At 64.0% G+C, this 887,856-nt stretch carries 843 protein-coding genes, 9 tRNA genes, 22 pseudogenes and 4 riboswitches (2 of these 878 cut by a window edge); of the genes and pseudogenes, 525 read left to right on the top strand and 349 right to left on the bottom strand.

Translation table 11 applies throughout. From position 1 onward, the window contains the following. The 8 genes from ACVMB1_RS20085 to ACVMB1_RS20050 form a co-directional block, all read left to right on the top strand. Positions 1–237, top strand: partial view of an MFS transporter gene (locus tag ACVMB1_RS20085; protein WP_456849107.1) — the 3' end only. The gene continues 1,047 nt to the left of window position 1, outside the view; the window shows 237 of its 1,284 coding nt (coding positions 1,048–1,284); its start codon lies off the left edge, out of view; the stop codon is at positions 235–237. A gap of 128 nt (positions 238–365) precedes the next feature. Further along, positions 366–1,559 carry a pyridoxal-phosphate-dependent aminotransferase family protein gene (locus ACVMB1_RS20080; protein ID WP_456849104.1) on the top strand — a complete coding sequence of 398 codons (1,194 nt, stop codon included), beginning with the start codon at positions 366–368 and terminating at the stop codon, positions 1,557–1,559. A 48-nt stretch (positions 1,560–1,607) separates the two neighbouring features. Further along, positions 1,608–2,405 (top strand): enoyl-CoA hydratase/isomerase family protein, encoded by a 798-nt coding sequence (locus tag ACVMB1_RS20075; protein ID WP_168858734.1) that lies wholly within the window; start codon positions 1,608–1,610, stop codon positions 2,403–2,405. 431 nt (positions 2,406–2,836) lie between these two features. Then, entirely contained in the window at positions 2,837–3,814 is a 978-nt protein-coding gene (locus ACVMB1_RS20070; protein ID WP_370144256.1) for a Bug family tripartite tricarboxylate transporter substrate binding protein, read from the top strand. 259 nt (positions 3,815–4,073) lie between these two features. Continuing rightward, positions 4,074–4,949, top strand: a complete 876-nt coding sequence (locus ACVMB1_RS20065; RefSeq protein ID WP_456849102.1) for an S-methyl-5'-thioadenosine phosphorylase — start codon at positions 4,074–4,076, stop codon at positions 4,947–4,949. A 41-nt stretch (positions 4,950–4,990) separates the two neighbouring features. Further along, the gene (gene mtnA / locus ACVMB1_RS20060) at positions 4,991–6,091 is read left to right on the top strand and encodes an S-methyl-5-thioribose-1-phosphate isomerase (RefSeq protein WP_456849100.1); all 1,101 of its coding nucleotides are present in this window, start codon (positions 4,991–4,993) and stop codon (positions 6,089–6,091) included. Positions 6,092–6,167: 76 nt separating this feature from the next. After that, entirely contained in the window at positions 6,168–6,710 is a 543-nt protein-coding gene (locus ACVMB1_RS20055; protein ID WP_456849098.1) for a tripartite tricarboxylate transporter TctB family protein, read from the top strand. Between the two features lie 16 nt (positions 6,711–6,726). Continuing rightward, a complete protein-coding gene (locus ACVMB1_RS20050) occupies positions 6,727–8,238 on the top strand; it encodes a tripartite tricarboxylate transporter permease (RefSeq protein WP_038380818.1) in 1,512 nt (503 codons plus the stop codon). 57 nt (positions 8,239–8,295) lie between these two features. Here ACVMB1_RS20050 and ACVMB1_RS20045 read toward each other — a convergent pair whose 3' ends face one another. Continuing rightward, positions 8,296–9,489, bottom strand: coding sequence for a CaiB/BaiF CoA transferase family protein (locus ACVMB1_RS20045; protein WP_456849096.1), 1,194 nt, complete (start codon positions 9,487–9,489; stop codon positions 8,296–8,298). A gap of 296 nt (positions 9,490–9,785) precedes the next feature. On the opposite strand from ACVMB1_RS20045, the gene ACVMB1_RS20040 reads away from it, so the two are divergent. From ACVMB1_RS20040 to ACVMB1_RS20015, 6 genes are all read left to right on the top strand, one after another. Continuing rightward, positions 9,786–11,339: a lipopolysaccharide biosynthesis protein gene (locus ACVMB1_RS20040; RefSeq protein ID WP_456849094.1), complete on the top strand. Its 1,554-nt coding sequence runs from the start codon at positions 9,786–9,788 to the stop codon at positions 11,337–11,339. Between the two features lie 2 nt (positions 11,340–11,341). After that, entirely contained in the window at positions 11,342–13,180 is a 1,839-nt protein-coding gene (gene asnB, locus ACVMB1_RS20035) for an asparagine synthase (glutamine-hydrolyzing) (RefSeq protein WP_456849092.1), read from the top strand. A gap of 3 nt (positions 13,181–13,183) precedes the next feature. Further along, positions 13,184–14,278, top strand: coding sequence for a glycosyltransferase family protein (locus ACVMB1_RS20030; RefSeq protein WP_456849090.1), 1,095 nt, complete (start codon positions 13,184–13,186; stop codon positions 14,276–14,278). Positions 14,279–14,500: 222 nt separating this feature from the next. Then, on the top strand, positions 14,501–15,070 hold the full coding sequence (locus tag ACVMB1_RS20025) for an acyltransferase (RefSeq protein WP_456849088.1): 570 nt from the start codon (positions 14,501–14,503) through the stop codon (positions 15,068–15,070). After that, positions 15,060–15,911 (top strand): class I SAM-dependent methyltransferase, encoded by an 852-nt coding sequence (locus ACVMB1_RS20020; protein WP_456849086.1) that lies wholly within the window; start codon positions 15,060–15,062, stop codon positions 15,909–15,911. The genes ACVMB1_RS20025 and ACVMB1_RS20020 overlap by 11 nt, the downstream gene beginning before the upstream one ends. 3 nt (positions 15,912–15,914) lie before the next feature. Continuing rightward, positions 15,915–16,844 (top strand): NAD-dependent epimerase/dehydratase family protein, encoded by a 930-nt coding sequence (locus ACVMB1_RS20015; protein ID WP_456849084.1) that lies wholly within the window; start codon positions 15,915–15,917, stop codon positions 16,842–16,844. Here the strand turns inward: ACVMB1_RS20015 and ACVMB1_RS20010 are convergent. Beyond that, positions 16,811–17,284, bottom strand: a complete 474-nt coding sequence (locus tag ACVMB1_RS20010) for a hypothetical protein (RefSeq protein ID WP_456849082.1) — start codon at positions 17,282–17,284, stop codon at positions 16,811–16,813. The two genes, ACVMB1_RS20015 and ACVMB1_RS20010, sit on opposite strands and share 34 nt — an antisense overlap. Between ACVMB1_RS20010 and ACVMB1_RS20005 the strand changes: the two genes are divergently transcribed. Further along, on the top strand, positions 17,279–18,019 hold the full coding sequence (locus tag ACVMB1_RS20005; protein ID WP_456849080.1) for a glycosyltransferase: 741 nt from the start codon (positions 17,279–17,281) through the stop codon (positions 18,017–18,019). The two genes, ACVMB1_RS20010 and ACVMB1_RS20005, sit on opposite strands and share 6 nt — an antisense overlap. A 235-nt stretch (positions 18,020–18,254) precedes the next feature. Here the strand turns inward: ACVMB1_RS20005 and ACVMB1_RS20000 are convergent, their stop codons facing one another. Continuing rightward, positions 18,255–19,511 (bottom strand): hypothetical protein, encoded by a 1,257-nt coding sequence (locus tag ACVMB1_RS20000; RefSeq protein ID WP_456849078.1) that lies wholly within the window; start codon positions 19,509–19,511, stop codon positions 18,255–18,257. Positions 19,512–19,905: 394 nt separating this feature from the next. Between ACVMB1_RS20000 and ACVMB1_RS19995 the strand changes: the two genes are divergently transcribed. Genes ACVMB1_RS19995 through ACVMB1_RS19985 form a run of 3 tightly spaced genes read left to right on the top strand, consistent with a single transcriptional unit; the run spans position 19,906 to position 22,547 of the window. Next, on the top strand, positions 19,906–20,967 hold the full coding sequence (locus tag ACVMB1_RS19995) for a Gfo/Idh/MocA family protein (RefSeq protein WP_456849076.1): 1,062 nt from the start codon (positions 19,906–19,908) through the stop codon (positions 20,965–20,967). Beyond that, positions 20,964–21,431 carry an acyltransferase gene (locus ACVMB1_RS19990; protein WP_456849074.1) on the top strand — a complete coding sequence of 156 codons (468 nt, stop codon included), beginning with the start codon at positions 20,964–20,966 and terminating at the stop codon, positions 21,429–21,431. The genes ACVMB1_RS19995 and ACVMB1_RS19990 overlap by 4 nt, the downstream gene beginning before the upstream one ends. 18 nt (positions 21,432–21,449) lie before the next feature. Then, positions 21,450–22,547 carry a DegT/DnrJ/EryC1/StrS family aminotransferase gene (locus tag ACVMB1_RS19985; RefSeq protein WP_456849072.1) on the top strand — a complete coding sequence of 366 codons (1,098 nt, stop codon included), beginning with the start codon at positions 21,450–21,452 and terminating at the stop codon, positions 22,545–22,547. A gap of 35 nt (positions 22,548–22,582) precedes the next feature. Here ACVMB1_RS19985 and ACVMB1_RS19980 read toward each other — a convergent pair whose 3' ends face one another. Then, positions 22,583–23,113, bottom strand: coding sequence for an HAD-IIIA family hydrolase (locus tag ACVMB1_RS19980; protein ID WP_456849070.1), 531 nt, complete (start codon positions 23,111–23,113; stop codon positions 22,583–22,585). Between the two features lie 370 nt (positions 23,114–23,483). On the opposite strand from ACVMB1_RS19980, the gene ACVMB1_RS19975 reads away from it, so the two are divergent. Then, the gene (locus tag ACVMB1_RS19975; protein ID WP_456849068.1) at positions 23,484–24,794 is read left to right on the top strand and encodes a hypothetical protein; all 1,311 of its coding nucleotides are present in this window, start codon (positions 23,484–23,486) and stop codon (positions 24,792–24,794) included. A 271-nt stretch (positions 24,795–25,065) separates the two neighbouring features. Further along, entirely contained in the window at positions 25,066–25,998 is a 933-nt protein-coding gene (locus ACVMB1_RS19970) for a glycosyltransferase family 2 protein (RefSeq protein WP_456849066.1), read from the top strand. A 162-nt stretch (positions 25,999–26,160) separates the two neighbouring features. On the opposite strand, the gene ACVMB1_RS19965 is transcribed toward ACVMB1_RS19970, so the two are convergent. Next, positions 26,161–27,723: an NF038122 family metalloprotease gene (locus tag ACVMB1_RS19965; RefSeq protein ID WP_456849064.1), complete on the bottom strand. Its 1,563-nt coding sequence runs from the start codon at positions 27,721–27,723 to the stop codon at positions 26,161–26,163. A gap of 671 nt (positions 27,724–28,394) precedes the next feature. Here ACVMB1_RS19965 and ACVMB1_RS19960 point away from each other — a divergent pair. Together ACVMB1_RS19960 and ACVMB1_RS19955 are read left to right on the top strand one after the other, a co-directional pair. Further along, positions 28,395–30,422, top strand: a complete 2,028-nt coding sequence (locus tag ACVMB1_RS19960) for a hypothetical protein (protein ID WP_456849062.1) — start codon at positions 28,395–28,397, stop codon at positions 30,420–30,422. Between the two features lie 182 nt (positions 30,423–30,604). Beyond that, positions 30,605–32,500, top strand: a complete 1,896-nt coding sequence (locus tag ACVMB1_RS19955) for a M10 family metallopeptidase (protein WP_456849060.1) — start codon at positions 30,605–30,607, stop codon at positions 32,498–32,500. Positions 32,501–32,869: 369 nt separating this feature from the next. Here ACVMB1_RS19955 and ACVMB1_RS19950 read toward each other — a convergent pair whose 3' ends face one another. Continuing rightward, positions 32,870–33,343, bottom strand: a complete 474-nt coding sequence (locus ACVMB1_RS19950) for a methyltransferase domain-containing protein (protein ID WP_456849058.1) — start codon at positions 33,341–33,343, stop codon at positions 32,870–32,872. A gap of 755 nt (positions 33,344–34,098) precedes the next feature. Between ACVMB1_RS19950 and rfbC the strand changes: the two genes are divergently transcribed. The 5 genes from rfbC to tnpB (ACVMB1_RS19925) all read left to right on the top strand — a co-directional run bounded on the left by rfbC (position 34,099) and on the right by tnpB (ACVMB1_RS19925) (position 37,581). Then, the gene (gene rfbC, locus ACVMB1_RS19945; RefSeq protein WP_456849056.1) at positions 34,099–34,665 is read left to right on the top strand and encodes a dTDP-4-dehydrorhamnose 3,5-epimerase; all 567 of its coding nucleotides are present in this window, start codon (positions 34,099–34,101) and stop codon (positions 34,663–34,665) included. Positions 34,666–34,675: 10 nt separating this feature from the next. Then, the gene (gene rfbB, locus ACVMB1_RS19940) at positions 34,676–35,719 is read left to right on the top strand and encodes a dTDP-glucose 4,6-dehydratase (protein ID WP_456849054.1); all 1,044 of its coding nucleotides are present in this window, start codon (positions 34,676–34,678) and stop codon (positions 35,717–35,719) included. Between the two features lie 175 nt (positions 35,720–35,894). Further along, entirely contained in the window at positions 35,895–36,827 is a 933-nt protein-coding gene (locus ACVMB1_RS19935; RefSeq protein WP_456849052.1) for a glycosyltransferase family 2 protein, read from the top strand. A 206-nt stretch (positions 36,828–37,033) separates the two neighbouring features. Continuing rightward, on the top strand, positions 37,034–37,384 hold the full coding sequence (locus ACVMB1_RS19930; RefSeq protein ID WP_229163435.1) for a transposase: 351 nt from the start codon (positions 37,034–37,036) through the stop codon (positions 37,382–37,384). After that, a complete protein-coding gene (gene tnpB / locus ACVMB1_RS19925) occupies positions 37,381–37,581 on the top strand; it encodes an IS66 family insertion sequence element accessory protein TnpB (RefSeq protein WP_456849050.1) in 201 nt (66 codons plus the stop codon). The genes ACVMB1_RS19930 and tnpB (ACVMB1_RS19925) overlap by 4 nt, the downstream gene beginning before the upstream one ends. A 97-nt stretch (positions 37,582–37,678) precedes the next feature. Here the strand turns inward: tnpB (ACVMB1_RS19925) and ACVMB1_RS19920 are convergent, their stop codons facing one another. Next, positions 37,679–37,972, bottom strand: a complete 294-nt coding sequence (locus ACVMB1_RS19920) for a DUF5372 family protein (protein WP_253636055.1) — start codon at positions 37,970–37,972, stop codon at positions 37,679–37,681. On the opposite strand from ACVMB1_RS19920, the gene tnpB (ACVMB1_RS19915) reads away from it, so the two are divergent. Both tnpB (ACVMB1_RS19915) and tnpC (ACVMB1_RS19910) read left to right on the top strand, forming a co-directional pair. After that, positions 37,963–38,178 carry an IS66 family insertion sequence element accessory protein TnpB gene (gene tnpB / locus ACVMB1_RS19915; protein WP_456848988.1) on the top strand — a complete coding sequence of 72 codons (216 nt, stop codon included), beginning with the start codon at positions 37,963–37,965 and terminating at the stop codon, positions 38,176–38,178. The genes ACVMB1_RS19920 and tnpB (ACVMB1_RS19915) overlap by 10 nt on opposite strands. A 74-nt stretch (positions 38,179–38,252) precedes the next feature. After that, a complete protein-coding gene (gene tnpC / locus ACVMB1_RS19910; protein WP_456848986.1) occupies positions 38,253–39,833 on the top strand; it encodes an IS66 family transposase in 1,581 nt (526 codons plus the stop codon). A 260-nt stretch (positions 39,834–40,093) separates the two neighbouring features. Here tnpC (ACVMB1_RS19910) and ACVMB1_RS19905 read toward each other — a convergent pair whose 3' ends face one another. Then, positions 40,094–40,345, bottom strand: a complete 252-nt coding sequence (locus tag ACVMB1_RS19905) for a hypothetical protein (RefSeq protein ID WP_456849048.1) — start codon at positions 40,343–40,345, stop codon at positions 40,094–40,096. Beyond that, positions 40,227–40,493: pseudogene (locus ACVMB1_RS19900) on the bottom strand (hypothetical protein); the annotation flags it as partial. The pseudogene ACVMB1_RS19900 and the gene ACVMB1_RS19905, both read right to left, overlap by 119 nt. 280 nt (positions 40,494–40,773) lie before the next feature. On the opposite strand from ACVMB1_RS19900, the gene rfbA reads away from it, so the two are divergent. The 11 genes from rfbA to ACVMB1_RS19845 all read left to right on the top strand — a co-directional run bounded on the left by rfbA (position 40,774) and on the right by ACVMB1_RS19845 (position 55,700). Further along, positions 40,774–41,655 (top strand): glucose-1-phosphate thymidylyltransferase RfbA, encoded by an 882-nt coding sequence (gene rfbA, locus ACVMB1_RS19895; protein WP_456849046.1) that lies wholly within the window; start codon positions 40,774–40,776, stop codon positions 41,653–41,655. A 167-nt stretch (positions 41,656–41,822) separates the two neighbouring features. Continuing rightward, positions 41,823–42,719 carry a dTDP-4-dehydrorhamnose reductase gene (rfbD, locus tag ACVMB1_RS19890; protein WP_456849044.1) on the top strand — a complete coding sequence of 299 codons (897 nt, stop codon included), beginning with the start codon at positions 41,823–41,825 and terminating at the stop codon, positions 42,717–42,719. A gap of 14 nt (positions 42,720–42,733) precedes the next feature. Further along, positions 42,734–45,328 carry a glycoside hydrolase family 99-like domain-containing protein gene (locus tag ACVMB1_RS19885; RefSeq protein WP_456849042.1) on the top strand — a complete coding sequence of 865 codons (2,595 nt, stop codon included), beginning with the start codon at positions 42,734–42,736 and terminating at the stop codon, positions 45,326–45,328. Positions 45,329–45,571: 243 nt separating this feature from the next. After that, entirely contained in the window at positions 45,572–46,378 is an 807-nt protein-coding gene (locus ACVMB1_RS19880; RefSeq protein WP_456849040.1) for an ABC transporter permease, read from the top strand. Then, the gene (locus tag ACVMB1_RS19875; RefSeq protein WP_456849038.1) at positions 46,368–47,606 is read left to right on the top strand and encodes an ABC transporter ATP-binding protein; all 1,239 of its coding nucleotides are present in this window, start codon (positions 46,368–46,370) and stop codon (positions 47,604–47,606) included. The genes ACVMB1_RS19880 and ACVMB1_RS19875 overlap by 11 nt, the downstream gene beginning before the upstream one ends. Next, positions 47,599–48,318 (top strand): methyltransferase domain-containing protein, encoded by a 720-nt coding sequence (locus ACVMB1_RS19870; RefSeq protein ID WP_456849036.1) that lies wholly within the window; start codon positions 47,599–47,601, stop codon positions 48,316–48,318. Before ACVMB1_RS19875 ends, ACVMB1_RS19870 begins: the two co-directional genes overlap by 8 nt. Then, on the top strand, positions 48,233–50,287 hold the full coding sequence (locus ACVMB1_RS19865; RefSeq protein WP_456849034.1) for a class I SAM-dependent methyltransferase: 2,055 nt from the start codon (positions 48,233–48,235) through the stop codon (positions 50,285–50,287). Before ACVMB1_RS19870 ends, ACVMB1_RS19865 begins: the two co-directional genes overlap by 86 nt. Positions 50,288–50,729: 442 nt before the next feature. Beyond that, positions 50,730–51,971: a hypothetical protein gene (locus ACVMB1_RS19860; RefSeq protein ID WP_456849032.1), complete on the top strand. Its 1,242-nt coding sequence runs from the start codon at positions 50,730–50,732 to the stop codon at positions 51,969–51,971. 15 nt (positions 51,972–51,986) lie between these two features. Beyond that, positions 51,987–52,745, top strand: a complete 759-nt coding sequence (locus ACVMB1_RS19855) for a glycosyltransferase family 2 protein (protein ID WP_456849030.1) — start codon at positions 51,987–51,989, stop codon at positions 52,743–52,745. Positions 52,746–53,130: 385 nt separating this feature from the next. Next, complete coding sequence (locus ACVMB1_RS19850) at positions 53,131–54,060, top strand: NAD-dependent epimerase/dehydratase family protein (RefSeq protein ID WP_456849028.1); 930 nt, start codon at positions 53,131–53,133, stop codon at positions 54,058–54,060. Beyond that, positions 53,985–55,700 carry a glycosyltransferase family 4 protein gene (locus tag ACVMB1_RS19845; protein ID WP_456849026.1) on the top strand — a complete coding sequence of 572 codons (1,716 nt, stop codon included), beginning with the start codon at positions 53,985–53,987 and terminating at the stop codon, positions 55,698–55,700. The genes ACVMB1_RS19850 and ACVMB1_RS19845 overlap by 76 nt, the downstream gene beginning before the upstream one ends. Before the next feature lie 330 nt (positions 55,701–56,030). Here the strand turns inward: ACVMB1_RS19845 and ACVMB1_RS19840 are convergent. The 7 genes and pseudogenes from ACVMB1_RS19840 to tnpA (ACVMB1_RS19810) form a co-directional block, all read right to left on the bottom strand. Beyond that, positions 56,031–56,567, bottom strand: a pseudogene (locus tag ACVMB1_RS19840) (IS66 family transposase); the annotation flags it as partial. Positions 56,568–56,648: 81 nt separating this feature from the next. Further along, positions 56,649–58,220 carry an IS66 family transposase gene (gene tnpC, locus ACVMB1_RS19835; protein WP_310885563.1) on the bottom strand — a complete coding sequence of 524 codons (1,572 nt, stop codon included), beginning with the start codon at positions 58,218–58,220 and terminating at the stop codon, positions 56,649–56,651. A 52-nt stretch (positions 58,221–58,272) separates the two neighbouring features. Further along, positions 58,273–58,626, bottom strand: a complete 354-nt coding sequence (gene tnpB / locus ACVMB1_RS19830; RefSeq protein WP_076834308.1) for an IS66 family insertion sequence element accessory protein TnpB — start codon at positions 58,624–58,626, stop codon at positions 58,273–58,275. Beyond that, positions 58,607–59,080 (bottom strand): IS66-like element accessory protein TnpA, encoded by a 474-nt coding sequence (gene tnpA, locus ACVMB1_RS19825; RefSeq protein ID WP_253625971.1) that lies wholly within the window; start codon positions 59,078–59,080, stop codon positions 58,607–58,609. The genes tnpB (ACVMB1_RS19830) and tnpA (ACVMB1_RS19825) overlap by 20 nt, the downstream gene beginning before the upstream one ends. A 64-nt stretch (positions 59,081–59,144) precedes the next feature. Next, positions 59,145–60,200: pseudogene (tnpC, locus tag ACVMB1_RS19820) on the bottom strand (IS66 family transposase); the annotation flags it as partial. A 52-nt stretch (positions 60,201–60,252) separates the two neighbouring features. Next, the gene (gene tnpB, locus ACVMB1_RS19815; protein WP_076834308.1) at positions 60,253–60,606 is read right to left on the bottom strand and encodes an IS66 family insertion sequence element accessory protein TnpB; all 354 of its coding nucleotides are present in this window, start codon (positions 60,604–60,606) and stop codon (positions 60,253–60,255) included. After that, the gene (gene tnpA, locus ACVMB1_RS19810; RefSeq protein ID WP_076834346.1) at positions 60,587–61,060 is read right to left on the bottom strand and encodes an IS66-like element accessory protein TnpA; all 474 of its coding nucleotides are present in this window, start codon (positions 61,058–61,060) and stop codon (positions 60,587–60,589) included. Before tnpA (ACVMB1_RS19810) ends, tnpB (ACVMB1_RS19815) begins: the two co-directional genes overlap by 20 nt. Before the next feature lie 258 nt (positions 61,061–61,318). Between tnpA (ACVMB1_RS19810) and tnpA (ACVMB1_RS19805) the strand changes: the two genes are divergently transcribed. From tnpA (ACVMB1_RS19805) to ACVMB1_RS19795, 3 genes and pseudogenes are all read left to right on the top strand, one after another. Continuing rightward, positions 61,319–61,747: an IS66-like element accessory protein TnpA gene (gene tnpA / locus ACVMB1_RS19805; protein WP_456849024.1), complete on the top strand. Its 429-nt coding sequence runs from the start codon at positions 61,319–61,321 to the stop codon at positions 61,745–61,747. Beyond that, the gene (gene tnpB / locus ACVMB1_RS19800) at positions 61,744–61,968 is read left to right on the top strand and encodes an IS66 family insertion sequence element accessory protein TnpB (protein WP_456849022.1); all 225 of its coding nucleotides are present in this window, start codon (positions 61,744–61,746) and stop codon (positions 61,966–61,968) included. Before tnpA (ACVMB1_RS19805) ends, tnpB (ACVMB1_RS19800) begins: the two co-directional genes overlap by 4 nt. A 159-nt stretch (positions 61,969–62,127) precedes the next feature. Further along, positions 62,128–62,331: pseudogene (locus ACVMB1_RS19795) on the top strand (IS66 family transposase); the annotation flags it as partial. Positions 62,332–62,436: 105 nt separating this feature from the next. Here ACVMB1_RS19795 and ACVMB1_RS19790 read toward each other — a convergent pair. From ACVMB1_RS19790 to ACVMB1_RS19765, 6 genes and pseudogenes are all read right to left on the bottom strand, one after another. After that, a complete protein-coding gene (locus tag ACVMB1_RS19790; RefSeq protein ID WP_456849020.1) occupies positions 62,437–63,027 on the bottom strand; it encodes a UPF0149 family protein in 591 nt (196 codons plus the stop codon). Between the two features lie 29 nt (positions 63,028–63,056). Continuing rightward, positions 63,057–64,619: an IS66 family transposase gene (gene tnpC / locus ACVMB1_RS19785; protein WP_456849018.1), complete on the bottom strand. Its 1,563-nt coding sequence runs from the start codon at positions 64,617–64,619 to the stop codon at positions 63,057–63,059. 50 nt (positions 64,620–64,669) lie between these two features. Then, a complete protein-coding gene (gene tnpB / locus ACVMB1_RS19780) occupies positions 64,670–65,023 on the bottom strand; it encodes an IS66 family insertion sequence element accessory protein TnpB (RefSeq protein ID WP_069279868.1) in 354 nt (117 codons plus the stop codon). Beyond that, entirely contained in the window at positions 65,020–65,481 is a 462-nt protein-coding gene (gene tnpA / locus ACVMB1_RS19775) for an IS66-like element accessory protein TnpA (protein ID WP_456849016.1), read from the bottom strand. Before tnpA (ACVMB1_RS19775) ends, tnpB (ACVMB1_RS19780) begins: the two co-directional genes overlap by 4 nt. A gap of 223 nt (positions 65,482–65,704) precedes the next feature. After that, positions 65,705–66,173: pseudogene (locus ACVMB1_RS19770) on the bottom strand (IS630 family transposase); the annotation flags it as partial. A gap of 3 nt (positions 66,174–66,176) precedes the next feature. Beyond that, positions 66,177–66,230: pseudogene (locus ACVMB1_RS19765) on the bottom strand (hypothetical protein); the annotation flags it as partial. A 487-nt stretch (positions 66,231–66,717) separates the two neighbouring features. Here ACVMB1_RS19765 and ACVMB1_RS19760 point away from each other — a divergent pair. Together ACVMB1_RS19760 and ACVMB1_RS19755 are read left to right on the top strand one after the other, a co-directional pair. Continuing rightward, complete coding sequence (locus ACVMB1_RS19760; RefSeq protein ID WP_456849014.1) at positions 66,718–68,886, top strand: acyltransferase family protein; 2,169 nt, start codon at positions 66,718–66,720, stop codon at positions 68,884–68,886. 807 nt (positions 68,887–69,693) lie between these two features. After that, the gene (locus tag ACVMB1_RS19755) at positions 69,694–69,903 is read left to right on the top strand and encodes a hypothetical protein (protein WP_456849012.1); all 210 of its coding nucleotides are present in this window, start codon (positions 69,694–69,696) and stop codon (positions 69,901–69,903) included. A gap of 178 nt (positions 69,904–70,081) precedes the next feature. Here ACVMB1_RS19755 and ACVMB1_RS19750 read toward each other — a convergent pair whose 3' ends face one another. Beyond that, positions 70,082–71,110, bottom strand: a complete 1,029-nt coding sequence (locus ACVMB1_RS19750; RefSeq protein WP_456849010.1) for an acyltransferase family protein — start codon at positions 71,108–71,110, stop codon at positions 70,082–70,084. Positions 71,111–71,365: 255 nt separating this feature from the next. Here ACVMB1_RS19750 and istA (ACVMB1_RS19745) point away from each other — a divergent pair, with 255 nt between their 5' ends. Beyond that, entirely contained in the window at positions 71,366–72,916 is a 1,551-nt protein-coding gene (gene istA / locus ACVMB1_RS19745) for an IS21 family transposase (RefSeq protein WP_253603713.1), read from the top strand. Positions 72,917–72,933: 17 nt separating this feature from the next. Continuing rightward, entirely contained in the window at positions 72,934–73,710 is a 777-nt protein-coding gene (gene istB, locus ACVMB1_RS19740) for an IS21-like element helper ATPase IstB (protein ID WP_253609770.1), read from the top strand. Positions 73,711–74,066: 356 nt separating this feature from the next. Here the strand turns inward: istB (ACVMB1_RS19740) and ACVMB1_RS19735 are convergent, their stop codons facing one another. The 6 genes from ACVMB1_RS19735 to ACVMB1_RS19710 all read right to left on the bottom strand — a co-directional run bounded on the left by ACVMB1_RS19735 (position 74,067) and on the right by ACVMB1_RS19710 (position 79,912). Then, positions 74,067–74,537: a hypothetical protein gene (locus ACVMB1_RS19735; RefSeq protein WP_456849008.1), complete on the bottom strand. Its 471-nt coding sequence runs from the start codon at positions 74,535–74,537 to the stop codon at positions 74,067–74,069. Between the two features lie 183 nt (positions 74,538–74,720). Further along, the gene (locus ACVMB1_RS19730) at positions 74,721–75,323 is read right to left on the bottom strand and encodes a plasmid pRiA4b ORF-3 family protein (protein ID WP_253589677.1); all 603 of its coding nucleotides are present in this window, start codon (positions 75,321–75,323) and stop codon (positions 74,721–74,723) included. After that, positions 75,320–76,885 carry an IS66 family transposase gene (gene tnpC / locus ACVMB1_RS19725; protein ID WP_456849006.1) on the bottom strand — a complete coding sequence of 522 codons (1,566 nt, stop codon included), beginning with the start codon at positions 76,883–76,885 and terminating at the stop codon, positions 75,320–75,322. The genes ACVMB1_RS19730 and tnpC (ACVMB1_RS19725) overlap by 4 nt, the downstream gene beginning before the upstream one ends. A 51-nt stretch (positions 76,886–76,936) precedes the next feature. Further along, positions 76,937–77,290: an IS66 family insertion sequence element accessory protein TnpB gene (gene tnpB / locus ACVMB1_RS19720; protein WP_011931031.1), complete on the bottom strand. Its 354-nt coding sequence runs from the start codon at positions 77,288–77,290 to the stop codon at positions 76,937–76,939. Continuing rightward, on the bottom strand, positions 77,284–77,706 hold the full coding sequence (gene tnpA / locus ACVMB1_RS19715) for an IS66-like element accessory protein TnpA (RefSeq protein WP_247280258.1): 423 nt from the start codon (positions 77,704–77,706) through the stop codon (positions 77,284–77,286). The genes tnpB (ACVMB1_RS19720) and tnpA (ACVMB1_RS19715) overlap by 7 nt, the downstream gene beginning before the upstream one ends. Before the next feature lie 262 nt (positions 77,707–77,968). After that, on the bottom strand, positions 77,969–79,912 hold the full coding sequence (locus ACVMB1_RS19710) for a hypothetical protein (RefSeq protein ID WP_456849004.1): 1,944 nt from the start codon (positions 79,910–79,912) through the stop codon (positions 77,969–77,971). Between the two features lie 315 nt (positions 79,913–80,227). On the opposite strand from ACVMB1_RS19710, the gene ACVMB1_RS19705 reads away from it, so the two are divergent. From ACVMB1_RS19705 to ACVMB1_RS19695, 3 genes are read left to right on the top strand one after another with little or no spacing between them, the layout of a single operon-like run. Next, positions 80,228–80,620, top strand: coding sequence for a hypothetical protein (locus ACVMB1_RS19705; RefSeq protein WP_456849002.1), 393 nt, complete (start codon positions 80,228–80,230; stop codon positions 80,618–80,620). Further along, a complete protein-coding gene (locus ACVMB1_RS19700) occupies positions 80,584–82,326 on the top strand; it encodes a hypothetical protein (RefSeq protein WP_456849000.1) in 1,743 nt (580 codons plus the stop codon). The genes ACVMB1_RS19705 and ACVMB1_RS19700 overlap by 37 nt, the downstream gene beginning before the upstream one ends. Before the next feature lie 24 nt (positions 82,327–82,350). Then, positions 82,351–82,557: a hypothetical protein gene (locus ACVMB1_RS19695; protein ID WP_456848998.1), complete on the top strand. Its 207-nt coding sequence runs from the start codon at positions 82,351–82,353 to the stop codon at positions 82,555–82,557. Here ACVMB1_RS19695 and ACVMB1_RS19690 read toward each other — a convergent pair. Next, positions 82,539–83,756 carry an SIR2 family NAD-dependent protein deacylase gene (locus ACVMB1_RS19690; RefSeq protein WP_456848996.1) on the bottom strand — a complete coding sequence of 406 codons (1,218 nt, stop codon included), beginning with the start codon at positions 83,754–83,756 and terminating at the stop codon, positions 82,539–82,541. The two genes, ACVMB1_RS19695 and ACVMB1_RS19690, sit on opposite strands and share 19 nt — an antisense overlap. 158 nt (positions 83,757–83,914) lie before the next feature. On the opposite strand from ACVMB1_RS19690, the gene ACVMB1_RS19685 reads away from it, so the two are divergent. Next, complete coding sequence (locus tag ACVMB1_RS19685; RefSeq protein ID WP_229163435.1) at positions 83,915–84,265, top strand: transposase; 351 nt, start codon at positions 83,915–83,917, stop codon at positions 84,263–84,265. Beyond that, positions 84,262–84,507, top strand: a complete 246-nt coding sequence (gene tnpB, locus ACVMB1_RS19680; RefSeq protein ID WP_456848994.1) for an IS66 family insertion sequence element accessory protein TnpB — start codon at positions 84,262–84,264, stop codon at positions 84,505–84,507. Before ACVMB1_RS19685 ends, tnpB (ACVMB1_RS19680) begins: the two co-directional genes overlap by 4 nt. Here the strand turns inward: tnpB (ACVMB1_RS19680) and ACVMB1_RS19675 are convergent. The 3 genes from ACVMB1_RS19675 to ACVMB1_RS19665 form a co-directional block, all read right to left on the bottom strand. Beyond that, positions 84,469–86,586, bottom strand: coding sequence for a recombinase family protein (locus ACVMB1_RS19675; protein WP_456848992.1), 2,118 nt, complete (start codon positions 86,584–86,586; stop codon positions 84,469–84,471). The genes tnpB (ACVMB1_RS19680) and ACVMB1_RS19675 overlap by 39 nt on opposite strands. A gap of 284 nt (positions 86,587–86,870) precedes the next feature. Further along, positions 86,871–87,332, bottom strand: a complete 462-nt coding sequence (locus tag ACVMB1_RS19670) for a helix-turn-helix domain-containing protein (protein WP_456848990.1) — start codon at positions 87,330–87,332, stop codon at positions 86,871–86,873. Positions 87,333–87,483: 151 nt separating this feature from the next. After that, entirely contained in the window at positions 87,484–87,777 is a 294-nt protein-coding gene (locus ACVMB1_RS19665; protein ID WP_253636055.1) for a DUF5372 family protein, read from the bottom strand. On the opposite strand from ACVMB1_RS19665, the gene tnpB (ACVMB1_RS19660) reads away from it, so the two are divergent. Beyond that, positions 87,768–87,983, top strand: coding sequence for an IS66 family insertion sequence element accessory protein TnpB (gene tnpB, locus ACVMB1_RS19660; RefSeq protein ID WP_456848988.1), 216 nt, complete (start codon positions 87,768–87,770; stop codon positions 87,981–87,983). The two genes, ACVMB1_RS19665 and tnpB (ACVMB1_RS19660), sit on opposite strands and share 10 nt — an antisense overlap. A 74-nt stretch (positions 87,984–88,057) precedes the next feature. Beyond that, positions 88,058–89,638, top strand: a complete 1,581-nt coding sequence (gene tnpC / locus ACVMB1_RS19655; protein WP_456848986.1) for an IS66 family transposase — start codon at positions 88,058–88,060, stop codon at positions 89,636–89,638. A 540-nt stretch (positions 89,639–90,178) separates the two neighbouring features. Here the strand turns inward: tnpC (ACVMB1_RS19655) and ACVMB1_RS19650 are convergent. From ACVMB1_RS19650 to ACVMB1_RS19640, 3 genes are all read right to left on the bottom strand, one after another. Then, complete coding sequence (locus ACVMB1_RS19650; protein WP_456848984.1) at positions 90,179–90,595, bottom strand: hypothetical protein; 417 nt, start codon at positions 90,593–90,595, stop codon at positions 90,179–90,181. Beyond that, positions 90,543–90,953, bottom strand: coding sequence for a hypothetical protein (locus ACVMB1_RS19645; protein ID WP_456848982.1), 411 nt, complete (start codon positions 90,951–90,953; stop codon positions 90,543–90,545). The genes ACVMB1_RS19650 and ACVMB1_RS19645 overlap by 53 nt, the downstream gene beginning before the upstream one ends. Positions 90,954–91,432: 479 nt before the next feature. After that, positions 91,433–92,617, bottom strand: a complete 1,185-nt coding sequence (locus ACVMB1_RS19640; RefSeq protein ID WP_456848980.1) for a hypothetical protein — start codon at positions 92,615–92,617, stop codon at positions 91,433–91,435. A gap of 167 nt (positions 92,618–92,784) precedes the next feature. Here ACVMB1_RS19640 and ACVMB1_RS19635 point away from each other — a divergent pair, with 167 nt between their 5' ends. Both ACVMB1_RS19635 and ACVMB1_RS19630 read left to right on the top strand, forming a co-directional pair. Next, positions 92,785–93,216 (top strand): hypothetical protein, encoded by a 432-nt coding sequence (locus ACVMB1_RS19635; RefSeq protein ID WP_456848978.1) that lies wholly within the window; start codon positions 92,785–92,787, stop codon positions 93,214–93,216. Between the two features lie 489 nt (positions 93,217–93,705). Further along, positions 93,706–95,133: a hypothetical protein gene (locus ACVMB1_RS19630; RefSeq protein ID WP_456848976.1), complete on the top strand. Its 1,428-nt coding sequence runs from the start codon at positions 93,706–93,708 to the stop codon at positions 95,131–95,133. 885 nt (positions 95,134–96,018) lie between these two features. On the opposite strand, the gene ACVMB1_RS19625 is transcribed toward ACVMB1_RS19630, so the two are convergent. Beyond that, entirely contained in the window at positions 96,019–96,195 is a 177-nt protein-coding gene (locus ACVMB1_RS19625) for a hypothetical protein (protein WP_456848974.1), read from the bottom strand. A gap of 693 nt (positions 96,196–96,888) precedes the next feature. Between ACVMB1_RS19625 and ACVMB1_RS19620 the strand changes: the two genes are divergently transcribed. Together ACVMB1_RS19620 and ACVMB1_RS19615 are read left to right on the top strand one after the other, a co-directional pair. Then, the gene (locus ACVMB1_RS19620; protein WP_456848972.1) at positions 96,889–97,197 is read left to right on the top strand and encodes a hypothetical protein; all 309 of its coding nucleotides are present in this window, start codon (positions 96,889–96,891) and stop codon (positions 97,195–97,197) included. Between the two features lie 519 nt (positions 97,198–97,716). After that, positions 97,717–97,902, top strand: a complete 186-nt coding sequence (locus tag ACVMB1_RS19615; RefSeq protein WP_456848970.1) for a helix-turn-helix transcriptional regulator — start codon at positions 97,717–97,719, stop codon at positions 97,900–97,902. Between the two features lie 416 nt (positions 97,903–98,318). Here ACVMB1_RS19615 and ACVMB1_RS19610 read toward each other — a convergent pair whose 3' ends face one another. After that, the gene (locus tag ACVMB1_RS19610) at positions 98,319–99,542 is read right to left on the bottom strand and encodes a phenylacetate--CoA ligase family protein (RefSeq protein WP_456848968.1); all 1,224 of its coding nucleotides are present in this window, start codon (positions 99,540–99,542) and stop codon (positions 98,319–98,321) included. A 95-nt stretch (positions 99,543–99,637) separates the two neighbouring features. Here ACVMB1_RS19610 and ACVMB1_RS19605 point away from each other — a divergent pair, with 95 nt between their 5' ends. Next, entirely contained in the window at positions 99,638–100,789 is a 1,152-nt protein-coding gene (locus ACVMB1_RS19605) for an AGE family epimerase/isomerase (RefSeq protein ID WP_456848966.1), read from the top strand. Positions 100,790–100,853: 64 nt separating this feature from the next. On the opposite strand, the gene ACVMB1_RS19600 is transcribed toward ACVMB1_RS19605, so the two are convergent. From ACVMB1_RS19600 to ACVMB1_RS19575, 6 genes are all read right to left on the bottom strand, one after another. After that, positions 100,854–101,693, bottom strand: a complete 840-nt coding sequence (locus ACVMB1_RS19600) for an ABC transporter ATP-binding protein (protein WP_038380790.1) — start codon at positions 101,691–101,693, stop codon at positions 100,854–100,856. Positions 101,694–101,859: 166 nt separating this feature from the next. Next, positions 101,860–103,143 (bottom strand): ABC transporter substrate-binding protein, encoded by a 1,284-nt coding sequence (locus ACVMB1_RS19595; protein ID WP_411781785.1) that lies wholly within the window; start codon positions 103,141–103,143, stop codon positions 101,860–101,862. A gap of 60 nt (positions 103,144–103,203) precedes the next feature. Beyond that, the gene (locus tag ACVMB1_RS19590; RefSeq protein WP_057020451.1) at positions 103,204–104,277 is read right to left on the bottom strand and encodes a branched-chain amino acid ABC transporter permease; all 1,074 of its coding nucleotides are present in this window, start codon (positions 104,275–104,277) and stop codon (positions 103,204–103,206) included. A 3-nt stretch (positions 104,278–104,280) separates the two neighbouring features. Continuing rightward, positions 104,281–105,174: a branched-chain amino acid ABC transporter permease gene (locus tag ACVMB1_RS19585; RefSeq protein WP_456848964.1), complete on the bottom strand. Its 894-nt coding sequence runs from the start codon at positions 105,172–105,174 to the stop codon at positions 104,281–104,283. 217 nt (positions 105,175–105,391) lie between these two features. Then, positions 105,392–107,320: an AMP-binding protein gene (locus ACVMB1_RS19580; protein WP_456848962.1), complete on the bottom strand. Its 1,929-nt coding sequence runs from the start codon at positions 107,318–107,320 to the stop codon at positions 105,392–105,394. Then, positions 107,317–108,138, bottom strand: a complete 822-nt coding sequence (locus ACVMB1_RS19575) for an ABC transporter ATP-binding protein (protein ID WP_016847995.1) — start codon at positions 108,136–108,138, stop codon at positions 107,317–107,319. Before ACVMB1_RS19575 ends, ACVMB1_RS19580 begins: the two co-directional genes overlap by 4 nt. A 399-nt stretch (positions 108,139–108,537) precedes the next feature. On the opposite strand from ACVMB1_RS19575, the gene ACVMB1_RS19570 reads away from it, so the two are divergent. From ACVMB1_RS19570 to ACVMB1_RS19555, 4 genes are all read left to right on the top strand, one after another. Beyond that, positions 108,538–109,212, top strand: a complete 675-nt coding sequence (locus ACVMB1_RS19570; protein WP_028343069.1) for a Crp/Fnr family transcriptional regulator — start codon at positions 108,538–108,540, stop codon at positions 109,210–109,212. 140 nt (positions 109,213–109,352) lie between these two features. Beyond that, complete coding sequence (gene gmd / locus ACVMB1_RS19565) at positions 109,353–110,453, top strand: GDP-mannose 4,6-dehydratase (RefSeq protein ID WP_038380771.1); 1,101 nt, start codon at positions 109,353–109,355, stop codon at positions 110,451–110,453. Continuing rightward, positions 110,434–111,378: a GDP-L-fucose synthase gene (gene fcl, locus ACVMB1_RS19560; RefSeq protein ID WP_456848960.1), complete on the top strand. Its 945-nt coding sequence runs from the start codon at positions 110,434–110,436 to the stop codon at positions 111,376–111,378. The genes gmd and fcl overlap by 20 nt, the downstream gene beginning before the upstream one ends. Before the next feature lie 117 nt (positions 111,379–111,495). Then, positions 111,496–112,473: a tripartite tricarboxylate transporter substrate binding protein gene (locus ACVMB1_RS19555; protein WP_038380769.1), complete on the top strand. Its 978-nt coding sequence runs from the start codon at positions 111,496–111,498 to the stop codon at positions 112,471–112,473. A gap of 97 nt (positions 112,474–112,570) precedes the next feature. On the opposite strand, the gene ACVMB1_RS19550 is transcribed toward ACVMB1_RS19555, so the two are convergent. Then, positions 112,571–113,416 (bottom strand): uroporphyrinogen-III synthase, encoded by an 846-nt coding sequence (locus ACVMB1_RS19550; RefSeq protein WP_018272657.1) that lies wholly within the window; start codon positions 113,414–113,416, stop codon positions 112,571–112,573. Positions 113,417–113,551: 135 nt separating this feature from the next. Here ACVMB1_RS19550 and purU point away from each other — a divergent pair, with 135 nt between their 5' ends. Continuing rightward, positions 113,552–114,415, top strand: coding sequence for a formyltetrahydrofolate deformylase (purU, locus tag ACVMB1_RS19545; RefSeq protein WP_057016734.1), 864 nt, complete (start codon positions 113,552–113,554; stop codon positions 114,413–114,415). A 56-nt stretch (positions 114,416–114,471) separates the two neighbouring features. Here the strand turns inward: purU and ACVMB1_RS19540 are convergent, their stop codons facing one another. Further along, entirely contained in the window at positions 114,472–114,672 is a 201-nt protein-coding gene (locus ACVMB1_RS19540; RefSeq protein ID WP_375166674.1) for a hypothetical protein, read from the bottom strand. A 456-nt stretch (positions 114,673–115,128) separates the two neighbouring features. Here ACVMB1_RS19540 and ACVMB1_RS19535 point away from each other — a divergent pair, with 456 nt between their 5' ends. From ACVMB1_RS19535 to ACVMB1_RS19510, 6 genes are all read left to right on the top strand, one after another. After that, positions 115,129–116,310, top strand: a complete 1,182-nt coding sequence (locus ACVMB1_RS19535) for an ABC transporter substrate-binding protein (protein WP_456848957.1) — start codon at positions 115,129–115,131, stop codon at positions 116,308–116,310. A 209-nt stretch (positions 116,311–116,519) separates the two neighbouring features. Then, positions 116,520–117,389 carry a branched-chain amino acid ABC transporter permease gene (locus tag ACVMB1_RS19530; RefSeq protein ID WP_456848955.1) on the top strand — a complete coding sequence of 290 codons (870 nt, stop codon included), beginning with the start codon at positions 116,520–116,522 and terminating at the stop codon, positions 117,387–117,389. A 7-nt stretch (positions 117,390–117,396) separates the two neighbouring features. After that, positions 117,397–118,428 (top strand): branched-chain amino acid ABC transporter permease, encoded by a 1,032-nt coding sequence (locus ACVMB1_RS19525; RefSeq protein ID WP_456848953.1) that lies wholly within the window; start codon positions 117,397–117,399, stop codon positions 118,426–118,428. Continuing rightward, a complete protein-coding gene (locus ACVMB1_RS19520) occupies positions 118,425–119,177 on the top strand; it encodes an ABC transporter ATP-binding protein (RefSeq protein WP_456848951.1) in 753 nt (250 codons plus the stop codon). Before ACVMB1_RS19525 ends, ACVMB1_RS19520 begins: the two co-directional genes overlap by 4 nt. After that, a complete protein-coding gene (locus ACVMB1_RS19515) occupies positions 119,170–119,886 on the top strand; it encodes an ABC transporter ATP-binding protein (RefSeq protein WP_456848949.1) in 717 nt (238 codons plus the stop codon). Before ACVMB1_RS19520 ends, ACVMB1_RS19515 begins: the two co-directional genes overlap by 8 nt. Positions 119,887–119,917: 31 nt before the next feature. Then, on the top strand, positions 119,918–121,036 hold the full coding sequence (locus tag ACVMB1_RS19510; RefSeq protein ID WP_456848947.1) for a cobalamin-independent methionine synthase II family protein: 1,119 nt from the start codon (positions 119,918–119,920) through the stop codon (positions 121,034–121,036). Between the two features lie 129 nt (positions 121,037–121,165). On the opposite strand, the gene ACVMB1_RS19505 is transcribed toward ACVMB1_RS19510, so the two are convergent. Continuing rightward, complete coding sequence (locus ACVMB1_RS19505; protein ID WP_456848945.1) at positions 121,166–122,899, bottom strand: caspase family protein; 1,734 nt, start codon at positions 122,897–122,899, stop codon at positions 121,166–121,168. A gap of 197 nt (positions 122,900–123,096) precedes the next feature. Here ACVMB1_RS19505 and ACVMB1_RS19500 point away from each other — a divergent pair, with 197 nt between their 5' ends. The 3 genes from ACVMB1_RS19500 (at position 123,097) to ahcY (ending at position 127,263) form a co-directional block, all read left to right on the top strand. Next, entirely contained in the window at positions 123,097–124,452 is a 1,356-nt protein-coding gene (locus tag ACVMB1_RS19500; protein ID WP_016843649.1) for a hypothetical protein, read from the top strand. Positions 124,453–124,512: 60 nt separating this feature from the next. Further along, positions 124,513–125,709 (top strand): methionine adenosyltransferase, encoded by a 1,197-nt coding sequence (gene metK, locus ACVMB1_RS19495; RefSeq protein WP_057016728.1) that lies wholly within the window; start codon positions 124,513–124,515, stop codon positions 125,707–125,709. 126 nt (positions 125,710–125,835) lie between these two features. Next, entirely contained in the window at positions 125,836–127,263 is a 1,428-nt protein-coding gene (ahcY, locus tag ACVMB1_RS19490; protein WP_456848943.1) for an adenosylhomocysteinase, read from the top strand. A 269-nt stretch (positions 127,264–127,532) separates the two neighbouring features. Here the strand turns inward: ahcY and ACVMB1_RS19485 are convergent, their stop codons facing one another. Continuing rightward, complete coding sequence (locus ACVMB1_RS19485) at positions 127,533–128,327, bottom strand: IclR family transcriptional regulator (RefSeq protein ID WP_456848941.1); 795 nt, start codon at positions 128,325–128,327, stop codon at positions 127,533–127,535. A 192-nt stretch (positions 128,328–128,519) separates the two neighbouring features. On the opposite strand from ACVMB1_RS19485, the gene ACVMB1_RS19480 reads away from it, so the two are divergent. Then, positions 128,520–129,356, top strand: a complete 837-nt coding sequence (locus ACVMB1_RS19480) for an IS5 family transposase (protein WP_456848939.1) — start codon at positions 128,520–128,522, stop codon at positions 129,354–129,356. A gap of 144 nt (positions 129,357–129,500) precedes the next feature. Here ACVMB1_RS19480 and ACVMB1_RS19475 read toward each other — a convergent pair whose 3' ends face one another. Beyond that, positions 129,501–131,222 carry an FAD-dependent oxidoreductase gene (locus ACVMB1_RS19475; RefSeq protein ID WP_456848937.1) on the bottom strand — a complete coding sequence of 574 codons (1,722 nt, stop codon included), beginning with the start codon at positions 131,220–131,222 and terminating at the stop codon, positions 129,501–129,503. A 10-nt stretch (positions 131,223–131,232) separates the two neighbouring features. Then, on the bottom strand, positions 131,233–132,435 hold the full coding sequence (locus ACVMB1_RS19470) for an ABC transporter substrate-binding protein (protein WP_456848935.1): 1,203 nt from the start codon (positions 132,433–132,435) through the stop codon (positions 131,233–131,235). A gap of 353 nt (positions 132,436–132,788) precedes the next feature. On the opposite strand from ACVMB1_RS19470, the gene ACVMB1_RS19465 reads away from it, so the two are divergent. Continuing rightward, entirely contained in the window at positions 132,789–133,718 is a 930-nt protein-coding gene (locus ACVMB1_RS19465; RefSeq protein ID WP_456848933.1) for an aspartyl/asparaginyl beta-hydroxylase domain-containing protein, read from the top strand. A gap of 90 nt (positions 133,719–133,808) precedes the next feature. Here the strand turns inward: ACVMB1_RS19465 and ACVMB1_RS19460 are convergent, their stop codons facing one another. Next, entirely contained in the window at positions 133,809–133,964 is a 156-nt protein-coding gene (locus tag ACVMB1_RS19460) for a hypothetical protein (protein WP_016843659.1), read from the bottom strand. 325 nt (positions 133,965–134,289) lie between these two features. Here ACVMB1_RS19460 and ACVMB1_RS19455 point away from each other — a divergent pair, with 325 nt between their 5' ends. From ACVMB1_RS19455 to ACVMB1_RS19440, 4 genes are all read left to right on the top strand, one after another. After that, positions 134,290–135,987, top strand: coding sequence for an NAD-dependent malic enzyme (locus ACVMB1_RS19455; protein WP_456848931.1), 1,698 nt, complete (start codon positions 134,290–134,292; stop codon positions 135,985–135,987). Positions 135,988–136,235: 248 nt separating this feature from the next. Continuing rightward, positions 136,236–137,918: a gamma-glutamyltransferase gene (gene ggt / locus ACVMB1_RS19450; RefSeq protein ID WP_456848929.1), complete on the top strand. Its 1,683-nt coding sequence runs from the start codon at positions 136,236–136,238 to the stop codon at positions 137,916–137,918. Positions 137,919–138,206: 288 nt separating this feature from the next. After that, the gene (locus tag ACVMB1_RS19445) at positions 138,207–139,553 is read left to right on the top strand and encodes an MFS transporter (RefSeq protein WP_016842171.1); all 1,347 of its coding nucleotides are present in this window, start codon (positions 138,207–138,209) and stop codon (positions 139,551–139,553) included. A 21-nt stretch (positions 139,554–139,574) separates the two neighbouring features. After that, entirely contained in the window at positions 139,575–139,949 is a 375-nt protein-coding gene (locus ACVMB1_RS19440) for an SPW repeat protein (protein WP_229191981.1), read from the top strand. Between the two features lie 85 nt (positions 139,950–140,034). On the opposite strand, the gene ACVMB1_RS19435 is transcribed toward ACVMB1_RS19440, so the two are convergent. Continuing rightward, positions 140,035–140,307 (bottom strand): hypothetical protein, encoded by a 273-nt coding sequence (locus tag ACVMB1_RS19435; protein ID WP_283070194.1) that lies wholly within the window; start codon positions 140,305–140,307, stop codon positions 140,035–140,037. 209 nt (positions 140,308–140,516) lie between these two features. Between ACVMB1_RS19435 and ACVMB1_RS19430 the strand changes: the two genes are divergently transcribed. Continuing rightward, positions 140,517–140,741: a hypothetical protein gene (locus ACVMB1_RS19430; protein WP_456848927.1), complete on the top strand. Its 225-nt coding sequence runs from the start codon at positions 140,517–140,519 to the stop codon at positions 140,739–140,741. A gap of 67 nt (positions 140,742–140,808) precedes the next feature. Here the strand turns inward: ACVMB1_RS19430 and ACVMB1_RS19425 are convergent. Then, positions 140,809–141,511: pseudogene (locus ACVMB1_RS19425) on the bottom strand (fumarylacetoacetate hydrolase family protein). A 153-nt stretch (positions 141,512–141,664) separates the two neighbouring features. On the opposite strand from ACVMB1_RS19425, the gene ACVMB1_RS19420 reads away from it, so the two are divergent. After that, positions 141,665–142,843 (top strand): dipeptidase, encoded by a 1,179-nt coding sequence (locus tag ACVMB1_RS19420; protein WP_456848925.1) that lies wholly within the window; start codon positions 141,665–141,667, stop codon positions 142,841–142,843. 6 nt (positions 142,844–142,849) lie between these two features. Here the strand turns inward: ACVMB1_RS19420 and ACVMB1_RS19415 are convergent, their stop codons facing one another. After that, positions 142,850–144,661, bottom strand: coding sequence for an ABC transporter ATP-binding protein (locus ACVMB1_RS19415; protein ID WP_456848923.1), 1,812 nt, complete (start codon positions 144,659–144,661; stop codon positions 142,850–142,852). Between the two features lie 109 nt (positions 144,662–144,770). Next, a complete protein-coding gene (gene galE / locus ACVMB1_RS19410; RefSeq protein ID WP_456848921.1) occupies positions 144,771–145,784 on the bottom strand; it encodes a UDP-glucose 4-epimerase GalE in 1,014 nt (337 codons plus the stop codon). Positions 145,785–145,916: 132 nt separating this feature from the next. On the opposite strand from galE, the gene ACVMB1_RS19405 reads away from it, so the two are divergent. Next, entirely contained in the window at positions 145,917–146,963 is a 1,047-nt protein-coding gene (locus tag ACVMB1_RS19405; RefSeq protein WP_456848919.1) for a glycosyltransferase family 4 protein, read from the top strand. On the opposite strand, the gene waaF is transcribed toward ACVMB1_RS19405, so the two are convergent. Beyond that, a complete protein-coding gene (gene waaF, locus ACVMB1_RS19400; protein ID WP_456848917.1) occupies positions 146,945–148,009 on the bottom strand; it encodes a lipopolysaccharide heptosyltransferase II in 1,065 nt (354 codons plus the stop codon). The genes ACVMB1_RS19405 and waaF overlap by 19 nt on opposite strands. A gap of 135 nt (positions 148,010–148,144) precedes the next feature. On the opposite strand from waaF, the gene rfaD reads away from it, so the two are divergent. The 6 genes from rfaD (at position 148,145) to ACVMB1_RS19370 (ending at position 156,104) form a co-directional block, all read left to right on the top strand. After that, positions 148,145–149,125: an ADP-glyceromanno-heptose 6-epimerase gene (gene rfaD, locus ACVMB1_RS19395; RefSeq protein WP_225644507.1), complete on the top strand. Its 981-nt coding sequence runs from the start codon at positions 148,145–148,147 to the stop codon at positions 149,123–149,125. A gap of 18 nt (positions 149,126–149,143) precedes the next feature. After that, a complete protein-coding gene (gene rfaE1, locus ACVMB1_RS19390; protein ID WP_456848915.1) occupies positions 149,144–150,616 on the top strand; it encodes a D-glycero-beta-D-manno-heptose-7-phosphate kinase in 1,473 nt (490 codons plus the stop codon). 8 nt (positions 150,617–150,624) lie between these two features. Continuing rightward, a complete protein-coding gene (locus ACVMB1_RS19385; RefSeq protein ID WP_456848913.1) occupies positions 150,625–151,905 on the top strand; it encodes an O-antigen ligase family protein in 1,281 nt (426 codons plus the stop codon). Between the two features lie 84 nt (positions 151,906–151,989). Further along, positions 151,990–153,903 (top strand): SDR family NAD(P)-dependent oxidoreductase, encoded by a 1,914-nt coding sequence (locus tag ACVMB1_RS19380; protein ID WP_456848911.1) that lies wholly within the window; start codon positions 151,990–151,992, stop codon positions 153,901–153,903. 48 nt (positions 153,904–153,951) lie between these two features. Beyond that, on the top strand, positions 153,952–155,166 hold the full coding sequence (locus ACVMB1_RS19375) for a glycosyltransferase family 4 protein (RefSeq protein WP_456848909.1): 1,215 nt from the start codon (positions 153,952–153,954) through the stop codon (positions 155,164–155,166). Continuing rightward, entirely contained in the window at positions 155,163–156,104 is a 942-nt protein-coding gene (locus tag ACVMB1_RS19370) for an NAD-dependent epimerase/dehydratase family protein (RefSeq protein ID WP_456848907.1), read from the top strand. The genes ACVMB1_RS19375 and ACVMB1_RS19370 overlap by 4 nt, the downstream gene beginning before the upstream one ends. A 5-nt stretch (positions 156,105–156,109) precedes the next feature. Here ACVMB1_RS19370 and ACVMB1_RS19365 read toward each other — a convergent pair whose 3' ends face one another. Both ACVMB1_RS19365 and ACVMB1_RS19360 read right to left on the bottom strand, forming a co-directional pair. Further along, complete coding sequence (locus ACVMB1_RS19365) at positions 156,110–157,120, bottom strand: glycosyl transferase (protein WP_456848905.1); 1,011 nt, start codon at positions 157,118–157,120, stop codon at positions 156,110–156,112. A gap of 10 nt (positions 157,121–157,130) precedes the next feature. After that, the gene (locus ACVMB1_RS19360; RefSeq protein ID WP_456848903.1) at positions 157,131–158,159 is read right to left on the bottom strand and encodes a lysylphosphatidylglycerol synthase transmembrane domain-containing protein; all 1,029 of its coding nucleotides are present in this window, start codon (positions 158,157–158,159) and stop codon (positions 157,131–157,133) included. A gap of 352 nt (positions 158,160–158,511) precedes the next feature. Here ACVMB1_RS19360 and ACVMB1_RS19355 point away from each other — a divergent pair, with 352 nt between their 5' ends. From ACVMB1_RS19355 to ACVMB1_RS19330, 6 genes are all read left to right on the top strand, one after another. Then, entirely contained in the window at positions 158,512–159,924 is a 1,413-nt protein-coding gene (locus ACVMB1_RS19355) for a mannose-1-phosphate guanylyltransferase/mannose-6-phosphate isomerase (protein ID WP_456848901.1), read from the top strand. A 250-nt stretch (positions 159,925–160,174) separates the two neighbouring features. Beyond that, positions 160,175–161,191 carry a Gfo/Idh/MocA family oxidoreductase gene (locus ACVMB1_RS19350; RefSeq protein WP_456848899.1) on the top strand — a complete coding sequence of 339 codons (1,017 nt, stop codon included), beginning with the start codon at positions 160,175–160,177 and terminating at the stop codon, positions 161,189–161,191. Between the two features lie 30 nt (positions 161,192–161,221). Next, positions 161,222–162,373: a DegT/DnrJ/EryC1/StrS family aminotransferase gene (locus ACVMB1_RS19345; protein ID WP_253623656.1), complete on the top strand. Its 1,152-nt coding sequence runs from the start codon at positions 161,222–161,224 to the stop codon at positions 162,371–162,373. 43 nt (positions 162,374–162,416) lie between these two features. Beyond that, positions 162,417–163,946, top strand: a complete 1,530-nt coding sequence (gene murJ, locus ACVMB1_RS19340) for a murein biosynthesis integral membrane protein MurJ (RefSeq protein WP_456848896.1) — start codon at positions 162,417–162,419, stop codon at positions 163,944–163,946. A 128-nt stretch (positions 163,947–164,074) separates the two neighbouring features. After that, positions 164,075–166,384: a xanthine dehydrogenase family protein molybdopterin-binding subunit gene (locus ACVMB1_RS19335; protein ID WP_253623658.1), complete on the top strand. Its 2,310-nt coding sequence runs from the start codon at positions 164,075–164,077 to the stop codon at positions 166,382–166,384. 103 nt (positions 166,385–166,487) lie between these two features. After that, positions 166,488–166,934, top strand: coding sequence for a c-type cytochrome (locus ACVMB1_RS19330; protein ID WP_141340701.1), 447 nt, complete (start codon positions 166,488–166,490; stop codon positions 166,932–166,934). A 106-nt stretch (positions 166,935–167,040) separates the two neighbouring features. Here ACVMB1_RS19330 and ACVMB1_RS19325 read toward each other — a convergent pair whose 3' ends face one another. Continuing rightward, complete coding sequence (locus ACVMB1_RS19325) at positions 167,041–167,463, bottom strand: CHRD domain-containing protein (RefSeq protein WP_456848894.1); 423 nt, start codon at positions 167,461–167,463, stop codon at positions 167,041–167,043. A 165-nt stretch (positions 167,464–167,628) separates the two neighbouring features. Here ACVMB1_RS19325 and ACVMB1_RS19320 point away from each other — a divergent pair, with 165 nt between their 5' ends. After that, the gene (locus ACVMB1_RS19320) at positions 167,629–168,558 is read left to right on the top strand and encodes a c-type cytochrome (RefSeq protein WP_456848892.1); all 930 of its coding nucleotides are present in this window, start codon (positions 167,629–167,631) and stop codon (positions 168,556–168,558) included. A gap of 121 nt (positions 168,559–168,679) precedes the next feature. Here ACVMB1_RS19320 and ACVMB1_RS19315 read toward each other — a convergent pair whose 3' ends face one another. Beyond that, a complete protein-coding gene (locus ACVMB1_RS19315; protein ID WP_016845986.1) occupies positions 168,680–168,925 on the bottom strand; it encodes an Lrp/AsnC ligand binding domain-containing protein in 246 nt (81 codons plus the stop codon). Between the two features lie 195 nt (positions 168,926–169,120). On the opposite strand from ACVMB1_RS19315, the gene thiD reads away from it, so the two are divergent. The 4 genes and pseudogenes from thiD (at position 169,121) to ACVMB1_RS19295 (ending at position 173,167) form a co-directional block, all read left to right on the top strand. Then, positions 169,121–169,918 (top strand): bifunctional hydroxymethylpyrimidine kinase/phosphomethylpyrimidine kinase, encoded by a 798-nt coding sequence (gene thiD / locus ACVMB1_RS19310; protein ID WP_456848890.1) that lies wholly within the window; start codon positions 169,121–169,123, stop codon positions 169,916–169,918. 304 nt (positions 169,919–170,222) lie between these two features. After that, positions 170,223–171,035 carry a UDP-2,3-diacylglucosamine diphosphatase gene (locus ACVMB1_RS19305; RefSeq protein WP_026193024.1) on the top strand — a complete coding sequence of 271 codons (813 nt, stop codon included), beginning with the start codon at positions 170,223–170,225 and terminating at the stop codon, positions 171,033–171,035. Next, positions 171,032–172,121: pseudogene (locus ACVMB1_RS19300) on the top strand (glycosyltransferase family 4 protein). Before ACVMB1_RS19305 ends, ACVMB1_RS19300 begins: the two are co-directional and overlap by 4 nt. Positions 172,122–172,177: 56 nt before the next feature. Beyond that, positions 172,178–173,167, top strand: coding sequence for a threonine/serine dehydratase (locus ACVMB1_RS19295; RefSeq protein WP_057016696.1), 990 nt, complete (start codon positions 172,178–172,180; stop codon positions 173,165–173,167). 137 nt (positions 173,168–173,304) lie between these two features. Here ACVMB1_RS19295 and ACVMB1_RS19290 read toward each other — a convergent pair whose 3' ends face one another. Next, positions 173,305–174,597 carry a hypothetical protein gene (locus ACVMB1_RS19290; protein WP_456848888.1) on the bottom strand — a complete coding sequence of 431 codons (1,293 nt, stop codon included), beginning with the start codon at positions 174,595–174,597 and terminating at the stop codon, positions 173,305–173,307. A 75-nt stretch (positions 174,598–174,672) separates the two neighbouring features. On the opposite strand from ACVMB1_RS19290, the gene ACVMB1_RS19285 reads away from it, so the two are divergent. Next, positions 174,673–175,845 (top strand): MFS transporter, encoded by a 1,173-nt coding sequence (locus ACVMB1_RS19285; protein ID WP_456848886.1) that lies wholly within the window; start codon positions 174,673–174,675, stop codon positions 175,843–175,845. Here the strand turns inward: ACVMB1_RS19285 and dgcA are convergent. Continuing rightward, positions 175,842–176,843, bottom strand: coding sequence for an N-acetyl-D-Glu racemase DgcA (gene dgcA / locus ACVMB1_RS19280; RefSeq protein WP_456848884.1), 1,002 nt, complete (start codon positions 176,841–176,843; stop codon positions 175,842–175,844). The genes ACVMB1_RS19285 and dgcA overlap by 4 nt on opposite strands. 141 nt (positions 176,844–176,984) lie before the next feature. On the opposite strand from dgcA, the gene ACVMB1_RS19275 reads away from it, so the two are divergent. The 3 genes from ACVMB1_RS19275 to ACVMB1_RS19265 all read left to right on the top strand — a co-directional run bounded on the left by ACVMB1_RS19275 (position 176,985) and on the right by ACVMB1_RS19265 (position 179,880). Continuing rightward, on the top strand, positions 176,985–178,118 hold the full coding sequence (locus ACVMB1_RS19275) for an MlaE family ABC transporter permease (protein ID WP_076825726.1): 1,134 nt from the start codon (positions 176,985–176,987) through the stop codon (positions 178,116–178,118). Positions 178,119–178,120: 2 nt separating this feature from the next. Next, on the top strand, positions 178,121–178,891 hold the full coding sequence (locus ACVMB1_RS19270) for an ABC transporter ATP-binding protein (RefSeq protein WP_076825724.1): 771 nt from the start codon (positions 178,121–178,123) through the stop codon (positions 178,889–178,891). Positions 178,892–179,010: 119 nt separating this feature from the next. Continuing rightward, positions 179,011–179,880 carry an MlaD family protein gene (locus tag ACVMB1_RS19265; RefSeq protein WP_028341638.1) on the top strand — a complete coding sequence of 290 codons (870 nt, stop codon included), beginning with the start codon at positions 179,011–179,013 and terminating at the stop codon, positions 179,878–179,880. 221 nt (positions 179,881–180,101) lie between these two features. On the opposite strand, the gene ACVMB1_RS19260 is transcribed toward ACVMB1_RS19265, so the two are convergent. After that, positions 180,102–186,119 carry an apolipoprotein A-IV repeat region-like domain-containing protein gene (locus ACVMB1_RS19260; RefSeq protein ID WP_456848882.1) on the bottom strand — a complete coding sequence of 2,006 codons (6,018 nt, stop codon included), beginning with the start codon at positions 186,117–186,119 and terminating at the stop codon, positions 180,102–180,104. 381 nt (positions 186,120–186,500) lie between these two features. Here ACVMB1_RS19260 and ACVMB1_RS19255 point away from each other — a divergent pair, with 381 nt between their 5' ends. Both ACVMB1_RS19255 and ACVMB1_RS19250 read left to right on the top strand, forming a co-directional pair. After that, positions 186,501–186,878 carry an Hpt domain-containing protein gene (locus ACVMB1_RS19255; protein WP_456848880.1) on the top strand — a complete coding sequence of 126 codons (378 nt, stop codon included), beginning with the start codon at positions 186,501–186,503 and terminating at the stop codon, positions 186,876–186,878. Between the two features lie 161 nt (positions 186,879–187,039). Continuing rightward, complete coding sequence (locus ACVMB1_RS19250) at positions 187,040–187,360, top strand: 2Fe-2S iron-sulfur cluster-binding protein (protein ID WP_016841525.1); 321 nt, start codon at positions 187,040–187,042, stop codon at positions 187,358–187,360. 6 nt (positions 187,361–187,366) lie between these two features. On the opposite strand, the gene ACVMB1_RS19245 is transcribed toward ACVMB1_RS19250, so the two are convergent. Then, complete coding sequence (locus ACVMB1_RS19245) at positions 187,367–187,828, bottom strand: acyl-CoA thioesterase (protein WP_076825837.1); 462 nt, start codon at positions 187,826–187,828, stop codon at positions 187,367–187,369. A gap of 164 nt (positions 187,829–187,992) precedes the next feature. Here ACVMB1_RS19245 and ACVMB1_RS19240 point away from each other — a divergent pair, with 164 nt between their 5' ends. Both ACVMB1_RS19240 and ACVMB1_RS19235 read left to right on the top strand, forming a co-directional pair. Further along, the gene (locus tag ACVMB1_RS19240; protein WP_057016688.1) at positions 187,993–189,021 is read left to right on the top strand and encodes an NAD(P)/FAD-dependent oxidoreductase; all 1,029 of its coding nucleotides are present in this window, start codon (positions 187,993–187,995) and stop codon (positions 189,019–189,021) included. A gap of 138 nt (positions 189,022–189,159) precedes the next feature. Then, positions 189,160–189,726, top strand: a complete 567-nt coding sequence (locus tag ACVMB1_RS19235) for a DUF2147 domain-containing protein (protein ID WP_057016746.1) — start codon at positions 189,160–189,162, stop codon at positions 189,724–189,726. 166 nt (positions 189,727–189,892) lie between these two features. Here ACVMB1_RS19235 and ACVMB1_RS19230 read toward each other — a convergent pair whose 3' ends face one another. Both ACVMB1_RS19230 and ACVMB1_RS19225 read right to left on the bottom strand, forming a co-directional pair. Next, positions 189,893–191,860 carry a hypothetical protein gene (locus ACVMB1_RS19230; RefSeq protein ID WP_375166471.1) on the bottom strand — a complete coding sequence of 656 codons (1,968 nt, stop codon included), beginning with the start codon at positions 191,858–191,860 and terminating at the stop codon, positions 189,893–189,895. A 102-nt stretch (positions 191,861–191,962) separates the two neighbouring features. Continuing rightward, the gene (locus ACVMB1_RS19225; protein WP_028337716.1) at positions 191,963–193,039 is read right to left on the bottom strand and encodes a lysylphosphatidylglycerol synthase transmembrane domain-containing protein; all 1,077 of its coding nucleotides are present in this window, start codon (positions 193,037–193,039) and stop codon (positions 191,963–191,965) included. Positions 193,040–193,655: 616 nt separating this feature from the next. Between ACVMB1_RS19225 and ACVMB1_RS19220 the strand changes: the two genes are divergently transcribed. Continuing rightward, on the top strand, positions 193,656–195,044 hold the full coding sequence (locus tag ACVMB1_RS19220; RefSeq protein WP_456849911.1) for an MFS transporter: 1,389 nt from the start codon (positions 193,656–193,658) through the stop codon (positions 195,042–195,044). A gap of 147 nt (positions 195,045–195,191) precedes the next feature. Next, positions 195,192–197,594 carry an EAL domain-containing protein gene (locus ACVMB1_RS19215; protein ID WP_168855014.1) on the top strand — a complete coding sequence of 801 codons (2,403 nt, stop codon included), beginning with the start codon at positions 195,192–195,194 and terminating at the stop codon, positions 197,592–197,594. 14 nt (positions 197,595–197,608) lie between these two features. Here ACVMB1_RS19215 and ACVMB1_RS19210 read toward each other — a convergent pair whose 3' ends face one another. Then, positions 197,609–198,043, bottom strand: a complete 435-nt coding sequence (locus ACVMB1_RS19210; RefSeq protein ID WP_168855013.1) for a hypothetical protein — start codon at positions 198,041–198,043, stop codon at positions 197,609–197,611. Between the two features lie 44 nt (positions 198,044–198,087). Here ACVMB1_RS19210 and ACVMB1_RS19205 point away from each other — a divergent pair, with 44 nt between their 5' ends. Together ACVMB1_RS19205 and ACVMB1_RS19200 are read left to right on the top strand one after the other, a co-directional pair. Beyond that, a complete protein-coding gene (locus ACVMB1_RS19205) occupies positions 198,088–198,735 on the top strand; it encodes a hypothetical protein (RefSeq protein WP_057016685.1) in 648 nt (215 codons plus the stop codon). An 86-nt stretch (positions 198,736–198,821) separates the two neighbouring features. Next, on the top strand, positions 198,822–199,178 hold the full coding sequence (locus ACVMB1_RS19200; RefSeq protein WP_253589849.1) for a hypothetical protein: 357 nt from the start codon (positions 198,822–198,824) through the stop codon (positions 199,176–199,178). A 90-nt stretch (positions 199,179–199,268) separates the two neighbouring features. Here ACVMB1_RS19200 and ACVMB1_RS19195 read toward each other — a convergent pair whose 3' ends face one another. Then, positions 199,269–200,612: an aminotransferase-like domain-containing protein gene (locus tag ACVMB1_RS19195; RefSeq protein WP_168855011.1), complete on the bottom strand. Its 1,344-nt coding sequence runs from the start codon at positions 200,610–200,612 to the stop codon at positions 199,269–199,271. A gap of 257 nt (positions 200,613–200,869) precedes the next feature. Between ACVMB1_RS19195 and ACVMB1_RS19190 the strand changes: the two genes are divergently transcribed. Continuing rightward, a complete protein-coding gene (locus ACVMB1_RS19190) occupies positions 200,870–201,031 on the top strand; it encodes a DUF1127 domain-containing protein (RefSeq protein ID WP_080583391.1) in 162 nt (53 codons plus the stop codon). Between the two features lie 294 nt (positions 201,032–201,325). After that, complete coding sequence (locus ACVMB1_RS19185) at positions 201,326–203,866, top strand: sensor domain-containing protein (RefSeq protein ID WP_456848877.1); 2,541 nt, start codon at positions 201,326–201,328, stop codon at positions 203,864–203,866. Between the two features lie 236 nt (positions 203,867–204,102). Here ACVMB1_RS19185 and ACVMB1_RS19180 read toward each other — a convergent pair whose 3' ends face one another. Next, positions 204,103–206,529 (bottom strand): arylsulfatase, encoded by a 2,427-nt coding sequence (locus tag ACVMB1_RS19180; RefSeq protein ID WP_456848875.1) that lies wholly within the window; start codon positions 206,527–206,529, stop codon positions 204,103–204,105. A 303-nt stretch (positions 206,530–206,832) separates the two neighbouring features. Here ACVMB1_RS19180 and ACVMB1_RS19175 point away from each other — a divergent pair. Beyond that, positions 206,833–206,931: pseudogene (locus ACVMB1_RS19175) on the top strand (IS5/IS1182 family transposase); the annotation flags it as partial. Positions 206,932–207,024: 93 nt separating this feature from the next. Here ACVMB1_RS19175 and ACVMB1_RS19170 read toward each other — a convergent pair. Together ACVMB1_RS19170 and ACVMB1_RS19165 are read right to left on the bottom strand one after the other, a co-directional pair. Beyond that, entirely contained in the window at positions 207,025–208,698 is a 1,674-nt protein-coding gene (locus ACVMB1_RS19170; RefSeq protein WP_456848873.1) for an arylsulfatase, read from the bottom strand. 25 nt (positions 208,699–208,723) lie between these two features. Then, a pseudogene (locus ACVMB1_RS19165) lies at positions 208,724–209,676 on the bottom strand (formylglycine-generating enzyme family protein). Between the two features lie 401 nt (positions 209,677–210,077). Between ACVMB1_RS19165 and ACVMB1_RS19160 the strand changes: the two are divergent. Then, a complete protein-coding gene (locus tag ACVMB1_RS19160; RefSeq protein ID WP_456848871.1) occupies positions 210,078–211,169 on the top strand; it encodes a SphA family protein in 1,092 nt (363 codons plus the stop codon). Here ACVMB1_RS19160 and ACVMB1_RS19155 read toward each other — a convergent pair. The 5 genes from ACVMB1_RS19155 to ACVMB1_RS19135 are packed head-to-tail and all read right to left on the bottom strand — an operon-like array spanning position 211,115 to position 215,895. After that, positions 211,115–211,444 carry a hypothetical protein gene (locus ACVMB1_RS19155; RefSeq protein WP_199805218.1) on the bottom strand — a complete coding sequence of 110 codons (330 nt, stop codon included), beginning with the start codon at positions 211,442–211,444 and terminating at the stop codon, positions 211,115–211,117. The two genes, ACVMB1_RS19160 and ACVMB1_RS19155, sit on opposite strands and share 55 nt — an antisense overlap. Continuing rightward, complete coding sequence (locus ACVMB1_RS19150; RefSeq protein WP_141340719.1) at positions 211,445–211,993, bottom strand: hypothetical protein; 549 nt, start codon at positions 211,991–211,993, stop codon at positions 211,445–211,447. It lies immediately after the preceding gene. 25 nt (positions 211,994–212,018) lie between these two features. After that, entirely contained in the window at positions 212,019–213,947 is a 1,929-nt protein-coding gene (locus tag ACVMB1_RS19145; protein ID WP_456848869.1) for a DUF3604 domain-containing protein, read from the bottom strand. Beyond that, entirely contained in the window at positions 213,944–214,954 is a 1,011-nt protein-coding gene (locus ACVMB1_RS19140) for a HupE/UreJ family protein (protein ID WP_076825829.1), read from the bottom strand. The genes ACVMB1_RS19145 and ACVMB1_RS19140 overlap by 4 nt, the downstream gene beginning before the upstream one ends. A 56-nt stretch (positions 214,955–215,010) precedes the next feature. Then, on the bottom strand, positions 215,011–215,895 hold the full coding sequence (locus ACVMB1_RS19135) for a peptidyl-prolyl cis-trans isomerase (RefSeq protein ID WP_076825693.1): 885 nt from the start codon (positions 215,893–215,895) through the stop codon (positions 215,011–215,013). Positions 215,896–216,172: 277 nt separating this feature from the next. Here ACVMB1_RS19135 and ACVMB1_RS19130 point away from each other — a divergent pair. Then, positions 216,173–216,476, top strand: a pseudogene (locus ACVMB1_RS19130) (transposase); the annotation flags it as partial. Between the two features lie 366 nt (positions 216,477–216,842). Here the strand turns inward: ACVMB1_RS19130 and ACVMB1_RS19125 are convergent. Both ACVMB1_RS19125 and ACVMB1_RS19120 read right to left on the bottom strand, forming a co-directional pair. After that, positions 216,843–217,268: a universal stress protein gene (locus ACVMB1_RS19125; RefSeq protein ID WP_076825691.1), complete on the bottom strand. Its 426-nt coding sequence runs from the start codon at positions 217,266–217,268 to the stop codon at positions 216,843–216,845. A 156-nt stretch (positions 217,269–217,424) separates the two neighbouring features. After that, positions 217,425–217,967: a SixA phosphatase family protein gene (locus ACVMB1_RS19120; RefSeq protein WP_076825689.1), complete on the bottom strand. Its 543-nt coding sequence runs from the start codon at positions 217,965–217,967 to the stop codon at positions 217,425–217,427. A gap of 95 nt (positions 217,968–218,062) precedes the next feature. Here ACVMB1_RS19120 and ACVMB1_RS19115 point away from each other — a divergent pair, with 95 nt between their 5' ends. The 6 genes from ACVMB1_RS19115 (at position 218,063) to ltrA (ACVMB1_RS19090) (ending at position 228,488) form a co-directional block, all read left to right on the top strand. Further along, positions 218,063–219,559, top strand: coding sequence for an NAD(P)/FAD-dependent oxidoreductase (locus ACVMB1_RS19115; RefSeq protein WP_253623680.1), 1,497 nt, complete (start codon positions 218,063–218,065; stop codon positions 219,557–219,559). 76 nt (positions 219,560–219,635) lie between these two features. Beyond that, positions 219,636–220,136, top strand: coding sequence for a peptide-methionine (R)-S-oxide reductase MsrB (msrB, locus tag ACVMB1_RS19110; RefSeq protein ID WP_141340720.1), 501 nt, complete (start codon positions 219,636–219,638; stop codon positions 220,134–220,136). Between the two features lie 183 nt (positions 220,137–220,319). Continuing rightward, on the top strand, positions 220,320–222,152 hold the full coding sequence (locus ACVMB1_RS19105) for a flagellar hook-basal body complex protein (protein WP_141340721.1): 1,833 nt from the start codon (positions 220,320–220,322) through the stop codon (positions 222,150–222,152). Positions 222,153–222,198: 46 nt separating this feature from the next. Continuing rightward, positions 222,199–224,076: a flagellar hook-associated protein FlgK gene (gene flgK, locus ACVMB1_RS19100; protein ID WP_168855002.1), complete on the top strand. Its 1,878-nt coding sequence runs from the start codon at positions 222,199–222,201 to the stop codon at positions 224,074–224,076. 7 nt (positions 224,077–224,083) lie between these two features. Then, positions 224,084–225,967 carry a flagellar protein gene (locus ACVMB1_RS19095; RefSeq protein ID WP_076825681.1) on the top strand — a complete coding sequence of 628 codons (1,884 nt, stop codon included), beginning with the start codon at positions 224,084–224,086 and terminating at the stop codon, positions 225,965–225,967. A 1,171-nt stretch (positions 225,968–227,138) separates the two neighbouring features. Next, on the top strand, positions 227,139–228,488 hold the full coding sequence (ltrA, locus tag ACVMB1_RS19090; protein WP_069280038.1) for a group II intron reverse transcriptase/maturase: 1,350 nt from the start codon (positions 227,139–227,141) through the stop codon (positions 228,486–228,488). Positions 228,489–228,687: 199 nt separating this feature from the next. On the opposite strand, the gene flbT is transcribed toward ltrA (ACVMB1_RS19090), so the two are convergent. Both flbT and ACVMB1_RS19080 read right to left on the bottom strand, forming a co-directional pair. Continuing rightward, positions 228,688–229,119: a flagellar biosynthesis repressor FlbT gene (gene flbT / locus ACVMB1_RS19085; protein WP_028337700.1), complete on the bottom strand. Its 432-nt coding sequence runs from the start codon at positions 229,117–229,119 to the stop codon at positions 228,688–228,690. A gap of 227 nt (positions 229,120–229,346) precedes the next feature. Then, positions 229,347–229,499 (bottom strand): hypothetical protein, encoded by a 153-nt coding sequence (locus ACVMB1_RS19080; protein ID WP_159109478.1) that lies wholly within the window; start codon positions 229,497–229,499, stop codon positions 229,347–229,349. Between ACVMB1_RS19080 and ACVMB1_RS19075 the strand changes: the two genes are divergently transcribed. The 3 genes from ACVMB1_RS19075 (at position 229,486) to ACVMB1_RS19065 (ending at position 231,622) form a co-directional block, all read left to right on the top strand. After that, positions 229,486–230,655 (top strand): flagellin N-terminal helical domain-containing protein, encoded by a 1,170-nt coding sequence (locus ACVMB1_RS19075; RefSeq protein ID WP_253623681.1) that lies wholly within the window; start codon positions 229,486–229,488, stop codon positions 230,653–230,655. The two genes, ACVMB1_RS19080 and ACVMB1_RS19075, sit on opposite strands and share 14 nt — an antisense overlap. A 207-nt stretch (positions 230,656–230,862) precedes the next feature. After that, positions 230,863–231,228 (top strand): flagellar biosynthesis regulator FlaF, encoded by a 366-nt coding sequence (flaF, locus tag ACVMB1_RS19070; RefSeq protein ID WP_137480135.1) that lies wholly within the window; start codon positions 230,863–230,865, stop codon positions 231,226–231,228. A 28-nt stretch (positions 231,229–231,256) separates the two neighbouring features. After that, complete coding sequence (locus ACVMB1_RS19065; protein WP_016846761.1) at positions 231,257–231,622, top strand: hypothetical protein; 366 nt, start codon at positions 231,257–231,259, stop codon at positions 231,620–231,622. Positions 231,623–231,640: 18 nt separating this feature from the next. Here the strand turns inward: ACVMB1_RS19065 and ACVMB1_RS19060 are convergent, their stop codons facing one another. The 4 genes from ACVMB1_RS19060 to ACVMB1_RS19045 all read right to left on the bottom strand — a co-directional run bounded on the left by ACVMB1_RS19060 (position 231,641) and on the right by ACVMB1_RS19045 (position 234,191). Then, positions 231,641–232,027, bottom strand: coding sequence for a hypothetical protein (locus tag ACVMB1_RS19060; RefSeq protein WP_456816286.1), 387 nt, complete (start codon positions 232,025–232,027; stop codon positions 231,641–231,643). A gap of 160 nt (positions 232,028–232,187) precedes the next feature. Next, a complete protein-coding gene (locus tag ACVMB1_RS19055) occupies positions 232,188–232,691 on the bottom strand; it encodes a hypothetical protein (protein WP_456816285.1) in 504 nt (167 codons plus the stop codon). A gap of 19 nt (positions 232,692–232,710) precedes the next feature. Beyond that, a complete protein-coding gene (gene flgJ / locus ACVMB1_RS19050) occupies positions 232,711–233,067 on the bottom strand; it encodes a flagellar assembly peptidoglycan hydrolase FlgJ (RefSeq protein ID WP_028337696.1) in 357 nt (118 codons plus the stop codon). Beyond that, entirely contained in the window at positions 233,067–234,191 is a 1,125-nt protein-coding gene (locus tag ACVMB1_RS19045) for a flagellar basal body P-ring protein FlgI (RefSeq protein WP_038385504.1), read from the bottom strand. Before ACVMB1_RS19045 ends, flgJ begins: the two co-directional genes overlap by 1 nt. Positions 234,192–234,459: 268 nt before the next feature. Between ACVMB1_RS19045 and ACVMB1_RS19040 the strand changes: the two genes are divergently transcribed. Continuing rightward, complete coding sequence (locus tag ACVMB1_RS19040; protein ID WP_057016669.1) at positions 234,460–234,873, top strand: flagellar assembly protein FliX; 414 nt, start codon at positions 234,460–234,462, stop codon at positions 234,871–234,873. Between the two features lie 51 nt (positions 234,874–234,924). On the opposite strand, the gene ACVMB1_RS19035 is transcribed toward ACVMB1_RS19040, so the two are convergent. Further along, positions 234,925–235,311: a winged helix-turn-helix transcriptional regulator gene (locus ACVMB1_RS19035; protein WP_028337693.1), complete on the bottom strand. Its 387-nt coding sequence runs from the start codon at positions 235,309–235,311 to the stop codon at positions 234,925–234,927. Positions 235,312–235,415: 104 nt separating this feature from the next. Between ACVMB1_RS19035 and ACVMB1_RS19030 the strand changes: the two genes are divergently transcribed. The 3 genes from ACVMB1_RS19030 to ACVMB1_RS19020 all read left to right on the top strand — a co-directional run bounded on the left by ACVMB1_RS19030 (position 235,416) and on the right by ACVMB1_RS19020 (position 237,648). Further along, positions 235,416–236,027 (top strand): NAD(P)-dependent oxidoreductase, encoded by a 612-nt coding sequence (locus ACVMB1_RS19030; protein WP_456816284.1) that lies wholly within the window; start codon positions 235,416–235,418, stop codon positions 236,025–236,027. 210 nt (positions 236,028–236,237) lie between these two features. Then, positions 236,238–236,603, top strand: coding sequence for an RNA polymerase-binding protein DksA (dksA, locus tag ACVMB1_RS19025; protein ID WP_170991616.1), 366 nt, complete (start codon positions 236,238–236,240; stop codon positions 236,601–236,603). Positions 236,604–236,841: 238 nt separating this feature from the next. Then, positions 236,842–237,648: a phytanoyl-CoA dioxygenase gene (locus tag ACVMB1_RS19020; protein ID WP_456816283.1), complete on the top strand. Its 807-nt coding sequence runs from the start codon at positions 236,842–236,844 to the stop codon at positions 237,646–237,648. Positions 237,649–237,678: 30 nt separating this feature from the next. On the opposite strand, the gene ACVMB1_RS19015 is transcribed toward ACVMB1_RS19020, so the two are convergent. Continuing rightward, on the bottom strand, positions 237,679–238,107 hold the full coding sequence (locus tag ACVMB1_RS19015; protein WP_156436155.1) for a winged helix-turn-helix transcriptional regulator: 429 nt from the start codon (positions 238,105–238,107) through the stop codon (positions 237,679–237,681). A gap of 98 nt (positions 238,108–238,205) precedes the next feature. Here ACVMB1_RS19015 and ACVMB1_RS19010 point away from each other — a divergent pair, with 98 nt between their 5' ends. Beyond that, positions 238,206–239,234, top strand: coding sequence for an SDR family oxidoreductase (locus ACVMB1_RS19010; RefSeq protein ID WP_456848867.1), 1,029 nt, complete (start codon positions 238,206–238,208; stop codon positions 239,232–239,234). 108 nt (positions 239,235–239,342) lie between these two features. Next, on the top strand, positions 239,343–240,128 hold the full coding sequence (locus tag ACVMB1_RS19005; protein ID WP_253589860.1) for a fumarylacetoacetate hydrolase family protein: 786 nt from the start codon (positions 239,343–239,345) through the stop codon (positions 240,126–240,128). A gap of 122 nt (positions 240,129–240,250) precedes the next feature. On the opposite strand, the gene ACVMB1_RS19000 is transcribed toward ACVMB1_RS19005, so the two are convergent. Continuing rightward, positions 240,251–241,003, bottom strand: a complete 753-nt coding sequence (locus tag ACVMB1_RS19000; RefSeq protein WP_076825668.1) for a carbonic anhydrase — start codon at positions 241,001–241,003, stop codon at positions 240,251–240,253. Between the two features lie 781 nt (positions 241,004–241,784). On the opposite strand from ACVMB1_RS19000, the gene ACVMB1_RS18995 reads away from it, so the two are divergent. From ACVMB1_RS18995 to ACVMB1_RS18975, 5 genes are all read left to right on the top strand, one after another. Beyond that, positions 241,785–242,108, top strand: coding sequence for an ArsR/SmtB family transcription factor (locus ACVMB1_RS18995; protein WP_016846748.1), 324 nt, complete (start codon positions 241,785–241,787; stop codon positions 242,106–242,108). Beyond that, positions 242,105–242,536, top strand: coding sequence for an SRPBCC family protein (locus tag ACVMB1_RS18990; protein WP_456848865.1), 432 nt, complete (start codon positions 242,105–242,107; stop codon positions 242,534–242,536). Before ACVMB1_RS18995 ends, ACVMB1_RS18990 begins: the two co-directional genes overlap by 4 nt. 201 nt (positions 242,537–242,737) lie before the next feature. Continuing rightward, complete coding sequence (locus tag ACVMB1_RS18985) at positions 242,738–242,971, top strand: hypothetical protein (RefSeq protein ID WP_456848863.1); 234 nt, start codon at positions 242,738–242,740, stop codon at positions 242,969–242,971. Between the two features lie 46 nt (positions 242,972–243,017). Next, a complete protein-coding gene (locus tag ACVMB1_RS18980; RefSeq protein ID WP_076825664.1) occupies positions 243,018–243,449 on the top strand; it encodes a DUF1801 domain-containing protein in 432 nt (143 codons plus the stop codon). Positions 243,450–243,483: 34 nt separating this feature from the next. After that, on the top strand, positions 243,484–243,981 hold the full coding sequence (locus tag ACVMB1_RS18975; protein WP_076825662.1) for a GNAT family N-acetyltransferase: 498 nt from the start codon (positions 243,484–243,486) through the stop codon (positions 243,979–243,981). A 26-nt stretch (positions 243,982–244,007) separates the two neighbouring features. On the opposite strand, the gene ACVMB1_RS18970 is transcribed toward ACVMB1_RS18975, so the two are convergent. The 7 genes from ACVMB1_RS18970 to flgF form a co-directional block, all read right to left on the bottom strand. Then, entirely contained in the window at positions 244,008–244,328 is a 321-nt protein-coding gene (locus ACVMB1_RS18970) for a hypothetical protein (RefSeq protein WP_076825660.1), read from the bottom strand. Between the two features lie 251 nt (positions 244,329–244,579). Continuing rightward, positions 244,580–244,873, bottom strand: coding sequence for a hypothetical protein (locus ACVMB1_RS18965; RefSeq protein WP_028337177.1), 294 nt, complete (start codon positions 244,871–244,873; stop codon positions 244,580–244,582). A gap of 96 nt (positions 244,874–244,969) precedes the next feature. Next, a complete protein-coding gene (locus ACVMB1_RS18960; protein WP_371852101.1) occupies positions 244,970–245,302 on the bottom strand; it encodes a hypothetical protein in 333 nt (110 codons plus the stop codon). A 429-nt stretch (positions 245,303–245,731) separates the two neighbouring features. Next, positions 245,732–246,484: a flagellar basal body L-ring protein FlgH gene (gene flgH / locus ACVMB1_RS18955; RefSeq protein ID WP_028337175.1), complete on the bottom strand. Its 753-nt coding sequence runs from the start codon at positions 246,482–246,484 to the stop codon at positions 245,732–245,734. A gap of 5 nt (positions 246,485–246,489) precedes the next feature. Next, the gene (gene flgA, locus ACVMB1_RS18950) at positions 246,490–247,545 is read right to left on the bottom strand and encodes a flagellar basal body P-ring formation chaperone FlgA (RefSeq protein WP_456848861.1); all 1,056 of its coding nucleotides are present in this window, start codon (positions 247,543–247,545) and stop codon (positions 246,490–246,492) included. A gap of 2 nt (positions 247,546–247,547) precedes the next feature. Then, positions 247,548–248,336 (bottom strand): flagellar basal-body rod protein FlgG, encoded by a 789-nt coding sequence (gene flgG, locus ACVMB1_RS18945; protein WP_456848859.1) that lies wholly within the window; start codon positions 248,334–248,336, stop codon positions 247,548–247,550. A 16-nt stretch (positions 248,337–248,352) separates the two neighbouring features. Further along, positions 248,353–249,117, bottom strand: a complete 765-nt coding sequence (flgF, locus tag ACVMB1_RS18940) for a flagellar basal-body rod protein FlgF (RefSeq protein WP_057018627.1) — start codon at positions 249,115–249,117, stop codon at positions 248,353–248,355. Between the two features lie 382 nt (positions 249,118–249,499). Here flgF and fliL point away from each other — a divergent pair, with 382 nt between their 5' ends. Genes fliL through ACVMB1_RS18920 form a run of 4 tightly spaced genes read left to right on the top strand, consistent with a single transcriptional unit; the run spans position 249,500 to position 252,478 of the window. Further along, positions 249,500–249,988, top strand: coding sequence for a flagellar basal body-associated protein FliL (gene fliL / locus ACVMB1_RS18935; protein WP_057018626.1), 489 nt, complete (start codon positions 249,500–249,502; stop codon positions 249,986–249,988). Positions 249,989–250,005: 17 nt separating this feature from the next. Further along, on the top strand, positions 250,006–251,208 hold the full coding sequence (gene fliM, locus ACVMB1_RS18930; RefSeq protein ID WP_168854986.1) for a flagellar motor switch protein FliM: 1,203 nt from the start codon (positions 250,006–250,008) through the stop codon (positions 251,206–251,208). Beyond that, a complete protein-coding gene (locus ACVMB1_RS18925) occupies positions 251,205–251,669 on the top strand; it encodes a DUF6468 domain-containing protein (RefSeq protein WP_253623688.1) in 465 nt (154 codons plus the stop codon). Before fliM ends, ACVMB1_RS18925 begins: the two co-directional genes overlap by 4 nt. Continuing rightward, complete coding sequence (locus ACVMB1_RS18920; protein ID WP_253623689.1) at positions 251,666–252,478, top strand: MotE family protein; 813 nt, start codon at positions 251,666–251,668, stop codon at positions 252,476–252,478. The genes ACVMB1_RS18925 and ACVMB1_RS18920 overlap by 4 nt, the downstream gene beginning before the upstream one ends. Positions 252,479–252,518: 40 nt before the next feature. Here ACVMB1_RS18920 and ACVMB1_RS18915 read toward each other — a convergent pair whose 3' ends face one another. Then, complete coding sequence (locus ACVMB1_RS18915) at positions 252,519–253,724, bottom strand: glycosyltransferase family 87 protein (protein WP_076825653.1); 1,206 nt, start codon at positions 253,722–253,724, stop codon at positions 252,519–252,521. A 409-nt stretch (positions 253,725–254,133) separates the two neighbouring features. Here ACVMB1_RS18915 and ACVMB1_RS18910 point away from each other — a divergent pair, with 409 nt between their 5' ends. Together ACVMB1_RS18910 and ACVMB1_RS18905 are read left to right on the top strand one after the other, a co-directional pair. Further along, complete coding sequence (locus ACVMB1_RS18910; protein WP_253623691.1) at positions 254,134–255,351, top strand: glycosyltransferase family 87 protein; 1,218 nt, start codon at positions 254,134–254,136, stop codon at positions 255,349–255,351. A 382-nt stretch (positions 255,352–255,733) separates the two neighbouring features. Beyond that, the gene (locus ACVMB1_RS18905; RefSeq protein ID WP_253589864.1) at positions 255,734–256,576 is read left to right on the top strand and encodes a c-type cytochrome; all 843 of its coding nucleotides are present in this window, start codon (positions 255,734–255,736) and stop codon (positions 256,574–256,576) included. A 99-nt stretch (positions 256,577–256,675) separates the two neighbouring features. Here ACVMB1_RS18905 and ACVMB1_RS18900 read toward each other — a convergent pair whose 3' ends face one another. Next, positions 256,676–256,966, bottom strand: coding sequence for an addiction module antidote protein (locus ACVMB1_RS18900; protein WP_028339801.1), 291 nt, complete (start codon positions 256,964–256,966; stop codon positions 256,676–256,678). 1 nt (position 256,967) lies between these two features. After that, complete coding sequence (locus ACVMB1_RS18895) at positions 256,968–257,258, bottom strand: type II toxin-antitoxin system RelE/ParE family toxin (RefSeq protein WP_253589865.1); 291 nt, start codon at positions 257,256–257,258, stop codon at positions 256,968–256,970. A 186-nt stretch (positions 257,259–257,444) separates the two neighbouring features. Between ACVMB1_RS18895 and ACVMB1_RS18890 the strand changes: the two genes are divergently transcribed. Further along, complete coding sequence (locus tag ACVMB1_RS18890; protein WP_253623692.1) at positions 257,445–261,272, top strand: tetratricopeptide repeat protein; 3,828 nt, start codon at positions 257,445–257,447, stop codon at positions 261,270–261,272. Positions 261,273–261,284: 12 nt separating this feature from the next. On the opposite strand, the gene ACVMB1_RS18885 is transcribed toward ACVMB1_RS18890, so the two are convergent. Beyond that, on the bottom strand, positions 261,285–262,094 hold the full coding sequence (locus ACVMB1_RS18885; RefSeq protein ID WP_375166475.1) for a glyoxalase superfamily protein: 810 nt from the start codon (positions 262,092–262,094) through the stop codon (positions 261,285–261,287). Positions 262,095–262,394: 300 nt separating this feature from the next. Here ACVMB1_RS18885 and ACVMB1_RS18880 point away from each other — a divergent pair, with 300 nt between their 5' ends. The 5 genes from ACVMB1_RS18880 (at position 262,395) to ACVMB1_RS18860 (ending at position 266,057) form a co-directional block, all read left to right on the top strand. After that, positions 262,395–262,631, top strand: a complete 237-nt coding sequence (locus ACVMB1_RS18880) for a hypothetical protein (protein WP_057018325.1) — start codon at positions 262,395–262,397, stop codon at positions 262,629–262,631. 25 nt (positions 262,632–262,656) lie between these two features. Then, positions 262,657–263,622, top strand: coding sequence for a LysR family transcriptional regulator (locus ACVMB1_RS18875; RefSeq protein ID WP_057018326.1), 966 nt, complete (start codon positions 262,657–262,659; stop codon positions 263,620–263,622). Positions 263,623–263,709: 87 nt separating this feature from the next. Further along, positions 263,710–264,420: an SDR family NAD(P)-dependent oxidoreductase gene (locus tag ACVMB1_RS18870; RefSeq protein ID WP_168854981.1), complete on the top strand. Its 711-nt coding sequence runs from the start codon at positions 263,710–263,712 to the stop codon at positions 264,418–264,420. A 22-nt stretch (positions 264,421–264,442) separates the two neighbouring features. Next, a complete protein-coding gene (locus ACVMB1_RS18865; protein ID WP_038385470.1) occupies positions 264,443–264,694 on the top strand; it encodes a tautomerase family protein in 252 nt (83 codons plus the stop codon). Positions 264,695–264,815: 121 nt separating this feature from the next. After that, positions 264,816–266,057 carry a YbfB/YjiJ family MFS transporter gene (locus ACVMB1_RS18860; RefSeq protein WP_253623694.1) on the top strand — a complete coding sequence of 414 codons (1,242 nt, stop codon included), beginning with the start codon at positions 264,816–264,818 and terminating at the stop codon, positions 266,055–266,057. Here ACVMB1_RS18860 and ACVMB1_RS18855 read toward each other — a convergent pair. From ACVMB1_RS18855 to ACVMB1_RS18840, 4 genes are all read right to left on the bottom strand, one after another. Beyond that, the gene (locus tag ACVMB1_RS18855; protein WP_456814614.1) at positions 266,054–267,205 is read right to left on the bottom strand and encodes an aminotransferase class V-fold PLP-dependent enzyme; all 1,152 of its coding nucleotides are present in this window, start codon (positions 267,203–267,205) and stop codon (positions 266,054–266,056) included. The genes ACVMB1_RS18860 and ACVMB1_RS18855 overlap by 4 nt on opposite strands. Positions 267,206–267,260: 55 nt before the next feature. Further along, positions 267,261–268,148 (bottom strand): hypothetical protein, encoded by an 888-nt coding sequence (locus tag ACVMB1_RS18850; protein ID WP_057018330.1) that lies wholly within the window; start codon positions 268,146–268,148, stop codon positions 267,261–267,263. 87 nt (positions 268,149–268,235) lie between these two features. Beyond that, positions 268,236–268,988, bottom strand: a complete 753-nt coding sequence (fliP, locus tag ACVMB1_RS18845; protein WP_063709685.1) for a flagellar type III secretion system pore protein FliP — start codon at positions 268,986–268,988, stop codon at positions 268,236–268,238. Then, the gene (locus tag ACVMB1_RS18840; RefSeq protein WP_253589872.1) at positions 268,985–269,929 is read right to left on the bottom strand and encodes a flagellar biosynthetic protein FliO; all 945 of its coding nucleotides are present in this window, start codon (positions 269,927–269,929) and stop codon (positions 268,985–268,987) included. The genes fliP and ACVMB1_RS18840 overlap by 4 nt, the downstream gene beginning before the upstream one ends. 359 nt (positions 269,930–270,288) lie before the next feature. Here ACVMB1_RS18840 and flgB point away from each other — a divergent pair, with 359 nt between their 5' ends. The 9 genes from flgB (at position 270,289) to ACVMB1_RS18795 (ending at position 278,531) form a co-directional block, all read left to right on the top strand. Then, a complete protein-coding gene (gene flgB, locus ACVMB1_RS18835; RefSeq protein WP_456848857.1) occupies positions 270,289–270,699 on the top strand; it encodes a flagellar basal body rod protein FlgB in 411 nt (136 codons plus the stop codon). A gap of 39 nt (positions 270,700–270,738) precedes the next feature. Beyond that, positions 270,739–271,164, top strand: a complete 426-nt coding sequence (gene flgC, locus ACVMB1_RS18830) for a flagellar basal body rod protein FlgC (RefSeq protein ID WP_018272466.1) — start codon at positions 270,739–270,741, stop codon at positions 271,162–271,164. 26 nt (positions 271,165–271,190) lie between these two features. Further along, a complete protein-coding gene (gene fliE, locus ACVMB1_RS18825; protein WP_057018333.1) occupies positions 271,191–271,502 on the top strand; it encodes a flagellar hook-basal body complex protein FliE in 312 nt (103 codons plus the stop codon). A 145-nt stretch (positions 271,503–271,647) separates the two neighbouring features. Beyond that, on the top strand, positions 271,648–271,911 hold the full coding sequence (fliQ, locus tag ACVMB1_RS18820; RefSeq protein ID WP_016844766.1) for a flagellar biosynthesis protein FliQ: 264 nt from the start codon (positions 271,648–271,650) through the stop codon (positions 271,909–271,911). Positions 271,912–271,929: 18 nt separating this feature from the next. Further along, positions 271,930–272,700 (top strand): flagellar biosynthetic protein FliR, encoded by a 771-nt coding sequence (fliR, locus tag ACVMB1_RS18815; protein WP_016844767.1) that lies wholly within the window; start codon positions 271,930–271,932, stop codon positions 272,698–272,700. A gap of 10 nt (positions 272,701–272,710) precedes the next feature. Continuing rightward, positions 272,711–273,784 carry a flagellar biosynthesis protein FlhB gene (gene flhB / locus ACVMB1_RS18810; RefSeq protein ID WP_057018335.1) on the top strand — a complete coding sequence of 358 codons (1,074 nt, stop codon included), beginning with the start codon at positions 272,711–272,713 and terminating at the stop codon, positions 273,782–273,784. A 142-nt stretch (positions 273,785–273,926) separates the two neighbouring features. Continuing rightward, positions 273,927–276,497 (top strand): cell cycle histidine kinase CckA, encoded by a 2,571-nt coding sequence (gene cckA, locus ACVMB1_RS18805; RefSeq protein WP_253641020.1) that lies wholly within the window; start codon positions 273,927–273,929, stop codon positions 276,495–276,497. A 242-nt stretch (positions 276,498–276,739) separates the two neighbouring features. Beyond that, complete coding sequence (locus tag ACVMB1_RS18800; RefSeq protein ID WP_456834971.1) at positions 276,740–277,702, top strand: Tim44 domain-containing protein; 963 nt, start codon at positions 276,740–276,742, stop codon at positions 277,700–277,702. 151 nt (positions 277,703–277,853) lie between these two features. Then, positions 277,854–278,531, top strand: coding sequence for a lectin (locus tag ACVMB1_RS18795; protein WP_456848855.1), 678 nt, complete (start codon positions 277,854–277,856; stop codon positions 278,529–278,531). Positions 278,532–278,650: 119 nt separating this feature from the next. Here the strand turns inward: ACVMB1_RS18795 and ACVMB1_RS18790 are convergent, their stop codons facing one another. Further along, positions 278,651–279,058 carry a DUF3606 domain-containing protein gene (locus ACVMB1_RS18790; RefSeq protein ID WP_076825623.1) on the bottom strand — a complete coding sequence of 136 codons (408 nt, stop codon included), beginning with the start codon at positions 279,056–279,058 and terminating at the stop codon, positions 278,651–278,653. A gap of 153 nt (positions 279,059–279,211) precedes the next feature. On the opposite strand from ACVMB1_RS18790, the gene ACVMB1_RS18785 reads away from it, so the two are divergent. Next, positions 279,212–279,919 (top strand): glutathione S-transferase, encoded by a 708-nt coding sequence (locus tag ACVMB1_RS18785; RefSeq protein WP_253589874.1) that lies wholly within the window; start codon positions 279,212–279,214, stop codon positions 279,917–279,919. Between the two features lie 101 nt (positions 279,920–280,020). Here the strand turns inward: ACVMB1_RS18785 and ACVMB1_RS18780 are convergent, their stop codons facing one another. Together ACVMB1_RS18780 and ACVMB1_RS18775 are read right to left on the bottom strand one after the other, a co-directional pair. Continuing rightward, a complete protein-coding gene (locus ACVMB1_RS18780; protein WP_076825621.1) occupies positions 280,021–280,377 on the bottom strand; it encodes a GFA family protein in 357 nt (118 codons plus the stop codon). Between the two features lie 9 nt (positions 280,378–280,386). After that, positions 280,387–281,061: a methyltransferase family protein gene (locus ACVMB1_RS18775; protein ID WP_057018340.1), complete on the bottom strand. Its 675-nt coding sequence runs from the start codon at positions 281,059–281,061 to the stop codon at positions 280,387–280,389. Between the two features lie 146 nt (positions 281,062–281,207). Here ACVMB1_RS18775 and ACVMB1_RS18770 point away from each other — a divergent pair, with 146 nt between their 5' ends. Together ACVMB1_RS18770 and ACVMB1_RS18765 are read left to right on the top strand one after the other, a co-directional pair. Further along, positions 281,208–281,534 carry an ArsR/SmtB family transcription factor gene (locus ACVMB1_RS18770; protein WP_028339820.1) on the top strand — a complete coding sequence of 109 codons (327 nt, stop codon included), beginning with the start codon at positions 281,208–281,210 and terminating at the stop codon, positions 281,532–281,534. Continuing rightward, on the top strand, positions 281,534–281,974 hold the full coding sequence (locus ACVMB1_RS18765; RefSeq protein WP_456848853.1) for an SRPBCC family protein: 441 nt from the start codon (positions 281,534–281,536) through the stop codon (positions 281,972–281,974). Before ACVMB1_RS18770 ends, ACVMB1_RS18765 begins: the two co-directional genes overlap by 1 nt. Here ACVMB1_RS18765 and ACVMB1_RS18760 read toward each other — a convergent pair whose 3' ends face one another. Both ACVMB1_RS18760 and ACVMB1_RS18755 read right to left on the bottom strand, forming a co-directional pair. Next, on the bottom strand, positions 281,975–282,430 hold the full coding sequence (locus ACVMB1_RS18760; RefSeq protein WP_371852106.1) for a hypothetical protein: 456 nt from the start codon (positions 282,428–282,430) through the stop codon (positions 281,975–281,977). Between the two features lie 109 nt (positions 282,431–282,539). Next, complete coding sequence (locus tag ACVMB1_RS18755) at positions 282,540–282,857, bottom strand: Kazal-type serine protease inhibitor family protein (RefSeq protein WP_076825613.1); 318 nt, start codon at positions 282,855–282,857, stop codon at positions 282,540–282,542. Between the two features lie 231 nt (positions 282,858–283,088). Here ACVMB1_RS18755 and ACVMB1_RS18750 point away from each other — a divergent pair, with 231 nt between their 5' ends. Both ACVMB1_RS18750 and ACVMB1_RS18745 read left to right on the top strand, forming a co-directional pair. Beyond that, positions 283,089–284,744: a fumarate hydratase gene (locus tag ACVMB1_RS18750; RefSeq protein WP_456848851.1), complete on the top strand. Its 1,656-nt coding sequence runs from the start codon at positions 283,089–283,091 to the stop codon at positions 284,742–284,744. Between the two features lie 9 nt (positions 284,745–284,753). Further along, positions 284,754–285,425, top strand: a complete 672-nt coding sequence (locus ACVMB1_RS18745) for a DUF429 domain-containing protein (protein WP_456848849.1) — start codon at positions 284,754–284,756, stop codon at positions 285,423–285,425. 27 nt (positions 285,426–285,452) lie between these two features. On the opposite strand, the pseudogene ACVMB1_RS18740 reads toward ACVMB1_RS18745, so the two are convergent. The 6 genes and pseudogenes from ACVMB1_RS18740 to ACVMB1_RS18715 all read right to left on the bottom strand — a co-directional run bounded on the left by ACVMB1_RS18740 (position 285,453) and on the right by ACVMB1_RS18715 (position 290,736). Further along, positions 285,453–286,449 (bottom strand): annotated as a pseudogene (locus ACVMB1_RS18740) (IS630 family transposase). A 77-nt stretch (positions 286,450–286,526) separates the two neighbouring features. Continuing rightward, positions 286,527–287,471 carry an SH3 domain-containing protein gene (locus ACVMB1_RS18735; protein ID WP_456848847.1) on the bottom strand — a complete coding sequence of 315 codons (945 nt, stop codon included), beginning with the start codon at positions 287,469–287,471 and terminating at the stop codon, positions 286,527–286,529. A gap of 19 nt (positions 287,472–287,490) precedes the next feature. After that, entirely contained in the window at positions 287,491–287,787 is a 297-nt protein-coding gene (locus ACVMB1_RS18730) for a hypothetical protein (RefSeq protein WP_028337138.1), read from the bottom strand. A 118-nt stretch (positions 287,788–287,905) separates the two neighbouring features. After that, positions 287,906–288,460, bottom strand: coding sequence for an inner membrane-spanning protein YciB (locus ACVMB1_RS18725; RefSeq protein ID WP_316397371.1), 555 nt, complete (start codon positions 288,458–288,460; stop codon positions 287,906–287,908). A gap of 54 nt (positions 288,461–288,514) precedes the next feature. Further along, positions 288,515–289,090 carry a hypothetical protein gene (locus tag ACVMB1_RS18720; RefSeq protein ID WP_253625983.1) on the bottom strand — a complete coding sequence of 192 codons (576 nt, stop codon included), beginning with the start codon at positions 289,088–289,090 and terminating at the stop codon, positions 288,515–288,517. Between the two features lie 242 nt (positions 289,091–289,332). After that, complete coding sequence (locus tag ACVMB1_RS18715; protein ID WP_456848844.1) at positions 289,333–290,736, bottom strand: carotenoid oxygenase family protein; 1,404 nt, start codon at positions 290,734–290,736, stop codon at positions 289,333–289,335. A 112-nt stretch (positions 290,737–290,848) separates the two neighbouring features. On the opposite strand from ACVMB1_RS18715, the gene ACVMB1_RS18710 reads away from it, so the two are divergent. Then, a complete protein-coding gene (locus ACVMB1_RS18710; RefSeq protein WP_456848842.1) occupies positions 290,849–291,574 on the top strand; it encodes a TetR/AcrR family transcriptional regulator in 726 nt (241 codons plus the stop codon). A gap of 178 nt (positions 291,575–291,752) precedes the next feature. Here ACVMB1_RS18710 and ACVMB1_RS18705 read toward each other — a convergent pair whose 3' ends face one another. After that, the gene (locus ACVMB1_RS18705; RefSeq protein WP_229190930.1) at positions 291,753–292,325 is read right to left on the bottom strand and encodes a hypothetical protein; all 573 of its coding nucleotides are present in this window, start codon (positions 292,323–292,325) and stop codon (positions 291,753–291,755) included. A 194-nt stretch (positions 292,326–292,519) separates the two neighbouring features. On the opposite strand from ACVMB1_RS18705, the gene ACVMB1_RS18700 reads away from it, so the two are divergent. Next, positions 292,520–293,191: an SET domain-containing protein gene (locus tag ACVMB1_RS18700; RefSeq protein ID WP_456848840.1), complete on the top strand. Its 672-nt coding sequence runs from the start codon at positions 292,520–292,522 to the stop codon at positions 293,189–293,191. A 19-nt stretch (positions 293,192–293,210) separates the two neighbouring features. Here ACVMB1_RS18700 and ACVMB1_RS18695 read toward each other — a convergent pair whose 3' ends face one another. After that, positions 293,211–293,501: a DUF6522 family protein gene (locus ACVMB1_RS18695; RefSeq protein ID WP_456848838.1), complete on the bottom strand. Its 291-nt coding sequence runs from the start codon at positions 293,499–293,501 to the stop codon at positions 293,211–293,213. Then, positions 293,498–293,932, bottom strand: coding sequence for an RrF2 family transcriptional regulator (locus ACVMB1_RS18690; RefSeq protein ID WP_057018350.1), 435 nt, complete (start codon positions 293,930–293,932; stop codon positions 293,498–293,500). Before ACVMB1_RS18690 ends, ACVMB1_RS18695 begins: the two co-directional genes overlap by 4 nt. Before the next feature lie 83 nt (positions 293,933–294,015). Between ACVMB1_RS18690 and ACVMB1_RS18685 the strand changes: the two genes are divergently transcribed. After that, positions 294,016–294,477 (top strand): group III truncated hemoglobin, encoded by a 462-nt coding sequence (locus ACVMB1_RS18685; protein ID WP_456848836.1) that lies wholly within the window; start codon positions 294,016–294,018, stop codon positions 294,475–294,477. After that, positions 294,474–294,632 carry a hypothetical protein gene (locus tag ACVMB1_RS18680; protein WP_016844794.1) on the top strand — a complete coding sequence of 53 codons (159 nt, stop codon included), beginning with the start codon at positions 294,474–294,476 and terminating at the stop codon, positions 294,630–294,632. The genes ACVMB1_RS18685 and ACVMB1_RS18680 overlap by 4 nt, the downstream gene beginning before the upstream one ends. Before the next feature lie 55 nt (positions 294,633–294,687). Here ACVMB1_RS18680 and ACVMB1_RS18675 read toward each other — a convergent pair whose 3' ends face one another. Further along, positions 294,688–295,086: a hypothetical protein gene (locus ACVMB1_RS18675; protein ID WP_253623708.1), complete on the bottom strand. Its 399-nt coding sequence runs from the start codon at positions 295,084–295,086 to the stop codon at positions 294,688–294,690. 32 nt (positions 295,087–295,118) lie between these two features. Continuing rightward, positions 295,119–295,343, bottom strand: a complete 225-nt coding sequence (locus ACVMB1_RS18670) for a hypothetical protein (protein ID WP_168854963.1) — start codon at positions 295,341–295,343, stop codon at positions 295,119–295,121. Positions 295,344–295,437: 94 nt separating this feature from the next. Between ACVMB1_RS18670 and ACVMB1_RS18665 the strand changes: the two genes are divergently transcribed. The 3 genes from ACVMB1_RS18665 to ACVMB1_RS18655 all read left to right on the top strand — a co-directional run bounded on the left by ACVMB1_RS18665 (position 295,438) and on the right by ACVMB1_RS18655 (position 297,715). Continuing rightward, positions 295,438–296,262: a helix-turn-helix domain-containing protein gene (locus ACVMB1_RS18665; RefSeq protein WP_038385984.1), complete on the top strand. Its 825-nt coding sequence runs from the start codon at positions 295,438–295,440 to the stop codon at positions 296,260–296,262. A gap of 62 nt (positions 296,263–296,324) precedes the next feature. Continuing rightward, positions 296,325–296,990 (top strand): DsbA family oxidoreductase, encoded by a 666-nt coding sequence (locus tag ACVMB1_RS18660; RefSeq protein ID WP_456848833.1) that lies wholly within the window; start codon positions 296,325–296,327, stop codon positions 296,988–296,990. 86 nt (positions 296,991–297,076) lie between these two features. Beyond that, positions 297,077–297,715 (top strand): NIPSNAP family protein, encoded by a 639-nt coding sequence (locus ACVMB1_RS18655; RefSeq protein ID WP_168854961.1) that lies wholly within the window; start codon positions 297,077–297,079, stop codon positions 297,713–297,715. A gap of 278 nt (positions 297,716–297,993) precedes the next feature. On the opposite strand, the gene ACVMB1_RS18650 is transcribed toward ACVMB1_RS18655, so the two are convergent. Further along, a complete protein-coding gene (locus ACVMB1_RS18650; protein WP_456848831.1) occupies positions 297,994–299,178 on the bottom strand; it encodes a GNAT family N-acetyltransferase in 1,185 nt (394 codons plus the stop codon). 172 nt (positions 299,179–299,350) lie between these two features. Next, a complete protein-coding gene (locus tag ACVMB1_RS18645; RefSeq protein ID WP_456848829.1) occupies positions 299,351–299,803 on the bottom strand; it encodes a hypothetical protein in 453 nt (150 codons plus the stop codon). A 159-nt stretch (positions 299,804–299,962) separates the two neighbouring features. On the opposite strand from ACVMB1_RS18645, the gene ACVMB1_RS18640 reads away from it, so the two are divergent. From ACVMB1_RS18640 to ACVMB1_RS18630, 3 genes are all read left to right on the top strand, one after another. Beyond that, positions 299,963–300,190 (top strand): hypothetical protein, encoded by a 228-nt coding sequence (locus ACVMB1_RS18640; protein WP_016848541.1) that lies wholly within the window; start codon positions 299,963–299,965, stop codon positions 300,188–300,190. 129 nt (positions 300,191–300,319) lie between these two features. Beyond that, entirely contained in the window at positions 300,320–301,768 is a 1,449-nt protein-coding gene (locus ACVMB1_RS18635) for a caspase family protein (RefSeq protein ID WP_456848827.1), read from the top strand. A 71-nt stretch (positions 301,769–301,839) separates the two neighbouring features. Continuing rightward, positions 301,840–303,864 (top strand): pyrroloquinoline quinone-dependent dehydrogenase, encoded by a 2,025-nt coding sequence (locus tag ACVMB1_RS18630; RefSeq protein ID WP_456848826.1) that lies wholly within the window; start codon positions 301,840–301,842, stop codon positions 303,862–303,864. Between the two features lie 110 nt (positions 303,865–303,974). Here ACVMB1_RS18630 and ACVMB1_RS18625 read toward each other — a convergent pair whose 3' ends face one another. After that, positions 303,975–306,821, bottom strand: coding sequence for a hypothetical protein (locus tag ACVMB1_RS18625; RefSeq protein WP_456848824.1), 2,847 nt, complete (start codon positions 306,819–306,821; stop codon positions 303,975–303,977). 1,186 nt (positions 306,822–308,007) lie between these two features. Here ACVMB1_RS18625 and ACVMB1_RS18620 point away from each other — a divergent pair. Next, complete coding sequence (locus ACVMB1_RS18620) at positions 308,008–308,301, top strand: HdeA/HdeB family chaperone (protein WP_456848822.1); 294 nt, start codon at positions 308,008–308,010, stop codon at positions 308,299–308,301. A 379-nt stretch (positions 308,302–308,680) separates the two neighbouring features. Here the strand turns inward: ACVMB1_RS18620 and ACVMB1_RS18615 are convergent, their stop codons facing one another. The 3 genes from ACVMB1_RS18615 to ACVMB1_RS18605 are packed head-to-tail and all read right to left on the bottom strand — an operon-like array spanning position 308,681 to position 310,971. Continuing rightward, positions 308,681–309,145 (bottom strand): PaaI family thioesterase, encoded by a 465-nt coding sequence (locus ACVMB1_RS18615; RefSeq protein WP_225164349.1) that lies wholly within the window; start codon positions 309,143–309,145, stop codon positions 308,681–308,683. 33 nt (positions 309,146–309,178) lie between these two features. After that, positions 309,179–310,654, bottom strand: a complete 1,476-nt coding sequence (locus ACVMB1_RS18610; protein WP_456848820.1) for an amidase — start codon at positions 310,652–310,654, stop codon at positions 309,179–309,181. Next, entirely contained in the window at positions 310,651–310,971 is a 321-nt protein-coding gene (locus ACVMB1_RS18605; RefSeq protein WP_456848818.1) for a hypothetical protein, read from the bottom strand. Before ACVMB1_RS18605 ends, ACVMB1_RS18610 begins: the two co-directional genes overlap by 4 nt. Positions 310,972–311,163: 192 nt before the next feature. Between ACVMB1_RS18605 and ACVMB1_RS18600 the strand changes: the two genes are divergently transcribed. Further along, positions 311,164–311,466, top strand: a complete 303-nt coding sequence (locus ACVMB1_RS18600; RefSeq protein ID WP_456848816.1) for a hypothetical protein — start codon at positions 311,164–311,166, stop codon at positions 311,464–311,466. Between the two features lie 99 nt (positions 311,467–311,565). Further along, positions 311,566–311,796: a hypothetical protein gene (locus ACVMB1_RS18595; protein ID WP_016848527.1), complete on the top strand. Its 231-nt coding sequence runs from the start codon at positions 311,566–311,568 to the stop codon at positions 311,794–311,796. A 110-nt stretch (positions 311,797–311,906) separates the two neighbouring features. Here ACVMB1_RS18595 and ACVMB1_RS18590 read toward each other — a convergent pair whose 3' ends face one another. Further along, entirely contained in the window at positions 311,907–312,110 is a 204-nt protein-coding gene (locus ACVMB1_RS18590) for a hypothetical protein (protein ID WP_438072645.1), read from the bottom strand. 652 nt (positions 312,111–312,762) lie between these two features. On the opposite strand from ACVMB1_RS18590, the gene istA (ACVMB1_RS18585) reads away from it, so the two are divergent. Both istA (ACVMB1_RS18585) and istB (ACVMB1_RS18580) read left to right on the top strand, forming a co-directional pair. Next, the gene (istA, locus tag ACVMB1_RS18585) at positions 312,763–314,070 is read left to right on the top strand and encodes an IS21 family transposase (protein ID WP_253587187.1); all 1,308 of its coding nucleotides are present in this window, start codon (positions 312,763–312,765) and stop codon (positions 314,068–314,070) included. After that, entirely contained in the window at positions 314,070–314,930 is an 861-nt protein-coding gene (istB, locus tag ACVMB1_RS18580; protein WP_141343233.1) for an IS21-like element helper ATPase IstB, read from the top strand. The genes istA (ACVMB1_RS18585) and istB (ACVMB1_RS18580) overlap by 1 nt, the downstream gene beginning before the upstream one ends. Before the next feature lie 523 nt (positions 314,931–315,453). Here istB (ACVMB1_RS18580) and ACVMB1_RS18575 read toward each other — a convergent pair. The 4 genes from ACVMB1_RS18575 to ACVMB1_RS18560 form a co-directional block, all read right to left on the bottom strand. Then, positions 315,454–315,693, bottom strand: a complete 240-nt coding sequence (locus ACVMB1_RS18575) for a hypothetical protein (protein ID WP_456848814.1) — start codon at positions 315,691–315,693, stop codon at positions 315,454–315,456. A 375-nt stretch (positions 315,694–316,068) separates the two neighbouring features. Then, positions 316,069–316,845, bottom strand: coding sequence for an IS21-like element helper ATPase IstB (istB, locus tag ACVMB1_RS18570; RefSeq protein WP_253609770.1), 777 nt, complete (start codon positions 316,843–316,845; stop codon positions 316,069–316,071). A 17-nt stretch (positions 316,846–316,862) separates the two neighbouring features. Further along, on the bottom strand, positions 316,863–318,413 hold the full coding sequence (gene istA, locus ACVMB1_RS18565) for an IS21 family transposase (protein ID WP_253603713.1): 1,551 nt from the start codon (positions 318,411–318,413) through the stop codon (positions 316,863–316,865). A gap of 608 nt (positions 318,414–319,021) precedes the next feature. Continuing rightward, positions 319,022–319,258, bottom strand: a complete 237-nt coding sequence (locus ACVMB1_RS18560; protein WP_063790118.1) for a hypothetical protein — start codon at positions 319,256–319,258, stop codon at positions 319,022–319,024. A 431-nt stretch (positions 319,259–319,689) separates the two neighbouring features. Between ACVMB1_RS18560 and recA the strand changes: the two genes are divergently transcribed. Both recA and ACVMB1_RS18550 read left to right on the top strand, forming a co-directional pair. After that, positions 319,690–320,778: a recombinase RecA gene (gene recA / locus ACVMB1_RS18555; RefSeq protein ID WP_028337774.1), complete on the top strand. Its 1,089-nt coding sequence runs from the start codon at positions 319,690–319,692 to the stop codon at positions 320,776–320,778. A 144-nt stretch (positions 320,779–320,922) separates the two neighbouring features. Next, positions 320,923–321,909, top strand: coding sequence for a hypothetical protein (locus tag ACVMB1_RS18550; protein WP_456848812.1), 987 nt, complete (start codon positions 320,923–320,925; stop codon positions 321,907–321,909). 33 nt (positions 321,910–321,942) lie between these two features. Here the strand turns inward: ACVMB1_RS18550 and ACVMB1_RS18545 are convergent, their stop codons facing one another. From ACVMB1_RS18545 to gcvT, 4 genes are all read right to left on the bottom strand, one after another. Beyond that, the gene (locus tag ACVMB1_RS18545; protein WP_076828403.1) at positions 321,943–322,374 is read right to left on the bottom strand and encodes an acyl-CoA thioesterase; all 432 of its coding nucleotides are present in this window, start codon (positions 322,372–322,374) and stop codon (positions 321,943–321,945) included. 177 nt (positions 322,375–322,551) lie between these two features. Beyond that, complete coding sequence (gene gcvP, locus ACVMB1_RS18540; RefSeq protein WP_456848810.1) at positions 322,552–325,425, bottom strand: aminomethyl-transferring glycine dehydrogenase; 2,874 nt, start codon at positions 325,423–325,425, stop codon at positions 322,552–322,554. Between the two features lie 23 nt (positions 325,426–325,448). Continuing rightward, on the bottom strand, positions 325,449–325,814 hold the full coding sequence (gene gcvH, locus ACVMB1_RS18535) for a glycine cleavage system protein GcvH (RefSeq protein WP_057018368.1): 366 nt from the start codon (positions 325,812–325,814) through the stop codon (positions 325,449–325,451). Positions 325,815–325,833: 19 nt separating this feature from the next. Continuing rightward, positions 325,834–326,979 (bottom strand): glycine cleavage system aminomethyltransferase GcvT, encoded by a 1,146-nt coding sequence (gene gcvT / locus ACVMB1_RS18530; RefSeq protein WP_168854950.1) that lies wholly within the window; start codon positions 326,977–326,979, stop codon positions 325,834–325,836. Between the two features lie 141 nt (positions 326,980–327,120). Then, a riboswitch (glycine riboswitch) is annotated at positions 327,121–327,209 on the bottom strand. 202 nt (positions 327,210–327,411) lie between these two features. Here gcvT and alaS point away from each other — a divergent pair. Then, positions 327,412–330,099: an alanine--tRNA ligase gene (alaS, locus tag ACVMB1_RS18525; protein ID WP_456848808.1), complete on the top strand. Its 2,688-nt coding sequence runs from the start codon at positions 327,412–327,414 to the stop codon at positions 330,097–330,099. Positions 330,100–330,110: 11 nt separating this feature from the next. Beyond that, on the top strand, positions 330,111–331,361 hold the full coding sequence (locus tag ACVMB1_RS18520; RefSeq protein WP_456849909.1) for a cyclic nucleotide-gated ion channel: 1,251 nt from the start codon (positions 330,111–330,113) through the stop codon (positions 331,359–331,361). A 97-nt stretch (positions 331,362–331,458) separates the two neighbouring features. Here ACVMB1_RS18520 and ACVMB1_RS18515 read toward each other — a convergent pair whose 3' ends face one another. The 3 genes from ACVMB1_RS18515 to ACVMB1_RS18505 all read right to left on the bottom strand — a co-directional run bounded on the left by ACVMB1_RS18515 (position 331,459) and on the right by ACVMB1_RS18505 (position 335,165). Further along, positions 331,459–331,965: a DUF3455 domain-containing protein gene (locus tag ACVMB1_RS18515; protein ID WP_082653880.1), complete on the bottom strand. Its 507-nt coding sequence runs from the start codon at positions 331,963–331,965 to the stop codon at positions 331,459–331,461. A gap of 30 nt (positions 331,966–331,995) precedes the next feature. Next, positions 331,996–333,210, bottom strand: a complete 1,215-nt coding sequence (locus ACVMB1_RS18510) for an NADP-dependent isocitrate dehydrogenase (protein ID WP_016848511.1) — start codon at positions 333,208–333,210, stop codon at positions 331,996–331,998. A 227-nt stretch (positions 333,211–333,437) separates the two neighbouring features. Next, positions 333,438–335,165: an alpha/beta hydrolase family protein gene (locus ACVMB1_RS18505; RefSeq protein ID WP_456848806.1), complete on the bottom strand. Its 1,728-nt coding sequence runs from the start codon at positions 335,163–335,165 to the stop codon at positions 333,438–333,440. Positions 335,166–335,480: 315 nt separating this feature from the next. Here ACVMB1_RS18505 and ACVMB1_RS18500 point away from each other — a divergent pair, with 315 nt between their 5' ends. After that, entirely contained in the window at positions 335,481–336,680 is a 1,200-nt protein-coding gene (locus tag ACVMB1_RS18500; RefSeq protein WP_456848804.1) for a TrmJ/YjtD family RNA methyltransferase, read from the top strand. A 338-nt stretch (positions 336,681–337,018) separates the two neighbouring features. Here ACVMB1_RS18500 and ACVMB1_RS18495 read toward each other — a convergent pair whose 3' ends face one another. From ACVMB1_RS18495 to ACVMB1_RS18485, 3 genes are all read right to left on the bottom strand, one after another. Then, entirely contained in the window at positions 337,019–337,864 is an 846-nt protein-coding gene (locus ACVMB1_RS18495) for a class I SAM-dependent methyltransferase (RefSeq protein ID WP_456848802.1), read from the bottom strand. A 188-nt stretch (positions 337,865–338,052) separates the two neighbouring features. Beyond that, positions 338,053–338,289, bottom strand: coding sequence for a hypothetical protein (locus ACVMB1_RS18490; RefSeq protein WP_253589896.1), 237 nt, complete (start codon positions 338,287–338,289; stop codon positions 338,053–338,055). A 178-nt stretch (positions 338,290–338,467) separates the two neighbouring features. Next, positions 338,468–339,160 carry a glutathione S-transferase C-terminal domain-containing protein gene (locus ACVMB1_RS18485; RefSeq protein WP_456848800.1) on the bottom strand — a complete coding sequence of 231 codons (693 nt, stop codon included), beginning with the start codon at positions 339,158–339,160 and terminating at the stop codon, positions 338,468–338,470. Between the two features lie 190 nt (positions 339,161–339,350). On the opposite strand from ACVMB1_RS18485, the gene ACVMB1_RS18480 reads away from it, so the two are divergent. Beyond that, complete coding sequence (locus tag ACVMB1_RS18480; protein ID WP_456814606.1) at positions 339,351–339,797, top strand: YybH family protein; 447 nt, start codon at positions 339,351–339,353, stop codon at positions 339,795–339,797. A 99-nt stretch (positions 339,798–339,896) separates the two neighbouring features. Here ACVMB1_RS18480 and ACVMB1_RS18475 read toward each other — a convergent pair whose 3' ends face one another. After that, positions 339,897–341,135 (bottom strand): ABC transporter substrate-binding protein, encoded by a 1,239-nt coding sequence (locus tag ACVMB1_RS18475; protein ID WP_141340025.1) that lies wholly within the window; start codon positions 341,133–341,135, stop codon positions 339,897–339,899. Between the two features lie 245 nt (positions 341,136–341,380). Here ACVMB1_RS18475 and ACVMB1_RS18470 point away from each other — a divergent pair, with 245 nt between their 5' ends. Beyond that, complete coding sequence (locus ACVMB1_RS18470) at positions 341,381–342,109, top strand: SDR family oxidoreductase (protein ID WP_456848798.1); 729 nt, start codon at positions 341,381–341,383, stop codon at positions 342,107–342,109. Between the two features lie 16 nt (positions 342,110–342,125). Here ACVMB1_RS18470 and ACVMB1_RS18465 read toward each other — a convergent pair whose 3' ends face one another. After that, positions 342,126–343,343, bottom strand: coding sequence for a GGDEF domain-containing protein (locus ACVMB1_RS18465; protein ID WP_229190910.1), 1,218 nt, complete (start codon positions 343,341–343,343; stop codon positions 342,126–342,128). Between the two features lie 159 nt (positions 343,344–343,502). Beyond that, positions 343,503–344,168, bottom strand: coding sequence for a TetR/AcrR family transcriptional regulator (locus ACVMB1_RS18460; protein WP_168854940.1), 666 nt, complete (start codon positions 344,166–344,168; stop codon positions 343,503–343,505). A gap of 255 nt (positions 344,169–344,423) precedes the next feature. On the opposite strand from ACVMB1_RS18460, the gene ACVMB1_RS18455 reads away from it, so the two are divergent. The 7 genes from ACVMB1_RS18455 to cynS all read left to right on the top strand — a co-directional run bounded on the left by ACVMB1_RS18455 (position 344,424) and on the right by cynS (position 351,270). Beyond that, a complete protein-coding gene (locus ACVMB1_RS18455; protein ID WP_225647260.1) occupies positions 344,424–344,966 on the top strand; it encodes an OsmC family protein in 543 nt (180 codons plus the stop codon). 36 nt (positions 344,967–345,002) lie between these two features. Next, positions 345,003–346,154 carry an acyl-CoA dehydrogenase family protein gene (locus tag ACVMB1_RS18450; protein WP_057018378.1) on the top strand — a complete coding sequence of 384 codons (1,152 nt, stop codon included), beginning with the start codon at positions 345,003–345,005 and terminating at the stop codon, positions 346,152–346,154. Positions 346,155–346,279: 125 nt separating this feature from the next. Next, the gene (locus ACVMB1_RS18445) at positions 346,280–347,158 is read left to right on the top strand and encodes a sulfurtransferase (protein WP_456848795.1); all 879 of its coding nucleotides are present in this window, start codon (positions 346,280–346,282) and stop codon (positions 347,156–347,158) included. Between the two features lie 106 nt (positions 347,159–347,264). After that, the gene (locus tag ACVMB1_RS18440) at positions 347,265–348,656 is read left to right on the top strand and encodes a CmpA/NrtA family ABC transporter substrate-binding protein (protein ID WP_253589902.1); all 1,392 of its coding nucleotides are present in this window, start codon (positions 347,265–347,267) and stop codon (positions 348,654–348,656) included. A 160-nt stretch (positions 348,657–348,816) separates the two neighbouring features. Then, positions 348,817–349,656 carry a nitrate ABC transporter permease gene (ntrB, locus tag ACVMB1_RS18435; RefSeq protein WP_253589903.1) on the top strand — a complete coding sequence of 280 codons (840 nt, stop codon included), beginning with the start codon at positions 348,817–348,819 and terminating at the stop codon, positions 349,654–349,656. A gap of 196 nt (positions 349,657–349,852) precedes the next feature. After that, positions 349,853–350,764, top strand: a complete 912-nt coding sequence (locus tag ACVMB1_RS18430) for an ABC transporter ATP-binding protein (RefSeq protein WP_456848793.1) — start codon at positions 349,853–349,855, stop codon at positions 350,762–350,764. A gap of 17 nt (positions 350,765–350,781) precedes the next feature. Next, positions 350,782–351,270, top strand: a complete 489-nt coding sequence (gene cynS / locus ACVMB1_RS18425) for a cyanase (protein ID WP_050387665.1) — start codon at positions 350,782–350,784, stop codon at positions 351,268–351,270. Between the two features lie 67 nt (positions 351,271–351,337). Here cynS and purB read toward each other — a convergent pair whose 3' ends face one another. The 3 genes from purB to ACVMB1_RS18410 form a co-directional block, all read right to left on the bottom strand. After that, on the bottom strand, positions 351,338–352,768 hold the full coding sequence (gene purB, locus ACVMB1_RS18420; RefSeq protein ID WP_082653881.1) for an adenylosuccinate lyase: 1,431 nt from the start codon (positions 352,766–352,768) through the stop codon (positions 351,338–351,340). Positions 352,769–352,934: 166 nt separating this feature from the next. Then, positions 352,935–353,825: a hypothetical protein gene (locus ACVMB1_RS18415; protein ID WP_253589904.1), complete on the bottom strand. Its 891-nt coding sequence runs from the start codon at positions 353,823–353,825 to the stop codon at positions 352,935–352,937. A gap of 315 nt (positions 353,826–354,140) precedes the next feature. After that, positions 354,141–354,968: an isocitrate lyase/PEP mutase family protein gene (locus ACVMB1_RS18410; RefSeq protein WP_253589905.1), complete on the bottom strand. Its 828-nt coding sequence runs from the start codon at positions 354,966–354,968 to the stop codon at positions 354,141–354,143. 112 nt (positions 354,969–355,080) lie between these two features. On the opposite strand from ACVMB1_RS18410, the gene ACVMB1_RS18405 reads away from it, so the two are divergent. Continuing rightward, on the top strand, positions 355,081–356,025 hold the full coding sequence (locus ACVMB1_RS18405) for a LysR family transcriptional regulator (RefSeq protein ID WP_253623731.1): 945 nt from the start codon (positions 355,081–355,083) through the stop codon (positions 356,023–356,025). A 29-nt stretch (positions 356,026–356,054) separates the two neighbouring features. Here ACVMB1_RS18405 and ACVMB1_RS18400 read toward each other — a convergent pair whose 3' ends face one another. Further along, entirely contained in the window at positions 356,055–356,378 is a 324-nt protein-coding gene (locus ACVMB1_RS18400) for a DUF1476 domain-containing protein (protein WP_168854931.1), read from the bottom strand. Positions 356,379–356,727: 349 nt separating this feature from the next. On the opposite strand from ACVMB1_RS18400, the gene purC reads away from it, so the two are divergent. The 7 genes from purC to ACVMB1_RS18365 all read left to right on the top strand — a co-directional run bounded on the left by purC (position 356,728) and on the right by ACVMB1_RS18365 (position 362,324). After that, positions 356,728–357,495: a phosphoribosylaminoimidazolesuccinocarboxamide synthase gene (gene purC, locus ACVMB1_RS18395; RefSeq protein WP_016843454.1), complete on the top strand. Its 768-nt coding sequence runs from the start codon at positions 356,728–356,730 to the stop codon at positions 357,493–357,495. A gap of 15 nt (positions 357,496–357,510) precedes the next feature. Further along, positions 357,511–357,753, top strand: coding sequence for a phosphoribosylformylglycinamidine synthase subunit PurS (gene purS, locus ACVMB1_RS18390; RefSeq protein WP_057018386.1), 243 nt, complete (start codon positions 357,511–357,513; stop codon positions 357,751–357,753). Positions 357,754–357,764: 11 nt separating this feature from the next. Then, positions 357,765–358,019 (top strand): hypothetical protein, encoded by a 255-nt coding sequence (locus ACVMB1_RS18385; protein WP_057018387.1) that lies wholly within the window; start codon positions 357,765–357,767, stop codon positions 358,017–358,019. Further along, complete coding sequence (gene purQ / locus ACVMB1_RS18380) at positions 358,016–358,717, top strand: phosphoribosylformylglycinamidine synthase subunit PurQ (RefSeq protein WP_057018388.1); 702 nt, start codon at positions 358,016–358,018, stop codon at positions 358,715–358,717. Before ACVMB1_RS18385 ends, purQ begins: the two co-directional genes overlap by 4 nt. Positions 358,718–358,780: 63 nt before the next feature. Beyond that, positions 358,781–359,740, top strand: a complete 960-nt coding sequence (locus tag ACVMB1_RS18375) for a tripartite tricarboxylate transporter substrate binding protein BugD (protein ID WP_168855089.1) — start codon at positions 358,781–358,783, stop codon at positions 359,738–359,740. A gap of 130 nt (positions 359,741–359,870) precedes the next feature. Continuing rightward, complete coding sequence (locus ACVMB1_RS18370) at positions 359,871–361,475, top strand: ABC transporter substrate-binding protein (protein WP_253623732.1); 1,605 nt, start codon at positions 359,871–359,873, stop codon at positions 361,473–361,475. A gap of 264 nt (positions 361,476–361,739) precedes the next feature. Further along, positions 361,740–362,324, top strand: a complete 585-nt coding sequence (locus tag ACVMB1_RS18365; RefSeq protein ID WP_253623733.1) for an invasion associated locus B family protein — start codon at positions 361,740–361,742, stop codon at positions 362,322–362,324. A gap of 42 nt (positions 362,325–362,366) precedes the next feature. On the opposite strand, the gene ACVMB1_RS18360 is transcribed toward ACVMB1_RS18365, so the two are convergent. Further along, positions 362,367–363,344: a DMT family transporter gene (locus ACVMB1_RS18360; RefSeq protein WP_253607941.1), complete on the bottom strand. Its 978-nt coding sequence runs from the start codon at positions 363,342–363,344 to the stop codon at positions 362,367–362,369. 225 nt (positions 363,345–363,569) lie between these two features. On the opposite strand from ACVMB1_RS18360, the gene pstS reads away from it, so the two are divergent. Further along, the gene (gene pstS / locus ACVMB1_RS18355) at positions 363,570–364,631 is read left to right on the top strand and encodes a phosphate ABC transporter substrate-binding protein PstS (RefSeq protein WP_456848790.1); all 1,062 of its coding nucleotides are present in this window, start codon (positions 363,570–363,572) and stop codon (positions 364,629–364,631) included. Between the two features lie 14 nt (positions 364,632–364,645). Here pstS and ACVMB1_RS18350 read toward each other — a convergent pair whose 3' ends face one another. The 3 genes from ACVMB1_RS18350 to ACVMB1_RS18340 form a co-directional block, all read right to left on the bottom strand. Beyond that, on the bottom strand, positions 364,646–365,656 hold the full coding sequence (locus ACVMB1_RS18350) for a methyltransferase (protein ID WP_168854929.1): 1,011 nt from the start codon (positions 365,654–365,656) through the stop codon (positions 364,646–364,648). 248 nt (positions 365,657–365,904) lie between these two features. After that, positions 365,905–368,139, bottom strand: coding sequence for an alkaline phosphatase family protein (locus ACVMB1_RS18345; RefSeq protein WP_456848788.1), 2,235 nt, complete (start codon positions 368,137–368,139; stop codon positions 365,905–365,907). Between the two features lie 250 nt (positions 368,140–368,389). Continuing rightward, positions 368,390–368,869: a PaaI family thioesterase gene (locus tag ACVMB1_RS18340; protein WP_057018395.1), complete on the bottom strand. Its 480-nt coding sequence runs from the start codon at positions 368,867–368,869 to the stop codon at positions 368,390–368,392. A gap of 173 nt (positions 368,870–369,042) precedes the next feature. Between ACVMB1_RS18340 and purL the strand changes: the two genes are divergently transcribed. After that, on the top strand, positions 369,043–371,274 hold the full coding sequence (purL, locus tag ACVMB1_RS18335) for a phosphoribosylformylglycinamidine synthase subunit PurL (protein ID WP_168854928.1): 2,232 nt from the start codon (positions 369,043–369,045) through the stop codon (positions 371,272–371,274). 97 nt (positions 371,275–371,371) lie between these two features. Here the strand turns inward: purL and ACVMB1_RS18330 are convergent, their stop codons facing one another. Together ACVMB1_RS18330 and soxR are read right to left on the bottom strand one after the other, a co-directional pair. Next, positions 371,372–371,632 (bottom strand): GlsB/YeaQ/YmgE family stress response membrane protein, encoded by a 261-nt coding sequence (locus ACVMB1_RS18330; protein WP_016843463.1) that lies wholly within the window; start codon positions 371,630–371,632, stop codon positions 371,372–371,374. A 107-nt stretch (positions 371,633–371,739) separates the two neighbouring features. Next, positions 371,740–372,216: a redox-sensitive transcriptional activator SoxR gene (gene soxR / locus ACVMB1_RS18325; protein ID WP_057018397.1), complete on the bottom strand. Its 477-nt coding sequence runs from the start codon at positions 372,214–372,216 to the stop codon at positions 371,740–371,742. Between the two features lie 131 nt (positions 372,217–372,347). On the opposite strand from soxR, the gene ACVMB1_RS18320 reads away from it, so the two are divergent. Both ACVMB1_RS18320 and ACVMB1_RS18315 read left to right on the top strand, forming a co-directional pair. After that, positions 372,348–373,463, top strand: coding sequence for an efflux RND transporter periplasmic adaptor subunit (locus tag ACVMB1_RS18320; protein WP_456827732.1), 1,116 nt, complete (start codon positions 372,348–372,350; stop codon positions 373,461–373,463). A gap of 33 nt (positions 373,464–373,496) precedes the next feature. Continuing rightward, positions 373,497–376,577: an efflux RND transporter permease subunit gene (locus ACVMB1_RS18315; protein WP_456827731.1), complete on the top strand. Its 3,081-nt coding sequence runs from the start codon at positions 373,497–373,499 to the stop codon at positions 376,575–376,577. Between the two features lie 100 nt (positions 376,578–376,677). Here the strand turns inward: ACVMB1_RS18315 and ACVMB1_RS18310 are convergent, their stop codons facing one another. After that, positions 376,678–377,862: an acyltransferase family protein gene (locus tag ACVMB1_RS18310; RefSeq protein ID WP_057018399.1), complete on the bottom strand. Its 1,185-nt coding sequence runs from the start codon at positions 377,860–377,862 to the stop codon at positions 376,678–376,680. A 187-nt stretch (positions 377,863–378,049) separates the two neighbouring features. On the opposite strand from ACVMB1_RS18310, the gene ACVMB1_RS18305 reads away from it, so the two are divergent. After that, a complete protein-coding gene (locus tag ACVMB1_RS18305; RefSeq protein ID WP_024582607.1) occupies positions 378,050–378,223 on the top strand; it encodes a DUF1328 domain-containing protein in 174 nt (57 codons plus the stop codon). A 123-nt stretch (positions 378,224–378,346) separates the two neighbouring features. Here the strand turns inward: ACVMB1_RS18305 and ACVMB1_RS18300 are convergent, their stop codons facing one another. After that, positions 378,347–378,706, bottom strand: a complete 360-nt coding sequence (locus ACVMB1_RS18300) for a DUF427 domain-containing protein (RefSeq protein WP_057018401.1) — start codon at positions 378,704–378,706, stop codon at positions 378,347–378,349. Between the two features lie 187 nt (positions 378,707–378,893). On the opposite strand from ACVMB1_RS18300, the gene ACVMB1_RS18295 reads away from it, so the two are divergent. Both ACVMB1_RS18295 and ACVMB1_RS18290 read left to right on the top strand, forming a co-directional pair. Beyond that, positions 378,894–379,130 carry a BolA family protein gene (locus tag ACVMB1_RS18295; protein WP_016843470.1) on the top strand — a complete coding sequence of 79 codons (237 nt, stop codon included), beginning with the start codon at positions 378,894–378,896 and terminating at the stop codon, positions 379,128–379,130. A 33-nt stretch (positions 379,131–379,163) separates the two neighbouring features. After that, positions 379,164–380,345 carry a low temperature requirement protein A gene (locus ACVMB1_RS18290; protein ID WP_456827730.1) on the top strand — a complete coding sequence of 394 codons (1,182 nt, stop codon included), beginning with the start codon at positions 379,164–379,166 and terminating at the stop codon, positions 380,343–380,345. A 9-nt stretch (positions 380,346–380,354) separates the two neighbouring features. Here the strand turns inward: ACVMB1_RS18290 and ACVMB1_RS18285 are convergent, their stop codons facing one another. From ACVMB1_RS18285 to egtB, 3 genes are read right to left on the bottom strand one after another with little or no spacing between them, the layout of a single operon-like run. Then, positions 380,355–380,753: a DUF4345 domain-containing protein gene (locus ACVMB1_RS18285; RefSeq protein WP_456827729.1), complete on the bottom strand. Its 399-nt coding sequence runs from the start codon at positions 380,751–380,753 to the stop codon at positions 380,355–380,357. Between the two features lie 24 nt (positions 380,754–380,777). Beyond that, a complete protein-coding gene (gene egtD / locus ACVMB1_RS18280; protein ID WP_057018404.1) occupies positions 380,778–381,746 on the bottom strand; it encodes an L-histidine N(alpha)-methyltransferase in 969 nt (322 codons plus the stop codon). 53 nt (positions 381,747–381,799) lie between these two features. Beyond that, positions 381,800–383,053: an ergothioneine biosynthesis protein EgtB gene (gene egtB / locus ACVMB1_RS18275; RefSeq protein WP_057018405.1), complete on the bottom strand. Its 1,254-nt coding sequence runs from the start codon at positions 383,051–383,053 to the stop codon at positions 381,800–381,802. A gap of 292 nt (positions 383,054–383,345) precedes the next feature. On the opposite strand from egtB, the gene grxD reads away from it, so the two are divergent. The 4 genes from grxD (at position 383,346) to ACVMB1_RS18255 (ending at position 386,925) form a co-directional block, all read left to right on the top strand. Next, positions 383,346–383,678, top strand: coding sequence for a Grx4 family monothiol glutaredoxin (gene grxD, locus ACVMB1_RS18270; RefSeq protein ID WP_016843475.1), 333 nt, complete (start codon positions 383,346–383,348; stop codon positions 383,676–383,678). After that, positions 383,675–384,226 (top strand): O-acetyl-ADP-ribose deacetylase, encoded by a 552-nt coding sequence (locus ACVMB1_RS18265; protein ID WP_456828455.1) that lies wholly within the window; start codon positions 383,675–383,677, stop codon positions 384,224–384,226. Before grxD ends, ACVMB1_RS18265 begins: the two co-directional genes overlap by 4 nt. 49 nt (positions 384,227–384,275) lie before the next feature. Beyond that, positions 384,276–385,559, top strand: a complete 1,284-nt coding sequence (locus ACVMB1_RS18260) for a serine hydrolase domain-containing protein (RefSeq protein WP_456848786.1) — start codon at positions 384,276–384,278, stop codon at positions 385,557–385,559. 103 nt (positions 385,560–385,662) lie between these two features. After that, complete coding sequence (locus ACVMB1_RS18255) at positions 385,663–386,925, top strand: serine hydrolase domain-containing protein (protein WP_253641022.1); 1,263 nt, start codon at positions 385,663–385,665, stop codon at positions 386,923–386,925. Between the two features lie 51 nt (positions 386,926–386,976). On the opposite strand, the gene ACVMB1_RS18250 is transcribed toward ACVMB1_RS18255, so the two are convergent. The 8 genes and pseudogenes from ACVMB1_RS18250 to murI all read right to left on the bottom strand — a co-directional run bounded on the left by ACVMB1_RS18250 (position 386,977) and on the right by murI (position 392,808). Then, the gene (locus ACVMB1_RS18250; protein WP_076828474.1) at positions 386,977–388,044 is read right to left on the bottom strand and encodes a threonine aldolase family protein; all 1,068 of its coding nucleotides are present in this window, start codon (positions 388,042–388,044) and stop codon (positions 386,977–386,979) included. A 39-nt stretch (positions 388,045–388,083) separates the two neighbouring features. After that, positions 388,084–388,362 (bottom strand): type II toxin-antitoxin system RelE/ParE family toxin, encoded by a 279-nt coding sequence (locus ACVMB1_RS18245; RefSeq protein ID WP_456814592.1) that lies wholly within the window; start codon positions 388,360–388,362, stop codon positions 388,084–388,086. Further along, positions 388,359–388,586, bottom strand: a complete 228-nt coding sequence (locus tag ACVMB1_RS18240) for a hypothetical protein (protein WP_076828477.1) — start codon at positions 388,584–388,586, stop codon at positions 388,359–388,361. The genes ACVMB1_RS18245 and ACVMB1_RS18240 overlap by 4 nt, the downstream gene beginning before the upstream one ends. A 119-nt stretch (positions 388,587–388,705) precedes the next feature. Then, a complete protein-coding gene (gene rpsD, locus ACVMB1_RS18235; RefSeq protein WP_076828559.1) occupies positions 388,706–389,323 on the bottom strand; it encodes a 30S ribosomal protein S4 in 618 nt (205 codons plus the stop codon). A gap of 269 nt (positions 389,324–389,592) precedes the next feature. Continuing rightward, positions 389,593–390,378, bottom strand: a complete 786-nt coding sequence (locus ACVMB1_RS18230) for an acyltransferase (RefSeq protein WP_076828479.1) — start codon at positions 390,376–390,378, stop codon at positions 389,593–389,595. A 117-nt stretch (positions 390,379–390,495) separates the two neighbouring features. Beyond that, a pseudogene (locus tag ACVMB1_RS18225) lies at positions 390,496–390,884 on the bottom strand (cupin domain-containing protein). A gap of 290 nt (positions 390,885–391,174) precedes the next feature. Then, positions 391,175–391,951: an HpcH/HpaI aldolase family protein gene (locus ACVMB1_RS18220; protein WP_076828481.1), complete on the bottom strand. Its 777-nt coding sequence runs from the start codon at positions 391,949–391,951 to the stop codon at positions 391,175–391,177. 59 nt (positions 391,952–392,010) lie between these two features. Then, a complete protein-coding gene (murI, locus tag ACVMB1_RS18215; RefSeq protein WP_076828483.1) occupies positions 392,011–392,808 on the bottom strand; it encodes a glutamate racemase in 798 nt (265 codons plus the stop codon). A 184-nt stretch (positions 392,809–392,992) separates the two neighbouring features. On the opposite strand from murI, the gene ACVMB1_RS18210 reads away from it, so the two are divergent. Together ACVMB1_RS18210 and ACVMB1_RS18205 are read left to right on the top strand one after the other, a co-directional pair. Next, the gene (locus ACVMB1_RS18210; RefSeq protein WP_076828485.1) at positions 392,993–393,565 is read left to right on the top strand and encodes a cytochrome b; all 573 of its coding nucleotides are present in this window, start codon (positions 392,993–392,995) and stop codon (positions 393,563–393,565) included. Continuing rightward, positions 393,562–394,602: an agmatine deiminase family protein gene (locus ACVMB1_RS18205; RefSeq protein ID WP_456814589.1), complete on the top strand. Its 1,041-nt coding sequence runs from the start codon at positions 393,562–393,564 to the stop codon at positions 394,600–394,602. The genes ACVMB1_RS18210 and ACVMB1_RS18205 overlap by 4 nt, the downstream gene beginning before the upstream one ends. A gap of 55 nt (positions 394,603–394,657) precedes the next feature. On the opposite strand, the gene ACVMB1_RS18200 is transcribed toward ACVMB1_RS18205, so the two are convergent. The 3 genes from ACVMB1_RS18200 to ACVMB1_RS18190 form a co-directional block, all read right to left on the bottom strand. Next, on the bottom strand, positions 394,658–395,830 hold the full coding sequence (locus tag ACVMB1_RS18200; protein ID WP_076828489.1) for a M20 aminoacylase family protein: 1,173 nt from the start codon (positions 395,828–395,830) through the stop codon (positions 394,658–394,660). Positions 395,831–395,998: 168 nt separating this feature from the next. Then, positions 395,999–396,667: a response regulator gene (locus ACVMB1_RS18195; RefSeq protein ID WP_076828491.1), complete on the bottom strand. Its 669-nt coding sequence runs from the start codon at positions 396,665–396,667 to the stop codon at positions 395,999–396,001. 1 nt (position 396,668) lies between these two features. Beyond that, entirely contained in the window at positions 396,669–398,039 is a 1,371-nt protein-coding gene (locus ACVMB1_RS18190; RefSeq protein ID WP_456848784.1) for a histidine kinase, read from the bottom strand. Positions 398,040–398,283: 244 nt separating this feature from the next. On the opposite strand from ACVMB1_RS18190, the gene ACVMB1_RS18185 reads away from it, so the two are divergent. From ACVMB1_RS18185 to ACVMB1_RS18155, 7 genes are all read left to right on the top strand, one after another. Continuing rightward, entirely contained in the window at positions 398,284–399,066 is a 783-nt protein-coding gene (locus ACVMB1_RS18185; protein ID WP_253607960.1) for a MotA/TolQ/ExbB proton channel family protein, read from the top strand. Beyond that, positions 399,063–399,752, top strand: a complete 690-nt coding sequence (locus ACVMB1_RS18180) for a hypothetical protein (RefSeq protein WP_076828495.1) — start codon at positions 399,063–399,065, stop codon at positions 399,750–399,752. Before ACVMB1_RS18185 ends, ACVMB1_RS18180 begins: the two co-directional genes overlap by 4 nt. Continuing rightward, positions 399,745–400,353, top strand: a complete 609-nt coding sequence (locus ACVMB1_RS18175; RefSeq protein WP_076828497.1) for a hypothetical protein — start codon at positions 399,745–399,747, stop codon at positions 400,351–400,353. Before ACVMB1_RS18180 ends, ACVMB1_RS18175 begins: the two co-directional genes overlap by 8 nt. Before the next feature lie 617 nt (positions 400,354–400,970). Continuing rightward, positions 400,971–401,105, top strand: coding sequence for a hypothetical protein (locus tag ACVMB1_RS18170; protein ID WP_016843141.1), 135 nt, complete (start codon positions 400,971–400,973; stop codon positions 401,103–401,105). Further along, complete coding sequence (locus tag ACVMB1_RS18165; RefSeq protein ID WP_076828498.1) at positions 401,102–401,695, top strand: TetR family transcriptional regulator; 594 nt, start codon at positions 401,102–401,104, stop codon at positions 401,693–401,695. Before ACVMB1_RS18170 ends, ACVMB1_RS18165 begins: the two co-directional genes overlap by 4 nt. A gap of 107 nt (positions 401,696–401,802) precedes the next feature. After that, positions 401,803–402,543, top strand: a complete 741-nt coding sequence (locus ACVMB1_RS18160) for a metallophosphoesterase family protein (RefSeq protein ID WP_076828500.1) — start codon at positions 401,803–401,805, stop codon at positions 402,541–402,543. A 5-nt stretch (positions 402,544–402,548) separates the two neighbouring features. Continuing rightward, positions 402,549–404,027, top strand: coding sequence for a serine/threonine protein kinase (locus ACVMB1_RS18155; RefSeq protein ID WP_456848782.1), 1,479 nt, complete (start codon positions 402,549–402,551; stop codon positions 404,025–404,027). Positions 404,028–404,040: 13 nt separating this feature from the next. Here the strand turns inward: ACVMB1_RS18155 and rpe are convergent, their stop codons facing one another. Beyond that, positions 404,041–404,742 carry a ribulose-phosphate 3-epimerase gene (gene rpe, locus ACVMB1_RS18150; RefSeq protein WP_076828504.1) on the bottom strand — a complete coding sequence of 234 codons (702 nt, stop codon included), beginning with the start codon at positions 404,740–404,742 and terminating at the stop codon, positions 404,041–404,043. A gap of 253 nt (positions 404,743–404,995) precedes the next feature. On the opposite strand from rpe, the gene ACVMB1_RS18145 reads away from it, so the two are divergent. Beyond that, on the top strand, positions 404,996–405,787 hold the full coding sequence (locus tag ACVMB1_RS18145; RefSeq protein ID WP_076828506.1) for an EF-hand domain-containing protein: 792 nt from the start codon (positions 404,996–404,998) through the stop codon (positions 405,785–405,787). Positions 405,788–405,945: 158 nt separating this feature from the next. Here ACVMB1_RS18145 and ACVMB1_RS18140 read toward each other — a convergent pair whose 3' ends face one another. The 6 genes from ACVMB1_RS18140 to ACVMB1_RS18115 form a co-directional block, all read right to left on the bottom strand. Beyond that, on the bottom strand, positions 405,946–406,941 hold the full coding sequence (locus ACVMB1_RS18140) for a P1 family peptidase (protein ID WP_076828508.1): 996 nt from the start codon (positions 406,939–406,941) through the stop codon (positions 405,946–405,948). Positions 406,942–407,118: 177 nt separating this feature from the next. Next, a complete protein-coding gene (locus ACVMB1_RS18135; protein ID WP_028339917.1) occupies positions 407,119–408,237 on the bottom strand; it encodes a branched-chain amino acid ABC transporter substrate-binding protein in 1,119 nt (372 codons plus the stop codon). 166 nt (positions 408,238–408,403) lie between these two features. Then, entirely contained in the window at positions 408,404–409,153 is a 750-nt protein-coding gene (locus ACVMB1_RS18130; RefSeq protein WP_018272406.1) for an ABC transporter ATP-binding protein, read from the bottom strand. Further along, positions 409,150–409,983, bottom strand: coding sequence for an ABC transporter ATP-binding protein (locus ACVMB1_RS18125; protein WP_028336791.1), 834 nt, complete (start codon positions 409,981–409,983; stop codon positions 409,150–409,152). Before ACVMB1_RS18125 ends, ACVMB1_RS18130 begins: the two co-directional genes overlap by 4 nt. Continuing rightward, entirely contained in the window at positions 409,980–411,305 is a 1,326-nt protein-coding gene (livM, locus tag ACVMB1_RS18120) for a high-affinity branched-chain amino acid ABC transporter permease LivM (RefSeq protein WP_057018422.1), read from the bottom strand. Before livM ends, ACVMB1_RS18125 begins: the two co-directional genes overlap by 4 nt. A 10-nt stretch (positions 411,306–411,315) precedes the next feature. Beyond that, complete coding sequence (locus ACVMB1_RS18115) at positions 411,316–412,233, bottom strand: ABC transporter permease subunit (protein ID WP_076828509.1); 918 nt, start codon at positions 412,231–412,233, stop codon at positions 411,316–411,318. 368 nt (positions 412,234–412,601) lie between these two features. On the opposite strand from ACVMB1_RS18115, the gene ACVMB1_RS18110 reads away from it, so the two are divergent. Then, the gene (locus tag ACVMB1_RS18110) at positions 412,602–412,748 is read left to right on the top strand and encodes a hypothetical protein (RefSeq protein WP_168858023.1); all 147 of its coding nucleotides are present in this window, start codon (positions 412,602–412,604) and stop codon (positions 412,746–412,748) included. Positions 412,749–412,767: 19 nt separating this feature from the next. Here the strand turns inward: ACVMB1_RS18110 and ACVMB1_RS18105 are convergent, their stop codons facing one another. Together ACVMB1_RS18105 and ACVMB1_RS18100 are read right to left on the bottom strand one after the other, a co-directional pair. Next, positions 412,768–413,352, bottom strand: coding sequence for a hypothetical protein (locus ACVMB1_RS18105; RefSeq protein WP_456848780.1), 585 nt, complete (start codon positions 413,350–413,352; stop codon positions 412,768–412,770). Between the two features lie 260 nt (positions 413,353–413,612). Beyond that, the gene (locus ACVMB1_RS18100) at positions 413,613–413,792 is read right to left on the bottom strand and encodes a hypothetical protein (protein WP_143270940.1); all 180 of its coding nucleotides are present in this window, start codon (positions 413,790–413,792) and stop codon (positions 413,613–413,615) included. On the opposite strand from ACVMB1_RS18100, the gene ACVMB1_RS18095 reads away from it, so the two are divergent. Further along, positions 413,782–414,309 (top strand): hypothetical protein, encoded by a 528-nt coding sequence (locus tag ACVMB1_RS18095; RefSeq protein WP_076828512.1) that lies wholly within the window; start codon positions 413,782–413,784, stop codon positions 414,307–414,309. The two genes, ACVMB1_RS18100 and ACVMB1_RS18095, sit on opposite strands and share 11 nt — an antisense overlap. On the opposite strand, the gene ACVMB1_RS18090 is transcribed toward ACVMB1_RS18095, so the two are convergent. From ACVMB1_RS18090 to ACVMB1_RS18080, 3 genes are all read right to left on the bottom strand, one after another. After that, a complete protein-coding gene (locus ACVMB1_RS18090) occupies positions 414,289–414,681 on the bottom strand; it encodes a carboxymuconolactone decarboxylase family protein (RefSeq protein WP_028339924.1) in 393 nt (130 codons plus the stop codon). The genes ACVMB1_RS18095 and ACVMB1_RS18090 overlap by 21 nt on opposite strands. A 253-nt stretch (positions 414,682–414,934) precedes the next feature. Beyond that, positions 414,935–415,717, bottom strand: a complete 783-nt coding sequence (gene pcaD / locus ACVMB1_RS18085) for a 3-oxoadipate enol-lactonase (protein WP_076828562.1) — start codon at positions 415,715–415,717, stop codon at positions 414,935–414,937. 83 nt (positions 415,718–415,800) lie between these two features. Beyond that, positions 415,801–417,156 (bottom strand): 3-carboxy-cis,cis-muconate cycloisomerase, encoded by a 1,356-nt coding sequence (locus ACVMB1_RS18080; protein WP_253639482.1) that lies wholly within the window; start codon positions 417,154–417,156, stop codon positions 415,801–415,803. A 210-nt stretch (positions 417,157–417,366) separates the two neighbouring features. On the opposite strand from ACVMB1_RS18080, the gene ACVMB1_RS18075 reads away from it, so the two are divergent. The 9 genes from ACVMB1_RS18075 (at position 417,367) to ACVMB1_RS18035 (ending at position 424,846) form a co-directional block, all read left to right on the top strand. Next, positions 417,367–417,813, top strand: a complete 447-nt coding sequence (locus ACVMB1_RS18075) for an SRPBCC family protein (protein ID WP_016840413.1) — start codon at positions 417,367–417,369, stop codon at positions 417,811–417,813. 155 nt (positions 417,814–417,968) lie between these two features. After that, the gene (locus ACVMB1_RS18070) at positions 417,969–418,454 is read left to right on the top strand and encodes a (2Fe-2S)-binding protein (protein ID WP_028336799.1); all 486 of its coding nucleotides are present in this window, start codon (positions 417,969–417,971) and stop codon (positions 418,452–418,454) included. A gap of 36 nt (positions 418,455–418,490) precedes the next feature. Continuing rightward, positions 418,491–419,297 (top strand): FAD binding domain-containing protein, encoded by an 807-nt coding sequence (locus ACVMB1_RS18065; RefSeq protein WP_050383296.1) that lies wholly within the window; start codon positions 418,491–418,493, stop codon positions 419,295–419,297. Positions 419,298–419,345: 48 nt separating this feature from the next. Then, positions 419,346–420,251, top strand: a complete 906-nt coding sequence (locus tag ACVMB1_RS18060) for an AAA family ATPase (RefSeq protein ID WP_076828515.1) — start codon at positions 419,346–419,348, stop codon at positions 420,249–420,251. Between the two features lie 105 nt (positions 420,252–420,356). Continuing rightward, entirely contained in the window at positions 420,357–421,559 is a 1,203-nt protein-coding gene (locus tag ACVMB1_RS18055; protein WP_076828517.1) for a vWA domain-containing protein, read from the top strand. Positions 421,560–421,588: 29 nt separating this feature from the next. Continuing rightward, on the top strand, positions 421,589–421,912 hold the full coding sequence (locus tag ACVMB1_RS18050; RefSeq protein ID WP_018272401.1) for an XdhC family protein: 324 nt from the start codon (positions 421,589–421,591) through the stop codon (positions 421,910–421,912). A gap of 2 nt (positions 421,913–421,914) precedes the next feature. Beyond that, a complete protein-coding gene (locus ACVMB1_RS18045; protein ID WP_456848778.1) occupies positions 421,915–422,616 on the top strand; it encodes an XdhC family protein in 702 nt (233 codons plus the stop codon). Further along, positions 422,613–424,217 carry an NTP transferase domain-containing protein gene (locus tag ACVMB1_RS18040; RefSeq protein ID WP_076828520.1) on the top strand — a complete coding sequence of 535 codons (1,605 nt, stop codon included), beginning with the start codon at positions 422,613–422,615 and terminating at the stop codon, positions 424,215–424,217. The genes ACVMB1_RS18045 and ACVMB1_RS18040 overlap by 4 nt, the downstream gene beginning before the upstream one ends. Positions 424,218–424,495: 278 nt before the next feature. Further along, on the top strand, positions 424,496–424,846 hold the full coding sequence (locus ACVMB1_RS18035; protein ID WP_371852140.1) for a DUF4189 domain-containing protein: 351 nt from the start codon (positions 424,496–424,498) through the stop codon (positions 424,844–424,846). Between the two features lie 45 nt (positions 424,847–424,891). Here the strand turns inward: ACVMB1_RS18035 and ACVMB1_RS18030 are convergent, their stop codons facing one another. Then, positions 424,892–426,109, bottom strand: coding sequence for an NAD(P)/FAD-dependent oxidoreductase (locus ACVMB1_RS18030; RefSeq protein ID WP_076828522.1), 1,218 nt, complete (start codon positions 426,107–426,109; stop codon positions 424,892–424,894). 310 nt (positions 426,110–426,419) lie between these two features. On the opposite strand from ACVMB1_RS18030, the gene ACVMB1_RS18025 reads away from it, so the two are divergent. Beyond that, positions 426,420–426,830 (top strand): DUF2000 family protein, encoded by a 411-nt coding sequence (locus ACVMB1_RS18025; protein ID WP_076828524.1) that lies wholly within the window; start codon positions 426,420–426,422, stop codon positions 426,828–426,830. A gap of 28 nt (positions 426,831–426,858) precedes the next feature. Here the strand turns inward: ACVMB1_RS18025 and ACVMB1_RS18020 are convergent, their stop codons facing one another. Then, positions 426,859–427,647 carry a bestrophin-like domain gene (locus tag ACVMB1_RS18020; protein WP_076828526.1) on the bottom strand — a complete coding sequence of 263 codons (789 nt, stop codon included), beginning with the start codon at positions 427,645–427,647 and terminating at the stop codon, positions 426,859–426,861. A 351-nt stretch (positions 427,648–427,998) separates the two neighbouring features. On the opposite strand from ACVMB1_RS18020, the gene ACVMB1_RS18015 reads away from it, so the two are divergent. From ACVMB1_RS18015 to ACVMB1_RS17990, 6 genes are all read left to right on the top strand, one after another. Then, positions 427,999–428,733: a TetR/AcrR family transcriptional regulator gene (locus tag ACVMB1_RS18015; RefSeq protein ID WP_076828528.1), complete on the top strand. Its 735-nt coding sequence runs from the start codon at positions 427,999–428,001 to the stop codon at positions 428,731–428,733. Beyond that, entirely contained in the window at positions 428,730–429,515 is a 786-nt protein-coding gene (locus ACVMB1_RS18010; protein WP_038388292.1) for an HlyD family secretion protein, read from the top strand. Before ACVMB1_RS18015 ends, ACVMB1_RS18010 begins: the two co-directional genes overlap by 4 nt. After that, entirely contained in the window at positions 429,512–430,471 is a 960-nt protein-coding gene (locus ACVMB1_RS18005) for an ABC transporter ATP-binding protein (protein ID WP_076828530.1), read from the top strand. The genes ACVMB1_RS18010 and ACVMB1_RS18005 overlap by 4 nt, the downstream gene beginning before the upstream one ends. Before the next feature lie 18 nt (positions 430,472–430,489). Continuing rightward, positions 430,490–431,656, top strand: coding sequence for an ABC transporter permease (locus tag ACVMB1_RS18000; protein ID WP_456848776.1), 1,167 nt, complete (start codon positions 430,490–430,492; stop codon positions 431,654–431,656). A gap of 112 nt (positions 431,657–431,768) precedes the next feature. Continuing rightward, positions 431,769–433,082 (top strand): adenylate/guanylate cyclase domain-containing protein, encoded by a 1,314-nt coding sequence (locus ACVMB1_RS17995; RefSeq protein ID WP_076828564.1) that lies wholly within the window; start codon positions 431,769–431,771, stop codon positions 433,080–433,082. Positions 433,083–433,246: 164 nt separating this feature from the next. Next, positions 433,247–434,164 carry a PhzF family phenazine biosynthesis protein gene (locus ACVMB1_RS17990; protein ID WP_076828533.1) on the top strand — a complete coding sequence of 306 codons (918 nt, stop codon included), beginning with the start codon at positions 433,247–433,249 and terminating at the stop codon, positions 434,162–434,164. On the opposite strand, the gene ACVMB1_RS17985 is transcribed toward ACVMB1_RS17990, so the two are convergent. Both ACVMB1_RS17985 and ACVMB1_RS17980 read right to left on the bottom strand, forming a co-directional pair. Beyond that, on the bottom strand, positions 434,161–434,622 hold the full coding sequence (locus ACVMB1_RS17985; RefSeq protein ID WP_057018441.1) for a DUF488 domain-containing protein: 462 nt from the start codon (positions 434,620–434,622) through the stop codon (positions 434,161–434,163). The two genes, ACVMB1_RS17990 and ACVMB1_RS17985, sit on opposite strands and share 4 nt — an antisense overlap. A gap of 10 nt (positions 434,623–434,632) precedes the next feature. Next, a complete protein-coding gene (locus tag ACVMB1_RS17980) occupies positions 434,633–435,466 on the bottom strand; it encodes a DUF72 domain-containing protein (protein WP_076828565.1) in 834 nt (277 codons plus the stop codon). A gap of 139 nt (positions 435,467–435,605) precedes the next feature. On the opposite strand from ACVMB1_RS17980, the gene ACVMB1_RS17975 reads away from it, so the two are divergent. The 7 genes from ACVMB1_RS17975 to ACVMB1_RS17945 all read left to right on the top strand — a co-directional run bounded on the left by ACVMB1_RS17975 (position 435,606) and on the right by ACVMB1_RS17945 (position 443,099). Next, complete coding sequence (locus tag ACVMB1_RS17975; RefSeq protein WP_028339943.1) at positions 435,606–435,977, top strand: hypothetical protein; 372 nt, start codon at positions 435,606–435,608, stop codon at positions 435,975–435,977. Positions 435,978–436,044: 67 nt separating this feature from the next. Next, positions 436,045–436,251, top strand: a complete 207-nt coding sequence (locus tag ACVMB1_RS17970; protein WP_057018442.1) for a hypothetical protein — start codon at positions 436,045–436,047, stop codon at positions 436,249–436,251. Between the two features lie 248 nt (positions 436,252–436,499). Further along, on the top strand, positions 436,500–437,633 hold the full coding sequence (locus ACVMB1_RS17965; RefSeq protein WP_076828534.1) for a glycosyltransferase: 1,134 nt from the start codon (positions 436,500–436,502) through the stop codon (positions 437,631–437,633). Between the two features lie 7 nt (positions 437,634–437,640). Beyond that, a complete protein-coding gene (locus tag ACVMB1_RS17960) occupies positions 437,641–439,143 on the top strand; it encodes a glycosyltransferase family 39 protein (protein ID WP_076828536.1) in 1,503 nt (500 codons plus the stop codon). 78 nt (positions 439,144–439,221) lie between these two features. Continuing rightward, complete coding sequence (locus tag ACVMB1_RS17955) at positions 439,222–439,917, top strand: DUF899 family protein (protein ID WP_076828538.1); 696 nt, start codon at positions 439,222–439,224, stop codon at positions 439,915–439,917. Positions 439,918–440,247: 330 nt separating this feature from the next. Further along, the gene (locus ACVMB1_RS17950) at positions 440,248–441,480 is read left to right on the top strand and encodes a tlde1 domain-containing protein (RefSeq protein ID WP_256520316.1); all 1,233 of its coding nucleotides are present in this window, start codon (positions 440,248–440,250) and stop codon (positions 441,478–441,480) included. Positions 441,481–441,602: 122 nt separating this feature from the next. Continuing rightward, the gene (locus ACVMB1_RS17945) at positions 441,603–443,099 is read left to right on the top strand and encodes an AMP nucleosidase (RefSeq protein ID WP_076828540.1); all 1,497 of its coding nucleotides are present in this window, start codon (positions 441,603–441,605) and stop codon (positions 443,097–443,099) included. Positions 443,100–443,122: 23 nt separating this feature from the next. On the opposite strand, the gene ACVMB1_RS17940 is transcribed toward ACVMB1_RS17945, so the two are convergent. Further along, on the bottom strand, positions 443,123–443,716 hold the full coding sequence (locus ACVMB1_RS17940; RefSeq protein WP_028336826.1) for a cysteine hydrolase family protein: 594 nt from the start codon (positions 443,714–443,716) through the stop codon (positions 443,123–443,125). A 123-nt stretch (positions 443,717–443,839) separates the two neighbouring features. Between ACVMB1_RS17940 and ACVMB1_RS17935 the strand changes: the two genes are divergently transcribed. From ACVMB1_RS17935 to ACVMB1_RS17910, 6 genes are all read left to right on the top strand, one after another. Then, positions 443,840–444,679 carry a LysR family transcriptional regulator gene (locus tag ACVMB1_RS17935; protein ID WP_456816260.1) on the top strand — a complete coding sequence of 280 codons (840 nt, stop codon included), beginning with the start codon at positions 443,840–443,842 and terminating at the stop codon, positions 444,677–444,679. 204 nt (positions 444,680–444,883) lie between these two features. Continuing rightward, positions 444,884–444,955 (top strand) — tRNA-Phe (locus ACVMB1_RS17930). Between the two features lie 2 nt (positions 444,956–444,957). Continuing rightward, positions 444,958–445,024, top strand: a tRNA-Ile gene (locus ACVMB1_RS17925). 338 nt (positions 445,025–445,362) lie between these two features. Then, on the top strand, positions 445,363–446,514 hold the full coding sequence (locus ACVMB1_RS17920; protein WP_076828543.1) for a slipin family protein: 1,152 nt from the start codon (positions 445,363–445,365) through the stop codon (positions 446,512–446,514). 225 nt (positions 446,515–446,739) lie between these two features. Next, positions 446,740–450,102 carry an adenylate/guanylate cyclase domain-containing protein gene (locus tag ACVMB1_RS17915; protein ID WP_076828545.1) on the top strand — a complete coding sequence of 1,121 codons (3,363 nt, stop codon included), beginning with the start codon at positions 446,740–446,742 and terminating at the stop codon, positions 450,100–450,102. Between the two features lie 334 nt (positions 450,103–450,436). Further along, entirely contained in the window at positions 450,437–451,174 is a 738-nt protein-coding gene (locus ACVMB1_RS17910; RefSeq protein WP_083715044.1) for a Crp/Fnr family transcriptional regulator, read from the top strand. An 18-nt stretch (positions 451,175–451,192) separates the two neighbouring features. Here the strand turns inward: ACVMB1_RS17910 and ACVMB1_RS17905 are convergent, their stop codons facing one another. Together ACVMB1_RS17905 and ACVMB1_RS17900 are read right to left on the bottom strand one after the other, a co-directional pair. Then, entirely contained in the window at positions 451,193–451,390 is a 198-nt protein-coding gene (locus tag ACVMB1_RS17905) for a hypothetical protein (RefSeq protein WP_057018449.1), read from the bottom strand. 39 nt (positions 451,391–451,429) lie between these two features. Further along, positions 451,430–451,645, bottom strand: a complete 216-nt coding sequence (locus ACVMB1_RS17900; protein WP_028352345.1) for a hypothetical protein — start codon at positions 451,643–451,645, stop codon at positions 451,430–451,432. Positions 451,646–453,394: 1,749 nt separating this feature from the next. Between ACVMB1_RS17900 and ltrA (ACVMB1_RS17895) the strand changes: the two genes are divergently transcribed. Beyond that, positions 453,395–454,744 carry a group II intron reverse transcriptase/maturase gene (gene ltrA, locus ACVMB1_RS17895; RefSeq protein WP_069280038.1) on the top strand — a complete coding sequence of 450 codons (1,350 nt, stop codon included), beginning with the start codon at positions 453,395–453,397 and terminating at the stop codon, positions 454,742–454,744. Positions 454,745–454,942: 198 nt separating this feature from the next. On the opposite strand, the gene groL is transcribed toward ltrA (ACVMB1_RS17895), so the two are convergent. Both groL and groES read right to left on the bottom strand, forming a co-directional pair. Further along, entirely contained in the window at positions 454,943–456,583 is a 1,641-nt protein-coding gene (groL, locus tag ACVMB1_RS17890) for a chaperonin GroEL (protein ID WP_076830236.1), read from the bottom strand. Between the two features lie 45 nt (positions 456,584–456,628). Further along, positions 456,629–456,943, bottom strand: a complete 315-nt coding sequence (gene groES / locus ACVMB1_RS17885; protein ID WP_021077770.1) for a co-chaperone GroES — start codon at positions 456,941–456,943, stop codon at positions 456,629–456,631. Between the two features lie 395 nt (positions 456,944–457,338). Between groES and ACVMB1_RS17880 the strand changes: the two genes are divergently transcribed. After that, on the top strand, positions 457,339–457,629 hold the full coding sequence (locus tag ACVMB1_RS17880) for an usg protein (RefSeq protein ID WP_026192965.1): 291 nt from the start codon (positions 457,339–457,341) through the stop codon (positions 457,627–457,629). 100 nt (positions 457,630–457,729) lie between these two features. Further along, the gene (locus ACVMB1_RS17875; protein ID WP_076830233.1) at positions 457,730–458,296 is read left to right on the top strand and encodes a cupin domain-containing protein; all 567 of its coding nucleotides are present in this window, start codon (positions 457,730–457,732) and stop codon (positions 458,294–458,296) included. A gap of 310 nt (positions 458,297–458,606) precedes the next feature. Here the strand turns inward: ACVMB1_RS17875 and ACVMB1_RS17870 are convergent, their stop codons facing one another. Further along, complete coding sequence (locus ACVMB1_RS17870) at positions 458,607–459,569, bottom strand: HWE histidine kinase domain-containing protein (RefSeq protein WP_244558904.1); 963 nt, start codon at positions 459,567–459,569, stop codon at positions 458,607–458,609. A 390-nt stretch (positions 459,570–459,959) separates the two neighbouring features. Here ACVMB1_RS17870 and ACVMB1_RS17865 point away from each other — a divergent pair, with 390 nt between their 5' ends. Together ACVMB1_RS17865 and ACVMB1_RS17860 are read left to right on the top strand one after the other, a co-directional pair. Next, positions 459,960–460,349, top strand: coding sequence for a response regulator (locus ACVMB1_RS17865; RefSeq protein WP_076830227.1), 390 nt, complete (start codon positions 459,960–459,962; stop codon positions 460,347–460,349). Between the two features lie 5 nt (positions 460,350–460,354). Continuing rightward, positions 460,355–460,765 carry a response regulator gene (locus ACVMB1_RS17860; protein WP_076830224.1) on the top strand — a complete coding sequence of 137 codons (411 nt, stop codon included), beginning with the start codon at positions 460,355–460,357 and terminating at the stop codon, positions 460,763–460,765. A gap of 49 nt (positions 460,766–460,814) precedes the next feature. On the opposite strand, the gene ACVMB1_RS17855 is transcribed toward ACVMB1_RS17860, so the two are convergent. Continuing rightward, positions 460,815–461,126: a hypothetical protein gene (locus ACVMB1_RS17855; protein ID WP_076830221.1), complete on the bottom strand. Its 312-nt coding sequence runs from the start codon at positions 461,124–461,126 to the stop codon at positions 460,815–460,817. A 342-nt stretch (positions 461,127–461,468) separates the two neighbouring features. On the opposite strand from ACVMB1_RS17855, the gene ACVMB1_RS17850 reads away from it, so the two are divergent. After that, a complete protein-coding gene (locus ACVMB1_RS17850; RefSeq protein ID WP_076830218.1) occupies positions 461,469–461,699 on the top strand; it encodes an MGMT family protein in 231 nt (76 codons plus the stop codon). A gap of 95 nt (positions 461,700–461,794) precedes the next feature. Here ACVMB1_RS17850 and ACVMB1_RS17845 read toward each other — a convergent pair whose 3' ends face one another. Next, complete coding sequence (locus ACVMB1_RS17845; protein WP_253623741.1) at positions 461,795–463,051, bottom strand: NupC/NupG family nucleoside CNT transporter; 1,257 nt, start codon at positions 463,049–463,051, stop codon at positions 461,795–461,797. 116 nt (positions 463,052–463,167) lie between these two features. Between ACVMB1_RS17845 and ACVMB1_RS17840 the strand changes: the two genes are divergently transcribed. Then, complete coding sequence (locus ACVMB1_RS17840; protein ID WP_253623742.1) at positions 463,168–464,391, top strand: MFS transporter; 1,224 nt, start codon at positions 463,168–463,170, stop codon at positions 464,389–464,391. A 365-nt stretch (positions 464,392–464,756) separates the two neighbouring features. Here ACVMB1_RS17840 and ACVMB1_RS17835 read toward each other — a convergent pair whose 3' ends face one another. Together ACVMB1_RS17835 and ACVMB1_RS17830 are read right to left on the bottom strand one after the other, a co-directional pair. Beyond that, on the bottom strand, positions 464,757–465,518 hold the full coding sequence (locus tag ACVMB1_RS17835) for an SDR family oxidoreductase (RefSeq protein WP_016846385.1): 762 nt from the start codon (positions 465,516–465,518) through the stop codon (positions 464,757–464,759). 12 nt (positions 465,519–465,530) lie between these two features. Then, positions 465,531–466,292 carry a hypothetical protein gene (locus ACVMB1_RS17830; RefSeq protein ID WP_057019101.1) on the bottom strand — a complete coding sequence of 254 codons (762 nt, stop codon included), beginning with the start codon at positions 466,290–466,292 and terminating at the stop codon, positions 465,531–465,533. Between the two features lie 300 nt (positions 466,293–466,592). On the opposite strand from ACVMB1_RS17830, the gene ACVMB1_RS17825 reads away from it, so the two are divergent. Further along, the gene (locus ACVMB1_RS17825) at positions 466,593–468,203 is read left to right on the top strand and encodes an ABC transporter substrate-binding protein (RefSeq protein WP_076830213.1); all 1,611 of its coding nucleotides are present in this window, start codon (positions 466,593–466,595) and stop codon (positions 468,201–468,203) included. 188 nt (positions 468,204–468,391) lie between these two features. On the opposite strand, the gene ACVMB1_RS17820 is transcribed toward ACVMB1_RS17825, so the two are convergent. Next, positions 468,392–468,685 (bottom strand): GYD domain-containing protein, encoded by a 294-nt coding sequence (locus ACVMB1_RS17820; protein WP_026192964.1) that lies wholly within the window; start codon positions 468,683–468,685, stop codon positions 468,392–468,394. A 352-nt stretch (positions 468,686–469,037) separates the two neighbouring features. Then, positions 469,038–469,256, bottom strand: coding sequence for a hypothetical protein (locus ACVMB1_RS17815; RefSeq protein ID WP_057019099.1), 219 nt, complete (start codon positions 469,254–469,256; stop codon positions 469,038–469,040). Between the two features lie 170 nt (positions 469,257–469,426). Between ACVMB1_RS17815 and pdhA the strand changes: the two genes are divergently transcribed. From pdhA to ACVMB1_RS17800, 3 genes are read left to right on the top strand one after another with little or no spacing between them, the layout of a single operon-like run. Further along, positions 469,427–470,524, top strand: a complete 1,098-nt coding sequence (pdhA, locus tag ACVMB1_RS17810) for a pyruvate dehydrogenase (acetyl-transferring) E1 component subunit alpha (RefSeq protein WP_194295386.1) — start codon at positions 469,427–469,429, stop codon at positions 470,522–470,524. Next, the gene (locus ACVMB1_RS17805; protein WP_057019116.1) at positions 470,517–471,497 is read left to right on the top strand and encodes an alpha-ketoacid dehydrogenase subunit beta; all 981 of its coding nucleotides are present in this window, start codon (positions 470,517–470,519) and stop codon (positions 471,495–471,497) included. The genes pdhA and ACVMB1_RS17805 overlap by 8 nt, the downstream gene beginning before the upstream one ends. Positions 471,498–471,517: 20 nt before the next feature. Beyond that, positions 471,518–472,615, top strand: coding sequence for a dihydrolipoamide acetyltransferase family protein (locus ACVMB1_RS17800; protein ID WP_076830210.1), 1,098 nt, complete (start codon positions 471,518–471,520; stop codon positions 472,613–472,615). A gap of 30 nt (positions 472,616–472,645) precedes the next feature. On the opposite strand, the pseudogene ACVMB1_RS17795 reads toward ACVMB1_RS17800, so the two are convergent. The 4 genes and pseudogenes from ACVMB1_RS17795 to ACVMB1_RS17780 all read right to left on the bottom strand — a co-directional run bounded on the left by ACVMB1_RS17795 (position 472,646) and on the right by ACVMB1_RS17780 (position 476,662). Beyond that, positions 472,646–473,072, bottom strand: a pseudogene (locus ACVMB1_RS17795) (carboxymuconolactone decarboxylase family protein). A 184-nt stretch (positions 473,073–473,256) separates the two neighbouring features. After that, positions 473,257–474,099, bottom strand: a complete 843-nt coding sequence (locus tag ACVMB1_RS17790; RefSeq protein ID WP_456848774.1) for a transglutaminase family protein — start codon at positions 474,097–474,099, stop codon at positions 473,257–473,259. Between the two features lie 191 nt (positions 474,100–474,290). Continuing rightward, positions 474,291–475,235 carry an alpha-E domain-containing protein gene (locus ACVMB1_RS17785; protein ID WP_016846373.1) on the bottom strand — a complete coding sequence of 315 codons (945 nt, stop codon included), beginning with the start codon at positions 475,233–475,235 and terminating at the stop codon, positions 474,291–474,293. An 8-nt stretch (positions 475,236–475,243) separates the two neighbouring features. Beyond that, positions 475,244–476,662, bottom strand: coding sequence for a circularly permuted type 2 ATP-grasp protein (locus ACVMB1_RS17780; RefSeq protein ID WP_076830254.1), 1,419 nt, complete (start codon positions 476,660–476,662; stop codon positions 475,244–475,246). 225 nt (positions 476,663–476,887) lie between these two features. Here ACVMB1_RS17780 and ACVMB1_RS17775 point away from each other — a divergent pair, with 225 nt between their 5' ends. From ACVMB1_RS17775 to ACVMB1_RS17765, 3 genes are all read left to right on the top strand, one after another. Further along, positions 476,888–477,640, top strand: coding sequence for a competence/damage-inducible protein A (locus ACVMB1_RS17775; RefSeq protein WP_076830204.1), 753 nt, complete (start codon positions 476,888–476,890; stop codon positions 477,638–477,640). 6 nt (positions 477,641–477,646) lie between these two features. After that, positions 477,647–478,174: a xanthine phosphoribosyltransferase gene (gene gpt, locus ACVMB1_RS17770; RefSeq protein WP_076830201.1), complete on the top strand. Its 528-nt coding sequence runs from the start codon at positions 477,647–477,649 to the stop codon at positions 478,172–478,174. 153 nt (positions 478,175–478,327) lie between these two features. Then, complete coding sequence (locus ACVMB1_RS17765; protein WP_076830198.1) at positions 478,328–478,951, top strand: hypothetical protein; 624 nt, start codon at positions 478,328–478,330, stop codon at positions 478,949–478,951. A 16-nt stretch (positions 478,952–478,967) separates the two neighbouring features. On the opposite strand, the gene ACVMB1_RS17760 is transcribed toward ACVMB1_RS17765, so the two are convergent. Next, on the bottom strand, positions 478,968–479,990 hold the full coding sequence (locus ACVMB1_RS17760) for a methionine synthase (RefSeq protein ID WP_076830195.1): 1,023 nt from the start codon (positions 479,988–479,990) through the stop codon (positions 478,968–478,970). Positions 479,991–480,089: 99 nt separating this feature from the next. Here ACVMB1_RS17760 and ACVMB1_RS17755 point away from each other — a divergent pair, with 99 nt between their 5' ends. The 4 genes from ACVMB1_RS17755 (at position 480,090) to ACVMB1_RS17740 (ending at position 483,583) form a co-directional block, all read left to right on the top strand. Beyond that, the gene (locus ACVMB1_RS17755) at positions 480,090–480,794 is read left to right on the top strand and encodes a glutathione binding-like protein (protein WP_076830192.1); all 705 of its coding nucleotides are present in this window, start codon (positions 480,090–480,092) and stop codon (positions 480,792–480,794) included. Positions 480,795–480,892: 98 nt separating this feature from the next. After that, on the top strand, positions 480,893–481,504 hold the full coding sequence (locus tag ACVMB1_RS17750) for a 2-hydroxychromene-2-carboxylate isomerase (RefSeq protein WP_076830190.1): 612 nt from the start codon (positions 480,893–480,895) through the stop codon (positions 481,502–481,504). Next, positions 481,504–482,481 carry an NADPH:quinone oxidoreductase family protein gene (locus ACVMB1_RS17745; RefSeq protein WP_076830187.1) on the top strand — a complete coding sequence of 326 codons (978 nt, stop codon included), beginning with the start codon at positions 481,504–481,506 and terminating at the stop codon, positions 482,479–482,481. Before ACVMB1_RS17750 ends, ACVMB1_RS17745 begins: the two co-directional genes overlap by 1 nt. A 175-nt stretch (positions 482,482–482,656) precedes the next feature. Continuing rightward, positions 482,657–483,583 carry a ketopantoate reductase family protein gene (locus ACVMB1_RS17740; protein WP_076830185.1) on the top strand — a complete coding sequence of 309 codons (927 nt, stop codon included), beginning with the start codon at positions 482,657–482,659 and terminating at the stop codon, positions 483,581–483,583. Here the strand turns inward: ACVMB1_RS17740 and ACVMB1_RS17735 are convergent. The 10 genes from ACVMB1_RS17735 to ACVMB1_RS17690 form a co-directional block, all read right to left on the bottom strand. Further along, positions 483,580–484,266 carry an alpha/beta fold hydrolase gene (locus ACVMB1_RS17735; RefSeq protein WP_076830182.1) on the bottom strand — a complete coding sequence of 229 codons (687 nt, stop codon included), beginning with the start codon at positions 484,264–484,266 and terminating at the stop codon, positions 483,580–483,582. The genes ACVMB1_RS17740 and ACVMB1_RS17735 overlap by 4 nt on opposite strands. Continuing rightward, positions 484,263–485,153 (bottom strand): crotonase/enoyl-CoA hydratase family protein, encoded by an 891-nt coding sequence (locus tag ACVMB1_RS17730; RefSeq protein WP_076830179.1) that lies wholly within the window; start codon positions 485,151–485,153, stop codon positions 484,263–484,265. Before ACVMB1_RS17730 ends, ACVMB1_RS17735 begins: the two co-directional genes overlap by 4 nt. Before the next feature lie 141 nt (positions 485,154–485,294). Then, complete coding sequence (locus ACVMB1_RS17725) at positions 485,295–486,713, bottom strand: amidase (protein WP_076830177.1); 1,419 nt, start codon at positions 486,711–486,713, stop codon at positions 485,295–485,297. Further along, positions 486,706–487,878, bottom strand: a complete 1,173-nt coding sequence (locus ACVMB1_RS17720) for a M20 aminoacylase family protein (RefSeq protein WP_076830174.1) — start codon at positions 487,876–487,878, stop codon at positions 486,706–486,708. Before ACVMB1_RS17720 ends, ACVMB1_RS17725 begins: the two co-directional genes overlap by 8 nt. 6 nt (positions 487,879–487,884) lie before the next feature. Further along, the gene (locus ACVMB1_RS17715; RefSeq protein ID WP_076830171.1) at positions 487,885–489,405 is read right to left on the bottom strand and encodes a M81 family metallopeptidase; all 1,521 of its coding nucleotides are present in this window, start codon (positions 489,403–489,405) and stop codon (positions 487,885–487,887) included. Between the two features lie 222 nt (positions 489,406–489,627). Further along, positions 489,628–491,277, bottom strand: coding sequence for an ABC transporter ATP-binding protein (locus ACVMB1_RS17710; protein ID WP_076830168.1), 1,650 nt, complete (start codon positions 491,275–491,277; stop codon positions 489,628–489,630). A 141-nt stretch (positions 491,278–491,418) separates the two neighbouring features. After that, the gene (locus ACVMB1_RS17705; protein ID WP_057019082.1) at positions 491,419–492,306 is read right to left on the bottom strand and encodes an ABC transporter permease; all 888 of its coding nucleotides are present in this window, start codon (positions 492,304–492,306) and stop codon (positions 491,419–491,421) included. Between the two features lie 3 nt (positions 492,307–492,309). Further along, complete coding sequence (locus ACVMB1_RS17700) at positions 492,310–493,251, bottom strand: ABC transporter permease (RefSeq protein WP_028336105.1); 942 nt, start codon at positions 493,249–493,251, stop codon at positions 492,310–492,312. Between the two features lie 160 nt (positions 493,252–493,411). Next, positions 493,412–494,770, bottom strand: coding sequence for a D-amino acid dehydrogenase (locus tag ACVMB1_RS17695; protein WP_076830165.1), 1,359 nt, complete (start codon positions 494,768–494,770; stop codon positions 493,412–493,414). A gap of 65 nt (positions 494,771–494,835) precedes the next feature. After that, a riboswitch (glycine riboswitch) is annotated at positions 494,836–494,950 on the bottom strand. Between the two features lie 3 nt (positions 494,951–494,953). Next, positions 494,954–495,060: riboswitch (glycine riboswitch) on the bottom strand. Positions 495,061–495,152: 92 nt separating this feature from the next. Further along, positions 495,153–496,283, bottom strand: coding sequence for a M20/M25/M40 family metallo-hydrolase (locus tag ACVMB1_RS17690; protein ID WP_026192961.1), 1,131 nt, complete (start codon positions 496,281–496,283; stop codon positions 495,153–495,155). Positions 496,284–496,548: 265 nt separating this feature from the next. Between ACVMB1_RS17690 and ACVMB1_RS17685 the strand changes: the two genes are divergently transcribed. Further along, the gene (locus tag ACVMB1_RS17685; protein WP_026192960.1) at positions 496,549–498,168 is read left to right on the top strand and encodes an ABC transporter substrate-binding protein; all 1,620 of its coding nucleotides are present in this window, start codon (positions 496,549–496,551) and stop codon (positions 498,166–498,168) included. Positions 498,169–498,238: 70 nt separating this feature from the next. On the opposite strand, the gene ACVMB1_RS17680 is transcribed toward ACVMB1_RS17685, so the two are convergent. The 3 genes from ACVMB1_RS17680 to ACVMB1_RS17670 all read right to left on the bottom strand — a co-directional run bounded on the left by ACVMB1_RS17680 (position 498,239) and on the right by ACVMB1_RS17670 (position 499,004). After that, positions 498,239–498,382: a hypothetical protein gene (locus ACVMB1_RS17680; RefSeq protein WP_253641282.1), complete on the bottom strand. Its 144-nt coding sequence runs from the start codon at positions 498,380–498,382 to the stop codon at positions 498,239–498,241. 63 nt (positions 498,383–498,445) lie between these two features. Beyond that, on the bottom strand, positions 498,446–498,748 hold the full coding sequence (locus ACVMB1_RS17675) for a hypothetical protein (RefSeq protein WP_076830163.1): 303 nt from the start codon (positions 498,746–498,748) through the stop codon (positions 498,446–498,448). 169 nt (positions 498,749–498,917) lie between these two features. Then, positions 498,918–499,004, bottom strand: a tRNA-Leu gene (locus ACVMB1_RS17670). 224 nt (positions 499,005–499,228) lie between these two features. Between ACVMB1_RS17670 and ACVMB1_RS17665 the strand changes: the two genes are divergently transcribed. Beyond that, on the top strand, positions 499,229–499,663 hold the full coding sequence (locus ACVMB1_RS17665) for a hypothetical protein (RefSeq protein WP_057019078.1): 435 nt from the start codon (positions 499,229–499,231) through the stop codon (positions 499,661–499,663). A gap of 39 nt (positions 499,664–499,702) precedes the next feature. On the opposite strand, the gene ACVMB1_RS17660 is transcribed toward ACVMB1_RS17665, so the two are convergent. Both ACVMB1_RS17660 and ACVMB1_RS17655 read right to left on the bottom strand, forming a co-directional pair. Continuing rightward, on the bottom strand, positions 499,703–500,905 hold the full coding sequence (locus ACVMB1_RS17660) for an FAD-dependent monooxygenase (protein WP_076830160.1): 1,203 nt from the start codon (positions 500,903–500,905) through the stop codon (positions 499,703–499,705). A 7-nt stretch (positions 500,906–500,912) separates the two neighbouring features. Beyond that, a complete protein-coding gene (locus ACVMB1_RS17655; RefSeq protein WP_018272338.1) occupies positions 500,913–501,158 on the bottom strand; it encodes a zinc-finger domain-containing protein in 246 nt (81 codons plus the stop codon). A gap of 234 nt (positions 501,159–501,392) precedes the next feature. Between ACVMB1_RS17655 and ACVMB1_RS17650 the strand changes: the two genes are divergently transcribed. After that, entirely contained in the window at positions 501,393–502,526 is a 1,134-nt protein-coding gene (locus ACVMB1_RS17650; RefSeq protein WP_076830158.1) for a hypothetical protein, read from the top strand. Between the two features lie 57 nt (positions 502,527–502,583). Next, a complete protein-coding gene (locus ACVMB1_RS17645) occupies positions 502,584–503,336 on the top strand; it encodes an alpha/beta fold hydrolase (protein ID WP_076830251.1) in 753 nt (250 codons plus the stop codon). 3 nt (positions 503,337–503,339) lie between these two features. On the opposite strand, the pseudogene ACVMB1_RS17640 reads toward ACVMB1_RS17645, so the two are convergent. Beyond that, positions 503,340–504,716: pseudogene (locus ACVMB1_RS17640) on the bottom strand (hypothetical protein); the annotation flags it as partial. A 196-nt stretch (positions 504,717–504,912) separates the two neighbouring features. Here ACVMB1_RS17640 and cysE point away from each other — a divergent pair. Together cysE and ACVMB1_RS17630 are read left to right on the top strand one after the other, a co-directional pair. Next, positions 504,913–505,740, top strand: a complete 828-nt coding sequence (cysE, locus tag ACVMB1_RS17635; protein ID WP_076830155.1) for a serine O-acetyltransferase — start codon at positions 504,913–504,915, stop codon at positions 505,738–505,740. Positions 505,741–505,890: 150 nt separating this feature from the next. Further along, positions 505,891–506,103, top strand: a complete 213-nt coding sequence (locus ACVMB1_RS17630) for a DUF3126 family protein (RefSeq protein ID WP_021077729.1) — start codon at positions 505,891–505,893, stop codon at positions 506,101–506,103. Positions 506,104–506,221: 118 nt separating this feature from the next. Here the strand turns inward: ACVMB1_RS17630 and ACVMB1_RS17625 are convergent, their stop codons facing one another. Further along, on the bottom strand, positions 506,222–506,932 hold the full coding sequence (locus ACVMB1_RS17625; RefSeq protein ID WP_076830248.1) for a hypothetical protein: 711 nt from the start codon (positions 506,930–506,932) through the stop codon (positions 506,222–506,224). A 219-nt stretch (positions 506,933–507,151) separates the two neighbouring features. Here ACVMB1_RS17625 and ACVMB1_RS17620 point away from each other — a divergent pair, with 219 nt between their 5' ends. Next, positions 507,152–507,481 carry a DUF6949 family protein gene (locus ACVMB1_RS17620; RefSeq protein ID WP_076830152.1) on the top strand — a complete coding sequence of 110 codons (330 nt, stop codon included), beginning with the start codon at positions 507,152–507,154 and terminating at the stop codon, positions 507,479–507,481. Positions 507,482–507,673: 192 nt separating this feature from the next. Next, the gene (locus ACVMB1_RS17615) at positions 507,674–508,204 is read left to right on the top strand and encodes a gamma carbonic anhydrase family protein (protein WP_076830150.1); all 531 of its coding nucleotides are present in this window, start codon (positions 507,674–507,676) and stop codon (positions 508,202–508,204) included. 4 nt (positions 508,205–508,208) lie between these two features. Here ACVMB1_RS17615 and ACVMB1_RS17610 read toward each other — a convergent pair. Further along, a pseudogene (locus ACVMB1_RS17610) lies at positions 508,209–508,483 on the bottom strand (hypothetical protein). Positions 508,484–508,570: 87 nt separating this feature from the next. Here ACVMB1_RS17610 and ACVMB1_RS17605 point away from each other — a divergent pair. From ACVMB1_RS17605 to ACVMB1_RS17595, 3 genes are all read left to right on the top strand, one after another. After that, positions 508,571–508,885 carry a hypothetical protein gene (locus ACVMB1_RS17605; RefSeq protein WP_076830147.1) on the top strand — a complete coding sequence of 105 codons (315 nt, stop codon included), beginning with the start codon at positions 508,571–508,573 and terminating at the stop codon, positions 508,883–508,885. A gap of 155 nt (positions 508,886–509,040) precedes the next feature. Next, positions 509,041–509,553 (top strand): hypothetical protein, encoded by a 513-nt coding sequence (locus ACVMB1_RS17600; RefSeq protein WP_253623743.1) that lies wholly within the window; start codon positions 509,041–509,043, stop codon positions 509,551–509,553. A 371-nt stretch (positions 509,554–509,924) separates the two neighbouring features. Beyond that, positions 509,925–510,074, top strand: coding sequence for a hypothetical protein (locus ACVMB1_RS17595; RefSeq protein WP_156436402.1), 150 nt, complete (start codon positions 509,925–509,927; stop codon positions 510,072–510,074). 456 nt (positions 510,075–510,530) lie between these two features. Here ACVMB1_RS17595 and ACVMB1_RS17590 read toward each other — a convergent pair whose 3' ends face one another. The 3 genes from ACVMB1_RS17590 to ACVMB1_RS17580 form a co-directional block, all read right to left on the bottom strand. Further along, positions 510,531–511,022, bottom strand: coding sequence for a hypothetical protein (locus tag ACVMB1_RS17590; protein WP_076830140.1), 492 nt, complete (start codon positions 511,020–511,022; stop codon positions 510,531–510,533). A gap of 189 nt (positions 511,023–511,211) precedes the next feature. Beyond that, positions 511,212–511,742: a bifunctional 3-hydroxydecanoyl-ACP dehydratase/trans-2-decenoyl-ACP isomerase gene (gene fabA / locus ACVMB1_RS17585; protein WP_076830245.1), complete on the bottom strand. Its 531-nt coding sequence runs from the start codon at positions 511,740–511,742 to the stop codon at positions 511,212–511,214. 33 nt (positions 511,743–511,775) lie between these two features. Then, entirely contained in the window at positions 511,776–512,405 is a 630-nt protein-coding gene (locus tag ACVMB1_RS17580) for a TetR/AcrR family transcriptional regulator (RefSeq protein WP_076830137.1), read from the bottom strand. A gap of 99 nt (positions 512,406–512,504) precedes the next feature. On the opposite strand from ACVMB1_RS17580, the gene ACVMB1_RS17575 reads away from it, so the two are divergent. After that, complete coding sequence (locus ACVMB1_RS17575; RefSeq protein ID WP_244558903.1) at positions 512,505–512,687, top strand: hypothetical protein; 183 nt, start codon at positions 512,505–512,507, stop codon at positions 512,685–512,687. Between the two features lie 375 nt (positions 512,688–513,062). On the opposite strand, the gene ACVMB1_RS17570 is transcribed toward ACVMB1_RS17575, so the two are convergent. From ACVMB1_RS17570 to ACVMB1_RS17550, 5 genes are all read right to left on the bottom strand, one after another. After that, positions 513,063–513,677, bottom strand: coding sequence for a transglutaminase-like cysteine peptidase (locus tag ACVMB1_RS17570; protein ID WP_026192955.1), 615 nt, complete (start codon positions 513,675–513,677; stop codon positions 513,063–513,065). Between the two features lie 332 nt (positions 513,678–514,009). Beyond that, entirely contained in the window at positions 514,010–514,627 is a 618-nt protein-coding gene (locus ACVMB1_RS17565) for a PilZ domain-containing protein (RefSeq protein WP_028342942.1), read from the bottom strand. A gap of 149 nt (positions 514,628–514,776) precedes the next feature. Further along, complete coding sequence (locus ACVMB1_RS17560) at positions 514,777–516,330, bottom strand: FAD-dependent monooxygenase (protein WP_076830241.1); 1,554 nt, start codon at positions 516,328–516,330, stop codon at positions 514,777–514,779. Positions 516,331–516,604: 274 nt separating this feature from the next. Continuing rightward, positions 516,605–517,564 carry an acyl-CoA desaturase gene (locus ACVMB1_RS17555; RefSeq protein WP_076830134.1) on the bottom strand — a complete coding sequence of 320 codons (960 nt, stop codon included), beginning with the start codon at positions 517,562–517,564 and terminating at the stop codon, positions 516,605–516,607. 161 nt (positions 517,565–517,725) lie between these two features. Beyond that, positions 517,726–518,403 carry a hypothetical protein gene (locus tag ACVMB1_RS17550; protein ID WP_143271051.1) on the bottom strand — a complete coding sequence of 226 codons (678 nt, stop codon included), beginning with the start codon at positions 518,401–518,403 and terminating at the stop codon, positions 517,726–517,728. Positions 518,404–518,491: 88 nt separating this feature from the next. Here ACVMB1_RS17550 and ACVMB1_RS17545 point away from each other — a divergent pair, with 88 nt between their 5' ends. From ACVMB1_RS17545 to plsY, 4 genes are all read left to right on the top strand, one after another. Continuing rightward, positions 518,492–519,643, top strand: coding sequence for a zinc-binding dehydrogenase (locus ACVMB1_RS17545; protein ID WP_076830128.1), 1,152 nt, complete (start codon positions 518,492–518,494; stop codon positions 519,641–519,643). A 167-nt stretch (positions 519,644–519,810) separates the two neighbouring features. Next, on the top strand, positions 519,811–521,706 hold the full coding sequence (locus ACVMB1_RS17540; protein WP_253623744.1) for a patatin-like phospholipase family protein: 1,896 nt from the start codon (positions 519,811–519,813) through the stop codon (positions 521,704–521,706). 58 nt (positions 521,707–521,764) lie between these two features. After that, on the top strand, positions 521,765–522,904 hold the full coding sequence (locus ACVMB1_RS17535; protein WP_076830122.1) for an amidohydrolase/deacetylase family metallohydrolase: 1,140 nt from the start codon (positions 521,765–521,767) through the stop codon (positions 522,902–522,904). A 35-nt stretch (positions 522,905–522,939) separates the two neighbouring features. Next, on the top strand, positions 522,940–523,593 hold the full coding sequence (gene plsY, locus ACVMB1_RS17530; protein ID WP_076830239.1) for a glycerol-3-phosphate 1-O-acyltransferase PlsY: 654 nt from the start codon (positions 522,940–522,942) through the stop codon (positions 523,591–523,593). A 297-nt stretch (positions 523,594–523,890) separates the two neighbouring features. Here plsY and ACVMB1_RS17525 read toward each other — a convergent pair whose 3' ends face one another. Together ACVMB1_RS17525 and ACVMB1_RS17520 are read right to left on the bottom strand one after the other, a co-directional pair. Further along, entirely contained in the window at positions 523,891–525,084 is a 1,194-nt protein-coding gene (locus ACVMB1_RS17525; protein ID WP_456848772.1) for an aspartate kinase, read from the bottom strand. 39 nt (positions 525,085–525,123) lie between these two features. Beyond that, a complete protein-coding gene (locus ACVMB1_RS17520; RefSeq protein ID WP_456848770.1) occupies positions 525,124–526,446 on the bottom strand; it encodes a peptidase M15 in 1,323 nt (440 codons plus the stop codon). A 357-nt stretch (positions 526,447–526,803) separates the two neighbouring features. On the opposite strand from ACVMB1_RS17520, the pseudogene ACVMB1_RS17515 reads away from it, so the two are divergent. Together ACVMB1_RS17515 and ACVMB1_RS17510 are read left to right on the top strand one after the other, a co-directional pair. Then, positions 526,804–527,681, top strand: a pseudogene (locus ACVMB1_RS17515) (tyrosine-type recombinase/integrase). Positions 527,682–527,689: 8 nt separating this feature from the next. Beyond that, positions 527,690–528,886 (top strand): IS91 family transposase, encoded by a 1,197-nt coding sequence (locus ACVMB1_RS17510; protein WP_076831677.1) that lies wholly within the window; start codon positions 527,690–527,692, stop codon positions 528,884–528,886. 361 nt (positions 528,887–529,247) lie between these two features. On the opposite strand, the gene ACVMB1_RS17505 is transcribed toward ACVMB1_RS17510, so the two are convergent. Next, positions 529,248–530,651, bottom strand: a complete 1,404-nt coding sequence (locus ACVMB1_RS17505) for an alpha/beta fold hydrolase (protein WP_307720402.1) — start codon at positions 530,649–530,651, stop codon at positions 529,248–529,250. Between the two features lie 237 nt (positions 530,652–530,888). Continuing rightward, on the bottom strand, positions 530,889–531,122 hold the full coding sequence (locus tag ACVMB1_RS17500) for a DUF1127 domain-containing protein (protein WP_076831674.1): 234 nt from the start codon (positions 531,120–531,122) through the stop codon (positions 530,889–530,891). A gap of 138 nt (positions 531,123–531,260) precedes the next feature. Here ACVMB1_RS17500 and ACVMB1_RS17495 point away from each other — a divergent pair, with 138 nt between their 5' ends. Further along, on the top strand, positions 531,261–532,823 hold the full coding sequence (locus ACVMB1_RS17495) for a winged helix-turn-helix domain-containing protein (RefSeq protein WP_057017589.1): 1,563 nt from the start codon (positions 531,261–531,263) through the stop codon (positions 532,821–532,823). A gap of 665 nt (positions 532,824–533,488) precedes the next feature. Here the strand turns inward: ACVMB1_RS17495 and ACVMB1_RS17490 are convergent. Continuing rightward, a pseudogene (locus ACVMB1_RS17490) lies at positions 533,489–535,083 on the bottom strand (ABC transporter substrate-binding protein). A 332-nt stretch (positions 535,084–535,415) separates the two neighbouring features. Here ACVMB1_RS17490 and ACVMB1_RS17485 point away from each other — a divergent pair. The 5 genes from ACVMB1_RS17485 to coaA all read left to right on the top strand — a co-directional run bounded on the left by ACVMB1_RS17485 (position 535,416) and on the right by coaA (position 540,889). Beyond that, positions 535,416–535,874, top strand: coding sequence for a hypothetical protein (locus ACVMB1_RS17485; RefSeq protein WP_076831669.1), 459 nt, complete (start codon positions 535,416–535,418; stop codon positions 535,872–535,874). A 254-nt stretch (positions 535,875–536,128) separates the two neighbouring features. Next, positions 536,129–536,989, top strand: coding sequence for an FAD binding domain-containing protein (locus ACVMB1_RS17480; protein ID WP_076831740.1), 861 nt, complete (start codon positions 536,129–536,131; stop codon positions 536,987–536,989). 4 nt (positions 536,990–536,993) lie between these two features. Beyond that, the gene (locus ACVMB1_RS17475; protein ID WP_057017586.1) at positions 536,994–537,476 is read left to right on the top strand and encodes a (2Fe-2S)-binding protein; all 483 of its coding nucleotides are present in this window, start codon (positions 536,994–536,996) and stop codon (positions 537,474–537,476) included. After that, complete coding sequence (locus ACVMB1_RS17470) at positions 537,473–539,731, top strand: xanthine dehydrogenase family protein molybdopterin-binding subunit (RefSeq protein ID WP_076831666.1); 2,259 nt, start codon at positions 537,473–537,475, stop codon at positions 539,729–539,731. Before ACVMB1_RS17475 ends, ACVMB1_RS17470 begins: the two co-directional genes overlap by 4 nt. Before the next feature lie 225 nt (positions 539,732–539,956). Beyond that, a complete protein-coding gene (gene coaA, locus ACVMB1_RS17465; RefSeq protein ID WP_076831663.1) occupies positions 539,957–540,889 on the top strand; it encodes a type I pantothenate kinase in 933 nt (310 codons plus the stop codon). 119 nt (positions 540,890–541,008) lie between these two features. Here the strand turns inward: coaA and ACVMB1_RS17460 are convergent, their stop codons facing one another. Further along, a complete protein-coding gene (locus tag ACVMB1_RS17460) occupies positions 541,009–541,953 on the bottom strand; it encodes an ornithine cyclodeaminase family protein (RefSeq protein WP_076831661.1) in 945 nt (314 codons plus the stop codon). A gap of 159 nt (positions 541,954–542,112) precedes the next feature. On the opposite strand from ACVMB1_RS17460, the gene ACVMB1_RS17455 reads away from it, so the two are divergent. Both ACVMB1_RS17455 and ACVMB1_RS17450 read left to right on the top strand, forming a co-directional pair. Beyond that, positions 542,113–542,853, top strand: a complete 741-nt coding sequence (locus tag ACVMB1_RS17455) for a bestrophin-like domain (RefSeq protein ID WP_076831658.1) — start codon at positions 542,113–542,115, stop codon at positions 542,851–542,853. Between the two features lie 258 nt (positions 542,854–543,111). Further along, a complete protein-coding gene (locus tag ACVMB1_RS17450; protein ID WP_210262721.1) occupies positions 543,112–543,498 on the top strand; it encodes a COG4315 family predicted lipoprotein in 387 nt (128 codons plus the stop codon). A 132-nt stretch (positions 543,499–543,630) separates the two neighbouring features. On the opposite strand, the gene ACVMB1_RS17445 is transcribed toward ACVMB1_RS17450, so the two are convergent. Further along, entirely contained in the window at positions 543,631–544,212 is a 582-nt protein-coding gene (locus tag ACVMB1_RS17445; RefSeq protein WP_057017581.1) for an HdeD family acid-resistance protein, read from the bottom strand. 245 nt (positions 544,213–544,457) lie between these two features. Between ACVMB1_RS17445 and ACVMB1_RS17440 the strand changes: the two genes are divergently transcribed. Both ACVMB1_RS17440 and ACVMB1_RS17435 read left to right on the top strand, forming a co-directional pair. Beyond that, a complete protein-coding gene (locus tag ACVMB1_RS17440; protein WP_026192947.1) occupies positions 544,458–544,679 on the top strand; it encodes a dodecin in 222 nt (73 codons plus the stop codon). 369 nt (positions 544,680–545,048) lie between these two features. Then, positions 545,049–546,152, top strand: coding sequence for an IS4 family transposase (locus ACVMB1_RS17435; RefSeq protein ID WP_076824845.1), 1,104 nt, complete (start codon positions 545,049–545,051; stop codon positions 546,150–546,152). 220 nt (positions 546,153–546,372) lie between these two features. Here the strand turns inward: ACVMB1_RS17435 and ACVMB1_RS17430 are convergent, their stop codons facing one another. The 4 genes from ACVMB1_RS17430 to ACVMB1_RS17415 form a co-directional block, all read right to left on the bottom strand. Next, a complete protein-coding gene (locus ACVMB1_RS17430) occupies positions 546,373–546,933 on the bottom strand; it encodes a GNAT family N-acetyltransferase (RefSeq protein ID WP_076831652.1) in 561 nt (186 codons plus the stop codon). Positions 546,934–546,951: 18 nt separating this feature from the next. Next, entirely contained in the window at positions 546,952–549,309 is a 2,358-nt protein-coding gene (locus tag ACVMB1_RS17425; protein WP_076831649.1) for an Orn/Lys/Arg family decarboxylase, read from the bottom strand. Positions 549,310–549,415: 106 nt separating this feature from the next. Beyond that, complete coding sequence (locus ACVMB1_RS17420; RefSeq protein WP_456848768.1) at positions 549,416–550,567, bottom strand: DJ-1/PfpI family protein; 1,152 nt, start codon at positions 550,565–550,567, stop codon at positions 549,416–549,418. 200 nt (positions 550,568–550,767) lie between these two features. Further along, positions 550,768–551,364 (bottom strand): tetratricopeptide repeat protein, encoded by a 597-nt coding sequence (locus tag ACVMB1_RS17415; protein WP_076831644.1) that lies wholly within the window; start codon positions 551,362–551,364, stop codon positions 550,768–550,770. Positions 551,365–551,621: 257 nt separating this feature from the next. On the opposite strand from ACVMB1_RS17415, the gene ACVMB1_RS17410 reads away from it, so the two are divergent. Further along, the gene (locus ACVMB1_RS17410; protein WP_076831641.1) at positions 551,622–552,008 is read left to right on the top strand and encodes an ester cyclase; all 387 of its coding nucleotides are present in this window, start codon (positions 551,622–551,624) and stop codon (positions 552,006–552,008) included. A 28-nt stretch (positions 552,009–552,036) separates the two neighbouring features. Here ACVMB1_RS17410 and ACVMB1_RS17405 read toward each other — a convergent pair whose 3' ends face one another. Both ACVMB1_RS17405 and ACVMB1_RS17400 read right to left on the bottom strand, forming a co-directional pair. After that, complete coding sequence (locus ACVMB1_RS17405; protein ID WP_076831638.1) at positions 552,037–553,770, bottom strand: adenylate/guanylate cyclase domain-containing protein; 1,734 nt, start codon at positions 553,768–553,770, stop codon at positions 552,037–552,039. Positions 553,771–553,899: 129 nt separating this feature from the next. Continuing rightward, positions 553,900–554,454 carry a PAS domain-containing protein gene (locus ACVMB1_RS17400; RefSeq protein WP_057019672.1) on the bottom strand — a complete coding sequence of 185 codons (555 nt, stop codon included), beginning with the start codon at positions 554,452–554,454 and terminating at the stop codon, positions 553,900–553,902. A gap of 486 nt (positions 554,455–554,940) precedes the next feature. On the opposite strand from ACVMB1_RS17400, the gene ACVMB1_RS17395 reads away from it, so the two are divergent. Continuing rightward, on the top strand, positions 554,941–555,738 hold the full coding sequence (locus tag ACVMB1_RS17395) for a rhomboid family intramembrane serine protease (RefSeq protein ID WP_057019671.1): 798 nt from the start codon (positions 554,941–554,943) through the stop codon (positions 555,736–555,738). Between the two features lie 191 nt (positions 555,739–555,929). Further along, positions 555,930–556,358 (top strand): CBS domain-containing protein, encoded by a 429-nt coding sequence (locus ACVMB1_RS17390; protein ID WP_057019670.1) that lies wholly within the window; start codon positions 555,930–555,932, stop codon positions 556,356–556,358. Between the two features lie 3 nt (positions 556,359–556,361). Here ACVMB1_RS17390 and ACVMB1_RS17385 read toward each other — a convergent pair whose 3' ends face one another. Next, the gene (locus ACVMB1_RS17385; RefSeq protein WP_057019669.1) at positions 556,362–557,408 is read right to left on the bottom strand and encodes a patatin-like phospholipase family protein; all 1,047 of its coding nucleotides are present in this window, start codon (positions 557,406–557,408) and stop codon (positions 556,362–556,364) included. A gap of 278 nt (positions 557,409–557,686) precedes the next feature. Between ACVMB1_RS17385 and ACVMB1_RS17380 the strand changes: the two genes are divergently transcribed. After that, on the top strand, positions 557,687–558,763 hold the full coding sequence (locus ACVMB1_RS17380) for a hypothetical protein (protein WP_028342693.1): 1,077 nt from the start codon (positions 557,687–557,689) through the stop codon (positions 558,761–558,763). Between the two features lie 178 nt (positions 558,764–558,941). Beyond that, the gene (locus ACVMB1_RS17375) at positions 558,942–561,425 is read left to right on the top strand and encodes a putative bifunctional diguanylate cyclase/phosphodiesterase (protein ID WP_076831635.1); all 2,484 of its coding nucleotides are present in this window, start codon (positions 558,942–558,944) and stop codon (positions 561,423–561,425) included. Between the two features lie 109 nt (positions 561,426–561,534). On the opposite strand, the gene ACVMB1_RS17370 is transcribed toward ACVMB1_RS17375, so the two are convergent. Continuing rightward, positions 561,535–562,098: a nitroreductase family protein gene (locus ACVMB1_RS17370; protein ID WP_076831733.1), complete on the bottom strand. Its 564-nt coding sequence runs from the start codon at positions 562,096–562,098 to the stop codon at positions 561,535–561,537. An 84-nt stretch (positions 562,099–562,182) separates the two neighbouring features. Continuing rightward, positions 562,183–564,231 (bottom strand): threonine--tRNA ligase, encoded by a 2,049-nt coding sequence (thrS, locus tag ACVMB1_RS17365; RefSeq protein WP_076831632.1) that lies wholly within the window; start codon positions 564,229–564,231, stop codon positions 562,183–562,185. A gap of 227 nt (positions 564,232–564,458) precedes the next feature. Between thrS and ACVMB1_RS17360 the strand changes: the two genes are divergently transcribed. Both ACVMB1_RS17360 and ACVMB1_RS17355 read left to right on the top strand, forming a co-directional pair. Next, the gene (locus ACVMB1_RS17360) at positions 564,459–565,757 is read left to right on the top strand and encodes a COG3904 family protein (protein WP_076831629.1); all 1,299 of its coding nucleotides are present in this window, start codon (positions 564,459–564,461) and stop codon (positions 565,755–565,757) included. 106 nt (positions 565,758–565,863) lie between these two features. Beyond that, positions 565,864–567,000, top strand: a complete 1,137-nt coding sequence (locus ACVMB1_RS17355; RefSeq protein WP_076831626.1) for an MFS transporter — start codon at positions 565,864–565,866, stop codon at positions 566,998–567,000. A gap of 82 nt (positions 567,001–567,082) precedes the next feature. On the opposite strand, the gene ACVMB1_RS17350 is transcribed toward ACVMB1_RS17355, so the two are convergent. Further along, positions 567,083–567,250, bottom strand: a complete 168-nt coding sequence (locus ACVMB1_RS17350) for a hypothetical protein (RefSeq protein WP_016843922.1) — start codon at positions 567,248–567,250, stop codon at positions 567,083–567,085. A gap of 124 nt (positions 567,251–567,374) precedes the next feature. Then, a pseudogene (gene yidD / locus ACVMB1_RS17345) lies at positions 567,375–567,687 on the bottom strand (membrane protein insertion efficiency factor YidD). A gap of 282 nt (positions 567,688–567,969) precedes the next feature. Here yidD and ACVMB1_RS17340 point away from each other — a divergent pair. After that, complete coding sequence (locus tag ACVMB1_RS17340; RefSeq protein ID WP_076831621.1) at positions 567,970–568,893, top strand: COG3904 family protein; 924 nt, start codon at positions 567,970–567,972, stop codon at positions 568,891–568,893. 126 nt (positions 568,894–569,019) lie between these two features. On the opposite strand, the gene ACVMB1_RS17335 is transcribed toward ACVMB1_RS17340, so the two are convergent. Continuing rightward, positions 569,020–569,466 carry an iron-sulfur cluster assembly scaffold protein gene (locus ACVMB1_RS17335; RefSeq protein WP_057019663.1) on the bottom strand — a complete coding sequence of 149 codons (447 nt, stop codon included), beginning with the start codon at positions 569,464–569,466 and terminating at the stop codon, positions 569,020–569,022. A 240-nt stretch (positions 569,467–569,706) separates the two neighbouring features. Between ACVMB1_RS17335 and folE the strand changes: the two genes are divergently transcribed. From folE to ACVMB1_RS17285, 10 genes are all read left to right on the top strand, one after another. Continuing rightward, entirely contained in the window at positions 569,707–570,387 is a 681-nt protein-coding gene (gene folE, locus ACVMB1_RS17330; protein WP_016843918.1) for a GTP cyclohydrolase I FolE, read from the top strand. Between the two features lie 28 nt (positions 570,388–570,415). Next, positions 570,416–570,844, top strand: a complete 429-nt coding sequence (gene hisI, locus ACVMB1_RS17325; RefSeq protein ID WP_057019662.1) for a phosphoribosyl-AMP cyclohydrolase — start codon at positions 570,416–570,418, stop codon at positions 570,842–570,844. Between the two features lie 202 nt (positions 570,845–571,046). Then, positions 571,047–571,658 (top strand): c-type cytochrome, encoded by a 612-nt coding sequence (locus ACVMB1_RS17320; protein ID WP_082190604.1) that lies wholly within the window; start codon positions 571,047–571,049, stop codon positions 571,656–571,658. Positions 571,659–571,671: 13 nt separating this feature from the next. Further along, positions 571,672–572,922, top strand: coding sequence for a c-type cytochrome (locus ACVMB1_RS17315; protein ID WP_076831618.1), 1,251 nt, complete (start codon positions 571,672–571,674; stop codon positions 572,920–572,922). A gap of 115 nt (positions 572,923–573,037) precedes the next feature. Continuing rightward, positions 573,038–573,217, top strand: a complete 180-nt coding sequence (locus ACVMB1_RS17310) for a hypothetical protein (RefSeq protein ID WP_016843914.1) — start codon at positions 573,038–573,040, stop codon at positions 573,215–573,217. Further along, the gene (locus ACVMB1_RS17305; RefSeq protein ID WP_057019660.1) at positions 573,217–573,780 is read left to right on the top strand and encodes a cupredoxin domain-containing protein; all 564 of its coding nucleotides are present in this window, start codon (positions 573,217–573,219) and stop codon (positions 573,778–573,780) included. Before ACVMB1_RS17310 ends, ACVMB1_RS17305 begins: the two co-directional genes overlap by 1 nt. Further along, positions 573,770–575,395: a cbb3-type cytochrome c oxidase subunit I gene (locus tag ACVMB1_RS17300; RefSeq protein WP_076831616.1), complete on the top strand. Its 1,626-nt coding sequence runs from the start codon at positions 573,770–573,772 to the stop codon at positions 575,393–575,395. The genes ACVMB1_RS17305 and ACVMB1_RS17300 overlap by 11 nt, the downstream gene beginning before the upstream one ends. After that, complete coding sequence (locus ACVMB1_RS17295) at positions 575,392–576,183, top strand: c-type cytochrome (protein WP_076831613.1); 792 nt, start codon at positions 575,392–575,394, stop codon at positions 576,181–576,183. Before ACVMB1_RS17300 ends, ACVMB1_RS17295 begins: the two co-directional genes overlap by 4 nt. Positions 576,184–576,276: 93 nt before the next feature. Then, positions 576,277–577,281 (top strand): transglycosylase SLT domain-containing protein, encoded by a 1,005-nt coding sequence (locus ACVMB1_RS17290; protein ID WP_143271131.1) that lies wholly within the window; start codon positions 576,277–576,279, stop codon positions 577,279–577,281. A 163-nt stretch (positions 577,282–577,444) separates the two neighbouring features. Beyond that, complete coding sequence (locus tag ACVMB1_RS17285; protein WP_076831608.1) at positions 577,445–578,626, top strand: DUF2336 domain-containing protein; 1,182 nt, start codon at positions 577,445–577,447, stop codon at positions 578,624–578,626. Between the two features lie 68 nt (positions 578,627–578,694). On the opposite strand, the gene ACVMB1_RS17280 is transcribed toward ACVMB1_RS17285, so the two are convergent. The 3 genes from ACVMB1_RS17280 to ACVMB1_RS17270 form a co-directional block, all read right to left on the bottom strand. Next, entirely contained in the window at positions 578,695–579,273 is a 579-nt protein-coding gene (locus tag ACVMB1_RS17280; RefSeq protein ID WP_016843908.1) for an Hpt domain-containing protein, read from the bottom strand. Between the two features lie 9 nt (positions 579,274–579,282). Next, on the bottom strand, positions 579,283–579,828 hold the full coding sequence (locus tag ACVMB1_RS17275) for a response regulator (RefSeq protein ID WP_028336173.1): 546 nt from the start codon (positions 579,826–579,828) through the stop codon (positions 579,283–579,285). Between the two features lie 105 nt (positions 579,829–579,933). Continuing rightward, a complete protein-coding gene (locus ACVMB1_RS17270) occupies positions 579,934–580,713 on the bottom strand; it encodes an NAD kinase (protein ID WP_028336174.1) in 780 nt (259 codons plus the stop codon). A 163-nt stretch (positions 580,714–580,876) separates the two neighbouring features. On the opposite strand from ACVMB1_RS17270, the gene ACVMB1_RS17265 reads away from it, so the two are divergent. Further along, positions 580,877–582,493: a S10 family peptidase gene (locus ACVMB1_RS17265; RefSeq protein WP_076831605.1), complete on the top strand. Its 1,617-nt coding sequence runs from the start codon at positions 580,877–580,879 to the stop codon at positions 582,491–582,493. Positions 582,494–582,831: 338 nt separating this feature from the next. On the opposite strand, the gene ACVMB1_RS17260 is transcribed toward ACVMB1_RS17265, so the two are convergent. Both ACVMB1_RS17260 and ACVMB1_RS17255 read right to left on the bottom strand, forming a co-directional pair. Continuing rightward, positions 582,832–583,935, bottom strand: coding sequence for an IS4 family transposase (locus ACVMB1_RS17260; protein ID WP_456848766.1), 1,104 nt, complete (start codon positions 583,933–583,935; stop codon positions 582,832–582,834). Between the two features lie 185 nt (positions 583,936–584,120). Beyond that, positions 584,121–585,017: a DUF2189 domain-containing protein gene (locus tag ACVMB1_RS17255; RefSeq protein WP_026192934.1), complete on the bottom strand. Its 897-nt coding sequence runs from the start codon at positions 585,015–585,017 to the stop codon at positions 584,121–584,123. A gap of 546 nt (positions 585,018–585,563) precedes the next feature. On the opposite strand from ACVMB1_RS17255, the gene ACVMB1_RS17250 reads away from it, so the two are divergent. The 8 genes from ACVMB1_RS17250 (at position 585,564) to ACVMB1_RS17215 (ending at position 592,362) form a co-directional block, all read left to right on the top strand. Next, entirely contained in the window at positions 585,564–586,397 is an 834-nt protein-coding gene (locus tag ACVMB1_RS17250; RefSeq protein ID WP_076831602.1) for a cytochrome c oxidase subunit II, read from the top strand. A gap of 83 nt (positions 586,398–586,480) precedes the next feature. Continuing rightward, a complete protein-coding gene (gene ctaD, locus ACVMB1_RS17245; protein ID WP_057019653.1) occupies positions 586,481–588,256 on the top strand; it encodes a cytochrome c oxidase subunit I in 1,776 nt (591 codons plus the stop codon). After that, positions 588,253–588,957 (top strand): cytochrome c oxidase subunit 3, encoded by a 705-nt coding sequence (locus tag ACVMB1_RS17240; protein ID WP_076831599.1) that lies wholly within the window; start codon positions 588,253–588,255, stop codon positions 588,955–588,957. Before ctaD ends, ACVMB1_RS17240 begins: the two co-directional genes overlap by 4 nt. 14 nt (positions 588,958–588,971) lie before the next feature. Next, positions 588,972–589,694, top strand: a complete 723-nt coding sequence (locus ACVMB1_RS17235; RefSeq protein ID WP_057019651.1) for a heme-copper oxidase subunit III family protein — start codon at positions 588,972–588,974, stop codon at positions 589,692–589,694. Positions 589,695–589,702: 8 nt separating this feature from the next. Next, positions 589,703–590,110, top strand: a complete 408-nt coding sequence (locus ACVMB1_RS17230; protein WP_050384760.1) for a cytochrome C oxidase subunit IV family protein — start codon at positions 589,703–589,705, stop codon at positions 590,108–590,110. A gap of 140 nt (positions 590,111–590,250) precedes the next feature. Further along, positions 590,251–591,159 (top strand): heme o synthase, encoded by a 909-nt coding sequence (locus ACVMB1_RS17225; RefSeq protein WP_057019650.1) that lies wholly within the window; start codon positions 590,251–590,253, stop codon positions 591,157–591,159. Positions 591,160–591,609: 450 nt separating this feature from the next. After that, entirely contained in the window at positions 591,610–591,774 is a 165-nt protein-coding gene (locus tag ACVMB1_RS17220; protein ID WP_168856726.1) for a hypothetical protein, read from the top strand. Between the two features lie 150 nt (positions 591,775–591,924). Beyond that, the gene (locus ACVMB1_RS17215) at positions 591,925–592,362 is read left to right on the top strand and encodes a DUF5658 family protein (RefSeq protein ID WP_057019648.1); all 438 of its coding nucleotides are present in this window, start codon (positions 591,925–591,927) and stop codon (positions 592,360–592,362) included. A gap of 78 nt (positions 592,363–592,440) precedes the next feature. On the opposite strand, the gene ACVMB1_RS17210 is transcribed toward ACVMB1_RS17215, so the two are convergent. The 3 genes from ACVMB1_RS17210 to ACVMB1_RS17200 form a co-directional block, all read right to left on the bottom strand. Continuing rightward, entirely contained in the window at positions 592,441–592,947 is a 507-nt protein-coding gene (locus tag ACVMB1_RS17210) for a hypothetical protein (protein WP_076831596.1), read from the bottom strand. A 24-nt stretch (positions 592,948–592,971) separates the two neighbouring features. Further along, complete coding sequence (locus ACVMB1_RS17205; RefSeq protein WP_076831593.1) at positions 592,972–593,181, bottom strand: hypothetical protein; 210 nt, start codon at positions 593,179–593,181, stop codon at positions 592,972–592,974. A gap of 134 nt (positions 593,182–593,315) precedes the next feature. Continuing rightward, a complete protein-coding gene (locus ACVMB1_RS17200) occupies positions 593,316–594,197 on the bottom strand; it encodes a LysR substrate-binding domain-containing protein (RefSeq protein ID WP_076831590.1) in 882 nt (293 codons plus the stop codon). A 181-nt stretch (positions 594,198–594,378) separates the two neighbouring features. Between ACVMB1_RS17200 and ACVMB1_RS17195 the strand changes: the two genes are divergently transcribed. From ACVMB1_RS17195 to ACVMB1_RS17130, 14 genes are all read left to right on the top strand, one after another. Next, a complete protein-coding gene (locus ACVMB1_RS17195) occupies positions 594,379–594,840 on the top strand; it encodes a (2Fe-2S)-binding protein (RefSeq protein ID WP_057019645.1) in 462 nt (153 codons plus the stop codon). 3 nt (positions 594,841–594,843) lie between these two features. Beyond that, positions 594,844–597,021, top strand: coding sequence for a xanthine dehydrogenase family protein molybdopterin-binding subunit (locus tag ACVMB1_RS17190; RefSeq protein ID WP_253623746.1), 2,178 nt, complete (start codon positions 594,844–594,846; stop codon positions 597,019–597,021). An 87-nt stretch (positions 597,022–597,108) separates the two neighbouring features. Further along, positions 597,109–597,510 (top strand): hypothetical protein, encoded by a 402-nt coding sequence (locus ACVMB1_RS17185; protein WP_076831584.1) that lies wholly within the window; start codon positions 597,109–597,111, stop codon positions 597,508–597,510. A 99-nt stretch (positions 597,511–597,609) separates the two neighbouring features. Continuing rightward, positions 597,610–598,011 (top strand): FixH family protein, encoded by a 402-nt coding sequence (locus tag ACVMB1_RS17180; protein ID WP_076831581.1) that lies wholly within the window; start codon positions 597,610–597,612, stop codon positions 598,009–598,011. Between the two features lie 11 nt (positions 598,012–598,022). Continuing rightward, positions 598,023–599,465, top strand: a complete 1,443-nt coding sequence (locus ACVMB1_RS17175; protein WP_076831579.1) for an efflux RND transporter periplasmic adaptor subunit — start codon at positions 598,023–598,025, stop codon at positions 599,463–599,465. Continuing rightward, the gene (locus ACVMB1_RS17170; RefSeq protein ID WP_076831576.1) at positions 599,462–602,629 is read left to right on the top strand and encodes an efflux RND transporter permease subunit; all 3,168 of its coding nucleotides are present in this window, start codon (positions 599,462–599,464) and stop codon (positions 602,627–602,629) included. The genes ACVMB1_RS17175 and ACVMB1_RS17170 overlap by 4 nt, the downstream gene beginning before the upstream one ends. Positions 602,630–602,756: 127 nt before the next feature. After that, the gene (locus ACVMB1_RS17165) at positions 602,757–603,209 is read left to right on the top strand and encodes a hypothetical protein (RefSeq protein WP_076831574.1); all 453 of its coding nucleotides are present in this window, start codon (positions 602,757–602,759) and stop codon (positions 603,207–603,209) included. A gap of 77 nt (positions 603,210–603,286) precedes the next feature. Then, the gene (locus ACVMB1_RS17160; protein WP_076831571.1) at positions 603,287–603,598 is read left to right on the top strand and encodes a hypothetical protein; all 312 of its coding nucleotides are present in this window, start codon (positions 603,287–603,289) and stop codon (positions 603,596–603,598) included. 9 nt (positions 603,599–603,607) lie between these two features. Beyond that, positions 603,608–605,035, top strand: a complete 1,428-nt coding sequence (locus ACVMB1_RS17155; RefSeq protein WP_253623747.1) for a TolC family protein — start codon at positions 603,608–603,610, stop codon at positions 605,033–605,035. A gap of 12 nt (positions 605,036–605,047) precedes the next feature. Continuing rightward, positions 605,048–606,403: a multicopper oxidase family protein gene (locus ACVMB1_RS17150; RefSeq protein WP_057019686.1), complete on the top strand. Its 1,356-nt coding sequence runs from the start codon at positions 605,048–605,050 to the stop codon at positions 606,401–606,403. 41 nt (positions 606,404–606,444) lie between these two features. Continuing rightward, complete coding sequence (locus tag ACVMB1_RS17145) at positions 606,445–606,918, top strand: cupredoxin domain-containing protein (protein WP_057019639.1); 474 nt, start codon at positions 606,445–606,447, stop codon at positions 606,916–606,918. A 29-nt stretch (positions 606,919–606,947) separates the two neighbouring features. Next, positions 606,948–607,250, top strand: a complete 303-nt coding sequence (locus ACVMB1_RS17140; protein WP_057019685.1) for a copper-binding protein — start codon at positions 606,948–606,950, stop codon at positions 607,248–607,250. A gap of 151 nt (positions 607,251–607,401) precedes the next feature. After that, positions 607,402–608,151, top strand: coding sequence for a cation transporter (locus ACVMB1_RS17135; RefSeq protein WP_076831565.1), 750 nt, complete (start codon positions 607,402–607,404; stop codon positions 608,149–608,151). Positions 608,152–608,297: 146 nt separating this feature from the next. Next, the gene (locus ACVMB1_RS17130; protein ID WP_057019637.1) at positions 608,298–608,576 is read left to right on the top strand and encodes a hypothetical protein; all 279 of its coding nucleotides are present in this window, start codon (positions 608,298–608,300) and stop codon (positions 608,574–608,576) included. Positions 608,577–608,757: 181 nt separating this feature from the next. Here the strand turns inward: ACVMB1_RS17130 and ACVMB1_RS17125 are convergent, their stop codons facing one another. Next, positions 608,758–609,306 (bottom strand): tetratricopeptide repeat protein, encoded by a 549-nt coding sequence (locus tag ACVMB1_RS17125; protein ID WP_057019636.1) that lies wholly within the window; start codon positions 609,304–609,306, stop codon positions 608,758–608,760. Between the two features lie 283 nt (positions 609,307–609,589). On the opposite strand from ACVMB1_RS17125, the gene ACVMB1_RS17120 reads away from it, so the two are divergent. The 4 genes from ACVMB1_RS17120 (at position 609,590) to ACVMB1_RS17105 (ending at position 612,188) form a co-directional block, all read left to right on the top strand. Continuing rightward, on the top strand, positions 609,590–609,910 hold the full coding sequence (locus ACVMB1_RS17120; protein ID WP_063790156.1) for a His-rich protein BRANT: 321 nt from the start codon (positions 609,590–609,592) through the stop codon (positions 609,908–609,910). A 231-nt stretch (positions 609,911–610,141) separates the two neighbouring features. Next, on the top strand, positions 610,142–610,567 hold the full coding sequence (locus ACVMB1_RS17115; protein ID WP_076831559.1) for a hypothetical protein: 426 nt from the start codon (positions 610,142–610,144) through the stop codon (positions 610,565–610,567). A 361-nt stretch (positions 610,568–610,928) separates the two neighbouring features. After that, complete coding sequence (locus ACVMB1_RS17110; protein WP_057019633.1) at positions 610,929–611,645, top strand: outer membrane protein; 717 nt, start codon at positions 610,929–610,931, stop codon at positions 611,643–611,645. A 303-nt stretch (positions 611,646–611,948) separates the two neighbouring features. Further along, the gene (locus tag ACVMB1_RS17105) at positions 611,949–612,188 is read left to right on the top strand and encodes a DUF6719 family protein (RefSeq protein WP_057019632.1); all 240 of its coding nucleotides are present in this window, start codon (positions 611,949–611,951) and stop codon (positions 612,186–612,188) included. A gap of 65 nt (positions 612,189–612,253) precedes the next feature. Here ACVMB1_RS17105 and ACVMB1_RS17100 read toward each other — a convergent pair whose 3' ends face one another. Beyond that, complete coding sequence (locus ACVMB1_RS17100) at positions 612,254–612,505, bottom strand: hypothetical protein (protein ID WP_076831552.1); 252 nt, start codon at positions 612,503–612,505, stop codon at positions 612,254–612,256. A gap of 510 nt (positions 612,506–613,015) precedes the next feature. On the opposite strand from ACVMB1_RS17100, the gene ACVMB1_RS17095 reads away from it, so the two are divergent. From ACVMB1_RS17095 to ACVMB1_RS17085, 3 genes are all read left to right on the top strand, one after another. Further along, on the top strand, positions 613,016–613,384 hold the full coding sequence (locus tag ACVMB1_RS17095; protein WP_076831550.1) for a hypothetical protein: 369 nt from the start codon (positions 613,016–613,018) through the stop codon (positions 613,382–613,384). Further along, positions 613,381–614,229 carry an alpha/beta fold hydrolase gene (locus ACVMB1_RS17090; RefSeq protein WP_057019629.1) on the top strand — a complete coding sequence of 283 codons (849 nt, stop codon included), beginning with the start codon at positions 613,381–613,383 and terminating at the stop codon, positions 614,227–614,229. The genes ACVMB1_RS17095 and ACVMB1_RS17090 overlap by 4 nt, the downstream gene beginning before the upstream one ends. A 101-nt stretch (positions 614,230–614,330) precedes the next feature. Continuing rightward, positions 614,331–615,491: a DUF2652 domain-containing protein gene (locus ACVMB1_RS17085; protein WP_076831548.1), complete on the top strand. Its 1,161-nt coding sequence runs from the start codon at positions 614,331–614,333 to the stop codon at positions 615,489–615,491. Between the two features lie 35 nt (positions 615,492–615,526). Here ACVMB1_RS17085 and ACVMB1_RS17080 read toward each other — a convergent pair whose 3' ends face one another. The 10 genes from ACVMB1_RS17080 to ACVMB1_RS17035 form a co-directional block, all read right to left on the bottom strand. Beyond that, positions 615,527–616,060: a hypothetical protein gene (locus tag ACVMB1_RS17080; protein ID WP_076831546.1), complete on the bottom strand. Its 534-nt coding sequence runs from the start codon at positions 616,058–616,060 to the stop codon at positions 615,527–615,529. Between the two features lie 134 nt (positions 616,061–616,194). Continuing rightward, complete coding sequence (locus tag ACVMB1_RS17075; protein ID WP_244558925.1) at positions 616,195–616,515, bottom strand: hypothetical protein; 321 nt, start codon at positions 616,513–616,515, stop codon at positions 616,195–616,197. A 48-nt stretch (positions 616,516–616,563) separates the two neighbouring features. Further along, the gene (locus tag ACVMB1_RS17070) at positions 616,564–616,743 is read right to left on the bottom strand and encodes a hypothetical protein (protein ID WP_076831540.1); all 180 of its coding nucleotides are present in this window, start codon (positions 616,741–616,743) and stop codon (positions 616,564–616,566) included. Positions 616,744–616,798: 55 nt separating this feature from the next. Beyond that, positions 616,799–616,987 (bottom strand): hypothetical protein, encoded by a 189-nt coding sequence (locus tag ACVMB1_RS17065; protein WP_057019624.1) that lies wholly within the window; start codon positions 616,985–616,987, stop codon positions 616,799–616,801. Positions 616,988–617,162: 175 nt separating this feature from the next. Then, positions 617,163–617,408, bottom strand: a complete 246-nt coding sequence (locus tag ACVMB1_RS17060; protein ID WP_076831538.1) for a hypothetical protein — start codon at positions 617,406–617,408, stop codon at positions 617,163–617,165. Between the two features lie 68 nt (positions 617,409–617,476). Next, a complete protein-coding gene (locus tag ACVMB1_RS17055) occupies positions 617,477–617,710 on the bottom strand; it encodes a hypothetical protein (protein WP_143271129.1) in 234 nt (77 codons plus the stop codon). 14 nt (positions 617,711–617,724) lie between these two features. Continuing rightward, entirely contained in the window at positions 617,725–617,982 is a 258-nt protein-coding gene (locus ACVMB1_RS17050) for a hypothetical protein (protein ID WP_076831532.1), read from the bottom strand. Between the two features lie 213 nt (positions 617,983–618,195). Then, positions 618,196–618,549: a hypothetical protein gene (locus ACVMB1_RS17045; RefSeq protein WP_057019621.1), complete on the bottom strand. Its 354-nt coding sequence runs from the start codon at positions 618,547–618,549 to the stop codon at positions 618,196–618,198. A 22-nt stretch (positions 618,550–618,571) separates the two neighbouring features. Next, a tRNA-Thr gene (locus ACVMB1_RS17040) sits at positions 618,572–618,646 on the bottom strand. A gap of 162 nt (positions 618,647–618,808) precedes the next feature. Continuing rightward, positions 618,809–619,249 carry a hypothetical protein gene (locus tag ACVMB1_RS17035; RefSeq protein ID WP_057019620.1) on the bottom strand — a complete coding sequence of 147 codons (441 nt, stop codon included), beginning with the start codon at positions 619,247–619,249 and terminating at the stop codon, positions 618,809–618,811. A gap of 194 nt (positions 619,250–619,443) precedes the next feature. Between ACVMB1_RS17035 and ACVMB1_RS17030 the strand changes: the two genes are divergently transcribed. The 3 genes from ACVMB1_RS17030 (at position 619,444) to ACVMB1_RS17020 (ending at position 621,541) form a co-directional block, all read left to right on the top strand. Continuing rightward, entirely contained in the window at positions 619,444–620,184 is a 741-nt protein-coding gene (locus tag ACVMB1_RS17030) for a sulfite exporter TauE/SafE family protein (protein WP_057019619.1), read from the top strand. A gap of 365 nt (positions 620,185–620,549) precedes the next feature. Continuing rightward, complete coding sequence (locus ACVMB1_RS17025) at positions 620,550–621,023, top strand: hypothetical protein (protein ID WP_057019618.1); 474 nt, start codon at positions 620,550–620,552, stop codon at positions 621,021–621,023. A 95-nt stretch (positions 621,024–621,118) separates the two neighbouring features. Beyond that, positions 621,119–621,541 carry a hypothetical protein gene (locus ACVMB1_RS17020; RefSeq protein WP_194295396.1) on the top strand — a complete coding sequence of 141 codons (423 nt, stop codon included), beginning with the start codon at positions 621,119–621,121 and terminating at the stop codon, positions 621,539–621,541. 60 nt (positions 621,542–621,601) lie between these two features. Here ACVMB1_RS17020 and rlmB read toward each other — a convergent pair whose 3' ends face one another. Next, entirely contained in the window at positions 621,602–622,426 is an 825-nt protein-coding gene (rlmB, locus tag ACVMB1_RS17015; protein WP_076831529.1) for a 23S rRNA (guanosine(2251)-2'-O)-methyltransferase RlmB, read from the bottom strand. 308 nt (positions 622,427–622,734) lie between these two features. Here rlmB and ACVMB1_RS17010 point away from each other — a divergent pair. Beyond that, positions 622,735–622,820 (top strand) — tRNA-Tyr (locus ACVMB1_RS17010). 445 nt (positions 622,821–623,265) lie between these two features. Continuing rightward, positions 623,266–624,501, top strand: coding sequence for a glycosyltransferase family 87 protein (locus tag ACVMB1_RS17005; protein WP_253623748.1), 1,236 nt, complete (start codon positions 623,266–623,268; stop codon positions 624,499–624,501). 40 nt (positions 624,502–624,541) lie between these two features. Here ACVMB1_RS17005 and ACVMB1_RS17000 read toward each other — a convergent pair whose 3' ends face one another. Next, entirely contained in the window at positions 624,542–625,402 is an 861-nt protein-coding gene (locus ACVMB1_RS17000) for a sterol desaturase family protein (RefSeq protein ID WP_244558924.1), read from the bottom strand. Positions 625,403–625,567: 165 nt separating this feature from the next. Next, the gene (locus tag ACVMB1_RS16995; protein WP_076831524.1) at positions 625,568–626,494 is read right to left on the bottom strand and encodes a LysR family transcriptional regulator; all 927 of its coding nucleotides are present in this window, start codon (positions 626,492–626,494) and stop codon (positions 625,568–625,570) included. A 118-nt stretch (positions 626,495–626,612) separates the two neighbouring features. Here ACVMB1_RS16995 and ACVMB1_RS16990 point away from each other — a divergent pair, with 118 nt between their 5' ends. The 3 genes from ACVMB1_RS16990 (at position 626,613) to ACVMB1_RS16980 (ending at position 630,749) form a co-directional block, all read left to right on the top strand. Beyond that, a complete protein-coding gene (locus tag ACVMB1_RS16990; protein ID WP_076831521.1) occupies positions 626,613–627,959 on the top strand; it encodes an MFS transporter in 1,347 nt (448 codons plus the stop codon). A gap of 33 nt (positions 627,960–627,992) precedes the next feature. Next, on the top strand, positions 627,993–629,237 hold the full coding sequence (locus ACVMB1_RS16985; RefSeq protein WP_076831518.1) for a metal-dependent hydrolase family protein: 1,245 nt from the start codon (positions 627,993–627,995) through the stop codon (positions 629,235–629,237). A 321-nt stretch (positions 629,238–629,558) separates the two neighbouring features. Next, entirely contained in the window at positions 629,559–630,749 is a 1,191-nt protein-coding gene (locus ACVMB1_RS16980) for an adenylate/guanylate cyclase domain-containing protein (protein ID WP_076831515.1), read from the top strand. Positions 630,750–630,828: 79 nt separating this feature from the next. On the opposite strand, the gene ACVMB1_RS16975 is transcribed toward ACVMB1_RS16980, so the two are convergent. The 4 genes from ACVMB1_RS16975 to ACVMB1_RS16960 all read right to left on the bottom strand — a co-directional run bounded on the left by ACVMB1_RS16975 (position 630,829) and on the right by ACVMB1_RS16960 (position 634,229). Continuing rightward, on the bottom strand, positions 630,829–631,029 hold the full coding sequence (locus ACVMB1_RS16975) for a hypothetical protein (protein ID WP_057019610.1): 201 nt from the start codon (positions 631,027–631,029) through the stop codon (positions 630,829–630,831). Between the two features lie 338 nt (positions 631,030–631,367). Continuing rightward, complete coding sequence (locus ACVMB1_RS16970; RefSeq protein ID WP_076831512.1) at positions 631,368–632,681, bottom strand: chloride channel protein; 1,314 nt, start codon at positions 632,679–632,681, stop codon at positions 631,368–631,370. Positions 632,682–633,542: 861 nt separating this feature from the next. Further along, positions 633,543–633,692: a hypothetical protein gene (locus ACVMB1_RS16965; protein ID WP_158074226.1), complete on the bottom strand. Its 150-nt coding sequence runs from the start codon at positions 633,690–633,692 to the stop codon at positions 633,543–633,545. Positions 633,693–633,833: 141 nt separating this feature from the next. Continuing rightward, the gene (locus tag ACVMB1_RS16960; protein WP_076831509.1) at positions 633,834–634,229 is read right to left on the bottom strand and encodes an NUDIX hydrolase; all 396 of its coding nucleotides are present in this window, start codon (positions 634,227–634,229) and stop codon (positions 633,834–633,836) included. A 340-nt stretch (positions 634,230–634,569) separates the two neighbouring features. On the opposite strand from ACVMB1_RS16960, the gene ACVMB1_RS16955 reads away from it, so the two are divergent. Next, complete coding sequence (locus ACVMB1_RS16955) at positions 634,570–634,866, top strand: hypothetical protein (RefSeq protein WP_076831506.1); 297 nt, start codon at positions 634,570–634,572, stop codon at positions 634,864–634,866. A gap of 63 nt (positions 634,867–634,929) precedes the next feature. After that, positions 634,930–635,157: a hypothetical protein gene (locus ACVMB1_RS16950; protein WP_016843397.1), complete on the top strand. Its 228-nt coding sequence runs from the start codon at positions 634,930–634,932 to the stop codon at positions 635,155–635,157. A gap of 89 nt (positions 635,158–635,246) precedes the next feature. Here the strand turns inward: ACVMB1_RS16950 and ACVMB1_RS16945 are convergent, their stop codons facing one another. Continuing rightward, positions 635,247–635,477, bottom strand: coding sequence for a hypothetical protein (locus tag ACVMB1_RS16945; RefSeq protein ID WP_229189341.1), 231 nt, complete (start codon positions 635,475–635,477; stop codon positions 635,247–635,249). A 344-nt stretch (positions 635,478–635,821) separates the two neighbouring features. Between ACVMB1_RS16945 and ACVMB1_RS16940 the strand changes: the two genes are divergently transcribed. Beyond that, a complete protein-coding gene (locus ACVMB1_RS16940) occupies positions 635,822–636,619 on the top strand; it encodes a lytic murein transglycosylase (protein WP_038383190.1) in 798 nt (265 codons plus the stop codon). Positions 636,620–636,706: 87 nt separating this feature from the next. Beyond that, positions 636,707–637,114, top strand: a complete 408-nt coding sequence (locus ACVMB1_RS16935) for a hypothetical protein (RefSeq protein WP_229189340.1) — start codon at positions 636,707–636,709, stop codon at positions 637,112–637,114. Between the two features lie 73 nt (positions 637,115–637,187). Here ACVMB1_RS16935 and ACVMB1_RS16930 read toward each other — a convergent pair whose 3' ends face one another. Continuing rightward, on the bottom strand, positions 637,188–637,574 hold the full coding sequence (locus ACVMB1_RS16930; protein ID WP_229189339.1) for a YciI family protein: 387 nt from the start codon (positions 637,572–637,574) through the stop codon (positions 637,188–637,190). A gap of 491 nt (positions 637,575–638,065) precedes the next feature. Between ACVMB1_RS16930 and ACVMB1_RS16925 the strand changes: the two genes are divergently transcribed. Next, a tRNA-Gly gene (locus tag ACVMB1_RS16925) sits at positions 638,066–638,139 on the top strand. Between the two features lie 72 nt (positions 638,140–638,211). Here ACVMB1_RS16925 and ACVMB1_RS16920 read toward each other — a convergent pair. Beyond that, positions 638,212–638,496: a hypothetical protein gene (locus tag ACVMB1_RS16920; protein WP_244558921.1), complete on the bottom strand. Its 285-nt coding sequence runs from the start codon at positions 638,494–638,496 to the stop codon at positions 638,212–638,214. Between the two features lie 123 nt (positions 638,497–638,619). Between ACVMB1_RS16920 and ACVMB1_RS16915 the strand changes: the two genes are divergently transcribed. Then, complete coding sequence (locus ACVMB1_RS16915) at positions 638,620–639,555, top strand: hypothetical protein (protein WP_076831498.1); 936 nt, start codon at positions 638,620–638,622, stop codon at positions 639,553–639,555. Positions 639,556–639,572: 17 nt separating this feature from the next. Here the strand turns inward: ACVMB1_RS16915 and ACVMB1_RS16910 are convergent, their stop codons facing one another. From ACVMB1_RS16910 to ACVMB1_RS16900, 3 genes are all read right to left on the bottom strand, one after another. Beyond that, positions 639,573–640,955, bottom strand: a complete 1,383-nt coding sequence (locus tag ACVMB1_RS16910; RefSeq protein WP_057019604.1) for a hypothetical protein — start codon at positions 640,953–640,955, stop codon at positions 639,573–639,575. Between the two features lie 27 nt (positions 640,956–640,982). After that, the gene (locus tag ACVMB1_RS16905; RefSeq protein WP_244558920.1) at positions 640,983–642,104 is read right to left on the bottom strand and encodes a PIN domain-containing protein; all 1,122 of its coding nucleotides are present in this window, start codon (positions 642,102–642,104) and stop codon (positions 640,983–640,985) included. A gap of 254 nt (positions 642,105–642,358) precedes the next feature. Then, entirely contained in the window at positions 642,359–643,237 is an 879-nt protein-coding gene (locus ACVMB1_RS16900) for a hypothetical protein (RefSeq protein WP_057019602.1), read from the bottom strand. 129 nt (positions 643,238–643,366) lie between these two features. Here ACVMB1_RS16900 and ACVMB1_RS16895 point away from each other — a divergent pair, with 129 nt between their 5' ends. After that, positions 643,367–643,996 carry a hypothetical protein gene (locus ACVMB1_RS16895; protein ID WP_057019601.1) on the top strand — a complete coding sequence of 210 codons (630 nt, stop codon included), beginning with the start codon at positions 643,367–643,369 and terminating at the stop codon, positions 643,994–643,996. Positions 643,997–644,052: 56 nt separating this feature from the next. Here the strand turns inward: ACVMB1_RS16895 and ACVMB1_RS16890 are convergent, their stop codons facing one another. The 9 genes from ACVMB1_RS16890 to ACVMB1_RS16850 form a co-directional block, all read right to left on the bottom strand. After that, positions 644,053–645,639 carry a class I SAM-dependent methyltransferase gene (locus tag ACVMB1_RS16890; RefSeq protein ID WP_076831722.1) on the bottom strand — a complete coding sequence of 529 codons (1,587 nt, stop codon included), beginning with the start codon at positions 645,637–645,639 and terminating at the stop codon, positions 644,053–644,055. A gap of 5 nt (positions 645,640–645,644) precedes the next feature. Then, positions 645,645–648,281: a type VI secretion system ATPase TssH gene (gene tssH / locus ACVMB1_RS16885; protein WP_253623751.1), complete on the bottom strand. Its 2,637-nt coding sequence runs from the start codon at positions 648,279–648,281 to the stop codon at positions 645,645–645,647. Positions 648,282–648,378: 97 nt separating this feature from the next. Further along, a complete protein-coding gene (gene tssG / locus ACVMB1_RS16880; RefSeq protein ID WP_057019599.1) occupies positions 648,379–649,443 on the bottom strand; it encodes a type VI secretion system baseplate subunit TssG in 1,065 nt (354 codons plus the stop codon). Then, a complete protein-coding gene (gene tssF, locus ACVMB1_RS16875; protein ID WP_141339670.1) occupies positions 649,407–651,374 on the bottom strand; it encodes a type VI secretion system baseplate subunit TssF in 1,968 nt (655 codons plus the stop codon). Before tssF ends, tssG begins: the two co-directional genes overlap by 37 nt. Position 651,375: 1 nt before the next feature. Further along, on the bottom strand, positions 651,376–651,924 hold the full coding sequence (tssE, locus tag ACVMB1_RS16870; RefSeq protein ID WP_028339373.1) for a type VI secretion system baseplate subunit TssE: 549 nt from the start codon (positions 651,922–651,924) through the stop codon (positions 651,376–651,378). A 68-nt stretch (positions 651,925–651,992) separates the two neighbouring features. Next, positions 651,993–652,478 (bottom strand): Hcp family type VI secretion system effector, encoded by a 486-nt coding sequence (locus ACVMB1_RS16865; protein ID WP_016843423.1) that lies wholly within the window; start codon positions 652,476–652,478, stop codon positions 651,993–651,995. A gap of 52 nt (positions 652,479–652,530) precedes the next feature. Then, the gene (gene tssC, locus ACVMB1_RS16860; protein ID WP_057019596.1) at positions 652,531–654,033 is read right to left on the bottom strand and encodes a type VI secretion system contractile sheath large subunit; all 1,503 of its coding nucleotides are present in this window, start codon (positions 654,031–654,033) and stop codon (positions 652,531–652,533) included. A gap of 17 nt (positions 654,034–654,050) precedes the next feature. Beyond that, entirely contained in the window at positions 654,051–654,578 is a 528-nt protein-coding gene (gene tssB / locus ACVMB1_RS16855; protein ID WP_057019595.1) for a type VI secretion system contractile sheath small subunit, read from the bottom strand. A 129-nt stretch (positions 654,579–654,707) separates the two neighbouring features. Then, on the bottom strand, positions 654,708–656,021 hold the full coding sequence (locus tag ACVMB1_RS16850) for a type VI secretion system protein TssA (protein ID WP_253623752.1): 1,314 nt from the start codon (positions 656,019–656,021) through the stop codon (positions 654,708–654,710). Positions 656,022–656,370: 349 nt separating this feature from the next. On the opposite strand from ACVMB1_RS16850, the gene ACVMB1_RS16845 reads away from it, so the two are divergent. The 10 genes from ACVMB1_RS16845 to ACVMB1_RS16800 all read left to right on the top strand — a co-directional run bounded on the left by ACVMB1_RS16845 (position 656,371) and on the right by ACVMB1_RS16800 (position 669,987). Then, the gene (locus tag ACVMB1_RS16845; RefSeq protein WP_076831482.1) at positions 656,371–658,239 is read left to right on the top strand and encodes a type VI secretion system Vgr family protein; all 1,869 of its coding nucleotides are present in this window, start codon (positions 656,371–656,373) and stop codon (positions 658,237–658,239) included. A gap of 5 nt (positions 658,240–658,244) precedes the next feature. Further along, the gene (locus ACVMB1_RS16840) at positions 658,245–658,808 is read left to right on the top strand and encodes a DUF6931 family protein (protein WP_076831479.1); all 564 of its coding nucleotides are present in this window, start codon (positions 658,245–658,247) and stop codon (positions 658,806–658,808) included. A 12-nt stretch (positions 658,809–658,820) separates the two neighbouring features. Next, positions 658,821–660,197, top strand: a complete 1,377-nt coding sequence (gene tagH, locus ACVMB1_RS16835) for a type VI secretion system-associated FHA domain protein TagH (RefSeq protein WP_076831477.1) — start codon at positions 658,821–658,823, stop codon at positions 660,195–660,197. A 48-nt stretch (positions 660,198–660,245) separates the two neighbouring features. Then, a complete protein-coding gene (tssK, locus tag ACVMB1_RS16830; protein ID WP_076831474.1) occupies positions 660,246–661,583 on the top strand; it encodes a type VI secretion system baseplate subunit TssK in 1,338 nt (445 codons plus the stop codon). Between the two features lie 287 nt (positions 661,584–661,870). Next, a complete protein-coding gene (gene tssL / locus ACVMB1_RS16825; RefSeq protein WP_256520333.1) occupies positions 661,871–663,106 on the top strand; it encodes a type VI secretion system protein TssL, long form in 1,236 nt (411 codons plus the stop codon). A gap of 45 nt (positions 663,107–663,151) precedes the next feature. Beyond that, positions 663,152–666,703 carry a type VI secretion system membrane subunit TssM gene (tssM, locus tag ACVMB1_RS16820; RefSeq protein ID WP_076831469.1) on the top strand — a complete coding sequence of 1,184 codons (3,552 nt, stop codon included), beginning with the start codon at positions 663,152–663,154 and terminating at the stop codon, positions 666,701–666,703. Beyond that, complete coding sequence (gene tagF, locus ACVMB1_RS16815) at positions 666,700–667,401, top strand: type VI secretion system-associated protein TagF (RefSeq protein WP_057019588.1); 702 nt, start codon at positions 666,700–666,702, stop codon at positions 667,399–667,401. The genes tssM and tagF overlap by 4 nt, the downstream gene beginning before the upstream one ends. A 6-nt stretch (positions 667,402–667,407) precedes the next feature. After that, positions 667,408–668,184, top strand: a complete 777-nt coding sequence (locus ACVMB1_RS16810) for a PP2C family protein-serine/threonine phosphatase (protein ID WP_456848764.1) — start codon at positions 667,408–667,410, stop codon at positions 668,182–668,184. Continuing rightward, a complete protein-coding gene (locus ACVMB1_RS16805; RefSeq protein WP_456848762.1) occupies positions 668,181–669,476 on the top strand; it encodes a serine/threonine-protein kinase in 1,296 nt (431 codons plus the stop codon). Before ACVMB1_RS16810 ends, ACVMB1_RS16805 begins: the two co-directional genes overlap by 4 nt. 91 nt (positions 669,477–669,567) lie before the next feature. Then, the gene (locus ACVMB1_RS16800; RefSeq protein ID WP_456848760.1) at positions 669,568–669,987 is read left to right on the top strand and encodes a hypothetical protein; all 420 of its coding nucleotides are present in this window, start codon (positions 669,568–669,570) and stop codon (positions 669,985–669,987) included. A gap of 8 nt (positions 669,988–669,995) precedes the next feature. Here ACVMB1_RS16800 and ACVMB1_RS16795 read toward each other — a convergent pair whose 3' ends face one another. Beyond that, positions 669,996–670,976, bottom strand: coding sequence for a DUF4424 domain-containing protein (locus ACVMB1_RS16795; RefSeq protein ID WP_076831720.1), 981 nt, complete (start codon positions 670,974–670,976; stop codon positions 669,996–669,998). Between the two features lie 88 nt (positions 670,977–671,064). Beyond that, complete coding sequence (locus tag ACVMB1_RS16790; protein WP_244558919.1) at positions 671,065–671,436, bottom strand: hypothetical protein; 372 nt, start codon at positions 671,434–671,436, stop codon at positions 671,065–671,067. An 81-nt stretch (positions 671,437–671,517) separates the two neighbouring features. On the opposite strand from ACVMB1_RS16790, the gene ACVMB1_RS16785 reads away from it, so the two are divergent. The 3 genes from ACVMB1_RS16785 (at position 671,518) to ACVMB1_RS16775 (ending at position 675,830) form a co-directional block, all read left to right on the top strand. Further along, entirely contained in the window at positions 671,518–673,242 is a 1,725-nt protein-coding gene (locus tag ACVMB1_RS16785; RefSeq protein ID WP_076831460.1) for an NHL repeat-containing protein, read from the top strand. A 141-nt stretch (positions 673,243–673,383) separates the two neighbouring features. Next, entirely contained in the window at positions 673,384–675,162 is a 1,779-nt protein-coding gene (locus ACVMB1_RS16780; protein ID WP_076831457.1) for a caspase family protein, read from the top strand. A gap of 68 nt (positions 675,163–675,230) precedes the next feature. Continuing rightward, a complete protein-coding gene (locus ACVMB1_RS16775) occupies positions 675,231–675,830 on the top strand; it encodes a DUF4384 domain-containing protein (RefSeq protein WP_229189324.1) in 600 nt (199 codons plus the stop codon). A 198-nt stretch (positions 675,831–676,028) separates the two neighbouring features. On the opposite strand, the gene ACVMB1_RS16770 is transcribed toward ACVMB1_RS16775, so the two are convergent. Further along, the gene (locus ACVMB1_RS16770; protein ID WP_076831451.1) at positions 676,029–677,867 is read right to left on the bottom strand and encodes a caspase family protein; all 1,839 of its coding nucleotides are present in this window, start codon (positions 677,865–677,867) and stop codon (positions 676,029–676,031) included. A 620-nt stretch (positions 677,868–678,487) separates the two neighbouring features. Between ACVMB1_RS16770 and ACVMB1_RS16765 the strand changes: the two genes are divergently transcribed. The 3 genes from ACVMB1_RS16765 (at position 678,488) to ACVMB1_RS16755 (ending at position 679,860) form a co-directional block, all read left to right on the top strand. After that, positions 678,488–679,045, top strand: a complete 558-nt coding sequence (locus tag ACVMB1_RS16765) for a zinc metalloprotease (RefSeq protein WP_076831449.1) — start codon at positions 678,488–678,490, stop codon at positions 679,043–679,045. An 88-nt stretch (positions 679,046–679,133) separates the two neighbouring features. Beyond that, entirely contained in the window at positions 679,134–679,589 is a 456-nt protein-coding gene (locus tag ACVMB1_RS16760; RefSeq protein WP_076831446.1) for a cupin domain-containing protein, read from the top strand. 88 nt (positions 679,590–679,677) lie between these two features. After that, positions 679,678–679,860 carry a hypothetical protein gene (locus ACVMB1_RS16755; RefSeq protein WP_168857061.1) on the top strand — a complete coding sequence of 61 codons (183 nt, stop codon included), beginning with the start codon at positions 679,678–679,680 and terminating at the stop codon, positions 679,858–679,860. Positions 679,861–679,908: 48 nt separating this feature from the next. Here ACVMB1_RS16755 and ACVMB1_RS16750 read toward each other — a convergent pair whose 3' ends face one another. Beyond that, positions 679,909–680,904, bottom strand: coding sequence for a phosphotransferase (locus ACVMB1_RS16750; RefSeq protein ID WP_076831444.1), 996 nt, complete (start codon positions 680,902–680,904; stop codon positions 679,909–679,911). Positions 680,905–681,032: 128 nt separating this feature from the next. Here ACVMB1_RS16750 and ACVMB1_RS16745 point away from each other — a divergent pair, with 128 nt between their 5' ends. The 4 genes from ACVMB1_RS16745 (at position 681,033) to ACVMB1_RS16730 (ending at position 684,650) form a co-directional block, all read left to right on the top strand. Next, positions 681,033–681,503, top strand: a complete 471-nt coding sequence (locus ACVMB1_RS16745) for a copper chaperone PCu(A)C (protein WP_307720401.1) — start codon at positions 681,033–681,035, stop codon at positions 681,501–681,503. A gap of 135 nt (positions 681,504–681,638) precedes the next feature. After that, positions 681,639–683,411 carry a PQQ-dependent dehydrogenase, methanol/ethanol family gene (locus ACVMB1_RS16740; protein WP_233475559.1) on the top strand — a complete coding sequence of 591 codons (1,773 nt, stop codon included), beginning with the start codon at positions 681,639–681,641 and terminating at the stop codon, positions 683,409–683,411. Between the two features lie 73 nt (positions 683,412–683,484). Continuing rightward, on the top strand, positions 683,485–684,027 hold the full coding sequence (locus ACVMB1_RS16735) for a c-type cytochrome (RefSeq protein WP_076831441.1): 543 nt from the start codon (positions 683,485–683,487) through the stop codon (positions 684,025–684,027). Further along, the gene (locus tag ACVMB1_RS16730; RefSeq protein WP_076831437.1) at positions 684,024–684,650 is read left to right on the top strand and encodes a hypothetical protein; all 627 of its coding nucleotides are present in this window, start codon (positions 684,024–684,026) and stop codon (positions 684,648–684,650) included. Before ACVMB1_RS16735 ends, ACVMB1_RS16730 begins: the two co-directional genes overlap by 4 nt. Before the next feature lie 162 nt (positions 684,651–684,812). On the opposite strand, the gene ACVMB1_RS16725 is transcribed toward ACVMB1_RS16730, so the two are convergent. From ACVMB1_RS16725 to ACVMB1_RS16715, 3 genes are all read right to left on the bottom strand, one after another. Further along, a complete protein-coding gene (locus tag ACVMB1_RS16725; RefSeq protein WP_194295395.1) occupies positions 684,813–686,486 on the bottom strand; it encodes a bifunctional protein-serine/threonine kinase/phosphatase in 1,674 nt (557 codons plus the stop codon). A 63-nt stretch (positions 686,487–686,549) separates the two neighbouring features. Continuing rightward, positions 686,550–687,809 (bottom strand): MFS transporter, encoded by a 1,260-nt coding sequence (locus ACVMB1_RS16720; protein ID WP_076831717.1) that lies wholly within the window; start codon positions 687,807–687,809, stop codon positions 686,550–686,552. 114 nt (positions 687,810–687,923) lie between these two features. Further along, complete coding sequence (locus ACVMB1_RS16715) at positions 687,924–688,328, bottom strand: hypothetical protein (protein ID WP_456848757.1); 405 nt, start codon at positions 688,326–688,328, stop codon at positions 687,924–687,926. Between the two features lie 114 nt (positions 688,329–688,442). Between ACVMB1_RS16715 and nirB the strand changes: the two genes are divergently transcribed. The 4 genes from nirB (at position 688,443) to ACVMB1_RS16695 (ending at position 695,056) form a co-directional block, all read left to right on the top strand. Beyond that, entirely contained in the window at positions 688,443–690,902 is a 2,460-nt protein-coding gene (gene nirB / locus ACVMB1_RS16710) for a nitrite reductase large subunit NirB (RefSeq protein WP_076831429.1), read from the top strand. Further along, positions 690,899–691,228, top strand: a complete 330-nt coding sequence (nirD, locus tag ACVMB1_RS16705) for a nitrite reductase small subunit NirD (protein ID WP_076831426.1) — start codon at positions 690,899–690,901, stop codon at positions 691,226–691,228. The genes nirB and nirD overlap by 4 nt, the downstream gene beginning before the upstream one ends. 11 nt (positions 691,229–691,239) lie before the next feature. Beyond that, positions 691,240–693,903 carry a nitrate reductase gene (locus tag ACVMB1_RS16700; protein ID WP_076831423.1) on the top strand — a complete coding sequence of 888 codons (2,664 nt, stop codon included), beginning with the start codon at positions 691,240–691,242 and terminating at the stop codon, positions 693,901–693,903. A gap of 97 nt (positions 693,904–694,000) precedes the next feature. Then, entirely contained in the window at positions 694,001–695,056 is a 1,056-nt protein-coding gene (locus tag ACVMB1_RS16695; protein ID WP_244558918.1) for an amidohydrolase family protein, read from the top strand. On the opposite strand, the gene ACVMB1_RS16690 is transcribed toward ACVMB1_RS16695, so the two are convergent. Then, entirely contained in the window at positions 695,053–695,304 is a 252-nt protein-coding gene (locus ACVMB1_RS16690) for a hypothetical protein (RefSeq protein WP_076831419.1), read from the bottom strand. The genes ACVMB1_RS16695 and ACVMB1_RS16690 overlap by 4 nt on opposite strands. A gap of 284 nt (positions 695,305–695,588) precedes the next feature. Between ACVMB1_RS16690 and ACVMB1_RS16685 the strand changes: the two genes are divergently transcribed. Beyond that, a complete protein-coding gene (locus ACVMB1_RS16685; protein WP_076831417.1) occupies positions 695,589–696,815 on the top strand; it encodes a CaiB/BaiF CoA transferase family protein in 1,227 nt (408 codons plus the stop codon). Positions 696,816–697,061: 246 nt separating this feature from the next. After that, complete coding sequence (locus tag ACVMB1_RS16680) at positions 697,062–697,457, top strand: RidA family protein (protein WP_076831414.1); 396 nt, start codon at positions 697,062–697,064, stop codon at positions 697,455–697,457. A 29-nt stretch (positions 697,458–697,486) separates the two neighbouring features. Here the strand turns inward: ACVMB1_RS16680 and ACVMB1_RS16675 are convergent, their stop codons facing one another. Further along, positions 697,487–698,176 carry a TetR/AcrR family transcriptional regulator gene (locus tag ACVMB1_RS16675; RefSeq protein ID WP_076831411.1) on the bottom strand — a complete coding sequence of 230 codons (690 nt, stop codon included), beginning with the start codon at positions 698,174–698,176 and terminating at the stop codon, positions 697,487–697,489. Positions 698,177–698,492: 316 nt separating this feature from the next. On the opposite strand from ACVMB1_RS16675, the gene ACVMB1_RS16670 reads away from it, so the two are divergent. The 3 genes from ACVMB1_RS16670 to ACVMB1_RS16660 all read left to right on the top strand — a co-directional run bounded on the left by ACVMB1_RS16670 (position 698,493) and on the right by ACVMB1_RS16660 (position 702,210). Next, on the top strand, positions 698,493–699,725 hold the full coding sequence (locus tag ACVMB1_RS16670) for an acyl-CoA dehydrogenase family protein (RefSeq protein WP_057019565.1): 1,233 nt from the start codon (positions 698,493–698,495) through the stop codon (positions 699,723–699,725). Positions 699,726–699,860: 135 nt separating this feature from the next. After that, positions 699,861–700,919 carry a phosphotransferase family protein gene (locus tag ACVMB1_RS16665; protein WP_057019564.1) on the top strand — a complete coding sequence of 353 codons (1,059 nt, stop codon included), beginning with the start codon at positions 699,861–699,863 and terminating at the stop codon, positions 700,917–700,919. Between the two features lie 376 nt (positions 700,920–701,295). Next, the gene (locus ACVMB1_RS16660) at positions 701,296–702,210 is read left to right on the top strand and encodes a DMT family transporter (RefSeq protein WP_076831408.1); all 915 of its coding nucleotides are present in this window, start codon (positions 701,296–701,298) and stop codon (positions 702,208–702,210) included. Positions 702,211–702,242: 32 nt separating this feature from the next. Here ACVMB1_RS16660 and argE read toward each other — a convergent pair whose 3' ends face one another. Both argE and ACVMB1_RS16650 read right to left on the bottom strand, forming a co-directional pair. Next, positions 702,243–703,412: an acetylornithine deacetylase gene (argE, locus tag ACVMB1_RS16655; RefSeq protein WP_076831404.1), complete on the bottom strand. Its 1,170-nt coding sequence runs from the start codon at positions 703,410–703,412 to the stop codon at positions 702,243–702,245. A gap of 639 nt (positions 703,413–704,051) precedes the next feature. Beyond that, complete coding sequence (locus tag ACVMB1_RS16650) at positions 704,052–704,837, bottom strand: SDR family NAD(P)-dependent oxidoreductase (protein WP_038380474.1); 786 nt, start codon at positions 704,835–704,837, stop codon at positions 704,052–704,054. Between the two features lie 152 nt (positions 704,838–704,989). On the opposite strand from ACVMB1_RS16650, the gene ACVMB1_RS16645 reads away from it, so the two are divergent. Both ACVMB1_RS16645 and ACVMB1_RS16640 read left to right on the top strand, forming a co-directional pair. Continuing rightward, positions 704,990–705,697 carry a histidine phosphatase family protein gene (locus tag ACVMB1_RS16645; RefSeq protein ID WP_076831401.1) on the top strand — a complete coding sequence of 236 codons (708 nt, stop codon included), beginning with the start codon at positions 704,990–704,992 and terminating at the stop codon, positions 705,695–705,697. Between the two features lie 138 nt (positions 705,698–705,835). Next, complete coding sequence (locus ACVMB1_RS16640; RefSeq protein ID WP_026192903.1) at positions 705,836–706,603, top strand: SDR family NAD(P)-dependent oxidoreductase; 768 nt, start codon at positions 705,836–705,838, stop codon at positions 706,601–706,603. A 116-nt stretch (positions 706,604–706,719) separates the two neighbouring features. Here ACVMB1_RS16640 and ACVMB1_RS16635 read toward each other — a convergent pair whose 3' ends face one another. Continuing rightward, positions 706,720–707,943, bottom strand: a complete 1,224-nt coding sequence (locus ACVMB1_RS16635) for a serine hydrolase domain-containing protein (protein WP_057019678.1) — start codon at positions 707,941–707,943, stop codon at positions 706,720–706,722. 169 nt (positions 707,944–708,112) lie between these two features. Between ACVMB1_RS16635 and ACVMB1_RS16630 the strand changes: the two genes are divergently transcribed. Next, positions 708,113–708,188: transfer RNA gene (locus tag ACVMB1_RS16630), tRNA-Trp, on the top strand. 64 nt (positions 708,189–708,252) lie between these two features. Here ACVMB1_RS16630 and ACVMB1_RS16625 read toward each other — a convergent pair. Next, positions 708,253–709,458 (bottom strand): ABC transporter substrate-binding protein, encoded by a 1,206-nt coding sequence (locus ACVMB1_RS16625; RefSeq protein ID WP_076831398.1) that lies wholly within the window; start codon positions 709,456–709,458, stop codon positions 708,253–708,255. 183 nt (positions 709,459–709,641) lie between these two features. Between ACVMB1_RS16625 and ACVMB1_RS16620 the strand changes: the two genes are divergently transcribed. After that, complete coding sequence (locus ACVMB1_RS16620; protein WP_076831395.1) at positions 709,642–710,406, top strand: FadR/GntR family transcriptional regulator; 765 nt, start codon at positions 709,642–709,644, stop codon at positions 710,404–710,406. Positions 710,407–710,465: 59 nt separating this feature from the next. Beyond that, positions 710,466–712,079: an acyl-CoA synthetase gene (locus ACVMB1_RS16615; protein WP_076831393.1), complete on the top strand. Its 1,614-nt coding sequence runs from the start codon at positions 710,466–710,468 to the stop codon at positions 712,077–712,079. A gap of 5 nt (positions 712,080–712,084) precedes the next feature. Here the strand turns inward: ACVMB1_RS16615 and ACVMB1_RS16610 are convergent, their stop codons facing one another. Then, the gene (locus ACVMB1_RS16610; RefSeq protein ID WP_076831391.1) at positions 712,085–712,993 is read right to left on the bottom strand and encodes a DUF3313 domain-containing protein; all 909 of its coding nucleotides are present in this window, start codon (positions 712,991–712,993) and stop codon (positions 712,085–712,087) included. Between the two features lie 204 nt (positions 712,994–713,197). Here ACVMB1_RS16610 and ACVMB1_RS16605 point away from each other — a divergent pair, with 204 nt between their 5' ends. The 7 genes from ACVMB1_RS16605 (at position 713,198) to ACVMB1_RS16575 (ending at position 718,730) form a co-directional block, all read left to right on the top strand. Continuing rightward, on the top strand, positions 713,198–713,944 hold the full coding sequence (locus tag ACVMB1_RS16605; protein ID WP_057019557.1) for a response regulator: 747 nt from the start codon (positions 713,198–713,200) through the stop codon (positions 713,942–713,944). 20 nt (positions 713,945–713,964) lie between these two features. Beyond that, positions 713,965–715,278 (top strand): ATP-binding protein, encoded by a 1,314-nt coding sequence (locus ACVMB1_RS16600; RefSeq protein WP_158074225.1) that lies wholly within the window; start codon positions 713,965–713,967, stop codon positions 715,276–715,278. Between the two features lie 336 nt (positions 715,279–715,614). Then, positions 715,615–715,806 (top strand): preprotein translocase subunit SecE, encoded by a 192-nt coding sequence (gene secE / locus ACVMB1_RS16595; protein ID WP_028335448.1) that lies wholly within the window; start codon positions 715,615–715,617, stop codon positions 715,804–715,806. A gap of 20 nt (positions 715,807–715,826) precedes the next feature. Beyond that, positions 715,827–716,360, top strand: coding sequence for a transcription termination/antitermination protein NusG (nusG, locus tag ACVMB1_RS16590; protein ID WP_021081670.1), 534 nt, complete (start codon positions 715,827–715,829; stop codon positions 716,358–716,360). A gap of 130 nt (positions 716,361–716,490) precedes the next feature. Then, the gene (gene rplK, locus ACVMB1_RS16585) at positions 716,491–716,919 is read left to right on the top strand and encodes a 50S ribosomal protein L11 (protein ID WP_016840552.1); all 429 of its coding nucleotides are present in this window, start codon (positions 716,491–716,493) and stop codon (positions 716,917–716,919) included. A 6-nt stretch (positions 716,920–716,925) separates the two neighbouring features. Then, entirely contained in the window at positions 716,926–717,618 is a 693-nt protein-coding gene (gene rplA / locus ACVMB1_RS16580) for a 50S ribosomal protein L1 (protein ID WP_018272150.1), read from the top strand. Between the two features lie 155 nt (positions 717,619–717,773). Continuing rightward, positions 717,774–718,730: a 2-hydroxyacid dehydrogenase gene (locus tag ACVMB1_RS16575; protein ID WP_057019555.1), complete on the top strand. Its 957-nt coding sequence runs from the start codon at positions 717,774–717,776 to the stop codon at positions 718,728–718,730. Between the two features lie 8 nt (positions 718,731–718,738). Here the strand turns inward: ACVMB1_RS16575 and sigJ are convergent, their stop codons facing one another. Genes sigJ through ACVMB1_RS16560 form a run of 3 tightly spaced genes read right to left on the bottom strand, consistent with a single transcriptional unit; the run spans position 718,739 to position 720,549 of the window. Then, positions 718,739–719,623: an RNA polymerase sigma factor SigJ gene (sigJ, locus tag ACVMB1_RS16570; protein ID WP_076831385.1), complete on the bottom strand. Its 885-nt coding sequence runs from the start codon at positions 719,621–719,623 to the stop codon at positions 718,739–718,741. Next, positions 719,601–720,146, bottom strand: a complete 546-nt coding sequence (locus ACVMB1_RS16565) for a hypothetical protein (RefSeq protein WP_063790155.1) — start codon at positions 720,144–720,146, stop codon at positions 719,601–719,603. The genes sigJ and ACVMB1_RS16565 overlap by 23 nt, the downstream gene beginning before the upstream one ends. Beyond that, entirely contained in the window at positions 720,139–720,549 is a 411-nt protein-coding gene (locus ACVMB1_RS16560; protein WP_083715139.1) for a hypothetical protein, read from the bottom strand. The genes ACVMB1_RS16565 and ACVMB1_RS16560 overlap by 8 nt, the downstream gene beginning before the upstream one ends. Positions 720,550–721,134: 585 nt before the next feature. On the opposite strand from ACVMB1_RS16560, the gene rplJ reads away from it, so the two are divergent. The 6 genes from rplJ (at position 721,135) to ACVMB1_RS16530 (ending at position 735,477) form a co-directional block, all read left to right on the top strand. Further along, the gene (gene rplJ, locus ACVMB1_RS16555) at positions 721,135–721,653 is read left to right on the top strand and encodes a 50S ribosomal protein L10 (RefSeq protein ID WP_028335452.1); all 519 of its coding nucleotides are present in this window, start codon (positions 721,135–721,137) and stop codon (positions 721,651–721,653) included. 52 nt (positions 721,654–721,705) lie between these two features. Next, positions 721,706–722,086 (top strand): 50S ribosomal protein L7/L12, encoded by a 381-nt coding sequence (rplL, locus tag ACVMB1_RS16550; RefSeq protein WP_028335453.1) that lies wholly within the window; start codon positions 721,706–721,708, stop codon positions 722,084–722,086. Between the two features lie 441 nt (positions 722,087–722,527). Continuing rightward, the gene (rpoB, locus tag ACVMB1_RS16545; protein ID WP_057019553.1) at positions 722,528–726,646 is read left to right on the top strand and encodes a DNA-directed RNA polymerase subunit beta; all 4,119 of its coding nucleotides are present in this window, start codon (positions 722,528–722,530) and stop codon (positions 726,644–726,646) included. A gap of 127 nt (positions 726,647–726,773) precedes the next feature. Beyond that, positions 726,774–730,976 (top strand): DNA-directed RNA polymerase subunit beta', encoded by a 4,203-nt coding sequence (gene rpoC / locus ACVMB1_RS16540; protein WP_057019552.1) that lies wholly within the window; start codon positions 726,774–726,776, stop codon positions 730,974–730,976. Between the two features lie 180 nt (positions 730,977–731,156). Continuing rightward, positions 731,157–733,217, top strand: a complete 2,061-nt coding sequence (locus tag ACVMB1_RS16535; protein WP_076831382.1) for an FAD-dependent oxidoreductase — start codon at positions 731,157–731,159, stop codon at positions 733,215–733,217. 226 nt (positions 733,218–733,443) lie between these two features. Further along, on the top strand, positions 733,444–735,477 hold the full coding sequence (locus tag ACVMB1_RS16530) for an ABC transporter ATP-binding protein (protein WP_253623754.1): 2,034 nt from the start codon (positions 733,444–733,446) through the stop codon (positions 735,475–735,477). Positions 735,478–735,517: 40 nt separating this feature from the next. Here the strand turns inward: ACVMB1_RS16530 and ACVMB1_RS16525 are convergent, their stop codons facing one another. After that, the gene (locus ACVMB1_RS16525) at positions 735,518–736,729 is read right to left on the bottom strand and encodes an FAD-dependent oxidoreductase (RefSeq protein ID WP_076831377.1); all 1,212 of its coding nucleotides are present in this window, start codon (positions 736,727–736,729) and stop codon (positions 735,518–735,520) included. A gap of 700 nt (positions 736,730–737,429) precedes the next feature. Here ACVMB1_RS16525 and rpsL point away from each other — a divergent pair. The 33 genes and pseudogenes from rpsL (at position 737,430) to ACVMB1_RS16360 (ending at position 757,919) form a co-directional block, all read left to right on the top strand. Next, positions 737,430–737,801 carry a 30S ribosomal protein S12 gene (gene rpsL, locus ACVMB1_RS16520; protein WP_006611834.1) on the top strand — a complete coding sequence of 124 codons (372 nt, stop codon included), beginning with the start codon at positions 737,430–737,432 and terminating at the stop codon, positions 737,799–737,801. Between the two features lie 15 nt (positions 737,802–737,816). After that, the gene (gene rpsG, locus ACVMB1_RS16515) at positions 737,817–738,287 is read left to right on the top strand and encodes a 30S ribosomal protein S7 (RefSeq protein WP_016843741.1); all 471 of its coding nucleotides are present in this window, start codon (positions 737,817–737,819) and stop codon (positions 738,285–738,287) included. Positions 738,288–738,317: 30 nt separating this feature from the next. Beyond that, positions 738,318–740,390 carry an elongation factor G gene (fusA, locus tag ACVMB1_RS16510; protein WP_057019548.1) on the top strand — a complete coding sequence of 691 codons (2,073 nt, stop codon included), beginning with the start codon at positions 738,318–738,320 and terminating at the stop codon, positions 740,388–740,390. A 39-nt stretch (positions 740,391–740,429) separates the two neighbouring features. Then, positions 740,430–741,620 carry an elongation factor Tu gene (gene tuf / locus ACVMB1_RS16505; protein WP_018272140.1) on the top strand — a complete coding sequence of 397 codons (1,191 nt, stop codon included), beginning with the start codon at positions 740,430–740,432 and terminating at the stop codon, positions 741,618–741,620. Positions 741,621–741,706: 86 nt separating this feature from the next. Then, a complete protein-coding gene (rpsJ, locus tag ACVMB1_RS16500; protein WP_002712302.1) occupies positions 741,707–742,015 on the top strand; it encodes a 30S ribosomal protein S10 in 309 nt (102 codons plus the stop codon). 54 nt (positions 742,016–742,069) lie between these two features. Beyond that, a complete protein-coding gene (gene rplC, locus ACVMB1_RS16495) occupies positions 742,070–742,789 on the top strand; it encodes a 50S ribosomal protein L3 (RefSeq protein WP_057019547.1) in 720 nt (239 codons plus the stop codon). Between the two features lies 1 nt (position 742,790). Next, the gene (gene rplD, locus ACVMB1_RS16490; protein ID WP_016843745.1) at positions 742,791–743,411 is read left to right on the top strand and encodes a 50S ribosomal protein L4; all 621 of its coding nucleotides are present in this window, start codon (positions 742,791–742,793) and stop codon (positions 743,409–743,411) included. After that, on the top strand, positions 743,408–743,707 hold the full coding sequence (locus tag ACVMB1_RS16485; protein ID WP_028339313.1) for a 50S ribosomal protein L23: 300 nt from the start codon (positions 743,408–743,410) through the stop codon (positions 743,705–743,707). Before rplD ends, ACVMB1_RS16485 begins: the two co-directional genes overlap by 4 nt. 12 nt (positions 743,708–743,719) lie before the next feature. Further along, positions 743,720–744,553: a 50S ribosomal protein L2 gene (gene rplB, locus ACVMB1_RS16480; protein ID WP_021081655.1), complete on the top strand. Its 834-nt coding sequence runs from the start codon at positions 743,720–743,722 to the stop codon at positions 744,551–744,553. A 12-nt stretch (positions 744,554–744,565) separates the two neighbouring features. Beyond that, positions 744,566–744,844 (top strand): 30S ribosomal protein S19, encoded by a 279-nt coding sequence (gene rpsS, locus ACVMB1_RS16475; RefSeq protein ID WP_028335459.1) that lies wholly within the window; start codon positions 744,566–744,568, stop codon positions 744,842–744,844. Positions 744,845–744,854: 10 nt separating this feature from the next. After that, a complete protein-coding gene (gene rplV, locus ACVMB1_RS16470; protein ID WP_016843750.1) occupies positions 744,855–745,241 on the top strand; it encodes a 50S ribosomal protein L22 in 387 nt (128 codons plus the stop codon). A gap of 20 nt (positions 745,242–745,261) precedes the next feature. Further along, on the top strand, positions 745,262–745,963 hold the full coding sequence (rpsC, locus tag ACVMB1_RS16465; RefSeq protein WP_016843751.1) for a 30S ribosomal protein S3: 702 nt from the start codon (positions 745,262–745,264) through the stop codon (positions 745,961–745,963). A gap of 30 nt (positions 745,964–745,993) precedes the next feature. Beyond that, positions 745,994–746,407, top strand: coding sequence for a 50S ribosomal protein L16 (gene rplP / locus ACVMB1_RS16460; protein WP_016843752.1), 414 nt, complete (start codon positions 745,994–745,996; stop codon positions 746,405–746,407). 5 nt (positions 746,408–746,412) lie between these two features. Beyond that, the gene (gene rpmC, locus ACVMB1_RS16455) at positions 746,413–746,619 is read left to right on the top strand and encodes a 50S ribosomal protein L29 (protein WP_016843753.1); all 207 of its coding nucleotides are present in this window, start codon (positions 746,413–746,415) and stop codon (positions 746,617–746,619) included. A gap of 10 nt (positions 746,620–746,629) precedes the next feature. Then, positions 746,630–746,878 carry a 30S ribosomal protein S17 gene (gene rpsQ / locus ACVMB1_RS16450; RefSeq protein WP_016843754.1) on the top strand — a complete coding sequence of 83 codons (249 nt, stop codon included), beginning with the start codon at positions 746,630–746,632 and terminating at the stop codon, positions 746,876–746,878. Between the two features lie 75 nt (positions 746,879–746,953). After that, complete coding sequence (gene rplN / locus ACVMB1_RS16445; RefSeq protein WP_011473865.1) at positions 746,954–747,322, top strand: 50S ribosomal protein L14; 369 nt, start codon at positions 746,954–746,956, stop codon at positions 747,320–747,322. After that, positions 747,322–747,636, top strand: coding sequence for a 50S ribosomal protein L24 (gene rplX, locus ACVMB1_RS16440; RefSeq protein WP_016843755.1), 315 nt, complete (start codon positions 747,322–747,324; stop codon positions 747,634–747,636). The genes rplN and rplX overlap by 1 nt, the downstream gene beginning before the upstream one ends. Further along, positions 747,629–748,186, top strand: a complete 558-nt coding sequence (gene rplE / locus ACVMB1_RS16435; RefSeq protein ID WP_016843756.1) for a 50S ribosomal protein L5 — start codon at positions 747,629–747,631, stop codon at positions 748,184–748,186. Before rplX ends, rplE begins: the two co-directional genes overlap by 8 nt. Positions 748,187–748,232: 46 nt before the next feature. Continuing rightward, positions 748,233–748,538, top strand: a complete 306-nt coding sequence (gene rpsN / locus ACVMB1_RS16430; RefSeq protein ID WP_016843757.1) for a 30S ribosomal protein S14 — start codon at positions 748,233–748,235, stop codon at positions 748,536–748,538. Positions 748,539–748,553: 15 nt separating this feature from the next. After that, a complete protein-coding gene (gene rpsH / locus ACVMB1_RS16425; protein ID WP_018272133.1) occupies positions 748,554–748,952 on the top strand; it encodes a 30S ribosomal protein S8 in 399 nt (132 codons plus the stop codon). A gap of 14 nt (positions 748,953–748,966) precedes the next feature. Next, entirely contained in the window at positions 748,967–749,500 is a 534-nt protein-coding gene (gene rplF, locus ACVMB1_RS16420) for a 50S ribosomal protein L6 (RefSeq protein WP_024578581.1), read from the top strand. 11 nt (positions 749,501–749,511) lie between these two features. Next, the gene (rplR, locus tag ACVMB1_RS16415; RefSeq protein ID WP_016843760.1) at positions 749,512–749,871 is read left to right on the top strand and encodes a 50S ribosomal protein L18; all 360 of its coding nucleotides are present in this window, start codon (positions 749,512–749,514) and stop codon (positions 749,869–749,871) included. A gap of 58 nt (positions 749,872–749,929) precedes the next feature. Continuing rightward, entirely contained in the window at positions 749,930–750,505 is a 576-nt protein-coding gene (rpsE, locus tag ACVMB1_RS16410; protein ID WP_016843761.1) for a 30S ribosomal protein S5, read from the top strand. A gap of 39 nt (positions 750,506–750,544) precedes the next feature. Next, a complete protein-coding gene (rpmD, locus tag ACVMB1_RS16405; protein ID WP_028335461.1) occupies positions 750,545–750,736 on the top strand; it encodes a 50S ribosomal protein L30 in 192 nt (63 codons plus the stop codon). 21 nt (positions 750,737–750,757) lie between these two features. After that, complete coding sequence (rplO, locus tag ACVMB1_RS16400; RefSeq protein WP_028339310.1) at positions 750,758–751,243, top strand: 50S ribosomal protein L15; 486 nt, start codon at positions 750,758–750,760, stop codon at positions 751,241–751,243. Positions 751,244–751,399: 156 nt separating this feature from the next. Further along, positions 751,400–752,734, top strand: a complete 1,335-nt coding sequence (secY, locus tag ACVMB1_RS16395; protein ID WP_057019546.1) for a preprotein translocase subunit SecY — start codon at positions 751,400–751,402, stop codon at positions 752,732–752,734. Between the two features lie 71 nt (positions 752,735–752,805). Beyond that, on the top strand, positions 752,806–753,690 hold the full coding sequence (locus tag ACVMB1_RS16390) for an adenylate kinase (protein WP_076831374.1): 885 nt from the start codon (positions 752,806–752,808) through the stop codon (positions 753,688–753,690). Between the two features lie 189 nt (positions 753,691–753,879). Further along, positions 753,880–754,248: a 30S ribosomal protein S13 gene (gene rpsM, locus ACVMB1_RS16385; RefSeq protein ID WP_057019544.1), complete on the top strand. Its 369-nt coding sequence runs from the start codon at positions 753,880–753,882 to the stop codon at positions 754,246–754,248. 114 nt (positions 754,249–754,362) lie between these two features. Then, positions 754,363–754,752 carry a 30S ribosomal protein S11 gene (gene rpsK / locus ACVMB1_RS16380; RefSeq protein WP_006021048.1) on the top strand — a complete coding sequence of 130 codons (390 nt, stop codon included), beginning with the start codon at positions 754,363–754,365 and terminating at the stop codon, positions 754,750–754,752. Between the two features lie 119 nt (positions 754,753–754,871). Beyond that, the gene (locus ACVMB1_RS16375; RefSeq protein ID WP_035631062.1) at positions 754,872–755,903 is read left to right on the top strand and encodes a DNA-directed RNA polymerase subunit alpha; all 1,032 of its coding nucleotides are present in this window, start codon (positions 754,872–754,874) and stop codon (positions 755,901–755,903) included. A 210-nt stretch (positions 755,904–756,113) separates the two neighbouring features. Beyond that, on the top strand, positions 756,114–756,530 hold the full coding sequence (rplQ, locus tag ACVMB1_RS16370; RefSeq protein ID WP_016843769.1) for a 50S ribosomal protein L17: 417 nt from the start codon (positions 756,114–756,116) through the stop codon (positions 756,528–756,530). A gap of 292 nt (positions 756,531–756,822) precedes the next feature. Next, complete coding sequence (locus tag ACVMB1_RS16365) at positions 756,823–757,617, top strand: SDR family NAD(P)-dependent oxidoreductase (RefSeq protein WP_076831371.1); 795 nt, start codon at positions 756,823–756,825, stop codon at positions 757,615–757,617. A 6-nt stretch (positions 757,618–757,623) separates the two neighbouring features. Further along, positions 757,624–757,919, top strand: a pseudogene (locus tag ACVMB1_RS16360) (DUF1330 domain-containing protein). Between the two features lie 102 nt (positions 757,920–758,021). On the opposite strand, the gene ACVMB1_RS16355 reads toward ACVMB1_RS16360, so the two are convergent. From ACVMB1_RS16355 to ACVMB1_RS16345, 3 genes are all read right to left on the bottom strand, one after another. Beyond that, positions 758,022–759,149 carry a hypothetical protein gene (locus ACVMB1_RS16355; RefSeq protein WP_076831368.1) on the bottom strand — a complete coding sequence of 376 codons (1,128 nt, stop codon included), beginning with the start codon at positions 759,147–759,149 and terminating at the stop codon, positions 758,022–758,024. Positions 759,150–759,202: 53 nt separating this feature from the next. Then, positions 759,203–760,282 carry a phosphotransferase gene (locus ACVMB1_RS16350; protein WP_076831366.1) on the bottom strand — a complete coding sequence of 360 codons (1,080 nt, stop codon included), beginning with the start codon at positions 760,280–760,282 and terminating at the stop codon, positions 759,203–759,205. Between the two features lie 190 nt (positions 760,283–760,472). After that, entirely contained in the window at positions 760,473–761,486 is a 1,014-nt protein-coding gene (locus tag ACVMB1_RS16345; RefSeq protein WP_076831363.1) for a zinc-binding alcohol dehydrogenase family protein, read from the bottom strand. Positions 761,487–761,604: 118 nt separating this feature from the next. Here ACVMB1_RS16345 and ACVMB1_RS16340 point away from each other — a divergent pair, with 118 nt between their 5' ends. Then, the gene (locus ACVMB1_RS16340; protein WP_057019538.1) at positions 761,605–761,985 is read left to right on the top strand and encodes a winged helix-turn-helix transcriptional regulator; all 381 of its coding nucleotides are present in this window, start codon (positions 761,605–761,607) and stop codon (positions 761,983–761,985) included. 352 nt (positions 761,986–762,337) lie between these two features. Here ACVMB1_RS16340 and ACVMB1_RS16335 read toward each other — a convergent pair whose 3' ends face one another. Further along, the gene (locus ACVMB1_RS16335) at positions 762,338–763,936 is read right to left on the bottom strand and encodes an OprO/OprP family phosphate-selective porin (protein ID WP_057015490.1); all 1,599 of its coding nucleotides are present in this window, start codon (positions 763,934–763,936) and stop codon (positions 762,338–762,340) included. Positions 763,937–764,281: 345 nt separating this feature from the next. Between ACVMB1_RS16335 and ACVMB1_RS16330 the strand changes: the two genes are divergently transcribed. Both ACVMB1_RS16330 and ACVMB1_RS16325 read left to right on the top strand, forming a co-directional pair. After that, positions 764,282–765,640, top strand: coding sequence for a DegQ family serine endoprotease (locus tag ACVMB1_RS16330; protein WP_092090135.1), 1,359 nt, complete (start codon positions 764,282–764,284; stop codon positions 765,638–765,640). Continuing rightward, the gene (locus ACVMB1_RS16325) at positions 765,637–766,971 is read left to right on the top strand and encodes a replication-associated recombination protein A (protein ID WP_057015492.1); all 1,335 of its coding nucleotides are present in this window, start codon (positions 765,637–765,639) and stop codon (positions 766,969–766,971) included. The genes ACVMB1_RS16330 and ACVMB1_RS16325 overlap by 4 nt, the downstream gene beginning before the upstream one ends. A gap of 229 nt (positions 766,972–767,200) precedes the next feature. On the opposite strand, the gene ACVMB1_RS16320 is transcribed toward ACVMB1_RS16325, so the two are convergent. Then, positions 767,201–768,082, bottom strand: coding sequence for an alpha/beta hydrolase (locus tag ACVMB1_RS16320; RefSeq protein WP_310885845.1), 882 nt, complete (start codon positions 768,080–768,082; stop codon positions 767,201–767,203). Positions 768,083–768,285: 203 nt separating this feature from the next. On the opposite strand from ACVMB1_RS16320, the gene ACVMB1_RS16315 reads away from it, so the two are divergent. The 7 genes from ACVMB1_RS16315 to ACVMB1_RS16285 all read left to right on the top strand — a co-directional run bounded on the left by ACVMB1_RS16315 (position 768,286) and on the right by ACVMB1_RS16285 (position 777,253). Beyond that, positions 768,286–769,578 carry an RluA family pseudouridine synthase gene (locus ACVMB1_RS16315; protein ID WP_076831710.1) on the top strand — a complete coding sequence of 431 codons (1,293 nt, stop codon included), beginning with the start codon at positions 768,286–768,288 and terminating at the stop codon, positions 769,576–769,578. Between the two features lie 108 nt (positions 769,579–769,686). After that, positions 769,687–770,901, top strand: coding sequence for an amidohydrolase family protein (locus ACVMB1_RS16310; protein WP_076831358.1), 1,215 nt, complete (start codon positions 769,687–769,689; stop codon positions 770,899–770,901). A gap of 88 nt (positions 770,902–770,989) precedes the next feature. Continuing rightward, positions 770,990–771,292, top strand: coding sequence for a hypothetical protein (locus tag ACVMB1_RS16305; RefSeq protein ID WP_076831355.1), 303 nt, complete (start codon positions 770,990–770,992; stop codon positions 771,290–771,292). 783 nt (positions 771,293–772,075) lie between these two features. Next, complete coding sequence (gene glsA, locus ACVMB1_RS16300) at positions 772,076–773,074, top strand: glutaminase A (protein ID WP_253623756.1); 999 nt, start codon at positions 772,076–772,078, stop codon at positions 773,072–773,074. Between the two features lie 70 nt (positions 773,075–773,144). Then, positions 773,145–774,797, top strand: a complete 1,653-nt coding sequence (locus ACVMB1_RS16295; RefSeq protein ID WP_194295394.1) for an MFS transporter — start codon at positions 773,145–773,147, stop codon at positions 774,795–774,797. Between the two features lie 418 nt (positions 774,798–775,215). Next, positions 775,216–775,779, top strand: coding sequence for an HdeD family acid-resistance protein (locus ACVMB1_RS16290; protein ID WP_076831697.1), 564 nt, complete (start codon positions 775,216–775,218; stop codon positions 775,777–775,779). Positions 775,780–775,945: 166 nt separating this feature from the next. After that, the gene (locus tag ACVMB1_RS16285; RefSeq protein WP_244558928.1) at positions 775,946–777,253 is read left to right on the top strand and encodes a metal-dependent hydrolase family protein; all 1,308 of its coding nucleotides are present in this window, start codon (positions 775,946–775,948) and stop codon (positions 777,251–777,253) included. Between the two features lie 114 nt (positions 777,254–777,367). On the opposite strand, the gene ACVMB1_RS16280 is transcribed toward ACVMB1_RS16285, so the two are convergent. Then, the gene (locus tag ACVMB1_RS16280) at positions 777,368–777,823 is read right to left on the bottom strand and encodes a hypothetical protein (RefSeq protein ID WP_057015498.1); all 456 of its coding nucleotides are present in this window, start codon (positions 777,821–777,823) and stop codon (positions 777,368–777,370) included. 70 nt (positions 777,824–777,893) lie between these two features. Between ACVMB1_RS16280 and ACVMB1_RS16275 the strand changes: the two genes are divergently transcribed. From ACVMB1_RS16275 to ACVMB1_RS16255, 5 genes are all read left to right on the top strand, one after another. Further along, positions 777,894–778,679 carry an ATP12 family chaperone protein gene (locus tag ACVMB1_RS16275; protein WP_057015499.1) on the top strand — a complete coding sequence of 262 codons (786 nt, stop codon included), beginning with the start codon at positions 777,894–777,896 and terminating at the stop codon, positions 778,677–778,679. Positions 778,680–778,743: 64 nt separating this feature from the next. Next, entirely contained in the window at positions 778,744–780,327 is a 1,584-nt protein-coding gene (gene fliK, locus ACVMB1_RS16270; protein ID WP_076831346.1) for a flagellar hook-length control protein FliK, read from the top strand. Continuing rightward, positions 780,324–780,587, top strand: a complete 264-nt coding sequence (locus ACVMB1_RS16265; RefSeq protein WP_028335488.1) for an EscU/YscU/HrcU family type III secretion system export apparatus switch protein — start codon at positions 780,324–780,326, stop codon at positions 780,585–780,587. Before fliK ends, ACVMB1_RS16265 begins: the two co-directional genes overlap by 4 nt. A 133-nt stretch (positions 780,588–780,720) precedes the next feature. Beyond that, positions 780,721–781,533, top strand: coding sequence for a class D beta-lactamase (gene blaOXA, locus ACVMB1_RS16260; protein ID WP_076831343.1), 813 nt, complete (start codon positions 780,721–780,723; stop codon positions 781,531–781,533). 80 nt (positions 781,534–781,613) lie between these two features. Further along, positions 781,614–782,270, top strand: a complete 657-nt coding sequence (locus ACVMB1_RS16255; RefSeq protein ID WP_076831341.1) for a carboxymuconolactone decarboxylase family protein — start codon at positions 781,614–781,616, stop codon at positions 782,268–782,270. A 176-nt stretch (positions 782,271–782,446) separates the two neighbouring features. On the opposite strand, the gene ACVMB1_RS16250 is transcribed toward ACVMB1_RS16255, so the two are convergent. After that, positions 782,447–783,805 (bottom strand): aminotransferase-like domain-containing protein, encoded by a 1,359-nt coding sequence (locus tag ACVMB1_RS16250; RefSeq protein ID WP_076831695.1) that lies wholly within the window; start codon positions 783,803–783,805, stop codon positions 782,447–782,449. Between the two features lie 351 nt (positions 783,806–784,156). On the opposite strand from ACVMB1_RS16250, the gene ACVMB1_RS16245 reads away from it, so the two are divergent. Next, on the top strand, positions 784,157–785,020 hold the full coding sequence (locus ACVMB1_RS16245) for a DMT family transporter (protein WP_076831338.1): 864 nt from the start codon (positions 784,157–784,159) through the stop codon (positions 785,018–785,020). 144 nt (positions 785,021–785,164) lie between these two features. Here the strand turns inward: ACVMB1_RS16245 and ACVMB1_RS16240 are convergent, their stop codons facing one another. Next, entirely contained in the window at positions 785,165–785,581 is a 417-nt protein-coding gene (locus tag ACVMB1_RS16240; RefSeq protein ID WP_028335494.1) for a DUF4260 domain-containing protein, read from the bottom strand. Positions 785,582–785,741: 160 nt separating this feature from the next. Here ACVMB1_RS16240 and ACVMB1_RS16235 point away from each other — a divergent pair, with 160 nt between their 5' ends. Next, positions 785,742–787,274 carry an acyl-CoA carboxylase subunit beta gene (locus ACVMB1_RS16235; RefSeq protein WP_076831336.1) on the top strand — a complete coding sequence of 511 codons (1,533 nt, stop codon included), beginning with the start codon at positions 785,742–785,744 and terminating at the stop codon, positions 787,272–787,274. A 174-nt stretch (positions 787,275–787,448) separates the two neighbouring features. Here the strand turns inward: ACVMB1_RS16235 and ACVMB1_RS16230 are convergent, their stop codons facing one another. Then, on the bottom strand, positions 787,449–788,591 hold the full coding sequence (locus ACVMB1_RS16230) for a serine hydrolase domain-containing protein (RefSeq protein ID WP_456848755.1): 1,143 nt from the start codon (positions 788,589–788,591) through the stop codon (positions 787,449–787,451). 122 nt (positions 788,592–788,713) lie between these two features. On the opposite strand from ACVMB1_RS16230, the gene ACVMB1_RS16225 reads away from it, so the two are divergent. Beyond that, positions 788,714–789,061 (top strand): hypothetical protein, encoded by a 348-nt coding sequence (locus ACVMB1_RS16225; RefSeq protein WP_076831330.1) that lies wholly within the window; start codon positions 788,714–788,716, stop codon positions 789,059–789,061. A gap of 168 nt (positions 789,062–789,229) precedes the next feature. On the opposite strand, the gene ACVMB1_RS16220 is transcribed toward ACVMB1_RS16225, so the two are convergent. Next, complete coding sequence (locus ACVMB1_RS16220; protein WP_018272103.1) at positions 789,230–789,580, bottom strand: cupin domain-containing protein; 351 nt, start codon at positions 789,578–789,580, stop codon at positions 789,230–789,232. Positions 789,581–789,729: 149 nt separating this feature from the next. Then, positions 789,730–790,977: a glycerophosphodiester phosphodiesterase family protein gene (locus ACVMB1_RS16215; protein ID WP_057015960.1), complete on the bottom strand. Its 1,248-nt coding sequence runs from the start codon at positions 790,975–790,977 to the stop codon at positions 789,730–789,732. Positions 790,978–791,071: 94 nt separating this feature from the next. Here ACVMB1_RS16215 and ACVMB1_RS16210 point away from each other — a divergent pair, with 94 nt between their 5' ends. Together ACVMB1_RS16210 and ACVMB1_RS16205 are read left to right on the top strand one after the other, a co-directional pair. Continuing rightward, positions 791,072–791,389: a hypothetical protein gene (locus ACVMB1_RS16210; RefSeq protein WP_057015961.1), complete on the top strand. Its 318-nt coding sequence runs from the start codon at positions 791,072–791,074 to the stop codon at positions 791,387–791,389. Positions 791,390–791,524: 135 nt separating this feature from the next. Then, complete coding sequence (locus ACVMB1_RS16205) at positions 791,525–791,821, top strand: twin-arginine translocation signal domain-containing protein (protein ID WP_076831329.1); 297 nt, start codon at positions 791,525–791,527, stop codon at positions 791,819–791,821. A gap of 69 nt (positions 791,822–791,890) precedes the next feature. Here ACVMB1_RS16205 and ACVMB1_RS16200 read toward each other — a convergent pair whose 3' ends face one another. Beyond that, entirely contained in the window at positions 791,891–792,154 is a 264-nt protein-coding gene (locus ACVMB1_RS16200) for a GCG_CRPN prefix-to-repeats domain-containing protein (RefSeq protein WP_076831326.1), read from the bottom strand. Between ACVMB1_RS16200 and ACVMB1_RS16195 the strand changes: the two genes are divergently transcribed. Continuing rightward, entirely contained in the window at positions 792,153–792,278 is a 126-nt protein-coding gene (locus ACVMB1_RS16195) for a hypothetical protein (RefSeq protein ID WP_256520351.1), read from the top strand. The two genes, ACVMB1_RS16200 and ACVMB1_RS16195, sit on opposite strands and share 2 nt — an antisense overlap. Positions 792,279–792,457: 179 nt before the next feature. On the opposite strand, the gene ACVMB1_RS16190 is transcribed toward ACVMB1_RS16195, so the two are convergent. Beyond that, positions 792,458–793,153 carry an ArsR/SmtB family transcription factor gene (locus tag ACVMB1_RS16190; RefSeq protein ID WP_026192884.1) on the bottom strand — a complete coding sequence of 232 codons (696 nt, stop codon included), beginning with the start codon at positions 793,151–793,153 and terminating at the stop codon, positions 792,458–792,460. 117 nt (positions 793,154–793,270) lie between these two features. On the opposite strand from ACVMB1_RS16190, the gene ACVMB1_RS16185 reads away from it, so the two are divergent. Genes ACVMB1_RS16185 through ACVMB1_RS16175 form a run of 3 tightly spaced genes read left to right on the top strand, consistent with a single transcriptional unit; the run spans position 793,271 to position 794,838 of the window. After that, positions 793,271–793,579 (top strand): NIPSNAP family protein, encoded by a 309-nt coding sequence (locus ACVMB1_RS16185; RefSeq protein WP_050384507.1) that lies wholly within the window; start codon positions 793,271–793,273, stop codon positions 793,577–793,579. Between the two features lie 33 nt (positions 793,580–793,612). Beyond that, the gene (locus ACVMB1_RS16180) at positions 793,613–793,963 is read left to right on the top strand and encodes an antibiotic biosynthesis monooxygenase family protein (RefSeq protein WP_456827579.1); all 351 of its coding nucleotides are present in this window, start codon (positions 793,613–793,615) and stop codon (positions 793,961–793,963) included. A gap of 56 nt (positions 793,964–794,019) precedes the next feature. Beyond that, the gene (locus ACVMB1_RS16175; protein ID WP_456827578.1) at positions 794,020–794,838 is read left to right on the top strand and encodes an isocitrate lyase/PEP mutase family protein; all 819 of its coding nucleotides are present in this window, start codon (positions 794,020–794,022) and stop codon (positions 794,836–794,838) included. Between the two features lie 66 nt (positions 794,839–794,904). On the opposite strand, the gene ACVMB1_RS16170 is transcribed toward ACVMB1_RS16175, so the two are convergent. Further along, the gene (locus ACVMB1_RS16170; protein ID WP_057015965.1) at positions 794,905–795,345 is read right to left on the bottom strand and encodes a hypothetical protein; all 441 of its coding nucleotides are present in this window, start codon (positions 795,343–795,345) and stop codon (positions 794,905–794,907) included. 144 nt (positions 795,346–795,489) lie between these two features. Here ACVMB1_RS16170 and ACVMB1_RS16165 point away from each other — a divergent pair, with 144 nt between their 5' ends. Next, positions 795,490–796,131 carry a trimeric intracellular cation channel family protein gene (locus ACVMB1_RS16165; RefSeq protein WP_456827577.1) on the top strand — a complete coding sequence of 214 codons (642 nt, stop codon included), beginning with the start codon at positions 795,490–795,492 and terminating at the stop codon, positions 796,129–796,131. A 4-nt stretch (positions 796,132–796,135) separates the two neighbouring features. Here the strand turns inward: ACVMB1_RS16165 and ACVMB1_RS16160 are convergent, their stop codons facing one another. Then, positions 796,136–797,362: a c-type cytochrome gene (locus ACVMB1_RS16160; RefSeq protein ID WP_456827576.1), complete on the bottom strand. Its 1,227-nt coding sequence runs from the start codon at positions 797,360–797,362 to the stop codon at positions 796,136–796,138. Between the two features lie 234 nt (positions 797,363–797,596). Here ACVMB1_RS16160 and ACVMB1_RS16155 point away from each other — a divergent pair, with 234 nt between their 5' ends. The 10 genes from ACVMB1_RS16155 to ACVMB1_RS16110 all read left to right on the top strand — a co-directional run bounded on the left by ACVMB1_RS16155 (position 797,597) and on the right by ACVMB1_RS16110 (position 812,063). Continuing rightward, positions 797,597–801,088 (top strand): indolepyruvate ferredoxin oxidoreductase family protein, encoded by a 3,492-nt coding sequence (locus tag ACVMB1_RS16155; RefSeq protein WP_456848753.1) that lies wholly within the window; start codon positions 797,597–797,599, stop codon positions 801,086–801,088. Positions 801,089–801,356: 268 nt separating this feature from the next. Next, the gene (locus ACVMB1_RS16150) at positions 801,357–802,514 is read left to right on the top strand and encodes a thiolase domain-containing protein (RefSeq protein WP_076831315.1); all 1,158 of its coding nucleotides are present in this window, start codon (positions 801,357–801,359) and stop codon (positions 802,512–802,514) included. After that, a complete protein-coding gene (locus tag ACVMB1_RS16145) occupies positions 802,514–802,903 on the top strand; it encodes a Zn-ribbon domain-containing OB-fold protein (protein WP_076831312.1) in 390 nt (129 codons plus the stop codon). The genes ACVMB1_RS16150 and ACVMB1_RS16145 overlap by 1 nt, the downstream gene beginning before the upstream one ends. 209 nt (positions 802,904–803,112) lie before the next feature. Next, a complete protein-coding gene (locus ACVMB1_RS16140; protein WP_076831310.1) occupies positions 803,113–803,973 on the top strand; it encodes a MaoC family dehydratase in 861 nt (286 codons plus the stop codon). Between the two features lie 185 nt (positions 803,974–804,158). Further along, a complete protein-coding gene (locus tag ACVMB1_RS16135) occupies positions 804,159–805,040 on the top strand; it encodes an SDR family oxidoreductase (RefSeq protein WP_076831307.1) in 882 nt (293 codons plus the stop codon). 93 nt (positions 805,041–805,133) lie between these two features. After that, on the top strand, positions 805,134–806,090 hold the full coding sequence (locus tag ACVMB1_RS16130) for a dihydrodipicolinate synthase family protein (RefSeq protein ID WP_076831304.1): 957 nt from the start codon (positions 805,134–805,136) through the stop codon (positions 806,088–806,090). A gap of 2 nt (positions 806,091–806,092) precedes the next feature. Further along, positions 806,093–806,893, top strand: a complete 801-nt coding sequence (locus ACVMB1_RS16125; RefSeq protein WP_076831301.1) for an NUDIX hydrolase — start codon at positions 806,093–806,095, stop codon at positions 806,891–806,893. Between the two features lie 272 nt (positions 806,894–807,165). Then, positions 807,166–808,074, top strand: a complete 909-nt coding sequence (locus tag ACVMB1_RS16120; protein WP_076831299.1) for a DMT family transporter — start codon at positions 807,166–807,168, stop codon at positions 808,072–808,074. Positions 808,075–808,261: 187 nt separating this feature from the next. Continuing rightward, positions 808,262–809,233: a Bug family tripartite tricarboxylate transporter substrate binding protein gene (locus ACVMB1_RS16115; protein WP_076831296.1), complete on the top strand. Its 972-nt coding sequence runs from the start codon at positions 808,262–808,264 to the stop codon at positions 809,231–809,233. Between the two features lie 148 nt (positions 809,234–809,381). After that, positions 809,382–812,063, top strand: a complete 2,682-nt coding sequence (locus ACVMB1_RS16110) for a PAS domain S-box protein (RefSeq protein ID WP_076831293.1) — start codon at positions 809,382–809,384, stop codon at positions 812,061–812,063. 188 nt (positions 812,064–812,251) lie between these two features. Here the strand turns inward: ACVMB1_RS16110 and ACVMB1_RS16105 are convergent, their stop codons facing one another. Next, the gene (locus tag ACVMB1_RS16105) at positions 812,252–812,602 is read right to left on the bottom strand and encodes a GrlR family regulatory protein (RefSeq protein ID WP_057015832.1); all 351 of its coding nucleotides are present in this window, start codon (positions 812,600–812,602) and stop codon (positions 812,252–812,254) included. A gap of 316 nt (positions 812,603–812,918) precedes the next feature. On the opposite strand from ACVMB1_RS16105, the gene ACVMB1_RS16100 reads away from it, so the two are divergent. Next, a complete protein-coding gene (locus tag ACVMB1_RS16100; protein ID WP_141340965.1) occupies positions 812,919–813,269 on the top strand; it encodes a hypothetical protein in 351 nt (116 codons plus the stop codon). Between the two features lie 15 nt (positions 813,270–813,284). Here ACVMB1_RS16100 and ACVMB1_RS16095 read toward each other — a convergent pair whose 3' ends face one another. Beyond that, the gene (locus ACVMB1_RS16095; RefSeq protein WP_057015836.1) at positions 813,285–813,668 is read right to left on the bottom strand and encodes a VOC family protein; all 384 of its coding nucleotides are present in this window, start codon (positions 813,666–813,668) and stop codon (positions 813,285–813,287) included. A 159-nt stretch (positions 813,669–813,827) separates the two neighbouring features. Here ACVMB1_RS16095 and ACVMB1_RS16090 point away from each other — a divergent pair, with 159 nt between their 5' ends. Further along, positions 813,828–814,565 carry a hypothetical protein gene (locus ACVMB1_RS16090; RefSeq protein ID WP_200844628.1) on the top strand — a complete coding sequence of 246 codons (738 nt, stop codon included), beginning with the start codon at positions 813,828–813,830 and terminating at the stop codon, positions 814,563–814,565. 215 nt (positions 814,566–814,780) lie between these two features. Beyond that, positions 814,781–815,305 (top strand): hypothetical protein, encoded by a 525-nt coding sequence (locus ACVMB1_RS16085; protein ID WP_063790055.1) that lies wholly within the window; start codon positions 814,781–814,783, stop codon positions 815,303–815,305. 120 nt (positions 815,306–815,425) lie between these two features. On the opposite strand, the gene ACVMB1_RS16080 is transcribed toward ACVMB1_RS16085, so the two are convergent. Next, positions 815,426–815,836 (bottom strand): hypothetical protein, encoded by a 411-nt coding sequence (locus ACVMB1_RS16080; protein WP_028339251.1) that lies wholly within the window; start codon positions 815,834–815,836, stop codon positions 815,426–815,428. A gap of 217 nt (positions 815,837–816,053) precedes the next feature. After that, a riboswitch (ZMP/ZTP riboswitch) is annotated at positions 816,054–816,133 on the top strand. Between the two features lie 15 nt (positions 816,134–816,148). Between ACVMB1_RS16080 and ACVMB1_RS16075 the strand changes: the two genes are divergently transcribed. From ACVMB1_RS16075 to ACVMB1_RS16050, 6 genes are all read left to right on the top strand, one after another. Continuing rightward, entirely contained in the window at positions 816,149–817,012 is an 864-nt protein-coding gene (locus tag ACVMB1_RS16075; RefSeq protein WP_076831287.1) for a bifunctional 5,10-methylenetetrahydrofolate dehydrogenase/5,10-methenyltetrahydrofolate cyclohydrolase, read from the top strand. Positions 817,013–817,141: 129 nt separating this feature from the next. Then, the gene (locus ACVMB1_RS16070) at positions 817,142–817,594 is read left to right on the top strand and encodes a MaoC/PaaZ C-terminal domain-containing protein (RefSeq protein WP_076831284.1); all 453 of its coding nucleotides are present in this window, start codon (positions 817,142–817,144) and stop codon (positions 817,592–817,594) included. Positions 817,595–817,652: 58 nt separating this feature from the next. Next, on the top strand, positions 817,653–818,240 hold the full coding sequence (locus ACVMB1_RS16065; RefSeq protein WP_206601531.1) for a zinc-ribbon domain containing protein: 588 nt from the start codon (positions 817,653–817,655) through the stop codon (positions 818,238–818,240). Between the two features lie 210 nt (positions 818,241–818,450). Next, the gene (locus ACVMB1_RS16060; RefSeq protein ID WP_016846480.1) at positions 818,451–818,744 is read left to right on the top strand and encodes a hypothetical protein; all 294 of its coding nucleotides are present in this window, start codon (positions 818,451–818,453) and stop codon (positions 818,742–818,744) included. A 243-nt stretch (positions 818,745–818,987) separates the two neighbouring features. Beyond that, positions 818,988–819,359 carry an SANT/Myb-like DNA-binding domain-containing protein gene (locus ACVMB1_RS16055; protein WP_076831282.1) on the top strand — a complete coding sequence of 124 codons (372 nt, stop codon included), beginning with the start codon at positions 818,988–818,990 and terminating at the stop codon, positions 819,357–819,359. A 190-nt stretch (positions 819,360–819,549) separates the two neighbouring features. Continuing rightward, entirely contained in the window at positions 819,550–820,347 is a 798-nt protein-coding gene (locus ACVMB1_RS16050) for a class I SAM-dependent methyltransferase (protein WP_076831280.1), read from the top strand. Between the two features lie 26 nt (positions 820,348–820,373). Here ACVMB1_RS16050 and ACVMB1_RS16045 read toward each other — a convergent pair whose 3' ends face one another. After that, positions 820,374–821,519 (bottom strand): alkane 1-monooxygenase, encoded by a 1,146-nt coding sequence (locus ACVMB1_RS16045; RefSeq protein ID WP_076831278.1) that lies wholly within the window; start codon positions 821,517–821,519, stop codon positions 820,374–820,376. A gap of 161 nt (positions 821,520–821,680) precedes the next feature. On the opposite strand from ACVMB1_RS16045, the gene ACVMB1_RS16040 reads away from it, so the two are divergent. Beyond that, positions 821,681–822,691 (top strand): helix-turn-helix domain-containing protein, encoded by a 1,011-nt coding sequence (locus tag ACVMB1_RS16040; RefSeq protein WP_143271114.1) that lies wholly within the window; start codon positions 821,681–821,683, stop codon positions 822,689–822,691. A gap of 898 nt (positions 822,692–823,589) precedes the next feature. Here the strand turns inward: ACVMB1_RS16040 and ACVMB1_RS16035 are convergent. Together ACVMB1_RS16035 and ACVMB1_RS16030 are read right to left on the bottom strand one after the other, a co-directional pair. Then, positions 823,590–823,666: transfer RNA gene (locus tag ACVMB1_RS16035), tRNA-Arg, on the bottom strand. Between the two features lie 102 nt (positions 823,667–823,768). After that, complete coding sequence (locus ACVMB1_RS16030) at positions 823,769–824,041, bottom strand: hypothetical protein (RefSeq protein WP_076831273.1); 273 nt, start codon at positions 824,039–824,041, stop codon at positions 823,769–823,771. 212 nt (positions 824,042–824,253) lie between these two features. On the opposite strand from ACVMB1_RS16030, the gene ACVMB1_RS16025 reads away from it, so the two are divergent. Further along, on the top strand, positions 824,254–824,700 hold the full coding sequence (locus tag ACVMB1_RS16025; RefSeq protein ID WP_018272072.1) for a hypothetical protein: 447 nt from the start codon (positions 824,254–824,256) through the stop codon (positions 824,698–824,700). Between the two features lie 76 nt (positions 824,701–824,776). Here ACVMB1_RS16025 and ACVMB1_RS16020 read toward each other — a convergent pair whose 3' ends face one another. The 5 genes from ACVMB1_RS16020 to ACVMB1_RS16000 form a co-directional block, all read right to left on the bottom strand. Beyond that, positions 824,777–826,414, bottom strand: coding sequence for a universal stress protein (locus ACVMB1_RS16020; RefSeq protein ID WP_256521410.1), 1,638 nt, complete (start codon positions 826,412–826,414; stop codon positions 824,777–824,779). Positions 826,415–827,215: 801 nt separating this feature from the next. Next, complete coding sequence (locus ACVMB1_RS16015) at positions 827,216–827,518, bottom strand: hypothetical protein (RefSeq protein ID WP_050385697.1); 303 nt, start codon at positions 827,516–827,518, stop codon at positions 827,216–827,218. Positions 827,519–827,531: 13 nt separating this feature from the next. After that, positions 827,532–827,750 carry a hypothetical protein gene (locus ACVMB1_RS16010; RefSeq protein ID WP_076831271.1) on the bottom strand — a complete coding sequence of 73 codons (219 nt, stop codon included), beginning with the start codon at positions 827,748–827,750 and terminating at the stop codon, positions 827,532–827,534. An 85-nt stretch (positions 827,751–827,835) separates the two neighbouring features. Then, a complete protein-coding gene (locus ACVMB1_RS16005) occupies positions 827,836–828,063 on the bottom strand; it encodes a hypothetical protein (RefSeq protein WP_076831268.1) in 228 nt (75 codons plus the stop codon). A gap of 88 nt (positions 828,064–828,151) precedes the next feature. Further along, the gene (locus ACVMB1_RS16000) at positions 828,152–828,973 is read right to left on the bottom strand and encodes an AraC family transcriptional regulator (protein WP_076831265.1); all 822 of its coding nucleotides are present in this window, start codon (positions 828,971–828,973) and stop codon (positions 828,152–828,154) included. Between the two features lie 115 nt (positions 828,974–829,088). Here ACVMB1_RS16000 and ACVMB1_RS15995 point away from each other — a divergent pair, with 115 nt between their 5' ends. After that, positions 829,089–830,273: an MFS transporter gene (locus tag ACVMB1_RS15995; RefSeq protein WP_076831262.1), complete on the top strand. Its 1,185-nt coding sequence runs from the start codon at positions 829,089–829,091 to the stop codon at positions 830,271–830,273. Next, positions 830,204–830,788: a hypothetical protein gene (locus ACVMB1_RS15990; RefSeq protein ID WP_244558931.1), complete on the top strand. Its 585-nt coding sequence runs from the start codon at positions 830,204–830,206 to the stop codon at positions 830,786–830,788. The genes ACVMB1_RS15995 and ACVMB1_RS15990 overlap by 70 nt, the downstream gene beginning before the upstream one ends. Before the next feature lie 30 nt (positions 830,789–830,818). Here ACVMB1_RS15990 and ACVMB1_RS15985 read toward each other — a convergent pair whose 3' ends face one another. After that, on the bottom strand, positions 830,819–831,646 hold the full coding sequence (locus ACVMB1_RS15985; RefSeq protein WP_057015859.1) for a hypothetical protein: 828 nt from the start codon (positions 831,644–831,646) through the stop codon (positions 830,819–830,821). A 692-nt stretch (positions 831,647–832,338) separates the two neighbouring features. On the opposite strand from ACVMB1_RS15985, the gene ACVMB1_RS15980 reads away from it, so the two are divergent. Further along, a complete protein-coding gene (locus ACVMB1_RS15980) occupies positions 832,339–833,211 on the top strand; it encodes a DMT family transporter (RefSeq protein WP_050385698.1) in 873 nt (290 codons plus the stop codon). Here the strand turns inward: ACVMB1_RS15980 and ACVMB1_RS15975 are convergent. Both ACVMB1_RS15975 and ACVMB1_RS15970 read right to left on the bottom strand, forming a co-directional pair. Continuing rightward, the gene (locus tag ACVMB1_RS15975; protein WP_076831256.1) at positions 833,208–834,671 is read right to left on the bottom strand and encodes a cryptochrome/photolyase family protein; all 1,464 of its coding nucleotides are present in this window, start codon (positions 834,669–834,671) and stop codon (positions 833,208–833,210) included. The genes ACVMB1_RS15980 and ACVMB1_RS15975 overlap by 4 nt on opposite strands. A 21-nt stretch (positions 834,672–834,692) precedes the next feature. Further along, positions 834,693–835,352 carry a peroxiredoxin gene (locus ACVMB1_RS15970; protein WP_028337644.1) on the bottom strand — a complete coding sequence of 220 codons (660 nt, stop codon included), beginning with the start codon at positions 835,350–835,352 and terminating at the stop codon, positions 834,693–834,695. A gap of 388 nt (positions 835,353–835,740) precedes the next feature. Between ACVMB1_RS15970 and ACVMB1_RS15965 the strand changes: the two genes are divergently transcribed. Then, on the top strand, positions 835,741–836,322 hold the full coding sequence (locus ACVMB1_RS15965; RefSeq protein WP_057017042.1) for a hypothetical protein: 582 nt from the start codon (positions 835,741–835,743) through the stop codon (positions 836,320–836,322). A 43-nt stretch (positions 836,323–836,365) separates the two neighbouring features. Here ACVMB1_RS15965 and ACVMB1_RS15960 read toward each other — a convergent pair whose 3' ends face one another. The 5 genes and pseudogenes from ACVMB1_RS15960 to ACVMB1_RS15940 form a co-directional block, all read right to left on the bottom strand. Next, on the bottom strand, positions 836,366–838,207 hold the full coding sequence (locus ACVMB1_RS15960; RefSeq protein ID WP_076831253.1) for an alkaline phosphatase family protein: 1,842 nt from the start codon (positions 838,205–838,207) through the stop codon (positions 836,366–836,368). 139 nt (positions 838,208–838,346) lie between these two features. Beyond that, positions 838,347–841,575: pseudogene (locus tag ACVMB1_RS15955) on the bottom strand (efflux RND transporter permease subunit). Then, positions 841,568–842,788: an efflux RND transporter periplasmic adaptor subunit gene (locus tag ACVMB1_RS15950; RefSeq protein ID WP_076831689.1), complete on the bottom strand. Its 1,221-nt coding sequence runs from the start codon at positions 842,786–842,788 to the stop codon at positions 841,568–841,570. Before ACVMB1_RS15950 ends, ACVMB1_RS15955 begins: the two are co-directional and overlap by 8 nt. Positions 842,789–842,901: 113 nt before the next feature. Then, a complete protein-coding gene (locus tag ACVMB1_RS15945; protein WP_143271112.1) occupies positions 842,902–843,252 on the bottom strand; it encodes a hypothetical protein in 351 nt (116 codons plus the stop codon). Positions 843,253–843,344: 92 nt separating this feature from the next. Then, positions 843,345–843,572, bottom strand: coding sequence for a hypothetical protein (locus ACVMB1_RS15940; protein ID WP_076831245.1), 228 nt, complete (start codon positions 843,570–843,572; stop codon positions 843,345–843,347). Positions 843,573–843,671: 99 nt separating this feature from the next. Between ACVMB1_RS15940 and ACVMB1_RS15935 the strand changes: the two genes are divergently transcribed. The 4 genes from ACVMB1_RS15935 to ACVMB1_RS15920 all read left to right on the top strand — a co-directional run bounded on the left by ACVMB1_RS15935 (position 843,672) and on the right by ACVMB1_RS15920 (position 847,921). After that, positions 843,672–844,166, top strand: a complete 495-nt coding sequence (locus ACVMB1_RS15935; protein WP_057017045.1) for an ArsI/CadI family heavy metal resistance metalloenzyme — start codon at positions 843,672–843,674, stop codon at positions 844,164–844,166. Between the two features lie 124 nt (positions 844,167–844,290). Next, positions 844,291–846,993, top strand: a complete 2,703-nt coding sequence (locus ACVMB1_RS15930) for a bifunctional diguanylate cyclase/phosphodiesterase (RefSeq protein WP_076831243.1) — start codon at positions 844,291–844,293, stop codon at positions 846,991–846,993. A gap of 81 nt (positions 846,994–847,074) precedes the next feature. Beyond that, positions 847,075–847,524 carry a PPC domain-containing DNA-binding protein gene (locus ACVMB1_RS15925; RefSeq protein ID WP_057017046.1) on the top strand — a complete coding sequence of 150 codons (450 nt, stop codon included), beginning with the start codon at positions 847,075–847,077 and terminating at the stop codon, positions 847,522–847,524. Between the two features lie 100 nt (positions 847,525–847,624). Then, positions 847,625–847,921, top strand: coding sequence for a septal ring lytic transglycosylase RlpA family protein (locus tag ACVMB1_RS15920; RefSeq protein ID WP_016840471.1), 297 nt, complete (start codon positions 847,625–847,627; stop codon positions 847,919–847,921). Between the two features lie 19 nt (positions 847,922–847,940). On the opposite strand, the gene ACVMB1_RS15915 is transcribed toward ACVMB1_RS15920, so the two are convergent. Next, a complete protein-coding gene (locus tag ACVMB1_RS15915) occupies positions 847,941–850,409 on the bottom strand; it encodes a PAS domain-containing hybrid sensor histidine kinase/response regulator (protein ID WP_076831241.1) in 2,469 nt (822 codons plus the stop codon). A 174-nt stretch (positions 850,410–850,583) separates the two neighbouring features. After that, on the bottom strand, positions 850,584–851,363 hold the full coding sequence (locus tag ACVMB1_RS15910) for a thermonuclease family protein (protein ID WP_076831238.1): 780 nt from the start codon (positions 851,361–851,363) through the stop codon (positions 850,584–850,586). Between the two features lie 341 nt (positions 851,364–851,704). Here ACVMB1_RS15910 and ACVMB1_RS15905 point away from each other — a divergent pair, with 341 nt between their 5' ends. The 4 genes from ACVMB1_RS15905 (at position 851,705) to ACVMB1_RS15890 (ending at position 855,393) form a co-directional block, all read left to right on the top strand. Further along, on the top strand, positions 851,705–851,911 hold the full coding sequence (locus ACVMB1_RS15905) for a hypothetical protein (RefSeq protein ID WP_016840474.1): 207 nt from the start codon (positions 851,705–851,707) through the stop codon (positions 851,909–851,911). Between the two features lie 197 nt (positions 851,912–852,108). Then, on the top strand, positions 852,109–854,124 hold the full coding sequence (locus ACVMB1_RS15900) for an acetyl-CoA carboxylase biotin carboxylase subunit (protein ID WP_076831235.1): 2,016 nt from the start codon (positions 852,109–852,111) through the stop codon (positions 854,122–854,124). Positions 854,125–854,230: 106 nt separating this feature from the next. After that, positions 854,231–855,097 carry an isocitrate lyase/PEP mutase family protein gene (locus ACVMB1_RS15895; RefSeq protein WP_253623764.1) on the top strand — a complete coding sequence of 289 codons (867 nt, stop codon included), beginning with the start codon at positions 854,231–854,233 and terminating at the stop codon, positions 855,095–855,097. Then, positions 855,094–855,393 (top strand): acylphosphatase, encoded by a 300-nt coding sequence (locus tag ACVMB1_RS15890; RefSeq protein ID WP_057020862.1) that lies wholly within the window; start codon positions 855,094–855,096, stop codon positions 855,391–855,393. Before ACVMB1_RS15895 ends, ACVMB1_RS15890 begins: the two co-directional genes overlap by 4 nt. A 9-nt stretch (positions 855,394–855,402) precedes the next feature. On the opposite strand, the gene ACVMB1_RS15885 is transcribed toward ACVMB1_RS15890, so the two are convergent. Beyond that, a complete protein-coding gene (locus tag ACVMB1_RS15885) occupies positions 855,403–856,149 on the bottom strand; it encodes a class I SAM-dependent methyltransferase (RefSeq protein WP_456848750.1) in 747 nt (248 codons plus the stop codon). Between the two features lie 289 nt (positions 856,150–856,438). Here ACVMB1_RS15885 and ACVMB1_RS15880 point away from each other — a divergent pair, with 289 nt between their 5' ends. The 4 genes from ACVMB1_RS15880 to ACVMB1_RS15865 all read left to right on the top strand — a co-directional run bounded on the left by ACVMB1_RS15880 (position 856,439) and on the right by ACVMB1_RS15865 (position 859,557). Next, on the top strand, positions 856,439–856,996 hold the full coding sequence (locus tag ACVMB1_RS15880; RefSeq protein ID WP_057020860.1) for a GbsR/MarR family transcriptional regulator: 558 nt from the start codon (positions 856,439–856,441) through the stop codon (positions 856,994–856,996). A 26-nt stretch (positions 856,997–857,022) separates the two neighbouring features. Further along, positions 857,023–857,688: a DUF4166 domain-containing protein gene (locus tag ACVMB1_RS15875; protein WP_076831227.1), complete on the top strand. Its 666-nt coding sequence runs from the start codon at positions 857,023–857,025 to the stop codon at positions 857,686–857,688. Then, complete coding sequence (locus ACVMB1_RS15870; protein ID WP_076831225.1) at positions 857,685–859,121, top strand: TIGR01777 family oxidoreductase; 1,437 nt, start codon at positions 857,685–857,687, stop codon at positions 859,119–859,121. Before ACVMB1_RS15875 ends, ACVMB1_RS15870 begins: the two co-directional genes overlap by 4 nt. A 73-nt stretch (positions 859,122–859,194) precedes the next feature. Beyond that, positions 859,195–859,557, top strand: a complete 363-nt coding sequence (locus ACVMB1_RS15865; RefSeq protein WP_143271108.1) for a hypothetical protein — start codon at positions 859,195–859,197, stop codon at positions 859,555–859,557. 18 nt (positions 859,558–859,575) lie between these two features. Here ACVMB1_RS15865 and ACVMB1_RS15860 read toward each other — a convergent pair whose 3' ends face one another. Further along, entirely contained in the window at positions 859,576–860,433 is an 858-nt protein-coding gene (locus ACVMB1_RS15860) for a LysR family transcriptional regulator (RefSeq protein WP_057020856.1), read from the bottom strand. Positions 860,434–860,548: 115 nt separating this feature from the next. On the opposite strand from ACVMB1_RS15860, the gene ACVMB1_RS15855 reads away from it, so the two are divergent. Continuing rightward, positions 860,549–860,974: a tautomerase family protein gene (locus ACVMB1_RS15855; protein ID WP_057020855.1), complete on the top strand. Its 426-nt coding sequence runs from the start codon at positions 860,549–860,551 to the stop codon at positions 860,972–860,974. A 3-nt stretch (positions 860,975–860,977) separates the two neighbouring features. Here the strand turns inward: ACVMB1_RS15855 and lipB are convergent, their stop codons facing one another. Continuing rightward, positions 860,978–861,706 (bottom strand): lipoyl(octanoyl) transferase LipB, encoded by a 729-nt coding sequence (gene lipB / locus ACVMB1_RS15850; RefSeq protein ID WP_456848748.1) that lies wholly within the window; start codon positions 861,704–861,706, stop codon positions 860,978–860,980. A gap of 60 nt (positions 861,707–861,766) precedes the next feature. Here lipB and ACVMB1_RS15845 point away from each other — a divergent pair, with 60 nt between their 5' ends. From ACVMB1_RS15845 to ACVMB1_RS15835, 3 genes are all read left to right on the top strand, one after another. After that, positions 861,767–862,012: a FliM/FliN family flagellar motor switch protein gene (locus ACVMB1_RS15845; protein ID WP_076831216.1), complete on the top strand. Its 246-nt coding sequence runs from the start codon at positions 861,767–861,769 to the stop codon at positions 862,010–862,012. A 93-nt stretch (positions 862,013–862,105) separates the two neighbouring features. Then, positions 862,106–862,190: transfer RNA gene (locus ACVMB1_RS15840), tRNA-Leu, on the top strand. Between the two features lie 278 nt (positions 862,191–862,468). Beyond that, on the top strand, positions 862,469–862,816 hold the full coding sequence (locus ACVMB1_RS15835) for a hypothetical protein (protein WP_456848746.1): 348 nt from the start codon (positions 862,469–862,471) through the stop codon (positions 862,814–862,816). Between the two features lie 6 nt (positions 862,817–862,822). Here ACVMB1_RS15835 and ACVMB1_RS15830 read toward each other — a convergent pair whose 3' ends face one another. Together ACVMB1_RS15830 and ACVMB1_RS15825 are read right to left on the bottom strand one after the other, a co-directional pair. Next, positions 862,823–864,202: a polysaccharide deacetylase family protein gene (locus ACVMB1_RS15830; protein WP_076831210.1), complete on the bottom strand. Its 1,380-nt coding sequence runs from the start codon at positions 864,200–864,202 to the stop codon at positions 862,823–862,825. 96 nt (positions 864,203–864,298) lie between these two features. Then, on the bottom strand, positions 864,299–865,114 hold the full coding sequence (locus ACVMB1_RS15825) for a polysaccharide deacetylase family protein (RefSeq protein ID WP_057020842.1): 816 nt from the start codon (positions 865,112–865,114) through the stop codon (positions 864,299–864,301). A gap of 84 nt (positions 865,115–865,198) precedes the next feature. On the opposite strand from ACVMB1_RS15825, the gene mgtE reads away from it, so the two are divergent. Together mgtE and ACVMB1_RS15815 are read left to right on the top strand one after the other, a co-directional pair. Then, positions 865,199–866,620, top strand: coding sequence for a magnesium transporter (gene mgtE, locus ACVMB1_RS15820; protein ID WP_076831207.1), 1,422 nt, complete (start codon positions 865,199–865,201; stop codon positions 866,618–866,620). 126 nt (positions 866,621–866,746) lie between these two features. Then, positions 866,747–867,067, top strand: a complete 321-nt coding sequence (locus ACVMB1_RS15815; protein ID WP_028343385.1) for a helix-turn-helix domain-containing protein — start codon at positions 866,747–866,749, stop codon at positions 867,065–867,067. Positions 867,068–867,839: 772 nt separating this feature from the next. Here the strand turns inward: ACVMB1_RS15815 and ACVMB1_RS15810 are convergent. Then, the gene (locus ACVMB1_RS15810; RefSeq protein ID WP_076831204.1) at positions 867,840–868,367 is read right to left on the bottom strand and encodes a DUF6428 family protein; all 528 of its coding nucleotides are present in this window, start codon (positions 868,365–868,367) and stop codon (positions 867,840–867,842) included. Between the two features lie 49 nt (positions 868,368–868,416). Here ACVMB1_RS15810 and ACVMB1_RS15805 point away from each other — a divergent pair, with 49 nt between their 5' ends. From ACVMB1_RS15805 to ACVMB1_RS15790, 4 genes and pseudogenes are all read left to right on the top strand, one after another. Beyond that, complete coding sequence (locus tag ACVMB1_RS15805) at positions 868,417–868,776, top strand: ArsR/SmtB family transcription factor (RefSeq protein ID WP_076831201.1); 360 nt, start codon at positions 868,417–868,419, stop codon at positions 868,774–868,776. Beyond that, positions 868,776–869,463: pseudogene (locus tag ACVMB1_RS15800) on the top strand (aquaporin). The gene ACVMB1_RS15805 and the pseudogene ACVMB1_RS15800 overlap by 1 nt, the downstream one beginning before the upstream one ends. Further along, positions 869,460–869,882, top strand: coding sequence for an arsenate reductase (glutaredoxin) (gene arsC, locus ACVMB1_RS15795; protein WP_057020837.1), 423 nt, complete (start codon positions 869,460–869,462; stop codon positions 869,880–869,882). Before ACVMB1_RS15800 ends, arsC begins: the two are co-directional and overlap by 4 nt. After that, a complete protein-coding gene (locus tag ACVMB1_RS15790) occupies positions 869,879–871,045 on the top strand; it encodes an MFS transporter (RefSeq protein ID WP_057020836.1) in 1,167 nt (388 codons plus the stop codon). Before arsC ends, ACVMB1_RS15790 begins: the two co-directional genes overlap by 4 nt. On the opposite strand, the gene ACVMB1_RS15785 is transcribed toward ACVMB1_RS15790, so the two are convergent. After that, complete coding sequence (locus tag ACVMB1_RS15785) at positions 871,014–871,922, bottom strand: LysR substrate-binding domain-containing protein (RefSeq protein ID WP_057020835.1); 909 nt, start codon at positions 871,920–871,922, stop codon at positions 871,014–871,016. The two genes, ACVMB1_RS15790 and ACVMB1_RS15785, sit on opposite strands and share 32 nt — an antisense overlap. Before the next feature lie 80 nt (positions 871,923–872,002). Here ACVMB1_RS15785 and psrA point away from each other — a divergent pair, with 80 nt between their 5' ends. The 13 genes from psrA to ACVMB1_RS15720 all read left to right on the top strand — a co-directional run. Then, positions 872,003–873,133: an iron-containing alcohol dehydrogenase PsrA gene (psrA, locus tag ACVMB1_RS15780; RefSeq protein ID WP_076831197.1), complete on the top strand. Its 1,131-nt coding sequence runs from the start codon at positions 872,003–872,005 to the stop codon at positions 873,131–873,133. A 25-nt stretch (positions 873,134–873,158) separates the two neighbouring features. Then, a complete protein-coding gene (phnA, locus tag ACVMB1_RS15775; protein ID WP_371852169.1) occupies positions 873,159–874,406 on the top strand; it encodes a phosphonoacetate hydrolase in 1,248 nt (415 codons plus the stop codon). Positions 874,407–874,432: 26 nt separating this feature from the next. Beyond that, the gene (phnY, locus tag ACVMB1_RS15770) at positions 874,433–875,881 is read left to right on the top strand and encodes a phosphonoacetaldehyde dehydrogenase (RefSeq protein WP_076831686.1); all 1,449 of its coding nucleotides are present in this window, start codon (positions 874,433–874,435) and stop codon (positions 875,879–875,881) included. Positions 875,882–875,967: 86 nt separating this feature from the next. Next, positions 875,968–877,284 (top strand): MFS transporter, encoded by a 1,317-nt coding sequence (locus tag ACVMB1_RS15765; protein WP_076831191.1) that lies wholly within the window; start codon positions 875,968–875,970, stop codon positions 877,282–877,284. A 207-nt stretch (positions 877,285–877,491) separates the two neighbouring features. Further along, entirely contained in the window at positions 877,492–878,520 is a 1,029-nt protein-coding gene (locus ACVMB1_RS15760; RefSeq protein WP_057016162.1) for an IS110 family RNA-guided transposase, read from the top strand. A 640-nt stretch (positions 878,521–879,160) separates the two neighbouring features. After that, positions 879,161–880,465, top strand: coding sequence for an MFS transporter (locus ACVMB1_RS15755; RefSeq protein ID WP_028336433.1), 1,305 nt, complete (start codon positions 879,161–879,163; stop codon positions 880,463–880,465). 52 nt (positions 880,466–880,517) lie between these two features. Continuing rightward, positions 880,518–881,294: a maleate cis-trans isomerase family protein gene (locus tag ACVMB1_RS15750; protein WP_076834556.1), complete on the top strand. Its 777-nt coding sequence runs from the start codon at positions 880,518–880,520 to the stop codon at positions 881,292–881,294. 15 nt (positions 881,295–881,309) lie between these two features. Beyond that, a complete protein-coding gene (locus ACVMB1_RS15745) occupies positions 881,310–882,116 on the top strand; it encodes a GntR family transcriptional regulator (protein WP_307720418.1) in 807 nt (268 codons plus the stop codon). Beyond that, positions 882,113–882,877: an aspartate/glutamate racemase family protein gene (locus tag ACVMB1_RS15740; protein WP_456848744.1), complete on the top strand. Its 765-nt coding sequence runs from the start codon at positions 882,113–882,115 to the stop codon at positions 882,875–882,877. Before ACVMB1_RS15745 ends, ACVMB1_RS15740 begins: the two co-directional genes overlap by 4 nt. Continuing rightward, entirely contained in the window at positions 882,877–884,283 is a 1,407-nt protein-coding gene (gene hydA / locus ACVMB1_RS15735; protein WP_194295427.1) for a dihydropyrimidinase, read from the top strand. The genes ACVMB1_RS15740 and hydA overlap by 1 nt, the downstream gene beginning before the upstream one ends. Positions 884,284–884,329: 46 nt before the next feature. Then, a complete protein-coding gene (locus ACVMB1_RS15730; RefSeq protein WP_076834551.1) occupies positions 884,330–885,214 on the top strand; it encodes an alpha/beta fold hydrolase in 885 nt (294 codons plus the stop codon). Positions 885,215–885,688: 474 nt separating this feature from the next. Next, the gene (locus tag ACVMB1_RS15725; protein ID WP_256521415.1) at positions 885,689–887,335 is read left to right on the top strand and encodes a phospholipase C; all 1,647 of its coding nucleotides are present in this window, start codon (positions 885,689–885,691) and stop codon (positions 887,333–887,335) included. Between the two features lie 109 nt (positions 887,336–887,444). Next, positions 887,445–887,856: the start of a cytochrome-c peroxidase gene (locus ACVMB1_RS15720; protein WP_076834547.1), read on the top strand. 920 nt of this gene lie beyond the right edge of the window; 412 of the gene's 1,332 nt are visible here — the first part of the coding sequence; the start codon lies at positions 887,445–887,447; its stop codon lies beyond the right edge, outside the window.

Below are 887,856 nucleotides of genomic sequence, written 5' to 3'. Positions count from 1 at the left end.
AAATATTCCGGCACCGCCGCCGGGATCATGAACACCGGCTCGGCTTTCGCGGCCATCGTCTCGCCGCTGGTCGCCGGCTTCGTCATCGACGCCACTGGAAACTGGTACCTGCCGTTCCTGATGTCGATGGGCCTGCTGCTGGTCGGCGGCTTCTCGGCGTTTCTGATGCATCCCGAGCGGCCGTTCGAGGAGACGAACGAATCGGTGGTGCCGGGCAAGGTGGTGGCCGCCGAATGAGGCGCTGCCGGCCCGGCGGAGCGCCGTCAGATATGCATGACGGACCCCCGCCGGGCCTAGGACAAACCCGGCGAATAGTGATATGCGAGCGGCTCACCACGACCAAGACGAGACCGGGAAAGACGCTCATGACCGTGCATACTGGAAGGCATTTTCTGCAGATTCCGGGACCGACCAACGTGCCGGACCGGGTGCTGCGGGCCATGGATATGCCGACCATGGACCATCGCGGTTCCGAGTTTGCCGAGATCGGTTTCGCCGTGCTTTCTGCGATGCAGCGAGTGTTCCGCACCAAGCAGCCCGTGATCATCTACCCGTCGTCGGGGACCGGCGCCTGGGAGGCTGCGATCGTCAACACGCTGCAGCCCGGCGACAAGGTCCTGATGTGCGAGACCGGCCAGTTCGCGGTGCTGTGGCATGGCATTGCCGACAAGTTCAAGCTCGACGTCGATTTCATCTCGGGCGACTGGCGCCACGGCGCCGACCTCGAGCAGATCGAGGCCAGGCTGTCCGCCGACAAGGCGCACAAGATCAAGGCGGTCTGCGTGGTCCATAACGAGACCTCGACCGCCTGCGTTACCTATCCGCGCGACGTCCGCAAGATCCTCGACACGCTGAAGCATCCGGCACTCTTGATGGTCGACACCATCTCCGGCCTCGGCTCGCTGGAATATGAGCATGATGCCTGGGGCATCGATGTCTCCATCGCCGGCTCCCAGAAGGGCCTGATGCTGCCGCCCGGCCTCGGCTTCAACGCCGTGTCGGAGAAGGCGCTCGCCGTGGCCAAGGCCAATCCGGGCATGCGCTCCTATTGGGATTGGCAGGAAGTCATCAACATCAACAAGGCCGGCACCTGGCCCTATACGCCCGCCACCAACCTCCTGTTCGGCCTGCGCGAGGCCGTGAATATGCTGGAGGAAGAGGGCCTCGAGAACGTCTTCGCCCGCCACAAGCGCCACAGCGAGGCGACGCGCGCGGCGATCAAGGTCTGGGGCCTCGAGACACAGTGCCAGGAGCAGGGCGCACACTCGCCGGCGCTGACCGCGGTGCGGGTGCCTGACGGCCACGACGCCGACCACTTCCGCAAGGTCGTGCTGGAGAATTTTGACATGTCGCTCGGCACCGGCCTCAACAAGGTCAAGGGCAAGGTGTTCCGGATCGGCCATATCGGCCACTTCAACGATTTGATGCTGATGGGCACGCTGTCCGGCGTCGAGATGGGGCTTGATCTGGCCAAGGTGCCGCATCGCGGCGGCGGCGTGCTGGCGGCGATGGAGGTCCTGAAGGGCCACGACGCCGCGCAGTCGAAGGCTGTCGCTTAAAAAGGCTGTCGCCTGAAACCGAATCGCAAACAACAGAAAGAGCGAGACATGAACGCGCCCGTCACTTCGACCGAAGACCTGATCTACTCCGTCGAGGACGGGATCGCGCGCATCACGTTCAACCGGCCGCAGGCGCGCAATGCGCTGACCTTTGCGATGTACGAGCAGATGGCCGCGATCTGTGAGAACATCAATCAGGATCACTCCATCAAGGCGCTGATCATGACCGGCACGGGCGACAAGGCGTTCGCCTCGGGCACCGACATCTCGCAGTTCCGCGCGTTCAAGACGGCGCAGGATGCGCTCGACTATGAGGCGCGGATCGATCGTGTGTTGGGAACGCTCGAGCAGTGCCGTGTGCCTGTGATCGCGGCGATCGCCGGCGCCTGCACCGGCGGTGGCGCCGGCATCGCCGCCTGCTGCGATATCCGGATCGGCACTGAGGCGACGCGGATCGGCTTCCCGATCGCGCGCACGCTCGGCAACTGCCTCTCGATGTCCAACATCTCGCGGCTGGTGTCGCTGATCGGTCCGGCGCGGACCAAGGATCTGATCTTCAAGGCGCGCCTCGTCGAGGCGCCGGAAGCGCTGGCGCTCGGGCTGTTGAATGAAGTCGTCCCCGATGTGGAGACGTTGCAGCGCCGCGCCACCGAGACGGCGAAGCTCGTCGCGGGCCATGCGCCGATCACGCTCGAAGTGACCAAGGAAGCGGTGCGCCGCATCCGCCGCACGCTGTCGCGCGAGGAGGGCGAGGACCTGATCCTGCGCGCCTATATGAGCGAGGATTTCCGCGAGGGCATGGACGCCTTCCTCAACAAGCGCGCGCCCAACTTCAAGGGCAAGTGACAGCGGCTTCAGGTGCCGTCGCTACCACAGTTATCCATTGTTGAGCGATGCTGGAGCGACGGTTCTCGTTCACAACTTCCGCCGCGGAGTATGGGTCCCTGCTTTCGCAGGGACGACAGCGAACAAGCTGTTTGAAAGTTGAATCAAAACTCACCCCGTCATCCTGAGGTGCGAGCGGAGCGAGCCTCGAAGGATGCACGGCCCGGCTGGTGGCCGTCGATCCTTCGAGACGCGCGTTCCGCCCTCTCAGGATGACGGACTGTTGCAAAGCGGTTATGCGAAACGACGCACGCACCTCATTCCAAAGTCATAGGCCATGCGGCAGTTCGCGGCTTGAACTCACCTTCATTCTCGGCACAATGACGCGAGCCCGCCACCTCGCAGGTTTTGCCAAGCCGAACAAATGGATAGGGAAGAAACACGTGGGACAGATTGTAAAAACCACGGCTGCAATCGCGGCCCTCTTGCTGAGCACGCCGGCCTTTGCCGGCTGGGAGCCGAGCAAGCCGGTCGAAATCGTGGTCGCGGCCGGTGCCGGCGGCGCGTCAGACCAGATGGCGCGCATGATGCAGGCGGCGATCCAGAAGAACAATCTGATGAAGCAGCCGATGGTGGTGTCGCTGAAGGGCGGCGCGTCGGGTGCGGAAGCGCTGATGTACATGAAGTCCAGCGAAGGTGATCCCAACAAGGTGCTGATCGCCTATTCGCTGATCTACATGCTGCCGCTGTCGGCCAAGATTCCGTTCAACTGGCGCGACCTCACCCCGGTGTCGGTGATCGCGCTCGACCAGTTCGTGTTGTGGGATAACGCCTCCGGTCCGAAGACCGTGAAGGAGTTCATCGCTGCCGCGAAAGCGGCGAGCGCGCCGTTCAAGATGGGCGGCACGGGCTCCAAGCGCGAAGATCACGTGCTGACCGTCTTCATGGAGCAGAAGACCGGCGCGAAATTCTCGTATCTGCCGTACAAGTCCGGCGGCGAGGCCGCGACCCAGCTGGTCGGCGGCCACACCGAGTCCAACGTCAACAATCCCAGCGAGAACCTCGAAGTCTGGCGCGCCGGACAGGTTCGCGCGCTCTGCGTGTTCGACAAGGAGCGCATCTCCTACAAGACCAAGGTCACCGACACGCAATCCTGGAACGACATCCCGACCTGCAAGGAGGAGGGACTCGACGTGCAGTATCTGATGCTGCGCGCGATGTTCCTGCCGGGCAAGGTCACGCAGGAGCAGCAGGCGTTCTATGTCGACCTGTTTCAGAAGGTGACGCAGACGGCTGAATACAAGGACTACATGGAGAAGCAGGCGCTGAAGCCGATCTTCCTCACCGGCAAGGACATGGTCGAGTTCCTCGAGGATGACGACAAGCAGAATGCCTCGCTGATGAACGCGGCAGGGTTCGTCGCGAAGTAGCGGATCCGCCGTCCTTCCGGGGCGATGCGAAGCAGCGAACCTCAGATGCGCAATTGCGCATCGGGGAATCTCGAGATTCCGGGTTCACCCTTCGGGTGCCCCGGAATGACTGGGCCGGCGGCTTTCCTCTTAACTTGGAATTGCCTTGCAAGCGGCTGCGGCGCAGTGATTACTGCGCCGCAGTATGGCCGAACGTCCGGCGAGCCCGATCGGGCTGGGTCACCCCTCCGGCGCCGTTGCGGGACCGTGAGGAGCGATCATGACCAAAGCCGTGTTGGGGATCATCGGTGGATCCGGCATCTACGATCTGCCGGGCCTGGAAAATGTCCGCGAGGAGGCGATCACAAGCCCCTGGGGCGAACCGTCCGCGCCGCTCCGACGCGGCGAGATGGCGGGACTGCCGATCGTGTTCCTGCCGCGCCACGGCCATGGACACGCGCTGTCGCCGTCCGACATCAACTATCGCGCCAATATCGATGTGCTGAAGCGGGCGGGGGTCACCGACCTCGTCGCGCTGTCCGCATGCGGCTCGTTCAAGGAAGAGCTGCCGCCGGGCACGTTTGTATTGGTCGACCAGTTCGTCGATCGCACCCACAAGCGCGAGAGCTCGTTCTTCGGCAAGGGCTGCGTCGCGCATGTCTCGATGGCGCATCCGGTGTCCCCGTTGTTGGCGAGGCATCTCGCCGCCGCTGCCGAGGCCGAAGACATCGTGTTCGCCCGCGGCGGCACCTACCTCTGCATGGAGGGGCCGCAGTTCTCCTCGCTCGCCGAAAGCCTGACCTACAAGGCGCAGGGCTATTCGGTGATCGGCATGACCAACATGCCGGAAGCCAAGCTCGCCCGCGAGGCCGAGATCTGCTACGCCAGCGTGGCGATGGTCACCGATTTCGATTGCTGGCATCCGGCGCATGATGCCGTGACGGTGCAGGATATCATCCGTGTGCTGAATTCGAACGCCGAGAAGGCAAAGGCGCTGGTCGCGCGGCTGGCGCGGGATTTCCCGCGCGAGCACGAGCCGTGTCCGGTCGGTTCGGATCGGGCGCTTGATACCGCGCTGATCACGGCGCCCGCGGCCCGCGATCCGCAACTGCTGGCCAAGCTCGATGTCGTCGCCGGACGGGTGCTACGGTCGTGAAGAAGTCCTCTAGCGAGCGCGCGACGCGAAGGGCGTAAGACATGAAAGTCGATGGACGACATTTTCGCAGCATCTGGCTCGAGCCCGACGGCTGGTCCGTCGGCGCGATCGATCAGCGCCGGTTGCCGCATGAATTCATCGTCGCCAAACTTACGACTGCCGACGAGGCCGGCGAGGCGATCCGCTCGATGCTGGTCCGCGGCGCGCCGCTGATCGGCGCGACCGCAGCCTATGGCATGGCGCTCGCGATGCGCGCCGATGCCTCCGATGCGGCGCTCGAGCGCGCCGGCAGGATGTTGCTGGCGACCCGGCCGACCGCGATCAATCTGAAATGGGCCGTTGACGAGATGCAGCGCGCGCTGGCGCCGCTTGCGGCTTCGGCCCGCGCCGAGGCGGCCTATGCCCGCGCGCGCGAGATCGCCGATGAGGATGTCGAGATCAACCGCGAGATCGGCCGTCACGGGCTCGGCCTGATCGAGACGATCGCCGCGACCAAGAAGCCGGGCGAGGTGGTGAACGTCCTGACGCATTGCAACGCCGGCTGGCTTGCAACCGTGGATTGGGGAACGGCGACATCGCCGATCTACCAGGCGCACGATCGCGGCATTCCGGTCCATGTCTGGGTCGACGAGACGCGTCCGCGCAATCAGGGCGCTTCGCTCACCGCCTGGGAACTCGGTCACCACGGCGTGCCGCACACCGTGATCCCCGACAACACCGGCGGCCATCTGATGCAGCATCGCATGGTCGATCTCGCGATCGTCGGGACCGATCGCGTCGCCGCCAATGGCGACGTCTGCAACAAGATCGGCACCTATCTGAAAGCGCTCGCGGCCCACGACAACAGCGTGCCGTTCTATGTTGCGCTGCCGTCGCCGACCATCGACTTTGGTATCGATGACGGTGTCAGGCAGATTCCGATCGAGCAGCGCGCTGCCGACGAGGTGACGCACCTCACGGGACGCACGGCGGATGGCCGGATCGAGACCGTGCGCGTGGTTCCGGACGGCTCGTCGGTGGCCAATTTCGGCTTCGACGTCACGCCGGCGCGGCTGGTGACCGGATTGATCACCGAGCGCGGCGTTCTCAAGCCGGAGCGTGCTGCACTTGCGAGCGCCTTTCCCGAACGTTCCACTGTTTAACTGAAGGCTGCATTGACGGTGGTTGCATCAGCGCGCTATCCCAATCGTTGCCCTCGCAACCCAGACCGTCTCATCCATGTCCAATACCGAACTTGAGATCGTCGTCGACGATCCGACCGCACCTGAAGATAACTCGCCGGCGGTCGTCAGCACCGGCGTCATCGACGTCGTTGTGTCGCTGCTTCTGCTTGCGCTCGCCGTGGTGCTCGGCTGGGACAATTGGCGCACCGGTGCGTCGTGGGACTCGACCGGGCCGCAGCCGGGCTATTTTCCGTTCTACCTCTCGGTGATCCTCGGCGGTGCCAGCCTCTATGGCCTGGGTGCCGCCTTTGTCTCGCGCCAGGAGGCTGCCGAGACCTTTGTCAGCCGCGGCCAGCTTCGCCGGGTGATGGCGGTGTTCGTGCCGACATTGCTGTTCTGCTTCGCCACCCAATATCTCGGCCTCTACGTTGCGAGCTTTCTCCTGATCGCAGGCTTCATGCGCCTCGTCGGCAAGATCGCGCTGTGGAAGTCGCTGCTGACCGCCTTCGTCTTCACCGCCGCAATGTTCGTGACCTTCGACATCGCATTCGACGTCATCATGCCGAAGGGGCCGCTCGAAGCGGCTCTCGGCCGCTAGCGAACCGGGTCGAACCATGGAAGCTTTCGGTCTCCTGCTGCACGGCTTTGCCGTCCTTTTGACGTGGAAGACGCTGCTGTTGATGATGGTCGGCCTTGTGCTCGGCATCTTCGTCGGCGTGCTGCCCGGGCTTGGCGGCCCCAACGGCGTCGCGATCCTGCTGCCGCTGACCTTCACGATGGATCCGACGTCCGCCATCGTGATGCTGTCGTGCATCTACTGGGGCGCGCTGTTCGGCGGCGCCATCACCTCGATCCTGTTCAACATCCCGGGCGAAGCCTGGTCGGTCGCGACCACCTTCGACGGCTATCCGATGGCGCAGCAGGGCAGGGCGGCCGAAGCGCTCACCGCGGCGTTCACCTCCTCCTTCGTCGGTTCGCTGGTCGCGGTGCTGCTGATCACCTTCCTGGCGCCGATGATCTCGTCGTTTGCGCTGAGGTTCGGCCCACCGGAATTCTTCGCCGTCTATCTCCTGACCTTCTGTTCCTTCGTCGGCCTCGGCCGTGAGGCCAAGCACAAGACGGTCATCTCGATGTCGCTCGGGCTGCTGCTCGCCGGCGTCGGCATGGATACGGTGTCCGGGCAGCTGCGCATGACGTTCGGCTCCGCGGAGCTCTTGCGCGGCATCAACTTCCTCGTCGCTGTCATCGGCCTGTTCGGCATCAGCGAGATCCTGCTCACGATGGAGGAGCGCCTCGCGCTGCGCGGACACGCCGCCGGCATCAGCCTGCGTGTCGTGCTCTCGGTGTGGAAGGACCTGCCGAAATACTGGGTGACGCTGCTGCGCTCGTCGGTGATCGGCTGTTGGCTCGGCATCACGCCGGGCGGCGCGATCGCGGCCTCCTTCATGGGCTACAATCTCGCCAAGCGCTTCGCCAAGGATCAGGAGAGCTTTGGCAAGGGCCGGATCGAGGGCGTGTTCGCGCCCGAGACCGCCGCGCATGCCTCGGGCACCTCGGCGCTGTTGCCGATGCTGGCGCTCGGCATTCCCGGCTCGGGGACTGCTGCGATCCTGCTCGGCGGCTTGATGGTGTGGGGCCTCAATCCTGGCCCGCTGCTCTTCGTCGAACACAAGGATTTCGTCTGGGGCCTGATCGCTTCGATGTATCTCGGCAATGTCGTCGGCCTGGTGCTGGTGCTGACCACGGTGCCGATCTTCGCCTCGATCCTGCGCGTGCCGTTCGCGGCCGTAGCCCCGATGATCGTGGTGTCCTGCGCGATCGGCGCCTATGCGATCCAGAATGCGATGTTCGATATCTGGCTGATGCTGGGCTTCGGCGTCGTCGGCTACGTCTTCAAGAAGATCGGGATCCCGCTCGCGCCGTTCACCCTGGCATTGGTGCTCGGCAACCGCGCCGAGGATGCGTTCCGCCTCTCGATGATCGGCTCCGGCGGCGACATGAAGGTGTTCTGGTCAAACGGCCTGGTCGGAACCATCACGACACTGGCGATCGTGCTGCTGTTCTGGCCGGTGATCGACAAGGCGTTCGTCGGGCTCGGACGAATGTTGCGGCCTGCACGGGCGTAGTCGCGGTCCGGGATTCTGGCGACCTCGAACCGCTAGGGCGTTGGTGGCTTGATACCGTCAAACCACCTTGCGCTGACGGAGCTCGGCGATCTCATCCTTGCCGAAGCCGAATTCGGTCAGCAGCTCCTCGGTCTGCTCGCCGAACTCCGGCGGGCGGGCGGCCATCCTGCTCGGCGTCCGCGACAGCGTCACCGGCTGGCTGACCAGCTGGATCTGCCGGTTCTCGTCATTGGGCACGTGCTGGGCCATGCCGAGATGCTTGACCTGGGCATCCTCGAACATCTGGTCGATCGAGTAGATCGGCCCGCACGGCACCCCGGCGGCGTTCAGCTCCTGCACCCAGGTCTCGGTCGATTTCTTCTCGGTCAGCGCACCGATCCTGGCATTCAGCGCGTCGCGGTTCTTCGAGCGCGCCGGCGCGGTCGCGTAGTCGGGGTCGGTGATCAGCTCGGGCGCGCCGATCGCCTGTGCGCACCGCTCCCAGATCCGCCCACCTGTCGTGGCGATGTTGATGTAGCCGTCGGAGGTCTTGAACACGCCGGTCGGGATCGAGGTCGGATGGTTGTTGCCGGCCTGCTTGGCCACTTCCTTCTCCATCAGCCAGCGCGCCGCCTGGAAATCCAGCATGAAGATCTGGGCCTGCAGCAGCGAGGTCTGCACCCACTGGCCTTCGCCGGATACGTCGCGCTCCAGCAGCGCCGTGAGGATGCCGATCGCACAGAACAGGCCCGCGGTGAGGTCGGCGACGGGAATGCCGACCCGCATCGGTCCGCCGCCGGGCGCGCCGGTCACCGACATCAGGCCGCCCATGCCCTGGGCGATCTGATCGAAGCCCGGGCGCTTGTGATAGGGGCCGTCCTGGCCGAACCCGGAGATGCTGCCATAGACGATCCGCGGGTTGATCTTGCGGATGCTCTCGTAATCGATGCCGAGCTTGGCCTTGACGTCCGGCCGGAAGTTTTCGACCACGACATCAGCCTGTTCGGCCAGCCGCTTGAACACATCGAGCCCCTTGGGGTCCTTGAGGTTCAGCGTCATGGCGCGCTTGTTGCGATGCAGGTTCTGGAAATCGGACCCGCCGCGCGGGCCGCCCGGCTGCTCGCCGCCGCCGTCCTCCAGAAGCGCATCGATCTTGACGACATTGGCGCCCCAATCGGCGAGCTGACGCACGCAGGTCGGCCCAGACCGGACCCGGGTCAAATCCAGCACGGTGAAACGGGACAGGGCTTGGGATGCGCGGGGAAAGGGCATTGAGACACCTCTTGTTGGGCGGGCTGCCCGGGGGCTTGAGCCCATCTGCCATAGACAATTTGGCAGGCCTTTCCAACTGTTACCCGGATCACAAACGGGGTCGGAAACAACCAGCCATGGTTCCGTGAAGATCGGCTCCTGTATTTTGCGGTCCTGGCCTGGTCCCACACCTCCCCGCCGTCCGCCAACTCTCGACAATCACCGCGCCGGCTGCTAGCCCGTCGCCATGCCGAATGGGTTTTGCCCTTACGGAAGAGGCACTTGAGGCGTATCGGAGCGATGGACCGAAAGCGGGCATGGCGGTGAAAAAGGGTCCATCCCATCTGCTCGGTAACTCGGCATGGAACGCAACCGCCTTCGTTGTCGCGGTGCTGCTCAATCTCGCGATCCTGCCGTTCGTGATTTTCCGGCTCGGTCTCGCCGCGTTCGGCGTTGCGGGTCTGGTGACGGCCTGTGTCGCGCCGGCGCTGATGTTCAGCAATGCGCTCGGCCTTTCGACGGCGCGGGAACTCGCGCAAAGGCTGGAACCGTCCGACCGCGACCAGGCGCGGCGATTTTTCGCGACCGCTCTCGCGCTTGCCATCGTCCTTGGCGGCCTGATCGCGGCGTTGCTTGCCTGTGCCGGCGCGCCGCTCGCACGACTGGGATTCCACCTCGGCGGCCCGGCCGCCGACGACCTCGGGCTCGCCTTCGCATTGGCCGGCGCCGGTTGGCTGTTCCAGTGCCTGTTCGCCGTCTTCCTCTCGCTGTTCACGGCGCGTCAGGACTATCGGCGGATCGCGTCGATCAGCATCACGGGCACGGTGGTGATGACGATGTCGATGCTGCTGCTGATCCCCTACGCGCCGCGCGCCTCGACCTTCCTCGGCTGTCAGGCCTTGGGCTTTGCAACAAATCTCGTGATGGCGTTCGCCTGGTCGCGCCACGCCATCACTGACTGGCTGGCGAGGCCGGCGCTCGATCGCGGTGCGCTGCGTGCGCTGGTCAAGCTTGGCGGTTGGCAGTTCGCGGCGCAAAGCGGCGCGCTATTCGCCGGGCAGGCGGACCGCTATCTGCTCGGCGCGCTGCTGCAGCCGCAATTCGTCGGCTTCTACAGCGTCGCGCAGCGGCTGGAGGAGGCGGTCTATATCGGTGTGCTGAAGATTGGCGAGATCTTGTTCCCGTTCTTCAGCACCCTGCAGAGGGAAGATGACGATCGCAAGGTCGACCTCCTGCTGCGCTCGTCCTGGATTCTCAATGTGCTTGCCGCGAGCGCGCTGGGCGGCCTGATCCCGGTCGCAGGCGCATTGCTGCATCGATGGACCGGCGCCGAGGTGGCCGCCGAGGCCCAGCTGGTGCTGGTGGTACTCGCGATCAGCGGAATATTGGGGTCCAGCGCCAATGTGTTTGCGTTCTATCTACTGTCGCAGGGCCGCTCCAGTTCCAACGCGCTGATCTCGCTCGTCACGGGCATCTTCACGCTGGCGACCAGCGCCGTCGCGCTGCCGTATTTCGGCTGGGAGGCGGCCGGTTGGAGCTCCTGCGTCGGGATGGTCGCCCAGATGGTGATCACCGTGTTGTTGCTGCGGCGAACCTTCCGCCTTTCAGGTATGTGGTCACGGATGTTGCATTTCGTATTGATTCCGCTCGGCACGGGAGTAGCCATCGCGCTGGCGCTGCGTTCGCAGCTCGGCCACGCGTCATTCGACCACGCGCCGTCATGGTGGTATGTGGTGTCGCTCTACGGCGTGTCGGCGGCGGCGATCTTTGTCGCCGCCGTTGCCGCCTCGCAGCTCGGTCCCTATCGCGCCGTGTGCTGGCGGGATCTCCGCGTCATCAGCAGTCGCTTCCTGCCCTTCAAGGCCATCTAGACATGTGCGGCATCGCAGGCATCGTCAATCTGCGCGGCGCTCCCGTGGAGCCGGCCGACATCTCGCGGCTCACCAATTTGATCGCGCATCGCGGTCCGTTCGGCGAGGGCACCTGGTTCAATGCCAAGCGAAACGTCACCTTCGGCCATCGCCGGCTCGCCATCATTGATCCCGGTGAGGGCGGCTATCAGCCGATGGTGTCAGGCGATGGCCGCCATGTGATCGTCTACAACGGCGAGATCTACAATTTCCTCGAATTGCGCCGGGACCTCGAGGCGAAGGGCGCGGTCTTCCGCAGCCAGTCCGATACCGAAGTGATCCTTGCCGCCTGGCAGGCATGGGGCGAGGACATGCTGCTGCGCTTCAACGGCATGTGGGCGCTGGCAATCTACGACACGGCCACGGATGATTTGTTCCTGGCGCGCGATCGCTTCGGCATCAAGCCGATGCTGTATGCGTTGTCATCCGAGCGCTTCGTGTTCGCGTCCGAGCAGCGCGCACTGGCGCGGAGCGGGCTGGTCGAAACGTCGCTCGATGTCGACGTAGCGCGGCGGCTGTTGCTTGACCCGTTCGGGATCGAAGGCAGCGAGCGAACACTGTTCGCGCAACTGCGCCGCCTGCAGGGCGGCCACTGCATGTGGTTGCGCCAGGGGCGTGTGCAGGTGCGCCGCTGGTGGCGGACCGTGGACCATCTGCCGGCGGTTCCGGATACCGAGACGGAGCGCGTCGAGCGCTTTCGCGACCTGTTTCAGGATTCCGTCGCGCTGCGGATGCGCAGCGACGTTCCGATCGGGACCTGCCTGTCCGGCGGCTTCGATTCGTCCGCGGTGATCTGCGCCATGGCGACCCATGAGAAAGCCGGCATGGGGCCGCGTGACTCGACCGCCTGGCGGCACGCCTTTGTCGCGACCTTTCCCGGCGCCAGCAATGACGAGCGGCCGATGGCGGAGGAGGCGGCCGCGTGGGCCGAGGTGGCACCGAGCTTCCTCGAGATCGGGCGCTCCGACGCGCTCACCGACCTTGACCGCATCCTCGACGACAATGACGACGTCTATATCGGGCTGCCGAGCGCGCCGTGGTTGATCTATCGCGAACTCCGGCGCCAGAACGTCACCGTGTCGCTGGACGGCCACGGCGCCGACGAATTGATGGGCGCCTACCTGCAGGAGGGACAGTCGGCCGCATTCCGGATCCGGAACGCAGCAGCCGCGCTCACCTCACGATCGCAGCTGGCGCAGCGCGGCATAGACTTCTTGCGCGCGCAGATGATCAGGCGCGAGGGGCACTACTTCCTGCGTGGAGGCGCTACGGCCGCCCCTGCGCCGCTGCCGCTGGTCGCCGAGGATGACGAATTGCCTGATACATGGGGCGCGTTGAACCGGCGCCTCTACCGTATGTTCCATTCGACGACGCTGCCCACCATTCTGCGCAATTTCGACCGGCTCTCGATGGCGCACGGGATCGAGGTCCGCATGCCGTTCATGGACTGGCGGTTGGTCACCTACACGATGGCGCTGCCGGAAACGAGCAAGTCGGCAGACGGCCTGACCAAGGTGGTGGCACGGCAGGCGATGGCGAACCTGATGCCCGAAAGTATCCGCACCGCGCGCCGCAAGGTAGGCTTCAACTCGCCGATGCCGGAATGGCTGAACGGGCCATTGGCGGGTTGGACGGCAGAGCTGCTCGAGCGGAATGTTCCAGCATTCGCCGAGTTCGTCGATGAAACGCCGCTTCGAAAGGCGGTCGGCCGCTTGACGGCGTCGCAGAGCTGGGATTGGAAGAGTGTCGGCCGGATCTGGCCTTATTTGAACATGAAATGGATGTTGGCAAGGTCCGCGTAACCAATGCGTCTGTTCCAGAATAGCGGTCTCTATCCGTCCTATTTGCCGAGGCTGAACCAGCTCGCGGCAAAAGCGTCAAGTTTCGACGCGCGCCGCGACGTGTTCCTGCATGATCGGTTTGGCGCCGCGCATTTTCTCAAGCCCGTACTCGACGGCGCAGCTGAAGCCTTTTTCACGAATGGCGACGACGAAGTGCTGCAGCGCCAGTGGGCGCGTGAGCAGGGCATGAAGGAAGCGCCGACGCTCGAGGCCATTCTGCTTGCGCAGATCGAGCATCACAGAACCGAGGTGTTCTACAATCTCGATCCGGTGCGCTATCCGAGTGCGTTCGTCGCCAAGCTTCCCGGCTGTGTGAAGAAGACGCTGTGCTGGCGCGCCGCGCCTTCCGGAAATGCTGATCTCACCGCCTATGGCGCGGTGCTTGGAAACTTCCCCTCGATCCTCGAGGCGTGGCGCAGCAAGGGGTGCCGGGCGGAGCTCTTCTTTCCCGCGATCGACCCCGTCATGGAGCAGTACGGCCACGGCGAACGGCCGATCGACGTGGCGTTTGTCGGTGGATATTCGCGGCATCATAGCGCGCGGGGCAGGACGCTCGAACAGGTCGCCGCGCTGGCGGCTGATCGCAAGATCGTGTTCTGCCTCGATGCGTCGCGGCTGACACGGCTTGCTGAAAGCGCGGTCGGTCGATTGCTGCCGCTGCGCAAGCACCGGCGCCCCGACGCCATCGCGCGAATCGCAAGGTTGCCGCTATTCGGCAGGGACCTCTACGAGCTGTTCGGATTGGCGAAGATCGTGCTCAATGGCGCGATCGACATGGCCGGCAACGATCGCGGCAATATGCGCTGCTTCGAGGCGATGGGCTGCGGGTCGCTGCTCGTATCGGATGCCGGCAACTATCCGCAAGGGATGCAGGACGGCGTCACGATGCGCACCTACGACGCTCTCGAGCGGGCCGCCGAGGCGATCTCAAGCAGCCTGCAGGATTGGCCTCGATGGGCTGCGATCGCCGCCTCAGGCAGGAGCCGCGTGCAGGAGACCTACAGCAAGGCCTCGCAATGGGCGCAGTTTATCGACCTCGTCGCGCGGATTGAGCCGTGATAGACGGTGCACAGATCGACCGGAGGGTATGGGGCCGCGATGATATCTGCAAGCAACTTGATCCATCAACTCAAATGGGCCGACGAATGTACCGTGCCGCACTGTAGCGCCGAAAAAAGGAGGCGACGATGCGAGTCTGTTCGCCCAGTACAGCGGCGGGCGCAATCGGTTCAACGAGCGAGCAGCTCTGCTAACGCCATCGCCCCAGATTGAGTTGAGCTGATGAATCTCGACTATTGGCTGCAACGACTCGTGGGACGGGCAACCTGCCGTCTTGGAGCTGGTGCAAAATTGATGCGGACAGCACGCATCCGCAACATTCGTGGCGACAGCGATCGAATCGTCGTCGGAGATAGCAGTATAATCCGCGGGGAGTTGTTGACCTTCGCGCATGGTGGAGAGATCAGGATCGGCGAGTGGTGCTACGTCGGCGAAGGAACCCGAATCTGGTCAGCGGCGTCGATCGAGATCGGCAACCGCGTCCTGATCGCGCATTCGGCGAATGTTTTCGACAATCTCACGCACCCGCTGCGGGCGGCCGAGCGGCACAAACAGGTCCAGCAGATTTTCACCCGTGGACATCCGAACGATGTCTCGCTTGATGAGGGGCCGGTTAGAATTTGCGATGATGCCTGGATCGGCGCGGGTGCGATGGTCTTGCGCGGTGTGACGGTGGGCCAGGGCGCTATCGTCGCGGCCGGCGCGGTCGTGACCAGGGATGTCGCGGCGTTTTCGATCGTGGCGGGCAATCCGGCCGTAATGGTGAGGGAGCTTGGGCCCGATGAACGGTGAGCGCAAGTTTACCACCTGGGAGGACGCGGTGGTCTGGCTGCGCAATCAGCCGGATCAGCGCCAGCTTGTGCTCGACGCCTTCTACGACGATCCGCTGGCCGGCGCTGCCGAACGCTATTTCCAGAGCTCCGAGTGGCAGGCGGTCGCTTCGCTGCTGGCCAGCCGATCGGGCGCCGCGCTCGATGTCGGCGCCGGCCGCGGCATTGCGAGCTACGCGCTCGCCCGAACCGGCTTTGCCGTGACGGCGCTCGAGCCGGATCCGAGCGCAATCGTGGGAGCGGCGGCAATCCGCGATCTGGCAGGGCAGACGCAACTGCCGATCCAGGTGGTCGAAGAGTTCTCCGAGCGGCTGCCGTTCGCCGACGCGGCGTTCGATCTCGTCTTCGCCCGCGCCGTGCTGCATCACACGCGCGATCTCGAGGGAGCATGCAAGGAGATGTTTCGCGTGCTGCGGCCCGGTGGTATGCTGATCGCCGCGCGCGAGCATGTCATCAGCAAGGAGACGGACCTTCCCCAGTTCCTCGCGCAGCATCCGTTGCATCATCTCTACGGGGGCGAGCATGCCTTCCTGCTCGATCGCTATACCGGCGCGCTGACCAGTGCAGGCTTTTCCGCGATCGACACGCTGGCGCCGCTGCAAAGCCCGATCAACCTGTTTCCCTATACGCTGGAGACCCTGAAATCGGCGATCGTGACTAGGTTGACGCAAAAGGTTCCGGTGGCGCCGCTGTGGCGAACCGCGTTTGCGTCACGCCTTGTGTTCGGCTCGCTGCTGTCGATGGCCGAACGGTTCGACAATCGACCGGGCCGGCTCTACTCTTTTGTCTGTCACAAGGCCTGAGCGATGATCGTCTGGGTCACAGGCGCGAACGGGTTCATCGGCCGCCATCTCGTGCATGAGCTGGCGGGAGCGGGCCATGCGGTGCATGGCGTCGGGCATGGAGCGCTCGATGCACCGGAAGCCGGGCGGCTTGGTTTGCAGAGCTGGATCAACGGTGAAATCGACGCGGCCAATCTCAACGCGCTTGCCACAGCTCACGGGCTGCCGGCGCAGATCTTTCATCTGGCTGGGGGATCGTCGGTCGGCATCTCGATCGAGCGGCCGTTCGAGGACTTTTCGCGGACCGTGGCGAGCACCGCGCGGCTGCTCGAATGGCTGCGCGGATCCGCGCCGAACTGCGCCGTGATCGCGGCGTCAAGTGCGGCCGTCTATGGAGCCGACCATGTCGGCCCGATCGCTGAAAGCGCGATCGCAACTCCGATGTCGCCCTATGGGCAGCACAAGTTGATGATGGAGCAATTGTGCGGGAGCTACGCGCAGTCGTTTGGCATCCGCTGCACGATCGTGCGGCTGTTCTCGGTCTATGGACCCAATTTGCGCAAGCAGCTGCTTTGGGACATCTGCTCACGGCTGGCGGCCAAGGAGCAGGTGCTCACGCTTGGCGGGACGGGCAACGAAATCCGCGACTGGACCGACGTGCGTGATGTCGCAAGGCTGCTCGCAAGCGTCGCAGCACCGTCGTCGCAGGCGGCCTTCCGGGTCATCAATGGCGGGTCGGGCCGCGGGACCAGCGTTGCCGATATCGCAGCCGGTCTCATCCGGCAGTGGGGCGGCAATACCGTTGTGCGGCACTCGGGCGTAAGCCGGCCCGGCGATCCCCTGAGCCTGTTGGCCGACGATGCCGCGCTGCGCCAGATCGGGTTCGATTGGCGCATTCCGCTCGATCGGGGCCTTGCCGATTACGTGGCCTGGTTCAAAGGGCAGGCTTCGTGACGTCCCGCCCATTGCGGTTGGCGTTCAGTCACATTTCGCGACGGCTTTGGGCCGGCGGCTACAATTATCAGCGCAATCTGTTTGCGGCGCTTGCCAGGTTTCTGCCCGGCGAATTTGTCCCAGTTGTCTTCGCCGGGAATCGGGCTGAGGGGAATGAGCTCGCGGAGCTCGCCGCGATACCGGGTGTCGAGGTCGTTCGATCGGAAGCGTTCGATGGACAGCCAGGGTTGGCCGCGGCACTGGGGCTTGGTTTGGATCGCGGCGCTGCGACGGCGTTTCGAGGCGCCGGGATCGATGTCGTCGTCGAATCGGCACGTTTCTTTGGTTGGCGGCTCGCGCATCCGGCAGTGGCATGGATTCCGGATCTGCAGCACCGCTCTCTGCCGCAACTGTTTCCAACGACGGCACGCTTGCGCCGCGAGCTTGGCTTTCGCATGCAAATCGCCTCGGGCCGAACCATCATGCTGAGCAGCGAGAGTGCGCTGCGTGATTTCAAGGCCTATTATCCAGGCGCAAGAAACAAGGTCTGCGTGGTTCGCTTCGCGACCCAGCCGCCGGCCGCGTTCCTGAACACCGACCCGTCGGAGGTGATCGCGGCATATCATCTGCCGGCGAACTATTTCTACCTGCCCAATCAGTTCTATCGCCACAAGAACCACCAGCTCGTCGTCGACGCCCTGACGATCCTGAAGGGGCGGGCGATCGACGTGGTGATCTGTGCATCCGGCAGCAAGGAAGACCGGCGCGAGCCGGGCTATTATGATCTGGTCAACTCCGAGATTCAGAAGCGCGGCCTTGAAGCGCAGTTCCGCCACCTCGGTGTTATCCCGCTGCCGCATGTCTACGCGCTGCTGCGCGCTTCAACCGCGCTGATCAACCCATCGCGGTTCGAGGGCTGGAGCACGACCGTCGAGGAGGCGAAATCGTTTGGCGTTCCGATGATCCTGTCCGACATCGACGTGCATCGGGAGCAGACCGCGGGTAGCGCCCGCTATTTCGGCGTCGACGATCCGGTCGCGCTGGCCGACCACCTGATGCAGGCCGCGCAGGACGCTCACGGGCCCATCATTCGGAACGTCGTTCCGCACCAGGGCGGCAATGTCAGCGCGTTCGCAGCGAGTTTTGCGGCGGCCGTACGGCAGGCCAAGAGCTCAAGCTTGGGGCCGCTCGGCTGATTAAGGGCACGGTGTCTGGTATGCGCTTACGTCGCAAGGTCTGGGCGTTCGTGTTTCCCAGTTACAACGGAGTAAAGGCGTTTGCCGACGATCTCCTGCAATCCCCAGCGCGAGCTCTTGTCGATTGAATATCCGAGCTCCCTAGCGAGAGCGAATTCGGACTAGCCTTAAGCAGCTGTCACCGAGCCATGGCGACCAGGGTAGGTTTGCCCCGTTGGCGATCGCGACTGTTTGCCTAGCCCGTTGCCTCGAAATTGGCGCGTCGGTTTGGTTCTCGGCTCGCTTCCTCATCATCTCGAGGAGTTATGTACCACAGGAGGAACAGGATCGCGGCTCCATGTGTGAAAAGTATTGTTGAGAAGGGAACATTCAGGAAGACCTGCGGCAGGATCGCACTGGAAATCAGGATAAATGAAGGGCGGAGGCCGGCGCTCATTCGGTTTGCTAAGCCAATGGCCACGCCGCATAAAAAACTTGATACAGGCGCCAATCGATGCCCGACCGCCGCGACGCCTTCCGTGGCCAGGAACGACGCATTGAAGTTGCCAAGTTGGTACTCTTTGGCGAGCACGACGCCCAGTTGATCTTTGTATGGGCAGTCTAAAAACTTCAAAATCGAAACGTGGCAAAAAAAGGTATGAGGATGGCGCGAAAAGAAGTCGTTGTAGACGTCCATCGCGCTGGAAGGAATGGCGACCATGCGAAAGTTTACGAGTCCAAAAATAGATATGGCTGCATTTCCAATTGCAACAAAAAGTACGAGGCCGGCAACCGTCGGTACCAAGAGCGACAATACCACGACGGTACGCTCTTCGAAAAACTTGAGTAGAATCGTTACGAACCCCAGCCACGCTGGGGTAAACAGAGCGAGTTTATTGAGAGTGATTGGATAGAATAGCACTGAGAGCGCGAGACAGAGTAGCGCTTGGCCGCGATGTGATCGGGTCCAGCAACACGCAAAGGCAAAGGGAATGAGTGCGGTGGACGTCATTCCGATAAGATAGTTCATCCATCCGGGATAGGCGATTTCACGCTGAAACTTGTACATCTCTGCTAGGCCAACGATCCTAAATCCGTATGACGCACCAAGAATGACAGTCAATGCTGTGAAGACCATGATGGCTGCGGGAAGGTACCGAAATATCCTCTCGGGTATCGCGTAAATCTGGGTGAGGGGCTTGCGCATGAATAGCGCAGGGAGAATTGCCGAAAGCAAGGATGCAATGGCGGACAGACGCGCCAAGGATGTATCGTAATTGAATTCCGAGAAGTAGCTTAGCCAAACATAACCAATGATCATCGTGTACAGATAGAACGATACGAAGTAGCCGAAGCTAAACCTAGCGACAGCAAATAAGATTGAGATGAGGCTCAGGCCGGCAACGCAGGTTGCGGCCTGAACGACGTTCGATTTTCTGAACAGAATGTGAAAATCAGCGTATAAACTGGCTACGAAAATCAGCGAAACACAGCAGACAGCAGTATGGGCCAAAACGAGCGGAGTTAGCCCGAGGCGAACGTTCCATGGGGTTGCTGTAGGCGCGTGGGGGGGGGGTCGGCGCATTAGTTCGGATGTTGGTTGAACCAGGATAGTACGGCGGCATTAAGCACGAAATGACAGCGTAAATATTCCACACTTTCGAGGTTATGAAGCAAGCGGTCGAACCGGGCTATCGGCTGCAATAGCTGCGGCTTTCTACCTGGTGTCGCTCGTCCGTGGGGTTAATCGCATTAACGAGAATGTCGCGGCGAAAGCGGTTCCTGATCCTGCATCTAGCCTCCGAGATGCTTGATTCGAAAGGAGTTTTGCGAATATAGAGAGCTTGCAAGTTTTGGGCCGGCCGTGTACCTAGCCCTTTCTCTAGTACCGAGCGAAAGGCGGTTTGATGATCAGGTTTGGTCTGCTCGGTTGCGGGCGTATCGCCAAGCGTCATTCCGATCTCTTGGGCGGCAATCACATCGAAGGAGCGAGCTTGGTCGCGGTCTGCGATCCGATCCGCGCGCGTGCCGATGCGGTCGCCGGGAAGTTCGGCGTCGCGGCCCATTACGACATGGACGAATTCCTGGCGCGGAAGGACATCGATGCCGTCGCGGTGCTGACGCCGAGCGGGCTGCATCCCGCGCACGTGATCGCCTGCGCCAAAGCCGGCAAGCACACCGTGGTCGAGAAGCCCATGGCGCTGCGGCTGCAGGACGCCGACGACATGATCCGGGCCTGCGACCAAGCCGGCGTGAAGATGTTCATTGTCAAGCAGAACCGCTTCAACGTGCCGGTGGTCAAGGCACGCGAGGCGCTCGATGCCGGCCGCTTTGGCAAGCTCATCCTGGGGACGGTCCGGGTGCGCTGGTGCCGCGACCAGGCCTATTACGACCAGGACGACTGGCGCGGCACCTGGGCCTATGATGGCGGCGTGCTGACCAATCAGGCGAGCCACCATGTGGACATGCTGGAGTGGTTCTTCGGCGACGTCGTGAGCGTGCATGCGCGCGCGGCGACGGCATTGGCCAAGATCGAAACGGAGGATACGGCGGTTGCAACGCTGAAGTTCCGCAACGGCGCGCTCGGGATCATCGAGGCCACCACCGCGGCCCGCCCGACCGATCTCGAGGGCTCGCTGTCGATCCTGGGCGAAAAGGGCACCGTCGAGATTTCGGGCTTCGCGGTCAACCAGATCCGCCACTGGCGCTTTGTCGAAGAGCTGCCGTCGGACAAGGACGTCGTCGAGAAGTTCTCGGTCAACCCGCCCAACGTCTACGGCTTCGGCCATCAGGCCTATTATCACCATGTGGTCGATTGTCTGGTGAACCAGCGCGCCGCGCTGGTCGATGGGCTCGAGGGCCGCAAGAGCCTGGAGCTGATCTCGGCCCTCTACGAGTCGATCGAGACCGGCGAGGAAGTCGCGCTGCGCTTCACGCCACGGCTGAGCCGGCTGGGCGTCGTTTCGTGAACCGGCCGGACGTGCATCAGGCCAGCGTGCGCGATGTCGCGTTCGGCGAACGCGTCAAGATCGTCGCGCCCTGCAACCTCTATGGCTGCAAGCTCGGCGACGACTGCTTCGTTGGCCCCTTCACCGAAATCCAGAAGGGTGTGATCGTCGGGGCGCGCACCCGCGTGCAGTCGCATGCCTTCGTCTGCGAGCTCGTCACCATCGGCGAGGATTGTTTCGTCGGACACGGTGTGATGTTCGTCAACGACACGTTCTCCACTGGCGGCCCGGCCCGTGGACGCAAGGAGCTGTGGCGCGAGACGGTGATCGGCAACCGGGTGTCGATCGGCTCCAATGCGACGATCATGCCGGTCAGGATCGTCGACGACGTCGTCATCGGTGCCGGATCGGTGGTGACCAAGGACATCACGATATCAGGCACCTATGCCGGCAATCCGGCGCGTCGGCTGCTGACGAGCCAATAAGGTAATAGGGGAATATCGATGGCGGTGCCGTATGCCGACCTGCAACTGCAATACCAGTCCATCAAGGGCGAGATCGACGCTGCGATCGTCGGCGTAATCCGCGACAACGCCTTCATTCGCGGCAGCTATGTCGACGCCTTCGAGCGCGAATTTGCGGCGGCGGCCGAGGTCGCTCATTGCGTCTCCTGTGCCAACGGCACCGACGCGCTTTACCTTGCCATGCGGGCGCTGAAGGTGAAGCCGGGCGACGAGGTGATCACGACGGCGCATTCCTGGATCTCGACCGCGGCGATGATCACCCATGCCGGTGCCACCGTCGTCTTCTGCGACACCGATGAGGCGACGTTCACGATCGATCCGGCGGCCATCGAGGCCGCGATCACGCCGCGCACGGTCGGCATCATCCCGGTGCATCTCTATGGCCAGCCCGCGGATATGGACGCGATCATGGCGATCGCGCAGAAGCACAAGCTGTGGGTGATCGAGGATTGCGCCCAGGCCCATCTGGCGCGCTACAAGGGCCGCATGGTCGGCACGTTCGGCGAGGCCGCGACCTATTCCTTCTATCCCGGCAAGAATCTCGGCGCGATGGGCGATGCAGGTGCCGTTGTCACCAATGATGCGGTGCTCGCCGAGCAGATGGCGATGCTGGCGCGCCATGGCGGACTGGTGAAGCATCAGCACCATATCGAGGGCATCAACAGCCGGCTCGACGGCATGCAGGCCGCGATCCTCTCGGCCAAGCTGCCGCATCTTGCTGCCTGGACCGAGGCCCGACGGGCCGCCGCCGAGATCTACGACGCCGGCCTCAACCAGATCGAAGGTGTCGTGGTGCCGGAGATCGCGTCGGCGCGCAGCCATGTCTACCACCTCTACACGATCAGGCATCCGCGCCGCGACGCGCTCGCCGCGCACCTCAACGCAAATGGCGTGCAGACCGCCATCAACTATCCCACCGCGCTGCCATTGCTGCCGGCCTATGCGCGGTTCGATCACCGGCCGGAGCAATTCCTTAACGCGCATCGCGATCAAGGCCGCATTCTCTCGCTGCCGATGTTTGCCGAGATCACGCGCCAGCAGCAAGACGAGGTGATCGAGCTCATCCGGACGTTCTGATCACGATGGCGGCCTCGCGCCTGACAGGGCAGCCTTCAGTTCCCGAGCAGCAGAGGCTTCAAGAACAGCTCCAGGTTCGGACCTGAGAACTGGTATCCTTTGAGACCGGCGGCGCGAGCCGCCTCGAGATCCCTTGGCTGGTCGCCGACCAGAAAGCTTCGCTCAAGATCGACCGGAAATCGCTCCAGCAGGTCATTGATCATGCCCGGCGCGGGCTTGCGGCGCTGGCTGTCCTGCCGATACTGCTCTACGATCCCTTCCGGATGGAACGGGCAGTATTCGAAGGCGTCGATATGCGCGCCGATCTTGCCGAGCTCGGCCGCCATCCAGTCGTGGAGCTCTTGGACGTGCGCCTCCTCGTAGAGGCCTCTGGCGACACCGGACTGGTTGGTCACGACAAACGCAAAGTAGCCCATGTCGTTGGCAGCCTTCACGGCCTCGCGGGCGCCTTCGATCCAAACCAGCTTGTGGCTTTCGAAGAGAAAACCGATGTCCTTGTTTAGGACGCCGTCCCGATCGAAGAAAACGGCCGGTCTTCTTGCTCGGCCATCAAGAGAGCTGTTCATCGCGCCTGGGCGTCCGTCGATTGAAGGCGGTTTCCGCCCGCATTCAATCGCACAATGCGCCACGCCGCAATACGCTTGCAGCCTGTGAACGCGCCGCGTCGGCTGACGTCGCGGGAATCCAAATACCCGGACCGGAATGCCGCCGTCAATCGGTTGGCTCAAAGCGTTTTGCCGTCGTTTGAGCGTTGGACGAGATAGGACAAGCTTGGTACTTGTTGAGCTTCGCGGAGCGCTATCCGTCCGACGATTGTGATGCTCTCGTTCCCGTCCCGTCCCGACCCGAGATTGAAATGACGCGATCGCTGACTTAACAAGTTTGGTCCGCGCATGCTGCGTCTGAAACTGTCGCCTCTCACATGTCAGGTCCGCCTTGCTGGAAGAACCTTCGCTCCGTTTCCATCGTACTTGCATCGCCTTGCTCAGCGCACTTGTTGCGATTTGCTGCGCATCCCTGATCGCATTCGCGACCACTGCGGCGCCAATCCCGTTCGATCCCGCGGTGTTTCACGTATTTTTCGACCCTCAACGGCTAGCGATTGCAGCCGTGATCACTTTGGGATTTGCGCTAATCGGGATCAGCTTCATTCTTGCACCCCCAACAATCGGCTATTATGTAGGCATCTATCTCTACGCGATGGTTTTGAGCTTTCTCTGGCTCAATTGCTTCAGCGATCTTGACTACAACCATACGCTTGCCGGCATATCGGCCTTCGTGTCCGGTGCCCTGTTCCTGCTGCCAGCGTTGTTTTGGACGCGTCCGCTCTCGATCGACTTTCGCCTTTCCTTGGCGGCGTTTGACAAGCTGCTCGTCGTGTTGCTCTGCTTCGCATCAGTGGCCGTCTTTGCGGGAGCGCGTTACAGTTTTAGTTTTGTTGCGATCGACGAAATGGCTGCGGCCCGAGAGAATTTGGTTACGCCCAGGATACTCAACTATCTTCTCGCGATGATGATCAGCAGCCTCCTTCCGTTTGCTTTCGCGGGCCTTGTAGCACGGCGCAAGCATATGCTCGCCGCGCTCGCAATCATCTTGCAATTCTTGCTATACCCCATAACGCTCAGCAAGCTTGCGCTATTTGCGCCATTCTGGCTGATCTTTCTTCTGTTACTCATCAAGGTCTTCGAGTTTCGGCTGGCCGCGATAATATCGCTTCTGTTGCCTATGCTGGTTGCGCTTCTCGCAGTTCTCTTGATCGGAGGCAGAGCAGGGCTGCCATTCTCAATCATCAATTTTCGCATGATCGCTGTTCCGGCCATCGCGCTTGATGTCTACAATCATTTTTTTTCCAGAAACGACCTAACATATTTTTGTCAGATCTCGGTCGTCAAAGCCTTTGTAAGTTGTGCTTACGATGCGCAGCTGTCAGTCATAATGCAGCAGCACTATCGGCTCGGTAACTTCAACGCCTCGCTATTCGCTACCGAAGGTATCGCGTCCGTCGGGCCATGGCTCGCTCCGCTTGTTGTCCTGGGATGCGGATTTGTCGTTGCTATCGGAAATCGGGTATCGGCGGGCCTTCCTCCAAGATTCGTATTGCTCTCCGGAGCGATGCTTCCCCAGGTATTTCTCAATGTTCCACTCACGGTCGCATTCGTTACGCACGGCGTGGCGCTGCTCTATCTGCTATGGCTCGTTACGCCGCGCGCGCTTCTCGAAGCTGAACCTGGAGCCGCTCACTCTTAAATGGCTGCCGGCCAGTCGCGCTTAAGTCGGCGACGTATTTGTCAAGAAACAGAATGATTGGTGGACCACACGAGGTGCGGTGAGGTGGATGTCGCAGGCAGGCGCCCTGCTCGAGAGGAACCCGAATTCGACAAGATATCGCTCGCGGGAGCCGAGAGGGGAATGCTATGTTGGGGAGGATTGTAGACCACTCAATCTCCGCTCGTCTCAATCTCCAATACCGCGGCGGCTCGCCTCGGTCGTCGTTTGGAATACTGGTTATTGATGCACGATGCCGCCCGGAAATCAGAAGATCGTCATACTGCTCGCTGCGTTTAACGGCGCAGCGCACATTGAAGAGCAACTGGCGTCCTTTGCTGCCCAGTCGCACCAAGACTGGGAGCTCATTGTCTCCGATGATGGTTCAACTGATCGGACCGTGGATATCGTGCGAGAGTTTGCCCATTCGGTGTCGCAGCGAATAGATCTCGTCAAAGGACCCCAAAAAGGGTTTTGGCAAAATTTTGTTTCGTTAGCTAAACGAGCGGAGCTCTCCGGCGCGGAGTTATTCGCATTTAGCGACCAGGACGACATCTGGTTTCCCGACAAGCTCGAGAGGGCGGCCAAATGGTTTGCCACGGGCTCCTCCGATATACCGCGCCTTTATTTTACCAGAACCGAGCTTATTGACGAAGACGGCCGCCCCGCCGGGCTCTCGCCGCTGTTTCAGCGAGCGCCAAGTTTTCAAAATGCGCTGGTGCAAAACATGGGCGGCGGAAATACGATGGTCATGAACAAGGCGGCCAAACGTCTGCTTGCCCAGGCACCGGACGATGCTGCTTTGATCTCCCATGATTGGTGGGCGTACCAGGTTGTGACCGGTTCGGGGGGGATTGCGTTCTACGACCCTGTTCCAAGCCTTATGTATCGACAGCACAGAAATAACCTGATTGGGGCAAACCGAGGTTTTTGGCAACGGTATCTCCGAGCGACGGCGTTCGCGAACCGACGCATGAAACATTGGAATGAGGTAAACATCGGTACCCTGAACAAGATGCGGGACTTACTCTCGGCACCTGCCTTGTCGATCTTGGATGATTTCGCGGCAGCGCGCCGGAGCATGCTGCTGTACCGCGTCTTTCTCTTGTGGCGATCGGGGGTATATCGTCAGAACGTCCACGAAACGGTTGGACTTTATCTGGGAGCTATATTGGGGTTGATTTAGTAGGCTGTTTGAAGAACCCTCGACAGACGCTCAATCTCTCAATCCAGCCTGAATTGTCGTCGAACGCCGCGCGCGAGCCCCGACGGTGAGCCTACGCGGACGACGTGATTAACTGCGCCAGAAGTTTCCAAAAAATGCAGTGGATGACCAAGGCCGCGGATCTTAGGTCAGGTAGTGACCGGTTGCTGCATAATAGTTGACGTACGCGGTCAAAAATTGATCGTCGGTGGCGTATACTCCGATCAAGTCAGGGTGGGCTTGCTCGTATGCAGCGACGTTGAAGGTTGTCGTTCTGTGCTCTCCGGCGCCATAATTGATATAGTGTCGCGCTCCTAGGTCGTTATTGGCACCGAAGGCCAGCATCAAATCCGGATAATCAGCGATGTAGGCAAGGCCATCAAAGGTGGTTGTGCGGTGCTCCAACCAGCCATGGTCGATAAAGTGTGTGGCCCCCGCCTGCTCGTTGGCGCCAAAGGCGCCGGTCAAATCAGGGTAGGAAGCAATGTAGTCGAGTCCATCGAAAGTCGTGCCGCGATGCTCATTGAAGCCATGTTCAATGAAATGGAAAGCTCCGGCGTCGCCACTCGCTCCAAAAGCCGAGATGAGGTCGCTGTAACTGGCGATATAGTCAAGGCCGTTGAACGAGGTCGAGCGCTGTTCGCCGTGGCCGTACTGAATGAAGTGGCTCGCACCGGCGTCCTCAACCGCGGTCATCGTGCCTGCGCTGCTGAACGCGATAATCAGGTCAGGGTAGGAGGCGAGATAATCGAGACCATCGAAGCTTGCCACCCGCCTCTCGATCGGCTCTTGCTGATTGTACCAATTCTGCATCGCACTCTGATCGAGTCCGAACGCTGCAATCAGATCCGGAAAGCTCGCTTCAAAGTTCAGCAGATCAATAAAATGGTTATAACCAGAGGCCGTGGCGGCGTGATTCAGATCGTTCGCGTGGATCGTTGGCTGCTGGACGAGCTGCGGCGGGACCGCATGGAAGCCCAGGCTCTCCATCTGCAAAATGTCGATCCGCGAAAGTGATTGCACGGTACTTGGATCATAGAATTCGTTGAACGGATCGTCAGGCGTGTGCCCGCTGGCATTTAAAAAATCGCTGGGATCTGAGGTTTGTCCGTAATCCGCGAGATCAGTCTGACCGCCGTCGAGCGAAAAGTAGGAGGGAGAACTCGGGATGCCTCCGTCGAACAGACGGGTGCCGACGCCACTAAAGCGGAACAGCTCCAATATATCAGGCTGAGGGTCGTAGGTGACGCGAGACATGGCATGGGTGAGCTCGTGCAGCGCAACGCCAGTCAAGAGGCTTGTTGGTATATCGGTGGCGAACCCGGCGGCGCCGTCCAAGGTGGAGTCGTGTGGCGGCAGCAGCCCCAGAAGACGCTCTTCGGCCGACCAAACGATGACCTCATTCTGCCCCTGAATGGCTGTCCCGGCGGGTAAAGCAGCAATACCGGATTGGACCTCCGCGGATGCATTTTGCGTCAGCCAATTGAAGACTTGTGAGTAGCTTGCATAGATGCCAGCTGATGGCTCTGCCGAAGCGCTTCCTGATGGTTCCGGGCTGCCTTGGATCTCGCCATATCCAATCGAAATATTGAGCGTGATATTGTCGACAAAGGTCGCATCGAGAATGTTGGCCGCGGCATGAATCGCATCCTTGAAGCTTTGGGGAGCCGCGCTTGCATAGCGGTCAAACATCAGGTTGATCTGCATGCCTCGTCCTCCCGACACGTCCGCAGACTGGGGCGAACCGACTTAAGGAACCCTCCAGAACCCAACTCGGTGCGCATGCTGCTTACGCTTGCAGTTCGCCCGGCTGGTCGCAAGCTGCAAGTGATATCCGCCCTAGTTTTTTCCGCCATTACAAAAGATCCATGTCTACACATCCAAGTCTACAGTGCGCGAAGTCCTTTTGTGAGTAACGACAGCTGGACCGACCAATAGGCCATCATTGATGCAGCTGACTTCGTGAAACCGTGCCGACAGAGATTCGGACGGGACGGACAAAGTCTTAATCGAAGTGGGCGCTGCCGGACGCGATCGACGACTTCGAGCTTGAGCACCGACGCCGGTTCATTTCAAGCGCTTGTCGCTTGCTGCTGAGCGCTCGGTATGGAGTCGTGTTCGAGTTCCGGGCGCCCGTTCTGCCGCGGGCGAACGTTGCGCCCGCCCCGACTGCGCCGGCAGAGCAGCGCGAGCTCGTTGATCCGTCCTCACCCGACTATCGTATCGCAGCCAACGGGACGGTGGCCGGAAGCACGCGGCCGCGGCCGAAGGTCGCAGTGTAAGGTTGCCAATTGACGGGACAGGGCTGTCCAAACACTTTTAGCTATTTCAATTGCCAGTTTTCCGTAGTTGCAAATCATACTGTCTGAGAGGTCATCATGCCGACATACGTCGCTAGATATCTCGTTACCTACAACGACACGCCTCCATACGAGGCACACCCAGATTCATATGTAAATATAGCAGGATACAGCATTAAGTCGGTCGGTTGGAGCACAGCTCAGGACGGCATTCATAAGTTTGAGCTCCAAGGTTTGGTTGATATTGCAACTATACCCTCCTCGGAGATTTACGCGCACAACAGCTGGGATCCTGTTGGAACTACTTTCTACGGCTGGGCAACTAAATTCAGCATTTCGGATCCATCACAGATTCCCAGCCAATATTATAACCCGTCTTTTGGCACGACCGGCCCAGGAGGCATGTTCTCCTACACGGATGCCCAGCACAACGAGATGATGTTTGGGCCGGTGAACTACGACTTCTCGACCGATATTGCCGGCTCAGTCAGCTTGGGGTCGCTGACGGTGAGCACGAAAGATACCATGTACACGCTGGTGGAGAATGCTGCCGCGGCTGCAGGCTTTTCAGGCTTGAGTACTGCCATCAAGAACGTCGTAGCGGCCAAGAATGCGCTCGAAAAGGTTATGACCGATGGCATGCAGCTCTTGAGCGACGGCATCAAGGGCGTTGGAAATCCCTACTTCTCGCATCGAGGCTTTGACGCGCGGGTCGAGCAGTTCATGCAAGGCGCCGACGATACGTTTCAGCAAGCGTTGATAGACCAAACGCTTTTTCCTGGGAATCCAACCCTTGAACACTATGCCGACAACATACTGAACGGCATTCGTCTGGTTGGAGTCGCGGGGCAGCAAGGCACGATCCCGCTCTCAGCGGCCGTTGAACTCGTTTTGAGAGTAGAGGCTGGACCAGCCGCGCTGGAGGCTACGTTCACGGGATCAGCCACAGCAGATGTCATCATCCAGCCGGGGGGCGCTGCCACAACTATCAACGGGGGCGATGGCGACGATTTCATCGTTGCCGGTTCTGGCAATAACTGGCTGATAGGTGGCATAGGCAACGATTATCTCTTTGGCGGGCGGGGCAACGACATCCTCGTAGCCGGACCAAGCTCCACAGTTATCTTGGACGGGGGAACGGCCCTTCCGGGGGACTATTACAACGGAGGTCCTGGTACTGACGCCGCGGTCTTTTCAGCACCTCTGGCCGCCTATCATCCGACTTTGGCAGGCTTCGGAAATTCGTATATTTGGGGATCAGACGGAGGCACGTACACCAAGTCGGTTGAGCTGCTTCAGTTTGCTGACGGCGTGGTTAGCACCGTCAGCAACAGCCCGTTGGTCGATAACCTGTTCTATGATTCCAAAAACCTTGATGTGTTCCACGCGGCGGTGGACCCGACGGCGCACTATGCCAGCTCTGGCTGGCGCGAGGGACGAGATCCCAACCCGGACTTCACAACAAAGGGGTATCTCGGAGCTAATCATGACGTGAGCGCCGCTGGCATCAATCCGCTGGCACATTACGATAATTTTGGGTGGAAAGAAGGTCGCGATCCTGGCAAGAATTTCGATACGACTCTGTATCTGCAGCATAACCCGGATGTCAAAGCCGCGGGGATTGACCCGCTCATGCACTACTTGCAGTATGGGCAACAAGAGGGCAGGCAGGCTTACGCAGCGATAGGAAGCAGCATCACTCACGGCAGCTTCGACGCCGAGTACTATCTGCTTAGCAATCCTGACGTCGGCGCTTCCGGAATGGACCCCTATACCCATTATCAGAAATTCGGGTGGCACGAGGGCCGCAATCCCAACGCTTACTTCGACGTCAAGGGCTACCTCAAAGCTTATGTCGACGTCGCGGCGGCTGGATTCGACCCTCTTGCCCACTACGACAACTTTGGCTGGAAGGAAATGCGCGATCCTTCAAGCTGGTTCGACACGCAGCACTATCTGCAGGACTATAGCGACGTAGCCGCGGCGCAGATCGACCCGTTAACTCACTATCTCAAGAAAGGCGCGTATGAGGGCCGCTTTGTTTATGACGATCACACAATTGGGCATTCGACGCCTGCGACGTCCTATTTTGACTTCCACTTATGAATTATCAGAAGCGTCGGAATTGCCTATCGACTTCTGGGTCCGCGCTCGTTTCTATCCCAAAGGGTCGTTGACGCTCTCCTGATCCTTGTCCACTTTCTTGTAGCGGATCGTTCGTGGTCGACCCATCAAAAGGAGCACCCGTATGAGCCGTATGACGGATATTATCCGAGGGGCTATAAATAGTGTCGGAATATTCTTACGCTAACGACCAATCAGTGCCTTCGGCTTATCCCGGCGTCCCGAGTTACATCGACGCACTTCTGTACCAAAACACCAGCAATCTTTGGAATTTGGGCAACGGGCAGGGCGTCACCCTAACTTACAATTTTCCCAACTGGTACAATCAAGGAGTAGACCTCCCGAGCTACAGCTTCAACGCTCAGGAAATGGAATATGTACGTCACGCCTTAGCGCAGTGGAGCAACGTTGCGAATATCAATTTCGTGGAAGTGAGCGCGGGCGGCACTGCGAACATAGAGATCAGAAAAGCGCAACTTCCTTCAGGGCTTGGCGGCGAAACATATCCACCGCGCTCAGTGATGAACGGAGTTGACGTAGGCGGCAGCGTCTATCTGGACGTCAACACCAATGGCAATTTGCCCCCTTCAGCCCCCGGCACCGCAGGTTTCGAGACGATTCTGCATGAGCTGGGGCATGCTCTCGGGCTTAAGCATCCAGGGAATTACGATGCAGGTACGGGAGGTAGCTCGGGACCATATTTGCCGTCCAGCCAGGACAATACATACTACACCATTATGTCGTACAACAACTCTTGGGGTGGGTTGATTTATCCCTCTACGCCGATGCTGTACGACATTGCCGCCATTCAATACGTGTACGGCGCGAAAGCAAGCCACACCGGAGACGACACATACACAATCACCAGCGGGACGGTGATTGCTCCCGCTAACTACGCGCCAATGACCATCTGGGATACCGGCGGCGCAGATACCATCAATGCCTCCTCGGCATCTGCGTCCTGCGGAATCGATCTCAATCCAGGCTCGTTTAGTTCGATTCCCGTGGGAACACTGAGTTTAGGCGCAAGCAATATTGCAATTGCCTTCAATTGCTGGATCGAAAACGCTTCAGGCAGCAGCTATGCCGACGCCATCATCGGCAATGCTCTCGATAACGTCATCCGAGGAAATGCCGGCAACGACACAATCGATGGCGGTGGAGGATATGACACCGCGATTTTTTCCGGGCTTCGGTCAAGTTACTCCATCACACCTCTGAACGGCACTAGCTTGAAAGTGGCGGGACCCGATGGCACTGACACGCTCTCAAATGTCGAAAAACTGGTCTTCAACGACACGGCAGTTTTCTGGTATCCTGACGGCAATCCCGACTTCGATCAGGCGTTTTATTTCAATCATTATCTCGACGTTCGTCAGGCCGACATCGATCCGCTCCTTCACTTTAACCAATATGGTTGGCGCGAGGGTCGCGATCCGAACGCGTTCTTTTCAACGAATCAGTATTTGGCCGCAAATCCGGACGTGAAAGCAGGGGGAAACAACCCGCTCGATCACTATCACCAGTTCGGTTGGAAAGAAGGCCGCGATCCTTCCGCGAATTTTGATACGACCCTATATCTGCAACAAAATCCTGATGTCAAAGCAGCTGGGATTGATCCGCTGCAGCATTATCTGCAATTCGGCAAAGCAGAAGGTCGGCCTGCCTGCGTGGCAATCGGAACGGCCGTTAATGGCTTCGATACCGAATATTATCTGATGCACAATCCGGACGTTGCCGCCGCGGGTCTCAATTCGCTTCTGCACTACAATTTGTATGGCTGGAAGGAAGGGCGAAATCCAAACGCCTATTTTGACGATGCTGGATATCTCGCGCACTATGCAGATGTGAAAAACGCGGGAATCAACCCTCTACAGCATTACGAGCAATATGGTTGGAAGGAAGGTCGAGACCCTTCCGCGGCCTTCGACACGCTGCATTATCTGCAGAGCTACGGCGACGTGGCTGCTGCGCATATAGACCCTCTCGACCACTTCCTCAACCACGGCATCTATGAAGGCCGGTCGCCCTTCACCGATGGCTCGTGGCATTTGGCTTAGAAGGAGCTGCATATCAGAGTGGCCTTCCCCTGACCTAAAGCTAGCCTTAAGGTCAAATCCTCTGGCCGCCTCGCAACCAATACGGCCTTCGACGGAGCGACACCGAGCGAGAGCCCGCTCAGGATCAGGTTTCACGGCCGAGAGCCGATGTGAGGCGATTGTCGCTAATCACAATGATGAGCGCGGCTGATACTGTGGTCAGCGAAGTAGCGAAGTAGTCGCGGAAGTATTATTATCGAGCTCTAGCAGAGCCTTCCTCGGCCCATCCGCCGCTAGGATTTTGCGCACGACTCCCTAGATAGAGTGTGGAGCTAATAACCGGCTCACTGGCTCAGCGCAGTCAAACCTTTGAAGCGATAATGTTGACATTCAGGAATGCCTGCTGTCCAGCGAGTTGAGGGACGGCTTCCGCAATCCTGAGGCCGGGAAGTCATACCAAGATGATTGATCCGCAAATCCGCTTTCTGCTGAAAAAAGCGTTTCCATCGTCTCGCAGCTGAACCGCCAATAATCGAACGGATAGGCGTGCAGTGGGTAGGTATGGTGCGTTTGAACGAATACGAGTCCTCCCCGACGAAGGAGTTTTCCCATTTCAGCAGCAGCGAGCCAAGGCTTGCGAATGTGTTCAAACACGGAGCAGGCGATGATGGCATCAATGCTCGACTGGGCAAAGAATTCCGAGAGGCGTTCGGCGTCGTCATCAGCAACGATATCGACGTCCTGGCCAGCTTCAAAATCACTAGCGACGCATCTGACTGTATCTGCAACCCAGCTGCGCCGTTGTGTCGAAGGTCGAGTTCCAACCCTCTTGGTTCCTAGCTCTAAAACCGTGCCCATTTCCATTCGCCGAAGCCAGTCGCGAAACTGGTGCAGCCTAGTGTCAACCGTACTGAGCCCGGCCGCAGTCATGCGCTTGAGCGGGGAACGCTGATGCTGACGTCCAATTCTAGGGCAGAAGGCAGAAGTCCGTCGAGTCGATGAGCTGGATGAGCGACGATGCGGGCAAGGACAGGCGCCACCCTCGCAACTCGAGTGCCGCGAGCGATTACGCTGCTCGGCCAGAGCATCACGGCACCAGGCGAACAACCGCGGCGGCTGAATGCCGATCCCGCAGACGATCACCAAGACGCTCGCTCCCTGCCCAGTGCCTTTCACAACTTGCGCGTTGAGTTCGTCCGTTCGTCCGACCTGCGCCGACGAAGCTGACGCGGCCCCCCTCGAGGCGATCAGCGACCGCTTCGATCATATGGAAGGTTCAAGTTCCAGAATTAGCCGCAGGCATAGAAGCTCGCATTGGCTCACAAACTCACAAACTCAGCAGCCGATAGCCGATCGCCCACCCACTGCCCCAGACGGGGTCCTGCTTACCTCGAATCCTTGGTCGAGCAGGTGCCGATCTAGGCCAAGATCTTGTTAACACGAACGAAATTGGTTTGCTACTGTGCTGAAATGCTCCATGGTGGCCTCGCGACAGAAAATCCTTACACTCTCAACGCCATAGGTTTGACATTGACCAACTGTTCTAGTTCAGGTTAGGGGGGCGGTCGCGTAAGGTTAGCCGTGCGGCGCTAAGGCAAATTATTAAAGGGGCCTTGCACATGAATTTTGAACCCTTACAGGTTCCTGACGTAATCTTGATCACGCCTGGAAGACATGCGGACGCACGCGGCTTTTTCTCAGAAACCTACCGCGCGGATGCCTTTGGGAACCGTGGGTTGGAAGCATATCGATTTGTTCAGGATAATCATGTCTATTCGACGGAGAGTGGAGTGCTCCGCGGCTTGCATTTCCAATTGCCCCCGCGCGCCCAGGGTAAGCTCGTAAGATGCACGCGTGGCGCCATCTTCGATGTCGCCGTCGATATTAGATCGGGTTCGCCCACCTACGGACGTCACGTCGGCGTTGAGCTTTCAGCGGCCAACTGGAAGCAGCTTTGGATTCCGCCGGGCTTTGCGCACGGTTACGTCACCGTTGAAAAGCACTGTGAGGTTATCTACAAAGTCACCGACTACTATTCTCCAGAGTTTGATCGTGGCATTGCGTGGGATGATCCTGCGTTGGCTATCGACTGGCCGCTTTCCAAAACTGACATCATTCTTTCGGAGAAGGACGGGAAGCAACCGCGGCTGTCGGAAATCTCCCCCGCTTTCCACTTTGCGATTTAAGGACGATTAGATGCGTGTACTAGTGACTGGCGGTGCTGGATTCATCGGATCAGCTGTTTGCCGCCACTTCATCCTAGATCTCGGATATGAGGTCGTTGTCGTCGACAAACTGACTTACGCTGGAAACTTGGCTTCGCTTGAACCGGTTGCTTCCCATGAGTGCTATCATTTCGAGCGACATGATATCTGCGATGCAGACACGATCAACGCTATATTCGCGAAATATCGTCCCGATGCTGTTGTTCACTTGGCGGCCGAAAGTCACGTTGACCGCTCGATTTCTGGATCCGACGTGTTTGTAAAGACGAACGTGATCGGGAGCTTTATGCTTCTTGAGGCGACGCGACGGTATCTGTCGTCGCATGACAACGCCGCGTTTCGTTTCGTCCACGTCTCGACCGATGAGGTCTACGGCTCGCTGGGTAGTGAGGGACTCTTCACGGAAGAGACGCCTTACGACCCAAGCTCGCCGTACTCCGCGACGAAGGCCGCGTCGGACCATCTCGCGAAAGCTTGGCACCGCACCTATGATTTGCCCGTCATTGTATCGAATTGTTCAAATAATTATGGGCCATACCATTTTCCAGAGAAACTTATTCCGCTTATGATTCTGAATGCGCTGGATCGCAAACCTCTTCCCGTCTACGGAAACGGTCTTAATGTGCGCGATTGGCTTTATGTTGAAGATCATGCGCGGGCACTGGGGCTCATTCTGACCCATGGAAGGCCGGGCGAAACCTACAACATCGGCGGTCGCAATGAGCGCCAGAATGTCGAGGTTGTTCGTCGGGTGTGCTCTTGGATGGACCGCTTGCGACCGATTGATGGTTCACACCACGATCTCATCCAATTTGTGAAGGATCGTCCAGGCCACGACCAGCGCTATGCAATCGACGCGTCCAAACTGGAAAGCGAGTTAGGTTGGCGGGCGCAGGAGACCTTTGAGACTGGAATCGAGAAGACCATTCGCTGGTATTTAGCCAACGCAGATTGGTGGCAACCTTTGAGAGAGAAGATCTATGGCGGTGAACGGCTGGGACTTGCGCCAACATGATTGTAACACGGTTTTCATCTGACAAGAGCTGAAAGCCAGGTCATGTAGGCCGTAAGACAGGGAGCGCCCTCTGACCCATCCGGCGGGCAGCATTCGACGTTTGAAACTAGTTTGGCTAGAGCTTATTTGTGAAACGAATGCGGCGAGCAGCCGCTTGTTGTGAGGCGCGATTGCTTTGGCAGGCACATCAAGTTGTCACGTTGCCATACTGTTAGGGGCTAAGAACGGAGAGCATTTTCTAGTTGATCAGCTGCAGTCGTTTGTGAATCAGACGCATCGGAATTGGTCCCTTATAGTCTCTGACGACGGTTCGACTGACAGAACAGTTGATTTGGTTCGGGAGTTCGCGGGCCGGGTCTCTTGGTCCGTGATGGTTCGATGCGGACCACGGGCTGGATTTTGTAGGAATTTTTTATCATTGGTGCAGGACGATAGGATAGCCGGCGACTATTTCGCGTTCAGTGACCAAGATGATATTTGGTATGCCGATAAGCTTGAGCGAGCACTTACGCTGCTTCAATCCATCCCGCAGGATCGTCCCGCACTTTATTGCTCACGTACTGAACTAGTCACCGTTGGTGCGCGACATCTCGGCTACTCGCCGCGCTTCGCGAAGCGTCCTAGCTTTCAAAACGCGCTCGTGCAAAGCATCGGCGGTGGCAATACGATGGTTTTTAACAACCAAGCGCGGCGGCTTCTTAGGAAAGTCGGCGAATCAGACGCGTTTCTTCACGACTGGCTTGCTTACCAAGTAATCTCGGCTGTTGGAGGTGTGGTGATTTATGATTGTGAACCCTCATTGAAGTATCGGCAGCATCATGACAATTTGGTCGGATCAAACTTGGGATTTCGAGCGCGTGTCGAGAGGGTTAGAAGTCTGTTTCAGGGCAAGTGGGAACACTGGAACGAGCTTAATCTAACCGCACTACGACGCTTAAGGGCTGATATTACTGATCACAATCAAAAGACCATCGACGCTTTCATCGAAATGCGCCGCGCTGCATGGCTGCCTCAGCGTCTTTGGTATTTCGTCCGATCAGGAGTGTACCGCCAGACCCTTATTGGGAATCTTGGGCTATTGGTTGCGGTGATCGCAAGGAAAATATAGCGCCGCGTAATCCAGTAGAGGCTCGGCCTCGATGCGTGGCATGTGTCGGAGATTGAAGTTGTTCCGCGACGGACGTGCGCAAAACGGTAAGCGGCAAGGAGACCCCGTCTGGCGGAGGGGGTGAACGATCGGCTATCGGCTGCTAAGTTTGTGAGCCGATGTGAGCTTCTATGTCTGCGCCTAGTTCTGGAACTAGAACCTTCCATATGATCGAAGCGGTCGCCGACCGTCTTGAGGGAGCGCCGCGGCAGCTTCGCCGACGCTGGTCGGACGAGTTTAAGGCCCAAGTCGTGATGGAGGCGCTGGAGCCTGGCGCGAGCGTCTCGGCGATCGCTCGCCGGATCGGCATTCACCCGTCGCAGCTGTTCGCCTGGCGCCGTGACGCTCGGGCCGAGCGGCGGCGTTATCGCTCACGGCACCCGAGTTGCGAGGGTGTGGTGGCGCCTGTGGCAGGCGCGGTGATCGAGATTGCCATTGGCGAGGTGATCGTGCGCGCCGGCGTGGACGTCGACGAGGCGCAGTTGCAGCGGGTGATCCGGGCGGTCCGTTCGGCATGATTCCCTCCGGCGTGAAGGCGTTCCTGGCGAGCCATCCAGTCGACTTCCGCAAGGGTATCGATGGCCTTGTTGCGCTGGTGCGCGATGCCGGCTCAGATCCGTTCGACGGTGCGCTTTATGTGTTCCGCGCCAAAAGAGCCGACCGAATAAAGATCGTATGGTGGGATGGCTTCGGCGTGTGCTTCTATTTAAACTAAATGCATCGCTGTCAAGGTCGCGAAGGTAGCCTATAGCGCATTTATAACCTGTATTTGATGAAGCGATGCGGACAAAAGAGGGCTGATGCGGCATTAATCACCTTACATCTGCGGCATAATCATCCTTACGGTTTGCGCGCGATCGCAACGCTGCCCCGTCGGAAAGGCGCTTCACCAGGCTGGCCAGCTCCATCAGGTCGAAAGTACGCAAAAGTGCCCGTCCATGACCCATGACGATCTCAGCGTCCGGGCTCACAAGGTCCGTCCATTGCGGAGGAACCGACCATACGGTCGCGCCGTCGCCCTGCAGCAAGAGGCGTTCGCCATACCGGTTGTATCGTTTGCCGACGCAGAGAAGCTGCCGCCCAAACAATGGGTGGAATGGATGCATCAGCCGCACAAACTGCCGCGCTGCATCCGAAGAGTCTGCATTCTCAGTTGAGGTACAAGCGGCTTGAGAAGGCGAGGTTCTGCTGGCCGCGGATCGGGCATCATCGGGTGCAGCTGAATGCTGCGCAGTTGATGGCACTGGTGGATGGGATGGACTGGAAGCGGGTCCGGACCGCGGCGGTCAAGCCGCCGGAGATTGTTGGGTAAAAGCACTGCGGCGAAGTGAATCAGCGGCCTGAAAGGTCAAGAGAACCGGGGCAAAATGTGCTCTGGTCGGGTCAATGACGCCGCCCGATCTCAGCCTCCCGAATGACGTAGAGACGCTGAAAGCCATGGTGCTTGCCATGGCCGAGAAAGCGGCCCGCGCCGATGCTCTGGAGAGCGAAGTCGCCGATCTCAAGGCCCGCAACGCCGATGCCGATGCGCGCATCGAGCGGCTGACGCAAATCCTGAAGGCCTTCGACCGCGCCCGGTTCGGCCGACGATCGGAGAAGCTAGGCTCGGCGAACGGCGACGATGAACAGCAGGCCCTCGTCTTCGAGGAGATCGAGACCGGCATCGCCGCGATCAAGGCCCAGGTCAGCAAGGGCCGTGCGCAGGCGGATGGCAAGCGTGCACCGCGTCGGCGCAAGGGCTTTGCGCCCCATCTGGAACGGATCGAAACCGTCATTGAGCCGCAAGAGCTGGCGGAGCATGCCGGCAAGCAGAAGGTGCTGATCGGCGAGGACGTGTCGGAGCGACTGGATGTGGTGCCGGCGAAGTTCCGGGTGATCGTCACGCGCCGTCCCAGGTATGCCTTCAAGAACGCGGACGGCGTCATCCAGGCGCCGGCCCCGGCCCACATCATCGAAGGAGGCATTCCGACGGAAGCGCTTCTGGCCCACATCGCGGTCGCCAAATATGCCGATGGCCTGCCGCTCTACCGGCAGGAGGACATCTACGCCCGCGATCATGTCGAGCTCGACCGCCAGTTGATGGCGCAATGGATGGGTAAGCTCGGCTTCGAGCTCGAGATCATCTTCAGCGAGGTCAAGAAGGCCGAACGGGTCTTTGCCGACGAAACCACTTTGCCGACGCTCGCTCCGGGCTCCGGATCGACCAAGACGGCCTACTTATGGGCCTATGCCCGGGATGACCGAACCTTTGGCCGCAACGGTCCGCCGATGGTGGCTTATCGCTTCGAAGACAGCCGCGCCGGCGAATGCGCGGTCCGCCATCTCAATGGTTATCGCGGCATCCTGCAAGTGGATGGCTATGCCGCCTATAACAAGCTCGCGCGATCCGATCGCGGCAATGATGGCATCACATTGGCTGGCTGCTGGTCACACTGCAGACGCAAGTTCTACGAGCTGCATGTTGCAGGGAGCTCAGAGGTGGCAACGGCGACGGTCGAGCGGATGGCAAGGCTCTGGCAGGTCGAGAAGACCGTGCGCGGTCAAAGCCCCGACGCTCGCGTTGCCGCGCGCCGGCAAGCCTCCGCGGCGATCGTCGCAGATCTCTTCGATCTCTGGCAGCAGACCTTGCGGCGGATCTCCGGCAAATCAAAATTGGCCGAGGCGATCCGCTATGCCGTCTCGCGCCGTGCCATCTTCGAACGCTTCCTGACCGATGGCCGCATCGAGCTCGACTCCAACGTCGTCGAGCGCGCCATCCGGCCACAAACAATCACGAGAAAGAATAGCCTCTTCGCTGGCAGCGACGGCGGCGGACGAACCTGGGCGACCATCGCAACACTGCTGCAGACGGCGAAAATGAACAACGTCGATCCGTTCGCTTGGCTCGCCCTGACACTTCGGCGTATCGCCAACGGCTGGCCGAGCAGCCAAATCGACGCGCTTATGCCATGGAACCACGCCGCTTGACGGCCTTAGCTTGCCGCTTACGGCCCGGGTGATGGTGGCGACCAAACGGGCCGGTGCCGTGAGCCCAGACGGTGGTGCTCGAGACGAGTGCCGGCGACATGGGAGAGCCCCAAGCCCGGTAAGAGCGGCGCGCAGCTCGCTGTGATTGCCGTAGCCGGCGCCCATCAGCACGACGCCGCGCGGCAGGCCCGCGATGCATGGATTTGATCGAGTACAATCTCGATCTTCGACTGAAAGACGATCTGATTGGGCACGCCCTCCTAATTGCGGCGGGCGACGTCAGAGGCCCAAGCCTCCGGCAGATACAGCCGATAGGCTACCGGCAGGCTGATGATTGGCGAGCGACAGCGACAGCTGACAATTGCTTTGCTTGCCGAGCTGTCCGCAAGACTGCCGCGCCACCCCCACAGAATGCGTCCCATTTTTGGGAAAGGCCGTGTCGTCGATAGTCCAAGTTTCGTCGGTGCGGCACGCTCGATCGCAGGCAGCACCACTTCCTGCACTTTGGACATGACCTTCTCGTCCGATCACCGTCCCTCGCCGACAAAGTGGAGCAGCGATTGGTGCTGAGCCGCCGACCGCTCCCCTGCGTTCGCAGGGAAACAATAGACTCGTGCGACAATCCCAAAGCGGCCGTGCTCGATCAGCATGACCGATCACCTTAACAAGCCGCTCCACATAGGCCCAAAACCGCTCCGCGCCTCAGAATCCATTCCAGCCTCCAAAATGCTGAAAACGAATTTGCTCAGGCTAGGAGAGTCATAGCCTCTTTACCTTGGGCCTTCTGGCTCAGAAAGACCAGACGAACCCGCATTTTCTGCGCCAAGTCAATTGGACCCCAAGCAATAAAAGTGACGGAACATATTGGGAACGGGTTGCCTATGATTGATTAGTTCACTATTGAGTGACCGTCTTTGGCGCAAACTGGGTTGCAAACCGCATGAAGGGCATAATTCTAGCTGGGGGAAGCGGGACACGCTTGTATCCGCTAACCATGTCGATATCGAAGCAGCTCCTGCCCGTATACGATAAGCCGATGATTTATTACCCACTCAGCGCGCTGATGATGGCAGGAATCCGCGAGATCCTGATTATCACAACTCCGCACGACCAGCGACTCTTTAGGGAACTTCTAGGCGATGGCAGCGGCTTTGGCATCTCTATTTCTTATGCCCAACAGCCGCAACCCAACGGACTAGCCGAGGCGTTTATTATCGGTCGCGACTTTGTTGGCGCTGGCTCTGCTGCCCTCATCCTGGGAGATAATATCTTCTACGGAGCAGGCTTTGCCGACATTTGCCGGGAAGCGGTAATGCGAAAGCACGGAGCTACGGTCTTCGCTTATCACGTCGAGAATCCGCGGAGCTACGGCGTTGTGAGCTTTGATAGCGCAACCCAGAAGGCTGAGACGATTGAGGAAAAGCCCCTTAATCCGAGGTCAAGTTGGGCTGTCACCGGTCTCTATTTCTATGACAACAGCGTTCTGGACATTGCGGCTTCAATCGGCCCCTCCGCTCGCGGCGAATTGGAAATCACAGATGTCAACCGAGCCTACTTGGAACGTGGTGACCTTCATGTTTGCCGACTCGGTCGTGGCTACGCCTGGTTGGATACCGGAACGCACGACAGTCTGCATGAAGCGTCATCGTTCGTCCGAACTGTAGAGCGACGCCAGGGCATCAAGATCATGTGTCCTGAAGAAATTGGTTTCGAACTCGGTTATCTTTCGGCGGACGAGGTGTTGGCGCGAGCTGACAAATTAGGAAAAACTGAGTACGCCGCTTATCTACGGCGCCGGATCAGCGAACTTGCTGGGGGGTGATGGCATCCTTCAGATCATGGTGCGCCTTGGGGCTATGTTCTGAGATCAGATAGGACGCGATCCACTTATAGTATCGCAACAGTAAGTTGTGCTAGTCACCGTTTCGGAAAGCCTTGCGCTAACGAAGGGCCGTCTGCGCGGATACCCTTCTAGGGAAGTTGAGTCGGATGCGCATTTTGGTCATAGGACAATACGGACAGGTCGCCAGAGCGCTCGGCAAATTGGCCGGGTCCAACTTGGCTATTGAGGCGTTTGGTCGGCCGGATCTTGACATTACCGACCGGAGCTCGATTGATCGTGTGATCGGGCAGTTTGAGCCCAGTATTCTTGTCAATGCCGCTGCCTACACTGCCGTTGATAAAGCGGAAATTGAGGTTGGGTCAGCCTTTGCGATAAACCGAGATGGAGCGGGCAATGCCGCAGCAGCCACTGCGGCGGCTGAGATTCCGATTATCCAACTTTCGACCGATTACGTCTTTTCGGGCGAGGGGGAGGTACCCTACCTTGAGCAGGACCCGACGGGTCCAATCAACGTCTATGGACATTCTAAGCTGGAGGGCGAGCGCATCGTCGCCGCAACCAATGCGCGGCATGTCATTCTGCGCACATCCTGGGTGTACGCCCCTTGGGGGCAAAATTTCGTCAAGACGATGTTGCACCTCGCATCCGAGCGCGACATGGTACGCGTCGTTGCCGATCAGCATGGCGCACCGACATACGCGCCTGACATTGCGGAAGCCATTCTCACGGTAGCCCGGGTAGCGCTCGATGAGGCAAGTGGCTCCGCCTGGCGGGGTGTTTTTCACATGAGTGCGATGGGCGAGACGAGCTGGGCCGGTTTTGCTGAGGCGATATTTGCCGAATCGGCTGCGCGTGGATGCGCCTCCGCACGGGTGGAGGCTATCACGACGGCCGATTACCCGGTGCCAGCTCGACGTCCTGCGAACTCGCGGCTCGATAATTCGAAGTTCCGCGCCACATTTAATCACGTACTGCCCGACTGGCGCGACGGAGTAAGGCGGTGCGTTGCGGAGTGTGTTTCGCAGCACACGACCAAAAATTAAGCGGGATCGTTCAAATGAATTCGCATCTGCCCTTAGGAGTGCAGAAGAGTGCGAGCTACTTGGCCAAAGCGCCGATGATCGAAGCTGCTCCAGAGGTGACGGCCGTAGCCTTCTATCTTCCTCAGTTTCATCCAATTCCTGTCAACGATGCGAATTGGGGCGAGGGGTTCACGGAGTGGCGAAATGTTGCGCGAGCCCAGTGCGAATTCGCTGGACATCATCAGCCCCGAATACCGGCCAACTATGGATATTACGACCTGCGCCTTCCTCAGATTCAGGAAAGGCAGGCACGCGACGCGAAGGCGGCCGGCATTGGCGCACTTTGTTATTACTATTATTGGTTCGACGGCCAGACGCCACTTCTGACGCCTTTGCTCAATCACAGGGATAATCCTGGAATCGATCTGCCGTTCTGCCTGTGTTTTGCAAATGAAAACTGGACTAAGCGCTGGGACGGTCTCGACAATCAGATCATATACAAGCAAACCTATGGCTCGGAATTCGCTGAGAACTTCTGGCGAGACGCAGCGCCATTTTTGGCCAGCAGAAAGTATCTTCGTGATCAGCAGGGCAACCCAGTTCTTTTGGTCTATCGACCATCAATTGTTCCACAATTTGACCGGGTCGCCGAGACGTGGCGAACTCTTGCAAAAGCTGATGGCTTCCCAGGCCTCACCCTGATTGGCGGACTTGGTTTCGAACGCGACGCATCCAGAACCAAAGGTTTGGACAGCTTTTACGAGTTTCCCCCTTTGAATTCAGTCGTTAGCGAGTCGCTGGGAGGGCTCAGCAGCCAAGTGGTCGTTCACGGCCAGCTTCCTCATTCGAAGACGCGGGTCTATGACTACAGACAGCTGATAATGATGGAGCGGTTGGTGCAGTCCGGCCGTCCTGACATTCATCCTGCGGTTATGCCTTCGTGGGATAATGTCGCGCGGAGACCGTTTGACGGAAATGCTTTTTCCGAAGTGTCTCCATCAATCTTCCAGGAATGGACGAGACGGGCTGCAATCCGAGCGGCTAAAACGCCGGCCAAGCTGCTCTTCGTGAACGCATGGAATGAATGGGCGGAAGGCGCATATCTGGAGCCTGACCAGCGGTATGGCTGGGCGTTTCTGTCTTCCCTAGCCAAGGGGATCAGCGAGGCCAGTGCCTCAAGCAGAACCGAAACTGAAAAGCCCATCGCTATCTTTGTACACGTGCATTACATCGAAATTTGGAGAGAGATTGCCGCTGTCCTAGCCGACCGTATAAAATCGCCCTTTCACCTCATCGTGACGATCTCGGGACAGGATGAGTTAGCGGCGCCACAAACCGGCTATTTGCGCGAGTTCAAGACGATTAGAGTAGAGAACAGGGGGCGAGATATCCTGCCCTTCTTGACCGCACTCTCGCAATTTTCTTCTGAGTTTGATGTTGGTCTGAAGCTGCACACAAAGCGATCACCACACAGAGTAGACGGAAACACTTGGCGTCGTCTCCTCGTTGATGATCTCGTGCCATCCTCTGGTGTCGAGGAATACTTGAACTTGTTCCAAGGAGATCCGAACGTTGGACTCATTGCCCCCGATGATCACTGGGTCGCAATTCGCGACTTCGTCGGTAGCAATCTTCGTCTCATGCAGTCAGTCATGGCTGCATCTGGCAAGGATTTTTTGGAACGAGATGTCGCTAGTGGCCGATTTGTTGCAGGCAGTATGTTCTGGTTTCGACGAGAAGCATTCGCTTCCCTGGACGTGTCACGATTGGAGCCTCTCTTTGAACGTGAGGAAGCGCAACTTGATGGTACGGCGGCCCACGCTCTTGAGCGACTGTTCTCGCTTCTCGGTGAAAGACAGGGATACATTACGGTTCCCGTCCAGAGTGTCCATGCTTTGCTTAACGACTTAAAGAAATCATCTTACCCGATTGCTGATCGCCTTAGTCGTTTTTCCGATCAACGGCCAAACATCAATTCACGATCACGGATACGATTAGTCTCGGCACCGGAAGAGGGGGCAGGCGGTCTTCTCGGCGCGGCGACACGATTTGCGCGCATCAATATGGGCCTCTTGCCAAAGTTTCTTCGACCTGTTCCTCATCATGGAGCATTGCTGATTGCTCGCCGAGGGAGCGAGACTGTGTGGAATCTGGTGGGCGATGACGCGGCGCTTCATTTTGAAGGTCTTGGCAGGGGGCTGGGACCTGGCACATATCGACTGACAATTCGCGTTCCATCCGGGGTAGCTTCGCTAGCTAAGCCCTCGCTATACGTTGATAGCGGGGCTGGTTATAATGATGTTGAAAAACATCAGCTCCACGCGATCGGAGACTATACTCTCAAAGCGAACTTACAACTGCGCCGCGGTGCCATCAGCATGCGGTTCGATCCGAGCGAAGGTCCTGGATCGTTGTCAATCGCCAAGGTTCGAATTCAACGTTCGTCCGTCAGGTTGATCGCCTGCGTGAGGGTGCTAAGACGAATCCGTCAGAGAGTTCGGACTCCTCATGATGTGGTGGCGTTGATCCAGCTAGTAGCTTCGGCATATCGGCGTGGCGGTAGATCAGCTCTGAAGGCGAAGTTGTCTTATCATGCTAGGGCGGGCTCCGAGCAGGATTATTCGCGTTGAGTAACGCGGTTTGATCCTTGGCTAACGACGTTCTTGGTTATGTTTGTCGATTGATGGCGCGTCGTCGATATCTGCCACTGGCGCTCGAGGAAGCACTGGAAAGAGTACCTGCGAAAGTGTGGCGTACAAGGGGCTTTGGTTTGCGCTAGGCGGTTCTACACGCGTGGCCTCTTGTCCTTTGCGTAAAGATTGGCGCAAAGAAATGGATTGAATGACTCATGCGACTACTGGGCTTGTGGCTGAATGTCCTCTGCTGTTGACAATTTCTTGGCTCATCGTGTCCTGATTTGGCGTCTTTCAAGGCGCGAAATCGAGGCTCGCTTCCGCGGTTCATTCCTGGGACTGTTTTGGGCTGCGTCCGTGCCGCTCGTTACGCTAGGGATATATTCGCTTGTGTTCGGCTCTGTTTTCAAGGCTCGCTGGGTAAGTCCCAGGAGCGGCGACGGGTCGGAGTTCCATTTTTCGATGCTGATGTTCCTCGGGCTTATTCTATTCGGGATTGTTGCAGAGCCATTGAACAGGGCCCCTGGCCTCGTTCTCGAAAACGTCGCCTACGTGAAAAAGGTCGTCTTTCCGCTCGAGATTCTACCTGTGGTCGCTTTGCTGAGCGCACTTTTTACCGCGGCTATTTCGTTCATCATCTTTCTTGTGGTTTATCTGTTCCTCTACGGTGTTCCTCCTGCGACTATTCTGCTTGTCCCCTTCGCGCTTTTGCCATTGTTGCTGATGACAACGGGCGCTGTGTATTTTTTGTCGTCGCTTGGCGTGTTTTTGCGCGATGCACGTCATGTTTTGCCGCTCTTAACGACAGCGCTGCTGTTTCTGTCGTCAGTTTTCACTCCACCAGACGCGGTGCCGGAGAAGTTTCGTCTGCTTTTCTCTCTCAACCCGGTTACGCTCTCAGTGAATAACGCCCGAGACTTAGCATTTTGGGGTCGCCTGCCTGACCCAATCGAGTGGTTCCTCTATTTTCTGTTGTCCATCCTGGTTTGCGCGGTCGGAGCCTATTGGTTTGCGCGTACCAAGAAGGGGTTCGCTGATGTCGTCTGAAATCGTCATCGAAGCTCGCGGCTTGGGGAAAGTATACCTAGTCTACACGAAGCCTCAGGATCGCCTGAAGCAAATGATTCTGCGTTGGAAGAACTATTATCAGAAATATTGGGCCGTGCAGAACGTCGACCTCACCATTAGGCGGGGCGAGACGGTAGGTATAATCGGACGCAATGGCTCCGGCAAATCGACCCTTCTCCAGATGATCGCTGGGACTTTACAGCCCAATGCCGGAAGTCTGGCGGTCAATGGACGGGTGGCGCCGTTGCTTGAACTCGGCGCTGGCTTCAACCCGGAATTTACTGGGCGGGAGAATGTCCACCTGGCCGGATCAATCCTTGGTCTTACCTCTGATGAGGTTGAGAAGCGCTATGATGCCATCGTGAAGTTCGCAGGGATCGGCGATTTTATAAACCAGCCGGTAAAGACTTATTCGTCTGGTATGTATGCTCGCCTTGCTTTCGCTGTGGCGGCGCATGTCGACGCCGACATCCTCATCATCGACGAAATCTTGTCTGTCGGAGACATTGCATTTCAAAACAAGTGTATGGCTCGGCTAAACCTTATGCGGGAAAAGGGCGTCACTATCCTCTTCGTCTCTCATGACTTGAGCACGCTACAGATGATCTGTGATCGAGCGATATGGATGGATGGAGGAAACATCCAATTGACGGGTGATCCGGTTGCCGTTTCGCAGGAGTATCACGCCTTCGCGACTGGCGCCCTCAATGATCGATCAGCCTTCGGAGGGCGCAGTGAGGATGCGCCACCGGCGATTACATTGCAGGCCGCTTCTCATATACCGCAACACGTTACTGCGCACGGGCGTTTCGTTGAATTCAAGCTACGTTCTAATGGCCGGCATACGTTTGAAGTGCACGAAGACCTATCTCTTGACTTCGCCCTGCAAGCTCAAGAATACCTTGCTGGCGCGATCTTCGCGGTCAGCATCTACAGGAAAGACGGCGATTGGGTCATCGGACAGACTAGTGCCGATGAGCACGTTCAGGCGGGTGAGATGCAGTCGGGAGAGATTAAGCGGGTCACCCTCACATTGAAGCGCCTTGTGCTGAGTCCGGGTGATTACGTGGCCTGCGTTGCTGCGTATTCCACCGACCTTACGCTGTGTTACGCCATGACCGAATTGAACGTTATGTTCAAAGTGCGGAGCAACTTCACGACATGGGGGAAAGTTTTGCATCCAATCGAGTGGGTCGTCTATGAGTAGTGCAGTATCGGGATTGGTCAGGAGGACAGGACTAGATCTCGATGAGGCCAGTCATCATTACATCGTTCTGAGTTTCCTCCACCGTTGGATGGTAGAGGTTGCGCAGCCTGCGGTGACGGGCAGGCTGCTTGATTTTGGGTGCGGGGGGCAGCCTTACCGCGCGCTCTTGGAGCCGCGGGTCACGGAATATGTAACCGCCGACGTAACACGCTACGGCGAGAGAAAGATTGACCTTCTTGTTGTTCCGAATGAACCAGTTCCGAGCGCAAACGGGAGTTTCGATTGCGTTTTATCAAATCAGGTATTGGAGCACGTGCCGGATCCTCGGTTCTACCTTGGGGAGTGCTTCCGCCTTTTGCGCGCGCAGGGCACTCTCATTCTTACAGCCCCAATGCAGTGGCGGCACCACGAGGTTCCAAACGACTATCTTCGATTTACGCGATTTGGAATAATCAACCTCCTCGAGGAGACGGGATTTTCGCTGCTGCGGATTGATTCGACAGGCGGCGTGTTTGCCTTGGTTGGACAGATCTTGGCAAATCATTTCAGCGAGAGCAGCATCGACAGACCACGATTGTTCCGATTGATAAATCGGCTGTTCATGTGGCTCGATCGGAGATATCCCGATGGAGATGATGTCATCAATTGGATGTGCATCGCGCGAAAGCCTGCCTCGACGGTGTCAGATGGTTCAACCAGTGCAAACAACTGATCGGATTCCGCCCCTCTGTCCGATCTGTAGATACGCGCAGACGCAAATTCGTTATGAAGTTGCGGGGTATGATATATGGCGTTGTCCGGAGTGCGCGACAGATTTTGTCTATCCTGTGCCCAACGCAGCGGAGCTAACGGCTCTGTACGACCGGGAAGATTGGTTTGAGGGGGGGGAGCGCGGAGGATATTCGTCGTACGATGGGCAGACCGATCCAGCTCCGCAGTGGCTAGTGAGATTGTTGGACCGATTCAAGGGCGTTGCCGGAAGCCAACGAATCTTGGATATCGGATCTGCTTATGGAACCCATCTTGATCTCGCCTATCAAAAGGGCTGGGCGTGTTATGGAGTGGAGCCCTCAGCGCATGCGAGAAGGATCTGTCGGGAACGACATCCGCAGCTTTATGTGACCGCCACCGTCGACGACGTGCCTGCTACTACCTTCGATCTCATTCTGCTGCTTGATGTCATTGAGCATGTGGCAGATCCCTATGAAGTCTTGTTCAAGCTCTTCAGCCGGGGGGCGGTGACCCCAAACACGGTATTTGCAATTACGACGCCAAATTCTCGATCATCCTCCGCTGTCCAGGGCGGAGCCGACTGGGCTTACTGCCATCCACCGTCGCACCTTGTGTTTTACTCGGGCGCCTCGTTCGAAGTGCTCCTCAAAACACTCCGTTTCCGAGATGTTGAGGTAGTGGGCCAGCATCCCGTGAGTATGCAAGTCAGCCTACCGTTGCCGAATGACGAGCCGACAAAGCCAAATGCGGAGTTAATGCCATTTGAGGGACTCCTTGTCACTGCCAGCGGTAGCGATTTCGCAGAGTTCATGCATGAGCGATTTGTGCCCGGAACGTACAATGAGCTTACCGAGTACGAGCACTTGCCTCGCTATGAGTTGGCGAGCACATATTGCACGGGAAAGAGAGTGCTCGATTTTGGTTGCGGGACCGGTTATGGCGCTGCGCGACTGGCTCGGAACGCAACCGAAGTGATAGGTATTGATAGCTCTCCTGGTGCGATCTGCTTCGCGGCCTCTCTACACCGCGAAGGCAATCTTCAGTTCCGCGAAATGGCAGATTTTGCTGACGGTTTTCCCGACGCATCATTCGACGTCATTGTTTGCTTTGAGGTAATTGAGCATCTTTCGATAGAGGATCAGGGACGGGCCGTCGAAAGTTTCCGACGACTACTCCGCACGGATGGTACGCTTATTGTTTCTACCCCTAATCGACTAGTGACGGCGTACTACGCCCCGAATCCCTATCACCTGCATGAGATGAGCAAGGACGAGTTTCAGCAGTTGATAGCAGGTGCTTTCAAATATTGTCAGATAATAGAACAACGAATTAATGCCACGGTCGTGTTCAGTGAGCACGATCAGCTATTGGGCAAGTCAACGTTGCACTTAATGCCAAATGAAGGGGTGGGCACCGAGCCAGTAGCTTATTTGGCTATTGCGGGGCACCAACCGATAAATGTTGCAGAGCGGCAGATATTCGCGGACGCTAGCCGGGATTTCGTGAAGCGTACTGTGAGCTCCATTGGTAACCAGCTGAAAGAAACCCGAAATGAGTATCAGATCTTCTTGCTAGAGCGGCGGGTTGCCGAGTTAACGAAGGAATCGAAAGGGTGCCATCTCTCGCAGGAGGCTATTTCTCACTACCGCGGCCTATCGGTCGCCGAGGGGCCAATTCGAACACTGCTCGCTAGCGGTCTGTTCGACTTGGCGGAATATTCGAAGCGAGCGGGACTTAGCGTCGACGGAGAGGAATTGTGCGCAGCTCACTATCTCCTCGTGGGCGAGAAGGAGGGGATTGCGCCTTCACAACTATTCGATCCCACGTATTACTTCACTGAGTATCCAGACGTTCGAGAGAGCGGCATGCCGGCCGTTCTTCACTATCTCCGGTTTGGCCGTTACGAAGGTCGTTTCCCGAAGCGGCCCGACGAATCTGCAGTTTCGTAGGTCTCGACGGAATAGACATGCGTGAGTGGGAGAGCGCACATGATGAGTCTCGAAGGATCCTTTCGCATTCCGAGCCAGCAGAGTTCATTGGCGTAGATCCGTCGCGTAGGTCACTTCTATATACGAACCGAGATTTGTCCCTATCATCACATGAACCGCGAACTGCTCTTGAGCAGGACGAAGCTCCAATTCCGGCGCCATGGCATTGGGAAAGCCAGGGAGGAGACAACGATTTCCACTATTGGTCCTCAGGACATACCGGGCACCAAACCATTGTATAGAGGTCTTTATGCCATTTGCGAAATTCACGAGCTTTAAAAGCCGTCTGCGCCGAGTATTGGATCCTCCCTTTTCGGGGAACGTCAGCGGATTCGAAAAATCTTGCGCCCGCATGACTTCAAGCTCTCTGAATAGGGCGGTCCGGCCGGATGGCGGGCACGCCATGAGCTTGGAAGAGATTGTCAATCGCTGGGCACTGTTCGATTCAGAAACCTACCTGAGCTTGAACCCGGATTTACGCGAAGGGTGGCACGGATCGCCAGCGTCGCATTTTGCCCGCTACGGTATGTGGGAAGGACGAAGCTTTTCAAGTCCTTTGCACGTGGCGCGTACTCTGGCCGGCGCTGCGCTCAAAAAAGACGATCCCGAACGGGCCGAGACTGCAAGCCGTCCAGTAATTCCAAAACATGATCTGACGATCTACGTCAGTTCTTCTGGCAATTTTTTTATGCGTGAGATCGCTCATCAAACGGCGACGGGGCTAGCGCGTCTTGGCTGGAAAGTATCAGTCGCTGATGAGAACAGTCTGCGTGAGAATGATGGATCGCACTGCTTGGTTGTTGCGCCCCACGAGTTTTTTAGGCTTGGCAATGGCGTTAGTTGGAACAGTCAGGATTTTATCCAACGTTGCGTCATGCTTTCTACTGAGCAGCCTCAGACCTCGTGGTTTGGTCTATCCGTTCCTTATCTACTGAACGCTGCTGGAGTTGTAGAATTGTGTTGGCAAACACACCGGACATTTCGGGATGCTGGGGTGAACTCATACTTTCATATTCCTGGCTTTCCGTGCAATGTAGAGCCAGCCTCCTTTGCAGTTGACCTTAAGCGGACCAAGCTAATTCGCTCCCTTCCTGAGGAAGTTCTGAAATGCAGTTCTGAGAGTGATGACTTTGATCAACGACCGCTTGACGTTGCTTTTATGGGCACGGAAAGCATTTTGAGAGATGAATTCTTTTCGGGGGCGAGCGCTACGCTCGCTAGGCTGAAGAGCTTTATCCTGTATCGGCGACTCGCTGGGATTCCTACTCCCTACGGTTCGGATGCCGAGATAGTCAGCATCAATCGATACATTCTCAATCGGTCAAAGGTATTGCTTAATATTCATCGTGACGAATTTGGCTATTTCGAGATCCATCGAATGGCAATGCAAGGGATGTGGCACGGTGCACTTGTTGTAACAAATCGGTGTCTCCCTCATCCAGTATTCAAGCCAGGCGAACATTTCCTAGAGGAAACCGTTCCTCGCATTCCTAAACTACTTGAATGGTTGGTTACAACGTCTGAAGGGCAGCGTGAGGGCGAAAGAGTGCGACGCAATGCGTATTCCACTTATGTTCAAGAGCTATCTATCGATGCTCAATCGAGGAAGCTCGCCCAGTTTCTGCACCGCAGTTATTGCAGCTAGAAGAGTGAAAGTGCTATGTTTCCGATTGAGGTTGAAGAAGAGTTCAAGTACGAAAATCCGGCTCATCAAGAGCTTGGCCCAATTTGCAGCGTGGTCGTTGCTTCTTACAATTACGCTTCCTTTGTGAAGGACACGTTAGGTTCTGTCGCAGCGCAAACCTACGCTCCACTTGAGCTTATTATTGTCGATGACGCTTCGACCGATGTGTCGACTGAGGTTATCCGAGATTGGATGGAAATACACCAAACTCGCTTTAAGCGATGCCTTCTGCTGCGTCACAAGGTCAACCAAGGATTAGCCCAAACGCGAAATACCGCATTCCAAGCAGCGCAAGGCAAGCATGTCTTCGTGCTGGATTCTGACAACTTGCTTTTTTCCCGGTGCATCGCGCGCCATGTGGAGGTTATGGAAAGAACGGAAGCTGCAGTAGTTTATGCGCAATCTGAATGGTTCGATGCGGTGAGAAGAGTCGGCCCAAGTGACTTGTGGGATGCTGAACGCCTTAAGACGGGCAACTACGTTGACGCGATGGCCCTTGTCTCGCGTGCGGCCTGGGAGAGCGTGGGAGGGTACTCGCACTTCGATATGATGGGCTGGGAGGATTACGATCTCTGGTTGAAGTTCATCGAAGTTGGCTACGAAGGGGTGTTCATTCCGGAAATATTATGTCGATATCGCGTTCATGGAAATTCCATGAACCGCGTTGAATCGCTTCCAAAAAAGGCGCGAATGGAAGTTGAAATGACTCTTCGACACCCATGGCTGCGTTTATAGAGCGGCATTTGATCTGTATGTCCCTGCAAAGTCTGGTCAAGATCTTATTCCCAAAGGCTCGGAATGAAGGACGACATCATAATCGAAATCAACGCGCACTGGATGGATCGAAGGAGATGCCCCTGGCTTGAACGAGAGTACGATGTCGGCGAAAAACCGCCTCGCGGCCTCAAACTCGCAATCAACAACGTGCGCGCTATGAATTAGCGGACCTACTTTGACGGAGTGCGAAGCAGGTCCATCGCGACATTTGGTGCCGTTTCATGCTCCCGCGAGGAGCTGAACATTGACTTTGTGTTTGAGCTGACGGTGCTGCTGGAGACAGTATACTGCTCGATGTTTCAAGTGGGCGGCTGGTGAGCCGCGAGAAATCGAGGGAGGACAAATGGCGCGATATATAATCACTGGGGGAAGTGGTTTTGTCGGTCAGGCCTTGGCCAAGGCAATCCGCATGGACGGCGACGAAGTGATCATAGCAAGCCGGGGACGTCACCACGATGGTGGAGGCGAAGGCTGGATCGAGTACGATCTCAGAGACAGGGCCACCATTGCGAACCTGATTGCAGCAAGGCCGGACGGTATCTATCATCTTGCTTGGTCAACGACCCCTAGTTCAGCAGAAGCCGACGCCGCGGCCGACGTTCAAACTAACCTCGGTGGTACTGTTGAGTTGTTCCGGGAATTGGCCGAGAAATTAGACGTTCCAGTGCTTTTCCTTTCATCTGGCGGGACAGTCTATGGAGTAGCCGAACAATTGCCAATTCCAGAAACACATCCTCTGAGGCCAATCGGCTTGTACGGAATGACTAAGGCGTCCGCTGAGAACTACGCTGTTTATTTTCGCGAGAGGCATGGATTGGATATCCGGATAGCGCGCCTCGCCAATCCGTTCGGTGCCACGCAGTCGATGGCGAAACTGCAAGGTGCGGCTTCGATTTTCGCGAGGAAGATTCTGCATCAAGAGCCAATCACGATTTGGGGCGATGGGAGTGTTGTCCGCGATTACATCGATGTGGACGACGCCGTTTCAGGCATGAAAGCAATCATGAAGCTAAACGCTGCAAAGGCATTTCCTAATGCCTTGAACATCGGTTCGGGCGAGGGGACGAGCCTCAACCAGCTCATCGAGATTATTGGCAGCGCGGCGGGCGTTATTCCTCGAGTTTCGCGCGAGGCAGCGCGCGCATTCGATACCCCTGTGAACATTCTTGATATATCAACGATCAGGACTGTGACCGGATGGCATCCTCGCCACAGCACGAGCTTGGCGCTTCACAACATGATTTCGGCGCTGATGAATCCGAGCCCTACGTGATAACCCCTCCCCAGAAATTTGTGCTGTTCCTTGCTCGGTGCAAGCTATTTGGAAAGCGAATTGCCGAGTATGTGCCGGGTCTCGAAAGAGTCTCACGATGGATGTCTGGTGATGAAATCTCGACACCTATGGCTGCGATGTTTTCCGATTCCGACATAGTTAGACGCGTGCTTTTGTGTGGTCACTTCGACCATGCCTACTATGCCCAAGGGGCGGGAATAGAATTTGCCTCTGATATTGAGGCGGCTGCGCACTACGTGCGAGTTGGTGAGCGGCAAAACTGTCAGCCTAGCGGTTCATTCGACCCATTCGTCTATCGTGTCTCCTATCCGGATTTAGCTACTTGGAGTTTGCCGCTGTTGCTGCACTTCGCAGACTACGGTGCCAACGAAGGACGCGTAGCGACATTCGACGTATGCTCGGTGCTGCGTTGGGACATGGGTGAGCAGGAATACGTTGTCGACAGACCAACGCTCTTGCTGTGCGCTCATGAAGCATCAATGACTGGCGCGCCAATTCTGGCTGCCAATATAGCGAGAAGGCTGATCGGACAGACTAACGTCATCATACTTTGCCTTGGAGGTGGAGCTCTACTTTCAGAATTCCGGAAGAACTCGCATCTCGTAATTTCTCCTGAGCTCGGAGTAATTAGAGACGTGCATCCTGCGCTGATCTCTCAGCGGCTACTAGGCCCGTTAGCTGAAAAGTACGATATTAATTATCTATTGGCCAATAGCGTTGAGACAGCGTCGATTGTACATGGTGCTGATCTGAAAAACATCCCAACTGTCACGCTTATACACGAATTTGCTGAGTATATTCGGCCATTAGACCGCGTTCGCGATGTTATCGACCACTCTGCCAGAGTTGTTTTTTCATCAAAGCTTACGCGGGAATCCGCACAGACCGCATATCCGGCAGGTGATTTCGGTAGATCCCTTATTTTGGTTCAGGGCAAATGTGATGTGCCTGAGGTGGAGGGAAAGGCAGCCTCGCTCGAACTGGAGCCCTTCTTGGAGGACGTGAAGCGGCGTGAGCAATTTTTAGTTATCGGCTGCGGCTATGTTCAAATGAGAAAGGGCGTCGATCTCTTCGTAAGTAGCGCGGATAGAGTGGTGCGCGCGCTTGGTCCTGGCAAGGTGCGTTTTCTATGGGTCGGAGATGGTTATGACCCCGAGCATGATTTTCATCTTTCCATTTGGTTGCGTGACCAGATCAAACGAAGCAATTTGGATGATATCGTCACATTGATTCCAGCGCTGGGACCGGAAGATCTGGCGCAGCTCTATCGAGCGGCGAATGCAATGTTCATCAGTTCTCGTCTAGATCCATTTCCAAACGTTTCAATCGATGCAATCCATGCGGGGCTTCCTATTGTTTGCTTTGAAAAAGCGACCGGCGTAGCAGAGTTCATTGCAGGAGAGGAAGGTCTTGATCTACTGGTGGTGCCTTATTTGGATACTGATGCTGCTGCCTCGGCCCTGTGCAGAATTGCGACTGACCAATCCCTTCAAAGGGAAATTGGCAGGCGATTCGAAAATATCGCCGCCCGGGCATTTGATATGGAAACGTACGTCATTCGTCTTAGGCAAATTCTCGATGAGGCCGTGGCCGGTCACCGCAGGCCGCAGTTGACATGAAGCGCGCCGCGGGGACCACGAACTTGCTACCATTGTGCCCGCAGTACCACTCTACGAGGCGCATACGTGATGCGGGGGCGCCGATATGGTCCATCGCCTTCGACATCGTTGCGCCGTGAGAGCTTGGCGCGTTGCTCACGCATCCATGTTTCCAAATCGGCGACCAGCGGCGCGCTGAGCTCCTGGGGGACGACCCGGCGCCGTTCGGGCGTCTTGCCTTTGATGCCTCGCTCGATCTCGCACAAGGGTAAGGCGTAAGCGCGATTTTCCGCGCACGTTGTCGGCCGCGATTTGACGGATGGCCTTCGTATCGGGGCGATGCTGAGCCGTTCAGGCAGTGGCCGCTTTGGGGAAGTTGAAGGGCAACAGGTCAGCGATATCGGCGTTGTCCACGCGCTGAGGCAACTCGGTGAGCACATGGCGCAGCCATGTTAACGGCTCGACACGTGAGGCGCGGCAGGTCAGCATTAGGCTGTAGACGACGGCGCTGGCCCTGGCTCCGTCGACGGTGTCGCTGAACAGCCAGCTTTTTCGGCCGGTGGCAAAAACCCTGATGTCGCGCTCCAGAAGATTGTTGTCGATCGGCATCCTGCCATCTTCGGTGTAACGCGTCAGATAGTCCCATTGGTTCCGGGTGTAAGATACGGCGTCGCCAAGCTTGCTGTCCGGCAGGACCTTCGGGGCGATTTGATCGAGCCATTCCTTGAGGGCGTTCAGGACAGGAATGCTGTGTTGCTGGCGGAAGCGACGGATGCATTGATCCGGCGTTTCGTCTCTGTCCGGTTTCTCGTCCCGCGCCTGCCTTTCAACCCGGTAGAGCTGCTCGAAGAACCGCAGCGCCTGCTCGGGCGGCCCGCCGCCCTTCTTTCTCGGTAAGCGCGATTTTCCGCGCACGTTGTCGGCCGCGATTTGACGGATGGCCTTCGTATCGGGGCGATGCTGAGCCGTTCAGGCAGTGGCCGCTTTGGGGAAGTTGAAGGGCAACAGGTCAGCGATATCGGCGTTGTCCACGCGCTGAGGCAACTCGGTGAGCACATGGCGCAGCCATGTTAACGGCTCGACACGTGAGGCGCGGCAGGTCAGCATTAGGCTGTAGACGACGGCGCTGGCCCTGGCTCCGTCGACGGTGTCGCTGAACAGCCAGCTTTTTCGGCCGGTGGCAAAAACCCTGATGTCGCGCTCCAGAAGATTGTTGTCGATCGGCATCCTGCCATCTTCGGTGTAACGCGTCAGATAGTCCCATTGGTTCCGGGTGTAAGATACGGCGTCGCCAAGCTTGCTGTCCGGCAGGACCTTCGGGGCGATTTGATCGAGCCATTCCTTGAGGGCGTTCAGGACAGGAATGCTGTGTTGCTGGCGGAAGCGACGGATGCATTGATCCGGCGTTTCGTCTCTGTCCGGTTTCTCGTCCCGCGCCTGCCTTTCAACCCGGTAGAGCTGCTCGAAGAACCGCAGCGCCTGCTCGGGCGGCCCGCCGCCCTTCTTTCTCGCTTTGAGGGCGTCGACAAAACGCCGCCGGGAGTGGGCCATGCATCCAATGTGGGTGGCCCCTTCCAGCGTGCGCCATGCGCTATAGCCGTCACTCATCACGATGCCACGGTAATCGCCGAGGAAGGCCTGCGGGTGGATTTGGCCGCGGCCCGGCTGATAATCCAGAAGAACGATCGGCTCGCGACTGCCCTTGCCGCTGCGATAAGCCCACATGTACGATGTGCTGGTGGCCGCTTTGTCCTTCTCCTTGAGGACCTGAACCGTCGTCTCGTCGCCATGGATGAGAGGCTGCGATCTGAGCCGCAGCTTCAGGGCGTCGTAGATGCGATACAGATGCTTTTCGCTCGAGCCGATCACCCAGTGGCCCAAAGCGCCGCGGCTGACAGGAACGCCTGCGCGTTCGAAGGCCTGCGCCAAGCGGTAGAGCGGCGTGCCGTCGACATATTTGTGAACCAGCGCGAACGCCAGCGTCGAGGCCGTGGCAACGCTGCCCGGCAACGGCTGCGTCGGCATCGGCGCGGTCACGACAGGGGCGTTGATCCCGGTGCGATCGCAATGGCGGCAGGCATATTTGAAGCGCACATTCTGTAAAACCTTCGCCTTCACCTCGATATGAAGTTGCTCGGTGACAGCCTCGCCCATGCGATGCATCTGGCCACGGCAGCAAGGACACGCCTTCTGATCGTCGGGCAGGTCATACTCGACGCGCTCGCGCGGCAGGTTTGCCGGCAGCGGCCTGCGGCCGCGCTTCTTTCCCGTCGTGCTTTCGACCGATGGCAGACCCGTGTCCGGAAGTTCGGCGGTATCGTTCGTTTCGCTGCCGGCGTCATCCTCATCGGCGGCCTGCTCGGCTTCATTGAAGAGACGGTCGACGTGCTTTTCGCTGCGCGGCGCAAAACGATGCAGGCGTGCCAGCGCCAGTTCTTCCTCCAGCTTGACGACGCGCTCCGTGAGCTGACGATTCTCCGCCTCCAGCGCGGCAATGCGCGCCAACAGCACCTCGACACTCGGATTGCCGGTTCGATTCATCGGATTCTTGAATCTGAACCGTTCCGACGCGTCAACCGCTCAACTCAAGAGCTCAGCCGGCAACCTGATATTGCCGCACCGGATGACGGACCATCGCATCGATATCGATGCCGTCGAGGATCCAGTGCAACTGCTCGGTCGTAAGCCGGACGACCGCCTCCTGGCGGCGCGGCCATCGGAACTTGTCCTCGGTCAGCCGCTTCAGGACCAGCACAAAGCCGGACCGGTCGAAGAACAGCAACTTCATCCGGTCGCAACGGCGATTGCAGAACGCAAAAACCGCCGGCACAAACGGATCGAGCGCCATCGTCTCCTGAACCAGAACCGCAAGGCTGTTGATGCCAGCTCGGAAGTCGATCGGCTCACGGTGCAGATAGACCTGCAGGTCACCGCCCAGTCTGAACATGGCCCAGGGCTCCAATGATCGCCGTCAATGCATCCACATCCCCGCATTCCAGCGCGAGCTTCACGCCATTCGGCAGCGACGCGCTCACCTTGGCCGGAGAACAAAAAGCTGGAGACCCCTTGGATTCCGACCCACCCACTTCATCGCAGGTCGCCGGCAAATCCACCGCCTCCACACTGCCTTGCCGCGACAAACCCCGCTCGGCGGCCCCCTCAGGGTGAACCGGGATGAACGCCGAGGGTGACGACGACGGCGCCGACCTGGCCGCGGCGTCCTTCTTGATCCACTTCCGAAGCAGGTTCGCGTTGACCCCATGTTCGAGTGCAAGTCTCGAGACCGAAACGCCAGGCTCAAGGCAGGCCGCCACAAGACGCTCCTTCGATGTCGTCTCAAAGCGCCGGCGACCGTTCCGACCAACAAGCCTGACACGCAGTTTCTGACCATCGTCGCTCATCATGAGGTGTCCACCTATTTAAGTGGACACCTCATGCATCAGAGCACTCAAAACCAAAAGGTGCGGGGAAATTCGCGCTTACCTTTCTCGCTTTGAGGGCGTCGACAAAACGCCGCCGGGAGTGGGCCATGCATCCAATGTGGGTGGCCCCTTCCAGCGTGCGCCATGCGCTATAGCCGTCACTCATCACGATGCCACGGTAATCGCCGAGGAAGACCTGCGGGTGGATTTGGCCGCGGCCCGGCTGATAATCCAGAAGAACGATCGGCTCGTGACTATCCTTGCCGCTGCGATACGCCCACATGTACGATGTGCTGGTGGCCGCTTTGTCCTTCTCCTTGAGGACCTGAACCGTCGTCTCGTCGCCATGGATGAGAGGCTGCGATCTGAGCCGCAGCTTCAGGGCGTCATAAATGCGATGCAGATGCTTCTCGCTCGAGCCGATCACCCAGTGGCCCAAAGCGCCGCGGCTGACAGGAACGCCTGCGCGTTCGAAGGCCTGCGCCAAGCGGTAGAGCGGCGTGCCGTCGACATATTTGTGAACCAGCGCGAACGCCAGCGTCGAGGCCGTGGCAACGCTGCCCGGCAACGGCTGCGTCGGCATCGGCGCGGTCACGACAGGGGCGTTGATCCCGGTGCGATCGCAATGGCGGCAGGCATATTTGAAGCGCACATTCTGTAAAACCTTCGCCTTCACCTCGATATGAAGTTGCTCGGTGACAGCCTCGCCCATGCGATGCATCTGGCCACGGCAGCAAGGACACGCCTTCTGATCGTCGGGCAGGTCATACTCGACGCGCTCGCGCGGCAGGTTTGCCGGCAGCGGCCTGCGGCCGCGCTTCTTTCCCGTCGTGCTTTCGACCGATGGCAGACCCGTGTCCGGAAGTTCGGCGGTATCGTTCGTTTCGCTGCCGGCGTCATCCTCATCGGCGGCCTGCTCGGCTTCATTGAAGAGACGGTCGACGTGCTTTTCGCTGCGCGGCGCAAAACGATGCAGGCGTGCCAGCGCCAGTTCTTCCTCCAGCTTGACGACGCGCTCCGTGAGCTGACGATTCTCCGCCTCCAGCGCGGCAATGCGCGCCAACAGCACCTCGACACTCGGATTGCCGGTTCGATTCATCGGATTCTTGAATCTGAACCGTTCCGACGCGTCAACCGCTCAACTCAAGAGCTCAGCCGGCAACCTGATATTGCCGCACCGGATGACGGACCATCGCATCGATATCGATGCCGTCGAGGATCCAGTGCAACTGCTCGGTCGTAAGCCGGACGACCGCCTCCTGGCGGCGCGGCCATCGGAACTTGTCCTCGGTCAGCCGCTTCAGGACCAGCACAAAGCCGGACCGGTCGAAGAACAGCAACTTCATCCGGTCGCAACGGCGATTGCAGAACGCAAAAACCGCCGGCACAAACGGATCGAGCGCCATCGTCTCCTGAACCAGAACCGCAAGGCTGTTGATGCCAGCTCGGAAGTCGATCGGCTCACGGTGCAGATAGACCTGCAGGTCACCGCCCAGTCTGAACATGGCCCAGGGCTCCAATGATCGCCGTCAATGCATCCACATCCCCGCATTCCAGCGCGAGCTTCACGCCATTCGGCAGCGACGCGCTCACCTTGGCCGGAGAACAAAAAGCTGGAGACCCCTTGGATTCCGACCCACCCACTTCAGCGCAAGTCGCCGGCAAATCCACCGCCGCCACACTGCCTTGCCGCGACAAACCCCGCTCGGCGGCCCCCTCAAGGTGAACCGGGATGAACGCCGAGGGTGACGACGACGGCGCCGACCTGGCCGCGGCGTCCTTCTTGATCCACTTCCGAAGCAGGTTCGCGTTGACCCCATGTTCGAGTGCAAGTCTCGAGACCGAAACGCCAGGCTCAAGGCAGGCCGCCACAAGACGCTCCTTCGATGTCGTCTCAAAGCGCCGGCGACCGTTCCGACCAACAAGCCTGACACGCAGTTTCTGACCATCGTCGCTCATCATGAGGTGTCCACCTATTTAAGTGGACACCTCATGCATCAGAGCACTCAAAACCAAAAGGTGCGGGGAAATTCGCGCTTACGGTAAGGCCGTATGTCCGCCTCTTCCGGTGAGGTGGCTCGACCTAGAGTAAGCCTCCGAGGGGGAGACGCCTTGCGGCGGGCTGGCCTGATGGTTGAGAACTGTACTTATGGACAGCCATACGGTGCGCATCCGACGGGCGCCGTCTTGCGTGACGCGAGGTAATTCGCGAAGCGTGTGGCCTTAAGTCTAGCTTTAAGGTCATCAGGCGATGCGAGTCGAGATTTTGGCGGGCTGGAGCGGCGGCGGCGCTGGTCGCAGGACGACAAGGCGTGGATTGTCGAGGAGACGTTGGTGCCGGGCGCGAAGGTGACTGAGGTTGCGCACCGCAACGGAGTCGCGGCCAGCCTGGTGTTTACCTGGCGTCGACAAGCACGGACATTAGAGCAGGTTGTACCATCTTTTGCGCCGGTGCAGATCGTCGCTACGGAGGTGGAAGAAACGCCGAAGCTTTTGCCTGGGGGTGACGGCCGGGTGCGCTCCGTAGCGTCCGCGCGTACTGGATTGATCGAGATTGATCTTGGCAACCGGCGACGCATCCGGGTGGATGCGCACGTCGACCCGGAGGCACTGGCGCGGGTCCTCGAGGTGCTTGAGCGCCGATGATCGCCATACCGGGTAATGTATGGGTGTGGCTTGCGACCGGCCATACCGATATGCGCCGAGGCTTCCCGAGCCTTGCGCGTCTGGTTCAGGAGAGCTTGAAGCGGGATCCACACGCTGGTGATCTTTACGTTTTTAGGGGCCGCCGCGGCGACCTGATCAAGATCATTTGGCATGATGGCCAGGCCGCTTTTTGTGGCCATCGCTGGCGGACGGCGTTGTGACGATCAGCGTTGCGCAACTATCCTATCTCCTGTCCGGAATTGACTGGCGAATGCCGCAGGCAACCTGGCGTCGGCAGGCTTCCGGTTAAGCTGTGGCTTATTGACTCACGAGGGAGATCGGTCGCGAATTTTAGCGGCGAATATGATTGATTTGCCCTCGTGACAACGCCTTCCGATCCGCTTCCGGCCGACCTTGCCGCTGCGCACGCAATGATCCTTGCGCAGCGCGAACAACTGGCGCTGGCGAAGAGCAAAGTGACCGTCGGTCGATTGGAAATCGAGCGGCTGAAGCTGATGCTGGCCAAGGCACGGCGCGAACAGTTCGGGCAATCCTCCGAACGCGGCAAGCTGCTGGTCTGTCAAACGCCATCCGGAACTGCCCCCTTTGCGTCATGAAGAACTGCCCCCACCCTCGGGTTCATGATGTTGGTTGAAGGTAACCGGTATGAGCTCCCACGTCCGCGATGATTAGCGGTCGCGGGCGTAGCGGATGGGCATCCAGTGCTGGCGCAGCGCCTCGACGACGGCTGGGATATCGAGGTTGGCGTTACGGAGGAAATCCTCGGTTTTGCGACCGCTTCGTGGCGGTCCGAGCAGCGGACGGGCCTGATCGTCGCGACAATGCAGCAGGATGGGCAGCAGCAGGCCGTGATTGACGTTGTTGACGTCGAGCAACGGCGCCCACGCCGACAGTCTGAGCCGCATCGCGGCATAGAAACCCTGGCACCAGGGATGCGCATCGATGTTGCCGCTGGGGTCGCGCCGGTGCATCGGCTCGAACCGATCGGGGGCAGTCGAGAGGGTGTTGCTGATGTCGTTGTGGCGCAGCGCGACGGCGGAGATCGCGGCAAACTCCGGCGTGTCGCCATGGTTGAAAGCGTCGGCATCGATCGCGAGCAGCGGGCAGATCCAATCGAGCGGGCTCATCGACACCGGTCCGGCCACGATCGGGGCGGTATAGCCGTCGAGCATGGGAATGCTGGTGGCGGCAGGATGGCGATCGACGCGATCCTGGAGCCATCGCTCGAGCTCCGCAAGCGACATCGCGGCTGACGCCATCGACGATGCTGCCTTATGGCGACGTGGGCTCATGCCGCTGCCTGCGGTGTGTGCCGGCGCGCCGCCTTCCAGTTCCAGGCGAGCAGCTCGTGCAGCTGATGGCTCTTGGTTCGCCCAGACACGATGCGCTCCAGCACATCGGTCAGGTAGGCCTGCGGGTCGAGCTCATGGAGTTTTGCCGTGTTCACGAGGGACGCCAGGATCGCCCAGCTCTCGGCGCCGCCTTCGCTGCCGCTGAACAATGAGTTGCGTCTTCCCATCGCAATCGGGCGCATGGAACGCTCGACTGTGTTGCTGTCAACTTCGACACGGCCGTCGCGGAGAAACAGCGTCAACCCGTCCCAGTGATTGAGTGCGTAGTTGATGGCCTCCGCCAGCTTCGATTGGGAGAAGAGCTGGCCGACCGTTGCGGTCAGGCGCGTCCTGAGCGCCTCCATCAATGGAGCGGACCTGGTGCCGCGGGTGGCCAGCCGCTGCTCGGCACTGCTGCCACGGATCTCTGCTTCGATGGCATAGACCGCCTGCAGGCGCTCGATCACTTCGCGCGCGAACGGCGACTGGGTCGTCTTATACACCTCGACGAATTTGCGGCGGGCGTGGGCGAGACAAAAGGCGAGTTGGATCGCGCCGCCATGATCGCGGGCGAGCGCTTTGTAGGCGGCATAACCGTCGACCTGCAGAATGCCGGAAAAGCCCATCAACTGTCTGGCGATCTCCGCCGTGCCGCGGCCGTCGGCGAACACGTAGGCCACCGCCGGCGGCGAGGGACCGCCCCATGGCCGGTCATCCATGGCATGCGCCCAGAACTGGCAGATGCGCGGGCGATGTCGTCCGGGATCGAGCACCGGCATCGGCGTCTCGTCGCAGAACAGGCGCGGCGCGGTCTGGATCGTGCGCAGCTGAAGCGCATAGAGGCTCCTGAGCCACCAGGCCGCACGCTTCACCCAGCCGGCAAGCGTCGCCCGGTCGAGATGGACACCCTGGCCGGCCAGAATTTGCACCTGTCGGTACAGCGGCAGATACCAGGCGAACTTCGAGACTACCACGTGGCTCACGAGTGCGGTCGAAGCCATGCCGCTCTCGATCAGGCGCGGCAGCACCTTCGCCTGGATCACACCATCGGTGCAGCGGCGGCAGCCGTACTTGGGACGGACCGTCCGCAGCACCCGCAGGATCGCCGGGATGATGTCCAGCACCTCGCTGACGTCCTCGCCGATCTTGTGAAGCTGGCCCTGGCAACACGGGCATGCGGTCGCCTCCGGCTCCAGCACATGCTCGCAGCGCGGCAGGTGCTTTGGAAGCGCGCCGATGTTGCGGCGCGCCTTCTTCCGCAGTGGCTTGCCGGGCGGCTTTGCCGCAGCTGCATCGTCGTTGGCAGCTGCAGGCGGCGTGACGTCGGTCTCAAGATCGCCAAGCTCAAGCGCGAGCTGCTCGGCCACGAGCGCGGCAAGCCGCTCCGAGCGCTTCCCGAAGATCATGTCCTTGAACGTTTGCATTGCTACGCGCAGCGTCTCGTTCTCAGCGTCAAGCGCGAGCACCATCTCGGTCAGAGCTGCCGGATCGGTCGGGAGAGTGTCGGGGCGAATCGCCATGACCAGACGATACATCCGTGCGACCCATGCTCCAGTGAAATCCTCACTTCTCAGCCGACAATGGCCGGCTGCTTCACAGGCTTGGGCGACACACGCGTCCACTCGAGCCCGTCGAGTAGCATCGCAAGCTGCGTCGCACTGAGATGCACAACGCCGTCGCGGATCGGCGGCCAGGTGAAACGCCCCTGGTGCAACCACTTCGTTACCAACACCATGCCGCTGCCGTCCCACGCCAGAAGCTTCACTCTGTCCATGCGCTTGCTGCGGAACACGAAGACGTCGCCGCAATATGGGTTCGCGCGCAGTGCTTCGCTCACCAGCGCCGACAGCGTATGCACCGACTTACGAAAGTCGACCGGCTGGGCCGCCAGCACCACCTTGAGGTCTGACCGTAGAGCAATCACCGGATCCCTCGAAGCGCCGATAGCACCACCAAAAGCGTCGCCAGTTCCACCCCCGGCTCGACCCGGATGGGCGCCCCGTTCACCTCGATCTCGACCACTCCACAGACCTTGGCCGGCGGCGTGGCAATCTCCACGGGCTTCGTCTGTACCGGCGAAATACACTCGGACTTGCCAACCCTCCCGCCATCGCTCTCGGCGCCAATTTGGATAGGCACGAAGTTCTGGGCTTTGCCGGCCAGCGCCGCCGCTACCTGGCGTCGCCATACCGTGAGCAGTCCGCGAGAAACGCCATTGCGCCGCGCCACCTCGGAGATGTTCGCCCCCTCCTCAAAGCTCTCTGCCGCGATCCGGGCCTTCTCCTCGCTCGTCCACCGTCGCCGCCGGCGCTCCCCAGTGATCACCTCAACGCGGCGATAAGAGTCACCTTCCTGCCTGGCATCAAGCATGGCATTTGCCATCGCGCCACCTCCACCGATCAGCTCTTGCCAGCCGGTATCGCAGACTAGCTTCGTCACTGCGACGTGAGGCCCTCATGCCGGTTACGGTTGAAGGTTGGCTCCGCCGCTGACGGGACGGAGGGAGGCGGAGCCGACCGGAGGGCCGTCAGCGGCGGGCGGCTTGATGAGGCCGCTCTTGCGCTTGGCGCGGAGCCGGTGTTCGTTTCTTCGGTGAGGTCGACACGTCGGCGACCCAAGGTGCGCTGATCTGGTCGTGCCGCAGCGCTGCGATGAAAGTCATGGTCTTCCAGTGACCGAAAGGCGCGGATGCTTGGAGCCGCTGTCCACTCGGTCCCCAGCCGCGCAGTGGCGCCATATTGGTCTTGATCCAGGTCTCGTCGATAAAGATCAGGCGTGAAGCGTCAATCTTGCCTTGATGGGCCTTCCAGCCTGTCCGCTTACGGGCGATGTCGGGGCGATCTTGTTCGACTGGCAGGATCGTTTTTTTTGAAGCTCAGCCCTTCAGCATGCACAAACGTCCACACCGCCCGCACATCTGTCTTGATCCCGCGCGCCGCCAGTTCCTGTGTCAGCTTCCGTAAGGTGAATGGTCCCGCGAGAACGCGCTTGCGCAGCCAGTCAGCATTGGCACCGGACAGAACCGGCTTCTTGTGACCACCGATCTTGCCGGGCGAAACGCCCCCAGTCTCCCGTCTCAGATTCTTCCACTTCGTTACACAGGACGGGCTGATCTGAAGCGCCTCTGCAATCGAACGTACTGTCTCTCCTGCATCAGCTCGCGCCAGAGCCCGTTAACGAAGGTCTTCTGAATAGGGTCGCGTCATCCATGCTTTCCCCCGTTCTCCAGCACGGAGTTTGAATCAGAAATCGGTTCCGATGGGAATCCCGATTCCGGTAAAAAACAACATGCTCTAAAACTTCGGGGCAAGGTCAGCTGTGTTTCTTGCTCTGGTCCTCATACAAGCCGGAGCGAATTTCAATCTCGATTAAGTCTAGGAGAGCACAGTTGCTGAGCTCGACTCCGTAATAGTAAATCGGGAGATTTTCTTCGCGCTAGGAAAGATATTTGCCGTCTTGGCTTGACTGATGTGGATGTCTCAAAACATCACATCGTGCCGTGCTCGGCTTCATATTGGTTGGGATGTCGAACACCATCTTTAATTCTATGCAGCCCAAACTCCTGCACGGCAAGCGTTGCAGAAAATTGAGCGCTAGTCAATCTTCAAGCGCATCGCAATGCATTTTCGGATCGAATCTATTGACAACGATATAGGCTTTCCTTCTAAGATTTTTTCGTCGCTAGAAGGTCATTACAGCTTGGCCTCAATGAACATATTAATCTCTACCGCAACGGGAAAGGCTGTGGCAGTTTCGCCAAACGCTCCTTCGCACCCGAAGTACCGGCCTGATATTGATGGCCTGCGGGCTGTCGCCGTGCTGTCAGTCGTTGCGTATCACGCATTTCCCGACTGGTTGAAAGGAGGATTTGTCGGAGTTGATATCTTCTTTGTCATTTCCGGATATCTGATCTCGGCGATTATATTTGAGAATATCGATCGAGGCACTTTCAGTTTTCTCGAATTTTACTCCCGCCGGATAAGGCGAATTTTCCCTGCGCTCACTTTGGTTTTAGCGGCGTGTCTAGCATTCGGCTGGATTGCTTCGTTCCCCGATGAATACACGCAGCTTGGAAAGCATGTCGCCGGAGGCGCTGGTTTCATCTCCAACTTGGTGCTTTTGAATGAGGCGGGCTACTTCGACAACTCTGCTGAAACAAAGCCCCTCTTGCACCTTTGGAGCCTGGGCATCGAGGAGCAGTTCTACATTGCATGGCCGCTGTTGCTTTGGATTTCGCGAAAGCTAAAAACGGGGTTTATAGCGGCTACAGTCACATTAATTGCCGTGTCTTTTTACCTGAATATTTCTAAGGTCAATCAGGACACGGTGTCGACTTTTTACTCTCCACAGACGCGTTTCTGGGAGCTTTTAGCCGGTAGCCTGCTCGCTTGGTTTACGATATACATGAGAGGAAACCGTTCCGTTGCCGAGATGACTTCGATTGGCATTCAGCGAGCACCGAATATAAGCGCTCTCAGCAACGCGTTTTCTTTTCTGGGCATTGCCTTTTTGTTGAGTGGTTTTTGGATCATCAGCAGCGCTCTTAATTTTCCGGGTACCGTAGCCTTAGTTCCGGTTCTCGGCTCGGTTATGGTTATAGCCGCGGGCCAGAATGCTTTTATCAATCGCACCGTGCTTTCTAACCCCATTTTCGTGTGGTTTGGCCTAATAAGCTTTCCCCTTTACTTGTGGCATTGGCCATTGCTCTCATTTGCACGCATAGTCGAGAGCAAGGAGCCGAGCCTAGATATACGCTTCGCCGCAGTAGCGATTGCGGTTGTCCTCGCTTGGCTAACCTATGAGGTTATTGAGAAACGGGTTCGTCTTGGCGGGCACAACAGGCAGAAAGTTCTGGCGCTCTTGACGACCATGTCGGTGATTGGTTTCGTTGGCTTTGCGACGTACCGAGAAGGAGGTTTCACCTCTAGGTTTCCGAGTGTCGCAGCCCAGGACGATGGATATGCCGCGGTTGCTTCAAGCTCCATGAGGAATTGCGAGAGGCATTTTCCTGAGTGGAGACGTACCACAGATAATCCATGCCTTCTGCAGCGGGACAGCGGTAACTCAGTCGCCGTAATTGGCGATTCTCACGCAGGACAGCTCTTCCCCGGGCTGATTAAATACCTGCACCCAAGCGAAGGCATCGCCTCCTTTTCTGCCAGTTGCGCCGCACCCTATATCGACACAGCAACTGCGCAGCAAGACTTGTCTGTACGACGCGTGCGAGGAGGCGCGTACAAGCTCATCGATAAGGCATATGATTATATCATCGACGATCCCCGGATAAAAGTCGTGCTCCTTGCGCATAATCCCGTGTGCTCGTATGCCGACGCTATCGATATGGCAAATCCAAATAACACGGACTATCGATCAGTTCTAAGAGAGGGAATGAAAAGGACCTTTGCGAGACTTGTGAAGGCCGGCAAGAAGGTGATCGTGGTGTTTGATAACCCTATGATCGATTTCGATCCCAAGTTGTGCGCGCCGCGGCCCTTCCGGCTAACGAATTCCGACAACCATTGCTCGTTTCCTCGCCAGCAGCATGACGCAAATCCAGCTGTGAGTGGTTATCGTTCGCTGGTTGAAGAAGTATTGACGGATTATCCTGAGGTAAAGACCTTCAATCTGTCCGATTTGCTTTGTGATAAGCAGATTTGCTATATTTCAAAGAACGGTATGCTTTTTTATGCTGACTTCGATCACCTCAATAAGCAGGGATCAGAATACGTTGCGCGCTATCTTGTAAATTTCATCCAATCGGTGATGGCCGTCGGCTCACCGGCCTAGAAAAGTGCCGGCAACCGGCCGATGATGTCTATCTCGCGCTTGGTCGTAACATGGCTATTCCGTTTGTGCACCCGCAGCGCGGATTTTCGCGACTGAACGAAATTGTAGGTGCCGGATCAGGTGCATTTCTGATGCAGCCTGCCAACGCGCCAACTTCAGCGCCGTGGTCTCGTTCAGGTGTGCAGCGGATCACACCCGGTTCGGGGCCACAGGCTGCACGTATGGCGATCCTTGTCGGGGAGCCGGGGTTGGATATCTACGCCGCTCATCTCATTTGGGCTGGAGGATCGACGAGCGCAAATGTGGCCGTCAATACATTACCCATTGGAACGGTTTCAATGTCAGGCTCAATCGGTCCTGGGCTGGTGCAAGACCAGGAAGTGGGAGTGATCTACAGCGCAGTGCCCGGTTTACACCTTCTTGAATACACACAAGGCTCCGGATTATCGATCGGCGTTAATTATGTCCGCTCAAGATCGGGTTCGGCAAAGTTCTCTCAGAGAGTTGGATCAGCCTCGGGCACTCCGTATGGCCTGCAAAGGAAACCAGTTCTCCAAAACTTGGAGGCGGGACCGGGGTCAAACGTCGTTGTACTATTCGATGAGGTTCCGACATCACGGGTCGTCGGAGCGATCAATATCGAGATCAAGGCGACCCTTCAAAGGGGGCAGGGCTTCATAATTCACGGTTGTTGGAGCGCGGGACTAGACCCGTCAGTGAACGATGGTAAAGCAGTCCCCGGAGTTATCATCTATCTAGAAGCTTCCGGCGGTGCTTTGGTCGCGGTTAACCCATCAGGTGGTCACTATGCTGTCAGCTACAGACAACTCGGGTGTGCCGCACCGATATCAAGTTTTTGTGGATGGTTCTGGCGCGTTGGCTGTCTTTGTGGACGGAATTGATACAGCAACCTCTCACGTTGTGGCGGATAATATGAAAGGTGGGGTATTCGGATTGTTCAACGACAATGGAACGCTGCCGCTCTCAGTCGATAGTGTCTCTATTGTCTCGCACTAGCATTGGTGATGCTGTGAATCCCTTTAGAAATCTAATCGGGATCCGGATATCTGAGCGCCAACGCTGGTCGGGCTCCGTCCTTTCTCCGTCCCGGTCCCACGATCGTGGGCCGAACGCGCGCTTCGACGATCTACCTATTTTCATTAGTCGAAAGAACGGTCTGGGATGGGGGAGAACATTAAACCAACTCATCGGGCCGAAGCTGATCCCGGCGCGACATCAGCCGCCAGTGATAGGAGAAATCCTGAGGCGCAAGCTGTAGGAAACGACGCTCCATCAAGCTGTAAGATAGTGCTGCCAAGGCGATTGAAATGGGCGCTACCGTAACTACCGATGCGGTGGTGCTCCAACCTCGAAGCGTGATTAGTTGTCCCACTGGGAAGTGAAATAGGTATATGCCGTATGAAATGCGACCGATATATACAATGACGGTATTGCGCAGTGCGATGTTGAACGGGGCGCCGGCCTGAATTGCTATCAATATCCAGGCGGTGAGTGCTGCAATTGCCGGATAGCCACCGTACATCAAAATAGGACTTCGCCAATCTAACGTAACAGAGACGAGCGCAAGCGCGAGTATTGGCACGGGTGATAGGAGTTTCAGCAGCATCGAAATTCGGTCAGAGACAGGGAGGAGCGCCAGCAGGCAACCTATGAACATCTCAGAGGATCGGGTATCGAATTCGTTGTACACCCTGTACAAATCGTCGCGCCACAGGAGCACCGGCCAGGTTGCGATAGAGCAAACTAAAAGTATCGCTGCCGCCCAACGCGCCGCACTCGGTCTGACTGATAGAACCACCACCAAAACCATCGGCCAGAGCAGATAGAATTGTTCCTCAAGCGACCACGTGTGTCCAAGTATCCAGTCCTGGCCAGTCGTGAAGGCACGCAGCCAGTTCATATAGTAAAGAGCCGAAGCTGATACTGCGGGCCAGTCCGGCGGCGTGCCAGAAAATAACCACCAGGCGAGGCTGGCAAGCACGAGCGTCAACCAGAGTGCTGGCATCAGACGTAGCGCGCGTCGAACGTAGAAACGCGACAACGAGATCTCTCCAGTCTCGCGATACTCAGAGATCAATAGGGATGTGATGAGATATCCGCTCAGCACGAAGAAGATATCGACGCCGATATCCGCCCGGTAGAATTGTTCCCCCGGACGAGTGAAAAATGACGACCAGCATGACCGCGATAGCGCGCAGACCATCGAATTCCAGTACTCGCTGCAATTAATGCTTCTCCTTCGGTAGCGATTTGCTGTTCGCATTGGGGGGCAAGAAGCCGCCAATGGGCGAGGTGCGTGTTTCGGCAATTTCCGGACAGCAATTTCGGTAATTCGCGGACAGCGATTTCAGTAATTCCGGGACAGGGATTCCGCTAAATCGCGGACAGTTGCGGGAGGTTGGTTTTCGGGAGCGCCGTTCAGGCAATGTTCTCTCTCAAGCTGAGTTTGAGAGGGGCAATGCCGAGACGGAAGCAAGCGAAACGAACCACTGTGAAGGACCTACGATCGATCCTGAGGCTGACGTACGAGCAGGACCTGTCGGTTCGGGAGATCTCGGAACGGCTGCAGATCAGCAAGAGTTCGGTTGCCACCTACCTGCTGCGAGCGCGTGAAGCGGGTTTGAGCTGGCCGCTGCCGCCGATTTACGAGAGCGAGGCGGCCTTGCAGCGAGCCTTGTTCCGGCGGGTCGGGCGCCCCCCGCAGGACTTGAGCGAGCCTGAGTGGCCACGGGTGGCGCAGGAGCTCAAGCGCAAGGGCGTGACGCTGACGCTGCTGTGGCAGGAATACCGGACGGCGCATCCCGACGGCTATGGTTACACGTGGTTCTGCGAGAAGTTTGACGCCTATCGGCGCCGGGCGAACCCGACCTTCCGTCATCGCCACGCGGCGGGTGCAGTGATGCAGACCGACTATGCCGGTCCGACGGTGGAGGTGATCGATCCGCAAACCGGCGAGATCCGTCAGGCGCAGATATTTGTCGCGGTGCTCGGGGCCTCGTCGCTGACCTTCGCTATGGGGAGCTTCGGTCAGCGACTACCAGATTGGATCGAAGGCCAGACCCGAGCCTTGTCGTACTTCGGCGGAGTTCCCAAGGCGATCGTCTGCGACAATCTGAAGGCCGGGGTCGTCAAGGCGTTGTGGTTCGAGCCGACGCTCAACCAAACCTTTGCCGCCATGGCCGAGCACTACGACACGACGATTTTGCCGACCCGCAGCCGCAAGCCGCGCGACAAGGGCAAGGTTGAAGGCGCGGTGCTGATTGTTGAGCGCTGGATTCTGGCACGGCTGCGCCATCGGCGGTTCTTCAACCTGACCGATCTCAATACTGCGATCGGCGGTCTGCTGGAGGAGCTGAACCATCGGCCGATGCGCCATATCGGCAAATCCCGCCGGCAGCTGTTCGAGGAGATCGAGCGCGCTGCGTTGACGCCGCTGCCGGGCGAGCCGTTCGAATACGCCGAGTGGAAAACGGCGAAGGTCCACCCCGATTATCACGTCGAAGTCGACAAGACCTTTTACTCGGTGCCGCACCGGCTGATCGGCCGTCGGGTGGACGTCCGGCTCACCTATCGAGCCGTCGAGATCTTCCAGGATCACACGCGTGTCGCCAGCCATGTGCGCCGCTCTCAGCGCGGCGGCCATGTCACCGTGAACGAGCACATGCCCAAGGCCCATCAGCGTTATGCCAATATGACGCCGGCGAGCTTGATCAAGATGGCAGCGCGGATCGGCGTCAACACCGCCACTCTGGTCGAGCGGATGATGCGTGAGCGCCCGCATCCCGAGCAGGGTTATCGCTCCGCCATGGGGATCATCGCCCTGGCACGGCGCTACGAGCGCGATCGGCTCGAAGCGGCCTGCGAGCGGGCACTCGTCATCAACGCGATCAGCTACTCCTCGGTGAGCGCGATCCTCAAATCCGGGCTCGACCGCGCGAGCCCTGCTGCCGCACCCGTCAAAGCCACCCCCTCGCACGCCAACATCCGTGGTGGGGGCTATTATCAATGAAGGAAAGGAACATCGCGATGCTGACCCACCCGACCCTCGAGCAGATGCAGGCGCTCGGCCTTGCCGGAATGGCGGCCGCTTACCGGCAACTAGCCGAACAGGACAATGCCGCCGATCTCAGCCGGGATGAGTGGCTCGGCCTGATGCTCGATCGCGAAGCCGCCATGCGTGCCGACCGGCGCCTGACCAATCGGCTGGCCGCAGCCAAGCTGCGCTTCGTCGACGCCTGTATCGAAGACGTCGACTTCGCTTCCCGCCGCGGCCTTGACCGGCGCAACACCCTGCAGCTGGCGCAAGGCGCCTGGCTGAAAGCCCATGAGAACTTCATCATCACCGGCCTGACCGGGACTGGCAAAACCTGGTTGGCATGTGCCTTCGGACGCCAGGCGGCCAGGCTCGATCATTCCGTCCTTTATTTGCGTATGCCGCGCTTGTTCGAAGACCTCGCCATGGCCCGTCTCGATGGTCGCTTCCCGCGCCTCATCGATAAGCTTGCACGTGTCCAGTTGCTCATCCTCGACGATTGGGGCACCCACACCCTCAATGACCAGCAGCGCCTTGATCTCCTCGAAATCTTCGAAGAGCGCTACAGGCGCAAATCGACCTTGATTACCGCTCAGCTGCCCGTTGCCCAATGGCACGACATGATCGGCGAGCCAACCATCGCAGATGCTATCCTCGACCGGATCATCCACAACTCCCACCGTATCGCCCTCGAAGGCGACAGCATGCGAAGGAAAAAAGCCGCGCGCCCCTTGACCGACGTCGAAAACAGCGAAACGAATATCAACTGACTTCAACAACCAGGCAACCAAAAGCCAGCGCCGCCACGCTGTCCGCGATTTAGCGAAACTGCTGTCCGTCAGTTAGCGAAACCGCTGTCCCGTTTTTGCGAAATACGCACGAGGACCCTAGCCTCCACAACCAGGACTAAGCAAGCCTGTTTGGCCAATCCCCCTTTAGAGGCGGGGATATCTCCGCGCCAGCACGTCGAGCGGTTCGGTCCGCTCCGCCTCGGTCAGTTCCCGGGTCGCTATGATCACCTGTTCTGACCGCCGCCAATACAGCGCGAAATAGTCCGGGGCCCAGATTTCTGGCTTTGGGCCGCTCGGGCTTTGTAGCCAAACAAGTGTGTGGCGCCGGGCAATGCTCACAGCGTGAGCAACCGAAGAAGTTCGTCAGGCAGGTCTCGCCGGAGAGCCCTTGTTTGTATTGCTAGGATCGTCGAGACGCTGGCCGCGTCGGCGATCTCACCGGTGAGAGCCAACGTTATCGCGTCGCCAAACGATATCCGCCGTTGACTCAAGCTTTCTTCAGCGGCGTGTTGAGGTTTTCCGTGATGCAGCCCCCAAGCAACAAAACACGGAGCAATCTCGTTCGAGATTCCAGGCGAGGCGGTGAGATCAAATAAATGGATCCAATGATCGGCGCTGAAGCCGGTTTCTTCGAGCAACTCTAGTTTGGCACCGTCGAGCGGCGACGAGTTGAGAGGTACTCCACCTCGAACGACCTCCCAAGTAAAACGGCCGAGGACGTAACGACACTGACCTACCAAGGTGGTGTAGCCTTCAGCATCGATGGGAACGACGGTCACGCCGCAAAATTTAGTATCGATGCTCACGTAGGGGGGGGGTGCGCCCAGAGCGATGCAGGACTGTGTCTCGCTTAGCGGCGAAGTAGTCGGAGTCGAACTCTGTGATTGTTTGAAGGCGTTTCCACGGGTTAGAGGTGTCGATCAACTATCACTCCTTGGTCGCTGTATCGTAAGCGTAGCTCTGAGGCCCATTTGATTGGCGCTTGACGTCTATTTTGAGCGCGTGGTGCGCCGGCGCGGCTTCCATATGTCGGACAACGCATTGACAGCGGCCTCAAGCGCCTTCCGGTCGACGACGTTGGGATCGAACTGCTCCGGGCCCCAGAGGCGCATATGTTCGTGCTCCGGATGGGTGGGGTCGCTGATGGCGTCGAGGTATTCAGCATAGCCTGGCGCACCGCCGACATCTTCCGGAGGACAACGGCCGGCGGCCTCGAGCAAGAACGGAAGTCCCTCCGTTGTCGTGTTGTCGAACCACTTTTCAAGCTTGATCACGTGATCCCAGCTGTCGCCGAAGTCGTAGAGATAATGGATCGTCTTCGCGCCGGTCTCCTGAACGATATTAGAGAGCCGCGTCTTGCGGGCATCGATGGGCTGAGGGCCAAAATCTCCATCGGGATCAGGTATACCCCAACGTCCTTCGCCGGCCAGGAACTCGAAGAGATGGCTGTTCGTCCAGCCAAACGCCGCCTGAAGCGTCAGATGCAGCCGATCAAGGCGCAGGGTGACGGGTACGACAAGGCGACGCATCACCTCCGGCTTCACATCCTTGAGGGTCACCTTGATCCGGACCGCGGTCGTGTTCAGGCTCATGCCGCCAGCCTCGGATCGTGTGTATGCATCGTATAGGTCGACGCCCAGGGAAGCAGTTCGTCCAGTCGCGCCGCAGGCCAACCATTGACGAGCTTGGCGAGAACGTCAGCGAGCCAGTGCTCGGCACTGACGCCATTGAGCTTACAGGTCTCAATGAGCGAAGCCAGCAATGCCCAATTCTCGGCACCTTCGTCGCAACCGGCAAAAAGGGAGTTCTTGGCATTGAGCTTGATTGGCCGCATCGCTCGCTCGACCGCATTGGTGTCCATCTCGATGCGCCCGTCATCAAGGTAGAACGTTAGGCCGTCCCAATGACGCAGCGCGTAACGCAGGGCCTTCGCCGTGTCGCTCTTCTGCGCAAGGTGAGCAAGCTTGGCCTCAAACCACTGCTTCAAGGCTGTAGCCAGAGGCCGGGCATGCGCTTGTCGCCCCGCGCGGCGCTCGTCCGCAGATCGGCCGCGGAGTGCCTTCTCGACCGCGTAAAGCAGGGCGATGCGCTCAAGGGCCTCGCGGGCAACCGGAGCTGGCGCCGGCGCAGCCTCCCGCTCGATCTTCACAAACTGGCGCCGCAGATGCGACCAGCAGAAGGCGAGCGTCCCGGACAGGGCGTCCGCACGCGTCTCTCGGGTCATGGTCTTGTAAGCCCGATAGCCGTCGCAGTGGATGATGCCGCGATAGCCCTCGAGCAGCCTCAAGCCATGAACGGCCCCACGGCCCGGTGCATAGGCGTAAACCACGCCAGGTGGATCAGGTCCGGCCCAGGGCCTGTCATCGCGTGACAGCGCCCAGAAGTAGCCGGTTTTGGTCCTGCCGCGCCCTGGATCCAGCACCGGCGCCGGGGTCTCATCGACACAGAGCTTCGAAGAGGCGAGCAGAAGCTGGCGCAGACGATGCCACAAGGGCTTCAATTCCTGGGCGGCGTAGCCGACCCAAAAGGCGAGCGTGGAACGGTCGATGGCGATACCGTGGGTCGCCAGCATCTGCGCCTGACGATAGAGCGGCAAATGCCAATGATACTTGGCGTCAATTACATGCGCGACGAGACGCTCGGTGGGCAGTCCCCCCTTGATCAATCGCTCGGGCGCAGCGTGCTGGAGGACGACGCCATGACAGGCGCGGCAGGCAAGCTTGGGCCGGCGGGTGACGATCACCCTGTATTGCACCGGAACGACGTCGAGCCTCTGGCTCTCATCGTGACCAATCTCAACGAGATCGCCTTTGCAGCACGGGCAGCAGGTTGCAGCCGGCATCAGCGTTTCGACAATGCGTGGCAAATGATCCGGAAGCTGACCACGGTTGGCTCTGCGCTTGGCAGTTCTCTTCTCGCGGGCTCTGGGATTGGCGCGATCCTCAGCTGCTTCGAGAGCCGCGACGGCCTCTTCGATGTCCTCCAGAACAAGCTGTAGCTGATCAGCGTCCAGCTTTTCCGACGATCGACCGAACTGCGCATCCTTCGCAAGCTTGAGCAACCGCTCGAGCCTGGCGCAGCGATCCAGCAGAGCCGCGGCAAAGACACGCAGCTCGGCTGGATCGCTCGGCAGCTCATCAGGCAAATCACTCATTGGCCCAAGTCTGCCATGCTTCGCGCCCCGATGCAGCGAAGATTTTATGTCCTACGCAAGTGCTTTCGGCTGCGGGATTCGAGGCGCGTGCATCCGCGTCCAATCCATGCCGGCCAGAAGCGCGGACAGCTGGGCGGCATTCATCCGCATCACGCCGGCCACGATAGGAGGCCATTTGAAGCCGCTGCCATCGAGCCGCTTCCAATACATCACAAGGCCGCTGCCATCCCAGACGACAATCTTCACCCGATCGGCGCGCTTCGCACGGAACACCACCGCCACGCCCTTCATCGGGTCATGGCCCAGCGTCTCCTTCGCCAACAGCGCCAAGCCCTCCGCACCTTTTCTGAAGTCCACAGGTTGCGTCGCCACGTAAATCATGAGGCTCGCGGGCGGCGTCAGCATGAACGTGTCCGTCGAAGCGCCAAGAACACATCACTCAACACAGCAAGGCCAGGCGTCCCTCGCACCTCCACGCGTGCCCCCTGGAGTTCAACCGTCACAACGGCTGCTTCCGGCGACCCGGTGGGCTCTGCGGCCGCCGGTAGCGCCGATTCCGATACCACCGGCACGAACGACAGCGTGTCCGCCGAAGCCGGCAGCACCAACTGGCCCAAACGCGCCCGGCGCCGCCAGTCGTGCACCTGTTGGGGCCGGCACCCATGGCGACGCGCGACATCTGTGACAATCGCCCCCGGCTCAAGGCTTTCCGCGGCAATCTGTGCCTTCAAATCGTCCGGCCAGCGCTTTCGACCTGCGCCTGCGTACACTTCGATACGCGGTGACAACGGTCGTCTTATGTCGTCCGAATGGTCGTCCATTGTGAGCACCCTTGCAGAAGATGACTCTTCTAGCGGTCCTCTCAGGACTGAGTACAAAAATTCTCAAGGGCCTCAACGCCACGCTTACGCTGTATCACTCTTGGGCCGAGCTACTTCCTCTCCGCCTCGGCGCGAAGCTAGACTAGTTCGGCAGCGACATGAATCAAGCTAATGATATGGCTGATGGCCACCGTGGACCGGATTGAGTGATGCTTTGCTAGCCTCAGCCCGGCCGTTGGCGGCTTTCGCTTGGAGTTCCCGCCTAAAGCGAAACTACTGGGATCGCGTGACCGAAGATCCCATCATCATACACAAAACGATTCTCGTAAGCACCGTGTATAAGGTAATGCGTTAGAGGATCAATGTGCGCGGCTGCTATGTCTGGATAGCGTGTCTCGTAATCGTAGGTATCGAACCAGGGCGAGGGGTCCCGTCCTTCCTTCCAGCCAAAATTATCGTAATGGAACAGGGGATCAATGCCGGCCGCTGCGACGTCAGTGTAAGTGTGAAGATAACCTTTGACATCAAAGTACGCGTTAGGATTTCGCCCCTCATGCCATCCATAGTTCTCGTAATGGGCATAAGGGTCCATACCAGAAGTTGCCACGTCAGGATTGCTTAAAAGATAGTATTCTGCGTCGAAGCTGCCATGGCTGATGTTGCTTCCGATCGCGGCGTAAGCCTGCCTGCCCTCTTGTTGCCCATACTGCAAGTAGTGCATGAGCGGGTCGATCCCCGCGGCTTTGACGTCTAGATTATGCTGCAGATACAGAGTCGTATCGAAATTTGCCGCGGGATCGCGACCTTCTTTCCACCCAAAATTATCGTAGTGTGCCAAGGGATTGATGCCGACTGCTTTCACGTCCGCGTTCGCGCCCAAATAGCCATCGGTGTTAAAAAATGGGTCCGGATTTCGATGTTCCTTCCAACCAAAGTTCTGATAGTGGGTGTTTGGGTCGAACCCCGCGTGGAAAACGTCTACGTTGTGCGAGTCATAGAAAAGATTGTCCACGAGTGGATTTGAGCCATGCGCAGCTACCGTGCCGCCAGCAAACTGAATGTTCTCAATTGATTTAGTCGTGATATCGACGCCGTTTCCGGTGATCTTATCCGCGTCAACACCGGCTGACGAAGCGCTGTAGCTAGTGATGTCGTTAGCAAATACGAGGGTATCTGTACCGTTTCCTCCGTCAAAATAGTCCCCGAAAGTCAGCGCTGTGGAGCCAGGTGCACCAAAAAAGTACTCTGGTGACGCGGATCCAGCGACGAAAGTGTCGCTGCCCGATCCGGTGATGGCATAGTCGTTTCCTGATCCCGCGATCACAGTGTGTGTGCCGGGACCAGTAAGTACAAGGACATCGTTACCGGCTCCGGCATCGTAAGTGCCGGATCCTGCGGGATCAATGACGACATTGGCGCTGATCGTCCCGGTGTAGTTGAAACTGAGATGCAGAGTATCTGCCACATCGACGTTCAGGCCGAGCAAGAAGCTGGCGCTCAGTGGTAAGGTGCCATCGGTATCTACCGTTGCAGCTAATCGCAGCCCTCGTAACGTTTCGTCTGCTATCGCTTCGGCAGTCGGATTCCCTGGATAAAGCGTTAGGTTAGCAATCGCATCATTGAATGTGGCCGAGGCGCCGTTCATGAATGCCTGCGCCATCCCATCAAAGGTCTTGTAAGAAGTCGCGTCGCCCGAGTGCTTTATTCCATAGTCCAGAAGCTGCATGCCGTTTGTGACGACATTCTCAAGGGCGTTTTGCACTGCGGCGACATTCTTGATTGCGGTACTCAGCCCATTGAGTCCCAGCGCGGCGGCGGCGTTGTCGGCGATGGTGTAGACGGTGTCTTTCGTTGTGACTGTTAAGTTGCCAAAAGTTAGTCCTCCGACGACATCGGTGGATTGCGTGTAGCGAACGCCGCTCAATGAGAAACCCGTATGATCAGCGTCGGTGTAGTTGAAAAGATTTCCGGGGCCAACGCTGCCGAACGCTCCACCGCCCCCAAGTTCGGGCGGGATAACGAAACCGTCGGGCAGCTCAACAGTGACCCATTTGGAGTGCGAATCCGTCCCCCCATCCGTCGCGAAAGAGAACGAGGTGCCATAGTCCGCCGGTCTAGTTGTGATCACCGACGTGATTGTAAACTCTTCTGCTTCAAGCGTGCTGTTGAGCCCGAGGCCAAGACTGTACTTGGCGACGCTCGTCATCACCGATCCAATGCTCAAAGTCGGAGGGTTAGCCCCATAATTCGGCCAATCCGCGGGGTGAGTCTGGTGAAGTCCGACTAAGGCGATTTCGGCATATGCAAAATAGGACATCTGACGGGCCTATTACGATATGAAAAATGCACTAAAGCCTAGTGCGGGCCTGGGGATTCGCAATGAGTAACTTTTGCCGGAAGGCGTAGTTCTGACGGGGTAACCCTAGTTTCCGTCATTGCGTCATTGGATCTTCGTGCACCGGGTTTCCATCGCGGCCACGTCGATCGCTGCATTTAATCAAGAATTGGAGTAATGCCATAAATGGCTAATGACCTTGTGGTCCAGTTCGGCGCGAAGCTGGATCAATTCCAAAGCGCCATGAACCAGGCGGGTGATATTGCTGATGCGGCAGTCGCTCGCATTGAGCAGTCCTTTGCCAGCCTTAATCCGACTGCTGGCGGTTTCGCATCGCTCAGCGTTGCAGCCGCTGGCGTCACCGGACTTGTTGGCAGCCTTCTGACGGTTCTTACCCAGGTCAACAGTCAGTTGGCTGACCTGCAAAAGAACGCGGAATTTACCGGACTGATGGCCGAGCGCTTTCAGCAGATTCAGTTCGCTGCGGGGCGGGGCGGTGTCTCCAGCAAGGATTCGGTGGATGACTTGCGCAAGGTGCTTCGTTGCTGGCCGACGCCAAGGAGAATGAAAACTCTCTGACGCGGCTGCTTGAGGCGAACAACATCAAGTACAAGGACCGCAACGGCCAGGTCATCACGCTTAACCAGCTTCTGACCATAGCGGGCGGCCTCCTTAACAAGTTCGATTCCATTCCGGAGAAAACCAAGGCCGCGCAGATGCTTGGCCTTTCGGAGGGATGGGTTGAGGCGCTCCGCAACGGCAGCAAGTCGTTTGAGGAAATCGCGCAGAGCGCTGATGCCGCTGGCGCTGTTATTGATGGCGCAACTGTGGCCAAGGCCGCAGCGTTTGACCGGGCCTGGCAGCGTTCGTCTGCTCAACTTGCCGCACAGTTCAAGTCCACAGCGGCAGATATCGCTGGCTGGTTGGATGACCTGATCGATAAGGCTGGCGACCTAGCAAAGAAGGCACTTGAGGCTCAGAATATCCAGCCGGGCAGTGGGCAGGAAAAATTCAATAGATGGGCGGATACCCTGGCAATTTTTGGCAAAGACGCTGTTGGCGCAACTCAGGACGTTGACCAGCTTACGAGCTCGATTGAAAATTTGCAGGCCTCGAGCAAGCCGGAAAATCTGCAAGTTGCAGCAGGCCTCGAGGTAATCCGCGCCAAGGCCCAGCTTGCGGCCGATATGCGGAAGTCTGTTGCCGAGCAGCAGTCCAAGGCTGAATTTCCAAATGGCGTTCCGACGCCAACCTCCAGGCCAGCTGCTGCCGACAACGCCAACCCTAACGCTGCCCATCCACCAAAGCGTAAGGATGGCGAGGAGGCCGCTGACGCGTACGATCGCGCAACGGAATTCCTAAACAAGTATATCGTCACCACCAATGCGCTTGCTGAATCGCAGGGCAAGGGTGCTGCGGCGACGGAGGAAGCCAAAGCCGAGTCACAGTTGTTGAATGCTGCTCAGCTTGCCGGCATTCCGATTACGCAAAAGGTCAGGGACCAGATTCAAGACCTTGCGCAGGACGCTGGCGAGGCCGCAGATGCGTTGGCGAAGGCGAAGGTTGCATCGGATATCCAGTTCGGCGCCAAGACTGCGTTTCTCTCGCCTCAGGACCTGGCAATTGCTCAGCAACTGAAGGGGATTTACGGCAACGATATTCCGGCTGCGCTGGCCAGCAGCGAAGTGGCGGGCCTGCGGTTCAACGCCACCATTAAGGATCTGGCGAACCTCGGCCAGCAAGTGAACAGTAGTTTCCTTGTCGATTTTGAGACGCAGATCCGCAATGGCGCGTCTGCCATGGATGCGCTCAAGACTGCGGGCCTGAACGCGCTTGGAAAGATTGCCGATAAGTTGGCACAGATGGCCGTTGATAACCTTTGGTCATCGGCATTCGGTGGAAGCGGCGGCGGACTTGGCGGGCTGTTTAGTGGCCTGTTGGGCGGATCCAGCGGACCAACCGGCAGCATTACGGTTGATGCCCAATCGTTCCCAAAGTTCGCCTCCGGTACCGACTCAGCGCCAGGCGGGCTGTCGCTCGTTGGCGAGAACGGCCCTGAACTTATGAATGTGCCGCGAGGCGTCGTTCCAAACGACGTGCTGCGGAATGGCGGAGTTGGTGGGGGAATCGTAACAGTCCACGGCGGTTCGGTCTATATTCAGGGCGATGCCAGCGAAAAAACCGTTGCGCTGATCAATCAGGCGTTGGCGCGGCAGAATGCGGAGCTACCTATGCGGGTTGTCGCCGCGGTTAAGGATGCGAAGGCGCGCAGGGTTTTGGCGTGAAGGGGACGCAAGCGGAGTTGAATAATGGATATCAAAAAGCTGCGATCGGACGCTTTTATTACGGCAGGCGCATTGACGGAGGCGGTGCTCCGTCAGGAAATTGATGTGGCCGACATTATGAACTTGGTTAAACCGCCGACCAAGATCACCCGACCGGAGATGGGCGTCTGGCAAGAGCTGCTCGTCCAGAGCATTCAGCGACAGCTTCGTGGTTATAACGTCACGGTGTAAGCAGACCCAGCTTTGACCAACTTAAGTAGCGCCACAAGCTCAGGAGAGTACTTCCGCACCGTTGCTTGCGAATTGGCACCCGCCTTCACGGCGCAATGATACCGGTTGTCGGTCTCGCAGATGTTGACACCCTTGTCGGCATTGATCTTCTCAATCAGCTTGCGTGCTCCGTGCCAGCCAGAATAGCCCAATCTCCGACCAACCTGCGTCAAGACAAAAGGATGCGAAAGGTTTGTGTTGTTGGCTGGTACGATGCCAAGCAGGTTGGGCAATGTTTCGTCGGAGGTTGTTAGGCCCTCTAGCGTGTCGTAATTGACTTCGAATTGCCGCCTCGGAATGTCAGTCCGGATTAGCTTGTACATTCTAGAGGCGACTGCTCGCAGAGTGCGCACATTGATCGTTTTGATTTGGCGCTCTTGAGAGATGGCGGAGTAAATCCACGAAAACTCGTTGGATTCAATCGCTCTCACTCGATATTGTTTTGTGCCTGAGCCGACCACATACTTTTCGCGGAAAGACGATTGCTTATGAATGTCCTGATTCCACTGAACGTAGAAGATGTTTTTGATGAAGCGATCCTCTCCTCCAATAATTTCGCCGACATCCTCGATGATAGAAGTTACGTTAGGATCGCCAAACCCGTATCCTAGAATGAACACCGGATGCTCAGCTAAATACGTCAGAAGCTTGGCTGATATATATTTCTTCTTTTCGCGATAGTTCTCGTAGTCGTCGTGCGTCAGCACTAGTGTAGACGGATCATCAGTGCTGCCGTGAATCTTGAATATCTCGCCGACCATGTTGAGATTATAGCGAATGACCTTTTCGCCGACGATGGATTCATAGCCCTTGAAGAGCACTTCGAGGAAGTTGTCATAGTTGGTGGTGATTATTGCGTGTGGCGTGGTGGCCTGGAGGAGGGCAATCTCATCTGACAGAGGTAGCCGCTTGATTGCGCTCTCCTTCGGGACCTTCTTGGAAAGGATCTCGCAGGCCATGTGCTTCAAGAATTGAGCTCGGTGCACGTCAGTTTTAAAATAGTTGCTAGGGAACTTGGGCTTTCCGGACTTCCACGCCCATTCGAAAGCCCTCTCCTGCAACTCTTGGCCCAAAGGGATGGCGGCATGATCGTGTTTCTGGATGAGGTAATTAAACTCATCCTCCGGGATTCCCATCTGCGTCGCAATTTCTTGGAGCAACTCCAGCCAACCCGGTGAACCAAAATACCGCTTTGGTAGTAAGCGGCAAAGAGACCCCGTCTGGCGCGGGGGGAGAGCAATCAGCTATCGGCTGCTGAGTTTGTGAGCCAATGTGAGCTTCTATGTCTGCGCCTAGTTCTGGAACTAGAAGCTTCCATATGATCGAAGCGGTCGCCGACCGTCTTGAGGGAGCGCCGCGGCAGCTTCGCCGACGCTGGTCGGACGAGTTTAAGGCCCAAGTCGTGATGGAGGCGCTGGAGCCTGGCGCGAGCGTCTCGGCGATCGCTCGCCGGATCGGCATTCACCCGTCGCAGCTGTTCGCCTGGCGCCGTGACGCTCGGGCCGAGCGGCGGCGTTATCGCTCACGGCACCCGAGTTGCGAGGGTGTGGTGGCGCCTGTGGCAGGCGCGGTGATCGAGATTGCCATTGGCGAGGTGATCGTGCGCGCCGGCGTGGACGTCGACGAGGCGCAGTTGCAGCGGGTGATCCGGGCGGTCCGTTCGGCATGATCCCCTCCGGCGTGAAGGTGTTCCTGGCGAGCCATCCAGTCGACTTCCGCAAGGGTATCGATGGCCTTGTTGCGCTGGTGCGCGATGCCGGCTCAGATCCGTTCGACGGTGCGCTTTATGTGTTCCGCGCCAAAAGAGCCGACCGAATCAAGATCGTATGGTGGGATGGCTCCGGCGTGTGCTTCTATTTAAACTACGTGCATTCATACTACACCTCCTTCAGCTTCAGTCGAGGGTTTTAGCACCAGTGACGTCGTGAGGGCGGCGGCTCGATCGACAAGACGATTCCATCGGCTGCATTGCTTGCGGGGCAGGTTCGATGTGGGAATCTCGTATAGGCAATAGTGTGCATTGTAGGCATGCCTGGTAACGAGTCCATGTTCAGCCCACCTTGCGAGGGTCGTTTCGTGGATGTTAAGGCGCGCCGCGGCTTCCCGTTTTGTCAGCATTCCGCGATCTCGCAGTCGGTCATAGCGCGAGCGCAAGCCATAGCGATGGACGAGATATGCGACCCGCAAGGCCGTGAAGCGGGTCTCGTGGCGGCCAGGGCGCGCTGATCCACCCGGGCGATATCCTTGCTGGTTGAGAAGTTCGGCAATCTCTGAATAGATGTGTTTGTCGAGGAGCTTGTCGACCAACTCGACGATACCGGGTTGCGTCTTGACCTGCTGCGCGGAAGATTTTGGGCTCATGGTGGTGAGCGTTTGGATTTTGCCGCCCTTGAAGCGAACATGAATTTTGGTGGTTCGTTCCGCCGGCATCTTGATGAGGGTGACATCTTCGATGATGTGGGCGAGCAGCCGTTTGCGTTCACGATCCGGCGTGTCTGGATCTGCCCAAAGCTTTTTGAAGTCGACGGTCATCGCGGTCAGCCGCTCGCGAACAGCTTCATCGAGGAAGAGCTGATCCTGCTCTCGCGCGCGCTCGCGATCGTCGCGGGCTTTGGCCAGCACGCGGAGCTTGTCATTCCATTCGCCTTCGAGCGTGTCGGCGACGAGACGATTATTGGGGTCGACCAACATGAAGCGGCGCTGAGCGAGATCCGCTTCGATTTTGGCCCGTTCGATCGCCCGACAGCACAGCCGGTCTGCTTCCTCATACCTGGCTTCGATCTCCTTGCGGATGTCGAGCGTCAACTCGACGGCGGCCGGCGTCATCTGTTCGGCAATCAGCATGCCGATGGCTTTATCGATCTGAGGCCCGGCGATTGACTGGCAGTTTGGCTCGCCACGATAACCGTGAGCGCGATCACAGACGTACCAGGCATCCAGCCGTCCGCGCCGGGCAGTGTAGCGGATGCGAAAATGTTTACCGCATTGCCCGCACACCGCCCGTCCTTGCAGCAGTGCCGTCCCCTCCCGAGGAGGCGATGCGCGCGCCACTTCATATCCTCGACCGTTGGTCTTGAGAATTTTGAGATTCTCCTGGAACTGCTCCCACGTGATGTAGCCGGGATGGGCATCCGGGATACATGCCAGCCAGTCATCGTGGTCACGCCGCTGCAGAGTCTTCTTACCGTCGATGGTTCGTCGATAGCGCCGGCGTCCATAGGCGTAGGCGCCGGCATACCGCGGATTGTTCAAGACGCGTATCGCCGTTGACGCGGTCAGTGTCCGAAACACCGTGGTCTCGCTGTTGCGCAGACGCGAGGGAAACAGAAGGCCCTCCTTGCGAAAGGCCTTGACGGTCTGGCATGCGGAGCCCACGCGAGAGAACGTGTCGAAGAAATGGACGATTGTCTCCCTGATCTGAGTGTCGGGATCGAACGTCACGTTGCCGGAGTGGTCATAGATCAGCCCGGTTGGCAAGACGCAGCGGTACTCGCCGCGCCTGACCTTGTTGAGGATTCCGCCGCGCAGCCTTGCTTTGATCACATGCAACTCGGCCTCACTCATTGTGCCCTTGAGCCCGAGCAGGAGGCGGTCATTGAAGCTTGACGGATCGTAGACGCCATCCTCATCGAGGATCAGGGTGTCGGCTAGTGCGCAGATCTCCAGCAAACGCTGCCAGTCAGCATTGTTCCGCGCCAGGCGGGAGACCTCCAGGCCCATCACGATGCCGGCGTGCCCCATGCCGACGTCGCTGACCAGGCGCTGAAAGCCCTCGCGCCAGACAGCCGATGCACCGGACTCGCCCTGATCGCTGTCGATGACGATTATTTGCTCGTCGCGCCAGCCAAGGGCAATTGCGCGTCCACGAAGTGCAAATTGCCGCTTCGCGCTCTCGACGTTCTCGATGACTTGTCGCATCGAGGACTGGCGAATGTAGAGGTAGGCACCCCGTTCGAGGTGGTGAGGATGGACTTTGAGGGACTCCTTCATGGCGTTCTCCGCTCGGGTGTGCTCATCGCCATTGTCGCGAGCACGTAAACGACAGCTGTGTGCTCGTTACGCGGCACTGGTGGAGTATACGAGGCAACTGACTGTTGAACGGGGCTGCGGCGGCCAGCGTCTGCGCCCACCCCCACATGCCCCGGCGCAGAAAAAGCATGAGGCCACTGCGGGCCGTAGGCGGCAGCGCTTCGCCGAGAGCTGCCATACGCAGCACCTCATACTGGGCCGCAATGGCGGTCGAGAGGATCGAACACGCCGGTGTCGTGGGGTGTTCATCCGGCAGTTTTTTTTAATGCTCGCTCGATCGTCCTGGGATGAACCTCGATGCCGAGCTCGGCGCGGATCAAGCTCGCCAGCTCCCGAGCGCGAACCGGCTCGCCCGGGACCAGCCGCGCCTGCAGGAAGGCGAGGACCTCGCCCTGGACCTTGTGGGGGCCGCGGGGGCCCGGCTTCTTTGGGACCAGTCCCGCAATCCCGGCGGCATCGAAGCTCGCCTTCGCTTGGTAGTAGGTCGGCCTGGAGACGCCATACTCGTCGGAAGCCTCCGTCACCGAAGCGTTGTCGATCGAGACACGGCGCAGCATCTCGTACTTGACCTGCACGGCGTCGTGCGGATCGAAGAACTTGCTTCCCTGAAACTTTGGATCGCGCACCTTCTCGGGCGTCGGATTGAGCGTGCCCTCCTCGAGGAGGGCGTCGATCTTTGAGCGCTTGCTGTCGTGCTTCGCCGGCACCGTCGGCTCCGAGCGTACAAGAAGGCGTTAACGTAAATATATTTACGCCGCTAAATGCATCGCTGTCAAGGTCGCGAAGGTAGCCTATAGCGCATTTATAACCTGTATTTGATGAAGCGATGCGGACAAAAGAGGGCTGATGCGGCATTAATCACCTTACATCTGCGGCATAATCATCCTTACGGTTTGCGCGCGATCGCAACGCTGCCCCGTCGGAAAGGCGCTTCACCAGGCTGGCCAGCTCCATCAGGTCGAAAGTACGCAAAAGTGCCCGTCCATGACCCATGACGATCTCAGCGTCCGGGCTCACAAGGTCCGTCCATTGCGGAGGAACCGACCATACGGTCGCGCCGTCGCCCTGCAGCAAGAGGCGTTCGCCATACCGGTTGTATCGTTTGCCGACGCAGAGAAGCTGCCGCCCAAACAATGGGTGGAATGGATGCATCAGCCGCACAAACTGCCGCGCTGCATCCGAAGAGTCTGCATTCTCAGTTGAGGTACAAGCGGCTTGAGAAGGCGAGGTTCTGCTGGCCGCGGATCGGGCATCATCGGGTGCAGCTGAATGCTGCGCAGTTGATGGCACTGGTGGATGGGATGGACTGGAAGCGGGTCCGGACCGCGGCGGTCAAGCCGCCGGAGATTGTTGGGTAAAAGCACTGCGGCGAAGTGAATCAGCGGCCTGAAAGGTCAAGAGAACCGGGGCAAAATGTGCTCTGGTCGGGTCAATGACGCCGCCCGATCTCAGCCTCCCGAATGACGTAGAGACGCTGAAAGCCATGGTGCTTGCCATGGCCGAGAAAGCGGCCCGCGCCGATGCTCTGGAGAGCGAAGTCGCCGATCTCAAGGCCCGCAACGCCGATGCCGATGCGCGCATCGAGCGGCTGACGCAAATCCTGAAGGCCTTCGACCGCGCCCGGTTCGGCCGACGATCGGAGAAGCTAGGCTCGGCGAACGGCGACGATGAACAGCAGGCCCTCGTCTTCGAGGAGATCGAGACCGGCATCGCCGCGATCAAGGCCCAGGTCAGCAAGGGCCGTGCGCAGGCGGATGGCAAGCGTGCACCGCGTCGGCGCAAGGGCTTTGCGCCCCATCTGGAACGGATCGAAACCGTCATTGAGCCGCAAGAGCTGGCGGAGCATGCCGGCAAGCAGAAGGTGCTGATCGGCGAGGACGTGTCGGAGCGACTGGATGTGGTGCCGGCGAAGTTCCGGGTGATCGTCACGCGCCGTCCCAGGTATGCCTTCAAGAACGCGGACGGCGTCATCCAGGCGCCGGCCCCGGCCCACATCATCGAAGGAGGCATTCCGACGGAAGCGCTTCTGGCCCACATCGCGGTCGCCAAATATGCCGATGGCCTGCCGCTCTACCGGCAGGAGGACATCTACGCCCGCGATCATGTCGAGCTCGACCGCCAGTTGATGGCGCAATGGATGGGTAAGCTCGGCTTCGAGCTCGAGATCATCTTCAGCGAGGTCAAGAAGGCCGAACGGGTCTTTGCCGACGAAACCACTTTGCCGACGCTCGCTCCGGGCTCCGGATCGACCAAGACGGCCTACTTATGGGCCTATGCCCGGGATGACCGAACCTTTGGCCGCAACGGTCCGCCGATGGTGGCTTATCGCTTCGAAGACAGCCGCGCCGGCGAATGCGCGGTCCGCCATCTCAATGGTTATCGCGGCATCCTGCAAGTGGATGGCTATGCCGCTTATAACAAGCTCGCGCGATCCGATCGCGGCAATGATGGCATCACATTGGCTGGCTGCTGGTCACACTGCAGACGCAAGTTCTACGAGCTGCATGTTGCAGGGAGCTCAGAGGTGGCAACGGCGACGGTCGAGCGGATGGCAAGGCTCTGGCAGGTCGAGAAGACCGTGCGCGGTCAAAGCCCCGACGCTCGCGTTGCCGCGCGCCGGCAAGCCTCCGCGGCGATCGTCGCAGATCTCTTCGATCTCTGGCAGCAGACCTTGCGGCGGATCTCCGGCAAATCAAAATTGGCCGAGGCGATCCGCTATGCCGTCTCGCGCCGTGCCATCTTCGAACGCTTCCTGACCGATGGCCGCATCGAGCTCGACTCCAACGTCGTCGAGCGCGCCATCCGGCCACAAACAATCACGAGAAAGAATAGCCTCTTCGCTGGCAGCGACGGCGGCGGACGAACCTGGGCGACCATCGCAACACTGCTGCAGACGGCGAAAATGAACAACGTCGATCCGTTCGCTTGGCTCGCCCTGACACTTCGGCGTATCGCCAACGGCTGGCCGAGCAGCCAAATCGACGCGCTTATGCCATGGAACCACGCCGCTTGACGGCCTTAGCTTGCCGCTTACCTTTGGTATCCCTGAGCCGATGAAGAAAATCGGTTGGCACTGCATTTCGTCTAGCGTGTCGCGAATAAGGGCGCTGGTGCGCTCCACGTGTCGCAGGTATTCGGCGTTAACGGGCTTTGTGGCATCTTCGGCCATCTGATAATCCTAGGATGAAATGGCTCAATCGCTGGATGCGACGGCACTTAGTGCTTTATCGAGAGAGAACGTCTTGGTTGAGCCATCAGCAAAGCGAACACCGAGGCATCGTGTGTATCCAGCGCCGCGCTTTTCCATGATTGGGAAAAATGCAATGACCGCCGCTGGTATATCGTACTGAGTATTGGCGCATTACTTCTCGTAAAGCACCTTCAACTGCTCGAATTGGCCAATCGGTAGATCCTGACCCAGTCCACCGCTGGTGCGGAAGGAGTCGAAGTGGGCCTTAGCAAGCTTGATAGTTGAGAAGTTTAGTGGGGTGCCGAGATTTACAGCTTTTGGCATGGGTGGCTCTGCAGGAGTAATCCAATGTCGAATGCAAAACTAGCGCGTCACCCGAACGTCGCCGTAATCCTCCTCACTCGGCCGCTCGCCGTCAAAATCAGTGTGGGCGAGTAGGACGCCAATTCCGAACAGCACCATGCCGCCAATCCAGACGAGGCACGTTGCCGTCAGATAGGCGGAGGTCCCAACGCCGATATTTCCAGTGATCCCGAACATCGTGCCGGCGTTGAACACCAATCCGATAACGCCCCAGAGCCAAAAGAATACCGCGAGGACTCCTTTTGATGCGCCGTAGGTGCTTCTGAGCCGGAACGAGCGCTCCCAGCTTTCTTTGATTGAAATAGACCCATTGAAATTCCCTAAACCCGAAGGACCATCACCCCAGACAATTGATGGTATTTTTCTAGACCTGTTCTTGCCAGTCCGGTCCCAAGGTTTCGCGAGCGGGCAGGGCATTCGCCGTTGCGGGATCTCCGTCCTTAAACATCTTAATTACCAGGCCTTGATTGGGCGCGAACATCGGAGTTCCGCCGCTTGCCATGGCTACGCCGCCTCCGAGATTTTGAACGACAACTGGCGTGCTACCTGCGTATGAGGCACCGGCCTGTGCATTCATGACGATGAAGCGATCATAGCCCCTGCGGATGGTCTCGGCCGCAGCCTCTCGAACGGCAATCTTCTCAGCGCCTGCGGAACCGCAGATTGGTGCGGCGCGGGCCGTTATTTGAACAGTGTCTTGCGCCAGGAGGATTGTTGAGGCGCCGGCACAGCCGCCAAGGGCAGCGCATGGCGCCACCATCCGCAAATTACGCATTTATGAGAAAATCCCCCGAAATCAACGCCCACCATAGATCGAGTGAGCCCGGTTGAGCAACTACCCAATTCGTCGGGATTGAGGATAAGGGGAAGCCCGGCTTAACCTCGCGTCCCGGAGCGGGGTACGGTGCATGACCAGTGACAACCGGTCCAGGCACTACTTCAAGTCTGCGATGGCGATCGTCGTCGGGAGACCTTGGCATGCTGCGTTTCGCGTATCACTTGGTCATATCTTTAGTCGCCTTTACTCGGGCTATGAGCGGCGGTCCTTACGTGACCCGGAGTCGAGAAGGTCCGGCAGCGGTGCCATCCGAGCGCGTGGCTCAGACAGGCCATTTTCCGGATCGTCCTCCGTCTCTTTCGATTTCCGCCAATTGACCACGAGTCCGACCAAGCCAGCAACCACTAGCAACGCACCCGCTGCGATGAGCCAGTGGGGGAGTTGTACCTCAGAGATTAGATTGGTCACGTGCTACTTTACCTTTGGTTGTCTGAATAGACACGCTGATACCGTTCCTCCGGCGTCTTCCACGATCGCAGAAAATCAAGCGGATCTTGAGTGCCCAGGAATTTACGTGCGAGATTCAAGCGTTCCAGCACAGCACTTCTCTCGGTCTCGGGTAGGTCGGCTACGCGTTGCTCCACGCCAGTGAGGAAACGCTCAACAGTCATCGCGTTTGACCATTGCTGAATGATTTGTCCGAGATGATCTCGGCTATCTTTGACTGATTGCTGCGCGCGGCGCTTATCTTCCTCTCGGTTGTGCCTGTCTTCGTCAGCAAGCCGCTCGAGGCGAGCGATCTCCGCTTTTCGGTCGGCCTCCACTAATCTAACGGCGATCTCACTGGCGGCGTGCTCTAGTGATGTTACAATTTGCTTGAGGTCCGAGCGAAGCGTTGTGCCTTTCGTGTCCTGCCAGTTCGTCGACCATTCGACGCGGTAATAGGGGGAGTAGGCGAGCAATCGGAGCCGGCCAGAGGGCAAGTCCTGCGTCGTCGTGCGTGTGCTGCGATCGACCAAGTATGTCGGTACGGCGCAGTCGGATTCTCTGATGTATTTGCCTCCAACGTATCGGAGTTGGACCTCTTCGGACATTTCGATGACTGCCAGCCCGATAGCCACGCTACTGATGTAGACAACAGTCGGTGCAGCGGGTGACCAAAGACTGTCGAAATAACTTCGAGTCCGCCTCCCGCGAGACTCGCGCTCATCAATTGTACCTCGCGTCAGGTGCTCTCCACGCGGAGCTAGCGCCACGCGATGACCAGCAGATTCGAGAGCGCAGAAGAGATCGTTGGCAAATCTGAGCGCCTTATCGAGACTGTCCTGCGAGGTCGTTATATCGACCAAGAGCTTCTTGTAGGGTTTTAAGTAGCTGCTCTTGAACAACCCCATTACGCCGTCGTTATTGAGCGGCCTGCAGTGTTCGAAGTGCGCTTTGGCACCTCGGATCAGACTATGAGCGTGCGGGACGCGGAGTTCGGTCTGGACCGGCCGATTTTTTCCGCGCCCGGGGCTCGCCCAAAAGCTTTGCTTGGGTCTGGCGATGCCGTGTATGTTGCACATGCTAATCACGGAGCCACGAGAGACGCCCAACTCCTCCGCGACTTGAGCCAAAGGTTTGGACCAAACCAGCTCGGACAGTTCTTCTTTGGTGACCATTGCGCATTTCCGAGGATATGCCCCCGGACGAATGTTCGGATAGATCGTGCGGTGGAAGCAAGTGATGACGACAAGGACGCGAAGGCGAGTCGGCCCCGGAAGGCTCGAAATCCGGAACAAATCGGCAATTAGACAGTTCCTCCTTAACCGCAATTGGGGAACTCCTCATGACCATCGACCCGTCAACGCCAGCCGACACACAGCCGCGATCGGCGCTGCCGCTGCTCGTAGCCATTCTCGCCCTTATCATCGCTGGTGGTGCGCTTTGGATGGGCTTCAACAACGCAACAAAGTTTGCAGCTTCGCAAGAGCGGGCTGCAGCGGCTCCACCTACCGATCCTGCCATTGAACAGATGAAGCAGGCCTTGTCGTCTATCCAACAGGCAGTGCAGGGGATTCAAGCCGAACAACAAAGGCACGCCGAACGGGTCGGTGACACTCAACAGAAAACCGCAGCACAGCAAGGCGAGCAGAAGCTAATATCCGACCAACTCAGTGCGCTCACTGCGCGCGTCAATTCTCTGGAGTCGGCAAGAGCAGAAAGCCCGGCCCCGGCACCCCAAGCAACTCCTGCTCCGCAAAGACGTACCAAGCGATAGCTGGTGCAGCCGGCGGCGCCAACAAGATTACTTGGGAATATGCGACCAGTTTTGACCCTCGGGCTCGTTTCAGATCAGATCGACGCACTGTTTATGGAGGCGGCAACTCTCTAGAACCAGTAGTTGATGCCTACCAACGCTTGATAGGTGGCTGAGTCTCATCGAAGGCCTCTGCCTCGAACTGCTGGGCGCGACAGATCGTCGCGCTTGTCGGACGTGGTACAGTCTTGTCGGCGAGAACCTTGCCCGTGGGCAAGGTCACTACCCACTTTGGATTTTCCCGCGCCCGAGGCTGCACTAGTATGCTCGGTTACTGCAATATGGATGGCGGGAAGGCAGAGACCCTCCTACCGCTTTGATACGACAAAGTACTTAGATTCTAATCAAGACATCGCTCTGACCGATGTAATTCCCCGATCATTTCACGAACTTGCCTACGAGCGGCGCCCCTCCTACAAATGACGGTTTATAATTCTCTGGGGGTGAATAATGGCAACTGTTTTTATAGAGCAACCGACTGACCTCTTCTCGGCAGGAAGCGACACCGGCAATCTCGCGTTTTATGATCCGGTGAGTGGCACTGCCGAACAATACATAGCCCAGAGCTGGGTCTTGGGGACAGGTAGAACTCTCACGTTGTTTGGCACGGGATTCACGTATAATTCGTTCGGCGTGCTAACGGCTGGCATTGTCACGCGCTACGTCGAGAAAGAGAGCGCTTACGACATCACAATTTTCGACATTCAGAACATAGCTGTCTCTGTAGCCGCGTTCAGCGAAGACGTCGCCGAAAAGCTGTTCACGGGCGATGATACATTTGTGAGCACCGCCGACAACGACTTCGTGCCGTTCGGTCCCGCCATTCCGAATGTGATCAAAGGTTATGCCGGCAACGACACCGCTACGGATAATCCCGGCGCAGACGACACGTTTCTGGGCGGCGATGGTCTCGATACGTTCGTGTTTGCCAAGGCCTTCAAGGACGTCCAGTTTAATTATGGCTTGAACGCCGAAGTCGGTCCGCCAAGCGCACAGACTGCAGAGGCCCCGTATTTTCTCTACAAGAACGTCGTTGGTTATGAAATTGGACACATCTATTTTTGGGGTGACTCGAAGGACGGCGTCAAAGGCGTCGAGCGGTTCAGCTTCTCTGATGGAGTAATCGACCGTGCTGACGGTAACGGTCTCGTGGATGACCTCTTCTACAACCGCAAGTACGGCGACGTGTGGAACGCCAAAGTTGACGCCGATCAGCACTACAACAACTTCGGCTGGAAGGAGGGGCGTGATCCCAATCTACTTTTTCAAACGAACCTCTATAATGCCGCGAATCCGGATGTTAAAGCGGCCAAGATCAATCCACTTCAACACTATCATGAGTCCGGCTGGAAGGAGGGACGTGATCCCGGCCCCTGGTTTGACACCACGCTGTACCTCCTTCGTAATCCGGACGTAAAGGCGGCTGCAATCGATCCGCTTGAGCATTACTTGAACAATGGTCAGTCGGAAGGACGCGAGATCTTTCAGGCGATCGGTAGTTCAATCGTTAATGGATTCGATGCCGAATATTACCTGATGCACAATCCGGACGTCGCAGCCGCAGGCGTCGACCCGCTCCAGCACTACAACACATTTGGCTGGAAAGAAGGTCGCAACCCGAACGCCTATTTTGACGACGTTGGGTATCTCGAACACTACGACGATGTAAGGAACGCAGGCGTCAATCCGTTGCAGCATTACGAACAGTGGGGCTGGAAAGAAGGCCGCGATCCTTCGGCGTCGTTCGACACGCAGCACTATCTGCAGAGCTACAGCGACGTGGCGACCGCGCATATCAGCCCGCTCGACCATTATCTCAAAAACGGTATCTACGAAGGCCGCTCGGCCTTCGGCGACGAATCATGGCACTTGGCCTGAGAGCAAGCGGGTTTTAGACGACATCGGCGGACGATTACCCGCCATCAGGGCGGGAGTTCAGTCAGTTGCGCTATATGGGGCGACCGGGTTGCCCTAGTGAAGTGCGACGCTATCTCCTCAAGGTTCTCATCGTCATCTGTCAGGATGAGGACGCCATCAATGCCGTCCTCAATCATCCTGTTCACTGCCGTTGGCACATGGCCGAAAGGGCCAACGGTTATTTGGTGCCCTCGCTCCATTAGTGTCGTCGTGTACCAACCAGCGACATTTGCGGCAGATAGGATTGCAATCTTCATTTTGGCCGCTTGCGGAATATCAGAAATGCGTTGATAACGACCGCGATCGGAGGTCCCAACGCCGCACCTAGCGCGCCATAAGTCGTGGCCCAGAACAAAGTTGTAAACCACCCTGAGCTAGTTGAGGTACCGTAGATTACGCCGACGATCGCAAAAACTGTTCGGCGCGCTCGTCATCGCTCAATATCAGGGGCGCAAGCTGCTGGACCGCCATCGCAGACTCCGTCGCTGTTTGCCTCCATCATTGGCACAGCGACGCGAATCTACGTTTGCGAACTTGTGACTCAGGACAACAGCTTTCAAACCCCGAGCTCGACGACTTGCGAATTTAACATCCAGTGTAGCGCCGATTTGGATTGTGGAGCTAATCCAGATAGGCGATGCCGAACGCGGCCAAATCCTCCCGCCTGCCTGTGGAGGCGAGCGTCTCCAAGTAGGCTCTCGTTTTTGCAAAAGACTCCTTGTCCACATCCCGGCCATATCGGGCAACAACTTCAGCCAAAATCTTACGCAAAAGATCACCCCCGCACGCAATCCGTGCAGTGCAGCATCCGGTTGAATGGTAGTCAACTGGCGTGCAGGGAGGACGTCAACGCTTAGCCAGCCTCACGCCCGGCCCGCCATTGATCGACTGGCCATTGTCGATGAAGATGACGCCTGCTGATTCAAGGGCGTGCCTCATCTTCTCGACGCTGCTCAGGCGGGCGTCCTGACCGTCCTCAAAGCGGTTGACCGTATTCACCCCGACATCGGCTTTATCAGCCAATTTCTGGGTGCTCCATTTGAGGCCTGCGCGGGCCATTCGGCATTGTTCTGGTCTCATATGGTGAAAATATCACCAAAAGTAATTGACATCAAATCGGTGATATTATTATCGTTAATGGTGTGATTATCTCCGCTTGGAGATCCCCGATGCAGCTGGGCCCCTCAATTCTCGCCGACCCTCATCCTGGCGCATCGCAACCCTTCTGACGTGGCGCGTAGTCCGCTTCCAAGGGGGCTGCGCTAGACGACACCGCTTGTGAGATTCAAAAGGCAATTGTTGCGACGCCAGCAACGGACTGGCCCGAGTTCCGCGCGAAAGCGTGCCTGCTGATCAATGAGCTGCCTGCAAAATCCAACCACGGGCTGGCTGAGCGCGATCGCGAAAGCCTGCGCGCGGACATCGAGCGCCTCGCAACTGGCGGGGATCCGGTTGCGCCATAATGCGGTACGGGTGGTTGAATCGCCGCCAATGGATTGCTGATACCCGGCGACGAAACGCTAGCGACCAACCACTCGGCCAATTCGGTGGCCCTGGCCCAACTCCAGTCCAGCCCGACCGCCGTAGCGCCCCATCCGCAAGGATAGGCGCTCTGCGGCTAGCGGAAAGCTGGCGTAGCTTAACCTCGTCGTAAACTGCCTCCGAGGACTATCAACGGACATAATTGGCCCTCAATGCTCGCGGAAACGGCCGTGCATGTTTGTGCTGTACTTTCGTCAGTGGCGAGTTCCGTTTGCCGCATCGGCGTTGTTAGTGAGTGCTTCGCTCTGCGGCTGTGCGGCATCTACTAGTTCATTGTTGATGGATGGCCGAGCTGAAATGCCGGCGCGTGCCAAACCGAGCACCTATCTTCCGGTTGAGGATTTGCCGAAGCCGCGCAAACACCCCACAATAACGGCCGACCAGCAATCAAAGCTTCTGAATGAACTGAGCGCCGCGCGAGAACGCCAGGCCGCTGCCGCAAAAGCGCAAGGTGGGCCGATCTCGAATCCCATAAAGCCCTAAACGGCGCCGATCCCGACCATTGAAGCCCTTGACGCCTTGTGCCTAAGGGAGCCTGATACGGACCAATGAAGAAGGCGCACCAGGTCGTAGCGTGTTTGGGAGCAGTCGCTCTCCTAAGCCTTCTCGTGTGTTGTGCCGGGTCCCAGCAAGCCGCTGTCCCGCTCACCGGTGAGCCGTGGGTGGGCACGAAACCTAGGTGAGCCGCCTCCGGGGCGAAGATCCGCCGAGGATGAAATCTCACGTGCGAAAGCAGATCTGACTGCGGCGCGGGAGAGAGCGTTACGCTAGCATCTCAGGCCCTCCTATTTCCCATTCATCGCGGCGGCGATCTGTCCAGCGATCAGGTCAGCAGCGCGCTTCGTGGGATTGATTGCAACGTACGAGTATCGCGCCGTGGCGGCGGCCTGGGTGTGTCCCAGTAGGCGGCCAACGCTGTACTTTCGCGTATGCTCAAGCGGGGCACGATTCGCTAGGAGCGCGAGGTGAGTAACGCAACCCCCGTAATTGTAGGCCCGCAAGATGCTTGGTGTAAGACAAGTACTTGCGCTTGTACCGTTCAGCCGGCGCACGCTCTGCCGAGAAATGGAAGAGGGACACTTCCCTAAGGCACTGGAAATCGCGCCTCACCGAATCGCCTGGTACACGGAAGAAGTGAGGGCTTGGCAGGAAGGTTTGCGGAAAGGCTTAGATGCGGAGCAGGTGTGAGGTGGCTGGCAAGTGGCACGAGACATAGGGAACCCAAGTCTGATTACCGACGAGATGATTGTGCCTGGCGGTTCCTAGCCCCATGTGGATAGCTTTGCTTGGGTAGCGGCGTTCTCACTTATCGATTGGAAGTTTGGCGCGCTGAAATGGAATAAGGCGCTTTTGCCCTTTCGCCGGCAACACAAGTCACCGCGCACCATGCCCTGACTCAAACCGGCACAAACGTATTCGGCAATGAGGTCAATCATCGCCAGCGAGGCGCTTTGCCGTGCCCGAATCGGAACTTCCGGTTTGGGAAGGACGGTTTCCACGACGATTAGTCAGTGTTGCACGAAAAAGTCCCTACCCATCGCAACCTTAGGGCATGGGCCACATTCGTCGTATTTGCTTCTAGTCGCCGTTGGACGGTTGCGCACCTATCGCTCGTCCGCAATTACCTTGCCGTCGTTCGGCAGCGAGCCGATACCGACGAGCTCGACGGAGCCCCCCAGCTTGGTGACCGCACGCAGCGTCGCAGCAACTTTACTCAACAGGGCATCCGACGCCGAGGCACATTCGGCTCTCAGCGTCATCGCGTCGGCCTCGCCGGCGCGAGTGATGACGAGGCGCAGCCGTCCAAGATCGGGATGGCGCTTGCCGATCTCCGCGATCTGCTCGGGGCGCACGAACATTCCCTTCACCTTTGTGGTCTGGTCGGCGCGGCCCATCCAGCCCTTGATCCGCATGTTGGTGCGTCCGCACCGGCTGGCGCCGGGCAGGGCGGCGGTCAGGTCGCCGAGCGTGAGGCGAATCCAGGGATGGTGCGGATCTAGCGAGGTCACCACGATCTCGCCGACGTCACCCGGCGTAACAGGATCGCCGGTGCCGGGCTTGACGATCTCCAGGATCAGGTCCTCGTTGACCGTCATCCCCTCGCGCGCCGCCGTCTCGAACGCGATCAAGCCGAGATCGGCAGTACCGAAGGCCTGGTAGGCCTCGACGCCGCGCGACTTCATCTCCTCCTGCAATGATTTCGGAAATGCCGCGCCTGAGACCAGCGCGCGCTTGATCGAGGACACATCGCGGCCGGCGGTAGCGGCGGCGTCGAGCAGGATCTTCAGGAAGTCCGGGGTGCCGCTATAGCCAATCGGGCGATAGGCCTCGATCAGCTCGAATTGCTGCTCGGTATTGCCGGGGCCCGCCGGGATCACCGCGCAGCCGAGCGCCCGCGCGGAAGCATCGAAGATGAAGCCGCCGGGGGTGAGGTGATAGCTGAAGGTGTTCAGCACCACATCCCCCTCGCGAAAGCCCGCCGCAAACAGCGCGCGGGCGCCGCGCCAGGGGTCCGCCTGGCGGCTCTCCGGCTCGAAGATCGGCCCGGGCGAGGTGAACAGCCGGGCGAACGAGCCGGGCGTGTCGGCCACGAAGCCGCCGAACGGTGGGGCGGCCCTGTGCAGGGCCGGCAGTTCCGACTTGCGCAGCACCGGCAGCCCGGCCAGCGCCTCCCGGCTGGTGATGGAGGCGGGATCGGTGCCCCTCAACAGGTTGGCATAGGCCGGGGCCGCCATCGCCTTGTGCAGCACCTCGGGCAGCCGGGCGAACAACGCGGCCTCGCGCTCGGCCGGATCGCGTGTTTCAAGGGCGTCGTAATGGTCGGTCATGGCAGGTCCTTGAGAGGATGTGCGCGGGTTGCGTGCCGGTCCGCCCGTGCTATCAGACGGTGACCGCTGACATTGGGACGTTTCCAGGGAGCACGATGGCTGAGGCAGAGAGCGTTGCGGCGGACGGGGCCGCCGACGTCGTCGCGAGGCTGAAGCGCCGCATCGTCGACCAGGCCCTGCCGCTGTGGTCGACCGCAGGCTGGGACAGCGGCGCCGGCGGCTTTGTCGACCGGCTGCACCAGGATGGGACAGCGGACCGCGCCGCCCCGCGCCGGATCATGGTGCAGGCCCGCCAGATCTATTGCTACGCCAAGGCGGCCCAGCTCGGCTGGTATCCGGAAGGACGCGCGATCGCGCTGAAGGGGCTGGACTACCTGCTGGCCAAGGCCAAGGCGCCGGACGGTCGGCCCGGCTTCGTCTACAGCCTGACCGCGGAGGGCGGCGTGCACGATCCGCTGTGCGACACCTACGGCCACGCCTTCGTGCTGCTCGCGCTCGCGACCGCCTACGGCCTCGACCAGGACGCCCAGATCCGCGCCGAGATCGACGCGCTGCTGTCGTTCCTCGATACCCAGCTGCGCTCGCCCCATGGCGGCTTCCACGAGGGCCTGCCGCCCTCGATGCCGCGCCGGCAGAACCCGCAGATGCATCTGTTCGAGGCGATGATCGCGTGCTTCGACGCGACCCACGATTTGTCGTTCCAGAACCGCGCCGGCGATTTCTTCGCGCTGTTCCTCGCCAGCCTCTACGACAAGCAGACGCACACCCTCGGCGAATATTTCGAGGAGGACTGGTCGAAGATCCCGCCGGTCAGCGTCGAGCCTGGACACCTCGCGGAATGGGTCTGGCTGCTGAAGGGATTCGAGCGCATCACCGGCTGCCCGACCGGGCGCCCGCGCGGCGAGCTGCTGGCGTCGGCGCTGCGCTATCGCGACGCGGTAACCGGCTGCCTGGTCGACGAGGGCGACGCCGAGGGCAACATCCGCCGCCACACACGGCGGCTGTGGCCGCAAAGCGAGCTGGCAAAGGCCTGGACCGCACAGGCCGAGTCGGGCGAAGCCGGCGCGGCGGACGAGGCGCGTGCGGCGCTGGTGCTGCTCGAGCGGCACTATCTCGGCCATGCTGTGGCCGGCGGCTGGTACGACCAGTTCGACCGCGACGGCAATTCGCTGGTCGCCACGATCCCGGCGTCGTCGTTCTATCATGTGCTCTGCGCGGTCACTGAAGCCGAGCAGGTGCTCGGATAGAACCGCCTTCCTGGTCTGACGCGTTTTCTGCACACGCAACTCCGCCCGAAAACGCTCGCTATCCTCACAGCCAGCGCTTGCGCCGCTTGAAGCTCTTCAGGTTCTTGAAGCTCTTGCGCTGGTCGCCGGCGCCGCCGAGGTAGAATTCCTTGACGTCCTCGTTGTCGCGCAGCTCGTCGGCGGAGCCGTCGAGCACGACCTTGCCCTGTTCCATGATGTAGCCGTGGCTCGCGACCGAGAGCGCTGCGCGGGCATTCTGCTCGACCAGGAGGATCGTGACCCCAAGATCGCGGTTAATCTCCTTGATGATCGCGAACACTTCCTTGACGAGCAGAGGCGACAGCCCCATCGACGGCTCGTCCATCAGGATCATCTTCGGACGGGCCATCAGCGCGCGGCCGATCGCGAGCATCTGCTGCTCGCCGCCGGAGAGATAGCCGGCGAGGCCGGTGCGCTCCTTCAGGCGCGGGAAATATTTGAACACCATGTCGATGTCATCGGAAACCTCGCCGTCGCGCCGGGTGAAGGCGCCGAGCCGCAGGTTCTCCAGCGACGTCATGTCGGCGACGATGCGGCGGCCTTCCATCACCTGGAAGATGCCGCGGCGGACGATTTTGTCCGGATCGATGCCGTTGATGCGCTGGCCCTCGAACAGGATCTCGCCGCGGGTGACCTCGCCGTCCTCGGTCTTGAGCAGGCCGGAGATCGCCTTCAGCGTGGTCGACTTGCCGGCGCCGTTGGCACCGAGCAGCGCCACGATCGCGCCCTTCGGCACCTCGAGGCTGAGGCCGCGCAGCACCAGGATGACGTCGTCATAGACGACCTCGATGTTGTTGACGCTGAGCAGCGGCGGCGGCGGGACTGCCGTCGGCCCCGGGCGGGTGGCTTCGAGGGTTTCGTTCATGGCCTGTGTTACCCTTCGATGTCATTGCCGGGCATAGCCGTCGAAGGACGTCATCGCTTCCGCTCGCCTTTGACCCGGCAATCCATCGATCGGAATACGTCTTCGCTTGATGGACGCGCGGGTCGAGCCCGCGCATGACGATGTGTGGACGTGTTCGGCTGCCGCCTCACCACCCAAACCATTCCGGCTTGCGCGGCAGGTCGACGGTCTTCACCTTCTCGAGCTTGATCGTGCCCTTGCCCATCAGGTCGTTGATGTCGCCATCGGTCGCGCCCGAGACCTTCGAGCGATACAGGTCGACCTTCGTGGTCGGGCGGTGATCCTTTTCGGTCCAGGTCGAGGGATTGCAGACGCCGTCCATGCCGGCCGGCACCCAATCCTTCTTCTGGTAGAAGCCCTTGGCGACGTTCTCGCCGGTGGCGCCGCCGTTCTTGGCGGCCCAGTCGAGCGCTTCCTTCAGATAGAGCGCGCTGCAGACCGCGGCGATGTAGTGCACGGGCCGATAGACCTTGCCGGACGGGTCGGACATCTTGGAGATTTCCATCACCGTCTTCATGCCGGGGGCGTTGCCGCCCCAGCTCACCGCCGTACGGAGCGGGAAGATCACGCCGTCGGCTGCGTCGCCGGCAGTCTTGGCCGCGTTCTCGTCCATGCCCCAGACATTGCCGAGGAACTGGACGTCGACGCCGGCGGTCTTGCAGGCCTTCAGCACCGAGATGTTCGAGGCCGCCGTGTTGCCGAGATAGGCATAATTTGCACCTGAGCTCTTCAGGCTGAGACACTGCGCCGAGTAGTCGCCGGGCGACAGCGCGAACACCAGCGGCGGCAGCACCTCGAAGCCGAGCTCGGTCGCCAGCGCTTCACCGGCCGCCTTCGGTGCGTTCGGATACGGATGGTTGGCGCCCATGTGGACGAATTTCGGCTTGCCGGGCTTGCCCTTGGCCTTCCAGTCCTCCGCAGCCCAGGTCAGCATCGCGCGCATCGAGTCCGAATAGCTCGGGCCGTAGAAGAAATTGTACGGCGCGGGCTTGGCCTTGCCGCTGGTGCCTTCCGGATCGGTCAGCGCCGCGGCGTAGGAGCCGGAGATGTCCGGGATCTTGTCCTGCGCCAGGAAGCCGGTGAGGGCCTCGGTATCCGCCGTGCCCCAGCCCATGATCGCCGCGACCTTGCCGTCGGGCGCCGACCATTTCTTGTACAGCGCGATGGCGCGCGGCACCTGGTAGCCATAGTCGTTGCTGTCGACATTGAGCTGCTTGCCGCCGACGCCGCCATTCTTGTTGACCCAGGCGAAGGTGTCGGCGACGCCCTGGCCATAGGGGGTGCCGACGTCGGACGTGCCGCCCGAGAGGTCCTGCAGATGGCCGATGGCGATCTGCGCCTGTGCGGTGGCGGCCGCGCTGCTGATCAGCAGCGCAACGGAGACCGAGCTCAAAAGAGATCTAATCGTCATTTTTGCTTTCCTCCTGCTTATTCGTTGAACCGAATTTTGAGTTGCGTTCCGTGCCTTGCGTCAATGCGAGAACGGGTAGAGCTTCCAGTAAGCCTTGATCTGCCGCCAGCGATGCGCGAGGCCGTCGGGCTCGAACATCAGGAAGCCGATGATGATCAGGCCGATCGCGATCTCGCGCAGGAAGGTGATGTTGTTGTTGAGCTGCAGCGCCTTGTCGATGGCGCCGCCCTTCAGCCAGGCGCTCAGCCATTCCATCGATTCCGGCAGCAGCACCACGAAGGCCGTGCCCATCAGCGTGCCCATCACCGAGCCGGTGCCGCCGATGATGACCATCGCGAGGAACAGCACCGAGCGCTCGATGCCAAAGCCTTCCTGCGAGACCACGAGCTGATAGTGCGCGTAGAGCGCGCCGGCGATGCCGGCAAAGAAGGCGGCAAGCCCGAACGATAGCGTCCGGTACTTGGTGAGGTTGATGCCCATGATCTCGGCCGAGAGATAGTGATCGCGGATCGCGACCAGCGCGCGGCCGTCGCGGGTGCGCATCAGATTGGTGACCAGCAAATAGCTGATCACCATGTAGGCGAGCACGACGTAGAAATATTGCCGGTCGCCGCGCAGGGTGTAGCCGAAGATCGAGAACGGATTGGCGCTGGCGGGCACCGAGCCGCCCGAGAACCATTCGGCGCGCGAGAAGAAGTCGAGCAGGATGTACTGCGCGGCGAGCGTCGCGATCACGAGATAGAGTCCCTTCAGCCGCGCCGCCGGCACGCCGAAGATCAGGCCGACCAGCGCCGTGACGACGCCGGCGAGGGGGATGGCAAAGAACACCGGGATCGGCGCGTTGTTGGAGATGTAGGCCGAGGTGAACGCGCCGAACAGGAAGAACGCGGCGTGGCCGATCGAGATCTGGCCGGTGAAGCCGACCAGGACGTTGAGGCCGAGGGCCGCGATCGCGAAGATGCCGATCTGGATCGCGATCGAGAGCAGGTAGTTGGACAGCAGCATTGGCGCGAAGCAGGCCAGCACGATGCCGAGGATCGCGAAATTGCGGCTGGTCGCGGTCGGGAAGATCGTGGTGTCGGCCGCATAGCTGGTGCGGAAATCGCCCGAGGGGATGAGTGTGCTTGTCGCCATTGATCAGACCCGCTCAATATCCTTGGTGCCGAACAGGCCGTACGGCTTGATCATCAGGATGATGATCAGGACGTAGAACGGCGCGATCTCGTAGAGATTACCCCAGTGCAGGTACTGGCTGTCGACATACTGGGCGACGTTTTCCAACAGCCCGATGATGATGCCGCCGAGCACGGCGCCGCCGACCGAGTCGAGCCCGCCCAGGATCGCGGCCGGAAACACCTTGATGCCGTAGGCGGAGAGGCCGGACGACACGCCGTTGACCACCGCGACCACGACACCGGCGACCGCCGAGACGGTGGCCGAGATCGCCCACGCCATCTCGAACACGTTCTTGACGGAAATGCCGAGTGACTGCGCGACCTGCTGGTTGAAAGCGGTGGCGCGCATCGCAAGGCCATATTTGGAGGCGCGGAAGAACCAGGCCATGCCGACCATCATGGCGAGCGAGACCACGAGGCTCATGACATAGACGGTCTGGATCTGCAGCCCGAACAGGCTGACTGACTGGCTCTGGAACACGCGCGGGAACGGCTGCGGGTTGACGCCGAAGATCCACTTCAGCGCGGCCTGGAACACCGTCGACAGGCCGATCGTCACCATGATCACGGAGATGATCGGCTCACCGATCATCGGGCGCAGGATCACGACCTGGATCGCGATGCCGAAAATGAACATGAAGACCAGCGTGATCGGCATGCCGACCCAGAACGGCACCTGATACTTCGTCAGCAGCGCCCAGCACACCCAGGCGCCGACCAGCAGCAATTCGCCCTGCGCGAAGTTCACGACCTGTGTCGCCTTGTAGATCAGCACGAACGACATCGCGACCACGCCATACAGCGTGCCGACCACGAGGCCGTTGACGATCAGCTGGATCAGGAACTGGATGTTCATGGGGTGCGGTCGCTCCGGACTGCGGCGCCAGCACCCTCTCCCCTTGTGGGAGAGGGTGGCTTCGCAAAGCGAAGCCCGGCGAGGGGTTGTCTCCGCATCGGGATCGTGGAGAGGGTACCCCTCACCCAAGCGAGTTCGTGTCGACTAGCGGTGTAGCCCTCTCCCACAAGGGGAGAGGGCACATTCATGAGCACCGCGCTCTGGTCGCGCAACACAGTCATTCCGCGGCCTCCGCGAGCACGGCGCGGCCGAGGTCGACGACCTCGAGCGTGGTGCGGACGCGCTGGGTCGAGCCGTCCTGGAAGCGGATCATCGTGTCGACGGGGATGCTGGCCTTGCCGCGGTAGATCGCATCGATGATGTCGGCGTATTTCTCGTTGATCACGCCGCGGCGGACCTTTCGGGTCCGGGTCAGCTCGCCGTCATCGGCATCGAGCTCCTTGTAGAGTAGCAGGAAGCGCGAGATGCGCTGCGCCGGCGGCAGGGTGGCATTGACCGTCTCGACCTCCTTCTTGAGCAGAGCATAGACTTCGGGCCGCGAGGACAGGTCGGTGTAGGTCGTGAACGAGATCCGGTTCTTCTCCGCCCATTTCGAGATGATCGAGTAGCGGATGCAGATCATCGCCGCGAGCGCGTCGCGGCCGGCGCCGAGCACGACTGCTTCGGCGACATAGGGCGAGAACTTCAGCTTGTTCTCGATGTATTGCGGCGAGAAGCGCTCGCCGCGCGAGGTCTCGGCGAGATCCTTGATGCGGTCGATCACCACGAGCTGGCGGTTGTCGTTGTAGTAGCCGGCATCGCCCGAATGCATCCAGCCGTCCTTGATGTCGGCGACGGAGGCTTCGGGGTTCTTGTAATAGCCGTGGAACATGTTTGGGTGCCGCACCACGATCTCGCCGACGCCGTTGACGTCGGCATTGTCTATGCGGATCTCGATGTTGTCGGCCATCGGCACGCCGGTGGTGTCGGGATCGACCTTGCCCTCGGGATGCAGCGTGTAGGCGCCGAGCAGCTCGGTCTGGCCGTACAGCGTGCGCAGCGGCACGCCCATCGCCTGGAAGAACTTGAAGGTATCCGGCCCGAGCGCCGCGCCGCCGGTCGCCGCCGAGCGCAGCCGCGTGAAGCCGAGCCGGTCGCGCAGCGCGCGGAACAGCAGTTGGTCGGCGAAAACAGAACGCTTGCCCTCGGCGAGTGCCGCAAGGCCGGTCTTCATGCCGAGGTCATAGAGCCGCTGCTTGAGCGGCGAGGCGTCCATCACCCCGGCGCGGACGTCGGCCGCGATCGATTCCCAGACCCGCGGCGCGAACAGCACGAAGGTCGGCGCGATCTCGCGGAAGTCGTGCATCATGGTGTCGGGCTCTTCGACGAAGTTGACCTTCATCCGGGAGAGCAGCCCTTTGCCCAGCGCGTAGATCTGTTCCATGATCCAGGGCAGCGGCAGCACCGAAACATATTCGTCGTCCGGCCCCTTCGGATCGAAGGCGAGATAGGTCGCGCAGTGCCGCAGCACGCGTCCGGCCGAGAGCATCGCAAGCTTCGGGTTGGCCGTCGTGCCCGAGGTGGTGCAGAGGATCGCGACGTCCTCACCCTTCGTGGCGTCGACCAGCCGCTCGTAGAGCCCAGGCTCGCGCGCGGCGCGATCGCGGCCCAGCGCAACGAGCTTGCTCGCCTCCATCAATCGCGGATCGTCGTATTTGCGCATGCCGCGCGGGTCGGAATAGACGATGTGCTTGAGGTGGGGCACGCGATCGGCCAGGCCGAGCAACTTGTCGACCTGTTCCTCGTCCTCGGCGAAGACCAGCTTGGCCTCGCCATAGGTCAGGAGATAGGCGGCTTCCTCGTCCAGCACGTCGCGATAAAGACCGAGGCTCATCGCGCCAATCGCGTGGGCCGCGATCTCGGCGGCGACCCAGTCCGGCCGGTTGTCGCCGATAATGCCGATCACGTCGCCGCGGCCAAGCCCGAGCTCGACCATGCCGAGCGCGAAGTCATGGCTGCGGGTCTGGTAGTCGTTCCAGGTGAATTCGCGCCACAGCCCGAAATCCTTCTCGCGCAGCGCGATCTCGCTGCCATGCTCCTTGGCGTTGAGGCGCAGCATCTTGGGAAAGGTGTCGGCCTGCGCGGCGCGACCGGCGTAGTCCATCATGCGGCACTCTCCCGCACCGCCGGCTTGTCGTCGGGGTCGACCAGCACTTCGTCTTCCTCGCCGAGATAGGCGCGCTTGACATGGGGATCGGCGAGCACGGTGGCCGGATCGCCCTCGGCGATCTTGCGGCCGAAGTCGAGCACCATGACGCGGTGGGAGATGTCCATCACGACGCCCATGTCGTGCTCGATCATCATCACCGTCATGCCGAACTCTTCGTTGAGATCGACGATGTAGCGCGCCATGTCTTCCTTCTCTTCGAAGTTCATGCCGGCCATCGGCTCGTCGAGCAGGATCAGTTGCGGCTCGAGCGCCATCGCGCGGGCGAGCTCGACGCGCTTGCGCAGGCCGTAGGGCAGGGTGCCGGCGGTCGCCTTGCGCACCGATTGCAGATCGAGGAAGTCGATGATCTCCTCGACCTTGCGGCGGTGCTCCAGCTCCTCGCGGCGCGCGCCGGTCAGCCAGTACAGCGATCCCGTGATGAAGTTGTTCTTCAGGAGGTGATGGCGGCCGACCATGATGTTGTCGAGCACGCTCATGTGGTGGAACAGCGCGAGATTCTGGAACGTCCGGCCGATGCCGAGCCGGGGCCGCGCGTTCGGGTTGAGGCCGGTAATGTCCTGGCCGCGATAGAACAGCTGGCCTTCGGTCGGCCGGTAGCGGCCGGAGATGCAGTTGACGATCGAGGTCTTGCCGGCGCCGTTCGGGCCGATGATGGAGAACAGCTCGCCCTCGTTGACGCCGAAGCTCACTTCGGTCAGCGCGCGGACGCCGCCAAAGCGCAATGAGACTCCGCGCACCTCGAGACTATTAGCCACCCTGTTCCCTCCAGATACGGGCGCTTTGGCGCGCTCTTTATCTTCACTTCGATCTTACACTTCGATCTTACATGGGCCGCCGAAGGGAGACCACCCGACTAATGATGCCGGCGTTCGGGAGATCGCTCGACCCGATCGCCTGCGTCATGCGCGGTAACGCCGCACCCGCCTGCAAGCCCGTCCCTCGCGTCGTCCGCCTTCAGCGATCCATCAAGGAGCTGCGCGACGTTACGCGAGGTGGCTCTGAATACGAGAAAGCGATAGGTTGAATTGTCATGTGCCCGACATTTGGTCAGGAATTTTCGCTGGCATTCCAGGCCTCGGGTCCCTGGCTTCGCGCACGGCGTTGCTGCGGTGCAATATCGTTGCAGTCTCTTGGGGTAGGACGCCGTCGCTAGAATGATTGCTGCTGATTACCTGAGGCGCATCGCGGCCTGGTCGCGCGAACTGAGCGAGCAAGAAATCGAAATCGCGCGCGCCGGCATTTCCGAGAAATCCTATCGCGCCAACGAATTCATCTTCATGCGCGGCGACAACTTCCAGTACTGGACCGGCATCGTCACCGGGCTGGCGCGCATGGGCATCGTCTCGCGCGGCGGCAAGGCGGCGAGTTTCGCGGGCCTCACCGCAGGCGCGTGGTTCGGCGAGGGGACCGTGCTCAAGAATGAGCCCCGGCGCTACGATGTGGTCGCGCTGCGCGACACGCGCCTCGCGATGATGGATCGCCGGACCTTCGTCTGGCTTTTCGAGAACAGCGTCGGCTTCAACCGATTCCTGGTCGGCTCGCTCAATGAGCGGCTCGGCCAGTTCATCGCGCTGCTCGAATATGGCCGCACGCTGGACGCCACGGCACGGCTGGCGCGCTCGATCGCCTCGCTGTTCAATCCGATTCTCTATCCCGACCTGACGCTGCACCTTGAGATCACCCAGGAGGAGATCGGGGCGCTGTCGGGAATCTCCCGGCAGAATGCCAACCAGTGCCTGAAGCGGCTCGAGCGGGAAGGGCTGTTGCGGCTCGAATATGGCGGGGTGACCATCCTCAACCTCGACCGCCTGCGGCACTATGGCGAGTGACGGGTTCCGGGCGCATGGAGCCGTTTTCGCAGACCTAAAGTCCTGATTTCAAACGATTAAGCCATTAGACTTGGGGCAGGCTGGATGCTACAGACCGGCCTCGTCGGGATCGCGCGGTTTTCGCGCTCTCTGGAGATGACATGGCGGTTAAGGATTCGGCGGCTCAGGACTCAAAGCGGCGCGTTGCGCTGATCACCGGCGTTACTGGGCAGGACGGGGCGTATCTCGCCGAGTATCTGCTCGGTCTCGGCTACACCGTGCACGGGATCAAGCGGCGGTCGTCCTCGTTCAACACCGCGCGCGTCGACCATCTCTACCAGGACCCGCATGCCGGCAACGTGCCGTTCCTGATGCACTATGGCGACATGACCGATTCGACCAATCTGATCCGCCTGGTGCAGCAGATCCGGCCGACCGAGATCTACAACCTCGCCGCCCAGAGCCACGTCCAGGTCAGTTTCGAGAGCCCGGAATACACCGCCAACGCCGACGCGATCGGCGTGCTGCGCCTCTTGGAGGCGATCCGCATCCTCGGCATGGAAAAGGAAACGCGGTTCTACCAGGCCTCGACCTCGGAGCTTTACGGGCTCGTGCAGGAGGTGCCGCAGAAGGAAACCACGCCATTCTACCCGCGCTCGCCCTATGGCGTCGCCAAGCTCTACGGTTACTGGATCACGGTGAACTACCGTGAGGCCTACGGCATGTTCGCCAGCAACGGCATCCTGTTCAACCATGAGAGCCCGATCCGCGGCGAGACCTTCGTGACGCGCAAGATCACCCGCGCCGTCGCCCGCATCGAGGTCGGCCTCGAGAACAAGCTCTATCTCGGCAATCTCGACGCCAAGCGCGACTGGGGCCACGCCCGCGACTATGTCGAGGGCATGCACAGGATCCTGCAGGTCGACGAGCCCGGCGACTTCGTGCTCGCGACCGGCGAGACGCGGTCGGTCCGCGAATTCGTCGAGCTGGCGTTTGCCGAGGTCGGCCGCAGCATCGAATGGCGCGGCAAGGGCGTCGAGGAGGTCGGTGTCGACAAGGCGTCCGGCAACACCCTGGTGCAGATCGATCCAACCTATTTCCGCCCGACCGAGGTCGATCTTCTGATCGGCGACGCCAGCAAGGCGCGCGCCAAGCTCGGCTGGACGCCGAAGACGCCGTTCGCGCAGCTGGTGAAGGAAATGGTCGCCAGCGATCTCGTCGAGGCCAGGCAGGACGCGGCCAATGGCAAGCACGGCGTTTGAGCTGAAGGGCAAGACGGTCTTCGTCGCCGGCCATCGCGGCATGGTCGGCTCGGCGCTGATGCGCCGGCTGGCGCGCGAGCAGGCCGATCTCCTGACGGTGTCGCGCAGCAAGGTCGACCTGCGCGACCAAACCGCGGTCAACGCCTGGTTTGCCGCGAAGCGGCCGCAGGCCGTGTTCCTCGCCGCAGCCAAGGTCGGCGGCATCGTCGCCAACAACACGCTGCGGGCCGAATTTCTCTACGATAATCTGGCGATCTCGAGCAACGTGATCCAGGCAGCGCACGCCAATGGCTGCGAGAAGCTGATGTTCTTCGGCTCGTCCTGCATCTATCCGCGCCTGGCGCCGCAGCCGCTGCGCGAGGATTCGATGCTGACCGGCCCGCTGGAGCCAACCAACGAGCCCTATGCCATCGCCAAGATCGCCGGCATCAAGATGGCCGAGGCCTATCGCAGCCAGTACGGCGCCGATTTCATCAGCGTGATGCCGACCAATCTTTACGGCCCCGGCGACAATTATCACCCCGAATACAGCCACGTCGTCGCCGCGCTGATCCGCCGCTTCCACGAGGCCAAGGTTTCGGGCGCCGGCAACGTCGCGGTGTGGGGCACCGGCACGCCGCGCCGCGAATTCCTCTATGTCGACGATCTCGCCGACGCCTGCATCCATCTGATGAAGACCTATTCATCGCCCGAACTGGTCAATATCGGCACCGGCGAGGACATCACCATCGCCGAGTTCGCGCGCGTCGTCGCGGCCGCCGTCGGCTATCGTGGCGAGATCAGCTTCGACACATCGCGCCCGGACGGCACGCCGCGCAAGCTGCTCGACGTCGGGCGGCTGGCGAGGCTCGGCTGGCGCGCCAGCACCTCGCTCGAGGATGGCATCGCCCTCGCGTACCAGGCCTATCTGCGCGAGACGAAGTGACGCGGTAAACCTCCCGCCCTCCGACTGAGAATATCTGTCGGCTTGGCGACGCCGCGCGGCTAGGATGCGCGTGCCCAAGCGTGCCGCAAGAGCCGCCAGTGCGTCGGAGGAGACATCATGAAGGTTCTACGCCGCCAGTTCCTGCAACTTGCAGCCGCTACGGCGGCGCTTCCGCTCACATTTGGAAAAGCGATTGCCGAGGCCTATCCGGCGCGGCCGGTTCGCCTCGTGATCGGCTATACCCCCGGCGGTTCGGCGGACCTGACGGCGCGCCTGATGGGGCAGTGGCTGTCGGAAAAGCTCGGGCAATCCTTCATTGTCGAGAACCGGCCGGGCGGCGGGACCAACATCGCCACCGAGCAGGCGCTGCGCGCGGCACCCGACGGCTACACGCTGCTGCTGGTCGCGCCGGCCAATGCGATCAATGCGACACTCTACCAGAAGCTGCCCTTCGATTTCATGCGCGAGATGGAGCCGATCGCGGGCATCATTCGCTTTCCCAACGTCGTGGTGGTGCATCCCTCGCTGCCGATCAAGTCGATTCCCGAATTGATCGCCTATGCAAAGGCCAATCCCGGCAAGCTCAACATGGCGTCCTCAGGCAACGGTTCGACGATCCACATGTCGGGCGAACTGTTCAAGATGCTGACCGGCATCAACATGCAGCACGTGCCCTACCGGGGCGGAGCGCCGGCGCTCACCGATATGCTGTCCGGCGTGATGCAGGTGATGTTCGACAATCTTCCGACCTGCGCCGAGCACGTCAAATCCGGCAAGCTGCGCGGACTTGCGGTCACCAGCACGACCCGTTCGGACGTGCTTCCGGACCTGCCGCCGGTCGCCGACTTCCTGCCGGGCTACGAGGCCAGCGCCTGGTACGGCCTCGCGGCGCCGAAGAACACGCCGCCTGAAATCGTCGACAGGCTCAACAAGGCCGTCAATGAAATCCTCGCCGATCCCAAGGCCAAGGCGCGGTTTACCGAGATCGGCGCGATCATGCTGCCGGGCTCGGCTGCCGACTTCGGCAAACTAGTGGCCGACGAGACCGAGAAGTGGGGCAAGGTGGTCAAGTTCGCCGGTGCCAAAGTGGACTAAAGCGCGATGAGATTCGGTCGAATCGTCATCGCACTTTAACTTGTTGTTTAAGCATGGTCTTCCCGGAAAACCGCTTCCCACTTCTCCGGATCATGCTTTAGCTTCGCGCCGTCGCGCGCGGTGGATTTTTTGAAAGCGCCGCCGCCATCGCCGATATCAGCGGCCGCATGAAGAAGGCGTCTTCGGCCGGGTAGATGTCGGTGCGCAGGCCGTGGGATTTGAGCTCGTCCGATACCGCCGGTCCGACGGAAGCGATCGGTGTACGCTCGAACCCCTGGCGTAACCTGTCCTCGCAACCGCGCGCCCGTGCCACCTCGATGAGCCGACGGACCTGGCCGAGATTGGTCAGCGCGATCGCGTCGATGCGGCCCTGCGCCATCTCCTCGATCGCGGTGACGATGTTGGCGTCGGCGGCCTGCGCATCATAGACATAGGGCAGCACCGTATCGACCTCGGCGCCCTGTGCCTTGATCGCGCCGATCAGGGTGGCGTGATCCTTGTCCGGATAGAGCTGCAGGCCGAGCCGATGGCCGGCGAGGTCGAGCTTCGACAGCATCTCCGCGACGCCTTCCGACGTCGGCTTCTCGGTCGTCATTTGCGGCTCCAGGCCGATCTCGCGCAGCGCCCGGCCGGGCTTGGGGCCGCGGGCGAATTTGCGCGCCTTGGCGAGGCCATCGACGAACTCCCGCTCGACGCCGATCCGGCGCACGACCTTCATCAGCCGGCGCAGGCCTTCGCCGGTCATCAGCACGAGATCGTCGAGCGGCCGTTCGATAGCGCGGCGAATCCAGGCCTCGATCGGCGCCGCATCAGGCGCATCGTGGATGGTGAACATCGGGCATTGCAGCACGTCAGCGCCCTGTTCGGCGAGCAGGCGGGAAAACTGCGCCTCCTCGCGCGTCTCGAGGATCAGGATGCGGTAGCCGTTCAGCCGTTCAGCCATGATGGTCCCTAACAAACATTGTCGTCATTTGTTCGATTTGACCCCCGCGCCGGGATTGGCGCAAGGCCGCCTGCGGTGTAGACGAGGGCCGAAAATGACCGTTCCACCAATCTGCTCAAGCTTTGGTCAATTGGCATGCCCGACCATCAATTCGTTTTGACCCTGTCCTGTCCGGATCGTCCGGGGATCGTCTCGGCGGTCTCGACGTTTCTTGCCCATAACGGCCAGAACATCCTGGACGCCCAGCAGTTCGATGACGTCGAAACTGGCAAGTTCTTCATGCGCGTGGTGTTCACCGCGGCCGACCTCGCGGTCGAGCTCGCGGCGCTGCAGACCGGCTTTGCCGCGATCGCCGAACGGTTCGGCATGGAATGGCAGATGCGCGATCGCGCCAGCCGCCGCCGGGTGATGCTATTGGTGTCGAAGTCCGATCACTGCCTGGTCGACATCCTCTACCGCTGGCGCACCGGCGAGCTCGAAATGATCCCGACCGCTGTTGTCTCCAACCATCCGCGCGAGACCTACGGCTCGCTCGATTTCGGCGATATCCCGTTCCATCATCTGCCGGTGACGAAAGAGACCAAGCGGCAGCAGGAAGACGCGGTGTGGCAGCTGGCCCAGGATACCAAGACCGACCTCGTGGTGCTGGCCCGCTACATGCAGATCCTGTCGGACGAGATGTCGGCACGTCTGTCGGGCCGCTGCATCAACATCCATCATTCCTTCCTGCCGGGCTTTAAGGGCGCCAGGCCCTACCATCAGGCGCATGAGCGCGGCGTCAAGCTGATCGGCGCCACGGCGCATTACGTCACCAGCGATCTCGACGAGGGGCCGATCATCGACCAGGACGTCGAGCGTATCAGCCATCGCGACACGCCTGAGGATCTCGTGCGCAAGGGGCGCGACATCGAGCGCCGGGTGCTGGCGCGCGCGATCCGCTACCATCTCGCCGATCGCGTCATCCTCAACGGACGCAAGACCGTGGTGTTCGTGGACTGATCCGCACTTCGCTCGCCCGTACAAGGCGATGCGGGCTTTGCCGGCCGACCGTGCACTCAGCGTGCCGCGTCCTGCGGTGCCGTTGCCGGCTTGGCGTCGTCGCCGCGCTGGGCCGCAGGCATCAGCCGCTTGCGTTCCCGATCCTGCATGAACTTGTCGTATTCGGGGGTGCCCGGCCGCGGCGGCGCATCCGCCGGCAGGCCGCCGGCCCAAGATGGAATGGTATCGGCCATGCCGGCCGAGAGCTTCTGGTTCATGGAGCTGCATCCCCCGAGCGCGCCGGCCGCGAGCGCGAGGGCAGTCAGGACAGCGATGGGACGCGAGACGATTGGCATGGGAAGCAGGATACAGCCCTGGTCTTTATGGATGATGATCTCGGGCGCGACCGTTCGGCTGCAATTGTGCTTGTTTGTTGACATTGTCGCTGCGTTTGTACGGTCGTACAAATGAATCGAGCCGGCGGCGGCCTTGAATGCGCGAGACCGGCTCTCGCGGAGGCATTGAGTCTGGTGGAGCGATATTGGTATCCTGATACTTGTCTCCGCAGCCAGGCCCGATCGCGTCGCGCGCGGCACACGTCCATCGTCCGATTGACAGAGGGCACGGGGAGACGCCTTGTCGCGTTGCGGCTTGGCCGTGCATGCTTGAGTTAAAACAAGGCAAGAGCCGGGACCAAGGCTCGATGCAGAAGAACGGAAGGGGGAGGGACGTCGATGTTCAACCGTCGCAAAATGTTGCTGTGGGGCGCCGCTTCGGCCGTGCTTCCCGGGTTGTGTGCCAGCGTGCCGGCGTGGGCGGACGACGCCGTCAAGATCGGGCTGATCCTGCCGATGACCGGCGGTCAGGCATCGACCGGCAAGCAGATCGATAACGCCATCAAGCTCTACATGCAGCAGAAGGGCGACACCGTCGCCGGCAAGAAGATCGAGATCATCCTGAAGGACGACGCCGCGGTGCCGGACAACACCAAGCGGCTTGCGCAGGAACTGATCGTCAACGACAAGGTCAATTTCATCGCTGGGTTCGGCGTGACGCCCGCGGCGCTCGCCGCGGCGCCGCTGGCGACGCAGGCCAAGATCCCGGAAGTCGTGATGGCGGCCGGCACCTCCATCATCACCGAGCGTTCGCCCTATATCGTGCGTACCAGCTTCACGCTGGCGCAGTCCTCCACCATCATCGGCGACTGGGCGGTGAAGAACGGCATCAAGAAGGTCGCGACGCTGACCTCCGACTACGCGCCCGGCAACGATGCGCTGACCTTCTTCAAGCAGCACTTCACCGCAGGCGGCGGCGAGATCGTCGAAGAGGTCAAGGTCCCGCTCGCCAATCCGGACTACGCGCCGTTCCTGCAGCGCATGAAGGATTCCAAGCCCGACGCGATGTTCGTATTCGTGCCGGCCGGGCAGGGCGGCAACTTCATGAAGCAATATGCCGAGCGCGGGCTTGACAAGAGCGGCATCAGGGTGATCGGACCGGGCGACGTCATGGATGACGATCTGCTCAACAACATGGGCGATGCCGCGCTCGGCGCGGTGACGGCGCATCTCTATTCGGCGGCGCATCCGTCCGCGATGAACAAGGAGTTCGTCGCCGCCTACAAGAAGGCGTTCGGCAACCGCCCGGGCTTCATGGCGGTCAGCGGCTATGACGGCATCCATCTGATCTACGAGGCGCTGAAGAAGTCCAATGGTGCGACCGACGGCGACAAGCTGATCGAGGCGATGAAGGGCATGAAGTGGGAGAGCCCGCGCGGCCCGATCTCGATCGATCCGGAAACCCGCGACATCGTGCAGAACATCTATATCCGCAAGGTCGAGAAGGTCGACGGCGAGCTCTACAACGTCGAGTTCGCGACCTTCGAGGCCGTCAAGGATACCGGCAAGACCAAGAAATAGCATCGTCATCGGCGGCGTGCGCTCCGGCCCTCACCACGTCATGCCCGGCCAAAAGCGCGAAGGGCGTCTTCGCGCAGGTGTGCCGGGCATCCATGTCTTTCTTCCCGGCGAGCAGAAGGACGGGGATGGCCGGGACAGGCCCGGCCATGACGATGACCTTGACGTTCGAGCTGTTGTTCTTGTTGCGTCCTCACGGCTAAGCTGACTCCATGGCCTCTATCCTCACCAACCTGTTCGACGGCGTCGCCTATGGCATGCTGCTGTTCGTGCTTGCCTGCGGGCTTGCGGTGACGCTCGGGCTGATGAATTTCGTCAACCTCGCGCATGGCGCCTTCGCGATGGCCGGTGGCTATATCTGCGCCGTGCTGGTGAATAATTCCGGCTGGCCGTTCTTCGCAGTCCTGCCGCTCGCCTTTGTCGGCAGCGCGGTGATCGGCATCGCGCTGGAGCGCACGCTGTACCGCCATCTCTATAGCCGCAGCCATCTCGATCAGGTGCTGTTCTCGATCGGCCTGGTGTTCATGTCGGTGGCGGCGGTCGACTACATCATGGGATCGTCGCGGGTCTTCATCAAGCTGCCGGCGGCGCTGGAGGGCCAGATTGACCTGTTCGGCGTCGGCATCGGCCGTTACCGGCTGATGATCGTCGTGATCTGCGGCCTGCTCACGCTGGCGCTGCAACTGATCCTCGCCAAGACCCGGTTCGGCAGCCGGCTGCGCGCCGCGGTCGACGATCCGCGCGCTGCGATCGGGCTCGGCATCAACGTGCCGCAGGTGTTCGCCTTCACCTTTGCGTTCGGCTGCGGCCTGGCCGGTCTCGGCGGTGCGCTGAGTGCGGAGATCCTCGGGCTCGATCCGTATTTCCCGCTGAAGTTCATGATCTACTTCCTGATCGTCGTCACCGTCGGCGGCTCTTCCTCGATCACCGGACCGTTCCTGGCATCGCTGCTGCTCGGCATCGCCGACGTCGCCGGCAAGTATTACGTGCCGAAGCTCGGCCCCTTCGTGATCTACACTTTTATGATCGTGATCCTGCTCTGGCGTCCGAACGGCCTGTTCGGCCGTACTGCGGCACGGTGAGGCGGTCATGACGGCGCTATCAGACGTTTCCACTCACGCGATGGCCAGCGCGCGCTGGCGGGTCAGCGAGGTCGCGTTCTGGGCGCTGGCGCTCGCCTGCGCCTTCCTGTTCCCGTCGCGCTATTTGCTCATGACCGACATCGTGCGGCTCGGCCTGTTCGCGCTGTCGCTCGACCTGATCCTCGGCTACGCCGGCATCGTCTCGCTCGGCCACGCGGCCTTTTTCGGCGTCGGCGCCTATTCCGCCGGCTTGCTGGCGCTGCACGGCATCATCAACGAGCCCGTCATAGCGCTGGTCGCCGCCGGTCTGGTCGCGGCGGTGCTCGGCTTCCTGACCAGCTTCCTGGTCATCCGCGGCGTCGACCTGACGCGGTTGATGGTGACGCTCGGCATCGCGTTGCTGCTGGAAGCGCTTGCCGAGCGCTTCTCCAACATCACCGGCGGCACCGATGGGCTGCAGGGCATCGAGATGCAGCCGATCCTTGGTCTGTTCACCTTCGACATGTTCGGCAAGACCGGGTTCTTCTACTCGCTGATCGTGCTGTTCATCCTGTTCCTGCTCGCGCGAAGCGTGGTGCATTCGCCGTTCGGCCTGTCGCTGCGCGCGATCCGGAACAATCCGCTGCGCGCGGCCGCGATCGGCGTGCCGGTCAACCGCCGCCTGATCGCGGTCTATACGCTCGCCGCGTTCTATGCCGGGATCGCCGGCGCGCTGTTTACCCAGACCACGGCGCTCGCCTCGCTCGACGTGTTCTCCTTCGAGCGTTCCGCCGACCTGATGCTGGTGCTGGTGATCGGCGGCACCGGCTATCTCTATGGCGGCCTGATCGGCGCCGTCGTGTTCAAGATGCTGCAGGAGCTGTTTCAGAGCATCACCCCGCAATACTGGCTGTTCTGGATCGGCCTCGTGCTGGTCGTGATCGTGCTGGTCGGCCGCGCGCGCATCCATCGCTGGGTGCTGTTCGTGCCCAACCTGATCATCCGCCAGTTCGCCGGCCGCAAGGCCGCCGTTGCCGTGCCGGAGAACGACGCGTCATGACGATCGCGCTGGAAACACGTGGCCTCGAAAAATCCTTCGGCGCCCTTCGCGTCACCCGCGATCTCTCGCTCAAGGTGATGCAGGGGGCCCGCCACGCGCTGATCGGGCCGAACGGCGCGGGCAAGACCACCGTCATCAATCAGCTGACCGGCGTGCTGACGCCGAACAGCGGGCGCATCCTGCTCGAAGGCAGCGACATCACCGGCCTGTCCGTCCACAAGCGGGTGCTGCGCGGGCTGTCGCGCACGTTCCAGATCAACCAGCTCTATCCCGACCTGACCCCGCTCGAAACCATCGGGCTTGCGGTCTCCGAACGGATGGGCCGCGGCGGCGACTGGTGGCGGCGGATGGGAACGCGGAGCGACGTCAACACCGAGATCGCCGAGATCCTGTCGCGCTTCCATCTGCTCGACGTGATGACGGAGCTCACCTCGACCTTGCCCTATGGCAAGCAGCGCCTGCTCGAGATCGCGGTCGCGATCGCCGCCAAGCCGCGGGTGCTGCTGCTCGACGAGCCCGCGGCCGGCGTGCCCGAGAGCGAGCGCCACGATATCCTCGCGGCGGTGGCGGCATTGCCGCGCGACGTCACGGTGCTGCTGATCGAGCACGACATGGACCTCGTATTCTCCTTCGCCGACCGCATCTCGGTGCTGGTCAATGGCGGCCTGCTCACCGAGGGCGCCCCCGATGAGGTCGCGCGCGATCCGCAGGTGAGGGTGGTCTATCTCGGCGAGGCCGCCGATGCCTGACCTTCTTTCCATCCAGGGCCTGCGTGCCGGATACGGCGAGGCGGTGGTGCTGCCCGACATGTCGCTGGCGCTTGCGGAGGGCCAGGTGCTCGCGCTGCTCGGCCGCAACGGCACCGGCAAGACCACGCTGATTAATTCGATCGTCGGCGTCGTCAGGCGCCTCAGTGGCAGCGTCGCGCTCGCAGGCCGCGACATCACGGCGATGCGGCCCGACCAGCGCGCCCGCGCCGGGATCGGCTGGGTGCCGCAGGAGCGCAACATCTTCCGCTCGCTGACGGTGGAAGAGAACATGACCGCGGTGGCGCAGCCCGGGCCGTGGACGGTCGAGCGGGTATACGAGATGTTTCCGCGGCTGCAGGAGCGGCGGCGCAATTTCGGCAACCAGCTGTCCGGCGGCGAGCAGCAGATGCTGGCGATCGGCCGCGCGCTGACGCTGAATCCGAAAGTGCTGCTGCTCGACGAGCCGACCGAAGGCCTCGCGCCGATCATCGTTGAGGAATTGTTAAAGGCGATCGGAACCATCACGCGCTCAGGCGGCATCTGCTCGATCATCGTCGAGCAGAACGCGCAAAAGATTCTGGGGCTGGCCGACCGCGTTGTGATATTGGAACGCGGCACGATCGTCCACGATGCCGCAAGCAGCGCGCTGAAAGCCGATCCCTCCGTCCTCGAGCGCCACCTCGGCGTCTCCGGGGCCAAGGCACATTAGAAGGCACACTGGAAACGTCCGGGAGTTGACCATGCAGCGAACCAAGCCTCCGTTCCGCGCCGACGAGGTCGGCAGCTTGTTGCGGCCGCCGAAGATCAAGGAGGCCCGCGCCAGATCGGAGAAGGGCGAGATCTCGGCCGACGAGCTGCGCAAGGTCGAGGACATGGAGATCGAGAAGGTCGTGCACAAGCAGGCCTCGGTCGGCCTGAAGCTTGCGACCGACGGCGAGTTCCGCCGCTCCTGGTGGCACTTTGATTTCCTCAGCCATCTGACCGGTTGCGAGCTGTTCCATCCCGACATGGGCATCCAGTTCGCCGGCATGCAGACCCGGCACGATGCCATCAGGGTGATCGGCAAGCTGGATTTCTCCGATCATCACCCGATGCTCGATCACTTCCGCTTCCTGAAGAAGTACGCCGACCAGGCGCACGTCACGCCGAAGATGACAATTCCCTCGCCGGCGGTGCTGCATTTCCGCGGCGGCCGCAAGCTGATCTCGAAGGAGGTCTATCCGGACCTCGAGGAATTCTATCAGGACCTCGGCAAGACCTATCGCAAGGCGGTCAAGGCGTTCTACGACGCCGGTTGCCGCTATTTGCAATTCGACGACACCGTGTGGGCCTATCTGTGCTCGCAGGAGGAATTGCAGAAGTCGCGCGACCGCGGCGACAATCCGGACGGCCTGCAGGAGATCTACGCCCGCGTCATCAACTATGCGATCGCCGACCGTCCGTCCGACATGGTGATTACGACCCATGTCTGCCGCGGCAATTTCCGCTCGACCTGGATCTCCTCCGGCGGCTACGAGCCGGTCGCCGAGACGCTGCTCGCCGGCACCAATTACGACGGCTACTTCCTCGAATATGATTCCGACCGCGCCGGCGGCTTCGAGCCGCTGCGCTTCCTGCCCAAGGGCAACAAGGTCGTCGTGGTCGGTGTCATCACCTCGAAGTTCGGCGAGCTCGAGAAGAAGGACGACATCAAGCGGCGGCTGGAGGAGGCATCCAAATTTGCCCCGATCGAGCAGCTCGCGGTGTCGCCGCAATGCGGCTTCGCCTCGACCGAGGAAGGCAACATCCTTTCCGAGGAAGAGCAGTGGGCCAAGCTCAGGCTCGCGGTCGAGGTCGCGAACGAGGTGTGGGGGAAGTGACGCGTTAGCGTCATTCCGGGATGGTGCGCGAGCACCAGACCCGGAATCTCGAGATTCCCCGGGGCGTAATCGCACCCCCGAGGTTCGACGCTGCGCGTCGCCCCGGAGTGACGCTGTCCCGTCGCACCGTCACTGCTCCGCCAGATAGACCTCGCCGAGCAGCGAGGAGTTCGACCACGGCACCTGCTTGCCCTTGGTCGCGGCGACGACCTCGGCGCGGACCCGGGCCAGCATCTGCTGCACCTCGAGGCCGGGCGTGCCGACATGGCGCGACAGCGCCGCCGAGAACGGACTGTTGTCGCCTTCGCCGTCGAGCGCGACCTGGCCCGGCGCGGTCGCAAACGCGATCAGCGTGCCGGCGCCGAGCGTCGAGCCCGATCCGAGCGAGGCGGGCGCGGCAAGGCCGGAGCCCGCTTCGATGCCGCGGCTTGGACCTGCGGAGGCCAGCTGCGGTGCTATCGGATTGTTGCGGCAGGCATCGAGGATCAGGATGTTGGTGCGGATCTGGTCGTCGAGCCCGGCCATGATCGTGTCCATGTCGACCATCGCGTCGGTCATGCGCGCGCCCGCCCTGAACTCGATGTCGACCGGCACGAGATAGTTGCGGCCGTCGACCTGCACGCCGTGACCGGCATAGTAGACCACGGCGATCTGCGACCGCGCCGCCTCGCGCAGGAAATCGTTGATCGTCTTCTGCATCGTGTCGCGATCGAGATCGTGTCCCTCGGAGACGGTGAAGCCGATGTCGCGCAGGCTCCTGGCGATGGCGCGCGCATCGTTGGCCGGATTGGGGAGCGCCTTGACATGCGCATAGGCGCCGTTGCCGACCACCAGCGCGAGGCGTCGGCCGGTTGCTGCCGCCGGGGCCGCCGCGGCGGGCGGCGCTGGTGCCGGTGTCTTGACGGAAGCGGCCGGTGGCGCGGCCGGGCTGCTCTCGGCGGCCGGCGCTGCCGCGGTCTTGCGCGGTGCCGCGTCGGTCTCCTTGAGCAGCGCGAGCCGAACTTTCGCGGTGGCCTGGTTGGCCTTGCTGCCGGCATCGGATGCCACGCCTTCGAGCACCGAGGCGTAATCTTCCTTGGCATGCGCAGCATCACCCTTCGCTTCATAGCTGAGGCCGCGCTGGGTATAGGCCGAGATCAGCACGCTGCCGGGCGGCGTCATGACGTTGACGGGCGCCTTGGCTTTGGCGAGCCGGATCGCTTCCGTCGTGTCCGCAATCGCGCGCTCGATCTCGCCCTTGGCGCGCCAGATCACGGCGCGGCTGATCAGCGGCTGCGGCAGCGACGGGTCGATCCTGACCGCCTCGTTGATGTCGGCGAGCGCGCCGTCGAGATCGCCGAGCGCCCGCTTCGAGGCGCCGCGGTTCTGATAGGAGAAGGCCGACTTCGGACCGGCCTTGATCGCGGCGTCATAGTCGGCGATCGCCTTGGCATAGTCGCCCTTGCTGCGATAGGCGTTGCCGCGGTTGTGGAAGATGATGCCGCTCGGCGGCCCCAGGCGCAGCGCATCGTTGAAGTCGGCGATCGCGATGTCGTACTCGCCTTTGTCGAAATAGGCCGAGCCGCGCAAATTGTAGACGGCGGTGCTGGGCTTGAGGCGCAGCGCCTCGGTGGCGTCGGATATCACCTGGGCGTAGTTGCCCTTCTTGTTCCAACCGACCGCGCGCCAGAAATAGATGGTCGCGAGCTTCTCGCCGGAAAACACCTTCAGCGCGATGATCTTGGTGCAGGCGTCGATCATCTGGTCGGCCGGCGTGGTCTCGGTCGTGCAGAGCGGGCCGAGCTGGGAGCGCGCCTGGGCGAAACAGGGCGCCGACCAGAGCAAAGCGGCAAGGAGGGTGGGGATCAGGAGCAGGCGGCGCATCGGTCATCCGGGGTAAGGCCGTCATGGCGATCGACGACGGCAGGGCGGTCCAAGAGACCGGTCCAGGGGGCGGTCCATGACTGTTTGGTGATCGGGCAGTAGAGGGGGTTCAACTGGTGGGAAAATGGTGATAAGACGCTGCCAGTCATCATTTCTGCCCACTCTTGTCCCACTCGCCGCTGCCCACCCAAGGCGCCATGAAGAACGACGAAATCCTCAGCCAGATCACGGATTTCTGCCGCCGCTCCGACATGGCGGAGACGACGTTCGGCCGCCGTGCCGTCAATGACGGCAAGCTGGTGTACCGGCTGCGGGAGGGCAAGCGCATCACGATCGATACGCTCGACCGTATCAACGCCTTCATCGCGACTTCGACGCCGGGCGGCGTGGCGCCGCCGCGGGGCCTCGTGGTGCCGCCGGAAAAGCGCGATCCGCGGGGCAATTTCCGGTTTTTCGAGAACCGCCAGCGCTATTTGCTGTTCGTCCACACCTGCAGCGAGAAGCGGGTGATCGCCGACCGGGTTGCGCTGGAATTGGCCGCCATCCATCCGCGGCCGCCGGCGCTGCGGGTGTTCGATGCCGGAATGGGCGACGGCACGGTGCTGGCCCGGGTCCTGCGCGCCATGCATGGCCGCTTCCCACATATGCCGTTCTATGTCGCCGGCAAGGAACTGAGCCTGGAGGACGTCCGCCTCACCCTCGACAAGGTCCCCGACCGCCTGTTCGAGCATCCGGCCAGCGTCTTCGTGTTCACCAACATGTATTACGCCGAGGCGCCGTGGCTGACGCCCAAGAACTCCGCGGCGGCCGCCAGCATGATCTGGCACGAGGTAGCTCTGCGGGGAGCGTCGTCGGGTGAGTTCGAGGCCCAGATCGCCGAACTCGGTCCGTTTCTGGAGCAGAACTGGCGCGCCAATCTCAGCCCCGGCAATGCGATGCCGATCTATGAGCGGCCGGTGGCGCTGGTCCTGTACCGGGACGATCACCGGTTCCTGCTCGATTCCATCATTCCGCGGGCCGGCCGCACCGAAGCCAATTTCGATCTTGTGATCGCCTCGCAACCTTACCGTGCCAAATCCTCGGTGAACTTCCGCGCCAAGCGGATTATCGCGCCGCTGGCCCGCGCGCTGCGCGGCGGCGGGCGGCTGATAGGAATTCATTCCCACGGCGGCGATCCCGGGCTTGAAATGATTCAAGCGGTCTGGCCCGGAGAAAATCCTTTCGCCGTCAGCCGCCATGAGATACTGCGCGCGGTGAAATACGAGTTGGGCTCCGCCGGCCGCGAGCTGAACTTCAACGCCTACGCCGATAACCGTTCGATCTTCCGATATGATATGGAAGCGCTGCCCAATGAGGTGACCGGCTCGATCGGAACCTCGACGGCCTTTGCTGCGTGGAATGCGGCGGTGTATGTCGCGCAGATCGAAGATGAGCGGTTGACCGAAACGACCGAAAACGGACGAGCTCTCGAGGCCACACGCGAAGTTCTCCGCAAACACAACGGGCTGTGGTTCTACGACGAATCCTACGTCATCTCGCGGCGACGAGACTGACATGCCGGGGACATATTCACCAACCAACGTCGGACTTCGACTTAACAAGGGGTTTGCTTGATGCGCGCGTCTTACCTGTTCACCAGCGAGTCGGTCTCGGAAGGCCATCCGGACAAGGTCTGTGATCGTATTTCGGATGAGATCGTCGATCTGTTCTATCGCGAGGGACCGAAAGCGGGCATCGACCCGTGGCAGATCCGCGCGGCGTGCGAGACGCTCGCGACCACCAACAAGGTGGTGATCGCCGGCGAAACGCGCGGCCCGAGCTCGGTCACCAACGACCACATCGAGAGCGTGGTTCGCTCTGCAATCAAGGACATCGGTTACGAGCAGGACGGCTTCCACTGGAAGAACTGCGACATCGAGATCCTGCTGCATCCGCAGTCGGCCGACATCGCGCAGGGCGTCGACGCGCTGCAGCCGGGCGAGGTCAAGGAAGAGGGTGCCGGCGACCAGGGCATCATGTTCGGTTACGCCACCAACGAGACGCCGGACCTGATGCCGGCGCCGATCTTCTACGCCCACAAGATCCTGCGGCTGATCTCCGAAGCGCGCCACTCCGGCCGCGAGAAGGTGCTGGGTCCGGACTCCAAGAGCCAGGTCACGGTGCAGTACGAGAACGGCAAGCCGGTCGGCGTCCGCGAGATCGTGGTCTCGCACCAGCATCTGGTCGAGGACCTGTCGTCCAAGCAGATCCGCGACATCGTCGAGCCCTACGTCCGCGAGGCGCTGCCGAAGGAGTGGATCACCGACAAGACGATCTGGCACATCAATCCGACCGGCAAGTTCTTCATCGGCGGTCCCGACGGCGACTCCGGCCTGACCGGCCGCAAGATCATCGTCGACACCTATGGCGGCGCGGCTCCGCATGGCGGCGGCGCGTTCTCCGGCAAGGATCCGACCAAGGTCGACCGCTCGGCCGCCTATGCCGCGCGCTATGTCGCCAAGAACATCGTCGCGGCCGGTCTTGCCGACCGCTGCACGCTGCAGCTCGCCTATGCCATCGGCGTGGCGCGTCCGCTGTCGATCTACATCGACACCCACGGCACCGGTAAGGTGTCGGAGGATCAGCTCGAGAAGGCGGCGGCCAAGGCGATGGATCTGACGCCGCGCGGCATCCGCAGCCATCTCGATCTCAACCGCCCGATCTACGCGCGCACCTCGGCCTACGGTCATTTCGGCCGCACGCCCGACAATGAGGGCGGCTTCTCCTGGGAGAAGACCGATCTCGTCGAGCAGCTGAAGCGCGCGCTCTGATACTTGCGTCATTCCGGGGCGCTCGCGAGAGCGAGCGAACCCGGAATCCCTAATCATCACCTCGAGATTCCGGGTTCGCCTCTTCGAGGCGCCCCGTAACGACCCGTTCAACAACAGGACGCTCAAATGAACGCCCCCACGAAGCCCGGCTTCACCGACTACATCGTCAAGGACATTGCGCTCGCCGATTTCGGCCGCAAGGAGATCTCGCTGGCCGAGACCGAGATGCCCGGCCTGATGGCCACCCGCGAGGAGTTCGGCCCCAAGCAGCCGCTGAAGGGCGCGCGCATCGCGGGCTCGCTGCACATGACGATCCAGACCGCGGTCCTGATCGAGACGCTGGCCGCGCTCGGCGCCGACATCCGCTGGGTCTCCTGCAACATCTATTCGACCCAGGACCACGCCGCGGCCGCGATCGCCGCCGCCGGCATTCCGGTGTTCGCGATCAAGGGCGAGACGCTGACCGAGTACTGGGACTACACCGCGAAGCTGTTCGACTGGCACGGCGGCGGCACGCCGAACATGATCCTCGATGACGGCGGCGACGCCACCATGCTGGTGCATGCCGGCTACCGCGCCGAGCAGGGCGACACCGCCTTCCTCGACAAGCCGGGCTCCGAGGAAGAGGAGATCTTCCACGCGCTGGTCAAGCGCCTCCTGAAGGAGAAGCCGAAGGGCTGGTTCGCCGAGATCGCCAAGAACATCAAGGGCGTCTCGGAAGAGACCACCACGGGTGTGCATCGCCTCTACGAGATGGCCAACAAGGGCACGCTGCTGTTCCCGGCGATCAACGTCAACGACAGCGTCACCAAGTCGAAGTTCGACAACCTCTATGGCTGCCGCGAGTCGCTGGTCGACGGCATCCGCCGCGGCACCGACGTGATGCTGTCGGGCAAGGTTGCGATGGTCGCCGGCTTCGGCGACGTCGGAAAGGGCTCGGCCGCCTCGCTGCGCCAGGCCGGCTGCCGCGTCATGGTCTCCGAGGTCGATCCGATCTGCGCGCTGCAGGCGGCGATGGAGGGCTATGAGGTCGTGACCATGGAAGACGCGGCGCCGCGCGCCGATATCTTCGTCACCGCCACCGGCAACAAGGACATCATCACCATCGAGCACATGCGCGCGATGAAGGATCGCGCCATCGTCTGCAACATCGGTCACTTCGACAACGAGATTCAGATCGCCGCGTTGCGCAATCTGAAGTGGACCAACATCAAGCCGCAGGTCGACGAGATCGAATTCCCCGACAAGCACCGCATCATCATGCTGTCGGAAGGCCGGCTCGTGAACCTCGGCAATGCGATGGGTCACCCGTCCTTCGTGATGTCCGCCTCCTTCACCAACCAGACGCTGGCGCAGATCGAGCTGTTCGCCAACAACAAGGACAGCAAGTACGCCAAGAAGGTCTACGTGCTGCCCAAGACCCTCGACGAGAAGGTCGCCCGCCTGCACCTCGCCAAGATCGGCGTCAAGCTGACCGAGCTGCGCAAGGACCAGGCCGACTACATCGGCGTCAAGCAGGAAGGTCCGTACAAGTCGGATCACTACCGCTACTGATCCGCGCCCGCAGCGATCGATCACGTGAAGAGCCCCGGCATCGCCCGGGGCTTTTTGCTGGGGTGACGCATGCAACAGATAGGCCGCCTTCGCGGCGGAACGACGCTCTGATGTCGCCAAATACCCCGTCGTCGTCCCTGCCTGGTGCGCAATTGCGCACTAGGCAGGGACGACAGCGAGTTTGTTGCACGACTGGATCATACGTCAGCATTCTCGCGACATGATCTGTCCGAGCTTTGCTCTTCGTTCCGCCCTCTCACTTCTTGGCGTCACTCCAACGCCCGCGCCGTGCCGTGCCCCAGTTGCCGTGAGATCTCGCCCGCACAATCGCGCAGCGCAGCTGCGATTGCGCTGTCCCAGCCGGCGTCGAAGGTGCCTTCCGGCCCCATCGCGGTGATGACCAGCGCGACGTGGCCGGCGTGATCGAACACCGGCGCGGCGAAGGCGTTGACGCCGGGCAGGGGATCGCCGATCGCTCGCGCCAGCCCGCGGCTGCGGACCTCGGCGAGGATCTCGGCCGTCTTCGCGTCCGCCGGCGGACGCTTCGGATTGTAGCCGACGCCGAGGTGATCGAGGCCGCTCTCGAGCGCGGTCCTGATCGCGTTCGGCGGCATGAAGGCGGCGAAGGCGCGGCCGGTCGCGGTCTCGAGCAGCGCCACCACCGATCCGACGCGCATCGCGATATGCACCGGATGGCTCGGCTCCTCGAGCCGCACCACGGTCGCGCCGTGGGTGCCCCAGACCGACAGCGATACCGCGTGATTGATGCTGTCGGCGAGCGCTGCGATCCGCGGCGTTGCGATCCGCACTGCGGACTGCCGGCGCAGGCTGATCAGGCCGAGCTCGAGCGCCAGCGCCCCGATCTCGTAACGGCCAGTGGTCTCGTCCTGCTCGATCAGGCCGATGCGGGAAAAGCTGACGAGATAGGGATGCGCCTTGGCCGGCGGCATGCCGGCTTCGCGCGCGAGATCGCGCAGCATCATCGGTTCGCCGCTGCGGGCCAGCGCGCGGAGCAATTCTCCGCCGACCTCGATCGACTGTATGCCGCGGCTCTCTCTCGTCATGTGGCCCTATTTGGGTTCGCGCGTTCGCACTTAGCAGGAAACCTTGCCGTCCGCGAGACGTCGATCTGCGCGAGAAGTCGTTGTGAGTGACAGGTCCCCACCCGTCATCCTGAGAGCCTGACTGAAAAATGGGTGAGTGATCTCAGTGGGGTGTGATTCCATCGGATTTGCAAAGATTCGAGGGAGAGCACGATGCCCTGGACCAAGATCACTCGGGAGCAATATCGGCGGGACGATCTGCGTTATGCAAGCGATATGACCGATGCGGAGTGGGCGGTGATCAGACGCCTGTTGCCGCGAGCGAACCGGCGCGGCCGGCCGCGTAAGACGGAGCTGCGTCGTGTGATCGAAGCGATCCTCTATATCGTTTCGACCGGCTGCCAGTGGCGGGCGTTGCCGCAGGAGTTCCCGCCCTATTCGACGGTGCAGGGCTATTTTTATAGATGGCGGGATACAGGCCGGTGGCAGAGGATTGTCAGCGTGCTTGTCCGACGGGCGCGAAAAAAGCTTGGACGGACACCGAAGCCGACGGCAGCCGTGATCGACAGTCAAAGTGCGCCAACCACGCAAGCTGGCGGACCGCGCGGCTACGATGCAGGCAAGCGCATCTACGGCCGCAAGCGGCATATCGTGACGGATACCAATGGCCTCCTCCTTGGGGTTCATGTTCATCCGGCCAACGTTCAGGACTGCCATGGCGCCGTACCGCTACTGAAGAACGTGCGGAAGAACTTCCCCCGGCTGCGCCACGTCTTTGCCGACCGGATCTACCGCGGAAATCAACTCCTCGACGCGCTCTCAGACTGCGGTCCATGGACTGTCGAGATCGTCGAGCGGCCTCAAGGCGTCAAAGGCTTCCAGCTTCTGCCGAGGCGGTGGGTGGTTGAACGCACATTCGCTTGGTTCGGCAGATGCCGCCGCCTCGCCAAGGACTTCGAGGCGACGGTGGCAACCGAAGCTGCCTGGCTGCTGATTGCACACATCAGGCTCCTGACCCGCAGACTCGCGGCTGCAGCTAAGGTTGGGTGATTTATGAGTCAGACTCTGAGGAGCCCGCGAAGCGGGCGTCTCGAAGGATGCACGGCCCGGCTGGTGGCCGATCCATCCTTCGAGACTCGCTCCGCTCGCACCTCCAGCGACAAAGGCGAAGCCTTTGCGCGAGGATGACGGTACTCACAACTTGCTTCTCTCCGCCGCCGCCTCACCTGCAATGTGCTTGCCCGCGATGTAGCCGAAGGTCAGCGCGGGCCCGAGCGTGATGCCGGCGCCGGGATAGTTGCCGCCCATGATGCTCGCCATGTCGTTGCCGGCGGCATAGAGGCCGGCAATCGGCTGGCCGTCGGCGTCGAGCGCGCGGGCATTGGCATCGGTCCGGATGCCGGCATAGGTGCCGAGATCGCCGATCACCATCTTGATGGCGTAGAACGGCCCGTGCCGGATCGGCGCGATGCAGGGATTGGGTCCGTGCAGCCCATCGCCCTGGTAGCGGTTATAGGCGCGCGAGCCCTTGCCGAAGGCGGGATCGCGTCCCTCCGCCGCGGTGGTGTTGAACTCCGCGACGGTCGCCTCGAGCGCCTTGGCGTCGATGCCGGCCTGCGCGGCGAGCTCCGCCAGCGTCGCGCCGCGCTTGAGATAGCCGGTCTTCAGGTGATGGCCGAGCGGCATGGGGCGCGGTGGCACGCAGCCGAGGCCGTATTTGCGCAGCGTCTCGTGATCGCAGATGAGATGCGCCGCGATCTCCTCGCCGGGCTTCGCCGCCTTGATCATCGCCTGCACGAAGTCGTGGTAGGAATTGCCTTCATTGGCAAAGCGCCTGCCGTCGGCCATCACCGCGATCACGCCCGGCTTGGCGCGATCGATGAAATGCGGCATCACGCCTTTCGAGCCGTCCTTGCGCGTCGTGACCGAGACCGGCACCCAGGCCGCGGCATTCGGCAGCGAGTCGTCGACGCGGCCGCCGGCGGATTCCGCAAGGCGCAGGCCGTCGCCGGTGTTGCCGGTCGGGCCCGGCGAGTAGTGCTCTTTTCCGGTCGGCGCATGCGGAAACATCTTCTGCCGTCGCGCGACGTCGTGCGGGAAGCCGCCGCAGGCGAGCACCACGCCACGCTTGGCGTTGACGCGGATCGGGCGCCCTTCACGCACGACGACCGCGCCGCGCACCGCGCCGTTCTCGACGATCAATTCGCGCACCGGCGAGTTGAGCCAGAGCGGGATCTTGAGGTCGAAGGCGGATTTCGCCAGCCGTCCGGCGAGCGCGTTGCCGTTGGTCAGCGTCATGCCGCGGCCGTTGCGCATCACGTCGATGGCGTGCTTCGACAGCCGTTTGGCGACATAGGCCGCCGAGGTCAGCGACCGGGTCGCGCGCATGAAATGCACGATCTCCTTGCCGGAGCCGAGCATCATGCCGAACACGGTGAGCTCGGGCAGGGGGCTGCCGAGATCCTTGAGAGCGTCGCCGAGCTCGTGGGCGTCAAACGGCCGCGTCACCATCGAGCGGCCGCCCTGCGCGCCGCCCGGCGCTTCCGCATGATAGTCCGGGAAGGTCAGCGGCATGTCGAAGCGCACCGCGGTGCTGGTGGTGAAGAAGTCGACCGCCTTCGGCCCTTCGGTCAGGAACGCATCGACGCGGGCGGCGTCAAAACTGTTGCCGGCCTCTTGGCGCAGATAGGTTTTGGCCTGATCGGGGCTCTCCTCGATGCCCCAGGCCTTGGCCAGCGAGGTGCCGGGGATCCACAGCCAGCCGCCGGAGCGCGCGGTGGTGCCGCCGAACCGCGGCTCCTTCTCGACCACCAGGACCTTGAGGCCGTGATGGCCGGCGGTGACCGCCGCCGACAGCCCGGCGCAGCCGGAGCCGACGACCAGCGCGTCGCAATCATAAGCTTCTTCGTTGGCCACGCGATCGATCCTATTTCTTGAGCAGCGGGCACTTCGACTCGGAGACCGGACGATAGGCGTCCTCGCCCTTCGCCGTCTTGACGATGTCGAGATAGTCCCACGGTTCCTTGGATTCCGAAGGCTTCTTCACCTTCGCCAGATACATGTCGCGGATCACGCGGCCGTCCTCGCGCAGCTTGCCGCCATGCACGAAGGTGTCCTCGATCGGCAGCTCGCGCATCTTGGCCATCACCGCCTTCGGATCGTCGGTGCCGGCGGCCTGGATCGCCTTGAGATAATGCAGCACCGAGCCGTAGACGCCGGTCTGGATCATGGTCGGCATCACATTGGCGCGGGCGTAGAACTTCTTCGACCAGGCGCGCGTCTTCTCGTCCATGTTCCAGTACGACGCCGTCGTCATATAGGTGCCTTGCGCGGCGTTGAGGCCGATCGCATGCACGTCGGTGTCGAACATCAAGAGCCCGACCAGCTTCTGGCCGCCCTGCACGAGGCCGAACTCGCCGGACTGCTTGATCGAATTGTCGGTGTCCTGGCCGGCATTGGCGAACGCCACCACGTCGGCCTTCGAGCTCTGCGCCTGCAGCGCAAAGGAGGAGAAGTCGGCGGTGTTGGTCGGATGCTTGACGCTGCCGAGCACCTTGCCGCCCATCTCGTTGATGAAGCGCGTCGCGTCCTTCTCGAGCTGCTGGCCGAAGGCGTAATCCGCGGTGACGAAGAACCAGGACTTGCCGCCTTCCTTGATCACGGCCGAGGCCGTCACCTTGGACAGCGCGTAGGTGTCGTAGGCGAAATGCACCGTGTTGGGGCTGCACAGTTCGTCTGTCAGCGAGCTCGCGCCGGGACCGGACAAGAGCGCGATCTTGTTGCGCTCGCGCACCATGTTGTGCACGGCGATCGCGATGCCGGAATTCGGGATGTCGACGACCGCGTCGACCTTGCCGTTGTCGAACCAGCCGCGCACGACCTGCACGCCGACATCGGTCTTCATCTGGTGGTCGGCGGAGATGATCTCGATCGGCTTACCGAGCACGGTGGGGCCGAATTCCTCGACCGCCATCTTGGCCGCCTCGACCGAGCCCGGGCCCGAATTGTCGCGTCCCCAGCTCGACAGGTCGGTCAGCACGCCAATGCGCACGACGTCGTCGGAAACCTGGGCGTGAGCGGCCGTGGTCATCGCCGCGACAATGGCTGCCGCCAAAAACTGTCTCATCATTCCTCCCTTTGGATGTCCGCGCTCTTCGGCGGGTCGCTCAGGATTAGGAATTATCTAATAAGTTTGTCAATGACGAATTTTGTGTGTGAATGGTGTCACAAACCTGGCGCCCGTGCGGCGCGACGCTTCACATTTGGTGAGCGAACGCTTACATAGCGCATCCGGGGACGGCACCGCGGCAACGAGTCCGGCTCATTTGCCAGACCGCGCCGCAGTGCCAAGTCACGATGAAACAGGGGAATTTTCGCGGACGGCGACGCGTTTCGCCGCCCGGACTGGGCCGCCCGTCAGGGGAACGGCTCCTGCTGGGCGGGGCATGAAGAGCGTCGGCGGGCAGCGATCATAGACGGATCATGTTGAGACAGCTCTTCGCGCCGCAGCTCGTCACTCTTTACGTGCTGGTGGCCTCTACGCTCTACGTCCACTTCCGCGGCAAGCAGCGGTTGCGCTTCGCCCGCCAGCTCGGCGATCACTCGACCTACCTCGCGCCCTACAATGTGCTGATGTATGCCGGCTCCGCCGTGCCCAACACGCCGGTGATTCCGGTCGAGCAGTTTCCCGAGCTCAAGAAGCTCTCCGACAATTGGGAGACGATCCGCGACGAGGCCACGCGCCTGTTCGACGAAGGCTTCATCCGCGCCGCGGCCAAAAACAACGACTGGGGCTTCTATTCCTTCTTCAAGAGCGGCTGGAAGCGCTTCTATCTGAAATGGTACGACGACTTCCTGCCGTCGGCGCGGACGCTGTGCCCGAAGACGGTGGAGCTGCTCAACTCGATCCCGAACGTGCATGGCGCGATGTTCGCGATGCTGCCGCCGGGCGGCAAGCTCGGGGCGCACCGCGATCCCTTCGCCGGCTCGCTGCGCTATCACCTCGGACTCGTGACGCCGAACTCGAACCAGTGCCGCATCCTCGTCGACGGCGTCGAATGCGTCTGGCGCGACGGCGAGGCCTTCATGTTCGACGAAACGTTCATCCACAGCGCCGAGAACAAGACCGACGTCAACCGTATCATCCTGTTCTGCGACGTCGAGCGCCCGATGAAGTTCGGCTTCATGACGGCGATGAACCGCTGGGTCAGCCACAACATCGTCAAGGCGTCGGCGACCCAGAACGTCGACGGCGAGCATGTCGGCGCGCTGAACAAGGTGTTCGGCAAGCTCTACGAGATCCATCTCGCCAGCCGCAAGGTCAAGGAGTGGAATCGGAACGTGTATTACACGGTCAAATATTCCGCGATCGCGCTGATCCTCGGCCTGATCGTGATGTCGGCGCTGCACTGATTGCAGAGGCGTTGCCGCGTTGAAAACAAAAGCCCCGGAGCATGCTCCGGGGCTTTCTGTCTGGGACGAGAGCTGTGAGGCGGAACAGCGTCAGTCGCGCTCGAAAACCTTGGCGCCGGGGTAGATTCGCCTGGCGTAGGCGACGACCCACTCGCGGTCCTGGGTCTCCAGGAACGGAGTTCGGATCTTGCACGACCCGACGATAAGGTGCCACAGGCCGTTCAGCTTCTGAATGTTGACGATCATCTGAGTGTTCCTCGAAACCCGCGTTCCAGTCGACACCTGCTACCCGTGACAGTCTTGCGATTGACGGCTCGGAGCAGTGATCCTGATCACGCTGGAGTAGCCGCGAGTGTAAAAATCTCTCGCCATCGCTCAACTGTACGGGCGTAAGCACGGGCCATCACAAGGAATCAGGCGGGCTATACCAAGGTATGTTGGTGTCGGTCCGCAGCTGCAGCCGCAGCGTCGGGGCCGTTCAACTTTGCGCGGCGGCGCGCCTTCGCACTCCGATCCGTTACATGGGCGTGATAACGTCCGATCTGGCGTTTCGCATTGAGGGGACCTTGCCATGTCGGAGTCATCAGGAGCTTTTGCGACCACTGCGCTGAGCGGCTACGAGCTGCTGGCCGATCCGCAGCTGAACAAGGGCACGGCGTTCTCCGAGGCCGAGCGCGAGGCGTTCGACCTGCACGGCTTGCTGCCGCCCAATATCTTGACGCTGGACGAGCAAGTCTCGCGCCGCCTCGAGGCGCTCCGTGGCTTTGAGACCGACATCGAGCGCTATGCCTTTCTGCGCGAGCTGCAGGACACCAACGAGACGCTGTTCTACGCGCTCCTGGTCGGCAACCTGGAAGAGCTGTTGCCGATCGTCTACACGCCGACCGTCGGCGAGGGCTGCCAAAAATTCAGTCGGCTGTTCCGCAAGCCTCGCGGGCTGTTCCTCAGCATCCCACATCAGCACCGGATCGACCGCATTTTCGCCCATCCGCGCTTCGATCAAGTCGAGGCGATCGTGGTGACCGACGGCGAGCGCATCCTCGGCCTCGGCGACCAGGGCGCCGGCGGCATGGGCATCCCGATCGGCAAGCTCGCGCTCTATACCGGCTGCGGCGGCCTGCATCCGGCAACGACGCTGCCGATCATGCTCGACGTCGGCACCGACAATCCCGATTGCCTCGCCGATCCGCTCTATGTCGGCTGGCGCAACGAGCGCGTCCGCGGCCAGGCCTATGACGACTTCATCGAGGCGTTCGTCGCGGCGGTGGTGAAGCGCTGGCCGCGCGTCCTGCTGCAATGGGAGGACTTCGCCAAGAACAACGCGACGCGCATGCTCGAGCGCTATCGCGACCGGCTCTTGACCTTCAACGACGACATTCAGGGCACCGCGGCGGTGGCGACCGGCGCCTTGCTCTCCGCGATCAACGTCACCGGCGTGCCGCTCACCGAGCAGCGCGTCGCCGTGCTCGGCGCGGGTTCGGCCGGCTGCGGCATCGCCAGCCTGATCCGCGCCGCGATGGTCGATGCCGGCCTGTCCGAGAGCGAGGCGGCGAAGCGCTTCTTCATGGTCGACCGCGACGGGCTGCTGCTCGAGGGTATGAGCGGGCTCGCCCCGTTCCAGCTTCCGTTCGTGCAGAACAGGCAGGCGATCGCGGGCTGGCAGCTCAGCCATCCCGACAAGATCGCGCTGCTTGACGTCGTGCGCAACGCGAGGCCGACGGTGCTGATCGGCGTCTCCGGCCAGGCCGGCGCTTTCTCCGAACCGATCGTCCGCGCGATGGCCGAGTGCAACAAGCGGCCGGTGATCTTCCCGCTGTCCAATCCGACCTCGCGCGAGGAGGCGACGCCGGTCGATATCGAGGCGTGGACCGAGGGGCGGGCGCTGATCGGCGTCGGCAGCCCGTTCCCGCCGATCATGCGCGACGGCGCGCGCTTCAAGGTCGACCAGACCAACAACTCCTACATCTTCCCGGGGGTCGGCGTCGGCGCGCTCGCGGTCGGTGCCAGCCGGGTCAGCGACGGCATGTTCATGGCCGCCGCCAAGGCGCTGGCCAGCGTCTCGCCGGCGCGCGACAACCCGAAGCACAATCTGCTGCCGCCGGTCAGCGCGTTGCGTGACGTCTCGCAGACCGTGGCGCTTGCGGTCGCGCTGCAGGCGCACAAGGAGGGATTGGCGAGGGACGTTCCGATCGACCAGGTCGAGGCGCGGATTCACGCCAAGGTCTGGACGCCGCGCTACGTGCCGTACCGCCGCAGCGATCGGGCTTAGAGCTCGGCGCGGCGGCGCGGCGCGATCTTCCGCGCCGCGCGCGGGCCGCATCGATTTTGCGACCATCATGATGGGGGTGGGCCGGGCTCGACCCCGCTCGCGTCTACTCGACGGGCTTGACCGAAGTAAGAATTTTCTTCAATCTTGGTATGCCAAATGCCAGTGCGGTCTGGGATTTGGACGTCGCGGTGTCCGCAGCCCGCGATCGCACAACATCGACGCAACGAGGAAACGGGGAGGGAAGTCGAATGGCCAATCTTGGCATGTCGCGCAGGGAGTTGCTGATCGGGTCCATGCTCACGGCGGTCGCCGCGGCGGCGCCGCGACCGCTCCGGGCCCTCGCCAATACGGGCGCGCTGGCGCGATCGAAGATTGGCATGGTGACGAGTCCGCACGAACTTGCCACGCAGGCAGGGCTCGAGGTGCTGCGCAAGGGCGGCAATGCGATCGAGGCGGTCATCGCCATCGGTGCCACGCTGTGCGTGACCTATCCGCATTTCAGCGGCCTCGGCGGCGACAGCTTCATGGTGATCAGCGACCGCAAGGGAAATGTGCGGACGCTGTCCGGTGCAGGTCAGGCTGCGCTCAACCTGCCGAACTACAGCGGCTCGGTCCCGATCCGGGGGCCTGGGTCGGCGCTGACCGCGGCCACGACCGTCGACGTCTGGGACCAGGCGTTCGATTTCAGCCGCAAGTCCTGGGCCGGAAAGCAGAGCTGGGCGTCGCTGTTCGAGCGCCCGATCGAATACGCCGGCAAGGGCTTCCCGGTCACGCCGTCGCAGCGCTTCTGGCAGGACATGGAAGCGAAGAACCTGAAGGACTGGCCCGACATCCAGCGCATCTTCATGCCCGCCGGCCGGATGCCTGAAATCGGCGAGCCGCTGGTCCAGCCTGAACTCGCGAAATCGCTGGAGATGCTGGCGGCAAATGGCGGGCGCGATTTCTACGAAGGAAAGCTCGCCGCGCGCATTGCGGCCGGACTGAAGCAGATCGGCTCGCCGCTGACCGCCGACGATCTGGCACGCTGCCGCGCGCGCGACGAGACGCCGTTGCGCGTCGGCTATCGCGGCGGCGAGCTGCTCGGGCTGCGCCCGCCGACGCAGGGTCTCACGACACTCGAGATCATGGGTATCCTCGACCGCTTCGAGCTCGCGAAATATCCGGAAGGGAGCGCGGACTACTATCACCTGCTGGTCGAAGCGGTGAAGCAGGCCTTCATCGACCGCAGCCGCTACATCGGCGATCCGGAATTCGTCGACGTTCCGGTCAATCAGCTGCTCTCGGCGAGCTACCTCGACGCGCGCGCGAAGGCGATCAACCTCGAGAAGGCGATGCCGTGGCCGCACGTGTTCAAGAAGGGCGACACGGTTTATCTCGCCGCGACCGACCGGGACGGCAATTGCGTCAGCATGCTGCAAACCGTCTACTACGATTGGGGAAGCGGCATGGTGGCCGGCGACACCGGCATCATCTGGCACAACCGCGGTGCGTCGTTCAACCTCGACCCGGCGAGCCCCAACTGCCTCAAGCCGGGCAAGCGGCCGTTCCACACGCTCAATCCGGGAATCTACCTCAAGAGCGGACGGCCGCATCTGCTGTACGGCACGCAGGGAGCCGACGGGCAGCCGCAGACGCTCGCGGCGGTGCTGACCAGGCTGATCGACTACAACATGGATCCGCTTACCGCGCTGTCGCGACCGCGCTTCCTGCTCGGCAAGACGTTCTCCGATGCGCGCGACAGCCTGAAGCTGGAGAAGGATGCCGGTGAAGAGGTCTTCAAGGCGCTCGCCGGGCGAGGCCACGAAATCAGTCCGATACCAGCCCAGAGCCCGCTCGCAGGACATCCGGGTGCGATCCGGATCGACGCCGACGGAAGCATCACCGGGGCGCATGATCCACGCAGCGACGGGCGGGCGCTCGGGCTGTCATGAGACGAAGCGCGGTGGATTGACGAAGCCGCCCGGCGGCTGCCGGGCGCATCCGGCAGCCATATGCGAAGCATGGTCCGCCGGTGGGCGAGCGGTGGCGGACGACGCCCTCGACGCTTTGCGATCTGTCGCTCGCCATGGCCGACTGAAGGCCGACTAAAGTTCAAGCCTCGACGGTCCGTCCCTTGGAACTTTCCGGCGCGCCTTATCGTTTGTGCTCAAACAAACCACAGTCAATATCCGTCCGGGGGCTTGTGCGAGGGAGACACCTCCATGGCAAGATTTGGCCCAATGCTTGGTCTGACCCCCGGCCTCGACGCCAACCGGCTCACACCATCCGAACATCAGCTGCAGATGCGCCGTGCGGTGATCGCCTCCACCGTCGGGACCGCGATCGAGTGGTATGACTTCTTTCTCTACAGCACCGTCACCGGCCTGGTTTTCGCAAAACTGTTCTTTCCGCATTCCGATCCCTGGGTCGGCACGCTCGAGGCCTTCGCCATCTATGCGGTCGGCTTCGTCGCGCGGCCGATCGGGGCTGCGATCTTCGGGCACTATGGCGACCGCATCGGCCGCAAGTCGACGCTGATCGCGACGCTGCTGTTGATGGGACTGGCGACCGCGGCGGTCGCATTGGTGCCGACCTATTCCAGCATCGGCATCTGGGGTGCGGTGATCCTGACCGTGTTGCGCTTCATCCAGGGCGTCGGCGTCGGCGGCGAATGGGGCGGCTCGGTGCTGATGTCGATGGAATGGGCGCGCAACGATCGCTCCCGCGGCCTGATCGCCTCATGGCCGCAATTCGGCGTGCCCTGCGGACTGTTCCTCGCCAATCTCGCGGTGCTGGCTTTCAGCCAGATGTCGGGCGACCAGTTCCTGTCGTGGGGCTGGCGCATTCCGTTCGCGCTCAGCATCGTCCTGGTCGGTGTCGGCCTCTACATCCGGCTCGGCATTCTGGAAACGCCTGTGTTCAGCAAGCTGCTGGCCGAGCGTCAGCTCGACCGCACGCCGATGCTGACGGTGATCCGCGATCATCCGAAGGAGATCCTGCTGTCCGCCTTCGCGCGGATGTCCGAGCAGGCGCCGTTCTACATCTTCACCGCCTTCGTGTTCTCCTACGGCGTCGGAACGCTGCACGTGTCGCGTGACTTCCTGCTGACCGCGGTGCTCGCGGCCTCGGTGCTGTCGTTCGTCTCGATCCCGCTGTGCGGGCACATCTCCGATCAGATCGGCCGCAAGAACATGTACATGATCGGCGCTGCCGTGACCGGCGTGTTCGGCTTCATCTATTTCGCGATGCTTAACACCGGATCGGAAACGATCATCTTCCTTGCGATCTTCCTGTCGCTGATTCCGCACGACATGCAGTACGGCCCGCAGGCGGCCCTGATCGCAGAGAGCTTTACTGGTCGCCTGCGCTACAGCGGCGCCTCGCTAGGCTATCAGCTTGCTTCCGTGATCGCCGGCGGTCCGGCACCGCTGATCGCGACCTGGCTGTTCGGCACGTTCCATTCGGCGACCGCGATCGCGGCCTATATCGCGGCTTGCGCAATCATCACGCTGGTCGCGACCGCGATGATGACCGACTACACGGGCAGGGACATCAATGCGCCCGAGGCGCATCAGCAGCGGGTTTGAGTAGCAAGGGAGCAATCGATGATGAAGTGGCGAAAAGAATCCGCGCTCGATCTCTATAACCTCATCGCAGCGATTTTCCTGCTCGCTGCGCCGTGGCTGTTCGTGCGGGCCAATCCGACGGCGGCGATCGATCTCAGGATCAGCGGCGCGGCGATCGCGATCATGTCGCTGGCGGCGATCGTCGCGTTCTCGATCTGGGAAGAATGGATCAACCTGGTCGTCGGATGCTGGCTGATCGTCTCGCCGTGGCTGCTCGGCTTCACGCATACCCGCGCGATGCATTTTGCCATCGCCGCCGGCGCGGTGGTGGCATTCATGGCGCTGCTCGAGCTGTGGCTCGAATACGAGAAGACGCATTTCGGCCCGGCGGCGCCGCAGGCCGCCGAAAGGCAGTAGGATCCGCCGCCGGCGAGACCGAGGGGTGTGGCTCTTTGAGCATGACCTCCTCGGAAAACCGCTTCGCGCTTTTCCGGATCATGCTCTAGCAGCCGCGGCAAATCCCCTTGATCTTGCGGTCGACGATCGCGTCCTCCTGATCGATGATCTGCTGCGATGTCGATGTCGTCGCCGGAATATCGGCGGCGCGCGGCTGGCGATGGCCGACCGGCGCCGACCACGGCCTGCTCGCGGTTTCGTTTGACGCGTAGGCGCGGGGCTGCTGGACCGCCGCCTGTGCGAAGCAAGCGGTCGCCATTGCCGCGGACATAATCGCAGCCAAGCCAAGTCGTACGCCGGGTCGTTGAAGATCGATCATGAAAACCTCCATATCGTCGTCGCCGCGTTTTGCGCGCGGCCTTGATGACATTGAGTGCCCCGGTCGTTCCGGTATTCCCCGCTCCATCCGATGTGATCGGGCGCTCGCGGCGCGGTGATCGCGCGTGATGAAATAATTTCGGGGCGCTCGCGGTCCTTGATCACAGGAGCCGAGCTAGGTCGGCTTCACCCACCGTACGGAGAAATCCCATGACCAAATTGACCCTCGCGGCGCTTGCGCTGGTTGCCGCAGCCGCCTGTTCGGCGCAGGCGTCGGCCGCCGGCAACAACGCTGCGGTGCGGCGCGCCAAAGCTTCGATGACGACAACGACGGTCAGCAGCAAGACCACCGATTGCGTGCGCGCGCCGAAGGTTGGATCGTTCGCGACCGCTCCCTTCACCGAGCCGCCCTGCATGCCCGGCACGATGCGCTGATGGCGCACAGCAAAAAGCCCCGGACCTGAGGTCCGGGGCTTTGGGCCTTGCCTCGTTCCTGAGGCGGTTATTCCGGCTTGCCGATCGTCACCGCGAGCTTGCCGACGCCGTCGACACCGCATTCGAGCTTGTCGCCCACTTGCAGCTGCGAGACGCCTGCGGGCGTGCCGGTCATGATGATGTCGCCGGCGGCGAGCTTCACCTGCTGCGAGAGCTGCCAGATGATTTCAGGCACGTTCCAGATCAGCTCGGTGAGGTCGCCCTTCTGGGCTTCCTTGCCGTTGACGGTGAGCCAGATCTTGCCCGCGGTCGGGTGGCCGATCTTCGCGGCCGGCTGGATCGCCGAGCACGGCGCGGAATAGTCGAACGACTTGCCGATCTCCCAGGGCCGCTCCTTCTTGCGCGAGGCGATCTGCAGGTCGCGGCGGGTCAGGTCGATGCCGACGGCATAGCCGTAGACATGCTCGAGCGCCTTGTCGGCGGGAATGTTCAGCCCGCCGCTCTTCATCGCCACCACTAGCTCGACCTCGTGATGCAGGTCCTTGGTCAGCGGCGGATAGGGGATGATCGCGCCATCGGGCACCAGCATGTCGGCATGCTTACCGAAGAAGAACGGCGGCGCGCGCTCGTCATTGCCCATCTCCCTGATATGCTCGAGATAGTTGCGGCCAACGCACCAGATTGCGGCGGACCGGATAGGTGCCGGATTCGCCGACGACGGGAAGCGAGGGCTGCGGGGGAAGCGGAATGACGGTGGATGCGGCGTTCATGAACGGGTCCCGGAGGGTTGAAGGAGGGAGCGCGGGCGGTATTTACGCGCTTACGCCGCTCAGGGCTAGTGGCTGCGGCTGCATCCGGCGCAGAGGTGAGGCCAGCTTTCCGCCGAGCGCAGCCGCCTTTGGTCGACAAAGGCGGTGGTGTCCATGAGGAAATGGCTTTCGATCGGCCTGGCGCTGGTCGCCGTGGTCCTGATCGCCGCCGCCGTTCGCTTTTTCACGGTCGTCCCGGAGCGGATCGACCGGGCGCAGAACAGGGTCCAGCGCGTGGCGCTGGATATCACGCCCGCCGCTACGGCCCTGCAGGCGTCGCTCGACGTGGCGGACATGCATGCGGACAGCCTGCTGTGGAAGCGCGACCTGATCGCGCGATCCGATCGCGGCCATATCGACCTGCCGCGCCTGATCGAGGGACACTACGCGCTGCAGGTGTTCTCGTCGGTCACCAAGTCGCCCAAGGGCCAGAACTATGATGCCAACGGCGCCGACACCGACACCATCACGAACCTCGCCATCATCGATCTGCAGCCGCCACGGACGTGGTTCTCGTTGCTGCAGCGCTCGCTGTGGCATGCCGAGAAACTGCGGAGCTTCGCCGAACAGTCCGCCGGACGGCTGCGCCTGATCGCAACGCCGGCCGACCTCGATCGCCTGCTCGCCGACCGCAAGAGCGGCGCGACGGTGGTTGGCGGCATGCTCTCGATCGAGGGTTTGCAGGACATCGAGGGCAATATCGCCAATCTCGACGTGCTCTACGCCGCCGGATTCAGAATGGCCGGTCTCGCGCACTTCTTCGACAATGATGTCGCGGGCTCGATGCACGGCGTCGCAAAGGGCGGACTGACGCCGCTCGGCCGGCAGGTGGTGCAGCGGATGGAGGCGATGGGCATGATCGTCGACCTCGCGCATGCGAGCCACGCGGCGGTCGCCGAGGTGCTGGCGATGGCGACGCGCCCGGTGGTCTCGAGCCATGGCGGCGTTCAGGCGACCTGCAAGGTCAACCGCAACCTCACCGACGACGAAGTCCGGGGTGTCGCGCGGACCGGCGGCGTGGTCGGCATCGGTTTCTGGCAAGGCGCGGTCTGCTCGCTCGATCCGAACAACGTGGCGCGGGCGATCGCGTATGTCCGCGACCTGGTCGGGATCGACCATGTCGGCCTCGGCTCGGATTTCGACGGCTCGACCACCACGGGCTTCGATGCCAGCGAGATCGTCGCCGTGACCCAGGCGCTGATGTCGCGCGGGTTCTCGGAGGACGACATCCGCAAGGTGATGGGTGGCAATGTCCTGCGCGTGCTGCGCGCAGGCATTGCCCGGAGGGGATGACAGGCTCTAGCCGGTGGCGCTGATCGGCGCCAGCGCCAGCGGCGACGGGTCGTGGTGGTGCTGCAGGCGGAAGAACGAGGCGTAGCGGCCGCCGCGGCGCAGCAGCTCCTCGTGCCGTCCGCGCTCGACGATCTCGCCGCTCTCGACCACCAGGATCGCATCGGCATGCATGATGGTGTGCAGGCGGTGCGCAATCACGATTGTGGTGCGGCCCTGGCAGAGATGCTCGATCGCTTCTTGCACCTGCTTCTCGGACTCCGAGTCGAGCGCGGCGGTGGCCTCGTCGAGCAGGATGATCGGCGCGTTCTTGATCAGCGCGCGGGCGACCGCGATGCGCTGGCGTTGCCCGCCGGACAGCTGGGTGCCGTGCTCGCCGACCGGCGTGTCGTAGCCGAGCGGGAAGCTCATGATGAAGTCGTGCGCGCAGGCGGCCTTGGCGGCGTCGACGATCTCTTGCTCGGTGGCGCCCTGCTTGCCGAAGGCGATGTTGGCGCGGATGGTATCGCGGAACAGATAGACGTCCTGTCCGACATAAGCGGTCTGCTGCCGCAGCGACTTGCGCGATACTGACGAGATCGGCTGTCCGTCGATCAGGATGTCGCCCTCGTGCGTCTCGTAGAAACGAAGCAGCAAGGCCAGCACGGTGGATTTGCCGCCGCCGGAGGGGCCGACCAGCGCGGTCACCTTGCCAGGCTCGGCCACGAAGCTCATGCGGTTCAGCACCGGCTCGCCCGGCCGATAGGCGAAGCTGACGTCGCGCAGTTCGATCTGCGCCTCGGAGAGTTTCAGCGCAGGCTTGCCGTCATCGGACTGTTCGCTCGCCGGGCTATCGACCACCTCGAGCAGCATCCGCGCGCCGACCAGCTGGCTGTTGAGGTCGATGTTGAGCCGCGCCAGCCGCTTGGCCGGCTCGGTCGCCATCAGGAAGGCGGTCAGGAACGTGAAGAACTGGCCCGGCGTGGAACCGAGCGCCACCACGCTGTAGCCTCCATACATCAGGCAGCCGGCGACGGCGAAGCCGCCGAGCATTTCCATCAGCGGATTGGAACGGTTGGCGACGCGCGCCATCTTGTTGGCATTGCTCTCGACGGTTGCGATGTGCTCGTCGATCCGCTGCTGCATGGTGCCTTCCAGCGTGAACGCCTTCACGGTGCGGATGCCCTGCAGCGATTCCTGCATCGTCTCCATGATGTCGGCGGTGCCGGTGAACTGGTTGTAGGCGAGCCCCTTGATCCGCTTCACCAGCCTGCGCAGCATCAGCATCGCCGGCGGCACTGCCACGAGCCCGATGAACGACATCAGCGGGTCCTGCCAGACCATGACGGCGACCATGCTGATCAGCATCAGGAAGTCGCGGCCGATCGCATTGACCAGCATGTTGAGTACGTCGGTGATCGACTTGGCGCCGGCGGTCAGCCGCGCCAGGAATTCCGACGAGTGCCGTTGCGAGAAGAAGCCGATGCTCTCGCTCATCAGCTTGGCGAACAGTTGCCGCTGGTTGCTGGCGAGGATGGCGTTGGAGATCTTGTTCAGGATCACCATGTGGCCGTAGGTCGCCACGCCCTTGATGAACAGCAGCACCACCGTGATCCCGGCGAACATCGCGATGCCGGGGATGTTCTTGTCGACATAGGCCTGGTTGATCACCTGCCCGAGCACGTAGGTGGCGCCGGCCGTCGAGCCGGCAGCAACGGCCATCAGGGCGAACGCTGTCAGATAGCGCCGCCAATAGGTAATCCCTTGTTCCATGACCAGGCGGCGAATCAGGATCGCCGCGCCATAGGGATCGTCGGTGATTTTCTTCGGAAACTGGGCCATCCGCGTTCCATTGACGGCGGGCAGCGCCGGCCGTCAGGGTTGCGGGACCTACTTGCCCGCTTGGCGGGGCTTTTTCAAGCACAATAACTGCTTGATAACGGTTTGTTTTTTAGGCCGATTCCGCCTGTCGCGCGGAGCCCGCGCGCTCCCGGAACAGCTTCTCCTCCCAGGCCAGCGCGTGGCTCGCGATGGTCTCGAGATCATCGTAGCGCGGCGTCCAGTCGAGCAGCGAGCGGATCCTTGTCGTGTCGGCCACCATGGTCATGATGTCGCCGGGCCGGCGCGCGGCGTAGGCGACCGCGAAATTGCGCATCGAGACCCGGCGCACCGCCTCGATCGTCTCGAGCACGGAATAGCCGCGGCCATAACCGCAATTCATCGTCACCGATTGCCCGCCGGCGCGCAGATAGGATAGCGCCGAGCGATGCGCCTCGACGAGGTCGCTGACATGGATGAAGTCTCGGATGCAGCTGCCGTCCTGGGTCGGATAGTCGGTGCCGAACACGTCGATCTTGGCGCGCTGGCCGGTCGCGGCCTCGACCGCGATCTTGAGCAGATGGGTGGCGCCGATGGTGGCAAGGCCGACGCGGCCCTTCGGGTCGGCGCCGGCGACGTTGAAGTAGCGCAGCACGACGTAGCTCATGCCATGAGCGGATGCGACGTCGTGCAGCATGATCTCGGTCATCAGCTTCGACGAACCGTAGGGCGACAGGGGACGCGTCGGTGCGATCTCCGGCACCGGCACCTGGTCCGGATTGCCGTAAACGGCCGCGGTCGAGGAGAAGATGAAGCGGCTGACGCCGCCCTTCACCGCCGCGTTGAGCAGGCTGCGCGTCGTCATAGTGTTGTTGCGGTAGTAGCCGAGCGGATCGCGCATCGAGTCCGGCACCACGACGGAGCCCGCGAAATGGATGATGCTGTCGATGCCGTGCTGGGCGATCACGCCCTCGACGAGATTTTCGTCGCCGGCATCGCCGATGAACAGCGCCACGCCTTCGGGCAGGAACGCGGAGAAGCCGGTGGAAAGGTTGTCGATCACGACGACGCTCTCGCCGGCATCGACCAGCGCATGAACCATGTGACTTCCGATATAGCCGGCGCCGCCGGTCACGAGCACGGTCATGGATAGAGCTCTCCCGATGTTCTTTAACTGGCGATGCTAGCGGGAGTGCGGTGAAGAGGGGGTTTCGCCGCGGCCCAACTGGCCACTATGCTTAATGTTGCGTATAGGAACTGGCACGAAACGGAGACTTGAGTGCCGATCGAGAACACACCTGCCCGCGAGCTCGAGCTCATCGTGCCCAATCTGCACCGACGCTATTCGGGTGTCACCGCGGCCAACCGCATGGTCGCGCCGAAGCTCGCCAAAATGTTCCGCGCAGGCTGGCTCGGCTCGCATCGGCCCGACGGCATCGACGCGATCGGATTCGCCGATCTCCTGCGGCTGTGGCGGCGCGCATCGCCGCTGATCTGGCACGCGCGGCGCAACGACGAGATGATCGTCGGGCTCGCGCTGCGGGCGCTCGGCTGGCCGCTGAAACTGATCTTCACCTCGGCCGCGCAGCGCCACCACACCTGGCTGACGCGCTGGCTGATCCGCAACATGGATGCGATCATCGCCACCAGTCCGCTGTCGGCCTCCTACCTGAAGCGTGACGCGACAGTGGTGATGCACGGCGTCGACACCGATCGTTATGCGCCACCGGCCGATCGCGCGGCAGCCTTCGCCGAGAGCGGATTGCCGGGGCGCTATGCGATCGGCTGTTTCGGGCGGGTGCGCGCGCAGAAGGGCAGCGACGTCTTCGTCGAGGCGATGTGCAGGCTGCTGCCGCGCTATCCCGATTTCACCGCCGTCATCGTCGGCGCCGTGGTGCCGGAGCAACTCGCCTTTGCCAACGAGCTGAAGCGGAAGATCGAGGCGGCCGGGCTGCAATCGCGCATCGTCATCACCGGCGAACTGCCGATCGAGGATGTCGTGCGCTGGTACCAGCGGCTGACGATCTACGCCTTCACCTCGCGCAATGAAGGTTTTGGCCTGACCCTGATCGAGGCGATGTCGGCAGGCGCGGCGCTGGTGGCGGCGCGCGCGGGCGCGGCCGAGTTCGTCGTCGAGGACGGCGTCACCGGCGTGCTGACGCCGCCTGGCGATGCCGACGCGCTGGCGGCCGCGCTGGAGCCCTTGATGCGCGATCCGGCAGCGGCCGCGGCGATGGGGGCGCGGGCGCGGCAACGAGTTGTGGATAAGTTCAGCCTCGATGCCGAGGCGAACGCGATCGCCAAGGTCTACCGCGCGCTGACCTGAGCCAGCACGCGCTGCGCAATCTCCACGACCTCTTCGGGGGCGATGTCGCGCATGCAGCGATGATCGTTCATGGTGCAGACCGTGCGCTGGCACGGCTGGCACGACAGCTTGCTCCTGGTCTGCAGCACTGTCGCGGCGAGGCCGTTGAGGGGCGCCCAGAGATAGGGATCGGTCGGGCCGAAGATGCCCATGGTCGGCGTGCCGATTGCGGCGGCGATGTGCATCAGGCCCGAGTCGTTGGTCACAGCGACGCTGGCCGCGGCCATCGCAAGAATGCCGTTGCGCAGATCGGTGCTGGTGAGGTCGCGGACCCGCGCGCCGCCGGCTGCCGTGATCTCCTGCGCCAGCGCCTTCTCGCCGGGGCCGCCGACCACCCAGACGTCGAAGCCGCGTTCGGCGAACAGGCGCGCGGCCTCCGGATAATAGGTCCAGCGTTTCGAGGCGCCGACCGAGCCGGGGCCGAGCGCGATGGCGGGACCGCGGCCGAGGCCGTTAGCCTGCCGCCAGCGTTCGATTTCGTCCGTGGGAACCCGAAGCTGCGGCACCGGCCATTCCGGCGGGCGGGCAGTGCCGTCAGGCAGTGCCAGGATCGCGTTCTTGTCGATGAAGCGCGGCTGCTGCTTTTCACCCCATCGCATCGCGTTGATCAGGCCGAACCGCACCTCGCCAAAGAAGCCGACCCGTTCCGGGATGCCCGCCAGCGCCGGCGCGAGAGCGGCCTTCCAGGTCCGCGGCAGCACCAGCGCGGTGGCGTAGTTCCGTCGGCGAAGCTCGGCCGCGAGGGCCTGCTGCTGGGCCAGCGCCAGCCGGCTGCGCGGCAGGTCAGACACGATCCCGGCGCGAACATCGGGCATATAATCGACCAAAGGGGCGCAAAGCCTGGACGTCAGAAGGTCGATCGGCCGGTTCGGCCAACGCTTGCGGAGCACCCTGACCACGGTGTGGCCGCGCACGAAATCGCCGATCCAAACATAGGGCACCACGAGGATCGGTCTGGTATCCCCGGCATCCTGTGTTTCGATATCAGATATTGAATCAATATTCATTTCTAAATAGGCCAAGGCCGATTGGGCGCGGCCAAGTCGGTAACCGGTTCGCGATGAGAGGTAAAGCCGTCGTTGCCTGCGACGCGGGAGTGGGGCAAAGCTGACGGCTGCAAAGGAATCTGGCGGGATTTCATCATGTTTCTGGTAACCGGGGGCGCCGGTTTTATCGGATCGAACGTCGTGGCCGCGTTGAACGACGCCGGGCGCAGCGACGTCGCGGTCTGCGATCTGCTTGGGCAGGACGGCAAGTGGCGGAACCTGGCCAAGCGCCAGCTTGCCGATGTCGTTCCGCCGGCCGAGCTCGGCGACTGGCTGAAAGGGCGGCGGCTCACCGCCGTGATCCATCTCGGCGCCATTTCCGAGACTACGGCAATCGACGGCGACCTGGTGATCGAGACCAATTTCCGTCTCTCGATGCGGCTGCTCGACTGGTGCACGGCGAATGCCACGCCGTTCATCTATGCCTCCTCGGCCGCGACCTATGGCGACGGCGAACAGGGGTTTGACGACGACGCGTCGGTCGAGGCGCTGAAGCGGTTGCGGCCGATGAACCTGTACGGCTGGAGCAAGAACCTGTTCGACCTTGCGGTCGCCGAGCGCGCGGCGAAGGGCGCGCCTCTGCCGCCGCAATGGGCCGGGCTGAAATTCTTCAACGTGTTCGGCCCCAATGAATATCACAAGGGCCCGATGATGAGCGTGCTGGCGCGCCGCTTCGACGACATCAAGGCGGGCCGCGTCGTGCAGCTGTTCAAGTCTCATCGCGAGGGCATCGCCGACGGGGATCAGCGCCGCGACTTCATCTATGTCGACGATGTCGTGCGGGTGATGATGTGGCTGATCGCGACGCCGCGGGTCTCCGGGCTGTTCAATGTCGGTACCGGCAGGGCGCGCAGCTTCAAGGACCTGATCGTCTCGGCCTATGGCGCGCTCGGGCTGGAGCCGAACATCCAGTATGTCGACATGCCCGAGCAGATTCGCGGCAGCTACCAGTACTTCACCCAGAGCGTAGTCGATCGTCTCGGGCGCGCCGGATACAATGGCGGTTTCACCCGCCTGGAAGACGCAGTCGGGGCCTATGTGAAGGGCTTTCTCGACCGCGCGGATCGCTATCGCTAGAGCGGATGACGGTGACTGATGTTCGATTTTGAAGCGATCTCGCGTGCGATGTCCGGCCAGACCGTGCTGTGCGTCGGCGACCTCATGCTCGACGAGTTCGTCTACGGCGAGGTGTCGCGAATCTCGCCGGAGGCGCCGGCGCCGGTGATCGCGGTCAGGCGCAGCGAGACCAATATCGGCGGCGCCGGCAACGTCGCGCGCAACATCGCCGCGCTTGGCGGGCGCTGCATCTTCGTCGGCCTGATCGGCGAGGACGCCGCCGGCGCGGTGCTGGCCGAGGCGCTGGCGAAGGAGCCAGCTATCGAGACCGTGCTGGTGCGCGACGCCGCCCGTCCGACCACGCGCAAGGTGCGCTTCGTCTCCGAGCAATTCTCGACCCACATGCTGCGCTCCGACTGGGAGCTCGCCGCGCCGGCCGCGCCGGCCATCGAGCAGCAGCTGATCGACGCGATCCTGCCGCGGCTTACGCAAGCCGACATCGTGCTGCTGTCGGATTACGCCAAGGGCGTGCTCACCGCGCGGGTGATCCGCAATGTGATCGACGCGGCGCGCCAGGCGCAAAAGCGCGTCATCGTCGACCCCAAGAGCGCCAATCTCGCGATCTATCGCGGCGCGACCGTGCTGACGCCGAACCGCAAGGAATTCGCCGAGGCGACCCGCAGCCGCGCCGACAGTCAGGACAGCATCGCGCAGGCCGCGCCCGATGCGATGTACCTCGCGGATTGCGAGGCGATGCTGGTGACGCAAGGCGAGCGCGGCATGACGCTGGTGACGCGGGGCGGCGAGTCGATCCATGTGCCGGCGCTGCCGGTCAAGGTGCGCGACGTCTCCGGCGCCGGCGATACCGTTGCCGCGGCGCTGGCGCTGGCGCTGGCTGGCGGCGCCGACTGGGAGGGTGCGCTGCGGATCGCGAGCGCAGCGGCGGCGGTTGCGGTCGGCAAGACCGGTACCGCGATCGTCAAGTCCGCCGAATTGCGCCGAAGGATCCTGCCGCACGCTTCGCTGGCGGCCGAGGAGAAGATCGTCCCGGCCGGCGGCGACATCGATGCATGCCTCGAGGAGTGGCGCAGGCAGGATCTGCGCATCGGCTTCACCAATGGCTGCTTCGACATCCTGCACCCCGGCCACGTCAAGGTGCTGACCGCCGCGCGCGGCGCCTGTGATCGCCTCGTCGTCGGGCTGAACAGCGACGCCTCGGTGAAGCGGCTGAAGGGCGAGGGCCGTCCGGTGCAGGACGAGCGCGCCCGCGCCGAGGTGCTGGCGGCGCTGGAAGCCGTCGACCTCGTCGCGATCTTCGAGGAGGACACCCCGATCAATCTGATCACGCAGGTGCGGCCGAGCGTGCTGGTCAAGGGCGGCGACTATACCCGCGAGCAGGTGGTCGGCCACGAGATCGTCGAAGCCGCCGGCGGCGAGGTGGTGCTGGTCGAGATCCTGCCCGGCCACAGCACGACGTCGCTGGTTGCGCGGGCCCGTGAGGGCAAGGCGTGAGCGCAAGCATGGCATCCCCGGCAGGCGCCGCGGCGTGTCCGGCCTGGCGCGATCCGGCGCGCTGGCAGACCGCGACCGATGTGGTCGCGGTCCTGATCGCGCTGTCGCTGCCGTGGTCGACCTCGCTGGTCGGCATCTTCGGCGTGGTGCTGCTGATCGCGATTGCGCCGACGGTCGATCTGAAGGCGTTCTGGGCGCTGCTGAAGCGGCCGATCTGCCTGGCGCCAGTCGCGTTGTTTTGCCTCGCGCTTGTCGGCACGCTCTGGTCGGACGCGGCCTGGGGCGCGCGATTCTACGCGGTCGGGCCGACCGCAAAGCTCCTCGTGCTGCCGGTCCTGCTCTATCATTTTCAGCGCTCGGCCCGCGGGACCTGGGTGTTCGTCGCTTTCCTGGTCTCCTGCACGCTGTTGATGCTGATGTCCTGGCTGGTGCTTGCCTATCCGCACCTCGCGCTGAGGGCGCCTGCGCCGGGTGAGCAGGGAGTTTTCGTCAAGAACTACATCGACCAGAGCCAGGAATTCACCTTGTGCGCGGTCGCGCTGGCCTATCCGGTCGTGATGCTGCTGCGGGCCAAACGCATCCTGCCGGCCATGTTGCTGATTGCGATTGCGCTCAGCCTGTTCGCCAACATGGCGATGGTGGTGGTATCGCGGACTGCATTGGTGACGGTTCCGATTATGTTCGCGGTGTTTGCGCTGCTCCATCTGCGCTGGCGCAGCATCGTCCTGATCCTTTGCGCGGCCGCTGCGTTAGCCGTGGTGGCGTGGTATGGCTCGCCGCAATTGCGCTCGACGGCCGAGTCGTTCGAGCGCGACTACAAGCTCTACATGCAGCGCAACGAGCCGACCTCGGTCGGTCTGCGGCTCGAATTCTGGCGAAAGTCGCTCGGCTTCTTCGCCGAGGCCCCGGTCATCGGCCATGGCACCGGAGCGACCCGGGGCCTATTCGAGCGCGTGGCAACGGGTGGTGTGACCCAGGCCTCCGGCGAGGTGATCGGCAACCCTCACAATCAAACGTTGAACGTCGCCGTGCAGTGGGGCATTGTGGGTGTAGCGATCCTGTATGCGATGTGGCTGCTGCACCTCTTGCTGTTCCGCGGCGACGGCCTCGTCAACTGGATCGGGCTTCTCGTCGTGGTACAGAATATTTCTAGTTCGTTGTTTAATTCACACATCTTCGACTTTCATGAGGGCTGGATGTATGTGCTGGGCGTCGGAGTTGCGGGCGGCATGGCGTTGAAGGGGCAATTGCGGGCCAATATGGAACCCGAACCTCCTGTTCGCCCATGATCGCTGGCAAGGGCTCTGCAGATACGCTATCAGCCTGCCAATGTCCCATCGCGAACTCCCAGTTGCCGGCAACCCGTCCGTTAGATGACGCGCCTTTCACAATTCACCCTGCGCAATTTCCTGATTTTGGTGCATGACGCGCTCGCGACGACGTTTGCGTTGCTGGCGAGCTTCTATCTGCGTTTCGAGGGCAGCCTTCTCACCGATCGACTGCCGCATCTGCTGCTCATCCTGCCCTGGTTCGTGCTGTTCAGCGTTTTCGTCAGCTATTTCTCCAATCTGACCACGGCGAAATGGCGCTTCACCTCGCTGCCGGACGCGGTGAATATCCTGCGGGTCGCAGCCGTGTTGACGCTGGCACTGGTCGTGCTGGACTACGTCTACTTCTTCACCGGAACGAATTCGCAAAGCCCGGTGTTCCTCGGCCGGGTCACGATCATCCTGTTCTTCTTCCTCGAGGTGTTCGCGCTGAGCGCGTTGCGCCTCGGCTACCGCTATTTCCGCTATTCGCGCACGCGGCTGCATGCTCGATCCGACAATGCCGCATCGGCGCTGCTGGTCGGACGTACGGCCGATGCCGAAGTCGTGCTGCGCGGCATCGAGAATGGCGCCATCAAGCGGCTCTGGCCGGTCGGCGTGCTCTCGCCCTCGGACGCGGATCGCGGCCAGATGATCCGCAACATTCCCGTGGTCGGAGGCGTCGACGACATCGAGGCCGTGATTCGGGATTTCGAGAGCCGTCAGCGGCCGATCAAGCGCGTCGTCATGACACCCTCGGCCTTCGAGCCAGACGCGCATCCGGAGAGCGTGCTGATGCGCGCCCGGCGGCTCGGCGTGATGGTCAGTCGCCTGCCGTCGCTGGAGGGCGGCGACGCGCCGCGACTGACCAATGTCGCCGTCGAGGACCTGCTGCTGCGCCCGAGCCAGAAGATCGACTACGCGCGGCTCGAGACGCTGGTGAGGGGCAAGTCGGTCATCGTCACCGGCGGCGGCGGATCGATCGGCGCCGAAATCTGCGAACGGGTCGCGACCTTCGGCGCCGCGCGCCTCCTGGTCGTGGAGAACTCGGAGCCGGCGCTCTATGCGGTGACCGAGGCGTTGTCCGCGCGGGACTCCGGTCCCGAGATCGAGGGCCGGATCGCCGATATCCGGGATCGCGAGCGCATCACGCGGCTGATGAGCGAGTTCAAGCCCGACATCGTGTTTCATGCCGCGGCGCTCAAGCATGTGCCGATCCTGGAGCGAGACTGGAGCGAAGGGGTCAAGACCAACATCTTCGGGTCGGTGAACGTGGCCGACGCCGCGCATGCCGCGGGCGCGAGCGCGATGGTGATGATCTCGACCGACAAGGCGATCGAGCCAGTGTCGATGCTGGGCCTGACCAAGCGGTTCGCCGAGATGTATTGCCAGGCGCTGGACCATGACCTGATGACCGAGGCAAAGGGCAGGCCGCACATGCGGCTGATCTCGGTGCGGTTCGGCAATGTGCTGGCGTCCAATGGATCGGTGGTGCCGAAATTCAAGGCGCAGATCGAGGCCGGCGGACCGATCACGGTGACCCATCCGGACATGGTTCGCTACTTCATGACGATCCGCGAGGCCTGCGATCTCGTGATCACCGCAGCGACGCACGCGGTGACGCCGGCGCGGCCCGACGTCTCGGTCTATGTGCTGAACATGGGGCAACCGGTGAAGATCGTCGATCTCGCCGAGCGGATGATCCGTCTGTCGGGCCTGCAGCCCGGCGTCGACGTCGAGATCGTGTTCAGCGGCATCCGTCCCGGCGAGCGGCTGAACGAGATCCTGTTCGCAAGCCAGGAGCCGACGCTCGAGATCGGCGTTGCCGGCGTCATGGCGGCCAAGCCGAACCAGCCTCCGATGTCGACGCTGCGCAAGTGGCTCGCGGCGCTGGAGGATGCGATCGAGAGAGATGACCGTGTGACCATCCGCGCCGTCCTTCAGGACGCCGTGCCCGAGTTCGGATCGAATGCCGCCTGACCGCGCCGTTCTGCGGACGCCGAGACAGGACCGTTTCGAAAGCCATTGATGCGTAGTTCTCGAAAAGTCGTGGTCGTCAGCCAGCACTATCCGCCGGACCACAGCACGACCGCCGCGATCATGTCCGCGATCGCCGAACGGATCGCGCAGGAGTCCGAGGTGATGGTGGTCTCCGGGATGCCGGGCTCGGCGCGGGCGCCGGCGCCCGGGCGGCCCGCCGTCGTCGAGATCAGGAACTGGCTGCCGGGAAAGGCGGCGCTGATCAAGCGCGCGCTGGCCGAGGCGCTGTTCACCGGCCGGATCTTCTTTGCGCTGTTGTCGCGCCTGAAGCGGGGCGACGTTGCGCTGACGGTGACCGCTCCCTTCGCGCTGCCCTATGCGGTTGCCGCCGCGGCAAGGTTGAAGGGGGCGAAGTCGGCGCTGATCCTGCACGACCTGTTTCCCGACGTGCTCGTGATGGCCGGGCTGCTGCGGCCGTCCTCGCTGGTCGCGCGGGCGATGCGCGCGATCAACGCGCTGATGTTCCGGGGCCTGAACGCTGTCATCGTGATCGGCCGCGACGCCGAGAAGCTGCTGCTGCGCTATGGCGGAATGACACAGGACAAGATCAGGTTCATCCCGAACTGGGCCACGCTCGCGCCCGGCAACCGTCCCGTGAGCCCCGACAATCCGTTTCGCAAGGCCATCGACGCCCGCTTCGTCGTCGGGCTGTCCGGCAATCTCGGCTTCACCCACGATCCGGACATCGTCTTCCAGGCCGCGCGGCTGCTGCGTGACGAAGGCGAGATCCATTTCCTGCTCTCGGGATGGGGCATCGGCTTTGCGCGGCTCAAGGAGCTGCAGGCCACCGCGCGGCTTGCCAACGTCACGCTGGTCGACCGCGTCGCGGACAGCGAGCTCGATGCGCTGCTCTCCAGCGCGGACGTCTGGCTCATTCCCTATCGCAAGGACGTCGCCGGCGTGTCGGTGCCGAGCCGGTTCTACAATCTGCTCGCAGCCGGCCGCCCCGTCATTCTCGTCTCCGAGCCCGAGGCCGAGGCCGCGCTCACCGTCAGCGAAAACCGGCTGGGCTGGGTCGTCACGCCGGGAAGGCCCGATCAACTCGCCGATGCCATCCGCCAGGCGTCGCGATCGCAGGACGCCGAGATGGCCGAGCGCGCGGTCGCGACCGCGCGGAACTTCAGTCCCGAGCGGGCGCTCGCGAGCTACGCTGCGCTGGTCCGGGAGCTGCTATCCAATCGCGATGTGGAGCGGACGGTATGAATGATGGTCGCCGGACGGTTCTGGTCACGGGCGCCAGCGGCTTTGTCGGCCGCCACGTGGTGCCGGTATTGGCGCGCAACGGCTGGGTGGTGCGACGCGCGGTGCGAACGCCGCCGCAGGATGCGAACGACGTGACGATCGGCTCGCTCAGCCCGGTCACCGATTGGAGCGCCGCGCTCGATGGCGTGGACGCGGTGGTTCATCTTGCGGCCCGCGTTCACCAGCAGTCCGACGAACAGGCGATCGAGCTCTACCGCAACGTCAATATCGAGGGCACGCTGAATCTGGCGCGCTCCGCGGCCGCCACCGGCGTGCGCGATTTCATTTTCGTCAGCACCATCCTTGTGCATGGGCGCAGCAATTACGGGCGTCCTCCGTTTCGCGAGGACGATGTCCTGACACCGCGCGGCCTCTACGGAAACTCGAAGGCGGCCGCCGAGGTTGGCTTGAAGGAAATTGTGCCGGGCAGCGGCATGAGGGTGACCGTGATCAGGCCGCCGCTGATCTACGGCGCCGGCGCGAAGGGAAACTTCGCGTTGCTCAAGCGTGCCGTGATCAATCGCATGCCGCTACCGCTCGCGTATGTGAAGAATCGCCGCGCGTTCGTGTCGGCGGAAAACCTCGCGTCGTTCATCTTGCACCGGTTGTCGCACCCGGGAGATGATTTCGACGTGTTCCTGGTGGCTGACCGCGAGCAGGTCTCGACGCGGGAATTCGTCGAGCGGCTGGCCCGGGCGGCGGACACCTCGCCGCGTCTGTTCTGGCTGCCGGCGCCGCTGTTGAAGATGGCGCTCGGCATCAGCGGCCGCAAGGAAGCCTATGACAGCCTGTTCGCCTCGCTTGAGCTTGATCTTTCCAAGATCGCGGGCACCGGATGGCAGCAGCCGATCAGCCTCGACGAGGGGCTGCGGCGCGCGCTGCGTCAGACGGACAGCTGAGGCGATCAGAGCGGTCGCGAGAACCGCCGCAACTGCCAGGCGACGGCGAGCGCGCCGGTCAGCAGCAGCGCGATGTCTGCGGTGCGCGAATTGAGGGCGACCGATGCGAATGCGAGCAGCGCCAGCGCCGCATTCAGCGCAAACACCTCGCCGACGACGCGCCACACCGTGAATCCGTTGTCGGTCGCGCGCTGGTAGAAGTGCGCGCGATGCGCGGCCCAGAACGGCTCGCGCCGCGCCATGCGGCGAAACAGCGTGACCGTCGCATCCGTCAAATAGTACAGTGGCAGCAGCAGCGCGGCGGCGAACTGCCGATGCAGGGCGAGCTCGAGCAGGCACCAGCCGAGCAGCAGGCCGATCGGCAGGCTGCCGACATCGCCGAGGAATATCCTTGCGACCGGTCGGTTGAACGGCGCGAAGCCGAGCAGCGCGCCGCACAGCGCCGCCGCGACCAGCGCGGGAGCTGCGGGGAGATAGCCGAAGCTGCCGAGCAGGGCGATCGCCACGGTGATCGGCACAGCCTCGGCCGCGGTCATCAGGTCGAGCCCGTCCATGAAGTTGACGAGGTTCACGAACCAAAGGCCGGCGATCAGCAGCAGGCCGCGTTCGAGCCAGAGCGGGCCGGCCGGAACCAGCCTGAGACCATCAGGCGCGGAAAACACCACGGCCGCAACGGCGGCGGCCTGCAGCAGCAGCCGCGGGACGACGGGCAGCGAGCGGATGTCGTCGGCAAAACCCACCACCGCGATGAACAGGCAGGCCGCGAACACGATGAAGGGAATCGTCAGGTCCTGCGATCCGGCCAGGACGATGACGATCCCGCCCGCCAGCAGCGTCGCCGCCGTGACCGCGATGCCGGCACCCTGCGGCGTTGGAATACGGTGCGACGAGCGCGCATTCGGCTTCGCCAGCGCCACACGCAGCAGCAGCGGCCGCGTCGCCTGGATCAGGACAGCCGAGATCGACGCAGCCAGAACCGCCGCGATCAATGACAGGAGGATTTCGAAAGCGCTCATTCTGGTCCGGCTATTGCGATCCCGGGACTCGCGATTGCGATCCCGGGATTCGCGATTGCGATCCCGGGATTCGCGATTGCGATCCGGGGACTTCGATCGGTTCTGTGCCCTTGGCGGCCTTTTCCGGGCTCAGGATCCAGACCAGGCCGCCAAACACGCCAACCACGAACGATACCGCGCCGAATAACAGCGAGATGTTGACGCCTTCATTGGCGATCAATCCGGCGTAGCCGAAGGCCAGCGCCATCGTGGCCTCGCGTACGCCCCAGCCCGCGATCGAGATCGGCATCATCGTGATCAGCATCACCGGCGGCAACAATTGGAATATCTGGCCGAAGGTGACGGGCGCGGTGATCGATTTCACCACGCACCAGGCGATCACGACGGTCACCACGTGAATGGCGATCGAGAGAATTGCGACCCTCAATCCGCGCTTGCGGCTGAACAATACCCGGTTCGCGATGACCGCGCAGGCGTGGATGTGATGCGTCGCCCACCATTGCTTCAGCCAGACCCAAGGCAACACGCCGATCAGCAGGAAGCCAAATCCGGCCGCGAGTGCGGCGAGGTCGAGAAGCAGCAACGCCATCCAGCCGTGGGAATCAGAAATCAGCCGATAGCTCCAGGGCAGGGTGGCGGCGATGACGACGGCGAGGGCGATCAGCCCGATCGCGCGGTCGACGAAAATCGAATAGGTGGCTGCGCGCCAGCCCGCACCGGCGTGCGCGACGAGCCAAAGCCGGACCGCGTCGCCGCCGATCGAGGACGGCAGTGTCTGGTTGAAGAAGGTGCCGATCACATTGAAGCGCATGGCCTGGCTGGTCTCCAGCGGGGCTCCGCACTCCACGCTGATCTCCCGCCAGCGCAACACCCCGAGGAAGATCTGCAGGAACGTGATCGCGATCGCGAGGCCGAGCCAGCCCAGGCTCTCGACCTGGATACGGGCGGCAAGGTCGTACGGATTAACCTTGCGCAGCGAGAAATAGAGCAGCGCTGCCGAGATCAGGATCTTGACGGTCGAAAGCAGGATTCGGCGCATTTCCGTTCGCGCTGCCAGGTTTCAGAATGTGTCAAAAACAGCGCAAAACGCTTTCGCGCGCCCAAATTCGCCGCCTTGGTATGGTTTCCGCGCCGATCTGGCAATACCCGTACTGGTCCCTATTGCGGCAGGCGCGAAGGGGTGGCTAAAGGGGCCGGAACGGGGGACGGCCGGCCACTCACCGGGGGTTTACGTTACCGGTAAAATCCGACCAGACGCGCGGGGGCGCGTGCTACTGCTTGGATAGTGCTTTCGAGGCAACAGGGTCGCCGGCCGCGACGGCCCGGGCCGATTTGGTGTGTCGTCCGCAGGCGGATACGACAGGACTTGCACGACAGGATTTGAGGCATCGATGGATCGACGAATTATTCCCCTGATCATGTGCGGCGGCGCAGGCACGCGATTGTGGCCGGCGTCACGCGAGGTGCATCCGAAACAGTTCCTGTCGCTGTTCGGGGCCCGCTCGACCTTCCAGGAGACGCTGCTGCGAGTCTCCGACGCCGGCCTGTTCGAGCGTCCGATCGTGATCACCAACGAGGCCTATCGCTTCATGGTGCTGGAGCAGCTGGCCGAGATCGGCCGCGAGGCCGACGTGCTGCTGGAGCCGATGCGCCGCGACTCGGGGCCGGCGATTGCGGCCGGTGCGGCGTTCGCGCAGAGCCGCGACAGCGAAGCGATCGTGCTGGCGCTGGCCGCCGACCATCTTGTGCGGGACACGGCGGCCTTCGTTGCCGCCTGCCGCGGCGGATTGGTGGCTGCGGACGCCGGCCGCATCGTGACGTTCGGCGTCAAGCCGGAGCGGCCGGCCACCGAATACGGCTACATCAACCCGGGTGAGGTGGTCGCCGGCGAGGTGCGCGCGGTGGCGAAATTCGTCGAGAAGCCGGATGCCGCGACGGCGGCGGGCTATATCGATGCGGGTTATCTCTGGAACAGCGGCAACTTCATGTTCCGCGCCGGCGTGCTGCTCGACGAGTACCGCAATGTCGATGCGGACAGCGTGGCCTCGGTGGAGCAGTCGGTTGCGTCGGCGGCGCGCGATCTCGGCTTCGTCAAGCTCGATGCGCAGGCCTTCGGCGCGGCAAAGGCGATCTCGATCGATTACGCGGTCATGGAGAAGACATCGCGTGCCGCGGTGGTGCCGGTGGCGTGCGGCTGGTCCGACATCGGCTCGTGGCGCCAAGTCTGGGAGCTGTCGGACAAGGACAGCTTCGGCAACGCTGCGCGCGGCACCGCGGTGTTCGAGGACTCCCGCAATTGTAACGTCTCGACCGACCGGGCGCTGGTTGCGCTCGAAGGCGTCGACGATCTCGTCGTGGTCGCGACCCAGGACGCCGTGCTGGTGTCACGCCAGAAGGACGCCAACGGGCTGAAGCGGCTGGTCGCGAAATTGAAAGTGGCGGCGCCAGAGGTGACCGAGAATCACATCAAGGTGCATCGCCCCTGGGGCTCCTATCAGTCGGTCGACAATGGCGATCGCCACCAGGTCAAGCGCATCGTGGTCAAGCCGGGCGGACGGCTATCCCTGCAGAAGCACCATCACCGCTCCGAGCACTGGATCGTGGTGCGCGGCACCGCGCAGGTCACCGTCAACGAGCTGATCAAGACGGTGCACGAGAACGAATCGATCTACATCCCGATCGGCGCGGTGCACCGGCTGGAGAATCCGGGCAAGATCCAGCTCGAGCTGATCGAGGTGCAGACCGGCAGCTATCTCGGCGAGGACGACATTATCCGCATCGAGGATGACTATCGGCGCACCTGAGGCGAACGGGCCCGCGCTCAAGATCGAGTCGCGGGCGATGTAACTCTTTGAATCAAAACGTGTCCGGATTTCGCCGTTGGCATTCGCCACATTTGTGACGCCGTGCTATAGCGGCTGCCAACGAAGCGGGTCGTGATTTGCGCCAAAGGCGCGGATCGGACAGAGGGGCCTTGGTGCTGATTCCCTCGGAGCCGGGATGGCTCCCTGAGAAGCCGGGACAACCGCCAGAACGTTACTTGGGGTCTACGATATGAATTCAAAAGTGTCCGCGGCCGGCGCGAAAGCCGATATCGGCCGCGCATTGCGCGTCGGCGTGATCGGCGCCGGCGTGATGGGCAGCAACCATGCCCGCGTGCTGGCCGGACTGCCCGGGGTGCTGCTGATCGGCATCGTCGATCCGCTGCCGGAACATCGCACCCGCGCCATCGACCTGGTCGGCTGCCGCGCCTTCGAAAGCCTCGATCAGCTGTTCGCCGAGGGCATCGATGCGGTGACGATCGCAGCTCCCACCCATCTGCATCACGAGATCGCGCTCGCCTGCATCGCGCGCAACATTCACATCCTGGTCGAGAAGCCGGTCGCATCCACGGTCGAAGAGGGCCGCGAGATCGTCGCGGCCGCCGAGCGGGCTGGCGTCACGCTGATGGTCGGCCATGTCGAGCGTTTCAATCCGGCGGTCGCCGCAATCAAGCAAGCAATCTCGGGCGAAGACATCCTGTCGATCGGCATCACCCGGGTCGGCCCGTTTCCGCCGCGAATGTCCAATGTCGGCGTCGTGATCGATCTTGCCGTGCACGACATCGACCTGATCCGCTGGTTCACCGAGTCCGATATCGTCGAGGTGCAGCCGCAGCTCTCGAGCGCCGTCGCCGAGCGCGAGGACATCGCGCTGCTGCAGTTCCGCACCGCTTCCGGCGTGCTCGCCCACATCAACACCAACTGGCTGACGCCGTTCAAGGCGCGCAACGTGACGGTCGCAACCCGCGGCAAGTATGTGATGGGCGATCTGCTCACGCGTCAGGTCACCGAATGTTTCGGCTTCAAGCCGGACGGCAGCTATTCGATGCGTCACCTGCCGGTCGGGCATGACGAGCCGCTGCGCGCCGAACTGATCGCCTTCCTCGATGCCGTACGCGGCGACAAGCTGCCGGCGGTGTCCGGCGACGAGGGCGTGGCGAGCCTCGAGATCGCGATCCGCTGCCTGGAATCGCCCGCGCGGCCCGCCGCCTCGACGATGCGCAAGGGGCCGCGCCGCATCGCCAGCTAATTGCAACTTGAAAACACGCGCGAAAGCTTCATGAACCAACACATGCGTCCAGAGCCTGTTCCCTTCATAGACATTGCCGCGCAGCGCCAGCGGCTCGGCAAATCGGTCGATGATGCAGTCGCCCGCGTGCTCAACCATTGCCAATTCGTCAATGGCCCGGAAGTGACCGCGCTGGAGAAGGCGCTGGCGGACTATAGCGGCGCAAAGCATGTGGTGAGCTGTTCCAGCGGCACTGACGCGCTCTTGATGGTCCTGATGGCGAAGAATGTCGGGCCGGGTGACGCCGTGCTGTGCCCGTCTTTCACGTTCTGCGCGACCGGCGAAGCGGTGGCGCTCACCGGCGCGACACCCCTCTTCGTCGATGTGGACGAGACGACATTCAATATCGATATCAATTCGCTCAAGCGCGGGATCGCCACCGCGATGTCGCGTGGCCTAAAGCCGGTTGGTGTCATTCCAGTGGATTTGTTCGGCCAGAGCGCCGATCATGACGCGGTGGCTGCGGTTGCCGAAGCCGAAGGCCTGTTCGTGCTCGACGACGCCGCCCAGGGCTTTGGCGCGAGTTACAAGGGCCGCAAGCTCGGCACCTTCGGGCTCGCGACCGCGACCAGTTTCTTCCCGGCAAAGCCGCTCGGCTGTTTCGGCGATGGCGGCGCGATCTTTACCAATGACGACGAACTTGCGAACGCACTACGCAGCATCCGTGTGCACGGGCAAGGCTCGGACAAATATGACAATATCCGCCTCGGCCTCACCGGGCGGCTCGATACCATGCAGGCCGCGATCCTGCTCGAGAAGCTGAAGATTTTTGACGACGAGATCGTGGCACGCAACCAAGTGGCGGAGCGCTACGCGCGCGGACTCGGCAGTATCGTGACCGTGCCTCGCCTTGCGCCAGGTTGCACCTCGGTGTGGGCGCAATACACAATCCGCCTGCCGAAAGGGGCCGACCGCGATGCCTTTGCCTTGACGCTGAAGACCCAAGGCATTCCGACGGCGATCTACTACACGAAGTCGATGCACCAGCAGACCGCTTACCGTGATTTCCCGGTCGCCGACGGCGGCCTAGCGATCAGCGAAAGCCTCTCCGACGACGTCATCAGCCTGCCGATGCACGCCTATCTCGACGAGGCGGCCCAGGACCGCGTCATCGCGGCTGTGCGCAGCGCGCTTTCAGCCTGATAGGAAACTTTTTCAGACCGCAATCATGCGCTAGAAGCAGCGCATGCTTGGACGCATCTTCACCGTCGGCGGCTATACCCTGCTATCGCGGGTCACCGGGTTCGCGCGCGACATCATGCTCGCGGCGATCCTCGGTGCCGGGCCGATTGCCGACGCCTTCTTCGTGGCGCTGCGGCTGCCCAATCATTTCCGCGCGATCTTCGCCGAAGGCGCCTTCAACGCCGCCTTCGTGCCGGCCTATGCCCATGTCCATGGCGAGAAGGGCGAAGCGTCGGCGCGGCTGTTCGCCGACCGCATCTTCACGCTGCTGTTCGCCTCGCAGGTGATCCTGCTGGCGGTGGCGATGGCGTTCATGCCGCAGGCGATGAGCATCCTCGCGCCGGGCTTCACCGAGGACGCGGCGCAGCGCAAGCTCGCGATCGAGCTGACGCGGATCACGTTTCCCTATCTGCTGCTGATCACGCTGGTGACGCTTTATGGCGGCATGCTCAACGTGATGCATCGCTTCGCCAGCGCCGCCGCGGCGCCGATCTTCCTCAACCTCGCCATGATGATGACGCTGGCGCTCGCGGCGTTCTTCCCGAGCGCGGGCCACGCCGCGGCCTGGGGCGTCCTGATCTCGGGCTTCCTGCAATTCTTCCTGCTTGCCGGCGACTTGGCGCGCCATGGCGGCCTGCCACGGTTCGCGCCGTTGAAGCTCGACGAGGACGTTCGCGGCTTCTTCCGCGCGCTGGGACCGGCGACGCTGGGCTCGATGGGCACCCAGGTGGCGCTGTTCGCCGACACCATCATCGCGACCTTCCTGCCCGCCGGCGCGCTGTCGGCGCTGTATTATGCCGACCGCCTCAATCAATTGCCGATCGGCGTGATCGGGATCGCGATCGGCACCGTGCTGCTGCCGGAGATGTCGCGGCGCCTGAGCGCCGACGATCACGCCGGCGCGATGGCCGCGCAGCGCCGCGCCTTCGATTTCACGCTGCTGTTCTCGGTGCCGTTCGTGGCGGCGTTCCTGACGGTCGCCGATCCGATCATGCGCGCGATGTTCGCCCGCGGGGCGTTCTCCAAGGCCGATGCGGCAAGCGCCGGGGCCACGCTCGCGGCCTATGCGGTCGGGCTCATTCCCTTCGTGATGATCCGCAGCGCGGTCGCGACCTTCTACGCTCGCAAGGACACCGCAACGCCGGTGAAAGCGGCGCTGACCGGGGTCGCGGTCAACGTCGCGCTGAAGATCGCGCTGGTCGGCACGCTGGCGCAGGTCGGCCTCGCGCTCGCGACCGCGGTCGGGGCCTGGGTCAATCTGCTGCTGGTGCTGATGTTTGCCGTGCGCCGCGGCTACCTCGCGCTCGATCGCGCGCTGATCCGCTCGTTCGGCACCTTCGCGCTGTGCGGCGTGCTGCTCGCGGTCGCACTGTGGCTGACCTCGCATTTCGCTTATGTGTGGTTCGCGCCGATGCAGATCTTTCGCGACGAACTGATCCTGCTGCTGCTGATTGCGGTCGGCGTCTTCGTCTACGCCCTCCTGATCCTCATGCTGTTCGGCCGCGGCTGGCTGTTCGCGCTCCGCCGCGTATAGTTTTACCTGTCAAATCAAATGCATACGAGGCCGCTGTGTGATAGCGCCGCGCGCGGCGGAAAGCGGTTTGCGCTTCGGCGACAACCACGCCAATATGCGCAAAACACACCAAGGCAATTGGAGAGACGATGGCAGCTCCCATCAAATTCGGCGTCGGACAAAGTGTGCGGCGCAAGGAGGACGACGCTCTGATTCGCGGCAGGGGCCGCTACACCGACGACGTTGCACCGTCTCCCGCATTGCACGCGCTGATGCTGCGCTCGCCGCACGCGCACGCGACCTACACGATCGATGCCGGCAAGGCCCGCGGCATGCCCGGCGTGGCGCTGATCCTGACCGCCGCCGATGTCGCCGAACTCGGCGGCCTGCCGTGCCTGTTCAATCTCGAGACCGATCCGTTCACCGCACCGCCTTATCCGATCCTCGCCAAGGACGAGGTGCGCCATGTCGGCGACGCGGTGGCCTTTGTGGTCGCCGACACCGTCGATCATGCCCGTGACGCGATCGAGGCGATCGACGTCAAATGGACGCCGCTGCCGGCGGCGGTCGGCCTCGTCAATGCGGTGAAGAAGGACGCGCCGCAGGTCTGGCCGGACAAGCCCGGCAATGTGCTGTTCGACGTCTCGATCGGCGACAAGAAGGCCGCCGAGGACGCGTTCGCCAAGGCGCATGCGGTGGCCGAGATCACCATCGTCAATCCGCGCGTCATCACAAATTTTATGGAGACGCGCGCCGCGGTCGCCGAATACGACGCCAAGAAGGATCATCTGACGCTGACGATCGGCAGCCAGGGCAGCCACCGCCTGCGCGAGATCCTCTGCGACATGGTCCTGAAGATGCCGAAGGAGAACATGCGGGTGATCTGCCCGGATGTCGGCGGCGGCTTCGGCACCAAGCTGTTTCCCTATCGCGAATATGCGCTGATCTCGGTGGCCGCGCGCAAGCTCAAGAAGAGCATCAAATGGACGGCCGAGCGCTCCGACCATTTCATGGGCGACGCGCAGGGCCGCGACAATCTCACCACCGCGAAGATGGCGCTCGCCGAGGACGGCAAATTCCTCGGCATGGATGTCGACCTGATGGGCGACATGGGCGCCTACCTCTCGACCTTCGCGCCCTACATCCCGCATGGCGGCGCCGGCATGCTGCCGGGCCTCTATGACATCCAGGCCTTCCACTGCCGGGTCCGCACCGTGTTCACCAACACGGTGCCGGTCGATGCCTATCGTGGCGCCGGCCGCCCGGAGGCCGCCTATGTCATCGAGCGCCTGGTCGACGCCGCTGCGCGCAAGCTCGGCATGACGCCGGACGCCATCCGGCGGAAGAATTTCATTCCGCCGAAGTCGCTGCCCTACACGACCGCGACCGGCAAGGTCTACGACTCCGGCGACTTCGTCGCGCATATGAAGCGCGCGATGGAGATTGCCAACTGGAAGGAGTTTCCGAAGCGTGCCAAGGCCGCCAGGAAAGAGGGCCTGGTGCGGGGCATCGGCATGGCGAGCTATGTCGAGGTCTGCGGCACGATGGGCGAGGAGACCGCCAATGTGGCGCTCGATCCCAATGGCGATATCTCGGTCCTGATCGGCACGCAGTCGAGCGGACAGGGCCACCAAACCGCCTATGCGCAGATCGTCGCCGAGCAGTTCGGCGTGCCGCCCGAGCGCGTCCATGTGCTGCAGGGCGATACCGACAAGATCGCGACCGGCCTCGGCACCGGCGGCTCGGCATCGATTCCGTCCGGCGGCGTCAGCGTGCAGCGGGCGACGCATGATCTCGGCAACAAGCTGAAGGAGCTTGCGGCGCAGGCGCTGGAAGCCGGCGCCGGCGACCTCGAAATCGCCGACGGCCGCATCCGCATCGCCGGCACCGACCGCTCGATCAGCTTTGCCGATCTCGCCAAACGTCCCGGCGGCGATACGTCGAAGATGAATGCCAGCGCGACCTTCGCCAGCGCCGACGGCACCTATCCGAACGGCACCCATCTCGCCGAGGTCGAGATCGATCCCTCAACCGGCATCATCAAGATCGTCAGCTACGTCATCGTCGACGATTTCGGCGTCACGCTCAATCCGCTGATGCTCGCCGGCCAGGTTCACGGCGGCGCGATGCAGGGCATCGGGCAGGCGCTGATGGAGCAGGCGGTGTACAGCCCGACGGACGGTCAGCTCGTCACCGGCACGTTCATGGACTATGCGTTGCCGCGCGCCTCCGACGGGCCGTCCTTCGTGTTCGAGACCCATAACGTGCCCTGCACGACCAACCCAATGGGCGTGAAGGGCGCGGGCGAGGCCGGCGCGATCGGCTCGTGCCCGGCGGTCGTCAACGCGATCGTCGAGGGTCTGCATCGTGAGTACAAGATCGACCACATCGACATGCCCGCCACGCCGGAACGGGTCTGGATCGCGATCCGCGAGGCGCAGCGCCGCCATAATCTCTGATAAATTGTCGCAGGCGGAATGAAGATTCCGCCTGCGGTGTTTTGCAAACCAGGCCGGCCGCAGATCGCGGACCGGGACAGAGCGGAATTGAGGGGTTTTGCCGATGAAGCGGATTGTCGTCGTTGCTGCGGTGCTGGCGTTCGGTGCCGGTGCAGTCGTTGCACAGCAGGATCAAGTCAAGAAGACCCAGGCCATGATGAAGGACAATGGCAAGAATGCGGGTGCGCTGTCGGCGATCATCAAGGGCGAAAAGCCCTACGACCAGGCGACCGTCAATGCCGCGCTGGCCCAGTTCGAGGATACCGCCAAGCAGCTTCCGACGCTGTTCCCCGAGAGCATGAAAGGCGTCAAGCTGGAAGGCGATTACGCCCCTTCGCCGAAAATCTGGGAAGACAAGGCGGGCTTCGCGCAGCAGTCCGCGAGCTTCGCGAAGGTCGTCACCGATGCCAAGGGCAAGATCAAGGACGTCGATACGCTGAAGGCCGAGCTGGGCGTGATCGGCAAGCAGTGCGGCGGCTGCCACGAGACCTATCGCGTCAAGAAGGGCTGATCGCCATTCCATCAACGAAAAGGGCGGACGCTTTAGGGCGTCCGCCCTTTTTTGTGTCGGCCGTTTCTTGTTGGCGTTGCGTCGCGAACGATTACTTCGTCACTTGTTATTTGGTCACCTGGCCGCGGATCTCGCCGCCCGGATTGGCCGCGGTGTGAACGTTGACATAGTACTTGCCGGCGAGCAGATCGGCGGCTTGCGCGTCGGTCAGCGTGGCGCTGCCTTCGACCGGGCTCGACGTCGCGTTCGGGATCGCGACTGCGACACCGGAATTCTTGCCGGCCTCGGCGGGGCCGTGGAAATGCGCGGCGGTGGCCGGACCCGACAGGCCGGAATAGGTCAGCTTCCAGCTCAGCTTCTTGCTGGCGGCATCGTAGTCGATGTCGGCGGTGCCGGTGGCGGCGCTGGTATTCGGCGGCACTTCGCTCTTGCTGTCCAGCTTCGCCGTGAACTTCTCGGCAAAGGCCGGACCGGCGAAGGCGATGGCGGCGCCGAGCGTCAGCGTGGCAAGCAAGGTCTTGTTCGACATGGTTCTCTCCCCTTTGACGTCACAGGATGGTTGCAATCTTCAAACAGCAGCTTTTCGGATTTATTCCCCAAATGTTCGTGGGTTCGGCAAATTTGATGCGAGCTTGTCCGACTGGTTGCCATCATACTGGTCCATGAACTGACGCGACCAATGACGGATCGGTGAATGCTGCGACGAATTTTCCTCCTGGCGATTCTGGCCGGCGTAATCGGCTTTGGCGTGTTCTGGTGGCTGACGATCCCCGCGACCGTTGCCGCCGACGCGCTGCCTGCCTATCAGCCTGACCTGGCCAACGGCCTCACAACGTTCAATGCCGGGGGATGTTCCTCCTGCCATGCCGTGCCGAAGCAGGACGACCGCACGAGGCTCGGCGGCGGGCTCGCGATCACCTCGCCGTTCGGTACCTTCTATGCGCCGAACATCTCGCCCGACCCGAACGACGGCATCGGCCGCTGGAGCGAGGCCGATTTCGTCACCGCGGTCATGAAGGGCACCTCGCCATCGGGCGCGCACTATTTCCCGGCGTTTCCGTATCCGTCCTATCAGCACGCTAGGGTCAGCGATGTGCGCGACCTGTTCGCCTATCTGAAGACCTTGCCGCCGGTCGCCGGCAAGGTGCGCGACCACGATTTGCCGTTTCCCTTCAACATCAGGCGCAATGTCGGGGTCTGGAAATTCCTGTTCATGAACGGCAAGCCGTTCATCGCGGATGCAAGCCGCTCGGCGCATTGGTACCGCGGCGCCTATCTCGTCAACAGCTTCGGCCATTGCGCCGAGTGCCACAGCCCGCGCAATGTCCTCGGCGGCATCGTCACCGCGCAGCGCTTCGCCGGTGGTCCGAATCCGGAGGGCGAAGGCTGGGTGCCCAACATCACGCCGAGGGGGATCTCGGACTGGAGTGTGAAGGATATCGCCTATTTCCTCGAGAGCGGCCAGACGCCGGACGGCGACTCGGCCGGTGGGTCGATGGTGCGCGTGATCCGCAACACCTCGCGACTGTCGTCGTCCGACCGCGACGCGATTGCCGAGTACATCAAGTCGCTGCCGCCGGTCGAGGGACCGCCGAAGCCGGTCAAGAAGGAGAAGGAATTGTAAAGCGGGATGGGTTTGGTTGAACCGGCTCGCCGCGGTTTCGGTTCACCTCTCCCAAGGGAGAGGTGAACTTTCGACGCCGTTCAAGCTCGACCTAATCTCATCATGCTCTCGCGGGCGCGTCCTACTTCGCGCCGAACGCCTTGAAGGTGATGATCGTGAGGGTGTCCTGGATGCCCGGGATCACCTGAACCTTCTCGTTGATGAAATGGCCGATGTCGGTGTCGTGGTCGACGTAGAACTTGACCAGGAGGTCGTAGTTGCCCGCGGTGGAATAGATCTCGGACGCAATCTCAGCCTCCGCCAGTGCGTTGGCGACGGTGTAGGACTGGCCGAGCTTGCATTTGATCTGGACGAAGAAAGGAACCATCAAAGTCGTCTCCGGGGATTTCCGCGACTATAGGCCCAAAACGGGCGGCCAAGGCAAGGGGGCGAGGCAGGGGGTCAAGGTGAGGCCAACTTGCGGTAAAGTCAGGCGAACTTGCTGCCGATCGGCGGCCGGGCTAGGACAGGCCATGGTCTTGTTCGTGATGGTCTCATTCGTATCAACCGCCGGTGCTGCAAGATGACGCCTGTCGCGCTCACCATTGCCGGCTCGGACTCCTCGGGCGGGGCGGGCATCCAGGCCGACCTCAAGAGCTTTGCCGCGCTCGGGGTCTATGGCGCCTCCGCGATCACGGCGCTGACCGCGCAGAACACCACGGGGGTCAGCGGCATCCATCCGGTGCCCGCGTCATTCGTCACCGCCCAGATCGATGCGGTGTTCTCCGACCTCGAGGTCGGCGCGGTCAAGATCGGCATGGTGGCACAGGCCGACACGATCGCTGTGATCGCCGATGGGCTGAGGCGCTGGGCGCCGCGCCATGTCGTGCTCGATCCGGTGATGGTCGCAACCTCCGGTGATCGGCTGCTTGCCGCCGAGGCGGTCGATGCGCTGAAGGTCCTGCTGTTTCCGCTGGCCTCGCTGATCACGCCGAACCTGCCGGAAGCGGCGGCGCTCTTGAACGAGCCGGTTGCCTCAAGCGAGGCCGACGTCGAGCGACAAGGCAAGCGATTGCTGGCAATGGGATGTCGCGCGGTGCTGGTCAAGGGCGGCCATGGGCACGGCGCCGAGAGCATCGACTATCTGATCGACGCCGAGCACAGCATCGCGCTGGCTGCGCCGCGGATTGCGACCGCCAATACGCATGGCACCGGCTGCTCGCTGTCCTCGGCAATCGCAGCAGGGCTCGCGAGGGGCGAGAGCATGGAGACCTCCGTGCGCAACGCCAAGGCCTGGATCACGCAGGCGATCGCCGAAGCCGATCGCTTCGCCGTCGGCCACGGCCATGGGCCGGTGCATCACTTCCACAAGTACTACTGAAGCTTCGTAGCTCTGTAGCCCGGATGAAGCGCAGCGAAATCCGGGAAAGCGCCAACCGCTGAAACGGTCCCCCGGATTGCGCTGCGCTTCATCCGGGCTACGCACCGCGCGTTGTTCCATCGCGCTGTGCAGGCAACACAACGCCTCTTCCCCACAGCCGCGACCGCCGATGTCGCCAGATTGTCGCACGCTGCTGTTATCCGCAGAGAAGCGGCGTACTGCTGATTCTCGTTAACTGTTTGTGGGGCCTTGGGTCGCGGGGATCGTCATCGCCTTGTCACAGGAATCTGTTAGGTGCACAGGCATGGGAAGTGACTCCTTGAGTGAAGAAAGTCCCGAGCGGCACTTTCGCACTTTGTTTATCTCCGATGTCCATCTCGGAGCCCGCGGTTCGCAAGCCGACCGCCTCCTCGACTTCCTCCGTTCTCACGATGCCGACACGATCTACCTCGTTGGTGATATCGTCGACGGCTGGGCGCTGAAGTCGAACTGGTACTGGCCGCAGACCCATAATGATTTCGTGCAGAAGATGCTGCGCAAGGCGCGCAAGGGCGCCAAGGTGATCTACGTCCCGGGCAACCACGACGAGTTCCTGCGCAAATACTACGGCACGCATTTCGGCGGCATCGACGTGGTGGAGAACACCGTTCACACCGGCGCCGACGGCAAGCGCTACCTCGTGATCCACGGCGACATTTTCGATCTCGTGGTGCAGAACGCGCGCTGGCTCGCCCATCTCGGCGACAAGGCCTACGATTTCGCGATCCAGATGAATCGCTTCGTCAACTTCTTCCGCAAGATGTTCGGCGTGCCGTACTGGTCGCTGTCGCAATGGGCCAAGCTGAAGGTCAAGAAGGCGGTGAACTATATCGGCGCGTTCGAGGCGACGCTCGCCGGCGAGGCGCGGCGCCACGGCTGCGACGGCGTGATCTGCGGCCACATCCACTATGCGACGATTCATGACGAGCACGGCATCCGCTACATGAATTGCGGCGACTGGGTGGAGAGCTGCACCGCGCTCGCCGAGCACGAGGACGGCCATTTCGAGATCATCACCTGGACCGACCCGGTGCGCCGGATCGCGCCGGTTCCGCGAGTGACGGCACGCGCTGCATGACGCATATCTTGGTCGCGACCGATGCGTGGCATCCCCAGGTCAACGGGGTTGTCCGCACGCTGACCATGATGGCACAGGCGGCGAAATCGCTCGGCGTCGAGGTGAGCTTCCTGACGCCGGACGAGTTCCGCACCTTCGATGCCGAGCTATCGCGATCTCCGGCTGGCGCTGCCCTACCGGGCCAAGGTCGCAAGTCTGATCGAGGCGGCGAGGCCCGACAGCATCCATATCGCGACCGAGGGCCCGATCGGGCTTGCGGTGCGCCGCTATTGCCGCAAGCGCGGCCTGCCGTTCACGACGAGCTTCCATACCCGCTTCCCCGAATACGTCTCGGCGCGGACGCCTGTCCCGGAAGCCTGGGTGTGGCGCGCATTGCGCTGGTTCCACCGGCCGAGCCGGGCGGTGATGGCGGCGACCCCGGCGCTGGCGGCCGAGTTGCGTCAGCGCGGCTTCCGCAACGTGGTGCTGTGGTCGCGCGGCGTCGATACCTCACTGTTCCATCCGCGCGACGTCGATCTCTGCCTGCCGCAGCCGGTCTATCTCAGCGTCGGCCGGGTGGCGATGGAGAAGAATCTCGCGGCCTTCCTCGATCTCGATCTGCCGGGAACCAAGGTCGTGGTCGGCGACGGCCCGGCGCGGGCGGCGCTGGAGCGGAAATATCCGGACGCCGTGTTCCTCGGTGCTCGTCATGGGGAAGAATTGGCTGAGATCTACGCCGCGGCCGATGTGTTCGTTTTCCCGAGCCGTACCGATACGTTTGGTCTGGTGCTGCTTGAAGCATTGGCGAGCGGCCTGCCGGTTGCCGCTTTTCCGGTCACCGGTCCCCGCGACGTGATCGGCGCGGCGCCGGTCGGCGTGCTCGACGAAGATCTGCGCCATGCCTGCCTGGGGGCGCTCAGCATCCCGCGGCAGGCCTGCGTCGACTTTGCCGCGCTCCACACCTGGCAGGCGTCGGCCCGGGTGTTCATCGATCGCTGCATGAACGTCCGCCCCGCGCCGCCGGACGGCGAGGGGGAGGCGCTCGAATTCGGTGCCGAAGAGCACCATTTTGTGGCGCTGCCGGCGACCCAGCCGACCTCACGCTAGTCAGGTCACGCTAAAGCGTCTTGCCCGCCAGCCCGGCGCCGCGATACAAATCGCGAATGACGGACACCGTTCTCAATCCACCCGTCGCTGCCGCGGACATCGATGCCGCCGCGAGGGTGGTCGCGCCGTTCGCGGTGCGCACGCCGCTCCTGACCTTCCCGGTTCTCAACGAACGCGTCGGCAGCAAGGTTTTCCTCAAGCCCGAAATGCTGCAGCGGACCGGATCGTTCAAGTTTCGCGGCGCTTTCAACAAGCTCGCCTCGATCCCGCAGGACAAGCGGAGCGGCGGCGTCGTCGCGTTCTCCTCGGGCAACCACGCCCAGGGCGTCGCCGCGGCGGCCAAGATCCTCAACATGCAGGCGACCATCGTGATGCCCGCGGACTCGCCGATCACCAAGCGCGAGCGCACCAAATCCTATGGCGCCGAAGTCGTGCTCTACGACCGCGATCGCGACGACCGCGAGGCGATCGCCAACGGCATTGCCGGCAAGCGCGGCGCGACCTTGGTGCGCCCCTACGACGATCCCTTCGTGATCGCGGGCCAGGGCACCGCCGGCCGCGAGATCGCCGAGGACATGGCTGCGCTCGGACTGACGCCCGACATCGTGGTCGCGCCAGCTTCGGGTGGCGGATTGATCGCGGGCGTTGCGACCGCGGTGAAGGCGAAATATCCGCAGGCCCAGGTGATCGTCGCCGAGCCCGCGGGCTATGACGATCATGCCCTTTCGCTCAAGGTCGGCCATCGCGAGGCGCATGCGGTTGCGCCGCGCACCATCTGCGATGCGCTGATGGCGATGATGCCGGGCGAACTGACCTTCGCCATCAACAGCAAGCTGCTCGCGAATGGCGTCAGCGCCTCCGACGACGAGGTCGGCGCCGCCGTCGCCTTTGCCTACCGCGAGCTCAAGCTCGTGGTCGAGCCCGGCGGCGCGGTCGGACTCGCGGCGCTGCTCGCCGGGCGGATCGATGCCAAGGGCAAGAACGTCGTCATCGTGCTGTCGGGCGGCAATGTCGACGCCGACCTGTTCGCGAAACTGGTTGCCTGACACCGGGTTAGGCACAGATGCTGCCGCGGTACATGAGCTGGCTCACGTTGCGTGCGCGGTCCATGGGACATGAATGCTTCGCGCCAGTCGTCGTGCGCGGGTCAAGCCCGGCAATGACAGGATATGAACAGTCGAGGTTACGAGAAGAACGCGATCTTCTCGGCCTGGCTCATGCGTCGGATTGGCGCGAGCGGGTCGTTGGCCGCAACAGTCGGCCTTTTCAGCAGGCCGCTGGCGATGATGGTCGAGCCAAGTGAGATCTCCGCTGCGGGAGCAGGGGCAGGCTCAACGGCGGGCCGGAGAGGCGGCGGCATCACCAGAGTTTCGGCAATCGGCGCCACAGCCACCGGCTCGATCTTGACTTCGGCCCTGACCTCGACCTTCGGCGCGGGCGCCGGTGCAGGCTCGGGCTGAATGGCCGGCGCAACCATTTTGGGCTCGGCGGCCATCGCCTCAGCGACGCGCATCTCCTCGGCGGCGCGCATTTCCTCCGCGATCGCCTCTTCGTCGATCGGATCGGGCGCGCCCATCTCCATCGCGATCAGGTCGAGCACCGCGTCGTCATGGGCGTCGGCCGCCGTTTCGTCGGTGACGCGGGCGAGTTCCGCGGCTTCGGCTTCGGCCAGCGCGGCTTCAGCCTTGAGCCAGGCTTCGCTCGGCTGTGGCGTGACGGCCGTAGCGGCCTCAGTGCCGGGCGCAGCGGCGGGAATCGCGGCTTCGACGATCCGCGCCATAGCGGCCTCCTGAGGCGGCGCTGGCGGCGTAGCGGCCATATCGAGGGCTGCACCGTCGGCCACCGGTGGCGGCGCGGAGGCCGCCGCCGGCGGCTCCGCAACCGGCGCCTCGGCCACAGCAGGCTCGGCCGCAGGCGTCGCCGCCTTGTCCGGATCGAACTCGCTGAGGCGGCGGGCCAGCGCCGCGAAGGCGGCATCCAGCACGGCCTTGGCGTCGTTCATCGAGACCTCGGCGGCGCCGGCCTCGATCGCGCTGACCTGCGAATCGATGATGTCGCAGATCCGGCCGTCATTGCCGATCTCGCGCAGCCGCCAGGAGATCTCCCTGATCACCCGCACGCCCTTGCGCACCGGCGCGAGGCTCTGCTCGAAGCTGATGCCCTCGAGCGCGGCGATGGCTGAGGCCTGGGTGGCTTCGATCGCGCCGCGCAGGGCGGCCAGCGCCTGCGCCAGCTGCTCGTCCCTGATCGCCGCCGCGGCGGCTTGCCGCTGCGCGCTGAGGCTTTCCTCGATCCGCGCCACGGCATCGAGCACCATGCGGGTATCGGCATTGCGGTTGCGCTTGGCGTATTCGCCGAGGAACCAGCGGCCCCGCGAGGTCTCCATGAAGGCCGCGCTGATCGCGGCATAGTCCTCCTCGCTCGGCAGGGCCGCGCGGGCGGATATCGGCGACAGGGCGAATGCTTCTTCGGCCATCACAATCTCTCCGCGCAAATCATTGCGCGTTACGCTAACGATCACCACGATATCGCGCGAATCGCAATTGAATTGATGTCTTCCGAATCACAAATCCCCATTGCAGCAAGGATTGCATCGCGGCGATTCGCGCGCAGCCTAGCGGCATTCTATGCCACGCTGTTCGGCATGACCGGGGTTCATCTGCCGTTTTTCACGGTGTGGCTGAAGGCGGTCGGCATCGACGCCACCTGGATCGGCATCATCACCGCGGTGCCGCCGGTGACGCGCTTCACCGTGCTGCCGCTGGTCACCGCGGCGGCGGAGCGGCGCCAGATGCTGCGCGGGGCGATCATCGCCACCGGATTCGCTACGGCGTTCGGTTTTGCCGTGATCGGCACCCAGCACCAGCCGTTCGTGCTGCTGGCGATCTATGCGCTGACCTGCTGCGTCTGGACGCCAATGGTGCCGCTCACAGACGCCTATGCGCTGCGCGGCGTCAGGCAATTCGGCCTCAGCTACGGACCGCTGCGGCTCTGGGGCTCGGCCGCCTTCGCGGTCAGCGCGCTGCTGAGCGGCTTCCTGCTCCGCTATGTCGCGGAGGTCGACCTGATCTGGATCATCACGGCCGTGACGGTGCTCGGCGCGCTGGTCGGGTTGACGCTGCGGCCGCTGGGCCGCCCGGTGGCAGCCGCCACACCTGCGGCCGGCGCGCCAAAACTGCTGCGTAATCCCACCTTCCTCGCTATCATCGTCTCCTCGGCGCTGATCCAGGGCAGCCACGGCGCCTATTATATCTTCGCATCGATTGCTTGGCAGCAGGCCGGCTTCAGCGGCCTGACGATCGCGTGTCTCTGGGTGCTCGGCGTGATCGCCGAGATCGTGCTGTTTGCGGCCTCGCCGCGCTTCACGCTGCCGTCGGCTGTGCTGGTGATGATCGCGGCCGCCAGTGCCGCGGCGCGCTGGGCGATCACCGCGCAGGACCCGCCGCTTGCGGTGCTTGCAGTTGTGCAGCTCGGACATGGACTGAGCTTCGGCCTGACCCAGGTCGGCATCATGGGCCTGATGGTGCATCACGTGCCGGTTCACGTGATGGCGCGCGCGCAGGGCTATCTCACCGCCTGCGGCGGCATTGTCGCGAGCACCACGGCGATCGTCAGCGGCATGGTCTATGCGCGCTTCGGGCTCGGCGTCTACGACATGATGGCCGCGATGGCGGCCACGGGCGGGCTCGTGATGTGGCTGGCGCGCAAGCGTCTCACCGATTAGCCCCAGAGTGCGGCGTCGGGCGGATAGACCAGGCTGCCCTCGTAGCGCAGGCCGTGGTCGCGATCCTTCGCCAGTAGCAACGGGCCGTCGAGATCGACGAAGCGCGCGGCTTGCGCGATCAGCATCGCCGGCGCCATCGCGAGCGAGGTCGCGACCATGCAGCCGATCATGATCTCGAAGCCGTGCGCGCGGGCGGCGTCCGCCATCGCCAGCGCTTCGGTCAATCCGCCGGTCTTGTCGAGCTTGATGTTGACGGCGTCATAGCGGCCGCGCAGGCCGGCGAGCGAGGCGCGGTCATGCACGCTCTCGTCGGCGCAGACCGCAACCGGGCGCCGGATCCGCGCCAGCGCCGCGTCCTTGCCCGCCGGCAGCGGCTGCTCGATCAGGGTGACGCCGGCATCGGCGCAGGCAGCGAGATTGGCGGCGAGGTTGTCCTCCGTCCAGGCCTCGTTGGCGTCGACGATCAGCTCGGATCGAGGCGCCGCCTTGCGCACGGCGGCGATCCGCGCGCCGTCGCCTTCGCCGCCGAGCTTGATCTTGAGCAACTGACGATGCGCGGCCTTCGCGGTGGCTTCCGCCATCGCCTCTGATGTCCCGAGCGAGATCGTATAGGCGGTGGTGCGCGGTTCCGGTGCGGGCCGGCCGAGCAGGTTCCAGATCCGCCTACCGGCGCGTTTGGCCTCCAGGTCCGCCAGCGCGCAATCCAGCGCATTGCGGGCGGCGCCGGCAGCCATCCGGGCCTGCAAGGCGATGCGGTCCATGCCGCCGGCGAGCGGCGCCTGCAGGGCCTGGATTGCCTGCAGCGTCGCCTCGGGCGTTTCGCCATAGCGCGGGTAGGGTACGCATTCGCCGCGGCCGGTGAGGCCGCCCTGGCTCACCTCGGCCACCACGACGACAGCCTCGGTCTTGGTGCCGCGGCTGATCGTGAAGGTCCCCGCGATCGGCCAGCGCTCGATCCGACCGGTCAGGGAAATCGCTCCGGATGGGGTGGAAGTCATTTTAAAGTCTACTATTTCCTGAACCGTAGCTTGCGACGCGCAGCCAACTATGGCTGTTTAGCGACAGATTCGACAAGCCGATCCGGCAGCGCCGGAGATCAGCGTTAGCGGCAGCCAGCCGGCTTGAGGGGTGGGTTAGAGGTGAGCGGCGACCCGACACTGGAGCGGATAGCCCAAGGCGAAGGGCTGGCGTTGTGCGCGGCAGGCAACTGGACGGCCCGCTTTGCACCTGCGCTCGAGCGGATCGTCTCCGATGCGGAGAAGCTGCGCGGCAGCCGGCCGCACATCTTCATCGACGTGTCGCAGGTCGCGAGCCTCGACACCTTCGGCGCCTGGCTGATCGAGCGGCTGCGCCGCAGCCTGAGCGACGCCACCGCAGAAGCCGAGATCGCGGGCCTCTCCGCCAATTACTCCAGCCTGGTCGACGAGGTCCGCCGCGTCGGCCCCGCGCCCAGGGTCGTCAGCGACCGGCTGTCGATCTCAGGCATGCTCGAGCAGATCGGGCGCACCGTGGCCGGGATCGGCAGCACCATCATCGGCCTCGTCGACATGCTCGGCGCGGTGCTGGCGGCCGCCGGGAAGGTGCTGATCCATCCGCGCAGCTTCCGCCTGACCTCGACGGTGCATCACCTCGAGCAGGTATGCTGGCGCGCGGTGCCGATCGTGGTGCTAATCACCTTCCTGATCGGCTGCATCATCTCGCAGCAGGGCATCTTCCATTTCCGCAGGTTCGGCGCCGACATCTTCGTCGTCGACATGCTGGGCGTCTTGGTGCTGCGCGAGATCGGCGTGCTGCTGGTCGCGATCATGGTCGCGGGCCGCTCCGGCTCGGCCTATACCGCCGAGCTCGGCTCGATGAAGATGCGCGAGGAGATCGACGCGCTGCGCACCATGGGCTTCGATCCGATCGAGGTCCTGATCCTGCCGCGCATGCTGGCGCTGGTGCTGGCGCTGCCGATCCTGGCCTTCCTCGGCGCGATGGCTGCGCTCTATGGCGGCGGCCTGGTGGCCTGGCTCTATGGCGGCGTCGATCCGGAGGCCTTCCTGCTCCGCCTTCGTGATGCCATATCGATCGACCATTTCATCGTCGGCATGGTCAAGGCGCCGGTCATGGCGGCGGTGATCGGTATCGTCGCCTGCGTCGAAGGCCTGGCGGTACAGGGTTCGGCGGAGTCGCTCGGACAGCACACCACCGCATCGGTGGTGAAAGGAATCTTCTTCGTGATCGTGATGGACGGCGTGTTCGCGATCTTCTTCGCCTCGATCGGGATGTGATCATGGCGGAAGAGGACAACGACGCCATCATCCGGGTCCGCGACATCACGGTTCAATTCGGCAACACGCGGGTGCTCGACGGCCTCAACCTCGACGTCAGGCGCGGCGAGATCCTCGGCTTCGTCGGGCCCTCGGGCGCCGGCAAGTCGGTGCTGACGCGCACCATCATCGGGCTCGTGCCGAAGGTCGCCGGCCGCATCGAGGTGTTCGGCGTCGATCTCGACGCCGCGAGCACCTCGCAGCGCCGCGCCGTCGAGCGCCGCTGGGGCATCCTGTTCCAGCAGGGCGCGCTGTTCTCCTCGCTCACGGTGCGCCAGAACATCCAGTTTCCGGCGCGCGAATATCTGCGCGTCTCGCAGCGGCTGCTCGACGAGATCATGGTGGCAAAACTCGTGATGGTCGGGCTGAAGCCGGAAGTCGCCGATCGTTATCCGTCGGAATTGTCGGGCGGCATGATCAAGCGCGTCGCGCTTGCGCGCGCACTCGCGCTCGATCCAGAACTCGTGTTTCTCGACGAGCCGACCTCGGGTCTCGATCCGATCGGCGCCGGCGAGTTTGACGAGCTGGTGCGCACCCTGCAGCGCACTTTGGGGCTGACCGTTTTCATGGTAACCCACGATCTCGACAGTCTTTACACCGCGTGCGACCGTATCGCCGTTTTAGGGAACGGTAAGATCATTGCTGCAGGATCGATCGTCGACATGAAGGCGTCGCAGCATCCATGGCTGCAGCAATATTTCAACGGCAAGCGCGCCCGTGCCGTTGTGGCCTAGCCCATGATCCCGAAACCTGGAGCCGATTTTCGGACGAGATCATGCGCCAACAGGGAATTCGACGGGCTCGAGCGCAGCCGGCTGCGCGAGGGCCCAAGAGTGATTAACGCGAGTAATTGATGGAAACGCGGGCGAACTACGTCTTGATCGGGGCTTTCACGCTGGCGGTGATCGCCGCCGCATTCGGCTTCGTGCTGTGGTTCCAGAGCCTGCACACCACCAAGCAGCGCAGCCCCTTGCGGGTGATCTTCGAAGGGCCCGCGTCAGGCCTGCGCAACGGCGGCAATGTCAATTTTAACGGTATTCGGATAGGGGAAGTGGTCTCGGTGAAGCTCGACAACCCGCGGCGCGTGGTTGCGCTGGCGATGATCGAGAACAACGCACCGCTCCGCAAGGACACCCTGGTCGGTCTCGAGTTCCAGGGCCTCACCGGCGTCGCCGCGATTTCGCTCAAGGGCGGCGAGGAGGCCGCCCCGCCGGTGCCGCTGGACGAGGATGGCATCCCGGTTCTGACCGCCGACCCGAATGCGCTGCAGGACGTCACCGAGGCGATCCGCGCCACCCTGCAAAACGTCAACCGCATCGTCGCCGACAATCAGCAGTCGGTGAAGAATTCACTGAAGAATCTCGAGGTCTTCACCCAGGCCTTAGCGCGCAATTCCGAGAAGATCGACAACGTCATGCTCAAGGTCGACGGCGTGATGGGCAAGGCCGACAGCCTGATGCTTGGCCTCAATGCGATCGCGGGCGGCAACAATGGCAGCGAGCTGAACCTGATGGTGAAGTCGATCCGCGAACTCGCCGAGGATCTCGACAAGCGCTCCAATCTCCTGATCAACGACGGCCGCAGGACGCTGTCCGACATCAGCCGCGCCGTGAACAATTTCGACCGCAACCCGAGCCGGGTGATCTTCGGCGGCAGCAACAACGCCGCACCCGAGCCCGCGCCGGCTCCGGCGACCGCGCCCGGGCCGCGGCGGCGGCAATAAAGGGCGAATGGCGAACAGGTTCGCTGCCCTCTGGTCGCACAGTCATTCCGGGGCGGTCCGTAGGACCGAACCCGGAATCTCGAGATTCGGGCTCGATGCTTCGCATCGCCCCGGAATGACCCTGTCGAGTCTTCGTCGACGCGAATTTTCCAATCCCACCCAAAACAAAACGAAGGCCGTGAGGCCTCCGTTTCCATTCGCTACACGCTTACTTTGCCGGCTTACCCCAGCCGTCCCGCGGCGTGCGCGAGCAGGGTGTAGACCAGCCCGGTCTCCGAGGTCAGGTGGCTGCTCAGCTCCTGCTGGCCGCGGCCGTCGCGGGCGACTTCGTCGAGCAGGCGCTCGAACTCCGCGATGTAGCGATCGACCGTCTGCTTGAAGCCGCGGTCGGCGCGATACTTGCGGGCCACCTCATCGAAGGCCTTCTGGCCGGCCGGCGTGTAGAGGCGCTTGGAGAACGCCTTGTTCTCGCCGCGCTGGTAGCGATCCCACATCTCGGCCGCAAGCGTGCGGTCCATCAGCCGGCCGATGTCGAGCGACAGCGACTCCAGCGGATTGACGGGCTGCTGCTGCGGACGCGGGCGCTGCTGGGCGTCGCGGCTCTGCGGGGCAGGCGGCGGTGCGTCGCTGCGGTTGAGCAGGTCGGACAGCCAGCCGTCGCCGTTGTTGTCGGAGCCTGCCGGGCTGACCGACGGGGCCTCGGTGCGGCGCGAGCTCGCCATGCCGAGATCCGGCGGCGGCAGCGTCGAGGCGCTGTTGCCGTTGTCCCGCATGCGCACATCGCCGCGGCCGCCGGCGGCAGCCACCACCGGCTCCTCGTGGCGAACGCTGGCGCGGTTGGTCGAGACCACGTCGAGTCCGCGGCCGTGATGAGCGACGATGCGGTTCAGCTCGGCCAGCGCCTCGATCTGGTCGACGATCACCTTGCGCATCTGCGCGGTGTTCTCGGCGGCCTCCTGCGGCATCTCGAGCACGCCGCGGCGAAGCTCGTTGCGGGTGGCCTCGAGCTCGTTGTGCATCTCGCTCGCCATCTGCTTCATCGCCGTGACCATCGCGGAGAACTTCTCCGTCGATTCCTTGAACATCGCATCGGTCTCGGCGTTGCTCTGCTGGTAGAGGTCGTTCATGGCGTCGACGGTCTGCTGACGCTCGTTCTCGGCCGCCAGGCGCACCGCCTCGAACTGCCTGCTGATCGCAGCCGAACCGGCGCCTGCGGTCTCCGCCACCACGCGGGCGATGTCGCGGGCGCGTTCCTCGGCCGCTCCGAGCGATTCATCGAGCAGCCCGGTGAAGCGCGACAGCCGCTGGTCGAGATCGGTGGTACGAAGGTCGATGGTCGTGACCAGCGCTTCCAGCGCCGACTTGCGCTCGCTGACGGAGGCCGTCGTCGAGCGGTTGGCCTGCTCGACCACGGCAGCCGCATCGATCAGCGCCTTGCCATGGGTCTCGAACTGGCTCGACAGCGCGCCGAGATCTTCCAGCGCCTTGCCGGTCTTGCTGTTGAACACCGTCAGTTGGTCTTCCAGCGTCTGGGTTGCCACGCCGTTGCGCGAGGTGACGTCGTTCATGGCGGACACGAAGTCGGCCACGCGGGTCACCAGCGCGCGCTCCAGCGAGTTGAGGTTGTCGTGGGCGCCGGTCAACACTTCCTGCAAGAGGATGTTGCCTTCGCGCAGCCGCTCGAACAGCGCGACCGTATCGGTGCGCAGGATCTTGCTGGTCTCCTGCATCTCCGTGACGGCCGAGATCGAGACCTGGCGCGACTGGTCGATCGCCGCGCGCGAAGCCTGCTCGAGCTCCTTGAGCGACTTCGCCACCGCGCCGGTCGCCTGATCGCCGGCCGAGGTGATGTTGCGCGCGACATCGCTGCCGTGGGCCGACATCGACTGCGAGAAGGCGAGGCCGCGGGTTTCGATCGCCTTCAGCGCATCCGCGGTGGCGCGATCCATGTCGCTCGACAGCTGCGTGGTCTTGGCGGTCAGCGCCTCGACCAGCGAGCCGCGGCGGCCGTCGACCATCTGCGACAGACGCTCGGTCTGCTGCTGCACATAGGTGACGATCTCGTCGGTCTTGCCGGTCATCGCCGAGCCGAAGGCGCTGGAGGCCGACAGCACCGAACGTTCGATGTCGGCGGAGGTCGTCTTGACCTTGGTCGAGACCTCGTTGGACATGGTGATCAGCGCGGCCTGCGCGTTCTGCGCCGAGGTCTGGATGTTGTCGGTTGTCTTGGCCGTGACCGCACCCAGCGCGCGCTCGATATCGGTCGAGAGCGTGCGGATCTGGGCGGCGGCATCGGCGGAGGTCGCCGCAAACGAGCTCTGGGCCTCGCGGGCGCTGCCCAGGATGGTCTGCGCAGTCTCCGCGCTGGCCGTGGTCAGTGACCGCTCGATCTCGGCGGAGATCTCGCGGATCTGGCTTGCGGCCTCGCTGGAGGTCGCCACGAACGAGCTCTGGGCCTCGCGGGCGCTGCCGAGGATCGCCTGCGCGGTGTTGGTGCCGACCGAGGTCAGGGTGCGCTCGACATCGACGGCCAGCGACTTGACATGGTTGGCTGCTTCCGTCGACGCGGTGACGAGGGTGTTCTGCGCCTCGCGGGCGCCGGCCGTCAGCATCTCGACGGTGCCGGAGCCGGCCATCGACAGCGCACGCTGGATGTCGGCGGCAAGCGCCGACACCTTGGTCGCGGCCTCGGTCGACGCGTCGACCAGGGTGCTCTGGGCCTCACGCGCGCCTGACGTGATCGATTCCGCGGTGGCGGAGCCGGCCATCGACAGCGAACGCTCCATATCGGCCGCCAGCGAGCGGACCAGATCGGCGGCCTCGGTGGATGCGCCTGCCAGCGTGCTCTGGGCCTCGCGAGCGGAGGCGACGACGGCTTCCGCGGTGGCGGAGCCCGCCATCGACAGCGAGCGCTCGATGTCGGCCGACAGCGTGCGGGCCAGGTTGGTGGCTTCGGTCGACGCGCCTGCCAGCGTGCTCTGGGCCTCGCGGGCGGAGGCGACGACGGCTTCCGCGGTTGCGGTGCCGGCCATCGAGAGCGAGCGCTCGACGTCGCTGGCGAGCGACTTGACCTGGCCGGTGACGTCGGTCGACGTCGAGATCAGCGTGGTCTGGGCCTCGCGGGCGCCGGTCATGATTGCCTCGGCGGCGGCAGAGCCGGCGGTCGAGAGCGAGTGCTGCACGTCGGCCGCGAGCGTGCGGACCAGGTTGGCGGCTTCGGTGGATGCACCGGCAAGCGTGCTCTGGGCTTCGCGAGCGGAGGCGACGACGGCTTCCGCGGTGGCGGAGCCGGCCATCGACAGCGAACGCTCGACGTCGCTGGCGAGCGACTTGACCTGGCCGGTGACGTCGGTCGACGTCGAGATCAGCGTGGTCTGGGCCTCGCGGGCACCGGTCATGATCGCCTCGGCGGCGGCAGAGCCGGCCATCGACAGCGACTGCTCGACATCGCTGGCCAGCGACTTGACCTGGCTTGCGGCCTCGACAGAGGCGCTGACCAGCGTGGTCTGCGCGTCACGGGCGCCCGACAGCACGGAGGCTGCGGTGGCGCTGCCGGCCGCCTGCAGCGTGCGTTCGACATCCTCGGACAGTGCCTTGATCTGCGAGGCAACGTCGCCGGAGGCCGAGACCAGCGACACCTGGGCGTCGCGGGCACTGGTGAGGATCGAGTTGGCGGCGCTGGTGCCGACGGCGGTCAGCACGCTCTCAACCTCGGCCGAGCTCAGCTTGAGCTGGTTGCCGACGTCCGCGGACACGGTGAGCAGCGCCTGCTGCGCCGTGCGCGCGCCGGTCTGGATGGTTTCGCTGGTGTTGACCACGAGGTTGGTCAGCGAACGCTCGGCGTCCTCGACATGGGACTTGATGCTCGACGACAACAGCTCGGCGCGGGACATCAGGTCCTCGCTCGCCTGGCGGCCGCTGCTCTCGATGCGGCCGGCGACGGCCTCGACGCGCGAGCCCAGCAGGTCCTCGAATTGCGCGACGCGGGTGTCGATGTCGCTGGCGATGACGCCGACGCGGCTCTCGATGCCCTGCTGGATGTCGGCGAAGCGCGCCGAAATGGTGTCGGTCAGGTTCGCGCTGTGACCATTGATGGTGTCGGCGAGGCGGGTGCTGTGGCCGTTGAGGGTGTCGACCAGGCGGACGCTGTGGCCGTCGATGGTCTCGGTGACGCCGTTGATGCGATGGTCGACCGCGGCGATCGCCTGCACGGTGCCTTCGGTCAGGGTGGTGGTGAGCAGGCCAAGCCGCGAGTCGATCGACTGGATCGCCTGGGAGGCGCCGTCGGTCAGCTGGGTCGCGAGCGTGCCGAGATGGCCGTCGATGGTCTCGGTGACCGACTTGGCGCGGCTCTCGAAGGTGACCTCGAGGGACTTCATGCGGCCGTCGATCGCGTCATCGAGCGATTGCAGACGGCCGTCGAACGAGCCGATCTTGCTGGCGAGCGAACTGTCGAACGACGACAGCTTGTCGGTCAGCGAGGCGTCGAGATTGGTGACGCGGCTGCCGAGCGTGGTCTCGAACTGCAGCAGGCGCTGGTCGAGCGAGGCGGTGATCTCGCCGCTGTTGCTGGTGACACGGTGGTCGAAGGTGTCGACATAGGTCTTCAGGCTGTCGGCGATGTCCTGGGTCCGCTGGCCCATGCGCTCGACGATGTCGCCGCCGAAGGTCTTCACCGTGCGGTCGAATTCCGAGATGTGGCGGGTGATCAGCGCGCCGAGCGTGCCGGAGTCGCGGGCGAATTTCTCGGCGAGCTCGCTGCCGTGGTTCTTCACCAGGTCGTCGAACGCGCTCATCTGCAGCGACAGCGAGTCGTGCGCGGTCTCGGTCTGGCCCACCACCTTGGCGACCAGCGAATTGACGGTGACGTCGAGCGCCTCGCTTGCCTTGTCGCCGGACGTCAGGATCTGGCCGGCGAGGCGGTTGCCGGCATCGTCGATCTTGCTGACGAGGTCGTTGCTGCGCAGCTCGAGCTCGAGCAGCAGCGAGTCGGCGGAGTTCTTCAGGGAGTCGTGGACCTCTTCGGTGCGGTCGGAGATGCCGTCGACGATGACGGACGAGCGCTGCTCGAACTCGCCGGTGATGCGGTCGATGCGCTCGTTCAGCAACTCGTGAACTCGATCGGCCAGATCGACGAACTCGTCATGGACATGGCCGGTCTTGAAGTTGAGGCTGGTGGTCAGCCGTTCTGAGGCGTCCATCACCGCGCGCGTGGTCTCGGCGCTGGCCTCCTCGAGACGGTCGAGCAGGTCGCCGCCGCGCTCGCCGAGCGCGAGGATCATGTTGTCGCCGGCATGGCTCAGCGCGGTGGTGATGTGCTGGCCGCGCTCTTCCAGCGCGCCGGTGATGCTCTTGGCGACCTCGTCGACGCGCGAGGCGATCGCGTCCGAGATCAGCGCGATGTCGTGGCGCAGGTCGATCTGCACGCCGGAGATCGCGCTGCGCACCTGCTCGGCCTGGCCGACCAGGTTGTCGCGCTGGTGGGCGATGTCCTGCAGCAGCGCGCGGATGCGCACCTCGTTGTCGGAATAGGCGCGTTCCAGCGCCGCGACCTCGTTGGCAACGAGGGTCTCGAGTTCGCCGGCGCGCGCGATCGCGCGCTCGACGCCGTCGCCCATCGCCGCGACCTCGCGGCGGATCGCCTGGCCGACCGTCACCATGGAATCGGCGGCGGCGTTTTCCGGCTCGGAGAATCGCATCGCGACCTGCGCCATCGATTGCGCGATCATCTGCATGCGCTGACCGTGCGCGGCGAGGCTGGCGAGATAGTAGAACAGGAGGATCGGCACGGCGAACAGCGCGGCCAGGCCGGCGAGCACCAGGACGCCGGTGCCCTGAGCCATCGAGGCCTGCAGGGCCGGCCAGAACGCGATGGTGAGGATGACGCCGCCCAGCAGCCAGGCGCCGGAGCAGACAAAGAACAGCGTGAAGGCGTTGCGCGCGCGTCCTCCCTGCAGCGTCTGCAGCATCTGGCCGATGGTTTCGCGATCATCATTGGCGGCGCGGCGCGGCGCGCGCGGTTCTTCGATCGGCTCGAACGCCGAACGATCGGTATTACTCGGACGGGACTCGAACGATGCGGCTGAAAAATCGGCAGCGGGCGGCAGGTTCGGCGGCGCGGCGCCTTCGTTGAGGGGGCTGCGATTCTCCGCGCCCTGTTCGCTGATGTTGAGGGCTTCCTGGATGGCAGAAAGCGCGACTTCGGTGGGATCTTTGACCTTCTTGGGAGTGTTCGCCATATTCAGTCTGAGCCCTCTCACTATTTTACGCGTCGGCGAGCCTGCGATCGTCCCCACGCAAGCTCGAAGCCGGTGCCCACAAGCGGAGCGCAAGCCGGCCCCCTGGGCGGCTTGTCCGCTACATCCGCAAACATCCTATTGGGAGAGCGATGCGAATGAAATGCTTGCGATTAATACTTTCTTAATCATCGTTAACAGCTTTGCGCCATAAGGCCTTATGGGCACTCGAAATTCCGGCTGTAGAGCGCCGATTGTGTCCGGAAATTGTCCAGAATCGGGCGGTTTTGCCGATCATCCCAACAACAATCCGTTAACCAGTTTCGTGATTGGCTGGGCCAACGATCCGCCGGCGAGGGCCGGCGGAGACGACAGGGACAGGCCATGCCGCTTCACCTCGAACGGGTCGAATGGACGCAATCGCCGCCGCTGGCGCCCGGCGCCGGGCCGATCGACGTCGATCATCTTCAGCGCATGACGCTGGGTGATCCGGGCCTCGAGCGGGAAGTGCTGGCCATGTTCTCGACCCAGTCGGCCCGGATCCTCGGTGAACTGGCCGCCTTGGCGCCCGAGGCGGCGACCCATGCCCATACCCTGAAAGGATCGGCGCGGGCGATCGGCGCCTTCGGCGTCGCCGAGGCTGCTGCCCAGCTGGAGACCGCGCTGAGCGGCGGTTCCGATGCGGCCCAGCCGCTTGCCGCGCTCGGCGCCGCGATTGCCGAGGCGCGCACGGCGATCGAGTTGATCCTGGGCCGCTCCTAGGCGTCTGGCGTCTCGGCGGTCCGCCGCGACAGCTTGGGCGGCATCCCAACAGGCGGGCAGGTTTTCGGTCTCCGCGCTAGCGCTGTGCGGACCGACCCGTTATACGACTGCCCGGGACCTTTCCATCCATCGTCCGGCGCATTCCGGCAGCACGAGCAATCATGGCCAAAATCCACTTTATCGACCATTCCGGCGAGAAACGCACAGTTGACATCGAGAACGGCGCGACGGTGATGGAAGGCGCGATCCGCAACGCCATTCCCGGCATTGAAGCCGAATGCGGCGGCGCCTGCGCCTGTGCGACCTGCCATGTCTATGTCGATGAAGCCTGGCGCGAGAAGGTCGGCGCGCCGTCACCGATGGAAGAGGACATGCTGGATTTCGGTTTCGACGTGCGTCCGAATTCGCGGCTGTCCTGCCAGATCAAGGTGACCGACGATCTCGACGGATTGGTCGTGTCGACGCCGGAGCGACAGGCCTAAGATCTCTTATTCGCCGTCCGGATTCACTCCGCGACGGACCCAGCGGCGGAAGTTCTGCTTGACCTCCGCCGGCAGCGGCGTCGGCCTGCGCGTGGCCTCATCGATCATCACCGTGACCGCCTTCGCCGACGCCACGCATCTGCCTTCCGAAAACACCACCTGGTCGAAGGTGGTCGACGTGCGTCCAAACTTGACGAGACCGAGCCCGAGCTCGATCTGACCCGGCCAGTGCAGCTCGGCGCGGAAATGGATGTCGAGGCGCACCATGATCCAGCCGAGCCCCGCCGGCATCAGCCCCATGCTGCGGTCCTTCACCAGCGTGACGCGGCCGGTTTCAAAATAGCTCGCATAGACGGCGTTGTTGACGTGCCCGTTGGGGTCGAGATCGGCAAAGCGCACATTGTCGGACAGGCGGTAGGGAAAGTCTTCCAGGCGCGGCGCATCGTCAGCACGAACAGGGGCATTCACGAGGGGGATCTCCGTCGGTTTCCCGCCCATACAGCCGACTTGCGCAGGCTCGGCAAGGGGTTGCCGCGCCAGCCGCTGTCCCTATTATGCATGTCGCGATCCGGCCCACTTGGCTGGACAGGCGAAAAAGCCGTCCAGTCGATTTCAACTGAAAAGAAGCGGACATGAGCGAAGCGATCAAGACCGATGTGCTGATTATTGGCGCGGGCCCCTGCGGACTGTTCGCCGTGTTCGAACTGGGCCTGCTCGACATGAAGGTGCATCTGGTCGACATCCTCGACAAGATCGGCGGGCAGTGTGCCGAGCTCTATCCCGAGAAGCCGATCTACGACATTCCCGGAATTCCCTTCGTCACCGGTCAGGGCCTCACCGAACAGCTGCTGGAGCAGATCAAGCCGTTCAATCCGACCTTCCATCTCAACGAGATGGTGGAGAGCATCGAGAAGATCGGCGATCCCTTGTTCCGCGTGAAGACCGATGCCGGCAAGGAGTTCGAGTGCAAGGTCGTCGTGATCTCGGCCGGCGGCGGCTCGTTCCAGCCGAAGCGCCCGCCGGTGCCGGGCATCGAGGCCTATGAAGGCACGTCGGTGTTTTATGCCGTGCGCAAGATGGAGCAATTCCGAGACAAGAACATCCTGATCGTCGGCGGCGGCGACTCCGCGCTCGACTGGACGCTCAATCTGCATCCGATCGCCAAGCGCATCACGCTGCTGCACCGGCGCGACGATTTCCGCGCGGCGCCGCACAGCGTCGAGCAGATGCGTGCGCTCGTTGCCGACGGCAGGATGGATCTGAAGATCGGCCAGGTCACGGGGCTCGAAGGCGCCAACGGCCAGCTCTCGGGCGCGGCGCTCAAGGGCAACGACAATGCGGTCTCGACGATCGCCTGCGATACGATGCTGCCGTTCTTCGGACTCACCATGAAGCTCGGCCCGGTCGCGAACTGGGGCGTGGCGCTGGAGAACAATCTGGTGCCGGTCGACACCGCGGCGTTCGAGACCAACGTGTCAGGCATCTTCGCGATCGGCGACATCAACACCTATCCGGGCAAGCTCAAGCTCATTCTCTCCGGCTTCCACGAGGGTGCGCTGATGGCGCAGAAGGCGCACCGCTACGTGTATCCGGACAAGCGGCTGGTGTTCCAATACACAACCTCGTCATCGAGTCTGCAGAAGAAGCTCGGGGTGAACTGATTTCACTCGGGCAGAGACCAATGCCAGGGGCATGGGCCACTTCCTGCGCGGCTCCTGCGCGGCGCGGGCACTGGAACGCTCCGTGAAATGGCCGTAGTCTGCTTGTAGTCGAGTTGGTCGATTGATCAGGTGATGATAATGCGGAACACGCTATCCAGACTTCGGCTGATCCTCGCGATCGCCACGGCCTTTGCGCTAGCTGCTCCGCTTGCGGCCTCGGCGGCCGACCCGTCGGCTGCCGGTCTGTGGCAAAAGATCGAAGACGGCAAGCCCGAGGGCTGGTTCCTGGTGATCGAGCGCAATGGCCTGTTCGAAGGCATGATCGCAAAGATGTTCTCATCGCCCGGCGACCCGCCCAATCCGGTTTGCTCGAAATGCACCGACGATCGCAAGGACATGCCGTGGCTCGGCATTCCCCTCATCCGCGACATGAAGCGCAACGGGCTCGCCTATGAAGGTGGCAACGTGCTCGATCCGCGCAACGGCAAGGTCTACAAGGCCAAGATGACGTTGAGCGCCGATGGTCAGACGCTGACGATGCGCGGCTTTCTCGGCATCTCGCTGTTCGGCAAGGATGAGGTCTGGACCCGGCTGCCTGACACCGCGGTGGCCCAACTCGATCCCGCGATCGTCGCCAAATATCTGCCGGCGCAAGCCGCCGTGGCGAAGCCGGCGGCGCCGGTGCCCGCGACGAAGCGGCACTAAGGCGCGATGAGATTAGGTTGAATCGTCATCGCGCTTTAGTTCTTTGTTTGAGCATGATCTTTTCGGAAAACCGCTTCGCACTTTTCCGGATCATGCTTTAGCACTTCTCTCTAACGCTCCGATCTGCGCACGCTCGTGCTCCGCTCTTGCGTGGCAGCGTGAGCGTTCAGCGCTGTCCCGTCGGTGCAATCGGCATCGGCAGTGGCGCGACCGGCTCGGTAATCACCTCGGGCACAGCGGTGTTCAACTGCAGCACGGTGGCGGCCGCGGGGACCGCCGCATCGGCCATCGCCGCATGGCCTTCGGCGCTCGGATGCACCGCGCCGCCATACACCGCCGACAGGATGCCCCATGTCGCGTCGTGGATGTCGCTTGGCTGCATCGAGGACGGCAGGCCCTGCGGGTAGGTCATCGCCGTGAAGTAGCTGTCATTGGCGTCGCGGATCCAGCGCGCGCGCGGCAGGTAGGCGCGGTATTCGCCGGCGCTGCGGCCGCATTTGAGCGGCTGGTTGGCGGCGGCGACAATGTCCGACACGAAGCTGTCGCCATTGGCGGCAAAGCAGTCGCGGTCGAATTCCGGATCGGTCGACGCACGTGCGCAGAAGCCATGGCTCGCAAACGCGTCCTGATGCGCATCGACGAAGGTCATGCGGTCGGCCTGCGGATTGCGGCAGATGATGCCGGACTGGCACTGCGCGATCGCCTTGAGCTGCGGCAGGAACTCGTTCTGCACGAAGCTCGAGACCGACGCGAGGCGGTTGGGATCCGCGTTGAACGAGGGATGGATCTCGAAGCCGGCGCGGCCGCCGGGGCAGGGCGCGCCGCCATTGGCCAGCGCCGGATTGGCATAGGCCGTGTAGATCACGTGCGAGAGATCGCCGCCGACCAGCGGCTTCAGCGCATCGCGCAGCTTGGCAAAATCGGCCGGCAGGTCGCGCGCCAGCGCCGAACGGGCATCGTCGACGCTGGCCATCGAGCCGCCGCGGCTGAACAGCGTGCGCTCGGTCGGCGTGTCGACGATCACGTTGGCGACGAGGCCGGAGAAGTAGATGTCGTTGGCGCCGATCGACAGCAGCACGAGGTCGAGGGTGCGGTCGGGCTGACGGCGCTTGGCGGCGGCGAGTGCTGTGCGCAGCTCCGCGATCTGGCCGTTGACGGTGCCCGAGCAGGTGTTGGCTGTCTTCGTCGGCAGGCATTCCCGCGCCTGCTGCGAGCCGAGCAGGCCGTCGGCGATGCTGGCGCCGGTGCAGGCCAGCGGCAGATAGGTCACCGCGATGTGCGGATATTGCACGGCGAGCGCGAGCGCGGTGCGGGTCTGGTAGCTGTACAGCGACCGGTGACAGGCCGAGTTGAGCCAGAGCGCGCTCTGGCGTTGCCAGTTGGTCAGGGTGTCCGGTGCTTCGCAGGCGCGGCCGCCTTTGTAGCCGGCGCGGCTCGGCCGGTAATATTGCGCCCCGCCGAGATAGGAGCGGAAGCAGAAGCCCTCGTCGGAGAGCGCAATCGCGCGGTCGGGATTGCCCTCACCGGATGCGATGCTGTCGCCGAGGCCCGCGATCAGCAGGTCGCGCACCTCGATCTGCGTCGCCACACGCTGGTTGGCGTCCGAGCCGCTTGCGACGTCGACGGTCGCGACCGTGGTGCGGCCGTAGCGGACGCGCAGGTTGATCGGCTCGGCGCAATCGAATGTCGAGGATTGCGGCCCGTCGCCGTCGTCGAACGACCAGGCACAGGTCGCGCCGACCGGAACCGGGCCGGTGAGCCGCACGACGATCGGATGATCGATCGGCGTCAGATAGCTTTCCTTGACGTTGTCGCGCGTGCAGGGCTCGCTGACGCGGCCCTGCAGGTCGATGCAGAGCCGGTTTACGGTGTTGCGCGCCCAGCCGCGGCCGTCGCTTTGCAGTTCCAGCGTCTGTTCCGAGGCCAGCACGGTGCGGCCAAGCCCGCTTTCGACATGCAGGCGGAAGTCGCGTTCCTCGCGGAACAGGCGGAAGCGGTTGCGGACCTCCCAGGAGATCTGCAGCTGGTTGTCCTGCGCGTCCGCGGCCGATGCGAAGACCGCGGCCAGCGCGCTGCCGAGCAGCACGCTGCAGACCGTCACCCGAAACGAAAATCGAACCAAAAAGCCAATCATGGCGCGGTTTGACGCGAGCGGTACGGCGAAAATAAGAGAAGCGGCCGCGAGGATCGAAAATCCGGGGTCGAGGGCCCGCACAGGGGCCGATAACGTTGTCCGTTACCGTTTCAGCTGCCTGACCCGCTGCTGCCGGCTTTCGATCGGTTGCCGCACGGTCGCCGAAGCCGTGCAGGCTTGGCTTAGTCGTTTCCGCTCTTGCCAGGGCTGCACCACGTTGAGCCAGAGCTCGCGCATGCCCATGATCGAAATCGAAATCCCGAACGGGATCAGGAAGTAGAGGATGCGGAACACGACCAGCGTCGCCAGCAATTGTTCCTTGCTGAACTCCGGCAGCGCCACCAGCATCGCGGCATCGAACACGCCGATCGAGCCGGGGGCGTGGCTGGCGAAGCCGAGCAGCGTCGCCAGGATGAAAACGACCGCCAGCGAGACGAAGTCGATATGCGGCTCGGTCGGCATCAGCAGGTACATTGCGAGCGCGCAGAAACCGAGATCGACCACGCCGATCAGGATCTGCAGCAGCGTCAGCTTGGCCGAGGGCAGCACCACCTTCCAGCCGTTCTGGCCGAGCTCGCGGCGCTTCTCGCCGGTCAGGAGCCAGACGAAATAGGCGCCGATGCCGGCAAGGCAGCCGAGCGCGATCAGCCGGTTCATCGCCGGCGGCAGCAGGTCCATCGCCGACGCCGCCGCCGGGTGCCAGGCCATGCCGAAGCCGAGCACGAACAAATTGCCGAGCCAGAAGGTCAGGCCCGACAGAAAGCAGATCTTGGCGACGTCGATCGCGGAGAGGCCATAATCGGAATAGATCCGGAAGCGGATCGCGCCGCCGGTGAAAACCGTGGCGCCGATATTGTGGCCGATCGTGTAGCTCGTGAAGCTCGACAGCGCTGCGATGCGGTAGGGGACATGGATCTTGCCGATCGTGCGCAGCGCGAAGAAGTCGTAGAAGGTCAGCGTGCAGAACGCGCCGACCACGCAGAGCGCCGCCAGCGCGATCCGGTGCGGCGCGATGTTGGTGAGCGCGGTGAGAATGATGCCGGTATCGACGCCCTTCAGGGTGTGAACAAGCGACGTGATCGCGAACGCGATGATCAACACACTCGCGGCGATCCCGAGCCGTTTCCAGCCGATCTTTTCCTTGAAACCACGCCCGAGCGTGGTCAGCAGCCGAAGCATTCATCCTCCCGGCGGGGCGGCAAATTTCAGTGGGACCCGGTCACGGACGGCGACGGGTGACGGGCAAACGCACCGTACGCGATGACCCATAAGGCAAAACCGATGCGTTGTGCAGCCCTTGACAAGCCAACCTTCGGCCCTCGTCCAGCGTCATTGTCATATTGGCTACATATGTTCTCGCTCCGCGGAATGTGAGTCGCAGGACCGCGATGGGACCACTGCATGTTCCGCCGCTTCAGGCGGTTTCGCAGGCTTTTTTGCCGATTTTGCGGCCGTCCCGGCGTCGATGCGGGTTCATTGGCGCGAGGCGAATGGACGATATGCGTCAGCGTGGGGACGGCTGAGCCGGCTGTGACGTTTACCAAAGTGTGAAGTCGACGCGCGCATGCGCATGATGCGCCCTGCGCTCGGGCCAGTGAGCCGCGCGAGGGCGGTCCGTAGGTCTATTGAGGCAAAACGCCGCGCAAGCGGGCCGCCGTCGGATAGACGGCCAGGCACGCGATTTCACACTTCGATCCGTGGCGAAGTGTTGCGGCGAAACGAAGGCCTATGTCTCGCATTGGTTGCCGAGAGCAAGGACAAGACCATGCAACAGACATCCCTGAACGTCCGGCACATGCCGGGCCGCCGCGCAACGTCGCATCAGCAAACGAGCGGGCTCGCGGCGACGTTGACGCTCGCCGCGATGAGTCTCGGCTATGGCGTCGTGCAGCTCGACGTCACCATCGTCAACACGGCGCTCAACGCGATCGGCGCCTCGCTCGGCGGCGGCGTTGTCGAACTGCAATGGGTGGTCAGCGCCTACACGATTGCCTTTGCGGCCTTCATCCTGACCGCGGGCGCGCTCGGCGACCGGATCGGCGCCAAGCGCATCTTCATGGCCGGGTTTGCGATCTTCACCGCGGCATCGGTTGCCTGCGCGGTCGCGCCTGATGCGGCGACGCTGATCGCCGCCCGCTGCGCGCAGGGGCTGGCCGCGGCCATCCTGGTGCCGAACTCGCTGGCGCTGCTCCGCCATGCCTATGAAGACGAGAAGGCGCGGGGACGCGCGGTCGGTGTCTGGGCCGCGGGCGCGAGCCTTGCGCTGACCGCCGGCCCGTTCGTCGGCGGCGGACTGATCGCGCTGGTCGGCTGGCGCGCGATCTTTCTGGTCAACCTGCCGATCGGCCTCGCCGGCTTGTGGCTCGCCTGGCGCTTTGCCAGCGAAACCGCGCGTCATCAGCAACACCGGCTCGATCTGCCGGGGCAGGTCGCGGCGATCGCCGCGCTCGGCACGTTGGCCGGCGCGCTGATCGAAGGCGGCGCGCTCGGCTGGGGCAACCCGTTCGTGATCGCAGGCTTCGCTCTCGCCGCCGTCTTCTCCGTGCTGTTCGTCTGGCGTGAGGCGCGCGCGCCGCAGCCGATGCTGCCGCTCTCGCTGTTCCGCCACCGGATGTTTGCCCTGACCTCGCTGGTCGGCCTCCTGGTCAATGTCGCGTTCTACGGCCTGATCTTCGTGCTCAGCCTCTACTTCCAGCAGGTCAACGGGCTGTCGGCGTTCGCCACTGGCCTCGCGTTCGTGCCGATGCTCGGCGCCGTGCTGCCCGCCAACCTGATCGCACCGCATGTCGCGGAGCGGATCGGCGCGCCGGCGACAATCGCGCTCGGCGCCGCTCTCTCCGTCACCGGATGTCTTGCGATGCTGTTCATCGGCCCCGGCACCAGCTACCTCGCGATCTGCCTGCAATTGCTGGCCATGAGCGGCGGCCTCGGCCTGCTGGTGCCGCCCCTGACATCGGCGCTGCTCGGCAGTGCCGGGCCACAGCATGCCGGCATCGCGGCCGGGGTGTTGAACGCGACCCGGCAGACCGGCAGCGTGCTCGGTGTCGCGCTGTTCGGCTCGATGGTCAGCCGGTCCGCGGCCTTCATCACCGGCCTGCATGCGGCCCTCGTCATCTCCGCCGGCGTGTTGCTGGCGGCGGCTGCGCTGATCTGGATCGGCGCATGGTCAGAGGCTCGGCGCTGAGACGAACCGCAGCGAGGCATCTCCGCGTTGCCCTGACCCGATCGCCTGCATTCAAGGCTTCTTCACCATGCGTGGAACCTTGCTGCGGTGCGGTTACCGTTCCTACACAAATGCGTCTGTTCTTATAGGTCCATAAAGGGGGCCTATATGTATCGCGTTCTGACCTGTCTCACTTTGGAACATGACTGGCGGTTGGTCGTCCTCGGCGGGGTGATCTGCCTGCTCGCCAGCGCCGTCGCGATCAGCCTGTTTCACCGTGCCCGCGCTGCGCAGGGGCGGGCCCGCGAGATCTGGATCGGCCTCGATGCGGCGGTCGGCGGTTGCGGTATCTGGGCCACCCATTTCGTTGCCATGCTGGCGTACGATCCCGGCATCGAGGCCGGGTACAACATTCCCATCACGCTGCTGTCGCTGGTGCTCGCGGTTGCGATCCTGGCGGTCGGATTGGCCGTCGCCACGCTCGATGGACGCTGGCAGACGGTTGCGGCCGGTGGCGCGATCGTCGGCGCCGGTGTCGCGGCGATGCATTACACCGGCATGCTCGGGCTGGAGCTGCCCGCGCGCATCATCTGGTCGCCCGGCATCGTCGCCTCGTCGATCGCGTTCGGAAGCCTGTTCGGCGCGCTCGCGCTCGTCGTTGCCACCCGTGGCGAACGTTTCGGCACCACCGCCGCCGCGACCGGTCTTCTGACCGTCGCGATCGTCTCGCATCATTTCACTGCGATGGGCGCGGTGACGCTCGTCCCGGATCCGACCATCGTTTCCGGCGGACTTACGGTCTCGCCGCGCGTGCTCTCGTTCATGACCGCCGTTGCGGCCTTCGCGATCCTCGGCCTCTCGCTGATCGCCTCGATCCTCGACCGTCGCGCCAAGACCGAACTTCACAAGCAGAAGGTGGTGCTCGATACCGCGCTCGAGAACATGTCGCAGGGGCTGTGCATGTTCGATGCCGACGGCCGCATCATGCTGTTCAACGAGCGCTACAGCGAGATGATGGGGCGCAGTCGCATACCGCTGCAGGGACGCCTGCTGATCGATGTCCTGCAGGACCTCCATTCCATCGGCGAGTGGGACGGCGATCCCGAGGAGTTCTGCAATGCTCTCGTCGCCGAGGCAAAGGCCGGCCACAGCGCGACGCGGATCGTCAGCCGCAACGAGCGCGCGATCCGCGTCGTCGACCAGCCGATGAAGGGCGGCGGCTGGGTCGCGACCTTCGAGGACATCACCGAATGGCAGCAGGCACAGGAGCAGATTTCGCACATGGCGCGGCATGACGCGCTGACCAATTTGCCGAACCGGACGCTGTTCCGCGAGCAGCTCGAGAAGGCCTCGAGACTAGCCAAGCGCTCCGACCAGCTGGCCGTGCTCTGTCTCGATCTCGATCATTTCAAGGAAATCAACGACACGCTCGGACATCCGATCGGCGACGCGCTGCTGCGCGAAGTCGCGCGCCGGCTGGGCGAATGCGTCACCGAGCACGACACCGTGGCGCGGCTCGGCGGCGACGAATTCGCCATCGTGCAGTTCTGCAGCAATTGCGAGCCGTCCGTCGTGTCGTCGCTGGCAAGTCTCGTGGTCGAGCGGATCGCTGCGCCCTACGAGATCGGCGGCCATCAGCTCGTGATCGGCGTCAGCATCGGCATCTCGCTCGCGCCCGAAGACGGCAAGGATCCCGACGAATTGCTGCAAAAGGCCGATCTCGCGCTGTACCGCGCCAAGGCCGACGGCCGCGGCACCTATCGCTTCTTCGAGACCGGGATGGATGCGCGTGCGCAGGCGCGCCGCCTGCTGGAGCGCGACCTGCGGCTCGCGCTCGAGCATGACGAGTTCGAGGTCTACTACCAGCCGATCCGCGATGTCGCGGGCGATCGGATCGTCGCCTTCGAGGCGCTGGCGCGCTGGAACCATTCGCTGCGTGGCCTGATCGCGCCGAACAATTTCATTCCTGTCGCCGAGGAAACCGGGCTGATCGTTCCGCTTGGCGAGATCGTGTTGCGCAAGGCCTGCGCGGATGCCGCGGGCTGGCCCGAGGCCGTCGCGGTTGCCGTCAATCTCTCGCCGGTGCAGTTCAAGAACCCGAACCTGGTGTCGTCGGTGAAGGCGGCGCTGCAAGCATCGGGCCTGTCGGCGGACCGGCTTGAGCTCGAGATCACCGAATCGGTGCTGCTGCAGAACAGCGAGGCGACGCTCGCGGTGCTGCATGAGCTGCGCGGCTTCGGCGTCCGCATCTCGCTGGACGATTTCGGCACCGGCTATTCCTCGCTGAGCTATCTGCGCAGCTTCCCGTTCGACAAGATCAAGATCGACCGGTCCTTCGTCACCGACCTTGCGACACGCGAGGACTCGATGGCGATCGTGCGCGCGGTCACCGGCCTCGGCAAGAGCCTCGGCATCGTCACGACCGCCGAAGGGGTCGAGACCGATACCCAGTTCGACCTGCTGCGTCGGGAGGGCTGCACGCAGGCGCAGGGCTATCTGTTCAGCCCGCCGCGGCCGGCAGCCGACGTCGCCAAGATGTTGCGCAGGACGCCGGAACGGTCGGTCGCCTGAGTTGGAGGGCTAGCTCAGCTCTTGCGCAGGGCAAAATAGGCGCCGCAGAACGCCATCAATGCGCCGAGGCACAGGGCGGCGAGGCCAGCGAGCACGGCGGAAATGGTCGAGACCGTGCTCGGCGCCGACGCGGCCTGGCCGGCACCGGCCAGCATCAGCACGCCGACGACGATCAGGAAGTTACGCATCCGCTGCGGGATCTGGCCGGCCACCGCGCTGTGCATCAGATTGGCGGTGAAGTAGCCGCCCGAAAATCCGACGGTCGCGATCAGCCACCACGCAATCGCGGCGCCCGCCGGCATGAACTCGTGGCTGTCGGAGCGCCACAGGCCGCCGAGATCGAGCCCATAACGCGCGCCGAGCATGTGCACGGCAAGCGCCAGCAGCACGCCGGATATCATCGCGCCGCCGAGGATGAGGTAGCGCGGAAAATAGGTCGTCTCAGGCATGGCTCGCTTGTAGGATAGCCGTGACGTCCCGCGCAAGCGCGTGGATGGATTTGGACGGGTGGAACGGCGGATTGCCAACAACGTTGCAGGACCGGTCGGAGGCAGGCGAGGGCTCGCCGCTGCGCTATGCCTACAAGGCCTCATTGATCGGCTCGGCGCACCAGTTCGAGCTGACCGAGGACGGGCTGTCGTGGCGGATCGCCGGCAGGTCGGGCGTGTGGGACTATGCCGACATCTCCGCGGTGAAACTGTCCTATCGCCCGGTCTCGATGCAGCAGCAGCGGTTTCGCGCCGACATCGACAACGCCAGGGGCGGGCGGATCGCGATCCTCTCGACCACCTGGCAGACCGCGACGCTGGTGGCGCCGCAGGGACATCTCTACCGCGACTTCATCGTCGAGCTGCATCGCCGGATGCAGGCGGCGGGCAGCAGGGCCAGGCTGGTCGGAGGCCTCGGGCCGAAGACGTATACCGCCGCGCTGGCGCTGCTGGCCTGCCTTGCGGTGGCAATGATCGGATTGCTGCTGACGGCGCTGCTGACCTCGAACTGGATGGGGGCGCTGTTCCTGGTCGGCTTTGCGGCGCTGTTCACCTGGCAGGTCGGCGGTTTCGTCACGCGCAATCGGCCGCGGCGCTACAGCTTCGATCAATTGCCCGATGCGCTGCTGCCGAAGGCGGTTCGCAATCGGTGAAGCGGTTCGCGCGGCCGGACTGTAAGCGGGTTGTAAGCAACGCGCTGTAAACTCGGCGACGGATTTGCTTTTGGCTGGAGCGTCAGATGACAATCCGGACCCCATTTTTGGCTCTATGCCTTGTGCTCCTGAGCATCCCGCCGGCTCTTTCCAAGGGCAGCGTGGGCAACAAACATGATCCGCTTGATCCCAATCACGTCGACAATCTGCCGCCCGACGTGCGGCGATACGTTGCCGGAATCTGCAGGGGAACGCCGGTCGCGCAGCACGACTTTGCGACCTACTCGCCGCAAGAAAAGCGCTGGCGGATAAACCTCGAATATCTGCAGTGCGGCGTGATCGGGGAGTATCGCAAAGGCAACCAGTGCATGGATGTGGACTTCGTAGCCGAGGGCGCGCATTTTCGTCTCGTGAGAAAGACGTATGCGGCCTGTGGCTTTTGATGCCCTGGCGCTCACTGGAAATGGGCCGCTGCGAGTGCCACTCCTGTCCAATTCTGGACTGCGGCGCCGCTTCGGAGTGAACGTGCGATGTCACTCCGTCGAGTCAAAATCCTCTTCGGTCGCGCTCAGCATTCCCGCCAGTGTCCGCAGGCCGAGGTCGAGTTGCTCCATCGGCGGTGCGGCGAGTGCGAGCCGCACCGCATTGGGCGCGTGCCCCGGCGTGGCCGCAAAGGTGGTCGACGGCGTCAGCGCGATGTCGCGGCGCGCCGCGGCCGCGACCAATGTCTGCGAGCGCCAATGCGGCGGCAAGGTCAGCCAGAGATGATACGACTTCGGATTGGTCTGGATTTCGAAATCGGCCAGATGCTTGGCCGCCAGAAGCTGGCGGCGGCCGGCATCGATCCGTTTCAGCCGTGACAATTCGGCGGCGGTGCCGTCGGCCATCAGCCGCTGCCCCGCGGCGAAGGCGTAGCCCGACGCGGTCCAGCCGCCCGAGCGCACCGCGGCCATGATGCTCTCGCGCAGCCGCGGCGGCGACACGATGAAGCCGAGCGCAAGGCCCGGCGCGACCTTCTTCGACAGGCTGTCGAGCATGATGCAGCTGTCGGGCGCGAGCGCGGCGAGCGGCGCCTCATCGTCGAGGAATCCGTAGACGCCGTCCTCGATGACGATGAGGCCGAGCTTCTCCACCACGCGCAACAGCTCGGCGCGGCGCTCGGCCGGCATGGTGATGCTGAGCGGGTTCTGGATCGTGGGCTGGACGTAGATCGCGGACAGGTGCGCCTCGCGATGCGCCTTCTGCACCGCATCCGGCCGCACGCCGTGTTCGTCCATCGCGAGCGGCACCAGCGAGATGCCGAGCCGCGCCGCGATGCCCTTGACGAACGGGTAGGTCAGCGCCTCGACGCCGCAGCGTCCGCCGGGCGGCACCACGGCGGCGAGCGCGGCGGCGATGCATTGCCGGCCATTGGCGGTGAACACGATCTGGTCGGGATTTGGCGTCCAGCTTTTGCGCGCCAGAAATTCCGAGGAGATGGTGCGTGCCGCCCGCGTGCCAAAGCTGGTCGCCGGCCGCAGCGCGCCCTCGAGCACCTCGGGCCGCTCCAGTCCTTCGAGGCTCTTGGCGATCATCGTCGCCTGGTGCGGCAGCAGCGGATAGTTGAACTCAAGGTCGATGCGGGCCCCGCGCGGTTCGGTCGGGGCCGTGATGCCGCGGCGTGCCTCGCCGGACACGAAAGTGCCGCGGCCGACTTCACCGACCACCAACCCGCGCCGCAACAGCTCGGTATAGACCCGGCTCGCTGTCGAGACGGCGATGTTGCGGTCATAGGCGAAATGACGCTGCGGCGGCAGCCGGTCGCCCGCCTTCAGCGCGCCGCTGGCGATCTCGGCGGCCACCGCATCCGCCAGCTTCAGATATTCGAACCTCGACATTATTGCACCGAGAGCAATGTTTTACTTGCTCCGAGCAATGTACCGGATCATTTAAGAGGGAACAAGCCCATGATTGCACCGAGGAGTGCGCAAGCAATCCGAGGTCCCGGCGGCGCAGGCGCTGAAACAGCATTTGCGTCAACGGCGTAGCTTTGTCTATGGGCAGCGAAGGAGAGATGACAATGTCAGCGATATCCTCAGCCGCCGCAGCGCCCGCGCGGCCTAGTACATTTGGCGGATTGCTCCGATTGCTCCGAGTGTGGGGCGATGCGCTCGCGACCTATTGGGTGCGCCGCGAGGCGATCAAGACGCTGCGCCAGCTCGATGACCGGGCGTTGCGCGATATCGGACTCTCGCGCTGCCAGATCGAGACCGCCGTCACCGGCGACTTCGACCTGGAGCTGGTGCGGATCCGTTAAGATGCCGGTGCTGCGCTAATGCATGATCCGGAAAAGTGCGAAGCGGTTTTCCCTCGCGACAAACGCGGGACGCGTTTGCGCGGAGGTCATGCTCAAACAAAGAGCTAAAGCGCGATGACGATTCAACCCAATCACGTCGCGCCTTAGGGCCGGGCGCCGACTGCCGGTTGCAGAATTCACCGAAACTACACCAAAAAAGCGGAAGAGCCCCATCTCGTCACCGCCGTCGCTCCAAGGTTGTGACGCTCTATGCTAGCCTGTTAGCTGCGTACGCTAGCGTTGAGTTGGGGACCGATGGCCGCTCGCAAATTGTCGCAAGGGCAGGCCCCGACCCGGGAAGCGCGTCGCCGCTGGCATGAGGAGCGATCGCTGCGCTGTGCGATCCGGTTGGCCCGCATGGGCTACTGGGAGTCGCAGAGTGCCGCCGCGACCGATCTCTGGATATCGCCCGAGCTCGCCGCCTTCTACGAATTCGACACCGCCGACGGCTACATCCCCATCGCCACGGTGCGCGAACGCTATTTGCCTGAAAGCCGGAAGCTCCTGGAGGCGCATTACGCGGCCTGCTGGGCGGAGGGGCGGCCCTATGCGGTGCGCGCGAGACTCCGCAGTTTCGATGGCAGCCTGCTCGACTGCGTGGTGCACGGCGAGCCGGAGTTCGACGCGGACGGCCAGGTCCGACGCGTGTCCGGCATCGTCCGCGACGTCACGGAGGAGACCTCCGCGCTGCGGCGCCTGGCGGAGAGCGAGCAACGGCTGGCCGATTTCGTCAGCACCGCCTCGGACTGGTGCTGGGAGAGCGACGCCGAACATCGGCTGCTGCCCTATCCCAAATCGCTTGCCGGCAATGCGGCGTTCCAGACGGTGGCCGCTGGCAGGAAGGCGCGCTGGGAACTGACTTATGCGCCCGAGGACGGCGAGGCGATGGCGCGGCACCGGGCCGATATGGAGGCCCATCGCCCTTTTCGCGACTTCACCTATACGCTGATCGGCAAGGACGGCTCGCGCGTCAGCATCTGCACCAGCGGCAAGCCGATCTTCGGCGATGACGGCAGCTTTCTCGGCTATCGCGGCACCTCCAGCGACATCACCCAGCTCAGGGCGGCCAAGGCGCTGCTCGACCAGCGCACGCGGGCGCTGGAGGAGGCCCACCGCCTCGGCAAGATCGGCACCTGGAGCTTCCGGCTGGACAGCGGCCGTACGATCTGGGCGCCCGAGCTCTACCAGCTTCTCGGCCTGCCCGACACGTTCGAGCCGACCGATGAGAACATGGGACCCTATTTCCTGGACGGCGACGCCGACCGCTTCCGGGAGGTGCAGAAACGGGTGCTGCGCACCCGCCGTACCGAGGCCACGGATCTACGCATCCTGCACGCGGACGGCATGCCCCGCGATCTGGCTGTGATCTGCAAGGCGGAGGTTGCCCACGACAAGGTCATCGGCATCATCGGCACCGTGCAGGACGTCACCGAGCGCAAGGAAGCCGAGCGCCAGCTCGAGCAGCTCGCCTACAGCGATCCGTTGACCGGCCTTGCCAATCGCGCGCTGTTCACGCGCCAGCTCGCCGCGCTGACCGAAGGCTGCTCCCAGGGAGGCCGGACCGGTGCGCTGCTGCTCATCGACCTCGATCGCTTCAAGGAGGTCAATGATTCCCTCGGCCATGCCGCCGGTGACGAATTGCTGATCAAGGTGGCGGCTGCGTTGCGGCAGGAATTGGGGCCGCGCGCCTTCATCGCCCGGCTCGGCGGCGACGAATTCGCCGTGCTGGCGGATGGATGCGACACGTCCGACGCCGCGCTGACCGGGCTTGCCGATCGGCTCGTCGGCAAACTGTCCGGCCCCGTCGATCTCGCCGAGGGCGAGGCCTCGGTCGGCGCCACCATCGGCATTGCCCGCCTGCCGGAGCACGGCGCGACGGCGGAGACCGCCGTGCGCAACGCGGACCTCGCGCTCTACATGGCCAAGGAGGCCGGGCGCGGCCGGGCGCAACTGTTCGAGCCGGTCTATGCGCAGGCGGTCGATGAAAGGCTCGATCTCGGCCGCCATCTGCGCCACGCCGTGGAGGCCGGCGCCCTCGAGGCCCATTACCAGCCGCAGGTGGACCTGAAGACCGGCCGCGTCACCGGCTTCGAGGCGCTGCTACGCTGGGCCCATCCCGAGCGCGGGCCGATCTCGCCGGCGGAGTTCATCCCGATCGCCGAAAGCTCCGGCCTCATCGTCGACCTCGGCCTGTGGGTGCTGCGCGAGGCCTGCCGGCAGGGCCGCGCCTGGCTGGATGCCGGGCTGCCGCCGCGCTCCATCTCGGTCAATGTCTCGCCGGCGCAGATCTGGAGCGTGGATTTCGAGACCGCGGTCTCGGCCGTGCTGGCGGAGACCGGCTTTCCGGCGGAGCTGCTCTGCCTGGAGCTGACCGAAAGCCTGTTCGTGGATCATACCGAGCAACGGATCAGTCGTACGCTGACGGCGCTCTCCGGCTTGGGCGCCCGGCTGGCGCTGGACGATTTTGGCTCGGGCTATTCCTCGCTCGGCTATCTGACGCGCCTGCCTTTCGACTGCCTGAAAGTGGACCGGGCCTTCGTGGATGGCATTTCCACCGCGCAGGAGAAGCGCAAGCTGCTCGGCGGCATCATCGCCCTGTCGCACGGGCTCGGCATGACTGTCGTGGCGGAGGGCGCCGAATTGTCCGCCGAATTGGACGTGCTCGGCGGGCTCGATTGCGATTTGGTGCAGGGCTTCGTGTTTTCCCCGCCCATCGCCGCCGACAAGGCGCCGCTGGTCGCCGCCAGCATCGAGCGCGAGGTGCGCCGGATGCAGCCGCAACGGAATCGCCTCTAGGCGAACACCGCTTGCAGCATTGTTTTTGTGCGTGGCTTTGCCTCGATGGTGGCAGCTGACCAATCAGCTGGGCCGTGTACTCATAAAGCGGAGCTGGATGAGGGACGCTTGATGTCCGCTCTCACCCTGACAGCCGCGAGAAAGCGGACGTCGCCGGAGGTTCGAGAAGGGCCACGAACCGATACTTGGCCGCGAGCCAACGGGCCTCCTGACTTGCACCTCGATCTCATCGATCCCTATTCGATGGCCGATTGTGCAGCCAGTTCGGCCTCGCGTAGCGTTTTGATGTCGTTTTCGGTGTGGTTCACCGGGGCGAGGTGAATCTCCACTTTTAAGAGCTTGCCTGTATAGGGATTGGGCGACGCGTAATCATCGCTGACCGGCGATCCCGTATCCATCCCGATGTCGAAAGTTTCATCGGCCGAGAACCGGCCCAAGACGCTCTTTTCGACCCGCCCCTCTCCAACCTTCGTGTCATTGACGAAAAGCGTGACTACGCCACCCTTTCCGAGCCCACCGCCGTCGTACTTGAAGTCCACGCGAATGATTGCCGGACCCGGTGCGAGCTTCTCCGAACTAGCGACCTTGTATCGTTGCAAGGAAAACCAGTTGTATTCGTAAGTCGGCTTACCGTCCTTGATGTAGAGAGCGTAGCCGGCAACGGTGCCGCCAGCCGCGATCAACACACCATCACCGCCTGCTTGCGGAACATCGATATACGCCGCGATGCTGTGCGAGCGGTTTTTCACGTTGGGCGATGAGCTTTCGGGGATCCGCGTGGCGCCGGGGTAATAGGTAAAATCGGTGCGTCCCGCGATCAGGCTCGGACGCAAGCTTGGGTCGGCGCGCTCGATGAACCGGTCGTCCAGCGGGAGCACGTCGTATTTTGCTGCCTCGACCCAGAACAGGTCCTGCATGTCGCGCAGACGCTTGGGCTCTTGAGCCGCCAAGTCGTTGGCCTCGCTGAAATCGCTCTCAATCCGGTAAAGCTCCCACTTGTCGTTGGCGAAATCATACGAGCCGATGTTTTGCCAGGGCAGCCGTCCATGGCGGACGCACGCAACCCATCCGTCGCTGTAGATCGCACGGTTGCCGAACATCTCGAAATATTGAACGCGACGTTGCTCTTCAGCCTTCGGGTTGTCGAAGGTGTAAACCATGCTGACGCCTTCGATCGGCTTTTGGGCAACCCCGTTGACCGACGAGGGCTGCTCGATTTGAGCAGCCTCCAGGATCGTCGGAACGATGTCGATCGCGTGATGGAATTGAGTGCGAATGCCGCCTTTGTCCTTGATCCTGTTGGGCCATGAGATGACGAGCGGATTGCGCGTACCGCCGAAATGCGAGGCGACCTGCTTGCCCCATTGGAACGGTGTGTCCATGGCCCACGCCCATCCCACGGGAAAATGATTGTAGGACTTGGGACCGCCGATCTCGTCGAGATGCGCCAGGATATAGCTCGGGTCCTCCTGCTGACCGTTAACGCCGACCATCTCGTTAAAGGTGCCATTGAGGGTACCTTCCATCGAGGAGCCGTTGTCGCCAATCTCCCAAAAGATCAGCGTGTTGTCCGTTTGGCCGACTGCTTCCAGAGCATCGAGGACGCGCCCAACATGAAAGTCGGTTTGGGCCGTGTAGGCGGCGAAGGTCTCCATCAGCCGCGAGGCGATGCGCTTCTGATCAGCGGAAAGGGAATCCCAGGCAGGAATCTCCGCCGGCCGCGGGGTCAGCTTGGTGTCGGCAGGGATCACGCCCAGGCGCAATTGTCGCTGGTATGTTTCTTCCCGATATCTATCCCACCCCTGATCGAACTGCCCCTTGAACTTGTCGATCCATTCCTTCGGCACGTGATGAGGCGCGTGCGTGGCACCGGGCGCGTAATAGATGAAGAATGGCCGGTCCGGTGTCACCGACTTTTGCTTGTTGATGTGACTGATCACCTCGTCGGCGAGGGCTTCATTCAGGGTGTAATCGGCTTTCCGGCCGCTCGGGACCTCCATCTCGATTGGCGTATTGTCGCGATAGAGCGCCGGCGCCCACTGGTTCGCTTCGCCCCCCAAGAAACCGTAGAAGTGATCAAATCCCTGCCGGGTTGGCCAGCGGTCATAGGGACCCGACACACTGGTCTCCCAATCCGCAATATTGTGGTTCTTGCCGAACCAGGCTGTGCTGTAGCCATGCTGGCGCAACGGCTCTGCCACCATGGCGGCGCTGTTGGGAATCTGTCCGCTGTAGCCGGGATAGCCGTCGCCCAATTCGGTAATGTTGCCTGTTGCGGCGGAATGATGATTGCGGCCCGTGAGCAGCGCGGCCCGCGTTGGAGAACATAGCGCCGTGGTATGGAAGCGCGTGTAGCGCAATCCGGCCTTTGCGAGCCGGTCCAGGTTCGGGGTAGGGATTTGGCCGCCGAAAGTCCCCCATTGTCCGAAGCCGCAATCGTCGATCAGAACGAGCAGGACGTTCGGCGCGCCGCTTGGTGCACTAATGATCGGTATCTTGTCCGGAAACGAGTCCTTATAGGTGGTGCCGATTTTTCCCTTGAATGGCGGCCGCGGAAGCGGCAGCACTTCTTGAGCCTGCGCCGACTCGCGAAGCCAGGACCAACCGAGTGCCGACGCAAGCGCGCCCTTTGCGGTGGAAAGAAAAAGCTGACGGCGATTCATCGATGCCTCTCCTTCTGTTACCCGCTTGGGCTTTCGGACGCCTCCGCTAACGTGTGGTACGGAGAGGTGTCACCCCGCTCACCCGACGCTGTACAACCATTGGGGGATCGAAATGGAAGCGCCGCTTTGTTCCCTTGATCTAGATCAACGGAGGGCCCCTTGGTACTTCGGGCCAAAACCGGGTCTCGCGACCGCTTTGGTCAGAAGCTGAAGAACTCGATGTGAACACAATGCATCCGCTTTCGGGGGCATAGCGACCAATCGCCGTCGGTCAGCGCCTGATTGAGCCGGACTGCCGAGCCGATGCTGCCCAACAAGCCGCGCGGCGTGCGACGAGCGAATGACCGCCGCGTCCTCAATGGCATCGTGCGCAATTTCGGAATATTAGAAGAATGTCCCTGGGTTGCCCGACGTGTCAAGTCGCTTGGTCGAACGCCGGCCGAAAGGCGAGACGGTGTTGGGCGGCATGGACGCCGCCCAACACGATCATGAATCTCATTTTGCCATTGCCGTCCTGGCGGCCTCGATTTTCGCCTTCACAGCATCGAGGTTGAAGCTCGCGCCCTTCTGCATCGGCGGAAACTCGACTGCGGTCATGGCCAGCTTCTCGACCTCCTGTTGAACGAACACGAAGCGCCAGAATTCATATTTGAACCAGTCGAAGTATTGTTGCGCGCCGTATTTGGTCCCGCTATCGGGCCAGCCCGTTCGCTCGAACGGATCCAGGCGGAGGTTGATCAGGTAGGGCACGTCAACCTTGGCTTTTTCGCCCAGCCAACCCCCGGGCTGGTCGATGAAGCGATACTTGTAGTCGTCGATGCGCACGGCCCCCAGCTCGCTCTCGCCGAAGTACCAGATTTCGTGCCGGTTCGATGGCCCCTTGCCGGTGATCATGTCCATCTGATTATAGCCGTCCAGATGGCACTTGTAGGTGCGATCGCCGATCTGCTTGCCCTTCTTCAGTTCCTCGGCAATGTTCGGATTGCCGGCAGCCGCCAGCAAGGTCGGGAACCAGTCCAGGCCGGAGATGATTCCGTTCTCGACCTTGCCCGCCGGCACCTTGCCCGGCCAGCGGATCATCGCCGGCGCGCGGAAGCCGCCTTCCATGACCGTACCTTTGCTCTGCGCGAAGGGTGTCTGTCCGCCATCCGGCCAAGTGAAGACCTCGGTGCCGTTATCCGTGGTGAAGATGACAATGGTGTTGTCATCCACGCCCATGTCCTTGAGTTTTTTCATGACGAGGCCGACATCGTCGTCGAGCTGCGCCATGCCGGCTTCATGAATCGACCAGCCGTTCTTGGAGTTGCGCATCGCCTCGTACTTCGGCGACAAATGCGTGACGATGTGCATGCGGGTCGGATTGAGCCACAAGAAGAACGGCTTGTTATCGGCCTTGGCCTTTTCAATGAAACTCAACGCAAAGTCTCGAATTTCATCGTCCACGGTTTCCATCCGCTTGGGATAGAGCGTTCCGGCGTCCTCAATTCTTTGCTTGCCGACCTTGCCCCAGCGGGGATCCACGGTGGCGTCGTCCACATTGGTCGCCCACGAATGGATCATGTTGCGCGGGCCGACCTTGTTCAACAGCTCCTGCGGATAGGCAGGGTGGGCCGGATCTTCCATCGCATCGAGGTGATACAAATAACCGAAGAACTCGTCGAAGCCGTGCACGGTCGGCAGAAATTCGTTCTTGTCGCCAAGGTGGTTCTTGCCGAATTGGCCGGTGGCATAGCCCATGCCCTTGAGCGCGGTGGCAATGGTCACAGCCTCCGCCGGCAAGCCTGTGGGGGCGCCGGCCTGGCCGACCGTTGTCATGCCGGTGCGGATCGGCAGCTCGCCGGTAATGAAGTTGGCGCGGCCTGCGGTGCAGCTCGCCTCGGCGTAATAATCGGTAAACAGCATGCCTTCTGCGGCGATCTTGTCGAGGTTCGGCGTCCGGCCGGCCATCATGCCACGATGGTAAGCACCGATATTCCAGATGCCGATATCGTCCCCCATGATGACGACGATATTGGGCCGCTGGCCGCTCGGTGTCTGCTGCGCTTGGGCCAGTGCCTTTTCAACCGATGCGGCGGCGCCCAAGGCGGACGCGGCCGCCAGGCTTGTCGTCGCGAGCAATACATTGCGACGGCTCATGTCGCGCGCAGTGTTATCCTTCTCATCGCTCATCATTTACTCCCTTTCTTATGACGCATCAAAAACCAACGTGGCTCGTGGACGTATCCACCGCTTCCGCATGGCGCGCAGCCGGGCGATAGCGACGGCAGTAGTTCGGCGCGCAGAGATGCGAGCCGCCTTTGAGACCTTGCGGGGGACCTTGATCTTGGGCAGAGACGGATCGTGGCTGTCTTGCTCTCGCCCGCCGCGTGGATCCTGAGGAACGCAGCACGCCTTGGCCGCGTCGGGCGCATGCCTGGTGGACCACCAATCGGTGGTCCACTCCCAGACGTTGCCGATCATGTCATGAAGGCCGTAGCCATTCGGTGGGAACGCCATCACCGGCGAGGTGCGCGCGTGACCATCGTCGGTAAGATTCTGGTATGGAAAAACACCTTGCCAGGTATTCGCCATTGGCCTGCCGCCGGGCATCAGCTCGTCGCCCCAGGCGAACTCGGCTCCGTCGAGGCCGCCGCGCGCGGCAAACTCCCATTCGGCTTCGGTCGGCAAGTCCTTGCCAGCCCATGTCGCGTAGGCCTCGGCATCGCGATAGGCAATGTGGACCACGGGATGATCGTCGAGGCCGCTGATCGAACTGCGGGGGCCATATGGCCGGCGCCAGTTGGCGCCAAATTTGAAATTCCACCATTGCGACCAATCGCGCAAATCGACCGGACGCTTCGGTGGCGTGAAAACCAGCGAGCCTGCCTTGAGCATGTGCGGCAGTGCGCCTGGATAGTCCTTTGCGTCAGGCCGCGTCTCCGCTGACGTCACGTAGCCGGTTGCGTTGACGAACTTGCGAAAATCGCGATTGGTGACCGGCGTGCGGTCCATCCAGAAGCCGCTCGCCGAGACGCGATGGACCGGCGCCTCTTCGGCATAGTGCCTGTCTGAGCCCATGCGGAACGTGCCGCCCGGAATCCAGATCATGCCTCTTTGGCTGGGCCCATCCGACAAAGGTACGCCTGCCGCAACGCCAACGTCGTGCATGGGCTACTCGCGGTGAACGAGCTTTCAAAATTACGAGCGTCGCCTCCAAGAATCTCTCGGCAGCTTTCCAGCGCCGATTCTGCCAGGGAGGAGCGCGGCTTAACACCTTAGTCAGTCAACGTGACAATCGAACATCTGAAGCGGTGGCACGTTCGCAGCGGCACAACCTTCTCCCATTGATCTAGATCAATCGAGCCAGGTCGCCCGTTCCTTGTGGAGAGCCCTGATGACTATGCAAAAAGTGCCAGGGTTGTGACGTCATAGACACAACCTTCCAATAAACCTCCGGCTGAACTCAAGTGTGCCGAATTCGCGTGGACGAACGGCGGCGTCAGCTTATTCTTTCCGAGTTTCTACCCCGCCGGAGCAATGGTGGGATCGCGAGAGTCGGGGAATCGGCGATGCGGCGCTTTAAATCGAATTTGGGACGCAGATTTTTTTCGCAGTGGCATTTGAGTGTTGGGGCGCTTGCCGCTTTGCTGGCGCTTTCCACCCAAGCGGCTCGGGCCGATGAAAATGGCATCAGCTTTTGGATACCCGGATTTTTTGGCAGCCTCGCGGCTGTTCCCCAGCAGGCGCCGGGCTGGTCGGTGACCACGGTTTATTATCACACCTCTGTTTCCGCCGGCGGCGACGTGGCGCGGTCGCGCGAAATCACGCTTGGTCGCTTTCCCGCGAATCTGACGGCTAACGTCAACGCGAGCGTCAATGCGAATGTGAATCTTGGACTTGTCGCCGGGACCTATACCTTTGCAACGCCGGTGCTGGGCGGTCAGGCCTCTGCCAGCCTGTTGGCGACCTACGGCTCCAACTCCACGTCGCTGGCGGGATCGCTCGTTGGGACGTTGACAGGACCGGGCGGCGGCACGTTCCCCTTCTCCCGGTTTGACAGCATCGACAGCTCGCTCATTGCATTCGGCGACCTGATCCCGCAGTTTGCGCTGCGCTGGAATGCCGGTGTCAACAATTACATGACGTACGTCACCGCCGACCTTCCGGTCGGCGCCTATCAGTCGGGCCGCCTGGCGAATCTGGGGCTTGGGCACTGGGCGGTCGACGCGGGCGGCGGCTACACCTATTTCGATCCAAAGACCGGGCATGAATTTTCGACGGTGCTGGGATTCACCTACAACTTCGTCAACCCCTCCACCCAATATCAAAGCGGCGTCGACATGCACCTCGACTGGGGCGCATCGCAATTCCTGACCAAGCAGTGGCAGGTCGGCCTCGTCGGTTACCTCTATCAGCAGCTCGGCTGCGACAGCGGCTCCGGCGATCGCGTCGGCTGCTTCCGGTCGCGCGTGGCCGGTGTCGGCCCGCAGGTCGGCTACATTTTCCCGGTCGGAGACATGCAGGGATATCTGAACCTGAAGGGCTATGGCGAATTCGCCAATGAAAATCGGCCAGCAGGCTGGAACGTCTGGCTGACGTTCAATCTTCAGCCCGCGGCGCCAACGCCGCCGACATCCACAAGGCCGAGATTCACGAAATAGCAATAGCGGTGACGCTGCCACCGGTGCCGTGCTGAAGACATGCCGATTAGCGGCGGACCGGGCCAGCAAGCAATGCCTAGCGCGATAAGGGCAATACCGGTCAGTCGCCCGATCGGAATGGCAATACCAGAAAGGTCTTCACCGAACAGCAAATGTCCGACGAGTGACGGAACGATTACCAGGGCAAGGCCGGTTACTGTTTCGGTTATGGCGGCGAAAATCAACGCTTTGTTCAGCGCAGGATCAAGACTGCTGCTGGACTTGACCCAACGCATTTATGCACACCGGCAATAGAACTGCAGAAAGCGCGACACCTCGGTTTCCGTGCCGTAGAGGCGGATGAGGCCGTGTCGGTAGGCGTCGCCTACCGACAAGCGATGGTTGGCTATCTCCCGAACCACGTCCTCGCCACTGATGAGGACGAGTTCGCCGACAGGCGGTGCAGAGACATGAACTTGCGCATGCAGGTCGCCGCCCTCTGGCGTGAAGCGAGTCCATAACATCGGCTCTATCAACAGCAGCGCAAAAGCCATCGGCGCGTTCTCACCCGCCGGTATCCGCAGCTGCTCTCCCAACTGTTCGAGCGATCGCACGGTGCGGTGATAGGCCCAAAGATCGGGCGTACGCGCCGGGGGCGGAAGCCGCCGCTCGCTCACCGCCTGCGCCATTGCGCCCAGGACATGCAGCGCGTCGGGGTAGGTCCAATTCAGCATGCCGCGCGCGAGCGTGACGTCATCGTGGTAACCGCAAGCCGGGGCTTGGGACGGCGCCCAGGCAGCGCACCAGCCGAGCACGAAAACTGCGGCAATCCGGTGCTTTCGCATGAAGCCCTCCGTTTCAGCCCCGGCACTACTTCGCCGGCGTGTACCAGATGGGTGACGTAAAGGCTCGCTCGGTGACCTTCATGGCGGTGCCGGGCAACGGCGTGACGCCGTAGCGTTTCGCGTCATAGGCGGTCCAGCGCGGGGTCGGAATCTCGATCACCCGGCCGTAGTAGAAGGCCGGCCGACTTGGGTCGAATTCGTGATCTTTCCACACCGTGATGAGCTCGGGCGCGCCGATCGTGTTGGTCCACGTGGCATTCGCCACGTCTACCGTATCGCCAACTGATGGCAGCTTGCCATCGTTGCCGGGCTTGCGATCTCCCGACCAGACGACATCAAAAACCTTTTCGCTCACGCTGCCGTCCTTTTCGAGCCAGCCCTTGATGATCTGGTAGCGATCAAGGTTGGCGCCGATCGGGTCCTTCAGCGCGGCGACCAGAAACGTCGGTACCTTTCCCTGCGGCGCTGCGCGCAGGTCGCCGCCCATGGGCACGCCCTTGCTGTAGCCGACCTGGGCCGGCAGGCGATTGTCCGCGTCCTGGGGCACGAAATCCCAGCCCCCGAAGAAGCGCACGATGACGCGGGTGCCGGTGGTGGAGTAGGTCTCCTTACGTTGCATGGCATCCCAAATGGACGTGCGGGTGTTCTCATTAGCCCACACGGCGGCATAGCCGGAGGAGCCGACCTCCCAATCCATGATCTTCACGCCGGTCGTCTTGTTATCGATGAAGGTAGCGCCCATCCGGTGCGGGCTCGGCTCTTGCGGAACGGTCTTGCCGAAGAAGTTGTTCTCCTCCATCGCGGAGAGGGCGGTGTGCGCATCGCTGCCGCTGACGAGGCCGAACTTGTAGGGGTTGATGCCGAGGCGCTGCTCGAGCTTGAGGCCGTTCTTGTAGGCTGAACGTACATACTCGAACTCAAGCATTTCCTTCTTCTTGGCAACACTGCCGTCGAGGTTGCCCTTGTCCCAGATTTCGAACGCAGCGAACTCGTCGTTCGGCGACAAATACGGATGAGACTCGCCGGTGCCCTTGGTCTGTGTGGCCTCGTAGAGCCGCTCCCACTTGGCGCGTTGCTCCGCATAGTCGCGGTCGAGGGCCTTGCCGAAAGCCTCGACCACGGGGAACATCGTTCCGTTGCTCAAATTGCCGTTGTGGGCAATCGCCAGTACGCTGCCGCCGGTCTTGGCTTCGTAGCCTTGCATCCATTTCCACAGGTCGGCCGGATTGTCGCTGCCGTAGGGCGGATACACGGTGAACGGCTCGACCTGGCTCGCCTTGTCACCGTTGTCGCGGTAGATCACGTTGCGATGGAGGTTATTGCCGCCGGTATTCGAGGTCCATTCGTAGGCGATGAAGGTGGTTAAGCGGCCGGGATCGTTGAACTGTTCAGCAGCCTCGATGGTCTTCTGCCACGCGCCCCGATAGGCACGCGTTCCCGGGAAGTACATCAGGTCCTTCGGAAACGTACCGTGCGAAAACTGAACGATGATATCGATCGCGGCCTCGGCGCCCTGGCCAGACTTGATCATGTCGTACCATTTGCGACCGGTCGGGTCGGCGAGAAGATCAGGCTTACCCGCGAACAGGTCCGGGAAGAAGCCCATGTTGTCGGAATGATCTGTCACCGCAAGCCAATCAAGCGGCCGGGAAAGCTTCACCGGCTGGCCCGTGTTCGAAGTGACTTGTTCGCCGCGGGCAAAGCGATAGGCGTCCTTCGGGTCGAGCCGGGCGCCGAATGCGCCGGCATCCATCGAAAACGAAGTATGCAGGTGCGTGTCGCCAAAGAACGGTCGCGTGGGAAACTCGCGATTCACGTAAGGCGAATAGGCGGGCTTCTGCAGGGATTGTTCGAGCTGATCCTTTTCCGGCGCGCCAACGTCCTGGGCGAATGTTGGCGAGATGAAACAGGCGGCACTCAACCCGGTAACGATCTGCAACACCGTTCGTTTCATGTGTTTCCTCCCCAAAATCGATGAGCCACGTCAAATGCAGCGATACGCTCGATTACCCAAAACATGGCAAGACTCCCGATGGCATAAGACGTCGCGACGCTTGCCCAGCGGATTCTCGATCTGTGAAAACGCAGAAACCAAAAGGAGAGGCACACCGTCGCTGCGATGAACAGCAGCTGGCCGATCTCCACCCCGATGTTGAAGAACAGGAGCGCCAGCGGCACGTGTCCTTCCGGCAGCCCTACCTCGCGCAGCGCGCCGGCAAAGCCGAATCCGTGCAACAGGCCAAAAGTGAACGCGACCAACCACGGCGCTCTTGCCGCCAGGCCTTCACGCCCCTGCTGCAAATGCACGATCTCACCGGCCACAAACACGATGCTCAAGGCAATCACCGCCTCGACCGGAGCAGCCGGCACATGCACATAGCCGAGCGTCGCCAGTGCCAGCGTGATGCTGTGCGCGACCGTGAATGCGGTTACCGTCTTCACCAGCAGCCAGGTCCCGCGGGTGAGGATCAGCAGCGCCAGCACGAACAACAGGTGGTCGATACCGAACAGGATGTGCTCAACACCCAGCCTGAGATAGACGCCGGCGACCGACCAACCGGTCTGCTGCAGGGGTATCATTGCTGCCGGCTCTTGCGGAGTGAGCCGCCGCACCCAGTTGGTTCCGTCAAGGAAGACCATGCGCACCAGGGCGTCTGTCATGGTGTTTTGAAGTCCATCGATGCGCACCGTCTGTCCACGCAACGGAACGAGCGCGCGAAAGCGCCACGTTTGCACGGCGGCATCGACGGCAGCACGCCTCGTCATCGGCGTGAGGTCTTCTGCGCTGCCGGAGAAAGTCGCCGTGAGCGCCAAGCGAAGCTGCCCGCGCATCGGCGTCTTGAACAGGACGTCGAATTCACCGGGCCGCTCTTCGCGCACTTCAAGATAGGAGGGACGAACCTCATGGGCCGAACAGGGCGTCAGCCACGCAAGGCCCCAAGCCGCAAAAATCGCGATCATGGCGAGCTTGACGGAGTGGTGCGCCCAGGAGCGAAGCTTGCGTGAGCGGCGCGCTGTCACGGCTGCCTCGAGGAGGCGGCCGCGATCGGCACCATCAGCGGCTTTAAGGCGTCATCGACGACAAGACGGTATTTCTTGCGCAGTCCCGCGAGATACAGTTCCTTCGCCGTTCTCTCCTCCTCGCTTCTCCACGCCTCGACGACCTGCTCGCGCAGATCGGCAAATGGACGTAATTGGCCTTCTTGCCGGGTCGAAACGCGCACCAGGTGCTGGCCGTACCCTGATTCGATCGGGCCGCTCCAGACACCGGGCTCAAGCGAGAACACCGCCCGTGCAAAGGCGCCGCCGAAAGCCGCGGACACAGACTGCTCGGTCTCGTCGCGGAAATCAGCTTCGAGCAACAAGCGGTCGCCCAAGGCTGCCGTCGAGAGCGCGCCGTCGTCGCGTAGCCGCTGCAATGTTGAGGTGGCGTCCGACTGCGCGTTGGCGCGTTGCTGCGGGCTGAAATAGACCTGCGTGAACGAGATGCGTGCATCGCTGCGGAAGAGCTGGGCATGCCCGGCGTAGAACTGCTGCAATTCGGTATCCGATGGTTCGGCCCGGCGTGCGGTATCCTCAACAAGAAAGGTCAGTTTCTGCGCCAGGCGTCGCCGGACGATCACGTCGTTATCTTCGAGTCCCAGGGAGCGCGCCTCGCGTGCGAGCAGCAGTTCATCGGTGTAGTCCGTGACCAGCCCGCGCAGCTCTTCCGGTGTTGGCTGACGCCGCCACTGAGTGGTCCAGTTTTGTGCCAGCCACTCGATATCGCCAGCGCCGACCTGGAGGGACGGGGTTTGGCCCGCGTTCGGATCTTCCGGCGCGCGATTCATCCAGGCATAAGCGCCGAACAAGGCAGCGCCTGCGATCAAGAAATGAAGCAAAGGCTCTTTCAACAGCTTCATGGTAGACTCTGTAGCGACCAGCGTATCGCGTCAGGTAAAGGTCGCCTTCACGCCCACATCTTGATCCAGATCAATCGCCCGGCGTCGCGCCGGCGTGTCGCGGAACACAGGCGAAAGCGGGCAATGTCCGCATTGGGCTATTCTCGACGGATTCATCAGCGATTGTCGGTAGGTTGATGTCCGCCTCTGCCCGTAAGCGCCGAACGGGGGCTGAGCCAGGAGCGTTGCGTTTGGCCGGACTCCCGTGATTCAAACTCTCAAACTGTTCGCTCGAATCATGCGCTACGAACTCGCCGACTATGAATGGACTGCCATAAGGCCGATGCTACCGAACAAGCCGCGTGGCGTTCCTCGAGTGAACGATCGACGTGTCCTCAATGGCATCTTCTGGGTGCTCCGATCAGGGAGCACCCTGACGTGATCTGCCGGAGGCGTTTGACCCATACACCACTTGCTACAACCGGTTCGTCCGCTGGCGGCGGGCTGGTGTCTGGGGCCGCATCATAGAAGCGATTGCCGCCGCCCATGATGCCGCTGTCCAGATGATCGACACCTCCATTGTCCGCGTGCATCAAGAATCAAACAATGTCGTAGCGTGGCGACGCGGTACGACAGGCTTGCCGCTAACTATCTTGCCTTCGTTCAACTCGCGTCAATCAGGCTATGGCTGCGCCTTAATGAGTCCGCGCCCACTACTTTGGCAGATTGTTGATTTTGCCGCGTTTTATAGGATTCCCGAATCAATTTTTCAATGATTCATGGGTGGTCGGCTCTGGGAGGGCTGACCATGCCCGGGCGCAATTTCGGAATATTAGAAGAATGTTCCTGAGTTGCCCGACGTGTCAAGTCGCCCTGGCCGAGCGCCGGCCGCCGCCGGCTACTTTGCATGGGGTTGTTTTCGATATTTTGGCAGCGCCGCCTGCGACGGCCCCATAACTCATTCTGCTCTAGTGCCGCACCACCAGCACCGAGCATTTGGCGTAGCGCACCACGTGCCCGGCATTCGAGCCGAGGAAGTAGGTGCGCATCGCCGGCCGGTGCGAGGTCATCACGATCAGGTCGGCCTTCATGGTCGCGGCCTCTTCGAGGATCTCGTGATAGATGCCGCCCTGGCGGACCACGCCCGAGATGCGGGAGGGCGCGATGCCGGATTCGCGCGCGACGATCGCAAGCGCCTCTTCCGACGTTTCGCGTTGCTGGCTGTCGAAATCCGCCGGCACATATTCGGCGAGCATCACCGGCGTCATCGGCAGCACGTTGAGCAGACGCACCGCCCCGTTCCATGTCTGTGACAGCGTCGCGGCGGTTGCGATCGCCGGCTTCGCCAGGTCGGTATCGGCGAGGTCGATCGGAACGAGAATGGACTTGTACATCTGCGCCTCCTGTCCGCGATTGGTCTGGAGCCGTTTGGTCCCTGTGCCGGGACGCGCGCCTTCTTTTTCTTGAAGTCGGTCTGGTATCGACGCGAACCGGTCCCCCTGTCGCGCAGAGGTCAATATAGCATAGCGGCGCGGCGCTGTCCGCTTGCGTCAGCTGCGCGAGGCCTGCTTCAACAGTTTAGGGCTGACGAACAGGACGAGCTTGCCGCGCCGGAACGAGACGTCGTTCCAGTCGTCGGTCGCGAAGTCGAAGACGGCGAGCCCCGAGGTCGGCAGATTGTCGCCGAGCGCGCGCTTTGCGGCCTCGTCGCCGCTGCCGGTCAAGGTCAGCGCGAGCTCGTGCATGCCGGGGTTATGGCCGATCAGCATCAGCCGCTTCGGATCGGTGACCGAAGCCATCCGGATCGCGGTCAGCAATTGCGCCGGATCGGCGCCGTAGAGGTCCGGCACGAATTCGACTTTCGCCGCAGACCCGGCGCCCTTCAGCACCTCGCGCACGATCTCCCAGGTCTGCCTGGTGCGGACAGCCGGCGAGACCAGCGCCAGATTGGGCAGGGGTGGATGACGGGCGATCCAGCCGCCGATCTCCGCTGCGTCGCGGTGGCCGCGCTCGTCGAGACGGCGGTCTTGGTCGTGCCCCGAAGGCGCGTCGTGTTCGGTTTTGGCGTGACGCAGCAGCAGCAAACGGCGCATGGACTTCCATTCTCGATTCGGTCAGGTCGAATTAATTCTACAGGCTCATGCCCTGGACAAGGTGACAAGCGCCGCAGCGGTCCGTAAGAAACGCCATGAGCGAGAGTTCCACAAGTGCGGCGGACGGCCCCGATCAGGCGGCCTCGCCGTTCCGCGACCGTCTGGCGTTCGACCTCGACGTCGACATTTGCGTGGTCGGGGCCGGGCTGGCCGGCCTGACCGTGGCGCGTGAGGCGGCGCGGCTCGGTGCGAGCGTTGCGGTGCTCGAGGGCCGCCAGATCGGCTGGAACGCCTCCGGTCATCATCTCGGTACCGTGATGCCGGGATTCGGCCTGCCGATATCAGATGTGATCGAGCGCGTCGGCCTCGACGATGCCCGCGAACTGTGGGCGCTGTCGAAGGAGGGCGCCGACTATGTCCGCGCCACCGCTACCGAAGATTTGATCCCGGGCATCAAGCCGAGCGACGGCGCGCTGGAAGTCTCCAATGTCGATGTCGGCGAGGCGCTGATCGGCCGTCTGCAGACGCTCGGCGAGGATTTCGCGACCGAGGTCGAGGGCTGGCAGGTCGATCGCGTGCGCAGCGTGCTCAGGACCGGCCGCTATTTCCACGGCATCTATTATCCGAAGGCGTTCCAGATCGATGGCCGCAAATATGTGCACGGCCTCGCCGCGCTGGCGATGCGGGCAGGCGTGCGGATCTTCGAGGAGACGCCGGTCGTCAGCATCGATTTTTCGGGCATCCGCAAGCGCATCGTGACGCCGACGGCGCGGTTGCGGGCCAACCATATTGTCCTCGCCGGCAATATCCATCTCGGTGCGCCATTGAAGCGGCTGTCCGATACGCTGCTGCCGGTGTGGCGCTACGCGGCGTTGACCGAGCCGCTCGGGGAGCGGCTGGCGGAGTCCATCGCCTTTCCCGGCTCGGTCGTCGACAGCGACGGCATCGACCATTTCCGTGTCGTCGATGGCGATCGGCTGTTGTGGGCCAGCCCCGAAACCACCTGGAACGCACGGCCGGAGCGCCTCGGCGCCGCAGTGCAGCGTCGCGTCGCCACGGTGTTTCCGCAACTCGGCAAGGTTCCGGTCGCGGAGATGTTCGGCGGCGCGGTCGGCGTCACCGTGCACGGCATGCCGCAGATCGGCCAGTTGCGCCGGGGCCTGTGGGTGGCGAGCGGCTTCGGCCGGCAGGGACTCAACACCTCGGCGCTCGCCGGGCAGCTGATCGCGCGCAGCATCCTGTGGGGCGACGACCGCTGGCGGCTGTTTTCGCCGTTCGAGCTGGTCTGGGCCGGCGGTACCACCGGCCGCGTCGCCGGTCATTTCGTCAGCCTGTGGGCGAGGGGGGCCTCGTCCGTGGCAGGTGTTCTGGCGCGCTACCGCGAGGGTGCACGTGCGAAGGAACGCCTGCGCGAGGCGCGGCTCGCCGAGGCCAATCTCAGGGCGGGAACCCGGGGACCCGCACTCCGCCGTCCACCCCCGTCGGCTGTGCGGCCGGCGCATCCGCCCGCGCCCAGGCAGATCGAGGACGGCGAGGCGGCGTATCCGGATGCCTCGCAAGAAAGTGAGCGGATCTCCGACGGGCGGATGTAACGTCCGCCGGCGGGATTCGTATCTGTTGACGAACCTCGGGGCACGCCCCCTGAGCCGTCCGCACCGGAGATGATTGATGATCGATCGCCGCATCCTGCTTGCTTCCGTCGCCGGCCTGTTCGGCTTCGCCGCCTTCCGCTGGCTGCGCGCCTCGCCGGCGCAGGCCGCCGAGAAATTCGAGATCGAGAAGACCGACGCCGAATGGCGCGCCCAGCTGACGCCGCAGCAATACGAGATCCTGCGCAACCAGGGCACCGAGCGGCCGGGATCGAGCCCGCTGCTCAAGGAGCACCGCAAGGGCACCTTCGCCTGCGCCGGCTGCGACCTGCCGCTGTTCTCGTCCGAGACCAAGTATGAGAGCGGCACCGGCTGGCCGAGCTTCTGGAAGCCGCTGGACAATGCGGTCGGCACGACGTCGGACCGCACCTTCGGCATGGTGCGCACCGAGGTGCATTGCCGCCGCTGCGGCGGCCATCTCGGCCACGTCTTCGACGACGGCCCGAAACCGACCGGGCTGCGCTACTGCATGGACGGTTTCGCGCTGGTGTTTCACCCGGCGGCGCCATCGGCGACCTGACATTCCTTCCCGGCAATTGTTGCCGCTCCCGGCAAATGTGCCCCGGTCGAACGACCGGGGCATTTTTTTCAAGCGGATGATTTTGTTACGTTTTGTTTCGTGGCACGACCTTTGCGACATGCTCCGCCGATGCGGCCATTCCTGTGATTGCCAGCCGCCGGGAATCGAATTGGAGAACATGTCATGGGTATCTTCGGCGCTCTCACGACGGCTGTCGGTGGCTTGCGCGCAGGGTCGTACGCGCTCGAAAACATCTCCGGCAACATCGCCAACTCGCAGACCACCGCCTTCAAGCGCATCGATACCTCGTTCCTCGACCTCGTCCCGCAGACCGCGCTGACCGCGCAACTTGCCGGCGGCGTCACCGCGCAGTCCCGTTCGACCAACTCGGTGCAGGGCGACGTCCAGTCGGCATCGGTCGCGACCTTCATGGCGATCAACGGCAACGGTTTCTTCGCGGTGCAGAAGCCCGGCAGCTTCACCGACGGTGCCCCGGTGTTCGATGGTGTCGACCGCTACACCCGCCGCGGCGATTTCCAGCTCAACAAGGACGGCTATCTCGTCAACGGCGCCGGCTACTATCTCGAGGGCGTGCCGATCGACCCGACCACCGGCAACCCGGCGGGCTCATCGCCGCAGGTGCTGCAATTCAAGAACGACTTCCTGCCGGCGCAGCAGACCACCAAGATCGACTATCGCGCCAACCTCGCGTCCTATCCCTTGACCACCGCGCACGACACTTCGGTTCCCGGTTCCGAGCTGATCCGGCCGGGCGCGTTCAGCAGTGGAAACAATCCGTTGGTGCTGGGCACGCCGGCTGCGCCGTATACCGATTCCGCGATCACCGGCACCGCGCAAAACAACAAGGCGACGCCGTCGGTGGCCATTACCGCCGCGACCCTGCTTTCGGGCGCAGCCGGCACCGATTCGATCAATACCAACTTCAGCGCCGGCTCTGCGGGCCCGCCCGTCGTGCCCGCCGACACGATCACGGTCAACGGCACCGTCATCACCTTTGTGGCGTCGGGGGCGACCGGCAACCAGCTCAACGTCACCGATAGCATCGGAACGCTGCTCGCGAAGATCGACGCGATTACCGGTACCACGACGCCATCGACGATCAGCGGCGGCAAGATCACCCTGCACTCCGGCAAATTGGCCGATCTCAACGTGACGAGCTCGAACGCGACCGCCTTTGCGGCGCTCGGCTTCACCGGGTCGGCGGTTGCGGTTCGCGGCGGCGGCGGCACGGTCGGCACCGGCCAGGTTGTCGGCAACGACAACTCGACCTTCCTGAACGAATCCGTCTCGGGCGGCGCCGTCACGGCCTACGACGTGTCGGGCGCGCCGGTGAACCTGCAATTCCGCTGGGCCAAGACCGACAGCTCCTCGCTGGGCAGCGGACATACCGACACCTGGAACCTGTTCTATCAGGTCAATCCCAATGCGACCGGCACGCAGGTCTCCTGGCAGAACGTCAACGTCAACTTCACCTTCGCCTCGAACGGCCAGATGTCGCCGGCGATCTCCTCGGTGGCGCTCACCAATGCCGTCGTCAACGGCGTGTCGCTCGGCAGCCCCGTGATCAATTTCGGCTCCGGTGGCGTGACCCAGTTCGCCGACGCTAACGGCAACGTTCAGGTGAACCAGATCCAGCAGGACGGTTTCCCCGCCGGCCAGCTGCAGTCGGTCAGCGTCTCGACCAACGGCCGCATCGTCGGCAACTACACCAACGGCCGCAACATCGACCTCGCCGAAATCTCGGTGGCGACCTTCAACGGCACCAACTTCCTCAAGCGCATCGACGGCGGTGCGTTCGAGGCAACCGACGAGTCCGGCGCGGCGCTGTTCGGCAAGGCCGGCACCATCGTCGGCTCCTCGCTCGAGAGCTCGAACACCGATATCGCCGACGAATTCACCAAGCTGATCGTGACCCAGCAGGCCTATTCGGCGAACACCAAGGTGATCACCACAACCAATTCGATGGTGCAGGATCTCCTGAACGTGGTGCGCTGATCGCATCGTTGCTGCACGTGTGAAGAAGTAAAGGCGAGTACACATCATGGGTTTGAGCCAAGCCCTTTCCACCGCGATGTCGGGCCTGCGCGCCACGCAGGCCTCGCTCTCGCTCGTGTCGTCGAACGTCGCCAACGCGGAGACGCCCGGCTACGTCAGGAAGACGCTCAACCAGGTCACCGGCACCACCGGCCAGTACGGATCGAGCGTCCTCATCACCGGCGTCAACCGCCAGCTCGACGAATTCCTGCAGACCCAGCTTCGCACCGAGACGTCGGGCGCGGCCTATGCCGACGTCCGCTCGGATTTTCTGGCCAATTTGCAGGGCGTGTACGGCAATCCCGACTCCACCGGCACGATCGAGGACGCCTACAACAAGTTCCTGACCGCGCTGCAGGGGCTGTCGACCAGCCCGGAATCGCAGTCGGCCCGCATCGGCGTGATCAATGCCGCGCAATCGATGGCGCAGCAGCTCAACGCGACCTCGCAGGGAATCCAGACGCTGCGCGCCAACGCCGAGGCCGGCATCAGCGACTCCATCAACAGCGCCAACAATGCGTTGCAGCAGATTGCCCGCCTCAATGTCCAGCTGGCGGCCAATGGCGGCACGACCGATGCCTCGACCGCGGCATTGCTCGATCAGCGCGACCGCTACGTCACGCAGCTCTCGCAGCTGATGGACATCCGCACCGTCACCAACAGCCAGAACCAGGTGAGCGTGTTCACCAATTCCGGCGTGCAGCTGGTCGGCACCGAGGCCGCGACGCTCAGCTTCAACGCCCAGGGCACGATGACGCCCAACACGTTGTACAATACCGACCCGACCAAGAGCACGGTCGGCACCATCACCATCACGTTCCCGCATGGCGGCACCTATGACATGGTGTCGACCAACTCGATTCGCTCCGGCAAGATCGCCGCCTATCTCGAGTTGCGCGACAACACGCTGGCGCAGGCCCAGACACAGATCGATCAGTTCGCGGCCGCGATGTCGAGCGCGTTGTCGGACAAGACGACCGCGGGCACCGCGGCGACGGCGGGGGCGCAGTCCGGCTTCGACCTCGACCTCTCGGGGCTGCAGAACGGCAACACCATCCACGTCTCCTACAAGGACAACACCACTGGCCTCACGCATAATCTGTCGATCATTCGCGTCGACGATCCGAACGTGCTGCCGCTGAGCAATACCGCGACCGTCGATCCGAACGACGAGGTGCTGGGCATCGATTTCTCGGGCGGCATGAGCTCGGTGCTGTCGCAGCTCAACGGCGCACTCGGCGGAACCGGCCTGCAATTCTCCAATCCGTCCGGGTCGACGCTGCGCGTGCTCGACGACGGCGCCGTCAACAAGGCCGATGTGACCGCGGCGTCGGTCACGTCGACGGTTTCGTCGCTGACCTCGGGCGATCCGCACCTTCCACTGTTCACCGACAATGGCGGACTCTATACCGGCGCGATCACCGCGAACGGCTCGCAGACCACCGGCCTTGCCGCGCGCATCAGCGTCAACACCGGCCTGATCGGCGATCCCTCGCGCATGGTGGTGTACTCGACCAATCCGCAGACGCCGGCCGGCGACACCACGCGCGCCAACCTCGTTCTGAACCAGCTGTCAAACGCCTCGTACAGCTATTCGCCGCAGACCGGCCTTGGCACGTCAGGCGCGCCGTTCACCGGCACGCTGCTCAATTTTGCCAAGCAGTTCATCAGCCAGCAGGGCGAGTCGGCGACCGCCGCCAAGCAACTGGCTGACGGCCAGGACGTCGTGCTGAACACGCTGCAGACCAAGATGGACTCGACCTCCGGCGTCAACATGGACGAGGAGATGGCGCATCTGCTTTCGCTGCAGAACGCCTATTCCGCCAATGCGCGCGTGATGTCGTCGATCAAGCAGATGTACGACGCGCTGCTGCAGCTCACGTGAGGGTAACATGTCGATCGACGGCGTAAGCGGCAGAACTTCCTATATCGGCACCACGATCCTCAACCTGCGGAATCAGCTCAATGACCTGACCACGCAGCTTGCGACCGGCAAGGTATCGACGACCTATGCGGGGCAGGGGCTCGATCGCGGTTTCGCGCTCAGCCTGCGCACGCAGATCAGCGGCATCAACGCATTCTCCGATACCGCCACCAACCTCAACACGCGCCTGAGTGTCGCGAACCTCACCCTGCAGGGCCTGTCCGACGTCGGGACCCAGGTGAAGAACGCCGCGACGACGGCGACGCTGACGCTCAACGACAGCGGCCAGACCTCGGGCCAGATCACGGCGCAGGCGGCCTTCGCCAACGCGGTCGCGATGCTGAACAGCCAGTCGGGCGACCGCTATCTATTCTCCGGTCGCGCGATGGATACGCCGGCCACGGTGTCCGCCGATACCATGCTCAAGGGCACGGCAACCCAGGCCGGCCTGACGCAGCTCATCAATGAGCGCAAGCAGGCCGATCAGGGCGCCGGCATGATGGGACGCCTGAGCGTCTCGTCGCCGCCGGCGACCACGACGGTCACGAGTATCGCCGAGGACGGCTCGCCGTTCGGCCTGAAGCTCTTGTCGGTGCAGTCGTCGTTGACGGGGGGCGCGACGGTGACGCAGCCGACCGGCACGCCGAAGACCGCGTCGGTCGATCTCGGCGCCGTCAATCCGAAGGACGGCGACAAGATCAAGTTCAACTTCACGCTGCCCGACGGCACCACCGAAGCGATCGAACTCACGGCGACCACGACGAACCCGCCGCCCGCCGGTTCGTTCCTGATCGGCACCGACACCGCGGCGACGACGGCCAACCTGCAATCGACGCTGACCTCGTCGATCAAGACGTTGAGCGACACGTCGCTGGTCGCGGCGTCCGCGGTCGCAGCGTCGAACAATTTCTTCAATCCGGTCGCGACCGTCTCGGGCGCCGCGGTCAACAACCAGAACACGCCGCCGGCGCCGATCAGCGGCGCCACGGCGCTTTCGGGGGCGACGGGCACCGACTCGCTGTCGACGAGCTTTGCCGCCGGCGATACCATCACGGTGAACGGCACGCCGATCACCTTCGTGGCCTCGGGTGCCACTGGCAACCAGGTCAACGTCACCGACAGCGTGCAGACGCTGATGGCCAAGATCGACCAGATCAGCGGCACCAAGAACCCGTCGACCATCAACAACGGCGCGATCACCCTGCACGGCGCCGACGGCGAGAGCCTGTCGATCTCGAGCTCCAATACCGCCGCACTCGGCGCACTCGGCATCGCCAGCAACACCACCGCAGCGCCGGCGCCGCTCAGGGTAGGGGGACCGCCGTTCGACACCGCCACCAACCTGGTCGCGGGCACGCCCGGCAACACCGTCTACTGGTACACCGGCGAGAACGGCCCGGGGTCGGCGCGCGGCACCGCGGTCGCGCAGGTCGATCAGTCGATCACCGTGCAGTATGGCGCGCGCGCCAACGAGCAGGCCTTCCGCTATTTGCTGCAGAACGTCGCGGTGTATGCAGCCGTCACCACCAATGCCAGCAACCCGAATGCGAGCGCGCAGGTGACGGCGCTCGCGCAGCGCGTCAGCGGCAACCTCGCCCCGCAAAACGGTCAGCAGCAGATCCAGGACGTGCAGGCCGAATTCGCCGGTGCCCAGACCGCGACCAAGGCGGCCACCGATCGGCAGACCCAGCTGAAGGGGATGGCGGAAACGATGCTCGACTCGGTCGAGGGCGTCAATCAGGACGAGGTCGCGACCAAGATCCTGGCGCTGCAAACCAGCTTGCAGGCGTCGTACCAGACCACGTCGATGCTGTATCAGACGACGCTGCTGAAATATCTGCCGATCAGCTGATCACGCGCCCCTGAACTCCAGCCAGCAAAAAGGCCTCCGCGCGGAGGCCTTTTTCGTGTGTGCCGAGCATGACCGGCAGCTTGGAGGTGGAAGTCCTCTATCCAGCCTGATGACGGTGAAGGATTAGCGAAGCGCAAGGGCGTCATCGCGAGGTGGGGTCTGAAGGAAGCGTGGAGCAAAGCCGCGGCCCGATGGACAAAAACCGGATAACGAGGCCTACCCGGCCGGACGAGCGAGCACGTGATCGCGAAGTCCACGGTCATCAAGGGCCGGGGTGGTAAATCCGGCGGGCGTGCGGCGAAGGCGGTCGATCTTACCTCGGGAGATCTGCGCTGCGTCTCGGCAACGAGACTGAGGTCGTCGTAAGGCGATCTGACCGCAGTGCAGAAGTCAGCAGAGGGCATAGTAGGCGGAACGAGTTTCGCCGAAGGCCTGAACGCTGGAAGTGACGAGTAGATGCAGCGATATCGCATCGGCCATGCGACTGAATTCCGGGCAACTGGCCTCGGAACGGCGGGAAGGGGTGAAACCCTGACTGACGCTGATCAGAGGAGTCGAAGCTGGCGCGACGATTGCTGACACCCAAACTACGGCGGCAACAGAACAACTCTTGCCGCTTAATCCAGCGAACCGCCGTATACGGACCCGTATGTACGGTGGTGTGGGAGTTGCGCCTTGCAAGCGCGTTGAAGTCTGCCGTCTGAGATGACGGCCGCGGCAAAGCCTAGCGAGCAGCCGCGAACCGAGTCTTGCGTGGCGTCCGGTAACGGCCGTTGCGAAGCGTAGACAGGGAGGTTGTAGGCCGGAATGAAGTGAACGGGAAAATAGCCCCGAAATCGAACGTGATCGGAGTAGCCGACCCTGTCTCTCAAAGGGGAAGGCGGAACCGCAGGCCGCGACAACGCGAGCGGTCAGAGGTGCTCCCGGGGTTCGTACCGCCAGCATGCAATCAAAGGAAGCAGCGTGAACAAGGGAGATCCATCCGGTTCAAGCGCAAGCTTGTAAGACCTGCCAAGCCGCTGAGGTGAGAAGGGTCTGACGACCGGGTGGAAGTCAGACTGACCGATAGTACTCCGAGGACGGGAGAGCCGGCCACATGGGGAAGCGGTCAGCGGTAGTTGAATTGTTCTTGGGCGACATGGGCTCCATTCAACGGGAGTTACGGCCTTCTATGCAAAGAGAAGATCAGCTGACCATGGAAACGAAACTTGAACAAATAGCAGTGAAAGCTCGGCGCGAGACAAATCTTCGCTTCACCTCGTTGGCCCATCACATCACGCGCGACCGAGTGCAAAAGAATCTATTACAGATTCCGAAGCGCTCCGCCGCCGGGGTGGACGGACAGACGGTGGAGGCGGCGAAGGAGAGCTTCGAGGACTGGATAGGGCCAATGCTCCAATCCATCCATCGCCAGGGATATCGGGCGCCGAACATTCGGCGGGTCTATATCCCCAAGCCCGGTAAGACGGAGAAGCGCCCCCTCGGGGTTCCAACTGTCGCCGACCGGGCGCTCCAGCGCAGCACGGCTGAGGTGCTGGCCGCTATTTACGAGCAGGACTTCTTACCCTGCTCGTTCGGCGGCAGGCCGAAGCTCAGCGCCCATCATGCCTTGGCGACCCTCAATGAGGTGATCGCCGGCGGCATGATCAGCTGGGTGTTGGAGGCGGATTTGAAGAACTTCTTCGGGAGTCTCGATCATGATCGGGTCCTCCGGTTTGTCGAACATCGAGTCGGTGATCCGCGCCTGATCAGCTTGATCCGGCGCTGGTTGAAAGCGGGCATCCTGGAAGACGGAGCGGTGCACCCGAGCGAACAAGGAACGCCACAAGGCGGATCGATCAGTGTGCTTTTGAGCAACCTCTACCTTCATTACGTTCTCGACCTCTGGTTCGAACGCGTGGTGAAGGGTCGGTTGCGGGGCGAAGCCCGACTGGTGCGCTATATCGACGACTTTGTGATCTGCTTCCAATATCGATCGGACGCCACCCGCGTACAGGAGGCCTTGCGTCTTCGGTTGGGGAAGTTCGGCCTCACTCTAGAGCCGACCAAGACCAAGTTGGTCGAGTTTGGTCGGTTCGCGCAAAGACATGCGGGCAAACGCGGCAGAAACCGCCCGGAAACAATCTACTTTCTGGGGCTGACGCTCTATTGCACGCGAAACCAAAAAGGCAACTTCAAGGTTGGGATGCGCACCGAGAAATCTCGGCTAAAGCGCAGCCTTATGTCTCTGCAGGAGCTGATGCGGCAAATACGGCATTACAAGATCAGTGACCAGGCCGATGAAATCAACCTCGTCCTGCGCGGCCACTATGGCTATTACGGCGTCGCCGGAAATCTCCGGAGCCTCGTAAAAGTCTATCGGGCCGTGGAGCGTTACTGGCGCGGAATGCTGCGCAGCCGCAGCTGGGCAGGCCGACGCCTCACTTGGGACGCCTTCAACCAAATCAAAGAACGGACACCGTTGCTGAAGCCTAAGCTGCGCCTCCCTTATCGGGAGCTGCAAGCGCTTGCAGTGCTGTGAACCAACTGTCGAAGAGCGTCGGTGCGGGAAATCCGCACGCCACGTTCTGTGGGAACCGGGGGCGGGCGACCGCCTCCGGTGACCCGGTGGGAGGGGCTGCGAGGCTCCCCCCTATCCCGATTCAGGCGAGTGGGGCTAGAGCGTTTTCAAGCGACGTGGACGCCGGTTCGCGCGAAGAAACGCGTCAAAACAAGAAGCTCTACGCGCTCTTGCGTGTGTCGTCCCGTTCGGCGTTCTGCTGGTCGCGCGCGGTTTCCAGCAGCTTCTCTTCGTGTGCGATCAGCTTCTTGGATTCCTTCAGCGCGTGATAGAGGTCGCCGTTGAGGATGAAGTTGTTGACGCTTTCGATGAAGGGCCACGCGCTCGGCATCGCGGTGATGATGTCGCGCACCAGACTGAAATAGGTCGGGTGGTGCGCCATCGGGTCCGGCGACAGATACATCAGCTGCACGGCCAGATAGATCAGCTTCGCGGGCGTATCCGCGGTCTCGGGCGTCAGGATATCCTTCTCGCGCAGGATCGGGATGCGGTCGCCGTCGATCAGCAGGCGGGCGCGCTGGTCGGTGTTGGTGATCACGCAATTGCCGACGATGATGCGTTCGTTCGGTTTGAGTTCGACCTTCAGGGCCATGACCGTTCTCCTTTGCCTGCAGTCGCGCGATGTCTTCGCTGGCGGAGCGAAGTGGTTCGGCACTGCTTAGCAGCCGCCGTTGCGGGCAGGGGCCGATGCGACAGCGATCCTTTCCCATGATGGTTAATGCTTGGTGAACGAGGGGCGGGCGCTAGCGTCGTTATCTAGCCGGAATTGTCAGTCGTCTCAGTAGTTTTCGGGGCGAACCTCGCCCAATGGCGATAATTTTATTCTTCGGCCTTTGTCTCAAATACCGTGCCGGAGATTTCTTTTTCCTTCGCGGCCAGACCGCAGGATCGGCCATCCGCCCGATCAGAAAGGATTGGAGCGGCTTTTTCCTCAGTTTCACACCAGAAAGGTATGAAAATGTCCGATATCATTCTCTCCTCCTCCGTTCGCCAGAACCTCCTCTCCCTCCAGTCCACCGCCGATCTGCTCTCCACGACGCAGAACCGCCTTGCCACCGGCAAGAAGGTCAACACGGCGCTCGACAACCCGACCAACTTCTTCACCGCGCAATCGCTCGACAACCGCGCCAGCGACATCAACAACCTGCTCGATGGCATCGGCAACGGCGTGCAGGTGCTGCAGGCCGCCAACACCGGCATCACCTCGCTGCAGAAGCTGGTCGATACCGCGAAGTCGATCGCCAACCAGGTGCTGCAGAGCCCGACCGGCTACACCACCAGGTCGCAGGTCACCTCGACCGCGGCGCTCGGCGGCACGTCTGCCAACCTCGTCGACGGCACCACGATCAAGAGCGGTGACGTGCTGACGATCGCGGCTTCGGCCGGCCAACCCGCCTTCAGCTTCACCTTCGGAGCCAGCACGTCGCTGGCGCAGCTGAACACGTCGCTGGCGGCCAGCAACCTGACGGCGAGCCTCGACAGCTCCAACAAGCTTGTCATCACCACGACCAATGACGCGGCGTCCTCGACGATCGGTGCGGTGACCTTCACCAACACCGGCGGCGGCACCGCGACGTTCAGCGCGGCCGGCACGGCCCCGGTCGCCGACCAGGCCTCGCAGTCGGCGCGTGCCGCTCTGGTGACGCAGTACAACAACACCATCGCGCAGATCACGACCACGGCGCAGGACGCCTCGTTCAACGGCATCAACCTGTTGAACGGCGACAGCCTGAAGCTGACCTTCAACGAGACCGGCAAGTCGACGCTCAGCATCACCGGCGTCACCTTCAATGCCAGCGGCCTCGGACTGAAGGCGCTGACCGCCGGCACCGACTTCCTCGACAACAACTCGGCGAACAGCGTCATCTCGTCGCTGAGCTCGGCGAGCTCCGCGTTGCGCAGCGAAGCCTCGACGCTGGGTTCGAACCTGTCGATCGTGCAGATCCGTCAGGACTTCTCGAAGAACCTGATCAACGTGCTGCAGACCGGTTCGTCCAACCTGACGCTGGCCGACACCAACGAGGAAGCGGCCAACAGCCAGGCGCTGTCGACCCGCCAGTCGATCGCGGTCTCCGCGCTGGCGCTCGCCAACCAGAGCCAGCAGAGCGTGCTGCAGCTGCTCCGCTAAACGCGCCGGCAAGTGCTTCGAGAACGGCGGGGGAAACCCCGCCGTTTTCTTTTGTCTCCGGGATATTACGGTGTCTGTCCATGCCGTCAGAACGACGCATTTCGTAACGCCTGCTAACCATATTTAAAGGCGCCGGATGCATAAATATCGGGCGCTAGAATTGCGTCTTCGCGGCTCGAGAAATCCGCATCCCATCGAGGTCATTGAATGTCGAATGCAGCCCAGGCCTACGCTCGTACCTCCACGACGACGGCGTCCCCACGTGAAATCGAAGCGCAGGCGCTGTTGAAGGCCGCGCGGCAGCTGCAGGAAGTCCAGACGAACTGGAACGGTCCCGACAGGGCGCTCGATCACGCGTTGCTGTTCAACCGCCGGCTGTGGTCGATCTTTCTCAGTGCCGCGCAGGGCGACGACAATCCGCAGCCGCTCGAGATTCGCCAGAACATCGCCAATATCGGCGTGTTCGTGATGAAGCAGACCGTCGACATCCAGATGAATCCGGATCCGGCGAAACTGAAGTCGCTGATCGATATCAACTGCAATATCGCCGCCGGCCTCTCGGGTCGCGGCTGATCGATCGATTCCTCACGGAGCCCTCGGCATGGCCGACGTGTTGAGCATCCTGTCGGCCAACTACAAGGCCGCCGGCCTGACGGTCCCGTCGAAGACGCCCTATGTGGCCGTCGATCCGAACCTCTATGAGGGCAGCTGGAGCGGCAAGTACGCCAACAACAAGTCGTTCAACATCTCGGTGTCGAACGTCGATGGCTTCCGCGCCAAGGTCCACTACCAGAGCGACGGCACCAGCAAGTATCAGGACGTGCTGATCAAGGATGGCGGGTTCCGGATCGGCGATACCAAGTTCGCGCTGGTGCAGCAGGGGACGGCGTTGATCGCCAATGTCGTCACCGATCCGGCTACTGGGGCGACCTATCTCGACAAGGCCTACGCCACGCAGAAGACCTGAGCGGTCGTTGGTCCGCGCCTAGGCGCGGCGATCGGTGGCACGCACCCGCGTCGGCGCGTCCTTGCTGAGATCGAGCGCGTGGAAATAGGCGCGGCGGCGCAATACGGCTTCTTCCGGAAACTGCCTCACCACCAAATTCGTGCGATTGTCGACCACCTGATAGACCACGGCGCGCGCGTCGCGGTCGATGATGACCTGGTCGCTGACCGACGGAGCCTGATTTGAAATCGATGCGTTGACGACGTCGGGATCGATGGTGACGCGCACGCTCGGCTCCGGAGCGGTGACGCTCTGGCTCGCCGGCAGTTCAGTCTTGACCGCCTTCTGCGCCGTATCGCTCGTGGGAGAGACCATCGGCGCCGCGACCGGTGCCCCCACCGGCTTGATGTTGAAATCTGTACTCATGGCAGCCTCGTAGTGCACAGGCACTAGTTTGCTTGAGTCAAATCCCAACCCCTCACGGTCCGCAACTCTACGGGGAACCTCTCAACAGGCTGTTAGAAAACACGCTGAATGCCGCGCTGCCTGGGCGGCGTCGAATTGAGCTAAATTGTAAGCGTAGGCGTCAGAGCGTGCGGCTGACCGCGATCGGCGTCATGTTGCGGGGGCCCGGCGTGGCGCGCTGTCCGCTCGCGGTATAGGTGTTCGGAATGTTGCGGCGCTGCACCTCGGCATTGACGCCGCGCACGATGCCTTCGGAGACGGCGTGCGCCGTTGCGAGCACGGTCAAATTGACCTGCAGCATGGCGCGGAATGTCTCGTGATGACGGCGCAGTGTCGCGAGCAGCTCGGGATCGGTCTGCGACAGCATCTTCTGCATCGATTTCAGATGCTCCACCGCGAGCATGTAGCGCCGCGACAGCTCGGACTTCTGCGGCTCGAGCCGCATGCTCTCGCGGATCTTGCCGGTGCGGACGAACTCGGTCTCCTGCTCGATCACGGCAAGCAGGCCGCTCATCACTTCGGTCAGCTCGTTGGCGAGACGCGCGACGTCCGGCGGCGTCGACGTCGCGGACCGCGCGGCGGAGGCGGATGCTACTGGCCGCGGCTGCTGTGGACGCTGGTTCATCGCGCTGCTCCTTGAAACCCTAGCTCTTGTTCGCCTGCTGCAGGATCAGCGAGCGGAACACTTCGTTGGAAATGCCGACGCCGCCGGCCTTGGCGAAATTCTTCGAGTATTCGTCGGTCAGCATCGACCGCCACGCGCCGGTGCCGACAGTGTCGCCGTACGGGCCATCGCCCTTCAGGCCGGTCGTCATCTGCGAGAACATCGAATTCAGGAACATCGATTCGAAATCGGTCGCGGTCGCCTTCGCCTTGGCGGCCTGCTGCGGCGTCACCTTCTTCAGCGCGTCCTGCAGCACGGGATCGGGGCGGCCGTTGAACATCGGCATCAACGCCTTGTTCGGCATGCTGCCGGTGGTGCTGTTGATCAGGCTCGCCATCACATCACCTCGATGTCGGCTTCGATCGCGCCGGCGGCCTTGATCGCCTGCAGGATGCTGATGAGGTCGCGCGGTCCGATGCCGAGGCCATTGAGGCCATCGACCAGTTGCTGCAGCGAGACGCCGTCCTTGACCACGGCGAACTTCTTGCCGTCCTCGCTGACGCCGACGCTGGTGCGCGGCGTCACGACTGTCCGGCCGCGCGACAGCGGATTGGGCTGGCTGACCTGCGGACTCTCGGAGATCGAGACGGTGAGATTGCCCTGCGCGACGGCGACGGTGGCGACGCGAACGTCGCGGCCCATCACGATGATGCCGGAGCGCTCGTCGATCACGATCTTGGCCACCAGATCGGGATCGACCTGCAGCTGCTCGATCTCGGTCAGGAAGGCGACGACGTTGCCCTTGAACTCCGTCGGGATCGCAAGCTGCACCGTGGAGGGATCGATCGGCTCGGCGGTCTTGACGCCGAGATAGTCATTGACCGCAGCGGCGATCCGCTTGGCGGTAGTGAAGTCGGCGTTGCGCAGCGCGAGGCGCACATTGGGCAGGCGGTTGAGCGCGAATTCGATCTCGCGCTCGATGATGGCGCCGTTGGCGATCCGGCCGACGGTCGGCACGCCGCGCACGACGCTGGCGGCGGCACCTTCGGCCGCGAAGCCGGCGACCGCCACCGATCCCTGCGCCACCGCATAGACATTGCCGTCGGCGCCGAGCAGGGGGGTGACGAGCAGGGTGCCGCCCTGCAGGTTCTTGGCATCGCCGAGCGCCGAGACGGTGACGTCCATGCGCGTGCCCTGGGTGCCGAACGCCGGCAGATTGCCGGTCACCATCACCGCGGCGACGTTGCCGGTGCGGATGGTGGCGCCGCGGATGTTGACGCCCATGCGCTCGAGCATCGCCTGCAGCGATTGCTTGGTGAAGGGGATGTTGTTGAGCGTATCGCCGGTGCCGTTGAGGCCGACCACGAGGCCGTAGCCGATCAGCTGGTTCTGGCGCACGCCCTCGATATTGGCGAGATCCTTGATCCGCGACGTCGCGGCCGCCGGCATGACGGAGGCCGCCAGCGCCAGCAGCGCGGCGCAGGCCACTCCGAACAGATTTGCGATGCGGATGCCGGGCATCCCGATGCTCCCCTCGAACTGAACTCGCGGATCGCGCGACACTCCCATGACGGCGATCCGCCATTAACCATGCGAGCTGCGTGCCACTCTGCTTCGCTTGGGCAATGTGTTGATATATTTATCGAAATTGTCGGGTCGTCATTTTGCTCCGGTTCGCCAGGGAGCGCGAAACTGCCGCGCGGCGGCAGAAATTGCCGGGTCGTTTACGCGCCGTTAACCATAAAACAGCGATGCTCGGCCCATTCAGGCCTGCGGGATCATCACGACGATGCGCATCTACGGACCGAACGGCACCACGCTTGGCACGTCCACCAGCGCCACGCGGCGCACCTCGTCGAGCGGCTTCTCGCTGCCGGATGCGACGACCGCGCAGGAGGAGGTCCGCTCCACCGCGGCGCCGAAGGCCGCCGCCAGCCTCGATGCGCTGCTCGCGCTGCAGGGCGTCGAGGACCCGACCGAGCGCCGCAAGCGCTCGGTGGCCCGCGGCAAGGGCGCGCTCGACGTGCTCGATGCGCTCAAGCTCGGTCTGCTGTCCGGCAATTTCGATTCCTCCACGGTGAACCGGCTGCGCGACGCCGCGGCGAGCCTGAAGGAATCCTCCGGCGACCCCGGCCTCGATGCCGTGCTCGGCGAGATCGAACTGCGCGTCGAGGTCGAGCTCGCCAAGGCCGGGCAATACTAGGCTCCTCCCGATCAACTCACCTGTCCGACGCCGCTGGTGCCTGCAGGTGCCTCAGGCCGCCAGCGCCTTGCGCTGCGCGTCGTAGCGGCGCTGCGCGGCCAGCACGTCCTTCAGATTCCGTTCGGCCCAGTCGCGCAGCGGATCGACGGCTTCGGCGAGCGTCGATCCGAGCGGCGTGATTGAATACTCCACCGTCACCGGCACCGTTGCGATCGCCCGGCGGCGCAGCAGCCCGTCGCGCTCCAGGCTTTTCAGCACCTGCGACAGCATCTTCTGCGAGATGCCTTCGATCGCGCGTCGGAGCTGGTTGAAGCGCATCGGCTCGCTGCGCAGCAGCAGCAGGATCAGCACCGCCCATTTGTCGCCGACCCGGTCGAGGATCTGGCGCGTCGGGCAATTGGCGGCATAGGCGTCCGGCTTGAGGCTCGTGGCTTTCATCGCGGTTACTCCGGCGTGATCAGGTGAGGCGAGAGTGCCTTCTTCACACCTACATCCTTTTCGCTATCTAGTCACCATTGGAAACCATCAATCGGAGACTTGAGATGAAGATCGCCATCGCCGGCGCGTCCGGCCAGGCCGGCTCGCGCATCACCGCGGAACTCGCCCGCCGCGGCCACGCCGTCACCGCCATCGCCCGCAACCCGGAGAAGATCGCCAGCCTGCCCAATGTCACCGCCCGCAAGGGTGACGCGAACGACCAGGGCGCCTTGGCCGCGCTGTGGGCCGGCCACGATGCCGCGGTCAGTTCGATCCATTTCCTGGCCAGCGACCCCGCCAAGCTGATCGGGGCGGCCAAGGCATCCGGGGTCGGCCGCTATCTCGTGGTCGGCGGCGCCGGCAGCCTTGAGGTGGCGCCGGGCGTCCGCCTGGTGACCACCCCCAACTTTCCGCCCCAATACAAGGCCGAGGCCTCCAAGGGGGCTGAATTCCTCGACCTGCTGCGCCAGGAGAAGGACCTGAACTGGACCTTCTTGTCGCCCTCGGCGCTGTTCGTGGCCGGCGAGCGGACCGGCAAGTTCCGCCTCGGAACCGACCAGATCCTGACCGCCGCCGACGGCAAAAGCTCGATCTCCTTTGAGGATTTCGCAGTTGCACTCGCCGACGAAATCGAGCGCCCGGCCCATATCCGCCGCCGTTTCACGGTCGGCTATTGAGGGGGCAGGGCCGTCCCCGGGCAGGGCGGATAAGTTTGCCTGTGCAAGGCCTTGGGGGCGGCCCGCCTTTCGCGGTGGCAGATATTGTCTGTCACATGACGTGGCTATATAAGGCGCCGCGCGGAGGAGTTGTGTTCCCTCCGCCTGACAGGGACATGGCTGCCTTTGGAAAAGCTGAAGAACTACCGGCCGACTGAAAAAGAGCCTTTCATGAATGAGCGGCAGCGCGATTATTTCCGCGCCAAGCTGCTGGCCTGGAAGGATGAAATCCTCCGCGAATCGAAGGTCACGTTGCAGACGTTGCAGGAAGAGAACGTCAATCATCCCGACCTCGCGGACCGAGCGTCCTCGGAAACCGACCGCGCGATCGAACTTCGTGCCCGCGACCGTCAGCGCAAGCTGATCTCCAAGATCGACGCGGCGCTCCAGCGCATCGAAGACAACACCTACGGCTATTGCGAAGAGACCGGTGAACCGATCTCGCTGAAGCGGCTCGAAGCCCGCCCGATCGCAACGCTGTCGGTGGAGGCGCAGGAACGCCACGAGAAGCGCGAGAAGGTCTATCGCGACGAATAGTGGCGACGGATCGCCACGGATTGCTGCCGGCGCGTACCGGTTGTACGTTCGCGCCGCCATGATGACACGCACTCTCAGCATCGCTTCGGTGTTTTTGCTGGGCTGATCCCGCTTCCTCCTGGAAGCGCTGAGCGGCCCCACGAGCTTTCGCTCCTGGGATTCCAGTGAAACCGAATGAGCCGGTCAGGTTCCGCGCATCGCGGAGCATCGATGGCTGGCGACAGTTTGAGAGACAATCATGACCCATCGAAACGACGCGCGTGCGCTTGACGGCGCGCGGATCGAGCAATTCATCCAGCAGGGCTTTGTCCGGATCGATAGCGCCTTTCCCCGGGAACTCGCCGACCGGGGACGCGCCGTCATGTGGCGCGACCTGCCATGCAGCGAGCACGACCCTTTGACTTGGACCCAACCGGTGATCCGGTTGCCGGGGTACGGCGGTACGCCGTTTCGCGAAGCGATCAACACGCCGCTACTGCACCGGGCGTTCGATCAGATCGCCGGTCCCGGCCGCTGGCGTCCGCGCGACGACATCGGAACCTTTCCGGTGCGCTTACCGCATCCGGACGATCCCGGCGATGCTGGCTGGCACATCGACGTCAGCTTCCCCGGCGAGGATTGCGACCCGAACGAGCGCAGCGACTTCTCCGCCCGGCGGGCCAATGTCGTCTCGCGCGGCCGGGCGCTGCTGATGCTGTTCCTGTTCTCCGACGTCGGCGAGGACGACGCGCCGACCCGGATCAGGGTCGGCTCGCATTGGCCGATGGCGCGCCACCTCGCGCCGGCGGGCGAGGCCGGGCGCGCACGCATGGTGCTCGACGATGTCGGCGCCGACTGCGAGGTCGCGCTCGCGACCGGGGAGGCCGGCACGGTCTATCTGTGCCATCCGTTGCTGGTGCCTGCCGCGCAGAAGCATCGGGGCACGACACCGCGCTTCATGGCCCAGCCGTCGCTCGCTGCCGGCGAACCATACCGGCTGGAACGCGCGGATGGCGCGTATTCGCCGGTCGAGATCGCGATCCGAAAGGCGCTTGGCATGGAGTGATCGGACGCCGATCTGAAGGCGAGGCGATATTCAGGCTAACCCGGCTCCGAGTATCGCCTCGCTTGCCTCCGCCTGACGGCGCGGGCCGAACGTCTTCGACCATGCCAGCAATTCGCGGAAAGCCGGCGTCAGGCTCCAGGCCGAATCCGTCAGCTCGTATTCGACCTGCAGCGGCTTCTCGGCGAGCACCCTGCGCGCCACCAGGCCGTCGCGCTCGAGCTCGCGCAGCTGCGCAGTCAGCATGTGCTGGGTGATCGGCGCGAGCGCGCGGCGCAGCGCGCCGAACCGCACACCGCCATTCATCAGCGTGAACAGGATCTCGAGCTTCCATTTCCCCCCGAGCGCATGGATCGCGTGCTTGAATTCGATCAGCACATTGGGGTCGGTGGGGCAGCTCTCGCATTCACCGCCGTCACACATATCGCTGGTATTGTTTTCCATACCGGTCTCGAATTTCATCCTACTTGTCCAAGATCAGATAGTGACCAGATGCGGCCTGTGCAGGGCGGGCAGTGCAATGTTGGGCCCATCCGCCGAACCATGAAGAGGGCAGGGACATGAGCACGGTTTTGGTCACAGGCGGATCGGGATTCATCGGCGTGCATACGATTCTGCAGCTGCTCGCCGACGGGCATGCGGTGCGAACGACGGTGCGCAATCCGGGTCGCAGCAACGACGTGATCGCGATGCTGCGCGAGGGTGGCGCGCTGGCGCCCGACCAGGTCGGCTTCGTCACCGCCGACCTGCTGCGCGACGATGGCTGGCGCGAGGCGGCCACCGAGTGCGACTACGTGCTGCATGTCGCATCACCGCTCGGCGCCTATGTGCCCGAGGACGAGAATGAGCTGATCGTCCCGGCGCGGGAAGGCACGCTGCGGGTGTTGCGCGCCGCGCGCGACGCCGGCGTCAAGCGCGTGGTCGTGACGTCGTCGTTCGCGGCAATCGGTTACGGCCATCCGCCGCAGGCGGCGCCGTTCAACGAGACCGTATGGTCCAATCTCGATGGCGAGGGCGTGCAGGCCTATCCGAAATCCAAGACGCTGGCCGAGCGCGCCGCCTGGGATTTCGTGGCGCGCCAAGGCAATGGCCTCGAGCTTGCCGTGGTCAACCCCACCGCGGTGTTCGGCCCGGCGCTCGGTGCCGATTTCTCCGAGTCGATCGGCATCATCAAGGCGCTGCTCGACGGCGCGATGCCGGCGGTGCCGCGGATCGATTTCGGCCTCGTCGACGTCCGCGATGTCGCCGACCTGCATCTGCGCGCCATGATGTCGCCCGAGGCCAGCGGTGAGCGCTTCCTGGCGGTCGCCGGCGAGACCATGTCGATCCTCGGGGTCGCCCGGGTGCTGCGCGCAAAACGCGGCAGCAAGGCGCGGCGCGTGCCGCGGTTCCAGGCGCCGGACTGGATGATGCGGCTCGCCGCACGGCGCAACCCGATGGCCCGTGCCGCGCTGCCGCTGCTCGGCAAGGTGCGCCGCGCGACCAGCGCCAAGGCGCAGCACCTGCTCGGCTGGCGCCCGCGCGGCAATGAGGAGATGATCGTCGCGACCGCGGAGAGCCTGATCCGGCTCGGCCTCGTCAAGGCCTGACGGCAACTCCCGTGCAGCGTGCTTGCCAGACGCGTCGGCGAGTGCTGAATTGCAGCGAGCAGACGGAGGCGCCACCGCGCCGCCGAGAACACCAGGGAGGCTGCGCAGATGGATCGGGTCCTCGCGGCCGCAAAGGCGATTGCCAGCGCGCGCCGCAGCCGGGCGCCGCTCAAGGCGCTTCCGAAGGACGTGCTGCCGCGCGACGAGGCCGAAGGCTATCAGGTGCAGTACGCGTTGCACGCTCTGATGCAGCCACACGTCGGCAGCCTCGTCGGCTACAAGATCGGCTGCACCAGCGCGGTGATGCAGGAATATATCAACATCCCGCACCCCTGCGTCGGTGGCGTGTTCGAGAAGGTCGTGCATGACAGCGGCGTGCGGCTGCCGGCCGCCGAGTTCGTCCATGTCGGCGTCGAGTGCGAGATCGCGGTGCGGCTCGCCCGCAATCTCGCTCCCAGCGAGGCGCCGTTCACCGCCGAATGGGTCGCGGAAGCGATCGATGCCTACTATCCCGCGATCGAGATCGTCGACGACCGCTACGTCAAATGGGAGACATTGGGCGCGCCGACGCTGATTGCCGACGACTTCTTCGCCGCCGGTTGCGTGCTCGGGGAGGAGGTGCCGCGCATCACCGTGCCCGATCTGCGCGCGGTCGCGGGACGCGCGATCGTCAACGGCAAGGAAGAAGGCCGCGGCACCGGCGCCGACGTGCTCGGGCATCCCCACAACGCGCTCGCCTGGCTCGCCAATCATCTCGCTACCGAAGGCCGTGGCTTGCATGCCGGCCAGATCGTACTGACCGGCAGCCTGGTCAAGACGGTGTGGCTGAACGCGGGCGACACGGTCGTGATGGAGCTCGACGGCCTCGGCAAGGTGGAAGCGGCCTTTACGTGAGGTGACGTTGTGCGAGCCTGCCTCCACATAAGGACGTCGTCCCTGCGAAAGCATGCGAAAGCAGGGACGACACCGAGTGTGTTGCGCGACCTTGACCTGACTTTACTGAATTCACCTGACTTTCAAGTCGTCGGCCGATTGGCGTCCGTGACGAGCTCGACCTTGCCGTCGGTAAGCCGATAGACCGCGCCGACCACCCTGAGCTTGCCCTGATCGACCGCGGCGCTAAGGATCGGCGTCGCCGATTTCAGTTTCGCGACGTTGTCGATGACGTTCTGCCTGATGGCGTTGGCGAGCCGGTCGCCTCCCTTGCCCTCGGTCGCCTTCACCGCCGGTGCGATCGCATTGACCAGCGAGGGCAGATGGCCGGGCAGGGTGGTGTTGTCCTTCAGCGACTTGATGGCGGCGTCGACCGCCCCACAACTGTCGTGGCCGAGCACCATGAATAGCGGCACGTTGAGCACGGCCGATGCATATTCAAGGCTCGCGATGGTCTCGTCGCTGGCGAAATTGCCGGCGATGCGGCAGACGAACAGATCGCCGCGGCCGGTGTCGAAGGCGTATTCCGGTGCGATGCGGGAGTCCGCGCAACTCAGGATGCCGGCGAACGGATTCTGTCCGCCGGCCAGCGCCTCGCGCTCGTGCTTGAAATCATGCCGCCGCGAGACGCCTTCGACATAGCGGAGATTGCCCTTCACCAGCCGCTCCAGCGCCGCGTCCGGCGCCAGCACATTCTGCGGCTTCGGCGGCGATTTGGTTTCCCTGGCGGAAACCGGCGGGGCAAGGGCGAGGCTGGCGGCGGTGCAGGCCGCGGCAGCGAGGAAGCGGCGCCGGGAGGTCTGGGTGGGAGCTGCGATTTCGCAAAGCTGGCACATCAAAAATCTCCGTAAAATTATCCGGGAATAGCAATCGCGTCCGTGCAAAGGTTGTAGATCATGCGCAGTGCCACCGCAACGACACGGTTTCATGCTCGGTCCCTGCTCCCATGTGCAATTGCGCACTAGGCAGGGATGACGGTGAGGACGAGTCGCAATTCAAGATGTCAAACAGCGCGGTGTGATGACCCGCTAAAGCGAAAGCGGGTGATCCAGTATTGCAGAGACGGCTGTGCTTGATCCGAGAGGCCGCGGCGTACTGGATCGCCCGGTCCCGTCTTCGCCAAGGCTTCGACGAGGCCACGCGTCCTTGGCGCGCCGAAGCTTCAGCGGAGGCGGCGAGCCGGGTGATAACAGAGCGGATTCCACGCACACACACGATCGTCGTCCTGGCGAAAGCCAGGATCCATAACCACCGCACTTGATGATGAGCGGGATCGTGGCCCCAGCATCGCGCAACAACGCTCATTTGGGGTAATGGGTCTTGGCTTTCGCCAGGACGACATTGAATGTGTTGCGCGCGTTGTGAGTCAAACTTCCGCGTTCTCGCGACATGATTTGCCCGAGCTTTGCTCTTCGTTCCGCCCTGAGTTGCCCGACGGGCCGATCGGTGCCACCGGATAACCTGCGGGTTATGAAAGGCGCGGGCGGTCTTGTTGTGCCATCGAGCCGGAAAGCCTCAGGTGGCGCGGCCGCTGTCGAGCCGCCGAAGTTTGCGGTTGACTTATCCATAGCTGGATAGTTATATGTTAATCCATAACCAATGGGTTATTGATCGCAAATGCCAGACGCTCACGACATCCTGTTTCGAACCCTCGCAGACCCGACCCGCCGGGCCATCTTCGAGCGCCTGTGCCGCGAGGGCGAGCAGACCGTCGGCGCGCTGACGGCCCGCGCCAGGATCTCGCAGCCGGCGGTGTCGAAGCATCTCGGCGTGCTGAAGCAGGCCGGGCTGGTGCGCGACCGCCATGAAGGCAGGCAGACCCATTACAGCGCGCAACTCGGCGCGCTGGCGCCGCTGATCGACTGGACCAGCCAGATGGCGGGCTTCTGGCAGAACCGGTTCGACCACCTCGAAGATCTCCTCAAAAGGATGGACCAATGAACAAGACCACCGCTGAAACGCGTTCCGCGATCGTCGAGCGTGAATTTCCTCATCCGCCGGAAAAGCTCTGGCGCGCGCTGACCCAACCGCATCTGATGGAGGAGTGGCTGATGAAGAACGACTTCAAGCCCGAGGTCGGGCACAGCTTCAACCTGCGCGGCGAGTGGGGCGGCGTGCTGGACTGCAAGGTGCTCGCTGTGGAGCCGCATAGGACGCTGTCCTACACCTGGAATTTCGTGCATGCGGATGCCGCCTACAATCTCGAGAGCGTTGTGGTCTTCACGCTGACGCCGACGGCGACCGGCACCCATCTGCGCGTCGAGCAGTCCGGCTTCCAGCCGCATCAGAAGCAGGCCTATGGCGGCGCTCATGCCGGATGGAAGCAGTTCCTCGAGAATCTCGATCAGCTGATGGCGCAGCAAGGTTGACGGCCTCTCTCTCTCTCGTCATTGCGAGCCAACGGGTCGGCGCATAGCGCCGCCCGATGACAGGCTCGGCGAAGCAATCCATCGTGCCGCATACACGGATAGATGGATTGCTTCGTCGCTTCAGCGCAAAATTGCTCTGCAATTTTGTCGGAAGCTCCTCACAATGACGCTGGATCATTCACTCACCAACAGGAGGTCACATTGAACTGGAACAACTGGATCCGGCAATCGCACCGCTGGCTCTCGATCGCCTTCACGGTCGCCGTCATCATCAACATCGTCGCCATGGTCCTGCAGCAGCAGGCGGTCTGGATCGGCTTGGTAGCGCTGTTCCCGCTGATCTTCATGCTGCTCAGCGGCCTTTATCTGTTCGCGTTGCCATATCTGTCGCCGCGGCGTCAGCATGGGGGATCGACGTCCGCGTCCCAAGTGTGATTGCATGACGTGACGACTTGGGGCGGATGAGGCGCGAGAGACAGCAATGACGGCATCGGAACGTATCGACCGGATGATCGAGGACCTCACCGACTGGCGCGGCAAGACGCTCGCCAGCCTGCGCAAGAGCATCCTCGCCGCCGATCCTGAGATCATCGAGGAGTGGAAGTGGATGGGCAGCCCGGTGTGGTCGCGCGACGGCATCATTGCGGTCGGCAACGCCCACAAGGGCAAGGTCAAGCTGACCTTCATGTATGGCGCGCAGCTGCCCGACCCCGACAAGCTGTTCAACACCGGCTTCGAGGGCAATGCGCGGCGCGCGATCGATCTGTTCGAGGGCGACAAGATCAACGCCCCTGCGCTGAAGACGCTCATTCGTGCTGCGATCGAACTCAACCAGGCCAAATCCAGGAAATCTGCGAAGAAGCCGGCAAAGAAGGCCGCGGGTACCCGCGCGACCGCAAAGAAGAAGGCGTGAGCTGCGCCGCCATGGTGCTCGCGATCCATCCGCGATGATCAAGACCAGGCTCGCCACATTGTCCGATGCGGACGCCATCTCCGCGCTGTTGACGGCCAACAACGGGGAGCACGGTGGCATGCTGCTCGGGCAATGGCCGCGCGACGTGATCGAGACGCGCATTGCAAGCGGGCAATCGATCGTCGTCGCGACCGACGATGAGGGCAGACTGCTCGGCGCGCTCCTGACATCGGAGAAGGGATATGGCGAGGCGCCGCCGGTGCAGGCCATGCTGAAGGCCTGGCCGGGGCGGGCAGATGCGTATGTTTATGGTCCGGTGTGCGTCTCGCGGGACGCGCGCGGCCTTGGCGTGCTGGATGCGTTGTACGCGAAGCTTCAGGCGACGTTCCCCGGCCGCGAGGCAATCCTGTTCATCAGGGAAGACAACCCGCGTTCGCTCAAGGCGCATCTGCGGCTCGGCATGCGCGAGGTCGCGCGATACGACTTCGGCGGCAAGGTCTTCATTGTCCTGAGCGACAGGCCCGACGCGTGAATGCGTCGCGCTCCCGCGCAGGCAAGCTAGGCCGAGATGTCGACCGCCTGGCCGGCCTTGCCGGCGTTCTTCTGGAACGCCTGCTCGATCAGCTCCTTGATCTTCTGCTCGACCGTGGCGCGCTGATCCGGCGTCATGTTCTTGAGATCTTCTTCCGACATGCCCATGCTTTTGAGGATGTTCGCGCGCATCCGGTCCATCGGGCTCATCTGCGCATATTTCAGAAACTTCTGCTCGACGGTGTCGCCGAGCGAGCTGCCGCCGGTGGCGTCGGCGGTCAGCGGTTTCTTCAATGTGCCAGTCGTCATGCTGGCGGTGACCGATCCAAGGGCCGAGATCGACGTCATCTGCGCGCGCAGTCCCCATTGCAATGCTGCAATCGTGGAGCAAATGGCGTGCCATCCGTTGCAGCCGTGATTTCAACGGGATCGCGACGCCGCCACGCGCGCACGACGCGCCGCCGGCAGCTTCTGCCGGGCGAAGTTTGCCGGGCGCTGCCGTCAGGCTATGGTGTGCACGATCACTGGACCCGCAACCCGGTTGCGGCCGTTATGCCTTGGTATGCACGATCACCGGACCCGCAACCCGGTTGCGGCCGTTATGCCTTGGTATGCACGATCACTGGACCCGCAACCGCGGTGGCCTGGCCGACCAGCAATGGGCCGAGATTGTCATCGATCCAGGCCAGCGCGCGGCGGTTGGCCTCTTCGGCGCCGGCATGGTTGTTGAAGACGCTGATCGCGGTGACGGTATCGTCGCCGGCATAGACCACGTAATAGGCCATGAAGCCTTCAACGTCGCTGATGATCGGGATTGCGCCTTCCTTGATCCGGCGCGCGAGTTCCTCGGCGCTACCAGTCTTCGCCTTGGCGTGACGGATGGCGGCATACATGCGTTCCTCCTTCCGGCTGCATCGATCGGGCTGCGCTTCGCGCATGCGCGATCGTACGCCGGACCGGGTGGCGACGCCATCGGGATTGCGGACGGATTAGCTGAAACGCCTGCTCACGACCGTCGTGCGCCGGCCGGGGAGCTTCGGCAGCCTCGCCACATCCGCGCGCGTAGTCGTGGTCCTTGGGCCGGGGGCGGGCTCCGGCTCCTGTTGCTGCAGAAACAGCGTGGCTTCGAACAGCACGCCGGGGGCCTGCTTGGCCGTGCCCGAGCACACCGCCCGGTTGCCGTTGAACGAGCCGGTCAGCTGCGCCTCGACCTCATCACATCCGAACACGGTGGTGAACGGGCCGTCGGCATAGCGATGCGTCGTCAGCGTCGCCGTGAAGCGGTCCTGATCGAGTTGATAGGTGCCGCCATAAATGAACATGGCGTCGCCGCCCGAGATCCTGCCATTTGCAAGCTGGACTATTCCGGTGCCTTCGCCCCGCGGCGTCCGGAACCACGCCGCATATCGTCCGTCTCTTTGCATGACCGTCATACAAACAGAAAACCCTGCGTTGTCGTCTCCCTACGTTGCAAGCGCCGGGACTTCTACTGCGCGCTGCTGCGAGGGTTAACGAACCGACAAGGCGATGGCGCGACTTTCGTGAAGCGGTATCGGACTGGTGCGCGGCGATCGCGCCGGCGCACGCCACCGGTCACAAAAAGCCACGACCCTCGCCAGGGGAGCTAGCGAGGGCCGTGTTGGTACACCGCGCCGCGCCTAGGTTCGCGACGAGATGTGGGAGCTCGTAAAGGTCCTACTCAGGCATGATCCGTTTCCGAAAACCGGTTTCCACTCTTCGGGATCATGCCGTTAGAAGGGCAGCAGCACGTCGAGAACCTGCTGGCCGTAGCGCGGCTGTTGCACGTCGGTGATCTGGCCGCGGCCGCCATAGGCGATGCGGGCTTGGGCGATCTTCGAGGAATCGATCGTGTTGTCGCTCTGGATGTCCTCCGGGCGCACGATGCCGGCCACGATCAGCTCGCGGATTTCGAAATTGACGCGGATCTCCTGCTTGCCCTCGACCACGAGGTTGCCGTTCGGCAGCACTTGGGTGACGACCGCGGCGACGTTGGTCTGCAACGCTTCCTGGCGGTTCACCGAGCCCTTGCCGTCGCTGGAGGCGGTGGAGTCGGCGGTCAGGATGCGGCCGGGGAGGATCTTGTTCGGCTGCGTGATGGTCTGCGAGCCCAGGAAGTTGGTGACGCCCGAATCCTCGGAGTTGGTACGGCTGCGCTGGGTCTCGTTGGCGATCGCGGCCTTGTCGGTGAAGTTCACCGTGATGGTCAGGATGTCGCCGACGCGCGCGGCGCGCTGATCCTTGAAGAAGGCGCGGGAGCCGCTGCGCCACAGCGAGTTCGGGCTGTAGGAGGCGACCTCGGGCTTCGGCATCGGCATCTGCACCGGCTTGTAGCCGGGCTGGGTGGTCGGATTGTCGATCGACGACAGCTTCGGCTGCTCGCCGATCTGGGAGAGACGGTCGATCGACGAGCAACCGCTGGCGATCGTTCCGAGCGCGAGCAGCGCACCGGTCAGGACGAGGCGGTTGATGCGGTACTGGGACATGAACTTTACTCGGCGTTTGGTGCGACTGAACTCAGCTTGACGGAAGCGGAATTGGATTCGGTGGCGTCGGCGGTCGGCGCCGCGCGCGGGGTCGCGACCGAGATCGAGACCTCGCCGCGGCCGGTGACGACGCCGGAGACGGCACGCTTGGACTGCAGATTCATCACGCTGACGGTGTCGCCCTCGGCGCCGCCATCCATCGCCTTGCCGCGGATCGTCAGGTAGAGGCCAGCGGTGCGGTAGATCAGCGTGACGTTCTGGTCGCGGGTGACGAGATCGGGCTTCGCGAGGTCGGCGACGCGCAGCGCCTGGCCGGGGCGGAGCTGGCGGCGGACCTGCATGCCGACGGCGCTGTCGCGCACCGCCGCGTCGTTGCCGATTTCGGCCTTCGGACGGCGCTCGACGATCACGTCGGAGGCCTTCAACACGTCGCCGCGCTCGACATTGCGCGTCAGCACGGCGGCCTCGATGGTTTCGATCGCGGTTCCGGTGAAGCGCAGCTTCGACGGCGCGGCGCCGGCGTCGCTGCCGATCTCGAAGGTCAGGTCGAAACGCGTCGAGCGCGGGTCGTAGCGCACGGCGATCGGCTGCATCGCGCCGGTATTGGTGGCCTCGAGGCGGATGTCGCCGGGATCGCGGTCGAAGGTCAGCGCGATGTTGCCGGCCCTGCCGAGCCCGTGGCGGCCCTCCAGCGCGCGCGACACCTGCTGCTCGATCTCCTTGCTGTCGATGGTGCGCGCCAGCCGGGTGACGGTGATCTCCTTCAGCTCGCGGGTATCGACGCCGATCACCTGGTGCGAGCGCAACACGTTGAGCACTTGCGCGACCGGCAGCGTGCCTGTCGTGCCGAGGTCCGGCGCGCGGTAGACCGCGACGCTGCCGGCGCTGCCGGCGTTGTCGATGAGGTCGCCGACCCGCACGATGTCGTCGGCGACCGTGATGCTGGCGCGCAGCGTCGGCACCGCGATCGTCTCGCGACGGCTTTGCGCGGCGGACGGCGCCACGGTGACGGCGAGGAGCGCGGCTGCGATCAGGAGTGAGCGGGCGATCATCGACATCATCCTCAGCGGAACAGGTTGGAGGTCGACTGCATCATCTGGTCGGCGGCGGAGACCACCTTCGAGTTCATCTCATAGGCGCGCTGCGCGGCGATCAGGTCCGAGATTTCCGAGACCACCTCGACATTGGCCTGTTCGAGGTTGCTCTGCTGCATGTCGCCGTAGCCGTCGGTGTTGGCGGTGCCGTCCTGCGGCTGGCCGGAGGCCGGCGTTTCCTGGAACAGATTGTCGCCGATCGGCATCAGGCCGGCCTTGTTGATGAATCGGGTCAGGCCGATCTGGCCGATGTTGGTCGATGCGGTCTGGCCCGGCAGGGTCACCGAGACCTGGCCTTGCGCATTGATGGTGAGGCCGGACGCGTTCTGTGGGATCGTGATCGTCGGCTGCAGCAAATTGCCCTGCGCATTGACGATGCGGCCCTGATTGTCCATCTGGAACGAGCCGTCGCGGGTGTAGGTGAAGGTGCCGTCCGGCATCAGGATCTTGAAGAAGCCTTCGCCGCGGATCGCGATGTCGAGATCGTTGCCGGTCGGCGACAGCGTGCCCTGGGTCATCATGCGCGGCGTGCCGACGGTCTTGACGCCGCCGCCGAGGTCGATGCCCATCGGCATGATGGTGTTCTGGTCGGAGGCCTGCGCGCCGACCCGGCGCACATGGTCGTAGATCAGGTCCTGGAACGCGGTGCGCTGCTTCTTGTAGCCGGTGGTGCGCAGGTTCGCGATGTTGTTGGAGATCACCTGAACGCTGAGTTCCTGTGCCGCCATTCCGGTCGCAGCTGTATAAAGTGCGCGCATCGGTCAATCCCCTGGATCAGTTCGGCACGTCGGCGAGTTTCTCGATCGCCGATTTGTGCAGGTCGCTCTGCTGCTGCAGCAGCGAGGCGATTTGGGTGTAGGTCCGCGTGATCTCGATCATGCGGCTCATCTCGACGACGGAATTGACGTTCGACTTCTCGATGAAGCCCTGGCGGATCTGGGCCTTGGTGTCCGGCAGAGCCTGCGTGCCTTCGCCCGGCGCGTAGAGGTTGGAGCCTTCCTTCAGCAGGCGCTGGGCCTGCGCGAACGAGACGAGGCGCAGCTTGCCGCGGATCGAGTCGAGACGGGAGGTGCCCTCGAGCACGGTGATGTTGCCGTCGGCGGCGATCGAGACGTCGTGGTCGGTCTGCTGGAAGGTGATCGGGCCGGCGGTGCCGAGCACCTGGTAGCCCGAAGCGGTGACCAACTGGCCGCGATTGTTGATCTGCAGGCTGCCTTCGCGGGTGTAGCGCTCGCCGCCCGGCGTCTGCACCACCAGGAAGGCATTGCCGTCAATCGCGACGTCGAGCGGGTTCTTGGTCTCTTCGGTCGGGCCCTGCGCGAAATCGTGGAAGGTCGCGCGGTCCTGCACGAAGGAGACGCGGCGGTCGGAGGAGGCGAAATTGTCCTCATGCGCGTTCGAGGACAGATATTCCTGGAACAGCGACCGGTCGGCCTTGTAGCCGTTGGTGTTCATGTTCGCGATGTTGTTGGAGACGACATCCATCTGCCGTTCCAGCACCATCTGCTTCGATAGGCCGACCAGAAGCGTATTCTGCATCGGTGGTTCTCCCCTGTGAGGCGATCCGAATGCAGGTTCTCCCAAACCTTCACGCCGGACCCGTCGGTAACCATTGGGTTCTCCCAAACCCTCAGGTTACGCCGTCCTCTCAGCGAAAGCCGTGCCAACTTGGAATGGCGTGTTATTTGAACGGCTTAGGTGTTTGGCCGTGGCGCGCAAGGGGCGGCAGAAAGGTCTTGTTGACCATGTTTGCCCGGCAGTTTTTTCCTAGTGGATGGTAAATCCTAAGCTTCCGTTAACCATTATGACCCCAGTGTTGCCGGCATTGGGGCGCGTGTGCGCCGGCGGCATTTGTATCGCGTCTTCAGGCCAAGGCTGGGGCAAATCGCGTTCGCATCCTTCAGAGTGAAGCGAGCGGACGATGGCGGACGAGGAAAAGACGGACAGCGGCGAGGGCGCGGCCGCACCGAAGAAGGGCAAGCTCAAGCTGATCATTGCCGTCGTCGGCTTCCTCGTCGTGCTCGGCGCGGGCGCCGGCGGCTGGTTCTTCTTCATGCGCGGCCACGGCGAGGAGCAGCACGCCGAAGCGCCGCCGCCGAAGCCGCCGAGCTTCGTCGACGTGCCGGACATGCTGGTCAACCTGGTCGGCGCGCCCGGCGAGCGCGTGCAATATCTCAAGCTGAAGCTCGTGCTCGAGGTCAAGGAAGAGAAGCAGGTCGAGGCGATCAAGCCGGCGCTGCCGCGCGTTACCGACCTGTTCCAGACCTACATGCGCGAGCTGCGCCCGAGCGACCTCAACGGCTCGGCCGGCCTGTTCCGCCTCAAGGAAGAACTGACCAAACGCGTCAACCTCGCGCTGGCACCCAACCAGGTCAACGCGGTGCTGTTCAAGGAAGTCGTGATCCAGTGACGGGGTGGATGTAAGCCATGGCCGGCAACGACCAGATGGACCAGGACGCCATTGCGGCGCAGTGGGAAGCCTCGCTCGATTCCGAGGATCCCGCGGCGGCCGCGGCGGAAGCCGCCAAGAACGAGCTCACCGAGAACATGGCGCTGCAATGGGCCGCCATGGTCGAGGACGGCAGCCGCGACTTCGGCAGCAAGAGCACCAATGGCGAGCGCGTGCTGTCGCAGGAGGAGATCGACAATCTCCTCGGCTTCACGGTCGGCGACGTTAGCCTCGACGACCATTCCGGCATCCGCGCCATCATCGATTCCGCGATGGTGTCCTACGAGCGTCTGCCGATGCTCGAAATCGTGTTCGACCGCCTGGTGCGGTTGATGACGACCAGCTTGCGCAATTTCACCTCCGACAACGTCGAGGTCTCGCTCGACCGCATCACCTCGGTGCGCTTCGGCGACTACATGAACTCGATCCCGCTGCCGGCGGTGCTCTCGGTGTTCAAGGCGGAGGAGTGGGAGAACTTCGGGCTCGCTACCGTCGATTCCAGCCTGATCTATTCGATGATCGACGTGCTGCTCGGCGGCCGCCGCGGCCAGACCCAGCTGCGCATCGAGGGCCGGCCCTACACCACGATCGAGACCAACCTCGTCAAGCGCCTGGTCGAGGTGGTGCTGTCGGATGCCGAGCAGGCGTTCCGGCCGCTGTCGCCGGTGACCTTCACGATCGACCGGCTCGAGACCAACCCGCGCTTTGCCGCGATCAGCCGCCCGGCCAATGCCGCGATCCTGGTGCGTCTGCGCATCGACATGGAAGACCGCGGCGGCAATGTCGAATTGCTGCTGCCCTACGCCACCATCGAACCGATCCGCAACGTGCTGTTGCAGATGTTCATGGGCGAAAAATTCGGTCGCGACCCGATCTGGGAAGGCCATTTCGCCACCGAAGTGGCGCAGGCCGAGATCGCGGTCGACGCGGTGCTCTATGAAGCGGACATTCCGCTGAAGGAGCTGATGAAGCTCAAGGTCGGCGACACCCTTCCGCTGGATATCCGCTCCGACGCGCTGGTCTCGGTGCGCTGCGGCAACGTCACCCTGACGGAAGGGCGCATGGGCCGGGTCGGCGACCGTGTCGCGATCCGCGTCACCAAGAATTTGCGTAAACCCCAAACCACCTTCGCGATGTTCGAGAAGGCGGACGAGCGGACCAAGATGATGGAGGCACCATGAGTCATGTGCTTGGACTAGCAATCGAGAGTCTGGTAGCCGTGCTGCTGATGCTGACGATCGGCTATTGCTGGCTGCTCAACAAGCGGCTGCAGCGGCTGAAGGCCGACGAACATTCGCTGAAGGCGACGATCGCCGAACTGATCACCGCGACCGAGATCGCCGAGCGGGCGATCGGCGGGTTGAAGCACGCGGTGCGCGACGTCAACGAGAACCTCGGCAATCAGCTCGATGCGGCGACGCAGATGTCGGCGCTGCTGAAGAACCAGCTGGCGGAGGGTGACCACGTGGTGCGCCGCCTGTCCAAGATCGCGATGGCCGCGCGGCCGTCCGAGCCCGCGCAGGCACCGGCGCAAGCAGCCGCGCCAGTGGCGCCGGCGCCCAGGGTCTCGGCCGCGCACGCGGTTGCCGCGGCGGCTGAAGCCTTCACCGAGCGCAGGAGGGCCGGCGGTCTCGCTGCATGAAGTTGCTTCGTGACATCAGAGTGATGCCCGTGGTGCTGGTCGCGATCTTCGGCCTGATGATGCTGAAGGTCGCCGGCCTCGTGCTCGATGGCGGTTACGTGTTCGCCGACGATACGCCGCCGGCCGGCCCGGCTGGCCCATCTTGGGCGCAACAGAATTTCAACTTCCCCGGCGCCGGCAAGGCGGTGGTTGACAGCAAGATCAAGGCCGATCCCGGCGACATCACGGGATCGGTCGAGCACAAGGACGCCAAGAAGGACGAGGCGCCGAAGCCGGCCGCACCGGCCGCGGAGCCGTCCAAGCCCGATGGCGTCGTCGTCAACCTGGATGCGCCGCCGCAAGTGTCGGCATCCGAGCGCGCGATCCTGGAGCGGCTGCAGGCGCGCCGCCAGGAGCTCGAGACGCGTGCGCGCGAGGTCGAGATCCGCGAAAGCCTGCTGAAGGCCGCCGAGAAGCGCATCGAGGCCAAGGTCGAGGAGGCCAAGGCCAATGATGCCAAGACGAATGCCGATGCCGCGGCAAAGGCGGAAGCCGATGCCGCGCGCTTCAAGGGCATCGTCACCATGTACGAGAACATGAAGCCGAAGGACGCCGCGAAGGTGTTCGATCGCCTGGAAATGAATGTGCTCTACCAGATCGCCTCGCAGATCCAGCCGCGCAAGATGTCCGACATCCTCGGCCTGATGCAGCCGGAAGCCGCCGAACGGCTCACGGTCGAACTCGCCCGCCGTGCCGGCGGCGACAAGTCGGCCTCGACCGACGATCTTCCCAAGATCGAAGGCAAGATGCTCACGCCGAAGACGAATTGATGGGAGCTATCGGAAAGTCCGCCAATTGGCGGTGGCCTGGTCAGCCGTAAGCCAGATCCGACTTAACACCGGGTTGCCTGCATCGCATCCATATCATCGCGACGAGGGTCGCGCACATGAACGGACCGACGGGCACGAGCGCGACCGGGTAGGTAAACCCCGCCAGGACAAGCACGCCGAACCCGATCCGTAGTTCGGAGCGATTCGAGAGAAGCGCGCCATGTTCGGCCATGGGCGCGTTCATGAGAAAGATGATCGCGAGAGCCAGTAGCGCCGTATCGTAGATCGCGAAGTAGGGAGAGACGAGCAGGGTCGCGACGAGCAGGCACGCGGCCTTGACGGCGAAGCTGACATTGCGGCGCCATATGATCAGCGTCCACGTCGCGGCTGCCGCAGCGACCGCGACGTGCAGTGCCATGGCCGATCCATAGCCAAAACCGGCAAACCGAAGCACGCCGTAGACGCTCTGCAGTTTGTACCAAGCCAGCGTGCCGGTGAGATGGAACTGCGTCGTTGCGAAGACGGCGGCCTCACGGAACCCCTCAAAAGTGTCCCAGCCGAAGGTAAGCCCGGTAAGCAGCAAGAGCACCGGTGTCACCAAACTGGCTGTGATGAAGACGGTCCAGCGTCCAGTAGCTATCAAAACGAGGGGAAGCAGGACGCCATATTGCGGCTTGAAGATCAGCAGCGCGATCAGGAAGCCGCTGACGATCGGACGCCGGTCCAGCGTCAGCAGAATCGCGCCGAGCAGCGATGCCGCCAGCAAGGAGCTTTGGCCGACGATGAAATCGTACAGGACGGCCGGCACGCCGAATGCCAGCAGCAGTACGGCGAAGCGCGGCCGGATGGCGGAAACAACGAGCGCCCAGCACAGCAGCTTTGCGGTGCTCCAGATCCAGAACGCGGTCGGAAACGGCAATAGTGCCAGCAGTGCCGCCGCAAAGAGAAAAAACGGCGGGTAGAAAAACGGTATCGGTACTTCGTAAACGGGGAACGGAGCGTCGTTCAAGCTGGGATGTATTTGAATGATCGCTTGCCGCAACCGCGGCCAATCGTAGGCGGTGGCGGCATGGCCATCGAGGGCCATTTTCCCCGCGCTCCAAAAGCACGAAAAGTCGAGCCCGGTCGCGCCGGTACCGTCAACGACTTTCGGTAACACGCAGTACAGCGTAAAGCCCAACACAATGAGGCAGGCAATGGCCAATGCACGGTCGTATCCGCTGCGCTCCGCACGGGCGCGCACCATTCCAAATCCGTTCATGAAACTGCCAGAAACTAAGAATTGCTTGAAATGCAAGCGGTTGTATACCGCAACTGGCGGTGGCGCAAGCGAGTGGCCGATCTCCCTGCGGCGTTGGGTTAATCGCTGGAAGTTCCGCGGATGCCCGGTGGATCGAGGTTAATCCTCTCGTGCAAAGGCCGAAGCCGGCGCCGTCCGGTAGGCGCTGCAGCGCCATGTGCCGGCTGGCAGACGCGGATGTTCGCCGCCTCCGATGGTGTGGGCTCGACGAGGTCTCCGCGAAGCCAAACGCCTATCGACGCCGAGAAGTGTACGCCGGTTATGGTAGCCTTAAACGGTAGCGTTAAGTTGCAACCGATTTGTCATTCTGGAATTGAAGTCGCTATGTCTCAAGGTGGTGTTTTGGGAATTGCCAATGCTGAAAGACATGCCATGGCTCACCGCGCCGCGCGCCCGATTATACGTGAGTGGCATCGCAATTGTGCTGGTGCTGACCCTTGCGAGGTCGCTTTTGCTGTTTTACCGCGATGGCGGCTATGGCGCGAATAACTTTCTGCTCGGCTCGGACTTTTTGACCTTCTGGGCCGCGTCGCTCCAGGTGTTGGCCGGGCATCCCGCCGAGGTTTATGTGCCCGAATTGCATCTGCTCGCGGAAGCTCCATACCTGCGAGAGGGCTACGAGGCGTTCTTCTATCCGCCGACGATGCTGCTTTTGTGCGTGCCGCTCGCGCTCGCGCCGTATTTCGCCTCGCTGTTCGTGTTCATTGGTATGACGGCGGCGTCGTTCGCCGCGGTGATCTGGCGTATCTTGCGAACGCCTTGGTGCCTGGTCGCGATCCTTGCCTATGCGCCGGTCTATCTTAATGCCGTGGCGGGGCAGAACGCCTTTCTGACGGCATCGATCCTTGGGTGCGGTCTCAACATCATGGACCGGAGGCCGAAGCTCGCGGGCGCGATCCTCGGGCTGATGGTGATCAAGCCGCATTTGGCGCTGGCCGTGCCGATCGCCCTGATCGTCACAGGTCGCTGGCGCACGCTGATCTGGGCAGGCCTGTCGTCGATTTCGCTCGTCGTGCTGTCCGCGCTGCTGTTCGGCCTCGATACATGGCTCAACTTCCTCGACGTCTCTCACTCGGCCCGTCAGGCTCTGGAGAACGGCGACGTCGAGTTTTCATTGCTGCAGAGCGCGTACGCGACAGCGCGCCTGCTCGGCGCCGGCGTCAACACGGCCTTTATCATTCACGGCCTCGTGGCGCTGGGCATGACGTGTGTGCTGGTCTGGATATTGCGTCAAAAGATCAGTGCTGCGACTGAACGCTCGATCATCGTGCTCACCTGCCTTCTGATTACGCCGTTCTGCCTGTTCTACGACATGCTCATCATGGCGCTGCCGCTGGCCTGGATGCTCCGCGAGTGGTTGAAGGTCGGCTTTCCGGCCTGGTCGAAAATGGTGCTTGGCGTGACGTTTCTCGCGCCGATGGTCTTCTACCTACCTGTCCTCTATCAGCTGTCGGTCGTGAAGCCGCTGCCTTTTGGTTCTCCGGTGATCATCCTGTTCTGCTGGTTGCTGGTCCGGGAGAGCATGCAGACGCGGCAAGCGGCGCATGGCGAACGAGAGGTCGCGACGGTCTGAGTTCGGAGCACCTCACGCGGACCTCCGTAACATCGCGGGGAGTGTCCAGCGCTGGGCTGCTGGGCTTTGATCCGGCGGAGCATCCACCGCCGCGATAAATCAGTCGCGTTGCCATTGGCGCGGGAGCAAGGGCGAAGAACAACGCTGGCGGCGCCAAGGCCATTGCAACCGAGCCATCGCGGACATTGCCAAAGTGCTTGATGCGGGTCTAGCATTGGCGTGAGGAAGGCCAGCGTGACTTCGCTGTTTTGGAGCCTTCCGCGATTGCGATCGCATGGACCGCCGCTTGAGTTGATTGATTGAATGCTCTTGTGCCGGGCGCGAAGCTGCGCCCGAACAGAAATTGAATTTTTCATCACCAAGAAATTTCGAGGAAACCGATATGCGTAGCCTGTTCATGATGCTTGTCGTCATCGCCACCACCAATCTGGCATGGGCCCAATCCGAACTCGTCAAGCGGGGCGATTACCTTGTCAACGGCATTCTGGCTTGCGGCAATTGCCACACGCCCAAGGGACCGAACGGCGATGTTTTGGAGAAGGCGTTCTCGGGCGGGGGATACTGGGACGAGCCGCCGTTCACAGTGCATGCCGCCAACATCACGCAAGACAAGGAAACAGGCATCGGAAGCTGGAGCGACGCCGATATCAAGAAACTGCTGCGGACCGGGCAAACCCCAAAGGGCGTGCATACCGCGATGATCATGCCGACCAGCTTCTATCACATCCTGACGGAAAATGATCTCGACGCGGTCGTCGCATATTTGCGTACGATCACGCCGGTCCACAACAAGGTGCCCGATCCGATCTACAAGGTGCCTCAAGTCGAGAACGTTCCGCCGGGCGGCGAGAACCCATTCGCCGAACCGATGATGAGCGACAAGGTGCAGAAGGGATTCTATCTCGTCACGATCGCGCATTGCATGGCGTGCCATACGCCGATTGGACCGAGGGGACGAGAATACAAGAGCAGTCTTGGCGCGGGTGGCGTCAAATTCTCCGGGCCGTGGGGTATCTCGGTTTCACGCAACATCACGCAGAACAAGACCAATGGGATCGGCGCATGGAGTGACGACGAGATCAAGCGTGCGATCACCGACGGTGTCAGCCGCGACGGCAGCCGTCTCGGTCGACCGATGGGATACCACTACTACGCCCGGATCAGTTCAGATGACCTCGATGCCATCGTGGCGTATTTGCGCACGGTACCCGGCAGCGCGGAGTAAGGCTCGTTGCAAGGCCAATTCCTGTCCGGTCACAGCCGCGCAGCGGGCCCCTGGCTGACTCCAATTCTGCGAGGATAGCGCGCGCCGCTATCTGCGCAGCTAGGCGGCGCTCGGAACAAGCTTCAGCTTCAAACCGAGCGCTTTTGTCGCCTTGTTCAGGGTTTCAATAGTCGGATTGCCGCCGGGCCGGAATGACTTGTAGATTACTTCGCGGCTCAAGCCAGTTTCGCGCGAAAACTGCGATACGCCGCGAGCTCTGGCGATGTCGCCGATAGCTGTCGCGATGAACGAGGGATCGTCCTCTTCCAGCGCCGCTTCGAGATAGGCGATCTGCTGCTCTAGCGTCTTCAGATGATCCTTGATGTCGAACTTGGTGGTCTTGAGCGGCATCTCAAATCTCCTTCACCATCTTCTGGGCCGCCTTGACGTCCTTGCTTTGGGTTCGCTTGTCGCCACCGCAGAGCAGGAGCACGATGGTTTTGCCTCGACGCGTGAAATATACCCGGTAGCCGGGGCCGTAATCGATCCGCATCTCGCTCACGCCTTCGCCCACCGATTTCACATCGCCTGGATTTCCGAGTTCGAGACGCCGGATGCGTGCGCCGATCCGGGCGACCGCTTTTATGTCGGCTAGCGAGTTGAGCCAGTGCGCAAAAGCGTCGGTCTGAACGACCTGGATCATGTGTATTATCATACACAACGCGGTCGAGTTGTCAACTATAGTACACAGTCATTCCGTGGCAGGGGCCGGTCCGAAACAATCCGTTGACGTTAACAGCTCCTTAACGCCGCCCGATCCAAGATCGGGAAGCGTGGGCGAGGGCGCTTCGCGCTTGGTATGGCTGGGGTCCCGAGAAAACGTTTCGAGATGGCGCGAACGGCTGCCGCTGGAACATGGTCGCTAGGCCGCGCCTGGGCGCGGACCGCGCGCCTATGCCTGCTTGCCACCGCCCTTGCGCTTACAACCCTTACCTATCCGACTGCGGCGCGGGCCGAAGACGCGGTGCCAGGTGAGGCGACATTCTCTGCCGCGAACGGCTATGCCCGGCTGGTGCTGAAGCTGAAGGAGGATGTCGAATCGGAGGTCACGACCGCCGGCTCGATCATCGTGATCCGCTTCAAACGTCCGGTCGATATCCCCGTCGAGAAACTGCAGGATGCGGTGCCCGATTATGTCGGCGCCGCGCGCCGCGATCCCGACGGCTCGGCGATCCGTCTGTCGCTGGCGCGCCGCGTCTCCATCAACACCATGACCGCCGGCGAGCGCATCTTCATCGACTTCCTGCCCGACAGCTGGACCGGCCCGCCGCCGTCGCTGCCGCAGGAGGTGATCCGCGAGCTTGCCGAGCGCGCCCGCGCCGCCGAGCGCCTGCTGCGCATGCAGCGTGCCGCCGACGCCGCCAAGAAGAAGCCGCCGGTGCGGGTTCGCGCGCTGGTGCAACCCACCTTCGTCCGTTTCGTGTTCGAGGTGCCCGACGGGGTCAGTGTCTCCTCGGTGCTGAACGAGCAGAAGTTGACACTGTCCTTCAACTCGGTCCTGACCTTCGACCTTGCCGATGCCAAGGTCGCCGCCCCACCGAATGTCGCGTCGATCAGCGCGCGCGCCGACACGGACACGTCGGCAGTCGACGTGTCGCTGATGGGCGATGTCGACGTGCATTCGTTCCGCGACGAGAAGAACTACATCGTCGACGTCGCCTTCCAGCAGAACGAGCAGCAGGCGGCAAAGCCCTCGCTGAGCTCATTGTTGCCGACGCCGCGCGCCAAACCAAAAGGCGCCGCGGCGATCGCGCCGGTGACGTCGGAAAGCATCGCCCAGCAGGCCAAGATCGAGATCAAGCCTGAACAGTCCAAATCCGAGACGGCGAAGTCCGAGCCTGCCAAGTCCGAGTCTGCCAAGTCCGAACCGCCGCGCTCCGAGCCGCTCAAGCCGGAGCAAGCCACGAGCGAGCAACCGGCGGCCGCGCCCGCCAAAACGGAGCAGCCCCGATCGGAACCGTCCGATCCCGAGCTGCCGAAAATCGCGGCGGCACCTGCGGCCAACGCCGAGAACGCTGCTGCGCCGACCCCGCCGCACGACGGTGGTGCCGGCTCTGCGGCGGAACAGAACACGGCGCCCGTGACCGACGCACCACGACCGGTGCCTGCTGTCGCCGCCGCGCCGGCGATGGAAGCGCCGGAGGCGGCTGCGGCGCCATCGCCGCCCGCTGCGGAGGCCCGTGCCGGCGGCAAGCCCGCGGTCGAGGCCCAGCGCGACAGCGACGGCTTGCGCGTGACGTTCTCATTCCCCGGCGCGACGCCGGCGGCGCTGTTCCGCCGCGCCGACACGGTTTGGATGGTGTTCGACACGGCTGAGGCAATCGACGTCGATCCGGTCCGCGCCAAGGCCGGCTCGCTGATATCAGATGTCAGCCGGATCGCGCTGGAGAAAGGCCAGGCGGTGCGCTTCCGCCTCAACCGGCCGCAGATGCCGTCGCTCGAAAGCGACGACCGCTCGCGCGGCGTGAGCTGGACGCTGACCTTTGCCGACCGCGTGCAGAAACCGCCATTGCCGCTCACTGTGGTGCGCAACATCTCGGAGCCCTCGCTCGCCAATGTCAGCGTACCGCTCGCCAATCCCGGCCAGCTGCACAGACTGGTCGATCCCGATGCCGGCGATACGCTTTGGGTGGTGACCGCGCCGCCGCCGACCCGCGGCATCATCAAGCGGCAGGATTTCGTCGAGCTCTCGCTGCTGGAATCGATCCACGGCGTCGTGGTTCATCCGAACGCGGACGACGTCAAGGCCGAGGTCGGCGCCGACAAGGTGATGCTGGGCCGGCCCGGCGGCCTGACGCTGTCATCGGCCGACGTCGCCGCCGAGCGCGCGACCGCGGCGGTGAAGCCGTTGTTCGATCCGGACGAGTGGCGCAAGAACCAGTCAGACACGTTCCTCAAGCAGCTCGACGGCCTGATTGCGGCGACCGCGTCGGCCAATGCCGAGCAGCTGCCGCAGGCGCGGCTCGATCTCGCCGACTTCTACATGGCGCGCGGCATGTACCAGGAAGCCCATGGTGTCGCCAATCTGATCCTGTCCGAGAGCAAGCGCGGCAGCGAGACGGCGTCGGTGGTGATGGTGCACGCGGTCGCCAGCATCCTGATCGGCCACCCGGCGCAGGGCCTCAAGGATCTCGCCAATCCCGTGATCGGCAACGGCTACGATTCCCAATTGTGGAAGGGGCTCGCCTTCGCCCGCGAGGGCAAATGGGCCGAGGCGCGCGAGAAGTTCAAGAACGCCGAATTCGCGGTGGCGACGCTGCCGCCCGATTTGCAGCGCATCGTCACCATGGACTCGATGAAGGCCTCGCTCGAGGTCAAGGACTATGCCGGCGCCGCGCGGCGCAAGAGCGATCTCGACGTAGTCGGCGTTCCCGGCGAACTGAAGCCCGCGGTTGCGGTGCTGCGCGGCCGGCTGGCCGAGGCGCTCGGCCAGGAGAAGGATGCGCTCGACGCCTATCGCTTCGCCGCCAATTCGGCCGATCGCCAGGCTGCCGCCGAAGGCAGGTTGCTGGAGACGCTGCTCAAGCAGAAGCGCGGCGAGATCGGCCGCGACGATGTGCTGAAGGAGCTCGAGTTGCTGTCGATGCTGTGGCGCGGCGACAATATCGAGCTGAAGACGCTGTATGTGCTGTCGAAGATCTACGCCGAGACGACGCGCTATGCCGACGCCTTCGCGGTGACGCGTGCGGCGACCCGGCTGCAGCCGAATGCGCCGGAATCGCGCCAGGCGCAGGATGGCGCCTCGGCCTTGTTCGTGCAGCTCTACCTCGGCCCCAGGGGCGACGAGATGTCGCCGATCGATGCGCTCGGCACCTTCTACGAATATCGCGAACTGACGCCGATCGGCCGCCGCGGCGACGAGATGATCCGCCGTCTCGCCGACCGCCTGGTCGGCGTCGATCTGCTCGACCAGGCCGCCGACCTCCTGCAATACCAGGTCGACAAGCGGCTTGAAGGCGCGGCCCGCGCCCAGGTCGCGGCGCGCCTTGCGATGGTCTATCTGATGAACCGCAAGCCCGACCGCGCCATTGCCGCGCTGCGCTCGACGCGGATCGCGGATCTCTCCGGCGAGCTGCGCCAGCAGCGGCTGCTGCTCGAGGCGCGCGCGCAGAGCGACGTTGGCCGGCACGATCTCGCGCTCGACATCATCTCGAACATCACCGGCCGTGAGGCAATCCGGCTGCGCTCCGACATCTATTGGGCGTCGCGGCACTGGCGCGAGGCGTCCGAGCAGATCGAGCTCTATTATGGCGACCGCTGGCGCGACTTCACCCCGCTCAATCCGGGCGAGAAGGCCGATATCATCCGCGCCGTGGTCGGCTACGCGCTTGCCGAGGACGCCATCGGGCTGTCCCGGTTCCGCGAGAAATACGCGCCGCTGATGTCCGGCGATGCCGACAAGCTCGCCTTCGACTCGGCCAGCAAGCCGGTGGCGACGTCCAGCGCCGAATTCGCCCAGATCGCGCGAATGGCCGCCAGCGTCGACACGCTCGACGGCTTCATCCGCGAGATGAAGACCCGCTTCCCCGACGCCACCGCCCGCGCGCCATTGCCCGATCCGGTCGCGACCGGATCGGTGACTGACAAGCCGAAGGTCGCGCCGGTGAGCGCGCTGCCGGCGATCAAGGGCGAGCGCCGCGCCAGCGCGGCGCCGTAGCCGCGCTGGGTCTCACGGCCCGGCAGACACCCACGCGGTCGAAATGATCCCGGTGGCGTCGAGCGCGATCCGCCAATGCGAGGCGCCGTTGGCGTGCCGCACACTGTAGACATCCTCGCCCTGCGCGCCGACGCCGAGGAAGCGGGTGGCTTCGATCGCGCCGAGGTCGGCGAGGAAAGGCTGCAGGTGTGGCAATTGCTCGCGGGTCGCCGCGGCGAGCGCGGGGGCCATGTCCGCATAGTCGGACTGTCCCGATGCGACCCCCTCGATCAGGCGGCGGAGCGCGGCCTCGGTTCCTGGAGCCGGCGACTGTTTCTTCACACGCTCTGCGGTGCGATCCGCAATCTGTTTCGCGCTTGCAGCGTCAATGCGCGGCATCGGCTTGTCGCCATTTTGATGCAGGATCAGTGACGTCGCCTGACCGTCAGCCGCGATGACAAAGCTGATCTGCGCGTCGACCTCCCTGGCGAAAAACCCGGTCTGGCTCTCCGCAAAGAACGGTACGGCCCGCTGCCCGGTGAGCTGTACAGCCAAGTGGTGATCCTCGCGCATCACACTGAGGACGGCCTGCTCGCTGAGCTGGTAGAAGCCGGCATAGCGGTCGAGCACCGCGGCAGCGACTGCGATCTCTTGCCGCACGACGTCCGGCGGCGATCGCGGAGCGGAAGCCGGCACATCGGCGGATCCGCCGGCGGCCTGTATCCGTGCCGCCAGCGTGTTCCAGTCGCGCTGGCCGAACAGTTTGGCGATCAGCTCCAGGCTGTCGCTGTGGGTGAGGGGGATCGATTTGGCGCCGAGCGCTTCGCGCAGCGTCTGCGCCATGGCCTTGGCATCACGAAAGTCGCGCATGGGATCAACCTTTGCATCGACGAACGGAGAGCGTCAGGGGCTTGCGTTGCTGACCCGTTCGTGCGGGCAAAGGAAGCCTGAAACATGGCTTGATACCTTCACCGTCCCCGGGTGGGGTGCAAGCGGCGGGTGGTATCGACCCTGCCAAATGTTCGCCGGGGACGAGCATTTTGTCAATTGCAACTGGTTGTGATCGCACGCGTGCTCTCGACATCCTGCCGTCAAATCGGCAACCATGGCGTCCGTTGCGCAGCGCCGGGAGGACGTCGTTACATGAGCAAGCCGATCAAGACCGAAGCCGAACTGATCGCGATGGCGCGGGCAGAGCTGAAGGCCCATGCCGACTGCCCCGACGGCATCGACATCTCCGTGCTGCGCGACGGCGACAGCTGGGAGTTTCGCGCCAGCGCCGATGACGCCACGGTGGCGAGGCCCGGCTATCCCGAATGCGTCGCGATGCTGGTGCAGATCGGCGACCATCTCAGCAAGCAGTATGACGTGAAGGAGTAACGGCGACCGCGAAGCGGGGGGATCGATGGACCGCATCGACGCCATGAAGGTCTTCGTTGCGGCGGTCGACGAGGGCAGCCTCGCCGGTGCCGGGCGGAAACTGCGGCGCTCGCCGGCGGCGGTCAGCCGGGCGATCGCTTTCCTTGAGCATCATGTCGGCGCCGAGCTGCTACATCGCACGACGCGCTCGCTGAAGCTGAGCGATGCCGGCCAGCGCTATGCGGCCGCATGCCGTCGTATCCTCGGCGAGCTCGAGGAAGCCGATATCTCGGCGGGCGGCGAGCGGTCAGTGCCGCGCGGCACGCTGACCGTCACCGCGCCCGTCGTGGTCGGCGAGGACGTGCTGCGGCCGGTGCTCGATGCCTTCATGACGGACTACCCGGCGGTGTCGGTGCGGCTCGTGATGCTCGACCGCACCGTCAATCTGATCGACGAGGGGATCGACGTCGCGCTGCGCATCGCCCATCTCGCCGATTCCAGTTTCATCGCGATCAAGCTCGGCGAGGTACGCCGCGTGGTCGCGGCATCGCCCGGCTATCTCGCGCAGCATCCGCTGATCGCCGAGCCGGCTGATCTGGCGAAGCACCAGATCATCGCCATGACGCATTTCGGGCTCGACTCCTGGAGCTTCCCGCCGGCCGCGAAGTCGAAGATCGCGCGCGCGGTCCAGTTCATGCCGCGGCTGGTCGTCAACACCGTGCGCGCGGCGGTGGCCTCCGCCAGCGAAGGACACGGCGTCACCCGGCTGTTCTCGTATCACATCGCCGAGGAAATCCGTGACGGGCGGTTGCAGATCCTGCTCGCCGGCGACGAGCATCCGCCGCTGCCGGTGCATCTTTTGGCGCCGCAGGGTCGCTTCGACGTGCCCAAGGTGCGCGCCTTCGTCGATTTCGCGACGCCGCGGCTGAAAGGCTATTTCGAGCGGCTGTCGCGCGAGGCCAGCAGGGCTGGCGCCATTCGTTCGCGCCGCGGAAGAGTGTCTGCCGAATAGCGGGCATTCGCGCGGAAAGCGGATGTATCTAGCTTCCTCTCCATCGAAGCGGCGCTGGGTCGCTTCAGCAGCAGATGGAGAGAGAACATGGGTGCAGAGCAGAAGGTTGCCATCGTCACCGGTGCGTCGCAGGGCCTCGGCGAGGCCATCGTCAAGGGCTATCGCGACCGCAACTGGCGCGTCGTCGCCAATTCCCGCAGCATCAAGCCGTCGACCGACAGCGACGTTCTGACCGTCACAGGCGACATCGGCGATCCCGAAGTTGCCGACCGCATCGTCAAGCAGGCGCTCGGGCGCTTCGGCCGCATCGACACGCTGGTTAACAATGCCGGCATCTTCCTTGCCAAGCCGTTCACCGACTACACCGACCAGGACTACGCGCAGGTGCTCGCGACCAATCTCAACGGCTTCTTCTACATCACCCGGCGCGCCGCCAGGGAGATGGAGAAGCAGGGCTCCGGACATATCGTGCAGATCACGACCAGCCTCGTCGATCACGCCAATAGCAACGTGCCCTCGGTGCTGGCCTCGCTGACCAAGGGCGGCCTGAACGCCGCGACCAAGTCGCTCGCCATCGAATATGCCGCCAAGGGCATCCGCGTGAACGCGGTCTCTCCCGGTGTGATCAGGACACCGATGCACGCGCCGGCGACGCACGACTTCCTCGCCAAGCAGCATCCGGTAGGACGCATGGGTGAAGCCAAGGATATCGTCGACGCCGTGCTGTTCCTGGAAGGCGCGGGCTTCGTCACCGGCGAGATCCTGCATGTCGACGGCGGCCAGAGCGCCGGTCATTAACGAGCACGATCCGGAGAGTGCCATGCCTATCGTCACCATCCAGGTCACGCGTGAGGGGACGGCGCCGGGGGCGTCGTCCACCACGCCGGAGCAGAAGGCTGCATTGATCAAGGGCGCCAGCGAGCTGCTGCGCGACGTGCTTGGCAAGCCGATGGAGTCGACCTTCGTCATCATCGAAGAAGTCGATACCGATAATTGGGGCTGGGGCGGGCTGCCCGCGCTGGACTATCGCAAGAAGCTCGCTGCAGCTGCGGCGTCCAAATCTTCCCGCTGAAGGCTTCCCCCAAACCGAATGTGCATTTCTCCCAATCGGGAGAGGTGAGCCGTGATCGCTGTGAGCGATTGCTGCGATCGCAACTAATCATTTTTCATGAACGGCCGGAGGGCCTACTGCGATGTCCATGTCAGCCAATGTCGATCACCACCGGCGCCATCACGCCGAGCCGCGCCTCGATGCCGGCGAGCCGCTATGGCTGTCCGCGGCCGCGGGGCTGTGCGCCTCGCTGGTCGGGCTCGGACTGGCGCGCTTCGCCTACACGCCGTTGATCCCGGCATTGATCGCCGCAAAGTGGTTCACTCCGGCGGAAGCGGTCTATCTCGGTGCCGCCAACCTTGCCGGCTATCTCGCCGGCGCGCTGCTCGCCCGCGATCTCGGCGCGCGCATCGGCTCGGTGTGGGCGCTGCGCGGCATGATGGTGCTGGCCGCGATCACCTGCTTTGCCTGCGCGGTGCCGATCTCCTTCATCTGGTTCTTCGGTTTTCGCTTTCTCGCCGGCGTCAGCGGCGGCGTGATCATGGTGCTGGCGGCAACGGCAATCCTGCCGCATACCGCGCCCAGCAAGCGCGGCCTGATCGGCGGCGTGATCTTTGCCGGCGTTGGCCTCGGCGTCGCCGCGTCCGGAACACTGGTGCCGCTGTTGCTGCAACAGGGCGTCAAGCAGGCCTGGTACGGCCTTGGCGTCCTGTCGGCGGTGCTGACACTGGTCAGCTGGAAGGCGTGGCCCGCCGAAGCTCCCGCCGCACGTGGCGTGGTCGAACAGCCCGTCGCGTCGCATGGCCTGCGCTCGCCGCTGGTGATCGCGCTCTGCCTGGAATACGGCCTCAACGCGCTGGCGCTGGTGCCGCACATGGTGTTCCTGGTCGATTTCGTCGCCCGCGGGCTTGGGCAGGGCATCGCGGCGGGATCGCATTACTGGGTGCTGTACGGCATTGGCGCCGTGGTCGGACCGTTGCTCACGGGACACCTCGCCGATCGCGCCGGCTTCGCCGCGGCGCTCCGCGCGGCGTTCCTGATCGAGGCCGTTGCGGTTGCGCTGCCCGCCGTGACGACATCGCCTGCCGCGCTGATCGTGTCGAGCCTGATCGTCGGCGGCTTCACGCCCGGCATCGTGCCGCTGGTGATCGGCCGCATCCACGAGCTGATCCCGCATTCCGCGGCGAGCCAGCGTTCAGCCTGGGCGCAGGCCACCACGACCTTCGCGCTGTTCCAGGCGGCGGGCGCCTATGGCCTGTCGTATCTGTTCGCGCACAGCGGCGGCGACTATGCGCTGTTGTTCGTGATCGGCGCGGCCGGAGTGGTCGTCGCGCTGGCGATCGAACTGTTCGGCGTCGTCGGACTGCGGCACAAGTCCGGCTAACCGCGCAGCGCTTTGGTCAAGACCGCGACGAGGCGATCGACATCGGCCTCGTCGTTGAAAACGTGCGGCGAGATCCGCATCCGGCCGAGCCGCAGCGCGACATGGATGTTCTCGGCGGCGAGCCGCGCGATAAGTTCTTTCGGGATGCCGCCCGCCATGCCGAGGCTCAGGATGTGCGGCGCACGCACGCTGCGCGCCGGGACGTTGAGCCCGAGGTCACGCACGCCGTCCGCGATCCGCTCGTTCAGCATCGCGAGCCGCGCGCTGACGGCCGCGGCGCCCCATTCCGCCATCATCTCGATGCCGATCGAGGCCATCTCCAGCGTGATGAAATGATCGCGCTCGCCCATGTCGTAACGCGTGGCGTTGTCGACATAGGCGAGATCGCCGAAATAGACCGGATTCTCGGAGTTCACGTTGCGGCGGCCGCTGGAGGTCTGCTCCAGCGGCACGCCGTTCTGGTGGCGTTTTGCAATGTAGAGGAAGGCGCGCCCGTAGGGGCCGATCAGCCATTTGTAGGTCGGAAACATCACGGCGTCGGGGTCGAGCCTCGTCACGTCCATCGCCACGACACCCGCGCTCTGCGTCGCGTCGATCACGAACATTGCGCCGTGCTGCCGAAGCGCGGCCTGCACCTTGTCGACGTCGATCATGCCGCCGTCCGACCAGTGCACCGAGGAGATCGAGGCGAGGCCGACCGGCGGCGCGCCCGGCCGCTCGATCGTTGCAAGCAATGCCGATGTCCAGTCGCCGTCGGCGGGCTGGCGCACGGTGTCGACGACGAACCCTTGCGCCTCGGCGCGGGCGTGCCATTCGAGGACCGGCGAGGAATGGTCGTTCTCCAGCACGACGACGCGGGTGCCGCGCGGAATGCTCAGCGCCTTCGCCACCGTCGCGACGCCGTAGCTGATCGCGGGGATCAGCGCGACATCGTCAGGTGCGGCATTGATCAGGCGGGCCGCCGCGCTACGGGCGCGCTCATGCTGGCGGCCGGCGAAGCCGGGATCGATGGTCCAGGGCTGGCTTTTGCGTCCGACCGCTGTGCGGCCGGCATCGAGCGTCTTCAGCGGCAGCGGGCTGTAGGACGCCGAATTCAGGTAGCAGACCTCGCGTGGAACATCGAACAGATGGCGCTGGGAGGGAAGCATGTCGTCTCGTTTGCTGGAATTTGCGGATCATGACGTGACGCCGAAGAGCGCGCGCTCATCCGTCATACTGGTCCGGCCCCATCGCCCAAGGCGCCTGGTCATAGCCGTTGGCGAAGGTGCGGTTGGTCTGCGCCGGATTGCGATTGACCAGCGGCCGCAGAAACATCGGATGCGTGGCGCTGCGCACCTCGTGCTCGACGGTGAACAGATGTCGGCCGTCGGCCGGATCGACGATATCGCAGAAGCGGTACTGGTATTGATTGTCTTCGCGGGAGACCAGATTGCGTTCGCGCAGTCGCTGGTAGGGGCCCGAGAAGTCCGTGATGTAGATCTGGATGTGATGGCCGTCGAATTCGCCCTGCGCCGCGTCGCTCTCGCGGAATTGCAGATACTGATCCTTGCCGACTTTTGCGCGCGCGACGACGCCATCGCCGTTTACGACGCTGGCGGGGATGCCCAGGATCTCAGGATAGAACCGGCTGATCGCCTCAGCCGTGCCGCGCGGCACCTCGAACTCGACATAGGGCATGCCGAGCGCGATGCGCCCGAACCGTTTGGCGTCCGGTTCAAAGCAGCGTAGCCGGTTGCCCCAGGGGCAGATGGCCTCGACGTGATCATTGCGCTCGCGATAGCTGAACGCGGTGCCCTCGAGCTTGGGCGCGACCGCGGCGAGCCGCTGCAGCAGGGCCTGCCGCCCGGCGATCACGATGCCGGTGTGGCCGCGCAGCACCTGCTGGCGGCCGCTCGGCAGGTGAAACTGGCTGCGGCCGACATTCACCCACATGTTGCTGTCGGAGACCATCAGATAGGGATCGCGGGTCAGCCCGATGCCGGCGACGTAGAACAGCGTGGCGAGGCGCTGGTCCGGCACCTGCACGTTGACATGTTCGAGATGGATGGCGTTGCCGAGATCTTCTGCGGCGCGGTCGAATGGCTGCTGCACGGCGCGGCTCCCTGGATGCGGTGCCGCGCATGATAGTGCAACGGTGTGGCCGATCCAGCTGACGGGCCATGAATGTTTCGCAGGGCGCTACCCCCCGTAACTCTGCACCAGGCTGCCGGCGACCAAAGCCCAGCCGTCGACCAGCACGAAGAAGATCAGCTTGAACGGCAGCGAGACCACCACCGGCGGCAGCATCATCATGCCCATCGACATCAGGACCGAGGCGACCACGAGGTCGATGATCAAAAACGGCAGGAACAGCAGGAAGCCGATCTCGAAGGCACGTTTCAGCTCGGAGATCATGAAGGCCGGCACCAGGATGCGCAGCGACATCTCCTCCGGCGTCGCCGGCGGCGGCTCGCCGGAGAGGTCCATGAACAGCTTCAAATCCTTCTCGCGGACGTTCTTCTGCATGAAGCCGCGCAAGGGGACCGAGGCGCGCTGCAACGCGTCCTCAACGCCGATCTGGTTGGCGACCAGCGGCTTGATGCCGTCGTCATAGGATTTCTGCAGCACCGGCCCCATCACGAAGGCGGTGAGGAACATCGCAAGCGCGATCATCACCGAGTTCGGCGGCGCGGTGGCGGTGCCGAGCGCGGTGCGCAGCAGCGACAGCACGACCACGATGCGCGTGAACGACGTCATCATGATCAGGATCGACGGCGCGATCGACAGCACCGTCAGCAGCGCAATCAGCTGGATCGCGCGCTCGGTCACGCCGCCATTGCCGCCGCCGAGATTGATGCTGATATCCTGCGCCATCGCCGGATCAGCGAGGGATCCGGCGGCGATCAGGACAGCGATGAAAAAAACTCTACGCGGAACTGCCCCTGGCCTCACGAAGGATTCTTCGGTCGGCCGAGCAGCGAGGCCATCTCGTCCTCGAGATTTTCGAACCCGCTCTTCTGTCCGCCGGCGGGCGGGGCGGGCGGCTCGCTGCGCTGCGGGCGCGCCGGCGGCGCCTCGGGCGCAACCGGCGGCGCGACGGTCTCGCCGGCGCCGGTCGGGCGGCGCAGCGCCGCTTCGAGCCGTTGCGCCATCTCGGCGAGATTGGCGTCGGCGTTCGATGGAGGCGGCGGAGCCGGAGGCGCCTGCGTTGCAGCCGGCGGCGGTGCCTGGGGAGGCGGTGGCGGCGGCGTCACGGCGCGCTCGGTTGTGCGCAGCGGTGGCGGCGCCTTCGGCGGCTCGGCGGTGCCGCGCGGCGGACGCGGGACGACCGGCTCGGAGCGCGGCGGCAGGCGTGGCGGCATCGGATCGGGCCGCGGCTCGCCGCGTTCGGGCGTGAAGCCCGCGAGCGGATCGCTGCGACGCTCGGCGATCGGCGGCGCGGGCCGGCGCAGCTCGTCGGCGAAGGAGGGCCGTGTCTGACGCGGCGGCAGCTCCGGCTCGGGAAGGTCGAAATTGTCGGAGCGGGCGGCTTCGCTCTCGTTCCAGGCTGCATCCGGAAGCGGCGCCACGCGCGGCGGCGCGGCATCGGCTGCGACCGCGGGGCGGGTCGACATTTGATCGCGCGCGGGCATCGCGCGGACGATATTCGGCTCGACGACGATATCGGTGGGGCCGCCGATCATCAGGAGATGCTCGATGTTGTCGCGGCGGACCAGCACCAGGCGGCGCCGCCCGTCAACGGCGGCAGCGTCGATCACCGCCAGGCGCGGCATGCGCCCGCGGTTGGCGTTGGCCCCGAGGCGGTTTCCGGCGAAGCGGCGGACGAGCCATGCGGTCACGCCGATCAGCGCCAGCACGACAACGAATGCCAAGACGAATGTAATGACCTGCATATTGGAGTCCCCGGCCATCTTGGCCTTCCTCAGCTTTCGCCATCAACGGGCGCGGATTGATAGGTGCGGTTTGCGCAGCGAATCGCGCCGGAGATTCGCCTTATTTCTTAATTCCCAGCGGCTTGCAGCCCACTGTTCTATTAATAAACCAAGAATCGCTTGTCCCAAAACGACTTCTCAGCGCCCCACGCTGTCTTGGTTTGTGCTGGTTAACGCAGCATTCGTGGCGAAAATGCGCTCGCAGGCCGCAGTTGCGGCGTTCTCCACGGATCCGTCCGGCATTTTAACCACCCGTTAACCATACACCGGGCAAATTCTGCCTACCTCGGAAGAGCCCTGAGGTTAACGGAGCCGCGGCGATGGCCATGAACGATCTCCCGATCCTGTCGGCGTTGCGCACCAAGATGCAGTGGCAACAGGAGCGCCAGCGGGTGCTCGCCGAGAACATTTCCAATTCCGACACGCCGAACTTCCGGCCGCGGGACCTGGCCGAGCCGAAGTTCGACCGGGCCGGCGCCACGGTTGGCGGCGGCGTGGGGACGCTGCCGATGATGCAGACCAGCGCTACCCACATGGCGGCGTCCGGCGCGCCCGACAGCTTCGACAACGATCGCGGCAAGAGCGGGTTCCAGACCCGTCCGGCCGGCAACGCGGTCAATCTCGAGGAGCAGATGCTGAAAGTGTCGGCCAACCAGATGGACTATGCGGCCGTCACCTCGCTCTACAGCCGCAGCCTGCATCTGCTGAAGACTGCGATCGGCAAGGGCTAGAGCAAGGGTTAGCCCGCCTGACGGCGGCAGGAGGATCCCATGGCAGATGGAACAAGCGATTTCGCCCGCTCGATGAGCATCGCAACCTCAGGCCTGCGGGCGCAGGCGGGGCGCATGCGGGTGATCTCGGAAAATATCGCCAATGCCGATTCGACGGCGCAGACCGCGGGCGGCGACCCTTACCGCCGCAAGGTGCCGACCTTCTCCTCCACGCTCGATCGCACGCTCGACGCCCAGGTCGTGGCGCTGGGCCGGATCCGCCCCGACCAGTCTTCGTTCCGGGTCAAGCACGAGCCGGGCAATCCGGCGGCGGACGCCTCGGGCAACGTCAAATATCCGAACGTCAATGCGATGGTCGAAATGACCGACATGCGCGACGCCCAGCGCTCCTACGAGGCCAACCTCAACATCATCAGTGCGACGCGACGGATGATCCAGCGCACGCTCGACATCCTCAAGTCCTGACGCAACAAGAACAGGGAACGTAAATCATGGCTTCACCGACAGTCGCCGCCAACGCCTACGCCAACCTCGCCAAGATGATGGAGCGCGGCGGCGCCGAGAAGGCCGGGCAGGCCGTCGCCGGCCCATCCTTCAGTGCGCTGCTGAAGGACTCCGTCGGCAGCGTCCTGGAGGCGGGCAAGAAGTCCGACGCGCAGACCATGGCGATGACCTCGGGCAAGGCGAACGTGATGGATGTGGTGACGGCGGTCGCCGACACCGACGTTGCGGTATCGACGCTGGTCTCGGTGCGCGACCGCGTGATCCAGGCCTATGAAGACATCATGAAGATGCCGATCTGACGTCGCTTGCGACGTCATCCCGGGGCGATGCGCAGCATCGAGCCTCAGATGTGCAATTGCACATCAAAGATCTCGAGGTTCCCGGTTCGATGCGTTGCATCGCCCCGGAACGACGGTGCAAACAACTGACAGCGAGAACTCAACAATGACCGGCCCCGAAACCCTCGACGTGGCGCGCGATGCGATCTGGACCATCGTGGTGGTGTCGTCGCCCCTGATGGTGGTCGGCCTCGTGGTCGGCGTCGTGGTGTCGCTGTTCCAGGCGCTGACGCAGATCCAGGAGCAGACCCTGATTTTCGTGCCGAAGATCCTCGCGATCTTCGTCACATTGCTGCTGGCGCTGCCGTTCATGGCGGACTCGCTCAGTAGCCACATGATGCGGATTTCATCGCGAATCATCGGCGGTTGATGCACTAATGCCGCGGTCATGCGCATCGATGTCTCCCTGCTGCCGGCGCTGGCCGCGATCTTCGTGCTGGTCTTCGCGCGCGTGGGCGCGATGGTGATGCTGCTGCCCGGTTTCGGCGAGAGCAACATCCCGGCGCGGGTCAAGCTGTCGATCGCGCTGTTGCTGACGCTGATCATCCTCCCCCTGCATCGCAACGCCTATCATGTCGACCTGACGTCGATCTCCTCGCTCGGCGTCCTGATGGTGCATGAGCTCATCATCGGCATCGTGCTCGGCGCGACCGCGCGGGTGACGTTGTCGGCGCTCAACGTCGCGGGCTCCGTGATCGCGCAGCAGCTCGGCCTCGGCTTCGTCACCGCGGTCGATCCGACCCAGGGGCAGCAGGGCCAGATCATCGGCAACTTCCTCACCATCCTCGGCCTCACGCTGCTGTTTGCGACCGACAGCCACTATCTCGTCATTGCGGCGCTGAGCGAGAGCTACCGCATCTTCTCGCCGGGCGAGATCATGCCGACCGGCGATGTCGCCGCGCTTGCGACCTCGGCCTTCTCCGCCGCCTTCAAGATCGGCCTGCAGCTGTCCGCGCCGTTCCTGGTGTTCGGCCTGGTCTTCAACATCGGGCTTGGCGTGCTGGCGCGGCTGATGCCGCAGATGCAGGTCTATTTCGTCGGCGTGCCGCTCTCGATCATGGTCGGGTTCCTGATCTTCGGCGTCGTGCTCGCCGCGATGATGAACACCTATCTCGACTATTTCCTCGGCGTCATGCGCCAGCTCGCTCCGATGAACTAGGGGAGAAGCAGTGGCGGACGATACCGAAGACAAAACAGAAGACCCTACGCAAAAACGTCTCGATGAAGCCCTCGAGAAAGGTGACGTCGCCAAGAGCCAGGAGGTCAACACCTGGTTCGTGATCGCCGGCGGCACCTTGGTGCTGTCGACCTTCTCGGGTTCGATCGGCAGCGGCATCTTGATGCCGCTGCGTAACCTGATTGCCAATTCATGGATGATCCGCACCGACGGTGCCGGCCTGCTGGCGCTGACCCAGTCGCTCGGCTACGCGGTGGTCGCCGCGATCGGCGTGCCGTTCCTGTTGCTGGCGCTGGCCGCGATCGCGGGCAACATGGTGCAGCATCAGCTGGTGTGGTCGGGCGAGCAGCTGAAGCCGAAATTCTCCAAGATCTCGCCGGCTGCCGGCTTCAAGCGGCTGTTCGGCAAGCAGGCGGTGGCGAATTTCCTGAAGGGCCTGTTCAAGCTGATTGCGCTCGGCGCCGTGATGGTCGCGGTGCTGTGGCCCGACCGGATGCGGATGGAATCCTTCCTGCGGGTCGATCCGGCCGAGCTGCTGCCCGCCATCACCGGCATGACGGTGCATCTGCTGGCGGCGGTGGTGGCCATCCTCGCTGCGGTCGCGATCGCCGATTACTTCTTCCAGTACCGGACCTGGTACGAGCGTCACAAGATGTCGCTGCAGGAGATGAAGGAGGAGTTCAAGCAGTCGGAAGGCGACCCGCACGTCAAGGGCAGGATCAAGCAATTGCGGGTCCAGCGCGCCAAGAAGCGCATGATGGCCCAGGTTCCGAAGGCCTCGGTGATCATCACCAACCCGACCCACTATTCGGTGGCGCTGGCCTACGACCGCAGCATGTCGGCGCCGATCTGCGTCGCCAAGGGCGTCGACAATCTTGCCTTCAAGATCCGGGAGATCGCCAAGGAGCACGACATTCCGATCGTGGAGAACGTGGCGCTGGCCCGGGCGCTCTATGCGACGGTCGAGCTCGACCGGGAGATCCCGGTCGAGCACTATCACGCGGTTGCCGAAATCATCGGCTACGTGATGCGGCTGAGGCGCGGCCTGTCCGGCCTGCGGCAGTAAGGGGCGGAAAACCCGCTTGAAATGCGCGTAACTTGCGAAATTGCCGCCTGTTGGACTTGCGTTTTCGGGTCCGATTCAGGCACTCAGGGGCGAGGTGGCCGGCCGGTCGCCTTCGTGATGCAGACGAGCCATGTCTCTCCAGATGACCGCCGATAGCAACGATCCTTCCGTGACCGAGCCTTTCGTGGCCCACGGGCCAGCGCGGCGGAACGGCAGCATCCTGCTGGTGGTCCTGATCGCCGCCGGCATCGTCGCGGTGGCGGTCTGGCTGATGACCATCGGCCGCACCGAGGCGCAGCCCTATATTCTCGGCGTGCTGGCGCTGCTCGCCACCGTCGGCCTGTTCAACCTGTTCGCCCTTGCCGCCGGCATCATCCGCTTCTCCGACCGCGCCACCGATGATCCGGTGATGGCGCGGATCGCCGACCAGGCCCAGGAAGGGCTCGTCGTCACCGACTCCCGCGGCCACGTGGTCTATTCCAACGCCGCCTATCTCACGCTGACCGGCGCGGCCGGGCCGCAGGAGGTCCGTCCGGTCGAGCGCGTCTTCATCGGCAACCCCGACGTCTCCGAGGCCGTGTTCCGCCTTTTGAAGGCTGCGCGCGAGGGCAAGCGGCAGCAGGAGGAGGTCCGCCTCGCCGGCCACGAGGCCGGCCAGGGCCGCTGGCTGCGCCTGCGGGTACGCCCGCTCGGCGAGGGCAAGCGCGATGCGAAATATGCGGTTTGGTCGATCGCCGACGTCACCCGCGACCGCGAGCGCCAGGAAGACGTGTTCCAGGAGCTGCGGCACGCGATCGAATATCTCGATCACGCGCCATGCGGCTTCTTCTCGGTCAATCCGGCCGGCGAGATCGCCTATGTCAACGCCACGCTGGCCAACTGGCTGGACTACGATCTGGCCGAGATCGGCTCGGGCGGCCTGAAACTGACCGACATCGTCTCGGGCGACGGCGCGGCGCTGTTGACCTCGATTGCGGCGGTGCCGGGCGAGGTCAAGACCGAGGTGTTCGACATCGACCTGCGGATGCGCGGCGGCAAGACCGTGCCGGTGCGGCTCTATCACAAGCTCGCTTTCGGCTCCGACGGCGCGGCGGGCGCCTCGCGCACGCTGGTGATTAGCCGCGCCCGCGACGAGCATTCCGATCCGGAGCGCGCCGCCGAGGTGCGCTTCATGCGCTTCTTCGACCATACGCCGATGGCGATCGCGACCGTCGATCGCGGCGGCAATGTGGTCGGCGCCAATGCGCGCTATGCCAAGCTGGCGCAGGGCCTGAACGGCGACGGCGGCGCCGCCAAGTCGATCTTCCGCGCCGTCAATCCGCGCGACCGCGGCCTGCTGATCGCCGCGATCAACCAGGCGGCCGAGGGCCAGGGCGACATCGCGCCGGTCGAGGTGATGCTCGACGGGCCCAAGGAGCGCTTTGCCCAGTTCTTCGTCACCACCGTCGAGAAGGACGAGCGCGACGCCGAGACCGCGATCGTCTACATGCTCGAAACCACCGAGCGGCGCGCGCTGGAGAACCAGATCAACCAGTCGCAGAAGATGGAGATGGTCGGCCAGCTCGCCGGCGGCATCGCGCACGACTTCAACAACGTGCTATCGGCCATCATGATGGCCAACGACTTCCTGCTGAACGCGCACAAGCCGACCGACCCGTCGTTCCAGGACATCATGCAGATCAAGCAGAACGCCACCCGCGCCGCGACGCTGGTGCGGCAGCTGCTTGCATTCTCGCGCCGCCAGACGCTGCGGCCGCAGGTGCTCGATCTCGGCGATGCATTGAGCGACCTCACAATGCTGCTGCGCCGGCTGATCGGCGAGAAGGTCAAGCTCGACCTCGTGCATGGCCGCGACCTGTGGCCGGTGAAGGTCGACGTCTCGCAGTTCGAGCAGGTGGTGGTCAATCTCGCGGTCAACGCGCGCGACGCGATGCCCGACGGCGGCAAGCTGATCATCCGCACCGCCAATGTGCCGACCGAGGAAGCCGCCCAACTCGCCAACAAGGGCATGCCGGCGGCGGACTATGTGAAGATCGAGATCGCCGACACCGGCACCGGCATTCCGGCCGAGATCATCGACAAGATCTTCGAGCCGTTCTTCTCGACCAAGGAAGTCGGCAAGGGGACCGGTCTCGGCCTGTCCACGGTCTACGGCATCGTCAAGCAGACCGGCGGCTTCGTCTATGTCGATTCCGTGCCGGGCGGCGGCACCACGTTCCGGATCTATCTGCCGCGGCATCGCCAGCAGCAGGAGGTCGCACCGGAGGCCCAGGCCGGCAACGGTGCGGCCAAGGAAACCGCCGCCGTCACGGAAGCCGCCAAGCCGAAGCCGGACCTGACCGGGCAGGGCACCATCCTGCTGGTCGAGGACGAGGACGGTTTGCGCTCGCTCAATGCGCGCGGCCTGCGTTCGCGCGGCTACAGCGTGATCGAGGCGGCGAACGGCGTCGAGGCGCTGGAGGCGTTCGAGGAGAAGAACGGCGCCGTCGATCTCGTCGTCTCCGACGTCGTGATGCCGGAGATGGACGGTCCGACGCTGCTGAAGGAAATGCGCAGCCGCAACGCGGAGCTGAAGATCATCTTCGTCTCAGGCTATGCCGAGGACGCCTTCGAGAAGAGCCTGCCGGAGAACCAGCAGTTCGCGTTCCTGCCGAAACCCTTCACGTTGACGCAGCTGGTCGCCGCGGTGAAGGAAACCATGACGGCGAACTAGCCGGTTGCCGCGGCAACCGGCTTTACTTCTCGCAAGTGCGAGGCGAAATTCCGCGGTAACTGTGGTTGAAACCGGGCCTCATCCCGCGGTAGGACGCGCCGTCGCATCCACAAGGACCATAGTGTCACATCTCCGCGACCGAGGGCCGCAGCCGCGGTTCCCGTTTCCCGCTTCACTTTTAACCGTCCCTGCCCATCTTAGGGGCGTTTCCCCATGCCGGGGAATCCTTTGAGGAAACCAACATGAATTTCTCGCAACGCACGCGTGGAATTGTTCGGGCGATCGCCGTCGCGATGGCACTGGCGCTGCCCGTGATGATGACCGTTTCGGCGGCCGACGCCCGCGTTGGCGGCGGCGGCTCGCGCGGCTCGCGGACATTCTCCGCGCCGCCCTCGACCAACACGGCGCCGGGCTCGGTTGCGCCGATGAACCGCACCTTCAGCCAGCCTGGTAGCCCGAACATGGGCTCGCCGGCGGCGGCGAATTCCGGCGGCCTGTTCGGTCGCGGTGGAATGGGCCGCGGCCTGCTCGGTGGCCTGGCCGCGGGCTTCCTTGGCGCCGGCCTGTTCGGCATGCTGTTCGGCGGCGGGCTGTTCTCGGGTCTCGGCGGCCTGTCGTCGATGTTCGGCCTCTTGCTGCAGATCGGTCTGATCGTGCTCGTGGTTCGCCTTGCGATGTCGTGGTGGCAGCGCCGCAACACGCCGGCGGCCGCCTATGCCGGTGGCCCCGACGTCGGCCCCGGTCCGCAGGCGAACGCCCGCTCGGGCTTCGGCTTCGGGCTCGGCGGCGGATCGAATGCGCCGGTCGAGATCGCGCCGGGCGACTATGAGACGTTCGAACGGCTGCTCGGCGACATCCAGACCGCGTGGTCGAACGAGGACATCGCGAAGCTGCACACGCTCGCGACGCCGGAGATGGTGTCGTACTTCTCGAAGGATCTCGAGGAGAACAAGGCGCGCAACGTCACCAACAAGGTGACCAATGTGAAGCTGCTGCAGGGCGATCTGGCGGAAGCCTGGCGCGAAGGCGACAGCGAGTATGCGACGGTCGCGATGCGCTACTCGCTGGTCGACACCACGCTCGAGCGCGGCACCGGCCGTCAGGTCGGCGGCAGCACGCAGCCGGAGGAGGTCACTGAGGTCTGGACCTTCGTACGCCAGCGCGGCGGCAATTGGGAGCTTTCGGCGATCCAGCAGACCAACTGATCGGTTGCCGGAGAATGACAGATACAAGGCGCCGCGGCCTCGTCCGCGGCGCCTTTGTTTTGTGCCTTCATTCACATGTCGCGGCGCCGGAATATCCGGAGGGCCTGCGGGTTGATCTCAGCGGACCATAACAACCATCGGGAGGATTGAGATGAAGATCGTTGCGCATATCGCGGTTCCGGCCTGTCTTGCGTTCGTCGTCGTGGCCGCGCCGCCGGCGGCGGCGCAGACCGCCGACACCAGCTTCTTCCTGACCAGCAACGGCATCGGCAACGGCGGCAATCTCGGCGGGCTCGCCGGCGCCGACAATCATTGCCAGACGCTGGCGCAGGCCGCCGGCTTCGGCGCGCCGAAGACCTGGCGCGCCTATCTCTCGACCCAGGCGGCCGACGGCAAGGCAGCGGAGAATGCGCGCGATCGTATCGGCAAGGGACCGTGGAAGAATGTAAAGGGCGTCGTGGTCGCCAAGGACGTCGCCGACCTGCACAGCGCCGGCAACAATCTCACCAAGCAGACCGCCCTGTCCGAGAAGGGCGAGGTCGTCAACGGTGCCGGCGACACGCCGAACCGCCACGACGTGCTGACGGGGTCGCAAGCAGACGGTACGGCATTTGCGGCCGGCGAGGACCGCACCTGCAAGAACTGGACAAGCAGCACACAAGGCGCCGCCATGCTCGGGCACTTCGACCGCAAGGGCCTGCGCGACGACGAGCCGTCAAAATCCTGGAACACGTCGCATCCCTCGCGCGGTCCCGACGGCGGCTGCTCCCGGGCTGACCTGAAGAGCACCGGCGGCGACGGCCTGCTGTACTGCTTCGCGGCGAACTGAGAGAGCGCATCTGCTTCGTCATTGCGAGTGCAGCGACGCAATCCATCCTACCATAGGCCCGGAGCGATGGATTGCTTCGTCGCCTCGCGCCTCGCAATGACGGGATAGCACGATCGCGCTCAGCTCTTTTTGCGCTTGACGGTCTTCTTTGCGGTCTTCTTCGCGGCCTTCTTTTTCTTCGCGGTTTTTTTCTTCGCCGCGAAATAGGCTTCGACCTTCTTCGAGGAATGTCCGACCGCGGCGACCGCGGTCTTGAGCCGGGCAGGGGTCACCTTGAACTTCTTCGACCAGTAGCGGACCTCGTAGGGCTCGCTGATCGCGATCCGCGCGCGGTCGGCGGCCTTGTGGCGCTGCTCCTTGAAATGGCCTTCCACCTTCTTGGCGGAATGCCCGACCTTCTTGACCGCGGCCTTCAGCTTCGCCGGCGTCACCTTGAACTTCTTGGACCAGTACGCAACTTCGTAGGACTCGCTCAACGCGATCAGAGCGCGGTCTGCCGCGCCCCGCTTCTTCTTGCTGTCCGCCATAAGATGATCCCTCATCGAAAGATTCGACGTTGGAACCTTAGCAGCCTCTGTGCGGTTCGCACAGGCAGCGGTGCGCGATGGACGATCTGACCGCGGCGTGGCTACGATCGAGGTGAAGCGAAGCGATGCGGCGAAGTTTTCGGAGGTATGTGCATGCACTATCAGCTTTACTACTGGCCGATGATCCAGGGCCGCGGCGAATATGTCCGCCTCGCGCTCGAGGATGCGGGCGCCGGCTACACCGATGTCGCGCGCGCCAAGGGCGGCATGGGTGCCATGACGAAGATGATGGAGGCACACAAGGGCACGCCGCCCTTCGCGCCGCCGTTCCTCAAGGCCGGCAGTCTCGTGATCGGGCAGACCGCCAATATCCTGCTCTATCTCGGCGCGCGCCACGGCCTGGCGCCGAAGGCGGAGGGCGGAAAGCTCTGGGTGCACCAGCTGCAGCTGACGATCGCGGACTTCGTGCTGGAGATCCACGATACCCATCATCCGCTCGGGCCATCGCTGTATTACGAGGACCAGAAGGCGCCGGCGAAGAAACGCTCCGAGGAGTTCTGGGATTCGCGGGTGCCGAAATATCTCGGCTATTTCGAGGATCTCGTGCAGGCCAACCGAGGTGCGTTCGTCACCGGCCGCCGGCTGACCTACGCCGACCTGTCGCTGTTCCAGATCGTGGACGGCCTGCGCTACGCGTTTCCGAAGCGGATGGCGGCATTCGAGAAGAATATCCCGCGCCTGATCGCGCTGCGCGATCGCGTCGCCGAGCGGCCGAACATCCAGACGTATCTGGCCAGCGAGCGGCGGATTCCTTTCAACGAAGAGGGCATTTTCCGGCGCTACAAGGCGCTGGATTTGTGATCGCCGTCATTCCGGGGCGCGAAGCGAACCCGGAATCTCGCGCCACAATCTCTGGATTCCGGGTTCACGCTCCGCGTGCCCCGGAATGACGGCGTGGAAGGCTACCGGCTCCGCCCATCCACCGGCGTCATCGCGATCCTCGACAGATCGATGCCATCGATGCAGCTGACATTCAGCGCCACGATGTCGGTGCCGTCGGGCTTCTTGCCGCGCGCGAACACGTCGACGCCGCAATCGACGCAAAGTTGATGGCGGATCGCATGGCGGTTGAAGAGATATTCCTTGAGGTTCTCGGCGCCGGCGCGAAGCTGGAAGCTCGACGGCGGCATGAACACGAAGTGCAGGCCCTTCTTGGTGCAGATCGAGCAGTTGCAGGCCGTCACCATGGCCATATCGGTGGTGCATTCGAAGCGGACCTGTCCGCAATGGCAACCGCCGGTGTAGGTCTTCTCCGCCATGATGATCCCTCACCACAGCCCGGGCACGAGGCGGTAGCGCACCCGTGCCGTATAATCGGCGTAGCCTGACAATCCCGTCACCAGCGTGCGCTCCTCAATCCGGGTGCGGATCGCAAACATCACGAAGAACACCGGCACGAAGGCGAGGCCCCACCAGGAGCCGAGCGTCAGCGGCACGCCGATGAAGAACAGCATCACGCTCGTATACATCGGATGGCGGACCAGCGCGTAGGGACCGGTCGAGATGACGTGATGGTCGCGCTCGGTCTGCACCTTCACGACTGGCGCGGCGAACGAGTTGGTGCGGAACACCCACAGGATCGCCACGGTCGAGACAAGATACAGCACAAGGCCGAGCACGATCAGCGGCACGCCGTCATTGACGCCGCCAAAGCGCCGCTCGAGCCCCATCGCGACGAACCACAGCACGGCAACGACCAGGAACACCAGCATGAACCGCTTGTCCTCGGTGGGCTGGCCTTCACGCGCGGTGAGGCGCATGCGCTCGGCCAGCAGCCCGGGATCGACCTTGGCGAGCCAGAGCCCGCAGGCCGGGCCGATCACGGCCGAGGCGATCAGATAGACCCACGCGCCGGGCCAGTGCAGCGTACCTGCGAAGGCAAACAGCAGCACGGCCATGGTGATGACGAAGAAGGTATTCTGCAGAAGGAGCTTTGCGATCATGGGCGGCTCCGCACGATTCCAGTCGATATTATCGCACCCTTTTCCCGGCAAACATGCGACCGCAGCGATCAACTTTCGGAGCAGGCGAGACGTTCCTGCGTCGCGACCGTATTGACAATCATATAAGCAATTGCTTATATATTTTCATGCCCGCCGCCACGCAGCTGACCGATGTGTTGAAGACCCTCGCGGACCCGACGCGGCGGGCGGTGTTTGAGCGGATTGCGCGGGAAGGCGAGATCGCCGCGACCGGCCTGGTGCAGGGTTCAAAGGTGTCGCAGCCGGCGGTGTCGCAACATCTGCGCGCGCTGCGCGATGCCGGGCTGGTCGCCGAGCGCCGCGAGGGCCGGCATATCCATTATCGCATCGCGCCGAAGGGGCTCGGTCCGCTGATCGACTGGCTCGGGCATTACGAGACGTTCTGGGCCGAGCGCTTCGCAAATCTGGAACGGCTGTTGAAGGAGAGTGAGTGATGGGTGAGACGCACGCGATCACGGTCGAGAAAATGCTGCCCTACGCGGCCGAGAAGATCTGGCAAACGCTGACGACGAGCGATCGGATCGCGAAATGGCTGATGCCGAACGATTTCGTGCCGGCCGTTGGCCATCGCTTCAATTTCCACACCAAGCCGATGGGCGACTGGGACGGTGTCGTGCATTGCGAGGTGCTGGATTGCGATCCGCCGCGCCTGTTGCGCTACTCCTGGAAGGGCGGTGTTGATACCAATCCGGAATACGGCTCGAAGCTCGACACGATCGTCACCTGGACGCTGACGCCGGTCGAGGGCGGCACCCATCTGCGGATGGTGCATGACGGCTTCGTGCTGCCGGGCAACCGCTTCGCCTTCGACATGATGAGCCCGGGATGGGGCCGGGTGCTCGACGCCATCGCGCGCATCACCAGCGAAGGCTGATCACTCGTTGTTGCCGCGGCGAACCGTGATCGAGGCGTCGGTCTTGTTGCGGGTGCATTCGAGGTTGAGGCGGCGATAGCGCATCGTGATGGTGTTGCCGCGCAAGATGCCCATGCGCTTCAGGCAGCGCGAGGTGCCGGTGACGGCGTCGTCCTTCGGCACGGTGAAGATCAGCGCGGTGGCGGAGCCGACCAGGTTGAAGAACTCCGGCTTCATCTTGCGATCGGTCTTGGCGTAGAGCTCGATCGAATAATCCTTGCCGCGGCAGCCGAGCGACAATTCCTTTGCCGCCGGATGCGTGAGGTAGGTGATGTTGGCGGCGCTGAAATTGACCTTCAGTCCGTCGATCTGGCCGGCGAGCTGCTTGGCGATATCAACGCAGGGATCGGCATGCGCGGTCGCTGCGACGAAAACCGTCGCCAGCGCGATCAGCGCGGCCGGCAGAGTGGAGCGGATGCTCAAAGGCAAGCGTCGGCGCAACGATGCTGTCACGAAATACCCCCCGCGGTATGAAAGTACGCGAAGCTACATGCAGGCTCCCGCGGAGCGCGTCAATATGGCCACGTCAGGACGCGCACCTGCCGTCCTGCGCTTTGGAAGCCCCGGCGGCCCGGCGCTCGCAATCATTGCCGTAGGTCTTGCCGTCGCAGCCGCATACGGGCTTGAAGATCTTGTTGCAGATCGTCGGGCGGAACGCGCAGGTGCCGGTCTGGTCGAAGCGGCCGCAGGTCACGGGCTTGAACTGGCAGAACTGGCCGCGACCGCCGCATTGCAGTCCGGCAAGGCCGCCGCAGGGCCTGCCGAGGCGGGCGGCATCGGCGCCGGTCGGGATCGCGATCAACAAGGCCAGCGCCGCGAACCAGACGAAAAGCGCTGTCTTCATGAAGGTCTCCTGATGGCTTCCTGATGGTTTCCTTGGCCGTTCCGCGGCTTGCCGGCGTTGTGGCAACTTGGGATTACGATGGCATGAAACATAGCACGTGGATTGCCGGTCCCGCGCATGGCTGGAAGGCGGCCCGCTTCCCTTTCCTTTGTCGGAAAAAGGCTTAGAACGGCTCTACATTGCCGGCGGCCCCGCGGCCGGCACCGGCCTTTCGAAACCGACGAGCAGCTCATGAACGCCCCCTCAGCTTTTCCCGACCAGCAGAAGCCCGTTCCGCCCTACAAGCACACGCCTCTGTTCCCGCTTGGTGCCGACACCACGCCCTACAAGAAGGTGACGAGCGAGGGCGTCCGGGTCGAGAAGGTGTTGGGCAAGGAAATGCTTGTGGTGTCGCGGGAGGCGCTGCGGGCGCTTTCCGAGGCAGCCTTCGGCGACATCAACCACTATCTGCGGCCGGGCCACCTGAAGCAGCTCCGCTCGATCCTCGAGGACAAGGAAGCCAGCGACAACGACAAGTTCGTCGCCTTCGACTTCCTGAAGAATGCCAACATCGCGGCCGGAGGCGTGCTGCCGATGTGCCAGGACACCGGCACCGCGATCATCATGGGCAAGAAGGGATGCAACGTCATCACCGACGGTGACGACGAGGCCGCGCTGTCCGAAGGCGCGCGCGATGCCTATCTGCGCCGCAATCTGCGCTACTCGCAGGTAGCTCCCTTGTCGATGTATGAGGAGAAGAACACCGCCAACAACATGCCGGCGCAGTGCGAGATTTACGCCGAGGGCGATGATGCCTACAAGTTCATGTTCATGGCCAAGGGCGGCGGAAGCGCCAACAAGAGCTTCCTGTTCCAGGCGACGCCCTCGGTGCTGACCAAGGACCGGCTGCTGGCCTTCCTGAAGGAGAAGGTGCTGACGCTCGGCACCGCGGCGTGTCCCCCGTACCACCTTGCGATCGTGATCGGCGGCACCTCGGCCGAGCTCTGCATGAAGACCGTGAAGCTTGCCTCGGCCCGCTATCTCGACGCGCTGCCGACCCACGGCTCGGCCGACGGCAATGCGTTCCGCGATCTCGAGATGGAGCAGGAAATCCTCAAGATGACGCAAAGCCTGGGGGTGGGCGCGCAGTTCGGCGGCAAGTATTTCTGCCATGACGTGCGCGTGATCCGCATGCCGCGCCACGGCGCCTCGCTGCCGATCGGGCTCGGCGTCTCCTGTTCGGCGGACCGCCAGGTGCTCGGCAAGATCACCAGGGATGGCGTCTATCTCGAGGAGCTCGAGCACAACCCGGCGCAGTATCTGCCTGCGGTGGAGCGGTCGCTCGGCGGCGAGGTTGTCAAGATCGACCTCAACAAGCCGATGAAGGAGATCCTTGCGACACTGTCGCAATATCCGATCAAGACCCGCGTCTCGATGACCGGCACCATGATCGTCGCGCGCGACTCGGCGCACGCCAAGCTGCGCGAGCGGCTGGAGAAGGGCGAGCCGTTGCCGGATTATTTCAAGAACCATCCGGTCTATTACGCCGGTCCCGCCAAGACGCCCGATGGCTACGCCTCCGGTGCATTCGGCCCGACCACGGCGGGACGCATGGATTCCTTCGTCGACCAGTTCCAGGCGGCCGGCGGCTCGATGGTGATGGTTGCCAAGGGCAACCGCGCAGTCGCGGTGCGCGAGGCTTGCAAGAAGCACGGCGGCTTCTACCTCGGCTCGATCGGCGGCGCCGCGGCGAACCTCGCCGAGCACTGCATCAAGAAGGTCGAGGTGGTCGAGTATCCCGAGCTCGGCATGGAAGCGATCTGGCGCATCGAGGTGGTCGATTTCCCGGCCTTCATCATCATCGACGACAAGGGCAACGACTTCTTCAAGGAATTGAATCTCGGTTGAGGATCGGGGTTGATTGCGGTCGGCCTCGACGGGTTCTCCAAGGGCTGGGTCGCCGTCACCATCGACGGCGACCGGCGTACGATTTCCTTTCACAGCGATATTGCGCGCGCGCTTTCGCGTCCGTTCGATCGCGCCGGGATCGATATCCCGATCGGTCTGACCGATAACGGCGAGCGCGATTGCGACCTTCTCGCGCGCGTAAGATTGCGCCCGCACACCTCGCGCGTCTTCACCGGCGCGCGGCGCTGGCTGTGGCAGCAGTTTGACGATCCCGATCTCGCGAATGCGGAAGCACTGCGCCGCGGCCAGACCCGTGTGTCGCGCCAGCTCTGGCATCTCGGCAAGAAGATCATGGAGGTCGACGGGTTCGTGCGCGCGAACGCCACGCGCGATATCCGCGAGGTGCATCCCGAGCTGGTGTTCCTGCAGCTGAACGGCGGCGAGCCTCTGCCGCGCAAGAAGTCGGAGGAGGGCGATGCGCTACGCTGCAGGCTGCTGAAGCGATCAGGCTTTCGCGAGATCGATCGCTGGCTCACCGAGGTGCGCATCGGCACCGGCGCAAAGCGCGACGATGTGCTGGATGCGTGTGCAGTGGCGCTGGCTGCGCGCGAACCATGCGGAAGCGTTCCCGAAGCGCCGCCGCGAGACGCGCACGATCTGCCGATGCAGATCTGGTTCTAGTGTCCTGAACCAAAAGTTCATGGCATTTTATGCCTTGGCGGGCAGATTGTAAGCGCAGAAGCGTTCGATTGAGCCGAGAATGTCGTCAGCCGATTTGGTCCATCGGAACGGCATTGGGTCAGCGTTGTGATGGTCGATGAAGGAGGCAATCTCGGCCCGTAGCGCCGCCACACTGCGATAGATGCCGCGCCTAATCTTACGCTCGGTGATGAGTGCAAAGAAGCGTTCGACCTGATTGAGCCAGGATGAGCTGGTTGGCGTCAGGTGGACGTGCCAGCGCGGCCTCTTTGCCAGCCAGTTGCGGATCAACGGCGAACTCTTTGGCACGATGGCGTCCATAGCATTTGCCAATGACCCGGCCGGTTGCGACGTCGAGGGCGGCAAACAGCGAGGTGACGCCATGGCGTTTGTAGTCGTGACTACGGCGCGCCGGCTGGCCAGGTCGCATGGGCAGCATGGGCTGGCTGCGATCCAGCGCCTGGATTTGCGACTTCTCATCGACACACAGTACGATGGCGCGCTCGGGCGGAGCTACGTAAAGGCCGACGATGTCGCGAACCTTGGCGACGAAGTCGGGGTCGGTTGAGAGCTTGAAGGTCTCCAACCGATGCGGCTGCAAGCCGAAAGCGCGCCATATATGCTGTACTGTTGAGACTGACAGCCCGCTGGCCCGCGCCATGCTGCGCGAACTCCAGTGGGTGGCCCCGGGAGGCTGGGTCTCAAGGGTGCGAACGATCACCGCCTCGATCCGGGCATCCTCAATCGTGCGTGGCGTCCCCGATCACGGCTCGTCCCAAAGACCTTCAAGCCGATGCTCGGAGAACCGCCGCCGCCATTTGCCGACCGTGTCGGGATCGACAGCCAAACGGGCCGCCACGACCTTGCTCTGCTCGCCCTCAGCACAGGCCAGGACGATCCGAGCCCGCAGTGCCAACGCCTGAGCAGTGCTTCGACGCGACGCCAACGATGTCAACTCAGCACGTTCCACCTCATCAAGCTCCAGCGGAGCAAAGCGTCGACCCATCGCCAATCCTCCCCAAATCAGGAGAGTCCGCTATCATCGAGTCGATTTGGAGTCCGCCGAACTTTTGATTCAGGACACTAGCTGCAGTTCGTCACCTGGTTGGAGCACAGGCTGCGCCACCAGCCGCGCACGCCGTCATGGCTCTCCACCAGCGCCCAGTGCCCGCTGCAGGCGAGGATGCGTTTCGGACCATCGTCGGTATCGAACTCACCGCCGAGCTTGCGCAGCGCCGGCGTCCATTTGGCATCGACGAAGGGCGCCTGGAACAGCCCGCCCATCCGGGTGTAGCCGTTGGCGTAGCTCGCGCCGACCTTGTTGGCGGCAACCCATCCGCGTCCGGCATAAGGCTTTGGCGCGTTGCGCGGATAGCGCTTGTCATCTTCATAGGCCTTGCCCGGCGGCATCGCGCCCTCGATCAGGAACCAGCCGTCCTTGAAGCCGATGATACGAAACTCGGTGAGCCAGCCGCCCTCCGGCGTGTTCTCGGCCCCGCCCATCTTGAGATGGTAGGGTGGCGGCAGCTTGCCGAGCACGCGTGCCTTCACCGACGGCTCGGCGCGCACGTTGAGGCCCGCGAGGTCCTTGTCCTCCGACCAGGCGCCGAGGTCGCATGGCTCGGTGCCAGCGGGCAGTGCGTTTCGGTTCGCGTCAAGCTCGGCCTGGCGCGCGGCAAAGTCATTGTCCGCCCCGTCGGCGTTTCCGGCAGCGATGTCGCTCGGACCGCGCGGCTTCAGTTCGGCCGACAGCGCGCGCGTGCCGTCCTTGCTGAGCGTCACGACCATCATCTGACGGGGCGCGAAGACGCTTGCCGGCGTCTTCGGGTCGTCCGCGCTCGCGGCATAGACCGCGAGGTGGCCGGTGGTGCGGGCGGCATCCGTGCTGGAAGAGCTGCCCGCAACATATCCGGCCGGCACCAGCGCGACCGCGCTCGCGCGCCACGCCGGTTCGGCTTCGCTTGCCTGCTGCGCGGAAGCCGTCGTGGCTGATAACGCCATGACGGCAACGGATGCCAGGATGCGCATGCGTGTGCGTGTGCCGCGGTTACGCCCGCGTGCCGGTGAAGGGGAAGCTGCCCATTGGGCCGATGCCCATCTCGCCGGAGATGCCGTCGCCCGAGACCTTGCCGGTGAATTCGAGCGTCAGCGGCATCGGATTGGTGATGGAAACCTTCCAGGCGACGTCGTCGCCGTTCACGGTGCCGTCGAAGATTTCGGTGGAGTTGCCCTCGGCGCCCTGCGTGCCGGTGAGCGTGCCGCCCGAGCTTGCCAGCGACAGCGTCGCCTTGCGCTCGCCCATCGGCGTCGTCATCGTGAGATTCCAGTTTCCGTCCACCGCCATTGATGTCTCCCCTCCAGGTAAGGCGCCTTCAAGCGAAATGGCTACCGTTCGCGCGAAGAAAACGCGTGCGCGGGTATAGCCCATCTTGCCGCGCGCGCCTAGTTAGCGGCTGCGGCGATCAGGCGCGGGCGGCGGCGCGCAGCCGGCTTCCGACCAGGACGCGGAAGGCGACATACTGGATCGCGAAGGCGGCGATCTTGGCGCCGACCAGCACCACCGACACGTAGAACGCCCACAGCTTCATGTCGCCGGTCGCCGCGATCGCAATGGTGCCGGCGGCGAGAATGAACATCAGCCCGGCCCAGGCGTAGCCGGCGAGGGTGGCGTATTCCGGAATTGTCTCGGTCACGATCGGCGGCAGATAGCGCAGCATCCAGCCGCGCTTGAGCATGATCGCGCCGATCGCGATGTGGCCGATCGCGGGCTTCGCCAGCACGAAGCGCGGATCGTTGGTGAAAAGCGTCGCACCGCCGAGCACGATCACCAGCCCAAGGCTCGCCCAGGTCATGTAGCCGAGCGCCTGTCCCTTGACGCGCGCATAGACCACTTGCGCGATCGCGCCCGCGATCGCAACGCCGGTGGCGATCAGGACATTGTCGGTGGCGAAATAGACCACCAGGAAGACGATGGTGGAGAGGAAGTCGCTCGCAAGCCTGGCAAATACGCTCTTCATCGTCGTGGTTTCCGTTTCCTCGGGATGATCGTGGTGATCTTGTTATGGCAGCGTCTAGCGTGAGGGCAGCGCGCCGGCTGGCGGCGTCACGTCCTTGGCCGCGCGATAGTGCGGATACCAGTGGGTAAAGCCGACCGCGGCATTGCGCGCGGCGAAGGCGATCAAGAGGCCGGTCCACAGCGGCAGCGCCGGCACGTAAAGCACCGCAATGTTGCCGATCAGCATGAGCAGCATCGCGGCGGTCCAGGCGCCGGTGATCAGGTAGTTGGCATGGAGGAAGCCGGGCAGCTTCGCGGTCTCGGCATCGACCTGCTCCAGCGCATATTGCCGCGTGAAGGGACGGCCGATCATGATCGAGCCGAGCGACACCAGCAGGATGCCGGCATCGACCGCGATCTTCACCGCGGTGTTGCTCAGCGTCGCATCGACGAAGGTGAGGTAGGAGCCGATCGCGGCGAAGATGACGACCGAACCGACGCCGAGGATCTTGATGCTGCGGCCGCGCGCGACATCGAACGCGATGGCAGCGAGGCAGATCAGGGCGGCACTGAGCAGGCTCACCGTGGCCGAGGTCACCAGCATCAGCATGGCGAAGGCGCCGTAGGGAGCGAGGATCAGGAAGATCGTCATGGTGAGCCTCATAGGCTTATCTTTACAGTGTAAAGATACCCTAATGGTGGGCAACGGAGGCGTCAAGCGAAATCTTTACAGTGTCAAAATCGTGAGGTGACGGGAAAATCCAAGGTTTGCCAATGGTATAAAGTGGCGACCGCTCGTTTTCGGTCGGTGGCGACAAAGACGTGGATGCCCGGGACAAGCCCGGGCATGACGCGTGGAGAGGTTGGCGCACTGACGTCCGGGGTGATCGTTGGCTACTCCGCCCCAACCCAATTGCCGTGGAATCCATCCGGCACGCGGTGGCCGAGATGGACCAGCGCGGTCGGGCCCGCTTCGACATCTTGCGCGTTGAACACGGCGAGGTCGCTGCGGTTTTCGCGGGCGCGCCAGACCACCGCGAGCAGCCAGCCGTCGCCTTCCGCGGCGTCAGCGCCGCGCTCGACGAACACAGGCTCGGAGATCGTATCGCCGGCGGGCAGCAGATAGTGGCCGAGCCGCTTGCCGCGGCCGTCGACATGCACGATGCCCGACAGCGCACCGAACATCGGCAGATCGGGGTTGGCGCAGGCGTACCAGCCGTGATTGCTGGCAAATCCGGCGCGGCGATCGTCGACGCGCGGAAATTCGCCGGTGAGGTCGTCGAGATAGGTTTGCGTGAAGCGGTCGGTGTTGCCGGAGAGGTCGAAGGTCCAGCGGCAATAGCGCGCGCGGTTCTTCTGCGGATCGGTCGGCGAGCCGTCGGGATGATTGAACAGCGGCGCTTCCTCGAACTGCATCACGTCGGCGATGATGCGGTTGCCGTCTTCCCACGCGTTCATCACGTGGAAAACGTAGCAGGTCTCGGCGCGGAACCAGACGATGTCCTTCGATGCGCCACTGCGCTTCATCACGCCGACATAGGCGCCTTTCTCCGGCTCCCAGGCGTACGGCGCCTGTCCGCGCATCGCGCGCTGCATGCTGCCGGTGATCGGCAGGATCGGAAACAGCACATGATTCTCGGTGACGATGAAGTCGTGCACCATGCTGGCATAGGGCGCCTCGAAGCGTTCGAACCGCGTCACCACGCCTGACGAGCTCACCGCGCCGAACGACAGCGCCGGCGTCAGCGGGCCCGCGGCGTTGTAGCCGAAGAACACCATCTCGCCGGTCGCCGGATCGATCTTGGGATGCGCGGTGAACGGGCCTGTGATCGCGCCCTTGTAGTCGCAATAGCCGAGGCGATTGAGCGTGCCGGGCTCGATCTCGGTCGGCAGATGGCCTTCCTCCAGCGCGAGCAGGCGGCCGCCATGGAAGATGATGTTGGTGTTGGCGACGCCGCCGTCGGTCGTGGTCGTGACCGGCGCATCCGGCATCTTGCGGCCGAAGCCGCCGAACAGCGCGCGACCGGCGTCGTGCTCGGCCTGCCATTTCGGCGTACGGACCCAGCGGTTGCGGTAGCTGGCGCGGCCGTTCTCGAGATGGAAGGCGTGCAGCATGCCGTCGCCGACGAACCAGTGCGCACCCGGCGCCTCGAACTGCGGATTGGGGCCGTTGCGATAGAGCGTGCCGTTCAGCTCGCGCGGCAATTCGCCCGAGATCTTCAGAAACGGCGCGTCGGCTTCGAATGGAATCGGCGCCAGATTGGTGCGCGCAGCATTAGATGTGACCTGGTCGAGCATTCCGCATCTCCCTGCATTATGATCTTTACATCGTAAAGATGTCAGTAAGGATGACGCCGCCGATCGTCAAGCAAAATCTTTACAGTGTAAAAATTGCGACCTATAAGGCCGCATGGCAAGAATCTCCAAAGAAAACAAGGCGACTCGCCCGGCACAGGCTCCGACCCGCCGGGTTGCACGGACTGCGGCAGCTCGTCCGGTCCAACGGCGCCGCGCCAACGACACGCCGTATCATCACGGCGATCTGCATGAGGCACTGTTGAAGGCCGCCGAGCGCGTGCTCGAGCGTGATGGATTGGCGGGGCTGACATTGCGTGCGGTGGCGCGCGAGGCCGGCGTATCGCACGCCGCCCCGACCCATCATTTCGGCGATCTCACCGGTTTGCTCAGCGAACTTGCGGCGATCGGTTTTCGGCAATTCGGCCTTGCAATGGCTGCTGCGGACGCTTCGGCGGCCACGACGCCCGAGAAGGGCGTGGCGAGCGCCAAGGCTTATGTTGCCTATGCCCAGGCACATCCCGGCATGTACGGGCTGATGTTCCGCAGCGAGCGGCTTGATCACTCGCGCCCGTCGCTGCACGAGGCGTCCGAGGCTTCGTTCGCAGGGCTGACCCGCGGCGTCGGCGCCAGCCGGCACGAGCAGATTTCCAAGGAGCAGCTTACGCTGGATCAGGCGGCCGCGATCGCGTCGGCCTGGTCGCTGGTGCATGGTTTCACCATGCTGTTGCTCGACGGACGCCTCAAGACGATTTTGGATCGGTCGCCCGAGGGCACATCCGCGGAAATGCTGTTGACCGCGATGCTGCGATTGTCCGCGGGCCGCTCGGCGCGGCAATAACCAGTGCTGCCCCTGGGCTAGTGTCCCGAATCCGAAGTTCGCATCATTTGCCGCACCTTCGGAGCGAACTTCGGATTCGATAAGGACACTAGCAAACTTATGATTCTAGTGTGCTTTATGAATGCGAAGTTCGTGAAAGTGGTTGCCGCGAAATCGCACGAACTTCGCATTCAGCACACTAGCGCCTCACAAGCGATGTGGTCCGGCCGCTCTGTCCGATCGTCTTCACCGTATCCGTGGCGCATTTGAAATCGCGGGCGAAATCGTCGGCGGCCTGCCGCGCCAGCGCGTTGGCGTTGGAATTGGCCGCGACGTCGACATAGGCGACATGACAGACATCGCCCGGCGGCAGCCGGGTCACCGCAAGCATTGCCCGCGAGACCGGGCCGCCGCGCTTGTCCTGTTCGCTGTTGTCGGCGATCTGCCAGCGCTGGATGATCGCAAACGGCCTGGCGCCAACTGCACGCCATTCGACCCTATCGCCGGTCGAACTGAACGGGCCGAACCAGGCCTGCGCGGCCGGTTCCCTGGCTGCTGCCTCGCGGTTTCGGCCCACCGAGACCACTTCACGCAGGTCGCCCTCGTTGATCAGCACCACAAGCCCGGATTTTCCCGGACAGACCCTGGTGGTGCTGCCGTCCTCTTCGCTGGGCTTGCCGATCATGCGGCAGGCCTTCGGCGCGGTCGATGTGTAGCTGCTGCTGATCGTCTCGGAGCCGGCATGACCGGGATTTGCGCTGGCAGCCGCCATAAAGACTGTTGCAAAAGCAAGGTATTTCATCGGGGGAAACCTGCGATCCGGACGTTACTTTGTGTCTGACATATGCAATCTGGGGAAGGTTCAATAGACACGCGGGAAACACCTGACAGGCGCGCGGAATCGTCCTAGAAGGGCGGCTTCGCAACTTCTGTCGCGTGCACCTGCGTGCCGTAACCTCGATCGTCATGCCCACGATATCATCCAACAAGCCCTATCGCGTCGGCCGTTCCCGTACCGGTCTTGGCCTTTTCGCCACCAAGCCGATCAAGAAAGGCACCAAGATCATCCGTTATTTCGGGCCGTTGCTCGACTCGAAGAAGAAGGGTGAGGACGCGATCGAGAACAAATATCTGTTCGAGCTCACCAACCGCTGGACCATCGACGGCTCGATCCGTGAAAACGTCGCCCGCTACATCAACCATGCCTGCAGGCCGAACGCGGAATCCGACGTTCGCCCACGCAAGCGCAAGGTGTTCATCCGCGCCATCAAGGACATCGAGCCGGGCGACGAAATCAATTACGACTACGGAACCGACTATTTCAAAGCCTATCTGAAGCCGATCGGCTGCAAGTGCGATGCCTGCGAGAAGAAGCGCAAGAAGAAGCGCGCGGAGGCGAGGGCGGAGCGGGTGCGGCTGAAGGAAAGAGCCGAGCGGAAGGCACAGCGCAAGGCCGAGAAGCTCGCCGAGGAGCGGGCCAGACAGCGGAAGGCGAAGAAGGCTGCCAAAGCAATCGGCAAGCTCGCCAACGGCACGGCGCTGAACGGCAGTCACCTCAATGGCCATAGCCTGATCAACACGGCGGGCAAGAAGGCTGCCTCGTCGAAGCGCGGCACCGCTCGGGCGCTGAACGCCTGATATCCGGGACGAGGTCTCTCTAGCCGCTCGGCCGGTGCGCCGCGCGTGGCAACGGGGAATTGCCGAAATCCAGCGTCGAGCGCTGGATGATCGTGCCGTGCTCGTCGATAACGAGACGTAAACGCTTGCTCCCCGAGAAGAATGTGAGGCGATGGCGCCCCTGATCGGCGTCGAGCCCGCGCTCCGAGCGCGTCGTGATTGCGCCCGAGCGCATCCCGGCCTGCAGCAGCGGAACCGCGATGCCGAGGCCTTCGGCGACGATGTTGGCGTCGACCTCGAACGCGCCGTCCGAGAATGTGATCGTCGTCATGATGCCCTCGCGGGATGGCGGACGGGACGCGGCAGGTAGGCGCATTCGGCGAGCGTCGTTCCGTCGAGCTCGCGCATGAAGGCCTCGCGTGCCGCCGCAAGCTTCGCCTTCAGCCGGCAGCGCGGCAGCAGCAGACAATCTCCGCCATCATCCCTGAAACATTCGACCAGCGCGCTGTCGCCTTCCAGCGCACGGACAACCTGGCCGAGGGTGATGGTCTCCGCCGGCCGTGCCAGCGAAAACCCGCCACCGGCGCCGCGCTGGGTGGCAATGAAGCCGGCGTCGGCAAGGTCGCGCACCACCTTGGCAAGGTGATTGCGGGAAATGTCGAACTCGGCCGCGATCTCGCTGGTCGCAAACGACCGGTCCGGCTCGCCGGCCAGCCGCATCAGGGCGCGGAGCGCAAAATCCGTGAACGATGTCAGGCGCATGGAAGCCCTTCGAAATCAGCACTTGGCGGATCAGCTATAGCAGGCTAAATAGGCATTTGAAATACCTATTTAGGATGTAAGCCATGACAGGAGCAGAGCGCCGCGAGCAGATCACCGCCGGGATTGTCGCGCGGACCGGGATCACCGAGGCCATGATCGAGCAGCTGGTGCACGCCTTCTACGCCAAGGTCCGCAAGGAGCCGATGATCGGACCGGTGTTCGAGACCAGGATCAGCAATTGGGAGCCGCATCTGGCGCAGATGTGCGCGTTCTGGTCTTCGGTTGCGCTGATGACCGGGCGCTATCACGGCACGCCGATGGTCAAGCATATGCCGCTGCCGATCGACGCCGCGCATTTCGACCGCTGGCTCGAACTGTTCGAGGCGACCGCGGCCGAGCTGTGCCCGCCTGACGCAGCGGCGCATTTCATCGATCGCGCGCGGCGCATCGCCTCGAGCCTCGAGATGGGCGTCGCCGGCGGACAGGGCGTGATGCTGGCGGTCGGCGAGCGTTACAGGCGAAGCGAAGCAGGAGCAGTGCAATGAGGAACAGGGCGAAGGCGATTGCGCGCGCCATCGACGGCGCGTGGTTTCATCAGGATCAGGCCGATCCGTTTTCCGGCAGCAGCCTGGTGCCGATGCTGATCATCGGCCTGGCGCTGACCTTTGCCGGTATGATCGTCGCGGTCGTGCTGAGCTGACGGAAACGGCCGCCGCGTTTGCCGCGACGGCCGCTCGTCACATCCGGCATTCGAATTACGCCGCGACCGCCTCGCCGCTGCGGCGCAGCCCGACATATTGCAGCTCGGCGAACACGCCGGTGGCGATCGCCTGGGCGAGGATCACGAGGGTCCCGAAGAGGTTCGGCGACACCGCGCCCGACAGCAGCAGCGCGATGCTGGCGAGCGTCCAGGCCGCGTTGCCGACGACCACCAGCATCACCAGCGGCTTCGGCACCGAAGTGCGCGTGCCGAGCCAGCCGACCAGCGCGGTATAAGCGATCAGGAACAGCCCGGTCTCGCGCAGCAGCGCTTCCGGCAGACCGAGCAGTGATGCCAGCGCGCCGGCGTCGAGCACCATGGCTATGGCGGATACGCCGCTGAAGACGGCGTCGGCGAGCAAGGCGCGGCGCAGCAGCTGGGACGAATGGATCATGGCAGTGTCTCCTCTGGTTGGGATGGGGGTAGTCAGCGGAACAGCGACTGCAGCTGACGCCACAGCCGGAGCGGACACAGCGCCCTGCCGACCCTCATCTCGGCCGCATAGACCTGCGCGAACACGAACACGCCGGTCGCGTGCACGAGCGGCTGCGGCATGTTGAGCGAGCGCGCCAGCAGCCAGGTGGCCAGATGGACCAGCCACGGGAGCAGGACGGCGAGGGCGCGGACAAGGGATAGCATCAGCATGGTCATCTCCTGTGCCGTGGAAGATGAGCCGGCCAGCGCGCCAATTCGATTACCTCAGGCGTAATGGAACGGGCGAATTCCGCATGGTAGGTTTCGCATCATGAACGCACATGCATCCATGGCGCGGGCCGAGCCCGCAAAACCCGTCCCGATCGGCGAACACCTGCGCGAGTGGCGGCAGCGCCGTCATCTCAGCCAGCTCGACCTTGCCGTCGATGCCGAAATCTCGGCGCGGCATTTGAGCTTCGTCGAGACCGGCCGCTCGGCGCCCTCGCGCGACATGGTCCTCAAACTGGCGGAGCGCCTCGACGTGCCCCTACGCGAACGCAATGTGCTGCTGGTCGCCGCGGGTTTCGCGCCCGCATTCCCGCAACGCTCGCTGGATGATCCGGCGCTGAAATCGGCGCGCGAGGCCATCAACCTGGTGCTGAAGGCGCACGAGCCCAATCCGGCGCTGGCCTATGACCGGCACTGGAATCTGGTCTCCGCCAATCGCATGGTGGCGCCGCTGCTCGAGGGCGTGCCGCAGCGGCTGCTCGGCCAGCCCTTCAACATCCTGCGGCTTGCCTTCCACCCCGAGGGCCTCGCGCCGCGCACCGTGAACCTTGCGGAATGGGCGGCGCATCTACTGGAGCGGCTGCATCGGCAATGCGAGGCAACGGCCGATCCGGAGCTGCTCAAGCTCTACCAGGATCTGAAGTCCTATCCGATCCCGGCGCGGTCGGCCCCGATCACCACCGACAACAACGTCGCGCTCCCCTTCAAGCTCCGCCTCAATGGCGAGATCCTGAGCTTCATCTCGACCACCATGGTGTTCGGCACGCCGGTCGACATCACGCTGCAGGAACTGGCGCTGGAGACCTTCTTCCCGGCCGATGAGCTGACCGCCGAGCGGATGCGGCAGATGGCAGCCAGTATGAAATAGCGGCTTGTCTCGGGACGCTTTCGGCCTACCTTTGGGGTTCCATTTCCGCCGGGAACCCCGCCATGAGCGATCTGAAGCCGCTTCGTCTCGACATCGTCTCCGATGTCGTTTGCCCCTGGTGCTATATCGGCAAGCATCGGATCGAGGATGCGCTCAAGCTGGTGCCCGATGTGCCGGTCGAGGTGCATTGGCGGCCGTTCTTCCTCAACAACTGGGTGCCGCGCGAGGGCATCAGCCGCGAGGAATATCTCACCGCCAAGTTCGGCTCGGTCGAGGCCTACAAGGGCATTGCCGGCCGCGTGGTCGCCGCCGCCAATGAGGAGGGGCTCACCTACCATCCCGAGTTCGTCAAGCGGCAGCCCAACACGATCGACTGCCATCGCCTGATCCACTGGGCCGAGGCCAGGGGCAAGGCGGCCGAGATGAAGCAGCGGCTGATGGAGCTGTATTTCCGCGACGGCGGCGATCTCACCGACAGCAACGTGCTGGTACAGGCTGCGGCCGATGTCGGGCTCGATGCTGACGACGTGGGCAAGCGTCTTGCCACCGACGAGGATGTCGCGCTGGTCTCGGCGCAGGCCCAGGAGGCCGCCGAGAAGGGTATTTCCGGCGTGCCGACCTTCGTGTTCGCGCAGAAATACGCGGTGTCCGGCGCCCAGCCGGCCGAGCAGCTCGCCCGCGCCATCCGCCAGGTCTCGGCCGAGATCAACACAGAGGCTGCGGAGTAGTCCGCAATCCCTATCGAAAGCCCGGCTCATGCCGGGCTTTTTCGTTTGCCCACATCATCCATCGGAAACAATCAGGGGAGACCACCATGATCTATGAGCTGCGCACCTATACGGTCCGTCCAGGCGCCGTCGGCGAGATGGTGAAGGCGGCGAGCACGATCTCGCGCGATATCCGCGCCGACAATTTCGGCAAGCTGGAAGGCTACTGGATCACGGAGATCGGTCCGCTCAATCAGGTCATGCACATGTGGAGCTACGCCGATCTCAACGAGCGGACGCGGCTGCGCGCCGAGCTCGCCAAGAACCCGCGCTGGACCGGCGAGTATATTCCGGTGATCCGTCCGCTGCTGGTGCGGCAGGAGGTGCGGCTGCTCAATGCAATCATCCCGCCGGTGGCGCCGGCGACATCAGGCAACATCTACGAATTCCGCAACTATCGTGCCAAGCCGGTCGGCGGCGCCAAGCAATGGCTCGATCTGATCACCGGCGTGATGCCGGAGCGCGAGAAATACTCCAAGATCGTCGGCCTCTGGACCACCGAGGCCGGGCAGCCCAACGAAGTCTGCCACATCTGGGCCTATCCCGATCTCAACGCCCGCGCCGCCGCACGCGGCAACGCGATGAAGGATCCGGCCTGGCTGGAATTTTTGAGCAAGGGCACGCAGGTGCTCGAGGAGATGCACTCGACCATCATGCTGCCGGCACCGCACTCGCCGTTGCAGTAAGGGGAGGCGCTGGTCGCGCCGCGTTTCCCAATGATGCGCGGAGCGCAAGACAGAGAGGCCGCCGGTTGAGGCGGCCTTTTCGTTTGCCGTCAGGATGTCGCGAGCGCCGGCAAAAAGCCCCATCCGATGTTTCCATCAGATGAGGCTTTCGAAGCAAGGGCGCGCGCCGTCTGAGAACCAGCGCGCCGCAACGCTAGTCGGGCCAGCTGACACCAACCTGACGGCAGCAGTCACTTGTTTCCCGATGTGTCTGCATGCCTACGAAAGGGTAAACCGCATTATCCGGGCTTGCCGCGCCGGCTGCGGATGAAGCGGACGGCGCCGCGCGCCGCTTCGTAGGCGAGTTTGTTCAGGGTTAGCGCGGCGTGAATGGCCGGCACCAGCGGATCGTGGCGCCGCAGCGGCAGCAAGACGTCGCCGATCGCGAAGCGGCCGCGCCAGATCGGGTCGATCATGGGGTGGCCCGGTGCCGCGGTGGAATCGGCCGAATTGATCGCGGGATCGGCGCAGAGATAGCGCGTCAGCTCCAGCGTCAACTGCGTGCCGGGCGAATGTTTCGCAAAGCGCTCGTCGACGCCGATCTTGAAGAAGAAGGCGCGGTCCTGGTGACGCACCACGATGCCGCCCGCGACCGGCGTGTCGCCCGCATGCAGCGTGATGATCTCGCAGCGGCCGGCTTCGGCCATTGCCGACGTCGCGCGGCGGATGAAGGCCGCATCGCCGGCATGCTGGCTCAGCGCAGTGCCGCGCTTTCCCTTCCAGCCACCGGCTTCGAGGACAAGGAAAGTCTCGAGCGCCGTCGCAACCTCGCGCGGCGTGCGAGCGACATCCAAGCGCACCGCGCCGTGGTCGGACAGGCGATGATGCTGGCGGCGCAGCTCCTTCAGCTTCTTGGGCCCCAGCGCGTCGCGCAACAATTCGTCGGCATCGCGCGTCGCATCCAGCTGGGCGCGCTGGTAGGCGCTCACTATGCGCGGCTGCAACCCGTCTCGTGCCAGCACCGCGCGGATCGCCGCCATGGCCGGCCCCTCGAGCGACATGGTGCGCAGGATCAGCGCATGCGCGCCCGCATTGCGCGCCTGCCGCAGCATCTTGTCGACCGCTTCCTCGGCGGCGTCGCGGTTGAGCAGCGGCGTGCACAGCGTGCCATAGGGTTCGGCACCGACCAAAGCGGGCAGGGGAATCCGGTAGATCCGCCGCATCGGAACCACCGGCAACAGCCCGATCAGTTGCCCGGCATCGCCGGCGGCGCTGAGCAGCGCCGCGCCGGTGCGGCCGCGCGCGGAGGCATCGACCGCCAATTCCCAGTCTGGCTGATAGTAGCCATTGGCCTCGATCGCGCGCGCGGCAAGCGCGCGCCATGCATTGAGCGGCGCGGCCGACAGCGGCGGCAAGGTGCGATCGTCCGTGGCATCCTTGCGCGATGCACGGTGGATCATTGCCCGGTCAGCAATATCGGCCACGTCCCTGTTTCCCCACTCCGCGAAGCTGATTGGCCTTGCGTTCGTCAGGGCAACGCTAGCGGAAAGAAATGGAAAATGCCGTTGAGGCCACCGCGCAATTTGAACGGTCGTGTTAACGGACCGTTCAGCATACCCGGTGCGCAGCGGCTTGGCCGGCTCGCCGGTTCAAGCGCTAGGGTTTGGTGGTCCGTTGCGCTTCCACCGCAACGGTGCTCTCGACGGGCTCGTAAGTCTCCGTCACGCAATTGTCGTCGGCCCCGACCTGCCGGCGATCGAAGATCGAGCCTTCATTGATGAAGACGCGATAGGTCTGCGTCCCCAGCGGCTTGCCGATCACCGATGTCAGTTCGGCGCGCACGCAGGCGGTCCAGCCGGTGCCGCGCGGGTCGTGCAGCGGGGCGGAAACCCGCACATGGGTCGGCTGTGAGCCGGCCGTGAACACTGAATCCAGCTTGCCGGCGACCAGCCGTTTGACGTCCGGAGGCGTCTCGAGCGGCGCCGGCTCCGAGGCCTTGACCTTCAAGGCCTCCGGCCACACCGCGTGGCTGTCCGCCAGCCCGCAGCCACTCAATATTAAGGCGACGCCGGCCAGCAGCGCCGCCAGATGTACTTGTCCCTGTCCCATTCAGCGCATTTAATGTGCCGCCGTCAGGATTGCGCCCCCTGGTGGCGCTGAATTCGCGTGAGGCGGCGCTTTGTCGATCAACAAATGTCGAGCGACAAGTTATCGTTGGGGTAGAGGTATTACCGGATGTTGCTGCGGCGGCGGGGGAGACAGACTGACATGAAACGCTTCACGGTTGCTGCCGTCATCCTGGCGCTGCTCGCGACACCCACGCTGGCCCAGGGCCGGCGAGGGGGCGGTGGGGGCGATACGAAGACGGAGCAGAAGCCCAAGGTCGACGAGAAGGCCTACAAGGCCGCGCTCGATCGGATCCCTGAGCCCAAGGAGAAATACGACCCCTGGGGCGTCACCAAGCCGGCAGCGGATCCGGCCAAGAAGCCGAAATAGCCGGCCTCACCAGGTCTCGGCGGCCATTCGACATTCGACCGGCGTCGGTCGGCAGCACATTTGCCGCAAGGCATGAACCTTGGCCTGACGGCCTCCGACCCATCATCGATGTCATTGTCGGAGGCCGCCATGCTTCGCCGTTCGCTCCTCAGCCTGATCGTTCCGGCAGCGATCCTGCTCGGCGCCGTGCCGGCGTCGGCGGAAAACCGGCTGGCGCTGGTGATCGGGCAGTCGGCCTACAAGTCGGTGCCCGCGCTGCCGAATCCGGCCAACGACGCCAAGGCTGTGTCGCAAATGCTGACCGATGCCGGATTTGCGGTGACGGCCGCATCGGACCTGTCGCAGGACGAGATGCGCGCACGGCTCAGCGATTTCGCTAGCCAGGTGGCGGCGAAAGGCGCCGATACCGTGGCGCTGGTGTTCTATGCCGGGCATGGCCTGCAGATCGACGGCGAGAACTATCTGGTGCCGGTCGATGTCGATCCGAAGCGCGAGGCTGATATCCCGATCCAGGCGGTTCGGCTCAACGACGTCCTGAATACGCTCACCTCAGTTCCGAGTCGGATGCGCATCGTGCTGCTCGATGCCTGCCGCAACAATCCTTTCCCGGAGCTCAGCAAGACCGCGGGGCACGGGCTCGCCATCGTCGATGCCAGGGTCGGCGCGCCCGGCACGTTCGTGTCGTTCTCGACCTCGCCGGGAGCGGAAGCCGAGGACGGCAGCGGCGCCAACAGCCCCTACACTACCGCGTTGCTGGCCTCGGCCAAGGAGCCGGGCATCCCGATCGAGGACACCTTCAAGCGCGTTCGCCTCGCGGTGAACATGGCAACCGACGGTCGCCAGACGCCGTGGGACTCGTCCTCGCTCACCGACGACTTCCGTTTCATGGCGGGTGCGGCGGCATCGCCCGCAGTGACGCCGCCGCCGGCCGCGGCCAAACGCACCGTCGACGAATGGAAGCGCGAGTTGCAGGGCAAGCCGATCGAGGCCGCGAATGAACTGATGGTGGTCGATGGCTCCGACGAATCCTATGAGGCCTTCGCCGCGATCTTCGCCGGCACGCCGCGCGGCCTGCAGGCGCGCGACTGGCTCGACCGGCATCGCCGCATGCTAGCGTGGAATAACGCGATCCTCATCAACACGGCGGCGGCCTATCGCGGCTTCCTCGCGCAATATCCTGACACCGACCTGACAGCGACCGCGCGCAAGATGATCGAACGGCTGCGCTACCGTCCCGATCCGGCGCCCGCCGTCGCGCTCAGCGTGCCCGCGACCAGCGTCGCGCTGGCGGCACCGACCTGTCCCTGCAACGCGGCGCCGCCGCAACAGCCGCTGCAGCAGAGGGCCAATGCGCCGGTGAAAAAGCGTGCCGATCCCGATCCGCCGCGGCGCGCGGGCAAGCGCCCGCCGCGCGTCGTCGTTGAGGACGACGTCGTGGTGGTGCGCCGTCCGCCTCCAACCGTGGTCTACGAGCCTGCCGGACCGCCGATCGGAATCGGAGTCGGGATCGGCATCGGCGGCGGCGATGGTGGTTATCGCGGCAACTACGGCGGCGGCTATCGCCGGGGTGGATACTGACGCGACGATCGCGTAAATGCTTTCCCGCATGAGATGCGGCGCCTGGTGATCGCATCCTGGGGGAGGACGCGATGCGGTCGCTGTTTTGCCTGCTTGCCGCGCTGCTGCTGTGTGGTCAGCCGGCGCGCGCCTGGGAGTATTGGGGCGGCGACCGCGGCGGACAACGCTTCTCGCCGCTGACGCAGATCACATCGGACAATGTCGGCAAGCTGCTGCGCGGCTGGGAATTCCGCACCGGCGATCTCGATACTCGCCCGCCCGAGGTCATGAAGCGCACCAAGTTCGAGGTGACGCCGCTGTTCGTCGAGGACAGCCTGATCCTCTGCACGCCGTTCAACGAAGTGATCGCGCTCGATCCCGGCACCGGTGCGCAGAAATGGCGTTTCGATCCGAAGATCAGCATGGCGCAACGGCCGGCCAATCGCTTTGTCTGCCGCGGCGTCGCGTACTGGACGGATGATCGCGCGGCGGAAGGCGCCGCCTGCAAGTCACGCATCTTCACCGGCACCAACGACAGGCGCCTGATCGCGCTCGACGCCAGAACCGGCAAGCCTTGCGCCGATTTCGGCAACGGTGGCGAGATCAAGATCGACGTTGGCATGAAGCTGGAATGGCCGGGCGAGTTTCAGATCACGTCGGCGCCGGTGACGGGACGCGGCGTGGTCGTGGTGGGCTCCGCGATCGGCGACAACCGGCGGGTCGACGCGCCGCTCGGCGCGGTGCGCGCCTTCGATGCGCGAACCGGACAGCCGCGCTGGAGCTTCGATCCGCTCGTGCACAATGGCGTCGAGGCCGGCCACAGCAATGTCTGGGCGCCGATGTCGGTGGACGAGGAGCGCGGCCTGGTGTTCCTGCCGACGACATCGCCCAGTCCGGACTTCTGGGGCGGCAAGCGCCCCGGCAATGACGAGCACGCCAATTCCGTGGTCGCGCTGCGGATCGAGACCGGCGAACTCGCATGGACATTCCAGACCGTGCATCACGACGTCTGGGACTACGACCTGCCGGCGCAGCCGACGCTGGCGCGGATCGACACCGGCGATGGTCAGCGCGACGTCGTGATCCAGCCGACCAAGCAGGGCTTTGTGTTCGTGCTCGATCGCGACACCGGCAAGCCGGTGTGGCCGGTCGAGGAGCGCGCGGTGCCGCAGAACGGTGCCGTGGGCGAGAGGCTGTCGCCGACGCAGCCGTTCCCGACCCATGTGCCGCCGCTGCTGACGCAGCGGATGACGGCCGATGATGTCGCCGGCCTGCTGCCGGGCACCGGGAGCTCGGCTTGCGAGACGCTGCTCGCGCAATCCCGTAATGAGGGCCTTTACACGCCGCCGTCGACGCAAGGCACCGTGATCTATCCGATGACAGGCGGCGGGGTGAACTGGGGCGGCGCGGCGTTCGATCCGGTCAATCAGCTCCTCTACGCCAATGTCAGTCATGCGGCGCACATCGTCACACTGATTCCGCGCGACCAGGCCAAGGGCTTCAATCCGCCGCCGGGTCATGAATTCGGCCAGCAGGAAGGGGCGCCGTTCGCGATGTCGCGGGCGCTGGCGAAGTCGGCGGTCGGGTCGCCCTGCAACAAGCCGCCATGGGGCGAGACGGTGGCGGTCGATCTCAAGGCCGGCAAGATCCTCTGGCATTCGTCGGTCGGCACCAGCGAGGATCTCGCGCCGCTCGGCATCGCGCTCAATACCGGCACGCCGCTGGTCAACGGCGTCGCGATCACCGCGGGCGGCCTGGTGTTCACCGGCGCGATGGATGCCTATCTGCGCGCGTTCGATGCCAGGTCGGGAAAGCAGCTGTGGCTCGGCCGGCTTCCGGTGCCGGGCGTCGCCAATCCGATGACCTATCTCTGGAAGGGCGAGCAGTACGTCGTGATCGGCGCCGGCGGCCATTCCGAAGCCGGCACCTCGATCGGCGATAGCGTGGTGGCGTTTCGCCTGCCGCGTCAGGGCGAGGGGGCATCGTTGTGGACCCGCCTGATCGATCGGCCCGGCGGGCGGTTCACCGCCAAGGCTGTGGCCGCCGGTCTCGTGCTCGTCGCCCTCGTTGCGCTGTTCTGGCGCCGGCGGCGGAGCCGCCGCTCGCGATCCGCTTAGGTGCTCGCTGCCGCAGTGCGCGCCGCCAAAATATCGAAAACAACCCCATGCAAAGGTGCCGGCAGCTGCCGGCGTTCGAAAAGCAACTTGACACGTCGGGCAACTCAGGGTTACTTTTCTACTATTCCGAAATAATGCAAGCGTCGCCTCGCTCCGCTAAAGCGCGATGAATTCAGGTTGAATCGGCCTGGCGGCATTCGCTGCATCTCCTCCCGCAACCGGAGAGGGAGCGCAGGTTGTTCGCGGATGCAATTGAACCTGGGGCGTGGACCCGTAAATCCGGGACATCGCTTCCGAGACGAAATGCGGACACGCCGCGCAGACCGCGGGGATGTCACCTTGCGGACCAACTTCGCCGCCTCCGATTGGTCCGGTGTTGGGTGCAGTCCGGACTTCTCATCAGCGATCCTCGATCGCCACATTTGACCCATCTCGGACATTCGGTAGGGTTGCCGCGGGTCGGTTACAGGCTTCTCGCACGAGCGTTCGCGCGCCATCGCTCGGGGAGGCTCTGCGGCGTGGCGGCCGGTTTCCACTGCAGGGACACGACCCAGTTGTCGAAGACCGTGTTGAAGCTCCCGGACTGGTACGAGAAGTTCTCGCCCGCCGGCCAAAAGTAGCCGGCATCGGCTGCGTAGGTAAAGAGCGTCCAGGTATGGGGCTTCTTCCAGAACGCGTTGCCGCCGTCCGGGTCCCCGTCGAGGGCGCTGAAGTCGAGGAAGAGCCAGAGAGGTGCATTCTTGGTGCCGAGGTTCGTATCCGGCGAGTTGCAGCGCGTTCCAGTAGATCCCAGGTCCGGCTCCGGGATCAGCATCGTCCACGAGCTTCTGCAGCCGCCAATAGAAGCTCGCGTCGCCGGTCATAGTGGTCTCGCCGGTGAACGTGATTAGGCCAGCCTGCGGGCCTGACTGGATGATGCCGCTGATCGAGGTGGTCCCGCTGATTGTTCCGCTCCCTTGTAGCATGCCGCCGGGAGCAGGCGAATCGGTGCCGGTCGCTGCAATGGTGACCGGGCCCGAGACCGTCCCACCGTTCATGAACAGTGTGCCCGACTCGCCGACAACAACCGTGCCGGTCACCGTGCCGGCGACCTCCAGCGTCGCCGCGTAGGATACCAGCACCTCGCCGGCACCCGTTGCTGATCCACCGGTACCGCCGGCAATCAGCGTACCCCCATTGACCCTGATTAGACCGGAAAGCGTGCCGCTGCTGTCTGCACTCAGGGTCAGCGTGCCGGGACCGAAGATCGTCAGGCCCGCCGATCCCTCGATGGCGGCTGCGATCTGCGAACTACCGCCGGTAGCATTGGTGTAGATCAGGCCTTCTGCCGCGCCGAACGAAAGGCTCGCAGTAGCGATGCTGCCGCCGTTCATGATGAGGCCCGCGGCGTCGCCGCTCGCCTGGCTTCCGACCAGAATGCTCGCATCGCCGCCCGTAATCGCCCCGCCGTTCACTTCGAGCGCCGCCACCTGCGGCACACCGCCGCTCTCGACCGCCTGACTGTCGACGACCTCGTAGACGGCATCGGCCGGAACGTCGTTGATGCTGACATCCGTCGACGACACCGTCGCCGCGCTCGCGAAGCCCCCGGAGGGCGAATAGGTCAGGAACTTGCCCGAGCTGGCCGCGTCGTCGTCCTCTCCGAGAATGTAGGGAGCGACGATCCCGTTCATAATGATGGGCAGGTTTGCTCCCGTTCCTGCCACGAACACCTGTTGCGTCAGCCCAAGCTGGGCCATGCCGCCGCCCGGCACGATAACAAGCGTTCCGCCGGAGTTGCGGACAATGTTCGTCAGGGTACCGTCGTCATTGCCCCCGATTACGACGCGATAGTTGCCGCTTCCGGAAAGTTGCAAGGCGCCTCCCGTAGAGCCGATGACGAACGTCGCCAGAGATCCCGAGGCGATCTGCACATCGACCGTCGCGCCGTCCGAACGAAGCTCGAGTATTCCGCCGTTCGTCACCGTCACTCTGAAGCTGCCAAATGGTGTGCCCGATGTCCGGGTACTTGCCAGCGTCCCCGCGCCTACGGTGTTGTGTCCTATCAGCTGGTTCGTGTTGGTGAGCAGGAGCGTGCCTTCGCCGTATTTGTGCAGGCCGCCCAGCCCGGAGATCGGCGCGACGACGGTCAGCGTGCCACCGTTCGTGTTGATGACCTTAGGCTGGTTGATCGTCCAGGTGCTGGGTTCATATCCGGATGTCGAGGGCAGCGCCGACTGCGAGATCGCCCAAGCTTGCCCCTGCCAGAGCACGGCGTAGACGCCCCACCCGGTGAGCGCGTCGGTGACGACCTGGCTGTAGTCTTCGGAGGGTAGCGGCAGATTTTCCAGCGTCCATCCGCTGGGCATCTGCGCGATCTGGACGGTCTGCGGATTGCTAGACGGGAGGTTGGGTACGTTCTCGAACGAGGCGGGGAAAGCGTTGTTGATGGTGATCGTGTCGCCCGTCAGGTTCACCGTGAGCGGCGCGAGGACATGGCCGCCGTCATTTTCCATGTATTCCTTCGTCGTCTGGGAAACGGAATACCAGCCAACCGCGAAATTGGCCAAGACGATCGTCTGCGGACTCTCGGACACGTTCGGGGCCAACTGATCGGCGAGCCACGCGAGGTCCGGATTAGAAGTGCTCGCCAAATTATAGAGATCAGGCCCGATTCCGCAGGCCGACAGATAGTCGGCCATCCCGCTCGTCATGCCGTCCACGAAGCTGCCGCTCTCGCTCGACGTCCGCATCAAGCCCGCGACCACTCTTTCCAGGTTGATCGCCACGGGGTCGTCCTCGCCGTTGTAGACCACAGGAGCAACCTGCGTGAAGCCGTTTGCCGACAGCCAGTAAAGGCCCATGACCATCGACGTCGGGCCGCAATAGGCTTCACCGTCCCCGGGCAGGCTCTGCCCGAAGGGCCCGAAATCGGTCTGGATGATCGAAGGCGTGCTCTTGATGGGGTCTTTCCACATGGGGCTGATCCATTCCTGTCCGACAAGGCCACGGTACGCGCTTGAGCCGCAGGTTAATGTCCCGTTAATTGCGAGACACAACTTGTGAATACTTTAGCGAGTCGATACACTCAAAGAGTGTAGAGCGGAATCTTGAAAGTACGCAAGCTGGGTCTCCAGCTTGGCCGGCAGGGACGGCTTAGGAGTTCAAGCGCGGGCGCCGAGCGGCAGCATGTTCATCGTGGGTGGCGCATATCTGCCACCAGCGGCGATGTCCTGCGGCAGGGCATGATACCAGGTGGTGTCGCGGCCGGTCCGTGTAACGCGAACGTCTACTTCTGAGGCGTGCTGCGAATCCTGGAAGTGGCAAGTTTGAGATATGGCGACCGGCTCTGAAGATGTCCGTTCATTGGGGTAGACCGGAAGTACCCGACTGATTGCTAAAACGGCGCCTTTGACCCGAAGCGGACTATCAATGTTTGACGCGCTCGATAGCTAGCGACTGGAGAAGCGAGATGTCGCTCATTTTATGCCTACTCGCCATTGTGCTAATCGGCATTGCCGGATGGGGTTTCATGTCCGTCATGAGCGAGCTGGGAAAGTGGTATCCCCAAGAGCCGGTGGATACGATTTCCCGCAGGTTCGAGGTTGATGGCTTCGTCTGGAGCTCCCGCGCTCCGCGCGCACTGCGCCGCCGGTTTGTTGTGACACAGGCGTGCGCAATCCCTGGGTTTCTGTGCTTGGCGGCACTTGTTTGGCTGAATGAGACAAGCCCTAATGTCCGTGTCTGGGGGACGATAGCATTCTGTTCTATGTCACTTTTCCTTGCCGGCTCTCTTACCTGGAAGGTCATTCGGCGCGGAGTGTGATCGCGCCATTTTTGAACCGCAGGACTGGTATTGGGCCCTGAGCGGACATTCACCACAGCATCGCCGGTATCGGCTTTTGAGAGCGACACCGACCTCGCTATCCCCGCTCGCATACACTGGATTCTCGACTACACGCCCTGTTCTCATCACGCTTTAGCGCGGGCGCCGTCGCAAATCAGAAACACGAATTCTCAAGCCGTGCAGCGAAACGATGTGCGGGCTGATCCGCGCGATGCAGTGCTTGCGTTCGATGTAACGCATCGCTTACGAGGTCGCGGACGGAGCCGCCGGGCTTCCGGCGACCTGTTCATTTCAGATCATTGCCTATGGAGATTGCGATGAAGATCACTGCCTCGATCATGCTTGCCGCGTCGCTCGCGCTGTCGTCGGCACCGGCCAGCGCCACCGTCCTCGATCTCTCGACCATGACCTGCAAGCAGTTCGTCGAAGGCGGAGACGACACCATCAAAATGGTGCTGGTCTGGATGGACGGCTGGTACAAGGGCGACTCCGACGAGGCGGTTATCGACACCGACGTGTTCACCGAGAACGCCAAGAAGTTCGGCACCTATTGCGGAAAGAATCCGACCATCAGCATCGTCAACGCGGCGGAGGCCGTGCTCGGCAAGTAAATCTTGCAGCGTGATTGGCCTGAACCCTCATGGTGAGGAGCGCGGAACGCGTGTCTCTGTACGATGCTTCGCATCGCCAGGCGAACCGTGAGGCCGGGCTGGTAACCTCGTCCTTCGAGACTGCCTGCTGCGCAAGCTCCTCAGGATGACGGGATTGAAGGCGGGACAACATGTCCGACGTCGTCCCTGCGAAAGCAGGGACCCATAACCACAGGGTTCAATTGTTGAGGAAGGTTGTGGCCGCAGCCCTGCGCAACAATGGTCTTCGGTGGTTATGGGTCCCGGCTTTCGCCGGGACGACACTGAATGTTTGGTGCCGCTCCTCGGTCATACATTCACATCCTTCAGGATGAGATAGACCGGCCATGATGCGAGAGGCCTATCCCGGCAGCATCGCGAAGGCGCTCGACACCATCGCCACCGGTTTGTTGTCGGTGGCGGAGGATAGCGTGACGCGGCCGAAGCTCATGGTGCGGCCGAGCCGGACCACGCGGGCGTCGGCCAGCACGTCGGACGCCGTCACCGCGCGCATGAAGTGCGTGGTCTGGTCGACCGTCGTCATCGGCCGATAGCCCTTGTTGGCCGCGAGGTTGGCGAGCACCATCGCGGTGTCGGCGAACGCCATCAAGGCCTGGCCGCAGACGATGCCGCCATTGCGGCACAGTCGCTCGGAAAACGGCATGCGCAGGATGGCGCCGGGCTGCCAGTCGGCATCGCCGCCGGCAGGCGGCGCGATGTCGAACTGCTCGATCGACAGATTGAGGTCCTGGACCCATGGCGCAAAGACGTCGCCGAGCACGCGTTTCGCGTCGTCGATCCCGAATTCCCCGGCTTGCTGCTGCATGACGTCCCGTTCCTCTGTTGATCCTATATTGCTCTAGTTGCGCGTGACATGCACGCGTGGCGTCTTGCCGTCATTCCACTTGCCGTCGATCGCCCGTTCGATCTGGGCGGCGAGCTGCAGCAACAGCCCGTCACTCGCTTGCTTTCCGATCGCCTGAATGCCGAGCGGCAGGCCGTGCTCGTTGGTCGCGAGCGGCAGCGAGATCGCGGGGATGCCGCAGAGATTGGCGAGCGGCGTGAAGGCGAAGTTGCGCCAGAGATTGCCGAACCAGTCCAGCACCGACGGATTGTCGCTGATGGTGAGATATTCCGTGGTGCCGACCTTCGGCGTCGGCAGTGCCGTGATCGGCGTCAGGATGATGTCCCAGTCCTCGAAGAAGGCGCCGAAGCCGCGCGCCGTGGTGTTGAAGACGGCCTGCATGCGGGCGCGATCGGCGAATCTGAAGTCGCGGCCATGCTCCCAGATGCGGATGTTGATCGGCTCGATCAGCTCCGCCGGCGGCCGCTCCAGCCCGCGCGCGGCGAGCATGTTGCCGATCACGACGGCGAAATTGCCGATGTAGCAGGTGGTCTGCGCCGCGAAGGCTTCCCGATAGTTGATCGACGGCAATGCGTAATCGACCTGATGGCCGAGGCCTTCGAGGAAGCGGCCGACCCGTTCGAGTTCGGCTGTGATGTGCGGCGTCGCGCGATAGTCGCCCCATGTGTGCGACAGCGCGATTCTGAGCCGGCCGGGGTCGCGCGCGATCATTGCGGCATATGGCTCGGGCGAGGTCCAGAACGGCATGAACTCGCCGGGCGCAGGTCCCCGGCAGGCATCGACGAAGCCAGCCGTGTCGCGCACCGTGCGCGACTGGCAGCCCTGGATCGAGACCAGCCCGGTGAGATCGGACAGATGCGGCGCGAGCGAGAACATGCCGCGCGAGACTTTCAGGCCGATATTGCCGTTGACCCCGGCGGGAATGCGGATCGAGCCGCCGCCGTCGGTCGCATGCGCGATCGGCACCGCACCGGCGGCGACCATCGCCGCGCTGCCTGCCGACGAGCCGCAGGTGGTGTAGTCGGTGTTCCAGGGATTGCGCGTGATATAGACCGCGGGATTTTCCGCCGAGCTGCAGACCCCGAACTCCGGCGTCGTGGTGCGGCCGATCAAATTGAGGCCGGCCTTGCGCATCTTCGCCGTCAGGAAGGTATCCGCCGCGGCGCGATTGCCGCGCATCATCAGCGAGCCCATCTCCTGCAGCCGCCCCTTCAGGGTCGGGCCGAGGTCCTTCATCAGGAAGGGCAGGCCGGCGAACGGGCCGTCGAGGTCGGCGCCGTCGCGCGCCGGATCGGCGATCACATCGTCGAACAGCTCGACGACGCCGCAGAGCGCGGGATCGACCTTGGTGACGGCGCTGGCTGCCTGCGACGCCAGCTCACGGGGCGTCAGCTCGCCGGACCTGACGCGCTCCGCGAGCGCCGTCCCGTCGTGCTGCGTCCACTCGTCCCAGCTCATCGCCAAAGTCATTTGATCGATTCCTTTTCTGCTTTGTTGCGCAGTGTAATTTGCGCGGCAGCCCGGTCAAACCAGTGCGCGCCGGCAGCCCGTCCGACGCGCGCTTGCGCTCCGACGCGCACTGCACTGCGCTGCGCTGCAAGCGCCGTGCCCGGCTTGAAAATGCCCCAGTTTCGGCGCCCAGTCGCCTGCTCGCGAGTTGTGGGGGCGTACATGTTCCGCAGTTTGGTGGTGCTCGGCGGCGTGATTGCGATCGGACTTGCGCTCAGCGGTTGCACGCGCTGCGGTCCGATCTGGGACGACTGGATGCAGTCGCCGAAATCCTGCAAGTCAGACCATCTCTAGGGGCATGATCCGGAAAAGTGGAAACCGGTTTTCCGAAAAAGATCATGCTCAAACAAAGAGATGAGAACATGATGCGATTCCGCGGAAACGCATCATGTTCGGGGCCGGGGCAGGCGCGCTTGGCGACGGCTTTGTTGCGGTGATATACCGCCGACGAAAACGCAGGGAGTGTTCTTATGAGAGTTTTGAGCGCAGTTGCGGTTGCGGTGCTGGTGTCGGCGCCGGCCTATGCGCAGATGCCGAACGTCAACCTGATGCCTGAGGTCAAGACCAGGACCCAGGAGGAGAAGGAGCAGGACGCGGTCAGGGACAAGGCCTACAAGGACTCGCTCAGCAAGATTCCCGATGCCAAGGGATCGTCCGATCCCTGGGGCGTCGTGCGCAGCGATCCGCCGAAGGCGGCCGCCCATCCCGCCAAGCCGAAGACCAAGACCGGAAGCTCGGCGCAGCCGGGAAGCGCCGCGCCGCGTAGCCAGTAACGCCCGTTCGGGGCGACCTCGTCCGCCTCCCTCCGACTCGGATTCTCCCGCCGCCACCCCTATATTGGGGGTGTCGTCAATTGGTCCGGAGTTGCGGCAATGGTGTCTCGTCCGCGCGATCTCGCCAGCCGGATGGCCGAGCGGCGAAAGCCGGACGACGGCTATCTGCGCGAGACCTTCAGCCTGCCACGCGATCAGGCCCGCGTGAGGGCGCGTGACTTTCTCAAGCGCTACCCGAAGGCGGCCTATATGAGCGCCGTCGAGAGCTGGCGCGAGCTCCCCGGCGGCGACATCGAGTTCACGATGCGGCGGCTGGCCAGCGCGGATTGAAGCGTTTTCGAGCGAAGCGGGCGCCGGTTCGTGTGTTCTAATTTTAATTAGAACCGAAGCTCTGCAGGCCAGCGCGTCAGGGCACCGGGGCGTGCACGATAGACTGTGCCTCAGTCCCCATTGCTGCCGCGGGTCCGTTCCCGCCCCAGATTGTTCAGCTCGCGATCGATCCGCAGCTGCACGCGGCGGATCGCCAGAAGATCGAGCTTTGCTTCGGTCTTGCCCGTGAAGACGCGATCGCCGATCTGGAAGCGCCATTTCCAGACGCCGGCCGTCAGCTGAGTGACGCTGAACTCGATGCCCCTGTGGATCATTTGTAACGGTTCTGCGATTGAAGGGCGGTCGTCGATATTTAAACTATTAGTTGTAGTAATGATCAGCACCCGTAAAAAGATCGTATGAAAGGCCGCGCCCGTTCGGGCCGTCGTTGTGGATTCCGGAAAGGATTCGTCCGCCGGCAGCTTCGCCACGGAACGGTCGCCAGCCATGTTGCCTGCCCGGCGCCGCGCAATTCGCGTTGCTTGGAGCAGGCCAATGTTACGAACGCTGGCGGAACCCGAGTCTTCCGTCGAACGCTACGGAGTTTTTCCAGGGCTCAGGAGGGGTACGAAGGTAGTATGCAGATTGTGCCAGCCGTTATCGGACGCCGTCGCGCCTGTCACGTTAACTTGTTGATTATCAGTGGAACTTCGGGCGCAAGACGCGTCGCACGGCCGGAACTTTGTTCTTGGCCGGAGAACTACGGAATTTTAAACGGCCCCAACAGGGGGCCGCCAACCCGTCCCGGAGGCGGGTTTTCCTCCAGCAGTCGGGGGGCTACCTGTCTGGCTGGGGGCCCCCAAATAAGGGCACTGCCGGGTCAATTGTTCCAGTAAAGATTCCGCGAGAATGTCGCGCGCCATGGAAAACTGCCCCCTCGGCGTCATGAGGAATTGCCCCCTCCTCGGATAGCTGAGGAGAGAGCGAATGAACGAGGAACGAATCACTAGAGGCTCGCCGTGGAGTGATCCACGGGGGCAGGTGATGAAGACGCCGGATGACGTGGCGGAGATGTTGCGCCTAAGGGCGTGCGGATGGGGGCTGAAGCGGATTGGGCGCCAGCTGGGCTGCAGCCATCACACGGTGAAGGACTACGTGGCGGCGGGCGGGGTGAAGCCGTTCAAGTCGCCTGAGCGGCCGAAGCTGCTCGACGGCCTTGAGGGTTGGCTGCACGAGAGGTTCATTCGCCATCGCGGCAATGCTGACGTGGTTCGCCAGGATCTGTTGGCCGAGAAAGGCGTGGAGGTAAGCCGGCGAACGCTGCAACGCGCCGTGCAGCCCTATCGCCAGGCGCTGAAGGCGGAGGCGCTGGCGACGACGAGGTTCGAGACGCCTCCTGGCCGACAGCTGCAGATCGACTTCGGGGAGCGTCTGGTCGAGATCGGCAGGGTGAAGGTCAAAGCATTCGTGTTCGTGGCAACGCTCGGGCATTCGCGACGGCTGCATGTGCGTGCGTTCCGGGCGGAGAAGCAAGAGCACTGGTTCGCCGGGCTCGAGAGCGCATTTACGACCTTCGGCGGCGTGCCGGAGGAAGTGCTGATGGACAATCCACGCGCGCTCGTCGTGCGTCACGACGCGGTGAGCCGGTCGGTTCAGTTCAACGACAAACTCATCGCGTTTGCGAAGCATTGGGGCTTCCGTCCACGCGCCTGCGCGCCATATCGGGCACGCACGAAGGGCAAGACGGAGAATGGCGTCGGCTACGTGAAGAAGAACGCGATCGCGGGGCATTCCTTCGTAAGTTGGGAGGCATTCGAGGCGCATCTCGCCAAGTGGGAGCGTGAGGTGGCGAACGTGCGTATCCACGGCACGACCGGCGAGGCGCCGATGGTTCGCTTCGTACGCGACGAGGCACACCGGTTGAAACCGCTCGGCGGGCAGCCCTCGTTCGGATCATTGCGCGAACTAACCCGGGTCGTCGGCAACGATTGCGCCATCGAGATCGACACGAACAGTTACTCAGTGCCGTGGCGCCTAATTGGCGAGCGCGTGGCGGTAACGGTCGCGGCCGGCGAGGTGCGGATCCGCCATGGATTGCACCAGGTGGCGGTCCACAAGCAATCGGAGGGGCGCCGGCTGCGGATCGCCGATCCCGCCCATCTCGATGGTGTTGCCGGGCGCAATGGCGCGGTCCGCCGGCCGGAGATTGCGGCGGCGGTGCCGGGGTCGTCTCCACCGCCTTCGTTGTTGCGTCCTCTTGCCGAATATGAAGCCGTGATCGGGGGAAGCTTCTGATGACGCGCGCAAAGAAGGCAACCGAAGTACCGACTGATCCCCTTGATGCCATGCTGGCGCGATTGCAGCTCTCCGGCATCCGCGATCAGCTCGATAGCCTGCTCGACGAGGCAGCGCGCGCGAACCTGTCGGCACGTGAGACGCTGATCCTGCTGTGCGAGCGCGAGATCGCACGCAAGGATCATCGCCGCATCGACATGGCGCTGAAGCTTGCACACTTCCCGGCCGTGAAGGAGCTTGCTGGCTTCGACTTCGAGGCGCAGCCGTCGATCGATCCGAAGCAGATCCGCGACCTGGCCGCGTCACGTTGGATCGCCAACGGAGAGAACGTGCTGCTGCTCGGCCCGCCGGGCGTCGGTAAGACGCACTTGTCGATCGCGCTCGGGCGAGAGGCAATCCTGGCCGGGTATACGGTGCAGTTCACCACGGCGACGACGCTGGTCGCTGGCCTTGCCAAGGCGCATGGCGATCGGCGCCTGGACGAGAAACTACTCGCGCTGTCGAAGCCAAAGCTACTGATCGTCGACGAGCTCGGCTATCTGCCGCTGGAACCCGACGCGGCCCATCTGTTCTTCCAACTGGTCAGCCGGCGCTACGAAACTGGTGCCATGCTGATCACGTCGAACCGCAGCGTTGCCGAATGGGGCACCGTGTTCGCCGATCCGGTGGTCGCCACCGCGATCCTCGACCGGCTCCTGCACCACAGCTACGTGTTGACTATCCGCGGCGACAGCTACCGGCTCCGCGCCAAACGGAAGAGCGGCCTCATCAAGCCGCCGCCCGTCGGTGACGGCCCTCCGGTCGGCTCCGCCTCCCTCCGTCCCGTCACCGACGGAAGCAACCTTCAACCAAGATCATAACCCGATGGTGGGGGCAGTTCTTCATGACGCAAAGGGGGCAGTTCCGGATGGCGTTTGACAGCGAGAACAGATCGCGACCCGCAGGAAATTATGGGGCCAGAACATCTGAGGGCCTTCTCAGTAGTCCTACCGAGAACATCGGCTAACCCTTGGTTACGACGGGGTTAAACCCAAGCCGGGCCACTCGAAAAATCAAAGCAGGCCATTGTGGATGGAAACAGGCCGGCACCGGTCTGTTGGTGCTGTCCTAGTTGGGACACTCGCTTGGGGAAATCAGGACACTCATTCACTTATGCAAATGCCCTTCCGCGCCATGGAGGTCCTAGCTTCAGGTGGGGGTGTCCAGAATCTTTCCCTACCCCACGGGCGCTCCTCGGCCTCAGCCTCCCTGTCGGGGTGCTGGGGCCGTCTGTTTATGTAGAATCCAGTTCGGCTGGGGCCGCAACACTCGGAGCGGTCCCTGCCCAGTAGCGGCGCGGTGAGGCGGCCCCAGCGTTCGTTCCAACGCGCTGGGGCCGTTTCTTCAGGACACCTGATGCCGGCGCACTTCTCCGGCCGCCATGTTGAGAATTGGGATGTGATCGGCGGCCAGCTGTCGCTGAATGAGGCTAACAGCCCATCCCTCCGGGATTGCATCCAGCACTCGGTCAACGGCTTCTTCGCGCGAGGTCGCGGCGAGCCAGATTTGGACCTCGCCGTCATCGGTCGTCACTCGGACTAGATGAACCTCGGTCGCCAGTTGCATGAGCAATAAAAGCGGCATCGAGGGAATCGTTTCAAAAACCTTCGCTTAAGTTAAGCCGGGAACCGCAATTAGGGCGCTATCGCTGACATGCCTACTTTAATGCGGACACGAAGACCGTGGCGCAAGCTCTCTGTATGTTCAGGCTCAGTCACCACGACGGCGTCGAGTACGGCTTCATGGCGTTGGCGGCGATATCGTTCGTAGCGCTCATCGTAGGCATAGGCGCCCTGTTTATGTGATGAGCCTGTCATCTCATGGATGATCCAACCGCCTTGGCCTCAGCGTGCGTATTTCGCAAAAACGGGACAGCGGTTTCGCTAACTGACGGACAGCAGTTTCGCTAAATCGCGGACAGCGTGGCGGCGCTGGCTTTTGGTTGCCTGGTTGTTGAAGTCAGTTGATATTCGTTTCGCTGTTTTCGACGTCGGTCAAGGGGCGCGCGGCTTTTTTCCTTCGCATGCTGTCGCCTTCGAGGGCGATACGGTGGGAGTTGTGGATGATCCGGTCGAGGATAGCATCTGCGATGGTTGGCTCGCCGATCATGTCGTGCCATTGGGCAACGGGCAGCTGAGCGGTAATCAAGGTCGATTTGCGCCTGTAGCGCTCTTCGAAGATTTCGAGGAGATCAAGGCGCTGCTGGTCATTGAGGGTGTGGGTGCCCCAATCGTCGAGGATGAGCAACTGGACACGTGCAAGCTTATCGATGAGGCGCGGGAAGCGACCATCGAGACGGGCCATGGCGAGGTCTTCGAACAAGCGCGGCATACGCAAATAAAGGACGGAATGATCGAGCCTGGCCGCCTGGCGTCCGAAGGCACATGCCAACCAGGTTTTGCCAGTCCCGGTCAGGCCGGTGATGATGAAGTTCTCATGGGCTTTCAGCCAGGCGCCTTGCGCCAGCTGCAGGGTGTTGCGCCGGTCAAGGCCGCGGCGGGAAGCGAAGTCGACGTCTTCGATACAGGCGTCGACGAAGCGCAGCTTGGCTGCGGCCAGCCGATTGGTCAGGCGCCGGTCGGCACGCATGGCGGCTTCGCGATCGAGCATCAGGCCGAGCCACTCATCCCGGCTGAGATCGGCGGCATTGTCCTGTTCGGCTAGTTGCCGGTAAGCGGCCGCCATTCCGGCAAGGCCGAGCGCCTGCATCTGCTCGAGGGTCGGGTGGGTCAGCATCGCGATGTTCCTTTCCTTCATTGATAATAGCCCCCACCACGGATGTTGGCGTGCGAGGGGGTGGCTTTGACGGGTGCGGCAGCAGGGCTCGCGCGGTCGAGCCCGGATTTGAGGATCGCGCTCACCGAGGAGTAGCTGATCGCGTTGATGACGAGTGCCCGCTCGCAGGCCGCTTCGAGCCGATCGCGCTCGTAGCGCCGTGCCAGGGCGATGATCCCCATGGCGGAGCGATAACCCTGCTCGGGATGCGGGCGCTCACGCATCATCCGCTCGACCAGAGTGGCGGTGTTGACGCCGATCCGCGCTGCCATCTTGATCAAGCTCGCCGGCGTCATATTGGCATAACGCTGATGGGCCTTGGGCATGTGCTCGTTCACGGTGACATGGCCGCCGCGCTGAGAGCGGCGCACATGGCTGGCGACACGCGTGTGATCCTGGAAGATCTCGACGGCTCGATAGGTGAGCCGGACGTCCACCCGACGGCCGATCAGCCGGTGCGGCACCGAGTAAAAGGTCTTGTCGACTTCGACGTGATAATCGGGGTGGACCTTCGCCGTTTTCCACTCGGCGTATTCGAACGGCTCGCCCGGCAGCGGCGTCAACGCAGCGCGCTCGATCTCCTCGAACAGCTGCCGGCGGGATTTGCCGATATGGCGCATCGGCCGATGGTTCAGCTCCTCCAGCAGACCGCCGATCGCAGTATTGAGATCGGTCAGGTTGAAGAACCGCCGATGGCGCAGCCGTGCCAGAATCCAGCGCTCAACAATCAGCACCGCGCCTTCAACCTTGCCCTTGTCGCGCGGCTTGCGGCTGCGGGTCGGCAAAATCGTCGTGTCGTAGTGCTCGGCCATGGCGGCAAAGGTTTGGTTGAGCGTCGGCTCGAACCACAACGCCTTGACGACCCCGGCCTTCAGATTGTCGCAGACGATCGCCTTGGGAACTCCGCCGAAGTACGACAAGGCTCGGGTCTGGCCTTCGATCCAATCTGGTAGTCGCTGACCGAAGCTCCCCATAGCGAAGGTCAGCGACGAGGCCCCGAGCACCGCGACAAATATCTGCGCCTGACGGATCTCGCCGGTTTGCGGATCGATCACCTCCACCGTCGGACCGGCATAGTCGGTCTGCATCACTGCACCCGCCGCGTGGCGATGACGGAAGGTCGGGTTCGCCCGGCGCCGATAGGCGTCAAACTTCTCGCAGAACCACGTGTAACCATAGCCGTCGGGATGCGCCGTCCGGTATTCCTGCCACAGCAGCGTCAGCGTCACGCCCTTGCGCTTGAGCTCCTGCGCCACCCGTGGCCACTCAGGCTCGCTCAAGTCCTGCGGGGGGCGCCCGACCCGCCGGAACAAGGCTCGCTGCAAGGCCGCCTCGCTCTCGTAAATCGGCGGCAGCGGCCAGCTCAAACCCGCTTCACGCGCTCGCAGCAGGTAGGTGGCAACCGAACTCTTGCTGATCTGCAGCCGTTCCGAGATCTCCCGAACCGACAGGTCCTGCTCGTACGTCAGCCTCAGGATCGATCGTAGGTCCTTCACAGTGGTTCGTTTCGCTTGCTTCCGTCTCGGCATTGCCCCTCTCAAACTCAGCTTGAGAGAGAACATTGCCTGAACGGCGCTCCCGAAAACCAACCTCCCGCAACTGTCCGCGATTTAGCGGAATCCCTGTCCCGGAATTACTGAAATCGCTGTCCGCGAATTACCGAAATTGCTGTCCGGAAATTGCCGAAACACGCACTCAGCGTGTACCCCCTCGCTGGGGCCGTTCTTTGGGCCAAGAAAAATCCCGGCTCACGCCGGGCTTCATAGTTCAAGCTGACCTGCGAGATAGCGCCGCTTCTCGACTGCCGCGATGTCGAGAGCCTTTCAGCACCTCATTCACGCGACCGGGATTCACGTCATATGTCGCAGCGATTCGACGGGAAGGGCCTGTAATGAAAGAGGCCGCCAAGTGAGGCGGCCGCTTTCTCACATGAATATTGCAATCGCAGCGATAGCAATGGGGCACAGCCCCAGCACCACAATGCTCGCCCTAAAAAGTAGGTCACTGGTCATGACGCAACCTCTGCGTGAGGTTGGAATCTAACTCGGGATGACCACCAAAACAAAGTGCAGTTTGTGCCACGCTAGGAAATTAATCGTGCGCTAGATGAGAATAGGCCGTCAACTGAGGTGGCCCTTTACTCTCCCAGCTCTCTGCGGATTCGGTCGCGGTGCTGAACGTGCAAAACTTGGCATGAGTAGAAGTTATCCAGAAGCTTCTTCGCTTCCGCTAGATCGTGCCCGTGATTGGCAAGGTGCTCGATCAGTCCCTCTTGCTCGGCAATGTGTCGTTCGCCTTGGGCAATATGCCGCTCGGCTTGCTCCAGATGGCGAAGCTGCATCTCGCGGTGCGCTATTGTGGAATGGTTCGGCATGGCCGCGCTCCCTTCCTATGCAGGCGGGAGCGCTGTTGGTCTCTCAGCCACCGACGCCTACGGGCAAAGCCTTGGCCGGTGATGGTGCTATCGTATCACGTTCCGTTGCCCCCGGTTCGTTCTCTCAAGATTAAATTCCCTGATCTCGGTCAAAGGCGGGACGGGGGTAGAACATCTGGTGGGGTGCCTCGGTAGTCCTACTGAGAACACCGGCCAAGCTACGGTTTCCGTTCGCTTAATCCGAACAAGGACACCCCAAAAATCAAACTAGGATACGGGGACTTAAATACGGACAGTACCGATCTGTTCGAAAGAACATATTGCGAACGCAGAACAAACGTGGTACGAGGTTCCAATCAGCAACGTATTCCACCCGATCTCGTCGCCCGTTTTCCCGCTAGCGAATCCCCGCCATAAGGAGCACATCCCAAATGTCCGCCACCGCACTGCGTATCGTCGAAGGATCCTCCATGGACAAGTCCAAGGCCCTCTCAGCCGCGCTCTCCCAGATCGAGCGCCAGTTCGGCAAGGGCTCGGTGATGAAGCTCGGCAAGAACGACCGTTCGATGGATGTCGAGACGGTGTCGTCGGGGTCGCTCGGGCTCGATATCGCGCTCGGCGTCGGCGGCCTGCCGAAGGGGCGCATCGTCGAAATCTACGGGCCGGAATCGTCGGGCAAGACCACGCTGGCGCTGCACACGGTGGCGGAAGGCCAGAAGAAGGGCGGCATCTGCGCCTTCATCGACGCTGAACACGCGCTCGATCCGGTCTATGCGCGCAAGCTCGGCGTCAACATCGACGAGCTCTTGATCTCGCAGCCGGACACCGGCGAGCAGGCACTCGAGATCGCCGACACGCTGGTGCGCTCCGGCGCGGTCGACGTGCTGGTGATCGATTCGGTCGCGGCTCTGGTGCCGAAGGCCGAGCTCGAGGGCGAGATGGGCGATGCGCTGCCGGGTCTGCAGGCCCGCCTGATGAGCCAGGCGCTGCGCAAGCTCACCGCCTCGATCAACAAGTCGAACACGATGGTGATCTTCATCAACCAGATCCGTATGAAGATCGGTGTGATGTACGGCTCGCCGGAGACCACCACCGGCGGCAACGCGCTGAAGTTTTATGCCTCGGTTCGTCTCGACATCCGCCGCATCGGCGCTATCAAGGAGCGCGACGAAGTCGTCGGCAACACCACCCGCGTCAAGGTGGTGAAGAACAAGCTGGCGCCGCCCTTCAAGCAGGTCGAGTTCGACATCATGTATGGCGAGGGCGTCTCCAAGATGGGCGAGATCCTCGACCTCGGCGTCAAGGCCGGCATCGTCGAGAAGTCCGGCGCCTGGTTCTCCTATGACAGCCAGCGGCTCGGCCAGGGTCGCGAGAATTCCAAGGCATTCCTGAAGTCGAATCCCGACATCACCGCCAAGATCGAAGCCGCGATCCGGCAGAACTCCGGCCTGATCTCCGAGCAGATCCTCGCCGGCACGCCCGAACGCGACGCCGAGGGCGAGGAGCCGACGGAGGAGTAAGTCTCAATCATTTCGCTGCAAGCGGACGCTGAGGACGTTGAGTTGCCGACGTCTTCGGCGCCCGTTTGGTTTTGTGTGTCTTTTGTAAAGCAGTTGGTCCTCAGCTTGCGGTGCTGATGCCATCCCGCGTAGCCGGAGAGCATCGTGACAAGTCTGATCCTGGCGACAAGTGAACTCGCGAGCTATCGCCTGAGGCAGGCGGGAAGGGCGGACATCGTCGTCGGGTTGAGGCCGCGCTTCGTTTGGGGGAAAATGCCCTCGTCGGATGACCTCACGACCCTGCTGGAACCGCGTTCCGCAAAGCACGTCGATTTCGACACGCACTGGCTCGACTTCGCCAGTTCAAGATGGACCGGCTCGATCGGTCGGGACATTGGGCTTGTCGAGTTGTGCGAGCGTTGCGATAGCGTCGAGCTATGGGCTGATCCCCAGCCGAATGACCAGTTGGTGCTGGCCTGGTTGCTCGACGTGCTCCGCCCGCACCGCCACATCGTAGCGAAGCTCAAGCTGGTTCAGACCGATGTCGAGATCGGCAGATACCGAGGCGAGAGCTTGGCGAAATGGCGATTGCCTGCACTTGCGGTGACCGATGATCGGCTGGAATTGGCCGGTCGCGCCTGGAATGCCTATCGCGCTCCGACGCCCGAGCCCTGTTTCGACCTTCTCATGCAGGATCTGTCGGCCATCCCGCAGCTCCGCGCGGCGCTGATTGCGTTGCTGGAGGAGCTACCCGGGCAAGACACCGGCCTCGGCGCGTCCGAACTGCGGATGCTGGATCTCGTCGCCGACGGCGAGACAAGCCCACAGGTCCTTTCAAACGAGCTGAACCGGGAACGCGGCGTGTTCGATTTTCAGGAAGCGGAGCTGATCCTGGACCGGCTCGCCTATTGTCCATCACCGGTCCTGACCGGATTCCCCGCGGAGATCGAAGCGCCCGACGATCTGAAGGCCCGAAACAACCGACACCGGGACAGCCGGCTGTCGCTCACCGATTTCGGCCAGGAAGTGTCGGATCGCGAGCTCGACTTCAGCCAGTACAACACGATCCATCGCTGGTGGGGCGGCACCGAACTGACCAATGAGCGGCTGTGGCGCTGGGACGCCGAGAGCCGGGCCTTGGTTGCCCCGTAAGCCTGATCCGCACAACCTGTGTGCGCAATCAGCCTATGCCAGCGTCTTCTCCCGGCTCGCGATCAGCGCCCGCAAATCCTCGGTCACCGCGACCGATTGATGGGTCTTCTGATCGGTCGCGACCCAGATGATCTCGCCGGTGGCGCGCAGGTCATCGGAGCCTTTGGCGAAGATCGCGAGCGCAAGATTGATCGAGGAGCGGCCGATCTTGGCGACCCGCACGCAGACCTCGATGTCCTCGTCGAACCGGATCGGAGCCTTGTACTCGACGACCGATTTCACGGTGTGGAAGTCGATGCCGGTCCGCGCCACCTCGCCGAGATAGTCGTAGCCGAGCGCGCGGAAATATTCGGTGATGGCGGTGTCGAAATAGGTGAGGTAGTGGGCGTTGAACACCACGGCCTGCGCGTCGACCTCCGAATAGCGGACGCGAAACGGGAAATGGAACCAGAATTCCTCGCGCATGTTTCCTCCTGCCGCGGGCGGGCCAGTCCGTCATTCCGGGGCGCGACGAAGTCGCGAATCCGGAATCCGGAAGTCGTGGATCGAGATTCCGGGTTCTCGCTTCGCGAGCCCCGGAATGACACCGAGTGAATCACGCGTCAGAGACGCAGCACGACGTAGCTGCAACAATGGTGCGCTTTACTCAGCCGCCTGCGCGTAATCCTCGACCGGCGGGCACGAGCACACCAGGTTGCGGTCGCCGTAGACGTTGTCGACGCGGCCGACCGGGCTCCAGTATTTGTCGGACCGTGACACGCCCTCCGGGAAGCAGCCTTCGGCGCGGGTGTAGGCCCGGTTCCAGGCATCGTCGGCGATGTCGTGCACGGTGTGCGGCGCGTGGCGCAGCGGCGAGGCCTCGACCTCCCAGCGGCCCTTCTCGATCTCCGCGATCTCGCCCCGGATCGCGATCATGGCGTCGCAGAACCGGTCGATCTCGAACTTCGATTCCGATTCCGTCGGTTCGATCATCAGCGTGCCCGCCACCGGGAAGCTCATGGTCGGCGCGTGGAAGCCGTAGTCGATCAGGCGTTTTGCGATGTCGTCGACGGTGACGCCGCTGGTCGTCTTGAGCGGCCGCGGATCGATGATGCACTCATGCGCAACGCGGCCGCGCTCGTTGCGGTACAGCACCGGGAAGTGTGGCTGCAGCCGTGCGGCGATGTAGTTGGCATTGAGGATCGCGATCTCGGTGGCGCGCGTCAGACCTTCGCCGCCCATCATCAGGATGTAGATGTAGGAGATGGTCAGGATCGACGCCGAGCCAAACGGCGCGGCCGACACCGGGCCGATGGCGTGCGCCGTTGCCCCGTCGGTTGCGGGATGGCCCGGCAGATAGGGCGCAAGATGCGCCTTCACGCCGATCGGGCCCATGCCGGGGCCGCCGCCGCCATGCGGAATGCAGAAGGTCTTGTGCAGGTTGAGATGGCTGACATCGGCGCCGTAATCGCCGGGCCGCGACAGTCCGACCTGCGCGTTCATGTTGGCGCCGTCGAGATAGACCTGGCCGCCATGGGCATGCACGATGTCGCAGATCTCGCGGATATGCTCCTCGAACACGCCGTGGGTCGACGGATAGGTGATCATGACCGCGGCAAGGTTGGCGGAGTGCTTCTCCGCCTTGGCGCGAAGATCATTGACGTCGACGTCGCCGCGCGCATCGCACGCGACGACCACGACCTCCATGCCGACCATCGCAGCCGAGGCCGGATTGGTGCCGTGCGCGGAGGAGGGGATCAGGCACACCTTGCGGTGCGGCTCGCCGCGCGCGAGGTGATAGCCGCGGATCGCCAGCAGCCCGGCATATTCGCCCTGCGCGCCGGAATTCGGCTGCAGCGAGACCGCGTCATAACCGGTGATGTCGCACAGCCATTGCTCCAGCCGCTTGAACAGCGCGTGATAGCCCTTGGCCTGATCCGCCGGCGCGAACGGATGCAGATTGCCGAACGCCGGCCAGGTCAGCGGGATCATTTCGGTGGTGGCGTTGAGCTTCATCGTGCAGGAGCCGAGCGGGATCATCGCGCGGTCGAGCGCGAGGTCACGATCGCTGAGCTTGCGCATGTAGCGCAGCAGCTCGGTCTCGGAACGATGCGTATTGAACACCGGATGGCTGAGGAAGGCGCTGGTGCGCCGCAGCTCCTTCGGCAGCGCCTCGTGCGCGCCGGCCTCGATCTCGGCATAGCTGAGCTTGCCGCCGAACACGCGCCACACCGCCTCGACCGTCTCCGGCGTCGAGGTCTCGTCGAGCGCGATGCCGAGCGTGGTCGCGCCGACGCGAAGGTTGATCTGTTCCGCCTGCGCGCGGGTGACGAGCTCGATCTGCTTGCTACCTGCCTCGACGGTCACGGTATCGAAGAACGCTTCGCTGGTCGGCGCAAAGCCGAGCTTGCGCAGGCCGGCCGCAAGCACGGTGGCGCGACGATGCACGCTGCGTGCGATATGGGTCAGGCCCTCGGGACCGTGATAGACCGCATACATCGAGGCGATCACGGCGAGCAGCACCTGCGCGGTGCAGATGTTCGAGGTCGCCTTCTCGCGGCGGATATGCTGCTCGCGGGTCTGCAGCGCGAGGCGATAGGCGGGCTGGCCACGCGAATCCACCGAGAGGCCGACGATGCGGCCGGGCAGCGAGCGCTTCAGCGTGTCGCGCACCGCCATATAGGCGGCGTGTGGTCCGCCATACCCCATCGGCACGCCGAACCGCTGCGCCGAACCGATCGCGATGTCGGCGCCGAGCTCGCCGGGCGAGGCGAGCAGCGTCAGCGACAGCAGGTCCGCCGCGACGATCGCAAGCGCGCCCTTGGCGCGCAGCGACGCGATGGCAGGCTTGAGGTCGCGTACTGCGCCCGACGTTCCCGGATATTGCAGCAGCGCGCCGAGCACATCGGCGTTGTCGAGCTCGGTCAGGGGATCGCCGACCACCAGCGCCCAGCCCAGCGGCGCGGCGCGCGTGCGCATCACCGCCAGCGTCTGCGGATGCACCTCCTTGTCGACGAAGAACACCTTTGCCTTGACCTGCGAGTGGCGCTCGGCGAGCGCCATCGCTTCCGCCGCGGCGGTCGCCTCGTCGAGCAGCGAGGCGTTGGCGACGTCGAGCCCGGTGAGATCGCAGATCATGGTCTGGAAATTGAACAGGGCCTCGAGCCGGCCCTGGCTGATCTCCGGCTGGTACGGCGTATAGGCGGTGTACCAGGCCGGGTTCTCCAGAATGTTGCGCTGGATCACCGCGGGCAGGATGGTGCCCGAATAGCCCTGGCCGATCAGCGAGGTGAACACCTGGTTCTGCGCGGCGAGCTCGCTCATATGCGCGAGCGCCTCGGTCTCGCTCAGCGCCCGGCCGAGATCGAGCGGCGCCTTCTGCCGGATCGACGCCGGCAGCGTCTCGTTCATCAGCGCCTGCAGGCTCGCGGCGCCGACCGTCTCCAGCATCGCGTTGACGTCGCGCGGCGACGGTCCGATGTGGCGGCGGACGAAATCGGTGGCGGCTTCGTTGATCGGCTTGAAGGGCGCGTTCATGACGTGATCCTCGGGGTGATCCTTTAGGCGGTGTGCGCGGCGTAGGCGGCCTCGTCCATCAGGCCGCCGAGCTCGCCCTTGTCGGCAATCTTCAGCTTGAAGAACCAGGCCTTGCCGCCGGCGTCGGAATTGACCAGCGCGGGCTCGGCGGCGAGCGCGTCGTTGACCTCGACCACCTCGCCGGAGATCGGCGCGTAAACGTCGGAGGCGGCCTTGACGGATTCGACGACAGCGGCGGCCTCGGCCTTCTTCAGGCTGCGGCCGACCTTGGGCAGTTCGACGAACACGACGTCGCCGAGCTGCGACTGCGCATAGTCGGTGATCCCGATCGTGGCGACGTCGCCCTCGATGCGGAGCCATTCGTGGTCGGACGTGTACAGCGTCGTCATGGGGTCGATCCTTTGGCGTTCAGCGTTTGTAGGTATTGGGGACGAAGGGCGTAGCGGCGACTTTCAGCGGCAGCCGCTGGCCGCGCACTTCGGCGAAAACGGTGGTGCCGACGGCGGAAAGGGCCGTGGGCAGGTAGCCCATCGCAACCGGCGCATTGAGGCTCGGGCCGAAGCCGCCCGAGGTCACCTTGCCGATCTGCTCGGTCGAGCCGGCATCGGCGAACAGCGCGGCGCCTTCGCGCACCGGTGCGCGGCCGTCAGGCTTCAGGCCGACCCGCCGGCGCGCAGCGCCATCTGCGAATTGCGCGAGAATTTTGTCGGCGCCGGGGAAGCCGCCGGCGCGGGCGCCGCCGCTGCGGCGAACCTTCTGCACCGACCATTCCAGCGCGCCTTCGACCGGTGTCGTCGTGGTGTCGATGTCATGGCCATAGAGGCACAGCCCGGCTTCGAGCCGCAGGCTGTCGCGCGCGCCGAGCCCGATCGGCAACACGTCGGGATTGTCGAGCAGCGCGGTGACCAGGGCTTCCACCTTGTCCGCGGGCACGGAAATCTCAAAGCCGTCCTCGCCGGTATAGCCGGAGCGCGAGACGAAGCAGTCGACGTCGCCGACGCGGCGCGGACCGGCATCCATGAATTTCATCGAACCGACATCTGCACAAAGTTTCGCCAGCGCCGATTCCGCTTTCGGGCCCTGCAGCGCGATCAGCGCGCGGTCGGCCAGCGAGACGATCTCGCAGGCGTCGGAGAGATTCGCGCGCAGATGCGCCTCGTCCTCGGCCTTGCAAGCGGCGTTGACCACTAGGAACAGGTGATCGCCGAAATTCGCCACCATCAGGTCGTCGAGCAGGCCGCCGTCATTGTTGGTGAATTGCGCGTAGCGCTGCCGTCCCGGCGCGATGCCGACGATGTCCTGCGGCACCAGTTTTTCCAGTGCGAGCGCGGCATCCGCGACCTTGCCGGATTTGGCCTTCAGCACGAGCTGGCCCATGTGCGACACATCGAACAGACCGGCTTCCTTGCGGGTGTGCAGATGCTCCTTCAGCACGCCGGCCGCGTATTGCACCGGCATGTCATAGCCGGCGAACGGCACCATCTTGGCGCCGCGCGCCAGATGCAGCGCGTGCAGCGGGGTCTGTTTCAGCGGGGAGGTTTCGCGCGCAAGCATCACAGGGCCCTCGCGGTTCCCGCCGGGGACCTATTTCCCCTTGAGAAACCTGCAGAAAGCCCCATCTGTCGCTGTGCCTGAGAGTATTATCCCGTCGGCGGACGCATCGGGGCGAACCCCAGCGTCTCTTTCCAGATGTCAGACGTCACGCGGTCCTTTTGCCTGAGAGTTTCCGGGGCGGTTGCTCCTTCGGCGCCGGCGATAAGGCCGGTCTCTCCCGACGTGACTAGGTATAGGTAGATAGAAAACACGGCGCCACCAAGACTGTCAACGCAGCTGCAGCAACTATCCAATGGGCTTTGTGCTGCCGCGGCAAGCCCATGATCCGCCTGCACAGTTTCTGGACACCGCAGCTGGCAATGTCTAAAAGCGTTCGGCCGGAAAATGACGCCTTTTTGCGGCTGGCCGGCCCCTTTTTCCGATTGGATGAACATGAGCAGCGTCAACGACATCAGGTCGACATTTCTGAACTTCTTCAAGCAGAACGGGCACGAGATCGTGGCCTCGTCGCCGCTGGTTCCGCGCAACGACCCGACCTTGATGTTTACCAATGCCGGCATGGTGCAGTTCAAGAACGTCTTCACCGGCGTCGAGAAGCGCGGCTACCAGCGCGCCACGACGTCGCAGAAGTGCGTGCGCGCCGGCGGCAAGCATAACGACCTCGACAATGTCGGCTACACCGCGCGCCATCTCACCTTCTTCGAGATGCTCGGCAACTTCTCGTTCGGCGATTACTTCAAGGAGCGCGCGATCGAGCTCGCCTGGAATCTGATCACCAAGGATTTCGGGCTGAAGAAGGACAAGCTGCTGGTCACCGTCTACCACACCGACGACGAGGCGGCCGGCTACTGGAAGAAGATCGCGGGCTTCTCGGACGACCGCATCATCCGCATCCCGACCTCGGACAATTTCTGGGCGATGGGCGACACCGGCCCGTGCGGACCGTGCTCCGAAATCTTCATCGACCGCGGCGAGCACATCTGGGGCGGCCCTCCGGGCAGCCCGGATGAGGATGGCGATCGCTTCCTCGAATTCTGGAACCTGGTGTTCATGCAGTACGAGCAGGTGACGAAGGAGGAGCGCGTAGCGCTGCCGCGTCCCTCGATCGACACCGGCATGGGGCTCGAGCGCATGGCCTGCATCCTGCAGGGCGTCGAGAGCGTGTTCGAGACCGATCTGTTCCGCAATCTGATCGATGCCGCCGCGTCTACCCTCGGGCACGGTCCGAACGAGCAGAACGTTGGGTCGTATCGGGTGATCGCGGACCATCTGCGCTCGTCCGCGTTCCTGATCACCGACGGCGTGCTGCCGTCGAACGAGGGCCGCGGCTACGTGCTGCGCCGGATCATGCGCCGCGCGATGCGCCATGCACAGCTCTTGGGCGCGAGCGAGCCGCTGATGCATCGGCTGGTCTGGGCGCTGGTCCGCGAGATGGGCCAGGCCTATCCGGATCTGGTCCGTGCGGAGAAGCTGATCGAGGAGACGCTGCGGCTGGAGGAGACGCGCTTCCGCAAGACGCTGGCGCGCGGCCTGTCGATCCTCGACGAGAAGAGTGCCGGCCTCAAGAAGGGCGACATGTTCGACGGCGACACCGCGTTCACGCTGTACGACACCTACGGCTTCCCGCTCGATCTGACGCAGGACGCGCTGAAGTCGCGCGGCATCAGCGTCGACCAGGCGTCGTTCACCGACGCGATGGAGCGGCAGCGCGTGAAGGCGCGTGCCTCCTGGGCAGGTTCGGGCGAGGCGGCGAGCGAGGCGATCTGGTTCCCGCTGCGCGAGAAGCTCGGCGCGACCGAATTCCTCGGCTACGAAACCGAGAGCGCGGAAGGCGCGGTGACGGCGCTGATCAAGGAAGGCGCCGAGGTCGAGAGCCTGAAGGCCGGCGAGAGCGGCGCGATCGTGCTGAACCAGACCCCGTTCTACGGCGAGTCCGGCGGCCAGGTCGGCGACACCGGCGTGCTGACCGGGGAGGGCGTCAAGTTCCGCGTCACCGACACGCAGAAGAAGGCCGGCGATCTGTTCGTGCATCTCGGCACGGTGGAGCAGGGCACGCTCGGCGTCGGCACCACATTGCAGCTCGAGGTCGATCACACCAGGCGCTCGTCGATCCGCGCCAACCATTCGGCGACGCATCTGCTGCACGAGGCGCTGCGCCAGGTGCTCGGCGATCACATTGCCCAGCGTGGCTCGCTGGTCACGCCCGACCGGCTGCGCTTCGACTTCGTGCATCCGAAGCAGATCACGCCGGAAGAGCTCGCCCGGATCGAGGACATCGCCAACGATGTCGTGCTGGAGAATGACGAGGTCACGACCCGCGTCATGGGCGTCGACGATGCCCGCGAGGCCGGCGCCCGCGCGCTGTTCGGCGAGAAATACGGCGACGAGGTTCGCGTCGTGTCGATGGGCAAGGGCGCCCGCGATCACGGCCAGAACGCGCTTGGCTGGTCGGTCGAGCTCTGCGGCGGCACTCATGTGCGCCGCACCGGCGACATCGGCCTGATCTCGGTGACCAGCGAGGGCGCGGTGGCGTCCGGCGTCCGCCGCATCGAGGCGCTGACCGGACGTCACGCGCGCAAGCACGCCAACGACACCATCGCGCTGGCCAAGACCGCGGCGCTGGAGTTGCGCACCACCATCGACGACGTGCCGGCGCGCATCGCCGCGCTGATGGAAGAGCGCAAGAAGCTCGAGCGCGATCTGTCTGACGCCCGCAAGAAGCTCGCGATGGGCGGCGGCAGTGCGTCGAACGGCGCCGCCTCAGCCGTTCGCGAGGTCGGCAATGTCAAGCTGCTGGCGCGCGCGGTCGAGGGCGTCGAGACCAAGGATCTCAAGAGTCTCGTCGACGACGGCAAGAAGCAGATCGGCTCGGGCGTGGTCGCGATCGTTGGCGTCACCGAGGACGGCAAGGCCGGCATCGTGGTCGGCGTCACTGCCGATCTGACCGCGCGGTTCAACGCGGTCGAGCTCGTGCGCAAGGGCTCCGAGGTGCTCGGCGGCAAGGGCGGCGGCGGCCGGCCCGACATGGCGCAGGCCGGCGGGCCCGACGGCGCCAAGGCCGACGCCGCGCTGTCGGCGATCGAACAGGCCATGACCCAACAGGCATCGGCCGGCGCCTGACGGAGAGGCTGATCGTGGCGACGGCTCCGCTCAAGCCCACGATCGGCGATCCCGGGCTGCGCGACCGTCTCTACGAGCTGCTCGAACGCGATGATCTGCCGCATTCGGGCGGCTTGCGCTTTGCCCGGGTCATCGTCGCCATCATCGCCGTCGACGTGCTGGCGGCGATCCTGGCCTCCGTGCCCGAGATCGACGCGCAGTTCGGCTGGCTGCTGACGACCATCGAGATCGCGGCGGTCATTGCCTTCGCGCTGGAATATGCCGCGCGGCTCTGGAGCGTGGTCGGCCACTCGCTGCGCGACATGACGCCGGCGCGGGCGCGGCTGGAATACGCCTTCTCGGCGCTCGGCGTGATCGACCTGCTGGCCTTCCTGCCGTCGGCCGTCGCGCTTGCGATCGGCGACAAGACCGCGCTGGTGCTGTTCGGCATGCTGCCGTTCCTCAAGCTGGTGCGCTATTCGACCGCGATGCGCTCGCTGCTGGCGGCGCTACATGCCGAGCGGCGCACGCTGTTCGGCTGCGTGGTGATCCTGACCGGCGCCGTGCTGCTGTTTGCCTCGCTGCTCTATGCCATCGAGCACAGGGTGCAGCCGGACAAGTTCGGCACCATGCCGCAGGCGATGTGGTGGGCGATCGTGACGCTCGGCACCGTCGGTTACGGCGACGTCGTCCCGATTACGCCGCTCGGCCGGACCGTCACGGTGGTCGCGATCGTGGTCGGCTTCGCGATGATCGCGCTGCCGGTCGCGATCATCTCGACCGCGTTCGCCGACGAGGTCCGGCGCCGCGACTTCGTCGTGACCTGGGGCATGCTGGCGCGGGTGCCGCTGTTCTCACATCTTGGCGCTGCCGATATTTCCGACATCATGCGCTTGCTGCGGTCGCAGACCATCGAGGCCGGCGAGGTCTTGGTGCGGCGCGGCGATGCGGCGTCATCGATGTATTTCATCACCGCGGGCGAGGTCGAGATCGACCTGCCGAGCCAGCTTGTGCGGCTTTCCGACGGCGCGTTCTTCGGCGAGATCGCGCTGCTGCGGCGGACCAGCCGCTCCGGCACGGTGACGGCGACGCGCAAGACCAAGCTCCTGGTGCTCGATGCGCAGGACTTCCATGCCCTGATCGAGCGCATGCCGGCGCTCGCCGCGCATGTCCGGGAGACCGCGGAGGCGCGGCTTGCCGATCCGCTTGCGGCCGGCGGCGACCTGGCCGCCGCGGAGATCGCCCAGGCGCCGCGCGAGACCGACGGCGGCATCCGCGACTAGTCTAGAACCTCATTCCGATTGAATCGGAACGAGGCTCTCGATTCTTCGTTTGGCGCGTTTTCTTCACGCGAACCGGTATCCACTTCGCTCGAAAACGCTAGTCCCGTCGCAGGAACACGTAATCCGCCGAGTAGGCCGCGCTCTTCAGCGCGCCTGATTTGTCGCAGGCGCCGCTGAGCTCGCCGCCCGAGGTGTTGATCCGCTGCACCGTTGCGACGCCGGAGAGCAGGCCGTTGCCGCGGTGTGCGATCACCTCGAGCTTCAGCCAGGCAATGTCGGAAGGCGTTGCGCCGGGTGCGCTGCCGGCGGTGCGGGCGGTCACGGCGCTGCCGTCGACATGCTCCCAGTTCGGACCCGCATAATGCCGGCCGACCGTGCGGCCGTCGGCGATCAGGGTCGCGACTGGTTCGCGGAACGACCAGGCGAGCTTGCCGTCGCTGACCGGCTTGCACTCATAGACCTGCACGCCCTCGGCATGGACGGTGAGGATCTTGGACTCGCCAGGCGCCGCGACGGCGTCGGGCAGGGGATCGGCAGCGAATGCCGCCGACCCGTTGAGCGAGAACGATGCGAGCACGACGGCTCTGACAAGGGCCCTGGTCATGCTCGCACCTGTCTTCCCAGGATGACGGCCTCAGGCCGCGATCGCCTTCACGAGGTTGTCGGACACCTTGTCGAGGAATCCGGTGGTCGAGAGCCAGCGCTGGTCGGCGCCGACCAGGAGCGCGAGGTCCTTGGTCATGTAGCCCTCTTCGACGGTCGCGACGCAGACCTTCTCCAGGGTGGTGGCGAACTTGGCCAGCGCCTCGTTGTTGTCGAGCTTGGCGCGATGGGCGAGGCCACGGGTCCAGGCGAAGATCGACGCGATCGAGTTGGTCGAGGTCTCCTTGCCCTTCTGGTGCTCGCGGTAGTGGCGGGTCACGGTGCCGTGGGCGGCCTCGGCTTCCACGGTCTTGCCGTCCGGGGTGAGCAGCACCGAGGTCATCAGGCCGAGCGAGCCGTAGCCCTGGGCCACGGTGTCGGACTGCACGTCGCCGTCATAGTTCTTGCAGGCCCAGACATAACCGCCGGACCATTTCAGCGCCGAGGCCACCATGTCGTCGATCAGGCGGTGCTCGTAGGTCAGGCCCTTGGCGTCGAATTCTTTCTTGAACTCGCGGTCGAAGACGTCCTGGAAGATGTCCTTGAAGCGGCCGTCATAGACCTTCAGAATCGTGTTCTTGGTCGACAGATAGACCGGGTAGTTGCGCATCAGGCCGTAGTTGAACGAGGCGCGGGCGAAATCGGTGATGGAGTCGTCGAGATTGTACATCTCCATCGCGACGCCGGCGCCGGGCGCCTTGAACACTTCCTTCTCGATGACGGTGCCGTCCTCGCCGACGAACTTCAGCGACAGCGTGCCCTTGCCGGGGAACTTGATGTCGGTGGCGCGGTACTGGTCGCCATAGGCATGGCGGCCGATGATGATCGGCTTGGTCCAGCCGGGAACCAGGCGCGGCACGTTCTTGCAGATGATCGGCTCGCGGAAGATGCAGCCGCCGAGGATGTTGCGGATGGTGCCGTTCGGCGACTTCCACATCTGCTTCAGGCCGAACTCCTTCACCCGGGCCTCGTCGGGAGTGATGGTGGCGCATTTGACGCCGACGCCGACCTTCTTGATGGCTTCGGCGGCGTCGATGGTCACCTGGTCGTTGGTCTCATCGCGGTATTCCATGCCCAGATCGAAATAGAGCAGTTCGACATCCAGGAACGGGTTGATCAGCTTGTCCTTGATGTACTGCCAGATGATCCGGGTCATCTCGTCGCCATCGAGCTCGACGACGGGGTTGGATACCTTGATTTTTGCCATGACGGGGAGGCCCTCTTGGGAACGGCGCGCTTTTGACGGCGGGGGTGGAAAATACGCCTGCGCTATAGCACCGCCCGGGGGCGGGCGAAAGCGCACCGGTTATGCACTTTCAGCCCATCTTTTCACCGAGAACCGCCATTCTGGACGGACCAGAATAGCGCCTCTCGGCCCTTGTTCTTGACGGGTTTTCTTCACGCGAACCGGTGCCCGCTTCGCTTGAAAACCATCTAAAACGCCGCCTGCGTCGCGGTCCCGGCCACGATGTACCAGGTCACGAACAGGCCCGCGATCAGGGCGCCCGGCAGGCTCGATCCGGTCCGCCGCCAGGTGAACGTCGCGATCACGGCGACGATCGCGAGCAGGGGCACGAACTGGATCGCGACGATGGTCGAGAGCGGCACGAAACCGGGGTCCGGGACCGGGTTGAACAGCTTCCCCGTCAGCCACAGCGTGCCGTATTGCAGCACCAGCAACACGATGAAACCGAACGTCAGCGCCAGGATGTTGGTCAGGTACAGCGCCCCGCGCGGCGCATCCATGGTCGAGAAATTCCGGTGCAGCACGTGCAGCGCCACGACGAAAAACGCCGTGAACGGAATCAGATAGATCAGGAAGATGAGGAATTGCTTCGCGCTCATCAACTTGAGTGCGACGATCCAGAAGCGGAAGTCGATCTTGAAGGCGAGGTCGGCAAGCCACAGCGCGGCGTAGCCGACCGCGACCGAAGCCAGCGCGATCACGATGGATTGACCGACGAGGCCGGCCCGGGTGGTGCGCCTTGGGGCGAAGGGCATCAGCGCCAGCGTGATCAGGCCGTTGATGATGGCCCAGACCAGGATCTGGTTGGTGATGCCCTGCGGCAGGAATGCGCTGGGGGCCACGAAGGTGCCGCCCAGCGCGAAGGCCGGATAATAGGTCAGCGCCGGGATGAAGGCGGACAGGATGAACGCCGTGGTCCAGCGCCGGCCCTTGGCAGCCTCATGCGGCGGCATGGTGCCGTCGGCAACCGCCGGCAGCCGGAGGCGGGAGAACGTCTTGGCTTCCAGCAGCCCGTCGAACGTCCCGATGACAAGGGCAATGAAACCGATGAGGGCGATGAGCGTGCCGATCTCCTTGCGGAACCAGATCTGATCGTCGACCGGGCGCGGGGTGCCGCCCTTCAACGTCTTGGCGAACCAGTCCAGGCTGTAGCCGATCGTTTCATGCGAGATGTGCTCCGCCGGATGGGTCATCGCCGGGGTGTACAGCGCCCGCGCGGTGCCGTTGGCTGGATCGCCATAGACCTTGCCCGGCTCGACCGCGCCTTGGGTGCCGAACAGCGCCCAGAGCTTTGGGCTCGTGGTGACGTCGCGGGCCAGCTGGACGCCCCACATCAGGTCGGGGAATTCCTCATATTGGGCGAACACCAGCGCGGTGTTGCGCGGCCACGACGTGGTGCCCTCGGCCGCGAACGGCTTGCCGGTGGACGAGCCCTCCAGCACCATCGACTTGTAGTCGTTGGGCATCGCCGCGGCGGCGGCCAGCACGGTCCAGCCGCCCATCGAATGGCCCTCGAGCCCGATATTCTCCTTGTCGACGAATTGGAGGCTGCGGAGATAGGCAAGGCCGTCAGGTCCGCCAAAACCGTTGGCGAAGGAGGGCGGGTCGCTGTAGCCATGGCCGGTCTGGTCGAGCGCCAGCACGACATAGCCACGGCGGGCGAACTCGATGGCGAAGCCGTCCTGGGTCTCGCGAGAATTGATGTAGCCGTGAACGGCGAGGATGCCGGGCGCCGGAATCTGCGCGGTCGCGTTCGGCGGGACATAGAGCAGGGCACTCATGGTGTTGCCCTTGGCGCCCTTGAACCTGACATCCTCGATCCGGATGCCGCCTGCGGTCTGCGTGAGGTGAGCGAGCAGGCCCCCCGCCACGATCAAGATCAGGCCCACAATCGCCAGCGTCCATCTGCCCCGCATCGTCGTCCCCCCAATGTGCCTCGCCGTTGAAACCGGCGTCTCAAGCGTGCCTTTACAGCTTCGCTTTGGTTGTGGTTGATAGCCTATCCGAAGGCTAAGTGCGCGCAAGCGGCAGCCTTCGCTTCTTGCGATTGGGATTCCGATTGAGGATTCGCAAACGCCGCTAACCCTGTTATCTCCTTGGAGAAAATGGTCCCGCGCAAAACCGGTGCAAAGCTGGTCGGTGCGGTCCTGGACCCCTGCATGAGATTTTGAATCAGCGTCCTCGGAAGCTGATTCAAAATCTTCAGACGTTGAATCAGAAAGTGAACTGAGATGTCCGGCACCGACAAGACCAAGGCAGGGCACGACCTTGCCGGTCCCGTCGTCATCCTGGTCGAACCGCAGCTTGGCGAGAACATCGGCATGGCCGCGCGCGCGATGGGCAACTTCGCGCTGTCGAGGATGCGCATCGTCAACCCGCGCGACGGCTGGCCGAACATTGCCGCCCAGCGCGCGGCCGCAGGCGCCGACCACATCATCGGTTCCGTCGAGCTGTTCGACACCGTCGAGCAGGCGATCGCCGATCTCACGCTGGTGTTTGCGACCACCGCCCGGGCCCACGACCAGGCCAAGCCGGTGGTCGGGCCGGAGGGCGCGGCGGGTGAGATCGTCGGCCATGTCGCATCCGGCGGCGGCGCCGGCATCCTGTTCGGGCGCGAGCGCGCCGGCCTGACCAATGAGGAGGTCGCGCTCGCCAACCGCATCATCACCTTCCCGGTCAATCCGGGCTTCGCCTCGCTCAATCTGGCGCAGGCGGTGCTGTTGATGGGCTACGAGTGGTTCAAGCTGTCGACCGCGGGTGCGCTACCGTTCGCGATGCCCGAGCGGTCCGAGCCGGCCTCCCAGCACCAGATGCAGGCCTTCTTCGACAACCTCGTCGCCGAGCTCGACAAGGTCGAGTTCCTGCGGCCGGCGGAGAAGCGCGACACCATGCTGGTGAACCTGCGCAACATCTTCACCCGGATGGATCCGACCAAGCAGGACATGCACACGCTGCACGGCGTGGTGATGGCGATCGCCGAGGGCCGCAAGGGCCCGGCCAAGGGCGGGGTGCTCGACGGCGCCCAGGCGACGCGCTTGCGGGCGCTGCTCGCCGAGCAGGGGCAGGGCGGCGCGACCGCCGACAGCAGCAGCACGGTGCGCGGCCTCGCCCGGCTGCTCCGCCGCAACCCGACCGACGCCGAACGGATCCTGTGGCAGGCGCTGACGCGGGACCGCCGCTTCGCCGGTCAGTTCAAGCGCCAGACCCCGGTCGGCCGCCACATCCCCGACTTCGTCTCCTTCGTGCACCGGCTTGCTATCGAGCTGGTCAACCCGAACGAGAGCGAGGCCATCGGGGCCGACCGCACCAAGCGCAGAGCCTGGCTCGAAGCGCGCGACTATCGGGTGGTCGACATGCAGGTTGCCGATGTCGAGCGCGACCTCGACGCCGAGCTCGCGCGGCTGGAGGCGGGGCTGCGGCAGGAGCGGTAGCTTACGCTGCCGTTCCGTCCGCGTCGTTCGCGTGGATTCGGGCGCGTAGCTCCCTCCACGTGTCGTCCCGGCGAAGGCCGGGACCCATACGCCGCGGCTTATGTTGTTGAAGGGACCCGTCGTTCCACCGCCACGAGACAATCAGCATTTATGGTTATGGGTCCCTGCTTCGCAGGGACGACACCGAATGTGTTGCGCGATCGTTGAGTCATGCATCCACGTTCTCGCGACTCGCTTCGCCGAGCTTTGCATCTCGTTTCGCCGCTCTGATTACAGAAGGCGCCGCGCGGCGCGGATGGCGTGGTATCTGTCTTCACGATCCAGCAGGCAGCATCTCGCTAGGCGAGTGCCGACACCAGCCACAGACCCACATGCAGGTCGCGCCCATCCGCTCCGAGGCTTGCGGCGAGCGCGTTGCGTACCGCTTCCATGGCGCGATGACGTTGATCGTCCGTGGCATTCTCGAGCAGCGCAGGCAGCGGGCCGGCCTGCGTGATGAAGGCCATGCTTTGCGTGATGTCGCCGCCATGGATCGGCACGTCGGTGGCCTTCAGCGCAATCTCGTGAAACCCGGCCTCGGTCAGGATGCCGCGAACGCGATCCTCGCGCGCGAACGAAAACATCCCGGGCGCCAATGGATCGAGCGGCGGCTGTGGCGGCACGTGCGGTCGGGCCGCCTCGATGGGTACGCGAAACCACGGCGACTCCGGCATGGTGCGAAAACAGACGAACACCAGCCGCCCGCCCGCTTTCATGCCGCTACGGATGTTGGTGAAGGCCCTGACCGGGTCATCGAAGAACATCAGGCCAAAACGCGAATACACCAGATCCGCCCAGCGCGGTTCGAAGCCGTAGATCGTTGCGTCGGCCAGCGCACAGGTCACGTTGCCAAATCCCGCCTCGGCGACACGATGCTTGGCCAGATCCAGCATCGGGACCGAGATATCGACACCCACCACAGCACCCGACGGACCAACAACCTTGGCGAACGCCAACACTGTGTCACCGGTGCCGCATCCGATATCGATGACACGCTCACCCGGCTTTGCCGCCGCGGCACCCAGGCTGACGTTGGTGACCGACGTGAAGACTTCGCTGATCACGGCTTGCTGCGAAACCCATGAGTGCCCCATGGTGCTGTTCCAGAACTCTGCTCCCCGTGGGTTTGGCGTAGGTGTCTGCATTTGATCAATCTCCTGGTGCTGAAAATGGAGTGTCGTCTGAAACAAACTGCACAAAATTCCAGATCGAACGCGAAGCTGAAATCTCCGTACCGGGCATTAGCGAATTGCAGCCGACGTGCTTTGCATCTCGGCTCTAGGCCATCAGGACGTCTTCGCGCGATCCGCATCTGATCGATGCTGGACGGCGCTCAGGTGGTGGATTCATTGCCGCCGCCCTTCGGCTTGGAAATCGGAGGGATGCAGCTACCGAAGCGTGGATCGAGCGGATCGTTGCGCGACCTCATTCTCGCAAAAATATAGAGCGCCGCCAGTGCGAAGGCGCCGAGCAACAGCAGGCCCCATGCAGGTGGCGGACCTGCAACCAAAAGCACTGCTGCTCCAACGAGGACTAACGCGATAATGCCCGAAGACAGTTTTGAAGCCATGACCGGCTCCGCAGTTAGCGCAAGGACGGGATACTACCCCCGAAATCGATCTATTGGCGAGAGGCCGGCTGCGACACGCCAGCGCAGATATTTCCACCTGCGCCGTGGACGGAGCAACGGCCTGTTCGCTCACCGCCGCGAAGGTCACTATCGAGTTAGAGGTTGAGTTCGCCCGGGCTCACGTACTCACTGCCGCGTGGATGGCGCAGCAATGTTGTACCAGGGCGTCGTGCGAGACCACGAATTGCTTCAACGGCGTCTCGATGTCGTAGAAGTAGATATTGGCCACGAAGCCATAGATGCCGGCATCGATGGTCGTCGGCCTGTCGCCATGCACATAGCCACGGCTCGGGATCAGGCTCGCCAGTGCAGCGAGATCGGCGAGCCCGCGGGCCATCGCGGCGTCGGGCTCGAAGCGGCCGATACCCTGGTAACAATAGCGCTGGGCGTTGAACTCCTTGGCCTTCATCAACCCGTCATCGGTGAGGGCCGGATGCTCGCGCTTGAGCGCGTCGCGGAATTGGAGCCAATAGCGCGCGTCCTGCCAGCGTGAATAGGACATTACCCAGTAGAGATCGTCGAGCGTCCGCGTGACGAGGAGGTTGGTCGTGCGTTGCGCCGGCGTCAGCGCGGCATCCAGCGTCACGCCATATTTTCCGGTGACATAGGCGAGGATGGTCTCGCTGTCGCCGACAGTGTCGGCGCCGTCGACGATATAGGGCAATTGCTTGCGCGGTGCCTTCGATGCATCGAAAATATGTTCGTGCCGGAACGGTACGCCGGCGAGCTTCAGAAAAGCGAATACCTTCAGACCATAGCCATTGTTGTCGGCGACGCCGAACAACGGCGGATAGGAATAGAGCGTGAGCATGATGGCTCGCCACGTTCGAGGTCGCTACACGCTACCTCAGAATCCGTCGGCTGGATACGTCGGGCAGGCAAGCCCGCCTGTTGCGCCGCAACGCCTGAAACGATTGCCTACAATCCGTAGTTGATGTCTTATTGTCGTCCTCATCCCGGGTCGGGCGATTTTTACGGACATTTTTCAGGGAGGAATTGCGATGCTGCGGACGTACTTCTCATGCCTGTTCGTGACTGCCTTTTCGCTGTCTGCAATGGCCGCCGACGGCGATCCAAAGCAGAAGGCCGAAGCGATTGCTTCCGAATATGCGGCGAGTTTCAACAAGCAGGATGGTGCGGGAATTGCCGCGCTGTTCGCGGCCGGTGGCATCCACGTCAATCCCGCGGGGCCGCGCTCCGACATTGCGGAGTTTTATCAAGGCGCCTTCAAGGCCGGGTTCGACCATGAGGAAATAACGGTGGACCAGGCATGGCCATTGGGCTCGGACATGGCGCTCGCCATCGGCGGGTATCGCATCTCGGGCAAGAACCAAAGCGGCGCGCCTATCGAGACAGCGGGCATCTGGACAGCAACTTACGTGACCGAGGGAGGCAAGCTCAAAATTCGCTTGTTGTCGGCGATGCCCAAGCCGCCGCCTCCGAAGTAGCAGGGGCATCCCCATGGATGATACCGCCGCGCGCTTCGGCGCGCGGTTTCGACGAAGCCTACGGGCGCATTTTGCGCCGGCGGTGCACGCCCCGGACGATCAGGCCTTCGAAATGCCGCCGTCGATCACCGGTCCCATCGGCTCGTAGCGCTCGCCGCTGAAGCGCACCAGTTGCAACTGCTCGAGCGGATAATAGTCTGATGGCGAGGTGTTGATCCGGATGCCGGGCAGCAGCATGTCGGATTCGAAATCCTTCAGGTTGGCCGCCTGCTTGATGATGCTTTCGGACGAGACGTCGTCGCCGCACTGCTTGAGCACCTGGACCAGGATCTGGCTGGTGAGATAGCCGGTGACCGCGTAGATGTCGTTCTTGGCGGCGGCCGGATCATATTTGTCGAGGAACGCGCGCCATTTCTGGATGGCGGGATCGCTGTCCCAGGCGGCGTCGACGGGATCCTTCAGGTAGGCGCTCGAAATGATCCCCTTGGAGACGTCGAAGCCCGCGGCTTTCAGCGTCGAGCCGGCGGAGGAGGCGTTGTTGCCGATGTAGTGCGCCGGTTGCCAGCCGAGCTCGGCGATCTTCTTGATGCCTTGGGCGGCGAATTTTGGTGTGGTCATGCTCATGAACACGTTGGCGCCGGCGGATTTGCAGCGGACCACCTGGCTGTCGATGGTCGGGTCGGCGGTCTCATAGGACAGCTCCGCCACGATTGCGGACGTCCTGGCGCCAAGTCCGTCCTTGAAGCCCTTCAGCACGTCGCGGCCGAAATCGTCGTTCTGGTAGACGATGCCGATTTTGGGATCGTTCTGTGTCGACAGCACATGCTGCGCGAAGGCGCGGCCCTCGATCTGGTAGCAGGGCTGGAAACCCATGGTGTAGGGGAAATTCTTGTAGTCGCCGAACTTGGTCGCGCCCGAGGCAATGAAGAGGTGCGGGACCTTCTTCTGGTTCATGTACTTCATGATCGCCGCGTTGGTCGGCGCGCCGAGCGGCGCAAACAGCACGTCGATCTCGTCGCCTTCGACCAGCTTGCGCGCCTGCTCGACGGTCTTGGCTGGGCTGTAGGCATCGTCATAGGTGATATACTTGATCATGCGGCCATTGATGCCGCCTTGCTCGTTGATCATCTTGAAATAGCCGCCGGGGGTGCGGCCGATCGACGAATAGACCGCGGCCGGTCCCGAATAGGCGTCGATGTTGCCGATGACGATCTCGGTCTTGCCCTCCGTCTTGCCTCTGGCGATCGCGGGCCTGCCGAGCAGCAGCGCGGCTGACGTGGCCGCGGCGCCCTTGATGAGATGACGGCGCGATAGCCGGGGCGAACGGTTCCTTGTCATTGTAGTCCTCCGCTTCTTCTTGTTGGCCGTTTTGGCATTATTGGCCGTTTGGCAGCCTCTGACGGGCATGTCGGCGCGCAGCATTCCACAGCGGTGCTTTGGGACTTGTGTGCAGTCGCTACCATCTGAAATTTTCGCGCGATGTCAGCCGCGGAGGCCGCGTTCCCCCATCCTCGGTTACCGACATGCCGTCCGGGATTGCTATACTGCGGCGACTGTCGTGGTGATCTCAGCAGGGTGGACCGATGGCGAAAGTGTTGGAAGGCAAGGTGGCGGCCGTGACCGGGGCGGCGTCGGGGATTGGACTGGCGAGCAGCGCGGCGATGCTGGCCGCGGGGGCGCGCGTGGTGATGGTCGACCGCGATGCCACCGCGCTGCAAGCGCTCGCACGCGAGCACGGCGATGCGGTGGTCCCGCTGGTGATCGACCTGCTCGATCCCGCGCAGTGTGCAACCTTGCTGCCCAAGCTGCTCGAGAAGGCCGGCCAGCTCGACATCCTGCACGCCAATGCCGGCATCTATGTCGGCGGCGACCTCGTCGATGCCGACACCGCGGCGATCGACCGGATGCTGAACCTCAACGTCAACGTCGTGATGAAGAACGTGCACGACGTGCTGCCGCACATGATCGCGCGCGGCACCGGCGACATCATCGTCACGAGCTCGCTCGCCGCGCATTTCCCGACGCCGTGGGAGCCGGTCTATGCGTCGTCGAAATGGGCGGTCAACTGCTTCGTGCAGACGGTGCGGCGCCAGGTGTTCAAGCACGGCATCCGCGTCGGCTCGATCTCGCCCGGGCCCGTGATCAGCGCGCTGCTGGCGGACTGGCCGCCCGAGAAGCTTGCGGAGGCCAAGGCGGCCGGGAGCCTGCTGGAGGCCAGCGAAGTCGCCGAGGTCGTGATGTTCATGCTGACCCGGCCGCGCGGCATGACGATCCGCGACGTCGTGATGCTGCCGACGAATTTCGACCTGTAACGGCGAGCGCCGCGCCTCAGGCGGCGCTGCGATCGGTGGCGGGCGCCGGGCTGTGCTGCGTGAGGCGGCGCAGTGCGGCGACATTGGTCGCGACGGAAGCCATCCGGCACCGCGCCTTGCCTTCGGATTTCGCCTCGTACAGCGCGGCGTCGGCGGACGCCAGCAGCTGTTCGGCCTCGGTGCCGTGCTCAGGCGACACCGCGATGCCGACGCTGACGCCGACCTCGGCCGAGATGCCGCCCGCGAGCTGATAGGGCATCGTGACGGTCTGGATGATGCGCTGGCCGGCCGTGAGCGCCTGTTCCGCCGTGACGCCGCTGACCAGCACCACGAACTCGTCGCCGCCGAGCCGTGCGATTACCGCGGTTTCGGGCAGCGCGCGCCGCAGCCGCTCCGCGGTCAGCATCAGCACCTGGTCGCCGGCGGCGTGGCCATAGGTGTCGTTGACCGGCTTGAAATTGTCGAGGTCGAAGAACAGCAGCGCAAAGGGCCTGCCATTCCCGGCGGGAGCCGCCAGCTTCGTGTTCAGCGCCGCGACGAAGCCGGCGCGATTGCGCAGGCCGGTCAGGGTGTCGTGATGGGCAAGATGGCCGTTCTCGCGCTCGGCGCGCATGGTGGCGATCAGCATCTTGTTGAGACGGAAGGCCGCCACCGTCATCGCCGTGAGATACAGCGGCACCTGCATGACGACGATGAAGAGCAGCGGCTCGCCGGCAAGGGCCGCGCCCGGAACGATCGGGCCGAGGCTGAGCAGGATCATGGTGCCGGCAAGGCGCGGGGCGCTGAAATTGCGGAAGCAGATGCCGCCGACCATCGCCGCCGCCGATAGCGAAGCCAGCAGCGCAACCACCCAGTCGCCGCTTGCGAGGCTGATCAGGATGCCGAAGCCGACGCTGGTGCTCCAGGCGACTGCAAGCAAGAGATGCAGATCGGTCGGGGTCGGCCGCTGCTCGCGCGCGGCGCGATGCGCAACCACGAGCACGGCGAGGCGCGAGAGGCAGATGACGAGTTCGAGGACGACCCAGGTGATGAACAGCGCGGTCGGCTCGCGGATCGCGATCACGGCTGCGACTGCGACCGTATTGACCGCGCCAGCCGCAAACACCGGCAGCGAGCCGTAGAGATCCCCGATCAGCGCCGCGCGGATGTCGTCAGGGACGCCCGGTCCGGCGTCGGCGAGCCAGCGCGTCACGCCCCAGCGCGGCTGGCTGTATCGTCCTTTTTCGGACTGCATTGTTCTTGCCTCGTACTTTCACCGCGCAACTGACCCGGCCGGACCTAACAGGCGTTTAAGGCCGGCCCCGATTGCGCGGCGTGATTGACGGCAGGTAAACCCGGTGGGCGATCGCGTCGCAGAAATACCGACGCGGGAGGTCGCGATGCGGCCGTTGCGTTACACGGCGAGGAGCTGTTGTTCGGCCGCGCCGCCGGCGCGCTTCGGCTTCTTCGCCTTGGCCGGTGCGAACAGATTGCTGGCGGCAAGGCCCGCGGTGTCGGCGACAGCCGGATCGCACGACACCATGGCGGCGACGATGGCGCCGTCGATCAAGAGCGCGAGCTGGTGCGCCAGCACGGCCGGCTCGGCCGCGCCCATCTCGCCGGCGAGCTTCTCGATATGCGCCAGCACCACCTTCTTGTGCTTCAGCGCGATGTTGCGGAACTGCTTGGCGTCCTTGTCGTGCTCGGCGACCGCGTTGATGAAGGGGCAGCCGTAGAAGCGCTCCTCGGCGAACCAGGTCTTCAGGGCAGGGAAGATCCGCGACAGCTTGGTCTGCGGATCGCCACCGCCGGCCTCGATCGCGCCGATGAACCATTCGCGCCACTGGCGGCCTTCGCTCTCCAGCACCGCATGCACGAGGTTGGTCTTCGAGCCGAACAGCTTGTAGAGCGTGGTCTTGGCGGTTCCGGCCTCGTCGATGATCGCATCGATGCCGGTGGCGTTGATGCCGTTCTTGCAGAACAGATGGGTTGCGGCGTTCAGCAGGCGCCCGCGCGCCGATTCATCGTCGCCGGCGGTGAACGCCGCGGCAGGTTTTTTCTTCGCAAGCGATTTGGCCATGCGCGGCAGTAAATCGGAGCGCGGCAGAATCATCAAGTCGCATCTTCATGCCCCTATCGATGCGCTGAAAATCATCGCGGTCGCGCGCCATTTGCTTGGCGATTGAGCAGGCCGGCACTGATCAATCCGCAGGCAGCCCCGCTTAAGCGCCTGCGGGATTTCGCCTTTTGATTTGCGGCGGGACTGGCACGCTTCGTGCAGGAAACAGACCGTTCGGTATCCTGACCAATTCCATCGCTCCCAGGGAGAAAACTGATGACCGCTGTCGCCCAGAAAACCGCACTGACCGGCTGCCTCGCGCCGATCGACAGAGGCGGGCTCGAGCAGCTGATTGCCAACGGCAAGGCCAACCCGAAGGTGATCAAGACCTTGAAGTGCAAGACGGTGGCCGAGGGCAAGTTCCGCCACGCCAACTACATCCGCAACCTCGCGCCCTACATCGTCGACGAGCCGCCGGGCCTGCTCGGCGACGACACCGCGCCCAATCCCTCCGAGGCCTCGCTCGCCGCGCTTGGCTCCTGCCTCGCTGTCGGCCTGCACGCCAACGCCGTGCATCGCGGCTGGATCGTCAACAAGCTCGAGCTCGAGCTCGAGGGCGATCTCAACATCACCGCGGTGTGGGGCACCGGCGACGTCAGCGAGAAGCCGGTCGGCTTCACCGACGTCCGCGTCAAGGTCGACATGGAGTGCGAGGGGGTCCCGCAGGCCGAGATCGACGCGCTGGTGGCGCATGTGAAGAAGTGGTCGCCGGTCGCCAACACCTTCACCCGTCCCGTCAATCTCGAGGTCAGCGCGTAAACGCCCGACCGGCAATTCAAGGTGCGGAGATCATCCATGGGTTCACTGGCTTTGTCGCGGGTCGCAGCTCAAGATCCCGCACCGACCATTGCGGACGAGGTTGCCCGCCTTGCCCGTCAGGAGCTGGCGCCGATCGCAGCCGCGGTCGACGCCGGCTCGGTCTATCCCGGCGAATTCCTGCGCCGGCTCGGCAAGGTCGGCGCCTGGAGCAGCCATGTGCCGCAGGAGGGGCCTGCCGACCTGCGCTGGGCCATCCAGTCGATGGCCGCGCTCGGCGAGGTCTGCGGTGCCACCGCCTTCATGGCGTGGTGCCAGAACACGCTGGTCTGGTACGTCGCCAATTCCACCAACATGAAGCTCGCCGCGCGCTTCGGTGACTGCTTCGCCCGCGGGCGCGCGCTCGGCGGCACCGGGCTCTCCAACCCGATGAAGAGCTTCTTCGGCATCGAGCGGCTGAAGCTGAAGGGCCGCAAGGTAGAGGGCGGCTACATCGTCCGCGGTGCGCTGCCCTGGGTGTCGAACCTCGGGCCCGGCCATTACTTCGGCACGATCTTCGAGCGCGAGGACGAGGGCACCAAGGGCGAGCCGGGCGGCATCGCAAGCGGCGAGCCGGGCAGCACCGTGATGTTCCTCGCCGACTGCTCCGATCCCGCGATCACGCTGACGCCCTGCAAGCCGTTCCTGGCGATGGACGGCACCGGCACCTATGGCGTCCAGTTTCGCGACGTGTTCGTGCCGGACGAACTGATCCTGGCCGAGCCGGCTGCGCCGTTCGTCAAGAAAATCCGCGCCGGCTTCATCCTGTTGCAGGCCGGCATGGGCCTTGGGCTGATGAAGGATTGCATCAACATCATGGACGAGGTCCACGCGCCGCTCGGACACGTCAACCGCTATCTGCCGCAACAGCCGCTGCAATTCCGCGAGCTCCATGCCGAGTTCGAGAAGGAGGCGATGGCGCTGGCAAGCGATCCCTACAATGCCGATGACAGCTATTGGCGCCGCGTCGTCGCACTGCGACTGCGGATCGGCGATGCCAGCGTCGCATTCGCACATGCCGCGATGCTCCATTGCGGCGCGCGCGGCTATCTGATGAGCCACCGCGCCCAGCGCAGGCTGCGCGAGGCCTATTTCGTCGCCATCGTCACGCCCGCCACCAAGCAGCTGCGCAAGATGCTGGCGGACGGCTGAAGCATGATCCGGAAAAGTGGAAACCGGTTTTCCCTCGCGACAAACGCGGAACGCGTTTGCGCGGAGATCATGCTCAAACAAGTTCGGGACCACCACAACTGCAACCACAGACAGGAGAGGCTGCCATGACGGACGTTCTGATCACCGCCGGCGAACTTGCCGAGCTCGTCAAGAAAGACCCGTGTGTCATCATCGACACGCGAAATCCGGATGCCTATGCGGCCGGCCATTTGCCCGGTGCCGTCAATGTGCATGACATCTTCACCTTCCTCGCGACCTCGACGCCGGAAGGCATCCACGAGCTGAAGACCAAGTTCGCCGACGCGTTCGGTGCCGCCGGTCTCTCCGGCAAGGAGACCGCCGTGATCTACGAGCAGTCGATGAATTCCGGCTTCGGCCAGTCCTGCCGCGGCTACTACCTGCTGACGATGCTGGGCTATCCCAGGATCAAGGTGCTGCACGGCGGCTTCGATGCCTGGAAGGCGGCCGACCTGCCGGTGACCACCGACGTTGTGGTGCCGGCGAAGGCCGCCTTTGCGATCGTGCCGGAGGCCGGCGATATCATGATCGACGCCAAGGCGATGCTGGCGGCGGTCGGCAAGCCCGGCGTTGCGATCCTCGACGTGCGCGACGTCGACGAGTGGATCGGCGAAAGCTCCTCGCCCTATGGCAAGGATTTCTGCCCGCGCAAGGGCCGCATTCCCGGCGCGGTGTGGCTGGAATGGTACCGCATGATGAAGCCGACCGCCGAGGGCCCGCGCTTCAAGTCGAAGGATGAGATCCTGGCGGAATGCGCCACCGTCGGCATCTCGCAGACCACGCCGGTCTATCTCTACTGCTTCAAGGGCGCGCGCGCCTCGAACACTTTCCTGGCGCTGAAGAACGCCGGCGTGAAGGACGTGCGGATGTACTTCGGCTCCTGGAACGAGTGGTCGCGCGACCCGTCGCTGCCGATCGATGAGGGCTTGCCGACCGCGCCGGTCGTCACCGGCAAGGCGGCATAGAACCTGCATGTTTGTTGGTGTCCGGCGGCGCAAAACGCGGCCGGACGCCGATCAATGAACCGGATCGCGGAGCTCTCTGCGTTTCGGTGCGACAATGGGGCGCAGCATGTCCATGTCAGATGATCCCTTCGACGCCGCCCGCGTGCTCACGCGATCGGGTTGCGCCTGCGGCTGGCATCGCTCAGCCGCCGAGCATGAGCAGGCCGCGCGCACGTTGCGCTGCGAGCCGGTCGCCGACCTCAGCGAACAGAAGCGTTACGAAGGCATCGTCGCGTCGGCGGTGATGCGGGCGGTGTTTCCGCAGGATGTCGCGCGCCGCGCTTTCCTGAAATCGGTTGGCGCCGCGACGGCGCTCGCCGCGCTGTCACAGTTCTTCCCGCTGAAGACGGCGACAGAGGCGTTCGCCGACGCCGGACCGCCGGAGAAGAAGGACCTCAAGGTCGGCTTCATCCCGATCACCTGCGCGACCCCGATCATCATGGCGGCGCCGCTCGGCTTCTATGCCAAGCAGGGCCTCAACGTCGAGGTGATGAAGACCGCCGGCTGGGCGGTCATTCGCGACAAGACCATCAACAAGGAATACGACGCCGCCCACATGCTGGCGCCGATGCCGATCGCGATCTCGCTCGGCCTTGGCGCCAACGCCATCCCGTTCACGGTCCCTGCGATCGAGAACATCAACGGGCAGGGCATCACGCTGGCGATGAAGCACAAGGACAGGCGCGATCCGAAGGACTGGAAGGGCATGAAGTTCGCCATTCCGTTCGACTACTCCATGCACAATTACCTGCTGCGCTATTACCTCGCCGAGCACGGGCTCGATCCGGATACCGACGTACAGCTTCGCTCGGTGCCGCCGCCTGAGATGGTCGCCAATCTGCGCGCCGACAACATCGACGGTTTCCTCGCGCCCGACAATATCTGCCAGCGCGCGATCTATGACGGGGTCGGCTTCCTGCACATCCTCTCCAAGGAGATCTGGGACGGCCATCCCTGCTGCAGCTTTGCCGCCAGCCGCGAGTTCATCACGACGGCGCCGAATTCCTTCGCTGCGCTGACCCGCGCGATCGTGGATGCCACCGGCTACGCGGCGAAGGCCGAGAACCGCAAGCAGATCGCGGAAGCGATTGCGCCGGCCAACTACATCAACGCGCCGGTGACGGTGCTGGAGCAGGTGCTGACCGGCACCTATGCCGACGGGCTCGGTGGCGTGAAAACCGATCCGAAGCGCGTCGATTTCGATCCGTTCCCCTGGCAGTCCTTTGCGGTGTGGATGCTGACGCAGATGAAGCGCTGGGGCCAGATCAAGGGCGACGTCGACTACAAGGCGGTCGCCGAGCAGGTCTATCTCGCCACCGATACCAAGAAGGTGATGGCCGAGATGGGCCTCGCGCCACCCGCCACCTCGTACAAGTCGTTCTCGGTGATGGGCAAGAGCTTCGATCCGGCCAAGCCCGACGATTATCTCGCGAGCTTCAAGATCAGGAAATCGTCGTGAGAGAGCAAGCTTTCTCCACGATGTCGTCCCGGCGAAGGCCGGGACCCATAACCCCAACAGCCAGTGATTCGGCACGGCGTCTCCCCGCGTGCCTTATCGCGACGGCACGGCGTATGGGTCCCGGCTTTCGCCGGGACGACGGGTTGAAAGAGTGGGCGCGATGATGCTGCCCCTTCGCCTTCGCGCCGCCATCGTCTCGATTGCGCTGCTTGCCGCCTTCCTCGGCGCCTGGCACCTCGCCACCCGCAGCAGCGGCACGACGGCGGCCATGAGCCCCGAATACGCCAGGCTGATGGGGCTGACCGCGACGCAGGGCAAGTCGGCGATGCCCGGACCGCTCGATGTCGGCGCCAAGCTGTGGGAGCATCTGAAGCGGCCGTTCTACGACAATGGCCCGAACGACAAGGGGCTCGGCATCCAGCTCGCCTATTCGATCGGGCGCGTCGGGCTCGGCTATCTGATCGCGGTCGTCGTCGCGATCCCGCTCGGCTTCATGATCGGCATGTCGCCGCTGATCAGCAGGGCGCTTGATCCGTTCATCCAGGTGCTGAAGCCGATCTCGCCGCTGGCCTGGATGCCGCTCGCGCTCTACACGATCAAGGATTCCTCGATCTCGGCGATCTTTGTCATTTTCATCTGCTCGGTGTGGCCGATGCTGCTCAACACCGCGTTTGGGGTCGCGGGTGTGCGCAAGGAGTGGATCAACGTCGCGCGCACGCTCGAGGTCGGCACCATCAGGCGCGCCTTCACCGTGATCCTGCCGGCGGCGGCGCCGACGATCCTGACGGGCATGCGGATCTCGATCGGGATCGCCTGGCTCGTGATCGTCGCCGCCGAGATGCTCGTCGGCGGTACCGGCATCGGCTATTTCGTCTGGAACGAGTGGAATAACCTGTCGATCACCAATGTGATCATCGCAATCCTCTTGATCGGCCTCGTCGGCATGCTGCTCGACCAGGTGCTGGCGCGGTTCACGCGCATGGTGACGTTTCCGGAGTAGCGATGACCGACAGCCGCATTGCAGCCACTTCACCTCGCCCCGCCTGCGGGGAGAGGTCGATCGCGAAGCGATCGGGTGAGGGGGAGTTTCCGCGAGTCTATCTGCCGCCGTGCTCGCGGAGGAAGCCCCTCACCCCAACCCTCTACCCGCGAAGAGCGGGGCGAGGGAGCGCAGTCCATTCGTGGAGCTACCGCGGATGACCGACAAGTTCATTTCGATCGAGGGCATTGCGCGGCGCTATCCCGGCGCCGGCGGCGGCGTCACCACGGTGTTCGAGAATTTCTGGCTGTCGATCGCGCGCGGCGAGTTCGGCTGCGTGATCGGCCATTCCGGCTGCGGCAAGACCACGGTGCTGAACATCCTCGCCGGCCTCGACGAGCCGAGCGAGGGCACGGTGATCGTCGACGGGCAGGGGATCGAGGGCACCAGCCTCGACCGCGCCGTGATCTTCCAAAGCCATGCGCTGCTGCCGTGGCGCACCGTGTCGGGCAATGTTGCCTATGCTGTCAGCTCGAAATGGCGCAAATGGGACCGTGCGCGGGTGAAGGCGCATGCGCAGAAGTTCATCGATCTCGTCGGGCTCACCGGCTCCGAGCACAAGCATCCGTCCGAGCTCTCCGGCGGCATGAAACAGCGCGTCGGCATCGCGCGGGCGCTGTCGATCACCCCGAAGATCATGCTGATGGACGAGCCGTTCTCGGCGCTGGATGCGCTGACCCGCGGCACGCTGCAGGACGAGGTGCGGCGGATCTGCCTGGAGACCGGGCAGACCACCTTCATGATCACGCATGACGTCGATGAGGCGATCTTCCTCGCCGACAGGATCTTCCTGATGACCAACGGTCCCGGCGCCGTGCTGGCCGAGATCGTCGAGAACCCGCCGCCGAAGGAGCGCGGCCGCATCGACCTGCACCGCCATCCCTATTACTATGCGCTGCGCAACCATATCGTCGATTTCCTGGTCAGCCGCAGCAAGAGCTTTGCCGCCGAGATGACCGGTCACGATCCGCGCCACGTGCCGACGGTGCGGCCCGGCGTCGGCGAGCCGGTGATCGTCTCGCCGCCACGCGTCGTCGAACCCAATCCCGCGCAGAGCGCTGCGCGCTGAAGCCCAAGGAGGACCTGATGAAACGCGAAGACCTCACCGAGAAGCTGCTCGACATCAAGCGCGAGAAGGGCTGGAGCTGGAAATACATCTGCGAGAAGATCGGCGGCTATTCCGACGTGCTGATCACGGGCGCCATCCTCGGCCAGATGAAACTGACGAAGCCGCAGGCGGCGAATGCCGGCGAGCTGTTCGGGCTGTCGAAGGCCGAGATCGCGATGCTCAACGAGGTGCCGATGCGCGGCACCGGCACGCCGATGCCGCCGACCGATCCGCTGATCTACCGCTTCTACGAGATGGTGATGGTCAACGGCCCGGCCTGGAAGGCGCTGATCGAAGAAGAATTCGGCGACGGCATCATGTCGGCGATCGACTTCGACATGGCGCTGGAGCGCGTCGCCAATCCGAAGGGCGACCGCGTCAAGATCACCATGAGCGGCAAGTTCCTGCCGTACAAATATTACGGCGCCAGCGGCAACGTGCCGGAATACGGCTTCAAGGAAGAGTAAGGCGAGGGGGCGAATGGCGAGTAGCGAATGGATTCCTGCCCATTCGCTACTCGCACCTCACCATTCGCTACAGGATCGTGCCCGGGTTGTAGCGCGCCGCCTCAGGCTTGGCCTTGGCCAGAGCCTCGACCTGCTCGGCGAAGAAATCGACCTGGGCGCCGGCGTCGCCGGAGTTGGCGCGACCCTGGTCGAGCACGTGCTGCAACTCGGCTGCGCTCAAGCCAAGACGCTTGTCGGCGGCGAGGCGCTGCAGCAGATCGTTCTGCACGATCTTGCCGGTGCGCAGGTCGCCGATGGCCGCGACGGCATGCTCCTTGATCGCCTCGTGGGCGCCTTCACGGCCCGCACCCTTCTTGACCGCTTCCATCATCACCGTGGTGGTCAGCAGGAAAGGCAGATAGCGGTTGAGCTCGGTCTCGACGACGGCTTCGAACACCTCCATCTGGTCAAGCACCGTGAGCAGGGTTTCGAGCAAGCCATCCATGGCGAGGAAGGCATCGGGCAGCATGACGCGGCGGACGACCGAGCAGGAGACGTCGCCTTCGTTCCACTGATCGCCGGCAAGGCCTGCGGCCATCGCGAGATAGCCCTTCAGGATCACATGCAGGCCGTTGATGCGCTCGCAGGAGCGGCTGTTCATCTTGTGCGGCATCGCGGAGGAGCCGACCTGGCCCTTGGCAAAACCTTCGCTGGCGAGTTCGTGGCCTGCCATCAGGCGGATGGTCTTGGCGAAATTGCCGGGCCCGCTGGCGAGCTCGGTGAGCACGCTGACCGCACGGAAGTCGAGGCTGCGCGGATAAACCTGGCCGACGGCATCGAGGGCCTTCGGCAGGCCGAGGTGAACGAGGACGCGCTGCTCGAGCGCGCGCGCCTTGCCGGCATCTCCGTTGAACAGGGTGATCTGATCGAGACGGGTGCCGACCGCGCCCTTCAGGCCGCGGGCGGGATAGGTCTGCAGCACATTGACCAGGCTCTGATGCGCCAGCAGCATCTCCTCGCCGGACATGGCGATGCGCTTGCCGAGCGTCGTGACCTGCGCGGCCACGTTATGGGTGCGCGCGGTGAACGGGATGTCGCGCAATTGCTTCGCGCGCGTGGCAAGGCGGATGAGTGCGGCGATGCTCTTGGTCTCGATGAGCTGCAGCGCGCGGTAGACCTGCAATTGCTCGACGTTCTCGGTGAGGTCGCGGCTGGTCATGCCCTTGTGCAGGTGCTCGTGACCGGCGAGCTCGCAGAACTCCTCGATGCGCGCCTTGACGTCGTGGCGGGTGACGCGCTCCCGCTTCATGATGGAGGCCAGGTTGATCTGGTCCTTGACGCGCTCGTAGCTTTCGATCACGCCATCCGGCACCGCGATGCCGAGATCGCGCTGGGCCTTCAGCACGGCGATCCAGTAGTCGCGTTCGAGGCGGACCTTGCCTTCGCCACTCCAGATGGCGCGCATGGCGGGCGAAGCGTAACGTTCGGCGAGGACGTTGGAAATGTGATCTTGGGACATCCCGCTCTCTTGGCATTGCCTGAGGCTGGCTGCAAGCCGCGACCTGCGATGAATCGTCAGGTCTGGTAACGCTCGGCCGGGCTTGCGGTGCTGGCGCCAGCATACCAGATTCAGGAAGGCGCCGCCTCGGGCAATCCGGGGCGGCGCAGGCATGCTTCGCCCCGCGTCAGAGCGAGAAGGTCACTGCGGCGGGTCCGCAGCTCAGGCCGGCCGTGTTCGGCACGGCCGTGTCGCTGGTCCAGTTGTCCTCGCCGTCGGTCGTCTTGTACAGGAACTGGCCGTTGGGCCCCTGGTGCAGGACGTACAATGTGTCGTTGAACACGACCGGCGCGGCATTGCCGAAATTGCCCGGCGTGTCGGGGACCTGGCGGTCGGCTCCCCAGCTGCTAATGCCGTCGAACCGCTTGAAGAAGAAGAGGCCCGTGGGGTCGTTGAAGAACAGGTAGATCCAGTCCTTGTAGGAAGCCGCGCCCGGACCGTTGCTGAGGCCTTCCGTGCCGGCAACCGGATTGCTTCGCCAGGTGCTGCGGTCGAAGGTCGCGTACCAGAAGCGGTTCATGTTGCCGGGTTCGCTATAGCCGGGCCCGCGGCCGAACACGTAGAGCGTGTCGCCGCGCACGACCGCGGCCGGGGTGTCGACGTTCTGGTAGGCGACGGAGATGAGATGGTTGGTTCCGGATGTGTTGATCTCGGGTCCGAAGCTGGTGCCGTCGTAGGTCTTGTACATCAGGTCGGACTGGCCGGGATTCGAGCACAGCAGATAGATCAGGCCGTCATACACGGCGGCCGCCACTCCGCCGCCGACGCCGGCCATGTTGGGCACCTGGGCTGCCGCCGTCCACAGCTCGCCGTCATAGACCCTGTAATAGAGGGACTGGTTGATCGGATAGAACACATACAGGTTGGTGTTGAAGACGACGGCTGCCGGCGTGTTGCTGATCCAGGTGTTCCCCGGCATCGGGACGTCGCCGCTCCAGGCCTCGCCGTTGAAGACGTTCGTAAAAAATTGTGGACTGTTTCCAACGCCCTTGTGCAGGGAAAACAACCAGCTCTTCATTTTGGAAATCCCCCATGGCGACGAGACGCCGCCTCTGATCATCGGTGTAGATTGATCGACGTGCGCAGGATCGATTGGAATGAACTGATCGTACGCCTGCGCCCGTCGTGTTCTACGTCCGATTCACCGATGGTTGTGTGAAGCTGTTCACTCACCCTGGAGGAGGAGACCATATATGTCGTGCGCAGACTGAGAATCGAGGCCGCGCAAGGCACGCCGCGACGTGAGTGGCGACTTGTCGGAAGACGGATTTCGAGGAGATGAGAGAAGCGCGAATAGCGAATGGATGCTTTCCGATTAGCTATTCGCTGCTTCCTATTCGCCTTTCGCTGCGGCGAACGCCGCCCGGACCTCCTCCACCGGCGCCATGTCGCGGACGAAGCTGAATGCGCCGTTGTCCTTCATCTCGCGGGCACAGCGCAGGAACGCAGCCAGCGCGTGGCGCTGCATCGCGCCGCCGACGCTGATGCGCTTGACGCCGACGGCGGCGAGTTGCTCGACGGTCAGGGTCGGATCGGCAAAGCCCATCACGAGGTTGAACGGCTTGTTGATCGATGACACCACCGTCTTGATGGTGGCGAGATCGTAGAGGCCCGGCGAATACAGCACGTCGGCGCCGGCGGCCTCGAACGCCTGTAGCCGCTTGATGGTGTCGTCGAGGTCCTTGCGGCCGTGCAGGAAGTTTTCCGCCCGCGCCGTCAGCGTGAACGGGAAGGGCAGCGCCCGTGCGGCCTCGACCGCGGCCTGGACCCGCTCCACGGCGAGCGTGAAATCGTAGATCGGGCGCTGCGGGTCGCCGGTCGAGTCCTCGATCGAGCCGCCGACCGCGCCGGCCTCGGCGGCGAAGCGGATCGCCTCGGCCGCGAGCTTCGGCATGTCGGCGCCGCATTTTTCCAGATCGGCATTGACGGGCAGGTCGGTGGCCTCGGCGATCACCCGGCAATTCTCGATGATCTCATCGAGGCTGACCGTCGAACGGCCGAGCGTATTGGCGAGCCCGAGGCTGGTGGTTGCGAGCGCCTCGAAGCCCATGGATGCGAGCAGCTTCGCCGTTCCGGCGTCCCACGGATTTGGAATGATGAAGGCGCCGGGCCGCTGATGCAGCTCGCGAAACCGTGCTGCCTTGTCCGCCTGGGTGCGCATGTGAACTCCTGCTGTTGTCAAAAGCGACTGAAAGCAGCGATAGGGCGGTTTCGCCCATCAGACAAACTTGTTATTTCTCTCAATATCATCAGCTTTTTGCATGGGAAGAGCGATGGACAGCGACGCGCTCAACACGTTCCTGGTGGTGCATCGGCGCGGCGGGATTTCGCATGCCGCCAAGGCGCTGCACCGCTCGCAGCCGGCGATTTCGCGGCGCATAGCGCTGCTCGAGCAGGAGCTCGGGGTGCCCCTGTTCGAGCGGATCGCGGGCAAGACGCGGCTGAGCGATGCCGGGCGGGTGATGGTGCCCTATGCCGAACGGGCGGTGGCGGCGGCGCAGGATGCCGAGAACGCGGTGCGCGCGCTGCTGCGCGACAATTCCGGCCCGGTGGCGCTGGCGGTGACCGGTACCCTCGCCGGCGAGCGGCTCTCGAACGTATTGAAGCGCTTTGCCCGCCGGCATCCGGACGTTGCGCTGACGCTGCGCACCGCGACCAGCGCCGAGGTCAGCGACCTGATCCGGCGCGGCGAGGCGACGATCGGGTTGCGTTACGACCGCGACCGCTCGCGCGACCTCGATTGCGAGGTGCTGTTTGCCGAGCCGCTCGGGGTGGTCTGCGCGCCGGACCATCCGCTGGCGGGACGCCGGGTCGGCAAGCTTGCCGATCTCAGGGATGAGCGGTGGATCGCCTTCCCGGAGGTGCCGGGACGCCGCGAAATCACCGCCTCGCACGTCTTCGCCCTGTTCCTGACGCACGGGCTCGGCGAGGTCGCCTGGACGCCGGTCGACAGCCTGACGGCGCAGAAGCGGCTGGTCGAGGCCGGGCTCGGGATCGCGCTGCTGTCACAAAGCAATGCGGCGGAGGAATTGGGTAGCTCGAGGATCGCGACGATCCGCGTCGGCGATCTCGCCGCAAGTCACGAGGTCGTCGCCGTGACGCGGCATGGCGGCTTCCTTAGCGCCGCCTCACGCCGTCTGCTCGACATCCTCCGTGCCGACTTCACCAAGGCGAGGGGCACAAATACGTCGCGCCGGAACGGTGTCCGGCGCGCGTAAAAGTCGACTTGGTAGGGTGTACCGGGAACTCAGCTTCCCGCCTTGACCTGGGCCGCGGCCACCGCCAGCAGCTCGTCCATCTTGGCGCGGATATCGCGCTCGGTGACGGCCTCGTCCTTGGCGGAGAGGTCCTTCAGAACCTTGTGCAGCACGTCGTTGTCGCCGGCTTCCTCGAAGTCGGCGGCGACCACTTCCTTGGCATAGGCGCTGGCGGCATCGCCCGTGATGCCGAGCTTCTCGGCGGCCCACAGGCCAAGCAGCTTGTTCCGGCGGGCTTCAGCCTTGAACTTCTGCTCCTCGTCGAGGGCGAACTTCTTCTCGAAACCTTCCTCGCGCTTGTTGAATTCGCTCATGGCTGAAGTTCCAATTCCCTTGCTGAATGAGGGCCGCCGCGCGTTGCGGCAGCCCCTGTGCCTGCCTAGATAGGTGGGAGGAATCGGCAAGACAACGAGCCGTTAAGCCGCAGGCAAAACTGGCGGAATCGGCCCTTTATGATAGGGCGGTATAAGTGCCCTCAAGGGGGCACTATCGATTGTGCTGGATGGGCCAATCGGATAGGTTGCCAACAGGCATGGTTCTTGTTCTGTTTCCAGTTGGATTGCCCAGGTTCCAGGCCTCCGCGGCAGCTCCGTCGTGGGTCGTAACCCCAAGTCATCCGGAGCACCCAAATCCATGGATTTCAACAAAACACGGTACATCCCAATGAGCCGTCGACGCCGTATTTATGAAGGCAAGGCCAAGGTGCTTTACGAAGGCCCCGAGCCGGGAACCCTGATCCAGCACTTCAAGGACGACGCGACCGCGTTCAACGCCAAGAAACACCAGGTGATCGAGGGCAAGGGTGTCCTCAACAACCGGATTTCGGAGTACCTGTTTCAGCACCTCAACGACATCGGGGTGCCGACGCACTTCATCCGCCGCCTCAACATGCGCGAGCAGCTGATTCGCGAGGTCGAGATCGTGCCGCTCGAGGTGGTGGTGCGGAACGTCGCCGCCGGCTCGCTGTCGCAGCGGCTCGGGATCGAGGAGGGCACCCAGCTGCCGCGCTCGATCATCGAGTTCTATTACAAGAACGACCAGCTCAACGACCCCATGGTGTCGGAAGAGCACATCACCGCCTTCGGCTGGGCGACGCCGCAGGAGATCGACGACATCATGGCGCTGGCCATCCGCGTCAACGACTTCCTGACCGGTCTCTTCCTCGGCATCGGCATCCGCCTCGTCGACTTCAAGATGGAGTGCGGCCGGCTGTTCGAGAACGAGATGATGCGGATCATCGTCGCCGACGAGATCTCGCCGGACTCCTGCCGGCTGTGGGACATCAAGTCGAACGAGAAGCTCGACAAGGACCGTTTCCGCAGGGATCTGGGTGGCCTGCTCGAGGCCTACACTGAGGTCGCCAAGCGGCTCGGCATTCTGATTGAGAACGAGCGGCCGGCCGGTAGCGGCCCGGTGCTGGTGAAGAGCTAAGCTGAAGGGACGACCGTGAAGGCACGTGTGACTGTGACATTGAAGTCGGGCATCCTCGATCCGCAGGGCAAGGCGATCGAGGGTGCGCTGAAATCGCTCGGCGTCGACGGCGTCGCCAGCGTTCGCCAGGGCAAGGTGTTCGACATCGAGCTCGCCGCGACCGACAAGGCCAAGGCGGAAGCGGCGCTGAAGGCCGCCGCCGACAAGTTGTTGGCGAATACCGTGATCGAGAATTATGCCATCGAACTGAAGGCGTAAGGGGCGAGCAAATGGCCGACGTGACGATGGAGCTGATGTTCGAAGTGATGAAATCGGTCCAGGCGCGTTTGGCTCAGGTCGACGGCAAGATCGATGAGTTGAAGCAGGAAATGCAGGCATCGCGAACGTCTCAGAATGGTATCCGCCAGGAAATTACCGGCGTGTTCCAGGAGATTTCCGGTATTCACGCGACGCTGGTTCGCCACGAAGGGCGTCTTGACCGCATAGAGACACGTCTCGAATTGAACGAAGTACCAACTCCATGAAATCAGCCGTCCTCGTCTTCCCCGGCATCAACCGCGAGCGCGACATGGCGCGCGCGCTCAAGCTCGCATCCGGCAATGAGACCGCGATGGTCTGGCACGCCGAGACCGCGCTGCCCAAAGGCACGGACCTCGTGGTGGTGCCCGGCGGCTTCTCCTATGGCGATTACCTGCGCTGCGGCGCGATCGCGGCGCGCGCGCCGGTGATGGACGCGGTGCGCGACTTCGCCGCCAAGGGCGGGCTCGTGCTCGGCGTCTGCAACGGCTTCCAGATCCTCTGCGAGTCGGGGCTGCTACCGGGCGTGCTGATGCGCAATGCCGGGCTGAAGTTCATCTGCCGCGACGTGCATATGCGCGTCGAGCGTTCCGACACGCCGTTCACCCGCGGCTACAATGCCGGCCAGGTGATCCGCGTGCCGGTGGCTCACGGCGAAGGCAATTACGAGGCGGACGAAGAGACGCTGAAGCGGCTCGAAGGCGACGGGCGGGTGCTGTACCGCTACTGCTCGCCGGAGGGCGTGGTCGACGAGGCCTCCAATCTGAACGGCGCCGCGCATTCGATCGCCGGCATCGTCAATGAGCGCGGCAACGTGCTCGGCATGATGCCGCATCCGGAAAACCACGTCGAAGAGATCATGGGCTGCACCGACGGCCGCGGCCTGTTCGCAGGTCTGGTCCAGCAGTTCGAAAAGGCGGCGTAATCACCATAGCGTTTTCGAGCGAAGTGGGGACCGGTTCGCGTGAAGAAAACGCGTCAGAATAAAATGCGGCGGTGGTGCGTTGCCGCGGCTGCGGCGCTTCTGCTTGCGACGTCGGCCTACGCCCAGGACTTCCCGAAGCGTCCGATCACGATGATCGTGCCGTTCACGGCCGGCGGCACCTCCGACGTCATCGCCCGCGCGGTCGCCGACCAGATGGGCACGGCGCTCGGCCAGAGCATCATCATCGAGAATGTCGGCGGCGCCGGCGGTTCGACGGCACTCGCCCGCGCTGCGCGCGCCGAGCCGGACGGCTACACCATCGCGATCGGCAATGCCGGCACCAACGCCGCGACCTACACGATCTATCCGAAGCTGCCGTTTACGCCTGACTCCTTCGCGCCGATTGCCGTGGTCGCCAAGACCTTCGGCATCGTCGCGCTGCGCAAGGATTTTCCGGCCAAGGACCTCAAGGAATTCATCGACTACGCCAGGAAGAATCCGGGCAAGGTCAATCTCGGCCATGCCGGCGTGGGCTCCTCGAATTACCTGATCTGCAAGAGTTTTGTTCATGCCGCCGGCATCGACGTGCAGCTGGTCGGCTATCGCGGCGCGGCGCTTGCGCTGACGGACGCGATCGGCAGTCAGATCGACGGCGTCTGCGATGCCGCGGCCTCGGTGTCGCAGGCGATCGACGACAAATTGGTGAAAGCGGTCGTGGTCGGCTCGACGGTACGGCTTGCGTCGTTGCCGGAACTGCCGACCTCGGCCGAGGCCGGACTGCCCGAGTTCGAGGCGCAGGGCTGGAACGGCCTGTTCGCGCCGAAGGGCACACCGCCCGAGATCATCGCCAAGCTCAACGCCGCCGCGCGCACCGCGGTTGCGAGCGAGGCGGTGAAGAAGCGCTTCGCCGACCTGTCGACCGTCGCCCCCGACGCCAATGAGCTCGCGCCCGAGGCGCTGCAGCAGCTCGTGACCCGCGACGTCGCGAAATACCGCACGCTGCTGGCGGACGATAAGAAGTAGAGGGTCATCGTCGCTGCGTTGGCTCTGCCCTCGACGCGGTCGCCGAGGCGGCGAGTCTTGCGTCAGCCGCTCGCCAGACTGGCCTGAAATTTGCTGGTGATCTCCCGATCGATCAGGACGGGAGCGCATCATGCTCATTCGCAAGGCTCACTGCACGATTGCGTTCCTATGCGCGCTGCTGTGGTCGCATTGGGCGATGGCCGAGACCACGTTGCGCATCGCCATGACGGCGTCCGATATCCCGACGGCCACCGGGCTGCCGAATAACGGCTTCGAAGGCATGCGCTTTCTCGGTTATCCGATCTTTGAAGGTTTGGTGCTGTGGAATTTGAGCGGAACCGACCGCTTGGCGACTTTGCGTCCCGGACTCGCGGAGAAATGGGAACAGGACCCCGTCGACAACAAGACCTGGATTTTCCATCTGCGCCAGGGCGTCAAATTCCACGATGGTACCGATTTCAATGCCGATGCCGTGATCTGGAATCTCGATCGCTACTTCAACAGCGAGAGCCCGCAATTTGAGCCGCCGAGTTCGGCGATGTCGCGGGCGCGGGTCCCGGTGATGGGCAGTTACCGGAAGATCGATGACGCAACGGTGGCGATCTCGACGACGAAGCCGGCATCCTATTTTCCCTATATGGCGGTCTATCTTCTGTTCACCTCGCCCGCCTCATTCGAAAAGGCCGGCCGCGACTGGGCCAAGGTCGCGACGTTGCCGGCTGCCGGCACCGGGCCGTTCCGCATCACCAGGATTGTGCCGCGGCAAGAGGCAGATCTGGCGCGTTGGGACAAGTATTGGGACACGAGCAAGACAGCGAAGGTCGACAATGTCGTGTTGCTGCCGATCCCCGAGGCCAATTCGCGGCTGGCCGCCTTGCGTGCCGGCCAGGTCGACTGGATCGAAGTGCCGCCGGCCGATGGCGTCGACTCGCTGAAATCCGCCGGCTTCACCATTACCACCGGCTCCTATCCGCATGTCTGGCCGTGGTTCTACAACATCGGCGCCGCCAACAGCCCGTTCAAGGACGTCAGGGTTCGCCAGGCCCTGAACTACTGCATCGATCGGGACGGGCTGGTGTCCCTGCTCAACGGGACCGCAGAGCCGTCGGTCGGCTGGCTCAAGGCCAGCGATCCCGATTTCGGCGCGCCGGTCAATCACTACAAGTTCGATCCGACCAAGGGCAAGGCGCTGCTTGCCGAGGCGGGTTACACGTCGGCGAAGCCATTGGCGTTCAAGGTGCTGATCTCGAATTCAGGCTCGGGGCAGATGCTGCCCCTGCCGATGAACGAATTCCTGCAGCAGAACCTGAAGGAAGCCTGCGGGGTCGATGTGGAATTCGACGTCATCGAGTGGCAGGTGCTTCTGACGGCGGCCCGGGCCACGCCCGACAGCCCAACTTTGCGCGGCGCCATGGCGCTCAATATCAGCTCGCCTTCGTCGGACGCGGGCGTGATGGCGCGCTATTTCCTGGCCGCCAATTTTTCACCGAACGGTTTCAATTTCGAGCAATGGAAGGACGGCGAGTTCGAAGCCGCACTCAAGACGATTTCGGAAGCGACCGATCCGAAAGTGATCTCGGCGGCTTACCGCAAGGCGCATGAGCGCCTCGTCGACGATCCGCCCTGGCTCTATATTGTCCACGATCTGAACCCTCGCGCGATGAGTCCGAAGGTGAAGGGTTTTGTGTCGCCCCAATCGTGGTTCGTCGACCTCACGCTGGTCAGCGTGCAATAAGCCGGGATCCAGCATCGTCGCCCGCATGGCTGCGCCCGAGTGCGAGCGAAGCGGTGAAGAAGCGGTTCGTCGACCTCTCGACGGTTGTACCAGACGCCAATGAACTCGCGCGCCGCGGTGCTGCAGCTACTCGTGACCCGTGACGTTGCGAATACCGCACACTGCTGGCGGACGACAAGAAGTAGCATTTCTGCGGCGTGCAGCGCCCTGATTAGGACACAGTCCGCGACGAGCCTGAGTTCAGGTCTGATCGGGGAAGCGGCCATGCGCCGTGTGATCTTGCGTTGCTGCGCCGGCATGGCGCTTGCTTGGCTGGTTGCCGGCCCAGTAGCCGGCGAACAGGCTACGTTGACTTATCCCCCCTGGACGAAGTTCTGCATAGCCGACACCTGCATTGTCGGGCGAGAGGGGCGATCGAAGATAGAGAACATAGACTGCGTGGCGGTCGTGGCAGCCGCGCTGATCGCGCGCACCGGAGATTCCAGGAAGATGTTGCGCGTTTTCTTGCCGACCCGGGTGATAGTCGAACGTGGTGTTCGGATCATTATCGATCAGGGACAAGCGATTGAGCGGCCCTACGCGGGCTGCTTTGCCTACGGTTGCACGGCTGACTACGACGCCGGACCGGAGCTCAAGCAAGCGCATGCGCTCACTCTGGAAGCCTTCGATAAGGCCAATTCGCCGATCAGCCTGACCGTGCCGCTCGCCGGATTCGCTGATGCCTACGATGGACCCGCACAAGAGACGAAGGTCATCGAGGAGGTGCTTTCGGCGGAGGAAAAGCAGGCGAGATCGGAGCGTGCGAAGCGCGCCGAAGAGGAGCGCAAAGCGCGCTGTGAAGCGAGATAGGCGACCGCAAATAGCGGGTCTGTCAGATTCGATGAGCAGCAGCTAAAGCCTGCGCAGCCACCGTTTGACTGCTTCGCCCGGCACCGTCATCGCGGCGACGCCGGCCATGACCAGCACGAGGCCGAGCGCGAGATTCGACGGCACGGATTCCCCGAGCAGGATCACCGACAGCGCGACGCCGATCGGAATGCGAAGATAACCTTGCGCATTCGTCGTCAGCGTGCCGAGCCGCGTCAGGCACATGTAGAACAGCATCAGGCCGAACGCGCTGGAGAAGATGCCCATCACGACGGTGGCGACCAGCGCCTGCGGCGTCGGGTGCAGGGTCCAGGGATGGTCGACGATCAGGGCGACCGGCAGCAGCACGGTGCCGCCGAACAACAGCGAGCCGGCCGCCACGACCATCGGATCATAGTCCGACAGCCGAAGCCCGAAGATCGTGGCGCAGGCGAACGAGACGGTGGCGAGCAGGATCGCGATCTCGGCGAAGATCTCCTTGCCGAAGCCTGAGAGTGCGTCGAGGCCGATGATCGCGACCGTGCCGGCGAGGCCGAGGATCGCGCCGACCAGCTTGAGCAGAGAGGCCGGCTCGTGTCGCGTGATCGCCCAGGTGATGAGGAAGGCGAAGATCGGCGTCGTCGAGGCCAGCACCACGGTGTTGGATGCCGGCACGTAAAGCTGCGCCCAGGTGATTACCAAAAACGGGATCGTGGAGTTGATGGTCTGCTGGAAGGCGAACAGCTTCCAGGCCTTGAGGTCGGTCGGGATGCGGATGCCGCGAATGCGCAGCACGATGAGCAGGAAGGCGGCGGCCACCAGCGAGCGCGCGGAAATGAAGGTCACCGGCGGGATCGAGCCGAGCCCGATCTTGGTCAATGGATAGGTAGAGCTCCAGCAGCAGGCCAGCGCCAGCAGCAGCGCATAGTCGCGCCAGCCGCGCGCGCCCGGCGCTGGCGTGGGCGAGGTGGGCACTTTCTCGGGAGCCGTCACGCCGCCCGTTTTCGCTGTGCTCTTCGGCACCTTGATTTGGCTCCCTTCGCGCATTGGCGCGCGAAGCAGCAATCTAGCGCGGCGGCGCGATGCAAGGCTAGGGTATTGAATTTACGCCGATATCCCGCTTGGAGGAATTGGTGCGGGCGCGTCTGAGGGACTGAGGCTGGAGGCGTCCCGACGCCTCCGGCGTATACTACCGTTTTGTGACTTGGCCCACACGGGCGTCTGGCTCGTCCTGCTAGGCTCAACAGCATGACGAAGCATTTCAAATTACCGATCATTTTCACTGCACTCGTCGTCGCAACGCAATGCTTTGCTGCGGAGACCAGGGGCGCGGGCTCAACCTTCGTGTCGCCGGTGATGGCGAAATGGATCGATGCCTACAAGGCCAAGACCGGCAACACCGTCAGCTATCAATCGGTGGGCTCGAGCATCGGCGTCGGCCTGATCAAGAAGGCCGCCGTCGATTTCGGGACGAGCGATATGCCGCTCGATCCGAAAGAGCTGGACAGGCTCGGCATGGTGCAATTCCCGATCGTGATCGGAGGCGTCGTGCCGGTGGTCAACATCGCGGGCGTCAAGCCCGGCCAGATCCAGTTCACCGGACAGCTGCTCGCCGACATCTATCTCGGCAAGGTCAAATCGTGGAACGATCCGGCCATCCAGGCGGTCAATCCCGATCTGAAGCTGCCGCGCACGGCGATCACCGTCGTGCATCGCCTCGATGGGTCGGGGACGACGTTCAATTGGTCGAACTATCTTGCGAAGGTCAGTGCGCAGTGGAAGGCAAGCGTCGGAGAGGGCTCGTCGGTCGAGTGGCCGGTAGGGCTCGGCGGCAAGGGTAATGATGGCGTCGCCTCGCTCGTCAGTTTGATTCCCGGGGCGATCGGCTATCTCGAATATGCCTACGCGCTGCAACGGCTTGACCGGATTTCCTTCGGTCTGGTGCAGAACAGTGCCGGCAATTTCGTCACCCCCGACGCCGCATCGTTCCAGGCTGCGGCGTCGAGTGCGGACTGGACGACGACGCAGGATTTTTACAAGGTCCTCACCAACGCTCCCGGCGAGGACGCATACCCGATCACGGCCACGACCTTCGTCCTGATGCACAAGCAGCCGAAATCACCCGACGGGTCGGCAACCGCGATCGACTTCCTGCGCTGGTCATTGCAGAGCGGCAAGCCGCAGGCTCAATTGCTCAACTACGTTCCCCTGCCGGCCACGCTGGTCGAGCAGATCGAGCAGTATTGGCAGCATAATTTCGAGGCGCTTACGGCGTCGGCTGCGGCGTCCGGAAAGCGGACTGATCGGTAGACCACGCGGATACGCTACTTAAATCCGATCACCATCGAATCCGGGCCAACGAGCGGTTCGACCCGCGTTCGGGAAAATCCGACGTCGCGCATCCAAGCCTGACAGTCTTCGCCTGTGTAGTCAAACCCACCGGCGGTTTCGATCAGCATATTCAAGCTCATCAGAAGCCCGAAAGCGTTTTCGCGGCGATCGTCATCGATGATGGCGTCATAAACAATGATTGCGCCACCTTTCGGAAGCGCATCGAATGCCTTGCCGAGAAGCGCCCGTTTCTTGGCAAGGTCCCAATCATGAAGGATGTGACCCATGATGATGACGTCAACCTCCGGCAGCGGGTCCTCGAAGAAGTTTCCTCCCCGAAACCGCACCCGATCCTCCAGCCCGCGCTGAGCGATAAATTCCTCGAACACCGGCTTGACCGCGGGAAGGTCGAAGCCGATGCCGGTGAGGTGCGGATGGTCGTGTGCGAGCGTGGCAGGCACCATGCCCTGAGCCGAACCGAGATCCATGAAAGTCTTGTACTCGCTCCAAGGGAACTTGCCGGCAATAGCATGCGCCGCACCCGCGCTTATTGCGCTCATCGCGGTCAGAAATCCCCGCAACCGATCCGGATCGGCATACAATGCCGCAAATAAGTCTTCTCCTCCGTCCTTGCCCTCGTTCTGCAATTCGCCGCTGCGCAGGGCCTCCGTGAGCGATCCCCAAAAGCCATAGAGCCGGGCATTCGCCATCTCCAGAATGCCTCCGATGTAGGATGGCTTGGCGCGATCGAGATACAGGTCCGTGTCCGGGGTGTTGCTGTAGATGCCGTTCTCGCGCTCAAGCAATCTGAGCGCCACCAGCGAATCGAGGAAGTCGCGGGCCGATCGCTGATGCAACGCAAGCGTCCTTTGCAGCGTCGGCAGGTCAGCGGGGCCATCGGCCAACGTACTGAACACGCCCAGTTCGACGGCGCTCAAGAGCGTTTTGGACGCCCAAAAGCCCAGACCAATCTGCATAATATGTTCCGGTGTTGCGGCGCTCATGACTTGATCCCAATTGGTTGTCACTGCTGGTGCAGCCGGGTGAACATGTCGCCCCTGGTTCGGGCCTGGTGCGCCGGGAGGGTGGCAGGGGTTCACCACGGCGTCATTTCAAATAACGGCGAATAAATTTGATTTTGACACTTCCGTTCGGTGAACGCCAGTGGCGCAGGATTGGCGAGAACGAATCAGCGATGGACGCCGCTCCGGCGTCCATCGCGTGAGCTTTGCCTGAAATGCCGGACCATGCTCTAGCGCAGGACCTGGCCCAGCACCTCGCCGTCGACCTGCTGCGGTGCCGAGCCGAGGATTCGCATGATGGTCGGCGCCACGTCGATATTGCGCATGTGCCGCACCACGGTGTCCTTGCGGATCTGCGGCCCGGCGGCGATGAACGTCGCGCTCATCACCGGAAGCTCGGGGTCGTGACCGTGGGCGCCATGGAAGTTCGGCATCGACAGCATGGTGGTTGCCGCGTTGAACGGCGCGTCGCCCTGGCGCGCGACGCCGGGGTTCTGGATGCCGTCGAAATTGTAGCCGGGCGCCATCAGCGCGAACACGTCGCCATAGTCCTGGCCGATGGTCTTGCTGATGCATTGTCCGGTTCCGGCGTCGCATTGCAGCGGCCGGGTCTCGACGACGGTGAAGATGCGTTGGTCCTTGAGTGAGTAGTTGAAGCGGGCATTGGGGTCGACCGCGTTCTTCACCGCGTCAGTGATCTGCGCCACCAGGGTGCGGTAGGTCGCCAGATCAACGGTGCCGCCGAGCTCGCGGTTCTGCAGGTTGATGTAGATGTCGGCGGCGGGGCCGGAGGTGCGGATCCCGACCTTGCTGGTGTCGATCCCGGCGTTGCGCAGGATGTTGGTGAGATTGACCGAGGTGTGGAACGGCGCGAAGCCGTGGTCCGACACCACGATCACGTTGCTGTCGCGGCCCGCCGCATCGGCGATCTGCTTCACCGCCTTGTCGGCCGTCTGGTAGGCGAAACGGATGTAGGACGCGTAGCGCTTGACCTTGGCAGCATCCTGGTTGGCGCCGATCGAATTCGGATCGGTCGGGTTGGTGCCCTGGCGGGGATCGGTCAGCAGGAACTGGTGCTCGGAGCCGTCGGGCTGCTCGATATAGACCATGACGAGGTCGGCGTCCGGATGGGTCTTGATCGCGCGCTCGCCGATATTGGCCTGGTAGCGCACGAAGGTCTTCACCATGTCCTCGAACATCGTCTCGATCTCGACGTCGGAGAAGCTGGTGAAGCCGGGGCTCAGGCGCTCCGGAATGCGGAAGTCGGCCTGCGGACGCCAGAACCCGATGTTGTTGTTGATGTCGTCGACGTCGGCGAGCACAGGCGTATTGCGCGGGATGTAATTGGCGCCGTAGCGGGCGAAGCGCACCACCGAGAGATCGGGAGACAGCGCAGAGACGAAGTACGCGGCACCAACCTTCGCCCCGCTGCCTTCAAAGAAGAACGGTGCGTTCTCGCCGCCGAACTTGACATAGGCCGGTCCGGTCGACGGCGCGTGGAACGGTCCTGCGGTGATGCCGCGGTTGGCGTCGAAGAACACCAGCGTGTCGTAGTTCACCTTGCGATCGTTGGTGGTGTCGATCGCGGCGACGCGGATCGAATATTTGACATCGAGCGTCGAGGCATTGGTGCAGGTCGCGGTTGCCGCGGCCGAGCAGGAGAACGTCTCGATCGGTGCCGAGGTCACCAGCACCGGGCTGAACGAGAAATGGCCGGCAGCCTGCAGCGCCGTCACGATGCTCGGGTCGGCCGTGAAGTCGCCTCGCGACAGCGAGAAGCCCTGGGCCCCGATGCCGCCGAACGCGCCGAACGGGACCGTGAAGTCGGTGATGCGGGTCGGCTGGGCCGGCTGCACCACGGTCTTGTTGATGGAGATGTCGGCGCCGTCGCCGCCGGGCCAGGTCGCCGTGACAACCTTCTTGCCCTGCTGGCGCAGCTGCACCCACAACGGCACCGCGGTCGGGTGCGGCGACGGCCCGAGCGGATTCTCGCTGTAGCCGCCGATCGGCGCCGCAAAGCCGCTGATGCTGCCGGAGATCGGCCCGACGATCGGCTCGAACGTGTTCGAGGGGATGTCGTTGTGGACCGCCGTGGAGCCGGTCGCGATCGCGATATGCGACACCGCGGTGAGCGACGGTGACGCCGTCACGTTCTGCAACGCCACCGCGCCGCGCCGGCTCAGCCGGGCGAGGCCGCCGTCGCGCGGCAGTACGCCTTCCTCGATGAATTTCTGGATGAAATCGGGCTTGGCACCGTCAAGCGAGATCATCACCACGCGCGGCTTGCGGCCGTGATGACCGCCGTCATGATCCTGGTCTTGATCCTGATCGTGACCGCGAGCATCGCCAACGCCGCGATCACCATTATCGCCGTCTTGACCGGCGCGCGCCGGAGTTTCAGTCCACACCAGCGATGCGACAAGCGACATCGCCGTCGTAACGGAAACGAACGTCTTCAATTTCATGAGAATGCCCCAACTTCGCTGCGCGAACGCACAAACGGAAACCGTTCAGCAATCTTCGGGGGCTTGCCTGACGCGCATGTGACGCGCGCGCGACGACGCAACGACAGTGCGTCGATGCGTCACAACCGCAGTTCGTATTGCCTCACGCGAAGAACGCGCGTGAACACAACGCGCTAGAGCTGTGCTGTCGATTCAATCCGTGCCGATGTAACGGCTGGATGACGGCGAGCGTCGACAGACGTCACACGCTTTACGCCGTTGCCTGCGCCGGCGCCCTGCGCTTCACCCGCTTGATAGTGCCGGAGAAGGTGAACAGCGGCCGCTCCGCCGATGTCAGCATGCCCCGCACGAAGATCAGCGACATGCCGGCGCGGGTGACCTCGCCGGTGCACTCGATCAGGTCGCCCTCGCGGGCGGCGTCGAGGAATTCCGACGCGAACGACACCGTGACGCCGGGGCCCTGCAGCACCGAGCCGGCGAGCGCGAACAGGCAGTAATCCGCGAAGGTCATGAAGCAGCCGCCGTGGACGTTGCCGGAGCCGTTGAGGTGCTTCTTGCCGACCCGGAACGCGCAGGTGATGCGGCCGTTCTCGTCCATGCGGTGGTAGAACGGGCCGGTATGGGTCTCGAAATTGTCCCGGGTCCAGGTTCGCCAGCCGGCGAATTCGCCCTCGGTTTCGACGTGCAGGTCGGGGCGGCGGTTGAATGCGGTTTTGGCGAGCTCGTTCACGAAAAATGGCCTTCAATTATCGGGTTCGGGTCCTTAAATCCGATCCATCCCCATTGTGCAAATCCCGGGACCAAATCCCGGGCCGCGGCCAGCTGCCGCAAAGCTCTGGACAGGCCGGAAATGGGCCCTAAAAGGCCTTTTCGCCCCCGTTCTATCTACCTATTAAGGGTCCCATGAACGCGCCCAAGAACGACGCCAAGAACGAGCCCCAAATCACCCCCGAACTCGTCGCCGCCCACGGGCTGAAGCCGGACGAGTACGAGCGGATCCTGAAGCTGATCGGGCGGGTTCCGACCTTCACCGAGCTCGGCATCTTCTCGGCGATGTGGAACGAGCACTGCTCGTACAAGTCGTCGCGCATCCATCTGCGCGGGCTGCCGACCAAGGCCCCCTGGGTGATCCAGGGTCCCGGCGAGAATGCCGGCGTGATCGACATCGGCGACGGGCAGGCCGTGGTCTTCAAGATGGAAAGCCACAACCATCCGAGCTACATCGAGCCCTACCAGGGCGCGACCACCGGCGTCGGCGGCATCCTGCGCGACGTCTTCACCATGGGCGCGCGCCCGATCGCCTGCCTGAACGCGCTGAGCTTCGGTGCGCCCGAGCACCCCAAGACCCGGCATCTGGTGTCCGGCGTGGTCGCGGGCGTCGGCGGCTACGGCAATTCCTTCGGCGTGCCGACGGTCGGCGGCCAGGTGCGTTTCCACACCCGCTATGACGGCAACATCCTGGTCAACGCCATGGCGGTCGGCCTCGCCGACGCCGACAAGATCTTCTACGCGGCGGCCTCCGGCGTGAACATGCCGATCGTCTATCTCGGCTCCAAGACCGGCCGCGACGGCATCCACGGCGCCTCGATGGCCTCGGCCGAATTCGACGACGCCTCCGAGGAGAAGCGCCCGACCGTGCAGGTCGGCGATCCCTTCGCCGAGAAGCTCTTGCTGGAAGCCTGCCTCGAGATCATGGAAAAGGGTTGCGTGATCGCGATCCAGGACATGGGCGCGGCGGGCCTGACCTGCTCGGCGGTCGAGATGGGCGCCAAGGGCGATCTCGGCGTCGAGCTCGACCTCAGCGCGGTGCCGACCCGCGAGACCGGGATGAGCGCCTACGAGATGATGCTCTCGGAAAGCCAGGAGCGCATGCTCATGGTGCTCAAGCCCGAGAAGGAAAAAGAGGCCGAGGCGATATTCCGCAAATGGGGGCTCGATTTCGCAATCGTCGGCTACACCACGCCGACCAAGCGCTTCGTCGTCAAGCATGCTGGCGACGTGATGGCCGATCTGCCGATCAAGGAGCTCGGTGACGAGGCGCCGGTCTACGACCGTCCGCACGTCGCCTCGAATGCGCTGCCGGTGATCCGCGGGCAGGACGTCAAGCCGCCGCTCGGCATCGCGGATGCGCTGGAAAAGCTGATCGGCACGCCCGAATTGTGCTCGAAGCGCTGGGTGTGGGAGCAGTACGACCACGTCATCCTCGGCAATACCATGCAGCGCCCCGGCGGCGATGCCGCGGTGGTTCGCGTCGAGGACGGACCGAAGGGCCTTGCGCTCACCGTCGACGTCACGCCGCGCTATTGCGAGGCCGATCCGTTCGAGGGCGGCAAGCAGGCGGTCGCGGAAGCCTGGCGCAACATCACCGCGGTCGGCGGCCGGCCGCTCGCGATCACCGACAATCTCAACTTCGGCAATCCCGAGCGCCCCGAGATCATGGGCCAGTTCGTTGGCTGCCTGAAGGGCATTTCGGAGGCCTGCCGCACGTTGGATTTCCCGGTCGTGTCCGGCAACGTCTCGCTCTACAACGAGACCAACGGTCGCGGCATCCTGCCGACGCCCTCGATCGGCGGCGTCGGCCTGCTCGACGACTTCACCAAGTCCGCGACCCTGGCGTTCAAGGCGGCCGGCGAGGCGATCCTCCTGGTTGGCGACACGCAGGGCTGGCTCGGCCAGTCGGTCTATCTGCGCGACGTCTGCGGCCGCGAGGAGGGCGCTCCGCCGCCGGTCGATCTCGCTGCCGAGAAGCGCAATGGCGACGTGGTGCGCGGCATGATCCACGCCGGCACCGCGACCGCGGTGCACGACGTCTCCGACGGCGGTCTTTTGATCGCGCTCGCCGAAATGGCGATCGCAAGCGGCATCGGCGCGCAACTCCTGGCCGCGCCGTCCTCGATCGTGCCGCACGCCTATTGGTACGGCGAGGATCAGGCCCGCTACATCGTCACCGTGCCGGCCGCCGACGCAGGCCTCGTGCTGGCCAAGATGAAGGGCGCCGGCGTGCCCTGCGCGCGCATCGGCACCACCGGCGGCGACGCGATTGCGGTGGCTGGGGAGTCGCCGGTTGCGGTCGAAAGCCTGTCGCGCGCCTTCGAGCACTGGCTGCCGAACTACATGCACGGCACTGCCGCCTGATCCGGCTGGATCAGGCGCCGCGAGCAATGATTCAATGGCGCGATGAACCCTTCATCGCGCCATTTCTATTCCGAACGTGATCCCTTCGGATCCTGCCTTATGTCGCGCCGCGGACCGCGCGCCAGGCAAAGATGATGATGCAGGCGCCGATGAAGCCGGCGACGAGATAGCTGAGCCAGCCTCCGCCGAGCGATACGCCGAGCAGACCCAACAGCCAGTTCGCCAGCGCGGCGCCGACAATGCCGAGGATGATATTCATGAAGATGCCGGTTCCGGACTTCATGAACATCTCGGCGAGCCAGCCCGCCAGTCCGCCGACGATGATGGCGGCGATCCATCCAACTTGAGGGTCGTTCATCTCAGGACTCCCTAGGGTCAAGCAGTCCGGCCAGCATACCTGAGAATCACCTGGCGGGATGTGACCAAAGGCAGGTTGTGCGCAACTTGTCGGCCGCGAAAATGCCGTTAGCCCCGCCGCTTGCGCCGCGCCCGGCGTTCGGCCGCGGTGATCAGGATGCGCGGGCCCGGCCCCTGGGCGCCGAGCTTGTCGTCGCAGTTGCGCAGTGGGCAATCGGTCACCGACAGGCAGCCGCAACCGATGCAGTTGAACAGCTTGTCGCGGAGATCGGTGAGATCGTTGATGCGCTGCTCGAGCGTCTCGGTCCAGGCCCGCATCGCGCGCTCCCATTCGCGCACGGTCGGCGCGCGATCGAGCGGTATCGCGGCGAAGGTCTGCCTGATCTCCTCGAGCGGGATCCCGGCGCGCTGCGCGATCCTGATCACCGCGATCCGCCGCAGCACGCCGCGCATGTAGCGGCGCTGGTTGCCGCCGGTGCGCCGGCTCGCGATCAGTCCCTTGCTCTCGTAGAAGTGAAGGGTGGAGACGGCAAGCCCGCTGCGCCGCGCCACTTCGCCGACTGAAAGCTCCTGCGCAAGCGTCATTGCAAATCCTGGATTAGAAGTCCTGCAAGCTGCCAGCCTTGACCTCAACCATACTTGAGGTTCTATATCAGTTGCGGGCTTGCAGGGGCAAGCTTCCGGCCGACACGCCGGGGTTCGTTCTTGGAAGCAATATGCCGTCCGCATCATTTTCGTCGCGCCGCTGGCTCGGGCTTCGTGCCAGGCCGTTCGGCATCACCGTTCTGTTGCTCGCCTGTGCCGCGGCCGGCTTGTTTGCCTGGCGCGCAGGCGGATCCAGCGCCTCGGCCAAGCCCACCGCCGAAGCCCCGCCGACGCCGGTCGCGGCGATGGTGGTGCGGACCGAAACCCTGCCGCGGTCGATCGAGGCGATCGGCTCGCTGCAGGCGGTGCGTCAGGTGATTCTGGCGCCGGAGGTTGCCGGCCGCGTCACCGCGATCAATTTCGATGCCGGCATCGATGTCGCCGAGGGCGCGCCGCTGGTGCAACTCTATGACGCGCCGCTGCGCGCCGCGCGTGCGGTTGCGGTCTCCAAGGGGCGCTTCGCGCAATTGCAGGAGAAGCGCTCGCAGGGCCTCGCGCCGTCCGGCTTCGTGACCCAGGAGACGCTGCAGCAGCGGCAGGAGGATCTGAAGCAGGCCGACGCCTCGCTCGACCAGCTCGATGCGCAGATCGCGCAGATGACGATCCGCGCGCCGTTCGCGGGCCAGATCGGCCTGCGCAAGGTCAATCTCGGCCAATACGTCAATGCCGGCGATGCGCTCGCGACGCTGACCGCGCTCGACCAGCTCTATGCCAATTTCACCGTTCCGCAGCAGCGCCTGTCAAATCTGAAGGTGGGAGGCGCGGTGACGATCCGTACCGATGCTTTCCCCGATCGGGTGTTCGAGGCCAAGATCAACGCCATCGAGCCGCAGGTCGCCGAGGACACCCGCAATGTCCTCGTGCAAGCCCTGTTTCCTAATCCCGACCGGCTGCTGCGGCCGGGCCTCTTCGTGATGGTGAACGTCGTGCTGCCGCCGCAGGCCGACGCCATCGTGGTGCCGGTCACCGCGATCCAGACCAGCGCATCCGGCGAGAGCGTGCTGGTCGTGCGCGACAACAAGGCGGTCGGCGTCGCTGTCAAGACCGGGCAACGGATCGGCGAGCGTGTCGTGGTGGAGCAGGGGCTTGCGCCCGGCGATCACATCGTCACCGCGGGCCAGCTCCGCGTCATGCCCGGCGCGGCCGTCCAGACGACCATGGCGGAGACGCCGGAGAAGGGGCGCTGACCCGCGAGCGGTAGGCGACCAAAGGCAAGCATCATGCATTTCACCGACATCTTCATCCGCCGGCCGATTCTGGCGACGGTCGTCAGCCTGCTGATCCTGTTGATCGGCACCGCAGCGATGGTCTCGCTGCCGGTGCGGCAATATCCCAACATGGAGAGCGCGACGATCCAGGTCGACGTCTCGTTCCCCGGTGCGACCCAGGACGTGATGCAGGGCTTCGTCACGTCCGTCATCGCGCAGTCGATCGCGACCGCCAACGGCATCGAGTACATGACCTCGAACTCGACGCTTGGCCTCAGCCAGATCAAGGCCAAGCTGGTGCTCAACGCCAATGCCGACCGCGCCATGACCGAGGTGCTCGCCAAGGTGCAGCAGGTCAAGTACCGGATGCCGACCGGCGTGTTCGACCCTGTCATCACCAAGATCACCGACGGCGCCTCGGCGGTGCAGTACATCGCCTTCACCAGCGACACGCTGACGCCGGCGCAGATCACCGACTTCGCGACCCGCGTGGCGCAGCCGCTGCTCACCTCGGTGCCCGGCGTGGCGTCGGCCGACACCTCGGGCGGATCGTCGCTGGCGATGCGGGTGTGGATCGATCCGTTCAAGCTCGCGGCACGCGGGCTGACCGCGGCCGATATCTCCGCCGCGCTGCGGTCCAACAACGTGCAGGCGGCGCCGGGGCGGCTGCGCGGCGAAATGACCGTCACCAACATCACCGCGGCGACCGATCTGCGCAATCTCGACGATTTCCGCAAGATGGTGATCAAGACCGGCGCCGGCGGCGGAGGCCTGGTGCGGCTCGGCGACGTCGCCACCCTCGAGATCGGCGGCGAGAACTACGATTCCAACGCACGCGACAGCGGCAGGCCCACCGTCTACATCGCGGTGCAGCCGACCCCCGACGGCAACCCGCTGGAGATTGTCGCCGCCACCGCCAAGGTGATCGAGGACCTCAACCGCGTGGCGCCGCCCGGCTTGAAGGTCGCCGACGTCTTCAACATCGTGCACTTCGTCAAGGCTTCGATATCGGAGGTGCAGCATTCGCTGGCCGAGGCGATCGCGATCGTGGTGGTGGTGATCCTGCTGTTCCTGGGCTCGTTCCGCTCCGTGCTGATCCCGGTGGTCACCGTGCCGCTGTCGCTGGTCGGCACCGCCGCGATGATGCTGGCGCTCGGCTTTTCGATCAATCTGCTGACCCTGCTCGCGATGGTGCTGGCGATCGGGCTCGTGGTCGACGACGCCATCGTGGTGGTGGAGAACATCCATCGTCACATCGAGGAAGGGCGGAGCCCCGGCGACGCCGCCCTGATCGGCGCGCGCGAGATCATCGGTCCCGTGATCGCGATGACGATCACGCTCGCCGCGGTCTATGCGCCGATCGGCCTGATGGGCGGCCTGACCGGCAGCCTGTTCCGCGAGTTCGCCTTCACACTGGCGGGCTCGGTGGTGGTCTCGGGCGTCATCGCCCTGACCTTGTCGCCGATGATGAGCGCGCAGCTGCTCGGCGAAGCCAACTCGCACGGCCGATTTGCCCGTTTCGTCGAGCATCGGTTCTCAAGGCTGTCGCGCGGCTACGGCCGGCTGCTGGCCGCGACGCTCAAGATGCGCGCAGCGGTGCTGCTGGTGGCATTCGGCGTGCTGGCGGCGATCGTGGTGCTGTTCCTCGGCAGCCAGCGCGAGCTCGCGCCCTCCGAGGACCAGGGCTATGTGTTCACCGTGCTCCGCGCGCCGCAATATGCCAGCGTCGATTACACCACGCGCTCCTCCGACCAGATCGAGCAGCTGTTTCGCTCGTTTCCCGAATACCATGCGAGCTGGTTCATCAACGGTACCGACGGGCAGAACCATGCCTTCGGCGGCATCACCCTGACCGATTGGGACAAGCGCAAGCGCTCGGCCAACGACATCCAGAACCAGCTCTACGGCATGTCCTACGGCGTGCTCGGCGCCAGCGTGACGCCGTTCCAGCCGGCGGCGCTGCCGGCGGCGACCGGCGGCCTGCCGTTTCAGATGGTGGTGCGCTCGGCCGGCGATTTCGCCACCATCTATCAGGAGGTCGAGACGCTGAAGGGGGCCGCATGGAAGAGCGGGCTGTTCGCCTTCGTCGACAGCGATCTTGCCTTCGACAGCCCGACCGCGCGGATCACCATCGATCACGCCAAGGCGGCCGAGGCCGGCGTCAGCATGCAGACCATCGCCGACACTCTCGCGGTGCTGGTCGGCGAGAATTATGTCAACCGCTTCAATTTCTTTGAACGCTCCTACGAGGTGATCCCGCAGGTGCGCCAGGCCGACCGGGTCACGCCGGAAGGGCTCGGAAACTTCAACGTCCGTTCGAGCTCGGGGCAGATGTTTCCGCTGTCGACGGTGATCAAGGTCAACGTCAAGCCGGAGCCGAACCGGCTGCCGCAGTTCAATCAGATGAACGCGGCGACGATCTCGGCGGTGCTGAGGCCCGGCGTCACCATGGGGCAGGCGGTGTCGTTCATGCAGGCGCAGAAGCTGTCGCCGGGGATGACCGTCGACTGGCTGTCGGACAGCCGGCAATATGTCCAGGAGGGCAACCGTCTCATCGTCACCTTCGGCATGGCGCTGATCGTGATCTTCCTGGTGCTGGCGGCGCAGTTCGAAAGTTTTCGCGATCCGCTGGTGATCATGGTCACGGTGCCGCTGGCGGTCTGCGGCGCACTGCTGCCGCTGTATTTCGGCTTCACCACGCTGAACATCTACACCCAGATCGGTCTCGTCACCCTGATCGGGCTGATCTCCAAGCACGGCATCCTGATGGTGAGCTTCGCCAACGAGATCCAGCACCATGAAGGGCTCGACCGGGTCGCCGCGATCCAGAAGGCGGCCGCGGTGCGGATGCGGCCGGTGCTGATGACGACAGCCGCGATGGTTGCGGGCCTTGCCCCGCTGCTCTATGCCGACGGCGCCGGCGCCGCGAGCCGCTTCGCCATCGGCATCGTCGTGGTGATGGGCATGCTGATCGGCACGCTGTTCACGCTGTTCGTGCTGCCGACCTTCTACATCCTGATCGCCCGCGACCATCGCGCCGCGGCCGCCCCGCGGCTGGAAAGCGTGGCGGCGAGGGGCGAGATCGCTGCGTAGGCGTAGGGGCGGGTAGAGCGCAGCGAAACCCACCATCTCGATGCACGGCACGAAAGTGATGGGTTTCGCTGCGCTCTACCCATCCTACGGCTTCATCGAACTAAAGCACGTATCTCGAGCCGGGAATCTTGCGCAGCACGGCCGTGACCGCCCAGCTCAGCGCCACGGTGGCGAAGAACGCGATCGCGGCCTTGGCGAAGGCCGGCAGATCCATATCGAACAGCCAGTATTGCAGCCACAGCACGATCGGATAGTGCACCAGGAACATGCCGTAGGCGTCGCCCTGCATCCGGTCGAGCAGCGTCGGGCCCGACGATTTCGATTGCAGGAAGTAGGCCAGGATCGCGAACAGGATCGAGGCGCTGAACAGCACATAGAAGGTACCGTAGATCCCGAGATACCAGCCGGGCAGCGGATCGGGGTTACCGATGATCATGCGCTTGATGTAGATCATCACCCACATCAAACAGTACGGGATCAGCGTGATGCCGGTCCAGAACCAGCGGCGCTCGGTCAGCCGTCCGTGCGCGCTGAGCACGCCACCCTCGAGGTTCGCCGCCCCGATTCCCGCGCCGATGAAGAAATAGGACGCGTACAGCAGCACGCGACTCGCCTGCACCGAAAACGGTCCGAACTCGAACCAGTAGTTCTGGCCGTAATGGACCAGCATCGGCAGGTAGGCGGCGACACTGACGATGACGAGGAACAGCCAGAACTTCGAGGGACGTTGAAATCCCTTGATCGATAGGCGGTTGATCGGATCGAGCAGACGCGGCGACACCCGGTACAGCAGGCTCGCCGTGAGGTCGAAAGCCATCAGGACGTAGACGAACCAGATCGGTCCGCTTGGCCACGGCCCGACCGTCATGGTTTTCCACCAGAATTCGGAGAAGCTCAGCCCCGGCGTCGCGCGCAGCGCGATCGCGTAATAGGCGATCGGAATGACCGTGACAGCGCAGATCACGAACGGCAGGCCGAGCCGCAGCAGCCGGTCGCGCAGGAAGATCAGCCATGGCTTGTTGCCGAGCCCCGGCCAGACGAACAGCCCCGACAGGAAAAAGAACATCGCCATGAAGAAGCTGTCGGTGGCGAGCACCACGCAGTCGAAGCCGATCCACGATGTCGGGTCGGTGTGCCCGAAATAGGTGTAGGGGATCACCGCGTGGTGCAGCAGCACGACCAGGGTCAGGAAGGTGCGCGCGCGGTCCAGCGCGACATTGCGCTTGTGGAGCTTCGGTGCTGCCTGGATGTCGACGGCCGGAGCCGCGTGAGCAATCGATTTCATGGTGCCACCAGCCGGGTCTGCACCCTGATGTTGCAATCGGGAACCTGATTCAGCAAGGCCCAATCGGCCGGATGGGGGAGTATCGAGGTCGGTCATCTCGGCGAAGCTGTTTCGTCTTTGGAACTGCGGTCGGGTGCGGGCGTTCTCGTCCGACCTGGCGGACACGCGCGGTTATGAGGAGCGGGCAATGACAATTCTGAAATGGGCGCTGATCTTCCTTGTCGTGTCGATCATCGCGGGTTTGCTTGGCTTCACCGGCATTTCCGCCGCCTCCGCCGACATCGCGCGCTTTCTGTTCTATGTGTTCGTCGTGATCTTCCTGGTGCTCCTGATCCTCGGGCTCACGATATTTAGGGTATAGCTGGGATCGGGGCCAAGCGCTCCCGACGTCATGCCCGGGCCTCGCCCGGGCATTGCCGTTTTGCAGGCTGGGTCAGCGCGCGACCAAAGGCCGGGCGAGGCCCGGCGCTTGCGGCAGGCGACCCTAGGCGACTTCCTCGATCTTTACCTTGTCCGGATAGAAGGCGAGGTGGCCGGCGATCTCGGTCATCGCCGGGAAGGGCTCCTCATAGGTCCAGATCGCGTTGTCCAGCGTCTTGCCGTTGGCCTTGATGCTGAAGTAGTTCGCGTCCCCCTTGTACGGGCAATGCGTGGTCCGCTCGGTGCGGGTCAACAGCTCCATGTTGGCGTCCTGCCGGGGGACGTATTGCACGGCCGGATAGCTCGCTTCCTTCAAGGTCAGCGCATGGGTAGTCTCGGCGATCACGACGCCGTCGGCGATGACGCGGACGCGCTTGGCGTTGGGCGTGATCGTAATGGGATGATCGGGGCCGGGGAGCTTCATGATTCTGCGCCTCTTCTGGTCATTTCGGTGTGATGGCTTGTGACCGATTGATGCAGGTTTAAATCGCTGGGAATGGGAATATAGTGTGCCCGGGATGACCTAGAAGACCCCAAGGGCTAGGTTTTATCCTTAGGTTTATCTGGCCGATCTGGCCCTGATTCGAACGACCTGACGGAGGTGGACTGGGATGCCGATGGACGCCCGTGATATCGAATCGATGATCAAGGCAGCGATTCCCGATGCCGAGGTGACGATCCGCGATCTGGCCGGCGACGGCGACCACTACGCCGCCACTGTTATTTCCGAGTCATTCCGCGGCAAGTCCCGCGTCCAGCAGCACCAGATCGTCTACCAGTCGCTGAAGGGCCAGATGGGCGGCGTGCTGCACGCGCTGGCCCTGCAGACCGGCGTGCCGGAAGGCTAGGGCCCGGCAAAGCTGCGGGCGGGGGCCTCAAGCATGGTGGACAATCCGCGTGGCGCGATGTTTCGCGTCATCGTGCCGAACCAGCACAGCCGCGTCACCAATGCCGAGCTGTTCTTCGACCTCGTCTTCGTCTTCGCCGTCACGCAGCTGTCGCATACGCTGCTGCACCACTTCACCCTGCTTGGGGCGGTGCAGGTCACGCTGCTGTTCCTCGCGGTGTGGTGGGTGTGGGTCTACACCACCTGGGTCACCAACTGGCTCAATCCCGAGCTGACGCCGGTCCGCCTGCTGCTGTTCGTGCTGATGCTGGGCGGGCTGTTGCTGTCGACCTCCATACCGACCGCCTTCGAGGGCCGCGGGCTGTGGTTCGCCGGGACCTATGCGGCAATGCAGGTCGGCCGCACCGCGTTCTGGCTGCTGGCGACGCCGCGGCGCCGGACGGCGGTGCGCCACAACGCCATCCGCATCCTGACCTGGCTGTCCTGCTCGGCCGTGCTGTGGATCCTCGGCGGATTCGCCGAGCACGAGACGCGGATGTGGCTCTGGATCGCGGCGCTGACCATCGAATATATCGCGCCGGCCGCGCGGTTCTGGACCCCTGGGCTCGGCTTTTCCTCGATCGAGGCGTGGTCGGTCGAGGGCGGCCACATGGCCGAGCGCTGCGCTGGCTTCATCATCATTGCGCTTGGCGAGGCCATCGTGGTCGATGGCGCGACCTTTGCCGAGCTGACCTGGACACCGGAGAACGTCGCCGCGTTCATCTCGGCGCTGGTCGGCAGCATCGCGATGTGGTGGATCTATTTCCACAAGGGCGCCGAGGCCGGCTCGGATATGATCTCCAAGTCAGAGGAATCCGGCCGCGTGGCGCGGATCGCCTATACCTATCTGCACATGCCGATCGTCGGCGGCATCATCCTCACCGCGGTGGCCGACGAACTGGTGCTGAAGCACCCGTCCGGCCATTCCGATCTGAACACGATCGTCAGCTCGGTCGGCGGGCCCATGCTGTTCCTGGTCGGGACCATCCTGTTCAAATATGTGATCCGCAACTTCCTGCAGCTGTCGCACGGCGTCGGCATCGTCGCGCTGGCGATCACGGCCTATTTCGCCCGCGAGATGTCGCCGCTGGTGCTCTCGATCGTCACCACCGCGATCATGATCGTGGTCGCGGCATGGGAGTCGATCTCGCTGCGATCGACGGGGGAAGAGGGATAGCGGCCGCCGTTACTTGCGGCCGGCCTTTGCTACCAGGTGCTGCCAATAGACGAACAGCGGTGCGCCGATCACTTCGAGCGCGGTGAAGCCCACGAAGGGCAGGGGCGGCAAGCCGACCATCAGCATCGACAGCAGCCTGCCGATGCCGCCGAGGAAGATGCCGCCCCAGACCACCCGAAACAGCACGCTCTCGCTTTCGATCCGCGGCACCAGCCAGAGCAGCGCGAGGCCGAGACCAAGCCAGACCCCGCCGAAGAAGCGCAGATTGCTGTCGAGCACCGGCAGTGCCGGAACGCCCGCGGAGGCGTAGAGCGGATCGCTGACGCCCAGCATGGTGATGATGCCGGTCAGGATCGGGACCAGGGCGAGCAACGCCGTCGCGACCTGCAGCGGACGCCTGCCCATCATCGTTGCCCCGTCTCTTGTTGGGCGCTAGTCCGCGACCAGTGCGTGCACCGAGAACATCGTGTTGGCGTCGGTCCAGCTCTCGCGCACCGTCCAGCCCGCGCTGCGGGCGAGCGCGGTGAAGCGCTCGAGCGAGTATTTGTAGCTGTTCTCGGTGTGGATGCTCTCGCCGGGACGGAACGCAAAGGTGTTGCCGAGGATGCGCACGGTCTGCGCCTTGCGACTGATCAGGTGCATCTCGATGCGATGGCGATCGCGGTTGTAGATCGAGCGGTGCGTGAATCCCGACAGATCGAAATTGCCGCCGAGCTCGCGGTTGATGCGAACCAGCACATTGAGGTTGAACCGCGCGGTGACACCGGCTGCGTCGTTATAGGCGTCGTACAGCACGCGCTCGTCCTTCTCGAGGTCGACGCCGATGATCATCTGCGCGCCGTGGCCGAGGATTTTTCGCGCGCTTCGCAGGAAGGCCAAGGCCTCGCTCGGCTCGAAATTGCCGAGCGTCGAGCCGGGGAAGAAGCCGACCTTCGGCATCGTGGCGACGGCCTCGGGCAGCGTGAACGGCGTGGTGAAATCGGCAGCGACCGGGTAGATGCCGAGGCGAGGGAAATCCTTCCGCAGTCCGTCGGCCTGGGCTTTCAGGAAATCGCCTGAGATATCGACCGGCACATAGGCTGCGAATTCGCAATGCTCGAGCAGCAGGCGCACCTTGGTGGTAGCGCCGGCGCCGAACTCGACCAGCGCCGCGCCGTCAGGGATGATCGCGGCGATCTCGTCGCCGCGGTCGCGCAGGATGCCAAGCTCGGTGCGCGTCGGATAATATTCCGGCAGCACCGTGATCTGCTCGAACAGCTCGGAGCCGGTGGCGTCGTAGAAATATTTCGGCGACAGCCGTTTCGGGTGACGGGCGAGATCGCCAATCACGTCGCCGGCAAACACCGATGTCGCTTCGTCGAACGGATACGCTTTGGCCAAAGCTGCGGCATGCACATTCATGATACTCTCCCGAACGCGCTTACCGACGCGTTATTGATGTCGACAGGACTCAATCAGGCATAGTCTGCGAGGCGTAACCCCGTGAATTGCCAGCGATGGTGTGGATAGAAGAAGTTGCGATAGGTGACGCGGCTGTGACCTGAAGGCGTCGCCAGCGACGAGCCGCGCAGCACGAGCTGGTTGACCATGAACTTGCCGTTGTACTCACCGAGCGCGCCTTCGATCGCGCGGTAGCCCGGATAGGGCGAATAGGAGCTACGGGTCCATTGCCAGACGATGCCGTAGGCGTCGTTGAGCAGGCCGGCGCGCGCGGCGACCTCCCATTCCATCTCGGTCGGCAGGTGCCTGCCGGCCCATCGGGCGAAGGCGTCGGCCTCGTAATAGCTGACGTGGCAAACCGGCGCTGACGGATCGATCGGCTGCAGGCCGCCGAGCGTCATGAGCTTCCATTCGCCGTCGATCTCGCGCCAATGGCCGGGTGCCTGCCAGCCCTCGTTGCTCACGGTGCCGAAGCCATCCATCAGCCACAGCGTGGCGGTGGAATAGCCGCCGTCCTTCATGAAGGCGAGCCAGTCGGCATTGGTGACGAGGTTCTTCGCGAGCTTGACCGGGCCGACCAAGGCGCGATGCGCGGGCTTCTCATTGTCGAAATGGAAGCTGTCGTCGCCATGGCCGACGGTGTGGATGCCTTCGTTGAGCGTCACCCATTCCTCAGGCCCGTGCTGCGACGCCGGGAAGCGCCACGTCGGATCGTAGGCCGGCGGGATCGGGTTCTGCGCGAAGGCATGTAGGATGTCGGTGTACATCAGCTCCTGATGCTGCTGCTCGTGATTGAGCCCGACCTCGACCAGCGGCACCAGCGCCTCGAGCGTGTCGGCGCCGGCAGTCTGGAAGAATTTCACCACCTCGGCGTCGACATGGCGGCGGTAGGCGGTGACTTCGTCGGCGGTCGGGCGGGTCAAATGGCCGCGCTGGTGGCGGGCGTGCCGCGGACCGGCGCTGACGTAATAAGAATTGAACAGATAAGCGTAGTCGGGATGGAATGGCGTGTAGCCCTTGACGTGCTCGCCGAGCAGGAACTGCTCGAAGAACCAGGTGGTATGGGCGCGGTGCCATTTGGCTGGGCTCGCGTCCGGCATCGACTGGATCAGCTGGTCTTCGGGCGACAGCGGTGCGGCCCGCCGTTCGGTCTCGTCGCGGACGGCGCGATAGGCGTCCACCAAGCGCTGGGCGAGCGGGCCGGATTCGGAGGATAGTGACGGGGGGACGGCGGGAAGGGCGGCCGCGGCAGAGGCTGGTTTCGTCACAGGGGTCTCCGATTCAATGGAGAGAACGTTGCTTCGGCAAACTGGTTCCCAACGGACAGTTCGTCCTAGATAGGGGCTCCGTTACGGGAAAAAAGCCTCCCCCCGCGATGATATTGGGGCCGTCAGATAATCCCGGCCCATTTTGGGCGCCCGCAGCGCCCGGTGCATGCCAGATTTCCGCCATTTTGCTTTGGATGCACAATGGTTTGAGCTACATATATAGTCAGTCACGGGTTAGAAGGGTGGGCCGGCCCGTCAAGGCCTGAGAGTGCCGCCCCCGAAGGAAGCGAAAATGAGCATCGAGCAATTCATCGACAACGAAGTGAAGTCGAACGACGTCGTGCTGTTCATGAAGGGCACGCCGCAATTCCCGCAGTGCGGGTTTTCCGGTCAGGTCGTGCAGATCCTCGACCACATCGGCGTCGGCTACAAAGGCCTCAACGTTCTCGAATCCGCCGAGCTGCGCAACGGCATCAAGGTCTATTCGAACTGGCCGACGATTCCGCAGCTCTATGTGAAGGGCGAGTTCGTCGGCGGTTGCGACATCATCCGCGAGATGTTCCAGGCCGGCGAATTGCAGCAGCTGTTTGCCGACAAGGGCATCCCGGTCGACGTGGCTGCCTGACCTTGACGGCGCGCCAGATCGGCAAGGCGCGGCTCGAAGTCATCGTTACCGACATCACGACCCTGCGCGTTGACGCCATCGTCAACGCGGCCAATTCATCGCTGCTCGGCGGTGGCGGCGTTGACGGTGCGATCCATCGTGCCGCGGGCCCCGAGCTGCTCGCTGAGTGCCGCACCCTGCACGGCTGCAAGACCGGCGATGCCAAGATCACCAAAGGCTATCGGCTCCCGGCCAAGCACGTGATCCACGCCGTCGGCCCGATCTGGCACGGCGGCATTCAAAACGAGGATGCGCTGCTCGGATCCTGCTATCGCCGCGGCATCGAGCTGTGCCACGCCAATCAGCTGGGCTCCATCGCATTTCCCGCCATCTCGACCGGCGTCTATCACTTCCCGCCGGATCGCGCCGCCGACATCGCGGTCAAGGCCGTCGTCGATGCCCTGGCCGCCGCACCCGGCCTCGCGCAGGTGATCTTTTGCTGCTTTTCTGCCCAAAGCGGCGAGCTTCATCAGAAAGTCCTGGGGGCCTTTGGCAGCCCTTGTGCCTGATGATACCGCCGCTACACTTCCCCGTGATTTCCGGGGAGGGATAATCCAAATGCATTCATTTCGTTCGACGTGCGCGGCCGCGGCCGCCGCGGTGGTGCTGGCGGCGCCGGCGTACCCGCACACCGAGGGCACCTACGAGATTCCGGCGGGTGCGCATTTCAACCGCGACAAGCTCGCCAAGATCAGCGAGTTCTTCAAGAACGAGGTCGCGACCGGGAAGATTCCCGGCGCCATCGTCTTGATCCAGCAGCGCGGCAAGCCGGTCTATCACGAGGCCTTCGGCGTGCAGGATGTGGTCAGCAAGGTGCCGATCACGGACAAGACCATCTTCCGGCTGGCTTCGATGTCCAAGTCGATCACCGCCGTCGTCTCAATGCAGCTGCTGCAGGAGGGCAAATACAAGCTCGACGATCCGGTCTCGAAGTACATCCCGTCCTTTGCCAACGTGAAGGTCGGCGTCGAGAAGAAGGCCGAGGACGGCACCAAGACGCTGGACCTGGTGCCGCCAAAGCGGCCGCTCACGATCCTCGATCTGATGACGCATACGTCGGGTATCACTTACGGCTTCTATGGCGACAGCCTGGTCCGCAAGGCCTACAAGGAAGCCAATATCTACGGCGGAGATTTTGATCTTGCCGAATTCGCCGAGCGGATCGCCAAGCTGCCGTTGCACAACCAGCCCGGCGCGCTCTGGCAATACGGCCATTCCACCGACATTCTGGCGCGCGTGATGGAGGTGGCCACCGGCGAGAAGCTCTCGGCGATCGAGCACGAAAGGCTACTCGATCCGCTCGGCATGAAGGACACCGGCTTCTTCGTCACCGATCCCGAGAAGCAGAAGCTGATGGCCGAGCCGATGCCGAACGACAGCGACTTCCGGGTCGGCCGGGTCAACGATCCGACCAAGGTCAAGAAATGGGAGTCCGCCAGCGGCGGCATGGTCTCGACCATGGCGGATTATTCGCGCTTCGCGCAGATGCTGCTCAATGGCGGCACCCTCGACGGCAAGACCATCCTGAAGCCCGAGACGTTCAAGGAGCTGACGACCGACCGCGTCGGACCGGGCTCCGGCGTCGAGCGCGACTTTTTTTACTTCCCCGGCGACGGCTTCGGCTTCGGGCTTGGGATCGCGGTGCGCACCGATCCCGGCACTGCGAAGCCACCACCGCCCGGCGATCTCGGCGAGCTGAAATGGGACGGCGCCAGCGGCTGCTATTATGTCATCGACCGCAAGCAGGACTTCTTCTTCGTTCTGCTGGAGCAGACGCCGACCGAGCGTCAGCGCATCCAGCGGACGCTGAAGCAGCTCGTCTATGAAGCCATGGAAAACTAGAGCGTTTTCGAGCGAAGTGGATACCGGTTCGCGTGAAGCAGCGCGTTGAAAAGAAGGGAATGACGGCATGATCCGATTCAGGCGGATCGGCTCATGCGCTTGCATGCGTGGGGGCCGCGCGTTCGTCGCGGCACTAGCGTTCGCGTTGGTCGCAACGATTGCGAAGGCCGGCTCCGCGGGGCCGGCCGCGCACAGCTTCTCGGCGGAGGGCCTCGCCAGGGTCTCCGACTATGTCAGGAACGAGGTCGCGACCGGAAAGATCCCGGGCGCGATCCTGCTGCTGCAGCAGCATGGCAAGCCGGTCTACTACGAGAAGTTCGGGGTTCGCGACGTCGCCACCGAGCTCTCGATGAGCGCGGATACCATCTTCCGCCTCTATTCGATGTCGAAGCCGATCACCACGGTCATCGCGATGATGCTGGTCGAGGAAGGCAAGCTCGCCCTCGGCGATCCGGTGTCGAAATATATCCCGTCCTTTGCCGACATGAAGGTCGGGGTGGAAAAGCGCGGCGATGAGGGCAAGATGGCGATGACGCTGGAGCCGCTGAGGCGCCCCATCACCATCGAAGACCTGATGCGCCACACCGCCGGCCTGCCTTACGGCTATTACGGCGGTGGTATCGTGAACAAGACCTACGCCGATGCCGGCCTGTTCAACAACGATCCCGACAATGCCGAATTCGTCGCGCGGCTCACGGCGCTGCCGCTCGCCGAACAACCCGGCACGCAATGGGACTACGGCCATTCCACCGACGTGCTCGGCCGCATCATCGAGGTGATCACAGGGAAGTCGCTGTTTCAGGTCGAGCAGGAGCGGCTGCTCGGCCCGCTCGGGATGAACGAGACCGCGTTCTACGTCGCCGACCGGGCGAAATGGCCGCTGATCGCCGAGCCGATGCCGAAGGATCGCACCATCAGTCCGGTCGCCGACGTCCGCAATCCGCGCAAGCGGCTGCGATGGGAATCCGGCGGCGGCGGCATGGTCGGCACTATCGGCGACTATGCGCGCTTCTCGCAGATGCTGCTGAACGGCGGCAGCTATGAGGGCAGGCGCTATCTGAAGCCGGAGACCATCGCGCTGATGGCGAGGGACCATATCGGTCCGGAGACCGGCGTCGTGCGCGACCAGAACTACTATCCTGGTCCGAATTCCGGCTTCGGCCTCGGCTTCGCGGTCCGCACCTCGGTGCCGGCGAACACAGACTGGCCGCTGGGCGAGTATCGCTGGGACGGCGTCGGCGGCACCTTCTTCTTCATCGATCCCGCGGACGACCTGTTCGGGATCTTCATGGTGCAGACGCCGTCGCAGCGCGGCCGGATCCAGCAGGAGCTGAAGACGCTGATCTACCAGGCGATGGGGCGGTAGAATTCAGCTTCGAAGCCCGGATGAAGCGAAGCGCAATCTGGGCTACGGGAGTTACGCCGCGCGCACGATGTCCCTGACGTGTCCGACCGCTTCCTCGATCATCGCTGCCGTGACATCGAGATGCGTGCAGGCCCTGATCCGGCCGTCCATCATCGCCAGGGTCACGCCGCGCTTGCGCAGCTCGGCGACCATCTTGTCGCCTGAGACGCCGGCGCCGTCGGGCTTGAAGAAGACGAGGTTGGTCTCCGGCGCCTGCACCGCGATGCCGTTGATCTGCGACAGGCCGCGCGCCAGCGCCCGCGCATTGGCATGGTCGTCGGCGAGGCGGTCGACATGGTGATCGAGCGCATGGATGCAGGCGGCGGCGCAGACGCCGGACTGCCGCATCGAGCCGCCGAGCCGCTGCTTCCAGCGCCAGACATCGTCGATGAAGGCGCGGGTGCCGGCGATCACGCCGCCGATCGGCGCGCCGAGGCCCTTGGAGAAATCGATCCAGGCGGAATCCCAGCCCGCCGTCATGTCGCGCGGCGTGATGCCGGACGCCACAGTCGCATTGAGCAGCCGCGCGCCGTCCATGTGGGTGACAAGGCCGTGGGCCTTGGCGGTACGCACGACCTCGTCGAGCGCCGCCTTCTTCCAGATCGTGCCGCCACCGATATTGGCGGTCTGCTCGACGCTGACGAGCACCTGCGGCGGCTGGTAGCGGGTGCGCGGATGCAGCGCGGCCTGGAAGGTCTCAGGCGTGAACTGGCCGTCATCGCCCGGCAGCTGCGTGATCTGGAAACCGCCGAGCGCGGCATGGGCGCCGCCCTCGCGCGCAATGATATGCGCGGTCGCATGCGCCAAAATCTCGTCGCCGGGGCGGCAATAGGCCAGCGTCGCCGCGACGTTGCACATGGTGCCCGACGGCATGAAGACGGCAGCCTCCTTGCCGAGCAGATCGGCGACGCGGGCGCAGAGCTCATTGGTGGTCGGATCGTCGCCGACCTGCTCGTCGCCGACCTCCGCCTTCGCCATCGCCTCGCGCATCGCCGGCGTCGGCCTGGTCTGCGTATCGGACAGAAGGTTGATGCGGACGGGCGGGGCCTTGGGATCGGGCCGGGCAGGGGTGTAGTGCATGGGCTTTCCTCATCGCTCCGCTGGCGTGCGGAATCGCCGCTAGCGTATAGGCCTCCGGGCAGCGTGACGAAACCGCATAATTATGATCTCGGTGGGCGTCACGCGATAGTCGATCAGGTAGGGATAAGGTGTCGCCGAAAGCCGGCGGACGCCTGAGCGGCTTGTCGGGCGCCCTGCGCGCGGCTGCTCTTGCAGCAGCGTGACAAGTGCCAAGATGCGGTCCCGCACGTCGACCGCCCCCTGGGGCGATCGTGTCTCGATATAGGAGAGTGCCTGATCAATCTGAACAAGAGCGCGTCGCGTGTAACGGACGCTCACAGCCCGTGCTTTGCCCACATCGCACGGACTTCCTCGGCCGTTGCCAGCTCGCCGCGTGCAATCTCGGAGTCGGCTTCAGCCAGATCGGCGTCTTCTTCCGGCGCGAGCTGAAGCGGTGGTTGGTCGACGCCGGCAAGCTGCAGCATGATGCGCGCGAGCTCGTCCTGCTCTGTGTCAGGCAAGTTTGAAACTGTCTCGAAGGCCTGTTCCAGTAACCGGGTCATCGGCAAGAAACCTCAACGGGCAGTCATCTGCCAAGTCCCGAATATCATAGTCGTCTTGTGGGCAAACAAAAAGGCCCCGGCAAAACCGGGGCCTTTCGGATATCGCAATGCTGCAGTGATCAGCGCGAATAGAATTCGACGATCAGATGCGGCTCCATCTGCACCGGGAATGGCACGTCCGAGAGGCCGGGGGTGCGCGCGAACGTCGCGGTCATCTTGGAGTGATCGACCTCGATGAAGTCGGGCACGTCACGCTCAGGGAGCTGGGCCGCTTCCAGCACCGGCGTCAGCTGCTTGGAGGAGTCCTTGACCTCGATGAGGTCGCCGACCTTCAGCTTGTAGCTGCCGATGTTGACCTTGCGGCCGTTCACCTTGATGTGGCCGTGGTTGATGAACTGGCGCGCGGCGAACATCGTGGAGACGAACTTGGCGCGGTAGACCACGGTGTCGAGACGGCGCTCCAGGAGGCCGATCAGGTTCTCGCCGGTGTCGCCCTTCAGGCGGCTGGCTTCGACATAGATGCCGTGGAACTGGCGCTCGGAAATGTTGGCGTAGTAGCCCTTGAGCTTCTGCTTGGCGCGCAGCTGCACGCCGAAGTCGGAGAGCTTGCCCTTGCGGCGCTGGCCGTGCTGGCCGGGGCCGTATTCGCGGCGGTTCACGGGGCTCTTCGGGCGGCCCCAGATATTCTGGCCCATGCGGCGATCGATCTTGTACTTCGCCTCACTGCGCTTTGTCATCGCGTCCTCTTTGTACAGCCGTCGCACCCAGCGCCCGGCGTTTTGTCAGTCTAGGGTTTGAGGAGACGCGCCCTCCTGTGTACCGGCCAAAAGGCCTGTACCGACAGGTCCGCCTCGAAAGCTCGGGGAGGACCACGGGTCGCGAAACGCATCGCGGGCCGAAAACCGGCCCGCGAGCAAGGTGGTCTTAAGGAGAAAGTCCGGTTCTGTCAAACAAAACGCAGGGCATTTTGGGCCGAATTGGCGTCAAAATTCGCCGATTTTGCCCCTCAGAGGCGGCTTCCGGCCGCCCGGACCAGCCGGGCATCGGCTTGCGGCCGGCCCGCGCCCAGTTCCGCGGCGATTTCGCCGCCCAGCACCTGCTCGAGGCGGATCAAGGTCTGCGCGATCAGGGCGGCGTCGCAGACCAGATGGTCCCAGCGCAGCACCAAGTCGACAGTGTGGTCCGGCCTGATCACGCCGTAGCTCAACAGGAATGGCCCTGGGCTCAGCGCGTGCAACTCGCCGGGGCCATAGGCCGCGACCGAGGTCACGCCAAAACTGCCGCAGAAATTGGCGCGCTGCCGGCCAAAATTCATCCCGATCGTCCACGCCAGGCGGCGCAGCGGAAGCGGCAGGCGCGTCACGCAGAGCATTTTGCGGAACGAGGGGATTTCGTGCAGCGGCGCGGTCTTGGCGCGGCGGATCAGCGCGTCGACCTCGGCGAGCGGCATCTCGTCGGCGGCACAGATGCGCTCGAACAGCACGCAATCCTCGCCCTTCTCAACGCGGGCAATCGCCACCATGCCGACGCTGCGCGGCAACTCGTAGAGGCAAGGCCACGGCCATTTGACGTGCAGCGTGCGTAACGTCGGCTCGGTCCTGGCGACCAGCGCGAATGCCTTGACGAAGATGGCGGCCCAGCCCGGTGCCTGCGCCGCACGTGCACGAGCCTCGACGATTGCCCGCACGTTCAGGGTGCGCTTCAGGGAGACCAGCGGCACGCCGGCCGATGCATGCATCAGATCGGCGACGAGACGGCGCGGCAATGAAATCTGACGAAATTTACCGCGCATCCGTTCGTTCAGTTCCTTAGCAAACAGGCAAAAAATCAAAGGCCCGGCGAGCTCAAATGGTTACTCGCCGCATTGGAGCTCAGATGAACCAACTGGTCGGAGACCAAAGGGTTCTGCTCACGGCGCGGGTTTTGCCAACGGCTCGCCGGCCTTGACCACATAGACGCCGAGCACCTTGAGCGGCTTGTCGCCGGACGTCTTGGCGTCGTGCACCGCGCCTTCCGGGATCTGGTAGGAATCGCCCGCCTTCAGCTCAGCGGCGGTTTGCCGTCGATCAGAAGCTCGAGCTCGCCTTCGAGCACATAGCCGGTTTCAGCGCCGGGATGGGTGTGACGCCCCGACGCACCTACGGCCGGAACCTCGGCGATCGCGGTGATCGTGTTGTAGCCTGTCGGAAAATCGACCTTCTGCAGCGGCGTCCGCTTGATGCCGCTCTGCTGCGCCAGCGCAGCGCCGGCACCGGCAAGGGCAATCACAGTGAGACCAAGCAATAATTTCCTGAACATGGATTTTCCTCCCAACCCGCGAATCTCTAGCAGCGCGGAATCGCGGCGGAAAGCGGGCGATATGTGATGTGCACTTGCGACGTTGGGATTAGTCCGTTCATCGAACAGCGCGGGTTGTGCCGCTTATTCATGAGCTACTCAGGCGAACGAGCCGTATCGGCGACACGCATCGTTCACTCCGTCGCAGGCGCGATGCAGGAAGTTGCGCCCGCGGTTCCTTCACGACGTGACTGGAACCTGCTCGCCGGCAGCTGTGAACAAGCGGAGCGCCGCGCGGCCGCGTTTGACGCCTACCGCTTGATCCCCGCGAACACAGCCGCAATGCCGCGCTGGAACAGCGACCAGTCGAAGCCGAGTGCGAGCGCGAGGTAGCCGCGGTCGATCATCGCATTGGCCTGTTCGGCGGTGCGCGCGACGCCGCCGATCGGCACGCCGCTCTTCATGATGCCTTGTTCGGCGCGCTGCATCAGCGCGACCACTTCGGGATCGTCGGGCAGGCCGCGCTTGTTGATCGAGGTGGCGAGATCGCCGGGGCCAATCACCGCGAGGTCGATGCCCGGTGTCGCCATGATCTCGTCGATGCGGTTGACGGCATCGACGTGCTCGATCGTGATCATGCAGATCATGTCGTCGTCAGCGGTCGCCATATAGTCGTTCATCGAGACGCCCCAGCGGAACGGCGCATGGAACGGTCCCCAGAGCCGGTCGCCTTGCGGCGGATAGCGCACGCTGCGCACCGCCTTCACCGCATCGCTTGCGTTGCAGATCATCGGAAAATTGATGCCGAGCGCGCCGATGTCCATCGGTGCCTTGGCGAGATGCGGCTCGTTGGCGGCGATCCGCACCATCGGCACGCAGGGCGTGCCCGAGGTCGCCACGATCATCGCATGGGCGGTGCCGAGATCGATCGGGCCGTGCTCGAGATCGACGATGATCCAGTCCAACGACTGCGCCATGATCTGCACGGTCTGGATGCTCGGAATGGTCGCGATCGCGCCGAAGGTCGGGCGCTTGTCGCGCCACGCCTCGCGCAGGCGATTGAGCGGTGTCAGCGGGGCTGCGGTCAAATTTGGTCCTCCCTCGAAGGAGAGCAGAGGCTAGCAGCGCGTTGTGACGGCGAAAAGGATCAGGCCGGCACGCGGCCGCCGAAGAATGGCGTCAGCGCTTCCGTCAGCGCGTGCGGGCGCTTCGATGTGAAGATCATCTCGGCGCCGGCCTGGTCACTCTCCGAGCCTGCCGGGCCGAGCAGGTCGGCGACGCGGCGTGCGATCGCCGGCGCCGGATCGATCCAGTCGACCGGCCAGGGCGCGAGCCTCCTGAGGCGCTCCAGCAGCAGCGGATAATGCGTGCAGGCGAGCACGACGGTGTCAGTGCGGGCGGGGTCATGGGCGCCATCGCCGACGAAGCAGGGCGCGAGCTCGGCCGCGATATCCTCGTCGCGCACCCTCTCGCCGCTGAGGGCGGCCTCCGCCAGCGAAGCGAGCTCGCCGGAGCCGACCAGCGTCACCTCGCAGCCTTGCGCAAAGTCCGAGATCAGCTTGCGGGTATATTCGCGCTTCACGGTGCCCCTTGTGCCGAGCACCGACACGCGCTTCGTTTTCGACGAGGCGCAGGCCGGCTTGATCGCCGGCACGGTGCCGACGAAGGGCAAAGGATAGGCGTCGCGCAAATGCGCCATGACCAGCGTGGACGCCGTGTTGCAGGCGATCACGACGAGGTCGGGCGCGTGGGCCGCGATCAGCTCACCGACCAGCGGCACCACGCGGGCGATGATCTCGTCCTCGCCGTGATGGCCATAGGGGAAGAAGGCGTCGTCGGCGACATAGACGTAATGCGCGTCGGGCCGGGCGCGGACGATCTCGCGCAGCACGGTGAGGCCGCCGAGACCGGAATCGAACACAAGGATGGTCGGGGGAGTGGACACGCGAAAACTCTATCCGAAGCAGGGTTACCATTCAGTTGTTTTTGGCTATCCGGCCGCTTCGGCCGACAAAAGGCGGTGAAGCCGGGAATTTCACATGGCCTTGACCGATAGCTGCAAGTATCACGGCAAACTATTGCTGCGACGTGTGAAATCCAAAAATGCGGCCGCAAGGGGGCCACGCGACATGATCCGCAATACCGCCGCGAGCTGGGGCTCGCTCGCCCGCGCGTTCCACTGGGTGCTCGGCATCGCCATCATCGGCATGCTGGCCTATGGCTGGTGGATGAACCACGTCCCGGCGCGGGCGGACAAGTTCTTCTACCGCTCGATCCACGCCGATATCGGCTACCTGGTGCTGCTGCTCACCGTGCTGCGGCTGGTCTGGCGCGGCGTCAACCCGACGCCGGCGCTGCCGGCCGAGATGCCCTCCTGGCAGCGGATCGCCGCCCGGGTCAGCCACGGCGCGCTCTACGCCGTCACCCTCCTGGTGGCGATGCTGGGGTGGGCGCATTCCGGCGCCCGCGCCCAGGATTATTCGAGCTTCTTCGGCCTGTTTCACGTTCCCCAGATCACCTCGCCCGACAAGGCGGCGGCGGATGCCTTTGAGGATCGCCACATCTTCTTCGCCTATGTCTTGCTGGCGCTGATCGTGCTGCACCTCGCCGCGGTCGCCTTCCACCACTTCGTCAAGCGCGACCGTGTCGCCGCGCGGATGGTGGGGACGGGCGCGGCGGACCAAGCCGGTTTGTCCACATGAGAAACTCCGCACCGGACGCTGACCGCCGTTGGCGGATGCCGGACGAGAGCGCTTTGCATGTCGCCACCTGGATGGCGTTCGCGCACGACACTAAGATCTGGCGCAAGCAGCGGCTGCTTCCGGTGGTCAGGGAAAACCTCGCCCTGGTCGCGAAGGAGATCGCGGCTCATGAGCCCGTGAACATGCTGGTGCGCAAGGAAGACTACGATATTGCCGCGCGGCTATGCGGCCCTCGGGTGAACCTCGTTGTTCAACCGCTCGACGACATCTGGATCAGGGACACCGGACCGGTCTTTGTAACGAACCCGTCAGGGCAACTCGGAGCCGTCGGCTTCAACTTCAACGGCTGGGGCGGGAAACAAAGGCATGCGCATGATGCCAAGATCGCGGAACGTGTGGCCGAGCTTGCGCAAGCTGAGTTCATCAAGGCCGGCCCGAAGCTGGAGGGCGGCGGCATCGAAGTTGACGGCGAGGGGACAGCGATCATCACCAAAAGCTGTGTTCTCAACGACAATCGCAATCCTGGTTTGACGAAGGATGAATGCGAGGCTGAACTCTTCCGCCTGCTCGGGCTGCAGGAGATCATCTGGCTACCCGGCTGTCACAACAAAGACGACATTACCGACGGCCATACCGATTTCTACGCGCGCTTCACCAGCCCGGGCGTCGTTGTCGCGGGCCTGGAGATGGATACGTCGTTCGACGATTACGAGGTGACGAGAGAACACCTGGCAATCCTGCCCAAGTCGACAGACGCAAGAGGTCGACACCTGAAGGTCGTGGAGTTGCAGGGACCGTCGACGGTCCGTCCAAAGTACGGAAACGACGACGGCTTCGCCGCCGGCTACATCAATTTCTACGTTTGCAACGGTGCCGTGATCGCGCCGGAATTCGGTGATGCGGCAGCGGACCGCAACGCGCGCGACAAGCTGCGCGACCTGTACCCCGACCGGGAAATCATCCAGCTCGATATCGACGGCATCGCCGCCGGTGGCGGCGGCATCCACTGCGTGACGCAGCAGCAGCCGCGCTTGTGAAAGCTGGCGGCCCGGTCGCGAAGCGGGCGACCGGGCCGTGGCTGCACGAGCGGCGCTAGCCCGCCGGCATCTGCTTCTCGACCAGCCGCACCCAGTAGGAGGCGCCGTGGCCGAGGATGTTGTCGTTGAACTTGTAGGCGGGGTGGTGGCACATCGGACCGTCGCCCATGCCGAGGAAGACGAACGCGCCGGGTCGCGCTTCCAGCATGAAGGCGAAATCCTCGGCGCCCATCACCGGCACCAGATTGTCGTTGACGCGGTCGGCGCCGACCACATCGCGGGCGACCTCGGCGGCGACGCCGGCCTCGCGCGCGTGGTTCAACGTCACCGGATACATGCGTCCATAATCCGTCTCGGCCGAGCCGCCATAGGCCTTGGCGATGCTGGAGGCGACCTCGCCGATCCGGCGCTCGACCAGGTCGCGCACACCGGGATCGAGCGTGCGCACGGTGCCGCCCAGCGTCACGGTCTCCGGGATCACGTTGAACGCGGTGCCGGCCTCGAACATGGTGATCGAGATGACCGCCGATTTCAGCGGGTCGACATTGCGCGATACGATCGACTGCAACGCATTGATGATCTGGGCGCCGATCAGCACGCTGTCGACCGCCTCGTGCGGGGCGGCGCCGGCGTGGCCGCCCTTGCCGTGGACCACGATCTTCAACGTGTCTGACGAGGCCAGCATCGGGCCCGGCGTCGTCGCGAAGTAACCCTCGGGCAGGCCGGGCATGTTGTGCAGGCCGTAGACCTCCTGGATGCCCCACCGGGTCATCAGCCCGTCGTCGACCATCGCCTTGCCGCCGGCGCCGCCTTCCTCGGCGGGCTGGAAGATCACGACCGCGGTGCCGTCGAAATTGCGCGTCTCGGTGAGATATTTGGCGGCGCCGAGCAGCATTGCGGTGTGGCCGTCATGGCCGCACGCGTGCATCTTGCCGGGAATCTTCGAGGCGTAGGCGACGCCCGAGGCCTCCGCGATCGGCAGCGCGTCCATGTCGGCGCGCAGGCCGATGGTCTTTCCCGAAGTGGACTTGCGGCCGCGGATCACGCCGACCACGCCGGTGCGCCCGATCCCCGTCACCACCTCGTCGCAGCCGAACTCGCGCAGTCTGTCGGCGACGATGCCGGCGGTGCGGTGGACTTCGTAGAGCAGTTCGGGATTCTCATGGAAGTCATGGCGCCAGGCGGCCATTTCATCCGAGAGGGCGGCAACGCGATTGACGATGGGCATGGGGAGCGTCCGTTTCTTGTGAACTTTGGTGGGCGGGTCAGCGTAGCGTAACCCGCCGACTTGTCACGCGGGAATGGCGTCAGTATCCCGGATGAGCGCAAGCGATATCCGGGGATATGCACAACCAGCCCCGGGTGTCGCTGCGCTCACCCGGGCTACGGGAGCGGGCTACAAATTCGCCAGCCCGCATTCGACGGCGAGGCGGACCAGCTGGGCGTCGGTCCGCATGCCGGTCTTGGCCTTGATGAGGTAGTGATAGTTCTGCACGGTCTTGGTGCTGAGGTTGAGGTTGGCGGCGATCTGCTCCTTGGTGCTGCCGGCGGCCAGCTGCCGGAGGATTTCGATCTCGCGCTCGCCGAGCTGGTCGAGCGCCGATCGGGTCGGCACCAGGCTTTCCATCGCCAGCACGCGGGCGACGTCGTCGCTCATCGCATGCTCGCCGCGCGCCACCGAGCGGATCGCAGCGATCAGCTCGGCCGGTTCGCTGCCCTTGGTGACGAAGCCACTGGCGCCGGAGCCGAATGCCGCTTTCACCTGGGCCGCCTCGCTATGCATGCTGAAGACGAGGATGCGCGCGTCAGGGTCGCGCGCGCGGATGTTGCGGATCGCCTCCAGCCCGCTGGCACCCGGCATCGAGATATCCATCACCACCACGTCCGGCTGGTGCGACTTGAACGCGCGATAGGCACTGGCGGCGTTGTCGGCTTCGGCGACCACGTGGAAATCGTCCTGATGCTCGAGCACGCGCCGATAGCCCTGGCGGACCACCGGATGATCGTCCACCAGCAGGATCGAGATGCCCCGAATCTTCGCCGTTGTCGTCGTCACGGTTGTCATCTCAGGCGGCGAGCGGGATCGTGGCGGCGACCGACAGGCCGCGGCTGGCGCGCGCGATCGACAGCGAGCCGCCGAGGGCTGTGACGCGTTCGCTGACGCCGGTGAGGCCGAAGCCCGCGGATTGCGCCACCTTGGCCGCATCGCCGCCGCCGTCGTCCTCGACGCGCACCAGCAGGGCGTTCTCGCTTCCGGTGCGCCGCTCGATCCGCAGCACGATCTCGCGCGCCGAGCTGTGGCGCAGCGCATTGGTCAGGCATTCCTGCGCGACGCGATAGGCGGTGGCGGCGACCGTGCCGCTGATGTCGGCAAGGTCGCCCTGCAGATCGAGCTGGATCATCGGCTGCGCCGTGCGCGACCGCCAGCTGTCGACGAGATCGACGAGGCTTGCCTCCAGCCCGAGCTCTTCGGCCGGCGGATGGCGCAGCCGGTTCAGTGTATCGCGCAGGCACGCCATGATGCGGCGCGTCGCCTGCGAGATCATCCGTGCATCCTGTGCAATTTCGGTGCCGGCGGCGTACTTGTCTCCGGCGCTTGCCTCGATCGTGTTGGCGAAGGCGAGGATCGCGGTGAGATTCTGGCCGAACTCATCGTGCAGCTCGCGCGCCAGCGTGCGGCGTTCGTCGTTGCGGATTTCGAGCAGCCGCCTAGTCAGCACCGTGCGTTCCTCCTCGGCAAGCGCGAGGCGGTCGCCGAGATCGCTGACGGCGCGCCCGATCATCGCGAGCTCCATCGAGCGGACGCGCGGCAGCGGCGTACGGTACTCGCCGTCGGCCATCCGCCGCAGCGCGGACACGATCGAGTGGGCGGGCGCCAGCGTGTGCGCGATCGCAAGCGAAGCGAGCAGCGCGATGGCGAGGGCCATCAACAGCGCGACATGGATGTTGTCGAGGATGTGCTGCCAGGCGAGCGCGATCGCGGCGTCCGGATCGGCGATGGCGCGGACGGTTCCCGCGGTCGCGGCGCGGGCGCTGATCGGCCGCTCCACGGTGGCGTGATCGCCGAGTATCATCTGCACGGTGGCCGCGAACCAGCGTGGCGGCGCCTTGCCGATCCCCTTGCTCTGGCCGCAGAGCGGCTTCTCGAAGGCGCCGGCCGGTTCGAACTGCACGCAGATCCCGGGCGCGATCAGGCCCATGGTTTCGATGGTGCGCCAGTCCGGTGCCGGCAGCAATTGCTCGCGCATCCGGTTGCTGCGCAGCAGCAATTCGCGCCAGTACAGCGCCTCGAGCGATTGCGAAACCCGCTCGGCGGATGCCTGCGTGGCACGATCGACACTGCGATAGGCGTCGATCGTGGCCCAGGCGGTGGCCGCGCCGAGGCATAGCGCGACGATCACGAGCAGGCGGGCGACCAGTTGAAGCACAAGGCGCATGCGATCACTCCACGGCCAGAGCATGATCCGGAACGGAGAGAAGCGGCTGGTCATGCTCAAACGAGAGGTGCGATGCTAACAGCACCGCTGTTCCCCGCCAATCGCAAGCATGCGAAGCTACGCAGGTCGGGAAATTTGCCTGACGGAATCTGGGCAGATGTCTTTGGACGGCGCAGGCCGGCTCTGCTCTAACGGAAGGTGAGGCCCGCGCCGCGCCTCACGGAACACAGGGAGCTCACGCAGCATGGATGCCAAGGTCGATGTCGCGGCCGCATCGGCCGGCACGGACGCGGCAGAGCGCAGCGCCCTGCTGCTCTGGATGATCTTCACCGGCCTTTCGGTGTTCGCCGCATTCCTGCTGTGGCGCTACGGGCTGATCCGCCTCATGATCAGTTCCGACCGCACCTACATTTCCAGCGTCATCGCCGTCCTTTACATCGTCACCTGCATCCATTGCTTCTGGCGGACGCGGGCGATCGCGCGGGAAGGCGAGGTCGCGCGCTCCTGCCGCACCATCCTCGCCGCGCCCGATGGCGCCAAGATCCTTGCATCGGGGGCGCTCGCATCAAATGCCCGCGGCCTGCCCGGCGGGCTCGTCACCGATCACATCAAGAGCCTGGTGCAGAAGGCCGAGGCGCAGGCCAAGGGGCGCATCGACCAGACCCTGCTGCTGCGGACGCTGGCGGACCGGCTGCGCGGGTCCAACGGCTTCGGCGCCTTCGTCTCCGACACGCTGATGAAGCTCGGCCTGCTCGGCACCATCATCGGCTTCATCATCATGCTGGCGCCGATCGCTTCGCTGGATGCCGCCGACAAGGTCGCGATGAAATCGTCGATGGGCCTGATGAGCGACGGCATGGCGGTCGCGATGTACACGACGCTGGCCGGGCTGATCGGATCGATCCTGGTCCGGATCCAGTATTACATGCTCGATTCCGCGACCCAGCGGGTGTTTTCCGACGCAGTCGTGCTGACCGAGACGCACGTCACGCCGGCCCTCGAACGTCGCCTTGGTACGCCGTCATGATGGATGAGTTCGGGCTCTATCCGCGCGAGGAGCCGTTCGATCCGCTCGGCGTGATGTTGTTCAAGGCGCTGCAGGTCATCGCCTTCCTGTTCTTCTTGGCGCTGCTTGCGGTGTCGCCGGACTCCAAGGAAGGCAAGATCGAATCCAAGGCGGAGTTCATCATCACGATGGACTGGCCGGACAACCATCCTGACGATCTCGACTTGTTCGTGCAGGATCCGGCCGGCAACATCGCCTGGTACCGGCATCGCGAGGCCGGCTTCCTGACGCTCGATCGCGACGACCGCGGCGGCGCCAACGACTTCATCGTGGTCAACGGCAAAAAGATCGCATCGCCGATCCGCGAGGAGATCGTCACGCTGCGCGGCGTCGTCGCCGGCGAATACACCGTCAACGTCTCGCATTTCCAGGCGACGACCGGCCAGCCAGTGCAGGCCAATGTGAAGGTGCAGAAGCTCAATCCGACCGCGCAGGTGATCTTCGACGACAAGCTGACCGTCGATCACACCGGCGACGAGAAGACCGCGGTCAGGTTTCGTCTCGATGCCGAGGGCAAGGTGATCAACGTCGACCGGCGGCCGAAATCGCTGCTCGAGACCTTCCGCAGCAGCTGGCGCAACGGCGGCGACCTCGATCCTAACACCGGCGTCCCGAAATCCGGCGTCAGGGTGCTCCGCAATGATTAGCTTGCAGTCGGCGATCCTCACGCTTGCGGTCGCATACGCGGTGGTCGGTGCGCTGCTCTTGATCGTGCTGGTCTATGCGCGGCTGCACTGGTCGCTGAAGGCTGTCGTCATCGTCGTGACCAGCGCGTTCTATTTCGTCAGCTTCGGCGGCATGCGCGATCTGCTCGGCTGGGCGTCCGCGGAAAAATTGCCGGCGAATTTCAAGCTGCTGTCGACGCGGATCGTGGAGCCGCATTCGCTGGAGGGCGACCCCGGCTCGATCTATCTCTGGGTCGAGGAGCTTGACGAGGACAACCGGCCGAGCGCGATCCCGCGCGCCTTCCGCATTCCCTATAGCGACGCGCTGGCGGCGCAGACCCACACCGCCGAGAACGAGATCAAGGCCGGGCACCCGCAAGGCGGACGGGCGGCGGATTTCGGCGGCGGCGACGGCACCATCATCGACTTCGTCAGGGAGTACATCACGCCGAAGACGATCCTGGAGACGACCGGCGGTGATTCCACGACGGGGACGTTCGTGGCCCCGCCGGCCGGCGCGCAAGGGTCGGTGTTCACGCCGCTGCCGCCGCCCCGGATGCCGCCCAAGGACGAGCAGCGATAGCAGGATGCCTCCCCGGGAGGGTGGCACAAAAATAGGGATCGGGAATAATCAGTCAGCGGGATGGACAGTAATCATCCGGAATTCCTCAATTCCCTGAAGTGTGTAGTCTTGGGGCTAACCGGGGCTAGATTTCATCCCGAAGCGATTTTCCCGGCAAAGGGGCCGCTGCGTGAAGCGGCCCCTTTCGATTCCGTCGCCAAGCCCGGTGAGGGGCCGGCGCGGTGAGGCGGGCTCACAGCACCGTCAGGAATGCGATCGCAAGAACCATCAGCCACCCGACAATGACGAGCGAGACCACCGCGCCCGCGGTGATCTTGGCGATCTCCTTCAAGGTCATTGGCCGGTCCATGCAAGTCTCTCCCAGGTAGCCCCGAGCGAGAGATAGGCGCGGATTGGCAGATCGCCCCCGCTGCTCACGGAACGTTGTAGCGCCCATCAGCCGGGGGCTTTCCCGGGAGGACCGCTGTCATTTCACAAAATATTGTCTGACAGATATTGAAATCTGTCAGCGGGATGGTGTATATATTCATCAGCCCAAGGGAGGAGGGCGCCCAGTGGCTGTTCCGGCGTTTGGCCGGGGAGCCGGACTTAATTGACTACCTCGAAGGACTACCTCCATGACCATAGAAATCTTTCAATTGACCGCCCAGATTCAACAGTGGCTCAATCTTCGCGTCGCTCGCCACTTGGCCGCCCAGGCCGCCAAGTTCACCCGCGGGCAGGACAGCGATAACCAGACGGTAAACGCATGAACGAGGCGGTGGTTTTGACACCCGAGCGGATCCTTGAGGCAACTGAGGATGTCTTGAGGCGCTTCGGGTTGACCAAGGCCACCGTTGTCGACGTTGCCCGTGCGCTGGATGTCAGCCACGGCAGCGTCTACCGTCACTTCCCCAGCAAAGCCTCGCTGCGCGATGCCGTCGCCAAGCGCTGGCTCGACCGCGCCAACGAGCCGCTGTGCAAGATCGCAGCCGGCGAAGGCCCGGCGCCGGAGCGGCTGGAGCAATGGTTGCGCACCGCCTTCACGATCAAGCAGAAGAAGGTCTGCGACGATCCCGAGATGTTCGCGACCTACCTGGCGCTGGCGCAGGACGCGCGCGAGGTGGTGGAAGCCTACAAGGACAAGCAGGTCGACCTGATCGCGAAAATCCTCTCCGACGGTGTCGCGCAGGGCGTGTTCGAGATCGACAATGTGAAGGCGACCGCCCGTGCCGTGTTCGACGCCACCGTCCGCTACCATCACCCGGCGCATGCTGAGGAATGGGCCAAGCCGGAATGCCCGGGGCGGATCGATGCGCTGCTGGCCCTGCTGCTGAAGGGCCTGCGGGTCTGCAAGCCCTAGCTGAGCTTTCTGCCGACATCCCCTGACCACCTGATGCCTTTGGCCCGATTGCGAGCCCGGGGCCGCATGTGCTTGATATCGGATAGGGATCAGCAACGCGGACCACGATGCGGCTTGCACTGTTTGCCGATATTCACGCCAACCGGCAGGCCTTCGCCGCCTGCCTCGACGCTGCGCATGCGCGCGGCGCCGAGCGGCTGATCTGCCTCGGCGATATCGTCGGCTACGGTGCCGATCCCGAATGGGCCGTCGACACGGTGATGGACCTCGTCGCCAAGGGCGCGATCGCGGTGCGCGGCAATCATGACAATGCGATCGGCGTGCCGAGCGACAGCATGAATGCCGAGGCGCAGGCTGCGATCGACTGGACCCGCGGCCGGCTCAGCGGCGAGCAGAAGGCGTTCCTTGCCGAGCTTCCGATGTCGCGGGAGGAGGACAATCGGCTCTACGTGCACTCCGAAGCTTCGGAGCCCGCGAAATGGCGCTACGTGCGCGACACCGCGGACGCCGCGCGCAGCATGATGGCCACCGAGCTGCAGATCACGTTCTGCGGCCACATCCATCGTCCCGGCCTCTATTCGATGTCCTCGACCGCCAAGATGACGAGCTTCGTTCCGACTTCGGGCATCGCCGTTCAGTTGCTGCCGGGGCGGCGCTGGCTTGCGGTGCTCGGCTCGGTCGGCCAGCCGCGCGACGGCGATCCCGCGGCGTCGTTTGCGATGTTCGATACCATAAGCCGCGAGATCACCTTTCATCGCGTGCCCTACGACGTCGCAACCGCGGCGGCGCGGATCAAGGCGAACGGCCTGCCGCACTGGCTCGCCGACCGCCTGCCGCTCGGCCGGTGACGCCGATGGCGGCGCTGGCGATGCAGGCGGGCGCCGAGATCGATGGCTTCACCATCGGCGAACGCGTGCACCGCGGCGGCATGGCGACGCTGTGGAGCGTCACCCATCCCGGCATCACCGTGCCGCTGCTGATGAAGGTGCCGCTCACCTCGGAGGGCGAGGATCCGGCCGCGATCGTCAGCTTCGAGATGGAGCAGATGATCCTGCCGCGGCTGTCGGGGCCGCACGTGCCGGCCTGTTTCGGCACCGGCGACTTCGAACGCCAGGCCCATGTGGTGATGGAGCGCATCCCCGGTCAGACGCTCTACAAGCGGCTCGGCGAGCTGCCGATGCCGTATGAGGAGGTGAGGGTGATCGGCGGCAAGGTCGCCACCGCGCTCGCCAGCCTGCACCGGCAGAACGTCATCCATCACGACATCAAGCCGAGCAGCATCATGTTCCGCGAGCGCGGCGAGGCGGTGCTGATCGATTTCGGCCTCTCGCATCACCGGCATCTGCCCGACCTGTTGCAGGAGGAGTTTCGGCTGCCTTACGGCACCGCGCCCTACATGGCGCCGGAGCGCTTGCTCGGCGTCCGCGACGATCCGCGCAGCGATCTGTTTTCGCTCGGCGTGCTGCTCTACTTCTTCACCACCGGCGTCCGCCCCTTCGGCGAGACCGAAAGCCTGCGCGGCATGCGCCGGCGGCTGTGGCGCGATCCCTATCCGCCGCGCGAGCTGAAGCCCGACTATCCGCCTTGGCTGCAGGAAATCGTGCTGCGCTGCCTGGAGATCGACCCCGCCGCGCGCTATCCGACCGCGGCGCAGCTTGCCTTCGATCTCGGCCATCCCGATCAGGTGAAGCTGACGGCGCGGGCGCAGCGGCTGCGCCGCGATCCGCTCAGCACGGTCTGGCGCCGCCGCTTCAATCTCGGCGCGGTGCCGCCGCGGCCGAAGTCCGATGTCGCGGCCCAGCTCGCCTCGAGCCCGATCGTGGCCGTCGCGCTCGATATCGGCGAGGGTGCCGAGGCGCTGAACGACACCATCCGCGTCACCGCCGAGCGGGTGCTGTCGACCTCGCCCTCGGCGCGGCTCGCCTGCGTGAATGTGCTGAAGCTCAATCGCCTGGCGATCGACCGCACCCATGACGAGCAGGGCCAGAACAAGCATGTCGACCGCCTGGTGGCGCTGCAGCACTGGGCGCGGCCGTTCGGGCTCGAGGAAGGGCGGTTGACCGTGCATGTGCTGGAGGCGATCGATCCGGCGGCCGCGATCCTCGAGTTCGCCGCGGTCAACCTGGTCGACCACATCATCATCGGCGCGCGGCAGAACTCGCTGCGGCGCGCGCTGCTCGGCAGCGTGTCCGCCAGGGTCGCGGGGGAAGCGCCGTGCACGGTGACCGTGGTGCGGCCGTCGCGGCTGGCGTCGCAAGCGGACGACGGCGAGAGCGATGAGGCGGCCGAGCAAGCGGCGAATGCCGCGGCCACGCCGCCCGCACTGTTCTAGTTTCCCCGGATCGTCAGATCGCCTCGCCGCGAGCTTCGGCCGCCGCATGGCGGATCGCGGCGATGTTGGTCTTGTAAGCCTCGACCGTGCCGCCCTTGAACACGGCGGACCCCGCGACAAAGGCGTTGGCGCCGGCGGCCGCGAGCTGGCCCGCGACGTCGGGTGCAACGCCGCCGTCGACCTCGATGTCGATCGGCCGGCCCGCGATCATCGCCCTGACATCGCTGATTTTGCCGATCGCCGAGCGGATGAAGGCCTGGCCGCCGAAGCCGGGATTGACCGACATGACCAGCACGAGGTCGATCAGGTCGAGCACATATTCGATCGCGCTCGCCGGCGTTGCCGGATTGAGCGAGACGCCGGCCTTCTTGCCGAGCGCGCGGATCGCCTGCAGCGAGCGGTGCAAATGCGGGCCGGCCTCGGCATGCACCGTGATATGGTCGCAGCCCGCCTTGGCGAACGCCTCCAGGTAGGGATCGCAGGGCGAGATCATCAGATGGGCGTCGAAGATCTTTTTGGTGTGCGGCCGCATCGCCTTGATGACGTCGGGGCCATAGGAAATGTTCGGCACAAAGTGTCCGTCCATCACGTCGAGATGGATCCAGTCGGCGCCGGCCTGGTCGACGGCGCGGACCTCCTCGCCGAGCTTTGAGAAATCCGACGCCAGGATCGACGGAGCGATAACGAGGGGACGCGGGGTGAATGACTGAGTCATGTCAGCTGTTCCGGAACACTTCAGGGGGCGACGGGTGAGTCCGCCTAACATGCGGACGCGTGGCGGGCAATGACGAGCGGACGGCGCTCTGCGACCGGAAAATTCTTCCGCCGGCGGCAGCTCTTGCCGGGTGCGCGGAACCCGCTTCGATGCGGGAACGCCTGGTTTTGCTGGGTTTTTGCCATGGCACGCCCTTTGCTCAGCCATTGACCAGCGTTTGAGCCGCCAGGCGCGGCCCTGTTGGAGTATTGCCATGCTGTTCGCCCTTGGCGCTGCGTCGTCGGCCATTGACCTCTTGAGCTCGCTGATGTCGTCGAAGTCGACGACCAAGACCGGCAGCTCTGGTCAGGGGAATCAGACCACCGGCCTGTTCGCCCCTTCGACCGGTACATCGACGTCGGCCGGCAGCAGCACCGGTACCGGCTCGGGCAGCGGCTCTCCGCAGATTTCGCCCCTGACGATGGGCGCGCTGATTTCCGCGCAAAGCCAGTCCCAGACCGCGGTTTCAAACAGCCCGACGGCGGCCAGCCGCTCGGATGCGCTCAAGGACCTGTTCTCGCAGATCGATGCCGACGGCAACGGCAAGATCACCCAGTCGGAATTCGAGAACGCGCTCGGCGCCGGCGGCACCAATACGGCGCAGGCCGACGACGTGTTCTCCAAGCTCGACAGCAATGGCGACGGTAACGTCAGCCTCGACGAGATGTCCCAGGCCTTGCAGGGCCACAAGGGCGGTGGCCATCATCGCCATCACATGGCCAGTGGCTCGACCGACGAATCCAGCAGCGGCGCGGGCGGATCGAGCTCCGATCCCTTGATGCAGGCGCTGGACGGCGCGACCTCGACGTCGGTGACCAACAGCGACGGCTCGACCACCACGACGACGACCTATGCCGACGGCTCGAAGGTGGCTATGACGACGCCGGCCACATCCTCCGCGACCCTCAACGCGGCTTCGTCCTACAATATCGTCGAGCAGCTGATCCAGCGCCAGGCGAAGGCGATCTCGGCGCAGGACTTCGCTGCGATTTCGGTCAGCGCTTAAGACGAGACTGGTAATTTCCGTCATTGCGAGGAGCTCGGCGACAAAATTGCAAAGCAATTTTGCGCTGGAGCGACGAAGCAATCCATCTGTCCACATGTGCGGACAGATGGATTGCTTCGCTTCGCTCGCAATGACGGCAGAGCCAGAAGCGCGATGATCTAACCGAATCTGTCCCGCCAGCTCGGTAGCGCGCCGGCGAATGGCAGCGCGGCCGCTGAATGGACGCCGCGGGCGATGGCGCGCGCCACCGTGTTGGCGGCGAGCGCACCGAGCCTGGTGAGGCCGAACAGCGGATCGATCGGCCTGGCGCCGGTCGCGGCGGCAAACACCACGTCGCCGTCGAGCGGGGCGTGCACCGGATAGATCGCGCGCGCCATGCCGGTCTGCGCGATCATCGCAAGCCGCCGTGCCTGCGGCTTCGTCAACTGCGCATCGGTCACCACGACGACGAGGGTGGTGTTCTCGACGGCGCGCGCGTCGGCGCCGCCCTTCAGCCGCGCCTTTAGCATGTCCGGCGTGAACGAGGGCGGCAGGCCGCGCCCGCCGAATTCACCGCCGACCTCGAACGGCGCCGCCCAGAACCAGGGGCCGCTGCCGACCGTGACGCTGCCGACCGCGTTGACCACCGCGAGCGCCGCGACCGTCACGCCGTCGTCGGTCATGTCGGACGCCGAGCCGAGGCCGCCCTTCAGGTTGGCCGTGGTCGCGCCCATGCCGGCGCCGACGCTGCCGAGCTCGAAGTCATCGGAGGCGGCATTGGCCGCCGCGTAGCCGAGGTCGCGATAGGGCGGAAAGCGTCCCCACGCCTTGTTGCCGCCGTTGAGCAGGTCGAAGCAGATCGCGCCCGGCACGATCGGGATCACCGCGTCGCGGATACGGAAGCCGCGGCCGCGCTCGGCGAGCCAGGCCTGCACGCCGCCGGCGGCATCGAGCCCGTGCGCCGAGCCGCCGGACAGCGCGATGGCGTCGATCGCCTCGACGACGTTGTGCGGCGAAAGCAGCGCTTCCTCGCGGGTCCCGGGACCGCCACCGCGGACATCGATCGAGGCGACCGCCGGCCGCTCGAACAGGATGGCGGTGACACCGGAGGCGACCGTGGGATCGTCGGCATGGCCGACGGCAACGCCGGCAATATCGGTGAGAAGGTTTTTCACGATGGGTCCATCCGCCTGCTGTCCGATCGATCCGGTATAGCAGCCGCAACGGATGCATCAACCGTCGGGCATGGGCGGGCAGGCACCTGCGGTAAGACTTGCAGGCAACAGGTCAAGAAAACGCCCCGGCGGACCGGGGCGTTCTCGTACTCTGATTGGATCAGACGCGAGAGAGGCTCAGGAGCCCTTCGGATTGATCTCGGTGTAGTTGCCCTTGGCGTCCCACTTGTAGACGACGTAATCGATCGCCTTGATGTCGCCCTTGGCGTCGAAGGCCATCTTGCCGAGCACGGTGTCCCACTCGCCGGCCTTGATGGTGTCCATCACCTTCTTGGCGTCGGTCGAACCGGCCTTGGCGACGGCCTGCGTCCAGACCTGCATCGCGGCGTAGGTGTAAAGCGTGTAGCCCTCGGGGTCGATGTTCTTGGCCTTGAACTTCTCGACGATCGCCTTCGCGGTCGGCTTGTTGCGCGGGTCGGGGCCGAAGGTGAACAGCGTGCCTTCGGCGGCGGGGCCGGTGATCGAGGCGAATTCCTTGTCGTTCATGGCATCGCCGGCCATCAGCACGGTCTGCAGGCCCTGGTCGCGCATCTGGCGCAGGATCAGGCCGGCTTCCTGATGGTAGCCGCCGACATAGACCAGATCGATGTTGTCGCGCTTCAGGCGCGAGACGATCGAGTTGAAGTCCTTGTCGCCCTTGTTGTAGGACTCGAACATCTTCTCCTGGAAGCCGGCCTTGTTCAGCGCCTTCTTGGTCTCGTCGGCGAGGCCTTTGCCGTAGGTGGTCTTGTCGTTCAGGATCGCGACGTTCTTGCCCTTGTAATTCTTCATGATGTAGTCGGCTGCGACCAGGCCCTGCTGGTCGTCACGGCCGCAGACGCGCGCCACGTTCCAGAGCTTGCGCTCGGTGAACAGCGGGTTGGTCGAGGCCGGGGTGATCTGCAGCACGTTGGCGTCGGCATAGGCCTCGGAGGCCGGGATCGAGGACGACGAGCAGAAATGGCCGGCCACGAACGGGATCTTCGAAGAGCCGATCTTTTCCGCGATCGAGCGCGCCTGCTTCGGATCGCAGGCGTCGTCGTCAGCTTCCAGCGCGAGCTTCTTGCCGAGCACGCCGCCGGCGGCGTTGATGTCGGCGACCGCCTGCTCGGCGCCGTTCTTCATCTGCCGGCCGAAAGCGGATTCGGAGCCCGTCATCGGGCCCGCGACGGCGATGGTGATGTCTTGCGCGAACGCGCTCGCCGATAATGCGAACGAAGCGCCAAGTGCCAGGCCGATCAGCTTCAGTGATTTCATGAGACGTCCCTCGTGGTCGTTGCCTCTTGCGGAAGGGCCCGGCACGCCGGGCCCCAAAACCGCGGGCATTCTCAGCTGATTTCGCGGCGAAGTCACCGGCAATTTTCAGGCAAATCGACGCTGCATCCGCCGCGTCTTGCTTGCGGGGACGGCACGGAACGTCAAGCTAGCCGCGGCGGCCGCCTTCCAGATAGGCGGCGCGGATTTCCGGGCGCTGCAGCAATTCGGCGCCGGTTCCGGCCAGCGTGATCAGCCCGTTGACCATGACATAGCCGCGATGGGCGAGCTTCAGCGCATGGTTGGCGTTCTGCTCCACGATCAGCACGGTGAGGCCGTCCTGCCGGTTCAGCGTGCGGATGGCGTCGAAGATCTGCCGCGCGATCAGCGGCGCGAGCCCGAGCGAGGGCTCGTCCAGCATCAACAGCCGCGGCCGGCTCATCAGGGCGCGGCCGATCGCCAGCATCTGCTGCTCGCCGCCCGACAGCGTGCCGCCGCGTTGTGCGACGCGTTCCTTCAGGCGCGGGAACAGCGCGAACACCCGCTCCAGCCCGGCTGCGCGCTCGGCCTCGCTGCATTCGGTGGCATCGGCGCCCATCTGCAGGTTTTCCGCGACGCTCATGCGCGGAAAGATCCGCCGGCCCTCCGGCGATTGTGCGATGCGCAGCCGCGCGATCTCGTGGGTCGGCACGCCGGTGATGTCACGGCCGTCGAACTCGATGGCGCCGGCGCGGGCGCGCGGCCTGCCGAAGATCGTCATCATCAGCGTCGACTTGCCGGCGCCGTTGGCGCCGATCAGGGCGACGATCTCCCCGCGATTGATCTCGATATCGACGCCCTTCAGCGCCTCGATCTTGCCATACGCCGCGCGCACGCCGCGCACCGCGAGCAGGGGTGTCGTTGCCTGTGCCGCGCTCACGTGCCGCTCTCCATCACGGCGATCGCCTCTTCCTCGTCGGCGCCGAGATAGGCGGCGATCACCTTGGGGTCGTCGCGCACCGTCTGCGGCGTGCCTTCGGCGATCTTGACGCCGTAATCCATGACCACGACGTGATCGGAGATCTCCATCACGACCGACATGTCGTGCTCGATCAGGAGGATCGAGGTGCCCTGTTCGTTGCGGATCGACAGCAGCAGCTCGTTGAGCCCGCCGCTCTCGCGCGCGTTCAGACCGGCCGCCGGCTCGTCGAGACAGAGCAGCACCGGTTCAGTGCACATCGCGCGCGCGATCTCGAGCCTGCGCTGGTCGCCATAGGGCAGATTTCCCGCGGCATCGTCGGCGCGGTCGAGCAGGCCGACGCGCGCGAGCCAGGTCCGCGCCAGATCGATGGCGCGCTGCTCGGCCTCGCGCCAGGACGGCAGGCCGAGCAGCCCGAGCAGGGTCAGGCCCGAGGCGCGCATCAGCGCGTTGTGCTGGGCGACCATCAGATTTTCCAGCGCGGTCATGCCGGGAAACAGCCGGATGTTCTGGAAGGTGCGCGCCACCTTGGCCTGCTTGGAGATGCGGAAATCGTTCAGCCGCTCGAGCTGGATGGTGCGGCCGTCGTCATGGGCGAGGCGGATCGCGCCCCCGCTCGGCCGGTAGAACCCGGTGATGCAGTTGAACACGGTGGTCTTGCCGGCGCCGTTCGGCCCGATCAGCGCGGTGATCTTGCGCCGCTCGGCCGCAAAGGACAGCTCGTTGACCGCGACGATGCCGCCGAAGCGCATCATCAGGCGGTCGACGGTGAGGATGGGGTCGCCGCTCATCCGTGGCCCTCCTTGACGAGGTCGGACGAGATCGCCTGGTTGCGTTCCAGGAACACGGTCGGCGCGCGATGGCCGATCAGCCCGCGCGGCCGCCAGATCATCAGCAGCACCATCGCCATGCCGAACACCAGCATGCGGTATTGATCGAGGCCGCGGAACAGCTCGAAGCCGCCGATCATGGTCAGCGCGGCGAGCGCCACGCCAAGCTGCGAGCCCATGCCGCCGAGCACCACAATCGCCAGCACCAGCGCCGATTCCTGGAAGGTGAAGGATTCCGGGCTGATGAAGCCCTGCCGGGTGGCGAAGAACGCGCCGGCGAGGCCGCCGAACATCGCGCCGGTCGCGAACGCCGTCAGCTTGGTGGTCGTGGTGTTGATGCCGAGCGCGCGGCAGGCGACCTCGTCCTCGCGCAACGCTTCCCAGGCGCGGCCGATCGGCAGCCGCCGTAGCCGGATCGTCACCCAGTTGGTGATCAGCGCCATCGCCAGGATCAGATAGAACAGGAAGACGAGGCGGTGGGTCGGCGAGAATTCGATGCCGAGCTTGGCGGCGAGCCCGTCGTCACCCGCCGTCAGCGGAATGCCGAACATGGTCGGGCGGGGAATTCCCGAGACGCCGTTGGGGCCGCCGGTCAGGCTCTGCCAGTTGATGATGACGAGGCGGATGATCTCGCCGAAGGCGAGCGTCACGATCGCAAGATAGTCGCCGCGCAGCCGCAGCACCGGGAAGCCGAGCAGCACGCCCCAGAACGCCGCCAGGATGCCGGCAAGCGGCAGGCAGACCCAGAACGACAATCCGAAATTGGTCGCAAGCAACGCATAGGAATAGGCGCCGACCGCGTAAAACGCGACATAGCCGAGGTCGAGCAGGCCGGCGAGGCCGACCACGACGTTCAATCCCCATCCCAGCATCACATAGGTCAGGACCAGGATCGACAGGTCGAGAATGTAGCGCTGGTTGTAGAAGATGACAGGCACGAGGAAGGTGAACACCAGGAGCGCCGGCGCCAGCCAGCGGCCGGCGAACGACATCGCCGATTGCACCGGCTTCGGCACGATGCGGTCCTTGTCGACCGGTCCCCACCATTGCCGCAGCAACTCGACGACGATGCTGCCGCCGAACACGGTAGCGACAAGGGCTGCGAGGTCGCCGAACCGCGTCCAGTAGATCAAGCCGCCCTGCGGCCCGGCCTCGGTGCGAATGCCGATCATCAGCGAGAACAGCACCAGCGCGACAAGGGCGCTGATCAGGGCCTTCTTGAGAATGAAGGCGCTGCCCGAGGGCTGCGCGGCGTGCGAGGGGCGGGCTGAGGTCGCGCTCACGAAGTGCCTGTCAGACTTTTTCGACTTCGGGACGGCCGAGCAGGCCGGTCGGCATGAAGATCAGCACCACGATCAGGATCGAGAACGCGGCGACGTCCTTGTACTCAACCGAGAAATAGGCCGACCAGAACGTCTCGATCAGGCCGATTGCGAGCCCGCCGAGCATCGCGCCCGGCAGCGAGCCGATGCCGCCGAGCACGGCGGCGGTGAACGCCTTGATGCCAGCGACGAAGCCCATGAAGAAATCGACCAGGCCGTAATACAAGAGATACATCATGCCTGCGACCGCGGCGAGCGCGGCGCCGATCACGAAGGTCATCGAGATGGTGTAGTCGACGTCGACGCCGAGCAGCGCGGCCATGGTCTGGTCCTGCTCGCAGGCGCGCATGTCGCGTCCGAGCCGGGTGCGCGAGACCAGCCAGGTGAACAGCGCCAGCACGACGATGGTGGCGAGCACGACCATGATCTGGATGTTGGAGAGCTGCACGGCGAAGCCCGACGAGCCTTCATGCAGCGTGTAGCCGCCGGTGATGATCGGCGGCACCGGCTTCACCCGCGCGCCCTGCGACACCTGTGAGAAATTGGTCAGCACGAATGACATGCCGATCGCCGAGAGCATCGGCGCCAGGCGGAATGAATGCCGCAGCGGCCGGTAGGCGATGCGCTCGATGGTCCAGCCGTAGAGCGCCGTGATCGCCATCGAGACCAGCAGCACGATCAGCAGGATCAGGGGGATCGCGGTGAGGCCGAGCGACACCAGCACCAGGAACGAGATCAGCGCGATGAAGCCGCCGATCATGAAGATGTCGCCATGGGCGAAGTTGATCATGCCGACGATGCCGTAGACCATCGTGTAGCCGATGGCGATCAGGCCGTAGATCGAACCGAGCACGAGGCCGTTGATCAATTGCTGGGCGAAATAATCCATACGCTGCCGTCAGAGCCTGTTCGGTTGAGAACCGACCAGGCTCTCGTGTTGATCTGGACGCGCTTTCTTCACGCGAACCGGTTCCCACTTCGCTCGAAAACGCTACGTCGAGGGTGACGCGGCGAGGGCCCCGGCAGCCTGATCCGTCGCGTCGTGTCGTTTTCTAACAGTGGAACCCCGGCCGCGGCAACAGCGTGGCAGCAGCAGAAAGGGCTTGTACATAACTAGTTTGGCGGATGCGGTTCCGATGTCACAGGGCCGACATGGCCTTGCCTTGCAATGATCACGCCGGAACCCGTGTTCCCCGAGCAACCGCGCTTCCGACGCGCGCGTTGTCCCCAGCTTGATGAAAGCAAGGGAGTAGCTGAATGAGCAACCCAAATCAGAATCCGGGACAGCCGAACCAGAACCCCAATCAGAAGCCCGGCCAGCAGCAGCAGGGCGGCGGCCAGAAGCCCGGCCAGCAACAGCAGGATCAGGGCCGGCAGGGTCAGAAGCCCAATCCGGAGCGCTAATTCGGACAATTGAGCCGAACTAGCAGGGAGGCCTCGCCGAAAGGCGAGGCCTCCCTTGTTCAGGCTGGACCCTTTTCGCTTGGGCTGTCTTGTTCAGGCCAACTGGTCGGCGAAGCGGCCGCGGAAGGCGTACGAACCGAAATGCGTGAGCTCGCTTCGAAGGTCGAGCCAAGATTTCGCCGCCGAGATCGATCCAGCGCCGGCAGAACGCGTAATCTTCGGACAGATACTCGCCGGTTGTCTTGTCGATCATGCATTCGAACAGCGAGACGCGGTCGAGGTCGGCGCGAACCAGGTCGCCGGTGTTCAAGTCGTTGCTTTTGTGGTTCGCCCGATATTTGAGTTCGGGATGGGCGTCGCACAGCCTGACGAGGGCGGATCGCTTCATCATGAGAAAGCCGGTTCCGGCATATCGGACCTTGGCGAAGCCGTCGCCGCGAGATGTGATCTGGTCGCCCTCCCATGTGACGACATAGTCCAGCGAGGATGACGCGAGGTTCTTGCGCTTGGCGTCCGCAGCCCGCTGCACCTTTGCCCAATCGATGTGCTTGAGCGGATAGGCCGCGGCGGAAACGTCGGTGCCGCAATCCAGCAGCCGGAACACGGACTCGGGTTCGAACCCGATATCGGCATCGATGAACAGGAGATGGCTGGCGCCGGATGCAAGGAATTGGGTGGGCCAGTTCGTTCCGGGCGCGGACGATCAGCGATTCGTTTCCGATCAGATGAAACTGGATGTCGATGCCCCGGGCGGTGGCCGCAGCTTGAAGCTTCAGGGCGGACAACACATAGGCCATCTTCAGATCGCCGCCGTAGCAGGGCGTTGCGACGAAAACGCGCGCTCTTTCGGTCATTTTACCCCCTTTATCCCCGGCCGGCGCCGATCTTGCGCAGATCCCGGCCTCGATCCGGAATCATCGCATCGCGCTTAACCTTAACAAAGGGTTTAAATTGCTGCCGGCAATTGATCGGCGTTAGCTCGCAAGCTGAACCGTCGCCGGTCTGAAAGGCGCGGGATGCACGGGAAGCGGCAATGTCGAACAACTGGCGGATCAGCTCCTTCAACGGCGCGCTGCTTGCGGCCTATTTCATTCCGGTCTGGACCATCATCGCCTTCAGCATCATGGTGTCGCCGATCCACGGCCTCTATGAGCGGCCGAGCGTGTCGATCGCGTTCTATGCCAGCGACTATCTGCACCTCGGCAAGATGGCGACGGTGCGCCTCGCATGGCTGCTCGCGCTGGCGCGGATCACCGTGGTGGCGTTCTTCGCAGTCTTCCTCGCGATGGCCGCCTTCTCACCGCTGCGCAAGAGCAGCAGCGGCGCCGACGAGGCGCTGGCGGTGGCGCTCTGCCTCGGCAGCGTGCTGAGCTTCGCCAGCATGATGATGGCCTCCAAGGTCGGCGAGGTCGAAGCGTTGCGCATGCATGCGGCCGAGCTCCTGATGCTGCTTGGGACCGCGATCGTGATGTTGTTCGAGACTGCGCCGAAACGGGCCGTCGAGCCGCCCGTCGCCGAGGCGGGCGCGCCTGCGAGCGAGCTATCCCTTCAGCAGCCCTAGCTCGGCAATGATCGCGCCGGCTTCCTTGACGGCGTGGTTGGCCGCTGGCACGCCGCAATAGATCGCCTGCTGCAGCAGGATCTCCTTGATGTCCTCGGGCGTGAAGCCGCCCTCGGCGAGCGCGGCGCGCACATGCAGGCGGAATTCGTCCCACTGGCCGAGCGCGACCATGGTGCCGATCACAAGCACACGCCGGGTGCGGTGATCGAAATGCGGCCGGGTCCAGATGTCGCCCCACGCATAGCGCGTGATCAGGTCTTGGAAGTCGGTGTTGAACGCGTTGCGGTTCTTGATCGACTTGTCGACCCATTCATTGCCGAGCACCTTGCGGCGCTGCGTCATGCCGTCGTCGCGGCGCTGATTGTCGTCCATGGATGTCTCCTCATGAAATCGTAGCCCGGATGGAGCGCAGCGCAATCCGGGGCTTCAGCGTTGGCCGAAGGACTTGTCCCGGATTTCGCTTCGCTGCATCCGGGCTACGTGCTGATTGTGGCCCATAGAGCATCTTTCCCGGTTACGTCATTCCGGGGCGGTCCGCAGGACCGAACCCGGAATCTCGAAGTTATGGATGCGGATCGAGATTCCGGGTTCGATGCTTCGCATCGCCCCGGAATGACGATGACCGTTACCGTTGCGTCAGGAAGCCGACCACGGCCTCGGTGAAGGCGTGCGACTGCTCGACGTTGGAAATGTGCGCGGCATCGAGCAGCGTCATGCTGGCGCCGGGAATGCCGCTGCGGATCATTTCGCCTGCCGACACCGGCGTCGCCATGTCCTGCTTTCCTGCAATCACCAGGGTCGGGCTCTTGATCTTCGGCAGCAGGGCGCGCTGGTCGAGTGTCGACAGCGCCTCGCAACAGGCGAGATAGCCTTCGACCGGCGAGGCAACCAGCATCGCTTTCATGCGCGCCGCGGTCTCCGGCTCGCGCTCGCGGAAATCGGCGGTCAGCCAGCCCGCGATCACGGTATCGGCGACGGCGGCGATGCCGCCTTCCTTCACTACCTTGATGCGGTTCAGCCAGTTGGTCGGATCGGGGTAGTAGCAGGCGGTGTTGGCGAGGATGATCTTGCCGAATCTTTCCGGGGCATTCGCTCCCAGCCACTGTCCGACCATGCCGCCCATCGACAGGCCGCACCAGTGCACCTTCTCGATGTTGAGGTCGTCGAGGATCGCCAGCACGTCGCGGCCGAAGCGCTCCATGGAGTAGGGGCCCGCCGGCACGCCGGACTTGCCGTGACCGCGGCGGTCGTAGCGGATGACGCGGAACAGCTGCGTCAGCGCCCGCATCTGCGGCTCCCACATCTGCAAGGTGCAGCCGAGTGAGTTCGACAGCATCAAGGTCGGTCCGCCGTCGCGGCCGTCCACCTGGACGTTGAGCAGGCACCCGTCGGCGTTGATCATCGGCATCGTCTTGTCCCTCTCGTCATGCGCTTGCCGGGTCATCTGCGCGAACATGCGCTTCGCGCTGTTGCCCGGCAATGACATCGTCGCTATTTGTGATCCAGTGAAGCCAGCAGGCGGTCGATCAGCGCTTGCGAGGCGCCCTGATAGGCCATCGGCTCGAACAGCTCCGCGATTCGTTTCGCGTCGAGATGCGCGGTGATCTTGGCGTCCGCCGACAGCACCTCGCGCAGGTGCTTCTTCTCCGCGACCGCGCGCTTGCTGGCGGCCTCGATCAGATGATGGGCGTCGCTCTTTCCGATCTTGTCGGCGAGCGCAAAGGTGACGGCTTCCGCCATGATCAACCCTTGAGTCGCATCGAGATTGACGCGCATCCGCGCCGCATCGACCTCAAGCCCTTCGGCGAGATCGACGATGGCAGCAAGCGCGCCCGAGGTTACCAGCATCAGGCCCGGCAAGGTCGGCCATTCCGCATGCCACGGACCGGCGCTGCGCTCATGATCCTGCACCTGCGCGGCGAAGATCGTCGCGGCGAGATTCGGCGCCATGGTCGCAGCCCCCAGCGCGCTCGCGGCGGCGACCGGATTGCGCTTGTGCGGCATGGTGGAGGAGCCGCCGCGGCCGGCGCCGGCCGGCTCGAAGGCCTCGCCGACATCGGTCTGCATCATCAGCGACACGTCGCGCGCGATCTTGCCGCAGCTGCCGGCGAGGATGGCGAACACCGACGCGGCCTCGGCGATGCGGTCGCGATGGGTATGCCAGGGCGCATCCGGCAGCGGCAGATCGAGCTCTCGCGCAAGGGCGGCGGCGACCGCCAGCCCCTTATCGCCGAGCGCGGCGAGCGTCCCGGCGGCGCCGCCGAATTGCAGCGCCAGCGTCTCGCGGCGCAGGCGCAGCAAGCGCTTGCGGGAGCGATGCAGCGCCGCGGCATATTCGGCGAGTTTGAGGGCGAACGGCATCGGCAGCGCATGCTGCAGCCAGGTCCGCGCCACCACGGCGGTGTTGCGATGGGCGCGCGCAAGCCCGGCGAAGCCAGCGACGGCGCGGTCGAGGTCGGCCAGCAGCGCGTCGATCCCCGCACGCAACGACAGCATGGTCGCGGTGTCGATGACGTCCTGGCTGGTCGCGCCCCAATGCACGTAGCGCGCCGCCTCGGCGTCCGCCCTGGCGACATTGGCGGTCAGGGCCTTCACCAGCGGGATCGCCAGATTGCCGGACCGCGTCGCGGCGTCGGCCAGCGCGGCCAGGTCGAATGATTCGGCCTTGCAGGCGGCGCCGATTGGTCCTGCGCCAGCTGCGGGAATCACCCCGCAGGCCACCTCGGCGCGGGCCAGCGCGGCCTCGAAATCCAGCATGTTCTGCAGCGTAGCGGCGTCGTTGCACACCGCGCGCATCGCGGCGCTCGACAGCATCGGCGCAAGCAGGGGAGAAAGGGCTGTGCTCATGGCCGGCGACCTAACCACTGTCGCGCGTCGATGCCAATGCCCCGGGGCTGCCTGCATTTTCAACACCGGGGATTGCGCGATTTCGTGAACGATCGGCTTGGCTTGCTGCGGTTGCGAATATGCATCGCTCATCCTCCGAAGGTGCCCTTTCCTTTGCGCCCCGGCTGCTTTACTTGGGGGAAAAGGTTCTAGCGATCGAGGAGATCCCCCATGGCCATGACAATGACCGGCGAAGTCCAGCTTGCAGCGCCGCGCCAGGCTGTGTGGGACAAGCTCAACGATCCCGAAGTGTTGAAGGCCTGCATTCCCGGCTGCGAAGAGCTGGAGAAGACCGACGAGGGCGGCTTCCGCGCCACCGCCAAGATGAAGGTCGGCCCGGTCTCCGCCCGCTTCAAGGGCAAGGTCACCTTGAGCGATCTCGACCCGCCGAACGGCTACAAGATCTCAGGCGAAGGCGAGGGCGGGGTCGCCGGCTTTGCCAAGGGCGGCGCCACCGTGGGCCTTGCAGACAAGGATGGCGGTACGCTTCTGAGCTACAATGTGGAGGCGCAGATCGGCGGCAAGCTCGCCCAGCTCGGCCAGCGCCTGATCAACGGCGCCGCCAAGAAGCTGGCCGATGAATTCTTTGCAAATTTCGCCAAGGCGGTGCAGGGTTAGCCTCGCCTTTCGGCTGGATTATTCAGGTCCGGCCATGTCCTGGATGGGTGGCTCGAAAGGTTGCCCATCGCGGGGCGCGCCCATATTATGCCGTCTGGAATGATTTAAAACCGCCTGCTTCGCCGATATGCGGTGGCGCAGATAAGAGAGTGCTGATGGCCAAGATTTCAATGATCGTGAACGGCAACCCCGTGAACGCGAATGTCGACCCCCGTACCCTTCTGGTCCAGTTTCTGCGCGAAAACCTGCGGCTGACAGGCACCCATGTCGGCTGCGACACCTCGCAGTGCGGCGCCTGCGTCGTGCATCTGGACGGCAGGGCGGTGAAATCCTGCACGACGCTTGCGGTGATGGCCGACGGTCACGAGGTCAAGACCATCGAGGGGCTGGCGGCCGATGGCGCGCCGCTGCATCCGATGCAGGAGGCCTTCCGCGAGCATCACGGCCTGCAGTGCGGCTTCTGCACGCCGGGCATGATCATGACCGCGGTCGACCTGGTCCATCGCAAGGGCCACGAGCTCTCCGACGAGGTGATCCGCGAGGAGCTGGAAGGCAATCTGTGCCGCTGCACCGGCTACCAGAACATCGTTGCTTCGATCGCCGCCGGCGCCAAGGCGATGGCGAAGTCGGACCTCGCCTAGTCAGCAATTCACCGCGAGCGCGATCAGGACATTCCAATGTACGAATTCAAATATCACCGTCCCGGCACCGTGCGGCAGGCCGCCAATTTGCTGGTGAAGAACGAGGACGCCAAGCTGATTGCCGGCGGTCACACGCTGGTGCCGGTCATGAAGCAGCGGCTCGCCAGCCCGCCGCATCTGGTCGATCTCTCCCACATCGAAGGTCTCGATACGATCGAGATGAAAGGCCGCTCGCTGGTCATTGGCGCCACCGCCAAGCATGCCGAAGTCGCGAACTCCGCGGTCGTGGGCGAGGCGATCCCGGCGCTGGCCGAGCTTGCCGGCCTGATCGGCGATCCCGCCGTGCGCCACCGCGGCACCATCGGCGGCTCGCTCGCCAACAACGACCCGACCGCCGACTATCCGGCCGCGGTGCTGGCGCTGGGCGCGACCATCGTCACCAACAAGCGCCGCCTCAAGGCCGAGGAATATTTCCAGGGCCTGTTCTCGACCGCGCTGGAGGCCGACGAGATCATCACCAAGGTGATGTTCCCGGTGCCGAAGAAGGCGGCCTACGTCAAGTTCCGCAACCAGGCCTCGCGTTATGCGTTGGTTGGCGTGTTCGTGGCCAAGCGTCCGTCCGACGTGCGCGTCGCGGTCACCGGTGCGGGCTCCGACGGCGTCTTCCGCGTCACTGCGTTCGAGGACGCGCTGAAGAAGCGCTTCTCGCACAAGGTGCTCGACGGCATCGCAGTTTCGGCTGACGGGCTGAACAGCGACCTGCACGGCAGTGCAGAATACCGCGCGCATCTGATCGGCGTTTTGACGCGCCGGGCGGTGGAAGCCGCGAACGCCAAGGACTAAGTACCAAGGCGTGACTTTGCTGACCTCTGTTCGAAGACTGGCTGTTCCATGAGTGCATCGGCGTTACCCACTTCCGTCGATGCGCTCGAGGATCTCCTGACCTCGCGCGGCTACCTCGCCGAGCGGTCGCTCGCGACCGTGACGTATCTCGCGCTGCGGATGGGCCGGCCGCTGTTCCTCGAAGGCGAGGCCGGTGTCGGCAAGACCGAGATCGCAAAAGTGCTGTCGGCGGCGCTCGGGCGCAAGCTGATCCGCCTGCAATGCTATGAAGGCCTCGACGTCGCCTCCGCGGTCTACGAGTGGAGCAGTGCGGCGCAGATGATCGCGATCCGCCTTGCGGAGGCTTCCGGCGATACCGATCGCGACCAGCTCGCCAGCGACATTTTCGCCGAACGCTTCCTGATCAAGCGGCCGCTGCTGCAGGCGCTCGAGCCCGATGTCGCGGGTCCTCCGGTGCTGCTGATCGACGAGCTCGACCGCGCCGACGAGGCGTTCGAGGCGTACCTGCTGGAAATCCTCAGCGACTTCCAGGTCACGATTCCCGAGCTCGGCACCGTGAAGGCGCCGGCGCCGCCGATCGTGATCATCACCTCGAACCGCACGCGCGAGATTCATGACGCGCTGAAGCGGCGCTGTCTCTATCACTGGGTTGATTATCCCACAGCCGAGCGCGAGCTTGCGATCGTCAAGTCGCGGGTGCCGAACATCTCCGCCAAGCTGTCGCAGCAGGTCGTCCGCTTCGTGCAGGCGCTGCGCAACCAGGATTTCTACAAGTCGCCGGGCGTCGCCGAGACCATCGACTGGGCCACCGCGCTGTCCGAGCTCGACGCCCGCTCTCTGACCCCGCAGGTCGTCGGCGACACGCTGGGCGCGCTCTTGAAGTATCAGGACGACATCGCGCGCATGCAGGGCGATGCGTTGCAGAAGACATTGAAGGAAGCGACGAGCGACTAGCCGTCATTCCGGGGCACGCGAAGCGTGAACCCGGAATCTCGCGCCGCAATCTCCAGATTCCGGATCCGCACTTCGTGCGGTCCGGAATGACGAGGCCAAACAACAATGGCGATCAACCACCTCGCGCCTCCGACCGGCCACATGGCCGACAACGTGATTGGCTTTGCCCGCGCGCTGCGGGCGGCCGGGCTTCCCGTCGGGCCGGGCTCGGTGATCGATGCGCTCGACGCGCTGCAGCTGATCGAGGTCGGCCACCGCTCCGATTTCTACGCCACGCTGGAAGCGATCTTCGTCAAGCGCCACGAGCACGCGCTGATCTTCCGCCAGGCCTTTATGCTGTTCTTCCGCGCCGCCGAGGAGTGGAAGAGCATGCTGGATTCGGTGCCGCTGCCGGACCACGCCAGGAAGAAGCCGCCGCCGGCCTCGCGCCGCGTCCAGGAGGCGATGGCGCAGCCGGCGCGGAGCGAGGAGCGCCCGCAGGCCCAGGAGCAGGAGCTCAAGCTCTCGGTCTCCGACAAGGAGATCCTGCAGAAGAAGGATTTTGCGCAGATGACCGCGGCGGAGATCGCCGAGGTGACGCGCGAGATCGCCAAGATGCGGCTGCCGCAGGCCGAGCTCGTGACCCGCCGCTACCAGCCGGATGCGCGGGGCCTGCGGCTCGACATGCGCCGCACCGTGCGCAACTCGCTGCGCACCGGCGGCGAGATCATCGACATCCGAAAGCTCGGCCGGATCGAGAAGCCGGCGCCGATCGTGGCGTTGCTCGATATCTCCGGCTCGATGAGCGAGTACACCCGCCTGTTCCTGCACTTCCTGCACGCCATCACCGACGCCCGCAAGCGGGTCTCGGTGTTCCTGTTCGGTACCCGCCTGACCAATGTGACGCGCGCGTTGCGGGAGCGTGACCCCGACGAAGCGCTGGCGAATTGCTCGTCCGCGGTCGAGGACTGGGCCGGCGGGACGCGGATCGCGACCTCGCTGCACAGCTTCAACCAGCTCTGGGCCCGCCGGGTGCTCGGGCAGGGCGCCATCGTCCTCCTTATATCCGATGGACTAGAACGGGAGGCTGATGCCAAACTGGCCTTCGAGATGGACCGATTGCACCGTTCCTGCCGCCGCCTGATCTGGCTCAATCCGCTGCTGCGCTACTCCGGCTTTGAGGCCAAGGCGCAGGGCATCAAAATGATGTTGCCCCACGTTGACGAATTTCGCCCGGTGCATAACTTGACGTCCATCAAGGGCTTGATCGGGGCGCTGTCATCCCCGCCGCCGGCGCACCACCGCAGCCTGATCCGCTCCGTAGCCTAAGAAGCCTGACCCGATAGCAGGAGGCCACCATGCTGAACCGCGACGAAGACATCCTGCAGGCCGCCGAGACCTGGCAGAAGGAGGGCCATGGCGTGGCGCTTGCCACCGTGGTCGAGACCTGGGGCTCGGCGCCGCGCCCGGCCGGCTCGAGCCTGGTCATCAATGACGACGGCACCTTCCTCGGCTCGGTCTCCGGCGGCTGCGTCGAGGGCGCCGTCGTGACGGAAGCGCTCGACGTCATCGCGAGCGGCCAGCCAAAGATGCTTGAATTCGGCGTTGCCGACGAGACGGCCTGGAATGTCGGCCTGTCCTGCGGCGGCACCATCCGCGTCTTCGTCGAGAAGGTTGGTTAGCCGTGAAACGCGAGATCCTGAAAGAGCTGAACGCCGAGCGCGCCGCGCGCCGCCCGGTGATCATCGTCACCGACACCGCCAATGGCGATCAGCGTCTGGTCAAGGCCGCGGACATCGCCGCCGATCCGCTGCGCGCCGAGCTTTCAAAGCAGCTGTGGATGGGCAAGAGCGGCAATGTCGAGGTCGGGACCAAGAAGCTGTTCCTCAATGTCTACGCGCCGACCGCAAAGCTCGTGATCATCGGCGCGGTCCATATCAGCCAGGCGCTGGCGCCGCTGGCGCGCTCGCTCGACTATGACGTCACGGTGGTCGATCCGCGCACCGCGTTTGCGAGCCCGGAGCGCTTCCCCGACGTGCCGCTGGTCGCCGAATGGCCCGACGTCGCACTGCCGCCGCTCAACGTCGATCACTACACCGCCTTCGTCGCGGTGACGCATGATCCGAAGATCGACGATCCGGCGCTGCTGCACGCCTTCGACCGCAACTGCTTCTATATCGGCGCGCTCGGATCGCGAAAGACCCACGCCAAGCGCGCCGAGCGGCTGCGCGCGCAGGGCGCCAGGGACAGCGACATCGCGCGCATCCACGCGCCGATCGGCCTCGATATCGGCGCGGTGTCGCCGTCGGAGATCGCGGTCGCGATCATGGCCGAGATCACCGCGCAGCTGCGCTTGCCCCCCAAAGAAAAAGAAGAAGCGGCATGAAATTCGGTCCCGCCAGTCCGGCCGACGCGATTGGCGGCGTCACCGTGCATACCCTCCGCCAGGGCGCGCTGGTGCTCAAGAAGGGCACCACGATCGGCCTTGCCGAGGTCGAGGCGCTGACCAAGGCGGGCGTCGACGAGATCGTCGTGGTGCGGCTCGACGAGGGCGACGTCTCCGAGGACGCCGCGGCCGCCAGCATCGCGCAGGCGGTGGCCGGCGACGGCGTCAACGTCGAGCGCGCCTTCACCGGCCGCGCCAATCTGTTCGCGGCCCGTCCCGGTGTGCTGGTGATCGATCGCGCCGCGGTCGACCGTATCAACGACGTCGACGAGGCCATCACCTTCGCAACGCTCGCCGCGTTCAAGCCGGTGGTCGAAGGCGAGATGATCGCGACCGTCAAGCTGATCCCGTTCGGCGTCGAGGGGCGCTTACGCGATGCCGCCGTCGCGGTCGCCGGCAAGGATACGCTGCGGATCGCGCCCTATGTGATCCAGAAGGTCGGCGTGGTCTCGACGCTGCTGCCGGGTCTTGCGCCGAAGGTGATCGACAAGACGCTGCGCGTCACCGCCGAGCGGCTCGCGCCGGCCGGCGCCACCATCATCGCCGAGCGCCGCGTGCCGCATGACGAGACGGTGCTCGCCGCCTCGATCAAGGAATTGCTCGGCTTAGGGGCCGAGCTCGTCATCGTGTTCGGCGCGTCCGCGATCGCCGACCGTCGTGATGTCATTCCTGCTGCAATCACCGAGATCGGCGGCGCGGTCGAGCATTTCGGCATGCCGGTCGATCCGGGCAATCTGCTGCTGATCGGCAGCGCCGGCGGCGTGCCGGTCCTGGGCGCGCCAGGCTGCGCGCGCTCGCCGGTCGAGAACGGCTTCGACTGGGTCTTGATGCGGCTGCTCGCCGGCATCAAGGTGACGCGATCGGATCTCACCGGCATGGGCGTCGGCGGCCTGTTGATGGAGATCGTGACGCGGCCGCAGCCGCGCACGGTGCCGGACACCGAAGGCAACCGCAACGTCGCCGCGATCGTGCTTGCCGCCGGCCGCTCGACCCGGATGGGCGGCCCGAACAAGCTGCTCGCCGAGCTCGACGGCAAGAAGCTCGCGCGCATCGTCGCCGAGCAGGCGCTGGCCTCGAAGGCTTCCGAGGTGATCGTGGTCACCGGGCATCAGGCCGAGCTGGTCGAGCAGGCGCTCGATGGCCTCAAGGTCAAATTCGTCCGCAACCCGGATTTCGCCGGCGGCCTCGCCAGCTCGGTGAAGGCGGGCATTGCGGCGGTGTCCGACAGCGCCGACGGCGCGATCGTCTGCCTCGGCGACATGCCGCTGATCGATGCGAAGCTGATCGATCGCCTGATCGAGACCTTCGCGCCGGACCGCGGCCATCTGATCGCGGTCCCGGTCAGTGAGGGCCGCCGCGGCAATCCGGTGCTGTGGTCGCGGCGCTTTTTCAAGGAGCTGATGACGCTCGACGGCGACATCGGCGCGCGTCACTTGATCACCAAGCATGCCGAGGTAGTCGCCGAGGTCCCGGTCGACGGCGACAGCGCCTTCCTCGACATCGACACGCCGCAGGCGCTGGAAGCGGCAAGACAGGGCTGAACATTCTCCGCGTCGTCCCGGCGAAGGCCGGGACCCATTACCACCAATCGTTGTTGTTGGTGGGACAGCGGCCAGAGCCTCGCGCAATCATCACCATCGGTGGCTATGGGTCCCGGCCTTCGCCGGGACGACGAGTGGATAGAATTCGCTCTCAACCCGTCATTCACCATCTGGAAACGACCCCTGCGTACAGTCCGCGCCGGGCTTTGGGGGATTTCCGCTTGATCATTTCGACCGCCGTCGCGCAGCGTCGCGCGTTGACGATTCTCGTCCTGACATTGCTGCTCGGCGCCACGCGTTTCTCCGTGGAAACCTTCGTGCCCAAGGCGCGCGCGGCCGGCGCGTTCGCGGTCGGCAAGTGCGGGGCCTATGGCCAGGCCTACGACTATCCGGCGGAAGGCGCGGCGCGCGCCGCCGCGCTGAAGCAGTGCAAGGGCGATTGCACCACCGTCACCATGAAGCGGGCCTGCGCCGCGCTCTCGATCGACATGAAGAATCCCTGCGGCGCCCATGGCTATGCCGTGGCGCCGAAGATCTCGAGCTCGCTCAATGCCGCGACCAGGAAGTGCTACGACTATGGCGGCAAGGAATGCGTGATCCGCGCCTGGGCCTGCGACGCCAAGGGGTAAGGCAGTCGCCGCAATCCGCCTGGTGGGCAAAGCGCGCTGCCGAGTTCAGACGGCGCCATAAAAGTGCCGGTATTGCCAGGCGGCGTCGCGCTCCAATTGGTCTTCGGACCACGATTGGTCTTTGAACCGCATGACCGACATCGGCGATAGATCGATGGGCGGCTTGCCGTCCACGATCCAGGCCGCAAGCGCCTCGCCGACGGTCGGCGAGATCGACAGACCGGCGACGTTGCACCCGCTCGCAAAATAGAAGCCGGTCACGCCGGCGGCCGGACCGAGAATATGATGGCCGTCGGCGGTCATCGTCGGAATGCCGCCGCGAAACTCCCGCACCTTGGCGGTTTGCAGGAACGGGAGCTGGTCCTTGACCTCATCGGCGGCTGCATGAAGCACGCCGATATCGAGCGGCATGTCCTTGACGTCGAAGCCGGCCCCAAGCGACTGCATATCGAAGAAGCGCGGCGTTTCCTCGTAGACACCCCACAGGAAGCCGCCCTGACATGGGCGGGCATACACCGCAGCGTCCATGATGCGGATCATCGGCAGGTCGGCACGGACGCCATCCAAAGGCTCGGTGACGATCAACTGCTGCCGGGTCGGCACCAGCGGCACGCGGATCCCGCTCGCCTCCGCGACCTGCCGCGTCCACGCGCCGGCCGCATCGACGACAACCGGACTTTCAATGACGCCGTTCGCGGTGGTCAGGCCGATCACGGTGCCGCCGACGATGTTGACGGCGCGCACGTCGGTCTTCGGCAGCAAGATTGCACCGTTGGCCGCCGCGGCTGTGGCGAAACCGACGGCAACCTGCGCCGGGTCGAAATACCGGTCGTCGCCGATCCGCATCGCCGCAACGACGCCCGTCGGCTGCAAGAACGGATTGAGACTGCTCGCCTCTTGCGGAGAGATCAGTTCGACGTCGAGGCCGGTGCGGCGTCCGCGCGCGAAATCGTCCTCGATCACTTCGGCGTCCTGTGGCCGGCGCGCAATCTTGAGGCTGCCCGAATGCACCCAGTCGAGCGGCTGGCCGGTTTCTTCCGTGAACGCCTCGATCTTGCGGCATGCGTCCTTGATGAGGCCAATCATCAAGTCGCTCTTGCGCGCACAACTCACCATGCCTGCCGCGCGGGGCGAGGTTTGCGATCCGATCTCATGCTTGTCGACAAGGGCGACGCTGAGACCTCCACGCTTGCTCAGGTAATAGGCTGTGGCCGCGCCCAATCCGCCCGAACCAATAACAACAACATCGGCCTTGCTGATCATGATGCAATGCCCTGAAATATGCTGATGGTCATCGAACGCCCGAAGCCTACTACGCGGCGCAGGAGCTGACTATCGCTTTCCGTCCCGGCAGGGATTGGGCCCTTGCGACGTGGCACGACTAGCGGTCGACGTGTGGGTTGAGCTTCTTCGCCGCAGCGATATCAGCTTCGCCAGCCGCGACGTCGCCCTTCAGGCGGGCAGGGTCCGCCCGTGGGTTGCTCAAGAAACTAACGTCAGCGCCTGGCGGGCAGATGAGGGATGCGCGGTCAGAACTGGCGTTTGTCGTCAACCTGCGGATAGATTTATCGCCATGCAGTTCGACACCAAGATCGCGGTCGTGATCCGCACCGACTTGGAAGTCTGGCAGAAGCTCAACGTGGCGTCGTTTCTTGCCGGCGGCATCGCGGCTTCCTTCCCCGAATGTATCGGCGAGAATTACCAGGACGGGTCGGGGACCAGATATCTCTCTTTGATCGGCCAGCCGATCCTGATCTACGGCGCCGACGGGCCCGCGCTGTCGCGGGCGCTGGAGCGCGCGCTGGCGCGCAACGTGCAGCCGGCGCTCTACACCGAGGACATGTTCAAGACCACGCATGACGCCGCCAACCGCGAGGTGGTGAGGGCGGTCGCGCGCAGCGAGCTCAACCTGGTCGGCCTCGCTATTCGCGCCGAGCGCAAGGTGGTCGACAAGATCCTCGATGGGCTGAAGTTTCACACCTAGCGGACAGCGCGCGTGTGCGGTCCGGCGCTTATCGGCTCGCCTCCTTGTCCGGCATGATCTGCAGCAACGGCGTCGGCGCAATCGATATCTGGCCGGTGAATGGTCGATCATGCGCGGCAATCAGCAGAACCGATGTGGCCACGCCGGTCGCGAATAGTCCCATCGCGATGGCGGATCCCAACCGGTTGTCGCAGTGAACAAGGGCAATGACCAATAGCTCGCAGATGGCCTGAAGGTAGAGGCACCACCATTTGATCGAGTCGACTTCCGTCTGGCTGACGATGATCCGTTGTCGTCGCGCATCGAGTGCCGAATTCAGATTGGTGATGATCTCGTGCTGCGTCGTCTGCTGGCCCGGGTTTTGCGCGGGCGTTGATACGACAAGCCGCAACGCCGCGGTCAGCGCAGGAGGAGCTGCCTTGAGCGATGCAGCCTGGCGCGCCATCATCGGCCATTCCACGGCGACCGTTTCCTCGACGTAGTCGCGAACGAGGCCGCGCAGGCGCGCCTCCTGCTCCGGCGGCAGGCCGCCGGCGAGCAGGATGACCGCCCGCAACGAACTGGCTTCGCGGCTCACCGCCGCGGTGGCGCGGTCGCTGTCATTCCAGACCTGTGCCGCGGTGAATGCGACAAACAGGCCGAAAAGGATGCCGAGCACCGGCAACATGCCGGGAGAGATCGATTTGAAAGACGTTGCGCGCTCCTTGGTCGACAGGATCGCAACGCCTGCGAAAATGAGAATGGCAACAAGGTAGGTGAAGCCGAAGACGATGAAGGCCATCCACGGCACAGAAAGGTTGTGTAACCAATCGCTCATTGGTGTTCCCCCAGCGGACCGCTTGTATCAAATTCCCCCCAATCTCGCCGGGGAGAGCACGAAGTGAGCCGTAGCGCATCGCGCAGGGAAAGCCGGATTGCTCCGGTTACACCTGTGGTGCCACCCCTGTGCCTTTTTGTTGCACAGGGCCCGCGGGTGCGATCGGCACCCGGCTTTCCCAGCGCCCACTGTTCCCCATAGGGCGGACATAAGCAGCAAATTCGGGCATTTGCGCCGCGAGATCGCGAATCTATGCGCACCCTGAGGGGCCGGGAAGGCCGACAGGAACGCTTCCGGCCGGCAGGCGTTTTCTCTGAACATATTGACAATGACTGACTGGTCAGTCATATTATGGCCATGACAAAGCGCATCGAAAAGACGACCCGCTCCCGGCCCGCCAAGCGCCGGACCACCGCGATCCGGGCTGCCGCGGCGAGGATCCCGAAGGTGGCCTCGGCAAAGCTGCCCGAGGCCAAGCCTGCTGCGAACCGCGCCGAGAAATCGGCGGAGCGGCGCGCTGCGATCGTCGAGGCGGCGATGGACGAGTTCATTGCGCGCGGCTTCGCCGCGACGCGGCTCGACGATGTCGCCAGGCGGGCGGGCGTCGCGAAGGGCACGCTCTATCTGTACTTCAAGGACAAGGAGTCGATGTTCGAGGAGTTGATCCGCACCGCAGTCGTGCCCTTGGTCAATCGCATGGCCGCGCCGCCCACCATCACCGGCCCGGTGCGCGATGCGGTGGAGAGGTTTGCCGAGACCTTCATCCGCGAGATCGTGTCGACCCGGCGCGGCGACATCGTCCGTTTGATCGTCTCCGAAGGGCCGCGCTTCCCGACGATCGCCGACTTCTATTTCCGCGAGGTGGTGTCGAAGGGGATGGCCGCGATGCAGGCGCTGATCCAGCTTGCGATCACGCGCGGCGAGATCAGGCAGCGCCAACTCGCGCAGTTTCCGCAACTCGTCGTGGCGCCCGCGATCGTCGCGGTGATCTGGCAGGGCCTGTTTGCCCGGCACGCGCCGCTCGATGCCCTCGCGATGTTCAAGGTTCATCTCGATCTGATCTTCGGCGAACGGAGCAAGCCATGACCGGCTCGCGCATGATGAAGCTCGTGACCGCAGTCGTGCTGGCGGCGGCGCTGGCCGGTTGCCAGGAGAAGCGTGATCCCGGCTTCCAGGGCTGGGTCGAGGCCGACATGATCTTCGTCAGCCCCGATGAATCCGGCCGCGTCATCAAGCTCAATGTGCGCGAAGGCGACGAGGTCAAGCCCGGCGATCTGCTCTATTCGGTCGACGACGATTTGCAGCGCGCCGATCTCAACCAGAACAATGCGACCCTCGCCAATGCGCGGCAGAGCTATGACCGCGCGGCCTCGCTGCGCGGCACCGGCGCCGGCACCCAGGCCAATCTGGATTCCGCGGTCTCGGCGCTGCGCGTCGCGGAGGCGCGGGTCAACACCTCGCAGACCCGGCTCGACCGTCGCAAGGGCTTTGCGCCGATCGCGGGCTCGATCCAGCAGATCTATTTCCGCGAGGGCGAGATGGTGCAGGCGCAGCGCCCGGTGCTGTCGATCATGCCGCCCGGCAACATGAAGCTGCGCTTCTTCGTGCCGGAGGCCGAGCTGCCGAAGCTTGCGCTCGGCGACGAGGTGAGGGTGACCTGCGACAATTGCGCCGCCGACCTCACGGCAAAGATCTACTTCATCGCCACCACGGCGGAGTACACGCCGCCGGTCATCTACAGCCTCGATGAGCGCAACAAGCTGGTCTATCTGATCCAGGCGCGGCCGAGCCGGCCCGATGTGCTGCGCGTCGGTCAGCCGATCAGCATCTACCTCAATCCCAAGACGCCGGTGGCGGAGCGCAGATGAACGGCGGCTCCACCAGCGCGCGGTCCGACGCACCCTCCATCGCGATCGATGTGAAGGGGCTGACCAAGTCGTTTGGCGGACGCGAGGTCGTCCATGACCTGTCGATGCAGGTCAAGCGCGGCTCGATCTACGGCTTCCTCGGTCCCAACGGCAGCGGCAAGACCACGACCATCCGCATCCTGTGCGGCCTGCTGACGCCCGACAGCGGCGAGGGCACCTGCCTCGGCTACGACATCCGGCGCGATGCCGACAAGATCAAGCGCAAGGTCGGCTACATGACGCAGCGCTTCAGCCTCTACCAGGATCTGTCGGTGCGCGAGAATCTCGAATTCGTGGCGCGGCTCTATGGCATGCCGGACGCGCGCGGCGCCGCGGCCGACATGATCGCGCGGATCGGGCTGAAGGGCCGCGAGGAGCAGCTCGCCGCCAACCTTTCCGGCGGCTGGAAGCAGCGGCTGGCGCTCGGCGCCTGCACGTTGCCCAATCCGCAATTGCTGCTGCTCGACGAGCCGACCGCCGGCGTCGATCCCAAGGCGCGGCGCGATTTCTGGAACGAGATCCACGCGCTCGCCGCCGAAGGCCTCACCGTGCTGGTCTCGACCCATTACATGGACGAGGCCGAGCGCTGTCACGAGATCGCCTACATCGCCTACGGTCATCTCTTGGCCCATGGCACGGTGGACGAGGTGATCGCGGCGTCCGCGCTGTCGACCTGGACGGTGACGGGCGAGGATTTCAACGGCCTGATGGCCGAGCTCACGGACAAGCCCGGCGTCGACATGGTGGCGCCGTTCGGCACCAGCCTGCACGTCTCCGGCCGCGACAAGGCGGCGGTCGAGGCCGCGATCGCGCCCTATCGGGACAATTCGAAGTGGCATTGGCAGGCCAGCGAGCCGTCGCTCGAAGACGTCTTCATCGATCTGATGGGGCGCTCCAAGGATAATTTCCAAGGATAATCTCCAGGGATAATTGCGATGAGCGCAACGGAATCGATCCAGAACAGCGAGGCGAGGGAGCCGGCATTCGGCTTCTGGCGGCGCAGCTACGCGATGCTGGTCAAGGAGTTCATCCAGCTTCGCCGCGACCGCGTCTCTTTCGCCATGATCATCATGCTGCCGGTCATGCAGCTGACGTTGTTCGGCTACGCCATCAACACCACGCCGCGCAATCTGCCGACCGCGGTGCTGACCCAGGAAGACAGCGATCTCGGCCGTTCGATCCTGAAGGCAATGGAGAACACCGCCTATTTCCATTTTGTCCGCGAGGTCCACACCGTCGAGGAATTCGACGAGCTGCTGCAATCCGGCAAGGTGCTGTTCGGCGTCGAAATCCCGCGCGGCTTCGAGCGCGCGGTGCGGCGCGGCGACAGACCGGCGCTGCTGGTCGCCGCCGATGCCACCGACCCGGTCGCGTCGGGCTCGGCGCTCGGAGCACTCGGGCCGCTGGTGCAATCGGCGCTGGCGCATGATCTGCACGTCGGCGATCCCCCGGACATGCCGTTCGAAATCCGCGCCCACGCCCGTTACAACCCGGCGGCGGACTCGCGCCTCAATATCGTGCCCGGTCTGGTCGGAACTATCCTGACCATGACCATGCTGATCTTCACCGCGCTCTCGGTGACGCGCGAAATCGAGCGCGGCACCATGGAGAGCCTGCTGTCGATGCCGATCAAGCCGGTCGAGGTGATGTTCGGCAAGATCATCCCCTATGTGCTGGTCGGCTTCATCCAGGCCACGCTGATCATCGCCATCGGCATTTTGCTGTTCGGCGTGCCGGTCCTCGGCAGCCTCACGCTGCTGGCGCTGCTCACCACGCTGTTCATTACCACCAATCTGTCGATCGGCTACACCTTCTCGACCATCGTCCAGAACCAGCTGCAGGCGATGCAGCTCTCGATGATGTTCTTCTTCCTGCCGAGCATCCTGCTGTCCGGCTTCATGTTTCCGTTCGCGGGCATGCCGGTCTGGGCGCAATATATCGGCGAGGGGCTGCCGCTGACCCATTTCGTGCGCATCGTGCGGGCCATCATGCTGAAGGGCGCGGCGATGCAGAACCTGCAATACGACACCGCCGCATTGGTCGCCCTGATGCTGTTCGCCATGACGATCGCGGTGACGCGCTTCCGCCGTACGCTCGATTGAGGCTATGATGGATGCCATCAATGATCGTCATTTCGGGGCGATGCGAAGCATCGAACCCGGAATCTCGAGATTCCGGGTTCGCTTCGCGCCCCGGAATGACGGGGTGGGAGGCATGGCGGAATCTTCGGACAAAAACAGCGTAGCGGCAGACACAACCGTATCCGCCGACTTCCATCACGCCCTGATGCGCGAGGTGATGACCACCGAGTTGCTCCGCATCAAGGTGCTGATCGCTACCGCCGCTGCCCTCGCGGCGATCAGTCTGCTGGTGTATTTCTTTGCGCCCGATGCGGTCAGCCGCGTCTGGCACGGCAACCTCAGCCCCGTCTACGTCTTCTACGTCACCATTCCGCTGATCCTGTTCGAGTTCTGGGTGCACGGGGCGATCAGCTGGCACATGCGCAAGGGGCGCGACCTGCCGGTGGTCCGGCGCTACATCGGCGTGCTCGTCGAGACGTCGCTGCCGACCGTCGTGCTGGCGCTGCACATGAATAGCATGGGGCCGCAAGAGGCGCTCGGATTCGTGGCGCCGCTGATCTATTTCGTCTTCATCATCCTGTCGACGCTGCGGCTCGACTTCTGGCTCTCGACCTTCACCGGCTTCGTCGCGGCGGTCGAGCTGTTCTATATGGCGGTGTTCTTCCATCCCTCGGGCGGCGGCGCGGCCGAGACCAGCATCTACTATCACGCCGCGCGCAGCGCGATCATCCTGATCTGCGGCATGCTGGCCGGCGCAGTCGGCATGCAGCTGCGCCGGCAGTTCGCGGCCAGCATCGCGGCCGCCACCGCGCGCGATCGCATCACCAACCTGTTTGGCCAGCACGTCTCGCCGCAGGTGGTCGAACGTCTGATGACGGAGGGGGCCGGCACCGGCAGCGACATCCGCCGTGTTGCGGTGATGTTCGTGGATTTCCGCAGCTTCACGGCCGGTGCGCGCACCCGCTCGCCGCAGGAGGTGGTCGACAGGCTCGATGGCGCCTTTGCCGTGCTGGTCGATATCCTCGATCGCCATGGCGGCATCGTGAACAAGTTTTTGGGCGACGGCTTTCTCGCGCTGTTCGGTGCCCCGTTCGAGACCGGCGACGCCGCGCATCAGGCGGTCGCCGCCGCGCGTGAAATGCTCGCCGCGAACGAGCGCACCAACGCGGCGACGAGCTGGCCGCTGCGCATCGGCATCGGCGTCCACATCGGCGAGGTCGTCGCCGGCAATATCGGCTCGCCCCGGCGCAAGGAGTACACCGTGATCGGCGACACCGTGAATTTTGCCGCGCGGCTCGAGGCGCTGAACAAGGAGCTCGGCTCGCAGTTTTTAATTTCCTCCGCGGTGCGCGAGGCGCTCGGCGATGACTGCAAGGACGCGGTGTCGCGCGGCGAGATCCCGGTGCGGGGCTACGAGCACCCGGTGCACGTCTGGCAGTTGGGGTAGGCGGCGACGCTCACATGATCCGAGGCAATCACGCACGGCTCCTCAAGCCGCGCGAGCTGCCTGCATGTGACTTGCCCGCGATTGTACCGAGTGCTCTGAAGGGCATCGCTCGGGCCGTGGTACGGTGACGTCATCGGAATGACCGGAGCACGAGGACAAGCAGGATGCAGCGGCGCTATATCACCGTCGACGTTTTCACCGACCGCGCCTTCGGCGGCAACCCGCTCGGCGTGGTGCTCGACGCCGAAGGGCTCTCGACCGAAGAGATGCAGGCGATCGCGACCGAGTTCAACTATTCCGAGACGACCTTCGTGCTGCCGCCGCAGGACAAGGTCAACGACGCCCAGGTTCGCATCTTCACGGTGCGCTCGGAAATTCCGTTCGCCGGCCATCCCAATGTCGGCACCGCCTTCGTGCTGGCAAGCCGGGCCGCGAAGGCGCCGGCGCGCTTGAGGTTCGAGGAGAAGGCGGGCCTCGTGCCGGTCGAGATCCTGTCCGACGGCGGCAATGTGGTCGGGGCCGAGCTGACCGCGCCGCAGGCGCTACAGCGGACCAATGAGGTCAGCGCGGCCGCCGCCGCCGCGTGCCTGTCGCTGACGGCGGCTGATGTGAAGACCAATCGGCACGCGCCGCAGGTCGTCTCGGTCGGGCTGCCATTCCTGGTGGTCGAGATCGCCTCGCGCGAGGCGCTGAGGCGCGCCCGGCCGGATGCTGCGGCGTTCGCCAGGACGCTGGCCGAGATCGGCCGCGACGTGGTCTATTTCTACACGCGCGACGTGCCGGCGAGCGAGCAGCCGCTCGACCTGCAGGCGCGCATGTTCCATCCGGGCGCCAGCGGCCTGTCCGAGGATCCCGCCACCGGCAGCGCGACCGCGGCTTGCGCGGCGCTGCTCGCCGATATTGATCCCGCGCGCGATGGCGAATTGCGGCTGCGGATCGGGCAGGGCGTCGACATGGGCCGGCCGAGCCTGTTGCTGACGCGCGTGCGCAAGCAAGGCGGCGTGATCACTTCGGTGCATGTCGGCGGCGGCTGCGTGACGATGATGGAGGGAACGCTGAACGTGCCGGGCGAGGCAGGCTAGAGCTGCGGTGCCGCCAGGTTCTCGATCCTGACGCCGTCGCGCTCTTCAATGATCTCGGCGATCCATCGACGGTGGCAGTGCTGGTGGTCGCGCTCGTAGCAGAGGATGCAGACCGGGCCGGACTGCTTGACCAGCGCCGACAGCTCGTCGAGCTCTTCCTTGGCCTGCGCCGTCTTTAGGTGCGCCGAATAGATCTTGTGCAGCAGCGCATATTGCCCGCTGCGTGCCGCTTCCCGTCCGCTTTTCGGGGTGCCGAGACCGCGCAGATGGACGTAGCCGATGCCGCGCTCGTCGAGACCGGCGGCGAGCTGGGTCTTGGAGAAGCCGGGCCGGCGCGAGGAGGCGATGGCGCGGACGTCGACCAGCAGCTTGACGCCGGCCTGCTCGAGCTCGTCGAGCACCGCCTTCGACGGCGTCTGCTCGTAGCCGATGGTGAACAGCTTCCTGGCCTTCGCCATCGGTTCTCGCTCACTTCACCCGTTCGATCAGTTCCATCGCGCCGGCCGGCGCGCGGACCTTGCCCTCGTGGATCACATAGGCGAACACGTCGCGCGGCGCCTTCTTGGGCGCGGTCTTCTCGACCTTCGGCAGGTCGTCGGGCTCGCTGCCGGCGGCCCAGTCCTGAAACCGCTTGGCCCAGGCGTCGAGCTGCTTCGGCGGATAGCAGGTCTTCAATTCGTCATTGCCCTTCTGCAGCCGCGCATAGACGAAGTCGCTCGCGACGTCGGCGATCGCCGGATATTTGCCGTGCTCGGCGAACACCACCGGTACCTCGTGCTCGCGAATGAGGGCGACGAATTCGGGCACGCAAAAACTGTCGTGGCGGACCTCGACGACGTGGCGCAGCGCGCGGCCGTCGAGCTTGCGCGGCAGCAGCTCGAGGAACTTGCCGAAATCGGCGCCGTCGAACTTCTTGGTCGGCGCGAACTGCCAGAGCACCGGCCCGAGCCGGTCCTTCAGCTCCAGCACGCCCGAATCATAGAACCGCTTCACCGAATCGCCGGCCTCGGCGAGCACGCGGCGGTTGGTGGCGAAGCGTGGTCCCTTCAGCGAGAAGATGAAGCCGTCGGGCACTTCGCTGGCCCATTTGCGAAAGCTCTCCGGCTTCTGCGAGCCGTAATAGGTGCCGTTGATCTCGATCGAGGTCAGCTTGGAGGCGGCGTAGGACAGCTCCTTCGCTTGCGCGAGCTTCTCCGGATAGAACACCCCGCGCCACGGCTCGAAGGTCCAGCCGCCGATGCCGATATAGATGTTGCCTGCGTCGGTCTTGGTTTTGGTCGCCTTGGTGGGAGCTTTGGCCACGACTGCACTCATCGTGAGGGAGGGAACAGGAAGCAAGACTAATCAAAATAATCGTGATTGGCCAGTTTGCCAGATCGGCACGGCGGCGCTTATCGTCGCTGTCGCTCTTCGCTACGATGCGCCGAAATGGAGAACAACAATGCGCATGCTGGTTGCGGCCGCCCTCTTGATCATGTCCTCCGCCGCCATATCCTCCGCTGCAATGGCCGATGAGGTCGACGATGCGCACAAGCTCGCGATCACCGGCCGCGACGCCTACTGGAATTGTCTCGCCCGCGAATATCCCCGCGACAGCAACAAGGCGATGTCCGACCAGGAGTTCACCTCGCTGATCGCCAATGTCTGTCCGTCGGAGCGGCAGAACTTCCGTGTGTCGCTGATCGACTTCCTGTCGCTGCAATTTCCGAAGCAGGACGCCGACGCGAATCTGACGACCGCCAACCGTGCGATCGAGCTCGCGCAGAAGGACATCGTGACCGCCTTCACCCGGCGCAGGGCCGCGGCCAAATAGGTTCCCAAATCCTGTTGCGGCCGGCCGATTTTTGATATCAATCCGCGCAGGCGAGGGGATCATCGGCATGAGATCACAATCGACGGCAGGTTTCTTGGGCGCACTGGTCGCGGCCGTCGCGCTGGCGGCGGCGTTCATCTACGGGCCGTCGCCGAGCCAGCTCCGTAACCCGACCCGGTCCGCCGCACAGCCGCAGGCGGCTCCAGCTGCCGAGGCCGCGCCGGCAGCCCCGGCGCCACGCGGCCCGGTGATCCGGGAAGTCCCGAACAACTAGCGCCTCCTGCGCCCCTTGCGGACCGCCTGGGACCTTCCTATCTTGCTTCCAACGGCGACGTTGCAGCTTCAGGGCTCCGGCGCCGGACGACCACGACATTGATTGGCTGCGCCGGATGTACGCGCGCCCCTTGTTCGTGGTCGTTGGCATTTTCAGGGGTGTTTTGCCCCGTTTTCCCGCTTTCCGAGCGTGCGTTTGGGTCGGCCTGCCTTGGCAGCGGGAGAGGCTGCGGCTATACGCTGGCGCTCATGAACCAAGCCATCAAGCCGAGCCCCGAAACCTCATCGCAGGCAGCAAGCTTGCCGCTGCTTTCGGTGGTCGTCCCGACCTTCAACGAACGCGACAATGTCACGGTGCTGTACCGCCGGCTCGACGCGATCCTGAAGGACGTGTCCTGGGAAGTCATCTTCGTCGACGACAATTCGCCCGACGGAACCTGGGACGTGGTGCGCGCGCTGGCGCGGAAGGATTCCCGCGTGCGCTGCATCCGCCGGATTGGCCGGCGCGGCCTGTCCGGCGCCTGCATCGAGGGCATTCTGGCCTCGAGCGCGCCCTATGCCGCGGTGATGGACGCCGACCTGCAGCATGACGAGACCCAGCTGCCGAAGATGGTGGCGCTGCTGCAGAGCGGCGAGGCCGAGCTCGTGGTCGGCAGCCGCTACATCGAGGGCTACAAGGCCGACGGCTTCAACAAGCAGCGCGCCGGTGCCAGCGCGTTCGCCACCGAGATCGCGCGCCGCGCGCTGAAGGTCGAGATCGCCGACCCCATGAGCGGCTTCTTCATGATCCGCCGCGACCGTTTCGAGCAGCTCGCGCCGCAGCTGTCGACGCAGGGCTTCAAGATTCTGCTCGACGTCGTAGCGACTGCGGAGGGCAAGCTGCGCGCGGTCGAGATTCCCTACACGTTCGGTGCCCGCCAGCATGGCGAGAGCAAGCTCGACTCCATGGTCGCGCTCGACTTCCTCGGTTTGGTGCTGGCGAAGCTGACCAATGATCTGATCTCGCTGCGCTTCATTTTGTTCGCGGCGGTCGGCGGGCTCGGCCTGGTGGTGCACCTCACCGTGCTGTTCATCGCGCTCGAACTGTTCAAGGCGCCATTCCCGGAGGCCCAGGCCACCGGTGCGATCGTCGCCATGACCAGCAATTTCATCCTCAACAATTTCCTGACCTATCGCGATCAGCGGCTGAAGGGCTTTGGCATCCTGCGCGGCCTGCTGCTGTTCTATCTGGTCTGCAGCGTCGGCCTGCTCGCCAATGTCGGCGTCGCGTTCTCGGTCTACGACCAGGAGCCGATCTGGTGGCTGGCGGGCGCAGCCGGCGCGCTGATGGGCGTGGTGTGGAATTACGCGATGTCCGGGCTGTTCGTCTGGCGCAAGCGATGACGGTGGCATGAACGCGGACGAGGCGCGGCTGGCCCGAAACACCGCGCTTGCGGTGTGCGCGCTGGTCGTGTTGCGGCTGGCCGCCGCTGCATGGACGCCGCTGACTTTCGACGAAGCCTATTACTGGATGTGGTCGAAGTCGCTCGCCGGCGGCTATTACGACCATCCGCCGATGGTGGCGGTGGTGATCCGGCTCGGCACCATGATCGCGGGCGATACGCCGTTCGGCGTGCGGCTGGTGTCGATCCTGCTCGCACTGCCGATGAGCTGGGCGATCTACCGGGCGGCCGAGATCCTGTTCGGCGGCCGGCGCATCGCCGCGAGCGCAACCATCCTGCTCAATGTCACGCTGATGGCCGCCGTCGGCACGCTGATCGTGACGCCAGATGCGCCGCTGCTGGTCGCTGCCAGCCTCCTGCTGTACGCGCTGGCAAAGGTGCTGGAGAGCGGTCGCGGCGAATGGTGGCTTGCGGTCGGCGCCAGCGCCGGCGCGGCGCTGCTGTCGAAATACTCGGCGCTGTTCTTTGGTCCGGCGATCCTGATCTGGCTTGCGATGGTGCCGAAGCTGCGGCGCTGGTTTCTGTCGCCCTGGCTCTATCTCGGCGGCCTGGTCGCGCTCGGCCTGTTCAGCCCGGTCATCCGCTGGAATGCCGACCATCACTGGGTGTCGTTCATCAAGCAGATGGGCCGCGCGCGGATCGAGGATTTCCGGCCGACCTACATCGCCGAGCTGATCCCGACCCAGTTTGCGTTCGCAACGCCATTGGTCTTCATCCTCGGCGTGATGGGCCTCTACGCGCTCTATCGGCGCCGCGCCGGCGCGCTGGAGGCGCGCGTGCTGGTCAACACGATGTTCTGGACCATCGTCGTCTACTTCACCTGGCACGCATTGCATGCGCGGGTCGAGGCCAACTGGTTCGCGCCGGTCTATCCCGCCTTTGCCGTAGCGGCCGCGGTCGCGGCAGTCCAGGTGCAGTGGGCGCCGCGCGAGCAGCGCACGGTCGATTTCTGCCGCCGCTGGGCCGCGCCCCTCGGCGTCGTGCTGTTCGCGCTGCTGATCGTGCAGGCCAACACCGGTTTGCTCTCGGGCTACCGCCGCGACGCCACCGTGCGCAGCGTCGGTGTCGGCTGGCCGGAGCTTGCGGACGAGATCGAGGCGACCCGCGTGCGGACCGGCGCGAGCTGCGTGCTGGCGGCGGATTACGGCACCACCGGCTGGCTCGCCTTCTATCTCCCCAAGGGCACCTGCGTCGCCCAGCAGGGCCAGCGCATTCGCTGGGTCAACATGTCAGAGCCGAGCCCTGAGCAGTTGTCCGGCAAGCTGCTCTATGTGCATGAGGTCGAGCAGGCGATGCCGGCCTCGCTGCGCGACAATTTCGCCCATATCGAAACGGTGGCCGAAGCCAAGCGCATGCGGGGGCCGCTGACCATCGAGACCTACGCGCTCGACCTGCTGGAAGGCGCAAAGGGCGAGATCCTCGACCGTTCCTCGCCGCCGGAACTGCAATAAATCCTCGCCGTTGAGTGTCGGATCGTCCGGGGCCGGCTCGTCTTCCAGACAGCCCGTCAACCACGCGAGGTTCCAACCATGACCAGTTCCGTCCTCAAGCCCGCCACCGAGCTCGCCACGACCAATGTTAGGCGCTTTCCCAATGAGAGCGCCGAGTATCGCCGCGCCCGCCAGGAATTGCTCGTCGAAGAGATCGAGCTGCGCCGGCATATCGAGCGCGTCGCCGCGCTGCGCCGCGCATTGCCGCCGGGCGGCGAGGTGGCCAAGTCCTATGAGTTCATCGGAGAGGCCGGTGCGACATCGCTCGCCGATCTGTTCGGCAGCAAGCCGACCCTCATCATCTACAGCTACATGTACGGCCCGCAGCGCGAGAAGCCGTGTCCGATGTGCACATCGTTCATGGGCACGTGGGAGGAGAAGCTGCCCGATATCGAGCAGCGCGTGTCGTTCGTGTTCGTGGCGCGCTCGCCGATCGCACGCCTGATCGAGGCGAAGAAGGCGCGCGGCTGGACGCGTCACAGGATCTACTCGGATGCATCGGGCGATTACACGCGCGACTATGTCAACAAGGATGACAGCGACCTGCCGGGCTACAATGTCTTCACACGCCACAACGGCACGATCCGTCATTTCTGGGCCGGCGAAATGGGGGCGGGCACGATGGACCCCGGCCAGGACCCGCGCGGCGCGCCGGACATGGATCCGCTGTGGACCTTGCTCGACACGACGCCTGAAGGACGCGGCAAGGACTGGTATCCGAAGCTCAGCTACTGAGAGATGGTTTTTGCTCGATCCCCGCGCGATTACGGGGCGATCTGCAAGGAAATTCTCCCCTGAATATATTCCGGTATGCCGCGCTGGAGCGGCATACCGGAATGTCCCATGATGGGACAGAAAAGCCGCTTTGGCGGTCCAATGTCATCTTAAAAAAGCCCTACGCCACAGGCACTTCCCGCGCTGCAGGGGATCGCATCCGGTTAAGTCGCATTTAACTAAAAGTCGCCTTAATGGCCGTCTGTGCCCCCGCGCGACGTTGAGCCGAACACCCGTTCGACCCCGCGTCGAGTGAGGGACAAAGGTGGACCTGTTTTGAGCGCCGGGCGTATGGGTACGAGTGCGTATGTTCTTGGGGCGCCAAGCCGCAAGAAATCCTCCCGAAAAATTCTCCCACAGCATTTCCTCGGCAGCGCCGCGGTGGCGGGGCTGGTGCTTGGCTGCGCCTGGACCGTTTACGCCAACATTTTTGCGGCGAGCGTCTATCCCTCCGTGGGCAATGCGTCGTTCGATGCGCCGGTGGTGAAGCGGCCCGTCGCGGTCGCTGCGCGGCCGACGCCTGCCTTCAACGAGGTGTTCGCGTCCCTGACGCCAGCACCGGCGGCGCCCGCGAAGACCGAGGTCGCGAAGTCGGAAGCCCCGGCATCGTCGCTTATGTTTAACGATCGGTTTGCGGCCGCCTCGCCCGAGGGCGTCGCATCCAGCGTCGTGGCTGACGCCGCATCGCAGATCGACCCGATCAAGCAGGCCGCTGCGCCCAAGGTCGCCGAAGCGGCGAGGGCGGTCGTCTCCGCGGAGCTTGCCGAGACATCGAAGGCGTTGCCGGCGCCGAAGTCGGTCGAGACCGCCAAGAAGCAGGCCGCCGCCAATCTGAAGGTGGCGCTCAACGATCCCGCTGCGGACGTTCAGCCCAAGGGGGCCGATAAGGCGTCCGAGGCGAAGCCTGCCGAGTCCAAGCAGGCTGCGAAATCCGGCGGCGTTCGCGACATGGCCGCGCGCGCCAAGGCCGCGGTGATGTCGATCGCATCGAACGACCGGCAGACCATGGTCGAAAAACTGTGGGGCAAGCGGGAGTCGAGCGGCGGACTGCTCTCCTTCGCTTCAGCCGACGCGAACGTGACCGGCAGCATCCCCTCGACGTTGGACCAGAACCCGATGCTCGGCGGCTCGCCGCCCTATGACCGTCAGACCGCAGTCTACGACATCTCGGCCAAGACCGTGTACCTGCCCGATGGCACGCGCCTCGAGGCGCATTCGGGCCTCGGCTCCAGGCTCGACGACCCCAGATCCTCGCATCTGAAGATGGTCGGCGTGACGCCACCGCACATTTACGAACTCAAGCCGCGCGAGGCGCTGTTCCACGGCGTGCCGGCACTGCGGCTCAATCCGATCGGCGGCGAGGGCAAGATCTTCAACCGCGACGGCCTGCTCGCGCACACCTTCATGCTCGGTCCGAACGGCGACTCCAACGGCTGCGTCTCGTTCAAGGATTATTACGCGTTCCTCGACGCCTACCGTAACAAGGGCATCCGCCGTCTCGCGGTGCTCGCGCGGATTCAGTAGTCAGAGCGGGCAGCGGCCCACCGTTGCGGCCTGATCGACGTCTGGAACCCGATGCCATAGTCGCTATATTGTGCTGATCCAGGGCGAGTCCAAGCTCGGCAACGGATCTGGTGCAAGCGAACATGTCTCCTACACCCTCCATCGAAACCCCGCCGCCGATCACGACCGAAGCGTTCGTCGATGCCGCCGCGGCCGTTGCCCGCCTCGAAGAGATCTACGTGCGCAACACTGAATTCCTGCGCAATCGCTTTGAGGCCTATGTCAACGGCGTGCCGTTCACGACGCGGGTGCGGGCACATTACCCGTTCGTCCGCATCACGACCTCGTCGCATGCGCGGCTCGACTCGCGGCTTGCCTACGGCTTCGTCGCAGGACCCGGCGTCCACGAGACCAGCATCACGCGCCCCGATATCTTCCGGACCTATCTCACCGAGCAGATCGGGCTTCTGATCAAGAACCATGGCGTGGCGGTCGAGATCGGCGAGTCGAACGAATCTATCCCGATCCATTTCGCCTATCGCCGCGACATCAATATCGAGGCGGCGCTGACCATCGCCGACAGTTCGGCGTTCACAAGGTCGCTGCGCGACATCTTCGATACGCCCGATCTCGCGGCGATGGACGATGCGATCGCCGACGGGACCTTTGAGCTGACGCCGGGCGTGCCGGAGCCGCTGGCGCTGTTCCGCGCGGCGCGGGTCGATTACTCGCTGCGCCGGCTCTACCACTACACCGGCACCGACCCGGAGCACTTCCAGAATTTCGTGATCTTCACGAACTACCAGTTCTATGTCGATGCCTTCGTGCAGCTTTCCCAGGAGCGCCTTGCGTCGGGCGAGGCCGGTCTCGAGGCCTTCGTCGCGCCCGGCAATGTGATGACGCACAATGCGCGGCTCGGCGGCGGCATCACCGGGACCCCGTCCGAACGCGTCCCGCAGATGCCGGCCTTTCATCTGGTCCGGCCCGGCTATCGCGGCATTACCCTTATCAATATCGGAATCGGTCCGTCCAATGCGCGCAACATCACCGATCACGTCGCGGTGCTGCGGCCGCATGCCTGGCTGATGATCGGGCACTGCGCCGGACTGCGCAACACGCAGCGGCTCGGCGATTATGTGCTCGCCCATGGCTATGTGCGCGAGGACCACGTGCTCGATCACGAGCTGCCGCTCTGGGTGCCGATCCCGGCGCTTGCGGAGATGCAGGTCGCGCTTGAGGAAGCCGTCGGCGAGGTGACCGGGCTCACCGGCTTCGAGCTCAAGCGGCTGATGCGCACCGGCACGGTCGCCAGCGTCGACAACCGCAACTGGGAGATCAGCGGGCCGCAGGTGATCCGGCGCATGTCGCAGTCGCGCGCGGTCGCGCTCGACATGGAATCGGCGGCGATCGCCGCCAACGGCTATCGCTTCCGCGTACCCTACGGCACGCTGCTATGCGTCTCCGACAAGCCGCTGCACGGCGAGATCAAACTCGCAGGCATGGCCAGCGAATTCTACCGCCAGCGCGTCGGCCAGCACCTTGAGATCGGTCTCAAGGCGCTGGAGCGGCTCAAGCAGCAGGAATCCGAACGCCTGCATTCGCGCAAGCTGCGCAGCTTCGCCGAGGTCGCGTTTCAGTAGCGCAACGCCGGGCGGGGCGGCCCTCAGGCAAGCGCGTTGCCGCGGGCGATGATCGCGAAGCGGTCGGACAGTTCGGCGAGCGCGACGTCGTGAATCAGCCTTGCGGCAATCGTGCCGCCGACGCCGTCGGGCAGGTCGCGGGTGGCGCAGCTGTCGGCGTCGATCGTGGTGCGGAAGCCGAGATCGAGCGCGGCGCGGGCCGTCGAGCTCACGCACATATGCGTCATGAAGCCGGCCAGCACCAGCTCCTTGCGGCCGGTCGCGGCAAGCTGCGCGTTGAGGTCGGTGCCGGCGAACGCGTTCGGCAATTGCTTCTCGATCACGATCTCGCCCGGCCGCGGCGCCAGCGGCGCGACGATCGCGCCACGCTCCGCGCTGCGGTCGAACAGGCTGCCCGGCTGGCCCTTGTGCGCGATGTGGATGATCGCGGCGCCGCTTTCACGGGCGCGCGCGAGCAATGCGGTGGCGCGCGCAATCGCCGGGTTGGCGTCGGGCAGCGCCAGCGGACCGGCCAGATATTCGTTCTGGATATCGATCAGCACCAGGCAGCTGTCGCCGAGGCGGGGCGGGGTGAGGTCGATACCGGCAAGCTGCATCAATGTCTTGGCTGACGTCATGGTCGTTCTCCAGCGGATGTATCGCCGAAAACATAGCCCGGGATCGGCCTGCCGTTATGCAGGGATACTGCAGCCAGTGGCTGCGTTATTGCAGGTGGCCGCCGCAGGATGTAGCCTGCCGCCATGAACTGGGACGATCTTCGCATCATCGCGGCCGTCAGGGATGAGAGCACTTACGCGGGCGCCAGCGCGCGGCTGCGCATCGACGAGACCACGGTCGGGCGCAGGCTGGCGCGGATCGAGCGCGCGCTCGGCCTGCGCCTGTTCGAGGCCGTCGATGGCGTTCGCAAGCCGACCCGGCAGTGCGACATGGTGCTCGCGCATATTGAGGCGATGGCCGCGCATGCCGAGGAGATCGGCCGGATCGGCGAAAGCCTGCCTGGTCCGGTCGGGCGGCTGCGCATCGCCTCCACCAGCGCGATCGCCGAGGAGGTGCTGGCGCCGCGCACAAGTGAATTCCTGCGCGCCCATCCAGGCCTGACGCTGCAGTTTCTGACGTCGAGCGACAATGTAAAATTCTCGCGCTGGGAGGCCGATCTCGCGATCCGCTTGCGCAAGCCGGACAAGGGCGACTTTGCGATCTCGAAGCTTGCCGAGGTCAGGTTGTATTTCTTCGAGCCGGCCGCGACGACAGCGGGCGAAGCGATGCTGTGCGCCTATCCCGACGAGCTTGGAGGGATTCCGGAAATGCAGTTCCTGCGCGCGAAGCGGCTTCGCGCGCGCTGCGTCACCGACAATGTCCGGATCATCCACACGCTGATTCAGTCGCATCACGCGGTCGGCGTGTTGCCGGAGCACAGCTGTGCCGACCTGCTGACCGACCAGCGTTTGCGCGCCACGCTGCTGCCGAAGCGACGCGACGTCTGGCTCCTGGTGCAGAACCATCTCAAGCGCGACGCGGCGACGCGCGTCACCATCGACTGGCTGCGCGCCTGCTTGCAGGATGCCACGCAGAGGGGGTGAGGTGCCCTCGCAATGACGGGACGTGCCGCGACGCGTGGGTCACAGCAGCGCCCCGTCATGAAAAAATCACACGCAGCCCTCTTGCAACCCGGACGTGCTTCGTCTATTAGCCCGCTCCTTCGCTTCGGCCACGGGTTCGGGCTCGTTGAGATCCCGACTGGCGCGAGCCGCTTTGCGGTGTCGTGTTCCGCCGAAATGAAGATCGCGAGATGAAGCTCATGGTCGAGCGTCGGGGATGAAGTCCCGAAGGCATCGGTTCGAATCCGGTCTCTCACAAAGGATAGCTCAGTTGGTTAGAGCAGGTGAATGATACTCATCGGGTCGCGGGTTCGATTCCCGCTCCAAGCGCTCCGTTTCAGCCTGTAAAGCTGATACCTCTGAAGGGGACCGGACGCGCGTTTCAGTCGCAGTCCGGCCGTCCTGCCGCAAGGCATTTCGTCCGAACATCGACACTGTGAGACCGGCTTTGCGCCGCGGTGGATACCGCTTGCGCTAATGCCGGGTGGCTCCGCTCGGCCGCGCGACATTCGTCGCGCGAACGCGCGCGTGCGCCCGTCATCGCGCAAGCCTTAAGCCACGGCCCGCTTGGCTGACAGGAAGCCGCGTTCGCGTCCTCACGTCCTTTGCCAAATGCAACCCGCTCTCAGGCCCATGGGCCTGATGGCAAACGATGGAGGCGTGTCATGACCTGGCACTTCTTGACGACCAATTTGACGGTGAAGGATGGCGAGCGCGCGTTGCTGACGCGCAACGGCCGGCTCGAGCAGGTGCTCGCGCCCGGACGTCACCGCCTGTTCGATCCCCTGCATCAGCTCAAGGCCGAGCTGTTCAGCGTCGTGCGGACCGAATTCCCCGCGGATCGCTTCGCGGTGATCAAGGCCGCGCGGCCTGATCTCGCCGACGAGCTGTTCGAGGCGGTGGAAACCCGCGCGAACGAGATCGCGATCGTCAGCCTCGACGGCCGTCCCGTGCAACTGATGACGCCTTGGCAGACGCGCGTGTACTGGAAGATCGCGACGTCGGTCGAGGTCGAGCGCATCGACGTCACCAGCGATCCCAGGGTCACGGCACGCCACCTCGCGATGATCCAGCCCAACCGGGCCGGCGTCATCACCGAGGCGGTGGTCGAGAACCACGAGGCCGGTCTGCTCACGGTCGAGGGCAAGCTGGTCGAGCGGCTCGCGCCCGGCCGGCACGCGTTCTGGATCGCGGGCCGCAAGATCGAGGTCAAGCGCCTCGATTTGCGTCCCCAGGCGGTCGAGATCACGGCGCAGGAGATGCTGACCAAGGATCGCATCGCGCTGCGCGTAACGCTGACCGCGTTCCGCCGGATCGTCGATCCCGAGCGGGTCGTGGCAACGGTGCCCGACGTGGATGCGTGGCTGTACCGCCTGGTGCAGTTCGCGATCCGCGAGGCGGTGGCCGGCCGCACGCTGGACGAGGTGCTGTCCGCGAAGACGGCGCTCGATACGGAGCTTCGCGACTTCGTCCGCGATCGTGTCGCGGACAGCGGCGTCGAGGTCACCGAGCTCGGCGTGAAGGACGTGATCCTGCCCGGCGAGATCCGCGAGCTGGTCAACAAGGTGGTGGAGGCGGAGCGGGTGGCGAAGGCCAACCTGATCCGCCGCCAGGAGGAGACCGCGGCGACGCGTTCGCTCCTGAACACCGCCAGGCTGATGGAGGAGAACCCTCTGCTGCTCCGGCTCAAGGAGCTGGAGTCGCTCGAGCGTCTGGTCGAGAAGGTCGGCCGCATCGACCTGCATGCGGGGGAGGGCCAGGGCCTCGATGCGCTGCTGACCAAGCTGGTGCGTCTCAAGGCGCCCGAGAGCGCGTAAGACAGGAAGGGCCGCCCACGGGCGGCCCTTCGATTTTTTCGCCGGGACGGACCGCCGGCACTCGTACGAATGTTAGCGTGCAGACGGCTGTAACCGGGCACCGCCACTGCACAATTCGCATCTCCTGCGTCACGCCGCAAAACAGAGGTGCCACTCCGGTCAGATTGCGATAACGTTCATGCACCGTGGTCCATTCGGCCAGCCGTCAACCCGTCGGTGAAGCCAGTGCAGCAGATTGCGGAATGGCTCGAGAAGCTGGGACTTGGGCAATACGCGCTGCGTTTTGCCGAGAACGGGATCGACCTCGGCGTTCTTCCCGAACTGACGGATGAAGACTTCGACAGGCTCGGCGTCCTGCTCGGCCATCGCCGCAAGATGCTGCGCGCGATCGCCGATGTCAATCAAGCCGAACTGATCGCCGCGCCGGTTTCACCGCACGATGCCGAGCGCCGCCACCTCACCGTGATGTTCTGCGACCTGGTCGGCTCGACGGCGTTATCGGCACGTCTCGATCCCGAGGACATGTGGGAGGTGATCCGCGCCTATCGCGCGGCCTGCGCGCAGGTGATCACGACATATGACGGCGCCGTTGCCAGATTTATCGGCGATGGGATCCTTGCTTATTTCGGCTATCCCCGCGCCCACGAGGATGATGCGGAGCGCGCGGTGCGCGCCGGCCTCGACGTCATCGCCGCAATCGGCAAGCTCGAGACCCGCGCGGACGAGGGGGTTGCGGTGCGGATCGCAATCGCGAGCGGGCTCGTCGTGGTCGGCGACCTCGTCTCCGGCGGCGCGTCGGAGGAGCAGGCGCTGGTCGGCGATGCGCCGAACATCGCCGCGCGGCTGCAAAGCCTGGCGGAGCCGGGCGTGGTCGTCGTGGCGGCCTCGACCCGCCGGCTGCTCGGCAATTTGTTCACGCTGCGCAACCTCGGCCGCCGCGAGGTCAAGGGCATCTCCGAGCCGATCGCGGTGTGGGCCGTCGAAGGCGAGCCGGCATCGGAAAGCCGTTTCGAGGCGGTGCGCACCGCGCGCTCGATCGGCTTCGTCGGCCGCAAGGCGGAGATCGAATTTGCGCTGTCGCGCCAGCAACTGGCGTGGCAGGGCCAGGGCCAGGCCGTGCTGATATCGGGCGAAGCGGGTATCGGCAAATCGCGCATCGTGGCGATGCTCTCCGACAGCCTGGCGCCCGGAACACACCGCCGTGTGCGGTATCAATGCTCGCCCTATCACACCAACAGCGCGCTGCACCCCTTTGTCGGCCAGCTCGAGCGTGCCGCCGGCATCAGGTCGGAAGATGCGCCGGAGCAGAAGCTGGACAAGCTCGAAGCCATGCTGGCGCTCGGCACGCAGCACGTGCCCACCGTGACACCGCTGATCGCAGCGCTGCTGTCGATCCCGACCGGCGAGCGCTATCCGCCGCTCGGCCTCAGCCCGGCGCAGCAGCGGCGGCAGACATTCGCAGCGCTGCTCGACCAGCTCGAGGGCCTCGCCCGGCAGCAGCCGGTGCTTGTCGTCTGCGAAGACGTGCATTGGGCCGATGCCACGTCGCTCGAGCTGCTCGACCTCGCGGTCGACCGGATCAGGGGGCTGCCGATCCTGATGCTCATGACGTTCAGGCCGGAGTTCGAGCCGCCATGGGCGGGGCTCGCCAATGTCAGCCTGCTGCGGCTCGATCGGCTCGACCGGCAGGATACGCGCGCGCTGATCGAGCAGGTGACCGTCGGCCGGTTGCTGCCCGGCGAGATGATGGCGCAGATCGTCGAGCGGACGGACGGTGTCCCGCTGTTCGTCGAGGAGCTGACCAAGATGGTCATGGAGTCGGGGCTGCTGGTCGAGAATGCCGGGCGCTATCGCCTCGACAATCCGCTGCCGCCGCTGGCGATCCCGGCAACGCTGCAGGACTCGCTGATGGCACGGCTCGACCGGCTGGCGCCGGTCAAGGAGGTGGCGCAGATCGGTGCCGCGATCGGCCGTGAGTTCTCATATGCGCTGCTGCGCAGCGTGGCAGGGCGCGACGATCTGACGCTTGCCGCGGCGCTTGCTCAGCTCGAAGAGGCCGAGCTGCTGCTGCGCCGGGGCGTGCCGCCGGACGCAAGCTACAGCTTCAAGCACGCGTTGGTCCAGGAAGCGGCTTACGAGAGCTTGCTCAAGAGCCGCCGGCAATTGCTTCACAAGCATATCGGCGATGTGTTGCGCGACAAGTTTGCCGAGATGGCCGAGATCGAGCCGGAAGTCGTCGCCTACCATTTCACCGAGGCAGGGCTCGGCGAGACCGCGCTGGCGTGGTGGCGCAAGGCCGGTCAGCAGGCGCTGAAGCGCTCGGCCTATTGTGAGGCGATCGCGCATCTCGGCAAGGCGGTCGCCATCGCCGATGAACTTCCCGACGAGCCGGATCGGATGATCGGCCGGCTCCATCTGCAAATCGCCTACGGCCGCGCGCTACGGGGCAGTCTCGGGCACAGCGCCCCCGAGACGGTCGCCGCCTGGACCCGCGCCCGGCAGTTCGCCTCCGATATCGATGATCCGATCGAAATGGCGCCGATCCAGTCGGGCCTCTTCAACGCCTGCTTGACCCACGGCGAGCTCGCGCCGATGCGGGAGTTGGCGGAGGCGATCATGGGCGCAGCGGAGCGGCACCCGCAGTCGCCGGTGGCGAGCGTCGTCGCGCGCTGGACCAGCGGGGTAACCTGCTGGTTCGCGGGCGAGTACCTGAACGCGGGCATCCATCTCGAGCAGGCCTTCGCGGCCTATGCGACCGAGCCGGATCCGGCAACCTTCAAGGCGTCGACGCTCGACTTGCCGTTCGTCATCATGAGATTTCTCGCCCTGGTGCTTTGGCCGCGCGGCGAGATCGATCGGGCCCGGCAGCTCGCGGGCGCCGCGGTGGACGTCGCCGGGAAACAGCGCGCGCTCGCGCGCGCCAATGCGCTGGTTCACAAGGCCGTCTTCGACGGGCTGTGCGGCAGCAGGTTGCGTCAGACCGAGACGATCCTGGCCCTGGGCCTGGCGCGCGACCACACGATGCCGTTGTATGTCGCCGCCGGCACCTATCTCAACGGTCTGGAGAAGTGGCGTGCCGGCGACCGCGCCGCAGGTCTCGCGGAGATGCAGCGTGGCTGGTCGTTGCTTCACGAGAACGACTGCTACCTCTGTGAACCGTTCTGGGGATTGCAGATTGCCGTGGCGAATGCGGAGGCCGGGCATGTCGATGCCGGGCTCGACATCATCAATGAGTTGATCGAGGCGACGGAGCAGTCCGGGCAGCACTGGCTGGATGCCGAGCTGTACCGCGTGCAGGCTGGGCTGCTGTCGCATCGTCACAGCCCCGACATGTCCAGCGCCGAGGATGCCTTCCGTCGTGCCCTCGAGATTGCTCGAAGGCAGCAGACCAGGACGTTCGAGCTGCGCAGCGCGCTGGGACTTGCACGTCTTTACAGCCGCAGCGGCCGCGCAGAGGAGATATCTCAATTGCTGGCGCCGGTGCTCGCCGGTTTCGATCCGGCGCTTGATCTCGGCGAGATCAAGGACGCGCAGGAACTGCTCACGCAGGCGCATCGGTGGCCGGACCGCCACTCGCGCGCGTCTTGACGGGTGCCGCAGCGGCGGCGCGGTCGCACCGCGTCCGCCCACGCCCGCGCAGATGGTGAAAGAGAAGGGTCGGATCTGGCGCGCGGCGCGAGCGATGCGAAACTGGAACTGTTGGGTTCCCGAAGTTCTACGGTGTAACGATGCGCATTTTGCTATTGCGTCCGGCGGCGCATTTGCATCTAACTTTAAGGACGCCGCCGCGGAGAATTCCGCCTTGCGGTCAAGCGTTTGGAATATGTTTTTGATCCCGTGTTCGAGTGAGTATGCTGTGCGACCCTTGACGTTCCCGCAGGTGAGCATTTCCGGTGGAACTTGTAATCGCCTTCTCGCGACATTGTCGCCGGCGGATCTGGACCTCCTGAGACCCGAACTTGAGACCGTTGCGCTCGAACAGGATGCAGTCCTGGCGCGCGCCGGTGACGAGATCGACCACGTCTTCTTTCCTCACAGCGGCGCGATCCTGTTGATGATCGACATGGCGGATGGGCAGACGGTCGCAACCGGCGTGGTCGGATGCGACGGGGCCGTGGGCAGTCTTTCGGTTCTCGGAGCCTCGCCGTCAGGCATTACCGCCGTCGTTCGTGCGGCTGGTACCGCCTCGCGGGTTCCGGCGGCGCGCTTTCACGCCGCTTTCGGGCGCAGTCCGGGGATTCGGCAGGCAATCCAGAAGCACGTCAGATCGATGCTGATCCAGTTTCAGCTCGGCTCCGCTTGCAATGCGCTCCACCCGGTCGAGGCGCGGATGGCGCGCTGGCTGCTTCAGCTTCGCGACCGCGTCGACAGCGACGTCCTCCCGCTGACCCAGCAAGCGCTGTCGCAAATCCTCGGCGTGCGACGAACGACGGTGACCTTGCTGATGGGCAATCTGCGCAAGCGCGGTGCGATCAGGTCAGATCAACGAGGCCAGATCGAGATCGACCGGGCGCGGCTATTGGCGGCGGCGTGCGAATGCCATCGCGTCATGCGTATCGAGGCCGAGGAGATCTTCTCGGGCGACAGGGTTCGAACGCGAGGAATGGCGCCGGCTAACGATCCGGGTATCCCGGAAATCGAGGCTGACGACGCCGTGTGAGCGCGTTCCCTGCTGCGATCAGCTTCCCGGCCGCCGATCAAGCTCCCGCGTCGGGGAGGATACCCTTTCGAGCTCCGCAATCTCACGCAGCACCTTTGCGGTCTCGCGCAACTCATTGCGCTTCGGACCGGGCTTCAGCCGTCGTGCTTCATCGAGAAAGTCCTTGGCCTGCAGCAGCCAGGCAGATGTTTCGGTCGAGATCTGTACCTGCGCCATGGTGTCCCTCCATCGCGGTCGTCAAAAGTGGTGGCCATTTCAGGCCGGTGAACCGCCGCCGCGGCGCCGCCGCACGCGGATGCTCGGCTCATCGACCCAGGCGTCCCGCGCAAACCAGGCGTGATCCGCGCGGCAAAATGGACAGGGCGTGCGCGAGAAGAACACGGTACTGCGTCGAAAGCTCTCGCGATCGGTCTTGATTCCGGTGGAAATCGCGTGCCCGGTTTGCGGACATCTGACCATCACCATGCCCATGAGCGCCTCCCTCCCATATTGCCTTTTGCTTTTTGCCTGTTGCCTTGCAGAATAGTCCGGCCGGTTGGATTGGCCTGATCGGTGCGCGGGGTAGTTGGGGGGCATCGCGCACCTGCGGCGGTTGACGGAGCATCGGGCAGTGGGGGCTGCATGCTCTCGTCACTGGGCTTCTTCCAACCGGCCAGGTCCCTCCTTGAACGAATCCTCGATGTGACTTCAACGCCGCTTCTTCAGGCGGCTCGGCTGAAAACCTTGTCGCTTTCGCTCACTGCACTGCCTCCCTCGCAAGTGAAAGCATTCTCCGCAACGCTTGCCCGCGTCACGGGAGCTGACGCTCCGTGCTCAATTCAGATTGTTGGAGTGAACTTCGATCTTGTCCCGAAGCTACTGTGGGGGACGAAGATGACGCTGTCGGTTCGGTTTGCGACTCTCGCACGAAATTTTTTTTGAAATTGTCAACTCAGACCAACGTATGTTTACGGAGAGTGTTGTGCATAACCTGCATGCCGTGAGCAATGTGAGGCGCTTGCATCAGCGCGAGGTTGTGGAAGTATTCGCATTGGCCGCGCTGCGGTAAGTCGCCCGGCGAGCCTGCCCCAAACAAAAACCCCGGCATCGCTGCCGGGGTTTTGCGTGTGTGCCGAGCATGACCGGCAGCTTGGAGGTGGAAGTCCTCTATCCAGCCTGATGACGGTGAAGGATTAGCGAAGCGCAAGGGCGTCATCGCGAGGTGGGGTCTGAAGGAAGCGTGGAGCAAAGCCGCGGCCCGATGGACAAAAACCGGATAAACGAGGCCTACCCGGCCGGACGAGCGAGCACGTGATCGCGAAGTCCACGGTCATCGGGGCCGGGGTGGTAAATCCGGCGGGCGTGCGGCGAAGGCGGTCGATCTTACCTCGGGAGATCTGCGCTGCGTCTCGGCAACGAGACTGAGGTCGTCGTAAGGCGATCTGACCGCAGTGCAGAAGTCAGCAGAGGGCATAGTAGGCGGAACGAGTTTCGCCGAAGGCCTGAACGCTGGAAGTGACGAGTAGATGCAGCGATATCGCATCGGCCATGCGACTGAATTCCGGGCAACTGGCCTCGGAACGGCGGGAAGGGGTGAAACCCTGACTGACGCTGATCAGAGGAGTCGAAGCTGGCGCGACGATTGCTGACACCCAAACTACGGCGGCAACAGAACAACTCTTGCCGCTTAATCCAGCGAACCGCCGTATACGGACCCGTATGTACGGTGGTGTGGGAGTTGCGCCTTGCAAGCGCGTTGAAGTCTGCCGTCTGAGATGACGGCCGCGGCAAAGCCTAGCGAGCAGCCGCGAACCGAGTCTTGCGTGGCGTCCGGTAACGGCCGTTGCGAAGCGTAGACAGGGAGGTTGTAGGCCGGAATGAAGTGAACGGGAAAATAGCCCCGAAATCGAACGTGATCGGAGTAGCCGACCCTGTCTCTCAAAGGGGAAGGCGGAACCGCAGGCCGCGACAACGCGAGCGGTCAGAGGTGCTCCCGGGGTTCGTACCGCCAGCATGCAATCAAAGGAAGCAGCGTGAACAAGGGAGATCCATCCGGTTCAAGCGCAAGCTTGTAAGACCTGCCAAGCCGCTGAGGTGAGAAGGGTCTGACGACCGGGTGGAAGTCAGACTGACCGATAGTACTCCGAGGACGGGAGAGCCGGCCACATGGGGAAGCGGTCAGCGGTAGTTGAATTGTTCTTGGGCGACATGGGCTCCATTCAACGGGAGTTACGGCCTTCTATGCAAAGAGAAGATCAGCTGACCATGGAAACGAAACTTGAACAAATAGCAGTGAAAGCTCGGCGCGAGACAAATCTTCGCTTCACCTCGTTGGCCCATCACATCACGCGCGACCGAGTGCAAAAGAATCTATTACAGATTCCGAAGCGCTCCGCCGCCGGGGTGGACGGACAGACGGTGGAGGCGGCGAAGGAGAGCTTCGAGGACTGGATAGGGCCAATGCTCCAATCCATCCATCGCCAGGGATATCGGGCGCCGAACATTCGGCGGGTCTATATCCCCAAGCCCGGTAAGACGGAGAAGCGCCCCCTCGGGGTTCCAACTGTCGCCGACCGGGCGCTCCAGCGCAGCACGGCTGAGGTGCTGGCCGCTATTTACGAGCAGGACTTCTTACCCTGCTCGTTCGGCGGCAGGCCGAAGCTCAGCGCCCATCATGCCTTGGCGACCCTCAATGAGGTGATCGCCGGCGGCATGATCAGCTGGGTGTTGGAGGCGGATTTGAAGAACTTCTTCGGGAGTCTCGATCATGATCGGGTCCTCCGGTTTGTCGAACATCGAGTCGGTGATCCGCGCCTGATCAGCTTGATCCGGCGCTGGTTGAAAGCGGGCATCCTGGAAGACGGAGCGGTGCACCCGAGCGAACAAGGAACGCCACAAGGCGGATCGATCAGTGTGCTTTTGAGCAACCTCTACCTTCATTACGTTCTCGACCTCTGGTTCGAACGCGTGGTGAAGGGTCGGTTGCGGGGCGAAGCCCGACTGGTGCGCTATATCGACGACTTTGTGATCTGCTTCCAATATCGATCGGACGCCACCCGCGTACAGGAGGCCTTGCGTCTTCGGTTGGGGAAGTTCGGCCTCACTCTAGAGCCGACCAAGACCAAGTTGGTCGAGTTTGGTCGGTTCGCGCAAAGACATGCGGGCAAACGCGGCAGAAACCGCCCGGAAACAATCTACTTTCTGGGGCTGACGCTCTATTGCACGCGAAACCAAAAAGGCAACTTCAAGGTTGGGATGCGCACCGAGAAATCTCGGCTAAAGCGCAGCCTTATGTCTCTGCAGGAGCTGATGCGGCAAATACGGCATTACAAGATCAGTGACCAGGCCGATGAAATCAACCTCGTCCTGCGCGGCCACTATGGCTATTACGGCGTCGCCGGAAATCTCCGGAGCCTCGTAAAAGTCTATCGGGCCGTGGAGCGTTACTGGCGCGGAATGCTGCGCAGCCGCAGCTGGGCAGGCCGACGCCTCACTTGGGACGCCTTCAACCAAATCAAAGAACGGACACCGTTGCTGAAGCCTAAGCTGCGCCTCCCTTATCGGGAGCTGCAAGCGCTTGCAGTGCTGTGAACCAACTGTCGAAGAGCGTCGGTGCGGGAAATCCGCACGCCACGTTCTGTGGGAACCGGGGGCGGGCGACCGCCTCCGGTGACCCGGTGGGAGGGGCTGCGAGGCTCCCCCCTATCCCGATTTCGTTGTCGTTGAGCGAGATCCCGGCTCTGCGGTGCACCGCTTCGCGCTGCACCGCGTCCGGGACGACTTCGTCGCTTAGAAGTCCATGCCGCCCATGCCGCCGCCCGGAGGCATCGCGGGGCCGCCGGCGTTCTTCTTCGGCAGCTCGGCAACCATCGCTTCCGTGGTGATCAGGAGCGCGGCAACCGAGGCAGCGTTCTGGATCGCGGTGCGCACGACCTTGGTCGGGTCGATGATGCCCTTCTTGACGAGGTCGGCATAGTCGCCGGTCTGGGAGTCGAAGCCGTAATTGTAGGTCTTGTTCTCCAGGATCTTGCCGACGATGACCGAACCGTCTTCACCGGCGTTGATCGCGATCTGGCGAGCGGGAGCCGACAGCGCCTTGCGCACGATCTCGACGCCGGTCTTCTGGTCGTCGTTCTTGGTGCGCAGGCCCTTGAGCTGCTCGGAGGCACGGAGCAGGGCGACGCCGCCGCCCGGGACGATGCCTTCCTCGACAGCCGCACGGGTCGCATGCATCGCGTCATCAACGCGATCCTTGCGCTCCTTCACCTCGACCTCGGTCGCGCCGCCGACGCGGATCACCGCGACGCCGCCCGCGAGCTTGGCGAGACGCTCCTGCAGCTTCTCACGGTCGTAGTCCGAGGTGGTCTCCTCGATCTGCGCCTTGATCTGGGCAACGCGGGCGTCGATGTCGGCCTTCTTGCCGGCACCGTTGACGATCGTGGTGTTCTCCTTGTCGATCATCACCTTCTTGGCGCGACCGAGCATCTGCAGCGTGACGTTCTCGAGCTTGATGCCGAGGTCTTCCGAGATGGCCTGGCCGCCGGTCAGGATCGCGATGTCCTGCAGCATGGCCTTGCGGCGATCGCCGAAGCCCGGAGCCTTGACGGCCGCGACCTTCAGGCCGCCACGCAGGCGGTTGACGACGAGAGTGGCGAGAGCTTCGCCTTCGACGTCTTCGGCGACGATGACCAGCGGCTTGCCGGTCTGCACCACGGCCTCGAGCAGCGGCAGCAGCTCGTTCAGCGAGGAGAGCTTCTTCTCGTTGATCAGGATGTAGGCGTCGTCCATCTCAACGCGCATCTTGTCGGCGTTGGTGACGAAGTAGGGCGAGATGTAGCCGCGGTCGAACTGCATGCCCTCGACGACGTCGAGCTCGGTCTCGAGCGACTTGGCTTCCTCGACCGTGATCACGCCCTCGTTGCCGACCTTCTTCATGGCGTCGGCGAGGAACTTGCCGATCTCGGCATCGCCATTGGCCGAAATGGTGCCGACCTGGGCGATCTCCTCGTTCGAGGTGACCTTCTTCGAGTTCTTCTGGAGGTCCGCAACGACGGCTTCGACCGCGAGGTCGATACCGCGCTTCAGGTCCATCGGGTTCATGCCGGCGGCGACCGACTTGGCGCCTTCCTTCACGATCGCCTGGGCGAGCACGGTTGCCGTGGTGGTGCCGTCGCCGGCCGCGTCAGCGGACTTGGAGGCGACTTCGCGCACCATCTGGGCGCCCATGTTCTCGAACTTGTCGTCGAGCTCGATCTCCTTGGCGACGGTGACGCCGTCCTTGGTGATGCGGGGAGCGCCGAACGACTTCTCGAGCACCACGTTGCGGCCCTTCGGACCGAGGGTGACCTTCACCGCGTTGGCGAGAACGTCGACGCCGCGCAGCATCTTGTCGCGCGCCTCGACGGAGAATTTGACTTCTTTAGCTGCCATCTGAGTTTTTCCTTGAGAGATTTAACCTGGGAGGGAGGGAGGCGCTTAGGCCGCCTTCTTCTTGGAAGCGGGGACGTCGAGCACGCCCATGATGTCGCTTTCCTTCATGATCAGCAGGTCTTCGCCGTCGATCTTGACCTCGGTGCCCGACCACTTGCCGAACAGGACGCGGTCGCCGACCTTGACGTCGATCGGGATCAGCTTGCCAGCTTCATCGCGGCCGCCCGGGCCAACGGCGATGACTTCGCCCTGGGAGGGCTTTTCCTTGGCACTGTCCGGAATGATGATGCCGCCAGCGGTCTTCTCTTCGGCGTCGATACGCTTGACCACGACGCGGTCGTGAAGCGGACGGAATTTCATGCAGTCCTCCTAAACATTTGTAGATGCTCTAGATTTTTGGAGAGTTAGCAGTCCAGTCCAGCGAGTGCCAGACTGGTTGGGCAGGAGATAGGCCAAGCCTTGGCGGCGGGCAAGTGCCTCTAGCAGAAAAATTGGCACTCGTGAGTACCGCCTGCCAAGAGGATGCCGAGATCATTTCGGCATCCTTAATGCCGCCCAAGAGGGGTTGCCGGGGCTATTAGCAGATGCGGTAAGCTGCTGCCAACGCAAGAAATTTCAACAACCTATTAAACATTTAGGCTTGAGATGGGTTAGTCGCGTGCGTCACATTTCTCTCATGTGAGCGCATCCATTGCCGGTGGTCCGGCGGGGGAGGTCGGCCACCACGTGAATGCGCTCCGTCACAGGAGGTTGGCATGGTCTCGCGAGTTGGTGGGGTTGTTTCCGACGATTTCCGGAAGCAGTTGCTGGGGTACGGGCTGACGACGGCGCAAATCCTCTATCGGATGCCGGATCACCCCTCGTTGCTGCAGACCTATGTCTGGCAGAACTACGACCTGTTTCCGAAATTTCCGGCGCTGCAGGATTTCCTCGCGTTCTGGCAGGCGAAGCTCGAAGGCCCGCTGTTTTCGGTGACGGTGGCGCATTCCAAGCTGGTTAAGCCGGCCGAGCTGCGTGCCGTCGACGGCGTGTTCCGGCTGCATTGATCAGCAAACGTAGCAGGGCGCGGCTCTGCGCCTTTGCTCGCCTCGCGGCGCGCGACTTGTGTTAGCCTCTCTCCGTCACAAAAAGACGGGAGGCGAAACAATGGCCAAGAAGACGGCATCAAGATCGGCAGCCAAGACCGCGGTGAAGAAGAAATGGTCGGGGCTTGGCGCAGGCGCCAAGAAGACGTCCGCGAAATCGTCCGCGCGCAAGACCATCAAGTCGAAAGGCCGCGTCCCGGCGGCCAAGAAGAGCGCGCCGAAAGCCGCAGCCAAGGCGTGGCCGAAGCAGCGCGTCGCGATCAGCCATCACCGCGAAGAGGACTTCAAGGCCGACGGGCTGCGCGCCTACGCCAAGTACCGCGACCTCGGCATATCAGCCGCGTCGCATGGCCTCGCGCAGGCACATGTCATCCGGCTGCAGGGACCGTGCAATCCCGATGAAGTGTCGAAGCTGCACTTCCACGATGTCGACTTCCAGATGGTCTATGTGCTCAAGGGCTGGGTGAAGACCTACATGGAAGGCGAGGGCGAGACGCTGATGCAGCAAGGCAGTGCCTGGACCCAGCCGCCGCGCATCCGGCACATGATCCTGGACTATTCCGACGACGTCGAACTGCTGGAAGTGATCCTGCCGGCCGAGTTCAAGACGGTGGAGCTGAAGGCGTAGTGCTCACGCACTCGTCGTGGCCGGGCTTGACCCGGCCATCCAGCTTGCTTCGCAAGATTCTCCTTGGTCGATGGATGCCCGGGTCAAGCCCGGGCATGACGATTTTCTAGCTAGGGCTGTGTACCCATAAAACCGTCGGCGTGACTCTACGTCCGCTTTGCCCCGATAGCGACCAAGTTCGTGCGGCAACGCAAGATGTCGCGATGGGCCAACTGCCGACGTTCCAAAGTGAATGAGACCACCAACAGTTATTCTGTCGGCGCTATTGGAGGAGCGGCGTCAAGTAGCCCGAAACAGACTATCCCCGCAATCAGACTGCAAGACGATCCAAAGGAATCGAAACCCTTAACCTGAGCCCGCTCGGTAACCAATCATATTCCACCTTGCCGCCCAGTTGAGCGGCAATGCTGCGCTCCGCAAGCACACTCCCAAAACCCTTTGCCGAAGGCGCAGCAACAATCACTGGGCCGCCTGTCTCTTCCCATTCAAGATGCAAGTCCCCGCCTTGCGTGTCCCATGCGATGTTTATTGAACCGGTTGGTTCCGACAACGCCCCATACTTGGCCGCATTCGTAGTGGTTTCATGCAGCGCGAGTGCGAGGCTTGTAACGGCCATAGCACCCACGGGGACAGCTGGTCCTCTTACCATGATGCGTTCGCTGGACGCGTCATCTTCATACGGCCGCAAGACCGTTCGCACCACGTCTCCCACCGTCGTTCGCTCGCTATGCGCCTCCGTACCCATGATTCCAGGACGGATTAGGTCCTTGGCCTGCATTAGAGCGTCGAGACGGCCTCGTAACGATTGAGCCATCTCTTGCGGAGTTCTGGCTGACCGAGCGCTCAGACTTATGATGCCATGGAAAACGGCAAACATGTTCTTCACGCGATGGTTTGCCTCCCGAGCGAGCAACCGTTGGCGTTCTTGCGCAATTACACGTTCGGTAGTCTCACTAACGATGCAGAGTACACCGCCAGTTTCGCCAGCCTCGTTCTGAACTGGAGAATACGAGATGTCGAAATAAACTGTCTCTGGGTAGCCGTGCCGCTCAATGTAGAAGGGGCGGTCCTTCGCGAAGACTGTTTCGCCGGTGTCGAGGACGCGCCTGAGAAGCGGTCCTAAATCGTCCCACAGCTCGGCCCAATTATCGCGTGCTGGTCGCCCAAGTGCCTTTGGATGCTTCTGACCTATCGTAGGAGCATAGGCGTCGTTGTAGAGAGCGACAAATTCGGCTCCCCAAAACAGCACGATTTGTGCTTTGGCCGGCAGCATAAGGCTCACCGCGCTCCTGAGGTGCGTTGGCCACCCAACGATTGGTCCCAAGCTGGTGCTGGACCAGTCGAAAGACCGGATGAGTGCGGCAGCTTCGCCCTCAGCCCGCGGAAAATCGCCTTTTACTTCTCGAACAGTGCCCATGGCGATCAACAAAGCAAACATTGGAATCGGGAACAATGGCCCACGAAACACTGATGTCAACAGAGCAACGACGAGATGGGCATAACGAGCTGTCGCAACGGGCCATAAGCAGTCATCAACCGCCGCTGTAGGTCGGCGGTCGGCCGAGAATGTTCCCGCCACGACGCCAAATTAGCAAAAGAACTCAATGGCTTGGAACGTTGCGCCCCTCTGTAGGTTGGCTGACCAGCATCCGAGGAGCCAACGATGGTCCCCCAAGCGCAGCAAAAGAGCGAACGGATCAGGGTTTTGTTCGTGGAGGACGAATGGTTCATCCGATTTGACGTAGCTGAGCAGCTTCGAGGCGCGGGGTTTGAGGTTATTGAGGCGAGGACCGCCGATGACGCGATGGACTACATCTCATCAGGCGAGCGGATTGACGCGCTGATAACCGATATCCGGATGCCCGGAACCCTTGATGGTCTGGAGTTGGCTGGGAAGGTCCGCGTCATGCAACCGATGCTCCTTATCCTCGTTGCCTCTGGAAGCACAGAATTGGAGAGCGCAGCGAGCCGCGTAGGTAGGTTCATCAGCAAGCCCTACGATCCCAGGCAGATCGCGATGCTGATCGCGGAGATGCTCGGCCCGGCGCTGTAGTAAGCATGCAAGCAACAACTGTATTGATCGTCGAGCAGGACGTGCTCGTGCGCCATCCGCTGGCGGAGTACCTTCGTGAGTGCGGCTATCGCGTGATGGAAGCAACTCAACACGATGAGGCACGTGAATGCCTCGAAGGCGGGAAACACTGTATTGAAGTCGCCCTGATCGACGTAGGCGGCGCCACCGGCTCTGGGTTTGCTCTTTCTGCGTGGATACGGAGCAACTACCCAACTGTGAAGACAATGCTGGGCGCGACGGTCGGCAAGGTCCTCGCGCTCGCGGGTGACCTTTGCGAGGAAGGCCCGCAGGCAGCGAAGAAGCTGAATTATCGCCCCGTGTTGGATCACATTCGCCAACTGCTCGCGACCCGGAAGCCGCCGAAAATCACCAGCCGCGATACCCGCGCAGGATAGGTGGCTGCAAACAGTGCGCTCATCGCGCTGCCTTCGGAATTCCCCATGATCACCGCTTGTGATGCGCCAATTGTTGTATCCATGATGGCGCGAACGTCGTCCATGCGTTGCTCAAGGGAAGGAGCAGCGGAATCCGGTCGGATAGTCCGTCGCCCCTTTTGTCGAATGTAGTGACACGCGCAAAGGCTGAAAGCCGCTGCAAGAATGCCGTATATCCGGACGTTTCGTGCTGAAAATCGACGTGCGAGAACCCACCAAGAACCATGATGATGTCGATAGGTCCTTCACCCATCACTTGACAGGCGATATTGACCTCGCCGCTCAGAGCATATCTGGTTTCGGCTAAGGCGAACTCTGACATCCGGTCGTCGCGAGACCCGACAATTCTCCTCGGCTGAACTATGGGGGTCAGCGGATAAAGTCACCTCAGAAGTATGGCAATGTCCACAGCGGGTCATTCACGTCGAATCGCATCGGGCGGAGCCGCCGGTCGATGTCCGCAATGCTCCGTTTGCGTCCACGCCGGCACTGCGCGGCAAACGACGCTAGGGGCCAATAGCTGCCCCGCAATGTTAAGACGGCGGCGCGCACTTCGAAACTAACACCGGCACGTCCGGTCGAATCTTCCGTGCCAACGCGACGCGCTCGTCCAACCGCAAGTAAAATGGCGAAAACCCTCTGAGAAATCTGCTACACTCGATTTATGAAAACCTTTTCAGATAAGGTCCGCGACATCGTGCGCAAGATCCCAAAGGGGAAGGCCATGACGTACAAAGCTGTCGCTGCTAAAGCCGGCAATCCGAAGGCTGCGCGCGCGGTCGGTGCCATAATGCGCACGAATGACGACCCATCGATCCCCTGTCATCGCGTTATTGCAAGCGACGGCTCAATGCGCGGCTACGTGCGCCCGCGCCGTCGGCCGGCCCAACAATGATCCGCTTGGCAGGGAGCTTCACCGCGTCAGCACCGCCCCGGATTGCGCGGAGCCTGTCATCGCGCGACCCGTTGGCTCCATCCGGGCTACTGCGACTACGGCTGCGTCAGCATCCCCACGATCGCGCCCATCAGGCAGGTCGTCAGCGTGCCCGAGACGATCGACTTCAGCCCGAGCGCGTTGATCTCGTCGCGCCGCTCGGGCGCCATGATGCCGAGGCCGCCGATCATGATGCCGAGGCTCGCGAAGTTCGCAAAGCCGCACATCGCGTAGAGCATGATCAGCCGCGAGCGCGGATCGAGCGCGTCGGGGCCGAGCTTCGACAGGTCGACATAGGCGATCAACTCGTTCAGCACGGTCTTGGTGCCCATCAGGCTTCCGGCCGTGATCGCCTGCGGCCAGGGCAGGCCCATCAGCCAGCACACCGGCGCCATGACGTAACCAAGCAGGCGCTGCAGCGAAATCTTCGCGCCGCCGATCTCCGGCAGCAGGCCGATGATCGCGTTTGCCAGATACACCAGCGCGACCAGCACGAGCAGCATCGCGATGATGTTCATCAAGAGCTCGAGCCCGGCTGCCGTGCCCTTCACGATGGCGTCCATCGTCGACGACACCTGGATATCGGGATTGTCGAGCGATCCGCCGGTGCGCTTGCCGGACGTTTCCGGCACCATGATCAGGCTCACTAAAATAGCGGCCGGCGCGCCGAGCACCGAGGCGATGACGAAATGCGCGGCCGCATCCGGGATCAGCGGCGCCAGCAGCGTGGCGTACAGCACAAGCACCGTGCCGGCGATCCCGGCCATGCCGCCGGTCATCACCAGAAACAATTCGGAGCGCGTCAGCTGTGCGAGATAGGGGCGGATGAAGAGCGGCGCTTCGACCATGCCGAGGAAGATATTGGCCGCGGTCGAGAGCCCGACCGCGCCGCCGACGCCGAGCGTGCGCTCCAGGATCCAGGCCATGCCGCGCACGACAGGCGGCAGCACGCGCCAATAGAACAACAGCGTCGTCAGCACGCTCATCACAAGCACGATCGGCAGCGCCTGGAAGGCGAGGATGAAATCCGAGCCGGGCGCCTTGGGATCGAACGGCGCCGGGCCGCCGCCGACATAGCCGAACACGAAGGCAGTGCCGGCGCGCGTCGCGGCGGCGATGGTGCCGACGGCGTCATTGATCGCGCCGAAGGCCTGCGTCACCAGCGGCACTTTGATCAGCACCAGAGCCGTGACGATCGTGACGACAAGCCCGATCGCCGCCTGGCGCAGCGACACCTTCAGGCGATTCTCGCTCAGCGCCCAGGCGATCAAGAGCAACGCCACCACGCCGAACGCCGATTGCAACTGCAGCATCACGCCCCCAAGAACTCTCGCGGGATTATGGGCAGGGGCCTCGCGCAGCGCAATGCTGTTGCGCGTTCATCTCGTATCCATTGACAAGTTGCAGGCGCTCGGCCACGCAATCATCCATGTCCTCCGCCACGCCGGCCGGCGCCCGCGATCTGCTCGGCCACAGACCGTTCCTGTTCTTCTTGTCGTCGCGCAGCCTGTCGCGCTTCTCCAGCCAGATCGGCGCGGTGGCGATCGGCTGGCAGATCTATAATCTGACCGGCAGCGCGTTCGACCTCGGCATGGTCGGACTTGTGCAGTTTTTGCCGACGGCGCTCCTGGTATTCGTCGCCGGCCACGCCGCCGACCGCTTCGAGCGCAAGCGCGTGGTGCAGGCCTGCCAGATCGCGGAGGCGCTGACCGCATTGTTTCTCGCCGGAAGCACCTTTGCCGGCACCATCTCCGAGATCCAGATCTTCGTCGCGACCTTCGTGCTCGGGATCGCCGGCGCGTTCGAGAGTCCGGCGACCGCCGCGCTGTTGCCGCTGATCGCGCCGCAAGGCTCGCTGCAGCGGGCGACCGCGATCTCGAGCGGCGCGGCGCAGGTCGCGACCATCACCGGACCCGCGCTCGGCGGCTTCGCCTATGCCCTGATGCCGGGCGCGCCCTACGGCATCATGATGGTGTTCTGGCTGTTCGGTGCGCTGCTGACCGGGGGCATCGGCCGGCTGCAGCAGGCGCCGGTGAAGAACGGCGGGTCGTCGGACGACCTGTTTGCCGGCGTCACCTTCGTTCGCAGCAATCCGGCAATCCTCGGCACCATCTCGCTCGATCTGTTCGCGGTGCTGTTCGGCGGCGTCACCGCGCTGCTGCCGATCTATGCGCGCGATATCCTGCAAGCCGGTCCGCTCGGCCTCGGAATCCTGCGCGCTGCGCCCGCGGTCGGTGCGCTCTTGATGACGATGGTGCTGGCTCGGCACACCATCAACCGCCGCGTCGGCATGCGCATGTTCCAGGCGGTGATCGTGTTCGGCGTTGCGACGGTGGTGTTCGCGCTGTCGCACTGGATGTGGCTGTCGGCGCTGGCGCTCGCGGTGCTCGGCGCCGCGGATACGATCAGTGTCGTGATCCGCTTTTCGCTGGTGCAACTCGCCACCCCCGACGAGATGCGCGGCCGCGTCGGCGCGGTGAACTTCCTGTTCATCAACGCGTCGAACCAACTCGGCCAGTTCGAGAGCGGCGTCACCGCGGCGCTGCTCGGCACCGTGCCGTCGGCCGTGCTCGGCGGCGTCGCCACGGTCGCGGTCGCGCTGCTCTGGATGAAGCTGTTCCCGACGCTGCGGGACGTCGAGAAGCTGGAGTAGGGCACTTCCCTTACCTCGCCCCGCTTGCGGGGAGAGGTCGGATTGCGCAGCAATCCGGGTGAGGGGACTCTCCGCGCGTTTGTCTCTCACCATCCTCGTGGAGACTCCCCCTCATCCCGACGTTCTCCCGCGCGCGGGGAGAAGGGGAAGATCAGCCCCGGGGCAAGCTTTTCATGATTTCGGAATAATGGAAAAGTATCGCTGATTTGCCCGACGTGTCAAGTTGCCGTGTCGAACGCCGGCAGCTGCCGGCTCCTTTGCATGGGGTTGTTTTCGATAATTTGGCAGCGTGCCCCGGCGCCGGCCGGCCGGGACAAGCCCGGCCGGCCGTCGTGAGGGTCCTGCCGCAAGCAGGGAGGAGAAGATCAGCCCCGGCCGACGAACGGCATCTTGGTCGCCATGACCGTCATGAACAACACGTTGGCGTCGAGCGGCAGGCCGGCCATGTAGGCCACGGCGTCGCCGACCGCCTTGGCGTCCATGCGCGGCTCATGCTTGGTGGTGCCGTCCGGCTGCAGCACGCCGGGGCCGTTGACCATACGGTCGGTCATCGGGGTCGCGGCATTGCCGATATCGACCTGGCCGACCGCGATGTCATACATGCGGCCGTCGAGGTTGGACGACTTGGTGAGGCCGGTGATGGCGTGCTTGGTCGAGGTGTAGGCGGCCGAGAACGGCCGCGGCGCATGCGCCGAGATCGAGCCGTTGTTGATGATGCGGCCGCCGCGCGGCTTCTGGTCCTTCATGATGCGGAAGGCGTGCTGGGTGCACAGGAACGGCGCGGTGAGGTTGGTGTTGACCACCGCCTGCCACTGCTCGAGCGGCAGATCCTCGAAGTTCACCGGCGGCGCGCCCATGCCGGCGTTGTTGAACAGCACGTCGAGCCGGCCATAGGTCGCCTTCACCTTGTCGAACAGGGCTGCGATCGCGGCCGGATTGGCCATGTCGGCCGACACGCACAGGCTCTTGCCGGCGGGGCCGAGCTTGGCGGTCTCTTCCAGCATCTCCATGCGGCGCCCGGCGAGCACCACGGTGTAGCCCTTGTCCATCAAAGCGAGCGACGCGGCGCGTCCGACGCCGGTGCCGGCGCCGGTCACGAGTGCGATCTTGCTGGTTGCCTCAGTCATCCGAGTTTCCTCTTACTTGGTTTTTGCTTCGGTTTCGTTCTTGTAGGGGGGGCGTGGAATGTTCTGGTGCGCCGCGCGCAGCGCCGCCGACCAGCGTGAGCGCAGGTCGTGGAAATAGGGCTCGCCGGCCTCGATGCGGTGGTTGAGGTCGGCCTCGCAGGCGTCCGTGCGCACCACCAGCACGTCGATCGGCAGGCCGACGCCGAGGTTGGAGCGCATCGTCGAATCCATCGAGATCAGCCCGGTCTTCAGCGCCTCGTAGAGCTCGACGTCGTAATGCATGGCGCGGTCGAGCACCGGCTTGCCGTATTTGTGCTCGCCGATCTGCAGGTACGGCGTGTCGGTGGTGCACTCGATGAAGTTGCCGGCGGTGTAGACCATGAACAGGCGCATCCGCGAGCCCTTGATCTGGCCACCGAACAGGAACGAGACGTCGAAGGAGATGTCCTCGGCGCGCAGTGCGTCGCCCTCGGTGGCGTGCACGGAGCGGATGGCGCGGCCGATCCGCTGCGCCGCCTGGAACATGGTCGGGGCGTTCATCAGCGTCTCGAGCTCGCCGGTGTCCGGATTTTCCATGCCCTCGGTCAGGGTCGACAGCACCGACTGGCTGATCGCGAGATTCCCGGCGCTGGCGATCGCCATGATGCGGTCGCCAGGCTTTTCGAAGATGTGCAGCTTGCGGAAGGTCGAGACGTTGTCGAGGCCGGCATTGGTGCGGGTATCGGCGATCATGACGAGCCCGTCGCGCACCAGAATTCCGCAGCAATAGGTCATTTAAAGCCCTCAGACGGTCCGAGTTTCTCGGCGGGAAACGTGTAGCCAATTTCGAGGATGCATCCAACCCCAATTCCCCGTGACGGGACGTGCGATGGCCGGTCGCGCGGGTCGGGGCCGCCGGTCCCGGCGGTGGTCCGTCCGGGCGCCCTGTTCCGGCCATCGAGGTCGCGAGCATTCCGGTCTCGCTCTGCGTGGCGCGCAGCCGGCAATGATCTTCGCCTTGCGTCGTTGCGAGGGGCGGGGTGTTGTGCTCGACTGCCTGCAACCGACGACAACAAGAAATTTCGGGAGGCGGGAATGTCGTTCAAACTGGCCGCGTGCATTGTGGCATTGGGTATCGCGGCGCTGGCCGCGAGCCCTGCATCGGCGCAGAAGAAGGGCGGCACCCTGCGGCTCTATCACAACGACAACCCGCCCTCGACCTCGCTGCTCGAGGAATCCACCATCGCCTCGGTGATGCCGTTCGCGGCCGTCTTCAACAACCTCGTGGTGTTCGATCCGGCCAAGGTGCACGAAAGCATCGACACCGTGATCCCCGATCTCGCCGAGAGCTGGTCGTGGGACCAGACCAACACAAAGCTTACCTTCAAGCTGCGGCACGGCGTGAAGTGGCATGACGGCCAGCCGTTCACGGCCAAGGACGTGCAGTGCACCTGGCGGATGCTGATCGGCAAGAGCGAGACCCAAGACGTCAAAACACCGGACTTCAAGCGCAACCCGCGCAAGGTCTGGTACTCGAAGCTCAGGGATGTCAGCGTCAATGGCGACGACGAGGCGACGTTCGAGCTGACCGAGCCGCAGCCAGGTCTCTTGGCGCTGCTCGCCAGCGCCTTCTCGGTTGTCTATCCCTGCCACGTGCCGCAGCAGGTGATGCGCACCAAGCCGGTCGGCACCGGGCCGTTCAAGCTCGTCGAGTTCCGGCGCGGCGACTCTATCCGTCTGGTCCGTAACCCCGATTACTTCAAGAAGGACCGGCCGTATCTCGACGAGATCACGGTGCGCTCGATCGATAGCCGCGCCACCCGCATGCTGGCGTTCGCGACCGGCGACTACGACATCACCTTTCCGTCCGACGTCAGCATTCCCCTGATGAAGGACGTCAAGGCGCGGGCGCCGAACGCGATCTGCGAGATGACGTCGACCAATCTGCAGATCAATCTTCTGGTCAACCGCGTCAATCCGCCGTTCGACAATCCGGATATCCGCAAGGCGATGTCGCTGGCGCTGGATCGCAAGGCCTTCAACAGCATCCTGTTCGAAGGCAGCGGGAGGCTCGGCGGCGCGATGCAGGCCAAGCCCGAAGGCGAGTGGGGCATGCCGCCGGAGATCCTGTCGACGCTGATGGGATACGGTCCCGATACCGGGAAGAACCTCGCCGAGGCGCAGGCGATCATGCAGAAGCTCGGCTACAGCGACGCCAAGCCGCTGTCGATCAAGATCCAGACCCGCAATCTGCCGACCTATCGCGACCCGGCGGTGATCCTCGCCGACCAGCTCAAGAAGATCTATATCACGGCCGAGCTCGACATTCTGGACACGCCGCGCTGGTACTCGCGGCTGCAGCGCAAGGACTACACCATCGGCCTCAATGTCACCGGCGTCAGCGTCGACGATCCCGACGGCAATCTGGTGGAGAACTATTCCTGCAACTCCGAGCGCAACTACACCCAGTATTGCAACGCCGAAGTCGACAAGCTGCTGGCGGCGCAGTCGCGCGAGGTCGACAGGGACAAGCGCCGCAAGATCGTGTTCGACATCGAGCACCTGCTGGTCGACGATGCCGCGCGGCCGGTCATCCTGCACTCATCGGCCGGCAATTGCTGGCAGCCCTATGTGAGGAATTTCCATCCGCACGACAACAGCCAGTACAACAATCTGCGCTTCGAGGATGTCTGGCTGGATAAGTAACGCGTGGTGCCTCGCCGGCGACGACGTGCGCCGTCGCCCTCGTGCCCTTCGTATCCTTATTTATTCACACGACCAAAGCCGCGGCTGGTCCTGCGCATGCGCGCACTCCCGCGCCGATCGCCGGGGCAAGTCTGCGACGGCGCCCGTCAGTCAGGCCGCGTCGAGATCCATCGGGATATCCGACGTAGCTACGGGAGCTCGGATATCAGCTTGGTCCACTCCGCCTCGGGCCAGGCCCGTGAGGTGCAAGTCCGTATGTTTCCCAGAGAGCTGAGGGCAAGCGCGAGTTTTGTGATGTTGTCGCCGAGCGGTGCTTCGGCGAGGAGAAGGATGTCATGCTCGCCGGAGGTGAGATAGACCTCCTTGATTTCGACACCTAGCGTCTTGGCGAGTTCTTTCGCCGCTCGGCTGCGCTTGGGAGCTTCCTTGACATTACGAATTCCCTGGTCGGTCCAGTCGATCCTCAATATGAATGTCGCCATGTCGTCCTCCAAGGGTTAAGCACTGCCCTTGTCTGCCGCGCGCGCGGCAGGCCAACCTGTTTCATGTTGAAGTTGAGGGAGCGCCACATAAGGCAGGCGCTGCTTTCAGACTGCGATGCCTGCCGACGGCCTGACCGCTGCCCGTTCCTTCAAACGGCGACGTCGGCCCGTCCCGTCTAAGGGCAGCTCGCTGCAGATTACGCCATGTCCCTTGCTCGAGAAAGAGGGCTCCCCGCGTTGTGATCGGGACCGCGGTGGCCTCGCGTAAGCGAGGGCGCCGCGTCAAGATCACACCCTCTGCGCAAGGATGCGGCCGCAGACCTTCGCGCGCCGGGCAGCTATCCGATGCAAGTCAGCTGTGGGTGTAGTCACCGGGTTTCAACCCGAGCGCCTTGACAGCTGCTTCGGGAAGCGGCCCCCACGCTTCGACCGTTTCATTCGGGGCCATCATGTCCGCAATAATGGCCGTGGCCTTTGCCGCGTCTCCTTCAGCCACGAAGAAGACCGAGCGAACAGGCGGGCCGCCGTCCAACGGCGCAGTTGTTACGAGGACAACCTGACCATTTGCCATGCTCTCTTATACCGCAGTCGCGGCGCTGTTCCACGGATCCTGTCGATCGATCCTTACGACCCGGCCGCTGACGCGTGCGCCAAGAGCGATGCTGCTACGGTATTGCATCGTCGCGGCCCTAACACCAAATAACTGAATGTGGGAGGCAGAACCGCTCCAGGAATGAGCGCGTGGCCAGCAAAAGAGCAAACGAAGAGCTCCCCGTCATTGCGCGCTTTGAGGTGCGCCGCCGCAATTACCTCGCGCCCGACGGCTCGACAGAGCGGCCGCTTCCTGCCTTCGCCACCGATGCCAAGCTGCTGGTCGAACTTTACCGGTCGATGGTGCTCTTGCGTCTGTTCGACCGAAAGGCTGTTGCATTGCAGCGCACCGGTCGGCTGGGAACCTATGCCATTTCGCTCGGCCAGGAGGCGGTGTCGGTCGGGATTGCGAGTGCGATGCGGGAGGATGACGTTCTGTTGCCCTCCTATCGCGACAACGGCGCGTTGCTCTGGCGTGGCGTCGCGCTGGAGGAGATCCTGCTGTTCTGGGGCGGCGATGAACGCGGCAATCAATTCTCCGGTCCGGTGCACGATTTCCCGTTCTGCGTTCCCGTCGGATCACAGGCGCCGCATGCCGCCGGCGTTGCCTACGCCCTGAAGTTGCGCAAGGAGCCGCGCGTGGCCGTCTGCATGTTCGGCGACGGCGCCACCTCGAAAGGCGATGTCTACGAGGCCATGAATTTCGCCGGCGTTCACAAATTGCCGCTCGTGTTCGTCGCCACCAACAATCAATGGGCCATATCGGTGCCGTTGCGTCTGCAGACGGGTTCCGAGACGCTGGCGCAGAAGGCCATCGGCGCCGGGTTCAGCGGCGAGCAGGTGGACGGGAGTGACGTGGTGGCGATGCGTGCCGCGGCCGAGGAGGCCATTGCCACTGCCCGCGACGGCAAGGGCCCTCACTTCATCGAAGCGGTCACCTATCGGCTCGGCGATCACACGACGTCAGATGATGCATTGCGCTATCGTTCGGCCGAAGAAGTCCAGGCGCATTGGAAGGAAGAGCCGATCGCGCGCCTCCGGTCCTATCTTGTGGGTCAGAAGATGTGGACCAAGGCGGATGAGGAGCGGCTTGCCGCCGAGTGCCATGAGCGCATCGAGGCGGCGGTGGAGCGCTATCTGAAGACGCCGCCACGCCGAGCAGAAACCATGTTCGACAACCTTTATGCCGATCTGCCCGAGGCGTATGCCGCGCAGCGTCGCGAACTTGCAGGAGAGGACGATGCCTGAACTCACGTTGGTCGAAGCCATCAATCTGGCGCTCGGCCGCGCGATGGCGGATGATCCCGATGTGGTCGTGCTCGGCGAGGATGTCGGCGTCAATGGCGGCGTCTTCCGCGCGACCGTCGGCTTGCAGGAGCGCTTCGGTCCGGAGCGCGTCCTCGATACGCCGCTTGCCGAACTCCTGATCAGCGGGCTTTGCGTCGGCATGGCCGCGCAGGGACTGAAGCCCGTGGGCGAAATCCAGTTCATGGGATTTATTTATCCCTGTCTCGATCAGCTGGTGAACCACGCATCACGGCTGCGCAACCGTACCCAGGGACGGCTCACTTGTCCGATGGTCCTGCGGACGCCGCATGGTGCCGGCATTCGCGCGCCCGAGCATCATTCCGAAAGCACCGAGGCGATGCTGGCCCACATTCCGGGCTTGCGTGTCGTGGTGCCTTCGTCGCCGGAGCGCGCCTATGGACTTCTCCTCGCCGCGATCCGCGATCCCGATCCGGTGGTGTTCCTGGAGCCGACGCGGTTGTACCGCGCCGTGAAAGGCGAGGTCGAGGACAACGGCGAAGCCTTGCCGATGGATCGCGCCTTTGTCGAGAGGGAAGGTCGCGACGTCACGCTGATCAGCTGGGGTGCGATGCTGAAGGAAACGATGGCCGCAGCGGACGCGCTCGCCGACGAGGGCATCGCTGCCGAGGTTATCGACCTCGCCACGCTCAAGCCCTACGATGAAAACACCGTGCTCAGGTCGGTCACAAAGACCGGGCGCTGCGTCATCGTGCACGAGGCCGCGCACACCGGCGGATTTGGGGCGGAGATCGCGGCCATGATCGCCGAGCGCGGACTGTCCTCGCTGCTCGCACCCGTGACCCGCGTCACCGGCTACGACACGATCATTCCGATGGCCCGCCTCGAGCAACGCTACATGCCGTCGGTCGGACGCATCGTGACCGCAGCCCGAAAGGCGCAACAGTACAACTGAACACCGACGGACCTTGTGCCATGCGCCAGTTCACGTTGCCGGACCTTGGTGAAGGTCTTGAAGAAGCCGAGATCGTCACCTGGTACGTCAACGAGGGCGATCACGTCGTGACCGATCAGCCGCTCGTTTCGGTCGAGACCGACAAGGCGGTGGTCGAGATACCGGCGCCGTCGAGCGGACGCATCGCGCGCCTGTTCGGTGCCAAGGGCGATATCGTGAAGGTCGGCGCGCCGCTCGTCGAGTTTGCCGAGGACGCCGGGCAGGACACCGGCACGATTGTGGGCGAACTCGACACCGGCGAGCAACGGCCGGCGCCAGCAACTGCCTCGCCGCCCAGCGGGCAGGGAGCCCAAGTGTTTCCGGCAGTGCGCGCCCTTGCGCGCAAGCTTGACGTCGCGCTCGATCTCGTCGAGGCGACCGGGCCCGGCGGCACCATCACGCGGGCCGATGTCGAGAGGGCGGCGAAGCGGATGTCTCACAGCGGACCCGCCGAGCCGCTGCGCGGCTTGCGCCGCGCGATGGCCCAACGCATGACGGCAGCGCATGCGGAAATCGTCCCCGCGACGGTCACCGATGAAGCCGACATCGACGATTGGCGGCAGGGCGAGGACGTGACAATCCGCCTGGCGCGGGCGATCGCCGCTGCCTGCAAGGCAGAGCCCGCGCTCAATGCCTGGTATCATTCCGGTACGGGAGAACGGCGCCTGATCGAGCGCATCGATCTCGGCATCGCTGTCGACACCGGCGGCGGCCTGATCGTCCCCGTGCTGCGCAATGTCGCGGAGCGGAGCGTATCGGACCTGCGGGCCGGACTCGACCGTCTGCGAGCCGACGCAATCGCGCGCGCGATACCCCCGGGGGAACTGCGCGGTGCGACGATCACGTTGTCGAACTTCGGCATGATCGGAGGCCGGTTTGCTAATCTCATCATCGTGCCGCCACAGACGGCGATCGTCGGCGCCGGGCGGATTTCGGAGCGCGTGGTCGCGCTTCGCGGGCAGGTTGCGGTCCGACGCACGCTGCCGCTATCGCTGACCTTCGATCATCGGGTGGTGACGGGCGGCGAAGCTGCCCGTTTCCTGGTTGTCCTCAAATCCGACGTTGAGCGCATTTCGTGACATCACTCATCCGCGGGACAGGCAGGAGCGTCACGGCTCCTGGCTTCGTCCCGCAGGTGCATCGACGAGGAAGGCCTCGTCGACCGGCACGCCAAGCGCCGTGACCAGCCGGTTGGTCTCGGCGGCCATGCCGACGATTGCCAGCATTTCCTGATATTCGGCGTCGGTCATGCCCTTGGCGCGGGCGCTCGCGGTGTGCGAGTGAATGCAATAGCTGCAGCCGTGGGCCACCGAGACGGCGACGTAGAGCATCTCCTTGACCTTCGGGTCGAGCGCGCCGGGTGCCATCACCTCCTTGATGCTCTCCCCAGGTCCGCCGCAGGGTCTTCGGATCATGCGCCAGCGCGCGCCAGAAATTGTTGACGAAGTCCGAGTTCCGCGTCTTGCGGATGTCGTCGAAGACGGCGCGTGCCTCCGCCGAGAGCTCGTCGTCGGAAAGCAGTTTTACGGTGGCCATGGCTTGTCCCGCTGGTTTGGTTTGAAGCAGCGATCATAGCACCCCTGCCGTCATGAGGAGCGAAGCGGCGAAGCAATCCATGCCTCCGCAAGCGATCAGATGGATTGCTTCGCGGAGCCTGTCCTCTGGCGCGCGTTCGCGCGACCCGTTGGCTCGCAATGACGGACGCGGAGAGGGATCGGCCCTACGACTGCGTCTGGCTCTGCCACTGGCCGGGACGGCCGGCCTGGTCGACCTTGACCGCGACCGTCAGCGTCTCGTTGCCGCCGCCATAGCGGGTGCCGCGGACCGGGGCGGCGCCGAGATAGTCGAGCCCGATCGCGACGCGGGCATGGGCGTCGGTGGTGCAGATGCCGTTGGCGGCGTCGAAGCCGATCCAGCCGAGATCGGGCACGAAGGCCTCGGCCCAGGCGTGGCCGGCTTGCTGGTTGACCATGCCGTCGGAGCGCAGGAAGTGGCCGGAGACGAATCGCGCCGGAACGCCGCCGGCGCGCGCGCAGGCGATCAGGATGTGCGCGTAGTCCTGGCAGACGCCGCGCTTCAGCGCGAACGCCTCGGCGGCCGAGGTGGCGCTGTTGGTCGGGTCCTCGTCGAAGGTCATGTGCTCGTAGATCTGCACCATCAGCGCGTGCAGGAAACCGAGCACGTCGGCGCCGGCGTCGGAGCGCAGCTCGCGCACGACGGCCGTCATTGCCGGGTTGAGGTCGGTCAGCGGTGTGGGACGCAGGAACAGGCTCGGCGGAAACCGCTCGTCGCTGCCGCGCAGCACGCCGCCGGTATCCTGGGTCTCGATCAGGCCCTCGCAATGGATCGTGAGGTCGGCGATCGAGCCGTGCGTCAGCACATGGGTGACGTTGCCGAAAGCGTCCTCATGGGTGTCGAGCCGGGAATCGGTCGAGACGTCGATCTGCCAATCCGCGACATACTGGCCGTCATGGCTGCCGGGCGTCATCCGCAGAATCTGGATCACGCCCGAGGCCGCCGGCTCGTAACGATAGGTGGTGGTGTGGGCTATCCGCAGGCGCATGGCTCAACCGGTGTTCAATCGGTTTTTTCAGGGCAGGACTGTCATGCCCGGACCCTTCCCGGGCACCCACGTCTTTCTTCCTAATCGGCCGCGAAAGCAAGATGTCGATGGCCGGGACACCCATGCGAAGACGCGCTTCGCGCTTTTGGCCCCGCCATGACGACAATTTGAGCGTTTTTCGGCCGTATCGGTTAGATCAGGTACTGCTTGGTGATGATCTCACCCAGCCGTGAGTTGTCCGCGATGAACTCCTGGATGAATTCGTGCACGCCGTGCTGGAAGATATCGTCCATGTTGCTGTGCTCGAGCCGGTTCCTGATGCCGCGGGCATGGCGTTGCGAGGCGCCCTGGCGGCCATAGGCGACGCCGATCTGGTCGAGGTTGCGCACGAGGTTGCTGTAGCAGCTCGCAAGCGAGCGCGGCAGCGTATCGTTGAGGATCAACAGGTCGGCGATCAGCCAGGGCTTCAGGGTTTCCCGGTAGACCCAGTGATAGGCGGTCGTTGCCGACACCGAGCGCAGAATCGAGGTCCACTGGTAGTAATCCAGCGGGCCGCCGACATGCTCCTCCTCGGGTAACAGCATGTGATACTTCACGTCGAGAATCCGCGCGGTATTGTCGGCGCGCTCGAGATGGACCCCGAGCCGCGAGAACCAGTAGGCGTCGTTGCGCAACATGGTGCGGTAGGCCGAGCCGTCGAAGCGCAGCGAGGTCTCCTGTACGAAGCGCAGGAATTTGGCGAGCTCCTCGCGGTTGGCGGGACCCTTGTTCCAGACCGCCTGCAGCTCGATCCACGCCGAATTGATGGTGTCCCACATCTCCGACGTCAGCGCTGTCCGTACCGAGCGTGAATTGAGCCGCGCCGCCTCGATGCAGTTCTTGATCGAGGACGGATTTTCCGACGAGAAGGAGAGATACTCGATGACGTTCCGCTCGTCGGCTTCCTCATAGTGATCGTAGAAGCTTGCGCCGACGCCGGCGGTGAGCAGTGCGGAATCCCACTCATTGGTCTTGCCGACATAGGCCGCGGGCAGCGCGGTGACGCGCAACGTCGCATCGATGGTGCGCGCCAGATATTCGGCGCGTTCGACATAACGGGCCAGCCAGAACAGGTTTTCGGCGGTGCGCGACAGCATGCTTTCAACTACTCACTCAGTATCCAGGTGTCTTTGGTGCCGCCGCCCTGGCTCGAATTGACGACGAGCGAGCCTTCCTTTAGCGCGACGCGGGTCAGCCCGCCGGGCACGATGGTGGTGTGGCTGGAGCCGGTCAGCACGAACGGGCGGAGGTCGACATGACGCGGCGCCAGCCCCTTGTCGGTGCAGGTCGGGCAGGTCGACAGCGCCAGCGTCGGCTGGGCGATGAAGCCTTCTGGCTCGCGCTTGAGCTTGTCGCGGAATGCCTCGATCGTCGCCTTGGTTGCGGCGGGGCCGATCAGCATGCCGTAGCCGCCCGAGCCGTGCACCTCCTTGACGACGAGGTCGGTGAGGTTGTCGAGCACGTAGGACAGATCCTGCGGTTCGCGGCAGCGCCAGGTCTGCACGTTCTTCAGGATCGGCTCCTCGCTGAGATAGAATTTTACGATGTCCGGCATGTAGGAATAGATCGCCTTGTCGTCGGCGATGCCGGTGCCGACCGCATTGGCGAGCGTGATGTTGCCGGCGGCGTAGGCCGACATCAGTCCGGGGACGCCGAGCGCGGAGTCCGGCCGGAAGGTGAGGGGATCGAGGAAATCGTCGTCGACGCGGCGATAGATCACGTCGACCCGCTTCAGCCCCTCGGTGGTGCGCATGAACACCTCGTCGTTCTTGACGATGAGGTCGCGCCCCTCGACCAGTTCGATGCCGAGCTTGTCGGCGAGGAAGGAGTGCTCGTAATAGGCCGAGTTGTAGACGCCGGGCGTCATCAGCGCGACTGTCGGCTCGGCGGAGGCGCTGTGCGGCGCCACCGACCGCAGCGCCGACAGCAGCTCGTCCGGATAACGGTCCACCGGCGCGACGCGGTGCCGCGCGAACAGGTCCGGAAACAACCGCATCATGATCTCGCGGTTTTCCAGCATGTAGGACACGCCGGATGGCGTGCGCGCATTGTCCTCCAGCACGATGAAATTGTCGGGATCGGTGCGGATGATGTCGATGCCGGCGATGTGGACGTAGATGTCGTGCGGCACGTCCTGGCCGTTCATCTCCGGCCGGAACACCGGGTTCTGGAAGATCAGGTCCTCGGGGATGACGTTGGCGCGCAGGATGTCGCGGCCGTGATAGATGTCTTTCAAGAACATGTTGAGCGCGAGCACGCGCTGCTTGAGGCCCTTCTCCAGCAGCGTCCACTCGGTCGCCGACATGATGCGGGGGATGACGTCGAACGGGATCAGCCGCTCCTGGGCCTCGGCATCGCCATAGACCGCGAAGGTGATGCCGATCCGGCGGAACAGCAGCTCCGCTTCCTGGCGTCGATATTCGAGCGCATCCGGCGGCGTCTCTTTGAGCCAGCGGGAGAGCTCCTGGTAGGCCGGGCGGAGATCCTCGCCGAGGCCATTCATCTCGTCGAACGCGACTGCCATATAGCCCGACTGCCCTCCCAAGCCCTGTGACACAGTGCATGACTTGATGGGATGGTAGCAAGGGGCGGGCCAGCGCGATATGCATTGGCTTGCGGCATTTGCTATGGGTGAGGTGGAAGGCCTGCCCGAAAAACCGGCTGAGGTCTGCTTAATTCGGCGGCAAAACCCCGTGACATCAAGGCATTGGATCGGCAATGTCAGGGGATCAAGTTAGGGAATGAGACCATGAGCGAGATCGTCACGGCGGGGATATTGGTGATCGGCGACGAGATCCTGTCCGGCCGGACCAAGGACAAGAACATCGGCTTCATCGCCGAATACCTGACCAACATCGGCATCGACCTGAAGGAGGTCCGCGTCGTCGCCGATGACGAGGCCGACATCGTCTCTGCCCTTGATGCGCTGCGGCATAGGTACACCTACGTGTTCACCACCGGCGGCATCGGGCCGACCCATGACGACATCACCGCTGACAGCGTGGCGAAGGCGTTCGGGGTCGATATCCATCATCACCCCGAGGTGGTGGCGCGGTTCAGGGAGCGCTGGAGCGAGCAGGACCTCAACGAGGCGCGGCTGCGGATGGCCCGGGTGCCCGACGGCGCCGAGCTGATCCAGAGCGCGACCATCCTGGCGCCGGGCTTCAAGCTCGGCAATGTCATCGTGATGGCCGGCATCCCCAGCATCATGCAGGCGATGATGGACATCGTGGCGCCGACCCTGAAGTCCGGCGTGCGGATGCTGTCGGATTCGGTCAGGGCCGATGCGCGGGAAGGCGACATCGGCGGCCCGCTGCGGGCGATCGCGGAAGCCAATCCCGACACCATCATCGGCAGCTATCCGTTCCAGGACGAGAACCAGAAGCCGAACACCAATCTCGTGGTCCGCTCGCGCGATCCGGAAAAGCTCGCCGCGGCGATGATCGCGGTGAAGGAGATGCTGAAGCAAGTGCAGGCCGCGCAGAAGAAGCCGGCGGGTTGAGACGATATGGCTGAACGAAATTCCGAACCGAGTGTACAGGAGCGAGCCGGCAGGCCGTTTCCGGTCTCGTGGGATCAATTCCATCGGGACTGCCGGGCGCTGACCTGGCGGCTCAATGAGGTCGGCCCGTTCCAAGCGGTGATCGCGATCACCCGCGGCGGGCTGGTGCCCGCGGCGATCGTGGCGCGCGAGCTCGGCTTGCGGGTGATCGATACCGTCTGCGTCGCCAGCTACGACCACGACAAGCAGGGCGACCTGAAAGTGCTCAAGGGCATTTCGGAGCAGACTGCCAAGCTCGGCGGCGGCACCGGCAAGGGGCTCTTGATCGTCGACGACCTCGTCGATACCGGCAAGACCGGCAGGCTGGTGCGCCAATTGCTGCCCGATGCGCATTTCGCGACCGTGTACGCCAAGCCGAAGGGCCGGCCGCTGGTCGACACCTACATCACCGAGGTGTCGCAGGACACCTGGATCTACTTTCCCTGGGATACCGCGCTGTCGTTCCAGCCGCCGATCCGCGACGGGGCGGCGTGAGGAGTCACCTCGCCCCGCTTGCGGCGAGAGGTCGATCGCGGAGCGATCGGGTGAGGGGGAGTCACCGCGAGTTCATCTCTCACTATCTTTGCGGACAAGCCCCTCACCCCAACCCTCTCCCCGCAAGAGCGGGGCGAGGGGGAAGTAAGAAACATGCCCCTGCAAAACCGCGTCACGCCCACCGGCGACATCGTCGCGACGGACCATCGCGGCACCTTCACCGGCAATCGCGGCATCATCCACGATCCGGCGACGCGCACGCTGCTGAACAAGCGCTGGTCGAGCCCGGCGTGGCTCACCTGCGTCTGCGAGTTCAGGGGACGGCGGCGCGAGGTGATGAGCCGGCAGAGCTGGACCGAGCTGTTCTTCCTCGATGAGGCCACCGCGTTCGCGGCCGGACACCGGCCCTGCTTCTACTGCCGCCGTGACGATGCCAAGCAGTTTCGCAGCTGCTGGGAGCAGGGCAACGGCGTAAGCGATCTCAGCGCCAAGGCGATGGATGCGGTGCTGCACGCCGAGCGGCTCGACCGCGGCAAGAAGCGGCTGCATCCGCTGCCGATGCGATTGCGCGACTTGCCCGACGGGACGATGGTGCAGGCGAGCGGGGAGAGCTACCTCGTCGCCGACGGCGCCACGTTGCGCTGGTCGTTCGCCGGTTACAGCCGGGCCGACGTACCCGAGCCGGCCATGCTGCTGACGCCGCCATCGACGTTGCGCGCCTTCCAGGCCGGCTACCGGCCGGTGTTGCATCCGAGCGCGATGGCCGTTCTGGGTTGATTGGCCGGCGTCATCCTTACGCCAGCCGCTGCCGCGCCAGCTTGGTACCGGCGCCCAGCGCGATCAGCTTGGCTTCCGCGATGTCCCGCCGCATCGGCGCCATGCCGCAATTGGTGGTCGCGATGATGTTGCCCTTCGGCACGTGCTTCGCGACCGCCTCGATCGCCTTGACGACGTCCTCCGCGGTTTCGATCTCGTCGCTGGCGACGTCGATCACGCCGGCCTGCACGATCTTGCCGGGGAGTGCCGCCAGCAGTTCGATCGGCACCTTCGAGTTGCGGCATTCGATCGCGACCTGCTGGATCGTGCTCTTGTCGATGACGGGAAACGTCTCCTCGTATTGCCGCCACTCGCCGCCAAGCGTCTGCTTCCAGTCGGTGTTGGCCTTGATGCCGTAGCCATAGCAGATGTGCACGGCGGTGGCGCAGGTCAGACCTTCGGCGGCGCGCTCCAGCGCCTTGATGCCCCAGTCGCGCACTTGGTCCATGTAGACGTTGAAGGCGGGCTCGTCGAACTGGATCATGTCGACGCCGTCGGCCTGCAACGCCTTCGCCTCCTGATTCAAAAGCTCGGCGAAAGCGAAGGCCATCTTCACGCGGTCGCCGTAATATTTGTCGGCGATGGTATCGATGATCGTCATCGGGCCGGGCATGGTGAATTTCAGCCGGTTCCTGGTGTGCGCGCGGGCCGCACGGGCCTCGCTCTCGTGGACGCGTCCCTTGAGCTGCAGCGGTGCGACCACCTGCGGCACCATCGCCTTATAGCGGTCCTTGCGGATACCCATCTCGACCTTGTGGGCGAAATCGATGCCCTCGATCCGCTCCAGGAAGCCGTGCACGAAATGCTGGCGCGCCTGCTCGCCCTCGGTGACGATGTCGACGCCGGCATCTTCCTGCAGCTTGACCGCAAGCACCGTGGCATCGCGCTTGGCGCGGGCGAGCTCGGTGCCCTCCGACTTCCACGGTGCCCACAGCATGTTCGGCTCCGCCAGCCATTCCGGCTTCGGCAGCGAGCCAGCGATCGTGGTTGGAAACAGCATGGGTGCCTCCCGTTGGGTTCTGATTGAGGGCCTGTGTGCCATGTCCTAAGGTGGAGGTACAGAACAACAAAAGTCTTTGTGATGGGGAATAGAACGCCGATGATCGATCTGCACTACGCGCCGACGCCGAACGGCTGGAAGATCTCGATCATGCTGGAGGAACTGGGGCTGCCCTACAAGGTGATCCCGGTGAACATCCGCGCCGGCGAGCAGTTTCGGCCCGAATTCCTGGCGATCAGCCCGAACAACCGGATCCCCGCGATCGTCGACCATCAACCGGCCGACGGCGGCGGGCCGTTCTCGGTGTTCGAGACCGGCGCGATCCTGATCTATCTCGCCGACAAGACCGGCCGTTTCCTGTCGCGGGAGTTGCGTGCGCGGTCGAACGTCATCCAATGGGTGATGTGGCAGATGGGCGGCCTCGGGCCGATGCTCGGCCAGCACGGCCATTTCGCGCTCTATGCGGCCGAGAAGATTCCCTACGCGATCGAGCGCTACCGCGACGAGACGGCGCGGCTCTATGGCGTGCTCGACCGCCAGCTCGGCAGGACCGGCGCCTATATCGCAGGCGACGACTATTCGATCGCCGACATCGCCTGCTTCCCCTGGACCATGACCCACAAGGCGCAGGGCTTCACCCTCGACGATTTTCCGAACATCAAGCGCTGGTACGCCACCGTGCGCGCCCGGCCGCAGGTGCAGGCGGGGCTTGCGATCGGAAAGTTCGTCAAGGAGCCGTTTGACGAGGAATCACGCAAGAACATGTTCGGCCAGCGTGCGAAGGAATTGGTCGAGAAGAAATGATGCCCGTTATTCCGCAGCGCGACACAGTCGCAAGCTCTGCGCCTTGCGGTGCATCCCGGAATGACGAGAATGAATGTGGAAAAGACAAAGGAAACGCCATGATCGAATTCTTCTTCGACTGCTCCAGCCCGTGGACCTATCTCGCCTGGCACAACATCCAGCCGATCGCGAAGGAGTTCGACGCTCCGATCACCTGGCGGCCGATCCTGGTCGGCGGCATCTTCAACACCGTCAACCCGTCGGTCTATGCGCAGCGCGAGAAGCCGGTGCCGCTGAAGGCGCGCTACATGAAGAAGGATCTCGCCGACTGGGCGCGCTCGGCCGGCCTTGCGATCAAGATGCCGCCGACCGTATTCCCGGTGAACAGCGTCAAGGCGATGCGCGGCTGCATCCTTCTCGGCAACGAGAAGATGGTGCCGTTCGCACGCGCGGTGTTCGAGGCCTATTGGGGTGACGACAAGGACATCTCGCAGGATGCGGTGCTGACCGAGATCTGCACTAAACTCGGGATCGATCCGGCGCAATTCCTTGCCGGCATCGGCGACCAGGCGATCAAGGATCAGCTCAAGGCCAACACCGAGGAGGTGATGGCGCGCGGCGGTTTCGGCTCGCCGACGATCTATCTCGACAAGACCGACATGTATTTCGGCAACGATCGCCTGCCGTTGATCCGCGAGGCGCTGGCACGCGTCAAGGCGCGGGCCGCCTGATGCCGAAAGCCGTCGTTTGCCGCGAGCTGGGCCTGCCCGAGCGCTTGCAGCTCGAGAACTTTACCTCGGCGCCTTTGCAGCCGGGCCAGGTGCGGGTCGCGATCCGCGCCGCCGGGATCAACTTTCCCGACATCCTGATGGCCGCCGGCGAGTACCAGCTCAAGCCGCCGCTGCCGTTCACGCCGGGCTCGGAAGCCGCCGGCGATGTCGTCGAGGTCAATGACGCAGCCGGTGTCGCAGTTGGCGACAAGGTGATCGTCAAGATGCGCTTCGGCGCCTATTGCGACGAGACGGTTGCAACGCCGTCGCAACTCGTGCCGGTGCCGTCGACCTTCGACTACGCGGAAGGCGCGACCTTCCTGGCCGCGCATGGCACCGCCTATCATGCGCTGATCGACCGCGGGCAGATCAAGCCGGGCGAGGTGCTGCTGGTGCATGGCGCCGGCGGCGGCGTCGGACTTGCCGCGGTCGAGATCGGCAAGCTGCTCGGCGCCACCGTGATCGCCGCGGCTTCGAGCGAGGACAAGCTTGCGATCGCCAAGGCGCGCGGCGCGGACCATCTCGTGCTCTATGCGCGCGAGCCGTTCCGCGATGCGGTCAAGCGCCTCACCGACGGTCGCGGCGCGGATGTCGTGTTCGATCCTGTCGGCGGCGAGGTGTTCGAGAATTCGATGCGCTGCATCAACTGGGGCGCACGGATTCTCGTCGTCGGCTTCACCGGCGGCATCGGTCTCGCCCGCACCAATCTGTTGATGATCAAGGGCGCGAGCGTGCTCGGCGTTCGCGCCGGCGAGGCAGTGCGCAAGGATCCCGCACTCGGCGAGGTCAGGTTCAAGGCGCTGAGCGAATGGGCCGAGGCCGGCCGGGTGCGGCCGAATATCTCGCACCGGCTGCCGCTGGAAGACTATGCGAAGGCGATGCGGCTGTTGATCGAGCGCAAGGCGATCGGGCGTGTGGCGCTGCTGACGAGGCCGTGAAGCCATAGATCCGTCGGGCAGGCGGCTTGCCAGCGTCCGCCATGCACCGATAGCAGACCAAATTCTGCAGTGCAGCCAAATGACGCGATGGGCCCGGCGTTCAAGGAATCGAACCCAGGTCCGTCGGGTGATATCCTCTGCCGGCTGAGTGTCGTTGCAGGGGGGAGGATATGACATGCGTATCGCTGTGATGGCGGCCGGTGCCCTCGGCGGTTATTTCGGAGCACGTATGGCCGCGGCAGGGCACGACGTGTTCTTTATCGCACGCGGCTCCAACCTCGAGGCGATCAGAAAGAACGGTCTCAAGGTCGAGAGTGTGCTCGGCAATCTTCATTTGCCCGAACCCAACGTGACCGATGATCCTGCCATGGTCGGTCCGGTCGATATCGTGCTGTTCGCGGTCAAGCTTTGGGACAGCGAGACGGCAGCCAGGTTGTCTCTCCCCCTGGTCGGACCGCGCACCCGGGTGATCCCGCTGCAAAACGGGGTCGATAGCGCCGAGAGGATCGCCCCGATTCTCGGCGCCGACAATGTGGTCGCCGGAAGTGCCTACATTGCTACAGTGCTGTCCGCGCCTGGCGTCGTCACCCACACGAGCCAGTTCGCGCGCATGGTCTGCGGCAGAACCGACGGTAAGCCCGATGACGGCCTCAAGGCCTTTGCCGACGCCGCTCAAGCGGCCGGCATCGACATCTCGGTGTCCGACGGGATTGACCGCGAGCGCTGGCAGAAATTTGTATTCCTCGTCGGACTATCAGGCGCGACCGCAACGGCTCGCCAGCCGCTGGGGCCGATCCTGGCCGACCCGGATACGCGAGCGTTCTTTTACAGCCTGATGAGCGAGGTGGTGGCGGTCGGCCGTGCCAAAGGCGTTCCCATTCCGGAGAATTTTGCCGAGGACCGAATGAAATTCGCGGAAGCCTCGCCGCCCACCTTCAAGGCTTCCATGCTGCACGATCTCGAACGCGGCAACCGGCTCGAACTCGACTGGCTCGCCGGAAAGGTGGTGGAGTTCGCCCGCCCGCTTGGCATTCCTACGCCAGCCAACAATGCGGTCTATGCCATGCTCAAGCTGCACAGGATGGGTAACGCCCACGCCTAGTCCACCTGACGATTTGTGCTGAATTGCCCCTCTCGCAAGAACGCGATGGTCTGCGCGATCGCATCGGCGTTGCGCACCAGCCAGGGATGCGAGGTGCGGATCACGATGTGATCGGCCATGCCCTCGAGCCTGGTGTTGGTAACCGACACCCGGCCGTCATGCGGTCGCGGCAGGGCCATGGAGGTGATCGGATAGACCGAACGGTTGCCGGCAATGATGCCGGCGGAATAGTCGATCGGCGGCAGCAGCGCGCTGGTCGCGGCATCGCGGCGGGTGACGAGCTGCTGGCCGGCCGGACCGAAATAGGCGCGATAAGCCGCGAGGTTCTTCAGGCGGTCGGCGATCTCGCTGCCGCCGTTCGGTGTGCCCAGCATCACGACGCGGCCGAGCCGCGCCGGGCGATGCCTTGCCAGATAGACGCGCGCCAGAAGACCGCCCATGGAATGGCAGACGAAGTTCACGGAGCCGTCGAGGCTCTCCGCGAATTGATCAAGCGAAGGATGGATGTCCTCGGCCAGCGCGTCGAGCGGCTTGCGCCGGCTGTCATAGTCGAGATTGAGGGTGGCAAAGCCGGCAGCCTTCAGTGCCAGCTCCATCCTGCGCAACGAGCGCGCCGTCCTGCTGATGCCGTGCAGCAGGACGACGCCGTCAAGTGTGAACGCCGCTTGACGCCGTTCGTTCACTTATAGTCGCGCTCTTGCCACCACGGGAAATAGTCGGGCATGTCCGACGACACCTTATTCTTGAACTGCGCGGGGCGCTTTTCCAGGAACGACACCACGCCTTCCTTGACGTCGTCGGAGCGGCCGCGGGCATAGATGCCGCGGCTGTCGACCTTGTGCGCCTCCATCGGATCGTCGGCGCCCATCATGCGCCACATCATCTGGCGGATCAGCGCCACCGACACCGGCGCGGTCTTGGCCGCGAACTCCTTGGCGAGCGCACGCGCGGTCGGCAGCAGATCGTCCGGCGGCACCAACTTGCTGACGAGCCGCCCGGCAAGCGCTTCCTGCGCCGGGAAGACGCGGCCGGAATAGCACCATTCCAGCGCCTGCGAGATGCCGACGATGCGCGGCAGGAACCAGCTCGATGCGGCTTCCGGCACGATGCCGCGCTGGGAGAACACAAAGCCGAAGCGCGCGGCGTCGGAAGCGATGCGGATATCCATCGCAAGCTGCATGGTGACGCCGATGCCGACCGCCGGGCCGTTCACGGCAGCGATCACCGGCTTCAGGCACTTGAAGATGCGCAGCGTCACTTGCCCGCCGCCGTCACGCACCTGCGGATCGCTGTAGTCGACGCTGCCGTCGGCATTGCGCTTGACCGGGCCGCGCCGCGCATCGCGGTCGAACGTGTTGGCGCCGGAGGAAAGATCGGCGCCGGCGCAGAAGCCGCGGCCCGCACCGGTCACGATGATGGCCCTGACGTCGTCGTCCTTGTCGGCTTTGTCGAACGCGTCGATCAGCTCCTGCTGCATCGTGGCGTTGAAGGCGTTGAGCTTGTCGGGCCGGTTCAGCGTGATGGTCAGGATCTGCTCGGCGACCTCGTACTTGATCGTCTCATACGCCATGGGGATGATTTCCTCTCGGTTTTCTTGAATGAACGGCGCTGGCGCGCGTCTCCATCCAGTTAACCCGGCAATCATCCGTTGTGAAGAAGAGGGATGCGCGGGCCTGGCTCCGCGCATCCTGACTTGCGTTGAGGCGCTGCTTTACTTCTTCGGCGGCGCGGGCCACGGCTTCTGCGGGCCGCGCAGGCCTTCGAACGCCTTGCCCATGCCGAGCACGCCGATGTCGTCGAAGCGGCGGCCGATGATCTGGACGCCGATCGGAAAGCCCTTCTTGTCGTAGCCGGCGTTGATCGACAGCGCCGGGTTCTCCGACATATTCCACGGCACGGTAAAGCAGATGTGCTCGAACGGCTTTGCCGGGTCGTTGAGCGGCGCGGCGAACTCCGCCGGGAAGTTCACCACCGGCGATACTGGCGAGATCACGTAGTCGACCTCGCAGAACAATTTCGCGGCGGCCGCGCGGATCGCCATCGTCATGTTGAAGCCGCGCACCACATCGACGCCGGAGAGCTTTGCGCCGGCTTCTGCCCAGTTGAGGATGTAGGGCAGGGTCTTGCCGCGGTCGGCCTGCGACAGTTTCGACAGCTCGTCCCAGGTCCTAGCGCGCCAGAAATTGTCGAGCCCTTCGAGCATCTCGGGCGTCAGGATGCCGTCGATCTCGGTGATGACGGCGCCGGCGGATTCGAACGCCTTCGCAGCCTTCACGACGACCTCGCGAACCTCCTTCTCGACCTTCTGGCCGGAGCCGGCGTCGAGCATCAGCCCGATGCGCAGCTTGCGCGGCGACTTCTCCAGCGCCTTCCAGTTCACCTCGAGCGCCGGCAGGCTCATGCCGTCGCGGCGATCGGGACGCGACAATACGCTCATCATCAGCGCGGCGTCGTCGACGGTGCGGGTCATCGGACCGGCGACGCGGCCGACATAGGGCGGGTCGATCGGCACGCGGCCGAGGCTCGGTTTCAATGCGACGAGGCCGCACCAGTTGGCCGGCAGCCGCACCGAGCCGCCGATATCGGTGCCGAGATGCAAGGGACCATAGCCGGCAGCGCCTGCCGCGCCCGCGCCGGCGCTCGAGCCGCCGGGGTTCTTGCTGACATCCCAGGGATTGCGGGTCAGGGGATGGAACGAGGACAGGCCCGACGACAGCATGCCGTAGTCCGGCATCGTGGTCTTGGAGAAGATCACGCAGCCGGCCTCGCGCAGCCGCGCCGCAGGCGGTGCATCCTTCTCCGCGGGCGCCAGCTTGACGCTCGCCGCGCCCAGCGGCACCGGCTGCCCCTTGGTCGCGACATTGTCCTTGATGGTGGCGGGAACGCCATCGAGCGTGCCGGCCGGCTCGGCCTGCTGCCAGCGCTCGGTCGAGGTCCTGGCGACCTTCCGCGCCCCTTCCGGGTCGTACAAATACAGCGCCTTGATGTGCGGCTCCCAGGTCGCGACCTGGGAGATGATTTCCTCCAGCACCTCGGACGGCGAGAACTGCTTGGCACGATAGCCGGCGAGCAGGTCGACGGCGGAGAGATCGTGCAGCGACGTGATGGCGTCCCCTTTGGGCTTATGCATGCGCACCTGCCGGCATGCGTTTCTCGATGATGCGGGCGAACATGCTGGCGCCGATCGGCAGGATCTTGTCGTCGAGAACGTAACCGGGATTGTGAACGGGCACGGAGCCGTCATGGCCGACCCAGAAATACGCGCCGGGAATGGCCTGCATCATGTCGGCGAAATCCTCGCTGCCCATCTTGGGTGTCGAGCGGGTGATGACCTTGGCCGGGTCGACGACGGTGCGCGCGACTTCCTCGACCACGCGGGACTGCTCTTCCTGATTCACCAGCACGCTGAAGCCGTCGCGGATCTCGACCGAGATTTCGGCGCCATATGCCGCCGCAAAGCCGGCGGAGATTTCGCGCATGCGCTTGCGGATCAGCTCACGAATCTCGTCGGAGAAGCAGCGCACCGTGCCGCACATCCAGGCTTCGCCGGGAATGACGTTGTACGCCGACCCGGAATGGATCTGCGTGATCGACAGCACCGCAGCCTGCAGCGGATCGACGTTGCGGCTGACGATCGACTGCAACGCCTGTCCGAGCGTCATTGCGATCACGACCGCGTCCTTGGAACGCTCCGGCATCGCGCCATGCGCGCCGTAGCCCTGGATCCTGATGTCGAAGAAGTCGGCTGCGGCCATTGCCGGGCCCGGCAGGATCGCGATCTCGCCATGGTTGAGGTCCGGCGCGTTGTGCAGGCCATAGACCTCGTCGCAGGGGAACTGCTTGAACAGGCCGTCCTTGATCATGGCGCGCGCGCCGCCGAGGCCTTCCTCGGCCGGCTGGAAGATGAAATGCACGGTGCCGTCGAAATTGCGGGTCTCGGCGAGATAGCGCGCCGAGCCGAGCAGCATCGTGGTGTGGCCGTCATGGCCGCAGCCGTGGAAGCGGCCGGGGATGGTCGAACGCCACTTCAGATTGGTGTTCTCCTCCATCGGCAGCGCGTCCATGTCGGCGCGCAGGCCGATCTTCTTGGTGCTGTTGCCCTTGCCCTTGAGCACACCGACCACGCCGGTGCCGCCGAGGCCGCGATGCACCTCGATGCCCCAGCTCGTCAGCTTGTCGGCGACGATGCCCGAGGTGCGGACCTCCTCGAAGCCGATCTCGGGATGCGCATGCAGATCCCGTCTGATGGCGGTGAGTTCGTCGGCAAAACTGTCGATGCGCTCAATGGTCGGCATGGCTCTCTATCCGTTTGTGCGTGATGGGGAGGTGGGTGTGAAAGTAGGGCCGTTCGGCTTGATACGAATGCCGGGACGCAAATGTTTCCACGGCAGCGTGGCGGTATCGGCGGGCATCGCGCCGGGGGCGGCGCAGATCAAGAGCTTCTCGGCGATCGGCTCGAAATCGGCGCGGAAATGCACCGAGCTCTTGTTGACCAAAATCTTCTGTGCCGTCGGCTCGATGCCGACATAGCGGTACATCGCCTGGTCGGCAAGCTGGGCCTTGTAGGAGCCGACCACGACGCGCACGTTGCCGACCCGCAGGCAGGCCGAGGGGCCCATGTCCATGTCGCGGCCGCCGAAATAGGGACCGGGAGCCACGAATTTTCCATCCGAGAGCTGCTCGACGACAAAAGTCTCCCGGTATGGCGCGTCGCCGGGAATGCCGGACTTGCCACCGAGCTCGAGCGTGACTGATGCGCCGACACCGGCGGTGTGCGCGGCCTTCGCGGATTGCGGGTCGTAGATCACGCCGGTTGCGGCACTCGCCCTGTTGCGCACCAGTGCGCGCAGCATGCCGGTGGTGTCGGAATCGCCGCCGGCGCCGGGATTGTCCTGGGTGTCGGCGATGATAATCGGCTTGCTGGCCGATTTCGCCAGTTCCATCGCCAGCCGCACGCCTTCGTCGGGCGAATAGATCCGGCCGTCGAAATCATCCTCATGGCTCTCGACCAGGGCGACGACCTTGTCGGCGGCGGCATCCGCATCGGCCTGGGTCCGGCCGTAAGCGAATACGCTCGGCCCGCAATCCCTGAAATCGGCGGCCGGGAAGCCCGGCGCAAACGACAGCGTCGGCACCGCGTCGCTCTCGAGGGCGGCGAGCTTCTGATAGATGCCCTTGGTCGGCTGGTCGTTGGTGCATTGCCAGCTGATCGGGATCAGGAACGGCAGTTGCCGGAATGCCTTTGCGAAGCGCTGCCTGGACTTGAGCATCAGCGCCAGATGCCGGGCGCAGGCGCGGCCGGTTTCGGCCATGTCGACATGCGGATAGGTGCGGTAGGCAATCAGCGCATCGGCATGCTCGATCATCTTTGGCGAGACATTCGCATGCAGATCGAGGCTCGCCACCAGCGGCAGCTCGTTGCCGATCGCCTTGCGCACGCGGGCCAGCGTTTCGCCTTCGCCGTCGTCATAATGCTCGGTGACCATGGCGCCGTGCAGGTCGAGATAGACGGCATCGATCGGTCCGGCCGCGGCGATGCCGTCGACCATTTCCGTCACGATCCGCTCGAACGCATCCTTGCTGACATGCGCCGACGGGCTCGCCGCGGCGAAGATCGTCGGCACCAGCTCCCAGCCATTGGCTTCCGCCGCCTCGACAAAGCCGGCGAGGCCGACATTGATCTTGCGCATGACCTTGAGCACGTCGGCGCCATGCGTCATCGACGGCCAGCCGCCGCCATGCACGAAATCGTCATAGGTTGCCTTCGTCGGTGCGAAGGTATTGGTCTCGTGCAGGAAGCCGCCAACGGCAATGCGGGTCATCAAGTCGGTCTCGATACGTTTCTTCGATCATGATGCGATCATAACGACGCGCGTCATGATCTCATCTCGTTGGTTGGAGCGTGATCTCCGGGGAAGACCGGCGTCCACCTTCAGGGCCACGCTCTAGCGCGCGACGTTAAGCGTGTCGTCGCGCCCAGCGCAAGCCGGGGAGCACCAGCGGATTTGCATGCCCTGTGGGCGGAAAGGCTTGAGGCTAAAGACCTAGGCCGTCGCCACAATGCCTTCCGAAACGGGGCGGAAGTTGGCGAAGTCCCAATCGCGTCCGGGCGCCGCATCGAGCAGCGCGCGGGTATAGGCCTGCTGCGGATTGGTCAGCACCTCGGCGGCCGGTCCCTGTTCCACGACGCGGCCATGCTGCATCACGGCGACGTCGTCGCAGATTTGTGCGGCGACGCGCAAATCATGCGTGATGAACAGCAGCGCGATGCCCAGCCGGCGCTGGATTTCGTCAAGCAGATCCAGAACCTGCGCCTGCACCGAGACGTCGAGCGCGGACACCGCCTCATCCGCGACGAGCACGTCGGGATCGAGCGCCAGCGCGCGCGCGATCGCGATGCGCTGGCGTTGGCCGCCGGAGAACTGGTGCGGATAGCGCGAGATCGCGTCGGGCGGCAAATGGACGAGCTCGAGCAGCTCGCGCGCCCGCGCCAGCGCATCCTTGCGCGGCATGCCATAATTGACCGGGCCTTCCGCGATGCTCTCGCCGACGGTGACGCGCGGATTGAGCGAGCGGTAGGGGTCCTGGAAGATGATCTGGATCTTCTGGCGATGCGGCTGCAACAGCCGGCGCGACAGGTCGGAGATCTCGCGGCCGGCGAGGCGTACCCCGCCCGAGGTCGGATCGATCAGGCGGACGATGCAGCGCGCCACCGTCGACTTGCCGGAACCGCTTTCGCCGACGATGCCGAGCGTGCGGCCCTTGCGCAGAGTGAGCGTGACGTTGCTGGCGGCGGCGACCTCGCGGGCTTTGCCGTACAGCGACCGCTCCCGGTAGACCTTGCTGAGCTCGTTGGCTTCCAGCACCACGGGCTCGGTCGTCTCCGGGCGCGGCGCGCGCGGCACCAGGCTCGGCACCGAGGACAAGAGGTTGCGGGTGTACTCCATCTTCGGATTGCGCAGCACGTCCTGCAGCGGGCCGGTTTCGACCAGGCGGCCGTGCCGCATCACCGCGACGCGGTCGGCGATCTCGGCCACCACGCCCATGTCGTGGGTGATAAACAGAACCGCGGTGCCGTGATCGCGTTGCAGGTCGCGGATCAAGGTGAGGATCTGCTTCTGGGTGGTGACGTCGAGCGCGGTGGTCGGCTCGTCCGCGATCAGGAGCTTCGGCTCCAGCACCAGCGCCATCGCGATCATGATGCGCTGGCGCTGACCGCCCGAGAGGCGGTGCGGGTAGGAGGAGAAGATGCGCTCCACGTCCGGCAGCCGCACATGCTCCATCATCGCCAAAATCTTCTGGCGCCGCGCGCGGGCATCGAGATCTGTGTGGGCGCGCAGCACCTCGTCGATCTGGCGGCCTACCGGCACCACGGGATTGAGCGCGGTCATCGGCTCCTGGAAGATCATCGCCATCCGCGTGGCGCGGAGTTGCCGCAGCCGCCGGTCGCTGGCGGTGAGCAGTTCCTCGCCGACCAGTTTGACGCTGCCGCCAGACGGCACCAGCGTGCCCTTCTGCTGCAGGCCCATCACGGTGAGCGATGTCACCGACTTGCCCGAGCCGCTTTCGCCGACCAGGCACAGCGTCTCGCTTTCACGTACCTGCAGCGAGAGGTCGTCGATGATGCGATGCGCATCCGCCTTGCGGCCGAGGCCGACGACGAGATTGCTGATGTCGAGGACGACGTTGGTCATGTCAGGGTCTCTTGGCGCTGTGAAGGAATTTACCCACTGTCATTCCGGGATGGTGCGCCAGCACCAGACCCGGAATCTCGAGATTCCGGGTTCGATGCTTCGCATCGCCCCGGAATGACGGCTTCAGAAGAGCTGAAGCCGTCACTTGCCCTCACGCTGCTTCATGCGGGGATCGAGCGCGTCGCGGGCGGCGTCGCCGATCAGGTTGACGCTGAGAATGGCGATCGAGAGCAGCAGCCCCGGCCAGAAGATCAGCGACGGCTTGACCTGGAAATAGGCGCGGCCCTCGGCCATGATGTTGCCCCAGGTCGGCGTTTCCGGCGAGATGCCGGCGCCGAGGAACGACAGGATCGCCTCGGTCAGGATCGCGGACGCGCAGACATAGGTGCCTTGCACGATCAGCGGCGCGATCGTGTTCGGCATCAAATGCCGCCACATGATCTTCGGCAGGCTGGTGCCGAGCGAGATCGCGGCCTCGACATAAGGTTCCTCGCGTGCGGTCAGCACCACCGAGCGCACCAGCCGCGCCACGCGCGGGATCTCGGGGATGGTGATCGCGACCATCACGGTCCAGATGCTGGCGCCCGACAGCGACACCACGGCGATCGCGAGCAGGATGGCGGGGATCGCCATCAGGCCGTCCATCACGCGCATCAGCACCGCATCGACCCAGCGGAAGAAGCCGGCGACGAGGCCGATCAGAAGGCCGATGGCGATCGAGCAGACGGCGGCGCCGAGCCCGATCACCAGCGAGATCCGTGCGCCGTAGATGATGCGCGACAACAGGTCGCGGCCATAAGCGTCGGTGCCGAGCAGATATTGCGCGCTCGACGGCTTCAGCCGCTGCGACGGCGTCAGCAGCAGAGGATCGTGCGGCGCAAGCAGCGGCGCGAAGATCGCCATCAGGATGATGAGGGCGAGGCTGATCGTCGCAACCGCGATGATCGGCGTCGACGTCAGGAAGCCGAACTTGACGCGGAACGGCCGGGTAACGGGAAGCGAGGATTCGGGAAGGGTTTCGATCGCCATTGCTCAGTACCGGATACGAGGATCGAGCAGGGTGTAGGCGAGGTCGATCAACAGATTGACCGCGACGTAGATACCCGACGTCAACAGGATCATCGCCTGGATCACCGGATAGTCGCGCGCCAGCACCGCATCGACGGTGAGGCGGCCGATGCCGGGCAGATTGAACACGCTCTCGGTGACGACGACGCCGGAGATCAGCAGCGCGAAGCCGGAACCGATCACCGTGATGACCGGCACGGCGGCGTTGCGCAGCGCATGGCGCAGCAGCACGCCGGTCTCGCCGATGCCCTTGGCCCGCGCCGTGCGCACGTAATCCTCGCCGAGCACATCGAGCATCGAGGCCCGCGTCATGCGTGCGATCAGCGCGACATAGATGAAGGAGAGTGTGCAGGTCGGCAGGATGAGGCGCTGGAAGAACGGACCGAAGCCGGCCGAGATGCTCTTGAAGCCCTGTACCGGAACCCAGCGCAGATCGATCGCAAAGATCTGGATCAGCACATAGCCGATGACGAACACCGGCACCGAGAAGCCGAGCACGGAAAGCCCCATCACGAAGCGGTCGATCCAGGTGCCGTGCTTCCACGCCGCGATCACGCCGAGCGGCACCGCCACCAGGATCGAGAGGATGATGGTGGCCAGCGCGACCGAGATCGAGGGCTCGAGGCGCGGGACGATCATTTCGAGGATCGGCTTGTTCGAGATCAGGGAGACGCCGAGGTCGCCGTGCAGCAACTTGGCGATCCAGGTGTAGAACTGGATGTAGATCGGCTCGTTCAGACCAAGCGAGGTCCTGATACGTTCGAGCTGTTCGGGAGTCGCGTTGTCGCCGGCGAGGATGGCGGCCGGGTCGCCCGGCGTCAGCCGCAGCAACAGGAACACGAACAGAGCCACCACGCCCATCACGGGAATGGCGGCGAGGATGCGGCGAAGCAGATATCCGAGCAAATTTGATCCGTTGGGTTGTGGTCGATGAAGTCCCCAGCGGGACCGTTGCACACCAGACCGTAGCACAGATGGTAGCAGACTCACGGTAGAACTTGAGCAAGTCCCATGCCATCGGTGCTGCGGATTTTGCGGTGCAGCTAATCAGTCCTGTTGGCCGCGATTATTCCTCCGGTGAAGTTTGAAGCAGTCCACTGGAAGGTGGATTGATTTCAGCTTTGCGCGCGTCGGCGGGCACGTCGAGCCCGGCACCGAACGTCGGCGCCATCGGCGGCGTGTCGAGGTCGCGCCAATCGTCGATCGCCTGGGCCACCATCTGCGCCGTCGCCGCCGACAGTGTCCAGCCAAGATGACCGTGGCCCGTATTGTAGAACACGCCCGGAATCCGTCCGGCGCGAACCACCGGCATCATGTTCGGCATCATCGGGCGCAAGCCCGCCCATGGCACGACTTTCGACGTGTCGATCTCCGGGAAATGATGCCGCACCCAGTCCACCAGCGGTTGAATGCGATCGGCGCGAATGTCGCGGTTGAAGCCGTTGAACTCGGCGGTGCCGGCGACGCGGAAGCGGTCGGCGCCGAGCCGGCTGGTGACGATCTTCGCAGCTTCATCGAGCAGGCTGACGGTTGGGGCCGCATTCCGGCTTTGCGGCGCATCGAGCTGCACCGTGATCGAATAGCCCTTCACCGGATAGACATTGACGCGGTCGTTGAGCAGGCTGGCGAAGTGGCGGCTCGCCACGCCGGCGCAAATCACGATCCCGTCCGCCTGCAGCTGCTGGCGCGTCGCGACCGCAGCATCATGTGAAGCAGCTTCGTTCCAGCCGATGCGGAAGCCGTCATCGCCGTGTGCGATCGTGTCGACGTCGGCTTCATGGACGAAGCTCGCGCCACGGCGGATGCAGGCGTCGGCAAGCCCACGCGTGAATTTGTGAATATCGCCGGTCGCGTCCGACGGCGTGAAGAAGCCGCCATAGCAGGTTGTCTGCAGCGCGGGTTCGATGACGCGGATCTCGTCCGGGGTCACCGGCCGGCGGTCGAGCCCGCCTTGCTGCAGCAGCGCGTTGACCTTGAGGCCGGCTTCGAAGCCGGCCCTGTCGTGATAGACGTGCAGGATGCCGCGGCGTTCGAGATCGAAGGCAATGTTTTCGCGCTCTGCGATCGAGAACAGATGCTTGCGCGCTTCGATGGCGAGCTTCGTGGTCTCGATGGTGTTGCCGCGATAGCGCGTGATGTGGCCTACGAACTCGCCGATCCAGGAATATTTGTGCCAGCTCGGCTTCGGGTTCATCAGCAGCGGCGCGTCGCTTCTCAGCATCCAGCGCAGCCCCTTGAGGATGGTCGCGGCGCTGTTCCACACCTCGGCGTTGCTGGCGGAGAGTTGTCCGCCATTGGCGAACGAGGTTTCCATCGCGGCGTAGCGATGCCTGTCGAGGACAGTCACCTTGTAGCCGCGTTCAAGCAGGGCATAGGCCGTCGTTACGCCGGTGATGCCGGCGCCGATGATCGCGATGTGTGGCATGATAGTTGTCAGGCTCCCGTGGGTTAGAGTCGCCGAACCGCCGGTGAAACCGGCATCGGCGCCCCATCTGTCACGGTACCTGAGAGCTTGATCCGCATCGGGCTGTGGCCAGAAGCGAACTATCCCCTTCGGTGGACGTCATGGCCCTTGATGTGCGGCCATGTTCGTCTCTCTCCAGATCGTCCTGACGATACAGTCCTTTTGCCTGAGAGTTTCCGGGGCGGTTGCTCCGTCGGCGCCGAAGCCAACAACACGATTGTTGTCGGTTCGATCTCTCCCGCATCGTCGCGTTGGACGGCCGGACCGTAGGCGAAGCCTTAAAAATGGACAAGGCTAAATTTCGATCCGGCAGTGCCAACGTGTTGTGCAGTGCAAATCGATGTCAGTCCAGCGTCGCCAGCAGTGCCGCCATCAGGCGGCCGCGTTCGGCGAGGCTGTCGACCTCGATGTGCTCGTTGAGCGTATGTGCATCGGCGCCGCGAACGCCGAGGCCGTCGAGCGTGGGGATGCCCATCGCGCCGGTGAAGTTGCCGTCCGAGCCGCCGCCGGCGCTGCCGTGCGGCAGATCGAGACCCATCGCTGCAGCAAGGCCTTTTGCCTTTTCATAGAGCGCCATGGTGCCCGCATCGGGCTCCCACACCGGGCGGGTGACGCCGCGCGTCACCTTGAACGTCACGTCGTTGGCGGTGCCCGACAGTGCCAGCATGCGCTCGACGCCACGGTCGAGATCGGCCTGGCGCTTGGCCATGCTGAGCGCTTCGCCGGTACAGGTCGTCGCGACGCAATTGACCCACTGGCCGCCATGCACGATGCCGACCGAGAAGGTGCAGTCCTCGGTGGTCATGCCGTCGATGGCGATGATCTGCCGCGCCATCTCGCGGATCGCGGAGCGACCGGAAGACAGCGTTGCGCCGGCATGGCTGGGCTTGCCGGTGGCTTCCAGGTTGAAGCGCGCGATCGCATAACGGCCGGTGACGACGCCGTTGTTCGGACGGCCGGGCTCCGGCACCAGCACATATTTGTTGCGCGCGGCTTCCGCCTCGATGATGTCGCGCGTCGACGGCGTGCCGACCTCTTCGTCGGGGGTGAACAGCACGGTGATCGGCAGCGGAGTCGTGAAGGAGGCGCGCGCCAATTGCCTGATCGCCTCGATCGACAGGTAGTTGCCGCCCTTCATGTCGAAGATGCCCGGCCCGAAGCACTTGTTGCCTTCGCGCCGCCACTTCAGCTTTTCGATCGTGCCGACGGGGTGAACGGTGTCCAGATGGCCGGCGATCAGGATGCCGGGCTGGCCTTGTTTCGGATGGGGGAAACGGGCGCGGACGCAGCCCGCGAAGCCCTGGCGTCCGGCGATGCGCTCGATCGTCGCACCCATGATCGCCATCTCGCGGGCGGCGAGATCGAGCATGCGTTCGACCGCGGCGGCGTCCCAGGTCGGGCTTTCGCATTCCACCCAGCTGCGCAGGCCCTGCAGCATCGTTTCGGAATCAAAGGGGAGATTGGCGGGGTTCATCGTTGTTCTCTCTTGTTGTTCTGACGGCGCCGGCATCGCGCGCGCGTTACGAAAATCTCAGCCGACGATTTTGTAAAGCCAAAATCTGGCGCGCGGCCTCATTCGTTTGTGTACGTCCGATGCGACCTGAAACCGATTGACGCGCTTGGCGCTTGGTGCAAGTCTCAATTTCACAAGCCATACAGCATGTTAGTTCGCCTAAATAACGAACCACATGCATAACGAATAAGCCGGCTTTGACCAGTTACACGTCAGGAGAGATTGCATGTTCCCTATCTCGCGTTGGAAACACCGCACGCTAGCGGCCGCGTTGACGGCGCTCGCGCTGTCGTTCGCGCCGCAGGAATTGTCATTCGCGCCGCAGGCGATGGCCGCGGGCAAGACCATCACCGCGGTGATGCACTCGGATCTGCGCGTCATCGATCCGATCATGACCACGGCCTACATCACCCGCGATCATGGCTACATGATCTATGACACGCTGCTGGCGACGGATTCCAATTTCAAGATCCAGCCGCAGATGGCGGACTGGAAGGTTTCCGACGACAAGCTGACCTACACGTTCACGCTGCGCGACGGTCTGAAGTGGCACGACGGCGCGCCGGTCACCGCGGAAGACTGCGTCGCCTCGCTGCAGCGTTGGGGCAAGGTCGACGGCATGGGCCAGAAGCTGATGGACTTCGTCGCGAGCCTGGAGGCGACCGACGCCAAGACCATCACGCTGAAGCTGAAGGAACCCTACGGCCTCGTGCTGGAATCGATCGGCAAGCCGTCATCGCGCGTGCCGTTCATGATGCCGAAGCGTCTGGCCGAGACGCCGCCGGACAAGCCGATCCCGGAACAGATCGGCTCCGGACCGTTCAAATTCGTGCAGGCGGAATTCCAGCCGGGCGTGAAGGCGGTCTATGAGAAGAACAAGGACTACGTGCCGCGCAAGGAGCCTGCGAGTTGGACCGCGGGCGGCAAGGTGGTCAAGGTCGACCGTGTCGAGTGGGTCACGATGGCCGATGCGCAGACCGCGGTGAACGCGTTGCAATCCGGCGACATCGATTTCATGGAGAACCTTCCGTTCGACATGCTACCGGTGCTCGAAGCCAATCCGGATCTCAAGATCGACGTCCTGAACAAGTTCGGCTTCCAGACCCTCGGACGCATGAACTTCCTCTATCCGCCGTTCGACAATCCGAAGGTGCGCCGGGCTGCGTTCCTGGCGATGAACCAGAAGGACGTGCTCGACGCGCTGGTCGGCAACGCCAAGTACCAGAGGATCTGCGGCGCCTTCTTCGTCTGCGGCACGCCGCTCGAGACCGACGTCGGGGCCGAAACGCTGGTGAAGGGCAACGGCCTGGCGGAAGCCAAGAAGGCGCTTGCCGCATCCGGCTATGACGGCACCCCCGTGGTGATCATGGCGCCGGGCGACGTCACGACGTTGAAAGCCCAACCGGTCGTGGCTGCGCAGCAGTTGCGCGAGGCCGGCTTCAAGGTCGACCTGCAGGCCACCGACTGGCAGACCGTGGTGACCCGCCGCGCCAGCCAGAAGCCGCCGAAGGAAGGCGGCTGGAACATGTTCTTCACCAACTGGGTCGCGGCCGACGTCTCCGACCCGATCGTCAACGCGTCGATCACCGGTCGCGGCAAGAATGGCGGCTGGTTCGGCTGGGCCGAAGACGCGAAGATCGAGGAGTTGCGTGACAAGTTCGCGCGCGCCGGCTCGGCTGAGGAAAAGAAGAAGATCGCCGCGGAAATCCAGACCGAGGCCTACGATCAGGTGATCTACGTTCCGCTCGGCCAGTACACCATTCCGAGCGCATGGCGGAAGTCGCTGACCGGTGTGCTCGACGGCCCGGCAACGCCGATCTTCTGGAATATCGACAAGTCCGAGTAAGCTTGCGGCTTGACGCAAAACAAATGGCCGGGACTTGTCCCGGCCATTTTTCTTTTCGCGCTATCGCTTGTCAGGTGTGGCTGTCGCGGAGCTGCTCCAGTCCGTCGCTGAGCGGTGGTCCGCCTTGTGGTGCGTGCTGCGGCGGGGAGGGGCACTCCTTGCGCTGATCGGGTTGGTCGGTTGCGCGCTGCGCGGATGGATCGTCGTTCGGCATCGTCATGCTCCAATTGCGGCATGACAACGAATACGCAGTGCACGGGTTCCGAACCGGCGACCGCTAATCGCCGTGGCCTGGTGTTATGCTGCTCGGGCTCGACAAGCTCGTGAGCTGTGTCTGTCTGGTGCCGGTTCCGCTCATCCAGACCGCCGCTCCAGCGGCAAACGTGAGCAGTCCGTACACCATGATCGCGCCGCGGATCCATCGCCGGTAGATCGCGCGGTCGTCGGGCGCAGCGTTGCGGAAATTCTGGGCATTGAGCCCGTTGCTGCAATGAGCCGCATCGTCGCCATGCTCGAGAGTAAGGGCACCATGATCGCGCGCCGTTTCGCTGGCAATCCGATTGCTCTTTGCAATCTCCATCGCCGATCTCCGACCAAAATTGATTTCGAAATGCAACAGCCGCGAAAATCCGCGGCCGGAATTTCCAATGCGGGTAAGACTACGACAATCAGCGATCGCGGCGTGTGAACTGCGCCACAGCCGGGAAACACGACGCTGGCCCGCTCGGGTGCGTGTGGCATGCGAAGGTTGGTGCGGGCGGTGGGACTCGAACCCACACGACGTTGCCATCGAGGGATTTTAAGTCCCTTGCGTCTACCAGTTCCGCCACGTCCGCGTTGCGCCAGGCGCGCCGATTTCTAGCGCGTTTGGGCGCGGAGTGGAATTGTCATTATCCGGTGCTAACAGGTGAGCTTTCAAAGGCTTAAGCGGCGGCCCGCAATTCCATTTGCCTCGGCGGCCGAGCATTGGGATAAGCAGCGCGCCGCCGCGATTGAGCCTCAATCCGGACACCGGTGGCTGCTTTAGGCAATCTCAACACTGTCCGGTTAAGAAAGCTGAATGTCTGTTCGTTTCCCACGCCGCCTGAAGCTGTCGCGCGCGGCGGCCGTCATCGCGCTGCTCGCCTCGGCTGCGGGCGTTTCCGGCTGCGCGCAGATCGGCGACACCGTGCCGTCGGCATTCGCCGATCCCGCCAAGTACGAGCTTTATGATTGCAAGCAGCTCGAGAACGAGCGCAGCAATCTCAAGACCCGCGCGGCGGATCAGGAAAAATTGATGGCCAAGGCGGAGACCGGCGTCGGCGGTACTGTCGTCTCCGAGATGGTCTATCGCAACGAGCTGATCTCGATCCACTCCCAGCAGAAGCTGGCGGATGAGGCCTGGCGCAAAGGCAGGTGCCATGAAAGCACGCCGGACACGCCTGCGGCCGCGGCCCCCGCGGCTTCCACGCCGGCGGCGAAGGGCCCGCGCGCACCGCGAGGCCTCGTCCACTAAGCTTGCGTTTCCAGACGGGTCGGTCGTGATTGGCCGAGCTCAGGCTCGCCAGTCGTAGATCCAGTCCTGCCGCGCCAGCATGCGCTCCGGACCGATGGCGCGGATCGCCAGATCGCGCGCGATCGCCGCCGGCCCGCGCAAATGATAGATGCGGCCCTGCTGTCGCGCCAGGCGCTGCACTTTCAGCACGCGCCCGCGCCGCACCCGTGCGTAGCGCGTCAACGCCGCGGGAATGCCCGCGGTGTTTTCCCCGGTGCCGTCGCTCAAGGCCTTGGCGAGCACGGCCGCATCCTCGATCGCCATGCCGGCGCCTTGCGCGGCGAACGGCAGCATCGCATGCGCGGCATCGCCGAGCAGCGTCACCGCGCCTTCGCTCCAGCGGCCGATGTCGGGCAGGGTGAACAGCGCCCATTTGCGCCAGCCGTCGACCGCGCCGATCAGCATCCGCGCCGTCGCGGGCCAGCGCGCGGTGGCGAATGCAGCCTTGATCTCGTTGATGTCGCCGGGCTCGCTCCAGCCCGGCCGGTTCCAGGTGCCCGATACGATCGCGACCACGTTGATCTGGCGTCCGGCCGAGATGGGATAGGCGACGAGATGTGCGTCCGGTCCCATCCAGAGCTGCACGCGCGGTGCGGTGTATTCACGCGGCAGGGCGGTGGCGTCCAGCGTGCCGCGCCAGGCGATCAGGCCGGAGAATTGCGGCTGTACATCCGGAAACAAATGCCCGCGCACCGACGACCAGATGCCGTCGGCGCCGATCAGCGCGACGGCCAATTCCTCCTGCCGTGAATTGCCGCGGCGTTGCACGACGGTGAGGCCTCGCGCATGCTTGGTCACATCCTCGAACTGGCAGCCGAGCCGCAGATCGATATCGGGATGGTCGCTCGCGGCGGCCTGCAGCGCCGCCTGCAAATCGGCGCGGTGGATCACCCAATAGGGTGCGCCGGCGCGGAACTCGGCGGCTTGGCCAAGCGGCATCCGTGCGATCTCGCCACCGGCCCGCGCGCTCAGGATGTTGACGGATTCAGGCGTGACCGCGCGCCGCGCAAGCGGTTCCTTGAGCCCGAGCTCGACCAGGATGCGGCTGGCATTGGGAGAGAGCTGGATGCCGGCGCCGGCTTCCTCGAGCCGTTCGGCCTTCTCCAGCACGACGACGCGAAAGCCCTGTGCCGCCAGTGTCAGCGACGCCGTCAGTCCTCCGATCCCGGCGCCTGCAACGATGACGGTTCGCGTCAGCGCCACGGAGCGGTCAGGCGACCTTGTCTTTCAGCACGCATTCCGGCGGTCGCGCTTCGCCGGCCGCGAGGTCGGATGCGAAGCGATAAAGCGTCGAGCAGTACGGGCAGATAATCTCGTTGTCATTGCCGAGGTCGAGGAACACGTGCGGATGGTCGAACGGCGGGTTGGCGCCGACGCACATGAACTCCTGCGATCCGATTTCGATCACCGAGACACCGGCATCGTTATGGAAGTGCGGGACGACGTGGTCGGACATATTCTCACCTTGATGGCAACGATGGGCAGACGCAATCAACAGCATGCGGCATCGCGAAATGCCGCGCACCATACTGGCGGGAACAGTTGATTCCTAGAGCCCCGATGGCTCATTTGCTCATGCAAATTCGACACAATCTTGTCGTCCCAGAGAAGCCCTCCTTTGGTCGGAGCCGTTGTGTCGCAAAAACGGCACACTATCTCCAAGGCGAATAAAACTAGAGGTTTTATCGGGATGAATCGGGTGCGCGTCAGCTTGGCGGTGGTCGGCGTGGCAGCAAGTGCTGCCGTGGGCGCGGCTATTTGGCCGCACGCCCGTGATGCCGGCACCGTGCTGGCGGCGCGGGACGATCCCGCTGCGCTCGCCGACATCAGGCTCAATTCCGTGCTGCGCAACAACCCGGCGTTGATCGCGGACAATATCGAGGCGGCACTGGCTTCCGGCGATGCCGACCTTGCGGCCAGCTTTGTCGAACTCGCCGGCGAGAAGAGCATCGCACTTAGTGACGATCTCACCAAGCGCGTCGATGACGCGCGCGCCGAGCAATCATCCAGCATGCATTACGCCAAGGGCTTCGCCACCGGCCTGGTGACCGGCAATGCCGACGATGTCGCAAGCCTGTCCGGCACGGTCGCCGGCGACCTGTTCGTATTCGGTGATGTCCGGGACGTCGTGCGCGAGGGCAAGCACCTCGTGATGGGCGAGGACACCGACCAGCTGGTGCTCGGCCTCGCGGCCGCCGGGCTCGCGGTGACCGCGGCCACCTATGTGTCGGTCGGCGGCGCCGGGCCGCTGCGCGCCGGGCTGACGCTGGTCAAGGATACGCGCAAGGCCGGACGGCTGAGCGAGGGGATGATCGAATGGGCCGGGCGTTCGACCCGCGAGGTGGTCGACCAGCCGGCGCTGCGCGAGGCGGTCGCATCCGGCTCGGTGCTGCGGCCGGTGCAAACCGCAACCGCGATCCGCGCGGCCTTCCGCGCCGAGAAGGCCGGCGCGCTGGTGCGCGTCGCCAAGGACGTCGGGCGCATCGGCGAGGCGGCCGGGGTTCGCGCTGCGCGGGATACGCTGAAGGTCGCCGAGAATCCGAGGGAGATCGCGCGGGCGGCGCGGATAGCCGAGGTCAAGGGCGGCCAGACCCGCGCGATCCTGAAGCTGCTCGGCCGCGGCGCGCTGCTGCTGGCGGCCGGCGCATTCAATCTCACCATGTGGCTGTTCGGCGCGCTGCTGGCGCTGTTCGGCTTCCTGTCGTCGATCAAGGCCACCACCGAACGGGCCACCGCCGGGTGGCTCAGACGAAGCAAGGTGCTGCGCCTGAAGCAGCAGATGGCCGCTCAGGCTACCTTGGCGAGTATGCCCGCCCAGGGTTAGGCTTGCGGTCGCCTGTCGATCGCCAATCGCAAATCCCAAGAACAAACGGAATGGATGATGCCGAGTTTCCATCACGGCGATGTTGAAATTGCCTTTATCGACGAAGGCGCGGGCGAACCGATCGTGCTGGTGCACGGCTTTGCCTCGAGCAAGAACGTCAACTGGATCTACCCGACCTGGGTGTCCGATCTCGTCAAGGCCGGCCGTCGGGTGATCGCGCTCGATAATCGTGGCCACGGCGAATCCGCCAAGCTCTACGATGCCGCGCAGTACGAGATCGCGACCATGGCCGGCGACGTGATTGCGCTGATGGACCATCTCGGAATCGCGCGCGCCGACATCATGGGCTATTCGCTGGGCTCGCGGATGACCGCGATCCTGGCGCGAGAGAATTCCGATCGGGTGCGCTCGGCGATCCTTGGCGGGATCGGCATCGGACTGATCGAGGGCGGCGGCCCCGGCGAGGCGGTCGCGCTGGCGCTGGAGGCGCCGTCGCTCGACGATGTCACCGACCCGGTCGGCCGTACCTTCCGCGCCTTTGCCGATCAGACCCGCTCCGACCGCCGCGCGCTCGCCGCCTGCCTGCGCGGCTCGCGCCGCCTGATGACGCGCGAGGAGGCGGCCGGCATCCGCGTGCCGGTTCTGATCGCGGTCGGCAGCAAGGACGAGATTGCGGGCTCGGCGTCAGCGCTCGGCCGGATCATTCCGGGTTCGGAGGTGCTCGACATTCCGAACCGCGATCACATGCGGGCGGTCGGCGACAAGGTCTACAAGACCGGGGTCACCGACTTCCTGTCGCGGCGAAAATAGATCGTCGGCTTCATCCCTGGCGAAGGCGCGCGCGGCCGCGATCAGCACCACGAAGGTCGCGACCCACACCATGCGCGCGCCGTAGCGGTCGTGCGGTCCCGAGATCACGCCGCAGACAAAGGCATTGCCGAGCAGGGCGAGAGTGACTGTGCCCGCCAGCAACGTCAGATCGTCGAGCCGCCGCTGCCACAGTCCTCGGCCGAACAGGATGACGACCAGGAGCATCGAGCCCAGCGCGACCGGCACGTGGATGCGGTTGATCGCGGTGAAGTCGAGGTGCCAGCGTTGCTGCCGCGCCGCGCGCATCGGCCTGACCTGTTTGGGAATGTAGCGCTCGATGATGCCGTAGGTATGCGGGATCCAGCCATTAGCGCCTTCGCCTGTCGCGACATGCATGAGCTGGTCGGCGGTTGCCGTTAGCGCCGCCTTTGCCTGCCATTCCGGATATTCGGCCAGCGAGCGCAGCACGATGGTGCCCATCTCGTCATTCAGTCCCTTGAAGCGGCCGAGCGTGTTGAACATGCTGTGGCCCCACAGGAAGTCGTCCGCGGTCGGCGGCAACTCGTTGCGATAGGGGCAGAGCTTCAGCTTCTCCGTCGCGCAATGATCGTGCAGGTATTGCGCGACGATGCCATCCTGCAGCATGCGGCCGAAGGCGACGCCATAGCCGCCGGGCGTCCAGGCCAGCTGTCCGGACAGCGCAAAGTTCCCCGCCAGCAGCATCGCCGCGCCGGCGACGGTGGTCAGGCTGCCTTGCACGAGGCCCGCGAACGGGATGCGCTGCCCGAGCCATGGACGCAGCATCCAGCCGACGCAGCACAGGCCGAGCAGCACCGCCAGCGTCGCGCTGTGCGTGGCGGCCGAAAACGCGATGAACCCGAACAGCACCGCCTTCTCCAGCGTCGAGATCCGTTCGCCGTGCAGGATCAGGATGAAGAGCGCGAGCACCGAAAGGCCGGCGAAGATGTCGGTCAGCAGCATGCTGGCCAGCCAGGGCAGGGCGGTGGTTGCGATCAGCGCGAGGCTGATCGCGATCAGCCGGACCGGCCGGGCGAGGCCGAGCACGCGCAGCGTCAGTTGCAGGATCCACAGCGTCGCCAGGGTCTGGATGCCGAGGTTGAGCCAGAAATCCGATGTCTCGCCGACATGGAGGTAGATGCCGAATACCGTGGACCGGCTCGGCACCAGGTAGCCCTCATACCAGCGCGCCAGATAGCCGCCGGTATCCCATTGGAGCAGCGGATAGCCGTTCCAGAAGGCAGGGGCGAGCAGCAGGAGGGGGATGGCAATGGTCGCGATCCAGACCGACCGTGCATCGGTCAGGCGGGCACCTAAACTCCGCGTATTGATGATTTTCCCCCTTTTATTGGGGCCGACCATGCCCAAAACCACACGGGGGACGAAATCCGCCAATAGTTGCAGAAGCACGGCTTGATTTCGGCAAAATCCCGACCAATTGCCCTAGACGCCGGCCCGGGGGTGTTCGGCTGGGGTTTACCGTACTGAGCCATCCCGGGACGCGCTGGGTCCATCGTGCTATAACGCACATCAGAACAACCGAATTGCGAGAGCAGCTATGGCAGTTCATCAGGTCAATCCGCAGGGAGGCAAGCTTGCGGCGCTCGATCCGATCTGGGATCGAATCCGCGGCGAGGCGGAGGACATCCTGCGGCGCGAGCCGGAACTCGCATCCTTCATCTATGCGACCGTGCTGCATCATGAGCGGCTGGAAGATTCGGTGGTCCATCGCATTGCCGAGCGGCTCGATCACGCCGCGCTGTCGGGCGATTTGATCCGCCAGACCTATGGCGAGGCACTGCGCGACGAGCCCGATATCGGCAACGCGTTCCGCGCCGATCTCGTCGCCGTCTATGACCGCGATCCGGCGACCTCGCGCTTCATCGATCCCTTGCTCTACTTCAAGGGCTTTCACGCGCTGCAGACCCACCGTCTCGCGCACTGGCTCTATCAGAAGGGCCGCAAGGATTTTGCCTTCTACCTGCAGAGCCGCTCCTCGGCCGTGTTCCAGACCGACATCAACCCGGCCGCCAGGATCGGCCGCGGCATCTTCCTCGATCATGCCACCGGTTTCGTCTGCGGCGAGACGGCGGTCATCGAGGACGATGTCTCGATCCTGCATGGCGTCACGCTCGGCGGCACCGGCAAGGAGAACGAGGATCGCCATCCGAAGATCCGCCACGGCGTGCTGATCGGCGCCGGCGCCAAGATCCTCGGCAATATCGAGATCGGTCATTGCGCGCGCATCGCGGCCGGCTCGGTCGTGGTCAAGCCGGTACCGCACAACGTCACGGTCGCGGGCGTGCCGGCGAAAATCGTCGGCGAGGCCGGCTGTGCCGAGCCGTCGCGCACCATGGACCAGATGCTCGGCGCGATCGGGCTTTGATTTCACTCGCTTTCTGATCGCGGCGAAAAAGCGCCCAAGCAAGAGTCGTGTGCGCAACATCACGTCGCCAAAGCCTGAAAAGGCTCTGGCGATCTTTGCCGTCTCGTCCTAAAACTCCCCCGAAAATCATCGACCCGATTGGAGACGGCCGTGGACGTTCAGGAAGTCAGGAAGCTCGACGCGTATCTCAAACGCGTGTTCAGCAATCCCAAGATCCGCGTGGTGCCGCGGCCCAAGAAGGACGACTCGGCCGAGGTCTATATCGGCGAGGAGTTCATCGGCGTGCTGTTCGTCGACGACGAGGACGATGATCGCTCGTTCCAGTTCCAGATGGCGATCCTGGAAGAGGATCTGGCCGAGTAAGGCGGAACAGCCTCGCCTTCACACGTCGTTACGACGAACTCGCGACAAAATTGCAGAGCGATCTTGCGCTGGAGCGACCATCCTTCGCGGACACGTCGCTCCGCTTGCAATGACAGTGTCATCCCTTCGCGCTGTGCATCTGCGCGGAGAGACGGTTCATCGCGGTGGCGATGTCGCGCCACTGCGCGAGCCAGCTGCGCGGAAAGCGAAAGATCAGGTCGGCGCCGTCGATGCGCCGCTCACTCAGGCACATGCCGGGCGTCGAGGTGTCGCGCGTGCAGCGCGCGGTCAGCTGCGGCTCGCTCGCGGTGAACAGGTCCTCGCCGCCATAGGGCGTGCCGTCGCGGAACGCGCGCGCCGTCAGGCCGTCATCCATGTTTGCGCGCTCGTCGAGATAGCGCGGATAGATCGTGCGCAGGCGCATGTCCGGCGCGAGTGAATCGTGGTGCGCCGCGATCGATACGAAGATCCTGTCGATCGGCTGCACCTTGTCATCGACCGTATCGGCGCTGTAGTGCTTCGGCGCGGCGGGCGCGTCCAGCGACGGATAGAGGAAGCTCAAATCGACGCGCTCCTGCGGCCCGGAGTGGCGCTGGATCTTCATGCGCACCGCCATCGTCGGCACGTTGAACAGCGTGCCGCCGACGCTCACCGGCAGCCGCGACGGATCGCTCGGCGGGATGGTCGTGTAGGTCGGCCACAGCAGATAGGCGACAAGCGCGACCGCGCCCGCCGCGATCACCGCCGAGGCGATGATCGGAACGAGATGCGCGCGCGGGTTGCGGCGGGTGTCGCGGGCGAGATGTTGGGCGGTCGAGAGAAGCGTCATGAGCGAGGCTGAGATCAGGTCGGGAGTGGCCGAATCATCTGCCGAATATGCCACGTAGCGGGGAATTTCCGTACGATTCCAATGGAATCCGGGACCGAATGGCCATGCGCAAACGCCGCGCCTGATGTGTCCGGTTAACCTTTCCTTAAGGATGATGTGGCGGCAGGCTGCCAATTCTGCGAAGCAGGGCGGGTGGCCTGTTGCGTAGCGGAAGTTCCGATGTCGCCCGATACCTTGAATTCCCTGTTCTCGCTCTTGATCGGTTTCGCGCTCGCGGGCGCGCTGGCCAACGGTTACCACGCGATGGCGGAGCGCCCGGCCGGTTTCGGTCTGCTGCAGGAGGGCGCGGCGCCGAAGACCTTCGCCGCGGTCCCGTTCCTCGTCTTCGCCGCACCGTTCATCATCATGCGCAACACGCTGCGCGGGGCGCGCATCGAGCGCCGCCGCTTCGAATTCGTGATGATGGCAACCGTCATCTCCGGCTTCTGGAGCCTGATGTCGGGCACCTTCTTCGTGATGACGCTGCGCGCTGCGGGCGTGCTGGCCTGATCCGATCATGATCCGCGGCCGATCACGGTCGCGCTTGCTTGAAACCATGTCGGCCGTCGTGCCAAGGTCTCCTGCGATCAGGGCTTCGGTTCTGATTGAATCAGAAACCGAAGCTCTGGATTTTCGTTTCGACGCGTTTTCTTCACGCGAACCGGTGTCCACTTCGCTCGAAAACGCTCCAGGGAGACCTCAATGGCGATCTACGAACTCGACGGGCAGGCGCCCGATCTTCCCGCCGACGGCAGCTATTTCATCGCCGACAATGCCGTGGTGATCGGCAAGGTCCGCCTCAAGTCCGCCGCGAGCGTCTGGTTCGGCGCCGTGCTGCGCGGCGACAATGAGTGGATCGAGATCGGCGAGGGCTCCAACGTCCAGGACAATTCCACCCTGCACGTCGATCCCGGCTTTCCCCTCAGCATCGGCAACAACGTCACCATCGGCCACAATGCGATCGTGCACGGCTGCACGCTGGAAGACGGCGTGCTGATCGGGATGGGATCGATCGTGATGAACGGCGCGCGGATCCGGCGCGGCAGCGTGGTCGGTGCCGGCTCCGTCATCACCGAGGGCAAGGAGTTTCCGGAAAATTCCCTGATCGTCGGTGCGCCCGCGCGTGTGGTGCGTACGCTTGACGCTGCGCAGGCCGAAGCGCTGTCGCGGCCGGCGAAGTCCTACGCCATCAGGGGCCCGCAATACAAAACGGGACTGAAGAAGATCGGCTGAAGCTTCAGCGCTTGCGGCCGCGCTTGCGCGCGGCGTTCGGTGCGGCGGGGCGAGGCTTCGCTGCGCCTTGCGGTCTCGTTGCCTGTTGAAGTCTTGTTGCTTCCTGAAGTCTTGCGCTCTTGCGCAGCGCATCCTTCAGGTCGATCGGAATGCCGTGCTTCTTGAGCAGGTCGGCGAAAGCTTCGTCGGCGAGCTCCTGCAAGGTCGCCATCCGGTCGCGCGCCCGAGTTGCTTCAGCTTGTCGAAAGTGTCGTCGTCAAACTCGATCAGCTTGCGCAAATTGCATTGCTCCCAAACTGTATTGCTCCAACGCCTGCGGGAACCGGCGTTTTGCGGACTCGTTGACGTCCGCAAGGGAGAATTGCCATGCGCAAATTATCTGTCACCACCGCGCTCGCGACAATCGCGATTGTGCTGACGCCCGCGGTTACCGTCGCCCAAGGTACCGGGAGCGGCGCCGGGACCGGCAGCCCTTCGTCAGCCAGCCCGACATCGCCGCAAGCCACGTCGCCGCCGGCCGGGACCAACAGCGCCGGGACCGCGCAATCCTCCGGCGGCCCCAATACCGGCAGAGGCGTTACCACCGGATCGGCATCGACGACCGAGAGCGTCGACAAGGCCATCGCCGACGAGAACGAAAAAGTCGAGCGCCGTACGAAAGGCATCTGCCGCGGCTGTTAACTTCTGAAGGCCGTGCTTTGATGAACGCGGGTCGCGCAGATGTGAGCGCGACATAGGCGCGCGGTAGAAGCCGCGGTCCTAGATTGAGCTAGCATACGCAGGACGCGGCGGAGGAGGCTTGAAAACAAAGCCTTTGAAAAGAGGAGTAACGGGTAATGTTGCGTAAAACGATGATTGCCTTGCTGGCGACGGCCTCGGTCGGTCTGTTCACCGTCGATGCTGCGTCGGCACGCGGTGGCTTCGGTGGTGGCGGCTTTCATGGTGGCGGCGGCTTCCGCGGCGGTGGCGGATTTGGCGGCTTCCACGGCGGCGGCGCTGCATTCCGGGCGATGGGCGGAGGCGGTGGCTTCCGGTCGGCTGCGATCGGCGGCGGCGGTTGGGCCGGCCGCGGCTGGCACGGCGGAGGCTGGCGTGGTGGCGGCTGGAACGGCGGCTACTATCGACGCGGCTGGGGTGGCTGGGGCTATCCGCTCGCGGCGGCAGCGGTCGGCTTCGGGGTGGGCTATGGCGCCTACGATTACTATGACGGCTACTACGGCAATCCATACTACGCCGGCTACGGCTATGACGACGGCTACGGCTACGGTTACGGCGGTTGTTACGTCGTGCGCCGCGGCGTGATGACACCGTATGGCTGGCGCGTTCGGCCGGTGCAGGTTTGCAATTGAGCCATTCGCTCATGCATGGGCGGTCCATTCGCTCGCCATGCTGATGGTCTTGCAATGATCGGCGCGGCCGGCGTTTCGATGCCCGGCCGCCGCGTTGTCTGTCGCGCACTAGTGTGCTGAATGCGAAGTTCGTGCGATTTCGCGGCAGCCACTTTCACGAACTTCGCATTCATAAAGCACACTAGAATCATAAGTTTGCTAGTGTCCTTATCGAATCCGAAGTTCGCTCCGAAGGTCCGGCAAATGATGCGAACTTCGGATTCGGGACACTGGTATGCAGCTTGCACCGCCTTGCAGCAGTCCGTGCGTGAGCGCGCCGCGAAAACAGATGGCCCGGCCGCGATTGAAGCCGGGCCCAGAGGACATCCAAGATGCTGACCATTCCTGACCTGACATTGCTGCTCATGGTGGTTGTTGCGAGCCTTGCCGTTGCGCTGATCTACATGCTGCGCGAGCTCGAGCCGAAGCTTGCGCGGCTGCGACTGCGAGGTGGTCGCGTCTTGCGCGATCGCACCGAATAGGGCGGCAATTCCGTTCGTCGCGGCTTTGGCCGCGGTGATGCTGCGCATACAGAGTCGTCAGCCGAGCACGCCGTGTTTCTTCAGGCGATCTGCGTCTTTCGCGCGGCGAGGGCCGCCTTCGGGATCTCGAGCCGGAGCTTTCCTGGTGGGCGGTCCCGAGCGGGATTCAAGGACCCCAAAAAACAAGGCCGTCGACGTAGTATACCGTCAACGACCTTGCCAGCCCCGGATATTGAAATCGGCTCACGCCATCCGGTCATTCGAAGATGACTCGGATTCGAAGGCCGATATGTGAACCAGTTCACAAAGTCAGGATTAATTCACGGTAACGGGCACTCATGATCGGCCGCCGCCGGCAGCCCTCGAGCGCGAAAGTTCCCGTTAATTGATGATCTTGCTCGGGATTTGGCGCATTTTTATGGCTGGTCACCTGGGTGAGCGGGGTCTGCGGGGGCGTCAACCGCGCGACCTGTGGCGCTTCCGGTTGGCGCTACGGGTGGCCTTCGAGCGCTTGCGCGGCGCGGGCTCGGCGGCCGGCTCGTTGGCCTGCGCACTCGCCAGCGACTGGCGCAAACCCTCGACCTGTTCGGTCAGCGCGGCGACCTGGTCGGAGAGCCTCTTCGCATCGGCCGCCTGCAAGGCGAGCTGCTTGCGCATGGTCTGCAGCTGGTCCTGCACCTCCTGCAGCTGGTCGATGGATTCCTGCTGGGTCGCCTCCATGCCCTTGGTCTTTTCCACCAGGGCCTCGGAGACCTGCGCGGTCCGCGCCTGCAACTGCCGCGCGGCGACCATGCGGTCGGTCTCCGGCACGTTGCCGGTGTAGGCGCGCCACAGCGCGATCGAGCCGATCCCGAACAGCACGAGCACCAGCGCCACGGCGCCGATCGCAATCGGCTGCACGCCAATCAGGCTGCTGGCTTGTGAATTCCGGGGGGCAAGTTCGACCATGCGACCAACAACCGGACATCAATTGAAAGGTCCGAAATAGCACAAACCCCGGCGCGGGCAAAACCGGGGGGTGTGTAGACCACTGCGGCAGCAGCGAAATTTGTATCATATGTTAGTTTTCGACCGTGCTGCCCGGCCTGCTCGAGGCACGATCGGCCTCTGGCCGACCCGAACTCAACCTCCCCGAATTCAGCCTCTGGGCGCGATCAGGCCGACCCGCATGTCCTTTGCCAGATAGACGCAAGCGCCGTCTGCGAGCACCCGGCCGTCGGCGATGCCCAGCACCAGCCGGCCGCGCCTGGCCTGGCGTATGTCGACCTCATAGCGCACCAGCCTGACATCCGGCGTGATGTGCCCCCTGAACTTGACCTCGCCGACCCCGAGCGCGCGGCCCTTGCCGGGCGAGCCCGACCAGCCGAGCCAGAAGCCGATGATCTGCCACATGGCGTCGAGGCCGAGGCATCCGGGCATCACGGGGTCGGCGGCAAAGTGACAGGCGAAGAACCAATGGTCTGGCGCAATCTCGAGTTCGCTAGCGACATGGCCCTTGCCGAACGCGCCGCCGTCCAGGCTGATCTCGGTGATGCGGTCCATCATCAGCATCGGCGGTGCCGGCAGCTGCGCATTGCCCGGGCCGAAATAGCCGCCTTCGCTCGAGCGCAGCAGATCCGGCTTGCTGTAGGACGATTGCGGTGCGTGAAAATCGTGCGGATTGAACAAGATGGCCACCGATGTTCGGGTTCTGGCTGAAGCTTAGCTGCGGCTGCGCCGCGTGGCTCTTGGCCGCGCGGACATGGGTTTGGCGGGTAAGCGCAGCGCGGCGGCCATGAAGGCCCAGATGTCGCCGGTCAGCCTTGCCGGATCCGGCCGTCTTTCGCTCGTGAGCGCGCCGATCAGCGCCTGGCGGATGCCGCCGATCATCAGCGCGATGGTGAGGTGAGGGTCGATGCCGCCGGGCACGATCCCGTCGCGCTGGGCCGCTTCGATCATGCGGGCGCCGGCGTCAAGCTGCCGGCCGGTGAAGGCGGTCTCGACATCGAGCACCTCGGGCGCGCGGCTGAGCGGTCCGATCACGAGGGGCGCAAACGGGTGGTCATAGTGAAAGGCGACATAGGCGCCGATCCGCTCCTTTTCCCGGTCCGCCCAGTCCGTGGCGGACAGCTTGGCACCGCCGAACGCCGCCGCATCAAGTTGTTCATAGAAGCCTTCGACCACGGCGGCGATCAGGCCGGCCTTCGATCCGAAGTGGTGGTAGGCGAGCCCGACCGAGACCTGCGCCCGCCTTGCGACGGCCTGCATCTCGAGGTGCCCATGGCCCTCGATGAGCTCGGCCTGCGCTGCCGAGAGCAGCCGTTCCCGTGTCCCGAGGCTCGCCGCGTCCATCGTGGCCCCATAAGCTGAATTGAATTCAATTCAATATCGCCGATGCTAGGATGTCAAGCCGCCGACGTGGATGGCAAAGCGAGCCGGTGAAGGAAGGCGATGGCGTTTGCGATCAAGACCGAGATCCGAAATCCGCGGGCGAAGGTGTTCACCTTCACCGCGCAGAAGACCATGTACGGCGGCAAGCACATCGCGGCCGATGACATCGTGTTCGTGTTCGCGAGCGAGGGCGGCAGCGGCCTGATCGCCCGCGCGGCGACGGCCGGCCCGAGACCGAGCTGAATTTCAAATTCTATCGCCAGGCCACCAACAAGATCGTCGGCATCTCAGACGAGACCGCGGCGTTTCTCGAGCGGTTCTTCTAGTGTCCCGAATCCGAAGTTCGCATCATTTGCCGCACCTTCGGAGCGAACTTCGGATTCGATAAGGACACATAGCAAACTTATGATTCTAGTGTGCTTTATGAAATGTGAAGTTCGTGAAAGTGGCTGCCGCGAAATCGCACGAACTTCGCATTCAGCACACTAGGCGTCGGTCGACGCCGCTCAAAAAAGGTGCGGCCACCCTTTGGGGGAAGGGTGGCCGCGCGCGAACCGGTCTGGGACGGGGAGGGGTGGGGATGTGACCGGGTCGCGAACTCGAAATTTCCTGTTCTGCTCAGCGCGAGCTTGCCGTTGCAACTGCCGGGCGGTTGTCACCGAGCGAGACCCACACATTGGGATCGCCCTGCGACTGCCGCTTGACGAAGCGGTAGCCAGTGTCGGTCCAGGCGACGATGCTCTCGTTCTGGTTATCGAGCACGAACTCGCCCTTGTCGGTCTTCACCGTCAGCACTGCGTGGCCTTCGCCCTTCTTGTCGCGGACCACCGTGATCAACAGCGCCTCGCGGGGCCAGCCGGCGTCCATCAGCATCTTGCGCTTCAGGAGCACGTAGTCCTCGCAGTCGCCGTAACCGTCGGATGGCAACGACCATTTCTCGATCACGCCCCAATGATCCATGTCGGTCATCGGCTTGATGGATTCGTTGACCCACTTGTTGACCCGTACGAGGTCCCGCCAAGCGGTCTGCGACAACACGATGTCGCGTGGTTGCGTCGCGCCGCCGCGGCATTCGCCCGGATTGTCGGCACAGAATTCGACCCAGCCGATCGGCGAACGCGCAACGTCACCCAGGCTGGCGTAGACCACGTCGCCGGCCTTGGCCGACACGCACGTCGCAAACAGAATGGCGGCAACCGCCAAACCTTTCCCCTGTCCCCTGAACCCAAACATCGTGGCCCCCGTTCTTCTTGTTGGGACCACGTTTCGCACAAAGCTTTTGCGCCGCCGCTAAGTACGCAAAGTAGATTTGACGCGAATACTGGTAAAACCTGCGGCGAATTCGAACTGTACTTGAATCGAATTCGTGTAAAATTTGAAACAACTGCAATTGATTCAAATTTTATGCATTAACGCCGCGCGCGCTGCGCCAGCGCGATTTGTTGCGCCAAACGCTGCGGCCGTTAACCGCCGATTTTCACCGGGCCAAACGCGCCGAAGGCGGCCACCGGTGCACCGGTGGCCGCCTTCGCGGGCCAAAAAAGGGGTCTTGAGCGGTTTTCGCTTTACCTCGCGGTAACGCTCTCTTCGAGCGTTTCCGCCGATTGCTCGTGGACGAACTCGAGCGCGAAGCCTTCCTCGAGATTTCGCACCACGCGGGACTGTACCCGCCCGAGCATCACGAGCGATTTCAGCGGCGGGCGGTTCTCGGCAGCAATCGCAGCACCGGACAAGGAAAGGTCGATGATGCGGCAGGTCATCCGCGTGCCGTCTTCCTGGGTCAGCAGGGCGATCGGGTTGCGCGGCACGATACGGTCGTGGCGGCGATCCTCGGGCAGATTGAGGATGTCGCGGTTGGCGAGCCAGGTCAGCTGTGCGGCGAGCTTGTCGCGCTTGCGCGCGGTGGCGCCGATCGTCATCGCAAAGCCGTTGTCGATGATGCGGGTGATGCGTCCCTCGACCCGGCCGATATGGTCGAGATAGGCGATCACACGGTCGCCGACATTGCCGATGCCCGGCGCCAGCAAAGCTAGGCCGCCCGGCGACATGTTGATAATCTGGCAGGGAAACTCGCGCCGGTCGGGCAGCATGTAGCGGCCGAGCAGGTGCACCTTGACGCGCTGGAAGCGCCGCCGCTCCTCGGCTACGGGGACGACGGTAGTTTTCTTCTGTGCAAACGACATCACGACAAACCCGGCCACCGTCCATTCGGAGCCCCGACGACCCTAAGGCTGATAGGGTTAACGGGGCGTTACGGTTGTGAAAGGGAACTCGGACACGGAGCGAGAGAGACGAGCGACGAACACGTGCACCGTACCCGAGGACGTCAGGCTCATTCATGTGCCGCGTCAGGTTCTCCGAACCATCGCGATGCGGCTTGAGCAGTTTCCTCCAGATCCGGCTCAATGTCTGTGGCCCAAGCCACAAACCCGTCGGGTCGCACCAGCACCGCCCTCAAGCCGAGCCGATCGCCGACCTCGCATGCGACATAGCCGATCCGCCCATGCCAGCGATCGGCAAGCGTTTGCAGGGGCGCGCGCCGATCAAAGTCCAGCAGCAGGCCGCGACCATCCCTGAGCAGCTCGCCGAGCTTAGCCCCGCAGGCGAGCTCGAAGTCGGGCGCGCTGCGGCCCGCCAGCGGATGGTTGCTGCCAAGATCGTAGCGCAGCGTAACGCCCCACACGCGCTCGGCAAAGTAGGTCGCGCCGTCTGATGTCGCGATCAGGTCGCGGATGATGGCTTCGAGCGCGCGCGAACTTCGGCTTGGCCGCATCAGCGCGACTTGGGCGCGCGACCAGTCCAGCACCTGCGCGCCCACCGGATGCCGCTCACGCGAGTAGCTGTCGAGCAGGTCCACCGGTGCGTCGCCGCGGATCGTGGCCGCGAGCTTCCAGCCGAGGTTCATCGCATCGCCCAGCCCGAGATTGAGCCCCTGGCCGCCGAGCGGAGAATGGATATGCGCGGCATCGCCCGCGAGCAGCACGCGGCCCTTGCGGTAATCCGTCGCCTGACAGGTGCGATCGGTCCAGGTGGTGGCAAGCCGGAGCGCCGTCAACGTGACGTCCGTGCCGGAGACGCGGCGCAGCACCGCCTGCACATGCTCGCGCGTGATCGGCCGGGTTCGGTGGAAGGCGCCGCCGTCGAACTCCACCGTCGCGATCGTGCCGGGCCGTGCGTAGGTATACATGCCCGTCGGCGTGTAGTGACGGCCGGTACGGAGCTTGTCCGGATCTGATATCTCGACCTCGACCGAATAGCCGGTGAACTCGGGATCGGTGCCGACGAATTCAAAGCCGCCGGCCTTGCGCACCATGCTGCGGCCGCCGTCACAGCCGACCAGCCAGGGCGCATGGAACGTCTCGGCACCGGCGCGACCGGTGACGCCGTCGTCCGACTGATCGAACGCATCGACACTCAGGTCGCGCCTGATCTCAACCCCCATCGCGGTTGCGCGCGCGGCGAGGGCGGATTCGAGCGCCTCCATCTCGACCGCCATGCTGGTGCCTGCCGGGCTCGGCAGACGAAACGGCCATTTCGACGTGTCGAGATCATCGTGAAAGAACTGGATGCCGGCAAAATGGCCGGCCGGGCGGCGCGGATGTTGCATCCAATGTGTGCCGTTTGGCGTACTGGCCGTGCCATCCTGCACACGCTGAGCCACCGCGATGTCATCCAGCATCCCGCGACGATAGAACGCCTCGATGCTGGGCGCCGAAAGGCCGCGCATGCCGAAGGGCAGCCGCTTCAGCGGCGAATGCGGGTCGGCGGCCTGCTCCAGCACCAGGACCGAGCACCCCGCGAGCCGCAGCTCGCAGGCGAGCATCAAGCCGACGGGGCCGGCACCGGAAATCACGACATCATGGGGAAGGGGGCGGCTGGCGTGCATGAACTGCTCCTTTGTCGGTGTTCGACCGGAGCGGTTCGTCGGGTTGAGAACCACACGGACGAACATTGGGCGCCTGGATGGCGTCCGGTGTTCGTCGTGGGGATCTCATGCACGAGGCAGGAGACCAGAGCTTTCGCTTTCGAAAGGACTTCGTTTCCGAAAGGACTTTCGTTCTCGAAAGGACTTGGGCTTACCAAGCCAAGTCTGCCTTTTCCGACGCGGCGTATATAGCTGCGTGGCGTTCGATCCGCAACGGAAGATGCGCGGCTGCGGATTACTGGAACAATGCGCGGCCGCGATGTCGCGGCGCGACTGTATCGGCGTTGCCTGGTTCGTCGACGCGGCGCGCGCCCGGGCGGGGCGCAAGATCGTCCGGCGTCTTGATGTTGCTCGCGAGTCCTGCGGCTTCGAATGCCTTGATCAACCACCAGCCGAGGTCGATCTGACCCGGCAGCAGCCCGAGCTTCGCGGAGCCGGGATAGGCGTGGTGATTGTTGTGCCAGCTTTCGCCCATGCTGATCAGGCCCGCGATGCCGACATTGTAGCCCTGGGCCGCGACGCCTTCGATGATCCAGGTCTGTCCGCCCTTGCGATGCGAGTAATGACCGATCAGCCAGTGACCGGTGACGCAGACGGCGACGCGGACGCAGATGCCCCAGACCAGCCAGCTCCACGAGCCGATCGCGAGGAACAGGATCGCCCAGGGCAATTGCTGCCACATCCAGGTTCGCTCGACGAAGGCGTAGAAGGGGTCATCGGCGAGCCGCCGTTCGAGCCGGAATTCGGGCGGGTGTTTCGGCACCAGCGTGCAGTGCAGTTGCCACCACGCGTCGCGCCAGAAACCCGCGCGGTGGCAGGAGTAGTCGTGACACGCCGTCTGGCGCTGCGCCCAGTCGCGGAAATCGTGCAGCCGCACCATGCCGTAGGGGCCGGCCATCCCGACCAGCGTGCCGAGATAGACGCAGAGCCGCTCCAGCCACAGCGGACAGTCGAAGCTCGCATGGATCAGGCGGCGGTGCATGCCGACCGAATGCCCGAAGCACAGCGTGATCGCGCTGGTGACGATGAATAATGCGAACGCGCTCCACGTGAACAGCAGCGGCCCGAGGATGATCGCGACCGCGGTCATGCTGCCAAGCCACAGCGACTTCGCCGGCGCCCATCGCACGCGCCCGTCCAGCGGATCGGTGCTGGCGTCCACGAAGATTCGCTCCGAGCCGGGTTGCGGCTTCATTCCGTCACCTGAGGTTGCATCGCAGGTTGCGGTGAAGCGATCGTCGCTGTCAATCGGCCGCGCACGTCCGTCATGTCGCAGCCCATATTGGCGTCTGCGGCGGATTCACCTAGGTGACGGCGCCCGGCGGATACGGGGTGTGCGGAAGCGGCGCGGTGAGGTTATTTGGCCTCGGCGTCCATTTCCGGTTCGACAGCCGTTTCCGGTTCGACTGCCACCGCTGGTGGTTCAACAGCCACGGCTTTCAGCATCTTTCGTTTCGCCGCGCGGACCTCAATCTGCAGCGGCGGCTGATAGGATTCGCTTGGCGGCACGAAGACGAAGGCATGGTGTCCATCGCCCTTGTTGAGCTTGAGAAGATCGTTGCGGAACTGATCGGCGACGACTTCGCCAACGAGATTGCCGTTGAAGTAGATATCGATCGCGACCCTCTTGTCGGGGTGTTGGTTGTACAGCGCCCAGCCGGAAATCCTTTTTTCGTTGACGACGTCGACATGGCCGGTGATCTCGCCATACAGACTCTCGATGCCGGCCTCGATCACCTCGAGGTCGCTCCTGTAGATCGATCTCGTCACATCGAAGCTGAAATTCGCCGTATCGACGCATTGGTCCAGCAAGCCCTGTCGATGCTCCTTCATCCGTTGCAGCGTGTCCAGTTCGCCCAACTTGACGTACATGCCGACGATACCTTCGATACCAGGATTCATGGTGTCATTCCCCGCAATGCTACCAGCCAATTCGCCCTCGGCTGCTTTCACAATCGATGCCTCCTTGCGGAAAATACTCCGCCAGGACGAGAAGCGCCTCGTTCCGCCAAGGTCTGTCATCAAGACCTTCATGACAGGCCTTCATGACATCCCAATCGTCCTGACTTAAAGTCGGCTCGGCCGAACCCGGCCCAACGACAAGGACAGGGAGAGCGAACCGATGGAGCAGATCCGCGTCTGCACGCATGATGGACCTGGAGCCAAGCCGGTAATCCGGACAGTGCCATGGCCGGAAATCGGCAAAAAGGCGGCCTTGATCAAGGTGGGTGCCTGTGGCGTTTGCGGAACCGATCTGCACATCCTGAAGGGACATTGGCCGAAGCCGTTGCCGTGGCCGTTCACGCTCGGCCATGAGCTCGGCGGCGTGATCGTGGAATGCGGCGCGGAGTTCACCGAGGATTTCATGAGCAAGCCGCTGCAGGTGGGATCGAAGGTGATGATCCCGCCCTTGATGCCGTGCGGCCGCTGCTACTACTGCATCCATTATCCCGAGAGCGCCAACAAATGCCTGACGCCGGTCTATTACGGCCGCTATCTCGGTTTCGACAAGGCGCCGCACATGTGGGGCGGCTGGGCTGAATATGTCTATGTCGATCTCGACATGCTGCCCGGCACCAAGATCTACAAATTGCCCGACGACATGTCGCTGCGGCTCGGCGCGCTCTCCGAGCCTCTGACCTCCTGCATCCGCGCCTTCAACCGCGCCACCCGCGCCGGCGGTTTCAGCTGGGGCGACACGGTGGTGATCCAGGGCTCGGGGCCGATCGGTATCCTCGCGGTCGCCGCCGCGCAGGAAATGGGCGCGGGGCGCGTGATCTGCGTCGGCGCGCCGGAGGCGCCGCGCCTTGCGCTGGCGCGCAAGTTCGGCGCCGAGGCGACCGTCGATATCGAGCAGCTCAAGACGCCGGAGCAGCGCATCGAGGCGGTGCGTGACATCGTCGGCGGTTTCGGCGCCGACCTCGTCATGGACTGCTCGGGCCATCCGACCGCCGGCCCCGAGGGCATCGAGATGCTGCGCGACGGCGGCACCTATGTCGAGATGGGGCAGTTCACCGATGCCGGCTCGATCAACACCTCGTGGCACCGCATCTGCACCAAGGATCTCAACGTGCTCGGCTCCTGGGGCTTTACCGGCAACGACCTGCCGCTCGGCGTCGACATGCTCTACCGCACGCGCAACAAATATCCCTGGCTCGACATGCAGACGATCTATCCGTTCACCGAGGACGGCGTCGCCCGCGCGGTTGCCGACGCAATGGCGATGAAGACGGTGAAGTCGACCATCGTGCCGTGGCCGGAATTGGTCGGGTGAAGCAGATCGCGGATGCTGCAAATCCTGCTGCAGTGCTCCCAAGGATTTGTGTCCAGGGTGCGGCCGATTGGGCCCTGATATCGCTCGCCGGGACGACGGCCCGGCGCTAACATCGGATCATGCATTCGAACCGTGTGCCGCCGAGCGCGACGTTTGCGTGGGGAAACGTGTCCGAGGACTTCGCGCTGTTCAGAACCCTCAGCGCGGAGCAGCGGCTGATCGCCTTTGGCGCAATGACCCGGCGCGACCTCGTGCGCGGCGAGCTGCTGGTCGAGCAGGGCGGCGCCTCCGACGCGCTGTTCCTGGTGCTGCATGGCGCGCTCGCGGTGTACCGAACCAGTCATCCCGAACCGATCGCGGAACTTCGCGCCGGCGAACTGGTCGGCGAGATCGGCTTCTTTGCCAATATCCCGCGCACGGCCAACGTGATTGCGATCCGCGACACCAGCGTGCTGGTGTTGACGCGCGCCGCCTATACGACGCTGGCGCGGGAAACGCCCGAGATCGTCGAGGCGCTGCTGGCTGCGCTCGCGCGGCGGTTTGCCACCGAGACCGCGCGTCTGTTGCCGCTCCGGGCGTCGCCGAAGGCGCGCACTGTCGCGCTGATCCCGGGCGGACGGGAACCGGTGCCTGCCGCCTTTGAGCACAGGTTGCGCGAAGGCCTTGCCGCTGCGGGTGCCGAGATCGTCGACCTCGCGCGGGTCCAGGCGATGTTTCCCGGCCGCGCGCTCGACGCATCCGAGGTCGCCGACTGGCTCAACAGGATCGAGTACGACGCGCCGCTGGTGGCCTATTTCGGTGGTCCCGACGCATCGGAGTGGGCGCGCAAAACCATCCGCCAGGCCGATCTTGTCGTGTTCGCCTGCCGTGGCCATGCGCCGACGCCCGATCTGACCGAGATCGAACGCTTCGCCTGCGCCGTGCATCCGGCGTCGACGCGGCGTCTCGTCCGGGTTCATGACGTCAGGCGCCACGAGGTCAGCGGCACCGCGGCGTGGCTGGCGCGGCTGCCCTGCTTCATGCATCATCACGTCGCGCTCGAGGACCAGCTCGACATCGACAGCCTGGTTCGCTTCCTGTGCGGTCGCGCCGTCGGATTTGTCGCCGGCGGTGGCGGCAGCCTCGGCACCGCGCATGTCGGCGTCTACAAGGCGTTTCGTGAGCGCGGCGCGATGTTCGACATCTTTGTCGGCACCAGCGTCGGCTCGGCGATGGCGGCGGGCTTTGCCAAGAACTACGACGCCGAGCATCTCGAGCGCGGCACGCATGAGATCTTCGTCTCCAGTCGCAGCTTCCGCCGCCCGACCTGGCCGCGCTACGCCTTGCTGGACCACAAGGCGTTCGATGCCGCGCTCGCCGATCAGTACGGCCACAATTGCCGGATCGAGGACTGCTGGCGGCCGTTCGCGGCGGTCGCGACCAATCTGTCGACGCACAGTCTCGAATTGATCCGCACCGGTCTGCTGTGGCACGCGGTGCGGGCGTCGAGCGCCATCCCCGGTCTGCTGCCGCCGTTCTATACAAAGGACGGCTCGATGCTGGTCGACGGATGCCTCGTCGACAACGTTCCGCTGGCGCAGATGCACCAGATGAAGAGCGGACCGAATCTGGTGGTCCATTTCGGCGACCCGGCAACCGAGATGTTCGACGTCGACTATGCCGCGCTGCCGGGGCGGCTAGAGCTGTTTGCGTCGCTACTGACGCCGTTCCGCAAGAAATTGCTTCCGGCCGCGCCGAGCGCCGTCAACGTGCTGTGGCGAAGCCTCGTCGCGCATCAGCGCTATGATACGCTGCCGACCACGCCGCTCGACATGGTGATGCGTCCCCCGACGCCCGACGGCATCGACGTCACCGATTTCGACCGCCATCAGGAAATCTTCGAATCCTCGTACCGCTGGGCCCGCGAGACCATTGCTGCCTCGGAGGCGGCACATAATCCTGCCATTGCGGCCATCGTCGCGTCGGCCAACGAAGCGGACAAGGGATCGGACATGGTCGCCGACGAGGGCGTGGATCGCGCGACAGCGACCGCGCCGGTTTCTGAGCAGGCCCGGGTCGGTTGAGCGGCTTGCGGGCGCCGGCGAAGTCGACCATCGTGCCGGACCGAATCCGGAGAACACGATGCCTTTCGATTTGATCCTGCGCGGCGGACGGGTGATCGACCCGTCGCAGAAACTCGATGCCGTGACCGATGTCGGCTTTGCCGCGGGCAAGGTCGCTGCGCTCGGCCGTGAGTTGCAAGCCGATCCCGCCACCGAGGTCCGCGACGTCTCGGGGCTGATCGTCTCGCCGGGGATCATCGACCTGCACACCCATGTCTATTGGGGCGGCACCTCGCTCGGCATCGATGCGGAGGAGTTTTGCCGCAACTCCGGCGTCACCACCTCGGTCGACACCGGCAGCGCCGGCCCCGGCAACTTTGCCGGCTTCCGCAAGCATGTGATCGAGCCGAGCCAGGTCCGTATCCTCGCCTATCTGCACGTCTCGCACGCCGGCATCTTCGGCTTCTCGGATCGCGTGATGGTCGGCGAGAGCGAGGAGCTGCGGCTGATGAATCCAATCGATGCGGCGCGCGTCGCCGACGAGAACCGCGACCTGATCGTCGGCATCAAGGTGCGGGTCGGCCTGTTCGCCTCGGGCACCTCGGGGCTGGTGCCGCTCGAGATCGCGCTCGAAGTTGCCGAGCAGGTCGGCATGCCCCTGATGGCGCATATCGACCATCCGCCGCCGAGCTATGAGGAGGTGCTCGCGCGCCTGCGTCCGGGCGACGTGCTGACCCATGCGTTCCGTCCGTTCCCCAACACGCCCGCGACCGCGCAGGGCACGGTGAAGAAGGTCGTCCTGGAGGCGCGCGAGCGCGGCGTGCTGTTCGACATCGGCCATGGCAAGGGCTCGTTCGCCTTCAGGACGGCGCGCGCGATGCTCGCCAACGGCTTCTATCCCGACACCATCTCCTCCGACATCCATCAGCTCTGCATCGACGGCCCGGCATTCGACCAGGTGACGACGATGTCGAAATTCCTCTGCATGGGGATGCCGCTGCCGGACGTGATCGCGGCGTCCACCGTCAATGCCGCGATGGCATTGCGGCGGCCCGAGCTCGGCAGCCTCAAGCCGGGCAGCGTCGGCGACGCCACGCTGCTCTTGGTCCGGCAGGGGACGTTCGACTATGTCGATGTGGTCGGCGAGCACCTGACCGGCGATCGCAAGATCGCATCCGAAGGCGTCGTGATCGGCGGACGCTGGTGGCATCCGCGTTAGGATTGATCGCCGCCGCGGGCATCGAGGTGACTGGCATGATCTTCTGGATCGCGGGTGTGGCTGGACTGGCGATCGCCTATCTGCTCGGTTCGACGCCGACGGGGTATCTGGCGGGGAAGCTGCTGAGGGGCATCGATATCCGCCAGCATGGCTCCAAATCCACCGGGGCAACGAACGTATTGCGAACCCTGGGGAAGTGGCCCGCATTGGCGGTGCTCCTTGTCGACGTGCTGAAAGGCGTAGCGGCAATCCTGTTCGCCCGCTGGTTTTATCCCTGGTTGTACACCTTGCCATCCGTCACGCCGCCGGCAGCGCTTGATCCGCAAACCTGCGTGTCCTGGGCTGTCTGCCTGGCCGGGCTTGCCGTGTTGCTAGGGCACGGCCGTTCGATCTGGCTGAATTTCACCGGCGGCAAATCCGCTGCGACCGGGCTCGGCGTGTTGCTGGCGATGTCCTGGCCGGTAGGCCTCGGCGCTGCGGCGGCCTTTGGCGCTGTGGTGGCTGTCTTTCGGATTGTCTCCCTCGGCTCGATGCTGGCGGCATTGACGGCGATCGTCCTCGTCTGCGGCCTGGAGCAACCGTTGCCCTATCGCTTGCTGGTGATCGCAGGCGGCATCTACGTGATCGTGCGCCATCGTGCCAACATTCAGCGGCTGCTGGCCGGCACGGAGGCGCGGCTCGGGCATTGATAAGTGGTTCGGATTTCCTCAGAGAAGGCCGATCGATCAATCCGATGATCCGGCCTCGAGCGCTCCGGAGCGAAGCCGGTACCGGTTCGCGTTAAGAAAACGCGTTTGAACCATGGATATGGAATCCCGTTCCGATTCAATCGGAACGGGGAAGGCTCTAGTCGGCGACGACCGGCCCGAAAGGCTGCCACCGCTCACCGGTGAAGCGCATCATCCGGAACTCCTTCACCACGCGATAGTCGGCGCGGCTGGTATTGATGGCGAGGCCGGGCAACGTCGTCCCTTGCCAAATTTCAACTAGATCAGCGAATGCAGAGCCATGACCGCGGCCTCACGGCTCTCCATCGGAACAAAGAAGCTTACCGAATGCGATGACAAAACATACTTGTCGGCGATGATTCCGTGGCGTTGCAGAATCTGAACCGCCTTGTACGGCAGGTCCGAGGAAATACCGCCGAAGCAAGTGAGGCTCACCGAACTCAGCGTCTCGCGCTGTTTGCGCAGGTCTTTGCTCCGTTCCAGTGTACGCAGCAACGCGTCGAGTGTCTCAGAATCGCAAGTCATCATGATGCGGGTTTTTTCGGCGGTGAAAGCCGAGGCGAGGAGTTGCGGCCAAGGCAAGCCATTTTGCTGGAGATGCTGCGCGAACTTCTCAAAGCCTTGATTGAGGTCCGCCGAATCGATCTCCACATGCTCGATGCGAGCCATCGAGTTGACGGCCAGGACTTTTCCGTTCTCCATGTCTGCGACCTCCTTCATCACTTGCGTGCTGTGTCGCGCGCCGCCCCGCTTTCTCAGGACCAAAGGCACGTTTTGGCTGTGGGCCAGCTCCACGCTGCGAAAGTGCAGGACCTTGGCGCCCCAGAAGCACATTTCGGACAGGGATGCGAAATCCAGCTGACGCAAGGGTTTTGCGTCCGCGACGATGCGCGGGTCAGCCGAGCAAACTCCGTCGACCTCCTTGATGATCTCGCAGCACTCCGCCTTGAGCGCCGCAGCCATGGCGACCGCGGTGGTATCGCTGCCACCTCGGCCAAGCGTCGTGATTTCCTTGGTCAGCGGGTTCACGCCCTGAAAGCCCGCCAAAACCACGATGCGTCCACGATCGAGTTCTTCGCGCACGCGAATGGGCCGCACGTCCAGAATGCGTGCGGAGGAATGGGACCCGTCGGTCATGACACCGGCCTGACTGCCGGTAAAGCTGATCGCCGGCACGCCGAGATCAGACAGCGCCATGCTCATCAAGGACATGCTGATGCGCTCGCCGGTGGTCAAGAGCATATCGAGTTCGCGGCGATTGGGGTGCGGGCTGACCTGATAGGCCATCCTGACGAGTTCATCGGTGGTCTTGCCCATCGCTGAAACGATCGCCACGACACGATGACCACGGCCATGCAAATCGGCGACACTGCTCGCGGCCGCGCGGATTCTTGCTGGTGTTTCGAGACAGACGCCTCCGTATTTTTGCACGATGATGGGATTGCTAGGCATTGTTGCCCGCGTCGTGTTGGAAGGCGCAGCTGAACCCGATCAGATCGTTCTCCCCTTCGACGCCTTTGCGGTCTTTGATCGTTTTGCCACGACCCGCACAGCGCCCCGGTCGCGCTTCTTGCGATCCGCTTCCGCGTGCTGAGCTTTCGTCCCGCCGCGGTGAGCGGCGTATTCCTTGCCGTCGATCGGCGCGACATGTGGTGGATCTCGATCGAGATACGGTCGCCCGATTCCAAAATCCGGTCCACGCGCATCGATCCATTTCCAAAGGGCCTCGGTGGAGACCCAACGCTCCGCCCGCGTCGCGCCTCTGACGCTCACGACATCGACGGCAAGCCCGTGGCCATAGCCGCCGCGGAAGCTCCCGCCATGGTATGACTTGTCGGACGCCGCCTTCAGGCCGCTCGCGATCGATTGACGGTAGTCATCGCGGAACGCGCTGGTGATGCCAGGCGCCAACCCGGCCTGCTCCGCCGCGTAGAGCGCGTGAAACAGCTTGAGTTTGAAGCTCCGATCCACCCCTCCAATCACGTAGTCGATCATCGGCATGCCCATTCGCTCCGCCGCCTTCGGATCCTTCCACGTGAAATCGTTATCGACGCGCCTGGTGAACGTCCTGGTGACAGTCACCGTCTTGCGCTTCTTCTTGACGGTCACTTTCCGCTGCTCTTGTACGCTGATGGTGTCTTGCTTCGGCGTCCGCTGGTAGAGCGCCCACAGGTACCGGTCGATGCAGACATCGACGACGAGGCACTCCTCGAAAATATCCAGGGGTCTCGCGGCCTCCTCGGTGTCACCAGACACTGGAGGCGGGCTCGCCGTCGCCGCTTGCACCGGCGATGTTTCGACCGGCAGCGTCTGCGACGAATCCGGCAAGGCAGCCACGACGATTGACTTCGGCTCGCTCGAGGTTGCTGTCGCATCAGGGGGCGTCGCCGGCACCGATTCAACCGCCATCGCCGCATCGGCGTTGGCGACAGCGTTACCCATGACGCCTGCCTGCGGCGGGGCCATCGTGTCGGACGCCGGCCCCGTTAGGGGTTCTGCAGCCATCGCTGCTTCAGCATTCACTTTGCTGACGTTGTCGACTGCCGTGGCCTGTCGCGTATCAGCCAGTTCGGCGTTGGCGGCGAGAGATGGTGCGAGGTCCTCGATGGACACTGCGCCGCTGTTCCCGATGCCGGCAGAGCCGGCAAGCCAGGCAAGGAGCCAACCTGCGAGAACGACCGTCCCGCACAACTCCGGAGTCGCAATTCGCCGCGGGTTCATCACCCCGTAGCCTCCAAAGGCTCGATCCGAGCCCTGTTGCACCGCCCAGCACGCGACGGCATCGATCATTCGGATCAAAATGGAAATGCGCAATGGGCGGAAGCCGTAGGCGCTACGCTTTTCCAGAAAGTGTTGCCCGACCGCAACGCGCGGCCGCGAGCAACCCGGCACGGCGCGTGCTGCTGCGTTCGGTGATTCACCTGCGCTCGAGCTTTGATTCCCATTTTGGGTCAAAAGCCGCCCATAGCGACCGAGCCGGGTGACTTCCGGTTCACCTCGAAGAGCCGACGTTCGCGATCGTCATGCAGACCGTCAGCTATGCGCCAGAGGACTAAACCGCTCGCGCGGTAGGGCGCGACGGCTGGCAGCACGGCTGAGAGGATAGCGCAACGAGGCGTCCTGTCTTGAGATGAGGGGTTCGCAACCTTCACTCAAAACAGGAGCATCCCCATGACCGACGAGGCAGTGAGCCCGCTGCGCCGGCGCATGATCGAAGACATGACGATCCGGAAGTTCGCGCCGAAGACCCAACATGACTATGTGCAACGGGTCAAGAACTTCGCGGCGTTTCTCTCGGGCGATCACCTGATACGGCGAGTTTTGAGGACGTGCGGCGCTACCAGCTGCATCTGGCATCGAGCGGCGTTGGCGTGCCGACCATCAACCAGACCGTCTCGACGCTGCGGTTCTTCTTCAGGGTCACGCTCAAGCGCCACGAGATCGTCGAGCACACCCACGTCATTCACGAGCCGCGCAAGCTGCCGGTGGTGCTGAGCCCAGAGGAAGTGGCGCGGCTGCTCGATGCGGCACCGGGGCTGAAGTACAAGGCGGCGCTGAGCGTGGCCTACGGCGCCGGCCTGCGCGCCGCCGAGGTGGTCTCGCTCAAGGTCGCCGACATCGACAGCAAGCGGATGATTATCCGCGTCGAGCAGGGCAAGGGCGGCAAGGACCGCAACGTCATGCTGTCGCCGCACCTGCTTGATCTGCTGCGGACCTGGTGGAAGGCGGCGCGGCCGCAGGGCTGGCTGTTCCCCGGCCGCGATCCGGCGCAGCCGATGACCACGCGCCAGCTCAATCGTGCCTGTCATGCCGCCGTGCAGATGGCGGAGATCAACAAGCGCGTGTCGCTGCATACCCTGAGGCACAGCTTCGCCACCCATCTCTTGGAGCAGAACATCGACGTGCGCGTGATCCAGGTGCTGCCCGGTCACGCCAAGCTCGACACCACGGCGCTCTATACCCGGGTCGCCACCAAGACGATCAGCGAAGTGATGAGTCCGCTGGAACACATCGCGATCAAGATGAAGGAGGCTCGGCCACCCGGCTGACGGCGCCCGTGTCCCGCCCGGTTCTGGAGGTTGCGGATATCCTCCGCAGCCATGGTCCGGCGTGGCGCAAGGCCCATGCCGGCCACGTCAGCCTCGACCAGTTGAAGGTGATGTCGGCGATCGAGCGCTGCCGCACGGCAGCCCTCGGCGGCCATGTCGCGCGCTGTGAGAACTGCGCCTACACGACGATCGCCTACAACTCCTGCCGCAACCGGCATTGCCCGAAGTGCCAAGGCGCTGCGGCGAAGCAGTGGCTCGCCGATCGCGAAGCCGAGCTGCTGCCGGTGCCGTATTATCACGTCGTGTTCACGCTGCCGGCTCGGATCGCCGACATCGCCTATCACAACAGGGCTGCCATCTACGACCTGCTGTTCAAGGTCTCGGCCGAGACCATGCTGACGATCGCCGCCGACCCGAAGCATTTAGGGGCCAGGATCGGCATCACGTCGGTGCTGCACACCTGGGGCTCGGCCATGACCCACCACCCCCATGTGCACATGATCGTGCCGGGCGGCGGTATCTCCCTCGATGGTCAGAGCTGGGTACCCTGCCGGCCGGGCTTCTTCCTGCCGGTGCGCGTGCTCTCACGACTGTTCCGGCGCCTGTTCCTGGGTCGCCTTGCTGCCCTCCACCAGGCCGGGCGCCTCAGCTTCTTCGGTAACGACGCTCATCTCGCCGGAGCACAATCATTCGCCGCATTGCTTGCAGCGTCGCGCAAGACGGAATGGGTCGTTTATGCCAAGCGTCCGTTCGGCGGCCCACAGGCCGTGCTGGCCTATCTGTCGCGCTATACACACCGCGTCGCCATCGCCAACAGCCGCCTGATCGCCCTCGACCAGCAAGGCGTCACCTTCAGATGGAAGGATTATCGGGTCGATGGCCGCAATCGTCACAAGCGGATGACGCTCGCCACCTTCGAGTTCATCCGCCGCTTCCTCATCCACGTGTTGCCAAAGGGCTTGCACCGCATCCGCCACTACGGCCTGCTGGCGCGGGGCCCCTGCGCCGACAATATCGCACGCGCGCGCGAACTGCTCGCCGTCAGCGATCGTGAGAATGAGCCCACCGAGACCATCGCCGCCGGCAAGCCGCCGTGCCCATGCTGCGGCGGTCGCATGATCGTCATCGAGGTCTTTGAGCGAGGCGCAACGCCCAGCCATCAACAGACCGCGCCAACCCGCGCCATCAGGATCGATACGTCATGAGCGCGCAACCGTCATTCTGCAAAGCTGCTCGCCATGCCCGCCGCTCATCGACCGGCCACGGCGGAGCGCACCTGAACGCTCATCGGTCGTCGCCCATCCGTCCATCATTGATCGCGTTCGACGCCGCCCACCGCCCATTCAATGATAGCGACAGCGTCGTGCCGACCGCTGCACCGGTTCGAACTCCATCGGCCAGGTCGCCTGCAGAGCTCAAATCCCCATAGAGCCCGCCGCACTTTCCTGCCCACCATGCGCGGTTTCCTCCCTTGGAGGCTTTCGGACGCCGGCCGCCCGAATGTGCCGCGCCGTCAATCATGCGGCCGGCATCCGAAACCCTTCACAAAACCGGAAGTGCTCGCATTCACCCCATTTCTAAAAATTGCCTTACCTCCTCGAGAAATTGGGCCATTCCGGGATCGTTTTCCAACAGTACGTGATTTTTGCCAGGGAGAGATACAAACCTCGAACCAGGAATAGCTGCGGCTAGGCGGCGGCCTTCTTCTATGGGCTGCATAATTTCTTCTCGGGCATGTAAGACGAGCGTGGGTACAGAAACTTCGGGCAATAGCTCAGTAATGTCGAAATTGCTCACTGTCTCGTAGTAGCGAACAGCGTTCTCTGGCGAGGTAGATTTTCGCTGCATGATGTTGAAGGCGGCTGCCTGTTCAACGGTCGCTGTCGGAGCGAGCTGTGATGTCAGCAATTGTCTGAAAGTTGGCTCATCTGAATTCCAACCCACTCGTATTAACGTTCTAGTGGCATTGTAGCGATCGAGGTCTGCTTCGGTCACGGATGGCCGCTTGCAGCGTCCGGTAGCGAAACCTCCATAGAGGATCAACTTTGATACACGGTTTGGGTAGCGGTTTGCGAAAGCCACACTGACCGCGCAGCCTTGTGAATAGCCGAAGAGTGGAAAACGTTCCAACCCGGACGCATCAACAACAGCTTTTAGATCAATCACCCAAGCATCAAGCGACATTTCACTTACGTCCCAATCGGACAAGCCGCTTCCTCGTGCGTCGTAACGAACAAGAGTGTTTCGCCTCGCAAGCTCTACCAGCATGTGGCGGTAAATTGGCAATTCCCAATCGAGCTCCAGATGGCTAAGCCAGTTTGCGGTTTTTACCAAAGGCGGCCCGGTCCCAACTCGCGAGTAAGCCAGTCGCACACCGTCAATTGATCTACAATATTGTACCTGCTGGGCCGAGGGGACGCTCCGACTAGCGTCGACCGCCTCGTTAAGTACGGCAAAATAGATGTCCACCGGTCGCTCAATATTTTTCAGTTTTTGCAGACCCCGCGACGCAAAAGAGACATCGATCTTGCGATCCACCTGATCATAGACGACAGCTGATACGCAAATTCCACCAGGGTCACAAATACCTTCCAATCGCGCGGCGATGTTTACACCGTCCCCGAAAATGTCGTTGTCATCAAATATGATGTCACCAACGTGGATGCCTATACGAAATTCGATACGCCGATCCTGTGGCCCATTAGGATTATGCTCAGCCATGCTACGTTGGATTTCAACTGCACTGCGGATCGCATCGACTGAGCTGCCAAACTCAACCAACATACCGTCGCCGGTCGTCTTGACGATACGGCCTCGGTGAGAAGCTATAGACGGATCAACGATCACTTTTCTGACGGTCTTTAAGCCGGCGAGCGTCCCTTCCTCGTCAATTCCCATCAGGCGGCTGTACCCAGCAACATCCGCCGCCAGCACGGCCGCCAGCCGTCGTTCCATCCGTTCGCCCGTCAAGGACTTGCTCCCAGATTGGTGATTTCGGCATCAAAGCATATTGGGTTGGCGTCGGGCTAGGTCCCATATCGGCTGTGGGTCAAAAGCCGTCCACGGCGGCCGAGCCAAGGGACTTCCGGTTACTCTCGAAGAGCCGGTGGTCATGCAGACCGTCAGCTTAGGGGCCAAAAGCCGACTTCATCGACTTTCCCCGGCAGATCTAAGGCAGCATCGCCCCGTCCGGCCAAACTAGGGCAGCTATAATGTGAAACGCGGATCGGCTGAGAGCGCCGATCGGGCGACGTAGTCGAGTTCGCCCCGTGCAATCCCGATATCCATCAACTCTCTGTCGCTCAGATCGTCCAGCGCAGCACGCAGCCTCTCGCGTTTGCGCCACTCACGAAATGCATTCCAATATGCCTCGAGGGGACTGTAAAACTGCCGCCTTGCCGTTGCTGGTCCAAACTCACTGGTTCCGTGGATGGTGCTCATTGGAATGTCCAGGTTGGTCTATTTCTGCCAAGCGAGATTGCGGGCACATCCCCTGGCGCGCTTAACAGTTGGCTTACATTTCCCTTACGGGCAGCTTATTCTTGGGGTTTCAGAGGTGGCCGCGAGAGGGAATGCAGCTTGCGTTTTCTTTTTGAGGATTACGCATTGGATACCGACAGGCGCGAACTGCAGCGCGCAACGGAAGAGGTCGTTGTCGCACCCCAAGTATTCGACCTGATTGAATACCTGATCCGGAACAGGGAGCGCGTCGTCAGCAAAGACGACCTCGTCGGCGCCGTTTGGAAGGGTCGCGTCGTCTCGGATGCCGCGCTAACGACTCGCCTGAACGCCGCCCGAAGCGCAATCGGCGACACGGGCGAGAAACAGCACTTGATCAAAACATTGCCGCGCAAAGGTTTCCGCTTCGTTGGCGCAGTGAAGGAAGACCGGAGGCCCGCAAATGAGACGATTGGCCCAATTGAGCGAACCGGCGAAGCGCCGCCGCGCCTATCCATCGTCGTGCTACCCTTCGCGAACCTGAGCGGTGATCGTGAGCAGGACTATTTCGCGGACGGTATAACCGAGAGTCTGACCACGGACCTGTCGCGCATCGGTGGTTCATTCGTAATGGCACAGAACAGCGCCGTCTCATACAAGGGCAGAGCTGTCGATGTCCGCCAAGTCGGCCGCGAATTGAATGTTCGCTACGTGCTCGAAGGCTCAGTGCAACGCAGCGGCAAGCGACTTCGGATGAATGTTCAGCTGATCGATGCCAGGAGCGGCCAGCATCTTTGGGCCGATCGCTTCGAGAAGCCTGTCGTCGACCTGTTCGATATGCAGGACGAAATCGTGTCGAGGCTCGCCGGTGCATTAGGTGCCCAGCTCATCGAGGCTGAGGCGCGACGAGCCGAGCGTACGCTGCATCCCGATGCGATGGACTTGTACTTCCAGGGCCGGGCCTGGTTCATGAAGGGGATTAGCCTTGAATGCGTGACGCAAGCGCGGGGCTTCTTCGAACGCTCGCTGGAGTTCGATCCCGGCAACGTCGAAGCAATGATTGGTCTGGCAAATGTTGATACGGTAGTTGGAGGTAGCTTTACGACGGATGATGGGCCCGCGCGGCTTGCGGCGGCCGAGGCGATGATGAACAAGGTATTGTCGATTAGGCCGAACAGTGCCTCAGCCCACATGGCTCGGGGTTGGGTCCAGACCTTTACGAACCGGGCCGCCCAAGGCATCCGTGAGTTCGAACATGCGTTGGCGCTGGCTCCGAATTTGGTCCACGCTCATGCTGCCCTTGGTTTCGCCAAATCCTACATAGGTCGCGCTACCGAGACCGAAGGTCATATACTCGAAGCTTTACGGCTCTCTCCTCGCGACGTTTTCGCTTACCAGTGGGCGTGTTTTGCGGGCGTGGCCAAGCTACTGCTTGGTTCAGACGTCGAAGCCGTCAGTTGGCTGCGACGAAGCACCGAGGCGAACCGTAACTTTCATCTCGCTCATATATCGCTCGCCGCTGCCTTGGCCTTGACCGGCGCGCTCGATGAGGCGCGAACTGCTGCGAGAACGGGACTTGCGCTCAACTCAGGTTTCACCATTCGTCGCTTGCTCGCAGCTCAACAAAGCGACAATCCAATTTACCTTGCCGGGCTGCAGCGCTTGTGTGAAGGCTGGCGCCTCGCTGGCGTGCCGGAAGGGTGATGAGCGCTTCGGGCCGACTTCGGTGCTTTACTGCCCTGCGTCGGCTTTGGGTCAAAGTGCGACATCTGGGCCTCCGGGGCCGGTATCAGTTGTACTCTCGTATCCGGACATCTCCGCGATGGCCCGGAGGTCAGGAACGATGACAGAAGCCGACATCTGAGCTGGCCTTCGGCACGTCTGCGTTGGTTGGCTGGACAATCGAACTACCCACCAAGCGAACGGAAACTCAATTCCTAGTTGCTTTCGAGCTCCTGTAGTCGACAACGGAGTTCGTTGTCGACAGTTGCTGCATAACGGCTGTCACTTTGATACCAGTCGGGAGCAAAGTCGGTGCATCGTAGTCTCATCTCGATCGCCTTGTGGCTATTCTTCTGCATGTCTACTGCAAGGCTGCTTCGAGAAAACGGACTGGAATAGGACGAGCTATCCTTTCGCGTGTGGGAGCGCGCGCTGAACGAGGATAAGACGACGACGCACATGCAAGAGGCGTTTGCGCGATTTCGGAATATTGGAAATGTATCCCTGAGTTGCCCGACGTGTCAAGTTGCCTTGTCGAACGCCGGCAGCCGCCAGCTCCTTTGCATGGGGTTGTTTTCGATATTTTGGCCGCGCGCAGCTGCGGCGGTCGCTTGGGGGCGAAGGGGGTCTGCGGACAAGCCGATTGCTTATTCGGTCTTGTCGACGTTCCAGAACACCGGCGGCGCCGGCCTTCCAGCACGCCGGCGAGCGATTTGCGCCAGGCGCTCGGCAAGCGGAACTGGCCGAGCGGGATATAGATCACCTGCTCGTAGGCTTGCTTTTGAATCTCGACCGCGACCTTCTTCTGCTCTTCAGGGGAGGTGGCGCGCGCATAGGCGTCGCGCATCTGCTCGAGCTTGGCGTCTTCGGGCCAGCCGAACCACGCCCGCTTGCCGTTGGCGGCGATCTGGTTGTTGACGATCGGGTTCATCACCTCGGTCGCGCCAGTGAAGGTGAAGAACAGGTTCCAGCCGCCTTCCTTGGGCGGCTTCTGGCTGGCGCGGCGGCTCACTACGGTCTGCCAGTCCGTCACCTGCGCGTCGACGTTGAAGCCGGCCGCGCGCAACAGCTGCGCCGCGACCGTCGGCGGCCCCTTCAGCGTCTGCACGTCGCCGGGGATCATGATCACGACGGGCGTGCCGTCATAGCCCGAGGCGGCGAGCGCCTTCTTCGCCTCGGCCATGCCGTTGCCCTTGATCAGCGTCTCGGCGCCGGCGTCGCTGGCGAGCGGCGTGTCGCAGGCGAAATAGGAGCCGCAGATCTCGTAATATTTCGCGTTGCCGACGGTGGCGTCGAGCACGTCCTTCTGGTTCATCGCCAGGAATGCGGCGCGGCGGACCTTGGCGTTGTCGAATGGCGGGTGCAGGAAATTCATCCGGCCCTCGATCTGGAAGCCGAACTTGTTCAGCACGGCCACGGTGAGGTCGGAGTTCGCCTCGAGCACCGGCAGCAGGTCGACCGACGGCTGTTCCAGGAAGTCGATCTCGCCGGATTGCAGCGCGTTGATCGCGGTCTGCGCGTCGGGCATCGTGACCCATTCGACGCGATCGACCTTCGCGACCTTGCCGCCCGACAGCCAATCCGGCTTGTCCTTGCGCGGCACGTAGTCGGCGTTGCGCTCATAGACCGCTTTCACGCCCGGCTGGAATTCCGCGCTCACGAACTTGAACGGCCCGCAACCGATCTGCTCGGCGATCTGCTTGCCCGGCGGCGTCTCCGCGAGCCGCTTCGGCATCATGAAGGCGACGTAGGAGGAGGGCTTTGCCAGCGACTCCAGCACGAGGCCGTACGGCTCCTTGAGCTTGAGCACGATCGTCTTCGGCCCGCTCGCCTCGAGGGAAGCGGTGAATTCGGCCAGCTTCTGCGCCATGCCGTCGACGGCGGTCCAGCGCTTCAGCGAGGCGATGCAGTCCTCCGCGGTGACGGGCGCGCCGTCATGCCATTTCAGGCCGTCGCGCAGCGTGAAGGTGTAGGTGAGCTTGTCGTCCGAGATCGTCCAGTCCGCCATTTGCGGGCGGACCTTGAAGCTCGAATCGATGCCGAGCAGCGTGTCGTAGACCATGTAGCCATGGTCGCGGGTGATGTAGGCGGTGGTGAAACCGGGATCGATGATGCGCAGGTCCGAATGCATCACGGCGGTGATGGTCTTGCCCTTGCTCGCGGCAAGGGCGCGCGATGACAGGACGGCTGGCGGTACGCCGGCCGCAAGCTTGAGGAGCGTTCTGCGCGAAACTTCGACCATTCGCCGTCTCCCGATCTGCCCTTGCGCCGGCATGCTTCACCAATCCGTTGTTGAAAGCAAGCAAGAGCCGCGCCATCGCGTTCGGTCCGGTTGCGAGGTTGCAAAGCCGTGTGCGCTCACTGCTTGAGCACGTCGCCGAGCAGGCGCTGGTTCCGGGCTTCGCCGCGCTCAGCACGTCCCGACGAGGTTGAGGAGGACTTAACCGGCTGCTGACACTTGTATCGCCTGGGTTAGCCGGGGTTGGACACCTTTCCGGTAGCTTGTTTGATGAGTGTTCGGCGGTCGAACCGCCGCGTCCCTTTGAGAGGCAAGACGTTGAGAGGCAAGACGCCATGCGCCGCGGTCTGCTCGTTCTTCTCGTGTTCATCGGCGTGGCGGTGTCCGGTCAGGACGTACGCGCCGCGGAGTTCGGCACGCGATACAGCTACCAGCAGCTGCAGGACCTGACCGAGAAGGGGCCCAAGGGCGAAGCCCTCGCGCTAGGCTATGTGAGCCTCACGCACTCCTTCATCCTGCCCTACAAGATGACGGGCTACTATGCCCTGATGGTCAAGGGCTCCGGCAAAGACCTCAACGGCCGCCCGCTCAACGTTTACCACGAGCTCTCGCAGGAGAAGATCGAGCAGATGCAGCGTGCCGGCGCGCTGCCCAATCCGCTTCCCCCTTACCGGCGCACGATCTTCGAATACATGTTCGGCTACGTGTTGTGGTGGTGCATTCCGGCGGCGCTGCTCGTCATCGGGATGTTCTCGATGCTTGGGATCGGCTCCGGCAAACGCGGTCAGGCCTGACCGATCTGGTTGGCGGCCTCGTCGCGGCGGGTCGCGAGCGCGCCCCAAAGCAAATGCCGCGCGCCGCCGCCGGCACCGCACAAGTCCGCATCCTGCATAGGAGCCTGCGCTTCCTGCCGCACCTCGCAGGCTGTTCGGACCCCGATCCGCCGTGTAGGCTCGCGATCTGCCGGCCAGCAATCAATAAGGCCACATCCCGCAAATCCTAAGGGAACAAGCAGTCGAGGGAGACCGAAAGAACCGTCATGACCGATATCCGATACGTAGCACCGCGCACGCTTGACGAAGCGATTGGCGCATTTGCTGCCGCCGGGAGTGCCGCCCGCATTATGGCAGGGGGCACCGACTTATTGGTGCAAATGCGCTCCGGCCTGGTGCGGCCGGGACTGATCGTCGACATCAAGAAGATCGGCGAGATGACCGAAATCAGCGAAACCGCCGATGGCGGTTTCCGTGTGGGTGCCGCCGTCTCCGGCATGGAGCTCGCCGAGCATGCGCGCTTTGGCAAGGTGTGGCCCGGCGTGCTCGAGGCCGTGAACCTGATCGGCTCCAAGCAGGTGCAAGGCCGCGCTTCCGCCGGCGGCAATCTCTGCAACGGCTCACCGGCCGGCGACAGCGTGCCGGCGATGATTGCGGCGGGTGCCGTCGTCACCGTGCAGGGTCCGAACGGCCGGCGGGACATGAAGGTTGAGGATGTGCCGGCCGGACCTGGCCGTACCAACCTCAAGCCGGGCGAGATCCTGGTCAGCTTCACCTTGCCGCCGCGGCCGAAAGGCTCGGGTGACGCGTACCTGCGGATGATCCCGCGCACCGAGATGGACATCGCGGTGGTCGGCATCGGCGTCAGCCTGACCTTGAAGGATGGCGTCTGTACCGCGGCCCGCGTCGGCCTCGGCGCGGTGGCGCCGACCGCGCTGCTGGTTGAGCCTGCGGCGAAGGCGCTGACCGGCTCGAAGCTCGACGATGCCGCGCTCGAAGCCGCCGCTGCCGCATGCCGCGCCGCCTGCCGTCCGATCGACGACAAGCGCGGCACCATCGCCTACCGGATCAAAACCGCCGGCGTGCTGCTCAAGCGCACCGCCGCGATCGCCGCACAGCGCGCGGGAGGACTCTAGCACCATGGCGAAACTGCACGTCACCACCTCAGTCAACGGCGAGCCGGTCGAATTCCTGTGCGAGCCCTACGAGACCATGCTCGACGCGCTGCGCGGGCAACTGGGGCTCACCGGCTCGAAGGAGGGCTGCGCGTCCGGCGATTGCGGCGCCTGCTCGATCACGCTCGACGGCCGCCTGGTCTGCTCCTGCCTGATGCTCGCGGCCGAGGCCGAGGGCCACGAGATCGGGACCATCGAGGGCATGGCCAGAGGCGAGAAGCTGCATCCGTTGCAGCAGAAGTTCCTCGAGCACGCCGCGCTTCAGTGCGGCATCTGCACCTCGGGCATGCTGGTCGCCTCCGAGGCGCTGCTCGCCAGGAATTCAAACCCGACCGAAGAGGAAGTCCGCTTCTGGCTCGCCGGCAATCTCTGCCGGTGCACCGGTTACGACAAGATCGTCCGCGCGGTGATGGAGACCGCGGCTGAAATGCGGGAGGCTCGCCCATGAACGTCGTCAACAACAAATGGATCGGCCAGCGCACCATCCGGCCCGATGGCGTCGACAAGGTGACCGGCCGCGCGGCGTTTGCCGCCGACACCACCATGCCCGGCATGATCTGGGGCAAGGTGCTGCGCAGCCCGCATCCGCACGCCCGCATCAGGTCGATCAACACCGCCAAGGCCGAGGCGCTGCCCGGCGTCAAGGCGGTGGTCACCGCGCGCGACATCGTCGACTTCACGATCGAGAAGGGCGCCGTCATGCTCGGCATCCAGGACATGCGCTGGATGTGCCGCAACGTGATGGCGCGCGACAAGGCGCTGTTCCCCGGCCATCCCGTCGCCGCCGTCGCCGCGACCACGGAGGCGATCGCGACCGAGGCCTGCAAGCTGATCGAGGTCGACTACGAGGTGCTGCCCTGGGCGATCGAGATCGACGACGCGCTGAAGGCTGATGCGCCGATCCTGCACGAGTTCAACAAATTCGACGGCAAGCCCTCGAACATCATGGGCCGCCTCGAATCCAAGAAGGGCGACATCGCGCAGGGCTTCAAGGATGCTGAAGTCATCATCGAGCGTTCCTTCACCACACGCCCGGTGCATCAGGGCTATATCGAGCCGCATGCCTGCCTGATCTCGGTTGCGGCCGACGGCAAGACCACGATCTGGTCGTCGAGCCAGGGCCAATTCATGGTGCGCGCGATGACCTCGATGCTGACCGGCATCCCGCAGAGCGACATCCGCGCCATCCCCGCCGAGATCGGCGGCGGTTTTGGCGGCAAGACCATCGTCTATCTCGAGCCGCTCGCCACCCTGCTCGCCAAAAAATCCGGCCGCCCGGTGAAGATGGTGATGACCCGCGAGGAGGTGATGCGCGCCACCGGGCCGACCTCGGGCTCGAAGAGCACGGTGAAGATCGGCGCGAAGAAGGACGGCACCATCGTCGCCGCCCATGGCAGCTTCTATCTGCAGGCCGGCGCCTTCCCGGGCTCGCCGATCCGCGGTGCGGTCGGGTGCAGCTTCGCGCCCTATGACATCCCGCATGTGCTGTCGGAGGGGTTCGACGTCTGCTCCAACCGCTCCAAGGTCGCGGCCTATCGCGCGCCCGGCGCGCCGATCGGCGCTTATGCGGTGGAGTGCGTGCTCGACGAGCTTGCCGAGGCGCTCAAGATGGACCCCTTGGCGCTGCGGCTGAAGAACGCGGCGAAGGAAGGCACCAAGGCGGCGCACGGCCCGGTGTTCCCACGCATCGGCTATATCGAGACGCTGGAAGCCGCCAGGAACCATCCGCATTATGCCGCGCCGCTCGGCAAGCTGCAGGGCAGGGGCGTCGCCTCCGGCTTCTGGTTCAATGCCGGCGGTGAATCCTCCGCGCAGGTCAACATCACCGAGGACGGCAACGTCGTCGTCACGACAGGGCACCCCGATATCGGCGGCTCGCGCGCCGGCATCGCCAATATCTGCGCCGAGTTGCTCGGCATCGACTACAAGCGCGTCTCCGTCATCATCGGCGACACCCAGACGGTCGGATTCTCCAACCTCACCGGCGGCAGCCGCGTGCTGTTCGCCTCCTCGATGGTGGTGACGCAGGCCGCCGACAAGGTGATCGCGACCTTGCGCGAGCGCGCGGCGAAGGTCTGGGAGATCGACCCTGAAGCCGTGAAGTGGGAGAACGGCGCCGCGCATCCGGTGAGCCCGAATGCCGGCCAGTTCGAACCGCTGACGCTCGCCGACCTCGCCGAGAAGGCGCCGTCGCAGGGCGGTCCGATCGGCGCCAGCGTGCAGCTCAACACCCAGGGCGCCGAGGGCGGCTTCGGCACCCATATCTGCGACGTCGAGGTCGATGTCGATCTCGGCATCGTCCGCGTCGTTCGCTACACCGCCGTGCAGGATGTCGGCCGCGCCGTGCATCCGAGCTATGTCGAGGGCCAGCTGCAGGGCGGCGTCGCGCAGGGCATCGGCTGGGCGCTGAACGAGGAGTATATCTACAACAAGGACGGCAAGGTCGATAATCCCGGCTTCCTCGATTATCGCATGCCGGTCTGCTCCGACCTGCCGATGCTCGACTGCGCGCTGGTCGAGGTGCCGAACCCGAAGCATCCGCAGGGCGTCAAGGGCGTCGGCGAGGTGCCGCTGGTGCCTGTGATGGCCGCGGTCGCCAACGCCGTCCACAACGCGCTCGGCAAACGCTTCTACAGCCTGCCGATGTCGCCGCCGAAGGTGTCGGAGGCGCTGGACGCACCGACGCAGCAGGCCGCGGAGTAGGGAGCGTAGGGCGGGTTACGCCAACGCAAACCCGCCCTACGGTTCTACTACGGTCGCCGCGTAGCCCGGATGAGCGAAGGGATATCCGGGGGGAGACCGGCCCCGCATGTCGCTGCGCTCATGCGGGCTACTCGTTGCCATCGCCGCCGCAAAGGGCGATTGACGTAACCGGCATTGCCTCGGCAAGATCGATCGGACGCATCAGGCTCACCGTGAACGGCTGAGATGACCCACCCCGACGAGCTGTCAGCCTACATGATCTTCGGCCGCAGCGATTGGGCGGCCTTGCGCGCCAGCACGTCGCTGACGCTCTCGGACGCCGATCTCGCGGCGTTGCGCGGCTTGAACGAGCCGATCAATTCCGCCGAAGTCAGCGACGTGTATCTGCCGCTGACGCGCTTGTTGAACCTGCATTTCGCGGCGGCGCGCAACCTTGCGCACGTCAAGGCGGAGTTTCTCGGCCGCCCGGCACGCCGTTCGCCCTACATCGTTGCATTGGCCGGCAGCGTCGGCGTCGGCAAGAGCACCTTTGCCCGCGTGCTGTGCGCGCTGCTGGCCCGCTGGGCCGATCATCCGCGGGTCGAGCTGGTGACGACCGACGGCTTCCTGCATGCCAACGGCGTTCTCGAAGAGCGCGGGCTGATGCGGCGCAAGGGTTTTCCCGAGAGCTACGACCTGCCGCGCATGCTGCGATTTCTCGCAGCGGCGAAGGCGGGCGAACGCGAGCTCGAGCTGCCGGTCTATTCGCATCTGATCGGCGATATCGTGCCGTCGGAACGCCAGGTCATCCAGCAGCCGGACATCCTGGTCTTCGAGGGCCTCAACGTGCTGCTGGCGCGCGGCACGGCGCCGGTGGTGGTGTCGGATTTCTTCGACTTCTCGATCTATCTCGATGCCGATGAGGCCGACATCCAGTCCTGGTATGTCGAACGCTTCCTCAGGTTGCAGCCGACAGCGTTCCGGAATCCCGCCTCCTATTTCCACCACTACAGGGACCTGCCGCCGGGTGACGCGCGCGAGGTCGCGGAGCGGCTGTGGCGCGAGCATCATCGCGCCAATCTCAGGGAGAACATCTTGCCGACGCGGACGCGGGCCGACGTCGTGCTGCGCAAGCGCGCCGATCACTCGATCGGCGAGGTCTGGCTGCGCGAGACGTAGAAGTAGCCCGGATGAGCGAAGCGATATCCGGGGAGGCTGATCCCGCATGTTGCGGAGCCCTTCATCGGGCGCGCATTCGTGCGACCCGTTGGCTCATGCGGGCTACAGAACAGTTCCGCTTACCGCAGCTCCTTCCCCAGCTGCGCAAGCACCGTCTCGCAGGTCATCAGATCCAGATGCCCGCCGCCGGCGTTCTTGAAGAAGGTGATGTCGCTATCCGACAGCCGCCCGGCGACCTTGCCGCCGGCGAGATCGTAGTGATCGCCGAGCACGTCGCTCTCGGCGATCGCACCGCTCGCGATCGGTTGCAGGATGTCGCCGACGCCATCGAAGGCGGATTCGCGGCGGTCGACGAAGATGCGCGAACGCCGCGCCGCCTCGTCGTCGGACTCGCGGGTCTCCGGGGTGAAGCCGCCGACCAGATCGAGATGGGTGCCGGGCTTAAGGTTGGCGCCCTTGACCAGCGGCTCGCGCGAGCGGGTGCAGGTGGTGATGATGTCGGCCTCGCGTGTCGCGGCGTCGAGATCGGAGACGGCCTCGGCCGCGATGCCGTCGCCTTCCAGCAGCGCGGCGAGCTCCTGGGCGCGTTCAACTGTCCGGTTCCAGACCCGCACCCGCTTCAGCCGCGGCCGCACGGTGCGGTGGCCGCGCACCAGCCAGCGCGCCATCTCGCCGGCGCCGACCACCAGCAGCGTCTCGGCATCCGGCCGCGCCAGGTGTTTTGCGCCGAGGGCGGAGTCCGCGGCGGTCTTCCAATGGGTGATCTCGGCGGCGTCCATCACCGCGAGCGGACGCCCGTCATTGCCGTCGAACAGCACGCAGACCGCCTGAACCGCCGGCAGCTTGCCGTGGGCGAGGTTGCCGGGAAAGCTGGTGTAGAGCTTGGTCATCATGAAGCGGCCGGCATCGACCGCGCTGCGCGTCACCAGCTGCTGGCCCTTGTCGTCGCCGAGATAGCCGTCGTGCACCGCGATCTTCGGCCGTCGGTGCGCGGCCTCGATCGCCTCGATCAGGACCGGAAAGCTCAGGACGCGGTTGACCTCGCTGTCGTCGACGATATGCACGTGGTATCTCCTCTGGAGCGCCCCTCGCGCTCTCGCCGGATGTCCCCCAAATCTGTGCGGACTGGATAGCGCGTGGGGGCGGCTAGTCAACCGGACATGCACCGCCGGGCGTCCCTTGCTATCCTGCGGACCTGATTCTCTCGCAGGTTTTCGCAAGCCGTGGTTGCATTCATCGTCGCCGTCCTGATCTTCATCCTGCTCGGCGGCGCCGCGCTTGCGACCATGGCGATCCATGCCCGGCTCGCCGATCATCACCGCAGCGACGAGACCAACACCTCGGTACGCCTGGTCGCGACGCTGTTCGTCACCATGCCGTCGCTGTTGCTTGGCCTGATGATGAACAGTGCCGCCAACACCTATGTGGCGGTCGATCGCAATCTGCACGTCTTCGCCACCGACCTCATCCTGCTCGATCGCAGCCTGCGGCCGCTCGGGCCGAGCGCCGAGGAGCCGCGCAAGCGGCTGCTCGCCTATGTCGAGCAGGTGCTCAAGGATGTTCCGATCTCCAGGGCAAGCGCCGTGTCGGAGCGCCTGCTCGACGAGGTCGGCACCAGCCTCCGCGAGCTGCGGTTCGACGACGAGCAGAAGGTGGCGCTGTGGAACGACGCGCGCTCGGTCTATCGGCAGGCGGTGCAGCAGCGCTGGACCTTTGTCGAGCAGTCCGACGGCTCGTTTCCGTCGCCGCTGATCTGCATCCTGGTCGGGTGGCTGACGCTGATGTTCGCCACCCTCGGCTTTCGCGCGCCGCGCAACGCGGTGGTGATTTCGACCACCGTCGCCGCCGCGGCGCTGATCTCGGCCGCGATCTATCTGATCCTTGAAATGAGTACGCCGTTCTCCGGCCCGATCCAGCTCTCCGACCGCCCGCTGGTGCGCGCGGCGGAGGAGATCAGGCGGTAGCACATTCGGTGTTGTAGCCCGGATGAGCCAACGGGTCGCGCGAACGCGCGCCCGATGACAGGCTCCGCGATATCCGGGCGGCTCCCGCATGTCGCTCCGCTCATGCGGGCTACGGGACGGTATCGGCACGCGCCTGCGGCTTTATTCCCCTCGCATTGATCGCCATCCCGAAAATTCTTCGCGCGCCGTCAGCGGAATAGTGCGCGCCCTTCGGCGTCCTTACGCATGCAAGCCATTTGCATTCGAACAGGAGACATCATGAAGACATCGATCTCGCTCGCGCTCGCCACCGCCGTGTCGCTTGCGTTCGCCTCGGCGGCCTTTGCCGCGCCGCCGACCAAGACCGGAACCACCGCGAAGGGCTCGGTCCTCACCGACGCCAAGGGCATGACGCTCTACACCTTCGACAAGGATTCCGAAGGCAAGTCGGCCTGCAACGGCCCGTGCGCGACGAATTGGCCGGTCTTGAAGGCTGACGCCAGCGACAAGGCTGAAGGCGGCTACACCATCATCTCGCGTGACGATGGCTCCAAGCAGTGGGCCTACAAGGGCAAGCCGCTCTATACCTTCGCCAAGGACCAGAAGGCCGGCGACATCACCGGCGACGGTTTCCTGAACGGCGCCTGGCATCTCGCGCAGCCCTGAGGGCTTGCAGGCGGATTGAGCGTAGGCGGGTTAGCGCCAGCGCAACCCGCCATCTCTCCGCACGCGAAACATGCGGCGGGTTAGTTTGAGGCTAACCCACCCGTCGATCGTGCCTGAGGCGACGATCGCGCCTCACGCCCTGCGCTTCAGCGCCATGCCCATGCTGATCCAGCTCACGCCGGCGCAGATCAGGTCGACGCTGAGGAAGATGCCGAGCACGTAGAGGCTCGAGACCGGCCAGCGCGCCAGGATCATGGCGCCGAGCACCAGCGTGATCAGGCCGGAGATCGCGACCATTCCCCACGGCGCTTCCGAGTTCATGCCGAACGCGAGGAAGATGCGGACGATGCCCGACACCACCAGCGCGATGCCGAGGAACAGCGTCAGCGTCGCCGCGGCGAGCAGCGGGTTCTCGAAGGTGATGAAGCCCGCCACGACATAGAGCGCGCCGAGCAGCAGCCAGAACAGGAATTTGCCCCAGGTCTTGAACTGGAACGCGTTGATGATCTCGGCGACGCCGGCGACGATCATCATGGCGCCGACGAACAGCACGCTGACGACGGTGGCGAAGAAGACGCTGCCGAAGGCGAGCACGCCGGCGATCAGGTAGATCACCCCGAGGGCGACGATCCAGCCCCACTTGGCGCGGAGGTTGGAAAGCCCGGATCCGAGGCTGTGAGGAGGTGTGGCGGGTGAGCTGGACGCAGTGGACATCGTATCGCTCCCGAATACTTGATGAAACCATGCTACCATAGGTCAAGGCCCGGACAAGGGCGGGTGCGCAGCTGGCACGAAATGCATGCTGGCACCAAAGGCGCCGCGACACGTTTATTCAATTCGTCCGGCGTGTTGCCGCGCAGCATTCGTCGGTTTTGACGATGGCCGGCCCGCATCGGACGATGGACTGTCCGAACCGCAGCGCAAGCGGTCCGGATCGCGCATCCACAGAGGAGGTCGACATGCCCGCCACGCACGACAAGGATCACGTCTACAAAATCCTGGAACTGGTCGGATCATCGGACAAGAGCATCGAGGCGGCGATCGAGAACGCCGTGAGCCGCGCGTCAAAGACGATCCGGGAAATGAAGTGGTTCGAGGTGGTGCAGACGCGGGGCCATATCGAGGACGGCAAGATCCGGCACTATCAGGTGGCGCTGCGGGTCGGCTTTACGCTGGAGTAGGGCGTTCAGGTCGCTTGCGCCTTGCAGCCTGCAGGATTACTCGGGACCCATGGGTGCGATCGGCATCCGGCTTTCCCTGCGCCCTCTGTCATCAGAGCGGCGAAACGAAATGCAAAACTCGCGCTGCAGAGGCCGCGAGAATGCCGGTGCATGACTCACCGGCCGCGCAACACATTCGCTGTCGTCCCGGCCTAGTGCGCAATAGCGCACGGGGGGCCGGGACCCATAACCACCGAAGGTGATTATTGCGCGACGCTGGGGCCACAGCCTTCCTTGCCAATCCAATCCTGTGGTTATGGGTCCCGGCCTTCGCCCAAAGGCGCTAAAATAGGATTTGCGCCTTGGATTCGCTTGTGATTCCAAGATGGAATGGCACACGAATCGCTTGTGAACAAAGATTGGGCGCGCGTTGTCGCCCGACTTGGCGGAGCCGAGGCTCTGAACATTAGCGCGCGCAAGACGAAGGCGTTTGTCCGTCCGCGGGAGATCAGCAATGCGGTCGACTTGCTGCGCCTGATCTTGGCTTATTGCCTTGGTGAGAAAGGGCTGCGGTTGACGGCGGCATGGGCCACGTCGGTTGGGCTTGTCGATATCTCCAACGTGGCTCTGTTGTATCGCTTACGTCAGTGCGGAGATTGGCTGGCAATCTTGGTCGAGCAGGCGCTTGCCGCCGCGGCGCCGAAGGCGAGCCGCGGTCGTCTGATCCGTATTGTTGACGCCACGACGGTCCCCAAGGCTGGGACGAGCGGCAGGAACAAGAACGCAGTGTGGCGTATCCATAGCGCGTTCGATCTTCCGCAGGAGCGCTTTGGTCACTTCGAACTGACCGATCAGCGAGCGGGCGAGACGCTGGATCGGATACCGGCGGTTGCCGGTGAGATCCGTCTTGCCGATCGCGCCTATCTGCAACCGGAGCGCATGGCGCATCTCGTCGATGCCGATGCGGACTTCGTGATCCGGGCCGGCTGGAAGAGCGCGCGCTGGCTCGATGCCGAAGGTAATCTTGTTGACCTCACTGCCGAACTGCGCAACGCCTCGGCGCGTGGCCTGATCGATCGGCCGATTTGGATAAAGCGCAAGTCAGGTGCGCCGCCGCTCGCAGTGCGTCTGGTTGCCGCGAAGAAGCCGGCGCAAGCTGCTGCGGCTGCGCGACGCAAGGCGCGCCGGACTGCACAAAAGGGAGGTCATCAGCTCTCCAGGCAAACACTTGACGCCGCAGATTGGGTGATCCTGGTGACCTCACTCAGGCCAGAGGACTTCACGACTGCAGATATCCTCGCCCTCTATCGGCTGCGATGGCGCATTGAGCTCGGCTTCAAGCGGCTGAAAAGCCTGATTGGCCTGAAGGGACCTCCCGGAACCGACGAGCGGTCCGCCAGACCCCATATCCTCGCTCATCTGCTGATCATTCTATTGCTCGAGCCGCTCGTCGACGAACTCGAAGACTCTCCCCGCTTGGCCGACGCCGCCTGACCCACCCAGTGACGTGGCGTCTGCTGCGCCAGCTCGTCGCTTCGCTACGGCAAGCGATCATTCCACAGCCCGCAATCGCTCTACTCTGCAGAGCCAGTCACGCTCTCCGGCGACATCTACGCGAGCCACCCAGACATAAGCGCCACTATCAGACTATGATCAAACTATCTTAGCGCCTATGGGCCTTCGCCGGGACGACGAATGGAAAGTGTCGTGCCCATCACCGTCGCGACAGCGGCGCGGGGGGCGGTGGGGCGGTGGCGCCGGCGGCGAGGGAGCGCTGCACCATCACGGTGTCGGACCAGCGGCCATACCGATAGGCGACACCGGGCAAATGCCCGACGCGGGCGAAGCCGAAGCGGTCGTGCAGCGCGAGCGAGGCGGCGTTGTCGCTGTCGATGTAGCCGATCATCTGGCGGAAGCCGGCGGCGGCGCAGGTGTCGATCAGCTCCTGCAGCAGCCGGCCGCCGACGCGCTGGCCGGTGAAGCGGTGATGCACATAGATCGAATGCTTCACCGTGTAGCGGTAGGCCGGACGCTTGCGGAACAGCACGACATAGGCATAGCCAACCACCTCGCCGTCACAGATTGCGACGAGGTGGGGCAGGCGGGTGTTGCGCAGATTCTTGCGGCGGTCGCGCAGATCGTCGGGCTCCGGCGTGCCGCTGTCGTCGACGCTTTCCTCGACGCCGCGGCGGATATGTTGGCGGTAGATCGACAGCATGGCGTCGACGTCGCTGTCGCGGGAAGGACGGACGGTGATCTTGTGATCATTCTCCATTGTGTTGCGTCCGTTCGCCTATTCGGACACGACATAGGTGTAGAAGCGGACACGGCCGGAGTCGTCGATCTCCTTGTAGATGCCCTGGACCTCGACCTCGAAGCCCGGGAACGCATTGAAGCTCGCCTCGAACATCTTCAGGTAATCGATCATTGGCTTGCTGCGTTCCGACAGCCGCTCGCCGGGCACGATGGTGGCGATGCCGGGCGGGTAGACCACGAACGGCGTCGCGGCGACGCGGCCGAAGATCTGGTCGATCGGCAGATAGTCGACATCGTTGCGGATGAGATATTGTGCGGCCTGGCGCGGCGACATCGCGATCTCGGGCAGGTGCTCGGGCAGGAATTGCCTGGCCTGCAGCGTGCTGACGCCGCCGTCGCGGAAGAAGCGGTGCATGTCGCCGCAGAGGTCGCGCAGCCGCACCCCGGTGTAGCGTTGCGGGCGACGGCGGAAGAATTCGGGGATGACGTCCTCGATCAGCGCGTTGTCGTCGTGCAGCTTCTTGAAGGCGACGAGCCCCGACACCAGTGTGCCGGCCTTGCTGGCCTCGACGCCGGGCGTCAGCAGGAACAGCAGCGAGTTGAGGTCGTTCTTCTCGGCGACGATCTGGTTCTCGCGCAGATATTGCGCCACCACCGGCGCGGGGATGCCGTGATCGGCATAGGCGCCGGTGGCGTGATCGAAGCCCGGCGTCAGCAATGTGAGCTTGTTCGGGTCGGTCATCGCGAAGCCCGCGGTCAGCTCGGGAAAGCCGTGCCAGGTCTCGCCGGGACTGAGCTGCCAGTAGGACGGATTGGTCGCGAGCTGATCGGTCGAGATCGTCTCCCAGGCGACATTGTGCACGCCGTTCTCGCGCGCGACGTCGGGGATCTTCACGCGATCCGGCACGAACGGCTCGAAGAACCAGCGCCGCTCGGGGCGCGTCTCCTTCTCCTCGAACTCGCGCTTCACGGCGCGGATCTTCTTGCGCAGCTCGATGCCGAGCCGGATCGTGTCGTCCCACAAGACTTCGCCGGAGCGGCCCTTCATCATCTGCGCGCCGACATCGAGCGAGGCGAACAGCGGGTAGAACGGCGACGTCGAGGCGTGCTGCATGAAGCTTTCGTTGAAGCGGCGATGCTCGACCCGGCGCTTCTGGCCCTTGATGTGGCGGTCGCGGATGTGGATCTGCGAGGCCTGCGAGAAGCTCGCGAGCTGCTTGTGGGTCGATTGGGTCGCAATGATGCCGGGCGCCTCGGGGCCGAGATCGGACAGTCCCATGGCGAAGCGGCCGGCATAGATCGGGTGGAATTTCATGAAGCCGGCCCAGGCCTCGTCGAACAGGATGTAGTCGCAGAGATGGCCGATCCGCTTGAGGATCATCTCGGCCGAGTGGATGGTGCCGTCATAGGTACACTGCTCGACCACGGCGACCCGGAACGGACGCTCCTTCTTCCAGGCGTTCTCGTCCTTGACCAGCGGGTGCTTGCGGATGTGGTCGCGCAGCGTGCCCTCGTCGAGCAGGTCCCAGCGCATCGGCCCGATCAGGCCCCAGGCGTTGCGCACCGTCGGCACGTAGACCGGGATGCCGCCGCCGATCAAAAGCGCGCCGTGATGCGCGGCCTTGTGGTTGTTGCGGTCGAACAGCACGAGGTCGCCGTCGGTGACCAGCGAGCCGAGCGCGACCTTGTTGGAGGTCGAGGTGCCGTTGAGCACGAAATACGTCTTTTCAGCGCCGAAGATCCGGGCCGCCTCCTTCTGCGCCCGCAGCGCCGGCCCTTCGTGGGTGAGGAGGTCGCCGAGGTCGAGCACGGAATTGTCGAGGTCGTCGCGGAACACCGCTTCGCCAAGGTGTTCGACGAACACCCGTCCGATTGGGCTGCGGCTGTAGAACACGCCGCCATTGTGGCCCGGGCAGGTCCAGAGCTGGTTGCCTTCCTCGGCATAGTCGACCAGGGCGCCGAAGAACGGCGTCTTCAAATTCTCGGCATATTGCTTCAGCCTGGAGATCAGGTTCTTGGCGATGAAGGGCGGGGTTTCCTCGGACAGGAACACGTAGCCGTCGATGAAATCGAGCACCTCGACCGGCAGGTCCTCGAACCGCTTGCGCCGGATCAACAGGATGATCGGGAAGTCGAGGCCGCGCCGGCGCATCAGGTTGATCAGCGCCGCGGTCTTGCCCTCAAGTCCCTTCTTGCCCCAATCGACCACCATGCAGCCGATCGCGGCGTCGGTCTGCACCGCGATCTCGGCATCCTCCAGCTTGCGGGCGCGAACCACCTCGAAGCCGGAGCGCTCGATCTCGGCGATGATCTGGTTGAAGCGGATGCCCTCGAGGTCGTCGGCCTCGAACACCGGCGCAGCGAACAGGAAGTTGAAGCGTTTGAAATAGTCCATGCGTGTCCCCGAACTGGTCCGGCGCTGACGTGTCGGCACAATTCATGACAGGCAGATGACAATGGGGCGGATGGGGGATCGAATACGTTGTTGGGGACGCAATCCCTCACTGCACGGCGTCAGCCCGTGGATATTCGAGCTGCGCGACGACGAAATCGGCCGTATCACGGCCATAGCGTGTCTCGATCCCGGCAAGCGCCCGGTCGAGCGCCTGCGCGGGCGGCGCGGTGCCGACCGCGGGCAGCAGACGATCTGCGGACCAATCCGGCGCCACGACTTGCGGATAGACGCGCAGGCCGTTGCGGGTCGTGACGACGTCGTCGGTCGCGGCGAAGGTCACGGCATGCGAGCGGTAGGTGCGCGACCAGCTGTCGGCGACCAGCGCCAGCGAGACCTCGTCGACGCCGGGGGCAAGCGCGAGGCCGAGCTGTTCCCGGTTCCAGAACGCCAGCGTGTTCCGGATGGCGGTCAGCGCGAAGGGACGCGTGAACTTGAAGGCGTTGCTGTCATGCCGCGCGTCCCAGCCGGGCAGGCCGATCTCGCGCGCGACGGCCTCAGCCCTGGTACGGCCGGCGATCGCCTCGATCAGGGTCAGCGACATCGGCATCGAGGCCGAAATCCCGGTCGTCGTCGCGACGCCGTGGTCGACCACGATGCGGCGGTCGGCGACATAGCGGATCTCAGGATGTTTGCTGCGCCAGTTCTTCAGGTAAAACCAGTGCGTGGTGGCGCGCCTGCCGTCGAGCAGGCCGGTCGAGGCGAGCACCTTGGCGCCGGCGCAGACGGCGACGATCACGGCGCCTTTCTCCGCCTGCTGCCGGACCCATTGCATGACCGCCGGATCGTCGTCGCGGCTCATCGCCGGCACGATAACGTAGTCGGCGCCGTCGCCATGTGCGGCATCGAATGCGGCGATGGTCGCATCAGGCTCGACCTTCAGCACCGGGAACAGCGCGACTGGACCGGGTCCCGTCGCCAGCGTGACGACATCGGCAACATCGGCGCGCTTGAGGATGCCGTAGGGCATCAGATAGTCGGTGGTCTCGGTCATGTCGTTGATGCCGGGTATCGCGATCAGCGGGCGCGACCGCTTCGGCGGCTTCAGCGCCGCGAGCATCGCGTCGTGCTCTTGCGTCGCGATCGGCGGCGGAACGCGGAACGCCGATGCGGCGGGCAGGGTGAAGAGCCAGATGCCGCCGATGATTGGAACCAGCGCGGCAACGGCGATGCCGCTCCACGCGAGAAGCCGCCAGGTCATGATGATCGATCTCAGAATATCCGCGTGCGTCGCCCGGCACGCAAGCTACTCGCTGGTCACGTCGACCAAAACGGCGAAATTCCCGCAAAAACGGACACGCGAACAACGCGGCTCACAGGCATAGCCCGGACAAGCGACAGCGACATCCGGGGCGGTCCTTCCCCGCATGTCGCTCCGCTCATGCGGGCTACGCGACGCGCTCAGTAGACGAGGTTCGTACCCGGCGGCTTTTCCAGTGCCGCCGCCAGCGTCCGATACTCTTCGCATTCGGTGCCACAGATCTCGGCGATCCGCTGCAGATGATACTGCGCCTGGTCGCGGTTTCCCTGTTCGATCTGCCACAGGCCGTAGTAGTTCCACGTCAGGACGTGGTTCGGATCGGCCTTGAGCGCACGTTCGTACCAGACCTGCGATTGCTTGTAGTCGCCGAGCTTGCGATAGGAGTAGCCAATCAGGTTCGCGACGTTCGGCTGATCATCGCGGCCGAGTGCGTGCAACTGATCGATCGCGGCGGCGTAGTCGTTGCGTTCGTAGATTGTCGCATAGGCTGCGCGATAGCCGTCGCGGAACGCCGGGTCTTCGAAGCCGGACTGCTTGAAGGGCTTCTTGACCTTGTGCGTGGTCTTTCTGTCCTTCTGCTGGGGATAGGACGGCGCGGGAGTGCCGTAGCTCGACCCGTATGGGTCGCCACCACCACCACCGCCGCCACCTCCGCCAGCCGCGACGGCGGTCTGCGGTGGGAACAGAATGATCGGCGCTGTCAGGAATGCCGCAAGCATCATCGGTGACTTGATCATGTACGCCTCCGATTTGACAAGGACAGTTATTGACCTGAAGCACTAACTCCCGATCGCGCGAGACATTCCGCGCGGTTTGAGAAATTGTTTGCCGAAGCGGCAATCGCACTGTCTCTTCGGGACGTCGCGCTTTCACGTGCACGCTGGCTGAGTGTTTCGTTCGCGCCATCGGACATCGGAGTCGAAACTGACATCGGTGTTAGAATCGCACTCAGATGCTCAATGGCCATCTGGACCCGCGGCAAGGAGGACGATCGATGATGAAAACGGACCTCGCCGAGATCTACCGGAACTACATTGCCTGTTTGAATCGCCAGGACTGGCCGCAACTCGGTCAGTTCGTTGACGAGGATGTGTGCCACAACGGCCGGCGGCTCGGGTTATCCGGCTATCGCGCGATGCTGGAAGGGGACTTTCGCGACATCCCGGACCTTCGCTTCAACATCGTTCTGCTGGTGTCGGATGCGTCCAACGTCGCGAGCCGGCTGGCGTTCGACTGTTCGCCGAAGGGCGCGTTCCTCGGTCTCGGCGTCAACGGCAAGCGCGTCTCGTTTGCCGAAAACGTGTTCTATGAATTCCGCGACGGGAAGATCGTGCAGGTCTGGTCGGTGATCGACAAGGTTGCGATCGAGGCCCAGCTGTAGCGGCGGAGCCTGGATGAGCGTGACGCCGCTACTTCCGCTCCGGATGCCAGGCGCCGTCCCAATCGGCCGCCGGCGGATCTTGCCTGAACGCTGCGACGCGCGCCTTCATGGCGATCGACGGGCCGTCGCCGGGCGCCGCCGCCAGCGCCGCGGCGAAGGCTTGCTCGGCGTCATCCCAGCGGCGCTCGCGATAGGCGGCGAGACCATCCGCGTAACGCTGCCGCAACTCGGTCTGCGCCGGCGTCAGTTCGTCCTTCTTGCCGAGGATCTCGAACACCGCGACCGGCTGGGTCTGCCCCATCACCACGAGGCGGTCGATCTCGCGCAGCTCGATGGTTGCGGCGCAGGCCGCGGCGGTGGCCTCCGAGATCAGGCTGCGGCTGCCGTAGAACTTGTTGGCGCCTTCCAGCCGCGAGGCGAGGTTCACGGTGTCGCCGAGCACGGTGTAGCTCATCATGAACTCGGAGCCGATGCTGCCGACCAGGGCCTCGCCGGTGGCGATCCCGATCCGGATGTCGCAATCGGCCGGAATCACGCGGACGCCGAGCAGTTCCGGCAGATCCTTGCGCAGCTGGTTGACCTGGCCGATCATGTCGATGGCGGCAAGCGCGGCCAGATGGGTCTGCTCGGCCTCCTCGACGAAGGGCGCGCCCCAATAGGCCATGATGGCGTCGCCGATATATTTGTCGATGATGCCGCGATGCGCATGGACCGGCGCCGACATCGTCGACAGGTAGAGGTTCATGATCTTGACGAGGCCGCTCGGCGTCACGCCCTCGCTCAGGCTGGTGAAGCCCTTCATGTCGCAGAACATCACCGTCATGACGCGGCGCTGTCCTTCGGTCGCGGCGATCGCGGGCTGTTCGAGCAGGCCCTCGGCGATCCGCGGATTGATGTAGCGGCCAAACGTCTCGCGGATGCGCTGGTTGTGCCGCAGCGTCTCGATCATGCGGTTGAAGGCGGCCGACAGCTGGCCGATCTCGTCCTGGGTCGTGATGGTGATGGCGCCGTCGAGGCGGCCGGCCTCGACCTCGCGGGTGCTTTCGAGCAGGCGCATCACCGGCCGCGTGATGCCGCTGCCGACCAGCATCGCGAACACGAAGCCGAGGATCGCGGCAATGGCGGTCACGACGCCGGAGATGATGATCGCCCGCTGCTGGGCACTCATCACCTTCGCAGCGGCGGAAGCGACCTGCGCCAGCATGTCGGCACGGATGCCCTCGATCCTGGTGTTGAAGTCGTCGCGCAGGGCGTCGGCGCGCAGCGTGGTCGCTTTCGCCGCCGCAAAGTCCTTGGCGTCGATTTGCTCGAGCAGCGTCTTGTTCTCTGCGTTCAGGCGCATCAACAGGTCGTTGACGGCATTGTCGATGCGGTCATCGAGGCGTCCGAGCGCGGCGTTGTCGGATGGCGTCGAGGGATCGGCGATGATCGCATCGATCAGCGTGCGCGCGGCGTCGGCCTCGCGCTTGATCAGGGGCTCGATCTCGTCGAAGGCCTTGCGCGCGCTTTCGTAGCCGGAGTCTTCGCCCGGCGCCTGCATCTTCGCCATCATCATCCGGCGCATGGCGAGCGACCGCTCCAGCGCGCGGATGTTGACGCGGGCGAGGTGGCCATAGGCGGGGATGTAGCGGTTGGTGAGCTCGTCGAGGAGATGGCCGACCTGGCCCGCCATCACCATCGACAGCAGCGAGGTGACCACCGCGAGGATGATGAGTCCCGCGGCAATGCCGACGATCTTCTGCCTGATCGAATTCCGAAACATGCCCAACCCGGCCGCAGCTGCAATGAGCGGGTCCACCCCGCCGTGGCGGCCAGACAGCTAATAGAGTTCCGCGGGGCGGGGTGCAAGCGACCGGCGCCTGCCATCCCGTCCCCAGGCGGGTGCCGGCGGCTAGCGCAGGCCCTCGTAGACCATCAGGCCGCGCGCGATGGCGAGCTTGCGCAGGGTCCGCGGCACGAACCGCTCCTGGGGATGCAGGTAACGCCACGAGGTCAGCACCAGGTCGTGCAGCCGGCCGACGTCGTCCTCGAACGGGGCGAGCAGGCCGGTGAGGCTCGCCGGCATGTGGACGCGGCTCGTGAAGGGCAGCAGCAGCAGCTCGAGATGCGCCTTGGCGCCGCTCTCGGTCGTGGCGGTGATGCCGGCGATGGCCGGCAGGGTCTCTTCGACGACGCAGGTGATGATGTCTTCGATCTCGCCGCGGCTCGCACCGGTGAACAGGGCGGAAAAGCTCCGGTTCTTGAGGTCGCAACCGAGCAGGGCGGAGGTGCGGGTGCCGGCGACGCGGAACGGAAATCGGGTCTCGCCGTCATAGGACAGCACGAAGATGTCGGACAGCAGTTCGCGTACCGCGGACGGCTCGAACTCACTCCGGTCAGGTGCACGTGCGGTGCCGCGCTTCGCATTCCAATATGCGAAGAACTCGCGGCTCGAGCTGTGTTTCATCTAAACCTTGCCCGGCACCTGTCTCGGCGGGACACATCTGTCCCGGTTTTGCTCAGGCGCCTTCCCTTCTCTGTTGTGCAGGGAAGGCTGTGCAGCGTCCATGCCGTGGCCGCGCTTTGGGCGGCTTATCGGCAGCTTTGTGTTGTTAACGTAAATTTAACTATGTCCTTGGCCCCCGCGGAACCAGTGGGTAGGGTCCGCGCGTTCCCGTTCGCGCCGGCTGCCCCAAGCGCCGGCGCCGTTGGTACACAGGTGGCGTCAAACAGTTTGGTCACCGTGCGGGGAGGGTGGGGATTTTCTCCCGATCCCTCCGGGGCACGAGAAAGACCAGCAGACCAGGGAGGGCGTTCTCAGCGCCCTCCCTTTTCTTTTGTCCCGATTCCGCACTGCGCGACACCCGGTGTCCGATTTTGGGATTGTGCACTTGCACAGGGGTGCGAAAGCCGCCTATCTCTGATCCACCGCCGCATCGAGGTCGCCGACCCCTTGGACTCCCATCCCGAATCCCCGCTCGCGCCGCCGCCGGAGGCGCCGCGCGAGCCGATCCTGACCTTGCCGCCGGCGCTCACCGCCTACATCCTCCTGATCGCGGTGATTCATCTGCGGGTGCTGCTGCCGCCGGAGCTGGAGAACTGGACCATCGACGTCTTCGGCTTCATCCCGAAGCGCTACGATTCGACGCTGCTCGACATCACCTTTCCGGGCGGCGAAGGCGCCAAGGTCTGGACCTTCGTCACCTATTCGCTGCTGCACGCCAACCTCACCCATATCGGCTTCAACGTGCTGTGGTTGCTGCCGTTCGGCAGCGCGCTGGCGCGGCGCTTCGGCGCGCTGCGTTTCTTTGTCTTCATGGCGGTGACGGCGGCCGCCGGGGCGCTTGCGCATCTGTTGACCCATGAGCACGCGATCGCGCCGATGATCGGAGCGTCGGCTTCGGTGTCGGGGACGATGGCGGCGGCGATCCGCTTTGCCTTCGTGAAGGGCAGCTTCCTGTCGTTCAGCCGTGGCGATGCCGAGGCGGCGGCCAAGGTGCCTGCGCTGTCGCTGTGGCGGGCGCTGCGCAACGGACGGGTGCTCGCCTTCCTGGCGATATGGTTCGGCGTCAACATCCTGTTCGGCGCCACCTCGCTGTCGCTCGGCGGCGAGGGCGCGAGCGTCGCCTGGCAGGCGCATATCGGCGGCTTCCTCGCCGGACTGCTGCTGTTCTCGTTGTTCGATCCGGTGCCGCGCACGCGGGACGATGCTGCAGATGCGTCGTCGGTGGATCAGTCGGGGCGCGTCTGATCGCCGCTTGCGGCCTGGATCGAATTCCTCCATCATCTTTGTGACGCAGAAACAAAGCGGGCCGACAAATCGAGCCCTGCTACTCGCCGCGCCCCGGAACCGAAATCGGCGCGGAACTGTTGATTGAAGACTCTGGCGAACAGGCTCGGCTCCGCTCAAGCGGGGCGCGAGCGGATTCAGGGAGGCCGACAATGACGGTACGTTCCATTCTCGATGCAAAAGGCCATCAGGTCATGAGCGTCGCGCCCGGCGCGAAGCTCTCGGCCGCGGTCAAGCTGCTCGGCGAGCGTAGGATCGGCGCGGTGCTGGTGATGGAGCAGAGCCGCATGGAGGGCATCCTGTCGGAGCGCGACATCGTGCGCGTGCTCTCTGAGCGCGGCGCGGGCGCGCTGGACGAACCGGTCAGCGCGGTCATGACCAAGAAGGTCGTGAGCTGCCGCGAGTCCGATACGGTCAGCGGCATCATGGAGATGATGACCACGGGGAAATTCCGCCATCTTCCTGTCGTCGAGGACGGCAAGGTGGTCGGGCTGATCTCGATCGGCGACATCGTCAAGCGGCGCGTCGAGGAATATGAGCGCGAGCAGGAGGCGTTGCGCGACTACATCAAGACCGCCTGAGCGCTACTTCCCGGTGCTGCCCGCGCCGCTAGACGGCGGCGCCAGGATGTCGATCGCTTCCTCGATTGCGCTGATGGAGCGTTCGGCGGCGCGTATCCCGTGCGCGATCAGGTCGTCGGCGCGGTGGAAGTCGAACCAGCCGATCTGACCGACCCGCGGCGAGATCAGCATATCAGGCGGATCGCCGGCAAGGCGTGCGCGGGTGATGCGGTCCTGCATGATGTTGAAGGCGTCGACCATGACGCTCGAGATGCCGGGCCGGCTGGCGCTGCCGAAAAACTCCCGCTTCACGGTACGTTCGGCGGAGAAGAAGCGGCCAAACCGGCGCTTCGGCGGCTCCGGCTCAAGTTCGGCCTCGGCGGTCACCGCAACCGTCACCTCCGGCGCGGCGGACGGGCCGTGATTGTAGATCGTGGTCGAGTGCGCGAACACGTCGCTGGAGAGGTTCGCCGCAATGACGATCTCGGCGCCGAGCGCGCGCGCGGCCGAGACCGGCACCGGATTGACCAGCGCGCCGTCGACCAACCAGCGGTCGCCGATCAGGACCGGCGCGAAGATGCCGGGCAGGGCGTAGGAGGCGCGCATGGCGTCGACGACGCGACCCTGGGTCAGCCAGATCTCGTGCCCGGTGCGCACTTCGGTGGCGACGCTGGCGAACTTGACCGTGAGGTCCTCGATCATGACCTGGCCCAACGCAGCCTCGATCTCGGCGGCCAGCTTGGCGCCGCGGATCAGGCCGGAGCCGTTGAGGCGGATGTCGAGGTAGCCGAGCACGCTGCGCGGCTGCAGGCCGCGCGCCCATTGCTCCAGCGTCTCGATATGGCCGGCCGCATAGGCGCCACCGACCACGGAGCCGATCGAGGTGCCGACCACCACATTGGGGACGATGCCGTGGGCCAGCAGGGTCTTGATGATGCCGATATGGGCAAAGCCGCGCGCGGCGCCGCCGCCGAGCGCAAGCCCGATGACCGGCCGGCGAACCGTTCCCAGGCCTACCTTGTCGGGGCCGTCGGAGCTCTTGTGGCCTCGGCCCATCCAGCTATCCAACACGACAAATCTCCTGCCAGCGCGAGACTAGGCTGCGCAGCATGGCTGCGCCAGCGTCGTCCGTCTTCATGGTTAGTCCCACAGGCACGATTCATGCCCCGGGTAGTCCGCGGTAGGCAGGGAATGTGACTGGACCGCGACGATAGGGCTAACATCGGCTTGATCGCGCGGTTCCAAATGGCGGGCACCGCCCACCCGGACTGTGACAAAGCCTTGGACGCCCCCTGGATCCCCTTGGACGAAGGCTTGAATTTGCCGCGTTTTCGTTGAAAAGCATGATGATGACTTCGAGGGGCAACGGCATCGGCGGATGCGGACGGGGCATGCGGCTCCTTCCGCTGTTGACGCTTGCGGCATTTTTGCTCGCCCTGATCCCCGGTTCCGTATCTGCACAGTTCTTCAGCGACCGGCCGCCGCCGATTCCGCCCGCCTCGGTCCCGGAGGTGCCGTCCGGTCCGGCGCTCAACCTGGCGCCGCCATCGGGCGGCGGTTCAGGGCCCGTTCTGCCTGGTCCGCTGAACCAGCCGACCATCGTCCAGCCCTCGATTGCGACCGTGCCGCCGGTGGTAGCAGCGCCGCCGGCCGGGTCGCCGGCCGCGGGGCAGGCGGTGCTGTCGCTGACGGCGCGGTACGGCAAGGACCTGCCGGTCATCAATGCCGGGCTGGTGTGGCGGGTGTTCGCCGACAAACCTGACGACAACGGCACCTACAAGCTGGTCCGCGAAGAGCGCGGGGCGACGCCCAACGTGGTACTGCCGCCCGGCAACTATGTCGTCCATGTCGCGCTCGGCCTCGTCAGCGCGGTGCGCGCCGTCAGCCTGAAGTCGGAGACCGACCGCGAGTCCTTCGTGCTGCCGGCCGGGGGCCTGCGGATCGAGGGTCGGGTCGGCAGCAGCAAGATCCCCGCCAACCAGATCTCGTTTGCGATCTACAAGGGCAGCCAGTTCGACGGTTCGGACCGTGGACCGATGGTGCCGAACGTTGCCGCCGGCGACGTCGCGCTGCTGCCCGAGGGCACCTACTACATCGTCTCCAACTATGGCGACGCCAACTCGGTGGTGCGCTCCGACATTCGCGTCGGGGCGGGCAAGCTGACCGACGTCACCGTCACCCATCGCGCCGCCGTCATCACCCTCAAGCTGGTCAGCGAGCGGGGCGGCGAGGCGCTTGCCAACACCGCCTGGTCGGTGATCACGCCGGGCGGCGACGTGATCAAGGAATCGATCGGCGCGTTCCCGCGTGTCGTGCTCTCCGAGGGCGAGTATCGCGCGATCGCCAAGAACGAAGGCAAGGTGTTCGAGCGCCCCTTCAATGTCGTCAACGGTGTCGATGGCGAAGTCGAGGTCGTGGCGCGCTGACGTCCGGCCGGTCCTGCATTTCATGCAGCTGTCATAGTCTCTAATGTGAACTAACCATCGCGCGGATTTGAGCCGTCATAATCGCTCGCGGCGATACCGGGCCTGCCTATTTTTACATGACGTTAAGCCGCGGCATGACTTGGATGCCGTGGGGACTAGTGTTTGCGTGGGGCGCGCCATGGTCATGGCCAACAAGAAATCAGCTAAAGCATCGGCCAAATTCAATTCCGAGATGTTCGCCGACGTACCGGTTCTGCAACGCAAGTGGCAGGCCGCGGTCCGTCCCGGCGAAAAGCTGCCGCACTATGAAGACGTGATGCTCGGCAGTCTCGGCCGGCTCGCGGATCATATCGTGCTGCTGCGGAGCGTCGATGGCATGCTCAGCGTCTCGCATGCCGGCCGCTATGTCCAGACATGGCTGAACGACGAGCGCTGGGACATTCCGCTCAGCGCCCTGCCGCCGGATTGCGCCACCGCGTTGACCGAAGCGGCCGCAAACGCGCGCGAGAACTGCCGGCCCTATCTGGCGTCGGCGCATTGCGTCCGCGACGGGCTGGTGCGGACCTTCGACGTGCTGGCGCTGCCGACGCGGTCGCGCTGGGGCGGTATCCTGGTCGGCGTCTATGTCAACGAGCGCAATGCGCAGTACAATCTGCTCGATACGATTTTCTCGGCCACCGACGAGGGCGTGCTGTCGCTCGCCGCGATCCGCGATGCGCGCGGCGAGCCGGCCGACTTCCAGATCGTGCATCTCAACCAGGGCGCCGCAAGGCTGCTGATGCAGCCTGCGACCGAATTGCTGTGGCGCCGGCTCAGCGCCGGCGGCAATCCGCTTGCGGCGTCAGCGGTGATGAGCCGTCTGCGTGGATTTGTCGGCGGCGGCCCGGGCGGGCAGTTCGAGATCGACAGCGGCGATCGCTGCCTGCGGCTCGGCGTCACGGCGTTCGGCGACATGCTGTCGCTGACCGTCTCCGACGTCACCGCGCTGAAGCAGCGCGAGCTGTCGTTCCGCCTGCTGTTCGAGAACAACCCGATGCCGATGTGGGTGTTCGACGCCGGCACGATGGAATTCCTCAGCGTCAACGACGCCGCCGTTCAGCATTATGGATACAGCCGGGAAAAGTTTCTCGGCATGACGCTGCGCCAGATCTGGCCGGTGGATGAGTGGAGCGTGCACAGCGCCGCCTTGCGCGAGATCGGCGACGTCTATCAATCGAGCCGCGACTGGCGGCACATCAGGGCCGATGGCAGCGAGATCCACGTGCTGACCTTCGGGCGCAAGGTGGCGTTCGAGGGCCGCGACGGCTATCTGGTCGCGGTGGTCGACATCACCGAGCGCCGCGCCGCCGAAGCGCGGATCGCGCATATGGCGCACCATGACGGTCTCACCAATTTGCCGAACCGCGATTTCTACCAGGAGCGCCTGCGCGAGGCGCTGGAGCGCGGCCGGAGCGGCAACAAGCGCGTCGCGGTGATGTGCATCGACCTCGACCTGTTCAAGAACGTCAACGACTCCTTCGGGCATCCGATGGGCGACCGGCTGCTCAAGCTGGTGGCGGGGCGGCTGCTCGAGGTGGTCCGCGACGACAATGTGGCGGCCCGCCTCGGCGGCGACGAATTCGCGATCGTGCTTGCGGCCGACGTTTCGCCGAACGAGGCGAGCGCTTTCGCCGAACGGTTGATCGAAGCGCTGAGCGCGCCCTACAACATCGACGGGCTCGAGGTCGTGGTCGGCGCCAGCGTCGGCATCGCGCTGTCACCGGGTGACGGCACGACGTCGGAAGAATTGATGCGCAATGCCGACATGGCGCTGTACCGCGCCAAGTCCGAGGGCGGCGGCGTGCACCACTTCTTCGAACCGGAGATGGATCAGCAGGCGCAGAAGCGCCGCGACATGGAGCGCGATCTGCGCGCGGCCTTCAGCAACGGCGAGTTCGAGCTGCACTACCAGCCGCTGGTCGATATCGCGGCCGACCGCATCTCTGGCTTCGAGTCGCTGCTGCGCTGGCGGCACCCGCACAAGGGCATGGTCTCACCTGCGGAGTTCATCCCGGTTGCCGAAGACATCGGCCTGATCGTCGCGCTCGGCGAATGGGTGCTGCGCGAAGCCTGCTCGGAGGCGATCAAGTGGCCCGCCGACGTCAAGGTCGCCGTCAATCTGTCGCCGGTGCAGTTCCGCAGCCGCAATCTGGTCCAGGCCGTGATCTCGGCGCTGGCGCATTCCGGCCTGTCGGCGCGGCGGCTCGAGCTCGAGATCACCGAGTCGGTGTTCCTGGCGGAAACCGAGGCCAACCTCGCGATCCTGCATCAGCTGCGCGAGCTGGGCGTCAGCATCTCGATGGACGATTTCGGCACCGGCTATTCCTCGCTGAGCTATCTGCGCAGCTTCCCGTTCGACAAGATCAAGATCGACCGCTCCTTCGTGAAGGATCTGGCGCGGCGCTCCGATTGCCTCGCGATCGTGCGCGCGATCTCGGGCCTTGGCCGCAGCCTCAGGATCACCACGACCGCGGAAGGGGTCGAGACGACAGACCAGCTCGACTGGCTGCGCGCCGAAGGTTGCAACGAGGTGCAGGGATTTCTGTTCAGCGCGGCGAGGCCGGCCGGCGAGATCGCGGCGCTGCTGAGCAGTTTTGCGGAGCGTGCGTCGAAGGCGGCGTAGTCGTCATGCCCGACAATGGCGAGGGCTTTTGTAGCCCGGGTGAGCGAAGCGACACCCGGGACGAGTGTCCCGCATATCGCTCCGCTCATGCGGGCTACAAGGCTATACCCTAGAACCGCGTCACGATATCCGACAGGGCCGGGCGCGGGCGGTCCTCGCTCGGCCTGGTCGGGGTGCCGATGTGAATGAGCCCGGCGAGCTTCTCGTCCGGCTTCAGGCCGAGGCCGTCGAGCACGTCGCGGTCGAAGACGAACCAGCCGGTCAGCCAGCAGGCGCCGTAGCCGAGCGCGGTCGCCGCGGTAACGATGTTCATCGCGCTGGCGCCCGCCGACAATTCCTGCTCCCACGGCGGCACCTTCGGGTGCGGCTTGGTGAAGGAGACCACGCCGATCACCAGCGGCGCGTCGGTCAGGCGTTTCTTCTCGACCTCGATGTCGGAGGCCGGCGCCCCGGGATTCTTCCGGGCGAAGACCTTTGCGATCACGTCGCCGGCCCGCGCGCGGGCATCGCCCTCGAACACGATGAAGCGCCAGGGCGCGAGCTTGCCGTGGTCAGGCACGCGTGCGCCGATCGTCAAAATGGTCTCGAGCTCGGCCGCGGACGGGCCCGGGCCGGTCATCTCGCGCGGTTTCATCGAGCGGCGCGTCTTCAGGAGTTCAATGGCATCGGGCACGGAAATGTCCTTCAAGGGGAGTCGTGCCCCCAAGATGGGGACACGACCAGGCCAATGAAAGCCAGTTTAGACCGATTGTGAAGATCAGGCGACGGATCGCGCCCGCTTCACGTCGGGCGGCGTCGCCTCATCGACCAGCGCGGCGATCGCCTCATCGGTCGGCATCACGGTCTGCCGCTCGCTGCCGAGACGGCGGACCGAGACCGAGTGGGTCTCGGCTTCCTTCTTGCCGACGACGAGCAGGGCCGGAATCTTGGCCAGCGAGTGCTCGCGGACCTTGTAGTTGATCTTCTCGTTGCGCAGGTCGATCTCGACCCGCAGCCCGGCGCGGCGCGCTGCCGCCGCCACCACCTTGGCGTACTCATCGCCTTCGGAGGTGATGGTCGTGACCACGAGCTGGGTCGGCGCCAGCCAGAGCGGGAAGTTGCCGGCATAGTGCTCGATCAGGATGCCGATGAAGCGCTCCATCGAACCGCAGATCGCGCGGTGCACCATGACAGGCGCCTTCTTCGAGCCGTCATGATCGATGTAGAACGCGCCGAACCGCTCCGGCAGGTTGAAGTCGACCTGGGTCGTGCCGCACTGCCAGTCGCGGCCGATGGCGTCGCGCAGCACATACTCGAACTTCGGTCCGTAGAACGCGCCTTCGCCCGGATTGATCTCGGTCCGGATGCGGTTGCTGCCCTTGGCCTTGATCTCCGACAGCACCGTCGCCATCACGCGCTCGGCGTGATCCCACATCTCGTCGGTGCCGACGCGCTTCTCCGGCCGCGTCGAGAGCTTGACCGTGAGCTCGCCGTCGAAACCGAAATCGGCGTAGGTCGACAGGATCAGGTCGTTGATCTTGAGGCACTCGTCGGCGAGCTGCTGCTCGGTGCAGAACACATGGGCGTCGTCCTGGGTGAAGCCGCGCACCCGCATCAGGCCGTGCATCGCGCCCGACGGCTCGTAGCGATGCACGACGCCGAACTCGGCGAGCCGCAACGGCAGGTCGCGGTAGCTCTTCAGCCCGTGCTTGAAGATCTGTACATGGCCCGGGCAGTTCATCGGCTTCAGCGCGAACCAGCGCTTGTCCTCGGCCTCGTCGCCGGCGGACTGCGCCGCAAACATGTTCTCGCGGTACCAGTCCCAATGGCCCGAGGTCTCCCACAGCGCCTTGTCGAGGATCTGCGGGGCGTTGACCTCGTTGTAGTCGCCGAGCAGCCGGCGCCGCATATAGGCGATCAGCTGCTGGAAGATGGTCCAGCCCTTGGGGTGCCAGAACACCACGCCCGGGCCTTCCTCCTGGAAGTGGAACAGGTCGAGCTCGCGGCCGAGCTTGCGGTGGTCGCGCTTCTCGGCTTCCTCGATCTGCTTGAGATAGGCGTCGAGGTCTTCCTGCCTGGCGAATGCCGTGCCGTAGATGCGGGTCAGCATCGGATTGTTGGAGTCGCCGCGCCAATACGCGCCCGCCACCTTCATCAGCTTGAAGGCGTTGCCGATCTTGCCGGTCGAGGTCATGTGCGGGCCGCGGCAGAGGTCGAACCAGTCGCCCTGGAAGTAGATCTTGATCGGCTCGTTGCCGGGAATGGCGTCGACCAGCTCGACCTTGAAGGCCTCGCCCTTGTCGCGGAACACCTGCTTGGTCTTCTCGCGATCCCAGACTTCCTTGGTGAACGGCTTGTCGCGCGCGACGATCTCGCGCATCCGCTTCTCGATCGCGGCAAAATCTTCCGGGGTGAACGGCTCGTTGCGGAAGAAGTCGTAGTAGAAGCCGTTCTCGATCACCGGGCCGATCGTGACCTGGGTGCCCGGCCACAGCGACTGCACGGCCTCCGCCAGCACATGCGCGGCATCGTGCCGGATCAGTTCCAGCGCGCGCGGGTCTTCGCGGCCGATCAGCTCGATCTTGGCGTCGGCCTCGATCGGATCATTGAGATCGGCAAGCGTGCCGTCGAGCGCCATCGCGACGGTGCGCTTGGCGAGCGAGGGCGAAATGCCTTTGGCGATGTCGAGACCGGTGGTCCCTCTCGGGAAATCGCGCCTCGCTCCATCAGGGAAGGTGAGGGCGATCTTGTTCACGGGTTCTGCGGGTTTGAGGTTAGAGAGGCTGTACTGGAATCCGGATTCGGATTTGGGTGGCGTTTCTGCCATGGTGACTCCTGTAGCTCACTCCTGCGAACGAGCGCAGGTAAGCGGAAAGCAGCGGTATAGCAGGGGATTTGACGCCTGCAATCCGGCAATATCAAGAAAATGGGCCACCGGCCGCACGGATTTGAACAAGGCTCGGCTGCAGGCGACGCCACGGATCGTTGCGACGCTGCCGATCATCGTCTAACGTCCGGCGTCCGTTTTCCGCCATCGCGCGATCCGCAAGGTTCATGTTTTCCCGTCTCCTGTTTTTCGTGGCGTTGCTTCTGATCCCGGGCGTGTTGCGGGCGGAAGAAACACCGGTCCAGAAGGCCGGATTTGCGAAGAAGCTGACCATCTATCTCGCCCATGGGCCAGCGAACGCCTGCGGCGCCGGCTGCGATCGCTGGATCGCGATCGAAGGCGAGATCGATCGGGAAGCCGCTCAGCGGATTCGCACCTTCCTGTTTGCCGTCAAGGACAGGCAGCTTCCGATCTACCTTCATTCGCCGGGCGGAAACGTCGAGCAGTCCTATGGGATCGCGCGGTTCCTGCGCGCGCACAAGGCAATCGCCCGGGTCGGCCGTACCATCGTGCCGGCCTGTTCCACCGGCACGCAGATCGACGCCGCATGCCTGAAGATCAAGGCTGCCAAGGGCGAGGTCGAGGCCGAGCTCGCCACGCGCAACGCGATGTGCGTGTCGGCCTGCGCCTATCTGTTCCTGGGCGCGACCAGCCGCGAAGTGGCGCCCGATTCGGTGCTCGCGGTGCATAACTCCAAGCTGATGTTCGTCGTCCACGGGCATCCGCCTGCGCAGGTCGTCGCGGACTTCAGGCGGCGCGAGATGGTGAGCGCCGATCGCGACCGCAACGTATTCCTCGCGGCGATGGGCATCAGCCATGAGCTCAGCGACCTCATCAAGTCCGTGAAGTTCGAGGACCTGCACGTGCTGACGCGGCCGGAGCTCTATCGATTCGGCATCGATACGCGGCCGCTGCCGGAAACCCTGTGGGCGGTGGAGAAGGAGACACGGCCCTATGTTCGCAAGATCGTGCAGCAGAAAAGGGCCGACGGCAGCGCGTTCCGCATGATGGAGTGGCGGCTGTTCTGCGAGAGCAAGGATCGCGGGCGGCTGATGTTCGTGCGCGAGTTCGAGGAGGGGGCAGCCGGCAAGAGCACGGTGCTGATGATGGCCGGCGCGACCAAGACCGTTGCATTCGGCCGGTCGGCACGGTTCGGCAAATACGAGGTCTGGAGCGAGGCGGTGACCTCGGACATCGTCAAGGCGATGCTCGCGGCCCCGCATCTGCAGATCGGCGAAAGCCCGCCGGCAACCGACGCCAAGCCTGACGCCAAGTCCGACGTCAAGTCTGACACCAAGTCCGGCCTTGCGACATTCGATATCGGCACCACCGGGCTGGAGCAGGGCTGGACGCAGCTTCTGGCATCATGCCCGGCGGCGACCGCCGGCCCGAAGCCTGCGAGCCCGTTGCCGGCCGCCGCGTCGCCGAGTGTCAGCGCGGTGCCAGCGGCGTCGCCGTCGCCATGAGCGCAAGAGGCGCTGTTCGATCAGGTGCCATGCATTTAGATGCAGTTGCATCGATCTCGGCGTCTGCTAACAACGCGGCGTGAAACGCTTCGCTCCCACCGCATTGATGCTCGGCAACATCGTCACCGGCTGCTCGGTGCTGGCGCCGGCCGGCATGCTGGCGGAGTTGTCCGACGGACTCGGCGTCACGATCCACACCGCGGGTCTCCTGATCACCTTCGGCGCGATCGTGCTGTGCGTGGGCTCGCCGGTGACGGCGTGGTTGACCAGCCGGATCGAGCGGCGGGCGCTGCTGACGGCGACGCTGCTGGTGCTGACGCTGACCAATGCGGCATCCGCCTTTGTGCCGAACTACGACAGCCTCCTGATCATTCGGCTGGTGATGCTCGCGGTCGGCGTGCTCTACACGCCGCAGGCGGCGGGCACCGCGGCACTGATCGTGCCGGTGGAGAAGCGCGGCAGCACGATTGCCTACATCTTTCTCGGCTGGTCGCTCGCCGCCGCGATCGGGCTGCCGCTGATCACCTTCATCGCAAGCCGCTACGGCTTTCGCGCGACCTATGGCGCGATCGCGCTGACCGGGCTCGTCAGTTCCCTACTGCTGTGGTGGCGGCTGCCAGGCGGATTGCACGGCGCGCCGGTTGATCTCCGAACCTGGGTCGATCTCGGCCGCAATCCGATGGTCATTCTGCTGCTGTCGATCACGACGCTGCAGATGTCCGGCCAGTTCGTGGTGTTCACCTTCATGGGGCCGCTGCTCGCCAAACTGACTGGCGCCAATGCGGACGCCGTCGGGATCGTGTTCGCGCTCTACGGCATCTTCGGGTTCGTCGGCATCGTGATCGCAACGCGCGTGGTGGATTCCTGGGGCGCCTGGAAGACCTCGGTCCTGTTCACCGTGCTGCTTCTCGCAGGCGTCGCCGGCTGGGCGCTGAGCGCCGGCGCCTACGCCCTGATGGCCGCCTCCGTCGCGGTGTGGGGCCTCGGCTTTGCATCGACCAATTCGATGCAGCAGGTACGCCTGGTCGGTGCGGCGCCGGCGCTCGCTTCGGCGTCGGTCTCGCTCAATACCTCGGTGCTGTATATCGGCCAGGCCATCGGCTCCGCGATCGGCGGGTTGCTGTTCGCCCGCGAATGGCTGCACAGCGCAGGCTACGTCGCCGCGGCCTTCGTCGCGGCGGCGCTTGCGGTCGTGGTCGTCACTCGGCCGCGACGGACGGCCGCCACCGCCGCGGCCGAGTGAACGGTTGGCTTTCACGCTTGTGTTCGCGAGAGCATCCCAAGCAACGATCCGCGTGAGGAACATCAGGGGGCTCGGCTGCGCGTCACCACCTCACGCTTTGGCTGGGCACGATGAACGCCGTCGTGCTTGGCTTGTTCGGATTGTGGGTGAAGTAGCCGTAGGCGGCGACGATCACGACGAGCAAGGCAAGCACGGCCAGCAAGTCGATCTGCCGGGGATCATGACCGTTGTGGCTGATTTTCCAGCGCATTGTTGTTTCCTCCCCAAGGGGGCAATGAAACAATGCGCCAACTATCGCCACAGTTCCGCCGGGCAGCAATGCGCGCCGCGCTTGGACGTACCGCAGCAATCGATCAATTGTCGTTGACGCCGCGTCAGCCTTCGTTGACGCCGCGCCAGCGGCCATAGCGCCAGGGCAGGTACCCAGCGTGCCCCGGGCGGCTTCGTCAGCGGGACATTATCGATCCCGGATGTTCCCCAGGGCTGGCAGCGCAGCAGCCGCGCCAGCGTCATCCAGCCGCCGCCCCACAGGCCGAAGCGTTCGATCGCCTCGTCGCCATAGACCGAGCAGGTCGGCAGATGCCGGCAGTTGTAGCCGACCAGCGGCGACAGCGTGTGCCGGTAGATCCAGATCAGGGCGCGGCCGAGGTTGCGCGGCAAGCGGCGCATGGTGCTGGCACAGTCCATGCATCGTGGATGGTGTGTCGTTGAATGGTCTGTCGGCGGCATACGCAAGTATGTACGTAGTCTTGCGGGGGTTCCAAGCCAAGGAACTGTTTTCTTGCAGATATTTACGCCACAGTTCGTTATTATTGCACAGCACCGATGGCGCTGCAGCAAGGGCTCTATGGACGGTCCGGGTCAGCAACGCTACCGTTCCCATAACGCGCCGCTGACAGAATCGTGGCGCATTGCCATGGGGCCATTGCCACCGCTCGCATCACCAAGGGCTTGGGGGAAGGAACCAAATTGAGGCTCGTCAAGTCGCTCTCGTTGCGCAGTTGGGCGCTTACCGGCGCCGTTGCTCTTTGCTTCGCGGTTTCCGGCACCGCCGCCATGGCGGGCGGTTCCGCGCAGGCCAATTCGACCCTCGAAGAGCGCAAGCTGCCGATGAAGTTCAGCTGGATCGCCTGCCAGCCGAATTGCCGCGGCTGGGTGTCCGCGGTCGGCATCATCACGGCCGATAGTCCCAGGGAATTCGACGAGTTCGCGCGCGGCCGCCAGCTCAACGGCGCCACCATCGTGCTCGATTCCAGCGGCGGCTCGGTCAACGACGCGATCGCGCTCGGCCGCCGCTTCCGCGGTCTCGGCGTGCTGACCACGGTCGGCACCAGCGTCGTCAATCAGGCCGCGCAGGGCGGCCGCACGAGCGTTCTGCCCGATGCTTATTGCGAGTCGATGTGCGTGTTCCTGCTGTTGTCGGGCAAGACGCGCTACGTTCCGCCGGCCGCCCATGTTCGCGTACATCAGATCTGGATGGGCGATCGCGCCGACGACGCCAAGGCGGCGAGCTACACCGCGCAGGACCTGATGATCGTCGAGCGCGATATCGGCCGTCTTGCCAAATACACCTTCGATATGGGCGGCGCGGGTGATCTGCTGGCGCTCTCGCTCAGCGTGCCGCCGTGGGAGGACCTGCACGAATTGTCGGCGGCCGAATTGCGGCTGACCAATCTCATCACCACCGATGCGGTTGCCGACGTGCTGCCGCGGCAGGACAACAGCAAGGACAACGCTATTCCCGTCGCCGAGGCGAAGCCGAAGAACAACGATCGCTTCTTGAGCAGCGCGATGGAGGGCGAGGCGTCGCAGGCGAGAGCGACCAAGACCGCCGAGGTCGTGGTGCCGACCGGCGGCAGCGCAGCGCCGGCGCCGGTCCAGCCCGCGCAGTAAGAACGCACATTGTCGCGTCGTTCCGGGACGCGTAAGCGGACCACAGATGCGCAATTGTGCATCGGGGAACCTCGAGATTCCGGGTTCGATGCTGCGCATCGCCCCGGAATGACCTGACATGCAATTTTACGCCGGCTGCTTCGCCTTGGCCTCGATCTGGCCGATCGCATCGACCACGGCATCGAAGGTCAGCAGGGTCGAGGCATGGCGGGCCTTGTAGTCGCGCACCGGCTCGAGCAGCGCGATATCGGCCCATTTGCCGCCCTGCGGGGGCTGGCCGTTTTCCTTCAGCATCTTGCGGACCGTCTCGCGCAATTCGCGCAGCTCGTCCGCGGTCGAGCCCACCACCCGGCTCGCCATGATCGAGGAGGAGGCCTGGCCGAGCGCACAGGCCTTCACGTCATGGGCGAAATCCGTCACCACGGGACCGTCCATCTTGAGGTCGACCTTGACGGTCGAACCGCACAATTTGGAGTGGGCGGTGGCGCTGGCGTCCGGGTCGGCCAGCCGTCCGAGGCGCGGAATATTGCCGGCCAACTCGATGATCCGCTTGTTGTAAATGTCGTTCAGCATGGGGACAGATGCCTGGTTCCGGCGGTGCCGGGCGCTCTTGGCGGCTGGGTTGCACCGTCCTATATATGGACGGCAACGCCGGAAACATAGCCCGGCCATGCAGCCACCGCGGCCCACCTCCGCCGCGGCGGTGCTACAATTGTGGGACTCAGGCGCCCGGCGGTCGAACCATCCGCCCCGTCTGCCCGGTGACACATCCGGACCAAGGTCAAATCCGAGGGCCGGTCGAACGGAGAAGACATGGACGCCTTGATCAAATCGATTCGCCCCAACAAGCCGGCCGACGCGAAGCCCGGCGAGCTCGACCCCTCAGAATTCATGACGGCGGCCGTCCGCGCCGACCAGCCGCGCCCGTCGCGGGCGGAGGCGGAGGACGCCGTGAAGACGCTGCTCGCCTATATCGGCGAGAACACCGGCCGCGAGGGACTGCTCGACACGCCGCGCCGGGTCGTCGAGGCCTATGACGAGCTCTATCAGGGCTACCACCAGTGCCCGGCCGAGGTACTGAACCGCACCTTCGGCGAGACCGCCGGCTACGACGATTTCGTCCTCGTCCGCGACATCGAGTTCACCTCGCAGTGCGAGCATCACATGATGCCGTTCTACGGCAAGGCGCATATTGCCTATACGCCGGTGGAGCGCGTCGTCGGCCTCTCCAAGCTGGCGCGGCTGACCGATATCTTCGCCCGCCGTCTGCAGACCCAGGAGCATCTCACCGCGCAGGTCGCGGCTGCGATCGACGAGGTGCTGAAGCCCCGCGGCGTTGCCGTGCTGATCGAGGCGGAGCATACCTGCATGTCGGTGCGCGGCGTTGCCAAGCATGGTGCATCGACCTTCACCAGCCGCTTCACCGGCATGTTCCGCGACAATCCGGCGGAGCAGCAGCGTTTCTTGTCCCTGGTGCGAGGACCGAACCGGTAACCTCGCATTTTCCTGAGCGAGGTTTTCCGTGTCCGCAGCGACCCACGATCACGACCGCGAGGAGGGGCTGGCCTTCCAGCCTAAATTCGACGCGGCAGGTCTTGTGACCTGCGTCGCGACCGATGCCGCGACCGGCGATGTGCTGATGGTCGCGCACATGAACGACGAGGCCCTGCGCAAGACGATCGCGACCGGCGAAGGCTGGTACTTCAGCCGCTCGCGCAATGCGCTGTGGCGCAAGGGCGAGAGCTCGGGCCAGACCCAGCGCGTGGTCGAGATCCGGATGGATTGCGATCAGGACGCGGTGTGGATCAAGGTCGAGCAGATCGGCGCCGCCTGCCACACCGGACGGCGCTCCTGCTTCTATCGCGCGGTGAAGGACGAGGGCGGGCATGTCAGCCTGTCCTTTGTCGACGCCGAGAAGCTGTTCGATCCGGCGCAGGTCTATCGCAAATAGATCATTGATCTGAATCAAGTACAGCGCGGCGAAGTCGTGTACTTCGTGGCCCCTGTTACGCCATGCGCAAGCCGTTGCGCATGGTCGTCACTGGGGGTGAACTGTGGCGCATCGCCTGATACCGCTTGTTGGGTTTCTTGCCTGGGCTGTGTGGCCGATCGGCGAGGCGCAATCGCAAACGACCGAGCGTGCGCCCGATACGATGGCCGCGCGCGTCCTTGCCTGTGCGCCGTGTCACGGCGCCGAAGGCGAGGGCACCAGCGACGCCTATTTCCCGCGGCTGGCCGGCAAGCCGGCAGGCTATCTCTACAACCAGCTCATCGCATTCCGGGATGGACGGCGGAAATATCCGCCGATGAACTACCTGCTGGAGTTTCAGACCGACGATTACCTGAAGAAGATCGCCGAATATTTCGCCTCGCTCAGGCCGGCATTTCCGCCGCCGGTCCCGCCGGTCGACAGCAAGGAGATTCTGGCGCGCGGCGAGACGATCGTGAAGAACGGCGATCCGCAGCACGGCATTCCGCCCTGTTCGGCCTGTCATGGTCCTACATTGGGGGGCATGGAGCCCGGCATTCCCGGCCTGCTTGGCCTGCGCGCCGCCTATATCAGCGGCCAGCTCGGCGGCTGGCGCTACGGCACGCGGACCGCGTTCGCTCCCGATTGCATGCAGATCGTCGCGAGCCTGCTGACGGAGGACGACGTGAAGGCGGTGGCAGCCTACCTGTCGTCGCGTCCGGCGCCGGCGGATCCATCCTTCGCGCCGCGAGGCAGCCTTCCGATGCCGCTCGAATGCGGCAGCGAACCGCATTGAAGGGATCGTGCCGATGTCGCGAACCTTAACAGGACTGCTTGTCGGACTGATGCTGGCACTGTCGCCGATTGGGGCATCGGCGCAGCAGAAGGCGGCCGATCCGGCCGTGCTCGCCAAGGGCGAGTATCTCGCACGCGCCGGCGATTGCATCGCCTGCCACACCGCGCGCGAAGGCAAGACCTTCGCCGGCGGGCTGCCGATGAAGACGCCATTCGGCACGCTCTACACGTCGAACATCACGCCCGACCCGCAGACCGGGATCGGCACATGGACGTCGGATCAGTTCTACCAGATGATGCACAATGGCCGCTTCCCCGATGGCGGCCTGGTCTATCCGGCGATGCCGTTCGCCTCCTATACCAAGGTGACGCGCGAGGACAGCGACGCGATCTACGCCTATTTGCGCACGGTGCCGCCGGTCAGGCAGCTCAACAAGCCGCATGACCTGACATTCCCGTTCAACAACCGCTCGCTGATCATTGGCTGGCGCACGCTGTTCTTCAGGGAAGGCGAGTTCAAGCCTGATCCGACGAAGTCGGCGGAGTGGAACAGAGGTAACTATCTGGTCGAGGGGCTAGGGCATTGCGGGATGTGTCATACCCCGATCAATGCGCTCGGCGGCAGCAAGCAGTCGCAGGCCTTCGAGGGCGGCCTGATCCCGATGCAGAACTGGTACGCGCCGTCGCTGACCTCCAACAAGGAGACGGGGCTCGGCGACTGGACGATCGAGGAGATCGTCGACTATCTGCGCAAGGGCGTGTCCGCCAAGGGTGCCGTGTACGGACCGATGGCCGAGGTCGTCTACAACAGCCTGCAATATCTCAATGATGATGATGCGCGCGCGATGGCGGTCTACCTGAAGGGCCTTGCGCAGGGCGGTCCTCCGGAGAAGGCGTCGACTTCGCTACCGTCGGCCGAGAGCAGTCTGCTGCTGTCCTTTGGCAAGTCGATCTATGACCGCGACTGCGCAAGCTGTCATGGCGCGACCGGGCAGGGCATGCCGCCGGATTATCCGCCGCTTGCCGGCAATCAGTCGATCCAGATGGTCTCCGCGGTGAACCCGATCCGGATGGTGCTCAATGGCGGGTATCCGCCGGGCACGTTGGGCAATCCGATGCCCCACGGCATGCCGCCGTTCGCGCAGAAGCTGTCGGATGACGAGGTCGCGGCTGTCGTGACCTACATTCGAACGGCTTGGGGCAATCGCGGCGAGCCGGTGTCGGCGCGGCAGGCCAACGAACTGCGGGCAGCAACGCTGAACTAAAGCATGATCCGGAAAAGTGCGAAGCGGTTTTCCGAAACGATCATGCTCAAACAAAGGAGCTAAAGCGCGATGACTAGTCAACCTCGTCTCGTCGCGCGTTAAGGGGAGCGCGATCATGATCAACTCGTCTTCGCCGCAACCGCCGGCATCGGGCTCGGAAGACGATGATGTCGAGACCATCGTACGCGCCGGTCCGGGCGGCGCGGTCGCGGTCGCGGGCATTGCGACGGCCGTCGTGGTCGGGTTGTGGTTTGCATTCTATCTACTGGTCTTCCTGCCGCGGAGCGTTCCCTGATGGCGAGCGAGACTGACCACAGCCTCGGCGAGGCCGTTGCCGCACGGATCGAGCGGCGCTGGGCGACGCTGTCGATCGTCATTGTCGGCGTCCTGGTCGGCATGGCGACCTATATCGGCATCCATCAGGCGACGATGCCGCAGGGCCGGGTCGAAACCGCCGATCCCAAGACGCTGCATCTGTCGGGCGAATTCGTCGAGAGCAATCTCGGCAGCGAAATGCTGGCCGACGGATCGGTCACCGTGCGTGCGATTGGCCAGCAATATTCCTTCACACCGCAATGCATCGTGGTGCCCGCGGAGACGCCGATCACCTTCCGCGCCACCAGCGCCGATGTCGTCCACGGTTTCCTGATCGAGGGCACCAACATCAACACGATGCTGGTGCCGGGCTACGTCACCGACCTGCCGGTGCGCTTCAAGGCGCCGGGCGATCACGTGATGCCGTGCCAGGAATTCTGTGGCATCGGCCACCAGGGCATGTGGGGCAAGGTCAAGGTGGTCGACAAGGCTGCGTTCCGTGACATGGCGGCAGCGAAGCGGAGGCTGACCTGTGTTGATTAACAAGCGGCTGATCGCGGTGCATTTCTGGCTTGCCTTCATCGTGTTCGGCGTCGCGCTGGTGCTCGGCGCCTGGCAGATGTTCGTGCGCAGCCCGTTGAACGCCTGGCATTTCAATCCGGAATTCTACTATCGCTCGGTCACCGCCCATGGCTCGGCGATGGGATACGTATTCCCGACACTGATCGCGATGGGATTCGGTTACGCGATCACCGAAGCCTCGCTCGAGAAAGAGCTGGTTGGACGGCGCTGGGCCTGGGTGGGCTTCTTCCTGGTCGCCGTCGGCGCCGTTGTCGCGATGATCCCGGTGTCGCTCGGGCTCGCCTCGGTGCTCTACACCTTCTATCCGCCGATGGTCGGCAATCCCTTCTATTACATCGGCGTCGTCATGGTCGTGGTCGGCTCATGGATCTGGGTCGCGCTGATGGTGACCAATTTCGTGATCTGGAAGCGCAAGAACCCGGGCAAGCCGGTGCCGCTTGCGATGTATGCCAATGTTGCGGGCTCGTTCCTCTGGGGCTGGACCGCGGTCGGCGCGGCGCTTGAGATCCTGTTCCAGATCCTGCCCGTGGCGCTTGGGCTGAAGTCGACGATCGATGCGGGGCTGGCCCGCGTCTTCTTCTCCTGGACGCTGCATGCCATCGTCTATTTCTGGCTGATCCCGACCTACATCGCCTATTACACGATCTTTCCGCGCGCGATCGGCGGCCGGCTCTTCAGCGACCCGATGGCGCGGATTTCGTTCATCCTGTTCGTCGTGGTGGCGATGCCGATCGGCGTGCATCACCTGTTTGCCGACCCGCAGGTCGGCGCCGGATTCAAGTTCATGCATTCGGTGTTCACCGGCCTCGTCGCGCTGCCGACGCTGCTCACGGTGTTCACGATCTGCGCCTCGGCGGAGATTGCCAGCCGCCTGCGTGGCGGCCGCGGCGCCTTCGGCTGGATCGGCGCGCTGCCGTGGTCCAATCCGATCATGCTGGCGACGGCGCTGTCGCTGGTCATGCTCGGCTTCGGAGGCGCCGGCGGTCTGATCAACATGAGCTATCAGCTCGACGCCACCGTGCACAACACGCAGTGGATCACCGGCCATTTCCACCTGATCTTCGGTGGCGCCATCGTGATCATGTATTTTGCCATCGCCTATGATCTGTGGCCGCATCTGACCGACCGTGCGCTGGACAGTTTTGGCCTGATGCGCACGCAGCTCTGGCTGTGGTTCATCGGTATGATCGTGACCACCTTCCCGTGGCACTATGTCGGTATTCTCGGCATGCCGCGCCGCATGGCGTATTACGACTATGCCAACCCGGCGATCTCGCCACAGGCCTTGTCGGTCACGATGTCGGCGATCGGCGGGCTCATTCTTCTGATATCGGGCCTGCTGTTCCTGCTGGTGCTGATCCGCGGGCAGTTCGGCGCGCGAGGCGAGGCGGGTGCGTACCGCTTCGCGGTCCCGTTGCACATGCCCGCGCGGATTCCGGTCGCGCTCAACTCATTCGGCCTGTGGCTCGCGTTGATGGTCGGTCTCACCGTGGTGAACTATGGTTTCCCGATTGCGCAGCTGATGGCGCTGAACGAGACCAGCGTGCCTGCGGTCTATGTCGGAGCCGGCCGATGAGCGACCAGCCGCTGTTCTCGCTTCGCAATCCGTGGTTCGGCGCCAGCGTCGGCATCACGGCCGCCATCGCCGTGCTGTCGGCCGTCGCCGGCCTGATCTGGTTGCCGCTGGCGCAGCCCAATTTGAAGCTTGCGGGGGTCTGGGATGCGATCTGCAGCGCGGCCGGCGTTCCGCGTGCCGCCGTGCAGGAGCCCGGCATCAAGCCGGATTTCAAGACGTCCAATGTCATCATGACGTCGGAGATGCTGACCAAGGCAGATCAGGTCTCGATCGGGCGGGGCGCAACGCTGGCGCAGCGCTGCGCGATCTGCCACGGACCGCAGGGCGTCAGCGACGCCCATTCACCGAACCTCGCCGGGCAATTTGCCGCGGTGACCTACAAGGAGCTGAATGACTTCAAGACCGGCGCGCGGGTCAGCGTGGTGATGAGCCCGTTCGCAGCGGCGATGAGCGATCAGGACATGAAGGATGTCGCGGCCTATTACGCCTATCTGCCGCGGGTGCCTTCGAACAATCTGGATACCGCGCGTCCCGCGCCGGCGATCGTGGTGACGGGCGCCCCGATGCGCAACATCGCGCCTTGCGGCTCCTGCCACGGCGATGTCGACAACAAGGCGGGAAGCCCCTGGCTGGGCGGCCAGTCGGCAGTCTACATCAAGGCACAGCTCGAGGCCTTTGCATCCGGGGCCCGCCGCAACGACATCAGCCAGCAGATGCGCAACATCGCGCGCCAGATGACGGCCGAGGAGATCGACCAGGTCGCGCACTACTACGAGGCCCAGCCCTGAATCGGCGCTATTAACGCGCCATTAACCATAATTACGGCACCTTGACGGGACATGGGGTGCCGATTGCCGGCGCCCGGCAAGGCACCCGGACAGATGGCGGTCGACCTCTTCAATGCGACGGCTTCGGCAGGTGTCGATTCCTCGCGCCTGAAGGTGGCGAGCTCGATCAAGCAGGCGGCCGCGACCACCGGCACGAGCTTCGAATATCTGCTCACCACCGCGAAGATGGAATCCAATTTCAATCCGCGGGCCGGCGCCACGACCTCGTCGGCGCATGGACTTTATCAATTCATCGACCAAACCTGGCTCGGCACCGTCAAGGAGGCCGGAAGCCAGCTCGGCTATGGCCAGTACGCCGACGCCATCACCAGGAATTCCGACGGCAGCTATTCGGTCAGCGATCCCTCGGCGCGCGCCGCGGTCATGAAGCTGCGCGACGATCCGGACGCGGCGTCCTCGATGGCGGCGGTGCTGACGCAGTCCAACAGCTTCAAGCTTACCGGCAAGCTCGGCCGCCGTCCGACCGATGCCGAACTCTACATGGCCCACTTCATGGGCGTCGGCGGCGCCGGCAAGTTGATCTCGAGTGCCGAGGACAGCGCGAGCGCGAATGCGGCCGCGATGTTTCCGAAGGCGGCAGCCGCCAACCAGTCGATCTTCTACGACAGGGCGGGCAGCGCGCGCAGCGTCAGCCAGGTCTATTCGGTGCTGACCACGCGGTACGCCGCGGCCGCGAACTCCAAGGATACGCGCACCGCCTTCGCGGCGGCGGGCGGCGACACCATGTCGCCTTACGCGATCGCAGGCGCCGCGCCGACCGCAGCGCTGACCATGGACACCGCGTCCTATCTCTCGACCTTCCCGGACTCCCGGTCGGCCGCGCCCGTCGCTGCGACCTCGGCTGTGGCATCGGCACAGCCGGCGCCGACCTTCCGCTCGCTCTACCAGGCCGGCGACCGCTCGGAGCCGATCTCCCCGGCGGTGCAGGAGCTGTGGGGCAATTCCGCCTCGCTGACGTCATCGGCGACGCCGAAGGTCCGCGCGCCCGGACGGCTCGACCTGTTCAGCGATCCGAGCGGCACCTACAGCAACGGCTAGCGCTGTCTTGCTGCGCGCGCGAAGCCGCGCGCCGTTGCGGCTTTAACGAAACGTCAATAATCCCAAACGTTTATGGTGAACCCTTTGTTAAGCGTCATGGTTTATTTTTCCTTGTGGTGGCGTCGTATGTCGATGCCGTTTCGTTGCGTAAGCCGGAAGGACCATGATCGTTCGGCAGTTTATTAGTTGGATTAGGACCGCTCCAGCAGGTGAGCGAGCAGAGGCAACGCGGGCGTTGGCCCGGGCCTGGCTCATCTCGGATCTCACCGAGGACGACCGCATCGCAGCCGAAGGCGCGCTGCTGATGCTGCTCGACGACCCGTCGCCACTGGTGCGGCAGGCGATGGCCGAGGTGTTCGCGCGCAGCGCGGACGCACCCGCCGCAATCGTGCAGGCGCTGTCGGCCGACCAGCCGGCGATCGCGCTGCCGGTGCTGGAACATTCACCGCTCTTGATCGATGCCGACCTCGTCGACATCGTCGCCACTGGCTCCGACGAGATGCAGTGCGCGATCGCGCGCCGCACCAATCTGCCGGCCTCCGTCGCCGCCGCGATTGCCGAGGTCGGCTCGGCGGCCGCCGCGCTCGAGCTGATCGAAAATCCTTGCGCCGGCCTCGCGCCGTTCTCCTGGGATCGCATCGTCGAACGCCACGGCCATCTCGCCGCCATCAGGGAATCGATGCTGCAGCTGGAGGACCTGCCGTCGGCAACGCGGCTGGCGCTGGTCGCAAAGCTCTCCGACACGCTGGCGCAGTTCGTCGTCACGCGAAACTGGCTCGGTGCCGATCGCGCCGACCGGATTGCCGGCGAGGCCAGGGAACGCTCCACGGTGAACATCGCCGCGCGCGCCTTCGGCGACGACATGCAGAACCTGATCACGCATCTGCGCGCCACCGGGCAATTGACCGCCGGGTTAATCCTGCGCGCGCTGCTGTCGGGCAATCTCGATCTGTTCGGGGCGGCGCTCGCTGAACTCTCCGGACTGCCCTATGGCCGCGTCTCCGCGTTGTTGAACGACCGCGGCGGCAACGGCCTGCAGGCGCTGCTGCGCCGCGCCGGCTTGCCGGAATCCACCTACGCCGCGTTCCGCGTCGCGCTCGAGGCCAGCCACGAGGTCGGCTATGTCGACAGCGGTGACGGCGCGGCGCGGCTGCATCGCCGCATGGTGGAGCGGGTGCTGACGCATTGCGAGACAGATCATTCGGCGGCCGAGCCGCTCCTGATCCTGCTGCGCCGCTTTGCGACCGAATCGGCCCGCGAGGACGCACGGATGTTCTGCGAGGAGCTCGCCGCGGAAGACGCCATCGCGGTGCTGCCCTACGACGACGATCTCATCGCGGCCTGAGGGCCGCGCTTCCTTCCCATCGATGGATGCTTGAGTGGGCTGCGCAACGCGAGCAGCCGGCCGCGCGGCTATTCGCCGGGCACGATGCTCGGCGCGAGGATCGCCTCGAGGTGTTCGGGACGGTCGCGGTTGGCGTGGGTCAGGAATTCATCGGCGATGCCGCGGAGCTGCTTGCTCAGCACGCCGGCGACGACTGCGGTGTCGAGCTTGGTGCGGTTGCGCACGATCGCCTGCACGGCGTTGATGTGGTGGGCGATCAGCTGCGGCGGCACGGCGCCGAGATCCGGCGCGTGCTCGATGATGCGGCACAGGCTCTCCGCGGCTGCGGCGGCCGACGGATAGCCGAATGTCGCGGCATCGCCCTTGATGTCATGCGCGGCGCGGAACAGCTCCTCGCGCGTCTTGTCGCTGAAGCCCTCGCGCAGCACGGTGGCGTGCGCGGCGGAGAGGCGGTCGGCCTCGATCGTCATCCACTCCTTGAACTCGCCCGACAGCCCGGCGAGCGCCTTTTCGGCGCGGCCGACCGGATCGTCGAGATCGCTCTCGGGGACGCGCAGCAGCATCTTGCGCAGCGGATTGGGCTGCGTGATCACGTGGTGCGTGCCGAAACTCTTGACTTCGATCGTCCCGGGTTTGTCTTTCGCCATGGCGGTATCCTAGATGGCCGAGCGCGCCTTTTCGAGCAGCGACGGCTGTTGCAGCACCTCGACCTCGCCGCTACCGCGGCGTTCGGGGCCGATATAGGTGTTGGTGGTGTTGCGGCGGCGGTCGGGGCCGAAATAGGTCTTGGTCTTGATGAACGGGCGCGGGTTGGCGACCACGTTCATGATGCGCTGGTAGAGGCCCTTGGCCGAGATCGGCTTGGCCAAAAATTCGGTGACGCCGGCATCGCGCGCCACCGTGACGCGACGCTTCTCGGAATGTCCGGTCAGCATGATGATCGGCGCGTAGGGATTACCCTTGGATTCCGGCTGCCGGATCATCTGCGCAAGTTCGAGCCCGTCGAAGATCGGCATCGACCAGTCGGTGATGACGATGTCGGGCACGTAGTGCGTGTACATCTCGAGCGCGGTGGCGCCGTCCTCGGCCTCATACACCTCGCGCGCGCCGAACGAATGCAAAAGCGTCCGCAGGATGCGGCGCATGTGCGGATTGTCGTCGCAAATCAAAAATCGCAGCTTGTTGAAATCGATGCGATACATGGTCCGGCCCTGATAGGGCATACCGGGCCAATGCGGTATTACCCGACGTTAACCATATCCCGCCCGGGGTTAATGATTGGTTGCCGGGCAAGGAGGCAGACGCCGTCAGTAGCCGAACTGCTCGCGCAGGATGCGTTCTTCCAGCGAGTGGCCGGGGTCGAACAGCATCCGCATTGCGATCGTCTTGTCGGACAGCACCTCGACCCGGCGGACGTCGCGGACCTCGTCATGGTCGGCGACCGCGGCGACCGGGCGCTTCTCGCCCTCGATCACCTCGATCACCACGAAGGCGGAATTCGGCAGCAGCGCGCCGCGCCAGCGCCGCGGCCGGAACGCGCTGATCGGGGTCAGCGCCAGCAGCGCCGCGTTGATCGGCAGGATCGGCCCCTGGGCGGAGAGGTTGTAGGCGGTCGATCCGGCCGGCGTCGCCACCAGGATGCCGTCGGCCATCAGCTCGGGCATCCGCTCGTGCTCGTCGATCAGGATGCGCAACTTGGCGACCTGGTAGGTCTGCCGGAACAGCGCGACCTCGTTGATGGCGTGATGCAGATGCACGGCGCCGTGGATGTCGGTCGCGCGCATCAGCAGCGGATTGATCAGCGACTCCCGCGCGGCGGCAAGCCGGGTGCGCAGATCATGCGTCGAATATTCGTTCATCAGGAACCCGACGGTGCCGCGGTGCATGCCGTAGATCGGCTTGCCGCTGCGCATGTTGGCGTGCAGCGTCTGCAGCATCAAACCGTCGCCGCCGAGCGCGACCACGACGTCGGCATCCGCGGGTAGATGGTTGCCGTACATTTCCGTCAGCTGCTCGAGCGCCGACTGCGCTTCCACGCTCGCGCTGGCGACGAAGGCGATCTTGTCATACCGCTTGGAGCTGGCCATTCGCTCACGAACTCGTTTGGCACGGAACACGCCGCGCTCGTCTATACATCCCGGGCGGCCTTGTCGAGATGGTCCGGGAACGGACCGCATGCCACGCCGGCGCCGCCAAACTAGCGCAGTTTGTTGCTGGATTGCGTAAATCGGGGCGCAGGGAGTGAACGATATGGCTAACAGTCTTGCGACACGGCTCGCCGCGGCGTTGCTGGTGGCCTGTCTTGCGACCGCGGCGCGAGCCGACGATGACGTCCCGCAGCCATCGCCGTCGCCGAGCGCGCAGGCCCCAAGCGGCCAGAACCCAAGCGGCCAGAGCCCAGGTGGCCAGAACCCGAGCGGCCAGAAGGGGCGGGCAGGACGCGGCGGCGAGGCCGGCTCCGGCGCCAACGCTGCGGCCAGCGGCTCGACCGCCGAGCAGCACCGCCTGCCGCCGGACTCCACGACCAAGCAATCGGTCGCGCTGCCTTCCCGCACGCTGAACTTCAGCGCGACCGCGGGCTCGATCCGCGTGTTCGACGACAAGGGCGAGCCGCTCGCCGACATCGCCTATACATCCTACCAACTCGACGGTGCCGAGAAGGCGAATCGGCCGGTAACCTTCCTGTTCAACGGCGGTCCGGGCTCCGCGTCGGCCTGGCTGCAATTGGGCAATGTCGGGCCGTGGCGGCTGCCGTTCGACGGCGCGGTGTCCTCGGCCGCGCCCGAGCTGCAGGCCAATGCCGATACCTGGCTCGATTTCACCGATCTCGTCTTCATCGACCCTGTCGGCACCGGCTACAGCCGCTTTGTCACCACCTCGGAGGAGGCGCGCAAGCGCTTCTTCACCGTCGACGGCGACGCCAATTCGGTCGCGCTGGTGATCCGCCGCTGGCTGGAGAAATACGACCGGCTGACCTCGCCGAAATATCTCGTCGGCGAAAGCTATGGCGGCATTCGCGGGCCCAAGGTGGTGCGCAATCTGCAAATGCAGCAGGGCGTCGGCGTCCGCGGCCTGGTGCTGATCTCGCCGGTGCTCGATTTCCGCGAATATACCGGCTCCAGCCTCCTGCAATATGTCGCAAGCCTGCCGACCATGGCGGCGGTCGCGCGACAGGCAAAGGGCCCGGTGACGCGTGAGGATCTCGCCGACGTCGAGAGCTACGCGCGCGGCGATTTCCTGCTCGACCTCGTCAAGGGGCAGGCCGACACCGAGGCCACCACGCGGCTCGCCGACAAGGTCGCTAGCCTGACCGGCATCGATCAGGTGGTGAGCCGCAGGCTCGCCGGCCGTTTCGACATCGGCGAATTCCGCCGCGAGTTCGATCGCAAGAACGGCAAGGTGACCGGCCGCTACGACGCCTCCATCGAGGGCTTCGATCCTTATCCGGATTCCAGCTATTTCCGTTTCAACGATCCGTCCGGCGATCCGCTGATGGCGCCCTTGACCAGCGCCGCCGTCGACCTCACCACGCGCAAGCTGAACTGGCGGCCGGACGGCTCCTATCATCTGCTCAGCGAAAGCGTGAACAAGGCCTGGGAGTTCGGTCACGGCATCAGTCCGGCGGAGTCGGTGACGCAGCTTCGCCAGGCGCTGGCGCTCGACCCCAACCTGAAACTCCTGGTCGGCCACGGCCTGTTCGATCTCGCCACGCCGTACTTCGCCTCGAAGATCATCCTCGATCAGTTGCCGGCCTTCGCGGGCCCGGGCCGCACCAGGCTCGCGGTCTATCCCGGCGGCCACATGTTCTACTCCCGCGACGGCTCGCGCCAGGCGTTCCGCAAGGAGGTCGAGGCGCTGATGAGGTAAGGGGATGTGGCGGTGTGGATTGCGCCGTCGCTGCAAATACGGTCGTCGTCCTGGCGAAAGCCAGGACCTATAACCACCAAATTCGATTGTGAACGGGATCGCGGCCCCGGCGTCGCGCAACAAATTCCGTTTGGGGTAATGGGTCCTGGCTTTCGCCCATAGGCGCTAAGATAGTTTGATCATAGTCTGATAGTGGCGCTTATGTCTGGGTGGCTCGCGTAGATGTCGCCGGAGAGCGTGACTGGCTCTGCAGAGTAGAGCGATTGCGGGCTGTGGAATGATCGCTTGCCGTAGCGAAGCGACGAGCTGGCGCAGCAGACGCCACGTCACTGGGTGGGTCAGGCGGCGTCGGCCAAGCGGGGAGAGTCTTCGAGTTCGTCGACGAGCGGCTCGAGCAATAGAATGATCAGCAGATGAGCGAGGATATGGGGTCTGGCGGACCGCTCGTCGGTTCCGGGAGGTCCCTTCAGGCCAATCAGGCTTTTCAGCCGCTTGAAGCCGAGCTCAATGCGCCATCGCAGCCGATAGAGGGCGAGGATATCTGCAGTCGTGAAGTCCTCTGGCCTGAGTGAGGTCACCAGGATCACCCAATCTGCGGCGTCAAGTGTTTGCCTGGAGAGCTGATGACCTCCCTTTTGTGCAGTCCGGCGCGCCTTGCGTCGCGCAGCCGCAGCAGCTTGCGCCGGCTTCTTCGCGGCAACCAGACGCACTGCGAGCGGCGGCGCACCTGACTTGCGCTTTATCCAAATCGGCCGATCGATCAGGCCACGCGCCGAGGCGTTGCGCAGTTCGGCAGTGAGGTCAACAAGATTACCTTCGGCATCGAGCCAGCGCGCGCTCTTCCAGCCGGCCCGGATCACGAAGTCCGCATCGGCATCGACGAGATGCGCCATGCGCTCCGGTTGCAGATAGGCGCGATCGGCAAGACGGATCTCACCGGCAACCGCCGGTATCCGATCCAGCGTCTCGCCCGCTCGCTGATCGGTCAGTTCGAAGTGACCAAAGCGCTCCTGCGGAAGATCGAACGCGCTATGGATACGCCACACTGCGTTCTTGTTCCTGCCGCTCGTCCCAGCCTTGGGGACCGTCGTGGCGTCAACAATACGGATCAGACGACCGCGGCTCGCCTTCGGCGCCGCGGCGGCAAGCGTCTGCTCGACCAAGATTGCCAGCCAATCTCCGCACTGACGTAAGCGATACAACAGAGCCACGTTGGAGATATCGACAAGCCCAACCGACGTGGCCCATGCCGCCGTCAACCGCAGCCCTTTCTCACCAAGGCAATAAGCCAAGATCAGGCGCAGCAAGTCGACCGCATTGCTGATCTCCCGCGGACGGACAAACGCCTTCGTCTTGCGCGCGCTAATGTTCAGAGCCTCGGCTCCGCCAAGTCGGGCGACAACGCGCGCCCAATCTTTGTTCACAAGCGATTCGTGTGCCATTCCATCTTGGAATCACAAGCGAATCCAAGGCGCAAATCCTATTTTAGCGCCTATGGGCTTTCGCCAGGACGACATCGATAGTGTGACACGGCCGACATCCACCTTCGTCGTCCCGGCCCCCGTGCGCAATTGCGCACTAGGCCGGGACGACACTGAATTGCGCGACATGCTTCGCGCGAAAACGCTTAGCGCTCACGGCTCCACGGGAAGAGGGAGGCCGGGAAATCGGCCGCATAGCGGTGACCGATCGGCGGGCGGGGCTCTTCTTGCGGAGGATTCCGGTCAGGCTCGACCACCTTCCTGTAAAGATGCCAGGTCGCATGACCAAGCACCGGCAGAACGACGCAGAGACCGACGAAGAATGGCAGTGAGCCCACCGCCAGCAATACCGCAACGATCAATCCCCACGCGGCCATCTCAATTGGATTCATCATCACGGCCCGTATCGAGGTGCGGATCGCATCGATCGCGGTCGCATGACGGTCGAGCATCAGTGGAAAGGAGACGACGCTGACGCATAGGGCAACCAAGGCGAAAAGGAAGCCGACGCCGCATCCGACGATGATGAGCGACCAGCCTTCGGGCGTCGTCAACACACGCTTTGCGAAATCAGGGATGCTCGCAGCCGGCGCATAACCGAACGTCATGATGTAGATCGCGTCCGCGGTGGCGATCCAGACCCCGAACAGAACGAACAGAAGAACGCCAAGTTCGAACATGGCGCCGAACGACGGCGCGCGCAGCACCTGCATCGCATCCCAGGCTCCTGGCTCCTCTCCGCGTTCGCGCCGTCGGCTCAGTTCGTAGAGGCCGAGGCCGGCGAAAGGACCGATCAGGGCGAAGCCGGCGGCGAGCGGAAACAGCAGCGGCAGCACCGAATAGCCAAGCACAAGTCTGAACAGGACAAGTCCGAGCACGGGATACATCACGCACAGGACGATTGCGTGGGTCGGGATGGCCTTGAAGTCTTCCCAGCCGAGGCGCAACGCGTCGCCCAGGTCGGAAAGGCTGATCTTGCGAACGACGAAGGCGGTAGAGACGCCAAACAATTGCAGCTTGGGTCGTGCGAACACCGTGGTCATGGTTCCGGTCTCCTTGCTTGTGGCCGCAGGGGAACGGAGCGCCATCAACACACGCACATCCGCCTCATGCGCGAAAATCGCGACTGAGTCCGGCAAATCAGATTCAACCAGAAGGAGCTTGCCGGACGACGCCTGTCGCAACCGGTCAAGTAAAACTAGTCCGATGCGCGGCAGAAGCAAGGTGGCGAATGCGGTCGGGAGAATTGTGCAGATGCACAAACGAGGTCTTGCGATGCACCATGCGATTGGGGAGGGTCGATCAGTGTTCGCGGCATCCAATGCATTCCCGCCAACACGCGCCGGACAGCGGCGGGCATTACTCCTCTATTGACGTCTGGCTCGATGGGTACCATGTTGATGCTTGACGCCCCCAGCTCCGATGAGGTTGCGGCCGTGACGTTGAGTTTTTGTCATGTCCCAGCATCGCGACCGGCAGAATGGGCGAGGCAAAAGCCACGGTGATGGTGAACGTGAGACCATCCCTCTGACGTGAGCTCCGCCCTTTCGTTCGTCTCCGCAGCCTTCAATGGCAAGGAGGAATGAGGGATGGCTGTAGCGATTTTACTGCTCCTGGTTGCCGTCGCCTCGGTGCTGTTCCACCTCTACAGCCCCTGGTGGTGGACCCCGATTGCCTCGAACTGGAGCTATATCGACCACACGATCAACCTGACATTCTGGATCACCGGAGCGGTGTTCTGCGCGGTGATCGTGTTCATGGCCTATTGCGTCCTGCGCTTTCACCACACCGAGGGACGGCGCGCCCACTACAATCCCGAGAACAAGAAGCTCGAATGGTGGCTCAGCATCGGCACCGCGATCGGCGTCGTCGCCATGCTGGCGCCGGGCCTCATCGTCTGGCACCAGTTCGTCACCGTTCCCGCCGACGCGACCGACGTCGAGGTCGTCGGACAACAGTGGATGTGGAGTTATCGGCTTCCGGGAAAGGACGGCCGGCTCGGCACGTCAGATGCGCGCCTGATCAGCTCCGACAATCCACTCGGGTTGAATCCCAATGATCCGAACGGGCAGGACGACATCGTCGTGCAAAACGAGGATCTGCATCTGCCGGTCGGGAAGCCGGTGAAGGTGCTGCTCCGCTCGATCGACGTCCTGCATGATTTCTACGTGCCCGAGTTCCGGGCGAAGATGGATATGATCCCTGGCTCGGTGACCTACTACTGGCTCACGCCGACCCGGACCGGAACCTTCGACGTCCTCTGCGCGGAGCTTTGCGGTGCCGCGCACGCACAGATGCGCAGCAAGGTCGTCGTGGAAGAAGAGAAGGAATATCACGCGTGGCTGGACAAGCAGCACACGTTCGCCGCCTTGTCCGGCCAGCGCAACGTCGCGAAGGCCGCGTACAAGACTGGCAGCGAATGAACATGCCGACGAGGATCGGCCGGATGATCGGCCGGAGATGAAGTGAACTCGTCGCTGAGCGGAAGACCAAGGAGGGTATTCCGATGGTCGATATCCCGTTTGATGAGGTCGCAGGCATCCCGCCCGCCGAAGTAGGTGAGGTCGAGCTCTATCATCCGCACAGCTGGTGGACGAGGTACGTCTTTTCGCAAGACGCCAAGGTGATCGCCGTCCAGTACTCGATCACGGCGATGTCGATCGGAATGGTCGCGCTGGTGCTGTCGTGGATGATGCGGCTGCAACTGGGGTTTCCCGGCACGTTCTCCTTTATCGATGCCAACCAGTACCTTCAGTTCATTACCATGCACGGCATGATCATGGTGATCTACCTGCTCACGGCGTTGTTTCTTGGCGGCTTCGGCAACTACCTCATCCCGCTGATGGTTGGCGCGCGGGACATGGTCTTCCCTTACGTGAACATGCTGAGCTATTGGGTCTACCTGCTCGCGGTGCTGGTGCTGGCCGCGACGTTCTTCGTGCCGGGCGGGCCGACCGGCGCCGGTTGGACGCTTTATCCACCCCAGGCGATTCTCTCCGGTACCCCCGGGCAGGACTGGGGCATCGTTCTCATGCTGGCCTCGCTGATCCTGTTCATCATCGGCTTCACGATGGGCGGGCTCAATTACGTGGTAACAGTATTGCAGGCCCGCACACGCGGCATGACCTTGATGCGCATGCCCTTGACGGTGTGGGGCATCTTCACCGCGACCGTGATGGCCCTCCTGGCGTTCCCGGCGCTGTTCGTGGCCTCGGTGATGCTGCTGCTGGACCGCCTCCTTGGAACCAGCTTCTTCATGCCGACACTGGTCGAGATGGGCCAGCTGACCAAGTATGGCGGCGGCAGCCCGATCCTGTTCCAGCATTTGTTCTGGTTCTTCGGCCACCCCGAAGTCTACATCGTCGCGCTGCCGGCGTTCGGCATCATCTCGGATCTGATCAGTACGCACGCGCGCAAGAACATCTTCGGCTATCGCATGATGGTCTGGGCGATCGTGGCGATCGGGGCGCTGAGCTTCGTCGTGTGGGCGCACCACATGTATGTCAGCGGCATGCACCCGTATTTCGGGTTCTTCTTCGCCACCACGACGCTCATCATCGCGGTCCCGACCGCGATCAAGGTCTACAACTGGGTGTTGACCCTTTGGCGCGGTGACATCCATCTAACTGTGCCGATGCTGTTTGCGCTCGGCTTCATCGTCACCTTCGTCAATGGCGGCCTGACCGGGCTGTTCCTCGGCAACGTTGTCGTCGACGTTCCACTGTCGGATACGATGTTCGTCGTCGCGCACTTCCACATGGTGATGGGGATTGCGCCGATCATGGCCGTGTTCGGCGGGATCTATCATTGGTATCCGAAGGTCACCGGGCGGATGCTCAATGACGCGCTCGGACGCTTCCACTTCTGGGTGACGTTCATCGGGGCCTATGCGGTGTTCTTCCCGATGCACTATCTCGGCCTGCTCGGGATGCCGCGCCGCTATCACGACATCGGCGAGACCTCGTTCGTCCCGGCCTCCGCCCATGACCTCAATGCGTTCATGAGCGTGGCGGCGCTGATTGTCGGCTTCGCTCAGCTCGTCTTCCTGTTCAATCTGGTCTGGAGCCTGTTCAAGGGAAAAGAGGCGGGCGGCAATCCCTGGGGTGCCACCTCGCTGGAATGGCAGACGCCGGAGACCCCGCCGGGGCACGGCAACTGGGGCAAGGAGCTCCCCGTCGTCTATCGCTGGGCCTACGATTACAGCGTGCCCGGTTCCGCGAGGGACTTCATCCCGCAGAATGAACCGCCGGCCAAGGTGCTGGCCCAGGGAGCCCATCCGTGAGTGCCATCGTCCTGTTCATTTCTACGATTGCAGCGATCGCGGGATGGTGGCTCTCGCAGCAACGGCTGGCCGCCAAGCCGTGGCTGGAGCAGGGCATTGCGGTGGATCTTCGCGGCGATCTCGGCTCTTCGGTGCCGGCGGCGAAAATCGGCCTCGGTGTTTTTCTCGCGGTGGTCGGTTCGCTGTTCGCGCTCCTGATCAGCGCCTACTCGATGCGCACCACCATGGTGGACTGGCGCGAGTTGCCGCTGCCGAGGCTGGTGTGGTTCAACACCGGCGTCCTCGTCATCAGCAGCATGGCGCTGCAATGGGCGCTGATGGCCGCGCGCCGCGACGACCATGAGGGCCTGATCGCGGGCCTGTTGGTCGGCAGTGCATCGGCCGTGATGTTCCTGATCGGGCAGCTCGTGGTGTGGCAGCAGCTCAACATCGCCGGCTATGCCATGGCGTCGAATCCGGCCAATTCCTTCTTCTATCTGATCACCGCGCTCCACGGGCTGCACCTGACCGGCGGCCTGGTGGCGCTCGGCAGGGCGACCGTAAAACTGTGGCGTGGCGCGCCGATGACGCAGATGCGCCTGAGCGTCGAGCTTTGTACCATCTACTGGCATTTCCTGTTGTTGGTCTGGCTGGTCCTGCTCGGTCTGCTGACGGGCTGGACAGACAATTTCGTCGACATCTGTCGCCAGTTGCTCACCTAGCGAGGCAGGAAGCGATGACCGAAACCACACTCGCAACCCCCAAGGCGCTGCCCGGAACGATACCCGGATTGCGCGGCATCGCCGCCGACTGGGCCTCGGACCAGCGCGCGTTCAAGAACGTGTCCTGGGGGAAGGCCATGATGTGGATCTTCCTTCTGAGCGACACCTTCATCTTCAGCTGCTTCCTGCTGTCGTACATGACGGCGCGAATGTCGACGACCGTGCCGTGGCCCAACCCCAGCGAAGTATTCGCGCTCAATATCGGCGGCCAGCACATCCCGCTCATCCTGATCGCGATCATGACCTTCATCCTGATCAGCAGCAGCGGGACGATGGCGATGGCGGTCAACTTCGGTTACCGCCGGGATCGCGTCAAAACGGCCGCCTTGATGCTGGCCACCGCGGCATTCGGCGCGACGTTCGTCGGAATGCAGGCTTTCGAATGGACCAAGCTGATCATGGAGGGCGTGCGGCCCTGGGGCAACCCGTGGGGCGCACCGCAATTTGGCGCTTCCTTCTTCATGATCACCGGCTTCCACGGCACCCACGTGACCATCGGCGTGATCTTCCTGATCGCCATCGCGCGAAAGGTTTGGCGGGGAGACTTCGACGTCGAGCGGCGCGGCTTTTTCACGAGCCGCAAGGGCTATTACGAGATCGTCGAAATCATGGGCCTGTACTGGCATTTCGTCGATCTGGTCTGGGTGTTCATCTTTGCCTTCTTTTATCTCTGGTGAGGTCGCGCATGACAGAAGCAGCGGTACATGTGGAAGGGCAGGCAGCACAGCATGCGCTACACAGCTATGTGCATGGTGCGGTGGCATCGGGCGCCGCGCATGCAGAGGGCCAGCAGCACCCGATCAAGCTCTATCTCGTGGTCTGGGGATGGCTGTTCGTGCTCAGCACTTGTTCCTATCTCGTCGACTATTTTGGTATCCACGGCCACCTGCGATGGTCGCTGATCCTGCTGTTCATGGTGCTGAAGGCCGGCCTGATCGTCGCTGTGTTCATGCACATGGCCTGGGAGCGGTTGGCGTTGGCCTACGCCATCCTGTTGCCGCCGGTGCTGGTGCTGGTTTTTGTCGGGATCATGATGTTCGAATCCGACTATACGCATCTGCTTCGGGTGATGTTCTTCGCGTCAGCAAGCTAAGAAATGGACGGCCACGACCGCGTGGGTCATGCTGGACAAGGCAAAGCGTCCTGAAGGCGGAGGACTCGCCACATCGTCCGGAACCCTGCGAAGCAGGCCTTTGGCCGATGGCTTTTTCGAACCGACGAGGAATTAGTCTCGTGCAAATCAATCGTTCAATTCTTCGCCGGAGCTATGCCAACATCGGAGATTACGTCGCACTGACGAAACCGCGCGTGATGTCGCTGGTCGTCTTTACCGCACTGGTCGGTCTCATGGTCGCACCAGGCGGCATCGATCCCTTCACCGGTTTCGCTGCTCTTCTCTGCATAGCCGCGGGAGCTGGCGCCGCAGCTGCGCTCAATATGTGGTACGACGCCGACATCGATGCGGTGATGGCGCGTACCGCCATCCGTCCAATTCCCAGCGGCCGCGTATCGCGCCCGGAAGCATTGGCCTTCGGATTGATGCTCGGCACGTGCGCCGTCCTGGCTCTCGGCACCTTGCTGAACATGGCCGCTGCTGCGCTGCTTGCTTTCACTATCTTCTTCTACGTCGTCGTCTACACGATGTGGCTCAAACGCCGAACGCCGCAGAATATCGTTATTGGCGGTGCCGCCGGCGCGCTCCCTCCGGTGATTGGCTGGGCTGCGGTCACGGGACATGTTGGGCTCGAGCCGCTCATCCTGTTTCTGATCATCTTCCTCTGGACGCCACCCCACTTCTGGGCACTGTCGCTCAATCTTGCTGGAGAATACGCCCGTGCCGGTGTGCCGATGTTGCCGGTCGTGGCTGGCAAGACAGAAACAAAGCGCCAGATTCTTCTCTATTGCGTGCTTTTGGTTCCGATCTCACTGCTGCCTTGTGCGCTGGGGTTCGCGGGAGCCGTCTACGGCGCGGCCGCGGCGACGCTGGGAGCGATCATGATTTTTCTCGCATGGCAGTTGCGCCGGAGCGACGACAAGGAAAGGCGGCCTGCTCGTCGCTTGTTCGTGTTTTCGATGCTCTATCTGGTCCTGCTTTTTGGGGGGCTGCTGATGAATGCTGCACCCTACGCTCAGTCCCACTGACTGGACGCATTCGAATCGACAGCCGCTGGGCGTTGTTCGGAAAAATCGAATATTGTTGCCGAGCGGGCTTGCGCTGCCGGGCAGCTCAGTGATTGAAGTTCGCAGGCACCCGCCAGGGACGGCCCTAGCGCTCGTCCCGCATTTATGGACTTCGCTGGGAGACGAGTCTCAAGTCTTGGTCTGCCGACATCGTCTGGAGCCCGTGCATATGTGGCCCGCTCGCCGGGTTGCCCAACAGGATCCAGGCGATGGCGCCCGTGGCCAGCATTCCGCCGCAAATAACCAAAAGGTCCCGCCTCATCGCGCGTCCTCCGTATGCGGCCATTTCCAAGCATAAATCAGGCCAATCCATTTGGGCCCGGGCAGGTGCGGCGCATGGGATAGCGTTGGACAAGTAGGACAGGCTCGCCCTAAGCTTCGGCCGTTGCAGCAACCAGGCGCGGTTCAAGAATGGACTGGTCCTACTATCTCGGGGGCACTGCCATTGTCCTGCTCCTTCTTGCCTATCGGCTGCATGGCGGGCTGTTTAGGAAGAATTCACGGCGGGACGAGAAACTAAATCGACTGATTGATGAACGCATCGGACGCTTGGACCTGAAGCGCCGCAACGATTGAACCGCCCTGAAGCGGCACCTCGAGGCCAACGCAACGCCACTCTCCGGAATTATCCTCACGGCGACGGCAGAGCTACCTTGGTCTCCCGAGATGACCATCTCGGCAGATGATGCTTTTTTGTGATTTGAAAAGAGATATTTGAGCAATCGAATGAAGGTCTGGGTCTATACCGACACAAGCAAGCCCGTTGGCGAGCCGGAGCATCTGAAGATTTTCGCGACCAATGATGCCGCGCAGTCGTGGTTCAAGCGAAACGTCCCGGGGGGCGCCGCATTTGCTTACGAGATTATTCTGGGGCCACGTTACCTCGCCAAGACGCTCCTCGTGCTGTCCGTCCTGCTTCTTGGCATCGCCGATCTCTACACCACCAACACGATCCTGAATCTCGGCCTCGGCGAGTTGAACCCGTTCATGCATGTCGCTCAGACATGGCTCGGCCCCTGGTGGCTTATTCCGAAGCTCGGTCTGACCTATTTCATGATGTGGCTGCTTTGGCGCAGCAACAACCCCTACAATATCGCGATCGTGGCGGCGTTTTGCTCCACGCCCGTACTCAATAATCTTCTGATCATCGCAAGCACGAAGTAGCGAGGAACACCAGTGGTGCCTCCGCCAGGGCAGGCGCGAGACATCGCTGGCTTCATATCGGTTCGCTCGCTACGGCGATTACTGGCAGTAGTCCCAGAATCCTTGCGTGCGGGACGGATCGGTATAGTACCAGCACATGCCGGGCGCCGGCGCGGCACCGGCCCATGCCGCGGCCGTTGCCGCCGTCACGACCCCGATGGCAGCGCCGGCTGCGATTGCGCCGCCCCTTGGCCAGTAATACCGGCCCGGACGCGCCCATCCGCCGCCTCCCACCACCGTCCGGCCGCGAACCGCGACGTTGCCGCGGGGCCCGACGACGGCGGTGCGGCCGCGATAGGCGCCACCGCGCGGCCCAACGGCTGCGCCACCACGGTGAACGACGGCGCCGCCGCGGGGACCGACCGCTGCGCCGCCACGGCGGCCGGCCGCGCGGACTGCAACGACGTCGGATGATTGCGCGACGTGATTACCGATCGGCATCGCGCCGAGCAGCGCTGCGGACGCCGATTCAAGCGGTATTGCCGCAATGATCGAGGCGGTGAGGATGGACGCTGCAAGCATCGTAGTACGCTTCAAGTCAAGCATCAGTGTATCTCCTCCTAAATTCGGCTACGTCCACCGGTCGATCCGGTGGGCGCGGCGCTGTCCTCCGTCGATCAGCCCGCTGTACTCGATGCCGTCCGAGTTCGAAAAGACGAGACTGCCCGAGAGATGACCGCTGGACATCTGGGTCGCGTCAAGGCCCGCGCCGCGAACGGCGTCGCTCGGATCTTCAATTCTCGAAATGGGAAGGCGCGTCAAAACCTCGGCAGGCAGCATGTCGCGCCTCACTTGAACGGAAGCCGCCCGGCATCGGCGCGACGGCCTCATTGCACGTTCTCATGCTACGCGCTCCGTCGCGACGTTACAACCTTGGCCAGTAGCGTTGAGCGGTTTGGCCGCGGCGATCTGTCTCAGCCGTACGTCTCCACGATGAAGTCGATCAGCGCGCGCAGCTTCGGCGTCATCTTGCGGTGCTTCGGCCACAGGATCTGGCGCGCGCGGCTCTGCGTCGTGTAGTTCGGCAGCAGGACCTGCAGCCGTCCCGCGGCGATATCGTCGGCCAGCAGCTCGTCGCGCATCAGCACGATGCCGGCGCCCGCCAGCGCCGCATAGCGGATGCCGAACGCGCTGTTGATGAAGAGGCGGCTCGCGACATCGACATGCACTTCGCCCTCCGGCCCCGAGAATGTCCATCGCTGCCCGTCCGACCAGCCGGGGTAGCGCAGGCATTCATGGCGGGCGAGATCGGCCGGATGGGTTGGCGTGCCGCGTTCGGCGAGATAGCTCGGCGCGGCGCACACCACGCCTGTATAGGGCGACAGCGAGCGCGACATCATGGTGGAGTCGGTCAGCGTGCCGACCCGGATCGCCGCATCCAGCCCTTCCTCGAGCAGATCGACCATCCTGTCGCTGAGGATGAGGTCGACCGAGACTTCCGGATGTTTCTTCATGAAGCGGACCAGCGCGGGCGCCAGGCTGTACGACCCGAAGGCGACCGAGGTCGCCACGCGGAGCTTGCCGCGCGGCGCGCTGAGCGCCTCCTCGACCAGCGCATCGCCGGCCTCGGCCTGTTCAAGCAATTGCTTGCAGTGATCGAGATAGCTGCGGCCGAGCTCGGTGAGGCCCTGCCGCCGGGTCGACCGGTTGATCAATTGCGATCCGAGCCGGTCCTCGAGAAATCGGATATGCTTGCCGATCATGGTCGGCGACATCCGCAACTCCTTGGCCGCCGCGGTGAAGGAGCCGAGATCGGCGACGCGGGCGAACACGGACATGCTGGTCAGTCGATCCATGATTATAAACCAATGGTTATTTCACTGCGCATCAAGGCGCTACTTATTGGGTGCTGGAACTATATTTATTACCATAAGTGAGCAATCGGCGCGATGATGCGTCCGATTGCTTCGAAATGCTGCCGATTTCGCCCGGAGGGACGCAATCTCGCCGGAGCCTGAACCAGACAGGAGTGTCACGATGCCCTTCCAGATCACGATCAATGGGACCAGTCATTCGGTCGATGCCGATGGCGACACGCCGCTGCTCTGGGTGCTGCGCGACGTGCTCGGCATGACCGGCACCAAGTTCGGCTGCGGCATGGCGCTGTGCGGCGCCTGCACGGTGCATCTCGACGACACGGCGGTGCGCTCCTGCATCACGACCATCGACAGCATCGGCGACTCCAGGATCACGACCATCGAGGCGGTCGGCATGACGCCGGCGGGCAAGAAGATCCAGGACGCCTGGCTCGCGCATGAGGTGCCGCAATGCGGTTACTGCCAGTCGGGGCAGATCATGTCGGCCTCCGCGCTGCTCGCGGGCAAGCCGAAGCCGACCGATGCCGATATCGATGAAGCGATGTCGGGCAATATCTGCCGCTGCGGCACCTATGTGCGCATTCGCGAAGCCATCAAGCAAGCCGCGCAGTCGGGAGGTTGAGCCATGACGCTGATCGACAATCTGTCTGAGCGCGCTGCCGACCTGTCGCGGCGCAATTTCCTCCGCGCCGGCGCGATCGCGGGCGGCGGTCTGCTGCTCAGCGTGAGCCTGCCGTTCGCGGGCCGCGAGAGCGAGGCGGCGGCCTCCGACGGCTTCGCGCCGAACGCCTTCGTCCGGATTGGCGGCGACGGCAAGGTCGTGTTGACCATGCCCTATGTCGAGATGGGGCAGGGCACCTACACCTCGATCCCGATGTTGATCGCCGAGGAGCTCGAGATCGGCCTGACGCAGGTCCGGCTCGAACACGCGCCGCCGAGCGACAAGCTCTACGCCAACCCGCTGCTCGGCGTGCAGGCCACCGGCAATTCGAACGCAATGCGCGGCGCCTGGCAGCCGATGCGGAAAGCCGGCGCCACCGCGAAGGCGATGCTGGTCGCGGCCGCGGCGAAACGCTGGAACGTCGAGCCGGGGACATGCCGCGCCGAGAACGGCGAGGTGCGTCACGCGGCCTCCGGACGCAAGCTGGGTTACGGTGAACTCGCGACTGACGCGGCGCAGATGCCGGTGCCGGAGAATGTCACGCTGAAGAGCCCGTCCGAGTTCAAGCTGATCGGCACGCCGGCCAAGCGGCTCGATACACCCTCCAAGATCAACGGCACGGCGGTCTACGGCATCGACGCACGGCCGCCCGGGGTGAAGGTCGCGACGCTGGCGCAGTCGCCGGTGTTCGGCGGGCGGGTGAAGCGCGTCGATGATGCGGCGGCAAAAGCCGTCAAGGGCGTGCGCCAGATCGTGATGCTCGACGACGCCGTCGCGGTGGTGGCCGACCACATGGGGGCGGCGAAGAAGGGTCTGGCGGCGCTCACGATCGAGTGGGACGAGGGCCCTCACGCCAAGCTCGCCACATCGGACATCGCGCGCGAGCTCGAAGCAGCCACCACCAAGCCGGGCACGGTCGCGCAAAATATCGGCGACGCCGACAAGGCGATGGCGGGCGCGGCGACGAAAGTCGAGGCGACCTATCAACTGCCGTTCCTCGCCCATGCCACGATGGAGCCGATGAACTGCACCGTGCATGTGCGTTCCGACGGTTGCGAGATCTGGGTCGGCAGCCAGGCGCTCTCGCGTGCGCAGGCGGTGGCCGCGAAGGTGCTGAACATGCCACCGGAGAAGGTGGTGGTGCACAATCATCTGCTCGGCGGCGGCTTCGGCCGCAGGCTCGAGGTCGACGGTGTCATTCGCGCCGTGCAGATCGCCAAGCAGGTCGATACGCCGGTCAAGGTGGTGTGGACCCGCGAGGAGGACATCCAGCACGACATGTACCGGCCCTACTGGTGCGACCGGATTGCGGTCGGCCTCGATGCATCTGGCAAGCCGGTTGCCTGGAACAACCGCTTCGCCGGCTCGTCGGTGCTGGCGCGATGGGCGCCGCCGGCGTTCCGCAACGGGCTCGATCCCGACACGACCGAGGGCGCGATCGATCTCGTCTACGACATTCCGAACTTCCATGTCGAATATGTCCGGGTCGAACCACCGGGCATTCCGACCGCGTTCTGGCGCAGCGTCGGGCCCTCGCACAACGTGTTCGTCACCGAAAGCGTGATCGACGAGCTGGCGGCGGCGGCGAAGCAGGATCCGGTCGACTACCGCCGCGCGCTGCTCGGCAAATCGCCGCGCGCCAAGGCGGCGCTCGAGCTCGCGGCGGCCAAGGCCGGCTGGGGCGGCAAGCTGCCGGCCGGGCGCGGACGCGGCGTGTCGCTGCAATTCGTGTTCGGCAGCTACCTCGCGCAGGTCGCCGAGGTCGAGGTCGCCAAGGACGGCTCGGTCCGTGTCCACCGCGTCGTCTGTGCGATGGATTGCGGCACCGTGGTCAATCCCGACACAGTGCAGGCGCAGCTCCAGAGTGGCATCAATTTCGGCGTCACGGCGGCGCTCTACGGCGAGATCACGCTCAAGGACGGCCGCGTCGAGCAGAGCAATTTCGACAGCTACCAGATGCTGCGCATCGATCAGGCGCCGGCGATCGAGGTCCATATCGTGCCGAGCACCGAGCCGCCGGGCGGCATGGGCGAGACCGGAACCTCGGGCATCGTGCCGGCGATCAGCAACGCGATCTTCGCGGCGACCGGCAAGCGGCTGCGCAAGATGCCGGCCGATCCGGCGGTATTGAAGCAGACCTAGGGGCGAGTGAGAGCTCCCCCCGGGTGCTGGCGCGATCGTGAAGCCGGACGGATTTGCGCCGTGCACTGATCCGTGCGAGAAGCGGGCATGCATCTGAGGCGGCTCGCCAATCTCTGGATTCTGCTGCTCGTCGCGGCCGGGCTGTTGCTCGCGCCCGTGGCGCCGGCATTTGCCCGGATGATGCCGGATGCCTCGGCCGCTGCGATGCAGGCGATGCCGGACGATCACGCCATGTCTGGACAGGCGATGTCCGAGCAGGCGCTGGCCGACGACATGCCGTGCTGTCCGGACCAGGGCAAGAGCAAGGGCTGCGACGACTGTCCGTTCCTCGCGCTCTGCATGTTGAGCGTTTCGCTGCCGGTGCCCGCCGGCGCCATGTCGCTGATCGAGCGCGATCCGCTGAGCAGCCGGATCGCCGCCCATGACGACCGTCTGCTCGACGGCCTTGGCGCCGAACCTCCCGATCATCCGCCTCGAACCCACGTCTGACGGGCGCGCCAGCGCCTGATCGCTGACGCGTGCGCTAATGGCGCGCGCGCCTTTGCATGCCGCTCACGCGGCTCATCAGACGTATCGAGGATCATCACCATGAAGTCTTTCCACCTGGCGCGGGCCGCTGCCGCAGCGCTGATCGGCGTTGCCATGACGGGCATGTCTGCCCACGCCGAGATCAAGAACTACGAATTCCAGCTGGTGCAGCCGACCGTCAAGGCGGGTGCCGACCGCATCGTCACGGTGCGGCTGGTCGACAAGACGAGCGGGAAAGCCGTGCCCGATGCGGTCATCTTCTCGACCCGGCTCGACATGGCGCCCGACGGCATGCAGGAGATGGCCACCAAGGTGACGCCGATGCCGGGCACCGAGCCCGGCACCTACCGGTTCAAGGCGACTTTCGGCATGGCCGGCCGCTGGCAATTGTCGCTCGGCGCCAAGGTGCAGGGCGAGACCGGCGCGCTCGAGAACAAGCTCGTCGTCACGGCCGAGCAATGAGCCGCCGAGCAATGGGCGCCTTAACATGGGCCGGCGCTGCCGCTGCGATCGCGGCAGCGGCAGGCGCCGCATGGATCGGCCGCAACCTGCCGCCGCGGCCGGTGACCGCTGCGATCGTCGCCGTCGCGCGGGCGGCGGAGACTGCTGCGCCGATCTACTACCGCGATCCCGACGGCAAGTCGCTCTATTCGGCGACACCGAAGAAGACGCCTGACGGGCGCGACTATCTGCCGGTGTTTGCCGATGACGACGGCGGTGCCGGCGGGCCCGGGCAATCGGCAGACGTGAGCGCGCCCGCCGCGAAAGGCGAGCGCAAGGTGAAATATTATCGCAATCCCATGGGACTTCCCGACACCTCGCCGGTGCCGAAGAAGGACTCCATGGGGATGGATTACATCGCCGTCTATGACGGCGATGACAGCGACGACGGTTCGATCACGCTGTCGCCCGGCAGGATCCAGCGCAGCGGCGTCAAGTCCGAGCCCGCGCAGATGCGCCGCATCCGTACGCTGGTCCGCGCACCCGGCACGATCCAGCTCGACGAACGGCGGGTGTCGGTGATCGCAATGCGCGCCGAGAGCTATGTGCAGAAAGTCGCCGACGTCACGACCGGCAGCCGTGTGACGAAGGGCCAGCCGTTGATGGAGATCTACAGTCCGGCAATATCGTCCGCTGCGGCCGAATATGTCGCGACCATCACGTCGAAGGCGACTGCGAACATCGAGCCCTACGGACGCGGCTCCAAGCAGCGGCTGACCAATCTCGACGTTCCCGAACCCGTCATCGCCGAGATGGAGAAGAGCCGGACCGTTCCGATCGCGATCCAGTGGCTGTCGCCGCGCGACGGCATCGTGCTGCAGCGTGCCGCCATCGAGGGCATGCGCGCGCAGCAAGGCGACGTGCTGTTTCGGATTGCCGACGTCTCTGTCGTGTGGGCATTGGTCGACGTTGCCGAGCGCGATCTCGGCAATATCGTGGTCGGGCAGAACGTGACCGTACGCGCGCGCAGCTATCCCGGCCGCAGTTTCGTCGGCCGGATCAGCGTGATCTATCCGCAGGTCAACAAGGAGACGCGCACCGCGCGGGTGCGGATCGAATTGCAGAATGCCGACCTCGCACTGCTGCCGGACATGTATGTCGACGCGGAGATCGACACCGGCAGCCCGGCGCCGGTACTTGCGGTAGCTGATAATTCCATCCTCGACACCGGGAGCCGCCAGAGCGTGCTGATCGACCGCGGCAACGGGCGGTTCGAGCCGCGCGAGGTCAAGCTCGGGCGGCGCGGCGAGGGCTATGTCGAAATCCGCGAGGGCATCGCCGAAGGCGATGCGGTCGTGACATCAGCGACGTTTCTGATCGATGCCGAAAGCAACCTGAAGGCGGCGATCAAGGGCTTCGCCGAGGCCGGTGCTGCCCAGGCGGGCGAGGGCGACAAGACGGGAGACCGGCGATGATTGCCCGTGTCATCGCCTGGTCGGCGCGTAACCTGCTGCTGGTGCTGTTCGGCACCGGCTTCGCGGCAGCCGCGGGCCTCTACGCGCTGCTGCATCTGCCGCTCGATGCGATCCCCGATCTCTCCGACACCCAGGTCATCGTCTACACCGAATATCCCGGCCAGGCGCCGCAGGTGATCGAGGACCAGGTCACCTATCCCCTGACCACGGCGATGCTGACGGTGCCGAAGTCGAAGGTCGTGCGCGGCTTCTCGTTCTTCGGCGTCTCCTTCGTCTATGTCATCTTCGAGGACGGCACGGATATCTACTGGGCGCGCTCGCGCGTGCTCGAATTCCTCAACGGCGCGGCGTCGCGGCTGCCGGCCGGCGTCTCACCGACCATCGGGCCCGATGCGACCGGGGTCGGCTGGGTCTACCAGTATGCCGTGATGTCGAAAGAGCTGAACCTTGCCGACACCCGCACGATCCAGGACTGGAACCTGAAATTCGCGCTTGCCAGGGCCGAAGGCGTGGCCGAGGTCGCCAGCGTCGGCGGCTTCGTCAAGCAGTACAATGTGATCCTCGATCCGCAGCGGATGCGCGATCGCGGCATCACCATGCAGCGGATGCGCGACGCGATTCGTGCCAGCAACGCCGATGTCGGCGGCCGCACCGTCGAGCTCTCCGAGTTCGAATATGTCATCCGCGGCAAGGGCTATCTGAAGGACATCAACGATCTCGGCAACATCGTGCTGAAGACCGATAGCGGCACGCCGGTGCTGCTGCGCGACGTCGCCCGCGTCGAGCTCGGCCCCGACGAGCGGCGCGGCATCACTGAACTGAACGGCGAGGGCGAGGTCGCGAGCGGTATCGTGCTGCAACGCTTCGGCGTCAACGCGCTCGACGTGATCGAGAACGTCAAGAAGCGTTTCAGGGAGATCGCGAGCAGCTTGCCGAAGTCGGTCGAGATCGTGCCGGTCTACGACCGGTCCAATCTGATCTATGCGGCGATCGACACGCTGAAGCGCACATTGCTGGAGGAGAGCGCGGTGGTCGCGCTGGTCTGCATCCTGTTCCTGCTGCATGTCCGCAGCGCGCTGGTCGCGATCCTGATGCTGCCGGTCGGCGTCTTGATGGCGTTCGGCGCGATGAAGCTGCTCGGCATCGGCTCCAACATCATGAGCCTCGGCGGCATCGCGATCGCGATCGGCGCCATGATCGATGCGGCGATCGTGATGATCGAGAACGCGCACAAGCACCTGGAGCGAGCCGAGCCCGGCAGGTCGCGGGTCGCGATCCTGATCGAGGCCGCGGCGGAGGTGGGGCCGGCGCTGTTCTTCAGCCTGCTGATCATCACCGTGTCCTTCATGCCGATCTTCACGCTGGAATCGCAGGAGGGGCGGCTGTTCTCGCCGCTTGCGTTCACCAAGACGTTCGCGATGGCGGCGGCGGCGCTGTTGTCGGTGACGCTGGTGCCGGCGCTGATGGTGATCTTCGTCCGCGGCAGGATCGTCCCCGAGCACAGAAATCCGATCAACCGTTTCCTGATCTGGATCTACCGTCCGGTCATCCACGCCGTGTTGCGGGCGAAGACGCTGGTGATCCTGCTGGCGCTCGGCGCCGTCGCCGTCTCGATCTGGCCGGCGCGGCAGCTCGGCACCGAGTTCATGCCCGACCTCAATGAGGGCACGCTGCTCTATATGCCGACCACGCTGCCGGGGATTTCGGTGACCAAGGCGGCCGAGCTGCTGCAGATGCAGGACCGCATCATCCGCAGCTTTCCGGAGGTCGCTTCGGTCTACGGCAAGGCCGGCCGCGCCGCGACCGCAACCGATCCGGCGCCGTCGGAGATGTTCGAGACCATCATCAATCTGAAGCCGAAACTGCAATGGCGCGCCGGCCTCACGCTCGACCGCCTGATCGCCGAGATGGACAAGGCGCTGCAATTCCCCGGCGTCTCCAACGCCTGGACCATGCCGATCAAGGCGCGCATCGACATGCTCTCGACCGGGATCAGGACGCCGGTCGGCGTCAAGGTGATCGGTCCCGATCTTGCCGTGATCGACAAGCTCGCCCGCCAGGTCGAGCAGGTGGTGAGGGGCGTGCCCGGCACCTCGTCGGCCTATGCCGAGCGCAGCCTCGGCGGCTACTATCTCGAGATCACGCCGAAGCGTGAGGCCTTGTCGCGCTACGGCATCGCGGTGCAGGACGTGCAGGACACCATCGCGACCGCGCTCGGCGGGCAGAGCGTGACGACGACGGTCGAGGGACGCCAGCGCTTCACCGTCAACATGCGCTATCCGCGCGATTTGCGCGACAATCCGGGCGCGATCGCCAGCGACGTCCTGGTGCCGATGCCGGCGGGCGGCGCGGTGCCGCTCGGCGAGGTCGCCGACATCGCGCCGGCGCACGGGCCGACCACGATCCGGACCGAGAACGGGCAACTCGCCACCTACATCTATGTCGACATCCGCGATCGCGATCTCGGCGGCTATGTCGCGGACGCGCAGCGCGCGGTGCAGGCCGGCGTGCAGTTTCCGCCCGGAACCTACGTGGACTGGAGCGGGCAGTACGAATATCTCGAACGCGCCGCCGCGCGGCTCAGGATCGTGGTGCCGGTGACGCTGTCGATCATCTTCCTGCTGCTCTACCTCAATTTCCGCTCGGTGGCGGAGACCATGATCGTGATGCTGTCGCTGCCGTTCGCGCTGGTCGGCGGCTTCTGGCTGATGTGGGCGCTCGGCTTCAACCTGTCGGTTGCGGTCGCGGTCGGCTTCATCGCGCTCGCCGGCGTCGCAGCCGAGACCGGCGTCGTGATGCTGATGTATCTCAACCAGGCGCTGGGCGAGATCACCGCGCATCGTGCTGAGGAGGGACGCACGATCGATCGTGACGACCTCAATCGCGCGATCATCGCGGGCGCGGTCGAGCGCGTCCGGCCGAAGATGATGACGGTGGTCGCGATCATGGCCGGGCTGTTGCCGATCATGTGGAGCACCGGCACCGGCTCGGAGATCATGCAGCGCATCGCGGTGCCCATGATCGGCGGTATGATCTCGTCGACGCTGCTGACGCTGATCGTGATTCCCGCGATCTTCGCCGTCGTGAAGGGCATCAAGATCGAAGCGAGAGTGTCGGCACGCGAAGTTGCTTCCTGTGCCGCGCGCCAGCAGGCAAGGATGTGATGGAAACATGACGCCTGTTGGTAGTTTCAAATCGGATTGAATGATACCCCAAGGGGGTATATAGCTGATGGCGGTTTGCAGCGAGCTGATTTGCGGTTAGCTTGCGGCGGTCGGAGATGCGAAGCGGGTGCTGGTGCGATTGACGAGATCAGGGCGGTTGCGGGCGGGATGTTCCATCATCCTGGCCTATCTGTTTTGCGTGCTCGCGCCGTCCTTCGCGCTTGCATTCGGGGCGCCGTTTCCGTGCCTGACCGATGAGGTGCAGCCCGCCGCCGCGGCGCATGTTCACGCGGCGTCGATGGCGCATGCCGAAGCCGTCACGCACGATCATGCCGCCCACGATCATGGCGGCATGCACATGCAACACGCAGCCGATGATGCTGCGCCGGCTGTGAAGCACAGCCACGACGGCAAGAATGCGCCGGGGCCGTGCTGCGCGCTGATGTGCGTATCGGTGCTGCCGGCCGATCTTCCATTCGTCGCTGCTCCCTTGCACCCGATCGCCACGCGTCTTTCCGAGGCTTATCAGAGCCTGCGGAGCGAGGCGCCTCCGCGCCTCTATCGTCCCCCCATCGCCTGATCGTTCGCTGACATCGTGGCGGTGCCGCACGCTTGCGTGCGCACGCCTGTTATTCATCGGATGATCGGGACAGATCCATGTATTCGCATCTCGGGGCGAGGCTCGCCGCCGTGGCCACCAGGCTTGGCAACAGGCTCGGCCGGCGCGCGCCACCCACATTGCTGCCGCGGATGGCCGCCGCCATCCTCGCATCTGCACCGCTCGCCGGCTGCATGGCCGACGGCCGGCCGGTCGCCGTCGGAGGCGATCCGGCAAATCCGGCGGCGGGGACGGCCGCCGTCGGCTACCGCTCGACGATCGCGCCCTACAGCAGCCTGCGACCGTCGACGCCGCAGCCCTGGCGCGAGCGCAATGACGGCGTGACGCCGCCGGCCAAGCCGGACCAGTAGGAGGGCGCCATGCGACATCTGGCCATCGTGCCGATCCTGCTGCTTGCGTCATCCGCGCTCGCGGGATGCGCGTCGTTCTCGCCCGACAGCGGTATGGGCGTCGTCTCCGAGGTGACCGAGCAGGCGATCGGCAAGGACGTCGCCTTCGTGCGGTCGGTGGATGAGGCCGCGACCGTCGACGCCGCAGTGAAGCGGCTGCTCGCGCGCAATTTGACGGCGGATGCCGCCGTGCAGGTTGCGCTCTTGAACAACAAGGGGCTGCAGGCCGCCTATAACGAACTGGCGCTGGCGGAGACCGATTACGTCGCCGACAGCCTGCCGACGAACCCGACCTTCTCGGTCTCCCGCATCAGCGGCAACGGCGCCAGCGAGGTCGAGCGGCAGGTGGTCGGCGACATCCTTGGGCTCGCGACCCTTCCGGCCCGCTCCGAGATCGCGCGCGAGCGCTTCCGCCAGGCGCAGCTCAAGGCCGCGCTCGCCACCTTGCGGCTTGCCGCCGAGGTGCGGCGCAGCCATGTCGCGGCGGTGGCCGCGAACGAGACGGTCGCGCTGCTGACGGATGCGAAGGCGACCGCGGAGTCGACCGCGCAGCTCGCGAAAAAGCTCGGCGAGACCGGCGGCATGAACAAGCTCGACCAGGCCCGCGAGCAGGTGTTCTACGCCGAGATCACCGCCGACCTCGCCAGCGCGCGGCAGAATGCGGCGAGTTCGCGCGAGCGGCTGGCGCGCCTGCTCGGATTGTGGGACGGCGATCTCGGCTTCCGAATCCCCGGCAAGTTGCCATTGCTGCCGAAGCGGCCATTGGAACAGCCGTCGATCGAGATCGCCGCGGTCGGCCATCGCGTCGACCTGCAGATCGCACGGATGGAAATCGTCGCGCTCGCCAAGGCGCTCGATCTCACCGAGGCGACGCGTTTCGTCACGCTGCTCGATGTCGCCGGCATCGACAAGCGTACGCACGATCCCGAAGCCCCGCCGTTCAGGGAGCGCGGCTTCGACGTCCAGTTCCAGATTCCGATCTTCGACGGCGGCGAGGTGCGAGTACGGCAGGCGGCGGAGACCTACCGCCAGGCGATGAACCGCCTGACCGAGAAGGCGGTCAACGTCCGCTCCGAGGCGCGCGACGCCTACCGCGTTTATCGCTCGACCTACGACATCGCGCGCCATTACCAGCGCGAGGTGCTGCCGTTGCGGCAGATCATCACCGAGGAGATGCAGCTGCGCTTCTCCAGCATGCAGGTCGACGTGTTCGCGCTGCTGACCGAAGCGCGGCAGCGGCTCGCCTCGCTGCGCGCGGCGATCGACGCCAGGCGCGACTTCCTTCTGGCGCAATCCGAGCTGCAGACCGCGATCAACGGCGGCGGCTCGGCCGGCGCAGCATCGACACCGTCTTCCATCGCCTCGGCCGCGCAGCCCGCGGCCGGCGGCGGTCATTGAATGGAGCAGCACATGTTTTCTCGACGAGGATTTCTGGGCGGCGCGGCGCTGGTCACGGCGAGCGCGGTCAGCGGCCGCGTCCAGGCCGCCGCCATTCCCGAAGCGCCGACCATGGACAAGGTGGTGATGCAGCCGCCGCTACATCCCGCCAGCGGGCCGGACTACCGGCCGGTGGTCACGCTCAATGGCTGGTCGCTGCCGTGGCGGATGAACGGCGACTGGAAGGAATTCCATCTCGTCGCCGAGCCCGTGGTGCGCGAATTCGCCGACGGCATGAAGGCCAATCTCTGGGGCTATAACGGCCAGGCGCCGGGGCCAACCATCGAGGCGGTCGAGGGCGACAAGGTCCGCATCTTCGTCACCAACAAACTGCCGGAGCACACCACGGTGCACTGGCACGGCATGATCGTGCCGTCAGGCATGGATGGCGTCGGCGGACTCAACCAGCCGCACATCAAGCCGGGCAAGACCTTCGTCTACGAGTTCGAGATGAAGCACAGCGGGACCTTCATGTACCACCCGCATTCCGACGAGATGGTGCAGATGGCGATGGGCATGATGGGCATGTTCATCGTGCACCCGCGCGATCCGGCATTCCGGCCAGTCGACCGCGACTTCGTCTTCATCATGAGCAGCTACCTGATCGACCCCGGCACCTATCTGCCGAAGGTCAATGAGATGACCGACTTCAACATGTGGACCTGGAACAGCCGCGTCTATCCCGGCATCGATCCGATGCCGATCCGTCTCGGCGACAGGATCCGCGTGCGGATCGGCAACCTGACCATGACCAACCATCCGATCCATGTGCATGGGCATAATTTCGCGGTGACCTGCACCGACGGTGGCTGGGTGCCGGTGTCAGCGCAGTATCCGGAGACCACGACCGACGTGCCGGTCGGCGCGGTCAGGGCGTTCGACATGCTCGCCGACAATCCGGGCGACTGGGCGTTCCACTGCCACAAATCGCACCACACCATGAACGCGATGGGCCACGACGTCAGAAACTTCATCGGCGTGTCGCGCCAGGATCTGGCCAAGGCGGTCGGCAAGCTCGCGCCCGACGCGATGGTGATGGGATCGACCGGCATGGCGATGGGCAACATGGAGATGCCCGCGCCCGACAACACGCTGCCGATGATGACCGGCACCGGACAATTCGGGCCGATCGAGATGGGCGGCATGTTCACGGTGATGAAGATCCGCGAGGGGCTCGGCCGCGACGATTACGCCGACCCCGGACCGTACAAATATCCGCCGGGCACGGTTGCCTATGAGGTCGAGGCGCCCGCCGCCGAGCCCGCGCGCCAGCCGCCGGCGGCGCCCGGGCGAAAAGGCAAGCCATCGATGAAGGGAATGAAGATGTAGCGGATCCAGCTCACTCACCAACGACAAGCATCAAACACAGAATGGAGAATCCAGTGAAGCAACTCACCAGCATCGGCATCGCGCTGATTGCGCTGTCGGTCACCGCAGTGCCGTCGCGTGGTCACGAGAAGCACGGCCACGAATCCTATTCGGCCGGCGAGCCCGGCGATCCGAGCAAGCCCTCGCGCACGGTCGAGGTCGAGATGAAGGAGATGGAGTTCACGCCGTTCCGCATCGAGGTCAAGCGCGGCGAGCAGATCCGCTTCGTGATCCGCAATGCCGGCACCGAGGATCACGAATTCCTGCTCGCGACCACCGAAGAGAATCTGAAGCATGCCGAAGTGATGAAGAAGCATCCGCACATGGAGCATGACGATCCGAACGGCGTTCGCCTCGCACCGAAGAAGAGCGCGGAGATCGTCTGGAAATTCACCAAGGCCGGAACGTTTGAATATTCCTGCCTGATCCCGGATCACCGCGACTACGGGATGAGCGGCCGCGTCATCGTGAAATGAAACCAGCAGCGAAAGAAAGCACAACAATGATGAACAGGATGATCCAACTTGCCGGCGCCGGCGCATTCGCGCTGGCTCTGACCTTGGGCGCGGCGCTCGCGCAGGCCGCCGCGATCAATGGCGAGGTCAAGAAGATCGACGAGGGCGCGGGCAAGATCACGCTCAAGCACGGTCCGGCCAAGAGCCTTGGCATGGACGAGCCGATGACGATGGTTTACCGGGTCAAGGATCCTGCGCTGCTGAAGCAGGTCAAGGTCGGCGACAAGGTCCGGTTCGAGGCCCAGGAGGGCGACGGCGGCTACACGGTCACCGCGATCCAGAAGGCGAAGTGAGGCGACGGCCCGCATCAACCGGTTGGGCTGTCGGCTAAACGCAGCCGGCAGCCCTTGAACCCGCGACGCATGATCGCCGGAGCTGTTCCGGATGGATCGGCTTGAACGCGTTGCGTGGCCGGCCTTATCCTGTCGTCTGCAAGGACGAGCAATGAACGATTGCTGCGGGCAGAACACGACCGAATGCTGCGCACCACCGCCGCTGACGCTGCCGGTCAAGGCCGGCGTGCGGGCAGGGGACCGCGATCGCGCGGCCGATTCGTGCGGCTGCTCGGGCGGCGTTCCCGTCTTTGATGGTCTCGATCCGCGCTACAGGCGCGTGCTCTGGACGGTCATCGGCATCAATGGCGCGATGTTCCTGACCGAGATGATCGCGGGTCAGCTTGCCGGATCGCAGGCGCTCAAGGCCGATGCGCTCGACTTCCTTGCCGATACGGTCACCTATGGACTGAGCCTTGCGGTGATCGGCGCCGGCCTGCGCGTGCGCGCCTCCGCCGCGCTGTTGAAGGGCGCGTCGCTGAGCTTGATGGCGCTGTGGGTGTTCGGCTCGACTGTCTACCAGACGTTCGTGCTCGGCGTGCCGAAGGCCGAGGTGATGGGCGCCATCGGCGCGTTGGCACTCGCGGCCAATCTAGGCTCGGTTCTGCTTCTGCTGCCGTACAAGGACGGCGATGCCAATGTCCGCTCGGTCTGGCTCTGCTCCCGCAACGACGCGATCGGAAATCTCATCGTGATGGCGGCGGCTCTCGGCGTGTGGGGATCGGTCTCGGCCTGGCCTGACCTTGCCGTCGCCACCGTGATGGCGACGATATTCCTCACCTCGTCGGTGCAAATCCTGCGGCAGGCATGGGCCGAATATCGCGAGGCGGCGCTACGCAGCCCGTCAGCAGCGCATGGCTGAGGAAGCCGCAAACGCCCGGTGCTTCCTGCGACAGGCCGCGCCAAGGCGGAAATTTGCCGCGCATTTACCTTAAATCATGGCACCGGGGGAACGTCCGTGGCAGCGGCGCGTTGCTGTGCATCATTCGAGCGCAGAAGGCCCCCTCCATGACAATCAACGCGGCAATACTGATGGCGGCATTGGTGCTATCGGGAACCGTGTTGGCGCAAAGCTCCGGCCCTTCGGCCGGCTCGGCGGGGGCCGGGCAGGCCGCCAACGTGACCACCACCGGCGAGGCGCTGAACAGCGCCAAGAAGACCGGCAACAGCGGGCCGCCGGTCGAGAAGGCCGCGCGTCCGGCCAAGCCGGATGCCGGCGCCGCGGGCAACACAGTGGGGGCGAGCCGCCCGCAAAAGCCCGATCGTCGCCTCGAGCATTATCCGTAATCTCCATCCGTAACGATTATGCTGATCCGTGGGATGGGTGGAGCGAAGCGATACCTATCACCTCTGATCCGCGCGGAAGCAGGATGGGTTTCGCTGCGCTCCACCCATCCTACGGCGCAGCAAAAAGCCGGCGCAGTCGTCGTGACCACGCCGGCTCGATGTAGGAAGCGGTTGCCTTAACTCAGTAAACCAGGCCGGTGCCCGGGGGCTTCTCCAGCGCTGCGGCGAGCGAGCGATATTCGTCGCTGTTGGTGCCGGCGAGCTGGGCGATGCGGTTCAGGTGGTACTGCGCCTGATCGCGGTTGCCCTGTTCGACCTGCCAGAGGCCGTAATACTGCCAGGTGCGGACATGGGCCGGATCGGCCTTCAGCGCGCGCTCGTACCAGATCTGCGAGACCTTGTAGTCGCCGAGCTTGCGATAGGAGTAGCCGATCAGGTTGGCGACGTCGGCGCGATCATCCTGGCTGAGCGCCTTCAGCTGCTCGATCGCGGCGGTATAGTCGTGCTTGTCGTAGATCGTGGTGTAGGCGGCGCGATAGCCGGCCAGGAACTTCTGATCGTCGATCGCGGAGCTCTTGTCCTTCTTCGCCTTCTTGCCCTTGCTGCTGCCGCTGTCGGAAGCCGGCGGCGAGGGATTGTCGCTGCCCGCGGCGTAGGCCGAGATGACCGGCCCGGAGGCGAGCGTCATCGAGAGCACTGCGAGGCCCAAAAACTTCGTCTTCCTGCTCATTCCTGGTTGCTCCTGATCGTTCCTGATCGTGCTCGGTAATCCTACACCGAAGCCTGATGACTTGAACACCCAGGGGTGCAGAACATTCCCGGCCGATCCCACGATTGCGTGATCCTGCTTTTCCGGCGGAGAGGAGAACATGACAGAGATGTCATGCACATGAATGAAGTCCGTCAGGGTCCTTCAGAACGGGTTCAGTGCGCGGCCCATAAGGTCACGTGCATTGATCGGTGAGGCCGACCATCCGGCCGGAGACCTCTCGATCCCGACGAGGAGGACCATCATGCTGAAGACGATTTCCGCCGCGCTGCTCGCCATGTCCGTGATCGCAGCGCCCGCGCTCGCCGTCGAGACCGGCAAGGCCGCAACGCCCGCGCCGGCGACCACGACTGCCCCGGCAACCAAGGCCGCTCCCGTGATCAAGAGCGAGCAGCTGCCGTCGAAGGTGCGCAACGCCAACGCCAAGATGCACCACAAGCACTATCGCCATCACCGCCACCACAAGCACATGGGCATGCTGAAGGTGAAGTCGCCGAAGCATGCGACCAAGCACGTCCACGCGAAGGTCGCGACCAAGCACGTCGCGCCGGCCAAACGCGGCTGACCCAAGCGCGGTTGAATCTGATCCGAGGGGCGTAGTTTCGATCCACATTGCCCCGCTGCGCCTTTTGGATGCAGAACCGGCCCGTCCGTCCATTGCTTCCCCAATGGCGACGGGCCGGAGTGCGTCTGGCTCCGGTTGTGAACCCGGGCGAGGAATAACCGAGTTGCGAATTCCCTTCGGCCGCCCGGCAGTCTATGAGACGGCCTCCGGGGACACAGGGAACAGCGTCGTTTGCGGATTTCATCACAACTGGCGGCCATCCTGCTGCTCTCGCTTCCGCTCGCCGGCTGCCTCACCAGCGACGACGGCGGCGGGCCGACCACCTTCACCGATGACCGGGGCGTCGCCAACCAGCCGTTCCCGGACCGCAACCGCGACCAGATCCTAGCCTTCATGCGGACCTACCTGAACAATCCGGTCGGGGTCCGCGAGGCTGCTATCGCCGAGCCGGCGCAGCGTACGGTCGGCGGCCGGCTGCGCTACGTCGTGTGCCTGCGCTACAGCGCGAAGGATACCGACGGCAATTACCGCGCCGCCCGGGAGCGCGGTGTCCTGTTTGTCGACGGCCGGCTCGACCGCATCCTCGACAACCCCGCCGAGCCCTGCGCCGGCGCGTCCTACGCGGCATTTCCGGAACTGGAAAAGATGCCGCGCTAAGGCATGATCCGGAAAAGTGTGAAGCGGTTTTTCCGAAAGGATCATGCCCGAACAAGAAGCAGGAGCGCGATCTGATCTCGCTTCTGCGCGGCGGCTTGTCGCAAGCCTGATCGAAACGTTGGCGAACTCCGATCACTTTTCGGGGAGCGTTGAACTTCACTTTAGCCGTCTGCGACTTACATCCAGCCGAGATGCGGCTGCTTAACCGGTGAAAAAAACCTTCTGTGCCAGGGAACAAACGGGCGTTGTTGCGACCCTGTCACAGCTCGGAAACATCACGGGTGCGGCATTGCCCCAAAGCAACCTAATTGAGGTCACGTTGTTTGGCTTTACAGCGCAGCGTTAGTAACGGGGATCAGAAATGAAGAAGTTTTTGCTCGGCACAGTCGCGCTGGCCGCCCTTGCGGGCCCTGCGTTTGCGGCTGACATGCCGGCCCGCACCTATACCAAGGCACCGCCGCCCTATACCGCCCCCGCCGTCGTCTACAACTGGACCGGTTTCTATATCGGCGGCCATGTCGGCGGCGCGTTCACCGACGGCAACAACCTGATGGGCAGCGACGCGCGCTTCATGGGTGGCGTGCAGGGCGGCTTCGACTATCAGTTCGCCCCGAACTGGGTGATGGGCGCCGAGGCGCAGTATTCCTGGCTGCCCAGCTCCTCGAACAATGGCGTGCTGCTCCCGGGCGGAACGCTGGTGACCGGCAATACCGACCAGATCGGTTCGGTGACCGGCCGCCTCGGCTACACTTGGGGGCCGGCGCTGCTCTACGCCAAGGGCGGTTATGCCTGGCGCGACAACAACAACATCACCGCGTCGGTCGGCGGCGTGCCGGCGTCCTTCACCACCGATGGCGGCCACAAGGACGGCTATACGGTCGGCGCGGGCCTCGAATACATGTTCGCCCCGAACTGGTCGGCGAAGGCCGAATACCAGTACTACAATTTCGGCAAGACCAACTTCACCAGCGGCCCGGCCGACCTCGTCGGCACGAGCTTCCGGAACGACGAGCACACCGTCAAGCTCGGGGTCAACTACCGCTTCGGCTGGGGTGGCCCGGTCGGCTCCCGCTACTGATCGCGGCTTCATCGCATCAATGAAAGGCCGGCCTTCGGGTCGGCCTTTTTTGTTGGCCAGCCGCTCGCCCCGGAATGACGACGGATGCGGTGAACCCGTAGCCCGGATGGAGCGCGGTGTAATCCGGGGCAGCCGACCCGACGAAGGAAGTCCCGGATTTCGCTCCGCGCCATCCGGGCTACGACGCTACATTCACCTGATGTTCAGGCCTGATCGTGCAATGCAAAAAATAATTCCTGCATTGCACGGAACTTTCATCGTGCTGCGCTATTATGCGATCGCCGGGCTGGTGGACAAACGAACATGCGTAGTTTTGCGTTAGGGCTGATCCTCTCTGCGGTCTCCGTGCCGTGCCTTGCCCAGACTATCCTCAAATCCGAACCCCTGGCGCTCGCGCCCTATGAGGTCGTGTTCGTGCAGGATGCGTCCTGCTCGGCTGGCAAGGTGCTCAAGGTGACCGGCGCGATCCGGGGTCTGCATCGGCGGAAGATTTGCGTTTCGGTCGCCGCCGAACAGGCCTCGCTGGCGACGGCCACGCCGTAGGCGCGGGCGACCGTACCGATTGCATCCTCGGCCCGCCGCTGCGCGCCGGCCAGCCTGCCGTCTGATCAGTTCAACCGCGGCTCCAGGCGTGCTTCGCGATCGGCATCGGCCTTGTTCTTGGCCGGATCCTCGTTCGGCTCGAGCTGACAGGGCCGGATTTCGTAGTCGTTATCCAGCACCGGGCGCGGCGCGGACTCCTCCTCTCCGGAGATGGCATCCACCACCAAGCCGGATTTCCTGGCCAGTGTCCAGACATCCGCCTCGGTCGGGTAGGCCTTGCTCAGCTTGGCGTCCTGATAAAACAGCGCGTACGGCATTCGTCGTTCCCCAAACAACCGACAACGCCAGCCCCCGTTTTGGGTTTCAGGCAATATCGCCGTTCCGATCACGGAACCGTGAGCGAGCATCCGCGGCAAGCATCTGAAAATATGAGTCATTTCGGTTCTTTCGCGGAAGGGCCTTGAGTCCTTAACGGGTGGTAAACCCCCGAAAAAAGAATCCCCGGGACTCTCCGGGTAGAATCGCCGGATGCTCCGGCCCATGAGAGCAATCCACCAGCCCCCTTACGAACGCGTGCAGCTCGCGCTTGCGGTTGCGCTGCTCGCGGCCTGCGCCGCCAATGTGGCGCTGGTCTGGTCCTGGCTTTAGATATCCTGGCTTTAGATCACCCGGCTCTCGCCAAAATCTGTATGTGGCGGCCACGCGAAAACGCCGGAGCCGCGCGGCGCCGCTGGCGATTGACGGCACCGGCATTCCTCCCATCATTGCCGGCAGAACAAGCGCCCGCCGCGCCCTGCGCGGACGGGCCGCGATCGGGGGGAGCTGATATGATCGACACGCTGAAGGAACGGGTCAACGGCGACGCCGGCCTGGTGCGGCGCGGCCGCTACCTCACCACGACATTGCTGCTCGAGATCGGCGCGGCCGCCTGGCTGATCGCGATCCATGAGGGCCGGATCGTCGCGGTGACGAAGGGCCCGTTCGTGATGCCCTCGTCGTCGTTTGCGCTGCGCACCTCGCAGGCGGAGTGGGACCGGTTCTGCGAAAAGCGGCCGCCGCCGGGCTCGAACGACCTGATGGCGCTGATCAAGCGCCGCGTGCTGAAGGCTGAGGGCGAGCTGCAGATCTTCATGGCGAACCTGCGCTACTTCAAGGAGGCGCTCGGCAAGCTGCGCCGCGAGGGAGTGGCCGCATGAGCGCCAGGTTCGAACCGATCGTCGGCCGTTACATGCATCTGGAGCTGTTCGGCCGGGCCCACCGCGTCTATGTCGAGGAGGCGGGCGAGGGCACGCCGCTGCTCTGCCTGCACACCGCGGGCGCGGACGGGCGGCAATATCGCGGCCTGATGAACGATGCGCGCGTCACGCGCAACCATCGCGTCATCGCCTTCGACATGCCCTGGCACGGCAAGTCGTCGCCGCCGCAGGGCTGGCACGACGAGGAGTACCAGCTCACCTCCGCGCAATATACGACCATGATCCTGGCGGTGATGGACGCGCTCGACCTCGACAGGCCGATCGTGATCGGCTGCTCGATCGGCGGCCGGATCGCGCTGCATCTCGCGCTCGAGCATCCCGAACGTTTCCGCGCCATCATCGGCCTGCAGGCCGGCGCGCATGTCGATCCCTATTACGACCTGAACTTCCTGCACCGGCCGGACGTGCATGGCGGCGAGGTCGCCGCCGCCATCGTCTCGGGCCTCGTCGGCCCCGACGCGCCCGACAAGGAGCGGTGGGAGACGCTGTGGCATTACATGCAGAGCGGGCCCGGCGTGTTCAAGGGCGACCTCTATTTCTACAAGGTCGACGGCGACATCCGGGCCCGCGTCGCCGAGATCGACACCAGACGTTGCCCGCTGTTTCTGTTGTCGGGCGAGTACGACTATTCCTGCACGCCGGAAGAGACGCTGGCGGTGGCGAACAGCATTGCGGGAGCTGAGGCCACCATCATGAAGGGCCTCGGCCATTTCCCGATGAGCGAGAATCCGGGCGAGTTTCTCACGCACCTGCTGCCGGTGCTGGAGAAGATCGGCGGCCGCTAGCGCACGCCCAGGGTTGCTTTGGTCCTCGACCTCGGGCGGCGCGGTATGACAGACTGCGCGTCCGCCCGATTGGGCGTGAACCGGTTGCGCAGGAGGTCCCCATGCTTCCGAAGGCTGAAGCGGCCTATTTCGCGATTGCCGACATCTCCGGCTATACCAACTTCCTCGCGGCGGTCGAGCTCGACCATGCGCAGGATATCATCGCCGATTTCATGGATACGGTGGTGAAAGCGCTGCGCCCGCCGTTCCGCCTCGCCAAGTTCGAAGGCGACGCCGCGTTCGTCTACACCACCGCCGAGACGATCGACGGCTCGCTGCTGCAGGACGCGATCGAGGGCGCCTATTTCAAATTCCGCCGGCGCCTGCGCAGCGTGCGCCAGGCCTCGACTTGCGAGTGTCAGGCCTGCGTCGCGATGGGCGATCTCGATTTCAAGTTCGTTATCCATCATGGCGAGATGGTGAAGCAGAAGATGGGCGGCAGGGAGGAGCTCGCCGGGCGCGACGTCATTCTGGTCCACCGGCTGCTCAAGAACACGGTTGCTGAGAAGATCGGCGGGCGCGCCTACGCGCTCTACAGCGACGCGGCCATCCGCGCGATGGGTGTCGATCCGGTCGCGCAGGGTCTCATCGCCCATCGCGAAACCATCGACGTCATCGGCGACGTGACGCTGTGGGCGCGCGATCTGGAAGCGGCGTGGCGGCAGGAAGACGCGCAAACCCGGATGCAGGTGACGCGCGACGATGCCTACGTCATGCTGGAATTCGACATCGCCGCGCCGCGGCAGACGGTTTGGGAGTTTTTCACCGTGCCCGGGCAATGGCAGAAATGGTGGGACGCCGACACCATCGTCGAGGATTCCGGCAAGGGACGACGCGGTCCCGGCACCAGGAACCACTGCATGCACGGCAACCATACCGTCGTTGAGGAGATGCTCGATTGGCGCCCGCCCGATTATTTCACGGTGGGCATCACGCTTCCGATTCCCGGCGCGCCGCGGATCGTGATGACTCGCGCCGTTCTGGACGGTCCAAACGGAATGACGCATCTGGAGCTGCGGGTCGCCAAACCTAAACCAAAGGATCGAGAGTTCGTCGACGGCGCCGCAGTGAAATACGCCGAACGCATGACCAAGGCGATCGCCGGCTTGCGATCCATGCTGGAAGGGAAGCAGCCTGCCCTCGATGCAGTGGAGGAGCCGGCGTTGACGCGATCGAGCGGACGCTTCCTGACCGAGCCGGTGAAGTCGGGCGTGCGCGGCTGATGCCCAACGCACGGTCCGGGTCTAATGGGGCTGCGTTACTTGCCCGAGCGCGGCAGCTCGTCGATCGCAGCGCGGACCTTGGCCATGGTCGTGGTGCAATATTCCTCGCGCTCCTTCAGGAAGCGCTGCTGCTGGGCGCGGAAATTCGCAACCCGCTCCCGCACCTCGGATCCGAAGTCGCCGCTGATGTCGAGCCTGGCAAAGTGCGGCAGCTGCGCCGGTTGAGGCGGAACTTCGACGACCGTCACCGCCAAAGGCGACGGAGCGGGGGGCAGGCCCTCGATCACGGTCGGCGCCGGAAGCGGAGGCGGTACGACCGCAGCCCGCACCTCAGCCTTGACGCTGAGCGTGGCGACCGCCTCGGCCAAGGCCTGTTCAGCGGCGATCGGCAACGCGGCGGCGGGGGCAGGTGTAGCGGCAGGCGGCGTGGCGGTCGGCTGGGCGGCAGGCGCCGCCGCCGTCCGTGAGGCAGGCGCCGGAAGCTCGGCGTCGGGCAGCTTGCCCTTCACCGACTGTACGAAAGCCATTGTCTGCGCGATCAGGAGATCGCGTTCTTTCATCCACTTCATGGCGCACCCTGAGCGCGCGGATTCCAGCAAAGCAACCGCGCGGAATCAAGCGCTCGCCATCATGATGGTTGACGAAGACGCCTGTTTGGTAGGCGCGGTGACATAATTGTGACACGCCGCGCGGGCGTGGACGGTCAGCGTTGACGGGGATTGGTGTTCGGGACGAACGGGGTACCGACGATCCGGACCGGGGTCTGGGCCAATCCCTGATCCGATGCCGACGCGTGATTCGCAGGCGGTCGCAGCGCGGGGTTCGCCGGCGCGGGTGCCGGATCCAGCAGGGCGACGAGGCCGGCCGCGGCCACGCTGAGCAGCGTGAACGTGCCCAGAAGCAGCAAATTGCGGTCGGATTCGCGGACCCTCATGCGAGGAAAATCGCGTGAAAGGGCATAACGTTCCGAACAAATCCTCAGGGCGTTGTCGAGCGGATTTGGCCTCACCTTGAGGACGAGCATCAGGAGAGGACGAACCGGTAAGCCGTCCGGAACGGGGCGGGGGCCAGCCTAATGGGCCGCCATCGCGGCGGGTACCCGCTCGATGCTGCGGGCCTCGATCAGGTCGGCGTAGCGGCCATATTCCTCGGCCATTTCGAGCAACTTGTCGCGCACCGCGGCGTCGGTCACCTGTCGGGCCAGCCGTCGCGCCTGATCGGATTGGAAGCGGTAATGTGCTGTGTCGGACATGGTGGCGGCTCCTCACATATCTGTAAGGGCCACCCGGCAAAGGTTCATCAAGGCGTCATTGCAGCGTCGGTGGACGATCCGCCGGGGGAGCCGACGTGACCGGCGCCGTCTTGTCCTCGCGGACCTCGACTTCGAACCAGCCCATCTCCTTCAGCTCGCGAGCCTTCTTCTCGGCCGCGTCTTCGCTGTCGCGCTTCAGCACGATTCGGCTGGTGCCATCTCGGGCAAGGATCAAATAGGTCATTGGCAGAGTCCCACCCCGCATTCTGCATACCCCGTTTGGGGCCGCAAGGACAGAAGCAAGGCGAGGGATGGGTGATCCTACGGGAAGGATCCCACGATTCCTGCCAGGGGAGTGTCGCAGCGGCTTTCCGAACCGGCCCTGCGGCGCAGCGCCGGTTCGGAAAGGGCGAACTGCCTCAGCGCTTCACCACCACGTCGATGTGGCGGTTCCTGTCGTCCCACCGGCCGCTCTGCAGGCAGCTCTCGCGGTAGCTGTCGCAGATGGCGAGGTCGCCGCCATGGGTGCGATTCCAGGTCTTGCAGGTCGACGCGATGTAGGTGCAGGTGCATTTGCCCGACGCGCATTGGCGCTCGACAGCGGTTTCGGCGGTGGCCGCCGAAATGGTGGCGGCGAAAGTTGCGAGCAAGATCAGCAATCTCATGGTGATTCCTCAAAATGGTGAAGTCTGGTCGGCGATAATTTCAGGCCGATCAGGATTGGCGATGTGCCTTAGCGTTGGGTGCAGACGAAGCGGGTGCCGTTCTTCGTCGTGCCGGTGGCCCGGCTGCCCTTCTTCGCGACAGGATAGTTGTTGCCGTTCGGGAAGCCGGTGAGACGGATATAGGCACTATCGCCGCCATCGTACGACCCCGAGATCAGACCCGGGGCGGAGCAGGTCCAGCCTGCGGCGCTTGCCGGGATGCAGCCGATGGCAAGCAAAGCGAGGGCGAGTCCGATTCTCATCTCACCCTCGAGCATCATCGATAGCCCGCGCTGAAGTTATGGTCGCGAATGCCGATCGCCTTGGCCTGTGCTGCGGACACCCGATCCCGACACTGGATGTATCTCAGGACCTGCGCGTCGGTGCCTGCGGAGTGCGCGCGCCACATGTCGAGATTGAAGCCGTTCTTGGCCATGCAGGCCTGGGAGTGAGGGCTGTCATTGCGCTCCCTGGCGCTCGCCGGAGCGACGGCCAGTGTGGACAAGACAATCGCGGTGCAGAAAGCAATCTTCATTCGGAAATTCCCAAAGATGAAAGTGCCGGAACAATAGCCAGCGGGAACAAAATCACAAGTAGTCGTTGCGAGATGACTCAACGTTCTCGCTAGCGCTTCCTGCAAAACATTGCGAAGCGCAGGGTCGTTGCATTGGCTAGCGGTGAGCGCGATCGACGACGTGGCACTCCCGGCGACCGGAATACTACGGCTCGCTCTGTACATTGTGGGCAATCAGGCGATGCGCTTTGATTGAATCGCGACGACATGTTCGAATCGCACCGGGAACGACGCGGCGGTAGGCCGCGCATATCTGATGGAGGACGCGATGCCCAGGCACTTCGGTTTGAAGGCAGCATCGGCCGCAGGACGGTCGGCGTTCACGGGGTCATCAAGGGATTTGCAGCAGCGGACTGCTTCGGCGTCGGCTTCGAAGAAGCATGCTCTGGACAGCGCTGCAGCGTCGAAGCACGCTTCCCCATGCTCGGAACTGCCGTATTCGCCTGCGAGCTGGCGGGGCTGCTGCGGTCGACGGTCGATCTCGGCAGACTGAAGCTGTGTCGCGGCGGCCAGATGGCGGAAATCCAAGCCAGCGGAAATCCAAGCCAATTGGTGCCGGCTGAGGGGATTGAACCCCCGACCTTCAGTTTACAAAACTGCTGCTCTACCGCTGAGCTAAGCCGGCGAATTGGGAATGATTTGCGCGCTCGAATAGCAGACTTGGCGCGCCAGAGCCAGAACCAAGGCTTGAACCGAGCAGGCGAGAAGCGATCGCGCCCCCGTGTCGGCCCGACAGCAAAAGGCGGCCCGCGGGCCGCCTTTTGCGCCGTCGGCCTAGTCAGCTGAGCTACTGGCAGGGATGCTGGCGGCCGTCGCTGCCGCGGAACCAGGTGCCGGGGGTGCAGACAAAGCCGTTTTGCCGGGCATATTCGGCGCCGCCGATCGGGGCGCGGGCATAGTCGGGGCCGCCGAACGGGGCGGTGGCGACCGCAGCCGCCGTGCCGACCGCGCCGCCGACGACGCCACCGGCCACGCGGGCCGCGGCGTCGACAGGCGCGAACGGGCCGGGGTCATAGCGGTTGTAGCTGCCCTGCCAGCCTCGGTCCCGCCGATCGATGCGCTGGTGATAGGCGGTGCGGGTGGTGGCCGGTGCCGTCGCCTGGCATCGGGCGTCCGGCCAGGCGTTCGAGCAGCGCGCGGGGGTGCCGATCGTCTGTTGCGCCATCGCCGGGCTCGCCAGCGCCGAGGCGAGCAGGGCTGCTGCGCCGAGGATTTTGAATTGTGTCATGCGAAATCTCCTCTCGTCGTCGAGAGCTAATCTCGCGGTGCCGCGCCTGTTCCAGCGCGGCCTTGCCCTGTGTTCAAAGCAGTGTGAAGTTCACCAGGCTCGTGCGCATGATGCGTTCCGGAGCATGCTGCCTTTGACGAGAATTGCGTGTACAGCGGTGAACGGACTGATGTCGGTGCCGACGCGGGGGATTGATGTTCGGAATTTTGAGTCTTGGCTTTCTGCTCGGCATGCAGCATGCGCTGGAGCCGGATCATATCGCGGCGGTATCGAGCATCGCGGCCCGCCGCAGCCATGTCGGTGACATCGTCAAGCACGGGCTGACCTGGGGACTTGGCCACACGCTCACTTTGTTCATCTTTGCCGGCGCCGCGATCCTGCTCGGGCGCGCGATCCCGGAAACGGTCGCACAGCCGATCGAGACCGCGGTCGGTATCATGCTGGTCGGCCTCGGCGCGCATGTGTGGTGGCGGCTGTGGCGCGACCGCGTGCACTTCCACACCCATTCGCACGGCGACGGCACGACGCACTTCCACGCCCACAGCCATGCCGGTGAAGCCGCATCCACCGTGGCGCTTGCGTCCACCGTGGCGCGTGCGTCCACCGTGCCGCACGTCCGCGCCGCGCACAGCCATGCGCACGGCTTCCGCTGGCGCACGCTCCTGGTCGGCCTGATGCACGGCATGGCCGGCTCGGCGGCGCTCCTGGTGCTGACGGTGTCGCAGGCCCCAAGTCCGGTGATCGGGCTCGGCTATGTCGCGCTGTTCGGCATCGGCTCCATGATCGGCATGGGCGTGCTGTCCAGCGTGATCGCGGTGCCGCTCGCAGCCTCGGCGCGCTGGCTGACCTGGGCCAATCGCGGCCTGCAAATGGCGGTCGGCGCGGTCACGATCGCGATCGGCGTCCACGCGATCGTCGAGAACGCCTTCACCTGACGGGTAGGCGGCTTCCCGAAGCAAGATGACGTTGCGTCGATTTGAGCGACAGAGTCTGCGTCACCTCGCCCCGCGTGCGGGGAGAGGTCGGAACGCATCGTCAGATGCGTTCCGGGTGAGGGGGACTCTCCGTAAACGTAGCTATCACCGTATCCGCGGAGCCCCTCACCCCAACCCTCTCCCCGTAAGAACGGGGAGAGAGGGCACTTCGGCGCCCGTTAACGATTTCTGATTCCGCACGGCCGCATTGACCGGATGCCGATGCTTACGCGTTAGGCTTACCGGCAGTTTGGCCGGCGTCCTTAACCCTTCCGCCAAGCCGTTGGATTAGGTTGTGGTGGAACAATTCGGGACGCTGGGTGAACATGCGCGCAAGTCTTGCGCTGGCGATATTGGCTGCGATGAGCTCGACGGCGCTGGCCGGCGGCGGCTTCGACATTGTCGTGCCGGTGCGGCCCGGCGTGCCGATCATCATTAACGGCGTCGACGCCTCCTACGCCGTGGTCGAAAGCGCGATGGGGCTCGCTCGCAACGAGTCGATGGTGCCGACCGTCTATGGCGGCCGCCCGATCGATCCCCAGCCAAATGTCGGCCACTATTATCCGAGCCTCGGCCGCATGCCGGGTTACGGCCGCCTCGAGATCGAGCCGCCGGCCAACCGCCGCCTGCCCAAGCCGGCCGAGAGCTACCATCAATCGTGGGGGGCGGAATCGGCTCCGCTGCCGGCACAGTCCAACGTGCCGGTCGATCCGCCGCCGGTGATCTACGCGCCGGAGTTCAACGGGCCGCGGCCGCTGCCGCGCCCGTTCCCGCGGCCACCGCGACCCCGAGGATTCTGACATCGACTGCCCGAAATCAAGAGCCCCGCGAAACGGGGGTCCTGAATAGCCATCAAGAGCTACGCGACGAACAGAGAGACCTACAGGAGAGAGTAATGCGTCAAATGATCAAAGGACTGATTGCGGCGGTGGCCGTCATGCTGAGCGCGCCCGCAATGGCGTGCGGTTTCAACCCTTGCGGCTATTCCGCGCCCGTCGTGAATTACGGCTGCGGTGGTTGCGGCGGTGGCTACTATGGCGGCTACGGCTACGGCGCCGTCGAACGTCTGCCCGACCCGGATGCCGCTTATCCCAGCGCGGCGCAGCAATACTATTACGTCAACCAGGGACCGACCTACACCGGTCCGGGCAACTGGGCACCGCGCCCGTACTACCGCGAAGGTTACGGCCGCCCGTATTACGGCTATCGCCGCTATGGCTACCGTCACTACGGCTACCGCCATCACTACGGCTATCGTTCGCACTACGGCTATCGCTACGGCCGCTACGGCCATCCGGTGCTGCGCCGCTACTATTGATCCGATCGTCAGTTCGAGACATCAGCGCCCGTTCGCGTCACGCGAGCGGGCGTTTGTCGTTCACATCAGCCCGAGCCGGCTGGCGCCGATATAGAGCGCGAGCACACAGGCGTTCGACACGTTGAGGCTCTTGATCTCGCCGGGCATGTCGAGGCGGGCGACGAGGCGGCAGGTCTCGCGCGTCAATTGCCGCAAGCCCTTGCCTTCGGCGCCGAGCACCAGCGCGAGCGGCGCTTGCAGCGCGGCCTTGCCGAGATCCTCGGTCCCCTCGCTGTCGAGGCCGACGGTCTGGAAGCCGCGCTCGTTCAACTCGTTCAGCGCGCGCGCCAGGTTCTGCACGGTGACAACAGGCACCAACTCGAGCGCGCCGGAGGCGGACTTCGCCAGCACGCCGGTCGCCTCCGGGCTGTGACGGGCGGTGGTGACGATCGCCTTCACCGCGAACGCCGCGGCCGAGCGCAGGATGGCGCCGACATTGTGCGGATCGGTGATCTGGTCGAGCACCAGCACGATGCCCTCCAGCGCCAGCGTGTCGATGCCGGGCGAGGGCAGGGGATCAGCCTCCGCCAGGAGGCCCTGATGCACCGCATCGGGGGTGAGGCGCCGGTCGATCTCGCTGGGCCGGACGATCTCGGGGGTGACGCGGGTCGCGATGTCTTCGTCGGCGAGGCGCTTGGCCGCGTTCTCGGTGAGGTAAAGCTTGCGGATATGGCGGTCGGGGTTGGCAAGCGCCGCCGACACGGTGTGCCAGCCGTACAGAATCACCGGCCCGTCGGAACCGGATTCGCGTTCCCGCCGGGCCGGCGGGCGGCCGAATTTCGGCCCTTTTTGGAAGGGTTTACCGCCCTTGCCTCGGAAATTGGGTTTGCGGTCGCGATCGCTCATGTGAGGCTTGTGTCACGGCTCCCGAATGTTGGCAATTTTACACAGCGTTTTCGAGCGAAGTGGGGTCCGGTTCGCGTGAAGAAAACGCGACAAAACAAGAAACTAGCCGCAAGACTCACGACTTTGGAACAGAGATCGCCCGAGCCTGCAAAAGTATCCCAATTAGATGGCTGGCTTGGTTGACTTTGGGGACCGCCTTCCCCCATAAACGCGCCCGACCGCGCACCCGCTTCGGGTCGGCCGGTTATCAGCGTCATTTCGATGACCGGTCCGCCGCCACTCGCGCGGCCGGTCTGATGCTGTTGGACGGGGGAGTGTCCCGAGTGGCAAAGGGAGCTGACTGTAAATCAGCCGCCTCATGGCTTCGCAGGTTCGAGTCCTGCCTCCCCCACCAGCCTTCGCTCGCTTCGCGAGCTACGGCTCGGCAGGCCGGGAAAACTCCATCGTAGCGAAGTGAGCGAAGGCTGCCACGCCATAGCCCGAAGGGCGACGGCGGGCTGTATCGGCGAGGCATGAGTCGCTTCGCGAGCGACGGCTCGGCAGGCCGGGAAAACTCCATCGTAGCGAAGTGAGTGAAGGCTGCCACGCCATAGCCCGAAGGGCGACGGCGGTCTGTATCGGCGAGGCATGAGGCGCTTCGCGACCCACGGCTCGGCAAGCCCGGAAAACTCCATCGTAGCGACGTGAGCGAAGCTAGGCCACAGCCCGCTCATCCATTCGACACCCGCTTCTTCACCCTATCCGCGCAAACAGCTCCAGCCGCCGCCGGCGTTCCGTTGCTCGGCCCGCGAGTGCAATGGTAGATTGCGCCATTTCATGATTGAGCCGTTTCAGAGGATATGAAGAAAATTTTGCACTGGGACGCTTCTGCAGGAGATGACCCGGCGCTGATGGTTGCCTGCGCTGTCTTGCTCGGGGTCTCGATCCTGGTTTCGATACCGGCATTTGTCGGTGGTGGCGGCCAGGCCGGAATCGATTTTTCATGTTTCTGGGGCGCGGGCGCGATGGCGCTCGAAGGCCATGCGGCGGCGGCCTACGATTGGGAGCAGCTGCATCAGCAACTTGTTCTCCGGCTGCAATCCCTCAATCACGCTCCGTATCCTTACGATCAGGTACCGGTTCCGTTCTTTTATCCGCCGGTGTTTTTCCTGGTTGTGGCGCCGCTGGCGCTGCTGCCGTTTCCGATCGCGTTCTGGGTCTGGAGCGCAGCGAAGCTGTCTTGCTGGCTGCTCGTCGTTCATGCCATCCGGCCGCGCTCCGCCGCGCTGCTGCTGGCACTCGCTGCTCCGCCAGTATTCTACGACTTCATTTCCGGCCAAAGCGCACTGCTCGCCGCATCGCTGCTCGGCGGCATCCTGCTGACATTGGACAGGCGTCCGCTTCTCAGTGGAATCCTGATCGCGCTGCTCATCTTCAAACCTCAGTATGGCGTGCTGCTTCCCTTCGTGCTGATCGCCACCGGACGTTGGCGCGTCGTCATCACCGCCTCTCTGGTGATTCCGGTCCTCCTGCTGCTCGCCGGGCTGATCTTCGGTTGGGATACCTTCGATGGATTCCGCGCCGCCGCCACCTTCGCCACGACGCAATTCCACCTCAGTGGCGCGCTGCCATGGTACAAACTGCAGAGTGTGTACGGGCTCTTGAGAGACGCCGGCCTTGGCTACGGTTTGGCGATGGCGGTCCACGTCGCCATCGCATCGGTAGTTGCGATCGGGGTGCTGATCATTTGGCGCAGCCATGTCAGCTTCGCCGTAAAGGCCGCGAGCCTGCTGGCGGCAACGCCGCTGATTTCTCCTTACTTCGCGATCTACGATATGCCGATCCTGGTGGTCGCGTTGCTCTTTCTCATGAACGCCAGCGCGGGCCGCCTCGCGTCGCGTTCGGGTCGAAGCGCCTTCCGGATCGCTGTCAGCGTCGTCTTCGTATTGGGATACGCTTTCCCGTTCGTGCGCACGCCTCTCGGCCCCATGATGTGCGCAACCGTGATCGCGCTGATCTGGACGAGATACCGGCAAGAGGCCGGCGAGACAGCTACAGGCGAGGGATTGCGAAAATCTGCAACCGTTGGAGGCTAGTGTCCTGATCGCGAACAGTCCGCGGCGAAGATCATCACGATCAGCCGTCCTGGTGCGCCGGCGGCGTTGCCGTGCCGGGCACAGCCTCCGCGCCAACCGGGCGCCTGGTGCCCGACGGATCGTCGCGCTTGAGCATCGAGGCCCAGGCGAAAAATGGATAGGCCAAAAGCGCCAGGTATCTCGTGGGCATCGGATGATCGACGCCGAATGCCGTCGGCTTCTGCCCTTCCGGAAGATAGAGGCTGCCGAACAGCACATCGTAGAACGAGAACAGCCCGGCGTAGTTCTTGTCCCTGGCTTCCTGCTCGCTGCTGTGGTGCCAGTGATGAAACTCCGGCGATACCAGGACGTGGCGTAGCGGGCCGTAGCCCAGGCGCACGTTGGCGTGCGCGAGCCAGGACTGCCAGTAGTAGATCGCAAGATAGGTCCCGATCGCCTCCGCGGAGAAACCGAGCGCGAACAGCGGAAACAGCGAACCAACCTTCATGAAGGTCACGTCAAGCGGGTGCTGGTGGATCGCGGCGAGCCAGTCCAGCTCTTCGACGGCGTGATGAACGGCATGGATGCGCCACATGGCAGGCACGACATGCAGGATGCGGTGGGTCCAGTAGATGCCGAGATCCCCGATCACGATCGCGATGGGCGCCTGAGCCCAATACGGGAGATCGCTGACCGCCTGCTTGACGGCCGAGGGCAGAATCGATTGATTGACCAGCGTCGCCAGTGCGATGATCGCGGTCACGCCGACGAACACCAGCCAGCCGTTGAGCAACAGGAAGGCCATATCGGTCGAAAGACCACGCCTGAAGATCTTCTGCTGCCTCGCTGCAAAGAGTTGCTCGAACGGCACGAAGATCAAGGGCGCCAGCAAAAGCTGATATTGTTCCAATAACTCGCGCATTCAAATGGCCACATGAAATGGCGACAGCCTACCACCCCGGTCCCCGATGCCGTCAATCGGAAACCAAACCCGGGTTGTGGGAGCGTTAATCAGCATCCCCGTGCCGCTACGGGGATCACCGGTGTCCGGGAGCCGGGTTCGTCCGCATGCCCCAATCCCACCGCGTCACTCCATCCTTGCGAACATCTCCACCAGCGTCTCGCGCAGCCAGCGTTGCGCGGGGACGGTGTCGTTGCGCTGGTGCCAGAACAGGCTGACGATGCGCGGCGGCGCCGGCAGCGGCACCGGCATGGCGTGCAGATGGGGCGCGTGGCGGGACTGGGCGTTGAGATCGCGCGGCAGCACGGCGATCAGGTCGGACTGGCGCACGATCTCGTAGGCGGCATTGTAGTGGTTGACGGTCGCGACCAGATTGCGGGACAGCCCGCGCGAGGCGAGAAACTGGTCGTAGGTCGGCAGCGTCTTGCCGGCGAGGCTGACATCGACATGCTTGGCGGCAAGGAAGCTCCGCGTGTTGAGCCGCTTCTGCCTGGCCAGCGGATGGTCCCGCCGCATCATGCAGGCATATTCGACGGTCCACAGCGAGCGTGAGCGGATCACGGCCGGCGGCTGCTGCGCCTCGTTGACATAGACGCTCAGCACGCAATCGACGCGGTTGTCCTCGAGCCGGTCGCCGATCTCCAGGATGGTGTTGGGCACGGTGTGGATGCGCGCGGACGGCGCCACTTCACTGAAGCGGTTGAGCAGCCGCGGCATCACCAGCGAGGCCACGTAGTCGGACATCGACAGGATGAATTCGGCCTGGGTCTGTCGCGGATCGAAGGCGTCCTCATCGAGGGCGTGGCGGACATGTTCAAGGGCATCGCCGATCGGCTGCCACAGCGCCACGGCGCGCTGCGTCGGGCGGATCCCGCTCGAGCTGCGCACGAACAGGGGATCGCCCAGCGCGTCGCGCAGCCGCGCGAGCGCGTTGCTGACCGCGGGCTGCGTCATGGTCAGCGCGCTGGCGGCGCGCGTGACGCTGCCCTCGGTCATCAGCGCCTCGAAGACTTTCAGCAGGTTGAGGTCGAGCGTGCGGAAGGACACGAGCAATATTCACAAGGGTGATGTGCCAGATAACGATTATAAATTATTCGGATAATGTTGGTTTGTCTATCATTCCCCGGCTGACCCTGTGGCGCGTGCCGCCGCAGGGCGAGGGGGGACTTTCATGTCGATGATCTCGGCGCGCATCGAGCGCCTGCCGTTCGCGCGGTTCCACGTGCACCTGCTGCTGATGGGCGGCCTCGGCTATCTCTTTGACGCGATGGATGCCGCCGTGCTGGCGTTCATCCTGCCGGTGCTCCGCACCGCCTGGGGGCTGACCAATGTCGAGACCGGCGTGCTCGGCAGCAGCACCTTCGTCGGTTATCTGTTCGGCGCGCTGCTCGCGGGGACGCTGGGCGACCTGATCGGCCGCCGCGCGGTGATGATGTCGGCGCTCGCGCTCTACAGCGCGGCCTCGCTGGTCAGCGCGGCGGTGGATAGCTGGCCGGCGTTCTTTGCCGCCCGCGTCGTCGCCGGCATGGGCACCGGCGCGGAGAGCGCGATCATCGCGCCTTACCTCGCCGAGTTCGTGGCGCGGCGTTACCGCGGCGCCTTCACCGGCGCGCTGGCGGGCTTCTTCTCGTTCGGCTTCGTCGCCGCCGCCTTGCTCGGCTATTTCATCGTGCCCGCCTATGAGAACGGCTGGCGCATCGTGCTCGTCATCACCGCCGTGCCTGTCGTGATGCTGCTGTGGTGGCGGAGATCGCTGCCGGAATCGCCGCGCTGGCTGGAAAGCCGGGGCAGGGCGAAGGAGGCCGAAGCGGTGCTCGACAGGATCGAGGCCGGCTTCGCGCGCGAGGGCCGCGCGCTGCCGCCGGCGGTAGCCGCGCCAGTCGCCTCGTCGGGAACGCTGGTGAGCAATTTTGCCGCGCTGCTCGCCGGCCGGCAGGCGCGCATCACCACCATGACCTGGATCATGTGGCTGTCGATCACCTTCAGCTACTATTCCTTCTTCGTCTGGATTCCCGGCCTGCTGGTGCAGAACGGCATGAGCATCACCAAGAGTTTTGGCTATTCGCTCGCGATGTATTGCGCGCAGGTGCCGGGCTATTTCACCGCCGCTTTTTTCAATGAGCGGATCGGACGGCAGGCGACGATTGCGACCTATATGCTGCTCGGCGGCGCCAGCGCGCTCGGGCTCGCCTTTGCCAAGAGCGATGCGGAGATCATGGCGGCCGGCCTGCTGCTGTCGTTCTTCATGAACGGCACCTATGCCGGCGTCTATGCCTACACGGCCGAAGTGTTTCCGACATCGATCCGGACCACGGGTGCCGGGCTTGCCTCCGCGATCGGCCGGATCGGCGCGATCGCAGCGCCGATCCTGGTCGGCTACCTCTATCCGAATTTCGGCTTTGCCGGCGTGTTCGGCGTCACCACGTCCGTTCTCCTGATTGGCGCGCTGACCGTCGTGCTGATGGGCGTGCCGACGCGCGGCCGGTCGCTGGAAGACATCGCAAGCGAAGCCGCGTGATCATACGAGCTACGCGCTGACAGGAGACCTTTCATGTCCACCATCCTCTTCAAGAATGCCGCGCTGCTCGATCCCCTGCGCTCCGATCTGCTCGAAGGACACCACGTGCTGGTCGAGGACCGCTTGATCAAGGAAGTGTCCGATCGGCCGATCGAGGCTTCCGCCGATCGGGTCATCGACCTCAAGGGCAAGACGCTGATGCCCGGCCTGATCGACCTGCATGTGCATGCGGTCGCGGTCGAGCTCGATTTGTCGCAGCAGGCGCGGATGGCCAACGTGCTGGTGACGCTGCGCTCGACCATGCTGTTGCGCGGCATGCTGAAGCGCGGCTTCACCACCGTGCGCGATGCCGGCGGCGCCGGCTATGCGCTGAAGCAGGCGATCGACACCGGTCTCACTGATGGCCCGCGGCTGTTCGTCTCCGGCCGCGCGCTCAGCCAGACCGGCGGCCACGGCGACGGGCGCGCCCGCTCGGACTATCTGGCCGACCCGACCTGCTCCTGCTGCGTGCGGGTCGGCGCGATCGCGCGCGTCGTCGACGGCGTCGATGCGGTGCGCAAGGCGGTGCGCGAGGAGCTGCAGATGGGCGCCGACCAGATCAAGATCATGGCGTCCGGCGGCGTTGCGTCGCCGACCGATCCGATCGGCGCCTACGGTTATTCCGAGGACGAGATCCGCGCCATCGTCGCGGAGGCGAGAGCGCGGCACACCTATGTGCTGGCCCATGCCTACACGGCGGAGGCGATCGAGCGGGCAATACGCTGCGGCGTGCGCACCATCGAGCACGGCAATCTGATCGACCTTCCGACCGCGCGGTTGATGGCCGAGCAGGGCGCCTATGTGGTGCCGACCCTGGTCACCTACGAGGCGCTGGCCAATGAGGGCGCGAAGTACGGCCTGCCTGCGGCGAGCGTCGCCAAGATCGCCGACGTTCGCGACGCCGGGCTGCGCTCGCTTGCAATCTATCGCGAGGCCGGGGTCAAGATGGGATTTGGCACCGATCTGCTCGGACCGTCGCAGCGGCTGCAGAGCGACGAGTTCCGGATCCGCGCCGAGCTGATCGGCCCGCAGGCAGTGATCGCCAGCGCGACCATCATCGGCGCCGAGGTGCTCGGCATGGAAGGCAAGCTCGGCCGCATCGCGCCGGAGGCGTTCGCCGACCTGCTGGTAGTCGAGGGCAACCCGCTGCGCGACGTGGGTTGCCTGCTCGGCCAAGGCGAGCACATCCTGCTGGTGATGAAGGCCGGCAAGGCCGAGGTCGACCGGCTGGACGGGTAGGGCGGGAAGGGGGTAGGCTGAATCGATACGATTTCTGAATAATGGAATCGTACCGCTGATTTGCCCGACGAGTCAAGTTGCGGTGTCGCCGGACAGTTGCCGTGTCCGCCGGCACCTTTGCATGGGGTTTGCATGGGGTTGTTTTCGATATTTTGGCAGTGCGTCCGTCCTGACCACACCACGCGCAGTGCAGGACAGGGCGGGCATTCAGAGCCCTGACCACCGGTACGCCCGATCACGTTACCGCTGGTGGCGTTGACGTTGCCGGGCAGAAGCACGACATATCGCGTGCCGATCCCACCTGCCGCTCCGGAGCAAGCCATGAACGCCCCCAACATCGAGTCCGTCACGCCGCAGTCTGGCGGCGACGTGGTGGCCTGGCTGACCAACGAGACCCGCGACGAGCGCTTCATCGACAATATCTTCGCCGAGCTTTGCATCCGGTTGCAGGGCAGGGGCATCCCGCTCAAGCGGGCGACGATGAATCTGCTGATCCAGCATCCGCAATGGCTCGGCGCCCGGATCATCTGGGGCGACGGCAAGCGCGAGGCCGAGATCACGCGGGTCGACTACGAGGTCAGGGAGCGCTCGGAATATATCGGCAGCCCGGTCTACGAAATCCACCAGGGCGCTGGCGAAGTGCGCGAGCGGCTCGAACGGGCGCCTGGCCGCACGCATGCGCTCTTTGACGAGATGCGCGCGCAAGGCCTGACCGACTATGTGGCGTGGCCGCTGCTGCATACGCTCGGCAAGCGGCATGTCGTGACCTTCGCGACCGACCGGTCCGGCGGTTTCGATGACGCTGACATCGCCGAGCTGCGCAAGGTGCTGCCGGTGCTGGCGCTGGTCAGCGAAATCCGGATGAAGAACCGCCTGGCGCGGACGCTGCTCGAGACCTATGTCGGCACCCATGCTGGCGAGATGATCCTGGCGGGTGCGACGCGGCGGGGCAGCGGCACCACGGTCCGCGCCGCGATCATGATCTGCGACCTCAGGGACTTCACCCGGATCTCGGACTCCTGGCCGCGCGACGATGTCATCGATCTCCTCAACGACTATTTCGACGCGATGTCGGAGCCGATTGCGCGGCACGGCGGGGAAATCCTGAAATTCATCGGCGACGGTCTGCTTGCGATTTTCCCGCTCAGCGATCCCAGGGCCTGCGCCAACCTGCTGCACGCGGTGTCCGAGGCGCGGCAGGCGATGGCGGCGCTGAGCGAAAAGAACAGCATGATGGGCCGGGCGCCGATGAATTACGGCATCGGCGTCCATGTCGGCGACGTCATGTACGGCAATATCGGATCGCGCAGCCGGCTCGACTTCACGGTGATCGGCCCCGCGGTGAACATGGCCTCGCGGCTCGAGGCTCTGACCAAGCAGTTGGGACGAAACGTGCTGCTGTCGCGCGCCTTCGCCGATCTGGTCTCGCACGATTTCGCGCTCGAGCATGTCGGCGAGCATTTGGTGCGCGGTTTCAGCGAGCCGATCGAGCTGTTTGCGTATCGCGGCTGAGGCGCCATTGGCCGAAAGCAGCGTGACGTGCGGCGCACGCACCCGGCTAAGACGGCCCAATGTCCAAAGGCTCCTGCCGTTAAGGAGATCGGCCGGACAGGTTTACTCTCGGTGCGCGCAGTAATTGCTGCTCGGCATAGTTGGCCAGACGATCGTACTCTTCGGCGATCTTCAGAAGATTCGCACGTGAGTTTTGGTATCTGAACAACTCCGCCTTGGCACGTGTCTTGGCGGCTCGATCCCGCCAATAGCCGGCGTTGGTCATGACGTTCTCGACCATGGTGCTTCCCCCTTTCTCAGGGATTGCCCATAGACCAACGTCGCCGCGACAAGTCCGCTCCCCGAGGAACCCCGGAACTCCGTTCACGCATGAAGAGTCACTGAAACATTCCGTTTGTTCCAGACGAAATTTATTCAAGCTGGATTCACACCCGTTATTTTCCGAAACGCCGGATCGCGCGAATCTTCGGATGCTGGGCAGGCTTTTTCATTAAGGAAATTTTTCAAGGCCCAGAGGGTCCGCCCTGATTATCGACACCGGCGGTTCGCCGTGAGCATGGGAATAGGACGGCCCCGGCAACGCGAGATGCCGGGGCATTTTCCCTTGGTGCCGGGAATTCAGATCGAGGTGATCTTCTGCGCCGGCGCAGCGCGCTCGACGAAGCCCTTGGCGAGGGCGTGATAGACGCCTTCCTTGCAGATCAGGCGTGAGCTCGCGTGCGCAATCAGGGCCGCGGCCATCAAGGGCACGACCATCGCGTGATTGTCGGTCATCTCGGTGACGATCACGAAGGCGGTGATCGGCGCCTGCACCACGCCGGCGAAATAGGAGACCATGCCGAGCAGCATGATGGCCGGCAGCGGCGCGCCGTGAAACAGCGGCGCGATGTTGGAGCCGAGCCCGGCACCGACCGCGAGCGAGGGCGCGAAGATGCCGCCCGGCATGCCGCTGATCGAGGCGAACGTGGTCGCGAGGAATTTCCAGACGCTGAAGCTCGCCGGCAATTGTGCTCCGGCTTCGAGCGCGGATTTGACCTGCTGATATCCCGTGCCATAGATCGCGCCGTCGGACGCAATCCCGCAAATCGCAGCCGCTAATCCGCAGATTGCGGCAAAACCGACTGGATAACGCTTGATCGCGCTTCCGACCGGATTGGCAAACCCGCGTGCCATTGTGATCAGGATGCGACTGAACAGGCCGCCCGCAAGACCTCCGGCAACGCCGCAGAGCGGGACCGCGAGCCAGTCGGTGCCGTTGCGCAGGGCCGTCGCGCTGGTGCCGAAATACGTATAGTTGCCCATCAGTGCGAGCGAGGTCAGGCCGGCAGCGATCACCGCGCCGATGATCAGGCTGCTGGTTCTCGTCTCGAAGGCACGGCTCATTTCCTCGATGCCGAACACGATCCCGGCCAGCGGGGTGTTGAAAGCGGCCGCGACACCAGCGGCCGCGCCGGCAAGGATCAGGCCGGGTTGGCGCCGCGGCGAGAAGCGGCCGAGCGCAAACATGATCGAGGCGCCGATCTGCACCGTCGGTCCCTCGCGCCCGACCGACGCGCCACACAACAGGCCGAACAGAGTCAGCAGGATCTTGCCGGCGGCAACGCGCAGCGAAACCAGGCTTTCGCGCGCGGTCTGGTCGGTCAGATGGCGTGCGGCGATCGCCTGCGGGATTCCGCTGCCTTGCGCGTTCTGAAAGAAGCGGTTGGTCAGAAACACCGACAGCGCGAACCCGGCCGGCGTCAGCACCAGCGAGGCATAATGGAAACGGGATACCACCGCGCCGAACGCGATCTGTGCCAGATCGGCGAGCTGTGCCAGCGCGACGGCCGCCGCGCCGACCGCAATGCCGCCCAGCAAGAACAGGGCGCGGCGCTGCCAACGCGCGGAGACCAGTCTGAACAGCCGCCTCTGGCGGTTGGAGGGGAAGGTCATTCTGACGAGTTCTGGCTCATGTCGTGGTCCGATACGCAGCGGATCACGTCATTCCTAGCACGCGTCGGCGGTATGCGAAGCTGAAGAAATCAGCACGGTGTGCCGGCGCAGCCGCCAAACTCCAGGGCCGAAATTCGCGATACCGGCCGGGGCCTCACTCTTCGGCGATCTCCGGGAGGTTCGCGCGTGAGTTTTGGTGTCTGAACGACTCCGCCTTGGCGCGTACTTTCCCGCCGTGACGCATGATTGAGGGACGCGGAAAATCTGGCACAAACTGCACTTTGCGCGGCTTCCGCTGCGGCGTATTTTGATCGCCCCATTGAAGGGCGCATGTCATGTCCGAAGTGATTGTTCGAGCGGGCATCGTCGTATTGGGACTTTGCCCAATCGCAATGGTTGCCGTTGCTCTGTTCATTTGATGGAAGCTCACCTGGCCCGACTGCGCCAACCGGGCCGGTAGACGGCCCCAGCGCCTGCCCTCCCAGGCCCCCATAGGTTGCTGGGGCCACTCAACAAGGAGGCCGCCGGTTGGCGGCCTCGTTCTTTGCCTGGTACCGATTTGGGTGCGTCACCGGGATCATTGCCGCGCGAAGACATGGGCACTGAATCGAAAAGGGCCGTCGCATCGGCGGCCCTTTTCTGCCGGTCATAATAGGTCTGTAAAAACTCAGTCGTGAAAAAATGCTCTGCAAAGAACGGTAACGCCGGCAGGGTTGGTATTACGACCGTCCTATCTGTCCAGAAATCCGGATCAGTACGGTGTTCCTGCGGTGGAACTCTTGGTCTGCGGATGCTTATCCGACGATCATGATGGGGCACCAGAGAGGGTGCCGCACCCATCAGGACATTCGCCTTGGGGAATCAGGACATCCCATGTCGCCGCGCTTCGCCAAGCATCATGTTGAGCATCGAGATGTGCTCGGCCGTGAGCTGCCGCTGCATGAGGCTCACGGCCCATCCTTCCGGGATCGCGTCCAGGCGCGCCGTCCAGGAACCGACGCGGCGGAGCATGATTGTCACACGTTCGGTGCTGTCCCTGCCGGCAGCGTCTGGACGATCAAGGTAAACTCGCGGCCCCAGCTTGTGCCCCTCGCTGGGGCCGTTTCTTTGGGGTGGATGCGCGGCGCATTCAAGCAGCGATGGTCCAGCCGCCTATCTCCGGCGGCGCTGCTTGCTTGGAAACAGCCGGTCGCGGATGTAGCGGGAGGTCGGCGTCAGGCGAAGGCCCCGCGGCTTCTGCCAGGCGGCGCGGTCGATCTCCTTCTTGTCGCCGATCGCCAGTCGGCCCTTGGCGTTCTTGGCGATGAAGATCGCGTCGCTCATCCTGCGGCCGGAACGCTTGTTCCTGGCCGTCACTTCCTTCCACAGGCTCAGCCTGCCGAGCTTGAGCTTCGGCAGCTCCTCCTTGATCTCGCGCTTGAGGCAATCCTTCCCGGTTTCTCGCGCGCGCCTGCGCCCGCCGGGAAACATCCACAGCCCGTCAGATCGGCGTCTAACCAGAAGAACCTTGCCGCGCTTCGCGGCTACCAGCTTGGAGGACTTGGGCATTGGAGTACTTGGGCATTTGCTGCGCAATGATCGAAATAGAATCGACCCATTTTAACTTGTCTATTTGTGTAGACAAGTTCGATGCCGCATTGTTCCACAGTCGTATGTCGGCCGTTTGTCTTTGACGGCTGCGATCCTCGCCGCGCGCGGTCGGCCGCGGCTTCTTGATCTCGCTTGATGTCCGGTACCTCACGTTGAATTCGTGAAAGCTGTTACGGTCGGTGACTGCAACTCACCCGGTTGCGTCGTGATAACGATACCCATGACGGACGGCTTTCGCTGCTTGACTCAATGTTCTTGTTTTGTTCTAATTGCCCTCCACCGGGAATTGGAGGACGCCATGGACAACCGCATCAGCGAAATTCGCAGGCAGATCAGGGCGCTGCGCGTCAGCATGCTCGAGGCCGAAGCCATCATGCGCCAGCAGATCAACCGCGATGAGGACTGCGCCTTCGTCGCCGGGGATCTCCTGAAGATGCGGCTGGTCATGAGCCGCCTGGTCGAGGAGCGGGAGGTCCTGGGCGACCGCGATCCGATCATCGTGCATGCGAGCGTTGCACCGCGCCGTCGCGCCGCGACGTCAGCCTTCATTCGCCCGGCGAAGCGAGAGCTGGCCGCCGGCGAAGCGCGTGCATGACCGAGTGCTCGGGACGCGGCGGCTGCGCGCCGAGCTGCAAGACGTGATGTGCCGGAGGAAAAGATGAGAGAGCCGCTTCGGTATTTCCACGACAGCGATGACCACGCGCCCTGGATCAAGGCGCTGGCCGAGGTCCGGCACATGGCGACGCGGGAAGGCTGGTGCTTTCACCACGTGCAGGCGATCATCGTGGCGATCGACCAGTATGCGGAGGCCGCGCTCGGCAATCGCGAGTTCTTCCTCAACCGGCCGCAGACCGTCGGTCCAGTGAGAAGAGGCGACGTGCCTTAACATGCTGACCGGCAGGCACGCGTGTTCGACGTCGCGGCAGCTCGACGCTCTGTCCGCGGCGGCGAAAAGCCTCGCTCAGGAAGTGCCGACTATTTCGCGTAGCCTTGACTGCTGCAGTACCACCAGGATTCGGCGGGCGATGCGCCATGCTCGATCACGTATTTCCGGCAGGCTTCGGAGCTGACCGCATACCGCTTCCCGCACGGTACTGCAGAGATGCCGAAATTGCTGGTCGAGCATGTGGATGCGGCGTGGCTCGTCGACATCGACAGGACGCCGATAAAGGGCAGGACCGCTAGAAGTGACAGGGTCTTCATCATAGCCATCGCCTCCCAAGTTGGAGGACAGCGGGGCCGCCGTCCCCGCCGAGAACCTACTACATCGCACGCCGTTCACCACCGGATTTCGCGGGTCTCATGCGCGATCCGCATCGTCACGCACGCCGTGTTCGTCGTCATGCCCGGCGCGTGACGCCTTCCGGGCGCAGGGGCCAAATGTCCCGGCCTGCCTGAGGCGGGCGGGATGGCCAATCCGCTGCCAGCGACATATCGTGACGGTCCGAGGCCGAATCTGAGGCGGGCCGTTCATCGCCGGGTCATGTCCATCCGGCCATCGTCAGCGCCGCGCCCGCGAGGGCGGCGGCATATTGCGGAGGAGGTTTCGGATGATCAGGGGCTGGCAGGTTGCGACGTCGGCGCTCGCCATCGTCGTGATGGTTGCAACGCTGGGGGCTGAGGCGAACGCGGCGCAGTGCGGCAACGGGCCCGGCGGGTTCGAAGCCTGGAAGCAGCAGTTCTCGGGCGAGGCGAGCGCCAAGGGCATCGGCGCCACCGCGATCGCCGCGCTGATGCAGACCCATTACGCCAGTGCGACGATTGCCGCGGATCGCGGCCAGCGCAGCTTCGGCCTGTCGCTCGAGCAGTTCATGGCCAAGCGGGGATCTGCAACCATCGTGGCGCGTGGCCGATCGCTGAAGCAGTCGCAGGCGGCGCTGTTCGCCTCGATCCAGCAGCGCTATGGCGTGCCGCCGGGACCGTTGATCGCGATCTGGGGCATGGAGAGCGGTTTTGGCAGCCAGCGCGGCAACCAGAACATGCTGTCCTCGATCGCAACGCTTGCCTATGACTGCCGCCGTCCGGAGTTCTTCACCGACCAGCTCTATGCGGCGCTGAAGCTCGTCGACCGCGGCACTTTGTCCGGGAGCACGCGCGGCTCGATGCATGGCGAGATCGGCCAGACCCAGTTCATGCCGAAGAACGTCCTCGCCTACGGCACCGGCAATCTCGACGTCGCGGCCAACGCGCTGAGCTCGACGGCGAACTTCCTGCGCGCCCATGGCTGGCGCGCCGGTGCCGGCTATCAGCCCGGGGAACCCAACTTCGCCGCGATCGAGGCGTGGAACGCGGCAGGCGTCTACCAGAAGGCGATCGCCATCATGGGACGACAGATCGACGGCCAATGAGCGCAGGCGTGAGTTCCTTCATCGCCTGTTAACGCAGCGGTGCCCAGATCGTGCGCTGTGAAACGGGAGCAGATGGAGACCGGCTCCATGCTCAAGAATGGCACCTACGCGGCGTGGTTTCGAACGTCGCTTGCGGACGGCACCGGCATCGTGCACGTCGCCGATGGCAGGCTGTGGGGCAGCGACGCGGTCATGCTCTACAGCGGCACCTATGAGGTCGACGGCGAGCGCTTCTCCGCCGTGCTCACCACGCAGCGGCACTCCAGAGACGGCACGACCGTGTTCGGCACCGACGACCTCGTGGTGCGGCTCGAGGGCATCTGGACCGGAGCGATCGCGACCTGCACGGGCAGGGCGGATGCTGTGCCCGATCTCGCCTTCGAGGTGACGCTGATTCCGAGCCAGGAGGTGGCACCCGAGCCGCCGACGGATCTGCCGCTGCCGAAGTTCGACCCGAGCAAGCTTCCGAAGCTGCCGAAACGCTCCAGCCGCTAAGGCATGATCCGGAAAAGTGCGAAGCGGTTTCCCTCGCGACAAGCGCTAAAGCCGTTTGCGCGGGGATCACGCGCTACGCATCGCTCGGGCCCGCGGTCTCCGGAAACGGTGCGCCGGGGATGTAGAGCTTCAGCGCGCGGATCTCGTAGACCGCCGACGGGTTGACGCTGCGCAGGTCGCGCGCCGCGGCGATCGCTTCCGCCTCATCGGCGCAATCGATCACGTAGAAGCCGAGCAATTGCTCCTTGGTTTCGGAGAACGGCCCGTCGATCACCATGCCGTGGCCGGGCCCACGCAGCGTGCTGGCGTTGCGGGTATCGCCGAGCCGCGCAGCCGGGCCGAGCTTGCCCTTCAGCCGTTGATGGACCTCGCGCAGACCCGTCATCACGGCAGCGTCCTCCTCGGCGTTCCACGATTTGACCTCGGCTTCGACGTGATAGGCCAGGATGGCATAAAGCATCTGATGTGCTCCTTATTTCTGATGCGACTGGCCCAAGGACGTCCCGCGGCGATCCGAGCCGACATTTCATCTGTAGCGGATCGGACGGTTTCTGTGTTGCGACAAGGTATCCCGGCGGCCGGCATGGCGGCGGCGAATCGCGCAGGCCAAAACAGCAAAAAGGCGCGGCGGATGAGCTCCGCCGCGCCCCCGATATTGATGTCTCGCTGGTCCAGGGCTGAGAGCGCCCCGATGCCAGGCTGATTGCTCAGGGCCTAGCGGGCGATCCCAGCGAGGTGACAGCGCTTGAGACAAGACACTAGATCACCTCCTTTCTTTGTTGATGGGACTTCCAATATAGGTGCCGAATCCGCCGCTGTTAAGGCCGCCTCCGGCCCGGCCGCGCCGGAAAACCGGCCGGATTGCGGCGAAATGGTTTCGTTTACCGGAGAACAGAACGCACGCCGGGGCAGTTGAGGCCGCCGCCCGGCCGTGTTAGGTGAACCCGAGGTGCGGGTGTAGCTCAATGGTAGAGCAGCAGCCTTCCAAGCTGAATACGAGGGTTCGATTCCCTTCACCCGCTCCAATAATTTGAGGTACTTATCGGAATATTTGATTTCCGTTCCGACAACAGCGCCGAATCCATTCCGACAAACGTTCACTTTCTGGCCGCCTGCTTGCGCCGCTTGATCTGTGCGTGCTTGGCCTCGTCGTCATGATGAAGGTCGTGCGCCATCGCTTTGGTCGATGACCATTGGCCGTTCTTCATCAGTCGCGTTCTTGTGGGGCCGGACGTGCTCGCCTCGGTGGTCCCGCCATGCCGGCCAACCGACGTGAAGGTCAGCTCAGGGCGCAAGCCCGCAGCCGGAAAGATCTTCTTCGAAATGCGCTCCACTTGAGTCGGCATTCGCCCTTGCTGCTCCACGACACCAAGCGAAATCAACTGCCTCGCAAGGCCAATTTCCGCTATCTTGTGCGCTCAACCGGACACGATCCCGGATGGATATGCCCGGCGCGGTGGACCGGGCGAGATCCCGTCCGTGGATTAGGAGGGGTGGGGGGAGCCATGCCGAGCTTCGTTCAGTTCCTGCAGAATTCGGGTGTGTACGCTACGCAAAATTTCATGATCGTTCCTCGGGGAGGCTTCAACCTGGTCTGCCTCCGCGACAGCAAGGACGTTGGCCTGTCGTATGATCGCAATCGACTCCTGGTCGAGGATGTGCGGCTCGATGACGTCGAACGTGTCGCTCAGGAATACATCAAGACCCGCTTCAGGGAGCAAAAAGGCCAGGAGCGCGACGACCAGTTGCTGCGCCTGCGTACAGCGCTGTATGCCACCGCACGGCCGGACGGCCCTGCGCGCGGCCTCAAGGTCTCGCCCAAGGATAAAGGGATTCCCGAGCTTAAAGCCGTACGCGGCAGCACAAGCATCAAATTGGATGTCGCCATTCTGCCGCGCAAGGATTTCACGATCGCGTTCAAATTCCTCAAGTACCTCGATCAATCCGGCAATCTGATCAACGCCACGAAATGGACGCCGGACGACGTGCCCTGGTTCCTCACCAAGCTGAACTGGACGTTCGGGGCTCAGGCAAATATCTTCTTCACCCCGGCAGAGGCGACTTGGATGACGGTCCGGAAAGCCCTGGGGCCAAAAATCTCGCGGGATGTTTTCCGCAAGGAGATCGTCCCGTTCAAGGTGCGCGGCGCCGATCTCACGTGTTTTCTCGTCGGCGACTATGACGCAATGGATAACGAGGCGGCTGGGGAATATCTGCCCGACGAGCAGGTCTTCGTGGTTGTCGATCAGGGCAATCCACCCGTGTTCGACTATGGCGAGGCGTTCATTGGCGTCATGGCGCACGAGGTCGGTCACTTCCTGCACCACAAGCGGAACATTCCCGGCAGTGGGCACCATAATCGAAGCGGCATTTTGCTTTCCAGCGGCATGGAAAGCTTGTCCCTGGACAAGCAACTCGTCACCGACCTCAACGCGTGGTGAGAGCGCTTGTTCTCCACTCACGCTTTGGCAGCAATGTACCCGTAATAATTCATAAGGAAGTCCCCAATCGAGAGAGGCTTCTGAGCGCCACCCTTGCCCGGATGCGGGATCGCGTAATCTCCTTTGCCCCATGTGAAGATCGTTGTCGTCACGTTTCCGTTCGACACTTGTATCCTGTCACGCAAAACGACCCAGTGCCGCGTCAACACCGAGCCTTCATCCGACTGGTCGTCATATTCGATCATGTTGGCGCTTATGAACAGGCATACGCGGTATCCACTGGCGAGCAGGGCGTTGGCTTCGTTGACGCTGTCGATGCCTTTGCTGAATTTCAGATTGGTCTCCTCGCGCACGTCCTGGTATCCGGCCTTGCGGAACCATTGCTCCATTTCGCTCGGCAAGGTGATCCCCGCGACGTCGCTTATTCTGCCGGTGTCGTCAAAATCGAGGAACCAATTTTCGGAGTCGCGAATGGAGGCGCAAGTCAGCCAATCGACGTGGTCCAGCGAGTAGGGCGGCGTGTAGTTTTTCACGTCCTTTCCCGGCTTGATCAGCAGGCGGCCGAGGTTCGCCTGCCCCTTCTGATACAGATCGATGGCGAACCGCGCATATTGCCCCGGCTTGTCGGATGCGTAGCTGAACATCAGCGCGGAGGGGCCGCACATGCTCGCTTGATCCTGATCTATGAGGCTCGGCTTCGCAATTCGCCTGAGAATGCCTATCCCGACGCGGTGCGGGTCGAGCTTCGGAAAGAATGTGGTCCTCGTGTTCTTGAGGAAATCGCAGACCATCTCCGCGGCGAGCTTCTTTTGATCCGAGTTGAGGTCGTACGGTCCAACCCCGAGCCACTTCTTCTTTTCGTCGCCGACGAAGAGCGTGATGAGCTTCTTCGAAGTCGGAGAAAGCGTTCTGGAGGTGTTTGCAATAGTGGTCAGGTCGTCCAGCTCGAATGCGGTGACCATGCCGTCCGTGACGGTCGCCCTGATAATGTCGACGACTTCCCCATAGTCCAGCTTGGAATCGTCGAGCAGACCCTTGCGAAGTGCGGCATCGACGGATGGCGTCGCGATCCCGTCCCATTGACCCTTGGGAGGAGGAGGCTTGGCGGCTGCCTTGGTCGCGAGATCAACGAGCCGAGTGAATGTTGGCCCACCAGGCCGGATATAGCCGTCCGGCGTGCCCGGGAAGTTCTTTTTCTGGAAATACAGGATCGAGTTGTAGAGGCTGTCGCTGGCGTGACCCGTCACGACCATTTGCGGTTTGAGCGTGGTCTCGGCTCCTCCGTCGGAAATGGCGATCTTGTTGAGCAGCGAGATGACCAGTTCCTGGTCCTGCTTCCAGTTCTGGCAGCTGCGACCCGTGGCGGCAAACCGTCCTACTTTGTCTTTCAATTGCGGCATGAGCAATCACCAGCAATATGATCGTTTTCAGTGGCGGATTGCGGGCTCAACTATCGCATTGGTGGTCGGCTGAAGCGTCCACGCTAGCTTGTCGATGAACTCGTACTCAAATAGCGCCTGCGGATCGGTTCCGAAATAATATCCATACTGATGCAGAATCTTGGAGCCCTTGGCGACCATCTCGCGCTTCCATTTCAGGTCCTTGGCAGAGCTGAACTGAAATCCAATCACCACCGCATAGTTTTCGTACGCTTCGGCCACTTGCAGAATGGTCGCGCGCGTCAGGATGCCAGCAGGGTCTTCCAGACCTTGAACTCTGAACGCGGTGATGCGGTTCATCAGATTTGATGCAACCTCCTCCTCGGACCAACCCATGACGCCCGCTGCAACCCCCTTTGCGAAGCCCTCCTTGATGAACTTGACTTGAATGTTCTTGAACGCCTCCCGGGCCGCGACCTTGTCGGCCACCATAAGGACCAGATCAGGGATCATCGCAGCGATATTCTCGGCCTTGAAAGCCTCCTTTAAACCCGCCTTGAAGCCGGCCTTGGCCGCGCTCCAAAATCCCTCGCCAGCGACGGAGCCCGCCGGCGGCGGCGGGACCTCTGGCGGGGTCGGTGTGTTCCGCGGGACCTTCAGTCTTATCTCCGGTGCCCGGAAGTCGAGCGCTTGAACGCCTCTCCTGCGCATAGCAATGAGCGTTCCTCCGCTGTCCCTGGTCAGCAACACCGGATTCTTGATGCCGCGAGCCACTCCGCCTGCCCTGACCTGGGCAACAACATCGGAATCGAACGCGGAAAGCCCGTGATTCAAACCCTCATTGCCCCACTTCCAAACTTGCGCGCGGGGCACCTGGGTCATCATCTTGTCTTCGACGATCCGCAAGTCAGCGAGCAATTTTTCGCCGGACTGAGCACGCGCTCCCTTTAGAAATTCAAACTTGACCCGCGGTGAGATCAGAACCTCGTGACCGTCCTTGGCCAGATTGAGAATTTCATTCTCGAAGCGTCGGCTGAGCGCTTTCTCGGCGGTGCTCGCCGCAGCTCTTTGCCCGTTCTGTATGTCTATAAGAATATTGGTATCGAGCCAGACGGGGGGCTTTAAGGGCGCCATTGCAACAACACCATTGGCATAAACTGTAGGACGCATTTTGCGTCGGCGAGCCTATCCCTCAGTCGCGTCTGCTGAAGCGCCGGTTCAAGCGGCTTTCGCTATCGCCATGCAAGTTCCACCTTGGGTGCTGGCGCGAACCCACGACGATGCATCGACAATGTCGGCGCGCTCTTCGCCACCGTTGCAGGGCTCGCGGTAGGACGACCGGCGGCTTCCGATCGGCCTCACCACGGTGAGCTTCCTTCGCAGGCCAGAAGTCTGCCGCACCCTCGATCGCAGACATGCGATCGTCAGCGCGCGCCTTTCGGCTTGGAGCCAAGCAGATCATGCGTTCCACTGACGCTTAACGTTCCCGAGCACTCGAATCCTCCGAAAATGCCGCAGGAGCCGGTGACGGTGACGCGCAAGTCCTTGCGTTGATACAGGTCGACCGAAACGCCAAATCGCGAAAAATCGTTGGCGCTGTTCGGCAGGATCAGGTCGATGTGATCGATCGCCCAGCGCGGCAGGTGAGGATTGCTCTTCCAGAACAGTTCATTGACGGCGTGGTGGCCGAAATTCGGTCCGACCGTGAGGGCGCCGTCTGCGCCCTCAAACACGAAGCCGGTCTCGTCGATGTGAACATTGACCCGGTCCGGCGCTACCGCGAAATGCAGCGACGTGATGTCCTGCGGCTGCGGGTCCTTGCCGAACTGCGCGCTATAGTCGTCGCTCCATTGCCCTCGGCCGCGCCCGAGCCCGAAGCCGTGCCGGCCCGGAAGGTCTCGCGTCGAGAGCGGCCGGTCGGATAGTTTTGGGCGCCAGATCTCCCGGAATCCCTTGCCGATTGTGGCTGCCATCGACAGATCGAGGGCCCAATGCGACGGCTTCTCCGGGCTTTTGCCTTCGGCGAAGGCGTCGAATCCGTCCGATGTCTTGGCAATGCGCAGCGTCTTGATCAGGTCTTCCCAGTCCTTGGGCAGGAACGTGACGCCGTCGAGCGTGCTCGTCGCGGCCGCGACGCCATACTTCTCCAATTGGCGTCGGATATAGGCCTTCTCGTCATAGAGGCGGACATTGGGATTCGGCCCCGCGAAATATTTCGACAGATCGATCTGCGGCCGGAGCATGGTCAGCCGCGCCGCGATCTTGCGGTAAGTGTCGGTCGTGGTCGGGTCGGTGGTCGTCACGGGGCTGCCCTCCGAGTGAAAGCCAGTCCCCGATTTGTCTGATCCGGCCGGGGCCGGGTTCAACTGAACCTCCTAACCGGAAACGCCGACCACCATTCGTGGAGCAGTGTCAACAGCAAGGACGATCCGATGTCACTTCGGAGCAGGGTGCTAGACGTACTCAATGGCCCGGCGGTCGCACGCATTCGCTTCCGGTTTCCGATCCGTGGCAGCCACGTGACGATTGCACCGCAAACGTTCCATCACGTCGCTCGCGCGATCCGGTTGGGACAGGTCAGCGTCAGAGTTCCGACGGACCTCGCGGCAAATGTTGCGGCACAATATAACGACGTCGCGCGGACCCGGGCGGACGGTACGGTCGTCGCGGCGAATACGCTGGAGGTCGTGTCGGCGACGGGGCGAATGGACGAAGCCTATATCGTCCACGAGGCCTTGCATGCGGCTTACGATCTGCTGCGTACCGGCCTTGACGGCAATGCGGAGGAGGCGTCCGCCTATGTCTGTACCGCGCTCTACTGCCGCATGACGGGCCTGCCGCGACCCCGCTGGGCGAACGGCCCGATCTACGCCAATGCCGCGGAAGTCGCCCGAACGTTGCTGTCGCAATACCAGAAGGGTGATCCCGGCATTCCCTGGGTCGGCGAGCATGAATGGCGGATGCTGCGCGCCGGTGTCGGCCTTAGCGCGGTCTATGCCAGCGGACCCGGCGGCATTCTCACCGGGTGGCTGCTCGGCCAACAATACACCCACGACGGCTGATGGGACGTGGGGCGTCCGCTCCACAAAATGACGGGCCGGCTCCTTGCCGCCCGTCCTCAGGCCACCAGCAAACCCAGTTTGCCGACCGTCGCCAGCGAACGGTCAACGCTTTGTCGGGTTGACAGCAGCAACGGCTCGGCGGGCTGCCCGGCATCATCCAATTGCTTGACCTGGATGGTCGGTCCAAAGGTTTCAGTCATTTCGGCTGTGATTTGCTCGATCGTCCGGGAGCCGTCGAGCAGTTGCAGAAAGTGGCGCGTCCTGTCGTCCTCCAACTGCACGGTTTGGTGAAGCAGATTGGTGACCAGCGGGCCGCTCTGCGCCTGTCTGCGGGCGAGCAGACTCGCCTGCGGACAATCCGTGACTTCTTTCACGAGAAACGGCCGTGATTTCAGAAAGGAGACCTCGCCGCTGCAGGCCAGGATATAGAGCGCTTCCGTCAATATCCGTTGGTCATCGGCTGTTTGCCGGCCGTCCAGCAGCGTCCGGGCGCCATCGAGCAGTTCAGTGAACGAGAGTGCACGCGGCCAGGCCCGGCCGAGACAAAGATGTGCGGCCTTCAGGAGCGGATTGGTCACGGTGATTCGGCTGCCGTCCTGATTTTCAAATTCCATCTCGGAATCGTCGGTCAGGCAGGCGTCGGGGCGACGTGGGCTGGTGGTGCTCAGCAGATAGAAGGCGGTGATGAAGTCGAGATCGACCTTGCGGTCAAGGGAGATGCCTTCGTGGCAGAGCAACGTACGCCGAAACCCGTTGCCGTCGATGAAGTCCTGATACTGATCGCGCGCCATGAACTCGCTTTCGGGAAAGCGCTGCAGCGTGGCGCGGACCTCTTCGGTGTAGCCGGCAAGATAGCGTCGTGAGAAATCGGCGTCGCTCAGATATTGCAGCCCATGTCGGCCGGCGTCTTCGACGACTTCGTGCAGCAGGAACGCCGTCGCGCCAGAATCGAGATCGTCGTGAAAAAGCAACTCGTCCGGAGCCTTGAGCACGCGGTTGCACTGGTCGCGCATGACTGTACCGTGCACCGAGCTGGACTTCGATCCTTCGCTGAGAAATTTCACGATGGCGCGAGCTTGTCCCACTTTCTCCTTCATCCCGGTGATGCGCCGGGTGTGGTAGCGCATCATGTCGCGGACCATGTCGCGAAGATGCGAGAACGGGTGCGCGTTGTAACTGACGTAGCAGAGCCCCTGTGGCGCCAGATTCCGTTTGAAGATGGACATCATCTTCTCGCGCACGATCGGTGGTACCCATGAATACACGCCATGGGCGATGATGTAGTCGAACTGTCCGAAGGCAGCGTCGACATCCATGATGTCGCAATGCAGAAGCCTGATGTTGCCCAAGCCCAACGCGGCGATGTTCCGCTGTCCGCGTTCGATCGTAACGCCGCTCAGGTCGATACCGATGAACTCGCTGTCCGGATATTGAAAAGCCATCGGCAACAGATTGCCGCCAACGCCGCAGCCGAGCTCCAGGACCCGGCAGCGCTCGACCGGAGCCGGCTGCATGCCGTAGACCGTAGCGAGCGTTGCCAGATGGTTCGGGTGCGTGAGCCCGTAGACATGCCCGGGATAATACACCTCATCGTATGGTGTGGTGCCGGTGGTCGGCTGGCGGTGCTCGGTCTGGATGTTCATCGCAGTCAGTTCCACGAATATGCAAACTTGTCGTTCACGATCGAGACGCGCGTCTGCTTGACCTCCTCCTTGGCGAGAGACTTGCTCAGGAATTCGCGCGACAGTTCGGGCAGCAACGTGTTGGTGATGATGTTGTCGATCATCCGCCCGCCGGAGTCCGGATCGTTGCAGCGGGATACGATGTGCTCGACGACTGCATCGTCGTAGCCGAAGACAGCCTTGTGATTATCGCGGAGGCGCTGTCCGATCCGGTCGAGCTGCAATCTGACGATGCCGGCAAGCATCTCGTCCGAAAGCGGAAAGTAGGGGATCGAGACGATGCGCCCAAGCAACGCGGCAGGGAACACCTTCAGCAATTCCGGCCGCAGCAGCCTGGCGAGTTCTTCCGGCTCGTTGCGATACTTCGGATCGCGCGCCAGGCTCATGATGAGATCGGTGCCGACGTTCGTGGTCAGAATGATCAATGTGTTCTTGAAATCGATTCGCCGACCGTTGCCGTCCTCCATGACTCCCTTGTCGAACACCTGGAAGAAGATCTCATGGACGTCGGGATGGGCCTTCTCCACCTCGTCGAGCAGGATAACGCTGTAGGGCTTGCGCCGGACCGCTTCGGTGAGCCGGCCGCCTTCACCATAGCCGACGTAACCCGGAGGTGCGCCCTTCAAGGTCGAGACCGTATGGGCCTCCTGGAACTCCGACATGTTGATCGTGATCATGTTCTGCTCGCCGCCATAAAGGGTTTCGGCAAGCGCGAGGGCGGTTTCTGTCTTGCCCACGCCGGACGGTCCGGCCAGCATGAAAACGCCGATCGGCTTGGACGGGTTGTCCAACTTGGCGCGGCTGGTCTCGATTCGTTTCGCAATCATCGTCAGCCCGTGGGACTGGCCGAGCACGCGGCGATTGAGAATTTCGGGTAGCTTCAGGACGGTTTCGATCTCGTCGCGCATCATTCTGCCGGTCGGGATACCGGTCCAGTCGGACACGACAGAGGCGACCGACTGCTGGTCGACATGGGCATAGATCATCCGCTTTTCCGGATTGATGCCTTCCAGTGTCTCGAACTTGCCGCGCAACTCGACGCGCTTCGTCGCTCGATCTTCGTCGCCGTTCTCGGAGAGGATTTCGCGAATGCTGCGGATGTCCTTGACGAGCTCCTGTTCCTTGGCCCAGTCGGCCTCCAGGCCGGACAGCTTGGCCTTCAGCGTCGCTATGTCGCCGTCGATTGTGGTGATGCGCTCGCTGTTCTCGTCCCCGAGATCGCCGTCGCTGACCAGCGCTGATCGTTCGGCCTCGCGGGCCGCGATCGCGACGCGAGCGTCCTCGATCAGGGCCGGCGTCGCGCTTTGACTGATGGCTACCCGTGCTGAAGCTGTGTCCAGCAGGCTGACCGCCTTGTCCGGCAGCTGTCGGGACGGAATGTAGCGATGCGACAGGTTGACCGCGGTCACGATCGCGGCGTCCGAAATGCGAACGCCGTGGTGCTTCTCCATCGGGCCCAGGAGACCGCGCAGCATGATGCAACAGGTCTCTACATCCGGCTCATCGACCTGGATCGGCTGAAAGCGCCGTGTGAGTGCGGGGTCCTTTTCGATGTACTGGCGATACTCTGCCCAGGTGGTGGCGGCGATGGTCCGCAGCGTGCCGCGGGCGAGGGGAGGCTTGAGGAGATTGGCCGCGTCGCCGGTGCCGGCGGCGCCACCGGCCCCGATCAGCGTGTGCGCTTCGTCGATGAACAGGATAATCGGGGTAGGCGAGTTCTGTACCTCGTCGATCACCGAGCGCAGGCGCTGCTCGAACTCGCCCTTCATCGAGGCACCGGCCTGCATCAGGCCGATATCCAGCGCGCAGAGCCTGACGTTGCGCAGCGGCGGCGGCACCTCGCCGGCGGCAATGCGCTGGGCAAATCCCTCGACCACGGCGGTCTTGCCGACGCCGGCCTCGCCGGTGAGGATCGGATTGTTTTGCCTCCGGCGCATCAGCACGTCGATCAATTGGCGGATTTCGTCGTCTCGACCGAGGATCGGGTCCATCTGGCCCGATCTGGCCTTGGCGGTCAGATCCTGGGAGAACCGGTCGAGCGGCGTCGTCCCCTTGGGATTCGCCCGGTCCGTACCGTCAGTACCGGCACCGGCCAACCCGGAGCCGTCCATCGGACGCATGGTCTCCTCCTCGGAGCCTGCCCAGATGGCGCGGTGCTCCGCAGCCAATGCGTCGACATTTATCTTGGCGAATTCCTGCGAGATGTTGTTGAGCGCACGACGGATCTCGTTCGATTTCAATCCGGCGACCAGGAGATGTCCGGTGCGGATCTGGGTCTCGCCGAAGAACAGCGTGGCGTAGTGCCAGCCACGGTCGAGAATATCGATGACCGAATTGGCGACGCCCGGCATGTCGGTTTCGTTCTTGCGGAAACCGTTGATGACGCCTGCGAGGTCCGACAGCAGCCGCGCGCGGTCGAGCTTGTAGTGATCCACCGACAGGCTGAGGTCGGTCCGCTCCTGTTGCAGGATGTGAAACAGCCAGTGCGCAAGCTCCACGTTACGGTTGCTGACGCTCTTGGCGTGGCGCAGGGCCTGTATGAAGGCATCGTAGCCGGCCCGGTTCAGTTTGCCAGTCACGGCCTCAAGGCTGATATCGGTCACGATGGCGCCTCCTGCTCAATCCCCGGGCGATGCCGGGTCGTCGCGGAAATCGGCTCGAATTCCCATGATGTTAGGACAATCGGAGCGATGCTTAGGTTCAAATCGGCTGCTGATCAGTCGCAGCGTTGCGCCGGGCTCTGAGACGCTCGGCAAGGTGAAAGCGTGCATCGCGCCGATACTCCTCGGTCGAGGCCCAGTTCGGCGAAACCCAGCTGGTCCATCCAAGGCGTCCGCTCTGCCCGAGCTTCATCGCGACAACCGCTCCCGCCGGAATGGCAAGTTCCACCTCCCACTCGAGTTCGTCGCCGATGTAGAAGTAGACGGCGTCAGCCAGGGGCTCGGACAGGTTCGGCGCTTCGGTGGGCAGGAACTGCTCGTATTGAGCAAAATCCTTCACGAACACGCGAACCCTGATCTTGTCTTCGACGCTGAACACACGCGAGCCCAGGAGCGCGTCGTGACCAAGCTTGGCGTGCGTCCCGCCGAGCCGGCTGCAATGGCTTGGGTCGAATGGGAGCCACGTGCCGACGAACTCGTCGATCTCGACCCTGACATCGAACAGCCCTTGCAGCAGCCGCGCCAGTCGTGATGCGGATTTCGCTCTCGGTGAAACCAGCCCGGCGAAGCTCAGCTTCGCCATGTCAGGCACGGTATCCCGATTGGCAAAAATATCGGAGCCGAGGCCGGCGAAGGAGCCGACATAAGCGATGAAGCGGTCGTCGGATGGCCGATCATGCTGGGCGATCGGCCGTGCGTCTGCCCAGGCTCGAAAGAACAATTGCAGAAAGCGTCCGTTCAGCAGGTCGAGAAAACGGGGGAAAGCGTCGTCCCGCATCAACTGCCAGCCGACGCTCTCGTCGGTGGTGGCCAGCGGCAGCGCGCCCTGCGGTCCGAGCAGGCCGAGGAATTTGACCAGAATTTTGAGCCTGCCATCACGATCGTCGACCGAGCTCAGATTGGAGGCGGGAAATTCCAGATAGGGGGTTTGACCGAGGTCGACAAACTCCTCGCGACGCGCTGCACTGTCGCCGATCCGCGGTCGATCCGGATTGCATCGCTCGAGCTGGCGGAGCGTCTGAAAGAAATCGAACCGCCAGGGCTCGGCCTTCATCTGGTCGATCAGCGTCACAGCGGCCTCCGGGTGCCCATGCGGGCCGGCCAACGCATGATCTCGCCGCGCTCCGGGGTCGAGATGACGGTCTGGGTGAAGGTGTTGAAGCCTGAATAGTCGGCGAAGAAGCGTTCCAGCACGGCCCCGAGCAGGAACACGCCGCTGCCCTCGAATGCCTTCTCGTCGAGCGTGACCGTGATCTCCAGGCCGCGCGCTGCGCCACTGCCGGTACGCTCACGCACCCGCCGCACCACGGGCCTGCTCTCGACGCTGCGCACGCCACGAATCTTTCGTTCCGTCGCATCGTCGAACTGGTCGGCGAATAAGGACAGCATCTCGCGCAACGCCCCGGCGTTCTTGCCGCCGCTGCGTTCCACGAGGCCGAGATAGTTCAAACTCAGCATGTTGATGAGGCGCCAGCTGACGACGCCGCTATTGGCGATCTCGCTGCGGCTGCGCAACTGCGCCACCACCGGCTCGCGTGGCCGGGTGGGACCGGCGATGCACATCAGCTCGAGCGAGGTGTCGTCCAGCAGGCGAAAGTCGGCTCCGCCCTGGCCGACCGGCAGATGTTCCGTGAGATGCCGGTTGGAGCACAGAGCACGGACGCTCAGCTCGGCGGCGGATCCGTCGCCGCTCGGGTCGCCGGGCTCGAGCAGCGAGAGGAACATGTCCGTCCCGGTATAGTCCGAGGCCGCGCCATAGGTCTTCTCTTCGACGGTGCGTCGCCGCGGCAGCCGACGAACCGTGTAATAAAGTCCCTCGACCGATCCGGCCGTCCTGTCGACGGCGGCGGAGTACAGCGGACGAACGCGTCGCTTGTCCTTTTCCGCCGGAAAGTGCGCGTAAACCTCCAGCACCTGGTGCGGCTCATATTCGAGATAGCGGCTTCGGTCGGGCACCACGTGGTATTCGTAGGTATTCGACTTGATCGGGATGCGATCGCTGGTCTTTTCGAAAAGGTTGATCGCCGGAGCGGTGTAGAGACTGAACGTGTCCGCCCGGACCGAGGCGGCGAGCCGCGAGTTGTGCTCATTGAACGCGAAGACGATATCGATGGATTTGCTGCGTAACCGCGGCATCACAGCGCGAAGTTGCGTCAGATTGACGCCGAGGAACTTGCGCGGAAACACGAAATATTCCCGCAACAACTCCGACCCGCGAAAGACCCGGTTGTCGTTCGGAAACAGGGATTCGTTCTCGCTGAAGCCGACTTGCTGCACACAGTCGTTCGGAGCCCGGATGACGACCGGATCGCCGAAATCGTCGAGATAGCGAAAATAGAGCCCGACGCAGTTCGAGGTCAGTTGTTCGTAAAGTGCGATGGCGTCCGACTCGGCGCCGGTCAGATAGATGGGCAGTTCGCTGGTGCGGCAACCAGCGAACCAGGTCTCCGGCTTGTTGCGAGTCTCCGCGTCCGCCGGCTCCTCGTCGAGCCGCGCGGCGGTACGGTGTGTCAAGGAGACCCTGAGCCCGGCGATGACCTCTCCGCCGACTGGAATCCCGAGGGCCTGCAACGCGCCCGCGGTCGCAAAATATTCGGCGCCGGTGACGTCAAAGGGCCAAAGCACGATATCGCGGCAAAGCCGGAACCGGCAGGCGAGGCTGCGTTCCCTTTCACGATAGTTCGCGTCGAAATAGGCGCCCCGCGCAATCTTCTTGCCGTCGCGCAACGCCGGATCGGCGTAGGTCGGCTGAATCTTGACCAGCATGGCGGACGGAGTCGGCGCGAGATAATTCGGAACCAACTGCTCAAGCAGGTTCGCGGTGAATTCCGGAAACTCGTGCTTGAGCTTGAGCTGGACACGCGCGGCGAGAAATGCAGCGCCCTCCAGCAGGCCTGAGATCATCGGATCCGAGCGGTCGCGGACCAGACCGCCGAGGCGCTCGGCGATACCAGGATATTCCTCGGCAAAACCCTCCGCGTGCTCGTACAGCAGCGACAGTTCACGATTGTAGAAGTCGAGGAATTCGCGGTTCATGCTATAATCGGTTGATCTGTATATCGCCGCTGTCGAGGTCGACGTCTGCGACGAATTCCACGGGTACGTTGAGCGGTTCGCATTTCAGGTCGGAATGCACGACGAAGCGCAGCTTGAGCTGCTCGGCGCCCACGGAGGTGTCGCGCCGCACCCGGATGGACTTGCGATCGAGTCTCGGCTCGTAGGTCGTGAGCGACATGCGCAGGGCATCGCTGAGCTCCTCGTCGGTAACTTCGTCGATCGAGCGGTTTGCGATATCGGGGAAACCATAGTTCAGGATCGAGGTGCGGACGCAACCGCGACCGGTCAGGTCAAGCGTCGATTCGAGGGCAATGGTATTGAGGAGTGTTTCGACGTCCTGCGAAACCTCGCGCCTTAGCAGCGTCTCCGAGATCGGGAAACGACCAGCGCTGCGCCGTCCCGCTATCACTCGCTCACCGAACTGATCGCGCAGTTCGAGTGGTTTGCGGGCATCGCGCGCGTCATGCGCCGCACGAAAGGCCAGCATCAATGGCGGAGAGAGCCGGTCCTTCCTTGGCGTAACGGTCATTGACGGTCCCCGTACCTCCCGCGCCGGTTGCCGCTATTGGCAACCGGCGCCGGGCAGGAAGCCTGCGATCAGGCCCATTCCTTGTTGGCCGCAACGTCCCATCCGAACACCGGAGACGCGCCGGCGCCGCCTTTTTCGGTCTGGGTCTTGTAGGTCATTTTGACCTTCTGGAAGTTCAGGCTGACGTTTTCGGTGAGGCGATCCTCGCCGTGCGATCCGCCCGTCGAGACGCTGGAAACCAGAACGTGCTTCATCTCGATCTTGAGATATTCGAGCGGGTGTTCACCGGCCTTGCGTACCGTGAGGATGGCGCTGTCGATGTGCTTTCCATTGGCGCAGACCTTGAAAAGCTCGGGTGTCGCCTTGTCCACGAAGTGCGTGAAGTGGAGGTCTTGAACCGCGACCTTGCCGGCGCCGCCGCCCGACCCGCTGTGGAACGTGCCGCTTTGGCTCTCGCCGAACGACCAGCTCAAAATGTCGATTTCGTCCTTGTGTTTGTCGTCGAGCGACTCGCCCTTGATCGGATCGAGTTTCAAAAAGATGTCGACAGCCATAGCATAGCCCTTTCAAAATTCTCTGATGAGTGACGGTTGCAATAGCGCGGCGTCAGGAGCTCGGGCCTGGCAGGCGCGAAACGAGACTGAGACCGACGTCCATCGCTTCCAGTTGAAAGTGTGGACGGAGAAAGAAGCGCGCGTTGTAATATCCCGGGTTCTCCTCGTTTGCTATGACCTCAACCTTCGCAGCGGCCAGCGGCTTGCGCGCTTTCTGAGCTTCTGACGACAAGGCCGGATTGGCATCAACGTATTCGTTGATCCAGGTCTGCAGCCAGACCGTCAGCTCATCCTTTTCCTTCATGGATCCGATCTTGTCGCGAACCATGCACTTCAGATAATGCGCAAAGCGGGATACTGCGAACATGTAGGGCAGGCGTGACGACAGGTTGTCGGACGCGGTTGCATCCACGCCCTTGTCGCCGAAATACTTCTTCGGCTTATAGAGCGACTGGGCGCCGATGAAGGCGGCCTTGTCGGTGTTCTTGCGATGGATCAGCGGGATCAGTCCCGCCTTTGCAAGCTCGTGCTCGCGACGATCGCTGATGGCGATCTCGGTCGGGCATTTCAGGTCGACGCCACCGTCGTCGGTCGGGAACGTATGCGTCGGCAGGTTGATGACCTCGCCGCCGGACTGGACGCCGCGGATGCGCGTGCACCAGCCGAACTCCTTGAAGGCGCGGTTGATGTTGACCGCCATCGCATAGGCGGCGTTGATCCAGCCGTATTTGTCACCGGTGTGCCCGTCCGTCTCCTCTTCGAAGGCGAACTCTTCCACCGGCTCCGATTTGGCGCCGTAGGGGAGGCGGCCCAGTGCGCGCGGCATGCACAGACCGAGATAGCGCGAGTCGTCCTGATCGCGCAGTCCCTTCCATGCGGCGTATTCCGGCGTGTCGAACACCTTGCCGATGTCGCGAGGGTTGGACAGTTCGGTCCACGAGTCCATTCCCATCAGCGTAGGCTCGGCGCCGCTGAAGAAGGGGGCGTGCGCGGCGCCGGCGATCTTGCTGAGATCGCGGAGCAACTGCACGTCGGTGGGGAGGTGGCTGAAATAGTAGTCGCCGATCAGGCAGCCGAACGGCTCGCCGCCCAACTGGCCAAATTCGTACTCGTAGATCTGCTTGAACAGCGGGCTCTGGTCCCAGCGCGCATCGGGATAGAGCCGCAGGTTCCGATACAGCTCGTTCTTGGAGACGTTCATCACCCGGATCTTGAGGTTGGCGTCGGTCTCGGAGTTGAAGACGAGGTAGTGGAGGCCGCGCCAGGCACTTTCGATCGCCTGGAATTCGGGCGCGTGCAGGATCTCGTTCATCTGCGCGGTCAGCTTCTGATCGATCCGCGCGATCATCTCCTCGATGGTGTCGAGCACGTCCGACTTGATGACGCTCGTATCTTTCAGCGCTTCCTGAACGAGCGTGGACACCGCGTTCTCGACTTCGGTCGCCGCACGTTCGGTGCGCGGCTTGAAGCTTTGCTTCAGCAGGGCGGCGAACTCGTCAGCCTCGACGGTCCCGACCTTGGCGGTGGTCTCTTTGTGGATTGCTTCTTTTGCCATGGTCCCCATTCCTTCCCTTAGCTGTTGCTGTCGGATTCGGTGGACTGGCCGGTCGCGCGCTCGCGCAGTGCGGCCATCAATTGAGGATCGGCGAGGAGCTTCTTCAGCTGGTCCTCGGCACCCACCTTGCCATCCATGTAGCGCAGCAGGTTGGCGAGCTGTTCACGCGCTTCGAGCAGCTTGGCCGTCGCCGGCACCTGGCGGGCGACCGCCACCGGCGTGAAGTCGGATATCTTGTTGAAGCGCAGGTTGACGGAGATCTTTTCGTCGGACCCGTCGCTGAGACGGTTGGCGACGCGCGCCGTCACGCCGGGCTGGATCGCCGCCATGCGGTTGTCGAAATTGTCCATGTCGAACTCGAGGAACTTGCGCTCCTCGACCTTCGTCTTCTCGATGCCGGGGTTGTTGCCGGAAAGATCGGACAGGACGCCCATGACGAACGGCAGTTCGATCAGCCGCTCGGCGTCGTAGGGATCTTCGTAAGTGATGTGCACGCGCGGTGCGCGGTTTCGGCGAATGAATTTTTGACCGCTGTCGGTTGCCATTGGGTTGCCCTCTTCACAAAAAAAATATCTGCGGAAGCCGACTTGCGCGACGCAGGCAGGGAAGTGCCTCGGTCTTTCGTCGGCGGAGCTTCCTTCCGTTCAGTTAGTCCCCTCGAACGGAAGGCGGGTTCAATTCGATTTATCGATCGCCTTCAGAGCGCCCTCGGGCAGCACTTCGTTCAGCAGGCTGAGGAAGTCTCGCTGTGCGAGTTCGCGTGCGCGATCGACCAGGAACGGGATCGGGCTGGACGGCTCTGCGGCCCTGAAGAACGACGCGACCTTGCTCAGCAAGTCCAACGCCTGCGCTCTATTTTCGGCCGAAAAAACAGTATCTTGAGCCTCATTTTCGGCCGCGGATGGGAGCGAGGTGGCGAATTCCGCCATGCGCTCGATCGGCAGGTCGAAGACCTTGTCGCGACCGATATTGATGGCGGCGGTTTCCACGTGGGCCGGCATCAGCATTCGCATCACTTCGATAAACGATTTGCCAACCATGTCCTGTGCCTGCCGCACTAGCAACAGCGCCGGGCTCGACGGTTCCTTTCGAGCGAAATAGTCGGCAGCCGCCGCCAGTGCCGCGGATGCCTGTCCGGGTGAGGTCACTGCGCCGGCGATTTCGATCGGAAGCTGCGGGCCGTCTTGAGCAAGCTCGTCCGGGGACGGGGCAATTGCGGCCGGATCGCGTGCGGTGACCAGAGTCGCGAGCCAGCCGGCCATGCCATTCGCGACACCCGCCAGCCGGTCGAGACTGATGGGTTGCCCCGAGTTCAACTTTTCGTGCCAAACCGATTTGATGCCGGCGATCTCGGCAGCGACCGCGGAACAGCGGGCGCTCACCGCCTTGAGGGTGTCGAGATCGGTCTCGCCGACGATGCGCTCGATGGTTCCGAGATCTGGCGTGTCGACATCGGCATCGCCGGCGGGAATTTCGCCCTTGGCAATCTGATAGGCACGGTAGTTGAGGCTGCCGTGCCGTCGATTTTCGATCAGGGGGAGGAATTGGAGCGGGTTGATCACCGTTGGAAACACGTCGATCGCCTCGATGGTGACGGCACGAAAGGCATAGTCGCCGTCCTCGCCCCTCGGGTGAACCGCTTCCCATTGTTCGCGGAGCAGCAGGGTGGTTGCCCGCAGGCAGCCGAGGAAGCCGTCGAGATCGCGGTTCAGGATGGAAAACTTGGCGAGCAACATGGTCAGGCGCAGATCGCGGGTGCGAGCCAACAGGGGCTGCGCAGCGGCGAACTGGCCGGCAATATCGATGGCCTTCGGGTCGAAGCGTCCGCGCTCTCCATTCGCGTTGACGACCTCGAAATACGACATCGGCAGCAGCGATTCCGCAGCTGCGAAGAAGTTCAGGTACTGGACGTCGCCGGCCGCATCGAGGTCTGGCCCGCAGGGATCGTCCGGGGCGATGGGCTGGGTCAGGGATGCGACGTCGAGCATGCAAAGAGGATCCGTCTGCGAGGCCCTGGCCCCTCGACCAAGTCCATGACATCTGGCGGATCACGCGGGGGATCATGATCCGATTGACTGGTAGGTCAGATCAACGCCGGCCTCGGTTCATTCCCGCGATGGTGGCGGTTTCCCGTGAACCAGCAAGCGCTTGGAACCGACTACATGAGTGCCGCAGTGGCTTCCCCGGGCGGGTGCGTTGCCGCGTCAGGAGAGTGACACCGAGCGGACTTGTCGGCCATCCCACCGATGGACGGCTCGGATTTAGGTTGTTCGTGCTTGACCGCCTGCTGCGCCGATTGCGCAGCTCGCGCGGTCAACGAGGGAGTTTAACGCCCACATGGGCCAGCTTACCCAGGATACCCGCCTCTGCGAGCTCAAGACCCCCCTTGGCAAGGACGTTCTGGTTTTTGCCCGGTTCGAGGCCGCCGAAGGTCTGAGTGAACTGTTCGAATATCGCATCGAGTGTCTCAGCGAGGAAGCCGATCTCGATTTCGATCGGGCCATCGGCAAGCAGTGCACCCTCACCATCAAATTGCACGAGAAGGAACGCGAGTTCAGCGGCATTCTCACGGAAGCCCAATGGCTGGGGGTGAAGAACGACTATTTCAGTTACCGGATCGTGCTGAGGCCCTGGTTGTGGCTGCTGTCGCGGACCACCGATTGCCGGATTTTTCAGGACAAGAAGGCGCCCGACATCATCAAGGAGGTCTTCAACGAGCGCGGCTTCACGGATTATGAGTCCAAGCTTACCGAAGAGGGCTCATGTCCAAAGCTCGAATACTGCGTTCAATATCGCGAGACCGATCTGGATTTCGTGTGCCGGTTGATGGAGCAGCACGGGATCTACTACTTCTTCAAGCATGAAGGCGGCAAGCACACGCTGGTGCTGGCCGATTCCAAGTCCTCGCACAGTCCAATCAACGGTCTCGCGAAGATCCCCTACATCCCGCTTACCGGCTCCGATCGTCGCGGCGAGCAGCATATTTATGAATGGGCTTCCGAGCGTCGGTTCCGCACCGGGAAGATCGAGCTCAACGATTACAACTACCAGAAGCCCAACGCACAGATGATCAGCGACGCCAAGGGCTCCGAGCACTACACACGATCCGAGATGGAGTTCTACGACTATCCCGGCAAGTTCAAGGAAAAATCCGACGGCGAGCGATACGCGAAGATCCAGCTCCAGGCCGAGCAGGCGATGGATCGGCGCCGCCGGGGCAACGGCGACGCCGTCAATCTGTTTCCGGGCGGACTAACCAAGCTCGAGAAGCACTCGAAAGACTCGCAGAACGTCGAATATCTCGTGGTACGGGCAGCTCACTCGTTTTCCATCGAATCCTATCGCACTGGCGGCCCCGGCGACGCCGGGCAGCACGTCTACTTCGGCAGCTACGAATTTCTGCCGAGCGATCGGCCGTTTCGATCTCCCATGACGACGCCGAAGCCGAGGATCAACGGCATTCAGACAGCCAAGGTGGTGACCAAGGACGACAATTCGAGCGAGGAAATCGACGTCGAGTCGCTGGGCGAAATCTATGTTCGCTTTTTCTGGGATCGAAAGAAGAAGCGCTCGTGCCGGTTGCGCGTGGCGCAAGTCTGGTCCGGCAAGCGCTGGGGCGGTCAGATCATCCCGCGCGTCGGGCAGGAGGTGGTGGTGGAATTCCTGGAGGGGGATCCCGACCGGCCCCTGGTGATAGGGACCGTATACAACGATGAATACAAGCTGCCGTACGACCTGCCGTCCAAGAAGACGATCGCGGGTCTGAAATCCGACTCGACCAAGGGAGGAGGCGGCTACAACGAATGGAACTTCGAGGACAAGAAGGGGTCCGAGAAGATCACCCTGCACGCCGAGAAGGACTACGACGTCACGGTCCGCGACACCGAGACCAGGACCATCGGTGAGGCGGCGTTCGGCGGCGATACCCGCAAGACCACGCTCAAGAACGGCAACGACAAGCTTGATATCCAATTGGGCGGTCAGCACGTCAAGCTGGCGATGGATCAGTCCGTCGATGCGGGCCTGAGCATCACCCTTTCGGCCAACGTCAATATCACCCTGCAGGTTGGTCCAAGCCAGATCATCCTGTCTCCAGCCGGCATCGTCATCAACGCCCCAACCATCACCATGACCGCGCAGGCCGCCATGGCGCTCGCCGCCGGCGGCCCATTGGTTGCCCACGGCACGCCAACCATTGTCGGCTGACAGCCATGAATCAGGTTCGGTTCAGCACAGTTCGCGATCTCTTCGAAGCCTATCCGCTGGCGCGCTACGACGTCGGCAAAGCCGCTCCGGACAAACTGTCGTTGGATTTCCTGCAGGAGGCGGCCGATGCGGGCAACTGGCACCAGGCTGTATCCTTCTGCGCGTATCTGCTCCCCAGGCGCGTGGCCGTCGCCTGGGGCTGTCGCTCGTTGCGGCAGATGTTCGACCATTTCGACGGAAATGAAGGCAGGTCGCTCAGTTTTGCCGAGACCTGGGTCCGGCAACCGGACGAGCAATCGCGCAACAAGGCTTTGGCGGTCGGCAACGCCAACGATCCCGAGCAGCCGGCGACCTGGCTGGCGCTGGCGGCGGGTTGGTCTGGCGGAAGCGTGGTTCCCGCGGAATTTGCACCGGTCGAAGCCAAGCCGGACCAGACAGCGCGAGCGGTTCGCGCAGCCCTTTTGATCGGCCTCTGCCGGCTTACCCGTGAGTCCAGGGACCGGATAATGACGGCCTGCCTGGAGGATGGTATTCAATTGGCACGCGGCGAACCGCGCCCTCCACGCTGACGAGACGATGTGATGGTGCTTCGCTTTAACATCGAGAACGAGCCGAACCTTCCAGACGGCGGCCCTGTGTCATTTACCGTCACCGGAAGGCGTTCGGTCGACATTGGCCGGGACCGCCATCTCGACTGGACATTGCCCGACCCGGCACGGATGATTTCGGGGAAGCATTGCGAGGTCCATTATCGCGACGGCGGCTACTGGCTGCACGACGTCTCGACCAACGGCACCTTTCTCAATGGTGCCGACCAGCGTATGCGGGGAGCGCATCGGCTGCGCAACGGCGATCGGCTCGTCATCGGCCACTATGTCATTGGCGTTTCGCTGGACCTGGATGAGCCTGCCGAGGACACTCCGAGCCATGGTGCGCAGCAGCAAGCTCTGCTCGCTCAGCAGCACGCCGATTACCACGAACTGTGGGCTCCCGGTCGCGACGTGCCGCCGCCAATCGACCCGCAGCAGTTGCGAAAACCGCGCGAGGCCGCGCGGCCCATCAATCCGGAATTCCTGGACTGGGCGGCGAGCGTTCCCGCGGCGGGTGTGGATCCTGTCCGGTATTCGCCGCAGATGCCTCAACGCGAGCCGCCGCTGCACGACGACATGAGCTGGGCAGCCGGTCCGGTCGCCACGCCAAAACCGCCAGTCGACGTGGTGCACGCGATGCCGACGCCGCGCCGACCGTCGGTGTGGGCCGACGACGACGCGGCTGCCCCGCCACCGCCGGTGCCCTCACCGACAGGGCATGTGGGAGCGCCGCGGCCGCAACTGGCCGAGCCGGCACCGGCCACGGCGGCGTCGATCGGCAATCCCGAGTTTGCGCGCCTGGTCGCACGTGCTGCCGGGCTGCCGGACGGTTTCTTTGCCGACAAGACCGAAGCTGAACTCGCGGAACAGCTCGGCGTCATCCTGCGCATGACGGTGGAAAACTTGATGGCCCTGCTGCAGGCGCGCACCCAGGCCAAGCAGCTGACGCGCAGCACCAGCCAAACCACCATCCAGGCCATCGAGAACAATCCGCTGAAATTCTCGCCGACCGCAGAAGACGCGATGCGTATCCTGTTCGGGCCGCCGACGCGCAGTTACCTCGATGCGCCGCATGCCTTCGCCCAGGGCTTCAAGGACCTCAAATCCCATCAATTGAAGACCTATGCTGCAATGCAGCATGCCGTCCGGGGACTAATCGCCAGCATCGATCCGACGCTGATGGCGCGCGAGCTCGAGCTTCAGCGCGGTGCACGGTCCTTGTTCGGCTCGAACAAGAGCAAGCTCTGGGATGAATTCTTGACGCGCTGGAACGCGCATCTCGGTCGCGACGAGAGCGCGCCGATCGATACCTTCATGCTGCATTTCTCCGAATATTACGACCGCGCAGACAAGTCGGGGTCAAAGTGAACTGTCGGTGACGATGCAGTCGCCGATCATTGCCAAGTGGATGTAGGAATGTCTTGGTACAGCAAAGTTTTCTGGTCGGAGGGTCTGTTCCTGCGGCCGCATCATTTGCAGCAGAACGATCGCTATCTCGAGCATCTGCTGGAAAAGCGCGTTCGTTACACGACACCGTACCCCTGGGGCTTTGCCCAGCTCGAGATCGATAGCGATCTTACCCAGCAGAGCAAATTCGCCGTGCGCAGTGCGACCGGCGTCATGCCGGACGGAACGCCGTTCGACATTCCTGCCGACAGCCCGATCCCGGAAGCCATCGAAGTGCCGGATTCGGCCGCAGGCCAGATCGTCTGGCTGATGATGCCGGTCGCGGCTCCCAATACGCGGGAGGTGGATGAGGATCGCACCGACAGCGCAAGTCGCTACGTTCGGACTGCCGAAACGTTTATCGATTCAACCTCGGCGCTGCGCATCGAAGAAGAGATCGACGTTGTCTATCCACGCCTGTCGTTCGAACTGCGCAAGACGAGCAAGCCGGGATACATGGGTCTCGGCATCGCTCGCATCCTCGAAGTGCGCGACAAGAATATCCTGTTCGACGACAAGTTTGTGCCGCCGATGCTGGTCTGCGCCGCGCATCCGGTTGTCGATGGCTGGCTCAATCGAATCATCGGCTGGGTCGAGACCAAGCTCGACGAGCTTGCGCGCTACGCAGTCGATCCGTCGTCCGGCGGCGGTTTGCAGAGCGTCGACTATCTGGTGCTGCAGGTACTGAACCGGACCATTCCGGTGCTGACTCATTTCAAACGGTCCGGCAGCGTGCATCCCGAGCGGCTGTACGAGGAATTGCTGAGGTTTGCCGGTGAGCTTGCGACCTTCGCGACCACCGAACGACGCGCACGGGACTACCCGGCATACGATCACGACAACCTCGAATACGTCTTCACGCCCCTGGTCCGCGACATCCAGGATTTCCTGAGCGCGCGGCTGGGCAGGCGGGCGATTCGTCTGGAGATCATCGAACGCGCCCAGAACGCATTTGTATCGCCGATCCGCGATCGCGCGTTGTTCCGAAATGCGACCTTGGTGCTGGAGGTCGCCGCGCGGCGGCCTCTCGTGGAGATTCAGAATGAATTCCCGCACCTGTTCAAGGTCGGGCCCAACACAAAAATGACCGAGATCGTGCACGCAAACCTGCCGGGTTTGACCCTGGTGCATCTGCCGACGCCGCCACCGCACATCCGAGCCATCACAGACCACGTCTATTTCTATCTCGATCGCAAGTCGCCGCTGTGGCCCGAGTTCAGCACCGCGGCCTCGATCGGGATGCATTTTTCCGGCGACTGGCCGGAGCTTGAGTTGTACCTTTGGGCCATCCTGGAAGAGCGGCCATGACCGACAGGGACAAGCCGGTTAATCCTTTCGGTCGGGGTGAGCGGACCATCATCCGTCCGAACCCCGGCGGGAAGATGCCGCCGGCTCCGGCCCCTCAACCTCCAGCAGGCGAGGGACCTGCCAGCCGTCCGGCGTACTCGCCATCGCCCATGGCTTCGCCGGGTGGCCCTTCGCCACCGCCCTCGTTTTCTCCCACACCGCAGGGCGCAAGCTACGCCGCCCCGCCGACCAGCCAGCCCTCGGAGGAATGGATTTCGACACCGGCGCAGGCTCAGGCGCCGCAACCGATGCTGCCGCCCGGACCGCCGTTGCGTGTCGACGATCTGGTTGCGCCAAACGCCAATCCGGTGATGCGCGCCGGCGGCCCTTTGCTGCAGTTGCTCGGCCGGCTGCGCGTCGCGCTGATGCGGGCGTCATTCGCGAGCCTGATGGAGCAGGTCGCCGACGCCATCAAGTTCTTCGAAAAGGATATCCGCTCGGCGGGCATTTCCGAGCACCAGGCCAATACGGCAAAGTATATCCTGTGCGCGACCGCCGACGATATTGTGCAGCACATTCCGACCGACGACCGGCACGTCTGGGCCCAATACTCGATGCTCAGCCGGTTCTTCGGCGAGCGCGTGGGCGGCGTACGCTTCTTCGAGATTCTCGACCATTTGAAGACTGATCCGCTCGTCAACTATCCGGTGCTCGAGCTTCAGCACGCCTGCCTTGCGCTCGGATTCCAGGGAATCCACCGGACGTCGCCGGGCGGACTTGCGAACCTCCAGGTGATCCAGCGCAACCTCTATGAAACGCTGCGCCGGGTTCGGCCCAAGCCGACCAACGATCTGTCGCCGCACTGGCGCGGACAGGCCTTGGCCGGTCGGCGGAAGCACTTGCGCATTCCGGCTTGGCTGGTGGCGGCGGTGGTCGCTGCGCTGTTAACCGGATCCTATTTCGTTCTGCGAACGTTGCTGGCTGGCCGTGCGGAGAATGCTGCGCAAGTCGCGCTGGCACTGCATCCCGGCGATCCGATCGAGCTCAAGCGCCGCGTCGTTGCGCCGCCGCCACCACCGCCTCCGCCGCCACCGCCGGACCGCATCACCCAGCTGCAGCGCATTCGCAACGCGCTTGCACAGGAGAAGACGGCGTGCGCCATGACCGCGGATCAGACGGCGAGCTTCATCGTGATCAGGGTGTGCGATCTCGCACTGTTTGCCTCGGGCCAGGCAACCATCCTGGATGGTTTCAAGCCGATCGCGGCCCGCGTCGCGGCGACGCTCGACAACGAGCCGGGGCGAATCCGGGTGGTTGGCCATACCGACAACTCGCCGATCCGCACCGTGCGTTTCCCCTCGAATTTCGAATTGTCGGTCGAGCGCGCCAAGGCGGTTGCCGCCGCGCTGAAGCCCGGCTTGGCCGATGGTTCGCGCGTCGATGTCGACGGCAAGGGATCGGATTCACCAATTGCCAGCAATTCGACACCCGAGGGGCGTGCCAAAAACCGTCGGGTCGAAATCTTCATCGAACGTAGCGAATAGGCGGACGCCAGAAGCTCACGCGATAAGCGACAGGTACCGGTCAATATGCTCGCCAAGGACATTCTACGCATCGTTCTCTATGGAGTCGGGCTCAGCTCGCTTGGGGCGGTGATCTACCTTGCCGGTCCCTTCGTTGCTTTCGGCGACTGGCATCCGTTGGAAAATCACATCGTTCGCCAGATCGCGATCCTGCTGCTCGGCGCGGCGGCGGCAGGCATCACCGGCCTTCATTTCTTCAAGCGACGCAAGAATGCCAAAGAGATCGCCGACGGCGTCAGCGCTGCGGACCAGGCTGTCAGCGACGAGCCGGTGCTCAAGGAGCGCATGAAGGATGCGCTCGCAACGCTCAAGACCGCGAGCGGCAACAAGTCCGGATATCTCTACGATCTACCCTGGTACGTCATTATCGGTCCGCCAGGTGCGGGAAAGACCACTGCGCTGGTCAATTCGGGGCTCAAGTTTCCGCTCGCGCGCGGGGCGACGCCGGCGGCGATCGCCGGCGTCGGCGGGACTCGCTACTGCGATTGGTGGTTTACCGAGGAAGCGGTGCTGATCGATACCGCCGGTCGCTACACGACCCAGGATTCGAACAGCAAAGCCGACAAGGAAAGCTGGCTGTCGTTCCTGGACATCCTGAAAAAAAATCGGTCGCGCCAGCCGATCAACGGCGTTCTCGTCGCGATCAGTCTGGAGGACGTGCTGACGCTGCCGAAGCAGGAACTCGCGCTTCATGCCGATGCCATCAGGATGCGGCTCCTCGAACTGCATCAAAGGCTGAAAGTGAGCTTCCCGGTCTACGCGCTGTTCACCAAGGCCGATCTCGTTGCCGGTTTCACCGAATATTTCGCCTATCTCGGCGAGGCCGGCCGGCGCCAGGTCTGGGGGGCCACGTTCCAGACCGCCGACAAGACCCAGAATCTGGTGGGGCAGGTCCCGGTCGAGTTCGATCGCCTGCTGGAGCGTCTGAGCGAGGAAACGCTCGACCGTCTGCAGGACGAGCCGACGCCGCAGCACCGGGTGCAGTTGTTCGGCTTCCCGGCGCAGATGGCGCGGCTCAAGCCGCAGATACACGATTTCCTCAACCAGATTTTTGAGCCGACGCGGTATCACGTGAATGCCAATCTGCGTGGGTTCTATTTCACATCGGGCACCCAGCAGGGTACGCCGATCGATCAATTGATCGGATCGTTGGCGCGTACGTTCGGCGCGGAGGAAGTCGGTGCCGGATCGTACTCCGGAACCGGCAAGAGCTTTTTCCTTGCCGATTTGATTTCGAAGGTCATCATCGGCGAGGCCGACTGGGTCTCGACCGACCGCGCTGCGGTGCGCCGCGCCTTGATCCTCAAGACCGCGGCGCTGTCGCTGATAGGTTTGGTGGCGATCGGACTGGTCGGTGCGTGGCTGACCAGCTACAAGCGCAACTCCGATCTGATCGAGCAGAGCTTGCAGGCGGACAACGAGTATGCCGCCGCCGGGGCGCCGCTCATCAAGCAAACGCTGATCGCCGATCATGATCTCGACAAGGTGCTGCCGCTGCTCTATCGGCTGCGGAACGCCCCGGCCGGCTATGCCTCACGGAATGAGCCGGTCGCACTGTCGGCGCGCTACGGGCTCAGTCAGCACGCGCGCCTGTTGTCGCCCGCGAAGGCAGCCTATCACACCGCGCTTGAGCGCATGTTCAGGCCTCGCTTGCTGTACCGTTTGGAAGAGCAGCTCAATGCGCGCATCAACGAGCCTGCCTTCGTCTATGAGGCGCTGAAGGTCTACCTGATGCTCGGCGGCCTGCAATCCCCGGACCGCGAGCTCATCCGTTCCTGGATGCAGCGCGACTGGGCGGACAACCTCTATCCTGGCGCGACCAATGCGGAAGGGCGGCGTCTGCTCGACGAAAATCTCGTCGCCATGTTCGACCTCGAAACCGAGCAGCCGCCGCTGGTCGAGCTTGACGGACGGCTGATCAAGCAGGCCCAGAATTCATTGGCGCGCCTCAGCGTCTCGCAACGCGCCTACGAGTTCCTGAAGTCGGAGGCTCGAGGATCGACCGCCGGCGACTGGATCGCCAGCCGCCGAGGCGGTCCGGACGTGGCAGTTGTCTTCGAAACCACGACTGGGCAGCCCCTGGACAATGTGCGGGTGCCCGAGTTCTTCACCTACAACGGCTTCAATCAGAAGTTCATCGCTCGACTGCCCGGATTGTCGGAGCGCATGAAGCGGGAGCGGTGGGTGTTGGGTGACGCCGGCCAGCAATCGGCAATCGACCAGCAGTATGACAATCTGGCCGGCGATCTGCTCAGCATCTACTCCAATGAGTTCGTGACGACGTGGCGGACCGCGCTCGGCAGTCTGCGTCTGAAGAAATTGCTCGCCGACAAGCCGAAATACGAGGTGCTGAGGGCGCTTTCGGCGCCGACTTCGCCGATGCGGCAAATCCTGGAGTCGGTGCGCGACGAGACGATGCTGACCAAGGAACGCCCGAAGCCGGCGAGCGGCGGCACGCCGGCCGCGCCGCCCGTGGTGACCGCGCCGGCGCTGTTCAACAACGCCCAGGATGGTACGCCCGGTGCGGCGATCGAGTCGCAATTCAAACCCTACCATGCAGTGCTTGAAGGGGAGAGCACCCGCCGGCCGATCGACTCGACGATCGCAAACCTGAACGACATCGCGCAGAATCTGACGCTGATGGTCGAGAATCCGCAGCTGACGGCGCAAGCAACGGCGGGGCTTCAGACCCAGGTTGCGGCGCTGCGCAACAATGCCTCGCGTATGCCGCCACCATTTTCCGATATGCTGCGGGCGGCGGCCGCGGAGTTCGAAGGCAGCATCGCCGCCTCCACGGCCGGTCAGATCCTGCAGTCGTTGCGCGATCAGGTCACGCCGGTCTGTCAGCAGACGGTGACCAACCGCTACCCGTTCGTACGGAGCAGCGGTCAGGAAGTCCCGCTCGCGGACTTTGCCAAACTGTTCAGCCCGAACGGTGTCATGGACAAGTTCTTCACTCAGTTCCTGGCGCCTTATGCGGATACGTCGCGATCCGAATGGGTCTGGCGGAAGGAGAGCCCCGTCGGCCGATCGTTCTCGCCCGATACGCTAAAGCAGTTCCAGAACGCAGCCTATATCCGCGATGCCTTTTTCCAGACTGGCGGCGGTGTGCCGGCGGTGTCCTTTGCGATCCGGCCGCCGGCTGCGGCAGGACCCGGCATCACAGTAAAGACCGAGATCGGCGGCACGACGATCACGAGCGCAACCACACCAGGACCAGCCGCAACCCCCTCCATGTTTGGCGCGCCGCAACCCGCTCCTCCTCCGCCGCCGCCGCAGAGCAATTCACCGACGACGGTGCTCTGGCCCGGCCCATCGCCGCGGACGGCAATTTCGGTCAGCAACGAGACCGGCTCGCCATCCGTGCTTGAGCGCATCGGCCCCTGGTCATTGTTCCGAATGCTGGAGGCTGGCTCGCTGGTCGCCAAGGCGGAATCCGCCAGCGCAACGTTCATTGTTGCCGGACGCGAGCTCAACTATCAGATTTCGACCGGATCGTTGCGCAATCCGCTAAACCTGTCAGTGCTCCGCGAGTTTCGTTGCCCGACCGGAATATGACCATGCGATGCGGCTTATTCGGCAAGATCGGCGCGAAGCGTGATTTCATCGCGATCGCGACGCCGCGCAGCTTCCTCGAAGTCTGGGAGCCGTGGGTGCAGGCAGCCATCTCCGCGAGCCGCCATCAACTCGGCGCCGGCTGGCAGGAAGCATTCCTGACCGCGCCGATTTGGCGATTCTGGCTTGGCGCCGCGATCTGCGGCACCACCGTCGCAGGAGCGATCATGCCCTCGCTTGACGGCGTGGGGCGATACTATCCGTTGACGCTGCATGCGGTGCCGGATGGCGACGCCGCGCTGTCGCCGCCACACATCGATCCGCAGGACGAATGGTTTGTGCAAGTGGAGACGTTCCTGCTCTCGACCCTGGACCGGGCTGCGACGTTCGAGCAGATCTCCGATGCACTGGATCGTCTCGCGCTTCCGCGTCTGCGGACGCCGGGGACCGATCGACCGCCGGTCGTGTCGCTGAGCGATGCGACGCTGGGAATGGTTTCGACGGTCGACGGGTTTGCCGAGTCGTTCGGCACGCTCTGCGGCGCCAACCCTCAAGTCTATGCCGCGGCTAGTTTCTGGTGGACCGCCGGGGGCGAAGGGTTTTCGCCGGTCGCACTCTGTTGCCGCGGATTGCCGGATCCGTTTCGCTATTCCACATTGCTGACCGGCGACGTTGGCCGCGAAGTATCCGGGACGGGATGACGCGCGATGGCACACGTCCCCTCCTTGTTCGATGTCGGTAGCGTCACTCACGCCGGACGGGTGCGGGCGCGGAACGAGGATGCGTGCCTGGTAAGGACCGACGTCGGCCTGTGGGCCGTCGCTGACGGCATGGGCGGTCACGAGGCGGGCGATCTTGCCAGCCGCATCGTGGTGGAGTCGCTTGATTCCATCGGCGCGCCGGACTCCGCGGCGGACCTGTTGGCGCAATGCGAGGCGCGTCTGTTCAGCGCCAACCAGCAGATCCTGGCACTCAGCCATGAAAGGCAGGGTGCCATTGTCGGGACCACAACGGCAGTCCTGCTCGTACGCGACGGCCATTATGCCTGCATCTGGGCGGGTGACAGCCGGGTGTACCTGATCAACCGCCACGGCATCACACAGGTGTCGCACGATCACAGCGAGCTGGAGGAGCTGATCGCCGATGGCGCGCTATCGCGCGAAGAGGTCCAGGACTGGCCGAGCAATGCCATCACCCGGGCTGTCGGTGTCGTCGCCGACCCTGAGCTCGAGGTGGTGACCGGTCCGGCCGAACCGGAAGACATCTTCGTGATTTGCAGTGACGGCTTGACCCGGCACGTGCGGGACGACGAGATCGAGCAGCACGCGGCCACCCGCCTTGCCCAGGCCGCCTGCGACGACATGCTCGCGCTCGCACTTGATCGCGGCGGGCTCGACAACGTCACGATCGTGATCGTGCGATTGCTCGCGCCGCGATCCTCAGAGCCTACGAGGACGCCGCTTGATCGGGAGCCGCGACCATGACCGCGAACGATCCGTTTCGGTCATCCTACCGCGGTGTGCCGGCCGGCACCCGGCTCAACGGCATTTACGAGATCGAGGCGATGATCGGGGCAGGCGGCATGGGTGAGGTCTACCGATGCCGCGAGATCCAGACCGGATCGCCCGTCGCGGTCAAGATGCTGCTGCCCGACATGGTCGACAACGAGGCGGCGCTTGCGCTGTTCCGCCGGGAGGCGGCCGCGCTTCACAATCTTCCGCACGAAGCAATCGTTCGCTACTTCCTGTTCACGGTCGAACCCGCACTGCAGCGCCCGTATCTGGCGATGGAGTTTGTGAACGGACGCTCGCTGTCGAACATGCTCGACGACGGGCCGCTGACCTTCGAAGCGCTGATCAAGTTGATGCGGCGGGTCGCATCGGGCCTTCAGGCCGCTCACGAGCACGGCATTATCCATCGCGATGTCTCCCCCGATAACATCATCGTGCCGCTCGACGATGTAAGGCGGGCGAAGATTATCGACTTCGGGATCGCCCGGTCGACGCAGATGGGTGACAAGACCATCATCGGCTCCGGCTTCGCCGGCAAGGACAATTACGCGTCGCCGGAACAGGTCGGCTTGTACGGCAACGATGTCACCGCGAAATCCGACGTCTACAGCTTTGGTCTCGTGCTGTTCCATGCCCTGACCGGACAGAAGCTCGATATGGGCGGGAGCCAGTTTCAGCTGGTCGAGAAGCGTCGGCGCGTGCCCGATCTCGGCGCAGTGGACATGCGCATCAGGCCGCTTCTCGAGAGGATGCTGCAGCCGGACCCGGCGTTGCGCCCGACCATGGCGGAAGTCGCCAACTGGACGCCGGCGGGTTCGGCGCAGCCGTCCGCCGCGCCGCTCTACGGCTTCGATCCATTGGGGAAGCCGGAAGCCGGGACGTCTGCGCAGCAGGAGCGGGTGCCATCAACCACGCGGAACTCTCGCCGCATCTGGCTCAGCGCTTGCGTCGCGGGGCTGCTGCTTCTGCTGGGCGGCGGTGGGTACACCTTCTATAAATTTGTCTGGAAGACATCGGGCTTGGCGGCCTTGCCGCCACCTCCGAAACTCGCCGGGACATCCGCGCCGACGAGCGAGCCTGCTCCGCCACCGCCGGCACGTCAGGAGCCGGTGAAGCTGCCGTCTCAGCCGACGTTGACGCCATCTCCGTCCCCCGACGGGCCGGGTCGAGCCGAGCGCATCCGCAAATATGTTGCCCAGTATGCGGGCGGCGGACTGCTTCTTCATCCTGCCTGTTGCCGTGAGCTCAAGCGCAGCCGTCATTGAAGGCTTCGGCGCCTCGACCGCCCCGTTCGATACCTTCGACAAGGCGTTTCGAAAGGAGCAGGGATTTGAGGCTTCGGTCGGCGTCAGGCAGGTGAACCAGGCGCAATGTCCGGCCGTCAAATTCCTCAGTCAGGTCGGAAGCGATCAAGCGCGGGCGCCGCGCATCAACCTGTCGGCGACGGAGCTGAAGGCCGGCGAGACCCTCAATGGGACCGTCGAGAATTTTGCCAACCGGGTGGTGGAACTGCTCATGGTCTCGGATCGCGGCGAGGTGCGGAGTTTGTCCTACCTCCTGAAGCCGGGCGTCGATTCGCTTTCCTTTGCCCTGCCGATGGAGCGTACGACCGGTCCGCAACTCCTGTTGGCCGTCGCAGCCCCGCGGGTTCTGGATTCATTGCGCCAGCCGCGACCGATGGCTGCCGACACATTCTTCCTGCAGGCAACCAGCGAAGCTCAACGCGGCAACGTGACCATCACCGCGGCTGGACGCTATGTGATGCTCACCAATTGAGCTGCCGTTCAGAACTTGCCGATCATCAGGATCTTCAGGTCGGCATCCGGCTTGAAGTCGCTCGCCGTGAACTGCCGCGAATTGTCGGCAGATGCCGGCTTGAGTCGCCCTGGACAAAAACTGACCAGACGGTCGTCGCCGCCCGGATCGATCGTCAACGTGAAGGACCGGATTGGACCCGCCCAGTTCGCACCCGTCTTGAGCACGTAGGAAATGCGCCGCTCCTGCAGTTTTGCGGTATTGGCCTGGCTGTCGCCTGTGCGCTTGTCCAATTCGGCAAGGAACGCATCCGTAATGCAATAGTCTCTCCGGTATCGCTCGACCTCCGGGCCTAGCGCCGCGCTGCGACGTAGGCCCGCGCGCAGGACCGTGTCAGGGCTGGAGCCGACGCTCGGGCGATATTGATGTTCGACCGTGACGGTATGCGCTGCTGGGAACACTTGCTCGCGAACAGCCGACGTCCTGGTTATCCAGCCGGGCGTGTATTGCTGGCGACCGTTGTCGCTCATGCCGGCAGGCATCAGAAGGCCATCATCGATCAGCTTCGTGCGGGTTGTCGCCGGCAGGTCGGCCACCCGTATCTCCCGATCACCGAGCGGCAGCAAAGGCAGCTTGAACTGACGGAGGAGGGCGGTGACATCCTTGTTGCCGACCATGGCGCGCTGGTCGATGGCCAGCGGCACCGGGTTGCCGTCGATCCTCGTCTCGAACTCGACGAAGTTGACCGGATCGCTCGATGGAAGCGCAATGCTCTCGGCTTCGGACAGGTCGATGTCCGGCAGCGGAAAGGCGACAGTGAGCGCAACCGGCTTGCTCGTCTGGTTGACGAATTGGTAGCGAACGCTGACCCGGTCCAGCCCGATACGAAGCTCTTCGCTCGCCATGGCCACGTCCTTGGTGCGGACGAATTGCAGCCCGCCGATGGACAATTCGGCTGCCGAATCGTTCGCCCGCGCAGGCCAGCCGGTTGCGGCCAACAGGACGATCATCAAGGCTCGCGACCTCAACGGCAGCCCGCTTAACGCTCCATTTGCCATGCCGGCCTCCATGCGGCGCCGCAGCGTCTGCCCGTGCGGGTCAATCGATCGCCTGATAAAGGTCGCCCCATTCCGGCTTCCAGACGCCATCGGGGTCGCAAACCACGATCGCGAGCTTCATGTCATTGGCGAGACGGATTGCGCCGCGAAAGGCATCCTGGGCGGGCATATGGGCGCTGACCTGGTCGCTGCTCAGGCGACCTCCGCTTGCGGCGGCCGGCAACACGATTGACCCGGAGGCGCCGGCATTGTCGCATCTCAAAACCAGCGTAATCGCGTCGGGCTGGATTTCGCTGACTTGCTCAAATCTGTTTCTGGCCATGATTTTGCACTGCAGGCTGAAGGAGTTCGGACTATCACCGTCCAGTGAAAGAGTTGAACGGGATCGGGGTTGCTCGCCACCAATTGACACTGCACTCGCGCAGTCTTGGATTAGGCAGTCTTGGATTAGTCGGACTGACGCCGCATTCGGTTCGGTTACATTGAGGCGGATATGCTTCGTCGATCTAGCTGGATCTGGCTCTCTATCGTTGGCACTGCCATAGCGGCCACCGGGGCACGGGCCGACGATGCGGTCGTGCGAAGCTTTGCCGGCGGTTCGGCTGCATCCATGGTGGGGATCGTCGCGGCCAGCCAGGACGTCGAACTCGCGGGCCCGCAAGCGCTCAGCGCTGACGGACAGGGAAATCTGTTTGTGCTCGATCAAATCAATGGCCGCATTCTGCAGTTCGACCCCAAGCAACCGAACACTGCTCCCGACATCCTGAAGATGCCTGGCGACGTCCAGCCCACCGACCTCGTCGTCCATAACGACGACATCATGGTTTGGGACGGCGGTGTGCGAATGCTGAAGGCGGCACCAGGACAGTCCACACGCGGGCTGGGCGGCGACGAGATCCAACTGGAGGAAGTCTCATCCCGCGGAACCGACGACCAGGTCGCCATTTCGGCCTTCGCACAGATGGGCTCGCAGGCGCTGAGCAGCCCGACCGACTTGCTGGATCAGAATACGCGCGCGGCCATCGTGAGGACGACGCGACAGCCCGATCGGCAATATATCGCCTCGCGCAGCAAGGGATCGGTGATCGCCGATATCATTCCCGACAAGGGCAATGCCGGCGTTCGGGTCGAAATCCAGACCATGGTCTCCAACGAGACCATCGGTCAGCTCGGCCTGCGCGTCCGCAACCAGCTCGGCACCGTGGAGTTTCTCGAGATCGACAACAGCGACCGCTTCTACGTGCTGGCCGAGGACATTCCGCCGTCGGGCAAGAATGCCTCCACCTTCGTCGCACGCTATGCCGCGAACGGACGCCTTGAGGGTATCTACGAGCTGCCGCTGGAGAACACGCCCGTGACCCGGCGGTTCGTCACCGTCTCGGGCGACGGCGACGTCTATTTTCTGCGTACCAAGCCGGATGGCGTCGAGGTGGTTGGTGTCGGCTTCCGCCCCCTGGGGAAGGTATCCGTCATTGACGTCAGGCCGTCGCGCACGGCGGCCGCGCCGGCGGCGGCGCGGCCGGATATCAAGTTCAATGCGACCGCCGCCGTGCGGCCGTCCAATCGTCAGCAGGCGATCGAGACGGCCTTCGCCTTTGAGGGCATCCAGTGGAAGCTGACACCGGCGAACTACGGCAGCGACCCCGACAGCCAATGCTCCGGTTTCAGCCGTATTCGCCGGCCGTGGTATCTGCAGGGCAAGGTAAACCAGGAAGTGCGGGGTGTGCCCTATTGCTGGGGCTGCCACGGTTCGCTCGCGAATTTCCGGCAGCGGATCGACGGCGGGACCCTGGCGGGCAATGTCTGCACCCGTAACGAGCCACGGCCGGATGTGGCGGGTGTCGACTGTTCGGCGTTCGTCAGTGCCACGTGGGGACTTTCCGTCCATTACACGACCGCTGCCATTCCCGCGATCGCCGCGCCGGTGACCAACCCCTGGGACCTCAAGCCTGGTGACGCCCTGAACAAACCGGGTTCCCACGTGATGTTGTTCCTGCGGTTCACCCCGGATCGCAAGGCCGAGGTCATGGAATCCTCGACGGGTGGCTGCAACGGTCGGGTCTGCCGCAACGTCTACCCGCTCGCGAGCCTGCTTGCGCGCGGTTACGTTCCGGTCCGCTTTCGGGCGTTCGCAGACGATCAGACGACCGTTTCCGCGAACGCCTATCAGGAGACCGAGGCGCCGACAGGCCGCAAGACGGCGAACAAACGGCGCTGAACCTGAGGTCTTGCCAAGGCTACAGATGAACATGGATCACCGCCTGCGCGCTGGTTTCGGGAGGTCCGGACGGCATTCCTGCCGCTCTGCCTTGCCGGTGCGGTTCCAGGGCGGACCTGCTTGATATCGAGGTGGATCGCGATGCGAACGCTCAGGGGCTTTGATCGAAGGACCGGTTGGCTGTGTGCCGCCATCCTGCTCGCCGCGTTGATCGGCCTGCAACTCCAGCGCGCGCATGCGGCGGGTGAACTGTCGATAAGCAATCCCGACGGTGCGGCGCTCCGGGCGCTCGTCATCGGGATCGACGACTACCAGCATGTACGCAAATTGAAGGGCGCGGTCGCCGACGCCAATGACATCGTGTCGAGCCTGAGGACCATGGGCGTCAGCGACGTGGTCGAGCTGACCAACGCACAGGCCGACCGGGCAAGCGTGCTGCGCGAGATCAGCTCACTGGTGGAGCGGACCAAGAGCAACGATCTCGTCTTCCTGTCGATCGCAGGCCACGGCACGCAGGAGCCGGAGCGGATCAAGGGCTCCGAACCGGACGGAATGGAGAACGTGTTCCTGCTGCCTGAATTCGCGACCACGCCCGCCGGGTCGGTCGAGCGCATTCTGGGAAGCGAATTCAACCATTTCATCCGGCAGTTCGAATTGCGCGGCGCAAGGGTGATTTTCGTCGCGGATACCTGCCATGGCGGCGGAATGGTGCGCGATATCGATCCGCGGGCGGCTGAGATGAGTTTTCGGCAGGTGCCCCGCTACACGCTGCTGGTCGATGAATTGAAGCCGGTGTCGAGCAGCGACGACCCGAAGTCCGAACTCGATCTCGACCACACCGCGTTCATCGCCGCGGTCGATCGGCACACCAAGGCGCCGGAAGTGCGGATTCCGGGGATCGATGGCCTGCGCGGCGCCCTGAGTTATGCCGTTGCGCGCGCCGTGGAGGGCAACGCGGACATCAATCATGATGGCAAGGTGACCCTGAAAGAGCTTTTCAGCAATGTTCGGCAGGTGGTCTATCAACTGTCCGACCAGCGCCAGAATATCGTGACGGTATCGTCGCCGGCACAGATGCCGGAAACCGAGGTCGCGTTCGAACTGACCCGCGGCGTGGTGCTGATCCAGGGGACGGCGGCGAGAGCTGCCTCCGGCCAGGTCGCTACCGTCGCGTCCGCCGAGAAGCAGACCCCTGCGCCGCCGGCCGTTACGGCCAAGTCGCAAACCGCTCCAACCAGTGCCGCTGCGACCGCCCCGGCTGCGCCCAGTGCCGCACTGCCACCCTTCCGCCTCACCACGCCGATCCGCTTGGCAGCGCTTGACGGCAAGATGGGCTATTTCACCAGCGTCAAGCCGCAGGACGCCAGCGTGCAGGCCGTTCAACCGACTGATAATCCCGACCTGATCTGGGACCCCGTATCCCATGATGTGATCGCCTGGGGCGACGTGGTCGCCTATGGCGTCGACGTTGGCGGTTTGACGACAGTGGTCAACCGAACCGCGGCAATTCGGGAGCTGAAGCGCATGGCGACGCAGTCGCCGCAGCTGATGCGTATTTGGCCGGATGACCGACAGCAGCGCAGCGGACAGACCGTCGAGGTCGAATTGTCCGACGTCGGTTCGCGGGCGGTGCTGCTATTCAACGTGTCCGGTGATGGAACCATCCAGATGCTGTATCCGGTGGGTTCCGATGCCGCGATGGCTCGGTCAGCAAATCTGCGGCTGCCTCTTCGGGTAGGCGAGCCGTTTGGCGCCGAGCAGATCGTCGCGGTAACCTCGCAGCAGCGGATGGTTGATCTGGAGACGGTCTTGATGCAGCTCAACCGGCGCCGTGCCTCGGGGCAGGTGATCAAGAGTCTGGAGCGCTACCTGCCGGCGGACGCGCGGATCGCGTCAATCGGCTTTTTCAGCGTTCCCTGACGAAGCTGTGACAGCCGGTCATGTCGCCAGCGAAACTGGTTTCCCGCAAGCAATCCTGGTTCGCGATCGTGCTGCTGCTGGCAGGAGGCGGGGCCGCGTGGGCGACGCCGCCGCCATCGGCCGCTCCATCGGCAGGTGCGACGAATGCTCCGTTGCTCTGGCGCGTACAGGCCCCGCGCGGCCCGGCAAATGCCGCCGGCGTGGCGCTTGAAATCCTGCCGGGTCCAACCGTCAACATTGGCGGCAAGGTGTCATTCGGCGTAACCGCCAGGAAGCCGGGCTATCTGATGCTGGTGGATGTTGATGCGGACGGGCGGATGTCCCAGATCTTCCCGACTGCCGAGCTATTGGCGCAGTCGGTCGGACCCGACATGAATCTTGTCAAGCCTGGCGTCCAATTCATCGTTCCGACCCCGGCGGCACAGCAACGTGGATTTGAATATGTCGTCGCGCCGCCGGCCGGGTCCGCCGTCATCGTTGCGATCCTGAGCGAGCGACGCGTGCAATTGCTCGATCTGCCGGACATTCAGCGCAAGCTTCAGGGGCCGGCCGACACGTTGAGCTATCTGTCGGATTGGACCAGTCAGCTGCGGATACCGGACAGCGGCGGCGGAAGACTGTTGCCGAACAATTGGTCGTTCGACATCAAATCATACTCCATCAAGTAGGTAAGCGATCGCGTTGCTCCGGCTACTCGGGCGGTTGAGGAGGCCGTCGCGCGCGATCATGTGGTGAATATCCTTGTGGCGGAGGCTGCTGTTCGGCTTCTTGCATGCAGGGCCCTGCGGTTTGGCTCCGTTGCCCCCGGGCATGACCGATTGCGGAGGAGACGGCGGCCCGATCTCGAGCGCGCCGCCGTGGCCGTCCTAGTTGCAGACCTCAACATTGCCGGTACCGCCGCCGGGACCTCCGCCGCCACGGTAATCGAGATGACATCCGCGACGGACCGGGCGGCATAGATAAGCATCACACACGATCTGGCCGCTGCCACCCGAGGGTCTCGCAGTCGCCTGTCGTCGGGGAGTGTCGGCTTGCGGCTCGGGCCTCTCGCGGACCGGACGATCGGCGCGCGACGGGCGCTCATCCGTGTTGCGCTTCGCCACCGGCTTTTTCCCGCGCCGCTTCTCGCATTCGTTGTCCTCGTTCAGGAACGAGCCTTCGGCGCAGGTGATCTTGCGGCACTGGTCGCCGTCGGCTTTGTAGCCGTGTTCGCAGATCAGCGGGCAAACCCGGGCCGGCTTCAGCTTGATCGCATCGAGCGCATCGAGGCTTGCAAGCTTGGCGTCAAATTTGGTTCCGGCGTGCCGGTTGAACAGGGTCAGGGAGCGACGCGAGGCCGCGTTCCACTCACCGTCGATGGAGCCTGTGAAACAGCCAACCCGGCTCAACTCGCTCTGCACCGATTTGGCAAGATCCTCCAGCGGCGGCGCCGTGTTCAAGACGGCCACTTTCGCGCCCTCGCTATTCTGGGAAGGGGCTGCGGGTGCAGAATTGTCCGTCTTGGCGCTGTCGGGCACAGGTCCGTTCGCGGAAAGCATGGCGACCGTTGAGGTTTGGGATGCGGTCCGCTTCCGTTCAGCCTCGGCAGCTTGGTCCTGCGCCGCCTGCTTTGTTCTTTCTGCCGCGATACGGGCATCCTCCGCGGCCTTGAATTCTGCGGCCGCCTTTTCCTGCTCCGCTCGCTGGGCACCTTCGGACGCAAGCCGAGCCTTCTGCTGCTCTGCTTCCTGCGCTTTCCGGGTGGCGGTAACGCGCGCGTCCTCCGCGTCGATCTGATTGAGCTGAAGCTTGGCCAGATTTGAGTAATAGCCGTCGGGGTGCTGGGCGAGGAACGCGCTCATAGCGGCCTTGTTACCCAGTTGCAGGGCCAATTCGTAGTCGCGACGAATCTCCGACGAGGCGTTAGCCGGCGGCGGCGCCGGCTCTTCTGCCTTTGGCACGAGGGCAACGTCCTCACCGCCCAGTGAGCCGTAAACATATGGCTCCTGTCGGTTGCCGGTCGCTTGCAAGACATCATCGCGGACGAAGCCGAAAGCCCTGCGCAGGTCCAGTCCAGGCTTTGCGATATATTTCACCAGCGCTGTCGCGTAGGGACTGTTCGTGCTGTTGCCGTCGAGCGCGGTCAGTCCGGCCTTCGCCGCAAACGCGATCAGCGTATTGGATACGGCGGGTTCTACCCGAGCGAGCCCACGGCTGATCGCGCGCGAAGCGACGGTTCGTTTCATGGTGTCGGCGAATGGATTGTTGCGGCAGGCATCAACGATCACGACGCGGAGCTGCTTGGCGGGCTCGATGGCCAGCAGGACGCGATCGAGCGAGAAAGCCTCGTCATAGATATCAGTGTCGCGTTCAAGCCTTGCATCCGTCGGAATCAGATAATTCGTCCCGTCGATCTCGATTCCGTGACCTGCATAGTAGACGATGGCGATGTCCGCATCGCGGGCTTGATCGGCGAAATCCCTCAGTGCCCGCCGCATGTCGCTCGAGGTCAGGTTCAGCCGAGACTCCACCAAATCGAACCCGGCGCCCTTCAAGGTCGCGGCGATAGCGGTGGCATCATTGGCAGGATTCGGAAGTAGTGGCGCATTTTGATAGTTCGAATTGCCGACCACCAAAGCCACTCGCTTCGTTGCCCAGGCTGGCTGAGACGCCAGGAGAACCGAAGCAGCAAGAACAACAAGAACTCGGAGGAGCGTGTAGCGCATGGCGAACGTCCAAAAATCGGCTCGAAACAACGGCAGCTTTATCGAAGGTGGCCGCGCGCAAACTCCACTGCGTCAAGCGTTACGGGCGCCGGCATACCTCCGTAGAGAACAAACTTGAGTCCAATCCATTCCTGATGTTGTCGTTCGGGGCAGCGAGATTGTTCAAGGATACACCGAAGCGTGTAGGGCCGGTGGTGCACGGCCGAACAAATGTCAATCGACCTGTAAGATATTGAAATAGCTGCTTTTTATCTTTGGCGTCGGAATGGCTGGCAGCGCCGGCATCCGCCTGGGCTTCGCCAAGCGAAGTTCCATCTCTCGATAGTGATCTCGGAATTGAACTCGCATGCTCAAGCGATTCTCGTGCCAGATCGTCAGCGTGTGACGGCCGCGTTGTTAGTCTCGGTGGCGTCGACAAGGTTCAGCCCGTTCGTCTCGGCCGTTTGTCGCAGCCTCGGGCCTCTTCCATAGGAGCGCGAACTGCGTCTATCTGGAAGCAACGCCGATCCGTTCGAGCTGAGACGTGCGAGTCCCGAAGAATCGAAATCTGCGTCCTCGGGATCCGGACGTCGACGTGTGGACGCCCACCGCAGGTGTCGTCGAAATCTCTGGAGACGCACATGTCTATTCCGCTGAAAATCTACATTACGCCATTTGCCGAGAAAGGTGTCGCCGAGCCGCAAAAATGGACTGGCGAGACCGCCAAAAAGGCACTGGATGTAGTCAATAAGATCTGGGCGAGGGCCAAGATCGCGTTCGTGATCAATGATTACGTGGAAGATAAGCCGCTCGATATGGCGAAGAGCGCGCGCAACAATGATCAGCGCGTGCTGGATGTTCTCAGTTTCCGGCATGCTCCCGACAATGCGGTCCACATCTATCTCGTCAATCCGATAGTCAATCTCTCGGCTGGTGGCGGCTCGTATCTTCATAGCGATCCCGAGCCGGCAAGCTTTGTCCAATGGTATGGCAATGACTTTGCCAACGGACGCGCGTGGGCCCATGAACTTGGGCATTTGATGAGTCTCGACCACGTCGACGTAGATTACGCCGATGAGAAGCAGGCCGCCCTGCGCAGCAACTTGATGACGAAGGGATTGAGCGTGGGAAGCGATTTGACCGGTCAGCAGATAAGCACGGCCAAAGGTTCAAAACTGGTGAAGCGATTTGGCGGCTGACCGCGGAACCTCCTCGCTGCCGCCTTCCATGAAACCAATTGCAGTCGGCCCGATCGCTCGTTCGCCCGCCAACCGCCGGAGAGACGCCATGCCCAAGGTCGACCTTGCAAACGTCCCGGAGCGCAAGGGGACCGGCTATCCGGCGGAGTTCGCGGCGCCGTGCGCCGAGCGGGTGCGACAGCGTCTAGGTGATGCCGGCGGGCTCGCCGACTTCGGCGTCAACCTGATGCGGCTGCCGCCCGGCAACTGGTCGAGCCAGCGCCACTGGCATTCGGATGAGGACGAGTTCGTCTATGTGCTCGCAGGCGAAGTGGTACTGGTGGAAGACGGCGGCGAGATGGTGCTGCGGGCCGGCGATTGCGCGGCGTTTCCGAAGAACTCCGGCAACGGGCATCATCTGATCAACAGGTCGCAGATGACGGCGACCTATCTCGAGGTCGGCTCGCGCTCGCGCGCCGACGTTATCACCTGCTCCGACATCGACATGATGAGCCCGAGCTCCGACGGCCGCTTCCTGCACAAGGACGGCACGCCGTACGAATAGCCCCACCTGTCGCGCCGCGCACGAAATCGGGCGTTGCGGATTGGCCGGCGAAGGACCAATGTTCCGGCGAGGAGCTTTGGTCGCGTCCATGGCGGAATGGTATTTCATCTGGGTCGACGGTCCGCGCGGACCCGAGCCGCAGAAATGGTCGTCGGATGCGCTGTGGGGCCAGCTGGCGCGTCAGGACGTGATCGTGCGTTTTCCCCTGAGCGATCGCGAGGCCGAATTGTCGCTCGACCAGCTCGCAAGGCTGCACCCGGTGCCGCAGTGAGCTGCGCCGCAGTTCTTTCCGTCGACGTTCGATCCGCCGGGGTGAACGTCAGACCGAAAGATCGAAGCCGGGCGTCGCGATTTCGGTCAGGAACGCGGCGACGAACATCTTGCCCAGCACATGCTTGGCCGCCGGCGTGCCGGCCTTGAGCCGGCCGGCGCGTGTGGCCTCTGAGAGCTCGGCAAGCGTCGGTGCCGCAAGGCTCGTATCGGGTACGGTGCGCGGCGCCGTCGCCGATGCGCTGAGCAGCACGCCGGCGTAGTAGAGCCGGGTGAGCGCGCGGACATGTGCGAGCCGTGCGCGCCGCGCCTCGTCGAGCCGGCGGCCGAGCCAGGCACGATGCAAAATGCTTTCCAGCTCCGGCGTCCGCGCCAAGCTGTCGCCGACAATCGCGAGGTCGACCAGCGGATCGGTGCGATAGGCGGATTCCCAGTCGATCATCCAGAGCCTGTTGCCGTCGAACAGGATGTTGGCGGGGAGCGAGTCGTTGTGGCTCGACACCGAGTTGACCTCATCCCAGGCATAGGCCGCGCGGATGCGCGCGAGATGCGCGTTGCAACGGTCAAGCACGCCGGGCGCGAACAGGCCGGTGCGGCCGACATGGGCCCAGAGCCGGGCCACGATGTCGGGGTAGCGCACGAAAGCGGGAAAGGTCGGCGTCGCCTGCAGGCGCGCCAGCAATTCGCCGAGCGCCTTCGCCAGCGCCGGCAGGCCGCCGGGATAGCGGCCGAGCGGCTGCCGCTGCACAAAATCCATCACCGCGACGCGCGAGGCCTCGTCGACATAATGGAGTCGCGGCGCGATGCCGGCCTCGGCGGCGATCCTGAGCGACACATACTGAAACGGATTGCGCAGCGGGCTCGGCATTCCTTCGATTCGGAGCAAATAATTCTCGCCGCCTGCATCGATCCGGAACAATTGCGCCGACGTTGCGCCGCCCGAGACCGATGTGACGGCCTCGATCGCTGCGGTGCCGATCACCTGACGCAGTGCGGCATGTGCTGCGTCGCGCTGTGCCGGCGGAAGTTTATCGAGAGCACTCATGCGCAGGAAGTTAGCATGGCCGCTATGCGTGCCCAAAATCGCGTTGATGCAGCGTTCGCGATCTATTGCTGGCAGCGCACGACGAAGCATGAAACAATGCTGCAAAAATCATGTTGGGAGAGAACTTGATGTCGTTCGAGCGGGAGTTGCATTGCGCCGTTGCGTGCCGATCATGGATCGCGTTGCCATTATTCTGCCTGATCAGCACGTTCGGAGTGATGCATAACGCCGCCGCGAACGAGTCCTTGCAGATTGTGGACGCGCGCGTGCCGGCGGTCGACAAAGCGGGCGGGGACCTTCCCTTGACGATGACGATCAAGAACGAGGCCGACAGCGCCGATGCGCTGCTTCGTGTCCGCTGCCCGGTTGCGAATTTTTCCGAGCGTCATACTGTGGATCGCGGCGAAGGCGCACCGGCGATGCGCTCGATATCCAATATACCAGTGCCGGCAAAGGCGATGCTCGAGCTGAAGCGTGACGGTTATCACGTCATGCTGCTGCAGATGCGTCAGGCGCTCACGCCGGGCGAGACCTTCAAATGCGCGATCGTTTTTCAGAAAGCAGGCACCATCGAGACGGAGGTACAGGTCCAGAAGTGACCTCACACAAGTGACTCAACAAGACGGCGGGTGGTGCACAGCCATGCGCCGGGACTCAAGGCTTCTCGCGTGATCGCCCGTGTGTGACGGGCGGTTCGATCAATGAAGAATGCTAGATCCGGAGGAAATGAACTCATGACAAGGTTGAATTGGGTAAAGTCACATATGCTCGCCGCGGCAGTAGCATCCGCAGCGACCTTCGCAAGCTCTTTCGCGCTCGCCGACGATGTCGGCCAGGACCGTCTGCTCAATGCTGACAAGGAAGCAGGCAACTGGCTGCACCACCACAAGAACTATTCGGCGACGCGCTTCTCGTCGCTGGCCGATATCAACAAGGACAACGTCAAGAACCTCAAGGTCGCCTGGACCATGCATCTCGGCGGCGTCGAGGGCGGCGGAATCTGGTCGCATGGCGGCTTGGAGGGGACGCCGATCGTCGAGAACGGCTTCATGTACGTCACCGACGGCTGGGGTTCGGTCTACAAGATCGATGCGCATGGCGGCAAAGGCGTGCTGCTCTGGAAGATGGATCCGAAGACCGACCATGACTGGGCCGGCGCAGTCGCCTGCTGCGGCGTCGACAACCGCGGCGTCGCATTGTGGGGCAACCTCGTCGTCTCGCACACGCTCGATGGCCGCCTGATCGCGACCAACAAGGAGACCGGGCAGGTCGCCTGGCAGCGCCAGGTCGCCGATCCCGACAAGGGCGAGGTGATCACCGGCGCACCGCTGATCGTCAAGGACATGGCGATCACGGGCGTGGCCGGCGCCGAATACGGCATTCGCGGCTGGATCGCGGCGACCGACCTGAAGAGCCAGAAGGAAGTGTGGCGCACCCACACGATCCCGGGCAAGGACGAGGCGGGTCACGAGACCTGGAAGGACGACAAGGACGCCAAGGCGAGCGGCGGCGGATCGACCTGGGTCACCGGCAGCTTCGACCCCTCGACCAACACCATCGTCTGGGGCGTCGGCAATCCCGGACCGGACTGGGACAACGAGTATCGGCCCGGCGACAACCTCTACACCGACTCCTCGCTTGGTCTCGATGCCGACACCGGCAAGATCAAGTGGCACTACCAGCACACGCCGAACGATCCCTACGATTATGACAGCGTGGCGGAGAACGTGCTGGTCGACGTCCCCGGTCCGAACAACACGACGCAGAAGCTCGCGCTCGAGGCCGACCGCAACGGCTTTGCCTATGCGATCGACCGCAACAGCGGCAAGTTCATCTGGGGTCTGCCGTTTGTCAAGAAGGTGACCTGGACCAAGGGTCTCGACCCCGAATCCGGCAAGCCGGTGGAGTATGATCCGAAGCAGGGCGTGCAGCGCTACAACGCTGCGGTGACGCCAAGCCGCACCAACAAGGTGACGGACATCTGCCCCGGCAACATGGGCGGCAAGAACTGGCCGCCGACCGCGTATAATCCGAACCTGAAGCTCTGGTACATCCCGGTGATCGAGAGCTGCAACCGGATTACGGTCGAGGAGACGACGCCGGACAAGTTGAAGAAGCGCGAGTTCTTCACGGGCGGCGGACCGAGCCAGCCGGTCAAGATCACCGGCAGCGTCACCGCAATCGACGTCACCACCGGCAAGGTGGCAGGGAAGGCGGAGACCGAATTCCCGAACCTCGGCGGCATCCTGGCGACGCCCGACCTCGTGTTCTCCGGACAGCCGTCCGGCGAGGTGATCGCCTATGACGCGAAATCGCTGCAGCAGCTCTGGCAGTTCAACACCGGCGGCGGCGTCAATGCGCCTCCGATGACGTTCTCGGTGGACGGCAAGCAGTATGTCGCGATCCTGGTCGGCCTCGGCGGTGCCTGGGACAAGTGGTTCATCGATGCCACGCCTGAGCTGAAGCGGATGCAGCCAGGCTCGATGCTCTACGTGTTCGCCCTTTGACGTCGCAGCGCGGGAGGCCTCTCACCGAGGCCTCCCGCGTCGATTTGGCCGAGAAAGACAAGAAACAAGACGAATGAAAAAAATATCGCTGGTTGGCGCGTGGCTCGGCTGCGCGCTGGTGATGGGATTTATCGGTACCGCGCAACCGCAGTCGGCGAGCGATCCGACCGATGCGGGCAAGGCGGTGTTCAAGCGCGGCAATTGCGTCGGCTGCCACAAATGGCACGGCAATGGCGGCGGCGGCTATGGCGGCGACGCGCTGTCGCTGCGCAAGACCGAGCTGACCCGCGAGCAGATCATCGAGACCGTGACGTGCGGCCGGCCGGGCACCGGCATGCCGTTCTTCGTGCGCGGCTCCTACGACACCACGAAATGCTACGAGATGACCCGGCAGGACGTCGCGGACCGCATGCCGCCCGAAGCGAATGTGTTCCTGCGGCCGAACGAAATCGAAGCCGTCGCCGATTACGTGCTTGCCCGCGTCAAGGGCAAGGGCGAGCCGACCTACGATGAATGCATCGCGTTCTTCGGCGATGGCTCGCGGGTCTGCAACGTCTACAAGGAGGCCGGCCACGCCGCCGCGCCGTCCGGCCAGAGCGAGAAGGCAAAGCCATGAGCAAGCAAAGATCGGCAATCCGTGGCTTGGTCTTCGCTGTCACCGTCACGGCAGCGGTGCCGGCGATGGCGACCGCGGGAGACCTGCGCGACATCAGCGTCGGAATGGCGATCAGCAGCGTGCCGGACGCGGGCTACATCAACCTGACTTGCGTCGGCGAGAAGACCCACAGATTGGCTGACTGGGCGCAATGGCAGGCTTGCCAGGCCGGACCGGACCAGCTGCGCGGCATCCGCTTCGAGTACGATCGCGAGAGTGGGCGGGAAGGCACCATGGTCGGCGGCCATCCCGCGATCCTCACCGTCATGATCGACAAGGACGCCAAGATCGCGGCGCTGATGATCGAGACCGATCCGAAGGCGCGGCTCTATCTGCGCAAGAAGGCCTTCCTGCTCGGCCTGCAGGCGAGGTCGCGCTATGGCGAGGACGGCTGGACCTGTTCCAAGGCACAGCCGGGCGCCGACAAGCAGGAGGTCGGCGGCGTATTTGTCGACGAGAAATGCACCAAGACGATCGACGGCCGCAAGGTCGAGATCGAGCGCCATCTCTACCGCGAGCCGAACAAGGAGCTCAAGGACATGACCGACGAGACCCGCATCACGATCCGCCGCGCCGGGCCCTGAGCTGCAAACTGAAATAGCCAAATTTCAGCTGCCTAACTGATCTAAAATGACTCTCTTTCTTTTCGTCATGGCCGGGCTTGTCCCGGCCATCCACGTCTTTTCTTACGCGATTGCAGCGAAGACGTGGATGCCCGGCACAAGGCCGGGCATGACGGAGCTAGTCTAATGCCGCGCCAGCAGCACCACGACGATCAGGGCCAGGATCGCGCATAGCACCTTCCAGAAGGTCACGGGATCGCGGTCGTGCAGCGATTTGCGGGTGGTGACGGCGGGGCCGGCCCAGGTCGCGCCGTTTTCCAGTTCGTGCGCGAACTCGATGGCGTCGCCAAAACGTTGCGCGGGGTCGACGCTGAGCGCCTTGCCGATCACCGCGTCGAGCCAGGCCGGCAGGTCCGGCCGGTAGCGCGATAGCGGCGCCGGCTTGCCGAAGCGAGGCCGCGAGAACGGTTCGATCTCGCCGAACGGATAGTTCGCGGTGAACATGCGATAGACCGTGACGCCGAGCGCGAACAGGTCGGAGGCCTCGTCACCGGCCTTGCCGCCGAACAGTTCGGGCGCCATGTAGCTCGCGGTGCCCGGAATGTCCTCGGCGGGAAAATCCTCCAGCAGCGGCACCCGCGCGACGCCGAGGTCGACAAGGCGCAACCCGCCGTCCTTCAGCAAGATCACGTTGTCCGGCTTGATGTCGCGATGGATGATGCCCGCGCGGTGCAGCGCGGTGACCGCGCGCACCAGCTTGGTTGCGATCGCGATGCCGTCGGTGAGCGACAGCCGCGGCGCGCGGCCAAGCCGCTGCTCCAGTGTTTCGCCCTCGTAGAGCGGCATCGCCGAATAGAGCCTGGTCTGCCGCTCCGCCGGCACCTCGATGATTTCGCCGATCCAGAGGCTGCGCACACGCGCGGCGACCCAGGCCTCGCGCACGAAGGCGAGGCGGTAGGAGCCTTCGCTCGCGACCCGCGGATGTGGAAACTTCAGCACCACTTCGCGGCCGGCGCGCTTGTCGATCGCCTTGAACAGGCGGCTGTAGCGCCCGTCGGACAAGACGTCGCCGAGGCTGAAATCGTCGATCGTATCGCCGGTCACCGGCAAATCGAGGATCGGCAGCGTCGCGATCGCGTGGGTGAGATCGTCGCGGTCCGCCGGCGGCAGGTCGACGACGTCGAGCACCAGTGCGGTCGTGTTGTCGCTGCTGCCGGCCGCGAGGGCGGCGTCGACGATGCTGCGCGCGGACTCGTCAGGCGGCGTGCGTTCCTCCAGCAATTGCTGGAGGCGCAAATCGCCGAGCGCGCCGTGAACCCCGTCGCTGCAGATCAGCAGGCGATCATGTTGCCGGAGCCCGAGGGACGTGTAGTCGAAGCGGGCGAACTCCTCGAAACCGATGGCGCGGCTCAGCATGTGGGCGAGGTCACCGCGGCCGGCGATATGGTCCTGCGTCAGGCGTTCCAGGCGGCCGTCGCTCAGGCGATAGGCACGGGTGTCGCCGATATGGATCACATGGCATTGTCGCCGTGACAGGATGATCGAGGAGAACGCGCAGGCCATGCCGCTGCGCGCGGCATCGACGCGGCCCTGGCCGTAGATCCAGCTGTTGGCGGCTTCCAGCGCCCGCGCGGCGCGGCGGCGGACACCGAGCGTCTCGGGCAACGAATAATAGGCGTCGATGAAGCTGCGGACCGCAACCTCCGCGGCCTCGCGCCCGCCCTTGTGGCCGCCGACGCCGTCGGCGACCGCGGCGACCACATCGCGATGCAGCGTGCCCGGCTGGCCCAAGCAGGCCGCGACATAATCCTCATTGGCGGCGCGCTTGCCGGTCTCGCTGGCAAAGCCGACGCGCACCCCCAAGTCCCGTTGCGAACCGTTCGCCACGTCCGGGCCCCGTCACGTTGCGGAGCGGAGTCCTCAGACGCGCGCTCCCGATACCGCGCCCCAAGTGGTGCGCCAGCGAACCTTGACCATGGCAAGTCCGATGAAGCCAAGCAACGCCAGCCCGCCGAAGAACAGGAAGCCGGCGCCGAAGCCGCCGGTCATGCCCTTGGCGGCGCCGAGCGTCTGGGCGAGGAAGAAGCCGCCCACGCCGCCGGCGCAGCCAACCAGCCCGGTCATCAGGCCGATCTCGTGACGGAAGCGCAGCGGGATCAGCTGGAACACCGCGCCGTTGCCCATGCCGAGCGCCAGCACGCCGATCGAGAACAGCAGCACCGAGATCCAGGCGATGCGCGGCAGTTCCGTCAACGCCCAGCCGGCCTGCGTCGGCGCCGTCGGGCCCTCCGGCATGAAGGCAATGACGAGATAGGCCGCGACCACGACACCGAACAGGATCGACAGCGAACGGATGCCGCCGATCCGGTCGGCGATCATGCCGCCGACGGGACGGAATCCCGAGCCGAACGCGACGATCAGCGCGACCAGCATGCCCGCCGCGACGCCGGAGACATGATACTGCACGGTGAAATAGAGCGGCAGCGCGTTGGCGAGGCCGACGAAGCCGCCGAAGGTGATGAAGTAGAAGAACATGAACCAGCGGCTGTCGGAATCCTTCAGCAGTGCGCCGTAGGCCTGCAGCGAGACCTTCTTGCGCTCGCCCGGCGCGTCCTTGGCTGCGACCGCGTAATAGGCGAGCACCATCAGCATCGGAATAAGCAGGCAGCCGAACACGGCCTGCCAGCCCCAATGCTCGGCAATGGTCGGCGCGAGCAGTGTGTCGAGCACGACGCCCATATTGCCGGCACCGGCAATCCCCATCACCACGCCCTGATATTGCGGCGGATACCAGCGGCTCGCCTGGGGCAGGGCGACGGCGAACGAGGCGCCGCCGACGCCGAGCGCAAGCCCGAACAGCTCGATCGCGAGCTTGCTGGTCAGCCCGAAGTGCCACACCGCAGCAGTCGCGGCGATCACGACGAGCTGGGCGATGATGCCGGTACGCTTGGCGCCGATGATGTCGGCGAGAATGCCCATCGGCACGCGCAGCAGCGCGCCGGCCAGCACGGGAATGGCGACCAGGGTGAACTTCTCGTTCACGGCCAGATTCATGTCTCGCGCGATGTAGACGATCAGCGGTCCGAGCGCGACCCACGCCATGAAACTGATGTCGAAGTACAGGAACGCGGCAAGCAGTGTCGGCCAGTGACCTGCCTTCTTGAACTCGGCTAGCTTCATCGCAAGCATCTCGCGTTGATGCGGCGGAGGCAGCCGCGAAAGCGCGGCCATCTCAGGCGCAGACAAATGGAATGTTGGTGAATGGGAGTGCGCTCGTCGTTGAGACGCACTCCGTCAACAGCTGCGGTCAGCAATTACCGTGCCATCGATCACGTCCGTCGCTTTGCCGTGCAGTCGCAAGACGTTGCCGCGCAATCGCGAACAGCGTTCCGCCGCCGCGCGTGGCGTGGCTTGCGGCAAGTGCCGCCGCGCAAACGTGCATGCTGGTGCTTTTTTGTGCGATGCGCCAAGTCCCTGCGATCGCGCATCAAATGCGATTTCGCGATCGCATCGCGGCCGGCGATGCTGTGATGCACAAGAGATCATCGGCGTGGCTAAAATTTCGGCCGGCTGTCGGCGCGGCGCGCGGACCGGTGGATTTTGATCGGCCGGAAACCTTTTGATTTTGCAGCCGGATTCGCCCGCCACGAGTTGGCACGCGTTTTGAATATTAATCAACAACGGAACATCGGTCGTCATCGAAGACGGTCTGCGCCCGCGGCTGGGCTTCCTACAACTCCAAACCTTTATCGGTGCCCATCAACGACGCACGCCGCGTCGCTGCGCAGCGCCGTCGGAATTGAAAGGCAGACCATGCTCGACAAAGTGACCAAGCAGAAGCTCGTGGTGATCGGCAACGGGATGGCCGGCATCCGGACGGTCGAGGCGCTGCTGGAGCGCGCGCCCGATCTCTACGACATCACGGTGTTCGGCTCCGAGCCCTACGGCAATTACAACCGCATCCTGCTGTCGCCGGTGCTCGCCGGCGAGAAGACCGTCGACGACATCATGCTCAACACCGTCGACTGGTACGAGGACAACAACATCACGCTGCGCAAGGGCGAGACGATCACCATGATCGACCGTCGCACCTGCGAGGTCGTCACCGAAGCCGGCGAGCGCGTGCCCTATGACCGCCTGCTGATCGCGACGGGCTCAAACCCGATCATGCTGCCGCTGCCGGGCAAGGAACTGCCAGGCGTGATCGGCTTCCGCGACATCTACGACGTCGATCGCATGATCAAGGCCTCGACCGACTATCGCAACGCGGTGGTGATCGGCGGCGGCCTGTTGGGCCTCGAGGCCGCCAATGGGCTGATGAAGCGCGGCATGAACGTCACGGTCGTGCATCTGCTCGACACGCTGATGGAGCGTCAGCTCGATCCAGTGGCCGGCGGCCTGTTGCGCAAGTCGCTGGAAGAGCGCGGCATGGTGTTCAAGATGCCGGCGCAGACCCAGGCCATCCTGGGCGAGGACCGCGTCACCGGCGTGCGCTTCGGCGACGGCACCGAGCTGCCGGCCGATCTGGTGGTGATGGCGGTCGGCATCCGTCCGAATTTCGAGCTCGCCAAGAAGGCCGGGCTCTACTGCGAGCGCGGCATCGTCGTTTCCGACACCATGCAGACCTATGACGGCCGCATCTACGCGGTCGGCGAGTGCGTGCAGCACCGCCGCCAGACCTACGGTCTCGTCGCGCCGCTGTTCGACCAGGCCAAGGTCTGCGCCAACCACCTCGCGATGAAGGGTTTCGCCACCTATGACGGCTCGGTCACCTCGACCAAGCTGAAGGTCACCGGCATCGACCTGTTCTCGGCCGGCGACTTCGCGCCGGGGCCGGACAAGGAGGAGATCGTGCTGCAGGACGCCAACCGCGGCGTCTACAAGCGCATCATCCTGAAGGACAAGAAGATCGTCGGCGCCGTGCTCTATGGCGACACCATCGACGGCCCCTGGTACTTCCAGCACCTGCGCGACGGCACCGACGTCTCGCATATGCGCGAGCGCCTGGTGTTCGGCGCCGCCAATCTCGGCGATGGCGGCGTCAGCGGCCAGAGCTCGGTTGCCGCGATGAGCGACGAGACCGAGATCTGCGGCTGCAACGGCGTCTGCAAGGGCGCCATCGTCAAGGCGATCAGCGAGAAGAAGCTGTTCACGCTCGACGACGTCCGCGCCCATACCAAGGCATCGTCGTCCTGCGGGTCCTGCACCGGCCTTGTCGAGCAGGTGCTGGCGTTCACGCTCGGCGGCGACTATTCGGCGGCGCCGAAGGTCAAGCCGCTGTGCAAATGTACCGATCACAGCCACGACGATGTTCGCCGCGTGATCGTCGAGCAGCAGCTCAAGACCATTCCCGCGGTCATGCGCTTCATGGAGTGGAAGACCCTGAACGGCTGTCACTCCTGCCGTCCGGCGCTGAATTACTATCTGCTCGCGACCTGGCCCGGCGAATATCGCGACGATCAGCAGTCGCGCTTCATCAACGAGCGCGTCCACGCCAACATCCAGAAGGACGGCACCTATTCGGTCGTGCCGCGGATGTGGGGCGGCGTCACGACGCCGAGCGAGCTGCGCGCGATCGCCGACGTCGCCGAGAAGTTCAACATCCCGACGGTGAAGGTCACCGGCGGCCAGCGCATCGACCTGCTCGGCGTCAAGAAGGAGGACCTGCCGGCGGTGTGGGCCGACCTCAACGACGCCGGCATGGTGTCGGGCCACGCCTACGCCAAGGGCCTGCGCACGGTGAAGACCTGCGTCGGCTCCGAATGGTGTCGCTTCGGCACCCAGGATTCCACCGGCCTCGGCGTCAAGCTCGAGAAGTTCATGTGGGGCTCGTGGACGCCGGCCAAGGTCAAGCTCGGCGTCTCCGGCTGCCCGCGCAACTGCGCGGAAGCGACCTGCAAGGACGTCGGCGTGGTCTGCGTCGATTCCGGTTACGAGATCCATTTCGCCGGTGCCGCCGGACTGCACATCAAGGGCACCGAGTTCCTGACCAAGGTCGAGACCGAGGACGAATGCCTCGAGGTGATCGTGGCGCTGACCCAGCTCTACCGCGAGGAGGGCTGGTATCTGGAGCGCATGTACAAATGGTGTGACCGCGTTGGTCTCGAGCAGATCAGGAAGCGGGTGGTCGACGACGTTGCGAACCGCAAGGCGCTGTTCGCTCGCTTTGCCTATTCGCAGCAGTTCGCGCAGACCGATCCGTGGGCCGAGCGTGCCAGCCGCGGCGTCGACCGCAACGAGTTCGCGCCTCTCGCCGAATTGGAGCTCGCATGACTCAGTGGATCGAAATCGGCGCATTGACCGACATTCCGCGGCTCGGCTCGCGCGTGGTGCGCACGCCGGGCGGCAACATCGCAGTGTTCCGGACCGAGAGCGACGAGGTGTTCGCGCTCGACGACCGCTGCCCGCACAAGGGCGGGCCGCTGTCGCAGGGCATCGTGCACAACAAGCGCGTGACCTGTCCGCTGCATAACTTCGTCATCGAACTGGCGAGCGGGCAGGCCGTCGCGCCCGACGAAGGCTGCACCCATACCCATCCGGCCAAGGTCGAGAACGGCGTTGTCTGGCTGTCGGTGCGGCAGCCGGCCGCGGTGAGCTGAGCGGTCAGGCAATGTCCGTCAAGACCACGTGTCCCTATTGCGGTGTCGGCTGTGGCGTCATCGCGTCGAAGGACGCGGCCGGTGCCGTCACCGTCGAGGGCGACAGGCAGCATCCGGCCAATTTCGGCCGGCTCTGCAGCAAGGGCTCGGCGCTCGCCGAGACCATCGATCTCGAGGGGCGTCTGCTCGAGCCGATGGTGGACGGCGCGCCGGCGTCATGGGACGACGCGCTCGATCGCGTCGCCGATGGCTTTAGCAGGATCATACGCGAGCACGGGCCCGACGCGGTCGCGTTCTATGTTTCCGGCCAGCTGCTGACCGAGGACTATTACGTCATCAACAAGCTCGCCAAGGGCTTCGTCGGCACCGCCAATATCGACACCAATTCGCGGCTGTGCATGGCCTCCAGCGTCGCGGGGCACAAGCGCGCGTTCGGCAGCGACACCGTGCCGGGCTGCTATGAGGATCTCGAGCAGGCGGACTTACTCGTGCTGGTGGGCTCCAACGCCGCCTGGTGCCATCCGATCCTGCACCAGCGCATGCTGGCGGCGAAGGAGAAGAATCCGGCCTGCAAGATCGTGGTGATCGATCCGCGCAGCACCGCGACCTGCGAGGGCGCCGATCTGCATCTGCCGCTGCGCTCGGGCAGCGATTCCGTGCTGTTCAACGGCCTGTTCGCCTTTCTCGCCGGCAGCAACGCGGTCGACCGCGGCTTTGTCGGCAATTGCACGACGGGTGTGGTCGACGCGCTGAAGCAGGTCGGCGGCCAGACCGTGGCGCAGACCGCGGCGACCTGCGGCCTGACCGAAGGCGCGGTCGGGCTGTTCTTCGACTGGTTCACGCGCACCGAGCGCGTCGTCACGCTGTATTCGCAAGGCATCAACCAGTCGTCGAGCGGCGTCGACAAGGTCAACGCCATCATCAATTGCCATCTCTTGACTGGACGCATCGGCCGTCCCGGCATGGGGCCGTTCTCGCTGACCGGCCAGCCCAACGCGATGGGCGGCCGCGAGGTCGGCGGGCTCGCCAACCAGCTCGCCGCGCATATGGAGATCGAGAATCCCGCGCATCGCGAGCTGGTGCAGCGGTTCTGGCGTGCGCCAGTGATCGCGGAGAAGGCCGGGCTGAAAGCGGTCGACATGTTCGACGCGATCGCCGACGGCCGCATCAAGGCGGTGTGGATCATCTCGACCAATCCGGTGGTGAGCCTGCCGGATGCCGATCGCGCGCGCGCCGCGCTCGACGCCTGCGAGCTCGTCGTGGTGACGGATTGCATGCGCGACACCGACACCACGCGCCATGCCGACGTGCTGCTGCCGGCGCTGGCGTGGGGCGAGAAGGACGGCACCGTCACCAATTCCGAGCGCCGGATCTCGCGGCAGCGGCCGTTTCTCGCAGCGCCGGGCGAGGCGCGCGCCGACTGGAGCATCATCTGCGACGTCGCCAGTCGCATGGGATATTCCGGCTTCGACTATGCCTCGGTGGCCGAGGTGTTCCGCGAGCACGCCGAACTGTCGGGTTTCGAGAATAGCGGCCGGCGCGATTTCGACATCTCGGCGCTGGCGGCGCTGGACGATACCGCCTATGACGCGCTGGCGCCGGTGCAGTGGCCGGTGACGTCAGACCATCCGGCCGGCACACCGCGGATGTTCGAGAGCCAGCAATTCTTCACGCCCGACCGCAAGGCGCGCTTCGTGCCGGTGGCGCCGCGCGCGGCGCGCCACGCGACCAGCCGCGACTTTCCGCTGGTGCTCAACACCGGCCGTGTGCGCGATCAGTGGCACACCATGACCCGGACCGGCAAGACCGGCCGGCTGCTGGCACATGTGTTCGAGCCCTATGCCGAGTTTCACCCGGAGGATGCGCGGCAGGCCGGCCTGCAAAACGAGGGATTGGTGCGGCTGACCAGCAGCTGGGGCGAGATGATCGCGCGCGTCGTGGTCAGCGCCGACCAGCGCCGCGGCTGCGTGTTCGTGCCGATGCACTGGAACGCGGAGTTCGCCGGCGAGGGGCGCGTCAACGCGCTGGTCAATCCGGCGACAGATCCAGTGTCCGGCCAGCCGGAGTCCAAGCACACGCCGGTCAAGGCCGATCCCTATACGCCGAAATGGCACGCCTTCATCCTGAGCCGCGACGCGATCAGGCGTCCGGCAAGCGGCTATTGGGTCTATGGCAAGGCCGGCGATTGCACGCGGCTGGAGCTCGCGCTCGACACTCGCCCGGAGAGCTGGCGCGACTGGGCGAGGGCGCAGCTCGGCCTCGAAGGTGTCGAGATCGAGTGGATCGCCTATCGCGATCCGGCGGCGGGACGCTTCCGCTACGCGGCGGTGCGCGACGGCCGGCTCGAGGGCTGCGTGTTCATCGCGCCCGATCACGCGCTGCCGTCGCGGGCCTGGCTGACCGGGCTGTTCGCCGAGCAGCAATTGTCGGCCAATGCGCGGATGTCGCTGCTCGCGGGAAGGCCGTTCGGCGCGGGCGAGGATGTCGGCCCGATCGTCTGCTCCTGTTTCAGCGTCGGACGGCACCAGATCACCGCCGAGATCAAAAAGGGCGCCGACAGCGTCGATGCGATCGGCCGCTGTCTGAAGGCCGGCACCAATTGCGGCGGCTGCAAGCCCGAGATCGGCAAGCTGATCGGCGCCACCGCGCAGCCGCGGCAGGCGATCGCGTCGTAGGTCGCCGCGCCAGGGCCCAGCCGAGAAATGCGCGATTCAAGATTGTTGCGGCGCAAATTGACCGTGAGCCCTATTTCTACGGCCGCAATTTCCTGATGTGATCTTCAATATTGCGAGCCAGTTTGCGGTTACCCCTGCTGAGGCGCGCCGTGCCGATCACCATCATGTCGTGACCAAAGCCATAGAACAGGAAGGACATTACATGCCTTCACGCCGTCATCTTCTGACCGGCGCCGTCGCGACCGGTGTCGCGCTGTCAATGCAACGCGCCACTGTAGCAGTCGCGCAGCAAAAACGAGTGATCGTCGATTCGCAGGTTCACCTGTGGCCGGCAAGCACTCCGGAGAGACCCTGGCTCCCCGGTGCCAAGCCGCAGCTCCCGGAGCCCTTCACCATCGAGCGTGTCATTCCACTGATGGACGAGGCTGGCATCGATCGCGTTGTCATCGTTCCGCCAGTGTCGCTTGAAGGTGAGCGCATCGATTATGCCCAGGAGGCAGTCAGACGGTACCCGGGCCGCTTCGCCATCATGGCGCGTGTCGCCCTCGACAAGCCCGACCGCGCGGCACGGCTTGCGACTTGGCGCGACCAGCCCGGCGTACTGGGCGTGAGGTTGAACGTCGGCCCCGGCGAAGCGGCGTGGCTGACAGACGGAACCGCGGACTGGTTCTGGCCGGCGGCGGAGAAGGCCCGCCTGCCGGTGATGTTTCTCACTGAGGGGCAGACGTCGCTGTTCGCCCGCATCGCCGAGCGGCACCCGCAACTTACGCTCATCATCGATCACATGGGCGTCGGCGCGGGACTTCGCCCTCGTCCCGGCTCATCGGAAAACAACATGGTGCCGGAGGCTATCGTCCAGGCGGCCGCGCTCGCAAAATATGCGAATGTATCGGTGAAGTTGTCGTCGGTCCCGCTGATTTCGACTGAGCGATATCCATTCCGCGACGTGATCCCGCACATCCACCGCCTGTTCGACGCCTACGGCCCGGAGCGCTGCCACTGGGGGACCGATCTAACCAACTCATTCGCCCGGGCCACTTACCGGCAGCGCGTGACGCAATTCACCGAGGAGCTTCCGTTCCTCAGCGAAAGCGACAAGGACTGGATCATGGGCCGCGCGATCCTGGCGCGGCTTCGCTGGACGTCGTCCTAGCAGCCGCGGCAGATGCTCTTCAGCTTGCTGTTGAGCAGGCGGTCCTCTTCGTCGGAGGCCGCCTTGGTGTAGGGGTCGTTGCCGTGGCGCTTGTCGTCGGCAAAACTGCCGGCGCCAGTGGCGCCGCCCAAGTGCATGCCGTGCATCGCGTGCCCGCCGCCATGGCCGTGGCCGCCGCGCGCGCCGACCGGCGGCATCGCGGCCGCAAGCAGCGTCAGCAGCAGCCCGACCGTCGTGATCGTCCGCATGTTTTCCTCCTCGTCGCGGCAAAATACCGCTGACGCTGAGGCAAATGGGTGTCGGTCATCTTCACAATTTCGCGTGGCGGCAATCGCCCGATTCTCGCAGCTGGTTCCCCCCGGGGCTGCCCCGGTGCGTCGTACATAGGCCGTCTGCGGATGGCTACATGCCGACAATGCAGTGCTCGCGACACCAAAATGGTGTATCGGCAGGCTCTGGCGCGCTCAAGACACGGGCAGGACGCGGCCCGGTGCGACACAATCAAGATATCGCAAGATTTGGAGGAAGGTTCATGTCGGCTCTGCCACTCTCGGGCATCAAGATTCTCGACCTGACGCGGGTGCTCGCGGGCCCGCTGTCGGCCCAGATGCTGGCGGATCTCGGCGCCGAGGTGATCAAGATCGAGCGGCCCGGCGGCGGCGACGATGCCCGCGCCTTCGGCCCGCCCTATCTCACCGATCCCGAAGGCAAGCAGAACAACAACAACTCGTTCTACCTCTGCGCCAACCGCAACAAGAAGTCGGTCACCGTCAACATCGCCAAGCCGGAAGGGCAGGCGATTATCCGCGAGCTCGCCAAGACGGCCGACGTGATGATGGAGAACTACAAGGTCGGCGACCTCAAGCGTTACGGTCTCGACTACGAGACCATCAAGCAGCTCAACCCCGGTATCATCTATTGCTCGGTGACGGGTTTCGGCCAGACCGGACCTTACGCGCCGCGCGCGGGCTATGATGCGATCCTGCAGGCGATGGGCGGCCTGATGAGCGTCACCGGCCATATCGACGGCGAGCCGGGCGAGGGCCCGATGAAGGTCGGCCCCTCGATCGTCGACTACATGACCGGCATGAACACCTCGATCGGCATCCTCTCGGCGCTCTACCATCGCGACGCCAACAACGGGGAAGGGCAGCACATCGACGTCTGCCTGTTCGACACGGTGATCGCATCGCTGTCGCACTGGCTGCAGATTTACCTCGTCAATGGCAAGACCCCGCCGCGCCGCGGCACCTGGGGCAATGGCGGCATGCCGGCCGGCGTGTTCCGCTGCACTGATGGCGAGCTGATGCTGGTGGTCGGCAATGACGGCCAGTTCCAGCGCACCTGCGCCGTGCTCGGCGAGCCCGAGCTCGCGAACGACAAGCGCTTCGTCAAGAACAACGACCGCGTCGTGCACGGCAAGGAGATCATGGCGATCTTCGCCGGGCTGTTCCTGAAGCATCCGGTGGCCTACTGGCTGGAGAAGCTCGAGGAGGCCGGCGTGCCGTCCGGCCCGATCAACAATTTCGAGCAGGTGTTCAGCGATCCCCACGTGCAGTCGCGCGGCATGCGGGTCGAGGTCGACCATCCGTTCGAGCCGAACCTGTCGCTGATCCGCAACGCGCTGACCTTCTCGGGCACGCCGATCACCGAGTACCGCGCCCCGCCGCTGTTAGGGGCCGACACCAAGGACGTGCTGGCGACCATCGGCTATGACGACGCCAAGGTCGAGGGACTGAAGGCGCAGGGGATTCTGTAGGCGCTGACTTCGAGGCCGCGGGCGGTGGAGTTTCTCCGTCATCCTGAGGTGCGAGCTCTTGCGAGCCTCGAAGGATGAACGGCCCCGCTGGTGGCCGTCGACCCTTCGAGACGCGCGCAAGGGCGCGCTCCCCAGGGTGAAGGGACCAGGGTCGTCATTCCGCAACAACACTTCGACCAGCATCGAAGCATCATTGACATCCGCCTGCTAGGTTGGCGCCATCGATCCTCATCGAAGGTGCCAATCATGAAACGGGAAGTGGTCCGCGTCGAACCGATCTCGAGTTGGCTGGAGCGCTGGAAGGCGCCGGCATCGCCGGTGACCCGGGCCGGCAACATGGTGTTCGTCTCTGGCCTGCCGCCGTTCGATCCCGCGACCGGCGAGTTCGCCGCCGGCGCGTCGATCGAGCGGCAAAGCGAGCTGGTCATGGAGCAGCTCAAGCAATGCCTCGAGGCGGCCGGCGCCACGCTCGACAATGTGATGAAGTGCAACGTGTTCTGCACTTCGGCAAAGCACTTCACAACCTTCAATGCAGTCTATGCAAGGTACTTCCCGCACCAGCCGCCGGCGCGGATCTTCGTCTGCATCCCGGAATGGACCGGGTCATTCGACGTCGAGATCGACTGCATCGCGATGGTGTAAGGGCAGGGCGCCGCAGCGGCGCCCTCGCTTCACAAATCCTGCCGCGTCAGCCGCCCGTGCATCGCGACCGGTCGCGGCGCTGGCTTGCTCGGCACGTCGCCCATCGTCAGCGCCATCACCGAGACCGTGACCACGCGATCGATGATGCCGCGGACGTCGTCCAGATCGCATTTGCCTTCCGACAGCCGCAGCAGGCGTTCCTTCTCGCGGATGGTGTGGTGCGCCATCGCGAGCGCGAAGTGCAGGCCCCAATAGAGCTCGGTGTCGCTGCTGGCCGGCATCGCGCGGCGCATCGCCGCGGCGAACTTGCGCAGGTGATCGACCTCGCGATTCTTGATGCGGCGGATCGGCGGCACGGATTCGATCGAGGCGCGGATCATGAACCGCGCCGCGGTCGAGCCCTCGCGATCCGGCCCGAGGCAGCCGCGCAGGGTGGGGCCGACGAGGGCGCGCATGATGTCCTCGATCGAGGCGCGGCCGCCGCCTTTTTCCTCCGCCGCCCGCAATTCGTTGAGGCGCTCGCGGTTGGTCTGGATGCTGCGGGTGACGAACAGCTCCGCGATCAATTCGTCCTTGGAGCCGAAATGATAGTTCACCGCAGCGAGGTTGACGTTCGCTTCCGCGACGATGTCGCGCAGCGTGACGTCGCCGAAGCCGCGGTCGGCATAGAGCCGCTCGGCGGCGGCGAGAATGGCGGATCGGGTCTGGTCGCTGGCCATGGCTGAGAGCCTCCGGTCATTCCGGGGCGATGCGCAGCATCGAACCCGGAATCTCGCTCCACAATTTCCGGATTCCGGGTTCAGCCCGGCGGGCTGCCCCGGAATGACGAACGCAAGGTTGCATTTCAAACATTTGTATGAAACTATCGTTTGAACGGTCGGAAATGTCAATCCGCGGATCGCGGGGCAGCATTCTGGCACACCGCCGCCGCCCTTTCGCGAACGCCCTTGCGAGCCGCTGAGGCGGGGTCAACAATGTCGGGAAATGGCTACGGCCCAGGTCAGCGGCCCAAGTCTAGGAAACGAGGAGCGTCCCATGGATTTCACGATGTCGCCCAAGCAGAAGGAGTGGCTGGAGCGCGTTCAGGCCTTCATGAAAACGCACGTTCGGCCCGCCGTGCCGATCTACGACAAGCAGGATGCCGAGGGCCCGCGCTGGAAGGTGATCCCGATCCTCGAGGATCTGAAGAAGAAGGCGAAGGCCGAAGGCCTCTGGAACATGTTCATGCCGCCGTCCTCGCATGAGGACGATGAATTCCACGGCGCGGGATTGACCAATCTCGAATACGCGCTGCTGTCGGAAGAGATGGGTCGCATCTCCTGGGCTTCGGAAGTGTTCAACTGCTCCGCTCCCGATACCGGCAACATGGAAGTGTTCATCCGCTACGGCACCAAGGAGCAGAAGCGCAAATGGCTGCGCCCGCTGATGGACGGCGAGATCCGCTCCGCCTTCCTGATGACCGAGCCGGCGGTCGCTTCGTCCGACGCCACCAACATCGAGACCCGGATCGAGAAGGACGGCGATCACTACGTCATCAACGGCCGCAAATGGTGGTCGTCGGGCGTCGGCGATCCTCGTTGCAAGATCGCGATCCTGATGGGCAAGACCGACTTCAACGCCGCCAAGCATCAGCAGCAGTCGCAGATCCTGGTGCCGCTCGATACCCCCGGCATCAAGGTCGAGAAGATGCTGCCGGTGTTCGGCTTCGACGATGCGCCGCACGGCCACGCCCAGGTGCTGCTCGAGAACGTCCGCGTGCCGAAGGAAAACATCCTGCTCGGCGAAGGCCGCGGCTTCGAGATCGCCCAGGGCCGTCTCGGTCCGGGCCGCATCCATCACTGCATGCGCACCATCGGCCAGGCCGAGGAGGCGCTGGAGAAGATGGTGAAGCGGCTCGCCTCGCGCACCGCGTTCGGCAAGAAGATCATCGAGCATTCGGTCTGGGAGCAGCGCATCGGCGATGCCCGCACCGACATCGAGATGAACCGTCTGCTCTGCCTCAAGGCCGCCGACATGATGGACAAGGTCGGCAACAAGACCGCACAGGCCGAGATCGCGATGATCAAGGTCGCAGCTCCCAACATGGCGCTCAAGATCATCGACCAGGCGATCCAGGCCTTTGGCGGCGGCGGCGTCTCCGACGAAGCAGGGCTCGCCCGCGCCTATGCCCACATCCGCACGCTGCGCCTGGCGGACGGTCCGGACGAGGTGCACAATCGCGCCATTGCCAGACTTGAACTTCGGAAGTATGCAAACACGTCGCACTGAGCATGATGCGGAACGCATGGCGTTCGCGCGCACATCGTGCTCAGAATGAAAAAGAGAGATCAGGCTGGCGTGCCAGCCTGATTGAGGGAGCGCCCCGACGCGCTCCTTGAAAAATCGAGTTGAGGGAGCGTCATCGTGGCGGACGGCGTCAGGAAAGACGAAGAATTTTCCGGCACAAGGGAAGTCGAGGAGCGCCATCGTATCAACGAGGCTAGTCTCGACGCCTGGATGAGGGAACACGTCGAAGGCTATCAGGGGCCGCTCACGGTCCTGCAGTTCAAGGGTGGCCAGTCCAACCCGACCTACAAGCTCGAGAGCCCCGGGCGCAACTATGTGATGCGGCGCAAGCCGTTCGGTAAATTGTTGCCGTCGGCGCATGCGGTCGATCGCGAGTTCCGCGTGATCGCGGCGCTCGGCAAGCAGAATTTCCCGGTCGCGAAAGCCTACGCCCTGTGCACCGACGATGCAGTGATCGGCTCGGCCTTCTACGTCATGTCGATGGAGGAGGGGCGGGTGTTCTGGGATCCGACGCTGCCGAGCCAGGAGCCCGACGCGCGCCGCAAGATCTTCGCCAGCAAGATCGAGACGCTGGCCAAGCTTCATCTGTTCAATCCCGAGACGATCGGCCTCGGCGACTTCGGCAAGCCCGGCAATTATTTTGCGCGGCAGGTCGATCGCTGGACCAAGCAGTACCGCGCCTCCGAAACGCAGCACATTCCCGAATTCGAGAAGCTCGCCGAGTGGCTGCCGAAAACCGTTCCGGAGCAGAAGCGCGTCTCGATTGTGCATGGCGACTATCGCCTCGACAACATGATCTTCCACGCCACCGAGCCGCGGGTGCAGGCGGTGCTGGACTGGGAATTGTCGACGCTCGGCGATCCCATGGCCGACTTCACCTACCTGTTGATGCAGTGGACCATGCCGGGCCTCGTCAATGCCGACCTCAAGGCATTGAACATTCCGAGCCAGGATGAAGCGGCGCAGATCTATTGCGACGTGACCGGCATCCCGGTGCCGGACCTGAACTGGTATTTCTCCTACAACCTGTTCCGCCTTGCCGGCATCACGCAGGGCATCGCGGGCCGGGTTCGCGACGGCACCGCGGCGAATGCCAAGGCCCTCGAGTCGGCCAAGCGCACCGTGCCGCTGTCGCAGGCGTCATGGGAATACGCGCAGAAGGCCGGCGCAACCTGATCCAAGAATGCGGCGCGATCCAACAGGGCTCGCGCCGCTTTTCTTCTTATCTCGCCCCGCTTGCGGGGAGAGGTCGGATCGCATGCAGCGAAGCGAAGTGCGATCCGGGTGAGGGGGAGTCTCCGCAACTCGTTTGCCGCCGTCTGTGCGGAGCAAGCCCTTCACTCAACCCACTAAGAGCGAGCTGCGCTCGTCTTGACCCGGCAAGAGCGGCGCGAGGGAGCAGCAGGCCGATCGCGATTCCAAAGGCTCGCGCCGCCGCTGCAAGGTGCGGCATGTTTCCGCATTGTAGCCATCTGTGACTTGAGTTCGCGCTGCCGCTTTGGCAAGTCAGTCCGGTCAACGCCCGCCCTGGTCCTGATCGGACATTTTCATTTTGGCTCTTTCCTCCAATCTTCGCGGCAGCCTGTTCATGGCTGCGGCCATGGCCAGCTTCACGGTCAACGACACCATCACCAAGGCGGTGTCGGCGGAGCTCAACATCGGCGAGATCCTGCTGGTGCGCGGCCTGGTTGCGATGGTGCTGGTCGCGGCGCTCGCCTGGTACCGTGACGCGCTGCGCAGTTTCAGCGTGCTGCTGATCTGGCCGGTCGGGCTGCGCGTCCTTGGCGAGATCGGCGGCACGCTAACCTATCTCTCCGCGATCGCGCAGATCCCGCTCGCCAACGCCTCGGCGATCTTCCAGGCGCTGCCGCTGGTCATCACGCTCGGTGCGGCGCTGGTGTTCGGCGAGCCGGTCGGCTGGCGGCGCTGGCTTGCGATCGCGGCCGGCTTCATCGGGGTGCTTGTCATCGTTCGGCCCGGTGCGGGAGGCTTTAGCCAGGCTGCACTCTTGGCGCTGGCGTCGGTCGGCTTCTGCGCGGTGCGCGATCTCGCCACCCGCCGTATCCCGAAAGAGCTGCCGACCGTGTTCATCACGCTGCTCACCACCATGACCGTGACGACGGCGGGTGCTGTCGTCCTTGTCCCGCTCGGCGGCTGGCGGCCGCCGTCCGGCACCGCGCTCGGTCTGCTCATATTGGCCGCGGTCCTGATCCTGATCGGTTATCAGTGCATCATCGTGTCGCTGCGCACAGGCGACATCTCGGCGGTGGCGCCGTTCCGCTATACCGCGCTGCCGTGGGCGATGCTGACGGGCTATCTCGCCTTCGGCCACAAGCCCGACGGTCCGATGCTCGCGGGCGCCGCGATCATCGTGGCCTCCGGCCTCTATGCCTTCTACCGCGAGCGCAAGCGCGACAAGCTCCGTCCCGCCGCAACGGGACCGGGGCTACCGCCGGACGGGTTGTGAGGCATCCGTGATCCTACGCAATCATTTGCAAATCACTTGGCGCAATGTGCGATCAGCCGTGCGACGAATGCGCCGCACGCCTCGAGCTGCGACATCTCGACGAACTCATCCGGCGTATGCGCCTGTGCGATCGAGCCGGGGCCGACCACAACGGACGGCACGTCCGCCATGCTGACGAACAGGCTGGCCTCGGTGCCGAAGGCAACCTTGGCGTGGTCGTTGCGGCCGGCAAATTGCTTGGCGAGCGTGACGATGGCGGCGTCGGCGGCGGTGTCGAGCGCGGGGTAGTCGAGGATCTCCTCGAAGTCGATGCCGCAGTCCGGATGCCGCTTGCGCATGTCAGGCTCGATCTCGGCCTTGGCCCAGGCGATGATCGCGTCCGTCACCTCTCTCGACTCGGTGATGCCGATGCCGCGGCACTCGAATTCCACCACGCATTGGTCCGGCACGATGTTCAGCGCGGCGCCGCCATGCACGATGCTGGTGAGCAGGGTCGAGTGCGGGACATCGTAGAGGCTGCCTTGTTCGGCATCCGCGGTCAGCAACGCGGCGCGGCGGCGGATTTCGGCGATCAGGTCGGCGGCATATTCGATGGCGTTGACGCCGTCGGGCGCGATCGAGGAGTGGCGGGCGAGCCCGCGGAACGTGGCGCGCACGCCATGCTTGCCCTTGTGCCCGATGATCACCTGCATCTGGGTCGGCTCGCCGACGAAACAGCCGAGCGGCTTGATCGGCTTGCGCGCGACCTCGCGCAGCATCGGACGCACGCCGACGCAACCGATCTCCTCGTCATAGGAGATGGCAAGATTGATCGGCGTCTTCAGATCGGCCGCGAGCATCTCGGGAACCATCGCGAGGCAGACGGCGACAAAGCCCTTCATGTCGGTGGTGCCGCGGCCGTACAGCCGGCCGTCGCGCTCGACGAGCTCGAACGGGTTGTGGCTCCAGTCCTGTCCCACAACTGGCACGACATCGGTATGCCCCGACAGCACCAGCCCGGCCTTGTCCTCAGGGCCGACAGTGACCCACAACGAGGATTTCTGCCCGGTTTCATCGACGATGCGTTGCCCCGCGAGGCCAAGCGAGGCGAGGTAGCGCTCGATGTAGTCGATCAGGGGCAGATTGCTGCGGTCGCTGACGGTGTCGAACGCGACGAGGTCGGCCAATAGCTTGCGGATGCGGTCGGAACGTTGATTTTGCATTGCCTGTTCGTTTGCGAGGGATTGTGCGAGGAATGACGAGTGTGCGAGCGATCCTGCCAGCGAAGTATAACAGCTGGTGGGCCTGCCGAGGCCAAGCAATATTCGGACCGTTGCCAGCGGTTATTGGAGGTCCAGGCGTGTAGATGGGTAGAGCGAAGCGAAACCCATCTAATATATCCGCGCGGTGAGATGATGGGTTTCGTGAAGTTTATCATCGGGTCGCGCGGTTGCGCGGACCTGGAGCGGAACGAAAGGCAAGACTCGGGCGATTCATGTCGCGAGAATGCGAAACTGTTCCCCATTCTCGGCTGTCATCGACCGGCTCGGACCGGGCGATCCAGTACGCCGCGGCCTCTCGGCCCAAGCACAGACGTCTCTGGAGTACTGGATCACCCGCATGCGTATGCGCAGGTGATGACACCGCATTGTTTGGCACTTGAATGCGAACCATCTCCAGCGTCGTCCCGGCGAAGGCCGGGACCCATTACCCCAAATGCCAATGAATGCGCGACGCTGGGGCAACAGCCTTCTTCAACCACTCGACCCTGTGATTATGGGTCCCGGCCTTCGCCGGGACGACGGTCGTGAATGTGGAGCCATCGGGGCCGCAGCCGGGATAACCACTGGAGACTGCCCTTGCTAGATCGGCTTGCCCGTATACGGCATCGATGCGGTGAGGCCGCCGTCGACCGGGATGGCCTGGCCGTTGACGTAGGACGCTTCATCGCTCGCCAAAAACAATCCCATCGCGGCGAGCTCGTGCGGCTGGCCGGCGCGCTTGAGCGGATTGAGCTGGCCGATCTTGTCCTGGGTGCCGCGCTCCTTGGCGCGATCGAACACCGGCTTGGTCATGCCGGTTTCGATCAGGCCCGGGCACACCGCATTGATGCGCACGCCGGTGCCGGAGAGCGAGTAGGCGGTGGTCTGCACCAGGCTGATGACGCCGGCCTTGCTCGCGCCGTAGGGATGTCCGCTGGCACCCGACTTCAGGCCCGCGACGGAGGCGGTGCAGACGATCGAGCCGGAACCTTGCTTCGTCATATGCGGAATCGAATGCTTGATCGCGAGGAACGGGCCGATCAGATTGACGCGCAGCACTTCCTGCCAATGTTCGACGGTCTGGTCGGCGAGCGGGACGAGGCCGCCGCTGACGCCGGCATTGGCCCAGATCGCATCGAGCTTGCCGTACTTCGAAACCGCCTTCTCGATGAAGGCCTTCACGTCGCTCTCCGAGCCGGCATCGGCGGTGACGGCCTCGACGGTGCCGCCGGCATCGCGCACCAGCTTGGCGGTCTCGTTGACGCCCTCGGTGCGATCGACCGCGATCAGCTTGGCGCCTTCCCTGGTGAACAGCAGCGAGGCGGCGCGGCCGATGCCGCTGCCAGCGCCGGTGATGATGACGGATTTGCCTTCGAGGCGGCCCATGAGTTTCTCCCTGTTCACGTGATTAGTTCGGGTGGTCCTTGGCGAGTCTGCCGCGCGGCGGAATTCAAACAAAATTTCAAACGTCCGAAGCACTTGAGACGGTGTGCGGCGTGACGTACAGCGAGACGGGACACTATTGAAGGGCTCATCCGATGTCCAATCCAGACAAGCCTGAGGTGACGGTGACGCGGTGGTGGTGGGTTCGTCACGCGCCGGTGCGCAGCGACGGCGGCAACATCTACGGACAAGAGGATATCGACTGCGACACCGGCGATGTCGAGGTGTTCGAGGCGGTCGCCAAGATGCTGCCGCGCGATGCGGTCTGGTATTCGAGCAATTTGAAGCGCACACACAAGACTGCGGACGCGATCTGGACTGCCGGGTTTCCAAAGCCTGAAAGCATGACGCAGGAACGCGACTTCGCCGAGCAGCATCTCGGCCAATGGCAGGGTATGAACCGCGCCGCGTTTCTCGCCAGTCGTCCGCCGGGTACGGCCTGGTTCGCCGACGTCAACGATCCCGCGCCCGGCGGCGAGAGCTACATGGATCTCTACACCCGCGTCTGCCGCACCATTGTGCGGATCACCGCCGCGGAAGCGGGCAGGAATATCATCGCCGTCGGCCATGGCGGCGTGATCAAGGCCGCGGTCGGGCTGGCGCTCGGCGGCCAGCCGGACAGGGGGCTGTCGTTCGATATCGATAATGTCTCGGTGACGCGGCTCGATCACATCGCGAGCGCCGGCCTGTCGACCTGGCGCTTGCCGATGGTGAACCAGCAGCCGTGGATTGCCGATCCGCGCCACGCCGCGATGCATCAGCCGTCCGGGCCTGAAGTCAGGCCGGCGAGCAAGCTTGCGTGATCGTCATTCCGGGATGGTCCGAAGGACCAGACCGCAGATGCGCAATTGCGCATCGGGGAATCTCGAGATTCCGGGTCGACGCTGGTGCGTCGCCCCGGAATGACGCTAAGACGAACACTTAACATCAGGGAGAGAAACATGACCTTGTTCGACATGAAGGGAAAAGTCGCCGTCATCACCGGCTCGACGCGCGGCATCGGACGCGCGATCGCCGAGCGCATGGCCGAGCACGGCGCCAAGGTCGTGATCTCCTCGCGCAAGGCTGACGTCTGCGAGCAGGTGGCGAAGGAGATCAACGACAGCTACGGCAAGGGCACCGCGGTTGCGATCGCGGCAAACATCTCGTCGAAGGAAAACCTGCAGAACCTGGTCGACGAGAGCAACCGCGCCTTCGGCAAGATCGACGTGCTGGTCTGCAACGCGGCGTCGAACCCGTATTACGGTCCACTCGCCGGCATCTCCGACGATCAGTTCCGCAAGATCCTCGACAACAACATCGTCGCCAACAACTGGCTGATCTCGATGGTGGTGCCGCAGATGATCGAGCGCAAGGACGGCTCGATCATCATCGTGTCCTCGATCGGCGGCCTGAAGGGCTCGACCATCCTCGGCGCCTACGCGATCTCCAAGGCTGCCGACATGCAGCTCGCGCGCAACCTCGCCTGCGAATACGGCAAGCACAATATCCGCGTGAACTGCATCGCGCCCGGCCTGATCAAGACCGACTTCGCGAAGGCGCTGTGGGACAATCCGGACAATCTGAAGGCCTCGACCGCACGCTCGCCGCTGCTGCGGATCGGCGTGCCGGACGAGATCGCTGGCGCCGCCGTGATGATGGGCTCGCGCGCCGGCGACTTCATGACCGGCCAGACCATCGTGATCGACGGCGGCGCGACGATCAGCTGAGCATCACTCGTCATTCCGGGGCAGCCCGCAGGGCTGAACCCGGAATCTCGATGTTGTTGCGCGAGATTCCCCGATGCGCGATTGCGCATCTTAGGTTCGCGCCCCGGAATGACGGACTACTCCACCGCCGCATACACCCCGTTGCGCACCAGCGAGCGGGTATATTCGCGCTGGCCCGGGCCCTGCATCATGAAGACCGCGATCAGGTCTTCGCTCGGATCGATCCAGAAGAAGGTGCCGGCCATGCCGCTCCAGAAATACTGGCCGACCGAGCCGGAGAACGGCGCGATGCCCTGCTGCATGCGCACGGCGAAGCCGAGGCCGAAACTGTGGCCGGGCGACACCAGCGTGCCCTGGATCTTCACGCCGGCGCCGAGGTGATCGGAGGCCATGAATTCGAGCGTCTTGCGGCCGATGATCCTGGTGCCGTCGAGCGAGCCGCCGTTCAGCAGCATCTGCGCGAAGCGGGCATAGTCCATCGTGGTCGAAACCAGGCCGCCGCCGCCGGATTCCATCGCCGGCTTCTCCAGCATGTTGAACAGCTGCACCTTGTCGTTGGTCCAGGGATCGTTGGCAAAGGCCTCGGCGAGGCGGCCGGCATTGGCTTCTCCGGTGTGGAAGGCGGTCTCGGTCATCTGCAGCGGCGAGAGGATGTGCTCAGTGAGGTACGCGCCGAGCGTCTTGCCGCTGACGACCTCGATGATGCGGCCGAGTATGTCGGTGGAGCGGCTGTAGTTCCACTCGGCGCCGGGCTGGCAAACCAGCGGCATGCCGGCGAGCATGGTGGCGTGCTCGGCATTGGTGATCTTGCGGCTGCGCAGCCGCGACTGCTGGTAGAGCTGCTGCACCGGGCCGTTGCCGGTGTGGTCATAAGTAAGCCCAGACGTGTGGCGAAGCAGGTCCTGGATCGTCATCTGCCGCTGCACGGGTACCAGCTCGAGCTTGCCGTTGTTGTCGACGCCGACCTTGGTCTCGGCGAATTCGGGGATGAATTTCGCGACTGGGTCGTTGAGCAGGAAGTGGCCGTCCTCCACCAGCTGCATGATGCCGACCGAGACGATCGGCTTGGTCATCGAGAAGATGCGGAAGATCGTGTCATGGGCCATTGGCGCCGAGGCGGTCGGGCTTTGCCGGCCGATCGCGTCGAACCAGCCGATCTGGCCGCGCCGCGCCACCAGCACCGTCACGCCGGGCACGGTTCCCTTGTCGACCTCGCGGCGGAAGGTGTCGGACATCGCCTGCAGCCGCACGCTCGACAATCCGATCGATTCGGGCTTGGCGAGGGGAAGAGAGGGGGTGGTCGGGCTGGCGGCGTGCTTGGTGGCGGTTTGGGCGTTCATGGTCTCTCCCTGGTTCTTGATTCTTGCGGCGAGGTGCCGACACGGGGTGATCGCCGAAGTCTGGCGCAGAAGTTTTGCAATGAACAGAAGCTTCACCGCTTCGCCCTTGCAAACCGGCCATGCCCTGTGCTTGAAACGGCGCGAACCGGCGGCGACGCGGGTTCCCTGCAGGAGTGTAGCTCAATTGGTAGAGCACCGGTCTCCAAAACCGGGGGTCGCAGGTTCGAGCCCTGCCACTCCTGCCAGCCTTTTCCCAATCATTTGAATGCCTTGGCCGAGGTCCCGGACCCCGGCCATGATCCTGTTCGCCTACTTGATGAGCGGGCAGCCGCCGTCCTTCAGCGGCCGGAACGCCTGGTCGCCGGGCACTTCGGCGAGCACCTTGTAGTAATCCCACGGCGCCTTCGATTCCTCGGGCTTCTTGACCTCGAACAGGAACATTGAGTGCACCATGCGGCCGTCCTCGCGCACCAGGCCGTTGTCAGTGAAGGCGTCGCGGACCGGGGTCGCGCGCATCTTGGCCAGCACCGGCTTGGTCTCCTTGGTGCCGGCGGCCTTCACCGCGTTGAGGTAGTGCAGGGTGGCGCTGTAGGTCGCGGCCTGGTTCATCGTCGGCATCCGCTTCATGCGCTCGAAGAAGCGCTTGCCGAAGGCGCGGGTGCGGTCGTTGAGATCCCAGTAGTAGGCCTCGGTGATGATCAGGCCCTGCGCGAGCTTGAGCCCGAGGCTGTGGATATCCGAGATGAACATCACGATGCCGGCGAGGTTCTGCCCGCCCGCGACGATGCCGAATTCGGAGGCCTGCTTGATGGTGTTGATGGTGTCGGCGCCGCCATTGGCCATGCCGATGATCTTGGCCTTCGAGGCCTGCGCCTGCAGCAGGAAGGACGAGAAGTCCGGCGTGTTGAGCGGATGCCGCGCGCTGCCGAGCACCTTGCCGCCGGCGGCGCGGACCACGTCGCCGGTGTCGCGTTCGATCGAATGGCCGAACAGATAGTCGGCGGTGATGAAGAACCAGGTATCGCCGCCGTTCTTCACGATCGCGCTGCCGACGGTGTGGGCGTTGGCGTAGGTGTCGTAAGTCCAGTGCAGCGTGTAGGGCGAGCAGGACTTGCCGGTGATGTCGGAGCTCGCCGCATCCGTCACGATCATGATCTTCTCGAACTGCTTCGACATCTCCATGCCGGCGAGCGCGGTCGCCGAGGTCGGCAGGTCGATGATCATGTCGACATTCTCGGCCTCGTACCATTTGCGGGTGATGGTGGCGGCCACGTCGGCCTTGTTGAGGGCGTCGGCGGTGACGAGCTCGATCGGCTTGCCGAACATCGACCCGCCGAACTCCTCGATCGCCATCTTGGTGGCCTCGACATTGCCGGCGCCGCCGATGTCCGAATAGACCGACTGGAAATCCGTGAGCACGCCGATCTTGAGCGGCGCCTGCTGCGCGAGCACCGGCCCTGCCAGCACAGCCGCGATCAGGCCGGCGGCGGACAGACTCGTGACGATGGATTTCATGATGGTGTGCCTCCCCGAGGTGTTATGTCAGTTTGTCCGACAAAGCTAGATTTGCCCGGTTCCGGTGTCAATTCCGACCGCCCGGGTGCGACAATCAGGCCGAATATTGCCCGTTTGACGCCCCAAGGGCCTTCGCCTATCTTTTGTCCGACAAACGACAATCGGGGTCCGGGGGAGCTGAAGATGCCCACCACGCCGCTGTTCCGGCGTATCGATGTCGCGCCGGCCTATCAGAAGGTCGCCGACGCGATCGAACGCGAGATCATCAACGGGCGGATCAAGCCGGGCGAGCCGATCGGCACCGAGCAGCAGCTGGTTGCGCAGTTCGGCGTCAACCGCTCGACGGTGCGCGAGGGCATTCGCGTGCTCGAGGAGGGCGGGCTGATCCGCCGCGATTCCAGCCGCCGGCTGCAGGCCTGCCTGCCGCGCTACAACAAGCTCGCGACGCGACTGTCCCGCGCGCTGATCCTGCACGAGGTGACGTTCCGCGAATTGTTCGAGACCTCGATGACGCTGGAGGTCGCGAGCGTCGAGGGCGCGGTGGAGCGCGCGACCGAGGAGAACATCGCCGAGCTCGCCGGCAATCTCGAGCGCAGCGCAGCTGTCTTCGGCAATCCCGCGGCGCTGGCCGAGCTCGATGCGGAATTCCATGTGCTGATGGCCAAGGCTTCGCAGAACCGCGTGCTGCAACTGGCGCGCGAGCCCGCCGCGCAACTGTTCTTTCCGACCACCGAGATGATCGTGGGCGGCGTGCCCGAGGGCGGCGCGCGGCTGGTCGAGGCGCACCATCATCTGCTCGACGCGATCAAGCGGCGCGACAAGGAGGCCGGCGTGCTGTGGACGCGGCGGCACCTGCAGGACTGGCGGCGCGGTTTCGAGAAGATCGCCTCGCTCGATCGCTCGGTCGAGCACACCTACATGGAACACGCTTACGCCGCCCGGCAATAGCGACGGCGCGGCCAAGACAAGACGAAAACAACGACAACAAGCACATTTGGGAGGGACAAATGAGCGGAGACATCGCAGCAACCATCCAGCGCGCCCGCGGGCACAGCATCGGCGATCTGCTGCGCCGGTCGGCGAAGCGCTACCCCGGCAAGACCGCGCTGATCTGCGGCGCGGTGAGCTGGAGCTTTGCGGAGATGGACGCGATCTGCAATCGGCTCGGCCGTGGCTTGCTCGCGCTTGGCGTTGCGAAGGGCGATCGCGTCGCGGTGCTGTCGCGCAACTCGCACGGCTTCGCCGCGCTCCGCTTTGCGGTGGCCCGGATCGGCGCGATCCTGGTGCCGATCAACTTCATGCTCAATCCGGACGAGATCAATTTCATCCTCGCCAATTCCCGCGCCAAGCTGCTCGCGGTCGGCCCCGATTTCGTGGAGACGGCGCACGCTGCGGCCGCCAAGGGCTCGGTGGTCGAGACCTTGATCTGGCTGCCGGGCGAGGATCCGGCCACCGCACCCGACGGCATCACGACGTTCGACACCCTGCTGCACAGCGACGCCTCGGCGCCGGAGGTGTCGGTGGACAGCCGAGATCCCGCGCAGGTCATCTACACCAGCGGCACCGAGTCGCTGCCGAAGGGCGCGATCCTCACCCACGAAGCCGTTATGTGGCAGTATGTCAGCTGCATCATCGACGGCGGCATGGCGACCGACGATACGGTGCTGCACGCGCTGCCGCTCTATCACTGCGCGCAGCTCGACGTTTTCCTGGGGCCCGCGATCTATCTCGGCGCCACCAGCCTCATTACCGGCAAGCCGGTGCCCGACAATGTCCTGGCGCTGATCGCGGCCCACAAGATCAATTCGTTCTTCGCGCCTCCGACGATCTGGATCGCGATGCTGCGCTCGGGCGCGTTCGACCGCACCGACCTGTCGACCCTGCGCAAGGGCTATTACGGCGCCTCGATCATGCCGGTAGAGGTGCTGCTCGAGTTGCAGCGCCGGCTGCCCGAGGTGAAGTTCTGGAATTTCTACGGCCAGACCGAGATCGCGCCGCTCGCGACCGTGCTGTCGCCGGAGGACCAGCTGCCGAAGGCCGGCTCGGCCGGCAAGCCCGCGATCAATGTCGAGACGCGGGTGGTCAGGCCTGATATGACCGACGTCGGGGTGGGGGAGGTCGGCGAGATCGTGCATCGCTCGCCGCATCTGTTGTCAGGCTATTACAACGATCCGGTCAAGACTGCGGCCGCGTTCGCCGGCGGCTGGTTTCATTCCGGCGATCTCGCGACCATCGATGCCGACGGCTACATCACCGTCGTCGATCGCGTGAAGGACATGATCAAGAGCGGCGGCGAGAATGTCGCGAGCCGCGAGGTCGAGGAGATGATCTACCGGTTGCCTTCGGTGTCGGAGGTCGCGGTGGTCGGGCTGCCTGATCCGCGCTGGATCGAGGCGGTGACCGCGATCGTCGTGGTCAAGGCCGGCCAGAGCCTCGAGGCCGACGCCGTCATCAAGCATTGCGCGGCGTCGATGGCCCATTTCAAGGTGCCGAAGCAGGTCATCTTCGTGGATGCCTTGCCGAAGAATCCGAGCGGCAAGCTGCTCAAGCGCGAGCTGCGCCAGCGCTATCTCGGCGGCGCCACGCTCGACCAGGCGGTGCAGAAGAGCTTCGCCGGCTAGGCTGTCTATTGGCCAGCTGTCGCCGGCGCCTTGTCCGACCATTCCGGCGGCAAGCCGAGCTTGCCGGCGGCCATTCCGACCAGGCCGGGATTGCGGCCGAACGCCTCGCAGGCCGCGTATTTCGGCTTGCCGCCGAGCGTTGCGCCAATCTTGTCGAACGATGGCAGCTCCGGCGCCTTTCCGAATGGCGTCGCGCCGGTGACGACGAGCTTGCTGAAATCGTCGCTGAAGGAAGGGGCGAGATCGTAGGCGTCACCGGCGCTCGAGACCATCGGCGAGTTGGTGAAAGAATTCGCCCCGCGGGCCCAGATCATCGCCGCCTGCTGGCGGCTGGCCTGATCGCGCACCTCGGCTTCGACGGTCAGGCTGCCAAGCCCGACCGGCAACCGCGGCACCGGCACCGGCACGCCCGCGCCGAGCGCGCTCGGCAGGAAGCTGACCACCTTGGAAGTGCCCGCCGCGACCTCGTCGGTGGGCGCCGCCTGGGTGACAAGCGCGTGCAGGGACAGATCCGCAGGCTGATCGGGACCAACAACCTGCAGCCGCTCGCTCAGGCCGACGCACAGCGAACGATCGATCGCGTTGGCCACCAGGTGCCGCTGCTCCTGGGACAGCGTCGGCGACGCTGCCTGCGAGAAGTTCGTCGGGACGATCCGCACCGTCTTCGCGGCGAGGACCTCGTCCTTGTTGACGCGAACCAGCGATTTCGCCAGCACTCCGTCGGACGGCGTGAGATTGTCGTAGGATGCCAGTGACCCGCCTCGCGTCATCGGTGCGCTGGCACAGCCCGACAACAACACCATCGCAACCGCAGCGCCGGCAAGCAGGGATGACCGATTGGGCTGACCGTTGCGCGACGCCCGGCCCGTGCTCCGCGCATCAGTCGCAGCGCCCGGCAGAAATTCGATTCTCATGTACCCCTCGAACGACCGCTCACCCCACGAACGATCGAAGGTCACGATAGAGCAGGGCCGCCGGGGTCGGGATTAAGAGATATTAAGTCAGATGTAGCTCGCGAAACCGCGCGACCTATTTGAGCCACATTTGGCCGTGCAGGCTTAACAAAACGCTATATTTGCGTACTGCGCATCCGGGGCCGAGGCCTCTAAAATGCCGTGATGCAAATCCTGGAATACGACCTCGTGGCTTTCCCCGTCACCAACGCACGCATCCTCTGCGTCGAGGACGATGCCGATATCGCGCGCATGCTGGCTGAGGTGCTTGAGGACAACGGCTTCCGACCGGTGCTGGTCGGCTCGGCCGTGGAGATGGATGCGCTGCTCAAGCGCGAGAGCTTTGATCTCGTCGTACTCGACGTGATGCTGCCGGGCGAGGATGGGCTGAGCATCTGCCGGCGCCTGCGCATGTCGTCTTCGATTCCGATCATCATGGTCACCGCGCGGGGCGAGGACATCGACCGCATCCTCGGCCTCGAGCTCGGTGCCGATGACTACGTCACCAAGCCGTTCAATTCGCGCGAACTGGTCGCCCGCATCCGGGCGCTGCTGCGCCGCGTCGAGAGCGGCGCCACGTCGCGGTCACGGCCGCGTCCGCTGACCTTTGCCGGATGGCGCATCAACCCCACCACCCGTGAGCTGCATGACCCCGCGGGCGTCCGGATCACGCTGACCGGTGCCGAGTTCGATCTGCTGCTGGCGTTCTGCCGCAATCCTGGGCAGGTGCTGTCACGCGAGCAATTGATCGAGCAGGCCTTCGGCGGCCTGATCGCCTCAGTCGAGCGCAGCGTCGACGTTCATATCAGCCGCATCAGGCAGAAGATCGAACCGGATCCGAAGGACCGCTCGATGATCAAGACGGTGCGGCTCGGCGGCTACCTCTTCACGCCTGCGGTCGAGCAGATATGATGGGATGGGCGCAGCGGCTGATGCCGCGCAGCGTCGCTGCGCAACTCATGAGCCTCGTCGCGCTCTCGGAACTGATCGGCATCACGCTCGCGGCGGTGACCATCATTTTTCTGTTCGATTCTCCCTCGATCACCGACACGCAGAAGTTTCTTGCCGGGCGGGTCGCGGAGCTCACGCAGCTCGTGCGTTCCACGAAGACGCCGGCAGACGCGGATGAACTGCTGGCCGCAGCCAGGCGCGGCGGTCTCGACGTCAGGCGCGTCGCCTTGGGCGAACTGGTGCCTCGAACAGCCGCAGAGACGCGGTCGTTTTCCATGCGAGCGTTCCGGCAACTGGCTGCCGAGCCCGGAATTGAATTGATGGAGGATCTGCGCCATCCCGCAGGCTCGTCGTCACAGGTGATCGTGAGACTCGACGATGGCCACGCGCTGATGGCCGATGTTGCGGTCAAAGGCGGCCTTTGGTCCACTTTGCTCCGCCCGCTGGCCGGGGGGACGATCATCGTGCTGATCTCGATGCTGCTGCTGTCGGTCTATGCGGTGCGTTGGGTGATCGCGCCGCTGGCCGATGTCGCGCGTGCCGCGACCTCGTTCGGCCGCTCGCCGCGGGCTCCCGAGGTGCTGCGCCGGCGCGGTCCGCTCGAGATCGCCCAGGTCGCCGACGCGCTGAACGACATGCGCACGCGTATCGCAGCGCTGCTCGACGACCGCACCCGCATGCTCGCCGCCATCAGTCATGACCTGCGGACGCCGCTGACCCGGCTCAGGCTGCGCACCGAGCGCGTCGGCGACGACACCCTGCGCCCGGCGATGCTGGGCGATATCGCCAAGATGACGCGCATGATCAACGAGACCCTGGAGTATCTGCGCGAGGATGCCCGCTCGGAGGCGGCGTCGTTCATCGACCTGCCGAGCTTCCTGCAGACCATCTGTTCGGACTTCGCCGACATGGGCCACGCGGTATCCTATGCCGGGCCGGCGCGTCTGCCTTATGCCTGCCGGCCCCGCGCGCTGTCGCGCGCCGTCACCAATATCGTGGAGAATGCGGTCAAGCACGGCAGCAAGGTCGCGGTGACGCTTCGCCCCATGGAGGTCGGCCACATCGAGATCGAGGTGGCGGATGACGGTCCGGGCATCCCAACTGCGCTGCACGACAAGGTATTCGAGCCCTTCTTCAAGGCCGACAGCGCCCGGCAGGAGGGGGGCTTCGGGCTGGGGCTATCGATCGCGCAGGATATCGCCAAGCGCCATGGCGGCAGCATCGCTTTGAGGCTGCGGGAGCCGAGCGGACTGCTCGTATCGATGCTGCTGCCGCCAAAACCCGGCCTGGCCTAGAGGGGCGAGACGAACGACGCTGATCCCGCCAGGACGCCAGGGGATCGCAGGGCGCCGGCTAAGCCCTTGATTTGGAGAGACCAATGCCCGATCTCCCCGAACCGGGCGGGAGCCGGACCCGACCCCGCCGACCTTGACGTTTGGCCGGTCTCGCAGTAGATACTCGCCACTCGCAGCCGGCCCGCTTTGATGGCGGATATCCGGCGCGGCCTAATTCCCCGAACATTCGAGCTCGTTTATCGGCTCAACCTTCCAAACGAGGGCTGGGTCCGCAAGGTCGGCTGTTCGGATTCCTTGAAACGTTGCAATCGTCCGGAGACGGACGCGGATCTCACGATGGCTTTCAGCCCGTTCAAATTCCTGCAGGAAGTGCGCTCGGAGACCGCCAAGGTCACCTGGCCGACGCGCCGCGAGACGACCATCACCACCATCATGGTGTTCGTGATGGTGGCGCTGGCCTCGGTCTTCTTCTTCGCCGCAGATCAGATCATCCGCTATCTGATTACCCTGATACTGGGCATCCACTGATGAGCATGGGAACTCAATTGATGGACAAGCGCTGGTACATCGTCCACGCCTATTCGAACTTCGAGAAGAAGGTTCAGGAATCGATCCGCGAGCAGGCCAAGCAGCGTGGGCTGGAAGAACTGTTCGAGCAGATTCTAGTGCCGACCGAGAAGGTCACAGAGGTGCGCCGCGGCCGCAAGATCGACGCCGAGCGCAAGTTCTTCCCGGGCTATGTGCTGGTGAAGATGAAGCTGACCGACGAGGCGTTCCATCTGATCAAGAACACCCCGAAGGTGACCGGCTTCCTCGGCGCGGAAAACAAGCCGATGCCGATCTCGGAAGCGGAGGCGATGCGGATCCTGCACCAGGTGCAGGAGGGCGTGGAGCGTCCGAAGGCGTCGGTGTCGTTCGAGATCGGGGAGAACGTACGCGTGGCCGACGGCCCGTTCGCTTCGTTCTCCGGCGTGGTGGAAGAAATCGACGAGGCGCGCTCGCGCGTCAAGGTCGCGGTGTCGATCTTCGGCCGCGCGACGCCCGTGGAACTGGAATTCGGTCAGGTCGAAAAGGTGGTCTGACCGGACGGCGCGGGGTATATGCCTCGCGTCAAGTCGAGAGGCCGTGGGAGGGAGGAGGCGGTCGCCAGCCCCTTCAACCGAACCACGGAACCTGAAACCGCCGGCACGTCCGGCACAACAGGAGTGATAAATGGCAAAGAAAGTGACCGGATACCTGAAGCTTCAGGTCCCGGCCGGTGCGGCGAATCCTTCGCCCCCGATCGGCCCCGCGCTTGGTCAGCGCGGTCTCAACATCATGGAGTTCTGCAAGGCGTTCAACGCGCAGACCCAGAAGGAAGAGAAGAACACCCCGATCCCGGTGATCATCACCATCTATGCGGACCGGTCCTTCACCTTCGAGATGAAGACCCCTCCGATGTCCTACTTCCTCAAGCAGGCCGCCAAGATCCAGTCCGGATCGAAGGCGCCGGGCCGTGACAAGGCCGGCCAGGTGACCAAGGCGCAAGTGCGCGAGATCGCCGAGAAGAAGATGAAGGACTTGAATTGCGACACCATCGAATCGGCCATGAAGATGGTCGAGGGCTCTGCCCGTTCGATGGGTCTGGAAGTTGCGGGGTAACGGGCCATGTCAATCGGAAAGCGTTTGAAGAAGGCCCGCGAGGGCGTCGATCGCGAGAAGCTCTATCCGCTCGCGGATGCCATCAAGATGGTCAAGGAGCGCGCCAAGTCGAAGTTCGACGAGACGATCGAGATCGCGATCAATCTCGGCGTCGACCCGCGCCACGCCGACCAGATGGTCCGCGGCGTCGTCAACCTGCCGAACGGAACCGGCCGTACGCTTCGTGTCGGCGTGTTCGCGCGCGGCGCCAAGGCTGAGGAAGCCAAGGCCGCCGGTGCCGACGTCGTCGGTGCGGAAGACCTGGTCGAGAAGGTGCAGGGCGGCGCGATCGATTTCGATCGTTGTATCGCCACGCCCGACATGATGCCCCTGGTCGGCCGCCTCGGTAAGGTGCTCGGTCCGCGCGGCATGATGCCGAACCCGAAGATCGGCACCGTGACCATGGACGTCACCAACGCCGTGAAGGGCGCCAAGGGCGGCTCGGTCGAGTTCCGCGTCGAGAAGGCGGGCATCGTGCAGGCCGGCATCGGCAAGGCCTCGTTCTCCGAGGACAAGCTGGTCGAGAACGTCAAGGCGCTCGCGGACGCGGTCTCCAAGGCGAAGCCGGCGGGCTCCAAGGGCACCTACATCCAGCGCGTGGCGGTTTCCTCCACCATGGGCCCGGGCGTGAAGGTCGAGCCGGGCACGATCCTCGGCTGAGGTCTCTGGCCGTGACGAGATTAAAGAGGGGCGGGACCGGGCAACCGGTTCCGCCCTTTGTTTTGCCAAAGCGTTTTCGATCGAAGTGGCTACCGGTTCGCGTGAAGAAAACGCGCCAAGACAAGATCTGAAGCCTCTCGCAAGAAAGAACAACAATGCCCGATAAGGTCCTGGTCTATTCACGCTTTCCCAAGGCCCAGCTGATCCGCTTCGGCGAGCGCTATGAGCTGCTGAACGCGGCGGGCAAGCGATTGGATGAAGCGTTCCCGGCGGCCGAACTCGCCGATATCCGCGCCATGATCACCGCGGGCGGCACGGCGCTCGGCACGGAGGCCATGGACATGCTGCCGAAGCTCGGCGCAATCGTCTGCTACGGCACCGGTTATGACGGCGTCGATCTCGCCGCGGCCGCCAGGCGCGGCATCGCGGTCGGCCACAGCCCGGGGGCCAATGCGGCCTCCGTCGCCGACACGGCGGTGACCTTGATGCTGGCGTCGGTGCGGCGGCTGCTGGTGGCTGACAATTACGTGCGGAGCGGCGACTGGGCCGGTGCAAAGCCGTCGCCGATGATGCGGCCGCAGGCCGGCATGCGCGGCCGCAAGGTCGGCGTCTACGGCATGGGCGAGATCGGCCGCAAGATCGCCGCCCGCGTCGCGGCCTTCGAGACCGAGGTCGGCTATTTCAGCCGCTCGAAGCAGGACGTGCCCTATCAATACTTTCCGACGCTGGAGGCGCTCGCCGATTGGTGCTGCGTGCTGCTGGTGGCCGTCCGCGCCGGCGCCGAGACCGAGCATGCGGTCAATGCCGACATCCTGCGCCGGCTCGGCAGCGACGGGTTCGTCGTCAACATCGCGCGCGGCTCGGTCATCGACGAGAAGGCGCTGGTCGCAGCGTTGACCGACGGCGTGATCGCCGGTGCCGGCCTCGACGTGTTCGCGAGGGAGCCACATGCGCCCGATGCGCTGACGGCGTTGCCGAACGTGGTGCTGTCGCCGCATCTCGGCGGCCACACGCTGGAATCGCACGTCGCCATGCAGGATTGCGTGCTGGCCAATCTCGACGCGTTCTTTGCCGGCAAGCCGCTCGCCTATCCGGTGGCGACGGCGGCCTGACCGGAGCTTCAGCTCCGGCGCGGCGCGTGGCGCAGCTTGTCCGGGTTGCGGACGATGTAGATCGCCGCGATCCGGCCGGTCTCGCCGTCGATCGCCATGCTCAGTGTGTGGTCGACTTCGCCATCGAGGAAGATCAGCGCGCCCGCGCTGCCATTGACCATCATCGGTTCGATGCGAACCTCGCTGCCGGCGTTCTTGCCGGCGATACCGATGATGAAGCGGACGATCTTCTCTGCCCCCTTGATCGGCTTCAGCGCCGCCAGCTTGCGGCCGCCGCCGTCGGTGATCGCGGTGGCATCCTCGCGCAGCAGGTTGGCGAGGGCGGAGACGTCGCCGCTGGCCGCGGCCTTGCAGAATGCCGTCAGCAGCCGTGCGTGGCCTTCGGGCGGCTCGGCGGGAACAGGGCGGTTGTCGCGGACCGATCGGCGGGCGCGCGCGGCGAGCTGCCGGCAGGCCGCCTCGCTGCGCTCGAGGGTGCGGGCGACTTCCGCGAACGGCCGGTCGAACACGTCGTGCAGCAGGAACGCGGCGCGCTCGAGCGGCGTCAGGGCGTCGAGCGCCAGCATCAGCGCGAAGGAGAGATCGTCGGCGAGTTCGGTCGCCGCCTCGGCCGACAGCGCCTCGTCGAACACCGGCTCGGGCAACCAGGCACCGACATAGACCTCGCGCTGGGCGCGGGCGCTCTTCAGCCGGTCAAGACAAAGCCGGGTCACCACGGTGACGAGGAACGCCTCGGGATTGCGAACGTCGTCGACCGCGGCGAACCGCAGCCAGGCGTCCTGGACCACATCGTCGGCATCGCCGCGGCTACCGAGCATGCGATAGGCAAGCCCGGTCAGCCGCGCCCGATACGGCGCCAGCGGGTCGCGCTCAGGCAGCCTGCTTGATGACATCGATCTGATGGCCGGCCACGGTCACGCGGCGACACTCCCTGGCATATCCCAGCGCCAGCTTCATCATGGGGAAGATGCGGCCGATTTGTAGGGCCATGGCGAGGTCGATCACGCCTTTTTCGCCCCAGCGCGCGCGAACGGCGTCGCGGCAGGCGTCATCGTCGGTCGAGCGCTGCACGATGGCGTCGGCGAAGTGGAAGCCGAGCGCGGTGTCCGCGGTCATGGCGGCAACGTCACGACGGAGCACGGCGGTGACCTGCTGTTCCGCCATTCCGGCTCCGATCGCCATGTCCACGACCAGTTGCGCACAGGGACCGCAATCTTCCGCCAGCGCGCCGGTCAGCTTGGCAGCATAGAAGGCCTCAACCGGCGCGACCGCGCGGTAGGCGGCGGCCTTCATCGCGCCGGCGAATTTGAAGAACGCGGCGGGCGATTCCTTCAGCATGATCTCGAGATAGGTGGTGTCGTAGCCGTAGCGCCTGGAATAGGCGCGCAGCATGCGGCGCGCGATGAAGCTACGCATGTCGTTCTCCTTGATTTGGCAGGGCGGAATAGAGGGCAAGCGCCGCCGGCAGGACGACCGCCACCAGATCGGATGCGGCATGGCGGTCGTGGCCGCCGGCGATCATCACGAGATGCAGCAGGCCGTGGCCGGCCAGGAACGCGGCGCCCGCGACCGCTGCCGGCCACCAGGCCGGCCACAAGGCTCGCGCGGCCAGGCCGAGCCCGGCCGCGATGAAGGCAATGCCGACGTCCTGGGCCAAATGAGGGTTGAACGGACCGGTATCGGCGGCGCCGGGCACCAGCGACCACCAGAGGGAACCGGCCGACAGCATCACCAGACCATTGGCGAGGTTGAAGAGGGCGAGAATTCCTGCAATCCATCGTTTCATGCGAGCCTCCAGCGCCCAGACGAGCGACGGCATTGGAGCGTGACGCCTCCGGGAAGAAATTTTTCGCTGGGCCGGGCGGATCGCCGAACTGGTCTGAAATTTGCTCTTGGCAAGCAGGGCAGGACCGGCTACATAGCGCCTTCCGGGCGTGCTGGCACTTGCTGGCATGTCCGTGCTCGCAATCCGAAAACCTGAGATGATAGGAGATCATTCCTTTCCGCATGCCCGCAAGGATGCTCGAAAGGAAGGAGACCCATCGTCTCTGACGGAGTGAGAGCAGGGGCCTTCAGCGTGCTGAAGTGCCTCGATCCTGTCCAAGACTGCAGGCGCCCGCGAGAACTTCGTGTTTTCAATGGCTTAATCGCATGGCCTGCATAGACGGGTGAAGACCGGATTTTGCACTCCACGTCGCGATCAGTTCGCGGCCGGGAGGCTGGTTTGGTTCGAACCTCGACAGCCCATGGCCGCAAGGCTCTGGGAGGGCAGGCTTCTAGATGTCGTCTTGCCCGGCATGTCCGAAGGGTCTTGCGCCCCAAGGATCAGGTTTAGGGCGGGACGATGGGTGCAACCCGGCGGTCCTGCCTTCGCGGAAAGGCCGCCAACCGGAAAGAGCTTGCTGTGGAACGAGCGGCAAAAAAAGAGTCGGTCGAACAACTTAACGAGGTCTTCAAGACCACGTCGGTTGCGATCGTTGCTCACTATTCCGGCCTCACCGTGGCCCAGATGCAGAAGCTGCGCATGCAGATGAAGCAGGCGGGCGCGTCGGTGAAGGTCTCGAAGAACCGTCTCGCCAAAATTGCTCTTGAAGGCACTGACGTCGCTGCCATCGGCTCCCTGCTGAAGGGACCGACCGTGATCGCTACTTCGAACGATCCGGTTGCGGCGCCAAAGGTTGCCATCGAATTCGCCAAGGCGAACGAGAAGTTCGTCATCCTCGGCGGCTCGATGGGTAAAACCGTCCTGAATGTCGACAGCGTGAAGGCGCTTGCCTCACTGCCGTCGCTCGACGAACTGCGCGGCAAGATCGTTGGCCTCCTCGTGGCGCCGGCGACCAAGCTTGCTCAGCTCTCCAACGCGCCCGCGGCCAAGCTCGCACGCGTCATTCAGGCTCATGCCTCAAAGGGCGAAGCGGCCTGACCCTTCGCTAATCTCAAACCTGGTTCGAACCAAACGTTTAAGGAACTGAACAATGGCTGACTTGCAGAAAATCGTCGACGACCTCTCGAGCCTCACCGTGCTCGAAGCGGCCGAACTCGCCAAGCTCCTCGAAGAAAAGTGGGGCGTGTCCGCCGCTGCCGCCGTTGCGGTTGCCGGCCCGGCTGCTGGTGGTGGCGGTGCCGCTGCTCCGGCTGAAGAGAAGACCGACTTCACCGTCGTGCTGGCTGGGGCCGGCGACAAGAAGATCGAAGTCATCAAGGAAGTCCGCGCCATCACCGGCCTGGGCCTGAAGGAAGCCAAGGACCTCGTCGAAGGCGCTCCGAAGCCCGTCAAGGAAGGCGTCAACAAGGAAGAAGCCGACAAGATCAAGGCCCAGCTCGAGAAGGCTGGCGCCAAGGTCGAGCTCAAGTAATGCGCGATCCGGGAGTGTCGCAGGGCGCTCCCGGGCCATGCAAACGGCGTGCGACAGGTTGTCGCGTGGCGCGCCGGACACAAAAAAGTGTGGGGATCCGTGGACTTAACCCTCGAATCTCCTTTATTGCCATCCCATATCGGGTTGGCAGCGGAAAAACACGGTAGGCGGCGGGGACGGCAGGGTCCTCGGCGGAAGCCGTTGGGAGACAGTCAGATTTCGGGCTTTTTCAGTCCGTAAAGCGGAGCGTTTGGACGAGCGGGTGCAGTGATGCGCCCCGCGCGTTGTTTTGCGTTTTGGAGGTGGTCGGGGCCGGGACGGGGATTTAATTCCTGACTTAGCGCTTCGTTCCTTCGAGACGATTCGAAATTCAACCCGGGGCCGATGGCAGTCGCTCCCGGAAGGTTCGCCCCACAAAGGCGACGAAAATGAGAGGCCACGATGGCGCAGCAGACATTCACCGGTCGCAAACGCGTACGCAAGTTTTTCGGTCACATCAAGGAAGTCGCCGAGATGCCGAACCTCATCGAGGTTCAGAAGGCGTCCTATGACCAGTTCCTGATGGTCGACGAGCCGACCGGCGGTCGGCTCGACGAGGGCCTGCAGGCGGTGTTCCGCTCGGTGTTCCCGATCTCGGATTTCTCCGGCACCTCGATGCTCGAATTCGTCCGCTACGAGTTCGAACAGCCGAAATATGACGTCGACGAGTGCCGCCAGCGCGGCATGACCTTCGCTGCGCCGCTCAAGGTGACGCTGCGCCTCATCGTGTTCGATATCGACGAGGAAACCGGCGCCAAGTCGGTGAAAGACATCAAGGAGCAGGACGTCTACATGGGCGATATCCCGCTCATGACGATGAACGGCACCTTCGTCGTCAACGGCACCGAGCGCGTCATCGTCTCGCAGATGCACCGTTCGCCGGGCGTGTTCTTCGACCACGACAAGGGCAAGACCCATTCGTCCGGCAAGCTGCTGTTTGCCGCGCGCGTGATTCCGTATCGCGGTTCCTGGCTCGACATCGAGTTCGACGCCAAGGACATCGTGTTCGCGCGCATCGACCGCCGCCGCAAGCTGCCCGTGACCTCGCTGATGTACGCGCTCGGTCTCGACGGCGAGCAGATCCTGTCGACCTTCTACAAGAAGATCACCTACAAGCGGACCAAGGACGGATGGCGCGTGCCGTTCGATGCCAACCGCTTCCGCGGCTATTCGACCGTCAACGACCTGATCGACGCCGACACCGGCAAGGTGGTGCTCGAGGCCGGCAAGAAGCTGACCGTGCGCCAGGCGCGCCAGCTTCAGGAGAAGGGCCTGAAGGCGCTGCGCATGTCGGACGAGGAGCTCGTCGGCAACTATCTCGCCGAGGATCTCGTCAACCCGAAGACCGGTGAGATCTACGCCGAAGCCGGCGAGGAGATCACCGAGAAGTCGCTCAAGGTGCTGAACGAGCAGGGCTACAAGGACCTGCCGCTGCTCGACATCGACCACGTCAATGTCGGCGCCTACATCCGCAACACGCTGTCTGCCGACAAGAACATGACGCGCGAGGACGCGCTGTTCGACATATACCGCGTGATGCGTCCGGGCGAGCCGCCGACGCTGGATTCGGCGCAGGCGATGTTCCAGTCGCTGTTCTTCGACGCCGAGCGCTACGACCTCTCCGCGGTCGGCCGCGTCAAGATGAACATGCGCCTCGAGCTCGATGCGCCCGATACCCATCGCACGCTGCGCAAGGAAGACATCCTGGCGGTCATCAAGACGCTGGTCGACCTGCGCGACGGCAAGGGCGAGATCGACGACATCGACCACCTCGGCAACCGCCGGGTGCGCTCGGTCGGCGAACTCATGGAGAACCAGTACCGGATCGGCCTGCTCCGCATGGAGCGCGCGATCAAGGAGCGCATGTCGAGCGTCGATATCGACACCGTGATGCCGCAGGACCTGATCAACGCCAAGCCCGCGGCTGCCGCGGTGCGCGAGTTCTTCGGCTCCTCGCAGCTGTCGCAGTTCATGGACCAGACCAACCCGCTGTCGGAGATCACCCACAAGCGGCGCCTGTCGGCGCTTGGCCCGGGCGGTCTGACCCGCGAGCGCGCCGGCTTCGAAGTCCGCGACGTGCATCCGACGCATTACGGCCGCATCTGCCCGATCGAGACGCCGGAAGGTCCGAACATCGGCCTGATCAACTCGCTGGCGACGTTCGCGCGCGTCAACAAGTACGGCTTCGTCGAGACGCCCTATCGCAAGATCAAGGACGGCCGGGTCACCGACGAGGTGATCTATCTGTCGGCGATGGAAGAGGGTCGCTACCGCGTCGCGCAGGCCAACGTGCCGCTCGATGCCAAGGGCCGCTTCACCGACGACCTCGTGGTCTGCCGTCACGCCGGCGAAGTGCTGCCGGTGACGCCGGACAAGGTCGACTACATGGACGTGTCGCCGAAGCAGCTGGTTTCGGTCGCCGCGGCGCTGATCCCGTTCCTCGAGAACGACGACGCCAACCGCGCGCTGATGGGCTCGAACATGCAGCGCCAGGCGGTGCCGCTGGTTCGCGCCGAGGCGCCGTTCGTCGGCACCGGCATGGAAGGCGTGGTCGCCCGTGACTCGGGCGCGGCGATTGCCGCGCGCCGCTCGGGCGTGATCGACCAGATCGACGCCACCCGCGTCGTGATCCGCGCCACCGAGGATCTCGATCCGACCAAGTCGGGCGTCGATATCTACCGGCTGATGAAGTACCAGCGCTCCAACCAGTCGACCTGCATCAACCAGCGTCCGCTGGTGAAGGTCGGCGACATCGTCAAGAAGGGCGACATCATCGCCGACGGTCCGTCGACCGATCTCGGCGAGCTCGCGCTCGGCCGCAACGTGCTGGTCGCGTTCATGCCGTGGAACGGCTACAACTTCGAAGACTCGATCCTGCTCTCCGAGCGGATCGTGAAGGACGACGTCTTCACCTCGATTCACATCGAGGAGTTCGAGGTGATGGCCCGCGACACCAAGCTCGGTCCTGAGGAAATCACCCGCGACATTCCGAACGTCTCGGAAGAAGCGCTGAAGAACCTCGACGAAGCCGGTATCGTCTACATCGGTGCGGAAGTCCGCGCCGGCGACATCCTGGTCGGCAAGATCACGCCGAAGGGCGAGAGCCCGATGACGCCGGAAGAGAAGCTGCTGCGCGCCATCTTCGGCGAGAAGGCCTCCGACGTCCGCGACACCTCGCTGCGCGTGCCTCCGGGCGTGCAGGGCACCATCGTGGAAGTCCGCGTGTTCAACCGCCACGGCGTCGATAAGGACGAGCGTGCGCTGGCGATCGAGCGCGAGGAGATCGAGCGTCTCGCCAAGGACCGCGACGACGAGCAGGCGATCCTGGACCGCAACGTCTACAACCGCCTCGCCGAGTTGCTGGAGAACCGCCAGGGCATCGCCGGCCCGAAGGGCTTCAAGAAGGATACCAAGATCACCCGCGCGGTGCTCGACGAGTATCCGAAGTCGCAGTGGTGGCTGTTCGCCTCGCCGAACGACAAGCTGATGGCCGAGATCGAGGCCATGCGGAAGCAGTACGACGAGTCGAAGAAGGGCCTCGAGCAGCGCTTCCTCGACAAGGTCGAGAAGCTGCAGCGTGGCGACGAGCTGCCGCCCGGCGTGATGAAGATGGTCAAGGTCTTCGTCGCGGTGAAGCGCAAGATCCAGCCCGGCGACAAGATGGCCGGCCGTCACGGCAACAAGGGTGTGGTGTCGAAGATCGTGCCGATCGAGGACATGCCGTTCCTCGAGGACGGAACGCACGCCGACATCGTGCTCAATCCGCTCGGCGTGCCGTCGCGCATGAACGTCGGTCAGATCCTTGAGACCCATCTCGGTTGGGCCTGCGCCGGCCTCGGCAAGCGCATCGGCCAGACCATCGACGCCTATTATCACAAGCAGGATCTCAAGCCGCTGCGCGAGACCCTGAAGAAGATCTACGGCGAGGATGAAACCATCAAGTCGCTGAACGACAACGAGCTGGTCGAACTCGGCCGCAATCTGAGCCACGGCGTGCCGATCGCAACGCCGGTGTTCGACGGCGCCAAGGAAGCCGACATCGAGGAGATGCTGAAGCTCGCGGGCTTCGACGCCTCCGGCCAGTCGACCGTTTATGACGGCCGTACCGGCGATCAGTTCGATCGTAAGGTGACGATGGGCTATATCTACATGCTCAAGCTGCACCATCTCGTGGACGACAAGATCCACGCGCGTTCGATCGGTCCGTACTCGCTCGTCACCCAGCAGCCGCTGGGCGGCAAGGCGCAGTTCGGCGGCCAGCGCTTCGGCGAAATGGAGGTCTGGGCGCTGGAAGCCTACGGCGCCGCCTACACGCTGCAGGAGATGCTGACCGTGAAGTCGGACGACGTCGCCGGCCGTACCAAGGTGTACGAGGCGATCGTGCGCGGCGACGACACCTTCGAGGCCGGTATTCCGGAATCGTTCAACGTGCTGGTCAAGGAAATGCGCTCGCTCGGCCTCAACGTCGACCTGCACAATTCCAAGGTGGGACCGGCGTCGACGTCGGAAGCGGCCGAGTAACGCTGTGATCATGCCCGGCGCCAAACGCGCCGGGCCTTCGCACTCCGCTCGGACGTTGGGCGGGGCGCGCGCTGAATAAAAGTTTCGAATTTGCTGCCGGTGACGATCGGCACGCGAGGAGAAGACCATGAATCAAGAGATTATGAATCTTTTCAATCCGACGACCCCGGCCCAGGTCTTCGACCAGATCCGGATTTCGATCGCGTCTCCGGAGAAGATTCTGTCCTGGTCCTACGGCGAGATCAAGAAGCCGGAGACCATCAACTACCGCACCTTCAAGCCGGAGCGTGACGGCCTGTTCTGCGCGCGCATCTTCGGGCCGATCAAGGACTACGAGTGCTTGTGCGGCAAGTACAAGCGGATGAAGTACAAGGGCATCATCTGCGAGAAGTGCTCGGTCGAGGTGACGCTGTCGCGCGTCCGGCGCGAGCGCATGGGCCATATCGAGCTGGCGGCGCCGGTCGCCCACATCTGGTTCCTGAAGTCGCTGCCCTCGCGCATCGGCCTCCTGCTCGACATGACGCTGAAGGATCTCGAGCGGATCCTCTACTTCGAATACTACGTCGTGCTCGAGCCGGGTCTCACCGCGCTGAAGGACCGTCAGCTGCTGTCGGAAGACGAGTATCTGAAGGCGCAGGACGAGTACGGCCAGGATTCCTTCACCGCCATGATCGGCGCGGAGGCGATCCGCGAGCTGCTCAAGGGGCTCGAGCTCGAGAAGCTCGAGGCGACGCTGCGTGCCGACATGGCGGAGACCGACTCCGACATCAAGCACAAGAAGCTCGCCAAGCGTCTGAAGATCGTCGAGGCTTTCCGCGTTTCCGGCAACAAGCCGGAATGGATGATCATGACGGTCGTGCCGGTGATTCCGCCGGACCTGCGTCCGCTGGTGCCGCTCGACGGCGGCCGGTTTGCGACCTCGGACCTCAACGACCTGTACCGCCGCGTCATCAACCGCAACAACCGCCTGAAGCGGCTGATGGAGCTGCGTGCGCCCGACATCATCATCCGCAACGAAAAGCGCATGCTGCAGGAGGCCGTCGACGCACTGTTCGACAACGGCCGCCGTGGCCGCGTCATCACCGGCGCCAACAAGCGTCCGCTGAAGTCGCTCGCCGACATGCTGAAGGGCAAGCAGGGCCGGTTCCGCCAGAACCTGCTCGGCAAGCGCGTCGATTATTCGGGCCGTTCGGTGATCGTGGTCGGTCCCGAGCTGCGCCTACATCAGTGCGGCCTGCCGAAGAAGATGGCGCTCGAGCTGTTCAAGCCGTTCATCTACTCGCGGCTCGATGCCAAGGGCCTGTCCACCACGGTGAAGCAGGCCAAGAAGCTGGTCGAGAAAGAGCGTCCGGAGGTCTGGGATATCCTCGACGAGGTGATCCGCGAGCATCCGGTGCTGCTCAACCGCGCGCCGACGCTGCATCGCCTGGGCATCCAGGCGTTCGAGCCGGTGCTGATCGAAGGCAAGGCGATTCAGCTGCATCCGCTGGTCTGCGCCGCCTTCAACGCCGACTTCGACGGCGACCAGATGGCCGTGCACGTTCCGCTGTCGCTCGAAGCGCAGCTGGAAGCGCGCGTCCTGATGATGTCGACCAACAACATCCTGCATCCGGCGAACGGCCAGCCGATCATCGTGCCGTCGCAGGACATCGTGCTCGGCCTCTACTACGTCTCGATCATGCGCGAAGGCCTGCCCGGCGAGGGCAAGATCTTCGGCGACATGGCCGAGCTCGAGCACGCCCTGCATTCGAAGGTCATCCACCTCCACACCAAGATCAAGTACCGGTGGGAAGGCCTCGACGAGGAAGGCAAGCACTCCAAGCGCTGGATCGAAACCACCGCGGGCCGCGTCATGCTCGGCAACCTGCTGCCGAAGAACCCGAAGATCTCGTACGACATCATCAACAAGCTGATGACCAAGCGCGAGATCTCCGGCGTGATCGATCAGGTCTACCGGCACTGCGGTCAGAAGGAGACGGTGATCTTCTGCGACCGCATCATGGCGCTCGGCTTCTACAACGCCTTCAAGGCGGGCATCTCGTTCGGCAAGGACGACATGGTCGTGCCGGCGTCGAAGTGGAAGATCGTCGATCAGACCCGTACGCTGGCGAAGGATTTCGAGCAGCAGTACAATGACGGCCTGATCACCCATGGCGAGAAGTACAACAAGGTCGTCGACGCCTGGTCGAAGGCCGGTGAAGAAGTCGCCAAGGCGATGATGAAGGAGATCTCGTCCACCAAGAAGACGGCGGCGGGCGCGGATGCCGACATCAACTCGATCTACATGATGGCGCACTCCGGTGCGCGTGGTTCGCCGGCCCAGATGCGCCAGCTCGCCGGCATGCGCGGCCTGATGGCCAAGCCGTCGGGCGAGATCATCGAGACGCCGATCATTTCCAACTTCAAGGAAGGTCTGTCGGTGCTCGAGTACTTCAACTCGACCCACGGCGCCCGCAAGGGCCTCGCGGACACCGCGTTGAAGACCGCGAACTCGGGCTACCTGACCCGCCGTCTGGTCGACGTCGCGCAGGACTGCATCATCACGCAGACCGACTGCGGCACCACGCTCGGCATCAAGATGCGCGCCATCGTCGACGCCGGCACCGTGGTCGCCTCGCTCGGCTCGCGCATCCTGGGCCGCGTCGCCTGCGATGACGTGCGCGATCCCGCCACCAACGAGGTCGTCATCAAGCGTGACACCTTGATGGAGGAGAGCCACGTCGACGCGATCCAGCAGGCCGGCATCCAGGAAGTGAAGATCCGCTCGGCGCTGACCTGCGAGCTGATCAACGGCATCTGCGCCAAGTGCTACGGCCGCGACCTGGCCCGCGGCACCCCGGTCAACCACGGTGAGGCCGTCGGCGTCATCGCGGCACAATCGATCGGTGAGCCCGGCACGCAGCTGACGATGCGCACGTTCCACATCGGCGGCGCCGCCCAGCTCAACGAGCAGTCGTTCGTCGAATCGAACTTCGACGGCAAGATCGTGATCAAGAACAAGGCGATCGCCCGCAACAGCGAAGGCAGCCTGATCGCGATGGTGCGCAACATGGTCGTTGCGATCGTCGATGCCGACGGCACCGAGCGTGCGACCCACCGTATTCAGTACGGTTCGAAGATGCACGTCGACGAAGGCGATATGGTCAAGCGCGGCCAGCGCATCGCCGAGTGGGATCCCTATACCCGCCCGGTGCTGAGCGAGGTCGAGGGCACGATCGGTTTCGAGGATCTGGTCGAGGGACAGTCGATCTCGGAAACGCTCGACGAGTCGACCGGTATCGCCAAGCGCGTGGTCATCGACTGGCGCACGACGCGCGGCGGTTCGGACCTGCGTCCGGCCATCGTGGTCAAGGGCAAGGACGGCAAGGTGATGAAGCTCGCGCGTGGCGGCGATGCCCGCTACATGCTGTCGGTCGACGCCATTCTGTCGGTCGACACCGGCGGGAAGGTGATGCCGGGCGACATCCTGGCGCGTATCTCGACCGAGAGCGCCAAGACGCGTGACATCACCGGCGGTCTGCCGCGGGTGGCGGAACTGTTCGAGGCTCGCAAGCCGAAGGATGCGGCGATCATCGCGGAGACCGCGGGAACGATCCGCTTCGGCCGCGACTACAAGAACAAGCGCCGCATCTCGATCGAGCCGATGGACAAGACCGAGGAGCCGCGCGAGTACCTGATCCCGAAGGGCAAGCACATCCACCTTCAGGACGGCGACATCGTCGAAAAGGGCGATTTCATCGTCGAAGGCAATCCGGCGCCGCACGACATCCTGGCGATCAAGGGCATCGAGGAGCTCGCTGCCTATCTGGTCAACGAAATCCAGGAGGTCTACCGGTTGCAGGGCGTGCTTATCAACGACAAGCACATCGAGGTGATTGTCCGTCAGATGCTGCAGAAGGTCGAGGTCACCGATCAGGGCGACACCGACATGATCTCGGGCGAGCAGGTCGACAAGATCGAGTTCGACGCGCTCAACACCAAGGCCAAGGAGGAGGGCAAGAAGCCCGCCACGGGTACGCCGGTTCTGCTCGGCATCACCAAGGCGAGCCTGCAGACCCGCTCCTTCTTCTCGGCGGCGTCGTTCCAGGAGACCACGCGCGTGCTCACCGAAGCTGCCGTCAACGGCAAGGTGGACCCGCTCGAGGGCCTCAAGGAGAACGTCATTGTCGGCCGCCTGATCCCGGCCGGCACCGGCGCTTCGATGGCGCGGATCCGCGAGGTCGCGGTCAAGCGCGACAAGCTGATCCTCGACGAGCGCGAGAAGCAGCAGGCGGCGATCGTGCCGACGGCTCCGGAAGCGGAGCCGCTGGCGCTGCCGCCCGCCGAATAGGCATCCGCAAGACTACGGGTATGGCGAGAAGGCCGGCGTTTAGCCGGCCTTTTTGCTGCTTTCTTTGCTTGCTGCGGTGCAGGGACGCAGTTTGTTCATCTTTCCTTCAGGCAAAAAAGTGCCTTTGCTAGGGTGACTTAGACCGGTTGTTTGGCTCGCGCCGGAGACGACGGAATCCATATGCTCGACTTGGCTATCGTAGGCGGCGGCCCCGGGGGGCTGATGAGCGCCTGGTATTTGAAGCGCAAACTCGGCGACCTCTGCCGCGTTACCATCTTCGAGGCGTCGAACCGCCTCGGCGGCAAGATCGTCACGCGCAAATTCGACACCGCGCCCGCGATGTATGAGGCCGGCGTCGCCGAGATCTATGATTACTCGATGACGGGGCCGGACCCGCTGCGCGAGCTGATCCAGCATTTCGGCCTGCAGACGATCCCGATGGACGCCGAGCAGGTGCAGCTCGACGGCGAGTTGCTTGCCGACGTTCCCGGCATGCGCCGCAAATACGGGGCGAAGACCGCGGCCGCGATCGAGGCGTTCCGCAAGCGCTGCAGCGACCTGGTGTCGCCGATCGAATATTACGAGGGCGTCGGCGCCCACGACAACGAACACCCGTGGGCCTACAAGACCGCCGAGCAGGTCCTCGACGAGGAGGTCGAGGACGCGACCGCCAAGCGTTTCTTCAAGGTGATGGCGCGTTCCGACATCGCGACCGAGAGCCACAACACCAACGGCCTCAACGCGCTGAAGAACTACGTGATGGACGTCGACGGCTATATCGGCCTGTATTCGATCCAGAACGGCAACGAGCAGCTGATCGATTGTCTACGCTCGGAAGTCAGCGCCGACATCCAGCTCAACCATCGTGTGCTCAAGGTCGGCAAGACCGCTGGCGGCCGCTACCAGCTCAACATGATGAACGGCAAGGGGCCGGAGACGCGCGACTTCGATCTCGTGCTGGTCTGCCTGCCGCACTCCTGGCTCGCGACCATGCGCTGGGACGGCGAACAGCTGCGCAAGTCGATGGTCAAGCACGTCGCCTATTTCGACCGGCCCGCGCATTATCTGCGGGTCTCGATCCTGTTCGACGAGCCGTTCTGGGGCGAGAAGATCCCGGGCGCTTGGTTCATGTCGGAAGCGTTCGGCGGCTGCTGCGTCTACAATGAGGGCGCGCGCCACGATGTCGGCAAGCACGGCGTGCTGAACTGGCTGATCGCGGGCTCGGATGCGCTGGCCTTCGCCAATCTCAGCGACCAGGAGCTGATCGATGCCGCGTTGAAGTCGCTGCCGGCCTCGCTCGGCGATGCGCGCGAGCATTTCCTGGAAGGCAAGATCCATCGCTGGCTGTCGTCGGTCAACGCGCTGCCGGGCGGCCTGCCGGTGCGCGACGTCATGACCAACCACCGGCCCGAGCCGAAGGACCATCCCGGCATCGTGGTGGTCGGCGACTATCTGTTCGATTCGACGCTGAATGGACTGCTCGATTCCTCCGATGCCGCGACCGACATCATCGTCACCGAGATGATGCGGCTGCGCCGTACCCGCGCGCAGGACGAGAACTCGCTGTCCGACAAGATCGACCGCAGCTATTTCGACAATTATCGCGGCGTCGGCCCCTACAGCGAGGTCTGGCGCAACTTCACCGACCCGGCCTATCTGACGGACCTGATCAAGACGGTCTGGGGCAGGGCGAAGGGCTACAAGCTGCTGATCGCCGGCTCCGCCAGCGGCGAACTGGTCGGCGCGCTGCGCGAACGTGGCATCGATGCCTGGGGCATCGAGAACAACCGCTACATCCACGGCAAGACGCCGAAGGCGCTCAAGAAGTACAACAAGCTCGGCTCGATCGCCGACATGCCGTTCAAGGCCAACGAGTTCGACTTCGTGTTCGAGACCTCGCTGTGCCATCTCGGCGAAAAGCAGGTGGTGCGCGGGGTGCGCGAGCTCAACCGCGTAGTCAAGACCGGCGTCGTGTTCGCGTCGGTGACCTCCGACATGGCGGCGGCAGTGATCGATCGCTACGACCTGCTGCGCGGGGTGAAGAAGCTCGGCACCTGGTGGGAGTGGTCGGAATTGTTCTTCGGCAACGGCTTCGATCTGTCGATGCACCGCCGCGACTGCACCGATGCGCTGTGGACATTGACGCTGGCCGCCAACAAGGGGCCGGGGCAGTGGTACGCCGACTCCGACAGCCTGCGCTATTCCTTCTTCGACAAGGTCGAAGCCGACCTCGACGACTAGCGGGACCGACCGGAAGCTTTTGCCGCGAGCCGACCGGCCTCGTGTCAACCAGCTGTCAAACGGCGGCAATGCTTTGCTACGCGAATCCGCGCGAGCGCGCTGCGGCGCGTCGGCCGTTCCAAACGCTTTGCCGAATTCGTCGTGATCGCATAGGATTACGGGCGCAGTGTTATCAGCTGCGGTTTCGATTTGCGGTCATGCCGGCCGTGGAGCATCGGTTGGTTTCATGGCGCCAAGACCTCCTGCATCAGACGATCCGACGAGAGCGGCGGCCGACGATCCCGAGCTGAAGAAGAAGCCCGCGTCCGGTCCGCCCGCGGCGGCCGCCTCCACGAAGCCGTCCGCGGCGCCGGCTGACGACGAAGAGGAAGACGACGCGGACGACGAGTTCGAGCTCGATGACGACGATGATGACGAGGACCTCGTCGTCTTCACCGCCAAGGAAGCCGCCGGCGCGCTCTCCACGATCTTTGGCTTCGTCAGGCCGATCCTGGCGAACTACAGGAAGCCGTTCGCCTGCGTCGCCTTCGGCGTGCTGGTCGAGACGTTGTTCAACGTCATCATGCCGCTCAGCCTGAAATTCCTGATCGACGACGCGCTCGGCGAGGAGGATTTCGGGGCCCTCTACAAGATCCTCGGCGTGCTCGCGGTTGCCGGCATCGTCACCTCGATCATCGCGGTCTGGTACGAGCGCTGGGATGCGCGGCTGGGCGCCGGCATCATCGCCGACGTGCGGACGCGGCTGTTCGACCATGTCCAGAACCTGCCGTCGGCCTATTTCGCGCGCACCAAGCGCGGCGAGATCCTGTCGCGATTCTCGATCGATTTGTCGGCGTTCGAGGGCTCGGTCAAGACCTTCGCCAACAGCGCGGCGCTGCCGGGCCTCGAGCTGGTCGCAGGCATCATCCTGATGCTGTTCCTGAACTGGCAGCTTGCCGTGGTCGCCTTGCTGGTGTTTCCGATCACCCTGATCGGGCCGCGCATCCTGACGCCGAAGGCGGTGCAGGCCAATTACGAGCAGAAGCAGAACGAGGCCGCGCTGCTCGGAACCGTGCAGGAGAACGTCGCCGCGCAGGCGGTGGTGAAGGCGTTCAATCTGCAGCGCCGGGCGCTCGGCTGGTTCACGATGCGCAACCGCGACGTCCGGGCCAAGGCCGCGTCAGCCATGTTCCTGTCGACCATGGTGGAGCGCACCGTCACCATCGCGGTGCTGCTGCTCCACCTCGTGGTGCTGGCGATCGGCGCCTATCTCGCCACCAAGGGGCAGATCACCGTCGGCACCTTCGTGACCTTCGAGAGTGCGTTCTGGGAGGTGTCCTACAACATCGCCCATCTGATGCATTTTATCCCGGTGTCGATCCAGTCGGCGGCGGCGGTGCGTCACATCCAGGAACTGCTCGACGAGCCGACCCGCGGCGCCGATCGTCCCGGCGCGCCGGATCTGCCGCGCATCACCAACGACATCTCCTTCGACCGCGTCACCTTCCAATATGAGGGGGCGCAGACGCCGGTGCTCGACAATCTCAGCCTCAAGCTCAATGCCGGCAAGAGCATTGCGATCGTCGGTCCCAGCGGCTCCGGCAAGAGCACGCTGATCAACCTGATCCTGCGGCTCTACGTGCCGGACGAGGGCCGCGTCGCCGTCGACGGCGTCGATATCCGCCGGGTGACGCGCGAGTCGCTGCGGGCCAACATGGCGGTCGTGTTCCAGGAGAACATGCTTTTCAACATGTCGATCCGCGAGAACATCCGGCTCGGCAAGGAAGGCGCGACCGACGCGGAGGTCGAGGACGCTGCCCGCAAGGCCGAGATCCATCGCTACATCATGAGTCTGCCGCAGCGCTACGACACGCCGGTCGGCGAGCGCGGCGATACCCTGTCGGGCGGCCAGCGCCAGCGCATCGCGATCGCGCGCGCGATCATCCGTAACCCGTCCGTGCTGCTGCTCGACGAGGCGACTTCGGCGCTCGACCAGACCACGGAGGCTGCGATCAATCGCACGCTGCTCAAGGTCGCCGAGGGCCGCACCATGATCTGGTCGACGCATCGCCTGACTTCGGTGGTCGAGATGGACGAGATCATCGTGATCTCCGGCGGCAGGGCGATCGAACGCGGCTCGCACGAGGAGCTGCTGGCCCGCAATGGCGTCTATCGCAAGCTGTGGGACGACCAGGGACATCTGAATCACGACGAGGACGCCGACGGCGCGGATGATGACGATGATGACGATGAGGACGAAGACGAGGATGAGGAGGCGTGAGGCCCGCGTCGCGGGCGATGGTCGAGCGCCAGATTTTTCGTTACGCCCGGTCCGCGGCGTGCGGACGTTGCCGGAAGTGGTTGGCCGGCTGCGTCGTTGACGCCGCCGCCGCAGGGTTGTGCAGCCGGCGCAGCCAGCCGCGGCCGAGATAGCCGAAAAAGCGCGCCCAGCGCTGGGCCCGCCACGTAGGCCCGCTGCCGACCGACACCTCGCGGAAGCTGAATGCCTTGGCGTTCGACCAGGCGTCGCAGGCGGTCTTGACCGGATCGTCGTAGAACGCGGTGATCTTCTCCTCGCCCATGCCGTCGGTCGACAGCCAGGCCGGGATGTGGACGTTGCAGAGCTGGGCGACGTCGGTGAACACCTTGTCGGTACCGGTGCCGGTGACGGGGCAGGTGCTGGCGAAGGCATCACCGACCAGCACCACGCCGGCCTGCCGATAGCCGGTGCTGACAAAGATGTCGGCGGGCCTGATCTTGATATCGCCGGCGATGTCGAACTCGCCGGTGAGCCGGCGCAGCCGCGGCAGCGCGGCGTTCAGCGTCTCCACCGGATTGCGCCGCATCGCCCGCAGCCAGGGATCGTCGGCCTTGCGATAGGTGAAGAGGTTGGCGCGCATCCGGTTTCCGATCGGAAACAGCGTGATGTAGGGGATGCGGTCGCTCGGCCGCTCCGAGAAGTAGGTCATGGCCGCGAACGGGAAGGCGGGGCGGCCGACGGGGACGAAATCGAAGCCGAGCGAGATCGAGTGGCAGAAGCTCGTGACCAGCCGCTCGATGCCGAGCATCCGGCGCAACCCGACGTTCAGGCCGTTGGCAAGCACCACAAGGCGCGCCGAGATCTCCTCGCCATTGGCAAGCACGAGCCGCTGCCGCTCGGAACTGGTCGCGACATTGATCACCTTGTCGCAGATGAATTCCGCCGGCCCGGCGATTTCGTTCCGAATCGCCGCAATCAGCGCGTCGTACATGATGCCGTATTGCCGGCTCGGCTGCCGGTCGAGCAACCTGCCGAATCGCGCGATCCAGTTCTCGCCGTCCAGCGTCGCCGAGCGGAGCACCGACTCGGCGAGGCCGGTCCTGGCGAATCGCTCGAGCTGGAGGTCGCCGCCGATCTTTTCGACACGGAAATCGAACGGGTAGACCCGGTGGGGGTCGATCAGGATCGTCGGTATCCCGGCACGGCCGAGCATGGCGGTTGCGGTCGAGCCCGCAAGACCGCCGCCGATGATCGCGATGTCGGTGTACCGCATGAGAATTCCGTGGCTGTGACCCCGATTTTTGCGCTGCGAATGGCAAATAAAGGCTTAGTTTCGAAGTTTGCCTTCGGGACTAACTTGGGGAGAGTTGTTTCTAACCATATTTTACCCGGATGTAATATGATTCCGCACGCGCCCGAAGATTCGGATGAAGTGCGCGGGGAGGTCGGTCGGCCGTCACATTTCGCCTTGCGCCGAACCTCGGTGAAATGCGAAATCCGCAAGTGCCAGAGGCGTTTCTTCGCTTGTCGTTTTGCTTGACTTCACTATCTCTCGATTATACAAGGCGCCCACTTAACGACAGGCGGTGAGCTACGCCAGCGTCGGAACGGAACACCCGAAGGTCCTTTTTGAGGAGCCGGACGGGCACCAACCTCGACGAATGCCGCTCAAACGCTGTCGATGATAGCTAGGCAATGCCAGGACGATATTAGTTCTCTTGAGCACGTCCTCTTGAGAGTGAATTCGGATGCATGACCTCGGTGGCGGACCGAACAGCGCACGCTGAACGGTTCGGGATCGCGGTCCTCTGTGGCGTCGATGCGCTTTCCGCTCAGCGATGAGTGGTTGGCGCGATTTCGCTTTGCGCGGTTGTTTGTTCCGTGTCGAGCGAGGCCGTGCGGGACGGCTAGTCCTGAGAAGAAATTTGCGGAGCCATTCAAGGTTTTCGCGTGAACTAAAGGGTGAAGGCTGCATGCCGACGATCAACCAGCTGATCGCAAATCCGCGTGAAGTGCAGAAGTCGCGTAAGAAGGTGCCGGCGCTGCAGCAGTCGCCGCAGAAGCGCGGCGTGTGCACGCGCGTCTACACCACGACCCCGAAGAAGCCGAACTCGGCGCTTCGTAAGGTCGCCAAGGTGCGCCTGACCAACGGCTTCGAGGTGATCGGCTACATCCCGGGTGAGGGCCATAACCTGCAGGAGCACTCGGTGGTCATGATCCGCGGCGGCCGCGTCAAGGACTTGCCCGGTGTGCGCTACCACATCCTCCGCGGCGTGCTGGATACCCAGGGCGTCAAGAACCGTAAGCAGCGTCGTTCGAAGTACGGCGCGAAGCGTCCGAAGTAAGCGGGAACCGATCAGATGTCGCGTCGCCATTCTGCCGAGAAGCGTGAAGTTCTTCCGGATCCGAAGTTCGGGAACATCATCATTACGAAGTTCATGAACTCGGTGATGTACGCCGGGAAGAAGTCGGTTGCCGAAAACATCGTCTACGGTGCGCTCGGCATGATCGAGGCCAAGACCAAGCAGAACCCGCTCGGCGTGTTCGAGCAGGCGCTCGAGAACGTGATGCCGACCATCGAGGTTCGTTCCCGCCGCGTCGGCGGCGCGACCTACCAGGTTCCGGTCGAAGTCCGGTCGGTGCGCCGTCAGGCGCTCGGCATCCGCTGGCTGATCTCGGCCGCCCGCGAGCGCAACGAGAAGACCATGACGGAGCGTCTCTCGGCTGAGCTGCTCGACGCCTCGAACAATCGCGGCAACGCCGTCAAGAAGCGGGAAGACGTGCACCGGATGGCGGAAGCCAACCGCGCGTTCTCGCACTATCGCTGGTAAGGCGAACAACGGAATTTAAGGAACAGTCTCATGCCCCGCCAACATGCCATCGAGGACTACCGCAACTTCGGTATCATGGCGCATATCGACGCCGGCAAGACCACGACCACCGAGCGCATCCTGTATTACACCGGCAAGAGCCACAAGATCGGCGAAGTGCACGAAGGTGCCGCGACGATGGACTGGATGGAGCAGGAGCAGGAGCGTGGCATCACGATCACCTCGGCTGCGACCACCGCGTTCTGGAACGGCAAGCGCCTGAACATCATCGACACACCCGGCCACGTCGACTTCACCATCGAGGTCGAGCGTTCGCTGCGCGTGCTCGACGGCGCCGTTTGCGTCCTCGACTCCAACCAGGGCGTCGAGCCGCAGACCGAGACCGTCTGGCGCCAGGGCGACAAGTACAAGGTTCCGCGCATCGTCTTCGCCAACAAGATGGACAAGACCGGCGCCGACTTCTTCAAGTGCCTGTCCGACATCGTCGACCGCCTCGGCGCCAAGCCGATCGCGATCCAGCTGCCGATCGGTGCCGAGAACAACTTCAAGGGTCTCGTCGACCTCGTGAAGATGAAGGGCGTCATCTGGAACGATGAATCGCTCGGCGCCAAGTTCGACTATGTCGACATTCCGGAAGATCTGGTCGAGCAGGCCAAGGAATATCGCGAGAAGATGGTGGAAGCCGCCGTCGAGCTCGACGACGACGCTTTGGCTGCCTTCCTCGACGGCAAGGAGCCGGACGAGGCGACCCTGAAGCGCCTGATCCGCAAGGCCGTGCTGACCGGCGCGTTCTATCCCGTGCTGTGCGGCTCCGCGTTCAAGAACAAGGGCGTGCAGCCGCTGCTCGACGCCGTCGTCGACTATCTGCCGTCGCCGATCGACGTGCCCGCGATCAAGGGCACCGACGATGAGGGCAACGAAGTCGTGCGCAAGGCGGACGACAAGGAGCCGCTGGCGCTGCTCGCGTTCAAGATCATGGACGACCCCTTCGTCGGCACCATCACGTTCTGCCGCATCTATTCCGGCATCCTGCAGTCGGGCACCGGCGTGGTGAACTCGACCCGCGAGAAGAAAGAGCGTATCGGCCGCATGCTGCTGATGCATGCGAACAACCGCGAAGACATCAAGGAAGCCTATGCCGGCGACATCGTCGCGCTGGCTGGCCTGAAGGAAGCGCGCACCGGCGACACGCTGTGCGATCCCGACAAGCCGGTGATCCTCGAGAAGATGGAATTCCCGGAGCCGGTGATCGAGATCGCGATCGAGCCGAAGTCGAAGGCCGACCAGGAAAAGCTCGGCGTGGCGCTTGCCAAGCTCGCCGCGGAAGATCCGTCGTTCCGTGTGTCGACCGACCAGGAGTCCGGCCAGACCATTCTCAAGGGCATGGGCGAACTGCATCTCGACATCAAGGTCGACATTCTCAAGCGCACCTACAAGGTCGACGCCAACATCGGCGCGCCGCAGGTGGCGTTCCGCGAGCGCGTGACCAAGAAGGCCGAAGTCAAGTACACGCACAAGAAGCAGACCGGCGGTACCGGTCAGTTCGCCGAAGTGTCGATCGTCGTCGAGCCGAACGAGCCCGGCAAGGGCTATGAGTTCGAATCGAAGATCGTCGGCGGCGCGGTGCCGAAGGAATACATCCCCGGCGTCGAAAAGGGCCTCAACAGCGTGATGGGCTCCGGTGTCGTTGCCGGCTTCCCGGTGGTGGACGTCAAGGTGCAGCTGGTCGACGGCAAGTATCACGACGTCGACTCGTCGGCACTGGCGTTCGAAATCGCATCGCGGGCTGCGTTCCGCGAAGCGTTGACGAAGGGCAAGTCCGTTCTGCTCGAGCCGATCATGAAGGTCGAGGTGGTGACCCCGGAAGACTACACCGGTTCGGTCATCGGCGACCTGAATTCCCGGCGTGGCCAGATCCAGGGCCAAGACATGCGCGGCAACGCCAACGTCATCAACGCGATGGTGCCGCTCATGAACATGTTCGGTTACGTGAACAACCTGCGCTCGATGAGCCAGGGTCGCGCGACCTTCACCATGCAGTTCGATCACTACGCCGAAGCTCCGGCGAACGTGTCGGCTGAAGTCCAGAAGAAGTTTGCCTGATTGTCGTTGATGGCAGTCAACGATTGAACGGAGAGTCAAATGGCCAAAGCTAAATTCGAACGTAACAAGCCCCACTGCAACATCGGCACCATCGGTCACGTCGACCATGGCAAGACCTCGCTGACCGCAGCGATCACCAAGGTGCTCGCAGAAACCGGCGGCGCGACGTTCACCGCCTACGACCAGATCGACAAGGCGCCGGAAGAGAAGGCCCGCGGCATCACGATCTCGACCGCTCACGTCGAGTACGAGACGACCAACCGCCACTACGCCCACGTCGACTGCCCCGGCCACGCCGACTACGTGAAGAACATGATCACCGGTGCCGCCCAGATGGACGGCGCGATCCTGGTCGTGTCGGCTGCTGACGGCCCGATGCCGCAGACCCGCGAGCACATCCTGCTCGCCCGCCAGGTCGGCGTGCCCGCGCTCGTCGTGTTCCTCAACAAGTGCGACATGGTCGACGATCCGGAGCTGCTCGAGCTCGTCGAGCTCGAAGTCCGCGAGCTGCTCTCGAAGTACGAATTCCCGGGCGACAAGATCCCGATCATCAAGGGCTCGGCGCTCGCCGCCCTCGAAGACAAGGACAAGAAGCTCGGCCACGACGCCATCCTCGAGCTGATGCGCAATGTCGACGAGTACATCCCGCAGCCGGAGCGTCCGATCGACCAGCCGTTCCTGATGCCGGTTGAAGACGTGTTCTCGATCTCGGGCCGCGGCACCGTCGTCACCGGCCGTGTCGAGCGCGGCGTGATCAAGGTCGGCGAGGAAATCGAAATCGTCGGAATCCGCGACACCCAGAAGACCATCGTCACCGGCGTCGAAATGTTCCGCAAGCTGCTCGATCAGGGCCAGGCCGGCGACAACATCGGTGCGCTGCTCCGCGGCACCAAGCGCGAGGAAGTCGAGCGTGGCCAGGTGCTGTGCAAGCCCGGTTCGGTCAAGCCGCACACCAAGTTCAAGGCTGAGGCTTACATCCTCACCAAGGAAGAGGGCGGTCGCCACACCCCGTTCTTCACCAACTACCGTCCGCAGTTCTACTTCCGCACCACCGACGTGACCGGTGTCGTGCACCTGCCGGAAGGCACCGAGATGGTGATGCCGGGCGACAACATCGCGATGGAAGTGCACCTGATCGTGCCGATCGCGATGGAAGAGAAGCTGCGCTTCGCGATCCGCGAAGGCGGCCGCACCGTCGGCGCCGGCGTCGTCGCCGCGATCATCGAGTAACTACGCGAATAGGGAATGGCGAGTAGCGAGTGGGTCCCTCCATTCGCTATTCGCTACTCGCCACTCACTAAAGAAAGAATACGGCAATGAACGGCCAAAATATTCGCATCCGTCTCAAGGCGTTCGACCATCGAATCCTCGATACGTCGACCCGCGAGATCGTGAACACGGCGAAGCGCACCGGTGCGCAGGTTCGCGGACCGATTCCGCTGCCGACCCGCATCGAGAAGTTCACCGTCAACCGTTCGCCGCACGTTGACAAGAAGAGCCGCGAGCAATTCGAGATGCGCACCCACAAGCGCCTCCTCGACATTGTCGACCCGACCCCGCAGACCGTCGATGCGCTGATGAAGCTCGACCTGGCCGCCGGTGTCGACGTCGAGATCAAGCTCTAAGGTTTTGGATTTTTACGTCCGCCGCTTGCGGACAGAAAGACAGGAAGCACGCCGATGCGCTCCGGAGTGATCGCACAAAAGGTCGGGATGACGCGGGTCTTTACGGAGACCGGCGAGCATATCCCTGTGACCGTGCTGAAGTTGGGCAACTGCCAGGTGCTGGGCCACCGCACGACCGAGAAGAACGGCTATGTCGCTCTTCAGCTCGGCTCGGGCGCCCGCAAGACCGTGTACATGCCCAAGGCCGAACGTGGCCAGTTCGCGGTCTCCAAGGTCGAGCCGAAGCGCAAGGTCGCCGAGTTCCGCGTGTCCGAGGACGCGCTGATCCCGGTCGGCGCGGAAATCCAGGCGGACCATTTCGTGGTCGGCCAGTTCGTCGACGTGACCGGTACCTCGATCGGTAAGGGCTTCGCCGGCGGCATGAAGCGCTGGAATTTCGGCGGTCTGCGCGCCACCCACGGTGTGTCGATCTCGCACCGTTCGATCGGTTCGACCGGTGGCCGTCAGGACCCCGGCAAGACCTTCAAGAACAAGAAGATGCCCGGTCACATGGGCGTCGACCGCATCACCACGCTCAATCTGCGCGTGGTTTCGACCGACGTCGAGCGCGGCCTGATCCTCGTCGAGGGCGCCGTTCCCGGCTCCAAGGGCGGCTGGATCTCGGTGCGCGACGCGGTCAAGAAGCCGCTGCCGAAGGACGCCCCGAAGCCCGGCAAGTTCAAGGTTGCAGGTGGCGAAGCTGCCGAGGCTGTGGCCGAGAAGGAGGGCGTGTGAGATGGAATTGAAAGTCACGACCCTTGAAGGCAAGGACGCCGGATCCGTCGAGCTCTCGGACGCGATCTTCGGTCTCGAGCCGCGCGCCGACATCATCCAGCGCTGCGTGCAGTGGCAGCTGAACAAGCGTCAGGCCGGCACCCACAAGGCCAAGGGCCGCGCCGAGATCTGGCGCACCGGCAAGAAGATGTACAAGCAGAAGGGCACCGGCGGCGCCCGTCACGGCTCGGCCCGCGTGCCGCAGTTCCGCGGCGGTGGCCGTGCGTTCGGTCCGGTCGTTCGCTCCCATGCGACCGACCTTCCGAAGAAGGTGCGCGCGCTCGCGCTCAAGCATGCGCTCTCGGCCAAGGCCAAGGACGGCGGGCTGATCGTGATCGACAATGCGCAGCTCGAGGCCGCCAAGACCAAGGCGCTGCTCGGCCACTTCTCCGGCCTCGGACTGACCAACGCGCTGATCATCGACGGCGCCGAGCTGAACGCCGGTTTCGCGACCGCGGCCCGGAACATTCCGAACATCGACGTGCTGCCGATCCAGGGCATCAACGTCTACGACATTCTCCGCCGCCAGAAGCTGGTGCTGACCAAGGCTGCGGTTGATGCGCTGGAGGCGCGCTTCAAATGAAGAACATCGATCCGCGCCACTACGACGTCATCATCTCTCCCGTCGTGACGGAAAAGGCGACGCTCGCCTCCGAGCACAACAAGGTGATGTTCAAGGTCGCCGGCAAGGCGACCAAGCCGCAGATCAAGGAAGCGGTCGAGAAGCTGTTCGACGTCAAGGTGAAGAGCGTCAACACTCTCGTTCGCAAGGGCAAGACCAAGGTGTTCCGCGGCAATCTCGGCTCGCAGTCGGACACCAAGCGCGCGATCGTGACCCTGGAAGAGGGCCACCGCATCGACGTGACTACCGGACTATAAGGCGCAACGACGATGGCATTGAAAACCTACAATCCCACGACGCCGGGCCAGCGCCAGCTGGTCATGGTCGATCGTTCGGCGCTCTACAAGGGCAAGCCGGTGAAGACCCTGACCGAGGGCAAGCTCGGCAACGGCGGTCGCAACAACACCGGTCGCATCACCGTGCGTTTCCGCGGCGGCGGCCACAAGAAGGCCTACCGCACCGTCGACTTCCGCCGCGACAAGGTGGACATGCCGGCGGTCGTGGAGCGGCTCGAGTATGATCCGAACCGCACCGCGTTCATCGCGCTGATCAAGTATCAGGACGGTGAGCTGGCCTACATCCTGGCGCCGCAGCGCCTGGCGGCAGGCGACACCGTCGTCGCCGGCAACTATGTCGACGTCAAGCCGGGCAACGTCATGCCGCTCGGCAACATGCCGGTCGGCACGATCGTGCACAACATCGAGCTGAAGATCGGCAAGGGCGGTCAGCTGGCGCGCTCCGCCGGCACCTACGCCCAAATCGTCGGCCGCGACCAGGACTACGTGATCGTCCGCCTGAACTCGGGCGAGCAGCGTCTGGTGCACGGCCGTTGCCGCGGCACGATCGGCGCGGTCTCCAACCCCGATCACATGAACATCTCGATCGGTAAGGCCGGTCGTACCCGCTGGCTCGGCTGGCGTCCGCACAACCGCGGCGTCGTCATGAACCCGATCGATCACCCGCACGGCGGTGGTGAAGGTCGTACCTCGGGCGGTCGCCACCCGGTTACTCCGTGGGGCAAGCCGACCAAGGGCAAGAAGACCCGCACCAACAAGTCGACCAACAAATTCATTCTCCTCAGCCGCCACAAGCGGAAGAAGTAAGGAACGCCGGACATGGTTCGTTCAGTCTGGAAAGGCCCGTTCGTCGAGGGTTCTCTGCTCAAGAAGGCAGATGCCGCGCGCTCGTCCGGCCGTCACGACGTCATCAAGATCTGGAGCCGCCGCTCGACCATCCTGCCGCAGTTCGTCGGCCTGACGTTCGGCGTCTATAACGGCCACAAGCACGTGCCGGTGGCAATCAACGAGGAAATGGTGGGTCACAAGTTCGGCGAGTTCTCGCCGACCCGGACCTTCCACGGCCATTCGGGCGACAAGAAAGCCAAGAAGGCTTGAGGATTAACCGATGAGCAAACCAAAGCGCGAACGTAGCCTCGCGGACAATGAGGCCAAGGCCGTCGCCCGCATGCTGCGCGTCAGCCCGCAGAAGCTCAACCTGGTGGCGCAGCTGATCCGCGGCCGCAAGGCGTCCGCTGCGCTCGCCGACCTGCAGTTCTCGCGCAAGCGGATCGCGGTCGATGTCAAGAAGTGCCTGGAATCGGCGATCGCGAACGCCGAGAACAACCATGACCTCGAGGTTGACGATCTGGTCGTCGCCGAGGCGCATGTCGGCAATGGCATCGTGATGAAGCGTTTTGCTCCGCGCGGCCGTGGCCGTTCGGGCCGTGTGTTCAAACCGTTCTCGCACCTGACCATCGTGGTTCGTCAGGTCGAGGCCGAGGCAAGCGCCTAAGAAGGGCGCAGGAGAAGACGATGGGTCAAAAGATCAATCCAATCGGGCTGCGTCTCGGCATCAACCGGACCTGGGACTCCCGTTGGTTCGCCGGCAAGCAGGAATACGGCAAGCTGCTGCACGAGGACGTCAAGATCCGCGAGATCCTGCACAAGGAGCTCAAGCAGGCGGCCGTCGCCCGCATCGTGATCGAGCGTCCGCACAAGAAGTGCCGCGTGACGATCCATTCGGCCCGTCCGGGCGTCGTGATCGGCAAGAAGGGCGCCGACATCGACAAGCTGCGCAAGAAGGTTGCCGACATCACCTCGTCGGACGTCGTGATCAACATCGTCGAAATCCGCAAGCCTGAGCTCGACGCGACCCTGGTCGCTGAATCGATCGCCCAGCAGCTCGAGCGCCGCGTCGCGTTCCGCCGCGCCATGAAGCGCGCCGTGCAGTCGGCGATGCGTCTCGGTGCCGGTGGCATCCGCATCAACTGCTCGGGCCGTCTCGGCGGCGCCGAAATCGCGCGCATGGAGTGGTACCGCGAAGGTCGCGTGCCGCTGCACACGCTGCGCGCCGACGTCGACTACGGCGTTGCCACCGCGTTCACGACCTTCGGCACCTGCGGCGTCAAGGTCTGGATCTTCAAGGGCGAGATCCTCGAGCACGATCCGATGGCCCAGGACAAGAAGATGGCCGAAGGCGACAGCACGCCGCGTTCGCGCCGCGACGCCGCTTGAGGCAAAGCAGGAATTTGAGGGCTTAAAGCCATGATGCAACCTAAGAAAACGAAGTTCCGGAAGGCGCATAAGGGCCGTATCCACGGCGTTGCGACCTCTGGCGCGACGTTGGCGTTCGGCCAGTTCGGCCTGAAGGCGATGGAGCCTGAGCGCGTCACCGCCCGTCAGATCGAAGCCGCCCGCCGCGCGCTGACCCGTCACATGAAGCGCGCCGGCCGCGTCTGGATCCGCGTGTTCCCGGACGTGCCGGTGTCGAAGAAGCCCGCCGAAGTCCGCATGGGCTCCGGCAAGGGTGCCCCGGAATTGTGGGTGGTCCGGATCAAGCCGGGCCGCGTGATGTTCGAGATCGACGGCGTGCCGGTGCAGACCGCGAAGGAAGCGCTGTCGCTCGCCGCCGCCAAGCTGCCGATCAAGACGCGCTTCGTTGCGCGCATTGCGGAGTAATCGCCATGGCCGAGATGAAAGTTGAAGACATTCGCGCGATGAGCGACGACCAGCGGGAAGACGCGATCCTGAATCTGAAGAAGGAACGCTTCAACCTGCGTTTCCAGCGCGCCACCGGGCAGCTGGAGAACACCTCGCGGATGCGGGAAGCCCGCCGCGATATCGCTCGTATCAAGACCATCGCTGCCCAGCAGCGCGCGAAGAAGAAGTAAGGGGCCAGCTATGCCGAAACGTACTCTGCAGGGCGTGGTCGTCAGCGACAAGCAAGCCAAGACCATCGTGGTGCGCGTCGATCGCCGCTTCACCCACCCGATCTACAAGAAGACGATCCGCCGTTCCAAGAACTACCACGCGCACGACGAGAACAACCAGTTCAAGCCGGGCGACATGGTCTGGATCGAGGAATCGAAGCCGATCTCGAAGCTGAAGCGCTGGACCGTGGTCCGGGGCGAACACAAGAAAACGGCCTGATTACTTCGGCCTGGCCGAGGGAATTCAGGGAAATTTTGAGCGCGCTGAAGCGCAGAAAGAGGACGAGGTGCATCAATGATTCAGATGCAGACCAACCTCGACGTGGCCGATAATTCAGGCGCACGCCGTGTCATGTGCATCAAGGTTCTTGGAGGTTCCAAGCGCCGCTATGCCACCGTGGGCGACGTTATCGTTGTGTCGATCAAGGAAGCCATTCCGCGTGGCAAGGTGAAGAAGGGCGACGTGATGAAGGCCGTCGTGGTCCGGGTCCGCAAGGACATCCGCCGCGCCGACGGTTCGGTCATCCGCTTCGACCGCAACGCCGCCGTGCTGATCAACAATCAGTCCGAGCCGGTCGGCACCCGTATCTTCGGGCCGGTGCCGCGCGAGCTGCGCGCCAAGAACCACATGAAGATCATTTCGCTCGCGCCGGAGGTGCTGTGATGGCTGCCAAGATCCGCAAGGGCGACAAGGTGATGGTGCTCACCGGCCGCGACAAGGGTCGCACCGGCGAGGTGTTCGAGGTGCGTCCGGACGAGAACAAGGCTCTCGTTCGCGGCATCAACATGGTGAAGCGTCACCAGAAGCAGACCCAGACCCAGGAAGGCGGGATCATCTCCAAGGAGATGCCGATCGACCTTTCGAACATTGCGTATGTCGGCAAGGACGGAAAGCCGACCCGCATCGGGTTCAAGATTCAGGCCGATGGCAAGAAGGTTCGTGTTGCCAAGAGCTCGGGAGCAGAGATCGATGGCTGATACAGCTTACACGCCGCGTCTGCGCGCGGAGTATGACAAGAAGATCCGCGGCATGATGACCGAGAAGTTCGGTTATGCCAACGTGATGCAGGTGCCGCGCCTCGACAAGGTCGTGCTCAACATGGGCGTGGGCGACTCCGTCAACGATCGCAAGAAGGCCGAGACCGCCGCCGCCGAGCTGACCCAGATCGCCGGCCAGAAGGCGATCGTGACCTATTCGCGGATCGCGATCGCGACCTTCAAGCTGCGTGAGAACCAGCCGATCGGCTGCAAGGTCACGCTGCGCAAGACCCATATGTACGAGTTCATCGACCGCCTGGTGAACGTGGCGCTGCCCCGCGTCCGCGACTTCCGCGGCCTGAACCCGAAGAGCTTCGACGGCCGTGGCAACTATTCGCTCGGCATCAAGGAGCACATCATTTTCCCCGAGATCGACTTCGACAAGGTCTCGGAAGCGCGTGGCATGGACATCACGGTCTGCACCACCGCCAAGACCGACGACGAGGCGCGTGCCTTGTTGACCGCTTTCAATTTCCCGTTCCGGCAGTGAGTAGCTGAGCCAAAGCCACTCAAACGCGGATACCCAGGAGCCAAGCATGGCAAAGAAGAGTTCAGTCGAGAAGAACAACCGGCGCAAGCGGATGGCGAAGAACGCCGGCCCGCGCCGCGAGAAGCTGAAGGCGATCATCGCCGACAAGACCAAGCCGATGGAAGAGCGCTTCGCGGCGACGCTGAAGCTCGCCGAGATGCCGCGCAACTCGTCGCCGACGCGCATCCGCAACCGTTGCGAGCTGACCGGGCGTCCGCGCTCGAACTATCGCAAGAACAAGCTCTCGCGCATCGCGCTGCGTGAACTCGGCTCCAAAGGCCTGGTTCCCGGCCTCGTGAAGTCGAGCTGGTAAGGGAGGGTCGGAACAATGTCTACGCACGATCCGATCAGCGATCTCATCACCCGCATCCGCAACGCGCAGATGCGCTCCAAGTCCAAGGTCTCGAGCCCCGGCTCGAAGATGCGCGCCAACGTGCTCGAGGTGCTGAAGTCCGAGGGTTACATCCGCGGCTACGCCAGCGTCGAGCATGCCTCGGGCCGCAGCGAGCTCGAGATCGAGCTGAAGTATTTCGACGGCGAGCCCGTCATCCGCGAGATCGAGCGGGTGTCGAAGCCGGGCCGCCGCGTTTACGCCTCGGTGAAGAACCTGCCGCGCGTGAACAACGGTCTCGGCATTTCGGTGTTGTCGACGCCGAAGGGAATCATGGCTGACCACCAGGCGCGCGACGCCAACGTGGGCGGCGAAGTTCTCTTCACGGTGTTCTGAGGAAGGATTTTACGATGTCACGTATCGGCAAAAGGCCGGTGGCGATCCCGTCGGGTGTGACGGCGACCGTCGAGGGCCAGACCGTCAAGGTGAAGGGGCCGAAGGGCCAGCTTCAGTTCGTCGTGCATGACGACGTCGAGGTGAAGTTCGAGAACGGTCAGGTCAAGGTCGCTCCGCGGGTCAAGACCAACCGCGCGCAGGCGATGTACGGCACCGCGCGCGCGCAGGTCGCCAACCTCGTCGAGGGCGTCACCAAGGGCTTCGAGAAGAAGCTCGAGATCACCGGCGTCGGCTACCGCGCCGCGATGCAGGGCAAGAACCTGCAGCTCGCGCTCGGCTACAGCCACGACGTGGTGTACGCGATCCCGGAAGGCATCACCATCGCGGTGCCGAAGCCGACCGAGATCACGATCACCGGCAACGATCCGCAGCGCGTCGGCCAGGTCGCCGCCGAGATCCGCGCCTACCGTCCGCCGGAGCCCTACAAGGGCAAGGGCGTCAAGTACGCCAACGAATTCATCTTCCGCAAGGAAGGCAAGAAGAAGTAACGGAGCCGGTCATGTCACTCAAGGTTACGAATGCCCGGCGCAAGCAGCGCGTGCGCCTTGCGCTTCGCCGCTCGGCAGGCGGCCGTCCGCGGCTGTCGGTGTTCCGCTCGTCCAAGCACATCTACGCCCAGGTCATCGACGACCAGAAGGGCGAGACGCTCGCTTCCGCCTCGTCGCTGGAGAAGACCATGCGCGACGCCGGCAAGACCGGCGCCGACATCGATGCGGCGAAGGCGGTCGGCAAGCTGCTCGCCGAGCGCGCGGCGCAGAAGGGTGTCAAGGAAGTCGTGTTCGATCGCGGCGCCTACATCTATCACGGGCGCGTCAAGGCGCTCGCGGATGCGGCGCGCGAAGGCGGATTGAGCTTCTAAACTTTACGAACGATGACGAGGAAAGAGGCGCAAGGCCTCCTAGAGATTGGAAAACACCATGGCAGGTGAACGCGAACGCGGCGGACGCGAACGGAGCAGGGAGCGCGAGGAGCGCGACAGCGAGTTCGTCGACAAGCTCGTCCACATCAATCGCGTGGCGAAGGTCGTCAAGGGCGGCAAGCGCTTCGGCTTTGCGGCGCTGGTCGTGATCGGCGACCAGAAGGGCCGGGTCGGGTTCGGCCACGGCAAGGCGCGCGAAGTTCCGGAAGCGATCCGCAAGGCGACCGAATCGGCGAAGCGCAACCTGACGCGCGTCGCGCTTCGCGAAGGCCGCACGCTGCATCACGACATCGCCGGCCGTCACGGCGCCGGCCGCGTCTACCTGCGTGCCGCTCCGGCCGGTACCGGCATCATCGCCGGCGGCCCGATGCGCGCTGTGTTCGAGACGCTCGGCATCCAGGACGTGGTGGCGAAGTCGATCGGCTCGTCGAATCCCTACAACATGGTTCGCGCGACGTTCGATGCGCTGAAGCATCAGGATTCGCCGCGCTCGGTGGCGGCACGCCGCAACATCAAGGTCTCCACCCTGCAGTCGCGCCGCGTCGGCGGCGACGCCGAAGTGGTGGCGGAATAACAACGCGCGCTTCTCGAAGCGCTATTCGGAGTTACTGTCATGGCCAAGGCCAGCAAGACCATCAAGGTCGAGCAGATCGGCAGCGCAATCCGCCGCCATCACTCGCAGCGTTCGACGCTGATCGGCCTCAAGCTCAACAAGATCGGCCGGGTTGCCGAGCTGCAGGATACCCCTGAAGTTCGCGGCATGATCAGCAAGGTTCAGCATCTCGTCCGCGTCGTCGGCGAGTAAGCAGAGATAAGGAGAAGGGCGATGAAGCTCAGCGATATCGCCGACAACGCCGGCTCGCGCAAGAAGCGCATGCGTGTCGGCCGTGGCATCGGTTCCGGCAAGGGCAAGACCTCGGGCCGCGGCGGCAAGGGCCAGACCGCGCGTTCGGGCGTCCGCATCAAGGGTTTCGAAGGCGGCCAGATGCCGATGCATCGCCGTCTGCCGAAGCGCGGCTTCAACAACATCTTCCGGCTCGACTTCGCCGAGATCAATCTCGACCGTCTGCAGGAAGCGATCGACAACAAGCTGGTCGATGCGAGCGCGACGGTGAACGTCGAATCGCTGGTCAAGGCCGGCGTGCTGCGCCGCGCCAAGGACGGCCTGCGGCTGCTCGGCCGCGGCGAGATCAAGACCAAGCTGACCATCGAGGTGCACGGCGCTTCCAAGTCGGCCATTGCCGCGGTCGAGAAGGCCGGCGGCTCGGTCAAGATCCTGGCCCCCGCCAAGGAAGAAGGCGAGGCGGCGTAACATCTGCGTCATTGCCCGCGACGCGCGGGCAATCCGCGGATCGAATGATGGACTTATCGAGGCCGAGCACCAGATAATGTCCGGTGTCTGCCGGCGCCCAGGGAATTGATCTCTTTGGGGGCGCCGGCGAATGGGGCTCCGGGAGAAAGCCGAAACATGGTCTCAGCAGCCGAACAACTTGCCGCCAACCTCAATTTCGGACAGCTGGCGAAAGCCGACGAGCTGAAGAAGCGCATCTGGTTCACCCTGGGTGCGCTGCTTGTTTATCGGCTCGGCACCTACATCCCGCTGCCCGGCATCGATCCCAACATCTGGGAGCAGGTGTTCCGCAGCCAGTCCGGCGGCATCCTCGGCATGTTCAACATGTTCGCCGGCGGCGGCATCCACCGCATGGCGATCTTCGCGCTCAACATCATGCCGTACATCTCGGCATCGATCATCGTGCAGCTGCTGACCACCGTGTCGCCGCAGCTCGAGGCGCTCAAGAAGGAAGGCGAGGCGGGCCGCAAGACGCTGAACCAGTACACCCGCTATCTGACCGTGATCCTGGCGCTGTTCCAGTCCTATGGCATCGCGATCGGCCTCGAAGGCGCCGGTAATGTCGTCAGCGACCCCGGCATGTTCTTCCGGATCTCGACCGCGATCACGCTGACCGGCGGCACCATGTTCCTGATGTGGCTCGGCGAGCAGATCACCTCGCGCGGCATCGGCAACGGTATCTCGCTGATCATCCTGTCCGGCATCGTCGCCGAGCTGCCGTCGGCGCTCGCCAACATGCTGGAACTGGGCCGCCAGGGCGCGATGTCGACCGGCCTGATCCTGATCGTCATCGTGATGGCGGTCGCCGTGATCGCCTTCATCGTGTTCATGGAGCGCGCGCAGCGCCGGCTTTTGATCCAGTATCCGAAGCGCCAGGTCGGCAACAAGATGTTCGAGGGCCAGTCCTCGCATCTGCCGCTCAAGCTCAACACCTCGGGCGTGATTCCACCGATCTTCGCCTCGTCGCTGCTGCTGCTGCCGACCACGGTCGCGAACTTCAACGCCGGCAAGGGGCCGGAATGGTTCCAGTGGATCACGACCCAGCTCAGCCACGGCCGGCCGCTGTTCCTGTTCATGTATCTCGCGCTGATCGTGTTCTTCGCGTTCTTCTACACCGCGATCGTGTTCAATCCGACCGAGACCGCGGACAACCTGAAGAAGCATGGCGGCTTCATCCCGGGCATCCGGCCCGGCGAGCGCACCGCCGAGTACATCGACTATGTGCTGTCGCGCATCACGGTGCTCGGCGCGGTCTATCTCGCGATCGTCTGCCTGATTCCTGAAATTCTGATTTCCTACGCATCGGTCCCGTTCTACTTTGGCGGCACCTCGCTGTTGATCGTCGTCAGCGTGACGATGGATACGGTGTCGCAGGTGCAGGGCTATCTGCTCGCTCATCAGTATGAGGGGTTGATCAGGAAGTCGAAGCTCAGGGGAGGCCGCCGCCGCTGATCGCGGCTCGGCTTCGAACTCAAAACACAGGTGTGCGGACGTCGCCCACCTAGCCGGGGGGCGAAACAGATATGAGATTGATCCTTTTGGGGCCGCCGGGCTCGGGCAAGGGAACCCAGGCGCAGCGGCTGGTGCACAAGCACGGCATCGTCCAGCTCTCGACCGGTGAGATGCTGCGCGCTGCGGTCGCCGCGGGCACGCCGGTCGGCCTCCAGGCCAAGGAGATCATGGCCAATGGCGGCCTGGTTCCAGACGAGGTCGTGGTGGGAATCATCGCCGACCGCATCGAGGAGCCCGATGCCAGGAAGGGCTTCATTCTCGACGGCTTCCCGCGCACTGTGCCGCAGGCGGAGGCGCTCGACGATCTGCTCCGGAAAAAGCACCTCAAGCTCGACGCGGTGGTTGAGCTCCGCGTCAACGAGAGCGCGCTGCTCGCCCGCGTTGAGAAGCGTGCCGAGGAAACCCGCGCGCGCGGCGAGGAAGTCCGCCTCGACGACACGCCGGAAGTGCTGACCAAGCGCTTGGCGCAGTACCGTTCGCTGACGGAGCCGCTGATTCACTATTATTCGGAGCGGCGGAAGCTCCTGACGGTCGATGGCATGATGACCATCGAGCACGTCACCCGCGAGATCAACCGGATCCTGACCGCACTCGGCGCGCTGGAACCCAGGGAACACGAGGATCACGCCCCGAAGGCGGCTAAAAAGGCCGCCAAGGCGGCCATGAAGGCCAGCAAGAAGCCGGCCCGGAAGGCAGCTAAACCAGCCCAAAAGGCCGCCAAATCGGCCCGGAAGGCTGCCAAGGCGCCCTCCAAGGCCAAAGCGGCCAAGAAAACCGTGAAGAAAGCCGCGAAGAAGGCGGTAAAGAAGGCCGCCCGCGCCGCCAAAGCCCGCAAGGGAGCAAAGACCGCCAAAAAGGTGGCAAAAAAGCTCACGAAAAAGCGAGCTAAACGCTAGGAGCGGTTGACGAAACCGACATGAATCCTTTAATAAGCTCCGCATCCAAGTTGGATAGTTTGATGACGATGCCGGGCCCCGAAGGACATGAGGGGAGGGCGTCGTGTTCGCGTTTGTGGACACAAGCCCGAGAGAGCAAGCACTTGAGAAGCCCGTATCCGTGATGGATCGGCGACAGGAGAGAAGTCCGTGGCCCGTATTGCCGGCGTCAACATTCCCACCAACAAGCGCGTCCTGATCGCGCTTCAGTACATCCATGGCATCGGCCAGAAGAACGCGGCCGACATCATCGAGAAGGTCAAGATCCCGCTGGACCGTCGCGTCAACCAGTTGACCGACCAGGAAGTCCTGCAGATCCGCGAAGTGATCGACCGCGACTACCTGGTCGAGGGCGACCTCCGTCGCGAGGTCGGCATCAACATCAAGCGGCTGATGGACCTCGGCTGCTACCGCGGCCTGCGTCATCGCCGCGGTCTGCCGGTGCGCGGCCAGCGCACCCACACCAATGCGCGCACGCGCAAGGGGCCGGCCAAGGCGATCGCCGGCAAGAAGAAATAAGTTTTGCGAATTGCTAGTGGGGAGTAGCGAATGGAAATTCGCTACTCGCCATTTGCGTTTTGAGGTGTAGCCGCTGGCACTACGGCGGCGTCGAGATCACAGGAAAGGTTTGAAATGGGCAAGGAAGCCACCCGCGTACGCCGCCGCGAACGCAAGAACATCGCCTCCGGCATCGCGCACGTGAATTCGTCGTTCAACAACACGACCATCACCATCACCGACGCGCAGGGCAACACCATTGCCTGGTCGTCGGCCGGCACCATGGGCTTCAAGGGCTCGCGCAAGTCGACCCCCTATGCCGCGCAGGTCGCGGCCGAAGACGTCTCCAAGAAGGCGCAGGAACACGGCATGCGCACGCTGGAGGTTGAAGTGGCCGGCCCGGGTTCGGGCCGTGAGTCGGCGCTCCGTGCGCTGCAGGCTGCGGGCTTCACCGTCACCTCGATCCGCGACGTGACCACCATCCCGCACAATGGCTGCCGTCCGCGCAAGCGTCGGCGCGTTTGATCTGTAAGTCGTGGGCGGCCTCTGGCCGCCCTGCGATGGTTTTTGGAATTGACCGCGCGGACTGATCCGCGATCTCCAACGCCGGGTTCGGCCATTCGATTTGGCCCTGTGACCGGCAAATGGGTGAAACAGTGACGATCCAGAAAAATTGGCAAGAACTCATTCGACCGAACAAGCTGCAGGTGACGCCGGGCTCGGACGCGAGCCGGTTCGCCACCGTGGTCGCCGAACCGCTCGAGCGTGGCTTCGGCCAGACGCTCGGCAACGCGCTGCGCCGCATCCTGTTGTCCTCGCTGCAGGGCGCGGCGGTGCAGTCGGTGCATATCGACGGCGTGTTGCACGAGTTCTCCTCGATCGCCGGTGTCCGTGAAGACGTCACCGACATCGTCCTCAACATCAAGGACATCTCGATCAAGATGCAGGGCGAAGGCCCGAAGCGCATGGTCGTGAAGAAGCAGGGCCCGGGCGCCGTCACCGCCGGCGACATCCAGACCGTCGGCGATGTCACGGTGCTCAACCCCGACCTGCAGCTCTGCACGCTGGACGACGGCGCCGAGATCCGCATGGAGTTCACGGTCACGACCGGCAAGGGCTATGTCGCCGCCGAGCGCAACCGTCCCGAGGATGCTCCGATCGGCCTGATCCCGGTCGACAGCCTGTTCTCGCCGGTCCGCAAGGTGTCCTACAAGGTCGAGAACACCCGCGAGGGCCAGATCCTCGACTACGACAAGCTGACCATGACGATCGAGACCAACGGCGCGATCACGCCGGAGGACGCGGTGGCCTACGCCGCGCGCATCCTGCAGGATCAGCTCAACGTGTTCGTCAACTTCGAAGAGCCGCGCAAGGAAGTCACGCAGGAGATCATCCCCGATCTCGCGTTCAACCCGGCGTTCCTCAAGAAGGTCGACGAGCTCGAGCTGTCGGTGCGTTCGGCAAACTGCCTGAAGAACGACAACATCGTCTACATCGGCGACCTCGTGCAGAAGTCGGAAGCGGAAATGCTCCGCACCCCGAACTTCGGCCGCAAGTCGCTGAACGAGATCAAGGAAGTGCTGGCCCAGATGGGTCTGCACCTCGGCATGGAAGTGCCGGGCTGGCCGCCGGAGAACATCGACGAGCTCGCCAAGCGCTTCGAGGATCACTACTGATCCGATTCCACCGTCGTGGCCGGAAAACTTCCGGCCACGATTTTTTACGCAGCATGATCCCGGAAAAGCGCGGAGCGGTTTTCCGGCGAGGATCATGCTCAAACGAGATAGCAAAAGCGCGCTAAGGCGCTTTTGCGGGCGAACGCAGGATGCCCACCTGCAAAACTTGTCGCTGAACCACCGCGGCAGAATTGAAGAAGGAATAAGTCAATGCGTCACGGCAAGGTTCATCGGAAGCTCAACCGCACCGCCGAGCACCGGCGTGCGATGTTCGCCAACATGGCGGCCGCGTTGATCAAGCACGAGCAGATCGTCACCACGCTGCCGAAGGCCAAGGAGCTGCGGCCGATCGTCGAGAAGCTCGTCACCCTCGGCAAGAAGGGCGGCCTCGCCCTGCGCCGCCAGGCGATTTCGGAGCTGCGCGACGTCGACCAGGTCAAGAAGCTGTTCGACACGCTGGCGACCCGCTACAAGGACCGCCAGGGCGGCTACACCCGCATCATCAAGGCCGGCTTCCGCTACGGCGACAACGCGGCGATGGCCGTGATCGAGTTCGTCGACCGCGACGTCGACGCCAAGGGCCAGGACTCCGGTCCGGCGCAGGACAAGGAAGCCGAGGCGGCGTAAGCCCCGCTTCGAGCCAGGTTTTGAAAGCGGCGCCTTCGGGCGCCGTTTTTATTTGGTGGCCACGCTCCATCCCCGTCGTCCTGGCGAAAGCCAGGACCCATTACCCCAAATCTAAATTGTTGCGCGACGCTGGGGCTCAAATCCTTCTCATAATCACCTGCGGTGGTAATGGGTCCCCCTGGCTTTCGCCAGGACGACGAGGTGTGTTCTGCTTCCTCACGCATCGGTGAGATGCAATTGCGGCGCTGCATGCCGCGCCCGATATGTCCGTCGACATCAATGGAGATGACAGATGAAAATCGACCTTTCCGGAAAGACTGCGCTGGTGACCGGCTCGACCGCGGGCATTGGCAATGCCATCGCAAGGGGGCTGGCCGAGACCGGCGCCGAGGTCGTCGTCAACGGCCGCGGTCAGGCCAAGGTCGATGCCGCGATTGCCGCGATCACGAAGGCAGTACCGGACGCAAAGCTCCGCGGCATTGCCGCCGACGTCTCGACCGCGGCGGGCTGCAAGGCGCTGCTCGCGGCGCTGCCGGACGTCGACATCCTCGTCAACAATGCCGGCATCTTCGAGCCGAAGCCGTTCTTCGACATTCCCGACGAGGACTGGAGCCGCTTCTACGAGGTCAATGTGATGTCGGGCGTGCGGCTGTCGCGCGGCTACATGCAGGGCATGCTGAAGCGCAACTGGGGCCGCATCGTCTTCATCTCCTCCGAGTCCGGCCTCAACATTCCGACCGAGATGATCCATTACGGCATGACCAAGACCGCGCAGCTTGCGATCGCGCGCGGGCTCGCCGAGCTGACCAAAGGCACCGCCGTGACCGTCAACTCGGTGCTGCCCGGACCGACCATGTCCGAAGGCGTCGAGACCTTCGTCAAGGATCTCGCCAAGCAGAACGGCCAATCGGTCGAGGAGGCGGCCTCCAACTTCGTCAAGCAGCACCGGCCGACCTCGCTGCTGCAGCGCTTTGCCAGCACCGAGGAGATCGCCAATCTCGTGGTCTATGTCTGCTCCAGGCAGGCATCGGCGACCAACGGCGCCGCGTTGCGCGCCGAAGGCGGCATCGTCAACACCATCGCATGAGGCCGCATGCCGGCCTATGTGATCTCCGAGGTCGAGATGCGCGACGCCGCGGCGTTCGAGGCCTATCGGACGCTGGCGGCGAACACCATCGCACAATTTGGCGGCGCTACGTCGTGCGCGGCGGCACGGTCGAGGTGGTGGAGGGCGGTCCACCACCGAACGCGATCGTCATCGTCGAATTTCCGACCATGGCGCGCCTGCGCGAATGGTATGCGTCACCGGAATATGCCGAAGCGTTGAAGCTTCGCGCAACCGCGCTGGAGCGACGCCTGCTGTTCGTCGAGGGCGTGCCGGCGATCTAGAGCTTTTCCCGTTCCGATGGAATCGGAACGGGGCTCTAGATTCTTGCTTTGACGCGTTTTCTTCACGCGAACCGGTATCCACTTCGCTCGAAAACGCTCTAGCTATCCCTTCGCGCCGTCCAGGAACTCGCTGAAGCCTGCGGGACGGTAGGGACCGAAGCAAACCTGCTCCAGCACGCCAATTCCGGTCTGGCCGCCCTGGCGGGCGCGGACCACCTGCTGGACGTGCACATTCTCGCGGGCCAGCGGGTCGAGCGTCGATGGATCGAACGACTCGCCGCCGATCTCGAGCTCGCCCTTCCACATGCCCTGGCCCCACTGCGGATGGCCGTAGCCGAGCCCCTTCATCTGGAATTTGAGGATCGGGTCGAGCGCGATGGTCGTGGTGTGGCCGTCGATATCGACGAGGTCGATTTCAGCCGACTGCGCGAGCCGGGTGTGCGGCACGTATTTGACGCGATGCCGCGCGGTCGCCATGCGGCGGTCGAGGCCGTCGACCACGCCGGGAATCTCGGCCTCGCATCGGTAGAGCGGCGCGGTGATGCCCTCGCGGACCAGCGCCTCGCCCTGCGTCCCGTCGAAGAAGATCGTGTGCGAGATGTGGTCGTCCCAGACCAGCGGCGCCCAGAGGAAGAACACGCTCGGCGGCGGCATCGGCGCGCCTCCGACGTCGCGTTCGCCGACATTGCGCACGCCCCAGGAGCGATCCTTGGTGCCGTAGCAGGTGCGATCGTCGACCTTGATCCCGCCGTCGGGGTGGCTGATGACGCCGCTCCAGCGGCCGAACTGGTCGAACCGGGTCGAATCCATCGCGCGGCGGTCGCCCGACCAAAGCGTCTGGCGCGCTTCCTGGATCGCGGCGGTGCGCGCGGAGAAGGTCAGGTCGCAGGCGAGGCCCGTCGCATTGTCGTCGAGCACGACCCGGGTCCGCAGCATCGGCTCGAGCACTTCGAGCCTGAACGGACCGACCTGCATCTCGGTGCGCTCGAGCGGGGCGCGCCGCGAACCGTAAAAGCAGTGCTGCCGTCCGCCGCGCTCCACGACGCTGAAGGCGCAATCGAGGATCTTGCGGTGCGGGTAGATCGCAATGCCGATCCCGAAATAATACGCGCCGTCGGCGGTGTAGCCGTTGAACCAGGTCCGGTCATAGACATTGCGGTCGCTGGTCGAGGGAACCGCGATCGGCTCCGGCGTCTGGTGGATGGGGAAGTCGTCCAGTTTGTTGAGCACGCCGATCCCTTTCGATGTCCTGACGGGTTGTATCCACTTCGCTCGAAAGCGCGTCAGTCCTGCCAGTATGAAAAGCTGTCGTGGTCCAGGGCTTGCGCGCAGGCGCCGCGGGTCATTTTCAGGAACAGCGCGTCGCCTCGCTCGGAGCGCTGGACGCTGAGCGCGGAGACGACGCCCATCATGATGCCGTGCAGCGTGTAGCGCCGGTAATCCCGCCAGCAACGATCCCAGTCATAGTCCCGCACGCCGCGCCGGATCAGTTCCGAATGATAGAACCGCACCAGGTCGGCTTCATGAAGCCGCCGTTCGATCGGGTCGATGCCGGCCGAGAGGAAATAGGCGACGTCGACGATTGCCGGGCCCACTGTCAGCGTCTGCCAGTCCAGCGTCGCCATCGGATGGGTATTGCCGCGGACGTCGAACAGCATGTTGTCGAGCCGGAAATCTGCGTGCTGGAGCGTTCGCGGCGCCGATCGATCGGACTGGTAGCGCAATAGCGCGTCCGGAAGCCGGTCGATCAGATCAAGGAATTCCGGCTCGATCACGCCGCGATATCGCTCCTTGTAGTGACCGATGATGCCGGGCAGCACCGAGCGAAGGTCTCTGCGCCGGCTTGCGGCCATCACGAAGCATTGCACCGCATCGAGGCTCGGGTCATTCCATCGCGGCGCATGCAACGCCGCGGCCTCGGTCATGGCGATCTGGCTGTCGGCGATCGAGCATCCGGCGAGCTGATCGCCCGGACGTGCGGGCGCGAGGTCCTCCAGGATCAGGGTGAAGTCGTCGGTCGCCGGATCGATTTCGGCAAGAATCGGCCGCGGGGTGTGAATGGCGACGGTCGCCGCCAGTTCGCGATAGAACGCGACCTCGCGGACGTAAAGCGTGTGCGCGGAACCGGAGCGGCGGCTGTCGGGATCTGCGGCCGGGAATTTGCCGACGACGCTCAAGGGAGCGTTCGGCTCGTCGCCGTCATAGGTCAGGCGAAATCGATAGCTGTCGCCGACGAGGCCATTGCCGACCGGCTTGCAGGCGAGATCGACGACCCTGACCTGGTCGATCACACCGGCTTCGCGCAGCGCCCGCGTCATCCACTCCGGATCGATCCGCGACGGATCGGCCGTGAGCAAACTCATCGGTTTCCTCCCATCCCCGTGGGCGTCACCACCGCTCCGGCCGCGTCCTGCGCGGCCGGATTGAGGACGGGGTGATCGTTGCGCAAATCATACAGGCGATGCCGTGGCTTTGGCAAAAGCCACCCGCCGGCCTGTGGGGATATCATGCCCGGGATGTTGCCCGGGCATGAGGAAGCGGACGTGAGGAGCCTTACCAGCCTTCGAGCACGATCTTGCCGCGTGACTTGCCGCTTTCCAGCAAAGCGTGGGCGCGCTTGAGGTTGGCGGCGTTGATGGTACCGAAGGTCTGGTCGAGCGTGCTGCGCAGCACGCCCTTGTCGATCAGGTCGGCGACATCGTTGAGCAGATGGTGCTGCGCGATCATGTCGGGTGTCTGGAACGAGGAGCGCGTGAACATCGATTCCCAGTGCACCGAGACCGCCTTGCCCTTGAACGCGGCGACGTTGAATTCCGGCGGATCGTCGATCAGGCCGAACTTGCCCTGCGGCGCGATGAAGTCGGCGATCGACTTGTAGTGCTGGTCGGTGAAGGTGAGGCTGGCGACGAGGCCGACCGGCGGCAGCCTCAAGCTCTCGATCTGCTCCTTCATCGGCTGCGAGTGATCGATCACCGCATGGGCGCCGAGATCGCGGCACCACTTTTGCGACTCCGGCCGCGTCGCGGTCGCAACCACGGTCAGCCCGGTGAGGCGGCGCGCAAGCTGGATCAGGATCGAGCCGACACCGCCGGCGCCGCCGGTGATCAGCAGCGTGCGCGGATCGAGGCTCTTGCCCGGCACCGCGCCGAGCCGGTCGAACAGCAGCTCCCACGCGGTGATCGAGGTCAGGGGCAGGGCGGCGGCCTGCGCGAAGGACAGCGACGCCGGCTTGTTGCCGACGATGCGTTCATCGACCAGATGAAATTCCGAATTGGTGCCCTGGCGCAGGATCGAGCCCGCGTAAAACACCTCGTCGCCGGGCTTGAAGAGCGAGACGTCGGGCCCGACCGCGTCGACCACGCCGGCCGCGTCGAAGCCGAGGATCTTGTATCCGCCGTCGGTCGGCGCCGCGCGCTTGCGCACCTTGTAGTCGACCGGATTGGCCGAGATGGCCTTCACCGCGACGCGGATGTCGCGCCCCTTCGGCTCGGGCTTGGCGATCTCGAAATCGACGAGCGAATCCGCCGCCTCGATCGGCAGCGATTTTTGGTATCCGACGGCCTTCATGCCTGGTCTCCGTGGTGGGCGATTGCCTGCCGATTAACTGTCGCGCTGGCGTCCATTTGGCAAGTACTGTAAAAACAGGGAACTAGTCCCTGTTTGTATACTATTGGGAAAATACTGCATGAAACGGAAGAATTTCGCGCGCCGGCCGGGCTGCGCGGTCGAGGCGGCGCTCGACCTGATCGACGGCAAATGGAAGGGCGTGATCCTGTATCATTTGCAGGCCGGCACCCAGCGCTTCGGCGAGTTGCGGCGGCGGATGCCCGGCATCACCCAGCGCATGCTGACCAAGCAGCTGCGTGCGCTCGAGGACGATGGCCTCGTGATCCGCAAGGTCTATGCCGAAGTGCCGCCGCGGGTCGAATACACGCTTTCCGAACTCGGCGAGAGCCTGCGCCCGGTGATCGATATTCTGAAAGCCTGGGGCGAGGGCCATCAGGAGCGGCTGTCCTGCGCGCCGGCGCCGGAGGTCATTGTGAAGAAGTCGAAGCGCGCGGCCTGAAAGCATGTTCGCGCGACGCGCTCCGCTTCACCTCGCCCTGCGTGCGGGGAGAGGCATAGGCCGCCTACGGCGGCCGTTCTCAAGAACGCCGAAGCGGTGCTTCGGCTATGACGCATCGTCAGATGCGTTCCGGGTGAGGGGGAGCCTCAGCAAGCGCAGCTGCTGCCGAATACGCGGAGAGGGCCCCTCACCCCAACCTTCTCCCCGTAAGAACGGGGAGAGGGAGCGCGGCGCCGTCCTGGTCAATATTCGACCGATCTCATTCAGCTAGAAACGCGTGAACCAAACGCTCGATGAAAACGGCCGGAGCGATGCCCCGGCCGTCTATGAGTTGGTCTCAGCTCCGATCAGATCAGAACGCAACCTGCGTACGCAGCGCGACCGCGTCGAACTTCGAGCCGACGTCCGCAGCCGAGGTCGCCGAGGCCTGCTTGGCGATATCGCCGTGCAGATAGTTCAGCATGAAGCGGACGTTGTTGTTGACGTACCAGTTCAGCGCGGCGGTGTAGACGGTCTGCCGTCCACCCGCGATGCCGACCGCCTGCGCGATCTGATCGTTGAGGTCCATCGTGCTGACGCGGCCGGCGATTTCCCAGGCGCCCCAGCCGCCGCCCGCGAGCGAGAACGGATCATGCGGCTTGATCCCGCTATAGGAGGCCGTCGCCGGGTTGTAGGCGTGGTTCTCGCCGGTCAGCACATAGCCGACCTGCGCGTAACCGCCGTCGAACTTCAGGCTCGGCGCGCCGAACGGCGGCAGTCCGGTGTTCGCGGAGCGGTCGACATTGAACCAGTAATATTCGCCCTGCGCGATGAACGGGCCATAGGTCGCCGCCGCCTCGACGCCGTAGACCTGCGCGCCGGAGACATTGGCGATCGCACCGGTCGAGATCAGCGTGGTCGGATCGATGCGCAGCTCGGGCCGGTCGCTGAGCGTGAGCGTCTGCGCCTGCGTGAGCTGGTTGCGCGGCGGCTGCACCAGCCATTCCGCATCGGCGCCAATGTGTACCGAATAATTCTTGCCGCTGATCGGATTGCCGGCGACGCGGATGACCCCGCCATACTGCTCGGACGTGCCGGCCGGCGAGGCGGAGGACGCGGAGTGGATGGCGCCCGACGTCGGTCCGGTGACATAGCCGCCGATCCAGAACTGGTCGTTCCACCAGCGGGTGCCGGCGGCCGAACGGAAGTCACCGGCGGCGATGTTCTGTGCGATGATGCCGACCGAGGCGCGCTCCATGAACAGGATGTCGTTGGAGCTGGTCGCTTCGTCGAGTGTCCACGGCACGTCCATGATGCCGCCTTCGATCGCCATCTTGCCGCCGAACGGCTTGAAGCCGGTGTAGCTCAGATACGCGTTCTCGATGCCCGAGGTGCCGCCGCCGGGCAGCGATCCCGGCGCCGCGCCGCCGAAGCCGTCGGACGAGCCGCCGAAATCGTAGATCAGTGAGTAATTCCAGTCACCGAAGAACTTGCCGACGATGCCGATGCGCGCGCGGCGGACGTTCTCGCCGCTGTCGAGCTTCTGCGGTGAGGTGCCTGCGGTGTTCGGGCGATAGTCGTAGCCGCCGACATCCCAGTGCACGCGGCTCGTGATCGCAACGCAGTTCTGTTCGTCCGCGGTGCAGATCGTCGGCCGGTTGTTCGGCATCGTCACCACGACGCCGGACGGCGCGACCGGGCCCTTCACCGGGATCGCGGCGTTGGCGGTCGCCACCCGCGCGGCCTTGGCATCCGCCGCCTTCGCATTGGCGTTTGCGCTGGCTGCGCTTGCAGTATTGGCGTTGGTCTGCTTCTGCAGTTTGTCGAGCTTCTGCTCGAGCATCTTCAGCTGCTGCTTCAGCAGCGCGATCTCCGCATCGCTGCCGCCTCCGGCCGATTGCGAATAGGCCGGCGAGGCGGCAAGCGCCCCTGCCAGGCCTATGGCGATTGCACTGACTTTTGTTGCACCCATTGTGCACCCCTGTTGTGTTTGAATTCCCCACTCACTCACTGAACGGTCCTAGGAGCGTATCGTGACTGACGCACGACAGTGCTTCCGGGCATCGCAGTTCCGCTTGTGGTCCGCAGGCAACAAGCGGAGCGGCGCAGTGAGATGACAGCTATCATAGAAGCTTGGCGGCGCGCTTCAACGCGGCCGCTGCGGGTTGTGCACCGGTACGGCGGGGGGCCAGTTATCCGGCCGGGCGCCCTTCAATTGCCCGGCGAACACGCCTATATTCCGGCGTTTCCACGAGAGGTGAGAATGCTCCGACCTGTCCGCTTTGCTGCCGTATCCGCTCTGTGCACGTTGGCCTTCATGGGGAATCTTTCCGCAGCCGCGGCCCAGGACCGCCGCGTGCCGTCCTCGCAGGCCGAGCTGCAATTGTCCTATGCGCCGATCGTGCAGCGGGTGCAGCCGGCGGTGGTCAATGTTTACGCCGCCAAGACCGTGCAAAACCGCAATCCATTTCTGGATGACCCGATTTTTCGCCGGTTCTTCGGCGTGCCGGGACAGCAGCCCGAGCAGATGCAGCGCTCGCTGGGCTCCGGCGTGATGGTCGACGGCTCCGGCCTCGTAGTCACAAACAATCACGTGATCGAGGGCGCCGATCAGGTGAAGGTCTCGCTCGCCGACAAGCGCGAATACGAGGCCGAGATCGTGCTGAAGGACAGCCGTACCGACCTCGCGGTGCTGCGCCTGAAGGACACCAACAAGGAGAAGTTCGCGACCCTCGACTTCGCCAATTCCGACCAACTGCAGGTCGGTGACGTCGTGCTCGCGATCGGCAATCCGTTCGGCGTCGGCCAGACCGTGACGCACGGCATCATCTCGGCCCTGGCGCGCACTCAAGTCGGGATCACGGATTATCAATTCTTCATTCAGACCGACGCCGCGATCAATCCCGGCAATTCCGGCGGCGCGCTGGTCGACATGACCGGCCGGCTCGCCGGCATCAACACTGCGATCTTCTCGCGCTCCGGCGGCTCGCAGGGCATCGGCTTTGCGATCCCCGCCAACATGGTGCGCGTCGTGGTGGCCTCCGCCAAGAGCGGCGGCAAGAATGTGAAGCGGCCATGGCTCGGCGCGCGGCTGCAGGCGGTGACGCCGGAGATTGCCGAGACGCTCGGGCTGAAGCTGCCGTCTGGCGCGCTGGTCGCCAACGTCGCGCCGAACAGCCCGGCGGCGAAGGCCGGACTGAAGCTCTCCGACCTGATCGTCGGGATCGACGGCACGCCGATCGACGATCCCAACGCGTTCGACTACCGCTTCGCGACCCGTCCGCTCGGCGGCAACGCGGAGATCGAGGTGCAGCGCGCCGGCAAGCCGGTGAAGCTCACCATACCGCTGGAGACCGCGCCCGACACCAACCGCGACGAGATCGTGCTGACCGCGCGCTCGCCGTTCCAGGGCGCGAGGGTCGCCAACATCTCGCCGGCGCTGGCCGACGAACTGCATCTCGACGCCGGTGCCGAGGGCGTGGTGGTGACTGATCTCGCCGGTGACGGCACCGCGGCCAATGTCGGCTTCCAGAAGGGTGACATCATCCTCGCGGTCAACAACGAGAAGATCGTGCGGACCAGCGACCTCGAGAAGGCATCGAAGACGGGGACGCGGGTCTGGCGCATCACGCTGGTGCGCGGCGGCCAGCAGATCAACGTGACGCTCGGCGGATGAGCCCCAAGCAACCGCGAGAGGCCGGCAACCTCTTTGCTGCGGCGGGGATGGAGCAGGACGCGCCGCACCCGCTGCCGGACCGGCTGCGTCCGCGCACGCTGGCCGATGTCGTCGGCCAGGATCACATCCTCGGCCCTGACGGCGCGCTGACGCGGATGCTGGAAACGCGCACGCTGGGCTCGCTGGTGTTCTGGGGGCCGCCCGGCACCGGCAAGACCACGGTGGCGCGGCTTCTGGCCGACGCCACCGAGCTGCATTTCGAGCAGATCTCCGCGGTGTTCTCCGGCGTCGCCGATCTCAAGAAGGCGTTCGATGCCGCGCGTGCCCGCCGCGAGACCGGCAAGGGCACGCTCCTGTTCGTCGACGAGGTGCATCGCTTCAACCGCGCGCAGCAGGATTCCTTCCTGCCCGTGATGGAGGACGGCACGGTGGTGCTGGTCGGCGCCACCACGGAGAACCCGTCCTTCGAGCTCAACGCGGCGCTTCTGTCGCGCGCCCGCGTGCTGGTGTTTCACTCGCTCGATACGGCGGCGATCGAGAAACTGTTCGCCAATGCCGAGAAGATCGAGGGCAAGCCGCTGCCGCTCGATGCCGAAGCCCGCGCCGTGCTGGTGCGGATGGCCGATGGCGATGGCCGCGCCTCGCTGACATTGGCCGAAGAGGTCTGGCGCGCCGCCCGCAAGGGCGAGGTGTTCAACGCCGAGCAGTTGCAGGCCATCCTGCAACGCCGGGCGCCGATCTACGACAAATCGGCCGACGGCCATTACAATCTGATCTCGGCGCTGCACAAGTCAGTGCGCGGCTCCGATCCGGATGCGGCGCTGTATTATCTCGCGCGCATGTTCGATGCCGGCGAGGATCCGCTGTTCCTGGCGCGGCGCGTGGTGCGCATGGCGGTCGAAGATATCGGCCTTGCCGATCCGCAGGCGCTGGCGGTGTGCAACGCCGCCAAGGATGCTTACGATTTCCTCGGCTCGCCGGAGGGTGAGCTCGCGATCGCGCAGGCCGTGGTCTATCTCGCCACCGCGCCGAAATCGAACGCGGTCTACACCGCGTTTGGTGCTGCGATGCAGACCGCAAAGCAGGGCGGCTCGCTGCTACCGCCGAAGCACATTTTGAATTCGCCGACCAAGCTGATGAAGTCGGAGGGCTACGGCTCCGGCTATCAATATGATCACGACATGCCGGACGCATTCTCCGGCCAGGACTATTTCCCGGAAGCGCTGGGCCGCCAGACCTTCTACGATCCGCCCGACCGCGGCTTCGAACGCGAGATCCGCAAGCGGCTGGATTACTGGCAGCGGCTGCGCAAGGACCGGGGCGGGAGCTAGGGCAAGACGAGATTGGGCCGTGGTCGCGAATAGCGCACGTTCCCACCTGCGGCGCGGGCAGGGAACGCTTGCGTAACTTCGGAATATTAGAAATATATTCCTGATTTGCCCGACGTGTCAAGTTGCTTGGTGCCACGCCGATCGCCGCCGGCTCCTTTGCATGGGGTTGTTTTCGATATTTTGCCAGCGCCCGCTGCGACGGCCCATAACCTCATATTGCGCTCGCGCGTCACTTGACGCTCTTCACGAACTCCAAAATCTCGTCCGTCAGCCGCGTGTCCGGCGTGTTGATCGCATAGACCTCCGACATGTGGCTGTGCTGCGGCAGCATGAAGCTGCGGGCGCAGCCGCTCGGCCGCTTGCAACTGGCCTGCTTCATGAGCTCGAACTGCTCGACGAAGCGCGGCGGATCGAGCTCGGCCGCGGTGATCAGGAACGGGATCGGGCTCGCGACCAGCCCTTGCAGCGAGGAGCGTTCGGCATAGCGCGAGGGGTCGGAGCCGTAATAGGCGAGCTCGGCGTCGCCGGCCGGCGAGGCGGTCAGATCATAGATGCCCGACACCATGATCGCGCCGGCAAGTCCGCCGCCCTTCACCTTGTGGAATTCGCCATGGGAGACATAGCTCGCGACATGGATCGCGCCGGCCGATTGGCCCATCAGGAAGATGCGCCTCGGCTCGCCGCCGCGGGAGGCGATGTTTTCCGCAACCCACTGCACGATCGCACCCATGTCCTCCGGGCCTGCCGGCCACGGAAAGGCCGGCGCGAGGCGATAGGTGGCATTGACGCCGACGAAGCCGTTCTTGACCGCCCACAGCATGATGTTGTCGTAGAACGGGCTGCCGGGCGCGCGCTTGTTGCCCGCGACGAAGCCCCCGCCATGGATGTAGATCAGCACGGGTCGTGCGGGCGCCGCCGTCTCCGGCGTGAACACGTCGAGCAGATGCCGGTCGGCGGGGCCGTATTTGAGGTCGCGCTCGACCTTGACGCCCTGATAGGGCTCCTTCTGTTGCAGCGGCGCGTAGAGTGCAGCGGTCTTGGGCGGGTCGATGACGCGGCCGAGTTCCAGGAGCTTCCAGGCCAGATCTTCCGGCATCGCGGCTTCGGGCATCGGACTTTGCTGGGCGTGCGCAGGGTCCGTGAGCATCAGGGCCGCCGCCAAAGCCGATATCGCCAGTCTCATTCCAGGGCCCCCGTCGATTGTCGTATGCGGCCGAACATGGCCGATGTTGCACCGGATTCACACCGATTTCGCCGTGACGATTCGCGGCATTTGCGCTAGGCACAATGCAGGTCTGGAGCCGAAAAATCACCATGAGCCGCCGCATCAAGAGAACTACATCGCCGGGCGACCGCGCCAAAGGGCGCGACAAGGGCCGCGACCGGGACCGCGCCGGCGATCGCGGCAAGGATCGTGGTAAGGATCGTGGGAAGAGCGGATCGGCGGAGCGCACCCGCAAGCCGGACGATCGCAAGTTCGGTGAGCGCAAGTCTGGAGAGCGTCCGTTCGCGCACCGGGCGTCCGCAAAGCCGCCGCGCTTTGCCGAGTCGCGTCGCGACCGGCAGGAGCGGGCTGAGCCCGCCGCTACGAAGCCCGCGGCCGAGCAGCCGCTGCCGACCAAGGTGCAGACCGTCGTCGTCACCGCCGACGAGAACGGCATGCGCGTCGACCGTTTCCTCGAGGCACGCTTTCCCGGCCTGTCGTTCTCCCACATCCAGCGCATCGTCCGGAAGGGCGAACTCAGGGTCAACGGCAAGCGCGCCGATTCCAAGGACCGGCTGGAGGAGGGCCAGAGCGTGCGCATCCCGCCGCTGCGGCTCGACACGCCGAAGACATCAGGCACGCTCTCCGAGGCCGAGGCGAAGACGCTGCAGGCGCTGAAGGACATGACGCTGTACGAGGACGACGACGTGCTGGTGCTGAACAAGCCGGCCGGTCTCGCCGTGCAGGGCGGCTCCGGCATGACGCGCCATGTCGACCAGATGCTCGAGGTGATGCGCGACGCCAAGGGGCAGAAGCCGCGGCTGGTGCATCGGCTCGACCGGGAGACCTCCGGCTGCCTTCTGGTCGCCAAGACGCGTTTCGCTGCCACGCACCTCACCGGCGCATTCCGCCATCGCTCCGCGCGCAAGATCTACTGGGCGTTGGTCGCCGGCGTGCCGAAGCCGAAGCAGGGCCGCATCTCGACCTATCTCGCCAAGGAGGAGAGCGAGGAGGACAGCATCATGCGGATCGCGGAGCATGGTGACGAGGGCGCGAGCCACGCCGTGACCTATTATGCCGTGGTCGAGACCTCGGCGACCAAGCTCGCCTGGGTCTCGCTCAAGCCGGTGACCGGCCGCACCCATCAATTGCGCGCCCACATGGCGCATATCGATCACGCGATCGTCGGTGATCCCAAATATTTCAACAAGGAGAACTGGCAGCTGCCCGGCGGCCTGCAGAACCGGCTGCATCTGCTCGCCCGCCGCATCGTGATTCCGCACCCGAGGGGCGGCGTGATCGATGCCACCGCGCCGCTGCCGCCGCACATGCTGCAATCCTGGAATCTGCTCGGGCTCGAGGCCGACCGCTTCGACCCGATCGAGAACGCGCCCGAGGAGTGACGGTCGGGCGCCGATATCCGGCGCGGACAGCAACAACGATCAAACGGCTCCGCGCTTTGCGGCTATCCTCGCGCGCCGGCCTTTGCCGGCCTGCAACGGAGACTCTCCATGATCGGCACCTGGCTGCGGGTCATGCTTTTCCTGATCAGCTCAGCTGTCGCCGCGGTGACGGCACAGGCCGAGACCATCGTGCTCCGCGGCGGCACGCTCTACGCATCGGCCGATGCGCAAGCGCTGCCGGATGCGGTGATCGTGATGACCGACGGCCTCATCAGCGCGGTCGGCAAGTCCGGCGACATCCAGGCGCCGCCGGATGCCCGCGTGATCGATTGCAGCGGCAAGACCATCGTCGCCGGCTTCTGGAACAGCCATGTCCATTTCACGCAAAAAGTCTGGCGCAACGCTGGCGCAGCGCCGGCCGCAGCGCTGACGCAGCACATGCAGGAGATGCTGACGCGCTGGGGTTTCACGACGGTATGGGATCTCGGCTCCGATCCGAGCGACACCTTGCCGCTGTGCAAGCGCATCGCCGCGGGCGAAGTCGCCGGCCCCAACATCCTGCTCGCCGGCAATATCTTCCCGAAGGGTGGGCACCCCGTCTACATCCCTCGCGAAGTGCAGCTTCCTGAGGTCGCAACGCCGGAGGAGGCCACGAAATGGGCGCGCGACTGGCTCGCCATGGGTGAGGACGGCATCAAGCTGTTCACCGGCGCCTTCATGGGGGACAAGCCCGTCGTCAACATGGACCCTGCAATCGCCAAGGCGGCTGTCGACGTCGCGCATGCGCAGGGCAGGCCGGTGTTCGCACATCCGCAGGACAAGGTCGGCGTCGAAACGGTGATCGAGTCCGGCGTCGACGTGCTCGCGCACACCACGCCCGGCGAACCCAGCTACACCGCGGATCAGCTGGCGCGGTTCAAGGCACAGGGGACTGCGCTCGTTCCCACACTGTCGCTGTTCACCACCGTGGTGCTCGATCCGAACGTCACCAACCGTCTGGTGGCCTCGACCGTCAACCAGCTCAAGCAGTTTTCGGAGAATGGCGGCACGGTGCTGTTCGGCACCGATGTCGGTTTCACCACGGTGTACGACACCACGCAGGAATTTCAGCTGATGCACTGCGTGTTGTCGGAGCGGCAGGTGCTGGCCTCGCTGACGACCAATCCGGCGCGGTTCTTCAAGGCCGCGAAGAAGGGACGGGTCGAGCAGGGCTTCGACGCCGATCTCGTGGTGCTCGACGGCGATCCGCTCGGTGACGTCGGCAATCTTGCGAAAGTGAGCAGCACGATCCGTGCCGGTCACGTGATCTACCAGAAACCGTGACGAGGGCGGGGAACTCGCATCTCGGGGGCAGCGTTGACGCATGGTGCGTTCACTTGAACCGTTGCTGCCGCGTCACGACATATAGGCTATGAAGCGATCCCTGATTGTTGCCGGCGTTCTGCTCTGGGCCATGGGCGCGGCAAGCGCGCAAATCCTTGCGCCCGGCCGCTCGACGTGGGATCCGCCGGTCCCTCAACCCCCACCGCCGCCGCGGATCGAGGTGCCGGCGATCCCCAGGATGGACGCGCCGACGCAGCCGAGCCTGCGTTCGCGGCCGCGCAGCTCGTTCGGCGACCGCGTCAGCCGGTGCCTCGACGAGGCCGCCGCCGCCGGCCTGAACCAGGCCGAGCGTGCCGCCTATTCGCGATCCTGCGCCAACCACCGGGATTAGGGCAGGGCGTGGTCTGCTAGACAAGCCTTGCTGACGCATGGAAGGAATTGTCGTCGCGCCGGCGCGAGTACGAACAGGCAAGCGGCATCGGCCGGCGGAGCCGCGGCGATCCGGTTCAAGGCTGTCGACCGTGCGAATCTGTCTGGCTATCCAAACGGACCGCTTTGATTTCGTCTCATGATCTTGAGCGTGAGCAGGGCCGCCCCGAGCACGAGAAGCAAGACACCGACGACAGTTGTGCTTGTCGATTCGAATGTCACACCGACTGCTGTCAGCAAGCAGCCTACAACGATAGCAATAAGCCCACCAAGCTTCTTTACCAACAGAAGCTGTCCGTCGCTTGCGCGCGCCACCATGATCAACCTCACTCTGTAAGTGATGCGGTCATTCCACCGTCGCCGCGGGCCGGTGTTGCTTGGACAAGCGGCGGGCTCACATCCGCACACGATGATCGTACTCTCGCGTGCCAATGATGGAAATCGCTCGTTGCTGCCATGATGACTTCTCTTTTGATTCAATTGCGCCGCGGGCGATTGGACAATCTTGCTTACCTAGCCGCGCCGAAACGTCGCATGACTATATCGAATGTGCATCGCGCAACGGCGCTGCGATTCCGCGATACGCAATGCGTTCAGCGCATTTGTCGTAAAGTGTTCTGGACCAACGCAAGCATTGCAAAGGCTGTGGGAGTGGATCGTTGACTCCGTGGTTTTTCGGGCGCCTACTTCTGGTTGCCGACTAGAAGACCTGAAGCAATAAGGTCGAAATGCGGAAGGACAGCCAATGCGGCCGCCTTCGATCGCGGAACAAGCGGAGCGGCCCTACATCTCGACCGGGCACTTGCCCGAACCCGAGATGGTGCAGGAGCTCGTGTCTCAAGCGCATCAGCGCTTCAAGTCGAACAGCGAAGGGACCAATTCGCAGGTTTATCCGGCCCTGGCCAGGGTGCGGAGTGAACTGTTCGGCGTCTGCGTGGCCGGCACCAGCGGACGTGTCTACGGCGCGGGCGATACCGAATACGAATTCTCGATCATGAGTGTATCGAAGCCATTCGTATTCGCATTGGTGTGCGAGGCCATCGGCCCTGAAGAGGCTCGTGCAAAACTGGGCGCGAACGCGACCGGGCTGCCGTTCAATTCACTGGCGGCGATCGAGCATGGAGCCGGGCGCACCAACCCCATGGTGAACGCAGGCGCGATCGCGACCACAAGCCTTGTGCCGGGCTCGAGCGCTGACGAGCAATGGCGGTTCATCCATGACGGTCTCTCGCGCTTCGCGGGCCGCAAGCTTTCGCTCAACGAGGAAGTCTACGCATCGGCATCCAAGACCAATTTTCGCAATCGAAGCATCGCGCGGTTGCTGGAGAGCTACGACCGGATCTATTGCGACGCCAGGCAGGCGACCGATCTCTACACCCGGCAGTGTTCGCTGAATGTGAGCGCCAGGGATCTCGCCGTGATGGGTGCGACGCTGGCCGACGGCGGGGTGAACCCCGTGACCCGGCAGCGGGTGGTCGATGCGGCCGTGTGCCACTATGCGTTGGCGGTCATGGTCACTGCTGGACTGTACGAGACGTCGGGCGACTGGCTGTACGACATCGGTCTGCCCGGCAAAAGCGGCATTGGTGGAGGCATCGTCGCGGTGTCTCCAGGAAAGGGTGGTTTCGGCACTTTCGGGCCGCCACTGGATGCGGCCGGCAACAGCGTGCGAGGGCAGCTCGCCGCGAAGTTCCTGTCGCAAAGACTGGGCATGGATCTGTTCGTGTCCCAACCGGACGAGTGAACAAGAGGCACTGAAGATCGGTCGAGCCGTGGCCCGATCGATCGCAACGTCGGGCAGGTTGGAGGACGCGATGGCAACGCAAGCAATCTCGATCGGCGACATTCATCAGGAAGAGCGCGCATCATGGGTGCCCATGGTCGCGATTGCGTTCGGCCAGATGATCATGTCGTTCAACGTCGCGTCGTTGCCGGTTGCGATGGGGGGAATGGTGGCCAGCTTCGGCGTGCCGCCGACCACGGTCGCGACTGGAATCGTGGCGTACTCGATGCTTGTCGCCGGGTTCGTGATGCTTGGCGCCAAGCTCGCCCAAAGGTTCGGGGCGGTGCAGGTATTTCGCGGTGCCGTCGTGCTTTTCCTGATAGCGCAGATTGCGATGACGTTCAGCCCTACGGCCTCCGTCATGATTTCCGCTCAGGCGCTTTGCGGCGCTGCGGGCGCGGTGATCGTGCCCTCGCTCGTCGCGCTGATTGCCGAGAATTATGCCGGACGCCAGCAGGCGACGGCCCTTGGCGCGTTGGGCTCGGCGCGGGCTGCCGCCGGCGTGCTGGCATTTGTCGTCGGCGGGTTGCTCGGCACCTATATCGGCTGGCGCCCCGCATTTGGAATTCTCATCGTTGCCTCGGCGATCGCTTTCGCTCTGAGTTTCCGCCTGCGGCCGGACCACGGTCGCCCGGATGTCCAGATCGACATGATCGGGGTCGCTCTTGCCGCGAGCGCGATCATCTTCATCAGCTTCGGCTTCAATAATCTGAACAGTTGGGGCGTGATCCTGGCGACCCCTAACGCGCCATTCGACTTGCTGGGCGTCTCGCCGGCACCGGTCCTGATCGTGCTTGGCATAGTGCTCGGGCAGGCATTCCTGATGTGGACGCATCGCCAGCAGGCCGCGGGGAGGACGCCTTTGCTGGCGTTGGAGGTGATCGATTCGCCGGAGGAGAGGTGTGCGGTCTACGCGCTGTTCGCGGTCGTGGCGCTCGAGGCCGCGCTGAACTTCACGGTGCCGCTCTACATCCAGATCGTGCAGGGACGTTCGCCAATCGCGACGGCGATCGCGATGATGCCGTTCAATCTGACCGTCTTTCTCTCGGCGATGCTGATCGTCAATCTCTACGACAAGCTGACGCCCCGCCAGATCGGACGCTTCGGCTTTGGGCTCTGCACCGTTGCGTTGCTGTGGCTCGCGTTCGTCGTGCGCAACGACTGGAGCGAGATTCCCGTTCTCCTTGGCCTCGTGCTGTTCGGTATCGGCCAGGGCTCGCTGGTGACACTGCTGTTCAACGTTCTGGTCACTGCTTCGCCCAAGGCGTTGGCGGGGGATGTCGGGTCTTTGCGCGGAACCACGCAGAATCTGGCGGCTGCCGTTGGCACCGCGGTGGCCGGAGCTCTTCTGGTCGGTCTTTTGAGCACGATCGCGCTCGGCAGGATCGCGGCCAGTCCGGTGCTGACCAAGGAGCTTCAGAGCCAGGTTGATCTCGGCAACATCACTTTCGTCAGCAATGATCGGCTGCGCAGCGTACTCGAAGGCACGAGCGGTACGCCACAGCAGGTCGAGGAAGCCGTCCGGGTCAACACCGAAGCGCGCCTGCGCGCTTTGAAGATCGGGTTGCTGATCATGGCCGGCCTCGCACTGCTTACGGTCATTCCCGCGGGACGGCTGCCGAATTATCGGCCAGGCGAAATACCGGACGACGGAGCGACCGGCGAGGGCGAGCGATCGGCCTGATCGGACGTCGGGCGCCGCGGGGCAAGAAGGTCTCTGCAATAACCAGGTGCCAGATATGGATGAACTCGACCGTCGCATCGTGCTCCGGAGAATGCTTGGCGGCGTCGCAGTCGCTGGTCTCGGAACCGGCTTGCTGATGCAGGCGGCCAAGGCGCTGCCAGTCGCCCCCGAAGATGCCCTCGTCGCGAAGACGGATGATCCGGAGCGGCCGCTTCATATGGTCGTCGCCCGGCCACCACCGCGCCCGCGTCCTCCGCCACCGCGCCGCCGCCGCTGGACCTGTTGGTGGCACAGAGGTCGCCGCCGCTGTGGATGGCGCTGGTGAGGGCAGGCACAAGCTCCGGCGGCGCGAGTGGCGCGGTTGCGCGGCCTGGAATGCGCGACCGTGCCATGGCTGCCAGGGATCAAGGAGGACGACATGGCTACCTATGAGAACAGTCCCACGATGCTCCGCGGCCTGCCTGGCCCGCCTTTATGGGTCTGCGTTCTGCTGGGCCTCGTCATGATCGCCGCGGGCCTTCTGGTGCTGGGAGATGTCGTGCTTTTCACCGTGATCAGCGCCATCTTTATCGGCTGGACGGCCATTGTTGCCGGCGGGTTCGAAATCCTGCACGCCTTCTGGACCAAGGGCTGGGGTGGATTCGTGTGGCAGCTTCTGCTGGGGGTGCTCTACCTTGCCTGCGGAATCGTTCTGCTCAGCCAACCGGTGGCGAGCGCGCTGCTCCTGACCTATGCCCTCGGTCTCATGCTTTTGGTCTCAGGGATTGTGCGCATGCTGGTCGGCATCGGCCATTGGCAGCAGTCCGGCTGGATCATGCTGGCATCCGGGCTGTTTGGCGTTCTGGCCGGCCTCATCATTCTGACGGGATTTCCGGCGACCGGGCTGTGGGTGCTCGGGCTGCTGCTGGGGATCGATCTGCTGTCTCATGGCATCGGATGGCTGACTTACGCTTTACAGCCTGCCGCCAGAGCGGCTCAATAGGCCGTCGATCCTCTAGGGAGCAGCAGAACTCTCATTAATCGTCTGAAATCAAATCGGCTCCTCGCGACATCAATGACGGTCTCGCGCGATGCGCCATCGGCGGAGAGTGGACATGTCAGGTTTGAGGAAGGGCGTGAGAGTTTCGGCGCTGGTTGCGTCGATCGTGATGAGCCTCGTCGCCTTGCTGCCCGCGCAAGCTCAGCAGAATGGCGACGTGCTGTTTCAGAACGTGCGAATTTTCGATGGCAGGAATGGCGCGCTGTCCGGGCCGTCCAATGTGCTGATCCGGAACAACAAGATCGAGAAAATTTCGACTGGGCCGATCGCGGCCGACGCTCAGGTGATTGCCGGCGACGGACGGGTGCTGATGCCCGGGCTGATCGACGCGCACTGGCATGCACTGCTGGTACGCCCGACGCCGGCGGCCGTGATGGCCAGCGACATCGGTTACATCAATCTTCTTGCGGCCGCCGAGGCAACGGCCACCCTCATGCGCGGCTTCACCACCATTCGCGACATGGGCGGGCCGGCCTTTTCCCTCAAGCGCGCGATCGACGAAGGTCTCGTCGCCGGTCCCCGCATCTACCCATCCGGTGCCATGATCACCATCACCGGCGGCCATGGCGACTTCCGGCCGCTGTCCGATCTGCCCAGAACAATCGGCGGCATGCTCAGCCGCATGGAGAGGATAGGCGGCGCCATGGTCGCGGACAGCCCGGATGAAGTTCGCGTGCGCGCGCGCGAGCAACTCATGCAAGGGGCTACGCAGGTCAAGCTCACGGCGGGCGGTGGGGTGGCGTCGCCGTTCAGCCCGCTCGATGTGTCCACGTTCACTGAACCGGAGTTGCGCGCCGCGGTCGAGGCTGCGGAGAACTGGGGTACTTATGCCGTCGTACACGCCTACACGCCGGTCGCGATCCAGCGATCGATCGCAGCGGGGGTCAAGTGTATCGAGCATGGTCATTTGATGGACGACGCGTCGGCCCGCCTGATGGCCGAGAAGGGAATTTGGCTGAGCACCCAGCCCTTCCTCGATATGTCGGGCGCCAGCGCCCTTGGACCTGCGGAGCAGGACAAGATGCGGCAGGTCGTTGCCGGCACCGACAGGGTCTACGGCTTTGCGAAGAAGTACAAGTTGAAGACGGCATTCGGTACCGACGTGTTGTTCTCGAAGGCACTCGCCGACCGGCAAGGCGCCATGCTGTCAGCCCTCACGCGATGGTACACGCCGGCTGAAGCGCTCATCATGGCGACATCGACGAATGCCGAATTGCTCGGTCTGTCCGGGCTTCGAAATCCATATCCAGGCATGCTGGGCGTGGTGGAGGAAGGCGCGTTGGCCGACCTTCTGCTGGTCGATGGCAATCCAATCGACAACATCAAGCTGATAGAGGATCCGGCGAAGAATTTCCTGGTCATCATGAAAGATGGGAAGGTCTACAAGAATCTTCTTGGTGGTGACCGGAACAGGTAGGCGGACATAGTCACAAGGCGGGCCAAGCGGCAGCGTCAAAGCATCGGCTTGTAGCCGATATGGCTGCCGACGTGGCCGGTGGAGCAGCGATCGCCGGAAGGGCAAGGGCAGCTACTACCGCCGAAACTGCGTCAGAAACGTCCGCAAGGAATCGTGCGGGCTCTCGACATCCGAAATCACCCAGCCGTCGGGACCATTGACGACGATGAAGTTGAGCGTGACGGCGCGGCCTTCATTGTCGAATGTCACCGTCACGTCGGCCTTGTCGAACTGCCGGCGCGGGATTGCGATCGAGATCGGGCCGAGCCGCCAGGTCGGGCTCTGCACCAGAAAATCGTAGGGCGCATCGTGCAGCGCGGTCCAGGCACCGCGCAGGGTGGGATCGAAGAATCGGCGAGCCGTTTCCTCGTCGCGCGGCAGGCCGTTGGAATATTCGGCGCTGCCTCGCCCATAATGGGCGTAGACGTTGCGGATCAGGGATTCCGGCGAACGGAACCCGGCACAGGCTGTGGCGGAGGCGAAAACCACCGCAACCAGCGAAAAACCCGCAAGGAATTTGCCGCGTCCCATCAGCTTTATTTGCCGTTGCCCCTGACATATCTTGCAGGGAAATCCCTATGAACGAAAGCTACCCGGCGCGATGCGCGAACTTTTCGACGATGTCCCAGAACAATCTCCGTTCGATCCGCAGGAGGCGGTGCGGCGCCACATCCGCACGCCCCAGCGCAAGCGGTTCTACACCAGCGCCGGCGTCGCCGAGGCCGATGGCGGATTTTCGATCACGCTCGACGGCAAGCCGATCCGCACGCCGTCCGGCAAGCCGATCGCGGTGCCGACGCGGGCCATTGCGGACACGGTGGCGGCGGAATGGAATGCGCAGCGCGAGACCATCGATCCCATGACCATGCCGCTGACGCGGCTTGCCAACAGCGTGATCGAGGGGGTGATCGATCGCATCGACGAGGTCGCCGACGATGCGGCCAAGTTCCTCGGCAGCGACCTCTTGTTCTACCGGGCCGGCCATCCAGAGACGCTGGTGGCGCGCGAGGCCCAGCACTGGGATCCGATCCTGTTCTGGGCCGCCGACGCGCTCGGCGCCCATTTCGTGATGGCCGAGGGGGTGATGCATGTCGGCCAGCCCGAGCCTGCGATCAAGGCGGCGCGGGCGGCGTTCCCGACCGACCCATGGTCGGTCGCGGCGCTCCATGTGGTGACGACGCTGACCGGCTCGGCGCTGCTGGCGCTGGCGCTCGCCCATGGCGTCCGCGACGAGGACCAGGTCTGGGCCGCCGCCCATGTCGACGAGGACTGGAACATCGAGAAATGGGGCGTCGACGAGGAGGTCGCCGTCCGCCGCGCCGCCCGCCAGCTCGATTTCAAGGCCGCCGCCGGCGTGCTCAGGGAGCTCAAGCCGGCCGCCGGTTAACGAGGGGTTTACGGCGCCGGGCTAGCCTGCGGCACGTTCCTCGCGCAGGGCCGAGACCTCCGACATGGCACTCGCCATCAATCCCGTGCTGCCGGTGCTCGCCTCGAAGGAGGCGGACGGCGTTGCGCCGGACCTCAAGCTTGAGGCCGGCAGCGTCGTCAATGCGCAGGTGCTGAAAGTGCTGTCCGCCGATCTGGTGCGGATCGCGATCGCGAGCCTGTCGATCGACGTCCAGACCGAGGTGCCGCTGCAGCAGGGCCAGAACCTGCAGCTCGAAGTGTCGCAGACCAATGACGGCATCCGCCTGCAGCTGGTCGGGCCGGGGCCGGACACCGGCGATGCCGTACGGCTGTCGCCGGCAGCGGCCAACGCCACCGATGCCGCCCAGCCGGTCGCCCCGGCACCGAAGGCTGTATTGACGCCGCTGGAGCGCGTCACCATCACCGCGACGGCGCAGACCGCGGCGGCGGTGCAGGGAAGCCAGGCGCCGCTGTTCGCCAATCTCGCCGCGGTCGCCTCGGCCAATCTGCCGCCGAAGCTGCAGGCCGCGATCGCGCAGGTGCTGGCGCAGCAGACCGGTCTCGACGAGAATTTGAGCGGCGATGCGGTCAAGACCGGCTTGCAGAAATCCGGCCTGCTGTTCGAGGCGACGGTGGCGGCGGGCATTGCGCCCGCGAGCGGCAGCGCGCCCGATCTAAAGGCCGCGCTGATCGTGCTGCGCCAGGCGCTGACCTCGCTTGGTACCGCTGATGCCGGCAGGCCCGCGTCCGCCACACCGCTCCAGCAACCGGCGCAGGCCAGCGCCGCGACGGCGCCGAGCCTCATGCCATCCGGCACGCCAGACCTCGACGTTCAGGAGATCTTGCTGCCGCAGGCCCGCCTGCCGGTCGCCGAGGATGTCACCCGCGGCACCACAGGGTTCGCAGGGGCGCTCGCGGATGCGCTCGATGCCGGCCCGTCCTCCGGCGGCGCGCTCAATCTCATTCAGCAAGCGCTGCACGAACTCGGCAACCCCGCACGGCAAGGCGCCGCGCCGAGGGAGATGCTGCCGGGCGAGGTGCCGGTACGCGACAACACACCGCCACCGCCGTTTCGCGGTGCGCTGCCGTCGGCGCAGGCCGTCGCCGAGCCGTCGATCGCCCCAAACACGCCACTCGCGACCGCCGCGCATCGCCTGCTGGAAAACACCGACGCCGCGCTGGCGCGGCAGACGCTGCTGCAGGTCGCCTCGCTGCCGGACCGCGGCGACGCTACGCGGCCGCAGCTCGACGCCATGCTGCCGCGCTGGAATTTCGAGATCCCGTTCCTGACCCCGCAGGGCACGGCGATGGCGCAGTTCGAGATTTCCCGCGACGGCGGCGGCAATGAGGTCGAAGCCGCCAAGCGGGTGTGGCGCGCGCGCTTCACGCTCGATATCGAGCCGGCCGGCCCGGTGCACGCGCTGGTGTCGCTGAACGGCGAGCGCACCTCGGTGCGGATGTGGGCCGAGCGTCCCTCGACCGCCGCGCAACTGCGCGCCGGCGCTTCCGAGCTGAGCCGGGCGCTGACCAGGGCCGAGCTCACGCCCGGCGACATCGAGATCCGCGACGGCACCCCGCCGCAACCCGCACCCGCCCGCGCCGGCCATTTCCTGGACCGCGCATCATGAGCGAGGCCAACAACCAGCTCGCGGTCGCGCTGCATTACGACCACGCCGGTGCGCCGCGCGTGGTGGCAAAAGGCAAGGGCGCGATCGGCGCCAAGATCATCGAGGTCGCCAAGGCCAACGACATCCCGATCGAGGAGAACGAGGTGTTGGCCGGCGCGCTCTCCAATGTCGAGCTCGGCGACGAGATTCCGGCCGAGCTCTACAAGGCCGTCGCCGAGGTGCTGGTGTTCGTGCTGCGGATGTCGGGCCGGGCGCGCTAGCGGGCGCGTTTTCGAGCGAAGCGGGCACCGGTTCGCGTGAAGAAAACGCGACAGACAAGTGAGTCTTCTTGCCATCCTTTCACCACGATGGCATCCACCATCGTCGTCAATGCGAACCTGCCCAGGACTTGTCGTGATCCATCGCCGCCATGCGCTCGGTCTGCTTGCTGCCGCTACGATCCTGCCATCGCGCAGCTTCGCCAATGTGTCCTACCAGCGCAGCGAGTTTCGCGAGGAGCTGCAAAAGCGGTTCTTCGAGCTCGGCACCGAGGGCACCTTCGTCGGCTACAAGGTCGAGGACTATCTGATCATCGCCAGCGACAAGGTCCGCTCGGGCGAGGGCAGGCTGCCGGCCTCGACCTTCAAGATCCCGAACGCGCTGATCGCGCTCGAGACGGGGGTGGTGCAGGACGCCGACAAGGACCTCTTCAAGTGGGACGGCACAACCCGCAGCATCGAGGCCTGGAACAAGGATCACACGCTGCGCTCCGCGCTCGCGGTGTCGGCCTTTCCGGTGTTCCAGGAGATCGCCCGCCGAATCGGCGAGGAGCGGATGAAGAAATATCTCGAGATCATCGACTACGGCAACCGCGACATCGGCGGCGGCATCGACCAGTTCTGGGTGGCCGGCAATTTGCGGATCGATCCGGTGCAGCAGATCGATTTCCTCGACCGGCTGCGCCGCGGCGTGCTGCCGGTCGACAAGCGCAGCCAGCAGCTGGTGTGCGACATTCTCCCGGTGACGAAAGTCGGCGACGCCGTCATTCGCGCCAAGACCGGCCTCACCGACAAGGAGCACGGCTCGCTCGGCTGGCTGGTCGGCTGGGCCGAGAAGGGCACCGACATCACGGTGTTCGCGATGAACATGGACTGCAAGACGCAGGCGCAGACCGATGCGCGGATGAGCGTCACGCAGCAATGCCTCACCGATATCGTCGCGCTGTGATGACCTGATCTGCGTGTTCATCGCTGGCTGGCGCTACGTAGCTCGACTAGCATCCTCCGATAAAATCAAGCGGAGGAATCATGCATTCAGCAACAGTCTGGCTCTCGTCGCTCACGCTGGCCGCGGCCGGCGGCTGGCTCGCGGCGACGGTGTTCTCGGTGCCGGCCACCAGCAAGGAGCCGCGCTTCCCGCAGCTCACGATGGAGCAGCTCAGCGACCTGCAAAAACCGCTCGGCGAGCAGATCATGAAGGTGTCGAGCGTCGGCATCGGCGGTCCCTACAATCCGATGATCCGGAGCCCGGTGCTCGGCCAGCGGCTCTACGATCTGTTCTATTATCTGCGCTGGCAGACCTCGGTGCCGACACGGCTGAACGAGTTCGCGATCCTGATCATCGGCCGGCAGTGGCGCTCGCAGGTCGAGTGGTTCGCGCACGCGCCGCTCGCCGCCAAGGCCGGCCTGCCACCCGACGTCATCGCGGAGCTCAAGGCCGACAACCGGCCGTCGAAGATGGCCGACGACGAGGCGGTCGTGTACGACTTCGTCACCGAGCTGACCACGACCAAGAAGGTCTCCGACGAGACCTATGCGCGGGCCAAGAAGATTTTCAACGATCAGCAGATCGTCGACCTCACCGCGGTCGCCGGCAATTACGTGATGGTGGCGATGATCCTGGCGATGGCGGAGGAGACCGTGCCGCCTGGCAAGGAGGAGCCGTTCAAGGTTGGTGAGAAGTAGGGGCGGCGCGGACTCCGTTCACCTCGCCCCGCGTGCGGGGAGAGGTCGGAACGCATCGCAGATGCGTTCCGGGTGAGGGGACTCTCCTCAGGCACAGCTATCACCGTGCAAGAGGAAGCAGCCCCTCACCCCAACCCTCTCCCCGTAAGAACGGGAGAGGGAGTAGGGCGCCGTCGCTATTGGCGCCCGATCGCTCGCTGCAAGGTCGGCATCAGCTTCGGGTCGCGGCATTGCGCGACGTTGAAGCGCATGAAGGCGGCGGCCGTCTGCGAGGCGCTGAACACGTTGCCGGGCGCCAGCACGACATTGTCCGTTAGCGCCAGCCGCGCCACGTCGGCGGAGTCGCACCCGTCGGGCAGATGGCACCACAGATAGAAGCCGCCGCGCGGCATCAGCCAGGGTGTGACGCCGATGCGCTGCAGTTTGTCGCCGACGTCGCGGCGGGCGCGGGCAAGGCGCCGGCGCAGCTCCTCAACATGCTTGCGATAGAAACCGCTCGACAGCACGCCGGCGATGATCTCGGTGGCGACCGCGCTCGGGCCGCCGAAACCGGTCGCGACCTGGAGATCGACGAGATCCTCGATCCAGTCCGCCCGCGCGGCGATGAAGCCGCAGCGCACCGATGCCGACAGCGTCTTGGAGAAGCTGCCGATCCGGATCACGCGGCTCAGGCCATCGAGCGCGGCGAGCCGCGCCGAAGGCTCCGGCTCGAAGTCCGCAAAGATGTCGTCCTCGACGATGGTGAGATCATGGGCGGTGGCGGCATTCAGCACGCGGTGCGCGGTCTGCGGCGACAGCGTCGCACCGGTCGGATTATGCAGCGCCGAGTTGGTGACATAGAGCCGCGGCCGCTCGGCGGCCAGTGTCGCCTCGAAGCTTGCGACATCGGGGCCCGATGCCGTGTAGGGCACGCTGACGATGCGAACCTGATGCGCGCGCAGCAGCGCCCGGAAATTGAAATAGCAGGGATCGTCGACCAGCACAGTGTCGCCCGGCCGCAGCAGGAAGCGGCAGACGAGGTCGATCGCCTGCGTGCCGGACGCGGTCAGCAAGAGCTGCTCGGGTGGCACCTCGAGGCCCTCGTCGGCAAACCGCGCCATCAGGATCCGACGCAGCGTGAGCGAGCCGCGTGTCGCGCCATAGTCGGAGAGCACGGCGTCGTCGGCCCGCGCGAGGCCGCGCAGCGCGCGCCGCAGCGCCTCGGTCGGCATCCACTCGGCGGGCAGCCAGCCGCAGCCGGGTTTGAGCGCGCCGGTCTCGGCATCAAGCGATTGCCGCGACACCCAGAACGGATCGACTGCGCGGTCGCGTTGCGGCTGGTCCTTGGCGAGCGCGAGCGGCGGCAGGGCCGTGGACGAGACATAGAAGCCGGAGCCGGGCCGGGCGCGGATCAGGCCCTCGGCCACCAGCCGGTCATAGGCTTCGACGACGGTGGAGGGCGACACGCCCATGGTCGCGGCCAGGCCGCGGATCGAGGGCAGGCGGTCGTCGGCGACCAGCGCGCGGCTCGCCACCTTGGCGCGGATCGCGTTCATCACGTCGGTGGTCCGCGTCGCCTTTGGCGCATCGGATTGCTGTTGCAAGTGTATGCCTACCTTTGCCCATACAGTTTTGCGATATTGTACTGATCTGTAGCTGCCTTGGCGAGCCTCCGCCGGCTATGGTCGGTGCGAGGTGGACTCGGCTTCACCTCGCCCCGCCTGCGGGGAGAGGTCGGAACGCATCGCCAGATGCGTTCCGGGTGAGGGGGAGTCTCCACGGGTTCGGCCGTTACCGAGTATGCGGGGCGGCCCCTCACCCCAACCCTCTAAGAGCGAGCTTCGCTCGTCTCGGCCCCGCAAGAGCGGGGCGAGGGGGCGCAGTTACGTTTTGGGAAGCAAAGTACGATGGACAAGGCTTCGATCGACGGCTGGGGCAGCGGCCTGCTCGGCGTGATTATCTTCAGCGGCTCGCTGCCGGCGACCCGCGTGGCCGTGGCAGAGTTCTCGCCGCTGTTCTTGACTTCGGCGCGGGCGGCGATCGCGGCGCTGCTCGGCGCCGCGCTGCTTGCGGCGCTGCGGCAGCCCTGGCCGCAGCGCAAGGATCTGGTGTCGCTGACCATCGTCGCACTCGGCGTCGTGATCGGCTTTCCGCTGCTCACCGCGCTCGCGCTCCAGCACATCACCTCGGCGCATTCGATCGTGTTCATCGGGCTGCTGCCGCTGTCGACCGCCGTGTTCGGCGTGCTGCGCGGCGGCGAGCGGCCGCAGCCGCTGTTCTGGCTGTTCTCCTGCATCGGCAGCGCGACGGTCGGCGCGTTCGCCTTGTCGAGCGACGGATCGGCGTCGCTGACCGGCGACCTCCTGATGGTCGCCGCCATCATCGTCTGCGGCCTCGGCTATGCCGAGGGCGCGGCGCTGTCGCGGCGGCTCGGCGGCTGGCAGGTGATCTCCTGGGCGCTGGTGCTCTCAGTGCCCGTGGTGCTCGTGATGACGATCATGACGCTGCCGCCGAGCTGGCAGGGCATCGGCGCGCCGGCCTGGCTCGGGCTCGCTTATGTCTCGATCTTCAGCATGCTGGTCGGTTTCGTGTTCTGGTATCGCGGCCTTGCGATCGGCGGCATCGCCAGCGTCGGCCAATTGCAGCTGCTGCAACCGTTCTTCGGCCTCGCGCTGGCCGGCCTGTTGCTGCACGAGCAGGTGCCGTGGTCGATGATCGTGGCGACCATGCTCGTCGTCGTCTGTGTGGTGTTCGCGCGCCGCTTTGCTTGACGTCTGTCTCTCCTCACGGTGAGGAGCGCGGAACGCGCGTCTCGAACCATGAGGCCACAGGCGGGCCTGCATCCTTCGAGACGCCAGCAATCGACGCGCACGCTGTCAATTTGACCGGCCGTGCGTGACGTCAGGAAGCGGGCGCTAGGCGGGCTCCTGCGCTTTCCCGATCCGCCCGAGATGGGTGAAGCCAAAGCCCTTGGAATATTTCAGCCCGTAGCCGAGCGCGCGGTCGATCCCGATATGGGCGAGCCAGATCATCGCGATCGATAGCACCAGCGGCGCCGCGGCGGCAAAGCCCAGCGTCATCAGCGCGACCGGCGCCAGATAGCTGTGGGCGGCGTTGTAGACGATGGCGCCGACCCGCGGGCCGGCGAGATAGGCCGCGAAACTCAAATCCGGCACCAGGAACAGCAGGACATAGACCAGCCACGAGCCCTCCCATTGGGCATAGAGCACGGTCATGCCGAGGAACAGCACGAGGCCCTCCAGCCGGAGCAGGGTGCGCACCCCGCCGGTCGGTGCGCCGGTCTCGACCGTGGCCGTGCTCGTGTCGGTCATCGCCATCTCCCCAGATATCGGAAAATCCTACCGTTTTTGCGCCCGAACCCGTCCACAACCGCCTTTCCGGTTCCGAAATGGCCGTGCTAAGCCATTTCCGAACGAAGCGGACCTCGGCTCGCGCCGGGACGCGGACTGTAGCTAACACGGGCGGAAACAAATGAAAGATATCCTCGATACCCTCGAAGAGCGGCGCGCCGGCGCCAAGCTGGGCGGCGGCGAAAAGCGCATCGAGGCGCAGCACGCCCGCGGCAAGCTGACCGCCCGCGAGCGGATCGAGCTCCTGCTGGACAAGGGCTCGTTCGAGGAATTCGACATGTTCGTCGAGCACCGCTCGATCGAATTCGGCATGGAGAAGACCAGGATCCCCGGCGACGGTGTCGTCACCGGTTGGGGCACGGTCAACGGCCGCAAGACGTTCGTCTTTGCCAAGGATTTTACGGTGTTCGGCGGCTCGCTTTCCGAAACCCACGCGCTGAAAATCACGAAACTGCAGGACATGGCGATGAAGGCGAGGGCGCCGATCATCGGCCTCTATGACGCCGGCGGCGCGCGTATCCAGGAGGGCGTCGCGGCGCTGGCGGGCTATTCCTATGTGTTCCGCCGCAACGTGCAGGCCTCGGGCGTGATCCCGCAGATCTCCGTCATCATGGGCCCCTGCGCCGGCGGCGACGTCTATTCGCCCGCGATGACCGACTTCATCTTCATGGTGAAGAACACCAGCTACATGTTCGTCACCGGCCCCGACGTGGTGAAGACCGTCACCAACGAGGTGGTGACCGCCGAGGAACTCGGCGGCGCCTCGGTGCATGCCACGCGCTCCTCGATCGCCGACGGCGCGTTCGAGAACGACGTCGACGCGCTGCTGCAGATGCGCCGCCTGATCGACTTCCTGCCCTCGAACAACAGCGACGGCGTGCCGGAATGGCCGAGCTTCGACGATATCGGGCGGGTCGACATGTCGCTGGACACGCTGATCCCCGACAATCCGAACAAGCCCTACGACATGAAGGAATTGATCCTCAAGGTCGTCGACGAGGGCGACTTCTTCGAGATCTCGGAGACCTTTGCGAAAAACATCGTCACCGGCTTCGGCCGCATCGCCGGCCGCACCGTCGGCTTCGTCGCCAACCAACCGATGGTGCTGGCGGGCGTGCTTGACAGCGACGCCTCACGCAAGGCCGCGCGCTTCGTTCGGTTCTGCGATGCTTTCAACATCCCGATCGTCACCTTCGTCGACGTGCCGGGCTTCCTGCCGGGCACCGCGCAGGAATATGGCGGCCTGATCAAGCACGGCGCAAAGCTGCTGTTCGCCTATTCGCAGTGCACGGTGCCGCTCGTCACCATCATCACCCGCAAGGCCTATGGCGGCGCCTTCGACGTCATGGCGTCGAAGGAAATCGGCGCCGACATGAACTACGCCTGGCCGACCGCCCAGATCGCTGTGATGGGTGCCAAGGGCGCGGTCGAGATCATCTTCCGCTCTGACATCGGCGACCCCGACAAGATCGCCGCCCGCACCAAGGAGTACGAGGACCGCTTCCTGTCGCCCTTCATCGCCGCCGAACGCGGCTACATCGACGACGTCATCATGCCGCATTCGACCCGCCGCCGCATCGCGCGGGCGCTGGCGATGCTGAAGGACAAGAAGGTGGAGATCCCCGCGAAGAAGCACGACAATCTGCCGTTGTGAGGAGAGCGTAGGGTGGGTTAGCGCAAGCGTAACCCACGACCTTCGCATGCGCGTCTCCCTTTGTTGCTCTTGTTGTCGTCATTCCGGGGCGCGCGTGAGCGCGAACCCGGAATCTCGAGGTTCCAGGGGCGTACGATCCGTGGCGGGTTGCGGCTTCCACCTTCGCTCACTGCGCTACGCGCGCGGACCCGGTCGCGTAACCGGCCCTGCGAACAGAGAGCTGAGCTCAGCCCCATTCCAACCCTTTACGCTGAAAGGGGCGGACAGTCCGTCACGGCAGGCAGGAGAAACTGGTTGAGGATGGCGTTTGAGATGGCATCGTGGTCGAAGGCGTTCACGACGACCACCAGATCGAGCCCGGGCACGATGAAAAGGCGTTGGCCACCGCTGCCGTACGCGGCGATCCAGATCAGGTCGTGACCGTTCAGCAAGGAACGGCCAAGCCACCAGTGATAACCATAAGTAGACGACCACGTGCCCTCCGGCGTTAACCCGCGGCTTGGTCGACTCGGCGATCCACGCGGCGGGCAGGACCTGTCTGCCGTTCCAGCGTCCATCATTCGCGACGAGTTCGCCAAGCTTGGCGACGTCGCGCGGCCGTAGCCGCAATCCGGCAAAGGCCGCGAGTTCGGCACTGCCGGTAAAGCTGAGCCACTCGACATCAGTGATGCCGAGCGGTTCGAACAGCTTGTCTCTGGCAAAAGCATCGATCCGTTGGCCGACGCTCTTGGCAAGGGCCGCAGCCAGGAGGCTGGTGGCGCCGCCGCTATAGTTGAACGATACGCCGGGCGGGAGCGCCATCCGCTGTTGCAGAACATAGCGGTAGGGATCTTTCGCTTCGAGCAGATGCCGTTCGTTGTTCGCCTGACTGTTCCAGCCGCGCGCTTCATCCCACCGTAGACCGTGCGACATGGTGAGCAGGTGCCGGAACGTGATGCGAGCGTTCCTCGTCGTACGAAGATCGGCATATTCGGGGAAATAGTCGATAACAGCGGAATCGAGCGGCGGAAATTGTCCCTTGCCGATGGCCAAGCCGATCAGAAGTGAGGTTACGCTCTTCGAGATGGAGCGGATGTCGTGCTTCGTTTCCGGCGAAAATTGAACCGGTGCCGACCACTCCATCCACCGCCGCTCCCGGCCGGCGAAATAGCGCTCGAACACAAGCTTGCCGCGCCGTACGATGACAACGGCGTGAACGTTGCGCTTGGGCCATTGTTTGAGAAACGCGTCGAGTCTGGAGAGGCTTTCGGCATCGAAGCCGACCTCGGCGGGAGCCGCAGCGACCCATCCGTCGTCGAGCGTTGAACAGGCTAACATTTGATTTGAGTCCGAATCGGATGACCAAGAGCTAGCGCGCGCCTGAAGCGTAGCGATTTCTTGCGAAAATGAACACGGCGGGTTACGGCTTCCGCCTGACCCGCCCTACAGGTCCGAACCCGATGACCGAAGACGAGCCGACCGACGAGATCTCCGAGATCGAGGCGCAGATCGAGGAGCTTGCCGAGAGCGCCGAGCGCTCCCGGCGGATCATTCTCGGCTCGAAGGTCGCGATCGCAGGCGGGTTCGCGTTGCTGGCCGTCGCGCTGCTCGAGCTGTTGGGCGCCGGTCAGACCGCGGCACTCGGATCGATCGCACTGGTGCTCGGTGGTATCGTGTCGCTCGGCTCGAATGTCAGCACACTGCGGCAGACCGAGGCTGCGATCAGCACCGCCGAGGCGCGCCGCGCGCGTTTGATCGGCAATATCGACCTGCGCCTGGTTCACGACGCGCCGCTGAAACTGATGTGAGGCGCGGCGGGCGCGCAAAGCGGCGCCGCAAACTCAGTGTCGTCCTGACGAAAGCCAGGACTCATTATCCCAAGTCTCAATTGTTGCGCGACGCTGGGGCGATCCCGTTCATCACCGAAATGCGGTGGTAATGGGTCCCGGCTTTCGCCGGGACGACAGCGGAGGGAGTTACTTCGACGCCAGCGGTACGTAGTCGTATTCGCCGACGCCTTGCAGGATCAGGAACGTCAGCGACGTCGTGCCGGCGTTGGTGACGAGGTGAGGGCGGGTCGGGCGGACGGCGTAGACTTCGCCGACCTTCAGGTTCACTTCCTCCTTGGGCTCCTGCAGGAACAGCCGCATCTGGCCCTCCAGCACATAGAAGGTGTCGGAGATGTTGCTGTGGGTGTGCCACGGCACCTTCTGGGTCGGCGAGAGCTGCAGCTCCATGATGCGGAAGCCGGGGCGGGCGGCGTGCTGGGCGCGGCGCTCGACTTCGTAGAGATGGCTGGCGTCCTTGACCGGTTGTCCTGGCTTCATGGCGGCCTCCCTGTGGTGTTGTCCCGTCGGGCGGGAAGGCGATGATGCTAGTCCCGTTCTGCCGCGCGCGGAACGGCCGGAATGGTCATGGCGGGCGCGCACGGTGCGTAGGGCGGGGCAGGCGCGGCTGTAACCTGCCCCGCAAGATCTCACTTCATCCCCATGCAGTTCGCATAGAATGTGGTCGTCGCCGGCCAGTCGGAAAACATCGCGCGGACACCGACCTGTCTTGCCAGCACGTCGAGCACGGTCAACGTGTCGCCGTCGCGGTCGATCGCCGCCTTCACCGACTTGTGGTAGAACGCACCGCCTCGGTTGAGCGGCCCGTCGCGCTCCAGCGACCAGCCGATCAGATCGAGGCCGGCGGCCTTCGCTGCCCTGGCGTAAGCCGACGGGACGATCTCGCCCTTGTCGTTCAGCGCCAGCATCGCGAAGATCGGCGGTCCCAGGATCGCGACGCCGGAGGCCTTCAATTCCTGCATCGACGGCTTCCAGGTCTCCGGCCGGTTCGGATCGAGGCCCGCTTTCTCGTAGCGGTCCTCGAGATAGAGCGCCTGGCTGGCAAAGTCGGGTTCGGTCTTCACCCAATAGAGGATGTCCTTAAGGCTGAAGCTCTGTGGGAACACGTCGCTCGGCGGAATGCCGGCGGCCTTGTAGGCGGCGAGCATCTGGGTCGCATATGTCTCCTGGGTGTAGTCGCCGTCGAACGGCATCGCCACCTCCGGCGCCTTCAGCTCGGGCGTGAATTTTGCGCCGAGACTTTTGATCAAGGCGATGCTCTCGTCATGGCTCATCAGCGTGCCGGAATTGGCGTAGAGGTCGGTGCGCCAGCGCGGCGTGCCGTTCTGGTACTCCTCGGGCGTCCTCGCATCCGGATTGAAGCCGTCCATTTTCGCGGTGAGCCGCTTGAATTCGGCGAGCGTGATGTCGCTGGTGCAGCACTTCGCCGAGGCCTTCCTGCCGGCGGCGGGATCGGCCGGGCTGAAGGGTTGCGTGCATTTTGAAGCGAGATCCGGCACCGTCAGGATGTTGGTCGTGGTGTGCAGGTCGCATTGCGAGTGCCGGCACACCAGCTGGCGGTCCCTGGTGAAGGTGACGTCGCATTCGATCACGCCGGCGCCCATCCGTGCGGCGGCGAGATAGGATTCGCGGCTATGCTCGGGAAATTGCAGCGCGGCGCCGCGATGGCCAATCGAAAAATCGGTCTTGTGGAACGGCCCGGTGCATTGGCTGAGCTGCTGCTTCAGGGGCCCGTCCTTCATCTTGTCGACCAGATAGAACGGGCGCGGCCCGAGCTGCGCCTCGCGCGGCAGCGCGATCTCCCCGGCGGCGACGGGCAGCGCGGCGCCGAGGGCGAGCAGGAACGAGAGCAGGGCGGTGCGGTGACGGGCAAGCATGGGTGATCCCCCTGATCAGGCATTGTCAGCAGGCCGACATATCACGGAGCATATGCCGGCCGCCTGTGCGAAATGAAACCATGGAGGAAAACCAATGCCCGCAGCCTATTTCGTCGTCCGCGCCACCGTCACGGACATCGCCCGGCGTGCCGCCTTCGACGCCTGGTATTCGCGCGAGCATCTGCCGGACGCGATGAAATCGTTCGGCGCCGAGCGCGCCTGGCGATGCTGGAGCCTGAGCGATCCCTCGCTGCACCAGGCGACTTATCAGTTCGCCGACGAGAAGGCGCTCGAGCGCGCGGTGAGCAGCGATCACATGAAGCGGTTGGTCGCCGACTTCAACCGTGACTGGCCGGAGGTGACACGCACGCGCGATCTCCTGGTGCTGGCGGAGGAGGCGACGGCGGCATGATGGTTGCGTGACGTCACGACGTCGACAACGCTCGAGTTCCATGAAACGTGAACGCGCGGTTCAGCGAGCGTTCAGCTCGCGAGGCAAAAACTTACTGCTGCAGTTGGTCCAACTCAGCAACAAAGGGAAACGCTCATGGAACGTCGGGATTTTCTGAAGATGGCCTTCGGTGTCGCCGCCGGAGCCGTCACCTTCGCAGCGACGGCGCAGGCGGCGCCGCTCGCGCCGCTTCCCCTCAACCAGGATGCACGCGCACCAGCGGCTGGCGAAGCGCATCCCGCCGTCACAACGGCCGAGGAGGTCGGCCGCATGAAGCCCGAGCAAGTACGCTGGCATTATCGCCATTGGGGTTGGCGTCACCGGCACTGGCACCGCAGGCATTGGGGCTGGCGTCGCCACCATTGGCGCCGTCATCACTGGCGCCGCTGGTGATATCGACTCCATGACGAAAAGAAAAACCCCGCGCCAGGCGGGGTTTTGTTAGTTCGGAATCTGCCGCGATCAGATCGGGCGGCAACGGCCGTAGCGCCAGACGAAGCCGTACGGGCAGGCGCGGACACGCGGCGCCACCACGACGGGGCGCTCGACCACGACCGGCGGGCGCACGACAACGGCGCCCGGCGCGACGACGACGCCGCGATTCCTGACGCAGCCGCCATAGGGGCCACGGTGCCAGCCGGGGCCGCAGCCACCGGCCGCATCAGCGGCGCTGATGCCGGCGAATGCGGTCGTCAGCAGAACTGCTGCAGCAAAAAGATACTTCATGTCTTCTCCTTTTTTATTTTGGGCCGCGCTGCGGCACCGCAACAAGCTTTCGTCTACCGATTCGCCCGGCCGGATCATTGCAGAAGGCGTGCCCGATGTCGCCGACCATAATGTTGCGGCCTGAATGCGACATGAATGTTGCAGCTCACAGCTGCGTCAGCACGCCGCAAGCCGGCTCAGCATCACTTCGAAATATTTCGCGGACGCGGGCAGCCGCGCGCACATGGCGAGCGTACGAAAATACATCGGAAGGCGAGGCAAGCGAGACCGGCGGTTCATCGACGCTTGCCCGAAGGCGCGCCGCTATTGGTCCGGGCCGAACAACGCAGCGAATCGCTTCTCGCCGTTACGCGAAAAATTGACCACGCGGCTGCCCGGCGCAGCGTCGCGCGCGGCCCATTTCAGTTCCGTGAAGCGGTCCATCATGGCAGCGCCCAGCGTGCCGGCGAGATGATGCCGCCGCTCGCTCCAGTCGAGGCAGGCCTTGCACACCGGCCGGCGCGGATGCGTCAGCGCATCGGCGTCGATCTGCAGCTCCTCGGCCATGAAGCGCTTGCCTTCGCCGGTGAGCTCGATCGCCTGCTTGCTCTGGCGGACCAGCTTCTGCCGCTTCATGCTGTCGAGCATCTGAACGCCGAGATCGCCGGCGAGATGGTCGTAGCAGATGCGGGCGCGGCGCAGCGCCGGATCCTTCGGCCCGGTGCGCACCCGCATATGGCCGGCGCGGGCGGCAATGCCCTGCAGGCCTTCCAGCACGTCGGCGACGTCGGGGTCGGAGAGGCGGTAGTAGCGGTGGCGGCCCTGCTTCTCGGGCTCGATCAGCCCGCCGGCCTCGAGCTTGGAGAGATGCGAGCTCGCCGTCTGCGGCGTGATGCCGGCCTCCTGCGCGAGCTCGCTCGCGGTCAGCGCGCGGCCGGTCATCAGCGCGGTCAGCATGTTGCAGCGTGCGGGATCGCCGACCAGAGCGGCGATCCGGGAGATATCGGGTCCTGCTTTCATAGTTCGATGATAGACGAAGCATCGAGGTCGGACAAGCCGCTATTGTTCACCGTGCCGTCATTGCGAGGATTGCTTCGCTGACGCTCGCAACAACGGAAACATGACCGGAGGCCATCAATGACCGTCACCGTTTTCATCCGCTACCAGCTCGATCCATTCAAGCGCGCGATGTTCGAGGAGTATTCGCGGAACTGGCTCTCGATCATCCCGCGCTGCGGCGGCGACCTCATCGGCTACTGGATGCCGCATGAGGGAACAAACAACATCGCCTTCGCGCTGATCTCGTTCGACAGCCTTGCCGCTTATGAGGCCTATCGCGCGCGGCTGCGCCAGGACAAGGAGGGCGTCGCAAACTTCAACTTCGCGGAAGAAAACCGCTTCATCCTCGCCGAGGAACGGACATTTCTCCGCAAGGTCGAGGTATAGTAGGGCCACAGCAGCAATGTGCGGGAGGCGCCCATGATCGTAGTGATCTTCGAAGTCTGGCCCAAGCCTGAGCAACGGGATCTCTATTTCGACCTCGCCGCCGAGCTGAAGCCGATCCTGCAGGAGATCGACGGCTTCATCTCGGTCGAGCGGTTCGAGAGCGTTACCGAGAAGGGCAAGTTCGTGTCGCTGTCATTCTTTCGCGACGAGGCTGCGGTGGAAGCCTGGCGCAACACGATCGAACATCGCCGTACCCAGGCCAAGGGCCGCGCGCGGATCTTCGAGAACTACCGGCTGCGGGTGGCAAGCGTGATCCGTGATTACGGCCTGAACGAACGCGATCAGGCGCCGAAGGACAGCCGCGCGGCGCATGAGCCGCACTAGCGGGCGGATGCGTGGGTGCCTATCTGTGCGCGGCCAATGACTCCAGGGAGCGACCAATGCCACTGCCAACTGCTGACAAACGCGCCGCCTTCAGGAAGCTGCATGAGAGCGGGTGCTTCATCATTCCGAATCCGTTCGATGTCGGCAGCGCCCGCGCCTTGCAGCATCTCGGCTTCAAGGCGCTGGCGTCGACCAGCGCGGGCTTTGCATGGACCATCGCCAAGGCCGACAACCGCGTCACCGTCGATGACGTCTGCGACCATCTGACCGCACTGTGCGCGGCGGTCGATATTCCCGTCAATGCGGATTTCGAGGGCGGCTTCGCGGTCGAGCCCGACAAGGTCGCCGCCAATGTCGCGCGCGGCGTCAAGACCGGCGCCGCCGGGCTTTCCATTGAGGATTCCACCGGAGACGCCGCCAACCCGCTGTTCGAGCACAAGCTTGCGGTGGAGCGCATCAAGGCGGCGCGCAAGGCCATCGATGCCGACAACAGCGGTGTGTTGCTCACCGGCCGCTGTGAGGCATTCCTGTGGGGCAAGAAGGACATCAATCTGGTGATCGAACGGCTGCAGGCCTATTCGGAAGCAGGAGCGGACGTCCTTTATTCGCCGGGCATCGCGACCAAGGAGGAGATTTCCGCGGTTGTGAAGGCGGTGGCGCCAAAGCCGGTCAATCTGTTGATCGGCGGCGTGTCGGAGCTGACGCTGCAATCGGTCGCCGATCTCGGCGTGCGCCGGATCAGCGTCGGCGGAGCGCTTGCTCGGATGGCCTGGACCGGCGTGATGAAGGCGGCCAAGGAGATGGCCGAGAAGGGCACCTTCACGGAATTCGCCAATGGCTATCCCGGCGGCGAGCTCAACAAGATGTTCAAGTAGACTCACACGCAAAAAAGCAGCGGGCCGCCGGGGCCCGCTGCTTCATCGCTCACGATAGCGAGCGGATTACTTGTTCTTGTCGCCGGTCGAGTCGGCCGGCGCCGCCGAGCGGTCGATTTCCTGTCCAGTCGGCTTGTTGGCCGATGGAGACGCCGGCTGCGCAGGTGCCGCGCCCGTGGTCGTGCCGGGCTGGCTGTTCGGCTTCGGCGTCACGTCGCGCATGCCCGGAGGCGGCGCGGCCGGATTGGCCGGCTGCTGCTGCGCGGTCTGCGCTGACGGCGTGGTACCCGCCTCATGCACCGAGGTATTGTTCAAGCCGTAGAACAACGCACCGAGCACCACGGCCACCGCGACGGCGAACATCGCGATCTTGGTGGTGCTGGCCGGTCCCTCCTGGAGTTCCGGGTCCGGCTGCAGCTCGTTGTCCAGGCTGTTGAAGCGCGCCTGACGGCGCATTTCGTCCTCGGTCAGGTTGGCGCGATACGGATCGTCAGGTTGATGGGCCATTGCAAAGTTCCTCCGTTAGCACCTGAAAGCTAAACGCAGGAGGACAATGGCTGGCGCGCGAGGATGTTCCGCGCCAATGTTGCAACCTGTCATGCAGGAACCGCCGATTCCTCGGGTTCCAACCTGTTTCATGAGGCCTTTTCAATGTGGACCATGCCGCCCACCGATTCGGTGCTGCACTTGCTCTCGTTCATTGCGGTTGCGGCGCAGTCGATGACGGCGGCGCTGGCGGCAGGCAGGCGCAGCATGGACTGGGCCGGCGTCTGCATGCTCGGCGCGATCACCGCGCTCGGCGGCGGCACCATCCGCGACGTGCTGCTCGGACATTATCCGCTGCTCTGGGTCGCGCACCCGATCTACCTTGCGGTCGCGGCGGCGGGCGCCTTCGCCACCATCCTGCTGGCGCGGCTCGTGCACCGGCTCAACCTCGCATTCCTGGTGCTCGATGCGATCGGACTTGTGGTGTTCACCATGGCCGGTTGCGACGTGGCCTCGCAAATCGACGTCCCGCTGCCGATCGTGATCGTCGCCGGCATGATCACCGGCTGCGCCGGCGGCGTGCTGCGCGACATCCTCTGCAACGAGGTGCCGTTGTTGTTTCGCAGCGAGCTCTACGCCAGCGTCTCCGTGGTGACGGGACTGTTCTATGTGACCGGCTCCGGGCTGCAGGTGAACACCCAGCTCTGGACCGCGCTGACCTTCGCACTCGGGCTGACGTTCCGCATGCTTGCGATCCGCTACCGATGGGACATGCCGAAATTCGTGTTCAGCGACGAGGAGCGCTGAACGGCTATTTCGCCGTCCGCGCCTTGGCGACCTCGTCCGCGGTGACGGCCGGCGCCGCGTTGCCCCAGGCATTGCGGATGTAGGTCGCAACGTCCGCGACCTCCTGGTCGGTGAGCTTGGGATAGGCCGGCATCGAGCCGCCGTTCGGGGCGCGCGGCGTGGTCACGGTCTGTGCGCCGTCGAGGATGATGCGCAGCGTGCTCGCCGGATTGGCCGACTGCAGATTGGCGTTGCCGGGCAGCGGCGGATAGATCCGCGGCGCGCCGGAGCCGTCGAGCTCATGGCAGGCGATGCAGGCCCCGCGATAGATGCGTTCGCCATTGCTCATCTGCGCCGGCGAGGGCGGGGTGACTTCCGGCTCCGGCGCGCTGGCAGGCAGGCTCTTCAGATAGACCGCGATCGCGCGCACGTCGGCGTCGCGCATCTTCGAGGTCGAATTGAGCACCACCTCGGACATCAGGGGGCCGGCATGGCTGTGCCCGTTGCGGCCGCTCTGCAGATATTCGGCGATGTCAGCGACGCTCCATGATTTCAGCCCGCTGCGCGCGGCGCCATCGAGCCTTGGCGCGAACATGCCTTGCACCGTGCTGCCACTGAGCGCCTGGTCACGCCTGTCGGCGCCGAAGGCGTTCTTGGGCGTGTGGCAGGCGCCGCAATGGGCGAGGGCCTCGACGAGATAGCGTCCGCGATTCCATTCCGCACCCTGGCCCTGGTCCGGCTGGATGATGCCCGGTGTGAAGAACAGTGCGTTCCACGCCCCCATTAGCACGCGGTAGTTCAATGGCCAGCGCAGCTCCGGCGGCGGCGCCTTGTTGCTGACCGGCGCCAGCGTCGCGAGATAGGCACGGATCGCCAGGATGTCGCCGCGGATCAGCTTCGTGAAGTACGGGTAGGGGAAGGCGGGATAATAATGCGCGCCGCTCGGCGCGACGCCCCTCCGCAGCGCGCGCAGGAAATCGTCGTCGCTCCAGCCGCCGATGCCGGTATCGCGGTCGGGGGTGAGGTTCGGCGAGAACACCGCACCGAACGGCGTGTCGATCCGCTTCCCCCCGGCAAAAGGCTTTGCCGGATCGGCCGTGTGGCAGCTGGCGCAGTCGCCGGCGATCGTGAGCGCCTTGCCGCGGGCGATGACGTCGTCGGTCGGCGCGGCGGCGCATTCGCGGGTCGCGAGCGCGCCGCACAACAGCGCTGCAACCAGAATCGCACCCGTCGTTCGAAATCGTCGCCGCATCCGATCACCTTCCGGTCCACAAGACGCGTCACGCCATTTCGCCACGGGCCTGTCCTGCGACAGAAACCGAAACGGCCCTGCAATATTCCCGGCACGAAATTGCGATTTTTGAGCCACGGGCCTGGTCGCCCAGAATTGTGCTGCGCGGGCCGGAAAATCCGACATAGACTGGTTCCAACAAGCTCGGATGACTAGCTAAAAAGCAGTCGTCGCGACCAGCGAAAAGAGGGCTAAATGGGAATCAACCAAGGGCCTATCAGCCTCGACCAGAAATACACCCAGGACACCGGCCACGTTTTCATGACCGGCATCCAGGCGCTGGTCCGCCTGCCGATGGCGCAGATCAGGCGCGACCGCGCCGCGGGCCTCAACACGGCAGGCTTCATCTCCGGCTATCGCGGTTCCCCCCTCGGCGGCTACGACCAGCAGCTGTTCGCCGCCCGCAAGCATCTCGAGCAGTACAACATTAAATTCCAGCCCGGCGTGAACGAGGACCTCGCGGCCACCGCGATCTGGGGCTCGCAGCAGCTCGCCCTGTCGCCGGGCGCCAAATATGATGGCGCGGTCGGCATTTGGTACGGCAAGGGCCCCGGCGTCGACCGCTGCGGCGACGTGTTCCGCCACGGCAATGCGGCCGGCTCCGCCAAGCATGGCGGCGTACTCTGCCTTGCCGGCGACGACCATGGCGCGAAATCCTCCACCGTCCCGCATCAGTCCGACCACGCCTTCATCTCCGCGCTGATGCCCTACCTCTACCCCTCCAGCATCCACGAAATGATCGAGATGGGCCTCCTGGGTATCGCGATGTCGCGCTACTCTGGCTGCTGGGTCGGCATGAAGGTGATCACCGAGACGGTCGAGACGACCGCCGAGATCGACCTCACCGACGAGATGACGCCGTTCATCATTCCGACCGATTTCGAATTGCCGCCGGGCGGCCTCAACATCCGCTGGCCCGACGACCGCTTCGAGCAGGACCGCCGGTTGCAGGACTACAAGGGCTTTGCCGCGATCGCCTTCGCCCGCGCCAACAAGGTCAACCGCATCACGATGGATTCGCCGAACGCGCGCTACGGCATCATGGCCTCGGGCAAGAGCTACGAGGACATCCGCCAGGCGTTGCGCGAGCTCGGCATCACGCCCGAGATCGCCGCCAAGATCGGCATCCGCCTCTACAAGATCGGCATGCCCTGGCCGCTGGAGCCGGAAGGCGTGCGCAACTTCGCCGTCGGCCTCGAGGAGATCTTCATTGTCGAGGAGCGCCGCGAGATCGTCGAGAACCAGGTCAAGCAGGAGCTGTTCAACTGGCGCGACGATGTGCGTCCGCGCATCGTCGGCAAGATGGACGATCACGACAAGCGCTTCCTGACCTTCGCCGCCGAGCTCAGCGTGGCCTCGCTTGCGAGCTCGCTCACCGAACGGCTGCTTCGACTTAATCTCAATCCTGAAATCGCCGAGATGCTGCGCGCCAAGGCCGACTGGTTCAACGGCCGTCAGTCGACGCAGATGCAGGCGACCGCGCCTGTCAGCCGCACGCCGTATTTCTGCTCGGGCTGCCCGCACAACACCTCGACCAAGGTGCCGGAAGGCAGCCGCGCGCTGGCAGGCATCGGCTGCCACTTCATGGCACTGTGGATGAACCGGTCAACCGAGACCTTCACCCATATGGGCGGCGAGGGCGTGCCGTGGGTCGGCATCGCGCCGTTCACCAACGAGAACCACATCTTCGCCAATCTCGGCGACGGCACCTATTTCCACTCCGGCATTCTCGCGATCCGCCAGTCGATCGCTTCCAAGGCCAACATCACCTACAAGATCCTCTACAACGACGCGGTCGCCATGACCGGCGGCCAGCGCCACGACGGCGATCTCTCGCCGCAGCAGATCACCTTCCAGCTCCATGCCGAAGGCATCCGCGAGATCTATCTGGTCTCGGAGAATCCGGACGCCTATCCGGCCGATACGATCGCGCCCGGCGTCAAGCTGTATCACCGCGACGAGCTCGAGAACGTCCAGAAGATGTGCCGCGACACCAAGGGCACGTCGGCGATCGTGTTCGTGCAGACCTGCGCCGCCGAAAAGCGCCGTCGCCGCAAGCGCGGCCTGATGGAGGATCCGCAGCGCCGCGTGCTGATCAATCCCGCGGTCTGCGAAGGCTGCGGCGACTGCTCGGTGCAGTCGAACTGCATCTCGGTCGAGCCGCTGGAGACGGAGCTCGGGCGCAAGCGCACCATCAACCAGTCGACCTGCAACAAGGATTATTCCTGCGTGAAGGGCTTTTGCCCGTCCTTCGTCACGGTCGACGGCGGCAAGCTCAGGCGGCGCGCGCCGCCCGAGCTCGGCAGCATCGATAATCTGCCGGAGCCGGCCTCCAAGCCCGCGCTCGACCGGCCCTACAACATCGCGGTCGGCGGCGTCGGCGGCACCGGCGTGCTGACGATCGGCGCGCTGCTCGGCATGGCCGCCCATATCGAGGGCAAGGCCTCGATGATCCTCGACATGTCAGGTCTCGCGCAAAAGGGCGGCGCGGTGCTGAGCCACGTCCGGCTCTCCGAGCACACCGCCGACGTGACCTGCTCGCGCATCGTGACCGGAACGGCCGATCTGGTGCTTGCGGCCGACGAGGTCGTGGCGGCGTCGAAGGACACCATCACGCTGTGCGATGCGAGCCGCACCGTCGGCATCATCAACAGCCACGTGATCCCGACCGCGGACTTTATCCTGAACCGCGACTTCAACTTCCAGAGCCGCAAGGTCAACAGCGTGCTGGAGACCGAGCTGCGCAAGGACTCCGCGTTCTTCGACTTCACCAAGCCGGCCGAAGCGCTGCTCGGTGACTCCATCGCCACCAACATCATGATGATGGGCTTTGCCTATCAGCGCGGGTTGCTGCCGCTGTCGGCGGAGGCGATTCTGCAGGCGATCGAAGTCAACGGCGTCTCGATCAAGATGAACACCCAGGCGTTCCAGCTCGGGCGCCTGGCCGCCGCCGATCCGGCACGGCTGAGCGGCATGATGAAGGGCGACGACGAAATCGCGCCACCGAAATCGCTGGATGCGATGTCGCTGGACGAGATCATCACCCATCGCATGGCGTTCCTGACCGACTACCAGAATGCACGTCTGGCAAAGCGCTATCGCAAGCTGGTCGACCAGGTGCGCGACGCCGCCACCAAGGGCGGCTATGGCGAGGCGCTGCCGCGCGCGGTCGCGATCAACTACGCAAAGCTGCTCGCCTACAAGGACGAGTATGAGGTGGCGCGGCTGTTCACCGACGGCCGTTTCGAGAAGCAGCTGCGCGATCAGTTTGAGGGCGAGTTCAAGTTCAACTTCAATCTGGCGCCGCCGATCCTCGGCGGCGGGCTCGACGCGCAGGGCCGGCCGAAAAAGCGCGCCTTCGGTTCGTGGATGATGTCGGCCTTCAGGGTGCTGGCGAGATTCCGCTTTCTGCGCGGCACGCCGCTCGACATCTTCGGCTACAACGCCGACCCCAAGCTGGAGCGCGATCTGATCGCGGGCTACGAGAAGGATGTCGCGACGGTGCTCGGCCTGCTGTCGCCGCTCAACCACGACATTGCGGTCGAATTGCTGGCGCTGCCCGATCGCATCCGCGGCTACGGTCCGGTGAAGGACAAGGCGATCAAGGAAGCGAAGGTTCGCTACGCGCAACTCGCCGCCGACCTCGCCAACCCGCCGTCCGCGCCGCGGCAGATGGCGGCGGAGTAGTGTAGCCACACACGCGGTGTCGTCCCGGCGAAAGCCGGGACCCATAACCACCGCACTTTGTCGTAGCGCGACGCTGGGGCCACGGCTCACTCTCACCAACAATCCTGTGGTTATGGGTCCCGGCTTTCGCCGGGACGACACCTGGTGTTTTGGCAGCGCGTACCGTGCCTACGCGCAGTCTCGCCTGACGGAATATTTCCGCGCTTGCCAAGGTCGCGTCGTCGGTTCAGAAAAACGCTCGAGCGAAGAAACGCCAGCGGAGAGCGATTTGACCATCAAGGGCAAGGCCTACATTGCCGGGATCTACGAACATCCCACCCGGCACGCACCCGATAAATCAACAGCACAGCTGCACGCCGAGGTCGCCAAGGGCGCGATCGAGGACGCCGGGCTCACGAAGGACGACATCGACGGCTATTTCTGCGCCGGCGACGCGCCGGGCGGGCTGTGGCCGATGGTCGATTATCTCGGCCTCAACACCAAGAAGCTGCGTCATGTCGACTCCACCGAGACCGGTGGCTGTTCCTATCTGATCCATCTCGGCCACGCCGCCGAGGCGATCGCCGCGGGCAAATGCTCGGTCGGGCTGGTCACGCTGGCGGGCAAACCGCGCACCGGCCCGATGCCGCCGCGCGCCTCGGGCGCCGAGGCCGATTTCGAATCCGCCTACGGGGCTACCACGCACAATGCCTATGGCATGTGTGCCATGCGTCATATGCACGACTACGGCACCACCTCCGAGCAGCTCGCCTGGATCAAGGTCGCGGCCTCGCATCATGCGCAATACAATCCGCATGCGATGCTGAAAGAGGTCGTCACCGTCGAGGACGTGCTGAACTCGCCGATGATCTCCGATCCGCTGCATCGGATGGATTGCTGCGTCGTCACCGACGGCGGCGGCGCGATGATCGTCACGACGCCCGAGATCGCCAAGAGCCTGAAGAAGCCGCTGGTGCGCCTGATCGGCCATGGCGAGGCGATGAAGGGCCCGCGCGGCGGCAAGGATCTCGATCTGACCTACTCCGCCGGCGTGTGGTCCGGTCCGCGTGCCTTCGAGGAAGCGGGCGTGACGCCGAAGGACATCAAATACGCCTCGATCTATGACAGCTTCACCATCACGGTGCTGATGCAGCTAGAGGACCTCGGCTTCTGCAAGAAGGGCGAGGGCGGCAAGTTCGTCGCCGACGGCAATCTGATCTCGGGCGTCGGCAAGCTGCCGTTCAACACCGACGGCGGCGGTCTGTGCAGTAACCATCCCGTCAATCGCGGCGGTATGACGAAAATCCTCGAGGCTGTGCGCCAGTTGCGCGGCGAGGCGCATCCGAAGGTGCAGGTGAAGAACTGCGACCTCGCGATCGCCCACGGCACCGGCGGTCTGCTCGGCGTTCGCCACGCCGCCTCAACCTGCATTCTGGAGCGTGCGTGATGTCTGAAGCGAAGAAGTACAATGCCCCGGTGACCAACCCGGAGACCGCGCCGTTCTGGGAGGCGGCGAAGGCGGGCAAGTTCATGATCAAGCGCTGTAACACCTGCGGCGAGGCGCACTACTTCCCGCGCGCGATCTGCCCGTTCTGCTTCTCGGACAAGACGGTGTGGGAAGAGTCGAGCGGCGAGGCCACGGTCTACACCTACAGCCTGATGCGGAAGTCGCCGACCGGTCCCTATGCGATCGCCTATGTGACGCTGAAGGAAGGTCCGTCGCTGCAGACCAACATCGTCGATTGCGATCTGGAGAAGGTGAAGATCGGCCAGAAGGTGAAGGTGGTGTGGAAGCCGACCGACGGCGCCCCGCTGCCGTTCTTCACGCCGGCCTGATTTTACCCTCTCCCCTTGTGGGAGAGGGTGCCTTCGCTGAAAGCGAAGGCGGGTGAGGGGTCTCTCTCCGCGTAGAGAATCTCTCTGTGGCGCGAACCCCTCACCGAAACGAGTTTGAGACGACTGCCGGTGCTGCCCTCTCCCACAAGGGGAGAGGGCGCAGTAATGGGCACCGTGCCGTTAAGAATACATTCGGGGAGAAAACAACGATGCCGATCGTGTACGAACAGCTGATGGCCCTGAAGAATCTCGGCCAGAAATACAGCTACGCCGACCGCGACGTGATGCTCTATGCCTATGGCATCGGCCTGGGTGCCGATCCGATGGACGAGAAGGAGCTCGCTTTCGTCAATGAGGGCGTGCTGACGCCGCGCCCGCTCAAGGTGGTGCCGACGTTTGCCTCGGTCGCGGCCTGGGGCGCCGGTCCCGGCGAGATGAATCTTAACCGCGTCATGGTGGTCGACGGCGAGCGCGACATCACCTTCCACAAGCCGTTCGCGACCGCCGCGCACATCACGGCCGACTCGACCGTGCTCGACGTGTTCGACAAGGGCAAGGACAAGGGCGCGGTGATCCGCCACCAGACCGTGCTGAAGGACGAGAAGGGCGACAAGCTCGCCACGCTGGTCGCCTCGCGCTTCGCCCGCGGCGATGGCGGCTTCGGCGGCCCGTCCGACGGCCAGCCCGAGCCGCACAAGGTGCCGGAGCGCGCGCCGGACAAGGTGGTCGACATCACGACGCGGCCCGACCAGGCGCTGGTCTATCGGCTGTGCGGCGACCGCAACCCGCTGCACTCCGATCCGGAGTTCGCCAGGAAGGCCGGCTTCCCGCGGCCGATCCTGCACGGCATGTGCACCTACGGCATCACCTGCCGCGGCGTGCTGCAGACCTATGCCGACTACGATCCGTCCGCCTTCAAGCAGCACGTGGCGCGGTTCTCCTCGCCGGTGTTCCCCGGTGAGACCGTGACCATGGAGCTGTGGAAGGACGGCAATGTGGTGTCGTTCGAGGCCAAGGTGAAGTCGCGCGGCGTCACCGTGATCAAGAGCGGCAAGACGGTGCTGGCGTAGCAACGCTCGACGGCCGTCGACTCCCTCGCCCCGCTCTTGCGGGGAGAGGGTGGGGTGAGGGGCTTTCTCCGCAACGGTGGTCTTGCGGACAGACCTGTACCCCTCACCCGGATCGCAAGGGCGATCCGACCTCTCCCCGCCTGCGGGGAGAGGTGAAGAAGAAAGAACAACACGGAGAAACAACCATGGGATTACTCGACGGCAAGGTGGCGCTGATCACGGGCGCCGGCGGCGGGCTTGGTGAAGCCTATGCGAAGCTGTTTGCGCGCGAGGGCGCGGCCGTGGTGGTCAACGATCTCGGCGGCCCGCGCGACGGCTCGGGCTCCGACAAGTCGATGGCCGACAAGGTGGTCGACGCGATCAAGGCCGAGGGCGGCCGCGCCGTCGCCAACGGCGCCGACATCTCGACCTTGGCCGGCGGCCAGTCGGTGTTCGACGACGCCATCAAGCATTTCGGCCGCGCCGACATCCTGGTCAACAATGCCGGCATCCTGCTCGACGAGACCTTCCACAAGGCCAAGGAAGCGAACTGGGACAAGGTGATGAAGGTGCATCTGAAAGGCACCTTCTGCTGCACCCAGCCGGTGTTCAAATGGATGCGTGACAATGGCGGCGGCGTCATCGTCAACACGTCCTCGACCTCGGGCCTGATCGGCAATTTCGGCCAGACCAATTACGGCGCCGCCAAGGGCGGCATCTGGGGCCTCTCCAACGTGCTAGCGATCGAGGGCCGCAAGTACAACATCCGGATCTGGACCCTGGCGCCGGGCGCGCTGACCCGCATGACCGCGGACCTGCCGCGTTACAAAGAGAACCCGGGTGCGGCGCTCGGGCCCGATGGCATCGCGCCGGCCGTGCTCTACATGGTCAGCGATCTGTCGGGCGACCAGACCGGCAAGGTGCTTGGCGTCTCCGGCCCGCGCGGCGTCCGCGAAATGCGGATGATGGAAATGGAGGGCTGGACGCCGCCGTTCACGGGATGGAAGGCGGAGGACATCGTCACCCACGCCAAGGAGATCTTCTTCTCCGAGGAGGAGATCAAGAAGTCGGCGCGGCGGTTCAAGTAAGGATTGGCACCCGCGACCGCGGGACGGCTTCCCGATGCGCAATGGCGCATCGGGAAATGACGCTGTATAGAGGGCGAAACAGACGAGGCACCCATGACCAAACTCACCGCCCAGGCCGCCGGAACCTTTGCGATCGCGCCGACCCCGTTCCACGACGACGGCCGCATCGACGAGGCATCGATCGACCGGCTGACCGATTTCTATACCGATGTCGGCTGCGACGGCGTCACCGTGCTCGGCATCCTGGGCGAGGCGCCGAAGCTCGACGCCGCGGAGGCCGAGCAGGTCGCGCTGCGCTTCGTCAAGCGCGCCAAGAGGCTCCAGGTCATCGTCGGTGTCTCGGCGCCGGGCTTTGCCACGATGCGCTCGCTGGCGAAGAAGTCGATGGATGCGGGCGCCGCCGGCGTCATGATCGCGCCGCCGCCGCATCTGCGTACCGACGACCAGATCATCGGCTATTTCAAGCAGGCGCAGGAAGCGATCGGCGACGATATACCCTGGGTGCTGCAGGACTATCCGCTGACGCTGACCGTCGTGTTCACGCCGGCCGTGATCCGCAAGATCGTGATGGATTCGCCGTCCTGCGTGATGCTCAAGCACGAGGACTGGCCGGGCCTGGAGAAGATTTCGACCTTGCGCAACTTCCAGAAGGACCGCTCGCTGCGGCCGCTGTCGATCCTGGTCGGCAATGGCGGCCTTTTCCTCGATTTCGAGATGGAGCGCGGCGCCGACGGTGCGATGACTGGCTATGCCTTCCCCGAGCTGCTGATCGATGTCGTCAACCTGTCCAAGGCCGGCAAGCGTGATGCCGCGCATGATCTGTTCGACGCGCATCTGCCGCTGATCCGCTACGAGCAGCAGCCCGGCGTCGGTCTGACCGTGCGCAAATACGTGCTGCAGAAGCGCGGCATCATCTCCTCCAGCGCGCAGCGCAAGCCCGGAGCCGTCATCACGCAGCAGGCAAGGGCGGAGGTCGACTATCTCTTGTCCCGTGTGGCGCGCGTCGACCGTCGCGCCAATCTGCAACCGCAATCCAGTGCAGCAGGCTAATCATGACCGAGATCGTTGCCCCGCGCCTTGCGTCGACCGTGCTGCTGCTGCGTGACGGCAGCTCATCGGGCGAAATCGAAGTCTTCATGATGGTCCGCCATCACCAGATCGAGTTCAACTCGGGTGCGCTGGTGTTTCCGGGCGGCAGCGTCGACAAGAACGACAAGGAGATCGCCGCCGATCCCGCGCTCTATTCCGGCGGCGAAGGGCTCGACGGCGACGCGCTCGGCTTCCGCATCGCGGCGATCCGCGAGACCTTCGAGGAGAGCGGCATCCTGCTGGCGCGGCCGCAGGGGTCGAAGGACCTGGTCGATGCGAAGCGCGCGAACGAGATCGCGACCGCGCATCGCGCGCCGCTGAACGAAGGCAAGATCAGCTTCCTCAAGGTGCTGACCGACAACGGCATGGTGCTCGCGCTCGATGAGCTCGTGCCGTATGCGCACTGGATCACGCCGGAGGGCATGCCGAAGCGCTTCGACACCTGGTTCTTCCTGGCCGCCGCGCCGCCCGAGCAGCTCGGCGCCCATGACGGCAAGGAATCGACCGACTCGATCTGGGTGTCGACGCGCGAGGCGCTGGAGGGCGGCGAGACCGGCCGCTTCAAGCTGCCGTTCCCGACCACGCGCAATTTGATCAGGCTCGGCAAGCAGCCGAACGTCGGCGCCGCGCTCGCCGACAGCAAGGGCAAGTCGATTGTCGCCGTAATGCCCGTGATGACCAAGACCGCCACCGGCCGCCAGCTCCGCATCCCCAAGGAAGCGGGCTACGATGGCGAGGTGTTCGACGTCGGGGCGCTGGGGTAGGTCCGTCGTCCTGAGAGACGTCGAGTGCGTGACTCACAGGCAGCGCTATGTCGTCCCGGCGAAGGCCGGGACCCATAACCACCGAACTGCATTGCTGCGCGACGCCGAGGCTGCAGCTTTTTCCAACAACACAACCCTGTGGTAATGGGTCCCGGCCTTCGCCGGGACGACGGGGAAGGAGAGTCGCTTCTCCACATTTCGGCTTATATCGAAATATCATCACCTCGCAGCGATGTAGCTTCCGTCTCAACCATCGAGACGGGATCCCGCCAATGACCACCGCCCCACGACAGCCGAGCATGGCCTTCGAGCTCGCCTTGCTGCTCGCGCTCGCCACCCTGTGGGGCGGCTCCTATACCTTCATCAAGCTTGGTGTCGCGACCATCCCGCCGATCACGCTGATCGCGGCGCGCACCACGATCGCGGGGCTGCTGCTGCTCGTCATCATGCGGATGCGCGGCGTATCGATGCCGGCCGATCGCGCGACCTGGCGCCGCTTCATCTTTCAGGCCTGCCTCAACAGCGTGATCCCGTGGACGCTGATCGCCTGGGGCGAGCGCTTCGTCGATGCCGGGCTCGCCACCATCCTCAATTCGGCCTCGCCGATCTTCACCTTCCTGTTCACCGCCGCGATCACCCGCCATGAGGGGGCGAGCCCGCGCAAGCTGTTCGGGGTGATATCAGGCATGGCCGGCATCTGCCTGATCGTCGGCGTCGATGCGTTCCGCGATCTCGGGCAGGGGATCGTGGCCGAGGTCGCGATCGTCGCCGCCACCATCTGCTACGCCTGTGCCGCGATCTTCAGCCGCGGCTTCAAGGAGCTCGATCCGATGGCGCCGGCAGCGGGTTCGCTGCTCGCGGGCGCCGCGATCCTCGTTCCGCTCAGCCTTGTCGTCGAGCGGCCCTGGACGCTTTCGCCGTCGACGACATCGCTCACCGCATTGCTGGCGCTTGCCGTGTTCTCGACCGCGATCGCGTTCGTGATCTACTTCCACCTGATCCAGACCCTCGGCTCGGTCGGCACCACCGCGCAAGCTTACTTGCGGGTGCCGATCGGGGTGGCGCTCAGCGTCACGGTGCTGGGCGAACGGCTGAGCCCGACGGCGTGGATCGGCCTCGCCTGCGTTGTGATCGGCGTCGCCGCGATGACGATTCCTGCACGAAGGATCGCCACAGCCTGACGTCATCGCCGCGATGACGATTCCCGCGCGAAGGATCGCCACGGCCTGACGTCATCGCCGCGATGACGATTCCTGGGCGCAAGATCGCCACCGCCTGAAGTTTCGCCCGCTGAAACCGACGCCTTGCTGCCGCCGGCCAATGCCTGCATGCTGCCCGCAACGAGATCGCAGGGCGGGAAACGGGACGATGTTGCGGCGGATCAGCCTCATTGCCGGTGCGTGCATGGCGTTGCTGGCGATGGCCGGCACGGTGCGCGCGCAGGACTTCCCGAACCGGCCGATCCGCATCGTCATTCCCTACGCACCGGGCAGCGTGGCCGACGTGTTCGCGCGCATCATGGCGCAGGACATGCAGGAGCAGTGGAAGGGGACGATCGTCGTCGAGGCTAAATCCGGCGCCAATGGCTCGATCGCGGCCGAGGAGGTCGCACGCGCCGCTCCCGACGGCTACACATGGCTATTGGTGACGACCTTCTTCACCGCAAGCCCGGCACTGAACACGCAGCTGCGCTGGGATCCGGTCAGGGACTTCGTGCCGGTCGGGCAGATCTGTCTCGCCCCGAACTTCTTCATCGTGCCGACCTCGCTGCCGGTGAAGACCGTCGCCGACTATGTCGCGCTGGCCAAGGCCAAGCCGGGCACGCTGAACTACAGCCATCCCGGCAAGGGCTCGACCGGCCATCTCGGCTTCGAGCTGTTCAAGCGGCTCGCCGGCATCGACGTCACCGCGATCGGCTATCGCGGCTATCCGCAGATGGTGCCCGATATCGCGAGCGGCCTGATCACCTCGAGCTTCCTGTCGGCCAACCAGGCGCTGGCCCAGGTGCAGTCCGGCAGCATCCGGATCATCGGGACGATCAGCGACGGCCGCTCGAAGTATTTCCCCGACGTGCCGACCATGGCCGAGCAGGGCTTTGCCGAAGCGCAGGTGACGCCATGGTTCGGCTTCGTGGTGCCGGCCGGCACTCCGCAGCCGGTGGTCGAACGCATCAGCGCCGCGCTGGAGACGGCGCTGGCCTCCGCTGAGGTGCGCAAGAAGCTGGATGTCGCCGGTTGCGACGCCCGTAGCGCGCCGCTGAGGCAGTTCGCCGATATCATCAAGGCGGACGTTGCGCTCTGGGCCAGGGTGGTCAAGGAGGCCGGCATCCCGCCGGACTGAGCCGCGCCGCCCTGTGCCGGAATCGGCCACCGGCACCCGCCCGGGGTGACGCCGGTCACACCGCCCGCGGGTTGGGCCGTGCAGCATGTTTCCCCAAAGCCCGTAATTTCCCGTATATTAGGGCGCATTGGACCCCGGCCTTGATGACATGACCGCTGAATTGCCGCCGAATTCGCAAGCGCCGCGTGCGTTCTCCCTCTCCATTGGCCAGCTCACGTTCGGCAGCTTCCTGCTGGTCCTGGCTGTGATCATCATCACATCCACCGCCAGCGTGATCGCGATCCGCCACATCGATACCACCTTCGCCGAGCTGCAGCGGCTGCAGAGTGTCGGCGACATCGCCGAGGATATCGACCGCCGCATGAACGAGCTGCGGCTCGCGGCGCGCGATTTCGTCACCGAGCCGGGCAGCCAGTCGGTCCAGGTCGCGGAGGCGGCCCAGTCGCTGAGCGAGATCCTGAAAAAGACCCGCATCAAGCTGGCGCCCGAGCAGCAGGACATGATCGACGGCGTCACCCAACGGCTGGCGACCTATCGCAACGGCATCGAGCGCATCTCGGCGCTGCTCAGCCGCCGCGCCGAGCTGGTCGCCGGGCTGCCGCCGCTGCGCGACGCCTTCGACAAGGCGGTCGCCGCGAGCAACGATGCGGCGCTGGCCAATGCGCTGTCGCAATCCCAGAGCCGGATTGCCACCGCATTGCTGGCGCACAACACGTCCGCTGCCGAGCAGGCCGCGCAGAGCATGCGGGCGATGACCATCTCCGATCCCGCGCTGCGCGGCGCCGTCGATAATTATGCCGAGGCGATCATCGCGGTCTCGGTGCGCGAGGGCCAGATCGCCGACATCGACAAGGAGGTGCTCGGCGCCGAAGGCCGGTTGATCCAGAAGGTCACCGAGCTGCTCCGCGAGCTCAGCTCTCGCCGCGGCCACGTGCTGTCGCGCGATTTTGCCCGGACGCTGGCCGAAGCAAAATGGCAGAGCATCGTGCTCGGCACGGCGGGTGTGCTGATCGGCCTGTTCGCGTCGGTGTTGGTGGTTCGCCGCACCGTCCGCCCGCTCGCCAGGATCGCGGGCTCGATCCGCAAGGTCGCCGGCGGCGAGAAGAGCGCGTTCATTCCCGGCGCCGACCTCGACAACGAGATCGGCGACATCGCACGCGCCGCCGAAGTGTTCCGCCAGACCCTGGTCGACGCCGACAGCGCGCGCGAGGCTGCCCTGCGCGCGCTCGCCGAGCAGCGGCTCGCCGAGGAGAGCTACCACAAGCTGTTCGAAGCGTCGGTCGAGGGCATCTACGTCACGACGCCGGGCGGCGCGCTGCTCAACGCCAATCCGGCGCTGGCGCGGATGATGGGCTATGCCACGCCGCAGGACCTGATCAAGGGCATCGACGACATCGCCACTACCGTCTATGTGGATCCGGCGGCGCGCGAGCAGTACCAGCAGCTGATGCAGCGCGACGGCACGGTGCGCGACTACGAGTACCAGGTGCGCGCGAGCGACGGCACCGTGCTGTGGCTGTCCGATTCGGCGACCGTCGTCCGCAACGACGAGGGCGAAGTGATCCGCTACGAGGGCACGGTGCGCGACATCACCGACCAGAAGCGCGCCGAAGACGCGATCGCCGAAGGCCGTCGGCTGTTGCAGATGGTCATCGATACCGTGCCCGCCGTCATCAACGTCAAGGACCGCGACCTGCGCTACGTGCTGATGAACCGCTACATGGCGGGAATCTTCGGCATCGAGCCGCAGGACGCGATCGGCCAGACCACCGGCGAGCTGATGTCGCGCTATGGCGCGGCGAAGACCGATGAGAACGACAAGCGCGTTCTGTCGGCGCGGCGCGAGCTCGGCTTCTATGAAGAGGAGTACAAGGACGTCGCCGGCAACATGCGGCAATGGCTGGTCAACAAGCTGCCGATCCTCGACGCGCAAGGCGAGATCGAGAACATCGTCACGGTCGCGCTCGACATCGGCGAGCGCAAGCGCTCCGAGCAGGAGATGCGCAAGGCGAGGGATTCCGCGGAGGCCGCGTTGCGCAATCTGCGGGAAACCCAGAATTCGCTGATCGAGGCCGAAAAGCTCGCCGCGCTCGGCCGCCTGGTGGCCGGCGTCGCCCATGAGGTCAACAATCCCGTCGGCATCAGCCTGACGGTGGCGTCCGCGCTGGAGCGCAAGACCGCGAATTTCGCCACCCAGGTCGAGCGCGGCGACCTGCGCCGCTCCAGCCTCAACGATTTCCTGAACACGGCGCGCGATGCCTCCTCGCAACTCGTCGCCAATCTCAACCGCGCCGCGGAGCTGATCCAGTCGTTCAAGCAGGTCGCCGCCGACCGCAACTATTCGGACCAGCGCACCTTCGACCTCGGCGATCTCACCGAGCAGGTGGTGATGAGTCTGAGGCCCGGCCTGCGCAAGCACAATCTGACGCTCAATGTCGATTGTGAGCCGAACCTGATCATGAATTCCTATCCGGGACCGTATGGCCAGGTGCTGACCAATCTGTTCCTCAACGCGGTCGCGCATGCGTTCCCGGACGGCAAGGCCGGCGAGGTCGAGATCCAGGTCCACGCCGCCGGCGGCGACAATGTCGAGGTGATCTTCGCCGACAATGGCTGCGGCATGAGCCTCGACGTGCGCCGCCGCGCCTTCGATCCGTTCTTCACGACGCGGCGCGATCAGGGCGGCACCGGGCTCGGCCTGCACATCGTCTACAGCATCGTCACCACGCGGCTCGGCGGCCGGCTCTCGCTGGATTCCGCACCGGGCAACGGCACACGCATCCAGATGATCCTGCCGCGCGTCGCGCCGCTGGAGCAGGCCGCGGAATAGCGCGAAGCGTAGTGGCCAACCACGCGTTTGCTCTCGATCCGTCATCCTGAGGAGCGGCGAAGCCGCGTCTCGAAGGATGCACGGCCCGGCTCGTGGCCGTCGATCCTCAGAGGCTCGCTGTGCTCGCGCCTCCAGCGACAAAGGCGAAGCCTTTGCGCGGGGATGACGGGTCTAATGGTTTCAAACCGCTAATTGATATCCGCGAGCTTGTGCAGCGTGGCGCCGAAGATCAGGCTCGCCTTGCCGACCAGCGCGGTCCCGCTCATGGTGCCGCGGGTGTCGGTGAAGGTGCCGGAGACGCCGATGCCGACGGGCGCGGGCCCGCCGAACAGCGGGTTGTCGGTGTCGCGCGGCGTCGTGTGGCGTTGCACAAGGATTTCGCCCTTGAAGGCATCGCCCTTCACCGTGTAGCTGCCGGTGTAGTAAAGATAGGCGTCGCCGCCCAGTATCTGGCCGTCGCGGAAGAGAATGACGCCGCTGCCCTTGCCGACGCGACCGTCCAGCAGGGTGACGTGAATTGAGTAAAGTCCGTTCTTCATGACGTCCCGATTGCTGGCCGCCACGCCCACGGCAAGCCAGTTGGTTTTTTATGCCAAAGCGAGCAACCTCGTGCAATGCGGCAGGTTGATTCCCGGGTGTCCCGCGTTCGGGTGACCCTCGGTTCCTGCCAGGCAGTGTGACGGCGCAATGACAGCGGACCGTACGCGCGAATCAAAGTGGCCCGCGAAATGCATAGCTCTGGTTGCACTGGCCGGTGAGTGCTGGAGCAAACACATGTCTGACTGGATTGAATCCGGCGGCCATTGGGCACGCCCTCGCAGGCTCAATGGAACTTCGGCCCGTTATGCGGGCCACATGATCGCATCCCTCGTGCTGATAACGCTGGTGTTGGTCGCGGCCATGCGAATCGCGCAGGCGCGCGATCCCGACGGCCGCTACGCCAATTCGCCGCTGAAGGAGTGGTTCGACGGCCTGCGCAGCGGCAAAGGGCCGTGCTGTTCGGATGCCGACGGCACAGCGGTCAGCGATGTCGACTGGGAATCCAAGGACGGGCACTATCGTGTGCGCCTCGACGGGGCGTGGATCGATGTCCCCGACGAGGCCGTGGTCACCGAGCCCAACCGGGTCGGTCGCGCCATGGTCTGGCCGATTCCCAGCTACATGGGCGTGACGATCCGCTGCTTCATGCCCGGCAGCATGACTTAGCGCCGCACGCGTGGCTCAGACGTATTTCTGGTCGCGCTCGAGCAGTTCGATCGAGATGCCCTGCGGGCCACGGATGAAGCAGATCCGCACGCCGGGACGGATCGTGGTCGGCTCCTTGGTGAATTCGACGCCCTTGGCCTTGATCTCGGCCGCGACCGCGTCGATGTCCTTCACCGTGAGCCCGAAATGATCGAGCCCCTGATAGGGCGTCACCGGCGCGGCGTTGACGCCGTCGCCCTGGGTCACCTCCGCAATGAACACCCTGGCGCCGCCGAGCTGGACGTCGATGCGGCCGGGGCCGCGGATGATCTCGCCGCCGAGAATGTCGCGCAGCCAGGTCGCGGTGGCCTCGGGATCGGGACTGCGCAGGTGGACGTGGTCCCAGGTGACGACAGGCATTGCGATCTCCTTGTTGTTGTCGTGCCGCTGTTCGGTGCGCGGCACTCGCTCTCGGGCGGCGCAAATCTAGCGAGCGGTTCGCTGGGATACCATCCCTCGTTATGCCTGCCCAAGATTGTCGTCCCGGAATGAAACCATTGCGGCCGTCAGCGATTGTTTTTGCGTGGCCGCTCGACCTGCGGCCGTCCCGGAAGCCGCGCGGTGCGGCTTCCTCTCTGTGTGGGGGCGGCCAGATCAGGCTGCCAGGGTGAGGGCACGACGATGCGGATCGGCTTGGCGTCGTTTCGGAGGTTGGCCGCCGGACGTCTCGGTGAAGGGGGCTTCTACGCCAGCCTGCTGCTGCCGCTGATTGCGCTCGCCGGGATCGCCGCATGGTTCATGCTTCCCGAGCCGAGCGACGCCGGGGACCAGGATGTCTGGCCGGTGTCCTCCATGATCCGCACCGCGCAGAATGCCCCGACCGGCGAGCAACCAGCCCAAATCACAAATCAGACCGCGAGGGATGCGCTTGCCGCACCGGCGGACGAGCCGACCACCGTCGGTGTGGCCATCGCTCCACAGGGGGCAGAGGAGGCCAAGCCGTCCGGGCCCGGCGCTGAAAGGTCGCCGCTGGATAAGCTGCGGATCGCCTCGCAATCGTGGCGGCGCGGCGGGCTGGGTTCGAAGGCGCTGGTCACCCTGACGCTGCGCAATGCCAATGATTTCGCCGTCAAGGATATCGAGATCGCCTGCGCCTTCATCCGCCGGGACGGTCGGCCGCTGACCGAGCGCAAGCGGCTGATCTCCGACACCATCGCCATGAAGAGCCGCAAGACTTACTCGCAAATGTTGGTCGGGTTCGTCAACGTGAACGCAAACAAGGCGAAATGTTCGGTCGTGACGGCGAGCCGCCTCTAATTCCCGGCATCTCGAAAAAGTGACCGCGAATTGACTTGTCGGGTGAACCGTAACGGCCGGACAGGAACTAACTAATAAACCAGCCGTTAGCGAACGACCCGGGAGCGCGGACAGCGTCCGGGTGATCATGCGCAGACGATGAAATCGCCCGCGCGATGACTGATGTCGTCGCGCCGAGATGAACCGCGCCCTGCTGCGCGGGGGGAGCTACCAAAATGCCTGTGGCGCGTTATTTCCTGTTCGTTGGTGGAGTGCTGCTCGCGCTGCTCTTCGTCGTCAATGCCATCGTGCCGCAGGAGGCCGTGGTCGCCGGCCAGAACCAGGGACTGTCGTCGCCGGGCGTCGACAAGACCATGGTGCGCATCAAGTCGACCCAGAAATTGCCCGAGCGGGTGGTGTACGACACCAATTTGCCGACCATTGTTCCGGCGCAGGTCAACGCGGTCGCCGCGGCCATCCCGTCGGCTACGGGCGATGCGTCGGCGCAAGCCCGCGTCCGCAATACGTTCGCCCAGTTCATTCCGCCGGAGAAGGCTGATGCGCAGAAGGTCGCGGCTGAGGCAAAATCGGCTGAACAACCGGCGCAGGCCCAGCCTCAGGCGCCGAAGAAGCGCAAGGTCGCGCGCTACCATGCCCATCCCCAGCAGCCGATGCGGCTGGCACAGCCCGGCATGTATCAGCCCTACCGCGTCGCGCAGCAGCAGCGCATGGGCTTCTTCGGCGGCTTCGGCACCTGGTAAGAAAGGGCTGCCGCAGCCGGCAATCAATCCGCCGCCGCAAACACTTGCGGCGGCTTTTTCATGTCCGCGATCAGGCGGGTGGCCGGATCCGGGACGGCGTCCGAGCGGCGCTCGCTACCTTTAGCGCGGCAGGCGCGGAATCTTGTCCGCGAAGCCGTTGTAGCAGGTCAGCCGCTCGTCCTCTTCCTTCACGAAGCGGCAATCGTTGACGCCCTTGGCCGGGGCAGCCTTCGGCTTCGGCTGCGGCTTGAAAATCTCGTCGTAGCAGATCAGTCGCTCCTTGGTGGCGTCGTCGATGTCCTGACAGGCCTGAAGCTTCTGAGCGACCGATTGAGGCTTGCCGGGCGCGGCAGGCTTCTCGCCCTTCTTGGCGGCCGACTTCTTGCCGACCTGGACCAGCGGCTTGTCGCCGACCATCGGCTGCGAGGTCGCCGCCGCCGGCTTGTCTGCGTCGGCGGGGGCCGGCGTGGTGCCTTGGGCAAGCGCGGCAGCCGGGCAGAAGAGCGCCAGCGCGAGGATGATATGTCTCATGTCGAAAATGTCCGAAATGGCGTGATGACCGGAAGGATGGCGCCGGGGATCGGAAAAGCCCGGCAAGCGCCGAGACTTAACGCAAGTCTTGCCCGAATCCTACCCCCAGAGGTGACCCGCCCGGCACCGATCCACCGGCAAAAGTGAGGGCAATTCGTCGCCGTTCGACCCGCGGGAGAGCGTGAATTGCCTTTGCCCGGCGGGGCGGCTATGACCACGCCATCTGCGCGACTGGCGCTTGGATGGACCACCATCGGGGAGCGCAGAGACTGAACGCCGCGCGCCTGGGCACCGCTTCGAAACGGAGGTGCCATGACGGCGAACATTCTCGATGGGCATGCACATGCCCAAATTGTCATCGACAAGATTGCTGGCGAACTCGACCGGCTGCCCCGCGCGCCGGGGCTTGCGGTCGTGCTGGTCGGCTGCGACCCGGCGAGCCAGATCTATGTGCAGAGCAAGGTCAGGATGGCCGAGCGGCTCGGCCTGCGCGGCGAGGTCGCACGCCTGCCGGATGATGCCAGCGAGTCCGATCTGCTTGCCGGAGTAGAGGCGCTCAATGCGCGCGACGATATCGACGGCATCCTGGTGCAGCTGCCGTTGCCGGCGCATATCGACGCCTTGCGCGTGATGGCGGCGGTCGATCCCGCCAAGGATGTCGACGGCCTGCACGCCCTGAACGCCGGCCGGCTGTTTCATGGCGATGACGCGCTGGTGCCGTGCACGCCGCTCGGCTGTCTCCGGCTGATCAAGTCGGTCCGATCAGACCTCACCGGCGCCCATGCCGTGGTGATCGGCAGCTCCAACATCGTCGGCAAGCCGATGGCCGCGTTGCTGCTGCAGGAGCACGCGACCGTGACGCAGACCCATATCCACACCCGCGGCATCAGCAGGATCTGCCGCGAGGCCGAAATCCTGGTGAGTGCGGTGGGCAAGGCCGGCCTCGTGCGCGGCGACTGGATCAAGCCCCAGGCCATCGTCATCGACGTCGGCACCACGCGCGTCGAGAGGCCGGACGGCGGCTATGCGGTGTGCGGCGACGTCTCGTTCGACGAGGCGGTGCAGGTCGCCGGCGCCATCACGCCGGTGCCGCGCGGCGTCGGCCCGATGACGATCGCCTGCCTGATGGAGAACACGCTGAAGGCGGCAAAGGCGAGGGCGGCGCGGCTGCAATAGCGCGGGATACCTGCGGCGATATGCGAGCGGTGGGTATCGCTCGCGTATCGCGCGCGAAGTTCATGACGTCCGGGGTAATGGAAAGCCCGCACCATTCGTCTATCGTCGCGCGACAGATGGAGGCGCGCGATGCTGTATGCGGAAGATCTCACCGAGGGCCAGACGTTCAAGCTTGGCAGCTACACGATCGGCGAGGCCGAGATCCTGGAGTTCGCCGGCAAATATGATCCGGTGCCAATCCATGCCGATCCCGTCGCGGCTGCGGCAGGCCCGTTCGGCGGACTGATCGCAAGCGGTTTCAACACCATTGCGATCTATCAGCGGCTCGTAGTGGAGGCGATCTGGACCAAGGTGGCGGGGATCGTCGGGCGGAGCTTCGAGATCCGCCTGCCGAGCCCGGTTCGGCCCGGCGCCACGCTCACCGGCCAATCCCAGATCCAGAAGATCACCATCAGGCCGGAGCGGCGCGACGCTGTCGTGATCTTCAAGACGGAGCTGGTCAACGACGAGCAGCGCCCGGTTCTTGTCCTCGTGCTCGACGCGCTGATCCGCATGCGGCCGGCGGAGCAGGGGCCGGCATAGGCGCGGCCTGAGGGGCATCCCGAGGTCATCCGCCTCGGACGGCCGTCAGCGCCTCTACGTGTTCCCCGCACGCGACCTTGTCGTCGCGCAATGTTGCGGCAATTATGACAAGCCGGCGGCAGAACGGCAGCGCATCAATGACGTCATCATCGACGAGGTCGTGCTGCCCGGTATTTGCTTCGTCGATGCGCCGAACGCATTCGACCCAGACGGATGTGCCGCCGTGAAACGCAGCAAGCAGACGAACGGAGAGATCGAAGCCAGGCGGCGCAAGGCCGAGGAATGGCTCCGCATGCAGACCCGACGCGCCGCTGAACGGCAACGGCTTCGCGACTACAAGATTGCGCTGGCGCGCGACGAGGTTGCCGTCGATACGACGCGGCTTGCGCCCTCGAACAGCTATTCGACCCCCGACTTCGTGCTGCGCGGAACCTATCGACCCGAGCCCTTCGTCTGCAAGGACTGCGGTGTTGCCGAGGTCTGGACGCCGTTGCAGCAGAAATGGTGGTACGAGACCGCCAAGGGCGACGTGTTCACCAAGGCGGTGCGCTGCCGGGCCTGCCGCACCAGGGAGCGCGCGCGCAAATCCGCCGCACGCCGCGTGCATCTGGAAGGACTCGCAAGGAAGAAGCCTCCCGTCTCGTAGCGATGGGCGTGACTTCAGGGTCGCACTTCACATCTGATGCGCGGGGAACCGCTGCGCAGGCGGTCAATGCGTCGCGCGTGCGGAACGTTTCGTTGCCTGATTGGTTCGAGACCTTGAAGCCCCCGATGTGGGGTGCGGGCGGGGAGGAACCAGCCAAGGAAACTTGTCAAGGAAACCATCGCGGCCGGAACCAACGAGAAGGAGCAGCGGATGAAACTCAATTCCACGCAAGTCAAGCAGACCATGACGCAACTGAATGCCCAGGTGCTTCCGGACGATCACCCGGCCGTGGCGCAACTGAACAGCGTGTTCGGTGAGCACACATTCTTCGTCGACACCAGCGGGCTCAAGGTGCTTGAACCGGCCCAGACCTCCGACATGCCGGGGCAGACCGGCGAAGTCGTCAGTCTCGCCGAGTGGAGCGATCCGGAGCTGACCTCGCTTCGGCCGCACGAGCCCGAGCCGACCGGCGTGCTCATCGCGCTTGAACCCAGCAAGCACTGAAGCGTTCCAGCGCGAAGTGAATACCGGTTCGCGCAACCAAAACGCCATCAAGCAAGGGGATTGAGAGCATGATCCGATTCAATCGGATCATGCTCTTTGTGCTGCATCGTGCGACACCGCGATCGGCCGTCCTGATGGCGACAGCCCCGACGTCGCATCAAGAGGTGCCGAAAGTCACATGGCAAATCAGCGCCGCCTGCGTATGCATCGGTTTGAGATGGGTATCCAGGCGGTGAGGGGCAGATGGGGATCGTGCGGCGCTGGAGCCCTGACGAGGACGACAAGCTCAGAGAGCTCGCCAGGGCCGGCAAGAACGCTCTCGAGATCAGTAACGAACTGACCCGCAGCGCTTCGGCCGTGCGCCGGCGCGCCGAGGTCCTGTCGGTCCTGATCATGGCAAAGGCGTTTCGCGCGCGCCCCTCGCATGTCGCCACCCATCTCGAGCGGGTCGCGATCGACGCGATCCGCAACCGCCGTCCGTTTCCCGCGGGCGTCGGCCCGAGCACCATTGCCGGAATGATCGAGAAGGGCTGGATCGTCCCGGAGATGGGGCGCAGATACAACGTGACCGATGCCGGCGTGGAGGCGGTGCGGCGGAAGATTCCGAGCGGCTGAAGGGAATGCCGGCTGCACGCCGGGCGCGCCATGCCGAAGCGGCTTACGCATGCGGTGGGGAAGGCGGACCATTCGCGACCGAATGCAAGATTTCGCGCCCGAGACGGACGTCCCATCCGTTCAATCATCGGGGGCGCGACGACCTGCGGCCTCTTTGTGTCCTCGTCAGCCCACCGATCTGATTGCGCCGATGCTCAACGCCCAGCTAGCCCAAGCCGACCGATATCAAGCCGACCGATACCAGCGTTTCGCCGATCTCGCTGTCACCGTCGGTGACGCGATCAATGCGATCGCCGGGTTGAATCCGGCTCAGCGTACAGACGTGGACTTCCTCGAACGCGAATTCATCCCGGCGCTGGGGCTCAATGACGAACTGCTTCATGAGCAGCCGCCGGAGCTGGCGCCGAACTTCGGCAAGGGCCTCCACCTTTGGCAATACCCGAACCAGCTTGCGCCATACCTCGCCTGGCTTGCGCGCAATTCGTCCGGCGTTTCCTCGTACATGGAAATCGGCTGCCGCTGGGGCGGCATGTTCGTCCTGGTTACGGAGTGGCTCAGGAACAGCGGCGCCGACCTCAAGACCGTGATTGCACTCGATCCGATCGCGCCGACGCCCTTTATCTCGACCTATTTCGATCTGCTGCAGCAGCAGGCCGCTATCGAGCCGATCTACATCCAGGATTTTTCGACCTCGCCGCTGGTCGGTGCGCATGTCGACCGGCTGAAGCCGGACTTCGTCTTTATCGATGGCGATCACAGCCTGCGCGGTGCGCTACAGGATCATCTGCTGGTGCGTTCCCACGCCCGCATCATCGTGCATCATGACATCCATTCCCAAGCCTGTCCGGATACCACGCTGCTCTGGAAGGCGCTGAAGCAGTTCGAGGCGCCGAGCTTCGATACGTTCGAATTCACCAGCCAGTATCTGTCGATCAATGGCTCATTCCTCGGCATCGGTGCCATGAAGCGGCGCTCGGCCCAGATGTAGGACCGGGAGCCGGGCAATCGCCGCGATCACGAGCTCGCGGGCCGATCGCGGAGGTTCAGCTTGCTCTTGTCGCCGCCGGCCCAGGCCAGGGTCTTCGGGTCCATCACGCGGAACCAGAGCGGCGGGATTGCCGCCAGCCCGAACATGCCGGTGTAGCCGTTCGGTAGCCGCGGGATGTCGTCGAAATCGCGCAGCGACTGGTAGGGGCGCATCGGGTTGGCGTGGTGGTCGGAGTGACGTTGCAGGTGGAACGTCATCAGGTTCGAGACGATGTGGTTGGTATTCCATGAGTGGCGCGGCTCGACCGCCTGGTAGCGGCCGTTCGGCAGCTTCTCGCGCAGCAGCCCGTAATGCTCGACATAGTTGGCCTGGGTCAGCGCGTACCAGCCGAGGAAATGGTGCGCGACGATGAACGGCGCGACCTTCCAGCCGAACAGCGCAATCAGCACGGCGGCGACGACGAGCGTCAGCGCAAAGCCTTGCAGGATCTCGTTGTTGACCGACCAGACCGGCTCGCCGCGCCGGGTCAGCCGTTCGGCCTCGTTGCGCCAGCCACGCTTGAATGCACCCGGCAACTCGCGCGTTGCGAACGCATAGATCGATTCACCGAAGCGCGCGCTGGCGGGGTCCTCGGGGGTTGCGACCCAAGTGTGATGGCCGCGATTGTGCTCGACGCGGAAATGCGCGTAGCCCACCGCGCAGTTGGCGAGCATGCCGAACAGGATGTTGAGCCTGTCCGGCTTGTGGCCGAGCTCGTGCCCGATCAGGAGCGCGCCGCCATTGATGGTGCCGACGCCGAGCAGCAAGGCGACATAGGACCACCACGGCAGATCCTGGGTGCCGAAGAAGGCGATCAGCGCGACGTAGTTGATCCAGGGAAATACCACGGTGATGCGCGCGAGCCGCAGGTAATAGGGATCGGCCTCCATCGCGGCGACCACTTCCGCCGGCGGATTGTGGGTGTCTTCGCCGAACACGACGTCGAGCAACGGGATCAGGATGAAGATGAAGACGAAGGGGATCAGCGTCACCAGCGGATTGTGTGTCCGCAGGAACAGCCAGTAGGACAACAGCGGGATCAGCGGCGGAATGAACGAGAGCATCCAGAGATAGCGTTTGCCGTCCCGGTAGGTGATCGTTTCGCCAGCAGCATTGGTGCCCGTGAAGATCATCGCATTCCCTCCAGCATCTCTTGCGAGGCGGCGTTCGCCATTGTTGGGCCAAGCATGCCGCCAGGCGGGCCTGCGCCGCCAGTTCACAACAGGCCAATTTTGTGGCATTTTGCGCCAAGCTTGTTCGGCCGGACGTTCGCGAGGGGGAGGTCGCCGACGCCATGCACGGATCGGAATCCGATGCCCTTCGCACGCCGGTCTCCGCGGCCTATGCGCGGGCCCTGGTGCGGGCATTTGGCCAGACGCGAGGCGATCGCGACGAGCTGCTGAAGGGCACCGGAATTCGGCTCGAGGCGCTCGACCAGCCCGGCGCTCACATGCCGGTATCCTCGCTGGTGGTGCTGGCGGCCAACATCACCCGCCGGCATGGCGAGCTGTGGCCGTTGTCGGCCGCGGCGGTGTGGTCGACATCGCTGCAAGGCGCGCTCGATGTCGCGACCAGGACGGCGCCGACCATCGCGGATGCGTTGGCGACCGGCGCGCGCTTCGGGTCGACCCGCGCGCCCTTCGTCCGCAACCGGCTGCGCAAGACAGCGCGCGCGATCCAGATCGAAATCTCTCCCGCCGTCGCGATGGACGAAGGGCTGTGGCACGCCGTGGCGCTGGCGGTCAGCCTCAACGTGCACGCCGTGTACGTGCAGCTGCTCGAGGATGCGATCGGTGAGGCGACACTGCAATTTCCCTGGTCGCCGCCTGCGGGCGCGGAGCGGCTGCTCGAGCATTATTCCTGCGCGGTGAAGTTCAACGCCGCCGCCTTCATCTTCGAGGTGCCGAAAGCGCTCGGCGCACGGCCGTCGCCGTTTGCCGATCCGCAATTGCACGCCAAGGCCATTGAAGCGCTCGAGGCGATCGAAAATCCGCAGCCCGACACCGCGGCGCTGGCGGGCATCGTCGAGCGCCTGATCGCGGCGCGCCTGCCGCGGCGCCTCGCCGAGGAGGAGGCCGCGCGCCTCGTCGGCACTTCGCGGCGAACGCTGGTGCGGCGGCTCGCCGAGACCGGCTGCGCCTTCCGCCCGCTGCTCGACGGCGTGCTACGCGAGCGCGCGAGGATCATGCTCGCGGCAGGCACCCAATCGCGCGACCAAATAGCGGCCGCGCTCGGCTATACCGACGCGACGAGCTTCAGCCGGGCGTGCCGGCGGTGGTTCGGAGAGAAGGGCGGGCGGGATTAGGGCGCGGTCGATGGCTCGCGCAAGCCCACAGACCCTGGTGGACGATACGCAGACTTAAGCGATGCCGATCCCGTCAATGCGTATGCAGGGCGTCGTAGGCGTGCGCAAAAAACACAGCGGCGCTGAGGAGCAGCAGCGCGACAATGGTCGCTTCCATCATGACACTTCCCCATTATTGTTTGGGAGAAGTGGTACCGGTCAAATGTTTCCGCCCGGTTTCGTCCGCTGATGAAAATGGTTTCGTGGCAGGATCGCTGCAACAATCGGCTGCCGGATCGAGCTCGCGCGGTGCTCGGATCGCTCGGCATCGATACTGTGACGCCGACCTAAAAGCTACGCCGCCGGGCCCGAAATGGTTTGTCCCGGCGGCGCCCTGTCATTCCCAGCGCTGGGGCCCTGAAATTCCCAGTGTCATTTCCTTAGCAGATCCGCGGAGAGACGGCTGTTGCCGAACTCACACAAGCTTCTAAGAGAGGAGCCGACGCCAGGGCCTACACGTCAGCTCCTCCGAAACGTGACCGTGCTGCGTCCCCAACGGTCCCGTCCCTCTGAGAAGCCTGCGCCGATCTAGTTGCCGATTTGCTAACTGTCCCTCTCGTCGGCAGGGCGGCCGATACCATCACTCCAATTCTGATATCGTTTTTCGGCGAGCCTGGCCGGGAGGTAATCCCTATTGGTGCTATTGGCGGCAGGAACGAGCGGTGGTTTTGGAAGTAGTGTCTTCCGGCTCCCGGCTCTCATACCCCCAATCCGGCTGGGAGCCACAGGGGCGGCCTCGGCGCGCGGCGTCGGGGTCGTTCTCATCTTGCAGCATCGCTTCAGAACAGACGCAACGCGAAAACGCTCACTCAGAACGAAATGAGCGCGGCTTAAATTATTGATCTATCGGTAAAATCGCTGGCGCGCTCGGAGAGATTCGAACTCCCGACCCTCGGAATCGAAATCCGATGCTCTATCCAGCTGAGCTACGAGCGCGTAGCGGGTCGATTATCAGACTTGGGCGGGGAGGGCCAGCAGGCAGGCACGGAGCGCGGCACCCAGCGGTGCCGGCACGTCCCGCCGTCTCCCTTATAGCCGTCAGAAGCAGGGATGCCGGCGGTGGTCCTGGCCGATATAGGCGGCCGCGCTCTGGTAGCACTTGTTGCGCGGGGAGCCGTCGTAATAGGCGAAGCTGCCGGCAGTCGGGCCGGGGCCGTAATTGTGCAGATAGCTGATGTGGTAGGGCAGGCCCCAATGGGCGTGGTGGTGATGCCGGTGGTGGCGCGGATGGGCCGTGAGGTCGGCCGCAGCCGCCGGGGTCAGGGCCATCACGGCCAGAGCGAGGGCGGCGAAAAGCTTGGTCTTGGTCATGGGCGGCCTCCGGTCATTTACGGGAATCGGCATTGTGGGCCGCCCCGGGGTCCATTTAACCCGGAATCGGGGCCAAAAGCTGCGGGAAATCAGCCACAGCGCGCCAAATTTTGCCTTTTTGCGGATGCTTAACGGATTGCCAACACAGTCCGGCCAGAGTCTTGCGGTCAGGTCCGCCCGGGCCCGGCCTTTCCCGCGGTTTCGAACGATCCATGCGCATCACGCCCCTTGTCGCCTTGCTGCTCTCGGTTCTGGCCGCGACGCCCGCGCGGGCGGTGCTGCACATCACGCGCGACCATGGCGGCTATGTCGAGGAGTACAAGGCCAAGTACAAGCAGATCCGCGAGCGCCGCGAGCGCGTCGTGATCGACGGCATCTGCAACTCGGCCTGCACGCTGGTGTTCGGCATCGTGCCGCTGAACAAGATCTGCGTTACGCCGCGGGCCAGCATCGGCTTCCACCAGGCCTATTACGACAAGGCCTTCACCTTCGGCATCAAGGTCACCAGCCTCGAGGGCACCTCCGACCTGATGTCCTACTACCCCGATACGGTGAAGGACTGGATCCGCCGCAATGGCGGGCTCACCACCGAGATGAAGAAGATCAAGAACGGGGTCGATCTCTGGAAGATCGTCGATCCCTGTCCGGAAGAGTGGTAGGCGCGGACGCGCTCGCGCTTCGAACCTCCTTCCTCAGGTCCTTGTTCTAGGTCTTCGGGCTTCAAGTCTTCGGGTTTCAGGTCTTGGGCCTGACGTCGCCATCCGACACCAGCAGCACGGACGCCTTCGACTTGCCGAGCACGGCCGCTGCGATGCTGCCGAAATTCAGGCTGTCGCCCTGGATGCGGTCGACGCCGATCACGACGAGGTCGGCCCGGCTTGACGCGATTTCCTGCAGGATCGCGACCTCAGGTGCGGTGTTGGCACGTAGCCGCGTCGTTACGTTGATGTCGTAGCGCGCCGCGGTCGCCGCGATGTCCTTCAGGATGGCTTCCTCATGCGCCAGCGACATGCTGGGGCTGGTGCGGCGGGCGCCCTTGTCGCGCGTGGTCGAGACGTAGACCACCTGCAGCGGCTCGCTCGAAAGGCGCGCCAGCGCGATCGCGACCTCGGCGCCGCGCCGCGAGACGTTGCTGCCCGAGACCGGCACCAGGATCTTCCGCGCATTCGCCGTCGGCTCCTTCTCGTGCACGCCCTTGGCGGCCGCGATCGCCAGCGGGCCGTCGAAGCCGGAGGTCAGGTCGTCGAGCCGCCGGTCGAAGCCGCCGTCGGGACCGGCGACCGCGTCCATGCCGACCACCAGCAGGTCGAAACCTTTTTTGGCTTCCTCGGCGATCGCCTCCGCCGCCGTCTCCTCGCGGGCGCGGCTGATGACGTCGACATTGCCGCCGCCGTCGGCATCGGCTTCGGCGCTCGCCTTGGCCGCGTTGATGACCGCCGCCTCGGGGCTCTCCTCATCGGCACGGTTCTTCTCCTGCAGCTTGGCATTGGCGCCGACATGCAGCACAGTGATCGGCAGGCCGCGCCCACCGGCAAGCTGGCCGGCGAGATGCGCGGCGAATGTCGCGTTGCTGCTCTCGTCGACCGCGAGCAGCAGCCGCTCGAGATTGGCGACGAAGCCGCGCTGCTCATATTCCTCGCGCTCCAGCCGCTCCTTCTCGTCCTGGCCGAGCGGCAGCCGCGCCAGCGCGCTGCGCAGCATCGGCGGCATCGCCATCGTGGTCAGGATCGCCATGGTCACGATCATCGAGAACATGGTCTGGCTCAGCACCCCCATCGACAGGCCGATGGTGGCGATGATCACCTCGGTCGAGCCGCGCGCATTCATGCCGCTCGCCAGTGCGTAGGATTCCTGCCGCGTCAGCCCGCCCAGCGCGCCGCCGACGAAGGCGCCGCCGAACTTGCCGATGCTCGCAATCAGCACCAGCGCCGCGGTCAGCCCCAGCACCGACGGATCCTTCAGCACCGTGAGGTCGGCGCTGAGGCCGGCAAGCCCGAAGAACACCGGCATGAACAGGCTCGAGATCAGCCCGCGCAGCCGCTCGTCGGTCTGCCGGGTCAGGATCGGGGATTCCCCGACCAGCATGCCGGCGATGAAGGCGCCGAGCACGGTGTGCACGCCGATCAGATGCGTGATCATCGCCATCCCGCTCATCAACAGCAGGATCACGGTGATCACCGCCGCCGAAGAGACCAGATTGTCGTTGGCCCAGCGGATCAGCCGGAACACCAGCCGCCGGCCGATCGTGAAGCTGACCGCGAGGAAGGCGAGGGTGCCGAACTGCGCCTGCGCGACCGAGAGGATGTCGAGGCTGCCGCGCGAGGCAAGGCTGAAGATGACAGCGATGATGATCCAGCCGAGGGTGTCCCCCAGCGGATCACCATGGCATCTCCGATTTCCAATTCCGGCGCGGCTCGGCCGGCTTGCCGCATGCGGTCAACGCCCGGGTTCCGAAAGCGATCCCCTGGGTCAGATTTTGGAACAGAGGCGCCGGCGGTTCGTTTTGCTCAGGATGCGTTCATCCTGGTGATGCGAATGTCTCCATGAGCGAGCCTGACCGCCGGAGCGGCTGTGGCTCAGCTCGCGCGAACGGGAGGCTGCAATGGCAACCAGATCCAATCTTTCGAAGGCTGAACTCGCGCGTAGCGTTGCCGGCGCTACATCGGCATTGGTGCTTAGTGCGCTCGTCCTGTTCGTCGCCGCGCATCACTTGAGCGGCGGGTAGGAAGGCGGCGCGTGCCGCGCTGATCCATCAAAGCAGGAAGGTCCCGATCAGGAGGCCGGCCGCAAATGCCCAAAGCCCGAGGGTGCAGGCCGATATGACCCGGACGAGATTGCGCAGATCCACGTCCTGCCAGCTGCTATGGGACCGATACGTCAATTGCAGGCACCCCCTGCGGTGGCCGCCTTTGCTTCGCTTTTGCTTCCTGGGCCGACAGCCTGTTCCCGATAGGTGCCGAAATGAAGGCAACCGGTGGTGGCACCCGATCACGCATTTGCGAGCCGTCGCCTAACGCGCGATGAGATCGGGTGCCGTCGTCATCGCGTTCTAGCTCATTGTTTGAGCATGATTTTGTTTGAGCATGATTTTTTCGAAAAATCGCTGCGCACTTTCCCGGATCATGCTCGGGCGTGCGGTATTGTCTTGCTGTCTGCGGGGGCGCCCGCGGCCGGTCAGGCGGCCCGGCGCTTGCGGGTACGTGCCGCCTTTTTCGCCGAGCGCGACCGCTCCGCCGCGGGGCGGCTCGCGGCCGCCTTGCCGCCGAGCTTGCCGCCCTTGCGCGACGGGGAATGATCCTCGCGCGTGCCTCGGCCGGAGCCGCTCTTCTTGCCGCCGTGGGTCTCCTTGTTGACGGTCGCCCATGCGCGCCGCTCGGCCTCGCGATCCGGAACACCACGCGTCTCGTAGCCTTCCTCGATATGCTCGGCCTGCCGCTTCTGCTTATCGGTATAGCTCGACTTGTCGCCTCTGGGCATCGCGCTCTCCTGTCTATTTTGATCGGGACGTCTGCCGGACTTCAGCCGTGTCGTCGTTCGTTTCGACAACCTCGAATCTGGACCGGCTGAAGCGGCCCAATCCGCTGAGCTCGTAATAGCCGTCACGTTCGATATCCCTTGTCACCTCGTAGACGCGCCCAAGCGAAAGCGTGTCCCGCTGCAACGTGTTGTCGACGCAGCGAACGTGAAAAATCTTGCCGGTTTCGGCCATGCGCTCATCCTGAATTGTTGGTCTGGTTCGGCGTTACTTATCGCGCAACGTCACGATCGCAACCGGCAACCCTGCCGCGGGCCGATCACGAAATTTCGTTCGGTAACTTCCATTCGGGCGCCGGTTCGAACACTTCGCTGTCGCCGGGAATTCGCTTCATGTGATAGCCGGCCGGCAGCACTTGGCCCGGCGCTTCATCCGCGACCGGAACGTCGAAGATCAGTCCGCAGATCAGTGCATGTTCCCACGCTTGCTTCTCCGTCGGAAAAGCCTTGTCGATCTGTCTGTCGCGATCGAACAGCGCGTAGGGCATCTGGCATCCTCGCTGCATTGGCTTGGCGTAGGCGGCTCGCTTGTCGTTCGCCCGATATGTCGAAAACGTCCGTTGCCGACCGGTGTTCCTAAATTCGCCCGCCAGCCGCGAACGCCGAGCCGCTCCCTTGCATGATATCGCTGAGATATTTCGCCGGTGGCTTGCCGAGCGCCTTCTTGAACATGGTGATGAAGGCTGTGACGGATTCATAACCGAGCTCGGACGAGACCTGCTGAACGCTCGCGCCGGCGGAGAGTTCGCGCAACGCGACGATCAAATGCAGTTGCTGACGCCAGCGTCCGAATGTCAGGCCGGTTTCCCTCAGGATGAGACGCGCGAGACTGCTCTCGCTCAGCGCCACGCGTTCGGCCCATTCGGCGATCGTGCGGCGATCGGCCGGATCGTCGGCGAGCGCTGCCGCGATCCGTCGCAAGCGTGGCTCGGGCGAGATCGGCAGATGCAGCTGCTGCAGCGGCATACGCGGCAATTCGCTCAGCAGCAATTGCGCAACGAGGGTTTCAGTGCCGTGGTCCTGCTGCATACGGTCGGAAAGCGCGATGATCAGCTCTCGCAGCAAGGGTGAGATCGACAATGCGCAGCAGCGGTCGGGCAGGTCGGCGGCACCGGGCTCGATGAAGACGAAGAAGATTCGTGCATTGGCGGTTGCGATATTGGTGTGGCGCGTGCCGCCTGGAAGCCAGACGCCGCAATGCGGCGGCACCATCCACAACCCGTTCGGAACGCGGCACATCACGCCGCCGCCGAGCGCGAAGACGAGCTGTCCCTTCCGGTGCGCATGCTCGGCCGCCTCGACCTTGTTTTCGGTGACGTCGAGGCGCACGGCGATGGCCGCCGCCGCGACGTCATCCGGATCAAGGTCCGGCCAGGGATAGCGAAGTTGAAAGCCCATAACGGAGCTGGAAACCCGTTGAGTGACCGAATTTAGCGATCGATAGAATAGATATGTAAATTCTTCCGACAGCCAAGTCGATAGCTTGGCGCATTCAGATGGGCAGGAGCATGCGATGACGATGATAGCACCGATGCGCACGCTGGGCGGGCAGGGGCTGTTGTTGACGGGGATCCTGCTGATCGCCTCGACGCTCCGCGCGCCCATTACCGGCGTCGCGCCGATGCTCGGCATGATCAGTGAGACCAGCGGGATCAGCGCGGCGGAGGCCGGAATCCTGACGACGCTGCCCTTGCTGGCGTTCGCCGCGATCTCACCGGTTGCAGCTGTGCTCGGGCGCGAATGGGGCATCGAGCGGTCGCTGTTCGGTGCGCTGCTTGTCATCGCGGCCGGGATCGCGCTGCGCTCGTCCGGTCCGGTCTGGGCGCTGTTCGCGGGCACCGCCACCATTGGTGCCGGAATCGCCGTTGGAAATGTGCTGCTGCCGAGCTTGCTCAAGCGGGACTTTCCGACTCGCATCGCCAGCCTGACCGGCGCTTACGCGATCACGTCCGCATTGGCCCAGGCGCTCGCATCGGTCGTGGCAATCCCGCTCGCCCAAATCCCGGGATCGAACTGGCATCTCTCGCTTGCGAGCACGCTGATCTTTCCGTTGGTGGCGCTGATAGCCTGGGCACCCCACCTGGGGGCGCACTCGGCCCCGACGGTCGAGCTGGCCTCGTCGCCGCATCGCGGGCGCATCTGGCACTCGCTGCTCGCCTGGCAGGTGACGGGCTTCCTCGGCCTGACCTCGCTGGTGTTCTACATCATCGTCGGATGGTTGCCCGCCATCCTCGTGCAGGCAAGCTACCCGGCGGCGACGGCGGGTACGCTGCACGGTGTGTTGCAATTGGCGACCGCGCTTCCCGGCCTGATCCTCGGGCCGATGGTCCGGCGCATGAAGGACCAGCGCGGGATTGCGATTGCCGTGTCGCTTGCAACCTGCGTCTCGCTGCTGGGATTGTGGCAGTGTCCGTCGCTCGCAATGCTGTGGGTCGCGCTGTTCGGCTTCGGGGCGGGTGCAGCCTTCATCCTCGGCTTGACATTCGTCAGCCTGCGAACCTCGCATAGCCACCAGGCGGCCGCGCTGTCCGGCATGGCGCAGTGCCTCGGCTACTCGCTCGCCGCTGCGGGTCCGCCGCTCGCCGGACTTGCCCATGATGCGACCGGAGGCTGGGAGGTTGCGCTCGCGTGCTGCGCCGTCGCGACGGTGCTGATGGCAGTCCTGGGCCGATCAGCCGGCCGCGCGGCGACAATCTGATTGTCGTTCGATGCGGAAATATCGCGAGCCAGATCCGGCTCGCAACAAGGCGTGGCGGCGGGCGGTCGGTTGTCTGCGCCGCAGGCGCGCGCTACAGAAGGCGGGAAGCCTCGCAAGCAAGAGCCAAGGGAAAAGTATCGTTGAGGACATCTGCCAGCACGTGCATCGCGATCGGATCGACGCTCTTTGCCTTGGCGTCGAGCGCATTCCTTTTTCTGGTTCCTCCGAGTCCGATCGACAGGAACCTGTTGCGTGGCGCCTTCCGTCTTTACAAGGGATATGCGTATCTCATCCCCGTCAAATACGTGGACGGCACGCTCGAGACTGCCCGATTGTACGAAGACGACCGGCTTCTCGGGCCCGCGAACACCGCCCAGCAAGAGATCATCGACAAGGGTGCCGGCCGCTTCGCATTTTACCGGGACACCTGGAATTACTTCGGCCCGGCCTTGATGTTCTCGACCAGCGACAACACAGACCCGAATACCAACGGCAGGAAGTATCACCTGAGATGACGAGCTGACCTGCGCTGTGTCCGGCTGTCGTCACGTCGTGCGTATCACGCCCAGTTCCTTCGACCGTTGGAGAAGAGCCGGCCGGTAAGGCGGGGAGGGATCGTCGTCGTCAGGGATGGCGCAATGGCCGAACTCCTGCTGGATGCGCTGGATCTCCATGACCCGATCGTTCAACCGCTGCAGATGCTCAAGCGATGTTGCCTTCCAGTAGCGGAAGGTGTCGAGCGTAATCGGCACGAAGGCGGTGCCGAACAGCGTTGGATCGGGCACGATGGTCCGCCCGAGCAGCAGGTAGCGGTCCTGACCGACGATGACGAGGGTGGCATACGGCCGCCCTTCACTTACCCTGAGGCCCTTCAACGAAAGTTCGCACAGCTTGCTGAAATAGGGTTCCTCGCGCCAGCGGTCGGGATCATCGAGGTCGACCTGCACATTCAGCGCGTCGAGCCCGAAATGCGGCACCATGCCCGTGGTCTCGGGAAACCAATCATCATCGAGGTGGCCTTGCAGCCAGGCACAGCTGAATGAGCGGCACTGCCGGGGACGCTCGTGGTAGATCTCGCATCCGCCGCCCGCCAGGATGTGGCTGCAGACCGTATTCACCGGCTTGCTGAGATCGGTCACCTCAAGCACCTTGCAGCAGAGGGTGCATGATCCACATTGCCTGACCGTCGGAGCCACGGGAAAGCCGAGGGCCCACGAGCCCTGCCGTTCGCGGAGGAGCAGCTTCTGCTTCTCCAGCGTGCTCAGTGCACGCTCGACCTTGAGACGCGACAATCTGGTCACGCCGATAATATCTTTCGTCGTCGTCGCGCCGCTCTCGACCGCCCGAACGACGACCAACGCCACTTGATCCATTGTTTTTCTTCTTGTCCGGCTCGTGGCCGGCTCTTCTTGTGCAGTGTTTTTGGCCGCCGGTATTCGGCGACGGTATATTCCAGTGCAATCCGGAACGTGCCGCGACCGACGGCTGCGAGATTCCACCGAAGCGTATCGGTGAGGGCGGCATGTCGCATCCGATAAACGCGCATGGCATCCCTGAGGACAAATCGTCGTGATTGGCAGCGCGTGCGGCCGGCGCTTCGCGTGAGAGGACTGGCGAGGTCGGCGAGCTCGCGAGCCTCTGTCACCGCGGCAAGTCGACCCGACGGGCAACTCAGTGAAAACCTGTCAAACCACTGACCGCGCAACACAGCCAGTGTCGTCCCTGCCTAGTGCGCAATTGCGCACGGGAGCAGGGACCCATAACCACAAATGCTGATTGTTGCGCGATGCTGATACGACGAGTCCCGTTCACAACAACCGCCGCGGAGTATGGGTCCCTGCTTTCGCAGGGACGACGCCAGGAAAGAGCCGTGAGCTCTCATTCTCCTTCCTTCCGGCGTCATGCGCGGGTGATGACACCGCGTGTTGGTCATCTTGAATTGCGACTCATCCCCACTGTCGTGCCTGCTTGCGCCGGGACGAAAGTGTGCTTGCGCAAACGGGCGCGGCACCCCACAAAATTCGCGATTGCTGGTTGCTTCATCTTCAGGCAATGACGGTCTGCAATGAACAAGAGCTTCGAGGAAACTGCCGCTCGTCTGGCGCCGGCGATCTTTGTCGTGCTGTGGAGCACCGGATTCATCGGCACCAAATACGTCATCAACAATGCGGAGCCGCTGACCTATCTGGCGATCCGGATGGCGTTCGTGGTGGTGGTGATGGCGGTCATCGCCGCGATCGCGCGGCCGAACTGGCCGGACCGGACTGGTATTTTCCACAGCGCGGTCGCCGGCATCCTGGTGCACGGCTTCTACCTCGGCGGCACCGCGATTGCGATCGCGCATTCGGTTCCGGCGGGGCTCTCGGCCTTGATCCCGGGCCTGCAGCCGATCCTGACCTCGACCATTGCCAACCGCTGGCTGGGCGAGCGCGTCACGCCGCTGCAATGGGGCGGGCTGGTGCTCGGCCTCGCCGGCGTCGTCTTGATCCTGCACAACCGGCCGATGACGGGCGAGGCGGGGTGGGGCTGGCTCGCCTCCGGCGTCTCGCTGATCAGCATCACCTTGGGCACGCTCTATCAACGGCGCTATTGCAACCGGATCGACTGGCGCGCCGGCAATCTGGTGCAGTACATCGCGGTGACGATCTTCTTCGGTATCGGCGCCTTTGTGTTCGAGACCAATGTGGTGCATTGGACCGGCGAGTTCGTGCTGGCGCTGGCCTGGCTCGTGTTCGCGCTGTCGATCGGTTCGATCGGGCTGTTGTACTGGCTGATCCGTCACCATGCCGCGACCTCGGTCGCGAGCCTTTTCTATCTGGTGCCGGCGGTGACCGCGCTGATGGCCTACGTCCTGTTCGACGAGCGGCTGGATCATGTCGCCATTGCCGGCATGGCCGCCTGCGCCGCGGCGGTGCTGCTGGTCAATCGCCGCGCTTAGTCTTTGCGACGGATCTTCGCGTAAGCTGCAAGCGCGCGTTCGCGCCCCTGCTTGTGATCAACGATCGGCGGCGGGTACGTCTTGCCGAGTTCGATGCCGGCGCTCGCCAGCTCGATCGGTGTCGCTGTCCAGGGCTGATGGATCAGCTCGTTGGAGAGCTGCGCGAGCTCCGGCACCCAGCGCCTGACATAGCCGCCGTCGGGATCGAATTTCTCGCCCTGCAGGACCGGATTGAAGACGCGGAAATAGGGCGCGGCGTCAGCGCCGCAGCCCGCGACCCATTGCCAGTTGGCGGGATTGGAGCCGGCATCGGCATCGACCAGCGTATCCCAGAACCATTGTTCGCCTGTGCGCCAGTCGATCAAGAGGTGCTTGACCAGGAACGAGGCCGCCACCATTCGCACCCGGTTGTGCATCACGCCGCTGTGCCAGAGCTCGCGCATGCCGGCATCGACGATCGGATAGCCGGTGAGTCCGCGTTGCCACGCCTCCAGGGCGAGAGCGCTGCGCCTCCACCGAAAGGCATCGAACAGCTCCTGCAAGTTCCGATCCGCCATATCGGGGACGTCGAACAGCAGATGGCGGCAGAATTCGCGCCAGCCGAGCTCGCTGAGGAACTTGTCGATGTCGCCGGCAAGGCGCGAGTCTTCCGCGGCGGCGAAGCGGGCCGCGTGAAAGACCTGCCGCGGGCTGATCTCGCCGAAGCGCAGATGCGGCGACAGGCGCGAGGTGCCGTCGCGGTCGGGCCGATCGCGGTCGTCGGCGTAACCGCTGATCCCCTCATCGAGGAATCGCTTCAGCCGCGCCTGCGCCGCGGCTTCACCCGGTGTCCAGGTCTCGCGCAGGCCGCCGGCCCAATCCGGCCGTGTCGGTTCGAGACCCCAGTCATCGAGGGCGTCGCTCGCGATGCCGCCGATGGATGTGAGTCTTTTCGGCGCCGGCAACGGCCTTGGCGGATCGCCGAGGCCTTGGACGCGCCGCCAGAACGGCGTGAACACGCGCAAGGCCCGGTTGTCCTTGTTGCGGAGCGCCTTCGGTTCGACGAGCAGATCGCCGCGGAAAATTTGCGAGTCGATGCTGTCACTTGCGAGCGCGGCTTCGACTTCTCTGGCAACGGCCTGATGCGGAGCCTGCGCGATGTCGTTCCAGAATACGGCGCGTGCGCCGATTTCGCGCGCCAACGTGGCGATCACCGACGCGGCCGGTCCGGTGCGCAGCACCAGCGATCCGCCTGCCATGGTGAGGCTCTTGCCAAGTGCGCGCAACGACTGCGCCAGCCACCAGCGCGTCGCACCCCCGAGCCGACGTAAGGCCGGCGGCATCAATGCACGGCTCTCTTCGTCGCGCACATAGAGGCCGACGACCGGCGCGCCGCTTGCCGCCGCCTCATGCAACGCCGGGTGATCCGACAGCCGCAGATCGTCACGAAACCAGACGATGATCGGCTGTGCGCGGGTCACCCGGACGCAGTGAGCCTGCCGCTACTTCGGCTGCGGCACGATGCGGATATAAGGCTTCGGCGCCTTCCAGCCCTGCGGGTAGATCGTCTTGGCTTCGTCGTCGCTGACCGAGCCCGCGATGATCACGTCCTCGCCCTGCTTCCAGTCGGCAGGGGTGGCGACGCGGTGCTTGGCGGTCATCTGCAGCGAGTCGATCGAGCGCAGGATCTCCTGGAAATTCCGGCCGGTGGTCATCGGATAGACCATCACCAGCTTGATCTTCTTGTCCGGTCCGATCACGAACACGTTGCGGACGGTCTGGTTGTCGGCGGCGGTGCGGGTGAGGGGATCGCCCGAGGTCGAGGCCGGCAGCATGTCGTAGAGCTTTGACACGTTGAAATCGGTGTCGCCGATCATCGGATAGTTCGGCGCCGCGCCTTGGGTTTCCTTGATGTCGTCGGACCATTTGGCGTGGCGGTCCACCGGGTCGACCGACAAGCCCATCAGCTTGACGCCGCGCTTGTCGAACTCGGGCTTCAGGCGGGCGAGCGCACCGAGCTCGGTGGTGCAGACCGGGGTGAAGTCCTTGGGATGGGAGAACAAAAGCGCCCAGCTGTTGCCGATCCAGTCATGGAACTTGATCTTTCCTTCGGTGGTCTCGGCTTCGAAGTCGGGGGCGACGGCGCCAATCTGAAGTGCCATGATTTTACCTCATCTCTTTGAAGTTGTAACTGAATTTGTATTTGAGGCTGTCTGTTCCAGTATAGGACGGGATAAGGCTTAAGTGAACGGGTTCTGAAAAAAGGTGAAACATTTCTCCTTGAGGACGGAATTCCAAGCAACTTGTTTTGATCCGGATCCCTGCGGCGAAACATCAGCTGCGGCACAAAGGCTTGGAAATGCCCAGATAATGCCGCTTATCGCAGTCATCACGCCGGCCCTGGCTGCTATAGGACTGAACCGTGACGACGTTTAAAGCGACCAAATAGCAACCATCTAAAAATCTCGGAACGCAAGTTCCGAATCATTAACCACTCGTTTACGCCCGCATGGAAAAGCTGGCCTGAGATAGGAATTGAAAGCTCCCACAATGTCTACCCCAAGTACCAAGACCGCTGAGCCTCTCAGCGGTGCGTTGCATCCGTCCTGCCGCAAGACTGCCGCCCATGCGCTCACCATTGTGCGCGACGGCGTGATCACCGGCGAAGGCCCGACCACCAAGGGCCGCATCCATTTCTCCCGGTCTCTCGATGCCGATGACGCTGCCTGGTGCGCGCGCATCCTGACGGCGGCCGCGGTCGAGCATCAGCCGATCAGCCGGGCCGAGATCGAGGCGCTGTTCGCGATCAACGAGGCCGCCGCCGAGCGCAGCGATGGCGGCCGGTTCGACGATCTGCTCGCCAAGGCGATCGCCCACCATGCCGCCTCCGAGTCCGGCCTGCCGGTGCCGCCGCGCACGGTGGCGCTGTCGCCCGACACCGAGATCGATCGCTGGGCGCCGAGGCAGGGCGCCAAGATGGACACCAAGGTCCTGGAGTGGATCGCGGGCCAGATGCGCGGTCAGCGCCGCACCGGCCGCGCGCTGGCGGCGATGGTGGCGACGCTGGTCGGCGCGACCGCGCTGCCGCTCGCGGCGCAGCTCCCCAACGTGTTCGACATCGGGATGATGTAAGCCATCATCCCGCGTAACTGGAATTCGACGAAAACGGCGGGGATTACTTCCCCGCCGTTTTCTGTTTGCCGCCGGTTTCCTCGAGTCCGAGCGTCCGCCCCGGAAACCCGGCGACGTCGAAATAGCGGGTCGAGAGCACTCGCTGGAATTTCAACACGGTGCGCAGGCCGTTGGCCGACGGCTTCTTCGACATGATGGTGCCCTCGACCATCTTCGGCACGATGCCGTTCGGCAGCGCCTCCGACATCACTCGGCCGATCAGCCCGCCATTGTTCGGCGCGCGCAGGCCGAGCAGCTGGGCGGCGGTCATGCCGACATCGGCGTTGCTGACCGGTAGCGGATCGACATAGCCCGCCTTGAAGTCGGGGCCGATCGCCGCAGTGAAGTTGAAGGTGTCGCCGCGGCTGAAGCTGCCATGCATGCCCTGGCCCTGGCGCAGCACGGTGTCGGCGACCTGCACCGAGCAGTTGGTCGGGATCTCGCAACCGCTCGACCAGGAGCGGAAATTGACCACGATCGACGGGTTCGGTGTCACCGCCTTGCCCTTCAGATTGAGGTTCGACATCGGCAGCGTGCCGGGGAAGGTGCCGAGCTTGTCGTCGACAAACAGGCCGCTGACATAGTCCTGCTCGAGCAGCGCCTTGATGACGCGGTCGGCGAGCTTCTTGTCGCGGTTCGGCAGATAGATCAGGTCCGAGCCGCCATTGGTGGCGATCACGACATCGGGCTTGGCCGGGTCCTGGCCGAGCACGCCGTTGCCGGCCTTCGTGTGGGCGTTGTCGGCGACCTTGGCGTTCTTGTCGTTGGGGTCGAACAGCGGCAGGTCCAGCGCCCTGGCGAGGTCGATCGCCACAAAGCCCATCGGCAGGAAATCCTGCGGCGTGTCGCTATAGGCGATCTTGGCCGAGGGGCTGGTCTTGCTCTCCTTCGAGATCGTCGAGAAGCCGTGGTCGGAGGAGACCATGATGTTGGTGTCGGCGGAAAGCCCGAGCTCGTCGAGCGCCTTGCGCAGCTGGGCGAGGTTGTTGTCGGCATTCCTGATGCCGGCCATCGAGGTCGGGCCGTTGATGCCGGGGGTGATGCTGTTGAGGCTGTCGCCGGTGTTGTGCTGGCTGCCGTCCGGATCGCGCGACCAGAACACCAGCACGAACGGCTTGTTGCGCGCCTTGAACATCGGCAGCACGACCTTGGTCGCGACGTCGGCCATGTAGGCCTGCTGCGTCACGTTGGCGACCGTCGTGCCGGGTGTCTTGGCGTCGCCCGCCTTGGCATTGTCGCCGCGGCTCGGCGTGGCGAGCGGCAGGCCCGCTTTGGTCAGCGCGTCCTTCATCTCGTCGGAGAGCGGCACGCCGGTCTTGCCGCCGGTGGAATCGTCGACCACGATCGTGTTCTTGCCGCGATCGGTGTGGTCGAACAGCAGGGTCGGGCCGACCTTGCCGATGGCGGCGGTGCTGAAACCCTGGCCGCGGGCCATCTTTAGCAGCGTCTCCTCGTTGAGGTAGTCGCCGTTGAAGTGATCGTCGACATCGGCGAGCACCGCGTCGTTCTCGATGAAGGGGACCACGGTGTCGCCCGCCGGCGCCGAGGTGTAGCCGGTATAGATCGTGTTGGAGAAGGTGCCGGTGTCGCCGAGATAATGGCCGGTCGACAGCGCCGAGCTGTTCGCCATCGTGAAGGTCGGGAACAGCGAGTGCGAATTCTTGAAGTTGACGCCCTTGTCGCGGATTTCCGCCATCGCAGGCGCCGTCTGCGGCGTCACGATGCCGCCACGCAGGCCGTCCGGGACGAACAGGATGAGGTTGCGGGGCTTGGCGTTCTGCGCCGAGGCGGCGCCCGCCGAAAGCGCGATTATGCTCGCGGACAGTAAGGTAATGGCACGACGCATATTGCTGTTCCCCCTGATGAAGCCCCGCGGCAGCCCGCCGCAGCCTTCGTTTAGTTTTGCCATATGACAGAAATGTTACAGCGCTTGCTCGGCGCTGTAACGGCCGGATTTTTCCCGCAGGACGCCGGTCAACACACCGTCATTCCGCAGGCTGAATCGCGGTTCTCTCATTGCGCGCAGCGCTGCCGGCATGCCCGTACCGGGCATAGAGCGCCGGCAGCACGGCGAGCGTCAGCAGGGTCGCGCTGATCAGGCCGCCGATCACGACGGTGGCGAGCGGCTTCTGCACCTCAGCACCGGTGCCGGTGGCGAACGCCATCGGCACGAAGCCGAGCGAGGCCACCAAGGCGGTCATCACCACGGGGCGGAAGCGGGTGAGGGCGCCTTGCTCGATGGCTTCCCGCATCGGCACGCCGCGCTCGCGCAACTGCCGGATGAAGCTCAGCATCACGAGCCCGTTCAGCACCGCAACGCCCGACAGCGCGATGAAGCCGACCGCCGCTGAGATCGAGAACGGCATGCCGCGGAGCCAAAGTGCGGCGATGCCGCCGGTGAGCGCCAGGGGCACCGCGCTGAACACCAGCAGGGCATCGCGGGCCGAGCCCATCGCCGCCAGCAGCAACAGGAAGATCATCGCAAAACACGCCGGCACCACGACGGCCAGGCGCTGGCGCGCCGCGGCGAGGTTCTCGGATTGGCCGCCCCAGGTCATCCAATAGCCCGGCGGCAGCTGCACCGATTGCGTGACTCTTGCCTGGGCTTCCTCGACCACCGAGCCGAGATCGCGGCCGCGAACATTGGCTGTCACCACGATGCGGCGCTTGCCGTTCTCGCGGCTGATCTGGTTCGGCCCCTCGGTGAAGGAGAACTGGGCGACGCGGTTGAGCGGCAGGCTCTGCACCGGCGAGCTCGGCGTTGCCTTCGGCAATGCGACCGGCAAATTGCTCAGCGCCTCGAGATCGGAGCGCACGCTCTCCGGCAATCGCACCACGATGTCGAAGCTGCGATCGCCTTCGTACACAACACCGGCATCCTGACCGCCGACCGCGGCACCGATCACGTCCTGCACGGCCGAAACGCTGAGGCCGCGCCGGGCGATCGCCGCCTTGTCGACCTTGATCTCGAGCACGGGCAGGCCGCCGGCCTGTTCGACCTTGACGTCGGTCGCGCCGCGCACGCTGCGCAGCGCCGAGGCAATCTGGTTGGCAGCTTTTCTTCTGCATCGGCCCGAACTCGTCACCGAACACCTTGACCGCGATGTCGCCGCGAACGCCGGCGAGCAGCTCGTTGAAGCGCATCTGGATCGGCTGGGTGAACTCATAGACGTTGCCGGGCAGCCGGCCGACCGCCTTCGAGATGTCCTCGATCAGTTGTTCCTTGGTCAGCGATGGGTCCGGCCACTGCTCGCGCGGTTTCAGGATGATGAAGGTGTCGGACGCGTTCGGCGGCATCGGATCGCTCGCCACCTCCGCGGTGCCGGTCTTGGAGAAGACGAACGACACCTGCGGAAAGCGGCTGACGGCCTTCTCGACCGACAGCTGCATCGCCTGCGACTGTGACAGCGCCGTGCTCGGAATCCTGAGCGCGTGCATGGCGATGTTCTTCTCGTCGAGCGAGGGGATGAACTCCTGGCCGAGGCGGAAGAACCCGAACAGGGCGGTCGCGAACAGCACGACCGCCACCGCGATGACCGGCACAGGCGTTGCAACCGCGCGCCGGAGCAGCGGGCTGTAGCAGCGCTTCAGGGCGGCAACGAGCCGGTTTTCCTGCTCCTGCACGCGGCCGGTGATGCCGATCGCGATCAGCGCCGGAACCAATGTCAGCGACAGCACGAAGGCGGCCGCGAGCGCAAGGATCACGGTCAGCGCCATCGGCTCGAACATCTTGCCTTCGACGCCGGTGAAGGTCAGCAGTGGCACATAGACCAAGAGGATGATGGCCTGGCCGTAGAGGCTCGGCTGCACCATTTCCGCCGCGGAGGCCCGCACCGTCGCCAGCCGTTCATCGCGCGTCAGCACGCGGCCGAGCGCATGCTGCTTCTCGGCGAGGTGACGCAGGCTGTTTTCGGTGATGATCACGGCGCCATCGACGATCAGGCCGAAATCCAGCGCGCCAAGGCTCATCAGATTGGCGCTGATCCGGCCTTGCCACATGCCGATCGCGGTCATCAGCATCGCGACCGGGATCACCATCGCCGTGATCAATGCCGCGCGGAAATTGCCGAGCAGCACGAACAGCACGGCGATCACGAGCAATGCGCCTTCGCTGAGGTTGCGCGCCACCGTGCCGATCGTTGCATCGACCAGCTGGGTGCGATCCAGCACCGTCTTGACCTCGATGCCGGCCGGCAAGGACGGCATGATTGTCCGCAGTTTGGCGTCGACCGCGGCCGACACGGTGCGGCTGTTGGCGCCGATCAGCATCAGCGCGGTGCCGACCACGACCTCGCGGCCGTTCTCGCTGGCGCTGCCGGTGCGCGTCTCGCCGCCGATCGAAAGCGTGGCGAGGTCGCGGATCCGTACCGGGACGCCGCCGCGGGTGGTGACGACGACGGCGCCGAGCTCGTCGATGTTCTCGAGCCGGCCGCCGGAGCGCACGACGAAGCCTTCGCCGTTGCGCTCGATATAGCGCGCACCGCGGCTGACATTGTTGGTCTCGATCGCCTTGGCAACGTCGGCGAAGGTGAGACCGAGCGCAATCAGCTTCGCCGCATCGGGATGGACCTGATACTGCTTGAGGTATCCGCCGATCGTATCGACGCCGGCGACACCAGGCACCATCTTGATCTGCGGCTTGATGATCCAGTCCTGCACCGTGCGCAGATACGCGTCCTTCTCGACCTCGCTCTGCAGCATCTGACCGTCCGCCGTCAGGAAGCGGCCGTCGCTTTGCAGGCCCGGCGCGCCGTCGGTCTGCACCTTTTGGCCAGAGTAATGGACGGTCCACATGTAGATTTCGCCAAGGCCGGTCGAGGTCGGGCCGATCCGCGGCTCAATGCCTTGCGGCAGGCGCGCGCGGACTTCGGTCAGGCGCTCGCCGACCTGCTGGCGGGCGAAATAGATGTCGGTGGCCTCGCTGAACACTGCCGTGATCTGCGAGAAGCCGTTACGGGAGAGCGAGCGCGTGCTCTCGAGGCCGGGCGCGCCGGCCAGGGCCGTCTCGATCGGGAAGGTGATCTGCTTCTCGATTTCGGCCGGCGACAGCGCCGGGGCCACGGTGTTGATCTGGACCTGCTTGTTGGTGATGTCGGGCACCGCGTCGATCGGCAGCTTCGTCAATGCAAGGCCGCCGAGGACCATCAGGATCGCCGTCAATGTGACGACCACCCAGCGCCGCCGGATCGCAAGACCAATGATGCGCTCAATCATGGTCGTGCTCCGCCTCGTCCTTCTCGAACTCCGCCTTCAGCGTGAAGGTGTTCTGGACCGCGATGGTCTCGCCGGCCGCGAGGCCGGCAACGATCTCGATATCGTCGTCGTCCTCGCGGCCGGTCCGCACCGATCTCGCCTCGAAGCCGTCGGCATCGCGCACGAACACGGTCGGCGTTCCCTTGATGGTTTGAAGCGCCTTCTTCGAGACGATCACGGTCGACGGCGCGCCTGACAGCGGGACCTCGGCGGTGACAAAGGTACCCGGCTTCCAGCGGTGGTCCTTGTTGGGCATGGTCGCGATCACGCGCGCGTTGCGGGTCTCGCGGTCGAGCAGGGGGCTGACGAAGATCACACCGGCATTGGCTTCATCTTCGGTGCCGATGGCGCGGATTTTCACCGAAACACCTTCGCGGACCGCGCCGATGTCTTCGGGGGAGACCGCGAGATCGACCCAGATGTCGTCGAGATTGACGATGACATAGAGCTCGCTCTCCTGGCCCTCGCGCCCGATCAATCCGCCGAGGTCGACACGCCGCTCGGATACGCGGCCGCTGATCGGCGCGCGCAAGAATTGCGTCCGCAGGCTCTCCGGCGGCTGGTTCGGCAGGTCGGCGATCTCGGCCTCCGAGAGACCAAGCGCGAACAGCTTCTGCCGGGCGCCGTCGAGCTTGATCTGGGCATCGTTCGCGGTCAGCCGCGTGCGCAGGAACTCGTTTTCCGACACGATGCGGGTCTCGACCAGCGTCTTCTGCCGCGCGTAGAGGGTCTGCTGCAAATCGTTGGTGAGCCGTGCGGCGAGGTATTCGCTCTTGGCGTCGGCCACCTCGCGGCTTTCGATCGCGGCGACGATCTCGCCCTTCTCGACGACGTCGCCGAGACGCTTGCGCAGTTCTGTGACCGTCGCAAGCACGCGCACCGAGACCCGGCCGATATGATCCGCATCGGGGATCAGCGATCCCGGCGCGAGGAAATGCCGCTTCAGCATGCCGCCGCTGGCTTGCGCGAACGTGATGCCGGCTTCGCGAACCTGGTCTTCGCTCAGCTCGATATGCCCGGGGGCCTCGTGCCGGGCCTCGGTCTTTGCGTCTGTCGTCGCAGTCTCCTGCGTCGCGGCCGGGAACCTGACCGGCCAGCCGATCCATCCGGCCGCCACAACGACCAGTGCAATGCCGGCGGCCACGCCGGCGAAAAATAGAACAACCCGTTTCATATGCGCCTCTCCGCAGCGCAGGCCGATGGCCCTGCGCTGTCGCGACATCGATCTGTGCGGAAGGGTGCGCGCTGCCGAATGGCAGCAGCGCACGGCCGGTCACGTCGACCGGATCAGGCGCGGGGTGGCTTGAAGGGCGAGCGGCGATCGGCCGAGGCCGGCAGCCCGATGTTGGTGTCGCCGTAGCTGTGCGGCGCATAGGCGATCGGGAACGCGGCCTCCTGCGGAGCCACGGAGGCGACGTGCGTCAGGCAATGGTCGCTGTGAGGCGAGGCGGGATGCGCCGGAGCCTTGCCGCCGGTGTCGTTGATCGACTGCGCGATCGAGAAGCCGGGAGCCGCGTCGGCATCGCCGTCGGAGGTCCAGCCGTGGAAGAACGACAGCACCAGCGCAAGCGAAATCAGTCCCGCAAGCAGGCTGCGCCAGCGGCGCGATCCCGTTGCGTGAGGAGAAGACTGAATCATGGTGCGCGAAGCGTCCATGGGGCCTACTTAGCGCCGTGCCCGCGCGCATTCAAGTTCCGGTCCGCGACAGATTGGCCGCGGATACTATAACGTTACGCGCGGTCTGCGGTTCGGCGCAGCAGCCATCGGCGCGCCGCGACGACCGCCCAGATCGCTTCGACGAGGCCGAACGGCCAGGCGCCCTGCAGGAAACCGTAGGCCGAGCCGAGCGCGCAGGAGACAGCGAAGGCCAGGATGAACCAGGGGCTGCGATCTTCGGCCGCATAGCAGACGAGCATCATGGTCACGGCGAATAACCCGAACAGCGTCAGCGCATCCATTCCGCAGCAGAACTCCTGTTGTAACACTGTTGATATCTGAGCATGCTTGGGATGGAATATCCATCCAGCGTCGCCGCCCTAACCTAAAGGGACTGCACCATGAAGCGCATGCATGTTCACGTCGCCGTCAAGGACATCCCGCAATCGGTCGGCTTCTACTCGGCGCTGTTCGGGGCCGAGCCGACGGTCGTGAAATCAGACTATGCCAAATGGATGCTCGACGATCCCCGCGTCAACTTCGCGATCTCGAGCCGACGCCGCGAACCGGGCCTCGACCATCTCGGCATTCAGGTCGAGAGCGCTGAAGAGCTCGGCGAGGTGTACGGACGGCTGCGCAAGGCCGGCGGCGAGGTCATCGAGCAGGGCCAAACGGTGTGCTGTTATGCCAAGTCCGAGAAGTCGTGGATCGACGATCCCGCGGGGATCGCCTGGGAGACGTTCCACACGACCGGTGAGAGCATCGTCTATGGCGACGGCACCGGCGAGCGGACCGCGCGTGTCGCGCACGAGAAGCAGGAAGACAAACAGAGCGCGTGTTGCGCCCCACAGCCCAAGGCCGCGCCGCCCGAGGCTTCGGCTTGCGGCAGCTCGTGAGTATGGAGCGGCCGAGTGGCCGGCTCTGCGCGAGTCCACGTTGGCCTTAACCGTCCGATAACTGATTTTCCTAACCACCCCTTGGGTTGTGTTCCCGTACAAGGGCATCCACAGGGGCAGGAAAATGTCGGTTGTCTCGACGAGCAGCGTGCCGGAATACCGGCGGCTGTCGATCAAGGGTGTGTTGCGCGCCAGCAGGATGGGCGCGATCCAGTGGCTCGTCTTGAGCGCCGCGCTGCTGGTGCTCGCCATCACGCTTGGCACCGGCTATCTCGCGCTGCAGTTTCGCGAGCGCGCGCTGGAGATGTCCGAGCGCGAGCTCAACAACACTGCGCTGCTGCTGTCGCGGCATTTCGATCAGCAGCTTACAGATCTCCAGCATGTCCACGACGACATCGTGAATTACCTGCGGGCCGAGCAGGTCGAGACCGCCGATCAGTTCGAAAGGAACATGTCACTCCTGAGCGCGCACGAGATGCTGCGCACGCGGCTGGCGGCGCTGCCGCATGTCGGCGGGCTCAATCTGTTCAACGCCAAGGGATGGCTGATCAACTCATCCGAGATGTGGCCGGTGCCCGACATCAGCGTTGCGGACCGGCGCTATTTCCAGGAGTTCACTTCGGGACGGCCAACGTCTCCTGTCATCGTCGAGCCCGCAATGAGCAAGGTGACCGGCAACTGGACCACGATCTTTGCGCGCAAGATCACCGGGCGCAACGGCGAGATCATCGGCTTCGCGAGCCGCGGCGTCGAGCCAAGCCATTTCGAGGATTTCGTCGCCTCGCTGGCGCTGAGCGGCGACACCGTGATTTCGATGATCCACCGCGACGGCACCATCATCGCACGCTATCCGCAGGATGCCGGCGTGATCGGTCGCAACATCATCAATCTGCCGGTGTTTCAGAAGGTCATCAGCTTTGGCGGCAACACCTCGGGACGGTTCGTTGGCGCTTCAGGCGAGGAGAACGTCGGTGCGGTCAGATCGCTGTCGCATTTTCCAATCCTGATCCTCGCTACCACGAAAACATCGAGCGCGCTGGAGGACTGGCGCACTCAGACCAAACTGCAATTTTGCGCAGCCGTGTTGGCGGTACTGATCATCAGCTTCGCGGTCTTCCTGATCGTCCGCCAGCTGCAGCGGCAGCACGATGCGGCAAGCCGCAGGCTGTCCGAGAAGAGCCAGCACCTCGACACCGCCATCAACACCATGACGCAGGGGCTGCTGCTGTTCGACGCCTCGGCGCGGCTCGTGATCTGCAACCAGCAATATATCGACATGTTCGGCCTCTCGCCTGATGTCGCGAGGCCGGGCTGCCATCTGCGCGAGCTGATCCTGCATCGCCAGGCGATCGGCTCGTTTGTCGGCGACGTCGACGAGTACTGCGCCCGCTTCACCAACCCGAGGGGCGATGAGGTTCGGGACTCCGTGATCACGACGCCGGACGGTCGCAGCATCCGCCTGATCTACAAGCGTGCGCCCGACGGCGGCTGGGCCACCACGCTCGAAGACGTCACCGATGGGCGGCGTGCGCAAGCGCGGATCGAGTATCTCGCGCATTACGACGCGCTGACCAATCTGCCGAACCGGACGCTGTTCCAGCGCCACGCGGAGGGGCTGCTGCTCGAGGCCGCCACGCGCGAGTTCGCCATCCATTACATCGATATCGACGAGTTCAAGCGGATCAACGACACGCTAGGCCATCTGATCGGCGATGAGTTTCTCCGGCGCGTCGCCGAGAAGTTGCGCCAGTCGGTCGGGTCGAACGACTTCATCGCGCGGCTCGGCGGCGACGAGTTCGCGATCGTCCAGCACGACATCACCTCGGACGACGACGTCGGCGACCTGGTCGCACGCATCTATCAGTCGCTGCGCACGCCGTTCGACTGCCTCGGCCACCATTTGTCGAGCGACGCCAGCATCGGCATTGCGATCGCCCCGCGCCACGGCTCCGATCTGTTCCGCCTGCTCAAATGTGCCGACCTTGCGATGTACGCCGCCAAGGCGGCGGGCCGCAGGACCCATCGCTTCTTCGATCCGGCGATGGAGGCGCAGGCCAATCTGCGCCGCGCGCTGGAGGCCGATTTGCGTATCGCGCTGGCCGAGGGCGGCTTCGAGCTGCACTACCAGCCGCTGGTCGACCTGCGCAGCGACGAGGTGACCGGCTGCGAGGCGTTGCTGCGCTGGCGGCATCCCGTGCGCGGCATGATCTCGCCGGCGGAGTTCATACCGGTTGCCGAAGAGACCGGGCTGATCGAAGAGATCGGGCAGTGGGTGCTGCGCACCGCCTGCACCGAGGCGGCAGCCTGGCCGGCGCATGTGCGCGTCGCGGTCAACGTCTCGCCGATCCAGTTCAAGTCGGAGACGCTGGCGCTGAAGGTTGCGAATGCACTTGCCGAGAGCGGGCTCGATCCGCGCCGGCTCGAGCTCGAGATCACCGAGGCGGTGCTGATCGCCGACGACGATGCGGCGCTGGTCACGCTCGGCCAGCTCCGCGCGCTCGGTGTCCACATCGCGCTCGACGATTTCGGCACCGGATACTCGTCGCTGCAATATCTGCAACGCTTCCCGTTCGACAAGATCAAGATCGACCGCAGCTTCGTCAAGGAAGTGACCCGCAACAGTGGCTCGGCCTCGATCATCCGCGCCGTGGTTTCGATCGCAGCCGACCGCAACATGATCACCACTGCCGAGGGCGTCGAGACCGATCAGCAGCGCGACACCGTGCAGATGCTCGGCTGCACGCAGATGCAGGGCTACCTGTTCAGCAGGCCGGTTCCTGCGCGGGACCTGCGGACGCTGCTCGCGGCCGATTGCGTCGCCGCCTGAGCGCCTGTCGATCCGGTCCGTCAGGAACAATCGTCGCCGTCTCCGATTGAGAGTGGAAGCTCTTGAGAGGCGAGGCGGTCCATGAAAAGCAAGCTCGTGTCCGATGCGCCCAGCGCGCAGGTTCACGTCGTCGTGCTCGATAGCGGCGAGGAAGCGTTCGGCGCGCTGACGAAGTTTGCCAATGATGCCAAGGTGACGGCGGCATCGCTCACCGCGATCGGCGCGTTCGAGCGGGCAACCGTCGGCTGGTTCGATTTCGCATCCAAGAGCTATCGGAAGATCGAGATCAACGAGCAATGCGAGGTGCTGTGCGCGATCGGCGATATCGCGACCGGCGACGACGGCAAGGCCAGCCTGCATATTCACATCGTGCTCGGACTGTCGGATGGATCGACGCGCGGCGGCCATCTGCTTGCCGGCATCGTTCGGCCGACACTGGAGGTTGTGGTCACCGAAGCCCCTGCCAGGCTTCGCCGGCGGAAGCGGCCCGAGCTCGGCATTGCCCTGATCGATCCAGCCGCGACCGCCTGACGCTTTCCTCCGAAAAGTTCCTAAAAATCGACCTGCCCGAGGCGCGGAACCGAACCCGTGGAACCGCGTTCCCTTGCGGGGCTCGACCGGCAGGCGATCAATGAAAACCGCAGCAACGTCCGCGGCCATGCTGCTGTTTGCCTCGTGCATGGCAAACGCAGAGAGTGGCCTTGCGTCCTATTATCGTGGCATCGGCAGGAGTGGCGAGATGACCTGCGCGCATCGCAAGCGGCCATTCGGCAGCATGATCACCGTCTCGTATCTGGGAAAATCGATCCGGTGCCGCGTCAACGACCGGGGCCCGTTCGTTCGTGGACGGATCATCGATGTGTCGACCACGGCGGCCCGCGCGCTCGGCATCCTTCAGCTCGGCGTCGCCCATGTCGTGATCCAGTAGAGCGCGGCCGGCGGCAGGATCAGGGCCTGGAAGCAGTCGCCCGCTGTTCGGCGATCGCCTTGCGGAGCGTCCGTGACAGCGCCTCGACCGAATAGGGTTTCTGGATCAGCTCGAAGCCGCTGTGCGCGTTCTCGGCGAGCACGTTGCTGTAGCCGCTGGTCAGCACCACCGGCAGTCCAGGAAAGCGATCGCGGATGATTCCGGCGAGCTCGACGCCGTTCATGCCCGGCATGATCACGTCGGAGAACACCAAGTCGGCGGCGAACTCGTTCTCCGAGAGGATCGAGAGCGCGGCATTGGCATTGGCCGCGCGCTTGACCGAATAGCCGAGATCCTCGAGCAGCTCGGTGGAGAACTGGCCGACATCGTCGTTGTCCTCCACCACGAGGACGCGATAGCCGCGGCCGATCGAAGCCTGCTCGGTGCCCGCGCTGGCGGCGACCTTGGCGTCCGCCGGGCGCATCGCGTGCGGCAGATAGATGGTGAAGGTCGCACCGTGCCCGGGCGTAGAGGTGACCTCGATGTCTCCATCGGATTGCTTGACGAAGCCGAAGGCCTGGCTCAATCCGAGACCCGTTCCCTTGCCGACCTCCTTGGTCGTGAAGAATGGCTCGAAGATCGCGTCAAGATTTTCCGGCGAGATGCCGGTGCCGGTGTCCTGGATCGAGACCGTGACGAAATCGCCGCTGCGCGAGGCCTGGGCGCGCAGGGCAGGGATATTCTTGACCTTCCGGACGCCGATCGTCAGCTGGCCTTCGCCGCTCATGGCATCGCGGGCGTTGACCGCGAGATTGAGTAGCGCGGTCTCGAACTGGCCGATGTCGGCGATCGCAAAGCAGTCGGGATCCTCGATCCTGACCTCGATGTGGATCCGCGCGCCGACCAGCGGGCGGATCAGCTGCGTCACGCTGTCGACCTGCGTGCCGACATTGAACACTTCCGGATTGAGCGGTTGCCTGCGCGCAAATGCCAATAGCTGGGCGGTGAGCTTGGAGGCCCGCTCCACGGTCTCGGAGATCGCATCGATATAGCGGCGGCGCCGGTCATCCGGCAGATCGCGGCGGCGCAGGAAGTCGGTCGCGGAGCGGATGATGGTGAGCAGGTTGTTGAAATCGTGCGCGACGCCGCCGGTGAGTTGGCCGACGGCTTCCATCTTCTGCGATTGCCGCAGGGCTTCCTCGCCGCGGCGCCGTTCGGTGATATCGACGGCCTCCGGAACGGCGCCGACGATGGTGCCGTGCTGGTCCTGCAGCGGCCGCATCGCGAAATCGAAATAGCGCTCGCCGATCGGCAGGCGCAGCTGCATCTCGATCTTGACTTCCTCGCCGCGCATCACGGTCGCGAAGGCATTCTGGATCACGCGCGGCATGCCCTCGGTCGCGGCGAACCACGGCGTGTCCCAGAACGGCTTGCCGACGACGTCGGCGGCATCGGTACAGATGCCGGCCAGCGCCGTCTGGTTGGTGTAGAGCAAGCCGCCATCGCGGTTGAGCAGCATCTGGTATTGATGGCTGGTTTCCAGGATCGCGCGCGTCTGCGCTTCACGGGATTCGAGCTGCGCGGTGCGCTCCAGGATGCGCCGCTCAAGCGACTCGTTGAGCTTGCGCAGCTCGATCTCGGCTTCCTTGGCCGCCGTGATGTCGTGGGCGACGCCGATGAAGCCGATGTGCTTGCCGTTCGGGTCCCAGCGCGGCTGCGATTCCGAGCGCAGCCAGCGCCAATCGCCTGCGGCGTTCCGATAGCGGGCCTCGAGCACGAATGGCTTCAGCGAGAGCTCGCCGGTGATCTGCTCCTGCAGGATTTGCGGCAGGTCATCCGGATGCAGCGCCTTGCGCCAGTCGAACACGATCGCTTCCTCGAACGGCAGTCCAAGGAAGTCGAGATAGGCCTGGTTGGCAAAGGAGCGGGTGCGGTCGAGCTTGGTCACCCAGATCGGCACCGGCGCGCTGTCGGCGATCAGGCGGAAGCGCTCTTCGCTCTCGCGCAGGGTCTCCTGTGCCAGCATCTGATCGGTGACGTCGAGATCGGCGCCGACCAGCCGCAGCGCACGGCCGCTGCGGTCGCGCTCGATCTTGGCGACGACGCGGATCCAGCGGCTCTCGCCGTCGTTCGGGCGGATGATGCGGTATTCGGCCGTGTAGTCTTCGCCGCCGGCCTTGAGCACGCCGAACAGGTGCCGGATCGTGCGCTCGCGATCCTCGGGGTGGATGCGCGCGACCCAGTTCTCATAGGTCTCGTTGATCTCTTCGGGCGGCAGCCCATGCACCAGGAGATATTCGGGAGAGCGGCGGTTGCGCACGCCGTCGCGGAAATCGATCTCGAGTCCGCCGACCCGCGCGATGCGCTGGATCCGCGCCAGCTCCGCTTCGCGCTCCTGGAGCTCGCGATGGGCGCGATCGCGTTCGCGCGCGATCTCCTCAAGATGCTGCCGCAGCCGTTCGGCTGCCGCAGCTTCGGGAAGCACATCAGCGGGATCGGATGGGGTCATACGCGCCGGCAACCTCTCGGTGCAGTCTCACACAGGACGCGGCGGCTTTGCCAGCTTGATTTACGGCAATCGTTAGGCTGAGTCATTCCGGGGCGATGCGAAGCGTCGAACCCGGAATCTCGAGATTCCGGGTTCGCTTCGCGCCCCGGAATGACGATGCAATCCACGAGCTCTTCATTTGCTCTTGGGCGGCCGGCAATTATAGGCCCGGCGGAACCCGGCGGCCTGTGCATCTTCCTCGGAGCAGAACCAGCGATCCGGATTGCCGAGGCCCGGGTAACTGCGGCACGCCTGCAGGTGGTAGATGCCGACATTGCCAGTGACGCGGGCCCGCACGGCGTACTTGCCCTTGATGTTGCAGCTGGCCGGCATCGGCAGGTCGTCGGGGAAGAGCACATTGCGGATCTGCGTGTCACGGTCGGCGGGGCAGGCGTTGCCGAGCAGGGCGCCATCCTTCCTGGCCGTACGAAAATCGCGCGGCGCCACGAAGCAGCCCTTCCAGAGCCCGGCGCGATTGTCCTTGGCGGTGGCTTCATCCGGCTTGAATCGGCCAGTGGCCGACCCCTCGACATTGAGAGCATAGCCCTTCTGGACCAGCACCTGGCTGAGGCTGGTCGGGTCGCCCTCGATCTTGCAGACGCCGAGGCGGCGCTTCTTGAAGGTCGGATCGACGCCGATATCGTCGCAATGAATTGGCTTGCCGCCGATCAGCCTGGTCAGCTGGTCGCGCGCCTCGATCCCGCAAGTCCAGGCGTCGGCGTGCTCGTCGATGCAGAGCTGATCGACCGCCGGCGCGTCGATGCCGTCGAGCCGATAGGTCGTGTTGCCGAGCTGAACGGTGCCGGCGTCCTTGATGACCGCCGTGGCCGTGGGGCCTGCGGTTGCAGTCGGGCTGGTGGTTGCAGACAGGAAGGCCAGGAGAAGCGTCGTGGCGACCGGATTTCGAAACCGCATTTTCTCAACTTCAGATCTTTGGCGGGCAGCCGAACTTCTAGCACAAGCCGGTACGATCCAACCAAGGACTGTTCGCGAGCGGGGCGTGCGAACCGTCACATCCCGATCGGCATTCCGTGGCGCAGAACGGCCGGACATTGCCATTGAAGGGATGCGCATGGGCGAGTTTCGTTATCAACGTCCTCCGCCGAAATCATCACCGGCATTTGGAGCCTGGAATGCCTCGCGCGCTGGCGGCGGAAGAGAAAGACGGCCCAGGAGGCCGCGCCCGATCAAAGATCCAATTGACTTGATGAGAACAAAATAGGAACGTGATGCGCCACCTGAATCCCGGATACCCCATGATGTCTGCACGGCCCGAATCTGACGACGATGACGGGCTGGAAGCCGCTGTCGATCAGGCCATTTCCGCCTGCGGCGGGAATTTGCGCGCCACCATCCGGGCGCTGATCGTGGCCAATGAATTCCTGGAGAACGAGGTCAGCGAGCTGATGAAGGCCGTCGCGAAGGCTCATTCGCGTGGCCGCTTCAAGACCTATTCGGGCTGAAATACCGATCGGGCTACCGCCGAGGACTGACCAGGGACTGGCCGGGCAGTGGGCAGGGTCTGCATTAGACCGTTGCCTCCGGGGCAATTTGCTGTACCAACGGAGTGGTTACGCCCAATCGCCCGTGCCAGATTGCGCGGGGAGGAATCCTGCCAAATGGACAATTCGAAGTCCGAAAAAGCCCAAGCAAGAAGAGCATGTTCAAACGAATCCTGATCGCCAACCGCGGCGAGATCGCCTGCCGGGTCATCAAGACTGCGCGCCGTATGGGGATTGAGACGGTCGCCGTCTATTCCGAGGCCGACCGCGACGCGCTGCATGTCGAGATGGCCGATGAGGCCGTGCTGATCGGACCGCCCGCCGCGGCCGAGAGCTATCTTTTGATCGACAAGATCGTCGAGGCCTGCCGCAAGACCGGCGCGCAGGCGGTGCATCCCGGTTACGGCTTCCTGTCCGAGCGCGAGGCGTTTCCGCGCGCGCTGGAAGCCGCCGGCATCGTCTTCATCGGTCCGAACCCCGGCGCCATCGCCGCGATGGGCGACAAGATCGAATCCAAGAAGGCCGCGGCGAAGGCGAAGGTTTCGACCGTGCCGGGTCATCTCGGGGTCATCGAGGACGACAAGCACGCCGTCCAGATCGCCGACGAGATCGGCTACCCCGTGATGATCAAGGCCTCCGCCGGCGGCGGCGGCAAGGGCATGCGCATCGCGCATTCGAAGGCGGAGGTCGCCGAAGGCTTCAACCTCGCCAAGGCCGAGGCGAAGTCGTCGTTCGGCGACGACCGCGTCTTCATCGAGAAATTCATCGTCGATCCCCGGCACATCGAGATCCAGGTGCTCGGCGACAAGCATGGCAATGTGATCTATCTCGGCGAGCGCGAGTGCTCGATCCAGCGCCGCAACCAGAAGGTCATCGAGGAGGCGCCGTCGCCGCTGCTCGACGAGACCACCCGCCGCAAGATGGGCGAGCAGGCCGTCGCGCTGGCGAAGGCCGTGAACTACGATTCGGCCGGCACCGTGGAATTCGTCGCCGGCCAGGACAAGAGCTTCTACTTCCTGGAGATGAACACCCGCCTGCAGGTCGAGCATCCCGTCACCGAATTGATCACCGGCATCGATCTCGTCGAGCAGATGATCCGCGTCGCCGCCGGCGAGAAGCTCGCGATCGCGCAGAAGGACGTGACGCTGACCGGCTGGGCGGTGGAATCCCGCGTCTATGCCGAGGATCCGTTCCGCAACTTCCTGCCGTCGATCGGGCGCCTGGTGAAATACCGTCCGCCGGCCGAGGCCAGCCATGACGGCATCACGATCCGCAACGACACCGGCGTGCAGGAAGGCGGCGAGATTTCGATCCATTACGATCCGATGATCGCCAAGCTCGTCACCCACGCCCCGTCGCGCGCCGCGGCGATCGAGGCGCAGGCGACCGCGCTCGACGCCTTCTATGTCGACGGCATCCGGCACAACATTCCGTTCCTGTCGGCCTTGATGAACCATCCGCGCTGGCGCGAGGGCCGGCTGTCGACCGGCTTCATTGCGGAAGAGTTCCCCAAGGGATTTTCGGCGCACGCACCCGAGGGCGAGTTCGCGCGGCGGCTGGCTGCGGTCGGCGCCGCCATCGACCACGTGCTGGGCGAGCGCAAGCGGCAGATCTCCGGCCAGATGGGCGGCCGCGTGGTGCTGCGCGAGCGCCGCCGCGCGGTGTGGCTCGACCGCGCCGAGATCGCGCTCGATGTCGCCCGCGAGGGTGACGCCATCGCGGTGCGCTTCATTGCCGCCGACGGGCTCCCTGGCAATCCGCACAATCTGGTGTCGGGCTGGGTGCCGGGCGATCCGGTTTGGCAGGGCACCATCGACGGCAACTTCGTCGCCGTGCAGGTGCGGGCGATCAACAACGGCTTCCGCCTCGCGCATCAGGGTTTTGAGATCCCGGTCTATGTTTTCACCGAGACCGAGGCGACCTCGGCGCGGTTGATGCCGGTGGTCTCGGCCGCCGACACCGGCAAGAAGTTGCTGTGCCCGATGCCTGGTCTCGTGGTGTCGATCGCGGTGACCGAGGGGCAGGAGATCAAGGCCGGCGAGACCCTGGCGGTGGTCGAAGCCATGAAGATGCAGAACGTGCTGCGCGCCGAGCGTGACGGCACGGTCAAGAAGATCCACGCCGCCGCCGGCGCCACGCTCTCGGTCGACGCGCTGATCCTGGAGTTCGCTTAGCACCGTCATTGCGAGCGCCAGCGAAGCAATCCATCTAGCCTCATATGATGAGAGATGGATTGCTTCGTCGCTTTGCTCCTCGCAATGACGTGGATGGAGACACATCATGGCCTTCCGCAAACGCCGCGAAGCCCTGCGATCGATACTCACCGGATCGATCTGCATCCGCCCGGGCTCGGTCTATGACGCGACCTCGATCCGGATTGCGGAGGATCTCGGCTTCGAGCTCGGCATGTTCGGCGGCTCGGTGGCGTCGCTCGCCGTGCTCGGCGATCCCGATATTGCGCTGATCACGCTGACCGAATTCGCCGAGCAGATACGCCGCATGTCGCGTGCGTCGACGCTGCCGGTGCTGGTCGATGCCGACCACGGTTACGGCAACGCGCTCAATGTCCGCCGCACGGTTCAGGAGGTGGAGGCCGCCGGCGCGGCCGGCCTCACCATCGAGGACACGCTGCTGCCGCAGGTGTTCGGCCAGGCCAAGACCCAGCTGATCTCGCTGGAGGAAGGCGTCGGCAAGATGAAGGCGGCGCTTGACGGCCGCAGCGATCCGTCGCTCGTCATCCTGGGCCGGACCGGTGCCGTTTCGATCACCGGTCTCGACGATGCGATCGCACGCGCCAGGGCCTATGAGGCGGTCGGCGTCGATGGCTTGTTCTTCACCGGCATCAAATCGCGTGGCGAGTTGGAGGCGCTCTCGGCCGCGACGACGCTGCCGATCGTGCTCGGCGGCGCGCCGGAGGAGATGACCGCGCTCGACTATCTGGCAAGCCGGCGCGTCAGGATCGCGCTGCAAGGCCACGCGCCATTCGCGGCCGCAACCCAGGCCGTCTACGAGACGCTGAAGGCGCTGCGCGAAGGCACCTCGCCGAAGAACCTCAAGGGTATCGCCTCGTCCGAACTGACCGGCCGCGTCATGCGCGAGGCGGAGACCAAGGCGCGCAGCGGCGAGTTCCTCGGTCTGAAGAAATGAGCGGCGTGATCCGCCACGTCACCATCAGCGGCCGCGTCCAGGGTGTCGGCTATCGCGGCTGGGTCGACGAGCAGGCAAACGCACGCGGCCTCGAAGGCTGGGTCCGCAACCGCCGCGACGGCAGCGTCGAGGCGGTATTCGCCGGTCCCGACGACGTCGTCACTGAAATGATCACGGCATGTGGCCGCGGTCCGTTCTCGGCGCGCGTCGCTGCCGTGCACGCCGCATCTGGCAATTCCGATCTTTTGAACCAGCGCCGGGCAGGGGAGCGGTTCTCGGTCCTGCCCACGATCTGAAGCGCGTCGTTACGCGGCCGCTGAGATCACCAGCGCCTGAATCCGGCCTTCGATCGCGCCGCTGCCGAAGCGGCGCGCAACGGCCGATGCGGCGTGCTCGGTCGCCGCATCAAGGCCGATACCGCCGCGCGCCTCGATCTCGCCGCGCAACGGTGATCCCTGGCAAAAGCCGATCGCAGGATCATGAGGCGCATTGGCCCGGCTTTGCAGCCGAACGTCGTCGATTTCGATCTTGCCGAAGCCCGCGACTGCAAGATCGGCCCGGATCGGGTCGGCCGCGCAGTGGCCATAAGGCGTGCGCGCCAGGAAGCGCGGCGGATCGGCCGGAAAGACCTCCGCCAATGCCCGGGTCACCACGTCAGCAAACTCGTTGTCTTCGATGCGACCCCACATGCTGAACAGGAAACGGCCGCCCGGCTTCAGCACGCGGCGCGCCTCCGAATAACCCTTGGGCTTATCGGGGAAGAACATCGCGCCGAATTGGCAGGCGACGACGTCGAAGCTCGCATTGTCGAACGGCAGGTTCAGTGCATCGGCCTGCCGCCAGGTGATTGCGGTCCCGCTCGGCATCTGTGACTTCGCTCGTTCGAGCATCGGCTCATTCAGGTCGGTCGCCACGATCCTGGTGTCGCTGCCGAGCGCGGACGACAGCGCGCGGGTGACGGCGCCGGTGCCGGCTGCCGTCTCAAGCAGGTCGCGCGGGCCAAGAGCCTTGGCGCGTTGCGCCAGATCGCGTGCGTAGGGTTCGAAAATCATCGGCACGAGGAGCCGGTCGTAAAGCTCTGGAATGGATCCAACGAACTCCTTGCTGGCATGCGCAATCTCCCTTGCGGCCGCGACGCCGGGCAACCCGGCGCACGGCCCATCATCCACGCGGATCAGCTTGGACAAAGAGCTCGGGGGCCACAAAGGAAAACTCCTCACCTCCGATGCACGGCATTCGCCGAGGCGCCGGATAGGTCAGGAGACCTGCCATGTCTCGTGCGCCGTCGTGGACAGCACGGCCAGCCTTGACTTCTGCTCCGAACCGTCTGATATTTCTGTCATGACAGAAATAACCGCCAAGAAAAAACTTCCCGCCGTCGTCGAGCGCTTCATCCTGCATTGGGGCGACATGGGCGACGAATGGGGCGTCAACCGTTCGGTCAGCCAGATCCACGGGTTGCTCTACCTTGCCGAAGCGCCGATGACGGCGGAAGACATCGCCGACACCCTCGGCATGGCGCGCTCCAACGTTTCCAACTCGATCAAGGAGCTGTTGTCCTGGGGATTGATCCGGCGGGTGCCGATCCTTGGCGACCGCCGCGACCACTTCGAGGCCGAGACCGACATCTGGGAGGTCGCGGCCAGGATCGCGGCGGGGCGCAAGGAGCGCGAGATCGATCCCGCGCTTGTAGCGCTGCGCGCCTGCGTCTCCGACGCGGCCGACGATCCCGCGATCAGCCCGCTCGCCAGCAAGCGGCTGAAGGAGATGCTGACATTCACCGAGCTGGTCGACCGTTGGTACACGCAGATGCTGAACGTGCCGCGGCCGCGCCTGGTCGCGTTGATCAAGCTCGGCGAGAAGATCGTGAGTTTCCTGCCCACGGGCAGGGCCAAATAAAGGCGGCGGCGTAACGGGAGCGTGCGATGGCGTCAGCAAGGATATCCGCCTTAAAGACAGCGCCGGCTTCCGATATAAAGCTGCTCGACGACCACCGCTTCCGCGCATTGCTGTCGGACGAGGATTGGGGCCGCCTGCCGGTTGCGATCTGGCGGCGTTTCTCGAAACGGTTCGAGGACGGCAACACCGTCGTCTATGTCGGCGAGGTCGAGGAAGCCGCGTGCAGCCGCATCGGCTGGTGGCTGGCGCAGGCCGCGCGGCTGATCGGCGGACCGTTCCCGACCGGCACCGAAACGCGCGTGCCGATGATCGTCACCGTCACCGAGGACGCGGCAAGCGGCGGCCAGGTCTGGACCCGCATCTGCGCGCGCCGCGACGGCTTCCCGCAGGTGATTCATTCCGCCAAGCGCTTTGCCGGTTCGACCGGGCTCGAGGAATATGTCGGCTTCGGCGTCAGCATGGCGCTGCGGATCGCGGTCGAGCACGAGGCGCTGGTGTTTCGCAGCGTCGGCTATTCGCTGCAACTCGGCCCGTTTCGCCTGCCGCTGCCCGAATGGCTCACGCCGGGCGATCTCACCGTGACCCATTCCGATCTCGGCTGCGGTGACTTCCGCTTCACGCTGGAGATCATCCACCCGCGTTTCGGCAGGCTGATCCGTCAGTCCGCTGTGTTCAGGGAGGCCACGCCATGACGCCGCTGCTTTGGACACTTGTCGCCATCCAGATTGCGATGGGCGCATTCGATACGTTCTATCACCACGAATTCACCGAGCGGCTGGCCTGGCGTCCCTCGCAGCGCCACGAGCTGCAGCTGCACAGCGTGCGCAACATGCTCTATGCGCTGCTGTTCCTCGTGCTCGGCTGGCTGCAAGTGCACGGCATCCTTGCGATCGCGATCATGGCCGTCCTCGTCGTCGAGGTCGTCATCACCTTGATGGATTTCGTCGAGGAGGATCTGAGCCGAAAGCTGCCGCCGAGCGAGCGGATCAATCACACGCTGCTGGCGATCAATTACGGCGCCATCCTCGTGCTGCTGGTGCCGGTCCTGATCGGCTGGGCGATGCTGCCGACCGCCGTCGCGCCGGCCTATGCGGGTCCGTTAAGTCTGTTCGCGACGGCTGCGGCCTTCGGCGTCGCGCTGTTCGGCGCGCGCGACTTTGCCGCGACGAGGCGCCTCGGACGGTTGGCCAGCGTGCCGGCCGCGACGCTGGTCGAGAAATTGCCGGCGCGGCAGACCGTGCTGGTCACCGGCGCTACCGGCTTCATCGGCAGCCGCCTGGTCGCGAGCCTCACCGCATCCGGCCATCAGGTGATTGCGTTGATCCGAAATCCGGCAAAGGCCGACATGCTGCCGCCGCCGGTGACGCTGGTCACGAGCCTCGACCAATTGCCCGCCGACTACGGGATCGACGCCATCGTCAATCTCGCGGGCGAGCCCATCGGCAACGGCCTCTGGACCGAGGCCAAGCGCCGCAAGATCATCGCCTCACGTATCGACATGACGTCTGACGTGATCAAGCTGATCGCGCGCCTCGAACGCAAGCCGTCGGTACTCGTGAGCGGCTCCGCGATCGGCTGGTACGGGCTCTGGCAGGACCAGGTGCTGACGGAGTCGGCGAAATCCCACGCCTGCTTCAGTCACGAATTGTGCGAGGCCTGGGAGAATGCGGCGAAGCCGGCCGCGGATCACGGCGTGCGCGTGGCATATTTGCGCATCGGTCTCGTGGTCGGCATCGATGGCGGCTTCATCACGCGGATGCTGACGCCGTTCGAGTTCGGCCTCGGCGGCCCGCTCGGCTCGGGCAAGCAGTGGATGTCGTGGATCGAACGCGACGACCTCGTGCGCCTGATCGCGCATGTGATTGCGAGACCTGAACTGTCCGGTCCTGTCAACGCGACCGCGCCGATCCCGGTGACCAACATGAAATTCACCGAGGAGCTCGGACGCCGTCTGCACCGGCCGGCGATCTTCCGCGTGCCGGCGGCGCTGCTCCGCGCCGTTGGCGGCGATTTCGCCGACGAGCTCTTGCTCGGCGGCCAGCGCGTGCTGCCGAACAAGGCGCTGAGCAACGGCTTTGTGTTCCGACACGAAACCTTGCGCAGCGCGTTCGATGCGATCCTGTGAGGAGGCCTCGATGTGCAGCACCTGTTCCCGTGCATTCGGAGGTTGGCTTGCGGGCTGTGGCGCGGCGACTGCGGTGATTTCCGCCGTCGGTCAGACCATTGTGATGATGACGTCGCACGGCGATGTCGCGCGGCTGCTCTACGGCATCGTCGTGATGCTGCTTCCGTCGGCCGCGATCTTCGTCATCACTTGTCTGCTCACAGCAATTCCCACGGCGATCGTCGTCTGGTTCACCGAGGAGTTCCATATCCGAGCCGCGGGATTTTTCGCCTGCGCAGGCGCGGCGATCGGTGCGTTGAGCATCACTGTCCTTCTACGATCCCCGGCTGTCTGGACATCCGGACTGGTTTGCCTGTTCGTCGTGGCCGGGTTTGTCGCCGGCCTGACCTACTGGTTCGTCATGTGCGAACTGGCGGCAGGCGAAGACTCGATGTGAACCGCTACGGTGTTCAACCTATGCCGCAGACGCCACGCTCCGAAACGTCGCGGCCAGCGTCCTGAGTGCCGCGAGCTTGGCGGGATCGCTGACTTTCGAATGCAGCATCACCTTCGACGTGCCGAGCCGCGGCAGCTTGTGGGCAGGGCCGATATCGACCAGGCCCGGCGGCGCGATGCGGCGGACGAGGGGCGCGACGGCAAGCCCTGCAAGCGCGGCCGCCACCACCGCGGTGACGCCGCCGCCGACGAAGCTTTCGGTCCAGGCGATGCCGGCCTTGTCAAGCGCGCGCACGGCGAGGGCGCGCACGCCGCAGGGCGGCGCCAGGGTCGCGAGCGGCAGCGCATCGCCGCGCGGCCAGACGAAGCGTTTGGCGGCGAACCAGCCGAATTCGTCCTCGGTCAGCTTCTCGCCGCCGCGCCGGCTGCCTTCCTGGCGCACGATCACGGCGTCGAGCTCGCCGCCATCATAAGCGTCGAGCATTTCGCGCGAGAAGCCGATGGTCACGGAGAGGGCAAGCTGGGAGGCCATCGCGTGCAGCCGCTCCAGCAGCGGCACCAGCTCCGGGCCCGCGGCGTGATCGCTGATCCCGAGCGTGAGTTGCTGCCGCGCTGGTTTCTCGCCGGCCAGCGCGCGATCATGCACCTCGATCAGCGCGCGGGCGTGCTGCAGGAAGGCCGCGCCGTCGGCGGTCAGCCGCACCGCGCGCGGCGAGCGCTCGACCAGCCGCTTGCCCAGCACCGTTTCGAGCCGCTGCAACTTCATGCTGATCGCCGCCTGCGTGGTGCCAAGCGCCTCGGCGGCGCGGGTGAAGCCTTGCAACTCGGCGACGAGGAGGAAGGCCTGCACGGTGTCGATATCGAGCGTGGCGGTCATGATCAAGGATTGTTATCATTGCTATCAATCTAGATAAGATACCAAGATGATGCGCGAAGGTCTAGCTAGAGGAGGCGCAATTGACCCGCGCCAACCGGATTCAAGGAGACCGATCATGCCGCTCATCACCGTCACCTACGCGACCTCGCGCGAGAGGCCGTCGCTGAAGTCCGACATCGCCGCCGCCGTGTCGGACCTGACCGCACGGATTCTGCACAAGGATCCGAAGGTCACCGCTGTTATCGTGAGGTCGGCTGATGCCGGCGACTGGTTCGCAGGCGGCAAGTCGCTCGCCGAGCAGGGGCTTGCGAGCTACTGGCTCGACATCCACGTCACCGAGGGCACCAACACCAAGGACGAGAAGGCGGCCTATCTCGCGGCGCTGTTCAAGCGGATGGGCGAATTGCTCGGGCCGCTGCATACCGAGAGCTACGCCCATGTCGACGAGGTGAAGGGCGACGCCTACGGCTTCGGCGGCCTCACCCAGGAGCGTCGCTACATCGCCGGCAAGCTCGAGGTCGCGCCGCAGAAGGCGGCGTGAAGCCTATGACGTCGCTTCCGGCAGGCGCGCTGCGGTGTCGCCGAACACCTCGGCAAATGCCTGCCGGAGCGCGATGTCGACATCGGCCATCGTGACCGGCAGTCCGAGATCGAGCAGCGAGGTGACGCCATAGCGCGGATCGACCACGCCGCAGGGCACGATGGCCTGGAAGTGCGCAAGATCAGGCTCGACATTGATCGCGATGCCGTGGAAGGAGACCCAGCGGCGCAGCCGCACGCCGATCGCGGCGATCTTGTCCTCATGGCCCGGTCCCTTGTCCGGGCGCTGCACCCAGACCCCGACGCGGTCCTCGCGGCGCTCGCCGCGGACGTTGAAGGCGGCCAGCGTGCGGATGATCCATTCCTCCAGCGAAGCGACATAGGCGCGCACATCGGGCCGGCGCCGCTTGAGGTCGAGCATCACATAGGCGACGCGCTGGCCCGGGCCGTGATAGGTGACCTGGCCGCCGCGGCCGCTCTGGAAGGTCGGAAAGCGCGGCGCGAGCAAATCGTCGGCCTTGCCGCTGGTGCCGGAGGTATAGAGCGGCGGGTGCTCCAGCAGCCATACCAGTTCGGGGGCCGCGCCCGTCGCGATCTTCACTACCCGCTCGTCCATTGCGGCGAGCGAATCGGGGTAGGGCACCGCGCGGTCGGAAATCCGCCATTCGACCGCTTCGCCGCCCGAAGGGCGCGCAAAGGTCGTCAAATCGAGGCTTTGGCGGTCGTTAACCATTAGCTAACCCTAACGTGGTCAGGTGAACCCACAATCTAGTTCCCGTTCGGCGGTTCAGAAGTGCCCACCCTCGATAAAGTCAGCGTTGATCTCATGGTGGTCCTCGGCACCACCACGATGCCGATTCACCAGGTCATGCGGCTGTCCCGCGGCGCCATCATCGAACTGGATGCCACCGAGGCCGACGAGGTCAAGATCCTCGCCAACAACCTGCCGGTGGCCAGCGGCGTGGTCCTGGTCGACCGCAACCGGATTGCGGTCGAGGTCAAGCAGATGCTGCCGAAATCTCCCGGGGTTCGCGGCTAATTCCCGCATTAATCGCCTTGTCCCTGCATCCGTGATTTGTTACATGGCCCCGTCGATCCGGCGGTGCCTTCGGGGTTCCATCCGGTATCCCAAGCGCTCGTGGCGGAATTGGTAGACGCGCTGCCTTGAGGTGGCAGTGGGTAACACCGTGGGGGTTCGAGTCCCTCCGAGCGCACCACACCTCAGCTGATCCTTGAAATCGCTGGACTTTTCGGAGCGTGGCCGCTCGCCGGCTATGCCGGCCCGTGCCTCCGGGGGCAGGTCCGACGAGTGCAGGCGGGTGACGTGGAGGTGCAGGTCGATGCGGTCATGTAACACCGGTCAGGTAGATTCGCGGATGCATGGCCTTACCGGTTTGGTGTTGCCGACCGAAGCCGACCGCTTTCCCCCAATCGCGCGGCTGCAAGCTTGCCTTACCGGAGCGCCTGATGATTCTTTGCGAGCTACGTCTACCGTGTGGTCTCCAACTTCGTGTTCCTGGGGCTGGTCTATTTCACGCTGAACCTTCTGGAGAAGTACGAGCAGCGCGCGACGGTCGCAATTCTGGTCCTGGTCTATGCGGCGATGCACGCCTTTTCCGGCCTGCGCTCGTTCTATTTCTTCCAGCGCATCGAGCGCCTGGAGGGTGAGACGCGGCGGCTCGCCGCGGCGGCCGGCGAGGGGCCAAATGCTGTCGCCTCGCGCAGGCAGATCGTCGCCGATGTCACCGTGCTCAGGCATGCCGGCGAGATCAAATCCTATATCGATATCTTCTTCCTGGCGCTGGTGATCCTGCTCTGCGTCGCCAAGATCGTGGCCAGCTAGATCACGTCAATCAGGCACGCGCTTGCCGGCCGCCGCCGCCTCGGCGCGCGGCGTGCGCTTCTTCACATTATTGGCGACGTGGACTGACGCGTTGTCGGCAGCCGGCGGCGCGACATGCAAGGGCGCGCCGTGGCCTCGGCCGTGCGCCGGGGCGGGTCCCTGATGCGCAGCCTGCTTCGGATGCCTGGCCTGGCGCGCGGAGAACGCCTGCGCGCGCGATACGCCAACGCCAATTGTCGCACGCTGCACGAGGCGGCGATTGGCCGCCGATCGGGCTGCGAGCAGGGTCAGGTCGAGCGCTTCGGGAACGCGGAACACGTCGGGCGCCGGGACCGGCATTGTCGGGACGGATGCGAACCGCGCAAGCTGGGGCTGCGGCCACAGCGTGCGGACGGGCATCGCGACCCGGGTGCGCTGTGCGTGGTCGAGGATGTCGGCATCGCGCCAATCCATGTCGGCAAGCACCGGGGCAGGCAGCGTCCGCGTCGCGGTGAAGACGAAGTTCGGAATCCTGGGCCAGCGCGTGGTCGCCACCGTCTCGGTCGGCGGATGCAGGTACCATTGCTGCGGCTGGGTCGGCGTCGCCGGGCGATCGGGCGTTGCGGGCACGACATGAACGATCCGGTAGCCGCGCTCCTTCAGCGTGTTGAGGATGCGCGGCAGCGCCGCAACGGTGCGCGGCTGGATGTCGTGCAGCAGCAGGATGCCCTTGCGCTTGGCTTCGATCCGCTGGATCGCGAGGTCATAGACCCGCTGCGGCGAGATGTGGCGCCAGTCGTCCGCGGGGAAGTCGGCGCTCCAGACCTGAATGCCTTGGGACGCCAGATAGGCCTCCGGGATCTCGGCGCGCATCAGGCCGGGAATCCGGAAGAACGGCGCGAGCTTGCTCTTGTCGCCATTGAGCGCGGCGAGCGTCGAGGCGATGCCGTCGTCGACCTCCTGCCGCACCTTCTCGAGCGGCATCTTGTTCATCGTCAGCGGATGGTTCTGGCTGTGCGTGCCGACGGTATGTCCGGCCGCGATCAGCTTGCGCACGCCCTCCGGATTGAACCGGGCCTGGGAGCCGATGGTGAAGAAGGTCGCCTTGACGCACTGGCTGGCGAGAATGGCCAGCACCTGGTTGCTGTATTTAGGTAGCGGCCCGTCGTCGAAAGTCAGTACCACTTCGTGATCGGCGAGCGGCAAGGTCTCCGGGTACTGCATGGTGCCGATCCGGGGATGCTCCTTGGGATCGACGACGAGGGTCCGCGAGGTGCCGAGTGCGTTGGGGTTAGGGCAGTCTGCGGCGAGGGCGGCGTACGGCGTCATCAAGCCGCAGCCCAGCAGCGCCGCGCGGACCACGGTCCGCGACCGCTTCCGGATCATCACCAAGACGTTTGCAATCATCGAATCTCGGCCGCATTCCAAACGCACTGACGAATCCTTAGGTGCGGCGCCATGAATGCCGCCTTAACGGTCTGTAATCCACCTAGCGTCCCGGGTTCAATGTGTCCGGTCGGACACGGTTTTCAGCGCCGCCGGGACGATGTGGACGACGTGGTATTTATGCTCCTGCAGGTACCTCAAGAAGGCGGGCAGCATCTCGGCTGTCCGCATTTGCGGGTCATGCAGCAGTATAATTCCCTTGCGGTGGCCTTCGAGCCGCCCGGTGAGCAGCTTGAGTTCCTCCTCGGGGGTCATCTTGTTCCAATCGCTGGCCCAGAAATCGGCTCCGAACACCGCGATACCGCGCTTTTCCAGATGGTCCAGCAGGGCGGGTGTCGATTCGAAATAGGGGAACCGGAAGAATGGCGTGCTCGGGACCGTGCTTGCGGTGCCGCGCAGGGCCTTCTGGACCGCTTCGATCCCCCGGTTGATGTTCGCCTCGGCCTGATCCAGCGGGAGCTTGTTGAGATGCGGATGGTCCCAGCTGTGATAGCCGATGCTGTGGCCGAGGCGCGCGATCTTGCGGACCATATCGGGATGATCGGCCGCGTTGCGGCCGACCATGAAGAAGGTTGCCTGCACGCATTCGGCCGCCAGCGCCGTCAGCACCTTGTCGGTGACCCCCGGCGTCGGTCCGTCGTCGAAGGTCAGCACGACCTCGCCATCCCTGAGCGGCAGGGTCTGCGGAAAGCTCTTCAGCCCGACGCGCGGATAGGTCGCGGGGTCGACCTCGAGTACACGTGAGGTGCCGAGCGCGTCCTTGCGCTGGCATTCGGCGGCGTGCGCCGAGCCGAACAGTGCAACAGGCGCGAGCGCGACCAGCGCCGCGAAAGCCTTCCGGAGCGGTCGCGGTGCGCTCGACATCTTTCTCATTGCACTGGGCCCCACCGATTAGGTAATCCGTTCCGCACTCATCCAACCAGTTTTTCCCCTCCTGTCAAACCGGCGAAACACGGCATGGCCGAGAATTTCGACGTTGCCGAACCCGCCGAGGCCGATCCGCTGGCCCGGATGCCGATGCGGGACGAGGAGGGCGAGCTCCGCGGCGAATTCGTCGCGGCGATCACCCGGGCCATCCACGCCGCCGACCGGCCGTTGCTGTGCGAGGTGGTGGCGGAACTGCACGAGGCCGATCTCGGCGACCTGATCGTGGCGCTGGAGCCGGTCGACCGCGTCACCCTGGTCGAGATCACCGGCACCGATTTCGACTTCTCGGCGCTCAACGAGGTCGACGAGACGGTCCGCGAGGAGATCCTCGAGGAACTCGAGCCGGAGACGGTTGCCGAGGGCGTCCGCGAGCTCGAATCCGACGACGCCGTCGAGCTCCTGGAGAGCCTCGACGAGGAGGACCAGGAAGAGATCCTGGAAAAGCTGCCGGCGGCCGAGCGCGAGGACATCGAGCGGAGCCTGCTGTACCCGGAGAATTCCGCCGGCCGGCGGATGCAGACCGAGTTCATCGCGGTGCCGCCGGATTGGAATGTCGGGCAGGCGATCGACTATATGCGCGACACGCCGGATCTGCCGGATCGCTTCTACGAAATATATGTGGTCGATGCCGACAAGCACCTGCTGGGCGCGGTGCCGCTCGACGTGCTGCTGCGCACGCGCCGCCCGGTTCCGATCAAGGACCTGATCGACGAGGACCGCCGCCGGGTCTCCGCGCTGGAGGACCAGGAAGAGGTCGCGCGGATGTTCGGCAAGTACAACCTGGTCGCAGCTCCCGTGGTCGACACCATCGACCGGCTGGTCGGCGTGATCACCATCGACGACGTCGTCGACGTGATCGAGGAGGAGGCAGACGAAGACTTGAAGGCGCTCGGCGGCGTCACCAGCGACGAAGAGCTGTCCGACACGGTGTGGACCATCGCCCGCGGTCGCTTCAACTGGCTCCTAGTCAATCTCGCCACCGCGTTCCTGGCCTCGTCGGTGCTCGGTCTGTTCGAGGGCCAGCTCGAGAAGATGGTGGCGCTTGCGGTGCTGGCGCCGATCGTGGCGAGCCAGGGCGGCAATGCCGCGACCCAGACCATGACGGTCGCGGTGCGCGCGCTCGCCACCCGTGAGCTCGGCCCGTACAACGCGATGCGGGTGGTGCTGCGCGAGACCATGGTCGGGCTCGTCAACGGCATCGCCTTTGCCGTCATCACCGGCGTCGCCGCGGTGGCCTGGTTCAAGATCCCCGGCCTCGGCATCGTGATCGGGCTTGCGATCATCTGCAATCTGGTGGCCGGCGCGCTCGGCGGCATCCTGATCCCAATGGTGCTGGAACGGGTGCGGGCTGACCCCGCGGTCGCCTCCGGCACCTTCGTCACCACCGTCACCGACGTGGTCGGCTTCTTCTCCTTCCTCGGCATCGCCACGCTGTGGTTCGGCCTCAAGTAACGCGCTCGCGGGCAGGGCGGCGCATGGTCCGGGCGCGAGCCGCGCCGGGCCGCTTATCGTTAATCCGAACTTAACGCGCTTCATCGATGATGCCGCTATCTCCAAGGGGCCATCACGGGGGCCATCATGCAGCGGTTGCGGCTCAAGGCGGACGGACGGATCGTCGAATTGCGCGACGGGCAGGAAATCCCGCTCGTGCCCGCACATCCCGACCAGGCAGCGATGCAGCCTGCGGCAGCGCAGCCGGCCGTACGCGATCTGCGCCGCCGGGCCCAGCTCACCCAGCTCGAATTCGCCGCCAAGCTCGGCGTGCCGGTGGAAACCATCCGCAACTGGGAGCAGGGCAAGCGCGCGCCGCGTGGACCCGCCCGCGCGCTGCTCGCCGTGATCGCCCATTCGCCGGAGACGGTGTTCGCCGCGCTGTCGAGCGAGCCGACGGCGGCTTGAGCGGGTAGGGCGCGCTCTATCATCGCTGCAATCTCGGTGTCGTCCCTGCCTAGTGCGCAATTGCGCACGGGAGCAGGGACCCATACTCCGCGGCCCGTGTTGTGAACGGGACTCGTTCGTTCGACCGTCCCGCAACAATGCCGATCTGTGGTTATGGGTCCCTGCTTTCGCAGGGACGACAGCGAGCGTGTTGCGCGAGCTGTGAATCAAGCTTCCGCGTCCTCGCGACATGATCTGCCCGAGCTTGCTTTTTGTTCCGCCCTCTCTTGAACAGAGGGCGCAGGGAAAGCCGGGTGCCGATCGCACCCATGGGCCCCGAGCAAAAGGTAGAAAGCTCGGGGGTAGGACCACAGGTGTAACCGGAAACAACCCGGCTTTCCCTGCGCGATGGGTTACGGCTTATACGTGCTCTCCCCGGCGAGACTGGGCTTTTTTGTCGCCGCCCTCGCAAACGCTTGCGCACTTTGCGAGAGGACACCTGCCGCTAGGGCGTCAGGCCTGCACGATTTCGCCGTCCGCATCATGCGCACTCGTCAGTTGCGCTTGCCGCGTCCACCGCATCTCACCGCAACACTCCTGACGATGCGCAGCGCCCCTCGATCGGGTGAGACGGGTTATTCATACACTGAGTTGCGCTTCGGATAAAGCGAAATATTTTTGCTTCGGAGGCTTGACCTGTCGGGCAACTCAGTGATCGGCAATTTCCGGGCAGTCTTGCCGCGAGCGCCAATCCGCGTGACACGTCTGTCCATATCAGGCGTTCAAGCATCCATCACCCGCAGCACGGCTGTTTGGCTTTCGGTGCGCAGCAGAACTGCTGGTCCTGGAGCCATCGGTCGCGCGGCTTGCAGCTCGACGGACGCGCCGAGAGATAGACGCGGATCGCCGCGTCGCCGGCATCCATGCGTTCGGCGCGATAGATCTGCATCGGCCGAACACCGTCGCTCACCTCGAACGTCAGCCGGGCTTGCGGGTCGAAGCCGACGGCCTCGTCGACCTTGCGGATGATCGCAAGAAATTTTCCGGCCGGCATGTGACCGCGGTTTTCCTCCTCGATGTCCCAGAGCTGAATGAAGGTCTCGCTCCAGCTCTCCGGGTTCGCGCCGCAATCGAGCGCCCTGAACGAACCGGTCTTGACTTCGGTCACGTGGTAGCTGGGGCGGACGTCCCGGCCGTCGTAGCTGAAGATCAGCGGTTTCTCCTTGTGCGCCTCAAGGCCGGAAAGGAGGGCCGCGGATGACAGCTCTTCCACCGGAAGCAGGGCGCCGACGATCGAACGGGTATTGGCAAGCGTGTCCATGGCTGCTATCCGTATTTCAACGATTGTTGAATTGTAGGATTATCGAAAGATGGAGGAGCGTCAAGCCCGAACCGCCTTCGCCGCGTTGTCGCAGGAAACGCGGCTGCGGATCGTGCGGCTGCTGGTCCAGGCGGGTCCCGAGGGGATGGCCGCGGGGGCGATTGCGGAGGCGGTCGAGGTGTCGCCATCCAACGTGTCGTTCCATCTGAAGGACCTCGAGCACGCCGGCATGATCGTGCCGCGCCGCGAGGCGCGCTCGATCATCTACTCGGCGGATTTCACCGGTTTGCGTGACCTCATCGCCTTCCTGATGAAGGATTGCTGCGCGGGCCACCCGGAGATCTGCGCGCCGGTGCTCGCCGCCGCCCAGTGCAAGCCTTCCACCAGCAAGAAGAGAGCGCGTGCGTGATGCGCGATTTCGATCTGCCACGGCGCCTTGTGGCGGAATGTCTCGGCACGTTGCTTCTGGTCGCGACCGTCGTCGGCTCCGGCATCATGGCAGAAACCCTGACCAAGGACGTGGCCCTGGCGCTGCTCGGCAATACGCTGCCGACCGGGTGCCATGCTGGTGGTGCTGATCACGATCCTTGGACCGATATCCGGCGCGCATTTCAATCCGGCGGTGACGCTGGTGTTCACGCTCAAGGGCGAGCTCCGCCCGCCGCACGCCGCGCAGTACGTCGCGGCGCAGGTGCTCGGGGGAATCCTGGGTGCGATGGTCGCGCATGCCATGTTCGGCCTGCCGCCCCTGGTGTTCTCCGCCAAGGCGAGGACCGGGTTCCCGCAGTGGTTTGCGGAATTCGTTGCCGCGTTCGGACTGGTCGCAACAATCATCGGTGGCCTGCGGTTTCGCGAGGCCGCTATCCCATGGCTGGTCGGGCTCTACATCACGGCCGCCTACTGGTTCACCGCGTCCACGTCTTTCGCCAACCCGGCCGTTGCCATCGCGCGATCATTCACCGATACGTTTTCCGGTATCCGCGCGCAGGACCTGCCGGGATTTATCGTCGCCGAGATTCTGGGGGCGATGGTCGCGCTGGCGCTGATGACGTGGCTGTTGCGGCAGAGCGAAACGAAGATGGAGGCAATCCGATGACGATCACGATCTACCACAATCCCGATTGCGGGACGTCGCGCAACGCGCTGGCCATGATCCGCCAAAGCGGGGAGGAGCCGGAGATCGTCGAGTATCTCAAGACGCCACCCGCGCGCGACACGCTGATCGCGCTGATCAAGGCCATGGGCATGACGCCCCGCGCGCTGCTCCGCGAGAAAGGCACGCCTTATGCAGCGCTCGACCTTGCCAATCCGAAATGGAGCGACGACGAGTTGATCGATTTCATGATCGCGCATCCGATCCTGATCAATCGGCCGATCGTGGTCTCGCCGAACGGCGTGAAACTGTGCCGGCCGTCCGAGGCTGTGCTTGAACTTCTCGCCACTGACATTGGCCAATTCGTCAAGGAGGACGGAGAAGTGGTCCCGCCCAGGACGCCGGGTGCGCGCGCCGGATGAGCCGCCGTGCAGACAACGTCCTGATTGTTGCGCTCGGGACCACGCAAACCCTTGCCTGGGCGTCGAGCTATTATCTGCCCGCCATCCTCGCGGACCCGATCGCGCGGGACCTCGGCATCTCGACCAACTGGCTGTTCGCCGCGTTCTCGATGGCGCTGGTGATCTCCGGGCTGCTCGGTCCGCGCGTCGGCCGCCAGATCGACCGGATGGGCGGACGCGAAGTGCTCTGCGCGTCCAACCTCATCCTGGCGTCCGGGCTGATCCTGCTCGGGCTGTCGCAGGGCGGCGTGCTGATGGCGGTGAGCTGGCTGTTGCTCGGCGTCGGCATGGGTCTTGGCCTGTATGATGCAGCCTTCGCGGCGCTCGGGCGCATTTACGGCAACGCCGCCCGTCGCTCCATCACCGGCATTACGCTGATCGCGGGCTTTGCCAGCACGATCGGCTGGCCGCTGAGTGCGTGGGGGCTGGCAACCATCGGCTGGCGCTGGACCTGTTTCGGCTGGGCTGCGGCGCACATCCTGATCTGCCTGCCGCTCAACGGCCTCCTGATCCCCAGGCTAAAGCGGGAGCATCGGATCGCGGCCGACACGCCGAAGCCGCACATCGCCATCGACCGCGCGATGGTGTTACTCGCCTTTGCCTTCGCCGCCGCCTGGAGCGTGACGTCGGCGATGGCGGTTCATCTGCCGCGAATTCTGGAGTCGCTCGGTGCGACGCAGGCGCAGGCGATCGCGGCGGGCGCACTGATCGGCCCGGCTCAGGTGGCGGCGCGCATTGTCGAAGCGAGCCTGCTGAAGCGCTTCCACCCGCTCTGGTCGGCGCGCCTGGCCTGCATCACACATCCCTTGGGCGCCTGCGTCATCGGCCTGTTCGGCGGTGGCTTCGCGGGGGTGTTCGCGCTGTTGCACGGTGCCGGAAACGGCATCCTGACCATCGCGCGCGGCACGCTGCCGCTGGCGATATTCGGTCCGAAGGATTACGGCTACCGCCTGGGACTGCTCGGCGCGCCGTCGCGACTGTCTCAAGCCCTCGCGCCCCTCATATTCGGATTCCTGATCTCGCCGCTCGGTGGCTACACGCTTGCGGTCACATCGGCTCTGAGCTTGGCCGCGCTGCTGGCGCTGTTCGCACTCAAGGCCGGGCCGAAGACCCCCTCGCGGTAGCATCACGCCCCTTCATCCGCCGGACCGTGTCGATGAACGCCTTGATGATCGGGGAATGGCCGCGTCCGCTGTGATGCGCGATGCTGTACTGGGTCTTGATGGTGCGGTCGCTGATCTCCAGCGCGCGCAGATTGGGATGCGGCACGAATTCGAAGTCGGCGACGACGCTAATGCCCAGGCCGCGCTCGACCGCCTTCCACACACCCTCGCGGCTCTCGATCTCGAACACCGGTTCGATCCTGATGCCCTCGGCCTGCATCGTCGCCTCGAACGCGCGCCGCGTGGTCGAGCCGCGCTCGCGCAGCACGATGGGCTGGTCGGCCAGCTCGCGCAGCCTGACCGACTTGCGCTTGAACCAGGGATGGTCGCGGTTGACGAACACGATCACGCGGTGCGTGCGGTAGGGGATCATGGTGACGCGCGGATCCTCCGGCACCTCCGCCAGGATCGCGACGTCGGCCTCGAAGTCGACGATGTGGCGGAAGGTGCGTTCGGAATTGCCGAGCAAGGTCGAGATCTGCACCTCCGGATGATCGCGCTTGAACGCCGCGATGATCTCGGTGGCATGAAACGGCCCGACGGTCGCGACCCGCAGATGGCCCTTGGTCGCCTTGCCGTGCGCGGCCAGGAGGTCGTGAGCCTCGTCGCAGAACGTCATGATGCCGCGGGTGATCTCGAACAGCGCGGCGCCGGCCTCGGTGAGCTCGGTATGCCGCGGCTTCCGAATCAAAAGCTCGACGCCGTAGCTCTCCTCCAGCTCCTTGACCTGGATGGTCAATGTCGGCTGGCCGACGTTGAGCACGCGCGAGGCCGCGGTGAAGCCGCCATGGGTGGCGACCGCGTGGAAGGCGCGAAGCTGGCTGAACACTATTGACATAATCAATAGAACGCATCCGTAGAATGAATTTGTCAATAGCAGCCGGCGCCGTACCTTCGCGCCAAACGGAGGACGCGCGGATGGACTGGACTTATTCCAACCCGGTGAGGATCGAATTCGGAGCCGACAGCTTCGACAAGCTGCCGGGGCTGATCGGCAAGCGCGCCTACGCGCTCGTGACCTATGGCGAGCCGATCTTCGACGAGCTCGAGCGGCGGCTGCGCGCCGCGGCGGGACCGTCTGTCTTGACTATTCGCGACGTCGCGCCCAATCCGGACTACCGCCTGCTTACCGAGCAGACCGCGCGCTTTGCCGGGCTCGCGAGGCAGCCCGAGGTGATCGTCGCGCTCGGCGGCGGCTCGGTGATCGACTCCGCCAAGGTGTTCGCGGCCGCCGGCGGCGACTTCGCGACCGTCAAAACCTATCTGGAGACGCAGCAGGGCGCCGAGCGCCTCGCGGCGATCCCGATCATCGCGGTGCCGACCACCGCGGGCACCGGCAGCGAGGTGACCTGCTGGGGCACGGTGTGGGACGAGGCCAACGGCAAGAAATACTCGCTGGCGCGTCCGTCGCTCTATCCGACCCATGCCGTGATCGATCCGCGCCTGATGCTCGGCAAGCCGCAGCTTCTGACCGTCAGCACCGGGCTCGACGCGCTGTCGCATGCGCTGGAGAGCATCTGGAACGTCAACAACAATCCGGTGTCGGCCAACCACGCGGTGGCCGCGGCACGCAGCATCCTCGAGGTGCTGCCGAAGCTCGCCAACGACCTCGGCAATCTCGAGCTGCGCAGCCGCATGGCGCAGGCGGCGCTGTTCGCGGGCCTGGCATTCTCCAACACCAAGACCGCGATCGCGCATTCGCTGTCCTATCCGATTACGCTGCGGCACGGCGTCCAGCACGGCATCGCCTGCTCGTTCTCGCTGCCGATGGTGCTGCGCAGCGTCAAAGGGGCGGGCGGGCTCTGCGAGGACAGCTTGAGGCAGATCTTCGGCGCCGACCTGGCCCGCGCGGCCGACGATCTCGAGGACTGCATGGCGCGGCTCGGCATCTCCTGCAATCCGGCCGCCTACAGGATCGAGCGCGCCGAATGGCACGCGCTGATCGCGGACTCGCTGGAGGGCGAGCGCGGCCGCAACTTCTTAGGGTCGAAGGAACGGTTGATCGAGGCAGCGCAGACGCAGCGGATGCCGAGCGCGGCGAACGCGTGACGACGGCGCAGTGACGAGGAGAGGCATCATGCAAGACAATCGTAAAACCATCACCGTGAACGGGCGCGATTACGAGGCGCCGACGCGGCCAACCGTCGTGATTTGCCTCGACGGTTCGGAGCCCGGCTATATCGAGCGGGCGATCGAGGCCGGCGTCGCGCCGACCTTCGCGCGCTTCATGAAGGAGGGCGCGCACGTCCATGCCGCCAGCGTGATCCCGAGCTTCACCAATCCGAACAACCTCTCGATCATCACCGGACGTCCGCCCGCGGTGCACGGCATCGCCGGCAACTACTTCTACGACACGGCGAACAACGCCGAAGTCATGATGAACGATCCGAAGTTCCTGCGCGCACCGACCATCCTCGCCGGTGTCCACGACGCCGGCTACAAGGTTGCCGCCGTCACCGCCAAGGACAAGCTGCGCACCTTGCTTGCGTACGGTCTGGACTATTCCAGCGGCCGCGCCATCGCCTTCTCGTCCGAGAAGGCCGACCAGGCCACCAGGGCGGCGAACGGCATCGATGATGTGCTCGATTTCGTCGGCCTGCCGCTCCCCGAGGTCTACTCGGCCGATCTGTCGCGCTTCGTGTTCGCGGCCGGCGTCAAGCTGGTCGAGCGTTACCGTCCCGATCTGATGTACCTGTCGACCACCGACTACATCCAGCACAAGGTCGGGCTCGGCACCAAGATCGCCAACGACTTCTACGCGATGATCGACGGCTATCTTGCGAAGCTGGATGCGCTCGGCTGCAACATCGTGGCGACCGCCGACCACGGCATGAACGACAAGTTCCTGCCCGACGGCAAGCCCGACGTGATCTACCTCCAGGACGTCATGGACGACTGGACCGGTACGGGCGCCGCACGCGTGATCCTGCCGATCACCGATCCCTATGTCGCCCATCACGGCTCGCTCGGCTCGTTCGCGACGATCTACACGCCGGAGGGCGCCAACGTCGACACGCTGCTGTCGCGGCTGCGTGCGACCGGCGGCATCGAGGTCGCGCTGACGCGCAAGGAGGCCTGCGCCAGGTTCGAGCTGCCGCCGGACCGGATCGGCGACATCGTCGTGATCTCGACCAGGCACAAGGTGCTGGGCACCAGCGAGTCCCGTCACGATCTCTCGGGCCTGACCGAGCCGCTGCGCTCGCATGGCGGGCTCACCGAGGAGCGGGTGCCGCTGATCGCCAACCGCAGGATCGCGCTGCCCGCCGGTCACGCCCTGCGCAATTTCGACGCCTTCGACGTCGCGCTCAACCGCATCCAGTGACGCATTCGGACCCCAAGGACAGTGCCATGAACATCCAGAGCCCGGCCGTTCGCCATGAGCAGATGCGGATCGCAGGCAGCCTCGTCGACACCGACGAGCATGTCGAGGTTTTCAGTCCCTACACCAACAAGGTGGTGGGCACGGTGCCGGCGGCGCGGCCGGAGCATGTGCGCAGCGCCTTCGCCAGGGCGGCCGCGTTCAAGCCGAAGCTGACGCGCTACGAGCGCCAGCGCATCCTGCTGCGCACCGCCGAGATCCTGGCCGGGCGCAAGGAGGAATTCGCGCGGTTGATCACCGCCGAGTCCGGCCTGTGCTGGAAGGATTCGCTCTACGAGGCCGGGCGCGCCTATGACGTCTATTCCTTTGCCGGCCAGCTCGCGATCAAGGACGACGGCGAGACGTTCTCCTGCGACATCAGCCCGCAGGGCAAGGCGCGCAAGATCTTCACGACGCGCACCCCGCTGCTCGGCGCGATCTCGGCGATCACGCCGTTCAACCATCCGCTCAACATGGTGAGCCACAAGATCGCGCCGGCGATCGCGACCAACAACCGCGTGGTGCTGAAGCCGACCGAGCTGACGCCGCTGACCGCGCTCGCGCTCGCCGACGTGCTCTACGAGGCCGGGCTGCCGCCGGAGATGCTGTCGGTGGTGACCGGCAACCCGCATTCGATGGGCGATGCGATGATCACCGATCCGGACGCCGATCTCGTCACCTTCACCGGCTCGGTCAGGGTCGGCAAGCACATCGCCAATAAAGCGGGCTACAAGCGGCTGGTGCTCGAGCTCGGCGGCAACGATCCGCTGATCGTGATGGAGGACGCCGACCTCGAGAAGGCGGCCGAGTTCGCGGTGACCGGCGCCACCAAGAATTCCGGCCAGCGCTGCACGGCCGTGAAACGTATCCTCTGCGTCGAGGCGGTCGCCGACGATTTCGCCGCGCTGGTGCTGACGAAGGCACGCAAGCTGAAATGCGGCGACCCGATGGACCCGACGGTCGACGTCGGCACCGTGATCCATGAGGGCGCGGCGAAGGAATTCGAGCGCCGCGTCAATGCCGCCGTCGCCGACGGCGCCGAGCTGCTGCACGGCAACGCTCGCGACGGCGCGCTCTATCCGCCGACCGTGGTCGACCGGATTCCCTACACTAGCGAGCTGGTGATGCAGGAGACGTTCGGGCCTGTGATCCCGATCATCCGCGTGCCCAACGACATCGACAGCGTGATCCGGATCTCGAACGCGACCGCGTTCGGGCTGTCATCCGGCGTCTGCACCAACCGGCTCGACTACATCACGCGGTTCGTCAATGAGCTCGACGTCGGCACCGTCAACGTCTGGGAAGTGCCGGGCTACCGGATCGAGATGTCGCCGTTCGGCGGGATCAAGGATTCCGGCCTTGGCTACAAGGAAGGCGTGCAGGAGGCGATCAAGAGCTTCACCAACGTCAAGACCTATTCGCTGCCCTGGCCGGTCTAGAGCAGCGCGTTCGACGAGGGCCGCACGCGGACAACAAGAACAACGCGGCGGCCGACTGCGATCAACCAAACAAAGGGGAGGCCTCAATGTCGATCACGTTCAGTCCGTCGGGCGTCGGCTCGGTCGGAGTCCAGAATCCGGAGCTTGCGACATCGTTCCGCCGCGCGCAGTGGCGGATGCTGTTCGCGGCGATGTTCTGCTATCTGTTCTTCTACACCGGGCGGCAAACCTTCGGCTTCGCCATTCCCGGCATCCAGGCCGAGTTCGGCGTCACCAAGGAGGCGCTGGGCTGGGCCAGCGCGGCGCTGCTCTGGTGTTACGCGGTCGGGCAGGCCATCAACGGCAATCTCGGCGACAAGTTCGGCGGCCGCCGCGTGATGAGCGCCGGCGCGATCCTCTCCTTCATCATGAATTGGGCCACCAGCCTGTCGACCGGGATCGTCAGCCTCACCGCGTTCTGGGGCATCAACGGCTATTTCCAGTCGATGGGATGGGCGCCGGGCAGCCGGCTGCTGTCGAACTGGTGGGGCCGCCACGAGCGCGGCACGGTCTACGGACTCTATACATTCGCGGCCGGTCTCGCCTCGGTGCTGTCGTTCGTCACCTCGCTGGTCGTGGTCGGCTACTTCCAGCTCGACTGGCGCTGGATCTTCCGTATCCCGGTCGTGCTGCTGCTGCTCGGCGGCATCGCGTTCTATCTGATCGCGCGCGAGAAGCCCGAGGACATGGGCTTTGCCTCGCCGCATGACGAGGCCGACGATTTCACCTCTGCGGAAACTGCGGTCAGCGCCAATGAGGGCTCGCTGGCGCGCTACAAAGCGGTGCTGTCGAACTGGCGCCTTTTGGTCGCCGGCGTCGCGATCGGCTTCCAGAACGCGGCGCGTTACGGCCTCTTGGTGTGGGTGCCGGTGCACTTCCTCGGCAGCAATTGGGCCAAGGCCGGCGCCGCCTCGGTGATCGATCCGCGCTGGATCAGCATCGCGCTGCCGGTCGGCATGGCGGTCGGCGCGTTCAGCAATGGCTGGGTCTCGGACAAGGTGTTCGGCTCGCGCCGCTACCTCGCCATTGTGCTCTACATGGCGCTCGCCGCGGTCACCTCGCTGTGCATGTACGCGATCCCGACCTCGGACGCCGTTCTCGGGATGACCGTGCTGTTCCTGTGCGGCTTCTTCACCTACGGCCCGCAATCCTCGTTCTGGGCGCTGTGCCCGGATCTGGTCGGCCACAAACGGGCAGGGACCGCGACCGGGGTGATGAACTTCTTCGCCTATCTGTTCGCAGGTCTCGGCGAGCCGATGATCGGCCACTTCATGGACAAGCATAACCAGACGTCGCTGGTGTTCCTGGTGGTCGCTGTCTGCGCGACCTCCAGCGCGGTGGTGGCGGCCTTCATCCGTCGCTAGCTCACTCACTGCGTCCCGGGCAACGGCCCCGGGGCGCCGCTGTCCGTGCCTCCGTAGATGGGGTAACGGGCCGGCCGCCCGCTCGCTACGGCGCAATTTGGAAGCGCGCTCGCGAGCGGCCTGTTGGTTGGAAGGCGGTCGTCCCTCAAACTGATGGTGTTCAACGGAGTCGGGCAAGCCCGCTCCAGGCATCATTAAGGGACGACCATGTACCACTATGCAGGAATTGACGTGTCTTTGGAATGCTCGAGCGTTTGCCTTGTCGATGGGACAGGCAAGATTTTGCGCGAGACGAAGGTTGCGAGCGAGCCGGCGGCGCTGATCGCCTGGTTCCGGTCGCTGGGTCTGGTACTGGAACGGATCGGGCTGGAGGCAGGCCCCTTGTCGCAATGGCTGTATGCGGGTCTGCGAGACGCAGGGCTTGCGGTCGAGCTGCTGGAAACGCGGCACGTTCGCGAAGCCTTCAAGTCGATGCCGGTGAAGACGGACCGCAACGATGCCCGCCGGATCGCGCAGTTGATGCGGCTCGGCTGGTTCCGGCCGGTGCACTGCAAGTCGGTCGCGGCGCAGGAGACCCGCGCCATCCTGACGGCGCGCAAGCTGCTGCAATCCAAGCTTCGCGATGTCGAGAACAGCCTGCGCGGCATACTTCGCGGTTTTGGCCTGAAGGTCGGTGCGACCACCGAGCGCACGTTCGCCGGACGCATCCGCGAGCTCGTGACCGGCCATCCCGGACTGGAGTTGGTCGCGGCGGCGCTGCTCCAAGCCCATGCGGTGCTGCTGCGGGAGTTCAAGAGCCTGGACAAGCACACCCAGAAGCTCGCCAGGACGCATCCATCCGCCAAGCTCCTGATGACAACGCCGTCCGTTGGTCCGATCGTGGCGCTCACCTATGCCGCGGCGATCGACGACCCGAAGCGCTTCCGCTCCTCGAAGGCCACGGGAGCCCACTTTGGGCTCACCCCGAAGAAGTACCAGTCCGGTGAGACCGACTACACCGGCCGCATCAGCAAGATCGGGGATGCCTCCGTGCGCGAGGCACTCTACCAGGCAGCTCACGTCATGCTGACCAAGCCGGTCAAGAATTGCTCGGCATTGAAGAGCTGGGCGATGCGGATCGCCCGGCGCGCAGGCATGCGCAAGGCCAAGGTAGCGCTGGCTCGCAAGCTCGCCGTGATCCTGCATCGCATGCTCGCCGACACCAAACCGTTCAACCCGATGACCAAGGCCATCTAGCCAGGAGCAGCAATCGGTTCCGGGCGGGCCACGACACCAGGCTCTCCCCGAGCGAAGTCCCTCCGCTGGGACGATGGATCCGGTCAGGCCGCCATCCGGGAAGTGGCTCACGACCACGCAATCCGTAGATTGGCCGGCCGGCTCCTCAATGCACCCCATCAGGCGACGGCCTTCGCGCCGATCCCGTACAGAAGCAAGTGCCCGGCGAGTGGATGACGCGAAAAGGGATTGACTAACCAAGGCCCGTTACAGAAGCCCGGATGAAGCGAAGCGCAATCCGGGGCTGGTTTTGTCCCCGCATGTCGCTTCGCTCATGCGGGCTACGCTCGTTTTTGCAGTGAGCAGAGCACCGAGGCGGGCGATTTGTTGCAGCGGCGACGCCGGGCCAATTCCCTGCAATCGCCTGCCTCGCGCGGCTGACCTGACGCCCAATTCCTGATCATCGGCTGCTCAATTGAAGCACAAGATTGATAAAATATCGATTTATATCAATAAGATAAACTAAATTGTATGCAGAATACAAAATGTGCTTGTCCCGTTTGCCGCCTTGAAGCAGACTTCACGCAGGGCAGGAGAGGCCAGCGACCGTCAAGGACGAGGGGCGCGGCAGGGCAAAACAATCTGTCGGGAGGAGCAAGCAATGAGCGATCAGGTGTCCACCATCGCAATGGCAGATACGGCAAAGCCTTCAGGCGTGCGCTGGAAGATTTTCCTGCTGATGCTGTTCCTGATCTCGATCAACTATATCGATCGCGCCTCGCTCTCGGTCGCGATGCCGGTCATCGCCAAGGAGTTCGATATCGATCCGGCGATGCAGGGCCTGATCCTGAGCTCGTTCTTCTGGACCTATGCGCTGATGCAGGTGCCGGGCGGCATGCTCGCCGATCGCTTCAAGCCGCGCATCGTGATCGCGCTCGCGACGCTGTTCTGGGGCTTCTTCCAGGCGCTGGCGGCGCTGTCGACCAGCTGGATGCTGCTGCTGCTGACCCGGCTCGGGCTCGGCGCGTCGGAAGCGCCGATCTATCCGGCCGGCGGCAAGCTCAACGCGATCTGGATGACGCAGACCGAGCGCGGCCGCGGCGCCACCTTGCTGGACGGCGGCGCACCGCTTGGTGCGGCGCTCGGCTCGATCGTGATCGCCTGGTTGATGGCGGCGTTCAGCTCCTGGCGCGTCGCCTTCGTCATCGCCGGCGTCGGCACCATGCTGTGCGGGCTGTGGGCCTGGTACTACATCCGCAACGTGCCGCGCGAGCATCCGTCGGTCAATGAAGCCGAGGCGCGCTATCTCGAGGAGGCGCACGCGATCGAGGATGCGGCGACGCCGCCGTCTTCGGGCGCAAGCTGGATGGCGTACTTCCGGTTTCGCTCGGTGTGGTGCATGTGCCTCGGCTGGATGTTCTTCAACACCACGTTCTACGGGCTGCTGACCTGGATGCCGACCTACCTGTTCAAGGTGCACGGCTTCGACATCAAGGCGCTGGGCGGCGCGTCCTTCATCATCTTCTTCGCAGGCTTCGTCGGCGAACTGGTCGGCGGCTGGATCGGCGATAACTGGCGGGAGCGGGGAGGGTCGCCCAACACCGTGTTCCGCACGCTGTTCGGCATCGCGGCGATCATGGCGACGGTGTCGATCTTCCTCGTCGCCTACGTCACCAACGCGGTTGCGGTCGTGGTGCTGCTGTCGACGACGCTGTTCTTCCTGCGCTGGTGCGGCATGTACTGGGCGATTCCGTCGGCGCTGGCGGGCCGCGGCAAGTCCGGCTTCCTCGGCGGCTGCATGAATCTCGGCGGCAACATCGCCGGCATCACGACGCCGCTGATCGTCGGCTTCATCGTGCAGGCCACCGGCTCCTATTTCCTGGCCCTGATGTATTTCGCCGCCGCGGGCATTGCGCTGTTGATCTGCTCGACCCTGATCGATTACAGCCGCAAGCTCCCGGTCTAAAACGGATGCGGCCGAATCCGCCAAGGATTCGGCCGCTTGATGAGGCTCACCAATGACACGTCCCGTCCGGCTCGGCATGCTGACGCCGTCGTCGAATACCGCGCTCGAGCCGATCACCTGCGCGATGCTATCGGGCGTCGACGACGTCTCGGCGCATTTCTCGCGCTTCAAGGTGACCGAGATCGCGCTGTCGGAGCAGGCGCTGCGCCAGTTCGACGCCAGCGAGATTCTTCGCGCGGCCGAGCTGCTGGCGCATGCCAAGGTCGACGTCATCGCCTGGAATGGCACCTCGGCAAGCTGGCTCGGTTTCGACCGCGACGAGAGCCTGTGCGAAGAGATCACGGCGGCAACGGGTATCAAGGCCTGTACCACGGTGCTGGCCTATCGCGACGTGTTGCGGCGGATCGGCGCCAGCCGCATCGGGCTGGTGACGCCGTATCGCAAGGACGTGCAGGAGCGGATCGTCGCCAACTGGAATTCGCAGGGGCTGCACTGTTTTGCCGAGCGGCATCTGTCGCTGCAGGACAATTTCTCCTTTGCCGAGGTCAGCGAGGCCGAGGTCGCGCGGCTGATCGAGGAGGTGGTGCGCGAGGGCTGCGATGCCGCCGTCGTGCTCTGTACCAACATGCGCGGCGCCGGCGCGGCCGAGCGGCTGGAGCGCGGATTTGGCGTCCCGGTGCTGGATTCGATTGCGGTGACACTGTGGGCATGCCTTGCCGCGGCCGGCTGCGATCCGTCGCGCGTGCAGGGCTGGGGCAGCCTGTTCTCGAACCCCGATCTGCGCGCGGCCGCCGCGATCCACGTGGGAGGGCGCGATCTCCAATCATGACAGTGAAGGCAAGCGGTGACTGAACCCAAGGCGACCAGACGTAACAAGGAACCCAAGCGCGCGATGACCGCGCTGCAACGGCGCCGTCTGCGCGTGCCGCGGGTTGGGCTGCACGAGCAGGCGGCGACGCGGCTGCGCACCATGATCGTGCGCGGCGAGCTGGCGCCGGGGCAATCGCTGGGGGAGGCGGACCTCTCCGACGCGCTCGGCGTCTCGCGCACGCCGCTGCGCGAGGCGCTGAAGCAATTGGCGAGCGAGGGCCTGGTCGAGCTGCGGCTCAACCACAGCGCCGTGGTGGCGCCGTTCCGCCGTGCCGAACTCGCCGAACTGTTCGAGGCCGTCAGCGGCATCGAACGCTGCGCCGCCGAGCTCGCCGCGCTGCGCATGGAGCCGGACGACTTCGAACGGCTCGCGGCGCTGCAGGACAAGATCGAATGGCATCACGGCCGCGGCGAGCTGCGCGATTATTTTCAAGTTAATCAGCAGATCCATTCGGCGATCGTCGGCTTCGCCCGCAATGCCGTGTTGAAGGCGACGCACGAGGCGCTGCTGGCGCGGGCCGAGCGGGCGCGCTTCTTCGCGCTGTCGGTGCTCGGCCGCTGGGATGAATCGGTGGAAGAGCATCAGGAGATTTTGTCGGCGCTGAAGGCGCGTGATGCGGCCCGGGCCGGGCAGATACTGGCCCACCACGTGCGCCGCACCGGCGAGATCGTCGCCGAGACGCTGGATGCCAAGGCAATGAACGACAAGGCGGACGACGCCGCGGCACCGGAGGCACCGGCAAGGCCACGCGGCCGCAAGACGAGGGACGTTGCGCCATGAAGATCCTGCTGATCAATCCCAACACGACGGCTGATGTGACGGATCTGCTCCATGCCGCCGGCAGCAAGGCGGCGTCGGCCGGCACCGAGCTCGTGCCGCTCACCGCCGCGCGCGGCGTGCCTTATATCGCCACCCGCGCCGAGGCCCAGATCGGTGGTGCGATCGCGCTGGAGATGCTGGCCGAAGCCGGCCCCGGCGTCGATGCCGCTGTCATCGCGGCGTTCGGCGATCCCGGCCTGTTCGGCGCGCGTGAGCTGTTCGCCTTCCCCGTCGTGGGATTGGCCGAAGCTGCGATGCTCACGGCCTGCATGCTCGGCCGCCGGTTTGGTATCGTCACCTTCGCCGGCGCGCTGGCGCCCTGGTACGAGGAATGCGTCGCCATGCACGGGCTGAGCTCGCGCTGCGCCGGCATTCGCACGCTTGACGGTCATTTCCAGTCGATCTCGGAGGTGCAGGCCGAGAAGGAGGAGCTGCTGGTCGCGCTCGCCAACCGTGCGGTCGATCAGGACAACGCCGACGTCGTCATTCTGTCGGGCGCACCGCTTGCCGGACTCGCGGCAAAAGTCCGCGACCGCATTCCGGTGCCGGTGGTCGATCCGGTCGCGGCGGCGGTGCGGCAGGCGGAGACGCTCGCCGTGCTCAAGCCGCGCAAGGCGGTGGCCGGCACCTTCCGCCGTCCCGATCCGAAGCCGACGCGCGGGCTGGCCGAGCCACTCGCCGCAATCATCGAACACCGCTCACCGAAGGAGGGAACAAACTGATGTCCTTCGACACCATTATCCGCGGCGGCATCGTGGTGACCGCGGCCGACACCTTCGCCTGCGACGTCGGTATCCGCGGCGGCAAGATCACGGCGCTCGGCCATGATCTCGGCGATGCAGCCACGATCATCGACGCCACCGACCGCCTGGTGCTGCCCGGCGGCATCGACAGCCATGTCCACTTCGCCCAGCCGTCCGGCGACGGCATCGTAATGGCCGACGGTTTTGCCAGCGGCACGCGATCGGCGGCCTTCGGCGGCAACACCACCGTGCTGCCGTTCTGTCTGCAGGAGAAGGGCCAGACCCTGCGCGAGGCGCTGAAGCATTACCATTCGCTGGCCGAAGGCGAGTGCCATGTCGACGTCGCCTTCCATCTCATCCTCACCGATCCGACCGAGCATGTGCTGGGCCAGGAGCTGCCGGCCCTGGTCGAGGACGGCTACACCTCGCTCAAGGTCTTCATGACTTATGAGGGCCTCGCGCTGTCGGACCGGGAGTTGCTCGAGACCATGTCGGTCGCGCGCGAGACCGGCGCCATGCTGATGGTGCATGCGGAGAATTTCGACGCCATCCGCTTCCTGACCGACCAGCTCGAACGGACCGGTAACACCGCGCCGCGCTTCCATGCGACCTCGCGGCCGATCCCGGTCGAGCGCGAGGCCACCCATCGCGCGATCTCGCTGTCCGAGCTCGTCGACGTGCCGATCATGATCGTGCATGTCTCGAACCGCGAGGCGATGGACGAAATCCGGCGCGCGCAGCAAAGGGGCTTGCGGGTCATGGGCGAGACCTGTCCGCAATACCTCATGCTGACCGAAAAGGATCTCGATCAGCTCAACATGGAAGGCGTAAAATACGTCTGCTCGCCCCCGCCGCGCGACGTCGCCAGCCAGCAGGCCTGCTGGGAAGGTCTGCAGCAGAAGGTGTTTTCGGTGTTTTCGTCGGACCATTGTCCGTTCCGTTACGACGACCCGCAGGGCAAGCTTGCGCCGAAGGGACGTACCAGCTTCCGCTGGGTGCCAAACGGAATCCCGGGCGTGGCGACGCGGCTGCCGATCCTGTTCTCCGAAGGCGTGGTGAAGGGGCGGATCGACCTCAACAGCTTCGTCGCCTTCAGCGCCACCAACCATGCCAAGATCTACGGCCTCTATCCGCGCAAGGGTACGATCGCGGTCGGCTCGGATGCCGACATCGCGCTGTGGGACCCGAAGCGCAAGGTGACGATCCGTCACGAGTTGATCCACGACGGCGCGGACTACACGCCCTATGAGGGGCTCGAGGTCACGGGCTGGCCGGTGCTGACCATGGTGCGCGGCAAGGTCGTCGTCGATAACGGTACGCTCATTGGCGGCAAGGACCACGGCACCTATCTGCCCCGCGCCAAGCCGCCGAAGGCCATTCCGTAACGCGACCAAATCCGTAACAAGCAAAGAGAGAAGGCAGGAGATCAACATGCCCTATGCTGTGACAGACGACGGAGTGCGGCTCTATTTCGAGGAGACCGGATCGGGGCATCCGGTGATCCTGGTTCACGAGTTCGCCGGCGACTTGCGCAGCTACGAGCCGCAGATGCGGCACTTCGGCAAGCGCTTCCGGACCATCGCCTACAATGCGCGCGGCTTTCCGCCGTCGGATGTGCCGGAGCAGGTCTCGTCCTATTCGCAGGCGCGCGCCGCCGACGATATCCTGGCGGTGCTCGATCATATCGGCGCGCCGAAGGCGCATATCGTCGGTCTGTCGATGGGCGGCTTTGCGACGCTGCATTTCGGATTACGTCACCCTGATCGGGCGCTGTCGCTATGCATCGGTGGCTGCGGCTACGGCGCCGAGCTCGATAAGCGCGAGACGTTTCGCGCCGAGGCCGACGTGATCGCGGGCATGATCCGCAAGGAGGGCATGCCGACCTTCGCCGAGCGCTACGCCTACGGGCCGACCCGCGTGCAGTACGAGAACAAGGACCCGCGCGGCCATGCCGAGTTCAAGGCCATGCTGGCCGAGCATTCGGCGGTGGGATCGGCCAACACCCAGCAGGGCATACAGAAGGAGCGCCCTTCGCTCTACACGCTGGTCGACGAGATGAAGCGGATCAAGGTGCCGACGCTGATCATCACCGGCGACGAGGATTGGCCTTGCCTGCTGCCGGGCATCCTGATGAAGCAGAGCATCCCGTCTGCCGCGCTCGCGGTGATGCCGAACTGCGGCCACGCCATCAACATCGAGGAGCCCGACGAATACAACCGGATCGTCGGCGAATTCCTGGCGCAGGTCGAGAGCGGCCGCTGGCCGCAGCGCGATCCGCGCGCGGTCAGTGCTTCGATCACGGGAATGAAGGGGTAGGCTTCACGCCGAGTTGAATCGCGGCCTTCATCCGCCACCAGACCAAGCATCCGCGCTTTTCGGGACACATCCCCGGAAGGCGCGGATTTTTTTCGGGCGTGAGCAAGCCGCGACAGCCGGCGGTGCACAACCTGTTCGCATGATTGCTGGCTGCTGCAGTCATCTCCAACGCGATCCGTTCAATTCCATGTCTTGTGACCGAAACCGCGTCCACAGATAGCCGATCGCGTGAGACGGAAGAGGAGGGCGTCTGTCATGCGCGCAAAGATTGGTCCCCCGGTATCTGCAACCGATGCGGACATGAGCGCGCATCATCGTTCGTCGCATTCATTCGACCGACACAGCGCTGTCATCGGTGGTGGATAACTTGTCGCAGGTCGACGTCATAAATCCTTAAAAATAAAAAGGGGCACTACGGTGAAAGCCAAATTTCTTTCGACGGTCGGAGTCTGTCTGGTTGCTGCCGCTGCGGTGATGTGCAGCGCCGCCGCTCAGGACGACAACAAGGGCAATAACGGCCACGATCATCATCCGCACGACATCCACACCCAAACGCCGATCAAGCATCTCGTCGTCATCTTCAACGAGAACCGCTCGTTCGATCACTACTTCGCAACCTACCCGGTTGCGACCAACCCGACCGGCTCGATTCCGTTCACGGCGAAGCCGCATACGCCGAAGGTCAACAATCTCGCCAGCGCCAATCTGTTGACCAATAACCCGAACACCAATCCGGCCAACGGCACCGGCGCAACCAATCCGTTCCGCCTCGACCGCACCCAGGCCAACACCAAGTCGCAGAACCACGCCTACACGCCCGAGCAGCAGGCAGTCGACAACGGCAAGGAAGACCTGTTTCCGAAATTCACCGGTCGCGGCACCGCCGGCGGCGTCGGCGCGTTCGGCACCAACGGGCAGGTGATGGGCTATTTCGACGGCAACACCGTCACCGCGTTCTGGAATTATGCCCAGAACTTCGCGATGAGCGACAATAGCTGGACCGACACCTTTGGTCCGTCGACGCCCGGCGCGCTCGAGGTGATCTCCGGCCAGACCAACGGCGCGCAGAACATCGTCGGCTCGTCATCTTCGATCGCCGACGGCCAGGGCGGCCTGACGCTGATCGGTGATACCGACCCTGCCTACGATGCCTGCTCTAGCACGACCAGCCAGGTCCTGATGACCAGCAAGAACATCGGCGACCTGCTCAATGCCGAGCAGATTAGCTGGGGCAGCTTCATGGGCGGCTTCGACCTGACGCTCAAGAACAGCAACGGCACCACCAACTGCGGCCGCAGCACGTTCTCGAGCAACGTCAACGGCACCGTCGTGGACTACATCCCGCACCACGCCTGGTTCCAGTACTACAAGTCGACCGCCAACCCGAGCCATGCGCGGCCGAGCTCGGTGAATGCGGTCGGACACACCTATGTGCCCGGCAGCAAGACGCTCGATCCGGCCAATCACGCCTACGATCTCGAGGACTTCTATGCTTCGGTGAAGGCCGGCAACTTCCCGGCCGTCTCCTACATCAAGATGCCGGCCTATCAGGACGGTCATCCCGGCAACTCCGATCCGCTCGATGAGCAGGCCGGCAATGTCGAGCTGATCAACTTCCTGCAGAAGCAGAAGGAGTGGGGCGAGACCGCCGTCATCATCACCTATGACGACTCCGACGGCTGGTACGACCACCAGTACCTTGCACCGATCAGCGCCTCGTATGATCCCACCGCCGACCAGGTCAACGGTCCCGGCCAGTGCGGTCGCGGTATCGGCAGGCAGACGCCGCCGAACGGCCTCAACGGCCAGCCGGTAAACGGCCGCTGCGGTCCCGGTACGCGTGTCCCGTTCCTGGTGATCTCGCCCTTCGCCAAGCGGAATTACGTCAGCCACACCCGCATCTCGCAGGCCTCCGTCGTTCGCTTCATCGAGGACAACTGGCTGCACGGCCAGCGTCTCGGCGGCGGCTCGTTCGACGACAACGTCGAATCGATCGCCGACATGTTCGACTTCGAGCGCGGCCACGGCCAGGACCACGAGTACCGGCAGGACACGCTGTTTCTCGATCCGACCGCCGGCACCGTCATCGTCAGCGCGCCGGACGATCACCATCACCACTAACGCCCTTCGGTTCTGATCCAATCAGAACCGAAGCTCTGCCCTGACGCGTTCTGCTCGCGCGAACTGGTCTCCAGTTCGCGCGAAAACGCTTAACGACACTGGATCTGATATGAATGGCCGCACCTTGTGGCTTCTCGGCGCCGGCCTGCTGTGCATGGCCGGCGCCGTTGCGGCCGTCGAGACGCAGGGACTTCCGGGGACCAATCCGAACCCGGTGCAGCTCAGGCGTCCGCCTGTTGCTCCGCTGTCCGCCATGGCGCAGCTCGGCCAGAAGATTTTTTTCGACGCGTCGCTGTCCTCGTCGGGCGCATTGTCATGCGCGTCCTGTCACAGTCCGGACCACGCCTACGGGCCACCCAATGATGGGCCGGTGATGCTCGGCGGGCCCGCGCAATCCCGGCAAGGGACACGCGCCGTGCCGGGCCTGACCTATCTCGAGCGGCAGCCGAATTTCAGCATCGGGCCGGAAAAGGACGAAGACGACAATGTCGTCGACTTCGCGCAACTGGCCGCGCTCGGCC

This window comes from Bradyrhizobium sp. USDA 4504, from assembly GCF_054063995.1.
Note: the sequence above shows the minus strand (reverse complement) of the source record. Positions and strands in the feature narration are given on the sequence as shown.

What these genes read in the sequence shown, in the direction of transcription:
- ACVMB1_RS18020 (WP_076828526.1), bottom strand. Translation starts at nt 427,647, where the DNA reads ATGAGCGATTGGTTACACAACCTTTCTGTGCCGTGGATGGCCTTCATC.
- purL (WP_168854928.1), top strand. Translation starts at nt 369,043, where the DNA reads ATGAACGCGCCCAAGAACGACGCCAAGAACGAGCCCCAAATCACCCCC.
- tssB (WP_057019595.1), bottom strand. Translation starts at nt 654,578, where the DNA reads ATGGCAACCGACAGCGGTCAAAAATTCATTCGCCGAAACCGCGCACCG.
- ACVMB1_RS18510 (WP_016848511.1), bottom strand. Translation starts at nt 333,210, where the DNA reads ATGGCAAAAATCAAGGTATCCAACCCCGTCGTCGAGCTCGATGGCGAC.
- ACVMB1_RS19240 (WP_057016688.1), top strand. Translation starts at nt 187,993, where the DNA reads ATGAGCGAAGCGATCAAGACCGATGTGCTGATTATTGGCGCGGGCCCC.
- tssC (WP_057019596.1), bottom strand. Translation starts at nt 654,033, where the DNA reads ATGGCAAAAGAAGCAATCCACAAAGAGACCACCGCCAAGGTCGGGACC.
- ACVMB1_RS15935 (WP_057017045.1), top strand. Translation starts at nt 843,672, where the DNA reads ATGAAGCGCATGCATGTTCACGTCGCCGTCAAGGACATCCCGCAATCG.
- ACVMB1_RS16765 (WP_076831449.1), top strand. Translation starts at nt 678,488, where the DNA reads ATGTCTATTCCGCTGAAAATCTACATTACGCCATTTGCCGAGAAAGGT.
- ACVMB1_RS17220 (WP_168856726.1), top strand. Translation starts at nt 591,610, where the DNA reads ATGGACTGGTCCTACTATCTCGGGGGCACTGCCATTGTCCTGCTCCTT.
- ntrB (WP_253589903.1), top strand. Translation starts at nt 348,817, where the DNA reads ATGATGCTGCCCCTTCGCCTTCGCGCCGCCATCGTCTCGATTGCGCTG.
- ACVMB1_RS15760 (WP_057016162.1), top strand. Translation starts at nt 877,492, where the DNA reads ATGTACCACTATGCAGGAATTGACGTGTCTTTGGAATGCTCGAGCGTT.
- ACVMB1_RS16485 (WP_028339313.1), top strand. Translation starts at nt 743,408, where the DNA reads ATGAAGAACATCGATCCGCGCCACTACGACGTCATCATCTCTCCCGTC.
- msrB (WP_141340720.1), top strand. Translation starts at nt 219,636, where the DNA reads ATGATCGATCGCCGCATCCTGCTTGCTTCCGTCGCCGGCCTGTTCGGC.
- ACVMB1_RS17430 (WP_076831652.1), bottom strand. Translation starts at nt 546,933, where the DNA reads ATGGAGAATGATCACAAGATCACCGTCCGTCCTTCCCGCGACAGCGAC.
- ACVMB1_RS16060 (WP_016846480.1), top strand. Translation starts at nt 818,451, where the DNA reads ATGAAACTCAATTCCACGCAAGTCAAGCAGACCATGACGCAACTGAAT.
- ACVMB1_RS17850 (WP_076830218.1), top strand. Translation starts at nt 461,469, where the DNA reads ATGAAAACCTTTTCAGATAAGGTCCGCGACATCGTGCGCAAGATCCCA.
- ACVMB1_RS15885 (WP_456848750.1), bottom strand. Translation starts at nt 856,149, where the DNA reads ATGATTTTCGAACCCTACGCACGCGATCTGGCGCAACGCGCCAAGGCT.
- ACVMB1_RS16330 (WP_092090135.1), top strand. Translation starts at nt 764,282, where the DNA reads ATGGGGAATCTTTCCGCAGCCGCGGCCCAGGACCGCCGCGTGCCGTCC.
- ACVMB1_RS16755 (WP_168857061.1), top strand. Translation starts at nt 679,678, where the DNA reads ATGGCGGAATGGTATTTCATCTGGGTCGACGGTCCGCGCGGACCCGAG.
- ACVMB1_RS18545 (WP_076828403.1), bottom strand. Translation starts at nt 322,374, where the DNA reads ATGCGCGAGGAATTCTGGTTCCATTTCCCGTTTCGCGTCCGCTATTCG.
- ACVMB1_RS18680 (WP_016844794.1), top strand. Translation starts at nt 294,474, where the DNA reads ATGAGGAACAGGGCGAAGGCGATTGCGCGCGCCATCGACGGCGCGTGG.
- gcvP (WP_456848810.1), bottom strand. Translation starts at nt 325,425, where the DNA reads ATGAACGCGCCCTTCAAGCCGATCAACGAAGCCGCCACCGATTTCGTC.
- ACVMB1_RS17415 (WP_076831644.1), bottom strand. Translation starts at nt 551,364, where the DNA reads ATGATCAAGTCACCGATGATGCTTGCGGCATTCCTGACAGCGCCGATC.
- ACVMB1_RS17260 (WP_456848766.1), bottom strand. Translation starts at nt 583,935, where the DNA reads ATGGCACACGAATCGCTTGTGAACAAAGATTGGGCGCGCGTTGTCGCC.
- secY (WP_057019546.1), top strand. Translation starts at nt 751,400, where the DNA reads ATGGTCTCAGCAGCCGAACAACTTGCCGCCAACCTCAATTTCGGACAG.
- ACVMB1_RS18345 (WP_456848788.1), bottom strand. Translation starts at nt 368,139, where the DNA reads ATGAAATTGAAGACGTTCGTTTCCGTTACGACGGCGATGTCGCTTGTC.
- ACVMB1_RS17560 (WP_076830241.1), bottom strand. Translation starts at nt 516,330, where the DNA reads ATGCACGCCAGCCGCCCCCTTCCCCATGATGTCGTGATTTCCGGTGCC.
- ACVMB1_RS17180 (WP_076831581.1), top strand. Translation starts at nt 597,610, where the DNA reads ATGAAGTCTTTCCACCTGGCGCGGGCCGCTGCCGCAGCGCTGATCGGC.
- ACVMB1_RS19970 (WP_456849066.1), top strand. Translation starts at nt 25,066, where the DNA reads ATGCCGCCCGGAAATCAGAAGATCGTCATACTGCTCGCTGCGTTTAAC.
- ACVMB1_RS18735 (WP_456848847.1), bottom strand. Translation starts at nt 287,471, where the DNA reads ATGCGCATCCTGGCATCCGTTGCCGTCATGGCGTTATCAGCCACGACG.
- tagH (WP_076831477.1), top strand. Translation starts at nt 658,821, where the DNA reads ATGGTGCTTCGCTTTAACATCGAGAACGAGCCGAACCTTCCAGACGGC.
- nirD (WP_076831426.1), top strand. Translation starts at nt 690,899, where the DNA reads ATGACTCAGTGGATCGAAATCGGCGCATTGACCGACATTCCGCGGCTC.
- alaS (WP_456848808.1), top strand. Translation starts at nt 327,412, where the DNA reads ATGAGCAGCGTCAACGACATCAGGTCGACATTTCTGAACTTCTTCAAG.
- murJ (WP_456848896.1), top strand. Translation starts at nt 162,417, where the DNA reads ATGCTTGGACGCATCTTCACCGTCGGCGGCTATACCCTGCTATCGCGG.
- ACVMB1_RS19865 (WP_456849034.1), top strand. Translation starts at nt 48,233, where the DNA reads ATGGAGATGATGTCATCAATTGGATGTGCATCGCGCGAAAGCCTGCCT.
- purB (WP_082653881.1), bottom strand. Translation starts at nt 352,768, where the DNA reads ATGTCCCAAGATCACATTTCCAACGTCCTCGCCGAACGTTACGCTTCG.
- ACVMB1_RS17035 (WP_057019620.1), bottom strand. Translation starts at nt 619,249, where the DNA reads ATGACACAATTCAAAATCCTCGGCGCAGCAGCCCTGCTCGCCTCGGCG.
- metK (WP_057016728.1), top strand. Translation starts at nt 124,513, where the DNA reads ATGCGCGCGTCTTACCTGTTCACCAGCGAGTCGGTCTCGGAAGGCCAT.
- ACVMB1_RS19200 (WP_253589849.1), top strand. Translation starts at nt 198,822, where the DNA reads ATGACAATCCGGACCCCATTTTTGGCTCTATGCCTTGTGCTCCTGAGC.
- ACVMB1_RS17625 (WP_076830248.1), bottom strand. Translation starts at nt 506,932, where the DNA reads ATGACGCTTCTCTCGACCGCCCAACATCTCGCCCGCGACACCCGCCGC.
- groES (WP_021077770.1), bottom strand. Translation starts at nt 456,943, where the DNA reads ATGAAATTCCGTCCGCTTCACGACCGCGTCGTGGTCAAGCGTATCGAC.
- ACVMB1_RS18310 (WP_057018399.1), bottom strand. Translation starts at nt 377,862, where the DNA reads ATGAAATCGATTGCTCACGCGGCTCCGGCCGTCGACATCCAGGCAGCA.
- rplQ (WP_016843769.1), top strand. Translation starts at nt 756,114, where the DNA reads ATGCGTCACGGCAAGGTTCATCGGAAGCTCAACCGCACCGCCGAGCAC.
- ACVMB1_RS16200 (WP_076831326.1), bottom strand. Translation starts at nt 792,154, where the DNA reads ATGAAGTATCTTTTTGCTGCAGCAGTTCTGCTGACGACCGCATTCGCC.
- ACVMB1_RS17990 (WP_076828533.1), top strand. Translation starts at nt 433,247, where the DNA reads ATGCAGCGGCGCTATATCACCGTCGACGTTTTCACCGACCGCGCCTTC.
- ACVMB1_RS17775 (WP_076830204.1), top strand. Translation starts at nt 476,888, where the DNA reads ATGAGCGAGATCGTCACGGCGGGGATATTGGTGATCGGCGACGAGATC.
- thrS (WP_076831632.1), bottom strand. Translation starts at nt 564,231, where the DNA reads ATGGCAGAAACGCCACCCAAATCCGAATCCGGATTCCAGTACAGCCTC.
- ACVMB1_RS19360 (WP_456848903.1), bottom strand. Translation starts at nt 158,159, where the DNA reads ATGCGCCGAATCCTGCTTTCGACCGTCAAGATCCTGATCTCGGCAGCG.
- ACVMB1_RS19145 (WP_456848869.1), bottom strand. Translation starts at nt 213,947, where the DNA reads ATGAAACGAACGGTGTTGCAGATCGTTACCGGGTTGAGTGCCGCCTGT.
- ACVMB1_RS18765 (WP_456848853.1), top strand. Translation starts at nt 281,534, where the DNA reads ATGGGTGAGACGCACGCGATCACGGTCGAGAAAATGCTGCCCTACGCG.
- ACVMB1_RS19055 (WP_456816285.1), bottom strand. Translation starts at nt 232,691, where the DNA reads ATGAACCAGCGTCCACAGCAGCCGCGGCCAGTAGCATCCGCCTCCGCC.
- ACVMB1_RS15985 (WP_057015859.1), bottom strand. Translation starts at nt 831,646, where the DNA reads ATGGATCAAGTGGCGTTGGTCGTCGTTCGGGCGGTCGAGAGCGGCGCG.
- ACVMB1_RS17390 (WP_057019670.1), top strand. Translation starts at nt 555,930, where the DNA reads ATGACGGTACGTTCCATTCTCGATGCAAAAGGCCATCAGGTCATGAGC.
- ACVMB1_RS16250 (WP_076831695.1), bottom strand. Translation starts at nt 783,805, where the DNA reads ATGAACGCGATCCGCGCCAAGGTGGCGAGCCGCGCGCTGGTCGCCGAC.
- tnpA (WP_247280258.1), bottom strand. Translation starts at nt 77,706, where the DNA reads ATGGACGACCATTCGGACGACATAAGACGACCGTTGTCACCGCGTATC.
- sigJ (WP_076831385.1), bottom strand. Translation starts at nt 719,623, where the DNA reads ATGTCATCAAGCAGGCTGCCTGAGCGCGACCCGCTGGCGCCGTATCGG.
- ACVMB1_RS18785 (WP_253589874.1), top strand. Translation starts at nt 279,212, where the DNA reads ATGCACTATCAGCTTTACTACTGGCCGATGATCCAGGGCCGCGGCGAA.
- ACVMB1_RS19600 (WP_038380790.1), bottom strand. Translation starts at nt 101,693, where the DNA reads ATGAACGAAACCCTCGAAGCCACCCGCCCGGGGCCGACGGCAGTCCCG.
- ACVMB1_RS18880 (WP_057018325.1), top strand. Translation starts at nt 262,395, where the DNA reads ATGAGCAAGCCGATCAAGACCGAAGCCGAACTGATCGCGATGGCGCGG.
- ACVMB1_RS19060 (WP_456816286.1), bottom strand. Translation starts at nt 232,027, where the DNA reads ATGAGTACAGATTTCAACATCAAGCCGGTGGGGGCACCGGTCGCGGCG.
- ACVMB1_RS17435 (WP_076824845.1), top strand. Translation starts at nt 545,049, where the DNA reads ATGGCACACGAATCGCTTGTGAACAAAGATTGGGCGCGCGTTGTCGCC.
- ACVMB1_RS16565 (WP_063790155.1), bottom strand. Translation starts at nt 720,146, where the DNA reads ATGCGTAGCTTCATCGCGCGCCGCATGCTGCGCGCCTATTCCAGGCGC.
- ACVMB1_RS16955 (WP_076831506.1), top strand. Translation starts at nt 634,570, where the DNA reads ATGGACAACCGCATCAGCGAAATTCGCAGGCAGATCAGGGCGCTGCGC.
- ACVMB1_RS17550 (WP_143271051.1), bottom strand. Translation starts at nt 518,403, where the DNA reads ATGAAGGTCTTGATGACAGACCTTGGCGGAACGAGGCGCTTCTCGTCC.
- coaA (WP_076831663.1), top strand. Translation starts at nt 539,957, where the DNA reads ATGACCCACCCCGACGAGCTGTCAGCCTACATGATCTTCGGCCGCAGC.
- ACVMB1_RS19630 (WP_456848976.1), top strand. Translation starts at nt 93,706, where the DNA reads ATGGCAACTGTTTTTATAGAGCAACCGACTGACCTCTTCTCGGCAGGA.
- ACVMB1_RS18600 (WP_456848816.1), top strand. Translation starts at nt 311,164, where the DNA reads ATGAGAGTTTTGAGCGCAGTTGCGGTTGCGGTGCTGGTGTCGGCGCCG.
- ACVMB1_RS15860 (WP_057020856.1), bottom strand. Translation starts at nt 860,433, where the DNA reads ATGACCGCCACGCTCGATATCGACACCGTGCAGGCCTTCCTCCTCGTC.
- ACVMB1_RS19995 (WP_456849076.1), top strand. Translation starts at nt 19,906, where the DNA reads ATGATCAGGTTTGGTCTGCTCGGTTGCGGGCGTATCGCCAAGCGTCAT.
- ACVMB1_RS16075 (WP_076831287.1), top strand. Translation starts at nt 816,149, where the DNA reads ATGACGGCGAACATTCTCGATGGGCATGCACATGCCCAAATTGTCATC.
- rpsJ (WP_002712302.1), top strand. Translation starts at nt 741,707, where the DNA reads ATGAACGGCCAAAATATTCGCATCCGTCTCAAGGCGTTCGACCATCGA.
- ACVMB1_RS18685 (WP_456848836.1), top strand. Translation starts at nt 294,016, where the DNA reads ATGACAGGAGCAGAGCGCCGCGAGCAGATCACCGCCGGGATTGTCGCG.
- dgcA (WP_456848884.1), bottom strand. Translation starts at nt 176,843, where the DNA reads ATGACTTCCACCCCATCCGGAGCGATTTCCCTGACCGGTCGGATCGAG.
- ACVMB1_RS18715 (WP_456848844.1), bottom strand. Translation starts at nt 290,736, where the DNA reads ATGCTCGACCAGGTCACATCTAATGCTGCGCGCACCAATCTGGCGCCG.
- ACVMB1_RS17400 (WP_057019672.1), bottom strand. Translation starts at nt 554,454, where the DNA reads ATGAAACACAGCTCGAGCCGCGAGTTCTTCGCATATTGGAATGCGAAG.
- ACVMB1_RS18195 (WP_076828491.1), bottom strand. Translation starts at nt 396,667, where the DNA reads ATGACAACCGTGACGACGACAACGGCGAAGATTCGGGGCATCTCGATC.
- ACVMB1_RS16285 (WP_244558928.1), top strand. Translation starts at nt 775,946, where the DNA reads ATGAGCCTCGTCGCCTTGCTGCCCGCGCAAGCTCAGCAGAATGGCGAC.
- ACVMB1_RS17710 (WP_076830168.1), bottom strand. Translation starts at nt 491,277, where the DNA reads ATGACCAACGTCGTCCTCGACATCAGCAATCTCGTCGTCGGCCTCGGC.
- ACVMB1_RS19385 (WP_456848913.1), top strand. Translation starts at nt 150,625, where the DNA reads ATGGCATCCCCGGCAGGCGCCGCGGCGTGTCCGGCCTGGCGCGATCCG.
- ACVMB1_RS17820 (WP_026192964.1), bottom strand. Translation starts at nt 468,685, where the DNA reads ATGGCGACATTCATATTGAGGATCGACTGGACCGACCAGGGAATTCGT.
- ACVMB1_RS17835 (WP_016846385.1), bottom strand. Translation starts at nt 465,518, where the DNA reads ATGACTGAGGCAACCAGCAAGATCGCACTCGTGACCGGCGCCGGCACC.
- ACVMB1_RS17280 (WP_016843908.1), bottom strand. Translation starts at nt 579,273, where the DNA reads ATGGCGAAAGACAAACCCGGGACGATCGAAGTCAAGAGTTTCGGCACG.
- ACVMB1_RS15965 (WP_057017042.1), top strand. Translation starts at nt 835,741, where the DNA reads ATGTCTACCCCAAGTACCAAGACCGCTGAGCCTCTCAGCGGTGCGTTG.
- ACVMB1_RS19750 (WP_456849010.1), bottom strand. Translation starts at nt 71,110, where the DNA reads ATGGTCTGCGCGCTATCGCGGTCATGCTGGTCGTCATTTTTCACTCGT.
- ACVMB1_RS19120 (WP_076825689.1), bottom strand. Translation starts at nt 217,967, where the DNA reads ATGCGCCGTTTGCTGCTGCTGCGTCACGCCAAAACCGAACACGACGCG.
- rpsS (WP_028335459.1), top strand. Translation starts at nt 744,566, where the DNA reads ATGGTTCGTTCAGTCTGGAAAGGCCCGTTCGTCGAGGGTTCTCTGCTC.
- rfbB (WP_456849054.1), top strand. Translation starts at nt 34,676, where the DNA reads ATGCGTGTACTAGTGACTGGCGGTGCTGGATTCATCGGATCAGCTGTT.
- ACVMB1_RS18775 (WP_057018340.1), bottom strand. Translation starts at nt 281,061, where the DNA reads ATGATCGCAAAGCTCCTTCTGCAGAATACCTTCTTCGTCATCACCATG.
- ACVMB1_RS17825 (WP_076830213.1), top strand. Translation starts at nt 466,593, where the DNA reads ATGTCGTTCAAACTGGCCGCGTGCATTGTGGCATTGGGTATCGCGGCG.
- ACVMB1_RS17725 (WP_076830177.1), bottom strand. Translation starts at nt 486,713, where the DNA reads ATGCATAAGCCCAAAGGGGACGCCATCACGTCGCTGCACGATCTCTCC.
- ACVMB1_RS15930 (WP_076831243.1), top strand. Translation starts at nt 844,291, where the DNA reads ATGTCGGTTGTCTCGACGAGCAGCGTGCCGGAATACCGGCGGCTGTCG.
- ACVMB1_RS19930 (WP_229163435.1), top strand. Translation starts at nt 37,034, where the DNA reads ATGATCGAAGCGGTCGCCGACCGTCTTGAGGGAGCGCCGCGGCAGCTT.
- flgF (WP_057018627.1), bottom strand. Translation starts at nt 249,117, where the DNA reads ATGCAGAATACGCTTCTGGTCGGCCTATCGAAGCAGATGGTGCTGGAA.
- dksA (WP_170991616.1), top strand. Translation starts at nt 236,238, where the DNA reads ATGAATGAGCGGCAGCGCGATTATTTCCGCGCCAAGCTGCTGGCCTGG.
- rpmD (WP_028335461.1), top strand. Translation starts at nt 750,545, where the DNA reads ATGGCCAAGGCCAGCAAGACCATCAAGGTCGAGCAGATCGGCAGCGCA.
- ACVMB1_RS18095 (WP_076828512.1), top strand. Translation starts at nt 413,782, where the DNA reads ATGTCGAACAACTGGCGGATCAGCTCCTTCAACGGCGCGCTGCTTGCG.
- ACVMB1_RS19650 (WP_456848984.1), bottom strand. Translation starts at nt 90,595, where the DNA reads ATGCCCTGCCCGCTCGCGAAACCTTGGGACCGGACTGGCAAGAACAGG.
- ACVMB1_RS18015 (WP_076828528.1), top strand. Translation starts at nt 427,999, where the DNA reads ATGGCCATGACAAAGCGCATCGAAAAGACGACCCGCTCCCGGCCCGCC.
- ACVMB1_RS19330 (WP_141340701.1), top strand. Translation starts at nt 166,488, where the DNA reads ATGAAGCGGATTGTCGTCGTTGCTGCGGTGCTGGCGTTCGGTGCCGGT.
- rplD (WP_016843745.1), top strand. Translation starts at nt 742,791, where the DNA reads ATGGAATTGAAAGTCACGACCCTTGAAGGCAAGGACGCCGGATCCGTC.
- ACVMB1_RS17870 (WP_244558904.1), bottom strand. Translation starts at nt 459,569, where the DNA reads ATGCTGCCGGCCAAAGCACAAATCGTGCTGTTTTGGGGAGCCGAATTT.
- ACVMB1_RS18005 (WP_076828530.1), top strand. Translation starts at nt 429,512, where the DNA reads ATGAACGGCGGCTCCACCAGCGCGCGGTCCGACGCACCCTCCATCGCG.
- rplN (WP_011473865.1), top strand. Translation starts at nt 746,954, where the DNA reads ATGATTCAGATGCAGACCAACCTCGACGTGGCCGATAATTCAGGCGCA.
- ACVMB1_RS15945 (WP_143271112.1), bottom strand. Translation starts at nt 843,252, where the DNA reads ATGATTCAGTCTTCTCCTCACGCAACGGGATCGCGCCGCTGGCGCAGC.
- ACVMB1_RS19525 (WP_456848953.1), top strand. Translation starts at nt 117,397, where the DNA reads ATGACGGCGCTATCAGACGTTTCCACTCACGCGATGGCCAGCGCGCGC.
- ACVMB1_RS20030 (WP_456849090.1), top strand. Translation starts at nt 13,184, where the DNA reads ATGCGTCTGTTCCAGAATAGCGGTCTCTATCCGTCCTATTTGCCGAGG.
- ACVMB1_RS15830 (WP_076831210.1), bottom strand. Translation starts at nt 864,202, where the DNA reads ATGATTGCAAACGTCTTGGTGATGATCCGGAAGCGGTCGCGGACCGTG.
- tnpB (WP_456849022.1), top strand. Translation starts at nt 61,744, where the DNA reads ATGATCGCCATACCGGGTAATGTATGGGTGTGGCTTGCGACCGGCCAT.
- ACVMB1_RS19465 (WP_456848933.1), top strand. Translation starts at nt 132,789, where the DNA reads ATGTTGAGACAGCTCTTCGCGCCGCAGCTCGTCACTCTTTACGTGCTG.
- tnpB (WP_076834308.1), bottom strand. Translation starts at nt 60,606, where the DNA reads ATGTTCAGACTGGGCGGTGACCTGCAGGTCTATCTGCACCGTGAGCCG.
- ACVMB1_RS16325 (WP_057015492.1), top strand. Translation starts at nt 765,637, where the DNA reads ATGAGCCCCAAGCAACCGCGAGAGGCCGGCAACCTCTTTGCTGCGGCG.
- ACVMB1_RS16735 (WP_076831441.1), top strand. Translation starts at nt 683,485, where the DNA reads ATGAAAAAAATATCGCTGGTTGGCGCGTGGCTCGGCTGCGCGCTGGTG.
- rplA (WP_018272150.1), top strand. Translation starts at nt 716,926, where the DNA reads ATGTCAATCGGAAAGCGTTTGAAGAAGGCCCGCGAGGGCGTCGATCGC.
- ACVMB1_RS16840 (WP_076831479.1), top strand. Translation starts at nt 658,245, where the DNA reads ATGAATCAGGTTCGGTTCAGCACAGTTCGCGATCTCTTCGAAGCCTAT.
- ACVMB1_RS17075 (WP_244558925.1), bottom strand. Translation starts at nt 616,515, where the DNA reads ATGCTCGTCCTCAAGGTGAGGCCAAATCCGCTCGACAACGCCCTGAGG.
- rplE (WP_016843756.1), top strand. Translation starts at nt 747,629, where the DNA reads ATGGCTGATACAGCTTACACGCCGCGTCTGCGCGCGGAGTATGACAAG.
- ACVMB1_RS16740 (WP_233475559.1), top strand. Translation starts at nt 681,639, where the DNA reads ATGACAAGGTTGAATTGGGTAAAGTCACATATGCTCGCCGCGGCAGTA.
- ACVMB1_RS17500 (WP_076831674.1), bottom strand. Translation starts at nt 531,122, where the DNA reads ATGAGCACCATCCACGGAACCAGTGAGTTTGGACCAGCAACGGCAAGG.
- ACVMB1_RS18700 (WP_456848840.1), top strand. Translation starts at nt 292,520, where the DNA reads ATGCCCACGATATCATCCAACAAGCCCTATCGCGTCGGCCGTTCCCGT.
- glsA (WP_253623756.1), top strand. Translation starts at nt 772,076, where the DNA reads ATGCGGCCGCCTTCGATCGCGGAACAAGCGGAGCGGCCCTACATCTCG.
- ACVMB1_RS16315 (WP_076831710.1), top strand. Translation starts at nt 768,286, where the DNA reads ATGAGCCGCCGCATCAAGAGAACTACATCGCCGGGCGACCGCGCCAAA.
- ACVMB1_RS19985 (WP_456849072.1), top strand. Translation starts at nt 21,450, where the DNA reads ATGGCGGTGCCGTATGCCGACCTGCAACTGCAATACCAGTCCATCAAG.
- ACVMB1_RS18190 (WP_456848784.1), bottom strand. Translation starts at nt 398,039, where the DNA reads ATGCGCCTTGTGCTTCAACTGGTCGCCCGCCTGCTCGTGATCGTCGCG.
- ACVMB1_RS15915 (WP_076831241.1), bottom strand. Translation starts at nt 850,409, where the DNA reads ATGACCCCATCCGATCCCGCTGATGTGCTTCCCGAAGCTGCGGCAGCC.
- ACVMB1_RS18160 (WP_076828500.1), top strand. Translation starts at nt 401,803, where the DNA reads ATGCGGCTTGCACTGTTTGCCGATATTCACGCCAACCGGCAGGCCTTC.
- ACVMB1_RS17310 (WP_016843914.1), top strand. Translation starts at nt 573,038, where the DNA reads ATGATCAACTCGTCTTCGCCGCAACCGCCGGCATCGGGCTCGGAAGAC.
- ACVMB1_RS17715 (WP_076830171.1), bottom strand. Translation starts at nt 489,405, where the DNA reads ATGACCCGCATTGCCGTTGGCGGCTTCCTGCACGAGACCAATACCTTC.
- ACVMB1_RS19540 (WP_375166674.1), bottom strand. Translation starts at nt 114,672, where the DNA reads ATGAACCAGAAGCTCTCGGCCGGCATGGCCGATACCATTCCATCTTGG.
- ACVMB1_RS19420 (WP_456848925.1), top strand. Translation starts at nt 141,665, where the DNA reads ATGAGGAAATGGCTTTCGATCGGCCTGGCGCTGGTCGCCGTGGTCCTG.
- ACVMB1_RS18205 (WP_456814589.1), top strand. Translation starts at nt 393,562, where the DNA reads ATGAGAAACTCCGCACCGGACGCTGACCGCCGTTGGCGGATGCCGGAC.
- ACVMB1_RS19235 (WP_057016746.1), top strand. Translation starts at nt 189,160, where the DNA reads ATGCGGAACACGCTATCCAGACTTCGGCTGATCCTCGCGATCGCCACG.
- ACVMB1_RS19610 (WP_456848968.1), bottom strand. Translation starts at nt 99,542, where the DNA reads ATGACCGACCATTACGACGCCCTTGAAACACGCGATCCGGCCGAGCGC.
- ACVMB1_RS19905 (WP_456849048.1), bottom strand. Translation starts at nt 40,345, where the DNA reads ATGTCCAAAGTGCAGGAAGTGGTGCTGCCTGCGATCGAGCGTGCCGCA.
- ACVMB1_RS17090 (WP_057019629.1), top strand. Translation starts at nt 613,381, where the DNA reads ATGAGCGCCAGGTTCGAACCGATCGTCGGCCGTTACATGCATCTGGAG.
- tagF (WP_057019588.1), top strand. Translation starts at nt 666,700, where the DNA reads ATGACCATGCGATGCGGCTTATTCGGCAAGATCGGCGCGAAGCGTGAT.
- ACVMB1_RS16535 (WP_076831382.1), top strand. Translation starts at nt 731,157, where the DNA reads ATGCTCGACTTGGCTATCGTAGGCGGCGGCCCCGGGGGGCTGATGAGC.
- ACVMB1_RS19675 (WP_456848992.1), bottom strand. Translation starts at nt 86,586, where the DNA reads ATGAAGGAGTCCCTCAAAGTCCATCCTCACCACCTCGAACGGGGTGCC.
- ACVMB1_RS16575 (WP_057019555.1), top strand. Translation starts at nt 717,774, where the DNA reads ATGCCCGATAAGGTCCTGGTCTATTCACGCTTTCCCAAGGCCCAGCTG.
- ACVMB1_RS19980 (WP_456849070.1), bottom strand. Translation starts at nt 23,113, where the DNA reads ATGAACAGCTCTCTTGATGGCCGAGCAAGAAGACCGGCCGTTTTCTTC.
- ACVMB1_RS15785 (WP_057020835.1), bottom strand. Translation starts at nt 871,922, where the DNA reads ATGTCAATAGTGTTCAGCCAGCTTCGCGCCTTCCACGCGGTCGCCACC.
- ACVMB1_RS19170 (WP_456848873.1), bottom strand. Translation starts at nt 208,698, where the DNA reads ATGAGCGATGAGAAGGATAACACTGCGCGCGACATGAGCCGTCGCAAT.
- ACVMB1_RS17565 (WP_028342942.1), bottom strand. Translation starts at nt 514,627, where the DNA reads ATGTCGTTTGCACAGAAGAAAACTACCGTCGTCCCCGTAGCCGAGGAG.
- rplB (WP_021081655.1), top strand. Translation starts at nt 743,720, where the DNA reads ATGGCATTGAAAACCTACAATCCCACGACGCCGGGCCAGCGCCAGCTG.
- ACVMB1_RS19305 (WP_026193024.1), top strand. Translation starts at nt 170,223, where the DNA reads ATGGGAAGTGACTCCTTGAGTGAAGAAAGTCCCGAGCGGCACTTTCGC.
- ACVMB1_RS16230 (WP_456848755.1), bottom strand. Translation starts at nt 788,591, where the DNA reads ATGTTAGCCTGTTCAACGCTCGACGACGGATGGGTCGCTGCGGCTCCC.
- ACVMB1_RS18855 (WP_456814614.1), bottom strand. Translation starts at nt 267,205, where the DNA reads ATGCTTCCCTCCCAGCGCCATCTGTTCGATGTTCCACGCGAGGTCTGC.
- ACVMB1_RS18440 (WP_253589902.1), top strand. Translation starts at nt 347,265, where the DNA reads ATGTCCATGTCAGATGATCCCTTCGACGCCGCCCGCGTGCTCACGCGA.
- ACVMB1_RS19005 (WP_253589860.1), top strand. Translation starts at nt 239,343, where the DNA reads ATGGATCGGGTCCTCGCGGCCGCAAAGGCGATTGCCAGCGCGCGCCGC.
- grxD (WP_016843475.1), top strand. Translation starts at nt 383,346, where the DNA reads ATGAGCATCGAGCAATTCATCGACAACGAAGTGAAGTCGAACGACGTC.
- ACVMB1_RS18260 (WP_456848786.1), top strand. Translation starts at nt 384,276, where the DNA reads ATGCATTCATTTCGTTCGACGTGCGCGGCCGCGGCCGCCGCGGTGGTG.
- ACVMB1_RS15875 (WP_076831227.1), top strand. Translation starts at nt 857,023, where the DNA reads ATGGCGTCAGCAAGGATATCCGCCTTAAAGACAGCGCCGGCTTCCGAT.
- ACVMB1_RS19645 (WP_456848982.1), bottom strand. Translation starts at nt 90,953, where the DNA reads ATGCGTAATTTGCGGATGGTGGCGCCATGCGCTGCCCTTGGCGGCTGT.
- ACVMB1_RS17615 (WP_076830150.1), top strand. Translation starts at nt 507,674, where the DNA reads ATGGCGATCTACGAACTCGACGGGCAGGCGCCCGATCTTCCCGCCGAC.
- ACVMB1_RS18040 (WP_076828520.1), top strand. Translation starts at nt 422,613, where the DNA reads ATGAAATTCGGTCCCGCCAGTCCGGCCGACGCGATTGGCGGCGTCACC.
- ACVMB1_RS16335 (WP_057015490.1), bottom strand. Translation starts at nt 763,936, where the DNA reads ATGGGTGCAACAAAAGTCAGTGCAATCGCCATAGGCCTGGCAGGGGCG.
- ACVMB1_RS17675 (WP_076830163.1), bottom strand. Translation starts at nt 498,748, where the DNA reads ATGGAGATTGCAAAGAGCAATCGGATTGCCAGCGAAACGGCGCGCGAT.
- ACVMB1_RS20050 (WP_038380818.1), top strand. Translation starts at nt 6,727, where the DNA reads ATGGAAGCTTTCGGTCTCCTGCTGCACGGCTTTGCCGTCCTTTTGACG.
- ACVMB1_RS16685 (WP_076831417.1), top strand. Translation starts at nt 695,589, where the DNA reads ATGTCGGCTCTGCCACTCTCGGGCATCAAGATTCTCGACCTGACGCGG.
- flbT (WP_028337700.1), bottom strand. Translation starts at nt 229,119, where the DNA reads ATGGCCCTGAAGGTCGAACTCAAACCGAACGAACGCATCATCGTCGGC.
- ACVMB1_RS17120 (WP_063790156.1), top strand. Translation starts at nt 609,590, where the DNA reads ATGCTGAAGACGATTTCCGCCGCGCTGCTCGCCATGTCCGTGATCGCA.
- ACVMB1_RS16215 (WP_057015960.1), bottom strand. Translation starts at nt 790,977, where the DNA reads ATGCTTGCCCGTCACCGCACCGCCCTGCTCTCGTTCCTGCTCGCCCTC.
- ACVMB1_RS16160 (WP_456827576.1), bottom strand. Translation starts at nt 797,362, where the DNA reads ATGCGGCGACGATTTCGAACGACGGGTGCGATTCTGGTTGCAGCGCTG.
- ACVMB1_RS16390 (WP_076831374.1), top strand. Translation starts at nt 752,806, where the DNA reads ATGAGATTGATCCTTTTGGGGCCGCCGGGCTCGGGCAAGGGAACCCAG.
- tnpB (WP_011931031.1), bottom strand. Translation starts at nt 77,290, where the DNA reads ATGCTGACGCCGCCCGCGAGCCTCATGATTTACGTGGCGACGCAACCT.
- ACVMB1_RS17945 (WP_076828540.1), top strand. Translation starts at nt 441,603, where the DNA reads ATGTCTCCTACACCCTCCATCGAAACCCCGCCGCCGATCACGACCGAA.
- ACVMB1_RS17000 (WP_244558924.1), bottom strand. Translation starts at nt 625,402, where the DNA reads ATGCGCGAGTTATTGGAACAATATCAGCTTTTGCTGGCGCCCTTGATC.
- ACVMB1_RS18400 (WP_168854931.1), bottom strand. Translation starts at nt 356,378, where the DNA reads ATGAGCGAATTCAACAAGCGCGAGGAAGGTTTCGAGAAGAAGTTCGCC.
- ACVMB1_RS17765 (WP_076830198.1), top strand. Translation starts at nt 478,328, where the DNA reads ATGCCCCTGCAAAACCGCGTCACGCCCACCGGCGACATCGTCGCGACG.
- egtD (WP_057018404.1), bottom strand. Translation starts at nt 381,746, where the DNA reads ATGAATGTGCATGCCGCAGCTTTGGCCAAAGCGTATCCGTTCGACGAA.
- ACVMB1_RS19415 (WP_456848923.1), bottom strand. Translation starts at nt 144,661, where the DNA reads ATGGCCCAGTTTCCGAAGAAAATCACCGACGATCCCTATGGCGCGGCG.
- ACVMB1_RS15880 (WP_057020860.1), top strand. Translation starts at nt 856,439, where the DNA reads ATGACAGAAATAACCGCCAAGAAAAAACTTCCCGCCGTCGTCGAGCGC.
- ACVMB1_RS19260 (WP_456848882.1), bottom strand. Translation starts at nt 186,119, where the DNA reads ATGGCGAACACTCCCAAGAAGGTCAAAGATCCCACCGAAGTCGCGCTT.
- ACVMB1_RS15855 (WP_057020855.1), top strand. Translation starts at nt 860,549, where the DNA reads ATGCCGCTCATCACCGTCACCTACGCGACCTCGCGCGAGAGGCCGTCG.
- ACVMB1_RS19875 (WP_456849038.1), top strand. Translation starts at nt 46,368, where the DNA reads ATGTCGTCTGAAATCGTCATCGAAGCTCGCGGCTTGGGGAAAGTATAC.
- ACVMB1_RS17380 (WP_028342693.1), top strand. Translation starts at nt 557,687, where the DNA reads ATGACTTCGAGGGGCAACGGCATCGGCGGATGCGGACGGGGCATGCGG.
- ACVMB1_RS17780 (WP_076830254.1), bottom strand. Translation starts at nt 476,662, where the DNA reads ATGGCAGTCGCGTTCGACGAGATGAATGGCCTCGGCGAGGATCTCCGC.
- ACVMB1_RS17665 (WP_057019078.1), top strand. Translation starts at nt 499,229, where the DNA reads ATGTCTGTTCGTTTCCCACGCCGCCTGAAGCTGTCGCGCGCGGCGGCC.
- ACVMB1_RS18965 (WP_028337177.1), bottom strand. Translation starts at nt 244,873, where the DNA reads ATGTATGCCGCCATCCGTCACGCCAAGGCGAAGACTGGTAGCGCCGAG.
- ACVMB1_RS19320 (WP_456848892.1), top strand. Translation starts at nt 167,629, where the DNA reads ATGCTGCGACGAATTTTCCTCCTGGCGATTCTGGCCGGCGTAATCGGC.
- ACVMB1_RS17720 (WP_076830174.1), bottom strand. Translation starts at nt 487,878, where the DNA reads ATGCCGACCATTGAGCGCATCGACAGTTTTGCCGACGAACTCACCGCC.
- rpsQ (WP_016843754.1), top strand. Translation starts at nt 746,630, where the DNA reads ATGCCGAAACGTACTCTGCAGGGCGTGGTCGTCAGCGACAAGCAAGCC.
- ACVMB1_RS15755 (WP_028336433.1), top strand. Translation starts at nt 879,161, where the DNA reads ATGAGCGATCAGGTGTCCACCATCGCAATGGCAGATACGGCAAAGCCT.
- ACVMB1_RS18135 (WP_028339917.1), bottom strand. Translation starts at nt 408,237, where the DNA reads ATGAAATCACTGAAGCTGATCGGCCTGGCACTTGGCGCTTCGTTCGCA.
- rplL (WP_028335453.1), top strand. Translation starts at nt 721,706, where the DNA reads ATGGCTGACTTGCAGAAAATCGTCGACGACCTCTCGAGCCTCACCGTG.
- ACVMB1_RS19270 (WP_076825724.1), top strand. Translation starts at nt 178,121, where the DNA reads ATGGCGGAAGAGGACAACGACGCCATCATCCGGGTCCGCGACATCACG.
- ACVMB1_RS20015 (WP_456849084.1), top strand. Translation starts at nt 15,915, where the DNA reads ATGATCGTCTGGGTCACAGGCGCGAACGGGTTCATCGGCCGCCATCTC.
- istB (WP_253609770.1), bottom strand. Translation starts at nt 316,845, where the DNA reads ATGCTGACCCACCCGACCCTCGAGCAGATGCAGGCGCTCGGCCTTGCC.
- ACVMB1_RS17860 (WP_076830224.1), top strand. Translation starts at nt 460,355, where the DNA reads ATGCAAGCAACAACTGTATTGATCGTCGAGCAGGACGTGCTCGTGCGC.
- ACVMB1_RS18125 (WP_028336791.1), bottom strand. Translation starts at nt 409,983, where the DNA reads ATGAGCGGCGACCCCATCCTCACCGTCGACCGCCTGATGATGCGCTTC.
- ACVMB1_RS19350 (WP_456848899.1), top strand. Translation starts at nt 160,175, where the DNA reads ATGAATTCAAAAGTGTCCGCGGCCGGCGCGAAAGCCGATATCGGCCGC.
- ACVMB1_RS15960 (WP_076831253.1), bottom strand. Translation starts at nt 838,207, where the DNA reads ATGCGTCGTGCCATTACCTTACTGTCCGCGAGCATAATCGCGCTTTCG.
- tnpB (WP_456849050.1), top strand. Translation starts at nt 37,381, where the DNA reads ATGATTCCCTCCGGCGTGAAGGCGTTCCTGGCGAGCCATCCAGTCGAC.
- ACVMB1_RS18090 (WP_028339924.1), bottom strand. Translation starts at nt 414,681, where the DNA reads ATGGACGACAATCAGCGCCGCGACGACGGCATGACGCAGCGCCGCAAG.
- ACVMB1_RS17575 (WP_244558903.1), top strand. Translation starts at nt 512,505, where the DNA reads ATGGCGTTTGCGATCAAGACCGAGATCCGAAATCCGCGGGCGAAGGTG.
- ACVMB1_RS19595 (WP_411781785.1), bottom strand. Translation starts at nt 103,143, where the DNA reads ATGACGATTAGATCTCTTTTGAGCTCGGTCTCCGTTGCGCTGCTGATC.
- ACVMB1_RS17875 (WP_076830233.1), top strand. Translation starts at nt 457,730, where the DNA reads ATGGCCAAGAAGACGGCATCAAGATCGGCAGCCAAGACCGCGGTGAAG.
- ACVMB1_RS16985 (WP_076831518.1), top strand. Translation starts at nt 627,993, where the DNA reads ATGTCCACCATCCTCTTCAAGAATGCCGCGCTGCTCGATCCCCTGCGC.
- ACVMB1_RS16670 (WP_057019565.1), top strand. Translation starts at nt 698,493, where the DNA reads ATGGATTTCACGATGTCGCCCAAGCAGAAGGAGTGGCTGGAGCGCGTT.
- ACVMB1_RS18900 (WP_028339801.1), bottom strand. Translation starts at nt 256,966, where the DNA reads ATGCCGCTCAAGACCACCAAGTTCGACATCAAGGATCATCTGAAGACG.
- ACVMB1_RS17650 (WP_076830158.1), top strand. Translation starts at nt 501,393, where the DNA reads ATGAATCGGGTGCGCGTCAGCTTGGCGGTGGTCGGCGTGGCAGCAAGT.
- ACVMB1_RS19850 (WP_456849028.1), top strand. Translation starts at nt 53,131, where the DNA reads ATGGCGCGATATATAATCACTGGGGGAAGTGGTTTTGTCGGTCAGGCC.
- ACVMB1_RS17950 (WP_256520316.1), top strand. Translation starts at nt 440,248, where the DNA reads ATGGGTACGAGTGCGTATGTTCTTGGGGCGCCAAGCCGCAAGAAATCC.
- ACVMB1_RS17215 (WP_057019648.1), top strand. Translation starts at nt 591,925, where the DNA reads ATGAAGGTCTGGGTCTATACCGACACAAGCAAGCCCGTTGGCGAGCCG.
- ACVMB1_RS20065 (WP_456849102.1), top strand. Translation starts at nt 4,074, where the DNA reads ATGACCAAAGCCGTGTTGGGGATCATCGGTGGATCCGGCATCTACGAT.
- ACVMB1_RS17190 (WP_253623746.1), top strand. Translation starts at nt 594,844, where the DNA reads ATGACGCTGATCGACAATCTGTCTGAGCGCGCTGCCGACCTGTCGCGG.
- ACVMB1_RS16615 (WP_076831393.1), top strand. Translation starts at nt 710,466, where the DNA reads ATGAGCGGAGACATCGCAGCAACCATCCAGCGCGCCCGCGGGCACAGC.
- ACVMB1_RS16795 (WP_076831720.1), bottom strand. Translation starts at nt 670,976, where the DNA reads ATGATCGTCCTGTTGGCCGCAACCGGCTGGCCTGCGCGGGCGAACGAT.
- tssM (WP_076831469.1), top strand. Translation starts at nt 663,152, where the DNA reads ATGCTCGCCAAGGACATTCTACGCATCGTTCTCTATGGAGTCGGGCTC.
- ACVMB1_RS19755 (WP_456849012.1), top strand. Translation starts at nt 69,694, where the DNA reads ATGCTGTCAGCTACAGACAACTCGGGTGTGCCGCACCGATATCAAGTT.
- ACVMB1_RS16100 (WP_141340965.1), top strand. Translation starts at nt 812,919, where the DNA reads ATGATCGCATCCCTCGTGCTGATAACGCTGGTGTTGGTCGCGGCCATG.
- ACVMB1_RS18365 (WP_253623733.1), top strand. Translation starts at nt 361,740, where the DNA reads ATGCGCCGTGTGATCTTGCGTTGCTGCGCCGGCATGGCGCTTGCTTGG.
- ACVMB1_RS19020 (WP_456816283.1), top strand. Translation starts at nt 236,842, where the DNA reads ATGACCCATCGAAACGACGCGCGTGCGCTTGACGGCGCGCGGATCGAG.
- ACVMB1_RS16780 (WP_076831457.1), top strand. Translation starts at nt 673,384, where the DNA reads ATGCGAACGCTCAGGGGCTTTGATCGAAGGACCGGTTGGCTGTGTGCC.
- rfbD (WP_456849044.1), top strand. Translation starts at nt 41,823, where the DNA reads ATGCGCATTTTGGTCATAGGACAATACGGACAGGTCGCCAGAGCGCTC.
- ACVMB1_RS19035 (WP_028337693.1), bottom strand. Translation starts at nt 235,311, where the DNA reads ATGAAAGCCACGAGCCTCAAGCCGGACGCCTATGCCGCCAATTGCCCG.
- istA (WP_253603713.1), top strand. Translation starts at nt 71,366, where the DNA reads ATGCCGAGACGGAAGCAAGCGAAACGAACCACTGTGAAGGACCTACGA.
- ACVMB1_RS16905 (WP_244558920.1), bottom strand. Translation starts at nt 642,104, where the DNA reads ATGCGTCCTACAGTTTATGCCAATGGTGTTGTTGCAATGGCGCCCTTA.
- ACVMB1_RS16750 (WP_076831444.1), bottom strand. Translation starts at nt 680,904, where the DNA reads ATGAGTGCTCTCGATAAACTTCCGCCGGCACAGCGCGACGCAGCACAT.
- ACVMB1_RS17145 (WP_057019639.1), top strand. Translation starts at nt 606,445, where the DNA reads ATGGAGAATCCAGTGAAGCAACTCACCAGCATCGGCATCGCGCTGATT.
- ACVMB1_RS18490 (WP_253589896.1), bottom strand. Translation starts at nt 338,289, where the DNA reads ATGGCTTCAAAACTGTCTTCGGGCATTATCGCGTTAGTCCTCGTTGGA.
- ACVMB1_RS17855 (WP_076830221.1), bottom strand. Translation starts at nt 461,126, where the DNA reads ATGTCAGAGTTCGCCTTAGCCGAAACCAGATATGCTCTGAGCGGCGAG.
- ACVMB1_RS18500 (WP_456848804.1), top strand. Translation starts at nt 335,481, where the DNA reads ATGTCCGGCACCGACAAGACCAAGGCAGGGCACGACCTTGCCGGTCCC.
- ACVMB1_RS15895 (WP_253623764.1), top strand. Translation starts at nt 854,231, where the DNA reads ATGGCCTTCCGCAAACGCCGCGAAGCCCTGCGATCGATACTCACCGGA.
- istB (WP_253609770.1), top strand. Translation starts at nt 72,934, where the DNA reads ATGCTGACCCACCCGACCCTCGAGCAGATGCAGGCGCTCGGCCTTGCC.
- ACVMB1_RS16015 (WP_050385697.1), bottom strand. Translation starts at nt 827,518, where the DNA reads ATGCCCAGAGGCGACAAGTCGAGCTATACCGATAAGCAGAAGCGGCAG.
- ACVMB1_RS19345 (WP_253623656.1), top strand. Translation starts at nt 161,222, where the DNA reads ATGAACCAACACATGCGTCCAGAGCCTGTTCCCTTCATAGACATTGCC.
- ACVMB1_RS19470 (WP_456848935.1), bottom strand. Translation starts at nt 132,435, where the DNA reads ATGATGAGACAGTTTTTGGCGGCAGCCATTGTCGCGGCGATGACCACG.
- ACVMB1_RS19605 (WP_456848966.1), top strand. Translation starts at nt 99,638, where the DNA reads ATGGCTGAGGCAGAGAGCGTTGCGGCGGACGGGGCCGCCGACGTCGTC.
- ACVMB1_RS15765 (WP_076831191.1), top strand. Translation starts at nt 875,968, where the DNA reads ATGTCGATCACGTTCAGTCCGTCGGGCGTCGGCTCGGTCGGAGTCCAG.
- galE (WP_456848921.1), bottom strand. Translation starts at nt 145,784, where the DNA reads ATGACCGTGCTCGTGACCGGCGGCGCCGGCTATATCGGAAGTCACATG.
- ACVMB1_RS18975 (WP_076825662.1), top strand. Translation starts at nt 243,484, where the DNA reads ATGATCAAGACCAGGCTCGCCACATTGTCCGATGCGGACGCCATCTCC.
- ACVMB1_RS17050 (WP_076831532.1), bottom strand. Translation starts at nt 617,982, where the DNA reads ATGAAGATTGCTTTCTGCACCGCGATTGTCTTGTCCACACTGGCCGTC.
- ACVMB1_RS16970 (WP_076831512.1), bottom strand. Translation starts at nt 632,681, where the DNA reads ATGACCTTCCCCTCCAACCGCCAGAGGCGGCTGTTCAGACTGGTCTCC.
- ACVMB1_RS18240 (WP_076828477.1), bottom strand. Translation starts at nt 388,586, where the DNA reads ATGACCCGGTTACTGGAACAGGCCTTCGAGACAGTTTCAAACTTGCCT.
- ACVMB1_RS18315 (WP_456827731.1), top strand. Translation starts at nt 373,497, where the DNA reads ATGCATTTCACCGACATCTTCATCCGCCGGCCGATTCTGGCGACGGTC.
- ACVMB1_RS18800 (WP_456834971.1), top strand. Translation starts at nt 276,740, where the DNA reads ATGAATTTCTCGCAACGCACGCGTGGAATTGTTCGGGCGATCGCCGTC.
- flgA (WP_456848861.1), bottom strand. Translation starts at nt 247,545, where the DNA reads ATGATGTCGATGATCGCCCGCTCACTCCTGATCGCAGCCGCGCTCCTC.
- ACVMB1_RS19065 (WP_016846761.1), top strand. Translation starts at nt 231,257, where the DNA reads ATGGCCGACGTGTTGAGCATCCTGTCGGCCAACTACAAGGCCGCCGGC.
- ACVMB1_RS18915 (WP_076825653.1), bottom strand. Translation starts at nt 253,724, where the DNA reads ATGGTGCGCGCCCGTGCGGAGCGCAGCGGATACGACCGTGCATTGGCC.
- arsC (WP_057020837.1), top strand. Translation starts at nt 869,460, where the DNA reads ATGACGATCACGATCTACCACAATCCCGATTGCGGGACGTCGCGCAAC.
- ACVMB1_RS17790 (WP_456848774.1), bottom strand. Translation starts at nt 474,099, where the DNA reads ATGCGCCTGCGGATAGCCCACACCACCACCTATCGTTACGAGCCGGCG.
- ACVMB1_RS15970 (WP_028337644.1), bottom strand. Translation starts at nt 835,352, where the DNA reads ATGGCACTTCAGATTGGCGCCGTCGCCCCCGACTTCGAAGCCGAGACC.
- ACVMB1_RS18625 (WP_456848824.1), bottom strand. Translation starts at nt 306,821, where the DNA reads ATGTGGAAAGACCCCATCAAGAGCACGCCTTCGATCATCCAGACCGAT.
- ACVMB1_RS19255 (WP_456848880.1), top strand. Translation starts at nt 186,501, where the DNA reads ATGCCGCTTCACCTCGAACGGGTCGAATGGACGCAATCGCCGCCGCTG.
- tuf (WP_018272140.1), top strand. Translation starts at nt 740,430, where the DNA reads ATGGCCAAAGCTAAATTCGAACGTAACAAGCCCCACTGCAACATCGGC.
- nusG (WP_021081670.1), top strand. Translation starts at nt 715,827, where the DNA reads ATGGACAAGCGCTGGTACATCGTCCACGCCTATTCGAACTTCGAGAAG.
- ACVMB1_RS18645 (WP_456848829.1), bottom strand. Translation starts at nt 299,803, where the DNA reads ATGGGACAGGGACAAGTACATCTGGCGGCGCTGCTGGCCGGCGTCGCC.
- ACVMB1_RS18115 (WP_076828509.1), bottom strand. Translation starts at nt 412,233, where the DNA reads ATGGATTATTTCGCCCAGCAATTGATCAACGGCCTCGTGCTCGGTTCG.
- lipB (WP_456848748.1), bottom strand. Translation starts at nt 861,706, where the DNA reads ATGGTTAACGACCGCCAAAGCCTCGATTTGACGACCTTTGCGCGCCCT.
- ACVMB1_RS17110 (WP_057019633.1), top strand. Translation starts at nt 610,929, where the DNA reads ATGAAGAAGTTTTTGCTCGGCACAGTCGCGCTGGCCGCCCTTGCGGGC.
- ACVMB1_RS17405 (WP_076831638.1), bottom strand. Translation starts at nt 553,770, where the DNA reads ATGTTTCGGAATTCGATCAGGCAGAAGATCGTCGGCATTGCCGCGGGA.
- ACVMB1_RS19550 (WP_018272657.1), bottom strand. Translation starts at nt 113,416, where the DNA reads ATGGCTGAACGGCTGAACGGCTACCGCATCCTGATCCTCGAGACGCGC.
- ACVMB1_RS17525 (WP_456848772.1), bottom strand. Translation starts at nt 525,084, where the DNA reads ATGCCTAGCAATCCCATCATCGTGCAAAAATACGGAGGCGTCTGTCTC.
- ACVMB1_RS17375 (WP_076831635.1), top strand. Translation starts at nt 558,942, where the DNA reads ATGGTCATGGCCAACAAGAAATCAGCTAAAGCATCGGCCAAATTCAAT.
- ACVMB1_RS18455 (WP_225647260.1), top strand. Translation starts at nt 344,424, where the DNA reads ATGACCGCTGTCGCCCAGAAAACCGCACTGACCGGCTGCCTCGCGCCG.
- flgG (WP_456848859.1), bottom strand. Translation starts at nt 248,336, where the DNA reads ATGCGCGCACTTTATACAGCTGCGACCGGAATGGCGGCACAGGAACTC.
- ACVMB1_RS15940 (WP_076831245.1), bottom strand. Translation starts at nt 843,572, where the DNA reads ATGGATGCGCTGACGCTGTTCGGGTTATTCGCCGTGACCATGATGCTC.
- ACVMB1_RS17020 (WP_194295396.1), top strand. Translation starts at nt 621,119, where the DNA reads ATGCGTCAAATGATCAAAGGACTGATTGCGGCGGTGGCCGTCATGCTG.
- ACVMB1_RS18515 (WP_082653880.1), bottom strand. Translation starts at nt 331,965, where the DNA reads ATGACCAGGGCCCTTGTCAGAGCCGTCGTGCTCGCATCGTTCTCGCTC.
- istA (WP_253587187.1), top strand. Translation starts at nt 312,763, where the DNA reads ATGAACGAGGAACGAATCACTAGAGGCTCGCCGTGGAGTGATCCACGG.
- ACVMB1_RS17155 (WP_253623747.1), top strand. Translation starts at nt 603,608, where the DNA reads ATGCGACATCTGGCCATCGTGCCGATCCTGCTGCTTGCGTCATCCGCG.
- ACVMB1_RS16635 (WP_057019678.1), bottom strand. Translation starts at nt 707,943, where the DNA reads ATGAACGCCCAAACCGCCACCAAGCACGCCGCCAGCCCGACCACCCCC.
- ACVMB1_RS18370 (WP_253623732.1), top strand. Translation starts at nt 359,871, where the DNA reads ATGCTCATTCGCAAGGCTCACTGCACGATTGCGTTCCTATGCGCGCTG.
- ACVMB1_RS17760 (WP_076830195.1), bottom strand. Translation starts at nt 479,990, where the DNA reads ATGCTGTTTCCAACCACGATCGCTGGCTCGCTGCCGAAGCCGGAATGG.
- ACVMB1_RS16910 (WP_057019604.1), bottom strand. Translation starts at nt 640,955, where the DNA reads ATGCCGCAATTGAAAGACAAAGTAGGACGGTTTGCCGCCACGGGTCGC.
- ACVMB1_RS16930 (WP_229189339.1), bottom strand. Translation starts at nt 637,574, where the DNA reads ATGCTTTATGCCATCCTGGCCTATCACGTCGAAGCCGAGGTCAAATCG.
- ACVMB1_RS16720 (WP_076831717.1), bottom strand. Translation starts at nt 687,809, where the DNA reads ATGAAGCTAGCCGAGTTCAAGAAGGCAGGTCACTGGCCGACACTGCTT.
- ACVMB1_RS19790 (WP_456849020.1), bottom strand. Translation starts at nt 63,027, where the DNA reads ATGGCGTCAGCCGCGATGTCGCTTGCGGAGCTCGAGCGATGGCTCCAG.
- ACVMB1_RS17440 (WP_026192947.1), top strand. Translation starts at nt 544,458, where the DNA reads ATGCCCGCCACGCACGACAAGGATCACGTCTACAAAATCCTGGAACTG.
- ACVMB1_RS17880 (WP_026192965.1), top strand. Translation starts at nt 457,339, where the DNA reads ATGGTCTCGCGAGTTGGTGGGGTTGTTTCCGACGATTTCCGGAAGCAG.
- istA (WP_253603713.1), bottom strand. Translation starts at nt 318,413, where the DNA reads ATGCCGAGACGGAAGCAAGCGAAACGAACCACTGTGAAGGACCTACGA.
- ACVMB1_RS17755 (WP_076830192.1), top strand. Translation starts at nt 480,090, where the DNA reads ATGATCGATCTGCACTACGCGCCGACGCCGAACGGCTGGAAGATCTCG.
- ACVMB1_RS15725 (WP_256521415.1), top strand. Translation starts at nt 885,689, where the DNA reads ATGTGCAGCGCCGCCGCTCAGGACGACAACAAGGGCAATAACGGCCAC.
- ACVMB1_RS15730 (WP_076834551.1), top strand. Translation starts at nt 884,330, where the DNA reads ATGCCCTATGCTGTGACAGACGACGGAGTGCGGCTCTATTTCGAGGAG.
- ACVMB1_RS18180 (WP_076828495.1), top strand. Translation starts at nt 399,063, where the DNA reads ATGATGGATGAGTTCGGGCTCTATCCGCGCGAGGAGCCGTTCGATCCG.
- ACVMB1_RS19195 (WP_168855011.1), bottom strand. Translation starts at nt 200,612, where the DNA reads ATGTCGAGGTTCGAATATCTGAAGCTGGCGGATGCGGTGGCCGCCGAG.
- ACVMB1_RS19295 (WP_057016696.1), top strand. Translation starts at nt 172,178, where the DNA reads ATGACGGACACCGTTCTCAATCCACCCGTCGCTGCCGCGGACATCGAT.
- ACVMB1_RS19505 (WP_456848945.1), bottom strand. Translation starts at nt 122,899, where the DNA reads ATGCGCCGCCTGCTCCTGATCCCCACCCTCCTTGCCGCTTTGCTCTGG.
- ACVMB1_RS16190 (WP_026192884.1), bottom strand. Translation starts at nt 793,153, where the DNA reads ATGAAAGCAGGACCCGATATCTCCCGGATCGCCGCTCTGGTCGGCGAT.
- ACVMB1_RS19480 (WP_456848939.1), top strand. Translation starts at nt 128,520, where the DNA reads ATGCCCTGGACCAAGATCACTCGGGAGCAATATCGGCGGGACGATCTG.
- ACVMB1_RS16560 (WP_083715139.1), bottom strand. Translation starts at nt 720,549, where the DNA reads ATGCCGTCGCTCGTCTGGGCGCTGGAGGCTCGCATGAAACGATGGATT.
- ACVMB1_RS19325 (WP_456848894.1), bottom strand. Translation starts at nt 167,463, where the DNA reads ATGTCGAACAAGACCTTGCTTGCCACGCTGACGCTCGGCGCCGCCATC.
- ACVMB1_RS15740 (WP_456848744.1), top strand. Translation starts at nt 882,113, where the DNA reads ATGAAGATCCTGCTGATCAATCCCAACACGACGGCTGATGTGACGGAT.
- ACVMB1_RS19075 (WP_253623681.1), top strand. Translation starts at nt 229,486, where the DNA reads ATGTCCGATATCATTCTCTCCTCCTCCGTTCGCCAGAACCTCCTCTCC.
- ACVMB1_RS20080 (WP_456849104.1), top strand. Translation starts at nt 366, where the DNA reads ATGACCGTGCATACTGGAAGGCATTTTCTGCAGATTCCGGGACCGACC.
- ACVMB1_RS16760 (WP_076831446.1), top strand. Translation starts at nt 679,134, where the DNA reads ATGCCCAAGGTCGACCTTGCAAACGTCCCGGAGCGCAAGGGGACCGGC.
- ACVMB1_RS19380 (WP_456848911.1), top strand. Translation starts at nt 151,990, where the DNA reads ATGACGCGCCTTTCACAATTCACCCTGCGCAATTTCCTGATTTTGGTG.
- ACVMB1_RS17170 (WP_076831576.1), top strand. Translation starts at nt 599,462, where the DNA reads ATGATTGCCCGTGTCATCGCCTGGTCGGCGCGTAACCTGCTGCTGGTG.
- ACVMB1_RS18560 (WP_063790118.1), bottom strand. Translation starts at nt 319,258, where the DNA reads ATGCCGAACCATTCCACAATAGCGCACCGCGAGATGCAGCTTCGCCAT.
- ACVMB1_RS17475 (WP_057017586.1), top strand. Translation starts at nt 536,994, where the DNA reads ATGGCGAAACTGCACGTCACCACCTCAGTCAACGGCGAGCCGGTCGAA.
- ACVMB1_RS15790 (WP_057020836.1), top strand. Translation starts at nt 869,879, where the DNA reads ATGAGCCGCCGTGCAGACAACGTCCTGATTGTTGCGCTCGGGACCACG.
- ACVMB1_RS16145 (WP_076831312.1), top strand. Translation starts at nt 802,514, where the DNA reads ATGTCTGAAGCGAAGAAGTACAATGCCCCGGTGACCAACCCGGAGACC.
- ACVMB1_RS17605 (WP_076830147.1), top strand. Translation starts at nt 508,571, where the DNA reads ATGCGCAAATTATCTGTCACCACCGCGCTCGCGACAATCGCGATTGTG.
- pstS (WP_456848790.1), top strand. Translation starts at nt 363,570, where the DNA reads ATGACGAAGCATTTCAAATTACCGATCATTTTCACTGCACTCGTCGTC.
- ACVMB1_RS17100 (WP_076831552.1), bottom strand. Translation starts at nt 612,505, where the DNA reads ATGCCGTACGCGCTGTTTTATCAGGACGCCAAGCTGAGCAAGGCCTAC.
- ACVMB1_RS19665 (WP_253636055.1), bottom strand. Translation starts at nt 87,777, where the DNA reads ATGCATCCATTCCACCCATTGTTTGGGCGGCAGCTTCTCTGCGTCGGC.
- ACVMB1_RS18450 (WP_057018378.1), top strand. Translation starts at nt 345,003, where the DNA reads ATGGGTTCACTGGCTTTGTCGCGGGTCGCAGCTCAAGATCCCGCACCG.
- ACVMB1_RS19760 (WP_456849014.1), top strand. Translation starts at nt 66,718, where the DNA reads ATGCATTTTCGGATCGAATCTATTGACAACGATATAGGCTTTCCTTCT.
- ACVMB1_RS19220 (WP_456849911.1), top strand. Translation starts at nt 193,656, where the DNA reads ATGCCGGGCCGCCGCGCAACGTCGCATCAGCAAACGAGCGGGCTCGCG.
- thiD (WP_456848890.1), top strand. Translation starts at nt 169,121, where the DNA reads ATGACGCCTGTCGCGCTCACCATTGCCGGCTCGGACTCCTCGGGCGGG.
- rpsE (WP_016843761.1), top strand. Translation starts at nt 749,930, where the DNA reads ATGGCAGGTGAACGCGAACGCGGCGGACGCGAACGGAGCAGGGAGCGC.
- istB (WP_141343233.1), top strand. Translation starts at nt 314,070, where the DNA reads ATGACGCGCGCAAAGAAGGCAACCGAAGTACCGACTGATCCCCTTGAT.
- ACVMB1_RS18495 (WP_456848802.1), bottom strand. Translation starts at nt 337,864, where the DNA reads ATGCAGACACCTACGCCAAACCCACGGGGAGCAGAGTTCTGGAACAGC.
- ACVMB1_RS18925 (WP_253623688.1), top strand. Translation starts at nt 251,205, where the DNA reads ATGAGTCATGTGCTTGGACTAGCAATCGAGAGTCTGGTAGCCGTGCTG.
- ACVMB1_RS18185 (WP_253607960.1), top strand. Translation starts at nt 398,284, where the DNA reads ATGGATGCCAAGGTCGATGTCGCGGCCGCATCGGCCGGCACGGACGCG.
- ACVMB1_RS19435 (WP_283070194.1), bottom strand. Translation starts at nt 140,307, where the DNA reads ATGATCGATCTTCAACGACCCGGCGTACGACTTGGCTTGGCTGCGATT.
- ACVMB1_RS16210 (WP_057015961.1), top strand. Translation starts at nt 791,072, where the DNA reads ATGCCCGCAGCCTATTTCGTCGTCCGCGCCACCGTCACGGACATCGCC.
- ACVMB1_RS17450 (WP_210262721.1), top strand. Translation starts at nt 543,112, where the DNA reads ATGAAGACATCGATCTCGCTCGCGCTCGCCACCGCCGTGTCGCTTGCG.
- tnpC (WP_456849018.1), bottom strand. Translation starts at nt 64,619, where the DNA reads ATGGCGATTCGCCCCGACACTCTCCCGACCGATCCGGCAGCTCTGACC.
- ACVMB1_RS16690 (WP_076831419.1), bottom strand. Translation starts at nt 695,304, where the DNA reads ATGCGGACGATCACGACGGTCGGGCTGCTGCTGACGCTGCTTGCGGCC.
- ACVMB1_RS18305 (WP_024582607.1), top strand. Translation starts at nt 378,050, where the DNA reads ATGACAATTCTGAAATGGGCGCTGATCTTCCTTGTCGTGTCGATCATC.
- ACVMB1_RS15805 (WP_076831201.1), top strand. Translation starts at nt 868,417, where the DNA reads ATGGAGGAGCGTCAAGCCCGAACCGCCTTCGCCGCGTTGTCGCAGGAA.
- ACVMB1_RS18290 (WP_456827730.1), top strand. Translation starts at nt 379,164, where the DNA reads ATGGTGGACAATCCGCGTGGCGCGATGTTTCGCGTCATCGTGCCGAAC.
- ACVMB1_RS19045 (WP_038385504.1), bottom strand. Translation starts at nt 234,191, where the DNA reads ATGCCCGGCATCCGCATCGCAAATCTGTTCGGAGTGGCCTGCGCCGCG.
- ACVMB1_RS17600 (WP_253623743.1), top strand. Translation starts at nt 509,041, where the DNA reads ATGTTGCGTAAAACGATGATTGCCTTGCTGGCGACGGCCTCGGTCGGT.
- ACVMB1_RS18465 (WP_229190910.1), bottom strand. Translation starts at nt 343,343, where the DNA reads ATGCAGTCCGAAAAAGGACGATACAGCCAGCCGCGCTGGGGCGTGACG.
- ACVMB1_RS19375 (WP_456848909.1), top strand. Translation starts at nt 153,952, where the DNA reads ATGCGTAGTTCTCGAAAAGTCGTGGTCGTCAGCCAGCACTATCCGCCG.
- ACVMB1_RS16375 (WP_035631062.1), top strand. Translation starts at nt 754,872, where the DNA reads ATGGGTGAAACAGTGACGATCCAGAAAAATTGGCAAGAACTCATTCGA.
- flgC (WP_018272466.1), top strand. Translation starts at nt 270,739, where the DNA reads ATGGCAGATGGAACAAGCGATTTCGCCCGCTCGATGAGCATCGCAACC.
- ACVMB1_RS18960 (WP_371852101.1), bottom strand. Translation starts at nt 245,302, where the DNA reads ATGTTCATTTATGGCGGCACCTATCAACTCGATCAGGACCGCTTCACG.
- ACVMB1_RS18010 (WP_038388292.1), top strand. Translation starts at nt 428,730, where the DNA reads ATGACCGGCTCGCGCATGATGAAGCTCGTGACCGCAGTCGTGCTGGCG.
- rpsH (WP_018272133.1), top strand. Translation starts at nt 748,554, where the DNA reads ATGTCTACGCACGATCCGATCAGCGATCTCATCACCCGCATCCGCAAC.
- ACVMB1_RS17355 (WP_076831626.1), top strand. Translation starts at nt 565,864, where the DNA reads ATGCTCGGCAACATCGTCACCGGCTGCTCGGTGCTGGCGCCGGCCGGC.
- ACVMB1_RS16675 (WP_076831411.1), bottom strand. Translation starts at nt 698,176, where the DNA reads ATGGCCAGCGACCAGACCCGATCCGCCATTCTCGCCGCCGCCGAGCGG.
- ACVMB1_RS16365 (WP_076831371.1), top strand. Translation starts at nt 756,823, where the DNA reads ATGAAAATCGACCTTTCCGGAAAGACTGCGCTGGTGACCGGCTCGACC.
- ACVMB1_RS16265 (WP_028335488.1), top strand. Translation starts at nt 780,324, where the DNA reads ATGAGCGAGGCCAACAACCAGCTCGCGGTCGCGCTGCATTACGACCAC.
- ACVMB1_RS17160 (WP_076831571.1), top strand. Translation starts at nt 603,287, where the DNA reads ATGTATTCGCATCTCGGGGCGAGGCTCGCCGCCGTGGCCACCAGGCTT.
- ACVMB1_RS16645 (WP_076831401.1), top strand. Translation starts at nt 704,990, where the DNA reads ATGTCCAATCCAGACAAGCCTGAGGTGACGGTGACGCGGTGGTGGTGG.
- ACVMB1_RS18375 (WP_168855089.1), top strand. Translation starts at nt 358,781, where the DNA reads ATGCGGCGGTGGTGCGTTGCCGCGGCTGCGGCGCTTCTGCTTGCGACG.
- ACVMB1_RS17960 (WP_076828536.1), top strand. Translation starts at nt 437,641, where the DNA reads ATGAACGCGGACGAGGCGCGGCTGGCCCGAAACACCGCGCTTGCGGTG.
- ACVMB1_RS17175 (WP_076831579.1), top strand. Translation starts at nt 598,023, where the DNA reads ATGGGCGCCTTAACATGGGCCGGCGCTGCCGCTGCGATCGCGGCAGCG.
- ACVMB1_RS18720 (WP_253625983.1), bottom strand. Translation starts at nt 289,090, where the DNA reads ATGACGATCTTCCTGATCCTCGCTCCCTACGGCGCCTTCGCCATGCTG.
- ACVMB1_RS19430 (WP_456848927.1), top strand. Translation starts at nt 140,517, where the DNA reads ATGACCAAATTGACCCTCGCGGCGCTTGCGCTGGTTGCCGCAGCCGCC.
- ACVMB1_RS16280 (WP_057015498.1), bottom strand. Translation starts at nt 777,823, where the DNA reads ATGGGACGCGGCAAATTCCTTGCGGGTTTTTCGCTGGTTGCGGTGGTT.
- ACVMB1_RS20055 (WP_456849098.1), top strand. Translation starts at nt 6,168, where the DNA reads ATGTCCAATACCGAACTTGAGATCGTCGTCGACGATCCGACCGCACCT.
- ACVMB1_RS18655 (WP_168854961.1), top strand. Translation starts at nt 297,077, where the DNA reads ATGATCTATGAGCTGCGCACCTATACGGTCCGTCCAGGCGCCGTCGGC.
- gcvH (WP_057018368.1), bottom strand. Translation starts at nt 325,814, where the DNA reads ATGACGACGCTGTACACGTCCGACCACGAATGGCTCCGCATCGAGGGC.
- tnpC (WP_456848986.1), top strand. Translation starts at nt 38,253, where the DNA reads ATGACGCCGCCCGATCTCAGCCTCCCGAATGACGTAGAGACGCTGAAA.
- gpt (WP_076830201.1), top strand. Translation starts at nt 477,647, where the DNA reads ATGGCTGAACGAAATTCCGAACCGAGTGTACAGGAGCGAGCCGGCAGG.
- ACVMB1_RS17315 (WP_076831618.1), top strand. Translation starts at nt 571,672, where the DNA reads ATGTCGCGAACCTTAACAGGACTGCTTGTCGGACTGATGCTGGCACTG.
- ACVMB1_RS16195 (WP_256520351.1), top strand. Translation starts at nt 792,153, where the DNA reads ATGTCTTCTCCTTTTTTATTTTGGGCCGCGCTGCGGCACCGCAACAAG.
- ACVMB1_RS17750 (WP_076830190.1), top strand. Translation starts at nt 480,893, where the DNA reads ATGATCGAATTCTTCTTCGACTGCTCCAGCCCGTGGACCTATCTCGCC.
- ACVMB1_RS18415 (WP_253589904.1), bottom strand. Translation starts at nt 353,825, where the DNA reads ATGAAGAGCTGGTTGTTTTCCCTGCACAAGGGCGTTGGAAACAGTCCA.
- ACVMB1_RS17580 (WP_076830137.1), bottom strand. Translation starts at nt 512,405, where the DNA reads ATGGACGCGGCGAGCCTCGGGACACGGGAACGGCTGCTCTCGGCAGCG.
- ACVMB1_RS19250 (WP_016841525.1), top strand. Translation starts at nt 187,040, where the DNA reads ATGGCCAAAATCCACTTTATCGACCATTCCGGCGAGAAACGCACAGTT.
- ACVMB1_RS18905 (WP_253589864.1), top strand. Translation starts at nt 255,734, where the DNA reads ATGCGTAGCCTGTTCATGATGCTTGTCGTCATCGCCACCACCAATCTG.
- ACVMB1_RS16025 (WP_018272072.1), top strand. Translation starts at nt 824,254, where the DNA reads ATGCGCATCACGCCCCTTGTCGCCTTGCTGCTCTCGGTTCTGGCCGCG.
- ACVMB1_RS18630 (WP_456848826.1), top strand. Translation starts at nt 301,840, where the DNA reads ATGCGGTCGCTGTTTTGCCTGCTTGCCGCGCTGCTGCTGTGTGGTCAG.
- ACVMB1_RS17125 (WP_057019636.1), bottom strand. Translation starts at nt 609,306, where the DNA reads ATGAGCAGGAAGACGAAGTTTTTGGGCCTCGCAGTGCTCTCGATGACG.
- ACVMB1_RS16175 (WP_456827578.1), top strand. Translation starts at nt 794,020, where the DNA reads ATGCCACTGCCAACTGCTGACAAACGCGCCGCCTTCAGGAAGCTGCAT.
- ACVMB1_RS16085 (WP_063790055.1), top strand. Translation starts at nt 814,781, where the DNA reads ATGCCTGTGGCGCGTTATTTCCTGTTCGTTGGTGGAGTGCTGCTCGCG.
- ACVMB1_RS17555 (WP_076830134.1), bottom strand. Translation starts at nt 517,564, where the DNA reads ATGAAGCCGCAACCCGGCTCGGAGCGAATCTTCGTGGACGCCAGCACC.
- ACVMB1_RS19730 (WP_253589677.1), bottom strand. Translation starts at nt 75,323, where the DNA reads ATGAGCCTGAACACGACCGCGGTCCGGATCAAGGTGACCCTCAAGGAT.
- ACVMB1_RS17840 (WP_253623742.1), top strand. Translation starts at nt 463,168, where the DNA reads ATGTCCTCCGCCACGCCGGCCGGCGCCCGCGATCTGCTCGGCCACAGA.
- purQ (WP_057018388.1), top strand. Translation starts at nt 358,016, where the DNA reads ATGAAATCAGCCGTCCTCGTCTTCCCCGGCATCAACCGCGAGCGCGAC.
- ACVMB1_RS16680 (WP_076831414.1), top strand. Translation starts at nt 697,062, where the DNA reads ATGAAACGGGAAGTGGTCCGCGTCGAACCGATCTCGAGTTGGCTGGAG.
- ACVMB1_RS18285 (WP_456827729.1), bottom strand. Translation starts at nt 380,753, where the DNA reads ATGATGGGCAGGCGTCCGCTGCAGGTCGCGACGGCGTTGCTCGCCCTG.
- ACVMB1_RS18025 (WP_076828524.1), top strand. Translation starts at nt 426,420, where the DNA reads ATGCAGTTCGACACCAAGATCGCGGTCGTGATCCGCACCGACTTGGAA.
- ACVMB1_RS16610 (WP_076831391.1), bottom strand. Translation starts at nt 712,993, where the DNA reads ATGAGAATCGAATTTCTGCCGGGCGCTGCGACTGATGCGCGGAGCACG.
- flgK (WP_168855002.1), top strand. Translation starts at nt 222,199, where the DNA reads ATGGGTTTGAGCCAAGCCCTTTCCACCGCGATGTCGGGCCTGCGCGCC.
- ACVMB1_RS16340 (WP_057019538.1), top strand. Translation starts at nt 761,605, where the DNA reads ATGAAACGGAAGAATTTCGCGCGCCGGCCGGGCTGCGCGGTCGAGGCG.
- ACVMB1_RS17655 (WP_018272338.1), bottom strand. Translation starts at nt 501,158, where the DNA reads ATGTCCGACCACGTCGTCCCGCACTTCCATAACGATGCCGGTGTCTCG.
- ACVMB1_RS16155 (WP_456848753.1), top strand. Translation starts at nt 797,597, where the DNA reads ATGGGAATCAACCAAGGGCCTATCAGCCTCGACCAGAAATACACCCAG.
- ACVMB1_RS18445 (WP_456848795.1), top strand. Translation starts at nt 346,280, where the DNA reads ATGACGGACGTTCTGATCACCGCCGGCGAACTTGCCGAGCTCGTCAAG.
- cysE (WP_076830155.1), top strand. Translation starts at nt 504,913, where the DNA reads ATGGCAGTTCATCAGGTCAATCCGCAGGGAGGCAAGCTTGCGGCGCTC.
- ACVMB1_RS19920 (WP_253636055.1), bottom strand. Translation starts at nt 37,972, where the DNA reads ATGCATCCATTCCACCCATTGTTTGGGCGGCAGCTTCTCTGCGTCGGC.
- ACVMB1_RS16095 (WP_057015836.1), bottom strand. Translation starts at nt 813,668, where the DNA reads ATGCCTGTCGTCACCTGGGACCACGTCCACCTGCGCAGTCCCGATCCC.
- ACVMB1_RS16055 (WP_076831282.1), top strand. Translation starts at nt 818,988, where the DNA reads ATGGGGATCGTGCGGCGCTGGAGCCCTGACGAGGACGACAAGCTCAGA.
- ACVMB1_RS15900 (WP_076831235.1), top strand. Translation starts at nt 852,109, where the DNA reads ATGTTCAAACGAATCCTGATCGCCAACCGCGGCGAGATCGCCTGCCGG.
- ACVMB1_RS19230 (WP_375166471.1), bottom strand. Translation starts at nt 191,860, where the DNA reads ATGATTGGCTTTTTGGTTCGATTTTCGTTTCGGGTGACGGTCTGCAGC.
- tnpC (WP_456849006.1), bottom strand. Translation starts at nt 76,885, where the DNA reads ATGAGTGATTTGCCTGATGAGCTGCCGAGCGATCCAGCCGAGCTGCGT.
- ACVMB1_RS17360 (WP_076831629.1), top strand. Translation starts at nt 564,459, where the DNA reads ATGTTTTCCCGTCTCCTGTTTTTCGTGGCGTTGCTTCTGATCCCGGGC.
- ACVMB1_RS16845 (WP_076831482.1), top strand. Translation starts at nt 656,371, where the DNA reads ATGGGCCAGCTTACCCAGGATACCCGCCTCTGCGAGCTCAAGACCCCC.
- flaF (WP_137480135.1), top strand. Translation starts at nt 230,863, where the DNA reads ATGTCGAATGCAGCCCAGGCCTACGCTCGTACCTCCACGACGACGGCG.
- ACVMB1_RS19080 (WP_159109478.1), bottom strand. Translation starts at nt 229,499, where the DNA reads ATGATATCGGACATTTTCATACCTTTCTGGTGTGAAACTGAGGAAAAA.
- rpsC (WP_016843751.1), top strand. Translation starts at nt 745,262, where the DNA reads ATGGGTCAAAAGATCAATCCAATCGGGCTGCGTCTCGGCATCAACCGG.
- ACVMB1_RS19180 (WP_456848875.1), bottom strand. Translation starts at nt 206,529, where the DNA reads ATGAATCGCCGTCAGCTTTTTCTTTCCACCGCAAAGGGCGCGCTTGCG.
- ACVMB1_RS18995 (WP_016846748.1), top strand. Translation starts at nt 241,785, where the DNA reads ATGCCAGACGCTCACGACATCCTGTTTCGAACCCTCGCAGACCCGACC.
- phnY (WP_076831686.1), top strand. Translation starts at nt 874,433, where the DNA reads ATGAACATCCAGAGCCCGGCCGTTCGCCATGAGCAGATGCGGATCGCA.
- ACVMB1_RS18575 (WP_456848814.1), bottom strand. Translation starts at nt 315,693, where the DNA reads ATGCCGCTTTTATTGCTCATGCAACTGGCGACCGAGGTTCATCTAGTC.
- rpoB (WP_057019553.1), top strand. Translation starts at nt 722,528, where the DNA reads ATGGCGCAGCAGACATTCACCGGTCGCAAACGCGTACGCAAGTTTTTC.
- secE (WP_028335448.1), top strand. Translation starts at nt 715,615, where the DNA reads ATGGCTTTCAGCCCGTTCAAATTCCTGCAGGAAGTGCGCTCGGAGACC.
- ACVMB1_RS19860 (WP_456849032.1), top strand. Translation starts at nt 50,730, where the DNA reads ATGAGCTTGGAAGAGATTGTCAATCGCTGGGCACTGTTCGATTCAGAA.
- ACVMB1_RS16165 (WP_456827577.1), top strand. Translation starts at nt 795,490, where the DNA reads ATGTGGACCATGCCGCCCACCGATTCGGTGCTGCACTTGCTCTCGTTC.
- ACVMB1_RS18175 (WP_076828497.1), top strand. Translation starts at nt 399,745, where the DNA reads ATGATTAGCTTGCAGTCGGCGATCCTCACGCTTGCGGTCGCATACGCG.
- ACVMB1_RS17005 (WP_253623748.1), top strand. Translation starts at nt 623,266, where the DNA reads ATGAAGAAAATTTTGCACTGGGACGCTTCTGCAGGAGATGACCCGGCG.
- ACVMB1_RS17740 (WP_076830185.1), top strand. Translation starts at nt 482,657, where the DNA reads ATGCGTATCGCTGTGATGGCGGCCGGTGCCCTCGGCGGTTATTTCGGA.
- rpsL (WP_006611834.1), top strand. Translation starts at nt 737,430, where the DNA reads ATGCCGACGATCAACCAGCTGATCGCAAATCCGCGTGAAGTGCAGAAG.
- ACVMB1_RS17085 (WP_076831548.1), top strand. Translation starts at nt 614,331, where the DNA reads ATGCTTCCGAAGGCTGAAGCGGCCTATTTCGCGATTGCCGACATCTCC.
- ACVMB1_RS17290 (WP_143271131.1), top strand. Translation starts at nt 576,277, where the DNA reads ATGGCGGTCGACCTCTTCAATGCGACGGCTTCGGCAGGTGTCGATTCC.
- ACVMB1_RS17255 (WP_026192934.1), bottom strand. Translation starts at nt 585,017, where the DNA reads ATGACCACGGTGTTCGCACGACCCAAGCTGCAATTGTTTGGCGTCTCT.
- ACVMB1_RS17590 (WP_076830140.1), bottom strand. Translation starts at nt 511,022, where the DNA reads ATGGTCGAACTTGCCCCCCGGAATTCACAAGCCAGCAGCCTGATTGGC.
- ACVMB1_RS16115 (WP_076831296.1), top strand. Translation starts at nt 808,262, where the DNA reads ATGTTGCGGCGGATCAGCCTCATTGCCGGTGCGTGCATGGCGTTGCTG.
- ACVMB1_RS15810 (WP_076831204.1), bottom strand. Translation starts at nt 868,367, where the DNA reads ATGGACACGCTTGCCAATACCCGTTCGATCGTCGGCGCCCTGCTTCCG.
- ACVMB1_RS19290 (WP_456848888.1), bottom strand. Translation starts at nt 174,597, where the DNA reads ATGGCCGAAGAAGCATTCGCCCTGTCGCCGATATCCGCCCGCGCGGCC.
- ACVMB1_RS18620 (WP_456848822.1), top strand. Translation starts at nt 308,008, where the DNA reads ATGAAGATCACTGCCTCGATCATGCTTGCCGCGTCGCTCGCGCTGTCG.
- ACVMB1_RS18670 (WP_168854963.1), bottom strand. Translation starts at nt 295,343, where the DNA reads ATGACCATGCTGATGCTATCCCTTGTCCGCGCCCTCGCCGTCCTGCTC.
- ACVMB1_RS17205 (WP_076831593.1), bottom strand. Translation starts at nt 593,181, where the DNA reads ATGCTGCCTGCCGAGGTTTTGACGCGCCTTCCCATTTCGAGAATTGAA.
- ACVMB1_RS17985 (WP_057018441.1), bottom strand. Translation starts at nt 434,622, where the DNA reads ATGGCGAAGGCCAGGAAGCTGTTCACCATCGGCTACGAGCAGACGCCG.
- ACVMB1_RS18065 (WP_050383296.1), top strand. Translation starts at nt 418,491, where the DNA reads ATGTACGAATTCAAATATCACCGTCCCGGCACCGTGCGGCAGGCCGCC.
- ACVMB1_RS18875 (WP_057018326.1), top strand. Translation starts at nt 262,657, where the DNA reads ATGGACCGCATCGACGCCATGAAGGTCTTCGTTGCGGCGGTCGACGAG.
- ACVMB1_RS17350 (WP_016843922.1), bottom strand. Translation starts at nt 567,250, where the DNA reads ATGCGCTGGAAAATCAGCCACAACGGTCATGATCCCCGGCAGATCGAC.
- ACVMB1_RS17025 (WP_057019618.1), top strand. Translation starts at nt 620,550, where the DNA reads ATGCGCGCAAGTCTTGCGCTGGCGATATTGGCTGCGATGAGCTCGACG.
- ACVMB1_RS16295 (WP_194295394.1), top strand. Translation starts at nt 773,145, where the DNA reads ATGGCAACGCAAGCAATCTCGATCGGCGACATTCATCAGGAAGAGCGC.
- tssF (WP_141339670.1), bottom strand. Translation starts at nt 651,374, where the DNA reads ATGAACCGCGAATTCCTCGACTTCTACAATCGTGAACTGTCGCTGCTG.
- ACVMB1_RS18250 (WP_076828474.1), bottom strand. Translation starts at nt 388,044, where the DNA reads ATGCACTACACCCCTGCCCGGCCCGATCCCAAGGCCCCGCCCGTCCGC.
- ACVMB1_RS16960 (WP_076831509.1), bottom strand. Translation starts at nt 634,229, where the DNA reads ATGCCCAAGTCCTCCAAGCTGGTAGCCGCGAAGCGCGGCAAGGTTCTT.
- ACVMB1_RS18295 (WP_016843470.1), top strand. Translation starts at nt 378,894, where the DNA reads ATGCCGATGGACGCCCGTGATATCGAATCGATGATCAAGGCAGCGATT.
- rfbA (WP_456849046.1), top strand. Translation starts at nt 40,774, where the DNA reads ATGAAGGGCATAATTCTAGCTGGGGGAAGCGGGACACGCTTGTATCCG.
- flgB (WP_456848857.1), top strand. Translation starts at nt 270,289, where the DNA reads ATGGCCATGAACGATCTCCCGATCCTGTCGGCGTTGCGCACCAAGATG.
- ACVMB1_RS17745 (WP_076830187.1), top strand. Translation starts at nt 481,504, where the DNA reads ATGCCGAAAGCCGTCGTTTGCCGCGAGCTGGGCCTGCCCGAGCGCTTG.
- ACVMB1_RS16305 (WP_076831355.1), top strand. Translation starts at nt 770,990, where the DNA reads ATGAAGCGATCCCTGATTGTTGCCGGCGTTCTGCTCTGGGCCATGGGC.
- ACVMB1_RS18410 (WP_253589905.1), bottom strand. Translation starts at nt 354,968, where the DNA reads ATGCGCACCCAGGCGGACAAGGCAGCACGGTTTCGCGAGCTGCATCAG.
- ACVMB1_RS18300 (WP_057018401.1), bottom strand. Translation starts at nt 378,706, where the DNA reads ATGAAGCTCCCCGGCCCCGATCATCCCATTACGATCACGCCCAACGCC.
- ACVMB1_RS18730 (WP_028337138.1), bottom strand. Translation starts at nt 287,787, where the DNA reads ATGGCGGTGGACGGAAACTGGAATCTCACGATGACGACGCCGATGGGC.
- nirB (WP_076831429.1), top strand. Translation starts at nt 688,443, where the DNA reads ATGCTCGACAAAGTGACCAAGCAGAAGCTCGTGGTGATCGGCAACGGG.
- ACVMB1_RS18000 (WP_456848776.1), top strand. Translation starts at nt 430,490, where the DNA reads ATGAGCGCAACGGAATCGATCCAGAACAGCGAGGCGAGGGAGCCGGCA.
- ACVMB1_RS17320 (WP_082190604.1), top strand. Translation starts at nt 571,047, where the DNA reads ATGGCCGCGCGCGTCCTTGCCTGTGCGCCGTGTCACGGCGCCGAAGGC.
- ACVMB1_RS17150 (WP_057019686.1), top strand. Translation starts at nt 605,048, where the DNA reads ATGTTTTCTCGACGAGGATTTCTGGGCGGCGCGGCGCTGGTCACGGCG.
- ACVMB1_RS20040 (WP_456849094.1), top strand. Translation starts at nt 9,786, where the DNA reads ATGGCGGTGAAAAAGGGTCCATCCCATCTGCTCGGTAACTCGGCATGG.
- ACVMB1_RS18155 (WP_456848782.1), top strand. Translation starts at nt 402,549, where the DNA reads ATGGCGGCGCTGGCGATGCAGGCGGGCGCCGAGATCGATGGCTTCACC.
- tnpB (WP_456848994.1), top strand. Translation starts at nt 84,262, where the DNA reads ATGATCCCCTCCGGCGTGAAGGTGTTCCTGGCGAGCCATCCAGTCGAC.
- ACVMB1_RS19535 (WP_456848957.1), top strand. Translation starts at nt 115,129, where the DNA reads ATGTTCAACCGTCGCAAAATGTTGCTGTGGGGCGCCGCTTCGGCCGTG.
- ACVMB1_RS16770 (WP_076831451.1), bottom strand. Translation starts at nt 677,867, where the DNA reads ATGCGCTACACGCTCCTCCGAGTTCTTGTTGTTCTTGCTGCTTCGGTT.
- ACVMB1_RS16080 (WP_028339251.1), bottom strand. Translation starts at nt 815,836, where the DNA reads ATGAGACATATCATCCTCGCGCTGGCGCTCTTCTGCCCGGCTGCCGCG.
- ACVMB1_RS19040 (WP_057016669.1), top strand. Translation starts at nt 234,460, where the DNA reads ATGCGCATCTACGGACCGAACGGCACCACGCTTGGCACGTCCACCAGC.
- ACVMB1_RS15910 (WP_076831238.1), bottom strand. Translation starts at nt 851,363, where the DNA reads ATGCGGTTTCGAAATCCGGTCGCCACGACGCTTCTCCTGGCCTTCCTG.
- ACVMB1_RS20045 (WP_456849096.1), bottom strand. Translation starts at nt 9,489, where the DNA reads ATGCCCTTTCCCCGCGCATCCCAAGCCCTGTCCCGTTTCACCGTGCTG.
- ACVMB1_RS19215 (WP_168855014.1), top strand. Translation starts at nt 195,192, where the DNA reads ATGTATCGCGTTCTGACCTGTCTCACTTTGGAACATGACTGGCGGTTG.
- ACVMB1_RS16005 (WP_076831268.1), bottom strand. Translation starts at nt 828,063, where the DNA reads ATGCCCTACGCGCTGTTCGATCGCGACAGACAGATCGACAAGGCTTTT.
- ACVMB1_RS16170 (WP_057015965.1), bottom strand. Translation starts at nt 795,345, where the DNA reads ATGGCCCATCAACCTGACGATCCGTATCGCGCCAACCTGACCGAGGAC.
- ACVMB1_RS19000 (WP_076825668.1), bottom strand. Translation starts at nt 241,003, where the DNA reads ATGTGCCAGCTTTGCGAAATCGCAGCTCCCACCCAGACCTCCCGGCGC.
- ACVMB1_RS19370 (WP_456848907.1), top strand. Translation starts at nt 155,163, where the DNA reads ATGAATGATGGTCGCCGGACGGTTCTGGTCACGGGCGCCAGCGGCTTT.
- ACVMB1_RS15890 (WP_057020862.1), top strand. Translation starts at nt 855,094, where the DNA reads ATGAGCGGCGTGATCCGCCACGTCACCATCAGCGGCCGCGTCCAGGGT.
- ACVMB1_RS17975 (WP_028339943.1), top strand. Translation starts at nt 435,606, where the DNA reads ATGCGCATGCTGGTTGCGGCCGCCCTCTTGATCATGTCCTCCGCCGCC.
- ACVMB1_RS17570 (WP_026192955.1), bottom strand. Translation starts at nt 513,677, where the DNA reads ATGTTTGGGTTCAGGGGACAGGGGAAAGGTTTGGCGGTTGCCGCCATT.
- ACVMB1_RS19635 (WP_456848978.1), top strand. Translation starts at nt 92,785, where the DNA reads ATGACCATCGACCCGTCAACGCCAGCCGACACACAGCCGCGATCGGCG.
- ACVMB1_RS16745 (WP_307720401.1), top strand. Translation starts at nt 681,033, where the DNA reads ATGTCGTTCGAGCGGGAGTTGCATTGCGCCGTTGCGTGCCGATCATGG.
- ACVMB1_RS17905 (WP_057018449.1), bottom strand. Translation starts at nt 451,390, where the DNA reads ATGGCGCAGGTACAGATCTCGACCGAAACATCTGCCTGGCTGCTGCAG.
- ACVMB1_RS16915 (WP_076831498.1), top strand. Translation starts at nt 638,620, where the DNA reads ATGCCGAGCTTCGTTCAGTTCCTGCAGAATTCGGGTGTGTACGCTACG.
- ltrA (WP_069280038.1), top strand. Translation starts at nt 227,139, where the DNA reads ATGCAAAGAGAAGATCAGCTGACCATGGAAACGAAACTTGAACAAATA.
- ACVMB1_RS16245 (WP_076831338.1), top strand. Translation starts at nt 784,157, where the DNA reads ATGGACAAGGCTTCGATCGACGGCTGGGGCAGCGGCCTGCTCGGCGTG.
- ACVMB1_RS17965 (WP_076828534.1), top strand. Translation starts at nt 436,500, where the DNA reads ATGAACCAAGCCATCAAGCCGAGCCCCGAAACCTCATCGCAGGCAGCA.
- ACVMB1_RS18695 (WP_456848838.1), bottom strand. Translation starts at nt 293,501, where the DNA reads ATGACGACGATCACATTCTCGGACGGCGCGTTCGAGGTCGACGCCAAC.
- fcl (WP_456848960.1), top strand. Translation starts at nt 110,434, where the DNA reads ATGGCAAGCACGGCGTTTGAGCTGAAGGGCAAGACGGTCTTCGTCGCC.
- ACVMB1_RS18615 (WP_225164349.1), bottom strand. Translation starts at nt 309,145, where the DNA reads ATGCAGCAGCAAGCCGGGGAATTCGGGATCGACGACGCGAAACGCGTG.
- ACVMB1_RS16850 (WP_253623752.1), bottom strand. Translation starts at nt 656,021, where the DNA reads ATGCTCGACGTCGCATCCCTGACCCAGCCCATCGCCCCGGACGATCCC.
- ACVMB1_RS18610 (WP_456848820.1), bottom strand. Translation starts at nt 310,654, where the DNA reads ATGACTTTGGCGATGAGCTGGGACGAGTGGACGCAGCACGACGGGACG.
- ACVMB1_RS19710 (WP_456849004.1), bottom strand. Translation starts at nt 79,912, where the DNA reads ATGACGAGCGTCGCCAAGTACAGTCTTGGCCTCGGGCTCAACAGCACG.
- ACVMB1_RS17265 (WP_076831605.1), top strand. Translation starts at nt 580,877, where the DNA reads ATGGCTAACAGTCTTGCGACACGGCTCGCCGCGGCGTTGCTGGTGGCC.
- rfaE1 (WP_456848915.1), top strand. Translation starts at nt 149,144, where the DNA reads ATGTTCGATTTTGAAGCGATCTCGCGTGCGATGTCCGGCCAGACCGTG.
- ACVMB1_RS15995 (WP_076831262.1), top strand. Translation starts at nt 829,089, where the DNA reads ATGACGATGATAGCACCGATGCGCACGCTGGGCGGGCAGGGGCTGTTG.
- ACVMB1_RS18970 (WP_076825660.1), bottom strand. Translation starts at nt 244,328, where the DNA reads ATGACGTCGATCTCGGCCCTTGGATCGGTCACCGCCAGCATGACGACT.
- tnpC (WP_456848986.1), top strand. Translation starts at nt 88,058, where the DNA reads ATGACGCCGCCCGATCTCAGCCTCCCGAATGACGTAGAGACGCTGAAA.
- ACVMB1_RS19150 (WP_141340719.1), bottom strand. Translation starts at nt 211,993, where the DNA reads ATGCGAAAGCACCGGATTGCCGCAGTTTTCGTGCTCGGCTGGTGCGCT.
- ACVMB1_RS17485 (WP_076831669.1), top strand. Translation starts at nt 535,416, where the DNA reads ATGCGCCGCGGTCTGCTCGTTCTTCTCGTGTTCATCGGCGTGGCGGTG.
- ACVMB1_RS16030 (WP_076831273.1), bottom strand. Translation starts at nt 824,041, where the DNA reads ATGACCAAGACCAAGCTTTTCGCCGCCCTCGCTCTGGCCGTGATGGCC.
- fliE (WP_057018333.1), top strand. Translation starts at nt 271,191, where the DNA reads ATGGCTTCACCGACAGTCGCCGCCAACGCCTACGCCAACCTCGCCAAG.
- ACVMB1_RS18865 (WP_038385470.1), top strand. Translation starts at nt 264,443, where the DNA reads ATGCCTATCGTCACCATCCAGGTCACGCGTGAGGGGACGGCGCCGGGG.
- pcaD (WP_076828562.1), bottom strand. Translation starts at nt 415,717, where the DNA reads ATGCCGATGATCAACGCCGACGGGTGCCTGCTCAACGTCCAGGTGGAC.
- ACVMB1_RS16105 (WP_057015832.1), bottom strand. Translation starts at nt 812,602, where the DNA reads ATGAAGAACGGACTTTACTCAATTCACGTCACCCTGCTGGACGGTCGC.
- ACVMB1_RS17470 (WP_076831666.1), top strand. Translation starts at nt 537,473, where the DNA reads ATGAACGTCGTCAACAACAAATGGATCGGCCAGCGCACCATCCGGCCC.
- ACVMB1_RS18320 (WP_456827732.1), top strand. Translation starts at nt 372,348, where the DNA reads ATGCCGTCCGCATCATTTTCGTCGCGCCGCTGGCTCGGGCTTCGTGCC.
- ACVMB1_RS20005 (WP_456849080.1), top strand. Translation starts at nt 17,279, where the DNA reads ATGCAAATCGCCTCGGGCCGAACCATCATGCTGAGCAGCGAGAGTGCG.
- ACVMB1_RS17595 (WP_156436402.1), top strand. Translation starts at nt 509,925, where the DNA reads ATGCTGACCATTCCTGACCTGACATTGCTGCTCATGGTGGTTGTTGCG.
- ACVMB1_RS17935 (WP_456816260.1), top strand. Translation starts at nt 443,840, where the DNA reads ATGAACTGGGACGATCTTCGCATCATCGCGGCCGTCAGGGATGAGAGC.
- ACVMB1_RS18675 (WP_253623708.1), bottom strand. Translation starts at nt 295,086, where the DNA reads ATGATCCATTCGTCCCAGCTGCTGCGCCGCGCCTTGCTCGCCGACGCC.
- hydA (WP_194295427.1), top strand. Translation starts at nt 882,877, where the DNA reads ATGTCCTTCGACACCATTATCCGCGGCGGCATCGTGGTGACCGCGGCC.
- tnpA (WP_076834346.1), bottom strand. Translation starts at nt 61,060, where the DNA reads ATGAGCGACGATGGTCAGAAACTGCGTGTCAGGCTTGTTGGTCGGAAC.
- ACVMB1_RS20020 (WP_456849086.1), top strand. Translation starts at nt 15,060, where the DNA reads ATGAACGGTGAGCGCAAGTTTACCACCTGGGAGGACGCGGTGGTCTGG.
- ACVMB1_RS19460 (WP_016843659.1), bottom strand. Translation starts at nt 133,964, where the DNA reads ATGATCGTCAACATTCAGAAGCTGAACGGCCTGTGGCACCTTATCGTC.
- ACVMB1_RS18790 (WP_076825623.1), bottom strand. Translation starts at nt 279,058, where the DNA reads ATGGCGGACAGCAAGAAGAAGCGGGGCGCGGCAGACCGCGCTCTGATC.
- ACVMB1_RS16625 (WP_076831398.1), bottom strand. Translation starts at nt 709,458, where the DNA reads ATGAAATCCATCGTCACGAGTCTGTCCGCCGCCGGCCTGATCGCGGCT.
- ACVMB1_RS16240 (WP_028335494.1), bottom strand. Translation starts at nt 785,581, where the DNA reads ATGACCGACACGAGCACGGCCACGGTCGAGACCGGCGCACCGACCGGC.
- ACVMB1_RS19950 (WP_456849058.1), bottom strand. Translation starts at nt 33,343, where the DNA reads ATGGAAATGGGCACGGTTTTAGAGCTAGGAACCAAGAGGGTTGGAACT.
- ACVMB1_RS16650 (WP_038380474.1), bottom strand. Translation starts at nt 704,837, where the DNA reads ATGGGCCGCCTCGAAGGCAAATCCGTCATCATCACCGGCGCTGGCAGC.
- ACVMB1_RS19210 (WP_168855013.1), bottom strand. Translation starts at nt 198,043, where the DNA reads ATGCCTGAGACGACCTATTTTCCGCGCTACCTCATCCTCGGCGGCGCG.
- ACVMB1_RS16010 (WP_076831271.1), bottom strand. Translation starts at nt 827,750, where the DNA reads ATGGCCGAAACCGGCAAGATTTTTCACGTTCGCTGCGTCGACAACACG.
- ACVMB1_RS16275 (WP_057015499.1), top strand. Translation starts at nt 777,894, where the DNA reads ATGCGCGAACTTTTCGACGATGTCCCAGAACAATCTCCGTTCGATCCG.
- rpmC (WP_016843753.1), top strand. Translation starts at nt 746,413, where the DNA reads ATGGCCGAGATGAAAGTTGAAGACATTCGCGCGATGAGCGACGACCAG.
- ACVMB1_RS19705 (WP_456849002.1), top strand. Translation starts at nt 80,228, where the DNA reads ATGGCTAATGACCTTGTGGTCCAGTTCGGCGCGAAGCTGGATCAATTC.
- ACVMB1_RS16530 (WP_253623754.1), top strand. Translation starts at nt 733,444, where the DNA reads ATGGCGCCAAGACCTCCTGCATCAGACGATCCGACGAGAGCGGCGGCC.
- ACVMB1_RS17865 (WP_076830227.1), top strand. Translation starts at nt 459,960, where the DNA reads ATGGTCCCCCAAGCGCAGCAAAAGAGCGAACGGATCAGGGTTTTGTTC.
- ACVMB1_RS16120 (WP_076831299.1), top strand. Translation starts at nt 807,166, where the DNA reads ATGACCACCGCCCCACGACAGCCGAGCATGGCCTTCGAGCTCGCCTTG.
- ACVMB1_RS18480 (WP_456814606.1), top strand. Translation starts at nt 339,351, where the DNA reads ATGCTGCGGACGTACTTCTCATGCCTGTTCGTGACTGCCTTTTCGCTG.
- ACVMB1_RS18725 (WP_316397371.1), bottom strand. Translation starts at nt 288,460, where the DNA reads ATGAAGAGCGTATTTGCCAGGCTTGCGAGCGACTTCCTCTCCACCATC.
- ACVMB1_RS18405 (WP_253623731.1), top strand. Translation starts at nt 355,081, where the DNA reads ATGGACAGCGACGCGCTCAACACGTTCCTGGTGGTGCATCGGCGCGGC.
- fliK (WP_076831346.1), top strand. Translation starts at nt 778,744, where the DNA reads ATGGCACTCGCCATCAATCCCGTGCTGCCGGTGCTCGCCTCGAAGGAG.
- rplR (WP_016843760.1), top strand. Translation starts at nt 749,512, where the DNA reads ATGTCACTCAAGGTTACGAATGCCCGGCGCAAGCAGCGCGTGCGCCTT.
- ACVMB1_RS18690 (WP_057018350.1), bottom strand. Translation starts at nt 293,932, where the DNA reads ATGCGCCTGACATCGTTCACGGATTTTGCGCTCCGCGCCCTGATGCGG.
- ACVMB1_RS16235 (WP_076831336.1), top strand. Translation starts at nt 785,742, where the DNA reads ATGAAAGATATCCTCGATACCCTCGAAGAGCGGCGCGCCGGCGCCAAG.
- tnpB (WP_456848988.1), top strand. Translation starts at nt 37,963, where the DNA reads ATGGATGCATCAGCCGCACAAACTGCCGCGCTGCATCCGAAGAGTCTG.
- ACVMB1_RS16525 (WP_076831377.1), bottom strand. Translation starts at nt 736,729, where the DNA reads ATGCGGTACACCGACATCGCGATCATCGGCGGCGGTCTTGCGGGCTCG.
- ACVMB1_RS17830 (WP_057019101.1), bottom strand. Translation starts at nt 466,292, where the DNA reads ATGACCTATTGCTGCGGAATTCTGGTGCGCGACGGGCTCGTCATGATC.
- ACVMB1_RS15950 (WP_076831689.1), bottom strand. Translation starts at nt 842,788, where the DNA reads ATGAAACGGGTTGTTCTATTTTTCGCCGGCGTGGCCGCCGGCATTGCA.
- ACVMB1_RS18075 (WP_016840413.1), top strand. Translation starts at nt 417,367, where the DNA reads ATGGCCATGACAATGACCGGCGAAGTCCAGCTTGCAGCGCCGCGCCAG.
- tnpA (WP_253625971.1), bottom strand. Translation starts at nt 59,080, where the DNA reads ATGAGCGACGATGGTCAGAAACTGCGTGTCAGGCTTGTTGGTCGGAAC.
- ACVMB1_RS19030 (WP_456816284.1), top strand. Translation starts at nt 235,416, where the DNA reads ATGAAGATCGCCATCGCCGGCGCGTCCGGCCAGGCCGGCTCGCGCATC.
- tnpB (WP_076834308.1), bottom strand. Translation starts at nt 58,626, where the DNA reads ATGTTCAGACTGGGCGGTGACCTGCAGGTCTATCTGCACCGTGAGCCG.
- ACVMB1_RS17185 (WP_076831584.1), top strand. Translation starts at nt 597,109, where the DNA reads ATGCATCTGAGGCGGCTCGCCAATCTCTGGATTCTGCTGCTCGTCGCG.
- ACVMB1_RS19585 (WP_456848964.1), bottom strand. Translation starts at nt 105,174, where the DNA reads ATGAACATCCAGTTCCTGATCCAGCTGATCGTCAACGGCCTCGTGGTC.
- ACVMB1_RS15905 (WP_016840474.1), top strand. Translation starts at nt 851,705, where the DNA reads ATGATGTCTGCACGGCCCGAATCTGACGACGATGACGGGCTGGAAGCC.
- ACVMB1_RS16895 (WP_057019601.1), top strand. Translation starts at nt 643,367, where the DNA reads ATGTCACTTCGGAGCAGGGTGCTAGACGTACTCAATGGCCCGGCGGTC.
- gmd (WP_038380771.1), top strand. Translation starts at nt 109,353, where the DNA reads ATGGCGGTTAAGGATTCGGCGGCTCAGGACTCAAAGCGGCGCGTTGCG.
- ACVMB1_RS19845 (WP_456849026.1), top strand. Translation starts at nt 53,985, where the DNA reads ATGGCATCCTCGCCACAGCACGAGCTTGGCGCTTCACAACATGATTTC.
- rpoC (WP_057019552.1), top strand. Translation starts at nt 726,774, where the DNA reads ATGAATCAAGAGATTATGAATCTTTTCAATCCGACGACCCCGGCCCAG.
- ACVMB1_RS17955 (WP_076828538.1), top strand. Translation starts at nt 439,222, where the DNA reads ATGACCAGTTCCGTCCTCAAGCCCGCCACCGAGCTCGCCACGACCAAT.
- ACVMB1_RS17065 (WP_057019624.1), bottom strand. Translation starts at nt 616,987, where the DNA reads ATGACCTATTTGATCCTTGCCCGAGATGGCACCAGCCGAATCGTGCTG.
- ACVMB1_RS16185 (WP_050384507.1), top strand. Translation starts at nt 793,271, where the DNA reads ATGACCGTCACCGTTTTCATCCGCTACCAGCTCGATCCATTCAAGCGC.
- ACVMB1_RS18470 (WP_456848798.1), top strand. Translation starts at nt 341,381, where the DNA reads ATGGCGAAAGTGTTGGAAGGCAAGGTGGCGGCCGTGACCGGGGCGGCG.
- tssE (WP_028339373.1), bottom strand. Translation starts at nt 651,924, where the DNA reads ATGACCGTTACGCCAAGGAAGGACCGGCTCTCTCCGCCATTGATGCTG.
- ACVMB1_RS16640 (WP_026192903.1), top strand. Translation starts at nt 705,836, where the DNA reads ATGACCTTGTTCGACATGAAGGGAAAAGTCGCCGTCATCACCGGCTCG.
- fliL (WP_057018626.1), top strand. Translation starts at nt 249,500, where the DNA reads ATGGCGGACGAGGAAAAGACGGACAGCGGCGAGGGCGCGGCCGCACCG.
- ACVMB1_RS18430 (WP_456848793.1), top strand. Translation starts at nt 349,853, where the DNA reads ATGACCGACAAGTTCATTTCGATCGAGGGCATTGCGCGGCGCTATCCC.
- ACVMB1_RS17645 (WP_076830251.1), top strand. Translation starts at nt 502,584, where the DNA reads ATGCCGAGTTTCCATCACGGCGATGTTGAAATTGCCTTTATCGACGAA.
- rplP (WP_016843752.1), top strand. Translation starts at nt 745,994, where the DNA reads ATGATGCAACCTAAGAAAACGAAGTTCCGGAAGGCGCATAAGGGCCGT.
- ACVMB1_RS19160 (WP_456848871.1), top strand. Translation starts at nt 210,078, where the DNA reads ATGCGGCGCTTTAAATCGAATTTGGGACGCAGATTTTTTTCGCAGTGG.
- rplK (WP_016840552.1), top strand. Translation starts at nt 716,491, where the DNA reads ATGGCAAAGAAAGTGACCGGATACCTGAAGCTTCAGGTCCCGGCCGGT.
- ACVMB1_RS16290 (WP_076831697.1), top strand. Translation starts at nt 775,216, where the DNA reads ATGGCTACCTATGAGAACAGTCCCACGATGCTCCGCGGCCTGCCTGGC.
- ACVMB1_RS19010 (WP_456848867.1), top strand. Translation starts at nt 238,206, where the DNA reads ATGAGCACGGTTTTGGTCACAGGCGGATCGGGATTCATCGGCGTGCAT.
- ACVMB1_RS18030 (WP_076828522.1), bottom strand. Translation starts at nt 426,109, where the DNA reads ATGATCAGCAAGGCCGATGTTGTTGTTATTGGTTCGGGCGGATTGGGC.
- rlmB (WP_076831529.1), bottom strand. Translation starts at nt 622,426, where the DNA reads ATGAGCGATCGCGACCGCAAACCCAATTTCCGAGGCAAGGGCGGTAAA.
- ACVMB1_RS16890 (WP_076831722.1), bottom strand. Translation starts at nt 645,639, where the DNA reads ATGAACATCCAGACCGAGCACCGCCAGCCGACCACCGGCACCACACCA.
- ACVMB1_RS15870 (WP_076831225.1), top strand. Translation starts at nt 857,685, where the DNA reads ATGACGCCGCTGCTTTGGACACTTGTCGCCATCCAGATTGCGATGGGC.
- ACVMB1_RS16000 (WP_076831265.1), bottom strand. Translation starts at nt 828,973, where the DNA reads ATGGGCTTTCAACTTCGCTATCCCTGGCCGGACCTTGATCCGGATGAC.
- rpsK (WP_006021048.1), top strand. Translation starts at nt 754,363, where the DNA reads ATGGGCAAGGAAGCCACCCGCGTACGCCGCCGCGAACGCAAGAACATC.
- gcvT (WP_168854950.1), bottom strand. Translation starts at nt 326,979, where the DNA reads ATGCTTGCGCGCGAAACCTCCCCGCTGAAACAGACCCCGCTGCACGCG.
- ACVMB1_RS16620 (WP_076831395.1), top strand. Translation starts at nt 709,642, where the DNA reads ATGCCCACCACGCCGCTGTTCCGGCGTATCGATGTCGCGCCGGCCTAT.
- ACVMB1_RS19185 (WP_456848877.1), top strand. Translation starts at nt 201,326, where the DNA reads ATGGCCGCTCGCAAATTGTCGCAAGGGCAGGCCCCGACCCGGGAAGCG.
- ACVMB1_RS17425 (WP_076831649.1), bottom strand. Translation starts at nt 549,309, where the DNA reads ATGGACTATTTCAAACGCTTCAACTTCCTGTTCGCTGCGCCGGTGTTC.
- ACVMB1_RS16990 (WP_076831521.1), top strand. Translation starts at nt 626,613, where the DNA reads ATGTCGATGATCTCGGCGCGCATCGAGCGCCTGCCGTTCGCGCGGTTC.
- ACVMB1_RS18780 (WP_076825621.1), bottom strand. Translation starts at nt 280,377, where the DNA reads ATGGCGGAGAAGACCTACACCGGCGGTTGCCATTGCGGACAGGTCCGC.
- ACVMB1_RS17250 (WP_076831602.1), top strand. Translation starts at nt 585,564, where the DNA reads ATGGCTGTAGCGATTTTACTGCTCCTGGTTGCCGTCGCCTCGGTGCTG.
- ACVMB1_RS16980 (WP_076831515.1), top strand. Translation starts at nt 629,559, where the DNA reads ATGAACGCCCCCAACATCGAGTCCGTCACGCCGCAGTCTGGCGGCGAC.
- tssK (WP_076831474.1), top strand. Translation starts at nt 660,246, where the DNA reads ATGTCTTGGTACAGCAAAGTTTTCTGGTCGGAGGGTCTGTTCCTGCGG.
- ACVMB1_RS19520 (WP_456848951.1), top strand. Translation starts at nt 118,425, where the DNA reads ATGACGATCGCGCTGGAAACACGTGGCCTCGAAAAATCCTTCGGCGCC.
- ACVMB1_RS18050 (WP_018272401.1), top strand. Translation starts at nt 421,589, where the DNA reads ATGCTGAACCGCGACGAAGACATCCTGCAGGCCGCCGAGACCTGGCAG.
- ACVMB1_RS18070 (WP_028336799.1), top strand. Translation starts at nt 417,969, where the DNA reads ATGGCCAAGATTTCAATGATCGTGAACGGCAACCCCGTGAACGCGAAT.
- ACVMB1_RS16785 (WP_076831460.1), top strand. Translation starts at nt 671,518, where the DNA reads ATGCTTCGTCGATCTAGCTGGATCTGGCTCTCTATCGTTGGCACTGCC.
- ACVMB1_RS17135 (WP_076831565.1), top strand. Translation starts at nt 607,402, where the DNA reads ATGAACGATTGCTGCGGGCAGAACACGACCGAATGCTGCGCACCACCG.
- ACVMB1_RS17705 (WP_057019082.1), bottom strand. Translation starts at nt 492,306, where the DNA reads ATGGCGATCGAAACCCTTCCCGAATCCTCGCTTCCCGTTACCCGGCCG.
- ACVMB1_RS18590 (WP_438072645.1), bottom strand. Translation starts at nt 312,110, where the DNA reads ATGATCCACAGGGGCATCGAGTTCAGCGTCACTCAGCTGACGGCCGGC.
- ctaD (WP_057019653.1), top strand. Translation starts at nt 586,481, where the DNA reads ATGGTCGATATCCCGTTTGATGAGGTCGCAGGCATCCCGCCCGCCGAA.
- ACVMB1_RS17335 (WP_057019663.1), bottom strand. Translation starts at nt 569,466, where the DNA reads ATGCTGAACGACATTTACAACAAGCGGATCATCGAGTTGGCCGGCAAT.
- ACVMB1_RS17060 (WP_076831538.1), bottom strand. Translation starts at nt 617,408, where the DNA reads ATGAGATTGCTGATCTTGCTCGCAACTTTCGCCGCCACCATTTCGGCG.
- ltrA (WP_069280038.1), top strand. Translation starts at nt 453,395, where the DNA reads ATGCAAAGAGAAGATCAGCTGACCATGGAAACGAAACTTGAACAAATA.
- ACVMB1_RS16945 (WP_229189341.1), bottom strand. Translation starts at nt 635,477, where the DNA reads ATGATGAAGACCCTGTCACTTCTAGCGGTCCTGCCCTTTATCGGCGTC.
- ACVMB1_RS18060 (WP_076828515.1), top strand. Translation starts at nt 419,346, where the DNA reads ATGAGTGCATCGGCGTTACCCACTTCCGTCGATGCGCTCGAGGATCTC.
- ACVMB1_RS17410 (WP_076831641.1), top strand. Translation starts at nt 551,622, where the DNA reads ATGATGAAAACGGACCTCGCCGAGATCTACCGGAACTACATTGCCTGT.
- ACVMB1_RS18660 (WP_456848833.1), top strand. Translation starts at nt 296,325, where the DNA reads ATGAGCGATCTGAAGCCGCTTCGTCTCGACATCGTCTCCGATGTCGTT.
- ACVMB1_RS17285 (WP_076831608.1), top strand. Translation starts at nt 577,445, where the DNA reads ATGATCGTTCGGCAGTTTATTAGTTGGATTAGGACCGCTCCAGCAGGT.
- groL (WP_076830236.1), bottom strand. Translation starts at nt 456,583, where the DNA reads ATGGCAGCTAAAGAAGTCAAATTCTCCGTCGAGGCGCGCGACAAGATG.
- ACVMB1_RS19225 (WP_028337716.1), bottom strand. Translation starts at nt 193,039, where the DNA reads ATGCTTCGGCTGCTGACCACGCTCGGGCGTGGTTTCAAGGAAAAGATC.
- ACVMB1_RS19870 (WP_456849036.1), top strand. Translation starts at nt 47,599, where the DNA reads ATGAGTAGTGCAGTATCGGGATTGGTCAGGAGGACAGGACTAGATCTC.
- ACVMB1_RS18885 (WP_375166475.1), bottom strand. Translation starts at nt 262,094, where the DNA reads ATGGCGCAGACGCTGCGCGAAGCGCTCGGCGCCAAATCGATCCCCCTC.
- ACVMB1_RS19285 (WP_456848886.1), top strand. Translation starts at nt 174,673, where the DNA reads ATGTCTTCCGAATCACAAATCCCCATTGCAGCAAGGATTGCATCGCGG.
- ACVMB1_RS19455 (WP_456848931.1), top strand. Translation starts at nt 134,290, where the DNA reads ATGTCGGAGTCATCAGGAGCTTTTGCGACCACTGCGCTGAGCGGCTAC.
- ACVMB1_RS18635 (WP_456848827.1), top strand. Translation starts at nt 300,320, where the DNA reads ATGCTTCGCCGTTCGCTCCTCAGCCTGATCGTTCCGGCAGCGATCCTG.
- ACVMB1_RS19590 (WP_057020451.1), bottom strand. Translation starts at nt 104,277, where the DNA reads ATGGCGACAAGCACACTCATCCCCTCGGGCGATTTCCGCACCAGCTAT.
- ACVMB1_RS16600 (WP_158074225.1), top strand. Translation starts at nt 713,965, where the DNA reads ATGCCGCGCAGCGTCGCTGCGCAACTCATGAGCCTCGTCGCGCTCTCG.
- ACVMB1_RS19105 (WP_141340721.1), top strand. Translation starts at nt 220,320, where the DNA reads ATGGGTATCTTCGGCGCTCTCACGACGGCTGTCGGTGGCTTGCGCGCA.
- ACVMB1_RS19885 (WP_456849042.1), top strand. Translation starts at nt 42,734, where the DNA reads ATGAATTCGCATCTGCCCTTAGGAGTGCAGAAGAGTGCGAGCTACTTG.
- ggt (WP_456848929.1), top strand. Translation starts at nt 136,236, where the DNA reads ATGGCCAATCTTGGCATGTCGCGCAGGGAGTTGCTGATCGGGTCCATG.
- purU (WP_057016734.1), top strand. Translation starts at nt 113,552, where the DNA reads ATGCCCGACCATCAATTCGTTTTGACCCTGTCCTGTCCGGATCGTCCG.
- ACVMB1_RS19960 (WP_456849062.1), top strand. Translation starts at nt 28,395, where the DNA reads ATGCCGACATACGTCGCTAGATATCTCGTTACCTACAACGACACGCCT.
- ACVMB1_RS18870 (WP_168854981.1), top strand. Translation starts at nt 263,710, where the DNA reads ATGGGTGCAGAGCAGAAGGTTGCCATCGTCACCGGTGCGTCGCAGGGC.
- folE (WP_016843918.1), top strand. Translation starts at nt 569,707, where the DNA reads ATGGACGCCTTGATCAAATCGATTCGCCCCAACAAGCCGGCCGACGCG.
- ACVMB1_RS16605 (WP_057019557.1), top strand. Translation starts at nt 713,198, where the DNA reads ATGCAAATCCTGGAATACGACCTCGTGGCTTTCCCCGTCACCAACGCA.
- ACVMB1_RS19335 (WP_253623658.1), top strand. Translation starts at nt 164,075, where the DNA reads ATGGCAGCTCCCATCAAATTCGGCGTCGGACAAAGTGTGCGGCGCAAG.
- ACVMB1_RS18055 (WP_076828517.1), top strand. Translation starts at nt 420,357, where the DNA reads ATGGCGATCAACCACCTCGCGCCTCCGACCGGCCACATGGCCGACAAC.
- ACVMB1_RS19015 (WP_156436155.1), bottom strand. Translation starts at nt 238,107, where the DNA reads ATGAAATTCGAGACCGGTATGGAAAACAATACCAGCGATATGTGTGAC.
- ACVMB1_RS19355 (WP_456848901.1), top strand. Translation starts at nt 158,512, where the DNA reads ATGGATCGACGAATTATTCCCCTGATCATGTGCGGCGGCGCAGGCACG.
- ACVMB1_RS18505 (WP_456848806.1), bottom strand. Translation starts at nt 335,165, where the DNA reads ATGCGGGGCAGATGGACGCTGGCGATTGTGGGCCTGATCTTGATCGTG.
- ACVMB1_RS19365 (WP_456848905.1), bottom strand. Translation starts at nt 157,120, where the DNA reads ATGAGCGCTTTCGAAATCCTCCTGTCATTGATCGCGGCGGTTCTGGCT.
- ACVMB1_RS19570 (WP_028343069.1), top strand. Translation starts at nt 108,538, where the DNA reads ATGATTGCTGCTGATTACCTGAGGCGCATCGCGGCCTGGTCGCGCGAA.
- ACVMB1_RS17535 (WP_076830122.1), top strand. Translation starts at nt 521,765, where the DNA reads ATGCCTTTCGATTTGATCCTGCGCGGCGGACGGGTGATCGACCCGTCG.
- rplF (WP_024578581.1), top strand. Translation starts at nt 748,967, where the DNA reads ATGTCACGTATCGGCAAAAGGCCGGTGGCGATCCCGTCGGGTGTGACG.
- tssL (WP_256520333.1), top strand. Translation starts at nt 661,871, where the DNA reads ATGCTGCCGCCCGGACCGCCGTTGCGTGTCGACGATCTGGTTGCGCCA.
- ACVMB1_RS17070 (WP_076831540.1), bottom strand. Translation starts at nt 616,743, where the DNA reads ATGTCCGACACAGCACATTACCGCTTCCAATCCGATCAGGCGCGACGG.
- ACVMB1_RS19440 (WP_229191981.1), top strand. Translation starts at nt 139,575, where the DNA reads ATGAAGTGGCGAAAAGAATCCGCGCTCGATCTCTATAACCTCATCGCA.
- ACVMB1_RS16730 (WP_076831437.1), top strand. Translation starts at nt 684,024, where the DNA reads ATGAGCAAGCAAAGATCGGCAATCCGTGGCTTGGTCTTCGCTGTCACC.
- ACVMB1_RS17030 (WP_057019619.1), top strand. Translation starts at nt 619,444, where the DNA reads ATGTTCGGAATTTTGAGTCTTGGCTTTCTGCTCGGCATGCAGCATGCG.
- ACVMB1_RS15815 (WP_028343385.1), top strand. Translation starts at nt 866,747, where the DNA reads ATGCAGCGGTTGCGGCTCAAGGCGGACGGACGGATCGTCGAATTGCGC.
- ACVMB1_RS19855 (WP_456849030.1), top strand. Translation starts at nt 51,987, where the DNA reads ATGTTTCCGATTGAGGTTGAAGAAGAGTTCAAGTACGAAAATCCGGCT.
- ACVMB1_RS20025 (WP_456849088.1), top strand. Translation starts at nt 14,501, where the DNA reads ATGAATCTCGACTATTGGCTGCAACGACTCGTGGGACGGGCAACCTGC.
- ACVMB1_RS17055 (WP_143271129.1), bottom strand. Translation starts at nt 617,710, where the DNA reads ATGAGAATCGGACTCGCCCTCGCTTTGCTTGCCATCGGCTGCATCCCG.
- rpsN (WP_016843757.1), top strand. Translation starts at nt 748,233, where the DNA reads ATGGCAAAGAAGAGTTCAGTCGAGAAGAACAACCGGCGCAAGCGGATG.
- ACVMB1_RS18890 (WP_253623692.1), top strand. Translation starts at nt 257,445, where the DNA reads ATGGCGCGAACGGCTGCCGCTGGAACATGGTCGCTAGGCCGCGCCTGG.
- rplV (WP_016843750.1), top strand. Translation starts at nt 744,855, where the DNA reads ATGAGCAAACCAAAGCGCGAACGTAGCCTCGCGGACAATGAGGCCAAG.
- ACVMB1_RS18910 (WP_253623691.1), top strand. Translation starts at nt 254,134, where the DNA reads ATGCTGAAAGACATGCCATGGCTCACCGCGCCGCGCGCCCGATTATAC.
- ACVMB1_RS19530 (WP_456848955.1), top strand. Translation starts at nt 116,520, where the DNA reads ATGGCCTCTATCCTCACCAACCTGTTCGACGGCGTCGCCTATGGCATG.
- ACVMB1_RS17420 (WP_456848768.1), bottom strand. Translation starts at nt 550,567, where the DNA reads ATGACCTGGCGGCTTCTCGCGTGGAGCGGCATCGCCGTTGCCGCGCTG.
- ACVMB1_RS18795 (WP_456848855.1), top strand. Translation starts at nt 277,854, where the DNA reads ATGAAGATCGTTGCGCATATCGCGGTTCCGGCCTGTCTTGCGTTCGTC.
- recA (WP_028337774.1), top strand. Translation starts at nt 319,690, where the DNA reads ATGTCCGCCACCGCACTGCGTATCGTCGAAGGATCCTCCATGGACAAG.
- ACVMB1_RS17940 (WP_028336826.1), bottom strand. Translation starts at nt 443,716, where the DNA reads ATGACGTCAGCCAAGACATTGATGCAGCTTGCCGGTATCGACCTCACC.
- ACVMB1_RS15925 (WP_057017046.1), top strand. Translation starts at nt 847,075, where the DNA reads ATGAAAAGCAAGCTCGTGTCCGATGCGCCCAGCGCGCAGGTTCACGTC.
- fusA (WP_057019548.1), top strand. Translation starts at nt 738,318, where the DNA reads ATGCCCCGCCAACATGCCATCGAGGACTACCGCAACTTCGGTATCATG.
- ACVMB1_RS16345 (WP_076831363.1), bottom strand. Translation starts at nt 761,486, where the DNA reads ATGAAGGCCGTCGGATACCAAAAATCGCTGCCGATCGAGGCGGCGGAT.
- ACVMB1_RS18165 (WP_076828498.1), top strand. Translation starts at nt 401,102, where the DNA reads ATGAACGAGGCGGTGGTTTTGACACCCGAGCGGATCCTTGAGGCAACT.
- ACVMB1_RS15750 (WP_076834556.1), top strand. Translation starts at nt 880,518, where the DNA reads ATGACACGTCCCGTCCGGCTCGGCATGCTGACGCCGTCGTCGAATACC.
- psrA (WP_076831197.1), top strand. Translation starts at nt 872,003, where the DNA reads ATGGACTGGACTTATTCCAACCCGGTGAGGATCGAATTCGGAGCCGAC.
- ACVMB1_RS16255 (WP_076831341.1), top strand. Translation starts at nt 781,614, where the DNA reads ATGCATTCAGCAACAGTCTGGCTCTCGTCGCTCACGCTGGCCGCGGCC.
- ACVMB1_RS16045 (WP_076831278.1), bottom strand. Translation starts at nt 821,519, where the DNA reads ATGATCTTCACGGGCACCAATGCTGCTGGCGAAACGATCACCTACCGG.
- ahcY (WP_456848943.1), top strand. Translation starts at nt 125,836, where the DNA reads ATGAACGCCCCCACGAAGCCCGGCTTCACCGACTACATCGTCAAGGAC.
- ACVMB1_RS18330 (WP_016843463.1), bottom strand. Translation starts at nt 371,632, where the DNA reads ATGAACGACCCTCAAGTTGGATGGATCGCCGCCATCATCGTCGGCGGA.
- ACVMB1_RS18200 (WP_076828489.1), bottom strand. Translation starts at nt 395,830, where the DNA reads ATGCCCATCGTCAATCGCGTTGCCGCCCTCTCGGATGAAATGGCCGCC.
- ACVMB1_RS16350 (WP_076831366.1), bottom strand. Translation starts at nt 760,282, where the DNA reads ATGAGTTTGCTCACGGCCGATCCGTCGCGGATCGATCCGGAGTGGATG.
- ACVMB1_RS16130 (WP_076831304.1), top strand. Translation starts at nt 805,134, where the DNA reads ATGACCAAACTCACCGCCCAGGCCGCCGGAACCTTTGCGATCGCGCCG.
- rplX (WP_016843755.1), top strand. Translation starts at nt 747,322, where the DNA reads ATGGCTGCCAAGATCCGCAAGGGCGACAAGGTGATGGTGCTCACCGGC.
- ACVMB1_RS19205 (WP_057016685.1), top strand. Translation starts at nt 198,088, where the DNA reads ATGGATTTGGACGGGTGGAACGGCGGATTGCCAACAACGTTGCAGGAC.
- ACVMB1_RS19620 (WP_456848972.1), top strand. Translation starts at nt 96,889, where the DNA reads ATGTTTGTGCTGTACTTTCGTCAGTGGCGAGTTCCGTTTGCCGCATCG.
- ACVMB1_RS19515 (WP_456848949.1), top strand. Translation starts at nt 119,170, where the DNA reads ATGCCTGACCTTCTTTCCATCCAGGGCCTGCGTGCCGGATACGGCGAG.
- ACVMB1_RS16125 (WP_076831301.1), top strand. Translation starts at nt 806,093, where the DNA reads ATGACCGAGATCGTTGCCCCGCGCCTTGCGTCGACCGTGCTGCTGCTG.
- ACVMB1_RS16940 (WP_038383190.1), top strand. Translation starts at nt 635,822, where the DNA reads ATGATCAGGGGCTGGCAGGTTGCGACGTCGGCGCTCGCCATCGTCGTG.
- ACVMB1_RS17275 (WP_028336173.1), bottom strand. Translation starts at nt 579,828, where the DNA reads ATGTATCGCATCGATTTCAACAAGCTGCGATTTTTGATTTGCGACGAC.
- cynS (WP_050387665.1), top strand. Translation starts at nt 350,782, where the DNA reads ATGAAACGCGAAGACCTCACCGAGAAGCTGCTCGACATCAAGCGCGAG.
- ACVMB1_RS17800 (WP_076830210.1), top strand. Translation starts at nt 471,518, where the DNA reads ATGCGCCAGTTCACGTTGCCGGACCTTGGTGAAGGTCTTGAAGAAGCC.
- ACVMB1_RS19315 (WP_016845986.1), bottom strand. Translation starts at nt 168,925, where the DNA reads ATGGTTCCTTTCTTCGTCCAGATCAAATGCAAGCTCGGCCAGTCCTAC.
- ACVMB1_RS17900 (WP_028352345.1), bottom strand. Translation starts at nt 451,645, where the DNA reads ATGGGCATGGTGATGGTCAGATGTCCGCAAACCGGGCACGCGATTTCC.
- ACVMB1_RS17295 (WP_076831613.1), top strand. Translation starts at nt 575,392, where the DNA reads ATGAGCGACCAGCCGCTGTTCTCGCTTCGCAATCCGTGGTTCGGCGCC.
- ACVMB1_RS15920 (WP_016840471.1), top strand. Translation starts at nt 847,625, where the DNA reads ATGAAAACCGCAGCAACGTCCGCGGCCATGCTGCTGTTTGCCTCGTGC.
- ACVMB1_RS18705 (WP_229190930.1), bottom strand. Translation starts at nt 292,325, where the DNA reads ATGGCGGCTGCCAGCGCAAATCCCGGTCATGCCGGCTCCGAGACGATC.
- ACVMB1_RS19555 (WP_038380769.1), top strand. Translation starts at nt 111,496, where the DNA reads ATGAAGGTTCTACGCCGCCAGTTCCTGCAACTTGCAGCCGCTACGGCG.
- ACVMB1_RS17970 (WP_057018442.1), top strand. Translation starts at nt 436,045, where the DNA reads ATGAGATCACAATCGACGGCAGGTTTCTTGGGCGCACTGGTCGCGGCC.
- ACVMB1_RS17685 (WP_026192960.1), top strand. Translation starts at nt 496,549, where the DNA reads ATGTTCCCTATCTCGCGTTGGAAACACCGCACGCTAGCGGCCGCGTTG.
- ACVMB1_RS16935 (WP_229189340.1), top strand. Translation starts at nt 636,707, where the DNA reads ATGCTCAAGAATGGCACCTACGCGGCGTGGTTTCGAACGTCGCTTGCG.
- rpsD (WP_076828559.1), bottom strand. Translation starts at nt 389,323, where the DNA reads ATGACAAAGCGCAGTGAGGCGAAGTACAAGATCGATCGCCGCATGGGC.
- ACVMB1_RS19265 (WP_028341638.1), top strand. Translation starts at nt 179,011, where the DNA reads ATGGAAACGCGGGCGAACTACGTCTTGATCGGGGCTTTCACGCTGGCG.
- ACVMB1_RS18255 (WP_253641022.1), top strand. Translation starts at nt 385,663, where the DNA reads ATGCGTGGGGGCCGCGCGTTCGTCGCGGCACTAGCGTTCGCGTTGGTC.
- ACVMB1_RS19580 (WP_456848962.1), bottom strand. Translation starts at nt 107,320, where the DNA reads ATGATGGACTACGCCGGTCGCGCCGCGCAGGCCGACACCTTTCCCAAG.
- ACVMB1_RS19135 (WP_076825693.1), bottom strand. Translation starts at nt 215,895, where the DNA reads ATGAAGCTGTTGAAAGAGCCTTTGCTTCATTTCTTGATCGCAGGCGCT.
- ACVMB1_RS17690 (WP_026192961.1), bottom strand. Translation starts at nt 496,283, where the DNA reads ATGAACCCCGCCAATCTCCCCTTTGATTCCGAAACGATGCTGCAGGGC.
- ACVMB1_RS17680 (WP_253641282.1), bottom strand. Translation starts at nt 498,382, where the DNA reads ATGCCGAACGACGATCCATCCGCGCAGCGCGCAACCGACCAACCCGAT.
- mgtE (WP_076831207.1), top strand. Translation starts at nt 865,199, where the DNA reads ATGGCCGAGAATTTCGACGTTGCCGAACCCGCCGAGGCCGATCCGCTG.
- ACVMB1_RS17130 (WP_057019637.1), top strand. Translation starts at nt 608,298, where the DNA reads ATGACAATCAACGCGGCAATACTGATGGCGGCATTGGTGCTATCGGGA.
- ACVMB1_RS17805 (WP_057019116.1), top strand. Translation starts at nt 470,517, where the DNA reads ATGCCTGAACTCACGTTGGTCGAAGCCATCAATCTGGCGCTCGGCCGC.
- ACVMB1_RS18170 (WP_016843141.1), top strand. Translation starts at nt 400,971, where the DNA reads ATGACCATAGAAATCTTTCAATTGACCGCCCAGATTCAACAGTGGCTC.
- ACVMB1_RS17270 (WP_028336174.1), bottom strand. Translation starts at nt 580,713, where the DNA reads ATGGCCAGCTCCAAGCGGTATGACAAGATCGCCTTCGTCGCCAGCGCG.
- rfbC (WP_456849056.1), top strand. Translation starts at nt 34,099, where the DNA reads ATGAATTTTGAACCCTTACAGGTTCCTGACGTAATCTTGATCACGCCT.
- cckA (WP_253641020.1), top strand. Translation starts at nt 273,927, where the DNA reads ATGACCGCCGATAGCAACGATCCTTCCGTGACCGAGCCTTTCGTGGCC.
- mtnA (WP_456849100.1), top strand. Translation starts at nt 4,991, where the DNA reads ATGAAAGTCGATGGACGACATTTTCGCAGCATCTGGCTCGAGCCCGAC.
- ACVMB1_RS18710 (WP_456848842.1), top strand. Translation starts at nt 290,849, where the DNA reads ATGGCAAGAATCTCCAAAGAAAACAAGGCGACTCGCCCGGCACAGGCT.
- ACVMB1_RS19500 (WP_016843649.1), top strand. Translation starts at nt 123,097, where the DNA reads ATGAAGAACGACGAAATCCTCAGCCAGATCACGGATTTCTGCCGCCGC.
- plsY (WP_076830239.1), top strand. Translation starts at nt 522,940, where the DNA reads ATGATCTTCTGGATCGCGGGTGTGGCTGGACTGGCGATCGCCTATCTG.
- tnpC (WP_310885563.1), bottom strand. Translation starts at nt 58,220, where the DNA reads ATGAATCGAACCGGCAATCCGAGTGTCGAGGTGCTGTTGGCGCGCATT.
- ACVMB1_RS16805 (WP_456848762.1), top strand. Translation starts at nt 668,181, where the DNA reads ATGACCGCGAACGATCCGTTTCGGTCATCCTACCGCGGTGTGCCGGCC.
- ACVMB1_RS17695 (WP_076830165.1), bottom strand. Translation starts at nt 494,770, where the DNA reads ATGCCACACATCGCGATCATCGGCGCCGGCATCACCGGCGTAACGACG.
- ACVMB1_RS17195 (WP_057019645.1), top strand. Translation starts at nt 594,379, where the DNA reads ATGCCCTTCCAGATCACGATCAATGGGACCAGTCATTCGGTCGATGCC.
- ACVMB1_RS20075 (WP_168858734.1), top strand. Translation starts at nt 1,608, where the DNA reads ATGAACGCGCCCGTCACTTCGACCGAAGACCTGATCTACTCCGTCGAG.
- ACVMB1_RS19615 (WP_456848970.1), top strand. Translation starts at nt 97,717, where the DNA reads ATGCTTGGTGTAAGACAAGTACTTGCGCTTGTACCGTTCAGCCGGCGC.
- rplC (WP_057019547.1), top strand. Translation starts at nt 742,070, where the DNA reads ATGCGCTCCGGAGTGATCGCACAAAAGGTCGGGATGACGCGGGTCTTT.
- ACVMB1_RS17845 (WP_253623741.1), bottom strand. Translation starts at nt 463,051, where the DNA reads ATGCTGCAGTTGCAATCGGCGTTCGGCGTGGTGGCGTTGCTCTTGATC.
- fliR (WP_016844767.1), top strand. Translation starts at nt 271,930, where the DNA reads ATGCGCATCGATGTCTCCCTGCTGCCGGCGCTGGCCGCGATCTTCGTG.
- ACVMB1_RS15980 (WP_050385698.1), top strand. Translation starts at nt 832,339, where the DNA reads ATGAACAAGAGCTTCGAGGAAACTGCCGCTCGTCTGGCGCCGGCGATC.
- ACVMB1_RS17200 (WP_076831590.1), bottom strand. Translation starts at nt 594,197, where the DNA reads ATGGATCGACTGACCAGCATGTCCGTGTTCGCCCGCGTCGCCGATCTC.
- ACVMB1_RS16715 (WP_456848757.1), bottom strand. Translation starts at nt 688,328, where the DNA reads ATGACGACCGATGTTCCGTTGTTGATTAATATTCAAAACGCGTGCCAA.
- flgH (WP_028337175.1), bottom strand. Translation starts at nt 246,484, where the DNA reads ATGTCCCAGTACCGCATCAACCGCCTCGTCCTGACCGGTGCGCTGCTC.
- ACVMB1_RS18895 (WP_253589865.1), bottom strand. Translation starts at nt 257,258, where the DNA reads ATGATCCAGGTCGTTCAGACCGACGCTTTTGCGCACTGGCTCAACTCG.
- ACVMB1_RS18770 (WP_028339820.1), top strand. Translation starts at nt 281,208, where the DNA reads ATGCCCGCCGCCACGCAGCTGACCGATGTGTTGAAGACCCTCGCGGAC.
- ACVMB1_RS18860 (WP_253623694.1), top strand. Translation starts at nt 264,816, where the DNA reads ATGTCCATGTCAGCCAATGTCGATCACCACCGGCGCCATCACGCCGAG.
- ACVMB1_RS18640 (WP_016848541.1), top strand. Translation starts at nt 299,963, where the DNA reads ATGAAACGCTTCACGGTTGCTGCCGTCATCCTGGCGCTGCTCGCGACA.
- ACVMB1_RS16040 (WP_143271114.1), top strand. Translation starts at nt 821,681, where the DNA reads ATGCACGGATCGGAATCCGATGCCCTTCGCACGCCGGTCTCCGCGGCC.
- waaF (WP_456848917.1), bottom strand. Translation starts at nt 148,009, where the DNA reads ATGAATATTGATTCAATATCTGATATCGAAACACAGGATGCCGGGGAT.
- ACVMB1_RS18385 (WP_057018387.1), top strand. Translation starts at nt 357,765, where the DNA reads ATGGCCGACGTGACGATGGAGCTGATGTTCGAAGTGATGAAATCGGTC.
- ACVMB1_RS17105 (WP_057019632.1), top strand. Translation starts at nt 611,949, where the DNA reads ATGCGTAGTTTTGCGTTAGGGCTGATCCTCTCTGCGGTCTCCGTGCCG.
- ACVMB1_RS18990 (WP_456848865.1), top strand. Translation starts at nt 242,105, where the DNA reads ATGAACAAGACCACCGCTGAAACGCGTTCCGCGATCGTCGAGCGTGAA.
- ACVMB1_RS19095 (WP_076825681.1), top strand. Translation starts at nt 224,084, where the DNA reads ATGTCGATCGACGGCGTAAGCGGCAGAACTTCCTATATCGGCACCACG.
- ACVMB1_RS16110 (WP_076831293.1), top strand. Translation starts at nt 809,382, where the DNA reads ATGACCGCTGAATTGCCGCCGAATTCGCAAGCGCCGCGTGCGTTCTCC.
- ACVMB1_RS15825 (WP_057020842.1), bottom strand. Translation starts at nt 865,114, where the DNA reads ATGAGAAAGATGTCGAGCGCACCGCGACCGCTCCGGAAGGCTTTCGCG.
- fliQ (WP_016844766.1), top strand. Translation starts at nt 271,648, where the DNA reads ATGACCGGCCCCGAAACCCTCGACGTGGCGCGCGATGCGATCTGGACC.
- ACVMB1_RS17210 (WP_076831596.1), bottom strand. Translation starts at nt 592,947, where the DNA reads ATGCTTGACTTGAAGCGTACTACGATGCTTGCAGCGTCCATCCTCACC.
- ACVMB1_RS17815 (WP_057019099.1), bottom strand. Translation starts at nt 469,256, where the DNA reads ATGGCAAATGGTCAGGTTGTCCTCGTAACAACTGCGCCGTTGGACGGC.
- ACVMB1_RS17095 (WP_076831550.1), top strand. Translation starts at nt 613,016, where the DNA reads ATGATCGACACGCTGAAGGAACGGGTCAACGGCGACGCCGGCCTGGTG.
- ACVMB1_RS16865 (WP_016843423.1), bottom strand. Translation starts at nt 652,478, where the DNA reads ATGGCTGTCGACATCTTTTTGAAACTCGATCCGATCAAGGGCGAGTCG.
- ACVMB1_RS19140 (WP_076825829.1), bottom strand. Translation starts at nt 214,954, where the DNA reads ATGATCGCGATTTTTGCGGCTTGGGGCCTTGCGTGGCTGACGCCCTGT.
- soxR (WP_057018397.1), bottom strand. Translation starts at nt 372,216, where the DNA reads ATGACGCTTGCGCAGGAGCTTTCAGTCGGCGAAGTGGCGCGGCGCAGC.
- ACVMB1_RS17445 (WP_057017581.1), bottom strand. Translation starts at nt 544,212, where the DNA reads ATGTCCACTGCGTCCAGCTCACCCGCCACACCTCCTCACAGCCTCGGA.
- fliM (WP_168854986.1), top strand. Translation starts at nt 250,006, where the DNA reads ATGGCCGGCAACGACCAGATGGACCAGGACGCCATTGCGGCGCAGTGG.
- ACVMB1_RS19125 (WP_076825691.1), bottom strand. Translation starts at nt 217,268, where the DNA reads ATGTACAAGTCCATTCTCGTTCCGATCGACCTCGCCGATACCGACCTG.
- ACVMB1_RS18145 (WP_076828506.1), top strand. Translation starts at nt 404,996, where the DNA reads ATGCTGTTCGCCCTTGGCGCTGCGTCGTCGGCCATTGACCTCTTGAGC.
- ACVMB1_RS16135 (WP_076831307.1), top strand. Translation starts at nt 804,159, where the DNA reads ATGGGATTACTCGACGGCAAGGTGGCGCTGATCACGGGCGCCGGCGGC.
- ACVMB1_RS17995 (WP_076828564.1), top strand. Translation starts at nt 431,769, where the DNA reads ATGGCGGAATCTTCGGACAAAAACAGCGTAGCGGCAGACACAACCGTA.
- asnB (WP_456849092.1), top strand. Translation starts at nt 11,342, where the DNA reads ATGTGCGGCATCGCAGGCATCGTCAATCTGCGCGGCGCTCCCGTGGAG.
- rfaD (WP_225644507.1), top strand. Translation starts at nt 148,145, where the DNA reads ATGTTTCTGGTAACCGGGGGCGCCGGTTTTATCGGATCGAACGTCGTG.
- ACVMB1_RS16965 (WP_158074226.1), bottom strand. Translation starts at nt 633,692, where the DNA reads ATGCTCCGCCGCGTCGGTTCCTGGACGGCGCGCCTGGACGCGATCCCG.
- ACVMB1_RS19445 (WP_016842171.1), top strand. Translation starts at nt 138,207, where the DNA reads ATGCTTGGTCTGACCCCCGGCCTCGACGCCAACCGGCTCACACCATCC.
- ACVMB1_RS16050 (WP_076831280.1), top strand. Translation starts at nt 819,550, where the DNA reads ATGCTCAACGCCCAGCTAGCCCAAGCCGACCGATATCAAGCCGACCGA.
- ACVMB1_RS18475 (WP_141340025.1), bottom strand. Translation starts at nt 341,135, where the DNA reads ATGACAAGGAACCGTTCGCCCCGGCTATCGCGCCGTCATCTCATCAAG.
- ACVMB1_RS18350 (WP_168854929.1), bottom strand. Translation starts at nt 365,656, where the DNA reads ATGAGCGCCGCAACACCGGAACATATTATGCAGATTGGTCTGGGCTTT.
- ACVMB1_RS16070 (WP_076831284.1), top strand. Translation starts at nt 817,142, where the DNA reads ATGCTGTATGCGGAAGATCTCACCGAGGGCCAGACGTTCAAGCTTGGC.
- ACVMB1_RS18460 (WP_168854940.1), bottom strand. Translation starts at nt 344,168, where the DNA reads ATGGCCAAATCGCTTGCGAAGAAAAAACCTGCCGCGGCGTTCACCGCC.
- ACVMB1_RS17545 (WP_076830128.1), top strand. Translation starts at nt 518,492, where the DNA reads ATGGAGCAGATCCGCGTCTGCACGCATGATGGACCTGGAGCCAAGCCG.
- ACVMB1_RS16140 (WP_076831310.1), top strand. Translation starts at nt 803,113, where the DNA reads ATGCCGATCGTGTACGAACAGCTGATGGCCCTGAAGAATCTCGGCCAG.
- ACVMB1_RS17230 (WP_050384760.1), top strand. Translation starts at nt 589,703, where the DNA reads ATGACAGAAGCAGCGGTACATGTGGAAGGGCAGGCAGCACAGCATGCG.
- ACVMB1_RS17730 (WP_076830179.1), bottom strand. Translation starts at nt 485,153, where the DNA reads ATGGCGTATGAGACGATCAAGTACGAGGTCGCCGAGCAGATCCTGACC.
- ACVMB1_RS16310 (WP_076831358.1), top strand. Translation starts at nt 769,687, where the DNA reads ATGATCGGCACCTGGCTGCGGGTCATGCTTTTCCTGATCAGCTCAGCT.
- rpsG (WP_016843741.1), top strand. Translation starts at nt 737,817, where the DNA reads ATGTCGCGTCGCCATTCTGCCGAGAAGCGTGAAGTTCTTCCGGATCCG.
- ACVMB1_RS19685 (WP_229163435.1), top strand. Translation starts at nt 83,915, where the DNA reads ATGATCGAAGCGGTCGCCGACCGTCTTGAGGGAGCGCCGCGGCAGCTT.
- purC (WP_016843454.1), top strand. Translation starts at nt 356,728, where the DNA reads ATGAGCCGTCGACGCCGTATTTATGAAGGCAAGGCCAAGGTGCTTTAC.
- tnpB (WP_456848988.1), top strand. Translation starts at nt 87,768, where the DNA reads ATGGATGCATCAGCCGCACAAACTGCCGCGCTGCATCCGAAGAGTCTG.
- ACVMB1_RS17235 (WP_057019651.1), top strand. Translation starts at nt 588,972, where the DNA reads ATGACCGAAACCACACTCGCAACCCCCAAGGCGCTGCCCGGAACGATA.
- ACVMB1_RS17080 (WP_076831546.1), bottom strand. Translation starts at nt 616,060, where the DNA reads ATGAAGTGGATGAAAGAACGCGATCTCCTGATCGCGCAGACAATGGCT.
- rplO (WP_028339310.1), top strand. Translation starts at nt 750,758, where the DNA reads ATGAAGCTCAGCGATATCGCCGACAACGCCGGCTCGCGCAAGAAGCGC.
- ACVMB1_RS18665 (WP_038385984.1), top strand. Translation starts at nt 295,438, where the DNA reads ATGAACGCACATGCATCCATGGCGCGGGCCGAGCCCGCAAAACCCGTC.
- ACVMB1_RS16975 (WP_057019610.1), bottom strand. Translation starts at nt 631,029, where the DNA reads ATGGTCGAGAACGTCATGACCAACGCCGGCTATTGGCGGGATCGAGCC.
- ACVMB1_RS17140 (WP_057019685.1), top strand. Translation starts at nt 606,948, where the DNA reads ATGAACAGGATGATCCAACTTGCCGGCGCCGGCGCATTCGCGCTGGCT.
- ACVMB1_RS18840 (WP_253589872.1), bottom strand. Translation starts at nt 269,929, where the DNA reads ATGCAGGTCATTACATTCGTCTTGGCATTCGTTGTCGTGCTGGCGCTG.
- ACVMB1_RS16810 (WP_456848764.1), top strand. Translation starts at nt 667,408, where the DNA reads ATGGCACACGTCCCCTCCTTGTTCGATGTCGGTAGCGTCACTCACGCC.
- ACVMB1_RS16950 (WP_016843397.1), top strand. Translation starts at nt 634,930, where the DNA reads ATGAGAGAGCCGCTTCGGTATTTCCACGACAGCGATGACCACGCGCCC.
- ACVMB1_RS16205 (WP_076831329.1), top strand. Translation starts at nt 791,525, where the DNA reads ATGGAACGTCGGGATTTTCTGAAGATGGCCTTCGGTGTCGCCGCCGGA.
- ACVMB1_RS18210 (WP_076828485.1), top strand. Translation starts at nt 392,993, where the DNA reads ATGATCCGCAATACCGCCGCGAGCTGGGGCTCGCTCGCCCGCGCGTTC.
- ACVMB1_RS16220 (WP_018272103.1), bottom strand. Translation starts at nt 789,580, where the DNA reads ATGAAGCCAGGACAACCGGTCAAGGACGCCAGCCATCTCTACGAAGTC.
- ACVMB1_RS18980 (WP_076825664.1), top strand. Translation starts at nt 243,018, where the DNA reads ATGACGGCATCGGAACGTATCGACCGGATGATCGAGGACCTCACCGAC.
- ACVMB1_RS18755 (WP_076825613.1), bottom strand. Translation starts at nt 282,857, where the DNA reads ATGAAGACAGCGCTTTTCGTCTGGTTCGCGGCGCTGGCCTTGTTGATC.
- ACVMB1_RS19880 (WP_456849040.1), top strand. Translation starts at nt 45,572, where the DNA reads ATGTCCTCTGCTGTTGACAATTTCTTGGCTCATCGTGTCCTGATTTGG.
- ACVMB1_RS19510 (WP_456848947.1), top strand. Translation starts at nt 119,918, where the DNA reads ATGCAGCGAACCAAGCCTCCGTTCCGCGCCGACGAGGTCGGCAGCTTG.
- ACVMB1_RS19155 (WP_199805218.1), bottom strand. Translation starts at nt 211,444, where the DNA reads ATGCGTTGGGTCAAGTCCAGCAGCAGTCTTGATCCTGCGCTGAACAAA.
- ACVMB1_RS18750 (WP_456848851.1), top strand. Translation starts at nt 283,089, where the DNA reads ATGAACGCCCCCTCAGCTTTTCCCGACCAGCAGAAGCCCGTTCCGCCC.
- ACVMB1_RS19485 (WP_456848941.1), bottom strand. Translation starts at nt 128,327, where the DNA reads ATGACGAGAGAGAGCCGCGGCATACAGTCGATCGAGGTCGGCGGAGAA.
- ACVMB1_RS16180 (WP_456827579.1), top strand. Translation starts at nt 793,613, where the DNA reads ATGATCGTAGTGATCTTCGAAGTCTGGCCCAAGCCTGAGCAACGGGAT.
- ACVMB1_RS16225 (WP_076831330.1), top strand. Translation starts at nt 788,714, where the DNA reads ATGACCGAAGACGAGCCGACCGACGAGATCTCCGAGATCGAGGCGCAG.
- ACVMB1_RS18080 (WP_253639482.1), bottom strand. Translation starts at nt 417,156, where the DNA reads ATGAGCACAGCCCTTTCTCCCCTGCTTGCGCCGATGCTGTCGAGCGCC.
- ACVMB1_RS19695 (WP_456848998.1), top strand. Translation starts at nt 82,351, where the DNA reads ATGGATATCAAAAAGCTGCGATCGGACGCTTTTATTACGGCAGGCGCA.
- ACVMB1_RS19965 (WP_456849064.1), bottom strand. Translation starts at nt 27,723, where the DNA reads ATGCAGATCAACCTGATGTTTGACCGCTATGCAAGCGCGGCTCCCCAA.
- ACVMB1_RS16320 (WP_310885845.1), bottom strand. Translation starts at nt 768,082, where the DNA reads ATGCCCGAAGCCGCGATGCCGGAAGATCTGGCCTGGAAGCTCCTGGAA.
- ACVMB1_RS19115 (WP_253623680.1), top strand. Translation starts at nt 218,063, where the DNA reads ATGAGCGAGAGTTCCACAAGTGCGGCGGACGGCCCCGATCAGGCGGCC.
- ACVMB1_RS18595 (WP_016848527.1), top strand. Translation starts at nt 311,566, where the DNA reads ATGGTGTCTCGTCCGCGCGATCTCGCCAGCCGGATGGCCGAGCGGCGA.
- rpe (WP_076828504.1), bottom strand. Translation starts at nt 404,742, where the DNA reads ATGACTCAGTCATTCACCCCGCGTCCCCTCGTTATCGCTCCGTCGATC.
- ACVMB1_RS17620 (WP_076830152.1), top strand. Translation starts at nt 507,152, where the DNA reads ATGTCGCCCGATACCTTGAATTCCCTGTTCTCGCTCTTGATCGGTTTC.
- ACVMB1_RS18110 (WP_168858023.1), top strand. Translation starts at nt 412,602, where the DNA reads ATGAGCAACCCAAATCAGAATCCGGGACAGCCGAACCAGAACCCCAAT.
- ACVMB1_RS18920 (WP_253623689.1), top strand. Translation starts at nt 251,666, where the DNA reads ATGAAGTTGCTTCGTGACATCAGAGTGATGCCCGTGGTGCTGGTCGCG.
- ACVMB1_RS17785 (WP_016846373.1), bottom strand. Translation starts at nt 475,235, where the DNA reads ATGCTGTCGCGCACCGCCGAAAACCTGTTCTGGCTGGCCCGTTATGTC.
- ACVMB1_RS17305 (WP_057019660.1), top strand. Translation starts at nt 573,217, where the DNA reads ATGGCGAGCGAGACTGACCACAGCCTCGGCGAGGCCGTTGCCGCACGG.
- ACVMB1_RS16700 (WP_076831423.1), top strand. Translation starts at nt 691,240, where the DNA reads ATGTCCGTCAAGACCACGTGTCCCTATTGCGGTGTCGGCTGTGGCGTC.
- ACVMB1_RS18485 (WP_456848800.1), bottom strand. Translation starts at nt 339,160, where the DNA reads ATGCTCACGCTCTATTCCTATCCGCCGTTGTTCGGCGTCGCCGACAAC.
- tnpA (WP_456849016.1), bottom strand. Translation starts at nt 65,481, where the DNA reads ATGGCAAATGCCATGCTTGATGCCAGGCAGGAAGGTGACTCTTATCGC.
- ACVMB1_RS18230 (WP_076828479.1), bottom strand. Translation starts at nt 390,378, where the DNA reads ATGCGCGGTAAATTTCGTCAGATTTCATTGCCGCGCCGTCTCGTCGCC.
- flgJ (WP_028337696.1), bottom strand. Translation starts at nt 233,067, where the DNA reads ATGGCGAGCCTGATCAACAGCACCACCGGCAGCATGCCGAACAAGGCG.
- argE (WP_076831404.1), bottom strand. Translation starts at nt 703,412, where the DNA reads ATGCAAAATCAACGTTCCGACCGCATCCGCAAGCTATTGGCCGACCTC.
- ACVMB1_RS19640 (WP_456848980.1), bottom strand. Translation starts at nt 92,617, where the DNA reads ATGGTCACCAAAGAAGAACTGTCCGAGCTGGTTTGGTCCAAACCTTTG.
- ACVMB1_RS17920 (WP_076828543.1), top strand. Translation starts at nt 445,363, where the DNA reads ATGACCTGGCACTTCTTGACGACCAATTTGACGGTGAAGGATGGCGAG.